The 665890-nt window shown below is 73.4% G+C and carries 517 protein-coding genes, 10 pseudogenes, 1 CRISPR repeat array and 1 riboswitch (1 of these 529 running past the window's edge); of the genes and pseudogenes, 288 read left to right on the forward strand and 239 right to left on the reverse strand.

What is annotated here, in order from left to right; all coding sequences use genetic code 11:
• The 4 genes from ACIGO8_RS10660 to ACIGO8_RS10675 form a co-directional block, all read right to left on the reverse strand.
• A protein-coding gene (locus ACIGO8_RS10660; RefSeq protein WP_399727114.1) for a D-glycero-alpha-D-manno-heptose-1,7-bisphosphate 7-phosphatase crosses the window boundary here: on the reverse strand, window positions 1-704 show its 5' portion. It extends 157 nt beyond the left edge of the window; the window shows 704 of its 861 coding nt (coding positions 1-704); its start codon is at window positions 702-704; its stop codon lies off the left edge, out of view.
• Window positions 701-1798, reverse strand: coding sequence for a glycosyltransferase family 2 protein (locus ACIGO8_RS10665; protein WP_399727116.1), 1098 nt, complete (start codon window positions 1796-1798; stop codon window positions 701-703). The genes ACIGO8_RS10660 and ACIGO8_RS10665 overlap by 4 nt, the downstream gene beginning before the upstream one ends.
• A complete protein-coding gene (locus ACIGO8_RS10670) occupies window positions 1786-3489 on the reverse strand; it encodes a carbamoyltransferase (RefSeq protein WP_399727119.1) in 1704 nt (567 codons plus the stop codon). Before ACIGO8_RS10670 ends, ACIGO8_RS10665 begins: the two co-directional genes overlap by 13 nt.
• A 168-nt stretch (window positions 3490-3657) precedes the next feature.
• Entirely contained in the window at window positions 3658-4620 is a 963-nt protein-coding gene (locus ACIGO8_RS10675) for an NAD-dependent epimerase/dehydratase family protein (RefSeq protein ID WP_399727122.1), read from the reverse strand.
• Window positions 4621-5086: 466 nt separating this feature from the next.
• On the opposite strand from ACIGO8_RS10675, the gene ACIGO8_RS10680 reads away from it, so the two are divergent.
• The 3 genes from ACIGO8_RS10680 to ACIGO8_RS10690 all read left to right on the forward strand — a co-directional run bounded on the left by ACIGO8_RS10680 (window position 5087) and on the right by ACIGO8_RS10690 (window position 9507).
• Window positions 5087-7387: a catalase gene (locus ACIGO8_RS10680; protein ID WP_399727124.1), complete on the forward strand. Its 2301-nt coding sequence runs from the start codon at window positions 5087-5089 to the stop codon at window positions 7385-7387.
• Between the two features lie 50 nt (window positions 7388-7437).
• Complete coding sequence (locus tag ACIGO8_RS10685; RefSeq protein WP_399727127.1) at window positions 7438-8406, forward strand: LLM class F420-dependent oxidoreductase; 969 nt, start codon at window positions 7438-7440, stop codon at window positions 8404-8406.
• Window positions 8407-8790: 384 nt separating this feature from the next.
• Window positions 8791-9507 carry a 2OG-Fe dioxygenase family protein gene (locus tag ACIGO8_RS10690; protein WP_399727130.1) on the forward strand — a complete coding sequence of 239 codons (717 nt, stop codon included), beginning with the start codon at window positions 8791-8793 and terminating at the stop codon, window positions 9505-9507.
• Here ACIGO8_RS10690 and ACIGO8_RS10695 read toward each other — a convergent pair.
• Window positions 9479-10621: a glutamate--cysteine ligase gene (locus ACIGO8_RS10695; RefSeq protein ID WP_399727133.1), complete on the reverse strand. Its 1143-nt coding sequence runs from the start codon at window positions 10619-10621 to the stop codon at window positions 9479-9481. The genes ACIGO8_RS10690 and ACIGO8_RS10695 overlap by 29 nt on opposite strands.
• A 222-nt stretch (window positions 10622-10843) precedes the next feature.
• Here ACIGO8_RS10695 and ctaD point away from each other — a divergent pair, with 222 nt between their 5' ends.
• Together ctaD and ACIGO8_RS10705 are read left to right on the forward strand one after the other, a co-directional pair.
• Window positions 10844-12553 (forward strand): cytochrome c oxidase subunit I, encoded by a 1710-nt coding sequence (gene ctaD / locus ACIGO8_RS10700; RefSeq protein WP_399727136.1) that lies wholly within the window; start codon window positions 10844-10846, stop codon window positions 12551-12553.
• Window positions 12550-12948, forward strand: coding sequence for a cytochrome c oxidase subunit 4 (locus ACIGO8_RS10705; RefSeq protein WP_399727139.1), 399 nt, complete (start codon window positions 12550-12552; stop codon window positions 12946-12948). The genes ctaD and ACIGO8_RS10705 overlap by 4 nt, the downstream gene beginning before the upstream one ends.
• 22 nt (window positions 12949-12970) lie before the next feature.
• On the opposite strand, the gene ACIGO8_RS10710 is transcribed toward ACIGO8_RS10705, so the two are convergent.
• Window positions 12971-14635 carry a cytochrome bc complex cytochrome b subunit gene (locus tag ACIGO8_RS10710; protein ID WP_399727142.1) on the reverse strand — a complete coding sequence of 555 codons (1665 nt, stop codon included), beginning with the start codon at window positions 14633-14635 and terminating at the stop codon, window positions 12971-12973.
• Window positions 14636-14863: 228 nt separating this feature from the next.
• Window positions 14864-16336, reverse strand: a complete 1473-nt coding sequence (locus ACIGO8_RS10715; protein WP_399727145.1) for an aminotransferase class I/II-fold pyridoxal phosphate-dependent enzyme — start codon at window positions 16334-16336, stop codon at window positions 14864-14866.
• A 421-nt stretch (window positions 16337-16757) separates the two neighbouring features.
• Here ACIGO8_RS10715 and ACIGO8_RS10720 point away from each other — a divergent pair, with 421 nt between their 5' ends.
• From ACIGO8_RS10720 to ACIGO8_RS10740, 5 genes are all read left to right on the forward strand, one after another.
• The gene (locus ACIGO8_RS10720) at window positions 16758-19274 is read left to right on the forward strand and encodes a molybdopterin oxidoreductase family protein (protein WP_399727147.1); all 2517 of its coding nucleotides are present in this window, start codon (window positions 16758-16760) and stop codon (window positions 19272-19274) included.
• 14 nt (window positions 19275-19288) lie between these two features.
• The gene (locus ACIGO8_RS10725) at window positions 19289-19759 is read left to right on the forward strand and encodes a hypothetical protein (RefSeq protein ID WP_399727150.1); all 471 of its coding nucleotides are present in this window, start codon (window positions 19289-19291) and stop codon (window positions 19757-19759) included.
• 34 nt (window positions 19760-19793) lie between these two features.
• Complete coding sequence (locus ACIGO8_RS10730) at window positions 19794-20648, forward strand: hypothetical protein (RefSeq protein ID WP_399727153.1); 855 nt, start codon at window positions 19794-19796, stop codon at window positions 20646-20648.
• 98 nt (window positions 20649-20746) lie between these two features.
• Window positions 20747-21289 carry an NADPH-dependent FMN reductase gene (locus tag ACIGO8_RS10735; RefSeq protein WP_399727156.1) on the forward strand — a complete coding sequence of 181 codons (543 nt, stop codon included), beginning with the start codon at window positions 20747-20749 and terminating at the stop codon, window positions 21287-21289.
• 194 nt (window positions 21290-21483) lie between these two features.
• Window positions 21484-22584, forward strand: a complete 1101-nt coding sequence (locus ACIGO8_RS10740) for a glutamate--cysteine ligase (protein ID WP_399727158.1) — start codon at window positions 21484-21486, stop codon at window positions 22582-22584.
• Window positions 22585-22636: 52 nt separating this feature from the next.
• On the opposite strand, the gene ACIGO8_RS10745 is transcribed toward ACIGO8_RS10740, so the two are convergent.
• Both ACIGO8_RS10745 and ACIGO8_RS10750 read right to left on the reverse strand, forming a co-directional pair.
• A complete protein-coding gene (locus ACIGO8_RS10745) occupies window positions 22637-22927 on the reverse strand; it encodes a hypothetical protein (protein WP_399727161.1) in 291 nt (96 codons plus the stop codon).
• 118 nt (window positions 22928-23045) lie between these two features.
• Complete coding sequence (locus tag ACIGO8_RS10750; RefSeq protein WP_399727164.1) at window positions 23046-23948, reverse strand: Rieske 2Fe-2S domain-containing protein; 903 nt, start codon at window positions 23946-23948, stop codon at window positions 23046-23048.
• A 140-nt stretch (window positions 23949-24088) separates the two neighbouring features.
• Between ACIGO8_RS10750 and ACIGO8_RS10755 the strand changes: the two genes are divergently transcribed.
• Window positions 24089-24628, forward strand: a complete 540-nt coding sequence (locus tag ACIGO8_RS10755; protein WP_399727167.1) for an isochorismatase family cysteine hydrolase — start codon at window positions 24089-24091, stop codon at window positions 24626-24628.
• A 105-nt stretch (window positions 24629-24733) separates the two neighbouring features.
• Window positions 24734-26458: a PP2C family protein-serine/threonine phosphatase gene (locus ACIGO8_RS10760; protein ID WP_399727170.1), complete on the forward strand. Its 1725-nt coding sequence runs from the start codon at window positions 24734-24736 to the stop codon at window positions 26456-26458.
• A gap of 37 nt (window positions 26459-26495) precedes the next feature.
• Here the strand turns inward: ACIGO8_RS10760 and pucL are convergent, their stop codons facing one another.
• Window positions 26496-27431, reverse strand: a complete 936-nt coding sequence (gene pucL / locus ACIGO8_RS10765) for a factor-independent urate hydroxylase (RefSeq protein ID WP_399727173.1) — start codon at window positions 27429-27431, stop codon at window positions 26496-26498.
• Between the two features lie 429 nt (window positions 27432-27860).
• Window positions 27861-28049, forward strand: a riboswitch (cyclic di-AMP (ydaO/yuaA leader).
• Window positions 28050-28053: 4 nt separating this feature from the next.
• Here pucL and ACIGO8_RS10770 point away from each other — a divergent pair.
• Both ACIGO8_RS10770 and thpR read left to right on the forward strand, forming a co-directional pair.
• Window positions 28054-28938: a transglycosylase SLT domain-containing protein gene (locus ACIGO8_RS10770; RefSeq protein ID WP_399727176.1), complete on the forward strand. Its 885-nt coding sequence runs from the start codon at window positions 28054-28056 to the stop codon at window positions 28936-28938.
• Window positions 28939-29039: 101 nt separating this feature from the next.
• Window positions 29040-29621 carry an RNA 2',3'-cyclic phosphodiesterase gene (gene thpR / locus ACIGO8_RS10775; RefSeq protein WP_399727179.1) on the forward strand — a complete coding sequence of 194 codons (582 nt, stop codon included), beginning with the start codon at window positions 29040-29042 and terminating at the stop codon, window positions 29619-29621.
• A gap of 34 nt (window positions 29622-29655) precedes the next feature.
• Here the strand turns inward: thpR and ACIGO8_RS10780 are convergent, their stop codons facing one another.
• Window positions 29656-29814: a hydrophobic protein gene (locus tag ACIGO8_RS10780; RefSeq protein ID WP_399727182.1), complete on the reverse strand. Its 159-nt coding sequence runs from the start codon at window positions 29812-29814 to the stop codon at window positions 29656-29658.
• Window positions 29815-30037: 223 nt separating this feature from the next.
• On the opposite strand from ACIGO8_RS10780, the gene ACIGO8_RS10785 reads away from it, so the two are divergent.
• Together ACIGO8_RS10785 and ACIGO8_RS10790 are read left to right on the forward strand one after the other, a co-directional pair.
• Window positions 30038-31726 carry a sigma-70 family RNA polymerase sigma factor gene (locus tag ACIGO8_RS10785; RefSeq protein ID WP_399727185.1) on the forward strand — a complete coding sequence of 563 codons (1689 nt, stop codon included), beginning with the start codon at window positions 30038-30040 and terminating at the stop codon, window positions 31724-31726.
• A gap of 87 nt (window positions 31727-31813) precedes the next feature.
• Complete coding sequence (locus ACIGO8_RS10790; RefSeq protein ID WP_399727187.1) at window positions 31814-32431, forward strand: DUF998 domain-containing protein; 618 nt, start codon at window positions 31814-31816, stop codon at window positions 32429-32431.
• Between the two features lie 82 nt (window positions 32432-32513).
• Here ACIGO8_RS10790 and ACIGO8_RS10795 read toward each other — a convergent pair whose 3' ends face one another.
• The 4 genes from ACIGO8_RS10795 to ACIGO8_RS10810 all read right to left on the reverse strand — a co-directional run bounded on the left by ACIGO8_RS10795 (window position 32514) and on the right by ACIGO8_RS10810 (window position 36109).
• On the reverse strand, window positions 32514-33347 hold the full coding sequence (locus ACIGO8_RS10795) for an SDR family NAD(P)-dependent oxidoreductase (RefSeq protein ID WP_399728503.1): 834 nt from the start codon (window positions 33345-33347) through the stop codon (window positions 32514-32516).
• Between the two features lie 139 nt (window positions 33348-33486).
• Entirely contained in the window at window positions 33487-33921 is a 435-nt protein-coding gene (locus ACIGO8_RS10800) for an NUDIX hydrolase (RefSeq protein WP_399727189.1), read from the reverse strand.
• A complete protein-coding gene (locus ACIGO8_RS10805; protein WP_399727192.1) occupies window positions 33915-34688 on the reverse strand; it encodes a response regulator in 774 nt (257 codons plus the stop codon). The genes ACIGO8_RS10800 and ACIGO8_RS10805 overlap by 7 nt, the downstream gene beginning before the upstream one ends.
• Complete coding sequence (locus ACIGO8_RS10810) at window positions 34685-36109, reverse strand: sensor histidine kinase (RefSeq protein WP_399727195.1); 1425 nt, start codon at window positions 36107-36109, stop codon at window positions 34685-34687. Before ACIGO8_RS10810 ends, ACIGO8_RS10805 begins: the two co-directional genes overlap by 4 nt.
• Before the next feature lie 200 nt (window positions 36110-36309).
• On the opposite strand from ACIGO8_RS10810, the gene ACIGO8_RS10815 reads away from it, so the two are divergent.
• Both ACIGO8_RS10815 and ACIGO8_RS10820 read left to right on the forward strand, forming a co-directional pair.
• Window positions 36310-37059: an ABC transporter ATP-binding protein gene (locus tag ACIGO8_RS10815; RefSeq protein ID WP_399727197.1), complete on the forward strand. Its 750-nt coding sequence runs from the start codon at window positions 36310-36312 to the stop codon at window positions 37057-37059.
• Complete coding sequence (locus ACIGO8_RS10820; protein WP_399727200.1) at window positions 37056-39551, forward strand: FtsX-like permease family protein; 2496 nt, start codon at window positions 37056-37058, stop codon at window positions 39549-39551. Before ACIGO8_RS10815 ends, ACIGO8_RS10820 begins: the two co-directional genes overlap by 4 nt.
• Before the next feature lie 97 nt (window positions 39552-39648).
• On the opposite strand, the gene ACIGO8_RS10825 is transcribed toward ACIGO8_RS10820, so the two are convergent.
• From ACIGO8_RS10825 to ACIGO8_RS10880, 12 genes are all read right to left on the reverse strand, one after another.
• A complete protein-coding gene (locus ACIGO8_RS10825) occupies window positions 39649-41199 on the reverse strand; it encodes a hypothetical protein (protein ID WP_399727202.1) in 1551 nt (516 codons plus the stop codon).
• A gap of 1 nt (window position 41200) precedes the next feature.
• A complete protein-coding gene (locus ACIGO8_RS10830) occupies window positions 41201-44206 on the reverse strand; it encodes a GTPase-associated protein 1-related protein (RefSeq protein WP_399727205.1) in 3006 nt (1001 codons plus the stop codon).
• Window positions 44203-45414 (reverse strand): hypothetical protein, encoded by a 1212-nt coding sequence (locus ACIGO8_RS10835; protein WP_399727208.1) that lies wholly within the window; start codon window positions 45412-45414, stop codon window positions 44203-44205. Before ACIGO8_RS10835 ends, ACIGO8_RS10830 begins: the two co-directional genes overlap by 4 nt.
• A 1-nt stretch (window position 45415) precedes the next feature.
• The gene (locus ACIGO8_RS10840; RefSeq protein WP_399727210.1) at window positions 45416-47380 is read right to left on the reverse strand and encodes an Hsp70 family protein; all 1965 of its coding nucleotides are present in this window, start codon (window positions 47378-47380) and stop codon (window positions 45416-45418) included.
• Window positions 47377-49584 carry an AAA family ATPase gene (locus ACIGO8_RS10845; RefSeq protein ID WP_399727213.1) on the reverse strand — a complete coding sequence of 736 codons (2208 nt, stop codon included), beginning with the start codon at window positions 49582-49584 and terminating at the stop codon, window positions 47377-47379. Before ACIGO8_RS10845 ends, ACIGO8_RS10840 begins: the two co-directional genes overlap by 4 nt.
• Window positions 49581-51014: a hypothetical protein gene (locus ACIGO8_RS10850; protein ID WP_399727216.1), complete on the reverse strand. Its 1434-nt coding sequence runs from the start codon at window positions 51012-51014 to the stop codon at window positions 49581-49583. The genes ACIGO8_RS10845 and ACIGO8_RS10850 overlap by 4 nt, the downstream gene beginning before the upstream one ends.
• Window positions 51011-51832: a 4Fe-4S single cluster domain-containing protein gene (locus ACIGO8_RS10855; RefSeq protein WP_399727219.1), complete on the reverse strand. Its 822-nt coding sequence runs from the start codon at window positions 51830-51832 to the stop codon at window positions 51011-51013. The genes ACIGO8_RS10850 and ACIGO8_RS10855 overlap by 4 nt, the downstream gene beginning before the upstream one ends.
• Window positions 51829-52989, reverse strand: coding sequence for a hypothetical protein (locus tag ACIGO8_RS10860; RefSeq protein ID WP_399727222.1), 1161 nt, complete (start codon window positions 52987-52989; stop codon window positions 51829-51831). The genes ACIGO8_RS10855 and ACIGO8_RS10860 overlap by 4 nt, the downstream gene beginning before the upstream one ends.
• Window positions 52980-53993, reverse strand: coding sequence for a protein phosphatase 2C domain-containing protein (locus ACIGO8_RS10865; protein WP_399727224.1), 1014 nt, complete (start codon window positions 53991-53993; stop codon window positions 52980-52982). The genes ACIGO8_RS10860 and ACIGO8_RS10865 overlap by 10 nt, the downstream gene beginning before the upstream one ends.
• Window positions 53990-54781 (reverse strand): hypothetical protein, encoded by a 792-nt coding sequence (locus tag ACIGO8_RS10870; RefSeq protein ID WP_399727226.1) that lies wholly within the window; start codon window positions 54779-54781, stop codon window positions 53990-53992. Before ACIGO8_RS10870 ends, ACIGO8_RS10865 begins: the two co-directional genes overlap by 4 nt.
• Window positions 54778-54990 carry a hypothetical protein gene (locus ACIGO8_RS10875; RefSeq protein ID WP_399727229.1) on the reverse strand — a complete coding sequence of 71 codons (213 nt, stop codon included), beginning with the start codon at window positions 54988-54990 and terminating at the stop codon, window positions 54778-54780. Before ACIGO8_RS10875 ends, ACIGO8_RS10870 begins: the two co-directional genes overlap by 4 nt.
• A gap of 109 nt (window positions 54991-55099) precedes the next feature.
• Window positions 55100-56200, reverse strand: coding sequence for a macro domain-containing protein (locus tag ACIGO8_RS10880; protein ID WP_399728505.1), 1101 nt, complete (start codon window positions 56198-56200; stop codon window positions 55100-55102).
• On the opposite strand from ACIGO8_RS10880, the gene ACIGO8_RS10885 reads away from it, so the two are divergent.
• Window positions 56180-56383, forward strand: a complete 204-nt coding sequence (locus ACIGO8_RS10885; protein ID WP_399728574.1) for a hypothetical protein — start codon at window positions 56180-56182, stop codon at window positions 56381-56383. The two genes, ACIGO8_RS10880 and ACIGO8_RS10885, sit on opposite strands and share 21 nt — an antisense overlap.
• Window positions 56384-56816: 433 nt before the next feature.
• Here the strand turns inward: ACIGO8_RS10885 and ACIGO8_RS10890 are convergent, their stop codons facing one another.
• The 7 genes from ACIGO8_RS10890 to ACIGO8_RS10920 form a co-directional block, all read right to left on the reverse strand.
• Complete coding sequence (locus tag ACIGO8_RS10890; protein WP_399727231.1) at window positions 56817-57485, reverse strand: RES domain-containing protein; 669 nt, start codon at window positions 57483-57485, stop codon at window positions 56817-56819.
• Window positions 57485-58411 carry a hypothetical protein gene (locus ACIGO8_RS10895; protein WP_399727233.1) on the reverse strand — a complete coding sequence of 309 codons (927 nt, stop codon included), beginning with the start codon at window positions 58409-58411 and terminating at the stop codon, window positions 57485-57487. Before ACIGO8_RS10895 ends, ACIGO8_RS10890 begins: the two co-directional genes overlap by 1 nt.
• Window positions 58408-61896: a CHAT domain-containing protein gene (locus ACIGO8_RS10900; RefSeq protein WP_399727235.1), complete on the reverse strand. Its 3489-nt coding sequence runs from the start codon at window positions 61894-61896 to the stop codon at window positions 58408-58410. The genes ACIGO8_RS10895 and ACIGO8_RS10900 overlap by 4 nt, the downstream gene beginning before the upstream one ends.
• 158 nt (window positions 61897-62054) lie before the next feature.
• The gene (locus ACIGO8_RS10905; protein ID WP_399727238.1) at window positions 62055-62597 is read right to left on the reverse strand and encodes a hypothetical protein; all 543 of its coding nucleotides are present in this window, start codon (window positions 62595-62597) and stop codon (window positions 62055-62057) included.
• Between the two features lie 158 nt (window positions 62598-62755).
• Complete coding sequence (locus ACIGO8_RS10910; RefSeq protein WP_399727241.1) at window positions 62756-64078, reverse strand: NUDIX domain-containing protein; 1323 nt, start codon at window positions 64076-64078, stop codon at window positions 62756-62758.
• Window positions 64079-64159: 81 nt separating this feature from the next.
• Complete coding sequence (locus tag ACIGO8_RS10915) at window positions 64160-66241, reverse strand: ATP-binding cassette domain-containing protein (protein ID WP_399727243.1); 2082 nt, start codon at window positions 66239-66241, stop codon at window positions 64160-64162.
• 267 nt (window positions 66242-66508) lie between these two features.
• The gene (locus ACIGO8_RS10920) at window positions 66509-67138 is read right to left on the reverse strand and encodes a TetR/AcrR family transcriptional regulator (protein ID WP_399727245.1); all 630 of its coding nucleotides are present in this window, start codon (window positions 67136-67138) and stop codon (window positions 66509-66511) included.
• A gap of 71 nt (window positions 67139-67209) precedes the next feature.
• Between ACIGO8_RS10920 and ACIGO8_RS10925 the strand changes: the two genes are divergently transcribed.
• The 3 genes from ACIGO8_RS10925 (at window position 67210) to ACIGO8_RS10935 (ending at window position 68832) form a co-directional block, all read left to right on the forward strand.
• A complete protein-coding gene (locus ACIGO8_RS10925) occupies window positions 67210-67422 on the forward strand; it encodes a hypothetical protein (protein ID WP_399727248.1) in 213 nt (70 codons plus the stop codon).
• Window positions 67419-67580, forward strand: a complete 162-nt coding sequence (locus ACIGO8_RS10930; protein ID WP_399727251.1) for a hypothetical protein — start codon at window positions 67419-67421, stop codon at window positions 67578-67580. The genes ACIGO8_RS10925 and ACIGO8_RS10930 overlap by 4 nt, the downstream gene beginning before the upstream one ends.
• 199 nt (window positions 67581-67779) lie before the next feature.
• The gene (locus ACIGO8_RS10935) at window positions 67780-68832 is read left to right on the forward strand and encodes a LacI family DNA-binding transcriptional regulator (RefSeq protein WP_399727254.1); all 1053 of its coding nucleotides are present in this window, start codon (window positions 67780-67782) and stop codon (window positions 68830-68832) included.
• Between the two features lie 293 nt (window positions 68833-69125).
• Here the strand turns inward: ACIGO8_RS10935 and ACIGO8_RS10940 are convergent, their stop codons facing one another.
• The 4 genes from ACIGO8_RS10940 to ACIGO8_RS10955 all read right to left on the reverse strand — a co-directional run bounded on the left by ACIGO8_RS10940 (window position 69126) and on the right by ACIGO8_RS10955 (window position 73614).
• Window positions 69126-69833, reverse strand: coding sequence for a TSUP family transporter (locus ACIGO8_RS10940; protein WP_399727256.1), 708 nt, complete (start codon window positions 69831-69833; stop codon window positions 69126-69128).
• Window positions 69830-71440, reverse strand: a complete 1611-nt coding sequence (locus ACIGO8_RS10945; protein WP_399727258.1) for an amidohydrolase family protein — start codon at window positions 71438-71440, stop codon at window positions 69830-69832. The genes ACIGO8_RS10940 and ACIGO8_RS10945 overlap by 4 nt, the downstream gene beginning before the upstream one ends.
• On the reverse strand, window positions 71437-72858 hold the full coding sequence (locus tag ACIGO8_RS10950; protein ID WP_399727260.1) for a uracil-xanthine permease family protein: 1422 nt from the start codon (window positions 72856-72858) through the stop codon (window positions 71437-71439). The genes ACIGO8_RS10945 and ACIGO8_RS10950 overlap by 4 nt, the downstream gene beginning before the upstream one ends.
• Before the next feature lie 333 nt (window positions 72859-73191).
• Window positions 73192-73614, reverse strand: coding sequence for a nuclear transport factor 2 family protein (locus ACIGO8_RS10955; protein ID WP_399727263.1), 423 nt, complete (start codon window positions 73612-73614; stop codon window positions 73192-73194).
• Window positions 73615-73773: 159 nt separating this feature from the next.
• Between ACIGO8_RS10955 and ACIGO8_RS10960 the strand changes: the two genes are divergently transcribed.
• Complete coding sequence (locus ACIGO8_RS10960; protein WP_399727265.1) at window positions 73774-75093, forward strand: MFS transporter; 1320 nt, start codon at window positions 73774-73776, stop codon at window positions 75091-75093.
• Between the two features lie 199 nt (window positions 75094-75292).
• On the opposite strand, the gene ACIGO8_RS10965 is transcribed toward ACIGO8_RS10960, so the two are convergent.
• Both ACIGO8_RS10965 and ACIGO8_RS10970 read right to left on the reverse strand, forming a co-directional pair.
• Window positions 75293-76405, reverse strand: coding sequence for a branched-chain amino acid aminotransferase (locus ACIGO8_RS10965; protein ID WP_399727268.1), 1113 nt, complete (start codon window positions 76403-76405; stop codon window positions 75293-75295).
• A 104-nt stretch (window positions 76406-76509) separates the two neighbouring features.
• On the reverse strand, window positions 76510-77898 hold the full coding sequence (locus ACIGO8_RS10970) for an enoyl-CoA hydratase/isomerase family protein (RefSeq protein ID WP_399727271.1): 1389 nt from the start codon (window positions 77896-77898) through the stop codon (window positions 76510-76512).
• A gap of 197 nt (window positions 77899-78095) precedes the next feature.
• Here ACIGO8_RS10970 and ACIGO8_RS10975 point away from each other — a divergent pair, with 197 nt between their 5' ends.
• From ACIGO8_RS10975 to ACIGO8_RS11010, 8 genes are all read left to right on the forward strand, one after another.
• Entirely contained in the window at window positions 78096-80417 is a 2322-nt protein-coding gene (locus ACIGO8_RS10975) for a WD40 repeat domain-containing serine/threonine protein kinase (protein ID WP_399727274.1), read from the forward strand.
• A gap of 135 nt (window positions 80418-80552) precedes the next feature.
• Window positions 80553-90119: a neuraminidase-like domain-containing protein gene (locus tag ACIGO8_RS10980; RefSeq protein WP_399727277.1), complete on the forward strand. Its 9567-nt coding sequence runs from the start codon at window positions 80553-80555 to the stop codon at window positions 90117-90119.
• 65 nt (window positions 90120-90184) lie between these two features.
• Window positions 90185-91348 carry a Kelch repeat-containing protein gene (locus ACIGO8_RS10985; protein WP_399727280.1) on the forward strand — a complete coding sequence of 388 codons (1164 nt, stop codon included), beginning with the start codon at window positions 90185-90187 and terminating at the stop codon, window positions 91346-91348.
• 98 nt (window positions 91349-91446) lie between these two features.
• Window positions 91447-92658, forward strand: coding sequence for a Kelch repeat-containing protein (locus ACIGO8_RS10990; protein WP_399727283.1), 1212 nt, complete (start codon window positions 91447-91449; stop codon window positions 92656-92658).
• The gene (locus ACIGO8_RS10995) at window positions 92655-93872 is read left to right on the forward strand and encodes a kelch repeat-containing protein (RefSeq protein WP_399727286.1); all 1218 of its coding nucleotides are present in this window, start codon (window positions 92655-92657) and stop codon (window positions 93870-93872) included. Before ACIGO8_RS10990 ends, ACIGO8_RS10995 begins: the two co-directional genes overlap by 4 nt.
• Window positions 93873-93984: 112 nt before the next feature.
• Window positions 93985-102219 (forward strand): SpvB/TcaC N-terminal domain-containing protein, encoded by an 8235-nt coding sequence (locus ACIGO8_RS11000; RefSeq protein WP_399727288.1) that lies wholly within the window; start codon window positions 93985-93987, stop codon window positions 102217-102219.
• Entirely contained in the window at window positions 102216-102662 is a 447-nt protein-coding gene (locus tag ACIGO8_RS11005) for an immunity 26/phosphotriesterase HocA family protein (protein WP_399727292.1), read from the forward strand. The genes ACIGO8_RS11000 and ACIGO8_RS11005 overlap by 4 nt, the downstream gene beginning before the upstream one ends.
• Before the next feature lie 61 nt (window positions 102663-102723).
• On the forward strand, window positions 102724-104595 hold the full coding sequence (locus ACIGO8_RS11010) for a protein kinase (protein WP_399727294.1): 1872 nt from the start codon (window positions 102724-102726) through the stop codon (window positions 104593-104595).
• Here ACIGO8_RS11010 and ACIGO8_RS11015 read toward each other — a convergent pair.
• Entirely contained in the window at window positions 104579-105601 is a 1023-nt protein-coding gene (locus ACIGO8_RS11015; RefSeq protein ID WP_399727296.1) for a GlxA family transcriptional regulator, read from the reverse strand. The genes ACIGO8_RS11010 and ACIGO8_RS11015 overlap by 17 nt on opposite strands.
• Before the next feature lie 128 nt (window positions 105602-105729).
• Here ACIGO8_RS11015 and ACIGO8_RS11020 point away from each other — a divergent pair, with 128 nt between their 5' ends.
• A complete protein-coding gene (locus ACIGO8_RS11020) occupies window positions 105730-106656 on the forward strand; it encodes an NADP-dependent oxidoreductase (RefSeq protein WP_399727299.1) in 927 nt (308 codons plus the stop codon).
• Between the two features lie 197 nt (window positions 106657-106853).
• Here the strand turns inward: ACIGO8_RS11020 and aroA are convergent, their stop codons facing one another.
• From aroA to ACIGO8_RS11045, 5 genes are all read right to left on the reverse strand, one after another.
• On the reverse strand, window positions 106854-108116 hold the full coding sequence (gene aroA, locus ACIGO8_RS11025) for a 3-phosphoshikimate 1-carboxyvinyltransferase (RefSeq protein ID WP_399727302.1): 1263 nt from the start codon (window positions 108114-108116) through the stop codon (window positions 106854-106856).
• An 11-nt stretch (window positions 108117-108127) separates the two neighbouring features.
• Window positions 108128-110119, reverse strand: a complete 1992-nt coding sequence (locus tag ACIGO8_RS11030) for an anthranilate synthase family protein (protein ID WP_399727305.1) — start codon at window positions 110117-110119, stop codon at window positions 108128-108130.
• The gene (locus ACIGO8_RS11035; RefSeq protein ID WP_399727308.1) at window positions 110116-110826 is read right to left on the reverse strand and encodes an isochorismatase family protein; all 711 of its coding nucleotides are present in this window, start codon (window positions 110824-110826) and stop codon (window positions 110116-110118) included. Before ACIGO8_RS11035 ends, ACIGO8_RS11030 begins: the two co-directional genes overlap by 4 nt.
• A gap of 113 nt (window positions 110827-110939) precedes the next feature.
• Entirely contained in the window at window positions 110940-112142 is a 1203-nt protein-coding gene (locus ACIGO8_RS11040) for a 3-deoxy-7-phosphoheptulonate synthase (RefSeq protein ID WP_399727311.1), read from the reverse strand.
• Between the two features lie 355 nt (window positions 112143-112497).
• Entirely contained in the window at window positions 112498-113661 is a 1164-nt protein-coding gene (locus ACIGO8_RS11045; protein ID WP_399727314.1) for an IS701 family transposase, read from the reverse strand.
• Between the two features lie 403 nt (window positions 113662-114064).
• Between ACIGO8_RS11045 and ACIGO8_RS11050 the strand changes: the two genes are divergently transcribed.
• Window positions 114065-114964, forward strand: coding sequence for a ScbA/BarX family gamma-butyrolactone biosynthesis protein (locus ACIGO8_RS11050; RefSeq protein ID WP_399727317.1), 900 nt, complete (start codon window positions 114065-114067; stop codon window positions 114962-114964).
• Window positions 114965-115081: 117 nt separating this feature from the next.
• On the opposite strand, the gene ACIGO8_RS11055 is transcribed toward ACIGO8_RS11050, so the two are convergent.
• A complete protein-coding gene (locus tag ACIGO8_RS11055; RefSeq protein ID WP_399728508.1) occupies window positions 115082-116497 on the reverse strand; it encodes an MFS transporter in 1416 nt (471 codons plus the stop codon).
• Between the two features lie 242 nt (window positions 116498-116739).
• Between ACIGO8_RS11055 and ACIGO8_RS11060 the strand changes: the two genes are divergently transcribed.
• Together ACIGO8_RS11060 and ACIGO8_RS11065 are read left to right on the forward strand one after the other, a co-directional pair.
• A complete protein-coding gene (locus ACIGO8_RS11060) occupies window positions 116740-117393 on the forward strand; it encodes a TetR/AcrR family transcriptional regulator (protein WP_399727320.1) in 654 nt (217 codons plus the stop codon).
• 65 nt (window positions 117394-117458) lie between these two features.
• Window positions 117459-118283 (forward strand): aminotransferase class IV family protein, encoded by an 825-nt coding sequence (locus ACIGO8_RS11065; RefSeq protein ID WP_399727323.1) that lies wholly within the window; start codon window positions 117459-117461, stop codon window positions 118281-118283.
• A 288-nt stretch (window positions 118284-118571) separates the two neighbouring features.
• Here the strand turns inward: ACIGO8_RS11065 and ACIGO8_RS11070 are convergent, their stop codons facing one another.
• Window positions 118572-119321 (reverse strand): ScbR family autoregulator-binding transcription factor, encoded by a 750-nt coding sequence (locus tag ACIGO8_RS11070; protein ID WP_399727326.1) that lies wholly within the window; start codon window positions 119319-119321, stop codon window positions 118572-118574.
• Between the two features lie 368 nt (window positions 119322-119689).
• On the opposite strand from ACIGO8_RS11070, the gene car reads away from it, so the two are divergent.
• The 3 genes from car (at window position 119690) to ACIGO8_RS11085 (ending at window position 124770) form a co-directional block, all read left to right on the forward strand.
• Window positions 119690-123142, forward strand: a complete 3453-nt coding sequence (car, locus tag ACIGO8_RS11075) for a carboxylic acid reductase (protein ID WP_399727330.1) — start codon at window positions 119690-119692, stop codon at window positions 123140-123142.
• Complete coding sequence (locus tag ACIGO8_RS11080) at window positions 123139-123903, forward strand: SDR family oxidoreductase (RefSeq protein ID WP_399727333.1); 765 nt, start codon at window positions 123139-123141, stop codon at window positions 123901-123903. The genes car and ACIGO8_RS11080 overlap by 4 nt, the downstream gene beginning before the upstream one ends.
• A gap of 159 nt (window positions 123904-124062) precedes the next feature.
• On the forward strand, window positions 124063-124770 hold the full coding sequence (locus tag ACIGO8_RS11085) for a ScbR family autoregulator-binding transcription factor (protein ID WP_399727336.1): 708 nt from the start codon (window positions 124063-124065) through the stop codon (window positions 124768-124770).
• A gap of 56 nt (window positions 124771-124826) precedes the next feature.
• Here ACIGO8_RS11085 and ACIGO8_RS11090 read toward each other — a convergent pair whose 3' ends face one another.
• Window positions 124827-125219, reverse strand: coding sequence for a peptidase inhibitor family I36 protein (locus ACIGO8_RS11090; RefSeq protein ID WP_399727339.1), 393 nt, complete (start codon window positions 125217-125219; stop codon window positions 124827-124829).
• 283 nt (window positions 125220-125502) lie between these two features.
• Here ACIGO8_RS11090 and ACIGO8_RS11095 point away from each other — a divergent pair, with 283 nt between their 5' ends.
• The 4 genes from ACIGO8_RS11095 (at window position 125503) to ACIGO8_RS11110 (ending at window position 129746) form a co-directional block, all read left to right on the forward strand.
• The gene (locus ACIGO8_RS11095) at window positions 125503-127035 is read left to right on the forward strand and encodes a carboxylesterase/lipase family protein (RefSeq protein ID WP_399727341.1); all 1533 of its coding nucleotides are present in this window, start codon (window positions 125503-125505) and stop codon (window positions 127033-127035) included.
• A gap of 81 nt (window positions 127036-127116) precedes the next feature.
• Window positions 127117-127734: a hypothetical protein gene (locus ACIGO8_RS11100; RefSeq protein WP_399727344.1), complete on the forward strand. Its 618-nt coding sequence runs from the start codon at window positions 127117-127119 to the stop codon at window positions 127732-127734.
• Between the two features lie 162 nt (window positions 127735-127896).
• On the forward strand, window positions 127897-128316 hold the full coding sequence (locus tag ACIGO8_RS11105; RefSeq protein WP_399728510.1) for a hypothetical protein: 420 nt from the start codon (window positions 127897-127899) through the stop codon (window positions 128314-128316).
• 218 nt (window positions 128317-128534) lie between these two features.
• The gene (locus ACIGO8_RS11110; RefSeq protein WP_399727347.1) at window positions 128535-129746 is read left to right on the forward strand and encodes a GNAT family N-acetyltransferase; all 1212 of its coding nucleotides are present in this window, start codon (window positions 128535-128537) and stop codon (window positions 129744-129746) included.
• A 23-nt stretch (window positions 129747-129769) separates the two neighbouring features.
• Here the strand turns inward: ACIGO8_RS11110 and ACIGO8_RS11115 are convergent, their stop codons facing one another.
• Together ACIGO8_RS11115 and ACIGO8_RS11120 are read right to left on the reverse strand one after the other, a co-directional pair.
• Window positions 129770-130780 carry an NAD(P)-dependent alcohol dehydrogenase gene (locus ACIGO8_RS11115; protein ID WP_399727349.1) on the reverse strand — a complete coding sequence of 337 codons (1011 nt, stop codon included), beginning with the start codon at window positions 130778-130780 and terminating at the stop codon, window positions 129770-129772.
• 62 nt (window positions 130781-130842) lie between these two features.
• On the reverse strand, window positions 130843-131238 hold the full coding sequence (locus ACIGO8_RS11120; protein ID WP_399727351.1) for a nuclear transport factor 2 family protein: 396 nt from the start codon (window positions 131236-131238) through the stop codon (window positions 130843-130845).
• Window positions 131239-131337: 99 nt separating this feature from the next.
• On the opposite strand from ACIGO8_RS11120, the gene ACIGO8_RS11125 reads away from it, so the two are divergent.
• The gene (locus ACIGO8_RS11125) at window positions 131338-131928 is read left to right on the forward strand and encodes a TetR/AcrR family transcriptional regulator (protein WP_399727353.1); all 591 of its coding nucleotides are present in this window, start codon (window positions 131338-131340) and stop codon (window positions 131926-131928) included.
• 445 nt (window positions 131929-132373) lie between these two features.
• On the opposite strand, the gene ACIGO8_RS11130 is transcribed toward ACIGO8_RS11125, so the two are convergent.
• Window positions 132374-133414 carry an inosamine-phosphate amidinotransferase 1 gene (locus tag ACIGO8_RS11130; protein ID WP_399727356.1) on the reverse strand — a complete coding sequence of 347 codons (1041 nt, stop codon included), beginning with the start codon at window positions 133412-133414 and terminating at the stop codon, window positions 132374-132376.
• A gap of 875 nt (window positions 133415-134289) precedes the next feature.
• Between ACIGO8_RS11130 and ACIGO8_RS11135 the strand changes: the two genes are divergently transcribed.
• A complete protein-coding gene (locus ACIGO8_RS11135) occupies window positions 134290-134943 on the forward strand; it encodes a response regulator (protein WP_399727359.1) in 654 nt (217 codons plus the stop codon).
• 80 nt (window positions 134944-135023) lie between these two features.
• Here the strand turns inward: ACIGO8_RS11135 and ACIGO8_RS11140 are convergent, their stop codons facing one another.
• From ACIGO8_RS11140 to ACIGO8_RS11160, 5 genes are read right to left on the reverse strand one after another with little or no spacing between them, the layout of a single operon-like run.
• The gene (locus ACIGO8_RS11140; RefSeq protein WP_399727362.1) at window positions 135024-136106 is read right to left on the reverse strand and encodes an acyl-CoA dehydrogenase family protein; all 1083 of its coding nucleotides are present in this window, start codon (window positions 136104-136106) and stop codon (window positions 135024-135026) included.
• A 1-nt stretch (window position 136107) separates the two neighbouring features.
• Window positions 136108-137262: an acyl-CoA dehydrogenase family protein gene (locus tag ACIGO8_RS11145; RefSeq protein ID WP_399727365.1), complete on the reverse strand. Its 1155-nt coding sequence runs from the start codon at window positions 137260-137262 to the stop codon at window positions 136108-136110.
• A 10-nt stretch (window positions 137263-137272) separates the two neighbouring features.
• On the reverse strand, window positions 137273-141403 hold the full coding sequence (locus ACIGO8_RS11150; protein WP_399727368.1) for an amino acid adenylation domain-containing protein: 4131 nt from the start codon (window positions 141401-141403) through the stop codon (window positions 137273-137275).
• The gene (locus ACIGO8_RS11155; protein ID WP_399727371.1) at window positions 141400-142524 is read right to left on the reverse strand and encodes a [LysW]-lysine hydrolase; all 1125 of its coding nucleotides are present in this window, start codon (window positions 142522-142524) and stop codon (window positions 141400-141402) included. The genes ACIGO8_RS11150 and ACIGO8_RS11155 overlap by 4 nt, the downstream gene beginning before the upstream one ends.
• Complete coding sequence (locus ACIGO8_RS11160) at window positions 142521-143399, reverse strand: RimK family alpha-L-glutamate ligase (RefSeq protein WP_399727374.1); 879 nt, start codon at window positions 143397-143399, stop codon at window positions 142521-142523. Before ACIGO8_RS11160 ends, ACIGO8_RS11155 begins: the two co-directional genes overlap by 4 nt.
• Window positions 143400-143689: 290 nt before the next feature.
• On the opposite strand from ACIGO8_RS11160, the gene ACIGO8_RS11165 reads away from it, so the two are divergent.
• The 19 genes from ACIGO8_RS11165 to ACIGO8_RS11255 all read left to right on the forward strand — a co-directional run bounded on the left by ACIGO8_RS11165 (window position 143690) and on the right by ACIGO8_RS11255 (window position 162153).
• Window positions 143690-144421 carry a sulfotransferase family protein gene (locus tag ACIGO8_RS11165; protein ID WP_399727376.1) on the forward strand — a complete coding sequence of 244 codons (732 nt, stop codon included), beginning with the start codon at window positions 143690-143692 and terminating at the stop codon, window positions 144419-144421.
• Window positions 144422-144761: 340 nt separating this feature from the next.
• Entirely contained in the window at window positions 144762-145178 is a 417-nt protein-coding gene (locus tag ACIGO8_RS11170; RefSeq protein ID WP_399727379.1) for a hypothetical protein, read from the forward strand.
• Window positions 145175-146239 carry a BtrH N-terminal domain-containing protein gene (locus tag ACIGO8_RS11175; RefSeq protein ID WP_399727382.1) on the forward strand — a complete coding sequence of 355 codons (1065 nt, stop codon included), beginning with the start codon at window positions 145175-145177 and terminating at the stop codon, window positions 146237-146239. The genes ACIGO8_RS11170 and ACIGO8_RS11175 overlap by 4 nt, the downstream gene beginning before the upstream one ends.
• Before the next feature lie 46 nt (window positions 146240-146285).
• Complete coding sequence (locus ACIGO8_RS11180) at window positions 146286-147581, forward strand: DegT/DnrJ/EryC1/StrS family aminotransferase (protein WP_399727384.1); 1296 nt, start codon at window positions 146286-146288, stop codon at window positions 147579-147581.
• Entirely contained in the window at window positions 147578-148420 is an 843-nt protein-coding gene (locus ACIGO8_RS11185) for a transketolase (RefSeq protein ID WP_399727386.1), read from the forward strand. Before ACIGO8_RS11180 ends, ACIGO8_RS11185 begins: the two co-directional genes overlap by 4 nt.
• Window positions 148417-149367 carry a transketolase family protein gene (locus ACIGO8_RS11190; protein ID WP_399727388.1) on the forward strand — a complete coding sequence of 317 codons (951 nt, stop codon included), beginning with the start codon at window positions 148417-148419 and terminating at the stop codon, window positions 149365-149367. Before ACIGO8_RS11185 ends, ACIGO8_RS11190 begins: the two co-directional genes overlap by 4 nt.
• 53 nt (window positions 149368-149420) lie before the next feature.
• A complete protein-coding gene (lysW, locus tag ACIGO8_RS11195) occupies window positions 149421-149597 on the forward strand; it encodes a lysine biosynthesis protein LysW (protein WP_399727391.1) in 177 nt (58 codons plus the stop codon).
• 37 nt (window positions 149598-149634) lie between these two features.
• Window positions 149635-150663: an N-acetyl-gamma-glutamyl-phosphate reductase gene (gene argC / locus ACIGO8_RS11200; RefSeq protein WP_399727394.1), complete on the forward strand. Its 1029-nt coding sequence runs from the start codon at window positions 149635-149637 to the stop codon at window positions 150661-150663.
• 22 nt (window positions 150664-150685) lie between these two features.
• Window positions 150686-151558 (forward strand): [LysW]-aminoadipate kinase, encoded by an 873-nt coding sequence (locus tag ACIGO8_RS11205; protein ID WP_399727397.1) that lies wholly within the window; start codon window positions 150686-150688, stop codon window positions 151556-151558.
• Window positions 151555-152118 carry an adenylyl-sulfate kinase gene (gene cysC, locus ACIGO8_RS11210; protein ID WP_399727400.1) on the forward strand — a complete coding sequence of 188 codons (564 nt, stop codon included), beginning with the start codon at window positions 151555-151557 and terminating at the stop codon, window positions 152116-152118. Before ACIGO8_RS11205 ends, cysC begins: the two co-directional genes overlap by 4 nt.
• Before the next feature lie 89 nt (window positions 152119-152207).
• A complete protein-coding gene (cysD, locus tag ACIGO8_RS11215; RefSeq protein WP_399728513.1) occupies window positions 152208-153080 on the forward strand; it encodes a sulfate adenylyltransferase subunit CysD in 873 nt (290 codons plus the stop codon).
• Between the two features lie 2 nt (window positions 153081-153082).
• Window positions 153083-154414 carry a sulfate adenylyltransferase subunit 1 gene (locus tag ACIGO8_RS11220; RefSeq protein ID WP_399727403.1) on the forward strand — a complete coding sequence of 444 codons (1332 nt, stop codon included), beginning with the start codon at window positions 153083-153085 and terminating at the stop codon, window positions 154412-154414.
• A 25-nt stretch (window positions 154415-154439) separates the two neighbouring features.
• Window positions 154440-155657, forward strand: coding sequence for an ornithine--oxo-acid transaminase (rocD, locus tag ACIGO8_RS11225; protein ID WP_399727406.1), 1218 nt, complete (start codon window positions 154440-154442; stop codon window positions 155655-155657).
• A gap of 294 nt (window positions 155658-155951) precedes the next feature.
• Window positions 155952-157220: an ATP-grasp domain-containing protein gene (locus ACIGO8_RS11230; RefSeq protein ID WP_399727409.1), complete on the forward strand. Its 1269-nt coding sequence runs from the start codon at window positions 155952-155954 to the stop codon at window positions 157218-157220.
• On the forward strand, window positions 157217-158467 hold the full coding sequence (locus ACIGO8_RS11235) for an MFS transporter (protein WP_399727411.1): 1251 nt from the start codon (window positions 157217-157219) through the stop codon (window positions 158465-158467). The genes ACIGO8_RS11230 and ACIGO8_RS11235 overlap by 4 nt, the downstream gene beginning before the upstream one ends.
• Before the next feature lie 45 nt (window positions 158468-158512).
• A complete protein-coding gene (locus ACIGO8_RS11240) occupies window positions 158513-159271 on the forward strand; it encodes an SDR family NAD(P)-dependent oxidoreductase (RefSeq protein WP_399727415.1) in 759 nt (252 codons plus the stop codon).
• A 232-nt stretch (window positions 159272-159503) separates the two neighbouring features.
• Complete coding sequence (locus ACIGO8_RS11245; protein ID WP_399727418.1) at window positions 159504-160460, forward strand: ABC transporter substrate-binding protein; 957 nt, start codon at window positions 159504-159506, stop codon at window positions 160458-160460.
• Window positions 160460-161389, forward strand: a complete 930-nt coding sequence (locus ACIGO8_RS11250) for an amino acid ABC transporter permease (protein WP_399727421.1) — start codon at window positions 160460-160462, stop codon at window positions 161387-161389. Before ACIGO8_RS11245 ends, ACIGO8_RS11250 begins: the two co-directional genes overlap by 1 nt.
• Before the next feature lie 11 nt (window positions 161390-161400).
• Window positions 161401-162153, forward strand: a complete 753-nt coding sequence (locus ACIGO8_RS11255; RefSeq protein WP_399728516.1) for an amino acid ABC transporter ATP-binding protein — start codon at window positions 161401-161403, stop codon at window positions 162151-162153.
• A 59-nt stretch (window positions 162154-162212) separates the two neighbouring features.
• Here ACIGO8_RS11255 and ACIGO8_RS11260 read toward each other — a convergent pair whose 3' ends face one another.
• The gene (locus tag ACIGO8_RS11260; RefSeq protein WP_399727424.1) at window positions 162213-163766 is read right to left on the reverse strand and encodes an FAD-dependent oxidoreductase; all 1554 of its coding nucleotides are present in this window, start codon (window positions 163764-163766) and stop codon (window positions 162213-162215) included.
• Between the two features lie 284 nt (window positions 163767-164050).
• Here ACIGO8_RS11260 and ACIGO8_RS11265 point away from each other — a divergent pair, with 284 nt between their 5' ends.
• From ACIGO8_RS11265 to ACIGO8_RS11285, 5 genes are all read left to right on the forward strand, one after another.
• Window positions 164051-164272, forward strand: a complete 222-nt coding sequence (locus ACIGO8_RS11265; RefSeq protein WP_399727426.1) for a hypothetical protein — start codon at window positions 164051-164053, stop codon at window positions 164270-164272.
• 122 nt (window positions 164273-164394) lie between these two features.
• Window positions 164395-164853 (forward strand): DUF6098 family protein, encoded by a 459-nt coding sequence (locus ACIGO8_RS11270; protein ID WP_399727428.1) that lies wholly within the window; start codon window positions 164395-164397, stop codon window positions 164851-164853.
• 81 nt (window positions 164854-164934) lie between these two features.
• Entirely contained in the window at window positions 164935-165480 is a 546-nt protein-coding gene (locus ACIGO8_RS11275) for a metallophosphoesterase family protein (RefSeq protein ID WP_399727431.1), read from the forward strand.
• Between the two features lie 167 nt (window positions 165481-165647).
• On the forward strand, window positions 165648-166403 hold the full coding sequence (locus ACIGO8_RS11280; RefSeq protein ID WP_399727433.1) for a DUF4232 domain-containing protein: 756 nt from the start codon (window positions 165648-165650) through the stop codon (window positions 166401-166403).
• 160 nt (window positions 166404-166563) lie between these two features.
• Window positions 166564-166899 (forward strand): hypothetical protein, encoded by a 336-nt coding sequence (locus ACIGO8_RS11285; protein WP_399727436.1) that lies wholly within the window; start codon window positions 166564-166566, stop codon window positions 166897-166899.
• Window positions 166900-167076: 177 nt separating this feature from the next.
• Here ACIGO8_RS11285 and ACIGO8_RS11290 read toward each other — a convergent pair whose 3' ends face one another.
• Complete coding sequence (locus ACIGO8_RS11290) at window positions 167077-168012, reverse strand: helix-turn-helix domain-containing protein (protein ID WP_399727438.1); 936 nt, start codon at window positions 168010-168012, stop codon at window positions 167077-167079.
• Window positions 168013-168120: 108 nt separating this feature from the next.
• Window positions 168121-169284, reverse strand: a complete 1164-nt coding sequence (locus ACIGO8_RS11295) for a hypothetical protein (protein WP_399727441.1) — start codon at window positions 169282-169284, stop codon at window positions 168121-168123.
• A gap of 303 nt (window positions 169285-169587) precedes the next feature.
• On the opposite strand from ACIGO8_RS11295, the gene ACIGO8_RS11300 reads away from it, so the two are divergent.
• The 5 genes from ACIGO8_RS11300 to ACIGO8_RS11320 all read left to right on the forward strand — a co-directional run bounded on the left by ACIGO8_RS11300 (window position 169588) and on the right by ACIGO8_RS11320 (window position 173821).
• Complete coding sequence (locus ACIGO8_RS11300) at window positions 169588-170601, forward strand: hypothetical protein (RefSeq protein WP_399727444.1); 1014 nt, start codon at window positions 169588-169590, stop codon at window positions 170599-170601.
• 163 nt (window positions 170602-170764) lie between these two features.
• Window positions 170765-171370: a dihydrofolate reductase family protein gene (locus ACIGO8_RS11305; protein ID WP_399727446.1), complete on the forward strand. Its 606-nt coding sequence runs from the start codon at window positions 170765-170767 to the stop codon at window positions 171368-171370.
• Window positions 171371-171539: 169 nt separating this feature from the next.
• The gene (locus ACIGO8_RS11310) at window positions 171540-171908 is read left to right on the forward strand and encodes a hypothetical protein (RefSeq protein ID WP_399727449.1); all 369 of its coding nucleotides are present in this window, start codon (window positions 171540-171542) and stop codon (window positions 171906-171908) included.
• A 30-nt stretch (window positions 171909-171938) separates the two neighbouring features.
• Complete coding sequence (locus ACIGO8_RS11315; RefSeq protein ID WP_399727452.1) at window positions 171939-172763, forward strand: helix-turn-helix domain-containing protein; 825 nt, start codon at window positions 171939-171941, stop codon at window positions 172761-172763.
• Between the two features lie 134 nt (window positions 172764-172897).
• Window positions 172898-173821 carry an MBL fold metallo-hydrolase gene (locus ACIGO8_RS11320; protein WP_399727455.1) on the forward strand — a complete coding sequence of 308 codons (924 nt, stop codon included), beginning with the start codon at window positions 172898-172900 and terminating at the stop codon, window positions 173819-173821.
• Here ACIGO8_RS11320 and ACIGO8_RS11325 read toward each other — a convergent pair.
• From ACIGO8_RS11325 to ACIGO8_RS11335, 3 genes are read right to left on the reverse strand one after another with little or no spacing between them, the layout of a single operon-like run.
• Window positions 173808-175958 (reverse strand): xanthine dehydrogenase family protein molybdopterin-binding subunit, encoded by a 2151-nt coding sequence (locus tag ACIGO8_RS11325; protein ID WP_399727458.1) that lies wholly within the window; start codon window positions 175956-175958, stop codon window positions 173808-173810. The two genes, ACIGO8_RS11320 and ACIGO8_RS11325, sit on opposite strands and share 14 nt — an antisense overlap.
• Window positions 175955-176989, reverse strand: a complete 1035-nt coding sequence (locus ACIGO8_RS11330; RefSeq protein ID WP_399727460.1) for an FAD binding domain-containing protein — start codon at window positions 176987-176989, stop codon at window positions 175955-175957. The genes ACIGO8_RS11325 and ACIGO8_RS11330 overlap by 4 nt, the downstream gene beginning before the upstream one ends.
• Window positions 176986-177564, reverse strand: a complete 579-nt coding sequence (locus ACIGO8_RS11335) for a 2Fe-2S iron-sulfur cluster-binding protein (protein ID WP_399727463.1) — start codon at window positions 177562-177564, stop codon at window positions 176986-176988. The genes ACIGO8_RS11330 and ACIGO8_RS11335 overlap by 4 nt, the downstream gene beginning before the upstream one ends.
• A 355-nt stretch (window positions 177565-177919) precedes the next feature.
• Between ACIGO8_RS11335 and ACIGO8_RS11340 the strand changes: the two genes are divergently transcribed.
• The 16 genes from ACIGO8_RS11340 (at window position 177920) to ACIGO8_RS11415 (ending at window position 216197) form a co-directional block, all read left to right on the forward strand.
• Window positions 177920-179176 (forward strand): helix-turn-helix domain-containing protein, encoded by a 1257-nt coding sequence (locus ACIGO8_RS11340; RefSeq protein ID WP_399727466.1) that lies wholly within the window; start codon window positions 177920-177922, stop codon window positions 179174-179176.
• 186 nt (window positions 179177-179362) lie between these two features.
• Entirely contained in the window at window positions 179363-179815 is a 453-nt protein-coding gene (locus ACIGO8_RS11345) for a cobalamin B12-binding domain-containing protein (RefSeq protein WP_399727469.1), read from the forward strand.
• Window positions 179816-179982: 167 nt separating this feature from the next.
• Window positions 179983-181287, forward strand: a complete 1305-nt coding sequence (locus ACIGO8_RS11350) for a methylaspartate mutase (protein ID WP_399728518.1) — start codon at window positions 179983-179985, stop codon at window positions 181285-181287.
• The gene (locus tag ACIGO8_RS11355; RefSeq protein WP_399727472.1) at window positions 181284-182285 is read left to right on the forward strand and encodes an asparagine synthetase A; all 1002 of its coding nucleotides are present in this window, start codon (window positions 181284-181286) and stop codon (window positions 182283-182285) included. Before ACIGO8_RS11350 ends, ACIGO8_RS11355 begins: the two co-directional genes overlap by 4 nt.
• Complete coding sequence (locus ACIGO8_RS11360) at window positions 182282-183556, forward strand: glutamate synthase-related protein (RefSeq protein WP_399727475.1); 1275 nt, start codon at window positions 182282-182284, stop codon at window positions 183554-183556. The genes ACIGO8_RS11355 and ACIGO8_RS11360 overlap by 4 nt, the downstream gene beginning before the upstream one ends.
• Window positions 183557-183785: 229 nt before the next feature.
• On the forward strand, window positions 183786-188489 hold the full coding sequence (locus ACIGO8_RS11365) for an amino acid adenylation domain-containing protein (RefSeq protein WP_399727477.1): 4704 nt from the start codon (window positions 183786-183788) through the stop codon (window positions 188487-188489).
• A 59-nt stretch (window positions 188490-188548) separates the two neighbouring features.
• Entirely contained in the window at window positions 188549-193117 is a 4569-nt protein-coding gene (locus ACIGO8_RS11370) for an amino acid adenylation domain-containing protein (RefSeq protein ID WP_399727479.1), read from the forward strand.
• A gap of 1177 nt (window positions 193118-194294) precedes the next feature.
• Window positions 194295-196145, forward strand: a complete 1851-nt coding sequence (locus ACIGO8_RS11375; protein WP_399727482.1) for a non-ribosomal peptide synthetase — start codon at window positions 194295-194297, stop codon at window positions 196143-196145.
• The gene (locus ACIGO8_RS11380; protein WP_399727485.1) at window positions 196142-196996 is read left to right on the forward strand and encodes a thioesterase II family protein; all 855 of its coding nucleotides are present in this window, start codon (window positions 196142-196144) and stop codon (window positions 196994-196996) included. Before ACIGO8_RS11375 ends, ACIGO8_RS11380 begins: the two co-directional genes overlap by 4 nt.
• Window positions 196996-198222 carry a cytochrome P450 gene (locus ACIGO8_RS11385; protein ID WP_399727487.1) on the forward strand — a complete coding sequence of 409 codons (1227 nt, stop codon included), beginning with the start codon at window positions 196996-196998 and terminating at the stop codon, window positions 198220-198222. Before ACIGO8_RS11380 ends, ACIGO8_RS11385 begins: the two co-directional genes overlap by 1 nt.
• 215 nt (window positions 198223-198437) lie before the next feature.
• Entirely contained in the window at window positions 198438-198653 is a 216-nt protein-coding gene (locus tag ACIGO8_RS11390) for an MbtH family protein (RefSeq protein ID WP_399727490.1), read from the forward strand.
• Between the two features lie 8 nt (window positions 198654-198661).
• The gene (locus ACIGO8_RS11395) at window positions 198662-199660 is read left to right on the forward strand and encodes a TauD/TfdA family dioxygenase (RefSeq protein ID WP_399728521.1); all 999 of its coding nucleotides are present in this window, start codon (window positions 198662-198664) and stop codon (window positions 199658-199660) included.
• A 47-nt stretch (window positions 199661-199707) separates the two neighbouring features.
• Window positions 199708-213558: an amino acid adenylation domain-containing protein gene (locus ACIGO8_RS11400; protein ID WP_399727493.1), complete on the forward strand. Its 13851-nt coding sequence runs from the start codon at window positions 199708-199710 to the stop codon at window positions 213556-213558.
• 6 nt (window positions 213559-213564) lie between these two features.
• Window positions 213565-214875 (forward strand): MFS transporter, encoded by a 1311-nt coding sequence (locus ACIGO8_RS11405; RefSeq protein ID WP_399727497.1) that lies wholly within the window; start codon window positions 213565-213567, stop codon window positions 214873-214875.
• Between the two features lie 115 nt (window positions 214876-214990).
• On the forward strand, window positions 214991-215770 hold the full coding sequence (gene ddaH, locus ACIGO8_RS11410) for a dimethylargininase (protein WP_399728524.1): 780 nt from the start codon (window positions 214991-214993) through the stop codon (window positions 215768-215770).
• A gap of 196 nt (window positions 215771-215966) precedes the next feature.
• A complete protein-coding gene (locus ACIGO8_RS11415) occupies window positions 215967-216197 on the forward strand; it encodes a hypothetical protein (RefSeq protein WP_399727500.1) in 231 nt (76 codons plus the stop codon).
• A gap of 74 nt (window positions 216198-216271) precedes the next feature.
• Here the strand turns inward: ACIGO8_RS11415 and ACIGO8_RS11420 are convergent, their stop codons facing one another.
• Entirely contained in the window at window positions 216272-219568 is a 3297-nt protein-coding gene (locus ACIGO8_RS11420) for an AfsR/SARP family transcriptional regulator (protein WP_399727503.1), read from the reverse strand.
• Between the two features lie 289 nt (window positions 219569-219857).
• Here ACIGO8_RS11420 and ACIGO8_RS11425 point away from each other — a divergent pair, with 289 nt between their 5' ends.
• The gene (locus ACIGO8_RS11425) at window positions 219858-220901 is read left to right on the forward strand and encodes a hypothetical protein (RefSeq protein WP_399727505.1); all 1044 of its coding nucleotides are present in this window, start codon (window positions 219858-219860) and stop codon (window positions 220899-220901) included.
• Between the two features lie 54 nt (window positions 220902-220955).
• On the forward strand, window positions 220956-221867 hold the full coding sequence (locus tag ACIGO8_RS11430; RefSeq protein WP_399727508.1) for a hypothetical protein: 912 nt from the start codon (window positions 220956-220958) through the stop codon (window positions 221865-221867).
• A gap of 31 nt (window positions 221868-221898) precedes the next feature.
• On the opposite strand, the gene ACIGO8_RS11435 is transcribed toward ACIGO8_RS11430, so the two are convergent.
• Both ACIGO8_RS11435 and ACIGO8_RS11440 read right to left on the reverse strand, forming a co-directional pair.
• Entirely contained in the window at window positions 221899-223974 is a 2076-nt protein-coding gene (locus ACIGO8_RS11435) for a SpoIIE family protein phosphatase (RefSeq protein WP_399727510.1), read from the reverse strand.
• A 347-nt stretch (window positions 223975-224321) separates the two neighbouring features.
• Entirely contained in the window at window positions 224322-224726 is a 405-nt protein-coding gene (locus ACIGO8_RS11440) for a DUF6328 family protein (RefSeq protein WP_399727513.1), read from the reverse strand.
• Between the two features lie 398 nt (window positions 224727-225124).
• Between ACIGO8_RS11440 and ACIGO8_RS11445 the strand changes: the two genes are divergently transcribed.
• Both ACIGO8_RS11445 and ACIGO8_RS11450 read left to right on the forward strand, forming a co-directional pair.
• Window positions 225125-228076 (forward strand): BTAD domain-containing putative transcriptional regulator, encoded by a 2952-nt coding sequence (locus ACIGO8_RS11445; RefSeq protein ID WP_399727516.1) that lies wholly within the window; start codon window positions 225125-225127, stop codon window positions 228074-228076.
• Window positions 228077-228111: 35 nt separating this feature from the next.
• Complete coding sequence (locus ACIGO8_RS11450; protein ID WP_399727519.1) at window positions 228112-229455, forward strand: FAD-dependent monooxygenase; 1344 nt, start codon at window positions 228112-228114, stop codon at window positions 229453-229455.
• Here ACIGO8_RS11450 and ACIGO8_RS11455 read toward each other — a convergent pair.
• Window positions 229433-229918: a hypothetical protein gene (locus ACIGO8_RS11455; protein ID WP_399727522.1), complete on the reverse strand. Its 486-nt coding sequence runs from the start codon at window positions 229916-229918 to the stop codon at window positions 229433-229435. The genes ACIGO8_RS11450 and ACIGO8_RS11455 overlap by 23 nt on opposite strands.
• Before the next feature lie 354 nt (window positions 229919-230272).
• Here ACIGO8_RS11455 and ACIGO8_RS11460 point away from each other — a divergent pair, with 354 nt between their 5' ends.
• Together ACIGO8_RS11460 and ACIGO8_RS11465 are read left to right on the forward strand one after the other, a co-directional pair.
• On the forward strand, window positions 230273-231919 hold the full coding sequence (locus tag ACIGO8_RS11460; protein ID WP_399727525.1) for an alpha/beta fold hydrolase: 1647 nt from the start codon (window positions 230273-230275) through the stop codon (window positions 231917-231919).
• Window positions 231916-233667: an alpha/beta fold hydrolase gene (locus ACIGO8_RS11465; protein WP_399727528.1), complete on the forward strand. Its 1752-nt coding sequence runs from the start codon at window positions 231916-231918 to the stop codon at window positions 233665-233667. Before ACIGO8_RS11460 ends, ACIGO8_RS11465 begins: the two co-directional genes overlap by 4 nt.
• 163 nt (window positions 233668-233830) lie before the next feature.
• On the opposite strand, the pseudogene ligA reads toward ACIGO8_RS11465, so the two are convergent.
• Window positions 233831-235922 (reverse strand): annotated as a pseudogene (gene ligA / locus ACIGO8_RS11470) (NAD-dependent DNA ligase LigA).
• Between the two features lie 333 nt (window positions 235923-236255).
• Here ligA and ACIGO8_RS11475 point away from each other — a divergent pair.
• Window positions 236256-238136: a protein kinase gene (locus ACIGO8_RS11475; RefSeq protein ID WP_399727531.1), complete on the forward strand. Its 1881-nt coding sequence runs from the start codon at window positions 236256-236258 to the stop codon at window positions 238134-238136.
• 44 nt (window positions 238137-238180) lie between these two features.
• Here the strand turns inward: ACIGO8_RS11475 and ACIGO8_RS11480 are convergent, their stop codons facing one another.
• Genes ACIGO8_RS11480 through ACIGO8_RS11490 form a run of 3 tightly spaced genes read right to left on the reverse strand, consistent with a single transcriptional unit; the run spans window position 238181 to window position 240835 of the window.
• Window positions 238181-239260 carry a sensor histidine kinase gene (locus tag ACIGO8_RS11480; protein ID WP_399727534.1) on the reverse strand — a complete coding sequence of 360 codons (1080 nt, stop codon included), beginning with the start codon at window positions 239258-239260 and terminating at the stop codon, window positions 238181-238183.
• Window positions 239253-240068 (reverse strand): response regulator transcription factor, encoded by an 816-nt coding sequence (locus ACIGO8_RS11485; RefSeq protein ID WP_399727537.1) that lies wholly within the window; start codon window positions 240066-240068, stop codon window positions 239253-239255. The genes ACIGO8_RS11480 and ACIGO8_RS11485 overlap by 8 nt, the downstream gene beginning before the upstream one ends.
• Window positions 240069-240115: 47 nt before the next feature.
• A complete protein-coding gene (locus ACIGO8_RS11490; RefSeq protein ID WP_399727540.1) occupies window positions 240116-240835 on the reverse strand; it encodes a VanZ family protein in 720 nt (239 codons plus the stop codon).
• Window positions 240836-241014: 179 nt separating this feature from the next.
• Here ACIGO8_RS11490 and corA point away from each other — a divergent pair, with 179 nt between their 5' ends.
• Window positions 241015-242097 carry a magnesium/cobalt transporter CorA gene (corA, locus tag ACIGO8_RS11495; RefSeq protein WP_399728527.1) on the forward strand — a complete coding sequence of 361 codons (1083 nt, stop codon included), beginning with the start codon at window positions 241015-241017 and terminating at the stop codon, window positions 242095-242097.
• Between the two features lie 80 nt (window positions 242098-242177).
• Here the strand turns inward: corA and ACIGO8_RS11500 are convergent, their stop codons facing one another.
• Complete coding sequence (locus ACIGO8_RS11500) at window positions 242178-242690, reverse strand: GNAT family N-acetyltransferase (RefSeq protein WP_399727543.1); 513 nt, start codon at window positions 242688-242690, stop codon at window positions 242178-242180.
• A 171-nt stretch (window positions 242691-242861) separates the two neighbouring features.
• Here ACIGO8_RS11500 and ACIGO8_RS11505 point away from each other — a divergent pair, with 171 nt between their 5' ends.
• Window positions 242862-245111, forward strand: a complete 2250-nt coding sequence (locus ACIGO8_RS11505; protein ID WP_399727547.1) for an FUSC family protein — start codon at window positions 242862-242864, stop codon at window positions 245109-245111.
• Between the two features lie 76 nt (window positions 245112-245187).
• On the opposite strand, the gene ACIGO8_RS11510 is transcribed toward ACIGO8_RS11505, so the two are convergent.
• The 3 genes from ACIGO8_RS11510 to ACIGO8_RS11520 all read right to left on the reverse strand — a co-directional run bounded on the left by ACIGO8_RS11510 (window position 245188) and on the right by ACIGO8_RS11520 (window position 248925).
• Window positions 245188-246906, reverse strand: coding sequence for a thiamine pyrophosphate-dependent enzyme (locus ACIGO8_RS11510; protein ID WP_399727550.1), 1719 nt, complete (start codon window positions 246904-246906; stop codon window positions 245188-245190).
• A 59-nt stretch (window positions 246907-246965) separates the two neighbouring features.
• A complete protein-coding gene (locus tag ACIGO8_RS11515) occupies window positions 246966-248558 on the reverse strand; it encodes an FMN-binding glutamate synthase family protein (protein ID WP_399727553.1) in 1593 nt (530 codons plus the stop codon).
• Window positions 248559-248697: 139 nt separating this feature from the next.
• Entirely contained in the window at window positions 248698-248925 is a 228-nt protein-coding gene (locus ACIGO8_RS11520; RefSeq protein WP_399727556.1) for a DUF5133 domain-containing protein, read from the reverse strand.
• A 290-nt stretch (window positions 248926-249215) separates the two neighbouring features.
• Between ACIGO8_RS11520 and ACIGO8_RS11525 the strand changes: the two genes are divergently transcribed.
• From ACIGO8_RS11525 to ACIGO8_RS11540, 4 genes are all read left to right on the forward strand, one after another.
• Window positions 249216-253238: a HAMP domain-containing protein gene (locus ACIGO8_RS11525; protein ID WP_399727559.1), complete on the forward strand. Its 4023-nt coding sequence runs from the start codon at window positions 249216-249218 to the stop codon at window positions 253236-253238.
• Window positions 253239-253343: 105 nt separating this feature from the next.
• Window positions 253344-255836: a SpoIIE family protein phosphatase gene (locus ACIGO8_RS11530; protein WP_399727561.1), complete on the forward strand. Its 2493-nt coding sequence runs from the start codon at window positions 253344-253346 to the stop codon at window positions 255834-255836.
• A 53-nt stretch (window positions 255837-255889) separates the two neighbouring features.
• Window positions 255890-256258 (forward strand): STAS domain-containing protein, encoded by a 369-nt coding sequence (locus ACIGO8_RS11535; protein WP_399727564.1) that lies wholly within the window; start codon window positions 255890-255892, stop codon window positions 256256-256258.
• An 85-nt stretch (window positions 256259-256343) separates the two neighbouring features.
• On the forward strand, window positions 256344-257519 hold the full coding sequence (locus tag ACIGO8_RS11540; protein ID WP_399727566.1) for a PP2C family protein-serine/threonine phosphatase: 1176 nt from the start codon (window positions 256344-256346) through the stop codon (window positions 257517-257519).
• A gap of 119 nt (window positions 257520-257638) precedes the next feature.
• Here ACIGO8_RS11540 and ACIGO8_RS11545 read toward each other — a convergent pair whose 3' ends face one another.
• On the reverse strand, window positions 257639-258151 hold the full coding sequence (locus ACIGO8_RS11545) for a MarR family transcriptional regulator (protein WP_399727568.1): 513 nt from the start codon (window positions 258149-258151) through the stop codon (window positions 257639-257641).
• Between the two features lie 107 nt (window positions 258152-258258).
• Between ACIGO8_RS11545 and ACIGO8_RS11550 the strand changes: the two genes are divergently transcribed.
• Together ACIGO8_RS11550 and ACIGO8_RS11555 are read left to right on the forward strand one after the other, a co-directional pair.
• Entirely contained in the window at window positions 258259-259458 is a 1200-nt protein-coding gene (locus tag ACIGO8_RS11550; protein ID WP_399727571.1) for a PP2C family protein-serine/threonine phosphatase, read from the forward strand.
• A 166-nt stretch (window positions 259459-259624) separates the two neighbouring features.
• Window positions 259625-260116, forward strand: a complete 492-nt coding sequence (locus ACIGO8_RS11555; protein WP_399727573.1) for an ATP-binding protein — start codon at window positions 259625-259627, stop codon at window positions 260114-260116.
• A 30-nt stretch (window positions 260117-260146) separates the two neighbouring features.
• Here ACIGO8_RS11555 and ACIGO8_RS11560 read toward each other — a convergent pair whose 3' ends face one another.
• Window positions 260147-260404 (reverse strand): WhiB family transcriptional regulator, encoded by a 258-nt coding sequence (locus ACIGO8_RS11560; protein ID WP_399727576.1) that lies wholly within the window; start codon window positions 260402-260404, stop codon window positions 260147-260149.
• A 131-nt stretch (window positions 260405-260535) separates the two neighbouring features.
• On the opposite strand from ACIGO8_RS11560, the gene ACIGO8_RS11565 reads away from it, so the two are divergent.
• Window positions 260536-261366: a DUF1206 domain-containing protein gene (locus ACIGO8_RS11565; RefSeq protein ID WP_399727579.1), complete on the forward strand. Its 831-nt coding sequence runs from the start codon at window positions 260536-260538 to the stop codon at window positions 261364-261366.
• A gap of 45 nt (window positions 261367-261411) precedes the next feature.
• Here ACIGO8_RS11565 and ACIGO8_RS11570 read toward each other — a convergent pair whose 3' ends face one another.
• On the reverse strand, window positions 261412-262224 hold the full coding sequence (locus tag ACIGO8_RS11570) for a restriction endonuclease (RefSeq protein WP_399727582.1): 813 nt from the start codon (window positions 262222-262224) through the stop codon (window positions 261412-261414).
• A gap of 127 nt (window positions 262225-262351) precedes the next feature.
• Window positions 262352-262525: a CsbD family protein gene (locus ACIGO8_RS11575; protein WP_399727584.1), complete on the reverse strand. Its 174-nt coding sequence runs from the start codon at window positions 262523-262525 to the stop codon at window positions 262352-262354.
• 188 nt (window positions 262526-262713) lie between these two features.
• Here ACIGO8_RS11575 and ACIGO8_RS11580 point away from each other — a divergent pair, with 188 nt between their 5' ends.
• The 7 genes from ACIGO8_RS11580 to arr all read left to right on the forward strand — a co-directional run bounded on the left by ACIGO8_RS11580 (window position 262714) and on the right by arr (window position 269978).
• Complete coding sequence (locus ACIGO8_RS11580) at window positions 262714-263121, forward strand: STAS domain-containing protein (RefSeq protein ID WP_399727587.1); 408 nt, start codon at window positions 262714-262716, stop codon at window positions 263119-263121.
• A complete protein-coding gene (locus ACIGO8_RS11585) occupies window positions 263118-265331 on the forward strand; it encodes a SpoIIE family protein phosphatase (protein ID WP_399727589.1) in 2214 nt (737 codons plus the stop codon). Before ACIGO8_RS11580 ends, ACIGO8_RS11585 begins: the two co-directional genes overlap by 4 nt.
• 145 nt (window positions 265332-265476) lie before the next feature.
• Window positions 265477-267219: a PP2C family protein-serine/threonine phosphatase gene (locus ACIGO8_RS11590; RefSeq protein ID WP_399727592.1), complete on the forward strand. Its 1743-nt coding sequence runs from the start codon at window positions 265477-265479 to the stop codon at window positions 267217-267219.
• A complete protein-coding gene (locus ACIGO8_RS11595; RefSeq protein WP_399727593.1) occupies window positions 267216-268337 on the forward strand; it encodes a B12-binding domain-containing protein in 1122 nt (373 codons plus the stop codon). Before ACIGO8_RS11590 ends, ACIGO8_RS11595 begins: the two co-directional genes overlap by 4 nt.
• On the forward strand, window positions 268334-268735 hold the full coding sequence (locus ACIGO8_RS11600; RefSeq protein ID WP_399727595.1) for an STAS domain-containing protein: 402 nt from the start codon (window positions 268334-268336) through the stop codon (window positions 268733-268735). Before ACIGO8_RS11595 ends, ACIGO8_RS11600 begins: the two co-directional genes overlap by 4 nt.
• 328 nt (window positions 268736-269063) lie before the next feature.
• Complete coding sequence (locus ACIGO8_RS11605) at window positions 269064-269429, forward strand: SsgA family sporulation/cell division regulator (protein ID WP_399727599.1); 366 nt, start codon at window positions 269064-269066, stop codon at window positions 269427-269429.
• A gap of 120 nt (window positions 269430-269549) precedes the next feature.
• On the forward strand, window positions 269550-269978 hold the full coding sequence (gene arr, locus ACIGO8_RS11610; RefSeq protein WP_399727602.1) for an NAD(+)--rifampin ADP-ribosyltransferase: 429 nt from the start codon (window positions 269550-269552) through the stop codon (window positions 269976-269978).
• Between the two features lie 94 nt (window positions 269979-270072).
• Here the strand turns inward: arr and ACIGO8_RS11615 are convergent, their stop codons facing one another.
• The 6 genes from ACIGO8_RS11615 to rpmF all read right to left on the reverse strand — a co-directional run bounded on the left by ACIGO8_RS11615 (window position 270073) and on the right by rpmF (window position 274631).
• Entirely contained in the window at window positions 270073-271800 is a 1728-nt protein-coding gene (locus ACIGO8_RS11615) for a SpoIIE family protein phosphatase (RefSeq protein ID WP_399727605.1), read from the reverse strand.
• Between the two features lie 130 nt (window positions 271801-271930).
• Window positions 271931-272353, reverse strand: a complete 423-nt coding sequence (locus ACIGO8_RS11620) for an ATP-binding protein (protein ID WP_399727608.1) — start codon at window positions 272351-272353, stop codon at window positions 271931-271933.
• Between the two features lie 119 nt (window positions 272354-272472).
• Entirely contained in the window at window positions 272473-272949 is a 477-nt protein-coding gene (locus tag ACIGO8_RS11625; RefSeq protein WP_399727610.1) for a hypothetical protein, read from the reverse strand.
• Window positions 272950-273020: 71 nt separating this feature from the next.
• Window positions 273021-274157: a PP2C family protein-serine/threonine phosphatase gene (locus tag ACIGO8_RS11630; protein ID WP_399727613.1), complete on the reverse strand. Its 1137-nt coding sequence runs from the start codon at window positions 274155-274157 to the stop codon at window positions 273021-273023.
• Between the two features lie 156 nt (window positions 274158-274313).
• The gene (locus tag ACIGO8_RS11635) at window positions 274314-274454 is read right to left on the reverse strand and encodes a hypothetical protein (protein ID WP_399727615.1); all 141 of its coding nucleotides are present in this window, start codon (window positions 274452-274454) and stop codon (window positions 274314-274316) included.
• 6 nt (window positions 274455-274460) lie between these two features.
• Window positions 274461-274631 carry a 50S ribosomal protein L32 gene (gene rpmF, locus ACIGO8_RS11640; RefSeq protein WP_399727618.1) on the reverse strand — a complete coding sequence of 57 codons (171 nt, stop codon included), beginning with the start codon at window positions 274629-274631 and terminating at the stop codon, window positions 274461-274463.
• Between the two features lie 195 nt (window positions 274632-274826).
• Between rpmF and ACIGO8_RS11645 the strand changes: the two genes are divergently transcribed.
• The 3 genes from ACIGO8_RS11645 to rpsR are packed head-to-tail and all read left to right on the forward strand — an operon-like array spanning window position 274827 to window position 276504.
• A complete protein-coding gene (locus ACIGO8_RS11645) occupies window positions 274827-275072 on the forward strand; it encodes a type B 50S ribosomal protein L31 (protein ID WP_399727620.1) in 246 nt (81 codons plus the stop codon).
• Window positions 275072-276223 (forward strand): CobW family GTP-binding protein, encoded by a 1152-nt coding sequence (locus ACIGO8_RS11650; RefSeq protein ID WP_399727623.1) that lies wholly within the window; start codon window positions 275072-275074, stop codon window positions 276221-276223. The genes ACIGO8_RS11645 and ACIGO8_RS11650 overlap by 1 nt, the downstream gene beginning before the upstream one ends.
• A 44-nt stretch (window positions 276224-276267) precedes the next feature.
• Window positions 276268-276504 carry a 30S ribosomal protein S18 gene (rpsR, locus tag ACIGO8_RS11655; protein WP_399727626.1) on the forward strand — a complete coding sequence of 79 codons (237 nt, stop codon included), beginning with the start codon at window positions 276268-276270 and terminating at the stop codon, window positions 276502-276504.
• A gap of 244 nt (window positions 276505-276748) precedes the next feature.
• Here the strand turns inward: rpsR and ACIGO8_RS11660 are convergent, their stop codons facing one another.
• Window positions 276749-277222, reverse strand: coding sequence for an ATP-binding protein (locus tag ACIGO8_RS11660; protein WP_399727629.1), 474 nt, complete (start codon window positions 277220-277222; stop codon window positions 276749-276751).
• 288 nt (window positions 277223-277510) lie between these two features.
• Here ACIGO8_RS11660 and ACIGO8_RS11665 point away from each other — a divergent pair, with 288 nt between their 5' ends.
• From ACIGO8_RS11665 to ACIGO8_RS11675, 3 genes are all read left to right on the forward strand, one after another.
• Window positions 277511-278059: a DinB family protein gene (locus tag ACIGO8_RS11665; RefSeq protein WP_399727632.1), complete on the forward strand. Its 549-nt coding sequence runs from the start codon at window positions 277511-277513 to the stop codon at window positions 278057-278059.
• Window positions 278060-278237: 178 nt separating this feature from the next.
• Window positions 278238-286985, forward strand: coding sequence for a SpvB/TcaC N-terminal domain-containing protein (locus ACIGO8_RS11670; protein ID WP_399727635.1), 8748 nt, complete (start codon window positions 278238-278240; stop codon window positions 286983-286985).
• Window positions 286986-287004: 19 nt separating this feature from the next.
• Window positions 287005-287358, forward strand: a complete 354-nt coding sequence (locus ACIGO8_RS11675) for an immunity 53 family protein (protein ID WP_399727638.1) — start codon at window positions 287005-287007, stop codon at window positions 287356-287358.
• Between the two features lie 60 nt (window positions 287359-287418).
• On the opposite strand, the gene ACIGO8_RS11680 is transcribed toward ACIGO8_RS11675, so the two are convergent.
• Entirely contained in the window at window positions 287419-288048 is a 630-nt protein-coding gene (locus ACIGO8_RS11680; protein WP_399727640.1) for a TetR/AcrR family transcriptional regulator, read from the reverse strand.
• Between the two features lie 138 nt (window positions 288049-288186).
• Here ACIGO8_RS11680 and ACIGO8_RS11685 point away from each other — a divergent pair, with 138 nt between their 5' ends.
• The 4 genes from ACIGO8_RS11685 to ACIGO8_RS11700 all read left to right on the forward strand — a co-directional run bounded on the left by ACIGO8_RS11685 (window position 288187) and on the right by ACIGO8_RS11700 (window position 291864).
• Window positions 288187-289746: an APC family permease gene (locus tag ACIGO8_RS11685; protein WP_399727644.1), complete on the forward strand. Its 1560-nt coding sequence runs from the start codon at window positions 288187-288189 to the stop codon at window positions 289744-289746.
• 100 nt (window positions 289747-289846) lie between these two features.
• On the forward strand, window positions 289847-290977 hold the full coding sequence (locus ACIGO8_RS11690; RefSeq protein WP_399727647.1) for an agmatine deiminase family protein: 1131 nt from the start codon (window positions 289847-289849) through the stop codon (window positions 290975-290977).
• Between the two features lie 297 nt (window positions 290978-291274).
• Window positions 291275-291421 (forward strand): hypothetical protein, encoded by a 147-nt coding sequence (locus ACIGO8_RS11695; RefSeq protein ID WP_399727650.1) that lies wholly within the window; start codon window positions 291275-291277, stop codon window positions 291419-291421.
• A gap of 35 nt (window positions 291422-291456) precedes the next feature.
• Window positions 291457-291864, forward strand: coding sequence for an FhaA domain-containing protein (locus ACIGO8_RS11700; protein WP_399727653.1), 408 nt, complete (start codon window positions 291457-291459; stop codon window positions 291862-291864).
• A gap of 39 nt (window positions 291865-291903) precedes the next feature.
• Here the strand turns inward: ACIGO8_RS11700 and ACIGO8_RS11705 are convergent, their stop codons facing one another.
• The 3 genes from ACIGO8_RS11705 to sigK all read right to left on the reverse strand — a co-directional run bounded on the left by ACIGO8_RS11705 (window position 291904) and on the right by sigK (window position 294319).
• Window positions 291904-292641 carry an alpha/beta hydrolase gene (locus ACIGO8_RS11705; protein ID WP_399727656.1) on the reverse strand — a complete coding sequence of 246 codons (738 nt, stop codon included), beginning with the start codon at window positions 292639-292641 and terminating at the stop codon, window positions 291904-291906.
• Window positions 292642-292970: 329 nt separating this feature from the next.
• A complete protein-coding gene (locus ACIGO8_RS11710; RefSeq protein WP_399727659.1) occupies window positions 292971-293729 on the reverse strand; it encodes an anti-sigma factor in 759 nt (252 codons plus the stop codon).
• Window positions 293726-294319 carry an ECF RNA polymerase sigma factor SigK gene (gene sigK, locus ACIGO8_RS11715; protein ID WP_399727662.1) on the reverse strand — a complete coding sequence of 198 codons (594 nt, stop codon included), beginning with the start codon at window positions 294317-294319 and terminating at the stop codon, window positions 293726-293728. Before sigK ends, ACIGO8_RS11710 begins: the two co-directional genes overlap by 4 nt.
• A gap of 371 nt (window positions 294320-294690) precedes the next feature.
• Between sigK and ACIGO8_RS11720 the strand changes: the two genes are divergently transcribed.
• Window positions 294691-296484, forward strand: coding sequence for a molybdopterin-dependent oxidoreductase (locus ACIGO8_RS11720; RefSeq protein WP_399727665.1), 1794 nt, complete (start codon window positions 294691-294693; stop codon window positions 296482-296484).
• Window positions 296393-297043 (forward strand): fasciclin domain-containing protein, encoded by a 651-nt coding sequence (locus ACIGO8_RS11725; RefSeq protein WP_399727668.1) that lies wholly within the window; start codon window positions 296393-296395, stop codon window positions 297041-297043. The genes ACIGO8_RS11720 and ACIGO8_RS11725 overlap by 92 nt, the downstream gene beginning before the upstream one ends.
• A gap of 112 nt (window positions 297044-297155) precedes the next feature.
• Here the strand turns inward: ACIGO8_RS11725 and ACIGO8_RS11730 are convergent, their stop codons facing one another.
• The 4 genes from ACIGO8_RS11730 to ACIGO8_RS11745 form a co-directional block, all read right to left on the reverse strand.
• The gene (locus ACIGO8_RS11730; RefSeq protein ID WP_399727671.1) at window positions 297156-297422 is read right to left on the reverse strand and encodes a DUF4235 domain-containing protein; all 267 of its coding nucleotides are present in this window, start codon (window positions 297420-297422) and stop codon (window positions 297156-297158) included.
• Window positions 297419-297883, reverse strand: a complete 465-nt coding sequence (locus ACIGO8_RS11735) for a DUF3618 domain-containing protein (RefSeq protein ID WP_399727674.1) — start codon at window positions 297881-297883, stop codon at window positions 297419-297421. Before ACIGO8_RS11735 ends, ACIGO8_RS11730 begins: the two co-directional genes overlap by 4 nt.
• Complete coding sequence (locus ACIGO8_RS11740; protein ID WP_399727677.1) at window positions 297880-298296, reverse strand: phage holin family protein; 417 nt, start codon at window positions 298294-298296, stop codon at window positions 297880-297882. Before ACIGO8_RS11740 ends, ACIGO8_RS11735 begins: the two co-directional genes overlap by 4 nt.
• Before the next feature lie 237 nt (window positions 298297-298533).
• Entirely contained in the window at window positions 298534-299577 is a 1044-nt protein-coding gene (locus ACIGO8_RS11745) for a YihY/virulence factor BrkB family protein (protein WP_399727680.1), read from the reverse strand.
• Window positions 299578-299829: 252 nt separating this feature from the next.
• Between ACIGO8_RS11745 and ACIGO8_RS11750 the strand changes: the two genes are divergently transcribed.
• Window positions 299830-301194 (forward strand): MFS transporter, encoded by a 1365-nt coding sequence (locus tag ACIGO8_RS11750; protein WP_399727682.1) that lies wholly within the window; start codon window positions 299830-299832, stop codon window positions 301192-301194.
• 50 nt (window positions 301195-301244) lie between these two features.
• Here the strand turns inward: ACIGO8_RS11750 and ACIGO8_RS11755 are convergent, their stop codons facing one another.
• Window positions 301245-303095 carry a VanW family protein gene (locus tag ACIGO8_RS11755; protein WP_399727685.1) on the reverse strand — a complete coding sequence of 617 codons (1851 nt, stop codon included), beginning with the start codon at window positions 303093-303095 and terminating at the stop codon, window positions 301245-301247.
• Between the two features lie 128 nt (window positions 303096-303223).
• On the opposite strand from ACIGO8_RS11755, the gene ACIGO8_RS11760 reads away from it, so the two are divergent.
• The 4 genes from ACIGO8_RS11760 (at window position 303224) to ACIGO8_RS11775 (ending at window position 309873) form a co-directional block, all read left to right on the forward strand.
• A complete protein-coding gene (locus tag ACIGO8_RS11760) occupies window positions 303224-304099 on the forward strand; it encodes an IclR family transcriptional regulator (protein WP_399727687.1) in 876 nt (291 codons plus the stop codon).
• Window positions 304100-304145: 46 nt separating this feature from the next.
• Window positions 304146-304466, forward strand: a complete 321-nt coding sequence (locus tag ACIGO8_RS11765; RefSeq protein WP_399727689.1) for a putative quinol monooxygenase — start codon at window positions 304146-304148, stop codon at window positions 304464-304466.
• Window positions 304467-304636: 170 nt separating this feature from the next.
• Window positions 304637-309121, forward strand: a complete 4485-nt coding sequence (locus ACIGO8_RS11770) for an aminotransferase class I/II-fold pyridoxal phosphate-dependent enzyme (RefSeq protein ID WP_399727692.1) — start codon at window positions 304637-304639, stop codon at window positions 309119-309121.
• Complete coding sequence (locus ACIGO8_RS11775; RefSeq protein ID WP_399727694.1) at window positions 309118-309873, forward strand: class I SAM-dependent methyltransferase; 756 nt, start codon at window positions 309118-309120, stop codon at window positions 309871-309873. Before ACIGO8_RS11770 ends, ACIGO8_RS11775 begins: the two co-directional genes overlap by 4 nt.
• A gap of 815 nt (window positions 309874-310688) precedes the next feature.
• On the opposite strand, the pseudogene ACIGO8_RS11780 reads toward ACIGO8_RS11775, so the two are convergent.
• The 9 genes and pseudogenes from ACIGO8_RS11780 to ACIGO8_RS11820 all read right to left on the reverse strand — a co-directional run.
• A pseudogene (locus ACIGO8_RS11780) lies at window positions 310689-311141 on the reverse strand (beta-galactosidase); the annotation flags it as partial.
• A complete protein-coding gene (locus ACIGO8_RS11785; protein ID WP_399727697.1) occupies window positions 311138-312241 on the reverse strand; it encodes a glycosyltransferase family 4 protein in 1104 nt (367 codons plus the stop codon). The gene ACIGO8_RS11785 and the pseudogene ACIGO8_RS11780, both read right to left, overlap by 4 nt.
• Window positions 312241-313803: an ArnT family glycosyltransferase gene (locus ACIGO8_RS11790; protein ID WP_399727700.1), complete on the reverse strand. Its 1563-nt coding sequence runs from the start codon at window positions 313801-313803 to the stop codon at window positions 312241-312243. The genes ACIGO8_RS11785 and ACIGO8_RS11790 overlap by 1 nt, the downstream gene beginning before the upstream one ends.
• Entirely contained in the window at window positions 313803-314645 is an 843-nt protein-coding gene (locus ACIGO8_RS11795) for a PIG-L deacetylase family protein (RefSeq protein WP_399727702.1), read from the reverse strand. The genes ACIGO8_RS11790 and ACIGO8_RS11795 overlap by 1 nt, the downstream gene beginning before the upstream one ends.
• Window positions 314627-316597, reverse strand: coding sequence for a glycosyltransferase (locus ACIGO8_RS11800; protein WP_399727705.1), 1971 nt, complete (start codon window positions 316595-316597; stop codon window positions 314627-314629). The genes ACIGO8_RS11795 and ACIGO8_RS11800 overlap by 19 nt, the downstream gene beginning before the upstream one ends.
• Complete coding sequence (locus ACIGO8_RS11805) at window positions 316594-319125, reverse strand: lipopolysaccharide biosynthesis protein (RefSeq protein WP_399727708.1); 2532 nt, start codon at window positions 319123-319125, stop codon at window positions 316594-316596. Before ACIGO8_RS11805 ends, ACIGO8_RS11800 begins: the two co-directional genes overlap by 4 nt.
• Complete coding sequence (locus ACIGO8_RS11810) at window positions 319122-320972, reverse strand: glycosyltransferase (protein ID WP_399727711.1); 1851 nt, start codon at window positions 320970-320972, stop codon at window positions 319122-319124. Before ACIGO8_RS11810 ends, ACIGO8_RS11805 begins: the two co-directional genes overlap by 4 nt.
• Before the next feature lie 122 nt (window positions 320973-321094).
• Window positions 321095-321955 (reverse strand): glycosyltransferase, encoded by an 861-nt coding sequence (locus ACIGO8_RS11815; RefSeq protein WP_399727714.1) that lies wholly within the window; start codon window positions 321953-321955, stop codon window positions 321095-321097.
• 828 nt (window positions 321956-322783) lie between these two features.
• Complete coding sequence (locus ACIGO8_RS11820; RefSeq protein ID WP_399727717.1) at window positions 322784-323599, reverse strand: glycosyltransferase; 816 nt, start codon at window positions 323597-323599, stop codon at window positions 322784-322786.
• A gap of 206 nt (window positions 323600-323805) precedes the next feature.
• Here ACIGO8_RS11820 and ACIGO8_RS11825 point away from each other — a divergent pair, with 206 nt between their 5' ends.
• From ACIGO8_RS11825 to ACIGO8_RS11855, 7 genes are all read left to right on the forward strand, one after another.
• Window positions 323806-325665, forward strand: coding sequence for a glycoside hydrolase family 15 protein (locus tag ACIGO8_RS11825; protein WP_399727720.1), 1860 nt, complete (start codon window positions 323806-323808; stop codon window positions 325663-325665).
• Window positions 325666-325919: 254 nt separating this feature from the next.
• Window positions 325920-327026 (forward strand): phosphatase PAP2 family protein, encoded by a 1107-nt coding sequence (locus tag ACIGO8_RS11830; RefSeq protein WP_399727723.1) that lies wholly within the window; start codon window positions 325920-325922, stop codon window positions 327024-327026.
• Window positions 327027-327077: 51 nt separating this feature from the next.
• Window positions 327078-329303, forward strand: a complete 2226-nt coding sequence (locus ACIGO8_RS11835; protein ID WP_399727726.1) for an NADP-dependent isocitrate dehydrogenase — start codon at window positions 327078-327080, stop codon at window positions 329301-329303.
• A gap of 108 nt (window positions 329304-329411) precedes the next feature.
• Window positions 329412-329705, forward strand: a complete 294-nt coding sequence (locus tag ACIGO8_RS11840; RefSeq protein WP_399727729.1) for a hypothetical protein — start codon at window positions 329412-329414, stop codon at window positions 329703-329705.
• Window positions 329706-329916: 211 nt separating this feature from the next.
• Entirely contained in the window at window positions 329917-331359 is a 1443-nt protein-coding gene (locus ACIGO8_RS11845) for a sigma-70 family RNA polymerase sigma factor (protein ID WP_399727732.1), read from the forward strand.
• Window positions 331360-331657: 298 nt separating this feature from the next.
• A complete protein-coding gene (locus ACIGO8_RS11850; RefSeq protein WP_399727735.1) occupies window positions 331658-332197 on the forward strand; it encodes a winged helix-turn-helix domain-containing protein in 540 nt (179 codons plus the stop codon).
• A complete protein-coding gene (locus tag ACIGO8_RS11855) occupies window positions 332164-332721 on the forward strand; it encodes a transposase (protein ID WP_399727739.1) in 558 nt (185 codons plus the stop codon). The genes ACIGO8_RS11850 and ACIGO8_RS11855 overlap by 34 nt, the downstream gene beginning before the upstream one ends.
• A gap of 17 nt (window positions 332722-332738) precedes the next feature.
• On the opposite strand, the gene ACIGO8_RS11860 is transcribed toward ACIGO8_RS11855, so the two are convergent.
• The 3 genes from ACIGO8_RS11860 to ACIGO8_RS11870 form a co-directional block, all read right to left on the reverse strand.
• Window positions 332739-333152 carry a hypothetical protein gene (locus tag ACIGO8_RS11860; RefSeq protein ID WP_399727742.1) on the reverse strand — a complete coding sequence of 138 codons (414 nt, stop codon included), beginning with the start codon at window positions 333150-333152 and terminating at the stop codon, window positions 332739-332741.
• A 444-nt stretch (window positions 333153-333596) separates the two neighbouring features.
• Entirely contained in the window at window positions 333597-334412 is an 816-nt protein-coding gene (locus ACIGO8_RS11865) for a hypothetical protein (RefSeq protein WP_399727745.1), read from the reverse strand.
• Between the two features lie 222 nt (window positions 334413-334634).
• Entirely contained in the window at window positions 334635-335405 is a 771-nt protein-coding gene (locus tag ACIGO8_RS11870) for a transposase (protein ID WP_399727748.1), read from the reverse strand.
• Window positions 335406-335506: 101 nt separating this feature from the next.
• Here ACIGO8_RS11870 and ACIGO8_RS11875 point away from each other — a divergent pair, with 101 nt between their 5' ends.
• Window positions 335507-335920 carry a hypothetical protein gene (locus tag ACIGO8_RS11875; RefSeq protein ID WP_399727750.1) on the forward strand — a complete coding sequence of 138 codons (414 nt, stop codon included), beginning with the start codon at window positions 335507-335509 and terminating at the stop codon, window positions 335918-335920.
• A 937-nt stretch (window positions 335921-336857) separates the two neighbouring features.
• On the opposite strand, the gene ACIGO8_RS11880 is transcribed toward ACIGO8_RS11875, so the two are convergent.
• From ACIGO8_RS11880 to ACIGO8_RS11895, 4 genes are all read right to left on the reverse strand, one after another.
• Window positions 336858-337754 carry a CAP domain-containing protein gene (locus tag ACIGO8_RS11880; protein WP_399727752.1) on the reverse strand — a complete coding sequence of 299 codons (897 nt, stop codon included), beginning with the start codon at window positions 337752-337754 and terminating at the stop codon, window positions 336858-336860.
• Window positions 337755-337822: 68 nt separating this feature from the next.
• Window positions 337823-338710, reverse strand: coding sequence for a universal stress protein (locus ACIGO8_RS11885; protein WP_399727754.1), 888 nt, complete (start codon window positions 338708-338710; stop codon window positions 337823-337825).
• 177 nt (window positions 338711-338887) lie between these two features.
• Window positions 338888-340168, reverse strand: coding sequence for an acyl-CoA dehydrogenase (locus ACIGO8_RS11890; protein ID WP_399727757.1), 1281 nt, complete (start codon window positions 340166-340168; stop codon window positions 338888-338890).
• 152 nt (window positions 340169-340320) lie between these two features.
• Entirely contained in the window at window positions 340321-340779 is a 459-nt protein-coding gene (locus tag ACIGO8_RS11895) for an RrF2 family transcriptional regulator (RefSeq protein ID WP_399727760.1), read from the reverse strand.
• A gap of 536 nt (window positions 340780-341315) precedes the next feature.
• Here ACIGO8_RS11895 and ACIGO8_RS11900 point away from each other — a divergent pair.
• Window positions 341316-342185, forward strand: a complete 870-nt coding sequence (locus ACIGO8_RS11900) for a glutathione S-transferase C-terminal domain-containing protein (protein WP_399727762.1) — start codon at window positions 341316-341318, stop codon at window positions 342183-342185.
• 43 nt (window positions 342186-342228) lie between these two features.
• On the opposite strand, the gene ACIGO8_RS11905 is transcribed toward ACIGO8_RS11900, so the two are convergent.
• Window positions 342229-343266, reverse strand: a complete 1038-nt coding sequence (locus ACIGO8_RS11905; protein WP_399727765.1) for an NAD-dependent epimerase/dehydratase family protein — start codon at window positions 343264-343266, stop codon at window positions 342229-342231.
• 144 nt (window positions 343267-343410) lie between these two features.
• Between ACIGO8_RS11905 and ACIGO8_RS11910 the strand changes: the two genes are divergently transcribed.
• Window positions 343411-343653 (forward strand): DUF5133 domain-containing protein, encoded by a 243-nt coding sequence (locus tag ACIGO8_RS11910; protein ID WP_399727768.1) that lies wholly within the window; start codon window positions 343411-343413, stop codon window positions 343651-343653.
• A gap of 102 nt (window positions 343654-343755) precedes the next feature.
• Here the strand turns inward: ACIGO8_RS11910 and ACIGO8_RS11915 are convergent, their stop codons facing one another.
• Together ACIGO8_RS11915 and ACIGO8_RS11920 are read right to left on the reverse strand one after the other, a co-directional pair.
• Window positions 343756-344355 carry a DUF6058 family natural product biosynthesis protein gene (locus ACIGO8_RS11915; protein WP_399727771.1) on the reverse strand — a complete coding sequence of 200 codons (600 nt, stop codon included), beginning with the start codon at window positions 344353-344355 and terminating at the stop codon, window positions 343756-343758.
• Between the two features lie 122 nt (window positions 344356-344477).
• Window positions 344478-345809 (reverse strand): D-alanyl-D-alanine carboxypeptidase family protein, encoded by a 1332-nt coding sequence (locus ACIGO8_RS11920; RefSeq protein ID WP_399727774.1) that lies wholly within the window; start codon window positions 345807-345809, stop codon window positions 344478-344480.
• Between the two features lie 227 nt (window positions 345810-346036).
• Here ACIGO8_RS11920 and ACIGO8_RS11925 point away from each other — a divergent pair, with 227 nt between their 5' ends.
• Together ACIGO8_RS11925 and ACIGO8_RS11930 are read left to right on the forward strand one after the other, a co-directional pair.
• Window positions 346037-347968 carry an NAD-binding protein gene (locus tag ACIGO8_RS11925; protein ID WP_399728530.1) on the forward strand — a complete coding sequence of 644 codons (1932 nt, stop codon included), beginning with the start codon at window positions 346037-346039 and terminating at the stop codon, window positions 347966-347968.
• A gap of 77 nt (window positions 347969-348045) precedes the next feature.
• Window positions 348046-349290: a cytochrome P450 gene (locus ACIGO8_RS11930; protein WP_399727777.1), complete on the forward strand. Its 1245-nt coding sequence runs from the start codon at window positions 348046-348048 to the stop codon at window positions 349288-349290.
• Between the two features lie 24 nt (window positions 349291-349314).
• Here ACIGO8_RS11930 and ACIGO8_RS11935 read toward each other — a convergent pair whose 3' ends face one another.
• Window positions 349315-349560: a hypothetical protein gene (locus tag ACIGO8_RS11935; protein WP_399727779.1), complete on the reverse strand. Its 246-nt coding sequence runs from the start codon at window positions 349558-349560 to the stop codon at window positions 349315-349317.
• Between the two features lie 93 nt (window positions 349561-349653).
• On the reverse strand, window positions 349654-350229 hold the full coding sequence (locus ACIGO8_RS11940; RefSeq protein ID WP_399727782.1) for an NUDIX domain-containing protein: 576 nt from the start codon (window positions 350227-350229) through the stop codon (window positions 349654-349656).
• Between the two features lie 96 nt (window positions 350230-350325).
• On the opposite strand from ACIGO8_RS11940, the gene ACIGO8_RS11945 reads away from it, so the two are divergent.
• Together ACIGO8_RS11945 and ACIGO8_RS11950 are read left to right on the forward strand one after the other, a co-directional pair.
• Window positions 350326-350640, forward strand: coding sequence for an ArsR/SmtB family transcription factor (locus tag ACIGO8_RS11945; RefSeq protein WP_399727785.1), 315 nt, complete (start codon window positions 350326-350328; stop codon window positions 350638-350640).
• The gene (locus ACIGO8_RS11950) at window positions 350637-351092 is read left to right on the forward strand and encodes an SRPBCC domain-containing protein (RefSeq protein ID WP_399727787.1); all 456 of its coding nucleotides are present in this window, start codon (window positions 350637-350639) and stop codon (window positions 351090-351092) included. The genes ACIGO8_RS11945 and ACIGO8_RS11950 overlap by 4 nt, the downstream gene beginning before the upstream one ends.
• A 67-nt stretch (window positions 351093-351159) precedes the next feature.
• Here ACIGO8_RS11950 and ACIGO8_RS11955 read toward each other — a convergent pair whose 3' ends face one another.
• Genes ACIGO8_RS11955 through ACIGO8_RS11970 form a run of 4 tightly spaced genes read right to left on the reverse strand, consistent with a single transcriptional unit; the run spans window position 351160 to window position 355539 of the window.
• Window positions 351160-351414, reverse strand: a complete 255-nt coding sequence (locus ACIGO8_RS11955; protein WP_399727790.1) for a DUF1049 domain-containing protein — start codon at window positions 351412-351414, stop codon at window positions 351160-351162.
• An 8-nt stretch (window positions 351415-351422) separates the two neighbouring features.
• Complete coding sequence (locus ACIGO8_RS11960; RefSeq protein WP_399727794.1) at window positions 351423-352679, reverse strand: FAD-dependent oxidoreductase; 1257 nt, start codon at window positions 352677-352679, stop codon at window positions 351423-351425.
• On the reverse strand, window positions 352676-354097 hold the full coding sequence (locus ACIGO8_RS11965) for an FAD-dependent oxidoreductase (protein ID WP_399727797.1): 1422 nt from the start codon (window positions 354095-354097) through the stop codon (window positions 352676-352678). Before ACIGO8_RS11965 ends, ACIGO8_RS11960 begins: the two co-directional genes overlap by 4 nt.
• Entirely contained in the window at window positions 354094-355539 is a 1446-nt protein-coding gene (locus tag ACIGO8_RS11970; protein WP_399727800.1) for an FGGY family carbohydrate kinase, read from the reverse strand. Before ACIGO8_RS11970 ends, ACIGO8_RS11965 begins: the two co-directional genes overlap by 4 nt.
• A gap of 319 nt (window positions 355540-355858) precedes the next feature.
• On the opposite strand from ACIGO8_RS11970, the gene ACIGO8_RS11975 reads away from it, so the two are divergent.
• Window positions 355859-356854 (forward strand): hypothetical protein, encoded by a 996-nt coding sequence (locus ACIGO8_RS11975; protein WP_399727803.1) that lies wholly within the window; start codon window positions 355859-355861, stop codon window positions 356852-356854.
• Between the two features lie 150 nt (window positions 356855-357004).
• On the forward strand, window positions 357005-358537 hold the full coding sequence (locus ACIGO8_RS11980; RefSeq protein ID WP_399727805.1) for an amino acid permease: 1533 nt from the start codon (window positions 357005-357007) through the stop codon (window positions 358535-358537).
• 150 nt (window positions 358538-358687) lie between these two features.
• On the opposite strand, the gene ACIGO8_RS11985 is transcribed toward ACIGO8_RS11980, so the two are convergent.
• The gene (locus ACIGO8_RS11985; protein ID WP_399727808.1) at window positions 358688-359473 is read right to left on the reverse strand and encodes a GntR family transcriptional regulator; all 786 of its coding nucleotides are present in this window, start codon (window positions 359471-359473) and stop codon (window positions 358688-358690) included.
• Window positions 359474-359661: 188 nt separating this feature from the next.
• Here ACIGO8_RS11985 and ACIGO8_RS11990 point away from each other — a divergent pair, with 188 nt between their 5' ends.
• Window positions 359662-360999 carry a DUF2252 domain-containing protein gene (locus ACIGO8_RS11990; protein ID WP_399727811.1) on the forward strand — a complete coding sequence of 446 codons (1338 nt, stop codon included), beginning with the start codon at window positions 359662-359664 and terminating at the stop codon, window positions 360997-360999.
• Between the two features lie 101 nt (window positions 361000-361100).
• Here the strand turns inward: ACIGO8_RS11990 and ACIGO8_RS11995 are convergent, their stop codons facing one another.
• The 5 genes from ACIGO8_RS11995 to ACIGO8_RS12015 form a co-directional block, all read right to left on the reverse strand.
• Window positions 361101-362066 carry an AbfB domain-containing protein gene (locus tag ACIGO8_RS11995; protein WP_399727814.1) on the reverse strand — a complete coding sequence of 322 codons (966 nt, stop codon included), beginning with the start codon at window positions 362064-362066 and terminating at the stop codon, window positions 361101-361103.
• 14 nt (window positions 362067-362080) lie between these two features.
• Window positions 362081-362515, reverse strand: coding sequence for an AbfB domain-containing protein (locus ACIGO8_RS12000; protein ID WP_399727816.1), 435 nt, complete (start codon window positions 362513-362515; stop codon window positions 362081-362083).
• 161 nt (window positions 362516-362676) lie between these two features.
• Complete coding sequence (locus ACIGO8_RS12005) at window positions 362677-364077, reverse strand: NAD(P)/FAD-dependent oxidoreductase (RefSeq protein ID WP_399727818.1); 1401 nt, start codon at window positions 364075-364077, stop codon at window positions 362677-362679.
• Window positions 364078-364156: 79 nt separating this feature from the next.
• Entirely contained in the window at window positions 364157-364705 is a 549-nt protein-coding gene (locus ACIGO8_RS12010; RefSeq protein ID WP_399727821.1) for a PadR family transcriptional regulator, read from the reverse strand.
• 263 nt (window positions 364706-364968) lie between these two features.
• Window positions 364969-366993, reverse strand: a complete 2025-nt coding sequence (locus ACIGO8_RS12015; RefSeq protein WP_399727823.1) for an FAD-dependent oxidoreductase — start codon at window positions 366991-366993, stop codon at window positions 364969-364971.
• Between the two features lie 736 nt (window positions 366994-367729).
• Between ACIGO8_RS12015 and ACIGO8_RS12020 the strand changes: the two genes are divergently transcribed.
• Window positions 367730-368137, forward strand: coding sequence for a hypothetical protein (locus ACIGO8_RS12020; protein ID WP_399727826.1), 408 nt, complete (start codon window positions 367730-367732; stop codon window positions 368135-368137).
• Here ACIGO8_RS12020 and ACIGO8_RS12025 read toward each other — a convergent pair.
• The 4 genes and pseudogenes from ACIGO8_RS12025 to dhaK form a co-directional block, all read right to left on the reverse strand.
• Window positions 368134-368319 (reverse strand): annotated as a pseudogene (locus ACIGO8_RS12025) (IS110 family transposase); the annotation flags it as partial. The gene ACIGO8_RS12020 and the pseudogene ACIGO8_RS12025 sit on opposite strands and share 4 nt — an antisense overlap.
• 62 nt (window positions 368320-368381) lie before the next feature.
• Window positions 368382-368789, reverse strand: a complete 408-nt coding sequence (locus tag ACIGO8_RS12030) for a PTS-dependent dihydroxyacetone kinase phosphotransferase subunit DhaM (protein ID WP_399727828.1) — start codon at window positions 368787-368789, stop codon at window positions 368382-368384.
• Window positions 368786-369361, reverse strand: a complete 576-nt coding sequence (gene dhaL / locus ACIGO8_RS12035) for a dihydroxyacetone kinase subunit DhaL (RefSeq protein WP_399728532.1) — start codon at window positions 369359-369361, stop codon at window positions 368786-368788. Before dhaL ends, ACIGO8_RS12030 begins: the two co-directional genes overlap by 4 nt.
• 58 nt (window positions 369362-369419) lie before the next feature.
• Complete coding sequence (gene dhaK / locus ACIGO8_RS12040; RefSeq protein WP_399727830.1) at window positions 369420-370412, reverse strand: dihydroxyacetone kinase subunit DhaK; 993 nt, start codon at window positions 370410-370412, stop codon at window positions 369420-369422.
• Window positions 370413-371119: 707 nt separating this feature from the next.
• Between dhaK and ACIGO8_RS12045 the strand changes: the two genes are divergently transcribed.
• Entirely contained in the window at window positions 371120-371686 is a 567-nt protein-coding gene (locus ACIGO8_RS12045) for a hypothetical protein (protein WP_399727832.1), read from the forward strand.
• A 179-nt stretch (window positions 371687-371865) separates the two neighbouring features.
• Here the strand turns inward: ACIGO8_RS12045 and ACIGO8_RS12050 are convergent, their stop codons facing one another.
• Complete coding sequence (locus ACIGO8_RS12050; protein ID WP_399727836.1) at window positions 371866-373044, reverse strand: PP2C family protein-serine/threonine phosphatase; 1179 nt, start codon at window positions 373042-373044, stop codon at window positions 371866-371868.
• A 374-nt stretch (window positions 373045-373418) separates the two neighbouring features.
• Here ACIGO8_RS12050 and ACIGO8_RS12055 point away from each other — a divergent pair, with 374 nt between their 5' ends.
• A complete protein-coding gene (locus ACIGO8_RS12055) occupies window positions 373419-373718 on the forward strand; it encodes a DUF1876 domain-containing protein (protein WP_399727839.1) in 300 nt (99 codons plus the stop codon).
• 61 nt (window positions 373719-373779) lie between these two features.
• Here the strand turns inward: ACIGO8_RS12055 and ACIGO8_RS12060 are convergent, their stop codons facing one another.
• The 5 genes from ACIGO8_RS12060 to ACIGO8_RS12080 all read right to left on the reverse strand — a co-directional run bounded on the left by ACIGO8_RS12060 (window position 373780) and on the right by ACIGO8_RS12080 (window position 379849).
• On the reverse strand, window positions 373780-374418 hold the full coding sequence (locus ACIGO8_RS12060; protein WP_399727841.1) for a CBS domain-containing protein: 639 nt from the start codon (window positions 374416-374418) through the stop codon (window positions 373780-373782).
• 75 nt (window positions 374419-374493) lie between these two features.
• Complete coding sequence (locus ACIGO8_RS12065; protein WP_399727844.1) at window positions 374494-375897, reverse strand: serine hydrolase domain-containing protein; 1404 nt, start codon at window positions 375895-375897, stop codon at window positions 374494-374496.
• Between the two features lie 99 nt (window positions 375898-375996).
• Window positions 375997-377883: an FAD-dependent monooxygenase gene (locus ACIGO8_RS12070; protein WP_399727847.1), complete on the reverse strand. Its 1887-nt coding sequence runs from the start codon at window positions 377881-377883 to the stop codon at window positions 375997-375999.
• A gap of 63 nt (window positions 377884-377946) precedes the next feature.
• On the reverse strand, window positions 377947-378612 hold the full coding sequence (locus tag ACIGO8_RS12075; RefSeq protein ID WP_399727849.1) for a GntR family transcriptional regulator: 666 nt from the start codon (window positions 378610-378612) through the stop codon (window positions 377947-377949).
• A gap of 40 nt (window positions 378613-378652) precedes the next feature.
• On the reverse strand, window positions 378653-379849 hold the full coding sequence (locus tag ACIGO8_RS12080; RefSeq protein WP_399727852.1) for a CaiB/BaiF CoA transferase family protein: 1197 nt from the start codon (window positions 379847-379849) through the stop codon (window positions 378653-378655).
• A gap of 137 nt (window positions 379850-379986) precedes the next feature.
• Between ACIGO8_RS12080 and ACIGO8_RS12085 the strand changes: the two genes are divergently transcribed.
• Together ACIGO8_RS12085 and ACIGO8_RS12090 are read left to right on the forward strand one after the other, a co-directional pair.
• Complete coding sequence (locus ACIGO8_RS12085) at window positions 379987-381192, forward strand: acyl-CoA dehydrogenase family protein (protein ID WP_399727855.1); 1206 nt, start codon at window positions 379987-379989, stop codon at window positions 381190-381192.
• 158 nt (window positions 381193-381350) lie between these two features.
• Complete coding sequence (locus ACIGO8_RS12090) at window positions 381351-381620, forward strand: hypothetical protein (protein ID WP_399727859.1); 270 nt, start codon at window positions 381351-381353, stop codon at window positions 381618-381620.
• A gap of 52 nt (window positions 381621-381672) precedes the next feature.
• On the opposite strand, the gene ACIGO8_RS12095 is transcribed toward ACIGO8_RS12090, so the two are convergent.
• Together ACIGO8_RS12095 and ACIGO8_RS12100 are read right to left on the reverse strand one after the other, a co-directional pair.
• Window positions 381673-382176: an FBP domain-containing protein gene (locus ACIGO8_RS12095; protein ID WP_399727861.1), complete on the reverse strand. Its 504-nt coding sequence runs from the start codon at window positions 382174-382176 to the stop codon at window positions 381673-381675.
• A 139-nt stretch (window positions 382177-382315) separates the two neighbouring features.
• A complete protein-coding gene (locus tag ACIGO8_RS12100; RefSeq protein WP_399727864.1) occupies window positions 382316-383797 on the reverse strand; it encodes a PLP-dependent aminotransferase family protein in 1482 nt (493 codons plus the stop codon).
• 95 nt (window positions 383798-383892) lie between these two features.
• On the opposite strand from ACIGO8_RS12100, the gene ACIGO8_RS12105 reads away from it, so the two are divergent.
• Both ACIGO8_RS12105 and ACIGO8_RS12110 read left to right on the forward strand, forming a co-directional pair.
• Window positions 383893-384039 (forward strand): hypothetical protein, encoded by a 147-nt coding sequence (locus ACIGO8_RS12105; RefSeq protein ID WP_399727867.1) that lies wholly within the window; start codon window positions 383893-383895, stop codon window positions 384037-384039.
• Entirely contained in the window at window positions 384036-384272 is a 237-nt protein-coding gene (locus tag ACIGO8_RS12110; protein ID WP_399727870.1) for a hypothetical protein, read from the forward strand. The genes ACIGO8_RS12105 and ACIGO8_RS12110 overlap by 4 nt, the downstream gene beginning before the upstream one ends.
• Here ACIGO8_RS12110 and ACIGO8_RS12115 read toward each other — a convergent pair.
• Entirely contained in the window at window positions 384257-385630 is a 1374-nt protein-coding gene (locus ACIGO8_RS12115) for a DUF6777 domain-containing protein (RefSeq protein WP_399727873.1), read from the reverse strand. The two genes, ACIGO8_RS12110 and ACIGO8_RS12115, sit on opposite strands and share 16 nt — an antisense overlap.
• 85 nt (window positions 385631-385715) lie before the next feature.
• Between ACIGO8_RS12115 and ACIGO8_RS12120 the strand changes: the two genes are divergently transcribed.
• On the forward strand, window positions 385716-387089 hold the full coding sequence (locus tag ACIGO8_RS12120; RefSeq protein ID WP_399727874.1) for a streptophobe family protein: 1374 nt from the start codon (window positions 385716-385718) through the stop codon (window positions 387087-387089).
• Window positions 387090-387184: 95 nt separating this feature from the next.
• On the opposite strand, the gene ACIGO8_RS12125 is transcribed toward ACIGO8_RS12120, so the two are convergent.
• The 4 genes from ACIGO8_RS12125 to ACIGO8_RS12140 form a co-directional block, all read right to left on the reverse strand.
• Window positions 387185-389872 (reverse strand): hypothetical protein, encoded by a 2688-nt coding sequence (locus ACIGO8_RS12125; protein WP_399727877.1) that lies wholly within the window; start codon window positions 389870-389872, stop codon window positions 387185-387187.
• 162 nt (window positions 389873-390034) lie between these two features.
• Window positions 390035-391015, reverse strand: coding sequence for a serine/threonine-protein kinase (locus ACIGO8_RS12130; protein WP_399727881.1), 981 nt, complete (start codon window positions 391013-391015; stop codon window positions 390035-390037).
• Window positions 391015-391893, reverse strand: a complete 879-nt coding sequence (locus ACIGO8_RS12135; RefSeq protein WP_399727883.1) for a hypothetical protein — start codon at window positions 391891-391893, stop codon at window positions 391015-391017. Before ACIGO8_RS12135 ends, ACIGO8_RS12130 begins: the two co-directional genes overlap by 1 nt.
• A gap of 25 nt (window positions 391894-391918) precedes the next feature.
• Window positions 391919-394525, reverse strand: a complete 2607-nt coding sequence (locus tag ACIGO8_RS12140; RefSeq protein ID WP_399727886.1) for an FHA domain-containing protein — start codon at window positions 394523-394525, stop codon at window positions 391919-391921.
• A 125-nt stretch (window positions 394526-394650) separates the two neighbouring features.
• On the opposite strand from ACIGO8_RS12140, the gene ACIGO8_RS12145 reads away from it, so the two are divergent.
• Window positions 394651-395262, forward strand: a complete 612-nt coding sequence (locus tag ACIGO8_RS12145) for a TetR/AcrR family transcriptional regulator (RefSeq protein WP_399727888.1) — start codon at window positions 394651-394653, stop codon at window positions 395260-395262.
• Between the two features lie 35 nt (window positions 395263-395297).
• Here the strand turns inward: ACIGO8_RS12145 and ACIGO8_RS12150 are convergent, their stop codons facing one another.
• Entirely contained in the window at window positions 395298-396104 is an 807-nt protein-coding gene (locus ACIGO8_RS12150) for a class II aldolase/adducin family protein (protein ID WP_399727891.1), read from the reverse strand.
• 196 nt (window positions 396105-396300) lie between these two features.
• Complete coding sequence (locus ACIGO8_RS12155; RefSeq protein WP_399727893.1) at window positions 396301-397050, reverse strand: DUF3626 domain-containing protein; 750 nt, start codon at window positions 397048-397050, stop codon at window positions 396301-396303.
• Between the two features lie 151 nt (window positions 397051-397201).
• Between ACIGO8_RS12155 and ACIGO8_RS12160 the strand changes: the two genes are divergently transcribed.
• Both ACIGO8_RS12160 and ACIGO8_RS12165 read left to right on the forward strand, forming a co-directional pair.
• Window positions 397202-397903 carry a ThuA domain-containing protein gene (locus ACIGO8_RS12160; RefSeq protein WP_399727896.1) on the forward strand — a complete coding sequence of 234 codons (702 nt, stop codon included), beginning with the start codon at window positions 397202-397204 and terminating at the stop codon, window positions 397901-397903.
• A gap of 81 nt (window positions 397904-397984) precedes the next feature.
• Window positions 397985-399376: an NADP-dependent succinic semialdehyde dehydrogenase gene (locus ACIGO8_RS12165; RefSeq protein ID WP_399727899.1), complete on the forward strand. Its 1392-nt coding sequence runs from the start codon at window positions 397985-397987 to the stop codon at window positions 399374-399376.
• A 17-nt stretch (window positions 399377-399393) separates the two neighbouring features.
• Here the strand turns inward: ACIGO8_RS12165 and ACIGO8_RS12170 are convergent, their stop codons facing one another.
• Window positions 399394-400641, reverse strand: a complete 1248-nt coding sequence (locus ACIGO8_RS12170) for a helix-turn-helix domain-containing protein (protein ID WP_399727901.1) — start codon at window positions 400639-400641, stop codon at window positions 399394-399396.
• Between the two features lie 320 nt (window positions 400642-400961).
• On the opposite strand from ACIGO8_RS12170, the gene ACIGO8_RS12175 reads away from it, so the two are divergent.
• On the forward strand, window positions 400962-402011 hold the full coding sequence (locus tag ACIGO8_RS12175; RefSeq protein WP_399727902.1) for an esterase/lipase family protein: 1050 nt from the start codon (window positions 400962-400964) through the stop codon (window positions 402009-402011).
• On the opposite strand, the gene ACIGO8_RS12180 is transcribed toward ACIGO8_RS12175, so the two are convergent.
• On the reverse strand, window positions 401962-403026 hold the full coding sequence (locus tag ACIGO8_RS12180; RefSeq protein WP_399727904.1) for a PHP domain-containing protein: 1065 nt from the start codon (window positions 403024-403026) through the stop codon (window positions 401962-401964). The two genes, ACIGO8_RS12175 and ACIGO8_RS12180, sit on opposite strands and share 50 nt — an antisense overlap.
• Before the next feature lie 20 nt (window positions 403027-403046).
• Window positions 403047-405131 carry a SpoIIE family protein phosphatase gene (locus ACIGO8_RS12185; RefSeq protein WP_399727907.1) on the reverse strand — a complete coding sequence of 695 codons (2085 nt, stop codon included), beginning with the start codon at window positions 405129-405131 and terminating at the stop codon, window positions 403047-403049.
• A 35-nt stretch (window positions 405132-405166) separates the two neighbouring features.
• On the opposite strand from ACIGO8_RS12185, the gene ACIGO8_RS12190 reads away from it, so the two are divergent.
• The 4 genes from ACIGO8_RS12190 (at window position 405167) to ACIGO8_RS12205 (ending at window position 411628) form a co-directional block, all read left to right on the forward strand.
• Window positions 405167-408628, forward strand: coding sequence for an ATP-binding protein (locus tag ACIGO8_RS12190; RefSeq protein WP_399727910.1), 3462 nt, complete (start codon window positions 405167-405169; stop codon window positions 408626-408628).
• Window positions 408629-408734: 106 nt separating this feature from the next.
• A complete protein-coding gene (locus ACIGO8_RS12195; RefSeq protein WP_399727913.1) occupies window positions 408735-408944 on the forward strand; it encodes a hypothetical protein in 210 nt (69 codons plus the stop codon).
• Between the two features lie 115 nt (window positions 408945-409059).
• The gene (locus ACIGO8_RS12200) at window positions 409060-410250 is read left to right on the forward strand and encodes an acyl-CoA dehydrogenase family protein (protein WP_399727916.1); all 1191 of its coding nucleotides are present in this window, start codon (window positions 409060-409062) and stop codon (window positions 410248-410250) included.
• Between the two features lie 409 nt (window positions 410251-410659).
• Window positions 410660-411628, forward strand: coding sequence for a hypothetical protein (locus ACIGO8_RS12205; protein WP_399727919.1), 969 nt, complete (start codon window positions 410660-410662; stop codon window positions 411626-411628).
• A gap of 52 nt (window positions 411629-411680) precedes the next feature.
• Here the strand turns inward: ACIGO8_RS12205 and ACIGO8_RS12210 are convergent, their stop codons facing one another.
• Window positions 411681-412589, reverse strand: a complete 909-nt coding sequence (locus tag ACIGO8_RS12210; RefSeq protein ID WP_399727922.1) for a potassium channel family protein — start codon at window positions 412587-412589, stop codon at window positions 411681-411683.
• Window positions 412586-414016: a nicotinate phosphoribosyltransferase gene (locus ACIGO8_RS12215; RefSeq protein ID WP_399727924.1), complete on the reverse strand. Its 1431-nt coding sequence runs from the start codon at window positions 414014-414016 to the stop codon at window positions 412586-412588. The genes ACIGO8_RS12210 and ACIGO8_RS12215 overlap by 4 nt, the downstream gene beginning before the upstream one ends.
• 156 nt (window positions 414017-414172) lie before the next feature.
• Between ACIGO8_RS12215 and ACIGO8_RS12220 the strand changes: the two genes are divergently transcribed.
• The 8 genes from ACIGO8_RS12220 to ACIGO8_RS12255 all read left to right on the forward strand — a co-directional run bounded on the left by ACIGO8_RS12220 (window position 414173) and on the right by ACIGO8_RS12255 (window position 424033).
• Entirely contained in the window at window positions 414173-415447 is a 1275-nt protein-coding gene (locus ACIGO8_RS12220; protein ID WP_399727927.1) for a hypothetical protein, read from the forward strand.
• Window positions 415448-415496: 49 nt separating this feature from the next.
• The gene (locus tag ACIGO8_RS12225; RefSeq protein WP_399727930.1) at window positions 415497-415952 is read left to right on the forward strand and encodes a hypothetical protein; all 456 of its coding nucleotides are present in this window, start codon (window positions 415497-415499) and stop codon (window positions 415950-415952) included.
• A 39-nt stretch (window positions 415953-415991) separates the two neighbouring features.
• Entirely contained in the window at window positions 415992-416918 is a 927-nt protein-coding gene (locus ACIGO8_RS12230; protein WP_399727932.1) for an oxygenase MpaB family protein, read from the forward strand.
• Window positions 416894-419062, forward strand: a complete 2169-nt coding sequence (locus ACIGO8_RS12235) for a tetratricopeptide repeat protein (protein ID WP_399727935.1) — start codon at window positions 416894-416896, stop codon at window positions 419060-419062. The genes ACIGO8_RS12230 and ACIGO8_RS12235 overlap by 25 nt, the downstream gene beginning before the upstream one ends.
• A gap of 56 nt (window positions 419063-419118) precedes the next feature.
• Complete coding sequence (locus ACIGO8_RS12240) at window positions 419119-420690, forward strand: phytoene desaturase family protein (RefSeq protein WP_399727938.1); 1572 nt, start codon at window positions 419119-419121, stop codon at window positions 420688-420690.
• Window positions 420691-420859: 169 nt separating this feature from the next.
• The gene (gene tdh, locus ACIGO8_RS12245) at window positions 420860-421888 is read left to right on the forward strand and encodes an L-threonine 3-dehydrogenase (RefSeq protein WP_399728536.1); all 1029 of its coding nucleotides are present in this window, start codon (window positions 420860-420862) and stop codon (window positions 421886-421888) included.
• Between the two features lie 38 nt (window positions 421889-421926).
• Window positions 421927-423126 (forward strand): glycine C-acetyltransferase, encoded by a 1200-nt coding sequence (locus ACIGO8_RS12250; protein WP_399727941.1) that lies wholly within the window; start codon window positions 421927-421929, stop codon window positions 423124-423126.
• 4 nt (window positions 423127-423130) lie between these two features.
• The gene (locus ACIGO8_RS12255; RefSeq protein ID WP_399727943.1) at window positions 423131-424033 is read left to right on the forward strand and encodes a LysR family transcriptional regulator; all 903 of its coding nucleotides are present in this window, start codon (window positions 423131-423133) and stop codon (window positions 424031-424033) included.
• 55 nt (window positions 424034-424088) lie between these two features.
• Here the strand turns inward: ACIGO8_RS12255 and ACIGO8_RS12260 are convergent, their stop codons facing one another.
• On the reverse strand, window positions 424089-425954 hold the full coding sequence (locus tag ACIGO8_RS12260) for a serine hydrolase (protein WP_399727946.1): 1866 nt from the start codon (window positions 425952-425954) through the stop codon (window positions 424089-424091).
• A gap of 98 nt (window positions 425955-426052) precedes the next feature.
• Here ACIGO8_RS12260 and ACIGO8_RS12265 point away from each other — a divergent pair, with 98 nt between their 5' ends.
• The 6 genes from ACIGO8_RS12265 to ACIGO8_RS12290 all read left to right on the forward strand — a co-directional run bounded on the left by ACIGO8_RS12265 (window position 426053) and on the right by ACIGO8_RS12290 (window position 433537).
• On the forward strand, window positions 426053-427159 hold the full coding sequence (locus ACIGO8_RS12265; protein WP_399727949.1) for an NAD(P)H-dependent flavin oxidoreductase: 1107 nt from the start codon (window positions 426053-426055) through the stop codon (window positions 427157-427159).
• Window positions 427159-428709, forward strand: a complete 1551-nt coding sequence (locus ACIGO8_RS12270) for an acyl-CoA synthetase (protein ID WP_399727951.1) — start codon at window positions 427159-427161, stop codon at window positions 428707-428709. Before ACIGO8_RS12265 ends, ACIGO8_RS12270 begins: the two co-directional genes overlap by 1 nt.
• A 108-nt stretch (window positions 428710-428817) precedes the next feature.
• The gene (locus ACIGO8_RS12275) at window positions 428818-429459 is read left to right on the forward strand and encodes a PadR family transcriptional regulator (protein WP_399727954.1); all 642 of its coding nucleotides are present in this window, start codon (window positions 428818-428820) and stop codon (window positions 429457-429459) included.
• 37 nt (window positions 429460-429496) lie between these two features.
• Window positions 429497-431227 (forward strand): acyl-CoA dehydrogenase family protein, encoded by a 1731-nt coding sequence (locus ACIGO8_RS12280; RefSeq protein ID WP_399727957.1) that lies wholly within the window; start codon window positions 429497-429499, stop codon window positions 431225-431227.
• A gap of 187 nt (window positions 431228-431414) precedes the next feature.
• Window positions 431415-432287, forward strand: coding sequence for a serine protease (locus ACIGO8_RS12285; RefSeq protein WP_399727960.1), 873 nt, complete (start codon window positions 431415-431417; stop codon window positions 432285-432287).
• Window positions 432288-432430: 143 nt separating this feature from the next.
• Window positions 432431-433537, forward strand: a complete 1107-nt coding sequence (locus ACIGO8_RS12290) for a calcium:proton antiporter (RefSeq protein WP_399727963.1) — start codon at window positions 432431-432433, stop codon at window positions 433535-433537.
• Here the strand turns inward: ACIGO8_RS12290 and ACIGO8_RS12295 are convergent.
• Window positions 433527-435932 carry a penicillin acylase family protein gene (locus ACIGO8_RS12295; RefSeq protein ID WP_399728539.1) on the reverse strand — a complete coding sequence of 802 codons (2406 nt, stop codon included), beginning with the start codon at window positions 435930-435932 and terminating at the stop codon, window positions 433527-433529. The two genes, ACIGO8_RS12290 and ACIGO8_RS12295, sit on opposite strands and share 11 nt — an antisense overlap.
• 175 nt (window positions 435933-436107) lie before the next feature.
• Between ACIGO8_RS12295 and ACIGO8_RS12300 the strand changes: the two genes are divergently transcribed.
• Together ACIGO8_RS12300 and ACIGO8_RS12305 are read left to right on the forward strand one after the other, a co-directional pair.
• Complete coding sequence (locus ACIGO8_RS12300; protein WP_399727965.1) at window positions 436108-437619, forward strand: fatty acyl-CoA synthetase; 1512 nt, start codon at window positions 436108-436110, stop codon at window positions 437617-437619.
• A gap of 73 nt (window positions 437620-437692) precedes the next feature.
• Window positions 437693-438208: a GNAT family N-acetyltransferase gene (locus ACIGO8_RS12305; RefSeq protein ID WP_399727968.1), complete on the forward strand. Its 516-nt coding sequence runs from the start codon at window positions 437693-437695 to the stop codon at window positions 438206-438208.
• A gap of 84 nt (window positions 438209-438292) precedes the next feature.
• Here the strand turns inward: ACIGO8_RS12305 and paaK are convergent, their stop codons facing one another.
• Window positions 438293-439582, reverse strand: coding sequence for a phenylacetate--CoA ligase PaaK (gene paaK, locus ACIGO8_RS12310; protein ID WP_399727971.1), 1290 nt, complete (start codon window positions 439580-439582; stop codon window positions 438293-438295).
• Between the two features lie 326 nt (window positions 439583-439908).
• Here paaK and ACIGO8_RS12315 point away from each other — a divergent pair, with 326 nt between their 5' ends.
• From ACIGO8_RS12315 to ACIGO8_RS12335, 5 genes are all read left to right on the forward strand, one after another.
• Window positions 439909-441051: a type III polyketide synthase gene (locus ACIGO8_RS12315; RefSeq protein WP_399727973.1), complete on the forward strand. Its 1143-nt coding sequence runs from the start codon at window positions 439909-439911 to the stop codon at window positions 441049-441051.
• Complete coding sequence (locus ACIGO8_RS12320) at window positions 441048-442433, forward strand: cytochrome P450 (RefSeq protein ID WP_399727975.1); 1386 nt, start codon at window positions 441048-441050, stop codon at window positions 442431-442433. Before ACIGO8_RS12315 ends, ACIGO8_RS12320 begins: the two co-directional genes overlap by 4 nt.
• Before the next feature lie 178 nt (window positions 442434-442611).
• The gene (locus ACIGO8_RS12325; protein ID WP_399728542.1) at window positions 442612-443151 is read left to right on the forward strand and encodes a cupin domain-containing protein; all 540 of its coding nucleotides are present in this window, start codon (window positions 442612-442614) and stop codon (window positions 443149-443151) included.
• Window positions 443148-444359: a cytochrome P450 gene (locus ACIGO8_RS12330; protein ID WP_399727978.1), complete on the forward strand. Its 1212-nt coding sequence runs from the start codon at window positions 443148-443150 to the stop codon at window positions 444357-444359. Before ACIGO8_RS12325 ends, ACIGO8_RS12330 begins: the two co-directional genes overlap by 4 nt.
• Before the next feature lie 76 nt (window positions 444360-444435).
• Window positions 444436-445317: a GNAT family N-acetyltransferase gene (locus ACIGO8_RS12335; RefSeq protein ID WP_399727980.1), complete on the forward strand. Its 882-nt coding sequence runs from the start codon at window positions 444436-444438 to the stop codon at window positions 445315-445317.
• Here the strand turns inward: ACIGO8_RS12335 and ACIGO8_RS12340 are convergent.
• Window positions 445229-446044 (reverse strand): pentapeptide repeat-containing protein, encoded by an 816-nt coding sequence (locus ACIGO8_RS12340; protein WP_399727983.1) that lies wholly within the window; start codon window positions 446042-446044, stop codon window positions 445229-445231. The genes ACIGO8_RS12335 and ACIGO8_RS12340 overlap by 89 nt on opposite strands.
• 125 nt (window positions 446045-446169) lie before the next feature.
• On the opposite strand from ACIGO8_RS12340, the gene ACIGO8_RS12345 reads away from it, so the two are divergent.
• Entirely contained in the window at window positions 446170-447690 is a 1521-nt protein-coding gene (locus ACIGO8_RS12345) for an alpha/beta fold hydrolase (protein ID WP_399727986.1), read from the forward strand.
• A 75-nt stretch (window positions 447691-447765) separates the two neighbouring features.
• Here the strand turns inward: ACIGO8_RS12345 and ACIGO8_RS12350 are convergent, their stop codons facing one another.
• A complete protein-coding gene (locus tag ACIGO8_RS12350) occupies window positions 447766-449391 on the reverse strand; it encodes an acyl-CoA synthetase (protein ID WP_399727988.1) in 1626 nt (541 codons plus the stop codon).
• A gap of 197 nt (window positions 449392-449588) precedes the next feature.
• Here ACIGO8_RS12350 and ACIGO8_RS12355 point away from each other — a divergent pair, with 197 nt between their 5' ends.
• The 9 genes from ACIGO8_RS12355 to ACIGO8_RS12395 all read left to right on the forward strand — a co-directional run bounded on the left by ACIGO8_RS12355 (window position 449589) and on the right by ACIGO8_RS12395 (window position 459073).
• Window positions 449589-450392, forward strand: coding sequence for a crotonase/enoyl-CoA hydratase family protein (locus ACIGO8_RS12355; RefSeq protein WP_399727990.1), 804 nt, complete (start codon window positions 449589-449591; stop codon window positions 450390-450392).
• Between the two features lie 44 nt (window positions 450393-450436).
• On the forward strand, window positions 450437-451399 hold the full coding sequence (locus tag ACIGO8_RS12360) for a Zn-ribbon domain-containing OB-fold protein (protein WP_399727993.1): 963 nt from the start codon (window positions 450437-450439) through the stop codon (window positions 451397-451399).
• Entirely contained in the window at window positions 451396-452475 is a 1080-nt protein-coding gene (locus ACIGO8_RS12365) for a thiolase domain-containing protein (protein WP_399727996.1), read from the forward strand. The genes ACIGO8_RS12360 and ACIGO8_RS12365 overlap by 4 nt, the downstream gene beginning before the upstream one ends.
• The gene (locus ACIGO8_RS12370; RefSeq protein ID WP_399727999.1) at window positions 452472-453638 is read left to right on the forward strand and encodes a thiolase domain-containing protein; all 1167 of its coding nucleotides are present in this window, start codon (window positions 452472-452474) and stop codon (window positions 453636-453638) included. The genes ACIGO8_RS12365 and ACIGO8_RS12370 overlap by 4 nt, the downstream gene beginning before the upstream one ends.
• A 114-nt stretch (window positions 453639-453752) precedes the next feature.
• Window positions 453753-453980 carry a DUF397 domain-containing protein gene (locus ACIGO8_RS12375; RefSeq protein ID WP_399728545.1) on the forward strand — a complete coding sequence of 76 codons (228 nt, stop codon included), beginning with the start codon at window positions 453753-453755 and terminating at the stop codon, window positions 453978-453980.
• 20 nt (window positions 453981-454000) lie between these two features.
• Window positions 454001-454429, forward strand: a complete 429-nt coding sequence (locus tag ACIGO8_RS12380) for an ACT domain-containing protein (RefSeq protein ID WP_399728002.1) — start codon at window positions 454001-454003, stop codon at window positions 454427-454429.
• A gap of 814 nt (window positions 454430-455243) precedes the next feature.
• Window positions 455244-458087, forward strand: a complete 2844-nt coding sequence (locus ACIGO8_RS12385; RefSeq protein ID WP_399728547.1) for an ATP-binding protein — start codon at window positions 455244-455246, stop codon at window positions 458085-458087.
• A gap of 98 nt (window positions 458088-458185) precedes the next feature.
• Complete coding sequence (locus ACIGO8_RS12390) at window positions 458186-458686, forward strand: hypothetical protein (RefSeq protein ID WP_386863038.1); 501 nt, start codon at window positions 458186-458188, stop codon at window positions 458684-458686.
• 18 nt (window positions 458687-458704) lie between these two features.
• Window positions 458705-459073 carry an RNA-binding S4 domain-containing protein gene (locus ACIGO8_RS12395; RefSeq protein WP_399728006.1) on the forward strand — a complete coding sequence of 123 codons (369 nt, stop codon included), beginning with the start codon at window positions 458705-458707 and terminating at the stop codon, window positions 459071-459073.
• Window positions 459074-459136: 63 nt separating this feature from the next.
• Here the strand turns inward: ACIGO8_RS12395 and ACIGO8_RS12400 are convergent, their stop codons facing one another.
• From ACIGO8_RS12400 to ACIGO8_RS12410, 3 genes are all read right to left on the reverse strand, one after another.
• Window positions 459137-461335, reverse strand: a complete 2199-nt coding sequence (locus ACIGO8_RS12400) for a germacradienol/geosmin synthase (protein ID WP_399728008.1) — start codon at window positions 461333-461335, stop codon at window positions 459137-459139.
• Between the two features lie 170 nt (window positions 461336-461505).
• A complete protein-coding gene (locus ACIGO8_RS12405) occupies window positions 461506-463374 on the reverse strand; it encodes an N-acetylmuramoyl-L-alanine amidase (protein ID WP_399728550.1) in 1869 nt (622 codons plus the stop codon).
• A gap of 372 nt (window positions 463375-463746) precedes the next feature.
• Window positions 463747-464877, reverse strand: a complete 1131-nt coding sequence (locus ACIGO8_RS12410; protein ID WP_399728011.1) for an aminoglycoside phosphotransferase family protein — start codon at window positions 464875-464877, stop codon at window positions 463747-463749.
• A 237-nt stretch (window positions 464878-465114) separates the two neighbouring features.
• On the opposite strand from ACIGO8_RS12410, the gene ACIGO8_RS12415 reads away from it, so the two are divergent.
• Window positions 465115-466605, forward strand: a complete 1491-nt coding sequence (locus ACIGO8_RS12415) for a hypothetical protein (RefSeq protein ID WP_399728014.1) — start codon at window positions 465115-465117, stop codon at window positions 466603-466605.
• Window positions 466606-466835: 230 nt separating this feature from the next.
• Here ACIGO8_RS12415 and ACIGO8_RS12420 read toward each other — a convergent pair whose 3' ends face one another.
• The gene (locus tag ACIGO8_RS12420) at window positions 466836-468302 is read right to left on the reverse strand and encodes a PP2C family protein-serine/threonine phosphatase (RefSeq protein ID WP_399728017.1); all 1467 of its coding nucleotides are present in this window, start codon (window positions 468300-468302) and stop codon (window positions 466836-466838) included.
• Between the two features lie 216 nt (window positions 468303-468518).
• On the opposite strand from ACIGO8_RS12420, the gene ACIGO8_RS12425 reads away from it, so the two are divergent.
• The gene (locus ACIGO8_RS12425) at window positions 468519-470174 is read left to right on the forward strand and encodes a hypothetical protein (RefSeq protein WP_399728020.1); all 1656 of its coding nucleotides are present in this window, start codon (window positions 468519-468521) and stop codon (window positions 470172-470174) included.
• A 253-nt stretch (window positions 470175-470427) separates the two neighbouring features.
• On the opposite strand, the gene ACIGO8_RS12430 is transcribed toward ACIGO8_RS12425, so the two are convergent.
• Genes ACIGO8_RS12430 through ACIGO8_RS12440 form a run of 3 tightly spaced genes read right to left on the reverse strand, consistent with a single transcriptional unit; the run spans window position 470428 to window position 473487 of the window.
• A complete protein-coding gene (locus ACIGO8_RS12430) occupies window positions 470428-472008 on the reverse strand; it encodes a phytoene desaturase family protein (protein ID WP_399728023.1) in 1581 nt (526 codons plus the stop codon).
• Window positions 471995-472447 carry an SRPBCC family protein gene (locus tag ACIGO8_RS12435; RefSeq protein ID WP_399728026.1) on the reverse strand — a complete coding sequence of 151 codons (453 nt, stop codon included), beginning with the start codon at window positions 472445-472447 and terminating at the stop codon, window positions 471995-471997. The genes ACIGO8_RS12430 and ACIGO8_RS12435 overlap by 14 nt, the downstream gene beginning before the upstream one ends.
• Before the next feature lie 29 nt (window positions 472448-472476).
• A complete protein-coding gene (locus ACIGO8_RS12440) occupies window positions 472477-473487 on the reverse strand; it encodes an SDR family NAD(P)-dependent oxidoreductase (protein ID WP_399728029.1) in 1011 nt (336 codons plus the stop codon).
• A 110-nt stretch (window positions 473488-473597) separates the two neighbouring features.
• On the opposite strand from ACIGO8_RS12440, the gene ACIGO8_RS12445 reads away from it, so the two are divergent.
• Entirely contained in the window at window positions 473598-474158 is a 561-nt protein-coding gene (locus tag ACIGO8_RS12445) for a GNAT family N-acetyltransferase (protein WP_399728032.1), read from the forward strand.
• Here the strand turns inward: ACIGO8_RS12445 and ACIGO8_RS12450 are convergent.
• The 4 genes from ACIGO8_RS12450 to ACIGO8_RS12465 all read right to left on the reverse strand — a co-directional run bounded on the left by ACIGO8_RS12450 (window position 474136) and on the right by ACIGO8_RS12465 (window position 477334).
• On the reverse strand, window positions 474136-475437 hold the full coding sequence (locus ACIGO8_RS12450; protein ID WP_399728035.1) for an ATP-binding protein: 1302 nt from the start codon (window positions 475435-475437) through the stop codon (window positions 474136-474138). The two genes, ACIGO8_RS12445 and ACIGO8_RS12450, sit on opposite strands and share 23 nt — an antisense overlap.
• Before the next feature lie 321 nt (window positions 475438-475758).
• Complete coding sequence (locus ACIGO8_RS12455; protein ID WP_399728038.1) at window positions 475759-476115, reverse strand: DUF805 domain-containing protein; 357 nt, start codon at window positions 476113-476115, stop codon at window positions 475759-475761.
• 189 nt (window positions 476116-476304) lie between these two features.
• Window positions 476305-476685 carry an SPW repeat protein gene (locus tag ACIGO8_RS12460; protein WP_399728041.1) on the reverse strand — a complete coding sequence of 127 codons (381 nt, stop codon included), beginning with the start codon at window positions 476683-476685 and terminating at the stop codon, window positions 476305-476307.
• 268 nt (window positions 476686-476953) lie between these two features.
• Window positions 476954-477334: a VOC family protein gene (locus ACIGO8_RS12465; RefSeq protein WP_399728044.1), complete on the reverse strand. Its 381-nt coding sequence runs from the start codon at window positions 477332-477334 to the stop codon at window positions 476954-476956.
• A gap of 301 nt (window positions 477335-477635) precedes the next feature.
• Between ACIGO8_RS12465 and ACIGO8_RS12470 the strand changes: the two genes are divergently transcribed.
• Window positions 477636-478007 carry a cupin domain-containing protein gene (locus ACIGO8_RS12470; protein ID WP_399728047.1) on the forward strand — a complete coding sequence of 124 codons (372 nt, stop codon included), beginning with the start codon at window positions 477636-477638 and terminating at the stop codon, window positions 478005-478007.
• Between the two features lie 114 nt (window positions 478008-478121).
• Here the strand turns inward: ACIGO8_RS12470 and ACIGO8_RS12475 are convergent, their stop codons facing one another.
• Window positions 478122-479534, reverse strand: a complete 1413-nt coding sequence (locus ACIGO8_RS12475) for a sulfatase-like hydrolase/transferase (protein ID WP_399728050.1) — start codon at window positions 479532-479534, stop codon at window positions 478122-478124.
• Window positions 479535-479953: 419 nt separating this feature from the next.
• Between ACIGO8_RS12475 and ACIGO8_RS12480 the strand changes: the two genes are divergently transcribed.
• On the forward strand, window positions 479954-481204 hold the full coding sequence (locus ACIGO8_RS12480) for an ROK family protein (RefSeq protein WP_399728052.1): 1251 nt from the start codon (window positions 479954-479956) through the stop codon (window positions 481202-481204).
• A gap of 76 nt (window positions 481205-481280) precedes the next feature.
• Here the strand turns inward: ACIGO8_RS12480 and ACIGO8_RS12485 are convergent, their stop codons facing one another.
• Window positions 481281-482438, reverse strand: a complete 1158-nt coding sequence (locus ACIGO8_RS12485; RefSeq protein WP_399728055.1) for a hypothetical protein — start codon at window positions 482436-482438, stop codon at window positions 481281-481283.
• Window positions 482439-482570: 132 nt separating this feature from the next.
• Entirely contained in the window at window positions 482571-483812 is a 1242-nt protein-coding gene (locus ACIGO8_RS12490; RefSeq protein WP_399728059.1) for an MFS transporter, read from the reverse strand.
• Between the two features lie 53 nt (window positions 483813-483865).
• Between ACIGO8_RS12490 and ACIGO8_RS12495 the strand changes: the two genes are divergently transcribed.
• Together ACIGO8_RS12495 and ACIGO8_RS12500 are read left to right on the forward strand one after the other, a co-directional pair.
• Window positions 483866-484663 carry an AraC family transcriptional regulator gene (locus ACIGO8_RS12495; protein ID WP_399728062.1) on the forward strand — a complete coding sequence of 266 codons (798 nt, stop codon included), beginning with the start codon at window positions 483866-483868 and terminating at the stop codon, window positions 484661-484663.
• A 112-nt stretch (window positions 484664-484775) separates the two neighbouring features.
• Window positions 484776-486203 carry a carboxylesterase/lipase family protein gene (locus ACIGO8_RS12500; RefSeq protein ID WP_399728065.1) on the forward strand — a complete coding sequence of 476 codons (1428 nt, stop codon included), beginning with the start codon at window positions 484776-484778 and terminating at the stop codon, window positions 486201-486203.
• 82 nt (window positions 486204-486285) lie between these two features.
• On the opposite strand, the gene ACIGO8_RS12505 is transcribed toward ACIGO8_RS12500, so the two are convergent.
• Window positions 486286-487059, reverse strand: coding sequence for a metallophosphoesterase (locus tag ACIGO8_RS12505; protein WP_399728068.1), 774 nt, complete (start codon window positions 487057-487059; stop codon window positions 486286-486288).
• A gap of 173 nt (window positions 487060-487232) precedes the next feature.
• Between ACIGO8_RS12505 and ACIGO8_RS12510 the strand changes: the two genes are divergently transcribed.
• A complete protein-coding gene (locus ACIGO8_RS12510) occupies window positions 487233-487928 on the forward strand; it encodes an RraA family protein (RefSeq protein WP_399728071.1) in 696 nt (231 codons plus the stop codon).
• Window positions 487929-487976: 48 nt separating this feature from the next.
• Here ACIGO8_RS12510 and ACIGO8_RS12515 read toward each other — a convergent pair whose 3' ends face one another.
• Together ACIGO8_RS12515 and ACIGO8_RS12520 are read right to left on the reverse strand one after the other, a co-directional pair.
• Window positions 487977-488420, reverse strand: a complete 444-nt coding sequence (locus ACIGO8_RS12515; protein ID WP_399728074.1) for an OsmC family protein — start codon at window positions 488418-488420, stop codon at window positions 487977-487979.
• 64 nt (window positions 488421-488484) lie between these two features.
• Window positions 488485-489246 (reverse strand): type 1 glutamine amidotransferase, encoded by a 762-nt coding sequence (locus ACIGO8_RS12520; protein ID WP_399728077.1) that lies wholly within the window; start codon window positions 489244-489246, stop codon window positions 488485-488487.
• A gap of 230 nt (window positions 489247-489476) precedes the next feature.
• On the opposite strand from ACIGO8_RS12520, the gene ACIGO8_RS12525 reads away from it, so the two are divergent.
• The gene (locus ACIGO8_RS12525; RefSeq protein ID WP_399728080.1) at window positions 489477-489818 is read left to right on the forward strand and encodes a hypothetical protein; all 342 of its coding nucleotides are present in this window, start codon (window positions 489477-489479) and stop codon (window positions 489816-489818) included.
• Between the two features lie 139 nt (window positions 489819-489957).
• On the opposite strand, the gene ACIGO8_RS12530 is transcribed toward ACIGO8_RS12525, so the two are convergent.
• The 3 genes from ACIGO8_RS12530 to ACIGO8_RS12540 all read right to left on the reverse strand — a co-directional run bounded on the left by ACIGO8_RS12530 (window position 489958) and on the right by ACIGO8_RS12540 (window position 492749).
• Complete coding sequence (locus ACIGO8_RS12530) at window positions 489958-491169, reverse strand: glycosyltransferase (RefSeq protein WP_399728083.1); 1212 nt, start codon at window positions 491167-491169, stop codon at window positions 489958-489960.
• 159 nt (window positions 491170-491328) lie between these two features.
• A complete protein-coding gene (locus ACIGO8_RS12535) occupies window positions 491329-492066 on the reverse strand; it encodes a TSUP family transporter (RefSeq protein ID WP_399728086.1) in 738 nt (245 codons plus the stop codon).
• Window positions 492063-492749, reverse strand: coding sequence for a TetR/AcrR family transcriptional regulator (locus tag ACIGO8_RS12540; protein ID WP_399728089.1), 687 nt, complete (start codon window positions 492747-492749; stop codon window positions 492063-492065). Before ACIGO8_RS12540 ends, ACIGO8_RS12535 begins: the two co-directional genes overlap by 4 nt.
• Before the next feature lie 78 nt (window positions 492750-492827).
• On the opposite strand from ACIGO8_RS12540, the gene ACIGO8_RS12545 reads away from it, so the two are divergent.
• From ACIGO8_RS12545 to ACIGO8_RS12565, 5 genes are all read left to right on the forward strand, one after another.
• The gene (locus ACIGO8_RS12545; RefSeq protein WP_399728092.1) at window positions 492828-493622 is read left to right on the forward strand and encodes an MBL fold metallo-hydrolase; all 795 of its coding nucleotides are present in this window, start codon (window positions 492828-492830) and stop codon (window positions 493620-493622) included.
• 227 nt (window positions 493623-493849) lie between these two features.
• On the forward strand, window positions 493850-496222 hold the full coding sequence (locus tag ACIGO8_RS12550; RefSeq protein WP_399728095.1) for a molybdopterin cofactor-binding domain-containing protein: 2373 nt from the start codon (window positions 493850-493852) through the stop codon (window positions 496220-496222).
• Window positions 496223-496241: 19 nt separating this feature from the next.
• On the forward strand, window positions 496242-496721 hold the full coding sequence (locus ACIGO8_RS12555; protein ID WP_399728098.1) for a (2Fe-2S)-binding protein: 480 nt from the start codon (window positions 496242-496244) through the stop codon (window positions 496719-496721).
• Between the two features lie 47 nt (window positions 496722-496768).
• Window positions 496769-497335, forward strand: coding sequence for a dihydrofolate reductase family protein (locus ACIGO8_RS12560; protein ID WP_399728101.1), 567 nt, complete (start codon window positions 496769-496771; stop codon window positions 497333-497335).
• Window positions 497336-497425: 90 nt separating this feature from the next.
• Window positions 497426-497863, forward strand: a complete 438-nt coding sequence (locus ACIGO8_RS12565; RefSeq protein ID WP_399728103.1) for a MarR family winged helix-turn-helix transcriptional regulator — start codon at window positions 497426-497428, stop codon at window positions 497861-497863.
• Here the strand turns inward: ACIGO8_RS12565 and ACIGO8_RS12570 are convergent.
• Window positions 497860-498975: an NAD(P)/FAD-dependent oxidoreductase gene (locus tag ACIGO8_RS12570; protein WP_399728106.1), complete on the reverse strand. Its 1116-nt coding sequence runs from the start codon at window positions 498973-498975 to the stop codon at window positions 497860-497862. The two genes, ACIGO8_RS12565 and ACIGO8_RS12570, sit on opposite strands and share 4 nt — an antisense overlap.
• 140 nt (window positions 498976-499115) lie before the next feature.
• Between ACIGO8_RS12570 and ACIGO8_RS12575 the strand changes: the two genes are divergently transcribed.
• The gene (locus tag ACIGO8_RS12575) at window positions 499116-499781 is read left to right on the forward strand and encodes a maleylpyruvate isomerase N-terminal domain-containing protein (RefSeq protein WP_399728109.1); all 666 of its coding nucleotides are present in this window, start codon (window positions 499116-499118) and stop codon (window positions 499779-499781) included.
• Window positions 499782-499836: 55 nt separating this feature from the next.
• On the opposite strand, the gene ACIGO8_RS12580 is transcribed toward ACIGO8_RS12575, so the two are convergent.
• The gene (locus ACIGO8_RS12580; protein WP_399728112.1) at window positions 499837-500547 is read right to left on the reverse strand and encodes a FadR/GntR family transcriptional regulator; all 711 of its coding nucleotides are present in this window, start codon (window positions 500545-500547) and stop codon (window positions 499837-499839) included.
• Between the two features lie 308 nt (window positions 500548-500855).
• On the opposite strand from ACIGO8_RS12580, the gene ACIGO8_RS12585 reads away from it, so the two are divergent.
• The 6 genes from ACIGO8_RS12585 to ACIGO8_RS12610 all read left to right on the forward strand — a co-directional run bounded on the left by ACIGO8_RS12585 (window position 500856) and on the right by ACIGO8_RS12610 (window position 508119).
• Window positions 500856-502754: a 2-isopropylmalate synthase gene (locus ACIGO8_RS12585; protein ID WP_399728115.1), complete on the forward strand. Its 1899-nt coding sequence runs from the start codon at window positions 500856-500858 to the stop codon at window positions 502752-502754.
• Complete coding sequence (locus ACIGO8_RS12590; RefSeq protein WP_399728119.1) at window positions 502751-503641, forward strand: ABC transporter ATP-binding protein; 891 nt, start codon at window positions 502751-502753, stop codon at window positions 503639-503641. Before ACIGO8_RS12585 ends, ACIGO8_RS12590 begins: the two co-directional genes overlap by 4 nt.
• A gap of 97 nt (window positions 503642-503738) precedes the next feature.
• Window positions 503739-504782, forward strand: coding sequence for an alpha/beta hydrolase (locus ACIGO8_RS12595; RefSeq protein ID WP_399728122.1), 1044 nt, complete (start codon window positions 503739-503741; stop codon window positions 504780-504782).
• On the forward strand, window positions 504775-505983 hold the full coding sequence (locus ACIGO8_RS12600; protein WP_399728125.1) for an acyltransferase: 1209 nt from the start codon (window positions 504775-504777) through the stop codon (window positions 505981-505983). The genes ACIGO8_RS12595 and ACIGO8_RS12600 overlap by 8 nt, the downstream gene beginning before the upstream one ends.
• A gap of 115 nt (window positions 505984-506098) precedes the next feature.
• Window positions 506099-507448, forward strand: coding sequence for a sensor histidine kinase (locus tag ACIGO8_RS12605; RefSeq protein WP_399728126.1), 1350 nt, complete (start codon window positions 506099-506101; stop codon window positions 507446-507448).
• Complete coding sequence (locus tag ACIGO8_RS12610; RefSeq protein ID WP_399728129.1) at window positions 507445-508119, forward strand: response regulator; 675 nt, start codon at window positions 507445-507447, stop codon at window positions 508117-508119. Before ACIGO8_RS12605 ends, ACIGO8_RS12610 begins: the two co-directional genes overlap by 4 nt.
• Window positions 508120-508280: 161 nt before the next feature.
• Here the strand turns inward: ACIGO8_RS12610 and ACIGO8_RS12615 are convergent, their stop codons facing one another.
• From ACIGO8_RS12615 to ACIGO8_RS12625, 3 genes are all read right to left on the reverse strand, one after another.
• A complete protein-coding gene (locus ACIGO8_RS12615; protein ID WP_399728132.1) occupies window positions 508281-509186 on the reverse strand; it encodes a hypothetical protein in 906 nt (301 codons plus the stop codon).
• Window positions 509186-510478: a VWA domain-containing protein gene (locus ACIGO8_RS12620; protein WP_399728135.1), complete on the reverse strand. Its 1293-nt coding sequence runs from the start codon at window positions 510476-510478 to the stop codon at window positions 509186-509188. Before ACIGO8_RS12620 ends, ACIGO8_RS12615 begins: the two co-directional genes overlap by 1 nt.
• 256 nt (window positions 510479-510734) lie before the next feature.
• A complete protein-coding gene (locus tag ACIGO8_RS12625) occupies window positions 510735-511334 on the reverse strand; it encodes a hypothetical protein (protein WP_399728138.1) in 600 nt (199 codons plus the stop codon).
• Window positions 511335-511501: 167 nt separating this feature from the next.
• On the opposite strand from ACIGO8_RS12625, the gene ACIGO8_RS12630 reads away from it, so the two are divergent.
• Window positions 511502-512176 (forward strand): GntR family transcriptional regulator, encoded by a 675-nt coding sequence (locus tag ACIGO8_RS12630; RefSeq protein WP_399728141.1) that lies wholly within the window; start codon window positions 511502-511504, stop codon window positions 512174-512176.
• Window positions 512177-512236: 60 nt separating this feature from the next.
• Here ACIGO8_RS12630 and ACIGO8_RS12635 read toward each other — a convergent pair whose 3' ends face one another.
• Complete coding sequence (locus tag ACIGO8_RS12635) at window positions 512237-513118, reverse strand: winged helix-turn-helix transcriptional regulator (RefSeq protein WP_399728144.1); 882 nt, start codon at window positions 513116-513118, stop codon at window positions 512237-512239.
• Between the two features lie 134 nt (window positions 513119-513252).
• Between ACIGO8_RS12635 and ACIGO8_RS12640 the strand changes: the two genes are divergently transcribed.
• Window positions 513253-514509, forward strand: a complete 1257-nt coding sequence (locus ACIGO8_RS12640; RefSeq protein ID WP_399728147.1) for an MFS transporter — start codon at window positions 513253-513255, stop codon at window positions 514507-514509.
• 36 nt (window positions 514510-514545) lie between these two features.
• On the opposite strand, the gene ACIGO8_RS12645 is transcribed toward ACIGO8_RS12640, so the two are convergent.
• Entirely contained in the window at window positions 514546-515262 is a 717-nt protein-coding gene (locus tag ACIGO8_RS12645; RefSeq protein ID WP_399728150.1) for a flavodoxin family protein, read from the reverse strand.
• Between the two features lie 312 nt (window positions 515263-515574).
• Between ACIGO8_RS12645 and ACIGO8_RS12650 the strand changes: the two genes are divergently transcribed.
• From ACIGO8_RS12650 to ACIGO8_RS12675, 6 genes are all read left to right on the forward strand, one after another.
• Window positions 515575-516555, forward strand: a complete 981-nt coding sequence (locus tag ACIGO8_RS12650; RefSeq protein ID WP_399728153.1) for an alpha/beta hydrolase — start codon at window positions 515575-515577, stop codon at window positions 516553-516555.
• Between the two features lie 16 nt (window positions 516556-516571).
• Window positions 516572-518083 carry a peptidoglycan DD-metalloendopeptidase family protein gene (locus ACIGO8_RS12655; protein WP_399728156.1) on the forward strand — a complete coding sequence of 504 codons (1512 nt, stop codon included), beginning with the start codon at window positions 516572-516574 and terminating at the stop codon, window positions 518081-518083.
• Window positions 518084-518096: 13 nt separating this feature from the next.
• Window positions 518097-519563, forward strand: coding sequence for a hypothetical protein (locus tag ACIGO8_RS12660; RefSeq protein ID WP_399728159.1), 1467 nt, complete (start codon window positions 518097-518099; stop codon window positions 519561-519563).
• A 39-nt stretch (window positions 519564-519602) separates the two neighbouring features.
• Complete coding sequence (locus ACIGO8_RS12665; RefSeq protein ID WP_399728163.1) at window positions 519603-521666, forward strand: family 43 glycosylhydrolase; 2064 nt, start codon at window positions 519603-519605, stop codon at window positions 521664-521666.
• Between the two features lie 242 nt (window positions 521667-521908).
• Window positions 521909-522688: a serine/threonine protein kinase gene (locus ACIGO8_RS12670; protein WP_399728166.1), complete on the forward strand. Its 780-nt coding sequence runs from the start codon at window positions 521909-521911 to the stop codon at window positions 522686-522688.
• A gap of 6 nt (window positions 522689-522694) precedes the next feature.
• Window positions 522695-524287 (forward strand): protein kinase, encoded by a 1593-nt coding sequence (locus tag ACIGO8_RS12675; protein ID WP_399728169.1) that lies wholly within the window; start codon window positions 522695-522697, stop codon window positions 524285-524287.
• Window positions 524288-524319: 32 nt separating this feature from the next.
• Here ACIGO8_RS12675 and ACIGO8_RS12680 read toward each other — a convergent pair whose 3' ends face one another.
• The 3 genes from ACIGO8_RS12680 to ACIGO8_RS12690 all read right to left on the reverse strand — a co-directional run bounded on the left by ACIGO8_RS12680 (window position 524320) and on the right by ACIGO8_RS12690 (window position 527470).
• Complete coding sequence (locus ACIGO8_RS12680; RefSeq protein ID WP_399728171.1) at window positions 524320-525120, reverse strand: endonuclease I family protein; 801 nt, start codon at window positions 525118-525120, stop codon at window positions 524320-524322.
• A gap of 36 nt (window positions 525121-525156) precedes the next feature.
• The gene (locus tag ACIGO8_RS12685; protein WP_399728174.1) at window positions 525157-526638 is read right to left on the reverse strand and encodes a hydrolase; all 1482 of its coding nucleotides are present in this window, start codon (window positions 526636-526638) and stop codon (window positions 525157-525159) included.
• A 376-nt stretch (window positions 526639-527014) separates the two neighbouring features.
• Window positions 527015-527470 (reverse strand): Lrp/AsnC family transcriptional regulator, encoded by a 456-nt coding sequence (locus tag ACIGO8_RS12690; RefSeq protein WP_399728178.1) that lies wholly within the window; start codon window positions 527468-527470, stop codon window positions 527015-527017.
• Between the two features lie 108 nt (window positions 527471-527578).
• On the opposite strand from ACIGO8_RS12690, the gene ACIGO8_RS12695 reads away from it, so the two are divergent.
• Together ACIGO8_RS12695 and ACIGO8_RS12700 are read left to right on the forward strand one after the other, a co-directional pair.
• Complete coding sequence (locus ACIGO8_RS12695; protein ID WP_399728181.1) at window positions 527579-528619, forward strand: asparaginase; 1041 nt, start codon at window positions 527579-527581, stop codon at window positions 528617-528619.
• 75 nt (window positions 528620-528694) lie between these two features.
• Window positions 528695-530131, forward strand: coding sequence for an aspartate ammonia-lyase (locus tag ACIGO8_RS12700; protein WP_399728183.1), 1437 nt, complete (start codon window positions 528695-528697; stop codon window positions 530129-530131).
• A gap of 16 nt (window positions 530132-530147) precedes the next feature.
• Here the strand turns inward: ACIGO8_RS12700 and ACIGO8_RS12705 are convergent, their stop codons facing one another.
• The gene (locus ACIGO8_RS12705) at window positions 530148-530795 is read right to left on the reverse strand and encodes an NADPH-dependent F420 reductase (protein ID WP_399728185.1); all 648 of its coding nucleotides are present in this window, start codon (window positions 530793-530795) and stop codon (window positions 530148-530150) included.
• Window positions 530796-531007: 212 nt separating this feature from the next.
• On the opposite strand from ACIGO8_RS12705, the gene ACIGO8_RS12710 reads away from it, so the two are divergent.
• Window positions 531008-531730, forward strand: coding sequence for a hypothetical protein (locus ACIGO8_RS12710; RefSeq protein ID WP_399728188.1), 723 nt, complete (start codon window positions 531008-531010; stop codon window positions 531728-531730).
• 29 nt (window positions 531731-531759) lie between these two features.
• Here the strand turns inward: ACIGO8_RS12710 and ACIGO8_RS12715 are convergent, their stop codons facing one another.
• Window positions 531760-533088 (reverse strand): serine hydrolase domain-containing protein, encoded by a 1329-nt coding sequence (locus ACIGO8_RS12715; protein WP_399728191.1) that lies wholly within the window; start codon window positions 533086-533088, stop codon window positions 531760-531762.
• Window positions 533089-533343: 255 nt separating this feature from the next.
• Here ACIGO8_RS12715 and ACIGO8_RS12720 point away from each other — a divergent pair, with 255 nt between their 5' ends.
• Window positions 533344-534504, forward strand: a complete 1161-nt coding sequence (locus ACIGO8_RS12720; protein WP_399728194.1) for a CapA family protein — start codon at window positions 533344-533346, stop codon at window positions 534502-534504.
• A 47-nt stretch (window positions 534505-534551) separates the two neighbouring features.
• On the forward strand, window positions 534552-535883 hold the full coding sequence (locus ACIGO8_RS12725; RefSeq protein ID WP_399728197.1) for a phosphoribosyltransferase family protein: 1332 nt from the start codon (window positions 534552-534554) through the stop codon (window positions 535881-535883).
• A gap of 10 nt (window positions 535884-535893) precedes the next feature.
• Here ACIGO8_RS12725 and ACIGO8_RS12730 read toward each other — a convergent pair whose 3' ends face one another.
• The 3 genes from ACIGO8_RS12730 to ACIGO8_RS12740 form a co-directional block, all read right to left on the reverse strand.
• Window positions 535894-536475 carry a TetR/AcrR family transcriptional regulator gene (locus tag ACIGO8_RS12730; RefSeq protein WP_399728200.1) on the reverse strand — a complete coding sequence of 194 codons (582 nt, stop codon included), beginning with the start codon at window positions 536473-536475 and terminating at the stop codon, window positions 535894-535896.
• A 166-nt stretch (window positions 536476-536641) separates the two neighbouring features.
• Window positions 536642-539416 (reverse strand): SpoIIE family protein phosphatase, encoded by a 2775-nt coding sequence (locus tag ACIGO8_RS12735; protein ID WP_399728202.1) that lies wholly within the window; start codon window positions 539414-539416, stop codon window positions 536642-536644.
• 100 nt (window positions 539417-539516) lie between these two features.
• Window positions 539517-539999 carry an SRPBCC family protein gene (locus ACIGO8_RS12740; RefSeq protein WP_399728205.1) on the reverse strand — a complete coding sequence of 161 codons (483 nt, stop codon included), beginning with the start codon at window positions 539997-539999 and terminating at the stop codon, window positions 539517-539519.
• 125 nt (window positions 540000-540124) lie between these two features.
• Between ACIGO8_RS12740 and ACIGO8_RS12745 the strand changes: the two genes are divergently transcribed.
• Window positions 540125-541195: an enoyl-CoA hydratase/isomerase family protein gene (locus tag ACIGO8_RS12745; RefSeq protein ID WP_399728207.1), complete on the forward strand. Its 1071-nt coding sequence runs from the start codon at window positions 540125-540127 to the stop codon at window positions 541193-541195.
• A 137-nt stretch (window positions 541196-541332) separates the two neighbouring features.
• Here the strand turns inward: ACIGO8_RS12745 and ACIGO8_RS12750 are convergent, their stop codons facing one another.
• The gene (locus ACIGO8_RS12750; RefSeq protein ID WP_399728210.1) at window positions 541333-542157 is read right to left on the reverse strand and encodes a VOC family protein; all 825 of its coding nucleotides are present in this window, start codon (window positions 542155-542157) and stop codon (window positions 541333-541335) included.
• 103 nt (window positions 542158-542260) lie between these two features.
• On the opposite strand from ACIGO8_RS12750, the gene ACIGO8_RS12755 reads away from it, so the two are divergent.
• Entirely contained in the window at window positions 542261-543178 is a 918-nt protein-coding gene (locus tag ACIGO8_RS12755) for a glutaminase (RefSeq protein WP_399728213.1), read from the forward strand.
• Between the two features lie 176 nt (window positions 543179-543354).
• On the opposite strand, the gene ACIGO8_RS12760 is transcribed toward ACIGO8_RS12755, so the two are convergent.
• From ACIGO8_RS12760 to ACIGO8_RS12780, 5 genes are all read right to left on the reverse strand, one after another.
• Window positions 543355-543999, reverse strand: a complete 645-nt coding sequence (locus ACIGO8_RS12760; protein ID WP_399728215.1) for a 1,4-alpha-glucan branching protein — start codon at window positions 543997-543999, stop codon at window positions 543355-543357.
• A gap of 78 nt (window positions 544000-544077) precedes the next feature.
• Window positions 544078-545523, reverse strand: coding sequence for a GH1 family beta-glucosidase (locus tag ACIGO8_RS12765; RefSeq protein ID WP_399728218.1), 1446 nt, complete (start codon window positions 545521-545523; stop codon window positions 544078-544080).
• A gap of 86 nt (window positions 545524-545609) precedes the next feature.
• Window positions 545610-546464 carry a carbohydrate ABC transporter permease gene (locus ACIGO8_RS12770; protein WP_399728220.1) on the reverse strand — a complete coding sequence of 285 codons (855 nt, stop codon included), beginning with the start codon at window positions 546462-546464 and terminating at the stop codon, window positions 545610-545612.
• Window positions 546465-546466: 2 nt separating this feature from the next.
• Window positions 546467-547489 carry a carbohydrate ABC transporter permease gene (locus ACIGO8_RS12775; RefSeq protein ID WP_399728223.1) on the reverse strand — a complete coding sequence of 341 codons (1023 nt, stop codon included), beginning with the start codon at window positions 547487-547489 and terminating at the stop codon, window positions 546467-546469.
• A gap of 90 nt (window positions 547490-547579) precedes the next feature.
• The gene (locus ACIGO8_RS12780; protein ID WP_399728225.1) at window positions 547580-548953 is read right to left on the reverse strand and encodes an ABC transporter substrate-binding protein; all 1374 of its coding nucleotides are present in this window, start codon (window positions 548951-548953) and stop codon (window positions 547580-547582) included.
• A 236-nt stretch (window positions 548954-549189) separates the two neighbouring features.
• Between ACIGO8_RS12780 and ACIGO8_RS12785 the strand changes: the two genes are divergently transcribed.
• Window positions 549190-550248, forward strand: a complete 1059-nt coding sequence (locus ACIGO8_RS12785) for a LacI family DNA-binding transcriptional regulator (protein WP_399728228.1) — start codon at window positions 549190-549192, stop codon at window positions 550246-550248.
• A gap of 154 nt (window positions 550249-550402) precedes the next feature.
• Window positions 550403-550711 carry an antibiotic biosynthesis monooxygenase family protein gene (locus tag ACIGO8_RS12790; protein WP_399728231.1) on the forward strand — a complete coding sequence of 103 codons (309 nt, stop codon included), beginning with the start codon at window positions 550403-550405 and terminating at the stop codon, window positions 550709-550711.
• A 67-nt stretch (window positions 550712-550778) separates the two neighbouring features.
• Here the strand turns inward: ACIGO8_RS12790 and xylA are convergent, their stop codons facing one another.
• Window positions 550779-551948, reverse strand: coding sequence for a xylose isomerase (gene xylA, locus ACIGO8_RS12795; RefSeq protein ID WP_399728233.1), 1170 nt, complete (start codon window positions 551946-551948; stop codon window positions 550779-550781).
• 106 nt (window positions 551949-552054) lie between these two features.
• On the opposite strand from xylA, the gene xylB reads away from it, so the two are divergent.
• A complete protein-coding gene (gene xylB, locus ACIGO8_RS12800; RefSeq protein WP_399728236.1) occupies window positions 552055-553530 on the forward strand; it encodes a xylulokinase in 1476 nt (491 codons plus the stop codon).
• 60 nt (window positions 553531-553590) lie between these two features.
• On the opposite strand, the gene ACIGO8_RS12805 is transcribed toward xylB, so the two are convergent.
• From ACIGO8_RS12805 to ACIGO8_RS12825, 5 genes are all read right to left on the reverse strand, one after another.
• On the reverse strand, window positions 553591-555240 hold the full coding sequence (locus ACIGO8_RS12805) for an IclR family transcriptional regulator C-terminal domain-containing protein (protein WP_399728239.1): 1650 nt from the start codon (window positions 555238-555240) through the stop codon (window positions 553591-553593).
• A 232-nt stretch (window positions 555241-555472) separates the two neighbouring features.
• A complete protein-coding gene (locus ACIGO8_RS12810; protein WP_399728241.1) occupies window positions 555473-556123 on the reverse strand; it encodes a lactate utilization protein C in 651 nt (216 codons plus the stop codon).
• Window positions 556120-557538, reverse strand: coding sequence for a lactate utilization protein B (locus tag ACIGO8_RS12815; protein WP_399728244.1), 1419 nt, complete (start codon window positions 557536-557538; stop codon window positions 556120-556122). Before ACIGO8_RS12815 ends, ACIGO8_RS12810 begins: the two co-directional genes overlap by 4 nt.
• A complete protein-coding gene (locus ACIGO8_RS12820) occupies window positions 557535-558257 on the reverse strand; it encodes a (Fe-S)-binding protein (protein ID WP_399728247.1) in 723 nt (240 codons plus the stop codon). Before ACIGO8_RS12820 ends, ACIGO8_RS12815 begins: the two co-directional genes overlap by 4 nt.
• A 35-nt stretch (window positions 558258-558292) precedes the next feature.
• Window positions 558293-558748, reverse strand: coding sequence for a MarR family winged helix-turn-helix transcriptional regulator (locus tag ACIGO8_RS12825; RefSeq protein ID WP_399728249.1), 456 nt, complete (start codon window positions 558746-558748; stop codon window positions 558293-558295).
• A 92-nt stretch (window positions 558749-558840) separates the two neighbouring features.
• Here ACIGO8_RS12825 and ACIGO8_RS12830 point away from each other — a divergent pair, with 92 nt between their 5' ends.
• A complete protein-coding gene (locus tag ACIGO8_RS12830; RefSeq protein WP_399728252.1) occupies window positions 558841-560367 on the forward strand; it encodes an MFS transporter in 1527 nt (508 codons plus the stop codon).
• 93 nt (window positions 560368-560460) lie between these two features.
• Here ACIGO8_RS12830 and ACIGO8_RS12835 read toward each other — a convergent pair whose 3' ends face one another.
• Window positions 560461-561288 (reverse strand): LysR family substrate-binding domain-containing protein, encoded by an 828-nt coding sequence (locus ACIGO8_RS12835; RefSeq protein WP_399728255.1) that lies wholly within the window; start codon window positions 561286-561288, stop codon window positions 560461-560463.
• A 58-nt stretch (window positions 561289-561346) separates the two neighbouring features.
• Between ACIGO8_RS12835 and ACIGO8_RS12840 the strand changes: the two genes are divergently transcribed.
• Window positions 561347-561748, forward strand: a complete 402-nt coding sequence (locus tag ACIGO8_RS12840; RefSeq protein ID WP_399728258.1) for a DUF5997 family protein — start codon at window positions 561347-561349, stop codon at window positions 561746-561748.
• A gap of 126 nt (window positions 561749-561874) precedes the next feature.
• Window positions 561875-562888 (forward strand): aminoglycoside phosphotransferase family protein, encoded by a 1014-nt coding sequence (locus ACIGO8_RS12845; RefSeq protein WP_399728261.1) that lies wholly within the window; start codon window positions 561875-561877, stop codon window positions 562886-562888.
• A 26-nt stretch (window positions 562889-562914) separates the two neighbouring features.
• Here ACIGO8_RS12845 and ACIGO8_RS12850 read toward each other — a convergent pair whose 3' ends face one another.
• Complete coding sequence (locus tag ACIGO8_RS12850; RefSeq protein WP_399728263.1) at window positions 562915-563277, reverse strand: hypothetical protein; 363 nt, start codon at window positions 563275-563277, stop codon at window positions 562915-562917.
• A gap of 283 nt (window positions 563278-563560) precedes the next feature.
• Between ACIGO8_RS12850 and ACIGO8_RS12855 the strand changes: the two are divergent.
• Window positions 563561-563722, forward strand: a pseudogene (locus ACIGO8_RS12855) (type II toxin-antitoxin system PemK/MazF family toxin); the annotation flags it as partial.
• 16 nt (window positions 563723-563738) lie between these two features.
• On the opposite strand, the gene ACIGO8_RS12860 reads toward ACIGO8_RS12855, so the two are convergent.
• The 3 genes from ACIGO8_RS12860 to ACIGO8_RS12870 form a co-directional block, all read right to left on the reverse strand.
• Window positions 563739-564185: a hypothetical protein gene (locus ACIGO8_RS12860; RefSeq protein WP_399728267.1), complete on the reverse strand. Its 447-nt coding sequence runs from the start codon at window positions 564183-564185 to the stop codon at window positions 563739-563741.
• A gap of 121 nt (window positions 564186-564306) precedes the next feature.
• Entirely contained in the window at window positions 564307-565110 is an 804-nt protein-coding gene (locus ACIGO8_RS12865; RefSeq protein WP_399728270.1) for a methyltransferase domain-containing protein, read from the reverse strand.
• 59 nt (window positions 565111-565169) lie between these two features.
• A complete protein-coding gene (locus ACIGO8_RS12870; protein WP_399728273.1) occupies window positions 565170-566087 on the reverse strand; it encodes a LysR substrate-binding domain-containing protein in 918 nt (305 codons plus the stop codon).
• Window positions 566088-566159: 72 nt separating this feature from the next.
• Between ACIGO8_RS12870 and ACIGO8_RS12875 the strand changes: the two genes are divergently transcribed.
• The 3 genes and pseudogenes from ACIGO8_RS12875 to ACIGO8_RS12885 all read left to right on the forward strand — a co-directional run bounded on the left by ACIGO8_RS12875 (window position 566160) and on the right by ACIGO8_RS12885 (window position 568200).
• Window positions 566160-567074: a dihydrodipicolinate synthase family protein gene (locus tag ACIGO8_RS12875; protein ID WP_399728277.1), complete on the forward strand. Its 915-nt coding sequence runs from the start codon at window positions 566160-566162 to the stop codon at window positions 567072-567074.
• Window positions 567075-567087: 13 nt separating this feature from the next.
• A pseudogene (locus ACIGO8_RS12880) lies at window positions 567088-567315 on the forward strand (class II aldolase/adducin family protein); the annotation flags it as partial.
• Window positions 567316-567720: 405 nt separating this feature from the next.
• Window positions 567721-568200 (forward strand): hypothetical protein, encoded by a 480-nt coding sequence (locus ACIGO8_RS12885; protein WP_399728553.1) that lies wholly within the window; start codon window positions 567721-567723, stop codon window positions 568198-568200.
• A 12-nt stretch (window positions 568201-568212) separates the two neighbouring features.
• On the opposite strand, the gene ACIGO8_RS12890 is transcribed toward ACIGO8_RS12885, so the two are convergent.
• On the reverse strand, window positions 568213-569076 hold the full coding sequence (locus ACIGO8_RS12890) for an NAD(P)-dependent oxidoreductase (protein ID WP_399728280.1): 864 nt from the start codon (window positions 569074-569076) through the stop codon (window positions 568213-568215).
• 99 nt (window positions 569077-569175) lie between these two features.
• Between ACIGO8_RS12890 and ACIGO8_RS12895 the strand changes: the two genes are divergently transcribed.
• The 4 genes from ACIGO8_RS12895 (at window position 569176) to ACIGO8_RS12910 (ending at window position 574480) form a co-directional block, all read left to right on the forward strand.
• Window positions 569176-569742, forward strand: coding sequence for a CGNR zinc finger domain-containing protein (locus tag ACIGO8_RS12895; RefSeq protein WP_399728283.1), 567 nt, complete (start codon window positions 569176-569178; stop codon window positions 569740-569742).
• Window positions 569743-569942: 200 nt separating this feature from the next.
• Window positions 569943-570407, forward strand: a complete 465-nt coding sequence (locus tag ACIGO8_RS12900) for a hypothetical protein (protein ID WP_399728286.1) — start codon at window positions 569943-569945, stop codon at window positions 570405-570407.
• Between the two features lie 16 nt (window positions 570408-570423).
• A complete protein-coding gene (locus ACIGO8_RS12905; protein ID WP_399728289.1) occupies window positions 570424-572418 on the forward strand; it encodes a bifunctional serine/threonine protein kinase/MFS transporter in 1995 nt (664 codons plus the stop codon).
• A gap of 226 nt (window positions 572419-572644) precedes the next feature.
• Window positions 572645-574480, forward strand: a complete 1836-nt coding sequence (locus tag ACIGO8_RS12910; protein ID WP_399728292.1) for a S8 family serine peptidase — start codon at window positions 572645-572647, stop codon at window positions 574478-574480.
• A 143-nt stretch (window positions 574481-574623) separates the two neighbouring features.
• On the opposite strand, the gene ACIGO8_RS12915 is transcribed toward ACIGO8_RS12910, so the two are convergent.
• The 3 genes from ACIGO8_RS12915 to ACIGO8_RS12925 form a co-directional block, all read right to left on the reverse strand.
• On the reverse strand, window positions 574624-574815 hold the full coding sequence (locus ACIGO8_RS12915) for a ferredoxin (protein ID WP_399728295.1): 192 nt from the start codon (window positions 574813-574815) through the stop codon (window positions 574624-574626).
• A 26-nt stretch (window positions 574816-574841) separates the two neighbouring features.
• Complete coding sequence (locus ACIGO8_RS12920) at window positions 574842-576041, reverse strand: cytochrome P450 (protein WP_399728298.1); 1200 nt, start codon at window positions 576039-576041, stop codon at window positions 574842-574844.
• 325 nt (window positions 576042-576366) lie between these two features.
• Entirely contained in the window at window positions 576367-576807 is a 441-nt protein-coding gene (locus tag ACIGO8_RS12925; protein WP_399728302.1) for a hypothetical protein, read from the reverse strand.
• A gap of 231 nt (window positions 576808-577038) precedes the next feature.
• Between ACIGO8_RS12925 and ACIGO8_RS12930 the strand changes: the two genes are divergently transcribed.
• The 3 genes from ACIGO8_RS12930 (at window position 577039) to ACIGO8_RS12940 (ending at window position 580944) form a co-directional block, all read left to right on the forward strand.
• Window positions 577039-578517 carry a glutamate--cysteine ligase gene (locus ACIGO8_RS12930; RefSeq protein ID WP_399728305.1) on the forward strand — a complete coding sequence of 493 codons (1479 nt, stop codon included), beginning with the start codon at window positions 577039-577041 and terminating at the stop codon, window positions 578515-578517.
• A gap of 208 nt (window positions 578518-578725) precedes the next feature.
• On the forward strand, window positions 578726-580051 hold the full coding sequence (locus tag ACIGO8_RS12935) for a PQQ-binding-like beta-propeller repeat protein (protein WP_399728308.1): 1326 nt from the start codon (window positions 578726-578728) through the stop codon (window positions 580049-580051).
• 290 nt (window positions 580052-580341) lie between these two features.
• A complete protein-coding gene (locus tag ACIGO8_RS12940; protein ID WP_399728311.1) occupies window positions 580342-580944 on the forward strand; it encodes a TIGR03086 family metal-binding protein in 603 nt (200 codons plus the stop codon).
• Between the two features lie 116 nt (window positions 580945-581060).
• Here the strand turns inward: ACIGO8_RS12940 and ACIGO8_RS12945 are convergent, their stop codons facing one another.
• Window positions 581061-582185: a serine hydrolase domain-containing protein gene (locus tag ACIGO8_RS12945; RefSeq protein WP_399728555.1), complete on the reverse strand. Its 1125-nt coding sequence runs from the start codon at window positions 582183-582185 to the stop codon at window positions 581061-581063.
• Window positions 582186-582739: 554 nt separating this feature from the next.
• On the opposite strand from ACIGO8_RS12945, the gene ACIGO8_RS12950 reads away from it, so the two are divergent.
• On the forward strand, window positions 582740-584098 hold the full coding sequence (locus tag ACIGO8_RS12950) for a cytochrome P450 (protein ID WP_399728314.1): 1359 nt from the start codon (window positions 582740-582742) through the stop codon (window positions 584096-584098).
• 125 nt (window positions 584099-584223) lie between these two features.
• Here the strand turns inward: ACIGO8_RS12950 and ACIGO8_RS12955 are convergent, their stop codons facing one another.
• Window positions 584224-585120, reverse strand: a complete 897-nt coding sequence (locus ACIGO8_RS12955; protein ID WP_399728317.1) for an SDR family oxidoreductase — start codon at window positions 585118-585120, stop codon at window positions 584224-584226.
• 139 nt (window positions 585121-585259) lie between these two features.
• Here ACIGO8_RS12955 and tap point away from each other — a divergent pair, with 139 nt between their 5' ends.
• Together tap and tpg (ACIGO8_RS12965) are read left to right on the forward strand one after the other, a co-directional pair.
• Window positions 585260-587620 (forward strand): telomere-associated protein Tap, encoded by a 2361-nt coding sequence (gene tap, locus ACIGO8_RS12960; protein ID WP_399728321.1) that lies wholly within the window; start codon window positions 585260-585262, stop codon window positions 587618-587620.
• 9 nt (window positions 587621-587629) lie between these two features.
• Complete coding sequence (gene tpg / locus ACIGO8_RS12965; RefSeq protein WP_399728324.1) at window positions 587630-588187, forward strand: telomere-protecting terminal protein Tpg; 558 nt, start codon at window positions 587630-587632, stop codon at window positions 588185-588187.
• 58 nt (window positions 588188-588245) lie between these two features.
• On the opposite strand, the gene ACIGO8_RS12970 is transcribed toward tpg (ACIGO8_RS12965), so the two are convergent.
• Both ACIGO8_RS12970 and ACIGO8_RS12975 read right to left on the reverse strand, forming a co-directional pair.
• Window positions 588246-589202 (reverse strand): NAD-dependent protein deacetylase, encoded by a 957-nt coding sequence (locus ACIGO8_RS12970; RefSeq protein WP_399728327.1) that lies wholly within the window; start codon window positions 589200-589202, stop codon window positions 588246-588248.
• Between the two features lie 70 nt (window positions 589203-589272).
• Complete coding sequence (locus ACIGO8_RS12975; RefSeq protein WP_399728558.1) at window positions 589273-589953, reverse strand: helix-turn-helix transcriptional regulator; 681 nt, start codon at window positions 589951-589953, stop codon at window positions 589273-589275.
• Window positions 589954-590037: 84 nt separating this feature from the next.
• Between ACIGO8_RS12975 and ACIGO8_RS12980 the strand changes: the two genes are divergently transcribed.
• From ACIGO8_RS12980 to ACIGO8_RS12990, 3 genes are all read left to right on the forward strand, one after another.
• Window positions 590038-590475 carry a hypothetical protein gene (locus ACIGO8_RS12980; RefSeq protein WP_399728330.1) on the forward strand — a complete coding sequence of 146 codons (438 nt, stop codon included), beginning with the start codon at window positions 590038-590040 and terminating at the stop codon, window positions 590473-590475.
• A gap of 100 nt (window positions 590476-590575) precedes the next feature.
• Entirely contained in the window at window positions 590576-591676 is a 1101-nt protein-coding gene (locus tag ACIGO8_RS12985; protein WP_399728333.1) for a lactonase family protein, read from the forward strand.
• Between the two features lie 75 nt (window positions 591677-591751).
• Window positions 591752-592204 carry an SRPBCC family protein gene (locus tag ACIGO8_RS12990; protein WP_399728335.1) on the forward strand — a complete coding sequence of 151 codons (453 nt, stop codon included), beginning with the start codon at window positions 591752-591754 and terminating at the stop codon, window positions 592202-592204.
• A 155-nt stretch (window positions 592205-592359) separates the two neighbouring features.
• Here the strand turns inward: ACIGO8_RS12990 and ACIGO8_RS12995 are convergent, their stop codons facing one another.
• The gene (locus tag ACIGO8_RS12995) at window positions 592360-594720 is read right to left on the reverse strand and encodes a SpoIIE family protein phosphatase (protein ID WP_399728338.1); all 2361 of its coding nucleotides are present in this window, start codon (window positions 594718-594720) and stop codon (window positions 592360-592362) included.
• 107 nt (window positions 594721-594827) lie between these two features.
• On the opposite strand from ACIGO8_RS12995, the gene ACIGO8_RS13000 reads away from it, so the two are divergent.
• The 3 genes from ACIGO8_RS13000 (at window position 594828) to ACIGO8_RS13010 (ending at window position 599468) form a co-directional block, all read left to right on the forward strand.
• Window positions 594828-595154 (forward strand): hypothetical protein, encoded by a 327-nt coding sequence (locus ACIGO8_RS13000; protein WP_399728341.1) that lies wholly within the window; start codon window positions 594828-594830, stop codon window positions 595152-595154.
• A gap of 141 nt (window positions 595155-595295) precedes the next feature.
• Window positions 595296-598172, forward strand: a complete 2877-nt coding sequence (locus ACIGO8_RS13005; protein WP_399728344.1) for a Helicase associated domain protein — start codon at window positions 595296-595298, stop codon at window positions 598170-598172.
• Window positions 598173-598343: 171 nt separating this feature from the next.
• Complete coding sequence (locus ACIGO8_RS13010) at window positions 598344-599468, forward strand: MFS transporter (RefSeq protein ID WP_399728561.1); 1125 nt, start codon at window positions 598344-598346, stop codon at window positions 599466-599468.
• 8 nt (window positions 599469-599476) lie between these two features.
• Here ACIGO8_RS13010 and ACIGO8_RS13015 read toward each other — a convergent pair whose 3' ends face one another.
• A complete protein-coding gene (locus ACIGO8_RS13015; protein WP_399728347.1) occupies window positions 599477-599761 on the reverse strand; it encodes a hypothetical protein in 285 nt (94 codons plus the stop codon).
• 181 nt (window positions 599762-599942) lie between these two features.
• Between ACIGO8_RS13015 and ACIGO8_RS13020 the strand changes: the two genes are divergently transcribed.
• The 3 genes from ACIGO8_RS13020 (at window position 599943) to ACIGO8_RS13030 (ending at window position 600986) form a co-directional block, all read left to right on the forward strand.
• Window positions 599943-600269: a deoxyxylulose-5-phosphate synthase gene (locus ACIGO8_RS13020; RefSeq protein ID WP_399728350.1), complete on the forward strand. Its 327-nt coding sequence runs from the start codon at window positions 599943-599945 to the stop codon at window positions 600267-600269.
• 48 nt (window positions 600270-600317) lie between these two features.
• A complete protein-coding gene (locus tag ACIGO8_RS13025) occupies window positions 600318-600506 on the forward strand; it encodes a hypothetical protein (protein ID WP_399728353.1) in 189 nt (62 codons plus the stop codon).
• Between the two features lie 279 nt (window positions 600507-600785).
• On the forward strand, window positions 600786-600986 hold the full coding sequence (locus tag ACIGO8_RS13030; RefSeq protein WP_399728356.1) for a CsbD family protein: 201 nt from the start codon (window positions 600786-600788) through the stop codon (window positions 600984-600986).
• 166 nt (window positions 600987-601152) lie between these two features.
• Here the strand turns inward: ACIGO8_RS13030 and ACIGO8_RS13035 are convergent, their stop codons facing one another.
• Window positions 601153-601428 (reverse strand): hypothetical protein, encoded by a 276-nt coding sequence (locus tag ACIGO8_RS13035; RefSeq protein WP_399728359.1) that lies wholly within the window; start codon window positions 601426-601428, stop codon window positions 601153-601155.
• A 260-nt stretch (window positions 601429-601688) separates the two neighbouring features.
• Window positions 601689-602516 carry an SDR family oxidoreductase gene (locus ACIGO8_RS13040; RefSeq protein ID WP_399728361.1) on the reverse strand — a complete coding sequence of 276 codons (828 nt, stop codon included), beginning with the start codon at window positions 602514-602516 and terminating at the stop codon, window positions 601689-601691.
• A 272-nt stretch (window positions 602517-602788) separates the two neighbouring features.
• Here ACIGO8_RS13040 and ACIGO8_RS13045 point away from each other — a divergent pair, with 272 nt between their 5' ends.
• The 3 genes from ACIGO8_RS13045 to ACIGO8_RS13055 all read left to right on the forward strand — a co-directional run bounded on the left by ACIGO8_RS13045 (window position 602789) and on the right by ACIGO8_RS13055 (window position 604291).
• Window positions 602789-603370, forward strand: a complete 582-nt coding sequence (locus ACIGO8_RS13045; RefSeq protein WP_399728364.1) for a hypothetical protein — start codon at window positions 602789-602791, stop codon at window positions 603368-603370.
• Window positions 603367-603711, forward strand: a complete 345-nt coding sequence (locus ACIGO8_RS13050; RefSeq protein WP_399728366.1) for a hypothetical protein — start codon at window positions 603367-603369, stop codon at window positions 603709-603711. Before ACIGO8_RS13045 ends, ACIGO8_RS13050 begins: the two co-directional genes overlap by 4 nt.
• Before the next feature lie 175 nt (window positions 603712-603886).
• Window positions 603887-604291 carry an FKBP-type peptidyl-prolyl cis-trans isomerase gene (locus ACIGO8_RS13055; protein ID WP_399728369.1) on the forward strand — a complete coding sequence of 135 codons (405 nt, stop codon included), beginning with the start codon at window positions 603887-603889 and terminating at the stop codon, window positions 604289-604291.
• Between the two features lie 295 nt (window positions 604292-604586).
• On the opposite strand, the gene ACIGO8_RS13060 is transcribed toward ACIGO8_RS13055, so the two are convergent.
• The 3 genes from ACIGO8_RS13060 to ACIGO8_RS13070 form a co-directional block, all read right to left on the reverse strand.
• Window positions 604587-604958, reverse strand: coding sequence for a hypothetical protein (locus tag ACIGO8_RS13060; RefSeq protein ID WP_399728372.1), 372 nt, complete (start codon window positions 604956-604958; stop codon window positions 604587-604589).
• A 57-nt stretch (window positions 604959-605015) separates the two neighbouring features.
• Complete coding sequence (locus tag ACIGO8_RS13065; protein WP_399728375.1) at window positions 605016-605168, reverse strand: hypothetical protein; 153 nt, start codon at window positions 605166-605168, stop codon at window positions 605016-605018.
• A 781-nt stretch (window positions 605169-605949) separates the two neighbouring features.
• Window positions 605950-606285 (reverse strand): hypothetical protein, encoded by a 336-nt coding sequence (locus ACIGO8_RS13070; RefSeq protein WP_399728378.1) that lies wholly within the window; start codon window positions 606283-606285, stop codon window positions 605950-605952.
• 959 nt (window positions 606286-607244) lie between these two features.
• Here ACIGO8_RS13070 and ACIGO8_RS13075 point away from each other — a divergent pair.
• A pseudogene (locus tag ACIGO8_RS13075) lies at window positions 607245-607362 on the forward strand (IS5/IS1182 family transposase); the annotation flags it as partial.
• 114 nt (window positions 607363-607476) lie between these two features.
• Here ACIGO8_RS13075 and ACIGO8_RS13080 read toward each other — a convergent pair.
• Complete coding sequence (locus ACIGO8_RS13080; RefSeq protein ID WP_399728380.1) at window positions 607477-607773, reverse strand: hypothetical protein; 297 nt, start codon at window positions 607771-607773, stop codon at window positions 607477-607479.
• A gap of 1118 nt (window positions 607774-608891) precedes the next feature.
• On the opposite strand from ACIGO8_RS13080, the gene ACIGO8_RS13085 reads away from it, so the two are divergent.
• The 4 genes and pseudogenes from ACIGO8_RS13085 to ACIGO8_RS13100 all read left to right on the forward strand — a co-directional run bounded on the left by ACIGO8_RS13085 (window position 608892) and on the right by ACIGO8_RS13100 (window position 614215).
• Window positions 608892-609257, forward strand: coding sequence for a hypothetical protein (locus tag ACIGO8_RS13085; protein WP_399728383.1), 366 nt, complete (start codon window positions 608892-608894; stop codon window positions 609255-609257).
• A 395-nt stretch (window positions 609258-609652) separates the two neighbouring features.
• A complete protein-coding gene (locus ACIGO8_RS13090) occupies window positions 609653-611137 on the forward strand; it encodes a S1 RNA-binding domain-containing protein (RefSeq protein WP_399728386.1) in 1485 nt (494 codons plus the stop codon).
• A gap of 681 nt (window positions 611138-611818) precedes the next feature.
• Window positions 611819-612786, forward strand: a pseudogene (locus ACIGO8_RS13095) (IS5 family transposase).
• 238 nt (window positions 612787-613024) lie between these two features.
• Window positions 613025-614215, forward strand: coding sequence for a PP2C family protein-serine/threonine phosphatase (locus tag ACIGO8_RS13100; protein WP_399728564.1), 1191 nt, complete (start codon window positions 613025-613027; stop codon window positions 614213-614215).
• Between the two features lie 94 nt (window positions 614216-614309).
• Here the strand turns inward: ACIGO8_RS13100 and ACIGO8_RS13105 are convergent, their stop codons facing one another.
• The 5 genes from ACIGO8_RS13105 to ACIGO8_RS13125 all read right to left on the reverse strand — a co-directional run bounded on the left by ACIGO8_RS13105 (window position 614310) and on the right by ACIGO8_RS13125 (window position 620634).
• The gene (locus ACIGO8_RS13105) at window positions 614310-614618 is read right to left on the reverse strand and encodes an immunity 53 family protein (protein ID WP_399728389.1); all 309 of its coding nucleotides are present in this window, start codon (window positions 614616-614618) and stop codon (window positions 614310-614312) included.
• Window positions 614619-614688: 70 nt separating this feature from the next.
• Window positions 614689-615114, reverse strand: coding sequence for a hypothetical protein (locus ACIGO8_RS13110; RefSeq protein WP_399728392.1), 426 nt, complete (start codon window positions 615112-615114; stop codon window positions 614689-614691).
• A 625-nt stretch (window positions 615115-615739) separates the two neighbouring features.
• Window positions 615740-616342 (reverse strand): hypothetical protein, encoded by a 603-nt coding sequence (locus ACIGO8_RS13115; protein WP_399728395.1) that lies wholly within the window; start codon window positions 616340-616342, stop codon window positions 615740-615742.
• Window positions 616343-616904: 562 nt separating this feature from the next.
• Complete coding sequence (locus tag ACIGO8_RS13120) at window positions 616905-617198, reverse strand: hypothetical protein (protein ID WP_399728398.1); 294 nt, start codon at window positions 617196-617198, stop codon at window positions 616905-616907.
• A 592-nt stretch (window positions 617199-617790) separates the two neighbouring features.
• Entirely contained in the window at window positions 617791-620634 is a 2844-nt protein-coding gene (locus ACIGO8_RS13125) for a tetratricopeptide repeat protein (RefSeq protein ID WP_399728401.1), read from the reverse strand.
• 110 nt (window positions 620635-620744) lie between these two features.
• Between ACIGO8_RS13125 and ACIGO8_RS13130 the strand changes: the two genes are divergently transcribed.
• Together ACIGO8_RS13130 and ACIGO8_RS13135 are read left to right on the forward strand one after the other, a co-directional pair.
• Window positions 620745-621290, forward strand: a complete 546-nt coding sequence (locus ACIGO8_RS13130; RefSeq protein ID WP_399728404.1) for a carboxymuconolactone decarboxylase family protein — start codon at window positions 620745-620747, stop codon at window positions 621288-621290.
• A 22-nt stretch (window positions 621291-621312) separates the two neighbouring features.
• The gene (locus ACIGO8_RS13135; protein ID WP_399728407.1) at window positions 621313-622290 is read left to right on the forward strand and encodes a GNAT family N-acetyltransferase; all 978 of its coding nucleotides are present in this window, start codon (window positions 621313-621315) and stop codon (window positions 622288-622290) included.
• Between the two features lie 689 nt (window positions 622291-622979).
• Here the strand turns inward: ACIGO8_RS13135 and ACIGO8_RS13140 are convergent.
• The 6 genes from ACIGO8_RS13140 to ACIGO8_RS13165 all read right to left on the reverse strand — a co-directional run bounded on the left by ACIGO8_RS13140 (window position 622980) and on the right by ACIGO8_RS13165 (window position 627503).
• Window positions 622980-624131 (reverse strand): ATP-binding protein, encoded by a 1152-nt coding sequence (locus ACIGO8_RS13140; protein WP_399728409.1) that lies wholly within the window; start codon window positions 624129-624131, stop codon window positions 622980-622982.
• Window positions 624132-624197: 66 nt separating this feature from the next.
• Window positions 624198-625343 carry an ATP-binding protein gene (locus ACIGO8_RS13145; RefSeq protein WP_399728412.1) on the reverse strand — a complete coding sequence of 382 codons (1146 nt, stop codon included), beginning with the start codon at window positions 625341-625343 and terminating at the stop codon, window positions 624198-624200.
• Window positions 625344-625502: 159 nt separating this feature from the next.
• Window positions 625503-625880 (reverse strand): BTAD domain-containing putative transcriptional regulator, encoded by a 378-nt coding sequence (locus ACIGO8_RS13150; RefSeq protein WP_399728566.1) that lies wholly within the window; start codon window positions 625878-625880, stop codon window positions 625503-625505.
• Complete coding sequence (locus tag ACIGO8_RS13155; protein ID WP_399728415.1) at window positions 625771-626181, reverse strand: winged helix-turn-helix domain-containing protein; 411 nt, start codon at window positions 626179-626181, stop codon at window positions 625771-625773. Before ACIGO8_RS13155 ends, ACIGO8_RS13150 begins: the two co-directional genes overlap by 110 nt.
• An 83-nt stretch (window positions 626182-626264) precedes the next feature.
• Entirely contained in the window at window positions 626265-626426 is a 162-nt protein-coding gene (locus ACIGO8_RS13160; protein ID WP_399728418.1) for an SDR family oxidoreductase, read from the reverse strand.
• Between the two features lie 177 nt (window positions 626427-626603).
• A complete protein-coding gene (locus ACIGO8_RS13165) occupies window positions 626604-627503 on the reverse strand; it encodes a hypothetical protein (protein ID WP_399728421.1) in 900 nt (299 codons plus the stop codon).
• A gap of 413 nt (window positions 627504-627916) precedes the next feature.
• Here ACIGO8_RS13165 and ACIGO8_RS13170 point away from each other — a divergent pair, with 413 nt between their 5' ends.
• The 4 genes and pseudogenes from ACIGO8_RS13170 (at window position 627917) to ACIGO8_RS13185 (ending at window position 631278) form a co-directional block, all read left to right on the forward strand.
• Window positions 627917-628816 carry a GNAT family N-acetyltransferase gene (locus ACIGO8_RS13170; RefSeq protein WP_399728424.1) on the forward strand — a complete coding sequence of 300 codons (900 nt, stop codon included), beginning with the start codon at window positions 627917-627919 and terminating at the stop codon, window positions 628814-628816.
• 266 nt (window positions 628817-629082) lie between these two features.
• Complete coding sequence (locus ACIGO8_RS13175; protein ID WP_399728426.1) at window positions 629083-630261, forward strand: Cmx/CmrA family chloramphenicol efflux MFS transporter; 1179 nt, start codon at window positions 629083-629085, stop codon at window positions 630259-630261.
• Window positions 630258-630627, forward strand: a pseudogene (locus tag ACIGO8_RS13180) (helix-turn-helix domain-containing protein); the annotation flags it as partial. The gene ACIGO8_RS13175 and the pseudogene ACIGO8_RS13180, both read left to right, overlap by 4 nt.
• Window positions 630628-630819: 192 nt before the next feature.
• Window positions 630820-631278, forward strand: a complete 459-nt coding sequence (locus ACIGO8_RS13185; RefSeq protein WP_399728429.1) for a hypothetical protein — start codon at window positions 630820-630822, stop codon at window positions 631276-631278.
• Window positions 631279-631321: 43 nt separating this feature from the next.
• Here the strand turns inward: ACIGO8_RS13185 and ACIGO8_RS13190 are convergent, their stop codons facing one another.
• The 3 genes from ACIGO8_RS13190 to ACIGO8_RS13200 form a co-directional block, all read right to left on the reverse strand.
• The gene (locus ACIGO8_RS13190; RefSeq protein ID WP_399728431.1) at window positions 631322-631774 is read right to left on the reverse strand and encodes a hypothetical protein; all 453 of its coding nucleotides are present in this window, start codon (window positions 631772-631774) and stop codon (window positions 631322-631324) included.
• A 1591-nt stretch (window positions 631775-633365) separates the two neighbouring features.
• Complete coding sequence (locus ACIGO8_RS13195; protein ID WP_399728434.1) at window positions 633366-634172, reverse strand: hypothetical protein; 807 nt, start codon at window positions 634170-634172, stop codon at window positions 633366-633368.
• A gap of 313 nt (window positions 634173-634485) precedes the next feature.
• On the reverse strand, window positions 634486-634851 hold the full coding sequence (locus ACIGO8_RS13200) for a hypothetical protein (protein WP_399728437.1): 366 nt from the start codon (window positions 634849-634851) through the stop codon (window positions 634486-634488).
• A 165-nt stretch (window positions 634852-635016) separates the two neighbouring features.
• Between ACIGO8_RS13200 and ACIGO8_RS13205 the strand changes: the two are divergent.
• The 4 genes and pseudogenes from ACIGO8_RS13205 (at window position 635017) to ACIGO8_RS13220 (ending at window position 648242) form a co-directional block, all read left to right on the forward strand.
• Window positions 635017-635605, forward strand: a pseudogene (locus ACIGO8_RS13205) (transposase family protein).
• A gap of 916 nt (window positions 635606-636521) precedes the next feature.
• Window positions 636522-640097 (forward strand): LamG-like jellyroll fold domain-containing protein, encoded by a 3576-nt coding sequence (locus ACIGO8_RS13210; RefSeq protein WP_399728441.1) that lies wholly within the window; start codon window positions 636522-636524, stop codon window positions 640095-640097.
• 88 nt (window positions 640098-640185) lie between these two features.
• A complete protein-coding gene (locus tag ACIGO8_RS13215) occupies window positions 640186-647076 on the forward strand; it encodes a polymorphic toxin-type HINT domain-containing protein (RefSeq protein WP_399728444.1) in 6891 nt (2296 codons plus the stop codon).
• Between the two features lie 764 nt (window positions 647077-647840).
• Window positions 647841-648242, forward strand: coding sequence for a hypothetical protein (locus ACIGO8_RS13220; protein ID WP_399728447.1), 402 nt, complete (start codon window positions 647841-647843; stop codon window positions 648240-648242).
• 10 nt (window positions 648243-648252) lie between these two features.
• On the opposite strand, the pseudogene ACIGO8_RS13225 reads toward ACIGO8_RS13220, so the two are convergent.
• Window positions 648253-648467, reverse strand: a pseudogene (locus ACIGO8_RS13225) (ATP-binding protein); the annotation flags it as partial.
• A 704-nt stretch (window positions 648468-649171) separates the two neighbouring features.
• Here ACIGO8_RS13225 and ACIGO8_RS13230 point away from each other — a divergent pair.
• Window positions 649172-649987, forward strand: a complete 816-nt coding sequence (locus tag ACIGO8_RS13230) for a sulfite exporter TauE/SafE family protein (RefSeq protein ID WP_399728450.1) — start codon at window positions 649172-649174, stop codon at window positions 649985-649987.
• 24 nt (window positions 649988-650011) lie between these two features.
• Here the strand turns inward: ACIGO8_RS13230 and ACIGO8_RS13235 are convergent, their stop codons facing one another.
• Window positions 650012-650167, reverse strand: coding sequence for a hypothetical protein (locus tag ACIGO8_RS13235; RefSeq protein ID WP_399728452.1), 156 nt, complete (start codon window positions 650165-650167; stop codon window positions 650012-650014).
• A gap of 387 nt (window positions 650168-650554) precedes the next feature.
• Here ACIGO8_RS13235 and ACIGO8_RS13240 point away from each other — a divergent pair, with 387 nt between their 5' ends.
• The 11 genes from ACIGO8_RS13240 to tpg (ACIGO8_RS13290) all read left to right on the forward strand — a co-directional run bounded on the left by ACIGO8_RS13240 (window position 650555) and on the right by tpg (ACIGO8_RS13290) (window position 665274).
• Window positions 650555-651187 carry a DUF4241 domain-containing protein gene (locus tag ACIGO8_RS13240; RefSeq protein WP_399728455.1) on the forward strand — a complete coding sequence of 211 codons (633 nt, stop codon included), beginning with the start codon at window positions 650555-650557 and terminating at the stop codon, window positions 651185-651187.
• Window positions 651188-651433: 246 nt separating this feature from the next.
• Complete coding sequence (gene cas3 / locus ACIGO8_RS13245) at window positions 651434-654298, forward strand: CRISPR-associated helicase Cas3' (protein WP_399728569.1); 2865 nt, start codon at window positions 651434-651436, stop codon at window positions 654296-654298.
• Window positions 654299-654519: 221 nt separating this feature from the next.
• On the forward strand, window positions 654520-656091 hold the full coding sequence (casA, locus tag ACIGO8_RS13250) for a type I-E CRISPR-associated protein Cse1/CasA (RefSeq protein ID WP_399728458.1): 1572 nt from the start codon (window positions 654520-654522) through the stop codon (window positions 656089-656091).
• Between the two features lie 41 nt (window positions 656092-656132).
• Window positions 656133-656876, forward strand: a complete 744-nt coding sequence (gene casB / locus ACIGO8_RS13255; RefSeq protein WP_399728461.1) for a type I-E CRISPR-associated protein Cse2/CasB — start codon at window positions 656133-656135, stop codon at window positions 656874-656876.
• Between the two features lie 74 nt (window positions 656877-656950).
• Entirely contained in the window at window positions 656951-658123 is a 1173-nt protein-coding gene (cas7e, locus tag ACIGO8_RS13260) for a type I-E CRISPR-associated protein Cas7/Cse4/CasC (protein ID WP_399728464.1), read from the forward strand.
• Window positions 658120-658980 carry a type I-E CRISPR-associated protein Cas5/CasD gene (gene cas5e / locus ACIGO8_RS13265; RefSeq protein ID WP_399728466.1) on the forward strand — a complete coding sequence of 287 codons (861 nt, stop codon included), beginning with the start codon at window positions 658120-658122 and terminating at the stop codon, window positions 658978-658980. The genes cas7e and cas5e overlap by 4 nt, the downstream gene beginning before the upstream one ends.
• Complete coding sequence (cas6e, locus tag ACIGO8_RS13270) at window positions 658977-659645, forward strand: type I-E CRISPR-associated protein Cas6/Cse3/CasE (protein ID WP_399728469.1); 669 nt, start codon at window positions 658977-658979, stop codon at window positions 659643-659645. Before cas5e ends, cas6e begins: the two co-directional genes overlap by 4 nt.
• Before the next feature lie 77 nt (window positions 659646-659722).
• Window positions 659723-660640 carry a type I-E CRISPR-associated endonuclease Cas1e gene (cas1e, locus tag ACIGO8_RS13275; protein WP_399728572.1) on the forward strand — a complete coding sequence of 306 codons (918 nt, stop codon included), beginning with the start codon at window positions 659723-659725 and terminating at the stop codon, window positions 660638-660640.
• A gap of 25 nt (window positions 660641-660665) precedes the next feature.
• Entirely contained in the window at window positions 660666-660977 is a 312-nt protein-coding gene (gene cas2e / locus ACIGO8_RS13280; protein WP_399728472.1) for a type I-E CRISPR-associated endoribonuclease Cas2e, read from the forward strand.
• An 18-nt stretch (window positions 660978-660995) separates the two neighbouring features.
• A CRISPR array of direct repeats spans window positions 660996-663586; the repeat unit is 29 nt; unit sequence GTCCTCTCCGCGCGAGCGGAGGTGAGCCG.
• A 50-nt stretch (window positions 663587-663636) separates the two neighbouring features.
• A complete protein-coding gene (locus tag ACIGO8_RS13285) occupies window positions 663637-663888 on the forward strand; it encodes a hypothetical protein (RefSeq protein ID WP_399728475.1) in 252 nt (83 codons plus the stop codon).
• 828 nt (window positions 663889-664716) lie between these two features.
• On the forward strand, window positions 664717-665274 hold the full coding sequence (gene tpg / locus ACIGO8_RS13290; protein ID WP_399728478.1) for a telomere-protecting terminal protein Tpg: 558 nt from the start codon (window positions 664717-664719) through the stop codon (window positions 665272-665274).
• Window positions 665275-665890 lie beyond the last annotated feature (616 nt).

The raw sequence follows: 665890 nt of genomic DNA on the forward strand, positions 1-665890 counted from the left end.
GCACCTGCGGCCGGCCCCTCGGCCGGCGGCAGGTTCGGGTCGGGTGTCGGCGGATCGGGGGGCCAGGAGGTGGTGAGGGCGATGCGGACCGCCGTGGTCAGGTTCGGGGCGGTGCGGGGGGCATCGGCGATCTCGGGCGGGAGCGTGGCGGGAGTCGGGACGAGGACGCCGTGGGCGCCCGCCGCCCGGGCGGCGGACATGTCGCTGCCGATGTCGCCGATCACGACGGTACGGGAGGGCCGGGCGCCCAGCCGGGCGCAGGCCGCGAGCACCAGACCGGGCGCCGGTTTGCGGCAGTCGCAGCCGTCCTCCGGGCCGTGCGGGCACACGGCCCAGACGTCGAAGGGCCCGAGCAGCCGGTCGACGCGCCGCCGCACGGCCGCCACCTGGCGGCGCGTCAGCAGCCCGCGGGCCACACCGGACTGGTTGCTGACCACACCCACGGCCACTCCGGCGGACCGCAGCAGGGCGAGGGCCTCGGCGGCGTCGGGGACGGGGACCACCCGGCGCGGGTCGCCGTTGTAGGGCACGTCGACGATCAGGGTCCCGTCCCGGTCGAACAGCACCGCGTCCGGCACCGCGTCCGGCACCCCGTCCCGCACCGGCCCGTCGGCCGCGCGCCGTACCGTGGGCGCCACCGCGCCCGGGCGTCCGGCGAACAGCCAGGGCGCGGCGGGCCGTGCGGCGCGGCCGGCGGCGGTCATGACACCGCCTCCCGGCGTCCGGCCGCCGACGCCGGCGCGGCTCCGGCGGCCGGCGGACGTGCCGGCCCGCGGGGCCGTTCCGCCCGGTGCGCGAGGAGACCGCGCAGCCAGTGCCAGGTGGCGGCGGGCGGGATGGCCGTACTCGTGAGGATCATGTCGGCCACCTCCGCGCGGGACCGTGGACCCGGCAGGATCCGGGCCAGGGCGAACTCGGCCGTCCCGGCGCACCACAGCGCGCCGCACACCGCGGCGGCCCGGCGCCGGCCGGCCAGGGCGCAGCCGAGCGCGGCGGCGCCGGCGGCCGTGACGGCGCGGTGGCGGGACAGCCGCCCGGGCGGGGCGGCGGCCCGCTCGCGCCAGTCGGGTCCGTGCAGGCGGCGCATCAGGACGTCGTCGCCGTTGCCCGCCTGCTGGCGGAGCGAGATCCACCGGTCCGCGTCCCGGGGCGGGTGCGCGGTGCGCCGGCGCCCGTCGTCGATCGTCCAGCCGCCGGCCGTCAGTCGCAGGGCGAGGTCGGCGTCCTCCCGGAAGGCGCGGCGGAAGCGTTCGTCGAAGCCGCCCGCGGCCTGGAAGGCCTCCCACCGCACGGCCATGTCGGCGGTGATCCACCGCGCGGTGGCCAGCGCGGCGGTGTTCCGCTCGCCGTCGGTGGGGCTCCGGCCCTCGGGCAGCGGCACCTCGATCCGGGCCGCCACGGCGGCCGTGGTGGGCGAGGCTCCCGCCAGGTCGTGGGCGAGGTCCTCGGCCCAGTGCGCGGACGGTACGACGTCGTCGTCGAGGAAGACGAGCCAGGGCACCGCGTCCTCGGCCGCCACGCCCGCGCCGGTGTTCCGCGCGGCGGCGGGACCGCGGGCCCGTCCCGGCACGACGAGGGTGACGTCGCGCAGGGCCTCGGGCACCGGCAGGTCCGGCACGCCGCCACCGGGAGCCGGCCGGTCGTGCACCAGGACCACCCGCTCGGGCCGCCGGCCGGCGCCGGCGCGGGCCAGGGAGTCCGCGAGGGCCTCCAGGCACCGGTAGAGGCTCGGCCGGCCGACGGTGGGCACGACGACCGCGTAACGCGTGTCCTCGGGGCGGCCGTTCACCGGACGCACCTGTCCTCGCCGGGGGCCTCGCCGGCCCCGTCGTGCCATCCGTTCGCGGTGGCGCGGAACATGTCGGCGCGGCGGACGGCGAACGGCCCGATGGCGAGCAGGTCGACCGGTGTGGAGCCGAAGCACTCCAAGGCGTCACGCGGGTCGTCGACCATGGGCCGGCCGGCGGTGTTGAGGCTGGTGTTGACGACCACGGGCAGCCCGGTGAGCCGTTCGAACTCCTCCAGCATGCGGGCCACGAGCGGCTCGTGGCGCCGGTCGACGGTCTGGATCCGCGCGGTGCCGTCGACGTGCACGACGGCCGGGATGCGCTCGCGCCAGGCCGGGTCCACGTCGTGCACGAACAGCATGTACGGGCTCGGCAGCGGCCCGTCGAAGATGTCGGCGGAGCGTTCCACCAGCACCATGGGCGCCACCGGCCGGAACTGCTCGCGTCCCTTGATGTCGTTGAGCCGTTCCAGGTTCCCGGCGTGGCCCGGGTGGGCCAGCAGCGAGCGGTGGCCGAGGGCCCGCGGGCCGTACTCCGAGCGGCCCTGGAACCACGCCACCACACCGTTGGCGGCCAGTGTCTCCGCGACGAGCACCGCGATGTCCGGCGGGCGTTCGAAGGGCACGGCGGCCGTCTTGAGCCGTCCGGCGAGCTCGTCGTCCGTCCACTCGCGGCCGAGCGCCGCGCCCGGCATCGGCGCGGGCCGCTCGCCCGCCTCCGCGGACAGCAGCAGGGCCCCGCCGAGGGCCGTTCCGGCGTCGCCGGCGGCCGGCTGCACCCAGACGCGGGAGAAGGGGCCTTCGCGGGCGAGGAAGGAGTTGGCCACGCAGTTGAGGGCGACGCCGCCGGCGAGCGTGAGGACGTCGTCGTGGGTCTGGCCGTGCAGCCAGCGCGCCAGGTCGAGGAGGGTCTCCTCGAGGACGGTCTGGGCGCTCGCGGCCAGGTCGGCGTGCGCCGCGGTCCACTGCTCGTCGGCCGCGCGCCGCGGGCACAGTTCCGCCCAGGGCACGCCGTGCGCCCGGAAGCCGCCGTCGCCGGTGGGGTGGACGTAGCGGCGGATCTCGTCCGCGAAGCGGGGCGTGCCGTGCGAGGCGAGCGCCATCACCTTGAACTCGTCGGAGGAGCGCAGGAACCCGAGGTGGTCGGTCAGCTCCTCGTAGACCAACCCGAGGGAGTCGGGCAGGAGTTGGGCGCGCAGCGGTTCGAGGTGGTCGCCGACGCGCCGGGCGGCCAGGTGCGAGGCGCATTCGCCGCGTCCGTCGAGCACCAGGACCGAGGACGTCTCGGCGGCCTCGGCCGCGAACGCGCCGGAGGCGGCGTGCGCCAGGTGGTGTCCGACGAACCGCACGGCGGCGGGGTCGAGTCCGGGCAGCGCGGTCGCCAGGAAGCCGGGGGCGCTGCGCGCGTACGCCTGGCGGAGGCTGTCCCACGGGTCGTCCAGGCCCATCTCGTCGGCGGGCCTGGCGAGCTGGGGATCGTACGAGTAGGCGACCAGGTCGAGGTCGCCGGGTCGCAGCCCGGCCCGCTCCAGGCACCAGCGCGCGGCCTGCTCGGGCAGTTCCCAGGCGGAGAACGGCACCGGCCGCTTGCCGTGTTTGCGCCGGGAGAGCCGTTCTTCCTCCGCGGCGGCGACGGTGATGCCGTCGACGACCAGCGCGGCGGCGGGATCGTGGAAGAGGGCGTTGATGCCGAGAACTCGCATGGGAGGCCTTCCGGTGGTCGGACGGAGGCGGTGCGGTGGTACGGCGCCGCGGCGCTGCTGAAACGGCCGGCCGGGAACGGGCACGGGCGCGGAGACGGACAGGGACACGGAGCGCGGAATGCCGGTACGGACGGGGCGTGGATACGGGTACGGGCGCGGGGACCGCGCTCAGGCGGCTTCCTGGGAGCGGAACCAGTCGATCGTCCGGCGCAGCCCCTCCTCGGCCTGGACCCGTGGCTGCCACTGGAGTTTGTCGCGCGCGAGCGTGATGTCCGGGCAGCGCACCGCCGGGTCGTCGATGGGACGCTCGACGAAGCGCACGTCGGAGCGGGATCCGGTCAGTTCCACGATCCATCGGGCCAGGTCGAGCATGGTGATCTCGGTCGGGTTGCCGATGTTCACCGGTCCCGGCATCCCGTGCGCGGCGGCCGCGAGGACGCCGCGCACGGTGTCGTCGACGTAGCACAGCGACCGGGTCTGCAGGCCGTCGCCGGTGACGGTCAGCGGCTCTCCCGCGAGCGCCTGCCGGATGAAGGTCGGTACGGCCCGGCCGTCGTAGCCGCGCATGCGCGGTCCGTAGGTGTTGAAGAGCCGCACGATCAGCGTGTCCGTACCGCGGGCGCGCGCGGCGGCGCTGGTCAGCGCCTCGCCGAAACGTTTCGCCTCGTCGTACACGCTCCGGGGCCCGACGGGGTTGACATGGCCCCAGTACCGCTCGTTCTGCGGATGCTCCTCGGGATCGCCGTAGACCTCCGAGGTGGACGCCAGGACGAAGCGCGCGCCGTGGGCGTGGGCGAGGGCGAGCGCGTTGCGGGTGCCGAGGCTGCCGGTCTCCAACGTGTGGACGGGCAGCCGCAGATAGTCGGCGGGCGAGGCGGGTGAGGCGAAGTGGAGGACCAGATCGGGCGGCCGGTCCACGGTGAACGGCACGCGGACGTCGGCTTCCAGCAGGCGGAATCCGGGCCGGCCGAGGAGTGCGGTGAGGTTCGCGCGCCGGCCGGTGCTGAAGTCGTCGACACAGGTCACCTCCGTGCCGTCGGCGAGCAGCGCGGCGCACAGGTGCGAGCCCACGAAACCCGAGCCTCCGGTCACGACGGCGTGTTCCCAGTGGGGTGCGCGGGACATAGCCATGGGTGATCTCCTCGGCAGAGGTGGGGGAGAGGCGAGCCGGGGCTCCCGGTGGGCTCGCGTCAGGAGCGGTCCGAAGGGGCGGTCCGGGGCCGCCGTCGCCCGAGCCGGCCGAGCCGGGCGGGCCGGGCGGGCGGTCTGCGCATCGCGACCTCAGCTTCTCCCGAAGGAGGACGGTCGGCCACTCGAGTCCGACGTGAACCGGCAGGGCCCGGTGGGCCGCCGGGCTGTCATCCGCCCCGAGGAGCGCTCCTCACGAAGACGCGCGCGCTTTCCCAAAACTGGAGAAAGTCGAAGGAAAGCAGAAAAGGTGACTTGGTGGCCGGGTCCCGGGTAAGCGCGGTTCGACGCCGGTCGTACCGACCGGGCACGGACCGCGCGGCGGCGGACGAGCGTGAGCGCACCGATCCGGAGCGCACGTCGTCCGCGGTGAGGACCGACCCGAACGGCCCAACGAGAGGAGATCTTCATGACAGCGCAGACCCCGCCCCCGGCCGAGCGGCCGGACCGGCCGGCCGAGGCCGTGGACACGGAGCGTGACCGCGACCAGGGCCGGCACGGGGACCCTCAGGTGCCCGGAAGGCCCGGCGCCCGGCCGGCCACGCTCGAGGAACCCACCGACCCGCACGGACCGCCGCCGGCCAAGCCGGACCAGAGCGGCCCCGAGACGGTGGGCCCCACGGGACAGGCGACGGGCGAGGACCCCGCGAGGTCGGCCCAGAGCGGCGCGTACCTGACGACCGCTCAGGGCGTCCGGCTCTACGAGAGCGACCACTCGCTCAAGGCGGGCCGGCGCGGACCGACGCTGCTGCAGGACCACCATCTGCGCGAGAAGATCACCCACTTCGACCACGAGCGGATCCCGGAGCGGGTCGTGCACGCCCGCGGCGCCGCCGCGCACGGCGTCTTCCGCAGCTACGGGACGGCGAGCGGGCTCACCCGGGCCGCCTTCCTCGCCGAGGACGTGGACACCCCGGTCTTCGTGCGCTTCTCCACCGTCCTCGGCTCCCGCGGATCCGCCGACACCGTGCGCGACACCCGCGGATTCGCGACGAAGTTCTACACCGACGAGGGCACCTTCGACCTCGTCGGCAACAACATCCCGGTCTTCTTCATCCAGGACGCCCTGAAGTTCCCCGACGTCATCCATGCCGGAAAGCCGCATCCCGACCGGGAGATACCGCAGGCGCAGAGCGCCCACGACACCTTCTGGGACTTCGTCACGCTGCACACCGAGGCCACCCACCACACCCTGTGGAACATGTCCGACCGCGGCATCCCGCGCTCCTACCGCATGATGGAGGGCTTCGGCGTCCACACCTTCCGGCTGGTCGCCGAGGACGGTGGCACCACCCTGGCCAAGTTCCACTGGAAGCCGCGGCTCGGCGTGCACTCGCTGGTCTGGGAAGAGGCGCAGATCATCGGCGGCATGGATCCGGACTTCCACCGGCGCGACCTCTACGACGCCATCGAGGCCGGCGCCTACCCGCAGTGGGAACTCGGCATCCAGGTCTTCCCCGACACGCCCGAGCAGACCTTCGAAGGCATCGACCTGCTCGACCCCACCAAGTTCGTGCCGGAGGAGCTGGCGCCCGTACAGCCCGTCGGCATGCTCACCCTCGACGCCAACCCCAAGAACTTCTTCGCCGAGACGGAACAGGTCGCCTTCCATCCCGGACACCTCGTGCCCGGCATCGACATCACCGACGACCCGCTGCTCGCCGGCCGGCTCTTCTCCTACCTCGACACCCAGATCAGCCGGCTCGGCGGCCCCAACTTCGCCCAGCTGCCCGTCAACCGGCCGCACGCGCCGGTCAACGACATGCACCGCGACGGCATGCACCAGACCGCGGTGCACACCGGCGTCGCGCCCTACCGGCCCAACTCGCTCGACGGCGGCTGCCCCTTCCTGGCCGGGGCGGACACCGGCGCCTACATCGAGAGCCCCGTCGAGGTCCCGGCCGCCGCCAAGGAGCGCGCCGCCCCGGCGTCCTTCTCCGACCACTTCGGCCAGCCCCGCCAGTTCTGGCTGAGCATGACGCCCACCGAACGCGAGCACATCATCGCCGCCTACACCTTCGAGCTGAACAAGTGCTACGAGAAGGCGGTCAAGGAGCGGGCGCTGACCGTGCTCGCCAACATCGACCCCGTGCTGTGCGAGGGCGTGGCGGCGGGACTCGGCCTGCCCGTCCCGGCGGCGACCGTGCCCTTCGCGGACGTCGAACCCAGCCCGGCCCTGTCCCAACTCGGGGGCACCTGGCCGCTGGACGGGCGGACGATCGGCATCGTCGCCGCCGACGGCGACACCGGTCTGGACGCCGTCCGCACGGTCGTCGCCGCCGCGCGGCGGGCCGGCTGCGTGCCCCTCGTCATCGCGCCGGCGGGCGGCACGCTCGACGGGTCGGGCGCGCCGGTCGAGGTGCAGCGGACCTTCGCCACGGCCCGGTCCACCGAGTTCGACGCGCTGTTCGTGGCGGTCTGCCCGTCGCCCGGCCTGGACGCGCAGGGAGCACGCGACGCCAAGGCCGGTCACCTCGCGGCGGACGCCGGTTCCGTCGATCCCCGCGTGGCGCGCCTGCTCGACGAGGCGTACCGGCACGGCAAGGCCGTCGGAGCGGTACGGGACGCGGCGCGCGCCCTGGAGGCGGCGCGGCTGCCGGCCGACGCGCCCGGCGTCGTGCTCGGCGACGAGGCGGCGGAGGTGTTCAGCGGGCTCACCGAGCTGCTGGGCAGCCACCGCGTCTGGGAACGGTTCCCCGCCTCGCTCTGAATATCCGACTCGTCCGTTTATATGGCGGTGTGTGCGGCAAGGCGCGGCACATGACGACGAACATCGGATACACGATGATGACCGAGCAGGCCGGCCCGCGTGAGCTGGTCGAACACGTGGTGGAGGCGGAAAGGGTCGGATTCGACTTCTCCGTCGTCTCCGACCACTCCTTCCCCTGGCTGGCGGAACAGGGCCACGCCCCGTACGCGTGGAGCGTGCTCGGAGCGGCCGCCCAGGCCACCTCCCGCATCCCTCTGATGACCTACGTCACCTGCCCGACCTTCCGCTACCACCCGGCCGTGATCGCCCAGAAGGCGGCCACCCTCCAGCTGCTGTCCGAAGGCCGGTTCCGGCTCGGCCTCGGCTCCGGCGAGAACCTCAACGAGCACATCGTCGGCGAGGGCTGGCCCTCCGCCCGCGTCCGGCTCGACAAGCTGGAGGAGGCCGTCGAGATCATCCGGGCGCTGTTCGACGGCGGGACCGTGACCCGGCACGGGCAGCACTTCCAGGTGGACGGCGCCCGGCTGTGGGACCTGCCCGACCGGCCGCCGCCCATCGGGATCGCCGTCTCGGGTCCGCGCTCCTGCGCGCTCGCCGGGCGCCACGCGGACCTGCTCGTCGCCACCGAGCCCAAGAGCGAGCTGGTCGACGCCTTCGACCGGCACGGCGGCGCGGGCAAGCCCCGGATCGGACAGCTCCCCATCTGCTACGACACCGACCGCGACACGGCGGTCAAGCGCGCCCACGAGCAGTTCCGCTGGTCGCTGGGCGGCTGGCGGGTGAACTCCGAACTGCCGCTGCCCGAGAGCTTCGACCAGGCCACCGCGCAGGTACGGCCCGAGGACGTGGCCGAGGCGATCCCGTGCGGCGACGACCCGTCGGCGGTCGTCGAAGCCGTCGCCGCGTACGAGGAGGCCGGCTTCACCGACCTCGCCCTCGTGCAGATCGGCGGCGACCAGCAACTCCCGTTCCTGCGCTGGGCGGAGAGCACGCTCCTGCCCGCGCTCCGCGAGCGGTGAGGCGAGCGGTGAGGCGAGCTGTGACGCCCCGGGCCGAAAAAGGCTCGGGGCGTCGAGGTCGTCCGGGGCGGCGAGGCCCGGGGCGGCGAACGGCGGGCGGGCCGACGCGCACGCGGCGCCGCCGCCCGGAGGGGGGAGACCGGGCGACGGCTTTTCGGGTGCGCGCACCCGTGCGGGCGACTGCCCAGGGCGACGGGCCCTACGCATGTCTCCCGCCGGCTTGCCGCCGATTTCTCCGGCGGTCGGCTCACCCAGCCATGGGCTTCTCCGGCGGCCGGTTTCTCCTCCGGTCGGCTCACCCGACCACGGGCTTCTCCGGCGGTCGGCTCCTTGTCTTGAGCCGGTGCGCCGCATGACCCGCCGAGAGCCGGGCACCCGCCCGGCATGAGCGACCTCGAACGCATCACACGGCAGCTGGCGGGCCCCGGAGCCTGCGTCGTCCCGCCCGAGGAGACCTCCCGGTGGCTCGGCACCCCGCCCGAACGGTGGGCGGAGTTCGACCGCCACTGGGACGAGCTCGTCCCCGACCCGTATCTGCGCTCCTCCGGAACGGTGCGCCTGCGCCGCTACGGGCACGTCGGCCTGCGGCGTACCGGCGAGCGCCGGCCCCGGCCGCACGAGGCCTTCCTGCAGCCGGGCGACAGCAACCCGCTCTACGTGGGACAGGAGCGGCACTTCGAGCCGCTCACCGACGCCTTCGCGTCCGATCCGCTCCTCGGAGGCCTGCTGACCCTGCTCGCCGAGGCGGCGTCCGTGCTCGCCGACCCACCCGAATGGACGGCCAAGATCCATCCCTTCCGGGTGGTCGCGACCGCCGGCCGGGCCGGTGAGCCGACGCCCGAGGGCGTCCACCGCGACGGCGTGACCCTGGTCTCCTCGCTCCTGGTGGACCGCGGGAACGCGGACGGCGGTGAGAGCACCGTCTACCACGAGGACGGCGTCCCGATGTTCCGCACGGTCCTGGACCGGCCGGGCACCCTGCTCCTCGGCGACGACCGGCGCACCCTCCACGGCGTGTCACCGGTCCGGCCGCGCGACCCCGGCCGCCCCGCCCACCGCGACGTCCTGGTGATCACGCTGGCCGAGTCGGAAGCGGACTGACCTCCGTCGCCGCCGCCAGCCGGCCCACCACGCCCGGCAGCCCGCCCTCGCGCGCCGCCGCACGCTGCGCCCCGGCGCCGGTGCCGCCCGCGAGGAGACGCCGTACACCGGCCTCGACGGTCTCCCGGTCGCCCGCCGCCTCCAGCGGTTCGCGCAGGCGCGCGAGGAGGGCGCGGACGTGCTCGGCGAACGGCACCAGCCGGCCCGTGGCCAGGTCGAGGGCGTCGCCCGTCACACCGTCGCGGGCGGCCTTCCAGCAGGCGGCCCGCAGCTCCTCCGCGCCCACCCGTGGCCCCGGATCGCCGCGGGTGACCGCGCGGAGGGCGTCCGTCACCAGGGCGCGGACCAGCGCCGCCAGGCAGACCGCGGTCTCCAGATCGGCACAGACGTCCGGGCAGCGGACCTCCACGGTCGGCAGCCGCGGGTTCGGGCGGACGTCCCAGAACGGCATCGCCGGGGCGAGCATCGCCTCCGTGGCCGCGATCGCCTCGGCCCGCCGCACGCTCTCGTCGAGCGAGCGCGCGTACGGCGGCGGCCCCAGGCACGGGAAGCGCTGCCGGATGACCGAGCGCCAGCTCGCGTAGCCGGTGTCGAGGCCCGCGTGGAACGGCGAGTTGGCGCCCAGGGCGATCAGGACCGGCAGCACGGGCCGCAGATGGTTGCCGACGAGGACGGCGTGCTCGCGGTCCGGGCAGTGGACGTGGACGTGCTGGGCGCAGACCGCGAAGTCGTCCATCATCGAGCGGTACTGGGCCAGACCCGCCCGGTACCGCTCATGGTCCGCGACGGCGGCGGGCTCGGTCCCGCCGAGGACCGGTGTGCCCGACGCGCACAGCCGCAGGCCCTCCGCGTGCGCGGCACGGGCCGCGGCCCGCCGCACCGCGAGCAGCTCGGCGCGCAGCCCGGCCGTCGTCGTGCACGGCGCCGTACGGCTCTCGATCTGGCAGCGGGTGAACTCCCCGGTCAGCGCCTCACCCGGGTCTGACCCCGGACCCGCGTCCGCCTCCGCCCGGGCCCGGGCCAGCACCCGTGCGGCGGCGTCGACGATCCGCCCCGAACCCGGCTCCACGAGGAAGTACTCCTCCTCGACGCCGACAGTGGGAACCTCCGTCACCCGCCACCTCCCCGGTCTCACGGCGTCCCGCACCCGCGGTGCGCCCGGCGCGCCCGGCGGTCCCGCGCGTGCCGTCACCCTGTCGCGGGCGACTACCCGGTGACCTCCGCGCCATGCCGGTGAATTCCGAGCGCGTCGCCGCCCGCCGCCCCGCGCGCGGACGCGCCGGGCGGAAGGATCGGTGCACTGGCCTTCCGACCGACACACTGAGGTGCACGACGCATGAGGGAGACGGCCGGAGAGACCGCTCCGGGGACCGGGACGAAGACCGGGGCGCGGACCGCGGCCGCGCGCAGGGAACGGCGGGTGCGGTCGGGAGGCCGCCTCATGGCGATCCTGACGACGACCGACCACAAGGTGGTCGGCTACCTCTACATGGTCACCGCGTTCGGCTTCTTCCTGCTCGCCGGCCTCCTGGCGATGCTGATGCGCGCCGAGCTGGCCCGGCCCGGACTGTCGCTGGTCAGCGCGGAGCAGTACAACCAGCTGTTCACCGTGCACGGCACCGTGATGATGCTGCTCTTCGCCACGCCGATGTTCGCGGGCTTCGCCAACGCCGTCATGCCGCTCCAGATCGGCGCTCCCGACGTGGCCTTTCCCCGCCTCAACGCCCTCACCTACTGGCTCTTCCTGTTCGGCGGGCTGATGGTCGTCTCCGGATTCGTGGTCCCCGGCGGCGCCGCCTCCTTCGGCTGGTTCGCCTACGCGCCGCTGAACGGACCGGTCTTCTCGCCCGGCGCCGGCGGCGACCTGTGGACCATGGGCCTCGTGCTCTCCGGCGTGGGCACGACGCTCACCTCGGTCAACTTCGTCGCCACCATCGTGACCCTGCGGGCCCCGGGCATGACGATGTTCCGGATGCCGATCTTCACCTGGAACGTGCTCCTCACCTCGGTGCTCGCCCTGCTCGCCTTCCCCGTGCTCACCGCGGCGCTGCTCGCCCTGGAGGCGGACCGCACGTTCGGCGCCCATGTCTTCGACCCGGCCAACGGCGGCGCCCTGCTGTGGCAGCACCTGTTCTGGTTCTTCGGGCACCCGGAGGTCTACATCGTCGCGCTGCCGTTCTTCGGCGTGATCTCCGAGATCATCCCGGTGTTCAGCAGGAAGCCGATGTTCGGGTACCTCGGCATGGTGGGCGCGACGCTCGGCATCACCATGCTGTCGGCCGTCGTCTGGGCCCACCACATGTTCGCGACCGGGGCCGTCCTGCTGCCGTTCTTCTCGCTCATGTCGTTCCTCATCGCCGTGCCGACGGGCGTGAAGTTCTTCAACTGGATCGGCACCATGTGGCACGGCAGCCTCTCCTTCGAGGCCCCGATGCTGTTCGCGTTCGGCTTCCTCGTCACCTTCCTGCTCGGCGGCCTCAGCGGCGTCCTGATCGCCTCGCCGCCGCTCGACCTGCACCTCACCGACAGCTACTTCATCGTGGCCCACCTGCATTACGTGCTGTTCGGCACGGTGGTCTTCGCCATGTTCGGCGGCTTCTACTTCTGGTGGCCCAAATGGACCGGCCGGATGCTCGACGAGCGCCTCGGCAGAATCCACTTCTGGACGCTCTTCACCGGCTTCCAGACCACCTTCCTCGTCCAGCACCGGCTCGGCGAGCAGGGCATGCCCCGGCGCTACGCCGACTACCTGGCGGCCGACGGCTTCACCGTCCTCAACACCGTCTCCTCGCTCGGCGCCTTCCTCCTCGGCCTGTCGACGCTGCCGTTCCTCTACAACGTCTGGCGCACCCGCGCCCGCGGCCGCCCGGTCGGCGTGGACGACCCGTGGGGCTACGGCCGGTCGCTGGAATGGGCCACCTCGTGCCCGCCGCCGCGGCACAACTTCCTCGCGCTGCCCCGCGTACGGTCCGACTCGCCGGCCTTCGACCTGCGCCACCCGGGCCTGACACCCGGCCCGGCCCCGCGAGAGGAGCTGCTCCCGTGAGGACCGAGGCGGTGGTGTTCGCCGGCACGGCGGCGTTCTTCCTGGCGGTGGACGTGCTCTACGGCCTGTGGGCGCGGGAGCCGGCGGGCACCGCCGCGCTGACCGTCGCCTTCCTCATGGCGCTGCTCGTGTGCTTCTTCTTCGCCCGCAACCACCGCGTCAACGGTGACCGGCCGGAGGACCGCCCGGACGGCGAGGTACGGGAGCGGTCCGGGCTGCTCGACCTGTTCCCGCCGCACAGCGGCTGGCCGGTCCTCACGGCCGTCGGCGCGGCCGTGCTCGCGCTCGGTGTGATCTACGGCCTGTGGCTCGCCCTGCTCGGCCTCGGCGTCCTCGCGGCGGGCGTCGGCGGCCTGGTGTTCCAGTACGCGTCGGAGGACGACGACCCGCGCTGACCACCGACCTTCCGCACACGGCCTACGCAGTCCGTGAGTCCTCGGGCTCCTCCGGCGCGGTCCTCGCGGGAGGAGCCGTGCGCGCCGCGACGGCAGCCCGCTCCTCGGCGCGGGCCGGCAGCTCGACCCGGTCGGTGAGCAGGAAACGGCTCAACGCCGCCCGCAGCCGCAGCCGCAGGCGGCGCGGGACCGGGCCCCGCTCCGGCAGCTCCAGCGGCTCCTGCTCCTCGCGCATCAGCAGCCGGTAGCGGACGGCCGGCGGGACCGGGCGGTGCCGCCCGGAGATCTCGCCGTGCACCGCCTGGTGCACCCGCCGGGTCTCCTCGCCCTCGGTCAGTCTGCGGCGGTCCGCCGCCTGCAGGGCGAGGCAGACGCGCCGGGTCACCGCGAAGGCGAGGAGCGGGCCGAGGACCAGCGCCACCCGCAGCACCCAGGTGATCGTCTCGACCGACATCCGGAAGACGAAGGCGATGACGTCGTTCCCGCCGGCAAGGAGCAGCACGGCGTACGCGGTGATGCCGGCCACGCCGAGCCCGGTGCGCACCGGCCGGTTGCGCGGCCGGTCGCACAGATGGTGCTCGTCGTGGTCGCCCGTCGCCCACTTCTCGATCAGCGGATAGCACAGCAGCCCGGTGAACAGCAGGCCGGGCAGCACGAGCGCGGGCAGCAGGACGTTCCACATGACCGTGTGCCCGGCGACGACCGTGTCCCAGGCGGGCATCAGCCGCAGCGCGCCCTCCAGGAAGCCCACGTACCAGTCCGGCTGGGACCCGGCCGACACCTGGTCGGCGCGGTAAGGCCCTGAGTTCCACACGGGATTGACCTGCGCCACGGCGGCCAGGACCGTCAGCGTGGCGAACACCAGCAGGAACAGGCCCGTGGACTTCGTGACGAACTGCGGCACCATCGGCTGGCCGACCGCGTTGCGGTTGGTCCGGCCCGGCACCGCCCAGTGGGTGTGCTTCAGATAGAACACGAGCAGCAGGTGCACGGTCAGCAGCGCGACCAGCAGCGCCGGCGCCAGCAGCACGTGGAGCACGTACAGCCGCGGAATGACCACGTGCCCGGGGAACTGCCCGCCGAAGAGGGCCATCTCCAGGTAGGTGCCGACCACCGGGACCGAGCCGACGATCGTGGCCGCCGTCCGCAGCCCCGTGCCGGAGAGCAGGTCGTCGGGCAGCGAGTAGCCCGCGAAGCCCTCCAGGAGCGCGAGGACGAACAGCGACACGCCCACCGCCCAGTTCGCCTCCCGCGGCTTGCGGAACGCTCCCGTGAAGAACACCCGCAGCATGTGCACGGCGAGCGCGGCGACGAACACCAGCGCCGCCCAGTGGTGCACCTGACGGATCAGCAGACCGCCGCGCACCTCGAAGCTGATGCGCAGGGTCGTGGTGTACGCCTGGGTCATCAGCTGCCCGCGCAGCGGCGCGTACGGGCCGGTGTAGGCGCTCTCCACCATGCTCGGGTCGAAGAACAGCGTCAGATACACGCCCGTCAGCAGCAGGACGACGAACGCGTACAGGGCGAGCTCACCGAGCAGGAACGACCAGTGGTCGGGGAACGCCTTGCGCAGGGCGACCCGGGCTAGCTCCGCGAGCGGGAGCCGCCCGTCGGCCGCGGTGAAGGCGCGGAGGGCCGCCTCCCCGGTCCGGGCACGCCCCTGCTCCCTGCGCCTGCGAAGAGACATGCACGACTCCTGACGATCCCGCCGCTGCCCGCGTCGCGCCGCCGCCACGGCGGTCGCCCTGCCGACCCTGCCGTCCCAGCGGGGTCGGGCGGGCCGGGCGCGCCGTAGGCCGGGCCGCCGTTGGGCTGCCCGGGCGACACGGCCCCGCGGGGCGTCGGGCGTCGTGCGTCAGTCGTGCGGGCCCTCGGCCGTCGTGCGTCAGTCGTGTGGGCCGTCGGGCGTCGCGCTTCAGTCGTGCGGGCCGCGCGCCACCACCCGGAACGTCTCCAGCGACGGGTCCGCCGCGTCGGGCACCAGAACGCCGTGCGCCACGCCGCTGCGCAGGTAGTCGACCACCTCGGCGTTGATCACCTCGCCGGGCGCCACCGCGGGCACGCCCGGCGGGTACGGGCTGATCGTCTCGGCCGAGATCCGGCCGACCGCGTCCTTGGCGGACACGTGCTCCGCCGGACCGAAGAAGGCGTCACGCGGCAGCCGGGCCTGCTCGAGCTCCAGCGCCGCCGGCTCCGGCAGCCGTACGGCAGGCCGGCGTTCCAGCCCGTCGGCCTGCTCCACCAGCGCGCGCAGCGCGTCCAGGAGCACCCGCTCGGTCGTGTCGTCGTCCGCGTGCGTGATGGAAGCGCTGATCCGGCAGGTGTCGGAACCGCCGACGTCCACATGGCACGCCGTGCGCAGCCACTCCGCCGCCTGCATTCCGCTGATGCCGAGACCCCGTACGTCGATCACCAGCTTCAGCGGGTCGTACGCGGCGGCGAGCCCCTCCGCCACCACCTCGGAACCCATCGGCTCCAGGCCGGGCAGGTCCGCCACGGCCTTCCGGATCCGCAGGGCCCGCCGCAGCGCGCCGTCGAGGAGCTCGCGGCCGTGCTCCGCCATCTGCCGCCGCCAGCCGTCGAGCGTCGCGTACACCAGCGAGGAGGCGCTCGTCGTGCCGAGCAGGTCCTCCCGCTGCTTCAGCACCTCGGGCGAGATCCGGTCGTGCTGGAGGTGGAAGACCGAACTCTGCTCGATCGCGCCGCCCATCTTGTGCACGCTGGTGACCACCAGGTCGGCGCCCGCGTCGATGCCCCAGACCGGCAGCTCCGGGTGGAACGGCAGATGCGCGCCCCACGCCTCGTCGACGATCAGCGGCACGCCGGCGGCGTGGCACGCCTCCGCCACGCCCCGCACGTCGGCGCAGGTGCCCCAGTCGGTGGGCGTGATGAGCAGCATGCCCTTGGCGTCGGGATGCTCGTCGAGGCGCGCCCGCACGTCGTCCGGCTCCGGCGGATGCGCCAGGTGGCGCTCGGTGTCGAACTTGGGATGCACCCAGATCGGTTCGACGCCGTTGACCACGACGGCGGCGATCACGGACTTGTGAGCGTTCCGCGAGAGCAGCAGCTTCTCACCGGGGCCGGCCACGGCCAGCATCGCGGTCTTCACCGACAGGGAGCTGCCGCAGGTCGAGAAGAACGCCCGCTCGGCGCCGACCGCGTCCGCCATCAGCTCCTGGGCCTGGTCGAGCACGCCCTGCGACTCCCGGCGGTCGTCCAGGCCGTTGAGCAGCAGCACGTCGGAGCGGAAGACGTCCTCCCCGACGACCTCCGCCACACGGGGATCGACGCCCCGGCCCTGCTTGTGCCCGGGCGGACCGAAGACGACGTCCCCCCGGCGCCGGAAGTCCTGCAGCGCCTCGAGTACCGGTGCGCGCGAGTGGTCCATGGTTCCTCCGGAACGAGAGCGGCCGCGTCACGTGGCGCGCGGGGCGCCGTACGGTCGGCGGCCGCCGTACGGGCAGGGGCGCGGCGCCCCGCGTCTGCTGCCGCGTCTGCCCGGGCGGCCTGCCGCGAAACGGCGTCGTCACCCGCCCGGCGGGCGTCACGGGCGGGGCAGTGGCGTCCGGGGGCGGGAGCCACGGGCGTGCCCACGGCGGCGCGCATGAACCGGTGCGGACCGGGCACGCGCCACAACGGCGTCCGTGAAGCCGCCGCCCGTCGCCGCGTCCCGCCGGCCGGGCGGCGGCAGGACGCCTGTCGCGGGCTGGCACGGCGCCGGAGCACGGCGCGGGCCGGGGACCCACCCGGCGCCCGGGGACCGGCCGGCTACCGGCCGGCCACCGGCCGGGACGTTCGAGAGGTGAGCCATGACGGTGAGGACGTCGGTGGACCGCATCGCCCGGCCCTGGGGCACCAGAACCCCTTACGACCGGCACGGCACCTGGCCCGTACGCCAGGACGCCTGCCTCGCCGACGGTGTCCGGCCCGACGAGGTCGACCGCTGGGTGCAGACGGCCTCGCTGCTCCACTCCGACGGCGACGCCATGGACATCGCGGTCAAGGACGGCCGGATGGTCGGCGTACGCGGCCGGACCGTCGACCGCGTCAACCGAGGCCGTCTCGGCCCGAAGGACGCCTTCGCCTGGCGGGCGGGCGCCGCTCCCGACCGGCTGCGCCGTCCTCTCGTACGCCGGGACGGCCGGCTCGTCGAGACGGACTGGGACACCGCGGTGGGCCTCGTGGCCGACCGCTCCCGCGCGCTGCTCGACGCGCACGGCCCCGGCTCGATCGGCTTCTACACCTCCGGCCAGCTGTTCCTGGAGGAGTACTACACGCTCGCCGTCCTCGCCCGGGCCGGCCTCGGCACCCCGCACCTGGACGGCAACACCCGGCTGTGCACCTCGACCGCCGCCGAGGCCCTCAAGCAGTCGTTCGGCTGCGACGGCCAGCCCGGCAGTTACGACGACATCGACCACGCCGACGTCATCGCGCTCTTCGGCCACAACCTCGCCGAGACCCAGCCCGTGCAGTGGATGCGCGTCCTCGACCGGCTCGACGGCGCCGACCCGCCCCGGCTGGTCTGCGTCGATCCCCGCCCCACCCGGGTCGCCCGCCGGGCGGCCGTGCATCTCGCCCCGCGCCTCGGCACCAACGTCGCCCTGCTCAACGCCCTGCTGCACGAGGTCATCAGGACCGGGCGCGTCGACCACGACTACGTCGAGCGGCACACCGTCGGCTTCGACGAGCTGGCGCGGACCGTCGCGCCCTGCACACCGGAATGGGCGGCCGCGATCTGCGACGTGCCCGCCGACCGGATCCGCGCGGCCGCCGAACTGCTCGGCGGCACCGACCGGCTGCTCTCCACCGTGCTCCAGGGCTTCTACCAGTCCCACCAGGCCACCGCCGCCTCCGTCCAGGTCAACAACCTGCACCTGATCCGCGGCATGCTCGGCCGGCCCGGCGCGGGCGTGCTCCAGATGAACGGGCAGCCCACCGCCGAGAACACCCGCGAGTGCGGTGCCGACGGCGACCTGCCGGGCTTCCGCAACTGGGCCAACGAGGAACACGTCGCCGACCTGGCCCGGGTGTGGAACGTCGAGCCCGGCACCATCCCGCACTACGCGCCGCCCACCCACGCGATGCAGATCTTCCGTTACGCGGAGCAGGGCTCGGTCAAGATGCTCTGGGTCAGCGGCACCAATCCCGCCGTCTCGCTGCCGGAACTCTCCCGCATCCGCTCGGTCCTCGCCCGGGAAGGGCTGTTCCTCGTCGTGCAGGACCTCTTCCTGACCGAGACCGCCCGGTTCGCCGACGTGGTCCTTCCGGCCGCGACCTGGGGCGAGAAGACCGGCACCTTCACCAACGCCGACCGCACCGTGCACCTGTCGGACAAGGCCGTCGAACCGCCCGGCGAGGCGCGGCCGGACCTCGACATCTTCCTCGACTACGCCCGGCGGATGGACTTCCGCGACAAGGACGGCGCCCCGCTGATCGGCTGGCACGACCCGGAGTCCGCGTTCGAGGCGTGGAAGCGCTGCAGCGCCGGGCGTCCCTGCGACTACACCGGGCTGACGTACGGCCGGCTGCGCGGAGGCAGCGGAATCCAGTGGCCGTGCACCGAGGAGGCTCCCGAGGGCACCGCCCGCCTCTACACCGACGGCATCACCTGGGCGGGCCCCGACGTCTGCGAGTCCTACGGCAAGGACCTCGTCACCGGAGCACCCGCGCCCGCCGCCGAGTACCGCGAGCTCAACCCGGACGGCAAGGCCGTGATCCGGGCCGCGGACTACCTGCCGCCGCACGAGACGCCCGGCGACGACCTGCCCTTCCAGCTGACGACCGGCCGCACGCTCTACCACTTCCACACCCGCACCAAGACCGGCCGAGTGCCCCAGCTCGCCGCGGCGGCGCCGGACGTCTGGGTGGAGATCTCCGCCGCCGACGCCACCGAACGCGGGCTCGGCGAGGGCGACCTCGTCGAGGTCGGCAGCCCGCGCGGCGCCCTGCGCGGACGGCTGCGGATCACGGACATCCGGCGCGGCCTGCTGTTCGTGCCGTTCCATTACGGCTACTGGGACACCGAATCCGGTAAGGGACCCGGCGACGGAGCGCCGGGACGGGCGGCCAACGAGCTCACGGTCACCGACTGGGACCCGGCGTCCAAGCAGCCCCTGTTCAAGGTCTCGGCCGCGGACCTCGTTCTCGTCGAGCGCGCCGACGGCCGGCCCTCACCGGCTCCGACCACCACCGCGTCGGCCCCTTCGGCTGCGGGCACGGTGCCGGCCACGGAGGGCGGCCCGGCGGCGCGCGTCGAGGAGGCGTACGAGGACGCGTCCGAGGACGACGGCCACGTCGACGGACAGGTCGACGGACAGGTCGACTGACAGGAGGAGGAGTCGTGAACCGCCGTGTCTCAGCGATCGTTCAGGCCCTCGAAGAGGGCGAACGCCGCCTGGCCGACGACCTCCGCGCGACGGCCCGGCGCCACCGGGACGACCACGAGGTCCACCACGTCGCCCACGACCTCGCCCGGTGGTCCGACGAGCACAGCCGGCGCCTCGCCGAGGCCGTCGGCGCCGACGTCGCCTCCGACGGCTCCGGGCCGCCCGACCTGCCACCCGCGCCCCCGCGCGCCTCGGCCTCGGACGACCCGGCGCTGCGGCTCCTGGAGGACCTGCGGGCCCTCCACCAGGCCGTGGCCGGGAACTGCGCGTACTGGCTGATGCTCTCCCAGGCCGCCGAGGCCTCCCACGACTCCCGGCTGCTCGACCTCGTCGGCCTCGGCCGGCCCCGCGCGCTCCGGCAGCTCGACTGGACCAAGGCGATGATGACGTCCCAGTCGCCGCAGATCCTGACGACTCCTCCCTGAGGCGGCCCCGCGCCCCGCGGGCGAGAGTGGAAGCGTGGACATCGACGAGGTCATCACCGAGCTGTACGGGCTGCCGCCGGCCGACTTCGTGGCGGCCCGCGACGCCTGGGCCGCGGCGGCGCGCAAGGACAAGGACGCCGACGGGGCACGCCGGATCGCCGCCCTGCGCCGCCCCAGCCTCGCCGTATGGGCCATGAACCTCCTCGCCCGCGGCCGCCCCGAGCAGGCCGGCCGGCTGCTCGAACTCGGCGCGACGCTGCGGGAGGCGACCCGCACCCTCGACGCCGCGCAGCTGCGCGAGGCGAGCCGCCGGCAGCACCAGATCATCGCGGCCCTTGCCCGGGAGGCGGGCGTCCTGGCCGCCGACGAGGGCCGGCCGGTCGGCGCCGCGGTGCTCACCGAGGTGGAGGGCATGCTCCACACGGTCCTCGCCGACCCGGAGGTGGCCGAGCGGTGGGCGGCGGGCCGGCTGACGGAGGCGCCGGACCCGGTCGTGGGCTTCGCGTTCGACGCGATGCCGACGACGCCGCCACGTGCACCGGACCGCACGGCGGCCACAGCGAAGGAGAAGCGGAAGAAGAAGGAGGAGCACGAGGAGGAGGAGCGCAGGAAACGGGAACAGGAGCGTGAACAGCGGGAACAGGAGCGGGAGCAGCGGGAGCGCGAGGAAGAGGCGCGCCGGCGCCGGGAACAGGCCGAAGTGGAAGCCCGTACGGCGGAAGCGGCCCACGCGGAGGCGGCCCGGCGGGCGCAGGAGGCGGACGCCCGCGTCACCGACCTGGAGCAACGCCTCGCCGAGGCCCGCCGGGACCGCGCCGAGGCCCGCTCGGCCGCCGACACGCTCCGGCGCCGGGCGGAGAAGGCCCGCCACGCCGCCCGCCGTTCCTGATCCGCCCGCCGTTCCTGATCCGCCGGCCGCCCGCCCGGCGACCGCGTCCTGACGGTCCACGCTGGTCAAGTGCCCGGGCGGGCACATAGGTTGGGCGGATGTCGACGTCTCCGGTGATCCTTCTGCTGTCGGGCAGCCTTCGGGCCGCCTCCACCAACGAGGCCGTGCTGCGCACCGCGCACGCGCTGGCCCCGTCGGCGGGCGTCGAGGCCGTCCACTACGCGGGACTGGCCCGGCTGCCGCACTTCAATCCCGACGACGACACCGACCCGCTGCCGGCGCCGGTGGCCGAGCTCCGGGCCGCGATCGACCGGGCGGCCGGGATCCTCATCTGCACGCCCGAGTACGCGGGCTCGCTCCCGGGCTCCTTCAAGAACCTGCTCGACTGGACGGTCGGCGGCACCGAGGTCAACGACAAGCCCGTCGCCTGGATCAACGCGGCGACGCAGGGCCGCGGCCACGGCGCCGAGGCGGCCCTGCGCACGGTCCTCGACTACACGGGCGCCCAGGTCGTCGACAGGGCCTGCGCCCGGCTCCCGCTCGACCGCTCCATGATCGCCTCCGACGGCCTCCTCTCCGACCCGGCCGCCCGCCACCGCCTCGGCGAGTCCCTCGGCCTCCTGGCCGCCGCCGGAGCCTGACCGCCTGACCGCCTGACCGCCTGACGCGCCTGGCCGCCTGATACGCCTGGCCGCCTGATACGCCTGGCCGCCTGATACGCCTGCCCGCCTTACCGCCGATCCGCCGCGCGCCGACGGAGCCGGAGGAGTCGAATGAGCGGTTCGGGGGCATACGCGGAAACGTCACCGCAGGTACAGGAGGTGCAGGAGCCCCGATGCGCACCGTGGGAGTCGAAGAAGAGCTGATGCTCGTCGACGCGAAGACAGGCGAGCCGCTCGCCGTGTCCGCGCCCGTCCTCGCGTCCGCGGCGCTACGCGGCGGGACGTCGGGCGGCGCGTTCGAGAAGGAACTTCACCAGGAGCAACTGGAGTTCGCCACCCGCCCGCTGCGGGACATGGCGGAGCTGCGGGACGAGATCGTCCGCTGGCGCGCCGAGGCGCGGGGCTACGCCGCCGAGTCCGGCGCCCTGGTCGCCGCGCTCGCCACCTCGCCGCTGCCGGTGGAGCCGTCCCGCACCCGGGACTCGCGCTATCAGTGGATGGCCGAGCAGTTCGCGCTCACCGCGCAGGAGCAGCTCACCTGCGGCTGTCACGTCCATGTGGCCGTGGCCTCCGACGAGGAGGGCGTCGGTGTCCTGGACCGGATCCGGCCCTGGCTGTACCTGCTGACCGCGATCAGCGCGAACTCGCCCTTCTGGCAGGGCCGCGACAGCGGATACGGCAGCTACCGCAGCCGGGTCTGGAACCGGTGGCCGTCGGCCGGTCCGTACGAGCTGTTCGGCAGCGCCGAGCGGTACCACGACCGGGTCCGGGCCATGGTGGCGACCGGCGTCCTGTGCGATCCCGGCATGATCTACTTCGACGCCCGCCTCTCGCACAGCTATCCGACCGTCGAGATCCGCGTCGCGGACGTCTGCCTGGAACCCGACACCACCGTGCTCGTCGCCACCCTCGTCCGCGGCCTGGTGGAGACCGCCGCCCGCGCCTGGCGGGACGGCGAGCCGGCGCCCCGCGTCCCTTCGGGACTGCTGCGCCTCGCCTCCTGGCGCGCCGCGCGCTCCGGGCTGCGCGGGCCGCTCGTCGATCCCGAGACGATGCGGCCGACCTCCGCGGAGGCGGCGCTCGCCGCGCTCGTCCGCCACACCGAGGCCGCGCTGGCGGACTCCGGCGACCTCGACCGGGTCCGGCGGGGCGTCGCCGAACACCTCGCCCGGGGCGGCGGCGCCGACCGCCAGCGCGCCCTGCACGCCGACGGCCTGCGCCTGGACGAGGTCGTACGGGCCTGCGCCCGCATCACCACCGAGGCCGTCGACTGACGGCCCGGGGGAGGGCCGGAGGCCCGTGGGTCCGGGACGCCGTGGGCGCAGGTCAGGCGTCGGCGCCCGGCACCCAGTAGTTGTGGACGGTCCGCGTCCGCGGCGGAGCCTGCGTGACGGGCCAGCCGAGATCGGCGGCGACCGGCATCATCTTCTCGGTGAACGCGTTCATCTGCCGCTCGGTCTCCCACAGGTCGAAGATCTCCAGACCGCTGTCGGTCGGGACGCAGACGTGCGAGAGGCATCCCTCGAAGATCTCCGGTGTGCCCTGCAGCTTGGCGTTGAGCGCGTCGTACTGGTCGGTGCTGACTCCGTTAAGGACGGCGTGGACGAAGACCGCCATGACTTCTCCTCCTGGGTGACGCTCGGCCCCCTCGCCACCAGCACACCACGCCCGGCCCCGGGCGGCATCCGATGCCGGGGGCCGGGCGTGGTCCGGCGCTGGGGTGGCGGGAGACGCGTCAGCCGGGGAAGCGGGCCTCCACCCGGCCGTCGACGACACGGGTCTGGAACACGGGCTGGGGCGCGGTGGCCGGGCCCGTCACGTTCCAGCCGTCCTCGAGGCGGAACCTGCTGCCGTGCCAGGGACACACCAGGCAGCCGTCGACGACCTCACCGTCGGCGAGCGGACCGGCCATGTGGCTGCACCGCTCCGCGAGCACCCGCACCGTGTCCTCGTCGGTCCGCACGACCACCACGGCCACCTCGCCGACGTGCGCGCGCCGCGGCCGGCCGGGCGGCAGGTCGGCCAGCGCCGCGACCGGATGCCAGCCGGACGGCGCGAGCGCGCCGACCTGCTCGGCGTGGTTGACGCCCGCGCCCTGCCGGTAGGCGAGGTGCCCGCCGAGCGCCCCGCCCACCCCGATCGCGGTGAGACCGCCGAGGCTCCACATCCGGCCGCGCCAGTGCTCGCCGCGGCAGCGGGCGGTCAGGGACGCGGCGTAGCACACCACTCCGGTGACGTTGGCCGCGGCGTGCACGAGCCCGACGCGCAGCTGGGGACGCCGCATCTCGGCCCAGTCCACCCAGCCCGCGACCGCCGCGGGAGCCGCCCCGGCGAGCCCCGCGGCGACCAGCAGCCGCGCGGCGCGGCGCTGGCCGGGCACGAAGTCGAGCACGGCGGCCGACAGCCACGCGCCGATCGGGAACTGCACGAGCAGCGGATGCAGCGGATGGCCGAGCCATCGCCCGTGCAGCACGTCACGGGCCGGGCCGAGCGGCAGCGCTTGCACGGCGCCGCGTACGGCGTCCACCAGCCGGTCGGCCCGCGCCGAGTTCTCCAACCGGTCCATCACCTTCAACACGACTCCGGGCTTCTGCCCGGAGGGCAGTACCGACCGCAGGACGGGCGAGATGCTCTTCATACCGCGCGTGTAACCACCCAGCCCCACCCGAAACGGACCTCGTCGCCCGTTCACCCGCCCCGCGTGCGCCGCGCACCCGTTCGCGGTATCCCGGGAGGGGCCGGTGCTTGCGACGGCCCGGCGTGGGAAGGCGGTGCTCGATGACTCGTACGGCGGCGCTCGTCGTGATCGACATGCTCAACACGTACGAGCACGAGGACGCGGAACTCCTCGTGCCGTCCGTGGGGGCGGCGCTGCCCGCGCTCGTGGACCTGCTCGGCCGGGCCCGGGAGGCCGGGGCGCCGGTCGTGTACGCCAACGACAACTTCGGCCAGTGGCGGTCCCACCACGGCGAGATCCTCGACATGGCGCTCGCGGGCCGGCATCCCGAGCTCGTCGACCCGGTCCGGCCGGACGAGGACTCGCTGTTCGTGGTCAAGGCCCGGCACTCCGTCTTCTACGAGACACCGCTCGCCTACCTGCTGCGCTCGCTCGACGTGACCGACCTCGTCCTGACGGGCCAGGTCACCGAGCAGTGCGTGCTCTACTCGGCCCTGGACGCCCACATCCGGCACCTGCGCGTCACCGTGCCCCGCGACGCGGTCGCCCACATCCACGAGGACCTGGCGCGGGCCGCGCTGCGGATGATCGAGCGGAACATGGCCGGGCGCGTCGTGGACGCCGCCGAGGTCACCTTCTGACCCACCCGCCGCCTCCTGCGCGCGCATGATCCGCGACCCGGTGGGCAGCGGCGCAAGGATGGCCGGAGAGACGACCGGGCCGCTCGCCCGGGAAGCGAGGCGATCATGAGTTTTCCGCTGCCGGACACGGTGGACGAGCTGAAGGACCTGATCGGGCGGGAGGTCTCCGCCCTGCGCGCCTCGGTCCGGCGCACGGCGGAGCGGCCCTCCTCGCCACCACCGAGCAGCGAGGTCACCTCTCCCGTGCAGCTCCTCGCGCCCGTACCCGCCGCCGCGGGGCACGACTCCGCGCCGCCACGCTGTCTGTGCAGCACGCACGACCCGGGCGCGACGGGCACGTGCGCGGTGCTCAGCGCGATCCCGGCCTCGGCGGTGCTCCTTGAACCGCTCAGGGACGAGGAGAGCAGGACCGTACGGGACTTCCGTATCGTCGCCGGGAACCGGATCAGGTCCGCGGACTGGCTGGAGGCCCCGGACCGGCAGGTGGGACAGCGGTTCCTGGAGGCCCGGCCGGGCGCCGCAAGCAGCGGGCTCCTCGCGGCGCTGAGCGACGTCGTGGCCGGAGGAGGGCCGCTGGAGGGCCAGTACGTGGACTACACCGAGCAGCGGATGGGCCGGCTGCACCGCGCACCGCTGCTCTACTCGGCGGCGCTGTGCGGGGAGCAGGTGCTCGCCACCTGGCGCCCGGTGCAGAGCCGCACGGAGCTGCTCACCATCGACGCGCAATACCTGGCCTCGCTCGGCTGGGGCAACTGGGACCTGTTGTCCGGCAAGGTGACCTGGTCGGAGGGGCTCAGCCGGATCTTCCACGCCGAGATCCAGATGCCCTGGTCGCTGGAGCAGCTCTGCGACGCGCTGCTGCCGGACGACCTGACGGCGTTCTCCGAGTTCCTCACCTCCGTCCTCGCGGGCGAGGAGCCCGCCTGGACCCGGATCCGCTTCCTGGTCCTGGGCGAGGTGCGCACGCTCGACCTGCTCGGCCGCCCGGTCGCCGGCACCGACGGCAGGCCGTGGGCGGTGAACCTGGTCGCCCGTGACCTCACGCCGCAGATCCGCAGCCGGCGCCGGCTGGCCGAGACGGAGCGCGAGACGGACCGGCTGCGGCGCCAGGCCCAGGCCGAGCGGCGGGTCGCCGACGCGCTGCGCGAGGCGCTGCTGCCGACGCACTCCGAGGCGCTCGCGGCCGTCGGGCTCACCGTGGCCGCCTCCTACCGGCCGGCCGAGCCGGACAGCGCGGTGGGCGGCGACTGGTACAAGTGCCGGCTGCTGCCGAACGGCCTGGTCCTGATCGCCATCGGCGACGCCGCCGGGCACGGTCTCGACGCCGTGGCCCGCATGTCCCAGCAGCGCCACGCGCTCGCCGGCCTCGCCCAGACCGGCGCCGGGGCGGGCGAGATGCTGACCTGGCTGAACGAGCTGGTCTGCAGCGAACCGTACGGCGAGACCGCCACCGTGATCGTCGGGCACATCGACGACGAGCGCGTGCTGCGCTGGGCCGACGCCGGCCACCCGGCGCCGATCCTGCTGCGCGACGGCCGGGCGGAGCCGCTGCACGCCGGGCAGCGCGGCCCTCTGCTCGGTGCCCTGCCGGGCTACGCCTACGAGACGACCGACACGCGGCTGCGGCAGGGCGATCTGCTCGTGCTGTACACCGACGGGATGGTGGAGCGCCGCGGCGAGGACGTCACCAAGGGCATCGAACGCCTCGCCGACGCCATGACGCGCTCCTCCGACACCGAGCCGGAGCGGCTGATCGAGACGATCCTGTCCGATCCGGACCAGGCCGGGCCCGAGGACGACGCGTGCCTGCTCGCCATCCGGGTGGACTGACGCCGCACGCCCGCGTCAGGCGACCGCGAGGGCCGTGTCAGGCGGTGATCCAGTCGCTGGTGGCGATCACCGGGGTGACGCCGTCGCGGTGGACGGTGCCCTCGATGAGGCCGTACATCCGGTCCGCGGCGAAGTACACCTCGTTGTCGTTCTTCAGCCCGAAGGGCTCCAGGTCGACCAGGAAGTGGTGCTTGTTCGGCAGGTTGAGCCGCACCTCGTTGACGCTCGCGCAGTGGTCGAGGACCCGCTCCGCCATCGCGTTGAGCGTCTGCTGGAGCGAGTAGCTGTACGTCTCCGCGAACGCCTCCAGCATGTGCCGCCTGACCTTCGCGTACGAGCGGTCCCAGTCGAAGTCGGCGTCGCCCGCGGCCACTGCGGAGTGCGCCCAGCGGGCCGTCACCTTGGTGGCGAGGATGCGGTCGTACGCCTCCTTCAGGGTCGTGTACCGGTCCTTGACGAAGCCGTGGAACTCGGAGTTGGTCGAGTTCATCACGGTCAGCTCCTTCAGGCCCGAGACGACCTGGAGCTGCCCGGTGGACTTGCTGTAGGTGACCTGCGCGGTGCGCACCTCCTGGCCCTTGCGGACGAAGGAGTGCTGCTCGGCGCGGGTGGGCACGGAGATCCGCTCCCAGGCGAACTCCTCGACGCGGATCTGCGCCTCGTGGATCACCGGCTGGGAGTGCACGAAGTGCTTCGCGAGCAGGATCGCGAAGGCCTCGGGCGAGGCGATGCCGTGCTCCTTGGCGAAGGCGTAGACCGTGTTCTTGGTGGTGTCCGTCGGCAGGCAGTTGCCGTTGTCGCCGGTGAGGTGGACCTCACGGAACTCGCCGCGCAGCGCGACCGAGACGTTGAGGTCGCGGATGTCGTGCCAGGCGCCGTCGTTGCCGCGGCGCTCGATGGTGACGATCCGGTTCTCGGCCTTGCCGTACTGGTTCTGGCCGAGGACGTGCTTGCTGGTGGAGGTGTAGCTCATGATGCGGCTCCTGCGGGTACGTGGATGCGTCGATCCCGTACGCCCGGCGTCCGGTGCCGCGCACGCGGCACCCCCCGCCGTCCGGCCCCGCGCCCCGAGGCCGCCCCGGGACTGACGAGCATCCCGGTCCGTAGGTTCCGCTGGATTCCAGCACAGCCCGGCGGCCGCACGCAATGCCTGCGGAATGCGTGACCTTCCACACGCCCAGAATCGGACAAAGCATGTGATGTCCCGCTATTCCTTTCCAAGGTGGGAATGGGAGCCCGGCGTTGCTGTCACGGCGTCAAGTGCGAGACCGGGGAAAAGGGTTGGGGAGGTGGTGGCGCGGAGGTGCGGTGATCCTTTTTCATTTCCCGGATCAATTCATTTGCGTTGATTAATTAGGGCCTTGTTCTCGTCGTTCCCATTCGCGTACGGTCACCCGGCAACCGGACGGAAACGCCGAATCCTGCCGCCGACCGGTACACCGCACTCACCACACGTCCGGCAGGAGCGGGGGACCCAGGTTTGCCGCCGGCTCCGGTCGTCCGGGCCCGGCTCGGGGTGAAGCCGCGCACTGCGGCCGGGCATCTCCCGCCCGAACCCGACAGCTCACCTCGCAGGCGAAGGAGAGGAATTCGCCATGCGTGGACACGGTAAGCACCGCCGCCCCAAGAACACCCCGCTCGCCCGCTCGATCGCGGCCGCCGGCCTCACCGGCAGCGCCGCGCTCGCCCTGCCGCTGGCCGGCGCGACCGGCGCCGCGGCGGTCACCCCGCAGGGAGCTCCCGCCGCGCAGCACGTGCATACGATCGTCGCAGTCGAAAAGGCGGCGGCCGCTCTCACGGCGAAGAAGGCCGGCCCGGTGAAGTATTCCGTGGTCCGCGGCGACTCGCTTTCCAAGATCGCCCGGAAGTACTCCGTGCAGGGCGGCTGGAAGAAGCTCTACCGCGACAACCGCGCCGCCGTCGGCGCCGACCCGGCGCTCATCCACCCGGGTCTGAAGCTCACCGTCCACGCCTCGGCCACCCCGTCGAAGACCGCGCACGCCAAGACCGCGCACGCGAAGAGCGCCACGGCGAAGGCCTCGCACGCGAAGACCACGCGCACGGCCGGCGCCGGTTCGGCCGCCACGGGCGCGGCGACCAAGGCCGCCCGCCCGGCCGCCGCCGTCCAGGCGGTGGCCGCCTCCAGCGCCGCCGGCTACGCCGACAACCTCGACGGGTGGATCCGCGAGTCCCTCGACATCATGGCCCGCAACGGCATCCCCGGCACGTACGACGGCATCTACCGCAACGTCATGCGCGAGTCGTCCGGCAACCCGCTGGCCATCAACAACTGGGACTCCAACGCCCTCGCCGGCACCCCGTCCAAGGGCCTGCTCCAGGTGATCGACCCGACCTTCCAGGCCTACCACGTCGCGGGCACGGCCAACGACCCGTACGACCCGGTCGCCAACATCACCGCCGCCTGCAACTACGCGGCCGCCCGCTACGGCTCCATCGACAACGTCTTCGGCGCCTACTGACCGGACCAGGGCGGGTGACCGGACCAGGGCGGGGCGCGGACGGATCCGGCGGCCGGGGGCCGGCCGGAGCGCGGCGGGCCGGGGATGGTACGAAGTCCCGCGTGAACGATCAGCCCCCGGCGCCCACCATCCGCGTGTTCGTCGCCCTCGCCCCGCCCGACGACGCCAAGGACGAACTGGCGCGGGCCCTGCGCCCCGCCCTGGACGCCTTTCCCTCGCTGCGCTGGAACCGCATCGAGGACTGGCACATCACCCTGGCGTTCCTCGGCGAGCTCCCGGCCAGGGCCGCCGCCCTGCTGCGGCCGCCGCTCGCCGGTCTCGCGGCCGCGCGGCGGCCCCTGGAGCTGGCACTGCGCGGCAGCGGCCACTTCGACGACCGGGTGCTGTGGAGCGGGATCGACGGCGACGTGGAGGGGCTGCACCTGCTCGCCGCCGACGTCCGCGACGTGGTGAAGACGTGCGGCATCCCGTTCGAGGACCGGCCGTTGCGTCCTCACCTGACGCTGGCCCGGGCCCGCCGCGGTGACCTGACACAGGTCCTCGCGGCGGCCTCCGGGCTGGCCGGGTTCTCCGGCCGTCGCTGGACGTCCGGGCGGCTGCACCTGGTCGGCAGCAACGCCGGGCGCGGGCCGGGACCGATCCGCTACCGCGACATCGAGTCCTGGCCCTTCGCCGGCTCCTGAACGGCGCCCGCGGCCGCACCGGCCTCCCGCCGGGTCACCACCGGTACCAACGGGATCCGCTGCCGCTGCGGAAGAGGAAGCCGAGCAGCCACAGCACGAGCACGGCGATCGCGACGTACCACAGCACGTCGAGCGCGAAGCCCGCGCCGAACAGCACCAGGATGATGAGGAGAACGATCAGGAGCGGAACCATGACGGCACCTCCCGGGTGAGCCTGGCACCGGTCCGTCCGGCGCCCGCACCACCGCGTATGCCCGGTCTTGTCGCAACAATGTGCGAAAGCCTTGGGGTGAGGTTCGGCTCCCTTCGAAAGATCTCGAAAATTCCCGGCCGTTTTCCGTTATCCGGTGGTCGCGGCGCGATCTCCCAGGTGTTGGGCATCGGCAACAGGCAGGACGGTCAGGATGAGGCAGGGCATGGACGCGCAGGGCACGCACGGGCCGGACGGCACGGAGCTGGTCAGGGCCGCGCAGGGCGGCGACCCGGCGGCACGGGACCGGCTCGTCGCCGCCCACCTCCCGCTCGTCTACAACATCGTGGGCCGGGCGATGAACGGCCACCACGACGTGGACGACGTCGTGCAGGAGACCATGCTGCGGGCGCTCGACGGCCTCGGCGGACTGCGCTCCCCGGACAGCTTCCGCTCCTGGCTCGTCGCCATCGCCATGAACACCCTGCGCACCCACTGGCACCGGCAGCAGACCGGCCACCGGGCCGCCGGCGGCCTCGACGACGCCCGCGACCTCGCCCAGCCGGGCGCCGACTTCGTCGACCTCACGGTCGCCCGGCTCCACCTGTCCGGCCAGCGGCGCGAGACCGCCGAGGCCACCCGCTGGATGGAGCCCGAGGACGGCGCCGTGCTCTCGCTGTGGTGGCTGGAGTGCGCGGGACAGCTGACCCGCCACGAGGTGGCGGCCGCCCTCGAACTGTCCCCGGAGCACACCGCGGTCCGGGTCCAGCGGATGAAGGAACGCCTCGAGTCCGCCCGGGTGGTCGTCCGGGCCCTGTCCGCCCACCCGGCCTGCCCCGCCCTGCACTCCGAACTGGGCACCTGGGACGGCCGCCCGTCCGCGCTCTGGCGCAAGCGCATAGCCCGCCACGCCCGCGCCTGCGCCCACTGCGCCGGCCTCCGGAGCGGCCTCGTCCCCGCCGAGGGCCTGCTCGTCGGCCTGCTGCTCGTGCCTCCGACGACGGCGCTCCTCGCCGCCGTCCGCGAGAGCGCGGGACCGCTCCTCGGCCTGGCCGCCACCACCCGGCCCCTCGCCGCCACGACCCCGCCCCCGAGCGCCGCCGCGCCCCGCCCCGGCTCCGCGCGCGCCCGGCACGCCGCCGCACCGGCCGGGCGCGGCGCCCGCCGCCGCGAGGAGCAGCGCAAGCGCGGCCGTCGCCGGGCCGTCGCCGCCGCGGGCCTCGCCGTCGTGGCCGTCGCCGGCGGAACCCTCCACCTGATCAACGGGCCCGACCAGACCGAGACGGACGCCGCCGACGTGGCACGCGCCGCGGCCCCCGACACCGCGCCCCTGCTCTCCGAGACGCCGGACACCGCCTCGCCCTCCGTCACCACCGCCTCGCCGAGCCCCACCGCGAGCCGCTCCGCCCGCCCCACCCGTACGGCCACGCCCTCACCCACCGCGACCACCACGAAGCCCGCGCCGCCCCGCACCACGGCGCCCACACCCGCCGTCCGCCCGCGGACCACGGGCACCAGGGCCGGCGGATCCGGACCGGGCTCCGACGCCCAGCAGGTCATCGACCTGGTCAACTCCGAGCGCGCCCAGGCCGGCTGCGGCCCGCTGACCGAGAACGCGCTGCTCACCCGGGCCGCCCAGGGCCACTCCGACGACATGGCCGCCCGGAACTTCTTCGACCACACCAACCCCGACGGCGACGGCCCCGGCGAGCGCGTCACCGCCGCCGGCTACCGCTGGTCGACCTACGGCGAGAACATCGCCATGGGCCAGCGCACGCCGGCCGAGGTGATGGAGTCCTGGATGAACAGCCCCGGCCACCGCGCCAACATCCTGAACTGCTCCTTCAAGGAGATCGGCATCGGCATCCACTCCGCCGGCGGCCCCTACTGGACGCAGGTCTTCGGCGCCCGCTAGGACCACCGGGCACGGCTCCGCGGGCGCGCGGCACGCGGGGCGGGCGCGCTACCCGGCCCGCCTTGGTCGTCGGCTTACCGTGAGCGGATGCGACCCGTTCCCAGGTGGGCCCTCGTGCCCGCGGGCTGTGCCCCCGTGGTGCTGGTCGGCGGCTGGACGACCGCGGCCGTGCTGCAGGGGCCGTCCTACGACGCCGTCCGGCAGACGATCAGCGTCCTCGCGGCCTACGGCGCCGCCGGCTTCTGGGTGATGAGCGGAGCGCTCTTCGCCCTCGGCGTCTGCCACCTCGCCACGGCCTGGGGCCTGCGCGCCGCGGCCCCGGCCGGGCGCGTCACGCTGGCCGCCGGGGGAGTGGCGGCCCTGGTCGTCGCCTTCGTCCCGACACCCAGCAGCGGAGGATCGCTGCGCCACGGCTCCGTGGCCGCCGTGGGCTTCGCGCTGCTCGCGCTGTGGCCGCTGCTCGCCGCCGTCCGCGGCGGCCGCGCCGTACCCTGGGCCCTGCGCCTCGGGCCCGCGCTCGCGGCGACCGCGTCGATGGGCGGAGCCGCCCTCTGGTTCCTCGTCGAGACCGACCGCCACGGCGCCGCGGGCGTCGCCGAACGCCTGGTGACGTGCCTCCAGTCGCTCTGGCCGCTGGTCGTCGTGGTCTCCTGCCTCCACCACCAGCGCGCGAGGACGGCACGGCCCCGGCAGCCGGTCCGCTGAACGCCGCCCGCCGCCCGCCGCCCGCCGCCCGCCGCGCCCCCGCCCCGGCCGCCCGCCGCGCCCGCCCCGGCCGGGCGGTCGGTTACGGACGCGGGTCGCGCGGCTCCATCCGGAACCGGAAGCCCAGCGTGCCCGGATCGAGCGTGGTCGCGCCGCCGTCGACCGTCAGCACCGCCCCGTTGACGAAGGACGCGGCGGGCGAGAGCAGCCAGGCGATCGCCTCCGCCACCTCCCGCGGCTCACCGGGACGGCCGGCCGGCAGCACCCGGGTGGTCTCCTCGTACGCGGCCTCGACACCGTCCCGGCCCTCCGGACCGCCGCCGAGCCCGGCCTCCTCCGCGAACCGGTTCATCCGGCGGTCCGCCATGTCGGTGCGCACCCAGCTCGGACACACCGTGTTGGCCCGCAGCCCGGCGCCCGCGTAGTCGACCGTCAGCGAGCGGCACAGCTGGAGCAGCGCGGCCTTGGACGTGGCGTAGGCGGCGCTCCCGACGCCGTTCAGCAGCGCGGACACCGACGCGACCGCGACCACCGAGCCCCGGGCCTCGAGCAGATGCGGCAGCGCGGCCCGCAGCAGCAGGAACGGCCCCGTGAGGTTGGTCCGCATGACCTCGTCCCAGTCCTCACGCGTCACCTCGCCCACCCCGCCGCCCCGCCCGATCCCGGCGTTGAGCACCACACCGTCGAGACGCCCGTACGCGCCGACGGCCGTCTCGACGAGGGCGGCCACCTCGTCCGGGTCCCCGATGTCGGACGGCACCGGCAGCGCCCCGGTCTCCTCGGCGACCAGCCGCAGCGGCTCGGGCCGCCGCCCGGACACCACCACCCGGTGCCCCGCCTCGGCCAGCAGCCGCGCGGTCGCGGCCCCGATCCCCGTCCCGCCGCCGGTCACGAGATACACCCGCCGCTCCGCCATGCCGCCGTCCGCCTTCCCCGCGCTGCCGACCGTCCCGGTGATCTTAGGCCGTGTCCCACCGATCAGGCCGGGCGTCGCGGGCCGGCGGGACTTTCCGGACACGGCCTAGGCGTGCCGCGGCACGCCGCCGCCCCGGTTCCTACGGCGCGGTCTCCAGGAGGCGCAGTGCGTCGGCGGCCGCCGGTGACAGCCGGGAGCGGTCCAGGTCCGCCAGCGGCATCCAGACGGCCGCGTCGGTGGAGCCGCCGGTCTCGGCGACCATCGGGCTTCCGGCCGCGAGGCCGACCGCGTAGAACAGCGCCGTCAGGTGCCAGCGCACGCCGCCGCGTCGGACGGCGTACGTGCGGGCGTCGAGCAGCCGGGCGGAGGTGAGGTGGAGCCCGGTCTCCTCGCGCAGCTCACGCGCCAGCGCCTCCACCGGCCGCTCGCCCGGGTCCATCCCGCCGCCCGGCAGGTGCCACAGTCCGGGCGCGAAGATCGGCGAGGCGTCCGACAGCCGGGCCAGCAGCAGCCGGTCGTCCTCCCGCGCGACCGCGTACGCGGAAACCCGGCTGCGCACCGGGGCGTTCACCATCCCTCGCCCCTCCTCCCGTCGGCGTCGTCCGCGATCAGCCTATGCCCCGCGCCCGGTGTGCCCGGCGCGACGAGGCCCGTCTCGTAGGCGGCGATCACCGCCTGTGCCCGGTCGCGCAGGCGCAGTTTCGCCAGGACCCGCGCGACATGGGTCTTCACGGTGGCCTCGCTGAGCTGGAAGTGGGCGGCGAGTTCGGCGTTGCTGTATCCGCGCGCCAGCGCCTCCAGGACCTGGAGTTCACGGGGCGTCAGCGCCGACAGGTCCCGGTGCCGCGGTACGGCGGGGCCGTCGGCGGCGGGCGCCGCGAAGCGCTCCACCAGCCGGCGGGTGATCGCGGGCGCGAGCAGCGCGTCGCCCGCCCGGACGAGACGGACCGCCGCCGCCAGGTGCTCCGGTGTGACGTCCTTGAGGAGGAAGCCGCTCGCACCGGCGCGCAGCGCGGCGTACACGTACCGGTCGAGGTCGTACGTGGTGAGGATGACCACCCGCGGCACGGGATCCCCGCCCCGGCCGCCGTCCCCGGCCCCGGCGCGGTCTCCGGTGCCGTCGCCGAGGATGCGGCGGGTGGCCTCGAGGCCATCGGTGCGCGGCATCCGGATGTCCATCAGGACCACGTCGGGCCGCGTGCGGCGGACCGCCGCCACCGCCTCGTCGCCGTCGGCCGCCTCCGCGACGACGTCGATGCCGTCGGCGGCCAGGATCATCCGGAAACCCGTGCGCACCAGCGCCTGGTCGTCGGCGATCACCACCCGGGGTGCCCCGGTCATGCGTCCTCCCGCCCGGCGAGGGGAATCACCGCGCGGACCCGGTAGCCGCCGCCCGGGTGCCGGCCCGCCTGCAGCGTACCGCCGTAGACCGCGAGCCGTTCCCGCAGTCCGACCAGGCCGCGGCCGCCGCTTTCGCCGCCGCTCGCGGTGCCGTCCGCCCTGGCCCGGCCGCCGGTGTCGGTGACCTCCGCGCACAGTTCACCGCGGGCGTGCGTGACGGCGACCCGCACCCGCGCGCCCTCCGCGTGCCGCACCGCGTTCGTCAGCGCCTCCTGCACCACCCGGTAGACCGCGAGCCCCACGCCGGGCGGCGGGTCGACGGAGCCCGTCCGCATCGTCAGCTCGACCGGCACGCCGGTCGCCCGGACACCGTCGACCAGGTCCCCGATCCGGTCGATTCCCGGCTGCGGCGCCAGGCCCAGGTCCAGGCCCATGTCCAGACCCATGTCCAGGCCCGGGTCCGGGCCTTCGGCCCGGTGGTCCGGATCCGTCCCCGAACGGCCGCCCGCCTCCGCCGTCCCGTCGGCGGCCGCCATGGTCAACAGGCCCATGACGTGCCGCAGTTCGGACATCGCGGTGCGCCCCGCCGACTCCACCGCGAGCATCGCCTCCCGGGCCTGCTCCGGCGAGCTGCCGAGCACCTTGCGCGCCGCGCCCGCCTGGATCGTCATCATGCTCACGTTGTGCGTGACGACGTCGTGCAACTCGCGGGCGATCCGGGCCCGTTCCCGCTCCAGGGCCCGCCGCACCGTCTCCTCCTGCTCCGCGCGCAGCGTCCGGGCACGGCGCCGCCAGGCGTGGACGACCTGCGCGGCGAGGCCCACCGGGACGAGGACCAGCAGCGGGATCAGGCCCTGGTCGACGTCCGGCACCAGCTCGTTGGCCACGTACACCGTGGACCCGACCGCCAGCGCGGCGACGGCCGTCCAGCGGTGCGGGCTGTACACGGCCGCGCTGTACGCCGCGACCAGCTCGGACGCGAACATGACCGTGGTCGCGTCCGGCGCCACGTCGCCCCACTGGTGCAGCACCACGACGGTCGCCGTCACCGTCCCGTACACGGCGAGCGGACACCGGCGCCGCAGCACCAGCGCGAGCGCCGTGAGCAGGACGAGCACCCACTCCCAGGCCTCGGCCGGCGCCAGCGTGTGCTCCACGGCCGGCACCGGACGCCGGCCGGGGCCGAGGGCGACGAGGTCCGGATCCGGCCACCCGGGAGGCTCGGGCCGGGCGGGCGGAAGCCCGGACACCGGGCCCGGCAGCCCGCCGGGGAACACCTCCACGTACGAACGGTTGAGGTTCCCGGCCACCGTGCCCACCGCGAGCCCCACGGCCAGCAGGGCGTCCCCGGCCCACGGCCGGCGGAGCGACGCCGCCTCCCAGGCCGTCCTCGTCGCCGTCACTGCCTTCATCCAGCGCATCGGCCCAGTCTGCCAAGGCCGCCACGCCCTCGAATCGGCCCCCGGGAGCAGAGCGTGATCCTCGGGGCGTACATCGCGCGGATGACCTCCCGGCCCGTCCGCCGCACACGGTACGGAGCTTCGCCATCGCGGCCGACGCGGCCGCGCCGGGCCCGCGCCTAGCGTTCCCGGCGATCCCGACGACGAGCACCGGAGGACCCATGAGCGGCCGCCCGACCGGCGACGACCCCGCCCGCACCCTCATCGACCTGAAGGAGGTGAGCAAGAGGTACGAAGGCGGGGACACCGCCGGCACCGCAGGAGGCGCCGGCCGCGCCGTCCTCGGCGACCTGAGCCTCCAGGTCCGGCCCGGCGAGGCGCTCGCCGTCCTCGGCCCGTCCGGCAGCGGCAAGTCCACGCTGCTCAACCTGATGGCCGGCCTCGACCGGCCCACCGCCGGCAGCGTCACCGTCGACGGGCTGCGCGTCGACACCATGAGCGAGACCGCCGCCGCCCGCTACCGGCGCTCCCGCATCGGCATGGTGTTCCAGTTCTTCCACCTCCTCGACGACCTGACCGCCCTCGACAACGTCCTGCTGCCCGCCCGGCTGGCCGGTGCGCCGCGCGCCGAGGCGGCGGACCGCGCCGCCCGGCTCCTGGACCGGCTCGGCGTCGCCCGGCACGCCGCCGCGCACCCGGGACGGCTCTCCGGCGGCGAGCGCCAACGGGTCGCCGTGGCACGGGCGTTGATGAACCGGCCGCCGCTGCTGCTCGCCGACGAGCCGACCGGCGCCCTGGACTCCGCCTCGGCCGCCGACGTCCGGGCCCTGCTGCGCGAACTGAACGCCGACGGGCAGACCATCGTCCTGGTCACCCACGACCTCTCCCTCGCCGAGGCCTGCGCCACCCGCACCATCGAGCTGGTCGACGGCCGGATCGTCCACGACGCGCCGACGGCGGTGGCGCGATGAGCCGGCGGACCGCGGGCGCGCTCGGCCGGGTCGTGCGGGCCGGCGTCGGCCGGCGCCGGGTCCAGACCACGGTCATGGTGCTCACCACCCTGCTGTCGGTGGCGGCCGGCGTCCTCGCCGTCGGCCTCCTGGTGGTCTCGCAGGCGCCGTTCGACCGGGCCTTCGCCCGGCAGAACGGCGCCCACCTCACCGCCGAGTTCGACGGCCGGTCCGTCACCGCCGAGCAGGCCGCCGCGACCGCGCGCGCCGACGGCGTCACCGAGGCCGCGGGCCCCTTCCCCGTCACCTCCGTACGCCTCTACCGCACGGACGGCGGCATGCCCGGGCCCGGCTTCGAACCGCCGCCGCTCACCGTCGTCGGCCGCGCGGACCCCGCCACCTCGGCCGACCGGGTCGACCGGGTCGAACTGACCGAGGGCCGGTGGGCGGGCGCGCCGGGCGAGATCGTGGTGGAGCGGGCCTCGGTGCTGCCCGGCACCCGGACCGGCAGCGTCCTGACCACCGCGCGCGGAGCCGGCGGTACCCGGCTCACGGTGGTCGGCTTCGCGAAATCCGTCGGGGAGAGCGGCGACGCCTGGACGACGCCCGCCCAGCTCACCGACCTCACCACGCGCACCGCCCTCGCCGGGGACCGGCCCGCCGGCCCCGACCTGCAGATGCTCTACCGCTTCGACCGGGCCGCGACGGCCGCCGACATCGACGCCGGCCGGTCCGCCGTCACCGCGGCCGCCGCCTCCGCGACCGCCTCCGCGTCCCGGCCGGCCTCCGCCTCGGTCTCCGCGTCCCCGTCGGCCGCGCCGCACGGCCCGGCCGGCACCCGCTCGTACCTCGACGTGCGACAGGCCGCGCAGCAGAACACGGCCGCCTACATCCCCTTCGTCACCGCCTTCGCCGTCCTCGGCCTCGCGCTCTCCGTCCTCGTGATCGCCGTCGTGGTCAGCGGCGCGGTGAGCACGGCGATCCCACGGATCGGCGTCCTGAAGGCCCTCGGCTTCACCCCGTCCCAGGTCGGCCGGGCCTTCGTCGCCCAGGCCCTGATCCCCGCCACGGCGGGCGGCGCGCTCGGCGCCGTCCTCGCCAACGCGCTCGCCGTCCCGCTCATGGCCCAGGTCGCGGAGGCGTACGGCACGGCCTCGGTCCGCATCCCGCTGTGGGTCGACCTCGCGGTGCCCGCCGGCGCCCTGCTCGTCGTCGCCGCGGCGGCGCTGGGACCCGCGCTGCGGGCCGCCCGGCTCCGCACGGCCGACGCCGTCCGCGCGGGCGGCGCGGGCGGGGCGGGCGGCACCGCCAGGACTCCGCTCCACCGGGTCGGCGCCGCGCTCGGCCGGCTGCGGCTGCCGCCCGCCGTCGTCCTCGGGCTCACGAGCCCGCTCGCGCGCCCGGGCCGTTCGGCGGCGACCGGCGCGGCGGTCGCCTTCGGGGCCCTCGCGGTGACCTTCGCCGTCGGGCTCGGCAGCACGCTGATCGCCGTCCAGACCGACGGCGACCCGGACCGCGGCGGCGACGTCACCGTGCGGACCGTCCTCCTGCCCGAGGGCATCGACGGTCCCGACGCGGAGCCCGGCCCGCCCGCCGACCCCGCGGCGGTGGCCGCCGCGCTGCGCGCCGTGCCCGGCGCCGCGGCGTACCACCGGACGGCGACCGCCCAGGTGGGTGTCGCCGGCCTCAAGGGCGGCGCCCAACTCGTCGTCTACGAGGGCGACACGGCGGACGCCCGGCACACGATGACCTCGGGCCGCTGGTTCCGGGCCCCGGGCGAGGCCGTCGCACCCACGAACTTCCTGCGTGCCACGGGCAAGGCCGTGGGCGACACGATCACGCTCTCCGAACAGGGCCGTACCGTCCGGCTCACCCTCGTCGGAGAGATCTTCGACCTCGGCGGCCACGGCATGACCCTGCGGACCGACGCGGCCTCGGCCGCCGCCCTGCGGGCCCGCCACCTGCCCAGCACCTTCCAGGTCCGGCTCGCCGAGCCCACCGACGCGGACGACTACCTCGCCCGGCTCAACGCCCGCCTCACCCCGCTCGGCGCGCGGGCGGCCGTCACCGACACCGGCACGTCCGGCGTGATCCGGGCCATGCAGGTCCTGACCGGCATGCTCACCCTGATGTTCGTCGCCGTCGCCGGCCTCGGCGTCCTCAACACGGTCGTCCTCGACACCCGCGACCGTGTCCGCGACCTCGGCGTCCTGAAGTCGCTCGGCATGACACCGGGTCAGACCGTCACCCACGTCCTCGTCTCCGTGGGTCTGGTCGGCCTGCTCGCGGGCGCGGTGGGCGTGCCGCTCGGGGTGGCGCTGCACCGGGCGGTGATGCCCGCGACGGGCCGCGCCGTCGGCACGACCATCCCGCCGGCCGACCTCGACGTGTACGGCGCCCCGCTCCTGGCGGGCCTCGCCCTGGCCGGCGTGCTCATCGCGACGGCGGGCGCCCTGCTCCCGGCCGGCTGGGCGGCGCGTACGGACACGGCACGCGCCCTGCGTACGGAGTGAGCCGGGCGGCCCGGGGGACCCGCGGACCCGACCGTCGGGGAGGGGCCGCCGGGCTGCCGGGGCCGCCGAGTCACCGGCAGCCCCGGGCGGCCCGGCCTCAGGCCGCCCGTTCCAGGCACCAGGCCACGAACGGCGGGATGCTGGCGTCGACCGCGTCCTCCTCGTCCGTCACCGACGCCGTGAAGAAGTACCGCACCTCGCCGAACTCCAGCTCCATCGCCTGCACCAGATTCCCGAGGCCGAGCACCTCGCACAGCCAGGTACGGGCCGCGGCGCTGTCGTCGAGCCGGTCGGGCAGGACGCCGCGGCCCGCGAGCAGGTCCGTCTTGGTCACGGCCACCGCGAGGCGGGGCCGGTCGCCGGGCGCGCCGAGCCGGGCCACCGTCTGCGACGCGTTGCCGAACACCGTGTCCGGGCGGTCAGTCGAGGCGAGCGTCCGGTCCACGCCCGGCCCGCCCGGCCCGCCGGTGTCGTCGAGCAGTCGCCAGGTCTCCTCGACCGCCAGCGGATCGAGCACGAACACCACCGTCCGGGCCGCCCGTACGTACCTCAGCGCGTCGGTGTCCTCGCCCTTCGCGAAGTGCTCGCCCGCCGCGTCGAAGAGATGCACCAGCCGCTCGGACCGGCCCTTGCCCAGGACCGCCGAATGCGCCCGCGCGAGCACTCGCTGGGTGGCCCGCGTGTGGCCCTTCTGCGCCAGCACCTCCCGCAGCACCCGGTAGTTGGCGGCCGACTCCTCGTCCGCGAGCCGCAGCCCGGTCCCGCCCGCCACGGCACCGGACTCCAGCGCCATCAGCATCGCCGCCATCAGCTGCGTCTTGCCCGCGGCCCGGCCGCCGACCAGCGGCAGCGCGGTCTCCCGGGCATGCCCGGCGTCCCGGTTCAAGGGCTTGCCGCAGTGCGCGTGCGTGCAGAACGCGGCGAGCCGGTTCCTGCGCCGCATCAGGATCAGCAGCGTCGGCATCCGCTGCCCGCACGCGCACCGGCGCCGCACGATCCCGTACCGGCCCGGCCGGATGTCACCGTGCCGGCGCCGGCACTCCGGCCGCGGGCAGGCGTACGACGGGTAGGGCACCCACAGGTAGCAGTGCGGGCACAGCACGCCCCGCCGCAGGCCCTTCAGCGCGAGCACGCCCCGGTCCAGTCCCCGCAGCACGGCCGCGAGCAGCCGCGCCGCCCCGTACAGCAGCAGCACCACCGCGCCGTGCAGCGCGAGCAGGAACAGCAGCGGCGGCAGCGCGAGCACCGCACCGAGCCCGAGGCCCGCGCCGAGCGCCAGCGCGTGCGCCATCTTCAGCGCGCCCGGCTCCCGCGCCTGCGTCAGCCGCTCCTCGCCCAGCGTGCGGAACCGGTCGCCGACCGCCCGGCCCCACATCCGCGCCCCGAGCGTGACGATCTGCCGCAGATCGCGGGCGGCCGGCCCGAACAGGTAGACGCGGTAGGCCGGTTCGGGCTCGTCCTCCGGCCGGTGCCGCGGGATCGTCTCGAACTCGGGCGTGCGCCGGCGCGTCACGCCGACGACCAGCCGCCCGTACCGCCACAGCAGCTCGCCGACCAGGCCGAGGGCCCGTACGACCGCCGTGCACGCGCCGACGATCAGGAGGATGCCCAGCAGACCGCCCAGGATCCACCGCAAGGGGTCGTCCATGTCACCGCCTTCCGTCGGAGTCGCGGTCCGGCCGCCGCCCCGGCCGGCCGAGGTCCTTCAGCCGCCGCCAGCCCTTCGCCGGCGTGCTCCGCTGCTCGCGCCGCTCGCGCAGCACCTCCAGGAAGGCGTCCGCGATCTCCTCGTCCCGGGTCCGGACGAGGGCGACGAGCCGTTCGGTGTCCTCGTCCCGCCACAGGTGGACGGCCACGGCGACGACGTCGTCCAGGAGCTCCCGGTGCCGCTCGGACAGGCCCGCGGGATCCCGCCGGGCCAGCGCGAGCCCGGCCACGTGGCCGAGCAGCAGCTCCGAGACGACACCGCCCCGCCCGCCGCCCTCACCGGCCCCGGAGCCGGCACCGGAGCCGGCACCGGAGCCCGCACGGGAACCCGAACGGGAGCCCCCAGCGGATCCCGCGCCGGACCCCGCACCGGATCCCGCACGAGCGCCCTCACGGGAGCCGTCGGCGGATCCCGCGCCGGAGCCCGTGCCGGTACGCGCACCGGGTCCCGTCCCGGATCCCGCATCCGATCCCGCACCGGAGCCCGTGCCGGTACGCGCACCGGGCCCCGCACCGGAGCCCCGGCCGAGACGCCCGCCGGGACGCCCACCGTGACGTCCGGGGCGCCGGCCCCTTCCCGCGCGGGCGCCGTCCTCCGCGCGTTCGAGGATCTCGCGCAGATAGCGGTCCGCCACCTCGAAGGACAGGTTCCGCAGCATCTCCGGCACCTTCGCCGGTGGGACGGGCACCGCCAGGAGCGCCTCGGCGAGCCGCAGCCTCCGCAAGGCCCTCACCGGCGCGGCCGGCGCCTCGCCCTCCCGCGCGAACGCCGCCGCGAGCCGCACCGCGTCGGAGGCCCGCTTGATCTGCGCGTCCAGCTCCAGCGTCCGCCGCACCAGCCTCGCCGTCTCCGGCGACAGCCAGCCGCGGCGCTCCGGCGCGTCGAGCAGCCGGCACAGTTCCAGCAGTTTGTCGAGAGCGGCCTCGTCGACGGCCTCGTGCCGCACCGCCCGCCCGAACCACACGGCGAACTCCCCGTCCCCGCCCCGCCCTTCCGGGTCGCCGGCGGGCAGCAGCCGCGCCAGCTCGCACGCCTCCCGCCCCGTCCACACCGGCTGCCGCCACACGCTGCGCAGCAGCGCCCCGTCGGGAAAGTCCTGGCCCCGCACCTGGAGGATCCGCAGCAGCACCGTCACCGACAGGGCCGGATCCCGTTCCGCCCGGGCCAGCAGATGGTGTTCCTGGAGCAGCGGCCGGCCCTCCAGGTCGGCGAACTCCAGCAGATCGGCCGGGAACTGGCCGAAGAGCTGCGACTGGCCCGCCCGCCCGGCGAGCAGCTCGTCCAGAGTGCCGAGCAGCGCCGCCCGGAAGGCCGCGGAGACCGACAGCAGCCGCTTGACGTCGCTCCGCAGCCCACGCTCCGGCTCCCTGCCCGTCGCCGCCTCCAGGAGCGCGCCGGCCAGCTCCCGGCAGATCCGGCCCGCCAGCGCGGCGGGCGGCTCGACCCGCGCGTCCACCGCCCACAGCAGCAGCCGCGCCCGCTCCCGCGCCGTCCCCGCACCGTCGACCAAACGCTCCCACAACTCCACGGCTCGCTCGCGCAGTTCGGGCCGCCCGGTCAGCGGCTGGGGCGCGACGGACGCCGGCGCGCCCCGTACGTACGCCCGCATCCGGGTCTCCAGGAGCGCGCCTTCGAGTTCCCGGTGCAGCGCCGCGTCGCCGCCGTCCCGCGCCGCCCGCGACAGCGCGTCGAGCTGCGCCTCCCCGTGCGCGAGGCGGGCCCGCCACAGGTCCCTGGCCACCACCGCGCGCGTGGCGCCCAGATGGGCGGCCCCGGGCAGCCAGTCGAGGACGGCCGCCACGTCCGGCCGCTCCAGCGGCACACCGCCCGCGGCGGCCGCCGCCGCGACCGGCGGATGCCAGTCGCCGGGATGACGCTCGGTGCCGTCGGTGTACTCCGCCGCCCACGACCACACCGAACGGACCGATCCCACTCCGATCCGGGCCAGCAGCCGCACCACATGGTGCACGGCCACCACCTCGGGAAACCGCCCCGTCACGAAGTCGAAGAGCAGGAAGGCGTCCTCGTCGTCCGGCCCGATCTCCGGCCGGGCCTCCGGCACGCTCCCGATCAGATGGTGCCGGCCGCGGGTGGGCCGCAGCATGTACGTGGAGAAGGACAGCCGCCGGGCGAGCGGGGGCGGCAGGAGGAAGCAGACGGCGGCGAACCAGTGCGCGATCCGGTCGGTCGACCGGTCCACCACGATGACGGACGGGCCGCCTTCCAGGGCCTGGAACGCCGCCGCGAGCAGCTGCTCCAGCTGGTCCGCGTGCGGCCGGTTGGCCAGGAAGTCCCGTACCGACCGCGCGTCGAGCGGACCGGCCGGTACCGGCCCGCCGGCCCCGCCACGCTCCCGTCCGTCACCGCTGCCGAGACGTCGGCCAGGGCCCCGTACCTCGCCCCGGCCCGCCGAGGACCGCTCGTCGCCGCCCTCGTCGCCCGCACCCTCGCCGCGGCCCTCGGGGAGCCGCTCCTCGACCCGGCCTCCGGCCCGGCGGCCGCCCAGCGGCGGCAGCTCCGTGCCCGCCGACACCGTCGAACGCCACACCGGCGAGTCCCACAGCTCGATCGCCAGCCGGCCGCCGCACGCCGCCGCGAAGTCCACCGCCGACGGCGCGTGCAGCGCGTGCGCGAAGTAGTTGCCGAAGCGGCGGGCCGAATCCCGGCCCACATAGCGCACGTTGACCAGGGTCGTTCCCTGCGCGGCGCCGTGGCCGACCGCCGGACCGGGCGAGAAGCAGAGCGTGACCGGGCAGCGGGCCAGCTGCTCGGGCGTCTCCGACTCGGCGAGCGCGCGCGGCGGGTCGTAGCCGGCGAGGGACTCCACCGTGTGCATGGTCTCGGCCGTGACACCGGCGCTGACGGCGTTGAACTGGAAGCCCGAGAAGCCGCTGAGGCCGCGCTCGCACGAGGTGTAGTACAGCTGCTGGAGGCCGTCCCCGCTCATCGGCGCCCCGTCCTCGGCACCGCGCCGTACTCGCCGAGCAGCCACAGCAGCGGATCCGTCACCCGGTAGGGCTGGATGCCCGTCCTCGCCACCCGCGCGTCGGCGGTGGGCGAGTGGCCGAGCGCGGAGATCCCGAAGTAGCGGTAGCGGCTGTAGGTGTTCTCCAGGAGCCGGTCGATCGGCACTCCGTCCCAGTCCTTGATCAGCGTCCGCACCTCCTCGTGGACGCTGAGGCTGTCCTCCTCGTCGAACCGGTCGCCCGACGGCGGATGGGCCCGCAGCGGGCTGCCCTTGTCCAGCAGGTGCCAGAAGGCGTCCAGCTTGGTGAACACCACCGCCACGGGCGTGTCGATCCGCGGCGCGGCGCGCCGGCCCGCGAACCGGGCCCTGCGGCCCGCGTCCTCCCGGGCGAGCAGCAGATTCGTCACCCTGCTCACCACGTGGTACGGCGTGTCGACACCCTCCGTTCCGGGCAGCGCGGTCCCGGGCCGGGCGAGCGGCCGGGCGCCCGCCATCTGGAGCGGGTCGAGCAGCAGTACGATGCCGTCGGCGTTGGCGAGGTAGCGGGTGTTGAGCTCCATGTTCTCCCGCGAGTTGAAGTCCTCGCCGGCGGTGTCGAAGAACGACAGGACGGTGTGCTGCGGCCGCTCGCCCAGCAGGCTCCTGCGGCGCAGCCCGAACCGGAACACCAGCGGGTCGACCCGGTTGTCGTTGGTGACGGCCGTGCGCGTACCGGCGAACATCTGCCCGTCCCGGAACAGGTGCTCGTGGTAGTCGGCGTGGAACCGCTGCATCGTGGCGTCGTCGGCGCCGACCAGACTGGCGCCGAACGCCGAGCCCACCCTGTTCATCATCTCGTGCAGCAGCACGGTGGTGTACACGGTCTTCCCGGACGCCTTGGCGCCCACCATGGCGATCATGCGGTTCTCCACCATCCCGAACTGGGCGGGCAGCGTGGAATGGCACACCGGGCAGATCCGGAAGGTCGTCTCGCCGTCGCAGTCCGGGCAGACGGCGGTCGACGCCCGCCCGTCCGCCGTGAAGACCGGACCGACCTCGCCGCGCTGCCCCATCCGGTCGGCGAGCACCTGGTCGCGCCGCCGGACACAGCGTTTCTGGGTGCGGGTCAGCCTGCTGTTGCAGCGGAAGGCGATCTCCCGGCCGGTGAAGGTCTCGTAGCAGTACGGGCAGGTCAGTCGTCGCGCCATGTCAGGTCACCCGCAGTCGGTGGAGCGCCGTGGGACGCACGTCGGGAACGGAAGGAGAGCCGGGGCCGTGGAGCGCGTCGGCCGCGGCGTCGGGATCCGCCGGGAAGCAGACCAGCCAGGAGGTGCCCCGGACGGCCGCCGGCAGACCGAACTCCACCCGCAGCGGCAGACGCGCGGTGAGCGGCTGCGCCGACACCTCGTGGACGACCGTGCCCTCGGCGACGCTCGTCGGCCGGTAGTCGCCGATCCCGTGCACGATCCGCTGCGCCGGCAGCTCGCAGTTGGTCTCGGAGGTGAAGGTGACCGTCGCGATCCGCCCGGACCCGAGGCGGCGCCGCCGCACGGACGGCTCGTACGCGACGACGGGCGGCTCGGCGTCGACGAGCAGGGCCGACGAGCCCTCGCACCGCGCGCCCGGATCGGCGACCAGCGCCTCCACGGTGAGCGTCACCGCGCCGCGCCCGACCTGGAGGTCGAGGCCGCCGTCGTGCTCGTACACCCGGCGTGCGCACCGGATGTCGCCCGAGTCGAGCGGCCTGCCGTCGCCGTCGCCCTCGACCCGCCAGCGCACCCTGGCCGTACGGGCCCGGGGCGGCCAGGCCCACAGCACGAGCAGATGCGTGCCGCGGCGTACGGCCTGCAGCTCGTCGACGGGGACGGCGAAGAGCTGCTGCTCACCGGAGGAGTTCTGCTCGGGCCCGGTTTCGGGTTCGTTTTCGGGCTCGGGCCCGGTTTCGGGCGCGTCCCTGAGTTCGGTGGCGGGACGGAGGCCGGGAGCGGGTGGGGGTTCGGGCGGCGGTACGGGTGAGGGCGCGGGTTCCGGCTCCGGCTCCGGCACGGGTGGCGGGGCGGGGGAGGGGCGCGGCGCGGCTTCGGCGGTGGGCCAGGACTCCGGTGCCGTGGCCGGTATCGCCTCCGGTGCCGGCTCGGGCGCCGGCTCCGGTACGGCCTCGGGTGCGGGCTCCGGGTCCTCGTGACGTGGCGCGGCGAGCGGTTCCGGGTCCTCCAGAGGCGGCGGGCCGGCCGGCGCGGGGCCGGTCCGCACCCGCAGCGCGCCGAAGCCGTCGAGGTGGAGCAGCCCGCCGACGACCGCGTGCGCCGGGTCGTGGCTGCGCACCGGCAGTCCGAGCGTGGTCTCCAGCCACTCGTCCGTGCCCGCGGTCGCGGCGAGCCCGCCCGCGAGGAGGACGGTGTCCGGCGGGCTCGCGGTCTCCGCGCACAGCGCGGCGACCGACGCGAGGGCCCGCTCGCGCAGCGGGCCGACGAGCCGGTCGAAGGTGGCGCGGTCGAGCGCGACCTCCGTCTCGCCCACCCGCTCGCCGGCCGTCGTCACCGACGCGTCGCCGAGGGACCGCCGCAGCCGCTCCGCGGCCCGCCGCGCATCGGCCTCGGTCACCTCCGGGTGACGGAGGCGCAGTTCGGTGGCGACGGCGTGGTCCCAGTCGTCGCCGCCGAGCCGGTGCCGCCGGGTGTCGACGATCCGTACGGTCAGGTCGTGGGCGATGGCGAGGACGGTCAGGTCGAGCGTCGTCGCGCCCTGGTCGTACACGAGGACCGTGCGGTCCGTGCCCTCGACCACCGCGCGGTAGTGCAGGGCGACGGCCACCGGCTCGGCGACCGTGCGCACCACCGGCAGTCCGGCGTCCTCGGCCGCGCGCCGCAACGCCCATTCGGCGCGCTCGCCGTCCTCGTCCAGCGGCAGCGCGAGCGCGACGGAGTCCCGGGAGCCCGTCTCCCGCCCGTCCCGCCCGTCCCGCCCGTCCCGCCCGTCCCGTCCGTCTCCCGCGTCGCGGGCGCCCTGTGCGTCCTGTGCGTCGCGGGCGCCGACCAGGGCCGCGAGTGCGGCCGCGGCGGTGCCGGGTCCCTCCGGGCCGAAGTCCACGGTCGTCACGACGGGCCGGCCGTCCTCGCCGCGCCGCGCGATCCGCCCGTAGCGACGGCCGACGTCGATGCCGTACACGCTCATGCCGAGGATCTCCTTCCGTGCCGGACGCGGGGAGTGCCGTCCTCGGCGACGCCGACCAGGACGCGGTCGCCGGCGGCGGGCCGGTGCTCGATGAAGTGCCGGACCACCGCAGCCCGCAGCACCTCCAGCTCGTTGCGGATCTGCCGGCCGCCGTACGCCTGCCGTTCGGGATCGGCCATCCGGCGGATGATCCACGGGTGCACGCTCGCCCGGTCGGTGACGAGTTCCACCTGATGGCGCTCGCGCACCGACTCGGCCAGCTGGTCGAGGAGCCGGTCCGCGATCCGTTCGACATGGGTGCGGCGCAGCATGTCGAAGACGACGACACCGGGCTTGAGCCGCCCGTAGATCTCCGGACGCCCGATGTCCCGGAACTTCTCTTCCACGGCCAGCGTGAAGTGCCGCCGCAGCGCGTCGTAGGGCAGCTCGTCACCGGCCGCGGCCAGGAGGTCCTGGACGGCGTCGGCGCCGGTGTTGGAGGTGAAGATGATCAGGCACTGGGAGAAGTGGGCGGTCTGGCCGCGCCCGTCGGTGAGCCGGCCGTCCTCCAGGATCTGCAGGAACTTGTCCAGGACCTTGGGATGGGCCTTCTCGATCTCGTCGAAGAGCAGCACGCTGAACGGCCGTTCCTGCACCCGCCGGGTTAGCTCGCCGCCCTGCTCGTAGCCGATGTATCCCGGCGGCGCCCCGGCGAGCCGCTCGGCGGCGTGTTCCTGCTGGTACTCGCTCATGTCGAACCGCGCGTACGCGCTCTGGTCGCCGAACATCAGCTCGGCCACGGCCTTGGCGAGTTCGGTCTTGCCGACGCCCGTCGGGCCGACGAAGAAGAACGCGCCGCGCGGGCGGGCGGTGCCCGAGTCGCCGAAGTCCACGCCCACGAAGGCCGACTGGAGCACACCGGCGACCGCCGAGACGGCCGCCGGCTGGCCGATGACCCGCTCGCCGAGCACGTCCGCGGCCCGGCCGACGACCTCCCGGTCCAGCTGCGTCCACGGGTCGACGCTCACGTTGAGCCGGTGCTGCTCCAGGAGCTTGTCCGGCTTCTGCACGGGCGAGCCGCGCAGCCAGGAGGTGCGGGAGAGGGCGTGGATGTCCCAGCCCGTCATCCCGTCCGTGGCGCCGACCAGGGCCTCGATCTCGGCCCGCGTCGCCGCGTCGGCACCGTTGAACTCCGCGCGCAGCATGCTCAGCCAGAGCCTGCGCTGGCTCGGGTCGGGCGGGCCGATGTGCAGCGTGGCGATCCGCGGGTCCTCGAGCACGAACCAGCCGGGCAGCCGGCCCACGTCCCCGACCGCGCAGAGCACGGCGTTGCGCGGATGCGGGGCCTTCCCGCTGTAGGGGCCGGGGCGCGGGACCACGGCGTCCGACATCGCGGCCCGCAGCCGCATCCAGCCGAGGTGCGACTCGGGCTGTCCGGGCGGCAGATGGTGGTCGACGTCCTGGAAGACGAAGGCGGTGGACGCCTCCGGCGAGGCGGCGAGCCGCCGGACGACGGCCGTCACGTCCTCGAAGGAACTCGCCCGGCGACCCGGCCGCGGCGCGAACAGCCCGTCCTGCGCCCGGCGTCGCTCCTCACCGCGCCGGGTGGCCGGCGTGGTGGGGTCGGTGGGCGCGGCGGGGGCGCCCGAGGCGGCGGGGCCGGTGGTGCCCGTGAGGCCGGCGGTGCCTGCGGTGCGCTCCCCGGCCGGCGGCGCGGGAGCGCGGCCCGCGCGGGGCAGTGCGGCGACCAGCTTGTCGAACGCCTCGGCGTGCCCCGGTACGGGAAAGGTGAGCCCGTCGACCGGGTCCCACCAGCCGACCACCTCGGTGCCCCAGTGGGTGAGCGCGCGGGCGAGGAGCTCACGGAAGGAGGCGGGCCGGTCGTCGAACCACCAGCGGTCGCGGATCCGGCCGTCCAGGACGACCTGGCGGCCCCGGCGCAGCTCCCACCGGAGCGAGACCGCCCACAACGGCATCATCCCGTCGGCGGGTTCGGGCCCCTCGGCCGCCGCGCTGTCCGCCCACGCGCTGTCGGCCGCCGACGCGGGGACCACAGGGCGGCCGGGAACCCCCGGCCCGGGAACCGCCGGCCCGGGAACCGCCGGCCCGGGGACCTGCCGGTCCGGGTCCAGCGGGACGGACTTCACCAGCCGGTCGCCCGGCGAAGGGCGGGGCACGGCGGCGGGTTCCGCCGGCCGCGGTGTGTACCAGTCCTCGTCCGTCACCGCGCCCTCCGCTCCTCGGTGCCCGGCAGCGAACGGGCCGTGCTCCGTGGCGGCTTGCCGTCCCAGGTCAGCTCGCCCGGCGTGAAGCCGGTGCCGTCGAGGGCGCGGTGGACCAGGTTCAGGAGCTCCTCGGGCGCGCAGACCGCGCCGTCCTCCGCCGCCGGCCGGAGCGACATGTCCGGCTCGCCGTCCACGTGGTACGTCAGCAGATGCCCGCCGTCCGCCTCCGTCTCCACCGTCGCCTCGTACACGGCGCCGCTCGGCCGCTCGAAGGAGAGGACGAGCGAACCGCCCCGCTCCTCGCCGCCCGTGAAGTCGAGACCCGCGTCGGTCATGGCGTCCTTGAGGACGCCGGCGAGTTCGGTGCGGCGGGCGTGCGCGAGCTGGAGCTCGTCCAGCCGTTCCTCGACGGACGGCAGGAGCACCTCGAGCGCGGCGACCGCGTCAAGGGCGGCCGCGGCCGCGCCCGCGTCGAGCGCGGCGACGGCGGCCCGCAGGGCCTCACCGGCCTCCGCCGCGAGGTCCGGCGCGGCCAGCTCCTCCGCGTCGCGGACGGCCGACCGCGCGCTCTCCTCGACGACCCCGAACCGGTCCAGGGCCTCCGCGAGCGCCGCCCGCTCCGCCTCCTGCCGCGCCGACTCCTCCTCGGCCGCCCGCGCGGCGGCCTCCTCGGCCTCCTCGGCCCGCGCCGCCGCCTGCTCGGCCGCCCGGGCCACGGTGTCCGCGTGCCGCGCGAGGGCGTGCTCGACCGTCCCGAGCAGCGCCTCGAAGCCGACCTCGGCGCCGGGCTCCGCCGCCACCGCGCCCAGCCGGCCGATCAGCTCGGCACACTCCGTCGCACCCGCCGCGTCGAGGGCGGCCCCGTCGGCGCCCAGCGCGGCGAGCCGGTCGCGGAGTTCGCGTACCACCGCGTACGGATCCGGGCGCGCCGCCGCGGCCGCCGACGCCCCCGCCGTGGCCTCCACCACGGTCACGACCCGGCCGCGCAGCTCCTCGACGGCCGCGCCGAGCCCACCGGCAGCGGCAGGACCGCCCAGCGCGCCCCGCAGCTCGGCCAACCGGGCCTCGAAGACGGCGAGTTCGGCCAGCCGGTCCGGCGCCTCGCGCAGCGGACGGAGCAGGCCCTCCACCTCGTCCAGACGCCGGGAGTCGGCCCGGCCCTGGTCCTCGCGCAGCCGGGCCGCATGGGCGTCCTGCCGGACCCGGCGGCGCTGCGCGAGCTCCGCACGGCGGTGCTCGGCGGCCGCCCGGGCCCGGGCCTGCCGCTCGGCGAGCTGCCGGGCCCGCTCGGCGGCCAGCGCCTCGCGCTCCCGCTGCCGTTCCGCCTCGCGCGACCTGCGGGCCGCCGAGCGAGTGGCCCGCACGGCCAGGCCGAGCGCCATGAGGCCGGGATCGAAGCCGACGCTGGTGTACATGGGTGAGCCGCTCATGGGTTCTTCCTCCGCCGTTCTGACGCGTGTTCCGTGCGGTCGGTCGGTTCCGTGCGGTCGCTCCGCTCCGTCCGGTCGGTCCGTTCTCTGCGGTCGGTCGGTTCCGTGCGGTCGGTCCGTTCTCTGCGGTCGGTCCGTTCCTTGCGGTCGGTCGGTTCCGTGCGCGGTACGAGGCCCCGCGCCGCGAGATGCGCCTCGAAGGCCTCGCGGAAACCGGGAACGGGCGGCACGCCGGCCCACGAGAAGGAGCCGTCGGCGCCCATCGACAGCTCGATCCCGGCGCTGCCGTCGCCGCCCCCGGCCGCGAGGCCGGCGACGACGTCCGCGTACCGGTCGGTCAGCGCGAGCAGCCGCTGGTTCGCCGAGCCGCGCCAGCGCAACGGCGCGTGCCGGGCGGCCACGTACGGCCCGTCGACCAGCAGGTCCAGCCGGTCGAGCAGGGCTCGCTGGGCGGGTGTGCCGCGCAGCAGCGCCTCGTGCCGGAAGCCCGAGTAGGCCATGGCCGAGAAGTCCGGCCGCCGCGCCCGTACCGCGTCGAGCAGCGCGGACAGGGCCTCCGCCTGGGCGAAGGGCTCGCCGCCCGAGAGCGTCACGCCTTCCGCCTCGGTCAACGAGGCGAGGTGCTCAGCCAGTTCGTCGACGTCGGTGGGTGTGCCGCCGTCGAAGGGCAGCGTTTCCGCCGCGACGCAGCCCCGGCAGCGCAGCGGGCAGCCCTGCACCCACACGACCGCCCGGACCCCGGGCCCGAGGACCGTACAGCGCTCCACCATGCGCGCCACCGACAGCACCGGCCCGCCCCGCCCGCCCTGCCCGCTCATGGCACCTCCGGATAGCTGTCGACGCCGCGCGCCGCCTGATCGCACCAGGGACACCACGGCCGCTCCGTCGTGTACAGGTGTCCCGCCCGCATCGCGCACCGCGCCAGCCGCCCCGGCGCCCGCGCCGCTCTCAACTCCCGCGCCCACTCCGCCGCCGCCGGCCTGCTGCCAGGCCCCGAGAAGGCGGCCCGGAAGAGCGCGACGAGCGCCCGTGGCAGCAGATCGCCGGGAGGCGCGGCCCGCGGCAGAACGACCGACCGCCGGTCGGTCACGCGGCAGCGGCCCCGCAGCACGTTGTCGTCGAGGGAGAGATAGTCGCTCCCGTCGCCGGGATGCCCGGCGAACGGATGCAGCCCGCCCATCAGCAGCTGGTGCACGAGCACGGCGAGCGCGAAGACATCCGTGGACGGCGCGGGCGCCACGGATCCGCTGCGTTCGCCCGTCCTGCCGGCTGCCGATGGTGCGGGCGGCCGTGACGCGGCGGCACCGACGTCGGCACCGGCATCGGCGTCGGCGTCAGCAGCCGGCGGTCGGACCGCTGCTGCTGGAACGGCCGTTCCCGGCTGCTCGATCCGCTCCGGCGCCGTATAGCCCGGCGTCCGCATGCGCCCCGCGAAGAGCTCGCGGCCGTCGGTGAACTGCCACGAGTCGACGTCCGCCACGCCCACCCGGCCCGCCGCGTCCACCCACAGGTTGTCCGGGGTCAGATCGCCCACCACGTAGTCCTCGGCGTGGAGGTCGGCGAGGAGGCGCGAGAGGGATTCGGCGGCGGTGAGGGCGGTGGCCCAGGTCGCGGTCGGGAGGGCGGCGGCGCGGACGCTCGGAGTGAGGAGGGCGGTGAAGGGCAGGAAGGCGCGGCGCATGTCCGGCATCAGGTAGCCCTCCACGTCCGCGTGGACGGTGCGCACCGCGGCGAGCGGCCAGGCGACGCGCTGCGGGGTGCCGGCGAGGAGCCGTACGGTGCGGGGCTCGCGGCGCTGGCGTACGAGGCGCTCCACGCGGCGGCGGTAGGCGGCCGGGTCCGCCGGGTCCGGGACGAGCTTGGCAACCAGCGCGCCGTCGTGCCCGACCGCGTACACGAGACCTTCCGACCCGGCGCCGATCCGCTCCGTCAGCAGCCACTCGCGTCCGCCGCGCGCCACCACCTTCAGGACCATCGCCGGCCGCCGTCCGCGAGCGCGCACAGCACGGTCAGGTCGTCGCCGGTCCGGGCGGCGGCCGCCGGGTCGGACAGCAGCGCGTGCAGCGGTTCCGCGCCGCCGCCCGCCCGGCGCAGGGCCGCCGCGAGCGGCGGGAAGAAGCGCCCGCTCGGCAACGGTCCGGCGGCGTCGGGCAGTCCGCGGACGGACGGGTGGTCGAGCGCGAGCGGCGCGCAGCCGTCGGTCGCGAGGACGACGCCCGACAGCTCGGGCTCCCACAGGGTGAAGGTGCGGACCCGCAGGCGGGCGGCGGGCGAGGTCGTGTACGCGGGAGGTGGGCCGCCCGGCGCGGGCGGCGGCAGCACCAGATGGGCCCGCTCGACGGCGCCGGCCGCCCCGTCCGCCGTCTCCGAGGTGGTGAGCACCACCCCGAAGCAGTCGCCGAGCGACACGAACGCCACCCACGGCGCCCGTACGCACGCGACGAGCAGCGCCGCCCCGAGCTCCAACACCCCGCCCTCCGCCGGTCCGCTCTCCGCCGACCCGAACTCTGTCGTCCCGGCCTCCGCCGCCCGGGCCTGCGCCGCCGGGTGCTGCGATGACCGGGCTTCCGCCGCCCTGGGCTGCGTCGCGCCGGCCTGCGTCGCGCCGGCCTGCGCCGCGCCGGCCTGCGCCGCGCCGGCCTGCGCCGCCCCGGGCTCCGTCGTGCCTTCGCCCGGCACCAGCGCGCCCGCCGTCCGCACGCACGTCTCGGCGAGCAGGGCGCCCCGGTCGGCGATCCAGCCCGTCCACTCCTGGGCACTCGCCCCACGGCCCGGCGGCGCGGCGGCCGTGAGGACGCGGCAGGCGTTGTCGACGGCCAGCTGTGCGCCGAGGGCCGCTCGGCTGCGCGAGCCGACCCCGTCCGCCACCGCGAGGACGACGGCGTCGTCGCCGACCCGTACCGCCCGGAAGGCGTCCTCGCAGCCCCGCCCGGCCGCGAGGTGCGCCGATCCGGTCACCGAGGCGCCCGAGACGATCACAGGACGCCCTTTTCGAGGCGGTCCATCCGTTCCCGCAGTGCCGCGTCCTCCGCCACCCGCGTGTGGATCTCGTCGGGGTCGAGGACCGCGCCCACCCGGTCGGAGCTCTGGAAGAGCAGGTCCAGAATCTGGCTGAAATCAAGAGTGTCGAGCTTCAGCGCGGCCTTCGGCGCGAGGACCCGCAGCAGCCCGAGGTCCGCCCCGCGCACGCCGATCGCCTGAAACACCCACTCGCCCCGCTCCTCGCCGAGCCGCAGCGACCGCGCGGTGCCCGCCAGCGCGTCGGCGTCCAGGGGCCGGCCCTCGGCGTCGCTGGGCGCGCCGTCCGTCAGCACCCACAGGAACGGCCGCCGCACCGGCACCCGCCGCTCCTGCAACGCCCGGTAACGGGACCGAGCGACGGCCAGCGCCGTCTCCACGGCGTCCGTCATCCGCGTGAACCCGGACGCGCCGAGCCGCGGTGGCCGCATCCCGTCGACCGGCACGAACAAGCCGTCGGCCGGCACGGACTCCACCGGCACCAGACACTCCTGCCGCGGATCCCAGGCCCGCACCCGCGAGTCGAAGGTGATCAGGCAGACCTCCACCCGCGAACGCAGCCGCGCGTGGCGCCGTACGCCGTCGAACCAGGCCGCCAGGGCCGCGTTCAGCTCCTCGATCCGCGGCCGTTCGGCCGGCCGGCCCATCGAGGCCGAGGTGTCGAGCAGCAGCACCACCGGCTGCCGCTCGTCGAAGCCCTCGCCGAACCCGGCGCCGAATCCCGCCCCGTGGCCGGTGGGCGAGGTCACGCCGGCTCCCGCGCGGCGGCCGGACGGGCGCATAGACGGCCGGTGGCCGGATCGAGGCGCACCTCGGCCGCAGCGCCGGGCAGCAGCCCGGGAACCTCCGGAAGCGCGCGCACCAGCACACCGTCCAGCAGGACGTACGCATCCGGATCCGGCCAGGTCGTCACCCGGCCCACCGCCCCGTGCGCCCATCGCGCCATTCCCCCGTCCATGCGGATCACAGTAGGTGATGCCCCCTCAACTCGCGGCAGAACAAGCCCAATTGAAGTGAGACCCCGAAGGGAAAGTGAACCAGCGGGGCAGGTCGGGGAACGGTCGCCGTCAGGTCGTCCGCGGGGGACCGGCCGGCCGGACCCGTCCCGGCAGCCGCTCCAGCAGCGCGGCAAGCTCCGCGTCGTGGACGACGATGTGGATCCGCCAGTCCGCGCCGCGCGCGGCCTCCGCCTCGACGGCCGCCCAGATCGCGTCGACGCTGACCTGGGGCGCGAGCCCGCCCCGGCCGGCCCCGAGCAGCGGGAAGCAGACCGAACGCAACTCCTCGCCCGCACGGGCGCGTTCCTCCGCCATCAGCTGGAAGACCCGGGTCGTCGCGCGGGTGACGTCGGCGGGCAGCACGTCGTAGTCGTTGGTCCCGGCCCGCGGCACCGCGACCACGGCGTGGTAGATCCGCCGCACGCCCTGGGCCGCGAGCGCCCCGCTGCCCGTCACCGCGACCGTCCCCGGCAGCACCGGCCGGCCCGCCGTCCCGTGCCGGGCCGCCCACGCCCGCAGCCCGTCCATCACCGGGTCCTCCACCAGGTCACCGGTCACGCCGCGCACCGAACCCGCCCGGCGCAGCGACGCCGCGACCGAGGACTTGTACGGCTCGGGCAGCGCCAGATGGGTGTTGGCCGGGGACACCACGACGTCGACGTCGCGCAGCAGGTCCACGGGGTGGACGTGCACCGTCAGCGGCACGGTCCGGTCGGCGACCGGCACCTCCACGAGACGGTGCGTCGGCGGCCCGCCGGCGCCCGGACCCGCCTGCCCGGCTCCGCCCGCGGCGCCGGCCCCTTCGGCGACGGCCGCGAGCCGGACGACCGCCTCCGCGATCTGCTCCAGGACCATCACCTCGTGGTCCTTGCGGAAGCGCTCCACGCTCACCCCGTACACCTCCGCCGCCCGGCGCCGCCGGTCGGCCGCCGGCCAGTCACGGGTGCCCTGGGCGAGACCGAGGGTGTACGCGGCGGCCGTCCGCAGCGTGCCCGCGTCGAGGCCCGACACGGCACGCCGCAGCAGCCCCTCGACCGACCCGTCCGGCGCGCCGCTCTCGGCCGCCCGGCGCAGCCCGGCGAGCTCCACCCCACGCAACCGGACCAGGCCCGTGCGGCGAACGGCCTTGAGTTCGGACACGATTGACGCATGATCGACCACCGGCAGCATGGCGGCCACGATCGCACCGGCCGCCACACCCGACAAGCCGCCGGCTCCACGTACCGCATCACTCCGGCCATCTCGTACGACCGGCTCGGCCGGGTGGAGCGCGCCGGGCCCGGCTCACCGGGGCCGGCCGACCATGTGGGCCCGGCGGGCCGTACCCGGCTCATGGGAGGCGGTCGGCCGTAGGGAGCCGGCGGTGTCCCGCGGGGCCGGCCGTATTCGGCTCGTCGGGCGAAAGCGGCCTGTGGAGGCCGGCTTGTAAGCGGCTGAGGACAGGCGGTCGGCCGTGTGGAGCCGGCGGTGTCCCGCCGGGCCGGCCGGACCGGCCGGGTCCGGTCGGACCGGCCGGGTCCGGTCGGCCACCACCGACGCCGGGCCGGAGAAGGCGCCCGGCCGTGCGGACGCCGTCCCGGCCGCGGCCGGGACCGGAACCCAGGCGTCGGTCGGCCGGCCGATTCCCCGCCAGGACCGTGCGGTCGCTGCCCGGCCGGCCCTCCTGGACGAGGTCCCCGGCAACCGGCCCCGCCCGGGGCCCGCGCCCAGCACCGCCGTGCCGTCCGACGTCCACGACGGCCACGTCGGCTGCGACGCCCAGCGGGCCGCGCCGGCCGCGGTCGCCTCACTGCGGCCACGGCGGCACCACCGCCGCCGCCAGCGGCGCGAGCAGCCGGTTGACCTCGGCCACGCCGGCCGGCGAGCCCAGCTCCGGCACCCCCTCACCGGCTCGTACGGTCAACGGCTCGGCCCCGCACCGGTCCGCGAACAGCACCGCCGCCAGCCGCGGCCGCATCCGTCGCGACTGCCACACCAGTCCCATCGACTCCGGCGCCTGGAGCCGTATCTCGCTCGCCCAGCGCCGGGTCTTGGCGTAGCGGTCGTCGCCCTCCGACTCCAGGAGCCAGGAGTCCTGGCAGACCGCCGCCAGATCCTCCTCGTCGACCAGCGACACCAGTCGCAGCCCGGCCCGCACCACCACCGGCGTCAGCGCCCGGCCGCGCACCGCCGCGTACGGCACGAGGCGCGTGCCCGTCTCCGGATCGAAGTCGAGCGACCGCAGCAGCGTCTCGGCGAGGGCCGCGGCGGGATCGTCGGCGAGGTACAGGTACTCGTAAGGGTCGGACGTCGTGCCGTCGAAGCGGTTGCCGCCGAAGTGGGTGTCGGCGGCCACCGGGTTGAACTGCGTCGCCGCCCGCGTGTTGGCGTGCACCCGCCACAGCACCGTGCCGGCCTCGACCACGCGCTCACGCGGCCGCATGACGTACGTCGAAGGAGAGAACCCGCCCGGCATCAGTCCCCCTCCACCAGCGCGCGAGCGGCACCCGTCAGCACCTCGTCGGACAGCTCGCCGAGGAACGAGGCGGGCGGCCCGCCGAGCCGGCGGTTCCCGCTCAGCCACCAGTCGGCCGCGCCCCACGGGTCGACGTCGGCGAGCAGCAGCCGGTTGATGCGCAGCACCACGGGCAACGGTCCGCCCGAGCCGGCCGCGCCACCGGCGAACTGGAAGGCCGGGTAACGCCGTTCGCCCGCCGCGTCCTCCAGACCGATCAGCTCCTCCGGCAACGAGTCCTGGTGCCGCGCGCCCAGCTCGACACGGTCGAGCGCGGGCACGGAGAGCAGCCGCCGCCGCGCCGCGGCGATGATCTCCGCCGTGGTCCGCGGCACGGAGGACCGTCGGCCCGGGACCGGCCCTTCGGCGCCCGGCGGCCCCGCGGCCGCGCCCGGTGGGGCGGCCGGATCGGGAGCCGGTTCCGAGGCGGCGTCCGGGGACCCGTCCGGGACCGGACCCTCCGCCGCCGGCGCCGCCGCGGGCCCCGGCCCGGCGGCCTCGTCCGAGGACACACCCGGCTCGGGATCGGGGCGCGGAGCCGCCTCCGAAGAGTTGGCCGGGCTCACGTCCGTTTCCGGGACTGCCAGGCGGGCGAGCAGATCGCCGGCCCTGGCGCCGAGTTCGGCGAGGACACCCGGGTCCGAGGCGCTCGCGAAGCGCGTGCCGTCCAAGGCCTCGCGGACGACGTGGGTCAGCGGGAGCGGCAGCAGGGCGAGCCGGACGCCCTGGAGCGCGCGGCGCGTCGCGCGGGCGTCGTGCTCGGGCGCCTCGGCCAGCACCCGCAGGCGGCCGAGCAGGACGGCGTAGCCCTCGTCACCGAGGCCGGCCCGCACGCTCGGGGCGTGCTCCTCGATCAGGCCCAGGAGATCGCGTGGACTCGTACTCATGCCGCACGCTCCGGTCCCGGGTGGCCCTGGTGGATGAAGGCCGCCCACACCGCGGGCCGGTCGAGGCCCGGCCGCTCCATCTCCCGTACCAGCTCCGGGCTGAGCCGGGGCGGTGCCTTCCGGCGTGGATCGAGCATCCACGTCTGGGTCAGATGCAGGGCGTCCGCCGGGCTCTTGCCCTCGACCGCCACCAGATGGTGGAAGACGCCCATCATCAGTGCCGAAGCGCCGTCCTGCGTGGACCACCGCGAGCCGACCACGTCCCGCGCCCCGCTCGCCACGAACGCCGTCGTGAGCGTCAGCGCCTCGTCGTGGTCCCGTTGCGTGAAGTCCGTCTGGCACGCACTGAGCACCACCAACGGCCCTTCCTCGCGCCCGCTCTCGGCGGGCGCGGTGTCCAGGAGCCGGGTCACCGTCAGCAGTCCCGCGTCGGCCCCTGCCCCGGACCCGGACCCGCGTCCGGCCCCCGCCCCGGACCCGGTTTCCTCCGTGCCCTCAGGGAACGCGAGATGCAGTGCCGACGACGTGGGATCCGTGCCGGCCGAGCCGTGCGAGGCGATGTGCAGCAGCGACAGCGGCTCCTTCAGCAGCGCGAGCAGCTCGTCGGGCGTGCCGGCCGCCACCGGCTCGACGGGCGGTTCGTAGAAGTCGCCGACGAGCCGCGCCCGCGGGTAGTACGACTCGTAGAGCGCCGTCGCCTCCCGCTCCGCATGGGTCAGGTCCATGCGCGGGTCGGCCACGAGGACGGGCGCTGCGGCCGGTGCCCGGCGCGCGCGCCGTATCGTCCGCAGGAACTGGCCGCCCGAGGCCGCGTACGTGATCACCATGATCTGGCAGGCGTAGTCCGCGCGTGCGGTCTCCGGGAGCCGCGCGGCGTGCCACGGCACCGCGCCGAGCTTGCCGCACGGCACGAGCACGATCCTCGGCGGTCCGGGACGGTCGCGGCGACGGCCCTCGTTACGGGCCAGCCGCTGGGCCACGGCGCTGATGAGATCGCCCACGGCGGCCTCGTACGCCCACACGAGCAGCTTCGACAACGCCTCCTCCCAGGCCGCCTCGGCCGCCGCCGCGCCGCCCGCGTCCGCCGACGGCCGCGAGCGGGCGTCCGCCGCCTCGAGATAGGCGTCGAGCGGCACGGACTCGGTGTCCGAGAGCAGCGGGAGCTGGAGTACGCCGGTGCCGGTGTCGGGTCCGACCATGACCGCCATTCCCGGCTTTCCCCGCCGGCCGGGCAGCAGATAGAACAGCGCGTCGGCGTCGGCCGCGGCGAGGCCCGCCTGGAGCTCGGCCACGGTCGGCGTCGTGAACAGCGCGCCCTGCTGCCGGTAGCCGAGCGCCTCCAGCGCCTTGCGGCGCAGCGTGCTGGGCAGTTCGCGCGGCAGTCCGGGTGCGGACGCCGAGGACGGCCCGTCGACCGCTTCCTGCGTCGGGCGGCCGTCGGCGCCCGCGGCCGCGGGGCCGGAGCGTGCGCCCCAGCGCCGCCAGGCGTCCGCGATCTCGTGCTCGCCGCGGGCCTCCAGGAGTTCGGGCACGGCGGCCGAGACGGAGGCGGAGTGCAGGACCAGCGCGCGGCCGAGCTCCAGAGCCGCGACCGTCTCCTCGACGCGGCCGTTCTGCGCCGACCACAGCGCCGCGTGCACGCCCCGGTCGGCGCCGGAACGGGCGGTGGCGAGGCCGTGCTCGGAGCCGAGCTGCAGCACCACGTTCGCGGCCAGGGAGTGCAGTCCTTCCATCGCCGCGGCGGTGGCGGCGGCCTGGTCCTCCAGGTTCCGCCGCGCCCAACGGGTCTGGTACACCTCGGCCAGCTGCCACAGGGCGTCGGCGGCGAAATAGTGCCGCTCGCCGCGCCGCAGCGCGTCCCGGACGTGCTCCAGCTCGACGATCGCCGCGTCCAGGTCGGCGAGGTCCTCGTTCAGCTCGTATCGCGTGACGAGGGACAGCGCGGCGACCCACCGCTCGGCCGTCGTGGCGCCCGGCGGCGCGGCGAGGTCGCCCTGGAGGTGGGAGGCGTCCCGGGTGAGCCCGGCCCGCAGACCACGGTCGTGCGCGGTGAACATGGGCAGGAGCGCGCGCACGGGCTCGGGCGCGTAGGCCGCGGCTTCCCGGGTCTCGTCCATGTAGGCGAAGCCGAGCCGCTGCGCCTCGGCGTCGTCGTGCAGCGCGGCGCGGGCGAGGTGGGCCTTGGCCAGGGCCACCATCAGCGTGGCGCGGAACATGTGACCGCGCGGGACGGAGTCCTCGAGTCCGGTGAGCTCGGCCGTGACGGCGTCCACCTCGGCCGCGTCGCCGGCCTCCTCGGCGTGGACGAGCCGCCCGTAGAGGGCCATGACGCGCACCGGGACGCTGTCGCCGGGGCCGAGGCCCTCCAGCGCCTCGATCATCGACGCGAGGGCGGGTGCTGTCCGGTCGGCGGCGTCCTTGGCCGCCGCCCGGTCCACCAGATTGCCGCCCAGGCCCTCACCGATGTGCAGCAGGCTGCCGGCCGTGGCCTCGATCGCCGAGGCGAGGACGTCGCCGTCGGGCAGTTTGTCGCGGGCGTCGAGCATGCCGGCGATCGTCCGGTTCAGGAGGTCGGGATCCCCGTTCTTGAAGGCCTCCAGAGACGTGAGCAGCGCGGGCACCACCGCCTCGAACGCGGCGGCGGCGGCCGCGTCCGCGCCCTGATCTCCGCCCTCGGCCCCTGCTTTCGCCCCTACTTGAGGCCCGGTCCCGGCATGGTCCCCGGCCGGAGCCTGTGCTGGACCTCCGGCCGCGGCCCCGTCCTGATCCCGGGCCGAAGGCCTCGCCCCCGCCCCGGTCCGCCCTGCCGCATCCAAGTCCGGGATCATGCTGAGCAGCGTCCGCAGCTGCGCCGCGTACGGGAGGTCGTCCGGCAGCGTCTCGAGCAGCCGTGCCACTCCGCCCGGCTCTCCCAGGCCCTCGAACGCCTCCATGATGACCGGATACCGTTCGAAGTTCCGCGCCACCTCCGGCGGCAGATTCAGGGCGTTGATGTCCGGCATCAGCGCCTTCAGCTCCTCCGCCGTCGCCGCGCCCTCGTCGGAGCTTCGCCCGGACTGCCAGGCGAGGACGTCGGCGAGTGACGGCGCCTTGCCCATGCGACCGCCCATCTCCACCACCGGAAGGCTGAGCATCGCCAGGAAGTACGCGGAGTGCCGGCGGTCGTCGAGATCGGTGGCAGCGCCGGGCTCGCGGGCGGCGCGCAGCAGCCGCTGGGCCTCGGCGCGGTCCTCCGGGTCTCCGCCGGCGGAGAGGTAGCGCAGCGCGAGCGCGATGGCGCGGCGCACCTCGATCTTGACCCGCAGCTGCTCGTCATGAGTCAACGCCGCTTCCAGCTGCGTGAGTTCGGCGATCGAGCGGTCGAACTCGGCGCGCTCCGGCGGAGGCTGTCCCTCCTGGGGGAGCAGCCGTGCGGCCCTTCGGGTCGCCTCCGTCACCCAGGTCTGCAGGGCCAGCAGGCCGCCGCTCTCCGTCCCGTCCATCATCCCCCTCGATCGCCTGCCCGTCCGGTCCCGCTCCGGCCGGCTCCGCCGGGCCGCTCGGCTCCGCCGGGACCGTCCGGTCCTTCGTGGTCGTGTCAGGGTCGTCGTCCGGCCCGCCGTCATGATGGCCCGGCCGGGGCCCGTTGATCCGTGGAATCCCGTCACTGCCCGGAATCCGACCCGGACACACCCAGCTCGTCCCTCATCTCTCCCCGGAGAAGCCGGAGTTCGGCCCACAGCTCGTCGATGCGCCGTTGCGCCGTGTCCGGTGTGTCCCCGGTCCGCGGTGTGCCCTCGTCGAGCCTCCGCACCATCCCGTACAGCCCGTTGAGCGCCCGGTTGACCTCTCCGGCCCGGTCCAGGATCCCGTCCGGCACGCGCATCTGGGCCTCCGCGTGGACGTCCCGGTGCAGATCGCGCGCCTCCTCGAGGCGCCGCCGTACGCCTTCCGAGCCGTCGGCCCGCCGGATCGCGTGCACCAGGTCGGTGAGCGCGGCGAGGTAGTGGCGCGCGGACATGTTCAGTGCCACGTACGTACTGCGCCGGGCGGCCTCGTCGTCACGCGCGGCCCGCCGCCGGTCGGCACGGTCGAGCTCGCGCCGCCGGCCGCGGTCGGCGGCGCGCTGGGTCAGCACGGCGGAGAGGAGGGTGCCGGCCACGCCGATCACGGCGACCGCCCACGCGGTCACCCCGCTCGTGTCCATGTCCCCTCCTGCCCGCCCCGCCGCGCCGACCCGCCCCCCTGCCTCCCGCTCCTCCAGCACAGCACACCGCGCCCGCCCGAGCCCCGCTCCCGCCACAGGACGCCCACCGCCCGCCCGAAGAACGACCGACGCCGGCCGCCACACGGCCCCGCGCTCGGTCATCGGGACCAGCCCAGCTCGGTGTAGGAGCGCCCCGCCAGTACGCCTTGGATCGCCGCCCGGGTGTACGGGACGATCGGGTCCGGGAGCTTCTTCAGGTCCCACCACCGCCAGGCGACGCACTTGTCCGGCTCGCGCAGCCGCGGAGTGCCCTCCCAGCGGCGGGCGCGGAACACGAGCTGGAGACGCGGCCGGCCGCCGGGTCGGTCGACCACGTGCACGGTGTGGACGAGGTCGAGTTCGGCCGGGTCGATGACGAGGCCGGCTTCCTCGTACGCCTCTCGCACGAGGCACGCGGTGGCCGACTCCTGCTCGCAGTGCCCGGCCAGGAAGTGCCAGGTGGCCCCGGCGTAGGCGGAGTCGGGACGACGCAGACCGAGCAGAACCTCGCCGTCGCGTTCCAGCAGAAGGTGGACACCGACGACGTGCGGCACGCCCCGCGACGCGGGCGTGGGCGCCGGGGAAGCGGCCGCGTGGGTGGCCGCGTGCCGGCGCAGCAGGTCGGCAGTGGACGGCAGCATCGTCATGAAGGGGAACTTCTCGGGCCGGATCCAGGCCAGCATCACTCCTTCGGACAAGGGCAGTGCGGCCGGGTCGCCCTCCCACCGGCCGGCGTAGTGCTGGACCGGCACCCGGGTGCCGTCGATGCCGATGGCGTGCTCGACGGCGAACGGCTCCAGGTCCGGGATGACGAGCCCGGCCTCTTCCCACAGCTCGCGGCGCATCGTGTCGAGCAGCGTGGTGTCCTGCGGTTCGCGTCCGCCGCCGAGCAGCGACCACTGTCCTTCGCCCCAGATCCACGGCTTGTTCGCGTCGCGCAGATGCAGCAGGTAGGCGCCCCTGCCGTCGTGGATCACCGCGGAGACGTTCAGCGGCACGACGGCCCCGTCGAGCCCGGACTTTTCGAGCTTGGCCCGCAGCGCCGAGGAAGGGATCTTGTCGAACGGCCTCCAGTCCGCCGTGCCGTCCTCGTCGGAGGTGAGGCTGAGGACGAAGCAGACGTCGGCCCGCCGGCCGTCGGCATGGAGGGTGATGTCGATCGGTGTGTCCCGGAAGACGGGCGTCAGCGCGAGGGCGTCGGCCCGCAGGCCGGTCGTCTCGCGGATCGCGCGCAGGGCCGGGGCCATCAGCGTCTCGTCGGTGGCTTCGAGCCGCGTGCCCGGGACGGGCAGGGCCCGGCGGTGGCGGTCGATCAGGACCGCGGCACACGTGACCTCAGGTTCGATGGCCGCCAAGAGCTCCGAGAAGCGGCCACGTTCACCGGGGTACAGGTCCAGATAGGCGGCGACCGCACCCCGCAGACGGTCAGCGGAGGTGGTCACGGAGCACCTCCTCGGCCCGGTCGCGCGCCGGGGCGTCGCAGGTGAGCAGCAGGGGAACCTGGAAGATCGGAGTGGTGGTCGTCATGACGCTCCTTCGGTGGCCGGCGCCTGGCGGGTCTGGTAGCCGTCGGCCTGCAGGGTGAACATGCGGGCGTAGAGGCCGCCCGAGGCCATGAGGGCGGCGTGGGAGCCCGATTCGACGATCCGGCCGGAGTCGAACACGTAGATGCGGTCGCAGTCGACGACGCTCGCGAGCCGGTGGGAGATGAGGACGGTGATCTGGTCCTCGCGCAGCCGGCCGCGCAGCACCGCCTCGTAGACGGCGTGTTCGGACGGCGGGTCCATGCTCGCGGTCGGCTCGTCGAGCAGGAGGAGCGGAGCGCCCTTGTAGAGCCCTCGGGCCACCGCCACCTTGGCCCACTGGCCGCCGGACAGCTCCTGTCCGCCGCGGAACCGCTTGGACAGCAGCGCCTCCCACTGTCCGGGCAGCCGCTCGACCACCTGGTCGGCGCCGGACGCCCGTACGGCGGCCATGGCCCGTTCGGGATCGGCCTCGGTGAGGCTGCCCGTGGACACCGTGATGTTGGACAGCGCGCTGAAGGGATAGTGCACGGGATCCTGGAGCACACAGGCGACCTGCCGCTGGAGGGACTGGGTGTCCAGGTCGCGCACGTCGACGCCGTCCCAGCACATCCGCCCCCGCTGGGCCTCGTGCAGACCGGCGAGGACCTTGGCGCAGGTGCTCTTGCCGCTGCCGTTGAGACCGACGAACGCGACCGTCTCCCCGGCGGTCAGCGTCATCGACACCCCGTCGAGCGCGGGAGTGTCCTTGCCGGCGTAGGTGAAGGACACGTCCTCCAGGGTGATGGTCCGCACCCGTTCCGGCGCGTGGGCGTCGGCGGTGCGCTGCTGGAGTGCGCGGCAGCGCTCCTGCACGGCGAGGAGGTCGTCCACCCACATGGCGTGCTCGTACACGAGGTGGGCGATCTCCACGAGCCGGGTCAGGGAGGACTGACCGGCCTGGATCGCGAGCACCGCGCCCGCCCCGGCGGCCAGCGGGAGCCAGCCTGCGATCAGCACCGCGGCCAGCGCGCCGTACGTGATGCCGGTGCCGAGACCGCCGACCCCGCGGCCGGCCAGGTTGAGCACGGCCGACTGCACGCCGAGCCGGGTGTCCTCCTCGGCGATTCTGGTGATGAGGCGGCGGTGTTCGTCAAGCAGGGCCTTCTGCGCCGTGTCGGAGCGCAGTTCGGCCGCGGCGTCCTGGTCGAGCAGCAGCCAGGAGAAGACACGGACCCTGCGCATGAGCGCGTTCCACCGCATGAAGGAGTGGAAGCGGGCGCGGGCGCTGCGCACGGCCGCCGCGCCGACCGGCAGGACGGACAGCAGGAGCAGGGGCAGCAGGGCGGGGTGCAGGACGCCGAGGACGCCGGCGGTGCCGACGAGGCCCAGGCCGGCGGAGGCGAGTGAGACGACCTGGCCGACGATCTGGCGGGCGTAGAACAGCCCGCGGTCGTTGGCGCGGTAGACCTCGTCGTGCCAGTCGGCGTCCTCCACCGCCGCCAGCCGGACATGCGCGGTGAGGTGGAAGAACTCGCTCTCCAGCGCGGTCCGGATCTTCGGCGTGACCCGCGCCTGGGCCACCGCGACCGCCGCCTCCAGCAGGGCCCGCGCCGCGAGGAACCCGACGACGAGCAGGAGTTGCGGAACGGCGGCGCGGACGCGGTCGGGCGTCGGGCCCTGGGCGAAGAGCGCGTGCAGCACGGAGACGGAGGCGACCAGGCCGAAGGCGCTCATGGCGGCCGACGCGAGCTGGCACACGACGACGGCCGTGGTGGCGCGCGGGTCGGCCCGCCAGGCGAGCCGGCCGATCGTCCGGGTGATCCGCGGCAGCCCGACGAGGACCTGACGGACGGTCGCACGGGCGGCGGCGCCGTCGTGGACCGACCAGTAGGCCTCCTCCATCTCCTCGGCGATGTCGCCGTCCTGGCCCGCGGGTCCGGCGGGTACGGACCTGGGCGGGGCGGCGAGCGCGGTGGCGGGCGGGGCGGGCCGCTGCGTCGGGATCTCGGGCGCGCACGCCTCGTCCGTCGTCCGCGTCCGTTCGTCTTCGCCCGCCGCTCCTCGTGGTGTCGCCGCTCCTGGCCCCGTGTGTTCGCTCATGCCGCCCTCCGCACGTCCTGACCTGCTGGTCCGTGGTGTCACGAGGCTCAACGACGCACCCGGACGCCTCGAACACATGTGTTTCGGACGGGGGAGGGACCGTTCCGTAGAGCGAAAAGCTGTTCGTGCCGGGTACATCGACCCGTGCGCGGCGGGCCGGTGGGGCGGCGCGGAGGTGGCCGAATCGCCGACACCGTCAGCCGCGGATCCTCACCGGCGGCCTGCCGCCTGCCGCCCGGCGCCCGACGCTCGCTCTGCGTCGGCCGCTCATTCTTCGTCGGCTGCGGACAGGTCGGCCATGTGGGCACGCAGGGCGTCGAGGCAGGCCTGCGGCGTGAGGAGTGCGGGATGCAGGACGGCGTTGAGGCCGAGGCCGTCGAGGAGGGCCGTCAGCCGCTCGGTCTCGGTGTCCAGGTCGAGACCGGGGCGCAGGGCCCCGGAGGCGTCGAGGCGGGTGAGGACCCGGCTGACCAGCCGCCGGGCGCCTTCCGCGGTCTCGCGGGAGAGGTCGGCGAAGGCCGCGTCGGTACGGGCGGCCGTGTTGAAGTCGAGGAAGACGGTGACCTCGGCGCGGCGGAGTTCGTCGAGCGGGAGCAGCTCGGCCAGCAGCTCGGTGGCGAGCCGGATCCGTTCGGGCCGCGCGTGCGCCGTGAGGTCTCCGATGCGCGTGACGCGTTCGAGCAGGCGGGCGCCGAGCCGGTCGAGCATCGACTGCATGGCGAAGCGCATCAGCTCCTGCTGGCTCGCGAAGTAGTGCCGCAGCGAGCCGATGTTGAGCTCGGCCTCGTCGGCGACGGCGCGCAGCGAGGCGCGCTGGAGGCCGTCGCGGACGACGACGCGGAAGAGGGCGTCGACGACATGGCGGCGGCGGGCCTCCGGATCGACCTGCTTGGGCATGGTGCCTTTCTATCACGGCTGTGATACAACGGGATGTATCACAGCCGTGATAAAAAAATCGGAGGTTCCTCATGAAGACCGTGCTCGACCTCATGCTCCTCAGGTTCGGCCTGATCGCGGCCGGCGCCGTGGTCCTCGCGCTGCTCGCCTTCGCCGTCGCCCTGCACCTCAAGCGCAGGGGCAGGATCGACGAGGTGCGCCGCTATGCGGACCCCGTGATCAAGGCCGGCGTCCGCGCGGCCGCCCGGCGGCTCGACGCCCGTCGCCCCGGCGGCCGGCGATGACCCGCCTCCTCGCGGCCGGGTCGGCGGAGCTCCTGCACCACCTGCTCCTGGACCGCGCGATCAAGACCGGCGTCGTGGTCGTGGCCCTCGTCGTCCTCGCCGTCGGACTGAGGGCGATCTGGCGAAGGGCCGGGCGCGACAAGGACCATGACGCCTGACGCCTGACGCCTGACGTCTGACGCCTGACGTCGCCTCGTCCGGCGCCGCGTAGGCGCTCCCGTACGTCGCGCACCCCGCCCGTACTCCCGTACGTCGCACACCGCCCCCGTCCCCGGCCGACCCGGGCTACGCCACCGGCGGCCCGTCGGCGAAGATAGGGACGTCCCACCGTGCCGAGGACATGAGGAGCGACGGCAGATGCCCCCTTCCGGGTCCGGACCGAGCCCGCGACCGCCCACGATCGCCGACGTCGCCCGTACGGCGGGAGTGTCGCGGACCACGGTGTCGCACGCCCTCAACGGGCTCGGCAAGGTCGACCCGCGCACCCGCGAGCGCATCAAGCAGATCGCCGCCGAGATGGGCTACCGGCCCAATCTGCGGGCGCAGCGGCTGCGCCGCGGCGAGGCCAGGGCGATCGCGCTCGCCTCGTCGATGCCGTTCGCCGTCGCCGGCGGGCCCTCCCGGCTCGGCTTCTACATGGAGGTGGCCGCCGCTGCCGCCGAGAGCGCCCTCCTGCACGACTACGCGCTCGTCCTCGTCCCGCCCGTGCAGTCGGGCGCCGCGCTGGACTCGGTCGACATCGACGGTGCCATCGTGGTCGAGCCCGACGCCGACGACGCCGCGGCGGCCCGGTTGAAGCAGCGGGGCCTGCCCTATGTGGCGCTGGGTCGGCCCGTGTCGACCGACGAGGACGTGCCCTACGTCGACCTGCAGGGCGGAGCCGTCGCCGAGGCGCTCCTGACCCACCTGCGCGAACAGGGCGCCGAGCGGCCCGCACTGCTCGTCGGCTCGGGCCAGCGGCACTCCTCGGTGGACGCCCGCGCGGTCTACGAACGGCTCGCGGAGGAGCACGGCTGGGAGCCGATCGTGGCGACGGCCGCCGAGACGGGCGGTGAACAGGCCGGCTACGAGCGGTGCGCCGCCCTGCTCGCCGAGCATCCCCGGATCGACGCCGTCTGCGCCCTGGTCGACGCCTTCGCCGTGGGCGCGCTGCGGGCGGTCCACGACAGCGGGCGCGCCGTCCCGGACGACGTCATGGTCGTCACCCGTTACGACGGCCTGCGCGCCCGCACCGCCGAGCCGCCGCTGACCGCCGTCGACCTCCACCTGGACCAGGCGGCGGCCGCCGCGGTGGACCTGCTCCTCGGGCGGCTGCGCGGCGACACCGCCGCCGCGCGCGTGGCGACGGTGCCGGCGCCGACCGTGATCGCCCGTGCGTCGTCGCTGCGGCGCACACCCGCCCACCGGTGACCCGCCCGGGCCGGGCAGGGTCGCGGCCGGGACCCTGACGGGGAGTCGGGCCCGGCCCCCGACCGGGCACGAACCGGGTCAGTGCCGGGACCCTGACGGAGCCCCGGACCCCGAGCCGGCCCCCGACCCGGACCCCGAGCCCGACCCGGACCCCTGCCCCGGCCCCGACCCCGACCCCGGCCCGGACCCGGCCCCCGACCCGGACCCCGAGCCCGACCCGGACCCCGGCCCCGAGCCCTGGCCTTGGCCCCGGCCCAAACCCGCCCCCCGGCCCTTCGCCGTCCTCCCGGCGCTCAGCCCACGATCAGGACCACGCCGGACACCAGGGCGAAGACGAGGACGAACAACCGCATCCGCCGGGCGTCGATCCGGTGGTGCACCAGCCGGCTCAGCCACGCGCCCACCGCGATCGCCGGCACCAGCGCGAGCGCCCACCCGAGGTCGGCGGTCTGCCCGCGGCCGGTCGCGAACAGCAGGGCCAGCGAGGCGACTTCACCGACGAGGAAGCACGCGGCGACGGTGGAGCGCAGCTCACCCGGCGGCCGGTGCTGATAGACGAGCGCCAGCGGCGGACCGCCGACGCCCGTCGCGGTCTCCGTCAGACCCGTCACCGCGCCCGCGCCCACATAGGCCACCCGTCCGGGAGTGAACACGGGCGCCGCCAGGCTCACCAGGGCCGCGAGCACGGTGGCGAGACCCACGAACAGACCGAGCCCGCGCTCCGGGATCAGCCACAGCAGCGCCAGGCCGCCGGGCGTGGCCGCGAGCCGCGCCGCGGTGATCCAGCCCGCGCCGCGCAGATCGAGCGAGGCCCGCTCGCGCCACGCGACGTACAGGTTGAGCGGCACCATCGACGCCAGGACGAACACCGGCAGCAGGCCGGGATCGAGGATCCCGGCCACCGGGGCGACGATCAGGGCGAAGCCGAGACCGCTGCTGCCCTGGACGAAGGCGGCGACGGTCACGGTGACGGCGAGCACCGCCAGCGTCTCACCGCTCACCGGCCCGGCGCCCCTTCCCCGACGCCGCCGGCGACCGCGCTCAACTCTCTCGAGCCTGGGCTCCGTTCACCGGCGTCCGGTCGTCGCGGCGGATGGGGCACGTTCTCCGCCCTGGCCCGTGTGGAGGTGGGATGGGCTCGGGTGACGGCCGCGCTGCCGACGGCGGCTTCGGCCAGCGCGGCCGCCCGCCGTACGAGCGCGGAGCCGTCCCAGCCCACCGGCCGCCCGCACCACAGCCGCAGGCGGCCCCCGACGAACACCGCCGTGATCTGGTCGCGGTTGCCGCGCCGTACGAGCTCCCAGGGAAGGTCCCGGGAGAGCGCGAGTTCCGGGGTGGTGACGTCCACGAGGAGGAAGTCGGCGGCCAGGCCGGCGGCGATCGTCCCGGTCCGCGCGCCGAGCCCCACGGCGTCGGCGCCACCGCGGCCGGCGTGCTCCAGCCACGTCCAGCCGGCGCCGCACGAGGAGTCGCCGGTGGCGAGACCGTACGCGATCCGCTGCGCGAACTCGGCCGCCTCGGCCAGCCGGAAGCCGTCACCGCGCGTGCCGTCCGTGCCGAGCCCGAAGCGGACACCGCGTTCGGCCATCGCCGTGGCGGGCGCGACGGCGTTGCCCTTCCACGCGCTGGCGACGGGGTTGTAGCTCACGGCGGCCCCGGTGTCGGCGAGCAGGGTGACCTCGCGCGGGGTGAGCAGGGTGGCGTGCGCGGCGAGCAGCTGCGGGCCGAGCGCGCCGACCGCGTGCAGGTGCTCCAGAGGGCGCAGGCCGTGCCGTACGAGAGAGCGCTCGACGGCGGCCAGGTGCTCGTTGATGTGGATCTGGACGACGGCCCCGGCCTCCGCGGCGAGCCGGGCGGTGTCGCGCAGCGTCGCGTCGGTGGCGGCCTCGGGGATGGAGACCGCGAGGGAGGCGTGGACCAGCGGGTCGCCGTCGTACCGTACGAGATGCTTCTCGGCCCGGTCCAGGACGGCCGCCCTGCCCGCCTCGCCGAGGCCGGCTCCGTGCCCGGCGCCACGGCTGTCGCCCTGGCCGTCGGCGCCGGCATCGGCGTCGTTGCAGACCAGCCCGAGGACGCAGCGGATCCCGGCGTCGCGGGTGGCGGCCGCCACCACCTCGACGTCCACGTCCGCGCGCGTGCCGGCGTCGGTGACGGTGGTGAAACCGCCGCGCAGTGCTTCCAGCGCGGCCAACTTGGCCGCCACGTAAGCCGATTCCTCGTCCAGCGCGCCCTCCAGCGGCACCCACACCCGGCGGAAGATCTCCGACGGTTCGCCGAAGGCGAGCGCCGCGCCGAAACTCTGCGTGAGGTGGTGATGGGCGTCGACGAAGCCCGGCATGAGCAGATGTCCCGGCAGCCGTACGGGGTCGATCTGCGGATGGCGGCGGATGACCTCCTCGGTGGGCCCCACCGCGGTGAAGGTGCCGTCCGTGACGACGACCGCGTGGCCGGCGGCGGGCCCTTCGAGCAGGAGGACGGCGTCCGGTACGAGGAGCAGCGGGCCGGGTCCGTGGAGAAGCTCCCGGGTCGTGGCGGTGGTGACGGTGGTTGTGGTTGCGGTTGCGGTTGCGGTGCTGGCGGTGGGTGTGGGGTGCGAGGGCTGGTTCATCGGTCGCTTTCCGCGCGGGCAGGGGCAGGGGACAGGCGGGCGACGACGCCCGGCCTGACGTGGTGGAAGAGGACGTTGAGGACGGCGGCGACGAACGCGCCCACGGCCACGCCGCTTTCGAGCAGGATGCGGACGTTCGGCGGGAAGCCGCCGTAGACGCCGGGGACGAGGATCGGCAGCAGGCCGAGCGCGAGTGCCACGGCCACCACGAAGGTGCTGGTGTGCCGGTCGAGATCGGAGCGGCCGAGCATCTGCACACCGAGGACGGTGATCACGGCGAAGACGACCATCGCGGTGCCGCCGACGACGGCCGACGGGATGACGCTGATCGCGCGGGTCACCGGCGCGAGGAAGCCGATGACGATGAGCGCGACTCCGGCGGTGGCGGTGACGAAGCGGCTGCGCACGCCCGTGACCCGTACGATCCCGATGTTCTCGCCGCTGGTCACCATCAGCGGCAGGCCGAAGAACCCGCCGAAGAGCGAGGTCAGGGCGTCGCCGCGGACGGTCTTGGGGACGTCGACGCGCCGGTCGATCTCCTTGCCGACGGCCTGGGCGTTGATGACGGTCTGGCCGGTGGCCTCGGCCATCGAGGCGAGGCTGTAGAGCATCAGCGGCAGCGCGGCGAGCAGGTCGAAGCGCGGGGTGCCGAAGGGCATCAGGTGCGGCAGGCCGATCAGCCCGCCCTCGCCGGCGTCGCCGAGGTGGACCCGGCCGAGCACGGCCGCGAGCGCGGTGCCGGCGAGCAGCCCCAGCATGACCGCGAGTTGGCGTACGACGCCGCTGAACAGCAGGTAGAACGCGACGGTGAAGCCGATCGTCGCGACGCCGAGCAGCAGGTTCGACGGCTGGGCGAAGCCCGGCTCGCCCGGACGGCCGGTGACCAGGACGGCGCCGACCTTCACCAGGTTGACGCCGACGATGACGATCATCGTGCCGATGACGAGGCCGGGGAAGAAGGCGAGGAGCCGGGAGAAGAGCGGCAGGACGAGGAAGGTGAAGAGCGCGGTGAGGATCACCGCGCCGCAGGCCGTGGGCAGGCCGTGCTGGCCGGCGATGGCGAGGAAGAGGACGAGCGGGGCGCCGCCGGGCAGCATGACGAACGGCAGGCGCGGCCCGAACTTCCACGGCCCCAGCGACTGGATCAGCGACCCGACGCCGGACAGCACGAAGGCCGCGGAGAGCAGGTTGACGGTCAGGTGGGCGTCGAGCCGGAGCGTGGCGCTCATCAGGAAGATGGCCGAGATGGGTGTGGCGGCCATGACGAGGACGTGCTGGATCCCGAAGAGCAGGATCCGCCCGAGCGGGCGGTGCTCGTCGACGGGGTGCACGGCCGGGGGACGGGTGGCGGACAGGGGCGGTTCCTGCTGCGCCGGTGGCTGTTCGATACCGGGCAGGGGCTGGTGAGGACGAGACACGTTCGAGCTCCGATCGGCGTTCGACACGTCGGGGTTTCAGCCGCGATCCGGCCCTGGACGGGGAGCCAAATCGATTTGGCCAAATCGATTTGGCCGCCAGTATGGGAGGGCGGGAACGAGCCGTCAAGGGTTCCGGCACCGTCGCCACCGCGCCCCCGCGCCTCCGCGTCTCCTGGGCCGGCAGCGCGTCCGGGCGTTCCGGCCGTCCGGGCGTTACAGGCGTGCGGCCGTCCCGGCGCTCCGGCCGTTCCGGGCGTTACGGGCGTGCGGCCGTTACGGCCGTCCCGGCGCTCCGGCGCTCCGGCCGTTCCGGGCGTGCTGGCGTGACAGGTGTTACGGGCGTGACGAGCTCACGGTGTCGCCGTGGCGGTGGGCGACGCGCCAGTGACCCTCTTCGCGGCGGTACACCTGGGTGACCCGGAGGCTGTACGTGCGAGGGTGGCCGTCCACGGAGGCGGAGACGTGTTCCAACGCGGCCGTGTACGCCATGTCGCCCCGCACGTCGTACGACCGGAGTTCGAAGGCGAAGGCCGTGCAGTCGGAGAAGCTCTCGCCGAGAGAGCTGAAGAGCGCGTTCACCTCCTGCTGCCCGAACGCGTTGCGCCAGGCGCCCAGCACGCTCACGGGCTCCGCGCGCGACCACAGCGCCCGGCGCGGCTCCGGGTCGCCGTTGTGCAGGGCGAGTTCCGCCTCGTACAGCGTGGTCTTGAACCAGGCCAGGAAGTCGTCGCCGACGGAGACGTCTCTCGGAGTCATCGTCCTGCTCCTCTCCCGCGAGAGCCGGTGGCGGGGCCCTCCTCACGCCCAGGGCATGTCACTCACCGTAGCCGATGAGGCCCGGCGTGGTCGTGAGCCCGGCCGCCGTCGGCGGGTTCGCGCCGCGTAGGACCGGCTCCCGGCGGGCAAAGCGTGATCATGACAGAGCTGCCGACGACGCCCACCCCGTCCACCTCCTCCGCCCCGGGCGGCGCCCTCGCACCGCCCCGCAACCCGTTACGCCAGTTGCTCGCCGCCTCGGTCGGCAACGCGGTCGAGTGGTACGACTGGTACGCGTACACCTTCCTCGCCGCCTACCTCGCACGCCAGGTCTTCCCGGCCGGCGCGGGCAACTCCCTCGTCCCGCTGCTCTCCACCTTCGCCGTCTTCGCCGTCGGCTTCTTCATGCGGCCCGTCGGCGGCCTGCTCATGGGCGCGATCGCCGACCGGCGGGGCCGGCGCACCGCACTCACCGTCACCATCCTCCTCATGGGCGGCAGCAGCCTGCTCGTCGGCCTCACACCGACCTACGCCGCCGTCGGCGTCCTGTCCCCGGTCGTCCTCGTGACGGCGCGGCTGCTCCAGGGACTCTCGGTCGGCGGGGAGTTCGCCGCCTCGACCACCTTCCTGGTCGAGTCCGCGGGGCCCGGCCGCCGCGGGCTGTTCTCGTCGTTCCAGTACGTCTCCACGTCGATCGGCCAGCTGGCCGCGTCCGGTCTGGCCGCGCTGCTCGTGGCCCGGCTCTCCGAGGACGCCATGAACGGCTGGGGATGGCGCGTGCCGTTCCTGCTCGGCGCGGTCCTCAGCCTCGCCGGTTTCTGGATCCGGCGCGGCGCCGAGGAGACCCGCGGCGCCGGAGCCGGCGAGGCCGGCCGCCCGGGCCTCTTCGACGCGCTCCGGCACCATCCCAGGGCCTCGCTGCTGATCTGCGGCATCACCGCCGGCGGCACCCTCGCGTACTACACCTGGACCTCCTACCTGCCGACCTACGCCGAGTTGGAGACCGGCATCGACAAGGCGGACGCACTCCTCGCCGGTACCCTCTCCCTGGCGTTCTTCACCCTGCTGCAGCCGGTCGGCGGCCTGCTCTCCGACCGCTTCGGACGCAAGCCGTCCCTGCTCCTCTTCGGTCTCGGCTTCGCCGTGCTCGTCGTGCCGCTGCTGCGCGCGCTGGACGGCACCTTCCTCACGCTGCTCCTCGTGCAGTGCGCCGGCATGGTGCTGCTCACCGGCTTCACGTCGATCTCGGCCGCCGTGAACGCGGAGATCTTCCCGGCCCGCGTGCGGGCCGCCGGCATCGGCTTCCCGTACTCGCTGACCGTCGCGCTCTTCGGCGGCACCGCGCCCTACGTCGGCACCCTGCTGAAGGAACTCGGCCGCCCCGGCCTGTTCCCCTGGTACGTCGCCGCGCTGTGCCTCGTCTCCTCGGCGGTCTATCTGCGGCTGCCGGAGAGCGCACACAAGCCGCTCGACCGCTGACGGCTCGCGTCGCTGTCGTACGGCGAGCAGGCGCAAGCCCGTACGGGCTCACGGGCTCACGGGCTTGCGGGCTTGCGGGCTCAGGGCTTGCGGTGCGCGGGCGTCGGGGCGGGGGACTCGACCCGCGCCCGTCCCATCCGCCCGCGACACCCGCCCGTCCCATCCGCCCGCGACACCCGCCCGTCACACCCGACGCCCGTCACACCACCCGGCGCAGCCAGCCGTACGTGTCCTCCGCCTGGCCGTACTGGATGCCGAGCACCCGTTCGCGCAGCGCGGCCGTCCGCTCGCCCGGCTTGCCGTCGCCGACCGTGAGCTCGTACTCCGCGCCCTTGATGCCGGTGACCGGCGTCAGGACGGCGGCCGTGCCCGCCGCGAAGACCTCGGCCACCGTCCCGTCGGCTATGCCCTCTCTCAACTCCTGGAACGGGACCGGGCGTTCGACCGGCTTGAGGCCGAACTCGTCGGCGAGCGCGAGGACCGTGTCGCGGGTGACGCCTTCCAGGATGGTGCCGAGTGCCGGAGTGATCAGCTCGCCGCCGGAGGTGACCAGGAAGAGGTTCATCGCCCCGGACTCCTCGATGCAGCCCTCCTCGCCCGCGCCGTCCAGATAGAGGACCTGGTCGCAGCCGTTCCGCTGCGCCTCGGCCTGGGCGGCGAGGCTCGCACCGTAGTTGCCGCCGCACTTCGCCGCGCCCGTACCGCCCTTGGCCGCCCGCGTGTAGGCGGTGCTCACCCACAGGGTGACGCCGCTCATGCCCGAGGCGAAGTACGGCTGGGAGGGAGACGCGATCACGCAGTAGTCGACGCGGTCGGCCGGCCGCACACCGAGGGAGACCTCGGAGGCGAACATGAACGGCCGGAGGTAGAGGCTCTCCTCGCCGGTCGACACCGGCACCCAGGGCTCGTCCGCGCGCACGAGCTCCGTCACGCTCGCGAGGAAGTCCTCCTCGGACAGCGGCGGCAGGCCCAGGCGCTCCGCGGAGCGCGCGAAGCGCCGGGCGTTGGCCTCCGGGCGGAACAGCCACACGCTGCCGTCCGCGTGCCGATAGGCCTTGAGGCCCTCGAAGATCTCCTGCGCGTAGTGCAGCACGGCCGTGCCCGGGTGCAGGGAGAACGGTTTCAGCGGGCCGATGCCGCGATCGTGCCAGCCGGCCTCGGGCGTCCACACGGCCGTGGCCATGTGGTCGGTGAAGTACCTGCCGAAGCCCGGCGCGGCCAGCACGGCGGCGCGCTCCGCCTCGGGCACCGGATGCGCGTTACGGGTCAGCGGGAAGAGGGAACCGGGCGCGGAAGTCACTGCGGAACTCATCGTGTCTGCTCCTTGTGTCACAGGTCGGCCGGCGGTGCCGCGGGCCGCTTCACAACGGTGGTCGGTCGATTGACGGGGCATCGGATGAAGGACGTCATCAGGTGTCATGACAGGTCAGGACGGTGCTGTGCGTCGGCCTGGCGCGCGCCGGCCCCGGGCCGCCTGCGGTGGATCCAGGTGCGCTCCAGCTTCGCCACCACGTCGGGTCTGTGCATGCGGGCCGACTGCTCGAGCGCGTAGCGGCTCATGTACGTACGGAAGAGGTCGTCGGACTCCTCGGCGAGGTGCATCATGCGGCGGTTGGCGGGCACGGCCGGGTCCGACAGGCGGTCGGCGGCCGCCGCCACGGCCGCGTCCATCGCCTCGGGCGCGACGACCTCGTCGCACAGCGCCAGAGCCTCCGGGCTGTCCGCCGCGACCTGCTCGCCGAAGAAGATCAGCCGCTGCGCCATGCGGCGGCCGACGACCCGCCCGAGCCTCATGTTGGCCACGCCGGGCACGATGCCCTCGGTGAGCGCGGGCAGCGAGAAGTAGGCGTCGGACGCCGCGATCACCCGGTCGAGCACGAGCGCGACCTGGGTCGCTCCGCCGATGGCGAAGGTCTCGACGGCGCCCACCCACGGCTTGCCGCTCGGCAGGTCGAGCAGCCGGTGTCCCGAGCCGACGTTCAGGCCGTGGACGAGCTTGCGGATGTAGCCGGTCTCCCGGCGGAGCATGAAGTCGACGAAGCCGATCCTGCCGGTGTAGAGGTCGGTCAGATTGATGCCGGCCCCGAACGCGCGCCGCCCGCTGTAGCGGCGGTGGGACAGCACGGCGCCGCGCAGCACCCCGACGGACACCGCGTCGTCCAGGAGGGCCAGGTCCACGGCGGTCTCGAGGGCCTCGACCACCGCGTCGTCCTCGGCGTTGAGGACGTGCGGGTTGCAGATGGTCACCTCGGCCACGCAGCCGTCCCGCCGGACGACCGCCTGGCCGAGGTCCACGTGGCCGGTCCGCCGGAACTCCGGGAGCAGGCCGAGCGCGCGGGTGGTGGGCGCCAGCATCGAGTCCAGCAGGTGCGCGCCGGTGTCGCGCCGGTCCAGGAGGTGGGCGAAGAAGATGCCCTGGTCGATCTCGCCGCCCGACTTCTCGGCCTGCGGGAGCTGCCGGTCCGCGGCGATCTGGGCCCGTGTGGGAACGAGCCCCGGGAAGCGGTCGGCCGCCGTGAACGCCAGCTCGTCCAGGCGCACCTGGCGGGAGCCGCCGTCGGTCAGCTCGTCGTGCACCCGCCTGCTGTGCAGGTCCAGGAAGAGGTGCCGGGCGCGCCGGGCGGCGGCGTCGGCCCGGGCCGCGGTCTCCCGCTGGGCGGCCGAGCGCTCGCGGCGCGGCGGAAGTCCGGCGGTCAGCTTCTCGCAGGCCTCGACGTGGTCGCCCAGTAGGCGGGTGTCCGCCGCGAGGTCGTCGCGGAAGTCGGGGGCGGCCGGTTCCGCGGGTGGGGAGATGGGTGTCGCCATGCTGGGTGGTCTCCTCGTGGGTGTCGTGCGGCACGGGCCGCCTCGGGTCAGGGGCCGTGCGGAAGTCTCCGTGAGAAAAGGGGTCCGTGCGAAGGATGCGTTCACAGGTGCGGGAGGTTCCCCGGTGAAGGATCACGACAAGTAACCTTTTTCCGCGCGGAGTTCATCGTGTCGGCGCGCACGCCACGGGAGGACCGATGGAGCTGTTGGGGGAGTCGGACGCTTCGACCGCCGGGCCTTACCGGCTGGTGGCCGAGCTGGGGCAGGGCGGCATGGGACGGGTGCTGCTCGGCGTCGCGCCCGACGGGCGGCTGGTCGCGGTCAAGCTGGTGCGCGCGCAGTTCACCGAGGACGCCGGGTTCCGCAGCCGGTTCCGCCGGGAGGTCGAGGCGTCGCGCCGGGTGTCCGGCGCCTACACGGCCGCGGTCCTCGACGCGGACGCCGACGCGCCGCAGCCGTGGCTGGCCTCGGTGTTCGTCCCGGGCCCGCCGCTCAGCGAAGTCGTGGCGACGGCCGGTCTGTTACCGCCGCAGGCGGCGCTGCGGCTGGCCGCCGGCCTGGCCACGGCCCTGGCCGGGATCCACCGGGCGGGACTGATCCACCGCGACCTCAAGCCGTCCAACGTGCTGCTGGCCGCCGACGGGCCCCGCGTCATCGACTTCGGTGTCGCGCGCGCCACGGACGGCGAGACCGGCTCCTCGATCACCCACACCGGCTGGCTCGTCGGCTCGCCGGCCTTCATGTCGCCGGAACAGGCCGAGGGCCGTGAACTCGGTCCGGCCAGCGACGTGTTCTCGCTCGGCGTCGTCCTCGTCCAGGCCTGCACCGGCACCAGCCCGTTCGCCGGCCCGTCGGCGCCGCAGACGCTCTACAACGTCGTGCACACCGAGCCCGACCTCTCCTCCGTCCCCGCCGAACTGCGCGACCTCGTCACCCGCTGCCTGGCCAAGGACCCGTCCCGGCGGCCCGATCCGGCCGGGATCTTGGACTCCGTGGGCCCGCTGGCCCCGGCCGTACGACCCTGGCCCGACGCCGTACACGCTCTGATCGAGGAGCAACAGGCCGAGATCGCGCGGTTCGTCGAGCCGGCGATGGGACCGGGAACGGTACGCCTGATCCGCCCGCAACCGGAGCCCGCACCCGCCCCGGACCCTGCGCCGGAGCCCGCACCCGCCCCCGCCCCGAAGTCCGGGCCTGCCCCGATCCCTTCGCCTGCCCCGGAGCCTGCCCCCGAGTCCCGGCGTGCGCCCGAGCCCGCACCCGCCCCCGGCACCGCGGATCTGCCGACGGAGACCGCCGTGCCGCCGGCCGTCGCTCTCGCCGCGCCGCCCGAGCGCCGTCGCCCGGGCCGCCGCGCCGTGCTGCTCGGAGCGCTGGGCGCGCTGGGAACGGCCGCCGCGGTGGCCGTCCCGCTGGCGAACGACCGGCGGGCCGGCTCCTCGGCCGACGGCGCCTCCGGCGGTTCCGCATCGCGCAGCGCGTCCCCATCCGCATCGGCGAGCCCGAGCCGCTCCCTGGCCCCGTCCACGTCTCCGTCCTCGACACCCGGGCCGCCGTCCCGGTTCACCGCCTCCGAGCGGCTGGACTCCCCGATCACCGCACTCGAGTTCAGCCGGGACGGCCGGCTGATCGCCGTCGGCGACATGGACGGCGGCGTCCATCTGCGGGACGGCGCCACCCTCGCGACGGTCGCGGTGCTCGGCGCCACCGCGGGGACCGGCGTCGACAACGTCACCGGCTCGCTGGCGTTCAGCCCCGACGGGCGGCTCCTCGCCGCCGTCGACGACCACGCCACCCTCACGCTCTGGGACGTCGCCTCCCGCAAGACGGCCGCCGTGATCCACGCCGATCCGAAGCAGAAGGACGACGAGATGTCCTCCCTGGCCTTCAGCCCGGACGGACGCGCCGTCGCCTACGCCGGCAACTTCATGGCCACGATCTGGGACGTGCGGTCCCGGCAGCGGATCGCCACCTACGTCGAACGGCCCGACCACCAGGAGTTCGCGGTCGACGGCGCCGTGTCGAGCGCGGTGTTCACCGGCGACGGCCGCACCCTCGTCGTCGCCACCAACCAGGGCCGGCTCCGCTTCTGGGACATCCGCCGCCGCACCCTCCGCGCCACCGTCCAGGGGCCCGAGCAGGGCCTGTACGGACTCACGCTCAGCCCGGACGGCAAGACCCTCGCCGCCCGGTCCCAGAACGATCTCAGGCTGTACCGGACCGCCACCCGGACGGCCCTGGAAACCCTGACCGACGCCGGCGACGTCCTCGGCGCCGTGGCGTTCAGCCGCGACGGCGGCCGCATCGCCGCCACCGAGCGCGGCGGCCCGGTCCACATCTGGTCCACCGACGCCTGGACTCCCCTCCAGGTCCTCGACGACCGCATCGAGGAGGCCCGCCCCACCCTGACCGAGGTGGCCTCGTCCCAGCCCTTGTGCAACGGCCTCTCCTTCAGCCCCGACGGCAGGTTCCTGGCGGAGTCCCTGGACCGCCACGTGGCGCTGTGGAGGCTCGACTGATCTCTCCGTGCGCCTGATTCGTCCGGGTGAGCGGTTTACATCTCGATCGGGTCGGTACGGGGTCCTTCGTCGTTATGCTCCTCGGCGGAAAACGCCAGCTCACACGGCGAACCGACCACGTCATCAGGTGAGGCCATGACCAGTGCAGCCGCCCCCCGTTCCCTGACCGTCCAGGGTCGCGTGCTGCGTGTGGACGGCACGCCTGTCGTGGGGGCCGCCGTCACCGTGTCGGCGAGACGGCTGCGGGCCACGGAGCCCGTGGCGGAGGCGCGGACGGACGGCACCGGGGCCTACCGGGCGGAGTGCGTGTGGGCCGGTGCGGCAGCGGAACTCGTGGTCGACGCCGCACTCGACGGGCGGACGGCCCGGACCGTACGCGTTCTGGGCGCGGCGGCCGGGACCGGAGCCGAGGCCGTGGACGGCGTCGACGTGCGGCTGCCCGGGGCCGGGCCGAGTCGCTACGAGGCGCTGCTCGCCGCCGTCGCCCCGCACCTCGACGGTGTGCGGCTCACCGAGGTGGGCGAGGAAGCGGACGGCCACGACCTCGCCTATCTCGCCCGCGCCACCGGGCACACGACGCAGGACATCGGGCACGCCGCACAGGCCGCGCGGCACGAGCGGAGCACCGGGCTGCCGGCCGAGCGCTTCTTCGGGCTGCTCAGCCGCGGTCTGCCCGCCGACCTGTCCGCGCTGGCCCAGCGGCGCACCGCGGACGTGCGCGCCGCGCTGTCCGCCGCCGCCGAGGCAGGGACCATCACCTCGCCGGACGGCGCGGCGGAGTTCATGACCGCCCTGCGCGCCCGGGAACTCCAGGCCGCCGCGGCGGTCGAACACTCCTCGCCCGACGGGCTCGTGCCGTCCGCGCTGGCACGGATCTTCACCGTCGCGGTGCCCGAACCCGAGGCCCGCGCCCGGCTGTACGGCGACCACCTGGACCGCGACGCCCGTCCCGAGAGCGCGGCCGGCGCACCCGACGGGCACGCGCGGCGGCTGGACCTGGCCCTGGAACTCGGCCGGCTCACCGGTGACAACCCGGCCCTGGTCCGCACGCTGCTGGCACGCTTCGACACCGGTGAGTTCACCCACCGGCGGGACCTCGTCCGGCTCGACGGCCGCTGGGCCGAACTGGTCGCCGAGACCGGCGGCGTACCGGAGCCCGGCGGCCCGCGGATCGCGTCGGACGGCGAGCGGCAGCACGAGCCGGAGCGCGAGCCGGAGCGCGAGCCGGACGACGAGCGGGCCGTACGGGACTACGCCGAGGAGATCCGCGCCCGCGTCGCCCAGGCGTATCCCACCGCCCACGTCGCCTTCCGGCTCGCCTCCCACCCGGAGCACGCCGAGTCGCCCGCCGTCCGCTTCCTCGCCGACCATCCCGACTTCGACCTGGCCGCCACCCCGGTCGACACCGTCACCGTCCCGGACACCGAGGCGCGCCGCCAACTGGCCGCGATCCAGCGGACGTTCAAGATCGCGCCGCGCTTCGAGGCGATGCAGGCCCTCCGGGACAAGGGCTTCCACTCCTCGTACGACATCGCCCGCATCGGACCCTCCGACTTCGTCCGCCGGATGACCGGCGGAGACGGTGGAGGCGGCGGCGACGGCGGCACCCGCGAAGGCACCCACGAAGGCTTCAGCGAGGGCGGCGGCGCCCGCGAAGGCGTCGGCCGCGTCGGTGAGGAGGAGGCGCGCGCCATCCACGCCCGCGCCACCCAGGTGCACGCCGAGGCCGTCAACCTCGTCGCCGACCTGCGCACCGCCGGACAGTTCGACGTGCCCTGGCTGCCCGCCGTCCCGCCCCAGACCGCCCAGATCCCCGACTGGGAGGACCTCTTCGGCCCGGCCGACTACGCGCCGGTCGAGGAGAGCCGCTCGGTGTACAGCCAGGCCGCCTACCTGGTGGACCTGATCTACTACCTGCGCCGGCTCGGCGGCGGCGCGCAGACCGGGAAGTCCCGCTGCGGCCCCGTCGCCGAGGTGCTCCACGACCGCAGGCCGGACCTGTGGGACGTCGAACTCAGCAAGGAGAACACCGACTTCGCCCTTCCCTACGTCGACCTCGTCAACGAGGTCCTGGAATCCGCCGTCTCCCCGGACACGGCGGTCCCGGCCGCCGAGCGGCAGAGCCGCGGCGGCCCGGACGAGCTGCGCGTCCAGCCCCAGCACGTCAACAACGGCGCGTACGACAAGCTGCGCACCGCCGTCCACCCGTGGCAGCTGCCCTTCGACCTGTGGGGCGAGCAGACCGCCGACTACCTCGGCCATCTGGGAGTCACCCGGGAGGCGCTGATCCTCGACCTCTGCTACGACACCACCCACCCCACCGACTTCGACCGGCTGCTCACCGCGGCCCGGCTCGGCCTGTCCAAGCAGTCGCAGCAGATCATCGCCGGCGAGACGCTCACTCCGCCGCGCACCCTCGCGGAGTTCTACGGGCGCCCCGCCGGCACCGCCGAGGACCGCCTGATCGAGAACATGAACACGGTCCGCACGCTGCTGGACACCGCGGGGCTGCGCTTCACCGAGCTCGCCGCCGTCCTGGAGACCCGTTTCGTCAACCCGGGCGGGTTGCTGCGCTTCGTGCCCGACGCGCGCCACCCGACCGACACCCGGGTGATGAAGCTCTCCGGGCTCGACGCCGCCGCCCTCGACCGGCTGCACCGCTTCGTCCGTCTCCAGCACGTCCTCGGCACGGACCCGCGCGAGCTCGACCGGCTGATCCAGGGAGCCAACAACGACGGCCGGCTCGACGCGCTCACCCTCCGGTCCGTGGCCGCCGTCCGCGCCATGAGCGCCCGCCTCGACCTGCCGGTGGAGCGGATTCTCGGCTTCTGCCGGCCGCTGGACACCCACCGCTACCCGTCCGACACCCGACCACCCCTCTACGACCGGCTGTTCCTGGACCCGGCCGTCGTCAGCCCGCCGCCCGGCACGCCCCACCCCTTCGAACTCAACGCCGACCGCAGCGAGCTGAAGGTCGTCGGAAGCCTGGACACGCCCGCCGTCTCGGCCGCCCTGCTCGCCGCGCTCCAGGTCACCGACGCCGAACTGGCCGCCCTGGTCACCGGCCCGGACACGCCGCTGCGCGGCAGAGCACTCCACCTCGTCAACCTGACGGTCCTCACCTGCGTGGTGACCCTGGCCCGCACCCTCTCCCTGCCGATCACCGATCTGCTCCGGCTCGCCCCGCGCAGCAGCGCCAGCCCGTGGTCTCACCTTCTCGCCTCGGCGGCCACGGCCGTCGTCCAGTCGGAGCCGGCCGGCGGCGCACCCGTGCGGCTGCCGGGCACGGAGGCCGCGGCCGGGCCGCCGCTGCTGCCCGCCGCCTCCGAGATGGGCGTCCTCGGGCGCTTCCTCGACCTGATGGAGACCTTCGCCGGGGCCGGTCTCGGCGCGGACGCCGTCGAGGCCGTCCTCGACGCCCGCCGCCCCGCGCACGACGACCCCGTCCCCGACGACCCGGCCCTGGCCGCCGCGCTCACCTCCCTGCGCACCGCACTGCAGACCGTCGTCCGCCAGACCCGGGGCACCACCGACGAGACGGGCGAGGTAACCCGCAGGAACCTGGCCCTGATGGGCTGGGACGCGGCGCTGGTCCAGGAGGCCGTGTCCACGCTGACGGGCACGGCCTCCTACGCGGCGCCGCTCACCGCCCTGCCCGCCGGTGTCGCGCTGCCGCCGGACCTGCCGGTCCGCTTCGAGCCGCCGGCGCCGCCCGCGCAGCAGCCCGGCGCGCCGACGCAACCGGGCGAGCCGGGAGCGCCGACGCCACCGGGCGATCCGGGCGATGCGGGCGATCCGGCCGAGGCGGCCGAGCCGGGCGAGCCCGGAGACCCGGCCGCCCGGGACGGGCGGCTGGTCTTCACCGGGCCGATGGACAACGACCAGAAGCAGCGGCTGCTCGCCCTGTCCACCGGCGCCGAGGGCGCCGCGCTCCGCGCCGCCGTCGAGGAGCTCCACCAGGCTCCGCGCCGTTTCGTCACCGGCCGTATGAAGGCCCTGCGCATCCCCGTCTTCTCGGCGCGTCTCACCGCCCTGCCCGTCGGATACGCCGTCCCCGCCGCGCTGTCCGCCAAGGTGTTCCACGACGCGACCGGCCAGACCCTGCGCTCCCGCGGCTATCTGAGCGCGGCCGACGTCCGGCTCCTGAAGGGAGCGCCGGGCGCGGACACCGACCTCGCCAGCGCCGTCGACGGGCTCGTCACCGCTCAGGAGGCGGCGCCCGCGCCCGGCAACGTCTTCCTCGGCGCCGCCGACGCCGCCCTCCTGTTCGACCCGCCCGGCACCCTCCCGGCCGCCCGCTTCCGGCTCGTCCTGGAACGGCTGGCCCCGCATCTGCGCCGTACGCTCAGCAAGGACGCCGTCGTCCAGCAGATCGGCCAGGCCGCCGGCCTCGACCCGGCGCTCGCCGAGGCGCTGCTCGTCAGCTGGCTGCCGGGCGCCGAGGACACACCGGTGTTCGAGGAGTTCCTCGGCACCGAGTTCGCCGGCAGCGATCCCGCGGTCGTCATCGGCCGGGCCGGTTTCGGGCCCCAGTTCACCGCGCTCGAACGCGTCCACCGGGTCGCCCTGGTCCTCAAGGCCCTGCACGTCACGGCCGAGGAGCTGCCCTTCCTCTTCCGCTACGCGGCCGTCGGACAGTGGCTCGACCTCGGCTCGCTGCCCGTCGCCCCGCCCACACCGCCCTCGCACGTCCCCGTCCTGCGGCTGTCCGCGCTGATCGCCCTCGCCCGGCTGCGGGACGCCGTGCCCGGCGGCGTCGCCACCCTGGAGGCGGTCTTCGCCCTCGCCACCACGCCCGGCAGCTACGACGGCCAGATCATCCGGGAGCTGTGCCGCCGCACCGGGTGGGAGTTCCTCGACGTGGCCGTGGTGGCCCGCAACTACGGGATCAACGTCGCGTCCCGCTTCGCCGACCCGGCCAACCTCGACCGGATCCGGCGCGGCGTGGCGATGTGCCGCCGCCTCGGCGTGTCCGCCGAGCGCGCCAACCTGTGGCTGCGCGCCGAGTTCACGCCCGAGGCCGCCCAGGCCGCCTGGGGCGCCGCCCGGGCCCGGCACTCCGCCGGCGACTGGCCCGCGGTCGCCGGCCCCCTGCAGGACGCCCTGCGCGAGCGGCGGCGCGCCGCCCTCGTCGCGTACCTGGTGGCGCATCCCGCCCTCGACGGCGACACCCCGCTGTGGCGGGACGCCAACGGCCTGCACGACCACTTCCTGCTGGACGTGGAGATGGGCGCCGGCCAGCAGACCACCCGCATCGCCCAGGCCGCGTACAGCATCCAGCTCTTCGTCCAGCGCTGCCTGCTGAACCTGGAACCGCGCGTCACCACCTCCGACTCCGACCTGTGGGAGCAGTGGGAGTGGATGAAGCGCTACCGGCTGTGGGAGGCCAACCAGAAGATCTTCCTGTACCCGGAGAACTACTTCGAGCCGGAGCTGCGGGCCGACAAGTCCTCGTTCTTCTCCCAGCTGGAGACGGACCTGACGCAGAAGGACCTGAACGACGAGACGGCGCGGGGAGCGCTGCTCGGCTATCTGGAGCAGTTCGCCGACGTCGCCCGGCTCCAGCCGAGCGGTGTGTACGTCGACTACGACCTGGACAGCGACCCGGCCGACTTCAGCGGCGAGACGGTCTACGTGCTCGCCCGCACCGAGTCCGCGCCCCGGACGCACTACTTCCGCACCTGGGTGAACCGGCTCTACTGGACGCCGTGGCAGAAGGTGAACCTCGACATCGACGGCGAGGCGCTGTCGCTCGGGATGTGGGGCAGACAGCTGTACGCCTTCTGGCCGACCTTCATCCCCGCCGGCGAGACCCGGGAGATCAAGACCCTCCCCGACGGCACCGAGGAGAACAAGTTCGTCCCGAGCCCGAGGTACTGGCAGATCCAGCTCAACTGGAGCGAGTTCCGGCACGGGCAGTGGACCACGAAGCGGGTCTCGGGCGAGACCCTCCAGACCAATCCCGTGCTCCCGGCGGGATGGGAGCCCGACGAGCGCTACCGCGACTACTTCGACCCGGCGGAGCGGGAGCCGTACCTGTTCGTCCCGGGCTCGGACTTCTACAGCCGCGAACCGGTGGTCTGGTGCAACTACGGCCGTCTGTTCGAAGTGACCAACACGGCCACCCACAACTCCCACTCGTCGACGGTCTGGGGCCGCTTCCGGCTGAGCAGGCGCCGCGGCACCATGCTGGCGGAGCCGATGGGCTACTCCGCGGTCCGGGTCCAAGGAGCGAACAGTCCGACCGATCCCGACGGCCAGACGGCGGTCGAAGGAGCCGACCAGTACCGCTACTTCATCCCGCCACCCGGCCAGAAGGTGATCAACAACTGCTGGATGGAGGAGCAGGCCGGCGGCGAGTTCGGCCGGCAGTTCTGCCTGCACGACGCCCGCGCGATCCTGCGGCGGACCCCGCTGTCCCTGCCGTTCCGCGTGGTGACGCCCCACCAGGCCTTCCCCAGCATCTGGCAGCGGGACATCCTGTTCTTCACGGACAGCGAGCGCTCCTACCTGGTGACACCCGACTGGCGGAACGGCAACTACTACCGTCACGAGTTCGCGGCCTTCTACCACCCGTACACCGAGGTCTTCAAAGCGCAGCTGGTCCTCTTCGGCCTCGACGGACTCTTCGACCGCGACCTCCAGCTCCGCCCCGAGAGCTACACGCCGACCGGCATCAGCGAAACCTTCGAGGAGCGCTACTCGCCCGACCCCGAGCGGACGGTCGGCACCGACTACCCCACCGAGGACGTCGAGTTCGACGCCGCCAAGCCCTACGCCGTCTACAACTGGGAACTCTTCTTCCACGCCCCGCTCCTCATGGCGGGCCGCCTCACCGCCAACCAGCGCTTCGCCGAGGCGCAGCAGTGGTTCCACCGGATCTTCGACCCGACCGACCGGACCGCCGAGACCGGGCCGCGGCGCTTCTGGCGGACCAAGCCCTTCTACGAGACCTCCGCCGACCCCGACGCGCCCGACGGCTACCAGGCGCAGCGCATCGAGGAGATCCTGCGCCGGCTCGCCGAGGGCGACCCGAAGGAGGCCGCCAAGGTGGACGCCTGGCTGCGGCATCCGTTCCAGCCGGACGTCGTGGCACGGCTGCGCACCACCGCGTACCAGAAGGCCGTGGTGATGAAGTACCTCGACAACCTCATCGCGTGGGGCGACCAGCTCTTCCGCGAGGACACCCTGGAGTCGGTCAACGAGGCCACCCAGCTCTACATCCTCGCCGCCGAACTCCTCGGCCGGCGCCCCGAGGAGGTGATGGGGCAGCAGCGGAAACCGGTGCTCAGCTTCCGGCAGCTGAGCGCCCAGCCGCCCGCCGCCGCGGTCACCGCCACCGAGAACCTGATCCCCGCGCCGCGGCACGCGCCGCCGTCCGTCGTGCCCGGCGTCAACATCCGCTGGCTCGACTACTTCGGCATCCCGCGCAACGAGAAACTCCTCTCCTACTGGGACACCGTCGACGACCGCCTCTACAAGATCCGCCACGGCCAGAACATCGAGGGAGTGGCCCGGCAGACGCCGTTGTTCGGCGCCCAGCTCGATCCCGAACTGCTCGCCCGCGCGGCGTCCCTCGGCCTCGACCTGTCCACCGTCCTGTCCGACATGAACGCACCCGTGCCGCACTACCGCTTCACCACCGTGCTCGCCAAGGCGAAGGAGTTCGCCCAGCAGGTGCAGAGCTTCGGCGGGGCGCTGCTCGCGGCCCTGGAGAAGCGCGACGCGGAGGAGCTGGCCCGGCTGCGCTCCACCCACGAGTACGCGGCCCTCGACGCCGCCCTCCAGGTCCGCAGGAAGCAGCTGGAGGAGGCCAAGCGGAACGTCAAGGCACTGGAGGCGTCCCAGGCCATCGCCAAGGACAAGGAGAAGTACTACACCGACAAGGCCAGGCACCGGATGAACGCCAAGGAGGAGACGGCCGCGGACCTGAGCGCCCAGTCCGTCGAGCTCCAGAAGGTCTCCGCGACCATCAACACCCTGGCCAGCTACCTGTCGCTGATCCCCGAGCTCAAGATCGGCGCCCCGACCTCGGTGGGCGCCACCTTCGGCGGCAACAACCTCTCCGACGCCATGATCGGCATGGCCCACGGCATCATCGGCTATCTGAGCGCCGACGCCTCCCAGGCCCAGCAGTCCGCCACCGTCGGCGGCTACGACCACCGCCTCGACGAGTGGAAGTTCCAGAAGAAGCAGGCGACGAAGGAGATCAAGCAGTTCGCCGCCCAGATCAGGGCCGCGAAGTCCCACCAGAGCGCCGCACAGAAGGAGGTCGACAGCCATCTCACGCTGATGGTCAACTCCCGTGACGCCGACACTCTGCTGCGCGGCAAGTACACCAACCAGGAGCTGTACGACTGGATGGCCGGCCAGCTCGGCGGCAGCTACCTCCAGGCCTACCGGCTCGCCTACGACGTCGCCAAGCGCGCCGAGCGCGCCCTGCGCCACGAACTGGGCACCGAAGAGACCGACTTCGTCACCTTCGGCCACTGGGACAGCCTGCACAAGGGACTGCTGGCCGGGGAGCGGCTGCTCGCCGACCTGCACCGCATGGACGCCGCCTACTACGAGGCCAACGCCCGCGAACTGGAACTCACCAAGCGGATCTCGCTCGCCCAGCTCGACCCGGGCGCGCTGCAGAGCCTGAAGGAGACCGGCAGGGCGTACGTCTCGCTGCCCGAGGCGCTCTTCGACCTGGACACGCCCGGGCACTACATGCGCCGGCTGAAGCAGGTCAGCTTCACCGTGCCGTGCGTGGCCGGCCCGTACACCTCGGTGAACCTCACCGCCACCCTGCTCCGGAGCAGCGTGCGGCTCGAGTCCCGGCTCAACGGAGGCAAGCACGCACGCCAGCCCGGCGACACCCGCTTCCGGGACCACATCGGCCCGGTGCGGTCGGTGGTCACCAGCACCGGACAGGACGACGCCGGGCTCTTCGACGGGACCCTGCGCGACGAGCGGTTCCTGCCCTTCGAGGGCGCGGGCGCGATCGGCGAATGGCAGCTGTCGCTGCCGGACTCCTTCCGGCAGTTCGACTACGCCACCATCAGCGACGTCGTCATGCAGCTGCGCTACACCGCCAGGGACGGCGGCTCCACGCCGGCCGCGGCCGCGGTCGCCGAGCTGCACACGGCGCTGGGAGCGTGGCTGCACGCCGGCGGCGGCACGGGCCTGTACCGGTACTTCAGCGCCCGCCGGGAGTTCCCCGACCGCTGGAGCCGCTTCCTCGCCACACCCGCCGGCTCGCCCGCCACGCTCTCCTTCCCGCTCTCCCGGCGGCACTTCCCGTATCTCTTCCACGACCGGGCCACCGCACTGAAGCGGCCCGAGCTGGTCCTGCTGCTCTCCACCGACCTCGCGCCCGGCGGCACCACCCGCTTCCGCGACTGCTACCCGGGCGGCGGACCGCTGACCGTCACGCTCACCGCGCCGGGCGGAGCGCACGCCGACCTCACGCTCACCGCGGATCCCGCCCTCGCCGGCCAGCCGCGGGCCGGCGCGGACGGACTGCACGGGACGGTGACCGAGACCGACCAGGAGTGGCTGGTCACCGTGCCCGCCGACCGGATCGCCGCCCTCGCCCCCGAACTCCTCCGCGACGGCCGCCTCAACCCGGACGCCTTCGCGGACCTGCTGCTCGTCTGGCGCTACGAGGTGGCGCCCGCCGGAAGCGGGACCGCGGCCGCGGCGGTGCACGCGTGACCGGGCGGCCGCGCCACGGCGCGCCCGGGCGCCCCACGGCCCCGCCCGCGCCGTCGGCCCGGTCCGTGGACACCGCGCCCCGGACGGCGCCCGGCCGGTGGTCGGCGGCCGGCGAGATGCCGTTCGCCGGCTTCTGGGCACAGCCGGCGGACGCCGCCGCCCTCCTCGCCGACGGCCGGGTCCTGCTCGCGGGCGGCGAGGACGGCCGGCGCGTGCCGACGGACGTGACCGCGCTCTACGACCCGGCCGCCGGCACCTGGACCGCCACCGGCGCGTTGTGGACCGCCCGGCGGCTGCACACCACCACCCCGCTCGCCGACGGGCGGATCCTGGTGGCCGGCGGGATCGGCGAGGCGCCCGGGCCCGTACCGGCCACCGGCCTCGGCTCCTGCGAGGTGTACGACCCGGCCACCGGCGCCTGGACGCCGACCGGGGCGCTGCGCGAGCCGCGCTTCTCCCACTCGGCGACCCTGCTGCCCGACGGCCGCGTCCTGGTCGCCGGCGGCGCCGCCGTCCGCTCGCCCGACTCCCACCGCACGCTGCGCACGGCCGAGGCGTACGACCCGGCGTCCGGCACCTGGACGACGGTCCGGCCGATGACCGACGCCCGGTTCGGGCATCCCGCCGTACGCCTCGGCGACGGCCGCGTCCTGCTGGCCGGCGGCATCCTCGCGGTGGGCCGCGGGAGTTACGCCGCCCTCGCCCTGTGCGAGCTGTACGACCCGGCGGCCGACCGCTGGACGCCCGCCGCCGGTCTCGCCACCGCCCGCAAGAGCCACCAGGCGACCCTGCTCCTGGACGGCGGCGTGCTGGTCACCGGCGGCGACATGCCCGGCTTCCAGGACGAGGACTGGAGCTACGACCCGTACAGCCAGTGGACCACCGAACGCTACGACCCGGCCGCGGACCGCTGGAACGCCGACGCCCACATGCCCTGGGGCCGCAGCCACCACCGGGCCGTTCGGCTGGCCTCCGGCGACGTCCTCGTCGTCGGAGGCACCGACGACGCCTCGATGGCCGTCGGCTACCAGAACGCCACGCTGTACGACGCGACCGCACGCACCTGGTCGGCCGAGTTCCCCACCCTGCGCGGCCGCTGGGCGCCCGCCGCCGTCGGTCTCGCCGACGGCCGGGTGCTGGTCATGGGAGGCCTGGAGGAGTCCGGCCCGGCGGCCCCGCTGCCCGGCGAGGACCAGGTCACCGCCACGGCCGAGATCTACACACCCTAGGGGACACCTCGCCGATCACGCCCGGCCGGCTGGTGCGGGCTGATCGACGAGACACCCCACAACCGGCCGCGGACGACAGGCCTAAGGAAAGGACACGGATGCGCACCCAGCTCGCCGCAGGCGGCGAACGGACCCGGCCGGCCGGGCCTCCGCCGCACGCGCGGAACGCGCCGCCGGGCCGCTGGACCACCGCCGGTCCACTGCCCTTCCCGATGGTGATCCTGCACGGCCAGCAGGAGGGCCCGGTTCTGCTGCCGGACGGTCGCGTGCTGTTCGCCGGCGGCGCCGACGCCAGCCTGCGGGCCCTGGACGGCGCCGCGCTCTTCCGTCCGGCGGACGGACGGTGGACCGTCACCGGACCGTTCCACCACGCCCGGCGCATGCACACCCTCACCCCGCTCGCCGACGGCCGGGTCCTCGCCGCCGGCGGCATCAACGGGCCGCAGGCCTACCCGCAGCAGGCACTGGCCACCGCCGAGGTGTACGACCCGGCCACCGGCACCTGGTCGCCCACCGGCGCCCTGGGCGAGCCCCGCCACAGCCACACCGCCACCCGTCTGCCCGACGGCCGGGTCCTGGTCGCCGGCGGCGAGCGGCCCCGCGACGCCCGCACCCAGCGCACCCTGGCCACCGCCGAGCTGTACGACCCGGCCACCGGCACCTGGACCCCGGCCCGCGACATGGGCGACGCCCGCTGGCACCACACGGCCGTCGCGCTGACCGACGGCCGGGTCCTGGTGGCCGGCGGCCTCACCAGCACCGGCCGCAGCCGCGTCCGGGCCCTCGGCCTGTGCGAGATCTACGACCCGGCCACCGGCGCCTGGACGCCCACCGGAGCCCTCCACGACGCCCGCTGCGCCCACCAGAGCGTGCTCCTCGCCGACGGCACCGTGCTGACGACCGGCGGCTCCGGCCCGCGCGGCGGCGACGACGCGCGGCACGACACGACCAGCATGGCGGGCGTCGAGCGTTACGACCCGGCGGCCGAGGAGTGGCGCCGGGAGCCGCCGCTGCCCTGGGGCCGCGGCCACCACCGGGCGCTGCTCCTCGGCACCGGCGAGGTGCTGGTCTGCGGCGGCGTCGACTTCGCCTGCCAGGACATCGGCCACGCCGCCGTCCTGCGCTACGACCCGGGCGCCCGGACCTGGTCCTTCGCGGCACCGATGCGCACCGGCCGCTGGGCCTTCGGAGCCGTGTCCCTCGCCGACGGCCGGGTGCTCGCGGTCGCGGGCTTCTCCCGCAGCGGCGTGGCCGCCCCGCGCCTGGGCGTCCATCTGCCGGCGGCCGAGGTGGAGGTGTTCACGCCATGACCACGACCACACGCACGTCCACGACCACGCACCCGTCTACGGCGACCGCGCCGGTGAAGGCGGCCGACGACCGGCGCGGCACAGGGCGCTGGACGGCCGCCGGTCAACTCCCCTGGGAGCGCGAGTTCTTCGGGGCGGTGAGCGGCGCCGTACGCCTGGCCGACGGGCGGGTCCTCGTCGCCGGAGGCGCGGACGGCGCGCTCACCGCCCAGGACGGGACCGCGCTCTTCGACCCCGCCGACGGCACCTGGACACCGGGCCGGCCGATGAGCACCGCCCGGCGGATGCACTCCACCACCCCGCTCGCCGACGGCCGGGTCCTCGTCGTCGGCGGCTACGGCGGCCCCAACGCCTTTCCCGTCCGGCCCCTGGCCACCGCCGAGGTGTACGACCCGGTGTCCGGCGACTGGAGCCCGGCGGGCGAACTCCGCGAGCCCCGCTGCGGCCACTCTGCGACACCGCTGCCGGACGGCCGGGTGCTGGTGGCCGGCGGTACGGGCACGCGCTCGGCCGGCTCGGAGCGGACGCTGACCTCGGCGGAGCTGTTCGACCCGGCGCTGCCGGGCTGGACGACGGCCGGCGAGATGACCGACGCCCGGTCCTTCCACCCCGCGGTGCCGCTGCCGGACGGGCGGGTCCTGGTCGCGGGCGGCTGGGTGGAGACCCGTACCGACTGGCGGGGCGGGACGGCCCTCGCGTACAGCGAGTGCTACGACCCGGCGACGGACGGGTGGACCCCCACGGACAGCCTCTCCGCGCCGCGCAGCGGTCACCAGCTGACCGTCCTCGCCGACGGATCCGTCCTGGCCACCGGCGGCGGCGAGGAGCCGGCCCCCGGCCGGCTCGACCCCTACAGCCGGGCGACCACACAGCGCTGGGACCCGGCGGCCGGCCGCTGGAACCAGGAGCCGGACATGCCCTGCGGACGCGGCCGGCACCGCGCCCTGCTGCTCCCGACGGGCGAGGTGCTGGTCATGGGCGGCTGCGACGACCTGCTCGGCGACGCGGGCTTCCGCGCCGCCGCGCGCTACGACCCGGAGGTACGGCGATGGACGGCGGTCTCGGGAACGGCCGTGGGCCGTACCGACTTCGCGGCGGCCGGGTTGGCCGACGGCCGGATCCTGGTGGCCGGCGGAACGGTCCGCACGGGTCCCGCCACCTCGACGGGGCGACGGCATCTGCTCACCGCCCACAGCGAGTTGTACACGCCGTGACGGGCCACGGCACCGTTCGGGTGAAGCGGCGGACAGGCGGCGGAACAGGCCCTTCCGGGCGTGGTACCAAGAGGTCCTTGAGCAGGCGGGTTCGAGCCGGAGGCGGCCGCGCGTGGTGAACGGCGAGGGAGTGGCGACCGGTCACGGTTCCGGCGGCGGTCACGGTTTCGGCCCCGAGTCCGGACCGGGCGGCGATTTCGGTTCCGCAGGTGATTCCGGCGCCGGGGCACGGCAGTTCGTGGTCTCCGCGCCGCGCGTGACGCTGCCGAAGGGCGGCGGTGCGATCCGGGGCATCGGCGAGACGTTCACCGCCCACCCGGCGACCGGCACCGGAACGGTGTCGGTCCCCGTCGCCACCAGCCCGGGTCGCGGCGGATCCGGCCCACGCCTTGAACTGACCTACGACTCCGGCGCGGGCAACGGCCCCTTCGGCTTCGGCTGGAGCCTGTCCGTGCCGTCCGTGACGCGCAGGACCGACCAGGGACTGCCGCGCTACCAGGACGCCGACGACTCCGACGTGTTCGTGGCGGCCGGCGCCGAGGACCTCGTTCCCGTGTACCGCCAGGACCACGACGGCACCTGGGTGGCCGCCCGGCCCGGCCACACCCGGGACGCCGAGGGCGCCTGGGTGCGCGACGCCTCCGGCCGGCTCGTGGTTCACGAGGACGAGATCGCCGGCCACCTCGTCCGCCGCTACCGGCCCCGCGTCGAGGGCGCGTTCGCCCGGATCGAGCGCTGGACCACCCTCGCCGCCACCGGCGACGTCCCCGCCGGCGACGTGCACTGGCGCTCGGTCTCGAAGGACAACGTCCTCACCGTCTACGGGCTCGGCCCGGAGCACCGCGTCGCCGACCCGCTCGACCCGGCCCGCGTCTTCTCCTGGCTGATCTGCGAGACGCGCGACGACACGGGCGGCGTCGTCCTCTACCGCTACAAGGCCGAGGACGGCACCGGCGTCGACCTGGCCGCGCCGCAGGAACGCAACCGTGGAGCCCGCGACGACGTCCGCAGGACCGCCGGCCGCTATCTCAAGCGCGTCCTCTACGGCAACCGGCGGCCCGCCCTGGACGAGTCCGGCGACCGGCCCCACTTCCTCGACGCCCGGGTGGCCGAGGGCGGCTGGATGTTCGAGGCCGTGCTGGACTACGGCGACCACGACCCGGCCGCGCCCGGGCCCCGCGACGACGAGGCCGTCGACGCGGCCGGCGCGCCCCGCTTCCCGTGGCCGGTCCGGCCGGACGCCTTCTCCTCGTACCGCTCCGGCTTCGAGGTGCGCACCGCCCGGCTGTGCCGCCGCGTGCTGATGTTCCACCACTTCCCCGGCACGGAGGCGGACGGCGTCGGCGCCGACTGCCTCGTCCGGTCGACCGACCTCGACCACGGGGGCGTGACCGAGGCCGACCCGGCGGCGGCCGACACGCCCGTCTACGCGTTCCTGCGCGCCGTGACGCAGCACGGGTACCGCCGCGACGGCGCCGGCTACGTCCGACGGAGCATGCCGCCGGTGGAGTTCACCTACTCCGAGCCGGCCGTGCGGGACACGGTCGAGACCGTCGACACCGCGTCCCTGGAGAACCTCCCGGCCGGCGTCGACGGCACCGCCTACCGCTGGACCGATCTGCACGGCGAGGGCGTGCCCGGCGTGCTCACCGAGCAGGCCGGCGCCTGGTTCTACAAGCGCAACCTCAGCCCGCTGCCGCGGACCGGCCCCGAGTCCGGCGACGGCCCCGAGACCGGCGCCGGCCCCGAGACCGGCGACGGCCCGGCCGGGCGCGTCCGCCTCGCACCGGCCGAACACGTCCGCACCCTGCCCGTGCTCCCGCCCGGCCGCGCCGCCGAGTTCGTCGACCTCGCCGGCGACGGGCTGATGGACGTCGTCGTCACCGACGGGACCGCGCCGGGCCTGTACGAGCACGACGAGGACGAGGGCTGGCAGCCGTTCCGCCCGTTCTCCTCGCTGCCCAGCCAGTCGCCGCACGCGCCGGACGCCCGCCTGACCGATCTGGACGGCGACGGCCGCGCCGACCTCCTCGTCACCCGCGACGACTCCCTCCTCTGGTACCGCTCGCTCGCGGAGGACGGCTTCGAGGCCGCCCGGCGGATCGCCGTCGCCGCCGACGAGGAGCGGGGCCCGAGGGCCGTCTTCGCCGACGGCACCCACTCCCTCCACCTCGCCGACCTCACCGGCGACGGACTGTCCGACCTCGTCCGCGTCCGCAACGGCGAGGTCTGCTACTGGCCGAACCTCGGCCACGGACGCTTCGGCGCCAAGGTCACGATGGCGAACGCGCCCTGGTTCGACCACCCGGAGGCCTTCGACCAGCAGCGCCTCCGGCTGGCCGACATCGACGGCTCCGGCACCACCGACCTGCTCTACCTGCACCGCGACGGCGTCCGGCTCTACTTCAACCAGTCCGGAAACGCCTGGAGTTCACCGCGCGTCCTGTCCGCCTTCCCGCCGGCCGACGACCTCACCGCCGTCGCCACGGCGGACCTCCTGGGCGACGGGACGGCCTGCCTCGTGTGGTCCTCGCCGCTGGCCGCCGACGCCGGACGCCCGCTGCGCTACGTCAACCTCATGGGCGGCACCAAACCCCACCTGCTCGTCGGCATCGTCAACAACCTCGGCGCGCAGACCCGTCTGACCTACGCTCCGTCGACGAAGTTCTTCCTCCAGGACCGCGAGGAAGGCCGGCCGTGGCTCGCCCGGCTGCCCTTCCCCGTCCACGTGATCGAACGCGTGGAGACGTACGACCACGTCGGCCGCAACCGCTTCACCACCCGCTACCGCTACCACCACGGCCGCTACGACGGCGTGGAGCGCGAGTTCTGCGGATTCGGCATGGTCGAACAGTGGGACACCGAGGAACTGCGGGCCGTCGCCCCGGAGGCGTACGTGCCGCCGGCGCACGTCAGGTCGTGGTTCCACACCGGCGACGCGCCGGGCAGGGAGCGGATCTCCCGGCACCACGAGGACGAGTACTTCCGCGAGCCGGGACTGACCCGGCAGACCGCCCGGGAACTCCTCCTCGACGACACGCCGCTGCCCGCCGGCCTGACCGCCGAGGAGGAACGGCAGGCCTGCCGCGCACTGAAGGGAACGCTGCTGCGGCGCGAGGTCTACGCCGACGACGCAGGACCGCGGTCCACGCCGGCCGAGGCGGCGCGCGCCCGCATCCCGTACACGGTCACCGAGCAGAACGTCACCGTACGGCGCCTCCAGGCGCGCGGCGCGCACGAGTACGCCGTGTTCGACGTCCAGCCGCGCGAGGTGCTCAGCCACCACTACGAGCGGGACGCCGCCGACCCGCGCACCCTGCACACGATCACGCTGGAGACCGACCCGTACGGTACCGTCCTCAAGGAGGCCGTCGTCGGCTACGGCCGCCGCACCCACCTGACGACGGCCGACCCCGACGGCACCGTCCGGCGCGTCCCGAACCCCGGACTGAACGCCCTCCACCCGGCGGACCGCGCCCGGCAGACCACCCCACTTGTCACCTACACCGAGCGCCGCGTCACCAACGCCGTCGACACGCCCGGCGCCTGGCGGCAGCCGGCCGTCTGCGAGACCCGCACCTTCGAACTGACGGGATACGCGCCCACCGGACCGCGCGGCCGTTTCCTCGCCGAGGACCTCGTGGAGCCCGACCCCGACGCCCCGGGACGGCTGCGCCACCGCTACGCGCACGAAGTGCCGTACGAGGAGCGGGCCGTGCCCGGATCCTGCCGGCGGCCGATCGAACAGGTCCGCACCCTCCACCGCAGCGACGACCTGACCCGGCTCCTGCCCCTGGGCCGGCTCGAGACCCGCGCCACCACCGGCGAGAACTACACGCTCGCCTTCACACCCGGACTCCTCGCCGGCGTCTTTCGCCGGCCACGACCGGACGGGACGACCGAGGACCTGCTGCCGGACCCGGCGGAGGTCCTCGGCGGGACCGGCGGCGACCGGGGCGGCTATCTGGCCGGCCGGACCCTGAAGGCGGACGGGCGCTTCCCGGCGACCGACCCGGACGACCACTGGTGGCTGCCGTCCGGCCGCTCCTCCTTCACCCCGGATCCCGACGAGCCTCCGGCGGCCGAACTCGCCCGGGCCCGGCAGCACCACTTCGTCCAGCGGCGCCACCGCGACCCCTTCGGCCACGACACCGTCGTCGACCTCGACGACGACGACCTGCTGGCAGTCGAGGTACGCGACCCGCTCGGCAACCGGACCACCGTCGAGGCCAACGACTACCGCGTCCTGCAGCCGCGCCGCGTCGCCGATCCCAACCGCAACCGGACCGAGATCGTCTTCGACGCCCTCGGCCTGGTCACCGGCACCGCCGTCATGGGCAAGGCCGCACCGGCGCCGGCCGAGGGCGACTCCCTCGACGGCTTCGCCGCCGACCCCGACCCGGCCCTGACCGACGCCCTGCTGACCGCGGCCGATCCGGGCCCCGCGGCGGCGGAGCTGCTCGCCGGAGCAACCTCCCGCGTCGTCCACGACCTCGACCGCTTCCGCCGGCTCGGCCGCCCCGCCGCGGTGATCACCCTGACCCGCGAGACGCACCTGCACGATCCGCTCCCGCCGCACGGCCTCAGGATCATGACCGCCTACGGCTACTCGGACGGCTTCGGCCGCGAGATCCAGCGCAAGACCCGGACCGAGGCCGGGCCGCTGACCGACGGCGGACCGGTGTCCGACCCGCGCTGGATCACCGGCGGATGGACCGTCTTCGACAACAAGGGCAGGCCGGTCCGCCGCTACGAGCCCTTCTTCAGCGCCACACCCGACTTCGAGTTCGGCGTCACCGTCGGCGTCAGCCCCGTCCTCTTCCACGACCCCGTCGGCCGCGTCGTCGCCACCCTCCACCCGCACCACACGTACGAGAAGGTCGTCACCGGCCCCTGGGACCGCACCGTCCACGACGCCAACGACACCTGCGCGGCCCGCGGCGCCCAGACCGGCGACCCGCGCACCGACCCCGACGTGCGCGGCCTGCTCGCGCCCTACTTCGCGGCGCCCGACCGGCAGCCCGGCGCCTGGGAGACCTGGCACGACCGCCGGATCGGCGGCGCGCTCGGCCCCGACGAGCAGGCGGCGGCCGCCCGCGCCGCCGCGCACGCCGACACGCCCACCACCGTCCATCTCGACGTCCTCGGCAGGCCCTTCCTCACCGTCGCCCGCAACCGCGTGATCTGCCCCGGCCACGAGCTCGACGGCACCGAGGACACCGCCGCCACCCGCACCGAGCTCGACATCGAGGGCAACCAGCGCCTGGTGCGGGACGCCGTGACGCAGGCCGACGACCCGCTGGGCCGGGTCGTCGCCCGCCACGCCCACGACCTGCTCGGCAACCGGCTGCTCCGGCAGAGCATGGAGGCCGGCGCCCGCTGGACCCTGCCCGACGTCCTCGGCAACCCGGTGCGCGCATGGGACAGCCGCGGCCACACCTTCGTCACCGTCCACGACGCCCTGCGCCGGCGGATCTCCCGCACCGTACGCGGCACCGTCGCCGACGGCGACGGCGCCTCCGACCCGCGCACCCTCGGCCGCGAGCGGTGCGTCGAGCGGATCGAGTACGGCGAACCCGCCCCGGGCGCCACGCCCGCCGACGAGGCCCGCGCCCAGCGGCTCAACCTGCGCACCCGCGTCCTGCGGCACTTCGACGGCGCCGGCGTCGCCGTCAGCGCACGCCTCGGCCCGGCCGGAGAACCGCTCGCCGCCTACGACTTCAAGGGCAACGTCCTCCACCACACCCGCCGCCTCACCACGGACTACCGGACCGTCGCCGACTGGTCGGCCGCCCCGGAGCTGGAGGCCGAGTCCTTCGAGAGCGGCATCCGCTACGACGCCCTGAACCGGACCGTCCAGGCGACCCTGCCCCACAGCGACCTCGCCCCGGGCCGGCATCACGTCGTCCAGCCGGTCTTCGACCGGGCGGGCCTGCTCGCCCGCGTCGACGTCTGGCTGGAACGCGCCACCGAGCCCATCGGACTCCTCGACCCGGGCAGCGAGCCGCCCTCACCGGTCGGCATCGCCGGCATCGACCACGACGCCCACGGCAGGCGCGTCCGCGTCGCCCACCGCAACGGCGCCACCACCCGCTACCGCCACGACCCGCAGACCTTCCGCCTCACCCACCTCACCACCGGCCGCGGCCCGGACTTCCCCGAGGACTGCGACCGTCCCCAGCCGCCCGGCGACGGCTGCGGTCTGCAGAACCTGCGCTACACCTACGACCCGTCCGGAAACCTCACCCACATCCGCGACGACGCCCAGCAGACCGTGTTCTTCCGCAACCAGCGCGTGGAGCCGGGCAACGACTACGTCTACGACGCGCTCTACCGGCTGATCCAGGCCACCGGCCGGGAACACCTCGGACAGCAGGCCGGCGGCGCCCGTAACGCGCCCACCGCACCCGACGCGTCCAACGCCTTCCACACCCGCCTCGACCACCCCAACACCGCCCAGGCGATGGGCACCTACGTCGAACGCCACGTCCACGACCTCGTCGGCAACATCCTGCGGGTGCGCCACCACGGCAGCGACCCGGCCCACGCCGGCTGGACGCGCGAGCACACCTACGCCGAGACCAGCCTCCTGGAGGACGGCACGGCCGGCCTCCCCGCGAAGACCGGCAACCGGCTGAGCGGCACCACCCTGAACCCCGGCGGCGCCAACCCGCCGCTCGTCGAGCCGTACCACCACGACCGGCACGGCAACATGACGCGCATGCCGCACCTCGGCGGCGCGGACCCCGGACCCAACCTCCACTGGGACCACGCGGACCGGCTGCGCCGGGCGGACCTCGGCGGAGGCGGAACCGTCCACGTCGTCCACGACGCCACCGGACAACGGGTGCGCAAGGTGTGGGAGAAGGCACCGGGCCTCATCGAGGAGCGGATCTACCTCGGCGACTACGAGGTGTTCCGCCGGCACCGCGGCCCCGTCGGCCCCGGCACCGCCGTCCTCGAACGCGAGACCGTGCACACCGGCGCCCCGTCCGGCGCCGGATCCGGCGCGGGCGAGGAGCGCTTCGCCCTCACCGAGCTGCGCACCCGCGACACGGAGGGCACCGACCGGGCACCGGCCCGGCTGATCCGCTACCAGGCCGGCAACCACCTCGGCTCCTCGTGCCTCGAACTGGACGAGCGGGCGCAGATCATCTCGTACGAGGAGTACGCGCCGTACGGCAGCACGACGTACCAGGCGGTGCGCAGCCGTACGGAGACACCCAAGCGCTACCGCTACACCGGCATGGAACGGGACGAGGAGACGGGACTCTCGCAGCACGGGGCCCGCCACTACGCCTGCTGGCTCGGCAGATGGACCTCCGCCGATCCCGGCGGGCTCGTCGACGGACCCAACCTCTACCGCTACGCGCGGGGCAACCCGGTCACCCTCACCGACCGGGACGGGCACGAGCCGGCCGAGGCCCTGACGGCCGAAGTGCTCCAGCAGGCCGCGAGCGCGCTCGAACAGGCGGCGGCGCGGTGGGGGAGCGCCGCGCTGCTGGAAGGCGGCGCCGCGGCCGCCGCACCGTCCGTCGCACCCGGCGCCGCGCCCGCCGCCGGGCCCGCGGCCCTCCCCGGCACCGGTCTGGCCGGCGGGGCCGTCCTCGGCGCCCAGGCCGTCGCGTCGCTGGTGATGCTCGCCGCGACCCGGATGAACATGCAGCGGTCGGCGTCGATCGCGAAGTACGGCAACCCGTTCGGCGTGCCGGCCCAGGGAGCGGCGTTCCCGGCCCTGACGCAGGCCCAGCAGCTGGCCACCAGGGCGCCGTTCCCCATCCCGGTGAAGGACCCGGACAAGAAGGAGCGCAAGCCCCGATGGGGCCGCGTCTACGTGACCTACACCAAGACCGACACGACCACCGGACGCGTCTACTCGGGCCGCACGAGCGCCGTCATCGACCTCAACCGCTCCTGGCTCCTGCAGGCCGAGGCCGCCATGAAGGCCCGCGACCTGAACCATCATGTGGACGAGCGCGAGGAGCCGGGCGGCTCGGCCTTCGGCGAGGCGCGGCTCGACGCGTACGCGGTCGGCATGGCCGTGGACTACAAGCAGCGCTACCGCGACCTGGGGTACCTCGCGATCCGGGGCAGGGAGCAGCAGTTGATCGACTACCACGGAGCGGCGCAGGCCCATCTGCTCGGCGTCCGGAACTTCAGCGGCGGCGCCTGGTCGGACACCGACCCCGGCCCGCGGCTGACCGAGAACGACAGCCGCGGCGTCCAGAAGGACAACCTCCTGGGCGAGCTGTTCCACCTGGCCGCGGACCTCGAGTTCGGCGAACTTGCGCCCTTCACCGGAACGCCGTTCAAGCAGCTGACGCGGGAAGCGGTGAGGCAGCGGTGACGGCACCGGGAACGTACCTGCGCATTCCCCTGCCCGACGGCTCCTACGGCTACGGCAGGGTGCTCACCGACGCCTACACGGGCTTCTACGACTACCGTACGACCGAGCCGTCCGACGACCTGGACGACATCGACGGCAGACCGCTGCTCTTCGCCCAGTCGGTCCGGCTGCGGGACGGCGACCGGTGGGAGCCGATCGGGAGCCGGCCGCTCACCGGAGAGGCCGCCCGGCCCGTCGTCCGCTTCGTGCAGGACCTCGCCGACTTCCGCACCTGCCTGATCTTCGACTCGGAGGGCGCGGAGCGGCCCGCGACGCCCGAGGAGTGCGTCGGACTGGAGCGCTCCGCCGTCTGGGACGCCCGGCACATCGAGCGGCGCCTCCTGGACACCTTCCTCGGGCTGCCCAACCAGGACGAGGTGAACGCGCGGGTCCGTCTGGCATAGGCGCACGGGAGCGGGACGTGGCAAGCTGAGCGTCTGTCAATTCGCAGGACGTGGGGGAAGATTGAGCGGGACAGAACATCACATCGGGCCGGACTCCGCACCCGATCGCTACCGCCTGCTGCGTTCCATCGGCCGGGGCGGCGAGGCCGTGCTCTATCTCGCGGAGATCGAGCTGGCCGGCGGCACCGAGCCCGTCGTCGTCAAGGTGCTCGACTCCAAGACGACGATCACGCCCGAGCTGTTCGAGCGGGTCAGCCGGAAGTGGAACGAGCAGGCCGAGCTGCTCCGGTTCGTCCACCGGCCCGGCGTCGTCGGCGTACGGGAGCACTTCCAGGGCCCGCCGATCCACCGTCCCGGCGAGGCCGGCACGCTCAGCGGGCGGGCGCTCGTCCTCGTCATGAACCATGTCGACGGACTCGACCTGCGCGACTGGCGCGACGAGCGGAACCTCGCCACGCCCGCCGAGCGGCGCGAGGTGATGCGTACGCTCGAACAGCTCGCGGACGTCCTCGACTGGCTGCACTCGGGCAAGGCCACGCCGTCCGGGCGCACCGTCGTCCACGGCGACCTCTCGCCCGGCAACGTGATGGTCGACCAGCACGGCCAGGCCACGCTGGTCGACTTCGGGCTGAGCAAGCTGACCGCCGACCACCAGACCGCCGAGGTGTGGTTCACGCCCGGATACGCGGCGCCCGAGGTCTTCGAGGGCAAGCGCACGCCCGGCTCCGACCGCTACGCGTTCGGCGCCATCACCTACTTCCTGCTCAGCGGGCAGGCACCGCCGCCCGCGCCCGAGCAGCTGGCGCAGGCGTTCCTGGCGCTCCCGCAGATCGCCGCGCTGCCGGCCGAGCAGCGCGCCCGGGTCGCCTCGATCACCTCGGCCGATCCCGACCGGCGCCCGCTGAGCCTCTCGGCGTGGGTGAAGGACGTACGGCACGGGGTGACCTCCACGACCACCGCGTCCCGGCTCGCCGCGAGCGTCCAGGACGCCGTTCCTCCGCCGCCGCCGCCCGCGGCGCCTCCGACGGTGGGCGCGGCCCCGGCGCCGCAGGGCGCCTTCGGCCCCGCGTTCCCGCCGCCCGGCGCCACGCCCGTCCCGGCTCCGGCACCCAGTCCGGCCTCGGCCCCGACTCCGGCTCAGGGCCCGACTCCGGGCCCGACTCCGGCTCCGGGCCCGTTCCCGGCTCCGGCGTCGACGGACACGACCGCTCCCACGCCGGCGGCGACACCTCCGCAGACACCGACGCAGACACCGCCGGCGCGCCGCAGACGCCGCGGTCCGCTCGTCGGAGCCGTCGCCGGAGTCGTCCTGATCGCCGTCCTCGCGGTCGTCGGGATCAATCTGCTCGGCGACAAGAAGAAGGACGAGGCCGCCAAGTCCGGGGACAGCACGTCGCCTTCGGCTCCGGCCACCACGGACGCCGCCACGCAGCCCACGCCGGATCCCACCACCGAGAGCCCGACGGACGAGCCCACGGACACCGGCAGCGCCGACCCGGACACCTCGGCGAGCCCCTCCTACGACCCGGGCTCGCTGCCCGACGTGCCCGTGGCGGACCTGACCACGCTGTCCTCGGTCAGCGAGCCGGACTCGTTCACGGTCGGCCCGGCGAAGATCAACACCAAGGAGTACGGCGCCGCCCTGCACGGCGACTGCTACAACGGCGCCTACGTCGAGTACGACCTCAACCGGGAGTGGCAGACCTTCGAGTTCACCGCTGGCATCGACGACGGCTCGAAGATCGAGGCGGCCCGCGTCGTGGTCTCCGTGGACGACCAGCCGGCCCTGTTCAACGAGACCGTCGAGCTCGGCAAGCCGATCTCCCGCACGCTGAAGATCGCCGGCGCGCTCCGCCTGCGGCTGAAGGTGGAGTCCTCGTCCTGCTCCGACGAGGGCAACGGCGTCATCGCCGGGCCTACCCTGCGTCGCTAGCGGAGACCGCGAGAGCGTCCCGCCCGCCGCTGAAGGTGCGCCGGTAGGCGGCGGGCGAGATGCCGAAGGCCGTCCGCATGTGGGCGCGCAGGGAGTTGCCGGAGCCCAGGCCCGCCCGGTGGGCGACCAGGTCGATCGGCAGGTCGGTGGTCTCCAGCAGCTGCTTGGCCAGCTCCAGGCGCTGCGCCGTCAGCCACTGCACCGGCGTCATGCCGACCTCGTCGCGGAAGCGGCGGCTGAAGGAGCGCAGGCTCATCCGGGCGTGCTCGGCGAGCCGGGCCAGGGTGAGCGGCTCACCGAGGTGTTCCAGCGCCCAGGCGCGGGTGGCGGTGGTGCTGGCGAGCGTCGGCTCGGGCACCGGGCGGTCGATGAACTGGGCCTGACCGCCGTCCCGCCAGGGCGGCACCACACACATCCGGGCGGCCCGGTTGGCGGCCGCGGCACCGTGGTCCCGGCGGATCATGTGCAGGCACAGGTCGACACCCGCGGCCACCCCGGCGGAGGTCAGCACGTCGCCGTCGTCGACGAACAGCACCTCGTCGTCGACCTTGACCTCCGGATAGGCGCGCCGGAACTCCGGGGCCAGGTTCCAGTGGGTGGTCGCCGGGCGGCCGTCGAGCAGTCCGGCGGCGGCGAGCACGTACGAGCCGGTGCAGATGGACACCAGGCGGGTGCCCGGCCGGATCCGGGCGATGGCGGCACCGACCTCGGGCGGCAGCGGTCCGCCGAGGGCCAGCTCGGGCATGGCGTGCGTGGGCGGCAGGATCACGGTGTCCGCCGCGGCGAGCGCCTCGGGACCGGCCTCCGGCTGGAGGGTGAAACCGGCGTCGCTGAGGACGGGCGCGCCGTCGGCGGTGCAGATGGTGACCTCGTAGAGCGGGTGTCCCGCCTCGTCCGTCACGCTGCCGAAGACCCGCGACGGGATGCCGAGCTCGAAGGGCGGCACACCCGGCAGGGCCAGGACGGTGACCCGGTGGGGCGCCGGCGGACTGCCTGTCTTCCTCATGGCCAGATCCTGACACATAGTGGCGGAACAGCCAACACCGTACGGCGCCGCCGTACCGCATCGTGGTGGACGTCGCCGCCGGACGGACCGGCGGCGGGCCGATACGAGAAGGAAACGAGGCGGACAGCATGCGCGCGATGGTCGTGGAGCAGTGGGGCGGACCCGAGAACCTGGTCGAGCGCGAGGTCGAGCGGCCGGAGCCGGGCCTGAACGAGGTCCTGGTGCGGGTGCACGCGGCCGGAGTGAACCCGGTGGACTGGAAGACCCGCGCCAGCGGCGCCCTCGTCGCGTGGGGCGACGTGCCGGTCGTCGGCTGGGACGTGTCCGGCACCGTGGAGGCCGTCGGCCCCGGAGTCGGGATCTTCCGGCCGGGCGACGAGGTCTTCGGCATGCCGCTCTTCCCGCGCCAGGCGGGCGGCTACGCCGAGTACGTGGTGGCCCCGGCCCGGCACCTCGCTCCCAAGCCGGCGTCCCTGACCCACGTCGAGGCCGCGGCCCTGCCGCTCGCCGCGCTGACCGCCTGGCAGGCCCTGGTCGACGCGGCGGACGTCCGGCCCGGCGAGCGGGTGCTCGTGCACGCCGCAGCCGGCGGCGTCGGCCACTTCGCCGTCCAGATCGCCAAGGCCCGCGGCGCCCACGTCATCGGCACCGCCAGCGCCGCCAAGCACGACCTCGTACGGCGGCTCGGCGCGGACGAGGTGGTCGACTACCGCGAGCACCGCTTCGAGGACGTCGTGTCCGACGTCGACGTCGTCCTCGACGGCCTCGGCGGCGAGACGGCCGAGCGCTCCCTGAAGGTCCTCCGCCCCGGCGGCAGGCTCGTCACGCTCCCGGGCCCGGACGACGTCCCGGCCACCACGCCGGCCGGAGTGCACGCGAGCTGGGTCCTGGTCGAGCCCGACCACCTGGGCCTGCGCGAGATCGCCGCACTGGTGGAGCGGGGCGCGCTCACCCCGGTCGTCGACACGGTCCTGCCGCTGTCCGAGGCTCCGAAGGCCCACACCCTCGGCGAGCAGGGCCGCACCACCGGCAAGATCGTCCTCACGGTCGCCTGACACGACGCGGGGCGGCCGGGGGATACGGCCCCGGCTGGCTCGAGGCCGTATCCGGCCCGGTGACCGCCCGCCCCGGCCGGCCGCGGGGCGGGCGCCGGTCCCGTCCGGGTCGGTCGCCGGACGCCGTGCCGGTCCGCCCGGGACAGGTCCTCTTGGCGGCCAGGCGGTCCTCCGGCGGCCGGCGGGACCTGGTCACGTCATCGTGACCGGGGGCGTTCCTCGCCGGGGAACAGTCTGGACAGTTCGGTGTGGAAGCCCGGGAAGGTCTTGGCGACGCAGGACGGGTCGTCGAGGTCGAGCCGGACGCCGGCGCCGAGCGCCAGGACCGAGAAGGACATGGCGATCCGGTGGTCGCGGCGGCAGGCGATCCGGGCCGGGACCGGCCGGCCGGGGTGGACGGTGAGCCGGTCGCGGCCCTCCTCGACCCGTATCCCGCAGGCCCGCAGATTCGTCGCCACGGCGGCGATCCGGTCCGACTCCTTCAGCCGCGCGTGGCCGATGCCGTGCACGGTCACCGGCGCGTCCGCGAGCGGCGCGATCGCGGCCAGCGTCATGAAGGTGTCGGAGATCTCGCCCATGTCGACGTCGAAGCCGCCGCGCAGCCGCCCGCCGCCGGTCACCGTCGTGGCCTCCTGCGTCACGGTCACCCGCGCACCCGCCCGGGCCAGTACGTCCACGAAGCGCAGATCGCCCTGGAGACTGCCCGACCCGAGCCCCGGCACGGTGACCGCGCACCCGGTGACGGCGGCCGCGGCGAAGAAGTACGAAGCGGTGGAGGCGTCCGGCTCCACGGCCAGGTCGACGGCGCGGTAGCCGCCGGGCCGGACCGTGATCCGCTCGGCGGACTCCTCCAGGTCCGCGCCGAAGCGCCGCATCAGCGCCAGCGTCATGTCGACGTACGGGCGGCTGACCACGCCCCGCGGCCGCAGCACCAGCGGCGCCCGCATCAGCGGCGCCGCCATGAGCAGACCGCTCAGGTACTGGCTGCTGAGCGAGCCGTCGAGGGCCGGCTCGCCGCCCGCCAGACCGACCGCGGTCACCTCCAGCGGCAGCGAGTCCGTCCCGCCCGCCGTGCGCACCGTCGCGCCGAGCCGGGCGAGCGAGTCCACCAGCGGCCGCAGCGGGCGTGCCCGTAACTGCGCGGAACCGTCGAAGCGGAAGGTGCCGCGGCCCGTCGCGGCGAACGGCGGCAGGAACCGGGCCGCCGTTCCGGCGTCGGCGCACCAGATCCGGCCGCCGCCGGTGGGCCCGCCACCGGCGCCGGTGACCGTCCAGTACGCGTCGTCCGCAGCCGCCGAGACCCGCACACCGAGGTCGGTGAGGGCCGTACGGAAGGCCAGGGTGTCGTCGCTGACCAGCGGCGCCGTGAGGGTGGAGGTGCCGGTCGCCGCCGCGGCCAGGAGCAGGGCGCGGTTGGTCAGGCTCTTGGATCCCGGGACGCGGGCGACCCGCGCGGGCACGCCGGGCGCCGTCACGGCCGTGCGGCCAGGACGTCGGTCATCAGGCCGGCGACGAGACGTACCCCGTTCTCGGTGAGCACCGACTCGGCGTGGAACTGCATCGACGCGAAGTGCGGTCCGCGCAGCGCGTGCACCTCACCGGTCAGCGGATCGCGGCAGACCTCCACCGGACCCACGCCCTCGACGTCGGCTTTGTCCTCGGCGGCACGCGCGGCGAACGTGTTGTAGAAACCGACCCGCTCGGGAGCGCCGAAGAAGTCGATCTCCCGCTGCACGCCCTGGTTCGGCACCGGACGGCGGACGAGCGGCAGTCCAAGCCGCCGGCTGAGCACCTGGTGGCTGAGGCAGACCGCGAGGAAGGGCCGCCGCCCGGCGAGCAGGGCGTCGACCGCCGAGGCCAGATGGGCGATCTTCGGATGGGCGTCGTCGCGTGGATCGCCGGGCCCCGGCCCCATGACGACGAGGTCGTGGCCGTCGAAGGCGTACGGCTCGTCGAAGCGCCGCACCGTCACGGCGAGTCCGAGGGAGCGGAGCTGGTGGTCGATCATCGAGGTGAAGGTGTCCTCGGCGTCCACGACGAGCACGCGGCGGCCCGCGAGGACGGGCCCGGCCCCGCCCGGCCCGCCGAGCCCGCCGGTCCCGTCCGTCGCGCCCGGCCGACCCGGGCTGCCCGCTCCACCCCGCCCACCCGGGCTGCCCGCACCGCCGTCGCCGTCGCCGGCGAGCCAGAACCGGCCCAGCGTGGCGTTGCGCCGCTCCAGCGCCGCCCGCACCTCCGGGTGTGCGCCGAAGCGCGCGGCGGGCGCCGGGCCGCCGGCCGTCGGGCCGTCCGCCTGGAACGCCGCGAGGAGCCCGGCCGCCTTGGCGCGCGTCTCGGCGACCTCGGACTCCGGGTCGGAGTGGCGGACGAGCGTGGCGCCCACGCCGATCCGGACCCGTCCGGAGCGGTCGATGTCGGCGGTACGGATCAGGATGGCGGAGTCGAGCGCGTGACCGCCCCGCTCGTCGCGGCCGATGAGGGCCACCACGCCGCTGTAGTAGCCGCGGCCCTCCGGCTCGTAGCGGCTGATGACCCGGCAGGCGCTCTCCAGCGGACTGCCGGTGACCGTCGGCGCGAACAACGACGCGCTCAGGATCTCCCGCGGGTCACGGCCGGTGCGGCCCTCGATGAAGTACTCGGTGTGCGCGAGCCGGCCCATCTCCTTCAGGCCGGGGCCCACCACCCGGCCGCCCGACTCGCAGATCCGGGCCATCATCTTCAGCTCTTCGTCGACGACCATGTACAGCTCGTCCGCTTCCTTGCGGTCGGCGAGGAAGTCGAGCACGCCGGGCAGGGTGGGGCCGGCGGACGGATAGCGGTAGGTGCCGCTGATCGGGTTCATCACGGCGGTGCCGTCGGACACGCTGACGTGCCGCTCGGGCGTCGCGCCCACGAAGGTGCGGTCGCCGGTGTGGACGACGAAGGTCCAGTACGCGCCCGACTCGCCGCGCAGCAGCCGGCCGAACAGCGACAGCGCGTGCCGCGGCGTCCAGCCGCTGACGTCGGCGACGAAGGTCCGCTTGACGACGAAGTTCGCGCCCTCGCCCGTCCCGATCTCGTCGGCGATCACCCGGCGGACGGTGTCGGCGTAGCGGGCGTCGTCCACGTCGAAGCGACCGTCGGTGAGGTCGATGGGCAGGTCCGGGAGCCGCCGCAGGAGCTCGTCGAGCGGGACCTCGGCCTGGTCGGTGACGGTCATCGCGATCAGCGGTGCGCCGTCGTCCGGCGCGGCGAAGCCGCGTTCGGTGATCTGCCGGTACGGGACGACCGCGAGGACCTCGTGCCGGGCGCCGGGCCCGGGGGCGTCCGGGCGGGGCAGGTCGGCCAGGGTCGCCGGGGTGGAGACCGGGCCCAGCACGAGGTCCACGGTGTCCGCGCCGCCGCTCTCGGGGCGGTGGAGCAGCGCGAAGGCGGGCGGGTGCGGGGCGAGCACGCGGGCGAGGAGGTCGACGGGCGCGCTCATGCGGCGGCTCCGGCGGTGGTCCCGGCGGTCGGTCCGGCGGTCGTTCCGGTGGTGGCACCGGCCGGCGGGGCGGCGGCCGCCAGCTGGCCGAGGACGGTGCCCGTGGTGGTGACGACGGCGCAGCGCCGGGCCGCGTACTCGACGGCGAGCCGGTGGTCGGCGGCCGAGAAGTCGGCCACCGCGTCGGCGACGAGGAACGGCCGGATGTCGTGGGTGTAGGCGTCGACCGTGCTCATCAGGACGCCGACATGGGCGTACACACCGCACACGATCAGCTGGTCGCGGCCCTGTTCGCGCAGCCACTCCAGGAGCCCGGAGCGGAAGAACGCGCTGTAGCGCCACTTGGTGAACACCCGGTCGCCGGGCCCGGGCGCCAGCGGTTCGACGACCTCGCGGTCGGCGGGATCGACGCGCATGCCGGGGCCCCAGAAGTCCTTCAGCAGGCCGCGCTGTTCGTCGGTCATCCCGCCGGGCTGCGCCGTGTACGCGACGGGCATGCCGGAGGCCACGGCCCGCTCGCGCAGCAGGGTGGCGTTGCGTACGAGCGGGTCGCGCAGCGCCGCGGGGAACGGGCGCAGGAAGTAGCGCTGCATGTCGTGCACGAGCAGCGCGGCCCGGTCCGGATCGGCGGTCCACCGGGCGGTGTTGTCGGGCAGGTCGTCCGCCGACGGCAGCGGATACGGCTCGATGGGGGGTATGCCCGCCATGAGGGTGCTCTCCTTGGGCGACAGGTGCGAGGGGCAGTAAGGCCGGAAGGGCGAGAGGAACGAGGGCCGGCGGCCAGTCGGCCAGGCGGCCAGGCGGCCGGGCGGCCGGGCGGCTAGGCGGCGGCCGGCTGTACCGAGCGGCCGGTGGTCCACCAGGCCGAGACCACGGACAGCGCCTGGCCGGGATTGAGCCGCGGGTCGCAGCAGCTCGTGTAGCGGGTGCCGACGAGATCGACCTCGGAGGCGTCGCGGACGCACTCGGTGACGTCGTCGGGCGTGGTCTCCAGGTGGAGTCCGCCGGCGACACCGCCCGCGGCGGCGACGGCGTGCTGGAACTCGTCGACCTCGCGCGTGATCGTCTCCAGGAAGCGGGACTTGAGGCCCGACGGCGTGCTGACGGTGTTGCCGTGCATCGGGTCGGTCAGCCAGATCACGGGATGACCGGCCTCGCGTACCGCCGCCACCAGCGACGGAAGACGCTCGGCGACGGTCCCTGCGCCCATCCGGGCGATGAGGGTGAGCCGGCCCGGCTCCCGGGCCGGATCGAGGCGTTCGCACAGGGCCAGGAGCTCGTCGGCGGTCATGCCGGGACCGACCTTGCAGGCCACCGGGTTGACGACGTCGGTGAGCAGGGCGACATGGGCGCCGTCGAGCTGCCGGGTCCGTTCGCCGATCCACGGCCAGTGGGTGGAGGTGAGCAGCAGCCGGCCGTCCGGGCGGCGGCGCAGCATCGGCACCTCGTAGTCGAGCAGCAGCGCCTCGTGGCTGGTCCAGACGGGCGCGCCGATCCGCGGCCGGGACGCGGTGTCGAGCCAGCCGAGGTGGCCCATCGCGGACCGGGCCGCGCGGTAGCCGGTGAGCAGCCGCCCCGGATCGGGTCGCCGCAGCTCGGGATCGGGCTCCGGGCTGTTGACCATGTGGCCGCGGAAGACCGGGAGTTCGAGGTCGCCGACCCGCTCGGTGGGGCGGGAGCGGGGCTTGCCGAACTGGCCGGCCAGCCGGCCGACGCGTACCACCGGACGGCAGGTGTCCATCTCCAGACGGCCGGCCAGGACGTTCAACAGGCCCGCCTTGCGGGCGATGTGGCCCGGCGTGCACTCGGCGGTGTCCTCGGCGCAGTCGCCCGCCTGCACCACGTACGCCTCGCCCGCGGCGACCCGCGCCAGCACGGTCCTGAGGGACTGCACGTCGGCGTCGTGGACGAGCGCCGGCAGGGCGGCGAGTTCCTTGCGTACGCGCAGCACCTGGTCCTCGTCCTCCCAAGGAGGCTGCTGCAACGCCTGTTCATATCGAATGTCGAGCAGGGCGGCGTCCACTGGATTCTCCAATCGCGATCGGGCACGGCGAGGCGCGTGCCCGAAGAAGGCAAGAGAGGGGGAGGAAGGGAGAGCGGAGAAGGGCGCGGAGGGCGTCAGGCGGGTTCGGTTCTCCGCGACGCAGTAGATCGTCCGACGGAATCCCGGGCGCCACCAAGAAGGCGTGGGGTATCCGTCAGGTGACGTGCGATCCGTCAAGTGGTCCGGCTTATGTCAAGTCCGTTCGGATACGCAGGAGTTGTTGCACAGCGCTCCGCGAGGCGCGCATTTTCCCGCTCTTTTCCGCGCATGCGGACGGACCGGCGGGCGGACGGCGGAATTGCCGTCCGCCCGCCGGTCCCGGCGCGGGCCGGTCTCAGCTGCCGGCGAGGGCGACGACCGCGTGGGCGGCGGAGGCCAGCGTGATGTGACGGTGCCAGCCGCCGAAGGAGCGACCGGAGAAGTCCCTGATGCCCACCCGGTCGGCGATGGTGGTGAAGTCCTGGTCGACCCGCTCGGACAGCTTGCTCAGGCGGACCAGGGAGGCGGGCGAGGCGCCGGTGAGGTTCGTCAGCCAGAGTTTGGCCGGCCAGCGCCCGCCCTCCTCGCCCACGCCGAGCAGCAGCACCTCGCCCTGCCCGGAGGCCTGCCCGGAGCCCGGTCCGAAACCGTGCCCGGCGCCCGGCCCGGAGCTCTGCCCGGCGCCCGGCCCGCCGGAGGCCCATGGTCCGGACAGCGACGGGCCGGTGACCCGTACCGTCGCCGCCCAGTGGGTTCGCGGGCCGGTCAGGACCGGGCGGCGGAGGTCCGCGGCCGTGACCATGATCTGTTCGGCGGTCAGCGGCCCGCGTCCCGCGGCGGGCACGGCCGGGTCCGCGACGGTCAGCGGCTGGTCCTCGCAGACGCTCACGAGCAGGGGCATGCCGGCGGCGTGCAGCTTCTCGAAGATGGGGACGGCGTGCACCTCGCAGGAGTCCAGCACGAACGGCCGCACGGGCAGCCGCCAGCGGTGGACCGCTTCCAGACAGGCCTCCACCACGCTCTCGCTGAGCGTCTCCAGCGGCGCGCCGTCCGGGATGGCGACCTGGCTGCGCCGCAGGTCGTCCGTGAGCCAGGCCTGCGGCAGGTGGAGGCGCCAGTTGACGGGTGTGCTGGTGGTGTCGGAGGCGGCCCACACGCCGATGGCGCGCTGGGCGTTCAGGACCTGACCGAGCGTGGGGAAGAAGTGCCGGTCCACGCCGACCGAATGCCGTCCTGTTTTGGGGATGATGACCGGCTGCACCACCCACGCCCGGGGCGGCCGGGCGTCGATCCAGTGGCCGGCGAGTGCCCGGCGCATGGGGACCCAGTCCCAGGTGGAGGCCGAGATGAAGTGGTGGAGGTTCTGCTCCGAGACCTGCTCGCCGAGCAGCGCGGCGATGTTGCGGATGGACTTGCGTCCCGGTGTCTCCAGCAGACCGCGTAGGTACTGCACGGCCTTTCTGCTCTGGTCGGCCCGGGAGAGGGAGGTGAAGAGGATCGAGGAGATCTCGGTGAGCACGGCGTCGTGGGAGCTGGACCGGGAGGCGGCGGGGTGTGTCCCTCGTAAGGCGACCGGGGGACGCGGGTCGAGGCTGAGCATGCATCTCCTAACGACTGTTCGCCCGAGAGTAAGGGGCTGTACGGGAGGCGGGCCATCACCAACGGGTCGAGAGTGTCAAGTTACCGGACGGTAGTCCTGTTGGGAGGAGGGGTGAAAGAGGGCTATCGTCCTGTTTCTTTATACGGCGTGTGCGTACGACAACCGCACATTTGCGCCATCGTCCGCCCCGAGCCGGGATCCAGGAACCTGGCCCCTTTACCTGTGCTTGGGCGTACATTTACCCGTGGGGAAAACCGAACGCACGTCCCGTACTTCAATGCTGCACTGAGCGAGACCGACCGATCCGACTCAGGGGGGAACGTTGTACGACACCACTCTGGCCCCGCGCCCGGCCGCGGCGCCTTCGCCGGGCCTGCTCGGCGCCTACGCCCATCTGCGGCGCGCGGAGCACCTCCTCGTCACCGACTGGGAGCCGCTTTCCGGCCGGGACTTCGTCCTGCGCGTCCGATGGCCCGCGCCGCAGGAGGACTTACCGTATGATCCGCGCGTCCTGGCGCAGACCGTCCGACAGACCGGACTCGTCGTCGCGCACGGCGCGTTCGGCGTACCGCTGACCCATCAGACGATGCTGAGCACCCTCGCCTTCACCATCGACCCGGGGCTGCGGGTGCCCCGCGGCCGCACGTTCGAGCCGGTCGTCCACGTCGGCGTGGCGGAGGGCGGCGGCGCGCGGCGCACCGGACGCGCCCTGCGGATGTCGTTCCGCGTGCTGGGCGAGGGACGCGAGGGGCGCACCCTGGCCCGGGCCGAGAGCGAGTTCAGCTGGATACCCGACCGGGTCTACGAGCGGCTGCGCGGCTCCCGGCGGACCGGCGCCTGGGCGGACTGGCCGGTCCCGCCGCCCGTCGACCCGCGGCTGGTCGGCCGCGCGCGCCCGGTCGACGTGGCCCTCGCCGCCGGGGGCCGGCCGCACCGCTGGCTGCTGCGCAACGACCCGGACAATCACCTGCTCTTCGACCATCCCGTCGACCACGTGCCCGGCCTCGCCCTCCTCGAGGCGGCCGACCAGGCGGCGCGCGCCCTGCGCTTTCCGGGCCGCCTCGCGCCCGCCACCGTGGAGGCGGCCTATTGGAGGTACGTCGACTTCGACCGGCCGTGCTGGATCACGGCCGAGCCGCTGCCCGAGCCCGGATGCGTACGGGTCACCGGCACACAGGAGGGACGGCGCGCCTTCCGCGTCGACTTCCGCACCAGCTGCTGACCTCCGGCGCGTACGCGTACGCGCTCGCGCGCACGACACGGTCCCGCGGGCCGGCCCCTGTCACCAGGGGCCGGCCCGCGGGACCGGACGTGCGCGTACGGAGGACCGGGATGCGCCTCAGTGCGCGGCCGCCACCGTCTCGGGCTCCTGCTCGGCGCCCCGCTCCTCCTTCGGCACCCAGCGCAGCGCGAGGACGCCGAGGGCCAGGCAGAGCAGGCTCGCCGCACCGATCGCGACGTGCAGACCGGTGAGGAAGGCGTCCTCGGCCTCCGCCACGATCCGGGCGGACAGGCCGGGCGTGTCCAGCGTCTCGTCGAGCGTGCCCGCGACATCGGGGCCGGTCAGCCGGAAGCACAGCGCCGCCAGCGAGCCGAGCAGCGAGATGCCCAGCGCGTTGCCCAGTTCGTTGCTGGTCTCGGCGATCGACGCGGCGGAGCCGGCCCGCTCGGCCGGGACGGCCGCGACGGCGGTGTCGGCGACCACGCTGAAGGACAGGCCGTAACCGACACCGGCGACGACGGTGGAGGCGATGAACGCGGCCACTCCGTGCTCGGTGGTCGTCAGCAGCAGGAGCAGCAGGCCGACGCCCATGAAGAAGTGGGAGGCGATCAGCGCGGCCCGCTTGCCGACCCGGTCCACGACGCCGCTGGCCCCGATGCAGGCGATGGTCAGGACGGCCGCGCCGGGCAGGGCGAGCAGCGCCGCGGCGAGGACGCCGTAACCGAGCACCGACTGGAGGTAGATGCCGCTCAGATAGCCGGCCGCGGCCCAGGCGACCAGCGTCAGCAGGCCGGTCAGGATCGCCACGGCGAAGACGCGGTCCCTGAACAGCCGCAGGTCGAGCAGCGGATGCTCCAGGCCGAGCTGCCGGCGCGCGAACCACACGAGCAGCGCGAGGCCGACGACGCCCACGGCGGCCTGGGTGAGGGAGAAGCCCTCCGCCGCCGCCGTCTTGACCGAGTAGACGGCCAGCAGGATGCCGACCGCGGACAGCGCCACGCTGAGCGCGTCGACCCGGCCGGGATTGGAGGTGCGCACCTCGCGCAGCAGCACCGGCGCGAGGGCGAGGAACAGCACGACGACCGGCAGGTTGATGAGGAAGACCGAGCCCCAGGAGAAGCGGCTGAGGAGCAGGCCGCCGATCACCGGTCCGGCCGCGAACCCGGCGGCGAACGTCGCCGCGAAGATGCCGATGGCCTGGGAGCGCTGGCGCGGGTTGTGGAAGAGGCTGCTGATGATGGCGAGGCCGGAGGGCAGGAGCGTGGCGCCGCCGAGTCCCATCAGCGCCCGGCAGGCGATGAGGACTTCGGGGCTCTGCGCGAACGCGGCGCCGGCCGAGCCGAGTCCGAAGACCACCGCGCCGCTCAGCAGGAACTTGAGCCTGCCGTAGCGGTCGCCGAGGTTTCCGAAGGCGATGAGCAGGGACGAGACCACGAATCCGTAGATGTCCAGGATCCACAGCGCCTGGTCCGTGGTCGGCGTGATCGCGGAGGTGATGCTCGGCATCGAGAGATAGAGAACGGAGCCGTCCATCGAGACGAGCGCGACCGGGCCGAGCACGATGACGAGGCCGAGCCAGGCCCGTCGGTCGGCACGCTCCGCGACTAAGTCAGGGGAAGTCACGGGGGCAACCTTTCAGGAGAAGGTGCGAGAAGTTCCGAACGGTGCATACGGCGTACGCGAAATGCCTGGCGCGCGTCGGATGCCACCGGGTGCGTACATCGTACGCGAAATTGACGCGTACGTCGTACGCAAGGTGTTGGGTATAATAACGCGTGGCCATCAAGACACAAGGCAGGCAAGCGAGTTCACCGGGACTGACGCGACGTGCGATCGTCGCGGCCGCGGTGCGCATCGCCGACGCCGAGGGCGTCTCCGCCCTCTCGATGCGGCGTCTGGCGACCGAGCTGGACTCGGGCGTCATGTCGCTCTACCGGCACGTGGCGAACAAGGAGGAGGTGCTCACCGCCATCACCCAGGCGGCCTGCGACGAGCACCCCTATCCCGAACCCGCCCCGCAGGACTGGCGCGACGCGATGCGGCTCGCCGCGCGGCTCGACTGGGAGGTGTACACCCGGCACCCCTGGGCGCTCGTGACGTCGAGCTCCGCCCGGCACTTCTCCGACACGTCCTGCCTCGACTGGATGGTCGACGCGCTCGCCGGCCTCACCGACGACCCGGACCTGGCGCGTTCCTTCTCCATCGCCGTGTGGTCGTACGTCCAGGGCGTGTGCATCCAGCACGTCGCCCAGCAACTGCTGCCCGGCGGCGACAAGCCGGAGCAGTCGCCGCTGCGCGCCACCGAGCACGACTTCGAGGTCGGGCTCGAAATCCTCCTCGACGGAATGGAACAGCGCGCCGCGCGCGCCGGTGCGCAGACCGCCGACGACTCCCGCGTACGGACCTTCTCGGCCGCCTCGCCGCACTGACCGGCCGCCGGCTTCCGGACGGCCCGCCAGGGTGTCCGCCCGGAAGCCCGGTCGTTGGGCACGGCATGACGACCACCCGCACGACGCACACCCATGCGACGACCCGGCGCAACGGCCGCGAGGCCCACGCGGCGGACCTCGCGCCGCTCGCCTTCGCCGGATACGCCCACTTCACCGCGATGCAGGTGCGCGACGGCCGGGTCCGCGGCATCGATCTGCACCTCGCCCGGCTGCGGCACGGCTCGCTCGAACTCGTCGGACGGGCCCTTCCCGACGAGCGCGTACGGTGGGCGCTGCGCGCGGCCCTGGTCGACGGGCCGGCCGACCTCTCGCTGACCGCGACCGCCTTCCTTCCGTCCGGCGAGTTCACCGTGGCCGCGCCCGACGAGGAGCCCGAACTCCTGATCCGTACCGCGCCGCCCGCCCGCGGACCCGCCGGCCCGCTCTCCCTCGCGGTGGTGGAACACGAGCGGTTCCTGCCGTCCGTCAAGCACGTCGGCGAACCGGCCAAGACCTGGTTCCTGCGGCGGGCCGCCGCAGACGGGCACGACGACGTCGCCTTCACCGACCGCCGGGGCCGCCTCGGCGAGGCGTCGATCTGGAACCTGGCCTTCTGGGACGGCTCCGCCGTCGTGTGGCCCGCGGCCGCGGTGCTCGACGGCGTCACCATGGGCGTCGTCCGCCGGCAGCTCGACCGCCTCGGCGTCACCCAGCACGTCCGCGAGATCACCCCGGCCGACCTCCCGGCCCTCGCCGGAGCGGCCGTCATGAACTCCTGGACGCCCGGCGTCGCCGTCCACCGGATCGGCCCGACGCCCCTGCCCGAGGCGCCGGCCTTCATCGAACTGCTCCACCGCGCCTACGAGGCCGAGCCGCTGACGTCCTGGTAACAGCCGCCGGGCGCGGCGAGCCCGACGGGACACCGGGGCAAGGTCCGGAAAGCGGCGTCGTCCGCCCGGAAGGCAGGGCCGACGGCGCCCGGCTGCCCCTAGGTCGTGTCCGGAAAGTCCCGCCTGGCCCGCGACGCCCGGCACGCACTCCCCCGTAGCCCTTCGGGCACGGGAGGTGCCCCCATGCCGCGTTGTCGTCGGTCGCCATGGCTCCGCCATTGTCTCCCTCCTCCGCCTTGCGATCGCACGCACCGGACGCCGCGGGACCTGCCCTTCGGGCAGACGACGCTACTTTCCGGACACGACCTTGGGCAGGCGGCACAGCTCGCCGTCGGTCATCACCGCGCACGCGTCCGTCACCCAGCCGTCGAGCCGCCGGCGCCCGAGCGGCGGTTCCTCCCGTGCCCGGCCCGCCGCGAGCTCGACGGCCGTGGCGCTGCCCGCCGGCTCGATCCGGCCGCGTACCGCCTCCGTGGCCAGCTGCGGCAGCACCAGACGCCAGAACGGGGCCATCGACGGCGCGGACCGGGCCCGCGCCGGGCCGCGGCCCAGCCCGTCGAGGCCCGCCGTCACCGCCGTGATGGCCGAGACGGCACCCTCCAGGTCGACACCGGACGCCAGCGTGCCCTGCCGCCGGGCGAGCCGGAGCACGCCGCGCACCCACTCCCGCCAGTGCTGCCACGGACTGGCCCCGCCCGGCCAGGCCGGGTCCAGGGCGAGCCCGAACCCGGCCCGCAGCACCGGATCGCGGGCGACCCGGCGCGCGAGCGCGTGGGAGGTGTCGACGAGCAGCTGGAGCGGCGCCGGATGCCACACCGGGACCGGCCCGACGACACACCGCAGGATCTCGGCCGCGGTCGACTCGACCGCCTCGCCGACGGCGTGCTTGTTCCTGAAGTGGAAGTGCAGCGCGCCCTGGCTCACGCGGGCCAGGGCGCAGATCTGCCCGATGGACGAACCGGCGAATCCGCCCCGGTCGAAGACCTGGGCGGCGGACCGGATCAACTGTCGACGTGTCTTTGCGGCACGGTCCTGCATGACGATCGCACTCCGGATGACGGTGGGGGAGTGGTGAGCGGGGAAAGCGCGCGCGGGACACGGGGCGGCGATGCCTGACGCCCGGCCGCGGCGGAAGCGCGGACGCACCTCCCGGCGCGCCGCGGCCTCCTTCTTACCACGTGAACAACGGCCCGCGTACTCACGGTTACCGCCAGTGGCGCGATCTCACGGCCCGACGCCGACCGGAGAGACCTGACAGATCGTCGACGGATTCCGGAAGGGGCCCGTTCACCCGTGCCTAGCATCGGGCGACGAGCCGGACCGGCGTGGACCCGCCCTCCGCGGGTCCCCGGTCCGCCGTCCCCCTCTTTCTTGAAGTCGGCCAATCATGCGACGCGGAGACCCGAATGCGACTTGCGCACGTGGTGGCATCTGTCATGCGGCGGTACGCCGACCGGCCCGCCGTCGGCGAACGCGTGAAGGAATTCGCGCGCGACACCGACACGGGCCGGGTCACGGCCCGGCTGCTGCCCCGCTACGAGACGACCAGCTACGCCGAACTGTGGGACCGCGTCCGCGCGGTGGCGAGCGAATGGCACCACAGCCCGGACCGGCCGCTGCGGGCCGGCGAGCGGGTCGCCCTGCTCGGCTTCACCAGCCGCGACTACGCGACGCTCGACCTCGCCTGCATCCACCTCGGCGCCGTCTCCGTACCCCTGCAGACCAGCGCCGCGCCCGCGCAGCTGCGCTCGATCGTCGCGGAGACCGAGCCGTTCCTGGTGGCCGCGAGTCTCGAGCGGCTGGACGCCGCCGTCGAGCTGATACGCGACAGCGCATCGGTGCGACGGCTCGTCGTCTTCGACTGCCATCCCGAGGTCGACGACCACCGGGAGACCCTGGCCGCCGCGCGCGAGCGCCTCGCCGAGACCCGGCCCGGCGTCGCCGTGGACGTCCTGGCGGAGATCGTCGAGCGCGGGGCCGCGCTGCCGGAGGCGCCGCTGTACGAGGCGCCCGACGGCGAGGACCCGCTGGCGATGCTCATCTACACCTCCGGCAGCACCGGCACGCCCAAGGGCGCGATGTACACCGAGCGGCTGGCCGGCGCGATGTGGGGCGGCGCCTGGGCGAAGCTCTTCGACGACACGTACGCCGCGACCTTCCACTACATGCCGATGAGCCACGTCGCCGGGCACTCGTCCCTGAAGGCCACCATGGTGCGCGGCGGCACCAGCTACTTCACCGCCAGCAGCGACCTGTCGACCTTCTTCGAGGACATCGCCCTGGCCCGGCCCACGGAACTGTCCCTGGTGCCACGGGTGTCGGAGATGCTCCACCAGCGGTTCCTGAGCGAGGTCGACCGGCGCACCGCCGCCGGCCTCGACCGGGAGACCGCGGAGGAGGAGGTCAGGACCGACATCCGCGAGCGCGTCCTGGGCGGCCGGGTCACCTGGGCCAGCAACAGCTCCGCACCGCTCTCCGCCGAACTCACCGCGTTCGTCGAGTCGCTGCTCGGCATCCAGCTGCACAACGTCTACGGATCCACCGAGGCCGCCGGCGTCTCCGTCGACGGCGTCCTGCTGCGCCCGCCGGTCGTCGACTACAAGCTCGCCGACGTGCCCGAACTCGGCTACTTCCGCACCGACTCGCCCCACCCGCGCGGCGAACTGCTCCTGAAGACCGACGCCATCATCCCCGGCTACTACAAGCAGCCCGAGCTGTCGGCGCAGCTCTTCGACGAGGACGGCTACTACCGGACCGGCGACATCGTCGCCGAACTCGGACCCGACCGGATCGCCGTCGTCGACCGCGGCAAGAACGTCCTGAAACTCTCCCAGGGCGAGTTCGTCGCCACCTCCCGCCTGGAGGCCGTCTTCGCCGCCAGCCCGCTGGTCCGGCAGATCTTCGTCTACGGCAACAGCGAGCGCTCCTACCTCCTCGCCGTGGTCGTCCCGACACCCGCCGCGCTACGGGAGCACGGCCCCGACCCGGACGGGCCGGCGCTGAAGCAGCGGCTGGTCGAGACGTTCCAGGAACTGGCCAAGGAGGCCGGACTCAACTCGTACGAGATACCCCGCGCCGTCCTCGTCGAGACCGAGCCCTTCAGCCAGGCCAACGGGCTGCTCTCGGACCACCGCAAGCTGCTCTGGCCCCGCCTGGTGGAACGCTACGGCGAGCGCCTCGAGCAGCTCTACGCCGACACCGCCGCCCGCGAGAACGCCGAACTCGCCGAGATCCGCCGCACCGGCGCCGACCGGCCGGTCCTGGAGACCGTCCGGCGCGCCGTGCGGGCCCTGCTCGCCGGCTCCCTCACCGACCCGGGGCCCGGTGCGCACTTCCGCGACCTGGGCGGCGACTCGCTGTCCGCCGTGCAGCTGTCGGCCCTGCTCCAGGAGACCTTCGGCGTCCGGGTGCCGGTCGACGTGGTCATCAGCCCCGCCTCCGACCTGCGGCACCTCGCCGACTACATCGAGGCCCGCCGCGACGCGGCCGACGACCGGCCCACCTTCGCCTCGGTGCACGGCGAAGGCGCCGTCGAGGTCCACGCCAAGGACCTCACCCTGGACCGCTTCCTCGACCCGCGTCTCCTCGCCGACGCGCCGGCCCTGCCCCGCGCCGAAGGAGAGCCGCGCACCGTCCTCCTGACCGGCGCCAGCGGCTACCTCGGCCGCTTCCTCGCGCTCGAATGGCTGGGCCGGCTGGCCCCGGCCGGCGGCCGGCTCGTCGCCCTGGTGCGCGGCAAGGACGCCGCCTCGGCCCGGCGGCGCCTGGACGCGGCCTTCGACAGCGGCGACCCCGAACTCGTGGACACGTATCAGACGTTGGCCGCGGACCACCTGGAGGTCCTGGCGGGCGACATGGCCCAGCCGCGGCTCGGCCTCGACGAGGAGACCTGGGACCGGCTGGCCGGCGAGGTCGACCTGATCGTCCACGCGGGCGCCCTGGTCAACCACGTGCTGCCCTATACGGAGCTGTTCGAGGCCAACGTCCTCGGCACCGCCGAAATCGTCCGGCTGGCCCTCACCCGCCGCATGAAGGCCGTCACGTACATCTCCAGCGTCGCCGTCGCCACCGCCCGCCAGGACCTGCCGGCCCTCGACGAGAGCGCCGACGTCCGCCTCGCCATGCCCGTCCAGCCCGTCGACGGCGGCTATGCCGGCGGCTACGCCACCAGCAAGTGGGCCGGCGAGGTGCTGCTGCGAGAGGCGCACGACCTGTGCGGACTGCCCGTCACCACCTTCCGCTCCAACATGATCCTCGCGCACAGCCGGTACGGAGGGCAGCTGAACGTCCCCGACATGTTCAGCCGCCTGCTCTTCAGCGTCCTCGCCACCGGGATCGCGCCGCGCAGCTTCTACCGCGCCGACGCAGCCGACGCACCCGCATCCGCCGCCCGCGCCCACTACGACGGACTGCCCGTCGACTTCACCGCCGCCGCCGTGGTCGCCCTCGGCGCCGGGCTCCGCGCGGACGGCGCCGCCGGCTACCGGACCTTCAGCCTGGTCAACCCGAACGACGACGGCGTCTCGCTCGACACGATCACCGACTGGCTGACCGAGCTGGGACACCGCGTGGAGCGGGTGGAGGACCACGCCGACTGGTACGTCCGGTTCGAGGCGGCGATGCGCGCGCTGCCCGAGGCGCAGCGGCAGCACTCGGCGCTGCCCATCCTGCACGGTTTCGAGCGGCCCGAACAGCCGGTCGCCGGCTCCGTGATTCCCTCCGACCGCTTCCGCGCGGAGGTCAGGGCGGGCGCGATCGCCGGCCACACGGACATCCCGAGCCTGAGCCGCGACCTGGTCGCCAAGTACGCCAGGGACCTCAAGGAGCTGATGACGGCCGGGACGGGCAGGCGGCGATGAACGGCGATCTCCTCACCGGAAAGGTCGTCCTCGTCACCGGAGCGAGCAGCGGCATCGGCGCCGCCGCCGCCCGGGTGTTCGGCCAGGAGGGCGCCACGGTGGTGCTCGTCGCGCGCCGCGCCGCACGGCTGGCCGAACTCACCGAGACGCTGCGGGCCAAGGGCGTCGAGGCGGCGTACGTGGCGTGCGACGTCACCGACGCCGGCGAGGCGGCGCGGGCCGTGGCCTTCGCCGAGGCGGAGTACGGCCGGCTCGACGGGGCCTTCAACAACGCCGGCGTCGGCGGCGACCGCACGCCGCTGCACCTGATGGGCGACGACGTCTACGACACCCTCATGGACGTCAACGTGCGCGGCGTCTGGAACTGCCTGCGGCCCGAGATCGCCGCCATGCTGCGGCACGGCGGCGGCGCCGTCGTGAACAACAGCAGCGTGGCCGGTCTGGTGGCCATCCCGGCCGCCGCGCCGTACATCGCCGCGAAGCACGCCGTGGTCGGCCTGACCCGGGCCGCCGCGGACGAGTACGCGCGGCAGGGAATCCGGGTGAACGCCGTGGCTCCGGGCACCACCCGCAGCGAGATCACCGAGGACTGGTTCCGCCGCAACCCGGGCCTCGAGGACACGGTCCACTCGATGACACCGCAGCGGCGTACGGCGGAGCCGGAGGAGATCGCGGCCGCGGCGGCGTGGCTGCTCAGCGACCGGTGCCCGTTCCTGACCGGGACGGTGCTGCCGGTGGACGGCGGTTTCGTCAACCAGTGACGTGACCGCCACGGACCGACGCGGAGCCGGGCGATCTCCCCCGTCTCCGGCTCCGCGTCATCCGACAGGCGCTTGCTACCATACCGACCCTTCGGTCGTTCGACGTTGACCGGTCAACGTTCCGCCGGGGCGTGGGGAGAGTCTGAGGAGGGCGGCCACGTGGCGCGGCAGGAGCGGGCGATCCGGACGCGTGAGTCCATCCTCGAGGCCATGGCGAGCCTCTTCATCGAGGTCGGTTACGAAGCCGCCACCATCGCCGCCCTCGTCGAACGCACCGGCCTGACCCGCGGCGCGCTCTACTTCCACTTCCCGACCAAGGACGCGCTGGCCCGCGGCGTGCTCGAGCGCGCGGTGACCCGCGAGGGCAACCTTCCCCAGACGTACAAGCTCCAGGAATGGGTCGACCTCGGCCTGCTGCTCGCCCACCGGCTGCCCCGGGAGCCGATGCTGCGCGCCGCCGTGCAGCTGTCCGTCGACCCGATGGCGCGCAGCCTGTTCGGCACCCGCTGGCCGGACTGGATCGACCTGGGCCTGGACCTGCTGGTGGCGGCCAAGGAGCGCGGCGAACTGCTGCCGCACGCCGTCCCGGAGGAGATCGCGCGGCTCGCCGTCGGCGCCTGGACCGGCGTCCAGCTGGTGACGGAGGCGCTGCCGGGATCCCGCGACCTGTCCGAGGAGATCGCCCGGCTCTACCAGCTGATCCTGCCGAACATCGCGAGCGTCGGCGTCCTCGCGAAGCTGGACACCTCTCCGTATCGGGCGGAACGCCTGCTGGGCGCGGAGAAGGAGCAGGTGAGGGAGCGGGAGGCAGGCGCGGGCGCGGCGGAGGGCGACGCCTCTGGTGAGGCGCCGCCCTCGGGTGCGTGACAACTGGCCTCCGGCAACCGGCCTCCGGCAACCCTGCGCTGCCAACTGGCTTTCCCTCAGCGACAGTTGACCCACTTGTTGGAGGCCTGGGCCCAGACCGTGGCGCCCGTCCCCTTGGCTCCCCGTGCGACGACGGCGGTCTCGCCGCCGTAGTTCTTGGCGCCGTACCACCGGTAGTCGCAGGAAGCGCCGTGGTTGTACCAGGACTTGAAGCCCTGGAAGACGGAGAACCCGGTCAGGTCCGCGTTGTTCCCCGCGACCTTCTGCATGTGGCCGGTGTAGTTCTGCCCGGACCAGACGCAGAACCATCCCGACGGACAGTCCGACGCCGCCGACGCCGCCGACGGCGCCGACGGTGCTGCACTGGCGGTGCCCGCGCTTCCGGCCAGCAGACCGCCGGTCAGCGCGATGCCGCCGGCGAGGGCCGCGAGCTTCCTGTTCATGCGCATGCTGTTTCCTCCCGTAGAAGCCGGCGCCGGTCAGTGCGCCGAGCCGACGCCGGTCAGTGCGTCGACGGCCCACACGCTACGCACGGCACCAGGCGGCCGCGTCAAACCGGGGGTTGACCGGTCGCCTCCAACCCTGGTGGTAGCGGGCGGGATTCACATCGTGGACGCGTCAATCGTGTTGATCTTGGTGTTGGAGTCCGGGTGCCGGGTGATGCGAAGCTGGCGACATCGACAGGCCCGGTCGTCCGACCAGGTCACACGCGTGGAGCGAGAGGCAATTCCCATGGACGTCTTCACCACCGACAGCGGTGCGGTACGAGGCCTGCGGGCCTCCGCGGAGGTCGTCGCCGTCCTCGGCATCCCCTATGCCGCCCCGCCGTTCGGCGCCCACCGCTTCCGCGCGCCGCAGCCCGCGGCCCCGTGGGCGGGAGTGCGGGACTGCACCCGCTTCGGTCCCGTCTGTCCGCAGTCGGCCCAACTGCCCGGAGCTCCCGGGTGGTCACCGGGCGACGAGGACGTCCTCACGGTGAACGTATGGACGCCGGCCGCGGCCGGCGACCGGCTGCCCGTCCTGGTCTGGATCCACGGCGGCGCCTACACCTTCGGCTCCTCGGCCCAGCCCGACTTCGACGGCACCGCCCTCGCCGAGGCCGGCCTGGTGGTGGTCACCCTCAACTACCGCGTCGGATTCGAGGGCTTCGGCCACGTCCCGACCGCGGACGCGGGCGAGCACCCGGACAAGCACCCGGACAACAGAGGCCTGCTCGACCAGGTCGCGGCCCTGCGCTGGGTGCGGGAGAACATCGCCGCGTTCGGCGGCGATCCCGGCAACGTCACGGTCGCCGGCCAGTCCGCCGGAGCCGCCTCGGTCGCCTGCCTGATGGTGATGGACCGCGCCCGCGGCCTGTTCCACCGGGCCGTCGCCCACAGCCCCGCGAGCCCCTGCTACACCCTCGACATCGCCGCCGCGACCACCCGCGAGATCGCCGCGGCGGCGGGCTGCCCCGCCACGCCCGAGGGCCTGGCGTCCGCGAGCCCGCACGACCTGGTCCGCGCCGCCGACCAGGTCGTCGACGCCTACCGGCACGATCCCGAGGCCGGATCCCGTCACTACGACCCCTCGCTCTACGCGCCCGTCCTCGACGGGGACGTCCTGCCCGTCGACCCGCTGACCGGCATCGCCGCCGGCGCGGCCCGCGACGTGGACCTGCTGGTCTGCCACACCACGGAGGAGTACTGGCTCCTCGACGCCGTCGGCAGCTGCGCCAAGATCACCACCGAGGAGCGGCTGGAACGCTTCGCGAAGGACTTCGGCCTTCCCGACGGCCTCGTCGCCGGCTACCGCGCCGCGCTGCCGCACGCTCCGGTGGCCGACGTCTACCTCGGCGTCTTCGGCGACCTGCTCTTCACGGAGTTCGCCGAGCGGCTCGCCGAGCACCACGCCCGGTCGGGCGGCCGCACCTTCCTGTCGCGCTTCGACCGCCGCCGCACCCGCCCGCACGGCCCCGTCCGGGCGTGGCACTGCGCGGATGTCCCCTTCGCCTTCGGCAACGTCGACGACGAACGCCTGGCCTTCCTCATCGGCGGGGCGCCCGACGCCGCGGACCGCGACCTGGCCCGCCGCATGGTCCGGGCGTGGGCGGACTTCGCCACCACCGGAGACCCGGGATGGGAACCCATGGACGCCGCCGGCGCCCCGGCCAGGACATGGCGGACCGACGCCGCCGACGAGTCCGCCACCGCCCCCGCCACCGGCACGCCGGGCGCGCTCCGTCCTCTCTGGGCGGAGGCGCACTTCCCGGTGCTGTATCCGTGAGGCCGCTCTGACGAGATGGCGCGGTGCTGTAGCCGTCGGCCGGGTCCGAAATCATTTGACGGTGTCGGGAGAATGCCTGGCATGGGCACAGACATAAGCGGCTTCCTCGAGTACCGGAGGTTGCAAGACGATCAGGAGCCGGTCTGGTACTGCGCACACGACCTCGACTCGCTCAACGATGTCCGTAATTACGACGCGTTCGGCTGTCTCTTCGGGGTCCGGAACTACGCGAACTTCCGTCCCCTGGCCGCCGGGAGGGGGTTTCCCGCCGACGCCTCGGCCACCGTGAGTGCGCGGTTCGCCCAGCTGACGGAGTGGTACGGCGCGGATGGCTTCCACGGCACCACGTGGATCACGTGGGCCGAAGTAAAGGCCGTTGACTGGGACGAACCCGCGGAGAAGCCCGACAGCCGGCTTCACGAATACCGCCAGACGTCGAGCGGGCTCAGGATGACGGGCAAGGCGTCCTGGAGCCGGGCATTCGCGGAGGCTGTCGGCCTGAAAGCCAGCGAGGTCCGGGAGTGGCCCGAAGGAAGTGAGTGGCTCGTCGGCGACACCCTCTACCGATCGGTCACCATCTGCCGCAGAGACGCCGTCACCGAAACCGGCGAGTGGCAACCCGTCTGGAAGGCGATGAGAGAACTCGCAGAACAGCACGGTGACGACAACGTGCGCCTCGTTGTGTGGTTCGACGACTGAGCAGGCCACTGCCACCGTGCGTCGCCGCTGGACGCCTCTTCGGGATCGCCTCGCTGAGGAGGCCGGCGAGGCAGATCGTAGCGGTGCGCCAGGGTGTGAGCGATCGATCACGACAGCTCTGCCGCCGATGATCCAAAACGGCCGTAGAGTGGCGGTGTGAACATGAGAACGGCTATCGAGGATCTGGCACTGGAAGCCGAGCGGCTGCTCCGCGATCGGACGTGGGTGCCGGAGGCCGACGACCGCACCGTCGCGGCGAAGGCCGCCGCCGACCTGGGCGCCGCCGTCGGCACTCCGCAGGCCCAGCAGACTCTGTCCACGGTCGACCGGCTGGCGCACCTGAGGGAGGCGCTTGCCGACGTGGCCATCGCCCTCGCCCACGTCCACGGACGCCTGGCCTGGTTCCTCGGCGCGGCGGCCACCGCCCTCACGCCCATCCTGCACTGGCGCGCCCTGACCGCCGAGGACGGCCCCACCTTCGGCGCCGTCCGCCCGACCGTGCAGGAGTACACGGAGGCCGAAGAGGCGATCCGCCGCCTCCAGCGAACCCTCGCCGACATCAGCACCGTCCGGGATCGCTGATCGTTCCGGAGTGACTCCGGCCGGAAAGCAAAGAGGGGGCCACGCTGAACCCTCACCCGCCGACCGTGTCGCCCCGGCTCCGAGAAGGCGGCACCGGCCCCTGTCAGGAGGAAGCGGCGGCGCCTCTAATTCGCTTGACCCGGTCGTCGGACGGCCGTTGCACTGGGGCGGGACATCACGGCCGTGGTGTCGCATCTTCCGGGGAGGCAACGTCAGCGATGGAGATCCGTTCCACGACCGATGAGGACCGCGAGGTCTTCGTCGGTACGCTCCAGGCCGCGTTCGGGCGCTTCTGGGACACGCCGGCCGAGGGCCGCGGAGTCTGGTGGTCGGCGCTCGAGATGGACCGCAACCTGCTGGCGGTCGCGACGGACGGGCGGCCGGTCGGGACCGCAGGGGCGTACTCCTTCGAGCTCACGCTGCCCGGGGAGGTCCTCGTCCCGGTCTCCGGAGTGACCACGGTCGGCGTGCTGCCCTCGCACCGGCGTCAGGGTGTGCTCAGCGCGATGATGCGGCATCAGCTCGGTGAACTGCGCGCCCGCGGTGAGGTGCTCTCCGTGCTGACGGCGTCCGAGGGCGCGATCTACGGCAGGTTCGGATACGGCCCGGCGACGTACACGCGGCGGCTGACCGTGCCGCGCCACCGGTCCGCCCTCGCCCCGGCGCGGGCCGCGGCCGGTGCGGACGGCGGTTCGGTCGAGGTGCTGCGGCGGGCCGAGTGCGGCGCCGTCCTGGAGGAGGTCTACGACCGCTACCGCCGCGCACAGCCCGGCGCGCTGTCCCGGCCGCACCGCTGGTGGGACCTGGGCGCCGGCCAGCCTCCCGTCTCGTCGGCGCCGCGTTACATCGCCGTCCACCGCGACGCCGACGGCGTTCCCGACGGCTACGCCAGCTACGCGATCGGCGACCCGGACGTCCTCACGGTCGACGAGACCGTCGCCACGGACGACGCGGCCTTCACGGCCCTGGCCCGTTTCCTGCTCTCCCACGACCTGGTCGGTCAGGTCGTGTTCAAGCACTTCCCGCCCGACCACCCGCTGCGCTGGCAGTTCGAGGACTTCCGCGCCGGCCAGGTGAGCGACGACACCGACTGGCTGTGGGTGCGGATCCTGGACGTCCCCGGCGCGCTGACCGCGCGCGGCTGGAGCACGGACGGCGAGCTGGTCCTCGACGTCGACGACCCGTTCCTCGGCGAGCGCGGCCGCCATCTGCTGACCGTCCGGGACGGCAAGGCCGACTGCGTCTCCACGGACCGGGAGCCCGACCTGTCCCTGGACATCCGCGACCTGGGCTCGCTCTACCTCGGCGGCACCGCCCCGAGCACGCTCGTGCGCGCCGGTCACGTCCGGGCCCACCACCCGGGCGCGGCCCTCCTCGCCGACGCCCTCTTCCGCCCCGAGCGCGCGCCGCACTGCCTGCACTGGTTCTGACGACGCACGGTCCTGACGGCGGGTCAGGCGGTGCTGACCACCACCTTTCCGAAGGAGTCGCCCGAGGCGTAGTGACGGTACGCGTCGACGGCCGCGTCGAAGGGGAAGACGCGGTCGACGACGGGCCGCAGGCCGTGGCGTTCGATGAAGGCGTTCATCGCGGTGAACTGGGCGCGGCTGCCGACCGCCACCGTACGGATCGTCGCGCCGGACGCGAACAGGGCGCCGGTGTCGAGCGGTGGCGCGGCGTTGCCGGTGAAGCCGACGCAGGCGATGGTGCCGGCCAGGGCGACGGCGCGGACCGACTCGTGGAGCAGGCCCGCGACGTCGACGACGCGGTCGGCGCCCCGGCCGCCGGTGAGGACGCGGACCTCGGCGGCCCAGTCCGGCGTGGCCGCGTAGTCGACGACCTCGTCGGCGCCGAGCTCGCGCAGCCGGGCCGCCTTGACCGGGCTGCTGGTCGTGGCGATCACCCGCGCTCCGAGGGCCTTCGCGAACTGCAGCGCGAAGAGCGAGACACCGCCGGAGCCCTGGACGACGACGGTGTCGCCGGGCCCGACGCCCGCGCCGTCGCCGGTGAGCGCGTTCCACGCCGTGACCGCGACGCAGGGCAGGGTCGCGGCCTCCTCGTACGACAGGTGCGCGGGGACGGTGACGAGCGAGTCCGCGTCGAGCACCGCGAACTCGGTGAGCATGCCGTCCAGCGAGCCGCCGCGCTGGGCGAGGTGCTCGACCGCGAACGGGCCGTCCTGCCAGGAAGGGAAGAGCGTGGCGGCCACCCGGTCGCCGACGCGTACGGTCTTGACGCCCGGACCGACCGCGACGACCTCGCCGGCGCCGTCGGAGACCGGGACGACATCGGGTCTGACCGGCAGGACGTAGGTCCCGTCGAGGACCATGAGTTCGCGGAAGCTCAGGGAGGTCGCGCGCACCGCGACCAGGGCCTCGCCGGGGCCGGGAACGGGAGTGTCGTGCTCGCGGACGGAGAGGCCGGACAGGCCGGCGCCGCTGTGGGACAGGTGGTAACTGCGCATGGCGGAAGTGCCTTTCGGGTGAGGTGGCGGACGCCGCGGACGTGGCTCGGGGCGGGGCCGCTTCAGGCCGCGTCGGGCTCGGTGGCGAGCCGGAGCTCTCCGGCCGTCTTGCTGAAGCCGAGCGCCTCGACGATCCGGCCGTCGGTCACGCGCATCACGTTCACGCCGTGCACCCACTCCTCGGGGCCGTCCCCGAAGCGGTAGGTCCACACGATCGTCGCGCGGTCGCCCGCGACGATCACCTCCTCGGGAGTGAACTGCCGGGCGGTGTCCTCGGCGAGGACCGTCCACCACTCCATACAGGCCTCGCGGCCGACGACCCGCTCGCCGCGCGGTGCCGGCTGGACGCTCTCCATGACGCAGTCCTCGGCGATCAGGCCGGCCAGGAGGGCTGCCTCGTGGTCGAGGAAGGCGCGGTTGAAACGGTCGATGACTTCGGCGGTGCTGCGTACGGACATGACGCCCCCTCGAAAGAGATAGACCGGTCGGTCTACAATCTCCGAGGGATATAGATAGACCGGTTGATCTACCGCGTCAAGTGCTGGCAGAATCGCCTCATGACCACCTCCGCCAAGCCGGGTCCCCGCGAACGGCTCCTGCTCGCCGCCCAGGAGCTCACCTACTCCCAGGGCGTCGGTGTCGGCGTGGACGCGCTGCTCAAGGCGGCGGGGGTCGCGCGCCGTTCGCTGTACGAGCACTTCGGCGGGAAGGACGGTCTCATCGCCGAGGTGCTGCGGCGCAGCACCGCCGAGGACGCGGAGCAGTACCGCGTCACGATGGACGGCGCGGGCGACGACCCGCGGGCCCGGCTCCTCGCGGTCGCCGACCGGCTCGGCCGGATCGCCGCCGGCCCGGACTTCCACGGCTGCCGCTATCTCGCCGCCGACCTCGCGCTCACCGACCCGGAGCATCCCGGGCACGAGGTGACGCGCGCGTACCGACGCACCCTCCGCGAGCTGTTCACCGCCGAGCTCACGAGGCTCGGCCACGCGCGCCCGGCGTTCGCCGCGGACCAGCTCCTCATCCTTTTCGACGGCCTGCTGGCCACGGGCGCCTCCCGCCCGGAGGACCGTCCGCCGGCGACCGCGGCGCGCGAACTCGCGGAGTTCGTCATCGACTCGGGGCTCGAGCCCGCCGCGTCGCGCTGACGGAAGGGGAAGGCCGAGGTGGGGCGGGGCGGTGCGGGCTGCGACGGCTGCGCGGGCATCCCCGCGGAGCGTCTCGGGACGCCCACGCTCAAGGAGCGGGCGCCCCGGAGAGCGCGCGTCCGGGAGCCGTCTCCTCCCGCGGCCGACCGCCGCCCGGCCTCGCGGGCGGTTCGGCCGTGCGGGCCGCCCGGTCGTGCCCGCCGCCCGGCCTCGCGGGCGGTTCGGCCTCGCGGCCGGTCCGGTCGTGCGGGCCGCCCGGCGTCGCCCTCCGCCCGGCCTCGCCGGCCGCTCCGGCCGTGCCCGCCGCCCGGCCTCGCCGGCCGCTCCGGCTGTGCCCGCCGCCCGGCCTCGCCGGCCGCTCCGGCCTCGCCCGCCGCCCGGCCTCGCGGACGGTTCGGCCTCGCCGGCCGCCCGCTCTGCGGGCAGCGGCCCCGTCGCGGCTACGTCACCGGTACGTGGCGAGCTCGCCCGTGCGGCGGACGTCGAGCGTCACGCAGTGGAAGCCGCCGCCGAGCGTCCTGGAGTGGGTGAGCTGCGACGGGATGACCTCCACGCCGTGCCGCTCCAGCTCCCGGATCAGGCCCGTCTGGCGCTTGTCCACGACGGCCTTGCCGGGCGCGACCACCAGGAAGTTCATGCCGATCCACACCGACGACTTCGGGTGGTCGCCGACGAAGCCGGTGTCCACCAGCTCCGGGCAGACGATGCGGTCCCAGCCGCGCAGGAACTCGGGCATGTTGGTGTCGTTGACCCGGGCCGGGTTGATCAGTACGAGACCGGGGCGCAGCGGCACGATCGTCGAGTCGATGTGCGTGGACGTGTACAGGTCGTCGCACGGGTGGACCGTGTACTGGGAGCCGAGCGCCGACTGCAGCCAGCGCGCGCCGCGCATGTTGCCGCTGTCGGAGACCTGGTAGAGCAGATCGGTGCCGAACCTGAGCACGTTCGCCGCGTCGAAGGCCGGCTCCAGGTCGCGCAGCCGCTTCCCGGGCGGCGCGCTCGGCTCGTACATGTCGTCGGCCAGCTGGGGCTTGGGCGCGGAGAGCCAGCGCGCGCCGCTCTCGGAGTACTCCAGGAAGAGGTCCTTGTAGGCGAAGCCCTCGAGCCAGCGGGCCCGCAGCACCATCGGTGTCTCGATGATCGCGTCGCCGACGGCGAGGAAGCCGTCCCGGGGGCAGTAGTCGTAGAAGCCGTCCGTGCTCCAGTCCGGCGTGGACAGGACCGCCTTGTGGTCGCGGCCGCCGGGGCGCCGCACGGTCACGCCGAGGCCGGTGAGCAGGTTCGCCAGCTCTTCGAGTTCGGCCTCGGTCTCCTCGACCACCTGGGCCGGGTACGGGCCGGTGGCGATCTGCCGTGGGTCGTCGATGTCGGGGAACTCCGTCGCGAGGAGGCTCCGGTCCACGATCGGCATCCGGGCGCCTTCCATGGTGCCGACGACGATCTCTTCGAGCGGGTCCCATTCCGTGTGCACATCGACCAGGCTCATCGGGTTGTCCTTCCCATGCCGGGCGCGGCCAGCGCGGCGCCGGTCAGTCGTACGAACATCATGTGAAACGTTCGAGCCGTTACGAGGCGGCTTCTCTAGACAACATCGAGCAGCGTACTGACCTCGCACCGTATGCGGCAGGCACGCCTGGACTATGGCCGGAAACCGTCTTCGTCGGCGCCTGAGCTGGCGCGCGCCGATCCGTCGCGGCCACCTTCTGACCTCTTCAACTGGCGAGATGTGTGCGTCTGTTGCGGGCGTGCGAACGTTCTCCGCACGCCACCTGACGTCTCTTGACACTCGCTCGAAACATGAATTAGAACCTCCTAGGCTCGATCTTCGCGTGCAACCGACACGACAGAGCCACTCGTCCCCAACAATCGCGCATGAGGCAGGGCCGGGAGCGTTCTCGCCGACATCACGACGGGCGGCGAGCGACGCGACCCGTGAGGTTGTCGCGTACAACTAGGGGGAGATTCAGATGCGGACCACATCCGTCAAACGGGGAACCACACCGCGGGCCCGAGCGGCCTCGACGCGAGACGGCAGGCCGGCCCGCCGGTCGCCGAGACCGGCGACGGCTTCGGGTTCGGCGGCCCTCCGCAACGACCCGTCGACGACCTGACAACCCTGGTGATCGATGCGGCGTCCTTCGTGGTGTCGCTGTCCGGCGTGACGCCGGCAGGACTCCGGGGTCAGCCGTGGCCGAACAGAGCGCGGACACGATCAAGCTCATGGCCGGTTCCGGTGCCGTCGGTCGCACCGGCCGGATCGCTGGTCACCGGTGCGGCGATCAGACGGTTGGGACTCGGCGCGGCGACGATCTCGTCCGCAGTCGAGCGAGGCTTCCTCTACCCCCACGGAGGCGGAACACAATGACCATTCGGGTACTCATCTGCGACGAACTACCCGTCATCGGCGACGGCTTACGGACCTTGCTCGACGCCGTGCCGGACATCGACGTGATCGGCACGACCGACAACGGCATGGAGGCCATCGTCCAGGTGCGCACCGAGCGGCCCGACGTCGTGGTCACCGATCTGAACCTGCGGACGATCTCGGGCCTGGAGATGATCCGCAGGCTCGGCAAGGAGGACACACCGCCCCACATCGTGGTCTTCACCCGCATCTCCGACGCCGACAAGACCGTCAGCGACGTGCTGCACGCGGGCGCGTGTTGTCTGCTCGGCAAGGACGCCAGTCCCCAGGAACTGATCACCGCGATCCGGGCGGCGGCGGCCGGCCGGACGGTGCTCGCGCCGGACATCGCGCAGCGTCTGGTCACCTGGTTCCGCGAGCAGCCGGACACCGCCGAGTGCGAGCCGCCGCCGGAAGTGACCGAACTGACCCCGCGCGAACGGGAGGTGACCCAGATGGTGGCACGCGGCATGTCCACCGAGGAGGTGGCCCGCGAGCTGACCATCGGCGTGGCCACCGTCCGTACCCACCTCTACCGCGTGCGCACCAAGCTCGGCGTCCGCGACCGCGCCCAACTCGTCTCCCTCGCCTACCAGTCCGGACTCATCTGAGCCGCTTCGGCCGGACACGACACCGTACGACCGCGCCCCCGGCTCGAGAAAGCCGGGGGCGCGCTCGCGTGCGGACAGCCCTAGCGGGAGCCCGCCGTCGCCGAGACCGACAGTTCCGGAGCGTCCTTCGCGAAGGCGCGCCTGGCCAGTTCGAGGCGGGCGGCGCCGGCCAGCCGCCACAGTGCGGCCGGCTCGCCGTACCGTGGGGACTCGGCCGCGGCCAGCCGGAAGAACCGGTGCAGACCCAGCTCCGGTGTCATCGCCCGTACACCGGCGCTCTGCATGCACGACCGCACCACGTCACGCGCGGTCTCGGCGGCCGTCGCGAGCGCCACCACCGACGCGGTGCCGACCTCCTCGTGCCCGGAGTCGATCAGCCAGGCTCCCCGGTACACCGCCGCCCGGGTCGCCCGCAGCGCCACCATGGCACGCGCCAGCGGGAAGGCCACGGCCGGCAGATCCCGCAGCCTGGTGTCGAACTGCCGCCGGACACCGGCGTGGCGCACCGCGATCTGGTGCGCGCCGTCGGCGATGCCCAGCAGATACGCGGCCTGCCGCAGCCGCGCCCGGGCCAGCGGGCCGGCGGGGGAGTCGTCGAGCTCCCCGACCACGTCCGCGGCGGTGACCGGCGTGGCCTCGAACCGTACGGCCGGCGGCCAGCAGCCGGTCTCGACGTGGACGCCGGGCGCGTCGAGCGCCACCGCGACGAGCACCGGCCCGCCGTCCGTACGGGTGGCCACGAGCAGCGGCCCGGACCCAGGGTCCTCGACCGTGGCCGTGCCCGTCAGCTCCCAGCCGTCCGCGCGCGGTGTCGCGGTGACCGCGGTGCCGGCCGGCATTGCCTCCAGACCGGCTGGGACCGAGCCCGCCGGGCCGCCGGCGTCGGCCGCGAACGCGTCGGCCCGGTAGGAGTTCCCGGCTGCCGCACGGCCGAGCTCCTCGCTGACCAGCACTCCGGCGGTCAGGCCGAGGTCGAGGCCGCCGGCGGCCGCGGGCCGCTCGAAGTCGGCCGCGCCCAGCTCGTCGAGCACGGCCCGGGTGGGACCGGTGGGGCCGTCGGCCACCGGCGCGCCGTGCACCTCGGACCGTACGGGGACGCCGGCGAGCCCCGTACGCAGGGCCTTGCGCAGCTGGACGAGGAGCGGATCGGGTGTCAGGTCCATCTCAGCGCTTCTCCTGTCCGATGGAGTCGAACGCGGCGGCCATGATCTGCAGCATCACCTCGGAGGTGCCCGCCGACAGCGTGAGGCCCGGCGCCTCCCGGTAGGCGGAGTCCAGGATCACGGCCGCACGGGTGCGTTCGGCCCGCTGCCGCGGGCCGGGGATGTCGGCGGCCCAGCCCGCGATGCTCTGGGCGAGTTCACTGCTGTGGTACTTCGCGACGGCGGCCGCGACCGGATCCACCCGGTCGGCCGCGAGCCCGGCGAGCACCTCCCAGGCCAGCGCGTGGTCGGCGGCGAGCGCGCCGTCCCAGCGGCCGATCTGCTCGAGGTGGGCCTCGTGCGCGGAGTCCGGATCGCGGTCGATCAGCGCCTCGAGCGCGGCCCCGAGCCAGCGCTCCGCCTTGAGGTAGTAGTCGAGGCCGGTGCGCTCGATGGCCAGTGCCTCGTTCAGCAGCGGCCATCCCTGGTCGCGCGGCCCGAGGAGGTCGTCGCCCGACACCGGCACCGCGTCGAGGTCGACCCGGTGGAACTGCTCGTCGCTGACACCGGGGATCAGCGACACCGTCACACCGGGTGCGTTCATGTCGACCAGGAACAGGCTGATGCCCTGGTACTTGCCGGCGTCCGGTGTCGTACGGGCCGCGCACAGGCCGAGGTCGACGAACCGCGTCTTGAGGCTGAACACCTTCGTGCCGGTGATCCGGTAGCCGTCGCCGTCCGGCTCCGCCACCGTCCGCAGCGCGCCGAGGTCCGATCCGGCGTCCGGCTCGGTGTAGAGCACCGAGGCGAAGCGCTCACCGGCGGCCAGTGCCGGCAGGTGCCGTCGCCGCTGCTCCTCGCTGCCCGCCATCAGCAGGAACTGGCCCACGATCTGGATGGTGTTGACGTGCAGGGTGTCCGGCACCCCCGCGCGCACCAGCTCCTCGGCGACGATCGCGGCGTCGGTGAGCGGACGGTCCGCCCCGCCGAACGCGGCGGGCCAGTGCACGGCCAGCAGCCCGAGCTTGCCGAGCAGCCGGTACAGCGGCCGCATGTCCGGCTCGACGCCGTCCGCGGGAGTGGCGTCCGCCACCGCCGCACGCACCTCGGCCGAGCGCAGCGCCCGGCGCACGTCCGCCCGGAACCGTTGTTGTTCCTCGGTGAATCCGAACCGCATGTGCGTCTCCTCAGGGGGCAAGCGTTCGTTCGATCGCGGCGACGATCCGGCTCAACGCCGGCTCCGCGAACAGGGTGTAGTGGTCGCCGGGCACCTCGTCGGCCTGGAACGGGCCCGTGCACACCGCCCGCCACTCCTCTTCCCCGGCGGCGCTCCCGGAGGCCGCGAGCAGGGTGACCGGACCGCCGTACGGGCCCGGCGGACGGTACGACTGCAGCGCCAGCGCGCAGGACCGGAAGGTCGCGTAGCGGCCGTCCAGCTCCTCGTCGGTCAGCTCCAGCTCGACCCCGAGCGACGTCAGCGTCTTCCTGAGGTCGGTCAAATCGGCGTCCGGGTCGTCGAGGACCGCGCGGACCTCGGGGCCGTCCTGGCCCGCGAGCCGGGCGACGTCGTGCACGAACCGCCGCCGAATCGTCCGCTCGTCCAGCGCGGCGCCGTCCTCGCCGACGACGTCCTCCTCGTGGGAGGCGTCCAGGAGCACCAGCGGCGGCCGCTGTCCGGTCTCCCGCTCCAGCTGCCGGGCCACCTCGAAGGCGAGGACGCCGCCGTAGGACCAGCCCGCCAGGCAGTACGACTCCGGGAGCTCCGCCGCGGTCAGCGCCCGCGCGATCCGGGCGGCGGTCGCCGTCATGGCCTCACCGGGAGGCACCGCGGCGTCGAGCGGGTCGGCGGCGAAGCCGGCCACGCCGATGCCCTCGCGCAGCGCCCTGACCAGCGGTATGTAGCAGAACAGCTCGCCGCCCGACGGGTGCAGCAGGATCAGCCGGGGCGGGGCGGGCGCCCGCATCGGCACCGGGGCCCGGTCGGCCGGCGTCGACGCGGCCCGTGCCGGGTCCTTCGCGGCGGCCTGCCCGCCGGACAGCCGCTCCAGGAGGTCGAGCGGGTCGTCGTCACCGGTCCGCGCGGCGCGGACGGCGTCGACGGTCGCGGCCAGGTGCGCGACGGTCGGCGAGACGAAGAAGTCGCCGAGCGCGATCTCCACGTCGAACCTGCGGTTGATCGCCGACATCAGCTGGGCGGCCTGCAGGCTGTTGCCGCCGGCCAGGAAGAAGTCGTCGTGCACCCCGAGCCGGTCGCTGCGCAGCAGCGGAGCGAGCACCTCGCGCAGCAGGATCCGTTCGGTCGCGGTGCTCGGCTCGTCGCCCGCCCCGTCGCCCGCCGACGTCGGGTCCGGCGCGGGCAGCCTGCGCCAGTCGACCTTGCCGCTGCTGGTGAGCGGGAGTTCGTCGAGGACGACGAAGAACGACGGGATCATGTACGAGGGCAGGAGCGTGCCGAGATGCTCGCGCACCGACGGCACCTGCTGCTCGCCGACGCCCGTCACGTAGCCGACCAGGTGCTTGTCGCCGGCGTCGTCGGCCCAGGCCTGCACGCTGACCGGGCCGATGCCGGGGAAACCGGCCAACGCCGACTCCACCTCGCCCAGTTCGATCCGCAGGCCGCGGATCTTGACCTGCTGGTCGATCCGGCCGAGGAAGACCAGACGCCCGTCCGGCAGCCGCTTGACCAGGTCTCCGGTCCGGTAGAGCCGGCCGCCCGGCGCGGTGCCGAACGGGTCGGCGACGAACTTCTCCGCCGTCAGCTCGGGCCGGTCCAGATAGCCGCGCGCCAGCCCCGCGCCGCCGATCACCAGCTCGCCCGGCACACCGACCGGCACCGGGCGCAGGTCGCGGTCGAGCACGTGCGCCACGTGGTTGGCCATGGGCAGGCCGATCGGCGGCGAGGCGTCCCAGACGCCCGCGCACTCCTCGACGATCATCGTCACCGTGCACTCGGTCGGGCCGTAGCCGTTGAACAGCCGCCGGCCCGGGTTCCACCGGTTGACCAGCTCGCCGCTGAACGCCTCGCCGCCGACGAACGCGATCCGCAGGTGTGTGAACCTCTCCGGCGCCAGCAGCGGCATCACGGTCGGCGGCAGGTCGATGACGGTGATGCCGGCCCGCTCCATCAGCGCCTGCAGCCGGTCGATGGACAGCCGCTCGTCCTCGGTCGCCAGGCACAGGCGCGCCCCGGTCAGCAGCGCGGAGAACGTCTCGAAGACGGAGACGTCGAAGGTGGCCGACGCGAAGCCGAGCACCCGGTCGGCCGGTGTCAGCTCGAACAGGTCCCGGGTGGAGTCGATGAAGTTGACGACACCGCGGTGTTCCAGCAGCACGCCCTTGGGCCGGCCGGTGCTGCCGGAGGTGTAGATGATGTACGCGACGTCGCCGGGCGCAGCGGCGAGCGGAGGGTTGCCGTCGGGCAGCGCCGCCAGCTCCGCGCGGACGTCGTCCAGGGTCACGACGGGCACCGCGACCTGCTCCACGGCCGCGGAGACCTCGGCGTGCGCGATCACCGCGCGCACACCCGCGTCGGCGGCGATCTCCGCGAGACGGCCGGGCGGGTGCGTCGGGTCGAGCGGCACATAGGCCGCACCGGTCTTGAGCACCGCGAGGACCGCCGTCGGCAGGTCCACGTTCCGCCGCAGGCACAGACCGATCCGCTCGCCCGGTCCGGCGCCGCGCTCGCGCAGCAGCGCGGCGAGCCGGTTCGCCCGGGCGTTGAGCTCGGCGTAGCTGGTCGGGACGTCCGAGACGACGACCGCGACCGCGTCCGGAGCCTCCTGGACGCGCGCCTCGAACTCCTCCACGACGGTCGTCTCGCGCACCGGCCGCACCGGGCCGCGGCCGACCTCGGCCAGGAACTCCCGGTCGGCGGCGCTCAGCACCTCCGCCGTGGACAACGGCGCGTCCGGCGCGGCGGTGAGGGTGCCCAGGAGCCCGTCGTAGTGCCGGGCGAAGCGGGCGACGCTCTCGCCGTCGAACAGGTCCGTGTCGAACTCGATGCCCAGGAGCGCGTCGGCGCCCGGGTCCGCCGGCTCCACCACGTTCCAGCTCATGTCGAACCGGGAGGCGCCGGTCCGTACCGTCTCCGTGGACGTCACGAGACCGGGCAGGCCGGCGGCGGCGCCCTCCTTCCGCAGCGCGAAGGAGATCTGGAAGAGCGGGGAGCGCGACGGGTCGCGGGTCGGGTCGACGGCGTCGACCAGCCGGTCGAAGGGCAGCTCGCCGTGGGCCCGCGCCTCCGACGTGACGCGCGCGACCCGCCGGACCAGCTCGCGGAAGCTCGGGTCGCCGGACAGGTCCGCGCGCAGCGCCGTCAGCCGCGTGAAGGGCCCGATCACCGAGGACACGGCGTCATGGCTCCGGCTCTCGTCCGGCGAGCCGATCACCAGGTCGTCCAGACCCGAATAACGGTGCAGGAAGGTGAAGAAGGCGGCGACGAGCACGTCGAACGGGCTCACGCCCTCCTCGCGGGCGAGTTCCCTCGCCCGCTCCAGGCGCTCGCGCCCGACCGCGAAGGCGCCGACGTCGCCGGCGAAGGTGAGCGACTCGCCGCGCGGCCGGTCGGTCGGGAACTCCAGCACCTCGGCGCCCGCCAGCGTCTCCCGCCAGTACGCGGCGAGCCGGTCCAGTTCGGCGCCGCCGAGCGCCTCGCGCTGCCAGGCCGCGTGGTCCGGGTGGTGCACGGCGAGCTCCGGCAGCCGTGGCGCGTCCTGGTCGCGCAGCGCCCGGTAGACCTCGGCCAGCTCCTCCGTCAGCAGCTCCAGCGACCGGGCGTCGCACACCAGCTGGTGCGCCACGAACAGGAACAGATGGTCGTCCGGCGCCACCCTGATGAGCGTCGCCCGCCAGGGCGGCGTCCTGCTCACGTCGAGCGGCCGGGCGATCCGCTCCTCGACGAGCGCCCGCGCGGCGGCGAGCCGGTGCTCCGGGTCCTCACCCGGCGCCTCGACCAGCGGCAGTTCTACCGCGACGCCGGGCGCGACGACCTGCGTCGGGCCGTCCTCGCGCCGCACGATCTGGGTGCGCAGCGCCTCATGCCGGGCCACCACCGTGGCCAGCGCCGCACGCAGCGCGCCGACGTCCAGCTCGCCCCGGAGCCGCAGGCACAGCGGCACCCGGGAGGCGGGCGCGTCCGTCGCCGCACCGTCGAGGAACCACAGGCTCTGCTGCGCGTACGACAGCGGTGCCGGGCCCGTGTCACCGCGGGACGTCGGGCCGCGCCCGGCCGCCTCCTCGACCTGCGCCTTCAGCCGGGCGAGGAACCCTGCCCGGCGCTCCGCCGGCAGCGCCGCCAGCCGCTGGGTCATGCCGGTCATCGAAGACTCCCTTCGGCCAGCGGCGCGTCGGTCACCTGCTCCTTCGAACCGGCGGACAGGGCCGCCAACTCCGAGATGGCGAGGGACAGTACGTCGATGCCCCGCAGGTAGTCCGACAGCACGATGTGCTCGGTGTCGGCGTGGTCGAGCCTGCTGTCGCCGGGGCCGTAGGTCGCCATCGGGATGTCCCACACCTCGGCGAGGGTGTTCATGTCCGAGGTGGCCGTCTTGACCACGAGGCGGGGCTGGGCGTGCAGCCGGCGGATGCCGGACACCAGCGCGCGCACCGCCGGGTTGGACCGGTCCGCCCGGCACGCCGCGACCGAGTTCAGCACCTCGAGACGGCCGGCCGGCAGCCGGTCGCGCAGCTCGCTCACCAGCTTCTCGACGTCGAAGCCCGGCGGTGTGCGGACGCTGAGGTCCGCCGTCGCCGAGGTGAGGTCGCCGTTGAGCTGGACGAGCGTGGCGCCCGGCTGGGCGAACACACCGTGGCCGGCCTCCGGCCCGAGCAGCTCGACCAGCGCGTCCCAGCAGGCGACGGCCAGTTCGGAGGCCTTCGGCTCCGGGTTGCTCGGGTGCGTGGCGGGACACTTGACGGTGTAGCGCAGGTCGAGCTTGCCCTTGTAGCCGATGACCACGCTGGACCAGCCGCTCGGTTCGCCGACGATCAGCGCGTCCGGCCGGTCGTGGGTGGCCCGGATCGCCATCGCGCCGCGGGAGCACGGCGTCTCCTCCTCGACCACGCCGATCACCACGATCCGGCCGGGGAAGTCCACGGCGCCGGCGGCGGCGCAGATCATGGCGGCGAGCGGTCCCTTCGCGTCCACCGCGCCGCGCCCGTAGAGCTTGCCGTCCTCGGAGCGGACCGGGACCTGGCCCGGCACGGTGTCCATGTGCCCGAGGAGCATCAGCGTCGGGCCGTCGCCGCGTTCGATGACGCCGATGACGTTGCCGACCGTGTCGATGTGCGCCTCGAAACCCAGGTCCGCCATCGCCTCGGCGAGGAAGTCGGCCAGCGCGCGCTCCTGGTACGACGAGGAAGGGATCTCCAGCATGCCGCGCAGCAGCCCGACGGCGCTCGTCTCGGTCACATGGCCGGACGAAGTGAATGCCCAGTTCATCGTTGCGCTCGCTCCAGTAGGTGTTCGACGATGCGGTCCGCGACATCGACGCGGTCGCCGAAAGCGGATTGGAAGCCGGAGAACTCGACCCGGTGGTTGACCTCGAGGACCAGCAGCCGGCCGTCGTGGTCCTCGATCAGGTCGACGCCGGCGATGTCGGCGCCGACGGCGGCGGCCGCCTCGACCGACAGCTTGGTGATCTCCGGCGACGGCTCGCACGGCCGGGTCTGCGCGCCGAGCGCCACGTTGGTGCGCCAGAACTCGCCGGTCCGGTAGACGGCGCCGAGCAGCCGGCCGCCGACCACGATCGCCCTGATGTCCCGGCCGGGCTTGTCGATCAGTTCCTGCACGTACCCGAGGTGCGACTGCGGGCCGGGCAGCGCGGCGACGTACTCGAGCACGCCCTCCGCACTGGCGCGGTCGGGCAGCCGGACCACGAGCCGGCCCCAGGAACCGACAAGCGGCTTGATCAGCGCCGGATAGCCGAGGGAGTCCAGCGCGTCCAGCGCGGCCTTCGGCGTGAGGGCGAGCGCGGTGCGCGGTGTCGGCAGCCCGGCCGCCTCCAGGGCCAGCGTGGTGAGCCACTTGTCGCCGCACACCTCGGTCGCCTCGGCGCTGTTGACCACCTCGACGCCGGCCGCGGCGAGCGAGCGGGCCGCGTACGCCGCGCGGGCCTGGCCGATCTCGCGGTTCAGCACGAGGTTCCACGGCAGACCGCGCCGCCCGGCCAGGTACCACTGCCCGCGCGTGTCGACGTGGTCGAAGGGAACACCGCGCCGGTCGAACGCGTCGAACAGGCGTTTCTCGTCCGCGCCGACCCTGCTGGCGAGTACGGCGATCCCGCCGTCACCCGGGTGCTCTGGTGTCGCTGGCACGTGACCTCCGTAGTAGGACCACCGGTTGACCGGACGGCGCAACCGGTCTGCCGCGTCGAACGGACGTTACGGCCCGGCCCGCACAGTGCGCGTCCGCGACAAGCTCATCCACGGCGACGCATCGCGTTTACTTCGCTCCCGCGCGGCTGCGTATCTCGCTTACCCGGGCCGGGCGCCGCCCGTGCCACCCTTGAGTCGATTCCGAACACCTGCCGCAATTAGCTCATCTTGTTCACCGCACGCTTTCCGCCCGGTTGCACACCAGCCGCGCCAGTAGGGAAGGGAAAACCGTGGACCACACCTCAGAACGGATACCGGTGCTCGCGCTGTGGAGCGCGCCGCGCAGCCGTTCCACCGCGTTCGCGCGGATGATGGCCGAGCGGGACGACCGCGTCGTCGTGCACGAGCCGTTCTCCCAGGTGGTCGATTTCGGCGAGGTGAAGGTCGGCGAGGAACTCGCGCGCAGCGAGCAGGACGTGCTCGCGACGCTGCGGGCCATGGCGACCCGGAAGCCGGTGTTCTTCAAGGACACCACGGACTTCCACTACCCGGCGCTGCTCGCCGACGAGGAGTTCCTCAGGGCGGCGACGCACACCTTCATCATCCGCCACCCCGCCGAGGCCATCGCCTCGCACTACAAGCTCAATCCCGAACTCGGCCGCGACGAGGTCGGTTTCGCCTGGCTGCACGAGATCTTCACCGCCGTGCGCGAGGCCACCGGCAGCACGCCGGTCGTGATCGACTCCGACGACCTGCTCGACCGGCCGGCCGAGACCGTACGGGCGTACTGCACGGCGGTCGGCATCCCCTTCCTGCCGGACGCGCTGAACTGGCAGCCGGGCATGCGCTCGGAGTGGCAGGCCACCAGCCGGTGGCACGAGTCGACCAGCCAGACCGCCGGCTTCACCCGCGGCTCGGGCCGCGGCGCCGAGGTGGTCGAGGCGAACCCGGTGCTGCGCGGCTACCGCGACTACCACCTGCCGTACTACGAGGAGCTGCGCGCCGCCGCACTCCGCCCGTGACCTCCCGTCCGGGAAGAGCCACCGGAAACAGCCGCCGGGATTACCCGGCGGGTACACCGGAACAGCCACTTCGGACTTTCGAGGTAATCACGGTGTGGACGAGATCCGCGCGTCAGCGGCCTAACTTAGGAATATCAAACGGCATTCCAGTGAGGGGGATCACTTGACGGACATGCCGGTGCCCTCCGCCATTACCCGGCTGTGCGATCCGGTCGACATATCCGGCCATCGCAACAACACCGCCATCTCCGCGGCAACGGAGACCAAAGCGGGTGCGTTCAACGTATGGGGAAACTCGTTTGCCGCCGAGTACCTGCCCGCGGGCGGAAGTCTCGTCCACGTGGCCGGAGTTCCCTTCCGGTTCCCTCCGGTCTGCGAAGGACCGGACAACATCCGCTGCGACGGACAGTTCCTCGCCGTGCCCGAGGGCCACTACGACTGGGTGCACGTCCTGGCGGCCTCGGAGCGGCGCTGCGAGGACACCGTCGAGCTGAACTTCGCCGACGGCTCGGTCGACGCGGAAGCCCTGCGGGTCTCCGACTTCTGGTCGGCGCCCGCCTGGTTCGGCGAGGTCAAGGCCTTCGAGAGCCTCGTCATGCACTACCCGCACCACGTGCAGCGGGGCGTGTCCGCGGTCATGTGGGCGCAGCGGGTGCCGGTCACCCGGCGCGCCGGCCTGGCCGGCATCCGGCTGCCGCGCAACGTCGCGGTGCACCTCTTCGCGGTCACCCTGCAGCGGGCGGAGGTCGGAGCATGACCAGTGACGTGACGGAGCGGACGTACATGATCACCGGACCGGAACCCGAGCTGTGGTACCGCGACCTGATCAGCTGCCTGCAGGCCACCTTCGGCACGCTGGTGGCCCGGGCGGGCGCCGACCCGCTGGCGGTGCTCGGCGCCGGGTGGCGCTTCCTGCACCTGCCGGGCGACGTCAGGTCCGAGGAGTTCTACTACCCGTGCCCGCCCGGCCCCGCCGACGGCGACGGATCCGGCCCCGACCTCGGTGCCGCGCTCGCGCCGCACCACGAACTGCACGCCCGCTGGTGGCAGCCCGCCGACGAGAACGACCTGTGGCGCGAGATGCGCGAGTCGCTCGCTGACGACCGGCCGGTCATCGCCGCGGTCGACAACTTCCACCTGCCCTTCCGGCCCGCGTACGGCGACGTGCACGCCGCCCACCTCGTGGTGGTCTACGGCCTGGACGAGGTACGCGGAGTGGTCTACGTCTCCGACGCCATGCCGCCCGCCTTCCGCGGCGCCGTCCCCATCGAGGCCTTCCTGCGCAGCTGGGGCTCGGCCAACCCGACCGACGTGCAGGACGCGTTCTTCAGCGACTCCCGGATCGGCAGGCGCTGCCTCGACGTCCGGCTCGAGGCCACGCCGCCGCCGCTGACTCCCGAGCTGCTCGGCGGATACCTGCGCACCGACATCGAGGGCTTCACCACGGCCGGCCGGGACCGCACCGGGCTCGCGGGATTCGACGCCTTCGCCGCCGAACTCGTCGACCGCTGCCGGGCCGGCGACGCCGGCGCGCTGCGCGAGCTGTACCCGTTCGGCTGGGGCATGCAGGCGCAGGCCTCACTGCACGGTGAGCTGCTGCGCCGCTGCGGCCGGGAATGGGGCGACCCGGAGCTCGCCGGGGCGGGCCGGGCGGTCGAGTCCGTCGCGCACGCGTGGACCGGGCTGCGCATCACCGGCGCGCACGGTCTCGACGACGCCCGTGCCGCCGCGGCCGACATCGCGCACCACGCCACCGTGCTGCGCGGCAAGTACGCGAGTGCGGTCGACGCCGTCGGCGCGGTCGCGGCACGCCTGTGACCGCGCGCGGCGATTCGACCACCGTGACCATGTCGAGAGGACTGTGATGAGCAAGCTGGCAGCGTTCGGCGGTTCGCCGGCCGTGCCGAAGGACCGGCGCCACGTGGAATGGCCGCTGGTCGAGGACGAGGACCGCAAGGCCGTCATCGACGCGCTCGACGGCGCCAGGCTGGTGTCCAACTCGGACGGCGCGAACCCGGTGTCCACCCTCGAGGAGCGCTGGGCGCGGCGGTTCGGCTACGACCACTGCGTCGCGGTGTCCACCGGCACCGCCGCACTGTCCCTCGCGCTGGCCGCGCTCGGCGTCGGGCCCGGGGACGAGGTGATCGTGCCCGCGCTCAGCTTCATCGCCACCGGGCTCGCCCCGGTCCACCAGATGGCCGTCCCGGTGTTCGCCGACGTCGACCCGGTCACCTTCAACATCGACCCGGACGACATCGAGCGCCGGATCACCGACCGGACCAAGGCGATCATCCCGGTGCACCTGCACGGCGCGCCCGCCGACATGGACCGGATCACCGACATCGCGCGCCGCCACGGTCTCGCGGTGATCGAGGACGCCGCCCAGGCGCCCGGTGCGACCCACCGCGGCCGGCCGGTCGGCTCGATCGGCGACGCGGGCGCGTTCAGCCTCCAGGCCACCAAGAACATCCCCACCTGCGGCGAGGGCGGTCTGCTGGTGACCGGCAGCGCCGAGCTGGCGGAGGCGGTGCGCAAGGGCCGGCAGTTCGGCGAGGTGATCGAGGCGGGCCGCGACCGCGACTACATCTCGTACGGCCTCGGCTGGAACCACAAGATGAACGCCCTGCAGGCCGCGTTCACCGACGCCCAGCTCGCCCGCTTCGACAGCTACGAGAGCGCCCGGCAGCGCAACGTCACCGAGTTCCTCGGGCGGCTCGCCGAGCTGCCCGGCCTGCGCGTGCCCACCGCGCTCCCGGACACCACCCACGCCTGGCACATCCTCCGCTTCCGCTTCGACGGGGCCGCGTTCGGCCTGGACGGCGTGCGGCCGGAGGCCCTGCGCTCGGCGCTGCGCCGGCTGCTGCGCGCCGAGGGCGTGCCGATGTCCCAGTACCAGCTCATGCCGCTGCCCGACCAGAAGGTCTTCGTCGACCGCGTCGGCTTCGGCTCCGGCTATCCCTGGACCGTCACCGGCGCGTCCGCCCCGACGCCGGGCGAGGGCTACGAGGTGACCCGCGCGATCATCGCCGACTCGCTGACCCTGCAGAAGCGCCACCTGCACCCGGGATCGGGCGAGCTGCTCGGCTTCTACGCGGACGCCTTCGAGAAGGTGTGGGCCAACCCGGACATGGTGGCCACCCTCGCCGGAGCCGCACGATGAGCGCCACCCAGGCGCCGGCCCTCGACACGCTGGAGGCGGTCGCCGCACGCATCCGCTCGCACGTCGTCGACATGTGCGCGGGTCCGGAAGGCGGCCACCTCGGCGGCGCGTTCTCCTGTACCGAGGTGCTCACCGCGCTGTACTTCTCGGTGATGGACGTGGACCCGCGGCGCCCCGACGACCCGGACCGCGACCGCTTCCTGCTCAGCAAGGGCCACGCCGCCGTCGGCCTGTACGCGACGCTGGCCGAGCGCGGCTTCTTCCCGGTCGAGGAACTCGCCGGGTACGGCCGGCCCGGCAGCCGGCTGATGGGCCACCCGGTCCGCGCGGTGCCCGGCGTGGAGCTGCCCACCGGCTCGCTCGGCCACGGCCTCGCGCTGGCCTGCGGCTTCGCACTGGCCAACCGTTACGCCGGCCGTGCCGCGCGCAGCTTCGTGCTGCTCGGCGACGGCGAGCTCCAGGAGGGCTCGGTGTGGGAGGCGGCCATCGCGGCCGCGTCGCTGCGCCTCGACCGCCTGGTCGCCGTCGTGGACCGCAACGGGCTCCAGCTGACCGGCGCCACCGACGGGATCGCGCCGATGGAGCCGCTGGCCGACCGCTGGCGCAGCTTCGGCTGGGCGGTCCGCGAGGTCGACGGCCACGACGTGAACGAGGTGGCGGACCACCTCGCCGCGGCTCCCTGGGAGCCCGGCAAGCCGAGCGTCCTGATCGCCCGCACGGTCAAGGGCCAGGGCCTGCCCTTCCTCGCCGGACGGGCGGCCAGCCACTACGTGACGCTCTCGCCGCGCAACCACGCCCGGGCCATGGCGGCCCTGCGACCCAAGGACGAGGACCGATGAGCCGCGCGACCCGAGAGGCCTACCGGGACACCCTGCTCCCGCTGCTCGGCCGGCATCCCGAACTGATGTGTCTGGACAGCGACACCGGCCTGTTCAGCGCGGACCACGCGGGGACGGCCGGCGAGCAGTACCTCAACCTCGGCATCGCCGAGCACAACCTGATGGGCATCGCCGCCGGCATGGCCGCGTGCGGACGCGTTCCGTACGTCAACACCATGGCCGCCTTCGCCACCTCCCGCGCCCTGGAACCCATCAAGATCGACATCGCCTACAACCGGCTGCCGGTCCGCATCATGGCCACCCACGGCGGCCTCGCCGCCGGCCACCTCGGACCGACCCACCAGGCCCTGGAAGACCTCGCCGTGATGCGGGTGCTGCCGAACATGACCGTGGTCGTGCCGGCCGACGCCGCCGCCACGGAGGCGTTCGTCGAGCAGAGCGTGGCCCTGCCCGGACCGCTCTACGTCCGGCTCGGCCGCAAGCCCACGCCGGCCCTGCCCGAGGCCCCGCCGCCGGTCATCGGCAAGGCCCAGACCCTGCGACAGGGCGGCGACGTCGTGCTCGCCTGCTGCGGACCGTACCCGGTGCTGGCCAGTCTCGCCGCCGCCGACGAACTCGCCGCGCACGGCATCGAGGCCACCGTCCTCAACCTGCACACGCTGCGGCCGTTCGACACCGAGGCCCTGGTGGCCGCGGCCCGGCCGGCCTCCCTCGTCGTGACCGTCGAGGAGCACTGGCGCAGCGGCGGCCTCGGCGGCGCCGTGACCGAGGCCCTGGCCGAGGAGGCGCCCACCCGGGTGCTGCGGGTCGGCATGCCGGACCGGTTCGTCGACACGGTCGGCAACCAGGAGCACCTCGTCCACCACTACGACCTGACCGCGGAGCGGGTGGTGAGGACGGTCCGTACCGCCCTCGACACCGCCGCCCTCTCCGGCGCGGCCCACTGACCCACCCACCCACACGCACCACCGACACGATTGACGGAGAGGAACGGCATCACATGACCACCACAACACAGGCCTGCCCGGAGTGCGAGGACGCGGTCCAGCTCAGCGACTCGGTGCGGCTCAACGAGATCGTCGAGTGCGCGGGCTGCCGCAGCGAGCTGGAGATCGTGGCCCTGAGCCCGGCCGTGCTCGCCCTCGCCCCCGAGGTCGAAGAGGACTGGGGGGAGTAGTCGTGCGAGGACTCGCCATCTTCACCGGAGCCACGTCGTGATCCGCGTCGCGGTCGTCGGCGCGGCCGGCTACATCGGCGGCGAACTGCTGCGCCTGCTCATCGGCCATCCCGAGGTCGAGGTGGTGGGCGCGGTGTCCTCCCGCTTCCCCGGCAAGCGGATCGACGGTGTGCACCCGAACCTGAGGTCGGCCACCGACCTGCTGTTCTGCACGGCCGACGAGGTGGAGGACTGCGACGCCGTCTTCCTCGCCACGCCGCACCGCGCCGCCATGACGCAGATGGACCACTGGATGGGCCGGGCCAAGCAGGTCTTCGACCTCACCGGTGACTTCCGGCTGGACGACCCCGAGGTCTTCGAGCGCTACTACGGGGTCGAGCACGCCGCCCCGCACCTGCTCGGCGACTTCGTCCCTGGCATCCCCGAGCTGTACCGGGACAGCCTGGGCACCGCCGACCTGGTCAGCGTGCCCGGCTGCATGGCGGTGGCCGGCGTGCTCGCGCTCCACCCGCTGGTGGCGCGCGGACTCGTCGAGCCGTCGGCACAGTTCGACGCGCGCACCGGATCCAGCGGATCCGGCGCCACCGCCGGCCAGGCCAATCTGCACGCCGAACGCAGCGGCGCCATGCGGGTGTTCGCACCCACCGGGCACCGCCACGAGGCCGAGATCTCCCGGCACCTCGGCGGCATCTCGGTCGCCATGACCGCGACCGGCGTCGAGGCCGTGCGCGGCGTGCAGACCCTCTGCCACGCCACACTGCGCCCCGGCGTGGACACGGCGGCGGTGCGCAGGGCGTTCCGCGAGCAGTACCAGGACGAGCCGTTCGTCCGCCTGGTCGCCCAGAAGCGCGGCACCTTCCGTTACCCGGAGCCCAAGATCCTGCTGGGATCGAACTTCTGCGACGTCGGCTACGCCGTCGACGAGGAGGCCGGACGACTGGTGACCATCGCCGCCCTGGACAACCTCATGAAGGGCGGCGCGGGCAACGCGGTCCAGTGCCTGAACATCCGCATGGGCTGGCCCGAGAACCTCGGCCTGACCTTCCCCGGCCTGCATCCCGTCTAGCCCCGGGCGAACTGGAGACACGATGACCACCAGACCGCTGACCGTCGTCAAGTGCGGCGGCAATCCGGCCGTCGACGCCGCCGGCATCTGCGCCGACGTCGCCAAGCTCGTCGCCGAAGGACAGTCCGTACTCCTCGTCCACGGAGGTTCCGGGGAGATCGCGCGGCTGGCCGGGGAGCTCGGTGTCCCGCAACGCACCCTCGTCGCACCCGACAAGGTGTCCACCCGGTACACCGACCCGGCGACGCTCGAGGTGGTCATCCTCGCCCTGGCCGGTGCGGTCAAGCCGAAGATGGTCGCCGAGCTCACCCGGCTCGGCGTCCCCGCGGTCGGCCTCACCGGCCTGGACGGCGGGATGCTGCGCGCCCGCCGCAAGGCCGCCGTCCGCGCCGTCGTGGACGGCCGGACGGTACTGGTCCGGGACAACCTCAGCGGCCGGCTCACCGAGGTCCGCACGGAACTCGCCGAGACCCTGCTGCGGTCCGGCTTCGTGCCGGTCGTCTCACCGCCCGCGATCGACGAGCACGACCACCCGGTCAACGTCGACGCCGACCGCGCCGCGGCGGCGATCGCGGCGGCGCTGGGCGCCGACGAACTGGTGCTGCTCACCGGCGCACCGGGCGTCCTCGCCGACGCCGCCGACGAGACCAGCGTGATGCGGACCTACGAGGTGCCGGCGACCGGCGCGCCCGGACGCTTCGCCGGCGGCGGCATGGCACTCAAGCTCGTCGCGGCCCGTGAGGCACTGGCCGGCGGAGTGGCCTCGGTGCGCATCGCCGACGGGCGGGTGGCCGACCCGGTCAGCGGAGCACTGGCCGGGAACGGCACGACGGTAACCATGACTGGCGCGGCGCCGGAGACCACCGGCCCGCGCGAAAGGGAGCACCGAACATGACCGAACCAAACGGCGGACCGGCCGTGTGGCAGGGCGGCACGGTCTGGCTGACCGGACTGCCCAGCGCGGGCAAGACCACCCTCGCGCTGGGCCTCGCCGAGCGCCTGCGGGCCGACGGACACCGGGTCCAGGTGCTCGACGGCGACGAGCTGCGCGCGGCACTCTCCGCGGAACTCGGCTTCTCCAAGGAGGACCGCGACACCAACGTACGACGGGTCGGCTACGTGGCCGGGCTGCTCGCCGCCCACGGCGTCACCGTCCTCGCGCCGGTCATCGCCCCGTACGCGGTCTCCCGCGCCGCGGTGCGCGACCTGCACGCCGCCCGCGGCGTCCCCTACCTGGAGGTGCACGTGGCGACCTCGGTCGAGACCTGCGCCGACCGGGACGTGAAGGGCCTGTACGCCAAGCAGGCGGCCGGCGACCTCAGGGGCCTGACCGGCGTGGACGACCCCTACGAGGCGCCCGTCGACCCGGACCTGCGCCTGGCCACCGAGGAGCTCACCGTCGAGGAATCGATCCAGCGGCTGCGCGCCCTGCTCACGGAACGAGGTCTGTCGTGACCGCCGTCGCCGGGGCCGAGGTCAACGACCGGCCCGGACACCTCGGCGGCCAGCTGCCGCCGGCGGTGTCCCCCCTGACCCACCTCGAGATGCTGGAGACCGAGGCCGCGCACATCTTCCGCGAGGTGGCGGGCGAGTTCGACCGGGCGACGCTGCTGTTCTCGGGCGGCAAGGACTCGATCGTCATGCTGCACGTGGCGCTCAAGGCCTTCGCCCCGGCGCCGCTGCCGTTCTCGCTGCTGCACGTCGACACCGGCCACAACTTCCCCGAGGTCATCGACTACCGGGACCGGATCGTCGAGAAGCACGGCCTCCACCTCGACGTGGCGTCCGTGCAGTCCTACATCGACAACGGGACGCTGCGCGAACGCCCGGACGGCACCCGCAACCCGCTGCAGACCCTGCCGCTGCTCGACGCCATCCGGGACGGCCGCTTCGGCGCCGTCTTCGGCGGTGGCCGGCGCGACGAGGAGAAGGCCCGCGCCAAGGAGCGCGTGTTCAGCCTGCGCGACCAGTTCGGCGCCTGGGACCCGCGCCGCCAGCGGCCCGAACTGTGGCAGCTGTACAACGGCCAGCACGAGCCGGGCGAGCACGTCCGCGTCTTCCCGCTGTCCAACTGGACCGAGCTGGACGTCTGGCAGTACATCGAGCACGAGGGCATCGAACTGCCCGAGATCTACTACGCGCACCGGCGCCAGGTGTTCCGGCGCGACGGCATGTGGCTGACGCCCGGCGAGTGGGGCGGCCCCAGGGACGACGAGCCGCTGACCGAACGGCAGGTCCGCTACCGCACGGTCGGCGACATGTCCTGCACCGGCGCCGTCGACTCGACGGCCTCGACGGTGGAGGCGGTGATCGCCGAGATCACGGCCAGCCGCGTGACCGAGCGCGGCGCCAGCCGGGCCGACGACCGGCTGTCCGAGGCCGCCATGGAGGACCGCAAGCGAGAAGGGTACTTCTAGAGATGTCAACGGACGTTGCGGAAGCGGGAGCCGACCACCGGACCGGCGTGTCCGCGAGCCGGCCGGGCGGCCTGCTCAGACTGGCCACCTGCGGGTCGGTCGACGACGGCAAGTCCACACTGGTCGGCCGGCTGCTCTACGACACCAAGTCCGTGCTCGCCGACCAGCTGGCGGCCATCGAGGAGGTGTCCCGCCGGCGCGGCCAGGACGATCCCGACCTGGCCCTGCTCACCGACGGTCTCCGGGCGGAACGCGAGCAGGGCATCACGATCGACGTGGCCTACCGCTACTTCGCAACGCCCCGGCGACGCTTCATCCTCGCGGACACGCCCGGCCACGTGCAGTACACGCGCAACATGGTGACCGGCGCGTCCACCGCCGACCTGGCGGTGATCCTGGTCGACGCGCGCAAGGGCGTGGTGGAACAGACCATGCGGCACGCAGCGATCACGGCGCTGCTGCGCGTCCCGCACGTCGTGCTCGCGGTCAACAAGATGGACGCCGTCGACTACGACGAGGCCACCTTCACCGCGATCGTGCGCGAGTTCACCGAGCGCACCCGCGAGCTCGGCCTCGCCGACGTCGTCGCCGTCCCCATGTCGGCGCTGGCCGGCGACAACGTCGTCGAACCCTCCACCAGGATGGACTGGTACGAGGGCGAGACGCTCCTGTCCCACCTGGAGAACGTGCCGCTCGGCGCCGACCCGACCGGCAAACCGCTGCGCCTCCCGGTGCAGTACGTGATCCGCCGGCCCTCCGCCGACCGGCAGACCGTGGAACGCTGGCTGGCCGGACAGCTCGCCTCCGGCCTGCTCAAGGTCGGTGACCCCGTCGTCGTGCAGCCCGCCGGCGCCACCAGCACGGTCGTCGGCCTCAGCGTGCTCGGCCGGGAGACCGACCTGGCGTGGGCACCGCACTCGGTCGCCGTCCGCCTCGCCGACGACATCGACGTCTCCCGCGGCGAGGTCCTCGCCGCCGACCCGGCCCCCGAGCCGCTGCGACGGCTCACCGCGACCGTGTGCCACCTCGACGAGCGCCCGCTGCGCAAGGGCCAGCGCGTGCTGCTCAAGCACACCACCCGGACGGTCCCGGCGGTGGTGGAGGAGATCACGTACCGCACGGACGTCGCCATCGCCCGGCGCCTGCCCTGCGAGGACGGCCTCTCCGCCAACGACATCGGCGGCGTACGGATCCTCACCGCCGAGCCGGTCGCCGTCGACACCTACGTCGACAACCGGCGCACCGGCTCGTTCCTGCTCATCGACCCGCAGGACGGAGCGACGCTCAGCGCCGGCATGGTCGACGCGAGCACGGACCGCCGCACGGACCACTGATCAACCGCGAAAGGTGAAGCACGCCATGAACGCGACTGCGGACGCCACCTCCACCCCCGACCACGCCGCCCTCACGGACCGCTGGAGCGCGCACAACTACCACCCGCTGCCCGTGGTGCTCACCCACGGCGAGGGCGCCTGGATCACCGCCGAGGACGGCCGGCGCTACCTGGACTTCGTGTCCGGCTACTCCGCGCTCAACTTCGGCCACCGGCACCCGGAGATCGTCGCCGCGGCCAAGGCGCAGCTCGACCGGCTGACGCTGACCGGACGGTCCTTCCACAACGACCAGTTCGGACTGTTCTGCCGTGAACTGGCCGAGCTGACGGGCACCGAGACGGTGCTGCCCGCCAACACCGGCGCCGAAGCGGTCGAGTCGGCGATCAAGGTCGCCAGGAAGTGGGCCTACCAGGTCAAGGGCGTGCCGGACGGCGCAGCCGAGATCGTCGTCGCGGCCGCGAACTTCCACGGCCGCACCACGACCATGGTCTCCCTCTCCACCGACACCACCGCCCGCAACGAGTTCGGCCCCTTCACGCCCGGCTTCCGGGTGGTGCCCTTCGGCGACATCGACGCCCTGCGCGCGGCGATCACCGACCACACGGCCGCCGTCCTGCTGGAGCCCATCCAGGGCGAGGCGGGCGTGGTCGTCCCGCCGAAGGGCTACCTCTCCGAGGTCCGCCAGCTCTGCGACGACACCAACACCCTGTTCGTCGCCGACGAGGTCCAGTGCGGCCTCGCCCGCACCGGCGCGACGCTGGCCCTCGACCACGACGGCGTCCGCGCCGACCTGTACACCCTCGGCAAGTCGCTCGGCGGCGGCCTCATGCCGGTGTCCGCGGTGGTCGGCCGGGCCGACGTCCTCGGTGTGCTCAAGCCCGGCGAGCACGGCTCGACCTTCGGCGGCAACCCGCTGGCCTCCGCCGTCGGCCGCGCGGTCGTACGGCTGCTCGCCACCGGCGAGTTCCAGGAGCGCTCCCGCGAACTCGGCACCTACCTGCACGCCCGGCTGGGCGAGGTGGACGGCGTCGCCGAGGTCCGCGGCCGCGGCCTGTGGGCCGGCGTGCAGATCGCCGAAGGCCGTACGCGGGGCATCCAGGTCTCCGAGGCGCTGGCCGAACGCGGCCTGCTGTGCAAGGAGAACAACGGGCATCTCCGGGTGGCGCCGCCGCTGGTGATCACCCGTGAGGAGATCGACTTCGGCGTCGAGGCGATCGCCGAGGTGCTGGGCCAGGGGCGATGAAACTCCTCCGTTCCGGTGGGGCTCACCGTGATAGCGTTGCGGGCGGTGATCCATTACCACGAGGAACAGCCTTCCCTCTGACCACTCGGCAGGGAACACGCCCGTCGGCCGGACCACCGTCGGGGAACCCGCGCCGAAGTCCGACTGTCTCGACCGCATGGGGACGGACATGAGGCCGCCGAGCCTCCGCGCGTCGCACCGCACGGAGCTGCCGGACTGATCCCTTTCCCAGTGGTGACGCCTTTGCCGACCTCCGGCGATCCCGGAGGCCGGAACGTGAGAAAAGGAGCCACATTGTCCATCGATGTCGAACCCACCGGACGGCCCCGCGTCCTGGTCATCGGCGGCAAGCTCAAGCTTGTGCGCAAGGCCCGGGAACTCGGTCTCGACGTGGTCCACGCCCAGTACCCGGACGCGTACGACAGCGGCCACTGGCCCTACGTCGACCAGGCGTTGCTGGTCGACTACGGCGACATCGACCGGCTCCTCCCGCTGGCCCGGGCGCTGCACGAGACGTACCCGTTCCAGTCCGCCGTGTCGCTGTTCGAGCTCGGACTGCTGCCCGCCGCGCGGATCAACGAGGAGCTCGGCCTGAACGGCGAGTCCGTCGACACCGTCGAACTCCTCCTCGACAAGTGGCGGATGCGTCAGCTGCTGGCCGCGAAGGACATCAGCCCGGTGGCCTCCGCGGTCGGCCGCTCCGCGCAGGACCTCCGCGACTTCGTCAAGGCCCACGGCTTCCCGGTCATCGTCAAGCCGGTCCGGGAATCCGGCAGCGTCGGCGTCTTCCGCGTCCGCGACGAGGCCGACATCGACGCCGTCGCCGAGCAGTACCGGTCCCTCGACGACGAACAGTGGGCCGTCGGCGACCTCTTCAGCGACGACTCCTTCGAGGAGTTCCTCGTCGAGGAGTACCTGGACGGCCCGGAGGTCAGCGTGGAGACGCTGAGCTTCGACGGCCGGCACGTCGTCGTCGCCGTCACCGACAAGGCGGCGTTCGGCGGCGGCTCCGGCTTCGTCGAGCTCGGCCTCTCCCAGCCCAGCATCCACCCGGCCGACACGCTGCGCGAGGTCGAGCTGCTGGTGTCCGACTTCCTCGACGCCGTGGGACTGCGCAACGGCCCCGCGCACACCGAGATCCGGCTGACCTCGCGCGGCCCGCGGATCATCGAGTCGCACAACCGCATCGGCGGCTACGGCCTCAACGAGATGGCCGAGATCGTCTACGGCGTCGACATGGAGCGCTACGCCCTCGGCATCCGGTTCGGCAAGGTCGAGCCGCTCACCGAGTCGCCCAAGCCCCGCGCCGGAGTGGCCCTCCAGGCCCTCACGCCGGAGCCCGGCCGGGTCGTGGAGATCACCGGCATCGACGCCGTCCGCGCCGACCCGGCCTTCGTCGATCTCCACGTCAAGGTGAAGCCCGGCGACGTGGTGGCCCCGCTGACCTGGAACGAGGACATCGGCGGCTACGTCATCGCCCGCGGCTCCGACGCCGCCGACGCCATCGCCCAGAGCAAGCGGCTGGCCGAGACGATCCACGTGCGCACCGAGCCCGTCGCATGAGCACCACGCCCACGGACCAGTCGGACGTCGAGGAGACGCGCTTCCGCGACGCACTGCGCCGCTTACCCGTCCGGGTATGGATCATCAGCCTCGGCATCCTGGTCAACCAGGTCGGCAACTTCCTGCCCGTCTTCATCGTCCTGTACCTGACCGAGCGCGGCTACTCCGCCGGCGCCGCCGGACTCGTCCTCGGCATCTCCGGCCTCGGCAAGGTGCTCGGCAACGCCGTCGGCGGCTACCTCGCCGACAAGATCGGCCGCCGGTGGACCATCGTGCTGTCCGGCGTGACCACCGCCGCGCTCACCGCCGTCGTGCCGTCCCTGGCCTCCCTGCCGCTCATCATCACCGTGGTCGGCCTCATCGGCGTCACCTCGCAGATCTACCGGCCGGCCGCGGCCGCCGTGCTGGTCGACGCCGTGTCGGGCAAGCAGGAACGCCTCGCCGCCTTCGGCGTGTTCCGCTTCGCGCAGAACATCGGCGCCGCCCTCGGCGGCGTCATCGGCGGTGTGCTCGCCAGCACCTCGTACACGGAACTCTTCCTCGTCAACGCCGCCGCCTGCCTGCTCTTCGGCGTCGTCGTGGCGGTGCTGCTGCGCAACGAGCCCTCGGCGCAGACGGACGAGGAGGACGCCGCCGACGGGCAGGGGGACAAGGCGGTGGGCTACCGCCAGGCGCTCGCCGACCGCACCCTGGTGCGCTTCCTGGTGATGATCCTGGTCGCCGAGTTCGTCTACATCCAGTCCACCGTCGGCCTGCCGCTGCACGTCAGCGACGTCGGCCTGAGCGCGGGCGACTTCGGTCTCCTCATCGGGCTCAACGGCCTGCTCGTGCTGGCCCTCGAACTGCCCATCACCGGCTGGGTCTCCCGCTACCGGCTGGAGTACGTGCTCGCCATCGGCAACCTGCTCATCGGCGTCGGCCTCGCGCTGACCGGGCTCATGAACAACATGGTCCTGCTCGCGGCGACCGTCGTGATGTGGACGCTCGGCGAGATGATGTCGACCTCCGTCTCCCAGGCCTACCTCGGCAGCCTGGCCCCGCCCCGGCTGGTCGGCCGCTACCAGGGGCTGTACGGCGTCGCGTACACGATCGGCACCGGCGCGGGCCCGCTCATCGGCGGCGCCGTCTACGCCTTCGCGCCCTGGGCGCTGTGGACCCTGGTCGCCGCGTCCGGCCTGCTGGCCGCCCAGCTGTGTCTGCCGCGCCGCCGCGCGGCGGCGCCCACCGTGGAACAACCGGATTCCTGAGCGCGGACGGTCCGCGGGCAATCCGCAAGGAACAGGAGAGAACTCGTGAGTGACTTCGAAGGACTGGTCGCGATCGTCACCGGCGGAGCGTCCGGCATCGGTCTGGCCACGGCGAAGCTGCTGGCCGCCAGGGGAGCCACGGTCGCCGCCCTCGACCTGAAACCGGAAGGGCTTCCGGACGGCATCACCGGCATAGCGGCCGACGTCACCGACGACGCCCAGGTCAAGTCCGCCGTCGACGCCGTGGTCGAGCGCTTCGGCCGGCTGGACGTGCTCGTCAACAACGCCGGCATCGGCGCGATCGGCGACGTCGCCGCGAACAGCGACGACGAGTGGCTGCGCGTCCTGGACGTCAACGTGGTCGGCATGGTCCGCGTCGCCCGCCACGCGCTGCCGCACCTGCGGCGCTCGCCCGCCGCGGCGATCGTCAACACCTGCTCGGTCGTGGCCTGGGCCGGCGTCGAGCAGCGGGTGCTGTACTCGGCCAGCAAGGGCGCGGTGTACGCGCTGACGCTGGCCATGGCCGCGGACCACGTCCGCGAGGGCATCCGGGTCAACTGCGTCGCACCCGGCTCGGCCGACACCCCGTGGATCGACCGGTCGGTCGCCCACACGCCGGACCCGGAAGCCGCCAAGGCCGCGCTCAACGCGTTCCAGCCGACCGGCCGACTGGTGTCCGCCGACGAGGTCGCGGGCGCGATCGCCTACCTTGCGAGCCCGCTGTCGGGCGGCACGGTCGGCACGGTGCTCGCCGTCGACAACGGCATGCACGGCCTGCGACTGCGGCCGCAGGCCCCGCAGTAGAGCGAGCAAGACCCGCTGCCGGGCGGCGACGCTCCGGCCTTCCGGCCGGCACCGCCCGCCCGGCCGTGCGGTGAACGACCTGTCACCACGTCACCGATCCGGCAGCCGTACGGATCGGAAGGGGTCCGACTCCTCGGGGCCGGGCCCCTCGGCGTTTCCCCGGGCCGTGCGCACCCACGCCCTCCGTCCGCCACCCAGACCCGTTCCCCCCATCCCTCTTGGAGCCATCGACGTGACCGCGCGCATATCCTCCCCGCTCCGTACCGCCGCCCTCCTCCTCACCTGCGCGGCCCTGACCGCCGCCACGAGCGCCTGCGGCAACCAGCGGGACGACGCCGGAGGCAGCGGCAAGCCGAAGGGCTCCACCGCCGCCGGCCCGCTGAGCGACCGGCTGCCCGACGCCATCCGGGCCACCGGCGTCATCAGAGTCGGGTCCGACATCGCCTACCCGCCGGTCGAGTTCAAGGACTCCGCCGGCCGCACGGTCGGCCTCGACGTGGACATCGCCCAGGCCCTCGGCGAGCAGCTCGGCGTGGAATTCCGCTTCGAGAACGGCACCTTCGACTCCCTCGTCAGCGGACTGCGCGCCGACCGGTACGACATCATCATGTCCGCCATGAACGACACCAAGGACCGGCAGAACGGTGTCGACTCCGCCACCGGCAAGAAGATCGGCGAAGGCCTGGACTTCGTCGACTACTTCACCGCCGGAGTCTCCGTCTACGGCCGCAAGCAGGCCGCCGCCGGAGAGGTCAAGGGCTGGAACGACCTGTGCGGGAAGACCGTCGCCGTCCAGCGCGGCTCCGTCGCCTCCAACCTGCTGGGAACCGAGAGCGCGACATGCACCAAGGCCGGGCGCCCCGCGATCGACATCGAGGCCTTCGACACCGACGCCGAGGCCCAGACCCGGGTCCGCAGCAACGGCGCGGACTTCGGCAGCTCCGACTTCCCGGCCGCCGCGTACGCCGTCAAGACCTCCGGCGGCGGCAAGGACCTGGCGCTGATCGGCGAGCAGACCGGCGCCCTCCCGTACGGCATCGCCGTCGAGAAGAAGGACACCCGGCTGCGGGACGCGCTGGCCGCGGCGCTCGACGCGATCATCGCCAACGGGCGCTACGGCAAGATCCTCGACAAGTGGGGCAGCCGGGACGGAGCCGTCACCAAGGCCGTCATCAACGGCGGTGCCTGATGCCGCACACCGACCTGGAGGTGCGGACCGCCCCGGTCCGGCACCACGACCTCGAGATGCGGGCCGTCCCGGTCCGACACTACGGCCGCTACGTCGCGGCCCTGGCGGTCCTGGCCCTGTTCGGCGCCCTCGTCTACGCCTTCGCCCAAGGCAGGATCAACTGGGCAGCCTTCCCGGCCTACTTCTTCGAGGACCGCGTCCTGAAGGGCGTCCGCGAGACGCTCACCCTGACCGTGCTCTCCATGCTCATCGGCGTGGTCGGCGGCGTCCTGCTGGCCGTGATGCGCCTGTCGAAGAACCCGGTGACCTCCTCGGTCGCGTGGTTCTACATCTGGTTCTTCCGTGGCACGCCGGTGTACGTGCAGCTGCTGGTCTGGTTCAACCTGGGGCTCGTCTTCGAGTACATCAACCTCGGCCCGCTCTACCAGGACGAGTGGTCCGACTTCATGACGCCGTTCCTCACGGCGCTCCTCGGCCTCGGCCTCAACGAGGCCGCGTACATGGCGGAGATCTGCCGGGCCGGCCTGCTGGCGGTCGACGAGGGCCAGACCGAGGCCGCGCACGCGCTCGGCATGCGGCACGGCAAGACGCTCAGCCGGATCGTGATCCCGCAGGCCATGCGGGTGATCGTGCCGCCGACGGGCAACGAGTTCATCAACATGCTGAAGACGACCTCGCTGGTGGCGGCGGTGCAGTACTACGAACTCCTGCGGTACGCGCAGGACATCGGCCAGACCTCGGGCGCGCCCGTGGAGATGCTGTTCCTCGCGGCCGCCTGGTACCTGATCCTCACCTCGCTGTTCAGCATCGGCCAGTACTACCTGGAGCGGTACTACGCCCGCGGCACCACCAGGCACCTGCCGCCGACGCCCTGGCAGAAGGTCAGGAAGACGCTGACGACGTTCCGCCGTCCGGAGGTGGCCCGGTGACCGGCGAGCCGATGGTCAAGGCCGAAGGCGTCCACAAGTCCTACGGCGCCGCGCACATCCTGCGGGGCATCGACCTGGAGGTGCAGAACGGCGAGGTGTTCTGCCTGGTCGGTCCGTCCGGCTCCGGCAAGTCGACCTTCCTGCGCTGCATCAACCACCTGGAGCGGATCGACGGCGGCCGGCTGTCCGTCGACGGCCGGCTGGTGGGCTACCGCCAGAAGGGCGACAAGCTCTACGAGCTGAAGGACAGCGAGGTCGCCACCCAGCGCCGCGACATCGGCATGGTCTTCCAGCGCTTCAACCTCTTCCCGCACATGACGGCCCTGGCCAACGTGATGGAGGCGCCGATCCAGGTCAAGGGCGAGTCGAAGGCCGTGGCGCGCGAGCGCGCCGAGCGCCTGCTCGACCGGGTCGGCCTGCGCGACAAGACCGGGAACTATCCCTCGCAGCTGTCCGGCGGTCAGCAGCAGCGTGTCGCCATCGCCCGCGCGCTGGCGATGGAGCCGAAGCTGATGCTCTTCGACGAGCCGACCTCGGCGCTCGACCCGGAGCTGGTGGGCGACGTCCTCGACGTCATGCGCGACCTGGCCGAGTCGGGCATGACGATGATCGTCGTCACCCACGAGATGGGCTTCGCCCGTGAGGTCGGCGACTCGCTGGTCTTCATGGACGGCGGCGTCGTCGTCGAATCCGGCCACCCGCGCGAGGTCCTGACGAACCCGCGGCACGACCGGACCAAGGCGTTCCTCTCCAAGGTCCTCTAGGCGCACGGCCGCCTGCCCGCACGGCCGCTTGCCCGCACGGCCGCCACCCCCGCACGCCGTCAGCCGGTGCCGCTCTCGCTCTCCTCGGCGCCCGGCAGCGGCCGCGGTTCGAGCGGCCGGAGCGCCGGGCCCTGGAGGACGCTGCCGTCGGTCGCGAACCGCGAGCCGTGGCAGGGGCACTCCCAGGCGCGTTCGGCGTCGTTGAAGTGGACCAGGCAGCCCAGGTGGGTGCAGCGCGCGGACACCGCCTGGGCCGCACCGCTCTCGTCGCGGTAGACCGCGCAGCGCCGCCCGGCGACCCGTACGACCGCCCCCGTACCGGGCGCGATCTCGTCGATGCTGTCGACGTGCGACGGCCGCAGCCGGTCGCCCACGAAGTGCTTGAGGACCGTGCCCTGGACCTTGAGCAGGGCGGGCGCCTCCCGGGCGTGGAGGCGCCGCGGGTCGTACAGGCCGGCCCAGGCGGGCGGCTCGTCGCCGGTGACGAGCGCGGTGAGCAGCCGCCCCGACATCACACCGTTGCTCATGCCCCAGCCGCCGAAGCCCGTGGCCACGTACACGTGCCGGGCGCCGGGGTGGAACGGTCCCACGAACGGCACCTTGTCCGTGGTGGTGTTGTCCTGCGCCGCCCAGCGGTGCGTGATCCGTACGTCCGGGAATCGCTCCCGGGTCCACGCGGCCAGCCGCTCGTACCGCCCGCTCACCTCACCGGCACCCGGGGTGAACTGCTCGCCGGTGACGATCAGCAGCCGTTCGCCCTCACCGTACGGGGCGGTGCGCACCGACCGCGTGCCCTGCTCCTGCGTCAGGTACATGCCGTGCGGGTCCTGGTCGGCCGGAAGGACGCCCGCGACCACGAGCTCCCGGCGCGGCTCGAGCCGGGAGAACAGCCCGGCGCGGTCGAAGACGGGGTAGTGGGTCGCGACCACGACGTCCCGGGCCACGATCTCGGCCCCGCCCTCGGTCGTGAGGCGGCAGGGCTCGCCCTCGTCGAGCGACACGACCCGCGTCCGCTCGTGCACGACCCCGCCCTTCGCGACGAGATCGGCGACGAGAGCCAGGAGATACGTCCGCGGATGGAACTGCGCCTGGTCCTCCACCCGGACCGCGGCCGCGACGCCGTACGGCAGACCGGTGTCCGAGACGACCGAGGCCGCGAGCCCGGCCTCCCGTGCCGCCTCCGCCTCGGCCCTCAGCTCGTCGGCCGCCTCCGCCGCTTCCACGTACGCATAGGCGGGGACCCGCTCCAGGTCGCAGTCGACGCCCAGCTCCGCCGCCACCTCGACGACGTGCTCGACGGCGTCCTGCTGCGAGCGCGCGTACTGCCGCGCGCCCTCCACCCCGGACGCCTTGCGCAGCCGGGCGTAGGCGAGGCCGTGCTGGGCGGACAGCTTGGCGGTGGTGTAGCCGGTGACTCCCGCGGCCACCCGGTCGGCCTCGAGCAGAGCCACCCGCCGGCCCGCGCGTGCCAGCTCCCAGGCGGTGCTGACACCGGCGACACCCGCGCCGATCACGGCGACGTCGACGTCCAGGGCGCCGGCGAGCGGAGGATGCTCGGGGCCCTTCGCGGTCTCCATCCAGTACGACTCGTACGTGCCGGGCAGACGGGTCATGGCTACGGTTCTCCCAGGTCGGTGGGTACGCCCGCGCCGTTGAGCACGCACGGCGGAAGCGCTTGGCCTCATCCTGATCCGGCGCCTGCCCCGTGACGCGGAACTCAGCCCTGGCGGGCGGCAGGACTCACACGAGGGAGGCAAAGCGTCGCAGAAGGTCGTGAGGCGCATCGAGTCCCGGCGCGGAGGCAGGGACGGGGGTGAAACGCGGGACGCGGGGTAGCGGGGTGCGTACGTGCGGACGTGGGAGTCGACGTCCGCGAAGAACGCCGAGGAGACGCACGATGTCCCGACACCAGCACACGCCCGGCACGAGCGAGAAGCATCCCGAGACGGTCCTCGGGGAGGTTCTGGACGAGGTCGAGGACGCCGAGACGGGCGCCCGGCACGACAAGGGCAAGGACGCGGACGGCGGCGAGCCGGCGACCGACGCCCTCAGCCCGAGCGTGAGCGCGCAGGAGGACGCCCGGCGTCGGGCGGGTGGCGAGAAGGAGCCGCGTGACTGAGCGGCCGCGCCGGACGACCCGGGGGCGGGCAGGCATCGCGACGGGCCACGGCCGCCCCACCCGGTCCTCACGCGGCTCCCGCGTCCGCGTGAGGACCGGCAGGACGGGGTAGTCGGCCCGACATGCGCGACAAGCACGCCCCGGCCACGATGACGGCCACCATCCGGTCCCTGGACGAGCTGACCGAGCTGATCGCCACCCGGCGCCGTCTGTATCTCCGCTGGTCCCTGGGCCCGGAGAAGGACCTCGCGGCGTCCACCAGCCGCGACGGACTGACCGGCGTGGAGCTGCCCGGCCTCTCCGCGAATCCGCTGGACGTCGAGCACTGGTGGGGGCAGCGTCCCCTGCGTACCTGGGCGGCGCGCCGCCTGTACGACTACTCGCATCTGCCGCACGTCCGGGACGGCCGGGTACGGCCCTGGCTGCTGTCCGGCAGGGAGACGGGCGACCGGGGCCCCGACAACGAGCCGCTTCTGCGGGACGTGGAGCCGCTCGGGTGGGTCGACGAACAGGTCATCGCGGAGGCCGAGGAAGAGGTGGCCCGGCAGCAGGGCTCCTGGGGCCCGCTCGCTCGCCACTGACCGGCCGCCGGCGCCGCCGACGGCCCGTGCCTCCTCTTCGCCGGGCCTCCCGCCGTTCCGTTCCGCTCCTATCGTGGTGCCATGCGGTTGCTGCTCACCTCGGACACCCATCTCCCCGCCCGCGCCAAGCATCTCCCGGAGGAGCTCCTCCTGGCCGTCGACCAGGCGGATGTCGTCATCCACGCCGGCGACTGGACCGACGAGGCCGCCCTGGATCTGCTGGAGGCCCGCGCCCGCCGCCTCATCGGGGTGTACGGGAACAACGACGGTCCCGCTCTGAGGCACCGGCTTCCGGAGGTCGCACGGGCGGAACTGGCCGGCCTGCGGTTCGGCGTGGTCCACGAGACGGGGGCGGCAGCGGGGCGGGAGCAGCGCTGCGCCCGTCGTTTCCCCGACCTCGACGTCCTCGTCTTCGGGCACAGCCACATCCCGTGGGACTCCACGGCGCCCGGTGGCCTGCGCCTGCTCAACCCCGGCTCACCCACCGACCGCCGCCGCCAGCCCCACTGCACGTACATGACGGTGAAGGTCTCGGACGGCGTACTGGAAGACGTCGTCCTGCACCGGCTGCCGCCGCGAGCGACATCCGGCCACGACAGCAGGCCGCGGCCGGGCACCGGGGCGTGACCGCCGGCCCGCGCCCGGCCGCGAGGTCACGCCGAGGCCGCCGGTTCGTCCGAGGGCTGTAACAAGCCACGGAAGACCGTGTTCCGGCCCTTCCGCGCGGTGAAGATGGCCGTGACGTACGCAGGCGGCCGGCTCCGGTCCGGTCACGGGGGGAAGAGGAAGTAAGCATGATCGCGAAGACGGTCGAAGTCGGGTCCCTGCGCCGCCGGGGCCTGCGCGGCACCGCACTGGGCGCGGCCGTGGTCGCCGCGGTGCTGACGATCACCGCCTGCCAGCCGTCCGGAGGTGAGGACCACGCCACTCCGGCCCCGGCCACCTCCTCGGGCGCTCCTTCCGGATCCGCCTCGACCGGCGGCAGCGCGTCCAAGACCACCGCGCCCACGGGCGACTCGGGGACCGGCGGCAGCAGCCCGACGGCCGCCGGAAAGGGCGACGGCGGTGAGACCGGCGGCGGCAACGGTACGCCGTACGCGGACTGCAAGGCCACCGGCCTGCGCACCGCCGTCGAGCTCCAGGACGGCCGGGGGGAGACTCCGCGCCACTTCCTGCTGACCGTCACCAACACCACGAAGAAGCCGTGCGCCCTCAACGACGCTCCACTCGTACGGCTCACGGACGACAACAGCGACCCGATCGTCGAGGCGCTCGGCGAACCGGACACGGAGCCCGTCGTCGTCCAGCCGGGCGGCAAGGCGTACGCGGGCCTGTACGTCTTCGGCAACGACGAGGGCGGCGAGGCGACGTACGACCGGTCCGACGGCTTCACCGCCACCCTCGTCGCCGGCGAGGGCACCGAACTGAGCGGCACGCTCGCCTTCGAGCTGCCCCGCGGTCTCGACACCGTCTCCGTCGACGACGCCGCACGGGTGAACGGCTGGGCCGGCACCGAAGGCCTGGCCATGCGCCCGATCAACCAGCTCTGAGCGGCGGCGGTCGGAGTACGAGGCGCAGGACGCGACGGCGCTCGGAGCCAAGCAGGTGGCGCCAGGTGGGAAGGACGTGACGCGCGAGGCGGGGCAGGATCGTCGTGGAGTTGCTCCAACGCTTCACCTGACCGCTCAACTCTGTGATGCAGGGGGACACATGAAGAGGATCTCCTCGGGCCTGGCCGCGGCGGCGCTGCTGTCGTCCGTTCTGATGGCGGCACCGGCCGTGGCGAGCGCGCCGAGCGCTCAGGCGGCGCCGGCCGCGGCGGGCGGGCGCTCGGCCGCCGCCTGCCAGACCTGGCACGACAACGCCGGCCCCGGCGGGGCGGGCCGCTACCACGCCAAGTGCGCCGGCTCGGGCAAGTACGTCAAGGCCACCGTGCGCTGTGCCAACGGCAGCACCGCCTCCAGCTCGTGGCGCTGGGAGTACGCCAAGGCGGAGTGCCCGTACGGCGTGGACTACCGCTCCGGGTCGTACAGCACCCGCAGCTGACGGTACGGAGGACGGCCCCGGGTCGCGTGCGGGTGCGCCGGCCCGGGCGCCGACCTCGTACCGACGGGTGGTACGCGTCCCCCCCGCCCGCGGCTCCACGGGCCGGGGGGACGCCGTGCCGGCCGTCGGCCCGCCGGCCGTCTCACGTATGTCCCCGGCGCCGGGCGGGCGTGCGCGTCAGCGGCGCGGCCGCCGCACGTCGGCCCGGTAAGCGGTGGGAGTGAGACCGGTGGCGCTCCGGAAGGCGCGGGTGAAATCCGAGGCCCTGGCGAAGCCCCAGCGTGCACCGATCGCGGCGACGGGCGTGCTGCGCAACGCCGGGTCTGCGAGGTCCCTCCGGCATCGGCCGATCCGCTCGCGACGGACGATCTGCGCGACCGTCTGCCCGTACCCCTCGAAGACGCGGTGCAGCGTCCGGACGGACACGCAGTGCGCCTGGGCTATGGCGGCCGGGGTCAGCTCGGGGCGATGGAGGTTCCGGCCGATGAAGGCCAGGACCTCCTGGCGTAACAGGAGTGCGGGTGACTCGCGGGGCAGGAGCGCCGCCTGCTCGGCGTGGTGCGCCACCACCGCGGCCGCGAGATCCACCACCGTGGGGCCGAGGCGCACACGATCGGCGTCGGTGAGCTCCGTCGCCGGGTCCGCCAGCGTGCTCAGCGTCTGGACGAGAACCCGCGCGACTCCGCTCGTCGCCGTGATGAGGGTCCCGCACAGCGGGGCCACCACCTTGTCGGAAAGCGGCATCAACCGCCGCGGGAACCGCAGCACCAGCGACGCGGCCGCACCGCCGCCGCCTTCCCCGGCTCCGGCCGTCTCGAAGGCGCGGGCGCCGTCGTGGACGACGATCTGCCCCGCGGCCGGGACCGTACGGTTCCCCGGCTGACGGACGGGCTGCTGCCCGCCCGTGATCACACCCACCTGGTACACCTCCTCCGGCTCCGACCGCCGGGTGCGGCGGGCGGAACGCGAGCACGGCCCGTACGACACCGCGGACAGCTGCGCCACGCCAAGGTCCAGTGCGCATACCCGCGCGTCGAAGCGGTGGCCCTGCGCGGTGGTCTCCGCCCGGGCGCCCGTCCGTCGCGCCTCCGGCAGATGTGTCGTGCTCGGCACCGTCCTCATGGTGATCCCCCTGCTGGTACGCGCGTGGTTCACGGTCGCACAGCAGTCTGCGACGCTCCGATGATCGGAAGAAGCATGGTCTGAGCCAATCCCGCCCCGCTACCGGTTCTGGCCGCGGAACAGGCCCAGCGTCTTCGTGAAGGCCTTCAGCGGCGAGGTCTCCGGTTCGGCGGCCGGCGCGGCCGGCAGTGCCGCCGCCCGGTCCGTGCCGTCGCCGCCGGTGGCCTCGGCGAGCGCGGCGAGGGCCGACTCGGCCGCCTCCCGGTACAGGTCGCAGGACGCCGTCATGGCCTCGAGCGCCTTGGCGTACCGGGTGACCATCGCCCGTGCGTGGACGAGCTCCTCCTCCGGGGTGAGCAGGTGCCAGCCCTGGCGCAGACGGGTGAGGGCCTGTTCGGCGTCGACGGGCAGAGGCCGCGGCAGCGAGGCGTACTCACCGATCTTCAGGAGGAGTTCGGTCGGCTCGGTGCCGTCGAGGAAGACGTCCCGTACGGTGAAGCGCTCGGCGTCGTAGCCCTCCACGGGCGGCGTCGGGGGCAGGACGACGGCCCCACCACGCGGGAGCCCCACACCCAGCTCGCGCTTCATCGCGAAGTCGGCGATCAGCGCCTGATCCGGGGTGGCGCGGTGCTCGATCACCCGGTGGCGGAGGCTCGGCGGCAGGAACGCGGTGACCGGCCGCCGGCCCCGCGCGTCCGGCGTCATGGCCTCGTGCACGACGACATGGACGAACCAGCTGCGCCGGGCGCAGTCGCGCAGCACGTGCCGCAGGTCACCGTCGTCCTTCGGCAGGTAGTTGGCCGTCCGCAGCCGCACGCCCGCCACGGTGTCGTGATCCCAGGCCACCTGGTCGCTGTCGGGCCAGAACACGGTGGCGGGGGAGGGCCAGCTCGGCTCCCACCCGCGCTCCGCCTCGGCGGCGAGCACCCAGCCGACCTCACCCGCGCCGCTCGCACGGCGGGACTCGGGCTCGTACGTCGTGAGCTGGGCGCGCACGGTGACGCCGTCGGCCACCCGCCAGCGGGCCTCGAAGAGCCGGCGGGCCGACGGGCCGGGATCGGCGGAGGCGTCGCGGGGGAACATGTCGGTGGAGCGGGCCGCCTCGACGGGATCGAGGTCGAGGAAATCGTCGATCACCCCGGCCGCCTTGAGGGCGATCAGATTACGCCGCACGTCCCGCTCGGGCTCCGGCCCGAGGTGACGCCCACGCCCGAGCCAGGCGGTGTCGGGGGCGAGGGTCGATGAAGAGCTGCTCTTGGCCATGGAACCGTCCAGTGGGTGATCAGGGCCCGACCAGTATGATCCCCGGCCCCCCAACGGCGGAGCCGGCGGGCCGTACCCGAAAGCGCGGCGCGGGCGAGATCACCTACGACCTGTACGTGGCGTGGACGGGGAACCCCTGACCTGAGCCCCGCCCTCCCAGGGGTCAGGACGTCCTCGAACACGCCAGGACACGGGGGGACTTCGGCGGCGCGCCGGAGTCCCCCCACGGCGCGCTTCTCCCGCCCGTACGCGGTTACCATCGCGACTCGAAGCGGGTGTGGCCGGCGGTGCATCGGGGGGCGTATGTCGAAGGTCGAGACCGTTCCGATCGGGCGTCTGGAGCACCTCCACCTGTCGGTCAGCCGGCATCCGGGGACGACCCTGTTCTCCCTTCTCGCCGGCGTCTTCGGCGACCGCCCGCAGGGCATGCCCGAGGCATGGCGCCGGGTCGTCCACCAGTCGGTACGGGCCGAGGACGCGGCCGCGCTGCGGTCCGTGTTCGCCTGCGGCACCCCGTGGCTTCCCGACAGCCTCGCCCTGACCCGCGGCGTTCGCGACGCCGGGCCCGGGCCCGGCCCCGGCGCGCACACCAGCGGGGTCGCGGACGAGCTGGACGCGCTGGACGCCGAGCTGCTGCAGCGGGAGATCGCCCGCCGGTTCGGCGAGACCGCCCCGGAGCACTGGCGCCGGATCGCCGACCGGCCCCGCCGCTTCCTCGACGCCTACCGGCGGCTGGCGAACTCGGTCTGGTCCGCCTTCAGCCCGTTGTGGCGACAGGCGGACGGGCTGCTCCTGCGCGAGGCGGAACGCGTCGGGGTCGCCTCCGTGTCGGGCGGCCTGGACCCGCTCCTCAACACCCTCGGCGCTGCGGTCCGTTACGCCGACGGCCTGCTGGAGCTTCCGCACGCCTGCCCCTCGCACCTCACGGACCGAGGCCGGCGCCGTCTGGTCCTGGCCCCGCTCGCCTCGGGGTTCTCGGCCTGCGCCTACAGCGCCGAGGACCCGGACCTCATCTGGATCGGCTACCCGCTGCCCGGCCTCGGGCGCCTTGCCGAGGGCGGGGACGCGGAGCCCCGTACGGCGTCCGGCCGGCTGGAGGTGGTCCTCGGCCCGGTCCGCGCCGCGATCCTCCGCGACGCCCGCCGCCGGCCGTCCGTGTCGGAGACCGCCCAGCATGCCCACATCACGGTGAGCACCGCCACGTACCACTGCGGCCAGCTCGCCCGCGCGGGCCTCCTCCGCCGCACACGCCACGGCCGCGAGGTCCGCCTCCACCTCACCGAGACGGGAGCGGCCCTGCTCGACCTCCTCTCCTGACGTCCCGACGGTCAGGGAGACTCCGGGCGCGCGGGCGCCCGGGTGCCGCCGGTGCCTGAACGGGTGACTTTCCGGCGTTCTTGCGCCCTTTCCACGGTGGATCGATGAGTTCGCGGCTGCCGGCCGGTCCAAGCTCATGACACCCCCGGGAAAGGACACTGCCATGTCGGAACTCCTCGTCGACTTCATCACCTCCCTCGACGGCTACGCGTCCGGAGAGGGATGGCCCGGGTTCTGGGGCCTCGAGGGCCCGGAGTACCTCGCGTGGCTCGGCGAGCAGCCCGAGGTCACCTACCTGATGGGAGCGAACACCTACCGCCTGATGTCGGGCTTCGCCGCGGGCGAGGTCCCGAGTGGCCAGGACGACTTCAGGCCCGAGGAAGAGGCGTCCGTCGACCAGCTGACGCGCGCCTCCAAGGTGGTGTTCTCCTCCTCGCTCGCCGAGCCGCTGACGTGGGCCAACTGCACGCTCGTCCGCGGCGACGCCGTCGAGGCGGTCCGGGCGATGAAGTCGGGCGACGCGGGGCTCCTCAGCACGATCGGCAGCCTCAGCCTGTGCCGGTCCCTGCTGCGAGCCGGACTCGTCGACCGTTTCCGGGTCGTGATGTTCCCGGTGATCACCGGGGCCACGGGCGAGGAACGCATCTACGACGGCTACCCGGACGTCGCCCTGGAGATGACCGACCACCGCACCTTCGACGGCCGCATCCAGCTGGTCGAGTACAAGCCCCACGTGCTCGAGCACCCGCCGCTCGACGTGCCCGCTTGACGCCGCCCCGTCGCCTCCCGCCGTGGCGGGGCCACCTTTCGAAGGGTTTCGCAAAGCTGTGGGGGACTGCGGCTGCCGTACCAGACTTGGGCAGGCGGGGCCGCGGCCGCTTACCCGGCGCGCTGCCGTCCCGCCCCGGAACCGTCACCCACCAAAGGGAGAAGATGACATGACCATGTCTCGTGTGCGAGCGGTGAGGACCGCGCTGGCGGCACTGGTGGCCGGTGCCTCGCTGGCGCTGACCGCGCCGACCGCCTCCGCCGGCCCGCTCGCGTCCCCGTGCTGGAACACGGGCCGCTGGTACTGCAACAACGTCTACGGCGCCCCTGTGTACCAGTCGCGCTACGGCGGCGACATCGTCGGGTACATGTACACCACGACCAGCTGGTTCGAGTGCAAGTCCGACTTCGGGAACTACATCGGCGGGCCGCACCCGAGGCGTTGGGTGTGGACGCAGGCCGACAACGGCAACTGGGGTTACATGCGCGACATCGACATCTACAGCGAGACCGACCCGCTTCCCAACTGCCCCGTGTAGCGCGGCGAGCGCGGCCCGTAAGCTGCGTTCATGCCTGTGTCGCGGCGCACCGTCCTGCGGACGGAGGGTCTGCTGCTGGCCGACGTGAGCTGCGGCGATCCTCCGCGCGGCTGGACGGAGACGCGGCCGGCGTCGGTGTTCGGGTTCGTTCTGGTCCGCCGGGGCCTGGTACGCGGTCGTGTCGACGGCCGGGAGGAGGTGCTGGACCCGGCGAGCGTGTACGTCGAACGGCCGGGCAGCGAGCAGCAGTTCAGTCACCCCTGCGGCGCCGACGTCTACACCGAGATCGTGCTGGCCGAACCGGTGCTCGCCGGCCTGCTGGGCGGCGACCCGTCGGTGCCCCAGGGGCTGGTCTTCACGACACCCGACGTCTCCCTCGCCCACCGTGTGCTGCTCGGCCGGGCCCAGGCGGGTGACGGCTTCGAACTCGCCGAGCGGGTCGTCACGCTGGCCGCTCGGTTGCTGGCCCGGCTGGCTCCCGACCGCGTCGAGGCGGGCCGCCCCGCCTCGGCCGCGGCCCGGCGGCGGACGGTCGACGACGCGCGCACCGTACTCAACGACGACCCGCTACGGGGCCTTGAGGAGGTGAGCGCCCTCGTGGGGTGTTCGCCGCACCACCTCAGCCGGGTCTTCGCGACCGCCACCGGCACGTCCCTGACCCGCTACCGGAACGGACTGCGGGTCAACCGGGCGCTGGAGCGCTTGGCCGAGGGCGAGCGGGACCTGGCGGGGCTCGCGCTCGAGCTGGGTTTCACCGACCAGGCGCACATGACCCATGTCGTACGGGACCTGGCGGGACTCCCGCCGGGGCGGCTGCGCGCCCTCCTGAGCTCCCTGACCCCGGCGCGGCGGTGAGGCGTCCGACGCACGGACCCGGACCGAGCAAGGATCTACAAGACCGTCCGGCCCCGCTCCCGGCACGCTCGGCACGGCGCCCCGGCACGAGGGCCGGGGCGCCTCGGATTCCGGGACGGAAAGGGTTGTCGCCGATGAGGAACACGACCAGGCCCGCACGGCGCGCGGTGCTGCGGGGAGCGGCGGCCGGCCTCGCGGCCGGTGTACTGGGGCCGGGCGGGCCGGCCGAGGCCGCCGTGGCCGGGCAGCACCGCGGCGGGGTGGTGGCCCGGCATGCCGGGAGGTACGAGGTGCTGGCGCTGCTCGACGCCCGAGGCACCTTCCCGGGCACGCGGCGGGACCACTTCAGCGGCGTCACCGAGGAGGCCTGGGAGCGCGCGGACCGGATCGACCCGCGGGCGGCCGGGCCGGGCGGGACCTGGCGGCTGAGCTTCTGGTGCTACGCCGTACGGCGTCCCGGCGGACGCGTCACGCTCGTGGACACCGGGGTGGGGCCGGCCGGCAGCCCCGCGTCAGGCTGGGCCCCGGTCCCCGGCCGGCTGCCCCGCGTCCTCGTCCAGGCCGGCATCGGCGTGGACGACGTCGACACGGTGGTGCTGACCCATCTGCACGAGGACCACTACGGCTGGGTGGTCGGAGCCGACGGCAGGCCGATGTTCCCCGACGCCCGGCACGTCGTCCAGCGCACGGAGCTCTCCTCGCTCGCCCCCACGGACAGCGCGCTGTCGTACGTGGTGAAACCGCTGTCCGCCGCAGGGCTGCTGGACGAGGTCGACGGGCCCGTCCGGCTGGCCGGCGGCGGGGTGCGCGCCCTGCCGACTCCGGGGCACACCGCCGGCCACCAGTCCGTGCTGGTCGACGGCGGCCGGCGGCGGATCTACATCACCGGCGACGTGCTGGTGCACGCGGTGCAGCTCGCCGACCCGCAGGTGGCCTATCGCTTCGAACGCGACAAGCCCACCGCCCAGGCCACCCGCACCGCTCTGCTGTCCCGTGCCCGCGACGAGCACGCCCTGCTGGCCACGGCTCACCTCAACGAGCCCTTCACTCCGGCCTGACCGGACGCCCAGGCGCGGACCGCGCCGCGCGGGGCGCCGTCTTCGGGGTCAGCAGCGGCAGGAGGCGGTCCGGGGTGAGCGGGAGGTCGCGCAGGCGCACACCCGTCGCGTGGTGGACGGCGTTGGCGATCGCCGCGGCCGTGCCGACGATCCCGATCTCGCCGATGCCCTTGCTGCCCATCGGGTTGAGGTGGTCGTCGTGCTCGTCCAGCCAGTGCGCCTCGATCGCGGGCACGTCGGCGCAGACGGGGACGTGGTAGGAGGCCAGGTCGTGCTCGGTGTAGTCGCCGAAGGCGCGGTCCATGGTGCTGTGCTCGGTCAGGGCCATGCCGAGGCCCATCGTCATGCCGCCGATGAACTGGGAGCGGGCGGTACGGGCGTTGAGGACGCGGCCCACCGCGTAGACACCGAGCAGCCGGCTCACCCGGACCTCGCCCGTGACGGTGTCGACGCGGACCTCGGCGAAGTGGGCGCCGAAGGCGTGGCGCGCGTACGGCGACGTCCGGCCCGCCTCCTCCTCGGTGTCCGCCTCGACGGTGACGCCCTCGGGCGGCGGCGAGCCGGGCCGGGCGGCCAGGGCGGCGCGCAGGGACGTGCACGCCTTGTGCACGGCCCAGCCCCACGAGGCCGTCCCGGAGGAGCCGCCCGCGACCGGCGCGTCGGGCAGCCGGCTGCTGCCGAGCTCGACGCGTACGGAGTCGAGCGGCGCGCCGAGGGCGTCGGCGGCGACCTGGGCCAGGACGGTGCGCGCCCCGGTGCCGATGTCGGTGGCGTCGACCCGTACCACGAAGCGGCCGTCCGGCGCGGCGTGCGCGGAGGCTTTGCACGGGCTCACGAGCACCGGATACGTGGCCGCGGCGACGCCCGTGCCCGTCAGCAGGTCTCCTTCGCGCCGGACGCCGGGCCGCGGGTCGCGCTCCGCCCAGCCGAAGCGCCGCGCGCCCTCCCGCAGGCAGTCGGCGAGGCCCCGGCTGCTGAAGGGCTTGCCGCTGTCGGGCTCCTCGCCGGGTTCGTTGCGCAGCCGCACCTCGACCGGGTCGAGGCCGGCGGCCGCGGCGAGTTCGTCCATGGCCGACTCGAGGGCGTACATGCCGGACGCCTCGCCGGGCGCGCGCATCCACGACGGCGTCGGCACGTCGAGGGCCACCACCCGGTGGACGGTACGGCTGTGCGGCGAGGTGTACATGGTGCGGGCCGGGACCGCGGCCTGCTCGACGAACTCCTTCACCGTGGACGTCTGCGTGACGACCTCGTGCGCGAGCGCGGCGATCACCCCGTCCTGCGAGGCGCCGATCCGCAGGCGCTGGACGGTGGGCGCGCGGTGGCCGACGACCGCCGCGAGTTCGCGGCGCGGCAGCGCGAGCCGGACCGGCCGGCCGGTGTGCCGGGCGGCCATCGCCGCGAGGACGGCCGGCGGCCGCGGGGTGCCCTTCGAGCCGAAGCCGCCGCCCACGTACGAGGAGTCGACCGTGACCTGCCGCTCGGGCAGCTGGAAGAGCCGCGCGAGGACGTCCCGCACCACCGTCGCGCCCTGACTGGAGTCGTACACGGTCAGACCGTCGTCGTCCCAGCGGGCCGTGGCGGCGTGCGGCTCCATCGGATGGTTGTGCAGCGCGGTCATGGTGTACGTGGCGTCGAGCCGTACCGCACAGGCGGCGAAGGCCGTGTCGAAGTCGCCGCGCTCCCGCACGGCGGGATGGCCGCCGTTGGCCTCCTCGGGCGTGTACAGCCGCGGATGGCCGGCGCTCAGCTCGACGTCGTGGTCCTCCGCGGCGTAGTCGATCCGCAGCGCGTCGGCGGCGGCGCGCGCGTGCTCGAGGGTGTCGGCGACCACGACGGCGACGTACCAGCCGCGGTGCGGCACCCGGTCGTCCTGGAGCAGCAGGAGCGTCGGGTCGTCGGCGTCGCCGAGCCGGGGCGCGTTCTCGTGGGTGAGCACGGCGTGCACGCCGGGCCGCCGCAGGACCTCGTCGGCGTGCACGGCGGTGACCCGGCCGCGGGCGACGGCGGCGGGCACGGGACAGGCGTGCAGACAGCCGGGCGGAAGCCGGTCGGCGGCGTAGCGGGCCTCGCCGGTCACCTTCTGCCGGGCGTCACGCCGGACGGCCGCCGTCGGCGGTTCGGGTCGGGCGGTCATGGCGCGGTGCCTCCTCCGGTACGGCCGCCGGGCGCGTCGGTGCCGTCTGCGCCGGCGGCCAGCTCGCGCAGGACGCTCACCGCGAGGTTGCGGGCGAGCGGCACCTTGAAACCGTTGTCGCGCAGCGGCTCGGCGGCGGCGAGTTCCGCGTCGGCCGCCCGCGCGTACGTCTCGGCCGTCGCCGGCGCCCCGCGCAGCACCTCCTCCGCCTCGCGGGCCCGCCACGGCTTGTGGGCGAGACCGCCGAAGGCGAGCGCCGCGTGCCCGACGCGGCCGTCCTCGACGGTCAGGACGACGGCGACGGAGGCGAGCGCGAAGGCGTACGAGGCACGGTCGCGGGCCTTGCGGTAGCCGCTGCGTGCTCCGGGTGGCGGCGCGGGCAGCGTCACGGCCGTGATCAGCTCGCCGGGTTCGAGGACGGTGTCCTGCTCGGGCCGGTCGCCCGGGAGCCGGTGGAACGCGGTGACGGGCACCGTCCGTTCGCCCGAGTGCCCGATCAGCCGGACCTCCGCGTCGAGGGCGGCGAGCGCGACCGCCATGTCGGACGGGTGGGTGGCGACGCAGTGCGCCGAGTGGCCGATCACCGCGAGGTCGCGGTGGACGCCCTCCCGGGCCGGACAGCCGGACCCGGGCGCGCGCTTGTTGCACGGCTTCGACGTGTCCTGGAAGTAGGGGCAGCGGGTGCGCTGGAGCAGATTGCCGCCGGTGGTGGCGGCGTTGCGCAGCTGGGCGGAGGCGCCGGACAGCAGGGCCTGCGACAGGACGGGATAGCGGGCGCGGACGACCGGATGCGCCGCCACGTCGCTGTTGCGCGCGGTCGCCCCGATGCGCAGACCGCCGTCGGGAGTCTCCTCCACGCCGTCCAGCGGCAGGCCGCCGATGTCGACCAGCAGCGACGGGCCCGCGACGCCCAGCTTCATCAGGTCCACGAGATTCGTCCCGCCGGCGAGGAACCGTGCACCGGGGTGGGCGGCGATCCGGTCGAGCGCCTCCTCGACCCGCTCCGGCCGTTCGTACGCGAAGGGCTTCACCGCGCCGCCTCCTCGATCGCGTCGACGATGTTCGGGTAGGCCCCGCAGCGGCAGATGTTCCCGCTCATGCGCTCGCGGATCTCGTCCGGGGTGAGGGCCACCGGGCCGTCCGCCGGCCGGCCGGGCGGTGTCACGAGCGACGGCTCGCCGCGGGCCGCCTCGTCGAGCAGGGCGACGGCCGAGCAGATCTGGCCCGGAGTGCAGTAGCCGCACTGCAGCGCGTCCCGGGCGACGAACGCCTCCTGCACCGGATGGAGACCGTCGCCGTCGGCGAGGCCCTCGACCGTGGTGACGGACACGCCCGCACAGGCGACGGCGAGCAGCAGACAGGCGTTCACCCGCCGGCCGTCGACGAGGACGGTGCACGCCCCGCACTGCCCGTGGTCGCAGCCCTTCTTCGAGCCGGTGAGCCCGAGGTGGTCGCGCAGCGCGTCCAGCAGCGTCGTGCGGTTGTCGACGGTGAGGGTGTGCTCCGTCCGGTTGACCCGCAGCACGACCGTGGACGTGGTCCGCGCGTCCGGCGCGTCGGCGTCGGCCGACGCCTCCGTCCCGTGCCGCGCCTCGGCCCTACCCACGGCGGGCCGCCCGGCAGCCGGCCCTCGGGAAGCCTCCGGTCGGTCGTCCGGCGTTCACGGGTTCCTCGCCTGTCGGCGCGCTGCGCTCCACGGCACGTCCTCCTCGGTCGCCTTGGTCGACCGTATGCGACGACCGCCGTCCCCGCCTCCCGCGGCACGGCGCACCCGGCGGGAGGGTTGGAGGGGGCGGCGTGGAGAGAGCGTGAACGTGCGGTGATCGGCTGTTGATCGGCCGTAGAGCCGGGCCGTGGACCATCGGCGCCAGGGGGAACACGGCGCGGCGGTCACCACCGGTCGACGCCGTCCGGGACCCCGGTCCCCGGTTGTTGGCCAACCCACGAAAGGTGGACGAGGCATGGACGGTGTTCGGTCGCCGCAGTCGACGGCGGGCTTCGGAGAGCTGCTCAGGGTCCTCCGTGAGCGCATCGGCCTGACCCAGCAGGTGCTCGCCGATCACGCGACCCTGAGCGTCCGGGCGATCCGGGACATGGAGAGCGGACGGGTCCAGCGTCCCCGGCAGGAGACGGTCCGGCTGCTCGCCGACGCGCTGCGGCTGGAGGGCCGCGCCCGGTCGGACTTCGAGGCGGCGGCGCGCCGCCAGGCGCTCGTCGAGGAGCCGCGCGACGAGCCCGTCGCGCCGCCGGTCGCCCGCGGGGCGATCGTCGGCCGCGAGCTGGAGGTCGAGGTGCTGACCGACGCCCTCGCCGTGCACGGCGACCGTCTGGTCACGGTGGCCGGTCTCGGCGGGGTCGGCAAGACCCGGCTGGTCCTGGAGGTCGCGCGACGACTGCACCTCGCCTCCCGGTGGTCGGTGCGCTGGATCGACTGCGGAAGACAGCCGGCCGCCGGCGTGGAGCGCCGCGCGGACCTCGCCCGGGCCATCGGCGAGCGGCCCACCCTGCTCGTCCTGGACGGCGCCGACGCCGGCGTGGACACGGCCCTGCTGGACGAGCTGTTCCAGCGCTGCCCCGGTCTGCGCGTCCTGATCACCGCCCGGGTCCCGCAGCCGCTGCCCGGAGGCCAGGTGATCCCGCTGGCCCCGCTGCCCACCCCGGGGCCGGAACTCGACCACGACCCGGTGGCACTGGCCGAGGTCGGCGCCGTCCGGCTGCTGCTGTCGCACCTGCGCCGGCTGCGGCCCGGCTATCGGCTCGAACCCGACGAGGCACCCGCCGTCGCCGCGCTCTGCCGTCAGCTCGACGGCCTGCCCGGCGCGTTGGAGCTGGCGGCCGGCTGGTCGACCGTGCTGTCCCCGCGGCAGCTCGTGGCACGGCTCGCGGACGGGCCGTTCCACCTGGCGCCGCCGCGGGCCGGGAACGGCGGCAGGGCGGACGTCGGCGCGGCGCTGGGCGCCGCGCTCGACCGGCTGACGCTCGGCCAGCGGGACCTGCTGGAGCGGCTGGCGGCGAGACCGGGGGACTGGTCGGGCGAGGACGCCGTCGAGCTCAGCGGCCGGCCGCCGCAGGAGTCCCTGGCCGCGGTCCACGAGCTGCTGGCCAGCGGGCTGATCCGCAGCGTTCCGGCCCGCGACGGCGTCCGCTTCACCGTGCTGAACCTCTGCCGGCGCTTCTGCGGGAGCGGCGCCTTCCCCGAGCTGGCGACGGCGAGCTGAGCCCCGTACGAACCCCGCACGACGGATCGTACGAAGGCTCCGAACTGGGCCGATACTGCCCGCATCCTGCCGGGCGAGCTGCCGGTCCGGCGCCCCGATCCTCTCTAGCGTTCTGTGCACGCCGGTCGACAGCCGTGCACCCACCACCTACCGACACAGAGGGTTTGCGCCGTGGAGCAGCATGCCGTGGAGCAGCACGCAAAGGCCGAGCCGGCCGGTCTGGACGTCGTCCTGACGACCATGTCCTCCGACTCGCACACCTGGAACCTGGTCTTCCTCCAGCTGCTGCTGGAGGAGCTCGGCCACCGGGTCACCAACCTGGGCGCGTGCGTGCCGGACGAGTTGCTGGTCGCCGAGTGCCGCCGGACCGACCCGGACCTGATCGTGCTCAGCAGCGTCAACGGGCACGGATACCACGACGGACTGCGGGTGATCACGGCGCTGCGCGCCTGCCCCGAACTGGCCGCCACGACGACCGTGATCGGCGGGAAGCTCGGCATCGCGGGCGCCGTCGCCCCGGACCGGCGACGGGCCCTGCTGGACGCCGGCTTCGACGGCGTCTTCGAGGACGGCGGCTCGGTGCTGGAGTTCCGCTCCTTCGTCGGCGCGCTGCCCGCCGGATCGGGAGCGCTGCTGTGACCGCGATCCCGAAGGGCGCGAGCGAGGCACCCGCCGCCGTACACCCGCATCCCGGCCTCGCCGCGAACGCCGCGCCTGCCGAGCCGACCGAGCCGGCCCCCGGAACTCCCGCCGTCCCCGCGCCGGGATTCGGCGCCTTCGTCGCCCGGGCCCGGGCGGCCGGCGTCCTGGTGGTGCAGCCCAGGATGGGCATGGCCGATCCGCGGCGGATGCGCGACGGACTGCTCGCCACCAAGGCGGCGGACGCCGTCACCGTCGGCACCCTCACCCTCGACAGCTACACCCGCACCGGCGACCTCGACGCCGCCCGGCGCGCGCTCGCCGAGGGAGCCGGACTGAACGGCTACCCGATCGCCACCCACGGCGCGGACACCACCCGCGCCGTGCTGCGAGGCGTCGCGGACGCGGGCTTCCCGGTGCAGGTGCGGCACGGTTCGGCGCGGCCGGAGCACATCGTCCGCGCGCTCCTGGCGGCCGGCCTGGACGCCACCGAGGGCGGCCCGGTCTCCTACTGCCTGCCCTACAGCCGTACGCCGCTGCGCGAGGCCGTCGCCAGCTGGCGGCGCAGCTGCGAACTGCTCGCCTCGGCGCGCGAGTCCGGAGCCGAGCCGCATCTGGAGACCTTCGGCGGCTGCCTGATGGGCCAGCTCTGCCCACCCGGCCTCCTCGTCGCCGTCAGCGTGCTCGAGGCGCTGTTCTTCCGGCAGCACGGGCTGCGCGGCATCTCGCTCAGCTACGCCCAGCAGGCCGATCCGCGCCAGGACGCGGAGGCGCTCACCGTGCTCGGGCGGCTGGCCGCCGAACTGCTCCCGGACGTCGACCACCACGTCGTCCTCTACGCCTACATGGGCGTGTTCCCGCGCTCGCCCGGCGGCGCCCGGCTGCTGCTGGAGGACGCGGCCCGGCTCGCGGTGCGGGCGGGCGCCGCCCGGCTGATCGTCAAGACCACCGCGGAGGCGCACCGCATACCGACCGTCGGCGAGAACGTCCGGGCGCTGGAGACGGCCGCCGCGGCCGCCGCCGACGAGCACGCCCGGCGGGCCTCGCCCGCCGCCGGTCCCGGCGCGCCCGTCGAGGACACCGGCATCGAGGCGGAGGCACGCGCGCTGATCGGCGCCGTGCTCGAACTGGACGCCGACATCGGCCGCGCCCTCGTGAGGGCCTTCGCCGCCGGCTATCTGGACGTCCCCTACTGCCTGCATCCCGACAACGCCGGCCGGTCCCGCAGCTCGCTCGCGCCCGACGGCCGGCTGCTCTGGTCGAACGTCGGGTCCATGCCGATCGCCGGCCTGGCGGAGCGGGGCCCACGACCGCCGATCCTCGGCTCGGCCGGGCTGATCTCCGCGCTCTCCCACGTCCGGCGGACCTACGACGACCGCGCCGCCGCCCGGCCGCCCGCCCCTCCCGTACCGCCCCTTCCGCCCCGCGCGACGTCCACGCCACGACGAGAGTTGGGACTCACCACACCATGACCACCGACGCGTTCCCGGCCCCCGCACCGCTCCCGGACCCCGGCCGCCACCTGACCGCCCCGTCCACCCGCAGTGCGCTCCGGATCCAGCACCAGCTCCTCTCCGCCGCCCGCGCGTTCCTGCGCGAGCACGGCTTCACGGAACTGCTGCCGCCGATCATCGGGCCCGTCACCGATCCCGGCTCGCGCGGCTCCAAGCAGGTCGACGTCGACTTCTACGGGCACCGCTACAAGCTGATGACGAGCGCCATCCTCTACAAGCAGGCCTCGCTGCTCGCCTTCGACAAGATCTTCTGCATCGCTCCCAACGTCCGTCTGGAGCCGCTGGAGACCGCCGGCACCAGCCGCCACCTGGCCGAGTTCCACCAGCTCGACGTGGAGGTGGCCGGCGCGACCCGGGACGACGCCGTCCAGCTGGTCGAGGAGCTCGTGACGCACATGGTCGGCAGCGCGGTCCGCGAACTGCCCAAGGACTTCGCCGAACTCGGCCGTGACGTGGGCGCCTTCACCGAACTCCTCAAGGGCTCCTTCGGCCGGATGCGGCACGCCGAGGCGGTCGCCGAACTCCAGGGTCTCGGCCACCCGCAGAGCCCGGACGCCGAACTCGACTGGGCGGGCGAGGCGTTGCTCTCGGCCCAGCGGGACCGGCCCTTCTTCGTCACCGACTACCCGAAGGGCTCGCGCGGCTTCTACGACCGCGAGAACCCCGAACAGCCCGGCCTGCTGAGGAACTTCGACCTCATCGCCGCCGAGGGCTTCGGCGAGCTGTGCAGCGGCAGCCAGCGCACCAACGACTACGCGGAGATCGTCACCCGGATGCGGGAGACCGGCGAGAACCCGCAGAAGTACCGCTGGTACCTCGACCTGGTCCGCGAGGGCGTGCCCGGCAGCGCGGGCTTCGGCATCGGCGTCGAGCGGCTGACCCGCTACGTCGCCGGGCTCGACGCGGTCTGGCAGGCCAGCGCCTTCCCGAAGCTGGCGGGGGTGGTGTCGCCGTGAGCGACCTCTCGGCACCCGGCTTCCCGGAGGAGGAGGTCCGGCAGCGCGCCCGGGCCGGCGCGGCGGCCGCCTTCCCGCCGCCCGGCGAGTACGGCCAGGTCCTGTTCGGCGCGGAGCAGCGCGGCGGGCGCCAGCCGGACGCCGGGCCCGACCCGCTCGACGCGCTGCGCATCACCCCGCCGGTCTTCATGCCGCAGCGGCTCGCCCGGCTCATCGATCTCGGCCGCGAGCCGGACTACCGGGACGTCGAACTCACCACCCCCGTCGGCGGATTCACCTCCGCGCTTCCGGTGTACGTCTCCGCGCTCGGCTCCACCCGGGCGGCCGGCGGCGATCTCGGCCTCGCGCTCAGCCGGCAGGCGGGCGCCCTCGGCCTGCCCATGGTGATCGGCGAGAACGTCGTCCCGGTCAACGGCTACGGCCGGCTCGGCGAGGCGGCGGACCGGGCGCTGCTCGGCCGCCTGCGGGCCTATGCCGAGGAGCTGCCGGACGGGCAGGGCGGCGTGGTCGTCCAGCAGTCCACCGAGGACGCCGACGCCGAGGTCTGGAACCTCGTCTACAGCGACCCGGCGGCGCTGCCGCTGCTCGCCACCGGGAGGCTCGCCTTCGAGCTGAAGCTCGGCCAGGGAGCCAAACCGGGTCTCGGCGGGATGACCGTCCTCGACGCCGAGTCGGCCGCCCGGCTCGGCGACCGGTACGGGCTCGACGACGTCTTCGGCGACGGCCGGCTGCTGCGCTCCAGCACTCCCGGCACCTTCACCGCGGAGATCCTGCGCCAGCAGATCCGGCTGATGCGCAACAACTTCCCGCGGGCCCGGGTCTGGGTGAAGCTGCATCCCGGCCGGGACGTCGCCGAGGCGGCCCGGGTGGCCGCCGAGGCCGGCGCGGACGCCGTCACGGTGGACGGCGCGGAGGGCGGCACCGGCTGGGCGCCGGGCGCCTTCCCGGCCCAGGTGGGCCTGCCGCTCGCGGAGTGCCTGCGCCGGCTGGCGGCCGCCGGGCCGCCGCCCTGCCTGCTGGTCTCCGGACGGATCTGGGAGGGCGGCCGGGCGGTGAAGAGCCTCGCGCTCGGCGCCCGCGCGGTCGGTCTGGGCCGGGCCGCCCTGCTCGCCACGGCGGAGGACCCGCAGGCCGGTCTCGAACGGTTCGTCCAGTGCCTCGCGCTCGAACTCCGCCTGTTGATCAGCGCGCTCGGGAAATACACGCCGGCCGCCCTGGACCAGGACGACGTATGGTCCTCGCAATTCCCCGGAAACGCCGGCACGGGATAACCGACACCAGAAAGCCGGTCACCACCGGACCGCCGCGACGTCTTTTTCCGCAGCCCATCGAAGCGCCCCCGCGCGCCTCGGTGGGCTGCACGTTCGTCCAGCCGATTTCCCTCGGGAAAGCGGCAGTTGTAACTGCCGATGGACTTCCGAGCTTTCTGCCGATCGGCCCGGAAACGGCGTCCTATCGTCGAGACGACCACCCGCAGCGTCGTTAATTCATCGGGGTTGGATGATGGAATCTCGCGGTTTTCCTTTCATATCCGTCGCGCGCCGTTTCCCGGACCGCCCGGCCCTACGGCTCGGCGCCCGGACCGTCGCCTACCGGGAGCTGGACGAGCTGAGCGGCGCCCTGGCCGCCCGGATCGCCCCGGGACACACGCTGGCCGTCACCGGCCGGGACCGGTTCGACCACGTGGTCGGCCTGCTCGCCGCCCTCCGCGCCGGCGCCACCTATCTGCCGCTGGACCGGGAGGCGCCCGAGGAGCGCAACCGCTGGATCCGCGAGGACGCCGGCGCCACCCTCGCCTGGACCGACGGCGAACTCCTCGCCTGCGGGGAGCCCGCCGAGGCCGACGGCCGCGGGCCCGCCGCCGGCTATCTGATCTACACCTCCGGCACCACCGGCCGGCCCAAGGGCGTGCACGTCCCGCTCGCCGCGCTGACCGGCCACCTGGCCGCCGCCGTGGAGCGCTTCGGCCTCACCGAGGACGACGTGGTGCTCCACCTCGCCCGCCCGACCGTGGACGTGGCCGTCGAACAGGTCCTGACCGCCCTCTCGGCCGGCGCCTGCCTCCTCGTACCCGAGGAGCAGCTGCTCGCGCCCGCCGCCCTCCTCGAACTGCTCGACACCGAGGCGGTCACCGTGGCCAACCTCGCCGCCGGCTACTTCCAGGAGGTCGTGGCCGCGCTGCGCGCGGACGCCCGGCCGCCGCGCGCCCTGCGACTGATGATCTCCGGCAGCGACCGGCTCTACCCGGACGCCGCGGCCGGCTGGTGGGCCGCCACCGGTGTGCCGCTGCTCAACGCCTACGGGCCGACCGAGACCGTCGTCACCGCCACCGTCCACGAGGTGGCCGGCCCGGCGGCGGGACACGGCGACACGGTGCCGGTCGGGCGACCGCTCGGCGACCGCCGCGCCTACGTCCTCGACGACCGGCTGCGCCCGGTGCCGCCCGGCGAGCCGGGCGAGCTGTACCTCGGCGGACCGCTGCTGGCCTCCGGCTACCGCGGCCGCCCCGCCCTGACGGCCGGCCGCTTCGTCGCGGACCCCTTCGCCGCGGAGCCGGGCGCCCGGATGTACCGCACCGGTGACGTGGTCCGGCGCTCCGGCGCCGACGCCCCGATCGAGTTCGTCGGCCGCGCCGACCACCAGGTGAAGATCCGCGGATTCCGGGTCGAGCCCGGTGAGATCGAGCAGCTCCTCGCCGGCCGGCCGGACGTCGCCGCCGCGGTCGTCGTCGCCCACGAGGGCCGCCTCGCCGCCTATGTGACCGGCACCGCTCCCGACACCGCCGCACTGCGCGCCCACCTGGCCGAGCGGCTGCCCGAGCACATGGTCCCGGCCACCGTCACCGCGCTGGCCGCCTTCCCGCTGACCGCCGGCGGCAAGGTGGACCGCACGGCGCTGCCCGCGCCCCAGGCCGTGCCCGCCGCACCGGCCGGCGGCCGCCGCCCGCCGCGCACCCAGGCCGAGCAGCTGATCGCCGCCGTCTGGGCGGACGTGCTCGGCGTGCCCGAGGTCGGCGCCGACGACAACTTCTTCCACCTCGGCGGCGATTCGCTCACCGCCGTCCGCGTGGTCGGCCGGGTCTTCGACGTGTTCGGCATGATCTCCCCGTACACCATCTTCGACGCGCCCACCCTCGCCGAGTTCGCCGCCGCCGTCACCGCCGCCTCGGACACCACCGAGCGCCCCGAGCTGCGCCGCACCGGCGCCACCGAGGCGCCGCTCGCGAACTTCCAGCGCGGGCTGTGGTTCCTCGACCAGTGGAACCCGGGCGCGCCCACGTACGTCGTGCCCTGGGTGTTCCGCTTCGCGGGCCCCGTCGACCCGGAGCTGCTCCACCGGGCCCTGGCCGGCGTCGTCGACCGGCACGGCGCGCTGCGCACCACCTTCGAGCTGGCCGAGGACGGTCCCCGCCAGGTGGTCCACCCCGCAGTGGAGCTGCCGTTCACAGTGACGCGCACCACCGCCGACGCCCTGGACAGCCTGATCGCCGAGGCCGCCCTGGTCCCCTTCGACCTGGAGACCGGCCCGCTGATGCGCGCCCACCTCTACCGCACCGGCGAGACGTCCACCCTGCTGCTGCTCTGCCACCACATCGTCTGGGACGAGGGCTCGCTGTCCGTCCTGGAGACCGAACTCGCCGCGCTCTACGATTCGCTGGTCACCGGCCGGCCCGCCGGCCTTCCCGAACTCCCGGTCCAGTACGCCGACTACAGCACCTGGCAGCGCCAGGACGGCACCGCCGAACGGCAGCTCGACTACTGGCGCGAGCACCTGCGCGACGCGCCCACCGAGACCGCGCTCCCCACCGACCGGCCCCGCCCCGAGGTCCAGGCCTTCCGCGGCGCCTTCCACCGCTTCACGATGCCCCGCCCGGTCGCCGAGGCCGTCCGGGCGCTGGCCCGCGGCGAGGACGCGACACCGTACATGGTGCTGCTCGCCGGGCTCGCGCTCACCCTGCACCGCCGCACCGGCCGGCGCGACCTCGTGCTCGGCTCACCGGTCAGCGTCCGCGGCCGGGCCGAACTCGACGCCCTGATCGGCTACTTCGTCAACCTGCTGCCGCTGCGCGTCCGGATCGACGAGGACATGGACTTCCGCGAGCTGGTCCGGCACGTCCGCGAGGTGGCGATCGGCGGCTACCGCCACCAGGAGGCGCCGTTCGACGCGATCGCGAGCGCCGTCATGGCCGAGCGCCCCGACGAGCGCGCCGAGGACCGCAACCCGCTCTGCCAGGTGCTGCTCGAACTGCACCCGCTCGACGCCCGCCCGCTCACCGTCGGCGGCAGCGAGGTCACCCGCGAGCTGCACTCCAACCCGGTCTCCCGCTTCGACCTGTCGATCTCCGTCGACGACCGCGGCACCGACTTCACCGGCCGCTTCGAATACGACTCCGACCTCTTCGACCCGGCCACCATGGCCGAGCTGTGCGAGGCCTGGCTCGGCACGCTCGCCGCCGCCGTCGAAGCGCCCGTGCACACCCTGTTCGAGGACCGGGCCGCCCGGCAGCCGCACGCCCTCGCCCTGGTCTCCGGCGAGGACCGCCTCGACTACGCCACCCTGAACGAGCGGGCCAACCGCCTCGCCCACCACCTCGGCGGCCTCGGCATCGGCCGCGGCGACACCGTCGCCGTCCTCGTCGAGCGCGGACCGGACCTCGTGGCCGCCCTGCTCGCCGCGCTCAAGGCCGGCGCCGCCTACACCCTGCTCGACCCGGACTTCCCGGCCGAACGCCTCGCCGGCGCGGTCGCCGACAGCGGCGCCGCCCTGCTCGTCACCCACCGCCACGCGAGCCCGCCGTTCCCGGTCGACCACCACCTCGACCTCGACGCCGCGGCCGCCGCCATCGCGGCCCGCCCCGCCCACGACCCGCGCCTGCCCGTCACCGGCGCCGACCTCGCCTGCGTGATGTTCACCTCCGGCTCCACCGGCCGCCCCAAGGGCGTCGCCGTCCCGCACCGGGCCCTCACCACCACCTACCTCGGCCAGGACTACGCCCGCTTCGGGCCCGACGAGGTCTGGCTCCAGTGCTCCCCGGTCTCCTGGGACGCCTTCGCCCTGGAGCTGTACGGCGCGCTGGCCTTCGGCGGCGTCTGCGTGCTCCAGCCCGGCCAGCGGCCCGACCCGCAGGCCGTCGCCGAGCTGACCCGCCGCCACCACGTCACCCAGCTCCAGCTCTCCGCCAGCCTGTTCAACTTCCTCCTGGAGGAGTTCCCGGAGACGTACGACGACCTCAAGGTCGCCTTCACGGCCGGCGAGCGGGCGTCCGTCACCCACGTCGGCAAGGCGCTCGACCACTACCCGGACCTGGTCGTCGCCAACGGCTACGGCCCGGTCGAGAGCCTGGGCCTCACCACCAGCCACCGCGCCACCGCCGAGGACGCCGCCGGCGCCTCCATCCCGATCGGCCACCCGCTGCACGGCAAGGCGGTCCACGTCCTCGACGAGCGGCTCGAGCCGGTCACCGACGGCAGCACCGGCGAGTTGTACGCGGCCGGCGGCGGTCTCGCCCTCGGCTACGTCGGCCGGCCCGGGCTCACCGCCGAGCGCTTCGTCGCCTCCCCGTTCGGCCCGCCCGGCGCACGGCTCTACCGCACCGGCGACCTCGGCCACCGGAGGGCGGACGGAGTCCTGGAGATCACCGGCCGGACCGACGACCAGGTGAAGATCCGCGGCTTCCGCGTCGAGCCCGGCGAGATCGAGGACGCGCTCACCCGCCACCCGTCCGTACGCGAGGCCGCCGTCACCGTCCACGAACCGGCACCCGGCGACCAGCGGCTCGCCGCCTACGTCACCGCCGCCGCGGCGCCGTCGCCCGACCCGGACACGCTCCTCGACCACCTGGCCGGCCTCCTGCCCGCGCACATGGTGCCCGCCACGCTCGACGTCCTCGACGCCCTGCCCCTCAATCCCAACGGCAAGGTCGACCGCCGGGCCCTGCCCGCCCCGGCCGAGCGCCCCGCCGCCGCCCCGGCCGACCCGCTCACGCCGGACCAGAGGCTCGTCGCCGACGCCGTCCGCGCCGTCCTCAAACTGGCCGAGGACCCCGCCGCGGACGCCGACTTCTTCCGGATCGGCGGCAACTCGCTGGCCGCCGTGCGCGTCGCCATGCACCTCTCCCGGCACACCGGCTCCCGCGTCCCGCCCCAGGTGGTCTACCGCGGCCGGACGGTCGGAGCCATCGCCGAACGGCTGGCCGCGCGATGACACGACACCCGGAACCTCCGGCCCGCCGGGCCACTCCACCGACCGAAGGGAACGAGGCCGTGAGCCCGTCCGCCGACCTGCCCGCCGCGCCCCCGGCCGCCCCGCCGGCCGGCCCCACCACCCTGCCGCCCGCCGCCGCGGCAGCCGCCGGCCGGCCCGCCGCACCGTCCGACGGTCTGCCCGCCGGCCCCGCCCGTACCGCGCCCGTCTCCGGCCTCCAGCGCGGACTGTGGTTCCTCGACCGGTGGAACCCGCAGGCCGCCACGTACACCACGCCCTGGACGTACGACGTCACCGGCCCGCTCGACCTCGCCCTGCTCCAGCGGGCCCTGGACACCGTGGTCGCCCGGCACGAGGTGCTGCGCACCACCTTCGCCCTCCACCCCGACGGCCCGCGCCAGTGCGTCCACCGCACCCTCGCCGTACCGCTCGCCGTCACCGACCTCCGCGAGCTGCCCGCAACCGAACAAGCCACGCGCGCCGAGGAGTTGATCACCGAGCGGGCCGCCGAGCCCTTCGACCTGACCACCGGCCCGCTGCTGCGCGCCGAGGCGTTCCGGCTCACCGACGAGCGCACCACCCTCCTCTTCGCCGTCCACCACATCGTGTGGGACGGCTGGTCCGCCGAGGTCTTCGAACGCGAACTCACCGAGGCCTACCGCGCCGCCGGCGAGAACCGTGCCCCCGACCTCCCCGAGCTCACCGTCCAGTACGCCGACTGGGCCGAGGAGGAGCAGCACACCTCGTACGAGGAGCACCTCACCCACTGGAAGCAGGCCCTCGACGGCGCACCCACCCTGCTCGAACTGCCCACGGACCGGCCGCGGCCCGCCGAGCGCAGCCACCGCGGCGCCACCGAACCCTTCGGCCTCGGCCCCGGCACCGCCGCCCGGGTCAGAGCACTCGCCGAACAGGAGGGCGTCACCCCGTTCACCGTCCAGCTCGCCGCCTTCGCCCTGCTGATGAACCGCTGGACCGGCGCCGACGACATGATCGTCGGAACGCCGGTCACCACCCGCGGCCGCCCCGAACTCGCCGACCTGCTGGGCTACTTCGTCAACCTGCTGCCGCTGCGCGTCCGGCTCGCACCCGGCGAGAGCTTCCGCGAGCTGCTCGCCGCACTCCAGGACACCGCCTTCGACGCCTTCGGCTACCTCGACGTCCCCTTCGACCAGCTCGTCGACCGGCTCGGCACCGCCCGCGCCCCGCAGCACCCGCCGCTCGTCCAGGTCGTCTTCGGCGCCCACACCGAGGACCGGACACCGCTCGCTTTCGGCGCGGCCGCCGCCCGGCGCACCGTACGATCCAACGGAACCAGCAAGTTCGACCTCACCTGGTCCGTCTTCGAGGACGGCGACGGCGGCGAACCGCGCGGCGAGGCCGAATACAGCAGCGACCTCTTCGACGCCGCCACCGTGCGCCGGCTCGCCACCGACTACGCCGGCCTGCTCGACGCCGCCCTCACCGACCCCGACGCCACCGTGCGCCGGCTCACCACCACCGCACCGCAGCACCGGCCCGCCCGGCTCGAAGCCGGCCACTGCCTCCACCACCTCTTCGAGCGGGCCGCCGACACCCACGGCGACCGGCCCGCCGTCAGCGACCACGACGGCACCCTCGACTACGCCGAACTGGACCGCCGCGCCAACCGGCTGGCCCACACCCTGCTCGCCCGCGGCGTGCGCCCCGGCGACCGCGTCGGCCTCCTCATGGAACGCACCACCGCCGTACCCGTCGCGATCCTCGCCGTACTCAAGACCGGCGCCGCCTACGTGCCCGTCGACCTCGCCGCACCCGCCGACCGGGCCGCCCTGGTCTTCGGCGACACCGCCGTCGCCGTCGTCCTCACCGACCGGCCCGACCGCGCACCGGACGGCCCCTGGCAGACCCTCGACCTCACCGCCCGCGCCGACGAGATCGCCGCCCACCCGGCCACCCGGCCACCCGCCGCCGGCCGCCCCGGCGACCTCGCCTACCTCATCTTCACCTCCGGCTCCACCGGCCGCCCCAAGGGCGTCGGCGTCGCCCACGAGCACGTCAGCCGCCTCCTCGACTCCGGACGCGACCACTTCGGCTTCGGCCCGGACACCGTCTGGACGCTCTTCCACAGCTACGCCTTCGACTGGACGGTCTGGGAACTCTGGGGCGCCCTGCTGCACGGCGGCCGCCTGGTCGTCGTCCCCTACCTCACCAGCCGCTCGCCCGACGACTTCGCCGGCCTGCTCGACGACGAACGCGTCACCCACCTCTGCCTCACGCCCTCCGCGCTGCGCCAGCTCGAACCGGCCCTGCGCCGCAGGCCCCGCGCCCTGCCCGCGCTGCGGTGGATCATGCTCGGCGGCGAGGCGCTCGACCCGGCCGTCGTCCAGCGCTGGCACGACCTCGACCCGCTGCCGCCCGCCCGCCTCTGCAACCTCTACGGCATCACCGAGACCACCGTCCACGTCACCCTCCACGACGTCGCCGAAGGCGGCGCCGGCTTCGAACGCAGCCTCGTCGGCGCACCCATGCCGCACCTCACCGCGCTCGTCCTCGACGACTGGCTCCGGCCCTGCCCGCCCGGCGTCCCCGGCGAGCTGTACATCGGCGGCGGCAGCCTCGCCCACGGCTACTGGGGCCGGCCCGGCCTCACCGCCGGACGCTTCGTCGCCGACCCGTACGGACCGCCCGGCGCCCGGCTCTACCGGACCGGCGACGTCGCCCGGCGGCTGGCCGACGGCGGCCTGGAATACGTCGGCCGGGCCGACTTCCAGGTCAAACTGCGCGGCTTCCGCATCGAACTCGGCGAGATCGAGAACGCCGTCGCCGCCCACCCCGACGTCGACGCCTGCGTCGTCACCGTCCACGACGACCGGCTCGCCGCATACGTCACCGGGAGCTCACCGACCGGGCCCGACGACCTGCGGACCTTCCTCGAACGCACCCTGCCCGCCTACATGATCCCGGCCACCGTCACCGTCCTCGACGCCCTGCCGCTCACCGTCAACGGCAAGGCCGACCGCGCCGCCCTGCCCGCGCCCGGCCGCGCCGCGCCCACCACCACCACCGCCACCACCCGGCACGTCGAACCGCGCACACCGGAGGAGGAACTGTTCGCCGGCGTGTGGACCGAGGTGCTCGGCATCGGCGGCATCGGCGTCCACGACGACTTCTTCCACCTCGGCGGCGACTCCATCCGCGCCGTCCAGCTCGCCGGCGCCCTGCACGACCGGGGCTGGCAGGTCACCCTGCGGGACGTCTTCAACGCGCCCACCGTCGCCACCCTGCTGCCGCTGGCCCGCCCCGTGGCCGACGACCCCGACGCCGGCCGGCCCTTCGCACTGATCGAGGAGGAGGACCGGGCCGAACTCCCGCCCTGGGTCGTCGACGCCTACCCGATGGTCTCCATGCAGCTCTCCATGGTCTTCCACATGGAGGTCGCCGGCGGCACCGACAGCTACCACAACGTCAACTCGTACCGGATCACCGGCGACCTCGACGAGACCGCGTTCCGCCGCTCGGTCGAGGAGGCGATGGCCCGCCACGCCGTCCTGCGCACCGGCCTCGACCTCTCCGGCTACGGCGAACCGCTCCAACTGGTGCACGGCACGCTGCCGGCCCCGGTCGACTTCGCGGACCTGCGCGGGGCGAGCGAGCAGGAGCAGGACACCCGGATCCGTACCGTCTTCGACGACCACCGGGACCGGCCCTTCGACCTCACCCGGCCGCCGCTCTTCCGGATCACCGTCCAGCGCCTCGCCGACGACGCCTTCCAGCTCACCCTCTCCGAACACCACGCCATCCTCGACGGCTGGAGCTTCACCTCCCTGCTCACCGAGATCCTCGAACGCCACACCGCGCTCGCCGCCGACCCGGCCGCCGCGCCGACACCACCGCCGCGCACCGCCTTCCGCGACTTCGTCGCCGTCGAACGCGCGGCCGGCACCGACCAGGAGTCCCTGGACTACTGGCACCGGCGACTCGACGGCGCCACCGGCCAGCTCTGGCCCGGCAGCGAGGACGTCCACGAACTGCCGCGCACGGTCGAACGGGTGCTGCCCGACGCGCCCCGGCAGCTGCGCACGGTCGCCGACGCGCTCGCCGTCCCGGTCAAGTCCGTCGCCCTCGCCGCCCACCTGCACGCCCTCGCCGAGATCACCGGGCGGCGCCGGGTCACCACCGGCCTCGCGATGAACGGCCGGCTGGAACGGCTCGGCGGCACGGAGGTGTACGGCCTGTTCCTCAACACCGTGCCCCTCGTCGCCGAGCCGGGCGACGACTTGACCGCGCTGGTACGCCATGTGCACCGCGAGGAACTCGACATGATGCCGCACCGCCGGGTCCCCTTCGCCCGCCTGGCCCGCATGATGGCCGACACCGCGCTCGACAGCCAGTTCGGCTACCTCCGCTTCCACGCGCTCGGCCGGCTCAGCGAGGCCCGCATCGAAGACGGCCGCATCGGCTGCGAACCCACTCTCCGCCACGAGCCCAACAGCTTCGCCTTCGGCGCCTCCCTGATCCAGGACCCCGTCTCCCACCGCGTCCTGCTCGCCGTCGACCACCAGCGCGCGGTGGTGGACGACACGACGGCGGACCACTTCATCGACACGTACACGGCCGCGCTGGCACGCCTGGCGGCGAGCGTATGAGGTCGGGGCCGCGGCTGCGCGGCGGGCGAGCGTCTGACGGCGTGCCCGCGCCGGGCGGGCGTCTGACGCCGCGCCGGGCGGGCGGCTCGGTTTGCCGCGCCTGGCAGGCGACTGGGCCGGCCGCGACCGGAGGGCCTGAGGCCGCAGGCCCGGGCGGGCCGGGCCGGGCGCGGCGGAGGGTTCCGCCGGAGGCCCGGGCGGGCCGGCGGCAGGGCTGGAGACGCCGGTCCCGTGCCGGTCGTGGCGCCGGGCAGCTGGTCCGGCGCCGCGCAGGGAGGCTTCCGGGCCGTCCGGCCGGCGGTTTCGGACCGGCCGGAACTCGGCCGGCCGTGGTGCCGGTCGCTGCGGACGGAGACCGTCCCGGCCGGATGTCCCTTCCAGCAGAAGGCCGTTCCCGGTCGGACGCCGTTCTGACGGGCCGGACGCCCCGCCAGCCGTCCGCGGCCTGGCGGCCGTCCCGGTCCCGGCCGGAGGCCGGCGGACCACCGCCCTAACGCGGTGGCGGTCACCGGACTGGTGACCGTGCGCCGAGGGCGGCCAAGCTAGCCGGCCGCGGCCCGGTGGCCGTCCCTGCCTCGCCGGAGGCCAGCGGTCCGTCCGGCGGACCACCGCCTGAACACGGCGGCGGTCACCGGACTGGTGACCGGCCCCGTGGCCGCCCCGGCGGCCCGGAGGCTTGCCGCCCCGGCCCGGCCGGAGGCCGTCCGGCCGGCGGTTCGGACCGACCGGAGCCCGGCTGTCCGTGATGCCGGTCGCTGCGGACGGAGGCGTCCCAGCCGGAGGCCCTTCCCAGAAGGGTCCTCCCCGGTCGGACGTTCGTCCCGACCTCGGCCGGAGGCCGCCGGTCCGGTCGGCGGGCCGTCGCCCGGACGCGGTGGCCACCGCACAGGTGACCGTGCGCCGAGGCCGCCCGGCCGTCCGGACCGACCGGAACTCGGTCGAGCGCGTCGCCGGTCGCTGCGAACGGAGGCCGTCCCGGCCGGATGCCCCTCCCAGAGGGATCGTTCCCGGTCGGACGTCCGTCCTGGCGGGCCGGACGCCTGGCCAGCCAGGCCGTCGCCTGGTGGCCGTCCCGGCCCCGGCCGGTGGGCCTGAGGGGCGCGCCCCGTGGCGTATGGCCCGCACACATCGTGATTCACCCATCCCGTACCACCACGACCACCAAGGAGTGCCTCGCATGACCACGTACGCCGAGCCGTCGACCGCCACCAGCGCCGCCGTCGACACCTCCGCTCCCGACCTGTTGTCCCGGCTGCGCGCGGCCGTCGCCGCGCACCCCGGGCGGGCCGCCGTGCACGCGGTCGGCGGGAGCCTTGACTTCGCCGCGCTGGACCGGCGTACCGCGGCACTGGCGCGGGCCCTGAGGGCGCGGGGGGTGGGGCGGGGGGACCGGGTCGGGGTGCATCTGGCGCGGACCGTCGACCTGCCGGTCGCGCTGATCGCCGTCTGGCGGGCCGGCGCCGCCTACGTGCCGCTCGACCCGGCCTATCCGGCCGAGCGCATCGCGTTCATGGCCGCCGACGCCCGCCTCGCCGCCGTGGTCAGCGCCGACGCCGCGCCGCCCGTCCCGGTCGGCGTCCCGGTGCTCCGGCCCGACGCCGACGGGCCCGCCGGCACCGCCGTCGACGTCACCCCGCACCCGCTCGACTCCGCGTACGTCATCTACACCTCCGGCTCCACCGGCCGCCCCAAGGGCGTGGAGGTGCCCCACGGCGCCGTCACCGATCTGGCCATCGCCCTCGAACTCACCGGCGCCTACCGCCCGGAGCCGGGCGTCGTCGCCTGGAACGCCAGCGTCTCCTTCGACGCCTCCGTCCAGCAGTGGATCCGCGTCTGCCGGGGCGACACGCTGGTCGTGATCGACGACGCCCGCCGGGCCGAACCCGCCCGCCTCGCCGAGCTGCTCGCCGAGCACGCCGTCACCGACCTCGACCTGACGCCCTCGCACTGGCAGCTGCTCCGCGAGCAGCTGGCCGGCGCCCGCGTCCCGCGGCTGTTCATGGGCGGCGAGCCCGTACCGGCCGGGACCTGGCGCGAACTGGCCGACGGCGGGATCGACGCGCTCAACCTGTACGGGCCCACCGAGTGCACCGTCGACGCGATCACCGCCCCGATCACCGGCCCCGGCCCGCACCTCGGCGAGCCGCTGCCCGGCGTGCGCGCCTACCTCCTCGACGACCGGCTCGCGCCGGTGACGGAAGCGGGCGCCGTCGGCGAGCTGTACCTGGCGGGCCCCGGCCTCGCCCACGGCTACCCGGGCCACCCGGGCCTGACCGCGGGCCGGTTCGTCGCGGATCCGTTCGCGACGGAGCCCGGCGCCCGGATGTACCGCACCGGCGACCAGGCGCGCCGCTCCGCCGACGGCCTGCTCGAGTACGTCGGCCGCGTGGACCGCCAGGTCAAACTGCGCGGCTTCCGGATCGAGCTCGGCGAGGTCGAGCACGCGCTCGGCGCCCTGGCCGGAGTGACCGCCGCCGCCGTCACCGTGCACGAGGCCGCGCCCGGCGACCACCGGCTGGCCGGCTACGTGACCGGCCCGGGCCTGCGCCCCGCCGAGCTGCTCGCCGCGCTGCGCCGTGGCCTGCCCGCCCACCTGGTGCCGTCCACCGTGACCGTGCTCGACGCCCTGCCGCTCACCGCGAACGGCAAGGTCGACCACCGTGCCCTGCCCGCCCCGGCCGCCTCCACGCCCGCCCCGGCCGCCGAGGCCGGCACACCGCGAGCGCCTCAGGACGGGGCCACGGCGGCCGGGGGAGTGGCGGAGCAGGTCGCCGAGGTCTGGCGCACCGTGCTCGGCGTGCCGGCCGTCGAGCCCACCGACGACTTCCTCTCTCTCGGCGGCCACTCGCTCGCCGCCCTCCGCGTCGTCCACCTGCTGCGCCGCAAGCTCAACGTCGAGCTCCAGCTCCGTCACCTCCTGGACGCCACCGACCTCGCCGACTTCACCGCCGCCGTCCGCCGCGCCGCCGAGGCCGGCCCGGCCGCCGCCCGTCCCGCCCTCACCGCCCGCCGAGAGGCCGTCCGATGACCACCGCGAGCCCCCTGACCACCCAGGCCACCACCTTCCGGGCGCCGGCCGGCCGTACCGCCCGGCCCCGGGTCGAGGGCGACTGGCTGCTCGTCCCCGCGCCCCAGCCCCACCGCCCCGTCCGGCTGTTCTGCTTCCCGCACGCCGGCGGCGACGCCACCGCCTACACCCCGCTGGCCCGCGCCCTCGCTCCCGTCGCCGAGGTCTGGGCGCTGCGCCCGCCCGCCCGGGGCGGCCGCAGCCGGCACCCGATGCCGCCCGACTTCGACGCCCTCGTCGCCGCCGTCACCGAGGCCCTGACACCGCACCTGACCGGCGGCGAGGGTGGCCGGTTCGCCTTCTACGGACAGAGCTTCGGCGCCCTCCTCGCGTACGAGGTCGCCCGCGCCCTGCCCGCCGACCGCCGCCCCGAGCTGGTCGTCACGGTCGGCGCGCCCAGCCCCGTCGAGTGGGCCGAGCGCGAGACCAAGAACCTCGACGCCTCCGAACTCCTGCGGATGACCGGCCTGGAGGAGCTGGTGCGGGCCGACCCGGACCTGGCCGAGCTCGCCCTCGGCGCCATCCGCACCGACCTCGCCGTCAGCGCCACCTACCGGCACCGCCCGCACGCGCCGATCGGCTCCGCGCTCTACGCGCTGGCCGGTGCCGACGACCCGATGCTCGCCACCACCGGCCTCACCGGCTGGGCCGCCCACACCCGTGGTGCCTTCGCCCACCGCGTCGTACCCGGCGGGCATCTGCTCGCCACCGTCGACCGGCCCGGTCCGGTCGACCTGCTGACCTCGCTCGTGACCTCTCTCGTGGCGGGCCGGCCGGCCGCCGCGCCCTCCGCCGCCCTCAGGGAGCTGTGATGCCGACCGCCACCACGACCATGCCCGCCGCCCCGTCGACCGCCGCCGCCACCACCGCCGTCGACCTCACCGACCCGGCCCTCTGGGCCCGCCCCGACACCCCGGACCTCGTCGCCGAACTGCGCCGCGAGGCGCCCGTCCACCTCACCGACACCGTGGACGACGGCCCGGTCTGGTCCGTGCTCACCTACCGCGAGTCGGCGGACGTCCTGCGCAACGCGGCCGTCTTCAGCTCGGAGTCCGGCTCGCTGCTCGGTGCGGGAGAGGGCAACGTGCCGGTCGGCTCGGGCCGCATGATGGCCCTCACCGACCCGCCCCGGCATCGCGAGCTCCGGGCCCCCGCCAACCCGTTCTTCTCCAAGGGCGGAGTGCGCGGCGCCGCCCGCTCGATCGCCGAACGGGCCGGCGAGCTCTTCGACCGCGCCCTCGAGCAGGGCGAGGTGGACCTCGTCGACGTGGTCTCCGCGCTGCCGCTCGCCGTGATGTGCGACCTGCTGGACGTCCCCGAGAAGGACCGGGACATGGTGGTCCGGGTCTGCGACGTGGCCTTCCTCGGCCGCACACCGGAGGAACGCCGGGCCGGCCACCAGCAGTTGATCCCCTACCTGCTGCACCAGGTGATGCTGCGCCGCTCCGACCCGCGGGACGACCTGATCTCCATGATGGCGACCTACAAGGTCGGCGGGCGGCTGCTGCCGGTCGAGGACGTGGTGCTCAACCTCGACAACATCGTGGTGGGCGGCGTCCAGACCGTCCGCCACACGGCCGCCATGGGCCTGCACACCCTCGTCCAGCGGCCCGACCTGTGGCGCAGCCTCCAGCAGGGCGAGGTGTCCCTGGACTCCGCCGTGGACGAGCTGCTGCGCTGGACCTCGGTCGGGCTGCACACGCTGCGCACCGCCACCCGGGACATCGAGCTGGGCGGCCGGCAGATCCGCCGCGGCGACCGGGTCGCCGTGTGGGTGTGGTCCGCCAACCGGGACCCGGAGGCCTTCGAACGGCCCGAGGAGATCCTGCTCGACCGCTCGCCCAACAAGCACCTCGCGCTGGGCCTGGGCGCCCACTACTGCATCGGCGCGCCGCTGGCCAAGGCCGAGCTGAGCGCCCTCTACTCGGCCGCGCTGGAGAAGGCGGCCCGCATCGAGCCGACCGGACCGGTCCGCCACAACCGGTCGATCATCAACTTCGGCCTCGACCACTTCCCGGTCCGCCTCACCCCGCGCTGAGCCGCCCCGGCGCCGCCCCGGCCCGACCCGACCCGGCTCCGCGCCGGCCCGGCCCGCGTCGCTTCCCCGGCGCCCGACCCTCCGGCAGGCAGCGCGCTAACTGCCGCTCACCTGCCGGAACTTGTGCCGCTCGGCGGCCTCGGCCGCGCCTACCTTCGAATCACACCCCGGTACCACCCACACCATTCCGACCACCTTCCCTTACGGAGACCACCATGAGCAGCAACCCGTTCGAGGACGACAGCGCCGGCTACCTGGTCCTGACCAATGACGAGAACCAGCACTCGCTCTGGCCGGTCTGGATCGACGTGCCGGCCGGCTGGACCACCGTCCACGGCGAGGCCACCCGCCAGGAGTGCCTCGACTGGATCGAGAGCAACTGGACCGACATCCGCCCGGCCAGCCTGCTCGCCGGCCTCGAGCAGCGGTGAGCGCCGCGATGCCGACCTGGGAGCTGAACCCCGGCCGCCCGGCCCTGGCCCACGTGCCGGCCACCGCCGACCTCGCCGAGGCCTGCGCGTGGCTGCGCGAGAACGAGGCCGCGCTGACCGCCGCCCTGCACGAGCACGGCACGATCTTCCTGCGCGGGATGCCGGTGACCGAGGCCGCGGACGTCGCGGCCGTCCGCGACGTCCTGATCCCCGAGCCCACCCCGTACCGGGAGAAGGCCACCCCGCGCAGCGACTTCGGCGACGGCGTCTTCTCCTCCACGGACCTGCCGCCCGCCCAGTCGATCCGGATGCACAACGAGAACAGCTACACCCTGACCTTCCCCGGCCGGCTCCTCTTCGCCTGCCTCACGGCCCCCGAGACCGGCGGCGCCACCCCGACCGCCGACGTCCGCAAGGTCCTCGCCGGTCTTCCCGACCACCTGGTGGAGCGGGGCCGTACCTCCGGCTGGACCCTCACCCGCAACTACTCCGACTACATCTCGCTCGGCTGGCGCACCGCCTTCGGCACCGAGGACCGCGCCGACGTCGAGGCGTACTGCCGCGAGAACGGCATCACGTGGGAGTGGCAGCCGGACGGCAACCTGCGGACCAGCCAGCTGCGTTCGGCCACGGTCCACCACCCGGTGACCGGTGCGGAGGTCTGGTTCAACCACCTGGCCTTCTGGAACGAGTGGTCGCTGGACCCGGACATCCGGGAGGCCATGGTCGACGAGTTCGGCCCGGACGGGCTGCCGTTCAACACCGGCTTCGGTGACGGCGAGCCGCTCACCCGGGAGGACGTCGACGCCCTCAACGCCGCCTACGACGCCGCCACCGTCCGCGAGACCTGGCAGGTGGGCGACGTGATGCTGGTCGACAACGTGCTCTGCGCGCACGGCCGCGACCCGTTCCGCGGCGACCGGAAGATCGCCGTCGCGATGGGCCGCCCCGTCGACCTCCTGGACTGCCGGCCGACCGTGCGCCCCACCGCCGCCGTCCCCGCCTGAGGCACCCCGCACACCATCCACGCCGTGACGTGAGCAGAGGAAGCACCGTGATCCCGGTTTCGTACGCACAACAGCGTCTCTGGCTGATCGACCAGATCGAGGGGCCGACCGCGCTCTACAACCTGCCCTTCGCGATCCGCCTGCGCGGCGCGCTCGACACCGCCGCCCTGCGCGCCGCCACGGCGGACGTGGTCGCCCGGCACGAGGCCCTGCGCACGGTGTTCCCGGTGGCCGACGGAGTCCCGGTGCAGCGGATCCTGCCGTCCGCGGAGGCGGAGATCGCCTTCGAGACGGTGGACTGCGCACCGGACGCCTATCCCGCCCTGCGGGACCGGGCCGCCGCTCACGCCTTCGACCTGAGTGCCGAACCGCCCATCAGGGTCACGGTCTTCTCGCTCCACGCCGATGCCGACGCCGACGCCGCCACTGCCACTGACACCGCCACCGATGGCGTCAGCCGTACCGGCCCCGGCACCGGCACCGGCACCGACATCGCCCCGGGTGCCGCCCCGGGCGCCGCCCGCGCCCGCACCGGCACCGACATCGCCCCTGGTGGCGCCCCCGGCGCCGCCGCCGGCGCCCGCGCCGGCGGGCCGTCCCACGAGCACGTGCTGCTCGTCGTGCTCCACCACATCGCCGGCGACGGCTGGTCGCTCGGCCCGCTGCTGCGCGACCTCGCCACCGCCTACGCCGCCCGCCTCGACGGCCAGGCACCCGACTGGGAGCCGCTGCCCGTTCAGTACGCCGACTACGCGCTCTGGCAGCGCGAACTCCTCGGCGACGAGAGCGATCCCGACAGCCTGATGAGCCGTCAGCTCGACTACTGGCGCGGTGTGCTCGCCGGCCTCCCGGAGGAGCTGGAGCTTCCGGTGGACCGGCCCCGGCCGCCCGCGCCGACCGGGACCGCCGACGCCGTGTCGTTCCGCTACGGCCCCGAACTGCACGCCGCGCTGGCCGGCCTGGCCCGCCGGCACCGCGCCACCCTGTTCTCCGTCCTCCAGGCCGGCCTCGCCGCGCTGTTCACCCGGCTCGGCGCCGGCACCGACATCCCGCTCGGCACCGGCGTCGCCGGCCGCTCCGACGAGGCGCTGAACGACCTGGTCGGCTTCTTCGTCAACACCCTCGTGCTGCGCACCGACACCTCCGGCGACCCGACCTTCGCCGAACTCCTCGGCCGCGTCCGGGAGACCCAGCTCGACGCCTTCGCCCACCAGGACGTGCCGTTCGAGCGCCTGGTCGAGGAGGTCAACCCGGCCCGCGCCCTCGGCCGCCACCCGTTGTTCCAGACGCTGCTGGTGCTGCAGAACCACGAGGAGGGCGAACTCGGCCTGCCCGGGCTCGAGTCGGCGCCCGAACCGCTCGGCCTGCGGGTCGCCAAGTTCGACCTCAACATCGGCATCACCGAGCGCCACGGCCCCGACGGCGCGCCCGCCGGCCTCGCCGGATCGGCCGAGTACGCGGCCGACCTCTACGACCGCGCCACCGTCACCACCCTGTTCGAGCGTCTCGGCCTGCTGCTCGCCGCCGCGGCCGCCGACCCCGAGGCGCCCATCGGCACCGTCGACATCCTCGCCGCCGAGGAGCGCGACCGGCTGGGCCGCGAGTGGAACGCCACCGCCGCACCCGTGCCGTACGGCTCGCTGCCCGAGCTGTTCGAGGCCCAGGCCGCCCGCACCCCGGACGCGGTCGCCCTCGCCCACGACGACGGCACCCTCTCCTACGCCGAGCTCGACGCCCGCGCCAACCGCCTCGCGCACCACCTGACCGCCTGCGGCGTCGGCCCCGAGTCCCCGGTCGCCCTGCTGATGGAACGCTCGGTCGACCTGGTCGTCGCCACCCTCGCCGTCCTCAAGGCCGGCGGCGCCTACGTCCCGATGCACGCGAGCCTGCCGCCCGAGCGGATGGCCGCGCTGCTCGCCGACACCGGCGCGCCGGTCCTGCTCACCGACCGCACCGACCCGGGCTTCCCGCACGCCGCCGTCGTCGTCCGCCCCGGCGACGAGGCCGCCGCACCGGCGCACGCCCCCGGCATCCCGGTCCACCCCGACCAGCTCGCCTACGTGATGTTCACCTCCGGCTCCACCGGCACGCCCAAGGGCGTCGCGGTGCGCCACCGCGACGTCGTCGATCTCGCCGCCGACCGCCGCTGGCAGGACGGCCGGCACGAGCGGATCCTGCTGCACTCCCCGCACGCCTTCGACGCCGCCACCTACGAGCTGTGGACACCGCTGCTGGCCGGCGGCACCGTGGTCGTCGCCCCGCCCGGCAGCCTCGACGCCGCCGCCCTGCACGCCACCGCCACCCGGCACGGTGTCACCGCCGTCTTCCTCACCAAGGCGCTCTTCGACCTGGTCGCCGAACAGGCCCCGGACACCTTCCGCGCCCTGCGCACCGTCTGCACCGGCGGCGAGGCCGCCTCCGGCACCCTCATGCGGCGCGTCCTCGACCACTGCCCCGACCTGCTCCTCGCCCACGTCTACGGGCCGACCGAGGCCACCACCTTCGCCACCTACCACCACCTCGGCCCCGACGACCTGGCCGGACCCCGCCCGCCCATCGGCGCCCCGCTCGACAACATGCGCGCCCACGTCCTCGACGCCCGGCTGCGGCCCGTCCCGCCCGGAGTCCCCGGCGAGCTGTACGTGGCCGGGGCCGGCCTGGCCCGCGGCTACTGGCGCCGGCCGGCGCTGACCGCCGAACGCTTCGTCGCCGACCCCTTCACGCCCGGGCAGCGGATGTACCGCACCGGAGACCTGGTACGCCGCCGGGCCGACGGCGCGATCGAGTTCCTCGGCCGGATCGACGGCCAGGTCAAGCTGCGCGGATTCCGCATCGAGCCGGGCGAGATCGAGGCCGTGCTCTCCCGCCACCCCGCCGTCCGCCAGGTCATCGTCGTGCCCCGCGAGGACCGCCCCGGCGACACCCGCCTGGTCGGCTACTGCGCCGTGCCCGACGACGCCGCACAGCACGGCAATCCCGAACTCGCCGGCGAACTCAAGCAGTTCGCCGCCGAAACCCTTCCCGGCTACATGGTCCCGTCCGCCGTGGTCGTGCTGCCCGCCCTGCCGCTGAACGCCAACGGCAAGGTCGACCGCCGCGCGCTGCCCGCCCCCGAACTCGGCGCCGACACGGCCGGCCGCGCCCCGCGCGACGAGCGCGAGAGCGCCCTGTGCGCGCTCTTCGGCGAGATCCTCGGCATCGACGACATCACCATCGACGACGACTTCTTCGAACTCGGCGGCCACTCCCTGCTCGCCACCCGCCTGGTCGGCCGGGCGCGCACCGAACTCGGCGCCGAACTCGCCATCGGCGACCTCTTCCAGGCCCCGACCGTCGCCGCCCTCGCCGCCCGGCTCGCCACCGACCCCGCCCGGCCCGCGCTCCGCCCCGAGACCCGGCCCGAACTGCTGCCGCTCTCCTTCGCCCAGCGCCGGCTGTGGTTCCTCACCCAGGCCGAGGGCCCCGCCGCCACCTACAACGTCACGCTCGCCCTCCGGCTCGGCGGACCGCTGGACGCCGCCGCCCTCGAAGACGCGCTCGGCGACGTCGTCGCCCGCCACGAGTCGCTGCGCACCGTCTTCGGCGAGCGCGACGGCATCCCGTACCAGCGCATCCTGCCCGCCCCCGAGGCCCCGCTGCTCACCCGCACCGACCGACCCGTCCAGGAACTCGTCGGCCACACCTTCGACCTGGCCGTCGACGTCCCGCTGCACGCCTATCTGCGCACGGAGTCGCCCGAGGACCACGTGCTGCTCCTGGTGATGCACCACATCGCCAGCGACGGCTGGTCGCTGCGACCGCTCTTCCGCGACCTCGCCGAGGCCTACACCGCCCGGCTCGGCGGCGAGCGGCCGGCCTGGGAGCCGCTGCCGGTCCAGTACGCCGACTACACCCTGTGGCAGCACCGGCTGCTCGGCGCCGACACCGACCCGCGGTCCCCGCTCTCCCGCCAGCTCGCCCACTGGCGTGACGCGCTCGCCGGCCTCCCGGACGAGCTGCCGCTCCCGCTGGACCGCCCGCGCCCGGCGGTCGCGAGCCACCGCGGCGACGTCGTCCCGCTGGAGCTCGACGCCGCCCTGCACGCCCGCCTCGCCGAGCTGGCCACCGCGCACGGCACCACCCTCTTCATGGTCCTCCAGGCGGCCTACGCCACCCTGCTGCACCGCTTCGGCGCCGGCGACGACCTGCCCATCGGCACCCCGCTCGCCGGCCGCCTGGACCCGGCCCTCGACGAGCTCGTCGGCTTCTTCGCCAGCACCCTGGTGCTGCGCACCGACCTCACCGGCCGGCCCAGCTTCGCCGAACTCCTCGCCCGGGTCCGGGAGACCGACCTGGCCGCGTACGCCCACCAGGACGTGCCGTTCGAGCGCCTGGTCGAAGAGCTCAACCCGGCCCGCACGCTCGCCCGGCACCCGCTCTTCCAGGTGATGATCGCCTTCGACAACACCGCCGGCGGCGGCCCCGAGTTCCCCGGCACCCGTACCGCCTACGAGCCGCTCGGCCTGCCCACCACCGCCTTCGACCTCACCCTCAACCTCTCCGAGCGCCACCACCCGGACGGCACCCCGGCCGGCCTCGAGGGCGGCCTGGAGTTCGCCACCGACCTCTTCGACCGGGCCACCGCCGAACGGCTCGCCGAGGCCCTGCCGCGCCTGCTCGCCCAGGCGGCCGACGACCCGCACCGCCCGGTCGCCGAACTCGACGTGCTCGGCGACGCCGGCCGGGCCGCACTGGACGACTGGCACGACACGGCCCGGCCCGGCGCGGACGTCCTCGTCCCGGCGGCCTTCGCCGCCCAGGTCGCCGCCACTCCCCACGACACCGCCCTGGTCTTCGGCGAGACCCGCCTCACGTACGCCGAGCTCGACGCCCGCGCCAACCGCCTGGCCCACGGCCTGACCGCCCACGGCGTGGGCCCGGAGGACCTGGTCGCGCTCGCCCTGCCGCGCTCCGCCGAATCGCTGGTCGCCGTGCTCGCCGTGCTCAAGGCGGGCGCCGCCTTCCTGCCGCTGGACGCCGAGTACCCCCGAGACCGGATCGCCCACATGCTCGCCGACGCCCGCCCGGCGGCCGTCCTCACCGGGGCCGGCTGGCCGCTGCCCGAGGTCCTCGACGACCTCGCCGACGGCGCCACGGGCACCGTCGTCCTGGACGCCGGCGAGCACACCTGGGCCGACCGGCCCGCCCACGCCCCGGACCTCACCGTCGGCCCGGCGAACGCCGCGTACGTCATCTACACCTCCGGCTCCACCGGCCGGCCCAAGGGCGTGGTGGTCCGCCACGGCGGCCTCGCCAACCTGCTCGCCTTCCACCGCGCCGAGACCGTCGCCGCCGCCCGGCACAAGCGTCCGGGACGCAGGTTCAGGTTCGCCCAGACCGCCTCGCTGTCCTTCGACACGGCCCTGGAGTCGCTGCTCTGGATGGTCGCGGGCCACGAACTCCACCTCCTCGACGACGACCTGCGCCGTGACGCCGCCGCGATCGTCCGCTACGCCGAGCGCACCGGCGCCGACGTCTTCGACGTCACTCCCGGCCACGCCGAACGGCTGGTCGACGAGGGCCTGCTCGACCGCTGCCCGCCCGCCCTCCTCATGGTCGGCGGCGAGGCTCTCGGCCAGAGCCTCTGGACCGCCCTCACCGCCGCGCCCGACACCGCCGTGCTCAACATGTACGGGCCCACCGAGTGCACCGTCGACGCGCTGCACCACCAGCTCACCGGCGACCCCCGCCCGCTCGTCGGCCGCCCGCTGCCCAACCTCCGCGCCCACGTCCTGGACGCCGGTCTGCGTCCCGTCCCGCCCGGCGTCCCCGGCGAGCTGTACCTCAGCGGCGCCGGCCTCGCCCGCGGCTACCTCGGCCGGCCCGCGCTCACGGCCGAGCGCTTCGTGGCCGATCCCTTCGCGGCGGGGGAGCGGATGTACCGCACCGGCGACCTCGTCCGGCGCCGCCCGGACGGCCTGATCGAGTACCTGGGCCGCACCGACCACCAGGTCAAGGTGCGCGGCTTCCGGATCGAACTCGGCGAGATCGAGACCGCCCTGACCACCCACCCCGACGTCGTCCAGGCCGCGGTGCTGCCGTACGCCGACCACGCAGCCGCCGCCGGAGCCGACGGCACGGCCGGAGCCCACAGCACCGACGGCGCGGCCGGCACCCGGCTCGTCGCCTACCTCGTGGCGCACACCGCGCCCGACCCGGCCGCACTGCGCGCCCACGTGGCCGCCGGCCTGCCCGACTACATGGTCCCGGCCGCCTTCGTCACGCTCGACGCGCTGCCGCTGACCGTCAACGGCAAGCTCGACCGGTCCGCGCTGCCCGCGCCCGACTTCGCGGCGGCCATCGGTGGCCGGGCCGCCCGCACGGCGGGCGAGGAGATCCTCTGCGGCCTGTTCGCCGACGTGCTCGGCCTTCCGGGCCCGGTCTCGGCCGACGACGACTTCTTCGCCCTCGGCGGCCACTCCCTGCTCGCCACCCGGCTGCTCAGCCGCGTCCGTACGGTGCTCGGCGCCGAACTCGGCATCCGCGACGTCTTCGAGGCACCGACCGTGGCCGGCCTGGCCCAGCGGCTCGACGGCGCCGCCGCCCGGCCCGCGCTGACGGCCGGCGAGCGCCCCGAGCGCCTGCCGCTGTCCTTCGCCCAGCGGCGCCTGTGGCTGATCGACCGGATGGAGGGCCCCAGCGCCCTCTACAACATGCCGCTCGCCCTGCGCCTGACCGGCCGCCTCGACCCGGCCGCCCTCGAAAGCGCCCTCGGCGACCTCGCCGCTCGGCACGAGATCCTCCGTACCGTCATCGCCGAGCACGACGGCGAGCCCCACCAGACGGTCCTCGCGCCCGCCGACGCCGTCCTGCCCTTCGCACTGCGCGACTGCGCCCCGGAGTCCGTGGAGACCGAGGTCGACCGGGCCGGACGCCGTCCCTTCGACCTGGCCGCCGAACCGCCCGTCCGGGTCACGCTGCTGCGGGTCGGCCCCGAGGAGCACGTGCTCGTCGTCGCGCTGCACCACATCGTCGGCGACGGCTGGTCGATGGGCCCGCTGCTGCGCGACCTGGCCGCCGCCTACGCCGCCCGCTGCGACGGCTCGGCGCCCGACCGGGAGCCGCTGCCGGCGCAGTACGCGGACTACGCGCTCTGGCAGCGCGAGCTGCTCGGCGCCGAGGACGACCCGGACAGCGTGGTCTCCCGCCAGCTCGCCTACTGGCGCGAGGCGCTCGCCGGCCTGCCCGAGGAACTCACGCTTCCCGTCGACCGGCCGCGCGGAGCCCGCGCCGACCACCGCGGCGACCGGGTCGCCCTGCCGATCGACGCCGAACTCCACCGCGCCCTCGTCGCGTTGAGCCGCGAGAACCGCGTCACCCTGTTCATGACCTTCCAGGCCGCGCTCGCCGCGCTGCTGACCCGGCTCGGCGCCGGCACCGACGTGCCGATCGGCTCGGTGGTCGCGGGCCGTTCGGACGAGGCGCTCGACGACCTGGTCGGCTTCTTCGTCAACACGCTGGTGCTGCGCACCGACACCTCCGGCGACCCGACCTTCACCGAACTCCTCGGCCGCGTCCGCGAGACCGGCCTCGGCGCCTACGCCCACCAGGACGTGCCCTTCGAGCGGCTGGTCGAGGAGCTCAACCCGGCCCGCTCACTGGCCCGCCACCCGCTGTTCCAGGTGGCGATGGTCCTCCAGTCCAACTCCGGCGCCGAGCTGGAACTGGCCGGACTGCGGGCCGAGGCCCTCCCGGCCGACACCGGCGTCGCCAAGTTCGACCTCAACGTGACCCTGGAGGAGTTCTTCGGCCCGGACGGGACACCTGCCGGCCTGGACTGCGCGATCGACTACGCCACCGACCTGTTCGACCGGGAGACCGTCGAGTCCGTCGCCGCCCGCTTCGGCCGCCTCCTCGCGGCCATCACCGCCCGTCCCGGCGAGCGCATCGGCCGCGCCGACCTGCTCGCCACGGGCGAGCGTGCCGAGCTCCTCGGCGGCGACCGGCCGCTGCCCGCCGAACCGCCGCTCGTCCCGGCGGCCTTCGCCGCCCAGGCGGCGGCCACGCCGGACCTCACGGCCCTGGTCTTCGAGGAGACCCGGCTGACCTACGCCGAGCTGGACGCCCGCGCCAACCGCCTCGCGCACGGCCTGATCGCCGCCGGCGTCGGCCCGGAGGACGTGGTCGCGCTCGCCCTGCCCCGCTCGGCGGAGACGGTGGTCTCCCAGCTCGCCGTGCTCAAGGCCGGCGCCGCCTTCCTGCCGCTGGACGCCGAGTACCCGCGGGAACGCACCGCTCACATGCTCGCCGACGCCCGCCCGGCGGCCGTCCTCACCGGGGCCGGCTGGCCGCTGCCCGAGATCCTCGACGACCTCACCGCCGGCCCCACCGGCCCCGTCGTCCTGGACGCCGACCAGCGGCACTGGGCCGACCGGCCCGACAGCAGCCCGGCCCTCCGTGTCGGCCCGGCGAACGCCGCGTACGTCATCTACACCTCCGGCTCCACCGGCCTGCCCAAGGGCGTGGTGGTGAACCACGGCTCGATCGCCGGCCTGCTGGCCGCCCACCGGGCGGAGACCTTCGGCGAGCCGGAGCGGGCCCACGGCCGGCTGCGCGCCGCGCTCACCGCCTCGCTCTGCTTCGACGCCTCCTGGAACAGCCTGCTGTGGATGGTCGCCGGCCACGAGCTGCACCTGATCGGCGACGACCTGCGCCGCGATCCCGCCGCCCTGGTCGCCCACATCCGCACGGCCGGCATCGACGCCCTCCAGTTCACACCCACCTACGCCGAACAGCTCATCGCCGAAGGCCTCCTGGACGCGCCCGCGCCGCGGGTCGTGCTGCTCGGCGGCGAGGCGGTCGGCCAGGCCCTGTGGACCCGGCTGCGCGAGGCCCCGGCCACCACCGGCCACAACCTCTACGGGCCGACCGAGTGCACCGTCGACACCCTGCTCCAGGCGTACGCCGACACGGAGCGCCCCACCATGGGCCGCACCGTCCTCGGCACCCGCGCCTACGTCCTGGACGAGCACCTGCAACCCGTCCCGGCCGGCGTCCCGGGCGAGCTCTACCTCGCCGGCGACAGCCTCGCCCGCGGCTACCTCGGCCGCCCGGCGCTCACCGCCGAACGCTTCGTCGCCGACCCGTTCGTCCCGGGACAGCGGATGTACCGCACCGGCGACCTGGTCCGGCGCGCCCGCGACGGCCGGATCGACTACCTCGGCCGCACCGACCACCAGGTCAAGATCCGCGGCTTCCGCATCGAGCCCGGCGAGATCGAGCAGGTGCTCACCCGGCACCCGGCCGTCCGCCAGGCCGTCGTCACCCCGCACGAGAGCACGGACGGCGACCGCCGCCTCGTCGCCCACTGCGCCGTCACCACGCCCGGCCCCGAACTCGCCGTCGAACTGCGCAGATTCGTGGCGGACGCGCTGCCCACCCACATGGTCCCCGCGGCCGTCGTCACCCTCGACGCGCTGCCGCTCACCGGCAGCGGCAAGGTCGACCGGCGCGCCCTGCCCGCACCCGACTTCCAGCTGTTCACCGGCGGCCGGGCGGCCCGCACGGCGAGCGAGGAACTGCTCTGCGGCCTGTTCGGCGAGGTGCTCGGCGTGCCGGGCCCGCAGCCGGTCTCGGTCGACGACGACTTCTTCGCCCTCGGCGGCCACTCGCTGCTCGCCATGAAGCTGGTCAGCCGGGTCCGTACGGTGTTCGCGGCGGAGATCGGCGTCCGGGACGTCTTCGAGGCGCCGACGGTGGCGGGCCTCGCCCAGCGGCTCGACGGCGCCGTGACCGGAGCCCGGCTCGCGCTCACGGCCGGCGAACGCCCGGAATGCCTGCCGCTGTCCTTCGCCCAGCAGCGCCTGTGGCTGATCGACCGGATGGAGGGCCCCAGCGCCCTCTACAACCTGCCGCTCGCCCTGCGTCTGACCGGCCCGCTCGACCCGGACGCGCTCGAAAGCGCCCTCGGCGACCTGGTCGCCCGCCACGAGATCCTGCGCACGCTGATCGGCGAGCAGGACGGCGAGCCGCGGCAGCGGATCCTCCCGGCCGCCGAGGCCCGCGTCACCCTCGACCGCCGTCCGGCCGCGCCCGCGGACCCGGCGGCCGCCCTGGCCGAGTGCGCGGCGATCCCGTTCGACCTCGCCGCCGAACTCCCGGTCCGCGCCCACCTCTTCCCGCTCGCTGCCGACGAGCACCTGCTCGTCCTCGTCCTGCACCACATCGCCGGCGACGGCTGGTCCATGGACCCGCTGCTGCGCGACCTCGCCGCCGCCTACGCCGCCCGCTGCGACGGCTCGGCGCCCGAGTGGCAGCCGCTGCCGGTGCAGTACGCGGACTACGCGCTCTGGCAGCGCGAGCTGCTCGGCGCCGAGGACGACCCGGACAGCGTGGTCTCCCGCCAGCTCGCCTACTGGCGCGAGGCGCTCGCCGGCCTCCCCGAGGAGCTGTCGCTGCCGGTCGACCGGCCGCGACGGGCGGACAGCAGCCACCGCGGCGACCGCGTGGTCCTTCCGCTCGGCGCCGCCCTGCACCGCGCGCTCGTCGACCTGTCCCGCGAGCACCGCGTCACGATGTTCATGACCCTGCAGGCCGGACTCGCCGCCCTGCTGACCCGGCTCGGCGCCGGTACGGACGTGCCGATCGGCTCGGTGGTCGCGGGCCGTTCGGACGAGGCCCTGGACGACCTGGTCGGCTTCTTCGTCAACACGCTGGTGCTGCGCACCGACACCTCCGGCGACCCGACCTTCACCGAACTGCTCCACCGCGTCCGGGAGACCCAGCTCGACGCCCACGCCCACCAGGACGTGCCCTTCGAGCGGCTGGTCGAGGAGCTCAACCCGGCCCGCTCACTGGCCCGCCACCCGCTCTTCCAGGTCATGCTGCTCCTCCAGGGCAGCGGCCAGGGCGGCGCGCAGGCCGGCGGGCAGGGCGACGGGCACGGCGACGGCCAGGGCGACGGGGACGGCGACGGTCAGGGCGGCCGGGCGCCGCTCGACCTGGCCGGTCTCACGGCCACCGTCGAACCGGTCGGCGGACACGTCGCCAAGTTCGACCTCTCCGTCGCCATGGGCGAGTCCTTCGACCCCGACGGCGCGCCCGCCGGCCTCGAGTGCGCGATCGACTTCGCCACCGACCTGTTCGACCGGGAGACCGTCGAGTCCCTCGCCGTCCGCCTCGGCCGCCTCCTGACGGCCGTGGCCGGCCACCCCGACCAGCCGATCGGCCGCGCCGACCTGCTCTCCGACGCCGAACGCTCGGGATCGCTGCACGCCGGCGCCGCGCTGCCGGCCGACGTCCCGCTGCTGCCCGCCGCCTTCGAGGCCCAGGCGGCCCGCACTCCGGACGAGACCGCGCTGGTCGCCGGAGACACCCGGCTCAGCTGGGCCGAGCTCAACGCCCGGGCCAACCGTCTCGCGCACCGCCTCACGGCCGCGGGCGCCGGCCCGGAGTCGGTGGTCGCCCTGGCCCTGCCGCGCTCCGCGCAGACCGTCGTCGCGCTGCTCGCCGTGCTCAAGACGGGAGCCGCCTCGCTCCCGCTGGACGCCGAGTACCCGGCCGACCGCACCGCCGCCATGCTGGCCGACGCCGCGCCCGCGCTGGTGGTGACCGGCGAGGGCTGGCCACGGCCCGAGCTGCTCGCCGGCCTCCCGGTCCTGACGACGGACGCGACGGACCCGACGGACACGACAGGCGTGGCGGACGCGACGGACGGGACAGGCGTGGCGGACGCGACGGACGGGACCGACGCCGCGGGCCTCACCGCCGCCGGCAACCCGCCGCCCCGCGCCGGCGCGGCCGACGCCGCGTACGTGATCTACACCTCCGGCTCCACCGGCCGCCCCAAGGGCGTGGTGGTGACCCACGGTTCGATCGCCGCGCTGCTCGCCTCGCACCGCTCCGCGACCGGCCCGATCGGCGCGGCCGAACGCGCCCACGGCCGCCGACGCGTCGCGCTCACCGCCTCGCTCTGCTTCGACGCCTCCTGGGACGGCCTGCTCTGGCTGATCGCCGGCCACGAGCTGCATCTGATCGGCGACGACGTGCGCCGCGACGCCCGCGCCCTCGTCCGGCACATCAGGAAGGAGTCCGTCGACGTCCTGGAGGTCACGCCCTCCTACGCCGAACAGCTCCTCGACGCCGGCCTCCTGGACTCCCTCGCCTCCTCGGGCACGCCCGGCGTGGTGCTGCTCGGCGGCGAGGCCGTCGGCCAGACCCTCTGGACCCGGCTGCGCGAGGCGCCCACGGCCGTCGCCCACAACCTCTACGGTCCCACCGAGTCCACCGTCGACGCCCTCACCCAGCCCTTCGCCGCCACCACCCGGCCGGCCCTCGGCCGCACCGTCCTCGGCACCCGCGCCTACGTGCTCGACGACCACCTCCGTCCCGTCCCGCCCGGCGTCCCGGGCGAGCTGTACCTGGCGGGCGCCGGCCTCGCCCGCGGCTACCTTCGCCGCCCGTCACTCACCGCCGAACGGTTCGTCGCCGACCCGTTCGTCCCGGGGGAGCGGATGTACCGCACCGGCGACCTGGTCCGGCGCACCCGGGACGGCGAGCTCGACTACCTCGGCCGCACCGACCACCAGGTCAAGATCCGCGGCTTCCGCATCGAGCCCGGCGAGATCGAGCACGTGCTCACCCGCCATCCCCGCGTCCTCGCCGCCACCGTCACCGCCTACGAGGACGGCGCCGCCGGTCCCCGGCTGGTCGCCCACGTGGTGGCCGACGGCCCGCTCGACCAGGCCGAACTGCGCGCCTTCGCGGCCGAGTCGCTGCCCGGCTACATGCTGCCGGCTGCCGTGATCCCGCTCGGCGCCCTGCCGCTGACCGCCAGTGGCAAGGTCGACCGACGCGCCCTGCCCGCACCCGACTTCTCCGCAACGCCCGCCGGCCGCGCTCCCCGGACACCGCAGGAGGAGCTGCTCTGCGGCCTGTTCGCCGAGGTGCTCGGCCTGCCGGACCCGGTCCCGGCCGACGCCGGCTTCTTCGACCTCGGCGGCCACTCGCTCCTCGCGATGAGGCTGCTCGGCCGGATCCGCACCGCGTGCGGCGTGGACCTCGGCATGCGGGCGCTCTTCGAGACGCCCACCGCGGCCGGACTCGCCCGCCGCCTGCACGCCCAGGCCCTGCCCGGCGCGTCGGCCGACGACCTCCACGGCGCCGACAGCGCGCTGGACGTCCTCCTTCCGCTGCGCGCCGAGGGCACCAAGGCCCCGCTCTTCTGCGTCCACCCGGCCGCCGGCATCAGCTGGGTCTACTCCGGCCTGCTGCGCCGGCTCGACCCGGACCGCCCGGTCCACGGCCTCCAGGCGCGCGGACTGCGCGGCGGCTCCCCGGCCTCCGTCACCGAGATCGCCGAGGACTACGTACGCCAGATCCGCGCCGTCCAGCCGGACGGGCCGTACCACCTGCTCGGCTGGTCCTTCGGCGGCGTCGTCGCCCAGGCGATGGCCGTCGCCCTCCAGGCGGCGGGCCAGGAGGTCGCCCTGCTCGCCCTCCTCGACGCCCTTCCCGCCGACCCCGCCCGGCACGCCGCCGACGTGGCCGCCGCGTCCTCGGACGACCCGGTCGACACCCTCGCCGAGCTGCTCGTCTCGCTCGGCCACGACCCGGCCGACGGACGCGGCCAGGCCGAACTCGCCGCGCTCCTCGGGGAGGCCGCCGACGTCCTGCCCGACGTCTTCGAGCTGCACAAGAAGCTGATGGCCGAGCACGTACCGGACCGCTACCGCGGCGACGCCGTCTACTTCGGCGCCACCCTCGACAAGCCCGCCGACTGGCCCTACGCGGCGGCCTGGCGGCCGTACGTCGAAGGCCGCGTCGAGGAACACCGCATCCCCTGCACCCACGGCGCCATGACGCGGCCGGAGCCCGTCGCCCGGATCGCCGCCGTGCTGACCGAGAAGCTGGGAGAGTGACCCGCCATGACCACCGCCTCCGTCAAGCCGCCGTCCCCGGGGCCCTCCTCGCCCCCGGCGCCGGACGCGCCGCGCAGGAGCCGCTGGGGCCTGTGGGCGCAGGGCAACTTCCGCAAGCTCTGGATCGGTGAGACGACCAGCGGCCTCGGCACCGCCGTCGGCAACGTCGCGCTCGCCCTGGTGGCCGTCGTCACCCTGGACGCCTCGCCGTTCATGGTCGGCCTGCTCACCGCCTCCGCCTGGGTGCCCTGGCTCTTCCTCGGCCTGCTGGCCGGCGCCTGGGTGGACCGCTGGCCCCGGCTGAAGGTGATGGTGGTCTGCGACCTCCTGCTCCTGGTGCTGTTCGGCAGCGTGCCGGTGGCCGGCTGGCTCGGCGTGCTGACCATGGCGCAGCTGGTAGTGGTGGCGCTGCTCGCCGGAGCGGTCAAGGTGTTCCTGTCGACCGCGTACAGCGCCGTGCTGCCCTTGCTGGTCGCCAAGCCGGACCTGCTGGAGGCCAACGTCAAGCTGCGCTCCGGTGACGCGGCGGCGGAGATCGCCGGCCCGGGCCTGGCCGGCCTGCTGTCCCAGGCGTTCGGCGCCGTCAGCGGCCTGCTCGCCGACGCGGTCACGTATCTCGTGTCGGCGGTCTGCCTCAGCTCCGTCCAGGTCGAGGAGAAGCCGCCGTCGGCCGCCGAGCGGCGCGGGATCCTGCGCGAGATCGGCGAAGGCGTACGGTTCCTGGTGCGCGACCCGTACCTGCGGACGCTGGCGAGCTTCGCGGCCGTCGGCAACCTCGGCCTCAACGGCATCCAGGCGGTGCAGACCGTCTTCCTCGTCCGGAGCGTGGGCGTGACGCCCGGCGGCGTCGGGGCGGTGTTCGCGGTGGTGTCGGTCGGCGGTCTCGCCGGGGCCACGCTCGCCGGAAGGATCGCCCGCCGCTTCGGAACGGCCCGCGGACTGCTGCTCTGCGAGCTGGTCGGCGCGCCGTTCATCCTCCTGCTGCCGCTGGCGGGGGAGCGGCTGCCGCTGGCGGCGAGCGCGGTGGCCTGGTCGGTCGCCGTCTGCGGAGTCGTCGCCGGAAACGTCATCGCCGGCAGCTTCTACCAGGCGTACTGCCCGCCCGCGATGATCGGCCGGATCCGGGCCAGCGCCTCCACCGTCAACTTCAGCGCCATTCCGCTGGGTGCCCTGCTCGGCGGCTGGCTCGGCGAGGTCCTCGGCGCCCGCACCACCGTCTGGATCATGGCGAGCGTGCTGCTCTCGGCCGGCGCGGTCCTGCTGGCGAGCCCGCTGCGCAGGCTGCGGAGCTTCCCCGAACGGCCCGCCGATTCCTGACCGCGGCCCACGCCGCCCGCCCGTCCTCCTTCCCTCTCGGGCCCCTACCTCGAGCCCGTACCTCTTCCTCCCGGAGCTTCCCGTGTCCCGCACCGCCCGCCCGCGCCGCTTCCTGATGTGCCGTCCGACCCACTTCGAGGTCAGCTACGCGATCAACCCGTGGATGGATCCCGCCAAGCCGGTCGACACCGACCTCGCCGTCGCCCAGTGGGAGCAGCTGTACGAGCTCTACGGCGCACTCGGCCACCGCGTCGACCTGATCGACCCGCTGCCCGGACTGCCCGACATGGTGTACGCGGCGAACGGCGCCACCGTCGTCGACGGCAAGGTGCTCGGCGCCCGGTTCCGAGACGCCGAGCGCGCCGCCGAGGGGCCCGCCTATCTGGAGTGGTTCCGGGCCCACGGCTTCACCACCCACGATCCGGTCCACGTCAACGAGGGCGAGGGCGACCTGCTCCTGGCCGGGCGCCACCTGCTCGCCGGGCGCGGCTTCCGCAGCACGGCCGCCGGCCACGCGGAGGCGCAGGAGTTCCTCGGCCGTCCGGTGATCGGCCTGGACCTCGTCGATCCGCGCTTCTACCACCTCGACACCGCGCTCAGCGTGCTCGACGCCGACCAGGTCATGTACTACCCGGGCGCCTTCTCGGCGGGCAGCCGGGCGGTGCTGCGGCGGCTCTTCCCCGACGCGCTGCTGGTGGAGGAGAGCGACGCGGAGGTGTTCGGGCTCAACGTGATGAGCGACGGCCTGAACGTGGTGCTGCCGGAGGCGGCGACGGGAGTGGCGGCGAGGCTGCGCGAGCGCGGCTTCCGGCCGATCGGTGTGGACCTGTCCGAGCTGTTCAAGGGCGGCGGCAGCGTGAAGTGCTGCACGCTGGAGATCCGCGAGGCCGCCTGAGCCGGGCCGGCGTCCCCCGGTCAACGCCTGGTCCATCTCGTTCAACGCCCCGATCAACGACGGCGATCGACGCACGGTGCTCGTGCGTCGATCGGCTGTTGAACGCGCCTTGCCATGCTCATCCCGTCAGCCCGCAGAACTCCGGAAGTCCCCGGAGAACCCCTTCCCACCAGGGAAGACGACCAAGGGAGCAGTCATGGCGAAGCGTTCGAACACCTCCGGTGCCGCTCGGATCCGGCTGGCCGTCACGGGCCTCGGTCTCGGCGCCCTGATCGCCCTCGGCGCGGCCGGCGTGGCGATGGCCGACGGCACCAGCGGCGCCACCGGCACCGGCCAGTCCGGCACCGTCGGCACCTCGCAGTCCTCCGTGGCGACCCCGACGCCCACCCCGACCGACGACACCGACTGGAACAGCACCGGCTCCTGAGCCGTACCCGGTCGGCGGCGTCGGCCACGTATGCAGAACCGTTTCTCTCTCCTGGTGAGCCCGGTCTTCGATCCTCAGGGATCGACCAGGGCCAACGCCGGCTCCTCCAGCAGCCCGGCCACCTCGGCGGCCTCCGGAAGTCCCAGACGGCAGAAGATCTCGTACGCCTGCCGCAGCCGCCCTCCCGCCTCGGCGCCGCGCCCCAGGTCCGCGAGCGAGCGGCCCAGCACCACCAGCGCGTGCGCCTGGTCCCGCTCCGCCCCCAACTCCTCGCAGAGCGCCAGCGCCTGCCCGGCGTGGTCGAGCGCCTCGTCCGCCCGGCCGAGCGAGCGGAGACTGTCCGCGAGCCGGTAGCGCGCGTGCGCGGCCCGGTCGCGCAGACCGGCCCCCGTCGCCACCGCCAGGCACTCCCGGAACCAGGTCACCGCCTCCTCGTGCCGCCCGAGCCCGTGCAGCGCCAGCCCCAGGACGTACAGCGTGTACGCCCGGCCCGGGTCGTCCTGCCGGGTCCGCAGCTCGGCCAGCACCTCGTGACAGATCTCCACGGCCTCGGCCGCCCGCCCGCTGCGCACCCGGGCCAGCGCCGCGTTCACGGTCGTCACCAGGGCGCCGGAACGGTGCCCCAGCTCGTTGGCGAGCAGCAGCGCCTCGTCGTAGTGGTCCACCGCCTCGTCGTAGCGGCTGAGGAACTGGCAGATCAGGCCGAGGTCGTTGAGCGCCTGACGGAGGATCACCGTGTCGCCCGCGGCCCGCGCCGCCTCCACCGCCCGGCGTGCCGCCGCCTCCGCCGCGTCGAGCCGGGTCGCCGCCAGAGCCACGTTCCCGCGCAGGAAGTGCGCCCGTCCGGCGGCCCGGAGGTCGCCGTGCCGCGCCGCCGCCTCGGCCAGCGCGTCGGCGGTGGCGGCGAGCTGACGGCTCGGCGGGGTGAGGACGAAGGGCGTGAGCGCGATCAGCAGATCGATCGCGGCCCGCAGCGCCGTCTCCTGCGTCGCCGTTCCCTGTCCGCCTCCCGGCAGCGACCCGCCGCCGTCCGCCGTGACCGTTCCCATCCCCGTTCCCGGGGACGTTGCCGTCGGCGCTCCCGCGGCCGCGGCGACCTGGGCCGCCAGCGCCACCGCGCCCGCACGCTCCGCCGCCGTCCACTCCCGGGCCGCGTCCCGGCCGGACAACGGCACACCGGCCGAGCGGGCCGGCCCCAGCGCGCCCGCCGCCGGGTCGCCCGGCACCGCGTGCTGGAAGGCCGTGCAGGCCGTGGCGAGCAGGTGGTCGAGCAGCCGGTCCCGGGCCGCCACCGCCTCCGCGCACTCCTCCGTACCGCCGCCCGACGCGGCGGCGCCCGCCTCCTGGGCCGGACGCCGCCGGGCGAAGGCCCGCAGCAGGTCGTGATAGCGGTAGCGCCCGGGGAACGGCGACTCCACCATCGCCACGTCCACCAGCGCCTCCAGCAGGTCCTCCGCGTCGTACTCGTCGAGGTCGAGCAGCGCCGCGGCGGCCGGCAGCCCGATGTCCGGCCCGTCCACCGAGGCGACCAGCCGGAAGGCCCGCGCCTGGTCGGCGGTCAGCTGGCGATAGCTCAGTTCGAAGGCCGCCGCCACCGCGAGGTCGCCGATGCGCAGCTCGTCGATCCGCCGCCGCTCCACCTGGAGCCGTCGGCTGAGCGTCTCCACGGTCCAGCCGGGGCGGGCCGCGAGCCGGGCGGCCACGATCCGGACCGCCAGCGGCAGATACCCGCAGGCCACCACCAGCTCGAGGGCGGCGTCCCGTTCGGCGGCCAGCCGCTCCTCGCCGATCGTGCGGCCGAGGAGGTCGAGCGCCTCGCAGGGCTGGAAGACGTCCAGGTCGACCTGGACGGTCGCCGGCAGCCCGGCCGGCCGGGTGCGTCCGGTGGTCAGCACCGCGCAGCCGACCGAGCCGGGCAGCAGCGGCCGGATCTGCGTCGCGTCCTTGGCGTTGTCGAGCACGAGCAGCAGCCGCCGCCCGTCGACCACCGACCGGAACAGCGCCGAGCGCGCGTCGAGACCGTCCGGCACCGCGTCGCCGGACACCCCGAGCGCCACCAGGAACCCGCTGAGGACCGCCTCCGGGTCGGCCGGCACCGGGTCGGAGCCGCGCAGGTCCACGTACAGCTGGCCGTCCGGGTACGTCTCCCGTACGCGGTGCGCAACGTGCAGCGCGAGCGCCGTCTTGCCGACGCCGCCCATGCCCACCACGGTGGCGATCACCAGCGCCTGCGCCGAGGGCGCGCCGAGCGCCTCGTGCAGCACCCGGACCGGCGCCGTCCGCCCGGTGAAGTCGGCGGCGTCCGGCGGCAGCTGGGCCGGTCTCGGCGGCGCCGCGGCCTCCCGCCCGTCCCGCTCCGGTCTCCCCGGTCTTCGGCCCGCCCCGGACGCCCGGTCGCCGTCGCCGTCCTCGGCATCGTCGCCATCGGTGCCGCCGCGGGCCGCCTCCGCCTCCCGCGCCGACTCCTCGGAGGCCTCCGGCCGGCCTCCCCGGCGCGCCGTCGCACCGGTCCCGGCCCCGGTCCCCGCCGCCGCTCCGCTCGCCGGCCCGGTCGTCGGCCCGGCGGTGGCCCCGGCCACCGGACCCGGCTCCGCCGGAGCGGCCAGCGCCGGATCGCCCTCCAGGATCCGCCGGTGCAGCTGCTCCAGCTCGGCGCCCGGCGCCACGCCCAGCTCCGCGAGGAACAACTGCCGCACCCCGCGGTACGCCGCCAGCGCGTCCGCCTGCCGCCCCGCCTGGTACAGCGCCCGCATCAGCAGCCCGTACGCCCGCTCGTGCAGCGGGTGTTCGGTGGTGAGCGCGGTCAGCTCGGGAATGCAGCGCGAGTAGCGGCCGAGCGTCAGGTCGAGCCCGATCCGCTCCTCCAGGAGCGTCAGCCGCAACTCCTCCAGCCGCTGCCGGTGCCGCTCCGCGAACGGGCCGGGAATGCCGGCCAGCGGCTCGCCCTGCCACAGCTCCAACGCCTGGTTGAGCAGGTCGCGGGCGCGCAGCGGATCGGTCCGCGCGGTGCGCTCCGCCTCGGCGGCCAGCGCCTCCGCCTGTGCCGCGTCCACCGCGAGCTTCGGCAGCACCAGCCGGTAGCCGTCTCCCATCGACACCAGCACACTCGTCGCCGGCCGGTCGCCCGCGGCGGCCGAGCCCCGCGCGCCGTCCGCGCCTTCCGTGCCACCCGCGTCCAGCACCTTGCGCCATCGCCACGCGTAGGTCCGCACCGTGGTCATCGCCGCGCTCGGCGGCTCCTCGCCCCACAACGCGGCGATCAGGTCCGTGGCGCTCGCCGAGTACCCCGGCCGCAGCAGGAGGACGGCCAGCATCGCCTGCTGCTGCGGACTGCCCATCTTGAGCGCGGTCGCGCCGCGGTGAGCCCGCATCAGTCCGAGTAACGAGAAACGGAGATCGCCCAACGTCCTGCCCCCCAGCCACCCCAGAAGACAGTGGCCGCCCCGCCTCGGCACACATGTCTAAATATGTGTCACCTTATTAACCACAGCGTCGCGCCCGGTGTCGAGAGCCCGTTGAGCCTGTGGTGATCAGCCGTTGAACCCGGCCGGACACAATCACCGTGCCGCGGGCCCGCCGGAGACGTTCCGGTCATCGCCCGCCCGCCCCCTCGGCCGCCGGTGGCGCCGGGCCTGACCATACATTCGGAGGCGGACGTCCGTGAACACCGCACTGCTCTACCGGCTTCTCGACGCCGACCCGGCCGCCGGGCCGGCCGAACTGCTCCACCGCGCCCGGGGCTGCCGCCACCTGCCCCACCTGGTCCTCTCCGCCCTGGACCGCGACGGCGTCCGGATGGGCGAGCCCGCCCGCGCCGAACTCCGCCGCGCCCGCGAGCGCGCCGCCCACTACGCCCGTACGGCAGCCGCCCTCGCCCGCTCCACCGGCGTCCGCGCCGTCCGCGGCCTCCCGCTCGCCGGCTACTACCCGGCCGGCCTGCTCCGGCCGCTGGACACCCTTGACCTCGTCGCGCCCGACGAGGCGGCCCTGTGGCAGGCCGTCATCCGTCTGGTCACCGACCACCCGGTCGAACACATCGACGTCTCCCTGCTCGGCGAACGTCCCCACCACACCACCGTCACGGTCCACTGGCCCGCCGAGGACCCGCTCGTCGACCCCTGGTACCGCGTCCAGCTCACCACCGCCGCGCTGCCCGGCGACGGCTCGGCCGTGCCCGTACGGCCGTATCTGGTCGCCGACGCGCACGTCGAATGCCTCATCGCCCTCGCCGAATCCCGTCTCCAGCGGCCCGCCCAGCCTCCCGGACCCGTCACGCTCCTCGACATCGCGAGCCTCACCCAGCAGCCCTTCGAACCCGCCGAGACCGCGGCCGTCCTCGCCGCCTACCGCCTCGCTCCCGAGGCCGCCGCCCTCCTCGACGACGCGGCCGGCCACCTCCCGCTCGGCCACCTCGCCGCCGTACGCGCCGAACTGGCGCCCGCGCTCGCCCCGGAGCACCGCCGCCGCGCCGAGGCCGCCACCGGCCGGCGGCAGCTCCCCACCCGCCACGGCACCCTGCTGCGCCGCACCGCCATCCGCCACGACTGGGACGAGGCCCGCCTCCTCGCCCCGGCCCCCGGCACCTCGCTCCTCCTCACGCCCGTCGCCGACTACCTCCTCACCCCGAGCCCCGCCGGCCTCACCACTCCCACCACCCGCACCGCCGCCCTCCAGGCCCTCCACCACTGGGACACGCTCTGTTGAACCCTCCGTGCGCGCGGGCTTCCGCCCCGGCGCCCCGGGCGGGATCCTGACTCCATGAAGACGACGGGGCGGGTCATCAGACGATGGGTGTGCGTGGCCGGTGGGGTGTGGGCGGCCTCCGAGGTCCTGAACCAGTTACGGATCGGCGGCAGCGCGGGCGAACGGGCGGGAGCCGCGGCCTTCGTCGCCGCGGTGTTCACCGCGGTCGTCGTGCTCGTGCCCATGCCCTTGCAGAAGCTGCTCGGGCGGGCCGTGGCGCGCAATCAGCGGCGCATGGCCGACGAGCCCGACTGGGGCAGCTCCGACTGGGAGTTCTTCGCCCCGATGCGGCGGCACTTCTTCCATGTCGGTGTCGGCATGGTGCTGTCGCTCGTGGTCCTGACGGTCCTCGGACCCGTGGGGCTGTGGGCCGGGGCGGAGCTGGGCGCCCGGCTCGGCCTGGACGTCGAACTCGCCGACGGACTGCGGGCCCTCGTCACCGTCGCGCTCGTCGTCGCCGCCGTGGACACGCTGCTGCTGCTCGTCCTCGCCCTGCCGACGAAGCGCGGCCGCGCCGCGGCCCTGCGCTCCCTGCTCGGCTACGTCCTGTGCTCGGCCGGCCTGGCGCTCGCGGTCGTGTGGCTGGACGCCGTCGAGGTGTCCGACCCGCGGTGGCTCACCCTCGCCGTCGTCGGCGCCCTGTTCCACCTGCGCTTCTCCCTGACCCTGAGCCTGCCGGTCCCCGGCCTCGCGTCGCTGGTCCTGGTCGCGGTCAACGCGCTGGTGCTCTGGCTGATCGCGTGGTTCACCGGCCTGCTCCAGGTCGACGGCTTCTGGCCGCTCGTCGGCACGGTCGCCCTGATGTGGGCCGCGGAATGGCCGAGCCGCCTCGCCGCCGCCGCCGCCGAGGCCCGCACCAACCCGCCCCAGCCTCCGCACGACCCGTTCTGGCACGAGCACCACATGCCGCAGTCGCCGCTGTACTGACCCTCCGGGGGGGGCGTCAGCGGGGCGCGGGTCAGCGCGGGGCGGCCGGCAGGCGGGTGGCGAGCAGCGCGATGTCGTCGTCCGCCGAGGAAGGGACCAGATGGGTGAGGAGGGTGTCGCAGAGCTGGTCGAGTGAGGGCGAGGGCTGCGTCAGCACATGGGTCAGCTCGGCGAGCCGGTCGTCGATGTCGCTGCCGCGGGCCTCGACGAGCCCGTCGGTGTAGAGCACCAGGACGCTCCCCGGCTCGAGCGTGACGTCGGTGGTGGTGAACGAGGCCTCGCCGACACCGAGCGGAGGTCCGGCCGGGACGTCGAGGAGGCGGGCCGTGCCGTCGGGCAGGACCAGCGCCGGCGGCGGGTGCCCGGCCCGGGTGATGCGGCAGTGCCCGTCGGCCGGGTCGAGCACCGCGTAACAGAAGGTCGCGAGCGTCGGCTCGGCCAGGTCCTCGAGCGTGGCCTCCAGCTGGCGCAGCAGCTCCTCGGGTCGCAGGTCGAGCCGCGCCAGGGCGCGGACGCTGGCCGACAGCCGCCCCATGACGGCGGCGGCGGTCGTGCCGTGGCCCATCACGTCGCCGATGACGAGCCCGGCCTTGCCGCCGGCGAGGCGGATCACGTCGTACCAGTCGCCGCCCACCTCCTGGGCGTCGCCGGCCGGCAGATAGCGGTGGGCGACCTCGACGCCGGGCGGCGGGGTGATGTGCTGGGGCAGCATGCTGCGCTGCAGGATCAGGGCCGTGTCGTGCTCGCGGTGGTAGAGGCGGGCGTTGTCCACGCAGACCGCGGCGCGGGCGGCGAGATCGCCGGCCAGCGCCTCGTCGTCGTCCGTGAACGGCCCGATCGGCCGGCGGCGGTAGAAGGTGGCCAGGCCCAGGACCACACCGCGGGCCATCAGCGGCACCATCATGAACGAGTGCACGCCCAGGTCCAGCAGCCGGGCGGGAGCGCCGGAGTGGCGCGCGGCCGGCGCGATGGCCTGCTCGTCCAGCCGGGCGATGACGAAGGAGCGGCGCGCCGCCAGGGCCTGGGTGTACGGCGCGTTGGCCGGGAACATGAGGGTGCGGCCGAGCGGGGCGAGGGTGTCGGTGATGACACAGCCGGTCAGCGGGGCCTTGCCCAGACGGCGCAGCGCGATGCCGCCGACGAGCCCGGGACCGAGGTCGCCGCTGGTGGCGAGGCTCTCCAGGACGTCGACGGTGACGGCGTCGGCGAGGTCGGGAACGGTCGCGTCGGCGAGCTCCTGTGCCGTCCGCTCCAGATCCAGGCTCGTGCCGATCTTCGAGGTGGCCTCGTTGATCAGCGCGAGGCGGCGGCGGCCGGCCGCGGCCTCCAGCTCGGCCCGCTGCTGGGTGGTGATGTCGATCAGCGTGGCGGTCAGCCCGATCGGTTGGCCCTCCGGGTCCTCCAGGCGCACGTACGAGCACGACCACACCCGGTCGTGGTCGGGGTCGGCGGGCGTGCGGCCGGTGCGCCGGAAGTCGAGGATCGGCTCGCCGCGCTCCAGGACCTGCCGCATCGCCGCCTCCATGTCGGCGGCGTTCACGCCCGGAAGGATCTCCACCAGGCGCCGGCCGATGTGCGCGGCCTCGGGCAGGCCGTTCATCGCCTCCAGGGCGGGATTCACCCGCAGGAACCGCAGCTGGGTGTCGAAGACGGCGACGCCGACCGGTGAGCGGGCGAACAGGCCGTCCCAGACGGCGGAGGAGCCGCGGATCGCGCGGGCGGCGTGCGCGTCGGCCGCGAAGACCAGGACCGTGGTGCCGCCGCGGGTGCGGGCGGGCACGGGCGTCGCCCAGATCTCCAGCTCGACCGGGTGCCCGTCGCGGTGCCAGGCGCTCACCGCGCCCGTCAGGCCGCGGCCGCCGGCCACCCGCTCCCACAGCGAGCGGCCCAGATTGCGGTCCGCGCCGGGATGCAGCAGGTCGGAGATGTGCCGTCCGACGACCTCGCGGGCCTCGTAGCCGAGCAGGTCCTGCGCGGCGCGGTCCCAGCGCACGATCGTGCCGGCCTGGTCGGTGGCCACGGCGGCCACCGGCAGCGCGCCGAGCCAGCCGCCCGCGTCCCGCCCGGCGCCGCTGGTCGGATCCGCTTCCACCGGGTTCGTCGCCACAGGTCGCTCACCGCCATGCCGTGTCTGCTTTCAGTATCCGCATGCCGCCACCGCCGCGCCCGCTCGTACCGGCGCGCGGGCCGGTCGGCCGCGCGGTGCGGTCCGCGGCGAGAGTCCGGGACGGCGTCACGCCGCTGCTCGTCGGTGCGCCGTCCGGGTGGAGCCGGGCCCGCCGGCGGCGGGCGCCTCGGTGTTCCCGGCCGCCTCTGGGGCCGACGGGTAGGACGTACGGCGGAGGTGACCGTGCTCTTGCCGCCCGAGGCCACGCTGGGGCAGGTGGTCACCGACGTAGGGCCGCCGGGAGCCGTCCGTGCCGCCTCACGCGGCGGCGTCGTCGCCCGGTGGCCTCACGCGGCCGGACGGCGCCCGGCCCGGCGGCGCAGGCGCAGCGGCACCACGTACCAGCACATGCCGAACCAGATCATCACCGTGACGACCATGACCACGGCGTACGGCGTGGACAGGACCAAGGCCAGGATGAGCAGCAGCGAGCAGGCGACGGTGAGCGCCAGGAGCACCATGCCGCACGCCATCATGCGCCCGGCGACCTCCACGACCTCGTCCTTCATACGCAGTCCGGACAGCCACCGGTGGATCGCCACCGGCGCGATCAGCGCGGCCGTCGAGCACGCGCCCAGCACCACGGTCAGGACGTAGAGCGACCGGCCGAACGGCGAGAGGGTGTCGGCCCGCGAGGTGAAGGCGATGCTGAGCAGGAAACCGAAGAGCACCTGTACGCCCGTCTGTGCCACCCGCGTCTCCTGGAGGACCTCGCCCCACCGCCGGTTCACCCGTTCCCGGGCGGTCTCCGGCCGCTCCGGCCCTTCGGGGCCCGCACGGCCGCCGTCCGGCCGCACATCGGCGACGGTGCTTTCCTCCGGCGCTGCCGGCGGGAGATCTCGGGCTCGGCTGTACATGGCGCCCTCCTCGGGAGCAGCGTCTACCCAGGCATCCGGCCCGGCAACCCGGCCCCCGCCGTCCCGGTGAGCCTGCCTGCCCGGTGAGCGCACCAGGCCACGGGCCGCCCGGACCCAGGAGCACGGGCCCGGGCACGGGTGAACTCCGGGGACGCGTCCTCGGGTCGTACCGCGCCCCGTCCGGGCGCCAGGCCGCTCGACCCGATGATCAAGACGGTCGCATAATCAGCCCCATGCGCTTCGGAATCCTCGGCCAGACGCGGGCATGGGACCACCACGGGACCGAGATCCCGCTCGGCGGACCGGCCCGCCGGGCCCTGCTCGCGCTGCTCCTCGCCCGGCCCGGAGAGCCGGTGTCCGCGGACCTGCTCGCCGAGGAGATCGACCCGGACGGCCCGCTGTCGGACCACGCCGTCCAGTCGCAGGTCTCCCGGCTGCGTACGGCCCTGCGCGCGGCCGCCGACACGGCGCCGGGTCCGGCAGCCATGATCGAACGGGCCGGAGACGGCTACCGGATCGACGTGCCGGCCGACGCCGTCGACGCCTGCCGGTTCGAGCGGCTGACGGCCCGGGGCCGGGCCGCCCTCCACCGCGGCGACGGCACGGAGGACGCCGAGCGCGCGGCCGCCCTGCTGCGCGAGGCGCTGGAGCTGTGGCGGGGCCCCGCGCTCGACGGCGTCGCCGACCGCCCGTCGGTCCAGGCCACCGCCGTACGGCTCGAGGAACTGCGGACCGGGGCGCTCGAGGACCGGTACGAGGCCGCGCTGCGCCTCGGCGAACACCGGGCCGCCGTACCGGAACTGCGGGAACTGGTGAGCCGGCATCCGCTGCGGGAACGGCCCGCCGGGCTGCTCATGCGCGCGCTGTCCGCCGACGGCGGCCAGGCCGAGGCACTGCTGGTCTACGAACGGACCCGGCGCCGTCTCGCCGAGGAACTGGGCGCCGATCCCTCACCCGAACTGACCGCGCTGCACCGCGAGTTGCTCCAGCACGATCCGACGCCGGCGCCCGCCGCGCCGCCGGCCCCGCTGACCTCCTTCGTGGGGCGTACGGCAGAGGTGGACGAGGTCGCCGGGCTGCTCCGGGTGGCCCGGCTCGTCACCCTCACCGGACCCGGCGGCGTCGGGAAGACCCGGCTCGCGGCCGAGGTCGCCGGCACCCTGAACGACGAGCTGTGCTTCGTCGAACTGGCGCCGCTGCGCGACGGCGACGGCCTCCCGCAGGCCCTGCTGAACGCGCTCGGCCTGCGCGAGACCGGCCTCCAGGCCGCCGGTGCGGCGCGCGCCCCGCTCGACCGGCTGATCACGGCCCTCACCGACCGGACGCTGCTGCTCGTCCTCGACAACTGCGAGCATGTCGTCGACGAGGCCGCCGCGTTGGCCGCCCGGCTCCTCGCCGCCTGCCCACGGCTGCGCGTCCTCGCCACCAGCCGGGAACCGCTCGGCGTCATCGGTGAACACCTCTGCCCCGTCGGACCGCTCGACGACGACGCGGCCGTGCGGCTCTTCACCGACCGCGCCGCCGCCGTACGGCGCGGGCCCGCGCCCGACCCGCGGCTCGTCCGCCGCGTCTGCGCGGCGGTCGACGGCCTGCCGCTGGCCATCGAGCTCACCGCGGCGCGGCTGCGCACCCTCGACATCGACGACCTCGCGAACCGCCTCGACGACCTGCTCGGCATGGCGGCCCGCGGCAACCGCACGGCCGACGAACGGCACCGCACCCTGCGCTCGGTGGTGGCCTGGGGCTGGGACCTGCTGTCCGAGCCCGAGCGGCGGGCCGCCCGCCGCTTCGCCGTCTTCGCCGGAGGCGCCACGGCCGAGGCCGCGGCACGCGTGTGCGAAACGGACGGCGAGACGCTGGAGTCGCTCGCCGACAAGTCCTTCATCCGGACCGGTGGCGGCCGCTACCGCATGCTGGAGACCATCCGCGCCTACGCCGCGGAACAGCTGGCGGCCGCGGGCGAGGAGGAGACCACCGGCCGCGCCCACGCCCTGGACCTCCTGCACCGCTTCCGCACCGCGGACCCGTTCCTGCGCGGCACCGCCCAACTGGACTGGCTGCCCGCCCTGTCGGCCGAACACGACAACCTGCTGGCCGCACTGCGCTGGGCCGTCGCCACCCGCGCGGCGGACACCGGCCGCCGGCTCCTGGCCTGCGCCGCCACCTCCCTGTGGATCCAGGGACGGGCCTCCGCGGTCGCCCCGCACGCGAGCGCCCTGCTCGACGCGACCGACGTCGGACGGTCCGCCCGCCTCCCGTCCGCGGACGGCGAGGAGTACGCGGTGTGCGTGCTGCTCGCCGCGGGCGACGGACCGACCGGGCGGGCGGTCTGGGAGGCACACCGGGACGCGGCCGGCAGGGCGCTCGCGGAGGCGTGGGCGGGCGGCGAGCGGGTCGGGAGCCTGCCGGCCGCCCTGCTGCTGTGGATGATGCGCAACGCGGGCCAGGACGCCGAACCCGCCCAGGTGCGCGCCGCGTTCGACGTCGTCGCCGCCCAGCGCACGAGCCCCGAACCGTGGGCGCGGGCCGTCGCCCGCTACGTATCGGCCTTCGGAGCTCTCGGCGACGGGGACACGGCGACGGCCGAGCGGGCCCTGGACGAGGCCGTCGAGGGCTTCCGGGCGCTCGGCGACCGCTGGGGCACGGCGCTCGCGCTGGACGCGCTGGCCGGCCTCGCGGGCGGGCGCGGCGACCGCGCCCGCGCCGTGGCCCTCACCGAACAGGCCCTCGCCCTCACCGAACAGCTCGGCGCCCTGGAGGACTCCGCCGACCTCCTCGTCAACCGGGGCGACCAGCTCGCCGCCGACGACCGCCCCGCCGCCCGCGCCGACTACACCCGGGCCGCCGAACTCGCCGCGAGCGCCGGCAGCGCCGACCGGCTCGCCGCCGCCCTGCGCGGACAGGGCGACCTCGCGCTCGCGGAGGGCGACCTGACGGCGGCGGAGCGCCTCTACACCGAGGGGCTGGAGCGGATCGACCGGCACTGGATCAAGTCCCTCGGCAATCAGGTCCGTACGCTCGCCGGACTCGGCCGCGTCGCCGCCGCCCGCGGCGACCACACCACCGCCCAGACCCGCTACGCCGAGGCCGTACGGGCCGCCTCCGGCCTGGGCCCGGCCGCCGCCGAGCTGCTGCGCCTCTTCGGGCTTCCCGAAGCCCTCGCCGGCGCGGTGAGCGAGCGGTGAGCCGGCGGTGAGCGGCCCCGCGCATGCTCACCGCCATGAAGAACTCACCTTCCTCGAACGACTCCGCCCGCCCGACCAACTCCACCTCCGCGCACGACTCCGCCCGCCCGACCAACCGCTTGCAGAACCCCACCGCCTCGGACGGTTCCACCGGCCCGCACCACGGTCGCGACCCGAAGCGCCGCACCGCCTCCGTCTCCCGGAACCGCACCGTCCTCATCTCCGGCGCGTCCGTGGCCGGCCCCGCCCTCGCCTATTGGCTCCGCCGCCATGGCTTCTGTCCCACCGTCGTCGAACGCGCCCCGGCGCTGCGCGACGGCGGCTACGCCGTCGACTTCCGCGGCGAGGCCCATCTGTCGGTCCTGCGCCGCATGGGCATCCTGCCCGCGCTCGAAGCCGCCCGCACCGGCACCGGTTCCCTGCGGTACGTCAACGCGGCCGGCAAGCCGCAGGCCGAGCTGCCGGCCGACCTGTTCGCCGGTGACCTCGAGATCCTCCGCGGCGACCTCGCCCGCGTCCTCCACGACGCGACCAAGGACGACACCGAGTACGTCTTCGGAGACTCCGTCACCTCGCTCACCGAGGACGCCGACGGCGTGGACGTCACCTTCGAACGCGGCGCGCCGCGCCGCTTCGACCTGGTCGTCGGCGCCGACGGACTGCACTCGCTCACCCGCCGGCTGACCTTCGGGCCCGAGGAGCGGTTCGTCCGGCACCTGGGCGTCTACTGCGCCGTCTTCACCACCGCCAACCACCTCGGCCTCGACCGCACCGGCCACGCCTACCGCACCGCGGGCAAGCTGGTCGCGATGTACAGCGCGCGCCACAACACCGAGGCCAAGGCCATGTTCTACTTCGGCTCGCCGCTGCTCGGCCTGGACCGCCGCGACGTCCCGCGGCAGCAGGCCGTTCTCCACGAGCACTTCGCCGGCAACGGCTGGGAGAGCGACCGGCTCCTGCACGCCATGCGCCACGCGCCCGACTTCTACTTCGACTCCGTCGGGCAGGTCCGCATGGACACCTGGACCCGCGGCCGGGTCGCGCTGGTCGGCGACGCCGCCGCCTGCCCGTCGTCGTTGTCGGGCATGGGCTCCGGCCTGGCCCTGGTCGGCGCGTACGTCCTCGCCGGCGAACTGGCCGCCGCGGACGGCGACCACACCGTCGCCTACGCCCGCTACGAGCACGAGATGCGGGCCTACGCCACCGGCTGCCAGAAGATGGGCGACGGCGTCGCCAAGCTGATGGTGCCCGACAGCCGCCTGACGGCCTCGCTCCTCAACCGCTACTACAAGGCGCTGCCCTACCTCCCCGGCAAGAACATGGCCGCCAGGATCGCCCGCCGGACGGCCGAGAACATCACGCTCCGCGACTACACGTGAGCCGGGGACGGCGCTGCTGCCGTGCGGGTGAGGCTCCCGTGTGGCAGCCGTCGCCCTCGGTCAGCACCGCAGCCACGCCCTGAACGTCCGTCCACCCGGAGGCGCCGTCCGTCGGTGACCCACCGCGCAGCACGACCCGGCACGCGTACTCCTCGACCACGACCGTGTTCCACCCGCCGTTGCGCAGTCTCACCCGCCACCCGGGCACGCCGCCGCGCAGGTGTCCCGTCGTCCAGTCGGCCCGCCAGCCCAGGTGTGGACGTACGGTACGGGCGTACTGGGCGCGGGCCAGGGCCGCGCCGGCCGCGACCGCCAGCAGGCTGCCGAGCGGCTCCATGTCGAGCAGCTCGAGCCGCCACGGCCATGAGGCCCGCGCCTGCGCCGTCGCGTTGGCCGGGACGATCTCCCAGCCGAGCACCGCCGTCAGCAGCACGAGCAGAACGATCGGCGCCGTGAAGAGCAACGGACTGCACCGCACCCGCCGTTGGGCGTCCAGCCGCACCGCCGGCCCGCCTCACCTGAACCTGCCCACTGGCGGCTTCCCCCGGTTCGCGGAACAGGAGCCCGCCGACCGCGGGGACGGTCGGCGGACCTCGACCGGGCCATGGTGCCCGAGGCCGGGCGCGGCCGAACGGGCCGTCGCGGGCACCGGTGCGCCTGGACTGCTCCGAGTGGCGCTCACCGGTGGTGGACGTCCGTCCCCGCCCGGAGGCTGGCCTCGCGGTGGCCGCCACCCGACGCCGACGCGGACGGGCGGAGCCGCCCGGCATCGTCCTCACTCTCGGCAAGGCCGAGGTCGTCAGAAAGACGGAAGCACATGGCGGAACAGGACTTCAGCCCAGGCCGCCTGCCGTTCGCCCGCGCGAGCGGCAGATCCGTACGAAGGCGGGCACGGCGCGGACCTGCCCCGCGCCGCTCCCGGCGGCCGTCCACCGCGGCCGCGCTCGTCGCGGCCGGCCTGGCCTTCCTCGGCGCCCTCGGTCCGGCACCGAGCAGCGCCGCGGCACCCACCCTCGCCGAGCCGCACCCGAGCCCTCCCGGCCGGTTCGTGCCCGGTCCCTGCCCGAAGACGCCCGAGCCGATCCCCGGCCGGTGCGGAGTCCTGGAAGTGCCGGAGAGCCGCTCCCACCACGGCGGACGGACCGTCAAGCTGACCGTGGCCGTCATCCCGGCCGAGTCCACGACACCCGCCGAGCCGGTCGTGTTCATGGAGGGAGGCCCTGGCGGCGACGCGATCGGCGCCCTTCCCTTCCTCATCGCCTCCGGCCTGAACCGTGACCGCGATCTGATCGTCATGACCCAGCGCGGCGGGCTCCACTCGCAGCCGAACCTCGCCTGCCCCGAGATCGACCGCTTCAACGCCGCCGCCGTCGGACTGCCCTACGACGCGCCCTCCACCGGAAGGCGCCTGGTGCGCGCCGCGAAGGAGTGCCGGGACCGTCTGACGGCCGACGGCGTCGACCTGCGCGCCTACAACACCACCGAGAACGCGGCCGACTTCGCCGCCCTGCGCAAGGCGCTCGGAATCCACCGGTGGAACGTCTACGGCTACTCCTACGGCACCGACCTGGCCCTCACCTACCTGCGCCGGCACCCGCGCGGCATCCGCTCGGTGGCGATCGACTCGGTCGTCCCTCCGCAGATCGTCAGCCTGCCCTGGGCCTGGGACAGCGCCCGGGAGGGCATCCAGGCGATCTTCGCGGCGTGCGAGGCCCAGCCCCGCTGCGAGAGCCGCTATCCCGACCTGTCCCGCACGCTCACCGAGCAGGTCCGGCGGCTGGAGGCGCACCCCCTGAGCCTGACGGTCGCGCCGCCAGGCGGCGGAAATCCCGTCAAGGTCGTCCTCGACGGCGGCACGCTGGTCAACCTGCTGGTCGCCGACGGCGGCGCCCTGCCGGCCGTCGACGTCCCGGCGGCGCTCGACGAACTCGCCCACGGCGATCCGCACCGCTTCGCCCAGGCCCAGGCCGCCGGCGCGACGCCGGTCATCGGCGAGTTCGCGCACGGTCTGACCCACTCGGTGGCGTGCAGCGAATGGGTGCCGGGTCATTCGAAGGCCGACGTCCTCCGGGCGGGGCGGCGGGCGTTCCCCGGATGGCCCGACACGGTCCTGGCACACGCGCCGCAGCTTCCCTTCGAGCACGACCTGTGCCGCGTCTGGAACGTGCCGGACCGCACCCCTGTCCAGCGCGTCACCACTTACAGCGAGGTGCCGACGCTCATCGTCTCCGGCACCTTCGACGCCAAGACCGGCGCGAGCTGGGGGCCGTACACGGGCCGCACGCTGCCGCGCTCGACCGCGGTGCTCATTCCCGGGATCGGCCACTTCGTCGTTCCCCAGTCGCCCTGCGCGGCGAGCGTCCTCACCTCCTTCCTCCGGCGCCCGACCGCGCCCGACACCGGCTGCGTGGCCGGACTCGCGCCGAAACCCTTCACCATCACCCCCGAACGGGAGACTTCATGACGTCCCTCCGCCCACCCCGACGCCGGCGCGGCCCGCGCCGGCTCCCCGCCGCGCTGGCCGGGGCGACGGCCGGTGTCCTCGCCGCCGCTCTCGTCGCGGCTCCCGCCCGGGCCGAGTCAGGTCCCGCGGCGCCGCTCGGCACGGTCGCCCGGACGGCGGGCCACGCCCGTTTCGAGCCGGGGCCCTGCCCGAGGACGGCGGACCCGATCCCCGCCCTGAAGGACGCCCACTGCGGAACGCTCACCGTCCCCGAGAAGCGTGAGCGGCACGACGGGCGTGACGACCACGAGGGGCCGGACGGCCACGACGGGCCGGGCGACCACGAGGGGCCTGACGACCACGACGGGCCGGGCGACTACGACGGGCGTGACGAGTACGACGGGCCCGGCGACCACGGCGACCACGACGGGTCGGGCGGCCACCATGGCCACGGGCGCACGGTCCGCCTCGGCGTGGCCGTCATCCCGGCGGCCTCGAAGAGGCCCGCGGGCGATCCGATCGTGTGGCTGGCCGGCGGACCCGGCGACGACGCGGTCTCCGAGATCCCCATGGCGCTGGCCGGCGGCCTGAACCGCGACCGCGACGTGATCTTCATGGGCCAGCGCGGGACCTACTCGGCCGATCCGCGGCTCACCTGCCCGAACGTCGACGAGTTCGCCGCCGAATCCCTCGGCCTCGTCTTCGGCGCCCCGTCGACCGGGCGCCTGCACGTCGAGGAGACGCGCAAGTGCCGCGACCGGGTGGTGGGCCTCGGCGCCGACCCCAGCGCCTACAACGGCACCGAGAGCGCCGCCGACTACGACGACCTGCGCAAGACGCTGGGCATCAGGAAATGGAACGTGTTCGGCATCTCCTACGGGACCGACCTCGCGCTCCTCTACCTGCGCCTGCACCCGCAGGGCATCCGGGCGGTCGGCATCGACGGCGTCCTGCCGCCGTCCCTGGCCGGAGGCGCCGTGACCTGGCGCGCCGCGCGGGAGGGCTTCGACGGCCTGTTCAAGGCCTGCGCGGACCAGCCCGCCTGTGACACCCGCTATCCGCACCTCAAGGCCACCTTCGAGCGCCTCGTCGGCGAACTCGAGGCCCGGCCGGTCACCACCACGGTCACGGTCCCCGGCCGGCCCCAGCCGGTGAAGGTCGTCCTCGACGGCGGCGTCCTGGTGAACTGGCTGGCCTCCGCCACCCATGTGGCGGCCGGCGTGCCCCGCTCCATCGACGAACTGGCCCACGGCAACCCGCGGCGGATCGCCGAGCAGTGGGCGGGCGGCAAGCTCAGCCCCCAGGCCGTCGGAAGGACGTCCCACGGGCTCGCCTACGGCATCTTCTGCCGGGAGTGGACACCCTACGAGAGCGAGGCCGACGTGCTCCGGGCCGGCCGGCGCCTCTTCCCGACCTTCCCTCGCTCGGTGCTGGTCAACGCTCCGTTCCTCGCCTGGCTCCACCAGGACTGCGAGGCCTGGGACGTGCCTCCGGCCGACCCGTCGGTCCGGCAGCGGACGTACAGCGACGTCCCGGCGCTCGTGCTGTCCGGCGGGTTCGACGCCCAGACCGCGCCGAGCAGCGGACCGTACGCCGCCCGCACACTGAGCCGGTCCACCGCCGTCACGGTTCCCTACGTCGCCCACGTGGTCTTCGCCGACTCGGCGTGCGCCCAGTCCATCACCCGCTCGTTCTTCGAGACGCCGACCGCGCCGGACACCCGCTGCCTGGCGGACCTGCGGCCGCCCACGTTCGAGATCGCCCCCTAGACGGCGCCACTCACCGGCCGGCGCCCGCTCCGATGCATGCCGGTGCGGCCCGAGGTCCCGTCCTCGGCCCGCACCGGTCCGGTCGACCCGGCTCGGAGGGCTGAGCCAGGTCGCGGCCGGGCGGGCCGGTGGGCGTGCCCGCACCGGTTCGCGAGGTGCGAGGTCAGCCGAGGTAGTCGGCGACGAGCTCGGCGAACTCCTCCGGCGTGAGGACCTCGACGCCGAGCTGCTGCGCCGCCGTCGCCTTCGCGCTCGGCCTGCCCGTCGGCGAGGAAGCGGCGACGAGGCAGGACGTCTTGGCGTTGACACCGCTGCCGGCCCGGCCGCCCGCGCGCTCGATCAGTTCCTTCATCTGGCTGCGCCCGAAGCCTTCCAGCCGGCCGGTCATCTTGCCCGTGACCACCACGGTCCGGCCCGCGAGCGGGCCCTGGCCGCCGGATTCGGCGCCGGATCCGCCGCCGGACCCGGCGACGGCTGCCTGTCGCGGTTCGGTCATGTTGACGCCCGCCGCGACCAGCTTGTCGACGACCGGGGCCAGTGCGGCGAGTTCGGCGACGACGACCGGAGCCTTCTCGGGGCCGATGCCCTCGACGGCCTGCAGGTCCTCGACCGTCGCGCCGCGTATCGCGTCCATCGTGCCGAAGTGCGCCGCGATCCGCCGCGACATGCTGCGGCCCGTGCCCGGTATGCCCAGCGCGCAGAACACCCGGCTGAGCGGACGGGTTCTGGCCAGCTCGATCTGCGCGGCGAGCTTCGCGCCACGCTTGGCGCTGCCGGACGCGATCGTCAACTGCTCCTCGGTCAGCGTGAACAGGTCCGCCACGTCCCTGACCGCGCCCGATTCGATCAGGGCCTTGACGGACGTGCGGCCCAGGCCGTCGACGTCGAGGATGTCCCGCCCGGCCGCGTACTCGATCAGCGGAGCGAGCGCGCACGCGGTGCCCTTCGCGCAGCGCCACCGTTCCTGGCTCTTGTCGATCCCGCCGCCGCAGTGGGGGCACGCGTCCGGCAGCGGCACCGGCACGGCGCCCTCGGGGCGCAGTTCGACGACCGGGGCCTGGACACGCGGGATGATGTCGCCGGCCTTGTAGACGGTGACGGTGTCCCCGAGGTGGAGGCCCCGGCGGGCGATGTCGGCCGGATTGTGGAGCGTGGCCCGGGCGACGGTGGAGCCGTCGACGTCGACCGGCGTGAGCACGGCGGTCGGCGCGAGCACACCGGTCCGGCCGACCTCCCACACCACGTCCTCGAGCACCGTCTGCCGCTCGACCGCCGGCAGCTTGTACGCGATCGCCCAGTACGGGAAGCGGCTGCCCAGCCCGGCCGCCTCCTGCTCGGCCGCGCTGTTGGCCTTGACGACCACGCCGTCGATGCCGAACGGCAGCCCCGCGCGCATCGCGGCGATCGCGTCCACCCGCTCCTGGGCCTCGGCGATCGTGCCGACCACGTGCAGCCCGGCCGGAGTGCCGGCCGTGGTCCGCACACCCGCCTCCGCGACCGCCGCCAGGACCTCCGCGTGCGTCGCCCCGGCGGGCAGGAACGCCACGCCGTCCAGGTCCACCGCGCCGTACGCCCAGAACGTCAACTCCAGGCGGTACGGCCGGTCCTTAGCCCGCAGCGTGCCGGCCGCGCCGTTGCGCGGGTTCGCGAACGGCGCCGCCCCGTGCGCCGTGCGCACCTCGTTCGCGTTCTCGAACTGCTCCTGCGTGAACAGCACCTCGCCGCGCCTCGAACGTGACCGGCTCGGCCAGCCGCTCGGGCAGACCTTCGACCGTGCCGATGACGTGGCTGACGTCCTCGCCACGGGCGCCGTCGCCGCGGGTGACGATCTGCACGAGCCGGCCGTCGCGATAACGCGCGGCGACGGCCGCGCCGTCCAGCTTGGGCTCGACGGTGAACCCGCCCTCGACCTCGCGGCCGAGCCGCCGCCTCAGCGACGCCTCCCACCCGGTCAGCTCCTCCGGGCTGAAGACGTTGTCGAGGCTGAGCAGCCGGGAGGTGTGCGGCACGTCGCCCTCGGGCGCGGCCCCGTCCGCGACGAGACCGGTCGGCGAACCGGCCTCCGCCTCGTCCGGGTGCCCGGCCTCCCAGTCCAGCACGGCACGGCGCAGCGCGTCGTACGCCACGTCGTCCAGCGGGCTGTTCTCGCCGCCGTAGTAGGCGCGCGAGGCCGCACGCAGCCGGTCGAGCGCGGCCGCGTAATCGGCACGGGTGGACAGGACGAAGTGCGCCTCAACGGCGGGAGATGCGGTCATGAAGCCATCATGTCGCGGGGGTCTGACAACGCCCTTCGGCGACGGAGCGCGCGAGCGGGCCGCGGGCCCGGCAGGGCACCTCCGCCCGCCGCCCGTTCGGTGTTCACCGCCCGCGCACGCGAATCCGTCACCGGATCCTCACCGCGCCGACCCGGTCCGGCCACGGCGGGCGGCGTCCTCATCTTGGTTGGGACACCGTGCCGTTCGCGGCAGTGGGACGGTGCGGCCCGCGAGCCGAGAGCCGGGCCGTGCGCAGTCGCACAGACGCGAACCCCTACTCTGGTGCCCGCCCGGTGGCGGATTTCGAACGGTACGACGAACGAGGTGTGACAGGTGACGCGGGAGAACGGCGCGGATCTGGTCGGCGAGGTCCTGGGCGGGCGGTACCGCGTCACCGCGACGATCGGCCGTGGCGGCATGGGCGTCGTCGCCCGGGCCGTCGACCAGCTGCTGAACCGCGAGGTCGCCGTCAAGGTCCTGCGCGCCTACACCGACGCCTCCCCGGCCGAACTGGCCGATCTGCGGGCCCGGATGCGGCGCGAGGCGCAGGCCGCCGCCCGCGTCCGGCACAGCGGTGTGGTCACCGTGCACGACGTGGTCGAGGAGCGGGGCCTGCCGGTCATCGTCATGGAACTGGTCGAAGGGCCCTCCCTCGACGACGTGCTGGCCGAGCGCGGCGCGCTGGAGCCGCGCGAAGCGGCCGCGATCGGCGCCAAGCTGATGGACGCGCTCGACGCGGCACACCGGGCCGGCGTCCTGCACCGGGACGTCAAGCCCGGCAACGTCCTGCTGGAGCGCGGAGGCCGGGTCGTGCTCACCGACTTCGGCATCGCCACCATGGAGACCGCCGGCGACGAGGCCCTCGCCAAGCTGACCCAGAGCGGCCAGATCGTCGGCTCTCTCGACTATCTGCCGCCGGAGCGCGCCCAGGGCCAGGTGCCGGGTGCCGCGTCGGACATCTGGGCGCTCGGCATGACGCTGTACGCGGCGGTGGAGGGCGCCGCGCCCTTCCGCCGTACGTCGGTGTGGTCCACGTTGGCCGCGATCGTCGGCGAACCGCTGCCCGAACCCCGGCGCGCCGGACCGCTCACCCCGGTGCTGCGGGCGCTGATGGCCAAGGACCCGCTGCAGCGGCCCGACGCCGGGCAGGCGCGTGAACTGCTGGCGGCGGTCGCCGAAGGCCGGCCGGTCGCCCTCCCGCCGACGGCCCCGCAGGCGCCGATACCGACGCCTGGTCAGGCGCCGCTGCCCGTGCAGACGCCGCCGCAAGGGCCGATGCCCGCGCAGGCTGAGACGCCCGCACAGGCGTACACGCCTCCGCCCATACCGACGCCGACGCCCGGCCCCACGCCCGCGCCGATGCCCGGCCCCGCCCCGATGCCCGGCGCCACACCCATGCCTCCGCCCGCCGCCCCGCCGGGATTCGGTCCCGCCGTCACCGCGCCCGCTCCCTATCCGCCGGCCGGCTCCTACGCACCCGCCCCGCCGGGCCCGGCACACGGCATGCCGCCCGCCATGCCCGCCGGCCACCCCGGCCACTCCGAGACCCGCGCCACCACCGCCGGCGCGCGCCGCCGCCGTACCCGTACCGTCGTCGCGGTCGCGGCCGCCACCGTCCTCACCTGTGGCGGCGTCGCCTACGCCCTGATGGACGTGCGGGGCGACGAGGGCGGCGACGGGCCGGCCTCGGCGCTTCCCTCGGCGGGCAGCTCCGCCGCCGGCGGGCCGGCCGAACCGGGAGGCACGACCGACGCCCCGACCTCACCGGGCGACCTGACGACCATCAGCCCCGGCGAGACGCCCTCCGGCACTCCCTCCCGGACGGACGAGGACCGCGGCACACCGTCCGCCTCGGCATCCGGCGACGCGGGAGACAAGCCGTCCGGGCACCCGTCGGCCTCACCGAGGACCACGCCCAGCGCCACGGTGAAGGAGCCCACGCCCGTACCGACGGCATGCACCGGCTGGGCCCACGCCAACAGCAGCAGCGGCGTCGGCCACGCCTCCCAGAACACCCACCTCTACACCGGGCCGTACGCGGAGTGCTCGTACGTGACCGTGCTCAAGTCCGGCACCAAGGTCTCGTACGAGTGCTACGTGGACAACGCCCACGCCAACAAGTGGATCTACGCCCGGATCGCGGGCAGCGGGACCGAGGGCTGGGTCTTCGGCGAGAAGTCCACGCTGGACAGCGGCACGCTCAAGCGCTGTTGAGGCGTGCGCCGGCGGCCGGCGACGCAGGCCCCGCGCGCTTGCGTTCAGGACGTGCCGGGGAGGCGGACCGTGACGAGGAGGCCGCCGGCGGGCCGGGGCGCGAGGTCGAGCGTGCCGCCGTGGGCGCGGACGATCGTGTGCACGAGGGCGAGGCCGAGGCCGACGCCGGCGTGTTCGTCGGTGCGTACGCGTTGCGTGCCGCGCTGGAAGGGCTCGGTGAGCGTCGGCACCAGCTCCGGCGGCAGTGGACGGCCGGTGTTCTCGACCCGGAGCACGCTCGTGTCGCCACGCGTCTCGGTGCGTACGGTCACCGAGCCGCCGGCGGGGAGGTTGTGGACGACGGCGTTCTGCACGAGGTTCGTCACCATCCGCAGCAGGAGCTCCTCGGAGCCGTGGGTCAAGCTCGCGCCGCCGGTGACGTCGAGGCCGATGCCGCGCTGTTCGGCGAGCGGGAGCAGGGTCTCGGCGGCCTCCTCGGCGAGGAGTGAGAGGTCGACGCTCTCGCGCCGGAAGTTCCCGCTGTCGCTGCGGCTGAGCAGCAGGAGCGCCTCGGTGAGGTCGATCGCGCGCGCGTTGACCGCCCGCAGGCGGTCGAGGACTTCGTCCCGGTCCCGGGCGGGATCCTTGCGGGCGACGTCGAGCAGCGCCTGCGAGACGGCGAGCGGCGTGCGCAGTTCGTGGGAGGCGTTGGCGGCGAACCTCCGCTGTTCGGCGACATGGGACTCGAGCTTTTCGAGCATGGTGTCGAACGCGTCGGCGAGTTCACGGAACTCGTCCTGGCGGCCGGCCATCCGGATCCGATGCGACAGCGATCCGTTCCCGGCGGTCCGCGCGGCGGCCGTGATCCGGGTGAGCGGCGCGAGCATCCGCCCGGCCAGGATCCAGCCGCCGACGAGGCCGAACACGAGCAGGAAGACCATCGCCACGGCCGCGGCGGGCGCGAACATGTGCACGAGGAGGTAGCGGTTGGGCGAGATCCCGAGAAGGCCCTGGGAGTTGTCCGGCACGTAGCGCAGCAGATACCACCACACCACGGCCAGCAGGAGCGCGCCGGCGACGGCCAGGAAGCCGGCGTAGCTGAGGGTGAGCTTCACCCGGGCGCTGAGCCCCGGCCGTCTACGCATGCGTGCCACCGCCGCCGCGGCCGGTCCCGGCACTGCCGCCCGCGGGGCCGCGGCCGGTCTCGGCGTCGCCGGTTTCGAGGTGGCGGCCGGCCGCGGGCCGACGGCCCTCAGCTTCGCCGGTTCCGGCGCGGTGGCCGATCTCGGGGCCGTCGCCCGCGATGCGGTAGCCGACACCCGGCACCGTGGCGATGACCCACGGTTCGCCGAGCCGTTTGCGCAGCGCGGAGACGGTGATGCGGACGGCGTTGGTGAAGGGATGGGCGTTCTCGTCCCACGCCCGCTCCAGCAGCTCCTCGGCGCTGACGACGCCGCCCTCCGCGCCGACGAGGACCTCGAGCACGGCGAACTGTTTGCGCGTGAGCGCCACGTAGCGTCCGTCGCGGAAGACCTCCCGCCGGAAGGGATCGACCCGCAGGCCCGCGATCTCGCGGACCGGGGGCCGGGCGTACGCGCGTCTGCGGTCGAGCGCCCGCAGCCGCAGGACCAGCTCCCGCAGCTCGAACGGCTTGGTGAGGTAGTCGTCGGCGCCGAGCTCGAAGCCGGAGGCCTTGTCGTCGATCCGGTCCGCGGCCGTGAGCATGAGGATCGGGATGCCGCTGCCGGAGGCGACGATGCGCCGGGCGACCTCGTCGCCGGAGGGGCCCGGGATGTCGCGGTCGAGGACCGCGAGGTCGTAGGAGTGGACGCTGAGCAGCTCCAGGGCGGAGTCGCCGTCGCCTGCGATGTCGGCGGCGATCGCCTCCAGCCGGAGACCGTCCCGGACGGCTTCGGCCAGGTAGGGCTCGTCCTCCACGATCAGTACACGCATGTCCGAAGCCTAGGCAACGCCGCATGTCGCCGGCGTATGGAAAGGCCTCAGGAGACCCGGTCCGCCGGTTCCGGCGCGGGTTCAGGCGCCGACGCGAGGCGCGACCGGTGCGCCCGTTCCGTCGCCGTGCCGCGCCACCAGCGGCGCGACGCCAGCCCGGCCAGTACGGCTCCGGCGGTGTTGACCAGCACGTCGTCCACCGAGGACACCCGGTCGAGCCGCAGGACGTACTGCGCGGTCTCGACGAGGACCGAGCAGCCCGCCCCGAGGGCCAGGATCCGCGGCACGGACGCGAGCGCCGCCCACCGCATCGGGGCGAAGAAGCCGAGCGAGGCGAGGACCAGCAGATTGCCGGCGATCCCGAGCGGGCCCATCGTGACCAGGTCACGCAGTGGAACCAGGCTGAGGCGTCCCGGCACGACGCCGGCCCCGGCGCCCGGCATCATCGTCAGCCACAGGAACGGCACGGTGCCGTGGACCATGCCCACCTCGGCCAGCGACGTCCGCCAGGCACCGTGGCGCCGGCGCGCGAGCGCCCACACCACCAGCGCGGACACGGGCAGGGTGACGAGCGTCATCAGCACCACACCGTTGAACGTGTCGTAGCAGCCGTGCCACCGCCCCGCCAGGCAGGTCGGCGCGGACATCATCAGCGGCCTGCGCAGGACGAACAGGGCGCTCGCCAGGCCGAGGGCCGCGAGGCCGAGGAGCAGGATCCCGCGCGCGCGGCGGGGCGGCGGTACGGAAGGGGAGGCGTCGTGGGTCATGGTCCCAGGGGATCGCGAGGGCCGTTGCCGTGGCGTATGCGGTTTTCGATACGCCCGCGATACACGGCACCACGAACCGCCCCGCTCATGGTGCTCCACCGCCCGCTCGGAGCGGCCTGTCGTACGGGACGGGCCGCTGGCAGACTGGCCCGCGATCTGCCGAAGGAGTACCCGTGTCGATGATCCACCGCCTGCGCAGCGCCGTCCGCCGTACGTACCGACGCGCCGTGGACCTCAGCCACCCCGCGCGCTCGCCGCTCGGCAGCGCGGTCGTCAACTGCGTCGTCTACGTCCGCGGGGTCCGGCAGGACGGCGTCCGGTCGGCCGAGGAAGCGGTGCGACGCGTCCGCAGGTCGGGCGACGGCTTCGTGTGGATCGGCCTGCACGAGCCGGAGGAGAAGGAGTTCGCGGGCCTCGCCGAGCTCTTCGGCCTGCATCCGCTGGCGGTGGAGGACGCCGTGCACGCCCATCAGCGGCCGAAGCTGGAGCAGTACGAGGACGTGCTGTTCGCGGTCTTCAAGACGGTGCGCTACATGGAGCACGAGGAGCTCACCGCGACCAGCGAGGTGGTGGACACCGGCGAGCTGATGGCCTTCGTCGGACCGGACTTCGTCATCACCATCCGCCACGGCGGACACGGCTCCCTCGGCCCGCTCCGAGAGGCCCTGGAATCCGAGCCCGAACAGCTCGCGAAAGGCCCCTCCGCCGTGCTGCACGCGATAGCGGACCACGTCGTCGACGACTACCTCGCCGTGGCCGACGCCGTCCAGGACGACCTGGACGCCATCGAGACCGCCGTCTTCTCGGAGCGCGGCGAGCGCGGCGACGCCGGCCGGATCTACCAGCTCAAGCGCGAACTCCTCGAACTCAAGCGTGCCGTGGCGCCGCTGGGCCGGCCCCTCCAACGGCTCGCGACCGAGCCGGTGGTGCTCGTCGCTCCCGAGTTCCGCGCGTACTTCCGCGACGTCGCCGACCACCTCGCCCGGGTCACCGAGCAGGTCGCCTCCTACGACGCCCTGCTCGACTCGGTCCTCCAGGCCCATCTCGCCCAGGTGACCGTCGCCCAGAACGAGGACATGCGCAAGATCACCGCCTGGGCCGCGATCGTCGCCGTTCCGACCATGGTCTGCGGCGTCTACGGCATGAACTTCGACCACATGCCCGAACTCCGCTGGACCTACGGCTATCCGGTGGTCCTGTGCGTGATGGCCCTCGCCTGCTTCCTCATCCACCGCGGCTTCCGCCGCAACGGCTGGCTCTGACTCCGGGGCCGGCGACGGCCCGCCGAGGACCCGGGCGGCCTGCCGTGACGACCAGCCCCTGCCGTGACGACCAGCCGGGATCACCGCACCAGTTCGGACGCCAGCAGGTCCATGAGCAGTCCGTCGTGCCAGCTGCCGTCGGCGTCGCGTTCGTACTGCCGCATCACGCCGACGGGCCGGAAGCCCGCCTTCTCGTAGCAGCGGATCGCGGCGGCGTTGTCGGCCGCCGGGTCGATGACGAGCCGGTGGTGGCCGACGTCGTCGATCAGATGGCGGGCGAGGGTGCGGACGGCGTCGGTGCCGAGGCCCTTGCCGTGCACCGAGGGATCGAGGAACACGTCGATGCCCGCGTGCCGGTAGTCCGGCTCCTCCTCGGCGTACCACTGGATCATTCCGACGATCCGGTCGTGGTGCAGCACCGTCAGGCAGTGGGTGTCGGGATCCGCGAGGTCGGAGGCCACCTCCGCCGCCATGTCGTCCCCGCCGCGCCACCGCGCCCGCACCTCGGGGGTGGTCCGGATGGCGGCCAGGGCCGGGACGTCCTCGGGGCGGGAAGGGCGCAGGACCACGTCCGCACCGCGCAACTCGTTCATGCCCACAGACTGCCCCGGCGCCCGCCCGGCGGGCCACCAGGTTTCCGGCCGGTCCACGGGCCCGCCCGGCGGTCCGCCGGGCGGCCGCCGGAGCCCCGGCACGGCGGTCCGGCACGGCGGTCCGGCGCGGCCCGCCGTGCCGGGTGCCGCCGCGCGGGCGATCCTGAGGGCATGGGTGGCCGGTTCCCGCCGCGGCTGCCGCCCGCCTACCGGGCGGCGGCGCGACGGGCGCTGCGCGTCACGATCGCCGCCGGGGCCGGGTTCTACGTGCTGCTCTACGGCTTCGGCCTGGCGGTCGGCGCCACCTACGCGCTGTTCGGCGCGATCGCGATGGCCGGACTGTCCCACCTTCCCGGCTCCGGGCGGCAGCGGGCCGCCCTGCTGGTGTGCGTGGTGCCGGTGTGCTGGGTGCTGATCACGCTCGGCACCTATCTGTCCGTACGGACGTGGAGCGCGGTCCTCGGGATGCTGGTCGTCGGCTTCGCGCTGGCCTTCATGGCCGTCGGCGGACCGCGGTTCGCCGGCGCGGCCACGGGACTGCAGCTGATGTACATCCTGCCGTCGTTCCCTCCGTACGACCCCGGCTCGCTGGGCGAACGGCTCGCGGGCGCGACCTTCGGACTCGCCGTGCTGATCGTCGCCGAGATCACGCTGCTGCCCGAGCCGGCGGCCCTGCCCTACCGCGAACGGGCCGCCCGGGCCGCCGACTGCGCCGCGTCCTGCGCGCAGCGGCTGCGCACCGCCCCGTACACGCTCCCGGAGGACGCGCTCCGCTCGGCCCGGGCCCTGAGCACGGGCCTTCGCTCCTCCCAGGTGCCGGAGGCGGAGCGGCCGGCCGGAGCGGGCGTACGGCAAAGGGCGCTGGCCCACACCGGCCTCGCGACGCGCACCCTGCTCGGACGGCTGGCGGTGCTGCCGCCGCCTCCTCCGGGCGCCGCGGCGCCGGCGGACGCGGACGGCCCGGCGGGGGCGGGGGAGGCGAGGGGACCGGATCCGTTGCGGGCGGTCACCGAGGCGGCGCGGGAAACGGCCGCCCGACTGCGGGGCCGCGGCCCCGACGGGCGGGCGCACACCGTCCTGCAGGAGGCCCGCGAGGCGCTGGCGGCGGCCGAGGACGGCTCGCCCGCCGTGCTGCGCCGCAACGCGGCACTCCTGGAGGTGGCGGACGCGGCGCTCGCGATGTCCACGGCGGCCGACCTCGCCGTACGGGGCCGGGCGGCCGACCCGCCGGCTCCGGGCCGGTTCTGGTACGCCCGGCAGCGGGCGCCCCGGCTGTGGTGGCGGCGGCTGTCGGGCCACGCGGGCGGCCGGTCGGTGTTCTTCCAGAACGCCGTGCGCATCAGTCTGGCCCTGGCGGCCGCCCGGCTGATCGCCGGCGTCGACACCCTCCCGCACGGCTTCTGGGTGCTGCTGGCGACGCTGACCCTGACGCGGACGACGGTGCGGGAGACCCGGACGACGGAACGCAGGGCGCTGACCGGCACCCTCGTCGGCGCGCTGGTCGCGGCCACGCTCCTGGCGTTCGTCGGCACCGACATCGAGGTGTACGCCGTGGCACTCCCGCCGCTGATGCTGGTCACCTTCACGCTCGGGCCGGTCAAGGGCGTCGGCTGGGCGCAGGCGCTGTTCACCGTGGTGGTCGCGCTGGTCTTCGCGCAGCTGGCCCCGGCCACCTGGCAGCTCGCCGAGTTCCGGCTGCTCGACGTGCTGGCCGGCAGCGCGATCGGCGCGGTCTTCGGACTGCTGGCCTGGCCGCGGGGCGCCCATGACGAACTGCGCCGCTCGGTCGCGACGCTGCTGCGGATCGCCGCGGAGATCGTGGTGGCCACGACGGCGCAGATGGCGGCGGGCGGCCGGCGGGTGCCGGTGGTCACCGCGCCCGGGCACCGTAGCCTGCAGCACGCCCTGGTCATGGCGGAGTCGGCGTACGCGCAGTACCAGAGCGAACCCCAGGGCCCGGGCCCGCCGCCGGTCCGCCGGGACTGGCAGGCCGCGCTGATCGCCGGACACCACACGCTGTGGGGCGCCGACCGGCTCCTCGTACCGGCCGAGCCGGTCGTCGTTCCACCACTGGGCCGGGAGGCCTCGGAATCCGTCGTCCGCACCGGCGACCGGGTCGCGGCGGCCATGCTGCTGACCTCCGCCCGCATGGACCCGACCGGCGACACCCCGGAGACACCGGCGCCCCCGCACGCCCCGACGGCCTCCGCCACCCTGTCCGCCGACCCGCCGGGCGCACCGCGCGCGTACTACGCGACCGTGGCGTGGCTGGGCTCGCTGACGAGGGACCTGGACCGCCTCGCCGCGGATACCGCGCCCGGGGCCGAGACCGTGACCGAGGCCGGGACCGAGGCCGGGACCGACGCCGGGACCGCGACCGAGGCCGAGGCCGGGACCGAGGCCGACGCCGCCCCGCACTGATCGCCCCGCACTGATCGCCCCGCACGGACCGCCACGCGGGCGGCGGGCCCTGTCGGCTGGCGTGCCCTCGACAGCCTTACGGCAGATTCTCCTTGATCTTGGCGATGGCGAAGCCCCAGCCCTGGGACACCGTCGGCTTTCCCGGCACCGCCACCTCGGCCGGGTTGGCCACCACGTCCAGGAGCACCGGACCGGGAAGGGCGAGCGCCCGGCGTACCGCCTCGTCGAGTTCGGCCGGATCGGTGACCCGGATGCCGGTCAGCCCGAGGGCCTCGGCCACCGCGGCGAAGTCGGGGTTGTCGAGGACGGTCCCGAACTCGGGGAGCCCGGCCTGCTCCTGCTCCAGCTTGACCATGCCGAGACGGCGGTTGTCGAAGACCACGAGCTTGACGGGCAGACGCTCGGTCCGGACGGTCATGAGGTCGCCCAGCAGCATGCTGAGACCGCCGTCGCCGCAGAAGGCCACGACCTGACGGTCGGGCGCCCACAGCTGGGCGCCGATGGCCTGGGGCATCGCGTTGGCCATGGAGCCCAGGTTGTACGAGCCGATCAGCCGGCGCTCGCCGCGCATCCGGACGAAGCGCGAGAGCCAGACCGTGGCCATGCCGGTGTCCGAGGTGAAGATCGCGTCGTCCGCCGCGTGCCGGTCCACCGAGGCCGCCAGGGCCTCCGGGCGGATGTCGTCGACGCGGTTGTCGAACATCGCCCGCACCCGCCCGAGGAGGCGCCGGTCGTGGGCGGGATCGGCCAGACCCGCCTGCTGCTCCTGCCACCGCAGGAACCGCTCACGGGCCTCGTCGAGATGGGACCGGGAGCCGGCCGGGGCGAGCAGCGGCAGCAGGGCCCGCAGCGTCGCGCCGACGTCGCCGGCGAGCCCGACGTCGACCGGGACGCGGCGGCCGAGGTGCTCCTCGCGGACGTCGATCTGCACCACCCGGCAGTCCTGCGGGTACCAGTCGCGGTAGGGGAAGTCGGTCCCGAGCATGATCAGGGTGTCGCAGGAGTCCAGGGCGTGCGCGGCGGCCGGGTTGCCGATCAGACCCGTCTGCCCCACCTCGTACGGGTTGTCCGCCTCGAAGCCCTCCTTGGCCTTGAGCGTGAGCACCATGGGCGCCGCGAGGAGCTCGGCGGTGCGCAGCACCTCCTCGCGGGCCTCCCGGGCGCCGCGTCCGACGAGCAGCGTGACCCGGGAGCCGGCCGTGATCGCCTCGGCCGCCTCGGCGAGGGCCGGGTCGTCCGGGCGGGTCACGGCGGGGCGCGGCAGCGCGAACCGCGTCGGCCGGTCCTCCTCCACCTTCAGGTCGCCGACGTCCCCGGGCACGGTCAGCACCGCCACGCCGCGGCGGGTGACGGCGGCGCGCACCGCGGACTCCAGCAGCCTCGGCAGCTGCGAGGGCGAGGTGACGGTGGCCCGGTAGACGGCCACGTCCCGGAAGAGGAGGTCGTTGTCGACCTCCTGGAAGTAGTCCCCGCCCACCTCCGACAGCGGCACCTGGCCGCACACGGCCAGCACCGGCGCGCCGCTCTTGGCGGCGTCGTACAGGCCGTTGAGGAGGTGGACCGAGCCCGGCCCCACGGTGCCCATGCAGACCGCGAGCCGGCCCGACAGCTGGGCGTGCGCCCCGGCGGCGAACGCGGCCGCCTCCTCGTGCCGGAAGCCGGTCCACTCGATCCCGTCGGTGGTCCGGATGGCGTCGGTGAGAGGGTTGAGCGCGTCGCCGACCACTCCGAAGACGTGGCCGACACCGAGGTCCGCGAGACCGTCGACGATCACTTGGGCGACGGTGCGAGTCATGAGATCTCCTTGGTCGAGAGGTTGCCGCGAGAGGTTGCCGCGAGAGGTTGCCGCGCGGGTCAGCGCAGGGTGAACCGGTCCGGATGAGCCGCCTTCCAGTCGCCTGCCCAGGAAGCCGGGACTGATCCCGGGTCGAGCAGCTGACCGGGTGAGAGCGGCTCGTACAGCTCGGCGTGCGACCGGACGTCGTCCGGGCCGACCAGGCTCAGGAGCTGCTCGGGGCTCAGGCCGCCCGGCCCGTCGACGCCCATGGCGGCCATGATCTGCAGGGCGCTCTTGACGGTCGCCTCCTGGAAGCGCTGGACGCGGCGCGCCTTGTCCTCGACGTCCAGGGCCCGGGCCCGTCGGGGATCCTGGGTGGCGACGCCGACGGGACAGGTGTTGGTGTGGCAGCGCTGGGCCTGGATGCAGCCGAGGGCGAACATCATGGCCCGGGCGGAGTTCGTGTAGTCGGCACCCTGGATCAGCCGCTTGACGATGTCGCCGCCGGTGGCGACCTTGCCGGAGGCTCCGATCCGGATCCGGTCGCGCAGCCCCGTGCCGACGAGGGCCCGATGGACCGTGGTCAGGCCCTCGGTGAGCGGGAGCCCGACGGTGTCCGCGAACTCCAGCGGGGCGGCCCCGGTGCCGCCCTCGGCCCCGTCGACGACGACGAAGTCGGGCGTGACGTCCTCCTCCAGCATCGCCTTGCAGACGGCGAGGAACTCGCGGCGCGATCCGACGCACAGCTTGAACCCGACCGGCTTGCCACCGGCGAGCTCGCGCATCCGGTCCAGGAAGCGCACCAGCTCCCGCGGGGTGCGGTAGACCCGGTGGTACGGCGGTGAGATCACGGTGCGGCCCTCGGGGACGCCCCGGACCGCGGCGATCTCCCGGCCGACCTTGGATCCGGGCAGGACGCCTCCGATGCCCGGCTTGGCGCCCTGGCTGATCTTGAGGAGCACGCAGGCGACCTGGTCGAGGGCGGCCTTCTCGGCGAACCGCCGCGGGTCGAAGTCGCCGTCTTCGGTGCGGCAGCCGAAGTATCCCGTGCCGATCTCCCAGATCAGGTCACCGCCCGGAGCCAGGTGGTGTTCCGAGATCCCGCCCTCGCCGGTGTCGTGGGCGAAGCCGCCGCGCCGGGCGCCCTCGTTCAGGGCGAGGATCGCCCGGTCCGACAGGGCGCCGAAGCTCATCGCCGACACGTTGAGCAGGGCCATGTCGTAAGGCCGGGAGCAGTGGGGCCCGCCGATCCGCACGCGCGGCGGTTCGTCCCGCACCGGGCGCGGAGCCATGGACGGGACGAGGTACTCCGTGCCCGGGCGGCTCAGCTGCAGCTCCGTCCCGAAGGGTTCCTCGGCGTCGGTTCCCTTGGCCCGCTCGTACACGATGGAACGCGTGTCCCGGTCGAAGGGCGCGCCGTCGACGTTCCGCTCGACGAAGTACTGCTGCACCTCGGGCCGCAGCGCCTCCATCGCGAACCTCAGGTGCCCGAGGACCGGATAGTTGCGCAGGACCGAGTGCCGCCGCTGCAGCAGGTCGTACGCGGCCACGGCGGCGAGCAGCAGGGCCGGACCGGCCGCGCACCACCACCACGGGGACACCAGGGCGGCCAGCAGGCCGGTGGCGAGCGCGGTCAGGGCCGGGAGGGCCGCGAGAAGAATCGTCACCATGAACGGCCGTCTTTCCCCGATCGGCGAGGTCAAGCCGGTGCTTTCGGGCCGTCGCCGGCAGCCTGCGGGCCCCGCGGGACCGGGAACGGGTCCGGCCCGCCTCCATGTCCTCGAGGCGGGCCGAACGCGTGCGCGTGGGTCAGGCGGTCAGCAGCGAGTCGTCCTCGGGGCGCGCGCCCGGGAGCTGATGGCGGGCCGCGATCAGCGCCGCGTCCACGTCACGCGTTCCGGTGGACACGCAGAGTGTGTAGGCGAGGTCGTCCAGGCGGCGCCGTACCTCCGGGCCGCCGTTCTCGGCACCGAGTGCCGTGAGTGTCTCGTACTGCTCGATGAGATTCCGCAGGACCGCGGGATGGGCCATCAACATGCGCTCCCCCTCGTTCTTCAGGGCGTTGCCCGCTCGGGCTCGACGCGCCGTGTACCCGGCCTTCGGCGGTGTATGCCACGGAGAGGCCGCGGGACGTCCAGGCCGTCCGACGTCGGGTTCCGGCCGCTCGAACAGGCACCGCTCTCCACCGGGCGATCACGGAGAGGTAGTGTCGTCATCGTTGCCGTACGGCAACGGTCGGAGTCGCCCCGAGCGGGGCGCGAAGGCTCCGGCGCGTGAGTGACCGTACGGCCCGCGAGCGGAAGCCTGACGGCGGACGAGGATGGGGCATGTCTGAGACGACGATCAAGGGCTCCTTGACCGAAGAGCGGCCCGGGCCGTCCGCGGTCGGAGAACCCGAGCTTCGCCAGCTCCTGGCCGGCCTCACGGCGGTGCGGGACGGCGACTTCGGGACCCGCCTGCCCGACGAGGCCGACGGGCTCATGGGCGAGATCTCCCGGGTGTTCAACGGGATGGTCGACCAGCTGTCCCGGTTCACCTCCGAGGTGACCCGGGTCGCCCGCGAGGTCGGCACGGAGGGCACCCTCGGCGGACAGGCCGTGGTGCCCGGGGTCTCCGGCACCTGGGCCGACCTGACCGACTCGGTCAACGCCATGGCCGGCAATCTGACCACCCAGGTGCGTGACATCGCCCAGGTGGCCACCGCCGTCGCCAAGGGAGACCTCTCCCAGAAGATCGACGTCGACGCCCGCGGCGAGATCCTGGAGCTGAAGAACACCATCAACACGATGGTCGACCAGCTCTCCTCCTTCGCCGACGAGGTCACCCGCATGGCCCGCGACGTCGGTACGGAGGGCATCCTCGGCGGCCAGGCCGACGTGAAGGGCGTCTCCGGCACCTGGCGCGACCTGACGGACTCCGTCAACTCCATGGCGGGCAACCTCACCGCTCAGGTGCGGGCGATCGCCCACGTCGCCACCGCCGTGGCCGACGGCGACCTGTCCAAGAAGGTCGACGTCGACGCGCGTGGCGAGATCCTGGGGCTGAAGACGACCATCAACACGATGGTCGACCAGTTGTCCGCCTTCGCCGACGAGGTGACACGCGTCGCCCGTGAGGTGGGCACCGAGGGCAACCTCGGCGGCCAGGCCACCGTCCGGGGCGCCTCCGGCACCTGGAAGGACCTGACCGACAACGTCAACGTGATGGCGTCCAACCTCACCGGGCAGGTACGTTCGATCGCCCAGGTCGCCAGCGCCGTGGCCCGAGGAGACCTCTCCCGGCGGATCACCGTCGAGGCCAAGGGCGAGGTCGCCGCGCTCGCCGACACCATCAACCGCATGGTGGACACCCTGTCGGCCTTCGCCGACGAGGTCACCCGCGTCGCCCGCGAGGTGGGCACCGAGGGCCGGCTCGGCGGCCAGGCCCGGGTGCCGAACGTGGCCGGGACCTGGAAGGACCTGACCGACAACGTCAACTCCATGGCGAACAACCTGACCGGACAGGTCCGTAACATCGCCCAGGTCACCACCGCCGTCGCCAACGGCGACCTGTCCAAGAAGATCGACGTCGACGCGCGTGGCGAGATCCTGGAGCTGAAGACGACCATCAACACGATGGTAGACCAGCTCTCCTCCTTCGCCGCCGAGGTGACCCGTGTCGCCCGTGAGGTCGGCAGCGAGGGCCGGCTCGGCGGCCAGGCCGAGGTCGAGGGCGTCTCCGGGACCTGGAAGCGCCTGACCGAGAACGTCAACGAGCTCGCCGGAAACCTCACCCGTCAGGTCCGCGCCATCGCCGAGGTCGCGAGCGCGGTCGCCGAGGGCGACCTGACCCGCTCGATCACCGTCGAGGCCTCGGGCGAGGTGGCCGAGCTCAAGGACAACATCAACGCGATGGTCGGCTCGCTGCGCGAGACGACCCGGGCCAACCAGGAACAGGACTGGCTCAAGTCCAGCCTGGCCCGGATCTCCGCGCTCATGCAGGGCCACCGTGACCTGTCCGTGGTCGCCGAACTCGTCATGGACGAGCTGACCCCGCTCGTCTCCGCCCAGTACGGCGCGTTCTACCTGGCCGAGGAGGGCGAGGACGGCATCGAGCTGAGGCTCGTCGGCTCCTACGGCCGGCCCGCCGGCGACCACGGCCAGGACCGTTTCCGGCTGGGCGAGTCCCTCGTCGGCCAGGCCGCCCGCAGCCGCCGCACCATCGCCGCCGAGAACGTCCCCGCCGACTACGTCGTCATCTCCTCGGGACTCGGCCGGACCGCCCGCGGCAGCCTGGTGGTGCTGCCGATCGTCGTCGAGGACCAGGTCCTCGGCGTCATCGAGCTGATGTCCTTCAGCCCCTTCACGCCCGTCCACCGGGACTTCCTGGAGCAGCTCATGGAGGCGGTGGGCGTCAACGTCAGCACCATCGTCGCCAACGCCCGCACGGACGAACTCCTTGACGAGTCCCAGCGGCTGGCCGGCGAACTGCGCTCGCGCACCGAGGAACTCCAGGTGCAGCAGGAGGAACTCCAGCGCTCCAACGCCGAACTGGAGGAGAAGGCGGCCCTGCTCGCGACGCAGAACCGCGACATCGAGGCCAAGAACCTCCAGATCGAACAGGCCCGGCAGGAACTCGAGGACCGCGCCCAGCAGCTGGCGCTGGCCTCCACGTACAAGTCGGAGTTCCTGGCCAACATGAGCCACGAACTGCGCACCCCGCTCAACAGTCTGCTGATCCTGGCCCAGCTGCTCGCCCAGAACCCGACCCGCAACCTCACGGCCAAGCAGGTCGAGTACGCCGGCATCATCCACTCCGCCGGATCCGACCTGCTGCAGCTGATCAACGACATCCTCGACCTGTCCAAGGTGGAGGCCGGGAAGATGGACCTCAACCCGGAGCGCGTCTCGCTGCGCAGGCTGCTCGACTACGTCGAGGCCACCTTCCGCCCGCTCACCTCGCAGAAGAGCCTCGCCTTCACCGTCTCCACCGCCGCCGGCGTCCCGGTCGACCTGGTCACCGACGACACCCGGCTGCGGCAGGTGCTGCGCAATCTGCTGTCCAACGCCGTCAAGTTCACCGAGCACGGCAGCGTGGAACTCCGCATCGAGCCCGCCTCGGACGGCGAGCTCCCGGCGACGGTCCACCGCGGCGGCCCGGTCGTCGCCTTCCGCGTCACGGACACCGGCATCGGCATCGCGCCGGAGAACCTGGAGGCCATCTTCGGCGCCTTCCAGCAGGCCGACGGCACCACCAACCGGAAGTACGGCGGCACCGGCCTCGGCCTGTCCATCAGCCGCGAGATCGCCTATCTCCTCGGCGGCGGCCTGACGGTCACCAGCGCACCCGGCGAGGGCAGCACCTTCACCCTCTACCTGCCGGTCGCCCGCCCCGACTTCGCGGAAGAGTCCGCCGTCACGACGGAGGCCGTCGTGGTGCCCGCCGCCACGGCGCCGGACCAGGGCGGCACGCCCGCCCTGCCCGCCGCCCGCTCCGGCCCGGCTCCGGTCCGGCCCACGAGGCGCCTGCTCGTGATCGAGGAGCGCCCACGAGGGCTCCTCGCGCTCGTCGCCGAGAGCGCCCTCACCGAGCTCGCCACCGACGGCGGGCACGGTGCCCGCGACGACGTCGAACTGATCGCGGTCGTCGGCCCCGAGGAGGCCGCCACCGCCCTGGCCACCCAGCCCTTCCACTGCGTCGTGCTCGACGTCGACATGGCCGACGGCGACGCGCTGCGCTTCCTGGACGCCATGGACGGGGACGAGGCCCTGCGGACCGTCCCGGTCCTCGCCCACAACAACCGGCGGCTCGGCGCCGACCAGGAGAGCACCCTCCAGGAGCTGGCCCGCAGCAGGCCCCTGGAGCTCCTGTCCAGCCTCGACGAACTGCGCGAACGGATCGCCCTGCACCTGTCCGCCGAACAGCCCGGCGACGTCGTGCCGCTGGTCCGCGCGGAACACCGGGCCCTGGAGCCGCACGCCATCGACTCGACCCTGCACGGCCGCACCGTCCTCGTCGTCGACGACGACGCCCGCAACCTCTACGCCCTCAGCGGCATCCTCGAACTGCACGGCATCACGGTGCTGCACGCCGAGAACGGCCGCAGGGGCATCGAGACGCTCGTCGCGCACCCGGACGTCGACCTCGTCCTGATGGACGTGATGATGCCGGAGATGGACGGCTACGCCGCGACCGCGCGGATCCGGGAGATGCCGGGATACGCGGACCTGCCGGTCATCGCGGTGACCGCCAAGGCGATGCCGGGCGACCGGGAGAAGAGCCTCGCCTCGGGCGCCAGCGACTACGTGACCAAGCCCGTCGACGCGGACGAGCTCATCGCCTGCGTCAGCCGCTGGCTGAACGGCGGCTAGTTCGGTGACCGTACCCGTCCCACGGCGGGCCCCGCGCCTTCCCGGCGCGCCCCGCCCCCGCCCGTCCCGCGGCCGCCAGGCCGCCCCGCCAGAGGAGTCGTCGACGTGAGTGGCCCGCACCTTCGGGCCGGAGACCCGTCCTCCGGCCCCGACGGGGAAGACGCTCCGACGGCCGGGTTGCCCGAACCGGGCCTTCCCGGCCTCGCCCTCGCCGACGGTGAGCCCGTGCCCGGGCCGGACGCCGCCGCGGTCGGCCGGCTGGCCGCGACCGTGGAGCGGCTGCGCGGTGAGGTGCGCGCCGCGCACGCGGCGGCCGAGGGGCGCGCCCTGGTCGAGATCGCCAAGGGCGTCATGGTCGAGCGGCTGGGCTGCGGTCCCGCCCAGGCGGCGCGGCAGCTGGCCCGGCTGGCCGACCAGACCGGGCTCTCGCAGCTGGAGCTGGCCGCCGACATCATCAACCAGGCGGCCCGTGACCGGGTCGCCGAGGTCGCCGGCGCGTTCGTCCGGACGGCCGTCGACGCCCCGGGCGCGCCTGGGGCCTCCGGCGCATCCGACGCCTCCGAATCCTCCGTCGGCGTGCGCCTGAGGCAGGCCGAGAGCGCCGCGCTCAACGCCGACGACACCCAGGCCGTCGCCGAGTCGCTGCTGGCGCACGCCCTCGAACCGCTGGGTGCCGTCGCGGTGGCGATCTGGACCACCGGCCCCGACACCTCGCTGAGCCTGCGTGGCCACGCCGGGTTCGGCGCCGACGAGGCGGCCCGCTGGCACTACGTCCCGCCCGGCGTGACCACCGCGGCCCGGCAGGCGCTCATCGGCCGCCGTACGGTCTGGTTCCCCTCGCTGGCCGTCGCCGGCATCCCCTCCATCGGGCGCGCCCGCCACCCCGAGGGCGGCCGGGTCGTCGTCCCCGCCGGGACCGCCGGCCGTATCCACGGAGTCCTGGAGATCTGCTGGCCCCGCCCGCTGGAGCCCCAGCCCCAGGCCGTGGAACGCCAGATCGAGGCGCTCGCCGAGCTCTGCGCCCACACCCTGGAAGGCCTTCCCGAGCAGGCCGCGCCGACGCTCGCCCTCGTCCGCGCCGGGGACGGGCCGCGGGAGCTGGCCGAGCTCGCCGACGGGCTCCACGATCCCGCCCTCGTCCTGACGCCCCACCTGGACGAGGCGGGCAGGCTGGCCGACTTCCGCATCCGGCACGCCAACGCGCACTTCCAGGACCCGGCCGGCCGGACCCGCAGCGCCGTCGACGGCGCGCTGCTCCTGGAGGCGTATCCGGCGACGGCGGGCGAGAGCGAACTCTTCGAACGGATCGAGCGGGTCTACGCCACCGGCGAGGCCTTCCGCTCCCGGCGGACCCGGCTGACCGCGCTCGTCGACCAGGTGCCGCTGTCCACGCTCGCCGACATCAGCATCAGCCGGCACGGCGACAGCGTCCTGCTCATCTGGCGGGTCGAGGACGAGTCGGCCCGCCTGGCCAGTCTGCTGCAGCACGCACAGCGCCTCGGCCGCATCGGCGCCTTCGAGGAGGACGTCGTGACCGGCGAGATCACCTGGAACGCCCAGCTCTTCGACCTCTTCGGCCGGGAGCCGACCGAACCGCCCGTCTCCCTGCGCGACCTGGCGGCCCACGCCCATCCCGACGACGCCGCCACCATCCGGCGCTTCCTCCAGTCCGTGCTGTACCAGCGGCGGGCCGGCTCCGCCGCCTTCCGCCTGCTGCGCCGGGACGGCGTCACCCGGCACATCCGGGTGATCACCGAACCCACCCTGGGCCCCGACGGCGGGCTCCAGGCGGTGCGGGGCGCCTATCAGGACATATCGGCACAGCACTGGACGGAGGTCGCCCTCACGGCCACCCGTGACCGGCTGGCGGCCACCGAGGAGGAGGCGGCGGAACGCAACCGGCTCACCCTCCAGCTCCAGCACGCCATCATGCCGCCGGCCAAGCCGCCGCTCGACGCCCCAGGGCTCGACGTCGCCGTGCGCTACCGCCCGGCCGAGTCCGAGTCCCTGGTCGGCGGCGACTGGTACGACGCCGTCGTGCTGCCGTCCAAGAAGGTGCTGCTGTGCGTCGGCGACGTCGCCGGCCACGGCGTGGACGCCGCCACCGGCATGGTCGTCCTGCGCAACGCGCTGCGCGGCCTCGCCGTCACCGGCGCCGGCCCCGGCCAGCTGCTGTCCTGGCTGAACGGCGTCGCCCACCATCTGACGGCGCAGGTCACGGCCACCGCGGTGTGCGGCCTCTTCGACCCCGAGACCCGGACGCTGCGCTGGGCCCGGGCGGGACACCTCCCGCCGGTGCTGGTGCGGGGGAGCGAGGCGGAGGACCTGCCGCTGCTGAAGGGACTGCTGCTGGGCGCCCTCGCCGAAGCCGAGTACGAGGAGGCGGAGGTCCGCCTCGCGCCGGAGGACACCGTGCTGATGTACACCGACGGTCTCGTCGAACGGCGGGACACCTCCGTGCACGATTCCATCACCCAGCTGCTGGCCGCCGCCAGGATGCCCGCCGACAGCCTCGAACGACGCCTCGACCTGCTGCTGTCGCGCAGCAAGTCGGACACGGACGACGACACGTGTCTGGTCGGCGTCCACGTGACCTGACTCCCGACCGCCCCGACCCGACACCCGTCCCCCCACCGTGGAAAGCAGGAGACATGTCCGAGCGAGAACTGAACCTCGACGTCGACGTCACGATCCGCGACGCCCGCACGGCAGTGCTGTCCGTGGCCGGTGAGCTCGACATGGAGACGGCCCACCTGCTCGAACAGCAGCTGACGCAACAGCTCCGGCAGGGCCGGCGCCACCTCGTCCTCGACCTGTCCGCGCTGGACTTCATGGACTCGTCGGGACTGAACGTCCTCATCAGGGCGGTCCACAAGGCCCGCGAGACCGGGGGAGACCTGCACCTCGCCGCGCCGACCTCGGCCGTGCGACGCATCCTGGACATCACCGGAGTGGCGACGACGGCCCCACCGCACCCAGGCGTGGCGGAGGCCCTGGCCGCGGCCGCCGGCACGCGGTGACCGGAGCACCGGCACGCGGCGTACGAAGAACAGGCGGGCTCCCGGACGCGGGACCGCGCCCAGGGAGGAAGGAAGCGGAAGGCACGTGGACGAGATCGCCGAGGTCGAGCAGGCGCTCCGCCGGGCAGCTCCGCACCGGCTGGTGAGCGTCGTCGAGGACGCCCTGCGGCGGCACTGCGGCGCCCACCGGGTCGCACTCCGCCTCGCCGACTACGGACTGCGGACCCTCCAGCTCGTCGAGCGGACGGCCGGCGCGGAGCCGTCGGTCCCGATCAACGACAGCCCCCAGGGGCGCGCGTTCGGCGCCCAGGAACCGTACGTCACCCACGGCTCCGGCACGATCCAGGTGCATCTGCCCGTCACCGTCAGGGGAGACCGGCTCGGCGTCCTCACCGTCGAGCTGTCGTCGGGCGCCGACCTCGCCACCCTGCTGCCGGGACTCGCCCAGGTCTGCGAGGCGCTCGGACACGAGATCCTCGTCGCCGAGCGGGACACCGACCTGTACGTCCTGGCCCGCCGGGCCACCCGGCTCACGCTCGCGGCCGAGATGCAGTGGCAGCTTCTGCCCGGCCGCTCCTGCGCCCGCCCCGAGTTCGCCCTCGGCGCCCACCTGGAACCGGCGTACGCGATCTTCGGGGACAACTACGACTGGTCGGTCATGGCCGGACGGCTGACCCTGACCGTCACCAACGGCATGGGCGAGGGCATCGAGGCGGCACTGCTGACGAACCTCGCGATCAACGCGCTGCGCAACGCCCGCCGGGCCGGGCTCGGCCTCGCCGACCAGGCCGCCCTGGCCGACCAGGCCGTGTTCGCGCAGTACCGGGGCAGCGCCTACGTGTCGGTGCTGCTGCTGAGCTTCGACCTGACCACGGGCGAGGTCGAGGCGGTCGACGCCGGCTCGCCGCGGGTGTGGCGGCTGCGCGGCCCGTCCGTCGAGTCCGTCGCCTTCGAGGCCCAGCTGCCCCTCGGCATGTTCGAGGACACCGTCTACGTCCCCCAGCGGTTCGCCGTGCGCCCCGGGGACCGTCTGCTGTTCGGCAGCGACGGGGTGTACGACGCCGTCTCGCCCGACGGGGAGAACTACGGCGACCGCGCGCTGGCGCGGGCCCTCAGCGGGACCCGGCTGCTCCCGCCGACGCACGTGCCCCAGGCCGTGCTGCGCGAGCTCGCCTCCTACCACGGCGACACACCCCTGGACGACGACGCCCTCGTCGTCTGTCTCGACTGGTACGGGCCCTCGTCAACAGTTGCCGTATGACAACTGTATCCTTGAGGCAACACCGGCAGGAGGCCCGGTGGCACGCGTCGAGGACGACCTGAGGGTGGCACATGGGGAGATGGGGTGTGCGGCCGGCCGGAGCCGGCGGCGCGCGGAGGTCAGGCCGAGCTGACGTCCTTCAGCGGCGTGTCAGGGCGTGACGAGGCCGAAGACGTGCCCTCTCCCAGAGCGTCCTGGAACCCCGTGAGACCCCGCAGCAGCGCCTTGCGGCTCGCCGGCGACATCTCCGCGATCACCGCGAGCAGGGCCTCCTCGCGCTGGGCCCTCAGGTCCCGCAGGTACGCCTTGCCCGGCGCCGTCAGGTGCAGCTCCAGCTGCCTCCGGCTGACGGGACTGGGCAGCCGCTGCACGAAGCCGAGCGCCTCCAGCCGGTCGCACATACGGCTCACCGACGGCGGCGCGGACCCGAGCAGCTCACCGAGCGTGCGCAGGCTGATCCCCTCCTCCCGGTCCAGGCTGTACAGCACGCGCAGCTGACTCGCCGACACCGGTGTCGGCGACACCATGTCCCGGCCGCGCTCCCACAGCACCTCCAGGAGCTCGATCAGCTCCCGGGCGGCCTGGACCGTCTGCTGCGGTTCCCGCTGTGCGGAGGCGGGGTCGGTGCTCATGCCTGTCGCCACTCCTCGGGCGTCCGGGGGCGGGTACGCCGGTCTTCCGGCCGGCCGGTCATCTCCACATCTCTCCAGAAGGCGGTACGGATCCGGTGGATCGACACGTGACAGTGGAAAGCGCACTGCGCGGGGCGGCACCACACCTCCTTCTGGACTCCCTCCGTACCAGTCTCGCGCAGCAGTACGCCGCGACCTCGGCGGATCTGCTGCTCGTCGACTACGGGCTCACGTCCCTGCGTCCCGTGGAACCCGTGCAGACGCCTGCCGGAGTGCGGCACGGGCCCGTGGACACCGGGCCCGCCGGTCGCGTCTTCCGCACCCAGCAACCATATCTTTTCCGCGATGACGGGCCGAAGGCGACCGCTTACCTTCCCGTCACCGTCCGCGGCGACCGCTTCGGTGTCCTGGTCGTCGGCCTGCCCGCGGACCGCGCCACGCCGGACACCGCCGAGAGCCTCGGCCGCGTCGCCGAGATGCTCGGCCACGCCCTCCGCGTCGCCGACCGCCACACCGACCTCTACCGTCGCACCCGCAGGACACGCCCACTCGACCTCGCCGGCGAGATGCAGTGGGACAGCCTCCCGGGCCGCGGCTGCACCGGGCCGGCCTTCGACCTGCACGCCTACTGGGAGCCCGCCTACACCTCCGGCGGACACGTCCTCGACTGGAGCGTCGCCGAGGACGAGCTCCAGCTGGTCGTCGCCAACGGCACCGGCCCCGGCACCCCGGCCGCCCTGGTGAGCACCCTCGCCCTCAACGCGATCCGCAACGCCCGGCGGGCCGGACTCGACCTGGTGGGGCAGGCCAGCCTCACCGACCAGGCGCTCTACGGGCAGTACCGCGGGAAGACGCCGCTCGCCGCCCTCCTGCTGAGCGTCGACCTGGCCGGCGGCGGGATCGAGGTGGTCGACGCCGGCTCGCCGACGCTCTGGCGGACACGCGGCAAGGTCACCGAGCGCGTCGAACTCGACCGCCAGCTGCCCCTCGGCATGTTCGAGGACACCGTCTACGCCACCCAGCGGCTGCGCCTGCGGCCCGGCGACCGGGTCGTCTTCGTCGCCTGCGAAGGCGATGCGGCGCCCGGCGCCCAGGCCCCGCCGGCCGCGCCGCACCAGACGCCGGACGTCCGGGTCGCCCGCGCCCTGGCCTCGGCCGGGCACCTGAGCTGCGCCGACACGCCCGAGGCCGTCGTACGGGCGCTGCGGGAGACGCCCGGGGACGTGCCGGACGCCGTCCTCGTCCTCTGCCTCGACTGGCACGGGGCCCGGGCCCTGAAGACGGCACCGGACGGCGGCCGGGCATGAACGCCGGCCCCTCTTTCCCGACCTTTTCTCGACCGGCGGCGGCCTCGCCGACGGCCGAGATACCCAGGACACCTCATGAGGGCGGTGTGGGAACCGGGAAGAGGGGAAAGGCGGAATACGGGCGCCCGGCGCGCCCGCCGAGCCGTGCGAGGGGAGTACCAGGGCGATGAAGGACGCGACGACCGCGGAGTGTGCCAAGCCCCTGCTGTCCGCGAGCGCCGTCTTCGACGACGCGGACCAGGGCGCGATCGCGTCCGCGCGGGACTTCACGGCCGACTTCCTCGCCGCCGCGCCGGCCGTCCGGCCCGGGCCGGTGGCGGACCATCGCGCCGACCTGGCCAGGCTCGTCGTCAGCGAACTGGTGACCAACGCGCTCCGGCACGCACCCGGCCCCTGCCGGCTGCTCCTGGAGCTGCTCGAGGACACCCTGGAGATCTCCGTCTTCGACGGCGCCGCGACCGCTCCCGTACCGCGCGGGCACGACCCGCGCCGGATCGGCCAGCACGGCGTCGAGATCGTCGTCGCCGTCTGCGAGAGCGTGGCCGTGGAGCCGTACGGGAACGGGAAGCGGGTCCGGGCGAGCCTGGCCCTCAAGGCCGCGGACGACGGCCCGGGCACGAGGGACACCGGCGCCCGCGCGGGCGCGGACTCCTCCTGAGCGGAGTCCCGCGGCCCGCGAGGGCCGCTCTCAGGACCTCTCGCCCGCCCTGCGGCGCAAGCGCCGTTGCAGGGAACGGCGTTCGTCCTCGGTGAGACCGCCCCACACACCCGTCACCTGACGGGACCCGTCCATGGCCCAGCCCAGGCACTCCTCGCGCACCGGGCAGGACCGGCAGACCTTCTTGGCCTCCTCGGTCTGGGTGAGGGCGGAAGGGCCGGTTCCCACCGGGAAGAACAGATCGGGGTCGACGTCCTGGCAGGCCGCGTCCGCGCGCCAGCTGTCCATGGGTCCTCCTCGGCTGATTCGGGGGATCGTCTCCGTTCGCGTGACCGCCCTCGGGCACTTGAAACGGGTTCGGCGGGATTCGTCCGGCGCGGACGGGGCACCGGAGGCTCGACCGAGAGGAGCGGGTGGACATGACAGCGGTGAGACCGTACGGGGCGGGAACGGGGCGGACATTGCGCGGCGAGGCCGTACGGGCGGGTGCCCGGGCGGGGTTCGTCGCGCGGGGCGTGCTGTACCTGCTCGTCGGAACACTGGCCGTACGCATCGGGCTGACGGGCAGGGGCGAACAGGCCGACCGGGGAGGGGCCGTGGCGGAGGTGGCCGCCGCCCCGTTCGGCGCCGTCCTCCTCTGGTCCCTCGGGATCGGCCTCGCCGGCATGGCGCTCTGGCGTCTTTCGGAGGCGGTCTTCGGCGCGGCGGGCCCCAAGGGCCACAAGGCGCACAAGCGCCTGCTCTCCGCGGGTCGCGCCGCCTTCTACGCCGGCTCCGCCTTCTTCGTGCTCGCCTTCGCGACGGGCGGGCGGGGGAGCGGCGCGGGCTCGACGGACCGGCAGAGCCGGGACGTGACCCGTCAGCTGCTCGAACTGCCCGGCGGCCGCTGGTGGGTGGGCGCCGTCGCCGCCGGCGTGCTGGGAGCGGGCGTGTGGACGGCGGCCCGGGCCGTCCTGCGGAAGTACCGGGACCATCTGACGTGGGGCCGGCTGACGCCGTACCAGCGGCATCTCATGGACGTGACCGGCGTGGCCGGAGGCATCGGACGCGGCCTGGTGTTCGCCGCGCTCGGCGTCTCCGGCGTCCGGGCGGCGCTGGCGTTCGACCCGGGCGAGGCCAAGGGCATGGACGACGCGATCCGTTCGTTCGCCCACACCCCGGCGGGCCCCTGGCTGCTCGTGGCGGTGGCCGCCGGCCTCGTGCTCTTCGGGCTCTTCTCCTTCGGCCAGGCGAAGTGGCGCGACGTCTGAGCCCGCCCCGGGGCCGGCCGCCGCGGCCGGCCGCCGTGGCCTTCGTCACCCGGCGGCCGCGCCGGGTTCCGCCGCCGGCTCCGGTTCCAGGTCGGGCTCCGCACCCGGTTCCGGTTCCGGCTCCTGTTCCGACGGCAGAAGGGCCCACGGAGCCGGTGATTCCGACGCGGTCCACGCGTCGAGAGCGGGGCCGTCCACACAGACGATCCCGCAGGAAGCCGCGTACTCGAGGGCGGGGACGGTGAACGAAGCGGTCGTCACCAGAACCGCCACATCGGCGTGGTGCACGGTGTAACAGGTGCCGCCGAAGCGCTGGAGGTCCGGCGAGCCGACGCGGTGGTCCTGCGCGTACCGCTTGCACTGGAGCACGACCCGCCTGCCGTCGGCGGTCGTCGCCAGCACGTCCGCGCCCAGATCGCCCGCCCCGCCGACCACCTCCACCGATCCGCAGCCGTCCCGGACACAGAGCGCCGCGACGGTGTGCTCGAACTCGTACGGGTCGGCCCCGAAGTGGTCCAGCGCCTCCCCGTCCACCACCGGCATCCCGGCCGGACCGCGCCCGCCCGTCGGGCCGCTGTCCTCCGCGCGCCCGGACCCGCCGGCCCGCGCGACGTCCTGGCCGGGAGCGCCGGGAGCGCGCCACCGCCGCGCCCCGCCCCGCGCCGGCGCGATGCTCCACCGCGCCATCGCCACCCCGGCGGCGAGCACCAGGAACAGCACGATCAGCACGACGGGCGGATGGACGCCCGCGGCCCGTGCGGTCCTGAGGAACAGCGCCGCTCCGCCGGCGACCGCCCCCACGAGTCCGACGGCGAGCACCACGTCCCGCCCGAGGGCCGCCCGGCCTGCCTTCGCCATGCCCCTCTCCCTGCCACCGCTCGCCGCCATGCGCGGCCCCCTTCCCCGGTTGGAGTACGGCTCGACCGAGGCGCGGTCCCGCCCCCGGAAGCCGGGAGCGGGACCGCGCCGTTCAGCGTGCCGAGGATCAGCTCTCGAAGACGTCCTTCGTCTTCTCCTTGGCCTCGCGCGCGTGACCGCGCGCCTTCTCGGCGCGGCCACGGTCGGTCAGCCGCTCGTCGCCGGTGGCGCGGCCGGCCGACTCCTTCAGCGCGCCCTTGACCTGCTCACCCTTGGCACGGGCCTTCTCACTGCCGGACATGGGGAGATCCTTTCGTGCGAACGACAACGGTCGATGACCCGCCTGACCCCGAACGCGCGGCCGAAACGCCTCCTTCCGCCACCAGTTCGGAGGATTAAGGTCCGCGGACCGGGAGAGAGGGGTGTCGGAGCCGCTCCCTACGATGTGGGCGTACCGACAGGAGTCCGCGCACACGGAGGAAGTCGAAGGTGTTCTCGGTAGAGGTCAGGCAGGAGGCACGGGGCACGGTGATGGCGCTGCGAGGAGAGCTGGACTTCGACAGCGCCGTGCAGTTGGACGAGGCGGGGCACGGCGTGCTGGAGCCCGGCCGGCGGAAGGAGCCCGTCGTCGTCGACATGGCGGGCCTCACCTTCTGCGACTCCAGCGGCATCAGCGCCCTACTGCGGCTGTACCAGCAACTGTCCACGCAGGAAAGGCGACTGCTGCTGGCCGCAGTGCCGAGAACGGTCCTGCGCCTGTTCACGCTCACGGGTCTGGACCAGATCTTCCCGGTGCATCCCGACGCGCACGCGGCCCTCGCCGGCGGACCGCCCGGTCCGCACCCCGCCACCGGCTCCGCACCATCGGCGCAGCAGAACGAGAAAGAGACCGCATGAGGCGCGTACCGGGTCAGCATTCCCACCGGCCCGACGAACGGAGAGCCCCGGGTCCTGCCGTCGTCGACACCGCCGAGGAGGACCTCAGAGCCCTCTTCGGGCAGTCCACGGCCGTCTTCGCGTCCCTCGCCGGACCGGCGCACCGGGTGGAGAGTGCCAACCGGGCGTTCTTCAGCGCGATCGGCGGCCAGGGAAGCGTCCGCACCGGAGTGCCCCTCGGGCAGCTGATGCCCGAACTCGTCGAACAGGGCTTCATCGCCGTCCTCGACCGGGTCTACCGCACGGGCAAGCCCCTCACCGGACGCGACGCCCGGGTCTTCATGGGCGACGGAGCCCGGTCCCGGGAGGCCTTCTTCGACTTCACCTACGAGCCCCGCCTCGACTCCGGCGGCAACGTCACCGGTGTCCGGGTCATCGGCGTGGAGACGACCCAGGTCAAGCAGGTCCAGCGGCTCACCGCGGAACACCGCGCCCTGCTGGAGCAGATCGCCCGTCAGGCGCCGCTGACCGACGTCCTGGACGGCATGGCCCGCGCCATGGAGGAGCTCGCGACCGACGACCTCATGGTCTCCGTGCTGCTCGCCGACCCCGAGGGCCGCCGGCTCTTCCACGGCACGGCCCCCAGCCTGCCCGACTTCTACACCGAGGCCGTCGACGGGATCGCCGTCGGCGAGGGCGTCGGATCCTGCGGCACCGCCGCGCACCGCCGCGCACCAGTGATCGTCGCCGACATCGCGACGGACCCGTTATGGGACGCCTTCCGCGACCTGGCCCGCCGGGCCGGTGTGTCCGCCTGCTGGTCCACGCCCGTCCTCGGCCGCGACGGCACCCTGCTGGGGACCTTCGCCATGTACCACCGCACGCCCAAGGCGCCGCGGGACTCCGACCTGGCCCTCGCCCGGCTCTTCGCCGACACCGCCGCGCTGGCCATCGAGCGGCAGCAGGCCGAGGCCGCCCGCCAGGAGGCCGAGAGCCGAGAGCGGGCGGCCCGCGAGGACCTCGCCTTCCTGCTCCGCGCCAGCACCGCCCTCACCGTCGACCTCGACGCCGTCCAGACCCTGGAACGGCTCGCGGTGTCCTGCTCCCCGCGCCTCGCGCCGCTCTGCGCGGTCGACGTGGTCGAGAACGGGCGCCTGCACCGGATAGCGACGGCCGCTCCGGACGAGGACCGGCGACGCCTCCTCGCCTCGCACATCCCCGTGTACGACGCCGACGACGACGCCGTCGCCCGCGTGCTGGCCACCCGGGTGAGCGAGATCGCACGGCGCACGCCCACGGGACCCGGCCCGTGGCGGGACCTCGGAGTGACCGGCTACCTGTGCGTGCCGCTGCTCGACCGGGGCACCGCCTTCGGCGCCGTGACGCTGCTCTCCACCGAGGAGGACGCCTTCGACGGACACCGCGTCGCCCTCGCCGAGGAGCTCGCCCGGCGCGCCGCCTCGGCCGCCCGCAACGCACGCCAGTACACCCACCGCGTGACGCTCGCCCGCGACCTGCAGGCGGGCCTGCTCATGCCGGAGCTGCCCGACGTGCCCGGCGCGGACGTGGCCACCTCGTACGAGCCCGCCGGTGAAGGGCTCGACATCGGGGGCGACTTCTACGACGTCTTCCCTCTCGACGACGGCCGGTGGGCGTTCCTGCTCGGCGACGTGTGCGGACGCGGCGCCATCGCCGCCACCACCACCGCACTCGTACGTCACACCGCGCGGGCCGTCGCCCCGCTCCTGCCCGGCCCCGAGGAGGTCGTCGCGGCCGTCAACAGGGCCCTCGTCAACCGGCCGGGCAGTCACGGAACCGGCTTCGTCACCCTCGTCTACGGCCGCCTCACGCCCACCGCGCACGGACTGGACATCGAACTGGTCCGGGCCGGCCACACCCTGCCCCTCCGCCTCGACTCCCGCCACACCGCCCACTTCCTCGACGCCTCCGGCTCCCTCCTCGGCATCAGCTCCGACGTGGACGTCGTCACCCGCACCCTCCATCTCGACCCGCACGAAAGCCTGGTGCTCTACACCGACGGCATCACCGAGGCCCGGGACGCCGACGGCGAGCAGTTCGGCGAACGGCGCCTCGCCGACGCCGTCGCGGGCACTCCGCCACGGCCCACGGCCCAGCAGGTCGTGGACGCGCTCACCCGGGCCGTCCACGCGTTCATGGGCCCCCAGGACAACGACGACGACCGTGCGGTCCTCGTGCTCACGGCCACCTGACGAGCGCGGCCCGGCTCGCCCGCCGGGCCGCCCTCTCGTACCGGAATCGGGGGCTCACTTGATGTGTGGCGCGCCCTGCGAGAGGCTGGACATACGAGCTGACGCCGAGTGGGAAGGTGGCGGGCCTCACGAAGCGGCCTCGCATATGACTGTTTTCGAAGAAGAGTCCGGCCGGACCGGGGCCTCGCCCGGGACCGTGAGTACCTCCTGGCTTCGTTCGCCTCACCCGGCCGTGGTGGCCGACCGCGGAGGCGACGTCGTGGAGTTCAACGCCGCGGCGGCCGACCTCTTCCCGCGGATGGACGTCGGTTCGTGTCTGGACGAGGTCGTCCCCGGCTGGCTGGCCGACGCACACCGGCGCCTGGCGCTTCCGGCACCGGCGCGGGACGCGGCCGCCGGACGCGCCGCCCGCGCCGGCAACACCGGCCGCGCCGGCAACACCGCCCACGCCGGGAACGCCGACCGTACGGGAAGTCCCGCGCTGCGAGGGAGCCATGAGGGCCGTCTCCTGCGGGCCCACGCCACCCACTCGCCGCAGGGCGACGTGGCGTGGTGGCTGGTCGACGACTCCGACCTGATAGCGGCCGAGGAGGCCCTGCGGACCGAACGGGAGCGCACCACGCTGCTCGCCGAGGCCTCCACCCAGCTGCTGGCGTCCCTCAACCCGGACCGCTGCCTGGAGAAGGCGGCCCTGCTGGCCCAGACCCACCTCGCCGACGCGGCCATGGTCATCGCGCCTCCCGTGCGCAACCGCTACTGCGTGGTCACCGCGGTGGGCGGGAAGGTCACCCGGCGGCAGGTGGCGATGGACCCCACGGCGGTGCCCGGCCTGGCCGAGGCGCTCCAGGGCTTCCCTCCGGTGCCTGCCCGGTGGATCGATCCTGCGGAACTGCCCGCATGGGCCGTACCCGAGGACTTCGACGCAACGCCCGGGTCCGTCGCCATCACGCCGCTGCCCGGCCACGGTGTGCCCGCGGGCGTGCTGGTCCTGCTGCGGCGCGGCGGCCACATGGCCTTCGACGCGTCGGAGGAGCTCTTCGCCCGGCTGTTCGCCGCCCGCGCCGGCGCCGCGCTGTCGGCCGCCCGCATGTACGCGGAACAGGCACGCGTCACCCGCGCGCTGATCGCCGAACTCCTGCCGCCGCAACTCCACCACGTGCACGGCGTGGACTTCGCCGGCGGCTACCGCACCTCCCAGGACACCGAGCGGATCGGCGGCGACTTCTACGACGTCCACGCCGGCGCCGACGCCGGCCAGGAGTCGCTCGCGGTCCTCGGGGACGTCTGCGGCAAGGGCCTGGACGCCGCGGTGCTCACGGGCCGCATCCGCAGCACCCTCCAGGCGCTGCTGCCCCTCGCGGGCGACCACCAGAAGGTCCTGAAGCTGCTCAACGGCGCGCTCCTGACCTCCCGTCACACTCGCTTCGCCACCCTCGTCCTGGCCTCCGTGCAGCGCTCCGGCAGCCGCGTCCGGGTACGGCTGACCAGCGCCGGCCATCCCGAACCGCTGATCCTGCGCACCACGGGAGAGGTGGAGACGGCCGACACGCGCGGGACCCTGGTGGGCGCGCTCCCCGAGGTCACCTCCCGCTCCGCGACCGTGCATCTGGCGCCCGGCGAGACGTGCCTGCTCTACACGGACGGGATCACGGAGGCCCGGGGCGGGCCGCTCGGGTCGTCCATGTTCGGCGAGCAGCGGCTCCGGTCCGCCCTGGCCGAATGCGTCGGACTGCCCGCCGAGGCCGTCGTCGAGCGCATGCAGATGCTCGCCGGCGACTGGGTGGGCAGCGGCCCGCACGACGACATGGCGGTCGTCGCGATCACCGCCCCGCACACCACCCATCTGACGGCGGTGAACGGCCACACCCGGGGCAGGTACACCGCATGACCACGCGCACGACGACCACGTCCACCGGCCCCGCCGACCTCGCGGGAGCCCGCGCCCGGCTGTGGGCGGCCCTCGAGACCAGGGACGAGGCGGCGGCCGCGCGGACCGTCTTCGACGCCTGCGACGCCGGGGCCACGACGGAGGACGTCCTGCTCGACCTGATCGGGCCCGTCCAGGCCCGGGTCGGCCGGGAATGGGCCGCGGGCCGCCTCAGCGTCGCCCAGGAGCACGCCGTCACGGCCATCCAGGACCGGGTCATCGCCGCCCTCGCGCTGCGGACCCCGCACCCCCGCCCGGTCACGCCGGCCCGCCCGGCGAAGGACGGGGCGCCGCCGCAGCGCGTCACCGTCGCCTGCGTCGACGGCGAATGGCACGCGCTGCCCGCCCGCCTCCTCGCCGAGGTCCTGCGCGGCCGGGGCTTCACCGTCGACTACCTCGGCGCCCAGGTCCCCACCCCGCACCTCATCGCCCACCTGCACCAGAACGGGGCCGACGTCGTCGCGCTCTCCTCGTCGCTTCCCGTCCGTCTGCCCACGGCCCACGCGGCCGTCACCGCCGTCCAGGCGATCGGGCTGCCGGTCCTCGTCGGCGGCGCCGCCTTCGGCCCCGACGGCAGGTACGCCCGCCTGCTCGGCGCCGACGGGTGGGCGCCCGACGCACGGTCCGCCGCCACCCTGCTCGCCGGCGGTCTGCAGCGCCCCGCCGACGTCCCGGCCGATCCCGCACTGCCTCATCTGCTCGACCAGGAGTACACCCTCGTCACCCGCACCCGGGTCCAGCTCACCCGCGACGTCCTCAGCGGACTGGAGGACCGGGTCCCGGCCATGGCCGCGTACACCGACGAGCAGCGCGAGCGCACGGCCGAGGACATCGCCCACGTCGTCGACTTCCTCGCCGCCTCCCTCTACGCCGACGACGCCGAGCTGTTCTCCGGCTTCCTGACCTGGACCGCCGACGTCCTCGAGGCGCGCGGTGTCCCGACCCGCGCCCTGGTCGCCGCCCTCGACGTCCTCGCCGACGTCCAGCGCGACTTCCCGCGCGCCCGGGCCCACCTCGCCGCCGGACGGCGCGCGCTCACCCGTGTCCCCCCGCCCCCGGCCCCCGGATCCCCAGCATGACCACATCCTCCGATCACACCTTCGAACTCGAGGCCGCCACCGGTGCGGACGGCGTCCTGTACGTAGAAGTGGCCGGCGACCTCGCCTGGGACGCCGCCGACGAGCTGCTGGACGTCGCCCGCGCCCATCTGTCGGCGGCCCCGCACGTCTCGGACATACGCGTCGACTGCGCCCGCCTGACCCTGTGCGACTCGATGGGCCTGTCCGTCCTGCTCGCCCTCCACCGGGACACCGCCGCGGCGGGCGTACGCCTGTGCCTGGAACGCAGACCCGCCGTCCTCGACCGGCTGCTGCTGCTCACCGGCACCTACGAACACCTGACCGGGCAGCCGGAGTCGGCCGGCCCCGACGGACCCACACCCACCGACGAGGCGGACCCACGGCTGCCGCGCCGCTGACCGGCCGCGCGGGCCGGTCCGACGGTCTCGGCACGGGCCTCGGCGCCGACCCCTCGGGCCGGCCGGGCGGACGGGCCCGGCAGCCTCGGGCCTCGGCCCCGGCCCCGGGCGGACCGGCCCGGCAGCCTCGGGCCCCGGTCCCGACCTCGGTCTTCACAGGATCCCGACAGGATCGACACCAGAGTCTCACGATCGCCGTGTGTGGCCGAGGCGTCACGGGTTAGCCGGACAGCGCACCCGTCCGTCATGCCCCGAAGCCGGAGGCCCCGTGCACCAGCCCCCCGTCGCACCGTTGCCCGCACCACGGACCTTGACCCGGGACCTGCCCATGGAACTGCTCGCTCCGGACACCACCGCCCGGATCGACACCACCGTCAGCTACATGTCCCGCGACCCGCACGCCCTGAGCGTCACCTTCCATCTCGTGGATCCCGCGCCCGTCGTCTGGCGCCTGGACCGGGAGATGATCCTCACCGGATCGCTCGCCCCCACCGGCACCGGCGAGGTCCACCTGCGCCCCACGGAGGACGGCAAGCTGCTCCTGCGGCTCGGCCCGGCCGGGGACAGCGCCACGGTCCGCTGCGACCGGGAGGACCTCCGCCGGCTCGTGCACGACACCTTCGTCCTGGTGCCGCAGGGCACGGAGGAACACCACATCGACTGGCGGCCCCTGCTCGACTGCCTCGGCCGCTGAAGCGCGCCTTCGTGGAGCCGTTCCGTACGAGCCACCGCCGGGCTGCCCCCGGCGCGTGGCAGGATCTGCATCGGCCACGTCCCGCGGCTTCGGGCCGCCCGACCTCACGCGGAGGACTCCATGACCGGTGAACCCGTTCCCTTCCAGGTGTACGAGGCGGGGACCTACCTGCACGGCACCAAGGCGGTCCTCGCCGCCGGCGACCTCCTCGTGCCCGGCAACGCGTCCAACTTCGAGGAGGGACGGGTCTCCCGCCACGTCTACTTCTCCGAGACCCTGGACGCCGCCGCCTGGGGCGCCGAGCTCGCCGCCGGCGACGGCCCCGGGCGGATCTACGTGGTGGAACCGACCGGCGAGGTGGAGGACGACCCGAACGTCACCGACAAGAAGTTCCCCGGCAACCCCACCCGCTCCTACCGCTCGCGCGAGCCCGTCCGCGTCGTGGCCGAACTCGAAGGCTGGACCGGGCACTCGCCCGAGCAGATCCAGGCCATGCGCGAGGGACTCGCCGAGCTGCGCCGCCGCGGCGCCGCCACCATCCTGGACTGAGCCGACTCCCCGCGGACGGACCGCCGGCCGGTCACGCAGCGGCGTGACGGATTGCCAGGAGGTCCGGGCCGTCCGGAAGGAGGCGCTCGCCCGGTCAGGGAGTCCCGGCGTGACGGATCGCCAGCAGGGCGACGTCGTCGTCGTTGTCCGGCGGACGTGCGCGGGCGAGGAGTTCGTCGGTGAAGGACTCCAACGGGCGGTGCGCCAGACAGGCGGCGTGACGGCTGAGACGGTTCAGGCCCTCGTCCAGGCTGCCGCTCGGCGACTCGATCAGACCGTCGGTGTAGAGCAGCAGGGTCGAGCCGGGCGGGATGTCGGTCCTCGCGTCCGGCCGCTCCCGCTCGGGCGCGACGCCGAGGAGGATCCCGTGCCCCTCGGTCAGGTAGCGTGTGACGCCCTCATGGGTGACCAGGAGCGGTGGCGGGTGACCCGCGTTCGTCCACCACAGCTCGCAGCGGCCGTCCCGCAGTGTCATGCGGGCGAAGACCAGGGTGGCCAGGGTGACCTCGGCGACGTCCAGGACGGCCCGGTCGAGCCACTCGACGATCTTGCTGGGCGGTTTCCGCTGGGACAGCGCGTAGGCGCGCAGCATGTTGCGCAACTGCGCCATACCGGCCGCCGCGTCCAGGTCGTGGCCGACGACGTCGCCGACGGCCAGGGCGGTCGCCCCGTCGGTCAGGGTGAACGCGTCGTACCAGTCGCCGCCCACCTGGGAGGCGTCCGGCGCGGGCAGGTAGCGGGCGGTCATGGTGTGACTCGGGGTGTACGGCAGCTTCGGCAGCAGGTGGCGCTGCATGGTCTCGGCGACCTTGCGCTGCCGCTCGTAGAGGCGCGCGTTCTCCAGGGCGAAGCTGGCGCGGCGGGCGATGTCCTCCAGGAGGGCGAAGTCGCCCGTGGTGAAGCGGTCGGGCTGCTCGGCGCGGCCCAGGGTGAGGGCGCCCATGACCTCGTGCAGACTCCGCAGCGGCACCACGATCGCCGCGTGCATGCCGGTCTCCTCGAACAGACGCCGCTGTTCGACGGCGACGCCCGAGTCGGGCGGCCCCTGATACGTCTCGGGCCCGGCGAACGAGGACGCCACACCGCGCAGGGCGCGCGACAGGGGCATCGACGACGCCTGCGGCACGGGCGGCATCGGCCCCTGGAGGTCCTCCCGGAAGACGACGCCGTCCGCCTCGGCGTGGGCGACGGCGAAGCGCCACACCTCGTCGCGTTCGCCGATCAGGTCGATCACCGCCCAGTCGGCGAGGCGGGGCACGGCCAGGCCGATCAGGCGGCGCAGCGCCTCGTGGATGTCGAGCGTGGAGGTGAGCACCGTGGTCGTCTCCGCGAGCAGGGTGAGCCGCTCCAGTTCGGAGAGCCGGGTGCCGGCGAGGGACTGCCGGGCCGGGCGGCCGGCGGCCCCGCCCGCGTGGGACCCGTTCGCGTGGGATGTGTCCGCATGGGACCCGCCCGCGTGGAAGAGGACGAGCGTGGTCCTTGCGCGGGCGTCGCCCTGCCACGGAGTGGCCAGCCAGGACACCGGAAGCAGGGTTCCGTCGCCGCGCTCGAGCCACTCGCCCTCGCCCTGCTCGGTGACCCCGTCGAGCCAGCTCCGCCGCAGCCGGCACAGCGTCCGCGGCATCGGCTCGCCCGAGGGGGTCCGGTGCAGCAGGTCGTGCGCGTGACGGCCGAGCAGCCGGTCGGCGGGCCTGCCGAGCAGGTTCACGCCCTGCCGGTTCACGGCGAGGATCAGCCCCTGGTCGTCCGCCAGGTACGCACCGGAGCCGATCCGGTCGAGGGTGCTGGTCACGGTGTCCAGCCCGTCGCCCGCGTCCGTCATGGACCGCGCCTCCCGTCGTAGGGCCCTCCTGGCCCGGCGGGTGCCCGCTGCGCCGCGGATGATGCCCGCGACCGCCCAGGACCGCCCGCGACCGCCCGCCCGCCGGCCCGGAGGCGTCCGAGGGTCGTCCTCAGGTCGGCCTGTCGGACGGTCGGGGACGGAAGCAGGCGGTGACGTCCTTGCCCCGGGGACAGGGCCGGGTCTCCCACTCGTCGGCCAGCGCGCCGATGAGCAGCAGACCGCGCCCTCCGAGCGCCTCGTCGTCCGGACGCCGCGGCTCGGGCACGTACGGCGACGCGTCGTGCACGGTCACGTGCAGGCACTCCTCGTCCCAGGTGAGGATGAGCTGCGCGTCGCTGTGCGCGTGGACGTGAGCGTTGGTGACCATCTCGGAGACGGTCAGGACGACGGCGTCCACCAGGTCCGGTGCCGTCCGGTCCCAGCCGAGCGCCGCCAGGTGCTCCCGGGTCCAGTTCCGCGCCGTCTTCACGGTGCTGCTGAGCGGGAGCGAGCGCGCCCATCCGACGGCTCTCAGCGAGGGATCCCGTGCCATGTCTCTCCTTCGAACGACCACATCGCACGTTCCGTGTGCCCCGGATCGCCGGAAGAACCCGCTTTCCTCCGCCCACGCGCCGCTGCCTCACGACCGCCTTCCGGCCGGCGGGTACGACGTCACTGCTGGCGGCGGGTCAGGTGCATGTGCCAGTTGGTGAGCCAGGTCCGGCCCTCGTCCACCGAGAACGCCTGCTCCCAACGAGCGGTCGTCTCGCCGATCTCCGACCAGATGAAACGGACCCTCACCGGGCGGCCGTCGTGCTCGTCGTCGCCGTGGAAGACGCCGGTGCCGTCGGCCTGGAAGCGTCCGGTGACGGGAGGGAAGAGAGTGCCGCTGCGCTTGCTGGCCCAGTACAGCGACCAGGCGTCGGCGGCGGGGTCGTACAGCCGGAGCGTCAGGCCGGCGAAGCCCTTGGTCGGGAAATCGATCTCGTCGAAGCTCGCACGCCCGTCGAAGTGGGCGGACGCGCGGGTGATGCCCGGGAACTCCTCCCATCGGCCCTCTCCGTCGGCCGGGTCGAGGAAGTCCTTGCGCCAGCGGTTGGCGACGTCGTAGGTGCCGGTCAGGAACGCGAATGCGGTGCTGTGGTCCATGAACCGAACGCTACGAGTGCTTCACTGACACCTTCTGTCAGTGAAGTGCGCCGCGTTCGGTCCCGGACGGGTCAGCCCGGTGCCTCGCCGGACGCCAGGCGGCGGACGGCGACGACGGCCGCGTCGTCGCCGAGATGTCCGTGGACGTGCGCCAGCAGGTCGGCCTGGAGGCGGCGCAGCAGTTCGTCGGGGTCGTCCGTGGTCCACCGCCGCGCGCGTTCGGCGAAGGGATAGAAGCGTCCGTCGGTGTCGCGTGCCTCGATGACGCCGTCGGTGTAGAGGAGCAGCAGGTCGCCGGCCTCGAAAGGAAAGGTCTGGACGTCGTAGTCGGCGATGCCGAAGACTCCGCCGAGTCCGATCGGGAGATGGCTCGCCTCGGCCACGAGCGGGACGATCCGGTCTCCGCGAAGGACCAGCGGCGGTGGGTGACCGCAGCTGATGAGGTGGACCACGGGATCGTGGTCGGGGATGTCGAGCAGCACGGCGGTGGCGAAGTCCTCGACGGTGTCCTGCTCCGTCCCCGGCCGCCACTGGCCGCAGTCCCAGCGGAACGCGGCGTCCAAGTGGATGGCGAGACGGGGCAGGGTGGCCTGCCGATGGGCCGCTGCTCGGAAGGCGCCGAGCAGCAGGGCCGTGTTGTTGATGGCGCCCAGGCCGCTGCCGCGGACGTCGCCGATGAGGAGCCGGGTGCTGTGATGGTCGGTGCGGGCGGCCGCGTAGAGGTCTCCGCCCAGGTCGGCCTCCTCCTCCGCGGGCAGGTAGAGGCCGGCGATCCGCAGCGGGCCGGCACGGGCGGGCAGGGGCCGCAGCAGCACGCTCTGCGCAGCCTCGGCCACCGACCGCACCCGGTGCAGCTGCCGCTCGCGTCGGCCCCGCACCACACAGAGGGCGACACAGACGGCCGAGACGACGATCAGCGCGATGATCTGGGCCTGGATGTTGGCGGTCGCCCAGACCCCTCTGAGCACGGCGATCACCACCTGCGCCGCTACCGCGAGAGCTCCCATCAGCGCCGTCATGCGGGCGCCGGCGAACGCCACGGTGATCGCGGGCGCCGCCACGAGCAGGGGACCGAGGTGGATGTGCGGCGGAGCGAGCACGTCCACCACGCACACCGTCACGATCAGCCCGAGCGGGATCACCAGCAGCGCGGGTGCGTGCCCCGCCCGCCAGGAACGCCGGACGTCCAACCATGAGGGAAGGTCCATGCTCCAAGCCTTCCACCCTCCTGCGCGAGAGGGAGGTCGCAGCCGGTACAGCCGCACCCGACTCGGGCTGCTCATCACCCCGGCCGCGACCGTCCACCTGCGCCGCTACCGCTGGCTGCGACCACCGTCCGGCCCGGAGTATGCCGGGCAGGTGCTTTAGGCCGCCTGCTCGTGCTCGCAGGCGTCCTCGATGCCGTAGATCTCCCACGCCGGGAAGTCGTCGTCGGCGGGGACGGTCTCGCCCGGCACCAGCAGACAGGCTTCCAGCGCCGCCCGCAGGGCCTCGACGCGCGTCATGACGGCTCAGCCCTCCGGCCGGATCAGGCCGCGCTCGTACGCCTTCACCAGGCGCTGCGGGACCTGGTGAACGACGCCGTCCACGGTGACCCGCACCAGCTGCGGCGTGCTCGCCTTCCACTGGGCGCGGCGGTGACGGGTGTTGCTACGGGACATCTTCCGCTTGGGGACGGCCATCGTGAGACTCCTCGGTCCGGTTCCTGACGCTGGGACGCTATATGAAAATGGATCCCATTATCAATCTGAGGGTCGAGGGGGGAGGGTCCGTCAGGACTCTATCGGAAATGAAAATCGTTCCCATGTAATGTGTGGCGGGCGTGGCCCTCACTGGCCGCCCCGCCCATCTCGCCCTCAGCCTCGAAAGGTCCTGCCATGAAGCGCGGAATCCACCCCGCCTATGAGCCCGTCGTCTTCCGCGACTCCGCCTCCGGCACCGCTTTCCTCACCCGCTCGACGATGACCAGCGACAAGACGATGGAGTGGGAGGACGGCCGCACCTACCCGGTGATCGACGTCGAGATCTCCTCCGCGAGCCACCCCTTCTACACGGGTACCGCCCGCGTCCTCGACACCGCCGGCCGCGTCGAGAAGTTCCAGCGCCGTTACGGAGCCCGCTGATGGGCCAGGGAGACCGGATGCCCGTCGTGGTCGTCGCGGGGCTCCACGCGGTAGCACGCAAAGAGGTCGTCGAGCGCCTCCTCCGGACCGTTCCGGGCGCCGTCGCGCTCCACCATGACCTCGCCAAAGGCCCCGACGGCACGGTGCTCCGTCTCGTACGCGACGCTTCCGGTGTCCTCTCCTGTGGTGAGACGCCGCTGGTCAACGACTGCGCCTGCTGCGCGCTGCGCGAGGACCTCGTTCCGGAGCTGGAGCGACTGGCCGACGGGGGCCTGACCCGCCTCGCCGTCGTCGAACTGTGGGACTCCGTGGAACCGAAGGCCATGGCGGAAGTCATCGCCGCCCATGGCGGAGACCGCCTGGCCCTGACGAACGTGATCACCGCCGTGGACCCCGCGCTCGTGCTGCCCTGCCTGGGCAACGGCGACGACCTCGCCGAGGCCGGCCTGGCCGCCGCCCCCACCGACCGGCGGACCGTCGCCGACACCTGGGCCCGTCAGCTGGAGTACGCGGGCGTGCTCGCCGTCGTCGACAGCGCGGACGCCGACGGCGAGGACCGGGCTCTGCTCGCCCAGCTGCACCCGACGGCCCGTCAGGTGCCGGCCGGCTCCGTCGAACTCGCCCGGGCCGCGTTCGCCGGCTTCGACGTCGAGGCCGCCGCGGCCGCCCAGCACCCCGCGTGCGCGCTGCTGCCCCAGAGCGCCGACGAGGCCGGCGTCACCACCTTCGTCTGGCGCCGCCACCGGCCCTTCCACCCGGAGCGGCTGTACGAGGCGCTCGAGGACCTGTGCTGCGCGGCGGCCCGAAGCCGCGGCCGGTTCTGGCTGGCCGACCGCCCCGACACGCTCCTCGCCTGGGACGCGGCCGGGGGAGCGCTGTGCGTGGAGAGCGCCGGTCCCTGGCTCGCGTCCCTGCCCGACGCCGCCTGGGAGATGGTCCCGCCCGTGCGCCGGGCGGCGGCCGCCCTCGACTGGCACCCCGACCACGGCGACCGCTGCCAGCACCTCGTCTTCACCTCACCCGGCCTCGACCGGGACGGGCTCGAACGACTCCTCGAGTCCTGCCTGTTGACGGACGCCGAGTACCAGTCCGGCCCCGAGTCCTGGAAGGAGCTGCCCGCCGCCTTCGACTCCCTTCTCGACGCCGCCTGACCTCGTCCGACCCCACGGACACGCTCAACCGAAGGAACCGCGACATGGCCCGACGCCCCGACCCCCGCAAGCCCGTCAAGTCCCGCCCCAATCCGCTCGACGCGGCCGGGATCACGTACATCGACTACAAGGACACCGACCTGCTGCGCAAGTTCCTCTCCGACCGCGGCAAGATCCGCAGCCGCCGCGTCACCCGCGTGACCGCCCAGCAGCAACGCGCCCTCGCCGCCGCGATCAAGAACGCCCGAGAAATGGCCCTGCTGCCGTACGCCGGCCGCTGACGACCGGCCGCTCCACACCTCGCGCGCCCGCAGCACGCACTGAGCCGGGCCCTCTCACCTGTCGGCCGGTGAGAGGGCCCGCGCAGGCGGTCGTTCTGACCGAGCAGCACCGGTGTGCCGGGTGGGTCAGTTCACGCGCGGGGCCGGCCAGGCTCGCACCGCGCGCGAGCATGCGCCGGTCCTGGCAGCCTGCGCAGGACCGGCAGCGGCGTCAGGCCGCGCCGCGCGTCCGGGTGTCACGTCGTCAGGGCTGGCGGCCGGCCGCGGCTCCGCCGGGGTCGTCGGCCAGCACGATCGCCGTGCTGATCCGCTTGCCCACCGGTTCGCGGTGGACGGCGAAGCTCGTGCCGACCGCCATGACGATCTCCAGCCCGTGCTGGCCGATGCGGGTCGGGTCGGGCGCGAGGATCGCGGGTGGGGTGGGGTTGCTGTCCCAGACGGTCACCTCGACGGCGCCGCCGTTGATCTCCAGGGTCAGCAGGAAGGGGCCAGGTGCGTACTTGCGGGCGTTGGTGACCAGCTCGCTGACCACGAGCTGCACCATGCCCATCGCGCGTTCGGACACCGGCAGCCCGTGCACGGCCTGCACGTCGGTGAGGAAGCCATGGGCGAGGTCGCGGGCGACAGCGATGTCCTCGCTGCCCTCGAACGCGCCGGACACCCTCATGGCGTTCCCCAGCAGCGACTGCCCGTCCCCGCCGTCCGCTGTCAGTTCCATACCAGCCCGCCTCGACCCCGTGCCCCGACGTGCTCCGCTCGTTTACCCCGCGAACCCTCACTTCAGGCGTGCGCGCTGACGCTCGCCGAACCGTTCCGACAGTAGCGCGGCGGCGCCGCGTCGGCTGTCGCGGGTCACGGGAGAGGCGATCTCTCGACCGCATGGCGCAGGGCGCAGGTGCGCCGGTCGGCCAGAGCCGCGAAGCGGATCCTGTGGCCTTGTGCGAGCGGTTCGTTGCCGTTCACAAGTTGGTCGCACTGTCAGTTCCGTTCGCTAGGGTCTGCGGCCATGACGCAGAGCGAAACCGAAGCGTGGCCGGAACCTCCGCTCGCCGGCACCGAGGCCGCGGCGATCCTCGGTGCCCTCGAACGGCAGCGGGCCACCCTCGCCTGGAAGTGCTCCGGCCTGGACGCCGCCGGCCTTCGCGCCACACTCGGCACGTCCAGCATCACCTTGGGCGGCCTCCTCAAGCACCTGGCGCACGTGGAAGACAGTCACTTCGCCCGGCTGTGGCTCGGTTCTCCCGTCGGTGCTCCCTGGGACACCGTCGACTGGGAGAGCACTCCCGACTGGGACTACCGCTCCGCCGCCGAGGACACCCCCGAACAACTGCGCGCTCTCTGGCGGGAATCCGTCGCCCGCTCCCGTGCCGTCGTCGAAGCGGCTCTCGGCACGGGCGGGCTGGACCAGCTCGGCGCCTGCGCCACCCGGAGCGGCGAACGTCCCAACCTCCGCCGCATTCTGCTCGACCTCATCGAGGAGTACGCCCGCCACGCCGGTCACGCCGACCTCATCCGTGAATCCGTCGACGGGCTCACCGGCGAGGACCCCCGGTAGCGACAAACCACCCATAGCGACCGTGCGTTGTCGGATCGTGACCGTGCTGGGCCGATCCTGGCGGGAAAAGGCGTACGAAGTGGCTCGGCTGCGGCCTACCGTTCGGTACTGCGGAAGGGGGCCGTGGTCTTCGTAGGACTCGTGCTCCGGGGGAGTCCTACGGGGTGGGGGCCGAGCGATGACTGTCCTGCGCGTGTTCCGGCGACGGGCCGGGACGGTGCTCGTCCTGCTCCTCGCCCTGCTCATGTCCGGGCTGACCTCACCCTGGCCGTTCCGCAGCGTCGCCGCCGGGCCCGACGCGGGGACCGCGGTCATCGGGCCCGAGGGGCCGGAGGGGACCTCGTTCAATCCCAACCAGATCAAGGACATCAAGGCGGCCGACCCCGGCGCCGGCGTGAACCTGGTCGAGCCGCCGACCGCCGACAGCACCGGCGACGCCAGGCTCTCCTACCCGCTCGAAGTCCCCAAGGGCCGCGGCGGACTGCGGCCCGAGCTGGCCGTCGCGTACAACTCGGCCGGGGGTAACGGCTGGACCGGGCTCGGCTGGGACCTGAGCACACCGTCCATCACCGTGGACACCCGCTGGGGCGTGCCCCGGTACGACGCGGCAAAGGAGACCGAGTCGTACCTGCTGAACGGGGAACAGCTCACCCCGGTCGCCCACCGCGGCGCACTCCAGGCGCGTACGGCCGAGAAGGTCTTCCACCCGCGCGTCGAGGGCCGCTTCGACCGGATCGTGCGGCACGGCGACAAGCCGTCGGCGTACTGGTGGGAGGTCACCGACAAGCAGGGCACCCGCACCGTGTACGGCGGCGCCGCGGACGCCACGCTCGCCGACGAGGCCGGCAACATCGCCGTGTGGGCGGCCCGCGAGGTCCGTGACGCACACGACAACCTGATGCGCTACCACCACGTCCGGGTCGAGGACGGCGGCGTCGCCAAAGCCACCGTGCCGGGCCGCGCCCTGTACCCGCGGCGCATCACGTACACGGGACGCGGCGACACCGAAGGCCGCTACTCGGTCACCTTCCTCCGCGACCGCGACCGGGGCGAACCGCGCCGCGGCGACGTCCAGATCGACGGGCGTTACGGCTTCAAGCGGGTCACCGCCGACCTGCTGCGCCGGATCGAGGTCAAGCTCGACGACCAGCTGATCCGCGCCTACGAACTCGACTACCGCACCGGGGCGTTCGCCAAGACGCTGCTCACGTCGGTGTCGCAGTTCGGCGAGGACGGCAAGCTCTTCCACACCCACACGTTCGACTACTTCGACGACGTACGGGACCAGTCGGGCGCCTACAACGCCTTCGCCACCGCGGCGGGCTGGTCGGTGCCGGACGACGACCTCGGGCTGAACATCCGCGAGGGCGAGGCCAGCGCGATCTCGGCGAACACGTCGGCCGGCTTCGGCGCGCACCTGTTCGCGGGCTACAACGTGCAGGGGCTGCCGACCAAGGAGGGCTCCGTCGGACTGAAGGTCGGTTTCAGCGCGGGCCAGTCCGACGGCCTGGCGACGCTGACCGACGTGAACGGCGACAACCTGCCGGACAAGGTGTTCCGCAAGAACGGCGACGTGTTCTACCGGCCCAATCTGGCCGGACCGGGCGGGGCGCAGAAGTTCGGTGACCCGCCGGTCAAGCTCACCGGCCTCCCGGGCATCTCGACCGAGCGCACGCTGTCCGGCACCATCGGCGTCGAGTCGTACGTCCTCACCACCTCGGCCCAGCTGGACTTCGTGGGCACCACGACCACCTCGGACCGGTTCTTCAGCGACGTCAACGGCGACGGCATCGCCGATCTGGTGAACAACGGCGGCGTGCTGTTCGGCTACCTGGACGCCCAGGGGCAACCCGCCTACAGCGCGGACTCCGGCCGCACCCCGGTGCCGGTCGGAGGCGGCGCGGTCACCGGCGAGATCGTCGGCGACCAGTCCGCGCAGTTCGACCAGCAGGTGGACAACTCGCCGCTCCTCGACACGGTGCGCCGCTGGGTCGCGCCGTTCGACGGCAACGTCCGCGTGGACGGCCGGGTCCAGCTGACCCAGGATCCCTCACCGCAGCGAGCGGCCTACACCAAGGCCGACGGCGTGCGCGTCACCATCCAGCACAAGGACGCCGAACTCTGGGCGCAGCGGATCGGACCCGACGACCACACCGAGTTCACCCCGGGCAACGTGGCGTCGATCCCGGTGAAGAAGGGCGACGCGCTCTACTTCCGCACCCAGTCCATCCTGGACGGCGCATACGACACCGTGGCGTGGGACCCGCAGGTCACCTACACCGACCTGCCGGCCGGTACGGACGCGAACGGGCTGGCGAACACCGTGTTCCGCGCGTCCTCCGACTTCACCTTCGGCGGCAGGCCGTCCCTGGTGACCGTACCGGTCAACGGCACGTTGCGGCTGACCGGCGACGTGGTCAAGTCCAAGGCGACCTCGGACGACGTGACCGTCGTGATCGAGAAGGGCAACGGCGTCCACACCCCCACGGAGGTGTACCGCAAGGTCCTGCCCGCCGCGTCGACCGGCACCACCGCGATCGACCTGAGCATTCCGGTCAGCACGTTCGAGAAGATGTCGTGGCGGCTGAAGACCGACTCCCCGATCGACGTCTCGGCGGTGAGCTGGGCACCGAAGGCGCACTACACGGCCGCGCAGGGGGTCGATTCGGTCGTCGACGCCAAGGGCGATCCCACGCTGGTGATCACCCCGCCGTACGACATGACCCTGTTCCCGGCGGACACCCTCACCGCGCCGCAGCAGTCCTACAAGGCGCCCAGGACCGGCCAGTTGAAGGTGCGGCCGAAGGTGTCCTTCAACTTCAATCTCCTCGGTGACGCCAAGATCGCGTTCACCGTGAAGAAGCGCGGCGGGCAGCTGCTCGGCAAACGGATCTTCCAGGCCAAGGACACCGCCCCCTTCGGCGGCCCGAACCTGGACCTGACCGTGCCGGTCACCGCCGGCGACGAGCTCTACATCGACTACTCCACGGCGGAGACCGGACTGCTCGGCCTGCTCGTCGAGCAGTCCGCCTCGGTCACCTACGACGTGACGTCGAGCTGGCCCACCTTCACCCCGGCGCCCAGCGCCCTGCACGGATCCGTCGGGCAGGGCGCCTTCGCCCAGCCGTACCGCGGCTGGGGTGTGATCGGCTACCAGGGCAACCGCGACCGCGCCACCCAACCGATCAAGCAGGCCGAACTCGCGCTGGACCAGAGCTTCAGGAACGCCCTGCCCAAGGAACCCAAGGAAGAGGACGTCGCGCCCTTCGCCGCGAATCCCCGGCTCACCATGCCGCGCCTCGCGGTGTTCGCCCCCGTTCCCGCCAAGGGCGGCTGGGCCGCCCAGGACCAGTCCTCCTGGATCACCGGCGCGATGGCGACCAGTTCCCGCCTGGGCGCGGACACCATCGACATCGTCACCGACGCCGACGTGAAGGGCGACCGGGCGGTGATGCGCCGCGGAGTCACCGGCCAGGTGTCGGCCACCCTCGCCGCCGGCCCGTTCGGCGGCACCGTGGTCGGCGGGATCACCGCGGGCTCGGTCGACTACCTCGACCTCAACGGCGACGGATACCCCGACGTCGTCGGCGCCAAGGAGATCCAGTTCTCCGACATGAACGGCGCGCTCGGCGCCACCCGCGGCACCCTCGGCGGCAACGTCCGGGAGGCGGACAACGTCTCCGGCAACGTCTCGCTCTCCGCGGGCAGCGAGACCGCCACCCTCGCCAGCGCACGGGGCAACGCCGCCCCCGACGCGGACACCAGCGCCAACACCGCCAGCACCGGCGCGGTCCAGCCGTCGCTCGGCATCGGCGGCAGCCTCGGCGGCGGCGAGTCCGACGTCCGCGTCGACCTGATCGACATCAACGGGGACCGGCTGCCGGACAAGGTGTTCGCCAACGGGGACGCCCAGCTGAACCTCGGCTACTCCTTCGCCGCCCGTGAACCCTGGCCGGCCGGGCCGATCAACGACGCCTCCACCCGCAACATCGGCGTCAACCTCGGGTTCAACGTCGACCGCTACGGCTTCGCCGGCGGCCTGTCCGCCGAGCTCGGAACCTCGTACACCAGCGCCAGCATGGCGGACGTCAACGGTGACGGCCTCGTCGACCGGGTGTTCACCGACGGGAACAACCCGATCAAGGTCGCGGTCAACACCGGCACCGGCTTCACCGCGCCCACTCCCTTCCGCGGCAGCTTCCCCGACATCGCCGTCGACAAGAACGCCAGCCTGGGCGGCGGCGTCTACTTCACCGTCGGCCTGCCCACTCCCGTCGGCGTCTTCGTCTTCAACCCCGGCGTCAACGCGACCACCGGCATCAGCCGCGCCGAGACCAGCCTGCGCGACATCGACGGCGACGGCCTCGCCGACCACGTCAAGTCCACCCGCGACGACGAACTCCTGGTCGCCGTCAACCGGACCGGCCGCACCAACCTTCTGCGCTCCGTCGGCCGCCCGCTGGGCGCCCGTATCGACCTCGACTACACCCGCACCGGCAACACCGCCGCCAGCCCGGAGAGCCGCTGGTCGCTCTCCCGCACCACCGTCCAGGACGGCGTCACCGGCGACGGCGTCGACACCCGGCTCACCACCTTCCGTTACGAGCAGGGCCGTTACGACCGTCAGGAGCGCGAGTTCCTCGGCTTCGGCCGGGTGGTGACCGAGCACCGCGACCCGGCCGCGGGTGACGCCGTCCGCCGCGCGGTCACCGACGAGTACCGCACCGACGGCTACGCCGTCCGCGGCCTGCTCACCCGCTCCCTCACCACGGACGGCGCGCACCACCCGTACCGCGAGACCCTCAACACCTATCGGCCGTACGACGCCGCGACCGGCACCGAGGCCGCCCCGGACAGCCCCACCGCCGCCGTCTTCCCGCAGCTGGTCCGCGTCGAGGAGAAGTACTACGAAGGCGCCGCCACCGCGGGCCGGAGCACGTACACCGAACTCTCCTACGACGCCTACGGCAACGTCGTCCGCACCCTCGACACCGCCGACGAGGGCGCCGCGGACGACCTGGAGACCACCTACGGCTACAGCGCGGCCGATCCCGCCTGCCGGGACAGCGGCGTCGTCGGCATCGCCAACGCGATCCGGCAGAAGGCCGCGGCGACCGGCACCCTGCTGCGGCGCCGCGAGGCCGACGTCGACTGCGCCACCACCGAGATCCGCCAGGTCCGCGAGTACCTCGACGACGACACGGCCGCCGTCTCCGACCTCACCTACCACCCGGACGGCAACCTCAGGACGTCCACCGGACCGGCCAACGCCACCGGGCAGCGCTACACCCTGACCTACGGCTACGACACCGTCGTCGGCGTCCACGTCGAGTCGGTCGTCGACAGCTTCGGCTACCGCTCGACCTCGAGCCACAACCTCAAGTACGGCCTGCCCGAACGCAACACCGACCAGAACGACCAGTCGGTGCGCATGGCGTACGACAGCGTCGGCCGCCTCGACACGGTGACCGGGCCGTACGAGAGCGGCGGCGGCCCCGCCACCATCGACTTCGAGTACCACCCCGAGGCGCCCGTCCCGTACGCCACCAGCAGGCACCTCGACCGCACCGCGACCGCCGTGCGCGCGGACACCATCGACACCATCACCTTCACCGACGGCCTCAAGCGGGTCCTGCAGACCAAGAAGGACGCCTCGGTCGCCGCGACTCCGGGGGCCGCACCGGCCCAGGTGATGACGGTGTCCGGCCGGCTGAAGTTCGACGCCCTGGGCCACGCGGTCGAGACGTACTACCCGGTGACCGAGCCGAAGGGCGCCACGAACACCACGTTCAACACCGCCTTCGACACCGTCGCCCCCACCAGGGAGACCTTCGACGTCCTCGACCGGTCCGTGAAGACCGTGCAGCCGGACGGCATCACCACCGGCACCGGGTACGCCTTCGGTCCCGACCGGGCCGGGACCACCCGCTTCGAGACCACGGTGACCGACGGCAACGGCAAGCAGCGCCGCACGTACACCGACGTCCGGGGCGTGACCACCGCGGTGAAGGAGTTCAACGGCCCGACCCCGATCTGGACCTCCTACGCCCACGACCCGTTGAAGCGGGTCACGGCGATCACCGACGACAAGGACAACGTCACCCGCGCCGCCTACGACGGCCTCGGCCGCCGCACCGTCTTCGAGAGCCCCGACGCCGGACGCACCGAGACCCGCTACGACCTGGCCGGAAACATCACCGCCAAGATCACCCCGAACCTGCGGGCCGCGAGCCGGACCATCACGTACGCGTACGACTACTCGCGCCTCAAGGCGATCCGCTACCCGGCCTTCCCCGGCAACGACGTCAGCTACTCGTACGGCGCCCCCGGCGCCGCCGACAACGCGGCGTCCCGGATCACCGAGGTCCACGACGCGGCGGGCACGGTGACCCGGGCCTACGGCGCGCTGGGCGAGGTGACCAAGGAGACCCGCACCGTCACCGCCACCGGCGGCGCCCCGCGCACCTACACCACCGCCTGGCGCTACGACGCCTTCAACCGGGTCCTCCAGCTCACCTACCCCGACGGCGAGGTGCTGAGCTACGACTACGACTCCGGCGGCCAGGTCACCCGGGCCACCGGCACCAAGAACGGCATCGACTACACCTATCTGGACCGCCTCGACTACGACAAGTTCGGCCAGAAGGTCCTGCAGCAGACCGGCAACGGCGTCCGCACGACGTACAGCTACGACGCCGCCGACCGCAGGCTCGCCGCGCTCACGTCGACCGCGGCGAACGGAACCGCCTTCCAAAACCTCGGCTACACCTACGACGACATCGGCAACCTCACCGGCCTCGCGAACAACGCCCCGCAGGGCGGCCCGATCGGCGGCCCGAGCAGCCAGACCTACGGCTACGACGACCAGTACCGGCTGACCTCGGCGTCCGGCCGCTACACCGACAGGAACAACCGGCTCACCACCTACACCCTGAGCCTCGGCTACGACTCGATCCACAACACCACGAGCAAGTCCCAGCACCACGAGGTCGCCGGCGGCGCCCCGGCCTTCCCGGCCGTCAGCGGGCCCGCCGGACCGATCGAGCCGGTCGACGACCCGTCCAACCCGGCCGACGTCCAGGACCGCACCAGCTACGACTACACCTACAGCTACGACGCCGCGAGACCGCACGCCCCGACCAAGGTCGGCCCGGTCACCCACGCGTACGACGCCAACGGCAACCTGACCGCCACCGAGAACACCGCCGTCAGCGGCAAACGGCGCCAGTACGTGTGGGACGAGGAGAACCGCCTCGCCTGCACCCGGGACACCGCCACGGCCACCGTCACCCAGGACCCGGACGGCTGCGCCGGGGCGACCGTCGGCTACACCTACGACGACAAGGGCGACCGGGTCGTCAAGCGGGGCGACGGCCTGTCGCTCTACCCCAACCGCGCCTACAGCGAACGCGACACCACCGGCTACAAGCACATCTTCGTCGGCGACGCACGCCTGACCACGAAGGCCGTCGCGGCCACCGGGCCCGAGGACGCCCAGTGGTTCTTCCACGCCGACCACATCGGCTCCTCCGGCTACGTCACGGACAAGCAGGGCGCGGTCACCGAACACCTCGAGTACTTCCCGTTCGGCGAGACCTGGGTCGAGGAACGCACCGGCGACCCGGACGCGGCCGGCACCCCGTACCGCTTCACCGGCAAGGAACTCGACGCCGAGACCGGCCTCTACTACTACGGCGCCCGTTACTACAACCCCAGGACCCAGCTCTGGGCGAGCCCCGATCCCGCCCTGCCCGACTACCTCGACAAGGACATCGCGGGCGGCCTCGACGAGCCCCGCAACCTCGCGGCGTACACGTACACCCACAACAACCCGCTGAAACTGACCGACCCCACCGGCAAGTGGCCCAAGATGCCGTCCTGGAAGACCATCGGGCACACCACGCTCGACGTCGCCGGCATGGTCCCGGTCGTCGGCGAGGCGGCGGACCTGGCGAACGCGGGCTGGTACGCGGTCGAGGGCGACTACGTCAACGCGGGCCTGTCGGCGGCCTCGGCGATCCCGGGCGCGGGGTACGCGGCGAACGCGGCGAAGTACGGCAACAAGGCGCTCGACGCCGCCCAGGCGGCGAAGAACGCGACCAACGCGACGGACGCGGCGAAGACGGTCAAGGCCGCGGACGAGGCCCCCGTCCCCACCTCCTCCACCACACCCACCTCCACCCCACCCACCTCCTGCACCACGAACAGCTTCACGCCCGACACCCCGGTCCTGATGGCCGACGGCACCTACAAGCCGATCTCCGAGGTCCGGCTGGGCGACGAGGTCATGGCGACGGACCCGCGATCGGGTGAGGCGGGCGCGCGGCCGGTGACCCGGCTGATCGTCGGTGAGGGCGAGAAGAACCTGGTCGAGATCACCGTCAAGGGCCCGCACGGCACCGCCGGCACGGTGGTGGCGACGGACGGCCACCCGTTCTGGGCGCCGGCGCCGGGCGTGTGGGTGACGGCGAAGGACCTGGTCCCGGGCACGCTGCTGCGCACGGGCAGCGGCTCGTCCGCGCAGGTGACGGCGGTCAGGGCGTGGACGGAACACCGGCGGGTGCACAACCTGACGGTCGAGGGCATTCACACGTACTACGTGGCGGCGGGCGACACGTCGGTCCTCGTGCACAACTGCGCCGCCAAGGGCCGTACCAACGGACTGCAGCCGGATCCCGACGCCACGGGACCGCACGTGACGTTCCGGCGGGACAGCGAGACGGGGAACGTGTCCCACTACGCAGAATGGAAGGAGCAGTCGAACCCTCGCAACCCTTCGCCCTGGGAGCAGGTGAAGCGGGTCGACATGCAGGGCAAGCCGCACTACGACAAGAAGACCGGCCAGGAGATTCCCCCACCGCACGTGAACCTGCCCGACCGTTCCGCCCGACCGACGGAGCCATGGGAGAACACGGCGGGGTACTAGCCGGAACCGAGGGAGACCGATGTCATCCGCTGACGCGTCGCCGGGCGGGAGCGCGGCCGACGTGCTCGTCCGCCTGCAGGACTGGTACGCGAGCAACTGCGACGGCGACTGGGAGCACTCGGCCGGGGTCAGGATCGAGAGCCTGGACAACCCCGGCTGGACGGTGCGGCTCGACATCGTCGGCACACCCGTCGAAGGGCTGACGTGGGAGCGGGTGATCGTGGACGACTCCGAGGAGAACTGGCTCCACCACTGGGCCGACGGCGCGTCGATCCGGGCAGCGGGCGGCCCTCACCGGCTCAAGGACGCTCTCGAGGCGGTCCTCGACCGGCTCGGTGACCGGACGACGGCCGACGGACGAAGCGAGGAGTAGCGTCCGCCCGCCCCGGCCACGGACCGGGGCGGGAGGTCAGTCCGCCCGTCGTGCGGGCCGTCAGGCGTCGGGCCGGGTGAGGCCCGCGAGGATGAGGCGCAGGCCGAGGTCGAAGCCGCGGGTGTCCAGGCCCGCGAGGGCGCCGGGGGCCGCGTCGGCGGCGGTGAGGGCGTCGGCCAGGGCGGGGAAGTCCGGGCGGTAGGCGGCGGGCGGGCGGTGGAAGCCCGCGGTGAAGGTCTCCAGGGCGGAGCCGAGGACCAGGTTGTCGATCGCGGCGGCGGCCTCGGCGGCCTCGGCCGGTGTGCAGCCGGCGTTCACGAGGGCGTCGAGGAGCGCGTCGTAGCCGCGCAGTGCCTTGGCCGAGGTGACGCGGTGCCGGGCCACCAGCGGGATCATGTGTGGATAGCGCAGGTAGACGCGGCGGTAGCCGTGGGCGTACGCGGTGATCCCGGCCGGGCCGCCCGGGTCGGTCAGCGGCCCGAGGGCGATCTCGTCGTTGATGAGCTCCGAGGCGGCGTCGAGCAGGTCGTCCTTCGACCGGATGTGGTGGTAGAGGGACGCGCCCTTGACCCCGAGCCGTTCGGCGAGGGTCCGCATCTTGAGCGCCTCGACCCCCTGCTCTTCGAGCAGTTCCAGGGCCGCGCGGGCGATGATCGCACGGCTCAGGAGGGTCTGGCTGGGCCGGGGCATGACGCACTCCTTCGTTCTCGGGTCCCGAACATTACCTGTCAGGAACGCTTCACAAGCCCAGGGGGCGACCGCTACATTCCAGCCACTCGTTTACCTAACGCGGTTAGATTTCGCGGCTGGATTGCAGTGGGAGTGATCATGAGTGAAGCCATGGAGGGTGCCGCCGGGCGGACCGCCGCCCCCGGCGCCGGGGAGGACACGGACGCCTCGCGCCTGCGGGCGCTCGGCTACCGCCAGGAGCTGCGGCGCAGCCTCGGCGTCCTCGGGAACATCTCGATGGGCTTCGCCGTGGTGTCGCCGGTCGTCGCCCTCTACGCCGTCTCGATGGTCGGCACCATGGTCGCGGGCCCGATGTGGGTCTGGGCACTGCCCCTGGTCCTCGTCGGCCAGTGCCTGGTGGTGAGCGTGTACGGCGAGCTGACGGCGCAGTGGCCGCTGGCCGGCGGCCCGTACCAGTGGGTCCGGCGGCTGCTCGGGCCGTCCTTCGGCTGGCTGGGCGGCTGGGTCTGGCAGTTCGCGGTGATGTTCGGCAACACCACCGTGGTGTATCTCGCCGCTCCCTGGGTGTACGCCCTGTTCGGCGCGACCCCGACGCCCGGAGGCCTGGTCGCCGTAGCTGTGGGCATCCTGCTGGCCGGCCTCCTGGTCAACGCGTACGGGATCACCCTGCTGCGCCGCGTCGTCTCGCTCGGCATCGCCGCCGAGGCGGTCGCCTCGGTCCTGGTGGGGCTCGTCCTGCTGCTGTTCTTCCGGGAGCACGGCTTCGCGCTGTTCACCCGGACGCTGGGCGCGGAGTCGCTCTCCGGCGGCTCCACGATGCTCGGGTTCCTGGCGGCGGTCGCGGTGGCCGGCTGGGCGTTCATCGGCTTCGACGCGTGCGTGTCGACGGCCGAGGAGACCAAGGACGCGGGACGCCAGGTGCCGCGCGCCATGTGGTGGGCCCTGCTGAGCGTGGGCGCGGTGGTGATCCTCAACGCCATGGCCGTGGCGCTGGCGCACCCGCGGCCCAGGGACGTGGTGGCGGGCGCGGACGTGGACCCGGTGACGACCGCCGTCGTGCATGCCTTCGGCGGCTGGTCGGACAAGCCGTTCGTGGTGGTCGTCCTGCTCGGCTTCCTGGCCTGTGCGGTCGCCTCCCAAGGCGGTTCGGCCCGCGGCCTGTACTCGCTGTCGAGGGACGGGGTGTTCCCGTTCTCCCGGCAGGTGCGCCGGGTCAACGGGCGGCAGGCGCCGCTCGGCGGGCTCGTCGCGTCGACCCTGATCAGTGGCGGGGCCCTCGCCCTCGGCCTCAACGCCACCGCGATCGGCGCGCTGATCACCTTCGGCACCGCGGCCACCTACCTGCCCTTCTTCCTGGTGTCGCTGGCCGCGCTGATCGCCCGGCTGCGCGGGACGTGGGTGCCGTCGGGGCACATCAGGCTGGGCCGCACGGGCACGGTGCTGAACGCGCTCGCGGTGCTGTGGACCGCGTTCGAGATGGTCAACGTCTGCTGGCCGCGCGCGGTCCTCGCGCCGCCCGGCGCGCCCTGGTACCAGGTGTGGGCCGCCCTGCTCGGGACCGCGGCCGTGCTGGGCAGCGGCGTGCTCTACCTGCTCGTCAAGCGCCCGCACGAGCGCCTGCGCGTCCCGGCCGCCGCCGGGCCGGCCGCGCCCGCCGCCTCTCCGTCGCCCTCCGCCTCCCCGTCCTCCTCCGCCTGAGTTCGACGGGCGCGGGCCCCCGGCGGGACCGCGGCCCCACCCCGTAGACCCTCGGCCCGAGTCGTCGGGTCCGAGTCCCCGTACGCGAAAGGACACCGCCATGGACCGACCCCGTACCTCCCGACCCACCTCCCGACGCGCCTTCTGCACGGCGGCGCTGGCCACGGCCGCCGCCACCGCGCTCGGCACCGCCGCCGCGAGCCCCGCCACGGCCGTCACGCCCGCGTCCGCGGCCCCGGCCGAGTGGGAGGCGCACCACCGTTGCGTCATGGCCTGGCCGTGGGACCGCAACGTCGGCTGGGGCAGCCTCCTCAAGGCCGTCCAGTCGGAGGTCGCCGCCGTCGCGCGGGCCGTCGCCCGCTTCGAGCCCGTCCTGATGGTCGCCCAACCCGGCACCGCCGCGGACGCCCGTCAGCAGTGCGGTCCGGCCGTCACCGTGATCGAGTACCCGATCAACGACTGCTGGGCACGGGACACCGGCCCCGTCTTCACCCGCGACACCGAGCGCACCCGACTCACCGGCCTGGACTTCCGGTTCAACGGCTGGGGCAACAAGTACCCGTACGACAAGGACGACTTCCTGCCGGTCGGCGTGTGCGACCACCTCTCGGTGCCGCGCCAGGCCGTGGACCTCGTCCTGGAGGGCGGCTCGGTCCTCACCGACGGGCAGGGCACGCTCATCACCACCGAGGAGTGTCTGCTCAACCCGAACCGCAACCCCGGCCTGACCCGCACCCAGATCGAGTCGGCGCTGCTCGCCGCGTACGGGGCGAGCAAGGTGATCTGGCTGCCGTACGGGCTCAACAACGACACGATCACCAACGGCCACGTCGACCTGATCGCCGCCTACCTCGGACCGGCCCGGGTCCTGCTGCACACCCAACCGGAACCCGCCGACCCCAACCACGCCCGGATGGCCGCCAACAAGGCGGTGCTGCAGGCCGCCACGGACGCGTGCGGCCGCCCCTTCCAGATCGTGGAGCTGAACCAGCAGCCCCGCTTCCGGGTCAACGGCGCGCTGGTGGAGACCTTCAGCTACACCAACTACTACCTGACCCGCGGCAGCGTGGTCGTGCCCACGGCGGACGTCGCGGCCGACGACGCGGCCGTCCTCGCCCAGTACGCGACGCTCTTCCCGGGCCGCGAGATCACCGGCATCCCGTGCCGGACGCTGGCCTGGGGCGGCGGCGGCATCCACTGCATCACCCAGCACGTGCCCGTACTGGGCTGACGGCCCCCGGCCCATAGGCCCGACGGGGTCCCGCCTCCCGTGCGGACGCCCGGACACGCACCGGTCACCCCGGGCCGCCGGTCAGTCGAACGCAGAAGGTGGCCTTGGCTTGACGCACAAGGCCACCGTTTCGCGCGCCCGCCACCACCTGCCGGCCGCACCGCCGCCCGGGCACCCCGGCGACACCGCCGCCCAGGCACACCGGCGGCTGACGCGCGGGCATCCCTGCGGCGAGCCCGGGTACACGGTTCCTGCACCGACCACCGGAGATCTCACACCGAGCCCAGGGAGGACATCGTGTCCGGACTGATCACGCGTCTCAAGCAGTTCGCCCGCAGCCCGCAGGGACAGCGGGCGGTCGAGTCCGCCCGGCGCGCCGCCGCCGATCCGCGCACGCGCGACCAGGCGCGCCGCCTGCTAGGGCGGCTGCGGGGACGACGGTAGCGGCGGGCGCGGGCCAGGAAGGGACGGTCGGAGACATGGCCTGGGCAACGCTCACCCGCCTTGAACGGACCCTGGAGCGATGGCAGAGCGCCCTCTTCTCCAGGGCCCACGCCCACGAATCCGTCGAGCTGGTCGACGCGCTGCACCACGAATGCGACCGTCAGGCCGTCGTGTGCAGCGAGGACCGCGTGGTCGTCCCGAACGCCTACGAGGTGGAGCTGGCGGCGGACGTGTACGCGGAGCTCCTCGGCCAGGGCTGCGGTGACGTGGGCGTGATGCTCACGGACAAGATCGCCCGCCACGGGCGACGCAAGGGCTACGAATGGGCGGGTCCGCTGACCGTCCGCGTCACCGCGGCGGACCTGCCGGCCGGCGCCCCGTACCGGGTGTCCAGCAGCCCCATGCCCCACGTACGCGCCGACGCCTTCCCGGCGGAAGGCTGACACGACACGACGCGGCACGCTTCACCAGCGGGTCGGCCGTCAGGGGCCGGGCAGGGTGATGTCGGCGGCGTCGACCGGGCCGGTGCTCCAGGCGCTCTCGTCGTGCTGTGCGCTGCCGGGCGGTGGTGCCAGGCCGAGTACGGCCGCGGCGCAGGCTGTGGTGAGGCGGTGCCACCGGCGGGCGTCGCGGATCATGGCGTGGCGGCCGTGGGGCATGCGGATGCCCCGTACGCGGGCACCGGCGGCATGAGCGCGGGCGAGGTAGTTCCAGGTGTGGGTGGCCGACGTGATCCGGTCGGCCTCGTCGTGGAGGGCCATGACCGTGCGGTCCGCGAGGTGCTCGGTCGGCTCGCCGGGTGGGCACCAGGGTGCCAGGGCGACAACGCCCCGGACCTGTTCGTCGTCCGACGCGCGCAGTGCTGCTCGGGCGCCCATGGAATGCCCGACGAGCACCACCGGCAGCGGTCCGGCGGCGTCCCGTAGCTCCTTCAGGGCTTGTCTGGTGTCCTGGACGGGGTCGGCCCGGTGCCCGTTCCAGCCGCGCAGCCGGTAGCGGACGGAAGCGACCAAAACGTCCGCGAACAGGGGCTCGTGGGCCATGGCGCGGGTGAACGGGCGCATCCGTAGGCTCGGCAGGTTGAGCAGAGGCGGAGGCGTGAGGGAGTCGGCGCGGCCGCCGTGCAGGACCAGGATCGCCCCGGCCGCGGGCAGGAACGGCGGCCGCGGCAGCTCGAGAGCGCGGTGTCCCGGTGCGCCCTCGGCGGAGTGCCCGATCATGTGGTGCTTCTCCCATGCGGTGCGGACGAGCAGGTACGGACCCCACCAGACGAGGCCGTCCCTGCCGTGCCCTCATCCATGATCCGCGCCCGGTTGGCGGTCTCCGACGGCCTCGAAGGCGAGCCCGGCCGCCCGTACCGCGATCCCACAGTACGCCAGGAGGTCCAAGGGCGCGGAGCGCGTAGAGGGTCCGGTTGCCGCGGACTTTGCCGAGGAGGGCGGTGTGGCGCGGGCCCTCGGTGGACGGTGAACCCCGAGTCCACCGCCCACCGCGCGCCCACCGGTGGATGGCGGTTCGCGGGTGCGGGCGGACCAGGCGGGCAGGCTCATCAGGCGAGCAGGCTCATCAGGAGCAGGGGAGCGGTCGTGGGCTGGGAAGACCCTCCGGCGGGCTCGAGGGTGAGGCCGACGGCGCGGGCGCCGGCGGGATTGCCGGTGAGGATGACGGTGCCGTCCTGGCCGATGAGTCCTGCCGGGCGCATGGTGCCGTCCTGGTCGAGCCACAGCTGGTACGTCTTGCCCGGCCCGGCGGCCGGGAGGTGGGCGGCGGTGAAGACGGCCTTGTTCTGCCGGTCGGAGGCGACCACGGTGGTCAGTGCGCCGTTCGCGGCCCGCCCGTGGACGGTGCGCGCATCGGGTGCCGCCAGCACCGCGCCGATCGTGTCGAGTTGCTGCTGGGCCTGGCGGGCCTGTGCCCTCAGGGCCTGACCGTTCTGCGCCTGCCACGCGGCGATGCCGCCGAGTGCGGCAGCGGCCACGGCGGCGGCCAGCGCCAGGGAAACGGTCCGGCGGCGCAGCACGCCGCCGACCGAAGGAGCGGGCGCGATGGCCAGGGTGGCGGGCACCCGCGGCGGCAGTTGGCGCACTCCGTCGATGGCGGCCATGACCTGTGCCTTGGCCGAGGCGGGAGGGGGCTGGGCGACGGCTGCGGCCAGGCGGGCCGCGGTCGCCTCGAACTCGGCGGCTTCCTGCCGGCATGCCTCACAGGCGTGCAGGTGAGCTTCGAAGGCCTGGCGTTCGCCGTCCTCGAGCGCGCCGAGGGCGTAGGCGGCGGCGAGGGTGTGGGCGTCGGTGGCGTGGTGTTTCACGTGGTCACCCCCATGCAGTCGCGGAGCCGGACGAGCCCGTCGCGCATGCGTGTCTTGATGGTCGGAAGAGGAGTGCGCAGGGCTTCGGCGACCTCACGGTAGGTCAGCCCCTGGTAGTAGGCCAGGGTCACGGCCTGGTGCTGGAGTTCGGTCAGGCCGCCCAGGCAGCGGCGTACCTGTTCGGACTCCAGGCGGGTCTCGACCTGTTCGGCGACCTCGTCGAAGGCGGTGGTGTGCTCGCGGGCGGCCTGGGCCTGCTCGCGGTCACTCGCGGCCTGGGCGGAGCGGACCCGGTCCACGGCCCGCCGGTGGGCGATCGTGGCCGCCCAGGTGGTGACCGAGCCGGCGTCGGGCCGGTAGCGAGCGGCCTGCCGCCACAGATCGATCATGACCTCCTGGGCGACCTCCTCGGACTGCGCCCGGTCGCGCACGACCTTGACCACGATCCCGAACACCATCGGTGCCAGGGCGTCGTAGAGCGCGGAGAAAGCCTGTTTGTCGCCGTGGGCGACGCTTTGCATGATGCCGGTGAGGTCGCCGCGGGCAGGGTCGGAGGGACGGCCGGCGCTGAAGGGGATCGGTTGGTTCACCTGCGGGGCTCCGGCTGTGGCCAGACGGCGAAGCGGCCGGCTGGTGCGGCCGTCGGGAGTCGGGGCGTCCATCGCATGCCGTTCCTCGTGTCGTCGCTGCTACGGGGCCGGACCGCTCTCGGAGACGGTCGGGCCCGACAAACCTGTTCATCTGTCGCCTGTTCTTCGTAGCCGACGGACCCGCGGATGGGTGCAGGCTTCGTCACCCTCCCGAGCCGGAGCCCACCCCGCTGCCTGTTGCTGCCATGGCTTCTGGTCGCGGCCGCGTGGCTCAGCCTGTGCACCGCGTTCCGCCCGTGTCACAAGGCAACGCCCGTAGGGCAGTTCACTCCTGAGGAGGTCGCACCAATCCGCCGGGCGAGGGCCGTCGAATGCCGGGTGTGAGCAGCTTCCGCAGCACCCTCTCCCGCGCCGCACGCGGCGCACTGGCCGGCATGGTGGCCGCGTTCACGGCGCTGGCCGTGGCCGAGCTGGTCGCCGGACCGGTGCGGCCGGCGGCCGGGCCCGTGACGGTCGTCGGGGGCGCGGTGATCGACCGGACGCCCGCCGCTGTCAAGGACTTCGCGATCCGCACCTTCGGAGAGAACGACAAGGCCGTCCTGCAGCTCGGAATCGTGGCCCTTCTCGCCGCCGTCGCCGTCGGCCTGGGCCTTCTGGCCCTCTCACATCGGCGGGCCGGTGCCGCGGGCGTGCTGCTCTTCGGGATCGTCGGCTCGGCTGCGGCCCTCAGCCGCCCGGACTCCACCGGCATCGGTGACGCACTGCCCTCGATCGCCGGAGCCCTCGCCGGGGCCGTCGCCCTGTATGTCCTCGCATCGAAAGCCTCCCCCGCCCCGACCTCCGCCGATGCGGACGGCCAGGCGGGTGCCGAAGCCTGGAACAGGCGCGGTTTCCTCGTCGCTGCCGCTGTGACCGGTGCGGCGGCGGCTTCGGCCGGGGCCCTGGGCCGGTTCTTCACCGGCCGCCGGGGAGAGGGCGCCGTCGCCTCCCGCAACAGCCTGGTCCTGCCGACGCCTTCGTCCCCGGCACCCGCGCTCCCCTCGGGCGTCCAGCTCCAGGTCGCCGGCATCAGCCCCTTCACCACACCCACCTCCGACTTCTACCGCGTCGATACCGCCCTGACCGTTCCCAAGGTCGACGCGCGCACCTGGCGGCTGCGTATCCACGGCAAGGGCGTCACCGTGCCCCGCACCTACAGCCTCGACCAGCTCCTGGCCCGCCCCCTCATCGAACGCGACATCACCCTGACGTGTGTCTCCAACGAGGTCGGCGGCCCCTACGTCGGCACCGCTCGATGGCTTGGCGTGCCGCTCGCCGAACTCCTCGAGGAGGCCGGTGTGCGGCCCCCTTCCGAGGGAGGGAAGGCCGATCAGCTCGTGGCCCGCTCGGTCGACGGGATGACCCTGGGATCCCCGGTCGAGGACGTCCTGGACGGCCGCGACGCGATCCTCGCGGTCGGCATGAACGGCGAACCCCTGCCCTTCGACCACGGCTTCCCCGTTCGCATGCTCGTCCCCGGTCTGTACGGATACGTGTCCGCCTGCAAGTGGATCACCGACATCGAGCTGACCACCTTCGACGCCTACGACTCCTACTGGGTCAGGCGAAGGTGGGCCCGCCGCGCGCCGATCAAGACCCAGGCACGCATCGACACCCCCAAGCCCTTCGCGCGCCCCGCCGCGGGCCCCGTCACCGTCGCCGGTGTCGCCTGGGCCCAGCACCGCGGCATCACCCGCGTCGAGATCCGCGTCGGCGACGCGCCCTGGCAGGACGCCGACCTCGCCCCGCAGGCCGGCATCGACACCTGGCGCCAATGGTCCTACCGCTGGAACGCCACCCCCGGCGGCCACACCCTTACCGTCCGCGCCACGGACGGCACGGGCCAGCCGCAGACCGAACAGCGCACGCGGACCGTCCCGGACGGTGCCGGCGGCTGGCACAGCGTCTTCGTCACCGTCCACCGGACCACCCGAGAAGCCGGACCACCCGAGAAGCCGGCCCACCGCCACTCGGGTCCCACGACCAACCATCCCAGCAATCCACTCGACACGTCTCTTCAAGGAGCAACTCGTCATGAACAGCATGAAGATCCGCCGCACCACGATCGCCGTAGCCGCGGCAGCCCTGCTGCCCTTCTCCCTCGCCGCGTGCTCGGACTCCGGTGACGACACCAAGTCCGCTCCCACCGCGGCCCCCGGGGACGAGGCGACGACGGCGTCGAGGGCGCCTTCCGAAGAGCCGATGACCGACGACCAGCCCTTCGGCCCCGCGTGTGCCGGCGTGCCGAAGGACGGGGCGGGCTCGTTCGACGGCATGGCCAAGGACCCGGTGGCGACCGCCGCGTCCCACAACCCCGCCCTGTCCACCCTCGTCACCGCCGTCAAGAAGGCCGGACTGGTCGACACCCTGAACAACGCTCAGAACATCACGGTGTTCGCGCCGACCAACGACGCCTTCGCCAAGATCCCGAAGGCCGACCTCGACAAGGTCCTGAACGACAAGGCCACCCTCACCAAGATCCTCACCTACCACGTCGTGGGCCAGAAGCTCACGCCGAAGCAGCTCGAGAACGGCAGCTTCGAGACCCTCCAGAAGGGCATGGTCACCACCACCGGCTCCGGCGAGTCGTACAAGGTCAACGACAGCGCCGCCGTGGTGTGCGGCAACGTCAAGACCGCCAATGCCGACGTCTACATCATCGACACCGTGCTGATGCCGAAGTAAGCGGTCCACTTCCCGGCTTCCCGTGTACGGCCGGTGGTCCCGGACTCGCCTTGCGGAGGCGTCCGAGACCACCGGTTCTCCCTGCCGGGTCGTCCTGAAGGAACGGGTGGGTTCACCCGGGCCAGGTTCCGGTCAGGCGGCGGGTGGTGGCGGCCCCTCCCCGTTCCACGGCCGCCTTGACGACGGCGAAGATCGCGCCTTGCAGGGCCGCTGCGAGCAGGATCTCCCGCCAGGTGCGGTCCTCGTCGGTGGCGTCCGGGGCGTCGTCCTCGTGGCCGATCATCTTCCATGCCTGCTTGAAGGCCATGCCCGCGGCCATGCCGCTGACCGCGCCGAGGACGAGGCCGACAGGCTTGTAGGCGATCTTGGATGCCTTCACTTGTCCCTCCGGTTACGGCGCACGAGCAGGACGAGGGCCAGCGCCGCGGCGCCGGCCAGCAAGGAGCCGCGGTGGGTCCGTAGCGAAGTGACGGCCGAGGTCGCCTTCTCGCGCGCGGAGTTCGGGGTCTTCTGGGCGACCAGGTGGCCGGCGCGGGCGGAGCCGTCACGGAACCGGGTCGCGGCGTGGGCTGCCGTGTCGAGGACGGGGTCGGGGGTCTTGTCCTTGATCAGTCCGGTGGCCTGGGACGCCTTGTCCCGGAGCCGGCCTGTCAGGAGCGCGGCTTGTTCGGCGGCCTGCTCCTTGACCCCGGCTGCTTTCGCCTTGGCCTGCGCCTTGACGTCGGCCTTGCCGGCCAGGGCCTCCACGGTCCGGCCGAGCTCGTCGCGGGTGTGCTCCACCTGCTCGCGCAGCTGGTCCGGGGTCGGTGCGGGCTCGCCGCCCTGCTGCTGATGGCTCATCGGTGTGCCTTCTCCTTGATCTCGGCCACATCGGCCTTGACGCTGTCGATGGTCTTCTCAGGGGCTGGGCTGCCGGCCCGGGCGACCTGCTTCCTGCCGGCCACGGCCAGCACCGCGGCCACGGCCGCCAGGGCGGCGCCGATGATCAGGGCTGAGGCCCACACCGGCAGGACCAGCGTCAGGGCGGCGATGGCGGCGGCGACGAGAGTTTGGGCGGCCAGGACGCCGACGAGGCCGGCGCCGCCGAACAGGCCGCCACCCCACCCGTAGCGTCTGCCCTTTTCGGTCATCTCCGCTCGAGCCAGCTGCATCTCTTCCCGGACCAGTTCCGACATCTGCTGCGACGCCCGTGTCACGAGCTCGCCCACCGAGTCGTCGCTGCCGTGGCCGGCACGGCTTCCCAGCGCTTTCATGGAACTCCTCCTTTCTCCGGTCACCCATGTGCCCCCCAGGGCGCGCATACCCTGTCGTCCGCCGGTCACCCGGCACGCGTGACCAGCGCCGGCAGGCGGACCAGGAGCCGGGGCGCCGTACGGCCCAGGGCCGCGGCCGCGCCGCCGATCACGGCGGCGGTCGATGATCGTGGTCTCGCGGTCCCGCCGGCACCTTCGTCTCCGTCCTCGTCTCCTCGGCTGCCAAGCGACCGGCCCTCACTCCAAGCGGCGCTGATCCTCCTCGCTCCAGGCCCGGGTGTCGCGGGGCTCGACGTACGGCTCCTCGTCCTCGGGCTGGCCGCCGGCGATCGCGCGTTGGCGGACCAGTTCGGCGTCGAATTCCAAGCCCAGGAGGACGGCGAGGTTGGTGACCCACAACCACACGAGGAAGATGATCACGCCGGCGAGGGTCCCGTACGTCTTGTTGTACGAGCCGAAGTTCGCCACGTAGAACGCGAAGCCGGCCGAGGCGACCAACCAGATCACCAGCGCCAGGAAGCTGCCTGGGGACACCCACCTGAAGCCGCGGCCCTTCGCGTTCGGCGCGGCCCAGTACAGCAGCGCGATCATGACCGTGACAAGGATCAGCAGGACGGGCCACTTCGCGATCGACCACACCGTCATCGCGGTGTCGCCCATCCCCAGCGCCGAGCCCGCCTGCCGGGCCAGACCGCCGGTGAACACCACGATCAGCGCACTGGCCACGGCGAGGAGCATGAGCACGACGGTCAGTCCGACACGCAGCGGCAGCACCTTCCACGCCGGCCGGCCCTCGGGGATGTCGTAGACGGCGTTCGAGGCGCGGATGAACGCGGCCACGTACCCGGATGCGGACCAGATCGCGACCAGCACACCCACGACCGCCACGAGCGAGCCGAGGCCGGCGTTGCCCTGCAGCTGCTGCACCGCGTTACTGATCACGTCCCTGGCCGCGCCGGGAGTGAGCTTCTGCAGGTTGTCCAGGACCTGCTTCGTCGCAGACTCGCCCGCGACGCCCAACAGCGACACCAGGACCAGCAGGGCGGGGAAGAGGGCCAGGATTCCGTAGTAGGTCAGTGCTGCCGCCCGGTCGGCCAACTCGTCGTCCTTGAACTCCTTCAGCGTTCCGCGCAGCACCGACTTCCAGGCCCCCTTGGGCAGGGCGGAAAGCCGGTCCGGCGCCCGCTCCTCCACCTGCCGGCCCGGCCCTGCGGGCTGCCTTGCGGGCTCTCCGGTGGCTCGACGGCCGCGCCCGGGTTCCGGTGGATTCGTGTTGTTCATGGTCGGCGCGTTTCCATTACGGCCGCGCTCATGCCGCTCGCGTCCTGGAAGAAGCGACTGATGGTGCCACGGGGTGCAACCGAGCCGGGGCATTAGGACCGCCGGCTGGGGGAGGGGCGCCGGCTGACATGGTGACCGGGCGCATGCCTGGGCGTCGAACTATGGTGTCCCACCACATACGCCGGTGACCAGCGCGTTTCTACGGTGTGGCGACACGAACACGTCCCCGTCACCCGCTCGGAAGTGGTGCACATGGCCGCCGCAACACACGCTCCCACGCCTCCCGCCTCCCTCCGGCGCATCGTCGCCGCAAGCCTGATCGGCACCACCATCGAGTGGTACGACTTCTTCCTGTACGGGTCGGCCGCCGCGCTGGTGTTCAACAAGCTGTTCTTTCCGCAGTCCGACCCGCTGGTCGGGACGCTGCTGTCGTTCCTGACCTATGCCGTCGGGTTCGCCGCCAGGCCGCTCGGGGCGCTGGTGTTCGGGCACTACGGTGACCGGCTCGGGCGCAAGAAGCTGCTCGTGCTCAGCCTGCTGCTGATGGGCGGGGCGACGTTCGCGATCGGGCTGCTGCCGACGCACGCGACCGTCGGGTCCGCCGCGCCGGTGCTGCTGACCGTGTTGCGGCTGGTGCAGGGGTTCGCGCTCGGTGGGGAGTGGGGCGGGGCCGTGCTGCTCGTGTCCGAGCACGGGGACGCGAAGCGGCGCGGGTTCTGGGCCTCGTGGCCGCAGACCGGGGCGCCGGCCGGGCAGCTGCTGGCGACCGGTGTGCTGTCGCTGCTGACCGCGCTGCTGTCGGAGGCGGCGTTCGGGTCGTGGGGATGGCGGATACCGTTCCTGCTGTCCGGCGTGCTGGTGATCGTCGGACTGTGGATCCGGCTCTCCGTCGACGAGTCGCCCGTCTTCAAGGCCGCGCTCGCCGCCGCCGAGGAGCGCAAGGCGGCGGCCGCGCAGGCCGAGAAGATGCCGCTGGTGGCCGTGCTCCGGCACCACTGGCGGGACGTGCTGATCGCGATGGGCGCCCGGATGGCCGAGAACATCTCGTACTACGTGATCACCGCGTTCATCCTCGTCTACGCGACCACGCAGGTCGGCCTGTCCAAGCAGACCGCGCTCAACGCCGTCCTCATCGGCTCCGCCGTCCACTTCGCCGCGATCCCGCTCTGGGGCGCGCTGTCCGACCGGCTCGGCCGGCGGCCCGTCTACCTGATCGGCGCCGTCGGCGTCGGACTGTGGATGTTCCCCTTCTTCGTCCTCATCGACCAGGGCTCCTTCGGCAGCCTGCTGCTCGCCGTCACCGTCGGCCTGATCCTGCACGGCGCCATGTACGCGCCGCAGGCGGCCTTCTTCTCGGAGATGTTCGCGACCCGCATGCGCTACTCCGGGGCCTCCATCGGCGCCCAGTTCTCCTCCGTCGCCGCCGGCGCACCGGCCCCGCTCATCGCCACCGCGCTGCTTGCCGACTACGACAGCTCGACGCCGATCGCCCTCTACGTGATCGCCGCGGCGCTGCTCACCGTCGTCGCCGTCGTCTGCGCCCGGGAGACCCGGCACCGCGACCTCGGTGACGTCGACGCGGCGACCTCCGCCTCCGCCGCGCGGGTCGACGCCTGAGCTGACGAAGGGCCCCTCTCGTGTCGAGAGGGGCCCTTCCGTGCTGTCCTTTACGGCTTCTTCGGCTGCTTCCCGTCGTCGCAGGTCACCTTGTCCCGCGGCGTGTAGTGCGTCGCGAACGTCTCCCGCTTCACCTCGGCCCCGCCGTTCTTGAAGACCCGGTCGACCTTGATGTCGAAGCCCTCCAGCGGATCCTGGACCTCGCACTTCTCGCCGCTGCCCGTGCGCTCGGCGGGCGGCGTGACGTTCGTGCGGGGACCGGCGACCGCTTCGACGGCGTCGTACTTCTTCGTGCCGAGGAAGCTGACCGTCACCGAGGAGTCCGTCGAGCTCGCCTTGATGTAGATCGGGTGGCCCGAGTCGTTGAGGAACCTGAGGTCCAGCGTGCCCCACGCCACCGTCGCCTCCCGGCCGGCCGGGTAGCGCTCGATGTAGAAGGAGTGGGCGCCGTGCTCGACCGGCTTCACGCCGGCGAAGAACAGCGCGTTGTAGACCGTCGTCGCGACCGCCGACACACCGCCGCCCGGCGCCTTCTGGTACTGCCCGTCCATGATCATGGTGCCGGGCACGAAGCCGTTGGCCTCGGTGCGTTCGCCGACCGTGCGGTTGAAGCTCCACACCTCGCCCGGCTGCACGTACGAGCCGTTGATCAGCTCGACGGCGCGGCCGATGTTGGTCGTCCGGTACGGCGCGGCCGGGAAGTGCACGGTGAACGTGGACATCTGCTCGGTGATGCCGAGCGCCGCCAGGTTCTTGGCCGACACCTTCGGCTCGGTGACCGTGGTGGCGACGGGTGCGGTACGGGCCGCGGCGCCGCGCTTGGCGAGCAGCGGCTCCACCGCCCGGCCCAGGGTGTCGGCCGACACCTTGCGGCCGGCGCGGCCGTCCTGCTCGACGACGACCTTGCCGTCGCGCACGCCGAGCCGGGCCTCGACCGGGGCGCCGGTGAGCGCGTTCAGCGGACGGGCGACCGCCGGGTCGCGCAGCAGCGCGGCCGAGTCGAGCGAGGAGGTGAGCCGACCGCCGTCGGTCTTCACCTTCAGATGCCGGCCGAGCGTCTCCGCCGAGATCGACAGACGCTTGTCGCCCGCGGTGAGCGTGACCGGGCCCGACATGGCGGGCTCGGCGTAGTCCTTGACGAAGCGCGAGACCTCGGCCGCCGACACCGCCGGCCGGGTCACCGACACGGGAAAGACCGCCGACGCGCCGGATCCGCCGTTCACGGCACCGGTCCGGCCGCCGGAGCTTCCGGTGCCGGCTCCGCCGGCCACCGTTCCCGCCCCGGATCCGTCGCCGGCCGCGGTCGCCGGCCACGCGGCGCGCAGCGCGTCCACGGCCCGGTCCGTGTCCACCTTCTGTCCGATCCGCGGCTCGGTGACCACGGGCTTGCCGGCCTTGAAGGCCACGGCGGCCTCGCGCACGGTGCTCTCGTGCTGCCGGGCGGTCGCCGTCACGGCCGCGCGGGCCTTGGCCGTGTCGAAGGAGACGACGGGCTCGATGTCGCGGCTACCGGACGAGAAGAGCCGGCCGATGACGGTGACGGGATCGCGGGACGGGTCGGCCGCGCGGTCCGCGGTGGCCTTCACGTCGACCGTGAGCCCGGCCGTGGCCGGGTCGAGCGTCGTGGTGGCGTCACCGACCGCGACCCGCACCGGGTCCTTCCAGGCGGCGGGCGCCGCGGAGGTCAGCCGGGCGGCGGCCTCGGCACGGCTCAGGCCGCCGATGTCGACGCCGTCGACACGGGTGCCCGCGGAGATGTCGTCCCCGGTGGCGACGAGGCCCGCCACGTACAGTCCGCCGGCGACGACCGCGACCGCACCGGTCGCGATCGCCGCCTTGCGTATGTGGCCGCGGCGCCCGTGGGGGCCCGCGGCGGCGTGGTCGGTCGTGGAGGCGCGCACACACCCTCCCAAGGCGATGAGAAGTCAGGGGTACCCGTCGACGGTACGCCGAATGGGGGGTAAAGATCCATATGATCCCTTTTTTCCTGCGGTGACACTGCTCTCATCCGCCGGACTAAGGTGGCCCGGTGTCCACCGCCTCCACTCCGTCCTCACCAGGTCCCCGGTCCGTCGACCGCGCGCTCGCCCTGCTCGACGCCGTCGCCGACGCCGGCCGGCCCGTCGGCGCGAAGGCCCTGGCCAGGACACTCGGCTGCGCGCTGTCGACCGTCTACCACCTCGCCGGACCGCTGGTCGCCCGCGGTCATCTCGTACGGACCTCCGACGGCTACGCGCCCGGACCGCGCGTCCTCGCACTCCACCGCGCCTACCAGCGCCACCACGGCCTCGGTGAACCGGCGGGCGCCGGCGGCGCCGGCGGGGGAGTGGCCGAACTCCTCGCGCGGCTGCGCCGCGCCACCGGCGCCGAGGCCTACTTCACCGTCTACCGGGACGGCCTGATCACCGTCGTCGACACCACCGCGCCCGTCACCGACACCGCCCACCCCTTCGTCCCGGGCCCCGAGCCGCGGGCCCACGCCACCGCCCACGGCAAGGCCCTGCTCGCCGGGCTGCCGCGCGCACTGCGCCGCCGCTACCTGGACGAGCACGGCATGGCCCGGTTCACCGACCGTACGATCACCAGCCCCGAGCGCTTCGAGGCGGAGCTGGCCGGCGTGCGCGACCGGGGCTTCGCCGTCTCCGTGGGCGAGGCCGATCCCGCGTACACCTGCCTCGCGACCGTGCTGCCGACGGCCCTGGCGGCCCCGACCGCGCCCCGCTTCCCCGGGCCGGCCGGCCGGGCCGACGGCGTCGCGCACGCCCTGTCCGTCTCGCTCCCCACCGCCGACTTCCGGCGGCGGCACGGCGAGCTGCGCGCGGCCCTGGCCCGCGCCGTCCCCCTCCTCGGCCCCGCCCTCGCCGCCCGTCCCGCCGCCGGTTTTCCGACCCTGCCGGAATCCTGAGCCGCGTCACCGGCCGGAACGGCGGACCGCCGCGCACACTGAGCGCATGATCTTCATCGCCGTCCGATTCACCGCCCGCCCCGAGTACGCCGACAGCTGGCTCGACCGCGTCGCCGACTTCACCCGCGCCACCCGCGAGGAGCCCGGCAACCTCTTCTTCGACTGGTCGCGCAGCGTGGACGACCCGAACCAGTACGTCCTCCTGGAGGCCTTCGCCGACGCCGAGGCCGGCGCCGCCCACGTCGCCTCCGCCCACTTCAAGGCCGGTCTCGCCGCCATGGGCGAGGCCGTCGCCGCCACGCCCGAGATCATCAACGTCGAGGTGCCGCAGCAGGGCTGGGGCGCGATGGCCGAACTCGCGCGCTGAGCGCCGAGGTGGCGGGCCGCCCCGCGGGCGCCGCCGGCGACCTCCCGGCGGCCCGCCGCGGGTGCGGCCTTTCGCCGCACCCGTAAGACTGGACGGATACGACCAACCCGTCGGATGGGGGCGGTCGAACGATGCCGCTAGGACAGCCGCGCGGACTCCCGCGACGACCGATGTCCCGGACCCTGCGCAGGTGGATCGTCGCCTACCTGGTGTTCGTGGCCGTCGTGACGGCCGCCTACCTGCAGATGCCCTCCCGGCACACCACCCTGTGGGCGCTCATCGGCCTCAGCGGCGTCGTCGCCATCCTCACCGGCGTCCATCTGCACCGGCCCGCCCGCCGCTGGCCCTGGCTGGTGCTCGCCGCCGCCAACTTCACCTTCGTCGCCGGCGACACCGCGTACAACGCCCTGGAGGCCTTCTTCCACCAGGACCGTCCCTTCCCGTCCGTCGCCGACGCCTTCTACCTCGCCACCTACCCGCTCTTCGCCCTCGGCCTCTACGGCTTCATCCGCCGCCGCGCCGCCGGCCGTGACCTCGCCGTGGCGCTCGACGCGCTCATCCTCACCTCCGGCCTCGCCCTGCTCTCCTGGGTCAACCTGATCACCCCGCTCGCCACCTCCCCGCACATGTCGTGGATCGAGCGCGTGATCTCGATCGCCTATCCGCTCGGCGACGTCCTCATGCTGGCGATGCTCGCCCGGCTCCTCGTCCCCGGCGGTCTGCGCTCCCGTGCCGTCCAGCTCCTCACCCTCGGCACCTGCGGCATCCTCTTCTCCGACGTCGTCTACGGCATGCAGCAGATGGAGGGCACCTGGCAGGTCGGCACGCCGTGGGACATCGGCTGGGTGGTCTTCTTCACCGCCTGGGGCCTGGCCGCCCTGCACCCGTCCATGACCGGGCTGACCGAACTCGCTCCCGAGCCCGCGCCCGGCGTCGCCCAGCGGCGGCTCGTGCTGCTCGCCCTCGCCTCGCTCATCGCGCCCGGCCTGCTGCTCTTCCAGACCCTGCGCCAGGACCCGGACAAGGACATCGGCGTCATCGCGATCTTCTCCGCGCTGATGTTCCTGCTGGTCCTGGTCCGGCTCTGGACGATCATGGCCGACCACCGCAGGGCCGAGACCCGCGAGCGCAGCCTGCGGCTCGCCGCCGCGTCGCTGGTCGCCGCGCTCAGCCCGCGCGAGGTCGCCGCCGCCGTCGAGACCGCCGCCGCCACCCTCGTCGGCCCCGGCACCTCGCACCACACGATGGTGCTCTCCCGCGACCGCCGCGGCCGGCTCGTCGCCGTACCCACCGGCCGCAATCCGTGGAGCGTCCAGGTCACCGAGATCAGCGGGCCCGGCGGCACGCCCTGGCCGGACCTGCTCGCCGAAGGCAGCCGGCTGCTGCCGGCCGACGGGCTCGACCGGCCGCTCGCCGCCGCCGTCGAGCCCGAGACCCACGTCCTGCTCTGCCCGCTCGCCCTCCAGGCCCCGGCCGCCGGCGAGCCGCTGCTCGGCGCGCTGCTGCTGGCCGGGAGCGAGAAGAAGCTCGCCGAGATCGCCGACCCGGCCCAGTCGCTCGCCTCCCAGGCCGCGCTCGCCCTGGAGCGCTTCGGCCTGAGCGAGGAGGTCAGCCGCCGCACCAGCGAGGCCTACTTCCGCACCCTGGTGCACAACACCTCCGACGTCATCCTCATCGTCGACGACGACGACACCGTCCGTTACGCCAGCCCGTCCGCGGAGCACATGTTCGGCCACTCGCTGCTGCCCGGCACCCCGCTCGTCGAACTCCTCGCCCCGGGCGACGCGATGAGCGCGCTGCGGATCGTCGCCGACGTCCGCAGGCACGGCAACGTGGACGCCCGCGACGACTGGAAGCTGCTGCACGGCGGCGCCGCCGACCTGGAGGTCGAGGTGCAGTGCAGCAACCTGCGCGAGGAGCAGACCGTCCACGGCCTCGTCCTGACCCTGCGCGACGTCACCGAGCAGCGCAAACTCGAACGCGAGCTGACCCACCGCGCCTTCCACGACTCGCTCACCGGCCTGCCCAACCGGGTGCTGCTGCTCGAACGGATCGAACGCGCCCTGCTGCGCGGCCGCCGCGAATCCACCCTGACCTGCATGCTCTTCGTCGACCTCGACGACTTCAAGGTCGTCAACGACACCCTGGGCCACTCGGTCGGCGACGAACTCCTCGTCGCCGTCGCCCGCCGGCTCACCTCCGTGCTCCGGCTCACCGACACCGCCGCCCGGCTCGGCGGCGACGAGTTCGCCGTCCTCATCGAGGGCGCCCGCGAGCCCGGCGACGCCGAGGCCCTCGCCGCCGAGATCGTGCACACCCTCGGCCAGCCCTTCCACCTCACCGACGGCGCCGTCTCCGTCTCCACCAGCGTCGGCGTCGCCACCGTCCTCGACAGCGCCCACGCCGAGGAACTCCTCGGCCACGCCGACCTCGCGCTCTACGCCGCCAAGGCCGCCGGCAAGAAGCGGTGGCGGCGCTTCCGGCCCGAGCTGCACTCCCGGCTCGTCGCCCGCCACGAGCTCCAGGCCGGCATGGACACCGCCCTCGCCGACCACGCCTTCGCCCTGCGCTACCAGCCCATCGTGCAGGTCGACGACGCCGACCTGGCCGGCTTCGAGGCCCTCATCCGCTGGCCGCACGCCCGCCGCGGCATGGTCCCGCCCGAGCAGTTCATCTCCCTCGCCGAGGAGAGCGGCCACATCATGCCGCTCGGCGCCTGGGTCCTCGACCACGCGGCCCGGGACATCTCCCGCTGGCAGCGGGTCCGGCCCCGCACGCCGCCGCTGTGCGCCAACGTCAACGTCTCCGCCCGCCAGTTCCGCGACCCCGGCCTCCTCGACGTGGTCCGGCGCACCCTGCGCTCCTCCGGACTCGCGCCGGGCTCCCTGGTCCTGGAACTGACCGAGTCCGTCCTGATGCGCGGCGACGAGCAGATCGGCACCACCATGCGGGCCCTGAAGGACCTCGGCGTGTCCATCGCCATCGACGACTTCGGCACCGGCTTCTCCTCGCTCAGCTATCTGCGCGACTTCCCGATCGACGTGCTGAAGGTCGACAAGTCCTTCATCGACGACATCACCACCGACCGGCAGCAGGTCGCCCTCGTCGAGGGCATCGTGCGCATCGCCGACGTCCTCGGCCTCCAGGTCGTCGCCGAGGGCATCGAGAACGAGGACCAGCGCGCCCTGCTCGCCGACATGGGCTGCCGCTACGGGCAGGGCTTCCTCTTCGCCCGGCCCATGTCCGCGCGCCAGGCCGACACCTTCCTGCACCGCATCCCCGAGCCGCCCGTCCGCACCGCCCGGGCCGCGCGCGCCGCGCAGGCGGACACCGCGGCCCGTACCACCGCGCCCGGCGGCCTGTCCGGCCCACCCGCGACCCGGCCCGCCCCCTCCGACGCCCGCTGGCGCGACCTGGAACGGCTCAAGCGCACCAGCCCCATGTGCGACGCCGTCATCGACGAGATCGACGGGCGCCGGCTGCGGGTCGGCGACGACTGGCTGATCGACTTCGCCTCCTGCAACTACCTCGGCTTCGACCTCGACCCCGAGATCATGTCCGCCATCGACCCGCAGGTACGCCGCTGGGGCACCCATCCCAGCTGGTCGCGGCTCATCGGCAGCCCCCGCCTCTACCCGCGCATCGAGGAACGGCTCACCGAACTCCTCGGCGCTCCCGACACGCTCCTGCTGCCGACCATCACCCTCATCCACCAGTCCGTCATCCCGCTGCTCGCCGCCGGCGGCGAGGTCTTCGTCGAGACCCAGGCCCACCGCACCATCTACGACGGCTGCGTCGTCGCCCGCGGCCAGGGCGCCACCCTGCACCGCTTCCGCGCCGACCGGCCCGAGGAACTGGACGCGATGCTGCGCGAGACGCCTCCCGACGCCCACCGCCTGGTGTGCATGGACGGCGTCAACAGCATGACCGGCAACTTCCCCGACCTGCGCGCCACCGCCCGGATCTGCCGCCTGCACGGCGCCCTGCTCTACGTCGACGACGCCCACGGCTTCGGCGTCATCGGTGAACGCGTCCCCCAGGAGACCAGCCCGTACGGCGCGCGCGGCAACAGCATCGTCCGGCACCTCGGCGAGAGCTACGACGGCATCGTCCTCGTCGGCGGCTTCTCCAAGGCCTACTCCTCGCTGCTCGCCTTCCTCGCCGTCCCGCACCGGCTCAAGGACCACCTCAAGGTGGCCGCCGCCCCCTACCTCTACTCCGGTCCCTCGCCGACCGCCTCCCTCGCCACCGCCCTCGCCGGCCTCGACGTCAACGCCGCACGCGGCGACGCCCTGCGGGCCGACCTGCACCGGATGACCGCCCGCGTCCTCGACCACGTCCGCGGCCTCGGCATCGCCACACCCAACACCGACGGCCTGCCGATCGTCGAGATCCCGCTCGGCGACCCCGCCGACCTGGAGGCGGTCGCCACCTTCCTGTGGCGGCGCGGCATCTACGTCACCCTCGCCAGCTATCCGCTGGTCCCGCGCGACCGGGTCGGCTTCCGCATCCAGATCACCGCCGCCAACACCGACGAGGAGATCGAACAGCTCAACGACGCCCTCACCGCGCTCTCCCAGCGCTTCGCCCTCCAGCGCCACACGCCGGCCCGGCCGGGCGCGGTCGCCGCCGGACGGACCACGGAGCGACGATGACCTCACCACGGCGGACCGCGGTGCGCAGGAACCGCGACGCGGACTGGAACGCCTGGCCCGTCGCCGAATACCTCGACGAGAACTACCGCCAGACCCACCCGCTCGACCGGGGCGTCATCCGCCACCACTCCGCCTTCTACCGCCAGTTCGCCCCCGGCGGCCTCGCCCGCACCCTCGAACTGGGCGCGGGCCCCAACCTCTACCCGCTGATGCTCGCCGCCGGCGCCAGCCGCCGTGTCGACGCCCTCGAACCCAGCGCCGCCAACCTCGCCTATCTGCGCGGACAGCTGGCATCCGGCCCCGAGGAGAGCTGGCGGCCCTTCTACGCGCTCGCCCGCACCCTCGACCCCACGCTCCCGGACACCCTCGAAGAGGCCCTCAGCCGGGTCCGCGTGGTCCCCGGCGACGCCTCCGACCTCGCCGACGGCCACTACGACGCCGCCTCCATGAACTTCGTCGCCGAGAGCGTCACCGAGGACTTCGGCGAGTTCACCGCCCTGTGCGCCGCGTTCGTCCGCGCGGTACGGCCCGGCGGGCGGCTGGTCGCCGCCTTCATGGAACGCATGCCCAGCTACCGCATCGGCGAGGGCCCGGTCTGGCCCGCCTGCCCCGTGGACGAGCCCGCGCTGCGCGCCGTGTTCGGCCCGCGCACCACCGGGCTGCGGATCTCCCGCCTCGCCAAGGACCGCACCCTGCCCGAGTACGGCGACACCGGCGTGCTGCTGCTCACCGCCGAACGCCCCGCGCCCTGATCCGGGCCCGCACCGCGCTCGTTCACCCGCGCCGCGTACTCCTCGAGCGAGGAGCCCGGCGTCCCGTCGTACAGATTGTGGTCGAAGGCCCACATCAGTCCCTCGAGCCCGCACGAGTCGAACTGCCGGAACGCCGCCTCCATCACACCCGGCCGGTACGCCGCCACCTGCTGGCCCGCGCTCTCCCCGTCCACGTGCCGGAAGCCCTCGGCCCGCGCCACCGCCACCACCCAGCGCGCCGAGGACCAGCTCCGTACGGCCACGTCCGGCGCAGAGCCGACCACGTCCGCGTCACCCGGCGCACAGCCCTGGTCCGCCGGCCGACCGGTGCCGTCCACCAGGGCGGTGGTGACGACATGGACCTGGTCGCGGTGCTGCAGCAGCCCGATCGTCGCGTGGAAGCCGACGCCCCGCCCGATCAGCCGCGCCGACCGGGTGCCGTCCAGCCGGACCGCGACGGCCGCGGCCTGGTCGGACGGGGAGAAGCCCGCGCCCGGCACCAGCACCTTCAGCGGCCCGCGGTGGCCGAGACCGGTGTACAGGTCGACCTCCCAGTTCACGGCGTCGGCGAGCGAGCCGAGATACCAGTCGTACCAGCGGCGCACCTGCCGCTCGGTGAAGGGCACACCGCGGTACGAGCGCTCACCGGGCCGCCAGCCCGGGTACGGGCTCGCCTCCTGGGCGTGCCGGTCGTACGCCCAGAACTCGCCGGTGTCCCGCCCGTCCGACAGCGGCCGCGGATAGCCGAACTCGCCGTTCTCGTCGATCCCGAGCCGGATCGCCCACACGTCACCCAGGCCGATCCGCTCCTTCACCTGCCCGACGTACGCGGCGACCTCCGCCCGCACCGGCTCGCTGAACACGACGTTCGGCGTGGTCCTGGACCGCTCGCCGTACTGGTTCTCCCACACCGACTCCGGATAGGCGTCCGCGAGCCAGGCCGGCGGATGGTTGAGCCCGAGCCCCGCCTCCACCAGCAGGCCGGCCTCCCGGAACGTCCGCAGCCGCTCCCGCACCTCGTGCGCGTAGTCCTCGTCGTACACGCCCCGCTCCGGCTCGAATTTGCTCCAGTCCACCTGGAGGTGCGCGACCCGCAGGCCGTGCGCGTACTCCGTGGCCGCCCGCGCCGGCTCCGTCTGCAGCGTGCCGAACAGACGCTGGGGTGCCGCCGGAGCGGGCTCGTCGCGGCGCAGACCGCCGAGCGCGGCGGCCGCCAGCGTCAGCACCGCCAGCAGACCGAGCACCACGGCCCGCTGCCCCGGGATCACGACAGCAGCTCCCGGTACAGGGCCGCGTAGCGGGCGGCGAACCGCTCCGGCCCGAAGTGCTCCTCCACCGCCGCCCGGCCCCGCTCGGCCAGCACGTCCCAGGACCGCGGCTGGCCCAGCAGCCACAGCAACTGCTGGCCGGTGCGGCGGGCGTCGCCCGCCGGCGCCCGCAGCACCGCGTTGCCGAAGTCGGCGAACTGCGGCAGATCACTGAGGATCACCGGCCGTCCCGTCGCCAGCGCCTGCAGCACCGTCAGCGGGATGTCCGGCTTGCCACCGATCACCGGCGGCGGGAAGAGCAGCACGTGCGCCGAGGCGAGCAGCTCCGGCATGTCCTCCACATAGCCGAGCACCTCCACGTCCCGCAGCCCCGCCGCCACGGCCCGCTCGCGCAGCGCCTGCTCCAGGGCGTGCAGGTCCTGCCCGGGGCGGCCGCGCATGGCGAGCACCAGACGGAACCGCGCACCGGCCCGTGCCGCCTCGGCCGCCGCGTCGATCGCCGTCTCCGCCCCGCCCTGCGGATCGTGGTGCCCGGCGTAGAGGACCACCGGAAGACCGCGCGGCCTCGGCCGGCACGGCCACTGCTCCAACGGGATCATCGGCGGGATGACCCGCACGTCGCCGAAGTCCGCGGCCCGCAGCCGCCGCGCCATCGACTCCGACAGGGCCACCGTCGTGCCCAGCGGCCGGCTCCTGCGGAGCAGCCGTGCGTCCATCACGCCCGGCACCGTGTGCACCACCGGGCGGGCGCCGAACAGCAGCGGACGCAGCCACGAGAGGGCCGGGAACGTCCGCCCGATCGTCAGGAAGGCGTGCACCAGGTCGCACCGCCGGGCCAGCACCGCCCCGGCCATCGCCGACTGCACCCGCTCCGGCACGTGCGGCACGCCGTCCCAGGACAGCATCCGCACCGCGTGCCCGCCGTCCGCCCCGGGCGGCTGCCGGCCGCGCCGGTGCGGCCACTGCGCGAACCACGTGAAGTCCACGTCCGGCAGCGCGCCGAGCACGTCCGAGGCGAGCCGCACGTCGGCGCCGTCCGCCCCGTCCAGCGGGCTGCTGGTCAGGAGCAGGACGCGCGCCCGGCGCGGGGTCGTGCTCATCACGGGCCGTCCGGCGGGTGCGGAGGCGGCGGCAGCTCGTACAGCGCGAGCCTGCCGTAGGTGTGGCCGTCGAAGGCGAACAGCAGCCGGGCGTCCCGGGTCAGCTTGTGCACCTCGGGCAGCGGCGAGCGGCCGTAGCCCTGCTCGACCACCTTCCAGGGCACGATCAGATAGCGGGCGTCATGGGCCGCCCGCTCGCCGGGCGAGACCCAGTTGCCGAGCCGGTAGCGGTCCTCGAAGGTCCAGTAGGTCACGCCGCGCGTCCGCTGCCCGTCGACCGTCACGATGCCGCTGCCCGGCGGTACGTGCTGCCGCAGATACGCCTGCAGCCGCACGAACCCGTCGTCGGGCGTGCCCCGCTCCCGGGCGTAGACCACCGCGGGCGTGGCGAGGACCGCGACGATCCCGGCGAGCGCGACACCGCGCAGCACGGGCCGCCGCCGGGGCACCGGCACGGTCACCGCCAGGGCCACCAGGTTCGGCACGAACAGCAGATACAGCGCCTGCTCCTCCAGCGTGCCGACACCGAGCGCGTAGCCCAGGGTGAGGATCGCGCACGCGTGGAAGAGCAGCAGCAGCCGGTAGACCGGCTCGCGGCGGCGCAGCAGCAGGACCAGCGCCACCGGTGTCAGCGCCAGGAGCAGGTACGTGACGCCGTAGCCGGGCAGCTCGTCGAGCAGCCGGCCCGTGAGCGAGGGCGTGCCCGGCGCGTTGAACCCGGTCTCCTGCACGAAGCCGAGCAGCCGGTCCAGACCGTGCGTCTTCTGCTCCCAGAAGTCCGGCCAGTGGCCGAAAGCGGCCACCAGGCCCACGTAAACGGCGTACGGCACCACCGCGGCCGTCGCCGCGAGCGCGCTCAGCCGGCGCGGCGGCCCCCAGCCCAGGGCGAACGCCAGGAGCAGCGGCAGCACCGTGATCAGCGTCGAGTGGTCCTTCGTCAGGACCGCGACGCCGAGCAGCAGCCCGCCGGCCAGCGCCCGCGCCCGCGGCCGGCGCGACGGCTCCGCCAGGCACAGCGGCACGAGCACGAGGAAACCGGCCAGCACCCACATCATCGTCCCGGTCTCCAGGAGCACCCGGTTGTTCTGCCGGACGCAGAACTGGTCCAGGGCGAACAGCAGTCCGGCCACCAGACCCGCCGGACGCGACCGCACCCGCGCCACCAGCGCCACCAACAGGGCCGCCGACACCCCGGCGAGCAGCGCGTTGAGCACCCGCAGCGAATGGACCTGCGCGATGACGTCCGGATGCTCGCCGAACAGCTTCATCCAGCCGGCCTCCAGATAGAAGAACCCGGGCGGATGCAGGAAGAACAGGCCCTCGGGCGTGGCCGGGAAGCCGCCGCGGACGGCACTGCGCCCCAGCTCCTGATAGATCGACTCGTCCACGAACAGATCGCTCGCCCGGCCCACGTCCACCAGCCGCAGGGCCACGGTCAGGGCCGCCACGCACAGCGCGTACACGACGGTCGGGACCGGGCGCCCACGCCGGCGCTCCGCCGGCCGGTCCGGCTCGCCGGGCCGGCCGGTCGCGGGCGCCGCGGAGGGGACGGGCTGGGCCATCACACACCTCCGGCCGGGCGGACGGCGGCGCCCCGGATCTCGGCGGGCAGCAGATACACCTCGGGCACGCACGGAATCACGCCCTCCGGGAACAGGGCGTTCACCTGCGTGCGGTAACCCCGGACCAGCTCGGCCTTGGTGTCGAGGCCCCGGTCCCAGGACGCCTCGGCCGCGGCGAGCCCGGCGGTGAACTCCGGGTCGGGCGCGGCGCTCAGGTTGTACGGGAAGTCGCTGTAGTAGACGGCCGGCAGACCGCTCAGCGCGGCCGCCGTACGCACCAGGACGTGGTCGGCGTGCCCGCCGACGCCCAGCGGCGCGAGCAGCACGCCCCGGCCCGCGGGCAGCAGCTCGCGCACCGTCTCGGTCACCCGGCGCACCGTCTCCTCGTCCCGCGGCGACACCCGCCCGCGGGCCAGGTGCAGCCGGTACGTCGGATAGACCTGGCCGAACTCGGGCAGCAGCCGGGCCGCCCGGTTGCGCCACCGCCCCGCCCCGGGATCGCGGCGGAACAGCCCGTCCACGAAGCCGGCGTGGAAGCGCGCCACACCGAGCCGGCCGAGCACCACCCGGTCCTCGGCGCGCCGCCGCGCGTACAGCTCCACGGCGTCCACCGCACCGGTCTGCCGCAGGAACTGGCGGGCCGACAGCGAGTACGGCGGCGGCGCCGCCTCCGTGAACACCGTCATCACCGTCACCGCGGCCGGGTCCGGCAGCTGCGCGAGCAGCGCACCGCAGGACAGCACCGCGTCGTCCGGATGGGGCGAGAGCACCAGCAGCGGCTCGGCCGGGCCGGAGGTTCCCGCGAGGAGTCCGGTCAGCGTGGTCAGCGCGTCGTCTGCCATGGCACTCCGCCGTCCTTCCGGGGCCCGCTCCGCGAGGCGGCCGGACCCTCCACGAGCCGGCGGGTCAGCGCGAGATAGCGGCCCGTCATCTCGTCCCACGTGTAGTGCTGGGCGGCGAGACCGGCCTGCCGGCCCAGCCGGCCGCGCAGCGCCGGATCCGTCGCCAGCGCCCGCATCCGCTCCCCGAACGCCGCCGTGTCGAACGGCGGCACCGCCACGTCTCCGCCGCCGCGCATCCAGCGCAGCGCCGGCAGGTCGAAGTGCAGCACCGGCTTGCCGTACGACATGCCCTCGAGCGCGACCAGACAGAACGTCTCGTGGCGCGAGGGCACCACCAGGAAGGCGCTGTCCCGCAGCAGCCGCCGCTTGAGCTCCTCGTCGGCGTATCCGACCCAGCGCACCCGCGAGCCGTGCCCGGCGACCAGCTGCGCCAGGCGGCGCTCCTCGGCGGGCGTCCCGCTGCCGGCGAGCACCAGCTCCATCGGCGGCCGCGCGGACGCGTAGGCGTCCAGGAGCAGGTCGAGCCCCTTGGTCCAGGTGTCGATCCGCCCGAGGAAGAGGATGGAGTCGCCGCTGCCGAGCCGGGCGTCGTCGAGCTGACGCGTCTCCACCCCGTTGGCGATGACGTGCACGTCGGCGCGCGGGCTCAGCCGCCGCACCGCCGAGGCGTCGGCCTCGTTGAGCACCACGATGTGCCGGTAGCAACGCAGCCCGAGCCGCTCGACCAGGAAGAACGGCAGGTGGTAGCGCCGCCACAGCGCCTCGGCGCTGCGGCCCTGGTCGATGCCGACCACCGGCGCCCGCGACACCAGCGGCAGGAAGCTGGTCGAGAAGGGCGGCGTGAAGCTCTCCAGCCACACGTCGTGCGGGATGCGCCGCGCCGCCAGCGGCAGCAGCGCCAGGAACAGCAGCTGACCGGCGCGCGGCCCGGCCCGGCACACCGGCAGCCGGACGTAGCGGACGCCGTGCCGCCGTACGGTCCCGGAGCGACGGCCCGCCGTCACCACGGTCACGTCGTAGTGCTCGGCGAGCCGCCGGGCCAGCTTCTCCACCACGAGCGCCCCGCCGCCGCGGTAGTCGGAGTTCTCCGCGTCGTCGTAGATGGACACCACGACCCGCGGGCGCCGCTCCGGGCCGCCCGGCCGGGTCCCCTCGTCCGGCGCCGACCGCTGCCACGCCGACTCGTGGCGTACGGAGTCGAGGTGTACGGAGTCCAGTACGCGCCCCAGCGCCGTGGCCGCCACCGTCGCCGGAGCTCCCTCACCGTCGAGGCGGACCACCCGGGGCAGCCGGGCCGCCCAGGTGCGGTGCCGCGCCCACCAGGCGGCGGGAGAGCCCGCGGCCGCCTCCCAGCCGCGGTCGGCCAGCGTGTCCGGCAGCGTCTCGGGCAGCAGCGTCAGTCCGTAGCGGCCGGCGATCCGGGCGAAGTAGCGGGCGGCGCCGCGGCCCGGCGGCAGATCGAACTTCACCAGGCCGTCCAGCGGCCCCCGGTCGGTCAGCACGACGGCGGCACGGCGGCCCCGGGCGCCGGCCCCGACGGACACGGCGGCCCGCGCCGCGCGGATCCGCAGGTCGAGCTCGGCCGCGTCGACATAGGCGTGGGCACGGCGGAACCACGATCCCCGGCGCTCGGGACGCGCGGCCCGCCGTACCCTTCCACCCGCCCCCGTCCCGCCCGGCTCCCCCTCGTCCCTCACCCGCGGGGGAACCGGGAACCAGCGGCACAGCACACAGCCGTAACAGTGCAGGGTGGCCACCGCGAAGCCGCGCCGGCGCAGCGCCGCCGCCAGGGCGCGCACCAGCGAGGACTTCCCGGTGTGGTCGGGACCGGACACGGCGACGAGCAGCGGAGCCCGGGTGCCGCGCCGGGGCGCGGCGGTGCGGGCACGGCCGGAACCCCTGCGGTCCCACGGCGCGCGCCCCGGCGTCCCGTTGTCGTAGGCCCTGGTCATGACTCCCGCCTCCGCACGTGCTTGGCCACCACGAGCGGAACCCGCAGCGACGCCTCGCGGGCCGCGGCCCGCACCCGCCCCTGGCCCAGGAGATGACCCGAGTGCTCCGCCCCGGCCCGCAGCGAGGTCGCCACGGGCAGCGGCACCGGCAGCGGCACCGGCTCGCCCCGGTCGAGCCGCGCCATCGCGTCGAGCGCGGTGTCCAGCGCCCGCCCGCCGCCGGCCGCCCAGCCCTCACGGCCGGCCTCACGGCACGCCTCCGCCACCACCTCGGGCGTCAGCAGCGCGCGCAGGGCGAGCAGTTCGGACAGGTCGAGGGTGAGGTTCTGGAACAGCGCGTGCGCCAGCCAGATCCGCAGCCGGTCGGCGGGACACGGCACGAGCCAGGCAGCGCCACGGCCGTCGGTCCGGGCGTCGGCCCGGCCGTCGGTCCGGGCGTCGGTCCGGCCGTCGCCGTTCGGCGGGGCGGCGCGGGCGAACAGACGGTCCGTGGGGACCACCGGGACGCCGAACCAGGAGACGGAGGTGTGCAGATGGGCCGCCGGACCGCTCGGCGGGTCCAGCAGCACCTTGGTGGAACGCTCCAGCCAGTACCGCTCCCGGCGCACGTACCAGCCCGCGAGGGCCTCCTGCGCCCGCCGCCAGTGGCCGTCCGGCACCACCAGGTCGAAGTTGCCGTACACGTAGTCGCCGGACAGGTCCGCCTTGATCAGCACGGCCGGGATGCCGGCGGCCCGCAAACGCGCGGTCGACTCCGCCAGATTGCGGCGGAAGAGGCCGGTGGCCGCCGCCACCTCCGCCCGGGTGGCGGCGAGCCGCTCCGGATAGGCGCGCGCGAGCACGCCCTCGACCTGGTTGCGCCGCGCCACGGCGAGCGCACCGAGCAGCTCCGCGTCCGTCGCGGGCCCGGGCCGGTCCCGCCACACCGCGTCCACGAGCAGGCGTACGGCCCGCTCCTCGTCGCCCGCCGCGGCGGGCGGGGCCTCGGGCGCGGCGCGCGCGCTCGGCGTCGCGGGCCCGGGCCGGTCCCGCCACCTCGCGCCCACGACCAGGCGTACGGCCTGCTTCTCGTCGCCCGTCGCGGCCGGCGGGGCCTCGGGCTCGGCCCGGCCGACGGGCTCGCTGCGCCGGCCGAAGAACCACCACAGGGCGAGCACCGCGACCAGGACCGCGGCCGCGAACCACGCCACCGGGTGGGGCCGCAGCAGCATCAGCCCCGCGACCAAACCGAGCAGCCACAGCGGCCGCGCGCCGAACAGGCCCAGGAGCGTGCCCGGCGCGCCGAAGCCGTGACGGCGGGCGTGCCGGACGCCGAACACCAGCAGCGCCGCCAGCGTGCCGCACATCCCGCCGACCGCCATGCCGAGGACACCGTTCGCCGACCAGCCCGCCGTGAGCCCCGTCACGTAGAGCAGCAGCCCGGCGACCAGCGGCCACAGACACGCGTAGTCGTTGACGGCCTGGCAGAACGTCACCAGCAGGGCCAGCGCGCCGAGCGCGAGCCCGGTGACGGCGGTCAGCGCCAGCAGCCCGCCCACCTCGGCGTACCCGGCCGGGAAGACCCGCGACAGCACCGCGCCCGGCGCCGTCGCCGCGACCGCGGTCAGCGGCACCGCCACCGTGAGGTACATCCGCAGCGCGTCACCGGCCAGCGGAGTGCCGGAGCGGCGGCGCGACAGCGCGGGCAGGAAGGCGATCGAGACGGCCCCGGCCAGGAACAGCGGCACCCGGCCCAGCATCACGGCGGCCTGGTAACTCGCCGCCTCCGCACGGTCGGTGGGCAGCATCGCCACGAGGATCACGTCCACGGCCGCCATCAGCGCGACCACGCCCTGCAGCGACGCCACGCCGACCGCCCGCCGCCACAGCGCGCGGTTGGCCGTGGCCTGCAGCCAGGGCCGCCCGCGGCCGTCCCGCAGCCGGCGCGGCCGGCAGAACACGTACGGCAGCACGCCGATCCCGAAGGCGGCCAGCGCGCCGGTCGCGCCCAGGTCCAAGGCCGCCACGAGGACGAGCCCCACGGCCAGCTTGAGCAACGCCTCGGCCGTCGTGACGACGCCCAGCGTGCGCAGCCGCTCGGTGCCCTGGAGCCAGCCCGCGCTGACCCGTGTGACGTAGATCAGGAACGTGGAGCCCGCGATGACCAGCGTCGTCGTGGCGGCGGCGAACTGCGCGGCCACGGCGCCCACCGCACAGGCCGCGAGCAGCCCGCCGGCCAGACCCGTGACCACCGCGAACCGGACCGCCTCGGCCTGCTCCTCCTCCGACCGCGCCCGTGCCAGCGCCTGCGCCAGCATCCACGGCACGGTCACCACGGCCACCGCCGCGGTGCACACGACGAGACCCTGCCCGGCCGCGAACACGGCGTACGAGCCGACGTCCAGCATCCGCGTCAGCGCCAGCGCGTACACGTAGTTGAGCACGCCGACCAGCACCGCGGCGGTCGCGATCCAGCGCGCGCCGTGGACCGCCGTCACCTCGTCCGCCGGGGCGGACGCACGACGGGTCACCGGCCCGGCGGCGGTCACGGCCCGGCCTCCGCGGGCGAGGTGGCGGCCCGCGCGGGTGAGGCGGGCTCGGGGGAGGGGCCGGCCTGCGGCTTCGGTTCGGTTGGTGGGATGGGCTCGGCGGGCTGGTCCGGCCTGGCCTGCGGGCGCGGCCTGGCCCCCGGGGTCGGTTCGGCCGGGAGGCCCGGTTCGGCCGACGGGCGCGGGTTGGTCTGCGGGTTCTGGGCGGCCTGCGGGCGGGGTTCGCTCTGCGGGCGCGGGTCGGCCTGGGGCCTCGGCTTGGCCCGGGCGCTCGGCTCGGTCTGCGGGCGCGGGTCGGCCTGGGGCCTCGGCTTGGCCCGGGCGCTCGGCTTGGCCCGCGCGCTCGGCTCGGTCTGCGGCCTCGGCTCGGTCTGCGGGTTCTGGGCGGCCTGCCGGCTCGGTTCGGCCGGCAGGCCCGGGGCGGCCGCCGTGAGACGCCCGGACGTCCCGCCCACCAGGACGTCCCGGCCGGCGGCCAGGGTGAGGCTCGCGTCGCGGACGCCGAGGCGGGCGAGCGCGCCGAGGGCCTGCAGCTCGTCACAGCCGTGCAGCAGGACCCGGAAGGTGTCGCCGTCCCGCTGCCAGACGTCGGTCTGCCGGAGCGCCTCGCGGGCGGCGCGTTCGGTGGCGTCCGGGTCGGCCGGGCTGAAACGGCCCAGCACGGCCAGGTCGTTGGCGCCGCGGCGGGAGCGCCGGTGGCGGTGGACGCGCCGCAGCTCCTCCACGACCACCTGGGCGAGCCGTTCGGCGCTGGCGTCCCAGGAGAAGGCGTCGGCCCAGCCGCGGCAGCGCGCGTCGGTCCGCGCGCGGGCGGCCGGATCGGTCAGCTCGGCGAGGGCGGCGGCGATGCCGTCGGCGAGATCGGCCGACGGATCGAGCAGACGGCCGTTGACGCCCGGCTGGACGGCGTCGCGCAGCCCGGGCACGTCGTAGGCGAGGGCGGGCGTGCCGACGGCGTTGGCCTCGATCACGGTGAGGCCCCAGCCCTCGGCGGACGACGGCACCACGGTCAGCCAGGCCCGGTGGAATAGCTCCTCCTTGCGCGCGTCGCTGACATGACCGTGGAAGGTCACGGCGGACGCGACGCCCAGCTCCCGGGCGAGCTCGCGCAACGCGGGCAGTTCGGGCCCGTCGCCGCACAGGTCGAGGCGCAGCTCGGGGAAGCGGCGCAGCAGCGCGGGCATCGCCCGGATCACGAGGTCCACCCGCTTCTGCGGCACGAGCCGGCTGACGACGGTCAGCGCGGGCGTGTCCGAGCGGGCTCCGGCCGGCGCCTCGGGAAGGCCGTCCGGGCGGCCGTTGGGCACGATGTGCAGCGGGTTGCCGAAGCCGAGTTCGCGGCGGGCGCCCTCCCGGGTCGAGGGAGACACGACCACCACCGGCCGGCCGCGGTAGACCCGGCGGCTGACCTGCTTCTCCAGGAGCCGGCCGACCGCGTTCAGCGGCCAGTGGAACCGTACGTCGAACTGCTGCTGGTGGACGTGGTGGATGACGCACAGGTCGGCGGTCCAGCGCGGGGTGAACAGCGGCGAGAAGAACGGGATGCCGTTCTGGAAGTCGAGCACGGCGTCGTACGCGTGACGGTTGCGCAGCAGGTGGGCGCCGACCGCCGCGTACACGCCGAAGGTGCCGCCGCCCCGCACGATCCGCATCCCGTCCCGGTATTCGAGGGCGCGGGCGCCGGGATAGCGCGAGGAGACGAAGGTGATGTGCGCGCCGGCCGCGGAGAAGCGGCGGGCGATCTCGTACGCGTACGCCTCCGCGCCGCCCGCGTCCGGGTGCCAGGGATCGCGCCAGTTGAGGAACGCGATGTCGAGCAGGGCGAGGCGGTCCAGGGCAGCGGTCACGGCGGTCGCGGCCGTCGTGTTCGCCGTCTCGGTGACGTCGGGCGGGAGAGTCGGGCTCGGGCTCGGGGTCGGAGTCGCGGTCGGACTCGGACTCGAGGTCGGGTTCGGGGCGGGCACGGTCATCACCTGGCCAGCGAGATCCGCAGCAGATCGGCCATCGAGCGCAGCCCGTCGCGCCGCGCCGAGAAGGTCGAGCCTTCCTGGTCCGTCCACTCGACCGGCACCTCCACCACGTCCCCGCCCGCCTTGACGACCCGCGCGAGCAGTTCGACGTCGAAGGCGAAACCGTCGATGTGGCAGTCGCGGACGATCTCCCGGGCCAGCGGCCCGGGGAAGAACTTGAAGCCGCACTGGGTGTCGGCGACTCCCGGCAGGGTGAGGTGGGCGAGCGTACGGAAGAGCGCGCCGCCGGACCGGCGCAGCGGTGACTGCTCGACCGCGAGCCGGGCGCCCGGGGCGTGCCGGGAGGCGATCACCGCGCCGTGCCCGGCCCGCAGCAGCTCCATCACCGGGTCGAGGGTCTCGATCGGGGTGGCGTTGTCGGCGTCGGCGTAGCCGACGAAGCGGGCGGACGAGGTCTCGATGCCGCGCCGCACGGCGGCGCCCTTGCCCTGTTCGCCGCAGCCGATCACATGGAAGCCCACCGCGCGCCCCATGGCGGAGGAGGCGAAGCGGCCGAGGCAGTCGGCCGTGCCGTCCACGCTGTTGTTGTCGACGACGACCACGGCGGAGGACCACGGGCGGCGGGCGAGGAAGCGGAGGGTGGCGGCGACGGTGGCCGGCAGTCGCGCGCGCTCGTTGAACGCCGGGATGACCAGCTCGAGTTCGACCGCGGGCCGGGTCAGCGGGCCGGGCAGGGGCCCGGTCCGCGCACCCGGCTGCGGGTCCCGTCGCGACGCCGGCCGGGACCTCGACGGCGGCCGGGCGGCCGGCGAGCCGTCGGAGGAGCGGGTGAGCGGGGCATGCGCGGGGACGGCGGTCATCGCGCCTCGCCTCCTCGGGAGAAGGCGCGGCGCGCCGGACGCGCGGTCGCGCGGGGAATCAGAGCGGGCACGAGGACGCGCCCTGGTGCGGCGGCGGGCCCGCGGCCCGGAAGGACGGTGGGCTCACCAGCCGGAGCGGCGACGGGCACGCGGCCCCGAGGGACGGCAGGCTGACCGGCCGGAGCAACCCGTGGCTGAAGGATCAGCGGGCCTGCGGGCCTGCGGCCCTGGGGGGTGGCGGGCTTGCGGGCCGGAGGGATGCCGGTCCCACCGGTCGGAAGAGCGCCGCGCTCACAGGCCTGGGCGATGCCGGGTTCACGGCCCGGAGGGCCGTCTCGGCCGCCGGGGCCGGAGCCGTCGGAAGGGGACGCCCCGCGGCCGCGTCCGCTGCCGCCCGGGCCGCCGGCCCGTCCTGGGCCGGAGGGGCTCGCCGAGCGCCGGCGCCCGCACGCGGTGCGGGTGCGCACGACGCGGCTGCGCCTGCGGCGGGGAGCCGTGCGGGGGCGGTGGAGGTCGGTGCGGCGGCGGCACAGGCCGGCCGCGTCGCGGAGCCGGTCGGAGGCACGCCGGGCGGGATGCGCCGCGCGCTCGGGGCCCGCGCCCCGGAGGTGGAGGGAGCGCTCGCACGGGGAACGGCGGCGCACCTCGGCGGAGGGCCAGTCGGTCACCCGGCGCAACGGATGCGAGGCGGGTGCCACCGGCGCTCGGCTGATGGGGAGGGAGGTCATGACGCGCCTCTTCCGACAACCGACCCTGCCGAGGGTCTCTCGCGTTCTGCCACGTGGCAGAAGCACTGACTTCCACCACTAGCACCCGATATGTCTTTCGTCAACCGCTGCTCGTCCGCCCGGCGTGCTCCGGCCGGTGACCGCCACCCCGCAGTGGTCCGGCGAGGCGCAGCAGGGCGGTGTGCGGACGTTCTTCGAGCAGCGTGCCGAGGATGCGGGCGCCGTCGCGGACGGTGCGCGGATGGGACGGGCCGTGGCGGCGCGGGAGTTCGAGGCTCGGGACCTCGGCGATCCGCAGCCCGTAGTGCAGCGCGTGCGTGACGAGTTCGGCGCCGAGTTCCACCCCGCCTTCCCGCAGGTCGAGCAGCCCGACGAATTCCCGGCGGAACGCGCAGAATCCGTACCAGAGATCGGTCAGCCGCTGCCCGTACAAGCGCCGGGCGAGCCGCAGCAGCGCCCGGTGTCCGAGCCGCCGCGTCAGCGGATAGTCGGCGACGTCGCCGCCCGCGATGAAACGCGATCCCTTGACGAAGTCGAAACCGCTTTCCAGGTAGTGCAGATAGTGCGGGATCTCTCGTGGTGACATGCCGCCGTCGGCGCTCATGAGCACGATGTGGTCGCCGGTCGCGGCGAGCAGCCCGCTGTGCGGGACGTCGCCGCGCGTGCGGTCCCACGGGCCGAGCCGGCGCACCGGCACCCCGTTCGGCGTCCGGTCCGGGCCCGCCGGCCCGCCGCCCACCAGGACGACCTCCCGTACGGCCGCCGGCAGCTCGGTGAGCAGCCAGGCAGGATCGGGTTCGCCCGGCCGGACCGCCACGACCAGGCTCGCGGTGCGGACCGCGGCCGGCGGAAGGCGGTCGGTGGCGCGGCGCATCGGGTGCGGTCCGCCGCCGCTGTCGCCGCTCGTGGCACTCATCGGTCGTCCTCCGGAATTCCCGGACGCTTTTCAGGATCGGCCGCGCGGTGCGCCCGGTCAAGAATTCCGCACCAGGGCCGGCGGAATGTCGTGCCCGGAACGGTATGCGGTGCCGCGCGAATTCATGACGTGCCGGGCACCGCAATGACGAGAAGCTCCCGGCGATGCTTTGTGCGCCCGCTGATACCTGGGATTACAATCCCGACATGGCAGGGCGAATAGAGGACTACGCCCTCATCGGCGATCTGGAGACGGCGGCCCTCGTCGGCCGGGACGGCTCGGTCGACTGGTGGTGCGCCCCGCGCTTCGACTCGCCGGCCTGTTTCGCGGCCCTCCTCGGTGACGGCGGCCACGGCCACTGGAGCCTCGCCCCGGTCGGCAACCGGCCCTGCACCCGCCGGAGTTACCGCGGCGACACCCTGGTCCTCGACACCGTCTGGGAGTCCGTCACCGGCACCGTACGGGTCACCGACTTCATGCCGCCGCGCCAGCGCGGCCCACGCGTCGTCCGGGTGGTCGAGGGAATCGCCGGACGCGTCGACATGCGCGGCGAGTTGAGGGTCCGCTTCGACCACGGCCACGTCAGGCCGTGGACCCGCGCCCTCGACCGCCGCACCGTCGCCTGCGTCGCCGGCCCCGACGCGACGCGGCTGGACTGCGGACCCGGCGCGGGCGAGCCCGTCGTCACCGCCGACAGCACCACCTTCGCCTTCCCCGTCACCGCCGGCCAGCGCGTCACCTTCGTCCTCGGCTGGCATCCCTCGCACGCCCCGGCGCCCGCCGCCACCGACGTCACCGCCGCCCTCGACCGTACGCTCGCCTTCTGGAACGACTGGGCGGCGCAGCTCCGTTACGAAGGTCCGGCCCACGACGCCGTCATCCGCTCGCTCGTCACCCTCAAGGCGCTCACCTACGAGCCGACCGGCGGCGTCATCGCCGCCGCCACCGCCTCCCTGCCCGAGTGCATCGGCGGCCTGCGCAACTGGGACTACCGCTTCTGCTGGCTGCGCGACTCCACCTTCACGCTGTCCTGCCTGCTGCGCAGCGGCTACCGCAGGGAGGCCCTCGCCTGGAAGGACTGGCTGGTGCGCGCCGTCGCCGGCGACCCGGCCGACCTCCAGCCGCTGTACGGCGTCGCCGGACAGCGCCGGCTGCCCGAGACCCACGCCGACTGGCTGCCCGGCTACGAGAACTCACAGCCGGTCAGGTTCGGCAACGCGGCCGTCGAGCAGTTCCAGCTCGACATCTACGGCGAGGTCCTGAGCACCATCTACTCGGCCGTCCGGGCCGGCGTCGGCCTCGACGAGCAGGTGTGGAGCCTGATGGCCGCGCTCCTGGAGTACGTGGGCAAACGCTGGCGCGAGCCGGACGAGGGCATCTGGGAAGTCCGCGGCCCGCGACGGCAGTTCGTGCACTCCAAGGTGATGGCCTGGGTCGCCGCCGACCGCGCCCTCAGGCTCGCCCGGGTCGCCGGACTGCGCGGCCAGGTGCGCCGCTGGCAGGCGCTGCGTGCCGAACTGCGCGCCGACGTCTGCCGGTTCGGCTGGAGCGAGGAACGGCAGTCCTTCACGCAGTACTACGGCAGCCGCCGGGTCGACGCCACCGCCCTGCTGATCCCGCGTCTCGGCTTCCTGCCCGCCGACGACCCGCGGGTGCTCGGCACCGTCCGGGCCATGGCCGGTCTGGCCGACCGCGGCTTCCTGCGCCGCTACGACGAGGTGTCCAACGGCGAGGTGCACGAGGTCGACGGTCTGTCCGGCGCCGAAGGGGCCTTCCTCGCCTGTACGTTCTGGTACGCCGACGCCCTCGCCCTCACCGGCCGCCCGGCCGAGGCCCGTACCGTCTTCGAACGGGTCCTGGACGTCCGCAACGACGTCGGCCTGCTGGCGGAGGAGTGGGACCCGGCGGCGGGCCGCCAGCTCGGCAACATGCCCCAGGCGCTCAGCCATGTCGCCCTGGTCAACACCGCCTTCACCCTCGACGGGACCCGCCGCCACGCCCGCACATCCGCCCGCACGCCCGCGCGCGTCCCCGCCGTACGCGACCGCCGCCCGGCCCTGGCCTGACACCCGCCGGTCGTGCGGGGCCCGTACCTGGGCCGTTTGGAGGTCGTACGGGGGAGGTCGCACGGGGGCCGCACCGTACGGGACCGCCCTGCCGCCCGCACCTCGCCCGGCCCGCCAGGCCTCGTCGCCGGCCTCGTCCTCGCCGCTCGAGGCCGTCCGTCGCCGCGGCCCCCGGCGGGCGGCGGGGCGCCGCGACTGACGCGGTCGGGTGTCTCCAGCGGGCGCCCGGGCCCGCGGCGGGGTCGAATCAAGGCATGGCACCCTTCGACAGGCCCCGTACCGGCGGCTCCCCGCGGAGCATCGCCGCCGGCGACACCTGGTGGTACGCCGCCGTCGCCGGCGAGGCCGCCGGATCGTTCAGCGCCCGGATACGCATACGGATGCGGCGCGCCTGCCTCGCCGCCGTCCTCCTCCTCACCGTCACCTACGCCGGACTGGTCCTCACCGCCACCGGCCGCCGCTGGGGAGAGGCGGCCGTCGCCGGACGGCTCGCCGACCCGGCCGTCGCCCGCTTCCTGCGCGAGCACCCCTCGCTCCAGGGCCTGAGCACCCTCGGCCTGATCCTCTCCGTCGTGCTCCTCGCCGCCGTCGGCGTCCTGCGCAAGCGGTACGCGCTCACCGCCGCCGCCCTCGGTACCGTCGCCGCCGCCCTCGTCGCCGCCGAAGCCCTCCAGCGGTACGCGCCGGGGCCCCGCCTCGTCGACGCCTCCGGCGCCGCCCTCCAGAGCGGCTTCCCCAGCAGCGCCGCCGTCACCGTCACCGGCGCCGCCCTCGGTCTCGCCCTGGTCGTCCCGTACCGGCTGCGCGCCGTCGCCGTCGGGCTCGGCGGTCTCGCGTCCGCCGCCCTCGGCGCGTACGCCATCGCCTCCGGGCACCACAGGCCCGGCGACGTCATCGCCGCCGACCTGCTCGTCTTCGCCGTCTTCGCCGCGCTGACCGCGCTGCTCGCCCGCAAGGGCAGGATCCGCCCCGCGGTCCGCCGCGGCCTGCCTCCGCAGCGTCTCCTGGTCACCGTCCCGCTCGCCGCCCTCGCCCTCGCCGGGCTCGCCGCGGGCGGCTATCTGCTCCTGGACTGCCTGCCCGGCACCGGTCCCGTGCCCGTCGAGCTGCCCCGGATCGCCCACCGCTGCGGCCAGGCCCTCGCCGCCGGCACCGGCGCCGCCGTCGCGCTCGCCCTGCTCGCCCTGCTCCGCCACGTCGACCTGGACCCGGGCCCGCCCTCGTACCGGCTGACGAGTCCGGTCGCCGCCGACGCCCTGCCCGACGATCTCCCGGAGGACCTCGAAGATCTTCCCGAGGACGGTCCCGAGGACGTTCCCGAGGACCCCTTTCCCGGGAAGCGCGATCACGAGATATCTTGATGTCGAGCAATCTTGCAGACGCAGACGCAGACGTGGAGCGGAGCACACCCGGTGACTGACTCGACCATCATCTACACGCACACTGACGAGGCGCCCGCCCTGGCGACCTACTCGTTCCTGCCCGTGATCCAGGCGTACGCCTCGACCGCCGGCGTCAACGTCGAGACGCGTGACATCTCCCTGGCCGGGCGCATCATCGCCAGCTTCCCCGAGCGTCTGGAGGAGGGCCAGCGCATCGGCGACGCCCTCGCCGAGCTCGGCGAGCTGGCCAAGACGCCCGAGGCCAACATCATCAAGCTGCCCAACATCTCGGCCTCCATCCCGCAGCTCAAGGCCGCGATCGCCGAGCTCCAGGCCCAGGGCTACGCGCTCCCGGACTACCCGGACGACCCGCGCACCGACGAGGACAAGGACGTCCGCGCCCGCTACGACAAGGTCAAGGGCTCGGCCGTCAACCCGGTCCTGCGCGAGGGCAACTCCGACCGCCGCGCGCCCGGCGCGGTCAAGAACTACGCCAAGACCCACCCGCACCGCATGGGCGCCTGGACCTCCGAGTCCAAGACCGAGGTCGCCACCATGGGTGTCAACGACTTCCGCTCCACCGAGAAGTCCACCGTCGTGGCCGAGAACGGCACCCTGCGCATCGAGCACGTCGCCGCCGACGGCACCACCACCGTGCTGCGCGAGTCCGTCCCGGTCCTGGCCGGCGAGGTCGTCGACGCCTCCGTGATGCGCGTCGCCGCCCTGCGCACCTTCCTCTCCGAGCAGGTCGCCCGCGCCAAGGCCGAGGACGTCCTCTTCTCGGTGCACCTCAAGGCCACCATGATGAAGGTCTCCGACCCGATCATCTTCGGCCACGTCGTGCGCGCCTTCTTCCCGCAGACCTTCGCCAAGTACGGCGAGGTCCTCGCGGCCGCCGGCCTGTCCGCCAACGACGGCCTCGGCACCGTCCTCAAGGGCCTGGAGTCCATCCCGCACGGTCTCGGCGACGAGATCAAGGCCTCTTTCGACGCCGAGCTGGCCGAGGGCCCGGCCCTCGCCATGGTCGACTCCGACAAGGGCATCACCAACCTGCACGTGCCGTCCGACGTCATCGTCGACGCCTCCATGCCGGCCATGATCCGCACCTCCGGCCACATGTGGGGCCCGGACGGCCAGGAGGCCGACACCCTCGCCGTCCTCCCGGACAGCTCCTACGCCGGCGTCTACCAGGCCGTCATCGAGGACTGCAAGGCCCACGGCGCCTTCGACCCGGCCACCATGGGCTCCGTCCCGAACGTCGGCCTCATGGCGCAGAAGGCCGAGGAGTACGGCTCCCACGACAAGACCTTCGAGATCGCCGCGGCCGGCACCGTCCGCCTCGTCGACGCCGCCGGCAACGTCGTCCTGGAGCAGGAGGTCGCCGAGGGCGACATCTTCCGCGCCTGCCAGACCAAGGACCTGCCCATCCAGGACTGGGTCAAGCTCGCCGTCACCCGCGCCCGCGCCACCGGCGCCCCGGCCGTCTTCTGGCTGGACGCCGAGCGCGCCCACGACGCCCAGCTGATCGCCAAGGTCGAGCAGTACCTGCCGCAGCACGACACCGAGGGCCTGGAGATCAAGATCCTCTCCCCGGTCGAGGCGACCAAGTTCTCCCTGGAGCGCATCCGCCGCGGCGAGGACACCATCTCCGTCACCGGCAACGTCCTGCGCGACTACCTGACCGACCTCTTCCCGATTCTGGAGCTGGGCACCAGCGCCAAGATGCTGTCGGTCGTCCCGCTGATGGCGGGCGGCGGCCTCTTCGAGACCGGCGCCGGCGGCTCCGCCCCGAAGCACGTCCAGCAGCTGGTCAAGGAGAACTACCTGCGCTGGGACTCGCTCGGCGAGTTCTTCGCGCTGGCCGCCTCCTTCGAGCACCTGGCCACCACCACGGGCAACGCCCGCGCCCAGGTCCTCGCCGACACCCTCGACCGCGCCACCGGCACCTTCCTCAACGAGGACAAGTCGCCGACCCGTCGCGTCGGCGGCATCGACAACCGCGGCAGCCACTTCTACCTGTCCCTGTACTGGGCCCAGGAGCTGGCCAAGCAGACCGACGACGCGGAGCTGGCCAAGGCCTTCGCCCCGCTCGCCGAGACGCTCTCCGCCAACGAGCAGAAGATCGTCGACGAGCTGATCGCCGTCCAGGGCTCCCCGGCCGAGATCGGCGGCTACTACCAGCCCGACCCGGCGAAGGCCGCGGCCGTGATGCGCCCCTCCGCCACCTTCAACGAGGCCGTCGCGTCCCTCGCCTGATCCGTCGCGGACCCCTTCCGGGGCCCGGGACCGCCCCGGTCGGACACCCGTCCGGCCGGGGCGGCCCCGTCGGTGGCGCATCCGCCGTCCGGGTGTGAGTCTGGTGGGATGACAGGCTGGGCATCATGGACGACCGCCGGTGTCTACACCGGGCGGGGCGGGGTGCTGACCGTCGAGGCCGGTGTGCTCACGGGCGATCTCACCGTGCACACCACCTACACCGACGGCGAGGCACGTGTGGCCGTGCAGTACAGCGGCGCATCCGACTGGTTCACCATGTCGGGCAGTCCGGTTCCCTGCGGATCGGAGGAGGAGAGCCGCGACCTGCACGACGCCGTCGTCGCGGCGGTACGGGAAGGCGGCGGCGCCACCGTGCCGACCATGCCGCACCTCTCCGGCTAGCTCCGGCCAGGCGCCCGGCGGCCGGCCGTCCCGCACGGGTCCGGGCACATGCCCGGCGCAGGCCAGGGCACACGCCCGGCGCGGGTCCGGGCACGCGCGCGGCACGGATCCGGCCAGGCATGCGGGGAGGCACGGAAAAAAGTGTTGTCCCGAGCGCTCCCACGGGTCTCCTCGGTGAACACCGGACAGGACCCGAGGGGAGCAGGGACAGATGCACGACGACGAGCACCGCACCGTCGCGCTGGTCGAGGCGGCGCGGGCGGGTGACGCGCGGGCCGGCGACGACCTCGTACGGGCCTACCTGCCGCTCGTCTACAACATCGTCGGCCGCGCCCTCGACGGCCATGCCGACGTGGACGACCTCGTCCAGGAGACGATGGTCCGCGCCCTGAACGGGCTTCCCGCCCTGCGCGACCCGGCGCGCTTCCGGTCCTGGCTGGTCGCCATCGCCATGAACCGGATACGGCACCGCTGGCGGGAACGCCAGCAGGCGCCGCTGCCCGGCCTCGACCGGGCCGCCGCGCTCGCCGACCCGGCCGGCGACTTCACCGACCTCACCATCCTTCGCCTCGGCCTGACCGGCCAGCGCCGCGAGGTCGCCGAGGCCACCCGCTGGCTCGACGAGGACGACCGCGAGCTGCTGTCCCTGTGGTGGCTGGAGGCGGCCGGCGAACTGAGCCGCGCCGAACTCGCCGCCGCGCTCGACCTAGCGCCCCGGCACGCCGCCGTCCGCGTCCAGCGCATGAAGGAACGCCTGGAGACCGGCCGGGCCGTCGTCCGCGCGCTCGCCGCGGTGCCGCCTTGTCCCCGGCTCGCCGACACCACCGCCGGCTGGGACGGCCTGCCCTCGCCGCTCTGGCGCAAGCGGCTCGCCCGCCACCTCGACACCTGCCCGGCCTGCGCCCCGGTCCGCCGCGGCCTCGCCCCGGCCGAGGGCCTCCTCGTGGGCCTCGCCCTGGTGCCGCCGCTGCTCGCCGGGGGCGGCGGAAGCGGCGGCGCGGCCGTGGAGACGGCGGCCTGGACCGAGCCCGCGGCCGCGCCCGCGAGCGGCGGAGGCCTCTGGCGCGGCCTGGCCGTCGGGACGGGAGCGGTCATGGCCCTCGGCGCGCTGGTGCTGCTCGCGCCGGGGCCCGCGGACCCGGCCGACCGCGCGGCGCTGCGGCCGCGGGCCGCCGCCCCGACGACCCCGCCCGCCCCGGCCCCCACGACGGTCCCGGCGCCGCGCCCGTCCACACCGTCGCCCACCCCGAGCCGGACCCGGCCGCCCGAGCCGAGCCCCGAGGAACGGCTGAACCGGATCGTGAACCGGCACCGGGCGGCCGCGGGCTGCGGCCCGCTGCGCCCCGACCCGGAGCTGGCCGCGGTCGCCCGCGCGTACGGCAAGGACATGGCGACGCGCGGCTACTACGGCCACACCGATCCCGAGGGCACGGACCCGGGCAGCCGGATGACGGCGGGCGGCTACTCCTGGAGCGCCTGGGCGGAGAACCTGGCCCGCGGGCAGAAGGACCCGGCGTCCGTGGTCGCCGACTGGATGGCCGACCCGCCGCACCGGGCCAATCTGCTCGACTGCCGCTACCACGACACCGGCGTCGCCGCCGTCCCCGGCCCGCACGGCACCCTCTGGGTGCAGGAACTCGCCAGCCCCCACTAACGCCCCTAGGGCGTGTATGTGGTCGTGATCAATAGAAGTCGATCATTTCGGCCTTCGCCCCCTGGCACCGGCGAAGCTTTCTGAGCTGGCGGCGGCCCACGTACGAGAAGAGCAGCGACGTCCGACGCGGACGCTCCACCTGAAGGCTGCCCTGCTCGGGCGCTCAGGGGAGGTCAGACCTGCGAGGTTGACGTCGCCGGCGAGCGTAGTCTCCGCCCGCTGGTGCTACTGAACTTGATGGGGTGATGTCGGGGATGTTTGCCCGACGCCGGCCTGTCGGCTGCGGTAGCTGTGGGGCGTGAGGTACGCGCAGGGCGGCGGGCTGACCGACGCCGAGAGAGCCGCGCGGGAGCGAATCCGGCTGCAGGCTGCGGAACGCTTCGAGGGCGGGGAGAAGAACCGGGAGATCGCCGCCGGGCTGCGGGTGAGCGAGCGGTCGGTGGAGCGGTGGCGCCGGGCTTGGCGCGAGCGAGGCGAGGCCGGGATCCTGTCGAAGGGATCACCGGGACGCCCCAGGCTCAGCTCGGTTCAGATTGCGAGACTGGAGCGGGAGTTGGAGCGTGGACCGCTCGTCCACGGCTGGGCCGGTCAGCGGTGGACGCTGGCGCGGGTCAAGACGCTGATCGGTCGACTGTTCCACGTTTCGTACACGGTGGAGGGCACGTGGCGGCTGCTGAAGCGGCACGGCTGGTCGTGGCAGCAGCCCACCCGCCGGGCGATCGAGCGCGACGATGCGGCGGTTGAGCTGTGGAAGAAGGAGGTCTGGCCGCGGGTAGGAGCTGTGCGGCGGCGTGCAACGGCTGGATGGTCTTCGAGGATGAGGCCGGCCAGTCGATGACGCCGCCGTGCTCTCGAACCTGGCGGCGGATCGGCCGGACCCCGGTCGTCCGGGTTCGCGGCCGGGGCTCCGGACGGGTGTCGATGGCGGGTATGACCTGCTACAAGCCGGGCGAGCGGTCCTGGCTGATCTATGCCATCCGCGAGTACCGAGGGCGCAAGGGCGAGCCGAAGGGCTTCGGCTGGCGGGACCTCCGCGACCTCTTGGTGCGTGCCCGCATCCAGCTCGGCGGACCGATCGTGCTGGTCTGGGACAACGTCCGCCTCCACCTGACCGCCGGGATGCGGGAGTTCACCGCCGCGAATGCCGCCTGGCTCACAGTGTTCCAGCTCCCCACCTACGCGCCGGACCTGAACCCGCAGGAGGGCATCTGGTCGCTGGCCAAACGCGACCTCGGCAACCTCGCCGCAGCCGACCTGGGCCAGATCACCAGGGCCGTAAAGCGCAGGCTCAAGCAGATCCAGTATCGCCCGGATTTGGTCGACAGCTGCCTTGCGGGCACCGGCCTCATCATGGACGACTGACCGGCGCTGCAGATTCGTTAGTCGCCGTAGTACCGGTCGTAGACGGCGGAGCGCTCCTCCACTGAGAAGCCCTCGAATTCACCGTCCGCCTCGAGCTTGCGCAGCCGATCCAGTGCTGCCGTCGCAGCAGGTACACGGTTGGCCGAGAGGTGGGCCTTCGTCGCGTCGAGCCCGTGCCCAAGCAGGAATTCGATGTCGATCGAGCACGCTGCGTCGAAGCTGGCTTGCTTCGCACTCCAGATCAGGAGCACGTCGTCGAGGTCGCCGCTGTTGAACAGATGGAAGCAGCAGAGCCTCATCAGCTCAGTGTCGCCCTCGCCCTGGGAGCGTCGCTCACGCGCCGTGTGCTCTCTGAGGAGTGCACGGATCTCGTCGAGGTCCGCGCCGACGGGGCGAGGCCCGTAGCGGCGCCAGCATTCCTCGACATCCATCACTGGTCTCCTTGATTGTCTGGCCCGGCCCATGGGCCTATCGGGCCCTACCCATCGCCGTTCGGTCGGACGACGGCCCCTCTGCCGGTCACAGTATGCACACCGAGGGTCGGCCCATGTGGGTCGGCGGTCACCAGCGCCGGTGACCGATGGCTCACGCCACCCGACATCACCCAATCAAGTTGAGTAGTGCTGACCGCCCACGACAGAAGCAGCGGATTCGCGGGCCGGTCGGCCGTCACAGCACCCCACCCGGTGCGGTCGCCGGTGTTAAGGGTTAATCGGCCCGCGGCAACCGTCCGCACCTTCGCCGCGACCTGATTTCCGAAGGACCTCGTTAAGATCGTCCGTCGATCACCCCTGAGCGGGACCTGTGGCTTCCCGCCGGAGGTACGTGGCCTGTCCGCAGCAGGGTGGCGGCCTGATGAGAGGGCTGTTGGATGATCAGTTGCGCTGTGGTCCTGGACGGGGAACGGGGGGCTCTGGGTCAACCGTCGGAGGCTCTTGCGGTGGTCCCGAAATCATTGCCTGCACCAGAGCAGTCAGGACGTCCGCTCGCTGCTCAGCGTTAAGCCCAGAGTCCACGATTAGACGCTCTGCAGCAAGATACCTGGAGAATTCGAGGGGCTGATCGAAGTATCTCTGCAAATGTGATGCCGAAGATTCTTGTGATCGAACGAAGGTGCGACTGACGAATCCGGCCAATGCCGCAGAAACCGAACCCAGGACCGCCGCAGCAACGCTCGTTGCGGTGCTCTCGGCCTTCAGGGCGAGAATCGTAAAGCCCACGAGAAGCGCGAACCCGATGAGCATCGCGCCTTGGGCATTCCGGAATGACTTTCGAGCCTGATCTAGGGCAATTCCATGGTACTGGTGGAGCCGGGCGTGAGTAAGGCTCCAAAGGCTCGCAAGTGCCAGATGTGAGGAATCGCCACGCTCTGGGGAATCATTCGGTGATGAATCCGGGTTGGGGCGCAACGAGAGCGACGCTTCCACCTGCTCCTCTGCGGCTTGTACGCGCATCAGGGACTCCTCCCTCGCCGGCGGAGAGTCCTTAAAGAAGCGGGCGAGCCCGAAGAAGAAGAGGGAGGCGAAAATCGACAGGATGAAGAACCAGAACTCCAGGCTATCGACCGGCTTGGGTTCCAACTGGTAGTGGTCGTTCTTGTCCGTAAAGCTTCCCGCAATGAATACGGAGGCAAGCCCGAAGGTCTTACAGAATCGGCGCGCGAACGTGATGTGCTTCGGTGACAAAGTCACCTCGCCTGACGAGTCCGACGGTGTAGGTGGGGCAGGGCTCGCTTCTTCCTCTGCTGGGGGCTGCCGATGAGGCAATGTCGGATTTACGGTCAACGCTCCCCCTTCGGGAGCTATGGTGCGAATCGGAGTGAACCCGCACGGAGGGCCGGAGACTAAGGGTTGTCCCGTAAATGATCTTCGGGTCGCCGCTAGGCATGGTTGGCCGGTGTGCGGCCCGCTGATCTACCCGGCGAGGGCGAGGTTGTGCATTCGGGCGATGCCGAGCATGGCGTGGTGGACGCCGTCGCCCTTGAGGCGGCAGTCGCGGAGGATCTTCCAGGTCTTCATCCGGGCGAAGGTGTGCTCGACGCGGGCCCGGACCTGCTTGTGGGACTTGTTGTGTTCCTCCTTCCAGTCCGGGAGTTCGCTCTGGCCGCGCTGCCGGCGGTGCGGGATGACGAGTCCGGTGCCCGGATAACCGCCGTCGGCGATCGTGAGGGTTTTGCCGACGGCGGCCTTGGCGCCGGACTCTTCCCATGCCTTGCAGTCGTTGCGATTCCCGGCGAGCGGACGGCCGACCACGACGACAAGACGGGTGTCGGCGTCGATGACGACCTGGTGGTTGGTGGAGTACCGGTAGTTCTTGGAGCGCTCGGCGATGGTGTGGTCGCGGGTGGGGACCAGGGTGCCGTCCACGATGAGCACGGTGTCCTTCGCGAACCGCTTGCGGGGTTGGAGAGCGAGCATCGGCGCGAGGTGGTTGATGATGCGGTCCGCCGCCGACTTCGAGATCCCGAACAGCGGGGCGAGCTGGCGCATGGTCACGTTCGTTCGCCAGTACGCCGCGACCAGCAGGGCCCGGTCCTCCAGCGGAAGACTCCACGGCCGGCCCCTGCGGACCGCATCCGCACCCCCGTGCCGCAGAACGGTCACCAGTTTGCCGAACTGTCGCGGGCTCAGCCCGGTGAACGGGGCTATCCAGGACGGCTCCGACGCCGTGATCACACCAGCCACGGCGAGATCGTCTCATCTTGATCAGGCTGCGGGGGCCCGCCTGCCTCTGGCTGGAGACATCTCGGTCGCCCGGGCGGATTCGGCGTGAGAACCTCACACCCGTGGCTACGGAAATCGAGGTGGGAGAGCTGTTGCACCAGCGCGGCTGGCGGACGGAATTCACGGTCGCTGAAAGGGTGAACGCGTGGGCCGCCCTGGTGAGCACCATCGAGCGCGGCTACGGCGACTACATCCACGAGTACACCAACGACCTCTACTGCCGAAACTGGCTACACGAGGCGTGGCTCCTGCTGGACGACCACATCGTCCAGCTCTGGACCCCGCAGATCAAAGCTCTGGACGACCGGTACAAGGCCGCGACCATCGAAGACGACGGCATAGCACTCGACCACTTCCACAGGATCCCCGGCCCCGACCTGTGGTGGTGGCGGCGACACCCGCGCATCCTCACCGGAGACCTCGGGCGTTCACTTCGCGCGGCCGGCGCCATCGGCACCGACCCGGACACAGCCTGACCCTCAGCCTCACGGCATTACGGGACAACTCTTAGCGTCTTAGGGCGGGGCCGGGAGAAGAATTCCGCCAACCTCTCGCATGGTCGGTGTAGCGGCCCGCGCTCGCTGGTGGGACGTCGGTACAACGGTTGGCGCTTAGATTGATCATGGTGGGTTAAAAGCGCAGCTGAGGCTCCGTTGGCATCGCGCAAAGATCGTCTCCCGTCCGGAAGGGGCGACAACCGATGCCGCTGAGCATGCCGCTGGTTCGCACCGCGGCAACCGCTTCAGCGTTCTCGCCACCTCACGAAGCCGCCGGTCAATTCCTGAAACGGTGCTGATCGCGCTGCTCTTCGTGTGTATGGCCGTCGGAGAGACGCCTAGGGATGCGTGAAGAGCGATGGATCACTGAGCGGAGCACGATCGCGCCGGTTCAGCGCGGCATTCGCGCACCTGGGCACGGCAGCAAGAGGACGCGCGCGTTTTGGCGGGATCTCATGCAGGAGTGCCTTCGCGATCAGCCGCGCGTTGTCTGGCGGTCTCCGCGCATGGGCGCACAGATGCTGCCATGCACCCGCCGAACAACGCACCCCCCGGCAGCCGAGCCCGTCCTTGGAGCGCGAGTCTCGCCCGCTCCTGCTGCCCTTCCGCGGACTCGGCGCGCGCCAATGTCGCCTTCTGACTATGAGTGTGCGCAGCCGACAGCTGGATGGAGGCCGCTTTCCGGAGGCAGGCGCAGCATGGGGCGAACCGTGGGACGATCTTTGGGGTCAGGGCCTCAGATGTTCGTGAGCTGGTGCGGGCATGTACCCCCCCCGGCGGACTCGCTCGATCGCCCGACCGTACTGCTGTCCTAAAGGTTCTGGGCGCCCTACCTCATCGTGTTAGCCGCTATTAGTGCAGCGAAGGAACGCCCACTCCAACGGTGCGGTGTCGGTGCACCACACCGAAGGAGGCGTCAGCGGGCGGAGGCGAAGTCCTGGACCCACCAGGGGCCGTTGGAGGCGAGGTTCACGCCCACGCCGATGTCCTTGAAGGCGCAGTTGAGGATGTTTTCGCGGTGGCCGTCGCTGTTCATCCACTCCTCCACGGCCCGGGCGGGCGTGCGCGGGCCGCGATGGATGTTCTCGCCCCAGGTCGACCAGCTGTATCCGGCCGCCGCGATCCGGTCCCCGGCGTTGCTGCCGTCCGGGCCGTCGTGGGAGTAGCGGCCGTGGGCGGCCATGTCGTCGGCGTGGCTCTGCGCCGCCTGCCTCAGCTGGGGATCGGCCCGCAGCGGCTCGCAACCCGCCTTCCTGCGCTCGGTGTTGACGAGCGACACGACCTTGGCTTCGTACTGGGCGGCGGACCCGGCCGCCTGTTCGCGGGAGGCGGGGCGGACGGCCGGCAGCGCGCGCTCCGAGGCGGGTCGTACGGATGCGGTGCCGGTGACGGCGCCGATCCGGCGGACCTCGACCGGTGTGGGCGCCGGGGCCGGGGCGGGAGCGGGCGCCCTGGCCGACCGCGGAGGAACGGCGGGCACGGTCGCGGGAGTCGCCGCCTCGCCGCCCGGGGCGGTACGCGTCACGGGCGTCGCCCCGGGCAGCGGCGCCATCGGCGGCGGAGCCACCCGAGCGGCCGCGCCGTCCGTGCCGCCCGCGTCCGGCCGGGTGTCCGCGTCCGTCGGCGCTCCCGTCGTCGCCAGGTGCACTCCGGCCGTCACCGTCAGCGCGGCCGCCACCGCTCCGGCCACGGCCACGGCCGTCCGGAAGGACGGCCCGCGCCGTGGGGCCCGCCGGTGCCGGCCGACGCCGCGTCCGGCGCCGTGGGCGGCAGGTTCCTGAGGGAGGGGCTGGTCGTACGCGTCGTGCTGCATAAGGCTCCGCTCTCTCTACTCGCGACGGCGGTCATACTTTCCGGTCCCCGAGAGCGCGACACTCCTCGTCAATCCTGTGCGTCAATCCCGTGCGGCACCACCGCTACCGGGCACGGCGCGAGGTGCAGCGCCGCGTGCGCCACCGAGCCGACCCCACCGCCGAGCGCCCCGCGCCGTGCCCGCCGCCCGACCACGAGCAGCTGCGCCGACCCGGAGCCGGACAGCAGCACCTGCCCGGCGCTGCCCAGTTCCACGTGCTCGGTCACCGGCACGTCCGGGTACCGCTCCCGCCAGGGCGCCAGCGCCTCGCGCAGCGCCTTCTCCTCGTACGGGACGAGTCCGCCGGCCTCGTCGGCGAGCCGCAGCGAGGCCGGGCTGTACACGAACAGCGGCGGCAGGCTCCAGGCCCGCACCGCCCGCACCGAGGCCCCGCGCGCCGCGGCCGTCTCGAAGGCGAACCGCAGCGCCGGGGCGCTGTCCTCCGGGCTGCCGTGCTGGCCCACCAGGACGTCTCCGGCGGGCGGTTCGGCCGGAGCCCCGTCGCGGGCGCGGACCGCGACGACCGGCACCGTCGCGGTGGCGACGACCTGCCGGCCGTACGAGCCGAGCAGGAAGCCCGTCACCGCGCCGTGCCCGCGCGAGCCGACCGCCAGGAGCTCCGCGTGCCGCGCCGTGCCGACGAGTGCGGTGACCGGCGTGTCGCCGACCAGCTCGGCGCTCAGCGCGAGCTCCGGGTGGCGCTCGGAGATCGTCGCCTCGGCCTCGCGCAGCACCTCGCGGGCGGCCCGCTGCTGGGCGGTCGGATCCTGGACGAGCGGCAGGTCGAGGGGCTCCCACCGCCAGGCGTGCACGAGCCGCAGCGGGAGGCTCCGGTGCAGCGCCTCGCGGGCGGCCCAGTCCGCGGCGGCCAGGCTCTCCGGGGAACCGTCGACTCCCGCCACGATCTCACGACTCATCAGGCTGCCTCCCTCGCTCCGGCGCCGCGGCCCGCCCGGCCGGCGGACCCGCTCCTTCCAGCTTGGGACCGAGGACCGTCCCGCGTGCGGGCCGGACGTCCCGGAACGCCGTGGCGTCCGGCCCGGGATCCGGCGGAACGCGGGCGGCCCCGTCCGCCCGCGTTCCGCCGCGGGTGCCTACGCCAGAAGGGTGAGGCGGGGATGGGTGCCGTGCAGATAGTGGTCGCCGATGTCCCGCAGGCGGTGGTCCGGCGAGACGGCGGCGGTCAGCGCCCTGACGTTGCGCCAGAAGCGGTCGAAGCCCGGGCCCGCGCCGCGGGCGTCCGCGGTCGTCGCCGGGTCCACCAGCTGCAGGATGCGGGTGGTGATGTCCACCGCGGCCCGGTTGGCGACCGTCTCGGCCGCCGCCACGAGGACGGCGATGTCGGTCCGCTCCTCCACGTCGAGGGCCCGTTCCGCGAGCAGCCCGTGGGCCAGGGCGTCGGTCGCCCGGTCCACGACCATGGCGGCGGCGTGCGCGGCGGTCGCCAACTCGCCGTACGCGAGCAGGAGGTACGGGTCGTCGCCGGACCCGAGGGCGGTGACCTGGGCCGTGGTCGCGGTGGGCGGCGGCGCGGCCTGACTTGCCCGGCTGACGTCCCGGGCCTCGGCGAGCGCGCCCTCGGCGATGCCGAGCCCGACATGGACGAGGAGCAGCCGCAGGGCGAGCGGCGCGAGCGTCGAGTAGGGGGCGACGGCGTGCTCGTCGTGGGGGAGTGCGCCGAGGACCCGGCCGGCCTCGACCGTCACCCGGTCGAACGTGACGGTGCCCGCGCCCGCGAGGCGCTGGCCCACCCGTTCGGCCCCCGGCTCGGTGAAGACGGCCGGGTCCGCCGGGTCCACGAGGACCAGCAGCAGGTCGCCCGTCTCCGTACAGCGGGCCGCGACCACCAGCCGGTCGGCGACCGTGACGCCGGAGGCGAAGGAGCGCCGCCCGTCGAGGACGTAGGCACCGCCGCCGGCCGGGGTGAGGGCGAGTCCCGGCGCGCCGTCGTCGAGGCGCGGCGCCTGGAGCGCGCCGGCGAGCAGCCAGCCCTCCTCCGCGGTACACCGGTCGAGGTCGAGCGGCCCGGCCGCGGGGCCGAGGAAGCGCGAGGTCCACGACAGGACGCAGTGATGGGCGAGGAGTTCGCCGATCGAGCCGTCGGCCGCGGCTATCTCCCGGATCACGCCGCACGCGGCGCGCCAGTCGGCGCCGCGCCCGTGGGGCCCCGGCGCGGTGAGCAGAGCGGGCAGGCCCGCCTCCTGGAGCCGGGCGACCTCGTCGAACGGGGCCTTGCCGGCCCGGTCCCTGGCCAGGGCGTCCACGGCGAGGTCGTCGGCGAGCTCGCGGGTGACCCGGGGCCAGATCTCGTCGTCGGCCGGGCGTGCTGCCGGTGCGGAGGCGGTGCGCTGCGCTGACTTCTTCGGCGTTCTCACGGCACCTCACATGATCCCTAGTATTCCCACTGGAATAGTAGGGATAGTGGCAGAGAGGTGACCCGGATCCCAACAGCCGTCCACATCACGGACGCTGGAATACCGAGGAATGGACCGCGGCCGTGCGAACGGGCGCTCCGGCGCCCGCTTCGTCAGGGATTGGACCAGGCCTCCGGGTCCTCCGCGAGCGCCACGATCTCCGCCGGCAGCCGCGCCGCGGCGAGCTCGGCGAGCGAGACGCCGTCGAGCACATGGCGGACGTTCGCCCGCAGCGCGACCCACAGGGTGAGAAGCGACTCGGCCGGGCCGGTGTACGACAGCTCCGGCGGCCGCACGCCACGGACCGACACCAGCGGACCCTCCACGCAGCGGATCACGTCCGCGACCGAGATCTCCCCGGCCGGCTTCGCCAGCCAGTAGCCGCCATTGCCGCCGCGCTGGCTCTGCACCAGTCCGCCCTTGCGCATGTCGCCCAGGATGCCCTCGAGGAACTTGTGCGAGATCCCCTGGCACTCGGCGATGGCCTCGGCCTTCACCGGCCCGGCGTCCTGGGCCGCGGTGAGCTGGAGGGCGGCCCGCACCGCGTAGTCGGCCCTGGCTGAAATGCGCATACGCGCATTATGCCCAGGCCTCGACCGGCGGCTCAGGGCGCGTCCTTCGGCCACGATCCGCCGGACGGGCCAGGGACGTCCTGTCGCCGCTCTTGACGGGGAACGCGGGCGCTTCCACACTCATGACGGGAAACCCGAGCGAACAGGTAGGGAACCGATGAGAGCCGCAGCCGCACCGGACACGGCACACGCCGCCCGGCCGCCGCGCTCCCTGCCACTGACCTCGCGCCGCCACATCGACCTGCTGCGGGTCTGCAGCGCGGCTTAGGGCCCCGCCCCGACCGGCCCGCCCGCCCCGACCGGCCCGCCCGGCCGGACCGGCTCGCGCGACCGGCCTTCCCGCCCGTCCGCCGCGGGACGGCCCTCGAACGGGTGAATCCTCCGGGGCCTTTCGGACCCTCGCTCCTCCTGACCGCCCGCCCCCTTCCGTACGGCACCGTCGTCTCCTCCTTCCCGTACTTCTGCTGCCTCCGGGCGCCCCGGCACCGCCGTGCCGCGAGCCCCCGCGACCCAGCACCGAGCACCCAGGGAGAACCATGTCCGTCGTCCCGCCCGTCGTGCCCTCCGTCGTCCCCGTCACCGCCGCGCCCGCCTTCCGCGGGCGGATCGGCTGCGACGTGCGCAGCGGCCACTACCCCGTACCGCACCGCTACCGGCTCCATCTGGCGCCCGCCGACCCCCGGTGTCTCGGCGTCGCCGTGACCCACGCCCTCCTCGGTCTCGACGACACGCTCCCGCTGTCCGTGCTGCCCGCCGTCCCCGACACGCCCGACGGCGGGTACGGCGTGCTGCGCCCGCTCTACGAGGCCAGCGCCCACCTCTACCGCGGCCCGGCCGCCGCGCCCGTGCTCAGCGACGGCTGGACCGGCCGGATCGTCTCCACCCACGTGCCCGACATCCTGCGCGACCTCGCCCTGCGCTTCCGCGGCGAAGGTCCCGAACTGCTGCCCGCGGACCGGGAGGACGAGATCCGCGCCGTCGCCGACCTGTGCGCGCGCAGCGTCCACGCCGCCGCCCAGCGCGCCGGCGCACTCGGCCTCGACGAGACGGCCGCCCACCACGACCCGCTCGCCGTGCTCTTCGCCGCCCTGGGCTCCCTGGAACGCCGCCTCGCCCGCGGGCCGTACGTCCTCGGCGACACGCTCACCGCCGCCGACGTGGCCGTCTGGGTCACCCTCGTCGAGCTCGACACCGTGCACCGCTGGCACCTCGACGCCGCCGCCATGGAGCGGGTCGCCGCCCATCCCGCGCTGTGGACCTACGCCGCCCGGCTCGCCGCCCGCCCCGCATTCGCCCGGCACCTCGACATCGACGCCCTGCTCGACCGGCACCGCGCCCACTGCCGCGGCCGTGAGGCCGCCGGCGCCGCCATGCGCATCGTCGACTGGACCGCGGCGCGCGCCTGAGCGCACGGCGGGCGAAGGCCGCGAGAGGCGCGGGCCGGGGCCGTCAGCCGACGCGGCGGCCGGCCATCGGCTCCGTCTCCTCGCCGCTTCCCGCCCGCGCGCCGCGCAGGAACGCCTCCAGGGCCTCCACCGAGGTCCTGGACGGCTCCCACTCCAGTTCGCGCCGGGCGCGGTCCGTGGCGAGCAGCGGCAACCGCAGCACCGCGTCGAACAGATCGGGCGAGGCCGGCGCCACCCGCATCCGCCACGCCGCCGAGAGGACGCCGCGGACCGCCGACGTCGGCACCTTGACCGGCCGTGCGTCGAGCAGCCGGCCCAGCACCTCGGAGTCGATCACCGGGTCGGCGGCCAGGTTGAACGCGCCGCGGACGTCCCGCAGCAGCGCCCGGCGGTAGGCGTCGGCGGCGTCGTCGGTGTGCAGCGTCTGGAAGCGCAGGCCGGACAGTTCCGGCACGAGCGGGAGCAGCTCCGGGCGGAACAGCTGCCCCGGCAGCCAGCGGCCGGCGAAGATCCGCCGCTGCTCGCTCGCCGACTCCTCCTTGAACAGGAAGCTCGGCCGCATCCGCACCACCCGGGTCTGCGGATGGTCGCGCTCGAAGGTGTCCAGGACCCGCTCCACGTACGCCTTCTCCCGGGTGTACGCGGCACCCGGCCAGCCGTGCGTCGGCCACGACTCCGACACCGGCGCCCCGTTCCCGGGCCCGGGCGAGTACGCGCCGACGGACGAGGCGCACACCAGGACGGGCACATGGGCCGCGGCGACCGCGTCGAAGACCCGCACGGAGCCCAGCACATTGGTCTGCCAGGTCGTCACGGGGTCATGGGTCGGCTGGAACCGCCACGCCAGGTGGATCACCGCGTCGGCGTCCGCCACGTACTGGGCGAGCCGTGGCTCGTCGCCCTCCAGCGACAGGTCCACCTCCGCCCACTCGGTCTTGTCCAGGGTGAGCCGGGGCGTGCGCCGGGCCAGGCCCAGCACGGACGCGACCCGGGGCTCCCGCTCCAGGGCCCGGAGCACACTCGTCCCCACGTTGCCCGTCGCTCCGGTGACGACGACGCGCAGCCTCTCGCTCGGGTTCATGTCTCGACCTTCCGCCATGTCGGCCCGCACCGCACCCGGGCGGCCGACCGGCGGTCACGCAGCGTGAAGCTGCGGGTCGCGCTTGTGAGCAGGTGCGCCGACCATGGGGGATCGGGGGACACCAGGGCTCACCAGGAGGAACGCATGCTGCTCCCCGACCGCAAGACGATCGACCGCCTGCTGCGGAACTACCGCACCCAGGAGCGGCTGGTCCTGTCCCGGCCGCACGACCCGTCGGCCCGCAGGCGGTTCGAGGACACCGCGTACACGCTGTGCGTGCTCATGGGGAAGCGGACCGCCGTCGAGGCCGTGCGGGCCGCCGAGCACTACACGGACGCGCTGAAGGTCTGCGGTCCCGCGCGCACGGGCGGGGTTCCCGCCGAATAGCGCCCGGTCCCGGGAGCCGCCCTCGCCGCCGGCTCCCGGGTCTCCGCCAGGCCCTCGCCGCCCTTCGGCCGAGGCGGCCGTGCCGAGGGGTCCCGCGGCCGCTCACGGGCGCGGGTGGCGGGCCCGTACGGCGTCGATGCAGGTGTCCCGGGACGTCGGGCCGCCGAAGCGCAGCCGGTCGTACGGGGCGAAGTCCGGTGCGAGCGCGTCGAGCTCGTCCACCAGGGCGTGCAGGGCGGCCGACCACGCCGGCGCCTGCGGCCGCGGGTCCGAGAGGGCGTCGGTGATCGCCGCCGTCAGCTCCGCCTTGCGGCGGATCGTGGCCGGCGAGACGTGGTGCAGACAGACGTACTGCCCGCTCAGATACGCCTCCCACTCCGCCGCGCCCTCGGCCGGGTCGTCCCAGTGCGCCGTGAACCAGGCACGCAGCCGATCCGGCCCGCCCGCCGCCGCGGCCAGGTCGAACAGATCGGCCGGAACCATCTCGGCGCCGTCCGACCGCAGATAGCCCGGCAGCGGCAGCAGCCCGTCCAGCATCTGCCGCCGCGCGTCGTCCGCGTCCCGCCCCAGCGCCGCGCACAGCCGCTCCAGCGGCGTGAACTGCGCGCTGACATAGGCGTCGTCCTCGGCCGTCATCGGATGATCGCCGTTCACCTCGCGAAACCGCCGCGCGACCTCCGCCGCGTACGCGCTCGTTGCCATGCCCCGCTCCTCCCGGACGGCCGCGAGGGACCCTCCCGTGCGGCCGTCCGTGCAGGCTAGGCGCGGGACCGTACGGCCCCGGCCGAACTGTGTCGGTCGGGGGGAGAGGCCGGGGACGGCGCTCAGTTGGCGCGCGCGCCGAAGCGCCGCCACAGCCACAAGGACAGCGCCGCACCCAGCGCCGCGCCCACCAGGGCGAGCGGCAGGCCGGCGGTGGTGCCGGTCGGCGCCGCACGGTTCGACGCGGTGCCGGCGAGCGCGCCGGGCGTCGCCCGCGCGTCGGACGCCGGGCTCGGCCCGTCCGCCTCGGGACCGGCCTGCACCCGCGTCTTCGCCGGCCGCTCCGCCGCCTGCGCCTGGACCCGACCGGCCGCCTGCGCCTGCCCGTGCGCCTGTGCCTGTGCCGTGGGCGGGTCCTCGGGTTGCGCCTTGGGCCGCGTCCCGGCCTTCGCCAGGGCCGGTCGCTGCCCCTTGCGCGGTTGCAGGGAGCCCACCGGCTGGACCAGGGACGAGGCCTCGAAGCCCCAGTCGAGCAGCGCCCGGGCCTCCTCGTACACCGCGAAACCACCGCCCCGAGGGTTCATCACCGACACCACCAGCGTCCGCGAGCCCCGCTTGGCGGCCACGACCAGCGTGTTGCCGGCGTTGCTGGTGTAACCGTTCTTCACACCGATCAGACCGGGATAGCGCGCCACGCCGTCCGCGCCCGTCAGCAGCCGGTTGGTGTTGGCGATGCCGTACGACCAGGAACCCGCGGGAAAATCGGCGTACGGCGTCGAGCAGTAGCGCACGAACAGCGGGTCCTGAAGCCCCGCCCGCCCGAAGACCGCCAGATCGTACGCGGACGAGACCTGGCCCGGCGCGTCGTAGCCGTCCGGCGAGACCACGTGCGTGTCCAGCGCTCCCAGCGAGCGGGCCTTCGCCTGCATCCGGCGGGCCATCGCGTCCCAGCCGCCGTTCATCGCGGCCAGCACGTGCACGGCGTCGTTCCCCGAGCTGAGGAAGACACCGTTCCACAGGTCCGACACCTTGTACGTGTAGCCCTCCTTCACGCCCACCAGACTGCTGCCCTCGCCGATGCCGGCCAGCTCCTCGTCGGCGACGGTGTGGCGCTCGTCCGGATCGTGGTGGGGCAGCGCCGTCAGCGCGAACAGCGTCTTCAGGGTGCTGGCGGGCGGCAGCCGCCGGTGGGCGTTGCGGGCCGCGAGCACGTCGCCCGTCGACGCGTCGGCCACCACCCAGGACTTCGCCGACAGGGACGGCAGCTCCGGCGCGCCCTTCAGCCGCTGGACCTGCGTGCCGGAGCGGTCGAGCCGGGCCGGGTCGACGAAGTGCCGGACGGGCGGGGTCGGCTCGGCGAGGACGGCGGCCGAGGCCGTGGGCACCGGCAGGACGGCGAGCAGCAGCGCCGCGGCTCCCGCGGCGGCATGACGGACAGCTGACATGACGATCATTCAGCCACCGTAGGAACGCCGCACCCGGCCCGCAGGGCGGAGTGCGCCGACCGGCGTAGCGCGTCGTCGCGAACGGCCGCACACCGTCCACCGCCGGAGCGAAAGACCCGGCCGCCGAGGGCCCCGGCCGGGCCGTCCGCGCGGCAGGGCATCCTGGTGACGTGTCCTCACTCCCGTATCAGAGCAGGCCCGTTGCGGCCACCGGCGCGCCGCCGCCGGCCGAACACATGATCGTCTGCGGTGACGACGTCCTCGCCCACCGCCTCGCGGCCGAACTCCACGAGATGTACGGGGAGCCCGTCACCCTGCTCGTCCCGCCGGCCGGCGACACACCCGACCGGCCCGTCGTGCGCACCGGGCGGGCCATGGCCCTCTTCGGACGGGTCACCGCGGCCGTCACCCGCACCACCGGCGCCGGCACCGGCTCCGGCGCCGGAGCGGCCAGGTCCGGGGACCCGCGCGGCGCGGCGCGCGGCCGCGGGATCCGGGTCGTGGAGGCGGCGGAGGCCGACGACGCGGTCCTGCTCGACGCGGGGGTCGAGCAGGCCGCGGCGCTCGCCCTCGTCCACGAGGACGACGAGCGCAACATCCGGGCCGCCCTCACCGCCCGCCGCCTCAACCCGCGGCTGCGCCTGGTCATCCGGCTCTACAACCGCAAGCTCGGCCAGCACCTCGCCACCCTCCTCGACCAGGCCGCGGCCGTCGCCGAACCGGGCCACGACCCGGACAAGCCGGACGCCGCCACCACCGTGCTCTCCGACGCCGACACCGCCGCGCCCGCCCTCGCGGCCACCGCCGTCGCCGGCGGCAAGAAGGTGATCCAGGCCGGCGGACTGCTGCTGCAGGCTGTGGACCGCCCGCCGCCCGCGCCCGGCCAGGTCGCCGACCCGGGCCTGTGCACACTGGCCCTGCTCTCCGCGACCAGCAGCGACCCGGCGGGCTACGAGGGCTCCGAGCGCAGCGGCGACCAGAGCCCGCGCCTGCTGCCCGGCGACGACGAGGTCGCCGCCGCGACCGGCCGCGGCATCGTCGCCCTCGAAGCGGTCCGGTACGAGGGCCCGGCCCAGGCCGGCGGCTGGCTCGGCGCCTCCGCGCTGCCGGTCGGCTCGCTCTTCTCCCGCCGGCTGCGCTGGTCCCTGGCCGGCGTCTTCGCCGCGGTCGTCGCCCTCGCCCTGGCCTCCACGCTCACCACCGGCGACCACCCGCTGCACGCCGGCTATCTGATCCTCCTCGACGTCTTCGCCATCGGCGATCCCGCCGTCGGCGAGCCGACCAGCCGTCAGCTCCTGCAGATCCTCGCCGGTTTCGTCGGACTGCTCCTGCTGCCCGTCGTCATCGCCGCGCTCCTGGAGGCCTTCGGCACCTTCCGCAGCGCCACCACGCTGCGCCGGCCGCCGCGCGGTCTCTCCGGCCACGTCGTGCTGCTCGGCCTCGGCAAGGTCGGCACCCGGGTCCTCGCCCGGCTGCGGCGGATGAACATCCCCGTCGTCTGCGTCGAGGCCGATCCCGAGGCCCGCGGACTCGCCCTCGCCCGCCGGCTGCGCGTGCCCACCGTCATCGGCGACGTCACGGAGGAGGGCGTCCTGGAAGCCGCCCGCATCCACCGGGCCCGCGCCCTGCTCGCCCTGACCAGCGTCGACATCACCAACCTGGAGGCCGCGCTGCACGCCCGCTCGATCAGCCCCGGACTCCGGGTCGCGCTGCGCCTGTACGACGACGACTTCGCCACCGCCGTCTACCGCACCCTGCGCGCGGTCCATCCCGGGGCCCTGACCCGCAGCCGCAGCGTGTCGCACCTGGCCGCGCCCGCGTTCGCCGGGGCCATGATGGGCCGGCAGATCCTCGGCGCCCTTCCCGTCGAGCGCCGCGTGCTGCTGTTCGCCGCGCTCGACGTCGCCGACCATCCGCTCCTGGACGGGCGCACCGTGGCCGACGCCTTCCGGCCCGGCGCCTGGCGGGTGATAGCCCGGGGCGACGCGGGCGTGCCGATGGACCGCTCCGGCTACGGCGCCTCGTGGGAGCTGCGGGCCGGCCACGTTCTCGGCCCCCGTGACCGGGTCGTGGTGGCCGCCACCCGGCGCGGCCTCGCCGAACTCCACGGCCGCGGACCCGGATCCCCGGGCACGGACGACGAGACGGACACAAGTCCTGCCGTATGACGGCGGATCGACCCTAGAATCCGTCGTGCCCGGCCGGGACCGACGCCGGCCTGTTTCCGCAGTCAGGAGCGCCCTCCGTGACCCAGCCCACCGCCGCCCAGGACAGACCGCCCTACCGGCTCGACCCGGCCGGCGGCTGCCCGCACGCGGACAACGCCCGGCTGCTCGCCCAGGGAGCGGTGACCCCGGTCCTGCTCCCCGGCGACGTCGAGGGCATGGCGGTGCTCGGTCACGACGCCCTGCGCGACTTCCTCTCCCACCCCGACGTCGCCAAGGGCGCCCAGCACTTCACGGCGCTCGCCGAGGGCCGCATACCCGAGGGCTGGCCGCTGCGCACCTTCGCCACCGTGCAGGGCATGACCACCGCCGACGACGCCGACCACCGGCGGCTGCGCTCACTCGTCAGCAAGGCCTTCACACCGCGCCGGGTCGAGGAGCTCCGGCCCCGAGTCCAGGCCGTCACCGCCGGTCTGCTCGACCGGCTCGCCGCTGCGGCCGAGGCCGGAGGCGGCGTCGCCGACCTGCGCCGCCACTACGCCCTTCCGCTGCCGCTCGGCGTCATCTGCGAGCTCCTCGGCGTGGCCGAGGAGCACCAGGAGCGACTGCACCGCCTCTCCAGCCAGGTCGTCGCCACCGACATCGGGCCCGAACAGGCCGTCGCCGCCAACCGCGAGCTCGTCGAGCTGCTCGCCGCCATCACCGCCGACAAGGCCGGTGCTCCCGGCGACGACCTCATCAGCGGCCTGCTCGCCGCCCGCGACGAGGGTGGCGACCGGCTCAGCCAGCCCGAGCTCATCGGCACCCTGGTGCTCCTGGTCATCGCGGGCCACGAAACCACCCTGAACCTCGTCACCAACGCCGTACGGGCCCTGTGCACCCACCGCGAACAGCTCGACCACGTCCTGGCGGGCCGCGCCGGCTGGGCGGACGTGGTGGAGGAGACGCTGCGCTGGGACAGCCCCGTCAGCTACTTCCCGTTCCGCTATCCCACCCGCGACCTCGTCGTCGACGGCACCCTCGTCCCGAAGGGCACGCCCGTGCTCGCCGGCTACTCGGCGGCCGGCCGCGACCCGAAGACCCACGGCCCGGACGCGGACCGCTTCGACGTCACCCGGGCGCCGGCCGCCAAGCACCTCTCGCTCGGGCACGGCGCCCACTACTGCCTGGGCGCCCCGCTCGCCCGCCTGGAGGCCACGCTGGCCCTGGAGGCACTCTTCACCCGCTTCCCGGACCTCGGCCTCGCGGTCCCCGAGGCCGAACTGCCCCGCCACTCCGGCTTCGTCGGCAACAGCGTCGGCGTCCTCCCGGTCCGTCTCGGCTGACCCGGCCGCCGCGCCGCCCGCGTCTCACCCGGCTCTTCCCCGCTCGGCGGCGGGGGAGGCCCGCAGCGCGGCCACCAGGCGCAACAGCCGCGCCTCGTTCCCGGAAAGCCCCGCCGCCCGCAGCGCCGCGTCCGCCTCCGCCATCGGGTGCGTGAGCATCGCCGCCGCGTACGGCTCGAGACGCGGGTCGGACAACACGGCCTGGGTGGACTCCAGCAGGCGCAGATAGGCCTGCGCGGCGGCGCGCTCACGGCTGGTCACGGTCGTCATGTCGGGCTCCCTCTCGACGGTTTGAGGCCGGCTCACCCCACCCTCTCGCACGGGTCTGACAACGGGCCCGGACCCGCCCTTCCGGAGGACCGTTCAGCCCTCCCGGACACCGCCGCCGAAGCCGGCCCCGCCGCCGTCCTCGGCCCCGGCGGGCCGGTTCGAGGGCCCGTCCTCGGCCTCGCCCGCGGGCCCGTCCGCGGCGCCGTCCAGCCGCGCGGCGAGCCGCTCCAGGAACGGCCGTTGCCCGGCGACCAGGAGCGGTTCGGCCTGGCCGAACGGGAACCAGCCGACCCGGTCGATCTCCGGGAACTCCCTCAGCACGCCCGAGCCGCGCGGCCATTCCATGGTGAAGGTGCCCGGAACGACCGCCTCCGGGTCGAGATCGCCCTCCACCGCCCAGATGGTGACGAGCTTTCCGTTGTTCTGCCGCACCTCGCCGAGGTCGATCCACGCCCCGTCCGGCGCGGGCAGACCGAGTTCCTCCTCGAACTCGCGGCGCGCGGCGGCCTCGGGCGTCTCGCCGGGGTCGTACTCGCCCTTGGGGATGGACCAGGCGGCGGTGTCCCGTGCGGACCAGAAAGGGCCGCCCATGTGACCGATGAGGACCTCGGTGACGCCGTCCGGCGTCCGGCGGAAGAGAAGAAGACCTGCGCTGCGCTTCTCGGGCATGGCGTCCAGTGTGGCGGACCCGAGGCCGTCGCACACCCTTCTCCGACGCGTCGGGAAACTTTGACGCGTCGGAGAAGTCCGACGTATCGTGGCGGCATGCCCACCGACGTGTTCGGCGTGCTGGCCAATCCGGTGCGCCGCAGACTGCTGGAAAGCCTGCGTGACGGGCCGCGCTCCACGGGAGAGCTGGCCGGTCTGTTCGAACTCGGGAGACCGGCCGTCTCCGAGCACCTCGCGGTGCTCAAGGCGGCCGGCCTGGTCCGCGAGGAACCGCGCGGCCGGCACCGCTTCTACCACCTGCGGCCGGCCCCGCTGGCCGAGGTGAGCGAGTGGCTGCACCCGTTCGAGCACTACTGGAAGCAGCGCCTGGACGCCCTGGCCGACCTGCTGGACGAGGAGAACGACACATGACCGACGATCCCGCCGAGGACACCCTCCACCTCGCGAAGTTCCTGCCCCACCCGCCCGCGGCCGTCTGGGCCGCCCTGACCGACCCCGAGCTGCACGCCCGCTGGTGGGCCGCCGGCGACGTCAAGCCGGTCGTCGGCCACCGCTTCACGCTCGACATGGGCAACTGGGGCCGGCAGCCCTGCGAGGTGACCGAGGTGGACCCCGAGCGGCTGCTCGCCTACCGCTTCGCCGAGGGCTCGCTCGACACCACGATCACCTGGCGCCTCGAACCGGAGGGCAAGGGCACCCGCCTCTTCCTCACCCACGCCGGCTTCGACCTCGGCTCGCCGCTCGGCCGTCAGGCGTACGAGGGCATGGGCGAGGGCTGGCCCCACGTCCTGGACCGCCTCGCCGAGGTCCTCGGTGAGCAGCCGCCCGCCGCCGACGCGCCTTCCTCGGGAGCGGAGGCCTAAGGCCGCCGAGACCTGCGGGCATGCCGGGCAGGCCGGGGCCGCCGCAGTCGCCGGCGGCCCCGGGCGGCTATCGCCGGGCGCGGCGCCGGGCGATGAGCAGGCCGAGCACCATGCCGACGAGCAGGGTGACGGTCAGCACGCTCCACAGCGGCAGCGTGACGGTCGGGATCCACAGCCGGATGGTCACCGACCCGGTGTTGGCCGCGATGAACCAGATGGCCAGGGCGGCCAGCAGCACGAAGCCGATGGTGCGCAGCCGCATGTCCCGCCCCTTGACCGTCAGGGTCGAGGGTTCGTGCCGTTTGGCGGTTTTCTGGGCCATAGAGCCCATTATCGGAGGGATGCCCCCGACGGGCGACCTCTGCCGGGCGAGCCGGGTGAGTCGGGCGAGTCGGGCGAGCCGGACGGACTGAGCCGCACCGTCACCGGCCTGCCCGCCGGATCCACCCGGTCGGCCCAGGCGGCGGTGTGGCGCAGGGAGCGGTGCGGCTCCAGGACGGCGGGCACCCGGTCCTCGTGCAGGAGACGGCCGCCCTGCCGCACCGTGAGGACGGGACGGACGAGGCGGGTCGTGGGGCGCAGCAGCAGCGTGGGGACCGGACCGGGCGGGAGACGGCCGGGAGTCAGCCAGTGGAGCGCGCATTCCGGACGCAGCGGGGCGCCCGGCTCCGGCCACGGCGCGCCCGCCAGGCGGGCCAGGACCGCGGTGGCGGCCGACCTGCCCTCCGCCGCGGCGACCGCCGCCGGCTCCACGCCGCGCAGCAGGTTGCCCGCCGCGAAGACGCCGGGCACGGACGAGTGCAGACCCGGGTCGACCGACGGACCACGGGTGGCCGGATCGAGCAGGACGCCGCCGGACCGGGCCAGTTCGTGATCGGGCAGCCAGTCGCCGGTGAAGACGACCGTGTCGCAGCGCAGCAGACCCGTGCGCCCGTCCGCGCCGCGGACCAGGACACCCGTCAGCCGGCCGCGCCCGACGAGTTCCACCACCCTCGCCCCGCGCAGCACCGGCCCCGGCAGTCGCGGGCCCCGCACCCGCTCGGCGACGATCGCCGCCACGTCGACACCCGCCCGTAGCAGCGTACGGGCCGCGTGCCCGGCGACCGGGTCGGAGCCGACGACGACCGCCCGGCGCCCGATCCGCTCCCCGCGCCATCCGAACAGCTCCACCGACTGCTGGAGTTCTCCGGTGCTGAACACTCCGGCGGGCCGGGTGCCCGGCACCAGACGGGCGCTGCGCGGCCGCTCGCGCGCGCCGGTGGCCAGCACGACGGCCCGGGCCGTGATCCGCTCCGGGCCGGTGGGCGCGGTGACCTCCAGGGTGAGCGGCCCGGCCCAGCCGGTCGCGCCGACCCCGGTCCGTACGGCCGCCCCGGCCCGCAGCGCCGACCGCACCGCCCGGCGGGCGTACACCGGGCCGCTGTGCCCGCCGAAACCGGACCGCCCGCAGTGCCGCGGCACTCCGCCCGCCGCCGTCTCCCGCTCCAGTACCTCGACCCGTCCCGCACCCGCGGCGGCGAGCCGGGCGGCGGCGGCCAGACCCGCGGGCCCGCCGCCCACCACGAGCACGTCGACCGTGCGGTTCACCGCGCGCCCTCCTCGAACAGCGCCCGCACGGCCGCGCCGCACGAGAAGCCCTGGCAGCGTCCGGCCCGGGCCCGGGTCCTGCGGCGCAGCCCGTCCAGGGACGCCGGCGGCACCGGTGAGGCGAGCGCGTCGCGGATCTCGCCGCGGGTGACGCGCTCGCAGTGGCAGACGACGCTGCCGTACGCCGGGTCGCGGGCGATGCGCGCGGCGTCCTGGTAGGGACGGGGAAAGGCCTCGCCCAGGTTTGGCATCCGCACGGGAGCGAGCGGCCGTTCGGGCCCCAGCTCCAGGCCGGCGCCGGCGAGCAGTTCCACGGTGTGCCGGCCGAGCGCGAGCGAGGCGGTCAGGCCGGTGGAGCGGATGCCGCCGACGGTGACGTAGCGCAGCTCGGGGTGAGCGACGCACTTGTAGTCCTCGGCGCCGGTCGCGGCCCGCAGGCCCGCGTAGACCGCGGTGACCTCCTCGTCGAGGAGCGGCGGCAGGATCCGGCGGCCCTGCTCCCGCAGCGCCGCGAGGCCCTCGGCGGTCGAGCCGGTCGCCGTCTTGTCGTCGAGGTCCTCGGCCGTCGGCCCGAGCATCACGTTGCCGTACACGGTCGGCGCGATCAGCACGCCCTTGCCGAGCGCGCCGGGCACCGGGAGCAGGATGTGCCGGACCAGCCCGCGGGCGAACTTGTCGAAGACGACGAGCTGTCCGCGGCGCGGCGTGACCTCGAAGTCGTGGCGCCCGACGAGCGCGTCGAAGGCGTCCGCGTACAGTCCGCACGCGTTGACCAGGAATCGGGTGCGCAGCACCCCGCGCCGGGTGATCAGCCGGTGCGGCGTTCCCGGGCCGCCCGGCCCGACCTTCTCCACCGGGCAGTCCAGATGGAGGTCGACACCGGACAGCACCGCCTGGGTGGCGTAGGCGAGCGGCGTCGTCCAGGAGCAGACGACCGACTCGCCCGGCACGTCCAGGGCGCCGAGCGCGCCCGGTCCCAGGTGCGGCTCGCGGGTGTACAGCTCGGCGGGCGAGAGCGGCCGGGTGCCGTGGTGCCCGTTGCGCACGGCCTTGTCGGCGAGGCGGGGGAGCGCGGCCAGCTGCTCCTCGTCCCAGGCGACCAGCAGCGCGCCGACCGGCTCGACCGGGATGCCGGTCTCCTCGGCGTACGCGGCGAGCAGTCGTCCGCCCTCCCGGACCAGCCGGGCCTCCAGGGAGCCGGGGACGGCGTCGAAACCGGTGTGCAGGATCGCGGTGTTGGCCTTGGAGCTGCCCTCGCCGATGTCGCTGCGCGCCTCCACGAGCGCGACCCGCAGCGAGTGGCGGGCCAGCTCGCGGGCGACGGCGCAGCCCACCACGCCCGCGCCCACGACGGTCACGTCGTACGTGGTCTCCGGCGTCGAGCTGTCCGGCAGGGCGCCGCGGCGGGTGACGGTCACGACCCGGCGCCCTCGGTGGCGAGCAGCGCCGCCACCGCCGTACGGAAGCGGTCCAGCCGCTCCGCGGCCTCGTCCGCCGTGATCCGCGGTTCGTAGACGGCGGACGGCTTCCACTCCGGGACGGCCTCGTGGACGGCCAGCGCGGGCGCGTGGCCGAGGCGGGCGACGGACGCCACCCCGAGGGCGGTGGCGTCCGGAAGGGCGGAGACCTCGACCGGACGCTGGAGCAGGTCGGCCTGGGTCTGCATGAGGAGCGCCGAGCGGGTCAGGCCGCCGTCGACCCGCAGCGTGGTGAGCGGCGCGCCCAGGTCGGCGCCGGCGGCCCCGGCGAGCTCCGCCACCTGCGCGGCGATGCCCTCGCACAGCGCCCGCACCAGCTGCCCGGGCCCGGTGTCCAGGCCGAGGCCGGTGAGCGCGCCGCGCACCTCGCCGCGCCACCAGGGCGCGGCGAGGCCCGCGAGCGCCGGTACGAAGGTGACGCCGCCCGCGTCCGGGACGGCGCCGCCCACCGGGTCGAGCTCCTCGGCCCCGGCGATGACGCCGAGGTCGGTGAGCCAGCGCACGGCGGAGGCGGCCGTGAACACCTGCCCGTCCAGGCAGTAGCTGGTGCGGCCCGCGAGACGCCAGGCCACACAGGCGACCAGGCCGGTCCCGCTCCGGCGCGGCGCGGGACCGGTCTGGGCGAGCAGGAAGGCGCCGGTGCCGTAGGTGCACTTGGCCGCGCCGGGTGCGGTCACGTCCTGGGCGAGCAGCGCGGCCTGCTGGTCGACGAGGAGCCCGGTCACAGGGAGCGGCGTGCCGAAGGCGGTGGTGGTGCCGACCAGGGTGTCGCAGTCGACGACCCGGGGCAGCTTCTCGCCGCCGAGGCCGTAGACGTCGAGGGCCGCCTCGGACCAGGCGACGGTGTCCAGGTCGAGCAGTCCGGTGCGCCCGGCGGTGGCGGCGTCGGTCACGAACGCGCCCGTGAGCCGGTGCACGAGCCAGGCGTCGCTCGTCGTCACGACGCCCGCGCCGGTGAGGTGGCGGCGGATCCAGGCCATCTTGGGCGCGGCGAAATAGGGATCGAGCGGCAGACCGGTGAGGCGTGTCAACTCCTCTGCGTGCTCCGCGAGTTCGTCGCACAGCGGGGCCGCTCTGCGGTCCTGCCAGACGAGCGCGTCGGTCAGCGGTTCGCCGGTCGCCGGATCCCAGGCGAGGACCGTCTCGCCCTGGTTGGCGAGGCCCACGGCGACCACCGGCTCGCCTGCCTCGGCGAGGGCCGCCCGGCCGGCCGTGACCACGGAGTCGTACAGCTCACGAGGGTCGACCTCGACCAGGCCGCCGGGCAGGAAGCGCGGGCGGACCGGGGCGAAACCGGTGCCGAGCACCCCGCGTCCGGGGCAGACGACGAGGGCCTTGGTGCCGGACGTGCCCTGGTCGACGGCGAGTACCGGGCCCGTCATGTGTGCGACTCCTGCCGTTCATGGGTGGTCGAAGGTCCTTGATCGCGTTCCCGATCGTGGAACCGGTCAGCCTGATGCAGCCCGGGCGGCACGTCAAGACCGCCCCGGCGAAGCCGTCAGGTCTCCGTCCGGACACTGACATCAAATCAAATTCGGTCGTTGGCTTGATAGTTCCGGTCACGGAGAAAAGTGGATCGGTCACGTCCGGCGACCTCTATAGTGATCGCCGATCAACGGCCGGGACGGCCAAGGGGACCGACCACCCCCTCCACCCATCTCACCGAGGAACCATGTCACCCACCCTCCGCGTCGCCTCCTGATGGCCGCGCAAGGCTTCCGGCCCGTCTACCACCCGGCGGGCCAAGACCACGCCCTGCGCGGCGCCGTCCAGGAACTGCGCACCGGCCGCTGGGTGGCCATGGCCGGATTACTCGACGAGACGACCGGCTGGCCGGCCTGGACCCGGCGCACCCAGGTCCTCGCCGCCGTCGCCGCCGGCACCGACGTCGTCGCCACCTGGCGCGCCGAGCAGCCCGACTCCGTGCCCGCCCTCGTGATGCACGCGCGCGTGGCCGTCGAACGGGCCGTCCGCGCCCACCGCACCAACCACCCGCGCACCCGCGAACTCTGGCAGGAGGCCTGGACCGCCTGCCTGGACGCCGCCGAACTCGCGCCCGCCGACCCCGTGCCCTGGGTGTGCCGGCTCGCCCTGTCCGTACTCGACGCCCAGCAGCGGATGGAGGAGCACCGGACCGTCCCGCCCGCGCCGATGCTGCCGCCCGGCCCGTGGGGACTGCTCGCCGAGGCCGAGAAGCGCGACCCGTACAACCGCGAGGCGCACCACCGGATGCTCCAGTTCGTCTACGCCCGCCGCCCCGGACCGCTCTCCGAGGCCGTCAACTACGCCCAGTGGGCCGCCTCGTCGGCGCCCGTCGGCTCCGCCCTGCACGCCCTGCCGCTCTACGTACGGGTCGAGCGCTACCGGCGCGAGCGCGGCTACGAGCGGGCCCTCGACCTCCACTGGGTCGCCGAGGACGCGGTGCGCGACGCCCGGCGGGCCATGGACGACTGGTTCCTCTTCTGCGCCACGGACGAGGCCAGCCTCCTCGACCTCAACCACCTCGCCCACGCCCTCTACGGGGCCCTGAAGTTCACCGACGCGGCCCGGGTGTTCGAGACGCTCGGCCCCTACTGGACCCCGCAGCCCTGGTCGTACCGCACCGCCCACCCCGACGAGCGCGGGGCGGCCGAGGAGGTCTTCCTGCGGGCCAGGTCCCGGTGCCTGGGCGGCGCCGAGGCCAGGCCCGGCCCCTGACGGAGTCCGCGCCACGCCCGGCCCCTGACCGGAGCCCGCGCCAGGCCCGGCCCCTGACCGGAGCCCGCGCCACGCCGACCTTCCCACGTCACGCCCGTCGCCCCCCCGAATCCCCCGTACGTCCCCGCTTCCCTTCCCCCGGAGGAACGCATGTCCCGCACCGCTCCCACCGACGCGATACGCAAGCCGCCACCCGGCGCGCCGGACGAGGAGGCCCGGCTCAGAGAGCTCGGCTACCAGCCCGTCCTGGCCCGCCGGATGGGCGGCTTCGGCAACTTCGCCATCAGCTTCTCGGTCATCTCCATCCTCTCCGGCTGCATGACCCTCTACGGCTTCGGCCTCGGCACCGGCGGCCCCGCCGTCATGCTGTGGGGCTGGGCCGGCGTCGGCCTCTTCGTGCTCTGCGTCGGCCTCGCCCTCGCCGAGGTCACCAGCGCCTACCCGACCTCCGGCGCGCTCTACTACATGGCCGACCGGCTCGGCGGACGCCGCTGGGGCTGGTACACCGGCTGGCTGAATCTGCTCGGTCTGCTCGGCGCGATCGCGGGCATCGACTACGGCGCCGCGCTGTTCACCGGCGCCTTCCTCAACCTCCAGTGGGGCATCGTCCCCACCGCCGGATCGACCTTCCTGATCTTCCTGGCGATCCTGCTCCTGCACGCCGTGCTCAACCTGTACGGCGTCCGCCTGGTCAGCGTCCTCAACTCGATCAGCGTCTGGTGGCACCTGGCCGGCGTCGCCGTCATCGTCGGCGCGCTCGCCCTCGTCCCCGACCACCACCAGTCCGCCACGTTCGTCTTCACCGAGTTCGTCAACGACACCGGCTGGTCCAACCCGCTCTACGTCGCCGCGATCGGTCTGCTGCTCGCGCAGTACACCTTCTCCGGTTACGACGCCTCCGCCCACCTCTCGGAGGAGACCGCCAACGCCTCCGTCGCCGCCGCCAAGGGCATCGTGCGCTCCATCTGGGCCTCCTGGATCGCCGGCTTCGCGCTGCTCGCCGGACTCACCTTCGCCATCCAGGACTACGCGGGCACCCAGAACAGCGCCACCGGCGTGCCGCCCGCCCAGATCCTGCTGGACGCGCTGGGCGCCGGCGGCGCCAAGGCCCTGCTGCTCGTGGTGATCGTGGCCCAGCTCTTCTGCGGCAACGCCGAGGTCGCCGCCGCCAGCCGCATGGTCTTCGCCTTCAGCCGCGACAACGCGCTGCCCGGCTCGGCCCTCTGGCGCCGGGTCAGCAGCCGCACCCACACGCCGGTGCCGGCCGTCTGGCTGTCCGTGGCGGTCGCCGCGCTGCTCGCCGTGCCCTCGCTCTACTCGGCCACCGCCTACGGCGCCGTCACCGCCATCAACGTCATCGGCATCACGCCGGCCTACGCCATCCCGATCCTGCTTCGGCTGCGCGCGGGCAGGAACTTCGTCCCCGGACCGTGGAACCTGGGCCGCTGGAGCCGGCCGATCGGCTGGATCGCGGTGGTGTGGGTGGCCTTCGTGACCGTGCTGTTCTGCCTGCCGCAGAAGTTCCCGGTCGACGTGGAGTCGATGAACTACGCGGCGATCGCGCTGGCCGTCGTGCTCGTGCTCGCCAGCGTCTGGTGGTACGTCGCCCGCCGCTCGTACGGCACTCCGCAGTCGTACGGCAGCGCCCGCGAGGAGGCGGAGATCGCCGAGGGCATCGTCTGACACGCTGCCCGGCGCCTGTTCGTCCCGCGACCGGCGTCCTGCGACCGGCGACCGGCGACCGGCGCTGTTCGTCGGGCGGCGACCGGGCCGTCCGGGCGACCGGCGGCGGTCACGGCGTGGGCCCTGGCGGAGGCCCGCGCCGGGGCCGGCTCAGTCCGCGAACTCGCAGGTCCAGGCGTCCGCCCGGGCCACGAGGTCGATCTCGGTGACCTCCAGGGTGTGTCCGTGCTGGTCGCTCACCACCCGGTGCACGGTCAGCCGGGGCGCACCGCCGTCCGGGCGGCCCGGCCGGCCCGGCCCGTGCTCCGCCTCCGGCGCACCGGGCCCGGCCGGCACGCCGACCGACTCCCGGTGGGTGGTGCGCAGCCCGGCCTGGTGCGTCCAGTGGTACAGCAGCCGCAGGTCCGGCTGCCGGTGCCGCTCGGCGCTGCGCCGGTAGCGGCCGAGCTGCGGGATCTCCGCCAGTGCCGGCCGCGAGAACCAGCTGACCGAGCGCTGGAGGCACGCGTCGCCCGGGCCGAGCACCACATGGCGGTGGACCAGCGTCGGCTCCTCCGCCGCCAGCGCGAGCCGCCCGGCCAGGGCCGCCGGCGGCGCCTCCCAGGAGAGCGTGGCGCGCACCAGGGCGTCGGCGGCGCGGTGCCCGCCGGGGAAGGTGCGCCGCAGCGGGACGGGCGCCTGGGCGTCGGGCTCGTGGGCGGCGGCGAAGGTCCCGCGCCGGTCGGTCACGACGAGCCGCTCCTCGCGCAGCAGCTGGAGGGCGCTGCGGACGGTCTGCCGGTTCACGTGGTGGCGGAGCGCGAGATGGCGCTCGGAAGGCAGCCGGCTGCCGGGGGCGATGCGGTGGCGGGCGAGGTCCTCGCGCAGCGCGCGGGCGACCTTGAGGTAGAGCGGAAGCGCCGCCCTCGATCCGTACTCGGGAACGGGCTCGGCCATGTCTCGACCCTTTCTGTCGTGCGTCGGTCAGCCATTGCGGGGTGTGATCACCCGAGTCGCATGGGTGATCAATTCCTATCAGTGGTCTAAACCATTGTGGAAGTCCCGTCGGTGAGAGTGGCCGAAACGAGCGCCGCGCCGTGTAATGGATCGCATCCCGACACGGTGCGAGAGGCGGGTGAGGCCGGATGGCGACACCGTCCGAACGAGCCGAGAGAGGCCGGGCCGCCCGCAAGCGCGTCCCGCGCTCCTCGCACGGCCGCTGGATACCGTCCTCCCAGCGCCCCGACCCGCTGGCCGTCCTGGACCGGCAGGCCGTCGACCGGCTGCCCGACCTCGTTCCCATCCGCTACGGCCGGATGGCGGTCTCGCCCTTCGCCTTCCTGCGCGGCGCCGCCGCCGTCATGGCCGCGGACCTCGCCGCCCAGCGGCACACCGGACTCACCGTCCAGCTCTGCGGCGACGCCCACCTGCTCAACTTCGGCGTCTACGCCTCACCCGAACGGACGCTTCTCTTCGACGTCAACGACTTCGACGAGACCCTGCCCGGGCCCTTCGAGTGGGACGTCAAACGCCTCGCCGCCTCCGTCGCCGTGGCCGCCCTCCAGAACGGCTCCAGCAAGGCCAAGGCCCACCGCGCCGCCCTGGCCGCCACCGAGGCGTACCGCACCGCCATGCGCCGCCTCGCCGGTTTCGGCGAGCTCGAGGTCTGGTACGAGCGGATCTCCGCCGACGACCTCTCGGCCCTGGTCCGCCGGACCGAACGGCAGCGGGTCGAGAAGAACCTCGCCCGCGCCCGCCGGCGCACCAGCCTCCAGGCCGTCACCCGGCTGACCGTGAGCGACGGCGCAGGCCGGCGCATCGTCGACGACCCGCCGCTGCTCGAGCGCACCACCGACATCGACCGGATCACCCTCGGCAAGATCTTCCACGACTACCGCAGCTCCCTCTCCGAGGAACGCCGGCTGCTCCTGGACCGCTTCACCTTCGTCGACGCCGCCCGCAAGGTCGTCGGCGTCGGCAGCGTCGGCACCCGCTGCTTCGTGCTCCTCCTGGAGGGCCGTGACGACAACGACCCGCTGTTCCTCCAGATCAAGGAGGCCGGCCGGTCGGTCCTCGAGCAGTACCTCTCACCCAGCGCGTACGCCCACCAGGGCCGGCGGGTGGTGTACGGCCAGCGGCTCACCCAGGCCGCCAGCGACATCTTCCTCGGCTGGATGACCGGGCCCGAACAACGGCACTTCTACTGGCGCCAGCTGCGCGACATGAAGGGCTCCGCCGAGGTCGAGTCGATGTCCCCGGCCGTCCTGCGCGCATACGCCCGCCTGTGCGGCCGCGCCCTCGCCCGCGCCCACGCCCGCTCCGGCGACCGCATCGCGATCGCCGGCTACCTCGGCGGCTCCGACGTCTTCGACCGTGCGATCGCCGACTTCGCGCTGCGCTACGCGGCCCAGAACGCCGACGACTACGCGGCCCTGAGCGCGGCCATCGCGGCCGGCATGGTGACGGCGGCCCCGGGCGTCTGAACCCGGAACCCGACGAAGACCCGGGACCGAGCGAGCCCGCCCGGACCCGGGACGGCACGAGCCCGCCCGGACCCGGGACCGTCGTGCGACATGACCGCCGTTCAGAGGGTGTGGACCGTCGCCAGGCCGTCCGCGTCGATCACGCAGCGCTCCGCGGAGGTCTTCTCCGTGAGCCGTGCCTCGAGGTCGCTCTGCGCTCCGGCGATGCAGAACTCCGCCCGCAGCGGAGGCGTGCCGTAGTACTGGCCGCCGTCATTGGGGCAGTCGAACGCCCTGGGTGGCGGGTCGGAGCAGCTGCTGCCCGCCGGCGGGTCCCTTCGCTCGGGATGGGTGAAGCCCGCGCAGTGCGTCATCTCATGGATCAGCGTCTGCGCGATCTCGTCGTTCCCCTGAGGGAACAGCACGCCGAAGTTGACGTCGATGTGCGAGCCGCCCACATGCGCCGACGCGTTGACGCCGGCCGCGGTGGTGGTCCCGTGCGAGATCGACGTCTGGTACTTCCTGAGCAGCCGCAGCTTCTCGTCCCCGCTGATGCGACTGCACCCCGCGATGCTCGCCACCGCGGCCCGGTGGCGGTCGACGAGCCGGTCGCGGTTCTGCGCCGAGATCGTCCCGTCGAACGTGAACTGCGGAAGGAATCCGGGCACGATGCGGAACGTCGCGTCACGCCGGGCCAGATCGGAGTCGGCGGGCTCCACGAACAGGTGGAAGTCCCGGTGACGGAGGAACCGGTCGGGAAAGTTCAGCGACCGGAACGAGACGGCGGTGGGATCGTCCAGGCCCGGTGTCAGGACGAACGTGGCGTCCTCACGGATCTGCTGGCTGTCGTTGCCGCCGGTGTGATCGTTCAACTTGATCCGGAAGCCCTCGTGCCGGAGCACGTGGCCGGGGAGGTTCTGCGAGCGCAAGGACACCAGAGCGCTGTCGGCCAGTCCTTCCGCCAGTTCGAACGTGGCGTCCCGCCGGTCGAGGTCGTTCCCCACGCCGGACAGCTCGCCGAGGAAGTCGGCGTGGCGGACGAACAGGCCGGGAAGGTTCGTCGATTCGATCGCGATGGTCGTGGTCATGACTCGGCCCGCCGTCAGCCGGCGAATCCCGGTACCAGTCTGAACGTGGAGTCCAGCCGGGCCAGATCGCCGTCGATGGGTTCGAGGAAGAGGTGGAAGTCCCGGTGCCGCAGGAAGCGGTCGGGGAAATTGAAGGACCTGAAGGACACGGCCGTCGGATCGGCCAGGCCGGGAGTCAGGAGGAAGGTCGCGTCGCCTCTGAAGACGTCGCTGCCGCCCGCCTCGGTCTGGTCGGCCAGCGCGATCCGGAAATTCTCGTGCCGCAGGACGTGCTTGGGGAGGTTGTGGGAAGCGAACGACATGAACCGGTTGTCGGCCAGGCCTTCCACCAGGTGGAAGGTCGCGTCCTCGCGGTCCAGGTCACTCGTCACCGCCGACAGCTCGCCCAGGAAGTTCGCGTGACGAACAAACAGATCAGGGAAGTTGAAGGACGAAAGGGAGATACCCATGACGATGGCCTCGTCTCGACTGATGAAGACTCCATCGGGCCCTGGAGCCGGCCGTTCATCCCCTCTACCCAAACTAGTCAGGGACGGCAACATGTGCACGCCGAGCCGTTACGCTGCGTGACATCCGTCCCGCCGTCCCTGACCGGATCAGCCCGGAGGCCCTACCTCGCGCGCAACAGCGGCGGCTCGGGCGGGGTGTGGGGGACCGGGCCGAAGAGGACCTCGCGGGCCACCGACGGGGCGAACAGGACCGTCAGCGGGGCGGTCAGGGTCAGCGCCGCGCGGAACGGCGCGCCGACCGCCGGGTTGCCCGAGGCCCGCTCCTGCACCCGGCGCAGGTACCAGCCGGTGGCCTTGTCCAGCGCCCCGGCGCGGGCCGCGTCGCCGACCGCGCCCGGCATCTTCTTGTCCGCGCCGGCCGAGATGTCCCAGGCCTGCTTCGAGGCGTCGAGCAGCGCCCGCTGCACCCGCCGGGTGCTCGGCGTGCGCTTCGGGTCGGCGAGGGCCTTGCGCAGCGCGACGGCGCTCAGCGCGGCGACCGCCATGCCCTGCCCGTAGATCGGGTTGAAGGCGCACAGGGCGTCGCCGGTGGCCAGGAAGCCGGCCGGGCGGCGGCCCGGACGATCGTAGCGGCGGCGGATGTTGGCGGTCTTGCGGAAGCCGTAGACCGGGGACATCGGCTCGGCCTTCGCGATCCAGTCGCCGACCACCGGGTGCGGCAGCCTGCGCGCGTACTCCTCGAACAGCGCCTCGTCCGTCGGCGGTTCGTCGCCGCGAAGGCCGGACAGCGTGACCAGATGGCGGCCGTCGCCGAGCGGCAGCACCACACCGCCGTACACCTGCGCCGGGTTGGGGACCACGTAGTAGCCGAGGGCGTCGACCGACGGGTCGTCGGCCGGCGAACGGTACATCCGGGTGGCGTACGCGAGGCCGGTGTCCAGCGTCTCCTCGTGCGGGGCCTCGGCGCCGATCCCGGCCAGCCAGTCCGCCGCCTTGGTGGAACGCCCCGAGGCGTCCACGACCAAGTCGGCCTCCAGCGCGCGCGGCTCCTTCGCGGCGCCGGCGCCGCGCTCACGCAGCAGCACACCGCGCACCCGGGACGCGTCGCCGAGCAGCCCGACCGCCTCGGTGCCCTCGACGCGCTCGATCCGCGGATCGGCGAAGACCCGCTTGCGGACCAGCCATTCGAGCTGGTCGCGGGGGCCCGTGTAGAAGTACGCGGTGGCCGGCGTACGGACGAACCACTTGCCGTTCTGCCACTGCACCATGTCCTCGGGCACGCCCACCTTGGGCGCGCCGAGCGCGTTCAGCTCGGCCATGAAGCCGGGCAGCAGCTCGTCGAGCGCCCGCTGGCCGCCCTCGATCAGCACATGGAGGTGCCGGCCCTGCGGGACGCCCGGGCGCGCCTCCACCTCCACGGGATAACGGTCGCGCTCGACCACCGTCACCCGTTCGGCGTGCTCGCTCAGCACCCGCGCGGCCAGCAGACCCGCGAGACTCCCCCCGACGACCACCGCGTGACGTGCCTTGCGTGTCCTGCGGGGCCCCAACTCGTCGGCCATCCTCGCCCTTTCGCCTGGTGGACCCACCCCCGTGGATCCTTCCGGTCCAGCACCGACCAGTATCCACGCCGACGGGCCGTCAGGAGTCCGGCGCCTCGTCCCCGAGCTCGGCAAGGGCCGAAGTCAGCCATTGCACCCAGAACCGCTCCAGTTCGATCCCGCCCCGCAGCACCAGGTGCCGCAGCCGGTCCGGTTCCGCGACCCGGCGCTCCGGCGGGAAGTCCCGGTCCTCGATCTCCAGGTACTCGGCCAACTGGGCGCGGTGCAGGCCGAGATGCCGGGCCAGCTCCTCCCGCATCCCGCTGCCGCCGACCACGGCCGCCGCGCGCATCCGCAGCAGCAGCGCCGACCGCAGCGGCTTGGGGTCCTCCTCGGCGTTCACCCAGGCCGTCAGCTCGGCCCGTCCGGCCGGCAGCACCTCGTACTCCTTCTTCTGCCCGCGCGCGGGCACGGCCGCGGGCAGCGCCCGGATGTGCCCCGCCTGCTCCAGCTTCCCGAGCTCGCGATAGATCTGCTGGTGCGTGGCCGACCAGAAATAGCCGATCGACCGGTCGAAGCGGCGGGTCAGCTCGAGGCCCGAGGACGGCTTCTCGAGCAGTGCCGTGAGGATCGCGTGCGGGAGGGACATGACCGCATCCTAGATTCGGCCGACCGCGGCGCGCGGACCGTACCCGTCGGGCAAGACGGCGCGGTACGGCCGGGGCGGCCCGTGCCGCCCCGGCCGGGGGTCAGGCGGCCGGCCGCGGGTGGGGCGGGTGGCCGCGGGTCGGGCGGGTGGCCGCGGGTCAGGTGCTCGGCCGCGGGTGGGGCGGGCGGCCGGGGGTCGGGCGGGCGGGCTGTGATCCGACGCGTGGGCTCACCGGGTGCCGGAACGCCCGCCCGCGCCGCGGATCACAGGGCGGCGGCGAGGCGCGTGCCCTGGTCGATGGCCCGCTTGGCGTCCAGCTCGGCCGCGACGTCCGCGCCGCCGATCAGGTGCGCCGCGCGGCCCGCGGCGACCAGCTCCTCGTACAGTCCGCGCCGCGGCTCCTGGCCGGTGCACAGCACCACAGTGTCGACCGGGACGAGCTGCGGCTCGCCGTCGACCGTCAGGTGCAGGCCCTCGTCGTCGATCCGCTCGTACGACGCGCCCGCGACCATCGTGACGCCCCGGTGCTTCAGCTCGGTGCGGTGGATCCAGCCGGTGGTCTTGCCGAGGCCCGCGCCGACCTTGCTGGTCTTGCGCTGGAGCAGGTGGACCTGGCGCGGCGGCCGCGGCCGCTCCGGCGTACGCAGGCCGCCGCGCGTCTCGTACGAGGTGTCGACGCCCCACTGCCGGAAGTACGTCTCGGGGTCCTGGCTCGCGCCCTCGCCGCCGTCGGTCAGGAACTCGGCCACGTCGAAGCCGATGCCGCCCGCGCCCAGGATCGCGACCCGCTCGCCGACGGGCGCGCCGTCGCGCAGCACGTCCAGGTAGCCGACCACGCTCGGGTGGTCGACGCCCTCGATCTCGGGGACGCGCGGGGTGACGCCGGTCGCGACGACGACCTCGTCGTAGTCCGCGAGGTCGGCCGCGCCGACGAAGGTGTTCAGGCGCACGTCGACGCCGCGCTCGGCGAGCTGGACGCGGAAGTAGCGCAGGGTCTCCTCGAACTCCTCCTTGCCCGGCACCCGCTTGGCGACGTTCAGCTGGCCGCCGATCTCGCCGGCGGCGTCGAACAGCGTGACCGTGTGGCCGCGTTCGGCCGCGGAGACCGCGCAGGCGAGACCGGCCGGGCCGGCGCCGACGACGGCGATCCGCTTGGCGAGGCGGGTGGGGGAGAGGACCAGCTCGGTCTCGTGACAGGCGCGCGGGTTCACCAGGCAGGAGGTGATCTTCAGGCTGAAGGTGTGGTCCAGGCAGGCCTGGTTGCAGCCGATGCAGGTGTTGATGGTCTCGGCACGGTCGGCGGCGGCCTTCGCCACGAAGTCCGGGTCGGCGAGGAACGGGCGGGCCATCGACACCATGTCGGCGCGGCCGTCCGCGAGGATCTCCTCCGCGACCTCGGGCGTGTTGATGCGGTTGCTGGTGACCAGCGGCACCGACACCGCGCCCATCAGCTTCTTGGTCACCCAGGTGTAGGCGCCGCGCGGCACGGAGGTGGCGATGGTGGGGATACGGGCCTCGTGCCAGCCGATGCCGGTGTTGATGATGGTCGCGCCGGCCGCCTCGACCTCCTTGGCGAGCCGGACGACCTCCTCCAGGGTGGAGCCGCCGGGCACGAGGTCGAGCATCGACAGGCGGTAGATGACGATGAAGTCCTCGCCGACCCGCTCGCGGATGCGGCGCACGATCTCCAGCGGGAAACGGACCCGGTTCTCGTAGGAGCCGCCCCAGCGGTCGGTGCGGTGGTTGGTGGCGGAGGCGATGAACTCGTTGATGAGGTAGCCCTCGGAGCCCATCACCTCGACGCCGTCGTAGCCGGCCTCCTTGGCGAGCTCGGCGCAGCGGGCGTAGTCCTCGACGGTCTGCTCGACCTCGGCGTCGGTGAGCTCGTTCGGCGGGAAGGGGCTGATGGGCGCCTGGAGGGGGCTCGGGGCGACGAGGGCGGGGTGGTAGGCGTACCGGCCGAAGTGCAGGATCTGCATCGCGATCCGGCCGCCCTCGGCGTGCACCGCCTCCGTGATCGCGCGGTGCTCGGCGACCTCCTCGGCGGTCGTCAGCTTGGCGCCGCCGTCCCAGGGCCGGCCGGCCTCGTTGGGCGAGATGCCGCCGGTGACGATGAGACCGACGCCGCCGCGGGCGCGCTCGGCGTAGAAGGCGGCCATCCGCTCGAAGCCGTGCTCGGCCTCTTCCAGACCGACGTGCATCGATCCCATGAGCACCCGGTTGGGCAGGGTGGTGAACCCGAGGTCGAGCGGGCTCAGCAGGTGGGGGTAGGGGGTGTTCGGGGTCATGGGGGCGCCTCCTCGCGCGGGGTCGTCACGACTGTTGTAGACGACACCCCGCCCCTTGTGCAACAAGTTGCAAAACTCCTCCCGAGTGACCTTCGCCATGCCGGACCTCTGCCGTGCCGGCCCCGGCGCGGCGCCCTTCGCCCCGCGGGCCTTACGCCCCCGCCCGGTGGCCGGCGCCCCGCCCCGCGGGCCCAATGACCCCCGCCGGCGTCCGGCGCCCTCCGCCGGGCCGCCCTACGCGGCGCCCTTCGCCCGCCGCTGCGCGGTCTGCGCCCACCGGTGCGGGGCCCTTCGCCCCCTCGTTGTGGGCATTCGTTCCGCTGGGGCGGAACGGGTGGGCACAACGGACGGTGCCCCTTGCCGGGCCTAGGCTTCCGGGCCTTGACCCGCACCACCGGTGCGGCGCCTATGGGGTGCGGGTTCAGGCGCAGGTGCGGAACGCGCCCGCAAGGGCGCCGTCCCGTGTGCCCACCCGTCCCGCCCCAGCGGGACGAATGCCCACACGGAGGCGGACCGGGGGCGCCGCGCAAGCAGGCGCGAGCCCACACGGAGGTGGCGAGGGGCGCCGCGCAAGCAGGCGCGGCGCACACGGAGGTGAAGAGGCGCGCCGGGCAAGTGGGCGCGGCCGGGGTGGATCGGGGGCGCCGCGCGCGGAGCGGCCCGCGCGGGGCGGGGGTGCCCCTATCTCTTTGGTCAAGGTGGATGGGTTGGTTCGGGCGTCTGGAACGATGTGGCTGTGCATGCTGATGGTGTCTCTGCGGACCTCGCGGTGTTTTTGCGGAACGCCGGCGACGGCCGTTCGGTGAAGATCGTTCCTTCCGTCTGTGGCATCTGTGGTGGGCGCGCGTTTTTCGTGCTCGTTGACGACGTCGAGGGCGGAGCCGAGCGGGTGTGCGTGGGTTGCGGCGGCCGCGCGTTCATCGCGGATAGCGAGGAGTTCTGGGAGGACGCGGATCCCGGCGAGGCCTGTTGCCCGTGCGGGAGCGAGGAGTTTGAAACCGCGGTCGCGTTCTCCCTCGCCGACGACGAATCGATCCGCTGGGTGACCGTTGGGCTTCGGTGCCAGAAGGACGGTGCCGTGGGGGTCTATGCCGACTGGAAGATCGACTACGGCCCCACGGACCACCTCTTGACCATGGTCTAGGTCTGTGGAGCGGCGGCCCGAACAGGCTGCGGTTCGTAGAAGGTTCCGTCGCGGAGCATCGCGAAGAGGACGTCGGCCCGGCGTCGGGCGAGGCAGAGCAGAGCCTGAGTGTGGTGCTTCCCTTGGGCGATCTTCTCGTCGTGGTAGGTCCGCGATGCCGGATCGCCCAGGGCCGCGTCCGCGGGGCGCGTGGCCACAGCGGTGGCGAAGGGCGCCGCCCGCGCGGGGCGGGGGCGCCCGTGTGTCAGCGTTTGCGGTAGGTGTAGGCCTCCGTCGCCGCTGAGGTCACCGCGTCCAGGTCCCCGCCCCCCGACGCCGTCACCAGCGCCGCCACCGCGCCCTCCACGAACGGCGCGTCCACCAGGCGGGTGTCCGGCGGCAGCTCGTCGGCCTCGGCGAGGAGGGCCTTCACGGTGAGGACCGCACTGCCGAGGTCGACCAGGATCGCGACCCCGGCCCCCGTGTCCACGGCCTTCGCGGCGGACGCGATCAGCTCGGCGCTGGTGCCGAGACCTCCGTCCGGAGTGCCGCCGGCCGGCAGGATCGGGGCCCTGTCGCCGCCGCCCGCGAGCCCGAGGGCCAGTTCGGCGACGGCCGACGCCACGGCCGCGCTGTGCGAGACCAGGACGATGCCCACCCGCCCCGCCGTCATCCCGCCACCTCCGCCGTTTCCGCGAGCGCCGCCACCAGCAGCGCCGACGAGGTCGCGCCCGGATCCTGGTGCCCGACCGACCGCTCGCCCAGATAGCTCGCCCTGCCCTTGCGCGCCCGCAGCGGTACGGTCACCAGCGCGCCCGCCTCGGCCGCCTCACGGGCCGCCGCGAACGACGTACCCAGCGCCTCGGCCGCCGGCACCAGCGCGTCCAGCATCGTCTTGTCGCCCACCTGAGCCCCGCCCAGCTGGGCCACCGCCGCCACCCCTCCCGACAGGGCCTCGGCGAGGGCGGCCCGGGAGACCCGCTCCGCGTCGCCCAGCGCCTTTCCGGTGCGGCGCAGCAGCGTCCCGTACAGCGGTCCGGACGCACCGCCCACCGTGGAGATCAGCCGGCTCCCGGCGGTCGTGAGCACCGCGCCGGGCGTGGCCGGCGGCTCCTTCTCCAGGGCCTGCGTCACCGCCGCGAAGCCGCGCTTCAGGTTCGCCCCGTGGTCGGCGTCGCCGATCGCCGAGTCCAGCTCGGTCAGCCGGTCCGCCTCCCGGTCCACGGCGGCGGCGGCCGCCACCATCCAGTCCCGGAAGAACGCGGAGTCGTACGCCTCTGTCGTCACTTCACTCACTCTCCTCTCACCGGCCCCAGCGCAGCGCGGGCGTCGACACCGGCGCGTCCCACAGCCGCAGCAGCTCCTCGTCCGCCTCGCACAAGGTCACCGAACAGCCCGCCATGTCGAGGGAGGTGACGTAGTTGCCGACGAGCGTGCGGGCCACCGGCACCCCGCGCTCGCCGAGCACCCGGTGCACCTCCGCGTTGAACCCGTACAGCTCCAGGAGCGGTGTCGCGCCCATCCCGTTCACCAGGGCGAGGACCGGGCCCTTCGGGCGCAGATCCTCGAGAACGGCGTCGACGGCGACGTCCGCGATCTCTCCCGAGGTCATCATCGGCCGGCGTTCGCGCCCCGGCTCGCCGTGGATGCCGATCCCCAGCTCCAGCTCACCCTCCGGCAGGTCGAAGGTGGGCGAGCCCTTCGCCGGCGTCGTACAGGCGCTGAGCGCGACGCCGAAGCTCCGCGACCGCTCGTTGACGCGCCGGGCGATCGCCTCGACCCGCTCCAGCGGCGCGCCCTCCTGCGCCGCCGCGCCCGCGATCTTCTCCACGAACAGGGTGGCGCCGGTCCCGCGCCGCCCGGCCGTGTAGAGGCTGTCGGTCACGGCCACGTCGTCGTCCACGAGCACCTTGGCGATCTGGACGCCCTCGTCCTCCGCCAGTTCGGCGGCCATCTCGAAGTTGAGCACGTCGCCCGTGTAGTTCTTCACCACGAACAGCACTCCGGCGCCGCTGTCCACGGCGGCCGCCGCCCGCACCATCTGGTCGGGCACGGGCGACGTGAAAATGGCGCCCGCGCAGGCCGCCGACAGCATGCCCGGCCCCACGAAGCCCGCGTGCAACGGCTCGTGGCCCGATCCGCCGCCCGACACCAGGGCGACCTGCCCTTCCACCGGCACGTCGCGCCGCAGCACGACCTGGTTCTCCACGTCCACGGTGAGTTCGGGATGAGCTGCGGCAAGCCCGCGCAGGGCGTCCGCGACCACGGTCTCCGGAACATTGATCAACATCTTCACGGGTGTCTCCTCGGGAGGTTGGCAGATGGGACCATGAACTGGGTTTTCGCAGGTCATTGCTGGTGTCCGCGATGGATGACCATGCCGTTTCACGGCGGTCTGTGGCGACGTGTGTGGGTGCTGATGCTGACTGAATGCTGCGTTTGGCGACGAGGCGTCAGGTGAATGGTGTGGTCCGAAGCGCAGGGGCGGGTGCGGGTGATCCCTTCGGCAGTATCGGCCTTGTAACAGGGAAGGTCACGCAGATCTGAGATCTGGGCGCTTGGGTGTGGTGACGTGTAGGCGGGTGAGGGGGAGGAAAGCGTTCGACCTTGGGGGGCGTCGGTGCGCCGGCTACGGCTAAGCCGTTGATCTTGGGTCACCGAGCGCAGTGATCGGGTGTTGCGCTGAGGTTGGTGCGCCGACCCAGAGAGAGGGATGCACCGGTCGAGCGGTGAACTCGGAGGACCGGACACCTCCGCCCACGGGTCGCGCAGCTCAATTTCCGCTCATATCCGGTGAGCCGGCGGGACGCAGCCTTCCATCTGGAAAGCGGGGGCATGAGCTACGACCTCGCTGTCGGGGAAGGCGAGCGGCCGGCGATCAGATTTCGCTGACCGTTCCGGAGATCCGCCACCTCTTCAGCGCCGCCCTCATCCCACCAGTCGTGCCCCTGGGATGTCGGCGAGTTGTTCCTCGGCGGTGTCACTGCTGCACAGGCGGCCTGGGTGCCCACGAGCTTCATCGACGATCTTGAAAACGATGTGCTGCCTGCCGCAGTTGCTGCTGCGCCGATCCACCTCGACATCATCGAGCGCGGGCACCCTCGGGCCCGCTCCGCTGCCATCGACCTTCTCTGGGAAATGCTCGATCTGCCGCCGGCGTCCGAATTCAGCCGGGTCGACGCCACGCAGAATTCTGGCTTTCGCCTGTGCTGCGCCATTGCTGATCACATCCGGGACCGACGGGGCATGCTGCGGATGCACGGTCAATCAGGCCAGGAACTGTTGACCGCTACTGACAGGCACTGGAGGTTCACGGTGCAGGAGGTGGTCGCGGCCGATGGCAACGACGTCATGGTGTTCGGCACCCTCACAGGGCAACTTCCCGAGCGGTCGTGTGAGGCAGAGCTGCATAGGGGTCGTACCATCATCGCGGTCCCTGCTGTCGAGGCGGAGTACGGCGGTGCAGATGAGGATGGCGCGGCATTCCTACGACTTCCGCGAACAGCCTGGTCCGCCGTAGCTCCGGGCGCTGTGCTCCGTCCGACCGATTGCGTTACGTACCAGGGCTGAGCTTGATCTTTGACATCCGACTTCAGGCGCGGTGCGGCGAAGGAGGAGCGACGGCCCCTCCCGATGCGGCGGAGCTCCTCCCACGGTCCTCAGAGTAAATCGGCCGAGACGTCCCAGCCGGCCTCGCCCGCGGCATCGGCTTGGGCCAGACCTGCTGGAGCAGCCTTTCTCAGGTTTCGTCAGCCGGCCGACGCCTCGGGTCTGTCGGGTCCGGGGTGCCACTCGGCCAGCACGATGGTGGCGTCGTCCCGGAGGTGTTGGTCCTGATGGTTCAAGAGCTCCTGCAGCAGGCGGCGCAGGGCTTCCGGCGCCGGATCGCCCGCGGCCATCGCGCGGATGACGGTGTCCGCGAGCCGCTCCTCGCCGAAGAGGACTCCTTGGGTGGAGCGGGCCTCGGTGACGCCGTCGCTGTAGAGCAGGATCCGGTCGCCGGGCTGCAGACGCGTGCGGTGCACCGTCGGCGGGGAGGCGGTGTGGAAGGCCCACCCGAGAGGCAGATCGGGCTCCCGTTCGAGCATGCGCGGCAGCACCCGGCCGTCACGGATCAGCAGCGGCGGCGGATGGGCGCAGTTGACCCATGTGAACGTGCCGTCGAGGACGTTCAGGTTGGCGATGACCGCGGTCATGAGCCGGTCGGCGAACCACTTGTTCAAGATGGTGTCGATCGCCGGAATGATGTCCGCCAGGGTGCCGCCGGAGCGGCGTGTGGCCCGGCAGGCGGCGAGGCCGGCCGCGCTCGCGCCGCCGGATGCGAGGTCGTGACCCATCGAGTCCAGCAGCGTCAGGTGCAGCGCGTCCGCGTTGAGGCTGTGGTCGAACGCGTCCCCACCGATGTCGTACGCGGGCTCCAGCACCGCGGATGACGTCACATGCGCGGTCCCGATCGTGCGCGGCGGCAGGAACGCCCACACCAGCTCGCCCTGCACCGTCATCTCCCGGCGCCGCTCCGTCTCGGTCAGCAAGTCGTTGTGCGACGACTTCGACACCAGCAGCAGAGCCGCCACATTCGCCAGTGCCTCGCACCGCCTGATCAGGCCCTCGTCGAGGTTCGGCGCGGTGGCCTTCAGCACGCCGAGACGTTCGATGCCGTCGATCATCGGCACCCAGACGGTGCCGCCGTCCCGCGAACGCTGGGTCCGCTCCGTGCGATAGGCCAGGCCCGCCAGCGAAGCGTCGACGTCCAGCATCGGCGGCTCGGCCGTCACCGGCTGCGGCAGCGCCACCAGGCTGGTCTGCTGCAGGTCGGTCACGTACATCCAGGTGCCGTCCAGGGCCATGCGCCGACCCGCCCGGGACACGAGACCGGCAAGGTCCCGGCCCGCCACCAGGCGCGCATCGACGATCAGGTCCGACAGCACCTTCTCGCGCGACTCCATGGCAAAGCCCTTCCGCCGGCGCACAGGGCACGGCCCACCAGGTACCGAGCGTAGCGGCCCCAGCGGGCCCCGACCCGCTTACGGGCCCGGCCACAGCACACGGACCGCGAGAAGCCGCCAGAGATCACCCGCCCAGGGCCACCGGACAGGGCGAATGACGGAGCGAGCCGCAGCCCTGTGGCGCGATCAGGGGTCACAGAGGCAGTTGGTCCGTCCGGGCGGCGAGTTCTCAGGCGACCCGGCAGTGGCCCCGCCGGGGCCGGGCCGGTGGCGGGATCCATGGCGGTGGCGGGATCCTGGAAGGGAGAAGGGCCGCGCGGCGCTTGCGCGTGGCCGCGGGCACGAGGAGGCGGACCATGACACGGCACCTGGAGTGGAAGGTCGGCGTGGACCTGGTCGAGGAGGGCGGCAGGACCAAGGCCGAGGCGCGTCTGGACACCGGGACGTCGACCCTCACCGGCCACGGCTCCGCCCGCTGCAACCCGGCGGACGTGGACGTGCCGGCGATCGGCGACGACCTTGCCGTGGGCCGGGCGATGAAGGATCTGGCCGGGCAGCTGATGAGGGAGGCCGACCGGGAGATGGAGGCCGTCGGCGCCGACACCGTGCCGCGGCGCACCGGACCCGGATACGGCTGGCCGGAGGCGGTCGAGTAGCGGACCGCCGCTGACGGATCACGAAAGGAGGGGCCCGCCGGTGACGGCGGGCCCCTCGTCGTCACCGCTGCACGGTGCCGTCCGGGGCGCTCGCGTCGGCCTCGGCCTCGCTCTCGTCGTCGTACGCGAGCCGGTCCACGACCTCCACCACGCCGTCCACGTCCTCGCAGAGGCGGACGAAGATCGGCGCGAGGCTCCGGCGCGGCAGGGTGCCGGTCAAGGTGACCCGGCCCTCCGCGACGTCGATGTGCAGGGACGCCGGGGAGAGCTTGAGGATGCGGGTGACCACGTCCTCGAGGATCTCCTCCTGGATGGCCCGGTCGCGCCGCAGGAACAGCTGGAGCAGATCGCTGCGGCTGAGGACGCCGATGAGGCGTCCTTCCGCGTCCACCACGGGCAGCCGCTTCACCCGGTGCCGCTCCATGAGCCGCGCGGCCTCGACCGCGGCCCAGGACGGGCGGGCGACGATCACCGGGCTCGACATCATCGCCTCGGCGGTGCTGGGACCGTCCTTCGCCGTGTGACGGCGCAGCAGGTCCGCCTCGGAGACCACACCCACCGGCCGGTTCTCCTCGTCGACCACGGGGACGGCGGTGATGCCGTACTCGTCGAGCAGCCGGGCGATCTCCTTGAACGGAGTGCCCGGCTGCACCGCGACCGCGGTCGGTGTCATGAGGTCGGCGACACTGCGGTGCCTCATCGTTCGTTCCGTCCCTTCTCGGCTCCTTTGTCCATGATCCCTCACGGAGGTCGGCCGAGGGCCCTGGGGGCCGGATCAGGGTGAGGAGGAGGGGAAGGGCGGTGCCGGCGGCGAGGAGGCCGGAGTCGAGGTGGACGTCGGCGCGGGCGTCGATGCGGACGCCGAAGAGGACGTCGGGGCGGGCGTGGAGGCGGATTTCGATGAGGACGTCGGGGCGGACGAGGAGGGAGACGACGAAGGGCTCTTCTTCTCGGTCGGCTTCGGCAGGTCGTACACGTGGTCGGGGCTGACGATCCGGGTGATCGCCTTGCCGAACAGCGTGCTCGGCTCGACCTCGTCGACCAGGATGTCGGTGTTGAGCATGACGACCATCGTCGCCTGGGACTCCGGCAGATACGCGACGATCGTCTCGTAGCCCGGTAGCGAGCCGTTGTGGCCGATCCAGCCTCCGACGTCGAAGATGCCCAGGCCGTAGCCGGCGTTCCCGACGCCGGTCGGCAGCGTGTCGAGGCGCTGCTTCTGCGTGTCGGCGGTCAGCAGCGTGCCGGTGGCCAGCACCTTCGCCCAGGTGCGCAGGTCACGGAGGTCGGAGATCATCGCACCGGCCGCCCAGCCCCAGGACGGGTTCCAGTCGGTGGCGACCTCCAGCTGCCCGGTGTCGTTGGTGTAGCCCTGCGCGTGCGGTCGCGGGAAGGCGGCGTCCGTGGGCAGGAAGGTGTGCCGCAGACCGGCCGGCCCGACGACGTTCTTGGCGATGAAGTCCTGCAGCGGCATGCCGCCGGCCTTCTCGACCACCAGGCCGAGCAGGATCAGGTTGGTGTTGGAGTAGTCGAACTGAACGCCGGGCTGGAACTTCACCGGATGCTTGAAGCTGTAGTCCAGCAACTGCTGCGGTGTGAACGGGCGTCGGGGATTCGCCGAGAACGCCTTGAACCAGTCCGGGTCCTCCGAGTAGCTGACCAGGCCGCTGCGCATCTCCGCGAGCTGGCGCAGGGTGATGCGGTCGCCGTTGGGCACGCCGCTGACGTACTTCCCGATCGGGTCGTCGAGGCCTAGCTTGTCCTGGTCGACGAGTTCGAGCAGCGCCGTCACCGTGAACGTCTTCGTCACGCTGCCGATGCGCTGGTTGACGACCGGCGTCATCCGCTGCCTGGTCGCCTTGTCGGCGACGCCGAAGGAGCGGAGGTACTGGCCCTTGCCGGGCGCGGACAGTGCCACGACGACGCCGGGCACGTTCGCGTCCTTCATGACCTGCTGGATCGCCGCGTCCAGTTGCGTCGCGACGGCGGGACTGAGCTGGGTGAACGCGTCCCCGGAGGGCGAAGGCGCTGAGGTGGTCGGGGCCGCGGCGGCGGCCGGAGGACGGGGCACGGGAACGGCCGCGCCGTAGGCGCTTCCCGCCGCCGCGGGGACCGTCAGCGTCCCCGTCAGAGCCACCCCGATGCAGATGTCGCGCCACCGCGCGGTCGATTTCCTCACGGCAGTCCTCCTGCCAGACGAGGGCAACAGGCCCTCTCCAGGCTAGGCCGGGGCCCGCGGCGCCGCACGGCGAGCCGCCGTGCGGCGCCCGTCGGCCCCTCAGGCACCGAAGACGCCGGTCAGATAGGCGGCGAGGTTCGCCGTTCCCGGAGGCCCGAGCCGCGCCCCGAGATAGCCGTCCGGCCGTACGAGAAAGGCGGTTGGCGCCGTCACGGCGTACTGCCGTGCGAACTCGCCCCGCGCGTCGCGGTACACGGCGAGCGGGTGAGGAAACGCCGGGAACGGCGCGGTCGCGCCCCCCGCCACGACGCGGTCCGCCGCGCCGCCGGCCGCGCCCGCCGCCCCGCCGGCCGCGCCCGCCGCGCCGTCCGACGGCAGGACGGCGCACGCCTCCACCGCGTCGCCCGCCAACTCCGCCGCGTGGGCCACGAGTTCGGCGAAGGCCCCGGCCTGCGCCGGGTCCGCGTAGAGCAGCAGCACATGGCCCCGGCCGCGCAGCACGTCGTACAGCCGCAGCGGGAAGGAGGTGAGCGGGTCGGTCAGGCCCGTGCAGTCCGGCGCCCGGTCGCCGGGCCGCGGCCCGGCGCCGTCACCGCCGCCGTCGTCGGTCACGATCGGGCTGCCGCGGTATCCGACGAGCAACTGCGCCTCACGCAGCATCAGCGTGGCCGGATCCTCCGGATCGGCCTGTACGCCTTCGGCCGCGTGGCGCACGGTGCGGCGGACGACCTCCTCGCCGACCGGCCGGCGCTCGACGTCGTAACTCGCGAGCAGCCGCGGGTCCGCCGCGCCCCGGACCGCGAGGGACAGCTTCCAGGCCAGGTTGTAGGCGTCCTGGACGCCGGTGTTCATGCCCTGCGCGCCGGTCGGCGGATGGATGTGCGCCGCGTCACCGGCGACGAACACCCGGCCGACGCCGTAGCGGTCGACCAACCGGTGGCTGATCCGGAACACGGAGGACCAGCGCAGCGCGGAGGCCGTCGCCGGCCGCGGGGCCAGCCGGTCCAGGACGGCCTGGATGTCCGCGAGGCCCGGGCCCCGGCCCTGCTCCAGGCCGTGCGCCACCGCCTCGGACCCGCCGCCCACGACACCCTCGGCACCTTCGGCGCCTTCGGCGCCGGTCCGCCTGGCCAGGGACAGTCCGGGCGGCACGTGCATGGACATCCGGTAACGGCCGCGGCCCGGCAGCGGGACGCACACCAGCGCGTCGTCGACGGCGCCGTCGGGCCCGTGGTGCATGGACCGGATGCCGTACTCCGGCGGCAGGTCCCAGTCCACCTCCACGTCGCCCAGCATGAACTCCTCCGGAAACGCCCCGCCTTCGAAGGAGAGCCCGAGCCCCTTGCGGACGGTGCTGTGCGCACCGTCGCAGCCCACCAGATAGCGGCAGCGGACCTCCTCCTCGGCGGCAGGCGGCCCGTCCGCGCCGGCGTGCCGCACGAGCCGCGCGGTCACGCCGTCCTCGTCCTGCGCGAAGCCGGCCAGCTCCGTGCCCCGTTCGACGTACGTGCCGAAGCGGCCGAGGAACTCCTCGAGGATCCGCTCCGTCTCGTACTGCGGCAGCGCCGCGAAGCGGTACGGCACCTCGTCCGGCAGCCGCAGTTCGAAGCGCAGCTGCTCGACGCCGTCCATGTACACGATCTGGCCGCGCAACGGCACGGCCGCCTCCAGCACCTCGCGGACGCAGCCCATCCGGTCCCAGATCTCCAGCGTGCGCGGCTGGATGCCGACGGCCTTGGCGTACGGCAGGCGCGCCGGCAGCCGCTCGACGATCCGCACCGCCGTGCCCTGCCGGCGCAGCTCCGCCGCGGCCGTGAGCCCCACCGGACCCGCGCCGACCACGAGGACGTCCACCGACGAGCCGGCGGGCCACGCGGAAGCGGGCCAAGAGGCAGCGGCCGGAGAGGACGCGGGCCGGGAGGACGCGGGATAAGAGGACGCGGGCGACGAGGATCCGCCGCGGGCCGTGTCGGTGTCGCTGCGCATCGTCGGCACCTTCCCTGGGAGGGCCCTTCTCCATCGTCGGCCACCCCGGCCGGCGCCGCACGCTCACTCCCGCGCGAGCACCTCGCGCAGTGCGGCGACGGCGTGGTCGCGGTGCTCGTCGAGCCAGTGCACCAGGGCCCGCTCGTCGCTCTCGAGCACGGCCGAGAGGACCGCCCGGTGTTCGTGGACCGCGCGGGCCCGGTGCGGCTCCTCGGTGTAGTACAACGAGCGGTACGCGTCGGTCGCGTCCCACAGGGTGGCGATCAGGCGCACCAGGCGCGGCATGCCCGAGGCCTCCACCAGCGTGAAGTGGAACCGCCGGTTGGCCTCCGCCATCGCCGTCACGTCACCCGTTCCGGCGGCCTCCTCCACCTCCCGCTGGATCGCCTCCAGCGAGGCGAACAGCCCGTCGGGGCCGCGCCGCAGGGCCGCCAGGACCGCCTCCGTCTCCAGGATCCGCCGGATCCGGTAGATCTCCTCCAGGTCGTCCAGGGACAACTCGGCGACGAAATACCCGCGGTGGACGTGGTGCACCACCAGGCCCTCGGCCTCCAGCGTCTTCAGGGCCTCGCGCAGCGGCACCCGGCTCACGTCGAGCCGCGCCGCCAGCGAGTCCTGCCGGATCGGGTCGCCCGGGCGCAGCTCGCCGCCGGTGATGGCGCGCCGCAGCTCCGCCAGGACGAACTGCTGGGCGGTCGGCGGCCGCCGTCTCTCCACGGCGCTGCTCATCGCTGTGCCCCTTCCCTCGACGTGCGTGGCGTTCATCTTCCTACGCGCCGCCGACAGGCGGCCGCGGCCCTGTGGACAACTCCAGCTCGGCCAGGACCTCGTCGGTGTGCTCGCCCAGCCGCGGCGGGGCGCAGCGGTAGGCGGCCGGGGTGGCGCCGAAGGAGACCGGGTGGGCGACCTGGCCCGGGCCCGCCGCCTCGGCCGGCACGCGCGGACCGAGCCCGAGCCGGTCGGCGAGCGCGAAGGCGCCCGCGAGGTCGTTGATGGGGCCGCAGGGCACTCCGGCCGCGGTCAGTTCCTCGAACCAGGCGTCGGCGGTGCGCGCGCCGAGCGGCCCGGTCAGCGCGGCGGCCAGCTCCTCGCGGTGCGCGACGCGGGCCGCATTGGTGGCGAACCTGGCGTCGTCGGCGAGTTGGGGGATCCCGAGCCGCGCGCACAGCGTGCGGAACTGGCGGTCGTTGCCCACGGCCAGGACCAGCGGGCGGTCGCTCGCCTCGAAGACCTCGTACGGCGTGATGCTGGGGTGCCGGTTGCCGAGCGCGCGGGGCACGACGCCGGCGGCGAGATGGGCCGCGGCCTGGTTGGTGAGGGCGGACAGGAGCGAGCCGAGCAGCGACACCTCGATCCGCTGGCCCTCGCCGGTCGCCTCGCGGTGGCGCAGCGCGGCGAGGACGCCCATGCCCGCGTGCAGGCCGGTGATCACGTCGACGAGGGCGACACCGGCCTTGGTGCCGGGTCCTTCCGGTTCGCCGGTGACGCTCATCAGTCCGCCCATGGCCTGGACGAGCAGGTCGTAGCCGGGCAGTGCGGCGCCCTCGGCCGAGCCGAAACCGGTGATCGAGCAGTAGACCAGGCCCGGGTTGGTGGCGCGGACCCGCTCGTAGCCGAGGCCGAGCTTGTCCATGGTGCCGGGGCGGAAGTTCTCGACGAGCACGTCGGCGCGGTCCACGAGCGCCCGGGCCGCCTCCAGGCCGGCCGGATCGGTCAGATCGAGCGCCACGGAGCGCTTGTTGCGGTTCACGCCCAGGTAGTAGGTGGCCTGGCCGTCGGCGAACGGCGGGCCCCACGCGCGGGTGTCGTCGCCCGAGCCGGGGCGCTCGATCTTGACGACCTCGGCGCCCAGGTCCGCGAGGAGCATCGTCATGTACGGGCCGGCGAGCACCCGCCCGAAGTCGGCGACGACGATCCCGGACAGGGGGCCGGCGGTGGCGGCCGCCTCCGGCTGCCGTGCGTGCATTTCCGCTCTCCCTCGTCGGTGATCGGATCCAAGCGGACCGTACGCAGTGGAGATCGGATATTCAATACTGGATCCAATATCCGATCCGGGGCTACGCTTCGGCTCGCCGAGTTGCCACAGTCGCCAGGAGGCCGTCCGTGAAGTCGTCGCCGCAGCCGTCGCGTTCACCGCAGTCCGCGCCCGTCCACCCGCTCGACCTGCTCGCGGTCGACGGCCTGCTCACCGACGAGGAGCGGGAGATCCGCCGCACCGTCCGGGACCTCGCCGACCGCGAGCTGCGCCCGCACGTCGGTGACTGGTTCGACAGCGGAACCGTCCCCGCCCGCGAACTCGCCCGCACCCTCGGCGGCTTGGGCGTCCTCGGCATGCACCTGGAGGGCTACGGCTGCGCGGGCACCAACTCCGTCGCGTACGGCCTGGCCTGCATGGAGCTGGAGGCCGTCGACTCCGGACTGCGCTCGCTCGTCTCCGTGCAGGGCTCGCTCGCCATGTACGCGATCTGGAAGTACGGCTCCGAGGAGCAGAAGCAGCGGTGGCTGCCGGGCATGGCGGCCGGCGAGTACATCGGCTGCTTCGGGCTCACCGAGCCGGACGCCGGCTCCGACCCGGGCGCCATGCGGACGAACGCCAAGCGCGACGGCTCGGACTGGGTGCTCGACGGCACCAAGATGTGGATCACCAACGGCTCCGTCGCCGATGTCGCCGTCGTCTGGGCGCGCACCGAGGACGGCGTCCGCGGCTTCGCCGTGCCGACCGACACGCCCGGCTTCAGCGCGCCCGAGATCAAGCGCAAGCTGTCCCTGCGCGCCAGCGTCACCAGCGAACTGGTCCTGGAGGACGTGCGCCTGCCCGCCGACGCGATGCTGCCCGAGGCCCGTGGCCTGTCCGGCCCGCTCGGCTGCCTCAACGAGGCCCGCTTCGGCATCGTCTTCGGCGCCCTCGGAGCCGCCCGCGACTGTCTGGAGACCGCGATCGCCTACGCCGCCGACCGCACGGTCTTCGCCCGGCCGCTCTCCTCCTACCAGCTCACCCAGCAGAAGCTGGCCGACATGTCGCTGGAGCTCGGCAAGGGCATGCTGCTCGCCCTCCACCTCGGCCGCCTCAAGGACGCCGGGGCGCTGACGCCCGAGCAGATCAGCGTCGGCAAGCTCAACAACGTCCGCGAGGCCATCGCCGTCGCCCGCGAGTGCCGCACGATCCTCGGCGCCAACGGCATCACCCTGGAGTACCCGGTGCTGCGGCACGCCAACAACCTGGAGTCGGTCCTCACCTACGAGGGCACCAGCGAGGTGCACTCCCTGGTCATCGGCAAGGCGCTCACCGGCGAGCAGGCCTTCCGCTGACCGCCGGCCGCGTCCGCCCTCCCGCGGCCCGCCGAGTGGAGACGGTCCGGGGGAGGGAGGACGCTGGAGGTGAGCGCGTCCGGGCGTCAGGGCGCATCGAACGGCGTGCCCGCCCGGCCGGGAGAGGTCGCACCATGCGCATGATGCTGCGAATCCAGATGGAAACCGCGGCTTCCAACGAAGCCATCGAGCAGGGCACCCTGCAGAAGACGATCCAGAGCACCCTGGACGAGCTGAACCCCGAGGCCGCCTACTTCACCGTCAGCGACGGCTGCCGGACGGCGTACGTGTTCTTCGACCTGGACGACGTGTCGCGGATGCCGAAGATCTCGGAACCCTTCTTCATGCAGCTCCACGCCAAGATCGACTACACGCCGGTGATGGACCGGGAGGACCTGCGCCAGGGCCTGGCCGCGCTCGGACGCTGACCCCCGCCGCCGGGACGCGGCCCAGTGTCGGGGCCGCCGGGACGGCGGGCGCTCAGCCCGTCGTCACCCGGTTCACGAACGCGTCCAGGTTGGCCGCCATCCGCTCGACCTGCTCCTCGACGGTCAGCGACTCCTCGTGACGCCGGCCGCGCAGCTTCGGCTGCCGCTTGCCCCGCACGTAGAGCGGGCAGGCGAGATCGGCGCAGATGTACGTGCCCACCGTGTTGCCCTCCCGGCCCCGGACACCGGCCAGCGGCGCGACGAGCAGGGTCACGCCGGAGGAGGCGTGCGAGGTCAGACAGATCTGGCACATGCTGGACTTCATCGCGCTGGTCCGGCCGACCGCGGGGACCCGCAGCGTGACGCCGACCGGGCCGTCGGGGCGCGGCACGACGAGATGGGCGCGCAGCGGCGCGCCCGGGTCGACCCAGCCGAGGAAGTCCAGGTCGTCCCACGGCAGCTCGGCGAAGTCGAGCGGGAGCTTCATGCGGGCCGCGTCGCCCTTCGTGCAGTTCACGAAGGAGGCGCGGATCTGTTTGTCGGTCAGTGGTTCCACTGTTCCGACCGTACACACGGCCGCGGCCCCGGGCATCCGATTATCGGGTGCGCCCATCCGGTACGCCCGCCCGGTGCGCCCCGCGCTCCCGGTGTCCGGGACCCCGCTGCGCCCGGTGTCCGGGACCCGGGGCGGCCGCTCAGGCCACCCAGTCCGGCAGGCCGGGGTCCGAGAGCCGGGCCGGAGCCCCGTCCAGGGCCGCCGCGAGCCGCTCGGCCGCCGGCTCGTACACCTCGCAGGGCAGCGCGTACGGGAGGCGCAGCCGGTGCTCGTGGGTGCCGGGGTCCACGCCGAACCGGGCGCCGCCCTCCACCCGCACGCCGTGCCGCAGGGCCCGCGCCGCGAGCTGGGAGGCGATCGGCCGCCCGAGGTCGATCCACAGGCACAGGCCGCCCGGCGGCAGCGTCCAGTGCCAGTCCGGCACGTGCCGGGCGAGCGCCGCCACCAGCGCCTCCCGGCGCCGCCGCAGCTCCGCCGCCCGGCCCGGCAGCAGCGGGTCGATCCGGTCCATCAGGGCCACCGCCACCAGCTGGTCCAGGACCGAGCCCGCGAGGTCGTGGGTGATCCGCACCCGCACCAGCTCCGTCACCACCCGCGCGGACGCCCGGACCCAGCCCACCCGCAGCCCGCCCCAGCAGCTCTTGCTCAGTGAGCCGACACTGATGATCTGCTCCCCGGCGCCGGGCCCCGCCGAGGCGGCGAACGGCCGCGGCGCGGGCACGTCCAGGGCGATGTCGGACAGGGTCTCGTCCACCACCAGCCAGGTCCCGGTGACCCGGGCGGCCCGTGCCACCTCCCGCCGCTGCTCGTCCGGCATCAGCCGCCCGGTCGGGTTGTGGAAGTCGGGAATGAGATAGGCGAGACGCGGTGCGGTCTGCCGCAGGGCCGCGTCGACGAGTCCGCTGTCCCAGCCGCTCTCGGTGACCGGCACCGGAGTGATGCGCAGCCGGTGGCCGCGCATCGCGTCCAGGGCGTTGGTGTACGACGGGTTCTCGGCGAGCACCCGGTCGCCGGGCGCGCCGAGCAGCGCGAGGCACAGCGTGAGCGCCTGCTGGGCGCCGGTGGTGACGAGGATCTGCTCGGGCCGGGTGGGCAGCCCGCGGGACGTGTAACGGCGGGCGAGGGCGGCGCGCAACTCGGGGAGCCCGTACGGGTGGTAGCCCTGGGCCGCCACGAAGCGCGGCAGCTCGGCGGCGGCCTCGGCCAGCGCCTGCGACACGACGTCGGCCGGGGCCTCGGGTGAGGCGAGGGCCAGGTCGATGACGGCCGCGCCGTCGCCGTGGATCGCGGCGGGCCCGATCGGCGACTGGCCCTCGGGCAGCGTCGTCCAGGTGCCCGCTCCCTGCCGGCTGTGCGCGTAGCCGCTCTCGCGCAGCAGGTCGTAGGCGGCGGTGACGGTCGTCCGGCTCACGCCGAGCGCCCCGGCCAGTTCGCGCTCGGCGGGCAGCCGCAGCCGCAGCGCGACCCGCCCGTCGAGCAGCGTCTCGCGCACCGCCCGGGCCAGCTCGCGATAGCCGAAACGGCCGTCGGCCGGCGGCGTGAGCAGCGCGGCGAGCTGCCGGCCGCTCAGCATCCGGTCCGACACGGCGACCACGGTGCGGACTCCTCGCGCCTCTGCCATGCCAATCACTCCCCATTGGCTGTGCTGTCAGGGCCAATCAGGCTACAGACTTCCCGTCAGTGGCCTTGCCCGGCCCGTGGAAAGGAGCGTGGAACATGTCCGGACAGCTGACCGATCGCGACGAAAGGATGTGGCAGCGGCGCACCGAGGAGCGGATGGCCGCACCCTGGGAACCGGCCCACCTGCTCCGGGCCCTGCGCGCGTGGCGGCGGCGCGCACCGCGCCGCGGAGCGGCGGCGTGAGCGGCGGGATCGTCGCCCGCGGTCACGGCCGTCACGGCCGTCACGGTCGGCTCGCCCGGCGGCACCGCCGGGCGGTGCCGAGCGCGGTCACGGCACAGGCGACGGGCCCCGTCCTCGCCGTGCCCGGCCCGGTGCCGCGCCCGGGCGAGGCCCGCGTCCCGCGGCGGCACGCCCGTACCGCCGTACCCCGGGCGGGAATCGGCGCCGGCCCGGCCGCTCAGATCAGCGGCTGACCGCCGGGCGCGCCCGGCGTCGCCACGGACGACGAGGCCGCCGGCCTGCCGGGGCTCCTGGCGGGACCGGCGCTCACGTACGAGGAGGCGGCCGACGCGCTCGACGACAGGTCCGACACCGGCTCCGACTCCGGACCGGAGGAGTCCTCCGACGGCGGGGAGGAGGACGCCGAGGTCGAGACCGAGGCGGAGGCCGAGGAGGACGAGGTCGACGGCGAGGAGCTCGACGTGGACGGCGAGGTGGGAGGAGAGGTGGACGGCGAGGTCGGAGGAGAGCTCGACGGGGACGTCGAGGGCGAGGCGGAGGGCGACGCCGAAGGAGAGGTCGTCGGCGGAGGCGGCGGCGGAGTCGTGGGCTTGTCGTGGTGATGGCCCTTGTCACCCGGCTTGCGGGCGATCCAGTCGCCGTGGTGGACGTCGTAGATCACGAACACGTTGATCACCGTCACGGACGGCTTGACGACCACGACGTTGCTCGTCCGGAAACCCGGCCACGGCGTGCCGACCTGCTTCGGCGCCTTCTGCGCGACCGGGGTTCCCAGCGGATTGCCGCAGGCGCACCGCACCCGCGGCACCCCGTGGTCGTCGACCAGCACCGCCGTGCCCGCCTGGAGCACCGACTGGAAGGCGAAGGGAGCGCCGTTGCGGAAGCCGTGGTTGGTCACCCGGGTGTCCACCCGCAGCTGAACGGAGGTCAGGGACCGCAGATAGCCCGGCACCTCGTTCGCCGTGATGCCGACGACCGACGCGAACGCCGCGTTCTTGACCGGCTCGTCGGCGAGGAAACGGATCTGCTGCTCGACGTCGCAGCTCGCGGTCCGCTGCGTGCCGCCGTACAGGCCGGGCGCCGAACCCGACACCGCACGGGTCGCGTTGGCGTCCGTGCCCGACTCGCTGGGCAGCGCCGGCGGAGAGGCGGTGGCGCCGTCCGTACGGGCGGTGGAGCGGGTGAAGGGATCGGGGCCGCTCGCGGAGGCGTTCTGCAGGAACACCTCGCCGCCTCCGGAGCCGGCCTGGTTCCCGCCGTTGCCGCCGTCCCGCGCGGTGAGGACCACGACAAGGGCGACGGCCGCCACCACGACGGCGGTCAGCGACGCCACCTTGGGTACGGAGCGCCACCACGGGCCGCCGCCCCGCCCGCCGTTCGCCCCGCCCCCGCCCGTACCGCCGCCGGCTCCACCTCCGCCCCCGCCGCCTCCACCTCCGCCCCCGCCTCCGCCGCCCGAGCCGCCGTACGGCGGGCCGGAGGGTGGAGGCGGCGCGGCATGGCCGGGGCGCGTGCCGGGGCCCGACAGCGGGCCCGAGGGCGGCCCGGTGGGCGGTACCGAAGGCCGGTCGGACGGCGGGTGGGAAGTCACGTTGTTTCCCTTTCTTCCGATCCGCGCCCATTGTGTGCGCCGATCCGCCACCGTCCGCAAGCGGACCGCAGCCACCGGTATTAGCGTGGGCAGCGTGAGCAGTCGGCTCCCCACGACACCCGGCCCGAACGCGCCCGGTGACGTCACCGGACATCTCGTCCGCGGTCTCGCGGCGGCCTTCGCCGCCGTCGTCGCGGGCTACGTCGCCATGGGCGTGACCGCCGGTCTCGGCCTGTGGGCCGCGGGCGCGGCCGACCTGCCGGGCGGCGCAGGCGCGTTCACCGCCGTCCTCGCCGCGGTCGTCGTCATGGCCTCAGGCGGCCAGGTCGGGCTCTCCGGCGAGGCCGGAGACCTCGCCGGCACCCAGGGCGAACTGACCGCCATGCCGCTCACCGTCACCCTGGTGGGCGCACTCGTCACCGGAACCCTCTTCCTGCGCCCGCTGCGCCACCACGCCGTCGCCCGCGTCCGCGACCTCCTCGCCCTCGCGGTGCCCACCGTCGTGCTCTGGCTGGCCGCGCTCGCCGGGCTCTGCGCCCTCGCCCGCCACGACTTCCCCATCCGTCTCGCCGGGGACACCGAGGACACCGGCGACACCGACCTGGGCGACCTCTTCAAGGGCCTCCTGGACGCCGTCAACCCGAGCGTCGGCTTCCGCACCGACCTCGGCCCGACCCTCTTCTACGGGCTGCTGTGGATCCTCGGCGTCCTCGTCGTCGCCCTGCTCGTCTCCCGGCGCGCCCCGCTGCCGCCCCGCCTCGTCCGCCACCACCAGGCCGTACGCCCCGCCGCCTCGGCGATGCTGCTGCTCCTCCTCGCGTACGTGGCCGTCGGCCTCGTCATCGGCCTGGTCGTCGCCGCCTCCAAGGGACACGCCGCCGAGACCTTCGCGGTGCTGCTGCTCGGCCTGCCCAACGTCTCCTGGCTCGCCCTCGGCGTCGGCATCGGCGGCTCCTGGGAAGGCCGCGTCGACGGACCCTTCGGACTGCCCATGCCGCAGATCCTCGACTCGGTGCTGCGCGGCAACAACGGCGGCAAGGACCTCTCGACCGTCGACCTGTCCAGCCTCGCCTCCTACGACGGGCGCGCCTGGTGGCTGCTCCCGATCGCCGCGGTGCTGGTGCTCGCCGCCGCGCTCGTCACGGCCGTACGCTCGCCGGCCGGCGTCCCGGCCTGGCGGCACGCCCTGCACCTCGGCATCGCCTTCGCCGTCACCATGCTCGTCGTCACCCCGCTCACCCTCGTCGAGGCCCGCTTCGGTCTGTCGATCCTCGGCATCGGCGACCTGGAGGCCCTGGGCGCCGAGGTGATCCTGCGGCCGCACATCTGGCGCACCGTCGGCCTCGCCCTGCTGTGGGGCCTCGTCGCCGGCTTCCTCGGCGCCCTCCTCGCCGCCCCGGTGCACCGCCGCGGCGAGGTCCCGGTCCCGCCGGAAGGCCCGACGGACGGCGGGCGCTGAGACGGTGTCCGGTCCGGCGGCTCCGGCCGGTCCCCGACGACGGAACGGGGCAGGGAAGGACGTCCCTCCCTGCCCCGCCGTGCCGTCGGTGACGGTCAGCCCTGCGGAACGGCGTCCAGGACGCGCCGGGGCACGACCCAGACGGTTCCGGCCGGATCGCTGATCTCGGCCCGCTTGCCGTCGAGGATCCGCCACACCGTCGGCGCGTCGGGCGACTTCAGCAGCGTGCCGTCCTCGAAGCGGTCCGGGAGCGCGTCCCAGACCCGGTCGGGGACGGTCCACATGGGCTTGTCGCCGAAGCCGGAGGCGATCAGTTCGTCCATCGAGGCGAAGGGCACCTTCGCTCCGCCGATGATCCCGGCCTGCGAGGTCGTACTGGCCTTCTTCACCCGGGTGCCGTCCGCGATCCGGTTCGGGAGCGCGTCCCAGACCCGGTCGGGGACGGTCCACATGGGCTTGTCGCCGAAGCCGGAGGCGATCAGTTCGTCCATCGAGGCGAAGGGCACATTCGCCCCGCCGATGATCCCGGCCTGGGACGTCGTGCTCGACTTCTTCACCCGGGTGCCGTCCGCGATCCGACCCGGGAGCCCGTCCCAGACCCGGACCGGGACGACCTGGCGGGGCCTGGTGCCGTAACCGGCGTCGTTGCGTTCGGCCTCCGTCCAGAAGTCGACCCGCGCGCCGCCGACGATCGCGGCCTCCGACGACCACCCGCTCTTCGCGATGCGCGTGCCGTCCGCGATCCTGGTCGTCATCGCGTCCCACACCCGGGGCGGTACGGCCTGGAGCATGACGCCGCCGTAACCGGCGTCGTTGCGTTCGGCCTCGGTCCAGAAGTCGACCCGCGCGCCGCCGACGACGGCGGCCTCCGACGACCATCCGGCCTTCTTCAGCCGGGTGCCGTCCGCGATCCTCGTCGTGAGCGCGTCCCACACGCGGTCCGGGACGGTCCACATCCGCTTGTCCCCGAATCCGCAGGCGAGCAGTTCGTCCATCGACACGAACGGCACCTTCGCACCGCCGACGATGCCGGCCTGCGAGGTGGAACCGGCCTGCTTGATCCGCGTGCCGTCGCCGATCCGGTCCGGGATCAGGCTGAACGCCCGGGCCGGCAGCGCACGGACCTTCGACGCCCAGTCCGTCCCGAAGCCGGAGTCGACGACCTCCTGCGGCGAGGCGAAGTTGACCCGCGCGCCGCCGATGATCGCCGCGACCGGCGAGGCCCCGCCCGTCCCCTGGACCAGCGTGCCGTCGTCGGGCACGTCGGCACGGATCATGTGGAAGGCGCGCGACGGCACCGTCCGGACCTTCGACGCCCAGTCGGTTCCGAAGCCGGAGTCGACGACCTCCTGCGGCGAGGCGAAATTGATCCGCGCGCCGCCGAGCATCATCGCCACCGGCGTCGGCACGCCGTTCGCGACGCCCTGGATGAGCGAGCCGTCCGGCGGGATGTCGGCGTGGAACTCGTTGAAGACCCGGCTCGGGATCGCGCGCACCTTCTCGCGCCAGTTCGTCCCGTACCCCGTCTCGACCACTTCCTCGGGCGTGGCGAAGTTGATCCGCGACCCGGCCACGAACATGGCCACCGGTGTCGAGGCGCCGCCGCCCGTGCCCTGGACGAGCGTGCCGTCCGCCGGGATCGTGCCGAGGTTGTTGAACGAGTAGTCCGACACGATGACGACCTTGGACGGCCAGTCCGCGCCGAAGCCCGTGTCGACGACCTCCTGCGGGCTGGCGAAGTTGAGCCGCGCGCCGCCGACGGTCTGCGCGACGGGAGTCGCGTTGCCGGCGTTCCAGCCCTGGACCAGGTTGCCGTCGGCCGGGACCTGGTTCATGTGGTCACGCGCGTCGATCGACCAGTCCGAGATCTTCGGCGGCCGGCCGCAGTTGACCGGGGAGTTGCAGTGCGACTGGTGCAGCGGCGCACCGCCGACGTAGAGGTAGATCCGGCCGCGCTGGTCGATGGCCGACGAGCCGTTGCGCGGGGTCTTCGGACCGGCGTCGATGACCGACTGCGTCGTCGGCCGCGGCGAGGAGTCGCAGATGCCGCTGTCGCACGTGGCCTGCCAGACCGGTGCGCCACCGACCATCTTGTAGATGCGCCGGGTGTCCGTGGTCTGCAGGAGCGTGCCGTCCGCCAGGCCGTGGACCGACGTCACCGGCTGCGGCTGCGGCGGAGCAGGCGGGTTGGTCGTGCCGGGCGTGCCCATGCCGCCTCGGCCGAGCGGCATCGAGACCTTCTTGAACCCCTCGCTCTTCGGGAGCTGCACCCACATCGCGCTCTGGAAGCTCGACAGGTTGTACGGCCACCCCTTGTTGCACCCGGCGGGGTACCAGTTGCGCTCCATGAGGACGCGTTCGGTGAACACGCCGTAGTAGACGTGGGTCACCTCGTGGGCCGGGGAGTTGGTGTTGGTCTTCAGACCGACCGAACTCGTCCACGAGGCCTTGGTGCTGATGCCGAGTTCGGCGTTGACCTTGGCCACCGCCCACTCGGCCGACACGCCCACGGTGAGCTGGGCGCCGACCTCGATGGTGCGGGACTTGGTGACGGTCACCTCGAGGTTGTCTCCCGGCGCCACCCGCCAGGGCCCGTCGGCCGGTGCGAACTCCTCGTAGTGCTGGGTCAGATACCACGGGCCCGGATCACAGGAGTTGGGAGAGGGAAGGGGCAGGGGCGGGGGGTCGGCGTGGGCGACCAGGGGCGTCATGGCGACGAGCGCGCCCGCCATCAGGGTGCCGGTCAGCGCGGAGAGCGCCGACCGCAGCCGCTGTCTGAGCATCGTGTCTTCTTTCTCAAGCGACGTCTGTGACGTGAGTGACGCGATTCAGGCCGGCTTGGCTCCCGCTGACACAGATGAAGAGGCCCGGCGGTCACCGACGACCCGTCAGGCCGCCGTGCCCGCGGACCCGGATTTCCGTCGCCCCCCGCCGCCCCGGCCCGCTCAGCGTGCCTTGAACACCGGCCGCGCCCACTCCGGCGGTTCCGGCGGCGCCCCCTGCGGCCAGCGGGTGCTGCCGCTCGGCGGCCGCCTGGCGGCGACGCCCTGCTCCAGCGCCGTGCGCAGCTCCGCGACGAAGTCCAGGCACGTCCCGTACCGCTCCTCCGGCACCTTCGCCAGCGCCCTCGCGAACACCTCGTCCGCCGCGGCCGGCAGGCCCGGACGCTCCTCCGAGAGCGGAGGCGGCGGATCGTACTGGTGGGCCCACAGCAGCGCCATGTCGTCGTCCCGGCGGAACGGCGGCCGGCCCGTCAGCGTCTCGAAGACCACGCACCCGAGGCTGTACACGTCGCAGCGCCCGTCCACCGGCTTGCCCGAGATCTGCTCGGGCGCCACGTAGTCGAGGGTCCCGACGAACTGCCCGACCGACGTGAACCCGGTCAGCGACAGCGACTTCTTCGTCAGGCCGAAGTCGGTGAGATAGACGTGCTCGGGATGGTCCCGGTCGGTGCCCTCGGCGACCAGGATGTTGCCCGGCTTCACGTCCCGGTGCACCAGGTCGTGCGCGTGCGCCGCGTCGAGGGCGGAGGCCACCTGCACCGCGATCCGCGCGGCCGTCACGGGCTCCAGCGGGCCCTCCCGGTCCAGCAGCGCCCGCAGGTCCTGCCCGGGCACGTAACGCATCGCGATGTAGAGCACGCCCTCCGTCTCACCCGCCTCGAACACCGGCACGATGTGCGGGTGGTCGATCGCCGCCGCCACCCGTGACTCGTGCGCGAAGCGCTTGCGGAAGGTGTCGTTGCGGGCCAGCTCGGGGGCGAGCAGCTTCAGCGCCACGACGCGGCCGAGGTTCAGGTCGAGCGCCCGGTAGACCACGGCCATGCCGCCGCGCCCGATCTCCGCCTCGACGCGGTAGCCGGCGACGCGCTTCCCGACGAGACCCGAGTCGCGCCCGGCCGGGAGTTCGGAGTCGGGCCGCTCCATCAGTCCTCACCCGGCCCGTCCGGGGGCAGGCCCTGGACCACCTGGGTGGCGCCCGGTCCGTCCTCGGGCGGCCGGGACAGCTCCGGCACGACCTGGGTGGCGCCCGGTCCGTCGTCGGGCGGGCGGGACAGCTCCGGCACGACCTGGGTGGCGGCGGGCCCGTCGTCGGGCGGGCGGGACAGCTCCGGCACGACCTGGGTCGGCGCGTGCGCGGCCTCGCCGGGGAAGGCGCCGGAGCGCTCGGCGCCCTCGGACCGGGGAGAGACAGCTGGGCCGGGCGAGCCGGAGGAGCCGGACGAGCCGGCGGGGAGGGGAGAGGCCGGCGAGGCCGGGGAGCCGGTGACGCCGGAGGGTGTCCGGGCCGCCACCGACGGGCCCGAAGCGGCCGCGTACGTGCTCAGGCCGGCCCCGTCGCAAAACACCCACCGCTCGTGCTCCGCGTCGTACAGCCACACCGCCTCGCCGTCGACGACCATCCCGACCCGCAGCCCGCGGGTGCGCTGCCGGAACGTCTCGCCGTCCGCCCGTCCCGCCGCCAGCTCCTCCACGGCCCGCCGGAAGCGGCCGAGCGCGTCCTCGGCCCGGGCGATCAGCGGGCGCGGGTCCGCGGTCCGGGTGAGCGGGCTGCCGGCGGCCGGCGGATCGGCCGGAACGGACACCAGGAGCCGCGCGTCGACCCACGCCGACCAGCCGTTCGAGCACAGCACCTGTCCCCAGTCGCCGACCCGGTCGAGCAGCTGCACGGGCAGGAAGGCGTCCAGCGGCGCGGTCGGCAGCGCCGGATCGGGCGCCTCCCAGGCGGGCAGCCCGTCACGCGGCACGACATGCGTGGGCCGGAAGTCCGGCACGTACGAGTAGTCCGGCACGACCGCGTTCACGGCACCCAGCACCTCACTTCCGCTGCTACTTCCGCATCACGACCGGCTCGTGCCGGCGCAGCAGCCGGGCCACGACGAGGCCGAGGACCACGCACAGCACCACCAGCATCCCCATGTCGAACAGCCACGCGCCCACCGTGTGGTCCATCAGGGGATCGGCGGTCTTCTCGCCCGGCACCTTCGCGCCGATGTCCACGGTCGCGCCCATCGCCGCGAACGCCCACCGCGACGGCACCAGCCAGGCCAGCTGCTCCAGGACCGGCGTCCCGCGTACGTTCAGGAGCGCGCCGCAGAAGACCACCTGGACGATCGCGAGTAGGACGAGCAGCGGCATCGTCACCTCCTCCTTGCGCACCAGGGCGGAGACGAACAGTCCGAGCATCATCGCGGTGAAGGCGAGCAGCGCCACGGCGAGGGTCAGCTCCACCAGCGGCGGCATCAGCACGCCCTTGCCACCGGGCGCGCCGAGCGGGACACCGATCAGCGCCACCAGGGTGAGCACCACCGCCTGCACGACCGTGATCAGGCCGAGCACGACCACCTTGGACATCAGATACGCGGAACGGGACAGGCCGACGGCTCTCTCACGGCGGTAGATGGTCCGCTCCTTGACCAGCTCGCGGACCGCGTTCGCCGCGCCCGTCAGCACGCCGCCGACGCACAGGATGAGCAGCACGTTCAGCGTCGACTCGGCGCCCAGACTGCCCTCGGACAGAGCCCGGGCCATCGCGCCCATGATGAACGGCAGCGCCACCATGATGGCCAGGAACGTACGGTCGGCGGAGAGGGCCGCCGCGTAACGCCGTACGAGCGTACGCAGCTGGGCCCACCAGCTCTGCGCCTTCGGCGGCGGCGCCGGCTCCGGCGGTGCCCCGGCGAGGGGCAGGTCGGGACGGACGCCGGCCTCCTCGATGTACTGGCGGTGGAAGCGGGAGGCGCGGTACTGGGCCGCCCAGTCGCGGCCGCGGTCGTTCTCGAAGGCCTCGAACGCCTCCGGCCACTGCGCGAAGCCGAAGAAGTCCAGCGTGTCGTCGGGCGGCCCGTAGTAGGCGACCCGGCCGCCCGGCGCCAGCACGAGCAGCCGGTCGCACACGTCCAGGCTCAGCACGCTGTGCGTGACGACGACGACCGTGCGCCCGTCGTCGGCGAGCCCGCGCAGCATGTGCATCACCGAGCGGTCCATGCCCGGGTCGAGCCCGGAGGTCGGCTCGTCGAGGAAGAGCAGCGAGGGCTTGGTGAGGAGTTCCAGGGCCACGCTCACCCGCTTGCGCTGGCCGCCGGAAAGGCTGTGGATCGGCTGTCCGGCCCGCTCGCCGAGGCCGAGTTCCGCGATCACCTCGTCGACCCGGGCGCGCCGCTCGGCGGGCGCGGTGTCCTCCGGGAAGCGCAGCTCGGCGGCGTACCCGAGGGCCCGGCGCACGGTGAGCTGGAGGTGCAGGATGTCGTCCTGCGGGACGAGTCCGATGCGCTGGCGCAGTTCCGCGTAGTCCCGGTAGAGGTCGCGGCCGTCGTAGAGGACGGTGCCGCGGTCGGCGGGCCGCTGGCCGGTGAGCGCGCCGAGCAGCGTCGACTTGCCGGCGCCGGAGGGGCCGACGACGGCGAGCAGGCACTTCTGGCCGACGGGGAAGGACACGCCGTCGAGGAGCGTCTTGCGGCCGTGGTCGACGGTGACGGCGAGCTCCTGCACGTCGAGCGAGACCTCGCCGGTGTCGGTGAACTCGACCAGGTGGCCGCCGATCAGGCAGAACGCGCTGTGGCCGATGCCGACGATGTCCTCGGCGGTCACCCGGGCGTCGCGGACGGGACGGCCGTTGAGGAAGGTGCCGTTGTGGCTGCCGAGGTCGTGGATCCAGTACGTGCCGTCGGAAGCCGCGCTCAGTTCGGCGTGGCGGCGCGAGACGGTGAGGTCGTCCACGACGAGGTCGTTGTCGGCGGCGCGGCCGATCCGGAGGGTGCGGGTGGGCAGCGGACGTACGGCCGTCGGCTGCCGGAAGGTGCCGGTGCGGGCGGGATACGAGACGGAGGACGGCCGCGGCGGCGTGACCGGCCCGGCGGGTACGGCGGGTCCGGCGGGCGGCGGAGGCTCGGGCGGGGGAGCGGGCCGGGGCTCGGGCTCGCGTACGGGCTCGGGCTTGCGTATGGGCGCGGGCGTCGGCGGCTGCGGCTCGGGCTTGCGTACGGGCTCAGGGCCGCGTACGGGCTCGGGGCCGCGTACGGGCTCGGGGCGCGGCCGCTCGCGTGGCGGGGCCTGGCTCGGGCTCCCGCGGGGCGGGGCCTGCTCCGGGCTCCCGCGGGGCGGGGTCTCGGGCGGGGGGCCCGGCAGCAGCACGGCCATCGGGCCGTCCGCGGGATGCCCGAAGCGGAGGATCGTGCCCGGGCCGACCACGCTGAGGTCCACCCGGTGGCCGTCCGCGAAGGTGCCGTTGGTGCTGCCCTCGTCCGCGAGCGTCCAGTGGTCGCCCACCGCCCGCAGGACCGCGTGATGCCAGGACGCCCGGGCGTCGGCCAGGACGAAATCGCTCGTAGGGTCGCGCCCGATCCGATAGACGCGGCCCGGGTTCATCACGGTCGCGTCCCCGTCGATCTCGAGGACCAGCTCGGGGGCGGCGGGCGCGACGGACCGCTGTCCCATGCGTGAATCTTAACGTCGCACGCCCGTCCCCGCCCGGAGAGACCGGCTTCGCCCGGCCGGTCGCGGGCGCCGGTATCGTGGGCGGCCGCCCCGTTCCCGTCCGGCCCGCGAAGGAGGATCACGCCGTGCCGAAAGGTGTCACCAAACGCCGTCCCCGTACCCGTGCGGCCCTGCTGAAGGCGGCCCTGGAGACCTTCGCCGAGCACGGCTTCCAGGCCGCGTCGATCGAGCAGATCTGCGAGCGCGCCGGATTCACGCGCGGCGCGTACTACTCGAACTTCGCGAGCAAGGAGGAGCTCTTCCTCGCCCTCTTCGACGAGCACGGCGAGCAGATCGTGCGCCGGCTCGCCGACGCGATCGACGCGCTCGCCCCCGAGGACTACACCCTGGAGAAGCTCGCCGAACTCGCCTCGCGGGTCGAGCCGGACGAGCGGGACTGGTACGTCGTGAGCATGGAGTTCACGCTGCACGCCATCCGTGACCGGCAGGCGGCGTGGGTGCTGGCCCGGCACGACGCCCGGCTGCGCGCCGAGATCGCCCGCGGCCTCGCCCTCGTGGTGCGCCGGGCGGGCCGCGAACTCACCGTGGACGCCGACCGGTTCGCCCGGCTGGTCGTCGCCCTGCGCGAGGGCGGCCTGGCGCAGAGCTACGTCGAGCCGGAGGCGCTGCCGCCCGGCAGCCTCGAAGCCGACTTCCTGGCGCCCCTCCTCCAGGCGGTCACCCGCCCGTCCGGCTGAACCGCCCGACCGGCTGAACCGCCCGGCGGCGGGCGTCAGTCGAAGAGGTCGGGGTCCGAGGCCTCGATCTGGTCCCACAGCGGGCGGGCCTGGAACCAGCCGGCCATCGAGGTGCCCACCTGTCCGCGCGTCAGCAGCGCCGTCTCCCGGTCGATCAGCTGCGGCGTGCCCGCGGCCATCGCCAACAGCTGGGCCTGGCAGGAGCGTTCCATCGTGACGAACCACCAGACGGCCTCGGCGACCGACCCGCCGACCGTGAGCAGGCCGTGGTTCTTCAGGATGACCGCCTTGTACGAGCCGAGCGCCTTCGCGACCCGCTCGCCCTCCTCCAGCTCGTTGACCACGCCCCGGTAGTCGTCGTAGATCCCGTGGTCCTCGAAGAACGCGCAGGCGTCCTGCGTGATCGGGTCGAGCGGCACGCCGAGGCTGGAGAAGGCCTTGCCGTGCAGCGAGTGCGAGTGCGCGGCGGCGATCGCGTCCGGCCGGGCCGCGTGGACCTGGGAGTGGATGACGAAGGCGGCCCGGTTGACCGGCCGGCCGCCGTCGAGCACCCGGCCCTCGTGGTCGACCCGGATCAGGTCGGAGGCCTTGATCTGCGAGAAGCTCATGCCGAACGGGTTGACCCAGAAGGTGTCCGGCTCCCCGGGGTCGCGCACGGTGATGTGCCCGGCGACGCCCTCGGAGAAGCCGAACCTCCCGAAGATCCGGAAGCCGGCCGCCAGTTGTTCCTTGCGGTAGCGGCGCTCCTCCTCGACGGAGTCGAAGCGCGGCGGCAGCGGCAGCGTGACGCCCTCCGGCAGCGGACCGACGGCGGCGGCGAGGGCGGGCGGCAGGGTGCTCATGAGGGTCCTCCGGCGGTACGGCAGGTCATCGGGCCGCCAAAAGATACAGCGGTGTATCCGATACGACAATGACCGCACCGCTCACCTCGGAACCGGGCAGCCCCGGACCGCACGCGCCCCGCCGCCCCGGCCCTCAGCCCCGCGGCGCCCCGAACCGGGCGAGCAGATGCCACACCCGCTTCACGTCCTGCCGGTCCTAACGGCCCGACTCCGCCGCCTCCTGCACGATCCGCGCGTCCAGCCACCCGTCCACGGCGATCTCGGCGCCCAGCTCCACGTACCCGGGACCCCGGTACCCCGGGTGCTCGCGCAGCTCGTCGACCGAGAGCCGGAAGCCGCCGTGCCACTCCACCGGGCAGGGCAGGGCGCGGGCGGCGGCCTCCACCTCCGTGCCGCGGAAGCTCGGGTCCAGGACGAGAGCCTCCACGTCACGGCCGATCTCGACCGGGCCGTGCACATGGGCCTCGACGCAGTCGTCGAGCACGTCGACGTCGTCCGCCTCGGCGAGCGCGATCAGGGCCATCCGCTCCGCGACGCCGAAGTCCTCCGGCTCCATGACGCTGTCCGGATAGCAGAAGGTCGTCCGGGCCAGGGTGGCCGCGGTCAGACGGAAGTGCGCGGAGCCGAAGCGGTGGGCGGCGCCGTAGGGGCGGCGACGGTGGTCGAGAGCGCCGTACACGGGCCGCTCGTGCGCCGGCGCGTCGTCGTACGCCCCGCCGAATATGCGGCTCTCCCAGCGCCACCGATCCCCGCCGGGGCGGGCGGTGAGTCCGCCGTTGCTGGTACCCGTGACGAACTGGGAGCGATAGACACCGTCCTCGCCGAGCCGGTCGAGGAAGGTCGGGTGGAAGTTGAGCGTCACCCGCAGTGCGGGAGGCACGGGCCCGCCCGTGGCCAGGGCGGAGACATGGGCGAGGGCGCGGCGCGGCCTGGGCAGAAGATCCATTGGCGCAGTCTGCCGCAGGTCCGTGCCTTGCGGCGCACGCTTTTGACCGACTACGGTCGACCGGGACAGAAAGCGCTTGCTCCCCACGCTTGCTCCCCGCGCTCGCGCCCGGGAGCGGCAGACCGGCGAAAGCGAATAGAGGAGTCCCAGGATGCGGAGCAGCGACACCACGGCCGGACCGGGTGGCGCCCGCGACGTCCTCGTCTACACCCGCACCGCGGGCTACCGGCACGACTCGATCCCCGCCGGCGCCGCCGCCCTCACCGAGCTCGCCACCGCCGCCGGACTCTCCGCCGAGACCACCGAGGACCCCGCCGCCTTCGCCCCCGGCCGGCTCGCCCGCTGCGCCGCCGTCGTCCTGCTCTCCACCACCGGCAGCGTGCTCACCGACGCCGGCCGGGCCGCCTTCGAGGCGTACGTACGGGCCGGCGGCGGCGTCCTCGCGATCCACGCCGCCGCCAACGCCGAACCCGACTGGCCCTTCTACGGCGAACTCCTCGGCACCCGCTTCGCCGGCCACCCCGAGATCCAGCCCGGCACCGTCTGCGTCGACGAGCCCGCCCACCCCGCGACGGCCCCGCTCCCGGAGCGCTGGGAGTGGACCGACGAGTGGTACAACTTCACCGCCGATCCGCGGGCCGCGGGCGTCCGCGTCCTCGCCCGCGCCGACGAGACCCGCTACCGCGGCGGCACCCACGGCGCCGACCATCCGCTCGTCTGGTGCCGCGACGCCGCGCCCGGCCGCGGCCGCGTCCTGTTCACGGCGCTCGGCCACGCCGCCGAGGCCTACGCGGACCCCGCCTTCCGCGCCCACCTGGCCGGCGCCCTCGACTGGGTGGCCGGCCCGCGGTGACCCCACCGGGCCGCCCCGATTTGCGCGCGGCGCCCGGTCGCGAAAGGTTGCCGGTGGGGGCGTAGGCCAGGAGGAGACGACATGGGCATCGCCACCGTGAACCCGGCGACCGGCGAGACGCTGCGCACCTACGAGGCCCACGGGCCCGACGAGGTCGAGCGCCGCGTCAGCGCCGCCCACGAGGCGTACCGGCAGTACCGCATCACGCCCTTCGCCGAACGCGCCCGGCTGATGCGCGCCGCCGCCGCCCTCCTCGAGGAGGACACCGACGACATCGCCCGCACGATGACCACCGAGATGGGCAAGCCGATCGCCGCGGCCCGCGCCGAGGCCGGCAAGTGCGCCAAGACCATGCGCTGGTACGCGGAGCACGCCGAGGCCCTGCTCGCCGACGAGCACCCCTCCGACCACGACGTCCAGGACTCCGGCGCCGACCTCGCGCGCGTCCACTACCGGCCGCTCGGCCCGATCCTCGCCGTCATGCCCTGGAACTTCCCGCTCTGGCAGGTCATCCGCTTCGCCGCGCCCGCGCTCATGGCCGGCAACACCGGGCTCCTCAAGCACGCCTCCAACGTGCCGCAGACCGCCCTCTACCTCGGCGAGCTGTTCCGCCGCGCCGGCTTCCCCGAAGGCTGCTTCCAGACGCTGCTGATCGGCTCCGGCGCCGTCGAGGGCGTGCTGCGCGATCCCCGCGTCGCCGCCGCGACCCTCACCGGCAGCGAACCCGCCGGCCGCTCCGTGGCCTCCATCGCGGGTGACGAGGTGAAGAAGACCGTCCTGGAGCTCGGCGGCAGCGACCCGTACATCGTCATGCCCTCCGCCGACCTGCCCAGGGCCGTGAAGACCGCCGTCACGGCCCGCGTCCAGAACAACGGGCAGTCCTGCATCGCGGCCAAGCGCTTCATCGTCCACCAGGACGTCTACGACGACTTCGCCGAGCGCTTCACCGCCGCCATGAACGCCCTCACCGTCGGCGACCCGCTGGAGGACGACACCGACGTCGGCCCGCTCGCCACCGAACAGGGCCGCGCCGACCTGGAGGCCCTCGTCGACGACGCCGTGGCCGCCGGCGCCACCGTGCTGTGCGGCGGCGGCCGCCCGGACGGGCAGCCGCGCGGCTGGTTCTACCGGCCCACCGTCCTCACCGGCATCACGCCCGAGATGCGAATCCACCGCGAGGAGACCTTCGGCCCGGTCGCCACGCTCTACCCGGTCGCGGACATCGAGGAGGCCGTCGCCGTCGCCAACGACTCGCCCTTCGGCCTGAGTTCGAACGTCTGGACCCGCAAGGACGAGGACGTCTCCTTCTTCGTACGGGACCTGGAGGCGGGCGGCGTCTTCGTGAACGGCATGACCGCCTCGCACGCCGCGCTGCCCTTCGGCGGGGTCAAGCGCTCGGGCTACGGACGCGAGCTCTCCGGCCACGGCATCCGCGAGTTCTGCAACGCGACCACGGTCTGGCAGCGCGCCTGACCCCTGACAGCGGCTCGTCAGCGGCCGTGCTCGTCGAGGGCGCGGGTGCGCAGGGCGAGCAGGGCCTCGAAACGGAAGGCCGGATCGCTCAGCCGGTCGCCGAACAGCTCCTCCAGGCGGCGCAGCCGCTGCCGGGCCGTCTGCGGATGGATGCCCAGCGTCCGGGCCACCTCGGGTGCCGAGCGTCCCCAGGAGCCGAGGAGGGCCTCCAGGGTCTCGGCGAGACGCGCCGCCCGGCCCTCCGGCAGGCCGTCGAACGCGCCCAGGACCCGGCGGCCGAGCAGCCGGCCGATCGGCGCGCCGCGCAGCAGGTGCAGCCGGGCCAGGTCGTCGTCGGCGCGCAGGAACGAGGCGGCCCCGCCGGGCGGGCGGTGGTCGAGGGCGAGGCGGGCGCACTGGAGCGAGAGCCAGGCCGCCGTCGGCTCCACGGCCGGGCCCGCGGCGGCGTCCCGGTCCCGCGCGGCCGCCCGTATCCGGTCGAGAAGACCGCCGGCCTCCGGATCCGGCACCAGCAGCACCGTGTCCCCGCCCCGGGTGACGGACAGCAGCGCGTCGTCCGCGCCCGGTACGGAGAACCGGGCCGCCCCGCGCACGAGAACGCACGCCACGGTCGCCGGCAGCGGCCAGCGGGCCCGCTCGGCGAGCGGCCCGAGGGCCGCGCGTTCGCCGTCCCGTTCGCCGTCCCGGACCTCCCGGCCCAGCCCGGCCTCTCGGGACGCGTCGAGCAGCCGGTCCGCGAGCGCCCTTCGGGCCCGGCGCGCCTCGCCCTCCGCGCGGTGCCGCGCCGCGAGGAAGCCCTTGACCGCCTCGTCCGACAGGACGCTGATGTGGACCAGGACGGCCTCGTGGAGCGGCACGACGACCTGCGGCGGCAGCCCGGCCTCCTGGGCGATCTCCACGTACCGGCGACTGCCGACGCGTGCCCCGACCCGGAAGGCGGCCTGGATGCCGTCGGTGGTCCGGCCGGCCAGGAACTCGATCCGGCCGAGGTGCCGGAAGTGCCCGGCGTGGTGGTCCTGGACACCGTCCGGATGCTCGATCAGCTCGGTGAACTGCCACAGGGCCCGGCGGATCGCGGCCGTCAGGTCACGCCCGACGGCCGAGTCGACCGGGCGGCGGTAGGCGGGGACCTCGGCCCGGATCGCCTCGCCCATCTCGGTGACGATCCCGTCGATCCGCGGCCGGATCAGCCCGGCGAGGACCACGGGCAGCTCGTGCCAGGGCCGGCGGACGAACGGGTCGGCGGACGGTGGCGACGACGCCATCGGAGACCTCCGTCGGGTGCGGGTGCGGGTGCGGGTGCGGGTGCGGGTTCGGGTGCGGTTGACAGTGCGGGGTGCGAGGTGCGGGCGACCGGAACGGTCGGCGAGCGGGCGCTGCGCGGGGTGAGAGGCGGTCCGCGAAAACTGTCACGCGGGTGACATCTTCCGGCTCGGGCCGCGGTCCGCGCTGGTGGCGCCCCGACCGCCGACGCGAGCGTGGAGACGACGTTACGCGCCGGTAGCTTCCGTGTCTCGCCCTTGTGACCACGACATCGAGGCCGCCCGCGCTCCGCACCCGCCCAGCACGGCAGAGGAGATCACCCATGTGCAACACCAGGGCCTGGCGCACCGCGCGCCCTCGCCTTCTGGCCGCCGCGTTGTCCGGCCTCGCCACCGCGGCCTGTCTCGGCGTCGCGGGCACCACCACCGCCGGGGCGACCACCGTCGCGTACGGCTCCACGGCCTCAACCGCCTCCACGGCCTCCACGGCCTCCACCGCCTCGACGAATAAGGCGGACCAGCCGGACCAGGCGGAGCCGACCGTCCCGGCCGCCGACCCGGTCGGTCCGCCCCAGGACGGCTTCCCGGCCGCCCTCGGCTACTCCCTGCTCCACCCCACCGCCGTCCCCGCCGGCGCGAACGACTGGAGCTGCCGCCCGAGCGCCGCCCGGCCCCGGCCCGTCGTCCTCGTCCACGGCACCTTCGAGAACCGCTACGCCAACTGGGCCGGCCTCGCCCCGAAACTGAAGCAGGAGGGCTACTGCGTCTTCGCGCTCAACTACGGCGGCAGCGGCTCGGGACCCGTTATGGCCACCGGCGACATCCCCGCCTCCGCGGCCCAGCTCGCCGCTTTCGTCGACCGCGTCAGGACCGCGACCGGCGCCGGCCGGGTCGACCTCGTGGGTCACTCCCAGGGCGGCCTGATGCCCCGCTACTACCTGAAGAACCTGGGCGGCGCGGCGAAGACCGCCCACCTGGTGGCCCTGTCACCCACCAACCACGGCACCTCGCTGTGGGGCCTCGGCCTGCTCGCCCGCTCCTTCCCCGGCGGCGACGCGCTCACGGGCGCCTCCTGCGGCGCCTGCGCCCAGCAGGTCACCGGCTCCGGCTTCCTGACGGCGCTCAACGAGGGCGGCGAGAGCAGCCCGGACGTCTCCTTCACGGTCATCGCCACCCGCCACGACGAGGTCGTCACGCCGTACACCTCGTCCTTCCTCGCACCGGCCCTGGGCGTCGTCAACCAGCGCGTGCAGGACTACTGTCCGCTGGACCTCACCGGGCACACCGACATCAGCTACGACGCCACCGCCACCCGCCTCGTCCTCAACGCCCTCGACCCGGCCCACGCCCGGCGCCCCGACTGCCTCCCGTAGGGTCCTGGCCTCGGGTCCACGCCAGGAGGTCGTCCGCGGACCGGGTGTTGATCACCCGGTCCGCGGGCACCGCGCACTCCTCCGCCCGCGCGCAGCCGATGATCTGCCACGACAGCTGGCCCGGCGCGTGGGCGTCCGTGTCGATCGCGAAGGACACCCCGGCGTCCACCGCGATCCGCAGCAGCCGCCGGGGCGGATCGAGCCGCTCGGGACGGCTGTTGATCTCGACCGCCGTGCCCGACTCGGCGCAGGCGGCGAAGACCCGCTCCGCGTCGAACTCCGACTCCGGACGCAGCCGCCCGCCGGTCACCAGGCGGCCGGTGCAGTGACCGAGCACGTCCATCAGCGGGTTGCGCACCGCGCGTTCCATCCGGCGGGTCATCGCCGCCGCGTTCATCCGCAGCTTGGAGTGGACCGAGCCGACCACCAGGTCCAGCCGGTCGAGGAGTTCGGGCTCCTGGTCGAGCGAGCCGTCCTCCAGGATGTCGCACTCGATCCCGGTCAGCAGCCGGAACGGCGCCCACTCCTCGTTGAGCCGGGCCACCACGTCCAATTGCTCCCGCAGCCGGTCGGCGGACAGCCCGCGGGCCACCTTCAGGCTCGGCGAATGGTCCGTCAGGACCGCCCACTCGTGGCCCAGCCGGGCCGCCGCCCGGCCCATGTCCTCGATCGTGCTGCCGCCGTCCGACCAGTCCGAGTGCAGATGGCAGTCGCCGCGCAGCGCCGCCCGCAGCGTCTCGCCGCCGTGCGCCTCCGGGACCGGGATCTCCCGCTCCAGTCGCTCCAGGTACTCCGGCACGCGCCCTTGCAGCGCCTCGCGCACCACCGCCGCCGTCTTCGGCCCGATGCCCTTCACCGACTCCAGCGTGCCGGCGGCGGCCCGGCGCGCCACCTCGTCCGGGCCGAGGTCGGTGACCGCCGCCGAGGCCGTACGAAACGCCCGGGACCGGTAGGCGGGCGCCTGCGCGCGCTCCAGCAGGAACGCGATCCGTTCCAGGGCCGCCACCGGATCCATCGTGCCGCACCGTCCTTCGCTCAGTCGTCCGCCGTGCCCGAGGTGCCGTTCCCCGACGCCGGCCCGATCTCGCACCACACCGCCTTGCCCTCGCCGCGCGGCTCCACGCCCCACCGGCCGGCGATCGCGTCCATCAGCAGCAGCCCGCGCCCCGAGGTCGCCGCCTCACCCGGTGTGCGCCGCCGCGGCCAGGCACTCGACCGGTCCTGCACCGACAGCCGGACCCGCCGCACCGGCTCCGGCAGCACCTCCAGCGTCAGCACCGCGCCGCCCTCCGTGTGCAGCAGCACGTTGACCAGCAGCTCGCCCGTCAACAGCTCGGCGTCGTCCGCGAGTTCCGGCATGCCCCAGTCCACCAGGGCCTGGCCCACCGCGGCCCGGGCGTCCGACAGGCCCTGCGGATCGGCCTGGTGGATGTACTGGTGGATGCGCGGCGCCCGCGGCGTGCCCGGGTCCGGGCTGCGCCGCAGCACCAGCAGCGCCACGTCGTCGCCCGAGCCCCAGCGCTCCCACAGCCGCTCCGACAGATGGTCCGCCAGCGCCTCCGCCTGCGGCGGGCCGCTGCTCACCGCGTCGGCGAGCGCCGCGAGCCCCGCCTCGATGTCCGTGCCCGGCTGCTCGACCAGCCCGTCCGTGCACAGCACCAGCGTCTCGCCCGGCACCAGGTCGAGCCGGGTCTCCGGGAACTCCTCGTCCTCGAAGACCGTCGCGAGACCGAGCGGCAGGCCGCCGCGCAGCTTCGGCCGGCCCACCCGCCCGTCCGTGTGCCGGATCAGCGGCCCCAGGTGCCCCGCCCGCACCCCGCGCACCGTGCCGCCGGTCAGGTCCACCTGGCAGTAGGTGCAGGTCGCGAAGCGGTTGGTGTCCAGCTCGGCGAGGAAGCGGGAGGCCCGGGCGAGCACCGTCGACGGGGCGTGGCCCTCGCCCGCGTACGCCCGTAGCGCGATCCGCAGCTGGCCCATGATCGCCGCGGCGTGCGTGTCGTGGCCCTGCACGTCGCCCACCACGAGCCCGACCCGCCCGCGCGGCAGCGGGATCACGTCGTACCAGTCGCCGCCGACCTGCCGTCCGCTCCACGCCGCGTGGTAGCGCACGGCGATCTCCCCGCCGGTGATCTCGGGGATCCGGCGCGGCAGCATCGTCGCCTGCAGCCCGGTCGCCAGCTCCCGCTCCTCGTCGAACAGGATCGCCCGCTGCAGGGACTGCGAGACGATCGCCGCCAGGCCGAGCAGCAGATTGCGCTCGTCCGCGTTGAAGCTGCTGCGGCGCCGGTAGAACAGCGCCATCCCGCCCAGCGTGCGGGCCTGCGCCACCAGCGGCAGATAGCAGGCCGACCGGAACGGCATCCGGCGCACGTACGGGGCGAGCTCGGGGAAGTCCTGGCCGAGCGCGGGAAACGTGGACACGAACCGCGGCCGCCCGCTCAGCACCGCCTCCGCCATCGGCAGGCTCCGGTCCAGGCGCCGGGTGCGGAAGTCGTCGAAGGCGTCCAGGGACTCGCCGCTGAGCGCGATGAGGTTGAGCGAACCGTTCTCCACCAGGCCGAGCGCCAGGCCGTCGGCGCCGAGCCGTGCCAGACCGCCCGGGCCGGTCAGCGCGGCCGTCACGTCGTCCACCGTGACCGCCCGCGACAGCGCGTACGTGGTGCGCTCCACGATCGTGGTCTGCACCTCGCGCCGCTTCTCCAGGTCGAGCACGAACTCCGAGTGCGTCACCTCGGTCGTCGCGTCCCGCGCCACTCCCACGATCCGGTGCGCCATGCCGTCGTCCCGGCGCAGGATCCGCGCGTGCACATGCGTCCATTGGGGTGTTCCGTCCGGCCGCTCCAGCCGCACATGGGCCGTGTACGAGGAACGGCCGCCGGTGATCGCGTCCCGGATGACCCGTTCCAGGCGGGCCCGCTCGACCGGGTCGAGACCCTGGACGAGCGTCGCGGGCCGCCCGTCGAACTCCTCCCGGGCAACGCCGAAGACCAGCAGCCCCGCGTCGTCGACATCGATGGTGCCCGTGTCGAGATCCCAGTCGAAGCTGCCGGTGCGGTTCATGGGGAGGCGCTCGGCCGGCCCGAGATCGCCGCCGGCCACGCCCCGCTCGTCGTCGGTCATCTTCCCCATTGTCGAACCGGCGCCCCCCGCACGCCATGGCGGCGACAACGCCACGCGGGCGGATTCGGCAGAATGGGCCGGTGCAGCCGCCCTCGCCCGACTCCGTCCTCTACCGCGTCCTCGGACCCGCGCAGGCCCGACTGGCCGACGGCCGCGAGACCGCTCCGGGCGGCGCCCGGCTCCGGGCCCTGCTCACCGCCCTCGCGGCGGCGGGCGGCCGGCCGGCCCGTACGGACACCCTGATCGCCCAGGTGTGGGCCGAGGACATCGACGCGGCCCCGGCCGCGGGCACGGCCGGCGCCGGACACGCCGCCGACCGGCTCGCCGCGCTCCAGGCCCTGGTGGGCCGGCTGCGCCGAGCCCTCGGACGTGACGCCCTCGTCTCCGAGCCGGGCGGCTACCGGCTGGCCGCCTCGCCCGCGGACATCGACCTGTTCCGTTTCGAGGACCTCGCCGACCAGGGCGTACGCGAGCTGGACGCCGGCCGGCCCGAGCGCGCCGCCCGCCTGCTCGACCAGGCCCTCGGCCTCTGGCGCGGTCCGGCCCTCGCCGACCTTCCCGGCCACGAGCACGACCCGCTCGCCGTACGGGCCGAACAGCGCCGCGCCCGCGCCCGGCGCGACCGGCTCGCCGCCGACCTCGCGCTCGGCCGCGCCCGCGAGACCCTCGCCCCGCTGGCCGCGCTCACCGCCGAGCACCCGCTCGACGAGCCGCTCCAGGCCCTGCGGATCCGCGCCCTGCGCGACGCCGGACACCACGCCGAGGCGCTCGCCGCCTACGAGACCACGCGCCGCACCCTCGCCGACCGGCTCGGCACCGATCCCGGGCCCGGACTGAGGTCGCTGTACGAGGAGTTGCTGGCCGGGCCTGAGCCGTCCGCGCCCACCGCCGGCGCACCGCGCCCGCTGCCCGCGCCGCTCACCTCCTTCCTCGGCCGTGACGCCGAACTGCGCGAGGTCGAGGGCGCGTGGGGCTCCGCCCGGCTCGTCACGCTGACCGGCCCCGGCGGCGTGGGCAAGACCCGGCTCGCCCTCGCGGCCGCCTCCGGCCGGACCGGATCCGTCGCGGTCGCCGAACTCGCCGCCGTCCGCGAGGAGTCCGCCGTCCCCGCCGCCGTCCTGACCGCCCTCGGCGCCCGCGAGACCCAGCTGTGGCCCGGTGCCGCCGCCCCGGATCCGCTCACCACCCTCGTCGAGCACTGCGCCCGCCGCCGGATGCTGCTCCTGTTGGACAACTGTGAGCATGTGGTGGGTGCTGCGGCGGCTGTGGTGGCGGTGTTGCTGGAGCGGTGTCCGGGTGTGTCGGTGCTGGCGACGAGTCGTGAGCCGTTGGGTGTGCCGGGTGAGGTGGTGCGGCCGGTGGGTCCGTTGCCGCCGGAGACGGCGGTGCGGCTGTTCGGTGAGCGGGGTGCGGCGGTGCGGCCGGGTTTCCGGGTGGAGCGGGATGCGGAGGCGGCGGCGGAGATCGTGCGGCGTCTGGACGGTCTGCCGCTCGCGATCGAGCTGGCGGCGGCGCGGTTGCGGGTGTTGTCGCCGCGGCAGATCGCGGACCGGTTGGACGACCGTTTCCGTCTGCTGACCTCGGGTGCGCGGACGGTGTTGCCGCGGCAGCAGACGTTGCGGGCGGTGGTCGACTGGTCGTGGGACCTGTTGGACGAGGGCGAGCGGGCTGTGCTGCGCCGGTTGTCGGTGTTCACGGGTGGCTGTGACCTGGAGGCGGCGGAGGCGGTGTGCGGCGGGACCGATCCCGGTGCCGCGGGCGCGGGAGCCGTGGGTGCGGGTGCCGCGGGCGAGGGCCTGGGTGGGGGAGCGGTCTCGGGTGGCGTCCTCGATCTGCTCGGTTCGCTGGTCGACAAGTCGCTGGTCGTGGCCGCGCCGGTGGAGAGCGGCATGCGGTATCGGCTGTTGGAGACCGTTGCCGAGTACGCCGCGGAGCGGCTCGACGAGGCCGGTGAGCGTGCGGTCGTCGAGCGGCGGCACCTCGTCCACTACCGCGAACTCGCCCGCCTCACCGACCCCGAACTTCGCGGGCCACGCCAGGCGTTCGCGCTGGCGCGGCTGGAGGCCGAGCACGACAACGTGCGAGGTGCGCTGCGGACCGGGGTGCGGCTGGGGGAGGAGCAGGAAGTGCTGTGCCTGGTGCACGCCATGAGCTGGTTCTGGCAGCTGCGCAACCACCAGCACGACGCCCGCACCTGGCTGCGGGCGGCGTGCGGGCTCGGACCCGACCCGTTCGCGGCGCCGGTGCGGCCGGCCGAGCCCTTCGAAGGACGGTGCGGCGACGTGCCGCCTCCCTGGGCGGGCGAGCGGCTGCGGGAGGCACGCCGCGGCGGGCGGCTGCTCGCCCTCGCCACCGAGGGCGGCGACGGCGCCACCGCGCTCGAACGCCCCGAGACCTGCGCGCGACTCGACGCCGTCATCGCCGCGTACCGTCCGGGACTGCCGCAGCTCGCCTGCCATCCCGGCACCATGTGGTTCTTCGCCCGGCTGATGCGCGGCCGGTCCGGCAGTCTCGACGAGACCCTCACCGCGCTCGTGGCCACAGCCCGCGCCCACGGCTCCGACTGGGACCTCGCCTTCGGGCTGCTGCTGCGCGCCAAGCTCCTCGGCGGCGGCAGGGCCCACGACGCGGAGGAGGCGCTCGCCCTCTTCGAGGCCGCGCGGGACTCCTGGGGCATCGCCGAGTCGCTCGCAGCGCGGGGCGAGATCCACGAGCGGGCCGGCCGCACCGACGAGGCCGCCGCCGACTTCGCCCGCGCCATGGACGCCGTCGCCCGGCTCGGCGCCCGGTCCCAGATTCCCGTGTTCAAGGCCCTGCTGGCCGCCGTCCGGCTGCGCACTCCCGCCGTGGCCGAGGACCCGCGGGCCCGCGCGGCGGCCGAGCGGATGCTCGTCGAAGCCGCCGAGGAGTCGGGAGAGTCGGGCACCGAGGCCATGAGCACCGCCCGGCTGCTGCTGGCCCAGCACTACGGCAACACCGGCCGCACCGCCCTCGCCCGCGCCCAGATCCGCTTCATGAAGGAGGAGTTCGGCGACTTCACACCGGGCCTGTTCCACGGTGTGCTCGGCGGACTCGAGAGCTGGCTCGACTGCGTGGAGGGCGCCTTCGGCCGGGCCTCGGACCGGCTCGCCCGCGCCGTGGAGGACCTGGAGCGCCTCGCCTACCTCGTCGCGCCCTATCTCGTCGTCACCCAGTTCGCGACCGCCGCCTGGGCGCGGGCCGGGACCGGCGCGGCCGAGGACGGCGCGCTGCTGCTCGGCGCGTACGACGCCCACCGCGGCACCCCGGGCGGCGCCGGCATCCGCCCGCTCACCGCCCCGACCGAGGCGTCGGTGCGCGAGCGCGCCGAGCGGGCCCTGCGCGCCGCCCTCGACCCGGAGACCTTCACCGCCCGCTACGAGGAGGGCGGCGCCCTCACGGTGCGGGATGCCGCCGCCCTCCTACGGCATCCGCCCGCCACGCTCACGGAAGGTGACCGGGCGGGTCGGTCATTGTGACATTCCGGCCGTCGGACGGAGCGGTGAAGGCGCCCGGATGCGGGACGCGGGCCCGGCCACGAGAATGGCGAGTGCCTGCAGATCGTTGCAGAACAGGAGGACGGGCATGAACGGTGAGACCGACAAGACGTCCCGGGGGGTCGGGGGGGACGTCCCGACGCCGGACAGGCTGCTGCACGCCGGGTCGGAGGGTGAGTACACGGCCGAGGACGTCGTCCTGGCCTCGGGCCGCGACGTGAATCCGAAGAACCTCGCCTGGGCCGAGCGGCGGATGGCGGAGAAGGGGCGCGCCTGCCTGGACGAGCTGCTCCCCTGACGGGTGCGTGGGACGGGCCCGTACGCCATCGGCCGGCGCACGGGCCTTCCGCATTTATGGAACACGTTCTACCGTGGCGCCGCACCGCGCGGAGCACTGAGCCACGGGAGACGTCATGCATCTCGAGTACACGCCCGCCCAGCACCGCCTGCGCGCCGAACTGCGGGCCTACTTCGCCGAACTCGTCCCCGAGGACGTGCACGCGCGCTACGCCGACCCGGCCGCCCAGAAGCGGTTCTACCGCGAGACCGTGCGCCGGCTCGGCACCGACGGCTGGCTCGGCGTCGGCTGGCCCACCGAGTACGGCGGACGCGGACTCGGCCCCATGGAACAGTTCATCTTCTTCGACGAGGCCGCCCAGGCCGGCGTACCGCTGCCGCTGATGGCCCTCAACACCGTCGGGCCGACGATCATGCAGTTCGGCACCGACGAGCAGAAGGCATACTTCCTGCCGAAGATCCTCTCCGGCGAGATCGACTTCGCCATCGGCTACAGCGAGCCCGACGCCGGCACCGACCTCGCCGCGCTCAAGACCCGGGCGGTCCGCGAGGGCGACGTGACCACCGGCCACTACACGGTCAACGGCCAGAAGATCTGGACCACCAACGGCGACACCGCCGACTGGGTCTGGCTCGCCGTCCGCACCGACCCGTCGGCCCCGCCGCACAAGGGCATCACCATGCTCCTCGTGCCGACCTCCGACCCCGGCTACTCCTGCACCCTCATCAACACCCTCGCCTCGCACGACACCACCGCCAGCTACTACGAGGACATCCGCGTCCCCTGCTCCCACCGGGTCGGCGAGGAGAACAAGGGCTGGCGGCTGATCACCAACCAGCTCAACCACGAGCGCGTGACGCTCGCCGCCCACGGCACGATGGCGATCCGGGCCCTCCACGACGTCCGGCGCTGGGCCGCCGGAACCAAGCTCGCCGACGGCCGCCGCGTCCTCGACCTGCCCTGGGTGCGCCGCACCCTGGCCCGCACGCATGTCCGCCTGGACGCCATGAAGCTGCTCAACTGGCAGATGGTGAACGCCGTCCAGAACGGCACCCTCACGCCCCAGGACGCCTCCGCCGTCAAGGTCTACGGCTCCGAGGCCCGCCGCGACGCCTACGCCTGGCTCATGGAGGTCACCGGCTCCGCCGGCGCCCTCAAGGAGGGCTCGGCCGGCGCCGTCCTCCACGGCGAACTCGAACGCGGCTACCGCTCCGCCGTCATCTTCACCTTCGGCGGCGGCAACAACGAGATCCAGCGCGAGATCATCTCCTGGATCGGCCTCGGCATGCCCCGCGTCCGCCGCTGACCGAAAGCCGCTTTCAAGCCGTTTCCCACCGCCCGAAGAATCCAGGCGACCCGCGCGATCCCGCCCCGGCCGCCCGGACATTCCACGAGATTCCCGCCCGGGCAGCGATATGCCGTGCATGCGTGGACGGTTGACGCGGCAGCGACTCCGTGTTGAAGAATCTCCCTCCATGACCGGCACCTCTCCGGCGAGGCCGCCTTCCCCTGCGCGGAAGATGGCCTGATTCGGCACGCCTCGAGGCGCTCCGGTCGACAGGACGCCCGCTCGTCGTACGGGAGTCCACGACTGACGGGCCCGGAGCCCCTGGAGCCGTGAGTTCCCCGAGGGACTGATCCGGCACCCGAGAGGCGTTGGGGTGAGCGGCCGTTCGGCCGCCGCCCCACCGCCGCTGCCGTCAAGGAAGGAACACATGAATCATCTCGACGTCGTCCGGCTGCTGGGTCTCGACGCCCCGGCGCCGCCGGAGGGGGCCGGGTACGGCCGGGTCGTCCCCGAGGACTTCGAGCTGCTGGTCCAGGCCCTGCCGCAGGGAGTGATCGCGGCCTCCGTGCTGCTCGGCGGGTCCGACGTCCCCGTGCGCTCCCTGGAGGACTTCACGCGGGACACCGCGCTGCGCATCGCCGACATGGAGGACGCCCTGGAGAGCCGCGAGCAGGAGCTCTGGCTGCCGCTGTACCCGCGGCCGCACGGCATGGTGCCCTGGGGCCGCACCGCGAACGACGGCGTGCTGCTGTGGGACACCACCGCCGCCGACACCGCGGACTGGACGACCGTCCTCACGGACACCGACTTCCAGTTCTGGCTCGATCTTCCCTTCTCCGCCTCGGAGTTCGTCGCGCGGGCCGTCATGGGCAGCGCCGAAGAAACGCCCGCCCTCGAGACGTACCAGGAGTACGAGTCGGGCTCCTTCTGGAAGGTCGCCGACGACAAGCGCGCGACGGCCATGACACTGGCGAACCGTGACATCGGGGCGGTGGAGGAGATCGTCACCCGTCTGCGGAGCATCGGCGCCCCGGGCGTGCGCGGTCACGCGCAGGAGCTGCTCGACCGGGCGGGCGAGAGGTTCGGAGCGCTCCCGGAGGACTACCGGGCGGTCATGCGGGAGTTCCCCGGCGGCGCCGTCGCCGGCGTCCGGGTCTTCCGCGCCTCGGCGGCTCCGGGCGCCCCGGCGCTGCGGCGGCTGGACGACAACGGCCTGTTCCTCCAGTGGGGCGAGGCCGGCGGCCGGGCCTTCGGCTGGCTCACCGCCAAGGGCGGCCCCGAGGAGTGGCGCGTCGCCTACGCCGAGCCGGACGGCTCGGCCCTGACGTGCCTGGAGGACCAGACCTTCGCCACGTTTCTGCGACGCCGGCTGCGGGGCGACAACGCGCTGTTCTGACCGGCGCGCCGGTCGGCGCCCCGCGACGATGTCACCGGCCACCGGCCACCGGTCACCGGTCACCGGTGCCGGTGGCCGGGGCCGCGCCCTGGTCCCGCGAGCGGCCGTGGTCGTCGGCGTAGGCGGCGAAGACCTGTTCGGCGGGCCCGTCCGTGTGCAGGAAGCGGGTGTCGAGGACGTCGGCCAGATCGTCCAGGGCCGTGCGCAGCACCGAGGCCGAGAGCCGCACGTCGGGATGGTCCGCGCGGGCGGCCAGGTCCGCCAGGCGGCCGACGTGGCCGAGCTGCCCCGCCAGCGACGTGTTCGCGTCGCCGTCGTGGAAGTAGTACGACTCGGGATACTGCATGAAGTCGACCGTGACGGTCGACAGGGCCGAGGCCAGTCCGTCCAGGAGCGCGGCGCCGCCGGCGGAGTCCAGCGCCCGCGCGTCGGTCCGGCTGCGGCGCACATGGGACAGCCGAAGGGCCAGGGCCCGGCGGCGGGCGAGGGCCGGATAGATGCCGAGGATCCAGGCGACGGTCGCCGACAGCAGCGCGAAGCCCACCAGGGCCTCCAGCGGGGCGAGCACGCGCAGCCAGTCCGAGGTCGGGGCGATGTCGCCCAGGCCGAGCGTGGCGAGGGTGACCAGCGAGACGTAGAACGCGTCGAGCGGACCCGCGTGGTCGGCGGGCGTCAGATCCGTGGCGTACGAGAAGTCCTCCGGCATCCGGGGCCAGTAGATCAGCGCACAGCCGACGGCCACGGTGAGCGACCACACGGAGACGACCGCCATCATGCCCGTCGGCCCCGCGAGACCGGCCGGCCGCCACCGTCCCTCGCGGTGCGCGGACAGCCGCCACACGGCCCGCATCAGCAGCCTGCTCAGCCCGCCGTGCCGGGTCGGGTGCCACAGCGTCTGGAAGACGTCCCGCAGGACGAAGAGCACCAGGGCCGCTCCCGCGAACCCGGACAGCCACGTCATCCCGGCCCCGCCCGCCCACGAGGCCCCGACGGGTCCGTCGGCCCCTCGGGCCCGCCCCGTCCCGTCAGCCCCGCCGGTCCCGCCGGTGGCGTCCGTCCCGTCACGCCCGTCCGTGCCTCGAGCCGGTGCCGGACGACCGCCGTCAGGGCCGTCAGCCGCGTCGACGCCGCCGGCACCGGCGCCACCGGTCCGTCGATGCGCCGCGCCTCCACCGGCAGCGCGGCGAGGTCCGTCTCGAAGCGCGCCCGGGCGGCCGCCAGGGTGTCGGGCGGATCCGTCCGCAGCCCGCCGCGCATCACCGTCCGCAGCAGCGGCTCCGTGCCCTCGGGCGGCGCCTCGTTCGCCAGGCCGACCACGTCGCGCAGCCCGGGGCCGCGGAAGACCTGCTTGGGACCCGGCGCCGTCCACGTCGTCGACGACAGCTTCATCACCGGCCGCCCGTCGTACTCCACCAGCTTGTACGCCGCGTCCAGATACGGGGCGTCGGCGGCCGTGCCCACCTTCGTGCCCACGGCGTACGCGTCGACCGGCGCGTCCTCGCGTACGAGCCCGGCGACGGCGTACTCGTCCAGGCCGCCGCTCACGATGATCCGCACCTCGCCGAGCCCCGCCGCGTCGAGCGCCGCCCGCGCCCGGCGGGCCTGCGCGCCCAGGTCACCGCTGTCGAGCCGGATCGCGCACCCCGCGCCGAGGCCGAGGTCCTTCAGGACCCGCGCCGCGGTGGCGACGCCACGGTCGGTGTCGTAGGTGTCGACGAGGAAGGTCACCGGGCCGGGATGGGTGCGGGCGAAGGCCCGGAACGCCTGCTCCTCGGAGGCGAAGGCCTCGACGTACGCGTGGGCCATCGTGCCCGCCGCCGTGATCCCGTAGCGGCGGGCGGCGGCGACGTTGCTGGTGCCGGCGAAACCGACCAGCGCGCCGAGCCGGGCCGCCTGCGCCCCGGCCTCGGGCCCGTGCGCGCGGCGCAGCGAGAAGTCGACCAGCGGCCGCCCGGCCGCGGCCAGGACGCACCGGGCCGCCTTGGAGGCGACCGCCGTCTGATGGCAGACGAGGGACAGCAGATACGTCTCCACGAGCTGGGCCTGCGGCAGCGGCGCCGTCACCTCCAGGAGCGGCTCGCCGGCGAGCACCAGCCGCCCCTCCGGAACGGCCCGCACCTGCCCGTCGAAGGACAGGCCGTGCAGCGGCTCCAGGTCCTCCACCGGCCGCCGCAGGACCTCGGAGAACTCCAGGAGGTCCGCCCGCCCCACCCGGAAGCGGGAGAGGAAGTCGAGGGCCGGCTCCAGGCCCGCGGCCACCAGGAACCCGCGTCCCGGCGGCAGGTCGCGCACGAAGAGGCTGAACGTGGCCGGCGCCCGCATGTCCTCCCGCAGGTACGACAGCGCCATCGTGACCTCGTACAGATCGGTGGTGGTCACCTCGGACATGCTTCGATCATGCGCGCCGCACGCGCGGCCCGCACCGTCTGACCGTGCCGGGTGCGGACCGCCGGGAGTTCTGGCGGCGCGGGAGGAGTGGCACACTGACGCGGTTCGATCATGAGGATCCGGATCCGTTCCGGAAGCGCCCGAGGAGCCGTGCCGTTGAGCGTCACCATCGCAGGACAGATAGACATCGCGGGCCCGGTGGGCAAACTGCTCCACCGCCGCCCGCTCCACAACGGCACGGTCATGCAGTCCTTCGCCGTCGAACCCGCCTCCGGCGACGTGTTCGTCCTCCAGGTCATGGACGGCGGGATCCGGCTCGCCGACGAGCCCGCCGCCCTCGACTACCCGACCCGCAAGACGCGCGGCGACCTGTGCCTCACCCGCCTCGGCACGACCGGGACGATCACCGGCCACATGTACCTGCGCGGGTTCGGACACGGCGTCAGCCTCGGCGTCGAGAACCGCGCCGGGCAGATCTGGCTGTGGACCGAGGCCGAGTCCACGCCGAACTCCAAGAACGAGGGCTACGGCACCGCCGTGGTCAGCTTCCGCTACGCCGACGGCGACGTCGTCGACTCCGGCACCGCCCGGCACACCCCGGCCTACACCCCGGACCCCGCCGCCCGCTTCCTCACGCCCGCCGTCGACCACAGTGCGAACGAGCTGATCCTGCGCTACACCCTCGACGGCGGCACCCACTGGGCGCGCTACGACCTGGCCAAGGCCGCCGCCGGCGTGTGGGAGCAGATCCAGCGGATCACGCCCGCCATCCCCGCGGACGGCACCGACTTCCAGGGCTACGCGTCGCACGCCGGCGTGCTCTACACGCTGAAGGGCCAGAGCCTGGAGACCGCTCCGCTGCCCGGCAACACCTGGCTCACCGCCTTCGACTGGGCCACCGGCGCCCAGCTCGACCACCAGCACGTCACCGCCGCCCCGGGCCTGGTGTGGCGCGAGCCCGAGGGCATGGCCGTCTCCGTCCGCGACGGCGTCCCGCACCTCCACTTCGGCTTCGCCTGCGAGAACCCCGGCCCGCGTACCTGCACCGTCCTGTCGCTGTCCGCCGCGCCCGAGACCGACGGCGTCAAGGTCCTCACCGACTGGCAGCCGCTGGAACTCGCCGCCGGAGTGAGCCCGGACCAGCACGCCCCCCAGGGACGGCTGATCAGCCTCGCCGGCACCACGACCCTCCAGCTCAGCGGCGGCGTCAAGGGCACCTTCACCGCCGACACGGTCATCGCCACCCTGCCCGACTCCCTCACCCCGAGCGTCGTCGCCCGCGCCACCGTGCCGCGCGACACCACCGCGGGCGGCCCCGCCGTGGCCCGCGTCGAGGCCGGCACCGACCGGCAGCTGCGGCTGTTCGGCGGGCGCGCCACCAACCCCATCACCTGGGCGCAGCTCGACGACGTCAGCGCCGTCTGGCGCTGACCCCTCCTCGTCCGTCCCTTCCGCACCCGTTCCAAGGAGCCGACCACCCATGTCCCACAACCGCCGCAGTGTCCTCGGCGCGGCCCTCGCCCTGCCCGCCGCCCTCACCGCCGGCGGCCTCGCCGCCGCCGCTCCCGCGGCCGCCGCGCCCGGCGGCGTCGACGCCGGCGCCTGGACCCCGCTCGTCCTGGAGACCGGCATCACGCCGTCCGCCGGCGCCACGCCCGAGGTCCGGCTGGTCACCATCGCCGGCACCACCTTCCTCCAGGCCCGCGGCATCGTCACCTGCAACCTCGCCACCGACGCCAAGATCGGCCGGCTGCCCGACGGCTTCACCGCGCCGGCCGGCTACGTCCGCGCCGCGGCGCCCCGCAACAACAGCCAGGGCGTCAACGCCTGCCGGTTCGAGATCAACCCGAGCGGCTCGGTCAGCGTCTTCGGCGGCAACGCCGGCAACCCGATCACCTGGGTCCAGTTCGACTCCGTGCAGACGGTCTGGCGCTGACCCGTCGACCTACGGGAGCGGCGGCCCTAGCGTGGGGCCATGCGGACCGACGCGACGACGATCCTTCCCGACCCGGGGCTCTTCGGCCCCGGGTCCGTCACCTGGCAGCTCCACGGCGACCCCGTGATGTGGATCGGCGGGGTGCGCGCGCTGTTCCTGCAGGCGCTGCACCCCGTCGCCGTCCGCGGTGTCATGATCAACAGCGACTTCCGGCGGGACGCCTGGGGCCGGCTGATGCGCACCGCGAACTTCGTCGGGACGCTCAGCTACGGCACCACGGAAGCGGCCGAGGCCGCCGGCGCCCGCGTCCGCAAGATCCACCGCCTGCTCGGCGTCGACGACCCGGAGCTGCTGCTCTGGGTCCACTGCGCCGAGATCGACTCGTACCTCGAGGTCGTACGACGCTCCGGCATCCCGCTCGACGACGCCCAGGCCGACCGGTACGTCGACGAACAGCGCGCCGCCGCCCGGCTCGTCAGCCTCGACCCGGACCGGGTGCCCGGCGACACCGCCGCGCTCGACCGGTACTTCGCGGACGTCCGGCCGCAGCTCGCCGCGGGCGCGGACGCGCACACCGTCGACACCTTCCTGCGCAGGCCGCCGGTCCGGACGGCCCTCGTGCCCGCGCGCGAGGTGTTCTGGCGGCGCGTGGCCGCCCTCGCGTACGACACCCTGCCTCCGTACGCCCACGAGCTGTACGGCCGGCCCGCGCCGCCGCCGCAGACCGTCACGTACCGGCTGACCGCCACGGCCAATCTGCTGCGCTGCATACCCGACCGGCTCCGCTGGCGGCTGCCGCCACGCCATGTCCTGCGCGCGATCGAAAGGCTCGGCCCGCGGACCCGACCCGCGCCGTACAGTCTGCGCCGGTCGGCAGCCATACTGGACGGGCCGGGGAGGGAGCGGCACGACAACGGGGCAAACGGGGGCGACAGCACGCGATGGCGGACACGGACACCAGGCTGATCCAGGGCCGGTACCGGCTGCAGGAGGTGATCGGCCGCGGCGGCATGGGCGAGGTGTGGCGGGCCACCGACGAGTCGCTCGGCCGGCGCGTCGCCGTCAAGTGCCTGCGGCCGCTCGGCCAGCAGCGCGATCCGGCCCACCTCACGGTGCTGCGGGAGCGCTTCCGGCGCGAGGCGCGGGTCGCCGCGTCGCTCCAGCACCGCGGCATCACCGTGGTGCACGACTTCGGCGAGTCCGATGGCGTCCTCTTCCTCGTCATGGAGCTGCTCGAGGGGCGCAACCTGAGCCAGCTCCTCGCCGACAACGGCAAGCGGCCGCTGGCGGTCGCGCAGGTCGTCGACATCGCCGAGCAGGTCGCCGACGCCCTCGCCTACACGCACCGGCAGGGCGTCGTGCACCGCGACCTCAAGCCGGCCAACATCGTCCGGCTCGGCGACGGCACGGTGAAGATCTGCGACTTCGGCATAGCGCGGCTCGGCGCGGACATCGGCTTCACCTCGCGCCTCACCGGCACCGGCATCGCCATGGGCACCCCGCACTACATGAGCCCCGAGCAGATCGGCGGCCACGAGGTCGACCACCGCAGCGACCTGTACTCGCTCGGGTGCGTGCTGTACGAGATGGCCACCGGCGTGCCGCCGTTCGACCTGGGCGACACCTGGGCCATCCTCATCGGCCACCGCGACACCGTGCCCACGCCGCTGCGCAGCCACCGCGCCGAACTGCCGGGCTATCTGGACCTGATCGTCCTCGACCTGCTGGCCAAGACCCCGGACGGACGTCCCGCGGACGCGGCCCAGGTCCGCGACCGGCTCACCGCGGGCCGCCGGCCGGCCGGGCCCTGGCCGGTGCTGCCCGCCCTCCCGGCCTGGGCCGCCACCCTGGCCCCCGGCCGCCCCGCCACCCGCCCGGCCCCGGCCGCCCCGCCGCCGACAGCGGCGCTGACGGGCACGTGGACGCGCCCCGCCGTCCCGGCGGCGACCGACTCCGGTCAGGCGCCCGGGCCGGTGGCGCCCGGCGCGGGTCCCACGACCGGCACCGGCACCTCCGGCACCTCCACCTCGGAGCTCGTCGCCGTGCTCGCCGGGCGGCACCGGGCCGGGCTCGGGCTGGGGCGGCTGGGCAGGTGGCGGGAGGCCGTCGAGGTGTTGGAGACCGTCGTACGGGACCGGGCGCACGTGCTCGGCGCGGACCATGCCGACACGCTGACCAGCGGATACGAGCTCGGGTTCGCGCTGGCCCGGCTCGCGCGTCCCGCCGAGGCGCTGCGGCGGTTCGCGGCGGTCGCGGAGGGACGGGCCCGCACGCTCGGGCCCGACCATCCCGAGACGCTCGCGGCCCGGCAGGAGACGGCCTACGTGCTCGGCGGACTCGGGCGGCACGCCGAGGCGCACACCGTGTACGAGGAGGTGCTCGCCGCGCGGGAGCGGACCATGGGGCCCGAGCATCCCGACACCCTGCGCTGCCGGCACAACCTCGCCTACACCCTCGGCCGGACCGGCCGCGTCGCGGAGGCGTACGCGACCGCCCGCGAGGTCGCCCACGCCCGCACCCGGCTGCTCGGCGCCGACCACCCGGACACCCTGGCCACCCGCCACGAGGTCGGCCAGGCCCTCGGCCGGCTCGGCCGCTGGTCGGACGCGCTCGCCGAGTACCGCGAGGTCGCCGCGGCGCGCCGCGCCGTCCTGGGCCCGGACCACCCGGACACGCTCGCCGCCCGCTACGAGAGCGGCATCTGCCTGGGCCGGCTCGGCCGCGCCGAGGAGGCCGTCGCGCTCTACCGCGAACTCGTCGACGCCCGGACCCGGGCCGCCGGCCCCGACGACCCGGAGACGCTGCGGGCCCGGCACGGACTGGGCGTGAACCTCGGCCGGCTCGGCCGCTGGGGCGAGGCCCTCGCCGAGGCCCGCGCGGTCCACGCCGCCCGGGCCCGCGTCCTGGGCGCCGACCACTCCGACACCCTGGCCAGCCACCGCGAGACCGCCGTCGCGCTGGGCTGGCTGGGCCGCTGGGACGAGGCCCTCACCGCGTACCGGCACGTCACCGAGGCCCGTACCCGCCTGCTCGGCGCCGACCATCCCGACACCCGCGCCGCCCGCGCGGACGAGGCCCACTGCCGCGCCCGCCTGCCCGCCGGCGGCTGACGAGGACCGGCGCACCGCACCCTGGTGGGACCGGCCCCGAGGTGTTAGCAAGAGGCATGACCGCACCTCGCGTACCGCAGAGCACGTACGACGCCGTCATCGTCGGCGGCGGACACAACGGCCTCGTCGCCGCCGCCTACCTCGCCCGCGCCGGCCGCCGGGTCCTCGTCCTCGAACGCCTCGGCTCCACCGGCGGCGCCGCCGTGTCCACCCGCCCGTTCGCCGGGGTCGACGTCCGGCTCTCCCGCTACTCGTACCTCGTCTCGCTGCTCCCCGAGAAGATCGTCCGCGAGCTCGGGCTGCGCTTCGCCGTGCGCAAGAGGTCCGTCTCCTCGTACACCCCGTACGGGGACTCCGGCCTCCTCGTCGGCGGCGACCAGGACCGCACCCGGGCGTCCTTCGCCGCGCTCACCGGGTCCGACCGCGAGTACGAGGCCTGGCAGGCGTTCTACGGCCGTACCGCCCGCGCCGCCCGGCGGATCTTCCCCACCCTCACCGAGCCGCTGCCGACCCGGGCCGAACTGCGCGCCCGGGTCGACGACCCGGAGACCTGGGAGATGCTCTTCGAGCAGCCCCTCGGCGCCGCCGTCGAGCGGCACTTCGCCAGCGACCTGGTGCGCGGCGTCGTCCTCACCGACGCCCTCATCGGCACCTTCGCCGACGCCCACGACCCCTCCCTGCTCCAGAACCGCTGCTTCCTCTACCACGTCATCGGCGGCGGCACCGGCGACTGGGACGTGCCGGTCGGCGGCATGGGCGCGCTCACCGACGCCCTCGCCGACGCGGCCCGCGCCGCCGGCGCCACCTTGCGCACCGGCCACGAGGTCACCCGGATCGACACCGACGGCGAGCACGCCGAGGTCGCCTACCGCACCGCCGACGGCGAAGGCGTCGTCGGCGCCCGGCACGTGCTCGTGAATGCCTCCCCGCAGGCCCTCGCCGCACTGCTCGGCGAACCGGCGCCGCGGCCCGCCGAGGGCGCCCAGCTCAAGGTCAACATGGTGCTGACCCGGCTGCCGAGGCTGCGCGACCGCGCCGTCGACCCGCGCGAGGCGTTCTCCGGCACCTTCCACATCGCCGAGGGCTACGGGCAGTTGGCCGCCGCGTACGAGGAGGCCGCCGCCGGCCGGCTGCCCGGCGCGCCGCCCTCCGAGATCTACTGCCACACCCTGACCGACCCGAGCATCCTCGGCCCCGAGGCCGCCGCCCGCGGCTACCAGACCCTCACCCTCTTCGGACTCCACGCGCCCGCCCGGCTGTTCGCCGACGACCCGGACGGAGCCCGCGACGCCCTGCTCAAGGCCACCCTCGACCAGCTCGACGCCTGCCTCGGCGAACCGGTCGCCGACTGCCTGGCCCGCGACGCCGACGGCCGGCCGTGCATCGAGGCCAAGAGCCCGCTCGACCTCGAACGCGAGCTGCGGCTGCCCGGCGGCCACATCTTCCACCGCGACCTCTCCTTCCCCTACGCGGACGGCGCCGGCGACGACCGGGCGGGCCGCTGGGGCGTCGGGACCGCGCACGCCAACGTCCTGCTGTGCGGCGCGGGCGCCGTGCGCGGCGGCGGAGTGAGCGGAGTGCCCGGCCACAACGCGGCCAAGTCGGTACTGGAAGGCGCCTCGGGTTGACGCGGGGCCCTGTCCCGCCAGCGGCGTGAAGCTGATCTATGACCGCGCTTAAGAAAACCTCGATGGACCACGGGCCCGGCGTACGGAAGATTCTCCTCCAGGGATCATGGGCGCTTCGCCGCGCCCGGACCCGGAACATCACAGGACACGTACGTCGGGAGCCGTGACATTGAAGGCGCTGGTCAAGCAGAAGGCGGAGCCGGGACTCTGGCTCACGGACGTGCCCGAGCCGGAGACGGGTCACGGTGACGTCCTGATCAAGGTCAAGCGGACCGGTATCTGCGGTACCGACCTGCACATCCGCTCCTGGGACGGCTGGGCGCAGAAGAGCATCGCCACGCCGCTGACGCTCGGCCACGAGTTCGTCGGCGAGGTCGTCGAGACCGGCCGCGACGTCACCGACGTCACGGTCGGCGACCTGGTCAGCGGCGAGGGCCACCTCGTCTGCGGCAAGTGCCGCAACTGTCTGGCCGGCCGCCGCCACCTGTGCCGCGCCACCGTCGGCCTCGGCGTCGGCCGCGACGGCGCCTTCGCCGAGTACGTCGTGCTGCCCGCCGCCAACGTGTGGGTGCACCGCGTCCCGGTCGACCTCGACGTCGCCGCGATCTTCGACCCGTTCGGCAACGCCGTGCACACCGCGCTCTCCTTCCCGCTGGTCGGCGAGGACGTCCTGGTCACCGGCGCCGGCCCGATCGGCATCATGGCCGCGGCCGTCGCCAAGCACGCCGGCGCCCGCAACGTCGTCATCACCGACGTCAGCGAGGAGCGCCTGGAGCTGGCCCGCAAGACCGGCGTCTCGCTCGCGCTCAACGTCGCCGAGCGGACCATCGCCGACGGCCAGCGCACCCTCGGCCTCAAGGAGGGCTTCGACGTCGGCCTGGAGATGTCCGGCAACCCGCGCGCGATGCGCGACATGGTCGCCAACATGACCAACGGCGGCAAGATCGCCATGCTCGGCCTGCCCAGCGAGGACTTCTCCGTCGACTGGGCGAAGATCGTCACCTCGATGATCACCATCAAGGGCATCTACGGCCGGGAGATGTTCGAGACCTGGTACGCCATGTCCGTGCTCCTGGAGGGCGGACTCGACCTCGCCCCGGTGATCACCGGCCGCTACGACTACCGCGACTTCGACGCGGCCTTCGACGACGCCGCGTCCGGCAAGGGCGGCAAGATCATCCTCGACTGGACCGCCTGATCCTCCCGGATCCTCCGAACCCCAGGAGCTGCACCCACATGTTCGATTCCGTACGCGACGACATCCGCGCCACCCTCCAGGAGATCCAGGAGGCCGGTCTCCACAAGCCCGAGCGCGTCATCGGCACGCCCCAGTCCGCGACCGTCGCCGTCACCTCCGGCGGCCGTCCCGGCGAGGTGCTGAACTTCTGCGCCAACAACTACCTCGGCCTCGCCGACCACCCCGAGGTCGTCGCCGCCGCCCACGAGGCGCTCGACCGCTGGGGCTACGGCATGGCGTCCGTCCGCTTCATCTGCGGCACCCAGGAGGTCCACAAGGAGCTCGAGGCGCGGCTGTCCGCCTTCCTCGGCCAGGAGGACACGATCCTCTACTCCTCCTGCTTCGACGCCAACGGCGGCGTCTTCGAGACCCTCCTCGGCCCCGAGGACGCGGTCATCTCCGACGCCCTCAACCACGCCTCCATCATCGACGGCATCCGCCTGTCCAAGGCCCGCCGCTTCCGCTACGCCAACCGCGACATGGCCGACCTGGAGCAGCAGCTCAAGGAGGCCGTCTCGGGCGGCGCCCGGCGCAAGCTGATCGTCACCGACGGCGTGTTCTCCATGGACGGCTACGTCGCCCCGCTCGACGAGATCTGCGACCTGGCCGAGCGCTACGACGCCATGGTCATGGTCGACGACTCGCACGCCGTCGGCTTCGTCGGCCCCGGCGGCCGCGGCACGCCCGAGCTGCACGGCGTCATGGACCGCGTCGACATCATCACCGGTACCCTCGGCAAGGCCCTCGGCGGCGCCTCCGGCGGCTACGTCGCCGCCCGCGCCGAGATCGTCGCCCTGCTGCGCCAGCGCTCCCGCCCGTACCTGTTCTCCAACACCCTCGCCCCGGTCATCGCCGCCGCCTCGCTCAAGGTCCTCGACCTGCTCGAGTCCGCCGGCGACCTGCGCGAGCGCCTGAACGCCAACACGGCGCTCTTCCGCTCCCGCATGACCGAGGAGGGCTTCGACATCCTGCCCGGCGACCACGCCATCGCCCCCGTCATGATCGGCGCCGCCGCCGAGGCCGGACGGATGGCCGAGCTGCTCCTGGAGCGCGGCGTGTACGTGATCGGCTTCTCCTACCCGGTCGTGCCGCAGGGCCAGGCCCGCATCCGTGTCCAGCTCTCCGCCGCCCACTCCACGGACGACGTGAACCGGGCCGTGGACGCGTTCGTCGACGCGCGCGCCGCCCTGCGAAACTAGGGGCATGATCGAAGCGCGGCGGCTGCACATCCTCCGGGCGGTGGCCGACCACCGCACCGTCACAGCGGCGGCCGCCGCGCTCTATCTCACGCCCTCCGCCGTCTCCCAGCAGCTCGCCGCCCTGGAGCAGGAGACCGGCCACCGCCTGGTGGAGCGGGGCGCCCGGGGCGCCCGGCTCACCCCCGCAGGCGAGATCCTGCTGAGCCACGCCAACGCCGTCCTGGCCCAGCTGGAGCGCGCCGAGGCCGAGCTCGCCGCCTACGGCTCGGGCGAGGCCGGCACGGTCACCGTGGCGGCCTTCGCCACCGGCATCGGGCTCGTCGTCGCCCCGGCCATCGGCTCCCTCGCCCGCACCGCGCCCGGCATCCGCGTCCGGGTCAGGGACGCCGAGGGCGACGAGAGCCTGCTCATGGTCCTCGACCGCCAGGTCGACGTGGCCGTGGCCGTCGAATACCGGGGCGCGCCCGGCGCGGACGACGCCCGCCTCACCCGCGTCCCGCTCTACGCGGAGCCGTTCGACGCCGTGCTGCCGCCCGGCCACGCGCTCGCCGTACGGGAGCGGATCGCGCTCGCCGACCTCGCCAAGGACCCGTGGATCGGCCAGTCGGCCGGCAACCCCTGCCAGGACGTGACCGTCCTGGCCTGTGAATACGCCGGGTTCGCGCCCACCATGCAGCACACCTCCGACGACTTCCGCGCCGTCGTCGCGCTCGCCGCCGCCGACGCGGGCGTGGCCCTCGTGCCCCGCTCGGCGCTGCGCGGCACCGACCTCAGCGGCGTCGTCGTCCGCCCGGTCGACGGCGTCGCGCCCACCCGCCGCGTCTTCGCGGCGGTCCGCCGCGGAGCCGAGGACCACCCGCTGATCCAGCCCGTCCTCGCCGCCCTCGCCGACGCGGCCCGGCCCTGATCCGTCCCGCGGCCCGGCCCCTCCGTCCTCGTGGCCCGACCGGCGAGACGCCCCGCTAGTCCGCCGAGAGCGTCCATCCGCGGGCCTCGACGCGGGAGCCGTCCGCGGGGCGGGCCTCGTCGAAGAGGGGGCGGCCGGAGGCGTCGAGGACGCGGAGGGCGTCCACGTACACGCCGCGGCCCACGTAGCGGGTGTCGGTGGTGCAGCGCCAGCGCAGTCGCACGGGCGCCGCCGACCACGCGGACAGGCCGGCGGACAGCTCGTACCAGCGGCGTCCCGACCAGCCGCCGACCGCTCCCGTCGGGTGCTCACCGCTGCCCGGCGCGCCGTCCTCGCCGGCGGTGGTGGTGAACGGGACCGGTGACCAGCGGGCGCCGCCGTCCGTCGAGGCCTCCAGGACGGCCTGGTCGGTGCCGGGTTCGGTGTCCCACCACAGGGCGCAGGTGAAGCGGGCCGCGCCGGGGACGGCCGGCAGGGTGAGGGTGGCGGTCGTGCCGCTCGCCATGCCGGCGAACCAGGCGTGCCGGCCGCGGGCCGGGCGCACCGGCACCGCGCGGGCGAGACGGTCGGCGGCGGCGACCCGGGGCGCGGAGCCGGAGCGCCAGGTGCGCACCGGATGGACCGAGTTGCCGAGCACGATCAGAAAGGCGTCGGTCGTCGGATCGAGGACCAGGCTGGTGCCGGTGAAACCGGTGTGCCCGGCCGTGCGCGGAGTGGCCAGCGCGCCCATGTACCAGTGCTGGTAGAGCTCGAAGCCGAGACCGTGCTCGTCGCCGGGGAAGGCCGTGTTGAAGTCGGTGAACATCAGCTCCACCGAGGCGGGGGAGAGGATCCTGGCGTCGCCGTAGGCGCCGCCGTTCAGCAGGGTGCGGGCGAGGACGGCGAGGTCCCAGGCGCGCGAGAACACCCCGGCGTGACCGGCGACGCCGCCCATCGCGTACGCGTTCTCGTCGTGCACCTCGCCCCACACCATGCCGCGGTCCAGGCCGGACCAGGGCTTGCGGGCGTCCTCCGTCGCGGCGATGTCCGGCCGCCAGGAGAGCGGAGGACTGAAACGCGTGCGGCGCATCCCGAGCGGAGCGGTGATCTCGGTGCGGAGCAGGTCGTCCAGAGGGCGAGCGGTGATCTTCTCCAGAATCAGCTGAAGCGTGATCAGATTCAGGTCGGAGTACAGGTAGAAGGTGCCGGGCGGATGCGCCGGCACCTCGTTCCACAGCAGCCGCAGCCGGCCCTCCCGCGTCGGCTCCTTGTACAGCGGGATCCAGGCGCGGAACCCGGAGGTGTGCGTGAGCAGCTGACGGACCGTGACGTCCTGCTTGCCGCCGCCCGCGAACTCCGGCAGATACGCCGTGACCCGCTCCTCCAGCTCCAGCGCCCCGCGCTCGATCTGCTGCACCGCCAGGATCGAGGTGAACAGCTTCGAGACCGACGCCAGGTCGAAGACGGTGTCCTCGCGCATCGGGATCCGCTCGTCCGGCGGCAGCTCGACCCCGGTGTCGGTCTTCTCGTCGTACGCCGCGTAGCGGACGGCCCAGCCGATCGGCCGGTGCAGGGCCACCGTCCCGCCGCGCCCGGCGAGCAGCACCGCACCCGCGTACCACGGGTGCGTGGGGGAGGGGCGGAGGAAGGATTCCGCACCGGTGACGAGCGCGTCCAGATGCTCGGGCAGCAGTCCCGCCCGCTCGGCCGAGCCGCGCCGCAGCACGGTCCGCCGCGCGCCGCCGAAGCCCCGCGCACCGTCGCCGCCGGCCGTCCGCGCCTCACCCGACCCGCCCGCCCGCGCCCGCTCCGGCCCCGGTTCCCCGGCCGCCGCGGCCCCCGGCACCGCACCGATCATCAGCGCACCTCCCAGCGCGAGGACCCCGCCGCCGAACGCGCGGCGGCTCGGGCCCCGGCCCGTGCTTCCCGTCGTCTCCGTCATGACCACCCTCTCCCACACGGGCCCCGGCCGCGAAACAATCTGACACTGCATCAGAAAATCTCTTCCCTCGGCACCCCGGCTGCGGCACCATGCCGCCCATGAAGACGGAGCTGAGTCGAAAACTGGGGATCGAGCACGCCATCTTCGGCTTCACGCCCTTCCCCGCGGTGGCCGCCGCCATCACCAGAGCCGGCGGATTCGGCGTCCTCGGCGCCGTCCGCTACACCGATCTCGACGACCTCGCCCGCGACCTCGACTGGATGCAGGCCCACACCGACGGGCTGCCCTACGGCCTCGACGTCGTCATGCCCGCGAAGAAGGTCGAGGGCGTCACCGAGGCCGACGTCGAGGCGATGATCCCCGAGGGACACCGCGAGTTCGTCCGCGCCACCCTCGCCGAACACGGCGTCCCCGAACTCGCCGAGGGCGAGGCCTCCGGCTGGCGCATCACCGGCTGGATGGAACAGGTCGCCCGCAGCCAGCTCGACGTCGCCTTCGACTACCCGGTCAGACTGCTCGCCAACGCCCTCGGCTCACCGCCCGCCGACGTCGTCGCCCGCGCCCACGACCACGGCGTCCTCGTCGCCGCCCTCGCCGGCAGCGCCAAGCACGCCCGCCACCACGCCGAGGCCGGCATCGACATCGTCGTCGCCCAGGGCTACGAGGCCGGCGGCCACACCGGAGAGATCGCCTCCATGGTCCTCACGCCCGAGGTCGTCGACGCCGTCTCCCCGCTGCCCGTCCTCGCCGCCGGCGGCATCGGCAGCGGCGAACAGATCGCCGCCGGACTCGCCCTCGGCGCCCAGGGCGTCTGGCTCGGCTCGCTCTGGCTCACCACCACCGAGGCCGAACTCCACTCCCGGGCCCTGACCGCCAAGCTCCTCGCCGCCGGCTCCGGCGACACCGTCCGCTCCCGCGCCCTGACCGGCAAACCCGCCCGCCAGCTGCGCACCGAATGGACCGACGCCTGGGACGACCCGGCAGGACCCGGCCCGCTGCCCATGCCGCTCCAGGGCCTGCTGGTGGCCGAGGCCGTCTCCCGCATCCAGAAGTACGAGGTCGCCCCGCTGCTCGGCACCCCGGTCGGCCAGATCGTCGGCCGGATGAACACGGAGCGCGGCGTCCAGCAGGTCTTCGACGAGCTCACCCGCGGCTTCGAGAAGGCCGTCGACCGGATCAACCGCATCGCCGGGAGGAGCGCCTGATGAGCGAGCAGCCCAACGGATTCTGGTCGCAGGCCGCGGCCGACCCGTCCCGCGTCGTCCTGGTGGCGCCCGACGGCGAGGAGTGGACCGCGGGACGGCTGCACGCCGACGCCAACCGCCTCGTCCACGGACTGCGCGCCGCCGGCCTCGAGCGCGGCGACGCCTTCGCCGTCGTCCTGCCCAACGGCGTGCCCTTCCTCACCGCCTACCTCGCCGCCTCCCAGGCCGGCTTCTACCTCGTGCCCGTCAACCACCACCTCGTCGGACCCGAGATCGCCTGGATCGTCGCCGACTCCGGCGCGAAGGTGCTCGTCGCCCACGAGCGCTTCGCCTCGGCCGCCGCCGCGGCCGCCGACGAGGCGGGCCTCGCGCCGAGCCGGCGCTACGCGGTCGGCGAGATCCCCGGCTTCCGCCCGTACGCCGACCTCCTCGAGGGCCGGCCCGACTCCCCGCCCGCCGACCGCACCCTCGGCTGGGTCATGAACTACACCTCCGGCACCACCGGCCGGCCCCGCGGCATCCGCCGCCCGCTGCCCGGCAAGCTCCCCGAGGAGACCTACCTCGGCGGCTTCCTCGGCATCTTCGGCATCAAGCCCTTCGACGGCAACGTCCACCTGGTCTGCTCGCCGCTCTACCACACGGCCGTGCTCCAGTTCGCCGGCGCGGCCCTGCACATCGGCCACCCGCTCGTCGTCATGGACAAGTGGACGCCCGAGGAGATGCTGCGGCTCGTCGACACCCACCGCTGCACCCACACCCACATGGTGCCCACCCAGTTCCACCGCCTGCTCGCGCTGCCCGAGGACGTCCGCGACCGCTACGACGTCTCCTCCATGCGCCACGCCATCCACGGCGCCGCGCCCTGCCCCGACCACGTCAAGCGGGCGATGATCGAGTGGTGGGGCCACTGCGTCGAGGAGTACTACGCGGCCAGCGAGGGCGGCGGCGCCTTCGCCACCGCCGAGGACTGGCTGAAGAAGCCGGGCACCGTCGGCCGCGCCTGGCCCATCAGCGAGCTGGCCGTCTTCGACGACGACGGCAACCGGCTGCCGCCCGGCGAACTCGGCACCGTCTACATGAAGATGAGCACCGGCGGCTTCCGCTACCACAAGGACGAGGCCAAGACCGCGAAGAACCGCATCGGCGACTTCTTCACGGTCGGCGACCTCGGCGTGCTCGACGAGGACGGCTACCTCTTCCTCCGCGACCGCAAGATCGACATGATCATCTCGGGCGGTGTCAACATCTACCCGGCCGAGATCGAGGCCGCCCTGCTCGCCCACCCCGCCGTCGCCGACGCGGCCGTCTTCGGTATCCCGCACGCCGACTGGGGCGAGGAGGTCAAGGCGGTGGTCGAGCCCGCCGAGGGCCACGAGCCGGGCCCGGAGCTCGCCGCCGCGGTGCTGGCCCACTGCGAGAGCCGGCTCGCCTCCTACAAGCGGCCCAAGTCCGTCGACTTCGTCGCCCACATGCCCCGCGATCCCAACGGCAAGCTCTACAAGCGGCGCCTGCGCGACCCGTACTGGGAGGGCCACGACCGGCCGTTGTGACGGACGGCGGCCACGTCGGCGGGCCGTCCGTCACGCACCGCCGGGGTGAGCGGCGTCTCATCCCGGCGGGCTTGCTATGCAACCAGTTGCATAGCACGATCGGGTGCCATGGCGCTCGAACACGCGATCCTCGTGTCCCTGCTGGAGAAACCGGGCTCCGGCTACGAGCTGGCCCGGCGCTTCGAGCGGTCCATCGGCTATTTCTGGACCGCCACCCACCAGCAGATCTACCGCGTGCTCAAGCGCATGGAGAACGACGGGTGGGTCGACGTCCGCGACGTGCCCCAGCACGGCCGCCCGGACAAGCGTGAGTACTCCGTCGCCGACCTCGGCCGGGCCGCGCTGTCCTCGTGGCTGCGCGATCCCATCGAGCCGGAGAGCGTCCGCCACGACCTCGCGGTGAAGATCCGCGGCGCCGCCTTCGACGACCCGGCCGGCCTGATCCGCGAGGTGGAGCGGCACCGGCAGGTGCACCAGGACCGCCTGGCGCACTACCGGGCGGGCGAGGTACGGGACTTCACCGGACCCGAGGCGGACCCGGACGGCCCGGAGGGCCCGGAGGGCCCGGCAGATCCGGCCGACCCGCACCGCCCGGAGGCGCCGCTCGACGCCGAGCGGGAGCTCCAGCACGTCGTACTGCGCGGCGGCATCGCGTACGAACGCATGATGATCGCCTGGCTGGACGACGTGCTCGCCACCCTGGCCCGGTTCGGCCCGGCCGACCCGCGCACCTCTCCCTCTCATCCGTAACCGACCGACCAGCCGAAAGGCACAGGGCATCCTCAACATGGCCGACCAGCTGCTGTTCAACCCGCGCACCTACGACCCCGCGCACTTCGACCCCGAGACGCGCCGGCTGCTGCGGGCCACCGTCGACTGGTTCGAGGAACGCGGCAAGCGGCGACTGATCGAGGACTACCGCACCCGCGCGTGGCTGGGCGACTTCCTCGCCTTCGCCGCCAAGGAGAACCTGTTCGCGACCTTCCTCACGCCGTCCTCCGCCGCCGGCGACACGGCCGGCGCGGCGGACAAGCGGTGGGACACCGCCCGGATCGCCGCGCTCAACGAGATCCTCGGCTTCTACGGGCTCGACTACTGGTACGCCTGGCAGGTCACCATCCTCGGCCTCGGCCCGGTCTGGCAGAGCGACAACGCCGCAGCCCGCGCACGTGCCGCCGAACTCCTCGCGGACGGCGAGGTGTTCGCCTTCGGCCTGTCGGAGAAGACGCACGGCGCCGACATCTACTCGACCGACATGCTCCTCGAGCCCGACGGCCAGGGCGGCTTCCGCGCCACCGGCTCGAAGTACTACATCGGCAACGGCAACGCCGCCGGCCTCGTCTCCGTCTTCGGCCGCCGCACCGACGTCGAGGGCCCCGACGGCTACGTCTTCTTCGCCGCCGACAGCCGCCATCCCGCCTACCACCTCGTCAAGAACGTGGTCGACTCCTCGAAGTTCGTCAGCGAGTTCCGCCTGGAGGACTACCCGGTGGCGGCCGAGGACGTGCTGCACACCGGCCGCGCCGCCTTCGACGCCGCGCTCAACACCGTCAACGTCGGCAAGTTCAACCTGTGCACCGCCTCCATCGGCATCTGCGAGCACGCGATGTACGAGGCCGTCACCCACGCCCACCAGCGCATCCTGTACGGCCGTCCGGTCACCGCCTTCCCGCACGTGCGCCGCGAGCTGACCGACGCCTACGTCCGGCTGGCCGGCATGAAGCTGTTCAGCGACCGCGCCGTCGACTACTTCCGCTCCGCCGGTCCCGAGGACCGCCGTTACCTGCTCTTCAACCCGATGACGAAGATGAAGGTGACCACCGAGGGCGAGAAGGTCATCGACCTGATGTGGGACGTGATCGCCGCCAAGGGCTTCGAGAAGGACAACTACTTCGCCCAGGCGGCCGTGGAGATCCGCGGCCTGCCGAAGCTGGAGGGCACGGTCCACGTCAACCTGGCGCTGATCCTGAAGTTCATGCGCAACCACCTGCTGGACCCGGTCGCCTACGAGCCCGTCCCGACCCGTCTCGACGCGGCCGACGACGCCTTCCTCTTCCGCCAGGGACCCGCCCGCGGCCTCGGCTCGGTCCGCTTCCACGACTGGCGCGCCGCCTTCGACGCGTACGCGCACCTGCCCAACGTCGCCCGCTTCCGCGAGCAGGCCGACGCCCTCTGCGCCTTCGTCACGACGGCGGCGCCGGACGAGGCGCAGAGCCGGGACCTCGACCTGCTGCTCGCCGTCGGACAGCTCTTCGCCCTGGTCGTGCACGGCCAGCTGGTCCTGGAGCAGGGCGCGCTCACGGCGGTCGACGAGGACGTGCTGGACGAGCTGTTCGCCGTCCTCGTACGGGACTTCTCGGCGCACGCCGTGGAGCTGCACGGCAAGGATTCGGCCACCGAGGCGCAGCAGGAGTGGGCGCTCGGCGCCGTCCGCCGCCCGGTGGTGGACGAGGTGCGCACGGACCGCGTCTGGCAGCGCGTCGAGGCGCTCGCGGGCGCGTACGAGATGGCGCCGTAGAACAGCCGCGCGCCGTGAGCCGCCGCCCCGGCCGGGAGACCGATCTCCCGGCCGGGGCGGCGGCGTTTTCCGGCCGCAGACCGCCCAACAGGGCACACCCTCTTGCCAGTTCGGCCCGGAGCTTTCGAGAATGCGCATGACAATCGAAGGATCTTCGGTTGCACCGTCATCAGAGGGGAACCCCCACATGAAGAAGCCTCTCGTCGGCGCCCTGCTCGCCCTGCTCCTGACAGGAGCGGCAGCAGCCCCGGCCCTGGCGTCCGCACCCCGGGACACCGGCGCGCAGGCCCCGGCCGCCGCGCCCCGCAGCCAGGCCACCGCGGCCCTCGCCGTCGACTTCGCCGGCACGGTCGCGCTCAGCAACTGTTCCGGATCCGTCGTCCGCACGCCCAGCTCCCTGCCGACCGACCCGGCGCTCGTCCTGTCCAACGGACACTGCCTGGAGACCGGTTTCCCGGGACCCGGTGAGGTCGTCAAGGACAGGCGGTCCACCCGCTCGTTCTCGCTGCTGAACTCGGCCGGCACCAAGGTCGGGACGCTGCGCGCCAGCAAGATCGCGTACGGCACGATGACCGACACGGACGTCTCGATCTACCAGTTGACCACGACGTACGCGCAGATCCAGAGCCAGTACGGCATCAGCGCGCTGACCCTGAACGACACCCACCCGGTGCAGGGTTCGTCGATCAAGGTGGTCTCCGGCTACTGGAAGCGGATCTACAGCTGCAACGTCGACGGCTTCGTCTACCGCCTGAAGGAGGGCGACTGGACCTGGAAGGACTCGGTCCGCTACACCTCCTCCTGCAACACCATCGGCGGCACCTCCGGCTCGCCGGTCGTCGACACGACCACCGGCCGGGTCGTCGCCGTCAACAACACGGGCAACGAGAGCGGTGAGAGCTGCACCGTGAACAACCCGTGCGAGGTCGACGAGAACGGCACCGTGACCGTCCGTCAGGGCATCAACTACGCCCAGGAGACGTACACCATCGTCCCGTGCATCGGCCCGAAGAACGTGATCGACCTCAACCGCGCCGGCTGCACCCTGCCGAAGCCGTAAGGCCGGCTCCCGCGCGCCCCGGCCCGCAAGCCCCGCTCCCGCACGCCCCGTCGTCGCCCGTCCGGATCCGGCCTCCCCCGGATCCGGACGGGCGCACGCGGCGCGCGGAAGGCGTACCCGCCCTTTATGGCAGGATTCAGGGCATGAGTTCGACTACGGCGGGAATGGCACGACAGTGGACGACATGGGGGCCGGTGGTCGCGGCCGTGGGCCTCGCCCTCGGCTGGGGCCGGGACCTACCGGGCTTCGCGGTGGTGCTCATCGTGCTCTGCCTCTTCGCCGCCGTCCTGTCGGCCGTGCACCACGCCGAGGTCGTGGCCCACCGCGTCGGCGAGCCCTACGGCTCCCTCGTCCTCGCCGTCGCCGTCACCGTCATCGAGGTCGGACTCATCGTGACGCTGATGGCCGGAGGCGGCGACAAGGCGACCAGCTACGCCCGCGACACCGTCTTCGCCGCCGTGATGATCAGCTGCAACGGCATCGTCGGCCTCTCGCTGCTCGTCGGCGCCCTGCGCAACCGGATCGCCGTCTTCAACGCCGAGGGCTCCGGCGGCGAACTCGCCATCGTCTGCACCCTCGCGACCATGACGCTGGTCCTGCCCACCTTCACCACCAGCCACCCGGGCCCCGAGTTCTCCACCGCCCAGCTGGCCTTCGCCGCCGTCTCCTCGCTCCTGCTGTACGCGGTCTTCGTCGGCGTCCAGACGGTCCGGCACCGCGACTACTTCTTGCCCGTGCCCCGGCCGGGCCAGGAGGGCCACGAGTCGGAGGACGAGCACGCCGCCCCGCCGACCGCCCGGGCGACCTGGCTCAGCCTCGGCCTGCTCGTGGTCGCCCTCGTCGCCGTCGTCGGCAACGCCAAGCTCATCTCGCCCACCATCGAGGACGGCGTCGAGTCGGCCGGCCTGCCGAAGGCCGTGGTCGGCGTCATCATCGCCCTCATGGTGCTGCTGCCCGAGACCCTGGCCGCCGTGCGCGCGGCCCGCCGGGACCGCATGCAGACCAGCATGAACCTCGCCTACGGCTCCGCCATCGCCAGCATCGGCCTGACGATCCCGTCGATCGCCCTCGCCTCCGTCTGGCTGGACGGGCCCCTGATCCTCGGTCTGGGGCCCCTCCACATGGTGCTGCTGGTGCTCACGGCCGTGGTGAGCGCCCTGACCGTGGTGCCCGGGCGGGCCACCCTCCTCCAGGGCGCCGTCCACCTGTCGATCTTCGCGGCCTTCGTGTTCCTCTCGTTCAGCCCCTGACGACCACCACCCGCAGCGCGGGCGAGCGCAGGATGTCCTTCTCGCAGAACCGTGAGGTCACCCAGCGCCCGCCCGAGAACAGCCGGGTCTGGTCGCTGAAGTGCGCCGAGGCGGGGTTCGAGGACTGGGAGTACGACAGCAGCGTGCGCGCCACCGGGCAGCGGCTCCCGTCCCAGCCGACCGCCTGCACATGGCTGGTGCCGTGCGCGACCTCCGTGTAGCCGCCGCCCGCCGGATTCCACACGGGCTCCGTCTTGTTCCAGACGCCCAGCGCCTCCGTGCCGCCGCTCACCGGGATCCGCACCCCGTTCCGTACGACGAACTGGTGCTCGCCGAGCGGCGCGTCCAGCGCGATCCCGGCGGCCCGCAGCTCCGCCACCGCGTCGCCCAGCGCCTTGGCGAAGGCGGCGGAGCCGGTGTCGAGGGCGCGCGGGGTGCGCACCGGGTCGGCGACCGAGAACGGCACCTTCCACTGGGTGCCCGCCGGCGCCGCGGCCGTGAGCCTCCGCCAGAACCGGTCGAACAGCAGCGCGCCCCGGCTGCCGGTGTTCACCGTCCGGTCCCACGCGCCGATCACCCGGCACGCCTCCGGGTCGTCGGGCAGGACCGCCGGGCAGGCCCGGGCGGCGTCCGCCGCCGCCAGATCGCCCGCCGGCGCCCGGTTGGCGAACTGCTGCCGTTGCAGGTCCGCCACGGTCAGTCCGCCGCGCGCGGCCATCGCCGCCACGTCCTCCAGGGCGCCGCGGGTACGCAGCGACCGCGGTGTGCCGACGGTGCCGAAGATCCGCTCGTAACCCGTCACGGGCCGGTCCGCGTTGGCCAGCCAGGCACTGTCGTTGGAGTTCTCCACGTACGGCGCGTCCCGCAGCACCGGCATCCGCGCCGGGCCGAACACCCCGGGCTGCACCGCGTCCGGATCCGAGCCGAGCGCGCAGTCGCCGCGCGAGCCGTCCAGGACCGCGACACCGGAGGCCGGGTAGGTGGCGCGGCCGAGCGGAGTGGAGCAGCGCCCCGCCAGCTCGTCGGTGATCCGCGGCAGCACCTGTGCCTGGGTGAACAGCGTGTGCCCCGCCGCGTCGGCGGCGATCGTGTTCACCCACGGCAGGCCCTGGGTGCGGCGCAGCGCGTCGGCCAGGTCGTCCGTGGAACGGGACTTCGCGAAGCCGAGCGCGGTGTCGGAGGCCCGCAGATTGGCGGCGTTGGGATCGTTCAGCGCGAAGGCCGTCGTCGCCGTCCACGGCAGCGGCAGCTGCGCGCCGAGACCGCTGACGACCGGACCGTAGCGGGTCCACCACTGGGTACGGGTGACCGGCGCCCCGCCCTTGACCGGCACCGTGACGGTGCGCGGCGTCATCTTCTCGGGCCTGCCGTCCACCAGGTAGGCGGTCGGGTTGGCCGGGTCGAGGGCCAGCTGGTGCAGGTTGAGCGGGACGCCGGTGGCGACGGTGTGGCTCCAGGCGACCTTGTCGTTGAAGCCGATGTTCACCACGGCGGTGCCGAGCAGGGAGGCGCCGGAGACGTTCAGCTCGCCGGGAATGGTCTGCTGGGACTGCCAGAAGCGCCGGCCGCCCTGCCACGGATAGTGCGGATTGCCGAGCAGCAGCCCGCGCCCGCCCGCGGTCGTCGCGCCCTGGAAGGCGACGGCGTTGGAGCCCATGGTGGCGTTCTCGGCGGCGAACAGCGCGCGGGCGGCGGCAGCGGTACGGGCCGGGTCCACCCGGTCCGCGGCGGCCGGCGCCGCGGAGGCGGGCGCCGCGGGGGCGGGACCGGCCGGCGGGCGCGCCGCGGTGATGCCGTCCACGCCCCGGCCCTGCCCGCCGAGGACGGAGACCGCCCAGCCGCGCCGGGCCACGTCGAGCGCGGTGACCGGGCGCACCCAGCCGGCGCCCGCGCAGGCGGGATCGGTGATCTCGTGCGTGCGCAGCCAGGCGTTGTAGCCGGCCGCCCAGCCGCGCATCAGCTCCTTCAGCTGCCGGCTCGGCCCGGCCGGGGCCGGCGTGGCGAGCAGCTGCTCGACCGTCCCGGCGTCCGCCACCCCGCGGAAGAACAGGTCGCTGGAGAGGTTCGTGGTCGCCGACGACAGCGACCCGTCGGGCGCCGCGTCCGCGCCGAAGTGGCGCGAACGCTCGCCGTTCACGGTCACGAAGCCGTCGGCGAGGACGCAGACCTGGTCCGCCGCCTGCGCCCAGCCGGTGCCGAAGCCGAGGCCCGCGTAGTCACGGGCGACGATGTGCGGGATGCCGTACTCGGTGTAGCGGATGACGGCCGACAGGCCCCGGTCCGACGGCCGGTCGGTCCGCCCGCCCGCGTCGGCGGCGGCCCCGGCGGGCAGCGAGGCGACGACGGCGGCGAGCACGGCGCCGACGAGCGCCGCCCGCCTGAGCCGTCCGGGCAAGAAGGTGCGGAGGTGCAAGGTGCCTCCCAACGAGCATGCGGTGAAAGCCAATTGGGTCATCCAGACAGCCGGGCCCGCCCTCTGTCAACATCCCGTTCGGTATCCGAGGTCCGCACGGCACGAGCCGCCGCCGGGTACTTGACCGGCCGCCCGGCCCCACCGAGGATCGTCAGCCATGGAACGAGGACCACGCAGGCTGCTCACCCGTACCGTCGACGGCGTCCTGCGCATGAGCGCCCAGCGCGTCCCCGACCGGGTCGCCCTGCGCTACGCGGACCGGGCCTGGACGTACGCCGAGCTGGACACCGCCGTCACGACCGCCGCGGCCGTGCTGCGCGAGCGCTGGGGACTCGCCGAGTACGACCGGGTGGCGACGTACGCCCACAACTCCGACGCCTACCTGATCGCCTTCCTCGCCTGCGCCCGGGCGGGCCTGATCCACGTGCCGGTCAACCACCACCTCACCGGCGACGACCTCGCCTACATCCTGGAGCAGTCCGGCAGTTCCCTGGTCCTCGCCGATCCGGCGCTCGCCGGCCGGGTACCCGACGGCGTGCCCGTACGCCCGCTGCGCGACGGCGAGGACTCGTTCCTCGCGGCGCTCGCCGAGCCCCAGCCGTACGACACGGACCACGACGCCCGTGACCTCGTCCAGCTGCTCTACACCTCCGGCACCACCGCCCTGCCCAAGGGCGCGATGATGACCCACCGGGCCCTGGTCCACGAGTACGCCAGCGCCGTCGAGGCCCTCGACCTGCACGAGGACGACCGGCCGGTGCACTCGCTGCCGCTCTACCACTCGGCCCAGATGCACGTCTTCCTGCTGCCCTACCTCGCGGTCGGCGCCGAGAACACCGTCGTGGACGGCCCCGATCCGGCGCTCCTGTTCGACCTGATCGAATCCGGGCGTTGCGACAGCCTGTTCGCCCCGCCGACCGTCTGGATCGCCCTCACCCGGCACCCCGACTACGCGACGCGCGACCTCTCCGCCCTCCGCAAGGCCTACTACGGCGCCTCCGTCATGCCGGTGCCGGTCCTCGAAGGGCTGCGTTCGCGGCTGCCGTCCCTCGCCTTCTACAACTGCTTCGGACAGTCGGAGATCGGGCCGCTCGCCACCGTCCTCGGCCCCGACGAGCACGAGGGCCGGATGGACTCCTGCGGGCGTCCGGTCCGCCACGTCGAGGCGAGGGTCGTCGACGAGGACGGCCGGGACGTGCCCGACGGCACGGCCGGTGAAGTCGTCTACCGCTCGCCGCAGCTGTGCACCGGCTACTGGAACAAGCCGGAGGAGACCAAGGAGGCCTTCCGCGACGGCTGGTTCCGCTCGGGCGACCTCGCCGTGCGCGACGCCGAGGGCTACTTCACCGTCGTCGACCGGGTGAAGGACGTCATCAACTCCGGAGGCGTCCTGGTCGCCTCCCGCCAGGTCGAGGACGCCCTCTACACCCACCCGTCCGTCGCCGAGACCGCGGTCGTCGGCCTCCCCGACGACCGCTGGATCGAGGCCGTCACCGCCTTCGTCGTCCCGCGCGCGAAGGTCACCGAGGCCGAACTCCTCGCCCACGCCCGTGAGAAGCTCGCCCACTTCAAGGCCCCGAAACGGGTCGTCCTCGTCGACTCCCTCCCGCGCAACGCCAGCGGCAAGATCCTCAAGCGCGAGCTGCGCGAGCGCTACCGGGATCGCTGACGGCCCTCGCCCTGGTCCTGGTCGGAACGTTCGACCGAGGCATACTCGTCGAACGTTCCGACCAGGAGGCAGCGTGACCACTCTCCGGCCCGACACCATCCGCACCGACCGGCTGACCCTGCTGCCCCTGCGGGCCGACCACGCCGACGAGATGGCCACGGTGCTGTCCGATCCCGGCCTGCACACCTTCATCGGGGGCGCACCGGACACCGCCCAGGCCCTGCGCGCCCGCTACGAACGGTGGGCGGCGGGCTCACCCGATCCCGCCCGATCCTGGTGCAACTGGGTGATCCAGCTCCGCGACACGGCCTGCCTGGCCGGCACGGTGCAGGCGACGATCACCGTCGACGACCGCGGTGCCACCGCGGAGATCGCCTGGGTGGTGGGATCGCCCTGGCAGCGGCGCGGCATCGCCACCGAGGCGGCCCGAGGACTCGTCGCCTGGCTCCGCGAGCGCCGGGTGCACACGGTCATCGCCCACATCCACCCCGACCACAAGGCGTCCGCCGCCGTCGCGACCGCAGCCGGACTCGTCCCCACGGATCAGTGGCACGACGGGGAGGTCCGGTGGCAACTGCTGACCAGCTGATCGCGCATCTCGGCAGCAGGGGCGGAGTGTCCGCGGTCCCTGCCGCGCCCGCACCTCGTGGGTCCCGCGTCCTGCGGGGCCCGGCTAGCGCGGGTTCCGGAGGTCCAGGATGCGCTTGATCTTGCCCACGCTGCGCTCCAGGGTCTCCGGGTCGACGACCTCCACCGCGACCGAGACGCCGATGCCGTCCTTGACGGCCGCCGCGATCGCGCGGGCCGCCTCCGCCCGCTGGTCGGGTGTGGCCTCCGGGCGGGCCTCGGCCCGTACCGTCAGGGCGTCGAGGCGGCCCTCGCGGGTCAGCCGGAGCTGGAAGTGCGGGGCCACGGCGGGAGTGCGCAGGACGATCTCCTCGATCTGGGTGGGGAACAGGTTCACGCCGCGCAGGATCACCATGTCGTCGCTGCGGCCCGTGACCTTCTCCATCCGCCGGAAGACCCGCGCGGTCCCGGGCAGCAGCCGGGTGAGGTCGCGGGTGCGGTAACGGACCACCGGCATCGCCTCCTTGGTCAGGGAGGTGAAGACCAGCTCGCCCTGCTCCCCGTCCGGCAGCACCTCGCCCGTGAGCGGGTCCACGATCTCCGGATAGAAGTGGTCCTCCCAGACGTGCAGTCCGTCCTTGGTCTCCACGCACTCCTGCGCCACGCCCGGGCCCATCACCTCCGAGAGCCCGTAGATGTCGACCGCGTCGATCGCGAAGCGTTCCTCGATCTCCCGGCGCATCTCCTCCGTCCACGGCTCGGCGCCGAAGATGCCGACCTTCAGCGAGGTGGAGCGCGGGTCGACGCCCTGCCGCTCGAACTCGTCGAGCAGCGTGAGCATGTAGGAGGGCGTCACCATGATGATCTCGGGCCGGAAGTCCTGGATGAGCTGCACCTGGCGGGCCGTCATGCCGCCCGAGGCCGGGATCACCGTGCAGCCGAGCCGCTCGGCGCCGTAGTGCGCGCCGAGGCCGCCGGTGAACAGGCCGTAGCCGTAGGCCACGTGGACCTTGTGGCCGGGGCGGCCGCCGGCCGCGCGGATGGAGCGCGCGACCACGTCCGCCCAGGTGTCCAGGTCCCGCTCGGTGTAGCCGACGACGGTGGGCCGGCCGGTCGTCCCGCTGGAGGCGTGGATGCGGCGGATCTCGGACTGGTCGACGGCGAACATGCCGAACGGGTAGTGCGCGCGCAGATCGGTCTTGGCGGTGAAGGGGAAACGGGCCAGGTCGGCCAGGGAGCCGCAGTCCTCCGGCCGTACGCCCGCCTTGTCGAAGGACTCCCGGTAGAACGGCACGTTCGCGTAGGCGTGCCGCAGGGTGGCGCGCAGCCGCTCCAGCTGGAGGGCCTCCAGCTCGTCCCGTCCGAGCCGCTCGCCGGCGTCCAGCAGGTCACTCATGCGCCACTCCCTCGCCTCACGCGCACACCGCACCACACCACGGCAGAGCACCGGCCGGCCGCCGCAAAACGGACGACCGATCATTCGGTAGCTCCTTTTCGGAGCCAGTAAAGCCGCCGCCACCGGGGTCTTGGCAAGAGGCCGGGGCGCCCTTTCTGCGATCGCGTGCCGTCCGTTCCGCCGTCGGTCACGGACGGGTGGACGAAGATCACACATTCGGGTGCGATTGTCCGTGAAGGCGCAGGAACGGTGCGGCAGGCGCTCGCCGGGCCCCGAAGATGAGGCCGTCCGGCCTCCCTTCCCAACCCCGGACGAAATGGACCGTCATGCCCGTCCTGTGCCGTCCCGCCGTCGCCGTGCCCGAGCACGTCATCACCCGGCAGGAGACTCTGGATCTGGCCCGCACCCTCCACGCGGGCCACGAGTCGCTGCCCCTCGTCCTCCGCCTCATCGGCAACACGGGCGTCGCCAAGCGCCACCTGGTCCAGCCGATCGAACGCACCCTCGCGCACCCCGGCTTCGAGGCCCGCAACACCCTCTACGAGACCGAGGCCAAGGCCCGTGTCCCCGCCGTCGTCCACGAGGCCCTGCACCACGCCGGCCTCGGCGCGGCCGACATCGACCTCATCGTCTACGTCTCCTGCACCGGCTTCATGATGCCCTCGCTCACCGCCTGGATGATCAACACGCTGGGCTTTCGCCGCGACACCCGCCAGATGCCCATCGCCCAGCTCGGCTGCGCCGCCGGCGGCGCGGCGATCAACCGCGCCCACGACTTCTGCGCCGCCTATCCCGGCGCCAACGCCCTGATCGTCGCCTGCGAGTTCTGCTCCCTGTGCTACCAGCCCACCGACCTCACCGTCGGCAACCTGCTCTCCAACGGCCTGTTCGGCGACGCCGTCGCCGCGGCCGTCGTCCGGGGCTCCGGCGGCACCGGCGTCCGGCTGGAACGCAACGGCTCCTACCTCGTCCCCGACAGCGAGGACTGGATCGCCTACAAGGTCCGCGACACCGGCTTCCACTTCATGCTCGACAAGCGGGTCCCCGGCACCATGGAGCAGCTCGCTCCCGCCCTCGTCCAACTCGCCGCCCGGCACGGCCGGGACGCCGGCCGGCAGGACTTCTACCTCGTCCACGCCGGCGGACCGCGCATCCTCGACGACCTCGGCACGCACCTGGACGTGCCGGCCGAGATGTTCCGCTTCAGCCGGGCCACGCTCACCGAGTACGGCAACATCGCCAGCGCCGTCGTCCTCGACGCGCTGCGCCGGCTCTTCGAGGAGGGCGGCCCGTCGGCCGGCGCCACCGGGATCCTCGCCGGCTTCGGACCCGGCATCACGGCGGAGATCTCGCTCGGCAGCTGGACCACGGGCGGCGCCGTCGAACCTCCGCGGCGCGAGAGCGTCCTCCTCACCGGCCCCCGCCGGCCCGACACTCCTCTTCCCACGACAGCGACGGTGGCCCGATGACCACGACCACGAACACCGGCACGCCCGGACCCTCCGACGCGGCCGGTGCACCGGACGTCGCGCCCGGAGGACCCGACGCCACCGCCGAAGGACCGCACGCCACCGCCGGAGGACCCGACGCCACCGCCGAAGGACCGCACGCCACCGCCGGTGGGCCGGACGCCACCGCCGGAGGTGCCGACGACGCGGCCGGGTCCCGCGTCCACTTCTGGGCCGTGCCCGACCTCACCGGCCTCGACTTCGACCCGCTCCTCGCCCGGCTCCTCCACGAGGAGCCCGTCGCCCGGATCCGCCTCCCGCACGGCGAGGGCCACGCCTGGCTCGTCACCCGCTACGAGGACGTCAAATTCGTCTCCGTGGACCCGAGGTTCAGCCGCCAGGCCGTCTACGGACGCTCCGTCACCCGCCTCGCCCCGCACTTCATCCCCATGGAAGGCGCGGTCGGCTTCGCCGACCCGCCGGACCACACCCGGATGCGCCGCGTCGTCGCCCGCGCCTTCAGCGCCCGCGCCCTGCGCGCCCTGCGCGAGCACGCCCAGGACGTCATGGACCGGCTCCTCGACCGCGTCGAACGGCACGGCCCGCCCGCCGACCTGATGGAACTGGTCAACCGGCCCTTCCCGCTCGCCATGGTCAGCGAACTCATGGGCGTCCCCGAGGGCGACCAACCGCTGATGGCCCGCTGGTCCGACACCATCCTCTCGGCCGGCTCCGGCCGCGAGGCCGCCGAGAAGGCCAAGGCCGAACTGGCCCGCTACTTCGCCGAGCTCATCGGCCGCAGCCACGGCACCGGCAAGGAGTTCCTCGCCGCTGTCCTCGCCGACGCCGTCGACGACGCCACCCTGGACGAGCGGGAGGCCGTCGGCCTCGCCGTCCTCATCCAGATCGGCGGCGCCCACGCCGTCCGCAACAACAGCGCCAACATGGTCTACACGCTGCTCACCCACCCCGGGCACCTCGCCCGGCTGCGCGCCGAACCGGACCTGCTCCCGCAGGCCGTCGACGAACTCCTCCGCTACATCCCGCACCGCAACGCCGTCGGACTCTCCCGGATCGCCCTGGAGGACGTCGAGGTCGGCGGCGTCCTCATCCCCGAGGGCGACCCGGTCTACGTCTCCTACCTCACCGCCAACCGCGACCCGGCCGTCTTCGCCGAGCCCGAGCGGCTCGACTTCGACCGCGGCTACGTCCCGCACGTCGCCTTCGGCCACGGCCCGCACTACTGCCCCGGCTCGGCCCTGGCCCGCATCGAGTCCGAGATCCTCCTCGACACGCTGTGGACCCGCTTTCCCGGCCTGCGCCTCGCCGTCCCCGAGGACGAGATCCGCTGGCAGCGCGGCGCCCTCATCCGCGGCCCCGAGACCCTGCCCGTCACCTGGTGAGAGGAACCACCGCCCCGTGACTGCCACCGCCTTCGGCGCCCCAGCCACCACCGCCGCCCCGGCCCCAGCCACCACCGACGCCCCGGCCCCAGCCACCACCACCGCCCTGGCCCCGGACGCCACCACCGCTGCCGCCGCCACAGACGCCGTCGTCGTCGGACCGGGCGACGGGCTCGTCGTGCCGCCCGGCCACGGCCGGACGCTGACCACCGCCGCCCAGCACGTCACCTTCAAGGTGACCGGCGCACACTCCCGTACCGCCTCCACCTTCGAGGTCGTCGTCCCGCCCGGCTTCGACGTCGGAGCCCACGCCCACGCGCGCAGCGAGGAACTCTTCTACGTCCTCGAGGGCGAGCTCGACCTGCTCGCCTTCGAGCCGCTCGTCCGCACCCGCGACAGCTGGCGCGACTGGGAGTCCGCCACCGGCCGACGCGCCGTCCGCGCCACCGCCGGCACCCTCGTCCTCGTGCCGCCCGGCTGCCCGCACGCCTTCGCCAACCGCGGCGGCGACCCCGCCCGCATGCTCTTCCAGGCCTCGCCGCCGCCCGACCACGAGCGCTACTTCGAGGAGCTCATGGAGATCCTCGCCTCCTCCGGCCCCGACCGGCCCGTCGACCACGAGGCCGTCGCACGGCTGCGCGTCCGCTACGACATCGAGCAGATCACCCCGCTCCGGCACGACGCCGGAACCCGCCAGGAGACGGCACCCACGCCATGACCCCACCCGAGCACTACGGCCCGGTCGTCCACGACTGGCCCCTGGTCCCGCTGCCCCGCACCGACTTCGACCCCGTGCCCCACCGGCTGCTCCACGAGGAGCCCGTCGCCCGGATCCGCCTCCCGCACGGCGAGGGCCACGCCTGGCTCGTCACCCGCTACGAGGACGTCAAGCAGGTCACCTCGGACCCGCGGCTCAGCCGGGCCCGCACCGTCGGCCGGCCGATCCCCAGCACGACTCCGCACACCCTGGCCCCGCCCGGCGGCGTCGGCCGCGCCGACCCGCCCGACCACACCCGGCTGCGCCGACTCGTCGCCCCGGCCTTCGGCCGCCGCCGCATGACCGTCCTGCGCGAGCGCACCGAGCGCACGGCCGGCGCCCTCGCCCTGCGCACCCTCGACGCGGGACCGCCCGCCGACATCGCCGAGACCTTCGTCGGACCGCTCTCGGCGACCGTCGTCGCCGAACTCCTCGGCATCCCCGCCGCCGACCTCGGACGCGTCCAGGAATGGCGCGGCGGCCTCCTCTCCCACGACACCACCGCCGAGGAGGGCGAGTCGGTGAAGAAGGAGATCGCCGGCTACTTCGCCGGCCTCGCCCGCCGGCGCGCCGAGCACCCCGCCGACGACCTCGTCAGCGAACTCGCCGCCGCCCGCGCGGCCGGCCACCTCAGCACGCCCGAACTGGTCTCGCTGGCCGTGATGCTCACACTCAACGGGCTCGACGCGGTCCGCAACATCGTCTCCACCATGGTGTACGTCCTCCTCACCCACCCCGACCAGACGGCGAAGCTCCGCACCGAGCCCGGCCGGCTGCCCCGCGCCGTCGACGAGCTGTTCCGCTACATCCCGCAGCGCGGCGGCGTCGGCATGCCCCGGGTCGCCACCGCCGACATCGAGGTCGGCGGCGTCACCATCCGGGCGGACGAGGCCGTCCACGTCTTCTACCCGGCCGCCAACCGCGACCCGGCCGTCTACAACGAACCCGACCGCCTCGACCTCGGCCGTGACGAGGCCCCGCACCTCGCCTTCGGGCACGGCGCCCACTACTGCGCGGGCGCCCAGCTCGCCCGCATGGAGGCCGAGGTCATGCTCGGCACCCTGCTCACCCGCTTCCCCGGCCTCGCGCTCGCCGTCCCGCCCGACCGGATCGCCTGGCGCGCCGGCGCCGTCAACCGCGGCCCCGAGACCCTGCCCGTGACCTGGTGAGAGCGGCGGCCCGGCTAACGGCCGCGCCGCGCCAAACGAGTGGCGCGGGCGCCACGGCGGATGCTGGGGTGGGGCCATGGACCTCACCGCACTGCGCAACCGTTACGACCGGCAGCTCCGTCTCGGCGCCCGCCCCGACGGGCCCGGCGCCCGCGTCGAACGCGACGGGCCCGTCGTCCGCCAGACCGGGCCCGCCCACGGCTGGAACGGCGTGCTGTGGTCCGGCCTCGGCGTGTCCGACGCCGACGCGGCCGTCGCCGCGCAGATCCGTCACTTCACGGCCGCCGGGCGGAGCTTCGAATGGAAGCTGTACGGGCACGACGGCCCCGCCGACCTCGCCGGCCGGCTCCTCGCCGCAGGCTTCGTGCCGGAGGAGCGCGAGACCCTCATGGTCGGCGAGGCGGCCGCCGTCTCCACGCCCGTGGACCTGCCGGCCGGCGTCGAGCTGCGCGCGGTCACCGACGAGGCCGGAGTACGCGACGTGGTCGAGGTGCACGAGCGGGCCTTCGGCACGGACTCCTCGCACATCGGGCGCCGCCTCCTCGACCAGCTCGCCGAGGCGCCCGGCACCGTCGCCGCCGTCGTCGCCCTGGCCCACGGCGCGCCCGTCAGCGCCGCCCGCCTCGACCTTCCCGAGGACAGCGACTTCGCCGGTCTGTACGGCGGCGGCACCGTCGAGGCCTGGCGCGGCAAGGGCCTCTACCGCGCCCTGGTCGCCCACCGCGCCCGTATCGCCGCGGCGCGCGGCTACCGCTACCTCCAGGTCGACGCCGCCGACACCAGCCGCCCCATCCTGGCCCGCCTCGGCTTCGCCGAACTGACGACGACGACCCCGTACGTCTACGAGCTCGAGGACCGCGGCCAGCGGGTCAGCGGGTCCAGTGCGCGGGCCGTTCGAAGCCCTCGGGCAGCCGGGTGGCCGCGTCGCCGCGGGCCGCGTTCAGCTGGGGCTGGGTGAGGAACAGCGCGCCGGTCAGGTCCGCGCCCGACAGGTCGGCGTCGCGCAGGTCCGCGCCGATCAGATCCGTGAGCGACAGGTCCGCCCCGCTCAGGTCTGCCGCGATCAGCAGCGCCCCGCGCAGGTCCGCGCCCCGCAGCTTCGCCCCGCGCAGCCGCTTGCCGATGAGGTCGGCGCCGCGCCGGTCCTTCGGCTTGCCGCCGGCCGCCGCGCGGACCAGGGAGCTGCTCTTCAGGAGCAGCGGGTTCACCTCGGCCCGCACCGGGCCCACGTCCAGCTTCTCCAGCTCGTCCGCCGAGCCCTCGGTCAGCTCCGTCACCCGGGCCAGGGCGCGGTCGAGGTCGCGGTGGAGCGGGCGGGTCGCGGCGAGCGCCCGGGCCTCGGTGAGGTAGCGCAGCAGCTCGTGCAGCTGACGCATCACCGGGAACACCTCGTACATCTGCCGGGCGCTGTCCGGGGCCTCCCGCCACGACACCCCGCCGAACGTCACCTGCGAGACCTTCTGGCCGGCGCCGAAGCAGTCGTAGACGGTGCAGCCCTGGAATCCGCTGTCCCGCAGCCGGGCGTGGATCGAGCAGGTGAAGTCCTGCCCGAGGTTCCGGCACGGCTCGCCCGAGGACTTGTTCACGGCGAAGTCGGCGGAGCGGGCGAAGGGGAGGGCCACACAGCACAGCCCGAAACAGTTCGCGCAGTCACCGCGCAGCTCGGCGTGACGGGTCTCGGACACGGTGAAACGGCTTCCTTCGCTGGTGGGGGGCGGCGTGCGGGCCGGCGCCCGCGGACGTCCCACCGTATCGCGCCCTGGGCGAACTCGGTTGCCCCGCGCCTCCCGGCCCGGCGAGGATCGACGGCATGCCTCAGTTCACCACGTACGACGGAACCCGACTCTCCTACCGGATCCAGGGTGAGGGCGACCCGCTCGTCGTCCTGCCCGGCGGACCCATGCGCGACGCGGGCTATCTCGGCGACCTCGGCGGACTGACCGCGTACCGCACCCTGATCGTGCTCGACCCGCGCGGTACGGGCGGCAGCGACGTTCCCGCCGACCCGGAGAGCTGTCGCTGCGACCGCCAGGTCGCCGACGTCGAGGCGCTGCGCGTCCACCTCGGCCTGGACCGATTCGACCTGCTCGGCCACTCCGCCGGCGGCGCCCTGGCCACCCTCTACGCGGCGGCGCACCCCGAGCGGCTCGCCGCCCTGGTCCTGGTCACCCCGAGCACCCGGGCCGTCGGCGTCGGCACCACGGACGAGGAGTGGGACAAGGCCGCCGAGGTCTTCTCCGACCAGCCGTGGTACGCCGAGGCGCGGGCCGCCCTGGACGGCACCGGGCCCGACACGCCGATGTCCGAGGTCTCCCGTATCGCGATGCCCTTCGCGTACGGCCGCTGGGACGAGGCCGCGCGGGAGCACGCGGCGGGCGCCGCCACGGAGATGAACTGGGCGGCGGCCGAGGCCTTCTACGCACCCGGCGCCTTCGACCCCGAGGCCACCCGGGCGGCCCTGCGGCGGCTGACGGCGCCCGTCCTCGTCCTCGCCGGCGAGTACGACGCGGGCCCCGCCCCGGCGAAGGCGGCCGCGTTCGCCGCCTGCTTCCCGCACGCCGAACTCCTTGTCCTGCCGCGATCCGGCCACTTCCCGTGGATCGACGACTCCGGCGCCCTCGTCCGCCCGGTCGCCGCCTTCCTCGACCCGGCGGTGCGCACGGTCACCGTCGACGGCGTCCGCCTCGCCTACCGGGTCATCGGCCCCCAGGACGCCCCGCCGGTCGTCCTGGTGCACGGGCGCGGCGAGAACAGCGTCAACTGGACCGACGTCACCATCGAGCTGGCCGCCGACCGGCGGGTGTACGCCGTCGACCTGCGCGGCCACGGACTGAGCGATTGGCCCGGCCGCTACGGCTTCGACGTCTTCCGCGACGAGCTCGGCGGCTTCCTGAAGGCGCTCGGTCTGGCCGGCGCGACCGTGGTCGGGCACTCGATGGGCGGCGCGGCGGCCTATCTGCTGGCGCAGCGCGAGCCGGGCCTGATCGGCCGGCTCGTGCTGGAGGACTCGCCGGCGTTCTTCCCGCTCGACCCGCCGCGCGGGCCCGCCGAGCGGCCGGACGGGCCACTCGGCCTCGACTGGGCGGTGGTCGGCGCCACCGACGCCCAGCTCAACGACCCGGACCCGGCCTGGCGCGCGGAGGCGTCGGCCGTGACCGCCCCGACCCTGATCCTCGGTGGCGGCGAGCGGAGCCATCTGCGGCAGGAGGAGCTGGCCTGGATGGCCGACCGGATCGCGGACGCGCGCCTGGTCACCATCGACGCCGGGCACCTGATCCACCACACCCGGCCCCGCGAGTTTCTCGCGGCGCTGCGGGAGTTCGGGGTCTAGACGGACGAGCCGGCTGACCGGCCGGCCCGGCGCGGCCGGCGGGCCAGGCCGTGGGCGGGCGCCGTGGAGGACCGGTCACGGCCGGGTGTCGGCCTCCGCGGCCACCGACCGGGCCCACCGGTAGTCCGCCTTGCCGCTGGGCGAGCGCTGGATCCGGTCGGTCAGGACGAGCTGGCGCGGGACCTTGTAGCCGGCCAGCCGGGTGCGGCAGTGGGTCTGCAGCGCCGCGAGGTCCAGGGGCGCCGCCCCGGCCCGCAGTTGCACCACGGCCGCCACGTGGTTGCCCCACCTCGCGTCCGGTACGCCGGCGACGAGCGCGTCGTACACGTCCGGATGGGACTTCAGCGCCTGCTCGACCTCCTCCGGATAGACCTTCTCGCCGCCGGTGTTGATGCACTGCGAGCCGCGCCCGAGGACGGTGACCACTCCGTCCGCGTCGACGGTGGCCATGTCGCCGAGGAGCACCCAGCGCTCCGCGCCCTTCTGGAAGAAGGTCTCGGCGGTCTTCGCCGGGTCGTTGTAGTAGCCGAGCGGCACATGGCCGCGCTGGGCGAGCCGGCCGGTCTCGCCGACGGCGACCGGTTCGTGGGTGGCCGGGTCGACGACCTGGGTGCGCTCGTTGACGTGCAGCCGGAAGCCCTTGGCCGGGCCGGAGTCGTCGGTGGCGCGGCCGTTGGAGCCGGACTCGGAGGAGCCGAAGTTGTTGAGCAGGAGCACGTTCGGCACCAGGGCCTGGAACTGCTCGCGCACGGTGTCCGACATGATCGCGCCGGACGAGGAGACGCTGAACAGGGACGACAGGTCGGTGCCCTTGAGCGGTCCCGTGAGCGCGTCGACCAGCGGGCGCAGCATCGCGTCGCCGACCAGCGAGACGCTGGACACCTTCTCCTTCTCGATGGTGCGCAGCACCTCCTCGGGCGCGTACTTGCGGTGGATCACCACCCGCTGCCCGTAGTTGAACGCGATGAAGGAGGTGAGCGTGGAGGTGCCGTGCATCAACGGCGGCGCGGGGAAGAAGGTGAGTCCGGCGCCGCCGGCCGCGACCCGCTCGGCCAGCTCCTCGGGCCGTTTCACGGGCTCCCCGCTGGGATCGCCGCCGAACAGGCCGGCGAAGAACAGGTCCTCCTGGCGCCACATCACGCCCTTGGGCATGCCCGTGGTGCCACCGGTGTAGATGATGAACAGGTCGTCGGCCGACCGCGGCGCGAAGCCCCGCCCGGGTGAGCCGGCCGCCTCGGCCGCGGCGAACTCCACGCAGTCGAGCCCCGGCGCTCCCTCGGGCGGGGTCCCCACCCGCACGAGGTGCCGCAGCTTCTCCGTCCGCGGCAGCGCGGCCGCGACCCGCCCGGTGAACTCGGCGTCGAAGACGAGTGCGGCCAGATCGGCGTCCCGGTAGAGGTAGACCAGTTCCTCCTCCACGTAGCGGTAGTTGACGTTCACCGGCACGAGCCGGGCCTTGAGGCAGGCGAGCACGGTCTGGAGGTACTCGACGCCGTTGTACAGGTGGAGTCCGAGGTGCTCGCCGGGGCGCAGCCCCGCGTCGATCAGGTGGTGGGCCAGCCGGTTGGCCGCGGCGTCCAGCTCGGCGTACGTCAGCCGGCGCTCGGCTCCCGTGCCCGGGTGGTCGACGTAGACCAGCGCCTCGCGGTCCGGGACCACGTCCACGACCGATTCGAACAGGTCGGCAAGGTTGTACTCCACCGTTCCTCCTGATCCCGGTCCCCACGCGCGGACCGGCCTGTCGGTGACTGGCGCGGTCATTAGAGCGCCGACGGGCGGAGGTGGGAAGGGCCCGCGCAGAAGAATCTGACTGACTGTCAGAAAACTATTGAACTGATCCCGCCACTCCTGCAACCTGTTCCAGAAATGGAGACGGCCACCGGATCCGGGAGATGCCGATGAGCGGCAGCACCGAACACCTCAGCGTGCGGCGCGAAGGCGCCACACTCGTTCTCACCCTGAACCGCCCCGAAGCGAGGAACGCCCTGTCCCTGGCGATGCTCGTCGGCCTCTACGACGGCTGGCTGGAGGCGGACGCCGACGACTCGATCCGCTCGGTCGTCCTCACCGGCGCCGGCGGCTCCTTCTGCGCCGGCATGGACCTCAAGGCGCTCGCCGGCAAGGGCATGGAAGGGGAGCGGTACCGGGACCGGATGACCGCCGACCCCGACCTGCACTGGAAGGCGATGCTCCGCCACCACCGCCCGCGCAAACCCGTCATCGCCGCGGTCGAGGGACCCTGCGTGGCCGGCGGCACCGAGATCCTCCAGGGCACCGACATCCGCCTCGCCGGCGCCTCCGCCACCTTCGGCCTCTTCGAGGTCCGCCGCGGCCTGTTCCCGATCGGCGGGTCCACCGTCCGCCTGCCCCGGCAGATCCCTCGCACGCACGCCCTCGAAATGCTCCTCACCGGCCGGCCCTACACCGCCGAAGAGGCCGCCCGCATCGGCCTCGTGGGCCGCGTCGTCCCCGACGGCACCGCCCTCGACGCCGCCCTGGAGACCGCCGAACGGATCAACGCCTGCGGGCCGCTCGCGGTCGAAGCCGTGAAGGCATCCGTCTACGAGGCCGCCGAGCTGACGGAGGAGGAGGGCCTGGCGGCGGAACTCAAGCGGGGCTGGCCGATCTTCGCGACGGCGGACGCGAAGGAGGGCGCGCGCGCCTTCGCGGAGAAGCGGCCGCCGGTCTACCGCCGGCAGTGACCACGCCCCGCCCGCAGCCCGCCCACCGACCCCCTGGAGCCCCCGTGACCGCCGCCCCCGAAACCCTCCGCGCGCCCCTCGTCGTCGAGTTCCCCTTCACCCGCTCCCTCGGCCCCGTCCAGTCCGCCTTTCTCACCGGCCTGCGCGAGCGCATCGTCCTCGGCGTGCGCACCGAGGCCGGACGGATCCTCGTCCCACCCGTCGAGTACGACCCCGAGACCGCCGCCGAGCTGCGCGACCTCGTCGAGGTCGAGGCCACCGGCACCGTCACCACCTGGGCCTGGAACCCCGAGCCCCGCCCCGGCCAGCCGCTCGCCACCCCTTTCGCCTGGGTCCTCGTCCGGCTCGACGGCGCCGACACCGCGCTCCTGCACGCCCTCGACGCGCCCGGCCCCGACGCCGTACGCACCGGCCTGCGCGTCCGGATCCGCTGGGCCGCCGAACGCGCCGGCGCCATCACCGACATCGCCTGCTTCGAACCGTACGAACACGGCCCGGACGCCGCCGGCGGCGAACCCCGCCCGCACGACGGCGCCTTCGACGAGCCGGTCACCGGCATCGTCGCCGCCGCCCGCCTCGACTACACCTACAGCCCCGGCCGCGCCCAGACCGCCTATCTCCACGCCCTCGCCGAACGACGCACCGTCGGCGAACGCTGCCCGTCCTGCGCCAAGGTGTACGTGCCGCCCCGCGGCGCCTGCCCCACCTGCGGCGTCGCGACCACCGAACGCGTCGAGGTCGGCCCCCGCGGCACCGTCACCACCTTCTGCATCGTCAACATCAAAGCCAAGAACCTCGACATCGACGTCCCCTACGTCTACGCCCACATCGCCCTCGACGGCGCCGGACTCGCCCTGCACGGCCGGATCGCCGGCATCCCCTACGACCAGGTCCGAATGGGCCTGCGCGTCGAGCCCGTATGGAGCGAGAACGGCCGCTATCCCGACCACTACCGCCCCAGCGGAGAGCCGGACGCCGACTACGACACGTACAAGGAGCTGCTGTGAGCGCTGAGAGCCGACCGGCCCGCGACGTGGCGATCGTCGCCTTCGCCCAGACCGACCACACCCGGCGCACCGACGAACTCTCCGAGGTCGAGATGGTGATGCCGGTCCTGCACGAGGTGCTGCGGCAGACCGGCCTGAAGACCTCCGACATCGGCTTCACCTGCTCCGGCTCCTCCGACTACCTCGCCGGCCGCGCCTTCTCCTTCACCATGGCCCTCGACGGCGTCGGCGCCTGGCCGCCGATCTCCGAGTCCCACGTGGAGACGGACGGCGCCTGGGCGCTCTACGAGGCCTGGGTGAAGCTCCTCACCGGCGAGGCCGACACGGCGCTCGTCTACGCGTACGGGAAGTCCTCGCCCGGCTCCGTGCGCGACGTGCTGACCCGCCAGCTCGACCCGTACTACGTCGCCCCGCTCTGGCCCGACTCCGTCGCGCTCGCCGCGCTCCAGGCCCAGGCGCTCATCGACGCCGGCGACACCGACGAGGAGGCGCTCGCGGCGATCGCCGCCCGCAGCCGCCAGGACGCCGCCGCCAACCCGCACGCCCAGCTGCCCGGCGCCCGCCCGCAGGGCGACCACCTCGTCGCCCCGCTGCGCACCGGCGACTGCCCGCCGATCGGCGACGGCGCCGCCGCCGTCGTCCTCGCCGCCGGCGACCGGGCCCGCGAACTGTGTGCCAGGCCCGCCTGGATCACCGGCATGGACCACCGCATCGAGGCCCACGCGCTCGGCGTGCGCGACCTCACCGACTCGCCGTCCACCCGCCTGGCCGCCGAACGCGCCGGCGCCTTCGACCCGGCCGCCGCCCGGCCCGTCGACACCGCCGAACTCCACGCGCCCTTCACCTCCCAGGAGGTGGTCCTGCGCAAGGCCCTCCGCCTCGGCGCCGACGTCCGCGTCAACCCCTCCGGCGGCCCGCTCGCCGCCAACCCCGTCATGGCCGCCGGACTCATCCGGCTCGGCGAGGCCGCCGCCCGCATCCACCGCGGCGCCTCCGACCGCGCCCTCGCCCACGCCACCTCCGGGCCCTGCCTCCAGCAGAACCTGGTCGCCGTCCTGGAAGGGGACTCGCAATGAGCAAGGAACCGGTCGCCGTCGTCGGCATCGGGCAGACCAAGCACGTCGCCGCCCGCCACGACGTCTCCCTCGCCGGCCTCGTCCGCGAGGCGGCCCGGCGCGCCCTGGACGACGCCGAGCTGACCTGGGCGGACGTCGACGCCGTCGTCATCGGCAAGGCCCCCGACTTCTTCGAGGGCGTGATGATGCCGGAGCTCTACCTCGCCGACGCGCTCGGCGCGGTCGGCAAGCCGATGCTCCGCGTCCACACCGCCGGCTCCGTCGGCGGCTCCACCGCCCTCGTCGCCGCCAACCTGGTGGCCGCCCGGGTCCACCGCACCGTCCTCACCCTCGCCTTCGAGAAGCAGTCCGAGTCCAACGCCATGTGGGGCCTGTCGCTGCCGATCCCGTTCCAGCAGCCGCTGCTCGCCGGCGCCGGCGGCTTCTTCGCCCCGCACGTGCGCGCCTACATGCGGCGCACCGGCGCGCCCGACACGATCGGCTCCCTCGTCGCGTACAAGGACCGCCGCAACGCCCTGCTCAATCCGTTCGCCCATCTCCACGAGCACGACATCACGCTGGAGAAGGTGCAGGCGTCGCCGATGCTGTGGGACCCGATCCGCTACTCCGAGACCTGCCCGTCCTCCGACGGCGCCTGCGCGATGATCCTCACCGACCGTGCCGGCGCGGCCCGTTCGCCCCACCCGCCGGCCTGGATGCTCGGCGGCGCGATGCGCAGCGAGCCCACCCTCTTCGCCGGCAAGGACTTCGTCTCCCCGCGGGCCGGCCAGGACTGCGCCGCGGACGTCTACCGGCAGGCCGGCATCACCGACCCGCGCCGGCAGATCGACGCGGTCGAGATGTACGTGCCGTTCTCCTGGTACGAGCCGATGTGGCTGGAGAACCTGGGCTTCGCGGCGGAGGGCGAGGGCTGGAAGCTCACCGAGGCCGGCGTCACCGAACTCGGCGGCGACCTGCCCGTGAATCCCTCCGGCGGCGTGCTGTCCACCAATCCCATCGGCGCCTCCGGCATGATCCGCTTCGCGGAGGCCGCGCTCCAGGTGCGCGGACAGGCCGGCGCGCACCAGGTCGAAGGGGCGCGCACGGCGCTCGGGCACGCGTACGGCGGGGGCGCGCAGTTCTTCTCGATGTGGCTCGTCGGCGACCGGCCGCCGACCGGCTGAGGTCTGTCCGCGGCCGGGACCGCTCGCTACGCTGAGGCCCGGACGAGCAGCACAGCGTGACGCGTGGGACGCGTGAGGCGCGAGAGGAGCACGGACGTGACGGACAGCAGCACCATGACCCAGCACGCCTGGTCGGGGCGGGACCTGCCGGACCTCGACCTGTCGCAGGCGGACTGGCGCTCCGGGAGCCAGGGCGTGGGGGACGTCCAGATCGCGTTCGTCGAGGGCTTCATCGCGATGCGCAACGGGCGGCGACCGGAGGCGCCGTCGATCGTGTTCAGCCCGGCCGAGTGGCGGGCGTTCGTCGTGAACGCGCGGGAGGGCGAGTTCGACCTCACGTGACACCGCCCTAAGATCTGATCATGAGTGCGGAGCGTGATCTGACCCGGCTCGTCGCCGGGATGCGGCCGGAGCTCCACGACGGCCGCTACGTCTTCACCGCCGTCGCCGGCACCGCCGCGCCGGCCGGCCTCGCGCCGGTCGTCACCGTCGCCGAGCGCGAGGGCCTGACGCTGGTCGTACGCCAGGAGGACGCCGACGCGGCCTCGCTGGCGTACGACTACGTGGCCGGCTGGATCACCCTGCGGGTCCACTCCGCGCTCGACGCCGTCGGCCTGACCGCGGCCGTCGCGGGCGCGCTCGCCGACGCCGGGCTGAGCTGCAACGTCGTCGCCGGCTACCACCACGACCACCTCTTCGTCGAACACGCCCGCGCGCAGGAGGCGTTGGCCGTCCTGGAGGACCTCGCCCGACGCGGCGGGCAGCCCGGACCGGCGTCCGCGGAGCGCTGAGCCGGACCCGCGGAGGTCTTTTCACGTAACCCTCACAATCCCCGTCCTCATGGTCGCGTCCCGGCGTACGCTGGGGTCCTTCGCGGGGCGACCGCCCCGGCGCACCCCTCGTGCGCCGGGCGTGCGCCCCCCGTCGTGGGGGTGGACGATGTCAGCACAGCGAGGCTTCGGCCTCATCGAACGCGAGACCGAACTCGCCGCGGCCGAGGAGGCCTTGAACCTCCTCACCGGCCACACCCCGGCCCGCCGGCCGGACCCGCCGGCCCGGCACGCCCCGCCCGGCGAAGCCGCCCCGACGGCCCCTGACCAGGGCCGGCCGGAAGCGGACCCGGGCGCGGTGAGGGGGCACGGGGACGCGCCCGCCGGGCCTGCGGACGCGGCGCAGGCGCGCGGGGAGGGACCTGCGGGCCCGGGCGGTGGCGTGTCACGCGCGCGCGGGGACGCAACTGCGGGCGCGGGCGGTGGCGCGGCACAGGGTCGCGGGGACGGACCTGCGGGCCCGGGCGGTGGCGCGGGACTGGGGCCCGCGGGCCCGGCCGCCGTGCCCGGCTCCGGCGCCCCGCACGGCCGCACCGCCCGCGTGCCCCAGCCGCGCCAGGCCTCCTCGGCGCCCCGGCTGCGCGTCGTGCCCGGCCCGGACGCGGACGGTGCCGCGCCCGCGCCGGGCTCCCGCCGGGAGCCGAGCGCCACCGGCGACGAGGACACCACCACCGCGCCGGGCGCACGGCACACCGGTCCCGAAGCTGCCGCGCCCGGGTTCGTCCGTGCCGCTCCGCGGCGGGGCGGGGTGCTCGCGTTCGCCGCGCCCGCCGGGATGGGAAAGACCACGCTGCTCGCCGAGATCCGGCGGCGGGCCGCCGCCAAGGGGTGCACCGTGCTGTCCGCGCGGGGCGGGGACCAGGAACAGCGGGTGGCGTTCCACGTCGCGCGGCAGCTGCTGCAGCCCCAACTGGCCGCCGCCTCCCGTACCGAGCTCCGTGACCGGCTCGGCAGCTGGTACGACATCGTCGGCCCCGCCCTCGGGCTCTGCACCGCCGCCGAGGGCGCGCCGCCCGACCCGCAGGGACTGCGCGACGGGCTCGACTGGGTCCTCACCCACCTCGCCGTACGCCGCGCCCCGCTCGTCGTCGTCCTCGACGACGCCCACTGGGCCGACCCGGAGTCCCTCGGCTGGCTCTCCGCGTTCTCGCCCCGCGCCGAAGAGCTGCCCATGCTGCTCGTCGTCGCCTACCGCCCCGACGAACTCCCCGAGTCCGGAGAGGAGTTCACCGGACGCCGGTCCGGGCAGCGCCCGCTCGGCCTGGAGCCGCTCACCTCCACCGCCATCGCCCGCCTCGTCCGCGACCGCGTCGGCGCCCACGCCGACGACGCCTTCTGCCGCGAGTGCTGGACCGTCACCTCCGGCAACCCCTTCGAAGCCGTCGAACTCGCCGCCCGGATCCGCGACCGCGGCCTCGAACCCACCGCCGAGCGCGCACCCGCCCTCCGCGACCTCGCCGCCGCCGTCAAGGGCAGCGGCCTGATCGCCCAGATCGAACGGCTCGGCACCGCCGCCGTCCGCCTCGCCTGGGCCTGTGCCGTCCTCGGCACCGAGATCTCCCCGCAGCTCGCCGGCGCCGTCGCCGGACTCGGCCGCGACGAGGTCGCCCGCTGCGCCGAGCTCCTGCGCCGCACCCGCGTCCTCGCCCCGGCCCGCCGCCCCGCCCACCCCGACACCGGCCCCGCCGCGCGACCGGCCTCCGCGTCCCCGTTCCCGTCTCCGTTCCCGTCTCCGTCCGGAGCCGATACCGCGTCCGGACCCGAAACCACGGCCGACACCCTCGAATTCGTCCATCCGCTCATCGCCACCGCCGTCTACGACGCGATTCCCGCCGCCACCCGCGTCGCCCTGCACGGCCAGGCCGCCTGGTGCGTCGTCGACGCCGGGCTCGGCCCCACCGCCGCCGCCCGCCACCTCGTCGAGACCCATCCCGAAGGCGACCCGTGGGTCGTCAAGAACCTGCGGGCGGCCGCCCGGGAGACCCTGCGGGCCGGCGCGCCCGACACCGCCCGCCGCTATCTCGCCCGCGCGCTGCGCGAACCTCCCGACCACGACGAGCGGGCCGCCGTCCTCTTCGAACTCGGCTCCGCCTCCCTGCTCACCGAGCCCGCCACCACCGTCAACCACCTGCGCGCCGCCCTGGAGGAACCGGTCGCCGACCCGGCCCTGCGCCACGGCATCGTCTACCGGCTCTCCCAGGTCCTCGCCCACAGCGACCGGCTCGTCGAGGCCTCCGAACTCCTCGACCGCGAGTCCCGGCTCACCACCGACGCCCGCACCCGGCTGCGGATGCAGTCCGAGAAGTTCATGTGGGACGCCTTCCGCGCCGACGAGCCCGACTCGCCGGCCCGCTCCCGCCGGCTCGCCACACTCGCCGACCGCCTGACCGGCCGCGACCTCACCGAGCGCTACATCATCGGCCTGCGCGCCTGGGACGCCACCCTCCGCGCCGAGCCCGCCGCCCTCGCCGTCGGCCACGCCGAACGCGCCCTCGACGGCGGCCTGAGCTGGGCCGACGAAAGCCGCGGCTTCGAGGTGCCCGTCCTCGTCGCCCTCACCTTCCTCTACGCCGACCGGCCCGGCCGCGCCGAGGAACTGTTCGCCGCCGGCACCGCCGAGTTCGAGCGCCAGGGCTGGCGCGGCGCCCACCTCTCCTTCGCGTACACCCTCCTCGGCTACATCCGCTACCGCCGCGGCCGCCTCGTCGAGGCCGAGGACTTCGTGCGCGCCGGCCTGCGGCTCGCCGAACGCGTCGGACCGCGCACGCCCGCCCAGTGGTACGCCACCGGCGTCATGATCGAGGTGCTGCTCGCCCGGGGCCGGACCGAGGAGGCCGAGCGGATCGCCCGCACCCACGACTTCGGCGAGCCCTTCCCGGCCGCCGTCACCTTCCCCGACTCCCAGACCGTCCACGCCGAGCTGCTGCTTGCCACCGGCCGCACCGAGGAGGCCGCCGCCGAGCTCGCCGCCGTCGGCCGCCGCCTCGACCCGCGCGGCATGCGCAATCCCGCCTGGTGTCCCTGGCAGCTCCATCTCGCGCTCGCCGAGGCCTGCGAGACACCCGGACGGGCCCGCGACACCGCCCTCGCCGCCGTCGAGCGCGCCCGCCAGTACGGGGCGCCCTCCGCGATCGGCCAGGCGCTCCGCGTCACCGCCGAGGTCTCCGGCCGGAGCGACGGCGACCGGGTCAAGCTCCTGGAGGAGTCCGTCGACTGGCTCGACCGCTCGCCCGCCGCCTACGAGCTGGCCCGCTCGCTCGTCGCCCTCGGCACCGCGCTGCGCCGCACCGGCCGCGTCGACGAGGCCGCCGACCACCTCTACCGGGGCCTGGAGACCGCCCAGAGCTGCGGCGCGGACGCCCTGGTCGAGGACGCGCGGGCCGAGCTCGCCGCCGCCGGCCTGCGGCCCCGTACGCTGCTGTCCGCAGGCACCGACACGCTCACCACGCGTGAGCGCGCCGCCGCCGAGCTCATCGCCCGCGGTGAGGACCCGGCCGCCGCGCTCGGCGCCGACCGGGCCACCGTCACCCGTCTGCTCTCCGCCGTCTACCGCAAACTCGGCACCGACCCCGCGGGCCTTGGCACCGCCCTGCGGGCCCTCGGCGACCGGTCACCGTGACGCCCCGGCCGTCGCCCCGCCCGACACCGCCACCGATACCCCCATCGACGCCGCCCCCGGCGCGCCGCATCGCGCGCCGGGACACGTACCATGGCGGTATGTCCTTCCTCCGCCGCCGCAGCGCCGCCACACCCGCGGGCCCGGACTTCGACGTCCTGGCCATGGACCCCGGGGACTGGCCCGGCAATCTCGGCGCCGGCCTGCTCCCGGCGCCCGACGGCAGCTGCCAGGGCGTGTTCCTGCGCTACGACCTCTTCGGCGGCCGCGGACCCGCGATGATCATCGGCAATCTCCCGGAGGGCTCCCCGGCGCGCGAGCTCGCCGACGGACAGGTCCCCTTCGAGGTGGCCCAGCTGCTCGCGGCCCTGGAGAACGACGAGCCGGTCGAGGTGCAGGGCCGCGAGGACGTGCCGGTGATGCAGGGCGACAACCTGCTCATCGTGCGCCGGCTCAAGCTCTCCGAGAGCCGGATCTCCTGCGTCCAGTTCGACCGCAGCGACAACGTCCTGGTCACCATCGCCAGTTGGGACCGCCCCATCACCGACGACCTGTACGCGCTGCTGAAGCCGCTGCCCGCCGAGCTGTTCCAGCAGGGCTGACCGGGAGGCCGGGGGACGATGAGCAGCGTGCGCGTCGACAGCTGGATCTGGGCCGTCCGGCTCACCAAGACCCGCTCCCAGGCCGCCGCGGCCTGCCGGGCCGGACACGTGAAGGTCAACGGCGAGCGGGCCAAGCCCGCCCAGCCCGTGAAGCCCGGCGACGAGGTACGGCTCTTCCACGGCGGCCGGCAGCGGATCGTCGAGGTGAAGCAGCTGCTCACCAAGCGGGTCGGCCCGCCCGCCGCCGCCGAGGCGTACGTCGACAACAGCCCGCCTCCGCCGCCGCGCGAGCACGTGGCCGTCGCCGGCGTGCGCGACCGCGGAGCCGGCCGCCCCACCAAGCGCGACCGCCGCGAACTCGACCAGCTGCGCGGCCCACGCACCTAGCCACCACGCGTACGAGGGGCCGCTCCCGGCACGGCACCGGGAGCGGCCCCTCGTCATGCCGGCTCAGGACACCGACGAGCCGTACGTCGACGCGAGCCGGGCCGCCGCCGTCCCGAGGCCCCGCGGACCCCGCCGCAGCACCGACGAGCCCGCGCCCGCGTGCACGTCCCGAGCCCCGTAACGACGCGCCGTCCGGTGCCAGTTGAGGACGCTCGCGAGCCAGTCCTCCAACTCCCGCAGATACGCCTCGAACGCCGCCCGGCCCTCCGCGTCAAGCCCGAAGTCCTCGTACAGCAGCGGTACTTCGCGGCGCTTCAGCTGCTCGAACTGGCGCAGCCGGCCGCGCATCAGGTCGTCGACCATGCGCACCGCCGTCGGATAGTCGCAGTCGAAGAAGGTCTGCACGACGAGCACCAGGTTGTGGATCTCGCCCTCGACCTCGATCTCCTTCTGGTACGAGAAGAGGTCGTTGACCATCGCCCCGTAGTCCATGACCGCGTTCTCCAGGGCCCGCACCGTGCCCGAGCGGTAGAGCTCCGCCGGCAGTGCCTCCTCGCGCCGCAGCCGGCCCATCAGCATCGTCAGCTCGGAGCCGAAGGTGCTGCGCCGCATCTCCACGTAGTCGACCGGATCGGGCACCCGGTGCTGCGCCACGTTGTGCAGCTCCCACAGCCAGCTGTCCAGCATCAGCTCCATGGCCGTCCGCAACCGGGCCCGCGCCGTCCGGCTCATCGGCCGTGCCGTCCGCGCCCACACGTCGGCGAGCGCCCGCTCCAGCGGGTTGGCCGCGTCCACCGCGCCCGCGGCCGGATCCTCCAGCGGCATGAGGGACTTGAGGCGCTCCGTCTGCTCCTTGGCGGCCGTGAGGTTCCGGGGCCGCCCGAAGACGATCGGGTAGTAGTCGTCCGCGTACGTGCCCCAGGTCAGCCACTGGGCGCTGAGCTCCAGCTCCTCCAGGCCGGCGTCCGGGTCGATGCCCGCCGAGCAGAGCGCCACGTCGAAGCCCTCCAGCATCGGCCGGTCCCAGATGTCGTCGAGGAGGCCCATCGCCTGCGCCCAGTCCTCCGAGCGCCGCTTCGCCTCCCGGTGATGAGGACTGACCGACAGCGGGTAGGGCAGGTCGAACGCGGGCAGCAGGGACGGCCCCACGTACTGGTGCGGCACATGGCTGAGCGTGCGCAGCCTCTGCGCGGCCGGCCGGCCAAGCAGGGTCCGGATGTCCAGGCCGAGGCCGCCGGGCAGCCCGCCGGTGCGCGAAGCGCCGTCGGCCAGGCCCTCGTTCATGTAGCGGCTGGAGCGCAGATGCCACTCGTGGCCGCCGGACTGCCAGTCTTGCAGCCCCTTGGTGTAGGCGGCGACGGCCGCGGCCTCCTGCGGCCCGAGGCCCTGCTCCGCGCACAGCGCGGGCACTTCGGTGAGCGCCGTGTTCTCGAACTGCTGGAGCCGCGAGGTCAGCAGGTCGTTCACCGCGTTCGCCGCCTCCTGCGTCGTGCAGCCGAGGAACCTCTCCAGGACGAGCACGCCGTTGCTGTTCTCGCCCTCGTCCTCGACCTCCCGCTGGTACGAGAACAGGTCGTTGCGCAGGTGGACCGCGTCCGAGAACGCGTCCCGCAGCACGCGCAGCGGCCGGGAGTACGCCACCCGCTCGGGCACCTCGGCGCCCGCCGCGTACTCCACGAGACCGGCCGACCAGGGCGCCCCGCCGACCTTGCGGCGCATCTCGATGTACTCGAGCGGGTTGGCGACCCGGCCGTCGTTGATGTTGTCGAGCTCCCACAGCGACTCGTACAGCAGGTGCTCGGTCGCCTCGGCGAAGCGCACCCGCCAGGCCGCCGACATCGACGGAACGGTCCGCCGCCACAGGTCCGCGAGCCCCGCCTCCACCGGATTGACCGGCTCGGGCATGCCGGTCGCCGGGCCGGCGGGCATGAACAGCGGCAGCCGGTCCAGATACGCCTTGCCGCCGGCCCGGTCCTGGCCGCGCTTGAAGACCTCCAGGAAGTGGTCGTCGAAGAAGAAGACCCACGTGTACCAGTCGGTGACCAGGCAGAGCGCGTCCGCGTCGCAGTCCGGGTGGGTGTACGAGCAGAGCAGCGCGTAGTCGTGGGCCTCGAGGTCCGCCTCCTCCCACACGCCGGAGCCCTCCAGCATCCCCATCCGACGCGCCCAGTCGCGCGTGTGCGCGCGGGCGACCTCCACATGGGGATTGAGCCGCGCCGGATACGGGACATAGAAATCCGGCAGTACGAAGGGCTGAGCCATGCCAGGGAGGCCTTCCGGTGATCGTGGGCAGCTGTCCGGCCGAGCATTACCCCTCGCACCCCACGCCCACGCGAACACCGAAATAGTCGTACGAGTGGCGTGAGGTGCCGGCCGGACCGCCTCCCGGCGACGGTCCGGCCGGCACCCCGCGCGTTTCGGCCGCGCCCCGCTCAGCCCCGGGAAACCCGCACGTCAGCGGCCTTCACAAAGGCGACCCGATGGCCGAACTGGATCTCGTAGTACTCCTCCTGACCGCGCACGACCGCGTGACCCGCGGGATCGAACGTCGGTGCGTAGAAGTACTCGCCCGCCGTGCGGCCTCCCACCACGTACCGCTGACCGGCGAGCAGCTTGTACGGCAGCGGCGACACCGACTGCACCGGGGCACCCGCCGGGTAGGCCGAGGCCTCCGGATACGCCCGCCCGTACACCGGCACCGATGCCAGACCCTCCTTCGGCGTGAGGACGAGACCGCGCGCGTTCACCGCCGTCGGCTCCGTCCGCGGATTGTGGAACCAGGCCTTCTGCCCGAGGTACCAGACCGCCGTCCAGTCGCCCTGCCGCTCCGCCACCGCGAAGCTCTGGCCGGTCGACGCCCGGGCCCCCGTGTCATTGACCCCGACGGTCGAATCCTGCCCGCCCGGCCGCAGACCGATGTCCTTCACCAGCGGCGCGTCGGCGCTCGGGGCGGTGTGCAGGCGCACCGCCCCGCTCCCGTGCGGCGCGCACGCCTCCCCGGCCTTCACACACCCCGTGTACACCGGCCGGTTCGCCACGTACTCCGGACGGATCGTCACCACTCCCGCGTCCGGACCCGCGCTCGGCGTGATCGGCCGGCCGAGCAGCTGGAAGTAGTGCGCCCAGTCCCAGTACGGGCCCGGATCCGTGTGCATGCCCTTGATGGACGAGGTGACCGTGCCCGGCACGTTGTCGTGGCCGAGGACGTGCTGCCGGTCCAGCGGGATGTCGTAGCGCTTGGCCAGATAGCGCACCAGCCGGGCCGACGTCCGGTACATCGCCTCCGTGTACCAGGAGTCCGGCGAGGTCAGGAAGCCCTCGTGCTCCAGGCCCACCGACTTGGCGTTCACGAACCAGTTGCCCGCGTGCCAGCCCACGTCCTTCAGCGCCAGGTGCTGCGCGATGTGACCGTCCGAGGACCGCAGCGAGTACTGCCACGACACGTACGTCGGGTCCTGCACCAGCTTCAGCGTCGTGTCCCAGCTCGCCTCGGTGTCATGGATCACGATGTAGTCGACCGACTGCGAGGCCGGCCGGTCCGCCAGGTCGTGATTGCCGTAGTCGCCGTCGCCGAACTCCTCGTACGGCGCCGGGATCCACTCGCACGCCACCGACGGCGGGCACTCCACCGGACCCTTCGCCGGTGCCCGCAGCCCCAGCCGCGCCACCTGCCCGGTGTCCGGCGCCACGCCCGGATCGGCCGCCAGGGCGACCTGCCGGCCGTCGTCCGTGGTGCGCGACGCGCCGGTGCGGATCACGTCGAAGACGTCGTCCGCGTAGGCCGTGGCCGTCGCCGTGTCGTCCGCGCCCGAGTAGCGCGCCACCGCCCCGTACCAGTCGGCCGGGTCCGCGCTCGCCGGCAGGCCCGCCTCGCGCTGCGCCGCGGCCAGCAGCGCCGCGCCGCCCTCGATGTTCGCCGCCGTGCTCGTACGCAGCTCCTCTGCCGGCAGACCGGACAGCTCGGCCGCCCGCTCCAGCGTGCGCAGACGTGGCGGAAGCCCGGCCGCCGAGGGCGGCGGAGCCTCGGCGCCGAGCCGCGGCGGCCGCGCGTCGTCGCCCCGCGCGTCCTCCGCGCCGTCCGCATGGTGCGGCGCCTCGGCGAGCGCGGTGGCCGCGTCCGTCAGGTGCATGGGGCCGTAGCCGCCGGTCACGCTCGGCGCGCCGCCGTGGGCGTCCCAGCGCGACTGCAGATACGACACGGCGAGCAGCACGCTCTGCGGAACACCGTGCCGCTCGGCCGCCACCGCGAACTGCCGCTGCAACGAGCCCGCCACGGGCTCCTCGGCGGTGGCGGACGGCATGCCGGACAACAGCGGCAGCAGCAGGACGGCGGGCGCGACACGTCTGAGGGACGTGGAACGGAGCAAGGCAGCCTCCAGGAACGGATGGGGGAGCGGGGGCGTGCGGGACCGAACCCGTACAGGGGTAGCCGCTTCCGGAACATCCGTCAATCACCCTGCCCAACCTGCGATTTCGCACGTCAGAGGGTTTCGCGCGAGGGGCCCGCCCGCCTGCGGCGCGTCAGTGGTGTGGACCATTGAGGCCGCCGCACCGGACGACGTACGGCCGTCCGCCACACCCCGCCTTCCGCAGGAAACGCGGAAGCGCCGCGTCCCGGTGTGTCGGCACCGGGCGCGCGGCGCGCCACCCCCGTATCCGTGTCGGACCCGCGCTCAGCGCGTCCCGACCGCCGCGCGCACGGCCCGCCGTGCCATGGCGCAGTCGTCGTGCAGCCGCCGCAGCAGCAACCGCTGTTCCTCGCCCGGCGAGACCGCACCGGCGGGCACCGGCACCGAACCGGCCGGCTGAGCCTCCTTGATCGTGCGCTGCACCGCCGTCTCGTACGTCCGGATCTCCCGGGTCAGCACGATCATCAGGTTCACCAGGAACGCGTCCCGCGAGGCCGGACCCGCCTGCTGCGCCAGCGAACTGATCTGACGCCGGGCCAGCGGCGCGTCGCCGAGCACCGCCCACAGCGTCGCCAGGTCGTACCCGGGCAGATACCAGCCCGCGTGCTCCCAGTCGACGAGCACCGGACCGGCTGGCGACAGCAGCATGTTGGAGAGCAGCGCGTCACCGTGACAGAACTGCCCCATGCCCTGCCGGCCGCCCGCGTGCGCGAGCCCGTGCATCAGCTTCTGCAGGTCGTCCCGGTCCCGGTCGGTGAACAGCCCGAGCTCGTGATAGCGGGCGATCCGCGCCCCGTAGTCGAGCGGGGCGTCGAACGTCCCGGCCGGCGGCCGCCAGGCGTTCAGCCGGGCGACGGCGCCGAGCGCGGCCCGCACGTCCGCCCGGGGCGGGGCCTCGACGGGGTGACGGGTCAGCGCCGCCGCCCGCCCCGGCATCCGCTCGATGACCAGCGTGCAGTTCTCCGGATCCGCGGCGATCAGCCGCGGCGCGCGCACCGGAGGACGGTGCCGGACGAACGAACGGTAGGACGCTATTTCGTGCCGGAACCGCTCGACCCACGCGGGGGAGTGGTCCAGTAAACACTTCGCGACCGCGGTCATGCGTCCGGTCGTCCCCACGATCAGGACCGACCGGCCGCTGCGCCGCAGCACCTGCACCGGATTGAACTCCGGGCAGATCCGGTGGACGGACGCGATGGCCATGCGCAGCTGCGCGCCCTGGGGACCGGACAGGTCGATCCTCCCGCTGGGCGGCTGGACGGTGCTCCCCGCCCAGCGCCTCGGCCGCGCCGCTCCCTGCGTCGGAGCGGGGGCGAGGTACGGTCCGGAACCGGCCGGAACGGTGCGGTGCAGCGGCCGGGGCGGGGCGGTCACGGAGGACGATGCTGTGTACATGGAGGTGACAGATCCCTTCGTGCGCCGACGAGTTGCGTGCGTCGCCCCGCCCGCCGGAACGGCCCGCACCCTGGGGAAAATGAGGGCCGGTCGACGGAGCGGGGTGGCGCGTTCCTACCTGACACCCGGGCGCGGGTGGCGGAACATCGGGCGCACCCTGGCGAACCATGGCGAATAGTCGCCAGCCCTATGACAGGGGGCTACTGTCAACTCAGCCGAGAACCTGGGGGCTTAGACGTGACCGGACAGACCAACACCCGCCTGGCGGACCTCTTCGGCCTCGCCGGCTGGTCCAAGGGCGAACTCGCGAGACTCGTGAACCGGCAGGCGGCGGCCATGGGCCACCCTCAGCTGGCGACCGACACCTCGCGGGTGCGGCGCTGGATCGACATGGGGGAGACCCCGCGCGATCCCGTGCCCCGGGTGCTGGCAGCGCTGTTCACCGAGCGACTCGGCCGTGTCGTGACCATCGAGGACCTCGGGTTCGTACGACACGGGCGCGCCGGCAAGCGGCGGGACGTCAGGAACACCGACAACCCTGACGGGCTGCCCTGGGCGCCCGAGCGTACGGCAGCGGTCCTCACCGAATTCACGGGAATGGACCTCATGCTCAACCGACGCGGCCTGGTGGGCGCGGGAGCCGCGCTTGCCGCCGGCTCCGTACTCACCAACGCCATGCACGACTGGCTCCACACCGACCCCGCACGCACCGGCGCGGCCCCCGGCGCCCTCGATCCCCTCCACGCCGACCCCGCCGGGTACGACCGCTACGAGGCCGCCCCCATCGGGTCGGAGGAGATCGAGGCCCTGGAACGCTCCGTCGAGGTCTTCCGCGCCTGGGACGCCTCCCGTGGCGGCGGCCTCCAGCGCAAGGCGGTCGTGGGCCAGTTGAACGAGGTGGGCGGCATGCTCGCCTACCACCACCCGGACCACCTCCAGCGCCGGCTGTGGGGCGTGGCGGCCAACCTGGCCGTCCTCGCCGGCTGGATGTCCCACGACGTGGGCCTGGAACCCACCGCCCAGAAGTACTTCGTCATCGCCGCACACGCCGCCCGCGAGGGCGGCGACCGGCCACGCGCCGGCGAGGCGCTCTCCCGCGCCGCCCGCCAGATGGTGCACCTGGGCCGGCCCGACGAGGCGCTCGACCTGATGAAGCTCGCCACCTCCGGCGCCGGGGAGCGGCTGCTGCCCCGCACCAAGGCCATGTTCCACACCATCGAGGCCTGGGCGCAGGCCTCGATGGGCCGGGGTCAGGCGATGCGCCGCACCCTCGGGGAGGCCGAGGACCTCTTCGTCTCCGACCGGGGCGAGGACAAGCCGAGCTGGATGCAGAACTTCGACGAGGCCGACCTGCACGGCATGCAGGCGCTCGCCTACCGCACCCTCGCCGAGCACGACCCGGCGGCCGCGGTCCCGGCGCAGCGCCACGCCAAGCTCGCGCTGGAACTGCGGCGCCACGGCCACGACCGTTCGAAGCTCTTCGACCACATCTCGCTCGCCTCGGCCTGCTTCATCGCCGACGACCCGGAACAGGCCGACCGCTACGCCCGGCTCGCCCTGGTCTCGATGGGCGACACCTCCTCGCACCGCACCTGGGACCGGCTGCGCGAGATGTACCGGCTGACCGGGCAGTACGCGGGCTACAGCAGGATCGAGGACCTGAGGGAGGAGATCGCGACGGCGCTCCCGAAGGCGCCGGCGAACCGCCCGAGAGTCTCCGAGGCGTGAGGGCCGCCAGAGGCGTGAGGTCCGCGCGGCGAACCTGAGACCGCTGTGAGGTGGGGAGGCACCGGGGCCCGGGGACGGGGCCGCCGGCCTGCCCGGCCGCCGGTACGCGGCGGCGCCGTGGGTACATGGCTGTGCCGTGCCGTGACGGCGTCTTGACGAACGACCTCACGGCGTAACGACCGCGCGGTGTCGGCCACGGTGACGGCCGTGGTGGCCCGCCCGCCACGGTGTCAGGAACCGACCCGGACCACCATCACGCAGGCGTCGTCCTCACGCGGCCCTTCGCCGAACTCCTCCACCACCGACCGGACGCAGTCCTGCGCGTCGCGCGCGGCGGCCAGGCGCGGGGCGAGGGCGAGCAGCCGCTCCGTACCGCTGTCGTCCAGGCAGTCGCCGGTGCGGGTCAGCCCGTCGGTGTGCAGCAGCAGCAGGTCGCCGGGCAGCAGCCGCGTCTCGGCCTCCTCGTAGGCCGCGCCGGTCGTCGCTCCGAGCAGCACGCCCTCGGGCCGGCGCAGGGCGTGCCCCGTTCCGTCGCGGAAGAGCAGCGGGGCGGGGTGGCCCGCCTGGGCCCAGGTGAGCGTCTGGGCGGCCGGGTCGTAGCGGCAGCACATCGCGCTGCCGAGGGCGGGCTGGACGGAGGTCTCCAGGAGCTGGTTCAGGTGCCCCATCAGGGCACCGGGCCGGATCCCGGCCACCGCCATGCCGCGCAGGGCGCCGAGGAGCATCGCCATCGAGGAGGTCGCGGCCACGCCGTGCCCGGTCAGGTCGCCGACGGTCAGCAGCGCGTCGCCGTCCGGGAGCGCCAGGGCGTCGTACCAGTCGCCGCCGATCAGACCGGTCGTCGCGGCCGGAAGATAGTGCCCGGCGACGTCGAGCGGAGCCGGGCCGTCGTGCGCGAACCGCAGGGAGCCGCGCCAGGGCGGCAGCACGGCCTCCTGGAGCTCGACGGCCACCCGGCGCTCGGTGTGCTCGATGTGCTGGTGGCGCTGGAGGCTGTCCCGGCTCTCGCGGACCGCGCGCTCACTGCGCCGCAGCTCGCTGACGTCCCGGAGCACGGCCCACATGGAGGCCGTGCAGCCGTCGGCGTCGAGGACCGGCTCACCCGTCATGTGCACGGTGCGGACCCGGCCGTCGGTGCGGACGATCCGGAACTCGCCGTCGATCGGCTTCCCGTCGATCAGGCAGTCCGTCACCATCGCCTGGAGCAGCGGCTGGTCCTCGGCGAAGACCATGGAGGGCAGCTCGTCGAGCGTCATCGGCCCGCTCTCCTTCGGGCGGCCGAAGATCTGGAACAGCTCGTCGGACCAGTGCACGTCGTCCGTGAGCAGGTCCCACTCGGCGCTGCCGACCCGGGACAGGAGCGAGCCGGTGAGGCGCGGAGCGGGCTGCTCGGCGAGACCGGAGTCGACGTAGGCGTGGGGCTGACCGGGCGCGGCGGCGGTGCGGTCCGGCTGGAACTGGCCCGGCAGGCCGGCCTTCAGCTGGCCCAAGTGGGCGCCGAGGTCGTCGAGTTGGTGCACGGCCAGATCGCACAGCGCGCGCTGCCACCGGTTGTGCGGGTCGTCCTCGTCCACGGTGGCGTCCCGGCGCACCGCGTCCACCTCGCCGCGCAGCCGGCGCGTCTGCGAGATGAGCGCGTCCACCGCACCTGGCTCGGGTGGCTGGGCGGGACGGTCCGCGAACAGATGGGACGGCATGTCGTACTCCGATGCAGGCGACGTGGCGCGGCCAAGTCTGGGAAGTGAAGCCCGGGTACGACTTTGGCACAGGCCGGGACACCTCGTAAGGGATTTGGCAACACTCGATACGGTGGTGCTTCTGGCATATGTCAAAGGCCCACATGGGGCTGCGGGGCATGCGGCCGTACGGGCACGGGTTACGGTGCTGCTGTGGTGAGCGACGAGGTGAACACAATGGGTACGGCGGTGCTGCTGGCCGCGGCACCGGCGGGACGCGGCCGGGCCATGGACGCGGCGTCCGTCCTGCCCGCGCTCGCGGCGGTGCCGGCCGGCGCGCTCGCGGGCACGGACACGGCGACGATCGTCGAACTGGCGGACCCGCTCGACCCGCAGACCGTCCTCACCCGGCTCCGCGCCGCCGCGGCCGCGCCCGGTCCACTGGCGCTCTACCTCGCCGGCCAGGTCCAGCTCGACCGCCGCCAGCACCTGCCCCACCTGGCGCTCGCCCGCAGCACTCCGACGACCCTGCGCTACACCGGACTTCCCTGGCACTGGCTGGCCACCGAACTGGCCCCGCGCCGCCCCGGCACGACCGTGGTGGTCGCCGACCTCGCCGCCGACCCCGAACTGTGGCAGCGGCTCGTCGCCGACCGGGGCGCGCTCACCCTGGGCCCGGCGGTGCCCTTCTTCGCCCGCGTCACGCCCTTCCCACGCCGCGGCGCCCTCACCACCCCGGACTACCTCCGCCATTTCGCCACCCTCTGGCGCACCGGCGCCCGCCCTCCGCTCCCCGCCCTCCACGCGGAGGCGGCGACGACCACCTCCCCGACCCACCCCGAAGCGGTCTTCCTGACCCCGGCCCCGACCCATGTCCCCCAGGCGCCGACACCTCCGCCGCTCCCGCTCCCGGTGAGTGCGCCTCAGGACGCCGCCGTGCCGACGCCGGTGGCTCCAGGTGTGGCGCAGGACGCTGCCGTGCCGGCGCCGGTGCCTGCCGGTGCGCCTCAGGGGGCCGCCCTTCCGTCTCCGCTGGCTGCCCGACAGGAAGCGGCGGGCCCACCGCAGTTCGCGGCGGCTGTCGTGCCGGCTCCGCCAGCACCGCCGGCTCCGCAGACGGACCGGGTGCCCGCCACCGCCCTCCCGGCCCCGACCGCGCCGCCCTCTGCCGGTGCTCCGTACGTCGCCGCGGCGGCAGCCGGGCCGACCCCGACGGCCCCGGCGCCCGCGCGCACGGCCGCCGAGCGCCCCGCGGAGCCGGCCCTGCCGGCCCCGTCCGCGGAGCCCGCCGAGAGCGCCGGCCCCGCCGGCCCCGCCGACGCCGTGGTCGCGGAAACGGGAGCGCCCCAGGGCGGCACCCCGCCCGTGCGCACCGACGCGCCCGTCGAGCCGCAGCCGTCCCACAGCCGTGCGCCGGACCCGGGCGAGCCACCGTCCGAGAGGTCCCCGGCGCCGCCGGCCGGGCCGCCCCGGCCCGGCAGCGAGACGGATCCGCATCCGGCGATCCTGGACGCGGCGATGGCCGGGCGGCACGCCGAGGCCGCCGCGATGGCCGCGGCCTGGGAGAGCGACGCGCTGCGGCGGTACGGACCGCGCTCCGCCGAGGCCCTGCACTGGGTGGAGGTGCGGGCGGATCTGGCACGGCTGGCCGGGGAGCCGGCCCGCAGCTGCGAGCTGTGGATCGCCGCCGCGCAGGCCCGGCTCGGGCTGCGTCAAGAACCGCACGAGCCGGACGTCGAGGGCGCGGTGGACCGGGCCCACCACCAGTGGGAGCAGATCGAGGACCCGGCACGCGCCCGCGCCCTCGGCCCGGCCCTGATCGCCCTGCGCCGCGCCGTACCCGGCCGCCACGCCGGCGCCCTCGCCGCGCTCCAGCGCAGAATGGGCGGCTGAACCGCACAACGGCCGCGGCGCGCGCGGTGGGTAGGGTCCGGCCGTGACGTCGACCGACCTGAGTGACGGCTTTCGCGATGTCGACCAGCGGCAATGGGCCCAGACGGTGATCCACCGTCGCCTCGCCGACGACCGGGACCAGCAGGAGTGCCGCTACCTGATGCGCTTCTGGTGGCAGTCGAGCATGCCGTACGAGGAGGTCTCGCTCGAGGAACTGCGCCTCAACGTCGGCGGGCAGAAGCTGGATCAGCCTTCAGGAGCGTCGGCGAGGCAGATGAGGCGCCCTGAGCGCGGCGCGCGCCGCGTTGGCGCCCGGTGCGCCGTGGACGCCTCCGCCGGGATGCGTGGTGGCCGAGCAGAGATAGAGGCCGCGGACCGGGGTGCGGGGACGGCCGGTGCCGGGGACCGGCCGGAAGACGAGCTGCTGGTGGAGGTTGGTGGTGCCCTGGTTGATCGCGCCGCCCACCAGCGCGGGGTTGAGCCGCTCCAGGTCGGGTGGCGCCAGGACGCGCCGGGCGCGGATCCTGGCGCGGAAGCCGGGTGCCAGGCGTTCGACGCCGGCCTCGACCCGGTCGGCGATCGCCTGCTTCTCCCGCTCGTCCCAGCGGCCCTCGATGCCTCCTTCGCCCGCGTCGGCGCGGATGTGCTGCGGCACGTGCGTGTAGCCCCACGCCGATTCCGTCCCGGCCGGTGAACGCCCGGCATCGGCCGTGGTCATCTGGCCGAGGACGGTGAACGGCTCCTGCGGCACCTGCCGCATGGCGAGTTGGGAGGCGAAGCGCGTGAGGGCGTCCACGCCCTCGGCGACGTGCACCGTGCCCGCACCACGCGCGCCCTCGCACTCCCAGGGGATCGGTCCTGACAGGGCCCAGTCCACCTTCACCGTGGAGAAGTCCCACTGGAAGCGGCGCAGGTCGGAGCGCAGCCGGGGCGGCAGTTCCCGGTCGTCCACGAGGCGGTCGTACAGCACGGGCGCCGGGATGTCGGCGAGGACCGCCCGCCGCGCCGGGATCTCGGTCCCGTCCTCGGTCCGCACCCCGACCGCCCGGCCCTTGCGGACGACGACGCCGGTGACGGCGCGGCCGCACCGCACGTCGCCGCCGTGAGCGCGCAGCCGCGCCACGAGGGCGTCCGTCAGCCGGCCCGCGCCGCCGACGGGCACCGGGAAGCCGTGCTCCTGACCGAGCATGCACATCAGCCAGCCGAACCCGCCGCCGAGGGCGGATTCGGGCGCCAGGTCGGCGTGCAGGGCGTTTCCCGCGATCAGCAGCCGCCCGCCTTCGCCTCCGAAGTGCTCCTCACCGAAACGCCGCGCCGGCAGCAGCATGGTCCGCAGCAGCCGCAGTCCCGCCTCGGGCCCCGTGCGGGCGGCGAGCCGCAGACCCGCGCGGGCCGGCGGGAACGGCGTGAACAGGCACCCGATCAGGTCGTCGCCGACATGCCGCCAGAGGCGGTACAAGTACTCCCAGGCCGCGCCGTCGCCGGCCGAGAACTCCGCCAGCGAGGCAGCCGTACGCCGCAGGTCCCGGCTGAGCACCGGACAGCGCCCGTCGGCGAGCGGATGGGCCACCACGGCCGCGGCGTGGCTCCACCGCAGGCCGTACCGGTCGAGTCCGAGGCCACGGATCACGGGCGAGGCGGCGGCCAGCGGGTAGAAGGCGCTGAAGGTGTCATGGACGTAGTCCGGATGGACGCCCCGGTCGCTGCGCACCGCGCCACCCGGCTCCTCGCAGGCCTCCACGACGACGACCTGCCAGCCCGCGTCGGCCAGCAGGTTGGCCGCCACCAGCCCGTTGGGGCCGGCGCCGATGACCACGGCGTCAGGCGCGGCCATGAGCGCGCTGCCTTTCCGAGACGGCGACCTGGCTCAGCCGGTCCAGCATCTTGCGGTGGCGCCAGCGGGTGACCGCGTCGACGGCGGAGTTGTGCCAGCGTGCGGCGGGCCCGTTCAACGGGTGCTCGTCGACGATGACCAGCGTGCCGTCACCCCAGGGTTCGAGGCGGAAGGCGATGCGTGCGCTGCCCACCTCGGTCCTCGCCTCCAGTTCGAGGCGGCGGCCTGGTTCGCACAGCCGGGAGATCGTGCGGCCGCGGTACGGCCACGGGCCGAGCTTGATGGTGTAGCCGAGCTCCGCGCCCGGCGCGGGCCACTGCCCCTCCTGCTCCCAGGAGTCATGGGTGCCCACGACGAACCGCGAGTACAGCCGGCCCTCACTGAGGACCGCCCACACCGCGTCGGGAGGGGCTTCGATGAGTCGGTTCCACTGAGCCACGGTGGTGGCCTCCTTGTGCCTGGCGATACCTAGGGGCAGCGGGAACGTGAGCGGGCACCGAGGACGCCGGCCCCGACCGCGGTCACGGCGGTGGCCGCCGCGGCCCGGCGGACCGCCGTGCGGGCGCGTGCGTGCCGCCCGCCGGCGACCGCCGCCGTGTCCGCGGAGGGCGCGTACAGCCTGCCGGTGGTGTCCGGCGCCGTGCCCGGGGCGTCGAGGTAGCCGCGCTCGGTGCGGTAGCGGATCACGGCCCGCAGCGGGCCGGGCGCCAGGAGATGGGCGAGCGGCAGCATCCGCGCGCCCGGACCGACGGCGACGCGCCGCCGAGGGCGGGCGGCGGTGCGCAGCACGGCGCGCGCCACGCGTTCGGGTGTGGCGACGGCCGGCAACGACCGCAGTCGGCGGCCCGTGTGGTGGGCCGCGTGCTCGAAGAACGGGGTGTCGACGCCGGTGGGCAGCACCGTGCACACGGCGATGCCGCGGTCGCCGCCGGCGACGAGCTCCTGGCGCAGCGTCTCGTCCAGCGTGACCAGCGCGGCCTTCGAGGCGGCGTAGGCACCCATGTACGGTGCCACGATCACGCCGCCGAGGACGGAGGCGACATCGATGATCACGCCATGGCCCTGGCGGCGCATCACGGGCAGCGCCGCCCGGGCACCGTACAGGGCGCCCAGGACGTTGACCTCCCACAGCCGGCGCAGGTCGGCCGGCGGCACCGTGTCGAGGCGGCCGAGGATGCCGACACCCGCCGCGTTCACCCAGACGTCGATGCGGCCGTAGCGGTCGACCGCCGTCCTCGCCACCCGGTCCATCGCCTCCGCCTCGGTGACATCGGCGGTCACGGCCACCGCCTCGGCCCGCGGGTGCGCACGCGCGCATTCCCGGGTGACCGAGTCCAGGGCCTGAGTGCTGCGGGCGGTCACGACGACCCGGGCGCCGGTCCCGCCGAACGCCCGCACCACCGCCCGTCCGATTCCACTGGAGGCGCCGGTGACCACGACCACGGTTCCCGGCGCCCGGCTGCCTCGCCTTCTGCCCATGACCCGCTAGTGACCGGTCCGGGCCGATTTCATTCGCTCGACTTCCACTCGCCCGGGAACACCCCCCGCTGACCTGCCGCGCTCCACCGCGGGCCTGACATCATCGACGTATGGCCTCCTCCGTCCCGACCGCACCCGCCGCCCCGCCCCCGCCCCTGATCACCGAGCGTCTCGTGCTGCGACCCGTACGCACCCGGGACGTCCCGGCCGTGACGCGGCTGTGGACCGACGAGGAGGTACGGCGCCACCTGGGAGGGCCGGTCACCGAGGCCGTGATCCGGATCCGGCAGCGGCGGATCGTGGGCGCGCCGGGCTGCCTCGCCGTGGAGCGGGCGGCCGACGGCGTGGTGCTCGGCCTGGTCACGGTGGCGCCGGAGGGGCACGGCGGGGAGACGGAGGTCTCGTACCAGTTCCTGCCCGAGCACTGGGGCCGGGGATACGCGCGCGAGGCCGTCGCCGCGGCGGTCGAACGGGCCCTGCGGGAGGTGCCGGCGGTCGTCGCCGTCACGCAGGAGGCCAACGCCCGCTCACGCCGGCTCCTCACGGCCGTCGGCATGACCCACGTCGCGTCCTTCGTGGAGTGGGACGCCCACCAGGTGCTCTACCGGCGCGAGCGGACGTCCTCCGACAGCCGGGGTCCCACGCGCCTCAGAAGCGGGCGTGCGTCGTGATGTCGGACTCGAACTGCTCGATCATCTCCGGCGTCACGGTCGGCCGGCACTGTCCGATCGCGTCCAGGTAGTCCGCGGTCGTCGCGCCCGGCGCGGGTCCGGCACCGGTACCGTCGCCGGCCCGGGCGCCGACCGCCACGAGATCGCGCTCGAAGGAGTTCTGGGCGGCGATGCGGGCCGCGTGCTCGATGTCGGCCGGGGTGAACAGGTCGCTCGCCACCACCAGCGCGTCCACGTCGACCTCGGGGCGCGCGTCGGTGTAGCGGGACCAGATCGCCGCCCGCGCCGCCTTGTCCGGCGTACCGATGGGGATCAGGTAGTCGAAGCGGCCGGGTCGCAGGAAGGCCGGGTCGAGGGAGCGGATGGAGTTGGTGGCGCAGACCAGGAGCCGCTCGTCGCGTTCCCTGAACCCGGGGATCAGCTTGAGGAGTTCGTTCGTCACGCCGTGCATCCCGCCCGGCTGCACCGGCTCGGCGCGTACCGGCGCGATCTCCTCGACCTCGTCGATGAAGACCAGGACGCGCTCCAGCTCGGCGATCCGGGCGAAGGCGGCGCGCAGCGCGGCCGCCAGATTGCCCTCGTCGGCGAGCCGCGACGGCAGGATCTCGACGAACGGCCAGCCGAGCCGGGAGGCGATGGCGCGGGCGAAGGTGGTCTTGCCGGTGCCGGGCGGCCCGAACAGGCCGATGGCGCGCGGTGGGCGCACACCGTGGCGGGCGGCGCGCTCGGGTTCGGCGAGCGGCAGGACGACACGCCGTTCGATCAGGTCCTTCTCCCGTTCCATGCCGGCCACCTTGGTCCACAGGTCGGCGGGCAGGACCCGGCCGCCGAGGTCCTCCAGGAGGTTCGCGGCGGGCCCGTGGAGCGGTTCGACCTTCTCGAAGTAGGCGACGGCGGGCTGCCGGGTGTAGCCGGCGTTGAGCAGGCCCTCTCCGTGCAGCTCCTCCTCGGGCAGCACGTAGGCGATCCGGCCGACCCGCGCGGCCACCAGGCGCCGTTCCAGCTCCACCAGGAGGGCGCTGGCCAGGCCCCGGCCGCGCCAGGCCGAGGAGATCGCGATGCGCATCACCCAGGCCCGTTCACCGGCGACACAGGCGAGCGCGGCGCCGATGGGCGCGCCCTGGTGGACGGCGACGACGGCGGGCTGGCGGGAGGTCAGGGCGCCGATGCACTCGGCGAGCGAGAAGACCGACTCCTGGCCGAGTTCCGCCGTGGTGTCGATCAGATGGACGACCGCGGCGAGATCGCTCTCGCGGTAGTCGTGGATGAGCCAGTTCACCGGTGTACCGCCCCTCGTTCGTGGTGCTGTCGCGCCTCGTGTCGGCGAGGCTAGGCGGGGCGGCGGGGCCGGGTCCTGCGCCGCCGTGCACAAGCGGCGCACGCCGAATGCTCCGCAGTGGCTCTATGCGGCGGAGCGCGGCCGGGCCACGCCCGGGCGCGCCAGTCCGGGCGCGGGCCCGGACGTGCGAGAGCCCCCGGAGGCTCGGCTTCGAGGGCCTCCGGGGGCTCTTCCGGGCTCGATGCCCGGCGCGGTCGGGACGGTCGGCGCGGTCGGGACGGTCGGCGTGGTCGGGGCGGACGGCGCGGTCGGCGCGGACCGTCAGTACGCCGGTGCCAGCTTCGGGTTGGGGCCGTGGGCGTTCGCCTGGGCGTCGCCCTCGGTGGCGAGGAAGACGATCAGGATGATGGCGCCGACGAGCGGGACGAGGTCGATGAGGATCCACCAGCCCGAGCGGCCCGTGTCGTGCAGGCGGCGGACGGTGACGCCGAGGCTCGGCAGCAGGACGCCGAGCAGGTAGACGACGTACAGCAGCGGGTAGGTGCCGATCGCCATGTCGACGACGGCGACGACGATCGCGGCGATCGTGTTGAGGAGCGTGAACATCCAGAATTCCTGGCGCCGCGCCCGGCCGGTGAATACCGCGTACTTCTTGAGCACATCGAGGTACCAGTTCACTTCGTCCCCCCAAGGGCTGGGTCGGCGTGTCTCGTGCAGAAGCTTTACGCCGAACTTATGTGACCCAAACCACAGGGGCGGATTTGTTACCGGGCGGCGACCGTCCGCCCGTAACAGCTGTGACGCACGTGAACGGCGTCGCCCTCTCGTACGAGAGAGGCGACGCCGTTCCTCGAGAGGATCGGACCGCTACGTCCTTCTCTTGCTCATCAGCAGTCCGCCCGCGGTGAGAGCGAACAGGCAGACACAGGCGCCGGTGATGACATTGCTGAGGATCGCGCCGGTACCGGCGTCCCGGGAGACCACCCACGGGGAGACGATCAGCCACACACCCATCAGCAGCACCACGAAGTTGAGGTCCTGGGACCTCTCCGGTGCCATCGACATGCACAGACCGATGCCCGCGAGAGCGAGGCCGACGATCAGGTTGCTGATGGCGAGCTCCGGCTTCGCGGCGGAGAAGTGGACCGTCCATGCGGAGACGGCGGCGTAGATTCCGGCGAGGATCACCAGTTCCTCGACCGCCGCCACACCACGGGTCTGGAGCATGCGGGCATAACGCTCCCGCATTTCTCCTGCGTCCGGGTGTCCTCTGATATCACCGGGACGGTGAGAGACGTCGGCCATACGACTCGCCTCCTTCTGGCGTCTTGCACGTCTGACCGCGCTTCACGGCACGAGGCCGCGGTTTCATTGTGCGCTTATCTGGCCTTTATGTGTAGACGGGCCGGATAAGGGATCTGTACAGAAATGCACCGCTGATTGTGCGGGGAATCTCCAAATCCACCGGAGAATCAACAAAATGTGCGGTGCGGGAGGCCGCCCCGGCCGCCTCGCATCACCGCGAATAGGGGCGGGTGATGATCTCCATGTTGTGGCCGGACGGGTCGTCGAAATAGGCGCCGCGGCCACCGAAGAGGCGGTTGATCCGGTCCGGCTCGGTGTGCTGCGGATCGGCGTAGTGCGTGACGCGCATCCGGTCCAGCCGGCCGATCATCGCGTCGAACTCCTCGTCGGGCACGAGGAACGCGTAGTGCCCGGGCGTGAAGTCGCCGTCCGCCGCCTCGTAGTAGTCGAGGGTGACGCCGTTGCCGGTGTCCACCGGCAGGAACGGTCCGAAGGGCGCACCGACCTCCAGGCCGAGGACCTCGGCGAGGAACTCGGCGGAGGCCCGCTTGTCACGGGCATGGATGACAGTGTGGTTGAGCTCGACGGCCACAGATGGGTCCTTTCGTGGGGTGTGCGCTGGTCGCTTCCTCCTCCCGTACGCGCGTTCACGCGGATACGGGACGGACGACCGCGGCGGACCCCGCGCCCACCCTCCGGCGGCGCTCACGCCACGGCCGGGCGCCTCTCTCGATCACGGCCCATGGCCGACCCGGCAGTCATATGATCAAGGTAACGCGCCGCTCCCGGCCGCGGCAACGTCGTGTTCCGGCCAGGTGTGGCTGGACCTTCCGGCACGTAGCCTGGAAGTGGACTCGGGGCCGCACGTTTCCACCGCCGGGAGGCGGACGACGATGACCGGAATCGTTACCAGGAGCTTCGACTCCGCTGACGAGACACGCCCGTTCGAGGGCGGCAAGGGCCGGCTCGACCTGGTGACCACTGACAGCGGCGCGGTCGGCCGCGCCGTGTTCGAATCGGGCTGGAAGTGGTCCGAGCATGTGAAGCCCCTCGCGGGCACGGACACCTGCCAGGCGCATCACGTCGGCTACGTGGTCAGCGGCAGAATGCACGTGGTCATGAACGACGGCGAGTCCGCCGAGCTGGGGCCCGGCGACTTCTACGAGATCCAGCCGGGGCACGACGCCTGGGTGCTCGGGGACGAGCGCTGTGTCGCCCTCGACTGGGTCGGCTTCGGCGACTACGCCAAGGAGGGCGACTCCTGAGGAGGCCCCGGCCCGGCCGGTGCCCAGCCGGAAGCCGACAGACAGCAGCCGGCAGCCAGCAGACGGCAGACGGCAGCCGGCAGCCGGCAGTGGGCTGCTGTCAGCGGTCAGGCGTCAGGAGTGACCGAAGCGCACGCCCTCCCACGGCACCCGGTCCGCCGGGAACGAGTCGGGAGAGCGCTGTCCGAGCGTGCGCGGCGGGGCCGCCTCGATCACCGGATCGGCGCCCTCCACCTCCCGCAGCCACGTCCTGAGCGCGTCGCGCAGACCGTCCGCGACCCGCCGGTGCGAGGTGAGCCCGGCCAGGTTCTCCAACTCGTAGGGATCCGCCGCCAGGTCGTACAGCTCGGTCTCCCGGTAGCGGTCCGCGGACGCGTCCTGCCAGGCGTCGAAGCCGCTCGGCGCCGTCACCACGTACTTCCACCGGTCCGTGCGCACCGCCCGGCCGATGACGTCCTCGCTGATCTGCACGAACACCGAGAACGGCCGGTCGGGTTCGGTGCCGCCGCCGACCAGCGGGCGCAGTGAACGGCCGTGCACGCCCTGCGGCACCTCGAGCCCGGCCGCGTCGAGCAGCGTGGGCATCAGATCCACCGTCGACACCGGCTGGCGGATCCGGCCGCCGCCGCGGAAACCGGGGCCGGTGAGCACGAACGGCACGCGCACCGACGCCTCGTGGGCGGACCGCTTGTACTCGCCGTTGCGGGTACGGAAGTGGGAGCCGTGGTCGGCGGTCCACGCCAGCACGGTGTCGTCCTCGATGCCGAGGCTGCGCAGCGTGTCGCGCAGCCGGCCCACACCTTCGTCGACCCGCTTGATCTGGCCCAGATAGCCCGCGAGATGGCGGTGCGCGCCGCCCTGGGGCGCGCCCGGGCTCAGCGCGGCGAGGTCCGGCGGCAGCCAGGCGCCCTCGAAGCGCTCCCGGTAGCCGGCCGGGGCCGGGTAGTCGTCGGTGGCGTTCTGGTGGTGCGGCTCCAGGAGCGACAGGAACAGCAGGAACGGACGCTCGTGGTGGTCGGCGACGAAGCGGATCGCCGCGTCGATCAGGGCGTCGGAACGATAGCCGGGCAGCCGGACCGGCTCGCCGTCCTCGCCGTACAGCACCGTCCGGTACGCGTCCGAGGTGAACTCCAGCCGGTCCGAGGCCAGCCAGCGCTCGTAGCCGCCGCGCTGCTCGGGCGGCACCGGCCCGTCGGGGTGCTCCTCGCCCGCCAGATGCCACTTGCCGATGTAGCCGGTCACGTAACCCGCCGCCGCGAACTCCGCCGCGAGCGTGGTTGTTTCCGCTCCGAGCGGAAGTCCGTTGCGGAACACCCCGGTCGCCGTCGGGAAACGGCCGGTCTGCAGCGCGGCCCGCGCCGGCGCGCACACCGGGTTGGGCGAGATCGCCTGCTCGACCAGCGTGCCCTCGCGGGCCAGCCGGTCGAACTCGGGCGTGACGCCGGCCGGATTGCCGTGCGCGCCCGTGGTGTCCCACCGCTGCTGGTCGGTGAGGACCACGATCACGCGGGGCCGGGTGGTCGGCATACGCATCCCTTCGAGGCGCGGGGCGGTGCGGCGATGGACCGCGGTAATTAATTTCGCAGAGGAAGTAATGCCTGCGCCAGAGGGGAGCTGCAGAAGATCGATTCGGCGACGGGCAGGACCTTCGCAACGCACCCGACGGGCCGTCAACTGTCCACAGGATCCCCGCGAAACGGCCCACGATGATTCAATCGGCCTCCACGGGGCCTCGGACAATCACCCGCCGGTGCCCGGCACACACCCCTGCGACCAGCACGTTCTCGCCGAGACCGGCCCCGCGAGGCCGCGGCGTCCCCCGGACGCGGGCCCGGTGGCCGGTGCCGGCCGCGGGCGACGCACGGCGTCCCTGACTTCACGCCGATTTCACACCGCCGCAACGAACCGACGCGGAGCGGGACGCTCCGATCCGAGACGAGGCATGCATGAGCCCGATCCACCACGGCCCGCGACCCGCGGGCGACGGACGGCGCGCGACCAACGCGGCCACCGTCCTGCGCACCGTCCTCGACCACGGACCCGTCGCCCGCAGCGCCGTCGCCCGGCTCTCCGGCCTCAGCCCCGCCGCCGTCTCCCGTCAGGCCACCGACCTGCTCCGGCACGGCCTGCTGCGGGAGCTGCCCGAACGCGCCGAGACCGGCGGCCCCGGCCGTCCGCAGATCCCCGTCGACCTGCACCTCGGCGCCACCGCCGGCCCCGTCGTGGGCGGCGTCCACCTCGGCGCGCCCGCCTCCACCCTCAGCCTCGTCGACCTCCGCGGCCGGGTCGTCGCCCGGCGCTCCCTGCGCCACCACGGCCTCGACCCGCGGACCCTGCCCGCCACCCTCGCCCTGCACCTGAGGGCCTTTCTCGCCGACCACGTCGGCACGCGTCCCCTGCTCGGCGTCGGCGCCGCCCTCGGCGGCTGGGTCGATCCCGACCGCGGACGGGTCGTCCGCCACGACGCCCTGGGCTGGTACCAGCGGCCGCTCGCCGCCGAACTCACCCGCGGCCTCGGCGGACTGACCGTCCGGGCCGACAACCACGCCCGGGCCGTCGCCCAGTCGGAGATCCTCTTCGGCCGCCCCGAGGCCCGCCGCAGCCTCGTCCACCTCTTCGTCGGCAACGTCGTCGACGCCGCCCTCGGCATCGCCGGCGTCGTGCACCAGGGCCCCGGCTCGGCCGCCGGCGACGTGGCCCACCTGCCCGTGCCCGACTCCACCGTCGCCTGCCCGTGCGGGCGTTCGGGCTGCCTGGAGGCCACCGTCGCCAACCGCGCGCTCGGCGAGACCGCCTACCGCCGGGGCATCGTGCCCGAACCCGACACGGCCCTGCTGGTGGACGCGGCCGCCGCCGGCGACCGGCGCGCCGACCGGCTGCTGCGCGAGCGGGCCCGGGCCGTCGGCCGCGCCGTCGCGCTGCTGCTCGACGTCCTCAACCCCGACCTCGTGGTCGTCACCGAGCACGCCAGCCTCCTGGAGCCCGGCTACCTGGAGGAGATCCGGGGCGCCGCCGTCGACCTCTCGCACGTCTGCGACGACCCCGAACGCATCGTCAGCCCGCACGCCGGACCCGCCGCCATGCCCGTCGCCGCCGGTACGGTCCTGCTCAACCCGCTGTTCCGCAACCCGCTCCAGGGCCTCGCGGGTCTCACCGGCGACCGGGCGGGCCCGGCCGGAGCGCGGCACGACGCCTGAGCCCCGTACGGACCGCGCCACGGAAGGAGCGGCGGCCGGCGCCGGACGACCGGCCTCGGCGCGCCGCCCCCTCGTCCTACGGAAGCCAGTCGGCCTCCAGGTCGTGCGAGTCGGTCTTCGTGAGCTGGGTCGGCGCGCTCCCGTCGGCCCCCACCAGATAGAGGTGCTCGGGATCCGCGTCGTCCGCACCGCCGCGGGTGAAGACCAGCCGCCGGCCGTCCGGCGACCACGACGGCGACCTGTCGTTGAAGCCCGACGAGGTGATGGCGTGCACTGCGCTGCCGTCGGGGCGGACGGCGTAGAGGTGGGAGACGCCGGAGGAGTCCACGCGGCTGAAGGCGATCCAGTTGCGGCGCGACCAGTCGGGCGTCCAGTCGTGGGAGCCGGACCCGGTGATCGCCTTCTGGGCCAGGGTGGACAGCCGGATCCGCATCAGCCGGCTGTGCCCGGCCGCGTCCGCCCGGTTGAACGCCAGGTAGTCGCCGTCCGGGGACCAGGTCGGATGGAGGTCGTCCGCCGCGGTGTGGGTGAGCCGGGTGGCGGAGCCGCCGTCGACGCCGGCCACGAAGATCTCGCGCTGGGTGCCGACCGGTTTGGCGAAGGCGAGCCGCTTGCCGTCCGGGGACCACGCCGGATCGGAGGCGCCCGCGGTGCCGGGCACGGCCTTCAGGCCGCCACCCGTGGACTTCATCGTCCAGATGCCGTCGATGGCGCCATCGATGCCGTAACGGACGAACGCCACCCGTTTGCCGTCCGGGGACCAGCTGGGCATCACGTCGCTGACGGCGGCGGTGTGCGTGAGCTGGACCGGTGTGCCGCCGCCGGGCGCGATCGCGTAGAGGTCCTCGACGGGCGCCGCCGAGCTGTAGCGGGCGAAGACGATCGGATGGGCCCCGGCCGGCCCGGCCACCCCGGCCGCGCCCGCCACCCTGTTCCCGCGCGCCGCGCCCGTGACGTCCGTCGCGCTGTTCCCGCGCGCCGCGCCCGTGACGTCCGCCGCGCTGTTCCAGCGCCCCGTGCCCGTGACGTCCGCCGCGCTGGTCACGCGCGCCGTGCCCGTGGTTCCCGCCGCACCGGCGTGGCCCGCGGCGGCGAAGGCCAGGGGCCCGGCCACGGCCAGTGCCGCGGCGGCCACCACCGCCCGGCGGCGCCGCGCCGCGCCGGTCCCGCCGGTTCTCCGGGACTCTCCGGCGGGTCTGTCGCCGCCGTCGGTACGCCGCTGTCGTTGCGTCATGGTGTCCACCCCGTTCTTCCCCGACGGCCCGCCGCGGACCGCTCCGGGCCGTCAACATCCCACCGACGGAGCGCCGTTGGAAGTGCCGAAACGGAGCGGTACGCGCCCTGTGACACGTTCCGTACACCGCCGTCACACGCGTCGTACGGGGCCGCGCCCGGCGGGCTCGACGGGCCGGGCGCGATAGGCGGCGGGTTCGGGCAGCGTGCGCAGCAGCAGCCAGCTCAGCACGGGCATGGCGATCAGCGGCGCCAGGGCCGTCCGCAGCGAGGTGGCGTCGGCGAGCCGGCCCAGGACCGGGCTGACCACGCCGCCGACGCTGACGGTCAGACCGAGGGTGACACCGGCGGCGGTGCCGACCCGGGAGGGCAGATAGTCCTGGGCGAGGGTGACCTGGAGCGAGAAGGGAACGTACAGCCCGATCGAGGTAAGGGCGACGAAACCGAACAGGGCCGGACCCGGCACGCAGACCACTCCGGCCACCGCGCCCACGGAGAGCAGATACGACCAGCGCGAGACGCGCACACGGTCGTAGCGGTCGGCAAGGAAGCCGCCGAGCAGCGAGCCCACCGCCCCGCCCAGGAAGAGCACGAACAGCGCCACGGTCCCGGCGAGGGCACCGCCGGGCACGCGCTGCCGCGCGTACAGCGAGACGAAGGTGCTCAGCCCGACGAAGACGACGGAACGGAACACCACGGCGAGCGCCAACCTTGTGAACGCGCCCACGTCGTCGACGGCGCCCGCGACGTCCGTCCCCGCCCGGTCCTCGCCCACGGCCGACGACGGCCCGCACGGCGCGCCGCCGCTCCGGTGCCCGCCGCTCCGGTGCCCGCCGAGCGCCCGCACCACCGGTACGCACAGCGCGGCGCCGGCCAGGGCCGGCAAGGCCAACAGCGGCGTCCGGCTCAACGAGCCGTGACCGATCACGGCCGAGACCAGGACCGGCGCCAGGGCGAAACCGAGGGTGCCGCCCAGCGAGAACCAGCTCATCGCGCTGTGACGGCCGCGGCTCGCCAGCCTCGCGAGCCGCGCCGACTCGGGGTGGTAGGCGGCCACACCGATCCCGGAGACCGCGACGAACGCCAGCGTCAGCCCGTACGAGCCGGCCACACCGCTCAGCGCGATGCCCGCCCCGCCCAGCAGCGTGCCGGCCGGCAGCAGCCACGGCATCGCCCAGCGGTCGGTGAGCACGCCGAACACCGGCTGCACCACCGACGACAGCAGCGACGCGGCCAGCACGAGGCCGGAGGCGACGGCGTAGCCGTAGTCGCGCTCCGCCACGAAGAAAGGGATCAGCGACGCCACCGCGCCCTGGTAGACATCGACACAGGCATGGCCCACGGACAACAGAGAGATCGACGCATTCGCTCGCACGCCCTCATGCTGCGGGCCTCCGGGCTGTCGCACTTTCGTTAAAGTGCCAATCAATGCAGGAAAACCGCCAGGACCTCCGCCGAGACGTCCGCCAGGGCATGCGACGACTCGACATCCGCCACACGCCCGTCGCGCCCACCCGCACCCAACACCTCCCGGCCGGCGGCGAGATCGACGCCCACCGCCACGACGACCACCAGATCGTCTACGCCGGCCGGGGCGTCGTCGCGGTCACCACCGACGCCGGCTCCTGGATCGCGCCCGCGACCCGCGCGATCTGGATCCCGGCCGGCACCGTGCACCGGCACCAGGCCCACGGCGACGTCGAACTCCACCTGGTCGGCCTGCCCGCCACGCCCGCCGCTCCGCTCGACGTGGAGGCGCCGGCCGTCCTCGCCGTCAGCCCGCTGCTGCGCGAGCTGATCATCGCGTACACCCGCACGCCCGAGGACGACAGCCCGCAGCGGCTGCGCCTGCGGGCCGTCCTGCTCGACCAGCTGACGATCTCGCCCGAGCGGCCCCTGCACCTGCCGACGCCCACCAGCCCTCTGCTCCGGGAACTGCACGAGATCCTGCGCGCCGACCCGGCCGACAACCGCTCCCTGGGCGAGCTCGGCCGGCAGATCGGAGCCAGTGCGCGCACGCTCTCGCGTCACCTCCGCGGCGATCTCGGACTGACCTACCCGCAGTGGCGCACCCAGGTCAGGCTCCACCACGCGCTGATCCTGCTGGCCGACGGCCTGCCCGTCACCACGGTCGCGCACCGCTGCGGCTGGTCGTCCGCCAGCACGTTCATCGACGTCTTCCGCCGCACCCTCGGCCACACGCCGGGCTCGCGCCCCTCTCCGTGACGGGATGTGACGTGAGGCGGCTTGGCTGACCGTGGTTACACGAGTAAGTTTACGGGCGTACGCAGCACCGGCCAGGCCAGGAAGGCACCCCATGTCTCCGGACTCCCCACTCGTGACCACGACCCGCGGCCCGGTCCGCGGGGAACGCCGCGCCGACGGAAGCTGCCGCTTCCTCGGCATTCCCTACGCCAAGCCGCCGGTCGGCCCGCTGCGGTTCGCCGCGCCCGTCCCTCCGGAGCCGTGGACCGAGCCGCTGGACGCGACCGCCTACGGGCCGACGGCCCAGCGACGCCCGTTCGCCGAGGTCACCACGATTCCCGAGCCGTCCATCCCGGGCGAGGGCGTGCTCAACCTCAACGTCTTCACGCCCGAGCCCGACCCGGACGCCGCCCTGCCGGTGCTCGTCTGGATCCACGGCGGCGGCTACGTCGCGGGCTCGGCGGCCAGCCCCTGGTACGACGGCGCCGCCTTCAACCGTGACGGCGTCGTCCTCGTCTCGCTCGGCTACCGGCTCGGCATCGAGGGCTTCCTGCACTTGGCGGACGCGCCCGACAACCGTGGCGTACGGGACTGGATCGCGGCCCTGGAGTGGGTGCGGGACAACATCGCGCGGTTCGGCGGCGACCCGGCCAAGGTGACGGTCGCCGGACAGTCGGCGGGCGGCGGCGCCGTCCAGACCCTGCTCGCCGTGCCCTCGGCCCGCGGCCTGTTCCGCGGCGCCCTGTCGGTCTCCGGCGCCGTCACCCGGCCCGACGGGCCGGAGGTCGCCCGCGCCGTCGCCCGCCTGTTCACCTCCCGTACGGGCCTGCCGGCCACGGCCGCCGCGCTCCAGGACCTGACCGACGACGAACTCCTCGACCTCCAGGACCGGCTCGGCGCGCCCGGTCCGGACCGCGAGGGCCTGCCGCCGATGCTGTCCCTGGTGCCCTTCGCCGACGGGGAGCTCGTGCCCGAGCCGGTCCTGGACGCGCTCACGACGGGCGTCGCGGGCGCCGAAGTGCCGCTGATGCTGGGCTTCACCGCGCACGAGTTCAACATGATCCCGGCGCCCGGCCCGGACGCACCGCCGCTGCCGGTCCTGCTCGGCGGGCTCGGCCTGACCGGGGAACGGGCCGGCGCCTTCGGGACGGCGTACGCGGACATCGACCCCGCCCGCCACTTCGGCCAGGCCCTCACCGATGTCACCTTCCGGGCCCCGTCGCTCGCCGTCGCCGACGCCCGCGCCGACCGCGGACGGCCCACCTGGCTCTACCAGTTCGAGTGGGCCTCGCCCGTCCACGGCCAGGCCTACCACTGCCTCGACCTGCCCTTCGCCTTCGACCTGCTGGGCGCGGAAGGCGTCGAGGCGGCCGCGGGCCCGACGCCGCCGCGGTCCCTCGCCGACGCGCTGCACCGTTCCTGGGTCGCGTTCGTCACCGACCAGGACCCGGGTGCCGACTGGCCGCCGTACACCTCCGCCACCCGTACGACGAAGATCTGGGACGACGTCCCTCGTACGGCCGAGGACCCGCTCCGGCCGGTCCGCGCGATCTGGCTCTGAGCCCGGGGGTCGGAGCCTGGCGGGGCGTGACAGGGCGGGCCGGGCCGTGGCGGCGGGGCGGGCCGGGTGGTGGTGGGCCTGATCAGCCCAGCGGCACGCTCCGGTAGTGCGTCGTCAGCCGGCCGTCGTCCGAGAGGAGGTGGAAGGCGAGCGACGGGGCCATCTCGTCCCGGAAGACGAAGTCCGACGGGTCCTCGCTCCGCTCCCAGGGCAGCTTCGACATCGACACCACGCCCGGCGCCACCAGGACCGGGCGGTCCGCGAAGGTGGTGGCCGTGGCGGAGTGGGTGTGGCCGCAGAGGAAGGCGGTGAGGGAGGGGTGGCGGCGGGCCAGTGCGGCGAGACGCTCCGCGCCGAACTGCCGGATGCCGTCCACGAAGGGGATGCCGAGCGTGGTCGGCGGGTGGTGGAAGGCGACGAGGACCGGCAGATCCTCGGGAGTCCGCGCCAGCTCCTCCTCCAGCCAGGCCAGCGTCTCGTCCTCGAGGAAGCCCTCGTCCTTGCCCGGCACCGAGGAGTCGCACAGGGCGAGCACGAATCCGTCCCGGCGCACCACCTGGTTCACCGGCGCCTCCGGGGCGGGCGGCTCCGCGCCGAGCAGCACCCGGCGGAAGGCGTCGCGGCGGTCGTGGTTGCCGGGACAGACGAACACCGGGTGCCGGGAGGTCAGGACGTGTGCCCGGATCCACGCGTACTCCGGCTCCGTGCCGTGGTCGGCGAGGTCGCCGGTGACGATCACCGCGTCGAAGTCGTACGCGAGCGAGTCCAGATAGTCCACGGTCGCGCGCGCCCGCCGCTCGCTGCGCGGCGCGTCGGCGTCGATGTGGATGTCACTGAGATGCGCGATCACGATCACGGCTGGTCTCCTCCAGGGGTGCACCGGTCCTCGGCGGGTTCGTTCCGCTCCGAGCGGAACGTATCCCGCGGGCCGCCGGCACCGCCCGGGCCAACTGCCGTCGATTGGACCTTTTCTGACGTTCCGGCCGGGATAGCATCCGGAGCGCCTCATCCGGTCGAAGGGACACACCCATGCCCAAGCGCTTCGCCGAGCTCTCCACCCCGCTGGTCGCCGACGCCTGCGTACGGCTCGGGGTGCCGTTGCGGGCCGCGCCGGCCGGCATCCTGCCCGTGCTGCCCGGCCGCCGCCTCGCCGGACGCGCCCTCCCCGTACGGCACTACGGCAGCGTCGACGTCTTCCTGGAGGCCTTCGCCGAGCACGCCGCGCCTGGCGACGTGCTCGTCATCGACAACGAGGGGCGCAGGGACGAGGCGTGCATCGGCGACCTCGCCGTCCTGGAGGCCGCGGCCGCCGGTGTCGCGGGCGTCGTCGTCTGGGGCCTGCACCGCGACACGCCCGACCTCGTCTCGATCGGCCTGCCGGTCTTCTCCTACGGGAGCTACGCGCCCGGCCCCGTACGGCTCGACCCGCGCGGGCCGGAGGCGCTGAGCACCGCCCTCTTCGGCGAGCACACGGTCGGCCCCGACGACGTGGTCTTCGCCGACGACGACGGCGTCGTGTTCGTGGCGCGCGCCGACCTCGACGAGGTCCTCGGCACCGCGGAGAGTTTGTTCCGCACCGAGCGGAACCAGGCCGAGCGGATCAGGGCGGGGGAGACCCTGCGCGACCAGACCCGCTTCGCCGAGTACCTGGAGCGGCGCGCCCTCGACCCGGAGTACTCGTTCCGGCGGCACCTGCGCGAGGTGGGCGGCGCCATCGAAGAATAGCCGTCGCCCTCGCGGCCGTCCGGCACCGGACGGCCGCACGAGCCTCGGTCAGCCGGCCCGGAAGCCGACGGTCCCGTCCGGCAGCACCGCCTCCACCTCCGCGCCGTGCTCGACGGTACGGCTCACCGTGCAGTACTTCTCGTGCGTGAGCCGCACCCCGCGGGCGAACACGTCCGCCGCCCGCGGGTTGTTGTCGGGCAGCTCGAACTCGTAACTCACCTTGATCCGCCCGATCCTGCCGTCGTCCTCGGCCCCGGCCACGCCCTCCACCACGATCCGCAGCCCGTCGTGGTCGACGGCCCGCGCGGTGCGGTCGATCACCAGCCCGCCGCAGCCGCCCATCGCCGCGAGCAGCAGCTCCACGGGCGTGAACGACGGCTGCGCGTCCGCGTCGTCGGCCGCGGCGATCCGTACCTCCGCGCCCCGGTCGTTGCGGGCGGTCCAGGTGCGGTAACCGGTGCGGACGGTCTCGATCCGGTAGTCCTCGGCCATGACGGCGTGCTCTCCTCACTGCGGGACACGGGCACGCGAACGCGCGTGCCCCGCCCCCATCCCATCACTCCCGGGCAGCCCCGTCCCGCACGGGCACCCGCGCGTCCCGGACGACCGCTCCCCACGCCTCCGCCACCGCTCCCCACACCGCTCGCAGCCGCGGCTCGGCCGCCCGGACGGAGGCGACGGCACGGTCGGGATCGCCGCCGGCTTCCCGTACGTCCGACTCCTCGGACGCGGCCCAGCAGGCGATCGCGCCGGCCAGCACCTCGGGATGGAACTGCACGCCCCAGGCGCGCGGGCCGACCCGGAACGCCTGGTACGGACAGTCGTCACCGGCCAGCAGCGGCACCGCGCCGGGCGGCAGCCGCTCGATCTCGTCCCAGTGCCACTGGGCGGCCGGCATGCCGTCGGACACGGCGCCGAGCACCGGGTCGCCGTCGGCCGCGGGCAACCGTCGCAGCGGTACGGCGCCGATCTCGGGCCCCTGGGCGCGGCGCACCACCCGGCCGCCGAGGGCGTGGGCCAGGAGCTGGCCGCCGAGACAGATGCCGAGCACCGGCAGCCGGGCCTCGACGGCCTCCCGTATCAGCTCCCGCACCCGCGGCAGCCACGGCGCGGCCGTGTCGTCCTCGCAGTGGGGCGCGCCGCCGAGGACGAGCAGACCGGCCCAGCCGTCCAGCGACTCCGGCAGTGCCTCGCCCTGCCAGGGACGGTGCACCCGCAGCTCGACGCCGGCCGCGTCGAGCCGTTCGCCGACCAGGCCGGGCCCGGCGTCTGCCTCGTGCTCGACCACAAGGACCGGGAAAGCCGTTGTGCGGTTCACGTCGTGCTGCCTCCACGTTCGTCGCAGGACGAACGCCCCGATGCGTCCGTCCTCACCAGAGGGTGGCTGAAAAAACGTTCCAGCGGGGCCTGTTCGGGGGGCGGACCTCGATGCCGCGCCGGGGAGGCGACGGCGGGCCGACTCGTCGCCGTGTGTCTGAGTACGTGGGGACGGCCGTCTGAGTACGTCGTCCGATGCGGGGCGTGGCGGCCCGCTGATGAACTGCCACCATGACCGAAGACCCGCGCACCCGTCCCCTCCGGCAGGCCACCGCCACGGCCACCGCCACGGCGACCGCCACCGGTGCCGCGCTCGCCGTCGCGCTGCTGCCGGTCGTGGTCGGCGCGCTGCTCGCCCGCTCGGTGGGCGGCGACCCGATGGCCTCCGTGAACGCGCTCATCGCCAGCGGCGGCCAGCGGGCCCGGCTCTCCCGCACACAGCTGCGCACCTGCGGCGGCCGCGCCGTCGCGACCGCCCGCGGCGTCCTCGGCCGGCCGACGCTGCGGGCCGGCAGGCGGATCGCCCGGGCGAGCGGGTCCTCGGCCCCCTGCCGTCCCGGCAACGGCTCGTAGCCGTCCGCCGTCCGCCGTACGGATCACGGGTCGTACGGATCGCAGGTCGTACGGGTCGAAGGTCGTACGGGTCGTACGCGTCGTACGGGTCCGGCGGCCGGCCCCGGTTACGGCCCGCAGGCTCAGGACGTCTCCCGGCTCACCGGGCGCGCAGCGAGTCGACGTGGGCCAGGAGGGCGGCGGCGCCGTCCTCCGCGGCGAGTCCACGGGCGAGTTCGGTCGCGCGGCGGCGGTGCGACGGCTCGGACAGGCAGGCCCTGACGGCGTCGCCGAGGGCCGCGGCGGTGAGGTCCTGGAACGGCAGGGACACGGGTGCCACTCCCAGCTCGCACAGCCGGGACGCCCAGAACGGCTGGTCGGCCATGACGGGCACGGGAACGGCGGGCACTCCGGCCCGCAGTCCGGCCGCGGTCGTGCCCGCCCCGGCGTGGTGCACGACGGCGGCGGTGCGCGGGAAGAGCCAGTCGTGCGGTACGTCGCCGACGGCCAGGACGTCGTCGCCGAAGCCGCTCAGACCGGCCCACCCGGCCTGCACCACCGCGCGCACGCGAGCCCGCGCCACGGCTTCGGAGACCAGTTCGCCCAGTCGCTCGCCCTGACCCGCCGCCATGCTGCCGAAGCCGATGAACACCGGCGGCGGACCCGCCTGGAGGAAGTCGGCCAGTTCGGCGGGCGGTTGCCAGCCGTCCGGCCGCGCGGGCCACCAGTAGCCCGTCACGTCGGCCCAGGACGGCCAGTCCGCCGGGCGCGGCACGACCAGCGGGCTGAAGCCGTGGAAGACCGGCCGGACGTCGACCGGTGCCGAGGGCGCGCCGGGCAGCCCCAGCCGGGCGCGCAGCCGGGTCACGGCGCCGGCGAAGACGCCCTCCGCCCGCTTCAGCACGTCCCGGCCCGCCGCGAGGTTGCCCGCCGGCCCCGGGCTCTCGGTGCTCCGGGCGTTGGGCAGCGGGAACTCCTTTGTGGCGAACGCCGGAACGAGATACGTGCCGACGACGGGAACACCGAACGCCTCGCCGGCCGTCCGGCTGAGCGGCGCCGGGCCGAACGGCGTGAGCAGCAGGTCGGCCCCGCCCGCGACGGCCTCCGCCACCCCGTCGGCGAGCCCGTCCGCGTACGCCCTCGTCAGCGCCTGGACCTCCTCCCGCGACGCCGCCCGGGCCCAGTCCTGGATCAGCTGCCGCGGGTCTCCCGGCACAGGCCGGTGGGCGAGACCGCAGCCGTCGAGGAGCGGGGCGAAGGAGGGGTGGGCGGCCACCGCGACCTGATGGCCCGCGTCCAGCAGACGCCGCCCGAGACCCGTGAAGGGCGCGACGTCTCCCCGTGAACCCGCCGTGACGATCAGAATGCGCATGACGGGATTCTCCTCGCACGCCGTCAGCTCGCCGACAGCGGGCGGTCCTTGAGGCGCGTCAGGGAACGGTCCTGCGGATTACTGCGGATGCCTGCGGATGCCTGTGGATGCCCTCGGAGCCCTACGGATTCCCTCGGAGTCCTGCGGATCGGCGGGCCGTCATGCCAGCTCCCACAGGCCTTTGGCGAGAGCGGACAGGCCGCCGCCCAGGGCCAGCGCGAAGATGAGCCGCCGCACTCCGCGCTCTCGTACCTTCGGGGCGAGTGTCTTCCCGATGAGGGCGCCCGCCGTCACGGCGGCCACGGTCGCTACCCACCCGGGCCCGCTCAGCCGTGGTGCACCGTTGACGGTCACGGAGAGGACGTTCACGGCGATGCCGTAGAACTGCGCGTTCGGCACGAACGCGTGGACGGGCCACCGCGCGTTCAGGGCGTACAGCGAGTACGGCGGTCCGCCGACACCCGCGGCCGCGTTCATGAATCCGCCCACGGCTCCCGCGGTCACGGCGCCTTTCGTCCCGGTCAGCGCCGGGAGGCGCGCGCCGCCCATCATGAGCGCCACGGCGAGCGTCACGAGAGTGCCGACGCCGGCCAGCAGCACCGGTTCGGGAAGCCGGGCCGCCGCCCAGGAGCCGGCCGGCACGGTGCAGGCGGCGGCGAGGACCAGGGGAACCATGGCGCCGATCCGTACCCGCCGCCAGCTCGTGGCGAGTCCGGCGACGCTGACGGCTCCGGCCGCGCAGTTCGCGAGCACCACGCCCTGCGCCGGGCCGAGCAGCAGGACGAGCGCGGGGACCGCGATCAGCGCGAAGCCCATGCCGGTGAGCCACTGCACCGAGGCGGCCAGTACGACGACGCCGCCCAGGAGTAATGCGGCCGCTCCCGCACCGACCGTCAAGACGCCGTCCGGCCGGACGGCGGCGCGGGCGCCTGCGCCTGCGTCTGCACCCGAGCCTGCGTCTGCCCCTGCGTCTGCATCTGCGGGCGGTGGGCGGCGAGCGCGGTGCGCATGAGGCGGCGGGCGCGCGGCGCGGCCCGTTCGTCGCCGAGGAGCTGGATCTCCTGGTTCGCGGCCATGGCCAGGCCGGACAGGAGCGACACGAGGTCCTCGGGCTCGAGCCGCGGGTCGAGGTCGCCGGCGGTCTGCGCGGTGGTGATCTGCTCGGCCAGGAAGCGCCGCCAGCGGACCACCACGTCCTGGAGGCGCGTACGCAACTCGCCCGGCCGACCGTCGAGTTCGCAGGACGCCGCCGTGACGAAGCAGCCGTTGGGGAAGGGGCTGTCGGCCAGGTAGTCGCACCAGGCGTCGATCACCGCGTGGAGGCACGCAAGGCCCGGCTCCGCCGCCCGGCCCGGTGCCACCACCGCCGTCGTGAACATCTCCACCGCGCGGTCCAGGGCGCTGAGCTGGAGTTCGGCGCGCGAGCCGAAGGGGCCGACGACGCCGGCCTTGCTCATGTCGAGCGCCTCCGCGAGCGCGCCGATGGTCAGTCCGGACAGCCCGAGGCCGGACGCCTGGTGCACCGCCGTCTCGACGATGCGTTCCCGGGTGCGCCGGGCCTCCTCGACCGATTTCCTCATGCCCTTGATCTTACCGAACGTTCGTCTGCTAAGTTAGCGAACGATCGTACGCCAAATAAGCGATGGGGAGGACGGCGCATGCGTGTGCGTTGGCTTGGCTGGGCCGGAGTGGAACTCGAGGCGCAGGGCGAGAGCCTGGTGATCGATCTGCTCGGCCGGCCCGAAGGCGTCCTGGAAGGCACCGCCCTCGCGGACGTGCCGATGCCGAAGGTCGTACCGCCCCGCACGGAAGGCCACGTGCTGGCGGGCCTGTGCACCCACCTGCACCGCGACCACACCGACGCCGGCGCACTCGCCCGCGCCCTGCGGCCCGGCGGAACGGTCCTGCACCCCGAGTCCTTCGGCGGCGACGACCACGAGAACCTGTGGACGCTCAAGGCGGAGGCCGAACTCACCGCCCACGACCTGCCCCGCCGGCCCATGGCCCTGTGGGAGACCACGACCATCGGGCCCTTCACCGTCGCCGCCGTGCCCGCCGTCGACACCCTCGGCGATCCGCAGGTCTCCTGGGCCGTCGAAGCCGACGGCACCCGCGTGATTCACCTGGGCGACACCATGTACCACGGCTACTGGTGGCGCGCCGCCCACCGTTACGGCCCCTTCGACGCCGTCCTCACACCCATCAACGGACCGACCGTCTGCTTCCCGCACTGCCAGCCGCCGAGCCCGTATCCGGCATCGCTCGACGCCGAGCACGCCGCCGTCGCCGCCCGCCTGCTCCAGGCGAGGACCGCGATCCCGATGCACTACGACGGCTTCCACTCCGACTTCTACGCCACCCAGCCCGACGAGCTCGCGCGCTTCCTCGACGCGGCCGCCGGCGAGCCCTACGAGGTCCTCGCTCCCGCCGTCGGCGAGGAACTGGAACTCTGACGGGCGAGACGGGCGGGACGGGCCGGCCCAGTCGGAGGGACGGGTCGAGCCGGACGGCGGGTGGAGAGCGGGGCGAACCCGCGGAGGGGCCGTACGCGTGGGCTCGCCGGAAGGACGGCCCCGCCTGACAACACCACGGTTTCGCTCCCCTTACTGCGCCGAACGGGTGATGATCCCTGCGGGACCGTCGGTGTCCCGTCCCACCCCTCGTCGAAAGGGCAGCGCCCATGGAAGAAACGCAGGACCGCGCCGCGGAACCGGAGCGGCAGGGCGGTGCGCCGCCGCGAGGGATCGGGCGGCGGCGATTCCTCGGATACGTGCTGGCGGCGCCGACCCTCACCGTCGCCGCCCGGGTCGGCGAGGACCTCCTCGCGCCCGAGCCCGCCGCGGCCGCCGTCCCCGCCGCCGCGCCCGGCGTCGTGCCCTCGCTGCCCGGGCCCGCCGAGATCCTCGACCTCAACGACCTGCTCACCACCGCCGCCCTGCCCACGGCGAACCTCATCACCATCCGCGTCGACCCCGACGGCACGGCCCACTTCGCGCTGCCCCGGGCCGAGGTCGGCCAGGGCATCACCACCTCCACCGCGATGATCGTCGCCGAGGAGCTTGACCTCCCGCTCGACCGGGTGCACGTCACGCTCGCCGACGCCCGCCCCGAGCTGCTCTTCAACCAGCTCACCGGTGGCTCCAACACCACCATCTCCACCTTCACCCCGATCCGGGTCGCCGCCGCCGTCGCCCGCGGCCGGCTGCTGCGCGCCGCGGCCCTGGAGCTGGGAGAGGCGGTCGGCACGCTCACCGCCACGGCAGGAGTTGTTTCCGCTCCGAGCGGAAAGCGCCTCGGCTACGGCGAACTCGCCGTCAAGGCCGCGGCCCTCGCCGACACCCAGGTCGCCGTCACCCTCAAGGAACCCCGCGACTTCCGGGTCATCGGCACGGCGCAGCGCCGGACCGACGCGCTCGCCGCCGTCACCGGGCGCAAGACCTTCGCCATGGACGTCAAGGTGCCCGGCGCCCTGCCCACCATGGTCTGCCGCCCGCCCACCATCAACGGCACCGTGCGCTCCGTCGACAACCTGGCCGAGGTCGCGGCCATGCCCGGCATCACCGACGTCGTCCCGGTCTCCACCGGCGTCGCCGTCCGCGGCCGCACCTTCGGCCAGTGCGTCGACGCCGTCCGCGCCCTCAAGGTCACCTGGGGCCCCGGCACCGCCGAGGGCGCCTCCGACGAGACCGTCCTCCAAGAGCTGCGCCGCGCCGAACTGCCCCTCGTCGTACCGCCGCTCGACCTCCTCACCAAGTCCGTCGACGTCCGCTTCACCTTCCACTTCGCCAGCAACGCGGCCCTCGAGACCAACTGCGCCGTCGCCGACGTCCGGCCCGGCTCCGCCGAGATCTGGGCCAGCCTCAAGTCGCCGATCGTCGCCCAGGAGAAGATCGCCCTCCAGCTGGGTCTGCCGCCCGGCGCCGTCACGGTCCATGTCACCGAGGGCGGCGGCTCGTTCGGCCGCAAGCTGTTCCACGACGCCGCCGGCGAGGCCGCCGAGATCTCGAAGGCGATGGGCAAGCCCGTACGGCTCATGTGGCACCGCACCGACGACTTCCGCCAGGGCCGTACGCACCCGATGGCGACCTCCCGGGTCCGCGCCACCTACGCGCTCGGCGAGGTCCTCACGTACGAGCAGCGGCACACCTCCGTCGCCACCGACTTCGGCCACGGCGTCGGCGAGATCATCACCTCGGAGGCGGCGAAGCTCCCGGTCGCCGACCTCACCTTCTCCGAGACGATGTTCCAGCTCACCCAGAGCAGCCCCTACCACTTCGGCGTGACCACCCAACTGCTCGGCGAGGTCGACCACGGCTTCAACACCGGCTCCATGCGCAACATCTACTCGCCCAACGTGCGCTGCGCCCAGGAACTGGTCGTCGACGCCCTCGCCCGGCGCATGGGCCAGGACGCCCTCGCCTTCCGGCGCCGCTTCCTCAAGGACGCACGGGCCCGCGCCGTGCTCGACAAGGTCGCCGACATCGGCCGCTGGGGACGGCCGATGGAACCCGGCACCGCGCAGGGCATCGCGGTCCATCCCGAGTACCACTCCGTCGTCGCCGTCCTCGCCGAGATCGACTGCCGGCCCGAGACCACCGGACGGAAGATCCGCGACGCCTTCACCGGGCCCCGCGTCACCAAGGTCGTGTGCGCCGTGGACGTCGGACTCGCGGTCAACCCGCGCGGCCTGGAAGCCCAGATGATGGGCGGCATCATGGACGGCATCGCCGTCACGCTCACCTCAGGCCTCCACCTCAAGGACGGCCACTTCCTGGAGAGCAGCTGGGACAACTACTACTACACCCGGCAGTGGAACACCCCGCCCGAGCTGGAGATCGTCGTCATGCCGTCCACCGGCGACAAGCCGGGCGGCGCGGGCGAACTGGCCGTCGCCGCGGCGAGCGCCGCCGTCGCCTGCGCCTACGGCCGGGCCACCGGCACCATGCCGACCACCTTCCCGGTCAACCACGGCGCGCCGCTCGCCTTCACGCCCGCGCCCACCGTCCCGCCGATCCCCGCCGCGCCGGCCGACGGCCGCGACCGCGCCCTCTGAGAGCAGACCAGGAGCCACCGTGCCCCAGCACACCTTCATCCTCAACGGCAAGGCCGTCACCGCCGAGGTCGAGGACGACGTCCGGCTGCTCTGGGTCCTGCGGGACGTCCTCGGCGTCACCGGACCCAAGTACGGCTGCGGCGTCGGCGTCTGCCGCGCCTGTACGAGCCACCTCAACGGCAAGGCCGTCACGCCCTGCACCGTCCCGGTCAAGGAGGTGACCGCCGCCGACGAGGTCACCACCATCGAGGGCCTGCCCGCCACCGTCGGCCGCGCACTGCACCCCATGCAGGAGGCCTGGCTCGACATCGACGTCGCCCAGTGCGGCTACTGCCAGCCCGGTCAGATCATGACCGCCGTCGCGGCCGTGCGGCGCGCCCAGGAGGAGGGCCGCGAGATCGACGAGGCCGATCTCGACCAGATCCGCAACATCTGCCGCTGCGGAACCTATAACCGTATCCGAGAGGCCATCAAGGAGGGCGCCCGCCGCATGACCTGAGCCGGCGGCCGGCCCGTGGCCTCCGTCCGACGAGAGGGAGTGCCGCCGTGCCCGGAAAGATCGTCCTGTTCAGCAACGTCTCCCTCGACGGATACATCGAGGGAGACGGCCACGACATCGACTGGCACCGGGTCGACGAGGAGCTGCACCAGCACTTCAACGACGAACTGGCCCCCGCGGGCGGCTTCCTCAGCGGCCGGCGCACCCACCAGCTCCTCGCGGACTTCTGGCCGACCGCCGACGAAGACCCCGAGAGCACGCCCACGATGCGGGAGTTCGCCGGGATCTGGCGCACCATGCCCAAGTGGGTCTACTCCACGACACTGGAGCGGGCCGACTGGAACACCACCGTCGTCTCCCGGGTCGACCCCGCCGAGGTCCGCGCCCTCGCCGCGGCCGCCGACGGCGACCTCGTCCTCAGCGGCGCCGAGCTCGTCAAGGCCTTCCGCGCACACGACCTGATCGACGCCTACCAGATCTACGTCCAGCCCTACCTCGTCGGCCGCGGCACGCCGCTCTTCAGCCCGACCGACACCGCCGCGCCCCTCCGCCTCGACCGGAGCCGCACCTTCTCCAACGGAGTGGTGCTGCTGCGGTACGAGCGCGGAGAGTAGTTCGTGGCACGAATTTTTTGGCCGTGACGGGTCCGCACGAGCCTTCCGCTCGCGTATTCTGGGTGAATGGGGAAATCCACGGATGAGAAAATGGGAGTCGTCGCCGCGTTGGTGCGCTCCTCTTTTCTGGTGAACGCGGTGTACGCGGAGGCGAGCCGGGAGTACGGCGTGACGCCGCAGCAGGGGCAGCTGCTGTGCGTGCTGATGCCCGGGCCGTACGGGATGCGGGAGCTCGGCGCGGTGCTGCGGCTCGCCAAGTCCAGCCTCACCGGCCTGGTCGACCGCACCGCGCGGCTCGGCCTCGTGCGCCGGGAGCCCGACCCGGAGGACGGGCGGGCGATCCGGGTCGTCCTCACCGAGGAGGGCGCGCGCGTCGCCGAGGCCTTCTACGCGGAGACCTGCCGGCGGATCGACCTGCTGCCGGCCGGGCTCGACGACCCGGAGCGCGAGCGGCTCGCGGAGCTGCTCGGCCGTGTGGTCCTCGACAACGAGGTGCCGGTCGTGTTCGCCGAGCCGGACAAGGTCTAGAAGGCGCCCGCCGTGTCCGCCGTGCCGAAGAGTTCGGCGAAGCGGCCGGTGAAGAGGTCCGCGGCCTTGTACTGGACGACCGTCTCGACCGGCAGGATCATCGGGCCGTCGGGCGACGGGAACTGGCCCACACCCGCGTCGGGGCCCAACGGCAGCAGCACCGCGGGTACGGGGGAGGGGCGGTAGGTGGCGGTGGGAGCCTCGCCGTTCAGGGCCGCGGCGATGTTCTTCGCGACCACCTCCGCGTGCTGCATCGCGTAGCCCGCCATCTTCGCCTCGTCGAGGTCCGTGACGTCGCCGATCGCGTACACCCGCTCGTGCCCGTCCACCCGCAGGTGCTCGTCGACCCGGATCCGGCCCTGCTGGGTGCGGGCGGCGGCCAGGTCGTCGGCCAGGATGCCGGTCTCGACGCGGACGCCGTGGGCGCGGAACCAGATGTCCGCGCTCACCTCGCCGCCGTCCGCCGTGGCGACGGTGAAGGTCTTCGCCCGGCCCGGCTCGGCCGGCGGCTCCTCGGCGAGCACCGTGCCCAGGCGCAGCTCGACGCCGAGCGCGGCGAGCTGGGCGAGCAGGTCGGCGCGCAGCTCCGGCGCGAAGCCCGGCATCACCTCACCGGCCGGGTCGACGATCGTGACGCCCTTCTCGGGCCACACCGCCTTGATCTCGCCGGCCAGCTCTAGGCCGACCGGCCCGGCGCCGGTGATGAGGACCTGGTCGGCGCCGGCCAGCTCCTCGTGCGTCTCGCGCAGCCGGGCCAGCGCCTCGTCGGCGGAGTCGACGCCGGACTTGGCGGGCCGCGGGTAGGTGGAGCCGGTCGCGAGGACGACGTAGTCGGCGTCGACACGGGCCCCGGAGGCCAGGGTGACGCCCCGGGCGTCGACGGAGGCCGCCCGCTCGCGCACCACCCGGCCGCGCCGCAGCAGCCCGTCGTAGCGGAAGAAGATGTTCGGCGCCCAGTCGGGCCGGACCAGGGCCCGCAGGGATCCGGCGGCGTGCTCGAAGGCGTCCTTCGGCTCCACGAGCACGACCTCCGCGTCGGTCTCCGTGTCGAGCGCCTTCGCGAGGGACGCGCCGGCGTAACCGCCGCCGATGACCGCGACAATTCCAGACATGGGCTGCTCCCGTGAAAAAAGATCTGCTGTAGTTCGTGCCACGAACCATAGTAGTTCGTGGCACGAACTGTAAAGGCGTGGCTTATTTCCTATGGCCGGAAAAGGAGGGTGCGGGAAGGCGGTGCTGATAGGTTGCGGCCGTGGACGACTTCTCCCGTTCCTGGACCGCGCTTCGCACGGCCGTCGCCGGGCTCGCCGACGAGGACTTCGCCCGGCCGTCCGGCTGCAGCGGCTGGCTCGTACGCGATCTGGTGTGCCACCTCGTCATCGACGCCCAGGACGTGCTCATCACGCTCGCGACGCCCGCCGACACCGAACCGACCCGCGACGCGGTGACCTACTGGGAGCTCTCCGAGGCCCCGCCGACCGGCGACGACCCGCTCGACGCGCTGACCGTCCGGCTGGCCGCCGCCTATGAGGACCCGGCGCTGCTGAAGTTCCACCTGGACGACGTCGGTTCGGCGGCCGGGCGCGCCGCCCGCCTCGCCGATCCGGGGCTACGGGTCGGCACCCGCGGCCAGGTGCTCACCGCGGGCGACTACCTCTCCGCGTACGTCCTGGAGTGGACCCTGCACCACCTGGACCTGATCGCCCACCTCCCGGGCGCGCCGGAGCCGCCGGCGGAGGGCCTCGCCCGGACGCGCGCCATGCTCGAAGTCCTCGCGGGCGCGCCCCTGCCGACGTCGATGTCCGACCGGGACGCCCTCCTCGTCGGCACCGGCCGACGGGCTCCGACCGGCGAGGAGCGGGCCGAGCTCGCCGCGTTCCTTCCGCCCGGTGTGAAACTCCCGCTCCACGTCGGCTGAACCGGCCCGCCCCGCCCTGTCGCCCGCCTGTTTCCCCGGCCGGACAGGCCGTCCGTTACGCCTCGGACTTGGAGCGGCCGGGGGAGAGCAGGAGCGCCAGCGTCGCCTCCAGTTCGGCGCTCGCGATCCGGGCCGCCTCCTCCGCGTCACCCGCCGCCACCGCCTCCACCAGCGCGGTGTGCGACTCCTCGCCGTGGCGCGGCTCGTCGGAACGCAGCCGGAGCAGGTCGAGCAGCTCGATCAGGGCCTCCCGCAGGGCGGGTGCGAACTCGGCGAAGAGATCGGTCAGTACGGGATTGTGGGCGGCCGACACCAGAGCGGAGTGCACACGGATGTCGGCGTCCACGAAGCCCGCGTCGTCGCCCTCCGCCGCCGCGCGCCGCCCGGCGAGGGCGGCCCGCATGGCCGCGACGTCCTCGTCGGTACGACGCAGCGCGGCGAGCCGGGCCGCCTGCACCTCCACCAGCATCCGCACCTCGTAGACGTCGGTGACCGCGGCCGTCCGCAGCCGGGTCGGCCAGTCCTCGACCGGCCGGGTCGCCGTCACGAAGACGCCCGCGCCCTGCCGCGGCTGCACGAGACCCGCGCCGGCGAGGGCCCGCAGGGCCTCGCGCACGGTGGAGCGCCCCACGCCCAGTTCCTTCGCGAGCGTGGTCTCACCGGGCAGCCGGGTGCCGACGGGCCAGTGGCCCGCGGTGATCTGCTCCCGCAGCCGCTCGGCTGCCTGCTCGACGAGGGGGCTGGGGCGCAAGGCACCGAGCGGCAATGGGGTCACCTGATTCGCTTCGCGTGGTTGGTTTCTCTCGGAAAGAAACTATCCCAATCCTTCCCGAGAACTTGTCTGAGGAGTACTTGTCTGAGGAGCTGAGGAGTGGCTAGAGTCTCCGACGTGATCTTCCGTGGACCGCTTCTTCTCGGCTGCCGCGGCGGGGCTTGACGCGACCGGCACCCCGCCGCGGGACGCCGTGCTGCCGCCGGTCGCACCCGACCGACCGGGCCGAGCGGCCGGGCCGGCCGCCCCGCGGGGCGCGCCCCGCCGACCGCCCGACAGCCCCGCAGAAGGAGCCGACCCGCATGACCGCCGCCACCGCCGCCACCGCCTACCCCTGGAACCCGCAGCGCCCGGGCCCCATGCCGTACCACCGCTACCGGCCCTACCAGGACCGCGTCCACGTTCCCGAGCCCGCCGGCCGGGACTGGCCCGCCGCCCGGATCGAGCGGGCACCGCTGTGGGTCCCCGTCGACCTGCGCGACGGCAACCAGGCGCTCGCCGAACCGATGGACACCGCCCGCAAGCGCCGCTTCTTCGACCTGCTCGTCCGCACCGGATTCAAGGAGATCGAGGTCGGCTACCCGTCCGCCAGCCGCACCGACTTCGACTTCGTCCGCCACCTGGCCGGGCTGATCGCCTCGGGCGCCGTGCCCGACGACGTCACGCCCGTCGTCTTCACGCCCGCCCGCGCCGAGCTGATCGAGCGCACCTTCACCTCCCTCGACGGCCTGCCCAAGGCCGTCGTCCACCTCTACATCCCCACCTCACCCGTCTGGCGCGACACCGTCCTCGGCCGCGACCGCGCCCAGGTGCGCGCCACCGTCGAAGAGGCCGCCACCCTCATGGCCCGGCTCGCCGACGCCCGGCCCGAGAGCCACATCCGCTTCCAGTTCGCGCCGGAGACCTTCAACCTCACCGAACCCGACTTCGTCCTGGAGCTGTGCGACGCCCTGACCGAGCTGTGGGACGCGAGCCCCGACCGGCCGGTCACCCACAACCTGCCCGCCACGGTCGAGATCTCCACGCCCAACGTGTACGCCGACCAGATCGAGTACATGCACCGCCACCTGGCCCGGCGCGACAGCGTGATCCTCTCGGTCCACCCGCACAACGACCGCGGCACCGGCGTCGCCTGCGCCGAACTCGCCGTCCTCGCCGGCGCGCAGCGCGTCGAGGGCTGCCTCTTCGGCAACGGCGAACGCACCGGCAACGTCGACCTGGTGACCCTGGCCCTCAACCTCTACGCCCAAGGCGTCGACCCGATGCTCGACCTGAGCGACATCGACGCCGTCCGCGCGGTCGTCGAGGAGTGCAACCGCCTGCCCGTCCACCCCCGCCACCCCTACGCCGGCGACCTCGTCCACACCGCCTTCTCCGGCACCCACCAGGACGCCATCAGCAAGGGCCTCGTCCGGCACGCCAAGGACGCGGCCGACGCCGGACTCGATCCCGCGCTGGCGCCGTGGGCCGTGCCGTACCTGCCGATCGACCCGGCCGACATCGGCCGCAGCTACGAGGCCGTCATCCGGGTCAACTCCCAGTCGGGCAAGGGCGGAGTCGCCTACCTGCTGCGCACCCACCACGGCGTCGACCTGCCCGAGCGCCTGCGTCCCGAGTTCTCCGCCGTGGTGCAGGAGGCCACCGACGCCCACGGCCGGGAGGCGACCGCCGACGAGCTGTACGAGCTGTTCCGCGCCACCTACCTCGCGCCCGGCGAAGACCTCGGCCCGAACGCCGGCCACGGCCCGGGCCGCGACGCCGGCCGCGGCGCCGGCCACGACTCGGACCGCGCCGCCGTTGGGGGCGCGGGCCACGACGCCGGTGCGGCCACGGGGCAGGAACAGCCCGTGCGCCTCGAGGAGTGGACCACCACACCCGCCCCGGAAGGACAGCCGCACCGCTTCGCCTGCGTCCTGACCGCCGGCGGACGCACCGCCGCGTACGAGGGCCACGGCAACGGACCGCTCTCCGCGTTCGCCGACGCCCTCGCCCGCGCCGGAATCACCGTCGACGTACTGGACTTCGCCGAGCACTCCACCGGCCCGGGCGCCTCCGGCGACGCCGTCGCCTACGCCGAGTGCCGGGTCGACGGGCGAACGGCATGGGGCGCGGGCCGCGACCCCTCGGTCCTCGGCGCCTCCGTCCGGGCCGTCGTGTCGGCCGTCAACCGCGCCCGCCGCGACGGACGTACGGCCCGATGAGCGAGCGGCCGCCCGTTCTCACCGCCGACGCGGTCCACGTCGTCCGCGACGGCCACGCCCTGCTCGGCGACGTGTCGCTCACCGTCCGCGCCGGCGAGCACTGGGCCCTCCTCGGCCCCAACGGAGCCGGCAAGACCACCCTGCTCAGTCTGCTCGGCGCGCAGGTCCACCCGACCCGCGGCCGGGTGGAGGTCCTCGGCCACCGGCTCGGCCGCACCGATCTGCGGGCCCTGCGCGCCCATATCGGCCACGTCGACCCACGCCATCCGCTGCGTTCGGCACCACGGCTGCGTGAGGTCGTCCTCACCGGGCTCACCAACTCTCCTGAGCGCCCGCCCCGTTGGGAACCGACCGCCGACCAGCTCGCCCGCGCCGACGCGCTCGTCACCACCCTCGGCCTCGCCGACCGCGCCGGTGCCCGCTGGCCCACCCTCTCCCAGGGCGAGCGCGGCCGGGCCCTGATCGCCCGCGCCCTCATGCCGGCACCGCGGCTGCTCCTGCTCGACGAACCGGCCACCGGACTCGACCTGCCGGGCCGCGAGCAGCTCCTCACCGCCCTCGACGCGCTCGCCGCCGCCCATCCCCGGCTCGCGACCGTCCTCGTCACCCACCACCTGGAGGAGCTGCCCACGGCCACGAGCCACGCGCTGCTGCTCCGGGAAGGCCGGGCCCTCGCCCAGGGGCCCGTGGGCGAGGTGCTGCGCGACGAGCTGGTGGGCGCCTGCTTCGGGCTGCCGCTCACCCTCGGCCGGGACGAGGGCCGGTGGAGCGTACGAGCCGACCGGAGCGCGCGGGCCGACCCGAGTGCCCGGGCCGCCCGCAGCGCCCTCGCCGGCCGGGACCCGGGCGCCGAGCCGCGCACGGAGCCGACTACCCGTCATACCTGAGAGCTACCCGCGGGGTTGGCTCCCTGGCGGGACGCCGACCACAAGCAGCGCCGCCTACCGTCCGTAACGGAAAGAACCCCGGTACGGAAGGACCCTCATGGCGCCCCTCCCGCGCGGCGACCGCCGCGCACCCTCCCTCGACCGCGCCGACCGCGCCACCCGCGCCGGCCGGCCCGGTCGCGTCCGCCGCACCGTGCTCGCCGCGCTCGTCACCGCCGCCGTGGCCGTGCCGGTCGCGGGAGCCGCCCGGCCGGCCGAGGTCCCGGCGCCCGCGCCGGCGGCCACCGCGCCGCTGACCGCCACCGAGCCGACGGCGCTCGCCGCCCAGCTCGACGCGCGGTACGCGGCCGGGCGGACGGCCCTGCGGGCCGCCGAGCGGACCGCGGACGCCTACGGCGCCCACCGGCGGGCCGCCTCGCTGCACGCGATGGCGGCCCCCGGACGCCAGGTCCTCTCCTTCGACGGCCGCGACGGCGGCCGCGGCGTCGAGGTCGTCGGCGACCTGGCCCGCGCCGACCGGATCGCGGTCCTCGTCCCCGGCGCCGACACCGGCCTCGACACCGGCTACGCCCGCCTCCGGTCCGGCGCCGTCGCCCTCCACGACACCCTCCGCGACGAGTTCGGCGCCCGGGCCGCCGTCGTCACCTGGCTCGGCTACCGCCCGCCGGCCACCGGCAGCGCCGCCTCCCTCACGCCCGGCCGCGCCGACCAGGCCGCGCCACGGCTCCGCGCCTTCGTCCGGGAACTCAGGAACGTCCGGCCCGACGCCCGGATCACCCTGCTCGGCCACTCCTACGGCTCCGTCGTCTGCGCGCTCGCGGCCGACGGCCTGCCCGCCGACGCCGTCGTCCTCTACGGCAGCCCCGGCACCACCTTCGACCGCGCCGCGGACCTGCGGGCCCGCGCCGTCGTCTGGGCCGGCCGGGCCGCCGGCGACTGGACCGCCGACGTGCCCCACGTCGGCCTCACGCTCCTTCCCGGGACCGAACTCGGTTTCGGCGCCGACCCCATGGACCCGGCCTTCGGAGCCCGCCGCTTCGCCGCCGGCGACGGCGGACACAGCGACTACCTCACGCCCGGCTCCGTACCGCTGCGCAGCCTCGCCCTCATCACCGACGGACGGGAGCCCGCCCGTGCCTGACCTCCGCACCCTCGCCGCCCGCATATCCGCCGCCACACCGGCCGGCCGCGACCGCGCCCTGGACGCGCTGCGCGCCTTCGCCATCCTCGGTGTGGTGCTCGGCCACTGGCTCGTCACCGCCCTCGTCGTCGACAGCGGCACCGTGCGCACCGAGAGCCCGCTCGGCCACCTGCCCGAACTCACCCCGGTCTCCTGGGCGTTCCAGACCCTCGCCGTGTTCTTCCTCGTCGGCGGACACGTCGCCGCCCGCGGGCACGCCGCCGCGCGCGCCCGCGGCGAGAGCCACGGCCGGTGGATCGCCGCCCGGCTCGGCCGGCTCTTCCGTCCGGTCGTCCCGCTGCTCGCGCTCTGGCTGGTCGCCACCGTGGTCATGCTCGGCTGCGGAGTGCCCTGGCAGACCCTCCACACGCTCGGCAAGCTCGTGCTGTCCCCGCTGTGGTTCCTGCTCGTCCTCGCCGCCCTCACCGCCGCGACGCCGCTCGTGGCGCGCGTCCACCCGCTGTGGCCGCTCGCCGTCGTCCTCCACGTCGACCTGGTCCGCTTCGGCTTCGACGGCCCGCAGTGGCTGGGCTGGCTCAACCTGCCGGCCGGCTGGCTCGTCCCGTACTGCCTGGGCGCACTCCTCGCCCGCCGCGGCCCGCTTTCCACGCGCGCCGCCTGGACGCTGCTGCTCGGCGGCGCCGGCGCGGCCGCTCTCCTCGTCGCCTTCGCCGGCTACCCCGGCTCCATGGTCGGCGTGCCCGGCGCCGCCGTCTCCAACCTCAACCCGCCCACCCTCGCCGCCGTCTGCTTCGGCCTCGCCCAGTCCGGGGCGGCCGTGCTGCTCCTCGGCCCGCTGCGCCGCGCGCTGCGCCGGCCCGTCGCCTGGGCGGCCGTGGCCCTGCTCAACCTCTGCGCCATGACCGTCTTCCTCTGGCACCAGACCGCGATGATCGCCGTCACCGCGGGCGGCCTGCTCACCGCCGGCCGCCTCGGCCACGGCCCGCTGACCGGACTGCACACCGTGCCCGACGGCTACGACTGGGTGCTCGCCCGGCTCGGCTGGCTGCCGCTCTTCGCCCTCGCGCTGCTGCTCTGCGGCGCCGCCTTCCACGCGTACGAACGCACCGCCGCCCGCGCCACCACGTCCCGCACGCCCCGCACACCGGACCTGCGGCCCGTGCACAGGCCCCACGCGAGGACGGAGGCACGAGGTGCCTAGGCTGTGGCGAAACGATGCGAGGACGGGCGACGCACGGGCCCGTGACGCCCGGACCCGTGAGCGGGCCGGCGACGTACGGTCGGTGGGCGGACAACGGACCGGCAGGGGGAGCACGGTGGGGGACACGGCACGGTGGGAGGGCGCGCTGCGCGCGGTCCCGGGCGTCCTGCGCGCCGACCTGTGGCCCGGGCGCCGCGACCCGCTGCCCCGCCACCGGCACCTCGGGCGGCTCGCCCACGGCCACGTGGTGCTGTTCTGCGTCCTCATGGGCATCTGGGAGACGAACCTCCACGAGCGCCTCATGGACCCGGCGCCCGGCGCCGTCTCGCTGCTCGTCGTCGTCCAAAGCGCCGCGCCCGTCCTCGCGCTCACCCGGCCCGCCGCCGCCCTGTGGGTCTCCTCGGTCGCGCTCGCCCTGACCGCCGCGCTGACCTCGGCGGTCTTCGGCGCCGCCTGGCCGTGGAGCGTTCCGGCGATCGCCCTGCACACCCTGGTGCTCCTGCTGCTGTCCCTGCGGGTGCGGCCCGCCGCCGCCGTCGGCGCGCTCGGCGTCTCCCTGCTCACCGGTGTCGGCGCCCTCGTCCCGCACGGTGTCCCGCAGCTGCTGACGCTGCCGCACGGCGCCGTCGCCTTCAGCACCGCGACCGTGCTCGGCTGCTCGCTGCGCGCCACCCGTGTCTCGCGCAGCCGTCTCGTCGCGCAGGAGGAGCTCACCGCCGAGGAACGCGCCCGGCGCGCCCTCCTGGAGGAGCGCGGACGGATCGCCCGCGAGCTGCACGACGTCGTCGCCCACCACATGTCGGTCATCTCCATCCAGGCCCAGGTCGCCCCGCATCTCGTCGCCGATCCGTCGCCCGAGCTCCGCGAGAACCTGGCCGGCATCCGGCAGAACGCGGTCGACGCGCTCACCGAACTGCGCCGGGTGCTGGGCGTGCTGCGCGGCGACGGTGCCGAGGGCGACGCCGCCGCGGGTGTCCGCTACGCGCCGCAGCCCACCCTCGACCGGCTCGGCGAGCTCCTCGCCAACGTCCGCGCGGCCGGCCTGGACGTGACCGCCGAGACCGGCGGCACCGCCCGGCCGCTGTCGCCGGGCGCCGAACTCTCCGCGTACCGCATCGTCCAGGAGGCGCTGAGCAACGCGATGCGGCACGCGCCCGGGGCCCGGGCCACCGTCGAGACCCGCTACCACCCGGGCGGACTGACCGTCCGGATCACCAACACCGCGCCGGTGCGCACCGCGACGACACCGGAACCGGGCCGCGAGCCCGGCCACGGCCTGCTCGGCATGCGCGAACGCACCGCCATGCTGGGCGGCGAACTCGCCGCCGGACCCACTCCCGACGGCGGCTGGGAGGTCACCGCCACCCTGCCCGCACCCCGGTCGGCCACGCCGCGGCCTCACGAGCAGCACGGGCAGCACGGGCAGCACGAGAAGCACGAGAAGCACGAGAAGGACGGTTCATGAGCGACGACATCAGGGTTCTCATCGCGGACGACCAGAGCATGGTCCGGCAGGGCTTCACCGTCCTGCTCAACGCGGAACCCGGCATCGAGGTCGTCGGCCAGGCCGCCGACGGGGCCGAGGCGCTGACCCGCGCCGCCGAACTGGCCCCTGACGTCGTCCTGATGGACATCCGCATGCCCGGCATGGGCGGCATCGAGGCCACCCGGGCGCTCACCGCTCCCGCCGACGCCACCGTCAAGGTGCTGGTCCTCACCACCTTCGACCTCGACGAGTACGTCTACGAGGCGCTGCGGGCCGGCGCCTCGGGCTTCCTGCTCAAGGACGCGTCGGCCGAGGAACTCGCCCAGGCGGTAAGGGTGGTGGCGCGCGGCGACGCCCTGCTCGCGCCGCACGTCACCAAGCGGCTGATCGCCGAGTTCTCCCGGCTGAGCCCGGTGCCGAGAGCCCCGCTCATGGACCGCGTCGGCGCCCTGACGGAGCGCGAGACCGAGGTCCTCACGCTCATCGCCCAGGGCCTGTCCAATGCGGAGATCGCCGCTCGCCTCGTCGTCGCCGAGCAGACCGTGAAGACCTATGTGAGCCGCATCCTCGGCAAGCTGTCGCTGCGCGACCGGACGCAGGCCGCCGTCCACGCGTACGAGACGGGTCTGGTGCGCCCCGGCGGGCAGTGACGCCCGCTCCGGAGGCGCGCGGGTGCCCCGGACGCGGGACGGCCCCCGCCGGCGGGCCGCGGCTCCCGCGAGGGAACCGGGCCCGGCGGCGAGGGCCGGGAGCGGCGGCCGTCGAGCGGTCCTCAGGCCGCCTTCAGGCCGCCGTCACGCCGCCGTCGCCCTCAGGCGGTCGGCGGGACGCCGGACGGGCGGCCCGAGCCACGCGTCAGGACGTAGCCGCCGATGCCCGCGAGGGCCGCGAGCACGCCGCCGGCGGCGGTCCACAGCCAGCGGTCCGACCACCAGCCGGAGGACCAGCCATCCTCGGGCGCCCGCGCCTCCACCGTCTCCGGTGTGGTGGCGCCGGGCACCAGCGGTACGGAGAGCGCGCCGTCCGTGGCGTACGCGCCGCCGGTGTCCTTCGAGGTCGCCCCGAGCCGGGCCGAGAACGGCTGGCCCGAGTCCTCCTCGGGCAGCCCGGTCACGGTCAGCCGGACGAAGTAGCTGCCCGGGAGCGGGTCGTTCGACCAGGTGTCCGCGGCGGCCCGGACCGGGCGCAGGGTGCAGGCAAGCTCCACCGTCGCGGCCTCCTTCGCCGCGGTGCGGGCCTGCATCCCGTACATGCACGGCTGGCGCCTGCGCAGCCCGTCGTACACGTCGATGCGCCAGGCCGACGGGCCGTGCCGCAGCGCCGCGTCGGGCAGCGTGACGGTGGCGGTGACGGTCGGCCGCTGGCCGGTGTCGGCGGGGAACACCCAGTACAGGTAGTCGCCCGTGGACGCCTGCGCGGTGGCCTGCTGTCCCTGCCGGAAGAAGGCGGCGGTACGGAAGGAGGTGCCGGCCTCCGTCGGCCCGGCCTGCTCGGCCGCGCCGCTCGCGCTGCCGCTCGGGGTGGGCGTGGCCGAGTCGGCGAGGCCGGCCGGCGCGGCCGGGCCGAGGAGCGCGGCGCCCGCGAGCGCGAGGCCCGCGGCGAGCCGCCGGAGGGCGTGCCCGGTGCCCCGGGCCGTGGTGCGCGCGGTGTGCGCGGTGGCGCGTCCGGTCTCCCGGGCATCGGTGCCGTGTGCGGTGTCTCGTACGGTGTGCGACATCAGTGGGTCCTCCAGACGGCGACGCGCCAGCGGGACAGCCAGCCCCAGACGAGGCCGCCGAGGAAGCCGGCGAGCACCAGCGCGCCGAGCAGCCACCAGCCGCGGCCGAGGCCGAAGGAGGCCACGTCGGAGGCGGAGCCGGGACCGTCGACGACGTCGACGGCGAGTTCCACCGGCATGCCGGGCGTGGTCTTCACCGACGGCGGAGCGGAGAAGGAGTTGCTGACCTGGAGGCAGACGGTCTCGGCGGCGGACTTGGTGTCGTCGTCCATCGCCTCGTCGTCCTCCTTCTTCGGATAGCGCAGGCCCGTCGAGATCACGTCGGTGCGCCCGTCGCCCGCCTCGGAGCCGCGGACGATCTCCCGGCCGTGCAGGGTGACGGCCCGCAGCAGCACGCCGTAGTCGTTGTTGACGGCCCGGTCGGCGGAGATGCTCACCGAGGCGCGCAGCTCCTGGCCGGGCAGCACGTCGACGCGGTACCAGCGGTGGCGGCCGAAGGACTGCCGGTCGGTGTACAGGCCCGGCTTCAGCACCGGCGCGTCGGCGCAGCGCTCGGCGCCGTTGGTGGCGACCGGCGTGACGACCGGGTCGGCCGCGCGGTCGACCAGCTGGCGCACCCGGCCCGAGAGCTCCTCGGTGCGGTGCACGGAGGTGTAGGTGCCGCCGGTGGCCTCGGCGATGCACATCAGCTGGCGGCGGGTCTTGACGTCCGGGACCAGGCCGAGGGTGTCGATGACCAGGTGGATGCCCTGGGCTGCGATGTCCCGGGCCACCTCGCACGGGTCGAGCGGGGCGCAGGTGTCCTCGCCGTCGGTGATGAGGACGATCCGCTTGGTGGCCTCACCGCCCTTGAGGTCCTCGGCGGCGCCGAGCAGCGCGGGCCCGATGGGCGTCCAGCCGGTCGGGGCGAGGGTGGCGACGGCCGTCTTGGCCTCGGTGCGGTCGAGCGGGCCGACCGGGTAGAGCTGCCGGGTGTCCTTGCAGCCCCGCTTGCGGTCCTGGCCCGGATAGTCGGCGCCGAGGGTGCGTATGCCGAGCCGCACCTCCTGCGGGACCGCGTCCAGGACCTCGTTGAAGGCCTGCTTGGCCGCGGTCATGCGGGACTGTCCGTCGATGTCGCGCTGGCGCATCGAGCCGCTGACGTCGAGCACCAGCTCGACCTTGGGGGATTCCTTGGCGGAGTCCGTGGCCGCCGGTCCGTCGTCGGCGACGGCGCCGGTCGGGAGCAGCCCGACGGTCAGGGCGGCGAGCAGTGCGCAGGCCCCGGTCGCCAAGCGTTGTCTCGTGATCATCGGAGGATCGTAGGGATGATCGTCCGGCAATCCAAAACCGGGCCGGTGCTAGGTCGTTTCTTTCGGATCAGGCCGGATCAGCGAGCGGCGTCCGGTGTCGTGCATCGCAAGGCGGAGGAGGGAAGCGATGCGGTGGGGGCACCTCCCAGCGGTAGCTGGGGGACATCGGCGACCGACGACAACGCGGCGAGGTGCGGCGCCGGGCGTCGGGAGCCCGGCAAGATCCGGAAGAGACGGCCTAGGCGCTGAGCGGCGGTCAGGACTGGCTGTTGAGGAAGCCGATCGCCGTCGCGCCCCACCAGCCGAGCTGGCTGATGGCGGCCGCCGCGCCGGAGCGGACGAGCAGCCGGCGGGGCACCGCGCCGTGCTCGCGGAAGCGTTCGAGGAGTTGGCCGAGCCGGTGCGCGTGGAGGCCGTTGAGGGTGACGGCGAGGACGAGGCCGAGCTTGACGAGGGTGAGCGGGGAGCCGAGGTCGGGGCGCAGGAAGAGACCGGTGACGGTCAGGCCGCCCAGCCCGGCCCATATGGGCGTCTGGAGCGCGCACGCGGTGTCGAGGACGCCCGCGAGCGGACGGCGCCCGGTCAGCCAGAGCATCGCCAGCCAGTCCACGGCGAGCACCGAGCCGAGTCCGGCGACCAGGCTCGCCACGTGCAGGAAGCGGGCCGCGGTCTGGAGCGTCAGGTCCGCGTGCACATGCCCTGCGGTCCAGCACGAGGCCGCCAGGACGACCGTGGCGAGCAGACCCGCGAGCGCGAGCAGCCAGCCGGGTGTGAGTTCGCCGAGCGGTTCCTCGTGCGCTGCCGCGTCCGCGGTGACGGCGGTGATACGGGGCGGACGCGGCTGGGATCTCGGCATGTCGGCAGGTCTTTCGATGGCGTGAAACGGAGGTTAGGTAAGGCGAAGCTAAGTGTCACTTGTGTTCACGTCAAGTTGATCGTGACCTGCGTCCCACGCCCCGGACGAGGACCTTCGCCGCCCCGCCCGTGGCATACCGTGAGGGCGGACCGACACCGGGAGGACGAATGACCGGGACACGGGAGGCCGACCCCACCGCGCCGCCCGCCCAGGGTCGCGGCTGGCTCCGCGACCAGGTCTGCGAGGGACTGCGCGACCGCATCATCACCGGGCGGCTGAGGCCCGGCGACCGGCTCGTCGAACGCGACGTCGCCGAGGACTTCGGCGTCTCCCGCGTCCCGGTCCGCGAGGCCATCCGCATCCTCATCGGCGAGGGCTTCCTCCAGGCCGTCTCCCAGCGCCGGATCGTGGTCCGCCGGATGACCCGGCAGGACGTCGAGAACCTCTTCGACATGCGCGAGGCCCTGGAGGTCCTCGCCGTCCGCCGCGCCACCGAGCACCGCACCACGGGCCACCTCGACACCCTCGCCCGGCTGCTCGGCGAGGCACGTGCCGCCACCGACGCCGGAGGCCCCGAACGCCTCTCGCGCGCCAACGCCGCCTTCCACGGCCAGATCGTGGCCATGTCGCGCAACGAGCTCCTCGTCACCACCCTCGAATCCCTGGAGGGCCGGCTGCGCTGGCTCTTCCAGCAGGTCGACGAGCCCGGCCCGCTGTGGGAGGAGCACCGGCTGCTGTACGAGGCGATCGCGGCGGGCGACGCGAACGCCGCCGAGCGGCTCGCCCTGCACCACGTGCGCCACTACCGCGAGGTGGCGCTGCGCCTGCTCTTCGCGGACTGACCGGCAAGATCCCCGGCGGCCGGCGGGACCCTCAAGCGGTGCTCGGGGCGGGTGAAGCCGTCAGTCCTGCGCGGCCAGGCGCCGTACCTCGGCCAGCGCCTCGTCCACCGCCGCCGGGATGTCCGTCACCGGGAAGCGCGCGTGCCGCACCGTGCCGTCACGGTCGACGACCAGCACGCTCCGTTTCAGTCGCAGCAGTTGTCCGGCGCGGAAGGTGGGCAGGCGCAGGGCGGCGGCGAGGCGGAGGTCGACGTCGGAGAGGAGGGTGAAGGGAATGTCCTCCTGCCGCGCGAACACGCGCTGTTCGTCCGGGCGTTGGGTGCTGACGCCGTGCACCTCAGCGCCCGCGTCGCGGAAGTCCCCGTAGGCGTCCCGGAAGAGCCGGTTCTCCAGCGTGCAGCCGACGGTGCCGGGGATGTCCGACCAGCCCTCCGGCAAGGGGCCGGGGCTCCCGGTCGCCGGATAGCAGAACAGGACGGTGGCCACCGCGTCGGCCACCGGGTCGACCGGAGCGCCGTCCCGGTGACCGGGCAGCCGCAGGCGCGGCAGACGCCGGCCCGTCAGGTCCGCGACGCGCTGTGCCTCCGCGCTCGTCTCGTCGGCGGTGCCACTGAGGGAGCCGTCGCCGAGGAGCCAGCGGTCGGCCCAGTCCTGCATCGACAGCAGGACCGGCAGCAGCCCCCGGCCGCTCTCGGTCAGCCGGTACTCGTGCCGCGTCGGCCGCTGCTGGTACGGCACCTTCTCCAGCACGCCCGTCTCCACCAGGTGCGAAAGGCGCTCGGTGAGCACCTTCCGCGAGATGCCCAGCTCCTCCTGGAGCGCGTCGAACCTGTGGTGCCCGCGGGCGGCCTCCCGGACCAGGAGCAGGCTCCACCAGTCGCCGACCACCGCCGCCGCCTGCGCGATCGCGCAGGCGGCGTCCCGCTCGGGAACCGACCTCATCACCCTGTCTCCACTTCTGCGCGCACGGCGGCCGCTCGTCGGGACCATGTTGCGCCATGAGGTGGGTTCCGTATAGAAACTCACCCGGAACTAGTGAGTTCCCAAAAGAGACTAACAAGACCGGGGGGCGCCGCATGGGTGGAGCACAAGCGATCCAGAAGCACGACCGACGCGACGACGAACGGGAGACCTCCTCACCGGGCGTCTTCTGGCGCTTCTGGGCCGCCGCCACCGTCAGCGGCGCGGGCACCGCCGTCACCGCCCTCGCCCTGCCGCTCGTCGCCCTCACCGTTCTGGACGCCACCGCGTTCCAGGTCGCCCTGCTCGCCGCCGCCGGGCAGGTCTCCTGGCTGCTGCTCAGCCTCCCGGCGGGCGTCCTCGTGCAGCGCGTGCCACTGCGCCGACTCCAGGTCACGCTCGACCTCGTGCGGTGCGCGGCGCTCGGATCCCTGCCGCTCGCCTGGTGGCTCGGCACGCTCACGTATCCGCACCTGCTGGTGGCGGCGCTCGTCACCGGCTCGGCGACCGTGCTGTTCGACATCGGCAACTCGACCTTCCTGCCCGCCGTCGTCCCCGCCCGGCAGCTGGCCGCCCGCAACAGCGTCATGTCGGGCACGCACGCCGTCACCGACACCGGCGGCCCCTCCCTCGGAGGCGTCCTGATCGGCGCGACGGGCCCGGTCGGCGCGCTCGTCGTGGACGCCGCCAGCTATCTGACCTCCGCCGTGCTCCTGCGCACCCTCCCCGAGAGCCGCCCCGGGCCCCGCACCGGCGAGAGCGCGCTGCGGCTGATGCGCGAGGGCTGGCGGTACGTGACCGGGCACCCGGTCATGCGGCCCTGCATGATCTGGGCGACCGCCGCCAACTTCCTCAACGCGGCCCTCGTCGCCCTCACGCCCCTCTACCTGGTCCGCGAGGCCGGCCTCGACCCCGTACAGCTCGGTCTCGTCCTCGCCATGGACGGGGTCGGCGCCCTCGCCGGCGCGGCCGTCGCGGTCCGGGTGACCACCCGTCTCGGTACCGCGTGGGGCGTGATCGCGGCCGACCTGACCGGCGGCGCGCTGCTCCTGCTCGCCCCGCTGACCACGTCGGCGGGGGACGCGTACTGGTTCGCCCTGGGCAACGCCGGCTTCGCCTTCGGCACCGTCATCGGTTCGATCACCACCCGCACCTACCGGCAGACCCAGTCGCCGCCGGAGCTGCTGTCCCGCGTGATGGCCACGGTCCGCTTCGTCTCCTGGGGCGCGCTGCCGCTCGGTGCGCTCACCGCCGGCCTCCTCGCCGCCCGGTTCGGCGCCCATGACGCGCTCTGGACCGTCTGCGCCGCCGCCCTCCTGCCCCCGCTCTACCTCTTCTCCACCACGGTGGGCCGCCACCGCGACCTCGTCTGACGCCCTGACGGCGCGACGCCGTGCCCAGGAGCCCGGTCAGCGGTGCTCGGGGTTCTCGAAGTCGAAGCGACAGCCGGCGTCCCACTCGGAACGCTGGTTTCCGTGGGCGGGGATGCCGCCGGCGTCCTTGAGCATCCGCGCCAGGTGGAGCTGGTTCCAGGTCATGAAGGTGGTGTTGCGGTTGGTGAAGTCGTTGTCCGGCCCGCCGGAGTCGGGGTCCAGATACGACGGGCCCGGGCCGGCCTCGCCGACCCAGCCCGCGTCCGCCTGCGGCGGGATGACGTACCCGAGGTGCTGGAGGCTGTAGAGGACGTTCATCGCGCAGTGCTTGGCGCCGTCCTCGTTGCCGGTGATCAGGCAGCCGCCCACGCGACCGTAGTAGGCGTACTGGCCGTGCTCATTGAGGATCGACGAGCAGGCGTACAGGCGCTCGATCACCTGCTTCATGACCGAGGAGTTGTCGCCCAGCCATACGGGTCCGGCCAGGGTGAGGATGTCCGCGGCCATCACCTTCGAGTAGATCACGGGCCACTCGTCGGTCTCCCAGCCGTGCTCGGTCATGTCCGGCCACACGCCGGTCGCGATGTCGATGTCCACCGCCCTGAGCACCTCGACCCGCACGCCCTGGCGCTCCATGATCCCGGTGCTGATGTCGATCAGCCCCTGCGTGTGGCTGCGCTCCGGGGAACGTTTCAGGGTGCAGTTGATCACCAGCGCGCTCAGGTCGGCGTACGACGTCGTTGAGTCCGGCACGGAATCCTCCTCCATAGGCTCCGGGGCCCGGACGCGGCGGACGAGGCACCGGAGATCTCCCGGCCCAGCTCACCAGGCCTTCGCCCCGGGCGCTCGCGGAACTGCGCCGGTCGCCTGACGGTCCGCCCTCCGGTCCGCCGGCCAGGGCCGTCGGCCCGCGCACCGCCCCGGGCCGGGCCTACCTCACCCGGGCCGCGCCTGTCATTCCGTAAGGTTCCGGATTCCCCACCGGGTGAGCGTCTGGCTACCGTCCGAACCGCCTGTCACACGGCGGCCGGACGAACCGCCGCCGCGCTTCCCCAGGAGGTCACGTTGACCGCGCACCACCCCACCCGCAGGAACATCCTCAAGTCCGCCGGCGGGCTCACCGCCGCCCTGGCGCTGGGCGCCGGCGGCGTGCTCGCGGCGGCGCCCACGGCCGCGGCGGCCGGCGACGGCTTCGGCCTGCGCATCGTCGAGCGCAACGAGAACGACCCCCGGATGTGGTACTACCGCTTCCAGACCGACGCCATCGGCTGGAACCCCGCCGTCAACGTCCTGCTGCCCGACGACTACCACGGGAGCGGACGCACCTATCCCGTCCTCTACCTGCTGCACGGCGGCCTCGAGGACTTCATCACCTTCGACGCCCACCACAACATCCGGGGCCTGACCGCCGGCAAGGGCCTGATCGTCGTGATGCCCGACGGCGGGCGCGCCGGCTGGTACTCCAACCCGGTCAGCTCGGCCGTCGGCCCGCGCAACTGGGAGCACTTCCACATGGCGCAGCTGCTGCCGTGGGTCGAGGCGAACTTCCGCACCTACGCCGAGTACGACGGGCGCGCCGTCTCCGGCTTCTCCATGGGCGGCTTCGGCGCGCTGAAGTACACCGCCAAGTACTACGGGCACTTCGCCTCCGTGAGCGCCCACTCCGGCCCGGCCAGCCTGCGCGGCAGCGGCGGCGCGGTCACCCACTGGGCCAACCTCTCCTCGGCGGCGGTGGAGCTCGGCGGCGGCAGCGTCTACGGCATGCCCTTCTGGGACGAGGCGCGGGTCAGCGCCGACAACCCGATCCAGCGCATCGAGAGCTACCGCAACAAGCGGGTGTTCCTCGTCGCCGGCACCAGCCCCGAAGACATCCAGGGATACGCCAACGAATCCGTGGTGCTCGACACCCAGCGCGAGTTCAAGGCAAACCTCGACCGCGTGGGCATCCGGCACGAGTCCTACGAGGTGCCCGGCGGCCACTACGTGCGCCCGGACCTGCTGGAGCGGGACATCAACGGCGTCATCGACCGCCTGCGCAAGGCGTGACGGGGGAGGACGGCACGTGTTCCCCGGTCTTCCCCGACGCGCGCTGCGCGTCCTGCTCGCCGCGACCGCGGCCCTGACACCCGGACTCGTGGCGACCTCACCGGCCGCCGCGCAGACCACCGGCTCCGCCACGGCCTGCCCGGCCTCCGGCTACGTCTCGCAGCACTATCACAGCGGCCACAACGGCGTGGACATCGCCAACGACATCGGAACGCCGATCTACGCCGTGAGCGACGGCGAGGTGACCCACTCCGGCCCCGCCGACGGCTACGGCCAGTGGATCCGCATCCAGCACCCCGACGGCAAGATCTCCGAGTACGGACACATGTACGAGCGCGACGTCTCCGTCGGCGACCATGTCGTGGCCGGCCAGCAGATCGCGCTGATGGGCCAGGAGGGCAACTCCACCGGCCCGCACCTCCACCTGCGGATCTGGGGCGACCCGTCCGCCACGTACGGCATCGACCCGGAGCCCTACCTCGCCGAGGGCGGCGTCGACCTGCCCTGCGTCCCCGGTACCGGACCGCGTCCCACCCCGCTGGTCCATCCGGCGGAGTCGGGCCGGGTGGTGTCGGCGCGGTCGGCGGACGGTCGTCTGGAGGTGTTCGCGGCGGGTGCGGACGGTGTGCACCACGCGTGGCAGACGAGTGTCAACGGTGCCTGGTCGGAATGGGAGCGCCTGGGTGGTCCGGGTGGTGCGGAGCTGGCGATCGGTTCGAACGCGGACGGCCGTTTGGAGATGTTCGCGATCAACGGGAGCACCTTCCAGCACCGGTATCAGCTCTCGCCCTCGGGCGGCTGGTCCGGTTGGGAGAACTTCGGTGGTGGTGGCAAGGACATCGCGGTCGGTGCGAACGGTGACGGTCGGCTCGAGGTCTTTGCCTCGGGTCCGGTGGGCGTCTTCCATCGGTATCAGACGGCGGCGAACGGCGGCTGGTCGGAGTGGGAGCCTGCCGGTGGTGGTCCGGCGAACGGCCGGATCGAGATGGAGAAGTCGCCCGACGGGCGGCTGGAGGTCTTCGCGCTCAACGGTGACGTGTTCCAGCACCAGTACCAGACGGCGGTCAACGGCGGCTGGTCGGCGTGGGAGAACTTCGGCGGCGGCGGTCGCGACCTGACCCTGGATCACAACCAGGACGGTCGGCTTGAGGTCTTCGCCTCCGGTCCGGTCGGCGTCTTCCACAAGTACCAGACCAGCCCGACCAGCTGGTCGGACTGGGAGCCCACCGGCGGCCCCGCCGACTCCCAGCTCAGCAGCCAGCGCACCGCGGACGGCCGCGTCGAGGTCTTCGCCATCAACGGCAGCGTCGCCCAGCACACCTGGCAGACCGGCCTCAACGCGCCCTACGGCCCGTGGGACACCTTCGGCACCGGCGGCAGCGAGATCGCGGCGACCGCCAACGACGACGGCCGGATCGAGGTCTTCGGCACCAGCGGCGCCGGCGTCTACCACAAGTGGCAGACCGGCTTCGCGACCTGGTCCGACTGGGCCTGGCTCAACTCCACCTCCGGCCCCGCCGTCAACTGAGGAGACACAGCAGGTGAGTACCGTGCAGCGCGCTCGCAGAGCGCCCCACCGCGTCGTCCTGTCGGCGCTCGTCCCGCTGCTCCTCGCGGCGGGCGTCCTGGCCGGCGCCTCGCCCGCCTACGCCGCGCCGAGCGACCTGTGCGCCCGGACCGGCTACGACGCGGGCTTCCGCGGCGACAGCCTGGTCACCGCCGTGGCCGTCGCCCTCGCGGAGTCCAGCTGCAACCCGTCGGCCACCAACGTCCAGAACAACACGCCCCCGTCCAGGGACCGCGGTCTGTGGCAGATCAACGACTACTGGCACCCCGAGGTCGACGACGCCTGCGCCTACGACGCCCAATGCAACGCCAACGCCGCCTTCGAGATCTCCAACGGCGGCACGAACTGGCAGCCCTGGTCCACCTACAACCAGGGCATGCACTGGCGGCACATGGACGAGGCCCAGGCCGCCGTGGACCGGCTCGGCCACCACGAACCCGGACCTCGGCCGCTGGTCTATCCGGCGGAGTCGGGGCGGGTGGTGTCGGCGCGGTCGGCGGACGGTCGTCTGGAGGTGTTCGCGGCGGGTGCGGACGGTGTGCACCACGCGTGGCAGACGAGTGTCAACGGTGCCTGGTCGGAGTGGGAGCCCTTGGGTGGTCCGGGTGGCGCGGAGCTGGCGATCGGTTCGAACGCGGACGGCCGGCTGGAGATGTTCGCGATCAACGGGAACACCTTCCAGCACCGGTATCAGCTCTCGCCGTCGGGCGGCTGGTCCGGTTGGGAGAGTTTCGGTGGTGGCGGCAAGGACATCGCCGTGGGTGCGAACGGTGACGGTCGGCTCGAGGTCTTCGCGTCCGGGCCGGTGGGGGTGTTTCACCGGTATCAGTCGGCGGCGAACGGCGGCTGGTCGGAGTGGGAGTCCGCGGGCGGTGGTCCGGCGAACGGCCGGATCGAGATGGAGAAGTCGCCGGACGGTCGGCTGGAGGTCTTCGCGCTCAACGGTGACGTGTTCCAGCACCAGTACCAGACGGCGGTCAACGGCGGCTGGTCGGCGTGGGAGAACTTCGGCGGCGGCGGTCGTGACCTGACCCTGGATCACAACCAGGACGGGCGTCTGGAGGTCTTCGCCTCCGGTCCGGTCGGCGTCTTCCACAAGTACCAGACCGGCGCGACCAGCTGGTCGGACTGGGAGCCCACCGGCGGCCCCGCCGACTCCCAGCTCAGCAGCGAACGCTCGCCCGACGGCCGGGTCGAGGTCTTCGCCATCAACGGCAGCGTCGCCCAGCACCTCTGGCAGACCGGCGTGAACGCGCCGTACGGCCAGTGGGAGTCCTTCGGCACCGGCGGCGCGGAAGTCACCGCCGCGGCCAACGCCGACGGCCGGATCGAGGTCTTCGGCACCAGCGGCGCCGGCGTCTACCACAAGTGGCAGACCGGCTTCGCGACCTGGTCCGACTGGGCCTGGCTGAACTCGACGTCCGGTCCCGCCGTCAACTGACCCCGCCCGGGACCGCCTTGGTCCCTCCGGAGAAGAGTCATGCATCCGATCAGCAGGCGGCGCCTGCTGCGTACGGCCGGAGCGGGAGCGCTCGTGCTCCCGCTCCCGGCCCGTACCGCCACGGCCGCCACCGCCGCCACGGCCGCCACCGCCGCCACGGCCGCCACCGCGGCCACCGCACCCACGCCGTTCTCCGCCGCCGACCCGCCGCACCGCTGGATCGACGCCGGCCCCCTCACTCCCGTGTACGACCCCTCCACCGCCGGCCGGCGGCGCTACCTCAACGACCACACCCTCGTCCGGGCCGACGGCCGCTGGCACCTGTTCGGCATCGTCGGCGACAGCGCGGCACCCGGCGAGGCGCCGGACAGCGCCGCCGAGATCGCCTTCGCGCACGCCTCCGCCCCCGACCCGTACGGCCCGTGGACCACCCATCCCGACGCGCTCACCGTGGACCCCGCCTACCACGGCGAACAGCACCTCTGGGCCCCGCACGTCGTCGCGGCCGACGGCCTCCACCGGATGTTCTACGCCGCCGGCGGCGAGGCCGGGGCCGCGATCAACCTCGCGACCTCCACCGACCTGTTCACCTGGACCCGGGTGCCCTCCGGCCCGCTCTTCCGCGGCATCGCCGCGCGCGACCCGATGGTCCTGCGCATCGGCGGCGAGTGGGTCATGTACTACACCGAGCTCTCCGCCGACGGCCACCACCTGGTCTGCCACCGCCGCTCCGCCGACCTGCTGCACTGGAGCGGGCCCGGCACCGCCTTCGCCGACGAGAGCACCACCGCCACCGGCGTCTCGGTCACCGAGTCGCCGTACGTCGTGGAACGGGAGGGCTGGTACTACCTGTTCATCGGGCCGCGCGGCGGCTACGACGGCACCGACGTGCTCGCCTCCCGCGATCCCTTCCGCTTCACCCTCGACGGCTACGCCGGCCATGTGCCCGGCCACGCCGTCGAACCGGTCACCGACGGGCAGCGGTGGTACGCGAGCGCCGCCGGCTGGTTCCACCGCGGCCTGTCGGTGGCGCCGCTGCGCTGGCAGGACACGCCACCCGTGTGGCAGAGCCCGGACGACCCCGTCGCCGCCCTGGACGTGCACGGCCGCCTGACCGTGTTCGCGCTCGCCGCCGGCGACCGCTCGATGCTCCGGCGCGTCCAGCTCGATCCGGACACCGACACCTGGTCCGACTGGGAGGAGTTCGGCGGCCCGGCCGGCGCGGTCCCCACGCTCGGCCGCAACGTCAACGGCCGCCTGGAGGTCTTCTCGCTCGCTCCCGGCGGCGTCAACCTGCACCACCGGGTGCAGCGGCCGGACGGCGGCTGGTACGACTGGGAGGAGTTCGGCGGTCCGGCCGGCGCCGCGCCCGCCGTCGCCCGCAACGCCGACGGCCGGCTCGAGGTCTTCGCCTTGAGCCCCGCCGGCACCCTCGTGGCCCGGCGCCGCCAGGGGTCGCCCGGCTCGCTGACCTGGGACCCGTGGGACGCGGGCTTCGGCGGCCCGGCGGGAGCGCCGCCGGTCGTCGCGGCGAACGCCGACGGCCGCCTGGAGGTGTTCGCCCTCGCGCCCGGCGGCGCGGCGCTCCTGCACCGCTGGCAGGAGACGCCGGGCGGCGCCTGGGCGCCGTGGAGCCGCTTCGGCACCGCGGCCGGCGCGGCGCCGCGCGTGACGCGCGACGGCAGCGGCCGCCTCACCGTCACCGCCGTCGGCCCCTCCGGAGTGGCGGCCTTCCAGCGGCGCCAGTCCGTGCCGAGCGGCGGATGGGACGACTGGCAGCCGCTGTTCGGCTGGTCGGCGGCGGCACCGCTGCTCGTCGCCGGCGCCGACGGAAGACTGGAGGCCCTTACCCTCGCTCCCGGCGGCGAACGGCTCGACCACCGCTGGCAGCTCGCGCCCGGCGGTGCCTGGAGCGCGCCCGAGGACTTCGGCGAACCCGGTGTCGTGCTCGCCCGCACCCCGTCCGCCGCGGCCGACGCGACCGGCCGGGTCCACGTCTTCGCCGTCACCGCCGAAGGCCGGGTGCGCACCCGCGTACAGGAACGGCCGAGCGGCGGCTGGCGGCCCTGGACCGCGTTCGGAGACCGAGCCGTGGCCACCTGAGCCCGAGCCTGAGCCGCCCCGAGGTGTTCCCGGCGTGCCCGGAAGCGCCTCGAGGTGTTCCGGCGTGCCCGGAAGCGCTCCGAGGTGTCCTGAGCTCCTTCCCACTCCCCGCGGTTCCCGCGACACCCCGTTCGTCCCCGCCCGAAGTGGCCGATGCCACGCGGTGAATCCGCGTGCGCAGGCGGTAACGTTCGGTGTGTCGGGCAAGGCGGGTCGACACCCGGAACGGGGACGGGGGAGCGGTGAGGGGTATTGTCGTGCACCTGCCGGAGGGCAACGGCGGCGGCGACGCGCTGACCCTGCGGCTCGGTCCCGGGGAGCGCGCGCGGTTCGGGCGCGGCTCGACGCGCACACCGGTCGAACTCCGGCTCGCCGACGAGGCGGTGTCCCGTCTGGCCGGCGAGATCCGCGCGACCGACGACCACTGGCAGCTCAGCAACCTCAGCACCACCCATGGCTATCTCGTGGAGAACCCGGAAGGCGCCGGCGAGTACCTCAGGGTGCCGCCGCGCCGGGTCGGCGCGCCGATCCCGTTCGAGTTCTCCCGCGTGGTGCTGCCCTCGCGCCGCGACACGCCGGTCTCCTTCCAGGTGTTCGCGCCCGACCACGTCTATCTGGACCCGCACGCGCTCGGCGGCGGCTCCTGGGAGAGCCGCACCCTCACCGCGTACTCGCTCGACGAGACCGCCACGTACTTCCTCGTCCTCGTCGCCCTCTGCGAGCCCTGGCTGCGCGACCGGTCACCGGCCGCCGTGCCCACCACCCCGCAGGTCGTCGAACGGCTCCGCGGCCACGCCGCCCGCGCCAGGATCACCGCCCGTGCGGTCAGCGCGCACATCGACTACCTCGCCGACGAGAAGCTCCGCATCGGCGCCCCCGCGGCCGACTCCGCCGGCCGGGCGGACCGCAGGAACGGCAAGCGCGAGGCCGTCGTCGGCCTCGCCCTGAAGTTCGGGATCGTACGGGAGGAGCACCTCGCCCTCTTACCGCCGCGCGCCGAGCCGGCCGAGCGAGGGCGGTAGGGCGCGGTGACCACGCACGACCCGGCCGTGTCGTGGGACAGCGACGGGCCCGAACTCCTGCCGCGCGGCCACCGGATCGGCGCCTGGACCGTCGAGGAGCCGATCGGCGCGGGCGGCTGGGCCACGGTCTACGCGGGGCGGGCCGCGGACCGGCGGAGGCAGCGCGGGGGAGCGGCCGGGGAAGACCTCGGGGAAGACCCCGGGGAGGACCTCGGGGAGGACCCCGGGGAGGACGTCGGGGAAGACTTCGGGGAAGAGGTCGCCCTCAAGGTCATGCCGACCGCCGGGCTCGCGCCGCGCCAGGCCCGCAACGTGGCCGAATCCGCCCGCCGAGAGGTCGAACTCGGCCGCACCGCGGGCCATCCGAGGCTCGTCCGGCTCCTCGACTCGCTCGTCCTGAGCGCCCCGGACCGGCCGTCCCTCGACGGCGCGATCGTCCTCGTCATGGAACGCGCCCGATGCAGCCTGCGCGAGCTGCTCGCCACCGGCGTCACCGAGGCCGAGGGCGGCCGGCTCGTCGCCGGCATCTGCGAGGGCCTGGCCCATCTGCACCGCAGCGGCTGGGTGCACACCGACCTCAAACCGGAGAACATCCTCATCGGACGGGACGGCGAGGTGCGGCTCGCGGACTTCGGCCTCGCCATCGAACTCACCGGCACCCACGGCTGGACCGCACCCGTCGGCACCCTGGACTACCTGCCGCCCGAGCGGTGGCGGGAGCCGCTCGCCGAGCGGGGCGTCCAGGTCCGGCCCAGCGCCGACGTCTGGGCGCTCGGCATCGTCGTCCACGAGGTGTTCGCGCGGGGCGCGTTCCCGTTCCCCGGCGCCACGCCGACGGCGCGGGGCGCCGCCGTGCAGGAGTACGCCGAGGGCCGCGCGCCGTTACGGATGGACCACGCCCTGCCGGACTTCTGGCGGGACCTCGCCGCCGACTGCCTCGCACCCACCCATGCCGCCCGCGCCCCGCACACGGCCGAGAGCCTCCTCGCCCGCATCCGGGCCCACGAGGCCGGGCGGCCCGACACGGGCCGCCCGGCGGCGCACCGCCCCACGACCGACCGGCCGCACACCACCCGGCCCGCGACGGAACCACTCTCCGCCGCCCGGCCCGCGCCGGGCCGGCCACGCACCGCCCGGCCTCGCCCGGGCCGCCGGCGTCGGCGTGCCGTCGCCCTGCTCGCGGCCGGTGTCTGCGCGGCGGCGGGCGCCGTGCTCGGGGCGGCGGCGCACTTCGCCGCGGACGATTCCGGCCGGAAGCCGGCCCAGGTCCGGGTGTTCAACGCCGAGCGCGGCTGCCAGGACCGCACGGACCGCGACCGGCAGTGCAGCCTGGGCCTCGCGATCGACCCGCTGCGGCCCTACACGGCCGAGAACGTCGTACCGACCCGGGTCTGGCACGGTGACGTCCTCGAAGCGGAGTGCCGGCTGCCGGAAGGCCTGCCCGTCATCGACGAGGAGGACCTGATCTCCACCGTCTGGTTCCGGATCCGCCTCCCGCGCACCCAGGCCTCCCAGGCCGCGGCGGCTCCCGCCACGGCCTGGCTCCCGGCCGTCCGCACGAAGGACCGCCCGAACCTGCCCCGCTGCCCTACTCCGTAGGAGCGGCCGTCCGGGCCCGTCTCACCGTCGGGTCACCAGATTGCCTCGACCCACTCCGGGTGGTCGATGAACGGGTTGCGGTTGTGCTGGTACGTGCCGTAGATCAGGTCGTTGCGCCGCTCCTCGAAGGCGCTCGGCGGGTCCTGCTCGTTCCACTGCTTCAGGACCGAGAGGCGGCCCATGAAGGGCACGCTGCCGTTGGTGGTCGACTCGTTGGGCTCCAGGTCGGCGAAGGCGTCGTCGCCCTCGTAGCGCACGGCCATGTAGAGGATCATCCGGGCCACGTCGCCCTTGTCGGCGTCGCGCGGCTCGAAGGAGTTGCTGTCCGTGTAGCTGCCGGGCGCGCCGCTGACCGGGCTGCCGCCGTTGTCGAAGTCCTTGTTGCCGCGGATGCTGTTGACCTGGACGTCGGCGGCGCGCAGGTGGTGCAGATCGGTGCCGGGACCGGCCGAGGTGCCGAAGTTCCCGTGGGACTGGGCCCAGACGTGCTCCCGGTTCCAGTCGCCGACGCTGCCGCCGTTGAGGGACTTGCTGCGCGAGGTGCCGCTGTACAGCAGAAGAACGTTACTGCTGTTGTTCGGGTCCTGGTCGGTGACCTTCAGGGCGTTCCACACGGCGTCGTACGAGATCTTGTCCTGGCTGCTGATGATGGTGTGCAGCGAGGACTTCAGGCTCGTGCCGGTCTTGCCGACCGCGTTCTTGTAGTAGGTGCTGTCGTACGCGGTGGTCGTGGCGCTCGCGGGAGTCGCGGCGACGGTGGGGAGGCCGAGGCCGACGAGAGCGGCCGAGACGGCCGCCCACACCTTCCATCCGCCTGTCTGGGCAACGGACATGGGGTCCCTTTCTGAGGGTGGTGGGGGAGGAGGGCGTCAGCCCACGGTGAGGGCGGTGTCGTCGATCACGAAGGAGGTCTGCAGCTGGGAGCCCTCCGTGCCGGTGAACCTCAACGTGACGGTCTGGCCCGCGTACGCGGCGAGGCTGAAGGCGCGCTGGACGTAGCCGCTCGACGCGTTGAGGTTGGAGTAGGTGGCGAGCGTGGAGAGCACCGTGCCGCCGCTGTTCAGGACCTGGACCTTGAGCGTGTCGTAGGCGGTGGTCGTGGTGGTCTCGGCGGTGTCGATGCGGGTGTGGAAGGACAGCGAGGCGGTGGTGCAGCCCGCCGGGATCGTCACCGTCTGGGACAGGGTGTCGGTGTGCGCGGAGCCGTAGCCGCTCAGCCAGGCCTTGTACGAGCCGGTACGGGCCGGGCGTCCGGGGTCGTCGGTGATGACGCCGGACGAGGCCGTCCAGGCGGTGGCGCCGGACTCGAAGCCCGGGTTGGCGAGCAGCTGGCCGGCGGTGCAGGTGCCGCCGCCTCCGCCGCCACCGCCGCCGGTGGTCGCCTTGGAGAGCCAGTCGGTGGCGTTGAGGGCGAGCGCCGCGTTCGTACCGGCGGTGTCGTTCCAGCCGTCGTACAGCGTGTTGCCGGACTGGCCGGTGCCGTCGTCGATCGGCGAGCTGTCGCCCCAGACGGCGACGCGCCCGCTGCCGAAGGTGCTGGTCGCGAAGAAGGCGCCGGTCGTGCCGGAGGAGCCCGTGCGGTAGACCAGGCCCTTGACGGCGGGATTGTCGGCGGGCTTGAGGGTGACGGTGGTGCCGCTGCGGATGATGCTGCCGGTCACCTTGCCGAAGGCGCCGTTGAGGACCGGATCGGCGGTGTCGGTGACGGCGCGCGGGTTGTCCGTCTGGACGGTGCCGGTGTCGACGGTGAAGCCGAACGGGTCGGTGTCGTCGACGCCGTTGTCGGACATCAGGTCGTTGATGACCTCGACCGCGTCCCAGCCGTCGTTGTTGCGGTCGGCGCCGGTGTGGTCGGAGACCAGGAAGAGGCCGCCGCCGTTCTGGACGAACGTCAGGATCGCGGTCTTCTCGCTCGCGGCGAGCCGCACGTTGGGCTCGGGCAGCACGAAGGTGTCGAAGTACTGCAGATCGGTGGCGGCGCTGGTGCCGTAGGTGATGGTGCCGCCCGAGGGCAGCGTCTTGAGCGAGTAGCGGCCGGTCTTCTGCAGCGCCACGCCCCAGGCCGAGAGGGCGCCGGTCCAGTCGGTCTCGACGGCGGGCGAGGCGTTCTGGGCGAGCGGGTCGGGCTGGGCGGTGCCGATGATCCAGTCGGCGTTGCCGGCCGTCTCGCCCTTGGAGTTGTCGAACAGCACCCGCAGCGGCCCGGCGGCGACGGCCGCCTGCGCCGTGCCGGCGGACTCCGGCGCGGCGAGCGCGGGAGCGCCCATGGCGGGCGCGGCGGCCGCGGCCGTCAGCGCGCCGAAGGCGGTCAGCGTGACCAGGCGGCGGGTGGACCTTCTGAGTCCGAGCATCCGTCAGACCTCCGTGAGGGGGTGTTGAGGCGATATGGCGGAGAGGCGGTGCGGGCGCCCACTCTGCGCGCGTAGAACGTCGGGGATCGGACGTCCACATCACGCGCGGTTGAACCGTACATGACCAGATCGCGCCTATGGAACGCCCTGCTCCGTACGGAAGATGACGGGCCGCCGGCGGGGACGCCGCGCGCGTGACGCCCGCCGCGTCCGGACGGGCGTCGTTGAGTGCCGCCTTGCGAGGACGGGGAGTTGGTAGGCGGCCGCCGCTTTTCCTCTCGCCGTGGGGTCACCGCCGCAGCCCCGGCCGGAGGAGACGGAGCCCGTCAAGAGGAGGCCGCGGACTCCGGCGCCTCCATGACCGGACGTCGTACGGTCAGCGCTCGACCGGAAGTCCGCGGGGCTCCTTGACCCGCTTCATGATGATCTGGGAGTTCACCTCCGTGACGCCCGCGAGGGTCGTCAGGCGCTCGATCCACAGCCGCTCGTACGCCGCGAGGTCGGCCACCGCGATCCGCAGCAGACAGCCGGGGCTGCCGAACAGGCGGTACGCCTCGATCACGTCGGGGATGTCCTGCAGGGCCTCCTCGAAGGCCTCCACGGTCGCCCGGTCGCGCTTCACCTCGACCGAGACGAGCACCTCGAAGCCCCGGCCGACGGCGTCCGGGTCGATCACCGCCCGATAGCCCTGGATCACGCCGTCCTGCTCCAGCTGGCGGACCCTGCGCATGCAGGGCGAGGGGCTCAGGCCCACGCGGTTGGCGAGCTCCTGGTTGCTGAGCCGGCCGTCCTGCTGGAGCTCGCGCAAGATTTGAAGATCAATCCTGTCCATGGCGCAATTATCCACCACTGCGTTCACAATCCGAGGGCGATTTCGCAATCGCATTGCGCACCCCTTGACCTATCGTTGCCGCGCACCCCAGGGAAGGACAGCACTGTCATGAAGTGGACGCGCGACGCACGGCCGCGCCGCATCGTGGTCATCAGCACCGGCGGCACCATAGCCAGCCGCTGGACCGGCAGCGGATACGCCGCCGACGCCTCCGGCGACGACGTCGTCGCCACCGCGGCCGTCCCCGACAACGTCGGCGTCGAGGTCGTCGACCTCTTCAACGTCAACAGCTCGCGGATGACCACCGACCGGCAGCTGGCCCTGCTGCGCACCGTCCACGAGACGCTCGCCGACCCCGGCGTCGACGGCATCGTCGTCACCCACGGCACCGACACCCTCGAGGAGTCGGCGTTCTTCCTCGACCTGCACCACTCCGACCCGCGCCCGGTCGTCTTCACCGGCGCCCAGCGGCCCTTCGGCACCGGTGACGGCGACGGACCCGGCAACCTCTACGACGCCCTCCAGGTCGCCGCCACCGTGCACGGCCTCGGCGTCCTGGTCGTCTTCGACGGCCTCGTCCACGCCGCCCGCGGCACCGTCAAGACCAAGACGCTCGCCGCCGACCCCTTCGCCGACCCCTCCGGCGAGCGCGTCGGCCGGCTCGGCTTCGGCCAGGTCGACATCGAGCGCGAACCCGAGCGCCCCGCGCCGCTCCCGCTGCCCGCCGACGACCGGCCCGCGCCCCGCGTCGACATCGTCATGCACCACTCCGACGCCGACCCGGTCCTCTTCGACGCGGCCGTCGCCGCCGGAGCGCGTGGCATCGTCCTCGTCGGCACCGGCGCCGGCAACGCCACTCCCGAGATCGCCGAGGCCGTCGCCCGCGCCGTCGACCAGGGCGTCCTCGTCGTCCTCTCCACCCGCGTCGCCTCCGGCCCCGTCGCCGAGGTCTACACCGGCGGCGGCGCCGTCGACCTGGCCGCCGCCGGCGCCGTCCTCGCCGGCACCCTCCGCCCCGGCCAGGCCCGCATCGCCCTGCTGGCCGCGCTCCTCGCCGACGGCACCTCCCAGGACCGCCGCACCGCCCTGCTGCGCACCCTGCTCGAAGGCCCGGTCCGCGCCGAGCCGGCCCTCGCCGCCGCCCACTGACCGGGCCCCGGCCCACCCCGCCGGCGCCCCCGCCCCCGTACCGCCGCCTCCTCCCACGCGTAAGGCACCGTCACCGTGATCCCCGCACAACAGCACACCGCACCGCAAGCGCCGGTCCGCCGCGAGCACGACCTGCTCGGCGACCGTGACGTGCCCGCCGACGCGTACTGGGGCGTCCACACCCTGCGCGCCACCGAGAACTTCGCCATCACCGGCACCCCGATCTCGGTCTACCCGCAGCTCGTCGACGCGCTCGCCGCCGTCAAGGAGGCCGCCGCCCTCGCCAACGAGGAACTCGGCCTGCTGCCCGCCGACAAGGCCGCCGCCGTCGTCGCCGCCTGCCGCGAGATCCGCGGCGGCGCGCTGCACGGCGAGTTCGTCGTGGACGTCGTCCAGGGCGGCGCCGGCACCTCCACCAACATGAACGCCAACGAGGTCGTCGCCAACCGCGCCCTGGAGATCCTCGGCCACGCCAAGGGCGACTACGCCCGCCTCCACCCCAACGAGGACGTCAACCTCGGCCAGTCCACCAACGACGTCTATCCGACGGCCATCCGCATCGCCGCCATCGGCGCCGCCCGCGAACTGCTGCGCGCCATGGCCGTGCTCCAGGACGCCTTCGCCGAGAAGGCCGTCGAGTTCGGCGGCGTCGTCAAGATGGGCCGCACCCAGCTCCAGGACGCCGTGCCCATGACGCTCGGCCAGGAGTTCTCCACGTACGCCGTGATGCTGGAGGAGGACCGCGGCCGCCTCGCCGAGGCGATCGAGCTGATCCACGAGATCAACCTCGGCGCCACCGCCATCGGCACCGGCCTCAACGCCGCCCCCGGCTACGCCGAGACCGCCCGCCGCCACCTCGCCGAGATCACCGGCCTGCCCCTGGTCACCTCCGTCAACCTGGTGGAGGCCACCCAGGACTGCGGCGCCTTCGTCCAGCTCTCCGGCGTCCTCAAGCGGATCGCCGTCAAGCTCTCCAAGACCTGCAACGACCTGCGGCTGCTCTCCTCCGGTCCGCGCGCCGGCTTCGGCGAGATCAACCTGCCGCCCGTGCAGGCCGGTTCGAGCATCATGCCCGGCAAGGTCAACCCGGTCATCCCCGAGGTCGTCAACCAGGTCGCCTTCGAGGTCATCGGCAACGACATGACGATCACCATGGCGGCGGAGGGCGGCCAGCTCCAGCTCAACGCCTTCGAGCCGGTCATCTTCCACGCCCTGTCGAAGAGCCTCATCTCGCTCCGGGCGGCCTGCCTCACCCTCGCCGAGCGCTGCGTCACCGGCATCACCGCCAACACCGAGGCACTGCGGGCGAGCGTGGAGAACTCCATCGGCCTCGCCACCGCCCTCAACCCGCACCTCGGGTACACGGCGGCCACCGCCATCGCGCAGGAGGCCCTCGCCACCGGCCGCTCGGTCGCCGAACTCACCCTGGAGAAGGGTCTGCTCCCGCCCGAGCGGCTCGCCGAGCTGCTCACGCCGGAACGCCTGACGGGCGCGACCGGGTCGCTGAACTGACCGCTCGCCCGACCGGTCAGGCCTTCAGCACCGCGAAGTTGAAGTCGGTGGTGCCCAGGCTCGCGTACAGCCGCAGCCACAACGGCAGCAGCAGCTCGGCGCCGCGGGCACCCGACAGGTCGCCGAGGTCGACGATCCGCGCCTCCGGCCAGCCGAAGGACCGCAGCAGGCCGCTGACGACGGCCTTCGCCTCCGGGTCGTCGCCGCAGACGAAGACACAGTGATCGCCCGGGACCCGGGACGGGTCGACCATCACCGCGTTCGCCATGGTGTTGAGCGACTTCACCACCCGGGCCTCGGGGAAGGTCCGCTGGATCTGCTCGGCCAGGCTGCCGCCCTCCGGCGTCACGACCTTCGGCGGCATGCCCTCGGAGGGGTCGAGCGGGTTCGACACGTCGAGGAGGACCTTGCCCTTCAGGTTCTCCGCGCCCACCGCCTCCAGGGCCGCCAGGGAGACGAGACCGCCGGTCGCGTTGACCACGAGCTCGGCGCCGGAGGCGGCCCCGGCGAACGTGCCGTGGGCCGCGCGGTGCTCCGCGGCCCACGCGGTCGCGCCCGCGTGATCCGCGGTCCTCGACCCGAGCGTCACCTCGTGGCCGAGCGAGACCAGCGCGGTCGCGAGCCGCCGGCCGACCTCGCCGGTGCCGAGTACGGCGATCCTCATGCGTGTGTGCTCCTTCGTCGCGGAGGGGAACCCCGGGGGCGACCGTATGTCCTCACGGGCCGCGGCGCCGCGCATTCGGGCCGTTCGCCCGCGTCGGCCGCCCGCGCCGTTTGCCCGCGTCGGCCGCCCGCGGCGGGCCAGGACTCAAGTGCGTGTGCGACAAAGCCGACATTCATCCCGAAGAGGATCGAATCACTCGTGGAGTCGCCCGCATGCCGAGCCCCGCCGTCGCCGCCCCGACCACCCTCTCCGACGCGCCCGCCCCGCTCGCCGCGTACGCCGCGCCTGCCGCCTCGGAGGCGCCCGACGCGTACGCCGCCTCCGACGCGCCCGCCGCGCTCGACGCCCTGGACCGTGAGGCCGCCGCGCTGCGCGACACCGAGGCCTGGCGCGAGATCGTCGCCCGCTGGACCGAGACCCCGCCGGCGCCCGAGGAGACCGACGGCCAGGACTGGCGGCGCCTGCTCTCCGTCCCGGTGGACCGGCTCGTCGCCGACGCCCTCGCGGCCCTCGACACCCGCCCCGCACCACCGCCCGGGCCCGCCGGCCGGCCGCTCCCGGGCCGGCTCGGCGCCATCCTGCCCGACCGGCTGCACACCTGGCGCCGCATCGGCGCCCCGGACGTGCGCCCGTCGGTCCACCTCGCGCACGCCCGGCGCGTCCTGACCGAATGGGGCTGGCAGAACACCCCGTACAAACTCCGTGACGCCCGCGGCGCGCGCTGCGTCTGCGGCGCGATGCTCGCCGCCCACCGCCTCGGCCACGGCAGCGCCGCCACCATGAACGAGGCCGGTGCCTGGATGCTCGAGGAGCTCCGCTCGCGCGGCTGGACCGAGCTCATCGGCCCCTGGAACCGCGCCCCGGGCCGGACCGCGGCGGACGCCCTCGCCCTCGTGGACGCCACCATCCGCCGCGCGGCCCGGGCGGGCCGTTAGGCCGGGTCGGGCCTGAGCCGTGGCCCGGACTAGCCTCGCGGAGCCGCGACGCCCGGCAGCTGGTCGACCAGCGGCGGCAGGGCGGCCGGCGCCGGAGCGACGGTCCGCGGGGCAGGGGCCGGGGCCTGGGCCGGCGGCCGTGCGCCGCCGCTCAGGGCGCCGTCCACGTACGCGTACAGCGCCGGGGTGATCGGCTCCGGCAGCGGACGGCCCTGCTCGTCGAGCCGCCCGTACTTCATGAGGTTGTAGCCGATCGCGACCTGGCGGCGGCCGTCCTCCGTGGACAGCGCCCAGGTCCCGGCGCCGAAGACCGCGCCGTCGTGGCCCCAGTACCAGCCGCCGCTCGGCATCTTCAGCGTGTAGAGACCGAGGCCGTAGCGCATCGCGGCCTCCTCGCCCGGCTGCGTCTCGTAGACCGGCACCGTCGTCTTCATCGCGCGCAGCGCGGCCGGGCCGAGCAGCTTCCCGGTCAGGAGCTTGCGGTAGAAGGTGTTGAGGTCGTCCGTCGTCGACACCAGCGCCCCGGCGGTGCCCGCCCACGACATGTCGTACGTGCTGTAGTCGCGCGGCGGATCGATCCAGCCGTAGAACGCCTCGTACATGCCGGCGTGCGGGCCGCGCAGCGACGGCGAGGACGGGAAGCAGGTGTGCCGCAGACCCGCCGGGCGGATCACGTGGCGCGTGATGTACGCCTCCGGGTCCTGGCCCGTCACCCGCTCCAGGACCAGCCCCGCCAGGACGTAGTTGGTGTTGGCGTACGACCAGGTGCCACGCGGCGCGACCGGCGGCGCCGCGAGGCCGAGGCGCGCCAGCTCCTCCGGCTCGACGTGCCGCAGCCGGTTGTCGTCCAGGGTCTTCCCCGGGTCCTGCAGGAGCCCGGGGAAGGCGGGCAGGACGTAGTCGGGGATGCCGCTCGTGTGGTTGAGCAGCATCCGGACCGTGACCTTCTCGGCGCGCTCGCCGGTCACGAGGTCCGGGAGGTAGCGGCCGACCGGCGCGTCCAGGTCGATCCGGCCGCGTTCCACCTCCTTGAGGACGGCGACGGCCGTGAAGCTCTTGGTGATGCTGCCGATCCGGTGCTCGAAGCCGGGTGCCATGGGCCGCCCGGTGGCCGGGTCGGCGACGCCGGTGGCGCCGCGCCAGCGCTCCGAGCCGTCCCGGACCGCCGAGAACGCGCCGTACATGCCGGCGGTGTGGAAGGCGTCGAGCGTGGACCGCAGGGACTCGCGGTCCAGGGCCGGGCGGCGGGCCACCGCCGCGGCGGTGGCCGCGGCCGTGGTCGCCGGCGTCCCCGCGGCGTCGGCGGCCTGGGCGGGCAGGACCCCGAGGGTCAGGGCGAGCAGGGCCGTGGAGACCACGGCCGTCGTACGGGCCGGCCGGGCGGCGGCGCTCCCGGCGGCTAAGCCGGCGGTACGGGCGGTGCGCGTGGTGTGCGTGGTACGCGTGGAGCGCGTCAAGGAAGGTCCCCTCCGTCGGTCGGTCCGCGCATCCGTGCGGCTGCGCGGACCGACCATCCTCGCCGCCGAGGGCCCGGCCGCGCGTCCTCCCCGGGAACGATCATGATCATCGGAAGGCAGGACTTTCCGGGTACCGCCCGGGACTACCCTGGGTGTATGGGCGACGGCGGTCTGACCGGACTGTTCCTCTGCGGCGACGTGATGCTCGGCCGGGGAGTCGACCAGATCCTTCCCCACCCGCTCGACCCCGCCCTGCCCGAGCCGTACGTCCGCGACGCCCGCGACTACGTGGCCCTCGCCGAGGCCCGCTCCGGAGCGGTGCCGCGGCGGGCTCCGCCCGGCTACCCGTGGGGCGAGGCCCTCGAACTCGTCGACGCCGCACGGCCCGACGCCCGGGTGGTCAACCTCGAGACCGCGGTCACCCGCCACGCCGTGCCCGTCCCCGGAAAGTCCGTCCACTACCGCATGGACCCGGCCAACCTGCCCGCGCTGACCGCCGTACGCCCCGACGTGGTCGTCCTCGCCAACAACCACGTCCTCGACTACGGCCGGCGCGGACTCGACGACACCCTCGACGCCCTCGCCGCCGCCGGACTGCGCACCGCGGGCGCCGGCCGGGACGCCGGCGAGGCCCGCCGCCCCGCGGCCGTCCCGCTGCCCGGCGGGCGACGCCTGCTGGTCTTCGCGCTCGGCCTCGCCTCCAGCGGAGTGCCCCGCGACTGGGCCGCCACCGCCCGGCGCGGCGGAGTCCACTTCGCCGCCGGCCCGCACGACGAGGCCGCCACCCGGCTCACCGCCCGGCTGCGCGCCGAACGGCGCCCAGGCGACCTCGTGCTCGTCTCCGTCCACGCGGGCTCCAACTGGGGCTACGCCCCGGGCCGCGCCGAGGTCTCCTTCGCCCACGCCCTCGTCGACGCCGGCGCCGACATCGTGCACGGACACTCCTCGCACCACCCGCGGCCCCTGGAGGCGTACCGGGGCAGGCTCGTCCTGCACGGCTGCGGCGACCTCGTCAACGACTACGAGGGCATCACCGGACAGGAGCGCTACCGCGACGACCTGCGGCTCCTCCACCTGGTGTCCGTCCGCACCGAGGACGGCGCCCTGGAGGAGGTGCGCCTGGTGCCGCTGCGCAGCCGCCGGCTGCGCCTGGAGCGCGCGCCCGAGCCGGACGTGCGCTGGCTCCGCGACGTGCTCGACCGGATCAGCCGTCCCTTCGGCATGCGGATCGCCCTGACCGCCTCCCCGGAAGCCGCTTCCGCCGGCGCCTCGGGAGCGGATCCGGGCGGACCGGCCCTCACCGCCCGGCCCGGGTGACGGACCGTCAGGGACCGTGCCAGGGCGGGCAGGAAGGCGAGCAGGAGATGTACTTCACCGACCGCACCGACGCAGGACGCCGGCTCGCCGGACGACTCGGGGAGCTGAAGGGGCGCGACCCGGTCGTACTCGGGCTGCCGCGCGGGGGAGTGCCCGTCGCCGCCGAGGTCGCCGACGCGCTCGGCGCGCCGCTCGACATCTGCCTCGTACGCAAACTGGGCGTGCCCTTCCAGCCCGAGCTGGCCATGGGCGCGATCGGCGAGGACGGCGTCCGCGTCCTCAACGACCAGGTGATCGAGCAGACCGGCGTCTCCGACCGCGACCTGGCCGAGGTCGAGCGGCGCGAGCGGGCGGTCCTGGAGGAACGCGCCCGGCGCTACCGCGGCGCCCGCGAGCCGTCCGACCTCACGGGCCGTACGGCGGTGGTCGTCGACGACGGCTTCGCGACCGGCGCGACCTCCCTGGCCGCCTGCCGGGTGGTACGGGCCAGGGGCGCCGGACGGATCGTCCTCGCCGTGCCGGTCGCACCCCGCGGCTGGACCACGCGGGTCGGCGCCGCCGCCGACGAGACGTACTGCGTGCACGAACCCGTGAGCTTCTACGCGATCGGCCAGTTCTACGCGGACTTCGCGCAGACGCCCGACGAGGAGGTCGTCGCCGCGCTGCGGCTGCGGCGGGGCGGCACGGGAAGCGGCGGCGGCTCGGCCCAGGACGTCGAGGCCCAGGACGTCGAGGCCGAGGACGTCGAGGCCCGGGACGTCGAGGTGAGGATCCCGCTGGGCGGGCGAGAGGTCGGCGGGCGGCTCACCGTGCCCGAAGGCGCCACCGGTCTCGTGCTCTTCGCGCACGGCAGCGGCAGCAGCCGGCACAGCCCGCGCAACCAGGCCGTCGCGGCCGCCCTCAACCGCGCCGGACTCGGCACCCTCCTGTTCGACCTGCTCACCGAGGAGGAGGCCGACGACCGGGCCAACGTCTTCGACACGCCCCTGCTCGCAGAGCGCCTCCGGCAGGCCGGCGACTGGCTCGCGGACCGGCCCTCCACCGCCCGGCTGCGCACCGGCTACTTCGGTGCCAGCACCGGCGCCGCCGCCGCGCTGTGGGCCGCCGCCGAGCCCGGCAGCACCGTCGGCGCCGTCGTCTCCCGGGGCGGCCGTCCCGACCTGGCCGACGCGCGCCTGCCCGAGGTCACGGCCCCGACGCTGCTGATCGTCGGCGGCGCCGATCCCGTGGTGCTCGACCTCAACGAGCAGGCACAGCGGCGGCTGCGCTGCGAACACCGGCTGGTCACCGTGCCCGGCGCCGGCCACCTCTTCGAGGAGCCGGGCGCCCTGGAGCGGGTGGGCCGGCTGGCGGCGGACTGGTTCGCCGACCGCCTCTGAGGCGGCCCGCTCAGCCGCCGGCGCCGACGATCCGGTCGACCGCCGCCGCGATGAGCGCCTCGCGCTCCTCCTCGGGGAAGACGTCCGGAAGCGTCAGCTGCTCGACGATCAGCCAGTTGAGGGCCAGGATGAGCAGCTTGACGGCGGTCCCGTCGCCCGGCAGGCCGGAGGCCTCGTGGTAGGTGACGTTCGCGTCGACGTCGGCCCGCACCCGCTCGGTGAGCACCGCGCGCAGCTCCGGGCGCCGGGTGGCCTCCAGGCGCAGTTCGAGGAGAGCCAGATAGCCGGTGCGGAAGGAGCTGACCCGGGTGACGAGTTCGCGCATCAGCAGCGTGTACGTCTCCAGGTCCCGGCCCGCGGTCCGCTGGCGCTCGATGGTCGCCTCGTCGGGCTGGAGCCGCTCGTAGACGCGGGCGCCGGCCTGGGTCAGCAGGTCGTCGCGGTTGGCGAAGTAGTTGGAGGCGGTGCCGGGCGGGACGGCCGCCTCGGTGTCCACGGCGCGGAAGGTGAGGCCCCGCGCGCCCTCCCGGGCGAGCACCTCGATCGCGGCGTCGACGAGCGCCGCCCGGCGCTCCGGGTTCCTGCGCGCCACCCTGATCACTCCCGTCACCGGAACCGCGTTCGTACTCCAGGGAGAGTACTACGGGTGGAGTGGACGGGGGCGGGAGGACCGGACCGACGCTCCCGAGGGCGAGGCGTGCTCCGGGCGGCGTGCTCACCGGGCGAGGTCCGGGCGAGGTGCTCACCGGGCGGCGTGCTCACCAGGCGAGGTCCTCCAGGGCGTCCGGGTCGAACAGCGGACCCGCCAGGTCGACGGACGGCCCGTTCGGCGAGGTCGGCAGCTCGGCCCAGATCGTCTTGCCACGCCGCGCGTAGCGGGTGCCCCACCGCTGGGCGAACTGCGCCACCAGGAACAGGCCCCGGCCACCCTCGTCGGTGTCCGTCGCGTGCCGCAGGTGCGGCGAGGTGCTGCTGCCGTCCGACACCTCGCAGATCAGCACCCGGTCGTACACCAGCCGCACCCGCACCGGCGGCCGGCCGTACCGGATCGCGTTGGTGATCAGCTCACTCAGCACCAGCTCCGCCGTGAACGCCGCGTCCTCCAGGCCCCACGACGCGATCCGCTCCGCCGCCGCGGCCCGCACCGGCGCCACCGCCGACGGATCGCTCGGCACCTCCCACTCCGCGATCCGGTCCCGGTCGATCCGGCGGGCGCTCGCCACGAGCAGCGCGATGTCGTCGTCCGGCACCGGGAACAGCAGCGCCGCCAGCACGTCCGCACAGGTCTGCTCGGGAGTGCGGTCGGGCCGCGCCAGCGTCTTGCGCAGCAGCTCGAGCCCGGCGTCGTAGTCGCGGCGCCGGTCCTCCAGGAGGCCGTCCGTGAACAGCACCAGCTTGCTGTCCGGCTCCAGGGTCAGCCGCGCCGAGGCGAACGGCCGGGGATCGCCGAGGCCGAGGCCCAGCGGCAGCCCGGACGGCACCGCGGGGAACTCCACGCTGCCGTCCGGCCGCACCAGTGCGGGCCCCGGATGGCCGGCGCTGGCCATCGTGCAGACGCCCGTCGTCGGGTCGTAGATCACATACAGACAGGTGGCGCCCGCCGTGCCCTCCGGCCCGCCGTTCGACGCGACGCCCTCGCCGTCCGCGTCGCCGCCCTCCGGCTCGTGCTCCTCGCCGAGCCGGTCGATCAGCTCGTCCAGATGGCTCAGCAGCTCGTCCGGCGGCAGATCGAGCGTGGAGAAGTTCCCCACCGCCGTCCGCAGCCGGCCCATCGTCGCCGCCGCGTGCACCCCGTGCCCCACCACGTCGCCGACCACCAGCGCCACCCGCGCGCCCGGCAGCGGGATCACGTCGAACCAGTCGCCGCCCACTCCCGCCTTCGCCGGCAGATAGCGGAACGCCACCCGCATGGCGCTCTGCTCCGGCAACACCCGCGGCAGCAGACTGCGCTGCAGCGCCACCGCCATCGTGTGCTCGCGCGTGAACCGGCGGGCGTTGTCGATCGCGAGCGCCGCCCGCGCCGCCAGCTCCTCCGCGAACGACAGGTCCTCCTCGCCGAACGGCTCCGGCGTGTCCCGGCCGCGCCAGAAGTTCGCCATCCCGAGCACCACCCCGCGCGCCAGCAGCGGCACCGTCAGCAGCGAGTGGAGCCCGTACGCGAGCGCCTGGCGCGCGCCCTCCGGGTCCTGGGCGCGCCAGCCCTGCGCCTCGGCGAGGTCCGTCTGCAGGATCGCCCGCCCCTCCTGCAGGGCCTCGGCCATCGGCGTGGTCGGCACCACGAAGCGGATCAGATCGCCCACCGGCTGCAGCGGCGTCTCCGGGGTCGCCCCGCTCAGCGCCGTCCGCCGCATCTCCGTGAACGCGCCCGAGGGCTCCTCGCCGCGCACCACCGGGTCGAGCAGCTCCACCGTCACGAAGTCGGCGAACCGCGGCACGGCCACCTCCGACAGCTCCTCCGCCGTCCGTACGACGTCCAGCGTCGTGCCGATCCGGGTCCCCGCCTCGTACAGCAGCCGCAGCCGGCCCCGTGCCACCTCGGCCCGCCCGGTCAGCGCCGACAGCTCGGTCGTGTCGCGCATGGTCATCACGCTGCCGCCCGCCCGGTCGCCGGTGGGCCGGACGTTCACCGCGAGCAGCCGGTCACCGGCGAGGTGCACCTCGTCCGTCACCGCCCGCCCGGACAGCAGCAGCGCCGCCGTACGCGGCTCCAGGCCGAGCTCGCGGACGTGGCGCCGCTCGGCGTCCTGCGGCAGCTTGAGCAGCCGGCGCGCCTCGTCGTTGGCGAGCAGCAGCCGCCCGTCGGCCGCGACGATGACCACGCCCTCCTTCACCGAGTGCAGCACCGCCTCGTGGTGCTCCTTGAGCCGGGTCATCTCCGCCGGGCCCAGGCCGTGCGTCTGCCGCCGCAGCCGGGCGCTGACGAGGCCCGCGCCGCCGACCGCGAGCGCCAGCGCCACGCCGGCCGCGCCGAGCAGCAGCGGCAACCGCGCCTCGACCGTGTCGCCGACCGTCGCGACCTCGATGCCGCTGGTCACCATGCCGACGACGTGGCCCTGGTCGTCCCGGACCGGGACGACCGCCCGCACGGCGTCGTTCGGCGCACCGTGGAAGACCTCGGTGAAGGACTCGCCCGCCCGCGCCCGCCCTATGTCGCCGCTGGCCCGCTGGCCGATCAGGGACGGATCGGAGTCGGTGTACCGAGCGCCGTCCGGCGCGAGCACCGCGATGAAGTCGACGCCGGAGCCGACCCGGGCCGCCTCGGCGCGCGGCTGGAGCAGCGCCGTCGGATCGTTCGAGCGCAGCGCGTCGGCGAGGCCGGGCGCGTGGGCGAAGGTCTCGGCCACCGCCAGCGAACGGTTGCGGGCGTTGCGCTCGCCGTCCCACCGGTCCTGGACCACGAGCGCGACCGCCGCCGCGACGATGAGCAGCAGCGCGATGACCGCCTGCAGGGCGAAGACCTGCCCGGCTACGCTCCGCAGCCCGGTCGGCCGTTCCCGCGCTCCATCGCGGGAGCGGTCCGCGCCTCGCGTCACGGTGCGCTCCTTCCCGCCCTGCTCGCCGGGGGCTTCCTTCCATGCTGCCCCCGGCGGTGCCCGCAGGGGAAACGGGAGCCCGCCACGCAGAGCGACGAATTCAGCCGGCCGGCGCCGCGGCGCGCGCGAGGCGCGCGAGGGTGGTGCGCATTCCGGCCCGGTTCACGGCGATGCGCCGTTCGGGGTTCGTTCCCGCGAACATGGTGCCGAGCAGGTTCGCGAGCCCGGCGCCGCGACCGGTCCGAAGGTCCTGCCAGGTCTCCGTGACCCGGGTCCCGGCGCCCTCCGGCTCGAAGCGGTAGCCCCAGCGCGCGATCGGCAGACCGAAGACGCCCACGTCGAACACGAACTCCTCGTCCGGGCGGGCCGTGGTGACCCGGCCGGTGGTGAACCAGAGGAACGGGCCGCGCCGGTTGAAGCCGACGAACCGCGATCCGGTGCGCAGCGGCGGGCGCGGGACCCACACGCCGCGGCACTCGGGGCTCCAGCGGCCCATGTTCCGCAGGTCCGCCACCAGCGCGTACAGGGTGGCGCGGTCCGCGTCGACCAGCACCGACTCCTCGAGACTCCACTGCCGTGCCATGGTCCGCTCCCCTCGATGGGCCGTGTTACCCGCGGGTACGGTAGCGGACGGAGGCTACGGTGGACAGAAGATCGTTTCGCTGGACCATGACGCAGGACCGATTCCGTACGCCGGAAGGACACAGCATGCCGGTCACCGACCTCCCGCAGGGCCGCCCCGAGCCGGACGTCCTCGTCCGCACCGAGGGCCGCGCCGGCCTCCTCACCCTCAACCGGCCCCGCGCCATCAACGCCCTCACCCACGCGATGGTCCGCACCATCGACGAGGCGCTGACGGCCTGGGAGAAGGACCCGGCCGTGACCACCGTCGTCATACGCGGCGCGGGCGAGCGGGGCCTGTGCGCGGGCGGCGACATCCGGGCCATCCACGACGACGCCCGCGCCGGCGGCACCGCCACGGTGGACTTCTGGCGCGACGAGTACCGGCTCAACGCCCGCATCGCCCGCCTGGCCAAGCCGTACGTCGCGTTCATGGACGGGATCGTGATGGGCGGCGGCGTCGGCGTCTCCGGCCACGGCTCCGTCCGCGTCGTCACCGAACGCTCCCGGGTCGCCATGCCCGAGACCGGTATCGGCTTCGTCCCCGACGTCGGCGGCACCTGGCTGCTCGGCCGCGCTCCCGGCGAACTCGGCACCCACCTCGCGCTCACCGGCGCCCAGGCGGGCGCCGCCGACGCGATCCTGGCCGGCCTCGCCGACCACCACGTGCCGTCCGCCGACCTGCCGGCCCTCGCCGACGCGCTCACCCGCGAGCCGGCCGCGGAGGCCGTCGCCCGCTTCGCCCGTCCGGCACCGGCCGGCGAGCTGGCCGCCCACCGCGCCTGGATCGACGACTGCTACGCCGCCGACACCGTCGAGGAGATCGTCGGCCGCCTCACCGACTCGGGCGTCCCGGAGGCCAAGGAGACGGCCGGCGTCCTGCTCACCCGCTCGCCCACCGCCCTGAAGGCCACCCTGGCCGCGATCCGCCGCGCCCGGACCCTCGACTCCCTCGAAGCCGCCCTGAACATGGAGTTCCGCCTCTCCTGCGCCGCCCTCACCTCGCCCGACCTGCCCGAGGGCATCCGTGCCCAGGTCGTCGACAAGGACCGCGACCCGCACTGGACCCCGGCGACACTCGCCGAGGTGACGCCCGAGGACACCGAGCGCTGGTTCGCACCGCGGGCGGAGGGCGAACTGGGCCTGGTGGCACCGTAGGCCGCATGGCGCCGTAGGACGGTCAGGGCGGACGGGCACGGACGAAGGGGCGCGGGAGTTCGAGACGCATAGCCCCGATGCCGGAGCCTGAGCTCCGGCGCCCGGCCTCCCCCCTGGCCCCGTGGGGCCGGCGTCCCTCAGTCGTCCTCGCCGTCGTCCGACTCGTCCAGCGTGAACAGACCGCCCTGCGGGTCCCGCACCGTCGTGCGGCGGCTCGTCGACGCCGTCCAGCCGTCCGCCTCCGGAACCAGGGAACCGCCGTGCGCGAGGACCGCCTCGGTCGCGCGTTCCAGGTCCGGGACGCGGAAGTGGACCAGCCAGCGCGGGCGCAGCTGCGGCTGGGCCGAGGCCGCGTCCACCGGGCCGCTGTTCAGACGGGCGATCGCCTCGCCCCCGTGGCGCAGCACCACCTGCTCGTCCTCGTACGCCACCTCGAAGCGTCCCGCCGCGTCGAGCCACTCCAGGACACCGCCGTAGAAGACGGCCGCGTCGAACGCGTTCCGCGTGTGCAGCTCCAGCCAGGCCGGGGCGTGCCGCTCGCCGATCCGCCAGCGCGACGAGATCCGGCCCTCCCAGACGCCGAACGCCGCGCCCTCCAGATCGGTGGCGAGCGCCGCCCGGCCCCGCGGCGGAAAGGCCACCGGCCCCACGCCGACCGTGCCGCCCCGCTCCCGGATGCGGGCCACCGCCGCGTCCGCGTCGGGCACCGCGAAATACGCCGTCCAGGCCACCGGCACACCCATCCGCAAGGCCACCTCGCCGATCCCGGCCACCGGCACCCCGCCCCGCTCGCCCACCGAGAAGCCGTGGCCGAGCGGTCCGTGCCGGAACGTCCAGCCGAGCACCGCTCCGTAGAACTCCTCCGCCGCGCCGAGATCGCGCGCCGCCAGACTCAGCCAGCAGGGCGCTCCCGGCTCATCCGCGGTCAGCGGCACCCGGCTCACCTCATTCCCGTTCGGCATCCGTACGGCAGTCCCCTCCCAGCCACCCTCGCCCGGACGCCCCGCCTCCGCCACTCGCGGGCCCCCGGCGGGCCGGCCGCCACCCGCGCGGCATGATGTGATCATGCTGTTGACGTTCGCACCCGTCCTCGACCGGATCGCCGAGGAGATCGCCGGCCTCACCGACCGCGGCCGGCCCGCCGACTACATCCCCGCCCTCGCCTCCGCCGACACCGGCCGCTTCGGGATGGCGGTCGCCGAGCTCGACGGAAAGGTGTACGGCGTCGGCGACTGGCAGCAGCCCTTCTCCACCCAGTCCGTCACCAAGGTCTTCACGCTCGCCCTGGGCCTCGCCCGCAAGGGCGACGCGCTGTGGGAGCACGTCGGCCGCGAGCCCTCCGGCAACCCGTTCAACTCGCTCGTCCAGCTGGAGTACGAGAACGGCATCCCGCGCAACCCGTTCATCAACGCCGGCGCCCTCGTCGTCACCGACCAGCTGCACCGGATGACGGGCGACGCCTCCGGCGTCCTGCTGGACTTCCTGCGCGCCGAGAGCGGCAACCACGACCTGGACTTCGACCGCGACGTCGCCGCCTCCGAGACCGCGCACGGCGACCGCAACGCCGCCCTCGCCCACTTCATGGCGAGCTACGACAACATCGCCAACCCCGTGCCCACCCTGCTGCGCGAGTACTTCCGCCAGTGCTCCATCGAGGCCTCCTGCGCCGACCTCGCGCTCGCCACCGGCTTCCTCGCCCGCCACGGCGTCCGCGCCGACGGCTCCCGGCTCCTCACCCGCAGCCAGGCCAAGCAGGTCAACGCCGTCATGCTCACCTGCGGAACGTACGACGCCGCCGGCGACTTCGCCTACCGGGTCGGACTGCCCGGCAAGAGCGGAGTCGGCGGCGGCATCATCGCCGTCGTCCCGGGCCGCTGCACGCTGTGCGTGTGGAGCCCGGGCCTGGACGAGCGCGGCAACTCGGTCGCGGGCGTCACCGCGCTCGACCGGTTCACCACCATCACCGGCCTGTCCGTCTTCTGACCGCCACCACCGACCGCACCGCCGCGGACGACCGCCGACCGCACCGCCGCGGACGACCGCCGCCCGCCCGGCGAGGCCGCACGGGCCTCGCCGGCCGAGGGCGCAGGCCGCGTCGCAGACCGCGCCGGCCGAGCCTGCCTCAGGCCGCGTCGCAGACCGCGCCGGCCGAGGGCGCGTCAGGCCGCGTCGAGCACCAGGAAGTACGCGCCGCGCCGCTCCTCGCCGTCCGGGAGACGCCAGCCCGCCGTCACCTCGCCCCGCGAGCCCGCCGCCTCCGGGTCGAGCACCCGCACCACCCGCAGCACCGGCGCGCCGGCCCCGAGCCGTACGTCCGTGCCGTACGCCCCGTCCTCCACCGCCGGCGCGGCCGACAGGTCCCACGCACCCGTGCCGTCGAAGAACGCCTTCACCGTCGGGTCCGGGACGTCCGACTCGCTCTGCGCCTGCGGCACCGCCCGGCCCTGGAGCAGCTCCGTCAGCTGACCGAGCAGCACCGGGTCGTGGACCCCGTCGTAGATCCACCGGGTGCCCAGCACACCGTGCTCGGACGTGCCGATCAAGCCCGCCTCCGCGCCCTCCAGCGGCGCGCCCCGGTAGCTCAGCGGCACCAGATACGCGTGGGTCGGCTCACCCGAGACGTCCGCGACCACCATGAACTCGATGCCCACCTCGCCCTCCGGGTCGTCGAGCCGGAAACCGCCGGCCTTCTCAAGCACGGGCGCGGCGCCTTCGCCGCCCCGGTACCAGGGGCGGGTCGGCAGCCAGGCCTCCAGGAGCTCCAGCTTGGTCGGCTGCATCGTGGTCTTGTGAATGACGGCCATGTCTCGTGCACTTCCTCCGTGACGGTACGGTTCCCGGTCGGCGGACCGCCCGGGAACCGTACCTCTCCCGACGGCCCGTCAGCCCTCCGCCCCCGGGGCGTGCAGCTCGCCCGACCGCGCCACCCGCGCGTACCAGCGGGCACTGGACTTCGGCGTCCGACGCAGCGTCCCGTAGTCGACGTGCACCGCGCCGAACCGCTTCGCATAGCCGTACGCCCACTCGAAGTTGTCGAGCAGCGACCACAGGAAGTAGCCGTGCACCACGGCCCCTTCCTCGACCGCCCGGTGCACCGCCTCCAGATGCGCGTGCACATAGGCGGCGCGCTCCGGGTCGTGCACCGAGCCGTCCGCGCCGACCACGTCCTCGTACGCGGCGCCGTTCTCGCTCACCACCAGCGGAAGACCGGGATACCGGGCCGAGATCCGGGTCAGCAGGTCCTTCAGCCCCGACGGGTCGACCGCCCAGCCCATCGCCGTCCGGCCGCCCTCCGCCCGGTGGAAGGCGACGTCGTCGGCGCCCGGCCACGGCGAGAACGCGCTGTCGCCGTGCCCGTCGTCCTGCGGCTTCGGCGCACCCTCCCCGACCCGCGACACGACCGTCGGCGTGTAGTAGTTGACGCCCAGCCAGTCCAGCGGCTGCCCGGCCGCCGCCTCGTCCCCGTCCCGTACGAAACCCCAGTCCGTCAGGTGCGCGGTGTCCGCGAACAGCTCCCGCGGGTAGCCGCCCTCCAGCATCGGGCCCAGCCAGACCCCGTTGCCCACGGTGTCGATCCGGCGCGCCGCCTCCCGGTCGCCGGGCGAGGACGTCTGCGGGCGCACCTCGTGCAGATTCAGCGACACGGCCAGCTTCGCCCCGGCCGGCAGCGCCGACCGCAGCGCCTGGACGGCCAGCCCGTGCCCCAGATTGAGGTGGTGGGCGGCGCGCAGCGCGGCCACCGGGTCCGTACGGCCCGGCGCGTGCACGCCGGAGCCGTATCCCAGGAAGGCGCTGCACCACGGCTCGTTGAGCGTGGTCCAGCGGGAGACCCGGTCGCCCAGCGCCTCCGCGACCAGACCCGCGTACGCGGCGAACCGCTCCGCCGTCGCCCGCTCCGGCCACCCGCCCGCGTCCTCCAGCTCCTGCGGCAGGTCCCAGTGGTAGAGCGTGAGCGCCGGCTCGATCCCGGCCGCGAGCAGCTCGTCGACCAGCCGCCGGTAGAAGTCCAGGCCCTTCTGCACGGCCGGCCCGCGACCGGTCGGCTGGACCCGCGACCACGACACCGAGAACCGGTAGGCGTTCAGGCCGAGGTCCGCCATCAGGCGGACGTCCTCACGGAACCGGTGGTAGTGGTCCACGGCGACATCGCCCGTATGGCCCTGGAAGACCTTGCCCGGCGTGTGCGAGAAGGTGTCCCAGATGGACGGCGTGCGGCCGTCCTCGGCCACCGCGCCCTCGATCTGGTACGCGGCGGTGGCGGCGCCCCACAGGAAGCCGGACGGGAATCGGCGGACGGCGGTGAGCGGCCGGGTTTCGGACGCGGTCATGGCAGAGCGCTCCCAACGCAGAGAGGGTGAGGGACGTGAAGGGGGGAGGGGACGGTGAGGCGGGGCGGGTGGACGTCGGCTCCGGGTCAGCTCTTGACGGCGCCCGCGGTGATCCCGCCGACGATGTGCTTGCCGAGCACGGCGAAGACCAGCAACAACGGCACCGTCGAGATCAGCGCGCCGGTCAGCACCACCGCCTGGTCCACGCTGTGGTTGCCCGCGCCGAGGCCGGCGAGCGCCACCTGGAGCGTCGGACTGCCGTCCGGCGTGAGCGCGATGAACGGCCAGAAGAAGTCGTTCCACGCCTGGACGAAGACCAGCATGCCGAGGACGGCCATCGCGGGCCGCGCGACCGGGAAGACGACGTGCCAGACGACCCGCAGCGAGTGCGCGCCGTCCATCCGGGCCGCCTCCACCAGCTCGACCGGCAGCGCCTCGACGAGGAACTGACGCATGAAGAACACGCCGAACGCGGCCACCAGGGACGGCAGCACCACCGACTGGAGCTGGTCGACCCAGCCGAGGTCGGTGACGATCCGGTAGAGCGGGATGACGCTCAGCTGCGGCGGGATCGTCATCGTCGCCACCACCAGGGTCAGCAGCACGTTGCGGCCCTTGAAGGGCAGTTTGGCGAAGGCGAAGCCGGCCAGCGTGGAGAAGAGGACCGTGGACAGCGACACCAGCGCGGCCACGACCGTCGTGTTGACGAGCGCCTCGCCCATGTCGACCTGGTTCCAGGCGAAGGAGAGGTTGTCGAGGAGGCGCGGCCCGGGCAGCAGCGGCGCCGGGGCCGTGACCACCCGCTCGCCGGTGTGCGAGGCGGCGACCAGGTTCCAGTAGAGCGGGAACAGCGACACGAGCGCGGCGAGGCCGAGCAGGACGTAGGTGACCGGACCGGCGTGGTGCTGACGGCCGGCCGACGGACGGAAACGGGTGCGCACGGTCAGCCTCCCTGCTTCGTGCGGCGGACGTGGGCGGCGAGCGTCCGGACGCCGCCGAGGAGGAGCAGGAGCAGCAGCATCACCCAGGCGATCGCGGAGGCCTGGCCGAGCGCGCCGGTGACCCAGCCCTTCTCGTACATCAGCAGGCTCAGCGTCTGGAACTGGTTGCCGCTGCCGCCGGAGATGCCCACGCTGCCGCCGTAGAGCATCGGCTCGCCGAACAGCTGGGTGGCGCCGATGGTGGAGACGACGACGGTGAAGAGGATCGTCGGGCGGATGGAGGGCACGGTGACGCTGAGGAACTGGCGCCATCGCGAGGCCCCGTCGAGGGCGGCCGCCTCGTACAGGTCACGCGGCACCGCCTGCATCGCGGCCAGGTAGATCAGCGCGTTGTAGCCGGTCCACCGCCAGGTCACGATCACCGAGATCGCGATCTGCGCGGGCCACTTGGACGACTCCCAGTCGACCGGGCCGACACCCGCCCAGCCGAGCGCCGTGTTGATCAGCCCGTAGTCGGTGTTGAACAGCTGCGCGAAGACCAGCGTCGCGGCCGCGATCGAGGTGGCGTACGGCGCGAGGACGGCGACCCGCAGGAAACCGCGGCCGCGCAGGCGGTAGTTGAGCAGATGGGCGAGCCCGAGCGCCATCAGAAGCTGCGGGACGGTCGAGATCACCCCGATGGTGAAGGTGTTGCCGAGCGCGTTCCAGAAGAACTCGCTGTCGGCCAGGTCGGTGTAGTTCTCCAGGCCCTTCCACTGCGGATCGCCGCCGAGCTCCACCCGGTTGAGCGAGAGCCAGCCGGTGTAGAGCAGCGGGAAGAGGCCGAAGGCGGCGAAGGTGAGGAAGAAGGGGGCGACGAAGACGTACGGCGTCGCCTTCAGGTCCCACCGGTAGAGCCGGCGGCGGAGCGCGGACGGGCCGCCACGGGTGCGGCGGGCGCCCGGGCGCGGGGCGGGGGAGGGGGAGGGCGGTGCGTCGGGCGACGGGGAGCCGCCGCCGTTCCTCGCCCGTACGGAGGTGGCCACGGAGGCGTCCTTCCAGGTCGGTGCGTAGGGGTGGCGCTGCGGTACGGGCTCGCCCGTCGGGACGCGCGGGCGGGCCCGTACCGGCTCCCGCTACTGGTCGATCTTGTCGTCGACCAGCTTCTTGACGTTCTCCCAGGCCTTCGCCGGATCGGTGCCGCGCTGCTCGATGTCGAGGATGCCGTTGTCGGTGAGGAAGGTCTTCACCTGGCCGTCCCAGCGGCTGATCGGCGCGGGCTTGATCCCGGCCGCGGCGGTCGCGTAGATCCGGCCGACCGGCGTGTCGCCGAAGTAGGGCAGCTTGGCGCCGGTCACCGCGGCCGAGGACAGCGTGTCCTTCGTGGACGGGATGTTGCCGTTGACCGCGAACACCTTGGCGTGCTGGGCCGGTGCGGTCAGCCACGCGGCCAGCTCGGCGGCCTCCTTGGTGTGCTTTCCGGACTTGGGCACGGCGAGGAAGGAGCCGCCCCAGTTGCCGGCCACCGGCGGCGCGGCGATGTCCCACCTGCCCTGGTTGGCGGCGCCCGCCTGGTCCTTGATGATGCCGGTCATCCAGCTGGGGCAGGCGACGGTGGCGAACTTCGCGTTCTTGAAGGCCGCGTTCCAGGTGCCCTTCTCGTCGAACTGGCGCAGCTTGGCGGTGATGCCGCTTCGTGCCGCGGCGACGGCGGTGTCCCAGGCCTTCCGCACGCCGGGGCTGGTCTCCCAGGCGAGCCGGCCGCTGGCGTCGGCGTACTGCTCGGGCTCGCTGTTGACGACGGCGTTGAACAGGCCGCTCGCCGAGTCGTGGAAGAAGGTCCCGGCGGGTGCGTTCTTCTGGTAGGTCCGGCCGGTCTCGAGAAACTTCGACCAGTCGCCCGCCCACAGCCGGCCGACCTCGGTGCGGTCGGTGGGCAGCTTGGCCTTGGCGAACAGGTCCTTGTTGTAGCAGATGGCCATGGGGCCGATGTCGGTGCCGAGGCCGATGACCTGGCCGCCGGCGGTGGTGGCCTGCTTCACCTTCCAGTCGAGGAAGGCGCCGAGGTCGGCCCCGCCGGTCTTCGACAGGTCCACCCACTTGTCGGCCATGGCCGGGCCGGTCGCCTCGGCGATGTAGCCGACCTCGACGGCCTGGATGTCGGCGAGGCCGCTGTTGCGGGAGAGGCGCAGCTTGAGCGTGTCCCAGTACTTCTGGCCGTCGGCGACGTTCGACTCGACGATCTTGATGTTCGGGTGGGACTTCTCGTACTCGGCGTAGAGCTTGGCGCCGGTCTTGTCGTCGTAGCCGAAGGAACCGAAGGTCCCGACCCGCAGCGTGATCGTGCCGCCGCCGGCGGCGTCCCCGTCGTCCCCGCCGTCGCCGCAGCCGGTGAGCAGGACCGTCCCGGCCGTCAGGGCCGCGACCGCCGCGAGCACGGTACGGCCGGTGCGGCCCGTGCGGCGGGCGCGACCGGTGCGGCCCATCGGTCTGCTGCTGGTTGTGCGCATGCCACTCTCCTCGTCCAAAAGGTGGTGCCAGCGATGGGAGCGCTCCCACGTCCTCGTTGCCGGAAGGTTCCTGCCTCGCGGTCGGAGGTGTCAAGACATGAACGCGAATTCGTGACGGGCGTGGGTGTGCCTAGTATGGGAGCGCTCCCATTCGTCGCTTGTCGAACGACACCAGGTGCGACGGGAGCATGGATCGTGGCCTATCTTGACCTGATCGCCGCCGCACGGCACCGGCGATGCGCACGCACGAGGGGAGTACGAGGGGCGTGAACGGACGGCAGAGCGGCAGGCCCACGCTGGAAGAGGTCGCGGCCCGGGCCGGCGTCGGCCGGGGCACCGTGTCCCGCGTCATCAACGGCTCTCCCCGGGTGAGCGACCAGGCCCGCGAGGCGGTCCACCGGGCGATCGAGGAACTCGGCTACGTGCCCAACCAGGCCGCCCGCGCGCTCGCCGGCAGCCGCACCGACGCCGTCGCGCTCGTCATCCCCGAGACCGAGGCCCGCCTCTTCGCCGAGCCCTACTTCCTCGACATCATCCGCGGCGTCAGCGCGGAACTCGGCGAGGCCGACAAGCAGTTGCTGCTCACCCTGGTCCGCACCGAGCGGGAGCGCCGGCGCTTCGAGCAGTACCTCGCCGCCCAGCGCGTCGACGGCGTGCTGCTCGCCTCGGTCCACGCCGACGACCCGCTGCCCGACCTGGTCCGGGAACTCGGCCTGCCGCTCGTCCTCAACGGCCGGCGCACCGCCGACGAGACCGCCGCCTACGTCGACTCCGACAACGCCGGCGCCGGCCGCGCCGCCGTCGCCCATCTCGCCGGCCGCGGCCGCCGCCGGATCGCCACCGTCACCGGCCCTCTCGACATGTACGTGGCCCGCGCCCGCCTCGACGGCTACCGCGAGGGCGTCGTGGCGGCCGGCCTCCCCGCCGACGAGGCCCTGGTCGCGACCGGCGACTTCACCGAGGAGGGCGGCCGCCGTGCGATGCGCGAGCTGATCGAGCGCGTGCCCGATCTGGACGCCGTCTTCGCCGCCTCCGACGTCATGGCGGCCGGCGCGCGCGGCGTGCTGCGCGAGGCCGGCCGCCGCGTCCCCGACGACGTCGCCCTCGTCGGCGTCGACGACTCCGCCGTCGCCCGGCTGATGGATCCGCCGCTCACCAGCGTCCGCCAGCCCATCGAGGAGATGGGCCGCACGATGGCCCGCATGCTCCTGCACGCCGTCACCGCCTCCGCCGACGCGGCCGGCCTGCCGAGCCAGGTCCTCCCGACGGAACTGGTGGTGCGCGACTCCTCCTGACACCGCCCAGCGACGAGGCCGGGCCGCACGGGCCGGCTGCCGCCGTCCGGTGCTTGAGGGGACGCGGGCCCGGCCGGGCCGGGCCGTGCGGCGCGGCGACCGGCGAGTAGGGGCCTACCCTGAGAGAGGGGCCTCTACCTCGAGGTGGTGTGCCGTGTCCGAGGACAGCACGTACTGGGCTTCCGGAGACTGGCGGGTCTCCGAGGGCAATGCCGACGAGTTCATCGACCGCTGGCGGGCCTTCCTCACCTGGACCAAGGAGGCCAACGACGGCTTCTTCTCCGCGCGGCTCGTCCGCGACCTGAACGAGCCGCGCCACTTCATCTCCTTCTCCTCCTGGCGGGACCCGGCGGCGATGAAGGAGTGGCAGAGCAAGCCCGAGTTCGCCGAACTCATCGGCGCCTGCCGGACTCTGTGCGACGACATGTCGAGCGGCGGCTACGAGCTGGCCGTGGCCGTGTGATCTCACGTCGCAGTTCGCGGTCGCCGTCGGACGGCCGCTCACCCGCGCGCGCGGGATCAGGTACGCCTCAGCGCACGCCCAGCAGATGCTCCAGGGCGAGCTGGTCCAGGCGCTCGAAGGCCATCGAGCGCTCGGCCGCCGCGGCCGCGTCGAAGTCCTCGTACGACGCGCGGTCGGCGAGCAGGCCGTCGAGCCCGTCGGCGGCGGTCGGCACGGCCAGGTCGTCCAGACGGGAGGCGGCGAGGGCGGCGACGACCTCCGGGTCCGAGCGGAAGGCGGCCGCCCGCTGCTTGAGGATCAGGTAGTTGCGCATGCAGTTCCGCGCGGACTCCCACACGCCGTCGAAGCCGTCGGTCCGCACGGGCTTGAAGTCGAAGTGGCGCGGCCCGTCGTAGCCGGCCGACTCCAGCAGGTCCACCAGCCAGAACGCCTGGCGCAGGTCGCCCGCCCCGAACCGCAGGTCCTGGTCGTACTTGATGCCGGACTGCCCGTTGAGGTCGATGTGGAACAGCTTGCCCGCCCACAGCGCCTGGGCGATGCCGTGGGGGAAGTTGAGGCCGGCCATCTGCTCGTGCCCGGTCTCCGGGTTGACGCCCACCAGCTCCGGCCGCTCCAGGCGCTCGATGAACGCGAGCGCGTGCCCGATCGTCGGCAGCAGGATGTCGCCGCGCGGCTCGTTCGGCTTCGGCTCGATGGCGAAGCGCAGCGGGTAGCCCTGCTCGGAGACGTACTCGCCGAGCAGGTCGAAGGCCTCCTTCATCCGGTCGAGCGCCACGCGCACGTCCTTGGCGGCGCCCGACTCGGCTCCCTCCCGGCCGCCCCAGGCCACGTACACGGAGGCGCCGAGCTCCGCGGCCAGGTCGATGTTCCGGATCGTCTTGCGCAGGGCGAAGCGGCGCACGTCGCGGTCGTTGGCGGTGAACGCGCCGTCCTTGAAGACCGGGTGGCTGAAGAGATTGGTGGTGGCCATGGGCACCGTGAGGCCGGTGCGGTCGAGCGCGGCCCGGAAGCGTGAGACCGCCGCCGCGCGCCGGGTTTCTTCCGCTCCGAAAGGAATCAAGTCGTCGTCGTGGAAGGTCACGCCGTACGCGCCGAGGGCGGCCAGACGCTCCACCGACTCCACCGGATCGAGGGCCGGCCGGGTGGCCTCGCCGAACGGATCGCGGCCCTGCCAGCCGACCGTCCACAGGCCGAAGGTGAAGCGGTCGTCGGAGGTGGGGAGGAGATGCTGCGGCATGTCGGCTCCTTCGCGGGCTGGCCGCCAGATTTGTTTTCTGCGATAACTAATACCCTGAGGGCAGTGCGGGCGCCAGTGCCCACGCCCGGAAGAGGAGGCCCGGCCCATGACCGAACGCCCGGTGGTGATCGGCGTCGACAGCTCCACGCAGTCCACCAAGGCCGCCGTCGTCGACGCGGAGACCGGCGCCCTCCTCGGCCTCGGTCGCGCCCCGCACACCGTCACCGGCGACGACGGCGCCCGCGAGAGCGACCCCGACCAGTGGTGGACCGCCCTCACCCGGGCCGTCGCCGAAGGGCTGCGCCACGCGGCCGTCCCGCCCGCCGCCGTCACCGGCATCGCCGTCGCCGGACAGCAGCACGGCCTCGTCGTCCTCGACGGAGGCGGCCGCCCGCTCCGGCCGGCCTTGCTCTGGAACGACACCCGCTCCGCACCCCAGGCCGCCGCCCTCACCACCGCGCTCGGCGGCCCCGGCGCCTGGCTCGCCCGCACCGGTTCCGTCCCCGTCGCCGCCGTGACCGCCGCCAAGTGGGAATGGCTCCGCGCCCACGAACCCGCCACCGCCGACCGGACCGCCGCCGTCCGGCTCCCGCACGACTTCCTCACCGAGCGCCTGTGCGGCGCCGCCGTCACCGACCCGGGCGACGCCTCCGGCACCTGCTGGTACGACACCGCCCGCAGCGCCTACGACCGAGGCGTCCTCGACCTCCTCGGCCTCGACCCGGCCCTGCTCCCGGCCGTCGCACCCACCGGCGCCGCCCGGGCCGGCACCCTCACCCGTACCGCCGCCGAAGCCCTCGGCCTCCCCGCGGGCATCGCCGTCGCCGCCGGAACCGGCGACAACATGGCCGCCGCCGTCGGCCTCGGCCTCGGCGTCCACGGCCTCCTCGACCATCCCGTCGTCAGCCTCGGCACCTCCGGCACCGTCTTCGCCGCCACCCGCACCCGCCCCGCGAGCCCCGGCATCTCCGGCTTCGCCGCCGCCGACGGCGGCTACCTCCCGCTCGGCTGCACCCTCAACTGCACGCTCGCCGTCGACCGGATCGCCGGCCTCCTCGGCCTCGACCGCGAGGACGCGGCGCCCGGCGACGGCCTCGTCCTCCTGCCGTACCTCGACGGCGAACGCACGCCCGACCTGCCGCACGCCACCGGTCTCCTCACCGGCCTGCGGCACACCACCACGCCCCGCGCCCTGCTCGGCGCCGCCTACGAAGGCGCCGTCTTCACCGTGCTGCGCGCCCTCGACGAACTCCTCGCCGCCTGCGGCCTCGATCCGGCCGAACAGTCCGTACGGGACCGCCCGCTCCGGCTCATCGGCGGCGGCGCGGGAGGCCGCGCCTGGACCGACACCGTCCGCCGCCTGTCCGGCCGCCCCGTCGTGGTCCCGGCCGCCGGCGAACTCGTCGCCCTCGGCGCCGCCGCGCTGGCCGCCGCCGCGGCCACCGGCGGCGACCCGGTCGCCCTCGCCGCCGGCTGGCCCGCCGCCACCGGCGAGACTCTCCCGCCCGTGCCCCGCGACGAGGAGACCTGGTCCCGCATCGCCACGGTCCTGGACCGCGCGGCGCCCACCCTGCTGTCCTGAGCGCCCACCGCCCTCGCGGCCCGGACCGCCGCCGTCCGGCCACGGGGGCGCGTCCGGCCGTCAGTACGCCGGCACGCGGTTGAACCGCTCCGTGACGTGGAGGTCGGCCTCGATGCCCGAGACCGCGGCCGCCAGCTCCGGCAGCACCTCCGTCACACAGGCCTCCCGCGACCTGCGGCTGGCGTGCAGGGCCACGTTCACGGCGGCGACGACACGGCGCGCGCGGTCGCGGACCGGCATCGCGATGGACCGCAGGCCCTCCTCCAGCTCCTCGTCGACCAGCGCGTACCCGGCGCGGCCCACCCGCTCGATCACGGTCTCGAGTGCGGCGCGGTCCGTCACCGTGTACGGGGTGAGGGCGCGCAGTTCCGTACCGGCGAGGCGGGCGGCGCGGTCCTTGGCCGGAAGGCCCGCGAGCAGCACCCGGCCCATGGAGGTCGCGTACGCGGGGAAGCGGGTGCCCAGGGTGATGTGGACGTTCATGATGCGGCTGGTCTCCACCCGGCCGGTGTACTGCACCTCGTCGCCGACGAGGACCGCGAGCGACGTGGACTCCCGCACCCGCGCGGCCAGTTCGGCCAGACGGGGCTGCGCGATGCGGGTGAGCGTGGTCCGCGACAGCGGCGCGAAGCCCAGCGACAGGACCCGCGGCGTCAGCCGGAACTCCCGGCCCTCCACCGCGACACAGCCCAGATGCTCCAGGGTGATCAGCGCCCGCCGCGCGGTGGCGCGGGCGAGACCCGTGGCCTCGGCGACCGCCGTGAGCGACAGCGCGGACCGGCCCTCGCCGAACGCCGTCAGCACCGTGAGCCCGCGCGCCAGCGACTCCACGAAGCCGCGGCCCAGCTCCTGCTTGGACGCACCCGTCCAGGAGGCGAGCCCGGCCGGCGCCGCCGCGACCGGCTCCGGCGCGTCCCGCAGCTCCCGCTCCATCTCGGAGGCCGCGGCGCGCAGCCGGGGCAGCAGCGTCTCGCGCAGCGAGCCGGCGTCGTGCCGGCTGGTGTGGCTCGCCGCGCTCACCACGCACGCGATCCGCCCGTCCGGCCCACGCACCGGCACGGCGAGCGCCACAAGACCCGGCTCGACGCCTTGGTCGTCCACCGCCCAGCCCCGCGCCCGCGCCTCGGCGACCCGCTCCTCGAAATCCGCTCCGGCACGAGCGCGCTCGTCACCGGGCCGGGCCGCCCGGCGTCCCTCGCGCCACCGCGCCCAGGTCGGTTCGTTCCACTCGGAGGCGAACAAAACCCCGGGCGCGGTCCGTTCGGCGGGCAGCAGATCGCCGATCCGGAAGCTCACCGACATCGCCCGGCGCCGCGTCGACTGCCGCACCAGCCGCAGACCGTCGCCGTCCGCCACGGCGAGCGACACCGACTCGTCCAGCTCGTCGGCGAGCGCGTCCACCCGCCCGCCGAGCAGATCGGGCAGCCGTACGGACGCGAGGTAGGCGTTGCCGAGCTCGAGCAGCCGGGGCGCGAGGACCACGTCACGGCCCTCGAGGCGCACGTATCCCATCCGGGCCAGCGTGCCCGTGATCCGGTCGACCGTGGCCCGCGCGAGCCCGGTCGACCGCTCCAGCTCGACGACCGCCGTCCGCCCGCCCGCCTCGCTCAGCCGCGCCAGCACCCCGACGCCGCGCAGCAACGGGGCGACGGCCTCGGGCGGCGCGGCGGCGAAGGTGTCGTGGGCGAAGAACTCAGGGGCTGAGGGCATCGGCTCTCCGGTCGGGGAGTACGCGGGTCGCGGAGCGGGCACGGCGGCACCGCCGGCCTCCCGAATCCGAGTGTAGTGAAGCTTTCTTCACTGTGCGAACAAACCCCGGGGCGACGTCGACGGCCGCGTGGCCATTGAGCGGCCCGGCCGGCCTGAGCGCCCGGTTCGACGCCACACCGCTTCGGCCCGCCGCACCCGTTCGCCGCGGCGCGGCCCGACCCGGCGGGGCGCGTTACGCCTCCACCAGGACGACCTCCAGGCGGCGCGGCCCGTGCACGCCCTCCACCCGGTCGAGCTCGATGTCACTGGTGGCCGACGGGCCCGAGATCCAGGTCAGCGGCCGTGCCGGGTCCAGCCGGGGCAGCGCGAGCGGCACCGACGCCACCACCTGCGCCGGTGCCCGTACGACGCACACGTGCAGATCCGGTACGAGGGTGAGCGCGCGCCGTCCCTGGCCCGGGCCGCCGTCGAGCACGATGGTCCCGGTCTCCGCGACGGCCACGGCGCACCCGGTCACCACGGCGTCCGTCCCGTCCAGCCGACGGGGCGTCAAGGAGCCGTCGTCGGGCCGCAGTTCGACGCCTTCGCCCAGGCCCGACAGCCACTCCCGCGGCAGTCCCGGCGGCACGGCGACGCTGCGCGCGCCGTGCCCGGCGAGCACCCGGGCGACCAGGCCCGCGAGGCCCCCGGCGCCGGTGCGGTGCACGACGGCCCGGTAGTCGGCCAGGTTCTCGTGCAGCAGCGCGAGCAGCGCGTCCGGGTCGTCGGGCGCGTGCCGCTCCCGATAGTGCCGCTCGGGCTCGGCCGCCTCGGGCGCGCCGGCGACGGCGGCCCGGATCCGGGCCAGGATCCGTTCGCGCGAGGAGGTGCGGGGCGCGTTCATGTGCGGTTCTTCCTCCACCAGTCGCGGAACGACTCGGCCGGCACCTCCGGCAGGTCACGGCTCCCGGTCCAGGCACCCGCGCCCGGTGGCCTCTTCGGGTGCAGCGCGCGGGTGCGGCCGGCGAGCCGCTCCGCCGCGGCGAGCACCGCGGGCCGGTCGAGCACCCACCCGGCGGTCTTCATCGCCGCCCGTTCGAGCCGGTGGCCGGGTCCGCCCTGCCCCGCGACCCGCTCGCGCAGATGCACCAGCACCTCGGGGATGTCGATGGCGACCGGGCACACCTCGTAACACGCCCCGCACAACGACGAGGCGTACGGCAGCGAGGCGTCGATCTCGCTCGCCGTACCGCGCAGCTGGGGCGTGAGGATGGCGCCGATCGGCCCGGGATAGACCGAGCCGTAGGCGTGACCGCCGGCCCGCTCGTACACCGGGCAGACGTTGAGGCAGGCCGAGCAGCGGATGCAGCGCAGCGCCTGACGGCCGGTGGCGTCGGCGAGGACGTCGGTGCGGCCCGCGTCGAGCAGCACCAGATGGAAGTCCTTCGGCCCGTCCCCGTCGGTGGTGCCGGTCCACATCGAGGTGTACGGGTTCATCCGCTCGGCGGTCGAGGAACGGGGCAGGGTCTGCAGGAACACCTCCAGGTCCCGCCAGGTGGGCACGACCTTCTCGATCCCGACGACCGAGATCAGCGTCTCGGGAAGGGTGAGGCACATCCGTCCGTTGCCCTCGGACTCGACCACGACGAGCGTGCCGGTCTCGGCGACCATGAAGTTGGCGCCCGAGATGCCGACCTTGGCGCGCAGGAACTTCTCGCGGAGGTGGAGCCGGGCGGTCTCGGCGAGTTCGGCGGGCGTGTCGGTCAGGTCGTCGGGGGCCGGGCGGCCCCATTTCCTCATCTCGGAGCGGAAGACATCCCGGATCTCGCCCCGGTTGCGGTGGATCGCCGGCACGAGGATGTGCGAGGGCCGGTCGTCGCCCAACTGGACGATGAGCTCGGCCAGATCGGTCTCGTAGGCGCGGATGCCCTCGGCCGCCAGGGCCTCGTTGAGCCCGATCTCCTGGGTCGCCATGGACTTGACCTTGACGACCTCGGTCTCGCCGGTCGCCTTGACGAGGCCGGCGACGATCCGGTTGGCCTCGTCCGCGTCCGCCGCCCAGTGCACGGTGCCGCCCGCGGCGGTCACCGCTTCCTCCAACCGCACCAGATAGCGGTCGAGATGACGCAGCGTGTGGTCCTTGATGCGCCGCCCGGCCTCCCGCAGCTCGGCCCAGTCGGCGAGCTCGGCGACGGCCCGGGCCCGCTTGTCGCGGATGGTGTGCGTGGCGTGCCGGAGGTTCCCTCGCAGCCGCTCGTCGCGCACGGCGTCGTGCGCGGCCTTCGGGAACGCCGGCATGCCGAGGAACGTGCCGCTCACGCCAAGGGCTCCTCTTCCGTGCTCGCCAGGATCTCCGCGAGGTGCACCGGCCGCAGCTCCGGCAGCACCTTCATCCGGCTCATCGTGCCACCCAGGTGCATCAGACACGAGTTGTCCGCCCCGCACAGGACCTCCGCGCCCGTCGACACGGCGCTGCGCACCTTGTCGGCGCCCATGGCCGCCGACACGTCCGCGTTCTTCACCGCGAAGGTGCCGCCGAAGCCGCAGCACTCCTCGGCCCCGGGCAGCTCCAGGAGCTCCAGGCCCTTGACGGCCCCGAGCAGCCGGCGCGGCCGGTCACCGAGCCCGAGCAGCCGCAGCCCGTGACAGGACGGGTGGTAGGTGACCCGGTGCGGGAAGTACGCGCCGACGTCGGTCACGCCGAGCACGTCGACCAGGAACTCCGTCAGCTCGTACGTCCGCGGCCCGAGTTCGGCCGCCTCGGCGCCGAAGCGCCCGTAGTGGCCGCGGATCATCGCGGCGCACGAACCGGAGGGCGTGACCACGTACTCGTATCCCTCGAAGGCCCGCACCGTGCGCCGCACCAGGGGAGCGGTCTCGGCGCGGTAGCCGGTGTTGAACTGCGGCTGACCGCAGCAGGTCTGCGCGGCGGGGAAGTCGACGCTCACGCCGAGGCGTTCGAGCAGCCGGACGGTCGCCACTCCCGTCGCCGGGTACAGGGCGTCGTTGACGCAGGTGACGAACAGGGCCACGCGCATCTGCGGGTTCCTCCGGTTCCTCGGGAAGCTGCGGGTCAGGGACGGGGCCAGGGCCGCCCGTCGAGTCGTTCGACGTCCCGGTTGAAGCGTTCCAGGGCGGCGGCGAAGTCCGCCACCTCCTGCGGCGTCCAGTCGGCGAGCACCCGCTCGAGACCCTGGACGTTGAAGGCGCGGTCGGCGTCGAGGCGCCGCTCGCCCTCCTCGGTGATGCGGAACTTACGGGCGATGCCGCCGTCCGGGTCGGGGATCCGCTCGACGACGCCGGCGCGCAGCATCGCCGCGGTCTGCCGGTTGAGCGTGGAGGCGTCCAGGCCGAAGGCCTCGGTGAGCTGGCTGATGGACATCGGCCCGTCCATGCGGATCCGGCTGAGCAGCACGTACGCGCTCCGGTCGAGGTTGCCGCCGGCCGCCCGCGAGCGCGGGGCGTGGAGCAGCGAGTGCCGCCCGAGGAGCATGGTCTCGAACTCGATCAGATGCGTGGGCTTGTCCATCTCCCCAGGATATGCAGCCTGCATCGCTTGTGCATGATGCACATCATGTGTACGTTGCACATCTCTTGCCACAGCCGAACCCGGGAGACGCCATGCCCGCCGCCACCGCACCAGCCGCCAGCCGACCCGGAGGCGCCGGCGCCGGCGGCATCGTCGGCGTCCTCGCCCTCGCCGGCATCGTCGCCGCCCTCATGCAGACGCTCGTCGTCCCGCTCATCGGCGACCTCCCGGCCCTCCTCGGCACCACCCCGTCCAACGCCTCCTGGGTCGTCACCGCCACCCTGCTCGCCGCCGCCGTCGCCACACCCGTCGCCGGCCGCCTCGGCGACATGTACGGCAAGCGCCGGCTGCTCCTCGCCTCCACCGTCCCGCTCGTCGCCGGCTCCGTGCTCTGCGCCGTCTCCGGCTCCGTCGCCCCGATGGTCGCCGGCCGCGGCCTCCAGGGTCTCGGCATGGGCGTCGTACCGCTCGGCATCAGCCTCCTGCGCGACGTCCTGCCACCCGAGAAGCTCGGCTCCTCCATCGCCCTGATGAGCGCCTCCATGGGCGTCGGCGGCGCCCTCGGCCTGCCCTTCTCCGCCGCCGTCGCCGAACACGCCAGCTGGCGCGTGCTCTTCTGGGTCGCCGCCGGCCTCAGCCTGCTCGTCGGCGTCCTCGTCGCCGCCCTCGTGCCCACCGGACAGGTCACCGCCGTCGCCGGCCGCTTCGACGCCCTCGGCGCCGCCGGCCTCGGCGCCGGACTCGTCGCCCTCCTCCTCGCCGTCTCCAAGGGCTCCGCCTGGGGCTGGACCAGCGCCACCACCCTCGGCCTCCTGGCCGGCGCGGCCGTCGTCCTGCTCGCCTGGGGCCTGTGGGAACTGCGCACCCGCGACCCGCTCGTCGACCTGCGCACCACCGCCCGCCCGCAGGTCCTCATGACCAACCTCGCCTCGGTCCTGGTCGGCTTCGCGATGTACGCCCAGTCGCTCGTCGTTCCCCAGCTCCTCCAGCTCCCTGAGGCCACCGGCTACGGCCTGGGCCAGTCGATGATGGCCATGGGCCTGTGGATGGCTCCCGCCGGGCTGATGATGATGGCCCTCGCCCCGCTCGGCGCCAAGCTCTCCGCCGCCCGCGGCCCCAAGGTCACCCTCGCCGTCGGCAGCCTCGTCATCGCCGCCGGCTACGTCTCCTCGCTGCTCCTCATGGGCTCCACCTGGGGCCTGCTCGCCGTCACCCTCGTCTGCAACACCGGTGTCGGCCTCGCGTACGGGGCGATGCCCGCCCTCGTCATGGGCGCCGTGCCGCAGCACGAGACCGCCTCCGCCAACAGCTTCAACACGCTCATGCGCTCCATCGGCAGCTCCGTCTCGGCCGCCGTCATCGGCGTCGTCCTGGCCCAGCTGACCACCGACCTCGGCGGCCACGTGCTGCCCTCCGAGAACGGCTTCCGCGTCGCCCTGCTGATCGGCGGCGGAGTCGGCCTCGCCGCCGCGGCCGTCGCCTCGCTCATCCCCGTACGGCCCCTGCCGGAGCCCGGCCGGACGCAGGCGCAGGCGCAGGCGCAGGCGGAGGTGCCGTCGCCGCAGCCGCAGCCGCATGGCGAGCCCGCACCGGCGGCGGGAACCGAGACCACGGCCTGACACCCGCGCGCCGGCCTCCAGAGCCGCGCGGGCGGCTGGTCGGCGGGGCGGCAGGGCGGCTGGTCGGCGGGCGGCCCGCCCGGCCGACGCCCGCTAGGAGCGGCGGCGCGGCTTTCCGGAGCGGCCGCTCCGGGGCGCCGCGCCACCGCCGGTCCGGCGCCCGCCGCCCGGCTTCTGCCCCTGCTTCGGGCTCTGCTTCGGCTTCTCCGAACGGCCGCCCTTCGCGGCCTTCGCGCTCTTCGCCGCCTTCGCGGCCCGGTCCGCGTTCGGCGTCCTCTCGTCCGGCCGCCGTCCCCGCGAACTGTTCACGGTCCGGCCCCGCACGATCCCGATGAAGTCCTCCACCAGATCGGTGGTGGCCTCCTCCGGCCACGACAGCGCCACCTGCGACTGCGGCGTACCCGTGATCGTCCGGTACGTGAGGTCCTTGCGGTGGTAGAGCCGGGCCAGCGACTGCGGCACGACCAGGAGCCCGATCCCGGCCGCCACCAGCTCGATCGCGTCCGCCGTCGTCGCCGGCCGCTCGAACGCCGGAAGGCCGGGCGGCCCGTCCCAGTCCAGCGTGTCGTCCAGCGGATGCAGCACGATGTCCTCGGCGATGTCCTCGACGGTCACCTCGTCCGCCGCCGCCACCAGGTGGTCCTTGGGGACCACGACGACCGTCGTCTCCGTGTACAGCGGGATCGCGCTGAGGTCCGTACGGTCCACCGGAAGCCGTACGAATCCGGCGTCGGCCGCCCGCTCGCGCAGCAGCCCCGCGGCCTCGGCCGCCTCGACCTGGACGAGCTCCAGCGGCACGTCGGGCAGTCGCTCCTGCCAGATCCGCACCCACTTCGAGGGCGTCACGCCCGGCACGTACGCCAGCCGGAAGGAGGGGGCGGGCGAAGGGGCGGGGGAGGAGGATGCGTCCGAGCCTGTCACCAGGCCAGATTACCGGCCGTGGTCGGCGAGGGCGCACCTGACCGATATTCTTGTCTGTATGACGCAGCACCAGACCGCCCAGACGATGAAGCCCGCCACCGCGGCGAAGAAGCTGGGTGTGTACCTCGACGCCACTCCCGCCGACTTCCGTGAGGGTGTCGTCTCCCGCGCCGAGCTCAACGCCCTCCAGACCGACCCGCCCGAGTGGCTGCGCGAGCTGCGCCGCAACGGCCCGCACCCGCGCCCGGTCGTCGCCGCCAAGCTGGGCGTCTCCATCTCCGGTCTCGCCCGCGGCGGCGTCACGGAGGCCCTCACCACCGAGCAGATCGAGGCCCTCAAGGCCGAGAACCCGGAGTGGCTCCAGAAGGAGCGCGAGACGCAGGCCGAGGTGCGCAAGGAGACCGTCCGCATCAAGGAGAAGCGCGCCGAGAAGGCCGCCCGGGACGCCGAGCGCGACTGACCTCCTCCCACGGGCCGGCCGCCCCGTGCCCGCCCCGTGCCCGCGGCCCCGGACACCGGCCCGTCGTCGCAGGCCCTCGCCGTAATTCGCGTGCGGCCGTCGCGCCGGCGATGGTGCAATCGCCGGATGCGACGCGACACCGACATCCCGACCCTGGTCGACCGCGGGCGGTTCACCCACGCGGTCACTCCCTGGGAGCAGGACGCCTGGCGTGAGGCCGCCCTCGGCTGGGCGGAGCGCGGGCTCGCCCGCCACGGTCTGCGGGAGACCGGCCCGCGCGAGGCGCGGATCCGGCCCTGGTCGGTCATCGTCCGCTTCCGCACCGGCCCGGGCGCGCGGGACGCCGCCTGGTTCAAGGCCAGCGCGCCGGACGCCGGCTTCGAGGCGGCGCTCGGCGGCGCGCTCGCCGACTGGGTCCCCGAACACGTCATGACACCGCTCGCGGTCGAGCCCGACCGCGGCTGGTCCCTGCTGCCCGACGGCGGCCCGCTCTTCAGGGACGTCCTCGACACCGGCGGCGCCGGCCCCGAGGACTGGCTCACGGCGGTCGGCCAATACGCGCGGATGCAGCGCGCCCTCACTCCGTACACCGACCGCATGACGGACCTTGGCGTGCCCAGCGGCCGGACCCGCCACCTGCCGGAGATCTTCGACGGACTCGTGGCGGACAACCCGACCCTCGCCCCCGACACCCGCCGCGCCCTGCGCGCCGCGCGCCCGCGACTGCTCGACTGGTGCGCGGAGCTCGACGCCTTCGGCATACCCGACTCGCTCGACCACTGCGACCTGCACGACGCGCAGCTCCTCGCGCCGCGCCCGGGCCGCTTCACCTTCTTCGACTGGGGCGACGCGGCCGTCTCCCACCCGTTCACCAGCCTCCTCGTCCCGGCCCGCGCCGTCCTCGAACGCCACGGTCCCGAGACCGTGACCGCGGTCCGCGACGGCTACCTGGAGCCCTGGCACGACCTCGGCATCCCGCTCGCGGACCTGCGCCGCGCGGCGACCCTCGCCGTCCGCCTCGCCTCGCTGGGCCGCGCGGTCTCCTGGTTCCGCCTCTTCCCCGGCACTCCGGCCGACGACTGCCACGAGGCGAGCGCCTACTGGGTCGAGGCCCTCTTCGCCGAACCGGACCTCCTCTAGGGGTGTCTCGCCGAGCGCGACCGGCGTCAACGAGGCGCGGACACCGGCGTGAGGACCACCGTCCCGAACCGCAGCCGATCCCGGTCGAGACGCCACCCGAGCGCACCGGCCAGCTCGTCGAGGCCCTCGAGCCCCAGCCCGCGGTAGGCGCTGACGGGAAGCCAGATCGTCCCGTCCGGGCCCTGGGGACCTCGCGCGACGGCCCGCCGCAGGGCGAAGCCCGCACGCTCCCGCCACTCCTCGGGCGTGCCGCTCAGCTCCAGCCGGTACTGGCGCCGGGACAGGAACACGCCGTCACCGTACGGATCCTTCGGCACACCCTTCGGCGTGCCGCCGAACAGCGGTGCCGCGAGGCCGGCACCGGCGAAGAGCGCCGCGATCACGCCCACGGCGAGACCTACGGGAAGATAGATCCACTGCAGGGAGAACTGGCACCGCAGCCCCCAGACCGAGCGCGGCGGCAACGGTCCGTACGCGATCCCACCCGCTGTCCTCGCGCGCGAGCCCCCGCCCATGAACAGCCCCCCGTATTCCACCCCGGCCTACTCCCGCCTCCGTGCATCATGGCGTGGATCCGGCAGGTCTGTCACGACGAAGACGGGGCCGCGTCCCTTCCGTGTCCCGCCCGGGGCACGGAAGCGTTCGCCCCCCCGTCTCGTTCCAGGAGGACACATGCAAAGCGGTGAAGTCTGGTGGGTCGACTTCGACGAGCGACGCCCGGTCGTGCTGCTCTCGGCCGAGGAGCCGTCCGGCTTCCAGGCGATGCAGGTCGTTGCCGCGGCGCGCGTCGACATCAGCGGCCTGGGCTTGGAAGTGGCCCTGGGAGCCCCGGAAGTGACGGCTGCCAGGATCAGCGAGACGAAAGATGCCCGCCGTCTCGGAGGACGCGCGTAGCGGAGGCCTGAGGCGCGGCGGTACGGCGGGCGGCGTAGATCGTCTGCCCCAGGGCGAGGACGCTCAGGCCGAACATCAGCACGCCCAGGGGCACATGCAGCGCGGCCACGCGCGCGATGCCGATCACCACCTGCACCGAGGCGAGCACCAGGAAGCCCGAGGCGTACAGGATGGGCCGCGGACTCCCGCCGCCCGGCCGCCAGGCCAGGATCGCGGCCAGCACGTACAGCATCGACGCCCCGTACATCACGCGCGCGCCGACGCCGTGCAGCGTCTCGCCGTACGAGGTCGACAGCAGCAGCCCGGCGGTGGTCGCCTGGAGGAAGAGCGTCAGGGTCTGCAACGCGACGGCGACCGTGAGGAACGTGTGGGTGCGCCGGGTGCTCGTGATCGGTCCGGACATGAAGTCCTCCGCGTCTCTGCCGTGGGTACGGGCCGGGCGGTGTGCCGGTCCGCGTCACAGCTGAGACCGGACAGCCCCGCCGGATGTGACAACCACGAGCCCGCCCGCGGAGAGACGTGGGTCACATGCCCGTGCGGGCGATCAGATGCAGCAGCCGGGCGGTGTGCTTGTGCGGCGCGCGCCCGGCCGTCGCGATCTCGAGCCGCTCCAGGCGCGCGTAGTAGTCCGGGTCGTGCTTGACCGTGTCGTCGGGGATGTAGTCGCAGAACACCCGGATCCCGTAGTGGTGCACCTCGGCGCAGCCCAACGCGCGGAGCGTGGCGGTGAGTTCCTCGGCGGTGTGCAGCCGCAGCTCGGTGTCGAACAGGTCGGTGCGCACATGGTCGGCGTCGAGCGCCGCGAGCACGGCGTCGGGATCCATCGTCCGCACCGCCGCCCGCAGCGGCTCGGAGTGCCGGTTCATGGCGATGACCGACACGATCCCGCCCGCCCTCGCCGCGCCCAGCGCCACCCGGAGCGTCGCCCGGGCGTCCGGCGAGTAGGGCAACACGCCGTGGCAGAGCACCACGTCGAAAGCGCCGTCCGTCAACTCCATCGGCAGCGCCGCGATGTCGGCCTCCACACAGGTGATCCGGTCGGCCACGCCCGCCGCGGCGGCACGCCGAGCCGCCGTCTCCAGCATCGCCGGCGCGTAGTCGACGACGGTGACGTGGTGGCCGCGCCCGGCGAGCCGTACCGCGTCGCCGCCGTCCCCGCCGCCGAGATCGAGCACCCGCAGCGGCCCGGCGCCCACCGCGTCGAGGTGCCGCGCCAGACCGGCCTCGGCCACCGCGTACCGTAGCCGTCCCCACGGCGCCTCCTGCCAGTCCTGCCACGCGGCGACGGCGGTGTCGAAGGTCCGGGCCTGCTCTTCGCGTTCGATCATGTGCCGACCCTACGGCTGTCCGAGGGCGCCCGGGCGTACGGGTCGCGGCGGGGCCCGCCTCATCCGGTGCCGAGCGGGCCTGGGACGGACGCGCGGAGGGCGTGGGTGAGGGCGGTGATCGCGGGGTGGGGGCCGGCGCCGCTGCGGAAGGCGATCCGGGTCCGCCGTCGCACCGGCAGCGTCGTGAGGCACACGCCGGGCGGCGGGTCCGTCGCGCCCAACTGCGGTACGACGGCCACGCCCTGGCCCGCCGCGACGAAGGCCAGCACGGTCGCGAACTCTTCCACCTGGTGCCGTACCCGGGGCACGAATCCGGCCGCGCGGCACATCTGCTCGGTCACCGCCCGGCAGAGCGTCTCCGGCGCGGCCATGATCCACGGCTCCTCCGTCCACCGGGCGAGCGGAGCCAGCGTCTCCAGGCGCTCGGGTGCGGGGACGGCGGCCCGCGCGGACGACGCCAGATACATCGCCTCCTCGCACAACTCCTCGGCCGCAAGCCCGGGTTCGAGCGGCGCCGGCACCAGGTCGTAGTCGTGGATCAGGGCCACGTCCAGGTCGCCCGCGCGCAGCGCGTGCGCCACACCTGCCGGATCCGTCTCCGCGACCATCGGCTCCAGCGCGGGATGCCGCTCCGCGAGGATCCCGAGCGCTCCCGGCACGATCGTGCGGGTCGCGGTCGGAAACGCTCCGATGCGCAGCGGCCCGGCCGGGCCGTGCCGCGCCTCGGCCAGCTCGGCCGAGGCCCGCTCGAGCCGCTCCAGGACCGCCTCCGCGTGCCGCACCAGGTTCTGTCCGGCCGGCGTCAGCCGCACGCCGCGCCCCGACCGTTCGAGCAGCGCCACTCCCGCCTCCCGTTCCAGCGTCCCGAGTTGCTGCGAGACGGCGGAGGGAGTGAAGGACAGGGCCTCCGCCACGGCGGCGATGGTGCCGCGCAGGGCCAGTTCGCGCAGCAGGCGCAGACGTCGCACATCGAGCATCAGCTCAGCTTACGGGTGTCGTCAAAAAAGCGAACTGGACCTGAGGGTTGGACCACGCGCACCCTCGATCGCATGACACCGCACTCCCTCCCGCACGGGATCCACGTCCCGCTCGTCACGCCGTTCGCCCGCGACGGCCGACCCGACCTCGACGCCCTCGAAGGCCTCGCGCACTCCGTCCTCGACGACGGCGCCGCCGGGCTCGTCGCGCTCGGCACCACCGGCGAGGCCGGCGCGCTCGATCCCGACGAGCGCCGGGCCGTCGTCGACACCTGCGCCCGGGTCTGCCGGGAACGCGCGGCGCCGCTCGTCGTCGGAGCGGGCGGCGGCGGCACCGCCCAGGTCGCCCGGGAACTCGCCGAGCTCGGCCGACGGCCCGAGGCCGCCGCGGCCCTGGTCACCGTCCCCGCCTTCGTACGGCCCTCGCAGGACAGCGTGGTCGCCCACTTCGCCCGGCTCGCCGCCGACAGCCCCGTACCGCTGATCGTCTACCACATTCCGTACCGCACCGGCCGCACGCTCGACGCCGCCACCCTGCGCGCCATCGGCGGCCTCCCGGGCGTCGCCGGCGTCAAGTACGCGGCGGGCGGCATCGACCAGGACACCGTCGCCCTGCTCGGCGACCTGCCCGCCGACTTCGCGGTGTTCGCCGGGGACGACGTCTTCGTCTCGCCGCTGCTCGCCCTCGGCGCGGCCGGCGGCATCCTCGCCTCGGCCCATCTGGCCACGGGCCGGTTCGCCCGGCTCGCCGACGCCTGGCGGGCCGGCGAGGCGCCCCGCGCCCGCGCGCTCGGCCACCGGCTCGCCCGGCTCTCCGCGCTCCTGTTCGCCGAGCCCAACCCGGCCGTCGTCAAGGGCGTCCTCCACGCCCAGGGCCGCATCCCCACCCCGGACGTCCGGCTGCCGCTGCTCCCGGCCGCCGAGGAGTCGGTGACGGCGGCCCTGAAGGAGCTGGCGGCGGTGGAGGCGGCGGAGGCCGAGGAGTAGGCCCGGAGGCGCGGTGGCGCGGGCGGGGCGGCGCCTACCTCGGCCGGCCGGGCGGGCGGGGGAGGGGAGCGGGGCGGGGCGCCGGGTCAGCCGAGCGGGCCGGCGGCAGCACGACCGCGTCGGCTACCACGACTACGAGGGCGTCGCCCTCAACCTCGACGAACAGCGCCGCATCGTCAGCGACATGGGCCCGCACCCGGCCCTGATCCTGCGCAACCACGGCCTCCTGACGGTCGGCAGGACCGCGGCCCAGGCCTTCCTGCGCATGTACTACCTGGAGCGCGCCTGCGAGATCCAGGTCACCGCCCAGGCCGGCGGAGGCCCGCTGGTGATCCCGCCCGCCGACGTCTGCGAGCGCACCGCCCGCCGACGCCCCGGCCGGCCAGGACGCCGTACGCGACGCCTCCCAGGACGGGTCCCACGACGAGTCCCAGGACGACTTCCAGGACGACGACGCCTACGACCTGGCCTGGGCGGCGATGCTGCGCCTGCTCGACCGGACCTGCCCCGACTACAAGGACTGACCCGGGACGCCGCAGCCGGCGGCCTCCCCGATTCCCGATTGCCGCCCCGCCCGCGTCCCTGCGATCCTCTCGCGGTGCCGCGGCACCGTGCGGCGAGGACGGGGAGCGGGGGACTCTTGAGCGTGAACGAGACGGGCGAAGGCCCGGATCCGGTCTGGCTGGTGGCCGCGAACGTCGTGGCCTGGCGCCGCAGCGGCGTCGCGGGAGCGCGGCTGCTGCCCGGGACGAAGAGCTTCAAGGGCGGAAGCAAGGTGTACGTGGCCCGGGTGCACTGGGGTCCGGGCGGCGACCGGCTCACGGTGGTCGGCCGCGAACGGCACACCAGCCGGTGGATCGTCATCGACACCGCCACCCGCCATCTCCACAGCTTCCGCCCCAAGCTCGTCCACACCCCGCGCGTCCTCGCCCGGCTGAACGAACTGCGCCACCACGGCCGCGGTTTCGGAGCCGACGAAGCGGTCACCGTCTCGGCGACATTGGAGGACTACGCCCGCCGGTACCGGTCCGAGGTCTCGCCGCACAGCCCGCACCCGGACCACTGCCTGTGCCACGCCTGCCTGGCCGGCGAGGCCGCCATGCCGCCCGTGCCGCGGATCCTGTGATGCCGCAGGCGCTCACCGCGGCTGCTGCTCGGCGATCACCGCCCAGTCGTCCGCTGCCCGGCCGTCGGCGATCGCCTGGTCGAACACGCCCCTGAGCACTTCGCCGAACGGCAGGGAGACCGCCTGGCCGGCCGCCGCGTCGAGGGCGAGGTGGAGGTCCTTGCGTCCGAGCGCCGTGGTGAACCCGGCCGGCTGGTAGCTCCGCTGCGCGATCATCGACCCGTATCCGGCGTAGACGGGTCCGGGAAAGAGCGTCGAGGCCAGCAGTTCGACGAACTGGCCCGGGTCGGCGCCGGCCGCGTCGGCGACACTGACCGCCTCCCCGAGCGACTGGATCGCGCAGGCGATCAGGTAGTTGCCCAGGATTTTCGCGGTGTTGGCCTGTTCGGGCAGCTCGCCCAGGCGCCAGGTGCGGGATCCGATCACGTCGAAGAACGGCTGGACCCGGTCGATGAGTTCGGGCTCTCCTGCGGCGAGGACGTTCAGTGCCCCGGCCTCCGCGACGCCGACCCGGCCGAACACCGGCGCGGCGACGTAGCCGATCCCGTGCGCGGCGTGCGCCTGCGCGGCACGGCGGGCCAGTGCGACGCTCACCGTGGCCATGTTGACGTGGACCGCCCCGCGCCGGGCCTCGCCGAGGACCGTGGAGTCCAGGAAGACCTCGGCGACGGACGCGTCGTCGGACAGGACCGAGAACACCACCGGGCACTGGAGGGCCTCCGCGACAGAGGCGACCGGGAGAGCGCCGGCCTCCGCGAGCTCTTCCGCGGGCCCCGCCGAGCGGTTCCACACCACTGTCTCGTGGCCTGCCCGCACCAGATTGCGCGCGATCGCCCGCCCCATGCCGCCCAGACCGATGACGGAAACCTCGCTCATCGCACACCCTCCACCCTGCGAACCGTCCAAGACGGTTCATTGTGGCGCGGGCCGAGGCCCGTGTCGAACCGGCTAAGCTGGTTCAAGGAGTCCACGAGGGTGCGGCAGGAGGTGACCGTGGAGGCCCGTCGACGGTTCCGGCTGGACAACGAGGTGCTGGCCTTCCGCTTCACCGCCACGATGAGCGACCGGGCGAGCGCGGCGCCCCGGGAGCGGCTCTCCGGTCACGATCGACTGAAGCTCTGGCTGCAGGCCGTCGGGCTGGGCGTCCCCGACGTCTCACCCGCCGAGCTTCAGGACGCGCTCAGCCTGAGGGAAGCGATCTACCGTGCCGGGCTGGCCGTCGCCACCACCCGGCGACCCGCTCCGGAGGACGCGACGATCCTGAACAGGGCCGCGACCGCCGGGCGGGCGAGGCCCGCCCTCGAGAACGGGCTCGCGGTCTGGCGCCTCAGCACGGAAGCACCGGTAGCGGACGCGCTCGGCGTGCTTGCCGCCGACGCCGTCCACGTACTCGGAGGCCCCGACCGCGACCGGATCAAGGCATGTGAAGGGCCCGGCTGCGCCGGCCTGTTCCTCGACACCAGTCGCGGCGCGAACCGCCGCTGGTGCTCGATGAACACCTGCGGCAACCGGGTCAAGAAGGCCCGCCTCGCCCACAAGTGACCGACCGCGGGAAACCGGCCCCGACCCGTCCGCCGGCGCCTCGCGTTCGATTCATGGGCGGCTCGCCGGCCGCTGACAGCGACAACTAGGCTGCGCGGATGGACCGACCGACCGACGTCCCCGCGAGCGCCGCCCCGTCCCTCCCCTCCGCCCCGACCGCCTCGCCTGCTTCGCCCGTCTCGCCCGCGGATCCGCCGCCGGTGAACGACTACGACGCCTTCGCCGAGGCGTACGCGGCGGAGACCGAGCACAGCCTCGTCAACGCGTACTACGAGCGGCCCGCGATGACCGCCCTCGCCGGAGACGTGACGGGCCGTCGCATCCTGGACGCCGGCTGCGGATCGGGCCCGTTGTTGGAGGACTGGGGCTCGATCCTGGCCGAACTACGGCGCGTGCTCAGGCCGGGCGGCCGGCTGATCGCGTCGGTGGACCATCCCTTCGTGGCCTACACGTTCGCGACCCGGCCGCCCGTGAACTCTTCCCCGACGACTTCCAGGCCCTCGCGACGCAACCCTGCTTGTGGCCGCGGGCCACGAGGACTGAAGCTCCGCGCATCCGATCCCGGCCCGGCAATCCCTGCCGATGCCGTCGATCTTTGCTCTACCGTGAGAACTCCGCACGCATCCCAGGGGATCACCGCATGGGCCACGACGACAGGAACCTGAAGGGCTGACCTCTACCGTGGAGCAACTGACGGGGGAGGACCCCGCACACATAGGCCCGTACCGCCTGATCGCCCGCCTCGGAGCGGGCGGGATGGGCCTGGTCTATCTGGGCCGTTCCGACCTCGGCCGTACCGTCGCCGTCAAGGTCGTCCAGGCCGAGCACGCCCAGCACCCCGAGTTCCGCAGGCGGTTCGCCCGCGAGGTGGCCGCGGCCCGGCAGGTGGGCGGAGCCTGGACCGCCGACGTCCTGGACGCCGACACCGAGGCCGCCGTGCCGTGGGTGGCGACCCAGTACATCCCCGGGCCCGACCTGACCACCGTCGTGGCCCAGGACTTCGGTCCGCTGCCCGAGTACTCCGTCCGCACCCTGGCCAACCGTCTCGCGCTCGCCTTGCGGGCCGTGCACGAGGCGGGTCTGATTCATCGTGATCTCAAGCCGTCCAACGTGCTGGTCACCGTCGACGGCCCGCGCGTCATCGACTTCGGCATCGCGCGGGCGATGGACAGCCTGACCGGCGACAGCCTCCACACCCGCACCGGCATGCTGATCGGTTCGCCCGGTTTCATGTCGCCCGAGCAGGTCCGCGGCCTCGAACTCACCCCGGCCTCGGACGTGTTCTGCCTCGGTGCCGTGCTCGTCTACGCGGCGACCGGGCGGATGCTCTTCGGCGCCACGGACACGGGCCTGAACGCCCACCTCTTCCGTATCGCCGAGGAGGAGGCGGACCTCACCGGCGTACCCGAGTCCCTGCTCGACCTCGTGCGCGGCTGTCTGGAGAAGGACCCGGCCCGCCGGCCCACCCCTCACGAAGTGGCCGAGCGCACGGCGACCGACCAGGCCGAGGAGTGGCTGCCGGGCGCCGTCCTCGCCCAACTCGGCCGCCGCGCCGCCCATCTCCTGGACTACACCCCCGCCCGGCCGGATCCCCGCGCCCAACCTATCCCGCCGACGCCGACGCCGACGCCGACGCCAACGCCGACCCCAACACCCGCGCCGCCCGCATACGTCCCGACGGCACCGGCGTACGCCGGGGCCGGCGCCGGCGACGGCCCCGGCGTCGCAGCGCCTCCGACACCGCCGGCCGGAGTCTGGAGCGCACCCACGTCCCCGGCCGGCCTCCCTGACCCCGAGATCGCTCCCTCCCGACGCCGGTGGGCCCTGCCGGCGCTCGCCCTGGCCCAGCTGCTCGTGCTGTTCGACGCGACGTTCACCGACATGGCGATGAGGTGGAAAGGCGCCGAGTGGGACCTGGGGCTCTCCTCCCACGGAGTGCAGGTGACGTCCACCGTCTACCTCCAGGTGATGCCCGTCGCGTACGCGCTGGCCTTCGTCGCCCTGCTGCCGTTCGGCGCCCGGATCGCCGGCCGCTTCGGCCGCAAGAGGACGCTGACCGTCGGCCTGGCGGGCTTCGCGGTGGCCGCCGCCCTCGGCGGCATGGCGCAGAGTTCCGGCGTCTGGATCGCGGGCCGCGTTCTCATGGGCGCCTTCGCCGCGCTGGTCTCCTCGTCCGCACCGGCGCTCGTGGCCACGTCCTTCCCCGACGCCCCGCAACGCCGCAAGGCCTTCGGCAGCTACGTCGCGATCGCGGCCGTCGGCCCGGCGCTCGGCTGGCTGGCGGGATTGCTGCTTTCCGAGAGCTTGCCCTGGCGTTGGTGCCTGTTCCTCCTGGTTCCCTTCGCCGTGGTCGCCGCGATCGCGACGGCGGCCCTGGCACACGACCGGCCGGGCAGCGCCGGAGCCGGCCTTGACGGGCGGGGCGTGCTGCTCGGAGCCCTTGGCGTCGCCGGTGTCAGCGGAGCCGTTCCGTACGTCACGGGCTACGACATCCTGCTGCTGACCGCCGGCGTCCTGCTCGCGGTCTTCGTGTGGTGGCAGACCAGGACGACCGACGCCCTCGCGTCGCCGTCCGGCGTCACGGCGCAGGCACCCGTCGGCTACGTCGTCGCGACGGCCCTGGCCAATCTCGGCGCGGGCGTCCTGGTCATCGGCATGGGCTACTTCCCTTACTGAGGATTTTCGGCACCCGGACCGCCCGGCGGGGCACCGGCGGGATTGTCGGGACTGGTCTCGTTCGTCCCCGACGTGGCGTGCCGTCAGATCAACAATGGGTAACGGAAAGGGATATGGCGAGCAGAATCCTTCCCTCCGGTACCGCCCTCCTGGGATCTTGCGTCCACCCCACACCACACAGGACCCGGCCGGCGCCACCCGCGCCACCGGGCCATCGGAGGACGCAATGTTTTCCCACATATCGAGTCGGCTGAGACTCCCGGTCGTGGCCGCCGCCGTCGTCGGCGCCACCGTCGCCGTCGCCGCGCCCGCCCAGGCCACGGTCGAGCCGCGCGCTCACGACCTGGCCCGGGCCAAGGCCCCGGCCCAGGCGGCCCCCGCCGTCACGTCGGCCCGCACCGCGCCCGCCCTGGCGGGCGCCTGGGCCGCCGGCACGCGCGCGTACCTGGTGATCACGACGCCCGGTGACACCACCGCCGTCCGTGCGGCAATCGCCTCCAACGGCGGTACGGTCTTCGCCTCCTACGACGCCATCGGCGTCGTCGTCGCCCACTCGACCTCCGCCTCCTTCGCCGCCACCCTGCGCGGCGTCACCGGCGTCCAGCAGGTCGGCGCGACCCGTACCTCCGACGTCCCCGCCGACGCGTACAACCCGGCGCTGCCCACCAACCCGACCCAGTCCGCGACGACGCTGACCGAGTCCAACCGCTGGGACATGACGCAGATCAAGGCCGACCAGGCCTGGGCCGTCACCACCGGCTCCGCCACGGTCAAGGTCGGCGTCCTGGACACCGGCGTCGACGACCAGCACCAGGACATCGCGCCCAACTTCAACGCCGCCGACTCCGTCTCCTGCGCCTACGGCAAGGCCGACACCCGCGCGGGCGCCTGGCGTGACGTCGGCCAGCACGGCACGCACGTCGCCGGCACCATCGCCGCAGCCAAGAACGGCAAGGGTGTCATCGGCGTCGCCCCCGGCGTGAAGATCTCCTCCGTGCGCATCGCCGAGCCCACCAGCAGCCTGTTCTTCGCCGAGAACACCATCTGCGGCTTCATGTGGGCCGGTGACCACGGCTTCAAGGTCACCAACAACAGCTATTACACCGACCCGTGGCAGTTCAACTGCCCGGACAACATCGACCAGGCCGCCATCATCGAGGGCGTGCGCCGCGCCCAGGCCTACGCCGAGTCCAAGGGCTCCCTCCAGGTCGCCGCCGCCGGCAACTCCAACTACGACCTGGCGAACAAGACGACCGACTCCGAGAGCCCCAACGACTCCACGCCGACCACCCGCACCATCACCAACGCCTGCATCGACATCCCGACCGAACTGCCGGGCGTCGTGACGGTCTCCGCGCAGGCAAGCGGCGGCGCGAAGGCCTCGTACTCCAACTTCGGCAACGGCGTCATCGACATCGCCGCTCCCGGCGGCGACGGCGCCACCGGCGTCTACTCGACGCTGCCCGGCGGCAAGTACGGCTCCATGAGCGGTACGTCGATGGCCTCGCCGCACGTCACCGGTGTCGCCGCGCTGATCGCGAGCGCCAACCCGGCCTACACGCCGGCCGACATCCGCACCGCGCTCGCCACCCAGGCCACCGACAAGGCCTGCCCGGCCGACAGCCGCTGCACGGGCACCACGACGAAGAACGGCTTCTTCGGCGAGGGCCAGGTCGACGCCCTGAAGGCCGTCAACGGTACGACTCCGCCGCCCACCGGCCCGTACTTCGAGAACCTCACCGACGTCACCGTCAACGACAACGCGACCGTCGAGAGCCCGATCACCGTCACCGGCGTGACCGGCAACGCCCCGGCGACGCTCAAGGTCGGCGTCGACATCAAGCACACCTACCGCGGCGACCTCGTCGTCTCGCTCGTCGCGCCGGACGGCACCGTCTACCTGCTCGAGGACTTCAACAACAGCGACAGCACGGACAACGTGGCCAAGACCTACACCGTCAACGCCTCCTCGGAGGTCGCCAACGGCACCTGGAAGCTCCGCGTCCAGGACATCGCCTCGCAGGACACGGGCCGCATCGACGCCTGGAACCTCACCTTCTAGCCAGGCGGCAGCACGGCACGACCCCGCTCCAGCGCACCACCGCCACACCGTACGACCCCGCTCCACCGCACGACCCGAGCCCCCGGAAGGCGTCCGCCTCACGGGGGCTCGGCGCGGGCCCCGGCGCGCGGCAGCCCCGCGCCCTACTCCGCGACCGTGATCGCCCGTACGGGACACGCGCGGGCCGCCTCGCGGACCAGCGGCCCGCCCGCGCCGTCCTCGCGTCCCGCCACGACGGTGCCGAAGCCGTCGTCGTCCTGGGTGAACACGTCGGGCGAGACCAGGGCGCACTGCCCGGCCCCGATACAGACGCCCGTGTCGATCGAGATACGCACCGCCAAGGTTCCTTTCCTCCGAAGACTCACCAGGTGACGGGCAGTTCCAGCATCCCCTGGATCGTGTCACCCGGCTTGAACGGGATCTCCTCCGCGGGCGCCGCGAGCCGCAGCCCGGGCAGCCGGCGCAGCAGCGTGCCGAGCGCGATCTCCAGCTCCGTACGGGCCAGGTTCTGCCCGAGGCACTGGTGGATGCCGAAGCCGAACGCCACGTGGTGCCGGGCCGACCGGCCCCAGTCCAGGCTGTCCGGATCGGCGTAGACGGCGCCGTCACGGTTGATGAGGGAGGTGGAGAAGACCACGCCGTCGCCCGCGCGGATCACCTCGCCGCCGACCTCCACGTCCTCCAGCGCCACCCGCAGCATCCCGTCCGCGATCGACAGGAACCGCAGCAACTCCTCGACCGCCGCGGGCAGCAGCGAGGGATCGGCCCGCAGCTCCGCCAGCCGCTCCGGGTGCCGCAGCAGCGTGTACGTACCCAGCGAGATCATGTTCGCCGTGGTCTCGTGCCCCGCGACCAGCAGGATCGTCGCCAGCTGCACCAGTTCCTCACGGTCCGGGCCGCCGTCCCGGAGCTGCCGGGCCACCAGATCGTCGAGGACGCCCTCGCCCGGCCTGACGCGCTTGCCGTCGATCAGTTCACCCAGATAGCCCTCCAGCTGGGCGAGCGCGTCCTCCGTGTCCTCGACCGTCGGGCCGCGCAGCAGCCGCCGGGACTGCTCCTCGAAGAAGTCGTGGTCCTCGTACGGCACGCCGAGCAGGTCGCAGATGACGATCGACGGCACCGGCAACGCGAAGGCGCTCACCAGCTCCGTCGGCGGCCCCGCCGCCTCGATCCCGTCGAGCAGCCGGTCCACCGTCGCCTGGATGCGCGGCCGCAGGCCCTCCGTCCGCTTGAGCGAGAAACTCGGAATCAGCAGCCGGCGCTGGGCGTTGTGCTCGGGATCGTCCCAGCCCAGCAGCGCGGCCCGGCGCCGCCGCCGCACGGTCGCGGCCCGCTCGGTCGGCAGAGGGAAGTCGAGGCGGGTGGAGTCGGTCGACAGCCGCTGGTCGGCGAGCAGCGCCCGGGCCGCCTGATGCCCGGTGACGAACCACACCTCCCGCCCGTCCCACAGCGTGACCCGCGCCAGCGGGCGCTCCTCGCGCAGGGAGTCGTAGGCGGCCGGCGGATGGTAGGGGCAGGATCGGCTCTGAGGGAAGGTGACGGCTTCTTCGGTGGTCGTCATGGGGGACCTCGCAGACAGCGGATCGTCGGCTCCGGCGTTGGCGCCGCTCTCCACTACATGCCTCAGGCATCTATCCGGTCTACGCGGAGTTCGGCCAATCCGCTGGAACGGGTGGAACCCGTTCGGCGGACGCCCGGATCCCGGCGACAGCGGCGGATCACGCCCTCCGTGCCGCCGTGCCCGCTCTGGCGACGCCCCGATCCGGCGTCCTCATGGTGTCCTGATCACGTCGGGCGGGCGGGCCGCCCCCGCCGCCGAGGTCGGCCCGCCGGGCGACGCACCCGCCGCTGGCATCAGCCGGCTGGGGACGCAGGCGCCGCCGAGGTCAGCCCGCCGCGGTCTTGACCAGCATGCTGATCCGCTCCTCGACCGCGGGCGTGAGCGTGGTCAGCGCGAAGGCCGTCGGCCACATCTCCCCGTCGTCCAGGCGCGCGGAGTCGTTGAAACCCAGCGTCGCGTAGCGCGACTTGAACTTCTGCGCACTCTGGAAGAAGCACACCACCTTGCCGTCCCGCGCGTAGGCCGGCATCCCGTACCACAGCTTCGGCGCCAGCGCCGGCGCGGCCGCCTTCACCAGGGCGTGCACCCGCTCGGCGAGGACCCGGTCGGCCTCCGGCATCTCCGCGATCTTCGCCAGCACGTCGGCCTCGCCGTCCGCCTTGCCGCGCCGCGCCGCCTTCACCTCGCGCGCGTGCTCCTTCATCGCGGCGCGCTCCTCCTCGGAGAACGCGGCGGACTCCGAACCGGTCTTCCTGGTTTCCTTCATGGCCTGCCTTCTCTCCGAGCCCTCTCCGAGTTCTCTCCGGGCGGGCTTCCCGAACTGCTTCACACTCTAGGAACAAGCCGCCGGCTCCGGCTTCTCCGAAACTGCTCGACCGGCCCTTCCGGTCTGTTCCCACACCGCTACCGACGGTGACGACCGGCGGCGGCGCGGGCCGGGCGGTGGCACGCTGAAGGAAGGAGCAGGATCCGCGCCGACGAGTATCGGGAGGGTCCGATGGGTCGCGATGTCCCGGCGCAGGTGTTCACCCGTGAGGATCGTCGTCGGTTCCGTATCAGGCTGCACACCTGCCTCGACGTGTTCGCGCGCATGCTGCGCGAGTCACGCTTCGACGTCGGGCGGCTCCGGGTCGGTCTGGAGATCGAGCTGAACCTGGTGGACGAGACCGCCAGACCCGCCATGCGCAGCGCGGACGTCCTCGCCGCGATCGCGGACCCGGCCTGGTCCAGCGAACTGGGCCGGTTCAATCTGGAGATCAACGTCGCCCCGAGGCAGCTGACCGAAGGCGGCTCCGAGGACTGGGAGCGGGAGATCCGCGACGCGCTGAACCACGCCGAGGACAAGGCGGCGGCGGTGGGCACCCACCTCGTGATGATCGGGACGCTGCCCACCCTGGAACGCAAGGACGTGGACCACGCGGCGCTCTCCGAGAATCCCCGCTACCACCTGCTGAACGAGCAGATCTTCGCCGCCCGGGGTGAGGACCTGCTGATCGCCGTGGACGGGGTGGAGCGGCTGCGCACGTACGCGGACACGATCACGCCCGAAGCGGCCTGTACGAGTACGCAGTTCCATCTGCAGGTCGACCCGGACTCGTTCGCGGACTACTGGAACGCGGCGCAGGCCATCGCCGGCGTGCAGGTGGCGCTGGCGGCGAACGCCCCGTTCCTGTTCGGCAGGGAGCTGTGGTGCGAGACTCGCATCCCGCTGTTCGAACAGGCCACCGACACCCGGCCGGACGAGATCAGGGTCCAGGGCGTCCGGCCCCGCGTCTGGTTCGGCGAGCACTGGATCACCAGCGTCTTCGACCTCTTCGAGGAGAACGCCCGCTACTTCCCGGCGCTGCTGCCGCTGTGCGACGAGGAGGACCCGGAAGAGGCGCTGGACCGCGGCGAGACTCCGCAGCTCGGCGAACTCACCCTGCACAACGGGACGGTGTACCGCTGGAACCGCCCCGTGTACGCCGTCGTCGACGGCGTCCCGCACCTGCGCGTCGAGAACCGCGTCCTGCCCGCCGGCCCGACGGTGGCCGACGTCCTGTCGAACGGCGCCTTCTACTACGGCCTGATCCGGGCCCTGGTCGACGAGGACCGGCCGGTCTGGTCGCGGATGTCGTTCGCGGCGGCCGAGGAGAACCTCCACACGGCGGCCCGGCGCGGCATCGACGCCGAACTGTTCTGGCCGGGCATGGGCCAGGTCCCGGTCACCGAACTGGTCCTGCGCCGCCTCCTGCCGCTCGCCCATCGGGGCCTGGAACGCCTCGGCCTGGACGCCCGCTGGCGCGAGCCGTGGCTGGGCGTCATCGAGCAGCGCTGCGTGACCGCCCGGAACGGCGCGGTGTGGCAGTCGGAGATGTTCCACCACCTCCACGACATCGCCCACCTGGACCGCGCGGAGGCCCTGCGGCGCATGACCAGCCAGTACATCGACTTCATGCACCTGAACGCTCCCGTCCACACCTGGCCGGTGGAGTGAACCACCGACGGCACGCGCTGATGGCGGGGGTGACGCCGAGCGGGCCTCGGGCCGGCGATCACGTACGCTGGGCGCCTTCGAAGGGGCGGCGAGGGGCGGGGGCCACATGTCGACGGGCGCGGACACACGTACGGACGCAGGCGCTGACGGGGAGGCGGCGACGGACGCGGTTCCCGGGCGCCGCGCCGGACGACGCAGGCGGACATGGGTGGCCGCCTTGGCGGGCACGCTGGTCGTTCTGGGCGGCGCCGGCGCCATCGTCGGCGGCATCCTCTCCGACATGGGCCTGCTGCCCGGTGACTCCATGGAGCTCGCCTGGCAGGCCCCGATCGACCGTGGCGCTGCCGCGTACGGCAACGGCGACTGGCTCGTCGGCGACACCGTCGTCCGCAGCAGGTACGACGCCGTCACGGCCTTCGACGCCGGATCGGGGCAGCGGCGCTGGGAGTACGCCGTGCCCGGCCGCGACGAGATCTGCGCCGTCAGCAAGGCGGCCGACGGCTCCGTCGCCCTGCTCGCGCACGGCGAGAAGGCGAAGGCGGACGCCGACGGCGAGGTCGAACAGGGCGGAGGATGCGCCACCGTCACCGCCCTCGACCTCACCAGCGGCCAGGAACTGTGGCACACCCGCCGCGCTCCCGGGACCGGTGAGCTGACCGCCGAGCCCGACCTCGTCGCCACCGGCGGCGGTCTCGCCGTTCTCCGTGACGCCGACGACGACTGGCAGTACGAGCCGTCCGAGCATCGCCGTTCCCTGCGCGGCGACCAGGCCCTGCGCGCCTTCGACCTGCGCACCGGCACCCCGCGCTGGAAGGCCGCGGTCGCTGAGGGATGTGTCCCGCACCGGGTCGCCGCCGCCGCGCGGCAGGTCGTCGCCGTCCTCGTCTGCGAGCGCACCGAACTCACGCTTGCCGCCTTCGACCTGGCCGACGGGAAGCAGCGGTGGACCGTTCCCCTGGACCGGCGTTCGGTCGACCCGGGGGCCGACGTGACGTTCCTGTCCGCCGACCCGCCGGTCGTACGGGTCGTGGCGGCGGAGACGAGCGGACTGCGGGCCTACCTCGCGTTCGGCCCGGACGGTCGTCCCCGCGGGCGCGTCGAGTTCGACGGCGACGCGGGGAAGATCGGCGAGTACGAGCCGGCCCGCGTGGCCGTGGACGGGGACGGAGGGCGGCTCCTGGCCGTCACCAGCACCCGGTGCCGGAAGTGGCAGTGCGACCAGGTCGTCGCCTTCGACCTGTCGGACGGCCGTGAGCTGTGGCGCACGGCCCTGCACGACCAGGACGAGGGGCTCGCGCTGCGGCCCGCCGGCGACCGGGTGACGGTCCTGGTCGACCGTGGCCTCAAGCAGTCGAGGAAGGAGGGACTGTACGTCCTCGACGCCGCCACCGGAGACGAGAAGGACCGCCGCAGCTACTCGCAGGACGTCGACCACGGCAAGCCCGTCGCCGACCTGATCGTTCACGGCGACCTGGTCATCGCCGCGCAGTCGGGCGAAGGAGTGCGTCCCTTCGCGGCCTACCGCCCCTGGTGACCCGAAGCCCGATCCTCGCCTCCCGCGCCTGGCCCCGGCCCGAGCAGGGGCCACCGATTTCAAGGCGCGCCTCTCTCCGGGGCGCGTCGGCGTGGGCGGCGAGGTCTTCGACTGCCTGTTGCTGGGCGGCGTCGCCGAAACGCCGCCTACGCGCCCGTCAAGGCGGTGGCCGTCACGTCGAGTTGACCTGCCGCGCGCCGCCTTCCTCCTCGTCACCGATGAGTCAGGGCCCCGCCGCCGGTCTACCCTCCGCACGCCTCACCTCCCCGGCGCCACCGAAGGAGCACCAGATGACCGACCCGTCGATTGTCGACCTCGGCCCGCAGGCCCGGATCGTCGCCCGGCTCGCCGCCCGCATCCCCGACACCCGGCTCGGCGAACCGACGCCGTGCCCCGCGTACACGGTCGGCGGCCTCCTGGGGCATCTCGCGGGCCTTGCCGTCGCGTTCCGTGACGCGGCCCGCAAGAACCTCGGCCCGACGACGAACACGCCTCCCGACGCGGCCGCGACCACGCTGCCCGCCGACTGGCGCGAAGAACTGCCCCGGGCCCTGGACGAACTTGCCGAAGCCTGGCGTGACCCGGCCGCCTGGACCGGCATGACCCGCGCCGGCGGCGTCGACCTGCCCGGCGGCATCGCGGGCGTCGTGGCCGCCGACGAACTCGTGGTCCACGGCTGGGACCTGGCCCGCGCCACCGGCCAGGACTACGCCCCGGACCAGGCCGCGCTGCACGCCTCCCACGCGTTCCTGCTGGCCGCCGCCCAGGACAAGGGCGACGGCCAGGGCATCTTCGGGACCGTCGTGCCGGTCCCGGACAGCGCCCCGCTGCTGGACCGGGCGGTCGCGCTGAGCGGCCGCGACCCGGGCTGGACGCAGCCCGCCACCGTCTGAAGCGACCCGCCGCGGCCCGGGAACGCGGACCGCCGGTACGGGTACGGGCAGTCCGCGTTCTTCAGAGAGTCGGAGAGCCGGAGAGCCGGAGCATCGGAGGCGTGCCGGTTCGCGGGTCAGTGCCGCTCGGGCAGATCCCGTTCGGCCGGCCGGTCCGTCGCCGACGACGGCGCCGGCGACGCGGCCCGGGCCGTGGGCGCGGCGGCCACGGCCGGCTTCTTGCCGCAGAACGCCGCCTCCAGCGTGCCGCCGAGCGCCGTGTTCGCCGCGCCGTGGTTCGACGTGTTCGCCAGGGCGGACAGGCTACGGCGCCCGTCGCGGGTCGAGAACGCGTACGTGTAGAAGCCCTGGACCGTGCCGGTGTGGCCGAAAACCTGCGTGCCGCACGACAGGTCGTACCGGCGCAGCCCGAGCCCGTAGAACCGGGTGTTCGTGGCGTCGGTCGGGGTCACCGTCGTCATGGCCTCGAGCATGGCGGGGGACAGCAGCCGGCCCCGCATGAGCGAGCTCATGAAAGTGTTGAGGTCGGCGGGCGTCGAGATGACGGCACCAGCCGACTGCGCCCAGGACACCGTCTGTTCGGTCGAGTCCACGAGCGGCGCGCCCGCCTCGTCGGGGTGCAGGTAGCCGCGGGCGTGGAGCCCCTTGATGCGCGTGTCGGGGTGGACGTACGACGTCCCGCGCAGCTTCAGCGGCTTGAAGATGCGGCGCTCGTAGGCATCCGCGACCGGTCGGCCGGTGAGCTTCTCGATGAGCATGCCGACCACGACGAAGTTGGCGTTCGAGTACTTGTACGCGACACCGGGCTCCGTGGTGCGCGGCTCGGCGAGCGAGAGGTCCACGAGCTCCCGGTAGGAGAACACCCGGTTGCGTACGGCCTCGAAGCCCGGCACCGTCTTGTCGAACATGGCGTCCGTGTAGTCGGCCAGGCCGCTGCGGTGCGTGAGCAGGTGACGGACCGTGATGCGGTCGTCGGGCAGCAGACCCGGCAGGTAGCGGTTGACCGGCGCGTCGAGCTCCAGGCGGCCCTCCTCCACCAGCTGCAGCAGGACCACGGCCGAGAACGCCTTGCTGACGCTGCCGATCCGGAAGCGCGCGTGGATGTCCATCGGCGCCCCGGCCTCACGGTCCCGGACTCCGACGGTACGGCTGCGGACCCCGTCCGGACCGGAGTAGCGCGCCATCGCGCCGGGCGCGCCGTTCGCGAGGGCGGCGTTCAGCGCGGCGACCACGCCCTCCATGTCGGGCGCGACGTCGGTCCGCGCGGAGACGGAGGCGAAGGCGGCGGGGACCGGAGCGGCCGCGGTGGCCGGCGCGGCGGAGGCGGAGGCGGTGGTGGCCGGAGCGAGACCACCGGCGAGCGCGGCGACCAGCGTGGCGCCCACGGCCAGGCGTCGGCGTCGGTACGGCGAACGGAGCACGTCATTCCTCGACTTCTTCGTAGACGGGGTCGAGCCGGACGATCCGGTCGACTCGTTCACCGAGCATGAGTGCCAGGACGCGGGAAAGGTTCCTGCCGCGGACGGCGTGTTCCGGCCACATCGTGGCGAAGCTCTCACGGCATCGTCCGCCCGAGGACGAGCGGCCTTCGCGCGAGGACCTCACACCGGTTCAGCATCCTGCGAAACCGCGGCCGTCAACCCGACAGCCGTCCGAGTGACGGCCGCTGACCTGCCCCTTTGCCCGCCGGACCGGGAGGACGACCTCAGCGTGCGCTACACACGAGCCGCGGCCGGGCGAGACGGCCGACCCCGGTCGCACCGAGGACTGGACCCGTCAAGAGGAGCATCACCGCGTGACGAAGGCCGGCCACCCGATCCCCACCGCTCCCCGCGCGCTGCCCCTGATCGGGCACATCGTGCCGCTGCTACGCGATCCCTTGGCGTTCCTGAACTCGCTGCCCGCCCTCGGCGACCTGGTCCGCATCCGGCTCGGCCCGCTCACCGTCATCGTGATCTGCGACCCCGAACTGACCCGCCGGGCGCTCCTGGACGACCGGGTCTTCGACAAGGGCGGCCCGCTGTACGACCGGCTGAGGGAAGTGATCGGCGACGGCGTGGTCTCCTGCCGGCACCAGGCCCACCGCAGACTGCGGCGGCTCTCCCAGCCCGCCTTCCACCAGGCCCGGCTCCCCGAGTACGCACGCGCCATGACCGCCTGCGTCCAGGAGACGACCGACTCCTGGCGCCCCGGCCACGTGCTCGACGTGCCCGCCGAGATGATGACGACCAGCTCTCGGATCATCACCGCCACGCTGTTCTCCGACAGCCTGCCCCAGGCCGCGCACGGCCGGCTCGTCGACGACGTCACCACCGTCGTCACAAGCCTCTACCAGCGCATGTTCCTGATCCCGCCGCTCGACCGTCTGCCCACGCCCGGCAACCGCGCCCACCTCGCCGCCCGCGCCCGCCTCCACGCCACCGTCGAGCGCGTCATCGCCCGGCGCCGCGCCGACGGCGCCGACTACGGCGACCTGCTCTCGGCGCTGGTGACGGCCCAGGACCCCGAGGCCGACGGCCCCGGCATGAGCAGCGCGGAGATCAGCGACACGATCGTCTCCTTCGTCCTGGCCGGCATCGAGAGCACCGCCGCCACGCTGTCCTCGGCGCTCGACCTGCTGGCCCGCCACCCCGACGTCGAACAGCGGCTGCACACCGAGGTCGACTCCGTCCTTGGCGGCGCACCGGCCACCTACGCCGACCTGCCGCGCCTGGAGGTGACCGAGCGAGTGGTCACCGAAACCCTCCGGCTGCGTCCGCCGGGCTGGTTCTTCACCCGCAAGGTCACCGCCGACACCGACCTCGGCGGCCACCTGCTGCCGGCCGGCACCAGCGTCGCCTACAGCCCCTACCTCATCCACCACCGGCCCGACCTCTACCCGGATCCCGAGGCCTTCGTCCCCGACCGCTGGGCCGGCCCGCATTCCTCACCGCCGCGCCACGCCTTCCTGCCCTTCGCCGCGGGCGCCCGCAAGTGCATCGGCGACTCCTTCAGCATGGTCGAGGCCACCCTCGCGCTCGCGACCATCGCCGCCCGCTGGCGCTTGGAGCACGTGTCCGGCGACCGGGTGCGCCTCGCCCCGGCGGTGACGCTCGAACTCCGCGACCTCCACATGCGGGCCCGTCCCCGCACACCGGCCGCAGCGCCGTCCTGACCGGACGAGGCGCGGGTGGCCGCGCCACCCACGCCTCTTCTCGTTCCGGCCGGCAGACGCGTGCGCGCGGCGAGGCGGGCCGGGCGTTCCGGACGAAGGCGCTCGGCCTGGCGCTGATCCGACGGTCAGGGCAGCGGCGTTCCGCCTGTCGCGTTGACGATCTCGCCGGTGATGTAGCTCGCCTGGGGCGAGGCCAGGAAGACGTACGCCGGCGCCATCTCCGCCGGCTGCGCCGCCCGGCCCAGCGGCGACTGGCGTCCGAAGTCCTCCGTGCTCGGCATCGTGGCCGGGATCAGCGGCGTCCACACCGGCCCCGGTGCCACGGCGTTCACCCGGATGCCCCGCTCGGCCACCATCTGCGCCAGGCTGTGCGTGAAGGAGATGATCCCGGCCTTGGTCATCGCGTAGTCGAGCAGGTGCGGGCTGGGCTGGTAGCCCTGCACCGAGGTGGTGTTGATGACACAGCTGCCGCGCGGCATGTGCGCCAGCGCCGAGCGGGTCAGCCAGAACATGCCGTAGAGGTTGGTCTTCATCACCCGGTCGAACTGCTCCGTGCTGATGGCCTCGATGCCGTCGGGCTGCGCCATCTGGTACGCCGCGTTGTTGACGAGCACGTCGATCCGGCCGAGTTCGTCGACCGCCCGCCCGACCAGCTCCTCGCACCGCCGCTCGTCGCGGATGTCGCACTCGACGGACACGGCCCGGCGGCCCGCCTCGTGGACCAGCCGGCTCGTCTCCGCCGCCTCCTCCTTCTCCTCGGGCAGATGGGTGAAGACGACGTCCGCGCCCTCCCGCGCGAAGGCGAGGCACACCGCCCTGCCGATCCCGGAGTCTCCGCCCGTCACGAGCGTCGCCCGGTCCTGCAGCAGGCTGTTGCCGCGGTAGGACTCCTCGCCGTGGTCGGGGCGCGGGCTCATCTCCTCGGTCGCGCCGGGGTGGCTCTGCTCCTGTTCGGGATACGGCGGTTGGGGGTGGCGGCTGACGGGGTCGGGCCGGTGCCCGGAATTTTCGTTGGTGTTCATGATCCCCGACTACCCGTATTCGCTCGCCTATCACCCGTTTCATCCGCTTCCCACTCCGGCCGGCTCACCGCGCCACGCTGGATAAATCGAGCGCAAATCCACGGGTAAATTGCGCTAGGGTCGGCGCTGGAGGTGACGCATGGCGACGCAGGACGAGCTGTTCGCTGCCGTGGACGCGCTGCTGGAAGGAGAGCCCGAGCTGCCCGGCCCGGCCGAGCGAGCCCGGCTCCGTGAAGCCGCCGGCATCACTCAGGCCCGGCTCGCACAGGTGCTGCAGACGACGCCCCAGACCGTGAAGAACTGGGAGGCCGGCCGCTCCGAGCCGCGCCCACCGCGTCGCCAGGCCTACCAACGACTGCTCGACGGCTGGGCGCAGAAGTTCCCCGCGGACGCCGACGACTCCGGCGCCGCGCGGGACACCGCGGCCGCCGTCCCGCCCACCGCCCCGACGGCCCCGGCCCCGGCCCCGGCCCCGGACACGCGGATCCCGCCCGTGGACACCGCCGCCACCCCGGCCACGCCCCACCGCCCGAACACCCACCCCGCACCCGACGCCCTCGACGCACCTGAGGCCCCCGCCGTACCCGACGCCCCGGCAAGCACCACGCCCCGCACGGCGCCACCGCCGCCCCGTGCGTCGACCTCATCCCGTACGTCGACCTCACCCCGTACGCCGGCGTCACCCCGTACGTCGACCTCGCGCCGCCCCGGCGCCCGCACCCCGGCCCCCGCCGGGGCCGGGACTCCGACGCCCGCCACCGGCGTCGACCCGCGCTTCGCGAACGGCCCGCTCGCCGTCGTCGACGTCGACCAGGACGACCAGGTCCTGGCCTACTGCCCCGGCGGCCTGGTCCTCGACGTGCCCGCGACCTCGCTCGCGGCCCTGGTCGAATGGGCGCTCACCGACGCACGGCTCGGGCAGCCGAGGCTCTCCGGCAGCGGCAAGGACGCCGATCCGCTCCTCGTCCTGACCGAGCCCGCCCTGGAACGCTACGGCCTCCCGCCGGCCCTCACCGACGAGGAACGGCTCGCCGGCCGCATCCCCGACGCCCACCCGGCGCTCAAGCAGCTCACCCGCGCCGAATGGAGGCTCACGAAGCGCGGCTTCGGGCCGTGGGCGCGGATCTACCGCCCCGCACAAGGCTCGGAGCGGGCCTGCGTACAGCTGTGCATCCCGTCCTGGCATGCCCTCGACTCCCGCCACTGGGGCGACGCGGCGCACCTCCCGCCCGCCGAACTCGCCCGCGTCCTCGGCGTGTACGCCACCCGCGTCCTCACCCCGCGCGGCTCGACCGCGGTCACCGGCCTGGAACTGATGACCGCGCTGCACCCGCCGACCCGTGCCTCCGCGCCCGACGCCGACGGCCGCCGTCACTCCGAGCACAACCCCGGCTCCCTGGGCAAGGACCCGGTCGACCCGGCACCCTGCGAGGCGCCCGACGGACACCCGCTCCTGGCGGACCTGCCACGCTTCCACGTCCGCGGCCCCGCCGAGAAGCTCTTCGAGGAGGCGTACGACTGGGCCAGGCCCCTGACGGACGACGAATGCACCCGCCGGCACCTCGTCGGCATCGACGTGAACATGGCCTTCGCCGCCGGCGCCAACGGCCTCGTCGTCGGCCTCGGCGCACCGACCCACGTCAAGGAACCCGTCTTCGACCCGAGACTCCCCGGGAGCTGGCTGGTCGACCTCTCCCACGTCGACCTCTCCCGCGTGAAGGTCGCCAAGGACAGGTGGGCGGACCTCGACGCCTCCCTGCTGCCCAGCCCGTTCACACCGAAGGGCGAGCACCCCGAGGGCCCGGCCTGGTACGCCACGCCGACCGTCGCGTACGCGGTGGAGCTCGGCTACGACGTCGCACCGCTGGAGGCGTACGTACGGTACGACAACGGCCGCTACCTCGACGGCTGGTACAACCGGCTCCGCGACGCCTACCTCGCCACCATGGCCGACCTCGGCGTCGCCGCCGACACCTCGCCGGAGGAATTCCTCACCGCGATGAACGGCTACCGCGGCCGCGACCCGGAGCTCGCGCTCGTCGTCTCGGCGATCAAGGCCACCGTCAAGGGCGGCCTGGGCAAGCTGCGCGAGCGCCCGCGCGGCGAGGGCTGGCGGCCCGGCCGGCCGTGGCGGGCCCTGTCCCGCCCGACATGGCGGCCGGACATCCGCGCCGCGGTCATCTCCCGCACCCGCGTCAACCTGCACCGTAAGATCGTCAAGCACGCGGCCTTCACCGGGCAGTACCCGGTCGCGATCCTGTCCGACTGTGTCGTCTACGCGGCCGACGGGACCTCGCCGCTCGACTTCCTGCCCTACCGGGACGGCAAGCCGCTCCCGGGCGGCTTCAAGCTCGGCGTCAACCCCGGCCTCGTCAAGCACGAGGGCACCCAGACCGTCCTGTGGGGCGAAGGCGTCCGGGAGCAGTTCGACGCTCCCGAGCTCAACCTCGCCCGCTACATCAAGGACGGCGCCGTCACCGACGCCGACAGCGGAGAGTAGGAGCCTGCGATGACCCTGTTCGGGGACGGCCTCGAGAAGGCGGTGCAGAAGGCGTTCACCCGCCCCGCGCCCAAGAGCGCCGGCGCGCAGATGCGCTACCTGGTCAAGCAGCTCAAGGGCACCCGCGCCGTCGCGCGGATGCTGCGGGTCTCCCAGCGCACCGTGGAGCGGTACGTGAAGGACCAGATCAAGAAGCCGCGCCCGGAACTCGCCGCACGCCTCGACCGTGAGGTGAAGGCCCGCTGGCAGCCGCAGGTCAGGGCGAGGGCGAGGCGGCAGGCGGCCACCACCGACGGCATCGTCATCGACACCCGGGCCCGGCTCGGCTACACGGCGCCGATCGGTTCGACCGACGACGCCCGGATCCGGCACCTGACCGTCGCCCTGCCGCCGCGTTACGCGGCCCGCCTCTTCGACGCCCAGGAGGCCGGCGCATCGGACGCCGAACTGCAGCGGATCGCGGCCGAGGCGCTCAGGGCGGTCTACTTCCAGGACGACGGCCGCCGCGCCGGAAGCCTGGAGGAGGTCCGCTTCACCGACGTCGAACACGTGGAGTTCGACCTCTAGACCTCGGCGCCGCTGCGGTGCCGGCCGCTACGGCACCGATCACAGGCCTCTCACCCGGTCACGTACGGTCGCGAACGCCCGACGGTCCGCGTTCGTCCGCCTCGCCGCCCGCCGGGTCGGGCCCGTCCGCGCCGTCGAGGGTGAGACCCAGCCGGTCGGCCAGGGTGGTGAGGGCGCGGCCCAGAGGGAGCGCGACCCGGGCCAGGGCATGGCTGTCGCCGCGGGTGGGATCGCGGTTGACGATCAGGACCGGCTTCCCGGCCTTGGCCGCCTCCCGGACGAACCGGAGGCCGGACATCACCGTCAGCGAGGAGCCGAGGACCAGCAGCGAGCCGGCCTCACGGACCAGGGCGCGGCAGTGCTCCACCCGCTGGGCCGGGACGGCTTCGCCGAAGAACACCACGTCCGGCTTGAGGACGCCGCCGCACACCGCGCAGGGCACCACCCGGAAGTCGCCGACCTGGTCGTCGGTGAGGTCGGCGTCACCGTCCGGGTTGAGGCCCGCCGGCACCGGCGCGAAGCCCGCGTTGGCCTCCTCCAGCCGCCGGGCGAGTTCCCGCCGAGCGATGACGTCGCCGCAGGTGAGGCAGACGACGCGGGCCAGGTTCCCGTGGAGCTCCACGACATCGTCGCTGCCCGCGGCCTGGTGCAGTCCGTCCACGTTCTGCGTGATCACACCCGACAGCAGGCCGTGCCGCCCGAACGCCGCCACGGCGTGGTGCCCGGCATTGGGGCGGGCCCGGCCGAAGGTGCGCCAGCCGAGGTGGCTGCGGGCCCAGTACCGGCGCCGGGCGTGGGAACTGGCGGTGAACTCCTGGTACGTCATCGGCGTGTGCCGCCTCAGGCTCCCGCCCTCGCCGCGGTAGTCGGGGATCCCCGACTCCGTCGAGAGGCCAGCCCCGCTCAGCACGAGCACGTTCCCGGCGCGCAGCGCACCGAGGACCGGCTCCAGATCCGTGGTGCCCGGCCGCGGATCCCCGGGCGGGGTCCAGCTCAGGGTGGGGCGCATACGCATACCGTCAGGGTACGAAACAGCCGCCCGGGGCACCGGACCGCCGGCACCTAAGGGAAGCCGCCCTGCCGTGTCAGCGCCCGGCCGGCTCCAGCCGGACGCAGCACCGCCCGGGGCCGGGCGCCGGACACGCCTCCGTCCCGGTCTCGTCGAGACCCTTGAGGACACCGCGCAGAAGGTGCAGGTTCATGCCGCACACCGTCTGGGTGTGCGCCTGGGCCAGTGCGTGGAAGGGGCAGTTGCCCAGAACGACGGCGTCCTCCTCGCGGCGCGGCTCGAAGCCGTAGTGCTCCAGCAGGTCGAAGACGTCCGTCCGGTGCTGCTCGCCGATGTGCGTGCCGAGTTCCTCGGCCCCGCGATGCAGCGCCGCGCGCACCGGCTCGCCGGTCGCCTCGGACTCCTCCACGGCTTGGGCGAGGAGCCGTCCGGCCAGTTCGTAACGACGGTCGGGCAGGCTGACCGCCACCTGCTTCGCCGAGCGCCGGTAGAGCTTGGCCGGCCTGCCCGCGCCCGGGCCGGAACGTCCGCTGCGGCGTTCGTAGACGACGTCGAGCAGCGATTCGTCGGCCAGCCGGTCCAAGTGGAATGCCGCGGTCTTGCGGGCGAGCCCAAGGGCCGCGGCGGCCTCGTCCCGGCTCACGGCGCCGGACTGGCGCACGACGTGGTCGTACAGCCTCCGGCGGGTCGGCTCGTCCAGAGCGGCGACGGCCGAGACGTCAAGGTCGCGTCTCTCCTTCGAGGTGTCCACGAACACCAGTGTAAAACCCACAGCCATTGACTAAAGAGCGGAGCAGAGCTTCTATGGGAAATGAAACTTGCCGATAGAAGGGGTGAGGTCATGGCCTCCACAACCACCGGCACCAGCACCGGCTCCGCGTCCCGTCGGCGGGCGTCGTTCGCCGACCCCGGCTACCAGGCGTTCATGATCCTCCGTACCGGATTCACGGTCGCGCCGATCCTGTTCGGACTGGACAAGTTCGCCAACCTGCTCGTGGACTGGCCCACCTACCTCGCGCCGTGGATCGACGACATCTTCCCCGGCAGCGCCCAGGCGGCCATGTACACGGTCGGCGTGATCGAGATCGTCGCCGGGCTCGTCGTCGCCGTGGCTCCCCGCTTCGGCGGCTGGCTCGTGGCCGGCTGGCTGGCGGGCATCATCGTCAACCTGCTGACGATCCCGGGCTACTACGACATCGCACTGCGCGACTTCGGTCTGCTCCTCGCTGCCGTCGCCCTGGCCCGGCTCGCCCGGCGCTACCGCGCCGAGCGGCCGTGACAGGACGAAGACCGGTCAGATCCGTTCGGCCCATAGGAAGGTGACCGCTCGTCAGGTCCTTCGTTGCCCTCCTCGCACACGCACTCGGGCAGGAGGACCCATGACGGGCACGCACAGCGAAGACACGGCACGGCGGGACGGCGGGCGGTGGGCGTACATCGGCTCGTTCACGGCGGGCGGCGGCCGCGGCATCACCGTCGCGGCGGTCGACCCGGCCGACGGGACGCTCACACCCGTCCAGGAGGTCGAGCCGTTCGTGAACCCGTCCTGCCTGGCCCTCGCGAGGGACGGTGCCGTGCTCTACGCCACGAGCGACGCCGACCCCGGGCGGGCGGCGGCCTTCCAGACCGCGGACGGGCGGCTCACCCCGCTCGGGGCGCCCGTCGACGTCGGCGGCGCCGGCCCCGCGTACCTCAGTGTGACCGCCGGCCGGCTGCTGACCGCCAACTACGCCTCGGGCAGCGTGAGCAGCCTGCCGCTCCGCGCCGACGGCACACCGTCCGGACCGCCGGCCGTCCTCCCGCACCACGGGTCCGGCCCCGACCCGGAGCGGCAGACCGGCCCGCACGCCCACCAGGTGCTGCCCGACCCCACCGGCCGCTGGCTGCTCAGCGTGGACCTCGGCACGGACTCGGTACGGGTCTGCGCGCTCGACCCTGACTCCGGGGCGCCGCGCCTGCACACGGAGACCGCGCTGCGGGCCGGTTCGGGACCGCGGCACCTGGCCTTCCACCCGTACGAGGACGTCGTCTACGTGCTGCACGAGCTCATGCCGCAGCTGACGGTCTGCCAGTGGGACGCCGAGGCGGGCCGCCTCGAGCCGACGGCGGAGATCGCGGTCGGCGGCGACGACGCACCCGCCGACGTGCGGCCCTACCCGTCCGTGGTGCTCGTCGCGCCCGACGGACAATTCGCCTGGGCCGCGGTACGCGGCACGAACACGCTCCACACCCTGTCCCTGGCGGACGGCGCGCACAAGCCGCGCGTGACGGGCGCCGTGCCGTGCGGCGGGGACTGGCCCCGCGACCTGGTCCAAGACCCGTCCGGGCGGCTGCTGTACGTGGTCAACGAGTGGTCCGGGGACGTCACCTGGTTCGCGGTGGATCCGGTCGACGGACAGCCGCGCCGAGCCGGCTCGGTGGCCGTGCCGGCGGCGGCCTGTCTGGTGTTCTCCTCGGAAGTGGGCCTGGACGAGGTGTGACAAGCCCGGCACGGGATACGCGAGACATCACCGCACCCCGTGCGGCCCGGTCCATCGAGCAGAAGGGATTTGACCATGACGAAGGTCGAGGAGTCCGTCGAGGTCGAGGTGCCGGTGCGCGCCGCGTACGACCAGTGGACCCAGTTCGAGACGTTCCCGCGGTTCATGGAGGGCGTGGAGCGCATCGAGCAGCGAACGGACAGGCTGACCCACTGGGTCACCGAGATCGGCGGCGTACGGCGGGAGTTCGACGCCGTGATCACCGAACAGGTGCCCGACGAGCGCGTCGCCTGGACGACGGTCGAGGGCGAGGTCAGGCAGGCGGGCGTCGTCACCTTCCACCGGCTGAGCGACGCGCGCACGAAGGTCATGCTGCAGATGGACTTCGACCCCGACGGCTTGGCCGAGCAGGCCGGCGACAAGCTGGGCTTCGTCAAGCGGCGCGTGACCGGCGACCTCAAGCGCTTCAAGGGCTTCGTCGAGGAGCGCGGCGGCGAGACGACAGGGGCGTGGCGCGGGACGCTCTGAAGCCCGGTCGGATCTCCGAGGGCCGCGCGTGACCACAACTCCGCGCGGCCCTCGGGCCACGCCTCCCGCCTCTCGCCTCCCGGCGGCCACGGCTCGCGAAGCCGCCCGGGGCCTTCAAGCGGCCCGCCCCGGGGCCTTCAGGCGCCTTCAGGCCTTCAGGCGGCGGGCAAGGCCTGCTCCGCCCAGATCGTCTTTCCGGCGGGCATGTAGCGCGTGCCCCAGTGCTCGGTCAGCTGGGCGACCATGAAAAGACCGCGCCCGCCCTCCTCGTCGCTGCCCGCGTAACGGGCGTGCGGCGAGGTGTGCTGCGAGTCGGAGACCTCGCAGATGAGCGACCGGTCGCGGATCAACCGCAAACCGATCGGTCCCGAGGCGTAACGGATGGCGTTGGTGACCAGCTCGCTGACCACCAGCTCGGTGGTGAAGGCCAGATCGTCCAGGCCCCACAGGGCGAGTTGTTCCGTGGCCATCGAGCGGGCCCGGGCGACCAGGGCGGGATCCGGCGACAGCTCCCAGGCCGCCACCTGATGCGTCCCGAGCGCGCGGGTGCGCACGACGAGGAGCGTCGCGTCGTCCTGCACGCGCTCCGCGGCGAACTCCGAGACGATCTGCGTACACAGCCGGTCGGACGACGACTCCCGGTGCTCGCCGAGAACGGCGGCCAGTCGCTCCAGTCCCGCGTCGACGCCCTCCGCACGGGCCTTCACGAGCCCGTCGGTGAACAGGACGACCAGGCTGCCCTCGGCCAGCTCCACCTCCGCGCTCTCGTACGGAAGCCGCCCCACGCCCAGCGGAGGCCCCGGCGGCAGGCGGAGGAAGGTGACGGCGTCCTCGTGCGGCCTCACCACGGCCGGCGGCAGGTGCCCCGCCGCCGCCCAGGTGCTCGACCGGGACGCCGGATCGTAGATCCCGTACAGGCACGTCGCTCCGGTGACGGCGCTGCCGTCCGGCACGTCTCCGTCCTGCTCCGACGCCTCCTTGCCGACCTGGTCGTTCAGCCGGGCCAGGAGTTCGTCGGGCGTGAGGTCCAGCTCGGCCAGGGTCCGTACCATCGCGCGCAGGCGCCCCATGGCGGCGGCGGCGCCCAGGCCATGGCCCACGGCGTCCCCGACGACGAGCCCGACGCGCGCGCCGGAGAGCGGGATGACGTCGAACCAGTCGCCGCCCGCGCCGAGATGGCTGTCGGCGGGCAGGTAGCGGCTCGCCGCCTCGACCGCGCTCTGTTCGGGCAGCGACCGGGGCAGCAGGCTGCGCTGGAGCATGAGCGCGGCCGTACGCTCGCGACGGTAGCGCCGGGCGTTGTCGATGCACACGGCGGTCCGCGACGCCAGCTCCTCACCCACCGCCCGGTCGCCCTCGTCGAACGGTTCCGAGTCACCGTGGCGCGCGAACGTCACAAGCCCCAGCGGCGTCTCCCGCACGCGCAACGGGACGCACAGCCGCGCCGGGGCGGGCCCGTCGTCGGTCGCCGTGCGACGCGTGAGCAGGCTTCGGGCCTGCGGCGAGCCGGCGGCGTACTCGACCCGCTCCCGCACCCGGGAAGGGGTCCGGCCGGAGTCCGCCACGCGGACGAGGTCTCCTGCCGTGACCTCTTTCAGTTCCTCTCCTTCGAGCACTTCCGCCGCTACGTCGACGACGACGGCGTCGGCGTACTGCGGCACCGCGATCGTGGCGAGCTCCGCCGCCGTCTCGGACGGATCGAGTCGCGACCCGATCCGCGCACCGGCCTCCGCGAGGAGCGCCAGACGCTGTTGCGCACGGTAGTGCTCGGTGACGTCGATGGACTGCTCGCACACGCCCACCGCCTCGCCCTGCCCGTCCACCAGCCGGAAATACGACGAGGACCACACGTGCTCGCGGCGTGGATCGGCCGGGCCGTGCCCCCGGAACTCCAGGTCGATGACCGGTTCGCCGGTCTCCAGGATCTGCCGCACGAGCAGCTCCGGCGGCGCCTGGTGCTGCGCGGTGAGGACCTCGCCCGGAAACAGCTCGCCCATGGACCGGCCCACCAGCGACGCGAAGTCGCCGCCGAGCTCCCGGATGCTGGCCGCGTTCGCCCACAGGAGGCGCGTGTCGGGGTCGTAGATCGTCAAGGTGACCGGGGACTGCGAGACGAGCCCGCGCAGCATCGCCTGCCGGGTCTCCCACCAGCGCAGGCCCTCCAGCTCGGCCGCCATGAGCACGGTGAGGGAGCCCTCGCCCGACACGGGAGTCAGGGCGTGCGAGGTCACCGCGATGCGCACGGTGCCCCCGGACCCGTGCCGCACGGCGACGACGGAACCACGCGCCCGGCCGATCCGCGGCTCGGCCGACCCTCCGGGCCGAGCCCGCGGCGCCGCGAGCAGCTCCACCACCGGCCGTCCCAGCACCTGCTCGGCCGACCATCCCAGCAGCTCCTCGGCCTGACGACTCCACCCGACCAGCACGCCGTCCCCGTCGATCAGGGCGACGGCAGCCGGGGGCGGGCCGAACGCTTCGTCCGCCTCTCCCGCCCCGTCGGCAGCGGTGAAAGGCATCCCATCCATACTCTCCATCATCCTGCCGGCCGCCCCGCGGCGCAGTGCACGCCCTGGCGTACGGTCGAACCCATGACGCGCACCCTCAGATCCCAGCTGGTGACCCCGTGAGCGGCTGGTGGGCCTCCCTGGAGGAACGGACCCGCCGTGAGGTCGACGCCGACGTGCTGCGCGACCGCCGGCTGCCGGCGGTCAGATCCGTCCGGCAGGCACTGCGCCCGCTGGGAGCGGGCCTGCACGAAGCCGAGCGGGTGGTCGACGCGCGATACGAGGCTCTGGGCGAACGTGTACGGCGGACGTCGGCTGATCCGCTGGACCTCCCTTCGCTCGCGGCCCGGGCCGCGGCGCTTCCCGGCCGGCTTGAGGTGCCCTTCCACGTCGCGTCTCCGGACGTGCCGGACGACGACGCCCCGCGCTGGAGGACGATCCACTGAGAAGGACCTCCTCGACCGCCGGACCCGCACGGGTCGGCTTGGCCGCCGGTCGCCGTCCGCACCCGGGCGAGTGTGTGTGGTCGCCGTCCGCACCGGTGCGGGTGTGCGTGGTCGACGCCGGGCGTGTTGAGTGTGCCGAGTATGTTGAGTCGGGGATCGTTCTGGCGGAGGCCGGCGGTGACGTGGATCGAGTTGCGTGAGCATCAGGTGGCGGGTCTGGCCGCGATCCGCTCCTGGGTCGGCTGGCCGCACCGCAGGCCCACGGGGCCGGCGGGGGAGCGGGCGACGTTCGTGTCGGCGACGGGTTCGGGCAAGACCTACACCGCCGCCTTCGCGGCCCGCGACCTGTTCCCCGGCGGACGAGTTCTCGTCATGGTCCCGACCCTCGATCTCCTGGTGCAGACGGTGGAGGCGTGGCGCCGGGTCGGTCATGCCGGACCCATGGTGGCGGTCTGCTCGCTGGAAGGCGACGAGGTCCTCGACGCGCTCGGCGTCCGTACGACGACGAATCCGATCCAGCTCGCCCTGTGGGCGGGGAGCGGCCCGGTGGTGGTGTTCGCGACGTACGCCTCCCTCGTCGACCGCGACGACCCGACAGACCCGAGCGATCCGACCGACCCGACCAGGAGGGCCGACCCGACCGGGCAGGGCAAGGTCCGCGGCCCGCTGGAGGCGGCGCTGGCCGGCGGCGCGCGGCTCTACGGCCAGACGATGGCACCGTTCGACCTGGCGGTGGTGGACGAAGCGCACGCCACCGCCGGCGATCTGGGCCGCCCGTGGTCGGCGATCCACGACAACAGCCGCATCCCCGTGGCCTTCCGCCTCTACATGACCGCGACGCCGCGGGTCTTCGCCGCTCCGCGGCCGCGGCAGGGCGGGGGCGCGCAGGACGCGGACATCGCTTCGATGCAGAGCGATCCCGACGGCCCGTACGGGCAGTGGATCCACGAGCTCGGCCTGTCGGAGGCGATCTCGCGGGAGATCCTCGCCCCGTTCGAGATCGACGTCCTGGAGATCCGTGACCGGGGCCCAAGCCCGCACCCGGTCCCAGGCCCGGACCCGCACCCGGTCCCAGGCCCGGACCCGCACCCGGACTCTGGCCCCGGCCCGGACCCGGACCACGGCCTCCCGGAGGAGGCGCTGCGCGGGCGCCGTCTCGCGCTGCTGCAGACCGCTCTGCTGGAGCACGCCGCCGAGCACAACCTCAAGACCGTGATGACGTTCCACCACCGAGTGGAAGAGGCCGAGGCCTTCGCGGCCAAGCTCCCGGCCACGGCGGCCGATCTGTACGCGTCCTCGCAGCCGCCGCTCGACGTCTTCGCCGACGCCGAGCGGCTGCCCGACTCGTCGCTCGACGCCCGCTTCTACGACCTGGAGCCGGGCCGGCACGTGCCGCCGGACCGGGTGTGGGCGGCGTGGCTGTGCGGTGACCACCTCGTGTCGGAGCGCCGCGCGACCGTACGCCAGTTCGCGAACGGCGTCGACGCCTCCGGCCGCCGGGTCCACCGCGCCTTCCTGGCGAGCGTCCGGGTGCTCGGTGAGGGCGTCGACATCACCGGCACCCGCGGCGTGGAGGCGGTCTGCTTCGCCGACACCCGTGGTTCCCAGGTCGAGATCGTCCAGAACATCGGCCGCGCGCTCCGCCCCAACCCCGACGGTACGACGAAGACGGCCCGGGTGATCGTGCCCGTCTTCCTCCATCACGGCGAGGACCCGACCGACATGGTGGCCTCCGCCTCCTACGCGCCGCTGGTCGCCGTGCTCAACGGCCTGCGCTCGCACAGCGAGCACCTCGTGGCCGACCTCGCCTCCCGCGCCCTGACCCGCGGCCCGCGCGAGCGCCCCGTCCACGTCCGCCGCGACGAGACCGGCCGCATCATCGACACCACCTCAACCGGCGTGGGGCCGGAGGCCGGCGAGGGGCCGGAGGCCGGCGTGGGGCCGGAGGCCGGCGTGGACACCGGGGCCGCCGCAGAATCGGCCCTGCTCCACTTCGCAAGCCCCCGCGACCCGGCCACGATCGCCGCGTTCCTGCGCACCCGCGTCTACCGGCCGGAGTCCCTCGTGTGGCTGGAGGGCTACCAGGCCCTGCGCCGCTGGCGCGCCGAGCAGGGCATCACGGGCCTGCGCGCCGTGCCGTACGACACCGAGGTCGCCTTCGGCGTCACCACGTCGTTCCCGCTCGGCCGGTGGGTGCACCAGCAGCGCAAGGCCCTGCGCACCGGCGAACTGGACGCCTACCGCAAGGAGCAACTGGACGCCGAGGGCATGGTCTGGGAGCCGGGCGAGGAAGCCTGGGAGACCAAACTCGCCCTGTTGCGTTCCTACCACCGCGCCCACGGGCACCTCGCACCGCGCCAGGACGCCCTCTGGGGCGAGGCCGGCAGCGACGAGATCGCGATCGGCCGGCTCCTCGCGAACCTCCGCCGCCCCGGCGGCCTCGGCAAGAACCCCGCACGCGCCGAGCGGAGAGCCGCGGACCTGACGGCGATCGACGCGGACTGGAACTGCCCCTGGCCGCTCAACTGGCAGCGCCACTACCGCGTCCTGGCCCTCCTGGCGGCCGACGAACCGGGCGGCCGGCTCCCCGACATCGCTCCCGGCGTCCTGTGCGACGCCGACGACCTCGGCCGCTGGATCATCGGTCAGGCCCGCGCCTGGCCGGAGCTCACCGACGAGCAGCGCCGCCGCCTCACCGCCCTCGGCATCGAGCCGGCCCCCACCAGCGCCCCCACCACCGCGCCCGCCTCCGCGCCCGCGGCGACGCCCGCCACCCGCCCCAAGGGCGGCAAGGCGGCCGCCTCCTTCCAGCGCGGTCTCGCCGCCCTCGCCCAATACACGAGCCGCGAGGGCCTCGGCGCCGCCCCGCCCCGCAGCCACGTCGAAGTCCTCCACGAAGACGGCCAGACCCATGCGCACAAGCTCGGCGTCTGGTACGCCAACACCAAGCAGCGCCGCGACGCACTGGCCCCGACCGAGCGCGCCGCGCTCGCCGGTCTCGGCGTCGCCTGGGCCTGACGCCCGGATCTCGTGCCCGGGCGAATCGGGTTGCGGCGGGACGGCCCGGGCCGGTGAGGTACCTCCATGGACGGTGCCACGAGACCGGTGCGATCGACGAGGCCGCGAGGACACCGTACGACCGCCGCACAGCCCGCTCCACGGCGCGGGCTCGGGGTGCTCGCGGCCCTGATGCTGGCCGCCTTCACCTTCAACACCGCGGAGAACCTTCCCATCGGCCTGTTGGAGGTCATCTCCGACAGCCTGCGGGTCTCCCTGTCCGCCGTGGGGCTCCTGGTCACCGGCTACGGCACGGCGGTGGCCGTCACATCACTGCCGCTCGCCCACCTGATGCGGGCGGTGCCCCGCCGCCACGTTCTCACCGGACTCCTGGCCGCGCTGGTGGTGTCGAGTCTCGTCGCCGCGCTGTCCACCTCGTACGGGCTGCTTCTGGTCGCGCGGCTGGTGACGGCGCTCGCCCAGGCGCTGTTCTGGGCCGTCATGGGCCCGGTCGCGGTCGGCATGTTCGCGCCCGCGGTCCGCGGGCGCGTGGTCGGGGCGCTGTCCGTCGCCGGCTCGCTCGCCCTCGTGATCGGCGTGCCCGCCGGCACCTGGCTGGGCCGGCAGAGCGACTGGCGGGTGCCCGTCGCCGTCCTGGCGGGCCTGGGAACCGTCTGCCTGGTGACGATCGCCGCTCTGCTGCCCACCTCGCGGCCGGAGGAAGAACAGGCCGCCTACGCGCCCCGCCCCGACACCCGCCGCTTCGCGGTGGTGCTGACGGCCGGCGCCCTGTCCGCCACCGGGGCGTTCACGGGATTCACGTACCTCGTGAAGTTCCTGGGCGACGTGACCGGCTTCCCGCCCACCACGGTCGACGCCCTGTTCATGACCTTCGGCGTCGCCTGCCTGGCCGGAGTCGGCATCACCGGCGCCCTGCTGGACCGCTTCCCGCACGCCACGCTGACTGCCGCCGTCGCCACACAGACAGGGGGCATGCTCGGCCTCTACGCCACCGGCACCCATCCGGTGCCGGCGGTCGTGTTCCTGGCGCTGACGGGCGGCGCCCTCGGACCGGTGTTCATGACCACCCAGAACGCCATGCTCCACTGCGCCCCGGGCCGCACCGACATCGCCCTCGCGGCGAACTCCGGCGCCTACAACGCCGGCATGGCAGCGGGCGCCGCCCTCGGAGGACTGATCCTGCCGCTCGCCGGCGTACGGGCGACCTTCCTCACCGGCGGCCTGCTGTCCGCCGCAGCCTGCGCACTCCTCCTCGGCGCCCGACTACTACGCCACCGGCCCCAGCTCATCGCGTAGGCACGCCGCTACCCGGCAGCCACGACCTTCCCCGCGGTGACCTGAGGAGGGTTGGGCAGAAGGGACGCGAGATTGTCCCGTACGAAGTCCGCGGCCCTCGAGACCGACTCGTCGGCCCCGGCCTGCTCCTCGAAGACGCTGGTCGAGACCATCACACCGTCGCCGGCGTCCACCCAGTAGTAGGCCACGAAGCCGGGGACCTGACGCAGAAGAGGAACGAATCCCTCATCCACCCGGCGTCCCGCCTCGCCGGGGTCGGTGACTCCTTCGTATCGCCGAATCACTGCGTACACAGCTGATCTCCTCATGCGTCCCGTGGCCATCCTGCGCGAAACGACCTACCCCCACCACACGCCCCTCCCTCGAAGCACGCCCGGAATCGACCCGGATAGCCGCAGGCGCGACAGACACCGAGACCCTCCGCACCGCGAATTTCCGTGGCCGCCCTGAGGCCCGGCCGCTTACAGTGCGGCAATGAGCCACGTGAAGACGTCGTACGTGTGTCTGCCGTGCCGCGCCTCCTACAAGCAGCCCTACGGGCCGGAGCGCGAGCGGCGCTGTCCGCGCTGCGCGGGCGTCATGTTCTACGCGGGCTCGGCCTTCCAACCACCCCGCCGCCGAGACCGGCAGGCGTGGCGGGCGCTCTCGGTGGTGCTGAACGCCGGCATCGCCTTCCCCAGAAGCTGCTGCGGCGGCCCCGGCTGGCGCCCCCGCAGCCTGAGCGAGGTCAAGGAACGCACCACCTACGCCCGCCGCACCGGAGAACCTCTGGCCCGCGCGCTGCTGCGGCGCGAGATATAGCCGTTATATAGCCGTTCCTGTTTCCGGACGGCGCGCTGCAGTGCCGCCGTGGACATACCCGACTGGCTAATCTGGGCCACTCTCGGCCTGACCCTCCTGCAGGCCCTCGCCCTCGTCGCGGCCATCCGTCGCACGCTTGATCCCGACCCCGCGCTGCGCTCCAAGGCGCGTCTCGACCTCCTGGACACCACCGCCATCCTGCTTCTCATGGCCTCGCGTGCTCGGCAGATCCGGTGAAGACGTCGCCCTGGTTGCCCCGTTCCCCGTTCACGGCGCAGGCTGTCGTTGGCCCGGGCAGCGGGGCGGTTGACAAGGATGTGTTCCGTCTCCTGTCCCTGCAAGCCGCTGATCGCTACTGGGAACTCGCCATCCCGGCCGCGGACGTTCCTCTGGTCCGTGCCGCCCTGCGGGGCAACGGCACCGGAAGCTGACCGGAGCCCCCCATTTCTGGCGAGGCACCCACAGCACTCGTACCGTGGACCTCACAGCGTCACAGCGTCGAAGGGGGTCGTTCCGATGGTCCACCACAGCGCTCTGGACAAAGTCAGAGGCAAGATCAAGGAAGCCGTCGGCGAGCTCACCGGCAACGAGCGGATGCGGTCCGAAGGCAGGACCGACCAGGCGAAGGCGAAGGTACGGGCAGGCGTCGAGAAATTCCGCGACAGTGCCGCAGGCATGCGCGACTCCTTGAAGCGCCACACCGGCCGCCACTATTGAAGATGCGCGCAGGGCAATCGATGACTCCGCCGCGCTCCAGGACCTGGGGGCGGATTGGCCGAACCCCAGCGGTGCGGGTACGCGGTCGGGGCCCGGTACGCGTGTCGATGGTCGGGCATGACCGGCTACAAGGCTGCGGTTCGGCGAAGCACCGCTGGCTGCGATGTCAGTCTTCAGCAGGGGACAGGTACTCGCCGGTCGCGATCAGTCGTGAGCCGTCGTACAACCTCACGGGAGCTTCCGGACTGAACAGGTCCCCGTACTCGTGCCAGAAAACGATCTCGATATCGACATCGTAGGGGCGTTCCGGCTGGAACGAATCGATGCCCTCGGTCGACCGGACGACGCACGAGGTCAGGACTTCACCGAGCCGAAGAATCGGCCGAATCCCGCTCATTGCAGGTGTGGCCCGCCCTCCGGCAGAGGCCGGAAGGAAGGTCACGCTGGCACGCACAGTGTGTGGGCCCATGGTGGGGTCAGCAGTCACGTGCACTCCCGGGGGCATTGCGTACGGAACATCCTGTTCGACCGGCCGAATGGACGACGCCATTCTTCACCGCCGCCAGCCCCGTCTGCACCCCGCCCCGTCGGCAGCGGGTTCTGCCAGTCGGACGTCACCGACCTCACCCTCAAGTTCAGGAGCGAACGCAACCCACCCCTTTCGCGCCTTCTGGCTCGCGCCCGCGATCACGGGGGCGGGTGTTACTCAGGCTCTGTGACAAACCGTCGAGCTCCGCGCAGCGTGGTGCGCAGGATTCGCTGGGTGGCGGTGCTGTCGAGGCGTACGTCGAGGGCGCCGGGCAGCGGGCTCTCGGCTCGCAACCCCTTGGGCAGCCGAGAAGGATCGAGCCCGTTGCGTTGAGCGATGAGAACGCCGAGTTCGTACCGGCTTACGGCGTTGGGCCCGGCAAGGTGATGAACGCCGGCTGCCTCGGACGCCGCGACTTCCAGAAGGGCGGTCGCGAGGTCGGAGACATGCACGGGGCAGCGGATGTCGTCGGTGAACAGGGCGCCGTCGCGGCCGCCCGCCGCAAGATCGTGCACAGCCTTCTCGTGCGCCGACCGTCCGTGGCCGATGATCAACGAGGTCCGGACGACGACTGCTGCGGGGTGAAGGACGAGGACGCCGGTCTCCGCCGCGGCCTTCGCGGCACCGTACGGGGTGACGGGGTCGGGGAGGCAGGACTCGTCGTAGTGGACCTGGGCACCGGAGAAGACGGCGTCGCTGGACACATGGACCAGACGGATTCCATGCCGCGCCGCCGCCATCGCGAGCCGGATGGGGCCCTCTGCCGTAACGGCCCAGTCGGCACCGCCGCTCGACACGCTGAGGATCAGCTGCGGCCTCACCTCGGCCACGGCCGCCTCCGGCTGGCCCGCCTCCCGGAGGTCAAGGCGGTGCCACGCGGTGGGGGAGGCCTCACCGGGCCGGGTCGCATACGTCGCGACCGTCGTGTGCCCGGCTGCCTTCGCCTGCCGGATCAGCTCGGTCCCGAGGAAGCCACTGCCGCCAACGATCAGAACGGTCATGGACGACACCGTAGACCGGCTTCCGAGGGGCAATCGGCAAAGTCGACATCGGCCATGGCCTCGCACAGGCCGGCCTCGGTGGCCAGGAACGCGCCGCTGCGATCGGCGGAGTGAATGCGGCGTTCAGGAGCACGAGGGGGCTCACAGCACGGAACGAGCAACCAATTGCCCTTGGAATATGCCAAATCACCAACACACCGGCACCTCGATGCCCCACCCTGGGCGCGGGCGGACGCTCGCAACGCCCCGTGCCTACGAGGAGGCGAACCGGGATGACGTGGAAGCGCGACGGCTTCGAGTCGCATGAGGGCGAGGTCGGGGTACTGCTGGCGGACGGCAGCGAGCCGGGCCCGGTCTATTTCGATCTGGGCAGCAGTTCCCAGGTGCACAAGTCGACCGCCTGGTGGGCGTACGACGGCACGTTCCGCAGACCGACCGCGACGACGATGCGAGGCAGCTGCGCGTGCGGATGGCGCAGCGAGCGCACCTACCCGATCGACTGGCGCCAGGTCGACCGCCACAACCCCGACGCCTACGACGTCTTGGGGCCCGAGCTGGACTGGCAGACCCACCTGGACGAGGTCACCGCACGCGCGGTCCCGCTGCCCGAGGACCTGGCCGGCCTGCTGCGCCAGTTGCGCGAGCGCCTGGACGAACTCGTCGACGACAGCCCGCTCACCGTGGTGAAGGCGACTGCAGAACTGGAAGCGACCGTCGCGTTCTTCGCCCCTCTCGCCGCCAGAATCGTGGCCCGGAGTATGCAACTCCCTCTCGCCCACGTCGCGGAAGCCCTAGGCATGACCGAGCAGGCTGCCGGCTCCCGCCTCCGACGCTACGAGCACATGATGCCGTGACCGCACCGACACGCGCGCTCGCCGGGATTGCGAACGGACTCCGACAGGTGACCGGCCGCCGCGCCACGGCCTTGCCCGGCGCCCCGCCCACACCGCCCCCACGCGCCGGGCAGGGCCGCCAGGCCTCCAAGGAAATGCTTTGCGGGCGTCTGGACGTGCCAATCCACACCGACCCAGCGGATGCGCGGGCTGCGGCGGCGGTGATGGTGACGGAACTCGCACGCGAGTTTCACCGCGCCGACGTCGTGGTGAGCTGGGATCCGCCACAGGAGCTCTGGTCGTGGACCGCCCAAGTCGCCCTCGCTGCCAAAGAACCCCTTTCACCCGACGTCGATGATTGAACGGCAAGCTGAGGAACGCAGCAGGACCCCCGCGCAGGAAGGCGAAGCGGATCCCGCTGGATGCGACGTGCTCCCGAAAGCGGCATGCTCGGAGGCGTGATCGTAGGCTGCATGGCGTGTCCATGGGGCCGGATGGTGCCTGCGAGGGCTTCCGGCGGAGAGTGATGAGGCTGCAATGAGTGAACCGACGAAGCCAGAGATCGACGTTCCCGAGGGTGACGCTCCCACCGAGCTGACCATCCGGGACCTGGTCGTCGGGGACGGAGCCGAGGTGAAGCCAGGCACGGTTGTCAGGGTTCACTACGTCGGGGTGAACTTCCAGACCGGGAAGCAGTTCGATTCCTCCTGGGACCGCGGCGAGCCGTTCAAGTTCGCCCTGGGCGGTGGCAAGGCCATCAAGGGCTTTGACCGGGGGGTGCGGGGCATGAAGGTCGGCGGTCGGCGCGAGATCGTCGTTCCTCCGCGCCTCGGCTACGGCAAGCAGTCGCCCTCGCCGCTGATCCCGCCGGGCTCGACGCTGGTCTTCGTGGTGGACCTGCTGGACGCGTACTCCAGCACGACCGGGTGGGGCAACGCGTAGAGTCCACTGGGCCGTGCTGCGTCGTCTTGCTGGTGTTGGGGCCGCCGTGCTCTCCGCTCCGCTTCGGCATCGGCCGCCGCACGATGCGAACAGTCGCGATGTGGGTCCGCGTGCCGCCCGCGGCCCCAAAGCGACCGGCTTCCTTGACGACCTGCGTGAAGTCACTGGCGTCGAGCAAGCCGGCCAGGACCTGGGTCATCGGTCGGCAGGCACGTCGGAGAGTCTGCCTGACGCATGTCGGATACCGGCAGAGATACCGGTGTCGATGTGACTGGCGGCAATGGTCAGATTGGGTTCAGCGCCAGCCACCGTGACGCGGCTCCACGTGCTCGCCGAACGGTGGATCGAACTCCTGCCCTTCGCCGTCGGTCACGACGTAGTCCGGTTCGGTCTCCGAGGCGGCTGCGTGGAACCGGATGACGAGGTCGGCGACGGGCGGCATATGCAGCGACAGGGCTGCGGTCACCTGAGCAGCTTCGCTGTCGATGTCCGGGTTGTACTTGTCACGGGAGCGCGCGAGGTGTTGAGCGGAGATCTGCATGACCTCCACATCGCCACCGCCCGAGAATGTGAGGCAGTCCCGCCACTCCAGCCCGATGATGATTTCCAGCGCGTCCGTCAGGTCATCGGCGAGCAGCCCGCCTTCCCCTTCGGAGCTCGCGAACACCGCCGGTCGGCGACCGTTCCGCTCAGAGCACAGAAAGTACGTTCCACCGGCGGACTCTCAGGCGATCGCCTCCAGCGGCGCACCCGAGGCAAGCCTCAAGCCATCGCCGTTGTGCTTCCGGTGGATGTCGAAGCCGAACGATGACCGCAGCAGCAGATCGATCTCCGGGGTGGTCTGGATCAGGTCAAGCAGAACATCACTCGAGGTCATGGCACGGACGATAGCGAGTGCCACTGACGCATCAGCACCGAAGCGAACGCGCCCGTATCTGACGGTGCACGACTCCTGGATGGCTCTCCAGGCCGCGGCTCCCTCAAGCCGTTGCAGCCCATTCTGAAACCAACAGTTAGTGGGCTCCCCGGCGGGACGGGCGTGATCCATGACCGGTCCCGCGCATGCAGCACGCTCGCGGGGTCGGCATTCCCACCGTCAGGGGCGCCCGCCGGCGCAGAGTGCTCGTTCACGCCGCCGGCGTCCGGCCCCGCCGTACGATGACGGCGTGACTGAACGCCGCGGCCCTCGGCGCGGGGCCGCAGGCCACGGTCCAGGCTTGCCGAGGCTGGCCTCCTGCACGCACTGCCCGGCAACCGCCTGCCCGACCTTGCCGAGCTACTCGACCGCGCGGGCCACGGCGACCGTGATCCGCGTACGCCCGCCCCGCTCGGCAAGGTGGGCCTGCCCGGGGGGGCATATCGCTATCCGGGACCGGATTTGCCGGCCCCGAGGTCGTCGCGGAGATGGTCCACATCACGGACATCGCCGTCGCCCCGCTGGCGCAACCGGGCGAGCTCCACCTCGCCGCGGACCGGCAGTCCACAAGCTCCTCTACCTAGAGGGCCTGCAAGAGGCCCCAACGCCCGCGCGTCGACCGCCACCGTCTTCCGGCACCGATCCGGCCCTGGACCTGCGCGACGCCGTGCATGACTGGGCACGTTCACGTGTACGCCCTCAGGCACCGTGGCGATTCCTGGGATGCGTGCAGCCGTGTCCGTCACACGCCGTGGCTGATCCATCGTCGGAGCACTGCATGGGTGGCGTCATCCAGTGTGCACAGAGTTTCGATCGCGTCGAGGTCGCCCGGCAGGGGCGCGATGCCCGCGGTGGTCAGAGCGGCGTGCAGCTCCAGACGGCGCCGGTCGGCCGGCTCGAGCAGAGCGGACAGGCGGCTCGCCGGGGCCGTCGGCGCGGACTGGAAGTAGTCACCGGCTTCACCGCAGACCGTCGATGCGCCTTCCGATTCACCTACGACAGATGCGGCCGGGAACCGATACGGGTCGAGGTCCTGCAGCGCCGCGGTGCCTGGAGTGAATGCCTGAAACCCGGTCACGAGTGCCTCCTTTGTCGTTATACCACTGGGAAAGACGACTGAAAGGAGCCTGGCGAAGGTTGCGGAGTGCCGCGCGCTCCACTCGAATGTCCCCTACAGCATCTCGTCACAAGACAGATGAACCAACCGCGCCCGGATGCGGCCAACGCGATAAAGCGACCTCGGCCCGCCCTTGACGAGGAGGCTCGGCATGGTGATGGATCAGTCTCAGGAACATCTGTTGCTCAGCCGCGAAAGCCTCCTCTTTGAGGCGAGAGCGATGTCGCCGAGTTCTGAAAGCGCGTGGGTGCTTGCTTCGGGAGCATGGATGTGCACTGCCCACTAGGAGTCCGCCTAGGGTGGTCCCGTTAATCCCTAGCTGCGTGGGTGTAGGGCTGGCAGGATGTCGGCCATGACCGCAAACCGAAGGGCCGATGCCGCGTAGACGGCCTGGCGACCTGCGCGCCCAGCAGCATGGCCCTCGCATCTGGGAGGACCCGCCGAGTCGGATCCACGGGCTCTCAGCCCGTACCAGCTTGGCAATACACCGAGTAGAGCGCCTCTCGGAGAACTACTACGTCTTCCCTGGTTCCACGGCCCGCGCACTGCAGCGTTATCACGCGTTCTTGCAGCCGCCCGGGCGGCGGCCCTTGTATCCCCAGGATGCCCACTGCTCGTGCCGAGGCTGCTCCTTCGACGATGTGCGTCACGCCCGCGACGTGCTCGAGGAAGTTCTGCAAAAGCTGCCCTTCCGGCCCCGTGCCGAGCTGAAGCACCAGGTGGCCTCCCTGGACGCCGTATACGTCGACCGGACTCTGCCTGATCCCTTCGCCGACCGCCGGCAGTGGCGTGCTGACCTCTGGTGGCATCGCCGTCTCACGGTAGGCGGAGAGACGATGTGAGCTTCGTGGCCCGATCCAGGACTGAAAAGATCACCGCCTGACTGCTGTGATCACCGTGTCGGAGTCGTCCTGAGCTGAGTAGCCCCGTTCGCCGGGCTCGGCCCGCGGCAGTTCGGCAAGCTGGTGACGGCTCTGCGACGCAAGGGTGCCGGACGCCGTGCGCAAGGGCAAGCCGTGGAGTCTTCCGTCGGAGGATGATTGACCACCAGCGCTACTGGCGGCTGACCGGCGGCCACCTCATGCACCGCGACGAAGCGTGGGCGCGCCGGCTTTGTCCTCCTGCGTAAACGGTCCTACTGGCGGCCACGTCCTAGTCCGGCTCCTCGTACACGTCGGTCTCGGAGGGCACACGAGCAAGCAACGGCTTGAGGCTCCCCTCCATGGCGGCGAGCCAATCGGCGAGGTTCGCGTCGGCGTCGTGGAAGAACCAGGAGCTGAAGCTTCCAAGGGCGTCCAGGGCAGGTTCGCACTCGTAGCGGAGTTCGCAGTGAATTTGTACGTAGTGGTCGTCCTCACCGCCGTCGTCGCTGATGTCAAACTGTCGTGTGAGGGCCACCGTGAACATCGGACGCCCGCTGAAGGCGTACGTGCCGTACTGGAAGAGCAAGCCGTCTGAGTCCGGCGCGGGGCGGTGGCAAAGCGCTGGTTTGCGAATCGCAAGAAGGCCAGCCACGCAGCCCGAGTGGTCAACGCGCTGTTCGTCGATCGCTCGACCTCCAGCTCGGCACCCAGGACATTGAGGGCTTCCTCCGTTCGCAGTCTGTCGTGCACGCCAACTTTCCTCAGTTCGTCAATCGGCACCCTAACCTTGTAGAGCCGGAGCAACTACGGCCCGACCAGCGAGGCAGCAACCCCCCGGCGCGCTAGGCTCAGTCAGTGCTGCACGGACCGTGTGCCAGAACCACGATTCGTGAACACACCCACCTCCGGGGAGGGTGCTGATGTCTTCCGCCACCTGGGAGGCGAAGGCGCCTAGGAACGCAGGGCTGAAGCGGCGCAAGCCATGTCGGGCACCAGGTATTGGTGCGGGATGTCACCGTCTATGTAGTCGTCGAGGTGGTCCTAGCAGTTGCGTCGGCCGTCGAGCCAGGGCGTGCGCTGCCACGCTCACGTGCCCGATGACCTCGACCATGATCTCTTGGCCTCGAACCAGAGCTCATCGCTGCCGGTGCCGATGGCAGCGGCGCAGGCCATCGGCCAGGCGGCCTTTCTGACGGCACCAGCGGTAGCTGTCTCGGGGCCAGCGAGGTCGGCCGCGGTCCGGTGGGTGTAGCCCTCTGCCGAAACCCTGGCGGGGGAACCCTTCACGGTGGGCGGCTGGTGGTCAAGGATCCGTGAGCACTGACGATGCTCACGGATCCTTGTGCGCCCAGGCCAGCTGGTAGCCGTCTGGAGGTCGGCGCCCGTGAAGTTCCTGCGGTACGCGGTGCGCGGTGCGCGCTCGGGCGATCTGATGGGCGTCGTCCCATCACGAGCGCACGGCACGCGGCGCGTAGGGTGCGGATGGTGGTCGGCCTGGTGCCGGGCGGCGGTTCGGCTGTGTGGTGAGCGCGGCCAGGTTCACGGTGTATCCGGCGGGGGAGAAGTGTTCCTCTGCGTGGCTGGGCGCCAGTCTTCGTAGAGTGATGGAGCCTCTCCATGAGTGGACAGGCTTTCGCCAACAGGGGGTCTCTCTTGCGTACACGCCTTGCCGCTGCCGTCGCCACGTTTGCCTTGAGCGCCGGCATGCTCGCAGCCGCACCCGCCGCCAACGCGGTCGTCCCGGACAGCCAATTCGACGTCTACTACGGGGAGACGTACACCTGGGGCGACATCAAGTGGTACAACCGCTCGGTCGTAGTGGAGGGGACGCACAAGTCGGTGAGCCCGACGAGCTGTCGTGGCACCACGGTCTACACCCTGGACAGTCAGGGTCGGCAGCTGAGCGTGAGCTGGAGCATGTACGCCGTGTGCGGCGACAGTGCCCGATTCACCATGACCGTCCCCGCGGACGTTCCCGGCGGAGCGGCGTTCGTACGAGTCTGTCTCGACAACGGCCGTACGGACCCCCCGATCACGGCCCTCGCCTGCAAGCGCTACGGCCGCCCCTGACCGGCGGGGCACCAGCGGCGCCCGGAGCTCCGCTAACGGCGATGGCCCGCCGGTCCCGTTCCGGGGCGGGCGGGCCACCGCCGCGTGCACGGCCCAACGGGCCTTCCCCGTTCGGGACGGTACGGCAGGTACACGGACTCTCAGCTCCCGCTATCTCCTCTGCTGCTGTCGCCCAGTCAAGTCCGAGGTCGGCGCGCGCGGCGAGCTTGTTCGTACTCAGCTTTATGCCACGCGCAGGCCTCGTTCGAGTGCTCCAGGCGCGGCAGCCGTACCAGCGTCTGCGGCAACGGCGCAGCCTTGAGGGCCGCCGGCGAGGCTTCCTCCCGAAAACCCCGACAGCGGAATCGACTGCAATACCTACGCTGGTACTCCCTTCAGACCACCCAGGGAGCAGCGTGCCGCCGTTCGTCTACCGGATCACCAAGTACGACCCCGCCCACCGTGACGAGCGCGGTCACTACACCGGTGCCGAAGACACGGTCAGTGACCACGGGCCGGTCGAGGAGGCTTACCTTGAGGCAGTCGCGGCCTTCGCGGAGGCGGCAGGTACTGACCGGCTGGAGATCCGCGAGCCCCAGATCAGCGGCTTCGCTCACTTCGGCCTGGAGCCACCGGCCGACGGCTACGGCCTGGACGACCTGTTTCCGGCAGGCCCGGCCGGGTTCCACGACGGCGCTCTGGTGCCGATCGCCGTCGGCCTGGAACTCGTCCGCTCCATGCTCCGCGACAACGGCGCCTGGTGCCGATTGGAGACAGAGGGAGCGTTCGCCGTGCACGTCGGCTGGGACCAGTACCTCTACATCGGCAGCAGCCAGCCCTGCGAAACAGCACTGGCTCGCACCCGCGCACTCGGTCTGTTCCCGGAACGCCTGGACGCCTCGCCGTACGACTTCGCCCCGGACGACCCCGCGTACGTGCAGCGGCCGGCCGATGCCGACTTCTGGGCCCGCCTGCATTGGGCGGTCAGTGCCCACCGCGCGGTGTTCCTGGAGGAGGTCTTCGCCGGCAACGCCTCCCGGTGGCACCGCCTGACCCGCGACAACATCGAGACTGTGCGCTCCCAGCTGGCCCCACGTGCCCGGCTGGCAATCTGGCCGGACCTGCTCACCGACGTCGACGCGGCCATGACCGGCCTGCCCGACGAAGGCCTCGTAGAGATCGTCTGGGAGGACAAGGACGGGCAGATCACGAGTACGGTCGTGGACGAGACCCAGTTCGAGGCAGCGACCTCCCAGCTAGCCGGCGCGCGTGCTGCCGGCGTCGTATCCATGGATGCCGGTGAAGATCTCCCGCTGTTCACCGCTGTGCTGCCCGACAGCGACGGCGTTCTGCGCGCTCGCTGGCAGACCGAGCCGACGCCTAGCGACAGGGACTGGGCGTTCCTGAAGACCCTGCGGCGCGGCCAGATCGTCACTGGCACGGTCACGACCATCGCCAGCTTCGGCGTCACCTTCGTGGACATCGGCGGCTTCACCGCGATGATCAACATCCCGGAATTGTCCTGGCGCCCCTTCAACCACCCGTCAGACGTCGTCTGCGTCGGCCAGGAGGTCACAGCCGAGGTCCTCGACGTCGACATGGTCGGAGAACGGGTACCGCTGTCGCTCCGAGCAGTGCAGCAGGACCCGTGGCCGCGGGTAGCGCAGATGATCGGACAGGTGGTCATCGGACCGGTCACCAAGATCGTGCCGTTCGGCGTCTTCGTCCGTATCGAGGACCGAGAGGACGGCCTCCAGGGGCTCGTGCACACCAGCGAGCTGGATGAATCGACCGGAGACGTCGTCGAGGTCGGCGACTTCCTCACGGTGAAAATCATCGACGTCGATCTCGTGCGCCGTCGTATCGCCCTGTCACAGGTCCAGGCTCTACCCGCCACGTAGAGCGCTCAGCCACAGAATCCCCGAGGCCCATCACACGCGCTGATACCTGCGGCCGCGGCCGCGCCGCCGAGGACCCGGGCCGCGGTCGCGGCCTCCGCGTGAACCGGTCAGGCCGAGGACGACGACGGCGCCGACGGATACGGCGCTGACCTCAGGTCGACCCGTCACAGGCCGCCCCCCGGCGCTCCGCCCCCCCGACCGCGCGCCGCACCCTCGGCGCCTGCTGCGCGCCTCGGGCCGCCCGGCCGAGTTCGAGGGCAGCGAGAAGGTCGCTGAAGCTCGTGGCCTGGCACGGAGGCACTGGGGCCTGTCTGAACAAATGATCACCGAGTGGGGGCGTACCTGCTCGGTCCAATTGCCTTGCCGTCCTGACGCCGGCCAGTGATTCTGGGCAGGTGCCAGGACAGGGGAAGAGAAGGCGGCGGCAGGAGGACGCGCGGCAGCGGCTTGCTGCTCGCACCGCGCCGGACGCAAGACGGTGGGAAGTGGTCGTTGAGACACGGGACCAAGCGGAGATGCGTACGCGGTTGCGCCGTCTTCGGGAGGCAGGAGTCGACGGCTCGATGATCCGGATCGACACGCCGTGCGGGCGCCTGGGGCTGCCGACCACCTACCGGCTGAGCCGTTTCGTGACGGACCCCGCGCGGGAGTCCGAGCACGAGCACTCTGATCATTAATCTTGTGGCAAGTCGAGGTGAGTTGACGGATACGGCGTGGGAGCGAATAGAGCCCGTGTTTGCCCCCGCCCGGGGTGTGTCGTCCGTGGCGTGATCACCGGCAGGTGGTCAACGGGGTGCTGTGGCGGCTGCGGACCGGGGCTCCGTGGCGCGATCTGCCCGAACGGTACGGACCCTGGCAGACCGTCTACGAGCGGTTCGCCCGCTGGGAAGCGGACGGGACCTGGGCGAAGCTGCTGGAACACGTCCAGGTCCGCGACGACGCGGTGGGCCGAGTGGAGTGGACCGTCTCCATCGACTCCACGATCAACCGGGCCCACCAGCACGCGGCTGGCGCCCGCAAAAAGGGGCCGCAGACAAGGACGAACTGGAAGATCCGGGCCGCTCGCAAGCGCGCCAGGCCCTCGGCCGGTCCTGAGGCGGGCTGACCACCAAGGTCCACCTCGCCGCCGTCGGCCGAGGCCTCCCGCTATCCATCGTGCTCATGCCCGGCAACGTCAACGACGCCACCCCGCCTTCGGCCAGGTCCTCGACAGCATCCGCATCCCGCGCGCCGTTACGAGCTGACCTCGCACGACACCGGTGCGGGTGCTGGGCGACAAAGCGTATTCCAGCTGGGCAATACGCCACCTGCTGCGACGCCGGGGCATCGCTGCCACGATCTCCGAACGCCGCGACCAGATGGCCAACCGCCCACGACGTGGAACTTACGGCGGTCGCCCGCCCGCCTTTGACAAGGACATCTATCGCAACCGCAACGTGGTCGAACGGTGCTTCGCCCGTCTCAAGCGGTTCCGTGCGATCGCGACAAGGTTCGACAAGCTCGCCGATCGCTGCCGGGCTGGAATCGTCGTGGCAGCTCTGATTCTGTCCCCTGAGCCGCGTGCTCACCCTTGCCGAACAGCCTGGCGTCCGGCCGTGTTCGCTGGGCGGCGCCGCTGCCGAGTTCGTCCCGGTACTCCACGGCTTTGACTACGCCTTCGACGGCGGACCGTTGAGGGTCGGCGCGTGCGCCACAACGGGGGGCCACGCGGGGCCGCGCAGCTGGCCGTCGGCTGCTTCTGCTGCTGGCAGTTCTGTCCCGACGGCGCGTAAGCCACCCCGCCAGACGGGGGGCGAGGCGCATGGCATTCCCTTGATCAAGAGGGTGTGTGTCTCCTTTGTGGTTTGGTCGTTTCGCGGGCAGGAGCCCGTGACCTTGGAGGCGGTTGTGGTGGATGATCGGATCGGACTGGCCGAGGTGCTGGCGGCAGCGGAGGAGGCAGCGCCGGTGGACTCCCTCGATGTCGTGGCGCGTAACCTGCGCGACCGGTTCGGGGCCCATTACGTGTCGTTTCTGTTCGTCGACGTGGTCGGCCGGCGTCTGCTGCGGGTCCATGACACGGCGCGGGCACTGCGGGAGGAGAGGGCCGTGCAGGTTCCGCTCGCCGGCAGCAGCGTCTACGACGAGGTTCTGCGCCGTCAGCGACTGATCCTGGCACCGGATGGCGGACAGGGGCAGCGTGTGCTGACGCCGGTGACCAACCGCGGTGACGCCATCGGCGTGCTGGAACTTTTCCTCACGGACCCCGCCCCTGACGTGCTGGAACAGATCCAGGAGGCCGCGCACGCGCTGGCCTACATCATCGTCACCGACCGCCGCTTCACCGACCTCTACCACTGGGGCAACCGCACCACCCCGGTCAGCCTCTCCGCGGAGATCCAGCGTCAGCTTCTGCCGGCCGCCTCCGCCTGCGAGGCCCCGCAGTTCGCGCTCGCCGGCGCCCTGGTCCCGGCCTCCGACATCGCCGGCGACACCTACGACTACAGCCTCGACGCCGACACCCTGCACCTGTCCATCACCGACGCCATGGGCCACGACGTCAACGCGTCCCTGATGGCCACCCTCCTCGTCAACGCCTCCCGCGGCGCCCTCCGTGCCGGAGAGCCCCTCGCCGAACAATCCCGCCAGCTCCACCAGGCGCTCCTCGACCACGGCCGCAACAGCATCGCCACCGGCCAGCTCCTGCGCATCGCCCTGGACGGCACCTACGCCCAGCTCGTCAACGCCGGCCACCCCTGGCCGTACCGGCTGCGCAACGGTGCAGTCACCGAACTCCGCCTGGCCGTTAACCTGCCGTTCGGCATCGGCCTGCAAGGCCCCTACCAGGTCCAGGACCTCGACCTGCGTCCCGACGGCCGCCTGCTCCTGCACACCGATGGCATGCAGGAGCGCGAGGCCGAATCCGTCGACCTGCCCGGCCTGCTCCGCAAGACGGCTGACGACCACCCGCGCGAGGTCGTTCGCACCCTGGTCGGCGCCGTCGTGGGCGCCTACGACGGCCGGCCGCCGAAGGACGACGCCACCGTGTTGTGCCTGGACTGGCACGGCCCCGAGACCACCGCCCCCATGACCATTTGAAACCCAGGCGAGTGCACCCGTATCCGCAGTGAGATGGGAATCCGCTGGGTCGGCAGGCCCGGGCGCGCTGTGTGAGGGGCTCCCGCCGCAGTGCTCACAGGACGTCTTCGGACGCCCAGGTGCGGAACAGGGTGAGTGCCTCGGTCAGGTTGCCGGGCCCACACGCAATGCGGAACGTCTTCTCCGACGTCCAGGCGGTCATCCAGTCGCGCTCATTCCGGGTGACCTGCTGCCGTGGATATTCCCGGTCTGCCAAGTCCGTCTCTTCCAGATTGATCTTGACGGTCCAGCCCGGGTTGTCCAGCGTTGCGATCGTCACGCCCCATTCGTGTTCCCAGTCGCCGTCGCATTGTGAGGCGTACCAGTTCTGCAACCAGCCAAGGACTTGCTCGGTTTCGGGCATGGATGCTGATGCTAAGCGAACCACGTGCGGACCGAGGAACCCGGTGAACCTTCACGGTCACGGCACGGCACTACTGAAGTGGAACTTGTGATGCCGCTGGTGTCGCAAGGACCGCTGAACTCGCCGTCCGAGAGCCAGAGTGTGTCTGCAGCCAGCGACGCGCGGCAGCCAGGGTCACTTCAACGTCGTCGCTCCAGGAACAGACTTCCAGCCACGACAGGTAGCCGCCTTGTGCGAAGACTAGGACCTCGCCTGGGCACTCGCCGGCCTCGGTGACGAGCTGCGCTTCGGCCGCCACGACAGTGCTGGGACCCGTGGGTGCGGGCTCCGCCTTGCTGGTGTCGAGTCCGAAATAGGCGGTTCCGCATCCGCATGTGCAGCGCGCACGCACACTGAGGTGCGGAACCTGCCTTCGGAGCGCGGCGTGAACCGGATTGTCCTTGTTCAGGACTGCCGCGAGCACGTCGGCCACGTCGACAGGCAGGCTCTCGGTCATTCCATCACCGTATCTGACCAGCAACTTTTCACTTGCCCTTGCGGCCAACCTTCGATCGGCCAGCCATCGCAGGCCGCTGCTGGCATCAGCCGTGGTTACGGCAGAGGTCGGTGCACTCGTTGAAGTGTTCGGCCAGGTGCGGATGAACGTGTTCAGCGTCGTGAGCGACAGGACGCCGGTTGTGTGGTGGGAAACTACAGGGCGGTGAGCCCTTGCCGTTGGGGCAAGGCGAACGCATGACCGGCTCATGGAGGCGCCGTCGAGGATGTCCCGGTGAACGTGGCCTGCTGGTGCGACACCGATCAAACTAGCCATGACGTGGACGCCCTCAGGCTTGTTGTCGGTGGGGAGCCTCACTGCCTCCCGCCTTCGAAGCTGGCGGTGAGCGTCTGATCGGATGGCTCACCGACCTCGCGACGCGGATTGCTGGTCTGCCTTGGCGGCTCTACCTCCCCGCCGGCCCGCCTAAGCGTCATCCATCGTTGCGGGTCCAAGACCAGAGTCTGCTGTCCTCCGACACCCTTCACAGGCCGCTAACAGGCTGCCCGTGACCAAATCTCCGGTACGACAGGAGGTGGTGCACGTACGGAGATACGTGCACCAGCAGGGAGGCTGTGTGAGCCAGTCACGTCATCCCGCGGGGCACGGCCGTTGAAGGGCGACGAACCTCTAGGACGACAGCGGTGCCGGCCACGGTTCTGTCCTCGTGCATGGTGAGCTGCTGGCCGGGACGGACGTGCGTCCAGTGGGAGGGAGTAAGGGGCACGAGGCGAACCTTGGCTCGACCGCCCGGCTCCAGAATGGGCATGTCCTCCACCCAGAGCGAGGCGATGCTGACGGCACGTCCGCCGGTGGGGGAGAGGTGGCCGACGTCCCACATGGGTCGCAGAACACCGGCTCCGGAGATTGGCGTCGTGCGTCGCACCTCGGTAGCAGTCCGGAGCGTCAAATCCGCCCGGATCACGCCGTTGCGGATCTCGGAACACCGCCAATGGCACCAGGCCGCGCTCCGCTCAAGCCGCAGCTGCTCAGCCGCTGCAGCGAGCTTCTCCCAGAACTCCAGAGGGAGAGACGCAGTGTCCCCGAACTCCTCCAGCAGGGTCAGGGCGATCTCCCAGTCGTCGTGGACGAGGTAGTCCCAGATGTCCCGCACCGTGACGTCGTTCTCCGTGGCGGTATCTTCCGGAACCAGCAGGGAGGCTGATTCGAGCAGCTCAGGGACGTCCATGTGCACATTGTCGACCACACGAGAAGATCGGTGCCCACATGCGCCCGACGTCCCTGCGACAATCTTGACGAGCGATCAGGCAGCGGCCCCGCGGGAAGGCAGCTGGCTGCGGCTCCTTGCCGTGGCGATGCATGAAGTGGTTGATCCATTGTGGTCGAGGTCGCGGCAGGGGCGCAGTGCATGCGATGGTCAGAGCGGCGTGCAGCGAGGGTCGGCCGGGTCGATCGAAGCGGACAGGCGGCTCGCCCGAGCCTGCGCAGTCCGGTCCTCCCCGTCACGTACGCCTGCGACGCCGAAACGCGACCTGTCTCCCCGACCGGCCGGGAACGACGGTCCGGCGGTGCGAACGTCAGCGAGACTCGCGAAGTGCCGACGCCTCGGAGGCTTCGGCACTTCGCGAGCTGACACGGGCCAACGTGCCAACGGCATCCCGGGTCAGCAGACTGGGTGCGGTCCGTCACTCGGCGACCGCGACTCCTTCGGCCTGTTCCGACAGCGGCCCTCCCAAGGCTGGGGCACGCGCGCGCTGCGGCCCACGGGTGGCGGGCGGCGCGGGTCCGGGTCAGTGACGGCGCAGCAGCCGCCCCGCCACCAGGTGCCCGACGACGAGGTAGACGACGGCGGCGAGGCCGTAGCCCGCCACGACCCGCGCCCATGCCTCGTCGAACGTGAAGAGGTCGTGCGACCAGCCGGCCAGCCAGCGGGCCACGCTCTGGACGAACTCCACGAGTTCGTTGCCCCGGTTGGCGCCCAGCAGGTACATCAGAATCCAGAGCCCGATGATCGCGGCCATGACATCGGCGAGGACGACGATCACCCTCGCCGCTTGCGTGGTGTTACTCCGTCCGGAAGTCATACTCCTCGGGTTACCGCGAGTCCGCCTTCAAAACCCCTCCCCCCGCAACTCGTTCGGCATCGGCCGGGTGGCGCGGCCCAAGGCGGGGAGAGGCTGACGCCAAGACTTGGTTCGTCGCCAACCCGGTCTCCCGGCGAGCGCTACGTAGTGGATCGTCAAGCCGTACCGGGAGAGCAAGTTCAAGATGTGCGCCGCCGGCCGAACCCTCGCCCTGGTGTCTCGCGCGAGCGTTCACGCACAACCGGCTCAAGGCGGCGGTGAACGACGCCAAGGCAGACGCGCTGCTCTCCAAGCCGGTGGCGCCTGAGGCTGGCATCGAGTCCCCGAAGGACTCGGCACCAAACTCCGCAAGGGCGAGGCCGCCGAGGGAGGCATCGGCGCCTTCGAGAACAGCCAATGGCTGAAGGACGCGGGGAAGAGCCCGGGCACCGAGGTCGTCGACAAGGTGCCGACCGCTTCCCAGCTCAGCGGCGGCTGACCGGCGGCCCTGGAGGACCGAAGGACGGCAGGCTGGTGGCTGAGCGGGCCTCCCTACGCGGGCGAGCTGCGGTGCCTAAGCGGCTGGCCTCGTCCGCGGCGGGGCGTGGGTGGGTTATTGCTGATGGAGATCGCGGAGCAGGTCGTGGATTTCCTGGGCTTCGGGGACATCGAGGGTGGTGTACAGGTCGAGGGCCTGTTGGGCGTGGTGGCGGGCGCGGTCGAGCTGGCCGAGGTGGCGGTGGGTGCGGGCCAGGCCGTCGTGGGCGCGGGCCTGTTCGGTGTGGTAGCCGACCTCCCAAGCGACGGTCAGGGCTGCTTCGTGGTGGTCTACGGCCTGAGCGAGCTGGCCCATGGAACGGGCGGTTTCGGCCAGGCCGTTGAGCGACTCGGCCTCGTCGCCGCGGAAGCCGAACGTGCGGCACAGACGCAGGGCGTCGCCATGGTGGTGGCGGGCTTGGTCATAGCTGCCCCGCCGCCGGCACACGAGCCCGAGGTTGTTCAGGACGACGATCTCGCCGATCCGAGATCCGGTCTCCTGATAGATGCGCAGCGCCTGGCGGTGGTGGTCGTGAGCTTCTGCGTAGCGTCCGTGGTGTTCATGGACGAGGCCGAGGCCGGTCAGGCTGCGGGCTTCGCCGGCGTGATCATCGAGTGCGCGGAACATGTCGAGAGACTGCTGGTAGTGGCCGCGTGACTGGTCGTACTCGCGCTGCCGCCAGTGGCAGGTCGCGAGGTTCTGCAGTGCGCGGGCCTGGGCGCCCTGGTCGCCGATGTCCGCGGACAGCCGCAGGGCGTGCTGGTAATTCTCGACCGCCTGCTCGTAGTGGCCGTACCACCAGTAGCGCACCTCGCCGAGGTCCAGGAGTGTGCGTGCCTCGGCCGCTGTGTCGCCGATGTGCCGACTTGCCTCAAGCGCCAGGCCGTGCAGGGTCAGTGCGTCGGTGTGGTGGGCGTGGCCGAGCAGGTAGCGGTGCAGGGTGGCGGCCAGATGGATGGTGTGGGCGTGCCGCCCGTGGCCCGCCGTGTGATGGCCGATGGCGATCAGGTTCGCGCGTTCGGCCTCCAGCCAGCCGACCGCCTCGGTCTCGTCGCACGGCGACGAGGTCACGGTGTTCGGCTCGGGGATGAGTGGCCGGCGGTTCTTGCCTTCGGGGTAGAGGTGATTCATGGCCGCGCTCGCGCCGTGCAGGTAGTAAGTGAACAGCCGGTCGAGGGCCGCACTCCGGGCCTCCGGTGGTTCCTGAGCGTCCGCGGTGGCGAGGGCGTGTTCGCGCAGCAGGTCGTGGAAGGTGTAGCGGCCGGGCCGGTGCTGGGCCAGGACGTGGGCATCCAGGAGGTCTTCCATGAGCTGCTCGGCCCGGTCGAGGGGGAGGCCGGTCAGCGCGGCGGCAGCCGCGGGGCCGATGTCTCGGCCCGGTTGGAGGCCCAGCAGCCGGAACATGCGCTGCTGCTCGGAATCCAGCTGCTGGTAGGACAGGGTGAACGCGGCCGCGACCCCTCGCTCCGTCGTGGCCAGTTCGGACAGTCTGCGGCGCTGGTCGCGGAGTCGGCCGGCCAGGTACTCGACGGTCCAGCGGGGACGGTGGTGCAGGCGGGCGGCGGCGATGCGCACGGCCAGCGGCAGGAAGCCGCACAGCTGGAGCACGTCGAGGACCGCGACCGGCTCCGCGGCCGCCCGTTCGCCGACGATGGCCGTGAACAACTCGATGGCCTCGGCGGCGGACAGCACGTCCATGGACAGGGCGTGCGCACCATCGAGGTCGGTCAGCCGCCGACGGCTGGTGATCACGACGAGGGCGGTCGTCGTGCCGGCCAGCAATGGCCGGACCTGATCGGCGCTCAGGGCGTTGTCCAGCACGGCCAGCACCCGGCGGCCGGACAATTCGGCCCGCCACAGCGCCGCGCGGTCGGCGAGCGACGCCGGTACGCGCTCCGCGGGTACGCCCAGCTGGCTCAGGAGCACCTCCAGCGCGGCCGAGGCGTCGAGCGGATCCAGGCCGGCGGTATGCGCCTGGAGGTCGACGAAGAGCTGCCCGTCGGGGAAGCGGTCGGCGAGCCGGTGGGCGGCATGCACCGCGAGGGACGTTTTGCCGATCCCGGCCATGCCGTCGATCGCCGAGATCGCCACGACCCCGCCGGCCCATGAGCCGGTGAGCCGGTCAAGCTCCTCTTCACGCCCGGTGAAGTCGGGGAGGTCGACGGGCAGGAAGTTCACCCGTGTTGCCGCCGCGGGCGCGGCCTCTGGAGGCCGCAGTGCAGGGTCGTCGCGCAGGATGGCCTGTTCGAGCGTCGTGAACGCGTGGCCAGGATCAAGGCCCTGCTGTTCGGCCAGCGTCGCCCGGAAGGTCCTCGCCACCTGGAGTGCGTCCGGTTGGCGTCCCGCGCGGTGCAGGGCGAGCATCAGCTGACCACACAACCGTTCCCGCGTCGGGTTGGCCGTCACGTGGACGGTCAGCTCGTCGACGAGGCTTGCGGAGTGGCCGAGGGACAGCTCCAGGTCGGCGAGGCGTTCGATGACGGTCATCCGCTGCCCGTGGAGCCGTGCCCGGGCGCCTTGGACGTAGTCGGCGGTGATGTCGGCCAGGGGCTCGCCCCGCCACAGCGACAGGGCCGCGCGGAGCTGGTCCGCCGTGGCCCGCTGATCGCCCGCGGCCTGGGTCGCGGCGGTCAGGCTGGTGAACTCGTCCAGGTCGAGCTGGCCGGTCTCGGGAGTGATCTTGTATCCGGCGGAATGCGTGGTGAGCATCTGCTCGGCCCCCGACGCGCGCAGCATCCGCCGGATCGCGGCGATCGTGGTCTGGATCTGCGCGCGAGCCGAGTCCGGCGGCAGCGGTCCCCACATCGCGTCGATCAGCCGATCGGTGCTGATCACCACCCCGGCGTGCAGCAGCAGGTAGGCGAGCACCGCCCGGTGACGGGGCGCCAGCCGCGGCGACTGCGCTCCGCTGGACGTCACCTCCACAGGGCCGAGAACCGTGAACCGCATGCCGCTCCCCCCAAAGCCGTCAGCGCTCGCATCGAGAACGCATCGGGAACCTATCAAGATCCATCGGCAGGATTTCCGGCATGCAAGTGCTTCCGAGCATCGACCCGGAGACCGCCGGCGGTGAGGCCGCGCAACTGCTCACCGCCACGCACCGGGCTCTGGGGGTCGTACCCAACCTGGCCAAGGTGATGGCCAACAACCCGGCTGTTTTGAAGGGATATCTAGCAAATGTCAATACTTTGGGCGACGAGGGAACGCTCCCGACGGGTGTGGCCGAGCGGATCGCCCTGCTGATCGCTCAGGAGCACAAGTCCGACTACTGCCTGTCCGCGCACTCGTTCCGCGGCATAAACCTGGCGGGGCTCTCCGTGGCCGAGGTCACCCGTGCGAGAGCGGGCGAGACCTCAGATCCGTGGGCCGCCGCCGCCCTCGCGCTGGCCACCGCCGTCGTCCGCCGTCACGGGGCGATCTCCGACGATCAGCTGGCCATGGCCCGGCACGCCGGCCTGTCCGACGGGCAGGTCGTCGAGATCGTCGCCCATGTGGCACTCAACGTGCTCACCACCTACCTCGCCACGGCGGCCCGCGTCGACATCGACTGGCCGCTCGTCCGGCACACCGACTAAAAGATCCCTTGAGGAGTACCCGATGCTCAGCGTTGCCCCGATCACTCACCTGTCGGCGGAGCAGGCCGCAGCCTGGCACGCGGTGGTCGTCGCCGCACTCGCCACGGACCTGCCCGACGAGCCACTGCCCACGCTCCAGCAGGTCCACGCCCGGCTCACCGCATCCGGGCTGGACAGCCGCCGACTGGCTTGGCTGGGCACCGCGCCCGACGGCGCAGTGATCGGCGTGGCCGGACTGCGGCTGTTCACCTCGCCCGGCCAGGAACACCTGGCCGAGCTGGAGCTGCACGTCCACCCGGAACACCGGCGCTCGGGCCTCGCATCGCGTCTGCTGTCCGCGGCCCGGCTCGCGGCAAAGGCGGAGCACCGGCGCAGCCTGATCACCGGCGCGGCCGACGGCGGTCCGGGCGATGCCTTCTGCGCTGCCCGCGGCTTCCGGCGGGTGCTGACGCTGAACCACCTCCTGCTCGACGTCGCGCGGGCCGACGACACCGCCGCGGACGCTGCGCACCCCGGCTACGAGCTGACCAGCTGGGTCGGCACCGTCCCCGACGAGCTTGCCGACGCCTTCGTCGCGGCCAAGAACGCGATGAACGACATGCCCACCGGCGACCTCGACTACGGCAACCAGGACTGGACCGCCGACCGGGTCCGCGCCATGGCGCAGGTGCTGGCCGACCGGGGGGACACGTTGCTGACGACCGCGGCGCTCCGCGGCGGCGAGATGGCCGGGTACACCGAGGTCGTGATCCGGGCCGGCGAAACCCGACGGGCCGCGCAGTACGACACCGCCGTCGTCCCCGCTCACCGCGGCCACGGCCTTGGCCTGTGGCTCAAGGCCGCCATGGTACGAGGGCTGCGCGCCTGGCACCCCGACGTCCGGGAGATCGAGACCGACAACGCCCAGGACAACACCCACATGCTCGCCGTCAACCAGCGGCTGGGCTACCGCACCCATCGGCGCACCCACGAATACCAGCTCGACCTGACCAGCGACTGACCACATCCGAACTCCCGGCGACTCGCGTCTTCCACAGCGAATGGCTGCCCGGTCCTCAGGACCTGACCCAGCAGAACCGACCTCGTGTTGACCACGATCCTCGTCACCACCGCAGCCGGCGCCGTAGCGCCGCTCATCGGTGCAACGGCGCTGGGACATGCGCGGCTCCGGCAAGGCCTTCGCGTACGGCGGCTGCGCCGGGCAGGGCGAGATGAGCCTGCGGCAGCTGGAGCGCGACGCGGCGGAAGTCATTGAGCACGTCCGGGCCCGGCTCGGCGTGGCCGAGGTCATCGTGGTCGGGTGCTCCTTCGGCTCGCTCGTCGGGCTCCGGATCGCCCGCAGCCGGCCCGAGCTGACCTCCGCCTACGTCGGCACCGATCAGAACATCAGTGGCGGCGGACGCAACCGCACGGCCTACGAAGCGCTGGTGGACCGGCTCACCCGGGCCGGCAAGCGCAAGATACTGGCCGCCGTCACCCTGATGGGACCGGACCGGTCGGTGTGGACGATCGAACCGTTCTCGCAGTTCAACAAGCACACCCTGGGCACCGACCCACGGACCCTCCACACCTTCAAGCGGGGTCTGCCACGTCGTGTGGCCAGTGAGGCCGCTGGGATCGTCTGCGCCACCGAAGCCCGGGCCGGGGCCCCATCCCGATCTGGGCTTTGGTGTGTTCGGTGTGCTGCTGTCAGTGGCGGGTGGCCGTCAAGATCCAGGCGAGGACAGCCGTCGCCTGTGTCGGGTTGGCGTAGAGCCAGGCGGTCAGGTGCTCTCGGACGGCCTCGGTGACGCAGGCGCGGACGGGTCTGTTGCCCAGCCGGTCGCGGGTTGCACCCTCGAACTCGGGCCGATCGAGCTTCACCGACACGACTGCGGTCAGACCCGCGCCGAGCTGAGCGGCGGTGAAGTCGGGGTCGGACGGGCTGAGCAGCTGTTGCTCCCGGGCGTAGCCGGTGAGCGCGGCTGCCAGGCCGTCTCGGAAGCCGAGTTCGTGCGTGCCGCCGCCGGTGGTCGGCAGGCTGTTGGCGTAGCTTGCGATCCGTTCCTGGCGGGACTCGCACCAGCGGAGGGCCACCTCCACTGTTCCCTCCATCTCGGAGTACTCGCGCTCGAAGCCGATCACGTCCGGGTGGAGTGGGGCGCTCTGTTCCGCGATGTAGTCCCTCGCGCCGTCCGGGAAGCGGAAGCGAATGGCCTGGGGCGCCGCAGGGTCGCGGTCATCGGTCAGGGTGATGTCCAGTTCGCGGTTCAGGAAAGCCAGTTCTTTGAAGCGCTCGGTCAGTGTGTCGAACGAGAACTCGAGGGTCTCGAAGATGTCGGCGTCGGGCTGGAAGGTGATAACGGTCCCGCTGCCGTCGGCCGGCCCGGTGCGGGCGGGCACCCCGACAGGCACGCCTTGCTCGTACTCCAGCACCCAGCGGGCGCCGTCGCGCCGGACCTCTGCCGTCAGGCGGCTCGACAAGGCGTTGACGACGGCCAGTCCCATGCCGAAGTAACCGCCGAACAGTGAGTGTCGGTCAGCGGGCGGTGCCCCGCACCAGAGCTCGGTCAACCGGGTCTCCAACGGAGGGTCGTCGGTGTGGCCGGCGTACCCGACGGCAAGACCCGTGCCGTCGTCGGTGACACGGACGCTGCCGTCGGCGGTGAGGGTGATCTCGACACTGCTGGCGGTGCCGCCGAGGATCTCGTTCAGCGCCCGCCCGGCGGCCTCGAGCACCAGCTGGTGAAGGCCGCGTTCATCGATCGATCCGATGTACATCCCGGGCCGCTTCCGAACGGCCTCCAGGCCCTGCAGAACCACAATCGTGCTGGCGTCGTACGTCGTGGATTCCTCGCTCATGGTGCCCCCTCCGAAGGTGTTCGACAGAGCCCTCCCAACCTAGGAGATTTTCAGGAAAACACCAGGTCAGAGCCGAAATGGCGAGGGCCCGGACGGGATCCTGCAGACCCATCTCGAGTGGTCAGGCGGGAAGGGGGCGCGCTGCTGCGGGAAGGGCGCCGCGGCCCTCCGTGGACCGTTTGCGGCACCGTTTTGGGTGGCCACGGGGACACGAATTCCAAGAAGTTGTCGCCTCGGCCCGGTGGGTCGTGGATGCCGAGTGAACCGTTCGACTCCGTGCCCAGATGGCTGCGCAATCGGGCGGTTTGACTGATCAGACCGTGCTTGAGGTCTCGTTGGCGTGTGAGAGGAGGTGTGGACCGGGCCGTGTGGCGGGTCTGCTCGGGTGAGCCGGCGGACCATGATGCCGATCATTGCCCAGCGGATCATCGTCTCGGAGTGGGCCAGCTCCAGCACGTACCGGGCGTGTGCGCCGCGCGTGGCCGAGGTCTCGCCCGCCTCCTGGAGCCGCTCGACGCCGTAGGCGCGGACCGTCTCCAGCATCCGCAAGCGCCCACCCGCCAGTTCCAGCAGGGACTTGTCCACCAGTGACTCCAGCACTTCGGACTCCAGCGCCTCGGGATCCGGCATCTGCGGCCGCAGTGCCTCCGGCGCCGATACCTCCGGCTCCGGCAGCCCCGACTGCGAGGCGCTGACCGCCTGGCATACCTCCAGCGCCGCGCGGGCCGTAGCGCCCGCCGGGCAGACGGTGAAGCGCCGGGCGGCTCGCTGCTCCCGCTCGGACAGTAGTTCCCAGCTCCAGGTGACCACTGCGCGCAGTGTGCGGTGTCGCTCGGCGGCGCCGCGGCTGGCCCGGGCGGCTGCCATCCCTAGCCGGTCGTCGAGCCGCCGTTCCAGGTCCTCCACGTCCATGGTGCGCAGCCGGGCCGCCGCCAGCTCGATGGCCAGCGGCAGGTGGTCCAGCGCCGCGCAGATCCGCTCCACCGGGCCTTGGGACGCCGTGAACCCGCGCCGCACGGCCGAGGCCCGCTCGGTGAACAGTTGCACGGCCGCGGCGCTGTCGAGCGGCCGGACCTGCCACAGGTGCTCCCCCGTGACGGCGAGGGGCTCCCGGCTGGTGGCCAGGATCCGCAGCCGAGGGCAGCGGGCCAGCAGGTGTCCTGCCAGCGCGGCGGCTTCCTCGGCCAGGTGTTCGCAGTTGTCCAGGACCAAAAGGAGCGGCCGGTCCGCCAGGGCCGCCGCCAGCCGTTCCAGGGTCCCGGCCCGCCCCCGTCGAGCCGGAGCCCGTTCTCGCGCAGCCCGAGCGCCGCCAGCACCGCTCCCGGCAGGCCGGCGCCCTCGCGCAGCGGGGCCAGCTCAACGAAGCACGCGTCATCGGCGGTGGCCCTCGCCACCTCCACGGACAGCCGGGTCTTGCCCACCCCGCCCGGGCCCACCAGCGTCACCAGCCGGGCCGCCCCCGGCAGCCCGCCCGGCCACCTCGCCGGCCTCGCCCGAGCGGCCCACGAACGAGGTCAGCTGGGCGGTCGGCCGCACCTGCGCGGGAGTGGGGTCCGACTCCAACAACTCGCGGGGCGGGGAGGTCAGTTCCGCCGAAGGGTCGCTGCCGAGTTCGTCGGCCAGCCGGCTGCGGGTCTGCTCATAGGCGGCCAGTGCCTCGGCCTGGCCGCCTTCGGCGGACAGGGCCTGGATCAGCAGGGCAGCGAGGCGCTCGCGCAGCGGGTGGCGGGTGACTGCCCCGAGCCTCAGTTCGGGCCGCGTCCACGTCCTGCGGATCCACGGCGGCCCGGTAGCCGGTCCCGGCCCGCTCGATCACGCCCGGCCCCAGCGCCGCGCGCAGCTGGGACACCTGGGACTGCAGGGCGTGCGCCGACACCGTGCCGTCCGGGGCCAGTTCGTCCGCCAGCCGTTTGGCGGCCACCACTTCGCGGGGGCGCACCAGCAGCAGGGTCAGCAGTGCCCGCCGGGCGGGCCCGCCGAGGGGGACCTCGGTGCCGTCGTCGCGCCGGGCGAGAGTCTCGCCGAGGACGGAGAACCGCATGCCGGCCATTGTCCACCGGAGTCGATCATCGGATGATCACCCGGAACTCCGCGGCCGTCGCCCGCCCGGCACCGGGCGGGAGGATGCCGGGGTCAGCCTAGGGGGCCGAGCCAGGTGCCCCCCCCCGAGACGTCCACGGTCTGGCCGGTCACCCACCGCCCCTGCGGCCCGGCCAGGAAGCCCACCACGTCGGCGACGTCCTCCGGCTCTCCCAGCCGCCCGAGCGCGGTGATCCCCTCCAGCGCGGCGACCACCTCGGGGACGGCCGTGTAGGGGGGGGCGCAGCCCGGCGCGGCGGATGCTCTCCGGTGCGTCCTCGGTGACTGCGCGCGCCTGGATGCGGTGATGGCGCAGGTACCGCAGCGCCTCGGACTGCTCTTCGTGGCCGAGGCCCGCCTCCCGTGGGCCAGGCGCCCGCATCGCAGCGGTGATCAGGAAATGGGTGTCTTCGGACCGTAGGACATGTCTGCTGCCAACCACCGTTCGGCGCGGCCCTGTGTGTCGGATTCTCCAGAGCGGCGGGCGTGCGCCAGCAGTCGGGCACGCAGTGGCTCGGGCAGGCTGGCGACGTCCCGCTTCTGGCGCGGGCGGGTCTTCCAGCCCAACAGATGCCGCACGGCCCCGGCATCGTGCCGCTCCTCGGCCTGCGGGCCGGACAGCGCGGCCAGCAAGTCGTCGATCGGCACCCTGCCGAGCAGTTCGTCAGGCACGCTCTCGTGCAGAGGGTGGCCGGAGCAGCGCCCGCTGCCGGAACCGTGCCAGGCGAGCAGGGCCAGCACCCGCTCCACCGGGTCGGGCAACGTCAGCCGCAGCCGGTCCGTGAGTTCCGCGAGCAAGTCGGGGGAGGGCCTGCCGCCCGTACGGGAGAGGGCGAGGATCCGCTCGGCGAGCCCCTCAAGTCCGGCGGGCATCGCGGCCAGCCAGTCGCGCTCCTCCTCGGCCTCTTTCTCCGCTCGCTGCCGGTCGGCTTCGAACTGCCGCACGGGGCCGGGCATGCCGTGCCCGTCCAGCCACTCCAGGAGCAGGCGTCCGTCGGTGAGGACGGCGTCGCTCTCCCACCGCCCCCACCTCAGTGTCGCCCCGTGGTGCAGGACAACGGCTGCAAGCCGCCGACCATCCCGGTCGAACAGCTCGAAGCGGACGTCCCCGAGGCACATGCAGTGGAACCCCGGCAGCGATTCCACGGCCATGGCTGTCCTGAGCCGGGCCGACTCCGCCGGATCGGAGAGGTCCACCCGGATCTCTCCGTCCATCCCTACCCCGCTCTCCGAGCTCACCCCGACCAGGTGTGCCTGCCGCAGCACGCTGTCCAGCGCTGTCGACCTGTCCATGAACCGATCCCTCCCCGCCCGGGCCGCAGATGCACAGGCCGCCCGATCCCACCGCAGCTCCCGACCGCCTCGCAACCCGGTCCCCCCGCGGCCGCAGTTCAGCGCGTACGCCGACGGGCCTCGCTGCACGAGGGGACTACGCCCCACTCCGGACATCCGGTGCATGGCATGGCGCTCGAACTCAACCGCCACGGGAACGCTTGACCACATCCATCGCGGGTCAGGGCGTAAGGAAATCCGTGGACGGGCCCGCGGTAGATCACTTAGTGTGTGGCTCCACGCCCTGAGATGGATGGAAGGAGGCGAGTGCCGTGCGGTTCACACCTTTCCAGCGCTCCCTTTTCCGCTGTCCCGGCGTGGTTCGTGAGTTCTGACCGGGAGCGCTCCAAGCAGCCTGTATCCCGGAGGAATCCATGACCGATCTGGTCATCCGCGCGCTCTCGGCGCGCGACGCTCATCTTTTCGACGCGCTCCCCGATCCCTTGGGTGCCCGTGAAGCCCATCGGCGTACCCAGTTCCGCCCCGACTGGAAGCGCGTCGCCCTGCGCGAAGGCGAGGTCGTCGCACGTGGCGCGTGGTGGGGCGGCCCCGACGACTCGGAGCCTGTCAACATCAACTGGTTCGACGTGGCCGAGGGCGAGGAGGAGGCCGGGGCCGAACTCCTTCGCTCCGCTCCCTGGCAGGTCGAGCTCGAGATCAACCTGCCCGGCGGTTGGCGGGAAAACACCGACCTGCGTGCCGGCGCCGAGGCGCGCTTCACCGCCGCACGAGCCGCAGGGTACGAACTCCTGGTGGAACGCTTCCTGTACCGCTGGACCCCGCAGCGAGGTCTGCCCGAGCGGCCCGGACGCCTGCGCTTCAGCGCCGAACCCGACGACACCGTGTTCTTCGACGCGTTGCGCCGCATCCACTCTGTCACTTTGGATGCCCACGCGCTGAGGGCCATCGAGGAGGGCGGCCTCGATCAGGCCGCCCAGGAGGAGCTCGACTTCTTCCACTGGTGCCCCTCTCCACGGGAGTGGTGGCAGATCGCGCACACACCGGAGGGCGATCTGGCCGGCATCCACATCCCGGCCCACAACCCCTCCGGCCCGACCATCGGTTTCATCGGAGTCGTCCCGGAACAGCGCGGTCGCGGCTACGCCTACGACCTCCTCGCGGAGTGCACCCACCTCCTCGTCGAGCAGGGCGCGGAGTCCGTCAGCGGAGCCACGGACCGCGGCAACTTCCCCATGGCCGCTAACTTCGCCAAGGCCGGCTTCCCCGTCATCCGTGAACGCATCAACTTCCACCCGGCGGGCCAAGCGGCCTAGCTGTTGCGGGACATGACGTGGGTGGCACAGGCCGATGTAAGTGAAACCAAGATGCTTCGACGGGCATCGGTCAGGTAGCGTGCGGGCCATGTCGAGTCCTGAGTCAGACAAGGTGGGGGCTTTCGGTCACGCCGTCAGCCCCCTGAACCACTGATCTTGTAGCCCAGTCGTCGCGCCGCGTTCTGCGGCCGGGCGAGTGCGCCCTTGGGGCTGGCCGCGGTGACGAGATGACCTCCTCGTGCTTCTCCTCACCTCGGAGCCACTCGATGCCTCTCCCGCTGTACCTGCTTGCCATGGCGGTTTTCGCCATGGGCACCTCGGAATTCATGCTCGCCGGCCTCTTGCCGGACATCGCCTCAGACCTCGACGTCACGGTCGGGACAGCCGGCACGCTCACCTCGGCCTTCGCGGTCGGCATGATCGTCGGTGCCCCCCTTGTGGCCGCGCTTGCCCGCAACTGGCCCAGGCGCTCCAGCCTTCTCGGGTTCATCCTCACTTTCGCGGCAGCTCACGCCGTGGGGGCCATCACCACCAGCTTCCTTATCCTGTTCGCCACCCGGGTCGTCGCCGCGCTCGCGAACGCAGGGTTCCTTGCCGTCGCTCTGACGGCTGCCGCCACGCTGGTCTCACCCGACAAGAAGGGACGTGCGCTGGCCGTGCTGCTGTCAGGCACGACGGTGGCCACGATCGCCGGTGTCCCTGGCGGCTCGGTGCTCGGCACGTTGCTCGGCTGGCGAGTCGCATTCTGGGCGGTCGCCGCTCTCTGCCTGCCTGCAGCTCTAGGCATCCTGAAGACAATCCCCACAGGGCGTGACGAGGATGAGGCAACTGGCAGGCCGGCGTTGCGAGCGGAGCTCGCCCAGCTCACACGGCCGCGGTTGATTCTGGTGATGCTGCTCGGCGCGCTGGTGAACTCGGCAACCTTCGGGAGCCTCACCTTCCTCGCCCCCGTGGTGACCGACAGCGCCGGGCTGGGCGAGTGGTGGATTTCTGTCGCGCTGGTGCTCTTCGGCGCCGGGTCCTTCGTGGGCGTCACCGTCGCCGGGCGGCTGTCCGACCGGCGTCCCGGTCTGGTCATCGCAGTCGGCGGTCCGCTGCTGCTCATCGGCTGGCCGGCCCTGGCGATGCTGGCAGGCGAGCCGGTCGCCCTGTTCACCCTCCTGTTCGTGCAAGGCGCACTGTCGTTCGCGCTGGGCAGCACGCTGATTGCGCGGGTCCTCTACGAGGCCGCGGGAGCACCCACGATGGCTGGCTCGTATGCGACCGCGGCGCTCAACGTGGGCGCCGCCGCCGGCCCCGTCATCGCTGCGTCCACCTTCGACACCGAAGCCGGGGACCTCGGGCCGCTCTGGGCGAGCGGACTCCTCGTCGCGGTCGCACTGCTCATCGCGTTCCCCCTCCTCACCGCCATCACGGCCGGCCGGAGCACTGAGGTGCTCCAGTGACACATGCGCACGCCCCCTTGAACACCGAGGGACGCCGAAGGCTAGTGGAGCGCTGCCGCAGTCGTCCGATCGCGCACGTCGCCGCCGAGGCCGGTGTTCCCGCGCCTGTCTGTCCAAGTGGAAATACCGGTACGACACGCATGGCGAACTCGGGCTGCAGGACCGCCCGATCGTCCCGCGATCCTCACCGACCCAGACCCCACCCGATGTCGTCGAACAGATCGAGCGGTTGCGGCGGGAGAACGAGTGGTCTGCCGGATCACTCTCGAACTCGCAGGCCAGGCAGTGCAGGTCAGCGAGCGCACCGTAGGCCGGTGGCCGGCGCGCTTGGGCATCAACCACCGCCGGTTCCTCGACCCCGAAGGCTAGGTCAACAGGCGACACCGAAGCCCTTCCCGGTGAGAAGGCCGCCACCGTGGCGTTCCTCAGCCGCGCCCGCGCGTTCTTCGCCGCCCACGGCATTCACGCGAGCGTCACCAACGTCATGGCCAGCAATATCTCGTCACCCGCAGAGAGCAGGCACGAATCGGGCCGGACGCGGCGGTAGGTTGCAGGGTCATGCCCGAGTTACTTCACCAGCAGCTCCTGGACGTCGAGGTCGCGTTCCGAGGGTTCGGATTCCAGGAGTCCGACGACAGCGCGGTTCCTGTGCCGTTCGGCGACGACTACGAGTGGGGTGTGTTCCTCCAGGGGCACGAGCGCCGCTTCGACTTGTTCAGCGCGGGCCATACCCACACCGCCGGCGTGGAGGTCAGGGTGTGGGCTGGGCAGCCGCTTGCCGCGCCGGGGGAGTGGGACGAGCAGGAGGAGGTCGACTTCGAGACCACCACGGGGGATGTCGCGGTGTGGACGATGACGCTGGGTCGCTCCGATCACCTGATCCGGCTGGGCAACCCGGGGCGGTGGCGGGTGCGGGTCGGGGGCACCGGACGTGCCGGCGTCGCCCGGGTGACGCAGACGCAGGGCGTCGCGTACGGCGTGGAGAAGTACCTGATCGACTTCTGGCCCAAGGCCTGACGCGTGTGGCCGGCGCCGTGACGCGCCGGCCACACACCTGATGTCAGTTGATCTTGACGATGAAGCCGTCTTCCAGTCCGTCGATGATCCGGTTGGCGTTGTAAAAGCCGCTCAGCAGATCGCCGGCGGCGCCGTTCTGCGCACCGGGTACGGGCAGCGGAGAAGTTGTTCTTCTCGACGTGCACGTCGAACTCGGAGGCCGCGGAGTCTTCATAGGTGCGGCGAAGGGGAACTCGTCGCACTCCTTGCCGCCGTCGGTGTAGTTCGTTCCCCACGCGCGGGTGCACTCGCGGACCGCGACCGCGCGGTTGCGGTCCCGACGCCGCTGGTCGAGGAACAGCCGGTGCAGCGGTTCCTTCACGTCGTCGCCCGGCACGTTTTTCAGCGCGTTAAGCGGCTTGGTGGCCCTGGGGTTGGTGAACGCCTGCTTGATGTGATCGGCCACGGCCTTCTCTGGGGCACCGGGCTGGGAGCTGTACTCGAGCGTGGCGATCATGCTGAACGCTGCGCCGCCCTTGTTGGCGGGGTTGCCGCCGCCCGTCGAGTTGCGCAGGTAGGAGGCCGCATCCCAGCGCGGGGCGAATGCCCTGCCCGGGCGCGTAGCGCAGGGTGTGGGTGTAGTGGGAGCTCGCCTGCATCGGCGGGAGCGTCTTGGTGACGGGCAGCGTGGTGCTCAGCACGGGGCGCGCGGTCGCGGGCCAGTTCTGGGGCACTACGCCCTTCAGGCCGATCCGCATGCCGGCCGCGCCGGTGCTGCCGACGGAGACGAAGTCGGTGAGGTCGTAGTCGAAGTACATGGTGCGGTCGGACTCCTTGGGGACCGTGCCGCGGATGTACACGGTGTAGGAGCTGGTGCCGACCTGTCCCTCGGAGCGCGTCCAGAGTGTGGTGACCTGCAGAGCGGTGCATACGGCGAACCGGGACTTGAGGTAGAGCTGCGCGGAGCCGCCCATGTTCGCCTTGCACTCGGCGAGCGACATGGTCCGGGCGGGTTCCGGATACGAGACGGCTGCGGCACCGGCGGCTGTCCTGGAGGCTGCAACCGGCGGCGCCGGGCGGGCGGTGACGGCGGGAGTGGCGGTCTTCCGGCCGTAGGCGGCGGCAGGACCCACGACCTCGAGCGGTGTGGTGGGGCCGGCTGAGGTCTCGGCGTCGGCGAGGCGCTGCTCAGCGGCGCCGGAGCGGAGTTCCGGAAGCGAGGGAAGCGGTGAGCCTGGCGGGACGACGAAGGTCTGGGCCCGCCCAGGGTCGGGTTCGGCGGGCGCCGCGGTGGCCTCGGACGGGGCCAGCGGCAGCAGTGTGGCGGCTGCGAGAGCGGCTAAGGAGGTACGTAAGCGGCGTGAATGCAGGGCGGTGCTGATGGTTCCCCCAAGGGTGTTTCGGTCGGATGGGCGCGCGACCGTGGTCGGCGGTCGGCGACATCAAGATCTTCCGAATGTTTGCTCGAATCTCTGGCCGGAAGGGGGCGCTTGTCCTGATGCATCACAAATCTGGCCGATCTTCCCTGCAACGGTGTGCGCCTTCGCGCTGATCCCAGACGATCCCTGACAGCACCCATCGCGTAGATCCTGGACGCCGACCGGTTCGCCCCGGGAGACACGAGCACCGCATTACGTCGCGCCCTTCGGTGCGGGCGCCGAGCCCGCTAGCGGCTGTGGTCTCCTCCGGGCAGCACGACGCAGCCCCCGGCGGTTGCCAGGGGCTATACGAGATCGTGGCTGCGGAGGTGTGCGAGGCGCTGGACCTGGCGACCGAGCCGGGCATCGTCATCTTGGGGCGCCGATGGGGATTGCCGGGATACCGCACGAGCTGATCTGCTGGACCGCCCGCCGCAGCGACCAGATCGCCGCCTGCCTGACCGAGCTGGAGCATGTCGCCTGATCCTGCCGTGAGAGGAGCGTCCACGGTATCGGCCTCGTCGTACTCACGGCGGCAGAACGAACACTTCGTCACGGCGCCCGAGTGTGCGGGACGAGCGAGTTCGCCTCTGGCGACAGCTCAATGGTGACGACTGGTGCACGTGCTCTGCGCGCTGACACCTCCGCGCGGAGGCGTCAGCGCGGAGGTGGCCGTGCGGCAGTGTCGGGTCAGCGACGGAGTTTGCGGGTGTCGAGGATCTGGTCGGCGGGGGGCGGGGTGGTGTCGACCGGCTTGTTGAAGTCGCTGAACTTGAGGGTGCCGGCGTCGGCGCTGCCGGTGTTGCTGATTTCGACGGGGTAGGGCTTGCCGGTCTTGGCGACGTGGATGGTGGTGACTTCGCTGCCGTCGCGGTCGTAGATGACGGCGAGGGCCTGGCCGGCGCGGATGATGTCGGCGTCGCGCGTGGTGGAGGTGTCGGTCGAGTCGTTTCCGAGCTTGTCCGCGAGTGCGCTGAGGTCACACACGTCCTTGCGGGTCATGGCCGCGGCTGCCTTGCTGTCGGCCTTCATCCAGCGGCCCTTGACGAGCTCGACGAACGCGTCGGCCTGCTGGGCGGTGGGCTTCCTTTTTGCGGAGGCGAGTGAGGCCCGCCAGAACTTCTCGTCACCCTTGATGAAAACGGTGCGGCGGTTCTTGATCATCTCGATGGTGCCGATGCGCGGCTGGGTGATAGTGCCGCGGCAGGAGCCTCGTGTGTCCAGGGCAAGGTCCATGCTGATGGTGCCGCCACGGCCGTCCGGCGCGTCGCCGACAACACGCAGGGAGGTGACGCCCTTGACCGCGGCCTTGGCCTTCTCGCTGATCTCAGGGCCACTCAGGCCGTCGAAGGCGTCCTTGGATTTAGCCGGGCTCGGACTAGCGCTGGTGTTCTTCGCCCCGGTATCGGTGGCGTCCGGGCCGCAGGCGGCGGCCGTGGTGATGACGGCTGCAATGAGCGCGGCCGCGGCGACGCGGCGGTTGGTGCGGTGGTTCACGTACTGGGTCCCTCCCCTATTGAACGCGTTCACGGTATGCGATGCGTGCGCCAGGGCAGCAATCAGCTTCTGACCCGCCCGTTCTTGTGATTGGCGCGTGGAGCGCGCGGGACGACACTGTCGTCCGGGGCGATCTCGGGTGGCGACCGCCGGTCGGCGCCGACGCCGTGGTGCTCGACCCACCACTCGATGAGCGCCTGGGCCTAAGAAGCCACCTCATTGGTGACTCTGCCGTAGCAGATGAGGGTGCAGGCGATGCTGGTGAAGGGCGAGAAACGGGCGGCTTGCGGAGCGGCACCGTTGAGGCTGCGTGTCAGCGGGGGATCCTCTGACCCGCTTCGGTGAGAGTCAGTGTGAGGCACCCCAGCCACGTGCCGGATGACGGATACTCCCAGTTCTCAGCCTCCGCCAGAACAGCGGGAAGGTCCTGCCTCGGGACAGGGAGCCCGGGCTGCTCTCCGACAGTGCCATCCTCCGCGGTCCAGGGAACGACCCGGCACACTTCGATCCACCCTCTGTCGACGAGGGAAAGGAGGATCGGGACGAGAGCCGAGGCGGGCCCTGAGACCAGCGGCTCGTCGAGGTCGCCCCAGACGCCGGGGAGGATGTCGATCTCGGTGGCGTTGATCATGAAGGCGCGTTCGGCGGAGGACAGCTGGTCTGTCGCGGGATAACTCACGCGCAGAGTGTCGCAGCTCAGGAGAACGGCCGACGAGAGCCCCGTTGGCTCTCTAAGGCACTGTGATTCCGCTGCCGGGTGCTGGACGACTTCCGGCACTGGTCCACCCCGTCGCCCACTTCGTCCAGGGCCGGATCGCGCCTTCCGCTGGGCACGTAAGCCGATGTGGCTGGTGTGATCACGGCGTCGAAGCCGTCCTGGATAGCCCCGCTCTCCGGCTGAGCCCGCGCGCCTTCGGGAAGCAGGTGACGGTGCTGCGTCGCGCAAGTGCGGACTCGGTCCGCAAGGGTCGGCCGTGGAGCCGTCCACTGGAAAACCGGCCCCTGCTGGTCACCGCCTACTGGCGGACGAACCTGACCATGCGGCAGCTCGCCCCGCTGTTCGGGATCTCGAAGTCGGCAGCGGACCGCATCATCGACCTTCTCGGGCCAATGCTCGCGCTCCAGCCTCGCGAAGGGTTCGCCAGGGACACTGCTGCCAAGGCCGCCGTTGGCAAGACCCTCACGGTCGCCTACGGCGGCTACCCGGGCACTGGCCTGGTCATCCCGCACCGCCGGAAGTTCAACCAGACCGAGCTGCCGCCTGGAAGGAAGAGCACAACACGTCCCACAAGCAGGTCCAGGTCCGCGTCGAGCACGTCTTCGCCCGCATGCAGACCTGGACGATCCTCCGGGACTGCCGCTTGAAGGGCGATGGTGTCCACCATGGCGTGCTCGGCATCGCCCGGCTGCACAACCTCGCCCTTGCCGGATAGGCCCACAGGCCACTGTGGCCGCCCTCGCCCGTGGCGACACGTAGATCATTTACGGGTAGGCCCTCAGTCTCAAGATGGTGCGGGGCCCGACGGGGAGCCCTCAACTGCTGTGCCACATTCGAGGGCCGAGCAGGTGGAAGTCGTCGCCTGCCGCGCGGCCCTGATCCCGTTTTCGGCTTCGCGGCGTGCCCTTCAACGATGACCGTCCCCTCGCCCTCAGCTAGGCCAGTCCGGTTGCTGCGTCAAGGACCTCATCCGAGCCGGCGATATGACCAAGCAGGTCGTCGCCCAGGCATGGAAGGAACGGCCGAGCGTCGGGAGACTCATTGCCAGCTCAGGCCCGCGGTCATCGAGGTCCGCGCTGAACAGGGCTGGAGGTCGCGTGCGGAGCCGATCGCGCGGCTGTACGCCCAGGGCATCCTTCCACCTCGTCGGCGAGTGCTCTCGCATGGAAGGCCGGCTCGTCCTTTGGATCCCCGGTATGGCTCATCGGCCGCATGGACGCGGAGGTCCAGCCCTCAGCGAGCTCACCGGCTCTGCGGCCGTCCCGTGCACTGGCGGCTCGTACGACGACCAGCGCCTCGCCCGGTCGTGGCGTGCACCCGGGCCGAGCGTACTGACGCCGGTCGCCTGCTTCCTGTTCGAGTGTCAGAGGTGCGTTCTACGGTTCGTTCGAGTTGGTGACGCGTGGGTTGTGTTCGCCGCTTTGCCTTCGTGCGCGCGTGATCGGGTGCGTATGTCGTTTCGTCATGTCCGTGGTTGTGGCTTGTATGTGCCTGTTGCGGCTGGTCAACGGGGTCAGGGGCGTGTGGACCGTGATGTAAGGGCCGTATAAGGTCGCGTGCGCTTCATGATTTCTTCAGATTGTGAGTCTCAAGTGAAAACGTTCAGGCGTCGCTGGGGAGCGGCGCGGGGGGTGGCCACGGCGGCGGTGTCGCTGCTGACCGTTGGCGGTATGTCGGTGCATGCGGCGGCTTCTGCCTCCGGCATGGAGCCGGGCTCGGAGTTTCCGGTCACGCCGGTGTCCTCTCCCGTCGCGGACGAGGCTGGGCGGGGCAAGGCGTTCTGGCAGGACGACGCTCTGCCTGAGGTCACGGCCGAGCAGGCGGCGTCGCGTAAGGCGGTGGCCTCGGGGCAGCGGGTCCAGGTTGATGGCCTGACCAGCGAGACGAGCGTGGTGTTCGCCAACACCGACGGCACGTTCACTGTTGAGACGTCTCCCGTGGTCGAACGCGTCCGCAAGGACGGCCGCTGGACGCCGGTCGACACCACCCTCGTGTCCCGGGCCGACGGCCTGGTGGAGCCGAAGGCGGGCCAGCAGGTCACATTCTCCGGCGGCGGCAACGGGCCGCTCGCCCGTATGACGAGGAACGGTCTCACCTACGAGCTCGGCTCGCCCTGGACACTGCCGCAGCCGACGCTCACCGGCTCCACCGCCGTCTACGCCTCGGTACGCCCAGGTATCGACCTGGTGGTCCAGTCCCGACCTGACGGATTCACGCAGAATCTCGTGGTGCACGACCGGACCGCTGCGGCCGATCCCGCGCTCAAGACCGTTCGCTTCCCGGTGAGGACCACGGGTCTGGATGTGCGGGAGTCCGCCTCCGGCGACTTGTCGCTGGTCGACAAGCAAGGCCGCGCGGTGTTTTCCAGCAGCGGTGCGCTGATGTGGGACGCCGGCAAGCCGCCTGCTACCCAGTCAGGGCTTACGACCATGAGTGTGTCGTCGTCGACGGACACGGTCACGTCCGCCGAGGCGGTGGACGCCTCCCCGGATGCTCGTACAGCGCTGGCCGACGTCACGGTTAGCGGCGACGCGGTGGCAGTCACGCCGGATCAGAGCTTCCTCGCGGACCCGGACACGACCTATCCGGTGGTGATCGACCCGCCGTCGGTGTCCGCGTCGCTGACGGGCTGGACGACGGTGTGGTCCAACGTCCCCTCCACGTCGTTCTGGAAGACCTCCCACACCCTCGGCGCCGGCTACGACGGCTGGGTCGACGGGAAGCTGACGCGCGCGCTGTTCCAGTTCGACACCCGCCGTGTCGCCGGCAAGAAGATCGTCAACGCCACGTTCACCGCCTACGAAACCTGGGCGGCGAACTGCACACCTCAGCCCGTGGACCTATGGCGTACGGGCACGATCTCCTCCAGCACCAGCTGGGCCAAGCAGCCGGCCTGGTCGTCCAAGGTCGCCACCGTTTCCACGGCCAAGGGCTGGAGCGTCGACTGCAAGGACGGCGACGTCGAGTTCAACGCCACGGCCGCCGTCGCTTACACCGCCAAGGCGGCAGCGACGACGACCACCCTGGGCCTGCGCGCCGGCGACGAGGGCGACAGGATGCAGTGGAAGCAGTTCATGTCACCCACCGACCCCGACAGCACCTCCTCGCGCAAACCGCGCCTGTCGATCACGTACGTCTCGCCGCCGGACGCCAAGCCCTCCTACGTGAAGCTCGCCGACCCGAACATGGCGTGTTCGGCGGCCTCCAGCCCCGCCGCGATCCGTGACACGACACCTCGGCTGACCGCGACGCCGACGTCCGCGGACGGTGCGAACGCGAGCCTGCGCCCGAACTTCGAGGTGTTCGACGCGGCCAACACCAAGATCGCTTCGCTGTCTCCGTCGACCTGGACGGCGAGCGGCACCGCCGGAAGCGTCACGACCGGCGCGCTCACCGATCAGAAGACCTACAGCTTCGCCGCCCGAACCGAATACCGCTACACCTACGGCGGCGCGACCACATCGCTGTACGGCCCGTGGTCGGCCCGCTGCTACTTCACCGTCGATACCACCCTGCCGCCTCCGCCGACGGTGACGGCCTCGCCGTACACCGAGTGCGCCAGCCTGAGCTGCGGCGCCGATCCCGAGCAGGGCAGCGTCGGCATGACGGGCAGCTTCACGATCTCCACCTCTGCGAGCGATGTGCGCCGGTTCGACGCCTTCCTCAACGGCGTCCTCGTACAGTCCAAGACCTACGCCGCGAACACGAAGTCGCACAGCTTCGAGCTCGCCCCGTCCAAGAAGGGGCTGAACACGCTCCGGGCCGTCACCTATGACGCCGCGGGCAACCCCAGCCAGACCGACTTCCAGTTCAAGGTGGCGGCCGGCAGCACACCGGTATCCGCCTGGGCCTTCGACGAGACCAGCGGAACGACGGCCGCCGACTCCGCCACGGGCGCCGCGCCCCTGACCTTTACGGGCACGACCTCCTGGACGACGCAGGGCCGCCTCAAGGGCGCCGTACACCTGGACGGGAACACGGCCGCCGCGCAGACCTCGGCACCGGCGGTCGACACCACGAACAACTTCGCCGTCTCCGCGTGGGTCCGCCTCACCGACCGATCACATGCCGCCGCGGTCGCGGGCCAGCCGGGGACCGTCATGTCGTCCTTCCAGCTCTACTACTCGGCCAACGCCGACCGCTGGGTGTTCGCCCGCTACTCCGCCGACACCACCTCCGGCACGACCATCGGTGCCTCCTCGCAAAAGCCGCCCGTGCTCGGCGCCTGGACGCATCTGCTCGGCGTCTACGACGAACAGGGCGGCAAGATCCGCCTCTACGTCAACGGACGTCTCCAGGCCGAGACGGCCTACACGACGCCGTTCGCCGGCAACGGCGCGCTGCGGGTCGGCAAGTGGGCGGCCGGCGCGGACCGCGACTTCTTCCCCGGCGACATCGACCAGCTGCAGGTGTGGAACCGGACCGTGTTCGCCGACGAGCTGGGCGCCGAGGTGAATCTGGAGGACGAGTCCTCCGGTCTCTACCAGCCCCGGCTGGAGGCGAAGTGGGCCATGGACGAGTCGGCCGGCACGACCGCTGCCGACAGCAGCGGCAACAACCGCACCATGACCCTCGACAAGACAGCCTCCTTCTTCAACTCCGAGGCTCAGGGGCACGACAACGTGCTGAAGCTGACCGGCGCGTCGGATTCCTCCGCGAGCGCTACGGTGCCGCTGGACAACACCGGCAGCTTCACCCTCGCCGGCTGGGTCGACGTCACCGACGACAACCGCCTGGACGACCTCAGCATCGGCCACTCCGCCACGGTCCTCGCCCACCCCGGCGCGCAGACGAGCGCGTTCCGCCTCGTCTACCACCAGCCCAAGGGCCAGCCGGACGGCTATTGGATCCTCGAGATGGCGGAGAACGACGTCGCCGGCGGCCCGCGGATGCTGCTGTACTCCGGGCTGACCGAGGCCCCCAAGGGCTGGGTCCACGTCGCCGTCACCTACGACTCCGTCACCGCAGCCGCGCGGCTCTACGTCGGCGGTGTCCGCCAGGGCGACGAGGACGGCGCACTGGTGAAGAACACCTACCAGCCCACCGGACCCCTCGTGACGGGCAAGTCCCGGATCTACCCGACGGGCGCATGGGGAGACACCCTCCTCGGCCAGGTCGACGACCTCCGCCTCTACAGCGGTGCCATGTCCCAGGCGGGCATCACCGGGCTCGCCCTCGAGAGCGAGCCCCCGATCGACATCGGCTAGCCCTCCCTTCAGACCACCCTTCTGCCACCTTCACCCACCCGGGGCGTGCCTCAGCGCACGCCCCGGCCTTCAGAATGCGGAGAACCACGTGTTCGGCACCAAACCAGTGCCCACATGGTCCTGGCGCAACGCGAGCCGGCGCCGCATGGCCGCCGTCGCCCTGCCAGTGACCACAGCCGTCATCACCACACTCCTGGGTGCAGCACCCGCCCAGGAATTCGAGCGCGACCACAACACGCTGCAAAAGGCCCAGTACGGCCGGGCGGAAACGTTCCAGCCCCGCACGAACGCGCCATCGGCCGACCCCGCCCGTGCCGCCGCGGCCAAGACCCGCCAGCGTGCCCACGCCAAGGTCGTCTGGCCGACCGCGGCAACCGCGCGCGTCACCCTGCCCACCACGACCGGCGCACCCGCTTCGGCCCAGGGCCTGCCGGTGAAGCTGTCGAAGCCCGCCCCGGCCAACGCGCCGCACGCGAAAACGCCGAAGGCCACCCCCGCCCCGCCCGCGCCGCAGGCCGCCCAGGTCCAGGTCCTCGACCGCAAGACCACCGCCAAGCTCGGCATCGACGGCGTCGTCCTCAGCGTCGCAAGGGCCGACGGCAAGACCGACGCCACCCATCTCGGCGTCACCGTCGACTACCAAGGCTTCGCCGACGCCTACAGCGGCAACTGGTCCTCCCGGCTGCGCATGGTCCAGCTGCCCGCCTGCGCGCTGACCAGCCCGGACAAGCCGGCCTGCCGCGCCACCACCCCGCTCGCCTCGGACAACAACACCGAAGAGCGCACGGTCACTGCCCAGGTCGCCACCCCGAAGACCACGTCGGCCGCGAGCGCGTTCACCGTGCTGGCGCTGTCCGCCGGCGCCTCCTCCGACCGGGGCAACTACGAGGCGACCCCACTGTCCCCGTCGGCCACCTGGGCAGGCGGCGGCTCCAACGGCGACTTCACCTGGTCCTACCCGATGGACGTCGTCCCAGCCCCTGCCGGCCCCGCCCCCGCGCCGTCGATCGGCTACTCCGCGCAGAGCGTCGACGGCCGCACCTCCGCCACCAGCGCCCAGCCGTCCTGGGTCGGCGAGGGCTTCGACCTGCCCACCTCCTACATCGAGCGCTCCTACGGATCTTGCGACGACGACGGGCAGAAGGACAAGGGCGACCTGTGCTGGCGCGAGGACAACGCCTCCATCGTCCTCAACGGCAAGTCCAGCACCCTCGTCAAGGATCAGACGTCCGGCGAGTGGCATCTGCAGTCCGACGACGGCGAGCGCGTCGTGCGCGGCACGGGCGCGAAGAACCCCGACGAGGGCGACACGGGCACCAGCGGTGACACCGGCGAGTACTGGACCGTCACCACCATCGACGGAACCCAGTACGTCTTCGGCAAGAACCAGCTGCCCGGCTGGACTAGCGGCAAGCCCGAGACCAACTCGGTGTGGACCGTCCCCGTCTTCGGCGACGACTCAGGCGAGCCCGGCTACTCCGCCGGCACCAGCTTCGCCACCCGCTCCAAGAACCAGGCCTGGCGGTGGAACCTCGACTACGTCGTCGACCCGCACGGCAACGTCATGACGTACTGGTACGACAAGGAGCTGAACTCCTACGCCAAGAACGGGACCACCGGCAACGGCACCGAGTACGTCCGCGGCGGCTACCTCAAGCGCATCGACTACGGCCAGCACTCCGCCGACAACGTCTTCTCCACCACCCAGCCGCCCGCCGCGCGGGTGAGGTTCGACGTCGCGGAGCGCTGCATACCCGTCGCAGGCGGCGAGACCTGCACCAACCTCACCGCCGCCAACAAGACCGCCTGGCCGGACGTCCCGTTCGACCAGATCTGCAAGAAGGACACTGTCTGCACCGACCAGGCCACCCCGTCCTTCTTCACCCGCAAGCGCCTGACCGACATCACCACCCAGGTCTTCAAGGGCACCGGCACCGGAGCGGACAGCGACTACCGCGACGTCAACAACTGGCACCTGCAACACGACTTCCCCGACCCCGGTGACGGCTCCAACGCCGGCCTGTGGCTCAAGTCCATCCAACACACCGGCAAGTCCACCAGCGGCACCCCGACCGACCCGCTGCCCCCGATCACCTTCGAGGGCACACAGCTGGCCAACCGCGTCGACAAGACCGGCGACGACGTCCTGCCCTTCATCAAGTGGCGTGTTCGCAAGGTCACCTCGGAGACCGGCTCCGTCCTGACCGTCAACTACTCCGACCACGAGTGCGTCGCCGACACCAACATCCCCACCGCACTCGACAAGAACACCAAGCGCTGCTACCCGGTCAAGTGGATCCCGCCGTCCAACCCCACTCCCGGCACCGACCCGCAGCCGCGCACCGACTGGTTCCACAAGTACGTCGTCACCCAGGTCACCGAGTCCGACCCCACCGGCGGTGCACCGCTGAAGGAGACGAACTACCTCTATGACCCGGCCGGCGGAGCCTGGGCCTTTGACGACGAGTCCCCGATCACCCAGGACAAGTACCGCACCTGGGGCACCTGGCGCGGCTACCAGAAGGTCACCACACTCGTCGGCGCGGCCGCCGGCGTCCGCTCCAAGACCGTCAGCCTCTACTTCCGGGGCATGAACGGCGACAAGCAGGCCGACGGCACCACCCGCGTGGAGAAGGTCACCGACTCCCAGGGCACCACCGTCAGCGACGGCGAGCAGTACACCGGCCAGCTGCGCGAACAGATCACCTACAACGGCACCACTGGCGCCGAAGTCTCCGGCACCATCACCACACCCGCCGCGCGCACCATGGCCACCGCCACCCAGCCCTACGGCACCCTCCGCTCCTTCCGGGTGCGCCCGAAGACCGAAGTCAAGCGCACACCGGTCGCCGGCGCACCGGCCATCACCTCCACCACCACGACCAACTACGACGCGAAGAACGGTCTACCGGTCAGCGTCGAGACCGAGGCCGGCGGCAAGAAGGACTGCACTCTTACCACCTACGCGCAGAACACCACGGCGTGGATCCTCGACAAGCGCCAGCAGGTCGAGAAGCTTTCCGTCGCCTGCAGCGCCACGCCCAAGCGGACCGGCGACCCGGCAACGACCGACGTCCTCTCCGACACCCGCATCTCCTACGACGGCCAGGCCTGGGGCACCGTCCCCACCAAGGGCGACGTCACCCAGACCGCCCGCGTAACCGGCTACAACACCGACGGGACCGCGAAGACCCCGCAGACCCTCGCCCGCGCGGCGTACGACGCCCTCGGACGCCCCACCGATATGTGGGACACCAAGGACACCCGCGTCAAGCACGTCGAATACACACCCGCCGCAGGCGGTCCACTCACCTCCACCAAGGTCCTCAACGCCCTCGACCACACCACCACCACCGAGCTCAACCCCGACTGGGGCAGCGACAGGGCCAGCGTTGACGCGAACAGCCGGCGCACCGAAATGGCGTACGACTCCCTCGGTCGTCTGACCGACGTCTGGTTCGCCGACCGCGCCCGCACCCAGACACCCAACAGGAAGATCGAATACGGAGCCCAGCAGGGCAAAGCTCCCTGGATCGCCACCAAAACCCTCAACAACGACGGCACCACCTACCAGACCACCTACGCCATCTACGACGCACTCCTGCGCCCGCGACAGACGCAGGCACCCGCGGCCGTCGGCACCGGACGCGTCATCACTGAAACCAAGTACGACACCCGAGGCCTCGCCGTCGAGACCGGTGTCGACTTCGTCGACACCACCACGCCCAACGGTGATCTCGCCAACCTGCTGACCGCCGCGCCCGCTGGAACGCAGACCATCTACGACGGCGCCGGGCGACCCACCACCGCCATCAACCTCGCCAACGGCAAGGAGCACTCCCGCACCACCACCACCTACGACGGCAACGCCACAACCGTCGAACCTCCCACCGGCGCCCCAGCCATCCGCGAACAGGTCGACAGCCGAGGCCTGCTCGCCGAGAAACGCGAGTACGACGGCAACAAGGCCACCGGCGCCTACACCAAACTGACCTACACCTACGGGCGAAGCGACCAGCTCACCAAGGTCGAGGACAGCGACGGCAACGCCTGGAAGTACGACTACGACTTCCTCGGCCGCCAGACCGGCACCACCGACCCCGACGCCGGCACCACGAAGACCGAGTACGACGAACTAGACCAGGTCGCCGTCACCGAAGACGCCAACGGCAAGGTCCTCAGCTACACCTACGACAAGCTCGGACGTAAGACAGGCAAGCTCCGCGACCGCATCGAGCTCGACGAGAACGGTCTGCCGAAACTCGTCGACGCCAACTATCTGGCGCGCTGGTCCTACGACACCGTCGCCAAGGGACAGCTCACCTCCTCCATCCGCTACGACGGAGGCAAGACCGGCAAGGTCTACGCGATCACCAACGCCGCCTACGACCCGCTCTACCGTGTGCTCAAAGAGCAGTACACGATCAGCACCGACGAAAAGGCCACCGCGGGCACCGGCGTCTACACCATCACCAACGCCTACAACCCCGACGGCACCCTCCAGACGCGGACCATCCCCGCGATGGGAGGCCTGGGCCTCGAAGTTCTCAGCTACAGCTACAACAGCCAGCGCCTGCCGACCAAGCTGCAAGGCCTGACCGGCATCGTCCAGGGCACCAGCTACCTGCCCGCCGGCGAACGCATCAACACGACCCTGGGCGTCTCCTCCACCGCCAAGTGGGTCGACATCAGCCAGTCCTACGAGACAGGCACCAAGCGGCTCGCCCGCCAGACCATCGCATCCGAAACCCACAGCGGCACGGACGCGGACATCTACTACCGATACGACCCGGCCGGCAACCCCGTCGAAGTCCAGGACAAGTCCACCGCCACCGGCGACCGCCAGTGCTTCACCTACGACGGCCACCGCAGGCTCCAGACCGCCTGGACCGCCACCACCGACTGCACCACCACACCCACCACAGACACCGTCGGCGGAACCGCCCCCTACTGGCAGTCCTTCACCTACGACACCACCGGCAACCGCAAAACAGCAACCAACCACCTCACCCAGGGCGGACCAACCACCACCACCTACACCTACGACCAGAAAAACCCCGACGGCACGGCGCGCCCCCACCTGCTCTCCAACACCGCCACACCGCCCGATAACCCGACCGGTCCCACCACCAGCTACACCTACGACAAGGCCGGCAACACCGAAACCCGTACCACCGGCACCAAGACCCAGACCCTCACCTGGGGACCGGAAAACGACCTCACCAAGGTCACCGAAGCCGATAGCAGCGAAACCACCTACCTCAACGACGCCGAAGGCAACCGGCTCATCCGCCGCGACAACACCGGCTCCACCCTCTACCTCGGTGAAACCGAACTCCGCTACGACAAAACCACCAACGCCGTCACAGCGACCCGCTACTACAGCCACGCCGGCCAAACCGTAGCCGTTCGGACATCACAGTCCCTCACTTGGCTCGGCACCGACCACAACGGCACCACAAGCGTCCAGATCGACGCCACCACCCAGACCCTCACCCGCCGCTACACCCAGCCCTTCGGCGAAGACCGCGGCGCTAACCCCACCGCCTGGGCCGGCGAAAAGGGCTTCGTCGGCGGGATCGAAGACCCAACCGGCCTCACCCACCTCGGCGCACGCGAATACGACCCCACCACCGGTCGCTTCATCAGCGCAGACCCCATCGCGGACCTCAAAGACCCGCAACAGATCAACGGCTACGCATACAGCAACAACAACCCCGTCAGCTCCGCCGATCCTGACGGCAAGTGGTTCAGTTTCGGAACCGTAATCAAGGCGATCCGCGCGAGGATAAGCGTCGGATGGTTCCGGATGGCGTATCGGACGCATCTGAATGGAACCCAGAGTTCTCTGAGCCCTTCCTACTGGAGGTCCTCTTTTGGCACGGGGAACTATGGAAACCTGAAAGACCTGAAGAGCGAGCCTTGCCGTACTTCGTGTCATGGGAACGGAGACTATAAAGACTACCTTGCCGGTTACGGTCACTATGCTGCATCAAGCCTCGACGACGCGGTAATGGTGGACCCTTGGTGCTGGATCGAAGGCTGCGGAGGATACGCAGACAAGTACGACGAGATTGTCGGCGAGAACGGCATTGACACCAAAGCCAAGTATTACGAACGGGGAGACCATGACGCTTGGTTTATCTCGGCCATCGCTGGCGGATGGGGCATTGTCAAGGGGCTAATTAAGGGAGGAAAGTGGATATTTAAGGGAGCTAAGAAGGCGGACGATGCCTCGCCGCCTAAGCCCGGATGTAAATGCTTCCTGGCAGGTACTGTCGTATTGATGGCCGACGGCAAGAATAGGCCAATCGAGAAGGTGCGCGTTGGTGATGAAGTAATCTCCACCGACCCTACGACTGGTAAAACAGCTCCTCGCAAGGTGGCCCGCCTGATCGTCACCGAAGATGACAAGCACTTCAATGAGCTGACCATCGCAACGAAGAACGGCCTGAGAAAGCTCACCGCGACCCACGAGCACCCCTTCTGGTCACCGTCCGCCAACCGCTGGACGGAAGCCGGCAATCTTAAGCCGGGCATGACCCTGCTCAGCGACGACGGCACCACCGTCACGGTCCAAGCGAACCGCCACTTCAGCAGGCACGCCCGAACGTATAACCTGACCGTCGACGACCTGCACACGTACTATGTGCTGGCGGGACAGACTCCGGTCCTCGTTCACAACTCTGGGGGGTGCGGATGGGCGAAACGTCAGGAGACGGCTGGTGATGTCGCCCAGAAATACACCCCGGGCCAGTCAACTCGGGATCCTGCATCGCAGTGGTATCACGAGGAGCTGAGCGACCGGGAGCTTCTGGACTCGATCAACAAGGCTGCGGAAGGGGACGGGATAGCCGTCTCACGCGGAGGAACCATCCTTGGTGGACATCATCGCTGGGATGAACTCCGCAGGAGAATCATGGATGGGCGTATCGACCCAGACACGCCGATTCGTATCGACGTTTTGGGTGAGGACTGATGCTGTGATGTCTGTGATTCGTGTGACTGACTCCGACTTCCGTGTGTGTCACATTAGTTTTGACACACTCCTCGAAATTCAACTGGAGGCGGAGGCACGCGGCTGGGCGACTCGGTGGACCTCGGTGAATGCACTCCGCCGCCAAGTCAAGGAAGGAAGCGCCGTCCTTCAAGCACTGATGCGGGAAGAGAGAGGGGGAGTTGTGCGAGCCTACCGATGCCTTCTTCTGTTCTCGACGATGGATGACGGAGCTTCTGGCGGAGTTGCCACAATCGATGTAGATCCGGCGAGGTACGAATCGTTGGATCGACTTGATCGAGACCCAGATGTACGGAAGGCGCTAGCCCGAATGTTCTCCCTTGCGATGGGGGGAATTTCAATGGTCTCGAAGAAGTAGCCGGACCTCGCATTGGAATGACGGATTATTGACATCTGTCAAGGAGGAGTCTGTCGTTCACAAGCGGGAAATCAGACGCTGCTGAGGTGTCTAGGATCGGGCAATCGTAGCCGATACACGAAGAATGGTCTGCTGGAGAAAATTCTGGCAGACCATTTTTTCGGTTGATGGCGGCAACGTCAGCGGACGTCTGCCGCTGCTGCTCGCGCAGGCGCGATGTGCTGGATTGGTGTCTGTAAGGGGGTGTCAGTGACGGCACGTCAGGGCTTGTCGGCGTACTCGCCTATGTGCAGAGCCGCGTACGGATGAGCGTGCAGAGCCTGCAGTCCTGTGAAGCGCGAGCGTCGTGGTTCGAGATGATGGAGAGGTGTCTCTTCGCTATTTCAATCAGACCGGCTGGACCGCGATCTTCAGCGGCACCGACACCGAGATCGGCCGCATGGTGCGTGTGGAGGGCTGGGACCAGGCGACCGGAACGGCCCTGGTGGTCGATCCCAAGCGTGGTGCCCTGCGTCCGGTGACGGACTACGAGGACTTCTCCCATTTGGAGCAGGCCGATCAGGTCGTGGCCGCGGTGCCTGGTGGAGGGTGGCGGGTGCACTGGAAGGACGAGGGACCAGGGGGAACGCCGCTGACGGAACAGGTGCTGGCCTGGCTCATCACATCGCAGGGGCGGGCGACGGCCATCACGGTCGATGCCCAGGGGCATGTCGAGGATGCCGATGGCGCAGATGTCTTCATCCCGCCGGGCGAGGACCCGGTGGCCTGATCACAGCTGGTCAGGCCACCTCGTTCTCCCGCTCGATGGCCTGGAGGCGATTCTTGAGTCGGTAGCTGGGGCCGTTGATGAAGATCACTTCGCAGTGGTGCAGGAGGCGGTCGAGAATCGCGGTGGCGAGGACCTCGTCGCCGAACACCTGGCCCATTCGCTCAAGGTCTTGTTCGAGGTCAGGATGATCGAGCCCTTCTCGTAGCGCTTCGAGATCACCTGGAAAGCGTGAGGCCCGTCGTTCCGTCTGCTGCGGGGTGCGGTTCACCGACGCCCGCTGGGAGGCGGTACAGCCGACGGACTGGGGAGCTGCGAAGGACTCCCACCCGCAGCTGTGCGCACCTGCAAGCAGAAGGTCGGCGCCGCCGTCGGCCCTGCGACTGACACCCAGGGGCGCCGGAAGCCGGTACGCGGTGAGGCCGGGGCGGACGACTTCTGGCCCGCCCCCGAGCGCCCTGTCTGCACCGAGTGCGGTGCCGCGTTCACCGACGAACGATGGAAGGCGACCGCGCGCGTCGCCGGGGGCCCTTCCCCGGCGACGCATCCGTCTCTGTGCGGGAACGGCGACCAGCGGTTCGAGGCCGACTCGGACCTGGCCTGGGGCGTGAGACCCCGACAGGAGGAGCGCGACCAGGAGCAGGAGCCGGCCGTGCCCAAGCAGAAGACCACCGGCTGGCTCTCGCGCCTGCGCGGCTGAGCCGGGCAAGCCGCCGGCGGCTGCGGGCAAGCCCAAGGCCACCCTGGGCAAGCCCGGCGAGGCCAGTGACCCGGCAACAGCGGGGCGGACAGGATCACCCGGCCCGGCCCCGCTGCCTCGAAGCGGGCCTCTCGGAGGACCGAACGACTCGTGAGCGGGGTCCCGGTGCCTTTCCCTGAAGGTGCGGGCCGTTGGTAGCGGGCAGGGGTTACCGCCGGGGAGGATTCCTGCCATGACCACTGACCAGACCCTCGCTCCGCTGCGCTCGGCGCACTCGATGCCCGTGGTGTTCGGGGCGGGGGCGGCGATCGGCGTGCTGGGCGGGATGATCGGTCTGGGCGGCGCGGAGTTTCGCCTGCCGCTGCTGATCAGCCTTTTCGGATTCGCCGCGCTCTCCGCCGTCATCCTGAACAAGGCGATGAGCCTGGTCGTGGTCTTGACCGCGCTGCCCGCCCGTATGGCGGCCGTGTCCGCCTCCGAGCTGGTCGCGCACTGGCCCGTCGCGGTCAACCTGCTCGCCGGCAGCCTGCTGGGCGCCTGGGCCGGCGCGTCATGGGCGGTGCGGATGCGCTCCTCCACCCTGTACAAGGTGCTGGCCGCGCTCATGGCGCTGATGGCCGCGGCCCTGGTGTTCACGCACTTCTCGACGCTCGGGACCCTCGACCTGCCGCTGTGGGCGCAGGTGCCGCTCGGGGTGGCGGCCGGGTTCGGCATCGGAGTGGTCGCGGCCGTCATGGGCGTGGCCGGCGGAGAGTTGCTGATCCCGTCGATCGTGCTGCTCTTCGGGCAGGACATCAGAACGGCGGGAAGCCTGTCTCTGCTGGTGTCACTGCCGACGATGCTGGTGGCCTTCGCCCGCTACAGCCGCGACGGCAGCTTCGCGGTCCTGGGCGCCAACCGCCGCTTCGCGGTGGTCATGGTCGCGGGCTCGATCGCCGGAGCTTTCCTGGGCGGCCTGCTGCTCGGGGTATTCCCCGACGTCGTCCTCATCCCTGCGCTGGCCGTGATCCTGCTCGTCTCCGCCGCGAAGCTCGCTCGCCACGACTGACCCCCCGCGCGATACGTCCAAGAACTACCCGTCCGGCCAGTGCCGCGTCCCCGGAGCGGCCAGGGCCCACGGGAAACGTTCCGCCGCCGCCAGGACGTCCTTCGCGTCCAGCTCCACAGCCGGGCCTCCTGCCTCCTGCGGGGCGGGGGAGGAGTTCTGCTGGAGGTGGGCGAGGAGCATGGCGCTGGACGCGGCGCGCCCCGCCCGGTGGTGGCGGTGGTGTCGGCGATGCGCCGCAGGTGGCTGGCGACGTCGCGGACACCGGCGAACCAGCCGTCCTCGAACCGCGGCTCGGCTCCGTGCGGGGCGCTGCTCTCGGAGATCCAGGTGTGGCTTTGTTCACGAGAACGGGGTTGTGGCACAGATCTTGGGGAGCGATCACGGATTGCGACGATGCAAGCAGTGCCGATGTGTCAGCGGGCCCACGTAGCTTTCGGTTGACCGCCCGGCCGGGTGGCAAGGAGGGAGTGAGATATGGAGTGGGTCAGGGACGCGCGGCTGGCAGCCGGGCCTGAGGCCACCTGGTACTTGGAGGCGGCTTTCACGCCCGGTGCTCACCTTGGGACGGTGTACGACGATCCGACGACGCCGGTAGTCGTGACGGGCGTCGGGGAGCTGACGACGATCCGCGTATCGAGCGGCCGGCTCGTCGTCGATGCGCCATGGCACGACGACCAGGTCTGGGAGTACCAGAGGGGGCTGCCGACCAGGCCCCCGCGGGAGCTGGCGGTGCGCATTCCCGCGGGCGTCTACCGGGTAGAGATCGCGTGGACGGCGGTCCCGTACGAGTTCATGGGCGAGCACGTTGACGGCGTTGAGTGCGCCGCAACGTGCCTGTGTATCAGCGACGACCGTGTCGTCGGATGGGAGATGGGCCTGAGTGTCGAGGACGACATCGCCCGGCTTCAGCCGGGTGAGGAGCCCCGCTTCTTCTCCGATGCCAATGTCGGCTGCTTCGCCGACGCAGGCGCGTGGACGACCTTGTCCGCACCCTTTCGCACGTTCATAGACGGGGTTCCTGCACCGCGCGACTCCGAGCAGTTGGCTGACGGTTGCGAACGGGTACGCGACGAGTCGCAGCAAGCCGATTTGGTCACGTTCGGGGCCGAGTCGGGCGGCGTCGTCTGGCTGGGCCGCACGAAGACCGGCGACGTGGCGGCGATCGTCGTTACCAGCGGCATGCCCGACGCCAAAGCATGACGTCGCTGCCGCCAGCATCGCGTTCACCGGCTCACCTCCGCTCGTGCGGAGTGGACCACGCCTTGCTTCCTGCGGACTGGCCGCCGTCGATTACCTCCCGCTTGCGCTGAAAGGACCCATCCACTACCTCCGCCGGCACTCGGCTGGCCTTCGGTTGTGCGGAGTGGTGTGCTGTGGGTTTTCGGGGGTTGGTCTGTGTGGGTGTGGGTCTGGTTGTCAGTGGTGGCTGCTATCTGTTGCTGTGTGATGCACGGTGAGGGCTTTTTAGGTTCAGGGGTGGTCGTGGACTGCCGGTTGTGGGGGAAGCAGCGGGGTTTGTCGCGGCCTTATCCGGTGGTGTGTCATCTGCTGGATTCTGCTGCGATGTTCCGGTTTTTGTGGGACGCGTTGCTGGGTGAGCGGACGCGGGAGCGTGTTGCCGAGGCGTTGGGGATGTCGCTCGGTGAGGCCCGGTGTGTGGTGTCGTTCTGGGCTGGTCTGCATGATCTGGGCAAGATCACGCCGGTGTTTCAGGCGCAGGTGCCGGAGTTGTTTGCCGTGCTGGATGGGGATCCGGGCTACCGGTGTGCGCCGGGTGCGGAGCGGGAGCGTGGTTTTCGTCATGAGATGGCGACGCATTGGGCGCTTGCGGCGCTGCTGGAGGAGGTGGGGTATCCGCAAGGCCGGCGGGTTGGGGGCGGTCGGCAGTTGATGAAGGGGGCTGTCGGCCATCAGGTGGCTCAGCTTCTCGGGGGGCATCATGGCTGGTTCGGCGGGGTGTTGCAGGAGCATGAGTTGCGGCAGGCCGGGGTGTATCAGCCGGGGCTGGGGGATGCGGGCTGGGATGAGCAGCGGCGGTTGCATTTTGCCGAGTTGCGCCGGGTGACGGGGGCGCGGGCGGTTCCGAAGGGTGGGTTGCCTGCTGATCTGGCGATGGTGGTGACGGGGCTTGTGGTGGTGTCCGACTGGCTGGTGAGCCAGTCGGATGTGGTCGAGTCGCTGATGCCGCCGCCGGGGTGGCGGGGGACTGGTGGCGAGGTCGATGCTCATTGGCGTCGGGTCTGCCGGATGGTGGGTGGTGTGGCGGCTCGGGCCGGGATCGGGCGCGCGGAGTTCGCGGTCGACCGGTTCGGGGAGATGTTTCCCTTCGAGCCGAACCTTCTGCAGGCCGATCTTGTGGCGAACCTGCCGGGGATGGTCAGGCGCGAGGGGCCGGGGCTGTTGCTCGTCACGGCACCGACCGGGGACGGGAAGACGGAGGCGGCTTTGTTCGCCGCGTCGGTGCTGGGCCGTGCGGCGGGGTGCCGGGGCGTGTATGTGGCGTTGCCGACGATGGCGACGGCTGATGCGATGCTCCCCAGGATTCGCAGGTTCAAGGACGCGGCGCTCACCGGGGCGCGGGCGTTGACGCTGCTGCACTCGATGGCCTGGCTTCGTCCGGCCGGTGCGGTGGAGGAGGACTGCGGCGCGGGGCAGGTGAGTGCCGGCTCATCGACGGCGGCGGAGGCGGCCGCGTGGCTGGCCGGCCCCCGGCGCGGGCTGCTGGCGCCGTTGGGTGTGGGGACGATCGACCAGGTACTCAGTGGCGTACTGCCCTTGCGGTACAACGCGCTGCGTCTGTTCGGCCTGGCGGAGAAGGTGTTCGTCGTCGACGAGGCTCACGCGTACGGGCCGTGGATGCATCAGCTGCTTGTCCGCCTGTTGGAGTGGCTGGGAGCGCTGGGTGTTCCGGTGGTGCTGCTGTCGGCCACGTTGAGCGGACGGACAGCCACGTCGCTGGTGGACGCATACCGGCGGGGAGCGGGGCACGAGGAGCCTTCCGTGGTGGAGCCCTGCTACCCGGGTTGGCTGTATGTGGGTGCCTCCTCGGGCCGGGTGTCGCAGCCGCGTGAGGTCGGCAGCAGGCGTGCGCGGACGCTGGACGTCGTGATCCGCGCGGTGGCATGGGACTGCGCGGACAGGCCGGACGCTCCGCTGAGGGAAGGCGGCCGGCGTGAAGCGCTGCGGCGGGAGTTGCAGGCGGTCGTCGAGGACGGCGGTTGTGCGCTGGTGTGCTGCACGACGGTAGCTGAGGCGCAGCGGACGTTCCGTGATCTGGCCGCGGCCTTTCCCGCGCTGGCGAAGCGCCCGGGCGGTTTGAGGCTGCTGCATTCTCGATATCCGGCGATCGTGCGGCGGAGGATCACCGAGGAGTGCGAAGCCGCCTACGGTAAGCCGGCGGGCGGGCAGGATCTCGAGCGGCCCCGTCCCGCGTCGATTCTGGTTGCCACGCAGCTCGTGGAGCAGTCTCTTGATCTCGACTTCGACCTGGTCGTCAGTGATCTGGCTCCGCTGGCGCAGCTGTTGCAGCGTGCGGGCCGGTGCCGGCGTCACGATCGTGGGGCGTCGGCGAGACCGTTGTGGGCCGTGGGGGAGGACCGGCCGAGGCTGGTGGTCCTCGATCCCCTTCACGAGGAGGAGGCGGTGAGGCCTCCGGTGTCGTGGGGCAGCGTCTACGACCCGGGCCTGCTGAAGCGGACCTCCCTGCTGCTGCAGCGGGAGCAGGCTGGCGGCATCCGGGTTCCGCAAGACGTGCAACGACTTGTCGACGAGGTCTATGCGCCGGTTTTCGTCGACTGCCTTGATCCTGCCGTGCTCCAGGAGCTGCAGCGGATGGACAACGAACGGCACGCCACGCAGGCCGCCGAGACCTACCTGGCGGACCTGGCCGCTATCTGTGCGCCGGCCGATGTCGTGGGTGACCTGCACCGGCTCAGCCGCAGGGACAGCGGCATGACGCAGGAGATGCTGACCACGCGCCTGGGGGCGGACTCCGGACGTGTCCTGTGCGTCTACGAGCAAGGTGACGGCGGGGTGACCCTGGATGCCGAGGGCTGTGTCCCGATGCCGACGAGCCGAGGCGGGCCGTCGAGGCAAGAGCTGCGCCTGCTGATGGAGCATGCGGCCCCTGTTCCCGGCCGGTGGCTGCGCGACGGCACCGAGTCGCAGCCGGCCCCGGCGGGGTGGGAGAAGCACCCGCTGCTTCGGGATCTCGTCGTGCTGCGGATGACGCAGAGCGGTGACGGGACCTGGAGTTCCCCTCGCGGCGGGCGGACGTTCACGGTCTCACACGTGGGAATCGAACGCCGATGAGGATTTCGGAGAAGTCACCCCTTCGTCCTGCTGACTTGGCTAGCATCAAATGCCGCCCCACCAAGGCCTGTTGCAACATTTTCAGGCTGCTGGTGGAGCGGCGTCGCCCGCTTGCGCGGGCATGGGGCCGGCCATGCCAAGGCGCTGCGTCCCGCTGACGGCTCACCCCCGCTCATACGGGGTCCCTGTCTCATTCTGGTCTATCGGATCGGATGTTCACCATGCCTGATGGCGTCTTCAACCTGATCGACGAGCCATGGATCCCGGTCCGGTGGCGCCCCGAGACACAGTCCGCGCAGCGCGAGGAGCTTCCCGATCACGTGGGCCTGCGCGACGTGCTGCTGCGGGCAGCGGAGATTTCCGGCCTCGCCGTCTCCGAGCCGCCCGCCCACTCCGCGCTGCTCAGAATCCTCTACGCGCTGACCGCCAGAGTGACCGGCCTCGACGAAGCCGGCCCCGGGGACTGGACCGACCAGCGCATCGACGTCCTGGAGGAAGGACACTTTCCGGCCGGTCGCGTCGAGGAGTACCTCACCCGCTGGCGCGGCCGTTTCTTCCTGTACGACCCCGCGGGCGGCCGCCCGTGGATGCAGGACGCGCGGCTCGCCGACCAGTGCGACCCCGGCAACACCGCCGGGGTGAACAAACTGGTCGTGACCCGCCCGGCGGGCAACAACCATGCCTGGTTCAGACACGGCCACGACGCGGCACCCGACCTGCCCACGTCGGCGCAAGCCACCTTGAACCTCCTGGCCTGGCACTACTACGGCCCCTCCGGACGGTGTTCGGTCCGCGACGTCGGCGGCGAGAAGACCGCCTCGGTGACAGCCGGGCCGCTGCGGACGGCGCTCTCCTACCACCCCGAAGGTGAAAACCTCTTCGAGACCCTCCTCGCCGGCCTCGTCCGGCCCGCGCGCACCGTGCGCCGACAGGACGACCTGTGCCCGTGGGAACGGGACGACCTGCCCGACCCGGCCGCCCCACCACAACTGCCCTGCGGACCCTGCTCACGCCTGACCGCCTGCTCCCAGCACGCGCTGCTCCTCGTCCCCGACCACGACGGCAAACACACCCTCGACGCCTACATCACCTGGGCCTACCGGGCAGGCCGGATCGAACGCGACGATCCCTTCCTGATCTGGCAGATCAGCCAGCAAAACAACCGCTACCCGCGGCCGGCCGACGCGAGCAGATCCCTGTGGCGCGACCTGGACGCCCTCCTGCTCCTCAAACCCTCGGGCACAACGCAGGCCAAGCGGCCCGAGATCATCGATTCGGCGCTGGAGATCTCACCGCACCTGCGGATCCGCGCCCTCGGTTTCGACCAGGACGGCCAGGCCAAGGACACCCAGTTCGTCGACGCGGTCACACCGCCGGTGTTCGACCTGGTGGAACGCGACGCCGCGGCGACGGCACCGGCCGTGGGCCGGCTGCGTCACCTGGGAGAGATTTTCGGCTGGCGGCTCCAGCGAGCGGTCACGCGGGCGTGGACCGACTACGTCCGTGACCCCAAGGCGGACGCCGACACCTGGATCGCCGACGCCACAGCCCGCTACTGGCCCCGGGCCGAGGCCGAATTCTGGCGCAGATTCCGCCAACTCGACCGCACCGGAACGCTGCCGGGCGCAGGGCTGGACACGGCAGAAGCACGCAAGGCATTCCTACGCCTGGCGGAGGAGGCCTTCGAAACGGTGACCGACAACGCCACCCGTACCCAGCGGGGAGCCAAAGCCGTCTCGCAGGCCCGTATCGAGCTCTACGGCGGAGCCCCCAAGAAACAGCCGACCACATGACGCAACCCTCGCCGTCCGTCCCCACGGAGGGATCCACCCAGATGACGATGACGACACCCCAGGCGCCGGACGACTCCAGCCTGCCGCAGCCGGCAATCCCGAAACAGGCCACCGCAGAGCACCGACGGCGCGAGACGGCCTTCGTGGCATGGGTCGAGCAACTCTGCGCCGCCGATCCCGGCGCACGCACCGCTCTGCGCAGCGGACTGAGGAAGAACCTTGACGCTGTCCCGCAGATGCACCGCGTCGTCGCCCCGTGGCTTCCAACCGACTCGACACCAACAGACACCCAGCGCGCCTACTACACCGTGGCCTCCATGATCGCGGCCCAGCCGAGCAGCGCCTTCGTCCTCCCCAACCCGCTCACCGACGACCACGACCAGCACGCCACCGTCGATGCCCCCCAGCCGTCCCCGCGGGGAACACCTGGCTTCGGCCAGAGCCTGGGCATCGCCTTCGCCAAGGCCGTCGTCCAGTCGCCGGGACGGGACAAGACGATGCGCGAGGCAACGGCCGAAAGCCGCCTCAACCTGCTGACCCGCCAGAGCGTTCCTGGTCTGCACCGCCACCTGCCGGCCGCCGTCGCCTACCTGCGCGCCTGCGACGTGCCGGTCGACTGGGCCCAGCTGTTGACCGACCTGACCCACTGGCGCCGGCACTCGGGCCGCATCACACGACGCTGGCTGCAGGACTACTACCGGCTGCGCGAGAAGGACAACCGCCAAGCGGCCGCACGCCGCGACGAAGAAGACACGCAAAACACCCCCGAGGACCCCGCCCCCTGACCGGCACCGAGCCGCCCCCAACCGTCCGGTCCCGCAGCACCGCCATAGCCCAGCTAGAAGAAGGAAACCAACCCATGGCCACAGCCGCCCGCTTCATCGACATCCACGTCCTGCAGTCCGTTCCGCTGGCCAACCTCAACCGGGACGACACCAACAGTGTCAAGACCGTCCAGTACGGCAACACCCTGCGTACCCGCGTCAGCAGCCAGTCCTGGAAGCGGGCCCTGCGCGGCTCGTTCGAGGAGCACATCGGCGAAGCCGCGCTGCGCACACGCCGCATCGGCGAGCGCGTAACCCGCCTCCTGGCCGAACAGCACGACTGGCCGCAGGACCTCGCCGAACGGGCCGGAGCGCACGTCGCTGCCGCCAGCAGCATCAAGTTCGAGCTGGCCAAGGAAGGAAAGGAGACCGTCGACAACAAGGTACTGACCAACGCCATGGTCTACGTGCCCGAATCCGCCGTTGCCGAACTGGCGAACCTCGCCCAGGAACACCGCACCGCCCTGGAAGCCGCCAAGGACATCAAGAAGCCTTCCGACAAAAGCGTCCTGCCCAAAGACCAGGTGGAAAAGATCCTGCGAACCCGCAACGCAGTCATCAACCTCTTCGGACGGATGCTCGCAGAAGTCGACGACGCCGGCGTCGACGGAGCCGTCCAGGTCGCCCACGCCCTGACCACCCACGAGACCGACGTCGAACTCGACTACTTCTCCGCCGTCGACGACGTCACCGCCCGCTGGAAAGACTCCGCCGGCAGCGGACACATGGGCCACACCGAATTCAGCGCCGGCACCTTCTACCGCTACGCCACCCTCGACCTGCGCGACCTCACCCGCAACACCGCCGCCGGCAACAACACCCTGCGCGAACTCTCCCACGCCTTCCTACGCGCCTTCATCCTCTCCCTGCCGCAGGCCAAGAAGAACTCCACCGCAGCCCACACCATCCCCGACCTCGTCCACCTCTCCGTCCGAACCGACCGCCCCCTGTCCTACGCCGCCGCCTTCGAAAGCCCCGTAACCTCCGCACACGAAGGCGGCTACGCCGCCCCCTCCCGGCAAGCCCTCGCCGACTACGCGCGCGCCGCCAACACCATGCTCGGCACCAGCAGCATCCTCACCTCCGGCTGGACCAGCCTGGAAACCAAGGACCTCGACGGCCTCGGCACCCGCCACGACGCCTTCGACGACCTCATCACCACCGCACTCGACACCGCGCTGGCCGCCACCCCGGAGGCCACCGCGTGACACCTCCCGCCGTCTCCCGCCCCACCGCCGAACACGGACTGCTGCTCCGCCTCGCCGGCCCCTTGCAGTCCTGGGGCACCCACAGCCACTTCAACGAACGCGACACCGCTCCCTTCCCCACCCGCTCCGCAATCATCGGCCTGCTCGCCGCAGCCCTGGGACGACAACGCCACGAACCGATCGACGACCTGACCCAGCTCTCACTGACCGTACGAACCGACCGGCCAGGCGTCCTCCTGCGCGACCTGCACACCGTCGGCGGCGGACTGCCGGCCAAAGCCACCGTCACCACCGCAGAAGGAAAAAAACGCAGCGGCCACCACACCACCCTCCTCACCCACCGCACCTACCTCGCCGACGCCGCCTTCACCGTCGCCCTCACCCACCCCGACGGCAACCACCCCATCCTCCACACCTGCGCCCAAGCCCTAACCCGACCCCAATGGCCCCTCTACCTGGGACGCCGATCCTGCCCACCCGAAGGACCCCTGCTCCTCGGCACAACCAACGACGCCCTCCACCACCTGCTCCACCTACCCATCGCCGCGCCCCCACCCAAGAACCACGACACCGCCCACGGCATCACCTTCACCAGCGACCGGACCCTGACCCACCTGCCCGCACCCACCAACTGGGGCCACCCCGCACCGCACGAGGCAGACCAGACAGCCGGAGAGATCACCGACCAGCCGACCACCTTCCACCCACGCCGGCGCACCTACCTCACCCGCATGCTCTACCAGCTCACCCTGCAGCCACCCCGCACCCAATACCACGGACTGGGAACCGCCCACCTGCAGGCCCTCTCCACCTACCTCAACCACCACATGAACACGACACAAAGGAGCGGACAGTGACGATCTGGCTCACACGCATCGTTCCAGACCTCCGCTCCCGCGACGCCCGCCGCGACACCCGCGACGCCGTCGCAACACACCGCCGCCTGATGTCCCTCTTCCCCGACCACGCCGGCCCCGACCCGCGCGCCCGCTTCGGCATCCTGCACCGCACCGACGACACTCCAACCGGACCCCACCTGCTCATGCAGAGCAACCAGGAACCCGACCCCGCCCAACTTCCCGCCGGCTACGGCACCGCCGTGACCCGCTCCCTGGACCCACTCCTGGCCGCCCTGCGCCCCGGCCTGACCATCCGCTACCGATGCGCCGCCAGCGCTGTCCGCAAGCCCGGAGCCACCACCCGAGCGGCCTACAACCTGCCCGCCGTCGTACCACTCACCGGAACCGCCGCCGAAGAGTGGTGGATGCGCCAGGCTGACACGGCCGGCCTCAAACTGCTCACCTTGCACTCCCAACCCCTCGACACGGCCCGTGGCCTTCGCGGAACCCGCAGCTCCGGCAGCAAACAGCACATCCGCCACGCGCGAACCCGCTTCGACGGAACCGCCACCATCATCGATCCCGACCAACTCCGAGCGAAGATCACCAGCGGCATCGGCCGCGGCAAAGCCTACGGATGCGGAATGCTCAGCATCGCACCCGCACCAGGGACAGATCAGTGAGCACCTCAGCCCCAAAGGCGACCACCGGACGTACCACCACCGACGGCCGACGCAAGCTCGCAGCGCCCACCGTTGCCATGCTGCCCCGCATCGCCGACTCGATCTCGTTCCTCTACCTCGACATCGTCCGTATCCATCAGGACGACACAGGCGTCTGCGCGGAAGTGACCAGCGAACACCGCGGCACCGAAACCGTCTACCTTCCCACCGCAGCCCTCAGCTGCGTCCTCCTCGGTCCTGGCACCTCCATCACCGCCCGCGCGCTGGCCACGTTCGCCCGACACGGAACCACCGTCCTCATCACAGGATCCGGCGGCGTCCGCTGCTACGCGGCAGCACCCCCCGACTCGCTCACCACCATGTGGCTCGAACGACAGACAAGGACCTGGGCAGACGACACTCAGCGCCTCGCCATAGCCACCGCCATGTACGAGATGCGATTTGGCGCCCGCACCGTGCCTCGAGGAACAACCCTTGAACAGCTGCGAGGCATGGAAGGCCAACGCGTCAAGGCGCTGTATCGCATCCTTGCCCAACAACACAAGATTGGCCGATTCCGCCGCGCATACGACCCCGCGTCCTGGGACAGCCAGGACCCCGTCAACCTGGCACTTTCCTCCGCCAACACCTGCCTCTACGGCATCGTGCACGCAGCCATCCTCGCACTGGGTTGCTCAGCCGCTCTCGGATACGTGCACAGCGGCAACCAACAAGCCTTCGTCTACGACATCGCCGACCTGTACAAAGCCGAACTCACCATCCCTCTTGCCTTCTCTCTTCATACCTCCACCAATCCGGAAGCCGAGGCCCGCCGCTCGTTCCGCGACGGCCTGCGGCTGTTCAAACTCTTGCCACGCATCGTGACTGACATCCAGACACTCCTGGACCCCACCTCCAAGCACGAGGCGCCAGATCCGGAGGAGCGACTTGTCGACCTGTGGGACCCCGTCACAGGAGCCGTCCCCGGCGGCACAAACCACGGAGTAACCACGTGATCGCAGAGCCGGAAGGCTACCCGTCGTGGCTTCGATGATCGTCATCGCTGTTACCGCCGTACCTGACCACCTTCGGGGAGCCCTGACCCGCTGGCTTCTCGAAGTCACGCCCGAACTGTATGTCGGCACTGTCTCTGCCCGAGTCCGGGATGAGCTGTGGAACTCAGTGGCCGACTACGCAGGAAGCGGAGTAGCCGCACTTGCCTACCCCAGTAACAACGAGCAAGGATTTGAACTCCGCACGGCTGGCTTGCACCGTCGAAACCCTCTCGATTTCGATGGGTTGACCTTGATCGGCTTCCAGCGTTTGGGTAAAGAGATGGCAAGGAAGGTCTAGAGTCCCAGGTCAGTAAGGGTCCTCTCCGCGCGAGCGGAGGTGAGCCGGTGAACGGGTACGTGAGCAGCGCCAGGCGCCGGTCCTCTCCGCGCGAGCGGAGGTGAGCCGCCCGCACACGTGGGGTGATCTCACAGGGTGTGGTCCTCTCCGCGCGAGGGGAGGTGAGCCGGCTCTGGCCGACAAGGGCGTCATCGACCTTGCGTCCTCTCCGCGCGAGCGGAGGTGAGCCGCTCCTCATCCATGTCCATCTCTCCGGGCGCCTGTCCTCTCCGCGCGAGCGGAGGTGAGCCGTTTCAGGAGGGGGACCGGTGGCTATGGGGCCCGTCCTCTCCGCGCGAGCGGAGGTGAGCCGCCTGCTGCAGGTCACCGATGTGCTCAGCGCGAGTCCTCTCCGCGCGAGCGGAGGTGAGCCGACCCGTCCTTCGCGCGAGTCCGGGCGGTCATGGTCCTCTCCGCGCGAGCGGAGGTGAGCCGCCCGAGTCGGCGCTCGCCGCGCAGCGGGTCACGTCCTCTCCGCGCGAGCGGAGGTGAGCCGTGTCAGACCCTGGCCGTAGGCTGACTCCATGCGTCCTCTCCGCGCGTACGGAGGTGAGCCGCTGCGGGTCCAGTGGACCACGGTCGGCGGGCCGTCCTCTCCGCGCGAGCGGAGGTGAGCCGCTGGTACCGGCGTCTGAGCCCTTCAGGCCCTCGTCCTCTCCGCGCGAGCGGAGGTGAGCCGAACGCCCGTCGCCGGCCGCAGGGCCGCAACCAGTCCTCTCCGTGCGAGCGGAGGTGAGCCGAACGTCGTGGGAGCCGAGGCGACGCAGAAGGCGTCCTCTCCGCGCGAGCGGAGGTGAGCCGTCGCCCTCGGGCGCGTCCGGGACATCGACCACGTCCTGTCCGCGCGAGCGGAGGTGAGCCGGCGCCGAGATCGCAGCGAACGCCATGACGGTGGTCCTCTCCGCGCGAGCGGAGGTGAGCCGGAGCGCAGCTTGGCACAGGGCTTGCCCTACCCGTCCTCTCCGCGCGAGCGGAGGTGAGCCGGTCCAGGGCGCCGGTGAGACGCGGATCGCGTCGTCCTCTCCGCGTGAGCGGAGGTGAGCCGGAATCGCCATGTGCCAGCACGCGCCCGCCTGCGTCCTCTTCGCGCGAGCGGAGGTGAGCCGCCGACATGAAGACCAGGCAGTGGCGTGGAGGAGTCCTCTCCGTGCGAGCGGAGGTGAGCCGCGAACCGCATCTGGCAGGAGAACAGCCTCGACGTCCTCTCTGCGCGAGCGGAGGTGAGCCGATGACGCTGAGGATGAGCACGAGGCCGGCGCCGTCCTCTCCGCGCGAGCGGAGGTGAGCCGCCCATGGCGGCGAGGAGCTTGCGCAGGCCGTTGTCCTCTCCGCGCGAGCGGAGGTGAGCCGTTGCTCAGGATCGAGACCCCGGCGACGGCGAGGTCCTCTCCGCGCGAGCGGAGGTGAGCCGCCTCCGACGACGGAGCAGCCGACGACTCAGCCGTCCTCTCCGCGCGAGCGGAGGTGAGCCGGTCCAGGGCGCCGGTGAGACGCGGATCGCGTCGTCCTCTCCGCGTGAGCGGAGGTGAGCCGGTCGTGGTGTACCCGCCGGACGCGTCCGGGGCGTCCTCTCCGCGTGAGCGGAGGTGAGCCGTACTTGGGCGTCCCATACGTCTGGGGTGGCGTGTCCTCTCCGCGTGAGCGGAGGTGAGCCGGTGACTGGGCAGGGGGTTGATGCGTTCTGGGCGTCCTCTCCGCGTGAGCGGAGGTGAGCCGGGTGCCCAGTTCAGCCACACCGACCGCGCGTAGTCCTCTCCGCGTGAGCGGAGGTGAGCCGTCGACCACGCGGCAGCCTTCGGGCAGGACGGTGTCCTCTCCGCGTGAGCGGAGGTGAGCCGCCGGTCGAGTAGGCGACGGCGAGGTACAGCGCGTCCTCTCCGCGTGAGCGGAGGTGAGCCGCCCCACCAGTTCTACGAACGTCGCACCGCACCGTCCTCTCCGCGTGAGCGGAGGTGAGCCGGCCTGTTCGGCACCTGGCGGCGGCCGGTAAACGTCCTCTCCGTGCGAGCGGAGGTGAGCCGCGGCTCACGGCCAAGGGCTGGGACCAGGTGGCGTCCTTTCCGCGCGAGCGGAGGTGAGCCGATCGGCACCGCGTTCACGGACGTGGCGAACACGTCCTCTCCGCGCGAGCGGAGGTGAGCCGACGGAGAAGGAACTTGCCGTCGACCCGGACCCGTCCTCTCCGTGCGAGCGGAGGTGAGCCGAAGCCGCCCCCGCCGATCAGCCCGCCGGCAGCGTCCTCTCCGCACGAGCGGAGGTGAGCCGACCCGGCTCGTCACCACGACCCGGACCCTGGCGTCCTCTCCGCGCGAGCGGAGGTGAGCCGCGGGGCCTGCACAGGGGCCTGCTGCAGCAGATGTCCTCTCCGCGCGAGCGGAGGTGAGCCGGACCGCGAAGAGCGGCGGCATGACAAGGCGCAGTCCTCTCCGCGTGAGCGGAGGTGAGCCGCAGCAGGCGTACAGAGCGAAGGTGGGCCGACGGTCCTCTCCGTGTGAGCGGAGGTGAGCCGGTCACCTGGTTCAACATCGCCGGCGGCGCCGCGTCCTGTCCGCGTGAGCGGGGGGTGGGTTGCTGATTCCGGGCCCGGGAGCGGAAGGCCGGTCGCCGGTAGGCGTTGGACATGGCGGCGCTGTGGGCGTTGCGGGAGTCCTGCATGGAGATGGAAGTCTTCGATCTCAAGGCCGACTGGCTGCGTCGTCTCTGGGATGTGTTTGCCGGGTTGGGCGACGGCGCCCGCGCTCGCTCGGACCGCCGTATCACGCAGGCTGGCGCCAGCGGGGTGGGCCTGGTGGGTCCGGTCGTCCTGCGGGCGCACCGTCCACAGCAGCCCGGACCGCACCGCGGCCGGGAGTTCGCCATTGAGTGGACCTGATGGCGCGGACCCGGCGCGGCGGCGCGCACCGACCTGCGGCAGTGGGCGCCACCGTGCTCGGCATCCATTCCGTTGAGTGAGCCCACCGCCGGAGTGGACGGCCCCGTGCTCGGCATCTACTCGAGCGAGTGGTCGTCTTGTTTGATCCGGTGGCTGACCAGTTCGTGTGCTGGGTGTCCTGGGGGCGTAGTAGATCTTGCAGGAAATTCATACCTTTTTCGGAGGGTCGCTTCCTGTTCTACCTAATGCTCGTTGGGCTGAATACGGGGCATTCAGTAATCTTTCCCGATCTGGTTTTCTATCCGTTTCGGGAGAGCACGGGGCGGCAGCGAAAGGCGGGACCACGCGCGGTCCTTGCTCACCGCGACCCGTTTGGTGAGCTGCGCGGGCGGGCTTGTCCGGGGTGTTCTCTCCGTCTGTGCTGCGCAGCTAGCGGGGGATGGCGGGGCGTGCTGGGTTTGTTCGTGTGCCGGGCGGTTGGTGGTCGGTCGGAGGACGGGCGCTGGGGTGATGGTGTCGGGGCGTGGTCGGGAGAGTGAAGAGGTTGCAGTGGTGGGAGGGGCGGTGTGCGCGGGGCGGGTGTGCTGGGGTGACCAGCAGTTCGGCCAGTGACTGTCTAGAGCGGCCTGTGTGGCGTTCTGAGCGCCGTGGACCCCTTCTCAAGTCTCGCTGGTCGTTCGGGGTGCTGATTGCCGCTCAGGTGGCCGTACAGCGCCTCGTATCGCCCGGGCCGCCCGCTTCCGCACGCGGGGTGCCGCGTGCACACGTGCACGTGCACCCCGTGCACCCGGCGGCCGCCACCCTTCCCAGCCCACCGGAGGACCGGACATGACCATCGACGCCGCGTTGACCGGCGCGTTCGCGGGCGCGTTCACCCGCCCCATACCGAAGAGCGCGGGTGCCCAGGTCCGTTACCTCGTCCGCCAACACCAGGGCAGCACCCGCGCGGTCGCGCAGCTCCTCGGTGTCTCCCAGCGCACCGTGGAGCGCTACGTCCGCGACCAGATCAAGCGCCCGCGCGCCGAGCTGGCCGACCGGATGGCCGCCGAGGTCCGCCGCCGCTGGCAACCCCAGATCCGTGCCAGGGCCCGCCAGGCCGCGGCGACGTCGGACGGCCTGATGGTCGACGTCCGCGCCCGCTTCGGCTTCACCGCCGCCCCGGGCACCACCGACGACGCACGCCTGCGCCACCTCACCCTCGCCCTCCCGCCCGCCCAGGCCGCACGCCTCCTCGAGGCCCAGGACGCCGGCGCCACTGACCGCGAACTCCAGCAGGCCACCGTCGACGTACTGGGCGAGGTCTATTTCCGCGAACCTTGCACTACGGGAGGCCGGCGCTATCCCGTCTGGTTTGGCCGCCTTGCTCTGTGCCTCGCGACTGCCTAGCGTTCAGGTGCCGTGATCAGGTCGTGCGTTTCAGCTGTGGGCTTGCGCGGGTCTTGGAGGAGGGCGGATCGGGCGGGGCACCAGCGGTCTGATGCTGGCTCACCCGGCTTGCAGAGGCGCTGTTCAGCGCGGGATCGACTCTGGCAGATTCGTGGTGTCCAGTCGTCTGCGGTCGTTCTTCTCGGAGAGAGCGAGGTTCCGGGTGAGCGGAGGGTGTCCTGTGTTTCCTCCAACCGAACATGCTGCATCAAAATGAGTCAGCACTTCCAGCGGAACCTGTCTCGAGCGAGTAACCCTGATCCTTGTAGCCAGCTTGGCCCGCGTCAGCGGGCCATCTGTAGGACTGGAGGCGTAGCCGGAAGGACTGTTGGGGCGAGGGAGCGCAGCGGACTCGCCCGGGCCTGGCTGGAGCGCAGCGTAAGCCGGGCCCGCGAGGCGGAGCCGAGCCGCTCCGAGGAGCGCAGCGAACGGAGCGTCATCCCGCCTGCGCAGCAGGCGGGATGGGCGGGAGGCGCAGCCTCCCGCCCACGCTCCCGCGGAGCGGGAGCGCAACCACCGTGCGCAGCACGGCGGTTCGCTCGCCCATCGCGCAGCGATGGGGTACCCGCTCCGCGGG

This window comes from Streptomyces sp. NPDC053493 (assembly GCF_044544825.1).
Taxonomy (GTDB): domain Bacteria; phylum Actinomycetota; class Actinomycetes; order Streptomycetales; family Streptomycetaceae; genus Streptomyces.

Coding starts and splice junctions, on each gene's coding strand:
- ACIGO8_RS10670 (WP_399727119.1), bottom strand. CDS start 3,489: ATGCGAGTTCTCGGCATCAACGCCCTCTTCCACGATCCCGCCGCCGCG.
- ACIGO8_RS10675 (WP_399727122.1), bottom strand. CDS start 4,620: ATGGCTATGTCCCGCGCACCCCACTGGGAACACGCCGTCGTGACCGGA.
- ACIGO8_RS10680 (WP_399727124.1), top strand. CDS start 5,087: ATGACAGCGCAGACCCCGCCCCCGGCCGAGCGGCCGGACCGGCCGGCC.
- ACIGO8_RS10685 (WP_399727127.1), top strand. CDS start 7,438: ATGACGACGAACATCGGATACACGATGATGACCGAGCAGGCCGGCCCG.
- ACIGO8_RS10690 (WP_399727130.1), top strand. CDS start 8,791: ATGAGCGACCTCGAACGCATCACACGGCAGCTGGCGGGCCCCGGAGCC.
- ctaD (WP_399727136.1), top strand. CDS start 10,844: ATGAGGGAGACGGCCGGAGAGACCGCTCCGGGGACCGGGACGAAGACC.
- ACIGO8_RS10710 (WP_399727142.1), bottom strand. CDS start 14,635: ATGTCTCTTCGCAGGCGCAGGGAGCAGGGGCGTGCCCGGACCGGGGAG.
- ACIGO8_RS10715 (WP_399727145.1), bottom strand. CDS start 16,336: ATGGACCACTCGCGCGCACCGGTACTCGAGGCGCTGCAGGACTTCCGG.
- ACIGO8_RS10720 (WP_399727147.1), top strand. CDS start 16,758: ATGACGGTGAGGACGTCGGTGGACCGCATCGCCCGGCCCTGGGGCACC.
- ACIGO8_RS10735 (WP_399727156.1), top strand. CDS start 20,747: ATGTCGACGTCTCCGGTGATCCTTCTGCTGTCGGGCAGCCTTCGGGCC.
- ACIGO8_RS10740 (WP_399727158.1), top strand. CDS start 21,484: ATGCGCACCGTGGGAGTCGAAGAAGAGCTGATGCTCGTCGACGCGAAG.
- ACIGO8_RS10745 (WP_399727161.1), bottom strand. CDS start 22,927: ATGGCGGTCTTCGTCCACGCCGTCCTTAACGGAGTCAGCACCGACCAG.
- ACIGO8_RS10750 (WP_399727164.1), bottom strand. CDS start 23,948: ATGAAGAGCATCTCGCCCGTCCTGCGGTCGGTACTGCCCTCCGGGCAG.
- ACIGO8_RS10755 (WP_399727167.1), top strand. CDS start 24,089: ATGACTCGTACGGCGGCGCTCGTCGTGATCGACATGCTCAACACGTAC.
- ACIGO8_RS10760 (WP_399727170.1), top strand. CDS start 24,734: ATGAGTTTTCCGCTGCCGGACACGGTGGACGAGCTGAAGGACCTGATC.
- pucL (WP_399727173.1), bottom strand. CDS start 27,431: ATGAGCTACACCTCCACCAGCAAGCACGTCCTCGGCCAGAACCAGTAC.
- ACIGO8_RS10770 (WP_399727176.1), top strand. CDS start 28,054: ATGCGTGGACACGGTAAGCACCGCCGCCCCAAGAACACCCCGCTCGCC.
- ACIGO8_RS10780 (WP_399727182.1), bottom strand. CDS start 29,814: ATGGTTCCGCTCCTGATCGTTCTCCTCATCATCCTGGTGCTGTTCGGC.
- ACIGO8_RS10785 (WP_399727185.1), top strand. CDS start 30,038: ATGGACGCGCAGGGCACGCACGGGCCGGACGGCACGGAGCTGGTCAGG.
- ACIGO8_RS10790 (WP_399727187.1), top strand. CDS start 31,814: ATGCGACCCGTTCCCAGGTGGGCCCTCGTGCCCGCGGGCTGTGCCCCC.
- ACIGO8_RS10795 (WP_399728503.1), bottom strand. CDS start 33,347: ATGGCGGAGCGGCGGGTGTATCTCGTGACCGGCGGCGGGACGGGGATC.
- ACIGO8_RS10800 (WP_399727189.1), bottom strand. CDS start 33,921: ATGGTGAACGCCCCGGTGCGCAGCCGGGTTTCCGCGTACGCGGTCGCG.
- ACIGO8_RS10805 (WP_399727192.1), bottom strand. CDS start 34,688: ATGACCGGGGCACCCCGGGTGGTGATCGCCGACGACCAGGCGCTGGTG.
- ACIGO8_RS10810 (WP_399727195.1), bottom strand. CDS start 36,109: ATGCGCTGGATGAAGGCAGTGACGGCGACGAGGACGGCCTGGGAGGCG.
- ACIGO8_RS10815 (WP_399727197.1), top strand. CDS start 36,310: ATGAGCGGCCGCCCGACCGGCGACGACCCCGCCCGCACCCTCATCGAC.
- ACIGO8_RS10820 (WP_399727200.1), top strand. CDS start 37,056: ATGAGCCGGCGGACCGCGGGCGCGCTCGGCCGGGTCGTGCGGGCCGGC.
- ACIGO8_RS10825 (WP_399727202.1), bottom strand. CDS start 41,199: ATGGACGACCCCTTGCGGTGGATCCTGGGCGGTCTGCTGGGCATCCTC.
- ACIGO8_RS10830 (WP_399727205.1), bottom strand. CDS start 44,206: ATGAGCGGGGACGGCCTCCAGCAGCTGTACTACACCTCGTGCGAGCGC.
- ACIGO8_RS10835 (WP_399727208.1), bottom strand. CDS start 45,414: ATGGCGCGACGACTGACCTGCCCGTACTGCTACGAGACCTTCACCGGC.
- ACIGO8_RS10840 (WP_399727210.1), bottom strand. CDS start 47,380: ATGAGCGTGTACGGCATCGACGTCGGCCGTCGCTACGGGCGGATCGCG.
- ACIGO8_RS10850 (WP_399727216.1), bottom strand. CDS start 51,014: ATGAGCGGCTCACCCATGTACACCAGCGTCGGCTTCGATCCCGGCCTC.
- ACIGO8_RS10855 (WP_399727219.1), bottom strand. CDS start 51,832: ATGAGCGGGCAGGGCGGGCGGGGCGGGCCGGTGCTGTCGGTGGCGCGC.
- ACIGO8_RS10860 (WP_399727222.1), bottom strand. CDS start 52,989: ATGGTCCTGAAGGTGGTGGCGCGCGGCGGACGCGAGTGGCTGCTGACG.
- ACIGO8_RS10875 (WP_399727229.1), bottom strand. CDS start 54,990: ATGGACGGGGGAATGGCGCGATGGGCGCACGGGGCGGTGGGCCGGGTG.
- ACIGO8_RS10885 (WP_399728574.1), top strand. CDS start 56,180: ATGATCGACCACCGGCAGCATGGCGGCCACGATCGCACCGGCCGCCAC.
- ACIGO8_RS10880 (WP_399728505.1), bottom strand. CDS start 56,200: ATGCTGCCGGTGGTCGATCATGCGTCAATCGTGTCCGAACTCAAGGCC.
- ACIGO8_RS10890 (WP_399727231.1), bottom strand. CDS start 57,485: ATGCCGGGCGGGTTCTCTCCTTCGACGTACGTCATGCGGCCGCGTGAG.
- ACIGO8_RS10895 (WP_399727233.1), bottom strand. CDS start 58,411: ATGAGTACGAGTCCACGCGATCTCCTGGGCCTGATCGAGGAGCACGCC.
- ACIGO8_RS10900 (WP_399727235.1), bottom strand. CDS start 61,896: ATGATGGACGGGACGGAGAGCGGCGGCCTGCTGGCCCTGCAGACCTGG.
- ACIGO8_RS10905 (WP_399727238.1), bottom strand. CDS start 62,597: ATGGACACGAGCGGGGTGACCGCGTGGGCGGTCGCCGTGATCGGCGTG.
- ACIGO8_RS10915 (WP_399727243.1), bottom strand. CDS start 66,241: ATGAGCGAACACACGGGGCCAGGAGCGGCGACACCACGAGGAGCGGCG.
- ACIGO8_RS10920 (WP_399727245.1), bottom strand. CDS start 67,138: ATGCCCAAGCAGGTCGATCCGGAGGCCCGCCGCCGCCATGTCGTCGAC.
- ACIGO8_RS10925 (WP_399727248.1), top strand. CDS start 67,210: ATGAAGACCGTGCTCGACCTCATGCTCCTCAGGTTCGGCCTGATCGCG.
- ACIGO8_RS10930 (WP_399727251.1), top strand. CDS start 67,419: ATGACCCGCCTCCTCGCGGCCGGGTCGGCGGAGCTCCTGCACCACCTG.
- ACIGO8_RS10935 (WP_399727254.1), top strand. CDS start 67,780: ATGCCCCCTTCCGGGTCCGGACCGAGCCCGCGACCGCCCACGATCGCC.
- ACIGO8_RS10945 (WP_399727258.1), bottom strand. CDS start 71,440: ATGAACCAGCCCTCGCACCCCACACCCACCGCCAGCACCGCAACCGCA.
- ACIGO8_RS10955 (WP_399727263.1), bottom strand. CDS start 73,614: ATGACTCCGAGAGACGTCTCCGTCGGCGACGACTTCCTGGCCTGGTTC.
- ACIGO8_RS10960 (WP_399727265.1), top strand. CDS start 73,774: ATGACAGAGCTGCCGACGACGCCCACCCCGTCCACCTCCTCCGCCCCG.
- ACIGO8_RS10965 (WP_399727268.1), bottom strand. CDS start 76,405: ATGAGTTCCGCAGTGACTTCCGCGCCCGGTTCCCTCTTCCCGCTGACC.
- ACIGO8_RS10970 (WP_399727271.1), bottom strand. CDS start 77,898: ATGGCGACACCCATCTCCCCACCCGCGGAACCGGCCGCCCCCGACTTC.
- ACIGO8_RS10975 (WP_399727274.1), top strand. CDS start 78,096: ATGGAGCTGTTGGGGGAGTCGGACGCTTCGACCGCCGGGCCTTACCGG.
- ACIGO8_RS10980 (WP_399727277.1), top strand. CDS start 80,553: ATGACCAGTGCAGCCGCCCCCCGTTCCCTGACCGTCCAGGGTCGCGTG.
- ACIGO8_RS10990 (WP_399727283.1), top strand. CDS start 91,447: ATGCGCACCCAGCTCGCCGCAGGCGGCGAACGGACCCGGCCGGCCGGG.
- ACIGO8_RS10995 (WP_399727286.1), top strand. CDS start 92,655: ATGACCACGACCACACGCACGTCCACGACCACGCACCCGTCTACGGCG.
- ACIGO8_RS11015 (WP_399727296.1), bottom strand. CDS start 105,601: ATGAGGAAGACAGGCAGTCCGCCGGCGCCCCACCGGGTCACCGTCCTG.
- ACIGO8_RS11020 (WP_399727299.1), top strand. CDS start 105,730: ATGCGCGCGATGGTCGTGGAGCAGTGGGGCGGACCCGAGAACCTGGTC.
- ACIGO8_RS11030 (WP_399727305.1), bottom strand. CDS start 110,119: ATGAGCGCGCCCGTCGACCTCCTCGCCCGCGTGCTCGCCCCGCACCCG.
- ACIGO8_RS11035 (WP_399727308.1), bottom strand. CDS start 110,826: ATGGCGGGCATACCCCCCATCGAGCCGTATCCGCTGCCGTCGGCGGAC.
- ACIGO8_RS11055 (WP_399728508.1), bottom strand. CDS start 116,497: ATGGACGGCTCCGTTCTCTATCTCTCGATGCCGAGCATCACCTCCGCG.
- ACIGO8_RS11065 (WP_399727323.1), top strand. CDS start 117,459: ATGACGACCACCCGCACGACGCACACCCATGCGACGACCCGGCGCAAC.
- ACIGO8_RS11070 (WP_399727326.1), bottom strand. CDS start 119,321: ATGCAGGACCGTGCCGCAAAGACACGTCGACAGTTGATCCGGTCCGCC.
- car (WP_399727330.1), top strand. CDS start 119,690: ATGCGACTTGCGCACGTGGTGGCATCTGTCATGCGGCGGTACGCCGAC.
- ACIGO8_RS11080 (WP_399727333.1), top strand. CDS start 123,139: ATGAACGGCGATCTCCTCACCGGAAAGGTCGTCCTCGTCACCGGAGCG.
- ACIGO8_RS11090 (WP_399727339.1), bottom strand. CDS start 125,219: ATGCGCATGAACAGGAAGCTCGCGGCCCTCGCCGGCGGCATCGCGCTG.
- ACIGO8_RS11095 (WP_399727341.1), top strand. CDS start 125,503: ATGGACGTCTTCACCACCGACAGCGGTGCGGTACGAGGCCTGCGGGCC.
- ACIGO8_RS11100 (WP_399727344.1), top strand. CDS start 127,117: ATGGGCACAGACATAAGCGGCTTCCTCGAGTACCGGAGGTTGCAAGAC.
- ACIGO8_RS11105 (WP_399728510.1), top strand. CDS start 127,897: ATGAGAACGGCTATCGAGGATCTGGCACTGGAAGCCGAGCGGCTGCTC.
- ACIGO8_RS11110 (WP_399727347.1), top strand. CDS start 128,535: ATGGAGATCCGTTCCACGACCGATGAGGACCGCGAGGTCTTCGTCGGT.
- ACIGO8_RS11115 (WP_399727349.1), bottom strand. CDS start 130,780: ATGCGCAGTTACCACCTGTCCCACAGCGGCGCCGGCCTGTCCGGCCTC.
- ACIGO8_RS11120 (WP_399727351.1), bottom strand. CDS start 131,238: ATGTCCGTACGCAGCACCGCCGAAGTCATCGACCGTTTCAACCGCGCC.
- ACIGO8_RS11125 (WP_399727353.1), top strand. CDS start 131,338: ATGACCACCTCCGCCAAGCCGGGTCCCCGCGAACGGCTCCTGCTCGCC.
- ACIGO8_RS11130 (WP_399727356.1), bottom strand. CDS start 133,414: ATGAGCCTGGTCGATGTGCACACGGAATGGGACCCGCTCGAAGAGATC.
- ACIGO8_RS11135 (WP_399727359.1), top strand. CDS start 134,290: ATGACCATTCGGGTACTCATCTGCGACGAACTACCCGTCATCGGCGAC.
- ACIGO8_RS11140 (WP_399727362.1), bottom strand. CDS start 136,106: ATGGACCTGACACCCGATCCGCTCCTCGTCCAGCTGCGCAAGGCCCTG.
- ACIGO8_RS11145 (WP_399727365.1), bottom strand. CDS start 137,262: ATGCGGTTCGGATTCACCGAGGAACAACAACGGTTCCGGGCGGACGTG.
- ACIGO8_RS11150 (WP_399727368.1), bottom strand. CDS start 141,403: ATGACCGGCATGACCCAGCGGCTGGCGGCGCTGCCGGCGGAGCGCCGG.
- ACIGO8_RS11155 (WP_399727371.1), bottom strand. CDS start 142,524: ATGAACTGGGCATTCACTTCGTCCGGCCATGTGACCGAGACGAGCGCC.
- ACIGO8_RS11175 (WP_399727382.1), top strand. CDS start 145,175: ATGACCAGTGACGTGACGGAGCGGACGTACATGATCACCGGACCGGAA.
- ACIGO8_RS11180 (WP_399727384.1), top strand. CDS start 146,286: ATGAGCAAGCTGGCAGCGTTCGGCGGTTCGCCGGCCGTGCCGAAGGAC.
- ACIGO8_RS11185 (WP_399727386.1), top strand. CDS start 147,578: ATGAGCGCCACCCAGGCGCCGGCCCTCGACACGCTGGAGGCGGTCGCC.
- ACIGO8_RS11190 (WP_399727388.1), top strand. CDS start 148,417: ATGAGCCGCGCGACCCGAGAGGCCTACCGGGACACCCTGCTCCCGCTG.
- lysW (WP_399727391.1), top strand. CDS start 149,421: ATGACCACCACAACACAGGCCTGCCCGGAGTGCGAGGACGCGGTCCAG.
- ACIGO8_RS11205 (WP_399727397.1), top strand. CDS start 150,686: ATGACCACCAGACCGCTGACCGTCGTCAAGTGCGGCGGCAATCCGGCC.
- cysC (WP_399727400.1), top strand. CDS start 151,555: ATGACCGAACCAAACGGCGGACCGGCCGTGTGGCAGGGCGGCACGGTC.
- cysD (WP_399728513.1), top strand. CDS start 152,208: ATGCTGGAGACCGAGGCCGCGCACATCTTCCGCGAGGTGGCGGGCGAG.
- ACIGO8_RS11220 (WP_399727403.1), top strand. CDS start 153,083: ATGTCAACGGACGTTGCGGAAGCGGGAGCCGACCACCGGACCGGCGTG.
- rocD (WP_399727406.1), top strand. CDS start 154,440: ATGAACGCGACTGCGGACGCCACCTCCACCCCCGACCACGCCGCCCTC.
- ACIGO8_RS11235 (WP_399727411.1), top strand. CDS start 157,217: ATGAGCACCACGCCCACGGACCAGTCGGACGTCGAGGAGACGCGCTTC.
- ACIGO8_RS11250 (WP_399727421.1), top strand. CDS start 160,460: ATGCCGCACACCGACCTGGAGGTGCGGACCGCCCCGGTCCGGCACCAC.
- ACIGO8_RS11255 (WP_399728516.1), top strand. CDS start 161,401: ATGGTCAAGGCCGAAGGCGTCCACAAGTCCTACGGCGCCGCGCACATC.
- ACIGO8_RS11260 (WP_399727424.1), bottom strand. CDS start 163,766: ATGACCCGTCTGCCCGGCACGTACGAGTCGTACTGGATGGAGACCGCG.
- ACIGO8_RS11265 (WP_399727426.1), top strand. CDS start 164,051: ATGTCCCGACACCAGCACACGCCCGGCACGAGCGAGAAGCATCCCGAG.
- ACIGO8_RS11270 (WP_399727428.1), top strand. CDS start 164,395: ATGCGCGACAAGCACGCCCCGGCCACGATGACGGCCACCATCCGGTCC.
- ACIGO8_RS11275 (WP_399727431.1), top strand. CDS start 164,935: ATGCGGTTGCTGCTCACCTCGGACACCCATCTCCCCGCCCGCGCCAAG.
- ACIGO8_RS11280 (WP_399727433.1), top strand. CDS start 165,648: ATGATCGCGAAGACGGTCGAAGTCGGGTCCCTGCGCCGCCGGGGCCTG.
- ACIGO8_RS11285 (WP_399727436.1), top strand. CDS start 166,564: ATGAAGAGGATCTCCTCGGGCCTGGCCGCGGCGGCGCTGCTGTCGTCC.
- ACIGO8_RS11295 (WP_399727441.1), bottom strand. CDS start 169,284: ATGGCCAAGAGCAGCTCTTCATCGACCCTCGCCCCCGACACCGCCTGG.
- ACIGO8_RS11300 (WP_399727444.1), top strand. CDS start 169,588: ATGTCGAAGGTCGAGACCGTTCCGATCGGGCGTCTGGAGCACCTCCAC.
- ACIGO8_RS11305 (WP_399727446.1), top strand. CDS start 170,765: ATGTCGGAACTCCTCGTCGACTTCATCACCTCCCTCGACGGCTACGCG.
- ACIGO8_RS11310 (WP_399727449.1), top strand. CDS start 171,540: ATGACCATGTCTCGTGTGCGAGCGGTGAGGACCGCGCTGGCGGCACTG.
- ACIGO8_RS11315 (WP_399727452.1), top strand. CDS start 171,939: ATGCCTGTGTCGCGGCGCACCGTCCTGCGGACGGAGGGTCTGCTGCTG.
- ACIGO8_RS11320 (WP_399727455.1), top strand. CDS start 172,898: ATGAGGAACACGACCAGGCCCGCACGGCGCGCGGTGCTGCGGGGAGCG.
- ACIGO8_RS11325 (WP_399727458.1), bottom strand. CDS start 175,958: ATGACCGCCCGACCCGAACCGCCGACGGCGGCCGTCCGGCGTGACGCC.
- ACIGO8_RS11340 (WP_399727466.1), top strand. CDS start 177,920: ATGGACGGTGTTCGGTCGCCGCAGTCGACGGCGGGCTTCGGAGAGCTG.
- ACIGO8_RS11355 (WP_399727472.1), top strand. CDS start 181,284: ATGACCACCGACGCGTTCCCGGCCCCCGCACCGCTCCCGGACCCCGGC.
- ACIGO8_RS11365 (WP_399727477.1), top strand. CDS start 183,786: ATGATGGAATCTCGCGGTTTTCCTTTCATATCCGTCGCGCGCCGTTTC.
- ACIGO8_RS11375 (WP_399727482.1), top strand. CDS start 194,295: ATGACCACGTACGCCGAGCCGTCGACCGCCACCAGCGCCGCCGTCGAC.
- ACIGO8_RS11380 (WP_399727485.1), top strand. CDS start 196,142: ATGACCACCGCGAGCCCCCTGACCACCCAGGCCACCACCTTCCGGGCG.
- ACIGO8_RS11385 (WP_399727487.1), top strand. CDS start 196,996: ATGCCGACCGCCACCACGACCATGCCCGCCGCCCCGTCGACCGCCGCC.
- ACIGO8_RS11390 (WP_399727490.1), top strand. CDS start 198,438: ATGAGCAGCAACCCGTTCGAGGACGACAGCGCCGGCTACCTGGTCCTG.
- ACIGO8_RS11395 (WP_399728521.1), top strand. CDS start 198,662: ATGCCGACCTGGGAGCTGAACCCCGGCCGCCCGGCCCTGGCCCACGTG.
- ACIGO8_RS11405 (WP_399727497.1), top strand. CDS start 213,565: ATGACCACCGCCTCCGTCAAGCCGCCGTCCCCGGGGCCCTCCTCGCCC.
- ddaH (WP_399728524.1), top strand. CDS start 214,991: ATGTGCCGTCCGACCCACTTCGAGGTCAGCTACGCGATCAACCCGTGG.
- ACIGO8_RS11415 (WP_399727500.1), top strand. CDS start 215,967: ATGGCGAAGCGTTCGAACACCTCCGGTGCCGCTCGGATCCGGCTGGCC.
- ACIGO8_RS11420 (WP_399727503.1), bottom strand. CDS start 219,568: ATGCGGGCTCACCGCGGCGCGACCGCGCTCAAGATGGGCAGTCCGCAG.
- ACIGO8_RS11430 (WP_399727508.1), top strand. CDS start 220,956: ATGAAGACGACGGGGCGGGTCATCAGACGATGGGTGTGCGTGGCCGGT.
- ACIGO8_RS11445 (WP_399727516.1), top strand. CDS start 225,125: ATGCGCTTCGGAATCCTCGGCCAGACGCGGGCATGGGACCACCACGGG.
- ACIGO8_RS11450 (WP_399727519.1), top strand. CDS start 228,112: ATGAAGAACTCACCTTCCTCGAACGACTCCGCCCGCCCGACCAACTCC.
- ACIGO8_RS11460 (WP_399727525.1), top strand. CDS start 230,273: ATGGCGGAACAGGACTTCAGCCCAGGCCGCCTGCCGTTCGCCCGCGCG.
- ACIGO8_RS11465 (WP_399727528.1), top strand. CDS start 231,916: ATGACGTCCCTCCGCCCACCCCGACGCCGGCGCGGCCCGCGCCGGCTC.
- ACIGO8_RS11480 (WP_399727534.1), bottom strand. CDS start 239,260: ATGCGTAGACGGCCGGGGCTCAGCGCCCGGGTGAAGCTCACCCTCAGC.
- ACIGO8_RS11485 (WP_399727537.1), bottom strand. CDS start 240,068: ATGCGTGTACTGATCGTGGAGGACGAGCCCTACCTGGCCGAAGCCGTC.
- ACIGO8_RS11490 (WP_399727540.1), bottom strand. CDS start 240,835: ATGACCCACGACGCCTCCCCTTCCGTACCGCCGCCCCGCCGCGCGCGC.
- corA (WP_399728527.1), top strand. CDS start 241,015: ATGATCCACCGCCTGCGCAGCGCCGTCCGCCGTACGTACCGACGCGCC.
- ACIGO8_RS11500 (WP_399727543.1), bottom strand. CDS start 242,690: ATGAACGAGTTGCGCGGTGCGGACGTGGTCCTGCGCCCTTCCCGCCCC.
- ACIGO8_RS11505 (WP_399727547.1), top strand. CDS start 242,862: ATGGGTGGCCGGTTCCCGCCGCGGCTGCCGCCCGCCTACCGGGCGGCG.
- ACIGO8_RS11510 (WP_399727550.1), bottom strand. CDS start 246,906: ATGACTCGCACCGTCGCCCAAGTGATCGTCGACGGTCTCGCGGACCTC.
- ACIGO8_RS11515 (WP_399727553.1), bottom strand. CDS start 248,558: ATGGTGACGATTCTTCTCGCGGCCCTCCCGGCCCTGACCGCGCTCGCC.
- ACIGO8_RS11520 (WP_399727556.1), bottom strand. CDS start 248,925: ATGTTGATGGCCCATCCCGCGGTCCTGCGGAATCTCATCGAGCAGTAC.
- ACIGO8_RS11525 (WP_399727559.1), top strand. CDS start 249,216: ATGTCTGAGACGACGATCAAGGGCTCCTTGACCGAAGAGCGGCCCGGG.
- ACIGO8_RS11535 (WP_399727564.1), top strand. CDS start 255,890: ATGTCCGAGCGAGAACTGAACCTCGACGTCGACGTCACGATCCGCGAC.
- ACIGO8_RS11545 (WP_399727568.1), bottom strand. CDS start 258,151: ATGAGCACCGACCCCGCCTCCGCACAGCGGGAACCGCAGCAGACGGTC.
- ACIGO8_RS11555 (WP_399727573.1), top strand. CDS start 259,625: ATGAAGGACGCGACGACCGCGGAGTGTGCCAAGCCCCTGCTGTCCGCG.
- ACIGO8_RS11560 (WP_399727576.1), bottom strand. CDS start 260,404: ATGGACAGCTGGCGCGCGGACGCGGCCTGCCAGGACGTCGACCCCGAT.
- ACIGO8_RS11565 (WP_399727579.1), top strand. CDS start 260,536: ATGACAGCGGTGAGACCGTACGGGGCGGGAACGGGGCGGACATTGCGC.
- ACIGO8_RS11570 (WP_399727582.1), bottom strand. CDS start 262,224: ATGGCGAAGGCAGGCCGGGCGGCCCTCGGGCGGGACGTGGTGCTCGCC.
- ACIGO8_RS11575 (WP_399727584.1), bottom strand. CDS start 262,525: ATGTCCGGCAGTGAGAAGGCCCGTGCCAAGGGTGAGCAGGTCAAGGGC.
- ACIGO8_RS11585 (WP_399727589.1), top strand. CDS start 263,118: ATGAGGCGCGTACCGGGTCAGCATTCCCACCGGCCCGACGAACGGAGA.
- ACIGO8_RS11590 (WP_399727592.1), top strand. CDS start 265,477: ATGACTGTTTTCGAAGAAGAGTCCGGCCGGACCGGGGCCTCGCCCGGG.
- ACIGO8_RS11595 (WP_399727593.1), top strand. CDS start 267,216: ATGACCACGCGCACGACGACCACGTCCACCGGCCCCGCCGACCTCGCG.
- ACIGO8_RS11600 (WP_399727595.1), top strand. CDS start 268,334: ATGACCACATCCTCCGATCACACCTTCGAACTCGAGGCCGCCACCGGT.
- ACIGO8_RS11605 (WP_399727599.1), top strand. CDS start 269,064: ATGGAACTGCTCGCTCCGGACACCACCGCCCGGATCGACACCACCGTC.
- arr (WP_399727602.1), top strand. CDS start 269,550: ATGACCGGTGAACCCGTTCCCTTCCAGGTGTACGAGGCGGGGACCTAC.
- ACIGO8_RS11615 (WP_399727605.1), bottom strand. CDS start 271,800: ATGACGGACGCGGGCGACGGGCTGGACACCGTGACCAGCACCCTCGAC.
- ACIGO8_RS11620 (WP_399727608.1), bottom strand. CDS start 272,353: ATGGCACGGGATCCCTCGCTGAGAGCCGTCGGATGGGCGCGCTCGCTC.
- ACIGO8_RS11625 (WP_399727610.1), bottom strand. CDS start 272,949: ATGGACCACAGCACCGCATTCGCGTTCCTGACCGGCACCTACGACGTC.
- ACIGO8_RS11630 (WP_399727613.1), bottom strand. CDS start 274,157: ATGGACCTTCCCTCATGGTTGGACGTCCGGCGTTCCTGGCGGGCGGGG.
- ACIGO8_RS11635 (WP_399727615.1), bottom strand. CDS start 274,454: ATGACGCGCGTCGAGGCCCTGCGGGCGGCGCTGGAAGCCTGTCTGCTG.
- rpmF (WP_399727618.1), bottom strand. CDS start 274,631: ATGGCCGTCCCCAAGCGGAAGATGTCCCGTAGCAACACCCGTCACCGC.
- ACIGO8_RS11645 (WP_399727620.1), top strand. CDS start 274,827: ATGAAGCGCGGAATCCACCCCGCCTATGAGCCCGTCGTCTTCCGCGAC.
- ACIGO8_RS11650 (WP_399727623.1), top strand. CDS start 275,072: ATGGGCCAGGGAGACCGGATGCCCGTCGTGGTCGTCGCGGGGCTCCAC.
- rpsR (WP_399727626.1), top strand. CDS start 276,268: ATGGCCCGACGCCCCGACCCCCGCAAGCCCGTCAAGTCCCGCCCCAAT.
- ACIGO8_RS11660 (WP_399727629.1), bottom strand. CDS start 277,222: ATGGAACTGACAGCGGACGGCGGGGACGGGCAGTCGCTGCTGGGGAAC.
- ACIGO8_RS11665 (WP_399727632.1), top strand. CDS start 277,511: ATGACGCAGAGCGAAACCGAAGCGTGGCCGGAACCTCCGCTCGCCGGC.
- ACIGO8_RS11670 (WP_399727635.1), top strand. CDS start 278,238: ATGACTGTCCTGCGCGTGTTCCGGCGACGGGCCGGGACGGTGCTCGTC.
- ACIGO8_RS11675 (WP_399727638.1), top strand. CDS start 287,005: ATGTCATCCGCTGACGCGTCGCCGGGCGGGAGCGCGGCCGACGTGCTC.
- ACIGO8_RS11680 (WP_399727640.1), bottom strand. CDS start 288,048: ATGCCCCGGCCCAGCCAGACCCTCCTGAGCCGTGCGATCATCGCCCGC.
- ACIGO8_RS11685 (WP_399727644.1), top strand. CDS start 288,187: ATGAGTGAAGCCATGGAGGGTGCCGCCGGGCGGACCGCCGCCCCCGGC.
- ACIGO8_RS11690 (WP_399727647.1), top strand. CDS start 289,847: ATGGACCGACCCCGTACCTCCCGACCCACCTCCCGACGCGCCTTCTGC.
- ACIGO8_RS11700 (WP_399727653.1), top strand. CDS start 291,457: ATGGCCTGGGCAACGCTCACCCGCCTTGAACGGACCCTGGAGCGATGG.
- ACIGO8_RS11705 (WP_399727656.1), bottom strand. CDS start 292,641: ATGATCGGGCACTCCGCCGAGGGCGCACCGGGACACCGCGCTCTCGAG.
- ACIGO8_RS11720 (WP_399727665.1), top strand. CDS start 294,691: ATGCCGGGTGTGAGCAGCTTCCGCAGCACCCTCTCCCGCGCCGCACGC.
- ACIGO8_RS11725 (WP_399727668.1), top strand. CDS start 296,393: ATGAACAGCATGAAGATCCGCCGCACCACGATCGCCGTAGCCGCGGCA.
- ACIGO8_RS11735 (WP_399727674.1), bottom strand. CDS start 297,883: ATGAGCCATCAGCAGCAGGGCGGCGAGCCCGCACCGACCCCGGACCAG.
- ACIGO8_RS11740 (WP_399727677.1), bottom strand. CDS start 298,296: ATGAAAGCGCTGGGAAGCCGTGCCGGCCACGGCAGCGACGACTCGGTG.
- ACIGO8_RS11745 (WP_399727680.1), bottom strand. CDS start 299,577: ATGAACAACACGAATCCACCGGAACCCGGGCGCGGCCGTCGAGCCACC.
- ACIGO8_RS11750 (WP_399727682.1), top strand. CDS start 299,830: ATGGCCGCCGCAACACACGCTCCCACGCCTCCCGCCTCCCTCCGGCGC.
- ACIGO8_RS11765 (WP_399727689.1), top strand. CDS start 304,146: ATGATCTTCATCGCCGTCCGATTCACCGCCCGCCCCGAGTACGCCGAC.
- ACIGO8_RS11770 (WP_399727692.1), top strand. CDS start 304,637: ATGTCCCGGACCCTGCGCAGGTGGATCGTCGCCTACCTGGTGTTCGTG.
- ACIGO8_RS11775 (WP_399727694.1), top strand. CDS start 309,118: ATGACCTCACCACGGCGGACCGCGGTGCGCAGGAACCGCGACGCGGAC.
- ACIGO8_RS11785 (WP_399727697.1), bottom strand. CDS start 312,241: ATGAGCACGACCCCGCGCCGGGCGCGCGTCCTGCTCCTGACCAGCAGC.
- ACIGO8_RS11790 (WP_399727700.1), bottom strand. CDS start 313,803: ATGGCCCAGCCCGTCCCCTCCGCGGCGCCCGCGACCGGCCGGCCCGGC.
- ACIGO8_RS11795 (WP_399727702.1), bottom strand. CDS start 314,645: ATGGCAGACGACGCGCTGACCACGCTGACCGGACTCCTCGCGGGAACC.
- ACIGO8_RS11800 (WP_399727705.1), bottom strand. CDS start 316,597: ATGACCAGGGCCTACGACAACGGGACGCCGGGGCGCGCGCCGTGGGAC.
- ACIGO8_RS11815 (WP_399727714.1), bottom strand. CDS start 321,955: ATGACCGCCGTCCCCGCGCATGCCCCGCTCACCCGCTCCTCCGACGGC.
- ACIGO8_RS11820 (WP_399727717.1), bottom strand. CDS start 323,599: ATGAGTGCCACGAGCGGCGACAGCGGCGGCGGACCGCACCCGATGCGC.
- ACIGO8_RS11825 (WP_399727720.1), top strand. CDS start 323,806: ATGGCAGGGCGAATAGAGGACTACGCCCTCATCGGCGATCTGGAGACG.
- ACIGO8_RS11830 (WP_399727723.1), top strand. CDS start 325,920: ATGGCACCCTTCGACAGGCCCCGTACCGGCGGCTCCCCGCGGAGCATC.
- ACIGO8_RS11840 (WP_399727729.1), top strand. CDS start 329,412: ATGACAGGCTGGGCATCATGGACGACCGCCGGTGTCTACACCGGGCGG.
- ACIGO8_RS11845 (WP_399727732.1), top strand. CDS start 329,917: ATGCACGACGACGAGCACCGCACCGTCGCGCTGGTCGAGGCGGCGCGG.
- ACIGO8_RS11855 (WP_399727739.1), top strand. CDS start 332,164: ATGGTCTTCGAGGATGAGGCCGGCCAGTCGATGACGCCGCCGTGCTCT.
- ACIGO8_RS11860 (WP_399727742.1), bottom strand. CDS start 333,152: ATGGATGTCGAGGAATGCTGGCGCCGCTACGGGCCTCGCCCCGTCGGC.
- ACIGO8_RS11880 (WP_399727752.1), bottom strand. CDS start 337,754: ATGCAGCACGACGCGTACGACCAGCCCCTCCCTCAGGAACCTGCCGCC.
- ACIGO8_RS11885 (WP_399727754.1), bottom strand. CDS start 338,710: ATGAGTCGTGAGATCGTGGCGGGAGTCGACGGTTCCCCGGAGAGCCTG.
- ACIGO8_RS11895 (WP_399727760.1), bottom strand. CDS start 340,779: ATGCGCATTTCAGCCAGGGCCGACTACGCGGTGCGGGCCGCCCTCCAG.
- ACIGO8_RS11900 (WP_399727762.1), top strand. CDS start 341,316: ATGTCCGTCGTCCCGCCCGTCGTGCCCTCCGTCGTCCCCGTCACCGCC.
- ACIGO8_RS11905 (WP_399727765.1), bottom strand. CDS start 343,266: ATGAACCCGAGCGAGAGGCTGCGCGTCGTCGTCACCGGAGCGACGGGC.
- ACIGO8_RS11910 (WP_399727768.1), top strand. CDS start 343,411: ATGCTGCTCCCCGACCGCAAGACGATCGACCGCCTGCTGCGGAACTAC.
- ACIGO8_RS11915 (WP_399727771.1), bottom strand. CDS start 344,355: ATGGCAACGAGCGCGTACGCGGCGGAGGTCGCGCGGCGGTTTCGCGAG.
- ACIGO8_RS11920 (WP_399727774.1), bottom strand. CDS start 345,809: ATGATCGTCATGTCAGCTGTCCGTCATGCCGCCGCGGGAGCCGCGGCG.
- ACIGO8_RS11925 (WP_399728530.1), top strand. CDS start 346,037: ATGATCGTCTGCGGTGACGACGTCCTCGCCCACCGCCTCGCGGCCGAA.
- ACIGO8_RS11935 (WP_399727779.1), bottom strand. CDS start 349,560: ATGACGACCGTGACCAGCCGTGAGCGCGCCGCCGCGCAGGCCTATCTG.
- ACIGO8_RS11940 (WP_399727782.1), bottom strand. CDS start 350,229: ATGCCCGAGAAGCGCAGCGCAGGTCTTCTTCTCTTCCGCCGGACGCCG.
- ACIGO8_RS11945 (WP_399727785.1), top strand. CDS start 350,326: ATGCCCACCGACGTGTTCGGCGTGCTGGCCAATCCGGTGCGCCGCAGA.
- ACIGO8_RS11950 (WP_399727787.1), top strand. CDS start 350,637: ATGACCGACGATCCCGCCGAGGACACCCTCCACCTCGCGAAGTTCCTG.
- ACIGO8_RS11955 (WP_399727790.1), bottom strand. CDS start 351,414: ATGGCCCAGAAAACCGCCAAACGGCACGAACCCTCGACCCTGACGGTC.
- ACIGO8_RS11970 (WP_399727800.1), bottom strand. CDS start 355,539: ATGACGGGCCCGGTACTCGCCGTCGACCAGGGCACGTCCGGCACCAAG.
- ACIGO8_RS11975 (WP_399727803.1), top strand. CDS start 355,859: ATGGCCGCGCAAGGCTTCCGGCCCGTCTACCACCCGGCGGGCCAAGAC.
- ACIGO8_RS11980 (WP_399727805.1), top strand. CDS start 357,005: ATGTCCCGCACCGCTCCCACCGACGCGATACGCAAGCCGCCACCCGGC.
- ACIGO8_RS11985 (WP_399727808.1), bottom strand. CDS start 359,473: ATGGCCGAGCCCGTTCCCGAGTACGGATCGAGGGCGGCGCTTCCGCTC.
- ACIGO8_RS11990 (WP_399727811.1), top strand. CDS start 359,662: ATGGCGACACCGTCCGAACGAGCCGAGAGAGGCCGGGCCGCCCGCAAG.
- ACIGO8_RS11995 (WP_399727814.1), bottom strand. CDS start 362,066: ATGACCACGACCATCGCGATCGAATCGACGAACCTTCCCGGCCTGTTC.
- ACIGO8_RS12000 (WP_399727816.1), bottom strand. CDS start 362,515: ATGGGTATCTCCCTTTCGTCCTTCAACTTCCCTGATCTGTTTGTTCGT.
- ACIGO8_RS12005 (WP_399727818.1), bottom strand. CDS start 364,077: ATGGCCGACGAGTTGGGGCCCCGCAGGACACGCAAGGCACGTCACGCG.
- ACIGO8_RS12010 (WP_399727821.1), bottom strand. CDS start 364,705: ATGTCCCTCCCGCACGCGATCCTCACGGCACTGCTCGAGAAGCCGTCC.
- ACIGO8_RS12015 (WP_399727823.1), bottom strand. CDS start 366,993: ATGACCCCGAACACCCCCTACCCCCACCTGCTGAGCCCGCTCGACCTC.
- ACIGO8_RS12030 (WP_399727828.1), bottom strand. CDS start 368,789: ATGACGGCGGGGCGGGTGGGCATCGTCCTGGTCTCGCACAGCGCGGCC.
- dhaL (WP_399728532.1), bottom strand. CDS start 369,361: ATGGTGGCGGCCGCCGCCGCCGTGGACCGGGAGGCGGACCGGCTGACC.
- ACIGO8_RS12055 (WP_399727839.1), top strand. CDS start 373,419: ATGACACGGCACCTGGAGTGGAAGGTCGGCGTGGACCTGGTCGAGGAG.
- ACIGO8_RS12060 (WP_399727841.1), bottom strand. CDS start 374,418: ATGAGGCACCGCAGTGTCGCCGACCTCATGACACCGACCGCGGTCGCG.
- ACIGO8_RS12070 (WP_399727847.1), bottom strand. CDS start 377,883: ATGCGCAGCGACACCGACACGGCCCGCGGCGGATCCTCGTCGCCCGCG.
- ACIGO8_RS12075 (WP_399727849.1), bottom strand. CDS start 378,612: ATGAGCAGCGCCGTGGAGAGACGGCGGCCGCCGACCGCCCAGCAGTTC.
- ACIGO8_RS12080 (WP_399727852.1), bottom strand. CDS start 379,849: ATGCACGCACGGCAGCCGGAGGCGGCCGCCACCGCCGGCCCCCTGTCC.
- ACIGO8_RS12090 (WP_399727859.1), top strand. CDS start 381,351: ATGGAAACCGCGGCTTCCAACGAAGCCATCGAGCAGGGCACCCTGCAG.
- ACIGO8_RS12100 (WP_399727864.1), bottom strand. CDS start 383,797: ATGGCAGAGGCGCGAGGAGTCCGCACCGTGGTCGCCGTGTCGGACCGG.
- ACIGO8_RS12105 (WP_399727867.1), top strand. CDS start 383,893: ATGTCCGGACAGCTGACCGATCGCGACGAAAGGATGTGGCAGCGGCGC.
- ACIGO8_RS12125 (WP_399727877.1), bottom strand. CDS start 389,872: ATGCTCAGACAGCGGCTGCGGTCGGCGCTCTCCGCGCTGACCGGCACC.
- ACIGO8_RS12130 (WP_399727881.1), bottom strand. CDS start 391,015: ATGGAGCGGCCCGACTCCGAACTCCCGGCCGGGCGCGACTCGGGTCTC.
- ACIGO8_RS12140 (WP_399727886.1), bottom strand. CDS start 394,525: ATGGGACAGCGGTCCGTCGCGCCCGCCGCCCCCGAGCTGGTCCTCGAG.
- ACIGO8_RS12150 (WP_399727891.1), bottom strand. CDS start 396,104: ATGAGCACCCTGCCGCCCGCCCTCGCCGCCGCCGTCGGTCCGCTGCCG.
- ACIGO8_RS12155 (WP_399727893.1), bottom strand. CDS start 397,050: ATGGATCTTCTGCCCAGGCCGCGCCGCGCCCTCGCCCATGTCTCCGCC.
- ACIGO8_RS12160 (WP_399727896.1), top strand. CDS start 397,202: ATGCGGAGCAGCGACACCACGGCCGGACCGGGTGGCGCCCGCGACGTC.
- ACIGO8_RS12165 (WP_399727899.1), top strand. CDS start 397,985: ATGGGCATCGCCACCGTGAACCCGGCGACCGGCGAGACGCTGCGCACC.
- ACIGO8_RS12170 (WP_399727901.1), bottom strand. CDS start 400,641: ATGGCGTCGTCGCCACCGTCCGCCGACCCGTTCGTCCGCCGGCCCTGG.
- ACIGO8_RS12175 (WP_399727902.1), top strand. CDS start 400,962: ATGTGCAACACCAGGGCCTGGCGCACCGCGCGCCCTCGCCTTCTGGCC.
- ACIGO8_RS12180 (WP_399727904.1), bottom strand. CDS start 403,026: ATGGATCCGGTGGCGGCCCTGGAACGGATCGCGTTCCTGCTGGAGCGC.
- ACIGO8_RS12185 (WP_399727907.1), bottom strand. CDS start 405,131: ATGACCGACGACGAGCGGGGCGTGGCCGGCGGCGATCTCGGGCCGGCC.
- ACIGO8_RS12190 (WP_399727910.1), top strand. CDS start 405,167: ATGGCGGCGACAACGCCACGCGGGCGGATTCGGCAGAATGGGCCGGTG.
- ACIGO8_RS12195 (WP_399727913.1), top strand. CDS start 408,735: ATGAACGGTGAGACCGACAAGACGTCCCGGGGGGTCGGGGGGGACGTC.
- ACIGO8_RS12200 (WP_399727916.1), top strand. CDS start 409,060: ATGCATCTCGAGTACACGCCCGCCCAGCACCGCCTGCGCGCCGAACTG.
- ACIGO8_RS12205 (WP_399727919.1), top strand. CDS start 410,660: ATGAATCATCTCGACGTCGTCCGGCTGCTGGGTCTCGACGCCCCGGCG.
- ACIGO8_RS12210 (WP_399727922.1), bottom strand. CDS start 412,589: ATGACGTGGCTGTCCGGGTTCGCGGGAGCGGCCCTGGTGCTCTTCGTC.
- ACIGO8_RS12215 (WP_399727924.1), bottom strand. CDS start 414,016: ATGTCCGAGGTGACCACCACCGATCTGTACGAGGTCACGATGGCGCTG.
- ACIGO8_RS12225 (WP_399727930.1), top strand. CDS start 415,497: ATGTCCCACAACCGCCGCAGTGTCCTCGGCGCGGCCCTCGCCCTGCCC.
- ACIGO8_RS12230 (WP_399727932.1), top strand. CDS start 415,992: ATGCGGACCGACGCGACGACGATCCTTCCCGACCCGGGGCTCTTCGGC.
- ACIGO8_RS12235 (WP_399727935.1), top strand. CDS start 416,894: ATGGCGGACACGGACACCAGGCTGATCCAGGGCCGGTACCGGCTGCAG.
- ACIGO8_RS12240 (WP_399727938.1), top strand. CDS start 419,119: ATGACCGCACCTCGCGTACCGCAGAGCACGTACGACGCCGTCATCGTC.
- ACIGO8_RS12250 (WP_399727941.1), top strand. CDS start 421,927: ATGTTCGATTCCGTACGCGACGACATCCGCGCCACCCTCCAGGAGATC.
- ACIGO8_RS12255 (WP_399727943.1), top strand. CDS start 423,131: ATGATCGAAGCGCGGCGGCTGCACATCCTCCGGGCGGTGGCCGACCAC.
- ACIGO8_RS12260 (WP_399727946.1), bottom strand. CDS start 425,954: ATGACGGAGACGACGGGAAGCACGGGCCGGGGCCCGAGCCGCCGCGCG.
- ACIGO8_RS12265 (WP_399727949.1), top strand. CDS start 426,053: ATGAAGACGGAGCTGAGTCGAAAACTGGGGATCGAGCACGCCATCTTC.
- ACIGO8_RS12270 (WP_399727951.1), top strand. CDS start 427,159: ATGAGCGAGCAGCCCAACGGATTCTGGTCGCAGGCCGCGGCCGACCCG.
- ACIGO8_RS12275 (WP_399727954.1), top strand. CDS start 428,818: ATGGCGCTCGAACACGCGATCCTCGTGTCCCTGCTGGAGAAACCGGGC.
- ACIGO8_RS12280 (WP_399727957.1), top strand. CDS start 429,497: ATGGCCGACCAGCTGCTGTTCAACCCGCGCACCTACGACCCCGCGCAC.
- ACIGO8_RS12285 (WP_399727960.1), top strand. CDS start 431,415: ATGAAGAAGCCTCTCGTCGGCGCCCTGCTCGCCCTGCTCCTGACAGGA.
- ACIGO8_RS12290 (WP_399727963.1), top strand. CDS start 432,431: ATGAGTTCGACTACGGCGGGAATGGCACGACAGTGGACGACATGGGGG.
- ACIGO8_RS12300 (WP_399727965.1), top strand. CDS start 436,108: ATGGAACGAGGACCACGCAGGCTGCTCACCCGTACCGTCGACGGCGTC.
- paaK (WP_399727971.1), bottom strand. CDS start 439,582: ATGAGTGACCTGCTGGACGCCGGCGAGCGGCTCGGACGGGACGAGCTG.
- ACIGO8_RS12315 (WP_399727973.1), top strand. CDS start 439,909: ATGCCCGTCCTGTGCCGTCCCGCCGTCGCCGTGCCCGAGCACGTCATC.
- ACIGO8_RS12320 (WP_399727975.1), top strand. CDS start 441,048: ATGACCACGACCACGAACACCGGCACGCCCGGACCCTCCGACGCGGCC.
- ACIGO8_RS12330 (WP_399727978.1), top strand. CDS start 443,148: ATGACCCCACCCGAGCACTACGGCCCGGTCGTCCACGACTGGCCCCTG.
- ACIGO8_RS12335 (WP_399727980.1), top strand. CDS start 444,436: ATGGACCTCACCGCACTGCGCAACCGTTACGACCGGCAGCTCCGTCTC.
- ACIGO8_RS12345 (WP_399727986.1), top strand. CDS start 446,170: ATGCCTCAGTTCACCACGTACGACGGAACCCGACTCTCCTACCGGATC.
- ACIGO8_RS12355 (WP_399727990.1), top strand. CDS start 449,589: ATGAGCGGCAGCACCGAACACCTCAGCGTGCGGCGCGAAGGCGCCACA.
- ACIGO8_RS12370 (WP_399727999.1), top strand. CDS start 452,472: ATGAGCAAGGAACCGGTCGCCGTCGTCGGCATCGGGCAGACCAAGCAC.
- ACIGO8_RS12375 (WP_399728545.1), top strand. CDS start 453,753: ATGACCCAGCACGCCTGGTCGGGGCGGGACCTGCCGGACCTCGACCTG.
- ACIGO8_RS12380 (WP_399728002.1), top strand. CDS start 454,001: ATGAGTGCGGAGCGTGATCTGACCCGGCTCGTCGCCGGGATGCGGCCG.
- ACIGO8_RS12385 (WP_399728547.1), top strand. CDS start 455,244: ATGGGAAAGACCACGCTGCTCGCCGAGATCCGGCGGCGGGCCGCCGCC.
- ACIGO8_RS12390 (WP_386863038.1), top strand. CDS start 458,186: ATGTCCTTCCTCCGCCGCCGCAGCGCCGCCACACCCGCGGGCCCGGAC.
- ACIGO8_RS12395 (WP_399728006.1), top strand. CDS start 458,705: ATGAGCAGCGTGCGCGTCGACAGCTGGATCTGGGCCGTCCGGCTCACC.
- ACIGO8_RS12400 (WP_399728008.1), bottom strand. CDS start 461,335: ATGGCTCAGCCCTTCGTACTGCCGGATTTCTATGTCCCGTATCCGGCG.
- ACIGO8_RS12405 (WP_399728550.1), bottom strand. CDS start 463,374: ATGCCGTCCGCCACCGCCGAGGAGCCCGTGGCGGGCTCGTTGCAGCGG.
- ACIGO8_RS12410 (WP_399728011.1), bottom strand. CDS start 464,877: ATGTACACAGCATCGTCCTCCGTGACCGCCCCGCCCCGGCCGCTGCAC.
- ACIGO8_RS12420 (WP_399728017.1), bottom strand. CDS start 468,302: ATGCCGTCCCATCTGTTCGCGGACCGTCCCGCCCAGCCACCCGAGCCA.
- ACIGO8_RS12425 (WP_399728020.1), top strand. CDS start 468,519: ATGGGTACGGCGGTGCTGCTGGCCGCGGCACCGGCGGGACGCGGCCGG.
- ACIGO8_RS12430 (WP_399728023.1), bottom strand. CDS start 472,008: ATGGCCGCGCCTGACGCCGTGGTCATCGGCGCCGGCCCCAACGGGCTG.
- ACIGO8_RS12440 (WP_399728029.1), bottom strand. CDS start 473,487: ATGGGCAGAAGGCGAGGCAGCCGGGCGCCGGGAACCGTGGTCGTGGTC.
- ACIGO8_RS12445 (WP_399728032.1), top strand. CDS start 473,598: ATGGCCTCCTCCGTCCCGACCGCACCCGCCGCCCCGCCCCCGCCCCTG.
- ACIGO8_RS12460 (WP_399728041.1), bottom strand. CDS start 476,685: ATGCGGGAGCGTTATGCCCGCATGCTCCAGACCCGTGGTGTGGCGGCG.
- ACIGO8_RS12470 (WP_399728047.1), top strand. CDS start 477,636: ATGACCGGAATCGTTACCAGGAGCTTCGACTCCGCTGACGAGACACGC.
- ACIGO8_RS12475 (WP_399728050.1), bottom strand. CDS start 479,534: ATGCCGACCACCCGGCCCCGCGTGATCGTGGTCCTCACCGACCAGCAG.
- ACIGO8_RS12480 (WP_399728052.1), top strand. CDS start 479,954: ATGAGCCCGATCCACCACGGCCCGCGACCCGCGGGCGACGGACGGCGC.
- ACIGO8_RS12485 (WP_399728055.1), bottom strand. CDS start 482,438: ATGACGCAACGACAGCGGCGTACCGACGGCGGCGACAGACCCGCCGGA.
- ACIGO8_RS12495 (WP_399728062.1), top strand. CDS start 483,866: ATGCAGGAAAACCGCCAGGACCTCCGCCGAGACGTCCGCCAGGGCATG.
- ACIGO8_RS12510 (WP_399728071.1), top strand. CDS start 487,233: ATGCCCAAGCGCTTCGCCGAGCTCTCCACCCCGCTGGTCGCCGACGCC.
- ACIGO8_RS12515 (WP_399728074.1), bottom strand. CDS start 488,420: ATGGCCGAGGACTACCGGATCGAGACCGTCCGCACCGGTTACCGCACC.
- ACIGO8_RS12525 (WP_399728080.1), top strand. CDS start 489,477: ATGACCGAAGACCCGCGCACCCGTCCCCTCCGGCAGGCCACCGCCACG.
- ACIGO8_RS12530 (WP_399728083.1), bottom strand. CDS start 491,169: ATGCGCATTCTGATCGTCACGGCGGGTTCACGGGGAGACGTCGCGCCC.
- ACIGO8_RS12540 (WP_399728089.1), bottom strand. CDS start 492,749: ATGAGGAAATCGGTCGAGGAGGCCCGGCGCACCCGGGAACGCATCGTC.
- ACIGO8_RS12545 (WP_399728092.1), top strand. CDS start 492,828: ATGCGTGTGCGTTGGCTTGGCTGGGCCGGAGTGGAACTCGAGGCGCAG.
- ACIGO8_RS12550 (WP_399728095.1), top strand. CDS start 493,850: ATGGAAGAAACGCAGGACCGCGCCGCGGAACCGGAGCGGCAGGGCGGT.
- ACIGO8_RS12565 (WP_399728103.1), top strand. CDS start 497,426: ATGGGAGTCGTCGCCGCGTTGGTGCGCTCCTCTTTTCTGGTGAACGCG.
- ACIGO8_RS12570 (WP_399728106.1), bottom strand. CDS start 498,975: ATGTCTGGAATTGTCGCGGTCATCGGCGGCGGTTACGCCGGCGCGTCC.
- ACIGO8_RS12585 (WP_399728115.1), top strand. CDS start 500,856: ATGACCGCCGCCACCGCCGCCACCGCCTACCCCTGGAACCCGCAGCGC.
- ACIGO8_RS12590 (WP_399728119.1), top strand. CDS start 502,751: ATGAGCGAGCGGCCGCCCGTTCTCACCGCCGACGCGGTCCACGTCGTC.
- ACIGO8_RS12595 (WP_399728122.1), top strand. CDS start 503,739: ATGGCGCCCCTCCCGCGCGGCGACCGCCGCGCACCCTCCCTCGACCGC.
- ACIGO8_RS12610 (WP_399728129.1), top strand. CDS start 507,445: ATGAGCGACGACATCAGGGTTCTCATCGCGGACGACCAGAGCATGGTC.
- ACIGO8_RS12615 (WP_399728132.1), bottom strand. CDS start 509,186: ATGTCGCACACCGTACGAGACACCGCACACGGCACCGATGCCCGGGAG.
- ACIGO8_RS12620 (WP_399728135.1), bottom strand. CDS start 510,478: ATGATCACGAGACAACGCTTGGCGACCGGGGCCTGCGCACTGCTCGCC.
- ACIGO8_RS12625 (WP_399728138.1), bottom strand. CDS start 511,334: ATGCCGAGATCCCAGCCGCGTCCGCCCCGTATCACCGCCGTCACCGCG.
- ACIGO8_RS12630 (WP_399728141.1), top strand. CDS start 511,502: ATGACCGGGACACGGGAGGCCGACCCCACCGCGCCGCCCGCCCAGGGT.
- ACIGO8_RS12635 (WP_399728144.1), bottom strand. CDS start 513,118: ATGAGGTCGGTTCCCGAGCGGGACGCCGCCTGCGCGATCGCGCAGGCG.
- ACIGO8_RS12640 (WP_399728147.1), top strand. CDS start 513,253: ATGGGTGGAGCACAAGCGATCCAGAAGCACGACCGACGCGACGACGAA.
- ACIGO8_RS12665 (WP_399728163.1), top strand. CDS start 519,603: ATGCATCCGATCAGCAGGCGGCGCCTGCTGCGTACGGCCGGAGCGGGA.
- ACIGO8_RS12680 (WP_399728171.1), bottom strand. CDS start 525,120: ATGTCCGTTGCCCAGACAGGCGGATGGAAGGTGTGGGCGGCCGTCTCG.
- ACIGO8_RS12685 (WP_399728174.1), bottom strand. CDS start 526,638: ATGCTCGGACTCAGAAGGTCCACCCGCCGCCTGGTCACGCTGACCGCC.
- ACIGO8_RS12690 (WP_399728178.1), bottom strand. CDS start 527,470: ATGGACAGGATTGATCTTCAAATCTTGCGCGAGCTCCAGCAGGACGGC.
- ACIGO8_RS12695 (WP_399728181.1), top strand. CDS start 527,579: ATGAAGTGGACGCGCGACGCACGGCCGCGCCGCATCGTGGTCATCAGC.
- ACIGO8_RS12705 (WP_399728185.1), bottom strand. CDS start 530,795: ATGAGGATCGCCGTACTCGGCACCGGCGAGGTCGGCCGGCGGCTCGCG.
- ACIGO8_RS12710 (WP_399728188.1), top strand. CDS start 531,008: ATGCCGAGCCCCGCCGTCGCCGCCCCGACCACCCTCTCCGACGCGCCC.
- ACIGO8_RS12720 (WP_399728194.1), top strand. CDS start 533,344: ATGGGCGACGGCGGTCTGACCGGACTGTTCCTCTGCGGCGACGTGATG.
- ACIGO8_RS12725 (WP_399728197.1), top strand. CDS start 534,552: ATGTACTTCACCGACCGCACCGACGCAGGACGCCGGCTCGCCGGACGA.
- ACIGO8_RS12740 (WP_399728205.1), bottom strand. CDS start 539,999: ATGGCACGGCAGTGGAGTCTCGAGGAGTCGGTGCTGGTCGACGCGGAC.
- ACIGO8_RS12745 (WP_399728207.1), top strand. CDS start 540,125: ATGCCGGTCACCGACCTCCCGCAGGGCCGCCCCGAGCCGGACGTCCTC.
- ACIGO8_RS12750 (WP_399728210.1), bottom strand. CDS start 542,157: ATGCCGAACGGGAATGAGGTGAGCCGGGTGCCGCTGACCGCGGATGAG.
- ACIGO8_RS12755 (WP_399728213.1), top strand. CDS start 542,261: ATGCTGTTGACGTTCGCACCCGTCCTCGACCGGATCGCCGAGGAGATC.
- ACIGO8_RS12760 (WP_399728215.1), bottom strand. CDS start 543,999: ATGGCCGTCATTCACAAGACCACGATGCAGCCGACCAAGCTGGAGCTC.
- ACIGO8_RS12765 (WP_399728218.1), bottom strand. CDS start 545,523: ATGACCGCGTCCGAAACCCGGCCGCTCACCGCCGTCCGCCGATTCCCG.
- ACIGO8_RS12780 (WP_399728225.1), bottom strand. CDS start 548,953: ATGCGCACAACCAGCAGCAGACCGATGGGCCGCACCGGTCGCGCCCGC.
- ACIGO8_RS12785 (WP_399728228.1), top strand. CDS start 549,190: ATGCGCACGCACGAGGGGAGTACGAGGGGCGTGAACGGACGGCAGAGC.
- xylA (WP_399728233.1), bottom strand. CDS start 551,948: ATGCCGCAGCATCTCCTCCCCACCTCCGACGACCGCTTCACCTTCGGC.
- xylB (WP_399728236.1), top strand. CDS start 552,055: ATGACCGAACGCCCGGTGGTGATCGGCGTCGACAGCTCCACGCAGTCC.
- ACIGO8_RS12805 (WP_399728239.1), bottom strand. CDS start 555,240: ATGCCCTCAGCCCCTGAGTTCTTCGCCCACGACACCTTCGCCGCCGCG.
- ACIGO8_RS12810 (WP_399728241.1), bottom strand. CDS start 556,123: ATGAACGCGCCCCGCACCTCCTCGCGCGAACGGATCCTGGCCCGGATC.
- ACIGO8_RS12820 (WP_399728247.1), bottom strand. CDS start 558,257: ATGCGCGTGGCCCTGTTCGTCACCTGCGTCAACGACGCCCTGTACCCG.
- ACIGO8_RS12825 (WP_399728249.1), bottom strand. CDS start 558,748: ATGGACAAGCCCACGCATCTGATCGAGTTCGAGACCATGCTCCTCGGG.
- ACIGO8_RS12830 (WP_399728252.1), top strand. CDS start 558,841: ATGCCCGCCGCCACCGCACCAGCCGCCAGCCGACCCGGAGGCGCCGGC.
- ACIGO8_RS12840 (WP_399728258.1), top strand. CDS start 561,347: ATGACGCAGCACCAGACCGCCCAGACGATGAAGCCCGCCACCGCGGCG.
- ACIGO8_RS12845 (WP_399728261.1), top strand. CDS start 561,875: ATGCGACGCGACACCGACATCCCGACCCTGGTCGACCGCGGGCGGTTC.
- ACIGO8_RS12860 (WP_399728267.1), bottom strand. CDS start 564,185: ATGTCCGGACCGATCACGAGCACCCGGCGCACCCACACGTTCCTCACG.
- ACIGO8_RS12865 (WP_399728270.1), bottom strand. CDS start 565,110: ATGATCGAACGCGAAGAGCAGGCCCGGACCTTCGACACCGCCGTCGCC.
- ACIGO8_RS12870 (WP_399728273.1), bottom strand. CDS start 566,087: ATGCTCGATGTGCGACGTCTGCGCCTGCTGCGCGAACTGGCCCTGCGC.
- ACIGO8_RS12875 (WP_399728277.1), top strand. CDS start 566,160: ATGACACCGCACTCCCTCCCGCACGGGATCCACGTCCCGCTCGTCACG.
- ACIGO8_RS12890 (WP_399728280.1), bottom strand. CDS start 569,076: ATGAGCGAGGTTTCCGTCATCGGTCTGGGCGGCATGGGGCGGGCGATC.
- ACIGO8_RS12910 (WP_399728292.1), top strand. CDS start 572,645: ATGTTTTCCCACATATCGAGTCGGCTGAGACTCCCGGTCGTGGCCGCC.
- ACIGO8_RS12920 (WP_399728298.1), bottom strand. CDS start 576,041: ATGACGACCACCGAAGAAGCCGTCACCTTCCCTCAGAGCCGATCCTGC.
- ACIGO8_RS12925 (WP_399728302.1), bottom strand. CDS start 576,807: ATGAAGGAAACCAGGAAGACCGGTTCGGAGTCCGCCGCGTTCTCCGAG.
- ACIGO8_RS12930 (WP_399728305.1), top strand. CDS start 577,039: ATGGGTCGCGATGTCCCGGCGCAGGTGTTCACCCGTGAGGATCGTCGT.
- ACIGO8_RS12940 (WP_399728311.1), top strand. CDS start 580,342: ATGACCGACCCGTCGATTGTCGACCTCGGCCCGCAGGCCCGGATCGTC.
- ACIGO8_RS12945 (WP_399728555.1), bottom strand. CDS start 582,185: ATGGAGGGCGTGGTCGCCGCGCTGAACGCCGCCCTCGCGAACGGCGCG.
- ACIGO8_RS12955 (WP_399728317.1), bottom strand. CDS start 585,120: ATGAACACCAACGAAAATTCCGGGCACCGGCCCGACCCCGTCAGCCGC.
- tap (WP_399728321.1), top strand. CDS start 585,260: ATGGCGACGCAGGACGAGCTGTTCGCTGCCGTGGACGCGCTGCTGGAA.
- tpg (WP_399728324.1), top strand. CDS start 587,630: ATGACCCTGTTCGGGGACGGCCTCGAGAAGGCGGTGCAGAAGGCGTTC.
- ACIGO8_RS12970 (WP_399728327.1), bottom strand. CDS start 589,202: ATGCGTATGCGCCCCACCCTGAGCTGGACCCCGCCCGGGGATCCGCGG.
- ACIGO8_RS12980 (WP_399728330.1), top strand. CDS start 590,038: ATGGCCTCCACAACCACCGGCACCAGCACCGGCTCCGCGTCCCGTCGG.
- ACIGO8_RS12985 (WP_399728333.1), top strand. CDS start 590,576: ATGACGGGCACGCACAGCGAAGACACGGCACGGCGGGACGGCGGGCGG.
- ACIGO8_RS12990 (WP_399728335.1), top strand. CDS start 591,752: ATGACGAAGGTCGAGGAGTCCGTCGAGGTCGAGGTGCCGGTGCGCGCC.
- ACIGO8_RS12995 (WP_399728338.1), bottom strand. CDS start 594,720: ATGCCTTTCACCGCTGCCGACGGGGCGGGAGAGGCGGACGAAGCGTTC.
- ACIGO8_RS13005 (WP_399728344.1), top strand. CDS start 595,296: ATGTTGAGTCGGGGATCGTTCTGGCGGAGGCCGGCGGTGACGTGGATC.
- ACIGO8_RS13010 (WP_399728561.1), top strand. CDS start 598,344: ATGCTGGCCGCCTTCACCTTCAACACCGCGGAGAACCTTCCCATCGGC.
- ACIGO8_RS13020 (WP_399728350.1), top strand. CDS start 599,943: ATGAGCCACGTGAAGACGTCGTACGTGTGTCTGCCGTGCCGCGCCTCC.
- ACIGO8_RS13030 (WP_399728356.1), top strand. CDS start 600,786: ATGGTCCACCACAGCGCTCTGGACAAAGTCAGAGGCAAGATCAAGGAA.
- ACIGO8_RS13040 (WP_399728361.1), bottom strand. CDS start 602,516: ATGACCGTTCTGATCGTTGGCGGCAGTGGCTTCCTCGGGACCGAGCTG.
- ACIGO8_RS13045 (WP_399728364.1), top strand. CDS start 602,789: ATGACGTGGAAGCGCGACGGCTTCGAGTCGCATGAGGGCGAGGTCGGG.
- ACIGO8_RS13055 (WP_399728369.1), top strand. CDS start 603,887: ATGAGTGAACCGACGAAGCCAGAGATCGACGTTCCCGAGGGTGACGCT.
- ACIGO8_RS13065 (WP_399728375.1), bottom strand. CDS start 605,168: ATGACCTCGAGTGATGTTCTGCTTGACCTGATCCAGACCACCCCGGAG.
- ACIGO8_RS13085 (WP_399728383.1), top strand. CDS start 608,892: ATGCTCGCAGCCGCACCCGCCGCCAACGCGGTCGTCCCGGACAGCCAA.
- ACIGO8_RS13105 (WP_399728389.1), bottom strand. CDS start 614,618: ATGCCCGAAACCGAGCAAGTCCTTGGCTGGTTGCAGAACTGGTACGCC.
- ACIGO8_RS13110 (WP_399728392.1), bottom strand. CDS start 615,114: ATGACCGAGAGCCTGCCTGTCGACGTGGCCGACGTGCTCGCGGCAGTC.
- ACIGO8_RS13115 (WP_399728395.1), bottom strand. CDS start 616,342: ATGGACGTCCCTGAGCTGCTCGAATCAGCCTCCCTGCTGGTTCCGGAA.
- ACIGO8_RS13120 (WP_399728398.1), bottom strand. CDS start 617,198: ATGACTTCCGGACGGAGTAACACCACGCAAGCGGCGAGGGTGATCGTC.
- ACIGO8_RS13130 (WP_399728404.1), top strand. CDS start 620,745: ATGCAAGTGCTTCCGAGCATCGACCCGGAGACCGCCGGCGGTGAGGCC.
- ACIGO8_RS13135 (WP_399728407.1), top strand. CDS start 621,313: ATGCTCAGCGTTGCCCCGATCACTCACCTGTCGGCGGAGCAGGCCGCA.
- ACIGO8_RS13140 (WP_399728409.1), bottom strand. CDS start 624,131: ATGAGCGAGGAATCCACGACGTACGACGCCAGCACGATTGTGGTTCTG.
- ACIGO8_RS13155 (WP_399728415.1), bottom strand. CDS start 626,181: ATGGCCGGCATGCGGTTCTCCGTCCTCGGCGAGACTCTCGCCCGGCGC.
- ACIGO8_RS13165 (WP_399728421.1), bottom strand. CDS start 627,503: ATGGACAGGTCGACAGCGCTGGACAGCGTGCTGCGGCAGGCACACCTG.
- ACIGO8_RS13170 (WP_399728424.1), top strand. CDS start 627,917: ATGACCGATCTGGTCATCCGCGCGCTCTCGGCGCGCGACGCTCATCTT.
- ACIGO8_RS13175 (WP_399728426.1), top strand. CDS start 629,083: ATGCCTCTCCCGCTGTACCTGCTTGCCATGGCGGTTTTCGCCATGGGC.
- ACIGO8_RS13185 (WP_399728429.1), top strand. CDS start 630,820: ATGCCCGAGTTACTTCACCAGCAGCTCCTGGACGTCGAGGTCGCGTTC.
- ACIGO8_RS13190 (WP_399728431.1), bottom strand. CDS start 631,774: ATGATCGCCACGCTCGAGTACAGCTCCCAGCCCGGTGCCCCAGAGAAG.
- ACIGO8_RS13230 (WP_399728450.1), top strand. CDS start 649,172: ATGACCACTGACCAGACCCTCGCTCCGCTGCGCTCGGCGCACTCGATG.
- ACIGO8_RS13235 (WP_399728452.1), bottom strand. CDS start 650,167: ATGCTCCTCGCCCACCTCCAGCAGAACTCCTCCCCCGCCCCGCAGGAG.
- cas3 (WP_399728569.1), top strand. CDS start 651,434: ATGCACGGTGAGGGCTTTTTAGGTTCAGGGGTGGTCGTGGACTGCCGG.
- casA (WP_399728458.1), top strand. CDS start 654,520: ATGCCTGATGGCGTCTTCAACCTGATCGACGAGCCATGGATCCCGGTC.
- casB (WP_399728461.1), top strand. CDS start 656,133: ATGACGATGACGACACCCCAGGCGCCGGACGACTCCAGCCTGCCGCAG.
- cas7e (WP_399728464.1), top strand. CDS start 656,951: ATGGCCACAGCCGCCCGCTTCATCGACATCCACGTCCTGCAGTCCGTT.
- cas1e (WP_399728572.1), top strand. CDS start 659,723: ATGCTGCCCCGCATCGCCGACTCGATCTCGTTCCTCTACCTCGACATC.
- ACIGO8_RS13285 (WP_399728475.1), top strand. CDS start 663,637: ATGGCGGCGCTGTGGGCGTTGCGGGAGTCCTGCATGGAGATGGAAGTC.
- tpg (WP_399728478.1), top strand. CDS start 664,717: ATGACCATCGACGCCGCGTTGACCGGCGCGTTCGCGGGCGCGTTCACC.